General features: G+C 70.4%; 646 protein-coding genes, 4 tRNA genes, 6 rRNA genes, 3 pseudogenes and 1 riboswitch (1 of these 660 cut by a window edge). Of the genes and pseudogenes, 215 read left to right on the top strand and 444 right to left on the bottom strand.

Going from position 1 to position 687901, the window contains the following annotated elements; genetic code table 11:
* Both DEI97_RS14400 and DEI97_RS14405 read left to right on the top strand, forming a co-directional pair.
* Positions 1–358, top strand: partial view of an MFS transporter gene (locus DEI97_RS14400; protein ID WP_111076177.1) — the final stretch only. 848 nt of this gene lie to the left of the window's left edge; only the last 358 of its 1206 coding nucleotides appear in the window; its start codon lies off the left edge, out of view; its stop codon occupies positions 356–358.
* 75 nt (positions 359–433) lie between these two features.
* The gene (locus DEI97_RS14405; RefSeq protein ID WP_111076176.1) at positions 434–1252 is read left to right on the top strand and encodes an aldo/keto reductase; all 819 of its coding nucleotides are present in this window, start codon (positions 434–436) and stop codon (positions 1250–1252) included.
* Positions 1253–1356: 104 nt separating this feature from the next.
* Here the strand turns inward: DEI97_RS14405 and DEI97_RS14410 are convergent, their stop codons facing one another.
* Entirely contained in the window at positions 1357–1686 is a 330-nt protein-coding gene (locus tag DEI97_RS14410; protein ID WP_111076175.1) for a hypothetical protein, read from the bottom strand.
* A gap of 111 nt (positions 1687–1797) precedes the next feature.
* Between DEI97_RS14410 and DEI97_RS14415 the strand changes: the two genes are divergently transcribed.
* The 3 genes from DEI97_RS14415 to DEI97_RS14425 all read left to right on the top strand — a co-directional run bounded on the left by DEI97_RS14415 (position 1798) and on the right by DEI97_RS14425 (position 3573).
* Entirely contained in the window at positions 1798–2379 is a 582-nt protein-coding gene (locus DEI97_RS14415) for a hypothetical protein (protein WP_146248239.1), read from the top strand.
* Complete coding sequence (locus DEI97_RS14420) at positions 2360–2974, top strand: hypothetical protein (RefSeq protein ID WP_111076173.1); 615 nt, start codon at positions 2360–2362, stop codon at positions 2972–2974. The genes DEI97_RS14415 and DEI97_RS14420 overlap by 20 nt, the downstream gene beginning before the upstream one ends.
* 77 nt (positions 2975–3051) lie before the next feature.
* On the top strand, positions 3052–3573 hold the full coding sequence (locus DEI97_RS14425; RefSeq protein ID WP_111076172.1) for a ribonuclease H family protein: 522 nt from the start codon (positions 3052–3054) through the stop codon (positions 3571–3573).
* A 92-nt stretch (positions 3574–3665) separates the two neighbouring features.
* On the opposite strand, the gene DEI97_RS14430 is transcribed toward DEI97_RS14425, so the two are convergent.
* Positions 3666–3917 carry a DUF6458 family protein gene (locus tag DEI97_RS14430; RefSeq protein ID WP_111076171.1) on the bottom strand — a complete coding sequence of 84 codons (252 nt, stop codon included), beginning with the start codon at positions 3915–3917 and terminating at the stop codon, positions 3666–3668.
* A gap of 100 nt (positions 3918–4017) precedes the next feature.
* Positions 4018–6573 (bottom strand): DEAD/DEAH box helicase, encoded by a 2556-nt coding sequence (locus DEI97_RS14435; RefSeq protein WP_111076170.1) that lies wholly within the window; start codon positions 6571–6573, stop codon positions 4018–4020.
* Positions 6574–6678: 105 nt separating this feature from the next.
* Here DEI97_RS14435 and DEI97_RS14440 point away from each other — a divergent pair, with 105 nt between their 5' ends.
* From DEI97_RS14440 to DEI97_RS14450, 3 genes are all read left to right on the top strand, one after another.
* Positions 6679–7692, top strand: coding sequence for an LLM class flavin-dependent oxidoreductase (locus DEI97_RS14440; protein ID WP_111076169.1), 1014 nt, complete (start codon positions 6679–6681; stop codon positions 7690–7692).
* A gap of 550 nt (positions 7693–8242) precedes the next feature.
* Positions 8243–8833 carry a TetR/AcrR family transcriptional regulator gene (locus DEI97_RS14445; protein WP_111076168.1) on the top strand — a complete coding sequence of 197 codons (591 nt, stop codon included), beginning with the start codon at positions 8243–8245 and terminating at the stop codon, positions 8831–8833.
* Positions 8834–8959: 126 nt separating this feature from the next.
* Positions 8960–9814: an NAD-dependent epimerase/dehydratase family protein gene (locus DEI97_RS14450; RefSeq protein ID WP_111076167.1), complete on the top strand. Its 855-nt coding sequence runs from the start codon at positions 8960–8962 to the stop codon at positions 9812–9814.
* A gap of 9 nt (positions 9815–9823) precedes the next feature.
* On the opposite strand, the gene DEI97_RS14455 is transcribed toward DEI97_RS14450, so the two are convergent.
* Both DEI97_RS14455 and DEI97_RS14460 read right to left on the bottom strand, forming a co-directional pair.
* Positions 9824–11377 carry a DUF7059 domain-containing protein gene (locus DEI97_RS14455; RefSeq protein WP_502866652.1) on the bottom strand — a complete coding sequence of 518 codons (1554 nt, stop codon included), beginning with the start codon at positions 11375–11377 and terminating at the stop codon, positions 9824–9826.
* On the bottom strand, positions 11374–11757 hold the full coding sequence (locus DEI97_RS14460; RefSeq protein ID WP_111076166.1) for an ArsR/SmtB family transcription factor: 384 nt from the start codon (positions 11755–11757) through the stop codon (positions 11374–11376). Before DEI97_RS14460 ends, DEI97_RS14455 begins: the two co-directional genes overlap by 4 nt.
* Before the next feature lie 93 nt (positions 11758–11850).
* On the opposite strand from DEI97_RS14460, the gene DEI97_RS14465 reads away from it, so the two are divergent.
* A complete protein-coding gene (locus tag DEI97_RS14465; RefSeq protein WP_111076165.1) occupies positions 11851–13095 on the top strand; it encodes an MFS transporter in 1245 nt (414 codons plus the stop codon).
* A gap of 86 nt (positions 13096–13181) precedes the next feature.
* Here DEI97_RS14465 and DEI97_RS14470 read toward each other — a convergent pair whose 3' ends face one another.
* Together DEI97_RS14470 and DEI97_RS14475 are read right to left on the bottom strand one after the other, a co-directional pair.
* On the bottom strand, positions 13182–13631 hold the full coding sequence (locus DEI97_RS14470; RefSeq protein WP_111076164.1) for a TIGR02611 family protein: 450 nt from the start codon (positions 13629–13631) through the stop codon (positions 13182–13184).
* 138 nt (positions 13632–13769) lie between these two features.
* Positions 13770–14105 (bottom strand): TraR/DksA family transcriptional regulator, encoded by a 336-nt coding sequence (locus DEI97_RS14475; protein WP_111076163.1) that lies wholly within the window; start codon positions 14103–14105, stop codon positions 13770–13772.
* A gap of 49 nt (positions 14106–14154) precedes the next feature.
* Here DEI97_RS14475 and DEI97_RS14480 point away from each other — a divergent pair, with 49 nt between their 5' ends.
* From DEI97_RS14480 to DEI97_RS14490, 3 genes are all read left to right on the top strand, one after another.
* Positions 14155–15186, top strand: coding sequence for an LLM class flavin-dependent oxidoreductase (locus DEI97_RS14480; protein WP_111076162.1), 1032 nt, complete (start codon positions 14155–14157; stop codon positions 15184–15186).
* A 544-nt stretch (positions 15187–15730) separates the two neighbouring features.
* Positions 15731–16075, top strand: coding sequence for a hypothetical protein (locus DEI97_RS14485; RefSeq protein WP_111076161.1), 345 nt, complete (start codon positions 15731–15733; stop codon positions 16073–16075).
* 78 nt (positions 16076–16153) lie between these two features.
* Positions 16154–16399 carry a hypothetical protein gene (locus DEI97_RS14490; protein ID WP_111076160.1) on the top strand — a complete coding sequence of 82 codons (246 nt, stop codon included), beginning with the start codon at positions 16154–16156 and terminating at the stop codon, positions 16397–16399.
* A 115-nt stretch (positions 16400–16514) separates the two neighbouring features.
* Here DEI97_RS14490 and DEI97_RS14495 read toward each other — a convergent pair whose 3' ends face one another.
* The 3 genes from DEI97_RS14495 to DEI97_RS14505 form a co-directional block, all read right to left on the bottom strand.
* The gene (locus DEI97_RS14495) at positions 16515–16763 is read right to left on the bottom strand and encodes a hypothetical protein (protein ID WP_111076159.1); all 249 of its coding nucleotides are present in this window, start codon (positions 16761–16763) and stop codon (positions 16515–16517) included.
* Positions 16764–17106: 343 nt separating this feature from the next.
* Positions 17107–18819 (bottom strand): FtsK/SpoIIIE domain-containing protein, encoded by a 1713-nt coding sequence (locus tag DEI97_RS14500; RefSeq protein ID WP_284158279.1) that lies wholly within the window; start codon positions 18817–18819, stop codon positions 17107–17109.
* A 78-nt stretch (positions 18820–18897) separates the two neighbouring features.
* Entirely contained in the window at positions 18898–19980 is a 1083-nt protein-coding gene (locus DEI97_RS14505; RefSeq protein WP_111076157.1) for a hypothetical protein, read from the bottom strand.
* 453 nt (positions 19981–20433) lie between these two features.
* Here DEI97_RS14505 and DEI97_RS14510 point away from each other — a divergent pair, with 453 nt between their 5' ends.
* From DEI97_RS14510 to DEI97_RS14530, 5 genes are all read left to right on the top strand, one after another.
* On the top strand, positions 20434–20814 hold the full coding sequence (locus DEI97_RS14510; protein ID WP_111076156.1) for a hypothetical protein: 381 nt from the start codon (positions 20434–20436) through the stop codon (positions 20812–20814).
* Positions 20815–21160: 346 nt separating this feature from the next.
* Positions 21161–21769, top strand: a complete 609-nt coding sequence (locus tag DEI97_RS14515) for a hypothetical protein (protein WP_146248238.1) — start codon at positions 21161–21163, stop codon at positions 21767–21769.
* Positions 21770–22589: 820 nt separating this feature from the next.
* Positions 22590–24395, top strand: a complete 1806-nt coding sequence (locus DEI97_RS14520; protein WP_111076154.1) for a DNA primase family protein — start codon at positions 22590–22592, stop codon at positions 24393–24395.
* A gap of 63 nt (positions 24396–24458) precedes the next feature.
* On the top strand, positions 24459–24680 hold the full coding sequence (locus DEI97_RS14525; protein WP_111076153.1) for a hypothetical protein: 222 nt from the start codon (positions 24459–24461) through the stop codon (positions 24678–24680).
* Between the two features lie 108 nt (positions 24681–24788).
* Positions 24789–25118 carry a hypothetical protein gene (locus DEI97_RS14530; protein ID WP_111076152.1) on the top strand — a complete coding sequence of 110 codons (330 nt, stop codon included), beginning with the start codon at positions 24789–24791 and terminating at the stop codon, positions 25116–25118.
* A gap of 153 nt (positions 25119–25271) precedes the next feature.
* On the opposite strand, the gene DEI97_RS14535 is transcribed toward DEI97_RS14530, so the two are convergent.
* The 3 genes from DEI97_RS14535 to DEI97_RS14545 all read right to left on the bottom strand — a co-directional run bounded on the left by DEI97_RS14535 (position 25272) and on the right by DEI97_RS14545 (position 28903).
* On the bottom strand, positions 25272–26354 hold the full coding sequence (locus tag DEI97_RS14535; RefSeq protein WP_111076151.1) for a restriction endonuclease, SacI family: 1083 nt from the start codon (positions 26352–26354) through the stop codon (positions 25272–25274).
* 33 nt (positions 26355–26387) lie between these two features.
* Complete coding sequence (locus DEI97_RS14540; RefSeq protein WP_111076197.1) at positions 26388–27605, bottom strand: DNA cytosine methyltransferase; 1218 nt, start codon at positions 27603–27605, stop codon at positions 26388–26390.
* A 71-nt stretch (positions 27606–27676) separates the two neighbouring features.
* Entirely contained in the window at positions 27677–28903 is a 1227-nt protein-coding gene (locus tag DEI97_RS14545; protein ID WP_111076150.1) for a hypothetical protein, read from the bottom strand.
* A gap of 246 nt (positions 28904–29149) precedes the next feature.
* Here DEI97_RS14545 and DEI97_RS14550 point away from each other — a divergent pair, with 246 nt between their 5' ends.
* The 3 genes from DEI97_RS14550 to DEI97_RS14560 are packed head-to-tail and all read left to right on the top strand — an operon-like array spanning position 29150 to position 30412.
* Positions 29150–29863 carry a recombinase family protein gene (locus DEI97_RS14550; RefSeq protein ID WP_181439357.1) on the top strand — a complete coding sequence of 238 codons (714 nt, stop codon included), beginning with the start codon at positions 29150–29152 and terminating at the stop codon, positions 29861–29863.
* Positions 29856–30257 (top strand): hypothetical protein, encoded by a 402-nt coding sequence (locus tag DEI97_RS14555; RefSeq protein WP_111076148.1) that lies wholly within the window; start codon positions 29856–29858, stop codon positions 30255–30257. Before DEI97_RS14550 ends, DEI97_RS14555 begins: the two co-directional genes overlap by 8 nt.
* Entirely contained in the window at positions 30254–30412 is a 159-nt protein-coding gene (locus tag DEI97_RS14560; protein ID WP_181439356.1) for a hypothetical protein, read from the top strand. The genes DEI97_RS14555 and DEI97_RS14560 overlap by 4 nt, the downstream gene beginning before the upstream one ends.
* A 174-nt stretch (positions 30413–30586) precedes the next feature.
* Here DEI97_RS14560 and DEI97_RS14565 read toward each other — a convergent pair whose 3' ends face one another.
* Positions 30587–32176 carry a recombinase family protein gene (locus tag DEI97_RS14565; protein WP_111076147.1) on the bottom strand — a complete coding sequence of 530 codons (1590 nt, stop codon included), beginning with the start codon at positions 32174–32176 and terminating at the stop codon, positions 30587–30589.
* Positions 32177–32418: 242 nt separating this feature from the next.
* Here DEI97_RS14565 and DEI97_RS14570 point away from each other — a divergent pair, with 242 nt between their 5' ends.
* The gene (locus DEI97_RS14570) at positions 32419–32874 is read left to right on the top strand and encodes a DUF2510 domain-containing protein (RefSeq protein ID WP_220039243.1); all 456 of its coding nucleotides are present in this window, start codon (positions 32419–32421) and stop codon (positions 32872–32874) included.
* A 31-nt stretch (positions 32875–32905) separates the two neighbouring features.
* Here DEI97_RS14570 and arfB read toward each other — a convergent pair whose 3' ends face one another.
* The 33 genes from arfB to infC form a co-directional block, all read right to left on the bottom strand.
* Positions 32906–33328 (bottom strand): alternative ribosome rescue aminoacyl-tRNA hydrolase ArfB, encoded by a 423-nt coding sequence (gene arfB / locus DEI97_RS14575; RefSeq protein WP_111076146.1) that lies wholly within the window; start codon positions 33326–33328, stop codon positions 32906–32908.
* A 45-nt stretch (positions 33329–33373) separates the two neighbouring features.
* Positions 33374–34366 (bottom strand): site-specific tyrosine recombinase XerD, encoded by a 993-nt coding sequence (locus DEI97_RS14580; protein ID WP_111076145.1) that lies wholly within the window; start codon positions 34364–34366, stop codon positions 33374–33376.
* Positions 34367–34422: 56 nt separating this feature from the next.
* The gene (locus tag DEI97_RS14585; protein ID WP_111076144.1) at positions 34423–34992 is read right to left on the bottom strand and encodes an NUDIX domain-containing protein; all 570 of its coding nucleotides are present in this window, start codon (positions 34990–34992) and stop codon (positions 34423–34425) included.
* A gap of 123 nt (positions 34993–35115) precedes the next feature.
* The gene (pyrG, locus tag DEI97_RS14590) at positions 35116–36777 is read right to left on the bottom strand and encodes a CTP synthase (RefSeq protein ID WP_111076143.1); all 1662 of its coding nucleotides are present in this window, start codon (positions 36775–36777) and stop codon (positions 35116–35118) included.
* A 216-nt stretch (positions 36778–36993) separates the two neighbouring features.
* A complete protein-coding gene (gene recN / locus DEI97_RS14595) occupies positions 36994–38685 on the bottom strand; it encodes a DNA repair protein RecN (RefSeq protein ID WP_111076142.1) in 1692 nt (563 codons plus the stop codon).
* Positions 38682–38825 carry a hypothetical protein gene (locus DEI97_RS14600; protein ID WP_181439355.1) on the bottom strand — a complete coding sequence of 48 codons (144 nt, stop codon included), beginning with the start codon at positions 38823–38825 and terminating at the stop codon, positions 38682–38684. The genes recN and DEI97_RS14600 overlap by 4 nt, the downstream gene beginning before the upstream one ends.
* Complete coding sequence (locus DEI97_RS14605; protein WP_111076141.1) at positions 38822–39745, bottom strand: NAD kinase; 924 nt, start codon at positions 39743–39745, stop codon at positions 38822–38824. The genes DEI97_RS14600 and DEI97_RS14605 overlap by 4 nt, the downstream gene beginning before the upstream one ends.
* Positions 39742–40536, bottom strand: a complete 795-nt coding sequence (locus DEI97_RS14610; RefSeq protein ID WP_111076196.1) for a TlyA family RNA methyltransferase — start codon at positions 40534–40536, stop codon at positions 39742–39744. The genes DEI97_RS14605 and DEI97_RS14610 overlap by 4 nt, the downstream gene beginning before the upstream one ends.
* A gap of 289 nt (positions 40537–40825) precedes the next feature.
* Complete coding sequence (locus tag DEI97_RS14615; protein ID WP_146248236.1) at positions 40826–41260, bottom strand: hypothetical protein; 435 nt, start codon at positions 41258–41260, stop codon at positions 40826–40828.
* Positions 41261–41270: 10 nt separating this feature from the next.
* Complete coding sequence (locus tag DEI97_RS14620) at positions 41271–42239, bottom strand: HAD-IIA family hydrolase (RefSeq protein ID WP_111076139.1); 969 nt, start codon at positions 42237–42239, stop codon at positions 41271–41273.
* Positions 42240–42276: 37 nt separating this feature from the next.
* The gene (locus DEI97_RS14625) at positions 42277–43107 is read right to left on the bottom strand and encodes a tetratricopeptide repeat protein (protein WP_258376794.1); all 831 of its coding nucleotides are present in this window, start codon (positions 43105–43107) and stop codon (positions 42277–42279) included.
* The gene (locus tag DEI97_RS14630) at positions 43035–44408 is read right to left on the bottom strand and encodes a hypothetical protein (protein ID WP_284158280.1); all 1374 of its coding nucleotides are present in this window, start codon (positions 44406–44408) and stop codon (positions 43035–43037) included. The genes DEI97_RS14625 and DEI97_RS14630 overlap by 73 nt, the downstream gene beginning before the upstream one ends.
* 114 nt (positions 44409–44522) lie before the next feature.
* A 5S ribosomal RNA gene (rrf, locus tag DEI97_RS14635) occupies positions 44523–44639 on the bottom strand.
* Between the two features lie 198 nt (positions 44640–44837).
* Positions 44838–47965: ribosomal RNA gene (locus DEI97_RS14640) — 23S ribosomal RNA — on the bottom strand.
* Between the two features lie 478 nt (positions 47966–48443).
* Positions 48444–49973: ribosomal RNA gene (locus DEI97_RS14645) — 16S ribosomal RNA — on the bottom strand.
* A 1826-nt stretch (positions 49974–51799) separates the two neighbouring features.
* Positions 51800–51916: ribosomal RNA gene (rrf, locus tag DEI97_RS14650) — 5S ribosomal RNA — on the bottom strand.
* Between the two features lie 199 nt (positions 51917–52115).
* Positions 52116–55245: ribosomal RNA gene (locus DEI97_RS14655) — 23S ribosomal RNA — on the bottom strand.
* Between the two features lie 478 nt (positions 55246–55723).
* Positions 55724–57253 (bottom strand): 16S ribosomal RNA (locus tag DEI97_RS14660).
* Together the 16S, 23S and 5S rRNA genes form the textbook arrangement of a ribosomal RNA operon.
* 608 nt (positions 57254–57861) lie before the next feature.
* Positions 57862–59175 carry a tyrosine--tRNA ligase gene (tyrS, locus tag DEI97_RS14665; protein ID WP_111073726.1) on the bottom strand — a complete coding sequence of 438 codons (1314 nt, stop codon included), beginning with the start codon at positions 59173–59175 and terminating at the stop codon, positions 57862–57864.
* A gap of 32 nt (positions 59176–59207) precedes the next feature.
* Positions 59208–59867, bottom strand: coding sequence for a DNA-3-methyladenine glycosylase (locus tag DEI97_RS14670; protein ID WP_349814962.1), 660 nt, complete (start codon positions 59865–59867; stop codon positions 59208–59210).
* A gap of 8 nt (positions 59868–59875) precedes the next feature.
* A complete protein-coding gene (gene argH / locus DEI97_RS14675; RefSeq protein ID WP_258376625.1) occupies positions 59876–61345 on the bottom strand; it encodes an argininosuccinate lyase in 1470 nt (489 codons plus the stop codon).
* Positions 61346–61478: 133 nt separating this feature from the next.
* Positions 61479–62675 carry an argininosuccinate synthase gene (locus DEI97_RS14680; RefSeq protein ID WP_111073728.1) on the bottom strand — a complete coding sequence of 399 codons (1197 nt, stop codon included), beginning with the start codon at positions 62673–62675 and terminating at the stop codon, positions 61479–61481.
* Positions 62676–62701: 26 nt separating this feature from the next.
* The gene (gene argF, locus DEI97_RS14685; RefSeq protein ID WP_111073729.1) at positions 62702–63643 is read right to left on the bottom strand and encodes an ornithine carbamoyltransferase; all 942 of its coding nucleotides are present in this window, start codon (positions 63641–63643) and stop codon (positions 62702–62704) included.
* Positions 63640–64866 (bottom strand): acetylornithine transaminase, encoded by a 1227-nt coding sequence (locus DEI97_RS14690; protein WP_111073730.1) that lies wholly within the window; start codon positions 64864–64866, stop codon positions 63640–63642. The genes argF and DEI97_RS14690 overlap by 4 nt, the downstream gene beginning before the upstream one ends.
* Complete coding sequence (gene argB / locus DEI97_RS14695) at positions 64863–65891, bottom strand: acetylglutamate kinase (RefSeq protein WP_258376626.1); 1029 nt, start codon at positions 65889–65891, stop codon at positions 64863–64865. Before argB ends, DEI97_RS14690 begins: the two co-directional genes overlap by 4 nt.
* The gene (gene argJ / locus DEI97_RS14700; RefSeq protein ID WP_111074167.1) at positions 65891–67051 is read right to left on the bottom strand and encodes a bifunctional glutamate N-acetyltransferase/amino-acid acetyltransferase ArgJ; all 1161 of its coding nucleotides are present in this window, start codon (positions 67049–67051) and stop codon (positions 65891–65893) included. The genes argB and argJ overlap by 1 nt, the downstream gene beginning before the upstream one ends.
* Before the next feature lie 83 nt (positions 67052–67134).
* A complete protein-coding gene (locus tag DEI97_RS14705) occupies positions 67135–68232 on the bottom strand; it encodes an N-acetyl-gamma-glutamyl-phosphate reductase (protein ID WP_111073731.1) in 1098 nt (365 codons plus the stop codon).
* A 73-nt stretch (positions 68233–68305) separates the two neighbouring features.
* Positions 68306–70798: a phenylalanine--tRNA ligase subunit beta gene (gene pheT / locus DEI97_RS14710; protein ID WP_111073732.1), complete on the bottom strand. Its 2493-nt coding sequence runs from the start codon at positions 70796–70798 to the stop codon at positions 68306–68308.
* Positions 70798–71838, bottom strand: a complete 1041-nt coding sequence (gene pheS / locus DEI97_RS14715; protein ID WP_111073733.1) for a phenylalanine--tRNA ligase subunit alpha — start codon at positions 71836–71838, stop codon at positions 70798–70800. The genes pheT and pheS overlap by 1 nt, the downstream gene beginning before the upstream one ends.
* Positions 71839–71906: 68 nt before the next feature.
* On the bottom strand, positions 71907–72764 hold the full coding sequence (locus tag DEI97_RS14720; RefSeq protein ID WP_111073734.1) for a TrmH family RNA methyltransferase: 858 nt from the start codon (positions 72762–72764) through the stop codon (positions 71907–71909).
* Between the two features lie 119 nt (positions 72765–72883).
* Positions 72884–73267, bottom strand: coding sequence for a 50S ribosomal protein L20 (gene rplT, locus DEI97_RS14725; protein ID WP_111073735.1), 384 nt, complete (start codon positions 73265–73267; stop codon positions 72884–72886).
* 29 nt (positions 73268–73296) lie between these two features.
* Positions 73297–73491 (bottom strand): 50S ribosomal protein L35, encoded by a 195-nt coding sequence (gene rpmI, locus DEI97_RS14730; protein WP_111073736.1) that lies wholly within the window; start codon positions 73489–73491, stop codon positions 73297–73299.
* A 61-nt stretch (positions 73492–73552) separates the two neighbouring features.
* Positions 73553–74224, bottom strand: a complete 672-nt coding sequence (gene infC, locus DEI97_RS14735) for a translation initiation factor IF-3 (protein ID WP_111073737.1) — start codon at positions 74222–74224, stop codon at positions 73553–73555.
* A gap of 341 nt (positions 74225–74565) precedes the next feature.
* Between infC and DEI97_RS14740 the strand changes: the two genes are divergently transcribed.
* Positions 74566–74931, top strand: coding sequence for a DUF1844 domain-containing protein (locus tag DEI97_RS14740; protein WP_111073738.1), 366 nt, complete (start codon positions 74566–74568; stop codon positions 74929–74931).
* A gap of 92 nt (positions 74932–75023) precedes the next feature.
* Here the strand turns inward: DEI97_RS14740 and DEI97_RS14745 are convergent, their stop codons facing one another.
* Positions 75024–76343, bottom strand: coding sequence for a maltokinase N-terminal cap-like domain-containing protein (locus tag DEI97_RS14745; protein ID WP_258376627.1), 1320 nt, complete (start codon positions 76341–76343; stop codon positions 75024–75026).
* 200 nt (positions 76344–76543) lie between these two features.
* Between DEI97_RS14745 and DEI97_RS14750 the strand changes: the two genes are divergently transcribed.
* Positions 76544–78037 carry a CHAD domain-containing protein gene (locus tag DEI97_RS14750; RefSeq protein ID WP_111073739.1) on the top strand — a complete coding sequence of 498 codons (1494 nt, stop codon included), beginning with the start codon at positions 76544–76546 and terminating at the stop codon, positions 78035–78037.
* Here DEI97_RS14750 and DEI97_RS14755 read toward each other — a convergent pair whose 3' ends face one another.
* From DEI97_RS14755 to DEI97_RS14765, 3 genes are read right to left on the bottom strand one after another with little or no spacing between them, the layout of a single operon-like run.
* Complete coding sequence (locus tag DEI97_RS14755; protein WP_111074168.1) at positions 78038–79243, bottom strand: right-handed parallel beta-helix repeat-containing protein; 1206 nt, start codon at positions 79241–79243, stop codon at positions 78038–78040. It lies immediately after the preceding gene.
* 5 nt (positions 79244–79248) lie between these two features.
* Positions 79249–81333, bottom strand: coding sequence for a right-handed parallel beta-helix repeat-containing protein (locus DEI97_RS14760; protein WP_111073740.1), 2085 nt, complete (start codon positions 81331–81333; stop codon positions 79249–79251).
* Positions 81330–82949, bottom strand: a complete 1620-nt coding sequence (locus DEI97_RS14765; RefSeq protein WP_258376628.1) for a glycosyltransferase — start codon at positions 82947–82949, stop codon at positions 81330–81332. Before DEI97_RS14765 ends, DEI97_RS14760 begins: the two co-directional genes overlap by 4 nt.
* A gap of 396 nt (positions 82950–83345) precedes the next feature.
* On the opposite strand from DEI97_RS14765, the pseudogene DEI97_RS17765 reads away from it, so the two are divergent.
* Positions 83346–84773 (top strand): annotated as a pseudogene (locus DEI97_RS17765) (glycoside hydrolase family 2 protein); the annotation flags it as partial.
* A 191-nt stretch (positions 84774–84964) separates the two neighbouring features.
* Here the strand turns inward: DEI97_RS17765 and DEI97_RS14775 are convergent.
* Positions 84965–85816, bottom strand: coding sequence for an alpha/beta fold hydrolase (locus DEI97_RS14775; RefSeq protein ID WP_111073741.1), 852 nt, complete (start codon positions 85814–85816; stop codon positions 84965–84967).
* 116 nt (positions 85817–85932) lie between these two features.
* Between DEI97_RS14775 and DEI97_RS14780 the strand changes: the two genes are divergently transcribed.
* A complete protein-coding gene (locus DEI97_RS14780; protein WP_181439136.1) occupies positions 85933–87279 on the top strand; it encodes a putative hexosyltransferase in 1347 nt (448 codons plus the stop codon).
* A 103-nt stretch (positions 87280–87382) separates the two neighbouring features.
* On the opposite strand, the gene DEI97_RS14785 is transcribed toward DEI97_RS14780, so the two are convergent.
* The 7 genes from DEI97_RS14785 to galU all read right to left on the bottom strand — a co-directional run bounded on the left by DEI97_RS14785 (position 87383) and on the right by galU (position 94192).
* A complete protein-coding gene (locus tag DEI97_RS14785) occupies positions 87383–88444 on the bottom strand; it encodes an amidase domain-containing protein (RefSeq protein WP_111073742.1) in 1062 nt (353 codons plus the stop codon).
* Between the two features lie 73 nt (positions 88445–88517).
* Positions 88518–88952: a VOC family protein gene (locus tag DEI97_RS14790; RefSeq protein ID WP_111073743.1), complete on the bottom strand. Its 435-nt coding sequence runs from the start codon at positions 88950–88952 to the stop codon at positions 88518–88520.
* 94 nt (positions 88953–89046) lie between these two features.
* A complete protein-coding gene (locus DEI97_RS14795; RefSeq protein ID WP_111073744.1) occupies positions 89047–90942 on the bottom strand; it encodes a glycoside hydrolase family 25 domain-containing protein in 1896 nt (631 codons plus the stop codon).
* Positions 90943–91155: 213 nt separating this feature from the next.
* Positions 91156–91231 (bottom strand) — tRNA-Ala (locus tag DEI97_RS14800).
* 75 nt (positions 91232–91306) lie between these two features.
* Positions 91307–92413 carry a hypothetical protein gene (locus DEI97_RS14805; protein ID WP_111073745.1) on the bottom strand — a complete coding sequence of 369 codons (1107 nt, stop codon included), beginning with the start codon at positions 92411–92413 and terminating at the stop codon, positions 91307–91309.
* A 139-nt stretch (positions 92414–92552) separates the two neighbouring features.
* Positions 92553–93212 carry a GNAT family N-acetyltransferase gene (locus DEI97_RS14810; RefSeq protein ID WP_111074169.1) on the bottom strand — a complete coding sequence of 220 codons (660 nt, stop codon included), beginning with the start codon at positions 93210–93212 and terminating at the stop codon, positions 92553–92555.
* Between the two features lie 89 nt (positions 93213–93301).
* Entirely contained in the window at positions 93302–94192 is an 891-nt protein-coding gene (gene galU / locus DEI97_RS14815) for a UTP--glucose-1-phosphate uridylyltransferase GalU (protein ID WP_111073746.1), read from the bottom strand.
* Between the two features lie 103 nt (positions 94193–94295).
* Between galU and DEI97_RS14820 the strand changes: the two genes are divergently transcribed.
* Both DEI97_RS14820 and DEI97_RS17805 read left to right on the top strand, forming a co-directional pair.
* Positions 94296–94880, top strand: coding sequence for a 5-formyltetrahydrofolate cyclo-ligase (locus DEI97_RS14820; RefSeq protein ID WP_111073747.1), 585 nt, complete (start codon positions 94296–94298; stop codon positions 94878–94880).
* A gap of 1 nt (position 94881) precedes the next feature.
* Positions 94882–94974 (top strand): annotated as a pseudogene (locus DEI97_RS17805) (FmdB family zinc ribbon protein); the annotation flags it as partial.
* Positions 94975–95036: 62 nt separating this feature from the next.
* Here DEI97_RS17805 and DEI97_RS17775 read toward each other — a convergent pair.
* Positions 95037–95276, bottom strand: coding sequence for a hypothetical protein (locus tag DEI97_RS17775; protein ID WP_308202994.1), 240 nt, complete (start codon positions 95274–95276; stop codon positions 95037–95039).
* A 35-nt stretch (positions 95277–95311) separates the two neighbouring features.
* Between DEI97_RS17775 and mscL the strand changes: the two genes are divergently transcribed.
* Positions 95312–95818 carry a large conductance mechanosensitive channel protein MscL gene (mscL, locus tag DEI97_RS14830; RefSeq protein ID WP_111073749.1) on the top strand — a complete coding sequence of 169 codons (507 nt, stop codon included), beginning with the start codon at positions 95312–95314 and terminating at the stop codon, positions 95816–95818.
* Positions 95819–96133: 315 nt separating this feature from the next.
* Here mscL and DEI97_RS14835 read toward each other — a convergent pair whose 3' ends face one another.
* Positions 96134–96721, bottom strand: a complete 588-nt coding sequence (locus DEI97_RS14835; protein WP_111073750.1) for a CDP-alcohol phosphatidyltransferase family protein — start codon at positions 96719–96721, stop codon at positions 96134–96136.
* 414 nt (positions 96722–97135) lie between these two features.
* On the bottom strand, positions 97136–100906 hold the full coding sequence (locus tag DEI97_RS14840) for an ATP-binding protein (protein WP_111074170.1): 3771 nt from the start codon (positions 100904–100906) through the stop codon (positions 97136–97138).
* Between the two features lie 160 nt (positions 100907–101066).
* On the opposite strand from DEI97_RS14840, the gene DEI97_RS14845 reads away from it, so the two are divergent.
* Genes DEI97_RS14845 through DEI97_RS14855 form a run of 3 tightly spaced genes read left to right on the top strand, consistent with a single transcriptional unit; the run spans position 101067 to position 103410 of the window.
* Positions 101067–101939, top strand: coding sequence for an HpcH/HpaI aldolase/citrate lyase family protein (locus DEI97_RS14845; RefSeq protein WP_181439137.1), 873 nt, complete (start codon positions 101067–101069; stop codon positions 101937–101939).
* Positions 101940–101948: 9 nt separating this feature from the next.
* Entirely contained in the window at positions 101949–102479 is a 531-nt protein-coding gene (locus DEI97_RS14850; RefSeq protein WP_111073751.1) for a DUF6264 family protein, read from the top strand.
* A gap of 49 nt (positions 102480–102528) precedes the next feature.
* On the top strand, positions 102529–103410 hold the full coding sequence (locus tag DEI97_RS14855; protein ID WP_111073752.1) for an aldo/keto reductase: 882 nt from the start codon (positions 102529–102531) through the stop codon (positions 103408–103410).
* Between the two features lie 83 nt (positions 103411–103493).
* Here the strand turns inward: DEI97_RS14855 and DEI97_RS14860 are convergent, their stop codons facing one another.
* Entirely contained in the window at positions 103494–104009 is a 516-nt protein-coding gene (locus tag DEI97_RS14860; protein WP_111073753.1) for a hypothetical protein, read from the bottom strand.
* 136 nt (positions 104010–104145) lie between these two features.
* On the opposite strand from DEI97_RS14860, the gene DEI97_RS14865 reads away from it, so the two are divergent.
* On the top strand, positions 104146–105123 hold the full coding sequence (locus DEI97_RS14865; protein WP_111073754.1) for an NAD(P)H-quinone oxidoreductase: 978 nt from the start codon (positions 104146–104148) through the stop codon (positions 105121–105123).
* Positions 105124–105197: 74 nt separating this feature from the next.
* Complete coding sequence (locus tag DEI97_RS14870; RefSeq protein WP_111073755.1) at positions 105198–105887, top strand: hypothetical protein; 690 nt, start codon at positions 105198–105200, stop codon at positions 105885–105887.
* Positions 105888–106037: 150 nt separating this feature from the next.
* On the opposite strand, the gene DEI97_RS14875 is transcribed toward DEI97_RS14870, so the two are convergent.
* From DEI97_RS14875 to DEI97_RS14905, 7 genes are all read right to left on the bottom strand, one after another.
* Positions 106038–106787 (bottom strand): amino acid ABC transporter ATP-binding protein, encoded by a 750-nt coding sequence (locus DEI97_RS14875; RefSeq protein ID WP_111073756.1) that lies wholly within the window; start codon positions 106785–106787, stop codon positions 106038–106040.
* The gene (locus DEI97_RS14880) at positions 106784–107662 is read right to left on the bottom strand and encodes an amino acid ABC transporter permease (RefSeq protein WP_111073757.1); all 879 of its coding nucleotides are present in this window, start codon (positions 107660–107662) and stop codon (positions 106784–106786) included. Before DEI97_RS14880 ends, DEI97_RS14875 begins: the two co-directional genes overlap by 4 nt.
* A gap of 7 nt (positions 107663–107669) precedes the next feature.
* A complete protein-coding gene (locus DEI97_RS14885) occupies positions 107670–108491 on the bottom strand; it encodes an ABC transporter substrate-binding protein (protein WP_111073758.1) in 822 nt (273 codons plus the stop codon).
* Positions 108492–108602: 111 nt separating this feature from the next.
* Positions 108603–109100 carry a cupin domain-containing protein gene (locus tag DEI97_RS14890; protein WP_258376629.1) on the bottom strand — a complete coding sequence of 166 codons (498 nt, stop codon included), beginning with the start codon at positions 109098–109100 and terminating at the stop codon, positions 108603–108605.
* Positions 109097–110500: an amidohydrolase family protein gene (locus tag DEI97_RS14895; RefSeq protein ID WP_349814963.1), complete on the bottom strand. Its 1404-nt coding sequence runs from the start codon at positions 110498–110500 to the stop codon at positions 109097–109099. The genes DEI97_RS14890 and DEI97_RS14895 overlap by 4 nt, the downstream gene beginning before the upstream one ends.
* On the bottom strand, positions 110497–112230 hold the full coding sequence (locus DEI97_RS14900; RefSeq protein ID WP_111073759.1) for an adenosylhomocysteinase: 1734 nt from the start codon (positions 112228–112230) through the stop codon (positions 110497–110499). Before DEI97_RS14900 ends, DEI97_RS14895 begins: the two co-directional genes overlap by 4 nt.
* Before the next feature lie 29 nt (positions 112231–112259).
* Positions 112260–113216: a PrsW family glutamic-type intramembrane protease gene (locus tag DEI97_RS14905; protein ID WP_111073760.1), complete on the bottom strand. Its 957-nt coding sequence runs from the start codon at positions 113214–113216 to the stop codon at positions 112260–112262.
* 74 nt (positions 113217–113290) lie between these two features.
* Between DEI97_RS14905 and DEI97_RS14910 the strand changes: the two genes are divergently transcribed.
* From DEI97_RS14910 to DEI97_RS14920, 3 genes are all read left to right on the top strand, one after another.
* Positions 113291–113554, top strand: a complete 264-nt coding sequence (locus DEI97_RS14910) for a glutaredoxin family protein (RefSeq protein ID WP_111074173.1) — start codon at positions 113291–113293, stop codon at positions 113552–113554.
* A gap of 140 nt (positions 113555–113694) precedes the next feature.
* Entirely contained in the window at positions 113695–113976 is a 282-nt protein-coding gene (locus DEI97_RS14915; protein WP_111073761.1) for a GlsB/YeaQ/YmgE family stress response membrane protein, read from the top strand.
* Between the two features lie 122 nt (positions 113977–114098).
* Positions 114099–114527: a hypothetical protein gene (locus DEI97_RS14920; RefSeq protein WP_111073762.1), complete on the top strand. Its 429-nt coding sequence runs from the start codon at positions 114099–114101 to the stop codon at positions 114525–114527.
* Between the two features lie 85 nt (positions 114528–114612).
* On the opposite strand, the gene nadE is transcribed toward DEI97_RS14920, so the two are convergent.
* On the bottom strand, positions 114613–115440 hold the full coding sequence (gene nadE, locus DEI97_RS14925; protein WP_111073763.1) for an NAD(+) synthase: 828 nt from the start codon (positions 115438–115440) through the stop codon (positions 114613–114615).
* Positions 115441–115592: 152 nt separating this feature from the next.
* On the opposite strand from nadE, the gene DEI97_RS14930 reads away from it, so the two are divergent.
* Complete coding sequence (locus DEI97_RS14930) at positions 115593–116537, top strand: AraC family transcriptional regulator (RefSeq protein ID WP_220039169.1); 945 nt, start codon at positions 115593–115595, stop codon at positions 116535–116537.
* A gap of 67 nt (positions 116538–116604) precedes the next feature.
* Here the strand turns inward: DEI97_RS14930 and DEI97_RS14935 are convergent, their stop codons facing one another.
* From DEI97_RS14935 to DEI97_RS14945, 3 genes are all read right to left on the bottom strand, one after another.
* Positions 116605–116991 (bottom strand): VOC family protein, encoded by a 387-nt coding sequence (locus DEI97_RS14935; protein ID WP_111074175.1) that lies wholly within the window; start codon positions 116989–116991, stop codon positions 116605–116607.
* A gap of 210 nt (positions 116992–117201) precedes the next feature.
* On the bottom strand, positions 117202–117981 hold the full coding sequence (locus tag DEI97_RS14940) for a DUF3800 domain-containing protein (protein ID WP_111073764.1): 780 nt from the start codon (positions 117979–117981) through the stop codon (positions 117202–117204).
* Positions 117982–118009: 28 nt separating this feature from the next.
* Positions 118010–118081 (bottom strand) — tRNA-Arg (locus tag DEI97_RS14945).
* Positions 118082–118218: 137 nt separating this feature from the next.
* On the opposite strand from DEI97_RS14945, the gene DEI97_RS14950 reads away from it, so the two are divergent.
* Positions 118219–119934: an HAD family acid phosphatase gene (locus DEI97_RS14950; RefSeq protein WP_111073765.1), complete on the top strand. Its 1716-nt coding sequence runs from the start codon at positions 118219–118221 to the stop codon at positions 119932–119934.
* 113 nt (positions 119935–120047) lie between these two features.
* Here DEI97_RS14950 and DEI97_RS14955 read toward each other — a convergent pair whose 3' ends face one another.
* Both DEI97_RS14955 and DEI97_RS14960 read right to left on the bottom strand, forming a co-directional pair.
* The gene (locus tag DEI97_RS14955) at positions 120048–120668 is read right to left on the bottom strand and encodes a response regulator (RefSeq protein ID WP_111073766.1); all 621 of its coding nucleotides are present in this window, start codon (positions 120666–120668) and stop codon (positions 120048–120050) included.
* Positions 120665–121843 (bottom strand): sensor histidine kinase, encoded by a 1179-nt coding sequence (locus DEI97_RS14960; RefSeq protein ID WP_111073767.1) that lies wholly within the window; start codon positions 121841–121843, stop codon positions 120665–120667. The genes DEI97_RS14955 and DEI97_RS14960 overlap by 4 nt, the downstream gene beginning before the upstream one ends.
* A gap of 150 nt (positions 121844–121993) precedes the next feature.
* Between DEI97_RS14960 and DEI97_RS14965 the strand changes: the two genes are divergently transcribed.
* Together DEI97_RS14965 and DEI97_RS14970 are read left to right on the top strand one after the other, a co-directional pair.
* Positions 121994–123070, top strand: coding sequence for an FtsX-like permease family protein (locus tag DEI97_RS14965; protein ID WP_111073768.1), 1077 nt, complete (start codon positions 121994–121996; stop codon positions 123068–123070).
* Positions 123067–123786 (top strand): ABC transporter ATP-binding protein, encoded by a 720-nt coding sequence (locus tag DEI97_RS14970; RefSeq protein WP_111073769.1) that lies wholly within the window; start codon positions 123067–123069, stop codon positions 123784–123786. Before DEI97_RS14965 ends, DEI97_RS14970 begins: the two co-directional genes overlap by 4 nt.
* Before the next feature lie 125 nt (positions 123787–123911).
* On the opposite strand, the gene DEI97_RS14975 is transcribed toward DEI97_RS14970, so the two are convergent.
* From DEI97_RS14975 to DEI97_RS14985, 3 genes are read right to left on the bottom strand one after another with little or no spacing between them, the layout of a single operon-like run.
* Positions 123912–126155, bottom strand: a complete 2244-nt coding sequence (locus DEI97_RS14975; RefSeq protein ID WP_258376630.1) for a heavy metal translocating P-type ATPase — start codon at positions 126153–126155, stop codon at positions 123912–123914.
* On the bottom strand, positions 126152–128209 hold the full coding sequence (locus DEI97_RS14980; protein ID WP_181439140.1) for a cytochrome c oxidase assembly protein: 2058 nt from the start codon (positions 128207–128209) through the stop codon (positions 126152–126154). Before DEI97_RS14980 ends, DEI97_RS14975 begins: the two co-directional genes overlap by 4 nt.
* A complete protein-coding gene (locus DEI97_RS14985; protein WP_111073771.1) occupies positions 128202–128411 on the bottom strand; it encodes a heavy-metal-associated domain-containing protein in 210 nt (69 codons plus the stop codon). The genes DEI97_RS14980 and DEI97_RS14985 overlap by 8 nt, the downstream gene beginning before the upstream one ends.
* Before the next feature lie 141 nt (positions 128412–128552).
* Between DEI97_RS14985 and DEI97_RS14990 the strand changes: the two genes are divergently transcribed.
* Together DEI97_RS14990 and DEI97_RS14995 are read left to right on the top strand one after the other, a co-directional pair.
* Complete coding sequence (locus tag DEI97_RS14990) at positions 128553–129173, top strand: DUF5134 domain-containing protein (protein ID WP_111073772.1); 621 nt, start codon at positions 128553–128555, stop codon at positions 129171–129173.
* 12 nt (positions 129174–129185) lie between these two features.
* Entirely contained in the window at positions 129186–130664 is a 1479-nt protein-coding gene (locus DEI97_RS14995; RefSeq protein ID WP_111073773.1) for a PepSY-associated TM helix domain-containing protein, read from the top strand.
* A gap of 100 nt (positions 130665–130764) precedes the next feature.
* Here DEI97_RS14995 and DEI97_RS15000 read toward each other — a convergent pair whose 3' ends face one another.
* From DEI97_RS15000 to DEI97_RS15020, 5 genes are all read right to left on the bottom strand, one after another.
* Entirely contained in the window at positions 130765–131259 is a 495-nt protein-coding gene (locus DEI97_RS15000; RefSeq protein ID WP_111073774.1) for an HNH endonuclease, read from the bottom strand.
* Positions 131260–131682: 423 nt separating this feature from the next.
* Positions 131683–132711, bottom strand: a complete 1029-nt coding sequence (locus tag DEI97_RS15005; protein ID WP_111073775.1) for a C40 family peptidase — start codon at positions 132709–132711, stop codon at positions 131683–131685.
* 430 nt (positions 132712–133141) lie between these two features.
* Complete coding sequence (locus tag DEI97_RS15010) at positions 133142–133540, bottom strand: hypothetical protein (RefSeq protein ID WP_146248053.1); 399 nt, start codon at positions 133538–133540, stop codon at positions 133142–133144.
* 140 nt (positions 133541–133680) lie between these two features.
* Positions 133681–135657 (bottom strand): alpha/beta hydrolase, encoded by a 1977-nt coding sequence (locus DEI97_RS15015; protein ID WP_111073777.1) that lies wholly within the window; start codon positions 135655–135657, stop codon positions 133681–133683.
* Between the two features lie 293 nt (positions 135658–135950).
* Positions 135951–136646 (bottom strand): iron-dependent transcriptional repressor DtxR, encoded by a 696-nt coding sequence (locus tag DEI97_RS15020; protein ID WP_111073778.1) that lies wholly within the window; start codon positions 136644–136646, stop codon positions 135951–135953.
* A gap of 194 nt (positions 136647–136840) precedes the next feature.
* Here DEI97_RS15020 and serC point away from each other — a divergent pair, with 194 nt between their 5' ends.
* Positions 136841–137959, top strand: a complete 1119-nt coding sequence (gene serC / locus DEI97_RS15025; RefSeq protein WP_111073779.1) for a phosphoserine transaminase — start codon at positions 136841–136843, stop codon at positions 137957–137959.
* A 105-nt stretch (positions 137960–138064) separates the two neighbouring features.
* On the opposite strand, the gene DEI97_RS15030 is transcribed toward serC, so the two are convergent.
* Positions 138065–138628 (bottom strand): DUF3027 domain-containing protein, encoded by a 564-nt coding sequence (locus tag DEI97_RS15030; RefSeq protein WP_111073780.1) that lies wholly within the window; start codon positions 138626–138628, stop codon positions 138065–138067.
* A 1-nt stretch (position 138629) separates the two neighbouring features.
* A complete protein-coding gene (locus tag DEI97_RS15035; RefSeq protein ID WP_111073781.1) occupies positions 138630–139007 on the bottom strand; it encodes a cold-shock protein in 378 nt (125 codons plus the stop codon).
* 53 nt (positions 139008–139060) lie between these two features.
* Here DEI97_RS15035 and DEI97_RS15040 point away from each other — a divergent pair, with 53 nt between their 5' ends.
* The 5 genes from DEI97_RS15040 (at position 139061) to DEI97_RS15060 (ending at position 145485) form a co-directional block, all read left to right on the top strand.
* Positions 139061–139363, top strand: coding sequence for a multidrug ABC transporter ATPase (locus tag DEI97_RS15040; protein ID WP_146248054.1), 303 nt, complete (start codon positions 139061–139063; stop codon positions 139361–139363).
* A 28-nt stretch (positions 139364–139391) separates the two neighbouring features.
* Complete coding sequence (locus DEI97_RS15045) at positions 139392–141167, top strand: helicase-associated domain-containing protein (protein ID WP_111073783.1); 1776 nt, start codon at positions 139392–139394, stop codon at positions 141165–141167.
* Between the two features lie 58 nt (positions 141168–141225).
* Positions 141226–142923 (top strand): DNA repair helicase XPB, encoded by a 1698-nt coding sequence (locus DEI97_RS15050; RefSeq protein ID WP_111073784.1) that lies wholly within the window; start codon positions 141226–141228, stop codon positions 142921–142923.
* Between the two features lie 88 nt (positions 142924–143011).
* Complete coding sequence (locus DEI97_RS15055; protein ID WP_110824090.1) at positions 143012–143707, top strand: response regulator transcription factor; 696 nt, start codon at positions 143012–143014, stop codon at positions 143705–143707.
* Positions 143708–143775: 68 nt separating this feature from the next.
* On the top strand, positions 143776–145485 hold the full coding sequence (locus tag DEI97_RS15060) for a sensor histidine kinase (RefSeq protein ID WP_111073785.1): 1710 nt from the start codon (positions 143776–143778) through the stop codon (positions 145483–145485).
* 569 nt (positions 145486–146054) lie between these two features.
* Here the strand turns inward: DEI97_RS15060 and DEI97_RS15065 are convergent.
* From DEI97_RS15065 to DEI97_RS15095, 7 genes are all read right to left on the bottom strand, one after another.
* Entirely contained in the window at positions 146055–146960 is a 906-nt protein-coding gene (locus DEI97_RS15065; protein WP_284158281.1) for an endonuclease domain-containing protein, read from the bottom strand.
* A gap of 455 nt (positions 146961–147415) precedes the next feature.
* Positions 147416–149038, bottom strand: coding sequence for a chaperonin GroEL (gene groL, locus DEI97_RS15070; protein WP_111073788.1), 1623 nt, complete (start codon positions 149036–149038; stop codon positions 147416–147418).
* Between the two features lie 233 nt (positions 149039–149271).
* Positions 149272–149475: a cold-shock protein gene (locus DEI97_RS15075; protein WP_022903461.1), complete on the bottom strand. Its 204-nt coding sequence runs from the start codon at positions 149473–149475 to the stop codon at positions 149272–149274.
* Positions 149476–149725: 250 nt separating this feature from the next.
* The gene (locus DEI97_RS15080) at positions 149726–150322 is read right to left on the bottom strand and encodes a LytR C-terminal domain-containing protein (protein WP_111073789.1); all 597 of its coding nucleotides are present in this window, start codon (positions 150320–150322) and stop codon (positions 149726–149728) included.
* The gene (locus DEI97_RS15085; protein WP_253464859.1) at positions 150319–150618 is read right to left on the bottom strand and encodes a DUF3263 domain-containing protein; all 300 of its coding nucleotides are present in this window, start codon (positions 150616–150618) and stop codon (positions 150319–150321) included. Before DEI97_RS15085 ends, DEI97_RS15080 begins: the two co-directional genes overlap by 4 nt.
* Positions 150619–150714: 96 nt before the next feature.
* Positions 150715–151731, bottom strand: coding sequence for a DUF2332 family protein (locus DEI97_RS15090; protein ID WP_111073791.1), 1017 nt, complete (start codon positions 151729–151731; stop codon positions 150715–150717).
* On the bottom strand, positions 151731–152222 hold the full coding sequence (locus tag DEI97_RS15095) for a GNAT family N-acetyltransferase (protein WP_111073792.1): 492 nt from the start codon (positions 152220–152222) through the stop codon (positions 151731–151733). Before DEI97_RS15095 ends, DEI97_RS15090 begins: the two co-directional genes overlap by 1 nt.
* A gap of 73 nt (positions 152223–152295) precedes the next feature.
* On the opposite strand from DEI97_RS15095, the gene msrB reads away from it, so the two are divergent.
* Both msrB and DEI97_RS15105 read left to right on the top strand, forming a co-directional pair.
* The gene (gene msrB, locus DEI97_RS15100) at positions 152296–152697 is read left to right on the top strand and encodes a peptide-methionine (R)-S-oxide reductase MsrB (RefSeq protein ID WP_111073793.1); all 402 of its coding nucleotides are present in this window, start codon (positions 152296–152298) and stop codon (positions 152695–152697) included.
* A gap of 93 nt (positions 152698–152790) precedes the next feature.
* Positions 152791–152863 (top strand) — tRNA-Thr (locus DEI97_RS15105).
* Between the two features lie 49 nt (positions 152864–152912).
* Here DEI97_RS15105 and DEI97_RS15110 read toward each other — a convergent pair.
* The 3 genes from DEI97_RS15110 to DEI97_RS15120 all read right to left on the bottom strand — a co-directional run bounded on the left by DEI97_RS15110 (position 152913) and on the right by DEI97_RS15120 (position 156593).
* Positions 152913–154277, bottom strand: coding sequence for a hypothetical protein (locus DEI97_RS15110; protein WP_111073794.1), 1365 nt, complete (start codon positions 154275–154277; stop codon positions 152913–152915).
* 432 nt (positions 154278–154709) lie between these two features.
* Entirely contained in the window at positions 154710–155741 is a 1032-nt protein-coding gene (locus tag DEI97_RS15115; protein WP_111073795.1) for an aldo/keto reductase, read from the bottom strand.
* A gap of 54 nt (positions 155742–155795) precedes the next feature.
* Positions 155796–156593 carry an alpha/beta fold hydrolase gene (locus DEI97_RS15120; protein ID WP_111073796.1) on the bottom strand — a complete coding sequence of 266 codons (798 nt, stop codon included), beginning with the start codon at positions 156591–156593 and terminating at the stop codon, positions 155796–155798.
* A gap of 35 nt (positions 156594–156628) precedes the next feature.
* On the opposite strand from DEI97_RS15120, the gene DEI97_RS15125 reads away from it, so the two are divergent.
* Positions 156629–157393: an NAD(P)H-hydrate epimerase gene (locus tag DEI97_RS15125; RefSeq protein WP_111073797.1), complete on the top strand. Its 765-nt coding sequence runs from the start codon at positions 156629–156631 to the stop codon at positions 157391–157393.
* Positions 157394–157473: 80 nt separating this feature from the next.
* On the opposite strand, the gene DEI97_RS15130 is transcribed toward DEI97_RS15125, so the two are convergent.
* The gene (locus DEI97_RS15130; protein WP_111073798.1) at positions 157474–158415 is read right to left on the bottom strand and encodes a 2-deoxy-5-keto-D-gluconate 6-phosphate aldolase domain-containing protein; all 942 of its coding nucleotides are present in this window, start codon (positions 158413–158415) and stop codon (positions 157474–157476) included.
* Between the two features lie 141 nt (positions 158416–158556).
* On the opposite strand from DEI97_RS15130, the gene ypfJ reads away from it, so the two are divergent.
* Positions 158557–159450 carry a KPN_02809 family neutral zinc metallopeptidase gene (gene ypfJ, locus DEI97_RS15135; protein WP_111073799.1) on the top strand — a complete coding sequence of 298 codons (894 nt, stop codon included), beginning with the start codon at positions 158557–158559 and terminating at the stop codon, positions 159448–159450.
* 13 nt (positions 159451–159463) lie between these two features.
* Here the strand turns inward: ypfJ and DEI97_RS15140 are convergent, their stop codons facing one another.
* The gene (locus DEI97_RS15140) at positions 159464–160405 is read right to left on the bottom strand and encodes a DsbA family protein (RefSeq protein WP_111073800.1); all 942 of its coding nucleotides are present in this window, start codon (positions 160403–160405) and stop codon (positions 159464–159466) included.
* Between the two features lie 263 nt (positions 160406–160668).
* Here DEI97_RS15140 and DEI97_RS15145 point away from each other — a divergent pair, with 263 nt between their 5' ends.
* Together DEI97_RS15145 and DEI97_RS15150 are read left to right on the top strand one after the other, a co-directional pair.
* On the top strand, positions 160669–161769 hold the full coding sequence (locus DEI97_RS15145) for an ABC transporter ATP-binding protein (protein WP_111073801.1): 1101 nt from the start codon (positions 160669–160671) through the stop codon (positions 161767–161769).
* An 86-nt stretch (positions 161770–161855) separates the two neighbouring features.
* Entirely contained in the window at positions 161856–163139 is a 1284-nt protein-coding gene (locus DEI97_RS15150) for a DUF4032 domain-containing protein (protein WP_111073802.1), read from the top strand.
* A 509-nt stretch (positions 163140–163648) separates the two neighbouring features.
* Here DEI97_RS15150 and rlmB read toward each other — a convergent pair.
* The 4 genes from rlmB to DEI97_RS15170 form a co-directional block, all read right to left on the bottom strand.
* On the bottom strand, positions 163649–164668 hold the full coding sequence (gene rlmB, locus DEI97_RS15155; RefSeq protein ID WP_111073803.1) for a 23S rRNA (guanosine(2251)-2'-O)-methyltransferase RlmB: 1020 nt from the start codon (positions 164666–164668) through the stop codon (positions 163649–163651).
* A 28-nt stretch (positions 164669–164696) separates the two neighbouring features.
* Positions 164697–166106, bottom strand: coding sequence for a cysteine--tRNA ligase (gene cysS / locus DEI97_RS15160; RefSeq protein ID WP_111073804.1), 1410 nt, complete (start codon positions 166104–166106; stop codon positions 164697–164699).
* A gap of 73 nt (positions 166107–166179) precedes the next feature.
* Positions 166180–167361, bottom strand: a complete 1182-nt coding sequence (ispD, locus tag DEI97_RS15165; RefSeq protein ID WP_111074177.1) for a 2-C-methyl-D-erythritol 4-phosphate cytidylyltransferase — start codon at positions 167359–167361, stop codon at positions 166180–166182.
* A 55-nt stretch (positions 167362–167416) separates the two neighbouring features.
* Positions 167417–167899 carry a CarD family transcriptional regulator gene (locus tag DEI97_RS15170; protein ID WP_017888066.1) on the bottom strand — a complete coding sequence of 161 codons (483 nt, stop codon included), beginning with the start codon at positions 167897–167899 and terminating at the stop codon, positions 167417–167419.
* A gap of 172 nt (positions 167900–168071) precedes the next feature.
* Between DEI97_RS15170 and DEI97_RS15175 the strand changes: the two genes are divergently transcribed.
* Positions 168072–168641, top strand: a complete 570-nt coding sequence (locus DEI97_RS15175; protein ID WP_111073805.1) for a DNA modification methylase — start codon at positions 168072–168074, stop codon at positions 168639–168641.
* 130 nt (positions 168642–168771) lie between these two features.
* On the opposite strand, the gene DEI97_RS15180 is transcribed toward DEI97_RS15175, so the two are convergent.
* Positions 168772–169452 (bottom strand): response regulator, encoded by a 681-nt coding sequence (locus DEI97_RS15180; protein WP_110903429.1) that lies wholly within the window; start codon positions 169450–169452, stop codon positions 168772–168774.
* The gene (locus tag DEI97_RS15185; RefSeq protein WP_111073806.1) at positions 169449–170615 is read right to left on the bottom strand and encodes a sensor histidine kinase; all 1167 of its coding nucleotides are present in this window, start codon (positions 170613–170615) and stop codon (positions 169449–169451) included. Before DEI97_RS15185 ends, DEI97_RS15180 begins: the two co-directional genes overlap by 4 nt.
* Positions 170616–170761: 146 nt before the next feature.
* Here DEI97_RS15185 and phoU point away from each other — a divergent pair, with 146 nt between their 5' ends.
* The 3 genes from phoU to DEI97_RS15200 all read left to right on the top strand — a co-directional run bounded on the left by phoU (position 170762) and on the right by DEI97_RS15200 (position 172939).
* On the top strand, positions 170762–171433 hold the full coding sequence (phoU, locus tag DEI97_RS15190; RefSeq protein WP_111073807.1) for a phosphate signaling complex protein PhoU: 672 nt from the start codon (positions 170762–170764) through the stop codon (positions 171431–171433).
* Between the two features lie 168 nt (positions 171434–171601).
* Positions 171602–172144: a P-loop nucleotide/nucleoside kinase family protein gene (locus tag DEI97_RS15195; RefSeq protein ID WP_111073808.1), complete on the top strand. Its 543-nt coding sequence runs from the start codon at positions 171602–171604 to the stop codon at positions 172142–172144.
* A gap of 84 nt (positions 172145–172228) precedes the next feature.
* Entirely contained in the window at positions 172229–172939 is a 711-nt protein-coding gene (locus DEI97_RS15200) for a hypothetical protein (RefSeq protein WP_111073809.1), read from the top strand.
* A 69-nt stretch (positions 172940–173008) separates the two neighbouring features.
* Here the strand turns inward: DEI97_RS15200 and DEI97_RS15205 are convergent, their stop codons facing one another.
* Complete coding sequence (locus DEI97_RS15205; protein ID WP_111073810.1) at positions 173009–173755, bottom strand: phosphoglyceromutase; 747 nt, start codon at positions 173753–173755, stop codon at positions 173009–173011.
* 44 nt (positions 173756–173799) lie between these two features.
* Between DEI97_RS15205 and DEI97_RS15210 the strand changes: the two genes are divergently transcribed.
* Positions 173800–174588, top strand: coding sequence for a class I SAM-dependent methyltransferase (locus tag DEI97_RS15210; RefSeq protein ID WP_111073811.1), 789 nt, complete (start codon positions 173800–173802; stop codon positions 174586–174588).
* A gap of 108 nt (positions 174589–174696) precedes the next feature.
* Here DEI97_RS15210 and ygfZ read toward each other — a convergent pair whose 3' ends face one another.
* From ygfZ to DEI97_RS15225, 3 genes are all read right to left on the bottom strand, one after another.
* On the bottom strand, positions 174697–175773 hold the full coding sequence (ygfZ, locus tag DEI97_RS15215) for a CAF17-like 4Fe-4S cluster assembly/insertion protein YgfZ (protein WP_111073812.1): 1077 nt from the start codon (positions 175771–175773) through the stop codon (positions 174697–174699).
* The gene (locus DEI97_RS15220) at positions 175773–176375 is read right to left on the bottom strand and encodes a heme-binding beta-barrel domain-containing protein (RefSeq protein ID WP_111073813.1); all 603 of its coding nucleotides are present in this window, start codon (positions 176373–176375) and stop codon (positions 175773–175775) included. Before DEI97_RS15220 ends, ygfZ begins: the two co-directional genes overlap by 1 nt.
* A 153-nt stretch (positions 176376–176528) precedes the next feature.
* Positions 176529–176834, bottom strand: a complete 306-nt coding sequence (locus DEI97_RS15225; RefSeq protein WP_146248056.1) for a hypothetical protein — start codon at positions 176832–176834, stop codon at positions 176529–176531.
* A gap of 98 nt (positions 176835–176932) precedes the next feature.
* Here DEI97_RS15225 and DEI97_RS15230 point away from each other — a divergent pair, with 98 nt between their 5' ends.
* The 3 genes from DEI97_RS15230 to DEI97_RS15240 are packed head-to-tail and all read left to right on the top strand — an operon-like array spanning position 176933 to position 180592.
* Positions 176933–177613, top strand: coding sequence for a response regulator transcription factor (locus tag DEI97_RS15230; protein WP_111073815.1), 681 nt, complete (start codon positions 176933–176935; stop codon positions 177611–177613).
* Positions 177613–178434 carry a mycothiol synthase gene (gene mshD / locus DEI97_RS15235; RefSeq protein WP_258376631.1) on the top strand — a complete coding sequence of 274 codons (822 nt, stop codon included), beginning with the start codon at positions 177613–177615 and terminating at the stop codon, positions 178432–178434. Before DEI97_RS15230 ends, mshD begins: the two co-directional genes overlap by 1 nt.
* A gap of 46 nt (positions 178435–178480) precedes the next feature.
* Positions 178481–180592 (top strand): serine/threonine-protein kinase, encoded by a 2112-nt coding sequence (locus DEI97_RS15240; RefSeq protein ID WP_111073816.1) that lies wholly within the window; start codon positions 178481–178483, stop codon positions 180590–180592.
* Positions 180593–180952: 360 nt separating this feature from the next.
* Here the strand turns inward: DEI97_RS15240 and DEI97_RS15245 are convergent, their stop codons facing one another.
* From DEI97_RS15245 to DEI97_RS15285, 9 genes are all read right to left on the bottom strand, one after another.
* Positions 180953–185215: a type VII secretion EssC family protein gene (locus DEI97_RS15245; RefSeq protein ID WP_111073817.1), complete on the bottom strand. Its 4263-nt coding sequence runs from the start codon at positions 185213–185215 to the stop codon at positions 180953–180955.
* Between the two features lie 48 nt (positions 185216–185263).
* Positions 185264–186622, bottom strand: coding sequence for a type 1 periplasmic-binding domain-containing protein (locus tag DEI97_RS15250; protein WP_111073818.1), 1359 nt, complete (start codon positions 186620–186622; stop codon positions 185264–185266).
* Entirely contained in the window at positions 186619–189282 is a 2664-nt protein-coding gene (locus tag DEI97_RS15255) for a hypothetical protein (RefSeq protein WP_146248057.1), read from the bottom strand. Before DEI97_RS15255 ends, DEI97_RS15250 begins: the two co-directional genes overlap by 4 nt.
* 347 nt (positions 189283–189629) lie before the next feature.
* Positions 189630–190046, bottom strand: coding sequence for a hypothetical protein (locus DEI97_RS15260; protein WP_146248058.1), 417 nt, complete (start codon positions 190044–190046; stop codon positions 189630–189632).
* A 30-nt stretch (positions 190047–190076) separates the two neighbouring features.
* The gene (locus DEI97_RS15265) at positions 190077–190643 is read right to left on the bottom strand and encodes a hypothetical protein (RefSeq protein WP_146248059.1); all 567 of its coding nucleotides are present in this window, start codon (positions 190641–190643) and stop codon (positions 190077–190079) included.
* A gap of 563 nt (positions 190644–191206) precedes the next feature.
* Entirely contained in the window at positions 191207–191626 is a 420-nt protein-coding gene (locus DEI97_RS15270; protein WP_284158282.1) for a hypothetical protein, read from the bottom strand.
* A gap of 66 nt (positions 191627–191692) precedes the next feature.
* Positions 191693–191926: a hypothetical protein gene (locus tag DEI97_RS15275; RefSeq protein ID WP_146248061.1), complete on the bottom strand. Its 234-nt coding sequence runs from the start codon at positions 191924–191926 to the stop codon at positions 191693–191695.
* Between the two features lie 162 nt (positions 191927–192088).
* Positions 192089–192532 carry a hypothetical protein gene (locus DEI97_RS15280; RefSeq protein ID WP_181439142.1) on the bottom strand — a complete coding sequence of 148 codons (444 nt, stop codon included), beginning with the start codon at positions 192530–192532 and terminating at the stop codon, positions 192089–192091.
* A 57-nt stretch (positions 192533–192589) separates the two neighbouring features.
* Positions 192590–197917 (bottom strand): DUF6531 domain-containing protein, encoded by a 5328-nt coding sequence (locus tag DEI97_RS15285; RefSeq protein WP_111073825.1) that lies wholly within the window; start codon positions 197915–197917, stop codon positions 192590–192592.
* A gap of 228 nt (positions 197918–198145) precedes the next feature.
* On the opposite strand from DEI97_RS15285, the gene DEI97_RS15290 reads away from it, so the two are divergent.
* From DEI97_RS15290 to pstB, 6 genes are all read left to right on the top strand, one after another.
* Complete coding sequence (locus DEI97_RS15290) at positions 198146–200311, top strand: RNA degradosome polyphosphate kinase (protein WP_111073826.1); 2166 nt, start codon at positions 198146–198148, stop codon at positions 200309–200311.
* Positions 200308–201255, top strand: a complete 948-nt coding sequence (locus DEI97_RS15295; protein ID WP_111073827.1) for an NUDIX hydrolase — start codon at positions 200308–200310, stop codon at positions 201253–201255. The genes DEI97_RS15290 and DEI97_RS15295 overlap by 4 nt, the downstream gene beginning before the upstream one ends.
* Before the next feature lie 304 nt (positions 201256–201559).
* A complete protein-coding gene (locus DEI97_RS15300; RefSeq protein WP_111073828.1) occupies positions 201560–202678 on the top strand; it encodes a phosphate ABC transporter substrate-binding protein PstS in 1119 nt (372 codons plus the stop codon).
* Positions 202679–202864: 186 nt separating this feature from the next.
* Positions 202865–203815: a phosphate ABC transporter permease subunit PstC gene (gene pstC, locus DEI97_RS15305; RefSeq protein WP_111073829.1), complete on the top strand. Its 951-nt coding sequence runs from the start codon at positions 202865–202867 to the stop codon at positions 203813–203815.
* Positions 203816–203834: 19 nt separating this feature from the next.
* A complete protein-coding gene (gene pstA / locus DEI97_RS15310; protein ID WP_111073830.1) occupies positions 203835–204914 on the top strand; it encodes a phosphate ABC transporter permease PstA in 1080 nt (359 codons plus the stop codon).
* Positions 204915–204969: 55 nt separating this feature from the next.
* Positions 204970–205749 carry a phosphate ABC transporter ATP-binding protein PstB gene (gene pstB, locus DEI97_RS15315; RefSeq protein ID WP_111073831.1) on the top strand — a complete coding sequence of 260 codons (780 nt, stop codon included), beginning with the start codon at positions 204970–204972 and terminating at the stop codon, positions 205747–205749.
* A gap of 223 nt (positions 205750–205972) precedes the next feature.
* On the opposite strand, the gene DEI97_RS15320 is transcribed toward pstB, so the two are convergent.
* From DEI97_RS15320 to DEI97_RS15330, 3 genes are all read right to left on the bottom strand, one after another.
* Complete coding sequence (locus tag DEI97_RS15320) at positions 205973–206845, bottom strand: anti-sigma factor (protein WP_111073832.1); 873 nt, start codon at positions 206843–206845, stop codon at positions 205973–205975.
* A complete protein-coding gene (sigK, locus tag DEI97_RS15325; protein WP_111073833.1) occupies positions 206842–207441 on the bottom strand; it encodes an ECF RNA polymerase sigma factor SigK in 600 nt (199 codons plus the stop codon). The genes DEI97_RS15320 and sigK overlap by 4 nt, the downstream gene beginning before the upstream one ends.
* A gap of 724 nt (positions 207442–208165) precedes the next feature.
* Positions 208166–208795, bottom strand: coding sequence for a DNA-directed RNA polymerase subunit beta (locus tag DEI97_RS15330; protein ID WP_111073834.1), 630 nt, complete (start codon positions 208793–208795; stop codon positions 208166–208168).
* A 43-nt stretch (positions 208796–208838) separates the two neighbouring features.
* Between DEI97_RS15330 and DEI97_RS15335 the strand changes: the two genes are divergently transcribed.
* The 3 genes from DEI97_RS15335 to DEI97_RS15345 all read left to right on the top strand — a co-directional run bounded on the left by DEI97_RS15335 (position 208839) and on the right by DEI97_RS15345 (position 210136).
* Positions 208839–208911: transfer RNA gene (locus tag DEI97_RS15335), tRNA-Lys, on the top strand.
* A 103-nt stretch (positions 208912–209014) separates the two neighbouring features.
* Positions 209015–209653, top strand: a complete 639-nt coding sequence (locus DEI97_RS15340) for a TetR/AcrR family transcriptional regulator (protein ID WP_146248062.1) — start codon at positions 209015–209017, stop codon at positions 209651–209653.
* A 162-nt stretch (positions 209654–209815) separates the two neighbouring features.
* Positions 209816–210136, top strand: coding sequence for a hypothetical protein (locus DEI97_RS15345; RefSeq protein ID WP_111073836.1), 321 nt, complete (start codon positions 209816–209818; stop codon positions 210134–210136).
* Between the two features lie 57 nt (positions 210137–210193).
* On the opposite strand, the gene DEI97_RS15350 is transcribed toward DEI97_RS15345, so the two are convergent.
* Both DEI97_RS15350 and DEI97_RS15355 read right to left on the bottom strand, forming a co-directional pair.
* Positions 210194–211141 carry an aldose 1-epimerase family protein gene (locus tag DEI97_RS15350; RefSeq protein WP_111073837.1) on the bottom strand — a complete coding sequence of 316 codons (948 nt, stop codon included), beginning with the start codon at positions 211139–211141 and terminating at the stop codon, positions 210194–210196.
* Entirely contained in the window at positions 211138–211983 is an 846-nt protein-coding gene (locus DEI97_RS15355) for a DeoR/GlpR family DNA-binding transcription regulator (protein WP_111073838.1), read from the bottom strand. The genes DEI97_RS15350 and DEI97_RS15355 overlap by 4 nt, the downstream gene beginning before the upstream one ends.
* A 63-nt stretch (positions 211984–212046) precedes the next feature.
* On the opposite strand from DEI97_RS15355, the gene galT reads away from it, so the two are divergent.
* Both galT and galK read left to right on the top strand, forming a co-directional pair.
* Positions 212047–213144, top strand: coding sequence for a galactose-1-phosphate uridylyltransferase (gene galT / locus DEI97_RS15360; RefSeq protein WP_111073839.1), 1098 nt, complete (start codon positions 212047–212049; stop codon positions 213142–213144).
* Positions 213141–214283 (top strand): galactokinase, encoded by a 1143-nt coding sequence (galK, locus tag DEI97_RS15365; protein WP_111073840.1) that lies wholly within the window; start codon positions 213141–213143, stop codon positions 214281–214283. Before galT ends, galK begins: the two co-directional genes overlap by 4 nt.
* A gap of 498 nt (positions 214284–214781) precedes the next feature.
* On the opposite strand, the gene DEI97_RS15370 is transcribed toward galK, so the two are convergent.
* Both DEI97_RS15370 and glyA read right to left on the bottom strand, forming a co-directional pair.
* Positions 214782–215714 (bottom strand): tetrahydrofolate dehydrogenase/cyclohydrolase catalytic domain-containing protein, encoded by a 933-nt coding sequence (locus DEI97_RS15370; protein ID WP_258376632.1) that lies wholly within the window; start codon positions 215712–215714, stop codon positions 214782–214784.
* Entirely contained in the window at positions 215711–217000 is a 1290-nt protein-coding gene (glyA, locus tag DEI97_RS15375) for a serine hydroxymethyltransferase (protein ID WP_374610244.1), read from the bottom strand. Before glyA ends, DEI97_RS15370 begins: the two co-directional genes overlap by 4 nt.
* Before the next feature lie 69 nt (positions 217001–217069).
* Positions 217070–217155, bottom strand: a riboswitch (ZMP/ZTP riboswitch).
* A gap of 38 nt (positions 217156–217193) precedes the next feature.
* Here glyA and clpS point away from each other — a divergent pair.
* On the top strand, positions 217194–217481 hold the full coding sequence (clpS, locus tag DEI97_RS15380) for an ATP-dependent Clp protease adapter ClpS (RefSeq protein WP_110903463.1): 288 nt from the start codon (positions 217194–217196) through the stop codon (positions 217479–217481).
* Positions 217478–217954: a DUF2017 family protein gene (locus DEI97_RS15385; protein WP_111073841.1), complete on the top strand. Its 477-nt coding sequence runs from the start codon at positions 217478–217480 to the stop codon at positions 217952–217954. Before clpS ends, DEI97_RS15385 begins: the two co-directional genes overlap by 4 nt.
* 96 nt (positions 217955–218050) lie before the next feature.
* Here the strand turns inward: DEI97_RS15385 and DEI97_RS15390 are convergent, their stop codons facing one another.
* Positions 218051–218926 carry an NmrA family NAD(P)-binding protein gene (locus tag DEI97_RS15390; protein ID WP_181439143.1) on the bottom strand — a complete coding sequence of 292 codons (876 nt, stop codon included), beginning with the start codon at positions 218924–218926 and terminating at the stop codon, positions 218051–218053.
* A gap of 103 nt (positions 218927–219029) precedes the next feature.
* On the opposite strand from DEI97_RS15390, the gene DEI97_RS15395 reads away from it, so the two are divergent.
* The 4 genes from DEI97_RS15395 to nagA are packed head-to-tail and all read left to right on the top strand — an operon-like array spanning position 219030 to position 221983.
* Positions 219030–219494, top strand: a complete 465-nt coding sequence (locus DEI97_RS15395) for a MarR family winged helix-turn-helix transcriptional regulator (RefSeq protein ID WP_111073843.1) — start codon at positions 219030–219032, stop codon at positions 219492–219494.
* A 4-nt stretch (positions 219495–219498) separates the two neighbouring features.
* Positions 219499–220368, top strand: a complete 870-nt coding sequence (purU, locus tag DEI97_RS15400; protein WP_111073844.1) for a formyltetrahydrofolate deformylase — start codon at positions 219499–219501, stop codon at positions 220366–220368.
* 8 nt (positions 220369–220376) lie between these two features.
* Entirely contained in the window at positions 220377–220784 is a 408-nt protein-coding gene (locus DEI97_RS15405; protein ID WP_111073845.1) for a YrdB family protein, read from the top strand.
* Entirely contained in the window at positions 220781–221983 is a 1203-nt protein-coding gene (gene nagA, locus DEI97_RS15410; protein WP_181439144.1) for an N-acetylglucosamine-6-phosphate deacetylase, read from the top strand. The genes DEI97_RS15405 and nagA overlap by 4 nt, the downstream gene beginning before the upstream one ends.
* Here nagA and DEI97_RS15415 read toward each other — a convergent pair.
* The 4 genes from DEI97_RS15415 to DEI97_RS15430 all read right to left on the bottom strand — a co-directional run bounded on the left by DEI97_RS15415 (position 221977) and on the right by DEI97_RS15430 (position 226140).
* Positions 221977–222789 carry an L-threonylcarbamoyladenylate synthase gene (locus tag DEI97_RS15415; protein WP_111073846.1) on the bottom strand — a complete coding sequence of 271 codons (813 nt, stop codon included), beginning with the start codon at positions 222787–222789 and terminating at the stop codon, positions 221977–221979. The two genes, nagA and DEI97_RS15415, sit on opposite strands and share 7 nt — an antisense overlap.
* A gap of 171 nt (positions 222790–222960) precedes the next feature.
* Complete coding sequence (locus DEI97_RS15420; RefSeq protein WP_111073847.1) at positions 222961–223191, bottom strand: hypothetical protein; 231 nt, start codon at positions 223189–223191, stop codon at positions 222961–222963.
* 47 nt (positions 223192–223238) lie between these two features.
* Complete coding sequence (locus DEI97_RS15425) at positions 223239–223640, bottom strand: SRPBCC family protein (RefSeq protein WP_111073848.1); 402 nt, start codon at positions 223638–223640, stop codon at positions 223239–223241.
* Positions 223641–223674: 34 nt separating this feature from the next.
* Positions 223675–226140 carry a GH92 family glycosyl hydrolase gene (locus DEI97_RS15430; protein ID WP_258376633.1) on the bottom strand — a complete coding sequence of 822 codons (2466 nt, stop codon included), beginning with the start codon at positions 226138–226140 and terminating at the stop codon, positions 223675–223677.
* Between the two features lie 159 nt (positions 226141–226299).
* Here DEI97_RS15430 and DEI97_RS15435 point away from each other — a divergent pair, with 159 nt between their 5' ends.
* On the top strand, positions 226300–227469 hold the full coding sequence (locus DEI97_RS15435) for a MalY/PatB family protein (protein ID WP_111073849.1): 1170 nt from the start codon (positions 226300–226302) through the stop codon (positions 227467–227469).
* Between the two features lie 3 nt (positions 227470–227472).
* Here the strand turns inward: DEI97_RS15435 and nagB are convergent, their stop codons facing one another.
* Positions 227473–228258, bottom strand: a complete 786-nt coding sequence (gene nagB / locus DEI97_RS15440) for a glucosamine-6-phosphate deaminase (RefSeq protein WP_111073850.1) — start codon at positions 228256–228258, stop codon at positions 227473–227475.
* Between the two features lie 75 nt (positions 228259–228333).
* Between nagB and DEI97_RS15445 the strand changes: the two genes are divergently transcribed.
* Positions 228334–228813, top strand: a complete 480-nt coding sequence (locus DEI97_RS15445; protein ID WP_111073851.1) for an NUDIX hydrolase — start codon at positions 228334–228336, stop codon at positions 228811–228813.
* 43 nt (positions 228814–228856) lie between these two features.
* Here the strand turns inward: DEI97_RS15445 and DEI97_RS15450 are convergent, their stop codons facing one another.
* From DEI97_RS15450 to DEI97_RS15465, 4 genes are read right to left on the bottom strand one after another with little or no spacing between them, the layout of a single operon-like run.
* Positions 228857–229936, bottom strand: coding sequence for an ABC transporter ATP-binding protein (locus DEI97_RS15450; RefSeq protein WP_111073852.1), 1080 nt, complete (start codon positions 229934–229936; stop codon positions 228857–228859).
* Positions 229933–230880, bottom strand: a complete 948-nt coding sequence (locus tag DEI97_RS15455; RefSeq protein WP_349814964.1) for an ABC transporter permease — start codon at positions 230878–230880, stop codon at positions 229933–229935. The genes DEI97_RS15450 and DEI97_RS15455 overlap by 4 nt, the downstream gene beginning before the upstream one ends.
* Entirely contained in the window at positions 230868–231839 is a 972-nt protein-coding gene (locus DEI97_RS15460; RefSeq protein ID WP_111074184.1) for an ABC transporter permease, read from the bottom strand. The genes DEI97_RS15455 and DEI97_RS15460 overlap by 13 nt, the downstream gene beginning before the upstream one ends.
* A 5-nt stretch (positions 231840–231844) precedes the next feature.
* Entirely contained in the window at positions 231845–232987 is a 1143-nt protein-coding gene (locus DEI97_RS15465; protein ID WP_111073853.1) for an ABC transporter substrate-binding protein, read from the bottom strand.
* A 214-nt stretch (positions 232988–233201) separates the two neighbouring features.
* Here DEI97_RS15465 and DEI97_RS15470 point away from each other — a divergent pair, with 214 nt between their 5' ends.
* Positions 233202–234056: a hypothetical protein gene (locus DEI97_RS15470; protein ID WP_146248063.1), complete on the top strand. Its 855-nt coding sequence runs from the start codon at positions 233202–233204 to the stop codon at positions 234054–234056.
* A 163-nt stretch (positions 234057–234219) separates the two neighbouring features.
* Here DEI97_RS15470 and DEI97_RS15475 read toward each other — a convergent pair whose 3' ends face one another.
* From DEI97_RS15475 to DEI97_RS15515, 9 genes are all read right to left on the bottom strand, one after another.
* Positions 234220–235083: an NAD(P)H-hydrate dehydratase gene (locus tag DEI97_RS15475; RefSeq protein ID WP_111073855.1), complete on the bottom strand. Its 864-nt coding sequence runs from the start codon at positions 235081–235083 to the stop codon at positions 234220–234222.
* Entirely contained in the window at positions 235076–235822 is a 747-nt protein-coding gene (locus DEI97_RS15480; RefSeq protein ID WP_111074185.1) for a histidine phosphatase family protein, read from the bottom strand. Before DEI97_RS15480 ends, DEI97_RS15475 begins: the two co-directional genes overlap by 8 nt.
* Before the next feature lie 170 nt (positions 235823–235992).
* Positions 235993–237231 carry an ice-binding family protein gene (locus tag DEI97_RS15485; RefSeq protein WP_284158283.1) on the bottom strand — a complete coding sequence of 413 codons (1239 nt, stop codon included), beginning with the start codon at positions 237229–237231 and terminating at the stop codon, positions 235993–235995.
* Positions 237232–237553: 322 nt separating this feature from the next.
* Positions 237554–240607: an alpha-mannosidase gene (locus DEI97_RS15490; protein ID WP_111073857.1), complete on the bottom strand. Its 3054-nt coding sequence runs from the start codon at positions 240605–240607 to the stop codon at positions 237554–237556.
* Positions 240608–240683: 76 nt separating this feature from the next.
* On the bottom strand, positions 240684–241514 hold the full coding sequence (locus DEI97_RS15495) for a carbohydrate ABC transporter permease (protein ID WP_166780812.1): 831 nt from the start codon (positions 241512–241514) through the stop codon (positions 240684–240686).
* Positions 241515–241582: 68 nt separating this feature from the next.
* Positions 241583–242533 (bottom strand): carbohydrate ABC transporter permease, encoded by a 951-nt coding sequence (locus tag DEI97_RS15500; RefSeq protein WP_111073858.1) that lies wholly within the window; start codon positions 242531–242533, stop codon positions 241583–241585.
* Positions 242534–242648: 115 nt separating this feature from the next.
* Positions 242649–244007 (bottom strand): extracellular solute-binding protein, encoded by a 1359-nt coding sequence (locus DEI97_RS15505; protein ID WP_111073859.1) that lies wholly within the window; start codon positions 244005–244007, stop codon positions 242649–242651.
* A 743-nt stretch (positions 244008–244750) separates the two neighbouring features.
* The gene (locus DEI97_RS15510; protein WP_111073860.1) at positions 244751–247168 is read right to left on the bottom strand and encodes a lamin tail domain-containing protein; all 2418 of its coding nucleotides are present in this window, start codon (positions 247166–247168) and stop codon (positions 244751–244753) included.
* A gap of 200 nt (positions 247169–247368) precedes the next feature.
* Complete coding sequence (locus tag DEI97_RS15515) at positions 247369–248670, bottom strand: ROK family transcriptional regulator (protein ID WP_111073861.1); 1302 nt, start codon at positions 248668–248670, stop codon at positions 247369–247371.
* A 107-nt stretch (positions 248671–248777) separates the two neighbouring features.
* Here DEI97_RS15515 and DEI97_RS15520 point away from each other — a divergent pair, with 107 nt between their 5' ends.
* Both DEI97_RS15520 and DEI97_RS15525 read left to right on the top strand, forming a co-directional pair.
* Complete coding sequence (locus DEI97_RS15520; RefSeq protein WP_110903587.1) at positions 248778–249230, top strand: GNAT family N-acetyltransferase; 453 nt, start codon at positions 248778–248780, stop codon at positions 249228–249230.
* Complete coding sequence (locus tag DEI97_RS15525; protein ID WP_111073862.1) at positions 249230–249553, top strand: MGMT family protein; 324 nt, start codon at positions 249230–249232, stop codon at positions 249551–249553. Before DEI97_RS15520 ends, DEI97_RS15525 begins: the two co-directional genes overlap by 1 nt.
* Here DEI97_RS15525 and DEI97_RS15530 read toward each other — a convergent pair.
* From DEI97_RS15530 to sucC, 10 genes are all read right to left on the bottom strand, one after another.
* A complete protein-coding gene (locus tag DEI97_RS15530) occupies positions 249550–250026 on the bottom strand; it encodes a DUF805 domain-containing protein (RefSeq protein ID WP_181439146.1) in 477 nt (158 codons plus the stop codon). The genes DEI97_RS15525 and DEI97_RS15530 overlap by 4 nt on opposite strands.
* A gap of 80 nt (positions 250027–250106) precedes the next feature.
* Positions 250107–251915: an ABC transporter ATP-binding protein gene (locus DEI97_RS15535; protein ID WP_111074187.1), complete on the bottom strand. Its 1809-nt coding sequence runs from the start codon at positions 251913–251915 to the stop codon at positions 250107–250109.
* Between the two features lie 191 nt (positions 251916–252106).
* Entirely contained in the window at positions 252107–253933 is a 1827-nt protein-coding gene (locus tag DEI97_RS15540) for an ABC transporter ATP-binding protein (protein ID WP_111073864.1), read from the bottom strand.
* 466 nt (positions 253934–254399) lie between these two features.
* Positions 254400–256049: a bifunctional phosphoribosylaminoimidazolecarboxamide formyltransferase/IMP cyclohydrolase gene (gene purH, locus DEI97_RS15545; RefSeq protein ID WP_111073865.1), complete on the bottom strand. Its 1650-nt coding sequence runs from the start codon at positions 256047–256049 to the stop codon at positions 254400–254402.
* Positions 256046–256639 (bottom strand): phosphoribosylglycinamide formyltransferase, encoded by a 594-nt coding sequence (gene purN / locus DEI97_RS15550; protein ID WP_111073866.1) that lies wholly within the window; start codon positions 256637–256639, stop codon positions 256046–256048. Before purN ends, purH begins: the two co-directional genes overlap by 4 nt.
* Positions 256640–256733: 94 nt before the next feature.
* On the bottom strand, positions 256734–257408 hold the full coding sequence (locus DEI97_RS15555) for a hypothetical protein (protein WP_111073867.1): 675 nt from the start codon (positions 257406–257408) through the stop codon (positions 256734–256736).
* A 186-nt stretch (positions 257409–257594) separates the two neighbouring features.
* Positions 257595–258287, bottom strand: coding sequence for a hypothetical protein (locus tag DEI97_RS15560; protein WP_111073868.1), 693 nt, complete (start codon positions 258285–258287; stop codon positions 257595–257597).
* 99 nt (positions 258288–258386) lie between these two features.
* Positions 258387–260597 carry a cell division protein PerM gene (locus tag DEI97_RS15565; RefSeq protein ID WP_111073869.1) on the bottom strand — a complete coding sequence of 737 codons (2211 nt, stop codon included), beginning with the start codon at positions 260595–260597 and terminating at the stop codon, positions 258387–258389.
* A gap of 211 nt (positions 260598–260808) precedes the next feature.
* Complete coding sequence (sucD, locus tag DEI97_RS15570) at positions 260809–261696, bottom strand: succinate--CoA ligase subunit alpha (RefSeq protein ID WP_111073870.1); 888 nt, start codon at positions 261694–261696, stop codon at positions 260809–260811.
* Positions 261697–261707: 11 nt separating this feature from the next.
* Positions 261708–262877, bottom strand: coding sequence for an ADP-forming succinate--CoA ligase subunit beta (sucC, locus tag DEI97_RS15575; RefSeq protein WP_111073871.1), 1170 nt, complete (start codon positions 262875–262877; stop codon positions 261708–261710).
* A 255-nt stretch (positions 262878–263132) separates the two neighbouring features.
* Between sucC and DEI97_RS15580 the strand changes: the two genes are divergently transcribed.
* From DEI97_RS15580 to DEI97_RS15610, 7 genes are all read left to right on the top strand, one after another.
* Entirely contained in the window at positions 263133–264764 is a 1632-nt protein-coding gene (locus DEI97_RS15580) for a RecQ family ATP-dependent DNA helicase (RefSeq protein WP_111074188.1), read from the top strand.
* Positions 264765–265111: 347 nt separating this feature from the next.
* On the top strand, positions 265112–265417 hold the full coding sequence (locus tag DEI97_RS15585) for a hypothetical protein (RefSeq protein ID WP_111073872.1): 306 nt from the start codon (positions 265112–265114) through the stop codon (positions 265415–265417).
* Between the two features lie 56 nt (positions 265418–265473).
* Positions 265474–266319, top strand: coding sequence for an oxygenase MpaB family protein (locus DEI97_RS15590; protein WP_181439147.1), 846 nt, complete (start codon positions 265474–265476; stop codon positions 266317–266319).
* A gap of 55 nt (positions 266320–266374) precedes the next feature.
* Complete coding sequence (locus DEI97_RS15595; protein WP_111073874.1) at positions 266375–267250, top strand: phosphoribosyltransferase family protein; 876 nt, start codon at positions 266375–266377, stop codon at positions 267248–267250.
* Positions 267247–268848 carry a nicotinate phosphoribosyltransferase gene (locus DEI97_RS15600; RefSeq protein WP_111073875.1) on the top strand — a complete coding sequence of 534 codons (1602 nt, stop codon included), beginning with the start codon at positions 267247–267249 and terminating at the stop codon, positions 268846–268848. The genes DEI97_RS15595 and DEI97_RS15600 overlap by 4 nt, the downstream gene beginning before the upstream one ends.
* The gene (locus DEI97_RS15605; protein WP_111073876.1) at positions 268845–269555 is read left to right on the top strand and encodes an NUDIX hydrolase; all 711 of its coding nucleotides are present in this window, start codon (positions 268845–268847) and stop codon (positions 269553–269555) included. The genes DEI97_RS15600 and DEI97_RS15605 overlap by 4 nt, the downstream gene beginning before the upstream one ends.
* A gap of 18 nt (positions 269556–269573) precedes the next feature.
* A complete protein-coding gene (locus DEI97_RS15610; protein ID WP_111073877.1) occupies positions 269574–270209 on the top strand; it encodes a pyridoxine/pyridoxamine 5'-phosphate oxidase in 636 nt (211 codons plus the stop codon).
* Positions 270210–270269: 60 nt separating this feature from the next.
* Here DEI97_RS15610 and DEI97_RS15615 read toward each other — a convergent pair whose 3' ends face one another.
* From DEI97_RS15615 to DEI97_RS15625, 3 genes are read right to left on the bottom strand one after another with little or no spacing between them, the layout of a single operon-like run.
* The gene (locus DEI97_RS15615; protein WP_111073878.1) at positions 270270–272594 is read right to left on the bottom strand and encodes a GNAT family N-acetyltransferase; all 2325 of its coding nucleotides are present in this window, start codon (positions 272592–272594) and stop codon (positions 270270–270272) included.
* Entirely contained in the window at positions 272591–273925 is a 1335-nt protein-coding gene (locus tag DEI97_RS15620; RefSeq protein WP_111073879.1) for a lysine N(6)-hydroxylase/L-ornithine N(5)-oxygenase family protein, read from the bottom strand. The genes DEI97_RS15615 and DEI97_RS15620 overlap by 4 nt, the downstream gene beginning before the upstream one ends.
* Entirely contained in the window at positions 273922–275397 is a 1476-nt protein-coding gene (locus DEI97_RS15625; RefSeq protein WP_502866653.1) for a pyridoxal phosphate-dependent decarboxylase family protein, read from the bottom strand. The genes DEI97_RS15620 and DEI97_RS15625 overlap by 4 nt, the downstream gene beginning before the upstream one ends.
* A 137-nt stretch (positions 275398–275534) precedes the next feature.
* Here DEI97_RS15625 and DEI97_RS15630 point away from each other — a divergent pair, with 137 nt between their 5' ends.
* Positions 275535–276029 carry a GNAT family N-acetyltransferase gene (locus DEI97_RS15630; RefSeq protein ID WP_111073881.1) on the top strand — a complete coding sequence of 165 codons (495 nt, stop codon included), beginning with the start codon at positions 275535–275537 and terminating at the stop codon, positions 276027–276029.
* A 35-nt stretch (positions 276030–276064) separates the two neighbouring features.
* Here the strand turns inward: DEI97_RS15630 and DEI97_RS15635 are convergent, their stop codons facing one another.
* From DEI97_RS15635 to DEI97_RS15645, 3 genes are all read right to left on the bottom strand, one after another.
* Entirely contained in the window at positions 276065–278011 is a 1947-nt protein-coding gene (locus tag DEI97_RS15635; RefSeq protein WP_220039170.1) for a LamG-like jellyroll fold domain-containing protein, read from the bottom strand.
* Between the two features lie 99 nt (positions 278012–278110).
* Positions 278111–280588: an ATP-dependent helicase gene (locus DEI97_RS15640; protein ID WP_111073882.1), complete on the bottom strand. Its 2478-nt coding sequence runs from the start codon at positions 280586–280588 to the stop codon at positions 278111–278113.
* A 36-nt stretch (positions 280589–280624) separates the two neighbouring features.
* Positions 280625–281647: a glycerophosphodiester phosphodiesterase family protein gene (locus DEI97_RS15645; RefSeq protein ID WP_111073883.1), complete on the bottom strand. Its 1023-nt coding sequence runs from the start codon at positions 281645–281647 to the stop codon at positions 280625–280627.
* A 299-nt stretch (positions 281648–281946) separates the two neighbouring features.
* Between DEI97_RS15645 and DEI97_RS15650 the strand changes: the two genes are divergently transcribed.
* Positions 281947–282861: a Bax inhibitor-1/YccA family protein gene (locus DEI97_RS15650; RefSeq protein ID WP_111073884.1), complete on the top strand. Its 915-nt coding sequence runs from the start codon at positions 281947–281949 to the stop codon at positions 282859–282861.
* 820 nt (positions 282862–283681) lie between these two features.
* Here DEI97_RS15650 and guaA read toward each other — a convergent pair.
* From guaA to DEI97_RS15675, 5 genes are read right to left on the bottom strand one after another with little or no spacing between them, the layout of a single operon-like run.
* The gene (gene guaA, locus DEI97_RS15655; RefSeq protein ID WP_111073885.1) at positions 283682–285262 is read right to left on the bottom strand and encodes a glutamine-hydrolyzing GMP synthase; all 1581 of its coding nucleotides are present in this window, start codon (positions 285260–285262) and stop codon (positions 283682–283684) included.
* Positions 285259–285705: a DUF3817 domain-containing protein gene (locus DEI97_RS15660; RefSeq protein ID WP_111073886.1), complete on the bottom strand. Its 447-nt coding sequence runs from the start codon at positions 285703–285705 to the stop codon at positions 285259–285261. The genes guaA and DEI97_RS15660 overlap by 4 nt, the downstream gene beginning before the upstream one ends.
* Before the next feature lie 10 nt (positions 285706–285715).
* Positions 285716–286558 (bottom strand): SURF1 family cytochrome oxidase biogenesis protein, encoded by an 843-nt coding sequence (locus DEI97_RS15665; protein WP_111073887.1) that lies wholly within the window; start codon positions 286556–286558, stop codon positions 285716–285718.
* Between the two features lie 5 nt (positions 286559–286563).
* Positions 286564–287991, bottom strand: coding sequence for a cation:proton antiporter (locus tag DEI97_RS15670; protein WP_111073888.1), 1428 nt, complete (start codon positions 287989–287991; stop codon positions 286564–286566).
* A 3-nt stretch (positions 287992–287994) separates the two neighbouring features.
* The gene (locus DEI97_RS15675) at positions 287995–288525 is read right to left on the bottom strand and encodes a cation:proton antiporter regulatory subunit (protein WP_110903510.1); all 531 of its coding nucleotides are present in this window, start codon (positions 288523–288525) and stop codon (positions 287995–287997) included.
* A 118-nt stretch (positions 288526–288643) separates the two neighbouring features.
* Here DEI97_RS15675 and DEI97_RS15680 point away from each other — a divergent pair, with 118 nt between their 5' ends.
* A complete protein-coding gene (locus DEI97_RS15680) occupies positions 288644–289168 on the top strand; it encodes a hypothetical protein (RefSeq protein ID WP_111073889.1) in 525 nt (174 codons plus the stop codon).
* 107 nt (positions 289169–289275) lie between these two features.
* On the opposite strand, the gene DEI97_RS15685 is transcribed toward DEI97_RS15680, so the two are convergent.
* The 7 genes from DEI97_RS15685 to DEI97_RS15715 all read right to left on the bottom strand — a co-directional run bounded on the left by DEI97_RS15685 (position 289276) and on the right by DEI97_RS15715 (position 297162).
* Positions 289276–291147 carry a glycerol-3-phosphate dehydrogenase/oxidase gene (locus DEI97_RS15685; protein ID WP_111073890.1) on the bottom strand — a complete coding sequence of 624 codons (1872 nt, stop codon included), beginning with the start codon at positions 291145–291147 and terminating at the stop codon, positions 289276–289278.
* 64 nt (positions 291148–291211) lie between these two features.
* Complete coding sequence (locus DEI97_RS15690) at positions 291212–292330, bottom strand: GuaB3 family IMP dehydrogenase-related protein (RefSeq protein WP_111073891.1); 1119 nt, start codon at positions 292328–292330, stop codon at positions 291212–291214.
* Between the two features lie 96 nt (positions 292331–292426).
* Positions 292427–292675, bottom strand: coding sequence for a hypothetical protein (locus DEI97_RS15695; RefSeq protein ID WP_111073892.1), 249 nt, complete (start codon positions 292673–292675; stop codon positions 292427–292429).
* 332 nt (positions 292676–293007) lie between these two features.
* Positions 293008–293733: an ABC transporter ATP-binding protein gene (locus DEI97_RS15700; protein ID WP_239539992.1), complete on the bottom strand. Its 726-nt coding sequence runs from the start codon at positions 293731–293733 to the stop codon at positions 293008–293010.
* A 149-nt stretch (positions 293734–293882) separates the two neighbouring features.
* Positions 293883–294842 carry an ABC transporter ATP-binding protein gene (locus tag DEI97_RS15705; RefSeq protein WP_111073894.1) on the bottom strand — a complete coding sequence of 320 codons (960 nt, stop codon included), beginning with the start codon at positions 294840–294842 and terminating at the stop codon, positions 293883–293885.
* Positions 294835–295821 (bottom strand): branched-chain amino acid ABC transporter permease, encoded by a 987-nt coding sequence (locus tag DEI97_RS15710; RefSeq protein WP_111073895.1) that lies wholly within the window; start codon positions 295819–295821, stop codon positions 294835–294837. Before DEI97_RS15710 ends, DEI97_RS15705 begins: the two co-directional genes overlap by 8 nt.
* Before the next feature lie 12 nt (positions 295822–295833).
* On the bottom strand, positions 295834–297162 hold the full coding sequence (locus DEI97_RS15715) for a branched-chain amino acid ABC transporter permease (RefSeq protein ID WP_111073896.1): 1329 nt from the start codon (positions 297160–297162) through the stop codon (positions 295834–295836).
* A gap of 372 nt (positions 297163–297534) precedes the next feature.
* Between DEI97_RS15715 and guaB the strand changes: the two genes are divergently transcribed.
* From guaB to DEI97_RS15730, 3 genes are all read left to right on the top strand, one after another.
* Positions 297535–299037, top strand: a complete 1503-nt coding sequence (guaB, locus tag DEI97_RS15720; protein WP_111073897.1) for an IMP dehydrogenase — start codon at positions 297535–297537, stop codon at positions 299035–299037.
* Between the two features lie 143 nt (positions 299038–299180).
* Entirely contained in the window at positions 299181–300050 is an 870-nt protein-coding gene (locus DEI97_RS15725) for a type IV toxin-antitoxin system AbiEi family antitoxin (RefSeq protein WP_111073898.1), read from the top strand.
* Positions 300051–300347: 297 nt separating this feature from the next.
* Positions 300348–301685 (top strand): ABC transporter substrate-binding protein, encoded by a 1338-nt coding sequence (locus DEI97_RS15730; protein WP_111073899.1) that lies wholly within the window; start codon positions 300348–300350, stop codon positions 301683–301685.
* 113 nt (positions 301686–301798) lie between these two features.
* On the opposite strand, the gene rarD is transcribed toward DEI97_RS15730, so the two are convergent.
* Both rarD and groES read right to left on the bottom strand, forming a co-directional pair.
* Positions 301799–302752: an EamA family transporter RarD gene (gene rarD, locus DEI97_RS15735; protein WP_111073900.1), complete on the bottom strand. Its 954-nt coding sequence runs from the start codon at positions 302750–302752 to the stop codon at positions 301799–301801.
* A 107-nt stretch (positions 302753–302859) separates the two neighbouring features.
* A complete protein-coding gene (gene groES / locus DEI97_RS15740) occupies positions 302860–303156 on the bottom strand; it encodes a co-chaperone GroES (RefSeq protein ID WP_071292506.1) in 297 nt (98 codons plus the stop codon).
* A 160-nt stretch (positions 303157–303316) separates the two neighbouring features.
* Here groES and DEI97_RS15745 point away from each other — a divergent pair, with 160 nt between their 5' ends.
* Positions 303317–304519 carry a class I SAM-dependent methyltransferase gene (locus DEI97_RS15745; RefSeq protein WP_111073901.1) on the top strand — a complete coding sequence of 401 codons (1203 nt, stop codon included), beginning with the start codon at positions 303317–303319 and terminating at the stop codon, positions 304517–304519.
* Between the two features lie 124 nt (positions 304520–304643).
* Here the strand turns inward: DEI97_RS15745 and DEI97_RS15750 are convergent, their stop codons facing one another.
* The 4 genes from DEI97_RS15750 to tsaB all read right to left on the bottom strand — a co-directional run bounded on the left by DEI97_RS15750 (position 304644) and on the right by tsaB (position 307568).
* The gene (locus DEI97_RS15750; protein WP_181439148.1) at positions 304644–305267 is read right to left on the bottom strand and encodes a DUF4190 domain-containing protein; all 624 of its coding nucleotides are present in this window, start codon (positions 305265–305267) and stop codon (positions 304644–304646) included.
* A 78-nt stretch (positions 305268–305345) separates the two neighbouring features.
* Positions 305346–306401 (bottom strand): tRNA (adenosine(37)-N6)-threonylcarbamoyltransferase complex transferase subunit TsaD, encoded by a 1056-nt coding sequence (tsaD, locus tag DEI97_RS15755; protein ID WP_111073903.1) that lies wholly within the window; start codon positions 306399–306401, stop codon positions 305346–305348.
* The gene (gene rimI / locus DEI97_RS15760) at positions 306388–306951 is read right to left on the bottom strand and encodes a ribosomal protein S18-alanine N-acetyltransferase (RefSeq protein WP_349814965.1); all 564 of its coding nucleotides are present in this window, start codon (positions 306949–306951) and stop codon (positions 306388–306390) included. The genes tsaD and rimI overlap by 14 nt, the downstream gene beginning before the upstream one ends.
* On the bottom strand, positions 306948–307568 hold the full coding sequence (gene tsaB / locus DEI97_RS15765) for a tRNA (adenosine(37)-N6)-threonylcarbamoyltransferase complex dimerization subunit type 1 TsaB (protein ID WP_111073904.1): 621 nt from the start codon (positions 307566–307568) through the stop codon (positions 306948–306950). The genes rimI and tsaB overlap by 4 nt, the downstream gene beginning before the upstream one ends.
* Positions 307569–307613: 45 nt before the next feature.
* Here tsaB and DEI97_RS15770 point away from each other — a divergent pair, with 45 nt between their 5' ends.
* Complete coding sequence (locus DEI97_RS15770; RefSeq protein ID WP_111073905.1) at positions 307614–308222, top strand: uridine kinase family protein; 609 nt, start codon at positions 307614–307616, stop codon at positions 308220–308222.
* Between the two features lie 213 nt (positions 308223–308435).
* Here DEI97_RS15770 and DEI97_RS15775 read toward each other — a convergent pair whose 3' ends face one another.
* Both DEI97_RS15775 and DEI97_RS15780 read right to left on the bottom strand, forming a co-directional pair.
* Complete coding sequence (locus DEI97_RS15775; RefSeq protein ID WP_111073906.1) at positions 308436–311054, bottom strand: polynucleotide kinase-phosphatase; 2619 nt, start codon at positions 311052–311054, stop codon at positions 308436–308438.
* Positions 311051–312547: a 3' terminal RNA ribose 2'-O-methyltransferase Hen1 gene (locus DEI97_RS15780; RefSeq protein ID WP_111073907.1), complete on the bottom strand. Its 1497-nt coding sequence runs from the start codon at positions 312545–312547 to the stop codon at positions 311051–311053. The genes DEI97_RS15775 and DEI97_RS15780 overlap by 4 nt, the downstream gene beginning before the upstream one ends.
* Before the next feature lie 164 nt (positions 312548–312711).
* On the opposite strand from DEI97_RS15780, the gene DEI97_RS15785 reads away from it, so the two are divergent.
* Complete coding sequence (locus DEI97_RS15785) at positions 312712–313320, top strand: hypothetical protein (RefSeq protein ID WP_111073908.1); 609 nt, start codon at positions 312712–312714, stop codon at positions 313318–313320.
* An 81-nt stretch (positions 313321–313401) separates the two neighbouring features.
* A complete protein-coding gene (locus DEI97_RS15790; RefSeq protein ID WP_181439149.1) occupies positions 313402–313566 on the top strand; it encodes a hypothetical protein in 165 nt (54 codons plus the stop codon).
* 355 nt (positions 313567–313921) lie between these two features.
* Here DEI97_RS15790 and tsaE read toward each other — a convergent pair whose 3' ends face one another.
* Genes tsaE through glmS form a run of 5 tightly spaced genes read right to left on the bottom strand, consistent with a single transcriptional unit; the run spans position 313922 to position 318931 of the window.
* On the bottom strand, positions 313922–314380 hold the full coding sequence (gene tsaE, locus DEI97_RS15795) for a tRNA (adenosine(37)-N6)-threonylcarbamoyltransferase complex ATPase subunit type 1 TsaE (RefSeq protein WP_111074191.1): 459 nt from the start codon (positions 314378–314380) through the stop codon (positions 313922–313924).
* Positions 314381–314418: 38 nt separating this feature from the next.
* Complete coding sequence (gene alr / locus DEI97_RS15800; RefSeq protein ID WP_181439150.1) at positions 314419–315582, bottom strand: alanine racemase; 1164 nt, start codon at positions 315580–315582, stop codon at positions 314419–314421.
* A complete protein-coding gene (gene alr, locus DEI97_RS15805) occupies positions 315579–316682 on the bottom strand; it encodes an alanine racemase (RefSeq protein WP_111073909.1) in 1104 nt (367 codons plus the stop codon). Before alr (DEI97_RS15805) ends, alr (DEI97_RS15800) begins: the two co-directional genes overlap by 4 nt.
* Positions 316679–317077, bottom strand: coding sequence for a holo-ACP synthase (locus DEI97_RS15810; RefSeq protein WP_111073910.1), 399 nt, complete (start codon positions 317075–317077; stop codon positions 316679–316681). Before DEI97_RS15810 ends, alr (DEI97_RS15805) begins: the two co-directional genes overlap by 4 nt.
* Before the next feature lie 6 nt (positions 317078–317083).
* Positions 317084–318931, bottom strand: a complete 1848-nt coding sequence (gene glmS, locus DEI97_RS15815) for a glutamine--fructose-6-phosphate transaminase (isomerizing) (RefSeq protein ID WP_111073911.1) — start codon at positions 318929–318931, stop codon at positions 317084–317086.
* A gap of 70 nt (positions 318932–319001) precedes the next feature.
* On the opposite strand from glmS, the gene DEI97_RS15820 reads away from it, so the two are divergent.
* Positions 319002–319487: a glutathione peroxidase gene (locus DEI97_RS15820; RefSeq protein WP_111073912.1), complete on the top strand. Its 486-nt coding sequence runs from the start codon at positions 319002–319004 to the stop codon at positions 319485–319487.
* A 95-nt stretch (positions 319488–319582) separates the two neighbouring features.
* Positions 319583–320527 carry a type I pantothenate kinase gene (coaA, locus tag DEI97_RS15825; RefSeq protein WP_111073913.1) on the top strand — a complete coding sequence of 315 codons (945 nt, stop codon included), beginning with the start codon at positions 319583–319585 and terminating at the stop codon, positions 320525–320527.
* Between the two features lie 155 nt (positions 320528–320682).
* Here the strand turns inward: coaA and glmM are convergent, their stop codons facing one another.
* From glmM to truA, 6 genes are all read right to left on the bottom strand, one after another.
* Positions 320683–322056 carry a phosphoglucosamine mutase gene (gene glmM / locus DEI97_RS15830; protein ID WP_111073914.1) on the bottom strand — a complete coding sequence of 458 codons (1374 nt, stop codon included), beginning with the start codon at positions 322054–322056 and terminating at the stop codon, positions 320683–320685.
* Between the two features lie 22 nt (positions 322057–322078).
* Complete coding sequence (gene rpsI, locus DEI97_RS15835) at positions 322079–322564, bottom strand: 30S ribosomal protein S9 (RefSeq protein ID WP_111073915.1); 486 nt, start codon at positions 322562–322564, stop codon at positions 322079–322081.
* 38 nt (positions 322565–322602) lie between these two features.
* Positions 322603–323049, bottom strand: coding sequence for a 50S ribosomal protein L13 (rplM, locus tag DEI97_RS15840; protein ID WP_111073916.1), 447 nt, complete (start codon positions 323047–323049; stop codon positions 322603–322605).
* A gap of 264 nt (positions 323050–323313) precedes the next feature.
* Positions 323314–326130, bottom strand: coding sequence for an ExeM/NucH family extracellular endonuclease (locus tag DEI97_RS15845; protein WP_111073917.1), 2817 nt, complete (start codon positions 326128–326130; stop codon positions 323314–323316).
* A 154-nt stretch (positions 326131–326284) separates the two neighbouring features.
* Entirely contained in the window at positions 326285–327031 is a 747-nt protein-coding gene (locus tag DEI97_RS15850; RefSeq protein ID WP_111073918.1) for an MBL fold metallo-hydrolase, read from the bottom strand.
* A 9-nt stretch (positions 327032–327040) separates the two neighbouring features.
* The gene (truA, locus tag DEI97_RS15855) at positions 327041–327994 is read right to left on the bottom strand and encodes a tRNA pseudouridine(38-40) synthase TruA (RefSeq protein ID WP_111073919.1); all 954 of its coding nucleotides are present in this window, start codon (positions 327992–327994) and stop codon (positions 327041–327043) included.
* Positions 327995–328091: 97 nt separating this feature from the next.
* On the opposite strand from truA, the gene DEI97_RS15860 reads away from it, so the two are divergent.
* Both DEI97_RS15860 and DEI97_RS15865 read left to right on the top strand, forming a co-directional pair.
* Positions 328092–329093, top strand: coding sequence for an ATP-binding cassette domain-containing protein (locus DEI97_RS15860; protein WP_111073920.1), 1002 nt, complete (start codon positions 328092–328094; stop codon positions 329091–329093).
* Complete coding sequence (locus DEI97_RS15865; protein ID WP_111073921.1) at positions 329090–329935, top strand: ABC transporter permease; 846 nt, start codon at positions 329090–329092, stop codon at positions 329933–329935. Before DEI97_RS15860 ends, DEI97_RS15865 begins: the two co-directional genes overlap by 4 nt.
* Here DEI97_RS15865 and DEI97_RS15870 read toward each other — a convergent pair.
* The 8 genes from DEI97_RS15870 to infA form a co-directional block, all read right to left on the bottom strand.
* Positions 329904–333227: an AfsR/SARP family transcriptional regulator gene (locus tag DEI97_RS15870; protein ID WP_111073922.1), complete on the bottom strand. Its 3324-nt coding sequence runs from the start codon at positions 333225–333227 to the stop codon at positions 329904–329906. The two genes, DEI97_RS15865 and DEI97_RS15870, sit on opposite strands and share 32 nt — an antisense overlap.
* Before the next feature lie 53 nt (positions 333228–333280).
* Positions 333281–334381 carry an aromatic acid exporter family protein gene (locus DEI97_RS15875; protein WP_111073923.1) on the bottom strand — a complete coding sequence of 367 codons (1101 nt, stop codon included), beginning with the start codon at positions 334379–334381 and terminating at the stop codon, positions 333281–333283.
* Positions 334382–334544: 163 nt separating this feature from the next.
* Entirely contained in the window at positions 334545–335117 is a 573-nt protein-coding gene (gene rplQ / locus DEI97_RS15880; RefSeq protein ID WP_111073924.1) for a 50S ribosomal protein L17, read from the bottom strand.
* 64 nt (positions 335118–335181) lie between these two features.
* Positions 335182–336177: a DNA-directed RNA polymerase subunit alpha gene (locus DEI97_RS15885; protein ID WP_110824226.1), complete on the bottom strand. Its 996-nt coding sequence runs from the start codon at positions 336175–336177 to the stop codon at positions 335182–335184.
* 188 nt (positions 336178–336365) lie between these two features.
* Complete coding sequence (gene rpsK, locus DEI97_RS15890) at positions 336366–336764, bottom strand: 30S ribosomal protein S11 (RefSeq protein ID WP_110824227.1); 399 nt, start codon at positions 336762–336764, stop codon at positions 336366–336368.
* 9 nt (positions 336765–336773) lie between these two features.
* Complete coding sequence (gene rpsM / locus DEI97_RS15895; RefSeq protein ID WP_110903552.1) at positions 336774–337148, bottom strand: 30S ribosomal protein S13; 375 nt, start codon at positions 337146–337148, stop codon at positions 336774–336776.
* 226 nt (positions 337149–337374) lie between these two features.
* The gene (gene rpmJ, locus DEI97_RS15900) at positions 337375–337491 is read right to left on the bottom strand and encodes a 50S ribosomal protein L36 (protein ID WP_111073925.1); all 117 of its coding nucleotides are present in this window, start codon (positions 337489–337491) and stop codon (positions 337375–337377) included.
* 70 nt (positions 337492–337561) lie between these two features.
* Positions 337562–337783 (bottom strand): translation initiation factor IF-1, encoded by a 222-nt coding sequence (gene infA / locus DEI97_RS15905; RefSeq protein ID WP_017885509.1) that lies wholly within the window; start codon positions 337781–337783, stop codon positions 337562–337564.
* 310 nt (positions 337784–338093) lie between these two features.
* Between infA and DEI97_RS15910 the strand changes: the two genes are divergently transcribed.
* Positions 338094–339368: an LCP family protein gene (locus DEI97_RS15910; RefSeq protein ID WP_111073926.1), complete on the top strand. Its 1275-nt coding sequence runs from the start codon at positions 338094–338096 to the stop codon at positions 339366–339368.
* 125 nt (positions 339369–339493) lie between these two features.
* Here DEI97_RS15910 and map read toward each other — a convergent pair whose 3' ends face one another.
* The 23 genes from map to rpsJ form a co-directional block, all read right to left on the bottom strand.
* The gene (gene map, locus DEI97_RS15915) at positions 339494–340273 is read right to left on the bottom strand and encodes a type I methionyl aminopeptidase (RefSeq protein WP_374107127.1); all 780 of its coding nucleotides are present in this window, start codon (positions 340271–340273) and stop codon (positions 339494–339496) included.
* 65 nt (positions 340274–340338) lie between these two features.
* The gene (locus DEI97_RS15920; RefSeq protein WP_111073928.1) at positions 340339–340929 is read right to left on the bottom strand and encodes an adenylate kinase; all 591 of its coding nucleotides are present in this window, start codon (positions 340927–340929) and stop codon (positions 340339–340341) included.
* A complete protein-coding gene (gene secY / locus DEI97_RS15925) occupies positions 340926–342248 on the bottom strand; it encodes a preprotein translocase subunit SecY (RefSeq protein ID WP_110824231.1) in 1323 nt (440 codons plus the stop codon). The genes DEI97_RS15920 and secY overlap by 4 nt, the downstream gene beginning before the upstream one ends.
* 178 nt (positions 342249–342426) lie before the next feature.
* Positions 342427–342891 (bottom strand): 50S ribosomal protein L15, encoded by a 465-nt coding sequence (gene rplO, locus DEI97_RS15930; RefSeq protein ID WP_110903556.1) that lies wholly within the window; start codon positions 342889–342891, stop codon positions 342427–342429.
* The gene (rpmD, locus tag DEI97_RS15935) at positions 342888–343073 is read right to left on the bottom strand and encodes a 50S ribosomal protein L30 (protein WP_022906355.1); all 186 of its coding nucleotides are present in this window, start codon (positions 343071–343073) and stop codon (positions 342888–342890) included. The genes rplO and rpmD overlap by 4 nt, the downstream gene beginning before the upstream one ends.
* Positions 343073–343948 carry a 30S ribosomal protein S5 gene (rpsE, locus tag DEI97_RS15940; RefSeq protein WP_111073929.1) on the bottom strand — a complete coding sequence of 292 codons (876 nt, stop codon included), beginning with the start codon at positions 343946–343948 and terminating at the stop codon, positions 343073–343075. The genes rpmD and rpsE overlap by 1 nt, the downstream gene beginning before the upstream one ends.
* The gene (gene rplR / locus DEI97_RS15945; protein WP_110824233.1) at positions 343945–344322 is read right to left on the bottom strand and encodes a 50S ribosomal protein L18; all 378 of its coding nucleotides are present in this window, start codon (positions 344320–344322) and stop codon (positions 343945–343947) included. Before rplR ends, rpsE begins: the two co-directional genes overlap by 4 nt.
* A 2-nt stretch (positions 344323–344324) precedes the next feature.
* Positions 344325–344861 (bottom strand): 50S ribosomal protein L6, encoded by a 537-nt coding sequence (gene rplF / locus DEI97_RS15950; protein WP_111073930.1) that lies wholly within the window; start codon positions 344859–344861, stop codon positions 344325–344327.
* Between the two features lie 6 nt (positions 344862–344867).
* A complete protein-coding gene (rpsH, locus tag DEI97_RS15955; protein ID WP_111073931.1) occupies positions 344868–345266 on the bottom strand; it encodes a 30S ribosomal protein S8 in 399 nt (132 codons plus the stop codon).
* 158 nt (positions 345267–345424) lie between these two features.
* Positions 345425–346015 (bottom strand): 50S ribosomal protein L5, encoded by a 591-nt coding sequence (rplE, locus tag DEI97_RS15960; RefSeq protein WP_111073932.1) that lies wholly within the window; start codon positions 346013–346015, stop codon positions 345425–345427.
* Complete coding sequence (rplX, locus tag DEI97_RS15965; protein WP_111073933.1) at positions 346015–346368, bottom strand: 50S ribosomal protein L24; 354 nt, start codon at positions 346366–346368, stop codon at positions 346015–346017. Before rplX ends, rplE begins: the two co-directional genes overlap by 1 nt.
* Positions 346369–346371: 3 nt before the next feature.
* Positions 346372–346740: a 50S ribosomal protein L14 gene (rplN, locus tag DEI97_RS15970; RefSeq protein ID WP_110903562.1), complete on the bottom strand. Its 369-nt coding sequence runs from the start codon at positions 346738–346740 to the stop codon at positions 346372–346374.
* Between the two features lie 31 nt (positions 346741–346771).
* Entirely contained in the window at positions 346772–347056 is a 285-nt protein-coding gene (rpsQ, locus tag DEI97_RS15975) for a 30S ribosomal protein S17 (protein WP_111073934.1), read from the bottom strand.
* Entirely contained in the window at positions 347056–347376 is a 321-nt protein-coding gene (gene rpmC, locus DEI97_RS15980; RefSeq protein ID WP_110903564.1) for a 50S ribosomal protein L29, read from the bottom strand. Before rpmC ends, rpsQ begins: the two co-directional genes overlap by 1 nt.
* On the bottom strand, positions 347376–347795 hold the full coding sequence (gene rplP / locus DEI97_RS15985) for a 50S ribosomal protein L16 (protein WP_111073935.1): 420 nt from the start codon (positions 347793–347795) through the stop codon (positions 347376–347378). The genes rpmC and rplP overlap by 1 nt, the downstream gene beginning before the upstream one ends.
* A 2-nt stretch (positions 347796–347797) precedes the next feature.
* Positions 347798–348610, bottom strand: coding sequence for a 30S ribosomal protein S3 (gene rpsC, locus DEI97_RS15990; protein WP_111073936.1), 813 nt, complete (start codon positions 348608–348610; stop codon positions 347798–347800).
* On the bottom strand, positions 348610–349002 hold the full coding sequence (rplV, locus tag DEI97_RS15995) for a 50S ribosomal protein L22 (protein ID WP_110903567.1): 393 nt from the start codon (positions 349000–349002) through the stop codon (positions 348610–348612). The genes rpsC and rplV overlap by 1 nt, the downstream gene beginning before the upstream one ends.
* A gap of 25 nt (positions 349003–349027) precedes the next feature.
* Positions 349028–349309: a 30S ribosomal protein S19 gene (rpsS, locus tag DEI97_RS16000; protein ID WP_017885529.1), complete on the bottom strand. Its 282-nt coding sequence runs from the start codon at positions 349307–349309 to the stop codon at positions 349028–349030.
* Positions 349310–349320: 11 nt separating this feature from the next.
* Positions 349321–350160, bottom strand: a complete 840-nt coding sequence (gene rplB, locus DEI97_RS16005; RefSeq protein WP_111073937.1) for a 50S ribosomal protein L2 — start codon at positions 350158–350160, stop codon at positions 349321–349323.
* Positions 350161–350178: 18 nt separating this feature from the next.
* Positions 350179–350478: a 50S ribosomal protein L23 gene (gene rplW / locus DEI97_RS16010; RefSeq protein WP_110824245.1), complete on the bottom strand. Its 300-nt coding sequence runs from the start codon at positions 350476–350478 to the stop codon at positions 350179–350181.
* Positions 350475–351134, bottom strand: a complete 660-nt coding sequence (gene rplD / locus DEI97_RS16015) for a 50S ribosomal protein L4 (protein WP_111043491.1) — start codon at positions 351132–351134, stop codon at positions 350475–350477. Before rplD ends, rplW begins: the two co-directional genes overlap by 4 nt.
* Before the next feature lie 2 nt (positions 351135–351136).
* The gene (gene rplC, locus DEI97_RS16020) at positions 351137–351790 is read right to left on the bottom strand and encodes a 50S ribosomal protein L3 (RefSeq protein WP_110903570.1); all 654 of its coding nucleotides are present in this window, start codon (positions 351788–351790) and stop codon (positions 351137–351139) included.
* Positions 351791–351804: 14 nt separating this feature from the next.
* Positions 351805–352113 (bottom strand): 30S ribosomal protein S10, encoded by a 309-nt coding sequence (gene rpsJ / locus DEI97_RS16025; protein WP_110824248.1) that lies wholly within the window; start codon positions 352111–352113, stop codon positions 351805–351807.
* Between the two features lie 501 nt (positions 352114–352614).
* On the opposite strand from rpsJ, the gene DEI97_RS16030 reads away from it, so the two are divergent.
* Complete coding sequence (locus DEI97_RS16030; RefSeq protein ID WP_111073938.1) at positions 352615–353412, top strand: TrmH family RNA methyltransferase; 798 nt, start codon at positions 352615–352617, stop codon at positions 353410–353412.
* Between the two features lie 69 nt (positions 353413–353481).
* Here the strand turns inward: DEI97_RS16030 and DEI97_RS16035 are convergent, their stop codons facing one another.
* The 21 genes from DEI97_RS16035 to DEI97_RS16135 form a co-directional block, all read right to left on the bottom strand.
* Entirely contained in the window at positions 353482–354279 is a 798-nt protein-coding gene (locus DEI97_RS16035; RefSeq protein ID WP_111073939.1) for a DarT ssDNA thymidine ADP-ribosyltransferase family protein, read from the bottom strand.
* A 98-nt stretch (positions 354280–354377) separates the two neighbouring features.
* Complete coding sequence (locus tag DEI97_RS16040) at positions 354378–355355, bottom strand: DNA topoisomerase IB (RefSeq protein WP_111073940.1); 978 nt, start codon at positions 355353–355355, stop codon at positions 354378–354380.
* Between the two features lie 147 nt (positions 355356–355502).
* The gene (tuf, locus tag DEI97_RS16045) at positions 355503–356690 is read right to left on the bottom strand and encodes an elongation factor Tu (RefSeq protein ID WP_111073941.1); all 1188 of its coding nucleotides are present in this window, start codon (positions 356688–356690) and stop codon (positions 355503–355505) included.
* Between the two features lie 147 nt (positions 356691–356837).
* Positions 356838–358955: an elongation factor G gene (fusA, locus tag DEI97_RS16050; RefSeq protein WP_111073942.1), complete on the bottom strand. Its 2118-nt coding sequence runs from the start codon at positions 358953–358955 to the stop codon at positions 356838–356840.
* 87 nt (positions 358956–359042) lie between these two features.
* Positions 359043–359513, bottom strand: coding sequence for a 30S ribosomal protein S7 (rpsG, locus tag DEI97_RS16055; protein ID WP_110903576.1), 471 nt, complete (start codon positions 359511–359513; stop codon positions 359043–359045).
* A gap of 5 nt (positions 359514–359518) precedes the next feature.
* A complete protein-coding gene (gene rpsL, locus DEI97_RS16060) occupies positions 359519–359887 on the bottom strand; it encodes a 30S ribosomal protein S12 (RefSeq protein WP_058728453.1) in 369 nt (122 codons plus the stop codon).
* A 262-nt stretch (positions 359888–360149) separates the two neighbouring features.
* Positions 360150–361298 carry a hypothetical protein gene (locus tag DEI97_RS16065; RefSeq protein WP_111073943.1) on the bottom strand — a complete coding sequence of 383 codons (1149 nt, stop codon included), beginning with the start codon at positions 361296–361298 and terminating at the stop codon, positions 360150–360152.
* A 75-nt stretch (positions 361299–361373) separates the two neighbouring features.
* Entirely contained in the window at positions 361374–361829 is a 456-nt protein-coding gene (locus DEI97_RS16070) for a DUF6121 family protein (RefSeq protein ID WP_111073944.1), read from the bottom strand.
* A gap of 42 nt (positions 361830–361871) precedes the next feature.
* The gene (locus tag DEI97_RS16075) at positions 361872–362492 is read right to left on the bottom strand and encodes a CBU_0592 family membrane protein (RefSeq protein ID WP_111073945.1); all 621 of its coding nucleotides are present in this window, start codon (positions 362490–362492) and stop codon (positions 361872–361874) included.
* A gap of 154 nt (positions 362493–362646) precedes the next feature.
* Positions 362647–363354 (bottom strand): type 4a pilus biogenesis protein PilO, encoded by a 708-nt coding sequence (locus DEI97_RS16080; protein WP_111073946.1) that lies wholly within the window; start codon positions 363352–363354, stop codon positions 362647–362649.
* A 1-nt stretch (position 363355) separates the two neighbouring features.
* Positions 363356–364132 carry a hypothetical protein gene (locus DEI97_RS16085; protein WP_111073947.1) on the bottom strand — a complete coding sequence of 259 codons (777 nt, stop codon included), beginning with the start codon at positions 364130–364132 and terminating at the stop codon, positions 363356–363358.
* Entirely contained in the window at positions 364129–365181 is a 1053-nt protein-coding gene (gene pilM, locus DEI97_RS16090; protein ID WP_111073948.1) for a type IV pilus assembly protein PilM, read from the bottom strand. Before pilM ends, DEI97_RS16085 begins: the two co-directional genes overlap by 4 nt.
* A gap of 102 nt (positions 365182–365283) precedes the next feature.
* Positions 365284–366147 (bottom strand): prepilin peptidase, encoded by an 864-nt coding sequence (locus DEI97_RS16095; RefSeq protein WP_258376635.1) that lies wholly within the window; start codon positions 366145–366147, stop codon positions 365284–365286.
* Positions 366144–367973, bottom strand: coding sequence for a hypothetical protein (locus DEI97_RS16100; RefSeq protein WP_111073949.1), 1830 nt, complete (start codon positions 367971–367973; stop codon positions 366144–366146). Before DEI97_RS16100 ends, DEI97_RS16095 begins: the two co-directional genes overlap by 4 nt.
* 13 nt (positions 367974–367986) lie before the next feature.
* On the bottom strand, positions 367987–368673 hold the full coding sequence (locus DEI97_RS16105) for a PulJ/GspJ family protein (RefSeq protein ID WP_111073950.1): 687 nt from the start codon (positions 368671–368673) through the stop codon (positions 367987–367989).
* Entirely contained in the window at positions 368673–370034 is a 1362-nt protein-coding gene (locus DEI97_RS16110; RefSeq protein ID WP_111073951.1) for a prepilin-type N-terminal cleavage/methylation domain-containing protein, read from the bottom strand. Before DEI97_RS16110 ends, DEI97_RS16105 begins: the two co-directional genes overlap by 1 nt.
* 76 nt (positions 370035–370110) lie before the next feature.
* A complete protein-coding gene (locus tag DEI97_RS17780; protein ID WP_308202974.1) occupies positions 370111–370560 on the bottom strand; it encodes a type II secretion system protein in 450 nt (149 codons plus the stop codon).
* Positions 370561–370746: 186 nt separating this feature from the next.
* Entirely contained in the window at positions 370747–371970 is a 1224-nt protein-coding gene (locus tag DEI97_RS16120) for a type II secretion system F family protein (protein ID WP_111073952.1), read from the bottom strand.
* Positions 371970–373622, bottom strand: a complete 1653-nt coding sequence (locus tag DEI97_RS16125; RefSeq protein ID WP_284158284.1) for a type IV pilus twitching motility protein PilT — start codon at positions 373620–373622, stop codon at positions 371970–371972. Before DEI97_RS16125 ends, DEI97_RS16120 begins: the two co-directional genes overlap by 1 nt.
* Positions 373623–373639: 17 nt before the next feature.
* Positions 373640–375307, bottom strand: coding sequence for a GspE/PulE family protein (locus DEI97_RS16130; protein ID WP_111073953.1), 1668 nt, complete (start codon positions 375305–375307; stop codon positions 373640–373642).
* Between the two features lie 190 nt (positions 375308–375497).
* Positions 375498–376532 (bottom strand): GNAT family N-acetyltransferase, encoded by a 1035-nt coding sequence (locus DEI97_RS16135; RefSeq protein WP_181439152.1) that lies wholly within the window; start codon positions 376530–376532, stop codon positions 375498–375500.
* 56 nt (positions 376533–376588) lie between these two features.
* Between DEI97_RS16135 and DEI97_RS16140 the strand changes: the two genes are divergently transcribed.
* Positions 376589–376987, top strand: a complete 399-nt coding sequence (locus DEI97_RS16140) for a VOC family protein (RefSeq protein WP_181439153.1) — start codon at positions 376589–376591, stop codon at positions 376985–376987.
* Positions 376988–377045: 58 nt separating this feature from the next.
* Here DEI97_RS16140 and DEI97_RS16145 read toward each other — a convergent pair whose 3' ends face one another.
* The 9 genes from DEI97_RS16145 to DEI97_RS16185 form a co-directional block, all read right to left on the bottom strand.
* A complete protein-coding gene (locus DEI97_RS16145; protein WP_111073955.1) occupies positions 377046–377786 on the bottom strand; it encodes a hypothetical protein in 741 nt (246 codons plus the stop codon).
* Positions 377786–378676, bottom strand: a complete 891-nt coding sequence (locus tag DEI97_RS16150; protein ID WP_111073956.1) for an ABC transporter ATP-binding protein — start codon at positions 378674–378676, stop codon at positions 377786–377788. The genes DEI97_RS16145 and DEI97_RS16150 overlap by 1 nt, the downstream gene beginning before the upstream one ends.
* Before the next feature lie 328 nt (positions 378677–379004).
* Positions 379005–379430, bottom strand: a complete 426-nt coding sequence (locus DEI97_RS16155) for a hypothetical protein (protein ID WP_111073957.1) — start codon at positions 379428–379430, stop codon at positions 379005–379007.
* Between the two features lie 373 nt (positions 379431–379803).
* Positions 379804–383685 (bottom strand): DNA-directed RNA polymerase subunit beta', encoded by a 3882-nt coding sequence (locus DEI97_RS16160; protein WP_111073958.1) that lies wholly within the window; start codon positions 383683–383685, stop codon positions 379804–379806.
* A gap of 44 nt (positions 383686–383729) precedes the next feature.
* On the bottom strand, positions 383730–387218 hold the full coding sequence (gene rpoB, locus DEI97_RS16165; protein WP_111073959.1) for a DNA-directed RNA polymerase subunit beta: 3489 nt from the start codon (positions 387216–387218) through the stop codon (positions 383730–383732).
* 360 nt (positions 387219–387578) lie between these two features.
* A complete protein-coding gene (locus DEI97_RS16170; protein WP_111073960.1) occupies positions 387579–388202 on the bottom strand; it encodes a hypothetical protein in 624 nt (207 codons plus the stop codon).
* Positions 388203–388615: 413 nt separating this feature from the next.
* Positions 388616–389332, bottom strand: coding sequence for a response regulator transcription factor (locus DEI97_RS16175; RefSeq protein WP_111073961.1), 717 nt, complete (start codon positions 389330–389332; stop codon positions 388616–388618).
* The gene (locus DEI97_RS16180; RefSeq protein ID WP_111073962.1) at positions 389329–390606 is read right to left on the bottom strand and encodes a sensor histidine kinase; all 1278 of its coding nucleotides are present in this window, start codon (positions 390604–390606) and stop codon (positions 389329–389331) included. Before DEI97_RS16180 ends, DEI97_RS16175 begins: the two co-directional genes overlap by 4 nt.
* On the bottom strand, positions 390603–391112 hold the full coding sequence (locus DEI97_RS16185; RefSeq protein WP_111073963.1) for a hypothetical protein: 510 nt from the start codon (positions 391110–391112) through the stop codon (positions 390603–390605). The genes DEI97_RS16180 and DEI97_RS16185 overlap by 4 nt, the downstream gene beginning before the upstream one ends.
* 132 nt (positions 391113–391244) lie before the next feature.
* Here DEI97_RS16185 and DEI97_RS16190 point away from each other — a divergent pair, with 132 nt between their 5' ends.
* The 6 genes from DEI97_RS16190 to DEI97_RS16215 all read left to right on the top strand — a co-directional run bounded on the left by DEI97_RS16190 (position 391245) and on the right by DEI97_RS16215 (position 396447).
* Positions 391245–392087 (top strand): spermidine synthase, encoded by an 843-nt coding sequence (locus DEI97_RS16190; RefSeq protein WP_111073964.1) that lies wholly within the window; start codon positions 391245–391247, stop codon positions 392085–392087.
* 134 nt (positions 392088–392221) lie between these two features.
* Positions 392222–392932, top strand: coding sequence for a DUF4064 domain-containing protein (locus tag DEI97_RS16195; protein WP_111073965.1), 711 nt, complete (start codon positions 392222–392224; stop codon positions 392930–392932).
* 109 nt (positions 392933–393041) lie between these two features.
* The gene (locus DEI97_RS16200) at positions 393042–393854 is read left to right on the top strand and encodes a hypothetical protein (protein WP_111073966.1); all 813 of its coding nucleotides are present in this window, start codon (positions 393042–393044) and stop codon (positions 393852–393854) included.
* On the top strand, positions 393851–394357 hold the full coding sequence (locus DEI97_RS16205; protein WP_258376636.1) for a SprT-like domain-containing protein: 507 nt from the start codon (positions 393851–393853) through the stop codon (positions 394355–394357). The genes DEI97_RS16200 and DEI97_RS16205 overlap by 4 nt, the downstream gene beginning before the upstream one ends.
* Positions 394358–394366: 9 nt before the next feature.
* On the top strand, positions 394367–395062 hold the full coding sequence (locus DEI97_RS16210; RefSeq protein ID WP_111073967.1) for a CGNR zinc finger domain-containing protein: 696 nt from the start codon (positions 394367–394369) through the stop codon (positions 395060–395062).
* A gap of 134 nt (positions 395063–395196) precedes the next feature.
* Complete coding sequence (locus DEI97_RS16215; RefSeq protein ID WP_111073968.1) at positions 395197–396447, top strand: Nramp family divalent metal transporter; 1251 nt, start codon at positions 395197–395199, stop codon at positions 396445–396447.
* A 55-nt stretch (positions 396448–396502) separates the two neighbouring features.
* Here DEI97_RS16215 and DEI97_RS16220 read toward each other — a convergent pair whose 3' ends face one another.
* Positions 396503–396805: a DUF427 domain-containing protein gene (locus DEI97_RS16220; RefSeq protein WP_111073969.1), complete on the bottom strand. Its 303-nt coding sequence runs from the start codon at positions 396803–396805 to the stop codon at positions 396503–396505.
* A gap of 51 nt (positions 396806–396856) precedes the next feature.
* Positions 396857–397477 (bottom strand): 2-phosphosulfolactate phosphatase, encoded by a 621-nt coding sequence (locus tag DEI97_RS16225; RefSeq protein WP_146248065.1) that lies wholly within the window; start codon positions 397475–397477, stop codon positions 396857–396859.
* Between the two features lie 73 nt (positions 397478–397550).
* On the opposite strand from DEI97_RS16225, the gene DEI97_RS16230 reads away from it, so the two are divergent.
* From DEI97_RS16230 to DEI97_RS16245, 4 genes are all read left to right on the top strand, one after another.
* A complete protein-coding gene (locus DEI97_RS16230) occupies positions 397551–398183 on the top strand; it encodes a GNAT family N-acetyltransferase (protein WP_111073971.1) in 633 nt (210 codons plus the stop codon).
* Positions 398184–398276: 93 nt separating this feature from the next.
* Positions 398277–398750, top strand: coding sequence for a hypothetical protein (locus DEI97_RS16235; RefSeq protein WP_111073972.1), 474 nt, complete (start codon positions 398277–398279; stop codon positions 398748–398750).
* 16 nt (positions 398751–398766) lie between these two features.
* A complete protein-coding gene (locus DEI97_RS16240) occupies positions 398767–399399 on the top strand; it encodes a DUF1684 domain-containing protein (RefSeq protein ID WP_111073973.1) in 633 nt (210 codons plus the stop codon).
* A gap of 10 nt (positions 399400–399409) precedes the next feature.
* Positions 399410–399769, top strand: coding sequence for a GntR family transcriptional regulator (locus tag DEI97_RS16245; protein WP_111074195.1), 360 nt, complete (start codon positions 399410–399412; stop codon positions 399767–399769).
* Between the two features lie 104 nt (positions 399770–399873).
* On the opposite strand, the gene DEI97_RS16250 is transcribed toward DEI97_RS16245, so the two are convergent.
* Positions 399874–400770 (bottom strand): endo alpha-1,4 polygalactosaminidase, encoded by an 897-nt coding sequence (locus DEI97_RS16250; protein WP_258376637.1) that lies wholly within the window; start codon positions 400768–400770, stop codon positions 399874–399876.
* Between the two features lie 544 nt (positions 400771–401314).
* On the opposite strand from DEI97_RS16250, the gene DEI97_RS16255 reads away from it, so the two are divergent.
* Positions 401315–402871, top strand: a complete 1557-nt coding sequence (locus DEI97_RS16255) for a DEAD/DEAH box helicase (RefSeq protein ID WP_258376653.1) — start codon at positions 401315–401317, stop codon at positions 402869–402871.
* A 114-nt stretch (positions 402872–402985) separates the two neighbouring features.
* The gene (locus DEI97_RS16260; RefSeq protein ID WP_111073976.1) at positions 402986–403186 is read left to right on the top strand and encodes a CsbD family protein; all 201 of its coding nucleotides are present in this window, start codon (positions 402986–402988) and stop codon (positions 403184–403186) included.
* 96 nt (positions 403187–403282) lie between these two features.
* Here the strand turns inward: DEI97_RS16260 and DEI97_RS16265 are convergent, their stop codons facing one another.
* Entirely contained in the window at positions 403283–403837 is a 555-nt protein-coding gene (locus tag DEI97_RS16265; protein WP_111073977.1) for an NUDIX hydrolase family protein, read from the bottom strand.
* A gap of 194 nt (positions 403838–404031) precedes the next feature.
* Here DEI97_RS16265 and DEI97_RS16270 point away from each other — a divergent pair, with 194 nt between their 5' ends.
* Positions 404032–405012, top strand: coding sequence for a nuclear transport factor 2 family protein (locus tag DEI97_RS16270; RefSeq protein ID WP_111073978.1), 981 nt, complete (start codon positions 404032–404034; stop codon positions 405010–405012).
* Positions 405013–405128: 116 nt separating this feature from the next.
* On the opposite strand, the gene DEI97_RS16275 is transcribed toward DEI97_RS16270, so the two are convergent.
* Entirely contained in the window at positions 405129–405830 is a 702-nt protein-coding gene (locus DEI97_RS16275) for a PadR family transcriptional regulator (RefSeq protein ID WP_111073979.1), read from the bottom strand.
* A 142-nt stretch (positions 405831–405972) separates the two neighbouring features.
* Here DEI97_RS16275 and DEI97_RS16280 point away from each other — a divergent pair, with 142 nt between their 5' ends.
* Together DEI97_RS16280 and DEI97_RS16285 are read left to right on the top strand one after the other, a co-directional pair.
* The gene (locus tag DEI97_RS16280; RefSeq protein WP_111073980.1) at positions 405973–410742 is read left to right on the top strand and encodes an ATP-dependent helicase; all 4770 of its coding nucleotides are present in this window, start codon (positions 405973–405975) and stop codon (positions 410740–410742) included.
* Positions 410735–411514, top strand: a complete 780-nt coding sequence (locus DEI97_RS16285) for a DNA-formamidopyrimidine glycosylase family protein (protein WP_111073981.1) — start codon at positions 410735–410737, stop codon at positions 411512–411514. The genes DEI97_RS16280 and DEI97_RS16285 overlap by 8 nt, the downstream gene beginning before the upstream one ends.
* Before the next feature lie 63 nt (positions 411515–411577).
* Here DEI97_RS16285 and DEI97_RS16290 read toward each other — a convergent pair whose 3' ends face one another.
* The 7 genes from DEI97_RS16290 to DEI97_RS16320 all read right to left on the bottom strand — a co-directional run bounded on the left by DEI97_RS16290 (position 411578) and on the right by DEI97_RS16320 (position 417007).
* Complete coding sequence (locus DEI97_RS16290) at positions 411578–412096, bottom strand: hypothetical protein (protein ID WP_111073982.1); 519 nt, start codon at positions 412094–412096, stop codon at positions 411578–411580.
* A gap of 94 nt (positions 412097–412190) precedes the next feature.
* Positions 412191–412541, bottom strand: a complete 351-nt coding sequence (locus DEI97_RS16295) for a hypothetical protein (protein WP_111073983.1) — start codon at positions 412539–412541, stop codon at positions 412191–412193.
* A 95-nt stretch (positions 412542–412636) separates the two neighbouring features.
* Entirely contained in the window at positions 412637–413299 is a 663-nt protein-coding gene (locus DEI97_RS16300; RefSeq protein ID WP_111073984.1) for an ABC transporter ATP-binding protein, read from the bottom strand.
* The gene (locus tag DEI97_RS16305; RefSeq protein WP_111073985.1) at positions 413296–414570 is read right to left on the bottom strand and encodes a hypothetical protein; all 1275 of its coding nucleotides are present in this window, start codon (positions 414568–414570) and stop codon (positions 413296–413298) included. Before DEI97_RS16305 ends, DEI97_RS16300 begins: the two co-directional genes overlap by 4 nt.
* On the bottom strand, positions 414561–415478 hold the full coding sequence (locus DEI97_RS16310; RefSeq protein ID WP_146248066.1) for a hypothetical protein: 918 nt from the start codon (positions 415476–415478) through the stop codon (positions 414561–414563). The genes DEI97_RS16305 and DEI97_RS16310 overlap by 10 nt, the downstream gene beginning before the upstream one ends.
* A 63-nt stretch (positions 415479–415541) precedes the next feature.
* Positions 415542–415802, bottom strand: coding sequence for a hypothetical protein (locus tag DEI97_RS16315; RefSeq protein WP_146248067.1), 261 nt, complete (start codon positions 415800–415802; stop codon positions 415542–415544).
* A 278-nt stretch (positions 415803–416080) separates the two neighbouring features.
* A complete protein-coding gene (locus DEI97_RS16320) occupies positions 416081–417007 on the bottom strand; it encodes a LysR family transcriptional regulator ArgP (RefSeq protein ID WP_220039171.1) in 927 nt (308 codons plus the stop codon).
* A 68-nt stretch (positions 417008–417075) separates the two neighbouring features.
* On the opposite strand from DEI97_RS16320, the gene DEI97_RS16325 reads away from it, so the two are divergent.
* On the top strand, positions 417076–417882 hold the full coding sequence (locus DEI97_RS16325; RefSeq protein WP_111073988.1) for a LysE/ArgO family amino acid transporter: 807 nt from the start codon (positions 417076–417078) through the stop codon (positions 417880–417882).
* Between the two features lie 176 nt (positions 417883–418058).
* Here DEI97_RS16325 and DEI97_RS16330 read toward each other — a convergent pair whose 3' ends face one another.
* From DEI97_RS16330 to DEI97_RS16350, 5 genes are all read right to left on the bottom strand, one after another.
* Positions 418059–419531 carry an APC family permease gene (locus DEI97_RS16330; RefSeq protein WP_111073989.1) on the bottom strand — a complete coding sequence of 491 codons (1473 nt, stop codon included), beginning with the start codon at positions 419529–419531 and terminating at the stop codon, positions 418059–418061.
* Between the two features lie 87 nt (positions 419532–419618).
* Positions 419619–420506 carry an HAD family hydrolase gene (locus tag DEI97_RS16335; RefSeq protein ID WP_181439154.1) on the bottom strand — a complete coding sequence of 296 codons (888 nt, stop codon included), beginning with the start codon at positions 420504–420506 and terminating at the stop codon, positions 419619–419621.
* Positions 420507–420557: 51 nt separating this feature from the next.
* Entirely contained in the window at positions 420558–421382 is an 825-nt protein-coding gene (locus DEI97_RS16340; protein WP_111073991.1) for an alpha/beta fold hydrolase, read from the bottom strand.
* A gap of 219 nt (positions 421383–421601) precedes the next feature.
* Positions 421602–422114 (bottom strand): methylated-DNA--[protein]-cysteine S-methyltransferase, encoded by a 513-nt coding sequence (locus DEI97_RS16345; protein WP_111073992.1) that lies wholly within the window; start codon positions 422112–422114, stop codon positions 421602–421604.
* A complete protein-coding gene (locus DEI97_RS16350; protein WP_111073993.1) occupies positions 422111–423808 on the bottom strand; it encodes a DNA-3-methyladenine glycosylase 2 family protein in 1698 nt (565 codons plus the stop codon). Before DEI97_RS16350 ends, DEI97_RS16345 begins: the two co-directional genes overlap by 4 nt.
* A 104-nt stretch (positions 423809–423912) precedes the next feature.
* On the opposite strand from DEI97_RS16350, the gene DEI97_RS16355 reads away from it, so the two are divergent.
* Positions 423913–424473 carry an MOSC domain-containing protein gene (locus tag DEI97_RS16355; protein WP_111073994.1) on the top strand — a complete coding sequence of 187 codons (561 nt, stop codon included), beginning with the start codon at positions 423913–423915 and terminating at the stop codon, positions 424471–424473.
* Positions 424474–424565: 92 nt separating this feature from the next.
* Here DEI97_RS16355 and DEI97_RS16360 read toward each other — a convergent pair whose 3' ends face one another.
* The 5 genes from DEI97_RS16360 to folE form a co-directional block, all read right to left on the bottom strand.
* Positions 424566–425114: a type 1 glutamine amidotransferase domain-containing protein gene (locus tag DEI97_RS16360; RefSeq protein ID WP_111073995.1), complete on the bottom strand. Its 549-nt coding sequence runs from the start codon at positions 425112–425114 to the stop codon at positions 424566–424568.
* A gap of 142 nt (positions 425115–425256) precedes the next feature.
* Positions 425257–425913, bottom strand: a complete 657-nt coding sequence (locus DEI97_RS16365; protein WP_111073996.1) for an HAD-IA family hydrolase — start codon at positions 425911–425913, stop codon at positions 425257–425259.
* A 57-nt stretch (positions 425914–425970) separates the two neighbouring features.
* Positions 425971–426717: a pyrimidine reductase family protein gene (locus DEI97_RS16370; RefSeq protein ID WP_111073997.1), complete on the bottom strand. Its 747-nt coding sequence runs from the start codon at positions 426715–426717 to the stop codon at positions 425971–425973.
* A complete protein-coding gene (gene folP, locus DEI97_RS16375; protein WP_111073998.1) occupies positions 426714–427655 on the bottom strand; it encodes a dihydropteroate synthase in 942 nt (313 codons plus the stop codon). The genes DEI97_RS16370 and folP overlap by 4 nt, the downstream gene beginning before the upstream one ends.
* Positions 427655–428284 carry a GTP cyclohydrolase I FolE gene (gene folE / locus DEI97_RS16380; protein ID WP_111073999.1) on the bottom strand — a complete coding sequence of 210 codons (630 nt, stop codon included), beginning with the start codon at positions 428282–428284 and terminating at the stop codon, positions 427655–427657. The genes folP and folE overlap by 1 nt, the downstream gene beginning before the upstream one ends.
* Before the next feature lie 142 nt (positions 428285–428426).
* Here folE and DEI97_RS16385 point away from each other — a divergent pair, with 142 nt between their 5' ends.
* Complete coding sequence (locus DEI97_RS16385) at positions 428427–429896, top strand: NCS2 family permease (protein WP_111074000.1); 1470 nt, start codon at positions 428427–428429, stop codon at positions 429894–429896.
* A gap of 103 nt (positions 429897–429999) precedes the next feature.
* Here the strand turns inward: DEI97_RS16385 and DEI97_RS16390 are convergent, their stop codons facing one another.
* A complete protein-coding gene (locus DEI97_RS16390; RefSeq protein WP_111074001.1) occupies positions 430000–430455 on the bottom strand; it encodes a hypothetical protein in 456 nt (151 codons plus the stop codon).
* A gap of 134 nt (positions 430456–430589) precedes the next feature.
* On the opposite strand from DEI97_RS16390, the gene DEI97_RS16395 reads away from it, so the two are divergent.
* Both DEI97_RS16395 and DEI97_RS16400 read left to right on the top strand, forming a co-directional pair.
* Positions 430590–430853, top strand: a complete 264-nt coding sequence (locus DEI97_RS16395) for a hypothetical protein (RefSeq protein ID WP_111074002.1) — start codon at positions 430590–430592, stop codon at positions 430851–430853.
* 11 nt (positions 430854–430864) lie between these two features.
* On the top strand, positions 430865–431467 hold the full coding sequence (locus tag DEI97_RS16400) for a DUF1697 domain-containing protein (protein WP_258376638.1): 603 nt from the start codon (positions 430865–430867) through the stop codon (positions 431465–431467).
* 15 nt (positions 431468–431482) lie between these two features.
* On the opposite strand, the gene budC is transcribed toward DEI97_RS16400, so the two are convergent.
* The 3 genes from budC to DEI97_RS16415 all read right to left on the bottom strand — a co-directional run bounded on the left by budC (position 431483) and on the right by DEI97_RS16415 (position 435714).
* Positions 431483–432250, bottom strand: a complete 768-nt coding sequence (gene budC, locus DEI97_RS16405) for a meso-2,3-butanediol dehydrogenase (protein ID WP_111074003.1) — start codon at positions 432248–432250, stop codon at positions 431483–431485.
* 189 nt (positions 432251–432439) lie between these two features.
* The gene (locus DEI97_RS16410; RefSeq protein WP_111074004.1) at positions 432440–434947 is read right to left on the bottom strand and encodes a glycoside hydrolase family 65 protein; all 2508 of its coding nucleotides are present in this window, start codon (positions 434945–434947) and stop codon (positions 432440–432442) included.
* A complete protein-coding gene (locus DEI97_RS16415) occupies positions 434944–435714 on the bottom strand; it encodes an HAD family hydrolase (protein ID WP_111074005.1) in 771 nt (256 codons plus the stop codon). Before DEI97_RS16415 ends, DEI97_RS16410 begins: the two co-directional genes overlap by 4 nt.
* 159 nt (positions 435715–435873) lie before the next feature.
* Between DEI97_RS16415 and DEI97_RS16420 the strand changes: the two genes are divergently transcribed.
* On the top strand, positions 435874–437226 hold the full coding sequence (locus tag DEI97_RS16420) for an APC family permease (protein ID WP_111074198.1): 1353 nt from the start codon (positions 435874–435876) through the stop codon (positions 437224–437226).
* Positions 437227–437311: 85 nt separating this feature from the next.
* Here the strand turns inward: DEI97_RS16420 and DEI97_RS16425 are convergent, their stop codons facing one another.
* The 7 genes from DEI97_RS16425 to hxlB form a co-directional block, all read right to left on the bottom strand.
* A complete protein-coding gene (locus DEI97_RS16425) occupies positions 437312–438073 on the bottom strand; it encodes an alpha/beta hydrolase (protein ID WP_258376639.1) in 762 nt (253 codons plus the stop codon).
* Between the two features lie 44 nt (positions 438074–438117).
* Positions 438118–438747, bottom strand: coding sequence for a PepSY domain-containing protein (locus tag DEI97_RS16430; protein ID WP_111074006.1), 630 nt, complete (start codon positions 438745–438747; stop codon positions 438118–438120).
* Between the two features lie 120 nt (positions 438748–438867).
* A complete protein-coding gene (locus tag DEI97_RS16435; RefSeq protein WP_111074007.1) occupies positions 438868–440244 on the bottom strand; it encodes a sensor histidine kinase in 1377 nt (458 codons plus the stop codon).
* Positions 440237–440914 carry a response regulator transcription factor gene (locus DEI97_RS16440; RefSeq protein ID WP_111074008.1) on the bottom strand — a complete coding sequence of 226 codons (678 nt, stop codon included), beginning with the start codon at positions 440912–440914 and terminating at the stop codon, positions 440237–440239. Before DEI97_RS16440 ends, DEI97_RS16435 begins: the two co-directional genes overlap by 8 nt.
* A gap of 127 nt (positions 440915–441041) precedes the next feature.
* Positions 441042–441509: a hypothetical protein gene (locus DEI97_RS16445; protein WP_146248068.1), complete on the bottom strand. Its 468-nt coding sequence runs from the start codon at positions 441507–441509 to the stop codon at positions 441042–441044.
* A 180-nt stretch (positions 441510–441689) separates the two neighbouring features.
* Complete coding sequence (gene hxlA / locus DEI97_RS16450) at positions 441690–442319, bottom strand: 3-hexulose-6-phosphate synthase (RefSeq protein WP_111074010.1); 630 nt, start codon at positions 442317–442319, stop codon at positions 441690–441692.
* 20 nt (positions 442320–442339) lie between these two features.
* Positions 442340–442912: a 6-phospho-3-hexuloisomerase gene (gene hxlB, locus DEI97_RS16455; protein ID WP_111074011.1), complete on the bottom strand. Its 573-nt coding sequence runs from the start codon at positions 442910–442912 to the stop codon at positions 442340–442342.
* Between the two features lie 113 nt (positions 442913–443025).
* On the opposite strand from hxlB, the gene DEI97_RS16460 reads away from it, so the two are divergent.
* Positions 443026–443850 (top strand): LuxR C-terminal-related transcriptional regulator, encoded by an 825-nt coding sequence (locus DEI97_RS16460; protein ID WP_111074012.1) that lies wholly within the window; start codon positions 443026–443028, stop codon positions 443848–443850.
* A gap of 41 nt (positions 443851–443891) precedes the next feature.
* On the opposite strand, the gene DEI97_RS16465 is transcribed toward DEI97_RS16460, so the two are convergent.
* The 8 genes from DEI97_RS16465 to DEI97_RS16500 all read right to left on the bottom strand — a co-directional run bounded on the left by DEI97_RS16465 (position 443892) and on the right by DEI97_RS16500 (position 453672).
* Positions 443892–444377: a helix-turn-helix domain-containing protein gene (locus tag DEI97_RS16465; protein ID WP_258376640.1), complete on the bottom strand. Its 486-nt coding sequence runs from the start codon at positions 444375–444377 to the stop codon at positions 443892–443894.
* A 261-nt stretch (positions 444378–444638) separates the two neighbouring features.
* Positions 444639–445328, bottom strand: coding sequence for a response regulator (locus DEI97_RS16470; RefSeq protein WP_111074013.1), 690 nt, complete (start codon positions 445326–445328; stop codon positions 444639–444641).
* A complete protein-coding gene (locus DEI97_RS16475; RefSeq protein WP_111074014.1) occupies positions 445325–447817 on the bottom strand; it encodes an ATP-binding protein in 2493 nt (830 codons plus the stop codon). Before DEI97_RS16475 ends, DEI97_RS16470 begins: the two co-directional genes overlap by 4 nt.
* A 123-nt stretch (positions 447818–447940) precedes the next feature.
* Positions 447941–448546, bottom strand: a complete 606-nt coding sequence (gene kdpC, locus DEI97_RS16480) for a potassium-transporting ATPase subunit KdpC (RefSeq protein WP_111074015.1) — start codon at positions 448544–448546, stop codon at positions 447941–447943.
* A gap of 2 nt (positions 448547–448548) precedes the next feature.
* Positions 448549–450690 carry a potassium-transporting ATPase subunit KdpB gene (gene kdpB, locus DEI97_RS16485; RefSeq protein ID WP_111074016.1) on the bottom strand — a complete coding sequence of 714 codons (2142 nt, stop codon included), beginning with the start codon at positions 450688–450690 and terminating at the stop codon, positions 448549–448551.
* Entirely contained in the window at positions 450690–452372 is a 1683-nt protein-coding gene (gene kdpA / locus DEI97_RS16490; RefSeq protein WP_111074017.1) for a potassium-transporting ATPase subunit KdpA, read from the bottom strand. The genes kdpB and kdpA overlap by 1 nt, the downstream gene beginning before the upstream one ends.
* Positions 452372–452461, bottom strand: coding sequence for a potassium-transporting ATPase subunit F (locus DEI97_RS16495; protein ID WP_111074018.1), 90 nt, complete (start codon positions 452459–452461; stop codon positions 452372–452374). The genes kdpA and DEI97_RS16495 overlap by 1 nt, the downstream gene beginning before the upstream one ends.
* Positions 452462–452694: 233 nt before the next feature.
* Positions 452695–453672 carry a helix-turn-helix transcriptional regulator gene (locus DEI97_RS16500; RefSeq protein ID WP_111074019.1) on the bottom strand — a complete coding sequence of 326 codons (978 nt, stop codon included), beginning with the start codon at positions 453670–453672 and terminating at the stop codon, positions 452695–452697.
* Positions 453673–453770: 98 nt separating this feature from the next.
* On the opposite strand from DEI97_RS16500, the gene DEI97_RS16505 reads away from it, so the two are divergent.
* From DEI97_RS16505 to DEI97_RS16515, 3 genes are all read left to right on the top strand, one after another.
* On the top strand, positions 453771–454190 hold the full coding sequence (locus DEI97_RS16505) for a VOC family protein (protein WP_111074020.1): 420 nt from the start codon (positions 453771–453773) through the stop codon (positions 454188–454190).
* Between the two features lie 75 nt (positions 454191–454265).
* Positions 454266–455090 (top strand): hypothetical protein, encoded by an 825-nt coding sequence (locus DEI97_RS16510; RefSeq protein WP_111074021.1) that lies wholly within the window; start codon positions 454266–454268, stop codon positions 455088–455090.
* Between the two features lie 40 nt (positions 455091–455130).
* On the top strand, positions 455131–456030 hold the full coding sequence (locus DEI97_RS16515; RefSeq protein WP_111074022.1) for a hypothetical protein: 900 nt from the start codon (positions 455131–455133) through the stop codon (positions 456028–456030).
* Between the two features lie 21 nt (positions 456031–456051).
* On the opposite strand, the gene DEI97_RS16520 is transcribed toward DEI97_RS16515, so the two are convergent.
* Positions 456052–456903, bottom strand: a complete 852-nt coding sequence (locus DEI97_RS16520) for a putative RNA methyltransferase (protein ID WP_111074023.1) — start codon at positions 456901–456903, stop codon at positions 456052–456054.
* A gap of 36 nt (positions 456904–456939) precedes the next feature.
* On the opposite strand from DEI97_RS16520, the gene DEI97_RS16525 reads away from it, so the two are divergent.
* Together DEI97_RS16525 and DEI97_RS16530 are read left to right on the top strand one after the other, a co-directional pair.
* Positions 456940–457554, top strand: coding sequence for a CG0192-related protein (locus DEI97_RS16525; RefSeq protein WP_111074024.1), 615 nt, complete (start codon positions 456940–456942; stop codon positions 457552–457554).
* A 109-nt stretch (positions 457555–457663) separates the two neighbouring features.
* Positions 457664–458602, top strand: coding sequence for an aldo/keto reductase (locus DEI97_RS16530; protein WP_111074025.1), 939 nt, complete (start codon positions 457664–457666; stop codon positions 458600–458602).
* A gap of 2 nt (positions 458603–458604) precedes the next feature.
* On the opposite strand, the gene DEI97_RS16535 is transcribed toward DEI97_RS16530, so the two are convergent.
* From DEI97_RS16535 to DEI97_RS16600, 14 genes are all read right to left on the bottom strand, one after another.
* Positions 458605–459117 (bottom strand): hypothetical protein, encoded by a 513-nt coding sequence (locus tag DEI97_RS16535; RefSeq protein ID WP_146248069.1) that lies wholly within the window; start codon positions 459115–459117, stop codon positions 458605–458607.
* Between the two features lie 50 nt (positions 459118–459167).
* Entirely contained in the window at positions 459168–459485 is a 318-nt protein-coding gene (locus tag DEI97_RS16540) for a prevent-host-death family protein (RefSeq protein ID WP_284158285.1), read from the bottom strand.
* Positions 459486–459547: 62 nt separating this feature from the next.
* Complete coding sequence (locus DEI97_RS16545) at positions 459548–459742, bottom strand: hypothetical protein (protein ID WP_111074027.1); 195 nt, start codon at positions 459740–459742, stop codon at positions 459548–459550.
* Between the two features lie 80 nt (positions 459743–459822).
* A complete protein-coding gene (locus tag DEI97_RS16550; RefSeq protein WP_111074028.1) occupies positions 459823–460092 on the bottom strand; it encodes a hypothetical protein in 270 nt (89 codons plus the stop codon).
* A 34-nt stretch (positions 460093–460126) separates the two neighbouring features.
* Positions 460127–461749, bottom strand: a complete 1623-nt coding sequence (locus DEI97_RS16555) for a serine/threonine-protein kinase (protein WP_111074029.1) — start codon at positions 461747–461749, stop codon at positions 460127–460129.
* 45 nt (positions 461750–461794) lie between these two features.
* Complete coding sequence (locus DEI97_RS16560) at positions 461795–462649, bottom strand: phosphatase PAP2 family protein (protein ID WP_111074030.1); 855 nt, start codon at positions 462647–462649, stop codon at positions 461795–461797.
* A gap of 46 nt (positions 462650–462695) precedes the next feature.
* On the bottom strand, positions 462696–464381 hold the full coding sequence (locus tag DEI97_RS16565) for a bifunctional 3'-5' exonuclease/DNA polymerase (protein WP_111074031.1): 1686 nt from the start codon (positions 464379–464381) through the stop codon (positions 462696–462698).
* Between the two features lie 94 nt (positions 464382–464475).
* Complete coding sequence (locus DEI97_RS16570) at positions 464476–464670, bottom strand: multidrug transporter (protein ID WP_110824332.1); 195 nt, start codon at positions 464668–464670, stop codon at positions 464476–464478.
* Positions 464667–465461 carry a hypothetical protein gene (locus DEI97_RS16575; protein ID WP_111074032.1) on the bottom strand — a complete coding sequence of 265 codons (795 nt, stop codon included), beginning with the start codon at positions 465459–465461 and terminating at the stop codon, positions 464667–464669. The genes DEI97_RS16570 and DEI97_RS16575 overlap by 4 nt, the downstream gene beginning before the upstream one ends.
* Positions 465458–466366 (bottom strand): carbohydrate ABC transporter permease, encoded by a 909-nt coding sequence (locus tag DEI97_RS16580; protein ID WP_181439155.1) that lies wholly within the window; start codon positions 466364–466366, stop codon positions 465458–465460. Before DEI97_RS16580 ends, DEI97_RS16575 begins: the two co-directional genes overlap by 4 nt.
* A complete protein-coding gene (locus DEI97_RS16585) occupies positions 466363–467322 on the bottom strand; it encodes a carbohydrate ABC transporter permease (protein WP_111074033.1) in 960 nt (319 codons plus the stop codon). The genes DEI97_RS16580 and DEI97_RS16585 overlap by 4 nt, the downstream gene beginning before the upstream one ends.
* Before the next feature lie 108 nt (positions 467323–467430).
* Positions 467431–468741, bottom strand: coding sequence for an ABC transporter substrate-binding protein (locus DEI97_RS16590; RefSeq protein WP_111074034.1), 1311 nt, complete (start codon positions 468739–468741; stop codon positions 467431–467433).
* Complete coding sequence (locus DEI97_RS16595; RefSeq protein ID WP_111074035.1) at positions 468738–469979, bottom strand: Gfo/Idh/MocA family protein; 1242 nt, start codon at positions 469977–469979, stop codon at positions 468738–468740. The genes DEI97_RS16590 and DEI97_RS16595 overlap by 4 nt, the downstream gene beginning before the upstream one ends.
* Before the next feature lie 228 nt (positions 469980–470207).
* The gene (locus DEI97_RS16600; RefSeq protein ID WP_111074036.1) at positions 470208–470996 is read right to left on the bottom strand and encodes a DeoR/GlpR family DNA-binding transcription regulator; all 789 of its coding nucleotides are present in this window, start codon (positions 470994–470996) and stop codon (positions 470208–470210) included.
* Positions 470997–471128: 132 nt separating this feature from the next.
* Here DEI97_RS16600 and DEI97_RS16605 point away from each other — a divergent pair, with 132 nt between their 5' ends.
* Genes DEI97_RS16605 through DEI97_RS16625 form a run of 5 tightly spaced genes read left to right on the top strand, consistent with a single transcriptional unit; the run spans position 471129 to position 475864 of the window.
* Positions 471129–472007, top strand: coding sequence for an SIS domain-containing protein (locus tag DEI97_RS16605; protein WP_111074037.1), 879 nt, complete (start codon positions 471129–471131; stop codon positions 472005–472007).
* Entirely contained in the window at positions 472007–472963 is a 957-nt protein-coding gene (locus DEI97_RS16610; RefSeq protein WP_111074038.1) for an ROK family protein, read from the top strand. Before DEI97_RS16605 ends, DEI97_RS16610 begins: the two co-directional genes overlap by 1 nt.
* Complete coding sequence (locus DEI97_RS16615) at positions 472960–474087, top strand: N-acetylglucosamine-6-phosphate deacetylase (RefSeq protein ID WP_111074039.1); 1128 nt, start codon at positions 472960–472962, stop codon at positions 474085–474087. Before DEI97_RS16610 ends, DEI97_RS16615 begins: the two co-directional genes overlap by 4 nt.
* A complete protein-coding gene (locus DEI97_RS16620) occupies positions 474084–475031 on the top strand; it encodes a 1-phosphofructokinase family hexose kinase (RefSeq protein WP_111074040.1) in 948 nt (315 codons plus the stop codon). The genes DEI97_RS16615 and DEI97_RS16620 overlap by 4 nt, the downstream gene beginning before the upstream one ends.
* On the top strand, positions 475028–475864 hold the full coding sequence (locus DEI97_RS16625; RefSeq protein WP_111074041.1) for a class II fructose-bisphosphate aldolase: 837 nt from the start codon (positions 475028–475030) through the stop codon (positions 475862–475864). Before DEI97_RS16620 ends, DEI97_RS16625 begins: the two co-directional genes overlap by 4 nt.
* Positions 475865–475881: 17 nt before the next feature.
* On the opposite strand, the gene DEI97_RS16630 is transcribed toward DEI97_RS16625, so the two are convergent.
* From DEI97_RS16630 to DEI97_RS16640, 3 genes are all read right to left on the bottom strand, one after another.
* A complete protein-coding gene (locus DEI97_RS16630; protein WP_111074042.1) occupies positions 475882–478221 on the bottom strand; it encodes a S8 family serine peptidase in 2340 nt (779 codons plus the stop codon).
* 141 nt (positions 478222–478362) lie between these two features.
* Positions 478363–479751, bottom strand: a complete 1389-nt coding sequence (locus tag DEI97_RS16635) for an L-serine ammonia-lyase (RefSeq protein ID WP_111074043.1) — start codon at positions 479749–479751, stop codon at positions 478363–478365.
* Between the two features lie 64 nt (positions 479752–479815).
* Positions 479816–480487 carry a response regulator transcription factor gene (locus DEI97_RS16640; protein ID WP_111074044.1) on the bottom strand — a complete coding sequence of 224 codons (672 nt, stop codon included), beginning with the start codon at positions 480485–480487 and terminating at the stop codon, positions 479816–479818.
* Between the two features lie 134 nt (positions 480488–480621).
* Between DEI97_RS16640 and DEI97_RS16645 the strand changes: the two genes are divergently transcribed.
* On the top strand, positions 480622–480897 hold the full coding sequence (locus tag DEI97_RS16645) for a GlsB/YeaQ/YmgE family stress response membrane protein (RefSeq protein WP_111074045.1): 276 nt from the start codon (positions 480622–480624) through the stop codon (positions 480895–480897).
* Between the two features lie 102 nt (positions 480898–480999).
* Here the strand turns inward: DEI97_RS16645 and DEI97_RS16650 are convergent, their stop codons facing one another.
* Together DEI97_RS16650 and DEI97_RS16655 are read right to left on the bottom strand one after the other, a co-directional pair.
* Positions 481000–481194: a PspC domain-containing protein gene (locus tag DEI97_RS16650; RefSeq protein WP_111074046.1), complete on the bottom strand. Its 195-nt coding sequence runs from the start codon at positions 481192–481194 to the stop codon at positions 481000–481002.
* 135 nt (positions 481195–481329) lie between these two features.
* A complete protein-coding gene (locus DEI97_RS16655) occupies positions 481330–482268 on the bottom strand; it encodes an NADP-dependent oxidoreductase (protein WP_111074047.1) in 939 nt (312 codons plus the stop codon).
* Positions 482269–482368: 100 nt separating this feature from the next.
* On the opposite strand from DEI97_RS16655, the gene DEI97_RS16660 reads away from it, so the two are divergent.
* Complete coding sequence (locus DEI97_RS16660) at positions 482369–483187, top strand: shikimate 5-dehydrogenase (protein ID WP_111074048.1); 819 nt, start codon at positions 482369–482371, stop codon at positions 483185–483187.
* Positions 483188–483452: 265 nt separating this feature from the next.
* Here DEI97_RS16660 and DEI97_RS16665 read toward each other — a convergent pair whose 3' ends face one another.
* From DEI97_RS16665 to DEI97_RS16740, 16 genes are all read right to left on the bottom strand, one after another.
* A complete protein-coding gene (locus tag DEI97_RS16665) occupies positions 483453–483896 on the bottom strand; it encodes an SRPBCC family protein (RefSeq protein WP_111074049.1) in 444 nt (147 codons plus the stop codon).
* 1 nt (position 483897) lies between these two features.
* Positions 483898–485343 (bottom strand): phytoene desaturase family protein, encoded by a 1446-nt coding sequence (locus DEI97_RS16670; protein ID WP_111074050.1) that lies wholly within the window; start codon positions 485341–485343, stop codon positions 483898–483900.
* Positions 485344–485410: 67 nt separating this feature from the next.
* On the bottom strand, positions 485411–486079 hold the full coding sequence (locus tag DEI97_RS16675) for a hypothetical protein (protein ID WP_111074051.1): 669 nt from the start codon (positions 486077–486079) through the stop codon (positions 485411–485413).
* A gap of 173 nt (positions 486080–486252) precedes the next feature.
* Positions 486253–487521 (bottom strand): sugar ABC transporter permease, encoded by a 1269-nt coding sequence (locus tag DEI97_RS16680; protein WP_111074052.1) that lies wholly within the window; start codon positions 487519–487521, stop codon positions 486253–486255.
* Positions 487518–488345, bottom strand: coding sequence for an ATP-binding cassette domain-containing protein (locus DEI97_RS16685; protein ID WP_111074053.1), 828 nt, complete (start codon positions 488343–488345; stop codon positions 487518–487520). Before DEI97_RS16685 ends, DEI97_RS16680 begins: the two co-directional genes overlap by 4 nt.
* Before the next feature lie 57 nt (positions 488346–488402).
* Positions 488403–489518, bottom strand: a complete 1116-nt coding sequence (locus DEI97_RS16690) for a sugar ABC transporter substrate-binding protein (RefSeq protein ID WP_111074054.1) — start codon at positions 489516–489518, stop codon at positions 488403–488405.
* A gap of 126 nt (positions 489519–489644) precedes the next feature.
* The gene (locus DEI97_RS16695; RefSeq protein ID WP_111074055.1) at positions 489645–490811 is read right to left on the bottom strand and encodes an ROK family transcriptional regulator; all 1167 of its coding nucleotides are present in this window, start codon (positions 490809–490811) and stop codon (positions 489645–489647) included.
* Positions 490812–490939: 128 nt separating this feature from the next.
* On the bottom strand, positions 490940–491962 hold the full coding sequence (locus DEI97_RS16700) for a glycine betaine ABC transporter substrate-binding protein (protein ID WP_111074056.1): 1023 nt from the start codon (positions 491960–491962) through the stop codon (positions 490940–490942).
* Positions 491959–492723, bottom strand: coding sequence for an ABC transporter permease (locus tag DEI97_RS16705; protein WP_111074057.1), 765 nt, complete (start codon positions 492721–492723; stop codon positions 491959–491961). The genes DEI97_RS16700 and DEI97_RS16705 overlap by 4 nt, the downstream gene beginning before the upstream one ends.
* On the bottom strand, positions 492720–493979 hold the full coding sequence (locus DEI97_RS16710; protein WP_111074058.1) for an ABC transporter ATP-binding protein: 1260 nt from the start codon (positions 493977–493979) through the stop codon (positions 492720–492722). The genes DEI97_RS16705 and DEI97_RS16710 overlap by 4 nt, the downstream gene beginning before the upstream one ends.
* A complete protein-coding gene (locus tag DEI97_RS16715; protein ID WP_111074059.1) occupies positions 493966–494613 on the bottom strand; it encodes an ABC transporter permease in 648 nt (215 codons plus the stop codon). The genes DEI97_RS16710 and DEI97_RS16715 overlap by 14 nt, the downstream gene beginning before the upstream one ends.
* Before the next feature lie 191 nt (positions 494614–494804).
* The gene (locus DEI97_RS16720) at positions 494805–495440 is read right to left on the bottom strand and encodes a DUF6197 family protein (protein WP_111074060.1); all 636 of its coding nucleotides are present in this window, start codon (positions 495438–495440) and stop codon (positions 494805–494807) included.
* Positions 495441–495518: 78 nt separating this feature from the next.
* Positions 495519–496202, bottom strand: a complete 684-nt coding sequence (locus DEI97_RS16725; RefSeq protein WP_111074061.1) for an ATP-binding cassette domain-containing protein — start codon at positions 496200–496202, stop codon at positions 495519–495521.
* On the bottom strand, positions 496192–498177 hold the full coding sequence (locus tag DEI97_RS16730; protein WP_146248071.1) for a bacteriocin-associated integral membrane family protein: 1986 nt from the start codon (positions 498175–498177) through the stop codon (positions 496192–496194). Before DEI97_RS16730 ends, DEI97_RS16725 begins: the two co-directional genes overlap by 11 nt.
* Before the next feature lie 27 nt (positions 498178–498204).
* Complete coding sequence (locus DEI97_RS16735) at positions 498205–498537, bottom strand: lactococcin 972 family bacteriocin (RefSeq protein WP_181439156.1); 333 nt, start codon at positions 498535–498537, stop codon at positions 498205–498207.
* An 88-nt stretch (positions 498538–498625) separates the two neighbouring features.
* Entirely contained in the window at positions 498626–499159 is a 534-nt protein-coding gene (locus tag DEI97_RS16740) for a phosphotransferase (RefSeq protein WP_349814966.1), read from the bottom strand.
* Between DEI97_RS16740 and DEI97_RS16745 the strand changes: the two genes are divergently transcribed.
* On the top strand, positions 499147–499434 hold the full coding sequence (locus DEI97_RS16745; protein WP_146248072.1) for a hypothetical protein: 288 nt from the start codon (positions 499147–499149) through the stop codon (positions 499432–499434). The genes DEI97_RS16740 and DEI97_RS16745 overlap by 13 nt on opposite strands.
* A gap of 23 nt (positions 499435–499457) precedes the next feature.
* Here DEI97_RS16745 and DEI97_RS16750 read toward each other — a convergent pair whose 3' ends face one another.
* The 3 genes from DEI97_RS16750 to DEI97_RS16760 are packed head-to-tail and all read right to left on the bottom strand — an operon-like array spanning position 499458 to position 502482.
* Entirely contained in the window at positions 499458–500618 is a 1161-nt protein-coding gene (locus DEI97_RS16750; protein WP_111074066.1) for a PP2C family protein-serine/threonine phosphatase, read from the bottom strand.
* Positions 500615–501367, bottom strand: a complete 753-nt coding sequence (locus DEI97_RS16755; RefSeq protein ID WP_111074067.1) for a ThuA domain-containing protein — start codon at positions 501365–501367, stop codon at positions 500615–500617. The genes DEI97_RS16750 and DEI97_RS16755 overlap by 4 nt, the downstream gene beginning before the upstream one ends.
* Positions 501364–502482, bottom strand: a complete 1119-nt coding sequence (locus tag DEI97_RS16760; RefSeq protein WP_111074203.1) for a Gfo/Idh/MocA family protein — start codon at positions 502480–502482, stop codon at positions 501364–501366. The genes DEI97_RS16755 and DEI97_RS16760 overlap by 4 nt, the downstream gene beginning before the upstream one ends.
* Before the next feature lie 153 nt (positions 502483–502635).
* On the opposite strand from DEI97_RS16760, the gene DEI97_RS16765 reads away from it, so the two are divergent.
* Complete coding sequence (locus DEI97_RS16765; RefSeq protein WP_111074068.1) at positions 502636–504075, top strand: DUF4832 domain-containing protein; 1440 nt, start codon at positions 502636–502638, stop codon at positions 504073–504075.
* Positions 504076–504197: 122 nt separating this feature from the next.
* On the top strand, positions 504198–504656 hold the full coding sequence (locus DEI97_RS16770; protein ID WP_111074069.1) for a DUF3817 domain-containing protein: 459 nt from the start codon (positions 504198–504200) through the stop codon (positions 504654–504656).
* A gap of 97 nt (positions 504657–504753) precedes the next feature.
* On the opposite strand, the gene DEI97_RS16775 is transcribed toward DEI97_RS16770, so the two are convergent.
* Entirely contained in the window at positions 504754–506964 is a 2211-nt protein-coding gene (locus DEI97_RS16775; RefSeq protein ID WP_111074070.1) for an NADP-dependent isocitrate dehydrogenase, read from the bottom strand.
* 152 nt (positions 506965–507116) lie between these two features.
* Complete coding sequence (locus DEI97_RS16780) at positions 507117–507605, bottom strand: hypothetical protein (RefSeq protein ID WP_111074071.1); 489 nt, start codon at positions 507603–507605, stop codon at positions 507117–507119.
* A 147-nt stretch (positions 507606–507752) separates the two neighbouring features.
* Between DEI97_RS16780 and DEI97_RS16785 the strand changes: the two genes are divergently transcribed.
* The 4 genes from DEI97_RS16785 to DEI97_RS16800 all read left to right on the top strand — a co-directional run bounded on the left by DEI97_RS16785 (position 507753) and on the right by DEI97_RS16800 (position 511304).
* Positions 507753–508778 carry a M23 family metallopeptidase gene (locus tag DEI97_RS16785; RefSeq protein ID WP_146248073.1) on the top strand — a complete coding sequence of 342 codons (1026 nt, stop codon included), beginning with the start codon at positions 507753–507755 and terminating at the stop codon, positions 508776–508778.
* A 130-nt stretch (positions 508779–508908) separates the two neighbouring features.
* Positions 508909–509817 (top strand): helix-turn-helix transcriptional regulator, encoded by a 909-nt coding sequence (locus tag DEI97_RS16790; RefSeq protein WP_111074073.1) that lies wholly within the window; start codon positions 508909–508911, stop codon positions 509815–509817.
* Positions 509818–509916: 99 nt separating this feature from the next.
* Complete coding sequence (locus DEI97_RS16795) at positions 509917–510657, top strand: class I SAM-dependent methyltransferase (RefSeq protein ID WP_111074074.1); 741 nt, start codon at positions 509917–509919, stop codon at positions 510655–510657.
* Between the two features lie 167 nt (positions 510658–510824).
* Positions 510825–511304, top strand: coding sequence for an FBP domain-containing protein (locus DEI97_RS16800; RefSeq protein WP_111074075.1), 480 nt, complete (start codon positions 510825–510827; stop codon positions 511302–511304).
* A gap of 74 nt (positions 511305–511378) precedes the next feature.
* Here DEI97_RS16800 and DEI97_RS16805 read toward each other — a convergent pair whose 3' ends face one another.
* Together DEI97_RS16805 and DEI97_RS16810 are read right to left on the bottom strand one after the other, a co-directional pair.
* A complete protein-coding gene (locus tag DEI97_RS16805; protein ID WP_111074076.1) occupies positions 511379–512365 on the bottom strand; it encodes an aldo/keto reductase in 987 nt (328 codons plus the stop codon).
* A 182-nt stretch (positions 512366–512547) separates the two neighbouring features.
* Complete coding sequence (locus DEI97_RS16810) at positions 512548–512958, bottom strand: hypothetical protein (RefSeq protein ID WP_111074077.1); 411 nt, start codon at positions 512956–512958, stop codon at positions 512548–512550.
* 103 nt (positions 512959–513061) lie between these two features.
* On the opposite strand from DEI97_RS16810, the gene DEI97_RS16815 reads away from it, so the two are divergent.
* From DEI97_RS16815 to DEI97_RS16840, 6 genes are all read left to right on the top strand, one after another.
* The gene (locus DEI97_RS16815; protein ID WP_111074078.1) at positions 513062–513598 is read left to right on the top strand and encodes a thioesterase family protein; all 537 of its coding nucleotides are present in this window, start codon (positions 513062–513064) and stop codon (positions 513596–513598) included.
* The gene (locus tag DEI97_RS16820; protein ID WP_111074204.1) at positions 513595–514221 is read left to right on the top strand and encodes a YdeI/OmpD-associated family protein; all 627 of its coding nucleotides are present in this window, start codon (positions 513595–513597) and stop codon (positions 514219–514221) included. Before DEI97_RS16815 ends, DEI97_RS16820 begins: the two co-directional genes overlap by 4 nt.
* 9 nt (positions 514222–514230) lie before the next feature.
* Complete coding sequence (locus DEI97_RS16825; RefSeq protein WP_111074079.1) at positions 514231–515112, top strand: aldo/keto reductase; 882 nt, start codon at positions 514231–514233, stop codon at positions 515110–515112.
* 159 nt (positions 515113–515271) lie between these two features.
* Positions 515272–515874, top strand: coding sequence for a PadR family transcriptional regulator (locus tag DEI97_RS16830; protein ID WP_111074080.1), 603 nt, complete (start codon positions 515272–515274; stop codon positions 515872–515874).
* Positions 515871–516602, top strand: a complete 732-nt coding sequence (locus DEI97_RS16835) for an ABC transporter ATP-binding protein (RefSeq protein WP_111074081.1) — start codon at positions 515871–515873, stop codon at positions 516600–516602. The genes DEI97_RS16830 and DEI97_RS16835 overlap by 4 nt, the downstream gene beginning before the upstream one ends.
* Positions 516599–519412: an FtsX-like permease family protein gene (locus DEI97_RS16840; RefSeq protein WP_111074082.1), complete on the top strand. Its 2814-nt coding sequence runs from the start codon at positions 516599–516601 to the stop codon at positions 519410–519412. Before DEI97_RS16835 ends, DEI97_RS16840 begins: the two co-directional genes overlap by 4 nt.
* Before the next feature lie 82 nt (positions 519413–519494).
* Here DEI97_RS16840 and DEI97_RS16845 read toward each other — a convergent pair whose 3' ends face one another.
* The 4 genes from DEI97_RS16845 to DEI97_RS16860 form a co-directional block, all read right to left on the bottom strand.
* A complete protein-coding gene (locus tag DEI97_RS16845; RefSeq protein WP_111074083.1) occupies positions 519495–519779 on the bottom strand; it encodes a hypothetical protein in 285 nt (94 codons plus the stop codon).
* A gap of 430 nt (positions 519780–520209) precedes the next feature.
* Positions 520210–520875 carry an SDR family NAD(P)-dependent oxidoreductase gene (locus DEI97_RS16850; RefSeq protein WP_111074084.1) on the bottom strand — a complete coding sequence of 222 codons (666 nt, stop codon included), beginning with the start codon at positions 520873–520875 and terminating at the stop codon, positions 520210–520212.
* Positions 520876–520957: 82 nt separating this feature from the next.
* Positions 520958–521359, bottom strand: a complete 402-nt coding sequence (locus tag DEI97_RS16855; protein WP_111074085.1) for a (R)-mandelonitrile lyase — start codon at positions 521357–521359, stop codon at positions 520958–520960.
* A gap of 55 nt (positions 521360–521414) precedes the next feature.
* Positions 521415–521921 (bottom strand): hypothetical protein, encoded by a 507-nt coding sequence (locus DEI97_RS16860; protein ID WP_111074086.1) that lies wholly within the window; start codon positions 521919–521921, stop codon positions 521415–521417.
* A gap of 138 nt (positions 521922–522059) precedes the next feature.
* On the opposite strand from DEI97_RS16860, the gene DEI97_RS16865 reads away from it, so the two are divergent.
* Positions 522060–523178, top strand: coding sequence for a PQQ-dependent sugar dehydrogenase (locus DEI97_RS16865; RefSeq protein WP_111074087.1), 1119 nt, complete (start codon positions 522060–522062; stop codon positions 523176–523178).
* A 30-nt stretch (positions 523179–523208) separates the two neighbouring features.
* Here the strand turns inward: DEI97_RS16865 and DEI97_RS16870 are convergent, their stop codons facing one another.
* Positions 523209–524276, bottom strand: coding sequence for an SDR family oxidoreductase (locus tag DEI97_RS16870; protein WP_111074088.1), 1068 nt, complete (start codon positions 524274–524276; stop codon positions 523209–523211).
* 208 nt (positions 524277–524484) lie between these two features.
* Here DEI97_RS16870 and DEI97_RS16875 point away from each other — a divergent pair, with 208 nt between their 5' ends.
* Entirely contained in the window at positions 524485–526017 is a 1533-nt protein-coding gene (locus DEI97_RS16875; protein WP_181439158.1) for a C40 family peptidase, read from the top strand.
* A gap of 109 nt (positions 526018–526126) precedes the next feature.
* Positions 526127–527365: an MFS transporter gene (locus DEI97_RS16880; protein WP_258376643.1), complete on the top strand. Its 1239-nt coding sequence runs from the start codon at positions 526127–526129 to the stop codon at positions 527363–527365.
* Between the two features lie 55 nt (positions 527366–527420).
* Here DEI97_RS16880 and DEI97_RS16885 read toward each other — a convergent pair whose 3' ends face one another.
* The 3 genes from DEI97_RS16885 to DEI97_RS16895 all read right to left on the bottom strand — a co-directional run bounded on the left by DEI97_RS16885 (position 527421) and on the right by DEI97_RS16895 (position 531175).
* Entirely contained in the window at positions 527421–528059 is a 639-nt protein-coding gene (locus DEI97_RS16885) for an ATP-binding cassette domain-containing protein (protein ID WP_111074090.1), read from the bottom strand.
* Positions 528059–530080 carry a bacteriocin-associated integral membrane family protein gene (locus DEI97_RS16890; protein WP_111074091.1) on the bottom strand — a complete coding sequence of 674 codons (2022 nt, stop codon included), beginning with the start codon at positions 530078–530080 and terminating at the stop codon, positions 528059–528061. Before DEI97_RS16890 ends, DEI97_RS16885 begins: the two co-directional genes overlap by 1 nt.
* Before the next feature lie 114 nt (positions 530081–530194).
* The gene (locus DEI97_RS16895) at positions 530195–531175 is read right to left on the bottom strand and encodes an NAD-dependent epimerase/dehydratase family protein (RefSeq protein ID WP_111074092.1); all 981 of its coding nucleotides are present in this window, start codon (positions 531173–531175) and stop codon (positions 530195–530197) included.
* Positions 531176–531263: 88 nt separating this feature from the next.
* Here DEI97_RS16895 and DEI97_RS16900 point away from each other — a divergent pair, with 88 nt between their 5' ends.
* Entirely contained in the window at positions 531264–532244 is a 981-nt protein-coding gene (locus DEI97_RS16900; protein ID WP_111074093.1) for an aldo/keto reductase, read from the top strand.
* Positions 532245–532369: 125 nt separating this feature from the next.
* Positions 532370–533275 (top strand): SGNH/GDSL hydrolase family protein, encoded by a 906-nt coding sequence (locus tag DEI97_RS16905; RefSeq protein ID WP_146248076.1) that lies wholly within the window; start codon positions 532370–532372, stop codon positions 533273–533275.
* A 77-nt stretch (positions 533276–533352) separates the two neighbouring features.
* Here the strand turns inward: DEI97_RS16905 and DEI97_RS16910 are convergent, their stop codons facing one another.
* From DEI97_RS16910 to DEI97_RS16935, 6 genes are all read right to left on the bottom strand, one after another.
* Positions 533353–534315 (bottom strand): SDR family NAD(P)-dependent oxidoreductase, encoded by a 963-nt coding sequence (locus tag DEI97_RS16910; protein ID WP_111074095.1) that lies wholly within the window; start codon positions 534313–534315, stop codon positions 533353–533355.
* A gap of 88 nt (positions 534316–534403) precedes the next feature.
* Positions 534404–534898 carry a DUF4126 family protein gene (locus tag DEI97_RS16915; RefSeq protein ID WP_111074096.1) on the bottom strand — a complete coding sequence of 165 codons (495 nt, stop codon included), beginning with the start codon at positions 534896–534898 and terminating at the stop codon, positions 534404–534406.
* 57 nt (positions 534899–534955) lie between these two features.
* Positions 534956–535882, bottom strand: coding sequence for a carbohydrate ABC transporter permease (locus tag DEI97_RS16920; RefSeq protein WP_220039173.1), 927 nt, complete (start codon positions 535880–535882; stop codon positions 534956–534958).
* Positions 535879–536814, bottom strand: coding sequence for a carbohydrate ABC transporter permease (locus tag DEI97_RS16925; protein WP_111074097.1), 936 nt, complete (start codon positions 536812–536814; stop codon positions 535879–535881). Before DEI97_RS16925 ends, DEI97_RS16920 begins: the two co-directional genes overlap by 4 nt.
* A gap of 41 nt (positions 536815–536855) precedes the next feature.
* On the bottom strand, positions 536856–538184 hold the full coding sequence (locus DEI97_RS16930) for a sugar ABC transporter substrate-binding protein (RefSeq protein ID WP_111074098.1): 1329 nt from the start codon (positions 538182–538184) through the stop codon (positions 536856–536858).
* 45 nt (positions 538185–538229) lie between these two features.
* Positions 538230–539375, bottom strand: a complete 1146-nt coding sequence (locus DEI97_RS16935) for an ROK family transcriptional regulator (protein WP_111074099.1) — start codon at positions 539373–539375, stop codon at positions 538230–538232.
* Between the two features lie 216 nt (positions 539376–539591).
* Between DEI97_RS16935 and DEI97_RS16940 the strand changes: the two genes are divergently transcribed.
* Together DEI97_RS16940 and DEI97_RS16945 are read left to right on the top strand one after the other, a co-directional pair.
* A complete protein-coding gene (locus DEI97_RS16940) occupies positions 539592–540497 on the top strand; it encodes an ROK family protein (RefSeq protein ID WP_111074100.1) in 906 nt (301 codons plus the stop codon).
* 151 nt (positions 540498–540648) lie between these two features.
* Entirely contained in the window at positions 540649–541989 is a 1341-nt protein-coding gene (locus DEI97_RS16945) for an AGE family epimerase/isomerase (protein WP_181439159.1), read from the top strand.
* A gap of 16 nt (positions 541990–542005) precedes the next feature.
* On the opposite strand, the gene DEI97_RS16950 is transcribed toward DEI97_RS16945, so the two are convergent.
* Positions 542006–542563 (bottom strand): MarR family winged helix-turn-helix transcriptional regulator, encoded by a 558-nt coding sequence (locus DEI97_RS16950; RefSeq protein WP_111074101.1) that lies wholly within the window; start codon positions 542561–542563, stop codon positions 542006–542008.
* Between the two features lie 214 nt (positions 542564–542777).
* Here DEI97_RS16950 and DEI97_RS16955 point away from each other — a divergent pair, with 214 nt between their 5' ends.
* From DEI97_RS16955 to DEI97_RS16965, 3 genes are all read left to right on the top strand, one after another.
* A complete protein-coding gene (locus tag DEI97_RS16955; protein ID WP_258366233.1) occupies positions 542778–542903 on the top strand; it encodes a hypothetical protein in 126 nt (41 codons plus the stop codon).
* Positions 542904–543162: 259 nt separating this feature from the next.
* Positions 543163–545064: a glycoside hydrolase family 43 protein gene (locus DEI97_RS16960; protein ID WP_181439160.1), complete on the top strand. Its 1902-nt coding sequence runs from the start codon at positions 543163–543165 to the stop codon at positions 545062–545064.
* 108 nt (positions 545065–545172) lie between these two features.
* Positions 545173–545700, top strand: a complete 528-nt coding sequence (locus DEI97_RS16965) for a hypothetical protein (protein WP_111074103.1) — start codon at positions 545173–545175, stop codon at positions 545698–545700.
* Between the two features lie 44 nt (positions 545701–545744).
* On the opposite strand, the gene DEI97_RS16970 is transcribed toward DEI97_RS16965, so the two are convergent.
* Positions 545745–546323 carry a TetR/AcrR family transcriptional regulator gene (locus DEI97_RS16970; RefSeq protein ID WP_111074104.1) on the bottom strand — a complete coding sequence of 193 codons (579 nt, stop codon included), beginning with the start codon at positions 546321–546323 and terminating at the stop codon, positions 545745–545747.
* An 88-nt stretch (positions 546324–546411) separates the two neighbouring features.
* On the opposite strand from DEI97_RS16970, the gene DEI97_RS16975 reads away from it, so the two are divergent.
* On the top strand, positions 546412–547293 hold the full coding sequence (locus tag DEI97_RS16975; RefSeq protein ID WP_111074105.1) for an SDR family oxidoreductase: 882 nt from the start codon (positions 546412–546414) through the stop codon (positions 547291–547293).
* A 122-nt stretch (positions 547294–547415) separates the two neighbouring features.
* On the opposite strand, the gene DEI97_RS16980 is transcribed toward DEI97_RS16975, so the two are convergent.
* Complete coding sequence (locus DEI97_RS16980) at positions 547416–547643, bottom strand: hypothetical protein (protein ID WP_111074106.1); 228 nt, start codon at positions 547641–547643, stop codon at positions 547416–547418.
* Positions 547644–547901: 258 nt separating this feature from the next.
* Between DEI97_RS16980 and DEI97_RS16985 the strand changes: the two genes are divergently transcribed.
* Complete coding sequence (locus DEI97_RS16985; protein ID WP_111074107.1) at positions 547902–548294, top strand: MarR family winged helix-turn-helix transcriptional regulator; 393 nt, start codon at positions 547902–547904, stop codon at positions 548292–548294.
* 83 nt (positions 548295–548377) lie between these two features.
* Here the strand turns inward: DEI97_RS16985 and DEI97_RS16990 are convergent, their stop codons facing one another.
* Positions 548378–549679, bottom strand: a complete 1302-nt coding sequence (locus DEI97_RS16990) for a pectate lyase-like domain-containing protein (RefSeq protein ID WP_220039174.1) — start codon at positions 549677–549679, stop codon at positions 548378–548380.
* Positions 549680–549878: 199 nt separating this feature from the next.
* Here DEI97_RS16990 and DEI97_RS16995 point away from each other — a divergent pair, with 199 nt between their 5' ends.
* On the top strand, positions 549879–550364 hold the full coding sequence (locus tag DEI97_RS16995) for a DUF3515 family protein (protein WP_111074108.1): 486 nt from the start codon (positions 549879–549881) through the stop codon (positions 550362–550364).
* 98 nt (positions 550365–550462) lie between these two features.
* Here the strand turns inward: DEI97_RS16995 and DEI97_RS17000 are convergent, their stop codons facing one another.
* A complete protein-coding gene (locus DEI97_RS17000; protein WP_111074109.1) occupies positions 550463–551056 on the bottom strand; it encodes a TlpA family protein disulfide reductase in 594 nt (197 codons plus the stop codon).
* 102 nt (positions 551057–551158) lie between these two features.
* Here DEI97_RS17000 and DEI97_RS17005 point away from each other — a divergent pair, with 102 nt between their 5' ends.
* From DEI97_RS17005 to DEI97_RS17015, 3 genes are all read left to right on the top strand, one after another.
* On the top strand, positions 551159–551602 hold the full coding sequence (locus DEI97_RS17005; protein ID WP_111074110.1) for a peptidoglycan-binding domain-containing protein: 444 nt from the start codon (positions 551159–551161) through the stop codon (positions 551600–551602).
* Positions 551603–551827: 225 nt separating this feature from the next.
* On the top strand, positions 551828–552982 hold the full coding sequence (locus tag DEI97_RS17010) for a hypothetical protein (RefSeq protein ID WP_146248077.1): 1155 nt from the start codon (positions 551828–551830) through the stop codon (positions 552980–552982).
* A gap of 23 nt (positions 552983–553005) precedes the next feature.
* Complete coding sequence (locus DEI97_RS17015) at positions 553006–553455, top strand: hypothetical protein (protein ID WP_146248078.1); 450 nt, start codon at positions 553006–553008, stop codon at positions 553453–553455.
* Between the two features lie 175 nt (positions 553456–553630).
* Here the strand turns inward: DEI97_RS17015 and DEI97_RS17020 are convergent, their stop codons facing one another.
* Both DEI97_RS17020 and DEI97_RS17025 read right to left on the bottom strand, forming a co-directional pair.
* On the bottom strand, positions 553631–554947 hold the full coding sequence (locus DEI97_RS17020) for a cation:dicarboxylate symporter family transporter (RefSeq protein ID WP_111074113.1): 1317 nt from the start codon (positions 554945–554947) through the stop codon (positions 553631–553633).
* A 347-nt stretch (positions 554948–555294) separates the two neighbouring features.
* A complete protein-coding gene (locus tag DEI97_RS17025) occupies positions 555295–556293 on the bottom strand; it encodes a PDDEXK nuclease domain-containing protein (RefSeq protein ID WP_258376644.1) in 999 nt (332 codons plus the stop codon).
* A 151-nt stretch (positions 556294–556444) separates the two neighbouring features.
* Here DEI97_RS17025 and DEI97_RS17030 point away from each other — a divergent pair, with 151 nt between their 5' ends.
* Both DEI97_RS17030 and DEI97_RS17035 read left to right on the top strand, forming a co-directional pair.
* A complete protein-coding gene (locus tag DEI97_RS17030) occupies positions 556445–556792 on the top strand; it encodes a histone-like nucleoid-structuring protein Lsr2 (RefSeq protein WP_111074114.1) in 348 nt (115 codons plus the stop codon).
* A gap of 449 nt (positions 556793–557241) precedes the next feature.
* Positions 557242–558780: an ABC transporter substrate-binding protein gene (locus tag DEI97_RS17035; RefSeq protein ID WP_111074115.1), complete on the top strand. Its 1539-nt coding sequence runs from the start codon at positions 557242–557244 to the stop codon at positions 558778–558780.
* Between the two features lie 46 nt (positions 558781–558826).
* On the opposite strand, the gene DEI97_RS17040 is transcribed toward DEI97_RS17035, so the two are convergent.
* The 3 genes from DEI97_RS17040 to DEI97_RS17050 all read right to left on the bottom strand — a co-directional run bounded on the left by DEI97_RS17040 (position 558827) and on the right by DEI97_RS17050 (position 565199).
* Complete coding sequence (locus tag DEI97_RS17040; protein WP_220039175.1) at positions 558827–559261, bottom strand: peptidoglycan-binding domain-containing protein; 435 nt, start codon at positions 559259–559261, stop codon at positions 558827–558829.
* 565 nt (positions 559262–559826) lie between these two features.
* On the bottom strand, positions 559827–563486 hold the full coding sequence (locus DEI97_RS17045) for a YobI family P-loop NTPase (protein WP_146248079.1): 3660 nt from the start codon (positions 563484–563486) through the stop codon (positions 559827–559829).
* A gap of 333 nt (positions 563487–563819) precedes the next feature.
* Positions 563820–565199, bottom strand: coding sequence for an MFS transporter (locus DEI97_RS17050; RefSeq protein WP_258376645.1), 1380 nt, complete (start codon positions 565197–565199; stop codon positions 563820–563822).
* Positions 565200–565244: 45 nt separating this feature from the next.
* Between DEI97_RS17050 and DEI97_RS17055 the strand changes: the two genes are divergently transcribed.
* Genes DEI97_RS17055 through DEI97_RS17065 form a run of 3 tightly spaced genes read left to right on the top strand, consistent with a single transcriptional unit; the run spans position 565245 to position 567396 of the window.
* Positions 565245–566294 (top strand): galactosyltransferase-related protein, encoded by a 1050-nt coding sequence (locus tag DEI97_RS17055; RefSeq protein ID WP_258376646.1) that lies wholly within the window; start codon positions 565245–565247, stop codon positions 566292–566294.
* Positions 566294–566704, top strand: coding sequence for an NUDIX domain-containing protein (locus tag DEI97_RS17060; RefSeq protein WP_111074119.1), 411 nt, complete (start codon positions 566294–566296; stop codon positions 566702–566704). The genes DEI97_RS17055 and DEI97_RS17060 overlap by 1 nt, the downstream gene beginning before the upstream one ends.
* Positions 566701–567396: a TauD/TfdA family dioxygenase gene (locus DEI97_RS17065; protein WP_111074120.1), complete on the top strand. Its 696-nt coding sequence runs from the start codon at positions 566701–566703 to the stop codon at positions 567394–567396. Before DEI97_RS17060 ends, DEI97_RS17065 begins: the two co-directional genes overlap by 4 nt.
* A 121-nt stretch (positions 567397–567517) precedes the next feature.
* Here DEI97_RS17065 and DEI97_RS17070 read toward each other — a convergent pair whose 3' ends face one another.
* The 7 genes from DEI97_RS17070 to DEI97_RS17100 all read right to left on the bottom strand — a co-directional run bounded on the left by DEI97_RS17070 (position 567518) and on the right by DEI97_RS17100 (position 575909).
* The gene (locus tag DEI97_RS17070; protein WP_111074121.1) at positions 567518–568096 is read right to left on the bottom strand and encodes an NADPH-dependent FMN reductase; all 579 of its coding nucleotides are present in this window, start codon (positions 568094–568096) and stop codon (positions 567518–567520) included.
* Between the two features lie 111 nt (positions 568097–568207).
* Positions 568208–569197, bottom strand: a complete 990-nt coding sequence (locus DEI97_RS17075; protein WP_111074122.1) for a site-specific integrase — start codon at positions 569195–569197, stop codon at positions 568208–568210.
* On the bottom strand, positions 569194–570468 hold the full coding sequence (locus DEI97_RS17080) for a site-specific integrase (RefSeq protein ID WP_111074123.1): 1275 nt from the start codon (positions 570466–570468) through the stop codon (positions 569194–569196). Before DEI97_RS17080 ends, DEI97_RS17075 begins: the two co-directional genes overlap by 4 nt.
* A 997-nt stretch (positions 570469–571465) precedes the next feature.
* Positions 571466–572446 (bottom strand): GNAT family N-acetyltransferase, encoded by a 981-nt coding sequence (locus DEI97_RS17085; protein WP_111074124.1) that lies wholly within the window; start codon positions 572444–572446, stop codon positions 571466–571468.
* On the bottom strand, positions 572425–573342 hold the full coding sequence (locus DEI97_RS17090; RefSeq protein WP_181439164.1) for a TylF/MycF/NovP-related O-methyltransferase: 918 nt from the start codon (positions 573340–573342) through the stop codon (positions 572425–572427). Before DEI97_RS17090 ends, DEI97_RS17085 begins: the two co-directional genes overlap by 22 nt.
* Positions 573343–573394: 52 nt before the next feature.
* On the bottom strand, positions 573395–574468 hold the full coding sequence (locus DEI97_RS17095; RefSeq protein WP_146248080.1) for a hypothetical protein: 1074 nt from the start codon (positions 574466–574468) through the stop codon (positions 573395–573397).
* A gap of 223 nt (positions 574469–574691) precedes the next feature.
* Entirely contained in the window at positions 574692–575909 is a 1218-nt protein-coding gene (locus DEI97_RS17100; RefSeq protein ID WP_181439165.1) for an MFS transporter, read from the bottom strand.
* Between the two features lie 351 nt (positions 575910–576260).
* Between DEI97_RS17100 and DEI97_RS17105 the strand changes: the two genes are divergently transcribed.
* Both DEI97_RS17105 and DEI97_RS17110 read left to right on the top strand, forming a co-directional pair.
* Positions 576261–577423 (top strand): IS3 family transposase gene (locus DEI97_RS17105; RefSeq protein WP_111074128.1). Its coding sequence is split into 2 segments (ribosomal slippage): positions 576261–576543 and positions 576543–577423, totalling 1164 coding nucleotides; the frame shifts between segments, so codons are not numbered across the junction.
* A 73-nt stretch (positions 577424–577496) separates the two neighbouring features.
* The gene (locus tag DEI97_RS17110) at positions 577497–577904 is read left to right on the top strand and encodes an SRPBCC domain-containing protein (RefSeq protein WP_111074129.1); all 408 of its coding nucleotides are present in this window, start codon (positions 577497–577499) and stop codon (positions 577902–577904) included.
* Positions 577905–577979: 75 nt separating this feature from the next.
* On the opposite strand, the gene DEI97_RS17115 is transcribed toward DEI97_RS17110, so the two are convergent.
* Positions 577980–578438, bottom strand: a complete 459-nt coding sequence (locus DEI97_RS17115) for a VOC family protein (protein WP_111074130.1) — start codon at positions 578436–578438, stop codon at positions 577980–577982.
* A 270-nt stretch (positions 578439–578708) separates the two neighbouring features.
* On the opposite strand from DEI97_RS17115, the pseudogene DEI97_RS17120 reads away from it, so the two are divergent.
* Positions 578709–579032, top strand: a pseudogene (locus DEI97_RS17120) (helix-turn-helix domain-containing protein); the annotation flags it as partial.
* Between the two features lie 826 nt (positions 579033–579858).
* Here the strand turns inward: DEI97_RS17120 and DEI97_RS17125 are convergent.
* From DEI97_RS17125 to DEI97_RS17135, 3 genes are all read right to left on the bottom strand, one after another.
* On the bottom strand, positions 579859–580503 hold the full coding sequence (locus DEI97_RS17125; RefSeq protein WP_220039176.1) for a hypothetical protein: 645 nt from the start codon (positions 580501–580503) through the stop codon (positions 579859–579861).
* Between the two features lie 336 nt (positions 580504–580839).
* A complete protein-coding gene (locus DEI97_RS17130; protein WP_111074133.1) occupies positions 580840–581892 on the bottom strand; it encodes a BLUF domain-containing protein in 1053 nt (350 codons plus the stop codon).
* A gap of 213 nt (positions 581893–582105) precedes the next feature.
* A complete protein-coding gene (locus DEI97_RS17135) occupies positions 582106–582651 on the bottom strand; it encodes a hypothetical protein (protein ID WP_111074134.1) in 546 nt (181 codons plus the stop codon).
* Positions 582652–582794: 143 nt separating this feature from the next.
* On the opposite strand from DEI97_RS17135, the gene DEI97_RS17140 reads away from it, so the two are divergent.
* The 5 genes from DEI97_RS17140 (at position 582795) to DEI97_RS17160 (ending at position 586767) form a co-directional block, all read left to right on the top strand.
* A complete protein-coding gene (locus DEI97_RS17140; RefSeq protein ID WP_111074135.1) occupies positions 582795–584759 on the top strand; it encodes an alpha/beta hydrolase in 1965 nt (654 codons plus the stop codon).
* A gap of 110 nt (positions 584760–584869) precedes the next feature.
* A complete protein-coding gene (locus tag DEI97_RS17145; RefSeq protein ID WP_111074136.1) occupies positions 584870–585268 on the top strand; it encodes a hypothetical protein in 399 nt (132 codons plus the stop codon).
* A complete protein-coding gene (locus DEI97_RS17150; RefSeq protein WP_111074137.1) occupies positions 585265–585753 on the top strand; it encodes a hypothetical protein in 489 nt (162 codons plus the stop codon). Before DEI97_RS17145 ends, DEI97_RS17150 begins: the two co-directional genes overlap by 4 nt.
* Positions 585750–586274 (top strand): hypothetical protein, encoded by a 525-nt coding sequence (locus tag DEI97_RS17155; RefSeq protein WP_146248082.1) that lies wholly within the window; start codon positions 585750–585752, stop codon positions 586272–586274. Before DEI97_RS17150 ends, DEI97_RS17155 begins: the two co-directional genes overlap by 4 nt.
* Positions 586275–586281: 7 nt before the next feature.
* A complete protein-coding gene (locus DEI97_RS17160) occupies positions 586282–586767 on the top strand; it encodes a hypothetical protein (protein ID WP_146248083.1) in 486 nt (161 codons plus the stop codon).
* A 32-nt stretch (positions 586768–586799) separates the two neighbouring features.
* Here DEI97_RS17160 and DEI97_RS17165 read toward each other — a convergent pair whose 3' ends face one another.
* From DEI97_RS17165 to DEI97_RS17205, 9 genes are all read right to left on the bottom strand, one after another.
* On the bottom strand, positions 586800–587084 hold the full coding sequence (locus DEI97_RS17165) for a hypothetical protein (protein ID WP_111074140.1): 285 nt from the start codon (positions 587082–587084) through the stop codon (positions 586800–586802).
* Between the two features lie 81 nt (positions 587085–587165).
* Positions 587166–588086, bottom strand: a complete 921-nt coding sequence (locus tag DEI97_RS17170) for a PfkB family carbohydrate kinase (protein ID WP_111074141.1) — start codon at positions 588084–588086, stop codon at positions 587166–587168.
* Positions 588083–589591 (bottom strand): purine-cytosine permease family protein, encoded by a 1509-nt coding sequence (locus tag DEI97_RS17175; RefSeq protein ID WP_111074142.1) that lies wholly within the window; start codon positions 589589–589591, stop codon positions 588083–588085. The genes DEI97_RS17170 and DEI97_RS17175 overlap by 4 nt, the downstream gene beginning before the upstream one ends.
* Before the next feature lie 89 nt (positions 589592–589680).
* Positions 589681–590715, bottom strand: coding sequence for an ADP-ribosylglycohydrolase family protein (locus DEI97_RS17180; protein WP_258376647.1), 1035 nt, complete (start codon positions 590713–590715; stop codon positions 589681–589683).
* A complete protein-coding gene (locus DEI97_RS17185) occupies positions 590712–591422 on the bottom strand; it encodes a GntR family transcriptional regulator (RefSeq protein WP_111074143.1) in 711 nt (236 codons plus the stop codon). The genes DEI97_RS17180 and DEI97_RS17185 overlap by 4 nt, the downstream gene beginning before the upstream one ends.
* Before the next feature lie 56 nt (positions 591423–591478).
* Positions 591479–591934: a hypothetical protein gene (locus tag DEI97_RS17190; protein WP_111074144.1), complete on the bottom strand. Its 456-nt coding sequence runs from the start codon at positions 591932–591934 to the stop codon at positions 591479–591481.
* A complete protein-coding gene (locus tag DEI97_RS17195; protein WP_146248084.1) occupies positions 591931–592116 on the bottom strand; it encodes a hypothetical protein in 186 nt (61 codons plus the stop codon). The genes DEI97_RS17190 and DEI97_RS17195 overlap by 4 nt, the downstream gene beginning before the upstream one ends.
* 359 nt (positions 592117–592475) lie before the next feature.
* Positions 592476–593513: a zinc-binding dehydrogenase gene (locus DEI97_RS17200; protein ID WP_111074146.1), complete on the bottom strand. Its 1038-nt coding sequence runs from the start codon at positions 593511–593513 to the stop codon at positions 592476–592478.
* A gap of 39 nt (positions 593514–593552) precedes the next feature.
* Positions 593553–594116, bottom strand: a complete 564-nt coding sequence (locus DEI97_RS17205) for a TetR/AcrR family transcriptional regulator (RefSeq protein WP_111074147.1) — start codon at positions 594114–594116, stop codon at positions 593553–593555.
* 91 nt (positions 594117–594207) lie between these two features.
* Here DEI97_RS17205 and DEI97_RS17210 point away from each other — a divergent pair, with 91 nt between their 5' ends.
* Positions 594208–595284 (top strand): zinc-binding alcohol dehydrogenase family protein, encoded by a 1077-nt coding sequence (locus DEI97_RS17210; RefSeq protein WP_111074148.1) that lies wholly within the window; start codon positions 594208–594210, stop codon positions 595282–595284.
* Positions 595284–595970: an NAD(P)-dependent oxidoreductase gene (locus DEI97_RS17215; RefSeq protein ID WP_111074149.1), complete on the top strand. Its 687-nt coding sequence runs from the start codon at positions 595284–595286 to the stop codon at positions 595968–595970. The genes DEI97_RS17210 and DEI97_RS17215 overlap by 1 nt, the downstream gene beginning before the upstream one ends.
* Here DEI97_RS17215 and DEI97_RS17220 read toward each other — a convergent pair.
* From DEI97_RS17220 to DEI97_RS17240, 5 genes are all read right to left on the bottom strand, one after another.
* The gene (locus tag DEI97_RS17220) at positions 595967–596134 is read right to left on the bottom strand and encodes a hypothetical protein (protein WP_181439166.1); all 168 of its coding nucleotides are present in this window, start codon (positions 596132–596134) and stop codon (positions 595967–595969) included. The genes DEI97_RS17215 and DEI97_RS17220 overlap by 4 nt on opposite strands.
* Positions 596127–596285, bottom strand: a complete 159-nt coding sequence (locus tag DEI97_RS17225; protein ID WP_181439167.1) for a hypothetical protein — start codon at positions 596283–596285, stop codon at positions 596127–596129. Before DEI97_RS17225 ends, DEI97_RS17220 begins: the two co-directional genes overlap by 8 nt.
* Before the next feature lie 162 nt (positions 596286–596447).
* Positions 596448–596762 carry a DMT family transporter gene (locus DEI97_RS17230; protein ID WP_111074150.1) on the bottom strand — a complete coding sequence of 105 codons (315 nt, stop codon included), beginning with the start codon at positions 596760–596762 and terminating at the stop codon, positions 596448–596450.
* A complete protein-coding gene (locus tag DEI97_RS17235) occupies positions 596762–597109 on the bottom strand; it encodes a DMT family transporter (RefSeq protein WP_111074151.1) in 348 nt (115 codons plus the stop codon). The genes DEI97_RS17230 and DEI97_RS17235 overlap by 1 nt, the downstream gene beginning before the upstream one ends.
* Positions 597106–597720 (bottom strand): TetR/AcrR family transcriptional regulator, encoded by a 615-nt coding sequence (locus DEI97_RS17240; RefSeq protein ID WP_111074152.1) that lies wholly within the window; start codon positions 597718–597720, stop codon positions 597106–597108. Before DEI97_RS17240 ends, DEI97_RS17235 begins: the two co-directional genes overlap by 4 nt.
* A gap of 150 nt (positions 597721–597870) precedes the next feature.
* Between DEI97_RS17240 and DEI97_RS17245 the strand changes: the two genes are divergently transcribed.
* Genes DEI97_RS17245 through DEI97_RS17255 form a run of 3 tightly spaced genes read left to right on the top strand, consistent with a single transcriptional unit; the run spans position 597871 to position 599815 of the window.
* Positions 597871–598755, top strand: a complete 885-nt coding sequence (locus tag DEI97_RS17245; protein ID WP_111074153.1) for an alpha/beta hydrolase — start codon at positions 597871–597873, stop codon at positions 598753–598755.
* Between the two features lie 44 nt (positions 598756–598799).
* Positions 598800–599294 carry an ASCH domain-containing protein gene (locus DEI97_RS17250; RefSeq protein WP_111074154.1) on the top strand — a complete coding sequence of 165 codons (495 nt, stop codon included), beginning with the start codon at positions 598800–598802 and terminating at the stop codon, positions 599292–599294.
* Complete coding sequence (locus DEI97_RS17255) at positions 599291–599815, top strand: hypothetical protein (protein ID WP_111074155.1); 525 nt, start codon at positions 599291–599293, stop codon at positions 599813–599815. Before DEI97_RS17250 ends, DEI97_RS17255 begins: the two co-directional genes overlap by 4 nt.
* An 80-nt stretch (positions 599816–599895) precedes the next feature.
* Here the strand turns inward: DEI97_RS17255 and DEI97_RS17260 are convergent, their stop codons facing one another.
* Positions 599896–601098, bottom strand: a complete 1203-nt coding sequence (locus tag DEI97_RS17260; protein WP_111074156.1) for an FAD-binding domain-containing protein — start codon at positions 601096–601098, stop codon at positions 599896–599898.
* 107 nt (positions 601099–601205) lie between these two features.
* On the opposite strand from DEI97_RS17260, the gene DEI97_RS17265 reads away from it, so the two are divergent.
* From DEI97_RS17265 to DEI97_RS17290, 6 genes are all read left to right on the top strand, one after another.
* Entirely contained in the window at positions 601206–602162 is a 957-nt protein-coding gene (locus DEI97_RS17265) for an alpha/beta fold hydrolase (RefSeq protein ID WP_111074157.1), read from the top strand.
* Positions 602159–602749, top strand: coding sequence for a DUF6518 family protein (locus DEI97_RS17270; RefSeq protein ID WP_111074158.1), 591 nt, complete (start codon positions 602159–602161; stop codon positions 602747–602749). Before DEI97_RS17265 ends, DEI97_RS17270 begins: the two co-directional genes overlap by 4 nt.
* 25 nt (positions 602750–602774) lie before the next feature.
* Positions 602775–603218, top strand: coding sequence for a barstar family protein (locus DEI97_RS17275; RefSeq protein ID WP_111074159.1), 444 nt, complete (start codon positions 602775–602777; stop codon positions 603216–603218).
* 108 nt (positions 603219–603326) lie between these two features.
* Positions 603327–604307 (top strand): phosphotransferase enzyme family protein, encoded by a 981-nt coding sequence (locus DEI97_RS17280; RefSeq protein WP_220039177.1) that lies wholly within the window; start codon positions 603327–603329, stop codon positions 604305–604307.
* A 158-nt stretch (positions 604308–604465) separates the two neighbouring features.
* Complete coding sequence (locus tag DEI97_RS17285) at positions 604466–604948, top strand: hypothetical protein (protein WP_111074160.1); 483 nt, start codon at positions 604466–604468, stop codon at positions 604946–604948.
* 193 nt (positions 604949–605141) lie between these two features.
* Positions 605142–606869, top strand: coding sequence for a peptidoglycan D,D-transpeptidase FtsI family protein (locus DEI97_RS17290; protein WP_284158289.1), 1728 nt, complete (start codon positions 605142–605144; stop codon positions 606867–606869).
* A gap of 131 nt (positions 606870–607000) precedes the next feature.
* Here the strand turns inward: DEI97_RS17290 and DEI97_RS17295 are convergent, their stop codons facing one another.
* From DEI97_RS17295 to DEI97_RS17315, 5 genes are all read right to left on the bottom strand, one after another.
* Positions 607001–607567 carry a GNAT family N-acetyltransferase gene (locus tag DEI97_RS17295; RefSeq protein ID WP_111074162.1) on the bottom strand — a complete coding sequence of 189 codons (567 nt, stop codon included), beginning with the start codon at positions 607565–607567 and terminating at the stop codon, positions 607001–607003.
* A 25-nt stretch (positions 607568–607592) separates the two neighbouring features.
* A complete protein-coding gene (locus DEI97_RS17300; RefSeq protein ID WP_111074163.1) occupies positions 607593–608402 on the bottom strand; it encodes a class I SAM-dependent methyltransferase in 810 nt (269 codons plus the stop codon).
* A complete protein-coding gene (locus DEI97_RS17305; RefSeq protein ID WP_111074164.1) occupies positions 608399–609202 on the bottom strand; it encodes an ABC transporter ATP-binding protein in 804 nt (267 codons plus the stop codon). The genes DEI97_RS17300 and DEI97_RS17305 overlap by 4 nt, the downstream gene beginning before the upstream one ends.
* Positions 609199–610158: an ABC transporter substrate-binding protein gene (locus tag DEI97_RS17310; protein ID WP_181439168.1), complete on the bottom strand. Its 960-nt coding sequence runs from the start codon at positions 610156–610158 to the stop codon at positions 609199–609201. Before DEI97_RS17310 ends, DEI97_RS17305 begins: the two co-directional genes overlap by 4 nt.
* 148 nt (positions 610159–610306) lie before the next feature.
* Positions 610307–611413, bottom strand: coding sequence for a FecCD family ABC transporter permease (locus DEI97_RS17315; RefSeq protein WP_284158290.1), 1107 nt, complete (start codon positions 611411–611413; stop codon positions 610307–610309).
* 222 nt (positions 611414–611635) lie between these two features.
* On the opposite strand from DEI97_RS17315, the gene DEI97_RS17320 reads away from it, so the two are divergent.
* On the top strand, positions 611636–612433 hold the full coding sequence (locus DEI97_RS17320) for a helix-turn-helix transcriptional regulator (protein WP_284158291.1): 798 nt from the start codon (positions 611636–611638) through the stop codon (positions 612431–612433).
* Positions 612434–612489: 56 nt separating this feature from the next.
* On the opposite strand, the gene DEI97_RS17325 is transcribed toward DEI97_RS17320, so the two are convergent.
* The 3 genes from DEI97_RS17325 to DEI97_RS17335 all read right to left on the bottom strand — a co-directional run bounded on the left by DEI97_RS17325 (position 612490) and on the right by DEI97_RS17335 (position 615721).
* On the bottom strand, positions 612490–613812 hold the full coding sequence (locus DEI97_RS17325; protein WP_111076501.1) for an extracellular solute-binding protein: 1323 nt from the start codon (positions 613810–613812) through the stop codon (positions 612490–612492).
* Between the two features lie 137 nt (positions 613813–613949).
* On the bottom strand, positions 613950–614780 hold the full coding sequence (locus DEI97_RS17330; protein ID WP_111076309.1) for a carbohydrate ABC transporter permease: 831 nt from the start codon (positions 614778–614780) through the stop codon (positions 613950–613952).
* Positions 614780–615721, bottom strand: a complete 942-nt coding sequence (locus DEI97_RS17335; RefSeq protein ID WP_111076308.1) for a carbohydrate ABC transporter permease — start codon at positions 615719–615721, stop codon at positions 614780–614782. The genes DEI97_RS17330 and DEI97_RS17335 overlap by 1 nt, the downstream gene beginning before the upstream one ends.
* A gap of 230 nt (positions 615722–615951) precedes the next feature.
* Here DEI97_RS17335 and DEI97_RS17340 point away from each other — a divergent pair, with 230 nt between their 5' ends.
* The 3 genes from DEI97_RS17340 to DEI97_RS17350 all read left to right on the top strand — a co-directional run bounded on the left by DEI97_RS17340 (position 615952) and on the right by DEI97_RS17350 (position 619392).
* On the top strand, positions 615952–616794 hold the full coding sequence (locus DEI97_RS17340; RefSeq protein ID WP_111076307.1) for an inositol monophosphatase family protein: 843 nt from the start codon (positions 615952–615954) through the stop codon (positions 616792–616794).
* A gap of 149 nt (positions 616795–616943) precedes the next feature.
* Positions 616944–617303, top strand: a complete 360-nt coding sequence (locus tag DEI97_RS17345; RefSeq protein ID WP_111076306.1) for a hypothetical protein — start codon at positions 616944–616946, stop codon at positions 617301–617303.
* 187 nt (positions 617304–617490) lie between these two features.
* Positions 617491–619392 carry an ABC transporter ATP-binding protein gene (locus DEI97_RS17350; protein WP_111076305.1) on the top strand — a complete coding sequence of 634 codons (1902 nt, stop codon included), beginning with the start codon at positions 617491–617493 and terminating at the stop codon, positions 619390–619392.
* Here the strand turns inward: DEI97_RS17350 and DEI97_RS17355 are convergent.
* From DEI97_RS17355 to DEI97_RS17365, 3 genes are all read right to left on the bottom strand, one after another.
* Positions 619389–620399 (bottom strand): LacI family DNA-binding transcriptional regulator, encoded by a 1011-nt coding sequence (locus tag DEI97_RS17355; protein ID WP_111076304.1) that lies wholly within the window; start codon positions 620397–620399, stop codon positions 619389–619391. The genes DEI97_RS17350 and DEI97_RS17355 overlap by 4 nt on opposite strands.
* Entirely contained in the window at positions 620396–621061 is a 666-nt protein-coding gene (locus DEI97_RS17360) for a 2'-5' RNA ligase family protein (protein WP_111076303.1), read from the bottom strand. Before DEI97_RS17360 ends, DEI97_RS17355 begins: the two co-directional genes overlap by 4 nt.
* Positions 621062–621201: 140 nt before the next feature.
* Positions 621202–622215 carry a LacI family DNA-binding transcriptional regulator gene (locus DEI97_RS17365; RefSeq protein WP_111076302.1) on the bottom strand — a complete coding sequence of 338 codons (1014 nt, stop codon included), beginning with the start codon at positions 622213–622215 and terminating at the stop codon, positions 621202–621204.
* Between the two features lie 229 nt (positions 622216–622444).
* On the opposite strand from DEI97_RS17365, the gene DEI97_RS17370 reads away from it, so the two are divergent.
* On the top strand, positions 622445–624046 hold the full coding sequence (locus DEI97_RS17370; protein WP_111076301.1) for a tyrosine-protein phosphatase: 1602 nt from the start codon (positions 622445–622447) through the stop codon (positions 624044–624046).
* Positions 624047–624049: 3 nt separating this feature from the next.
* On the top strand, positions 624050–624700 hold the full coding sequence (locus tag DEI97_RS17375) for a class F sortase (RefSeq protein WP_111076300.1): 651 nt from the start codon (positions 624050–624052) through the stop codon (positions 624698–624700).
* A 6-nt stretch (positions 624701–624706) separates the two neighbouring features.
* On the opposite strand, the gene DEI97_RS17380 is transcribed toward DEI97_RS17375, so the two are convergent.
* Positions 624707–624946: a PLDc N-terminal domain-containing protein gene (locus DEI97_RS17380; protein ID WP_111076299.1), complete on the bottom strand. Its 240-nt coding sequence runs from the start codon at positions 624944–624946 to the stop codon at positions 624707–624709.
* Between the two features lie 98 nt (positions 624947–625044).
* Here DEI97_RS17380 and DEI97_RS17385 point away from each other — a divergent pair, with 98 nt between their 5' ends.
* Together DEI97_RS17385 and DEI97_RS17390 are read left to right on the top strand one after the other, a co-directional pair.
* Complete coding sequence (locus DEI97_RS17385; protein WP_181439369.1) at positions 625045–625605, top strand: GNAT family N-acetyltransferase; 561 nt, start codon at positions 625045–625047, stop codon at positions 625603–625605.
* Positions 625606–625609: 4 nt separating this feature from the next.
* A complete protein-coding gene (locus tag DEI97_RS17390; protein ID WP_146248250.1) occupies positions 625610–626050 on the top strand; it encodes a hypothetical protein in 441 nt (146 codons plus the stop codon).
* 78 nt (positions 626051–626128) lie between these two features.
* Here DEI97_RS17390 and DEI97_RS17395 read toward each other — a convergent pair whose 3' ends face one another.
* Genes DEI97_RS17395 through DEI97_RS17410 form a run of 4 tightly spaced genes read right to left on the bottom strand, consistent with a single transcriptional unit; the run spans position 626129 to position 631361 of the window.
* Complete coding sequence (locus DEI97_RS17395) at positions 626129–627409, bottom strand: alpha/beta hydrolase (protein ID WP_111076297.1); 1281 nt, start codon at positions 627407–627409, stop codon at positions 626129–626131.
* Positions 627406–629478, bottom strand: coding sequence for a bifunctional lysylphosphatidylglycerol flippase/synthetase MprF (locus DEI97_RS17400; protein WP_111076296.1), 2073 nt, complete (start codon positions 629476–629478; stop codon positions 627406–627408). Before DEI97_RS17400 ends, DEI97_RS17395 begins: the two co-directional genes overlap by 4 nt.
* Before the next feature lie 49 nt (positions 629479–629527).
* Complete coding sequence (locus tag DEI97_RS17405) at positions 629528–630730, bottom strand: sensor histidine kinase (protein ID WP_111076295.1); 1203 nt, start codon at positions 630728–630730, stop codon at positions 629528–629530.
* Positions 630723–631361 (bottom strand): response regulator, encoded by a 639-nt coding sequence (locus DEI97_RS17410; RefSeq protein ID WP_111076294.1) that lies wholly within the window; start codon positions 631359–631361, stop codon positions 630723–630725. The genes DEI97_RS17405 and DEI97_RS17410 overlap by 8 nt, the downstream gene beginning before the upstream one ends.
* Positions 631362–631574: 213 nt before the next feature.
* Here DEI97_RS17410 and DEI97_RS17415 point away from each other — a divergent pair, with 213 nt between their 5' ends.
* On the top strand, positions 631575–632060 hold the full coding sequence (locus DEI97_RS17415; RefSeq protein WP_111076293.1) for a hypothetical protein: 486 nt from the start codon (positions 631575–631577) through the stop codon (positions 632058–632060).
* Between the two features lie 15 nt (positions 632061–632075).
* Here the strand turns inward: DEI97_RS17415 and DEI97_RS17420 are convergent, their stop codons facing one another.
* The 10 genes from DEI97_RS17420 to DEI97_RS17465 form a co-directional block, all read right to left on the bottom strand.
* Positions 632076–632432 carry a hypothetical protein gene (locus DEI97_RS17420; protein WP_146248249.1) on the bottom strand — a complete coding sequence of 119 codons (357 nt, stop codon included), beginning with the start codon at positions 632430–632432 and terminating at the stop codon, positions 632076–632078.
* Positions 632433–632457: 25 nt separating this feature from the next.
* Positions 632458–633105, bottom strand: a complete 648-nt coding sequence (locus DEI97_RS17425) for a hypothetical protein (RefSeq protein WP_111076291.1) — start codon at positions 633103–633105, stop codon at positions 632458–632460.
* Between the two features lie 303 nt (positions 633106–633408).
* Positions 633409–635007 (bottom strand): glycoside hydrolase family 32 protein, encoded by a 1599-nt coding sequence (locus DEI97_RS17430; protein WP_111076290.1) that lies wholly within the window; start codon positions 635005–635007, stop codon positions 633409–633411.
* Positions 634997–635341 carry a Sec-independent protein translocase family protein gene (locus tag DEI97_RS17435; RefSeq protein ID WP_111076289.1) on the bottom strand — a complete coding sequence of 115 codons (345 nt, stop codon included), beginning with the start codon at positions 635339–635341 and terminating at the stop codon, positions 634997–634999. The genes DEI97_RS17430 and DEI97_RS17435 overlap by 11 nt, the downstream gene beginning before the upstream one ends.
* Before the next feature lie 32 nt (positions 635342–635373).
* Positions 635374–635583 carry a twin-arginine translocase TatA/TatE family subunit gene (locus DEI97_RS17440; protein ID WP_111076288.1) on the bottom strand — a complete coding sequence of 70 codons (210 nt, stop codon included), beginning with the start codon at positions 635581–635583 and terminating at the stop codon, positions 635374–635376.
* 138 nt (positions 635584–635721) lie between these two features.
* Positions 635722–636627, bottom strand: coding sequence for a carbohydrate kinase family protein (locus DEI97_RS17445; RefSeq protein ID WP_111076287.1), 906 nt, complete (start codon positions 636625–636627; stop codon positions 635722–635724).
* Positions 636624–638015 (bottom strand): glycoside hydrolase family 32 protein, encoded by a 1392-nt coding sequence (locus DEI97_RS17450; RefSeq protein ID WP_111076286.1) that lies wholly within the window; start codon positions 638013–638015, stop codon positions 636624–636626. Before DEI97_RS17450 ends, DEI97_RS17445 begins: the two co-directional genes overlap by 4 nt.
* Positions 638012–638920, bottom strand: a complete 909-nt coding sequence (locus tag DEI97_RS17455; RefSeq protein ID WP_111076285.1) for a carbohydrate ABC transporter permease — start codon at positions 638918–638920, stop codon at positions 638012–638014. Before DEI97_RS17455 ends, DEI97_RS17450 begins: the two co-directional genes overlap by 4 nt.
* Positions 638917–639861, bottom strand: coding sequence for a carbohydrate ABC transporter permease (locus DEI97_RS17460; RefSeq protein WP_111076284.1), 945 nt, complete (start codon positions 639859–639861; stop codon positions 638917–638919). Before DEI97_RS17460 ends, DEI97_RS17455 begins: the two co-directional genes overlap by 4 nt.
* Positions 639858–641267 carry an ABC transporter substrate-binding protein gene (locus DEI97_RS17465; protein WP_111076283.1) on the bottom strand — a complete coding sequence of 470 codons (1410 nt, stop codon included), beginning with the start codon at positions 641265–641267 and terminating at the stop codon, positions 639858–639860. Before DEI97_RS17465 ends, DEI97_RS17460 begins: the two co-directional genes overlap by 4 nt.
* Positions 641268–641400: 133 nt before the next feature.
* On the opposite strand from DEI97_RS17465, the gene DEI97_RS17470 reads away from it, so the two are divergent.
* Both DEI97_RS17470 and DEI97_RS17475 read left to right on the top strand, forming a co-directional pair.
* Positions 641401–642444: a LacI family DNA-binding transcriptional regulator gene (locus DEI97_RS17470; RefSeq protein WP_111076282.1), complete on the top strand. Its 1044-nt coding sequence runs from the start codon at positions 641401–641403 to the stop codon at positions 642442–642444.
* A complete protein-coding gene (locus DEI97_RS17475) occupies positions 642445–643917 on the top strand; it encodes a glycoside hydrolase family 32 protein (protein ID WP_111076281.1) in 1473 nt (490 codons plus the stop codon). It begins immediately after the preceding gene.
* Between the two features lie 45 nt (positions 643918–643962).
* Here the strand turns inward: DEI97_RS17475 and DEI97_RS17480 are convergent, their stop codons facing one another.
* Both DEI97_RS17480 and DEI97_RS17485 read right to left on the bottom strand, forming a co-directional pair.
* Positions 643963–645750, bottom strand: coding sequence for a VWA domain-containing protein (locus tag DEI97_RS17480; RefSeq protein WP_111076280.1), 1788 nt, complete (start codon positions 645748–645750; stop codon positions 643963–643965).
* Positions 645747–646682 carry a magnesium chelatase ATPase subunit I gene (locus DEI97_RS17485; protein WP_111076279.1) on the bottom strand — a complete coding sequence of 312 codons (936 nt, stop codon included), beginning with the start codon at positions 646680–646682 and terminating at the stop codon, positions 645747–645749. Before DEI97_RS17485 ends, DEI97_RS17480 begins: the two co-directional genes overlap by 4 nt.
* A gap of 47 nt (positions 646683–646729) precedes the next feature.
* Between DEI97_RS17485 and DEI97_RS17490 the strand changes: the two genes are divergently transcribed.
* Entirely contained in the window at positions 646730–647716 is a 987-nt protein-coding gene (locus DEI97_RS17490) for a CobW family GTP-binding protein (RefSeq protein ID WP_111076278.1), read from the top strand.
* 103 nt (positions 647717–647819) lie between these two features.
* Here DEI97_RS17490 and DEI97_RS17495 read toward each other — a convergent pair whose 3' ends face one another.
* Entirely contained in the window at positions 647820–648032 is a 213-nt protein-coding gene (locus DEI97_RS17495; protein ID WP_181439368.1) for a hypothetical protein, read from the bottom strand.
* A 205-nt stretch (positions 648033–648237) separates the two neighbouring features.
* On the opposite strand from DEI97_RS17495, the gene DEI97_RS17500 reads away from it, so the two are divergent.
* Positions 648238–648645, top strand: a complete 408-nt coding sequence (locus tag DEI97_RS17500; RefSeq protein ID WP_146248247.1) for a hypothetical protein — start codon at positions 648238–648240, stop codon at positions 648643–648645.
* A 70-nt stretch (positions 648646–648715) separates the two neighbouring features.
* Here DEI97_RS17500 and DEI97_RS17505 read toward each other — a convergent pair whose 3' ends face one another.
* On the bottom strand, positions 648716–648943 hold the full coding sequence (locus DEI97_RS17505) for a hypothetical protein (RefSeq protein ID WP_111076276.1): 228 nt from the start codon (positions 648941–648943) through the stop codon (positions 648716–648718).
* A 977-nt stretch (positions 648944–649920) separates the two neighbouring features.
* Complete coding sequence (locus DEI97_RS17510) at positions 649921–650340, bottom strand: hypothetical protein (protein WP_111076275.1); 420 nt, start codon at positions 650338–650340, stop codon at positions 649921–649923.
* A 418-nt stretch (positions 650341–650758) separates the two neighbouring features.
* On the opposite strand from DEI97_RS17510, the gene DEI97_RS17515 reads away from it, so the two are divergent.
* Positions 650759–651202, top strand: coding sequence for a barstar family protein (locus DEI97_RS17515; RefSeq protein WP_111076274.1), 444 nt, complete (start codon positions 650759–650761; stop codon positions 651200–651202).
* A 10-nt stretch (positions 651203–651212) separates the two neighbouring features.
* On the opposite strand, the gene DEI97_RS17520 is transcribed toward DEI97_RS17515, so the two are convergent.
* The 20 genes from DEI97_RS17520 to DEI97_RS17615 all read right to left on the bottom strand — a co-directional run bounded on the left by DEI97_RS17520 (position 651213) and on the right by DEI97_RS17615 (position 671816).
* Positions 651213–651752 (bottom strand): P-loop nucleotide/nucleoside kinase family protein, encoded by a 540-nt coding sequence (locus tag DEI97_RS17520; RefSeq protein WP_284158293.1) that lies wholly within the window; start codon positions 651750–651752, stop codon positions 651213–651215.
* Positions 651753–651780: 28 nt separating this feature from the next.
* Positions 651781–652638, bottom strand: coding sequence for an alpha/beta hydrolase (locus DEI97_RS17525; RefSeq protein WP_284158294.1), 858 nt, complete (start codon positions 652636–652638; stop codon positions 651781–651783).
* A 142-nt stretch (positions 652639–652780) separates the two neighbouring features.
* A complete protein-coding gene (locus DEI97_RS17530; RefSeq protein WP_140449157.1) occupies positions 652781–653431 on the bottom strand; it encodes a GNAT family N-acetyltransferase in 651 nt (216 codons plus the stop codon).
* Positions 653432–653554: 123 nt separating this feature from the next.
* Positions 653555–654058, bottom strand: coding sequence for a hypothetical protein (locus DEI97_RS17535; protein WP_146248161.1), 504 nt, complete (start codon positions 654056–654058; stop codon positions 653555–653557).
* 567 nt (positions 654059–654625) lie between these two features.
* The gene (dnaB, locus tag DEI97_RS17540) at positions 654626–655990 is read right to left on the bottom strand and encodes a replicative DNA helicase (protein ID WP_111075290.1); all 1365 of its coding nucleotides are present in this window, start codon (positions 655988–655990) and stop codon (positions 654626–654628) included.
* A gap of 442 nt (positions 655991–656432) precedes the next feature.
* Entirely contained in the window at positions 656433–661175 is a 4743-nt protein-coding gene (locus DEI97_RS17545) for an FtsK/SpoIIIE domain-containing protein (protein WP_111075291.1), read from the bottom strand.
* A complete protein-coding gene (locus DEI97_RS17550; RefSeq protein WP_111075292.1) occupies positions 661175–662113 on the bottom strand; it encodes a hypothetical protein in 939 nt (312 codons plus the stop codon). The genes DEI97_RS17545 and DEI97_RS17550 overlap by 1 nt, the downstream gene beginning before the upstream one ends.
* Positions 662110–662874, bottom strand: a complete 765-nt coding sequence (locus DEI97_RS17555; RefSeq protein WP_111075293.1) for a hypothetical protein — start codon at positions 662872–662874, stop codon at positions 662110–662112. Before DEI97_RS17555 ends, DEI97_RS17550 begins: the two co-directional genes overlap by 4 nt.
* Entirely contained in the window at positions 662871–663476 is a 606-nt protein-coding gene (locus DEI97_RS17560) for a hypothetical protein (RefSeq protein ID WP_111075294.1), read from the bottom strand. The genes DEI97_RS17555 and DEI97_RS17560 overlap by 4 nt, the downstream gene beginning before the upstream one ends.
* Positions 663477–663487: 11 nt before the next feature.
* Complete coding sequence (locus tag DEI97_RS17565) at positions 663488–665137, bottom strand: hypothetical protein (protein ID WP_111075295.1); 1650 nt, start codon at positions 665135–665137, stop codon at positions 663488–663490.
* The gene (locus DEI97_RS17570; protein ID WP_111075296.1) at positions 665137–665445 is read right to left on the bottom strand and encodes a hypothetical protein; all 309 of its coding nucleotides are present in this window, start codon (positions 665443–665445) and stop codon (positions 665137–665139) included. Before DEI97_RS17570 ends, DEI97_RS17565 begins: the two co-directional genes overlap by 1 nt.
* A gap of 77 nt (positions 665446–665522) precedes the next feature.
* Positions 665523–665816 carry a WXG100 family type VII secretion target gene (locus DEI97_RS17575; RefSeq protein WP_111075297.1) on the bottom strand — a complete coding sequence of 98 codons (294 nt, stop codon included), beginning with the start codon at positions 665814–665816 and terminating at the stop codon, positions 665523–665525.
* Between the two features lie 317 nt (positions 665817–666133).
* Positions 666134–667573, bottom strand: a complete 1440-nt coding sequence (locus DEI97_RS17580) for a hypothetical protein (protein WP_111075298.1) — start codon at positions 667571–667573, stop codon at positions 666134–666136.
* Complete coding sequence (locus tag DEI97_RS17585; RefSeq protein ID WP_111075299.1) at positions 667573–667884, bottom strand: hypothetical protein; 312 nt, start codon at positions 667882–667884, stop codon at positions 667573–667575. Before DEI97_RS17585 ends, DEI97_RS17580 begins: the two co-directional genes overlap by 1 nt.
* A 75-nt stretch (positions 667885–667959) precedes the next feature.
* Positions 667960–668253, bottom strand: coding sequence for a WXG100 family type VII secretion target (locus tag DEI97_RS17590; protein ID WP_111075300.1), 294 nt, complete (start codon positions 668251–668253; stop codon positions 667960–667962).
* 228 nt (positions 668254–668481) lie between these two features.
* On the bottom strand, positions 668482–668934 hold the full coding sequence (rplI, locus tag DEI97_RS17595; RefSeq protein WP_111075301.1) for a 50S ribosomal protein L9: 453 nt from the start codon (positions 668932–668934) through the stop codon (positions 668482–668484).
* Between the two features lie 14 nt (positions 668935–668948).
* Complete coding sequence (gene rpsR, locus DEI97_RS17600; RefSeq protein WP_056121021.1) at positions 668949–669206, bottom strand: 30S ribosomal protein S18; 258 nt, start codon at positions 669204–669206, stop codon at positions 668949–668951.
* A 47-nt stretch (positions 669207–669253) separates the two neighbouring features.
* The gene (locus DEI97_RS17605; protein ID WP_111075302.1) at positions 669254–669844 is read right to left on the bottom strand and encodes a single-stranded DNA-binding protein; all 591 of its coding nucleotides are present in this window, start codon (positions 669842–669844) and stop codon (positions 669254–669256) included.
* Positions 669845–669847: 3 nt separating this feature from the next.
* Complete coding sequence (gene rpsF, locus DEI97_RS17610; protein ID WP_111075303.1) at positions 669848–670237, bottom strand: 30S ribosomal protein S6; 390 nt, start codon at positions 670235–670237, stop codon at positions 669848–669850.
* 145 nt (positions 670238–670382) lie between these two features.
* Positions 670383–671816, bottom strand: a complete 1434-nt coding sequence (locus DEI97_RS17615; RefSeq protein WP_111075402.1) for a CCA tRNA nucleotidyltransferase — start codon at positions 671814–671816, stop codon at positions 670383–670385.
* Between the two features lie 110 nt (positions 671817–671926).
* On the opposite strand from DEI97_RS17615, the gene DEI97_RS17620 reads away from it, so the two are divergent.
* The 6 genes from DEI97_RS17620 (at position 671927) to DEI97_RS17645 (ending at position 680813) form a co-directional block, all read left to right on the top strand.
* Positions 671927–676150 (top strand): DUF6049 family protein, encoded by a 4224-nt coding sequence (locus DEI97_RS17620; RefSeq protein ID WP_111075304.1) that lies wholly within the window; start codon positions 671927–671929, stop codon positions 676148–676150.
* Positions 676151–676229: 79 nt separating this feature from the next.
* Positions 676230–677225, top strand: coding sequence for a thioredoxin-disulfide reductase (gene trxB, locus DEI97_RS17625; RefSeq protein ID WP_111075305.1), 996 nt, complete (start codon positions 676230–676232; stop codon positions 677223–677225).
* 83 nt (positions 677226–677308) lie between these two features.
* Positions 677309–677635 carry a thioredoxin gene (gene trxA, locus DEI97_RS17630; protein ID WP_110902894.1) on the top strand — a complete coding sequence of 109 codons (327 nt, stop codon included), beginning with the start codon at positions 677309–677311 and terminating at the stop codon, positions 677633–677635.
* A gap of 220 nt (positions 677636–677855) precedes the next feature.
* Positions 677856–679157 (top strand): aminotransferase-like domain-containing protein, encoded by a 1302-nt coding sequence (locus DEI97_RS17635; RefSeq protein ID WP_111075306.1) that lies wholly within the window; start codon positions 677856–677858, stop codon positions 679155–679157.
* Positions 679158–679203: 46 nt separating this feature from the next.
* Positions 679204–680166, top strand: coding sequence for a D-alanine--D-alanine ligase family protein (locus tag DEI97_RS17640; protein ID WP_111075307.1), 963 nt, complete (start codon positions 679204–679206; stop codon positions 680164–680166).
* A 137-nt stretch (positions 680167–680303) separates the two neighbouring features.
* Positions 680304–680813: an RES family NAD+ phosphorylase gene (locus DEI97_RS17645; RefSeq protein WP_258376728.1), complete on the top strand. Its 510-nt coding sequence runs from the start codon at positions 680304–680306 to the stop codon at positions 680811–680813.
* Between the two features lie 1553 nt (positions 680814–682366).
* On the opposite strand, the gene DEI97_RS17650 is transcribed toward DEI97_RS17645, so the two are convergent.
* The 8 genes from DEI97_RS17650 to rpmH form a co-directional block, all read right to left on the bottom strand.
* On the bottom strand, positions 682367–683344 hold the full coding sequence (locus tag DEI97_RS17650) for a ParB/RepB/Spo0J family partition protein (protein ID WP_111075309.1): 978 nt from the start codon (positions 683342–683344) through the stop codon (positions 682367–682369).
* A complete protein-coding gene (locus DEI97_RS17655) occupies positions 683344–684276 on the bottom strand; it encodes a ParA family protein (protein ID WP_111043627.1) in 933 nt (310 codons plus the stop codon). The genes DEI97_RS17650 and DEI97_RS17655 overlap by 1 nt, the downstream gene beginning before the upstream one ends.
* 95 nt (positions 684277–684371) lie before the next feature.
* Positions 684372–685034 (bottom strand): 16S rRNA (guanine(527)-N(7))-methyltransferase RsmG, encoded by a 663-nt coding sequence (gene rsmG / locus DEI97_RS17660; RefSeq protein WP_111075310.1) that lies wholly within the window; start codon positions 685032–685034, stop codon positions 684372–684374.
* The gene (locus tag DEI97_RS17665; RefSeq protein WP_111075311.1) at positions 685031–685582 is read right to left on the bottom strand and encodes a Jag family protein; all 552 of its coding nucleotides are present in this window, start codon (positions 685580–685582) and stop codon (positions 685031–685033) included. Before DEI97_RS17665 ends, rsmG begins: the two co-directional genes overlap by 4 nt.
* Complete coding sequence (yidC, locus tag DEI97_RS17670; protein WP_111075403.1) at positions 685579–686553, bottom strand: membrane protein insertase YidC; 975 nt, start codon at positions 686551–686553, stop codon at positions 685579–685581. The genes DEI97_RS17665 and yidC overlap by 4 nt, the downstream gene beginning before the upstream one ends.
* A gap of 8 nt (positions 686554–686561) precedes the next feature.
* Positions 686562–686927, bottom strand: a complete 366-nt coding sequence (yidD, locus tag DEI97_RS17675; RefSeq protein WP_111075312.1) for a membrane protein insertion efficiency factor YidD — start codon at positions 686925–686927, stop codon at positions 686562–686564.
* Positions 686924–687274: a ribonuclease P protein component gene (gene rnpA / locus DEI97_RS17680; protein ID WP_111075313.1), complete on the bottom strand. Its 351-nt coding sequence runs from the start codon at positions 687272–687274 to the stop codon at positions 686924–686926. The genes yidD and rnpA overlap by 4 nt, the downstream gene beginning before the upstream one ends.
* Positions 687275–687292: 18 nt before the next feature.
* Positions 687293–687430, bottom strand: coding sequence for a 50S ribosomal protein L34 (rpmH, locus tag DEI97_RS17685; protein ID WP_043595303.1), 138 nt, complete (start codon positions 687428–687430; stop codon positions 687293–687295).
* Positions 687431–687901 lie beyond the last annotated feature (471 nt).

Genomic DNA, 687901 nt, shown 5'->3' on the forward strand with positions numbered 1-687901 from the left:
CGCGGTCGGCAACCCGACGTTCTGGTGGCTCTGCATCTCCCTCGTCATCGCGGGTGCCGGCATCGCCCCCGCCCTGACGGTGATGTTCGGCTCGGTCTCCGCCACCGTCAAGTTCTCCGACACGGCCGAGGCCTACGGCTGGATGGGCACCGGCCAGCTCATCGGTGCCGCCGGCGGGTCCGCGGTCGCCGGCTTCCTCATCGACAGCAACGGTCCGAGCGGCGGCCTGATGGTCGGCGCCGTCATGGCCGCGGCCGGCGTGGTGTTCCCCCTGGTCATGCGCCGCTGGCTGCCCGACCTGCGCGGTCGCGACGCCAGTCCACTGCCCGACACCGAGCCGGTCCACCTCCCCACCTGATCCGCCCGGCCTGCGTTCTCCACAGGTCGGACTGGAGGCCCGCCCCACCCCCGTCACGCCGGGCAGGATGGGTGCATGGTCACCTCGATCCCCCTCCGCGACGGCCGGAGCATCCCCACCATCGGCTTCGGCGTCTACAAGGTCGACGACGCCGAGGCAGCGACGGCCGTCGGGCTCGCGCTGGACGCCGGGTACCGCCACGTGGACACGGCCGAGATGTACGGCAACGAGCGGGGCGTCGGGCAGGCGCTCCGGGCCTCCGCACTCGAACGTGACGACGTGTTCGTGACCACGAAGGTGTGGAACGACCACCAGGGCCGCGACGGCACGCTCCGGGCGTTCGACGCCAGTCTCGAGCGGTTGGGGCTCGACGCGGTCGACCTGTACCTGATCCACTGGCCGGCGGCGGCGAACGACCGCTACGTCGAGACCTGGCGGACCCTCGTCGAACTCCGCGCCTCCGGGCGGGCCCGCAGTGTCGGCGTCTCGAACTTCCAGGTGCCGCACCTCGAACGGATCATCGACGAGACCGGTGAGGTCCCGGCGGTCAACCAGGTCGAGCGGCACCCGTGGTTGCCGCAGCGCGAGCTGATGGCGTTCCACGAGCAGCACGACATCGTCACCGCGGCGTGGTCGCCCCTCGGTCGCGGACGGCTCATCGAGGACCCGGTGCTCGTCGGCATCGCGGCCGCCCACGACGTCAGTGTCGCCCAGGTGCTCGTGCGGTGGAACGTGCAGCAGGGGGTCGTCGTGCTGCCGAAGTCGGTGACGCCGTCGCGCATCCGCTCGAACCGCGACGTCGACGGCTTCGTGCTGACGGACGACGAGCTCGCTGCGATCGCCGGCCTGGAGTCCGGCCAGCGCACGGGCTCCCACCCCGACGCCGTCGTCTGACCGCAAAACACCGGTGTTCGTCAGTCGCGCCGCGCAATCGCGCGGTGTCTCCGACGAACACCGGTGTTTCGAGAAAGCCCAGCGCCGCTCGGGCGGCCCGGCGCTCAGCCCTGGCGGTCCTCCTCGGACTGCCACGGCAGGTGCAGGTCGCCCGGCTCGGGCTCGACGTCACCGGCGTCGTCCGCGCCACCGGTCCCCGGTGCCGCGACGATGCGGGAGGGGTCGATGCCGTCCGCGCGCAGGTCGTCGTCGTCGCGCTGCTCCGTCTGCGACGCGTCCATCTCCCGCTCGCTCGAGGGGCTGTACGACGTGTCGGCGGCCCGCTGCTCGCTGCCGCTCACCCCGTCGACGTCGTCGCTGTGCGCTGCCGAGGCCAGGGCGTCGGAGCGGTCCCGGTCGTCGGAGTGCTCGGGGCCTGCGATGTCGTTGCTCATGGTGGTTCCTCCCGTTTCCCCGAACGCTAGGCGGCAGCGCGCCCCGGACTCCCAGGCCGCCGGGCCGATCGGGGCACAACCGGACCCCGGTCACACCGGTACCGTCGAAGCGTGATGGATCCTCGCGCCCTGGCCACCGAGCAGCTCCGACCCGGGGAGCGCCTGCTGTGGGCGGGGCAGAGCGACCCCGGACGGTTGTTCTCCGGACGGGACGGCTTCCTCGTGCCCTTCAGCATCCTGTGGGGCGGCTTTGCGATCTTCTGGGAGGTCGGTGTCCTGACCACCGGAGCGCCGTGGTTCTTCGCCCTCTTCGGCAGCGTCTTCGTCCTGGTCGGACTGCACCTGATCGTCGGCCGGTTCCTCGTGAAGCGCCACCGCAAGCGCACGGAGGCCTTCGCCGTGACCGACCGGCGGGCGTTCATCACGAACGGACGCAGCAGCCGCGAGACCGACGTCACCCGGACCGACCGGAACATCACCTGGACCCGCGGGCGGACCCACTGCACGGTCGAGTGGGGCGACAGCTCCGGACGTGGAGTCTTCGGCGGCGGCGGGTTCGGCGGACCCAACCTCCAGCACATCTACGCCAACACCGGCCTGGACGGGTTCTTCGGTCCACGTCCGATGGCGTTCTACGACGTCGCCGACGGCGCGGCCCTGGTCCAGGCGCTCGATGACGCAGCCCGACGCTGACGCCTCCTGCCCCACCGACTCGGCCACACCCGAGCAGCGGGCCCTCGTCGAGCAGCACCTCCGCCCGAGCGAACAGCTCCTCTGGATCGGCGAAAGCGACCCGCAGCGGATGTTCGTCGACGCCGACCGGTGGCTGATCCCGTTCAACGCCTTCTTCCTGGTCGTGGTGACGACCTTCCTCGTGGGAGCGGCACGATCGCAGGCGCACCCGGGAGTCCTGGTGCTGCTGTCCGCCCTCGTCCTGGTCGCCCTGCACCTCTCTGCTGGTCGGTTCCTCGTGAAGCGCCACCGCAAGCGCACGGACGTCTACGCCGTGACGACGGAGCGGGCGCTCGTCACGAACGGACGGAGGACACGCGAGACCGATGCTCGCCGCACCGACTGGTACGTGGACCGGACGGCCGAGCACGTCACCGTGCAGTGGGACGACGTCAGCGACCTCGACACGCTCTTCCTGGGCGGAAGCGCGTCGGCACAGCAGTACGCCAACACGGGGCTCGACGGCATGCCCGGCATGCGGGAGAACTTCGCGATGTACGACGTCATCGACGGCGACGGGCTGGTCGCCGCACTCCGCCGGACGTCCGGGCGCTGACCACGGCCGGGAGGCACGCCGCACCCCGCAGGTCCGTTACGCTCGTCGGGCACTCGCCACCACCAGGAGGTCCCACCGTGACGATCGTCGCAGCCGCTGACGGCTCAGCCCTCGGCAACCCCGGCCCTGCCGGCTGGGCCTGGTACGTGGACGACGACCGCTGGGCTGCCGGCGGCTGGCCCCGCGGCACCAACAACCAGGGCGAGCTGACCGCTGTCCTGCAGCTCCTCAAGGCCACGAAGGACTCGGGCGAGCCGCTGCACATCCTGTGCGACAGCCAGTACGCCATCAAGGCCTGCACCGAGTGGCTCGCCGGGTGGAAGCGCAAGGGGTGGCGGAAGGCCGACGGCAAGCCGGTCCTCAACGTCGAGATCATCCAGGAGCTCGACGCCGAGCTGCAGGGCCGCAAGGTGACGTTCGAGTGGGTCCGCGGGCACATGGGCCACGAGATGAACGAGGCCGCCGACGTCCGTGCCCGTGGTGCGGCGACGGCGTACCAGAACCGCACCGAGGTGCCGACGGGCCCGGGCTGGCCGGGCGTCGACGTCCCGGAGCCGGCGGCGATCCCCGAGGTCGCCCCGCCCGCGACGCTCTTCTAGACCGCACGGCAGACGACAGACGCCAGACGCCGAATGACAGACAGCGAGGGCGGGACCGATCGGTCCCGCCCTCGCTGTCTGTCGCTCTGGACTCAGTAGGTGCCGTCGCGGCGATCCTGCTGGGTGATCTGTTCGCCCGAGGCCGGGTCGACGCCGGAGCGCGTCGTGGTGGTGGTCCGGCGTCCGCCGAACCCGACCGCCAGGCTGATGATGAGCAGGACGACGCCGGCGGCCATCAGGATGTAGCCGATGAGGCGCAGGTCGATGCCGGCGACCTGGTAGTCGACCGCGAACGCGACGATGGCGCCGATCACGATCAAGGCGATGCTGGAGCCGATTCGCATGGGGGTTCCTTCCGTGGGCTGCGGCTGACCGTACCCGGTCGGCTGCCCACGTGTTCCGGCCACACACCGCGTGCGTTCCGCGGCGACCGGCCCCCTCGTCTCAGTCGACGTCGACCTCGGCCCACCCGTCGAAACGGCCGATCTCGGTGACACGGACCACCGCCTCCCCCGCGTCGTCCGAAGCGTCGAGGTCGATGGTCGCCGAGAACCCGAAGTCCTTGTCACCCGCCGGGTCGGCGAAGATCTGTCGCGCACGCCAGGTCCGCCCCTGCTCGGAGAGCACGAGGTACTGCATCGACCGGGCCTCGGCGTCGATGCCGATCGTGTCGTGCTCGTCGTAGTACTCCTCGAGCACGGCGTCCCAGGCGTGCTGGTCGAAGCCGGCGGTGGCGTCGAGTTCGCCGAGGCCCTCGATGTCGTCCCGCGCGGCCAGCAGCACGCGCTGGAACAGCGCGTTGCGGACCAGGACGCGGAAGGCGCGGACGTTGCCGGTGAGTCGGGCGGGCTGCGGCGGCGCGATGTCCTCGTGTTCGGCCTCGGCGAGCGCGATGTCCCCGTTCATCAGTGCTTCCCACTCGTCGACGAGCGAGGAGTCGACCTGGCGCACGAGTTCCCCGAGCCACTCGATGATGTCGTCGAGTTCCTGGGTGCGGTGCTCGTCCGCGATGGTCTGTCGCATGGTGCGGTAGGCGTCCGAGAGGTACCGCAGGACCAGCCCTTCGGAGCGGGTGAGCTGGTAGAAGCGCACATAGTCGCCGAAGGTCATCGCCCGTTCGTACATGTCGCGGACGACGGACTTCGGGGACAGCGAGAAGTCGAGCACCCAGGGCTGTTCGTCGGCGTAGCTCTCGTACGCGGCGGTGAGCAGTTCGTCGAGCGGCTTCGGCCAGGTGACCGCTTCGAGGAGCTCCATCCGCTCGTCGTACTCGATGCCCTCCTGCTTCATCCGGGCGACCGCCTCGCCACGTTCCTTGAACTGCTGCTGCGACAGGATCGCCCGCGGGTCGTCGAGGGTGGCCTCGACGATGGACACCATGTCGAGGGCGAAGGTCGGCGACTCGGGGTCGAGCAGCTCGAAGGCGGCGAGCGCGAACGGCGACAGCGGCTGGTTGAGCGCGAAGTTCGCCTGCAGGTCGACGGTGAGCCGGTAGGTGCCGTCGACCTTCTCGATCACCCGGGCGTTGATGAGGGTCCGGGCGATGGTCAGGGCTCGACGGGCCATCGCGAGCTGTCGGGCGCGGGGTTCGTGGTTGTCGTAGACGAGCGAGCGGACGTCCTCGAAGGCGTCCCCACCACGGGCGACGACGGACAGCACCATCGCGTGGGTGACCCGCATCCGGGACGCCATCGGCTCGGGCTCGGCGCCGATCAGCCGCTCGAAGGACGCCTGCCCCCAGGACACGAAGCCCTCGGGTGCCTTCTTCCGCTTGATCTTGTTCTTCTTCTTCGGGTCGTCCCCGGCCTTGGCGACGGCACGGGCGTTCTCGATGTCGTGCTCGGGCGCTTCGGCGACGACGTCGCCCTCGGTGTCGTACCCGGCCCGTCCGGCACGGCCGGCGATCTGGTGGAACTCACGGGCCGAGAGCTGGCGCATCTTGGTGCCGTCGAACTTCGTCAGGCCGGTGAACAGCACGGCGCGGATCGGCACGTTGATGCCGACGCCCAGGGTGTCGGTGCCGCAGATGACGGGCAGCAGGCCGCGCTGGGCGAGCTGTTCGACCAGGCGTCGGTACTTCGGCAGCATGCCGGCGTGGTGGACGCCGATGCCCGCGCGGATCAGGCGTGACAGGGTCTGCCCGAACCCGGCGCTGAAGCGGAAGCCGGCGATGGCCTCGGCGATCTGGTCTCGGCGTTCGCGGGAGGCGACCTTGGCCGACATGAGCGCCTGGGCGCGTTCGAGGGCGGCGGCCTGGGCGAAGTGCACGATGTAGACGGGCGCCTTGCCCTCCTCCAGCAGGCGCTCGACGGTCTCCTGCACCGGGGTCATCACGTACTCGTACTCGAGCGGCACGGGCCGGGAGACGCCGGTGACCCGTGCGGTTGGGCGTCCGGTCCGGCGGGAGAGGTCGTCCGCGATGGTCGTGACGTCGCCGAGGGTGGCGGACATGAGCAGGAACTGCGCCCGTTCGAGCACGAGCAGCGGCACCTGCCAGGCCCAGCCACGGTCGGCGTCGCCGTAGAAGTGGAACTCGTCCATCACCACGACGTCGACGTCGGCGTCGGGTCCCTGGCGCAGCGCCAGGTTCGCGAGGATCTCGGCGGTGCAGCAGACGATCGGGGCGTCGGCGTTGACGGCCGAGTCGCCCGTGACCATGCCGACGTTCTGGGCGCCGAACAGGTCGACGAGCTGGAAGAACTTCTCGGAGACCAGGGCCTTGATCGGCGCGGTGTAGTAGCTCCGCTTGCCCTCCGCGAGGGCGGCGAAGTGGGCGCCGGCCGCGACGAGCGACTTGCCGGTGCCGGTCGGGGTGCTCAGGACGACGTTGGCGCCGGACACCAGCTCGATGAGGGCTTCGTCCTGCGCCGGGTACAGCGGCCGTCCGCCGGACTCTGCCCAGTCGGCGAAGGCCTGGTAGACGGCGTCGGGGTCGACGACACCGCCGGGGGCCGCCGGCATCGCGGCGACGAGCGGGGCAGCAGTGGTGGCGTCGGTCATGTGCCCATCCTCCCAGCCCGGCCGTGGCCGACGGACGGGAGGCCCGACATCAGTGGACAGACCCCGCACCTTCCACAGATCCATACGGGCGCATAGACTCGCCTCGTGCGCGAACTCGGCTTCCTCTCCTTCGTCCCGAACCACGGCGGTACCGACGGTGCCGCGAGCGCCCTGGAGGACGGACTCCGGCTCTTCCAGACCGCGGAGACCCTGGGCTACGGCACGGGCTGGGTCCGCGGCCGGCACTTCGAGCCGTTCCTCACGAGCCCGATGACGTTCTTCGCCGCCGCCGCCCAGCGGACCAGCACGATCGGCTTCGGCACCGCCGTGCTCGGCATGCGCTACGAGGACCCGGTGCGCCTGGCCGAGGACGCCAGCACCGTCGACCTGCTCAGCGGTGGACGTGTGCAGCTCGGCATCAGCACCGGCATCGCCGGCTACGGCCCGATCCTCGACCCGGTGTTCGGCAGCTCCGAGCGGTCCTTCCGCGACGAGGCCGAAGCCCGCGCCGCACGACTGCTCGAGGTCCTGCACGGCGACGCCCTCGGCTCGGCGGGCAAGGGCTACGAGAGCATCCCCGCGGGCGCCGAACTCACCCTGCAGCCGCGGAGCCCCGGTCTGCTCGACCGCGTCTGGTGGGGTGGCGGCAGCATGGGCACCGCGGTCCGCACAGCCGAGAAGGGCCTGTTGCTGCACTGCTCGACCCTGAACACCGAGGACACCGGCGAGCCCTTCGCGGTGGCGCAGGCCGCACAGATCGGGGCCTACCGCGAACGGTTCGCCGAGCTGCACCCGGACCGGCAGGCGAAGGTCGCCGTCGGCCGCATCATCGTCCCGCTGCTCGACGACCACGACCGTGCCGTGCACGAGGAGTTCCTCACCGGGTATGCATCCGGCATGGACGACGAGGGCCGACCGCTCTCGGGCCCGCCGTTCCGCTTCAGCAAGGTGCTGTCGGGCGAGCCGGCCGCCATCGTCGACGCCCTGCGTGCCGACCCGGCAGTGGCGGCGACCGACGAACTCGTCGTGACCCTGCCCGCCAACGGGGACGGCGCCTCCCACGAGCGGATCCTGCGGATCATCGCCGAGGAGATCGCCCCGTCGGTCCGCGCCGCCTGAGCAAGCAGGCAAGCGGCCAAGCGGCCAAGCGGGCAAGCGGGCAAGCGGGCAAGCGGGCAAGCGGGCACGCAAGCACGCAACCGCGCGAACGACCAGGGAACATCCGACGGGGCCCACGGGTCGGTGAGTCCCGTGGGCTCCCCCGCCGGACGACCATGGCATCCCTGATCCGGACGCGATGGTGCACTCATCGTTCCACTTGCGCACCTCTTTGTCACACCCGGAGGAAGACGGGTACCGGCTGCCACAGTGCGCTTCCCGGAACGAGGATGCGCCCCCGCACCAGGTGCGGGGGCGCATCGGAACGCATCAGGACCACCGGGGCGTCATCGGCCGGATCAGGAGGCCGCGACACACACTCGGCAGTCCTTCTTCGATGCGTGCGCCGACGGTAACCAGCCGACTGGCGCACCGACAAGCGTACCGACGTCATCGGACGCGGTGCGGAAAATGGACGGATGTACAGCCTCGTCAGGCGCTCCAGTCCGAGGGTCACGCCGGAAGCCGCCGCCCGGGAGGGCACTCCGCTCCCGGACGGTACAGTCGCGCCATGGCACGACGGGGTTCGTACGCGAAGGGCATCGCGAAGCGCGAGGAGATCCTCGCCGTCGCGCTCGACCGCGTCGCCACCCAGGGGTTCCGGCGGACGAGCATCCGGGACATCGCGGCCGCCGTCGGCCTCACCCAGGCCGGCTTGCTGCACTACTTCGACTCGAAGGACGACCTCTGGGTCGCGGTGCTCCGACGCCGTGACGAGGAGGACCGTGCGGCGCAGTGGGACGCGCCCGACCTCGCATCGCTCCTGGCGTCGGTCGTCCGCCACAACGCCGAGGTGCCGGGGCTGGTCCAGATGTTCGTGAACCTGTCGGCGGCGGCGGCGACCGACCCGGAACACCCGGCACACCCGTACTTCCGCGAGCGCTACGAGTCGGGTCGTGCCCGCATGACGGCCGACTTCCAGGCGATGCAGGCGGACGGGCGCCTCCGGAGCGACCTCGACCCGGGGGAACTCGCGAGCGTCCTCCTCGCCGTCGCGGACGGGCTGCAGATCCAGTGGCTCTACGACCCGAACCGTGACATGGCGGAGCACGTCGAACTCGTCACCCGACTCGCCATGGCCCGGGTCTCGGTCGGCTCCTGACCCGGTCGGGAGGCTCGCCCACCCTCCGGCGGGCAGGTACCGCCCGTACCTGGTTGCGTCCACCACCGGCAGGGCAGGATGGGCGTGACCCGACCCGGGGTCTCGACGACGAGGTGGAGTGACGCGATGACGCGTGTAGTGGTGACCGGTGGCAGCGGCAAGCTCGGACGGGCGGTCGTCCGCGACCTGGACGAGCACGGCTACGACGTCGTGCTCCTCGACCGGGTGGCCTCCCCGGACAAGCCGGAGCGGGTGCAGTTCGTCCGCACGGACCTGACCGACTACGGCCAGGTGCTCAACACGTTCCTCGGGGTCGACGACCGCTACGACTCGGTCGACGCGGTGGTGCACCTCGCGGCCGTGCCCGCGCCGGGCCAGGTGCCGGACGTCGCGCTCATCACGAACAACGTGACCGCGTCGATCAACGTGTTCCACGCTGCCCGCGCAGCCCGCATCCGGAACGTGGTGTGGGCCTCCAGTGAGACGCTCCTGGGGATCCCGATGGGCGAGCACCACCCGCCCTACCTGCCCGTCGACGAGGAGTTCGCGGTCCGGCCGCAGTCGTCGTACTCGCTCGGCAAGGCGGTGGAGGAGGAGATGGCGCGCCACTTCACCCGCTGGGACCCGCAGCTGAAGATGATCGGTCTGCGCTTCTCGAACGTGATGGACGAGACGGACTACCCGGCGTTCCCGTGGGACGCGTCGCCCGAGGCGAAGACCTTCAACCTGTGGTCGTACATCGACTCGCGGGACGGCGCCCAGGCCGTGCGCAAGGCGGTCGAGAGCGAGCTGACCGGGTTCGAGGCGTTCATCATCGCCAGCCCGGACACCGTGATGGAGACGCCGACGCTGGAGCTCGTCGAGCGGTTCCTGCCGGACGTCGAGCGCCGTGCCGAGATCGACGGCACGAGTTCCCTGCTGTCCTCGGACAAGGCCCGCGAGCTGCTCGGCTACGCCCCCGAGCACACCTGGCGCCCCTGACCCCCGCCCCTACGCGGGGAGGAGCAGGCCGTCGAGCACCAGGTCGCGGAGGCGCGGCAGCAGGTCCGCGGACAGCGCCCGGTCGTCGACGCCGGTGAGCTGGGCGATCGCGCCGACGATCTGCCCGACGGTGAGCTCTCCGTCGGCCGCGCCGACGAACGCGGCGAGCGCGGTGTCGGCGTCGACCCGTCGGCCGAACCCGCCGCCCTGCACGAGCGTCATCACGGTGGGGTCGTCGTTGCCCGGCCAGTAGTGCCGTTCCTCGGTGACGTCACCGGCGACCCGGAGGTGCGCGGCGGCGAACGCGTCGTCGTCCCGTCCGGCGAGCCACGAGACCGCGTCGAGGGTGCGGGCGATGGTCGCCCCCAGGCCGGCGGGGTTGGCGCCGAGCACCTGTGGGAGGCGCTCGAAACGGCGGAGGGCGGAGGTGCCTCCCGACCGGACGACGACGTAGCCGAAGCCGACCCCGGTGACGTGCCGGTCGCGGAAGTCGTCGAGCCAGGCGTCGACCAGGTCGTCGAAGACGGGCATGCCCGGCTTCGTGCCGCCGTCGCGGATCCACGTCTCGGCGTAGGCGGGCGGGTCCTCGCGTTCCCGTTCGACCACCCACACGTCCAGGTCGGTGTCGGCGAACCAGGAGCGGACGCGCTCCAGGCCGTCGTCGCCCCACCGGTGTTCCCAGTTGCCGAGCAGCTGCGCGGTGCCGCCGGGCTCCAGGTGCTCGGCGAGACCGCGGAGGACGGTCTCGACGAGCGCGTCGCCGACCATCCCGCCGTCGCGGTACTCGTAGGCGGGGACACCCTCGCGCCGAGGGGTGATGACGAACGGCGGGTTCGAGACGATGCGGTCGAACCGCTCCCCCGCGACCGGCTCGAACAGTGAGCCGTGACGGAACTCGATGCCGTCGATGCCGTTCAGCTGCGCGTTGAACCGGGCGATGTCGAGCGCCCGTCGGGAGATGTCGGTGGCGACGACCTGGTCGGCGAAGCGTCGGGCGTGCATGGCCTGGATGCCGCACCCGGTGCCCAGGTCGAGCACCCGACGGACCGGCACGGGCAGCTGCAGGCCGCTCAGCGTGGTGGTGGCGCCGCCGATGCCCAGGACGTGCTCCTCGCTGATGGCGTGGCCGAGGGCGAGTTCGCCGAGGTCGGAGACGATCCACCAGCTGCCGGCACCCAGGTCATCGACGAACGCGTAGGGGCGGAGGTCGACCGCGGCGGCGACGGAGTCCCCGTCGATGCGGAGGACCCCGGCCGCGACCAGGGCCGGGACGCCGGCGGTCGGGAACGCGGCCTCGGCGTCGGTCCGCGGCACCGGTAGACCGAGCACGAAGAGCGTGGCGGTGGTGGACAGCGGGGTCGTCGGTCGGGCGGCCAGGGCTCGGCGGGCGGCGACCCGGACGCCACGGTGCAGGGCAGCGGCGGCCTCGGTGCCCCAGAGCGCGTCGACGCCCTCGACCGTGTACCCGGCGGTGGTCAGGTCTGCGGCGAGCGCCGAGGTGACGGCAGGCTCGGCGACGACGTCGGGCAACCGGACTGCGCTCACGCCGGTGTCGCCGCTCACGCCAGGGCCTCGGCGCGGACCAGGCCGGCGGGCACCTGCCAGTCGAGGACCAGGTCGAGCAGGCCCGGGAACCGCTGCTGGACCTCGTCGGTCCGGACTCGGCTGACGCGGGTCAGCCCTTCGAGGTGCTGCTCGAGCAACCCGGCTTCGCGGAGCACCCGGAAGTGGTGCGTCAGCGTCGACTTCGGCCGGTCGATGCCGACCCAGCCGCAGGAGCGCTCCTCGCCGGCACCGTCGACCAGGTACCGGTGCAGGATCGACAGCCGGATCGGGTCGGACAGGGCGTCCAGGACGACCGGCAGGTCCATCTCGGCCGGCGTCGGCTGCGGAAGCGGGGTGTGCTGCGGGAGTGGTGCGGCTTCGTCGGTGCGCTCGGGCATGCACGGACGGTACCACTCCGCACCGACTAGTACGACTTGCGTCGTACAGCGCGAGTACGGTACGAATGCAGTCGTACTACGAAAGGGACGGCCATGCAGTCACCACGTTCCGTCGCAGGGTTCTGGATCCTCGCGGCGATGCTCCTCGTCTCGGTCGCCTCGTCGGCCGTGCCGTCACCGATCTACCCGGTCTACGCGGCGGAGTGGCACCTCACGCCGCTGATGCTCACCGCGGTGTTCGCGATCTACGTCGCCGGGCTCCTGCTCAGCCTGCTCATCGCGGGTCGGCTGTCGGACCACGTCGGCCGGAAGCCCGTCCTGGTCGTCGGCGGCCTCGGCGTCGCCGTGTCGCTCGGGCTGTTCGCCGTCGCCGACGGACTCGGCGCGCTCATCGTCGACCGCATCGTGCAGGGCGTCTCGGTCGGGCTGCTCATCGGCGCCCTCGGAGCGGCGCTCATCGACAACTCGCTCGAGCGGCACCCCGCGCTCGCGGGTGTCCTCAACGGCGTCATCCCGCCGATCGCCCTCGCCACCGGTGCCCTGTCGAGCGGGGCACTGGTCGAGTGGGGTCCCGCGCCGGAGCAGCTCGTCTACCTGCTGTTCGGCACGCTCCTCGTGCTGCTCGTCGTCGCACTCGTGGTCGTCCCCGAGCAGGTCGTCGCTCGACCCGGGGCGCTGCGGTCACTCCGTCCGACGGTGTCGGTGCCACGGGCCTCCCGGCGGCTGTTCCGCAGCGTCGCCGGGTCGCTCGTGTCCAGCTGGGCGCTCGGCGGACTGTTCCTGTCGCTCGTGCCCTCCGCCCTCGGCGCGGTCTTCGGCATCCACAACCACTTCGCCGCCGGCGCCCTGATCGCCGTCGTCACCGGCGTCGGCGCCCTGACCGGCCTGGCGATCCAGCGCGTCGACACCCGCAAGGCGGTCCTGCTCGGCCTCGTCGCGCTCGTCCTCGGACCGATCGTCACCGTCACCTTCGTGGTCATGCCGTCGCTGCCCGGACTGGTCGTCGGCAGCGCGATCGCCGGTGTCGGGTTCGGCGCGGGCTTCCAGGCGCCGCTCCGGATGCTCCTCGCCACCGCGGCACCCACCCACCGTGCCGGACTGCTGTCGACGATCTACGTGGTCAGCTACCTGGCTTTCGGCGTGCCGAGCGTCATCGGCGGGTTCCTCGAGCCGGCGCTCGGCCTGGTGCCGGTGCTCGCCGGCTACGGGGCGTTCATCGTCCTCGCGGCGCTCGTCGCCCTCGTCCTGCAGGTCACGTCGAAGGACGCGGCCGAGGTGGAAGAGGCCGCAGCCGACGAGGTCGAACGCACCGCGACCGGATCGGTCCGCACGGTCTGACGCGCAGCGAGCGGCGGAGCAGACTGCGGGCGGCCCCGAGCGCCGCTCAGTGCCCGGTCCGCGCGGTCAGTGCCCGGCCCGTGCGGTCAGTGCCCGGTCCGCGCGGTCTGGCCGCGCGGGCGCTGCACCCCGACGTTCCGGTGCGCCTCGGCGTGCGCGGCGTCGACGTCCGCCTTGCCCTTGTCCGCCGCAGCCCGCATCCGCTTCGACGGCGCGTGGTGCTTCGCCCAGTCCCAGAACCGGTGCAGCTTCGCCCGCAGCCAGGTGATGATGCGGTGGAAGAAGTGGAACTCGCTCGCCAGGACCGTCAGACCGACGAAGACGACGAGCCAGCCCGGACCGGGCAGCGGCACGAGGATCAGCCCGATCACGACGATGAGGCCGCCGACGATCCCGACCAGGACCTTGTAGAAGAGGTGCACGTGCGGTCGGGCGTGGATCCAGGTGCGCAGGTCACGGAACCACTGGAAGCGCTGCCGACCGGATGACGCGTCGGGAGCAGCACTCCGGGGAGGCTCAGTCGGGTCGCCGTGCATGTCCGCACGCTAGGGCGCGCGGCTGGGAAACCGCGGCGGATCGGGTCCGTGTGTGGTGGGGACGCTGCGGGGTGGGGACCGCGCACCGCGACGTGCGTGCAGGGGTCTGCCGCGCCTCCCGTCCGGCCGGGAGGCCCGTCACGCGTGCGCGACGCACGTCGCCGCCCACGGGACCGCGGCCAGGCGCGCCTGCGGGATCGGCTCCCCACCCACCGCGCAGCGGCCGTAGGTCCCGGCGTCGAGGCGCCCGAGGGCCGCGTCGACCTGCTCGACGCGGCGGCGGGCGTCGTCCCGCACCGCGCCGAGCGAGCTGCGTTCCCAGGCCAGGGTCGAGCCCTCCGGGTCGTGCTCGTCGTCGGTGTTCGCGCCGTCCCGCGCATCACTGACGTCCAGCATGCTGCGCTCGACGTCGACCAGCAGCTTCGTCGCACGGGTCCGTTCGGTCAGCAGGGTGGTCCGCGGATCGAAGTCCATGTCCTCGACCGTAGTCCGCCGGAATGCCCGCCCAGCCGAATGCGTTCGCATGCACATGACGAAGATCGGGTTCCTCTCCTTCGGGCACTGGCGTGACGTGCCCGGCTCCCGGGTGCGCAGCGCGCGCGAGTCCCTCGTGCAGGCGATCGACCTCGCCGTCGCGGCGGAAGAAGTGGGTGTCGACGGCGCGTACTTCCGCGTGCACCACTTCGCACCGCAGCAGGCCGCGCCCTTCCCGCTGCTGTCCGCGATCGCCGCCCGGACCAGCCGCATCGAGATCGGCACGGGCGTGATCGACATGCGCTACGAGAACCCGCTGTACATGGCGGAGGAGGCCGCGGCCACCGACCTCATCTCCGGCGGCCGACTGCAGCTCGGCGTGAGCCGGGGATCACCCGAGACCGCCCTCGCCGGCTACCGCTCGTTCGGCTACGTGCCCGAGTCCGACGACGAGAACGGCGCCGACCTGGCGCGTGACCACACCGCGGTCTTCCGGCGGGCGATCGCCGGCGAGCCGATGGCGAACGCGAACCCGCAGATGACCGGTGCGGTCGGCTCGCTCGCGATCACGCCGCAGTCCGACACCCTGGCCGAGCGCATCTGGTGGGGTGCCGGCACGCGGGCCACCGCCGAGTGGACGGCCGAGCAGGGCATGAACCTGATGTCGTCGACCCTGCTCACCGAGGACACCGGCGTGCCCTTCGACCAGCTGCAGGCGGAGCAGATCGAACGTTTCCGCAGTACCTGGCGCGAGATGGGCTGGGAGCGCGAGCCCCGCGTCAGCGTGAGCCGCAGCATCATCCCGATCATCGACGACGAGTCGCGCCACTACTTCGGCGTCCGCGCGCAGGTCGAGGGACAGGACCAGGTCGGACACCTCGACGGCGGTCTCGCCCGGTTCGGTCGGTCGTACATCGGCGAGCCGGAACAGCTCGTCGCGGAACTCGCCGCCGACCAGGCGGTCCGCGACGCCGACACCGTCCTGGTGACCGTGCCGAACCAATTGGGTGTTGATTTTTGTGTAAGAATGCTGACCTCGATCGTTCGTGACATCGCGCCCGCGTTGGGTGCGCGCGTCTGAGCGTCGACCTGAGACAGCCTTCGCGCCTCGCCGTGCGCTCCATCGATCATTCGATCCTGGGCGCAGGAGCGGGCACACACGACCAGAAGCGGCGGCACTCGCCGCGGACGCTGCTCGCCTCCGACCGAGAGCTCGGATAGGAACGCACTAGGAACGGACAAGGGCCGGGACTCATCGAGTCCCGGCCCTTCCGCGTAGCTGCCTGCCTAAGCGCCGCTCGCTGAATGCGCGAGTCATCGCGCGCCGAAGCGCTACCTGCGACACAGAGGGGCAGCTACGGCCAGTCCAAGGGGCGTCTAAGCGCGACACGCCCGGGATGACCCATCCCGCCGGACGAAAACTTAAAAGTTTATGCGGCGGCGGCACACGAACCGCGCCGTTGAGCCGATCCGGGACCGATTTCCCAGTGTGCATTCGACCCGCACGAATCGCGCTTGCAGCGCCCTATTCGGAGCTCGTAATGTCTTTCTTGTCAGCCACTACGGAAGACAGAAACAAAACATCAAAGGCAGCCCTTGAATGGGCAGACAGAAAGAAGAGAACGATGATTGCACTGCTCGACTCCATTCCCGCCGACGAGGTTTCCACCGGCAAGAAGAGCAATGAGTACCTGACCGATGAGGCGATCACTCTGGCCTTCGACAACCCGCGAAAGATCGTTCCTCTCGCCGAGGGCAAGCTCGTGGACAAGGCCTACCTGGGCGCACTTGAGCTCCAGGCGTTGAAGATCGATTCTCGGCTCGAAGTCGGCTTCCAGCTCGTGAAGAAGGGCTCGCTCAAGACCGAAAGTGGCAAGACGAGCTACTACTACAAGGGCCGCGTTTTCCTGACCTTCGCGCAGAAGGAGAAGAAGGCGAAGAAGGTCAAGAAGGCCCAGGAACAGGCCTAGGACTGAACCAGAAGAACCCGAGGGGCCGCTACCCGCTTCGAGTAGCGGCCCCTCCCCTACCTACAGATTGGAGCGCACATGAGCAAGACGGACAGAAACCCGCCGCAGCCAAGGCGCACACTGCTCCTAGACGAGATGATCGACTACCTCGCACACCAGCGCGCTGAGTCTCGGAGAAGGAATGAGGAGCACCGCTACGCCGAGTTCCATCTTGTCACCGGCGTACAGACAAGCATGGCTAGGAGCATCTGGTTCCCGAACCTAGGTGCCGTGCCCAGCGACACCGTGCTCACAGCCCTGAGGGCGGTTCCCGCCGACCTCTGATGAACACACAAGCAGCCCCCGGCCGATGGTCGAGGGCTCCTTGTGTTGGTGCAGAGCACGGAACAACGACGCCCCCGGATCAGGTTCCGAAGGCATTGCGGTTCGTACTCGAAGGTCAGTTGCCCTCCTTCTTGAGCAGGTCGATGCGGTCGGCCAGCTCGTTGATGACCTTGAGAGCGGAGTCACGCTTCGCGACGGCCTCTTCCTTGGAGGCGGCGTAGAAGGGCCGGCTGCGGTTCGCGTCGTCCACGAGGCCACCGACCTCGTGCTTCAGGCGAGCGAAGGTCCGGGTCACGATGGTGCGGTCGAACTTCTCGTCGGCCTTCGAAGCGGTGGTGGTCTGGGTGCTGGTGGTGTTCGCCATGGTGATTGCCTTTCGAGCGGATTGGAAGTGGTGTTGCGGCAATCATGAATGGACTAGTAGACCTGTCAACTCCTCCGGCGTGTCCATGGCTCGGATACCGCTTTTCCTGACCGTGCTCCTCGGACTGAAACTGCCTTCTGAGCGCGCAGGCTACAGCCCCGATGTCATCGTCCCTCTGGGCTGTCCTTCTCGCTCCTAGGGGCAACCTTCTGCCAGCCACGGTGTTTCCGCATGACGATGCGGGAGGCTGCCATTTCTTCGGGAGGTTGACCATCTGCGAGCACGAAGAAGGGCGGCGATCAAGCCGAAGCCGGATCGCCGCCCTGATGGTTCCTACCGAGAGTCAGATCTGCCTATTCGCCCTGCTGCTCTTCTCGTACTCTTGGAGTGCCAGGGTGAACTCGTCCGCCGAACTTGTGGGAACCTCCTGCACTTCGAAGCCACCGTCATCCTCGGGATCGTCGTCCGCATTGGAATCACCGTTGGCTCCACCCTCGGCCAGTTCGTCGGCGGTCGGGCCGAGTCCGTAGTCCTTGGGATCGAAGACCGGAGTCTTCTCGTTGAACACTCCGAGGTCGGCACCCGGCTCCATGAACTCCCGGGCAAGGGCGATGATGTCCTTGTCGCTCAGGTAGCCGAAGCGGACGCGAACCACGCCGGAGGCCGTCGAGACATAGCCGATACCAGCGGTCTTGTAGCCGTTGGCCTTGTTACTCGGTCCGATCTTAGTCTTCGGGTCGAACCCCAAATCGAGAGCGTCCTCTCCCAGGAACTCCTTGGTCCAGTAGTCGCTCGCCTTGTGCTTGAGTACGATTGCGTTGGGCACATTGTCGCGGACATCTCCGAAGACTTCCTTGGTTGCGACCTGAGTTGCCAGGATCACATACACGCCGAAGCTTCGACCGGTGGCGAGGATCTGATCCAGCGTGGCGAGCGGCGCTGCGCCCTCCTTGCCGAGCTTCTTGAGTCCCTTGACCAGGGTCAGGTACTCATCGATGAAGAGCACGATCCAAGGTGTCTTCTTGGTGGCGGGGAAGTCCCGGCCCAGGTCCTCGTGGCCCTCTCGGAAGTCCGGGTCGATGGTGTTACCCCGTGCAGCCACGATTGCGGCGATCTGGTTGATGGTGGTCACATGCTGGCGGATGTTCTCCTCGGCGAGGCCGATGGAGATGCGCTCGAACATGCGAACGCCCTTCTTCGCGTAGGCACCCAGCTCCGGCCCCTTGGGATCGATGCCGTAGAGCTTGACCCGGCCCTCGTGGACGAAGGGGGCGAGCTGCCGGATCGCACCCTGGATCGGGCCACCTTTTCCTGCTCCAGTCATTCCATATATAAGGGTGTGGTGCAAGTCGAGGCACCAGGGCTTCCCGTTCTCCATGACAGCCAGGGGCAGCGAGTAGGGCGACAGCGCGGGGTGCTCCTCGAAGAACTCCACGCCGAACTTGCGTTCCACGAGGATGTCCTCGGGCATTGAGAGATGAACCAGGAAGTTCACCCGGTCGTACTCCTCACTGGAGTACGGTTCGATGCTCTGCGCGTCGAAGGCCGACCGCACATCCTCCTCCAGCGCCTCCACGAGATTGCGTCGGTGGTTGTTGAGTCCGATGGCAACCATGAAGTGCTTGCTCTGATCGCCACCGATGAAGACATCCTCGGGCAGTGGCTTGACAACGGCCCACTTCGCTGCACGGGCGATCTGCGCCCGAGTGCGAAGATGCTTTCCGCTCTTGCCCTTGGTGAGGTCCCGGTTCTCGTCGTGAATCACCTTGACCGCCTTCGGGTATGGCGACCTCCATGCCTCTCCTGGATAGAAGCCTTTCTCCTTGCGCTCCTCCGAGAAGTGCTTGATGGGTGCAGTGAACTCCACGACCGTGCGGCTCTTGAGGAGTTCCCCCTGCATCTTGAAGAGGTGGGCTGGCTGCAGCCGGAGCCAGGTCTTCGGGCGGAGGAAGCGCCTCGTCCCGCCGTATTGCTTGGCGTTGCGCTTCCAGCGTTCGCCGTAGACCAGCGCGAGCCGGACGACGGCCCACCCTCCGAGCCAGAGGGCGAGCACCACCCCAGCGATGAGCGGCAGATGGTCGATGAGTGAATCGCCTACTGGCTTGATTCCTTCGGTTAGTCCTTCCATTCTGGATCAGTTCTCCTGGATCGTGATGCGCTTCTCGAAGCGCACCGGGGTGTTGTCGCGGTGGGTGAGAGGCAGAACGACGAGCAGTCCTGACTCGAATAGTCCGGTCTTGGCCTTCCGGTCTACCTTGCGGAGGATGGTCTCTACGCGGTTGCCGATAGTGAAGTAGACAACGCGGGAGTAGACGAAGCCACGGTCGAGTTCGGCCCTGTAGGTCCGAAGGATTTGCTCGTAGGCTTCCCAGCTCTTGGGGTTCAGCTCGACCTCAACGAGGAGATTCTTCGCTGTTGGGCTGTCCCGATCACCGTCGAGGAACACCGCGAGGTCGGGCTGATGGACAGCCTTTGTGACCATCTCCGGTGTTTCCTTCTCCCCGAGAGTGAGTAGTGCTGGAAGCGCTGAAGTGATGTCAGGCCACTCGATTCGGTCCTTACTTACAGCCTCGATTGCTGCTGCCATGGCACCAGCTCGCCACACTCCGAAGTCGCCTGACTCGCCTCTCTCCTTCCGCTTCTTAAGCTTCGCGGCGACCTTCTCGTAGGCAATCCGCATCTCGTGCTCGCTGATGACGCCTTCGATTCCGACCGGCTCGATGCCGAGACTGTCTCGGAAGAAGCCTGCTGGCGAAGCAAACTGGGCCGCTACATGGGCGATCAGTTGGTAGTGGCTCGCCCGTCTCTGGCTCGTTCCGTTGAGGGTTGCGGAACCGGAAACGGTGTGGCCGAAGGACTCAGCCGAGATCTTTCCGCTCTTGGTGAGCGAGTAGACAGACCGCTTCGTGTCCGGGTTTGTCGCCCGCCCGATCACTCCGAGGGACCGGAGTTTGGTCAGGAGCTTGTCTGTTCCCTTGATTGTCGGCAGTGTTCCGGGTGCGTCCTGCCGGTCGCGAATGATTGAGCAGGCCTCCACATCTGCCCCGGGGAACTTGCCGATGAAGTGCAAACGCTGCGCGTTTCCCTCTGTGATTCGGGGCCCGATGTACAGCTCGGAGCTGCGCTTCTGCTTCGTCTCGGTTGCGGTCTCGGTCAGCTGAGGAAGGTTTTCCTCGGGCTTCTGCGAGTCGAGTAGTGGTGGAATGGGAAGTCCCATGGCGATTTTTCCTCCTGGTCTGGTGCGGGCACATCGGTTGGTGCAGCCGCAGGAGGGGATATCGCAGTGAGGGGGAAATGGTGGGGGAAGTGGATGGTGGAGTGGTTGGGGAAATGGGTAAGGGTCCCAACCTCCACCACTCGAATGCATAGCCTGTCGCGTCTGTAGCGTGTTGAGGCGTCCAAACATGTTTAGTTCTCTTCCTACTAACTAAACACTCCTCCTTCTACCACTATTGGATTCGCCCGCGGCGGCGGTAGGCCGAGGCTGTTAGCAGTAGTTCCATCAGGCTGTCGGCAACCATCGGCAAGGCTCTGGTTCCGTCCTCTAGTGGTCTCCTACTCCCACCATCTCCTCCTCCTCCTCCTCCTCCTCCCGCTCCCGCTCCCGCTCTCGCTGTCTCCTCCTCAGCCTCGACCACCGCGCGCTCCCGTTGCTCGCTAGGGTCAACCCATGAGCGAAGTTCACTCGGGATCAGCAAGCATCGACACAGGCCAGCTCCTCGCAGAGCGGAGAGCATCGGGCTGGCTCCCGGCGCTCGGCATCAGCCAGGCAATGCAGCAACCTGAGGAGCAGATCGTCCAGTCACTCTCGGTCTACGGCAACCCGCTTGAGAAGGACGGGGGAAGCTTCTTCCGGTGGAACTGGGTTTACGAGTGGGCGCAGACTCAGTTCCGCATCGAGGGCCACGAGGACTACATCCGGGAAACTGCGGAGGGCATCATGCCGCAGGCGGGCAACGATTGGGATCGGGCGGTGCACGCGGCGACTCAGCACACGGCGAAGCTCTGGGCTACCGAAATTGTGGAGGCCGTGCTGGACATCAACGGCTGATCCCGGCCGTAGTGTGACACCACCGCTCTGAGGAGGGCTTTCGATGTGACGCTACGGCTCTGCGCTCGTGAGTGATGGTGTGACACCATCGCGGGGTTCGAGTCCTACCTGATGGTGTGACACCACCATTGCATGGAGACCGTGGGTGTGTGACGCCACTGCTTCGATATGCGTGCTGATGCGCTGTCGTGCTCTGTCGCATCGACCTCCTGGGTATGTGTGTGTGATAGCCGGAGGCGCGGAGTTCCCTTTCTCTCCGCGCCTCCGGCTTCTTCGTTTCTGGCTCGAGCCAGCTTGTCGCCGTTTTGATATGGGCTCCTGATCGCAACGACTCAGGAGGCAGATCATGAAGAAGTCCACCACTAACCCCTCACCAGCCGGAGCTACGAAGCGTGATCGCTGGCTGAAGATCGGCGCTGTCGGCCTTGCGCTCGCCCTGGCCGTGAGTGTGACGCCACTACTCAGCGGCACGAACGGAAACGCCGCAACGAGTGACGGCAAGTTCTGCGTTCTGGCTACAAGCGGTGCGGGAGAAGTGCAGGGGCGTTCGGGCATGTGTCTGCCGGGAAAGCCAATCGAGTACTACCAGGTCGAGCAGCGGGCTTCAGTCACTGTGCAGTTGTCCGCGAAAGACGCTGGCAAGACCGCTAAGTACCGCATCCTGGATGAGGCTGGCAAGGTCGCAGAGTACGACAGCTCGCAGCTCAACAAGCAGGGCTTCACAAACTTCAACCTGCTCGTCGCGGGCAGGGAAGTTCCTGTGGGTTCTAGCCAGAAAGAGGTGCAAGCCGCGATCCTCACCTACTCCGTTGAACTCGACATCGACGGTCAGACCTATAAAGGCACTTTCGAGTCAAAGCGGTCTAGGACCGACTTCTACGAGAACGGCTACAGTCAGACGGAAATGGGGGCCTGGACACTCGACTCGTCGGGTTGGAACTGGTCGCTGGGCTGATCGCACATTGAGATGCCCCGGAGCATCATGCTCCGGGGCTTTCGTCGTCCGTGGGCGCTTCGATGGCCCTCCGAGGCAGTAGGCGCCCGCCTGAGACGCTTTTGTCGTCTGAGGCGATGATGACGAACCATTGAGAGCCCCGACGCCAGGAGCAGGCAGCTATCGATTCTCCGACCTTGTTGATGTGTGACACCACGACTCGGGCCCTGGCTGGTGATCCCGTTCTGATGCCGTTCGATGCCGAATGATACCGATTGCTCAAGATCGGTATCAAGGTAGAACCCCGCTCGTATCGATGCTCTGGGCTGTTGAGGATGATCTTGATACCGAGATACCGATCTCTGGGAAACCAGCTCCTGTAAGGAGAAGCTCATCAGTAGAAGCTTCCGGGGCCATTCGGCATCACCGTTCGTGTGGAAGCATCCAAACCGCACTCCTACCGCACCTCTAGCGTCTCATCGGTTGGGCCAACCTAGACGACAGAAACAGCCAGAGCTTCGGGCCTGCCGCTTATCTACGAGATTGATGCCGATGTATAGCGTTCGGCATCAGGATCGAAGAAATCGGTATCAACAGCCTGACTCGTTGCCGTTTTGATATTGTGGTTGGGCACCTGGTGGTGGAGTTGTTGGCCTGATCTCCTACGACTCGCGGCCCGGAGTGACGAATCGAGTTGGGTTTTAGTCGGCCCCGTGTTCCTCTTCGTCGCTCCGGGCCGTTCTTGTGTGCACCTAGGCGCTTGTTGGCCGTTTTGATATTAAGTTCCGTCCCCCGATCAGGGACGCGAACGAATCAACGACTACCGACTACTGGAGGACTCATGTCCAATCCAATCATCAGCGAACTCATGCAGCTCGAACGCACAGATGCTCGCCGCATGGAAATTCAGGGCTATACCTACATCCCTCGGGGTGGATGGAGTAGCGACGCACTCAGGAACGCCTACAAAAAGAGATGGCGAGAGCTGAACGCCGCCCTTCCGAAGCAGTCCGAAGACACGGAGGCTTCCGGGGAACCGAGAACCGCATCGGTCGCGAAAGTGCGGAGCAAGCCAAAGGTCAAGAAGGCTAAGTCCGGCAAGCTCACGACGGATGACCTCAGCGAAGTCGGCGTCGGCGCGGCCTTCCACGCCACACACAGCGCCGAGCTAGTCGCTGTTCAGGAGTGGAAGTGCTGGGCGAGCTTCCAGCCCGCCTCCGGCCTGTGGACCAGCACCACAGCGAAGCAGGTCACTGCGCTTCTCGCGGACTGGTTCAAGGATGGGCTGTTCGAGAAGGCCAAGCAGAACGAGAAGCTCGCGCGCGAAGCACGCCGGTTCCGAAACATGACCGCGTGCCGCAACGCCCAGGACTACGCCTTCGGTAAGGCGCAGGTATCCAGCGACATTTTCGATGCTGATCCCGATGTGCTGCTAACCGCTGATGGGGCGCTCGACCTCCGGCGCGCAGAGCTTCGTGCTGCCCGCGCTGATGACTTTTTCACTCGCGCCGCAGGAGCTGGCTACGAGGCCGGTTACACCGACCCGCTCTGGGATGAGGTGTTGAGCGCGCTCCCCGCTGGGGTGGCCGACTATCTCCAGATCGTGATCGGCAACGCGCTCACCGGTCACACGCTCAACAAGTCGATGGTCTTCTTCTTCTCCGGGGACGGCTCCAACGGCAAGAGCACGCTCACCGATGTACTGAAGAAGATGCTCGGCTCCTACGCGGACCGGGTGGACTCGTCGCTTCTCCTCAACGCTGGCGATGGCAACCTCTTCGGAAAGGCCAAGCTCAAGGCGCTCCGCGCCGCCTTCATTGAGGAGCTACCGAAGGCGAACTGGCTCGATGCGCTCATCATCAAGGAGCTGGCCGAGACCAGTGAGATGACCGCGGCGAAGAAGTTCCAGGACGAGGAGACCTTCGACTTCACTGCCACCGTGTTCGTCAACACCAACTACCTGCCCCAGGTGTCCGAGAACGACCGAGGCACCTGGCGGCGGCTCGCCCCCGTTCCAATGCCCTGCACCTTCGTCGACGCCGAGGAGTACGCCGCTGCCGCTGATCCCGAGGCCATGGGACTACGCAAGAAGAACCCGGCCCTGGCCAACGCGGCGAAGAACCCCTCTGTCCTCAAGGCCGCGCTTGTTTGGGCGGTTGAGGGTGCTCGCAAGTGGTACGAGGCGGGAATGGTTGAGCCGCCGATGCCCGCCGCAATGGAGGCCGCGAAGCGGGAGTGGCGGGGCGGCCAGGACAAGATCGAACTTTGGTGGAGTGAGCGCGTCGTGGCAGATCCAAACTCCTACTGCCTCATCGGTGACCTTCACGACACCTACGAGGACGAGATGGCAGAGATTGGCCGCGCTCCCGAGAAGGTCCGCAAGTTCACGGAGATGCTGCAAGCACACCCGCTCTTCAAGGGAGCGGGCGCGGAATATGTACGCCGCCAGCGTGCTCCGAAGAACCTGCTGCGCTCAGCCCACATCCCGGATAACTCCGCCCGCAAGACCTGGGAAGCAGAGCGAACCGTTCGCCCCTCGACCGGGATGCTCAACTTCGTGAGCGGGGTCCGGTTCCGTACGGAAGCCGACGACCTGGCTGACGAGTCGGTATCTATCCCCGACAACGCCGCCGCGCTCGTCGACTAACCCCAGACCTACCACACACACCGAACCCTGCTGCGGCGGGAGAAACCGAGGAGCACATGACTCATGCACATCATCAACTCAGACACGGAGACCGTTCCCTTCGGCAAGTACGAGGGCTGGTCCTTCGGGGAGCTTGTCGACACTGACCCCAGCTACGCCCTTTGGCTGCTACGGGAGAGCGAGCTGCGCTCGAAATACCCGGATCACTACTACGACCTGGAGTTCTACTGTCTCGGGCTTGCTGCGGCCCGTCGAGGCTGGCGGCGACTAGCCCGCGGCGACTAATCGCCGGGACTCTGAGGAGCCGGGGCTTCTGCCCCGGCTCCTTTCTCGTGCCCCTTTTGATATGGGTACCGGCCGAGAGTCGGCCTAGGAACTACCTGGAGGTACCCCATGTCCAAGGAACCAATCTTCCGATTCCCCGCCCCCAGCGGTCGCATCGCGGAGCTGACCGAGGACCAGTACGCCGCCCTCGTCAGCGCCGGCGGTCTGACCCCGAGCATGCTTCTCCGCATCGCGGGGGCAGCGCTGCTCCTGGAGCACATCGATCTCAAGGAGGGGCGCTCCCTGAGGCAGGTCGTGCAGCATCTCCACGGCGACCCCGAAGCCGGCCCCACCAACATGGAGCGCCGCGCCGCTGTGGCGCTGGTCGCCTCCGGGCTCGTGGAGCTTCGGGGCAATGGAAGCCAAACCCGCTACAGCCGCGTGGGTGATCCCCGATGAGCAAGCCCAAGCTCGCCGCCCTGGCGCTGACAGACCCGAAGGTGCCGAACTTCAACTATGGGAGTGTCACCCTCAGGTAGCAGTTGTGTGACACCACGGCAAGGGCCGCGATCCAAAGCAGGATCGCGGCCCCTTCTGTACCCATGGGACGGGCTACCGACCCTGTGCGATCGCCACCGCTCGGCTCCACTCCTGGAGTGTGGCCAGGGTCACCTCGATTTCTCGAAGCCGCTCTAGGAAGCGTGCCGAAAGGGACTCGATAGCCGACTCGAGGGGGGCTGCCGACCACAGAAGTGCAGCAGCGAGGAGCTGAGACGCAGAGGTGAACGCGCTCACTTGCGTCGTCCGAATCAGTTGGTTGTTCACCTGCACATGGGCGGTGAGGTCGATCTGATGGGGCGCGTCGACGAACATGACCGCTCGGTGCACGCCTGCGGCGTCACATGCCGTTGCGAAGGTGGAGAAGTCCGAGACGGTCACACCCTTCCCGCGCACCTCCATGGCAAGGACCACGACACCGCCCGACGCGGCGTGAACATCGCCCGGAAGGTCGCGCGAAGGATCATTCAAGCGCCGCGAGCGCACATCCGTCGACAGGAGATCAAGGCATGCAGCGGCGAAGGCCTGCAATCGCTTTGGGCGATCCGGGGCGTCGTAGCGCAGAAAGTCCTCGACGGCGATCCTCGCTCCCTCGGCGGTCAGACCATTCGTTTTGGCTACGACGCTCTTCGCCGCTGCTGCAACCTCAAGGCCTTCCCGCAGGAACGCGGCGAGTGCCTGCAGCGCTTCCCCGCTGGTGAGTTCATTAGCCCGCAGGGTTACATCCCGGAAGTCGAGGAAGTTCTTGCGATTGAGCGCACGGCGCTCGATTTCCTCGATGCGGCTGGCGCTCCCGAAGGGGCTGTTATTGAGCGGTTCGCGACCGGTGTTGCGGATTGAGAAGCCGAACTCCACTGCTGCCGGAACGAGCACACCGTGACAGAGTCCGCGCGCGCTGTAGGCGTAGGGATTCGCCGGCGATGCGTTCGATTTGAGGCTGAGAGCGTCGACCCGCTCGTCTACCGCCTTGGCGAGCAGGATCGTCCCGAACGCAGGAGTCCAGGTCATCTCGTCGAGACCAAAGATGGTCCCCGCATGGCTAGTCCACTCGACCGGCAGCCGCTCGTCACTGCGAGCAAGCTCTAGCGCCGTTCGGAGCACTCGATTCGCGGTTTCCTTGTCGATGCTGATCGGCAAAGTGAGGCCTTTCTCGGCCTCCGTCCACGAGAGTCAGCTGATCAAGACAGAACTGCTCATCGACCGGACGAGCCGCTCGTCGCTGTCGGTTTCGGCATCAACATAGCCGAGCTGAAGCGTCAGCGCTCGAAGCACGGCCTTACCCAGCTCCATGGGGACCGCGTTGCCCAGCTGGCGCTGGATGTCCGCACGGCTGCCGACGAGGCGGAAGTTGTCCGGGAAAGTCATGAGCCGCAACAGCTCCGGCACCCTGAGTCGCCGCGCTCGCTCCTCGCCGGAACTGTTGACGCCGTTCTCCCAGTGGAAAGGGCCGACATACGGACCCGGCTGCGCCTGGAGGGTCGAGCTTGGCTTGTCGGCCGCGAGCCGAAGGAGGAAGGTCCAGTAGCGCGAACGCCACTCGAACTCATCACGACCGCCGTAGCGGTCCGTGTGCCAGAGGTAGTTCTGCCCACCCGGGATCTCGGCCGCCAACTCCCCGTACTTTCCCTCGACTAGCTCGCCGACCTCGGGGGCAGTATTGAGGCCTTCGAAGGCCGCCGCCGCCGTCACATGGGGAATCTTCGTCTGGTCCCAGATGCGTGTGGTCTCACTCGGACCCGCGTGGGTCGGTTCGGGGAACTTGAACGCGACTCCATCGCGTCGCCCCACGATGAAGACCCGCTTCCGAAGCTGCGGGACGCCGTAGTCCGCCGCCAGCAGTGTCTTCCACTGTGGGTTGTAGCCCAGCTCGGTCAGCGCCGCGAGGAGCTGCGAGAAGGCGCCCTGGTGGGTCTTGTAGGTCAGGGCCTGCACATTCTCGAGGACGAAGGCCTCCGGCCGTGACTGCGCGACAACCCGCACATACTCCTCAAGCAGCGATGCGTTCGGGTCCCGTGACTCGCGCTTCTCGGCGAGCCAAAAGCCGGACTTCGAGAACGGAGTGCAGGGCGGGCCGCCTACGACGAGTGCGGCGTCCCCTTCGGAGAGGGAACCCGCCCGGAGCAGGTCGGAGGTCGTCGTCTCCCGGATGTCGCCGGGGAGGGTGACGGTCCCCGGGAGGTTCAGCGCGAGGGTGTCGAGAGCTTGCGGGGCGTAGTCCGTCGCGACTGCGACATGGAAGGGACCAGGAGTGGGCCGCGTCGGTGCGGTGAGCGGGCGATCGGCCACTCGCTCGACAGCAAGATCAAGGCCACCTGCGCCAGCGAAAAGGCTGATGACGGGGAGTTTCGAGCCCGTGGAAGCGGGTGTTGCGTCAGGCGCTGCGGGCATGCGGATCATCGTATCGCGAGCTCACGACAGCGAGGATGTTCGCGCCCGGCGTGCGAGCTGTCCACCGGTCGTCAGATCAGGTAGGCCGTCAAGTTCTCGTTGCTGTTCTTCCAGCTCCGGCAGTTGGGGTGCGTCGCGAGCCAGCCTCGGATGCCAGTGAGAGCACCGATGACCTCCTGCAGCAGACTGATCTGCTGGTGGATGAAGGTGCGATCGGTCATGTCGCTACGCACCTCATGGGCAGGCTTCTGGCGAGCCTTCCGAATCTTTCGGAGCGGCGCGAGCACCGTCGTCGCCTCGGAGGTCGTCACGCCGTGCGCCAGCATGAAGTGCTGCAGTCGGTTGAGGGACCCGATTCGTTGTCCCCCCTTGTCGATGGCCGGGACGCCAGCAGTGTCGAAGAAATGGTGGCGCAGGTTGTCCGAGAGCACCTTGTCGAGCTGGAGCACGAAGTCGTCCCACTCCCGCTGAGACGGACGAAGTAGCCAGCCGAGGTCTGCCGGTCGTTCGGTCACGCGGAACAGGGGCTCGCCGAAGGCCATGGTCGATAGCTGACACAGGTTCTCGATCTCCATGAACAGGTGCGAGAACGGTCCGACCTCCTCGACCCAGTGCCCCATCTGCGACTGCCACCAGATGGGGTGCGGCTGCAGGTTGTCATCCGGGACTCGGTATGTCTCCCACCGTCGCTGATGCTCGGGAGTCAGTGTGATGAGGTCGCAGTAGAACACCGCGACCCGCCTCGCGATGGGCGACTCTGGATCCTGGGCGTCATAGCCAGACAGGTCGTAGGCGAAGCCAATGTGGCTCAGGCCAACATGATCCCGCTCGAACACCTCAGCATCGTCGGAGGCCTCGTCAGTGAGCCACATGCTCGCACCGGCGTCGCCAAAGCCGAAGCGGAAGCGACTGTCGTTGCGGTACTGCTCGAGGACGGCGAACTCGAAGTACGCCAGTTCGAGGGTCCCTTTGCCCCGTGCCATTGCGCGCGCGAAGGGCCGACCTGCCATCCGGGCGGGCAGTCGAACGCCCTTCATGCCTGCAGGGGTCGGGTATAGACAGACGCCGTAGCCGTCGGGCGTCAGCGACTCGAGGTCTTGCACCTGGTCGTCGAGGGTTCGACGCGAGGGCCAAGGCCGGATGTGGATGTTCATGTAGTCCGCTTCGGTCACCACCTGTAGGAAACCGGCCCTCAAGAGTTCCAGCCCGGGACCTCGCGACACTTCCACATCTCCGCCGTGAATGTGCAGTCCGTTGAACTCCCGGGAGTCAAGGAAACGCTTGCGCACTCGCTGCATAAGAGCATGCGCCTCTGTACTGAGTTCGATCGGCGGTCGCATATTTCCTCCGGAAGTCCTGAACGGGAGCGTACAGGCAGCCAGCGACAACGGCTGGGTGTCAACTACCGATCGTTGGTTTCCGCTTCGCTCGATTCGCTCGTTCTGATTGCAGCGCCTCCGTTACAACCCCAAGAGCGGTGTCGATAAACGGTGGCACCACGCTCCGATATGCAGCCATGTCAACAACTCAAGACGAAGGAGCGGATGATGACAGATTACGGATACGGGCGTGTGAGCACCGACCGGCAAGACCTCGAAGCGCAGCAGGCGGCGCTTCTACGCTACGGCGTAGCGCCCGAGTTCATCGAGGTCGAGAAGATCACTTCACGCAAGGCGCAGCGGCCGGGTCTGGAGCGTGTTCTGGCTGAGCTGAGCCGAGGTGACCGCCTGCACTGCGTGAAGCTCGACCGACTTGGCAGGAGCATGCACGAGCTGACTGATCTGGCAGCCAGCCTCGATGAGCGTGGGGTCACGCTCGTCATCGGCGGGGTCCCGCACGATCCAACTACCGCAACCGGGCGTCTTCTCTTCAATGCCCTAGCGATGGTCGCTGAGTTCGAGCGCGACATGACGGCCGAGCGCACGAAGGATCGGCTTGCGCACAAAAAAGCCAAGGGTGAATCAGTTGGCCGGCCGTCCGCTCTGAGTGTGCGGCAGAAAGCCGAGGCCGTGAAGGCGCACGAAGCTGGACTGTCGAAGGTCCGCATCGCAAAGATATACGGGGTGGCCCGCGCCACCGTGTCCAAGGCTATCGAAGCTGCCAAGGATGATGCGGCCATCGCCGCTGATCCCGAGTTGCGCAAGCAGGTGAGACTCCTGCTCCAAGAGGAGCGAGCGCTCGTCCGTCGACTAGAGGAAGCCACGGCGATCGCACGGATCGAGAAAGACGCCAAGAGACAGGAAAAGTCCGATGGCTGACCGCAGGAAGCTCACGACCTTCTTCAATCGGTTCCTCCGAGAGGAAACCGCCCAGGGCTACATCCGGAGTGCTGGCACCTACTCGACGGTGATGTCGCTCAACGGCGTTCCCGTGCTCCTCCTGGAGGCAACGAGGCTCGCAAGTCGCTGGGCGCAGCTTGATGTCCCCTACGAGTCGGTGACCATTTGGCCGGTGTTCACCGAAACCGACTCGTACTTCGTGACCTTCCGCAACCCCAGCACGGGAATGGTCGACAACCTGCCCGTCCCGTTCCATTTGCCCGGGCGGTACCACTTCGAGAGCTACCAGCGGTGGCTTGAGGACGCGCAGGCCGCGCAGATGCAATCCGTAGAGAAGCAGTTCAACAAGATGAATAGGAGTTGGTGGTCATGAGCAAGTTCAACGACCAGATGAAGCAGCACGCAAAGAACGCGGTCCGCTCGGCCTGGAGGCGTCTCCCGTGGCACTACAAGCCCGTAGTGCTCATCGCAGGTCTCGTGATGGTGATGTATGTGATTCAGGGGGTGTTGAGCTTGTTCGTTCAATAGCAGAAGTGAAGGGTCGGGGTTCCGTGAAGGTCGCCCCGGCCCTTTGCTGTGCCCGGAACGGCCGTAGCAGTGCGCCTGAGGCGCTTCCCTGCGTACGGCGAGGAGGCGCAACCCGTAGGCGTGACCGCGTTCCTATGGCGCTCCTAGTCGCTTCCTCGGCAGCACAACAATCTCCTACCGCCAGAGCGGATCAACGCGCGAAGCGAACTGCTCAGCGCTCTGGCGCCCTGCCTTACCCTTCCTGATGCCCACCCATTGCAGCTCGCCTCGCAGCAGCCGGTTAAGCTCGGCGGTCTCCTCGTCCGTGGCTGCGAAGGGTAGCTCCTGCACCCGGCCATCGCTGCGCTGCCGCTCGGTACCTGACGCCCAGGCATTGCCGCTCTCTTCCGCCTCTGCCTCTCCGAAGTTCGAACCCGCGCTGCTGGTGGGAGTCGGCGTCACTCGAAGGAACTGACCCTGCATGTCCAGCAGCGCTTCGAGTGCGTCGCTCGATCGGCGGAGAGGGCTGGGAGGGGCAGACTGCGCAGCGATGAGGGCGTTCAGCTCAGCCTCCAACTTGTCAGCGAGTCGACTGTGCTCCTGCGAGCGGGGGAAGGCAATCTCCTGCGGCAGTCTCCCTTCGTCGTAGGCGTCCATCAGCTCCTTACTCTTGCGCCGATGGGTCTGGATCGCTTCGTGGACAGACGGGTCGTCAGCGATGACCGGCTGGTGCTCCTCGACCTTCTGCTGCTGGTTCCGGTAGGCACGCTCCGCCACGAGCCGAATGAGGTACTGCTCCAAGAGTCCCGCTGAGATGGCCAGGTGGCCCTTCTTGCAGCCGTAGAGTGCACGGCTTCGAGTTCCAGACGGCAATTGACCGTAGAGCGGCTTCGCGCAAAGACCGCACACGAGAAGCCCGGCAAGGGGCCAGCTCCCCGTTCGAAGCTTCTTCTGCGACAGGCGACCGAGCATGCCGAGCACCTGGTTGCGCTCTTCCAGGCTGATGATGGGCTCCCAAGTGCCCATCACCAAATCACCTTCTTCTGTGCGGACAGGTTCTCGTTGGTAGGTACGCACGCCGGCCGTACGCCAACCGGTGAGCACTCGACGGACGGTGAGCCACTCCCACTCGTTACCGGCGGAGTTCAATACGCCTGCCGAGTTCCACTCGTTCTGTACCTGGCCGATGGATGCCCCACGCTTCACCATCTCGATGCCCTGCCGGATGTGCTGCGCCTCGTTCTCTCGAATCGTGACCCCATCCGTCTCCCAGCCGAATGGCCGCTGCCACTGGAGCTTGGGTCGGCCAGCAAAAGCGTTGCGCCGGAAGGTGACCTTCTGCCGTGTGGAGATGTTCCGTGCTTCTTGCGCAGCGAACGCGGCAAGAACGCGGGCGTTGAGAATGCCGGAGTCGGTTGACAAGTCGTAGAGAGCGGTGCGGACGGTCAGGAACCGTAGCTTGTGCTTGTCAGCCAGGTCGATTAGTCGTTCAAGTTCGATAGGACGGCGGGTGATTCGGTCGTCGGAGTAGGCCACAATTGTGTCGAACTCTCCGGCCGCCGCCGCCGCAAGCATCGCCTCGTATTCTGGACGCTCTGTTGCCTTGGATCTCTCGGACGCCCCGGTCCCGTCCTTCTCCCGGTACTCGGCAACGACTTCGAGACCGTGCTCCTCGGCGAGCTTCCTACTCAGCCGGATTTGCTCGCCAACGGTCGCGCCGCCATCGTTCTTGTCCCGGCTGATCCTGCCGTAGAGTGCCGCGCGACTCCCGGTACTTCCCGCCATGGGCTCGAATGTACATGAAGAGCAACGCCGAATCAGCTCGGCGTGGACTTCAACGCCCGGCTGCTCGCCGCCGTGAAGGACGTCTTCACCGAGGTCGACGCCGCTCCCGCAGCGGTCTGAGAAGGGGGGACCGGCTCCCGGTCCCCCCTTCTGCCGACACCCGCTCTGGGGCAGCGGGGCGGGGAACGTGCCGGGTACCGTCGGAACGCACTGATGGCCCCCGCACACACCAGGAGTTCCCCGTGACGCTGCCGGCCGCCGGCTGGTTCCCGGACCCACAGGACACCGCGCGACTGCGGTGGTGGGACGGTCACGCCTGGGGTGAGGCGACCCGGGTGCTCCCCCGCGAGGCACCGGACCCCGTCGTCCCCGTCCTCGCCGCGATGCCGGCCGGGCCGGCGTTCTCCGTCGAGGCGTCCGCCCGTGTCGTCGAGGCCCACTCCTGGGCGTACGGCAGCAGCGACCGACGGGTCTGCCTGTTCGCGGTGCTGGCCGTCGTGGCCGCGATCGTGTCCCTCGTCGTGAACCCCTGGGGGCTCGCCAGTCTGCTCGGCATCGCCGCGGGCCTGGTCGCCCTGGTCCGTCCGGGCGCCACCGGTCCCTGGCGGGTCGTCGGGCAGAGCATCGGAGCGTCCGCGCTCGTGCTCGCCGTCGCGACCGGGGTCGTCGTGGCGAACGGGCACCTGCACCTGTTCTGAGTCCGGCCTCCGTCCGGCCGTCAGGCTCCGATCAGTCGTCCGACGGCCGCCGACGCTGCTGCTTCGTGGCGGACCGCTGCTGCTTGCCCGCCAGGCGTCGGCGCTGTGAGCCCCGTGTCGGCCGGGTCGGACGCCGTGCCGGGGCCGGCGGGGCGAGCGCTTCCCGCAGGAGCTCGCGGAGCGCGTCGAGCGCAGCCTCGCGGTTGCGCAGTTGCGACCGCCGCTCGGACACCGTCACGGTGATCGTCCCGGCAGCCGTCCGCCGACCGGTCCGCTCGAGGATCCGCGTCCGCTGCTCCTCGGTCACCGCCGACGACCCCGCGACGTCCCAGGTCAGCTGGACACGACTGTCCGAGGTGTTGACGTGCTGTCCCCCGGCGCCGGACGACCGCGAGAACCGCCACCGCAGTTCCGACTCGGGGATCGTGAGCCCCGGCCCCACCTCGAGGTCCATGCGCCCAGGGTCCCACGGCCAGGGCTCCGCGGGCCCGCGCTCCGCCTACCGCCGCGCCCGCGGGTGCGCCGTCTGGTACACGTCCCGCAGCATGTCCGCCGTCACCAGCGTGTAGATCTGCGTCGTCGCCACACTGGCGTGCCCGAGCAGCTCCTGCACCACCCGGACGTCCGCGCCGCCCTCGAGCAGGTGTGTGGCGAACGAGTGCCGGAAGGTGTGCGGCGACACGTGTGCCGCCAGTTCGGCCCGCTCCGCCGCCGCCTGGATGACGAGCCAGGCGCTCTGCCGCGACAGCCGGGCTCCGCGGGCACCGAGGAACAGCGCCGGCGTCGCGGTCCCCCGGGCGGCGAACACCGGCCGTGCCCGCACCAGGTACGCGTCGACCGCAGCCCGGGCGTAGCTGCCGAGCGGCACGATCCGCTGCTTGTTCCCCTTGCCGGTGACCCGCACCACGGAGACGTCGGTGTCCTCGTCCGAGACCTCGTCCACGTCGGCGAGGGTCGTCACGTCGTCGACGGAGAGACCCACCGCTTCCGAGATCCGGGCACCGGTCGCGTAGAGCAGTTCCAGGAGCGCCCGGTCCCGGAGCTGCACCGGGTCGTCGCCCACGACGGAGCCGATCAGCCGCTCCATGTCGTGCACGGAGATCGCCTTCGGCAGCCGCATCGGTGCCTTCGGCGGGCGGACCGAGGCTCCCGGGTCGAGCGGCAGCCAGCCCTCCCCGGCCGCGAACGCCGAGAACGAGCGCACCGAGCTGAGCATCCGCGCGACCGACCTCGGCGCCAGCGGCCCCTCCGGACGGGTGGTGAGGTACTGCACGAACCCGGCGAGGTCCGCGCGCGCCAGACGTCCGACGTCCTCGAGCACCCCGGCCCCGCCGGCACGGTCTGCGCCGCTGGAGTCGACGACCGGCTGCGTGCCGATCCACTCGCCGAACGTCGCGAGGTCGCGCCGGTACGCCGACAGGGTGTGCGGCGACAGCCCCCGCTCGATGGCGATGTGCCGCAGGTGGTCCTGCACGGCTCGCTCGAACGGCATCACCCGACGAGGCTACCGGGGCCGACGAGACCGCCGAGGCGGACCGGCCGAACGCGCTAGCGGCGCTCGGCGGCCTCCACCGCGAGCGTCGCCACGATGAGCGCCGAGTTGTGCAGTCGTCCCTCGAGGATCCCGGCCACGAGTTCGGCGCGGGGCACCCAGCGGATCACGATGTCGGCCTCCTCGGCCTCCCGCTCGAACGCCGACGAGGTCGCCCGCACCCCGGTCGCCCGGAACACCTCGATGAACTCGTTGCTGCCGCCCGAGGACGTGTTGTACCGGACCAGGTGCTCCCAGTGGTCGGCCTCGACGTCGGCCTCCTCGGCGAGCTCGCGCTTCGCGGCGGCCAGGTGGTCCTCGCCCTGGTGGTCGAGCAGCCCGGCCGGCAGCTCCCAGTCGCGCACCTGCACCGGGTGACGGTACTGCTGGATGACCAGGACACGGCCGTCCTCGTCCTCCGCGAACACCGCGACGGCCCCGGTGTGGTCGATGTACTCGCGGACCATGTCCGTGCCGTTGTAGTCGACGGTGTCGCGCGTGATGTCCCAGACCGCACCCTCGAACACCCGCTCGGAGGCGGTCACGTCGAAGGAGGCGGGTTCGTCGGCGATCGGTGCGTCAGTCACCCCGCCATCCTGCCCCACCGTCGACGACGAGCGTCCAGACCGGCGGACGACGGACGGGAGGCTCCCCACCTGCTGGTGGGGAGCCTCCCGTCCGTCACGTGGTCGCGACCGCGACCTGCCGACTCAGGCGACCGCTTCGGTCTCCGGGTCGAACAGGCGCGTCGACTCGTTGCGCTCGATCGCCGCACCGACGAGGCCCGCGAAGAGCGGGTGCGCGCGGTTCGGACGCGAGCGGAGCTCCGGGTGCGCCTGCGTGCCGATGTAGAACGGGTGCTCCGCACGGTCCAGCTCGACGTACTCGACCAGGGTGCCGTCCGGCGAGGTGCCGGAGAAGACCATGCCGGCGTCCGCGATCTGCTCGCGGTAGTGGTTGTTGACCTCGTAGCGGTGACGGTGGCGCTCCGATGCCTCCGTCGAGCCGTACAGCTCGGCGGCGAGGCTGCCCTCGGTGAAGTGTGCCGGGTACATGCCGAGGCGCATCGTGCCGCCCAGGTCGCCGCCGGCGATGATGTCCACCTGCTCCGCCATCGTCGCGATGACCGGGGTGGAGGTCTCGGGGTCGAACTCGGTGCTCGAGGCGTCGAGCAGGCCGGCCTCGTGGCGGGCGTACTCGATGACCATGCACTGCAGGCCGAGGCACAGACCGAGCGTCGGGATGGCCTGCTCACGGGCGAACTTCAGCGCGCCGAGCTTGCCCTCGATGCCGCGGATCCCGAACCCACCGGGGATGCAGATGCCGTCGACGTCGCCGAGGTTCTTCGCCGCGCCCTCCGGGGTGAGGCACTCGTCCGAGGCGACCCACTTCAACGTGACCTTCGCGGTGTGTGCGAAACCGCCGGCACGCAGCGCCTCGGTCACCGACAGGTAGGCGTCGGGCAGGTCGATGTACTTGCCGACCAGGGCGATCGTCACGGCCTTCTTCGGCTCGTGCACCGCGGTCAGCACACCGTTCCAGCGCGACCAGTCGACGTCGTGCGCCTCGAGGCGGAGAGCCTCGATGATGACCTGGTCGAGGCCCTGGTCGTGCAGCATCGTCGGGATGTCGTAGATCGACGGGACGTCCACGGCGTTCACCACGGCGTCCTCGTCGACGTCGCACATCAGCGCGATCTTGCGCTTGTTGGCGTCCGAGACGGGGCGGTCGCTGCGGAGCACGAGGGCGTCCGGCTGGATGCCGATCGAGCGGAGCTGCGCGACCGAGTGCTGCGTCGGCTTCGTCTTCTGCTCCCCCGAGGCCGCCATGAACGGCACCAGGGAGACGTGCACGAAGAACACGTTGTTGCGGCCGAGCTCGTGGCGCACCTGCCGTGCCGCCTCGATGAAGGGCTGCGACTCGATGTCACCGACCGTGCCGCCGACCTCGGTGATGATGACGTCGGGCTGCGGGTCGTTCTCGGACTGCTCGCGCATCCGACGCTTGATCTCATCGGTGATGTGCGGGATGACCTGGACGGTGTCGCCGAGGTACTCGCCACGACGTTCCTTGGCGATGACCGTCGAGTAGACCTGCCCGGTCGTGACGTTCGCCGACTGCGCCAGGTCGATGTCGAGGAAGCGCTCGTAGTGCCCGATGTCCAGGTCCGTCTCGGCGCCGTCGTCGGTCACGAAGACCTCGCCGTGCTGGAACGGGTTCATCGTGCCCGGGTCCACGTTGAGGTACGGGTCGAGCTTCTGCATGACGACCTTGAGGCCGCGTGCCGTGAGCAGGTTGCCGAGGCTGGCCGCCGTCAGGCCCTTGCCGAGAGACGAGACGACCCCGCCGGTCACGAAGATCTGCTTCGTCACCTTCGGGGTCGTGTTCGAAGAATTGGTTCCGCCGCTGAGAGTGTCCGCCACGGGATTCCATCGTACGTCAGAAGTGCCGGGAGGCGCGACCCGCGTTCGCCGGGCGCGTTGCGTCCGTCGCCGGCGTACCCGGTTGGGATGCGCCTCCCGGTCGGTGCTCGGGCTGGTGCTCCCGGCCCGTGCTCGGACCGGTGGTCGCGCTGGTGCTGCGACCGGTCAGGCGGAGCGGCCGGCGACCTCGAGCAGTTCGCGTGCGTGCTCCATGCCGCTGGCGCTGTCGCCGAGGCCGGAGAGCAGCCGTGCCATCTCCTGCAGGCGGTCGTCGCCCTCGAGGCGGCGGACGCTCGACGAGGTCACCGCGCCGCTGGCGTCCTTGACGACGTTGAGGTGGTTGTTCGCGAACGCGGCCACCTGCGCCAGGTGCGTGACCACGATGACCTGGGTCCGTTCGGCGAGCGCCGCGAGACGTCGGCCGATCTCGATCGCGGCCGCGCCGCCGACACCCGCGTCGACCTCGTCGAAGACGAAGGTCGGGACGGTGGTGCTGCCGGCCATCACGACCTCGATCGCGAGCATCACACGCGAGAGCTCCCCACCGGACGCACCCTTGCCGATCGGCCGCGGGTCGGTGCCCGAGTGCGGCTGCAGCAGGATCGCGACCTGGTCACGCCCGTGGCGACGGAACTCGCCGGCGTCGGTGACTTCGACCACCAGGGTCGCACCGGCCATCGCCAGGCTCTTCAGCTCGGCGGTGACCCGCTTGGCCAGTTCCGTCGCCGCCTTCGTCCGCACCTTGGTCAGGGCGGCGCCGGCGGCCTCGAGCGCTGCCCGGTCGGACTCGACCGACTGCTGCAGCTGCACGATGCGGTCGTCGTCGCCGTCCAGCTCGAGGAGCCGGTCGGAGGCACGCTGCCCGGCCGCGATGACGTCCTCGACGCTCTCGCCGTACTTCCGGGTCAGGCCGGCGAGCAGTGCCCGACGTTCGTTGATGAGCTCGAGGTCGTGGCCGGCCTCGGGTTCGAGCGAGCCGATGTAGCTCGACAGCGACGCCGAGGCCTCGCTCGCCTGGATGCCCAGCTCGGTCAGCTGCTCCAGCACCGGCTGCAGCGCCGGGTCGACGCTCGCGACGCGTTCGATCGCGCGCCGGGCCGACTCGACCAGGCCGATCACGTCCGGACCGTCGAGCGACTCACTCGACACGGCCTCGTGCGCCAGGCCGGCGGACAGTCGGAGGTCCTCGAGGTTCCCCAACCGCTCCGCACGTTCGGCGAGCTCGGTGTCCTCGCCCGGCTGCGGGTCGGCGGCCTCGATCTCGGCGGAGGCTTCGCGGAGGCGCGCAGCCTCGGCGAGCCGCTCGTCGCGGTCACGGGTCAGCGTCTCGAGGTCGCCCGTGTGCTGCTGCCAGGCGTCGTACACGGCGACGTACTTCGCCAGCGCCTTCTCGACCGCTGCGCCGCCGAACCCGTCGAGGGCGGCACGCTGCGCGGCCGCCGAGGTCAGGCGGATCTGGTCGGACTGCCCGTGCACGGTGACGAGCTGGTCGGCGAGTTCGCCGAGCACCGCGACCGGAGCGGTCCGGCCGCCCACCGTGGCACGGCTGCGGCCCTCGGCCGAGACCGTGCGCGTCAGGATGAGTTCGCCGTCCTCGACCGTGCCACCGGCGTCCTCGACCCGCTCGGCGACGGCCGCGTGGTCGGGCAGGTCCCAGCGACCCTCGACGACGGCGTTCGGTGCACCGCGGCGGACCGAACCGGCGTCCGCACGGGCCCCGAGGAGCAGGCCGAGCGCGGTGACGATCATCGTCTTGCCGGCGCCCGTCTCACCCGTCACGACGGTGAAGCCGGGGCCGAGCTCGAGCGTGGCGTCGCCGATCACGCCGAGGTCGGAGATGCGGATTTCCTCGATCACTGGATGTGCTCCTGCTGCTGGTTCACGTCGTGGTGCCGGTGCTCGTGCTCGTGGGGGTACTGGTGCGTGTGGGGGTGCTCGTGCTGGTGGGCGTGCCGGTGGGCGTTGCCCGGGGCCTCAGGTCGGAGGGTGCGCGTCACACGTCCTCGTCGTCACGCTGGGGCCCGCGCCAGCCCGCCACCGGCAGCCGGAACTTGGCGACCAGGCGATCGGCGAACGCGGCGTCCTTGATCCGGGCGACCCGCACCGGCTCCGGCGAACGGCGCACCTCGACGCGGGCTCCGGGAGGCAGGTCGTGCGTCCGACGCCCGTCGCACCACAGGACGCCCACACCGCTCGTGCGCCGGAGAACCTCGACGGCCAGGACCCGGTCCGGGCCGACCACGATCGGTCGGGAGAACAGGGCGTGGGCGCTCAGCGGCACCATCAGGATCGCGTCGACGTCCGGCCACACCACGGGGCCGCCGCCGGAGAAGGAGTAGGCGGTCGACCCGGTCGGGGTCGAGAACACGACACCGTCGCACCCGAAGGACGACAGCGGACGGCCGTCGACCTCGGTGACGACCTCGAGCATGCGCTCGCGGGAGGCCTTCTCCACCGTCGCCTCGTTGAGCGCCCAGCTGGAGTAGACGATCTCGTTGCCGACGACCACGTCGACCTGCAGGGCGACGCGCTCCTCGACCTTGTACTCGCCGGTCAGGGCGCGCTCGACCGTCTCGGCCAGGCCGTCGCGCTCGCTCTCGGCGAGGAACCCGACGTGCCCCAGGTTGACGCCGACTATCGGCGCCTTCGTGCCCCGTGCCAGTTCGGCTGCACGGAGGATCGTGCCGTCCCCGCCGAGGACGATGACGATCTCGATCTCGTCCGGGCGCACGTCGACGCCGAGGATGTCGACCTGACCGACCGACGCTTCGGCGCGGCGGATGTCGGCGTACTCGTCGAAGGGCATCACCGGGGTCAGACCGGCGTCGTGCAGGATGTCGCACACCTCGACCGCGGCGTCGATCGAGTCGCGCCGTCCGGTGTGCGAGACCAGCAGGATGTGTCGTTCGTCGCTCATGGAGCTCCCTCCGCCAGTTCCGTCGCCCGGAGGATCCATTCTGTCGGGTTCTCCCCGGCACCTCGCTGGAGACGCGCGAGGTACTCGTGGTTGCCGTGCGTCCCGACGATCGGGGACGCCGCCACGCCCGCCGTTCCGAGGCCCAGGTCCCAGGCGGCCCAGAGGACGTTCATGAGCGCGTCCTGCCGCAACGACGCACTACGGACGATGCCCTCGCGGATGCCGGTCCGGCCGACCTCGAACTGCGGCTTCACCAGCAGGACGAACTCGTCGGCCGGTACCGCCTCGACCAGGGCGGGCAACACCATGCGGAGGCTGATGAACGACAGGTCCCCCACCACCAGGCTGGTGCGCTCGGCAGCGGGGTCGAGGGCCAGGTAGTCGTCGCGCGTGAGGTTCCGGGCGTTGACCCCCTCGACGACGGCGACCCGGTCGTCGATCGCGATCGCCGGAGCGAGCTGACCGTGGCCCACGTCGAGGGCGATCACCCGCGAGGCGCCACGTGCGAGCAGCACTTGGGTGAATCCACCCGTCGAGGCTCCGACGTCCAGGACCGTCCGGCCACGTGGGTCGACTCCGAACGCGTCGAGCGCGCCGACGAGCTTCAGCGCGGCGCGGGAGACCCACTCGTCCTCGGCGTCCACCACGATGTGCGAGGAGGCGGTGACCGGGGTCGAGGCCTTGACGACCGGGACCCCGTCGATCGTGACACGGCCGGCCAGGATGAGGGCGGCCGCGGCGGTCCGGGAGCGAGCGAGACCACGTGCGGGGATCGCGGCGTCGAGGCGCATCGTGGCGGTCGACGGCGTCGCGGTGCTGGTGCCGGCGCTGCCCGTGCTGTCGTCGCTGGTGTCTGCGCTGGCTCTCGGGTCGGTGCTCGCCGCTTGCTCGGGGCTCGCCGCGTGGCCGGTGCTGGTCGCTTGCTCGGGGCTGGCCGCGCGGTCGAGGCTGGTCACTTGCTCGGGGCTGGCCGTGTGGTCGGTGTCGTTCGTGGGGGACGTTCCGTTCGTGGAGGTCGTGCCGGGAGCGAAGTCGGACCCGCCTGTCGTCTCGCTGATGGGGTCGGCGATGTCCCCGCGCTCACCCACGAGTGTCCCCGCCGTGTTCCAGCCGGGTCCGGAGTTCGTCGTGCAGCGCCGCGAACGCGTCCGCGCGGTCAGTCAGCGGAAGCCGCTCGACCGCCGCGGCCCGACCATCCACGGTGTCGGCACCGGGCTCGATCGAAGTCTCGGCGCTGCCGACTGGGTCGTCGCCACTCCGATGGTCCGAGCTCGAGTCAGCGTCGTCGTCGTGGGCATCGGCATCGGCATCGGCATCGGCATCGGCATCGGCATCGGCGTCATCGCCCGGGACTATCGCGGCCCCGCGCAGAACGCCGGGCCTCGGGCGCGGCGGGCCAGGAACAGCTCGCGGCTCCGTCGCCGTACCGGGAACAGCCCGCGACTCGGTCGGCGCGGCGGTCGACCGGCCAGCGGAGGGAGTGCCCGTCACGTCGTCGCTCCGGGCTGGTTCCACGCCGGTCACGCTACTCGCCGCCGTACAGCGCCGGGTCCACGTCGAGGCCGTAGATGGCCAGGCCGGAGTCCCAGATCGCGGTCGCACCGGCGCGCAGCAAGTCCATCTCGTCCGACCCGACGTGCTCGGCTCGGACGACGTGTCCGCGCATCGAGACGATCGACTCCCCGACGGTCACGCGACGCGTGCCGTCCGGGTCTTCGCTGCGGATGGTGTCCGGGTAGGGCTCGTGCAGTCCGCGGAGGTCCTTGAGCACGTAGGTCGGCCGCGAGCGCTGGTCAGCCGCCAGCACCTGCTTCGGCTGGTCGATGCCGGTCAGCACGAGCACGCTCGGGATGCCGGCGTCGTTCGCGCCCTTGATGTCCGTGTCCAGACGGTCCCCGATGAACAGCGGACGCTCGCCACCGAACCGTGCCAGGGCCGCTTCGAAGATCGGTCGCTCGGGCTTCCCGGCCACGACCGGCATCCGGCTCACCGCCTGGTGCACCGCTGCCACGAGGGTCCCGTTCCCCGGAGCGATGCCACGCTCCACCGGGATCGACCAGTCCATGTTCGTGGCCACCCACGGTACGGAGGCATCCGCCAACGCGAAGGAGGCTTCGGCGAGCTGCTTCCACCCCAGGTCCGGCGAGAACCCTTGGATGACCGCTGCCGGGTGGTCGTCCGCGCTGTCGGTCACCACGAACCCGGCCTGCTCGACGATCGTCGTCAGTCCGAGTCCGCCGATCACGAGGACGGTCGATCCTTCCGGAACGAGGGTCGCGAGCAGCCGAGCCCCCGCCTGAGAGGAGGTGACGACGTCGTCGGCGGTCACCTCGAGCCCGTACTGCTCGAGGTGTTCGGCGACGTCCATCGGACGCCGCGAGGCGTTGTTGGTGATGTAGCCGACGCGGGCCGACGTGGCGGCCTGGTTGAGGGCCTCCACGGCGTGTGGGATGGCGTTCCGTCCCCGGTAGACGACACCGTCGAGGTCGGTCATGACCGCGTCGATGCCGTCGACCGGGGTACGCGGAGTGTCAGCCGGCTGCGGAGCCGTCGATGTCGCGGGGGTTGTCTTCGTCGATCTCGCCGGGCTGGTCCCCGGCGTCGTCGGAGTCGTCGTCGAGGTCGTCGTCCCTGAGGGCGCTGACGTACCCGTTGCCCGGCTCGGCGTCCCCGAGTTCTGCGTCGTCGAGCTCGACGGACTCGTCGCTGACGGGCTCGTCGTCTCCGGGCTCGTCGTCTCCGGACTCGTCGCCTGCGGGCTCGTCGAACTCGTCGACTTCGATCGCTTCCTCGACCACATCCACTGTCTCCCAAGCATCGTCTTCGGCGGCTTCCGCGAGGGCTTCGGCCGCGCGGTCGACGCGGGCCCACCACTCGTCGGCCTCGTCCTGGCGACCGAGCTCCTCGAGCGTGGCCGCGTAAGCACTGTAGAGCGCCGGCGACCAGCTGTAGGCGGTCGAGGGGTCGAGCTGTGGAATCTCCAGCTCGCCCAGCGCGGCTGTGGGATTCCCGAGGTCCAGACGTGCTCCGGACATCGCGATCGCGAGTTCGACCTGCACCGGCGTCTCGAGTGCGGCGCGGTCGACGGACCGTCCGAGCTCGAGGGCACGTTCCGGGCGCCCGAGCCCACGCTCGCAGTCGACCATCATTGGGAGCTGGTCGTTGCGGCCGGAGATCCGTCGGTACGTGCGGAGTTCTCGGAGCGCCGTGGCGAAGTCACCGAGACGGTACGCCGTGATCGCGGCGGTCTCACGGACCACAGCCACGCGGCCGGCTCGGCGTGCAGCGCTCAGCGCGTGCTGGTTCGCTTCCTCCGGATCGGAGTCGACGAGGAGCGCCGCGGTGATGAGGTGTCGCGCCACCCAGTCCGCGTTGTCCTTGCTGAGGGTCTTGAGCTCAGCACGAGCGGCGGGGTGGAGGTCACGGGCATCGATCTCGTCCGGGATCTCGGGGTCGTCGTGACGCGGGCGGATCGAACGGGTGCCGTACGGGTCCCGGTCTTCCCAGTCGTCCCGAGCGGCCTCGCCGAAGCGGGCGCCGGACGAGCGGTTACCGTCGCCGAACCGCTTCCGATCGGCTCCACCGTCGCGGGAGGGGCGGTCGTCATTGCCACGGAACGGACGGTCGTTGCTGCCGCTGCGAACGGGTCGGTCACCATCACGGCGGGGACGGTCGTCGTTCCCACGGAACGGGCGGTCGCCATCACGACGGGGACGGTCATCGTTCCCACGGAACGGACGGTCGTTGCTGCCACCGCGAACGGGCCGGTCGCCATCACGGCGGGGGCGATCGTCGTTGCTGCGGAAGGGCCGGTCACGATCACGACGGGGACGGTCATCGTTCCCACGGAACGGACGGTCGTTGCTGCCACCGCGAACGGGCCGGTCGCCATCACGACGGGGACGATCGTCGTTGCTGCGGAAGGGACGGTCACCATCACGACGGGGACGGTCATCGTTCCCACGGAACGGACGGTCACCATCACGACGGGGACGGTCATCGTTCCCACGGAACGGCCGGTCACCATCACGACGGGGCCGGTCATCGTTCCCACGGAACGGACGGTCACCATCACGACGCGGACGGTCGTCGTTCCCACGGAACGGACGGTCGTTGCTGCCACCGCGAACGGGCCGGTCGCCATCACGGCAGGGGCGATCGTCGTTGCTGCGGAAGGGCCGGTCACCATCACGACGGGGACGGTCATCGCTCCCACGGAACGGACGGTCACCATCACGACGCGGACGGTCATCGTTCCCACGGAACGGACGGTCACCATCACGACGCGGACGGTCAGTTGCGGGCCGGTCAGATCGCCACGAAGGACGGTCGTTCCGGGCTCCACCTTCGCGGAATTTACGGCCGGACGGGCGTCGGTCCGTGCTGTCGCCGCGAGGACGATCCCCACGAGGGGCCCCACCACCAGCACGCCCACCTTCACGTCGTTCGAAGTCACGCGGCCCAGCCGACCAACGACCGCTGTCGCCTTCGCGTCGAGATCGATCCGGACGGTCTCCGTCACGCCCGTCTCGCCGCTGTTCGTCGTCGTTCGCCACCGTAGCTCCTCGTTGCGTGCCGAAGACTCGTGTCTCGGCGATCGTCCGCTGTGTCGTTGTGTCGTGCTGTGGCAGCCGAAGCTGCCCGTGTTGGTCCAGTCCATCATGAACCGGGCGCAGAGTCGACCTCATGCGTCTGAGATGAAACAGAAAATGGCCACCGGCCCTCACGAGAGCTGTTGCTCTCGATGGAGGGCCGATGGCCACATCATTGAAAAGAAGTCCGGCGGCGTCCTACTCTCCCACAAGGTCCCCCTTGCAGTACCATCGGCGCTGAGAGGCTTAGCTTCCGGGTTCGGAATGTGACCGGGCGTTTCCCTCTCGCTATGACCACCGGAACACCATCGACCCGAAACGGATCAAACAGGTTCCAGCCATCCCCCACCAACGGTTCGGTGTCAACACTCCCGCCGAAACAGGGTTGATGACACCCCACACCGGTGGGGTAGCTGAACTATTCAGTTTGATTCCCGATCGTCTGTCGGGAACCACAAAGTGGACGCGAGCCCTGACCCGTGAGGGTCAGGAAAAAAGTGTGTGTCAAGTCTTCGGCTTATTAGTACCGGTCAGCTCCACGGGTCGTTAGTCCCCGCTTCCACATCCGGCCTATCAACCCAGTAGTCTGCTGGGAGCCTCTCACACTCAAGGTGCATGGAAATCTCATCTCGAAGACGGCTTCCCGCTTAGATGCTTTCAGCGGTTATCCGGTCCGAACGTAGCTAATCAGCGGTGCCCTTGGCAGAACAACTGACACACCAGAGGTTCGTCCATCCCGGTCCTCTCGTACTAGGGATAGATCTTCTCAAATTTCCAACGCGCGCAGCGGATAGGGACCGAACTGTCTCACGACGTTCTAAACCCAGCTCGCGTACCGCTTTAATGGGCGAACAGCCCAACCCTTGGGACCTACTCCAGCCCCAGGATGCGACGAGCCGACATCGAGGTGCCAAACCATGCCGTCGATATGGACTCTTGGGCAAGATCAGCCTGTTATCCCCGAGGTACCTTTTATCCGTTGAGCGACAGCGCTTCCACAAGCCACTGCCGGATCACTAGTCCCGACTTTCGTCCCTGCTCGACCTGTCAGTCTCACAGTCAAGCTCCCTTGTGCACTTACACTCGCCACCTGATTGCCAACCAGGTTGAGGGAACCTTTGGGCGCCTCCGTTACTCTTTGGGAGGCAACCGCCCCAGTTAAACTACCCATCAGGCACTGTCCATGAACCCGATCAGGGTCCTACGTTAGACATCCAAAGTGACCAGAGTGGTATTTCAACAATGACTCCACGAACACTAGCGTGCCCGCTTCACAGTCTCCCACCTATCCTACACAAGCCACTCCGAACACCAATACCAAACTGTAGTAAAGGTCACGGGGTCTTTCCGTCCTGCTGCGCGTAACGAGCATCTTTACTCGTAGTGCAATTTCGCCGAGTTCGCGGTTGAGACAGCTGGGAAGTCGTTACGCCATTCGTGCAGGTCGGAACTTACCCGACAAGGAATTTCGCTACCTTAGGATGGTTATAGTTACCACCGCCGTTTACTGGGGCTTAAATTCAGAGCTTCGCCGTGAGGCTGACCCTTCCTCTTAACCTTCCAGCACCGGGCAGGCGTCAGTCCGTATACATCGTCTTGCGACTTCGCACGGACCTGTGTTTTTAGTAAACAGTCGCTTCCCACTGGTCTCTGCGGCCTTCAACGCTCACGGAGCAAGTCCGGTCACGTGTCCGGCCCCCTTCTCCCGAAGTTACGGGGGCATTTTGCCGAGTTCCTTAACCACGATTATCTCGATCTCCTTGGTATTCTCTACCTGACCACCTGAGTCGGTTTCGGGTACGGGCGGCTGCAACCTCGCGTCGATGCTTTTCTCGGCAGCATAGGATCACTGAATTCCCCTTACGGGTACGCGTCGGGTCTCAGGCATACAGACGACGGATTTGCCTATCGTCAGCCCTACATCCTTACACCAGGTTCACCTTACGGATACCATCGCCTGGCTCAGCTACCTTCCTGCGTCACACCTGTTCATACGCTAACCGCACCAGCATGGGGTCGAGCGTTAGACCGGCCCGTCTCACCCCGAAGGGATCAACAAGTGCCGGGTTAGGACTCTTAGCACCACTGGATTAGCTTGGGCGGTTGTTCGCCGGTACGGGAATATCAACCCGTTGTCCATCGACTACGCCTGTCGGCCTCGCCTTAGGTCCCGACTTACCCAGGGCGGATTAACCTGGCCCTGGAACCCTTGGTCTTTCGGAGGACGGGTTTCTCACCCGTCTTTCGCTACTCATGCCTGCATTCTCACTCGTGTAGCGTCCACGGCTGGATCACTCCGCCGCTTCACTCGCCACACGACGCTCTCCTACCACTCCGCACGACTGAACCACGAAGGCTTGTCGAGTGTGCGAAATCTACAACTTCGGTGGTGTGCTTGAGCCCCGTTACATTGTCGGCGCGGAATCACTTGACCAGTGAGCTATTACGCACTCTTTCAAGGGTGGCTGCTTCTAAGCCAACCTCCTGGTTGTCTGTGCAACTCCACATCCTTTCCCACTTAGCACACGCTTAGGGACCTTAGTTGGTAGTCTGGGTTGTTTCCCTCTCGACGATGAAGCTTATCCCCCACCGTCTCACTGCTGCGCTCTCACTCACCGGCATTCGGAGTTTGGCTGACGTCAGTAACCTGTTGAGGCCCATCGGCCATCCAGTAGCTCTACCTCCGGCGAGAAACACGCAACGCTGCACCTAAATGCATTTCGGAGAGAACCAGCTATCACGAAGTTTGATTGGCCTTTCACCCCTATCCACAGCTCATCCCCTCCATTTTCAACTGAAGTGGGTTCGGTCCTCCACGACGTCTTACCGTCGCTTCAACCTGGCCATGGATAGATCACTTCGCTTCGGGTCTAGGACATGCGACTGAATCGCCCTATTCAGACTCGCTTTCGCTACGGCTACCCCACACGGGTTAACCTCGCCACATATCGCTAACTCGCAGGCTCATTCTTCAAAAGGCACGCCGTCACCCCTACAAAGGAGGCTCCGACGGTTTGTAAGCAAACGGTTTCAGGTACTATTTCACTCCCCTCCCGGGGTACTTTTCACCTTTCCCTCACGGTACTTGTCCGCTATCGGTCATCTGGGAGTATTTAGGCTTATCAGGTGGTCCTGACAGATTCACACGGGATTTCTCGGGCCCCGTGCTACTTGGGATACACATCCGGCCATAACACCATTTCGTCTACGGGGCTGGCACCCACTACGGCCCGGCTTTCAAACCGGTTCGACTATGATGCGCTGTAACCGTCCCAGTCCGGCAGAACTGAGTGACGTGTCCCACAACCCCGACCATGCAACGCCCGCCGGCTATCACACATGATCGGTTTAGCCTCATCCGTTTTCGCTCGCCACTACTCACGGAATCACATGTTGTTTTCTCTTCCTGTGGGTACTGAGATGTTTCACTTCCCCACGTTCCCTCTACCCGCCCTATATATTCAGGCGGGAGTCACCAGGTCACAAAAGCGCCTGGCGGGGTTTCCCCATTCGGAAATCCTCGGCTCACAGCTCGATTATCAGCTCCCCGAGGCTTATCGCAGATTTCTACGTCCTTCTTCGGCTCCAGATGCCAAGGCATCCACCGTTTGCTCTTAGAAACTTGACCACAAAGATTAAAATTGCGATCCAACGCCACGACACACGCCAACCCGAAAGCCGACGATCATCGATGACGCGAATCTAAAGATGCTCGCGTCCACTGTGTAGTTCTCAACATACGATCGGCACCACACTCCCCCACACCCAACGGTGTGACCTCATGTGGCCCAACGAAGGACCCTCAAGGCCCAACCCCCACCACGGATGAGCATCCATCACGGACACCACCCACAGCAGGAAGCCTGGTCCCTCAGGACCCAACAACGTGCACCAGCCAACCCGCTCACCCCCGACCCGTTCCAACCCCCCAACACCGGCACAAGACCGACGATGAGGAACGTACTGAGACCGGAAGACGCGCTCCCGACTGCACTGTCAATGTTCCACCCATGAGCTACCCGTCGGACACGTTCGGTCCGAATCGGGCGCCTGGACCAGCCACCACTCACCATGACGGTGAACAGCACTGACCAGATGCTCCTTAGAAAGGAGGTGATCCAGCCGCACCTTCCGGTACGGCTACCTTGTTACGACTTAGTCCTAATCACCGATCCCACCTTCGACGGCTCCTTCCACAAGGGTTAGGCCACCGGCTTCGGGTGTTACCGACTTTCATGACTTGACGGGCGGTGTGTACAAGGCCCGGGAACGTATTCACCGCAGCGTTGCTGATCTGCGATTACTAGCGACTCCGACTTCATGAGGTCGAGTTGCAGACCTCAATCCGAACTGAGACCGGCTTTTTGGGATTCGCTCCACCTTACGGTATCGCAGCCCTTTGTACCGGCCATTGTAGCATGCGTGAAGCCCAAGACATAAGGGGCATGATGATTTGACGTCATCCCCACCTTCCTCCGAGTTGACCCCGGCAGTCTCCTATGAGTCCCCGGCATAACCCGCTGGCAACATAGAACGAGGGTTGCGCTCGTTGCGGGACTTAACCCAACATCTCACGACACGAGCTGACGACAACCATGCACCACCTGTACACCGACCACAAGGGGGCGACCATCTCTGGCCGTTTCCGGTGTATGTCAAGCCTTGGTAAGGTTCTTCGCGTTGCATCGAATTAATCCGCATGCTCCGCCGCTTGTGCGGGCCCCCGTCAATTCCTTTGAGTTTTAGCCTTGCGGCCGTACTCCCCAGGCGGGGCGCTTAATGCGTTAGCTACGACACAGAAACCGTGGAAAGGTCCCTACATCTAGCGCCCAACGTTTACGGCATGGACTACCAGGGTATCTAATCCTGTTCGCTCCCCATGCTTTCGCTCCTCAGCGTCAGTTACGGCCCAGAGATCTGCCTTCGCCATCGGTGTTCCTCCTGATATCTGCGCATTCCACCGCTACACCAGGAATTCCAATCTCCCCTACCGCACTCTAGTCTGCCCGTACCCACTGCAAGCCCGAGGTTGAGCCTCGGGATTTCACAGCAGACGCGACAAACCGCCTACGAGCTCTTTACGCCCAATAATTCCGGACAACGCTTGCACCCTACGTATTACCGCGGCTGCTGGCACGTAGTTAGCCGGTGCTTTTTCTGCAGGTACCGTCAAGAACCGAAGCTCCCTTCTTCCCTACTAAAAGAGGTTTACAACCCGAAGGCCGTCATCCCTCACGCGGCGTTGCTGCATCAGGCTTTCGCCCATTGTGCAATATTCCCCACTGCTGCCTCCCGTAGGAGTCTGGGCCGTGTCTCAGTCCCAGTGTGGCCGGTCACCCTCTCAGGCCGGCTACCCGTCGTCGCCTTGGTGAGCCATTACCTCACCAACAAGCTGATAGGCCGCGAGTCCATCCCCAACCAAAAAATCTTTCCACCACCAGGCCATGCGACCAGTGATCATATCCAGTATTAGACGTCGTTTCCAACGCTTATCCCAGAGTCAGGGGCAGGTTACTCACGTGTTACTCACCCGTTCGCCACTAATCACAGGAGCAAGCTCCTGATCATCGTTCGACTTGCATGTGTTAAGCACGCCGCCAGCGTTCGTCCTGAGCCAGGATCAAACTCTCCGTAAAAAATTACAACCAACACTAAAAGTGTCAGCGAGTTGATCTTGACTGTTGACTGTCTACTGACAATCTTCAATCCAAAAGGAATTGCTTCATGACCCGACCAACCCGAAGGCAGACCGGGCACGAGGTCAATAAAATTGGCATTGACAATGTGCACGCTGTTGAGTTCTCAAGGACCAGACGCACTCCCCACTCGACACCACGAAGATGCTCCGCCAGAGAGGCTGTCGTTCTCGAACCCACCGATGTCGTCGAACCCAGCCACACAACCGTGCAACCAGATCCAGTGGCTCATCCCGAAGGAGAGAACCGGTGGAGTAGTCATCCTAAGCGTCGAAGCGAACCAGCACAAGGCCAGATCTGAACTCCAGTGGAGGATGGTCCCGCTTGAGGGCCGACGTGCTCTGGGCTTTCGCTCCAGCCGCTCCGCCGCACCTTTGGGGTGACGAGGGATTACTTTACGCAGCCCCCACCCCACACCACCAACCCACCCCACATCCCGGGCGTGTCGCACACTGCAACACAGCGCCCGCTTCTCGCCCCAGAGTGGGGCTCTGGGCTCTGGGCTCTGGGCTCTGGGCTCTGGGCTCTGGGCTCTGGGCTCTGGGCTCTGGGCTCTGGGCTCTGGGCTCTGGGCTCTGGGCTCTGGGCTCTGGGCTCTGGGCTCTGGGCTCTGGGCTCTGGGCTCTGGGCTCTGGGCTCTGGGCTCTGGGCTCTGGGCTCTGGGCTCTGGGCTCTGGGCTCTGGGCTCTGGGCTCTGGGCTCTGGGCTCTGGGCTCTGGGCTGATCATGCACCTCCATGACCAGTTGACAAGCCCAGCTGCGCACATCGTCGATCGCGACGAGGGTCGTCCGCCGCCAACCGAGACCTACGGGTTGCTGACCCTTGCAACGGACGACCCGCCACTTGCCCCCTGGCTCAGACAGTGCGCCGCAGCAGGCTCACGGCGGCCGGCCGAGACAGCAGCTACGAGGGTGTGGACGGTGAAGTGGGGATCTGAGTGGATGCCGGCGCCGAGCGCCTCACGTTGTGAAGACCACCGTCTGCGGGGGCCTCTCCCACCGGTGCCCTGCACGCGCCGCCTCCGAGGGGCCATCGCTGGCAGAAGGGCCGAGGATCTCCCCTTCGATGGCACATCAGCAGACGAGCTCATGACCGACCGCCGCTGCGTGCACGGACGCACGCGGTCGTGGCAGTTCCGACAGTATTCTGCTCGAGCTCCTGCCGGTCGGGACGCTCTGGGGCACTGGCCTCATCGCCGGTGCACTCCGGTCGTCCACAAGAACCGTCGTCCGGGGAGACCTGACGTCGCCGGGCTCGACCACGTCCTCCTCACCAGCGATATTTCGTGAGGCCTGAGTCAGCCCACACGCAACCACTGCCGACCGGTAGCAACCGCACGTCTCGGGCGGGAAGGCGTCAGCTCCACCTCGGCCAAATCCCGTGCGATGACAACGCATCATCGGCATGCTGCGCCGGCCCGCTCTAATGAGAACAGCCGGCCCGAAACAGGTCGTCGCCGCGGAAGGGCAAGCTCGCATCGGCACGACGGTGACGGCGAGGCGCCGGCATCGACGACTCGCATCATGGTGACCATCGACGCCATGCGTCACCGCTCAGAACAGGCCGAGCTACCGATCGCCGCGCCTCTGACTCGAACGACGCGCTCCGAACTGTGGGCGACGCCTGGGCCCCCGGTGGAGAATTCACGCCGATCCATTCCGCAGCACAACTCTTCCTGTCGTGAGGGCTCCGCCGGGGAATGCAGAAAAGCCCCTGACCGGTGGAGCGTGATGCTCCACCCGTCAGGGGCTTCCCTTGAAAAGAAGTCCGGCGGCGTCCTACTCTCCCACAAGGTCCCCCTTGCAGTACCATCGGCGCTGAGAGGCTTAGCTTCCGGGTTCGGAATGTGACCGGGCGTTTCCCTCTCGCTATGACCACCGGAACACCATCGACCCGAAACGGATCAAACAGGTTCCAGCCATCCCCCACCAACGGTTCGGTGTCAACACTCCCGCCGAAACAGGGTTGATGACACCCCACACCGGTGGGGTAGCTGAACTATTCAGTTTGATTCCCGATCGTCTGTCGGGAACCACAAAGTGGACGCGAGCCCTGACCCGTAAAGGGTCAGGAAAAAAGTGTGTGTCAAGTCTTCGGCTTATTAGTACCGGTCAGCTCCACGGGTCGTTAGTCCCCGCTTCCACATCCGGCCTATCAACCCAGTAGTCTGCTGGGAGCCTCTCACACTCAAGGTGCATGGAAATCTCATCTCGAAGACGGCTTCCCGCTTAGATGCTTTCAGCGGTTATCCGGTCCGAACGTAGCTAATCAGCGGTGCCCTTGGCAGAACAACTGACACACCAGAGGTTCGTCCATCCCGGTCCTCTCGTACTAGGGATAGATCTTCTCAAATTTCCAACGCGCGCAGCGGATAGGGACCGAACTGTCTCACGACGTTCTAAACCCAGCTCGCGTACCGCTTTAATGGGCGAACAGCCCAACCCTTGGGACCTACTCCAGCCCCAGGATGCGACGAGCCGACATCGAGGTGCCAAACCATGCCGTCGATATGGACTCTTGGGCAAGATCAGCCTGTTATCCCCGAGGTACCTTTTATCCGTTGAGCGACAGCGCTTCCACAAGCCACTGCCGGATCACTAGTCCCGACTTTCGTCCCTGCTCGACCTGTCAGTCTCACAGTCAAGCTCCCTTGTGCACTTACACTCGCCACCTGATTGCCAACCAGGTTGAGGGAACCTTTGGGCGCCTCCGTTACTCTTTGGGAGGCAACCGCCCCAGTTAAACTACCCATCAGGCACTGTCCATGAACCCGATCAGGGTCCTACGTTAGACATCCAAAGTGACCAGAGTGGTATTTCAACAATGACTCCACGAACACTAGCGTGCCCGCTTCACAGTCTCCCACCTATCCTACACAAGCCACTCCGAACACCAATACCAAACTGTAGTAAAGGTCACGGGGTCTTTCCGTCCTGCTGCGCGTAACGAGCATCTTTACTCGTAATGCAATTTCGCCGAGTTCGCGGTTGAGACAGCTGGGAAGTCGTTACGCCATTCGTGCAGGTCGGAACTTACCCGACAAGGAATTTCGCTACCTTAGGATGGTTATAGTTACCACCGCCGTTTACTGGGGCTTAAATTCAGAGCTTCGCCGTGAGGCTGACCCTTCCTCTTAACCTTCCAGCACCGGGCAGGCGTCAGTCCGTATACATCGTCTTGCGACTTCGCACGGACCTGTGTTTTTAGTAAACAGTCGCTTCCCACTGGTCTCTGCGGCCTTCAACGCTCACGGAGCAAAGTCCGGTCACGTGTCCGGCCCCCCTTCTCCCGAAGTTACGGGGGCATTTTGCCGAGTTCCTTAACCACGATTATCTCGATCTCCTTGGTATTCTCTACCTGACCACCTGAGTCGGTTTCGGGTACGGGCGGCTGCAACCTCGCGTCGATGCTTTTCTCGGCAGCATAGGATCACTGAATTCCCCTTACGGGTACGCGTCGGGTCTCAGGCATACAGACGACGGATTTGCCTATCGTCAGCCCTACATCCTTACACCAGGTTCACCTTACGGATACCATCGCCTGGCTCAGCTACCTTCCTGCGTCACACCTGTTCATACGCTAACCGCACCAGCATGGGGTCGAGCGTTAGACCGGCCCGTCTCACCCCGAAGGGATCAACAAGTGCCGGGTTAGGACTCTTAGCACCACTGGATTAGCTTGGGCGGTTGTTCGCCGGTACGGGAATATCAACCCGTTGTCCATCGACTACGCCTGTCGGCCTCGCCTTAGGTCCCGACTTACCCAGGGCGGATTAACCTGGCCCTGGAACCCTTGGTCTTTCGGAGGACGGGTTTCTCACCCGTCTTTCGCTACTCATGCCTGCATTCTCACTCGTGTAGCGTCCACGGCTGGATCACTCCGCCGCTTCACTCGCCACACGACGCTCTCCTACCACTCCGCACGACTGAACCACGAAGGCTTGTCGAGTGTGCGAAATCTACAACTTCGGTGGTGTGCTTGAGCCCCGTTACATTGTCGGCGCGGAATCACTTGACCAGTGAGCTATTACGCACTCTTTCAAGGGTGGCTGCTTCTAAGCCAACCTCCTGGTTGTCTGTGCAACTCCACATCCTTTCCCACTTAGCACACGCTTAGGGACCTTAGTTGGTAGTCTGGGTTGTTTCCCTCTCGACGATGAAGCTTATCCCCCACCGTCTCACTGCTGCGCTCTCACTCACCGGCATTCGGAGTTTGGCTGACGTCAGTAACCTGTTGAGGCCCATCGGCCATCCAGTAGCTCTACCTCCGGCGAGAAACACGCAACGCTGCACCTAAATGCATTTCGGAGAGAACCAGCTATCACGAAGTTTGATTGGCCTTTCACCCCTATCCACAGCTCATCCCCTCCATTTTCAACTGAAGTGGGTTCGGTCCTCCACGACGTCTTACCGTCGCTTCAACCTGGCCATGGATAGATCACTTCGCTTCGGGTCTAGGACATGCGACTGAATCGCCCTATTCAGACTCGCTTTCGCTACGGCTACCCCACACGGGTTAACCTCGCCACATATCGCTAACTCGCAGGCTCATTCTTCAAAAGGCACGCCGTCACCCCTACAAAGGAGGCTCCGACGGTTTGTAAGCAAACGGTTTCAGGTACTATTTCACTCCCCTCCCGGGGTACTTTTCACCTTTCCCTCACGGTACTTGTCCGCTATCGGTCATCTGGGAGTATTTAGGCTTATCAGGTGGTCCTGACAGATTCACACGGGATTTCTCGGGCCCCGTGCTACTTGGGATACACATCCGGCCATAACACCATTTCGTCTACGGGGCTGGCACCCACTACGGCCCGGCTTTCAAACCGGTTCGACTATGATGCGCTGTAACCGTCCCAGTCCGGCAGAACTGAGTGACGTGTCCCACAACCCCGACCATGCAACGCCCGCCGGCTATCACACATGATCGGTTTAGCCTCATCCGTTTTCGCTCGCCACTACTCACGGAATCACATGTTGTTTTCTCTTCCTGTGGGTACTGAGATGTTTCACTTCCCCACGTTCCCTCTACCCGCCCTATATATTCAGGCGGGAGTCACCAGGTCACAAAAGCGCCTGGCGGGGTTTCCCCATTCGGAAATCCTCGGCTCACAGCTCGATTATCAGCTCCCCGAGGCTTATCGCAGATTTCTACGTCCTTCTTCGGCTCCAGATGCCAAGGCATCCACCGTTTGCTCTTAGAAACTTGACCACAAAGATTAAAATTGCGATCCAACGCCACGACACACGCCAACCCGAAAGCCGACGATCATCGATGACGCGAATCTAAAGATGCTCGCGTCCACTGTGTAGTTCTCAACATACGATCGGCACCACACTCCCCCACACCCAACGGTGTGACCTCATGTGGCCCAACGAAGGACCCTCAAGGCCCAACCCCCACCACGGATGAGCATCCATCACGGACACCACCCACAGCAGGAAGCCTGGTCCCTCAGGACCCAACAACGTGCACCAGCCAACCCGCTCACCCCCGACCCGTTCCAACCCCCCAACACCGGCACAAGACCGACGATGAGGAACGTACTGAGACCGGAAGACGCGCTCCCGACTGCACTGTCAATGTTCCACCCATGAGCTACCCGTCGGACACGTTCGGTCCGAATCGGGCGCCTGGACCAGCCACCACTCACCATGACGGTGAACAGCACTGACCAGATGCTCCTTAGAAAGGAGGTGATCCAGCCGCACCTTCCGGTACGGCTACCTTGTTACGACTTAGTCCTAATCACCGATCCCACCTTCGACGGCTCCTTCCACAAGGGTTAGGCCACCGGCTTCGGGTGTTACCGACTTTCATGACTTGACGGGCGGTGTGTACAAGGCCCGGGAACGTATTCACCGCAGCGTTGCTGATCTGCGATTACTAGCGACTCCGACTTCATGAGGTCGAGTTGCAGACCTCAATCCGAACTGAGACCGGCTTTTTGGGATTCGCTCCACCTTACGGTATCGCAGCCCTTTGTACCGGCCATTGTAGCATGCGTGAAGCCCAAGACATAAGGGGCATGATGATTTGACGTCATCCCCACCTTCCTCCGAGTTGACCCCGGCAGTCTCCTATGAGTCCCCGGCATAACCCGCTGGCAACATAGAACGAGGGTTGCGCTCGTTGCGGGACTTAACCCAACATCTCACGACACGAGCTGACGACAACCATGCACCACCTGTACACCGACCACAAGGGGGCGACCATCTCTGGCCGTTTCCGGTGTATGTCAAGCCTTGGTAAGGTTCTTCGCGTTGCATCGAATTAATCCGCATGCTCCGCCGCTTGTGCGGGCCCCCGTCAATTCCTTTGAGTTTTAGCCTTGCGGCCGTACTCCCCAGGCGGGGCGCTTAATGCGTTAGCTACGACACAGAAACCGTGGAAAGGTCCCTACATCTAGCGCCCAACGTTTACGGCATGGACTACCAGGGTATCTAATCCTGTTCGCTCCCCATGCTTTCGCTCCTCAGCGTCAGTTACGGCCCAGAGATCTGCCTTCGCCATCGGTGTTCCTCCTGATATCTGCGCATTCCACCGCTACACCAGGAATTCCAATCTCCCCTACCGCACTCTAGTCTGCCCGTACCCACTGCAAGCCCGAGGTTGAGCCTCGGGATTTCACAGCAGACGCGACAAACCGCCTACGAGCTCTTTACGCCCAATAATTCCGGACAACGCTTGCACCCTACGTATTACCGCGGCTGCTGGCACGTAGTTAGCCGGTGCTTTTTCTGCAGGTACCGTCAAGAACCGAAGCTCCCTTCTTCCCTACTAAAAGAGGTTTACAACCCGAAGGCCGTCATCCCTCACGCGGCGTTGCTGCATCAGGCTTTCGCCCATTGTGCAATATTCCCCACTGCTGCCTCCCGTAGGAGTCTGGGCCGTGTCTCAGTCCCAGTGTGGCCGGTCACCCTCTCAGGCCGGCTACCCGTCGTCGCCTTGGTGAGCCATTACCTCACCAACAAGCTGATAGGCCGCGAGTCCATCCCCAACCAAAAAATCTTTCCACCACCAGGCCATGCGACCAGTGATCATATCCAGTATTAGACGTCGTTTCCAACGCTTATCCCAGAGTCAGGGGCAGGTTACTCACGTGTTACTCACCCGTTCGCCACTAATCACAGGAGCAAGCTCCTGATCATCGTTCGACTTGCATGTGTTAAGCACGCCGCCAGCGTTCGTCCTGAGCCAGGATCAAACTCTCCGTAAAAAATTACAACCAACACTAAAAGTGTCAGCGAGTTGATCTTGACTGTTGACTGTCTACTGACAATCTTCAATCCAAAAGGAATTGCTTCATGACCCGACCAACCCGAAGGCAGACCGGGCACGAGGTCAATAAAATTGGCATTGACAATGTGCACGCTGTTGAGTTCTCAAGGACCAGACGCACTCCCCACTCGACACCACGAAGATGCTCCGCCAGAGAGGCTGTCGTTCTCGAACCCACCGATGTCGTCGAACCCAGCCACACAACCGTGCAACCAGATCCAGTGGCTCATCCCGAAGGAGAGAACCGGTGGAGTAGTCATCCTAAGCGTCGAAGCGAACCAGCACAAGGCCAGATCTGAACTCCAGTGGAGGATGGTCCCGCTTGAGGGCCGACGTGCTCTGGGCTTTCGCTCCAGCCGCTCCGCCGCACCTTTGGGGTGACGAGGGATTACTTTACGCAGCCCCCACCCCACACCACCAACCCACCCCACATCCCGGGCGTGTCGCACACTGCAACACCGACGCGATCGCCGGCGACGCCACCGGGCAGACGACGAACGCCCGGCCCTCGACGAGGACCGGGCGCTCGGGACGAGCAGGACAGGGTCAGGACACCGTCACTCCGGCGAGGGTCTTCTTCCCCCGACGGAGGACGAGCACCCCGGCTGGCAGTGCGAGGGACGCCACCGTCGCCGCCGGGTCCTCCGCTCGCTCGTTGTTCACGTAGACCCCACCCTGGGTGATCGCGCGACGGGCTTCGCCGAGGGACTTCACGAGCTCCGTCTCGACGAGGGCACGTGCGAGGTCCGCCGTCCCCTCGATGCTGACGGAGCCCGGCAGCTCGGCGATCGCCGACCGCAGGGTCTCGTCGTCCAGTGCGCCGAGGTCACCGTTGCCGAACAGGGCGGCCGACGCGTCGATCGTCGCCTGCGTCGCGTCGGCCCCGTGGACCAGGGTGGTGACCTCCACGGCCAAGGTGCGCTGGGCCTCCCGTCGGAACGGCTCGTCGGTCACCGCCTGCTCGAGCCGCTCGATCTCAACCCGCGACAGGAACGTGAACTCGCGCAGACGCGCGACCACGTCCGCATCCGAGGTGTTGAGCCAGAACTGGTAGAAGGCGTACGGCGACGTCATCGTGGCGTCGAGCCAGATCGCGTTGCCTTCGCTCTTGCCGAACTTCGTGCCGTCGGAGTTCGTGATGAGGGGCGTCCCGACCGCGTGGGCAGCCACACCTTCGGTGCGCCGGATCAGCTCCGTGCCCGACGTCAGGTTCCCCCACTGGTCCGAACCACCGGTCTGCAGCGTGCACCCGTACTGGCGGTACAGCTCGCGGAAGTCCAGCCCCTGCAGGATCTGGTAGCTGAACTCCGTGTAGCTGATACCCGCGTCGGAGTTCAGTCGGGCCGCGACGGCGTCCTTCTTGAGCATCGAGTTGACGCGGAAGTACTTGCCGATGTCGCGCAGGAAGTCGATCGCGGAGAGCGGCGCGGTCCAGTCGAGGTTGTTCACCAGACGGACCCCGTTCTCGCCGTCCGGGCTGAGGAACCGCGAGACCTGGGTCTGCAGACGACCGACCCACTCGACCACGGTCTCGGGGGTGTTCAGCGTCCGCTCGGCCGTCGGACGCGGGTCGCCGATCAAGCCGGTCGACCCGCCGACGAGCGCGAGCGGCTTGTGGCCCGCCAACTGCAACCGACGCATGGTGAGCAGCTGCAGCAGGTTGCCGCAGTGCAGCGACGGAGCCGTCGGGTCGAACCCGCAGTAGTAGGTGACCGGGCCGGCGTCGAGAGCCTCTTTGAGTGCGGTCTCGTCGGTCGAGACGTGCACCAGACCACGCCAGCGCAGTTCGTCCCACACCGAGGCGAAGGTGGGGTCGTTCTGCTGGCGCGTCAGGACATCGGGAGCGGTATCACTGGACACCCCGCCATCGTAGCGGCGCAGCGGCACACGCTTCAGTCCGAGGCGCCCTTGTGCCGACGGTACGTCGACACCGTCGGGTCGCCGGGCAACCAGAACCGCCACGGGAAGGAGGCGCCACCCGCGACCCCGCCGACACCGGTCCGTGGTCCGCGCGCGATCGAGCCGTCGGTCAGGAGGGCCTCGGTGACCGCAGCCGGTGTCGCGGAGGCGAGCCGGGCCTCCAGACCGGGTGCCAGGGTGAGCCGGTACGGGCCGGAACCGTCGAGGAGCGAGGTTCCGTCGTCCTCGCCGAGGACCGCGCCGAGCGCGACCCCGAGGTTGCCCGGTCCGCGCGCGAGGGCAACGTCGGCGACGGCCGGACCCCGCCGTTGCCGGGCGGTCTCGATGCCGGCGACGACCTGCGCTCCGCGGAGCAAGGACCCGGACGAGACTCCGTCGGGCCCGCTCACCACGTTGACGCAGGTGTGGATGCCGTACGAGCGGTAGGCGTAGAGGGAGCCGGGCGGGCCGAAGAGGTGCCGGTTCCGCGGCGTCATCCCGCGGTGACCGTGGGAGCCGGGGTCGACGGAGCCGGAGTAGGCCTCGACCTCGGTGATGCGGAGGGTGACGCCCTTGCCGGTGAGGGTCGCGCCGAGCAGCGCCGGCGCGGAGACCGGCGCCGGCTCCGACAGCAGGGCCTCCAGGGCGCTCACCGCTCCGGTCATCGGGCGAAGGGCGTCCCCGCAGCGATCTCGGCCACGGAACGGGTCACGGCAGCGAGCTGCTCGGCGACCCGCTCCGGCGCGGTGCCACCCACGCCACGACGCGAGGCGACGCTGCCCTCGATGGTCAGGACGGCGCGCACGTCCGGCGTCAGGTGCGGCGAGACCGACGCGTACTGCTCGTCCGTCGGGTCGTCGAGGTCGATCCCGCGCTCTTCGCAGTACCGGACCAGCGCACCGGACACCTCGTGCGCGTCACGGAAGGGGACGCCCTGGCGGACCAGCCACTCCGCGACGTCGGTTGCGAGCGAGAAGCCCTGCGGCGCCAGTTCGGCCATCCGCGCGGTGTCGAACGACAGTGTGGCGACCATGCCGGTGAAGGCGGGCAGCAGGACCTCGAGCTGGGCGACCGAGTCGAAGACCGGCTCCTTGTCCTCCTGCAGGTCGCGGTTGTACGCCAGCGGCAGACCCTTCAAGGTGGCGAGGAGGCCGGTGAGGTTGCCGATCAGCCGGCCGGACTTGCCGCGCGCGAGTTCGGCGATGTCGGGGTTCTTCTTCTGCGGCATGATGCTCGACCCGGTCGAGAAGGCATCGTGCAGCCGGACGAAGCCGAACTCCCTGGTGTTCCAGAGGATGATCTCCTCGGCCAGACGCGAGACGTCGATGCCGATCTGCGCCAGGACGAAGGCGAACTCCGCCACGACGTCGCGCGCGGCCGTCGCGTCGATCGAGTTGTCGGCCGGCCGGGCGAAGCCCAGCTCGTGGGCGATCGCCGTCGGGTCGAGCCCGAGCGAGCTGCCCGCCAGCGCGCCGGCACCGTAGGGGCTCACGCTCGCGCGACCGGCCCAGTCACGCAGCCGTTCCAGGTCGCGGACGAGGGGCCACGCGTGTGCGAGCAGGTGGTGGGCGAGCAGGACCGGCTGCGCGTGCTGCAGGTGGGTCCGGCCCGGCATGATCGCGCCCTCGTGCTCGGACGCCTGCTGGCTGATCGCGTCGACGAGGTCGATCACCATCCGGCCGATCCGCCGTCCGTGGTCGAGCATGTGCATACGGCCGAGGGTCGCGATCTGGTCGTTGCGGCTGCGGCCGGCGCGGAGCTTCCCGCCGAGTTCCGGTCCGACGTCCGCGATGAGCAGGCGCTCGAGGGCTCCGTGCACGTCCTCGTCGGAGTCGGCGGGCTGCAGGGCGCCGTCGAGGAACGACTCCTCGAGGCGGTCCAGCCCGGCGAGCATCCGGTCCAGCTCGTCGGTCGTCAGGTACCCGGCCGTCTGCAGCGCCCGCGCGTGGGCGCGGGACCCGGCGAGGTCGTACGGCGCCAGCTGCCAGTCGAAGTGCGTCGACTTCGACAGCGCGGCGAGCTCGGCACTCGGACCGTCCGCGAAACGACCGCCCCACAGGGCACCCGTGTTCGTCGCGTCGGTCTTGCTGCTGGCTTCTTCCGGCCGGGAGGCCCGGGGCACGTCCGTCATGTCGTCCTGCGTCGTCAGAGGTGGCTGGGTGGTGCCGGACGGGCCGGGGCTGGCGACCCCGGCCCGTCCGGCGGGTGGTGCTGGTGGTGCTGGCTGCGGCTGCGCTTCGGCTGCGGCTGCGGCTGTGCTTCGGCTAGTTCGCGAGGTCGCGGCGGGCCGAGATCTTGCTCGGCAGCGACCACAGCTCGATGAAGCCCTTGGACAGGGACTGGTCGAACGTGTCGCCGGTGTCGTACGTGGCGAGGTCGAAGTCGTAGAGGCTCTGCTCCGAACGACGGCCGGTCACCGTGGCGCGACCGCCGTGCAGCTGCATGCGGATGTCACCGGACACGTACTCCTGCGTGGAGTCGATGAAGGCGTCGAGGCTGCGCTTGAGTCCGCCGAACCAGAGACCGTCGTAGACCAGGTCGGCCCACTCCGACTCGACACCGCGCTTGTAGCGGTTCACGTCACGCTCGAGGGTCAGGCTCTCGAGCTCCTCGTGCGCGGCGATGAGTGCCATCGCGGCCGGGGCCTCGTAGACCTCGCGCGACTTGATGCCGACCAGGCGGTCCTCGACGACGTCGATGCGGCCGACGCCGTGCTTGCCGGCCAGGGCGTTGAGCTCCTGCACGATGCGCAGGACGCTGAAGCGCTGGCCGTCGATCGCGACCGGGACACCCTGCTCGAACGTGATGGTGACCTCGTCGGCCTCACGATCGACCGACGGGTCCTGCGTGTAGGCGTAGAGGTCCTCGATCGGGGCGTTCCACGGGTCCTCGAGGAACCCGGTCTCCACCGCGCGACCCCAGACGTTCTGGTCGATCGAGTACGGCGACTTCTTGCTCTGCAGGATCGGCAGGTCGTGCTCCTGCGCGTAGACGATCGCCTTGTCGCGGGTCAGCGCGAGGTCGCGGACCGGCGCGACGCTGGTCAGGTCGGGGGCGATCGCGGCGACCGCAGCCTCGAACCGGACCTGGTCGTTGCCCTTGCCGGTGCAGCCGTGCGCGACGCTGTCGGCGCCGAGCTGCTTCGCCGTCAGGGCGAGGTGCTTCGCGATGAGCGGGCGGCTCAGCGCGGACACGAGCGGGTAGCGCTTCTGGTAGAGCGCGTTCGCCTTGAGGGCGGGGACGAGGTAGTCGTCCGCGAACTCGTCCTTGGCGTCGATGACGACGGACTCCACCGCGCCGCAGTCGAGCGCGCGCTGACGGATGGCGTCCATGTCCTCGCCACCCTGGCCGACGTCCACCGCCAGGGCGACGACCTCTTTCCCGGTGGCGTCCTTGAGCCAGCCGATGCCGACGGAGGTGTCGAGGCCACCTGAGTAGGCCAGTACGACGCGGTCTGCCATGAGTGTTCTCCTTGCTGGGGTGGTTGTCAGTTGCTGGCGGTCGCCGTGTTGGCGGCGAGGAGCCAGGCGAGCAGGGCCTTCTGGGCGTGCAGACGGTTCTCCGCCTCGTCCCAGATGATGCTGCGCGGGCCGTCGATGACCTCGGCCGTGACCTCGTAGCCGCGGTCGGCCGGCAGGCAGTGCATGAACACGGCGTCGGCGGCCGCGTGCGCGAGCAGCTCGTCGTCGACGCGGTAGCCGTGGAAGACCTCGAGACGCTGCTGCTTCTCTTCTTCCTTGCCCATCGAGACCCACGTGTCGGTGACGACGACGTCGGCCCCGGCGACCGCCGCGACCGGGTCGGTCACGACGAGCACCGAACCGCCGGTCTCCGCAGCGCGTGCCTCGGCATCGGCGACGACCTGGGCGGCCGGGGCGAACTCCGCCGGAGCACCGACGCGGACGTGCATGCCGGCGGTCGCGCAGGCGAGCAGGTACGAGTGCGCCATGTTGCTGGCTCCGTCGCCCACGAACGCGATGGTCTGACCGGCCAGGGCACCGCGGTGCTCGCGGATGGTCAGCAGGTCGGCGAGCAGTTGGCACGGGTGGAAGTCGTCGGACAGCGCGTTGACCACGGGCACGGTGGTGCTCGCCGCCATCTCCTCGAGCCCGGCCTGGCCGTAGGTACGCCACACGATCGCCGACACCATGCGCTCGAGCACACGAGCCGTGTCGGTCGGGGTCTCCTTGCCGCCGAGCTGGCTGTTGGCGGTCGAGATGATGAGCGGGCTGCCACCCAGGTCGCTGATGCCGACGTGGAAGGACACCCGGGTGCGGGTCGACGACTTGTCGAAGATCACGGCGACGCTCTGTGGGCCGGCGAGCGGCTTCGCACCCCAGCGGTCGCGCTTCATCTCGACGGCGAGGTCGAGGATGGCGGACTGCTCTGCCTGGGTCAGGTCGTCGTCCCGGAGGAAGTGGCGGGTCATGCGGTGGTCTCCTGGTCGGCGCCCGCGACGGCAGCCATGCTCTGGGCGAGGATCGCGAGGAACTCGTCGATCTCGTCGTCGGACACGATGAGCGGCGGCGCGATGCGCAGGCTCGATTCGTTCGGGGCGTTGATGATCAAGCCTCGGTCGAGCGCGGCGGCTGACACGGCGGCTGCGACGGGCAGACGCAGGCCGACGCCGACGAGTAGGCCGCTGCCACGCACCTCTTCCACCAGGTCGGAACCGAGTGCGGTGATGCCGGCGCGGATCCGCTCACCCTTGACGACGGCGTTCTCGACGAGGCCGCCCCGTTCGATCTCGGCCAGGACCGCGTTCGCGACCCGGGTGCCGAGCGGGTTGCCGCCGAACGTCGAGCCGTGCTGGCCGGCCGAGAACAGGTCGGACGCTGCCCCGAAGGTGACGAGGGCACCGATCGGGAACCCGCCGGCGATGCCCTTGGCCACCGTGATGGCGTCGGGGGTCACGCCGGTGTTCTGGAACGCGAACCACGACCCGGTCCGGCCGATGCCGGTCTGGATCTCGTCGAGGATCAGCAGGGCACCGTGCTGCTCGGTCAGCGCCCGGGCGGCCTGCAGGAAGCCCTCGGGCAGGTCGACCACGCCGGCCTCGCCCTTGATCGGCTCGAGGATGAGTGCGGCGACGGTGTCGTCGATCGATCGTTCGAGGGCCTCGATCGACGTCTCGATGTGCTCGACACCGGGGATCATCGGCAGGAAGTCCTCTTGCAGGGCGGGCTTGCCGGTGAGGGCGAGTGCCCCCATGGTGCGGCCGTGGAACGCCTGCTGCAGCGCGAGGATGCGGGTCTTCCGACCGTCGGCACCGCGGTTCAGGCGTGCGAGCTTGAAGGCCGCCTCGTTCGCCTCGGCTCCGGAGTTGCCGAAGTACACGCGGCCCGCATCACCGGCTCCGGAGATGCGCTTGAGGCGCTCGGCCAGTTCGAGCTGCGGCGGGGTGGCGAAGTAGTTCGACACGTGCACGAGCTTCGCGGCCTGGTCGCTGATCGCCTCGACCAGCGCCGGGTGGGCGTGGCCGAGCGAGTTCACGGCGATGCCGGCGAGGAAGTCGAGGTACTCGTTGCCGTCCACGTCCCAGACGCGGCAACCCTCGCCGCGCTCGAGCATGATCTTCGGCGGGGTCAGGGATCGCATGAGCGACGCCCCGAACCGGTCGTTCCAGGTCTCGGTCTGCGTCTCGGTGCTCACCGTGGTGTGCCCTTCTCGTCGTGGTGCGGGGTCGTTTGGTGCGGGGTCGCGTGCTCGCCGGCGGCGCGACGGCCGATCTCGGCGTGGGTGTTCTGGTTCTCGGTCCGTCGGCTGGGGTCCGGGATCACCTCGGTGCCCGCACCGCGCAGCGTGAAGACCTCGAGCAGGATCGAGTGCGGGATGCGACCGTCGATGATGGTCGCGCCGCCGACCCCGCCGACCACGGCGTCCAGGCACGCGGTCATCTTCGGGATCATCCCCGACTCGAGCGACGGCAGCAGCTGCCGCAGTTCCTCGACCGCGATGAGGTCGATGATCGAGTCCCGGTCGGGCCAGTTGCGGTACAGCCCGGGGACGTCGGTCAGCATCATCAGCTTCGACGCGTTCAGCGCGATCGCCAGCGCGGCGGCCGCGGCGTCGGCGTTCACGTTGAGCGCCTGGTCCGGGTGCGCGTCGTCGATCGCGATGCTCGACACGACCGGGATGCGGTCGGCGCGGATCGCGGCGAGGACGCCGGACGGGTCCACGTGGGTGATGTCGCCGACGTGGCCGAGGTCGAAGTGCTCGCCGTCCACGACGACGCCCTTCTTCTCGCCGGTGAACAGCGACCCGCCGTCGCCGAACACGCCGACACCCAGGCCGGGGCCGTGTTCGTCGATGAGGTCCACGATCTCGCGGTTCACCTCACCGGCCAGCACGTCGCGGACGACGGTGATCGCCTCGGTGGTCGTCACGCGGTAGCCGCCGCGGAACTCGGACTCGATGCCCTGTTCCTTCAGCGCCGCCGAGATCTGCGGACCGCCGCCGTGCACGACGACGGGGTGCAGGCCGGCGTACCGGAGGTAGACCATGTCCTCGGCGAACGCGCGCTTGAGGTCGTCGTTCACCATCGCGTTGCCGCCGAACTTGACGACGACGATCTTGCCCGAGAACCGCTTCAACCACGGCAGGGACTCGATGAGGGTCGCGGCCTTGACGGTCGCGAGCTCGTGCTCTTCTTCCTTCGACAGGTCCGGATCGCTCATCAGCTGGAGTACGCGCTGTTCTCGTGGACGTAGTCGTGCGTCAGGTCGTTCGTCAGGATCGTGGCCGCGTACGGTCCGACCCCGAGGTCGATGAGCACGTGGGTTTCCCGCGGGGTGAGGTCGACGCTGTCGCTCGGCTGGTCGGGGGCGCCCGCGTGGCAGACCCGGATGCCGTTCATCGAGACGTCTACCGCGTACGGATCGAACTCCGCGTCGGTCGTCCCGATCGCGGCGAGGACGCGGCCCCAGTTCGGGTCGTTGCCGAAGACGGCAGCCTTGAAGAGGTTGTTCCGCGCCACACTGCGGCCGACCGTGACCGCGTCGTCCTCGCTCACGGCTCCGACCACCTCGATCGCGATGTCGTGCGCGGCGCCCTCGGCGTCCTGCTGGAGCTGGCGGGCGAGGTCGGCGCAGACGGCGGTCAAGGCCTCCTGGAAGTCACCGACCTCGGGCGTCGTGCCGGACGCACCGGAGGACATCAGCACGACGGTGTCGTTCGTCGACATGCAGCCGTCCGAGTCGACACGGTCGAAGGTGACCCGGGTCGCGGCGCGCAGTGCCTGGTCGAGTTCGTCCGAGGTCAGCGCCGCATCGGTCGTGATGACCACGAGCATCGTCGCCAGCCCCGGTGCGAGCATGCCCGCACCCTTCGCCATGCCGCCGACCGTCCAGCCGTCGACGGTCACAACGGACTGCTTCGACTTGGTGTCGGTGGTCATGATGGCCGTCGCGGCGTCCGGTCCCCCACCGTCGGCGAGGGCGTCGGCCGCGAGCGTCACGCCGCGGAGGACGCCGTCGCGGAACGTCTGGTCGCCCCGCCCGATCAGGCCGGTGGAACAGACGACCACGTCGCCGGCGCCGACCCCGAGGGCGTCGCCGACCGCTTCGGCGGTGAGGTGGGTCGTCTGGAAGCCGAACGCTCCCGTGAAGCAGTTCGCGCCTCCCGAGTTGAGGATGACGGCGCGCGCCACCCCGTCCCCGACCACCTGGCGCGACCAGATCACCGGGTGCGCCTGGGCGCGGTTCGAGGTGAAGACGGCGGCCACGGCATCGGACGGGCCGTCGTTGACGACGAGCGCCACGTCCGGCTTGCCGCTCGTCTTCAGGCCGGCGGTGACGCCGGCGGCGCGGAAGCCCGCGGCGGCGGTGACGCCCTGCAACGCATCCTGGGCGGACGGGAGGCCCGTGGTCGCTTCGTGCGCGCCGGTGCTGTCGGTGCTGTCGGTGCTGTGGTTGCTGTCGGTCACGGGGCGACTCCGTCCACGCTGAGGCCGAGCGTCTCGGGGAAGCCGAGCGCGATGTTCGCGGACTGCACGGCTGCGCCGCCGGTCCCCTTGGCGAGGTTGTCGAGCGCCGTGACCGCGACGACGCGACCGGCTGCTTCGTCGACGGCGATGCCGACCAACGCGGTGTTGGCACCGATCGTGTCGGCGACCCGCGGGAAGACGCCCTCGGGCAACAGGTGCACGAAGGGCTCGTCGGCGTAGGCCTGCTCCCAGGCGAAGCGCACGTCGTGCGCGGTGACCCCGGGCGCCAGGCGAGCCGTCGTCGTCGCGAGGATCCCGCGCGACATCGGCACGAGCACCGGCGTGAACGAGATGCGGACGTCGGACGCACCTGCGACGCGGAGGTTCTGCTGGATCTCCGGGATGTGCCGGTGTTTGCCGCCGACGGCGTAGGCGCTGGCGGAGCCCATGATCTCGGCTGCGAGGTAGGTCGGCTCGAGCTTCTTGCCGGCACCGCTCGGTCCGACGCTCAGGACGGCGACGATGTCGTCGGACTCGACGAGGCTCGCCTGGACACCGGGCTGGATGCCGAGCGTGACCGCGGTGACGTTGCAGCCGGGGACCGCGATGCGCTTCGTGGCAGCGAGCTCGGTCCGCTGCCGGCCCTGCTCGACGATGTCGTCGACGTCCCGCCACTCCTCCGCTGCACCCGGCGCGGGCGGAGCGTGCAGCAGTTCCGGCAGACCGTAGGTCCACGCACCGTGGAACTCGCCGCCGTAGAAGGTCGCCCAGGCGCTCTCGTCGGTCAGGCGGTGGTCCGCGCCGCAGTCCACCACGAGCGTGTCCGCGTCGAGTTCGGCGGTGATCGCACCGGACTGCCCGTGCGGCAGCGCGAGGAACACCACGTCGTGCCCGCGGAGGTTCTCGGCCGTCGTCGCCACCAGCGTCAGGTGGGCGAGCGAGCGCAGGTGCGGCTGCGTCGCGATGAGCGGCTGTCCGGCGTTCGAGAACGCCGTGACCGTCCTGATGTCGAACTCGGGGTGAGCGGAGAGGATGCGCAACAACTCGCCACCCGCGTAGCCGCTGGCTCCAGCCACGGCGACGGATACGGACATGGGTTCCACCTTTGGTCGGACTGTTCGTCGAGAGAGTCGGAGGCGGCGACCCCGGGCGGTGATCCGTCGTGGATCAGTCGCGCAGGGTCGCCCCGAATCGCTCGCCGGCACGTCGGACTGCGCCGTCGCGGGCCTCGGAGGCCTCGGCAGCGGTCAGCGTGCGGTCCGTGGCGCGGAAGCGCAGGGCGAACGTCAGGGACTTCTGTCCCTCGTCCACGCCGGCACCCCGGTAGTCATCCACGAGCCGAGCATACTCCAACAGGTCTCCGGCACCAGCGCGCACCTCGGTCAGGACGTCGCCGGCGGGCACCGACACGTCCACGACCAGCGACAGGTCCTGGGTCGCGGCCGGGTACGACACGATCGCCGAGACATCGACCAGCTCGGGGGCCGCGGCGACCAGGGCGTCGAGGTCCATCTCGACGACCGCGACCACACGCGGCAGGTCGGCCTCCGCCGTGCGCTCCGGCAACAGCTCGCCCGCGACGCCGACGACGACGTCCCCGACGAGCAGCGACGCAGCGCGCCCGGGGTGCAGCGACGGGTGGCTGGTCTGCGCGACGGTCAGTTCGACGCCGACGGCCCAGGCCACGGTGCGGGCGACGTCGAGCGCGTCCGCGATGCCGAACGGTTCGACCGTCGTGCCCGGCTGCTTGAGCACGGCGTTGCCGACGAGCAGGGCACTGACGTGGAACGGCTGCGGCGGCAGCGCGGCGTCCAGAGCGGCGAGGGTCTCGGCCGTCGGACGCTCCGCCCCGACCGGGACCTCGACGGTGCCGAGCTCCACGCCGGGCTCCGGCAGGAACACCCGGGAGGTCTCGTACACGGCGACGTCGACCAGGCCGCGGGAGAGGTTCCGACGGGCGACGTCGACGAGGGCCGGCAGACCGCTCCGGCGCAGGTGGTCCTGGGCGCTGTCGAGGGCGTTCGCCAGGACGACGCTCGGGCCGCCCGCAGCGTCGATGCCCGGGAACGCGGCAGCGGTGGCGGCGGAGACGAACGGAGCCGTGACGACCTCGGTGAGGCCGGCAGCGGCGAGGGCGGCCGAGACCCGGCGTCGGGCCTGCTGGTGCCGCGTCAGCCCACGTCCGGGCGGCGCGACCGGCAGCACGCTGGGGATGCGGTCGTACCCGACGATGCGGGCGATCTCCTCGACCAGGGAGACGTCGTCCACCAGGTCGGGGCGCCAGCTCGGCGGGGTCACGGCGACGCGGTCACCGTCGACGCCGACGGTCGCCCCGATCGCGCGGAGGGTGTCGAGTACCTCGGCGTCGGTGTACTCGACACCGATGAGCCCGGCGGCCCGGTCCAGGCGCATGGTCACGGTGGGGCGCTCCGACTCGTCGACCAGCGTCGACCCGAGGGCGTCCGGCGTGCCACCGGCGAGGTCGACGAGCAGCTCGACGGCGCGGTTCGCCGCGGCCTGGGCGACGAGCGGGTCGACACCGCGCTCGAACCGGCGCGATGCCTCGCTCGGCAGCTTGTGCCGCCGGGCAGTGCGGGCGATGGACACCTGGTCGAAGCCGGCGGCCTCGATCAGGACGTCGGTCGTCGCCGCGGTGATCTCGGTGCGTGCGCCACCCATGACGCCGGCGAGGCCCACGGCCCCGTCGCCGTCCGCGATGACCAGGTCTTCGGCGTCGAGCGTGCGCTCCACGTCGTCGAGTGTGGTGAGGCGCTCCCCCGCGGCGGCTCGACGGACGGTGAGGCCGCCCTGGAGCGTGCCGAGGTCGTACCCGTGCAGCGGCTGACCGAGCTCGAACATCACGTAGTTGGTGATGTCGACGGGCAGGGAGATCGACCGGACACCGGCGAGCGACAGGCGCGCGACCATCCAGGCCGGCGTCGGACGGCTGGCGTCGATGCCGCGGACGACCCGCGTCACGAAGGTGCTCGACCCGACTCGGCCACGGATCGGTGCAGCGTCGTCGATCGTCACCGCGAAGCCGTCACCGGTGCGCGGCAGGACACGGTCGACCGGGTCCGAGAAAGTCGCCCCGGTGGCGTGCGCGTACTCACGAGCGACCCCGCGCATGCTCATCGCGTAGCCGCGGTCCGGCGTCACGTTGATCTCGACGGCGGCGTCGTCCAGGCCGAGCAGCGCGATGGCGTCCGCACCGACCTCGGGGTCCATGCCGAGGTCCGCGAAGCGGAGGATGCCGTCGTGCTCGTCGCCGAGCCCGAGTTCACGGGCCGAGGCGATCATGCCGTCGGACACGTGGCCGTAGGTCTTGCGCGCGGCGATCGGGAACGGACCGGGGAGCACGGCGCCGGGCAGAGTCACCACGACGAGGTCGCCGACGTCGAAGTTGTGGGCGCCACAGACGATGCCGCGGGGTTCGGCTTCGCCGACGTCCACCTGGCACCAGTTGATCGTCTTGCCGTTCTTCTGCGGCTCCGGGACACGCTCGAGCACCCGGCCGACCACGACCGGTCCGGTCAGGTCGAACGTGTGCACGGCTTCCTCTTCGAACCCGACCGACACCAGGGCGGCGTGGACGTGCTCGAGCGAGACGTCGTCGGGCAGGTCGACGGATTCGCCGAGCCAGCGGAGTGGGACGCGCATCAGACCACCGTTCCGAACTGCTGCGAGAAGCGGAGATCGCCCTCGAGGAAGTCACGCATGTCGTTCAGGCCGTTGCGGAACTGCAGCGTCCGCTCGATGCCCATGCCGAAGGCGAAGCCCTGGTACTCGTCCGGGTCGATGCCGGCGGCACGCAGGACGTTCGGGTTGACCATGCCGCAGCCACCCCACTCGACCCAGCGCGCGCCGCCCTTGGCGTTCGGCTGCCAGACGTCCATCTCGGCGCTCGGCTCGGTGAACGGGAAGTAGTTCGGGCGCAGTCGGATCTGCGCTTCAGCACCGAAGACCTGGCGCGCGAAGTGCTCGAGCGTGCCGCGGAGGTGTGCCATAGTCAGGCCCTTGTCGATCGCGATGCCCTCGACCTGGGTGAAGACCGGCAGGTGTGTGGCGTCGAGTTCGTCGGCGCGGTACACGCGGCCCGGGGCGATGACGTAGAGGGGCAGCTCGCGCGACAGCAACGACCGCACCTGCACCGGCGAGGTGTGCGTGCGCATCAGCAGGTGCCGGTCCACGGGCTCGACGAACACCGTGTCCGCCATCGCCCGCGCCGGGTGGTCCTGGTCGAAGTTCAGCGCGTCGAAGTTGAACCACTCGTGCTCGAGCTCGGGGCCTTCCGCGACCTCCCACCCCATGCCGACGAAGATGTCCGCGACGGTCTCGTTGAGGACCGACAGCGGGTGCCGCGAACCCGGCGCGCGACGTGACGGCAATGCGGTGACGTCCACGCGCTCGGCGTCGAGGCGCGCGCGCTCTTCCGATTCGGCGAGGACCGCTTCCTGCGCGGCGATCGCCTGGTTCACCTGACCGCGGGCCTGACCGACGAGCTTGCCCGCGGCGGCCTTCTGCTCCGGCGGGACGCTGCGCATCGACGCGTTCATCCGCGCGAGCGTCGACTGCTCACCGGTGTGCTCGGCACGGGCCTGCTTCAGCTCGGCGACGGTCGTCGTGGCGCGGACGGCGGCGAGGGCCGCTTCCACGGCACCGGCGACCGCCGATTCGCTGATCTCGAGAGGTTCTGACACGAGAGCCAAGCCTACCGGCCGACGGGATACCGCCGCCCTGCACCGGTCGGACTGTGGAGAGTGTCCCGTTAGTCGCTGGCTGTGGAGGAACGGGTGCGCTGGGCGAACGCGCTCTCGTAGAGACACACCGACGCCGCGGTCGCGAGGTTCATCGACTCGGCCCGCCCGTAGATCGGCACCTTCACGGCCCGGTCGACCAGCGCGAGGTCCTCGGTGGTCAGGCCGCGGGCCTCGTTGCCGAAGACCCAGACGGTCGGCCCGTCGAGCATGCCGTCGGCGCGGACGTCCGGCAGGTCGTCGCCGGACACGTCGGCGGCCAGGATCGTGTAGCCGAGACCCCGTGCGCGCTCGATGGCGTCGACGAGCGTCACCCCGACCGAGACCGGCACGTGGAACAGCGAGCCGGTGGTGGAACGGACGACCTTGGGGTTGTACGGGTCGACACTACGTCCGGTGAGCACGACGGCGTCGGCTCCGGCGGCGTCCGCGGCCCGGATGATCGTGCCGGCGTTGCCCGGGTCGCGGACCTCCTCGAGGATGGCGACCAGTCCGGGCAGGGCACCGGACTCGGCGACGTCGGCACGTGCCTCCAGACGGGCGTCCGGGAAGACGTCCTTGACCGACGTCGGGAACTGCTGGCACACCGCGACCACGCCCTGCGGGGTGACCGTGTCGGCCATCGCGTCGAGCACCTGCTCGGTGACGAACCAGGTGTCGACAGGGGCGTCGTCCAGCCCGTGGCGCGCCGCCGCGGTCGGGGTGACGTAGAGCTCGCGGAGGAGCTCCGGGCGGTACTCGATCGCCTCGCGCACGGCCTGCGGGCCCTCGAGCAGGAACAGCCCGGTCTCGGCACGGACGTCCTTCTTGGCCAGGGCGGCCACGGCCTTCACTCGGCCGGCACGGGGGTTCTCGAGGAGTTCACTCACGGGCCCAGTCTAGGAACCACCGGCTGCCCGCCACGACCGGACTGCCGACGGGTGCCACCGGGAACGACGGAACCCCCACTCCTGACGGAGCGGGGGTTCCGGTGCACGGGTGACGTGGCTCAGGCTGCCTTCGGCGCCGAGGTGTCGGCCGGCAGGGCCTTCTTGGCGGTCTCGACGAGCGCGGCGAACGTCTCGGCGTTGTTGATCGCGAGGTCCGCGAGGATGCGGCGGTCGACCTCGACGCCAGCCAGGGCCAGACCCTGGATGAGGCGGTTGTAGGTCAGGCCGTTCGCACGCGACGCAGCGTTGATGCGCTGGATCCAGAGGCGACGGAACTCGCCCTTCTTCGCGTGACGGTCACGGTACGCGTAGACGAGGGAGTGGGTGACCTGCTCCTTCGCCTTGCGGTAGAGGCGCGACCGCTGACCGCGGTAGCCCTCTGCGCGCTCGAGGATGACGCGACGCTTCTTGGCGGCGTTGACCGCTCTCTTGACTCTTGCCATTGATCTGTTCCTTTACGATCCGGGTCGACTCAGTGGCCGAGGAGCTTCTTGACGGCCTTGACGTCGGCCTTCGCGAGGACCTGGTCCTCGTTGAGGCGGGCCTTGCGCTTGGAGGACTTCACCTCGAGGTTGTGGCGCATACCGGCCTGCTGCTTCATGATCTTGCCGCTGCCGGTGATCTTGAAGCGCTTCTTCGACCCGGAGTGGGTCTTCTGCTTGGGCATCGTGGTGCCTTTCCGTGGGGTGGATGGGGACCGCGTCGAGCGCGGATCGGCCTGGGAGGACCTATTCGGCCGACGAGTCGGCCGGGGCTGCTGCGGCGGGAGCCGACGTGGGCTCGTCCTCCGACTTGGCCTTGGCGGAGTGCTCGGTGGCCTTCCGCTCGGCCTTCTCAGCGGCACGCTTGGCGTTCTGCTCGCCCTTGACGTCCGACTTGTTCTTGAGCGGCGCGATGATCATCGTCATGTTGCGGCCGTCCTGGGTCGGACGCGACTCGACGACGCCGAACTCTGCGATCTCCTCCGCGAACTTCTGGAGGAGCCGGACACCCTGCTCGGGACGCGACTGCTCGCGACCGCGGAAGAGGATCATCGCCTTCACCTTGTCGCCACCGAGGAGGAACCCCTCGGCGCGCTTGCGCTTCGTCTCGTAGTCGTGCACGTCGATCTTCAGGCGGAACCGGACCTCTTTCAGGTCGGTGTTGACCTGGTTGCGGCGGGCTTCCTTGGCCTTCTGAGCGGCTTCGTACTTGAACTTGCCGTAGTCCATGATCTTGGCGACGGGCGGCTTCGAGTTCGGCGCGACCTCGACCAGATCCAGCTCGGCTTCCTGCGCGAGGCGCAGTGCGACGGCGATGGGGACAACGCCGACCTGCTCGCCCTGGGGTCCGACCAGTCGGACCTCGGGGACGCGGATTCGGTCGTTGGTACGGGGATCGGTGATGCGGAGCTCCTTCAATCAGGTGGTGGCCGTCCGGGGCGTTTGCCCGGGACGACGGCACGAGAGAGGAGATCTGACGCACGGATCGAGACCCGTTCGGCAGCCGCCCGACGCCGACCCTTGCGGTCCGGCTTGCGCCGACCCTTGCGGTTCGGCCTGCCGATGTCCACATCGTGGACTCCGGCGGAGCGGTGGTGACCCGGTAGCCTTGGTGCAGCCGCGGGTGGGAGGAACTCCTCTTTCGTGACGCTGTCCTGATCCGGACCTTCCCGAGTACAACCGGGAGGATCTGGGCTCGACCGGAAAGATCCGGGCGCGCGGACAGTGTCTGCCGTCGGCGAGTCTAGCAGAGGAGCACCGTGACCGACACCCCGAGCAACCCGGCCCCCGCATTCGACGATTCCGACGAGGCCGCGCGCGACATCGCCGAGGTCCCCGCGATCGAACTCATCAACACCGTGGCCGTCCACCTGCTCAGCGCCGCCGCCGTGAAGGTCGGCCTGGCCGACGACCCGGAGCAGCAGACCGACCTGGACGAAGCGCGGAAGCTCATCACCTCGCTCGCCGGGCTCGTCACCGCGGCCGCGACCGAGATCGGCGACCAGCACGCGCGTCCGCTCCGCGACGGGCTGCGGTCCGTGCAGCTGGCGTTCCGCGAAGCGTCGGCGATCCCGGACGCACCGGGCAAGGGTCCGGGCGAGAAGTACACCGGACCCGTCAACTAGACGGTCCCACTGACGGACGGGAGGCCCGTGGCGGCGTCGCCACGGGCCTCCCGTCCGTCATCCAGTCACGCTGCACGCGCGACCCACCGTCGTCATGCTGCCGAGCGCGCGACCAACCGGTCGACCGCCGCGACGGGGATGCCGACCCAGGTGGGGCGGTTCCGCGCCTCGTAGACGACCTCGTAGACCGCCTTGTCGAGCTCGAAGGCGTCGAGCAGTGCGCGGTGTGCGCGCAGGTCGGACCCGCTGCCCCGCTCGTATCCGTCGAGGAACGCACTGCGCGCCTCGTGCGCCCAGTCGCCGGTGTCCACGGGCTCGTCCTCGTGCGCGAGGGCGCCGGCGACGTAGTCGAAGGACCGCAGCATGCCGGCGACGTCCCGCAGTGCGACGTCCGGACGTGAGCGTTCCGGCATCGGACGGAGCGGCTCGCCCTCGAAGTCGAGGAAGACCCATCCACGGGGCTCGGGGGCTGAGAGCACCTGCCCGAGGTGCAGATCGCCGTGGATGCGCTGCATGGTCGGCCACGGCACGGTCGCCGCCCGGTCGTAGACCCGGCCGACGGCGGCGGCGTGCTCGGCGACCTGCGGCACCTCGGCAGCCGCGGTGTCCAGGCGACGACGCATCGTCGCGATCGCCTCGTCGACCTGGTCCGGTCCGGACGTCGCGGTGGCCATCGCGCCGGCCAGGACCGTGTGCACCTCGGCGAGCGCGGCACCGAGTCGGTCGGCGGCGCTGGCGAAGGACTCGCCGCCCCGGGCCGCGGTCAGCGCGACGCGCCAGGCGTCCTCGAGCCCGGGCAGGAACTCCTGCGCGAAGGCGAGGTGGCCGTGCGCGGTGCCGCTCGTCTGGCCGGCGTCCGGCCACTCCCCCGTCAGCGCGCCGAAGGTGCGTGGCACGCGGACGGAGCCGGCGGTCGACAACGCACGCTGGGTGGTGACGTCGGGGTTCTCACCGTCGTGCAGGACGCGGAAGACCTTGGTGATCACCTGGCCGCTCTCGGCGGTGTCGGCGATGACGGACGTGTTGGACTGCTCGCCGCTGAGGACGCGCGCGCCGGTGACCGGACCGATGTGTTCGCCGTCGGCCTCGATGCGGCTGAGCAGCCAGCGTGCGTAGGCGACGTCGTGCGGGGCGTCGTAGACCGCTGCACCGTCGAGTTCGGTGACCAGGGCGTGCGTGAGCTCGGGGACCGCTGCGGGTCGCACGGTGAGCGGTACCTGGTAGAGGACGGGGCCGGTGGGAGCGTCGTCGAGGACGAACAGGGTGCGGATCGTCGCGTCCGCGGTGGTGTCGGTCTGTTCGGCGACGACCCGGATGCTGGGGGTCCCGCCCTTGGCGGCGTACCACCGTTGGTCGGCCATCCAGCCGGCGACGGCGGTCTCGAAGGGGTCGGCGTGCACAGCGTCGGTCATGTCGGGGACGCTACCCGTCGGGGCTGCGCCGGGTCGCGGGATCGCGGGTGCGGGCTGCGTCGGGTCGCGGGTCCGGGTTGCGTCGGATCGCGGGTGCGGGCTGCGTCACCTTCCTGCACAGGGCGACGCTGGCCGGGAGGCTGTCCACAGTTCGCGGGGGCCGTCCCGGTGCGGGGGCGGTCCGGACGACACTGACTCGCATGCCCCAGCGAGATGATCCCCACGATGACGACTTCCCGGCCCCACGCCTGACGTGGCGGGTACCGGACGCCCGACGACTGCCCGCCCTCGAGCCCTACGCGGACGTCGTCGGGCGGGTCCCGCACGTGATCGTGCGCGAGACCGTCTGGGACACGTCGGACGGGGTGCTCGCCGCCGCCGGGATCGACCTGGTGCGCAGCGAGGACGGCACCTGGACGATCGACCGCGGGGACGGCCCGGAACACCTGGCGGACCGGACGGCTGATGCCCCGGTGCCGGAGCTGGCGGTGTACCTCCGTGGTCGCCCCCTGACCGTGGTCCGGCGGCGCGACACCACGACGGCCCTGCTGGTGCTGCACAGTCGGGACGGCCGCGTGCGTGCCGAGGTCGCCGACGTCCGGGTCGACGAAGGCGCTCCGGGCGAGCCGGTGCTGCGGGTCGGCCGGTGGTGGGCGCTGGCCGACGACGGCAGCGAGCATGCGCTCGTCCGCGGGGTCGAGCGGGCGATGCTGGACGCAGCCGAGGACAGCAAGGACGCGGAGGGCACGGACGTGGCGCGCACAGACACGGCGAGCACGACCGAGGGCGACGAGCGGGGCGCAGGCCTGTCCGAGCAGTCGCCGGTGCAGGTCCCCCGAGGTGCGCCCGTCCGCCGACCGGCCGGAGTGCGCCGCCCGAGATCGGGCACCGCCGCTCGGTTCGTCGTCGATGCCCTGGCCACGCTCCGAGCCGACGTGGTCCGGATCGACCCGCTCGTCCGGCGCGGGGAGCCCGACGCGCTGCACGCCCACCGCGGGTCGCTCCGCCGGATCCGGAGCGTGCTGGCCGTGTTCCGCGGAGCGCTCGACCGCGACGCCACCGAAGCGGTGCGACGGAGCCTCGGCCACGTCGGACGTGCTGCCGGGGTGGCCCGAGACGCCGAGGTCCTGGCCGCGACGGTGCGGTCGCTGGCCGACCGCGCGCCCCTCGGACTCGTCGACGACGCCGCGTCGGCCGGGCTCCTCGGTCGCCTGGCGACGGCTCACCGCGAGGCAGTGGCCGGCTTCGACGAGGTGCTGCGATCCGCCGAGTGGTTCGACGCCCTCGACGCACTCGACGCACTCATCGCCGACGCACCACCCGGTCCTCGGGCCGGGGACGCCGTTCGTCCCTTCGTCGAGCGTCGGCTGCACCGCGAACGACGGCGTATGCGACGTGCGCGGGACACGGCAGCAGCCCGCGCCGGTGACCTCGAGGTGCTCCACGATGCCCGCAAGGCCGCGCGACGGCTCCGGTACGGCGTCGAGGCGGTGGGCGGGTCCGTCGCCGGCCACCAGCACCTCGGTCGACTCCGGAAGGTGCAAGCGGCCCTGGGCGACGGACTGGACGCCGCGCACGCCGTCGCGGCCCTGCAGCTGGGCACGGACTTCACCGCCGGGGTCCTGGCGACGGTCGGCCGTCAGCGGGCCGACCGTCGGTTCAGGCGCGGGCGTGAGTTGCTCGCCCGCCTCTGATCAGGACGTGCACTTCGTGGTCGAGAACTCGTTCGAGCCGACCACGTCGTTGTCGCAGGACACCGTGTTGCCGAGGACCGGACGGAAGGCGAAGGCCACACCGTCGCTGTTGCCGAGGTCCACGGTGTTGCCGGAGAACGTGTTGTCCGTTCCCCATCCGTCCAGCAGCTCGTGCGTCTGGAACCCGTCGAGGATCGAGTGCACACCGCGGTTCCCGGTGACGCTCCAGCCGTTCCCCTTCACGTCGACCCAGGAGTCCGCATGGTTCTGCCCCTGCATGCCCGCACCGTCGAAGGAGTTGTCCGACAGCACGCCGCCGGTGGTCCCCTCCTTGATGTCCACGTTCTCGGCCGCGGTGTCGGTGATCGTGTTCTCCGTCACGACGTTGCGGTCGCTGCGGTCCGGCTTGCAGTCGGACACGTCGCACCAGTTGTTCTTCGACGAGCCGATGTAGATGCCCTCGCCGAACTTCGGCTTGCGGAGTCCGGTCTCCGACACGTGGTTGCCCCGCACCGTGTTGTCGCTGCTGTTGGCACGGACGTGCATCGCCTCGTCGCCGATCTTCCGGACCGTCAGCCCCTGCAGGACGGAGTGCTGGGTGTCGTCGAGCATCACGCCCTTCTGCCCGTTCTGCACGGTGAACCCGGACAGGGTCCAGTACGCGCCGCCGTCGAGGTGCATGACGTAGCCGTCGGAGGGGTCGCCGCCGTCGAGGACGGCACCGCTCCCCCCGCACAGGGCGATGGGCTGGCTGGCCGTGCCCGTGGCGGTGCCCTCGAAGGTGCCGTCGTAGGTGCCGTTCGCCAGGGCGATGACGTCCCCGGCCTTGGCGTCTTCGAGCGCGGACTTGAGCGCATCGGCGGTGCTGACCCGGATGGTCGGCGACGTGCACGCCGCGGCCGGGGCTGCCGTGGCGGTCCCGCCGGAGCCGTTCGCCGTGCCGCCGCTCGTCCCGCTGCCGCCGGAGTCGGCACTGTCGGGCCCGCCGTCGTCACCGAGGGTGCCGAGTTGCGGAGTGCGGCTCGCGCTCGGGGCGCGGCCGGGGTCGGTCGTCGCCGACGAGCTGGGGGCCGGTGCCGCGACGGTCTCGGGGCCGCGCACCGCTGCGCTGACACCCCAGACCCCGCCGACGATCACGGCTCCGGCGACGAGGCCGACGACCCCGGACAGGATCTGGACGCGATGTCGTTCGAAGAGGTTCGTCATCCGCGTCACCGGGCCGCCGCGGCGAGCGCCGCATCGACGTCGGTGGCGTCGGACCGTGCGGCGTGGGCTGCATGCCGGCTGCCGTCGTGGTCCGTGCCGACCCGGTCGGTGCCGACTCGGTCGGTGCCCTGGTCCGTGCCGACTCGGTCCGTGCCGACCCTGTCCGCGGCGGCTTCGGCCATCGGCGACGAGATCGGCGACGCGGGGAGGCCCAGCGTGGTCGGGTCGACGACACCACGGGTGAACGAGGACAGCGGTGCGAGCTTGGCGTACGGGTGCTCGCGGGCCTCGCCCCGGCGGCCGCGGATGACACCACCGATGGCGGCGACCACGACGATGAGCAGCAGGATCAGCCACAGCACGGTGAGCGGCTGGAAGATCCCGCGCAGCGTCACGAGCAGCGGCTTGGTGGAGTGCCACCCGGTCGTGGTGTTGCCGTGCTGAACCGCGTCGTCGGACCGTGCCAGGTCGATGGCGCTCGGTCCGCGGCCGGACACCGAGTTGTCGGTCACGGTCGTGCCCTTCGAGGCACCGACCACGGTCACGCCGTGGGTCCGTGCGCCGGAGATCTCGTTGCCGTCCACGTCGGCGTCGGACGCCCGGCTGTAGATCCCGATGTCGGCGCCCGCGATCGTGTTGTCGCTGACCTCCGACGACCGCACCCCGTCGAGCACCGAGATGCCGTTCTGGGTCGAGCCCTTGATGACGTTGTTGCGCACGGTGGTCTTCACGGCGTCCTGACCGACGACGATGCCCATCCGGTTGCCGTCCATCGTGGAGCCGCTGACCTTGACGTTCTCGCCACCGAGCACCTCGACACCGTACCGCCCGTTGTCGGACGCGGTGCTGTCGGTCAGGGAGTTGTTGCCGTAGTCGCCGGTCGGCATGCCGACGGCGTTCGGACCGTCGGCGAGCGCCCCACCGTTCAACGTGATGCCGTTGCGGCCGTTGCGGTTCGCCGTGACCTGGCTGAGCACGATGCCTGTGGAGGCGCGGGTCATCTTGATGCCGTCCACACCGTTGTCGTGCGAGTCGACGGACGACAGTGTGCTGTTCGTCACGTACCGGTGGAGCACGAGTCCGTCGATGAGCGAGTTCTCGATGGTGGAGTCCGACATCACGACGCCGTCCGCGCTCGTGAGGAACAGGCCGTACGCGTTGCCGTCGAACTCGGTGTGCTGGATCTTCGCCGAGACGAAGCTGTAGGACCCGGCGGCCGTGCTCTCGCCCGGGGTGGTCCCGTCGACGGCACCGGTCGGCAGCAGGGTGGTGCCGAAGACGTCCTTCGTGGTGCGCAGGGTCTTCGCCGTCTGGGTGCCGGACGCGGTGTCGAGCGTGGACAGGTCGGTGCCGGTGAGCGAGACGCCGCCGGTCGTGCCGCTCCAGAAGCCGAGGTCGCGGAACGACGCGTAGCTCAGCGTCGCGGTCCCGCCCTGGACTCGGACGTAGGCACGGCCGTCGGTGGTGTCGGTGTCGACCTTGCCGGCCTGCGGGTCCCACGAGTCGATGATGACGGGCGCCTTGGCCGACCCGGCGATCTGCAGTGCTCCGGCCTGCGTGACGATCGACACGAAGCCGCGGTCGTCGCTCTCCATGTGGATGTGCAGGCCGTCGGGGCTGGCGAGCTGCAGGGTCGCGCCGTTCTCGACGACGATGTTCTCGCTGAGCAGGTACGACCCGTCCGGCTGCTTCACGAACGTGGAGGGCGCGAGCTGCTTGAGGTCGTTGACCGTGTACGCCGAGCCTCGGGCGACGAGCACCAGGGTGTACGAACTGCCCGTGGCGAGTCGGTAGGGCTTGGTGGTCACGAGGCCGCTCCACCGGGCGGCCGATGCGAGCGCGCGCACGTTGTAGATGCGTTCGTTCTCGGCGGCGACGAGCTTCGCCTCCTTGTTCGGGCTGCCCGGGTAGGCCTTGCCCGTGACGACGGAGGACTCCGCCGCGGTCGAGGTGGACCCGGTGGTCGCGGCCTGCGCTGCGGTGGGCAGCGTCAGGGCGCCGACACCAGCGAGCGTCAGGACGAGCGCGGACGCGGTCGCGATACGACGGCGACGACGGGTGGACGTGGTGGGGGTCAGGTCGGTGCTCATGCTGCCGCCACCTCTCCGCCCTGGAGGCCCGCTGCCGGCTGCGACGCCCGCTGCGTCCCCGACGTGGTCGCGGTCGCGGCCTCGGTCGGCTGGGAAGCGGTGGCCGGGGCCTCCGAGACGGGTGCCGTCGGCGTCGGCGTCGCGATCGAGGAGGTCTCCGGTGATCCCGCCGGGGACATGGCCATCGCGGGTGCTCCCGCAGAGGCCATGGCCATCTCGGGCGCTCCCGCCATGGCGAAGGCCGGAGCCGGGATCGGTGCCGGCGTCGCAACCGGTGTGGTCTGGACCGGTGTGGTCTGGACCGGTGTGGTCTGGACCGGTGTGGTCTGGACCGCCGGGCGCGATGCGGGACCGTCGAGGGTCGCCGCGGTCTGCCCGTCGCCACCCATCTGGTCGGCGTGCCGGGTCAGCCACCCCTGCTTGTTCATCGTGATGAACGAGAACACCTTGATCGGCAGGGCGATGACGATCACCACGATCGCCAGGATCGGCAGGACGAAGAGGTCGAGCGGGTGACGGCGCAGGTTGGAGAACCCACGGACGGCACGACCGGCGAGCAGCCAGGCGATGGTGAACGCCGCACCGACGATGCTGAGTTCCAGGCGGCTGAACAGCAGGTACCACATGGTGATGCCCATGGTGACGGGGGTCAGGATGATCTGCAGGACGGTGATCTTCGTGACGAAGGGCACGCGCCAGATCCAGCCCTTGGCGATGGCCGTCAGGTAGGTGCGGTACGAGTTGCGGCTCCAGCGGATGCGCTGCTTGAAGAACGCCTTGCCGGTGGCCGGGAACATCGAGAGGGCCTTGGCGCTCTCCTGGTGCACGGTCTTGAAGCCGGAGGCGAGCACGAGCCAGGTGAGACGACCGTCGTCACCGGCGACGCAGCGGCGGCCGAGGAAGAACTCGTTCTCGAGGTTGTCGAGCACGGGCAGGACGGCCGAGCGACGGTAGGCGGCGGTGCGTCCGGACAGGCACGGCACCGCACCGGCGGCACCCATGGCGGGCACGTAGTTGAAGTAGCGCAGGTTGACGAGCCAGTCGGCGATGATCCGCCAGATGCTCGAGTTCCGCTGGTAGACGTTCTGCTGCGTCCCGACACCGCCCACGGTGGTGTCGACGAAGGGCATCTGCACGTTCTCGAGCAGTCCCGGCTCCCAGCTGGTGTCGGAGTCCACCAGGACCACGACGTCGTACCGGGCGAGCCGGATGCCCTGGCCGAGGGCGCTGCGCTTGCCGACGTGGTGGAACAGGATCGGCTTCACGGTCGGGTCGCCCACGGCGACGATGCGCTGGTACGCCTCGGTGTCGGCGATGTCGAGCACGATGATGATCTCGTCGGGGTTCTGCGAGCGCCAGGTGTCGAGGCAACGGAGCAGGATGTCGGGGTCCTCGTGGTAGCTCGGCACGACGACGGAGGTCGTGGTGCGGAAGCCGTTGACCACCGGCTTCGCCCGCGCCGACAGCACGACGCGGTAGAGCCACAGGGCCCACACGATCACACCGGCGATGCCGACGGGCACGTACTTGAGGGCTTCGTGGCCGAAGGCGACGAGCTGGTCGATGACGACCTGGGTCGATGTCTGGGATGCGGCGAGCGCGGCCAGGGTGTCCATGGGTTCGGGTCCTTCGGACTGGCAGGGTGGATGATCCGGGGCGCTCGGTGGGTGGCCGGGCGCGGACGGTCGGCGAGTGGGTGGCTCGCACGACGGTCGGTACGGCGTCGTGCTGAGGACGCTAGGCGGAGCGCCGACCACGCGACAAGGGGCTGCGGGGCACTCTTGCGCGTTCGCGCAAGCCGCTGCGGGAGTGCGGCACTCGCGCTTTCCGGACCTGTGTGGTCTGCGGGTCGCGGAGGGCCGCACACGCTCGGAACGGCCGCCTCCAGCCCCTGTACAACGATGTACCGCGTCCGCCAGCATGGGGTCATGAACGCGCACCTCGGCAACGACGCCGCTCCTGTCCTCCCGCTCGCCAGTCGTCAGGACGGCGAGTACCCGCGTCCGCAGATGATGCGCTCCCGCTGGGCGGACCTCGACGGCACCTGGTCCTTCCGCAACACCGGCGACGACCCCGCGTGGCGGAACGGGTTCCCGGACGCTCGCGACATCCGGGTGCCGTTCCCGCCGGAGTCCGTCGCCTCGGGCATCGGCGAGCCGGGCTTCCACCCGGTGGTCTGGTACTCGCGGCAGATCACGGCGGCGGACCTGACCGCGGCCGGGTTCGGGGCGGACGCACCTCGCGTGCTGGTGCACTTCGGCGCGGTCGACCACCGGGCGCGGGTCTGGATCGACGGGCAGTTCATCGGCGAGCACGAGGGCGGCCACACCCCCTTCACCCTCGACGTGACCGAGGCGCTCGCCAGCGCCCCGAACACCGGCACCGGGACCGGGACCGGCAACTCCGGCGCCGACACCGGCGGCACCGGCAGCGGCACCGGCACCGGCACCGGCACCGGCAGCACCGACGGCACCGGCAGCACGACGTCCCACACCCTCGTGGTCCGCGCCGAGGACGACCCGCACGACCTCACCCAGCCCCGCGGCAAGCAGGACTGGCACGAGCAGGCGCACGACATCTGGTACCGCCGCACCACCGGGATCTGGCAGACCGTCTGGCTCGAGGCCGTCCCGACGACCGCGATCCACTCGCTGCGCTGGACGAACGTCGACCACGAGACGATGCGGCTGACCGTCCGGCTGACGGGCGAGCACCCGGCCGGCACACGCCTCCGGGTCGAGGCGACCTGGACCGAGCACGACGAGCACCTCGCCACGGTCGAGACCACCGTCAGCCCGACCGCGCACGAGTGCGAGCTGGTCGTGCCGATCGCCCGCCAGGCGAACGGTCAGGCGGAGCAGGAGCTGCAGTGGAGCCCGGACACACCACGCCTGGTGGACGCGGTCGTCACCCTGGTGGCACCGACCGGGGCTGCCACCGACGCCGTGAGCTCGTACTTCGGCGTCCGCACCACGCGGATCGGCGGTGGCCGGTTCCTGCTCAACGACCGCAGCATCGACGTGCGGAGCGTGCTCAACCAGGGCTACTGGCCGGACTCGCACCTGACCGCGCCGACGCGACAGGCCCTCCGCCGCGAGGTCGAGCTCATCAAGGAGCTCGGGTTCAACGCCGCCCGGAACCACCAGAAGATCGAGGACCCGCGCTTCCTGTACTGGGCGGACCGGCTCGGCCTGATGGTCTGGGGCGAGGCCCCCGGCGCCTACGCGTTCTCGCCCACCGCGGTGCAGCGGCTGATGCGCGAGTGGATGGACGCCGTGGAGCGCGATGCCTCCCACCCCTCGATCGTGACCTGGGTGCCGGCGAACGAGAGCTGGGGCGTGCAGCACATCGCCACCGACCCGGCGCAGCAGGCGTACGCCCGAGCGCTGGCGGACGTCACCCGGGCACTCGACGCGACCCGGCCGGTGATCTCCAACGACGGCTGGGAGCACCCGGACTCGGACATCCTCTCGGTGCACGACTACGAGGGCGACGGCGACCGTCTGGCGCGGACCTACGCCGACGACGGACCCGGACACGACGACGGACGGGAGGCCCGCGACCAGCTGGTCACGGGCCTCCCGTCCGTCATTGCGACAGCCCGCCGGGCCGCCGCCGTGCAGCGAACCGGCTACTGCGCCAGGAAGCGCAGCACCGCCTCGTTCCACTCGTCACGGTGCGACGCGAGGACGCCGTGCGGCCCACCCTCGATGACGTGGACCTGCGCGTTCGGGATCGCCTCGGCGGTCCGCTTGCCGGAGACCTCGAACGGGACGATCCCGTCGGCGTCGCCGTGGATGACGAGCGTCGGGACGTCCACCTTCGTCAGGTCGTCGCGGAAGTCCGTCGTGGCGAACGCGACGGTGCAGTCGAGCGTGCCCTTCGGCGACGCGAGCTCCGCGATCGCCAGGTCGTAGGCCCGCTGGTCGTCGCTGACGAGCGGCTTGTGCGTCAACGACACCGTGCCGCCGGCCGTGTAGAACTTGTCGATGAACTCGTGCAGGAACGCCGGACGGTCGCCAGTGATGCCGTTCGCGAACCAGTCCGCCAGGCCCTGGTCGACGCCGCCGTCCGGGTTCTCGTCCGACTTCCACAGGTACGGCGGCACCGCGCTGGCGAAGACGAGCTTGGCGACCTTGCCGGTGCCGTAGGTGGAGACGTAGCGGGCGAGTTCGCCGCCGCCCATCGAGAACCCGATGAGGGTGACGTCCGAGAGGCCGAGCTCGGTGATCAACTTGTCGAGGTCCGCCGCGAACGTGTCGTAGTCGTAGCCGCCCCACGGCTGCGACGACTGTCCGAAGCCGCGACGGTCGTAGGCGATGACCCGGTGGCCGGCCGCGACGAGCGCGGGGACCTGGCCCTCCCACGACCGGCCGGACAGCGGCCACCCGTGGATCAGGACGACCGGGTCGCCGGTGCCGAAGTCGTCGTAATGCAGGTCGATGTCGTGCCCGTTCTCGGCTCCGACGGTGATGAACGGCATGGTGCCTCCGAGTGGTTGGTGTCCAGGGGTCAACCGCGATGCAACGCCCGGCCGCTGGACGCAGCCTGGCCGTCGTGCGGCGAGTGGACACCACCGGGTCTGGGAGGATCGTGCGCGTGACGGACCTGCTGGAGACGACCCGGGCCTCCGCGCCGACCCGCCTCCGTCGGACGGTCACGGCCGTCCTGGAGGCACCCTCCAGCAGGTGGACCACTCCCCTGCTGCTGTGGCTGGCCTCCCGCGTGGTCAGCACGCTGCTGCTCGGCACCGTCTACCTGCTGGCGACCGCGAACGGCTGGCACTTCACCTCGTACCGGCGCGACCCGTCGTTCGCGACGTTCTCCGGGTCGTGGGACGCGTCCTTCTACCGGACCATCGCCGAACACGGGTACCCCCACGATCTGCCGACCGACGGCTCCGGCCACGTGGTGCCGAACCCGTGGGCGTTCCTGCCGGTGTTCCCCGGGGTGGTGCGTGCGGTGATGTCCGTTTCCGGTGCCTCGTTCTGGGTCTCGGGCGTGCTCGTCGCGACGGTCTGCGGTGCCGGTGCCTGCGTGGTGCTGTTCCGGCTCGTGCTGGCGGTCGCCGACGCCCGACGTGCCCGATGGGCGACGGCGCTCTTCGCGTTCGGCGCGACCGGGTACCTGCTGCAGGTCGCCTATGCCGAGAGCATGTTCCTGCTGCTGCTGTTCGGGGCGCTGCTCGCCCTGGTCCGGCGGTGCTACTGGCTGGTGGCGGTGCTCGGCGTGGTCGCGGCGTTCACCCGGCCGGGGGTGCTGGCGCTGGCTGTGGCGCTCGCGGTGCACCTGGTCGTGCGTTGGGTCGCGGACCGGCGGGGCTCTGCAGCGCAGGGCGCGGCCCGAGCGGTCGCCGGACCCGTTGTCGGTCCGCCCGCTGTCGGCGCGCCCCTTGTCGGTGCGCCCGCTGTCGACGCGCCCGCTGTCGGCGGACGCGATCCGTTCCCGTGGCGGGAGCGGATGGCGGTCGTCGTCGCCGGGCTGGTGGTGGCCGCGGCCGGACTCGCCTGGCCGGTCGTGGCGTCGGCGGTCACCGGGCGTCCGGGGGCGTACCTCGACACGGAGCTGTCCTGGTGGGTCGGGTTCGTCGGCCGGGTCGACTTCACCCCGCTGACGCCGTGGTTCCTGATGGCCGGACGGTGGCTGGGGCCGGCGGGACTCGTCCTCGTGGTGGTGGTGCTCGCGGGCACGGCGTGGTTCCTCGGGCGACGGGACGTCCGGGCGCTCGGGCCGGAGGTGCTCGGCTTCGTCGTCGCCTACGTGGCCTACCTGGTCGCGGTGTTCCTGCCGCAGCAGAGCCTGCCGCGGCTGCTCATGCCGGCCGCGCCGCTGCTCGGGTCGGACGTGTTCCTGGCGACGCGACGCCGGGCGGTCGGCTGGCTCGTCACGGGCGTGTGCCTGCAGGCAGTCGCGGTCGTGCTGCTCTGGTTCCTCGGGTTCCCCTGACGCGCCCCGTGTCGGGTGACTCCGGCGCGCCCCGCGCTGGGTGCTTCGGGCGCGCTCCGCGTCGGGTGCTCCAGGCGCGCCCCGTCGGGTGACGTCGGGCCTTCTACGCGTCGAACGTGTGGAACCAGGCGGTGCCACCCGGGTGCTGCACGGTGATCATCTCGTCGAGGTCCCGGTACGGCCCGTCCTGGTTGTGGCTCGCCGACTTGATGCGGATCGTGCCGTCGGACTCGGTGAAGACCTCGGACACGATGGTCGTGTGGTCCGGTGAGCCGTTCGCGTTCCAGTCGAACATGACGATGTCGCCGACCTTGACGTGCTGTCGCTCGTCGGAGGTCCGCCGCGTCAAGCCGAACGTCGACGCGTTCTGGTCGAGCCACGGGTCCATCGCCGGGCAGTAGGTCCAGGTGGCGGAGTGCTCCGCGCCACCGGCCCGGTTGTACCAGTCGCTGCGCTGCTGCCACCCGCGGGCCTGCAGCGTCTGGTTCACGTAGTTGGCGCAGTCCCCGCCGATCGGGTTCATCGTGCCGTACTCGGCGGTGTTGTAGTCCGACCAGTGCCGCATGGCGTACTGCAGCTGCCGGTCGACGTCGGTCTTCGCGGCGTAGGCCACCGTCGTGGTCGCGACCGCGGAGCTCGCATCCGGCACGGCAGCCGTCGTCGGGGTGGGCGTCGCCGTCGTGGAGTCCTGGGTCGCACCGACCTGGCCGTCGTTGGCCGCGCTGCCGTTGCCGTCCGAGGTCTGGTTCGCCGAGGGCACCGGACGGACCGCGGTCGTGAACAGTGCGACGTCCGCCGATCCCGCCGTGTACATCGCCTGGTGCGGAGCCGTGAAGGTGACCGTCGTGGAGGTGGCCGACACGTCGCGCGCGGCGACACCGCCGACCGTGACGCCCGCCACCGAGGCCAGCCCGGTGCCGGTGACCGTCACGGTGACACCGCCGGCGAGCGGGACCTCCGCGGGCCGCACGGACGTGGCGGTCGGCTTCGCGGCGGCCTCCTTCGTCGGACTGGAGGCGCCCCCCGAGCCCGCAGCGCCGGAACCGCGAGCCGCCGAGGACGACCCGGCACCCGGTCCGTCCGACGAGCAGGCAGCGGCGACGAAGCCGACACCGGTGATGCCGGCGAGGGACAGGAGGGAGCGGCGCGTGATCGGGGCAGTCATGACGTGACCCAGGCTATGCGACGCGGTCGGAGATCCGCCGACCGACTCGGCAGCCCCACCCGGGAGCCCCAGGTCAGGCGTCAGGCGACGGCTGCGTCGCGGTGATGTTGACGAGCCACGTGACGCCGAACCGGTCCGTCACCATGCCGAACTCGTCACCCCACGGCGCCTTAGTCAACGGCTCGAGCACGGTGCCGCCCTCCGAGAGCGCCGCGAAGTAGCTGCGGAGGTCGTCGGCGTCGTCGCCGTCCCCCGAGAGCGACATCGAGATGTTGTTCGTCTCGGACCGGCTCATCGACGCCGGGGTGTCCGACGCCATGAGCGCGTAGCCCCGGGTCGTCTCGAGCTGACCGTGCATGACCTTGTCCGCGTCCGCCGGGTCCTGCACGGCACCCATCTCGGCGAACGTGCCGATGCGGAGGTCCCCGCCGAACACCGATTGGTAGAACTCCAGCGCCTGCCGGGCGTCGTCGCGGAAGCCGAGGTACGGGTTCAGTCGTGAGGTCATGATGGGCTCCTTCGTCCGGGGCTCATCGTGCCAGCGAGCCCGGGCGGCCGCAAGGACGCTCGACGACGCACGAGCACGGCCGGACCCGGGCGGATCAGGTGCAGGAGACGTCGCGGTCGATCGTCGTCGACCCGAACGCGGTGACGTACTGGGTCATCACGGTCTTCCCACCGGCGAGTCCCGTGCCGGAGCACGCCTTCTGCGCCGCCGCGAGCGTGCCCGGTCCGATGGCGATCCAGCTGCTGCGCCCGTACGCCGCGCTGGTCTTCGGGACCGCGCCGGCGACGGTCGTCCACTGGCTGGCCGTCGAGTAGAACCCGATGGTCGTCGCCCCGCCGCTCTTCAGGCCCGCGATCATGCCCTCGAGCACACTTCGGTTCAGGCTGGTGTCGGACTGGTGGGAGAACTGCGTCTCGACGTCGATCCACCAGCGGTGAGAACCGGGCGCCGCGACGCCGCGCTTGGTCGCGTCGTCGCCGCCGAGGGCGTACCCGTAGAGGAACGAGCACGCCGGGCTGTTCTGCGGCTTCCCGCCAGCACGGGTCGTGCAGGAGCCGTAGGGGTTCTTCGGTGCGTACCCCTTGAAGACGTTCGACGTCGGCCAGGCCGAGGCAGCTGCGGCTGCGGGGTTCGCGAAGAGCACGTAGAGCTGGGCCGTCGGCTGCGCTGTACCACCGGCGGCGAGTGCGGACCAGGAGAGCTCGCTGCTCAGGCACGGGTTCGTGGTGTTCGCCAGGGCACCGTTCACACCCACGATGCCGAACGCGTGGTCGGTGGGCAGCGCCGACCCGCACTGCGGCCAGGACACGTCCGCACCGGTGCCGACGCCGGAGGACCCGTCGACGAAGTAGCCGACCGCGTCCAGGTCGAGCACCCCGCTGCCCGCCTTCGCACGCGTCTGCACGGTGCCGGTCGGAGCGATCGGCACGGTCACGGACGCGGCGAGCGCCTGCGCCTTCGCGACGACCTGGGTCTGGGTGACGGCAGCGCCGACCGCACCGACGTGGAACCAGCCACTGGCGCTGAGTCCCGTGGTCCGAGCCGTGAGGACCGCTGCACGCGCGGTCAGGGGGATGCCGCCGACACCGGCGACACGCACCCGTTGCACGGTGGACTTCACCGTGGTCGAGGCGGCCCGCGCGCCGTCGGCCGGCACGAACACCAGACCTGACTTGCTGGTGGACCAGAAGCCGAGGACGGTCACCGTGACACCGGAGGCGACCCCGGACGTGCGCACGTCGACCGCACCGCTCGCGGGCAGCCGAACGGTCGCCGTGTTCGCGATCGACAGCCCCTTCGACGAGAACGCCTGGGTGACCGCGGCCCGGTTCACCACTCCCTGCGGGGTGACACTGACGCTGCCCGCCGCGGCAGGGCTGCCGACCCGGACGTCGAGGACCGCCGCGGTCGCACCGCCGGGCACCCCGGCCCGCCCGGCGACGCGGACCGTCGTGGCCTTGTTCGCCGCGACCGCCCCCGAGAAGAGCGACCCGGGCGTCACCGCCGTGTAGGTGGAACCGCTGCTGCTGTAGGAGCCTGCGACCACGAGCGACACGGACGCCGTCCCGGCGGAGAGCACGACCTGCACCCGCCCGCGGGAGACCGCGACGGTCGTACTGCCGGCGACCGCACGGCCGCGGACGTAGTCCTGCAGCGGCGGACGGTTGCTGCTGCCCACCGGCACCACCGACACCACGCCGGCCGCGGTGGGGGCGGCGACCTGCACGACCAGCGTCGCGGCGGTCGCTGAGGCGGGGATGCCCGGCAGCGTCACGGTCGTCGGCGTCGTCCGCGCGGTGCCGGTCCAGACCGCCGGTGCAGCGAGCGGCGTGTACCGACCGAAGGCCGGCGCGGTCCTCGTCGTCGTCGCTGCGGCCGTCCCGCCGACCGTCGTGGCGGCGGAGGCCGACGCGACCGGGCCGACGACGAGCCCGGTGGAGACGACGGCGGCGGCCGCGATGGTCGCGAGCGCTCGTGTGAAGCGGTGCATGGCACTCCCCTGGTGTCTGCCCGGACCCGGGCGCAGCAGGAGTCTAGGGGCCGGACCTGACGCGCCGACAGCCCCAGGAAGGGACCTGTGGAGAGCCGGATGCCCTCCGGCAGGGACACCTCGACCGGGAGTCAGAACACGGCACGGCCCGAACACGGCACGGCCCGAACACGAAAGGCTCGGAACCGATGGTCCCGAGCCTGTCGTCCTACTTGGTGGAGCTAAGGGGATTCGAACCCCTGACCTTCTCATTGCGAACGAGACGCGCTACCAACTGCGCCATAGCCCCAAGTGCTCGACCACGATAGCACCGCGGTGCAGCGATCCGAAATCGGGCCGCGGCGGTCGGGCGTGCCGCTGCCGGTCAGACGGCGCGACGTCGACGCATGATCGCGTCCAGGTCGGTCTGCCCGTACGCGTCATCGCCGATCACACCCATCCCGGCCCAGCGGCTCGGCGCGGACGGGGCCTCGGGCTCGGGTGCGGACCCAGCCGCCTTCGGGCCAGCCGACGCCTCCGGTCCGGCCACCGGCGCCGCCCGCAACCCGAGCCGCTCCGCCAGCCGTCCCTGGTCGTGCGACGACAGTGCCGCCGCGGCCTCCTCGACGTCGGCCCGCATCCGCGACACCCGTGCGAGCGACGGGTCGGACTCACCGGCCCGGATCGCCGCGGCTTCGGCTTCGGCCTCGGCCTTCGCCTGCGCGACCCGCTCCCGCAGCCGGGCAGCGAGCACGGCCGACGACTCCGGCGACGGCTCGGGCGCGACCGGGGCCTGCACGTACAGCGGCTTCGGGACGGCCCCGGGCGTCCACGTCCGCTCGACCGGTGCGGCCTCGGGCTGCTCGGTCGACAGTGGCGGTGCGGGGTCGGTCCAGGTGCTGGCCGGACGGGAGGCGCGGCGCTGCTCCGGCGCACCGGCTGCGGCCCGACGACGCCGTGCGGTCGCCACCTGGTGCAGTTGCGCGAGCACCGCGGCGGACCCCGCAGCGGCGACGAGTCCGGCGACGGCGAGGATCCAGGCCCCGGGCGCGGTGACCAGGACGACGAGCGCGGTGACGAGCCCGAGCGTGCCGAGGATCGTGGCGCCGAGGCGGGAGCGACGCATCCGCATCGCGGTCAGTGCGGGCACGGAGGACACCTGCTCGAGGACGGGCGCCTGGGCGGCCAGACGACGGGTGATCTCGCGCTGCCGTGCGGCCTCGTGGGCGCGGACGATGGCGGCACGCTTGGCCTCTTCGGACCGGGCGACGCGCTGGGCCTCGGCGAGGGACTTCGCGTTCATCTCGACGCGCACCTCGTCCGGCAGCTCGGCGGTCTGCGCCAGGATGCGGAGGGTCTGCTGCAGTCGGATGGCGTTCCGCTCGGTCGCCAGGTACTCGCGTCTCGCTGCCCACGCGGGCATCAGGTACACGACCCAGAGCACTGCCGCCACGAGCAGCACGACGCCGCCGCCCCAGGTCCCGAATCCCATGGGGCAACGGTAGGGGGAGCGCACCTCCGGGACGCCCATTGCCGGGAGCGTGTCGAGCGAGTCGTGACGGATCCGTCGGACGGAGGGCGGGCCTCCCGACCGACAGCTGTGTCAGGAGGACCGGCGGCTGCGGACCGGCTCAGCCATGCGGCGAGACGGGGAGCGGCACGGCCGCTTCGTCCCAGGCGTCCTCGGGCACGCGCCCGGTGCCGAGCGGGACCTGTCCGCGGACCCAGCGGTCGAGGACGCCGTCCCGCACCTCTTCGCCGACGAGACCGAAACAGAAGTGGTCACGCCAGTCACCGTTGATGTGGATGTACCGGCGACGGAGACCCTCGTACCGGAAGCCGAGCTTCTCGACGACGCGGAGGCTCGGCGCGTTCTCCGGACGGATGCAGATCTCGAGACGGTGGATGCCGACGACGCGGAAGCAGTGGTCCGCTGCCAGGGCGACCGCGGTCGGGGTCACGTTGTGGCCGGCCGCGTCCTGCACGACCCAGTACCCGATCGACGCGCTGGCGAGCGAGCCGTACGTGATCCCGGACACGTTGAGCTGGCCGACGAACCGACCGTCCAGTTCCATCGCGAACGGGAGGCCCAACCCGGCCCGAGCGTTCGCCTGCAGTGCGCGGATGCTCCCGCGGACGTCCGAGGACGCCATGCCGGAGGGGTTCGTCGCCTCCCAGGTGCGGAGCCAGGAGCGGTTGCCGGCGAGCGCGAGGTCGAGGTCGCGGGAGTCACGGACCCGGAGGGGGCGGATGGTGACCCGCCCGTGGGTGAGGGTCGGGATCGTCGTCATCGCTTCTGGTTCCTCCGGGGTCCCGATCTGGTCGGGACGGGTGTCCCGCACGGGCCCGGGTGCACCGGACCCGTGCGGGATGGGTCGACTCATTCGCCCGCGTTGAACTCCTTGAGCCAGGACTTGAGGTCCGGCCCGAGGTCCGCACGGTCCGAGGCGAGCTGCACGATCGCCTTGATGTAGTCGAGTTTGTCACCGGTGTCGTAGCGGCGTCCACGGAACACGACGCCGTACACGCCCCCTGTCCATTCCTCGGCGCTCGCCATCTTCATGAGCGCGTCGGTCAGCTGGATCTCGCCGCCCTTGCCGGGCTCCTGCTTCTCGAGGACGTCGAAGACCTCGGGGCGGATCACGTAGCGGCCGATGATGGCCAGGTTCGAGGGGGCTTCACCCTGCGCCGGCTTCTCGACCAGGCCGGTGATCTTCACGACGTCGTCGGTGTCGGTCGGCTCGACCGTCGCGATGCCGTAGAGGTGGGTCTGCGACTCCGGGACCTCGAGGAGGGCGACGATCGTGGCGTTCTTCTCGCCCTGGACCTCGATCATGCGCTTCAGCAGCGGGTCGCGGGCGTCGATGATGTCGTCGCCGAGGAGCACGGCGAACGGCTCGCGGCCGACGTGCATCTTCGCGCGGAGCACCGCGTGGCCGAGGCCCAGCGGGTCACCCTGCCGGACGTAGTGCATGTCCGCGAGGTCGGTCGACTGGTTGACCTTCTGCAGCTTCTCGTGGTCGCCCTTCTTGCGGAGGGTCTCCTCGAGCTCGGACACGTGGTCGAAGTGGTTCTCGAGCGCGTTCTTGTTGCGCCCGGTGATCATGAGGACGTCGGTGAGGCCCGCGTCGACGGCCTCTTCCACGACGTACTGGATGGCCGGCTTGTCGACGACGGGGAGCATCTCCTTCGGCATCGCCTTGGTCGCGGGGAGGAAGCGCGTGCCCAGCCCTGCAGCGGGGATCACGGCCTTCGAAATCTGGAAGCCCATGCAGCGACCGTATCCGATCCCCTTTTCCGAGGCATGTCAACGGATAGGGGGACACCGAGATCGGCGGGAAGCCGCATCACCCGCGATCGCTACACTCGTCGCCATGACCGCCGATCTCGGGAACGAGAAGCGTGCCCTGCGAGCCGACCTCCGGCAGCGGCGGCGCAGCCGGACCTCGACCGAACGCGACACCGACTCCCTGTCCCTCACCGCGACCCTGCAGCGGTTCGTCGAGGAACGGCAGATCGCCTCGGTCGCCGTCTACCTCTCGGCGCCCGACGAACCCGACGTCCGGCCGTTCCTCAACTGGGCGTTCGAGCAGGGCATCCGGGTGCTCCTGCCCGTCACCCGCGAGGACGGGCTGCTCGACTGGGCGGTCGGCGACGGCACCTCCGAGCGCGAGGGCCTGTTCGGGATGCCGGAGGTCGTCGGCGAGGTCCTCTCCCCCCTCGCGATCAACGACGTCGACGCGATCCTCACCCCGGCCGCCGCGGTCGGCCACGACGGTGTCCGGATGGGCTGGGGCCGGGGCTACTACGACAAGACGCTCGGGTCCATGGCGAAGCGCCCGCCCGTCTATGCTGTGGTGTTCGATGCGGAGTACCTCGACGAGGTCCCGCGCGAAGCCCACGACGAACCCGTGGACGGCATCATCACGCCGTCGCGCATCATCACGTTCCGGAGCTGACGTGCCCACCTACTCGTACCGCTGCACCGAGTGCGACAACGCGTTCGACATCAAGCAGTCGTTCTCCGACGCCACCCTGACCGAGTGCCCGGTCTGCGGCGGGGTCCTGCGCAAGGTCTTCTCGCCGGTCGGCGTGACCTTCAACGGGGGCGGCTTCTACCGGACGGACTCGCGGCCGGCGCCGAAGAGCGAGGGCGGGGGCAGCTCGGGGTCGAGCTCCAGCGCGTCGGGCTCCGGGTCGTCTGCGTCCGGGTCGTCCGGCTCCGGGGCGTCCAGCTCCGGGTCGTCCAGCTCCGGGTCGTCCGCGAGCAAGCCGAGCACGTCGAGCTCGGGATCGTCGACGACCTCGGGATCCTGACCGACTCCGCGCCCGCTGGATAGGTTGGAGCGGGTCACCGCTCGGTGGCCGTCCACGACAGAAGGGGGCTCACGTGAAGGGCTTCAAGGAGTTCCTGCTCCGCGGCAACGTCATCGACCTGGCCGTCGCGGTCGTCATCGGTGCGGCGTTCACCGCCATCGTCACGACGATCGTGAACTCGCTCATCAACCCGCTCATCGGTGCGGTGTTCAACGCGTCGAGCCTCGACAGAGCGTTGATCTGGAAGATCCCGACCGTCTCCGGCGGCAGCGCGGACATCCTGTTCGGCGCGATGATCGGCGCCGTCCTGAACTTCCTCATCGTCGCCGCGGTCGTGTACTTCGCCCTCGTGGTGCCGGTGAACCACCTGAAGAAGGTCGCGTTCGACCGGGTGAAGAAGAACGAGGAGCAGACGCCGCAGGACGTCCCGCCGACCGACGTCGAGGTGCTGCTCGAGATCCGCGACCTGCTCCGTCGACAGGGTGGTGACGAGGCGTCCGTGCCGACCGGCGGTGGCGCCCACGTCGCACCGTCGACCGCTCCCGAGGGTCCCGGCATCGCCGGCTCGACCAAGCTGTAGGGCGCAGCCGCCCCCGCCGAACGGTCACGACACCCCGCGTACCCGACGCCGAGCGGTCACGACACCCCGTTCCGCCGGAAGGTGAGCGGGGTGTCGTGACCAGTCGAGGGTGCCACGCGGGCGTGGCGGGCGTCAGCCGGGCCTCCCGTGGGTCGCACGTCAGGCCGGAGCGACCCCTACCGAGCGGTCACGACACCCCGCTGGCGTAGCGCCGAGCGGTCACGACACCCCGTCGAGCCGGAAGGTGAACGGGGTGTCGTGACCGCTCGGCGGAGGGACGCGGGCGCGCCGGGGCGCCGCGCGCGGCGGAGGCACCTACGCCGGGGCGCGCTGCGTCCGGTGCTTCCGGGACATCTCCGCCGCGTACTGCAGCCCGGCCAGGACGTGTCCGACCGTGCCGAGCCAGACGAACACGAGCGCCACGTTCCGGATCCAGTGGTGGTCCACCGCGACCGAGGTGGACGAGAACAGCAGCACCGGCAGCCCGACGAACAGCAGCGCCGACCGGATCTTGCCGGTCCACGTCACGCGGAGGCCCGGGTTGCCGCGGAACCACGCACTCGACAGGGCGAGCAGCGCCAGGTCGACCGTGACCACGATGACGACGACGATCCACGGCAGCAACCCGACGAGCACGAGGGACAGCACGATCGCGACGATCGCCAGCCGGTCGGCGATCGGGTCGAGGGCCTTGCCGAGCTCGGACTCCTGGTGCAGGCGGCGGGCCAGGAACCCGTCCGCCCAGTCGCTGACGCCGAGGACGACCAGCGAGGTCAGTGCCCATCCGGGGTGGCCGGCGACGACGAGCGCCACGTAGACCGGGATGAGGACGAACCGCACCATCGTGATGAGGTTCGGCCACGTCTGCCAGTCGGGCCGGGTCCGCCGGGAGGGCTCCGTCATCACACGCTTCCGTTCGGGGTTCAGGACCCCCAGCGTACCGGTCAGCCCCAGTGCGGCGGCCGGTCGCGGAGGAGCCGGTCATCGTTCTCCCCCGTCTCGTGCCGCGGGGGCTCGGGTGACGGGGTCGGGTCGCTGCCGGGGACGGGCCTGGTGGTGACGCGACGGCCGGACCGGACGACACCGACGGACGGCGCGGGCGACGTGTCCGCGACCCCCTGCGGGACGGGAGGCTCGGGTGCGGTCGGTTGCGCGCCTCCCGTCCGTGGGGTGGTCGCCTCGGGCGTCCACGAACCGGTGAGCTGCTCCGTGGTCGACGTGACCGGGCCTGCCGGGCGCCCAGCCCGACGGGAGGGCCGAGCGGTCACGAGCGGCCGGAGCGGCAGGCGCCGACGGTCACGAGCGGGAGGGCGATGCTCATCGGCGAGCGGGGACCGGGGGGATCGAGATCTCCTGCGTGGCACCGCGGTCGACACCGAGCACCTGCGCGACCGTGTTCGCGACCCGGTCCGGGTCGGAGAACAGCTGGAACGCGTGCACGCGGACGTAGTGCCAACCGAGACGGCGGAGCACCTCGGGCCGGAGGCGCAGCGACTCGCGCAGCGACCCCTTCACCAGCGACGCGTCGGTCTCGATCGTGACGCAGACCCCGCCGTGCGCGGCGACCAGGCCGAGCTTGCCGCGGTGGCCGAGCGCGACCGGGATGCCGCGCATCTCGAGCCGGCGGGCCAGGTCGACGAGCAGCGGGTCGGAGTCGTCCGGCACGTACTCGGCGGTGGTGCGGGCGCGGACCTCGGCCAGGATCTCGGCGAGGGCGACGGTGCCGTGGCCCATCCGCTCGGCCTCGATGTCGGACGGCTGGAAGCACGTCACGATGACCATCGACCGGCGGGCACGGGTCATGGCGACGGCGAGCAGGCGCTCCCCGCCGGGCTTGCCGAGCGGGCCGAAGTCGCGGAGGACGCGGCCGTGCGGGGTCCGGCCGTAGCCGATCGAGAACACGACGCGGTCACGGCTCTGCGCGACGGACTGCTCGAGCGTGGCGACGATGAACGGCTCGGGACGGTCGCCGATGACGAACTCGGTGAGGTCCTTGTGCCCCTGCGCTGCCGCGAGGACGGCCTGCTCGACCCGGACGGCGTGCTTCGCCGAGGCCGTGATGACCATGAGCGACTCGGTCGGCCGGGTGCGGGCGTGCTCGATGACGTGACGGACGACACGGTCCACCTCGGCGTCGACGCTCTCGACGGCACCGGACTCCGGGTCCGGGACGGCCTTGCCCTCGCTGACGTAGTCGAGCGCGATCGACCCGTGGCCGAGGAACGAGCCGGCCCAGGGCAGCGACTCGATCCGGCCGCCGTAGAAGCGACGGTTGACGAGCTCCGCCAGGTCCTCGCCGCCGGCCCGGTACGAGCGGGTGAGCGACAGGGTCGGCAGCAGCGTGGACAGCTTCGCCAGGGCGGAGTCCGCGTGCAGGGCGTCGAGGGTCTGTTCGTCGACCTGCAGGGCGCGGTGCTCCGGGTCGACGGCGATGCGGAACGGCGACGGCGTCTGCGTGACCGGGTCGCCGAAGACGACGGTCTGGCGGGCACGACGGACGGCTCCGACGGTCTCGGCGATGGTGACGGCTCCGGCGTCGACGAGGATCACCGTGTCGAACGGCATCGTGTCCGCGATCTGCGCGACCTCGTACGGCGAGGCGAGCCAGACCGGGGCGATCGCACGGGACAGGTGCGGTGCCGAGTCGTGCAGCAGGCGGGAGGTGATCGCGCCGTCGCGGAGCTGGCTCTTCAGCGCGGCGGACTCCTCCGGCCAGTCGACGAGCCCGACCTTCCAGTTCTCGGCGAGCTGCCACGCGAGGCCCTGGGACACCCCGGCCGCGTGCGCGTCGTCGACGAGTCGGAAGTCGGCCTCGACCCGGTCGAGCATGTCGGTGTTCGCGCCGAGCAGTGCCCGGTCGGACTCCAGCATGGTCTCGAGCGCGGACTGCCACCAGGCGAGTTCGAGCTCGGCGGGCACCTGCACGTCGGGGACGTGCCGGTTCGCCAGGTCGGTGAGGAGCGGCTCGAGCTGCAGGTCGCGGAGCGTCTGCATCAGCTCGGTGCGCTCCTGCAGGTTGTGCAGGACGTCGGACTCGGCGGCGAGCTCGGCGATCGTCGGCACCAGGCGCTCGATCGGCAGGTTCGCGAGCTGCTGGTCGCGGCTGGCGCGGCCGAGCGGCTCGTCGAGACGCGCGAGGTCCTCGACGACGTTCGAGAACAGCACCTGGACGTCGGCGATGCCGGTGGGGACCTCGGGGTTCACGCCGGCCGCGACGTAGCGCTGCCAGAGGACCCGCTGCTGCTGGACGCGGGTGAGCGCCTCGTGCAGGTCGGAGACGTGGACGCCCGGTCGGACGTACTCACGAGCGAGCTTCTTCAGCCGGCGTCGGTTCGTGCTCGACATCGGCGCACCCTCGCCCCGGGGTGCGGTGGCGGCGACGAGCTCGGACACGGACCGGTCGAAGACGATCGGCAGGAAGCGGTCGAGGGTGTCGCGGATCTCGGTGAGCAGACGCAGGTAGATGCCGAGCTCGTTGATCGTCGTGAACTGCCGCATGTGCGTCGACGCGACCAGGTCGTGGGCACGCTGCAGGAGGGCCGGCAACGATCCGCCGTCGAGCTCCCGCGCCGTCGCGTGGGCGCGCTGGGCACCGTCGCTCGAGTTGAACTTCGCGCCGTACCAGGGCGAGTCGTCCGGGCCGTAGCGGAACTCGCCGAGGTTCGCGGCGCTGACCATGGTCTCGGCGACGCGGGCGCGGCCGGACACCATCGACACGACGGACTGCTTGGACAGGCGGGCCGTGGTGGAGGGGGCGACCGGCAGCAGGGACAGCCGCGACAGCTCGACCAAGCAGTCGAGCACGCTGACGCCGAAGTCCGGGTCGGTGCGGGTCAGGGCGCCGCGGTAGTCGGTGAGGACCTTGCGGAGCCGGACCAGGGCGTCGTCGACCTCGCGGAGGTTCGGGCGGCTGGCCTTCTCGTTGCGGGCGATGGCCCGGACGACGTCCCGGCGCAGGGTGCCCGGTGTGACGGCGACGCCCGGCAGGTGCACCTCGCCGAAGCGGGCCGCGATGCCGCGGAGGGTCGCACGGCGCGGGCTGACCACGAGCACGCGCTTGTTCGCTGCGACCAGTCCGCCCAGGGCGTTGACGATCGTCTGCGTGCCGCCGGTGCCGGGCAGGGTCTTCACGACGATGGAGTTGCCGGCCGTGATCTGTGCGATCACGTTCTCCTGCTCGTCGTCGGCGTCGAGCAGGAGTGTGTCCGTCTCCGGGCTGCGCTCGTCCGAGGGGGTCTGCTCGACCGGGTGGTACGACTGCTCGACCTGCCACTTGGCGCTGGGGTTGCCGGCGAGGGCGTCGAGCACGGGGTGTGCCAGGTCGTCGGTGTCCTCGACGAGCCCGGTCGCGACCTCGGCGAACGTCGACACGACCAGTCGGGCGTGGACGGAGAAGCCGGGGATGTGTGCGGTGAGACCACGGAGGCGGTCGATCACCGGGTTCGGCGTGAACGAGCCGTCCTGCTGCGCGAGGGCGACGAACGACTGCGCGTCGAGGGTCACACCGAACTGCTCGCGGAGGGCGTCGGACAGGCCCGGGTTGAGGACGGGTTCGCCGAGCAGACGGACCTCGAAGTCACGACCGTGGCGGCGGATCGCCAGCGGGCGGAGCAGGACGGGTCCGCGGAAGTGGTCGTCGCCGTGCTGCCAGTCGGCGATGCCGATGCCGAGCTTCACCGCGTCGATGCCCCGGACCGTCGCGAGCTCGGTGCCCTTCGCCTCGACGTGCCCGGCGGCGACGCGGGCCGCCCGGAGCGCCACCTCGTCGCGGATCAGGCTGGAGAGCAGGGTCGTCTTGCCGGTGATGAACTGGGCGAGGCCGCCCGGGTGCGTCGTCGACAGCTCGATGCGGCCGCGCGGGTGGTCGGCGAAGTGCACGAGCGGGCTGGTGCCCCCGACGCCGGCGAGCTGCTCGCGCCAGGCGTCCCACGCGGGCTCGGCGGCGTTGCCCGCGGTGAGACGCGGGTCGCCGAGGCTGATCGCGTGCGGGCTGGTGACCTGGAGTTCGGGGCGCAGCGCGGACCGTTCGTCGGGCAGGTCCGTGCCCTCCGTCGCATCGCCGTCGACCGAGGCGTCGTCGTTCGTCACGTCGTCCTCATCGCCGGTCGTCCTGTCCACTCGCCACACACGCCCACTGTAGGCGGAAGCGTCGTGGCACTCCGGCAATGAGCGCGCGGTTCCGGGTTTTCGCCCGGTCGCCCCGCCCGCCACACCGCGGCCGGACGCGCGGGTGTGGTACCAACGGTGCATGGCCATCGACGACCGAACCGCTCCGTCCGCCCCTGCCGTCTCCCGGCGTCGATCGGTCCCCGCCGAGATCTCGCGCTCGTGGCTGCTGGTCGCCGGCACCGCCGAGGACCGCTTCGACGGTGCCACCCGGTCCCGCGCCGACCAGGTGATCCTGGACATCGAGGACGCCGTCGACCCGGCTGCGAAGCCCGCCGCCCGCTCCACCGTCGCCGCCTGGCTGGCCGGTTCCGGCGAGGCCTGGGTGCGGGTCAACGACGTCACGACGGACTTCTGGGAGGACGACCTCGAGGAACTGCGCGGCCTGCCGGGCCTGCAGGGCGTGATGCTCGCGAAGACCGAGAGCCCCGCCCAGGTCACCGACACCTGGCACCGTCTGGGCGGCCACACGCCGGTCATCGCCCTGGTCGAGTCCGCGGTCGGCATCGAGGACGCGACGAGCATCGCGAAGGCCCAGGGTGCGTTCCGCCTGGCGTTCGGCAGCGGCGACTACCGCCGCGACACCGGCACGAGCGCGGACACCCTGGCGATGGCGTACCCCCGCTCGCGCCTGGTGGTGGCATCCCGCGTCGGTGACCTGCCCGGCCCGATCGACGGTCCGACCGTGGGCTCGTCGCACCCCATCCTCCGCGAGCAGTCGCAGGTCGCGGTGTCGCTCGGCCTGACCGGCAAGCTCTGCCTGGACACCGAGCAGCTGCCCGTCATCAACGAGGTGATCTCCCCCACGCCGACCGACGTCGCCTGGGCGCAGGACTTCCTGGACGACTTCGAAGCCCGCGGGCGCGTCATCCGCGACGGTTCGGACCTGCCGCGCCTGGGTCGTGCGCAGAAGATCCAGCGCCTCGCCCGGGCGTTCGGCGTGGAGCCCCGGTAGGACGGTCCCATGACCTGGTCGAACGTCCCCGGATCCGGACCCGAACACCACCGCACGCAGCACGACGGCCCCGCACATCCGTGGGGCCCGGGCGCCCAGCGCGCCACCGACGCCGAGCGCGCCGCGTGGGAGCAGGGCGCGACCTCGCTGTTCCCGCCCGGCAGGATCGCGGATCGGGTGTCCACCGTCCTGCTCCTCGTGGCGGGCGCCGTCCTCACCGCCGTCGCGGCCGTCGCGGGCGTCATCGCGGTCGCGTCCGCCGCGACGTCCTGCGGCACGGATGCGACCTGCAGCGTCGGCGGGCTCGTCGGCGGTGCCGTCCTGGCCGTCGGCGGGGCCTTCGTGGTCGGCGTCGTGACGCTGGTGTTCGCGGTGCGGGCCTGGATCCGCCGTCGGACGTCGTGGTGGATCGCCGGCATCGGCTTCGTCCTGGCCGTCGCGGCCGTCACCTGGGGCACCGTGCTCTTCGTGCACACCCTCGACGACCAGGGCGTCGGCCGGGGCGCCGCCGTCGCGACCGCGCAGCTGCCCACCACCTGACCGGTCCTCCCCTGGACGCCGGGCCGACCCCCGGGCGCATGCTGGGCGCATGAAGCAACGAGTCATCGGAGACACGTCCGTCAGCGCCATCGGACTCGGCGGCATGCCGATGTCCATCGAGGGGCGGCCGGACGAACGGCGCTCCGTCGCCACCATCCACGCCGCCCTCGAGGCCGGCGTCACCCTCATCGACACCGCCGACGCGTACCACCTGGCCGCGCACGACGAGGTCGGGCACAACGAGGAGCTCATCGCGAAGGCCGTCCGGGAGTACTCGGGCGACACCTCCGCGGTCCTCATCGCCACCAAGGGCGGCCACCTCCGCCCCGAGGCCGGTGCGTGGGCTCAGAACGGCGACCCGGCGTACCTCAAGGAGGCGGCGAAGGCCTCCGCGAAGCGCCTCGGCGTCGACGCGATCGGCCTCTACCAGTTCCACCGCCCGGACCCGGCCGTGCCGTACGCGGACTCGGTCGGGGCACTCGCCGAACTGCTCGACGAGGGCGTCATCCGGATGGCCGGCATCTCGAACGCCACCGTCGACCAGATCCGGGAGGCCAACCAGGTCCTCGGCGGTCGTCTCGCCTCGGTGCAGAACCGGTTCTCGCCGGTGTTCCGCTCGAGTGAGCCGGAACTCGAGCTCTGCGACGAGATGGGCATCGCGTTCCTGCCGTGGAGCCCCCTCGGTGGCATCGGCGGCGCGGCGGACCTCGGCACCACGGCCGAGGAGTTCGCCTTCCTCGCCCGGGAGCGCGACGTCACCCCGCAGGTCATCGCCCTGGCGTGGGAGCTCGCGAAGAGCGACGTCGTCGTCCCGATCCCGGGAGCGTCCCGCCCGCAGTCGATCCTCGACTCCGTCACGGCGGCGACCGTCAAGCTGCGTCCCGAAGAGGTCGACCGGCTCGACGCGTCACGACCGGACCAGGCGGAGTAGCCGGCCGACCACACGACGCACCACGGGCCTCCCGGCCGGACAGCCGGGAGGCCCGTGGTGCGTTCAGCGACGCGGGTCGCGTGTCAGGACGCGCAGGTCTTGTCGAAGTCGGTGCCGGCGGTCTGGACCGCGGTGGCGGACGACTGGAACGCCGACAGGTCAGCGGACTTCGGGTCCTTGGTGATCGCCTCGAGGCGGGTCACCATGTCGCCGTAGGCGCTCTGGAACGCCTCGGCCTTGCCCTTGACCTCGGTGTTCGTCACCGCGGCGACACCGTCGTCGATGCTCGAGTCGAGCTCCTTGAGCTTCGCGACCGCGGCGGCCGGGTCGGACTGCAGCTTCGCGGCCTGGGACTGCAGGCCCTCGGCAGCGGAGCGGACCTTGCTCTCGAAGGCCTGGCAGGCGTCGGCCTTGGACTGCGTGCCGGACGCGTCGGCGGCCTCCGTCGGCGCGCTCGACGATCCGCTTGAGTTCGCACCCGTCGTCGCCCCCTGCGACGCCGAGCCCGTCCCCGTCGTGCTGCCGCCCGCGGAACAGCCGGTGAGCAGGACCGCGGCGAGTGCGGCGGTGGCGAGGACGGTGAGGTGCTTCGTGGACATGGGATCCCCCGTGAGTTCGCGACGTGTCCCTGATCGGACACGTTCGCGTCCGACAGTACCGACGGCTGCCTCCGGGCGGCCGGGCGGGCCCGGCTTCGCGGTTCGACAGCCGCCGGCGGGCGCGTACGGTCGAGGGATGCGTGCCATCACCTTCTCCCAGCCCGGCGACGTCGACGTCCTGACCCTCGGCGAGCTGCCCGACCCGGTCCCCGGCGACGGCGAGGTCCTCGTCGAGGTCGCCGCCGCCGGCGTGAACAACGCCGACCTGCAGCAGCGCCAGGGGAACTACCCGCCGCCGCCCGGAGCATCGGACGTGCTCGGGCTCGAGGTGTCCGGCACCGTCCGTGCCCTCGGCACCGGCGTCACGGACTGGGCGGTCGGCGACCGGGTGTGTGCGCTGCTCAGCGGCGGCGGGTACGCCTCGCTCGCCGTGGTCCCGCAGGCGCAGCTGCTGCCGGTGCCGGACGACCTGGACCTGGTGGCGGCCGCCGGGCTGCCCGAGGCGGCCTGCACGGTGTACTCGAACATCGGGATGCTCGCCGGACTGCGACCGGGCCAGACCCTGCTCGTGCACGGCGGGACCGGCGGGATGGGGTCGCACGCGGTGCTCTGGGCGAAGGCCCTCGGCGCGCGGGTGGTCGCGACCTCGGGCGGCGAGCGGAAGGTCCGGGCCTCCCGGGAGCTCGGCGCGGACCTGGTGATCGACCACCGGGACGAGGACTTCGTCGAGCGTGCCCTCGCCTTCACGGACGGCGTCGGCGTGGACGTGGTCCTCGACGTCGTGGGCCCGTCGTACCTGCACCGGAACCTCGAGGTCCTCGCACCGAACGGGCACCTGGCGATCATCGCCGCGGGTGCCGGCGCGGATGCGACCCTGCCGATCGGACAGCTCATGCGGAAGCGCGCGACGGTGAGCGGGACCACGCTCCGGGCTCGTCCCGCTGCCGAGAAGGCCGAGATCGTCGCGGCCGTGCGGCGGGACGTCTGGCCGTTCGTCGAGGACGGACGGGTGCGTCCGGTGATCGATGCCGTGGTGCCGATCGCGGACGCAGCGGAGGCGCACCGCCGGCTCGCCTCCGGCGACGTCATCGGGAAACTCCTGCTGGCCACCTGAGAACATCACATGCGAGATGTCGCCAGGTCGCTGCTCCACCATGGGCGGGTCCGACCCCTCCCTGAAGGAGCACCATGTCCCATCGCACCCTCCGCACCCGTCTCCTCGCATCGGCGCTCACCGCCGCCGCGGTGACCGGAGCCGTCCTCAGCGCCACGCCCGCATCGGCGTCCAACGCGATCATCCCGACCCCCTCCGTCCAGCTGGTCGACGACCGCCCGGTGGTCGAAGGGGTCATCGGGGAGTTCGTGTTCCAGGTCGACCAGCACGACTTCCCGGTCCGCGTGCACGCCGAACCGGGCGACCTGCGCATCACCGACGAGGACGGCACCGAGCTCTGCACGGTCAGCGCTGCCGACTTCGAGCGCGACGACTGCCAGGTCCGTGGTCTCGGCCCCGGCAACCACCAGATCACCGCGACCGTGACCAACCGATGGGGCACGGTGTCGTCGGCACCCGTCGCCCTCGAGTCGTACGCACCTCCGCTCCCCGCGCGCAGCGTCGAGCGGGAAGCGTCCGCCCCGGTCGCCGTCAGCTCGATCCGCACCTCGCCCCTGATGGGTGGCTACGCCGCCATCACGCTCCGGACCACGCCGGGCGCCCACCCGACCAGCGTCGTCATCCGTGACGACCGGCGCGGGCTCGCCGGCGGTGTCGTCGACGGGGAGAAGACGTTCTTCGCCCGTGGGATCGGCTCCGGCACGACGGTCCTGACCGTGACGGTCGACAGCAAGACCGTGCTGCAGTTCCCCGTCACCGTCTGATCACTCCGTCCCCGGTCGGCTGCGCTCCGTCGTCATCGAGCGCGCCCGGCCGGGGACGGGGCAGGCCGGTCCAGCACCGGTGCGTCAGTCCCGCCCGCCACCGGTGCGTCAGGCGCTCACGCCGAGCGCTCGCTCCGTGTGCAGGCGCGCTCAGGCAGCGTGCACGCGTGCCAGGAACGCGCGGAGAGCCGGGTGCTGCGGGTCGTCGAGGACCGCGGCGGGAGCGCCCTGCTCGACGACCTCGCCACGGTGCAGGAACACGATCCGGTCGGCGACGTTCCGCGCGAAGTGCATCTCGTGCGTGGTCATGAGGATCGTCGACCCCTGCTGCTTGAGTTCGGTCACCAGGTCGAGGACCTCGCCCACGAGCTGCGGGTCGAGTGCGCTCGTCACCTCGTCGAGCAGGAGCAGCTCCGGGTCCGACGCGATGGCGCGCACGATCGCGACACGCTGCTGCTGCCCGCCGGAGAGCCGGTCCGGGAACGCCGCGGCGAAGTCACCGAGACCGATCCGGTCGAGCAGCCGGCGCGCGTTCGCCTCGGCCTCCGGACGGGAGGCGCGGTGCACCTTCCGCGAGGCAAGGGTCACGTTGTCCAGCACGCTCATGTGCGGGAACAGGTTGAACTGCTGGAAGACGACGCCGATCCGGGCGCGTGTGGCGTCCACGTCGACACGGGGGTCCGAGACGTCCTCGCCCTGCAGCAGCACCTGACCGTCGTCGATCCCCTCGAGCAGGTTCACGGTCTTCAGCAGCGTCGACTTGCCGGAGCCGGAGGCCCCGATGACGCAGATGACCTCGTGGCGGTGCACGGCCAGGTCGATGCCACGCAGGACCTCCTGGTCGCCGAACGACTTGCGCAGGCCGCGCAGTTCGAGGACGGGAGCGGTCGTGTCGGTCACACCGCGCCTCCGATCTGTTCGCGCTGCTGCTGCTTCCGGGCGATCGCGTCGGTGACCCGGATCAGCGGCAGGCTGATGAGCACGAAGAGCAGGCCCGCCACCAGGTACGGCGTGAAGTTCGTCTGCTCCGCCTGGGCGATCTGGGCGCTGCGGACCGCGTCCACGGCACCCAGGATCGAGACCAGCCCGACGTCCTTCTGCATGGAGACGAAGTCGTTCATGAGCGCCGGTGTGACCTTGCGGATCGCCTGCGGCAGCACGACCAACCGCAGCGTCTGTGCGTGGGACAGGCCGAGCGACCGGGCGGCCAGGCGCTGGGACGGGTGCACGGCCTCCATCCCGGCTCGGAGCACCTCGGCGACGTACGACGAGTACGTCAGCACGATCGCGATCGTCCCCCAGAACTCGGGCGCCAGCCGCGGGAAGACGCCGAGACCGGGCAGGCCGAAGCCGACCAGGTACAGCACGATGATGAGCGGCAGGCCGCGGAACAGGTCCGTGTAACCGGTCGCCAGCATCCGCAGGGGGAAGAAGACCGGGTTGCGGAGGCCACGGACGACGGCGAGCAGGGTACCGAGCACGGCGACGCCGATGCTGGCGGCGAACAGGATCCGGACGTTCAGCCAGAGGCCGAGCAGGATGTCCGGCAGCGTCTCCCAGGCGACCTGCGGGTCGAAGAACGACTGCTGGACGGCCGCCCACCCGGGGGTGTTGACGATGCCGATCCACGCCACTACCACGACCACCAGGGTCGAGACGACGGAGACGGTGACGGACCGGCGTCCGCGCTGCCGACGGTAGAGCTGGCGTTCGCGTTCGACCTGGCTGGGTGCCGGCGTGACCAGCGGCGTGCCGGCCCCTGCGGGCGTCGTCATGCCCGCGTCACTTCAGGACCGGGGTGTTCGTCTCGGAGGACAGCCACTTCGTCTGCAGGTCCTGCAGCGTGCCGTCGCCCTCGAGGGACTTGAGTGCCGCGTCGACCTTCGGCGTGAGCTTCGAGCCCTTCGGCAGGACGATGCCGAACTGGTCGCCGGTACCGTCGGCCGGGAACTGCGCCGACACCGTGCCGCCCTTCACCTGCGAGGCCGAGATGTAGAAGGCGGTCGGCAGGTCGGTGACGATGGCGTCGATCTGGCCCGACTGCAGCGCGAGGACGGCGTCGTCGTTGGAGTTGAAGACCTGCGGGGTGACACCGAGCACGTCCTTGACGCTCTGGATGCTCGTCGAGCCGGCCGCGACGCCGATCGTGTCCTTCTTCAGTGCGGCGACGGTGGTGTCATCGGCGGCGTCGGACGCCTTCTTCGTCACGACCGCCTGCGTGGTCGTGTAGTACGCAGACGACATGTCCACGGCCTTCTTGCGCTTGGCGTTGATCGAGAACTGCTGCAGGTTGAGGTCCCAGTCCTTCGCACCCGGCGCGATGGCGCTGTCGAAGGTGCTGCGCTTCCAGACCACGTCGCTCTTGCCGTAGCCCATCTCCTTCGCGACGGCATAGGCCAGGGCGGCCTCGAAGCCCTTGCCGGACTGCGGCTCGTCGTCCTCGACCCAGGGCGAGTACGCGGGCTGGCCGGTGGCGATCGTGAGCTTGCCGTCGGTCACGGTGCCGGCGGCGTTGTCACCACCACCGGACGAGCAGCCGGCGAGGGCGGTCGCGGCGACGAGGGCCGTGGCGAGGGCGATGGTCAGGCGGAGGGGTCGGGTCACGGTCTGGCCTTCGTCAGAGGGGAACAGGGCAGGTCGAAGTGTACTTCGATGTGGGATACCAGCGCGAAGCGGATGACGCAACGCGACGACCGGTGCCGGCCGCGCGTCGGTTCAGTCGGCGAGGGTGAAGTCCTCGAACGAGAACCCGGGCGACACCAGGCAGCTGAGGAGCACCTCGCCCTCGTGCGGGATCGTCCGCTGCCAGACACCGCCGCGGACGAACGCCTGCGCGTCGTTGACCCGGTCGCGACCGGCGTCCGGCCCGAGGGTGATCCGCGCTCCGGGCTCCGGCTGGTCGCCCGACCCGCCGAGTTCGAGCTCGACGGTGTCGGGTCCGTGCCACATCCAGATCTCGTCGCTCGTGACCCGGTGCCAGGCCGAGGACTCGCCCCGGGGCAGCAGGAAGTGGATGAGCGTCGCGGCGGGACGCTCCCCCGCGGGCGTCTGCACGGTGGCCGGGGAGGTCCAGGTCCGGACGTACCACCCGCCCTCGGGGTGCGGCTCCATGCCGAGGGCACGGGCGCGGGACGGGACGTCGAGCCACTCGACGAGGTCGCCGGTGACGGTCCGGCGTGCGGCCATGCCGGGTCGGGGTGCGGTGTCGGTCATCGGGGCTCCTTGCTGGGGGTGACGGGAGATGTGGTCGTGGGTGCCGCACTGGCGGTGCCGGGCACCGTCCGGGCTGCGTCGGCGGTCCGGACGACCCCGCGGATCACGGTCGCCGCAGCACGTCCGCCGCCGTCCTCGACCAGTTCGGCGAGCGCGTCGGGCACGGTCCGCGAGTCGACGTCGAACACGGCGAGGTCGGCGCGGGCGCCCACGGCCAGGTGTCCGATGCGGTCGGGGCCGACGGCGAGACCCATCGCGTGCGCCCCGCCGAGCGTCGCCGCGGCGAGCAGTCGTTCGTGCAGGTCGCGACCGGTGTAGCCCTGCGCGCGGGCGATCCGGTGCAGTGCGGTGACGTCGGCCATCGGGTCGAGCGACGGCGACGACGACAGGGAGTCGGTGCCGACGGCGATCGGGCTGCCCTCCCGCAGGTAGTCCGCGACGGGTGGCGGGTCGAGTCCGATGACGGCGTTCGACCGTGGGCAGAGCGCGACCGCGGTGCCGCGGGCTCGGAGCAGTGCCCGGTCGGCGGCGGTCATGTACACGCCGTGTGCGATGTGGCAGTCCGGGCCGAGGACGCCGAGCCGGTCGACGAACGACGTCGCGCTCGCGCCGAACCCGAGCGCGCGCATCGCCCGGAAGGACGGCACGTTCGCCAGGTGCCAGTCCGCGCCGTGGCCGACGCCGGCGACGCCCGCCAGCCCGGGGATCGGCTCGACGGCGACGCGCTCCCCCTCGAACGCGGCTTCGCCGAGGTGCAGGTGCAGGCGCAGTCCCCGCTGCCGCACGATGTCGGGCAGCTCGAGCAGCGGTGCCACGTCGAGCGAGTACGGCGCGTGCGGTGAGAGCCCAGCGCCGGGGGTGGTCGGGATGCGGGCGAGTTCGTCGAGGACCTGGTCGCGTCCGTGCTGCTGCCAGGCGGCGTTCTCCCAGTCCATCACCTCCCAGTAGGCGATCCCACCGAGGCCGGCGTCCTGCAGTGCGGTCGCCGCGTCGAGGTCGGTGACGACGTCGGCGATGCTCGTCACCCCGGCCGCGATCGACTGCACGGCACCGGCCGCGGCTTCGGCCCGCCAGTCGTGCGGTTCGGCGTAGACGGTGTTGAACGCCGACGCCCAGTCCTCGAACCCGTCGTACTGGCCCTGCCCGACACTGGCCATGCCGGTGTACTGCAGGTGCGAGTGTGCGTTGACCAGACCGGGCAACAGCGCGCCACGCCACCGTCGCTCGGTGAACGGGGTGCCGTCGAGCTGGTCCACCACCCACGAGCGCTCGCCGACGTGCAGGATCCGCCCGTCGCGCACGGCCACGGCACCGTCGGCGATCGGCGGTGCGGTCATCGGCACGACGACCCGCGCCGAGTGCACGGTCGTCGCCGACCCGGTCGGCATCGGCGCGCTCACGCCGAGTCCCCGAACCGTCGCGTGCGGACGTCCGGTTCCCGGTCCGCGGGCTGCGCGGCCGGCCAGGTCGTGTCAGCCGAACGGCCGGGAGGCCCGACCACCGTCCCGAACGCGGCGAGCGCCGCGCGGGCGGTCACCGCGTCCACCTCGGGGTCGATCGGCACGACGGCACGCTCGAGCTCGTCCCCGCGCTCGACGAGCATCCGCACCGCCCCGAGCTGCGCCGCGAAGGACAGGTCCATGATCTCGATCGGATTGCCCTCGGCAGCGGTGATGTTGATGCAGCCCCCGCCGTCGAGCAGGAGCACGTCGGGACCGTCCGAGACGCTCAGGCGTTCGACCTTCCGTCCGATCGTCGTGCGGACCGCTCCGGCGGCGAGCGCGTCGTCGACGGCGACCTCCTGGTCCACCCCGCCGGCGACCGCGACGATCGCTCCGGCAGCGCAAGCCCGCAGCACGGCGAGGCTGATCGTGTCCGGCACCCCGGAGGCACTCATCACCAGGTCCGCGGTCCGGACGGCCTCGGTGAGCGGGGCGACGGTGTACCCGGCGAACAGGGCCTGCAGCGCCCGGACCGGGTCGGGGTCCGCGACGGTGACCCGGAACCCGAGCGCGCGGAGCACGAGGGCGACCCCCTCGCCGACGTGACCGAACCCGGCGACGACGGCCGAGCCTCCCAGCCGGAGCACCGCCGAGGGGTCGTCGAGACCGTCGAGCAGGTCCAGCGCGGCGAACACGGTCGACTGCCCGGTGCCGTACCGGTTGTCGAAGAACGTCTTGGTGCGGGCGTCGTTCACGGCGACCACCGGGATCCCGAGCTGCCCGCGCGACGCCATGACCCGCAGCGGGCGGAGACCGCTCGTGGTCTCCTCGGCGGCGCCGAGCATCGTCGGCAGCAGGTCCCGGCGTTCCTGGTGCACGAGCCGGATGACGTGCGAGCCGTCGTCGATGAGGACGTGCGGCCGGGTGTCGAGCATCGCGAGCGCCAGGTCCCGCTGTTCCGGCACGGTCGCCGTGCTGCTCGCGTGCACCGGGATGCCCGTGCGGCGGAGCACGTCCGCGACGGCGTCGTCGGTCTCGTCGGCGTGGGCGTACACGACGACCTCGGCGCCGGCGTCCTGCAGCAGCAGGGCGAGCACCGCGGTCTTCGGTTCCAGGAACAGGCTGACGCCGATGCGGGTGCCGCGGAGCAGGCTTCCCTGCCGGAGCTCGTCGGCGACCGCGCGGGAGACCGGCATCGAGCGGCGGGCCCAGCGGATGCGGGCCTGGGCGGCGGGGTCGTCCTCGGCGGAGCGGCCGGTGGAGACGAGGAACACGTCGTCGGACGTCGTCGGTACGCCGAGCACCCCGGGTCGGGCGAGCGTCGTCGGACCGAACGCGTCCTCGTCGACGGCGGGGACGTGGCGGCCGGCGTCGACCACGAGCAGCGTGGACCCGCTCGGGCGGTCGGCGGTGGCCTGCTCGACCGCGAGGACGGACTCCTCCGGGGTGCCGAGGCACCAGAGCTGGTCGACAGCGGCTGGATCGGCGGCTGGGTCCTCGGCCGGCCGGGCACCGAGTCCCACGAGCAGGTCGTGGAGGACGGCCGCGTCGCGGGCGTCGCCGCCGACGATGCGGAAGCGCCGGGCGGCGATCAGCATGTTCGTCACCCGGGCGGTGTGCCGCACGGCGGCGGAGGCCCAGGCCAGCACGGCTGGGTCGACGCGGGCTGTCGAGTCGGCGCGCGGCATGCGCCCATCGTAGGGCGCTCCGGACCGCCTCAGCGGAGCGGGTGCGGCGGCGGCGACCCGGCCCAGGTGCCGAGCTGCGCGAGCTGTCGGGCGTCGATCCGCCGGGCCCGCCGCCGGTAGTGCAGGAGCACACCGACCAGGACGGCCACGCCGATCACGGACACGACCGCGAGCCCGGCGATGTACAGCGACGTGACGACGCCGGCGAGGGACGACGGCACGTACCCGTCCTGCGCCGCCGAGAACGGCGTCCCCGTCAGGACGAACGCCAGCAGGGTCGAGATGGTCGAGTTCGAGTCCCACAGCCCGTGCAGCACCGCGACGACGACGTAGGCGACCAGGATCTGCCACGCCCACCGGAACCTCGGTCGCCCATGTGCCACGCCGAACAGCACGGACCCGAGGATCGCCGTCCAGAGCACGTGGCCGACCGGGGACAGCACGGCGCGCGCGACCTCGGTCTGCAGCAGCGAGGACAGGTCGATGCCGCGGATGGTGATCGCGGCGTTGAAGGCGTACCCGGCGGACTCGAACGCCGAGAACCCGGCGCCGACGGTCGCCCCGAGGAGCGCCCCCTGCCGCGCGGTCTTCGGCCGGACCCGCCACCCGACCACGACGAGCAGCACCCCCTTGACGAGTTCCTCGGCGAAGCCGACGAGCAGGTACAGCCCGGCTCCCGGTCGGAGGTCGGACTCGAGCAGTGACGCCCCGAGGACACCGAGCACCCCGCCCACGAAGAACGCGGTGACGAGCTGCATGGTGCTGATCGTGCCGGTGACCCGCTCGATGACGAACAGCACGACCGTGAAGGGGACCAGGAAGCTGCCGATCAGGATGATCGTCGGCACCAGGTTCGTGTTCTGGGTGGCGATCGTCACGATGATCGTCACGACCCAGAGCAGGAACCCGCCGAGCAGGGTCTTCCACCACCAGCCGTGCCGGTGGTGCGGGTGGGCGCTGCCCTGCGCCTCGGTCTCGAGCGTCATGGGGCCATCGTGCTCCCGCGCATGCCGACCCGGTCACCGGGAATACGGAAGGCGCGGCGGACGTAGTGACCGACATGACTGACGAGACGTTCGACAAGGTGACCATGTTCGGCGCGGACTGGTGCCGCGACTGCCGTCGTTCCAAGGCGCTGCTCGACCGCCTGGGCGTGGACTACGAGTACGTCGACGTCGAGGCCGACCTGTCGGCAGCGGACCGGGCCGAGGCGATCAGCGGCCGGAAGAACATCCCCGTCGTGGTGCTGCCGAACGGCAAGCACTTCGTCGAGCCGTCCGACGCCGAACTGCAGGGCGAGTTGGAGTCCTCGGGCGCGGTCTGAGCACCCTCCGCGGCCCCGTCCTGGCGGGTAGCGACCGTTCCTGATGACACGCTGAGTCGATCCGGTGTTCAATCGGGCTCCGGCCCTGAGCTCGGTGATCCGCCGCAGCCTCGGACCGGCCGCGGAACAAGGAGAACACCATGGGCGTACTCGGCCTCATCATCAGCCTCATCGTCATCGGCCTCATCGCCGGTGCCCTCGCCCGACTGATCATCCCCGGCAAGCAGAACATGTCGATCCTGATGACCATCGTCCTCGGCATCGTCGGCTCGTTCGTGGGTGGCCTGCTCGGCTTCCTCATCTTCCAGCACGACCCGACGGACGGCTTCTTCCAGCCGGCCGGCATCATCGGCTCGATCATCGGCGCCGTCATCGTGCTGTTCCTCTACACGCGCTTCGCGGGTCGCGGCGCCCGCCGCTGACGCACGGAACGTCACGACGGGAGGCCCGGTACCAGCTGGTACCGGGCCTCCCGTCGTCTGTTCGCCAGCACGTCCCCCGTCGTCCGGACGCCGCGCAGCACGCGGCGCGTACCGTCCACGTCATGACTGACGAGAACGACACCCGTCGCCCGGAGCAGGACGCAGCGCGACTCGGGCTGGTCGTGGTCGGCGAGGCCTCGGCGCTGCAGTCCGGTGACGAGCAGGCGCTGGACGCGAGCGAGGCGAACATCCGCGACGCTGTCGACGAGCTGGTCGACGTGCCGCTCACCCCGCGCCAGGAAGAGGTCGTCGAACGCCTCGCGCAGGCCGGCGGGACCCTGACGGCGGGCCTCAGCGGTGCGCTGGCGGCCCAGACCGGGCACCCGGTGGAGGACGTCCTCGAGGGCGCGGCCCGCAGCATCGTCTGGCAGGAGCGTCTCGCCAGCGAGGGCGCCCAGGGCCAGGACGGCAGCCGACCAGACGATGGGCGTCAGGACGCTGGGCACCCGGACTCCGACCGTGACCGTCGCGACGACCGCGACCAGGCCTGACCGTCCCGCCAACCTGACCCACCGACAGACGGGAGGCTCCCCACCGGACCGGTGGGGAGCCTCCCGTCTGTCGGTCAGCCGACGGTCACGCCGTCGCGTGCCACCACTCGTCGAACGGCGTCGCGGGCACCTGGCGCTTGTGCTCCGTCGCGCGGTAGCGGGCCTCGATCGCCTCGGCGACCTCGACCGGGACGTCGTGGCCCTGCAGGTAGGCGTCGAGCTCGGCGTAGGTGAGGCCGAGGTTCGCCTCGTCCGTCTGGCCGGGCAGGTCGTCGAGCAGGTCCGCGGTCGGTGCCTTCTCGTACAGCCGGGCCGGTGCGCCGAGGTGCTCGAGCAGCTGGCGCCCCTGGCTCTTCGTCAGGCCGGTCAGCGGGGTGAGGTCGACACCGCCGTCGCCGTACTTCGTGAAGAAGCCGGTCACCGCCTCGGCCGCGTGGTCCGTGCCGACGACCAGGTACCCGCGCTGCCCGGCCACGGCGTACTGCGCGACCATCCGCATCCGGGCCTTGACGTTGCCCTTGACGAAGTCGCTCAGCGGCACCCCGGCGTCCGCGGTGTCCTGGACGACCCCGTCGACCCCGTGCTCGATGTTGACGACGATGCCCGGGTCGGCGGCGATGAACTGCAGCGCGAGCTGCGCGTCGTCCTCGTCGGCCTGCACGCGGTACGGCATCCGCACGGTGGTGAACTCGGCCGCGTGGCCCTCGGCGCGGAGCGACTCGATCGCGAGCTGCGTGAGGCGACCGGCCAGGGTGGAGTCCTGCCCGCCACTGACGGCGAGGACGTAGCCCTTCGCGCCGGTGGTCAGCAGGTAGTCGCGCAGGAAGCCCACGCGCCGGGCGACCTCCTGCTCGGGGTCGATGGTCGGCTGGACGTTGAGGTCCGCGGCGATGGCGGCTTGGAGTTCTCGCACTCCCCCAGTATCCGCCCGGACCACCGTCATGCGCACGGGTTCTCGGCACCTGTGCGTGAACGAGTCCCGTCGCTCCTGGCCACCTGGGACCGCGTCGTCCTCCGGTGGGAGCATGATGCGTTCGCCACACGACTTCGGAGGGGACCGCGCCCGTGCTGCAGATCGACTACGCCACCACCGACGCGGAAGCCGCCTCGCAGTCGCTTGCCTCGCTCTACGACCAGCCGGACGTCAGAGGCGTGGGACCCGGCTTCCGGTACGAGCAGCACGTCCGCGGCGACGGGGAGATGACGCTCGAGCGGTACCACTTCGGCGGTGACATCGAGACCACCGCCGACATCCCCGACGCGCTCGTGTCGGTCCAGGTCCACGGCGGTCGCTTCGCCACGCGCGAGCAGGGCGCGGTCCCGAACGGCTCGTTGCACGGCCTCGGTCCGATCGCGAACGGCACGACCGACGCCGACTTCAGCATCGTCACGCTGCCGGTGCCGGTGCTCCTGCGCACGGGGTTGCGGCACGAGGGCGCCGAGCGCGGTCACCTCGTCGTCGACGGACGGGCACCCCGACCGGAGCTCGCCGGCCACTGGGCCGAGGTCATCGACCACGCCCACACGGTCACCGCCGACCCGACGACGTTCCAGAACGACCTGGTGCGCGCCGAGACGTTCCGGCACCTCACGGCAGCCGCGTTCGCCGCCTTCCCGGTCCACGTCGACGCGGACCGGGTCGTCCCCGACACCGCGACCGCCGGGGCCGTCGTCCGTCGGGCCACCCGGTACATGGACGACCACGTCGCCGAACCGATCGGCGCGGCCGAGATCGCCACCGCGGCCCGGGTGTCGCCGCGCGGACTGCAGGCCGCGTTCCAGCGCGACCTCGGCATCACGCCGATGGCCTACCTCCGGCGGGCCCGTCTGGCCGAGGCACACCGCGAACTGCTGGCCACCGACCCGACCTCCGGTGCCACCGTGTCCGCCGTCGCCCTGCGGTGGGGCTTCACCAACGCCACGCGGTTCGGTGCCGCGCACCGCGACGCGTACGGGCGGTCACCGCAGGAGACGCTGCGCGACGACTCCGGGAGGCGCGGGGCGCGCTGAGCACGCGCCTCCCGTCCGCCGCGTGCTGGCGTCGGTGCTGGTGCCGAGACGTGCTGGTGCCGGGACGTCACTGCTGCTGGACGGAGAAGACGTTGCCGGCGGGGTCCGCGAACCAGGCGATGTCCGGCCCCATGGCGCGGGACCGGCCGCGGAGGACCTGCCGCTCGTCCGCCCACTGTCCGCCGTCGGTCGGGTGGACACCGAGAGCGGCCAGGTCGTCGAGCGCGGTGTCGATGTCGTCCACGACGAAGTTCAGCACCGTGAACGTCGCCGGAGTGTGGTCCGGTTTGCCGTAGACCAGGACGGGGACGTCGGAGCCGGGCAGCAGGAGCTGCATCATCTGGCCGGCGACGAGGACACGGACGTCGATCCCGAGGACGCCGGCGTAGAAGGCCACGGCGGCGTCGACGTCGTCCACGCTGAATCCGCTGTAGGCGCTGGTGGGCTGGAACACGGGGGCCTCCTCGTCCGGGTGCAGCAAGTGTGCACCCGTGGCATCGTCGGCATCCACGGCGCACGGCGCTCGGCATGTACTCACACTTCGGTTCTCCCGCCTGGCAGTGAGCCGCCAGGGCGTGTTACGGTCGAGTCACAGGCCGCGAGCGATCGCCGCCCGTATCGCCTTCAGCCTCGCCTTGCGCGAGGCTGTTGTGCGTCGTGGCCATCAGGGCCATTCACCTGGTTTGTAGAGCTTGCCGCAGCCGTAGATCTTCGAGATCAGTCGGGCCATCACTGCATGCTGTCGAGGGTCTCTCTCAGTCACGGTGTTCCAGCGAGTCCACGTGAATGTGACGAGATCGACAGCCTGGAGCATCCTCGAATGATGACTGGGCGCGAAGTGCACCGTGTCGACGATGGTGTCCAGGCTGCTCTGCATGTAGAGACCAGGTGTGCCGTACGCCTGGTACATCGAGAAGCGCTCACGGTGACGCTCACGGTCATCTCTCTCGTCCGCGATGATCAGCGCCTGGGTCTCCTGCTGCTCAGCCACGGCGTGCACGCGCTGGAGGATGTGGAGGAAACACACCTGCTCCGGCGGGTGGCGGTCCGGATAGCCCTTGCTGATCTGCCGTTCCTCGAGCTTCTTCGGACGCACCGCCCGCAACAGCATCGTCACGCTGCTCTCCGTGACGGCGTCGATGACTTGCTCGAAGATGTTGATGCGGACTCGAGTCGGGACGTCTGCCCACGCATCCTTTCCATGGAACATCGGATGCGCGTGCAGCTCGGTTCCGTGAGGTATCCCGAAGTCCTGCCAGGCGCGCGACATGATGTCATTCAGCTTGGCTGTGAGTGCCTTTGTTTCCATACCATCTGCGAGTAATCCGCCGAAGCCGTAGAAGTCCGCCTTGAATGACTCGTCCACGAAACAGAGAAGCACCAGGACATCATTGCTCATCCGTCGGCTCACCGCGCGAGCGCAGACCAAGCGGTGGATCCCCACGCTCGGGAACGGGACGGACCACCGGAAGTGCCCCTGGAGGGACTCGAACCCCCAACCCTTTCCTTAGGACGGAACTGCTCTTCCATTGAGCTACAGAGGCCGGCTCGACCACTCTAGCGGGAGCCGCAGAACGCTCCCGCTGGTGCAGTCGGCAACAGACTCTGGACGCACGGCACTCTCCCAGCTAGCGTCAGCCGTGGCCCCCGGTCGGGGGCAGTCCCGGACCGAAGGACCCGCATGACCCTCCCCTCCCCCGCGCGCCGTTCCGCCGCGGTCGCCGCCGTCACCGCGGCCGCGCTCGCCGGTGCCCTGCTCAGCGGCACGGCGGCGAACGCCACCACGACCGCCCCCACCACGACAAGCCCCACGGCGAGCAGCACGACGGCCAGCAGCAGTGCGACCAGCCGCGCCGACCGCCACCTCACGCCCCGCACCCACTTCACGATGGCGCCGGACGGCTCGTCGGGGAAGACCGAGGGCGGCGAGGGCATCCCGAACATCGACTCCGTGAAGAAGACGATCGCGGCGTACTACGGCGACCCCGGCACGGGCATCGCGGACAAGACGGACAGCCCGTACATCCGCGAGATGCGCTCGATCGTCGCGAAGCAGACCCGCTCCCTGCAGAAGACCTACGACCGCGCGGTCCGGCGTCACGAGAAGCCGGCGATCGTCCTCGACACCGGCGACACCACGCTCGAGACCTACGACATGGAGGTCGCGGACATGCACTTCGTGTTCGACCCCGCCGAGCAGGACGTCTGGGTGCAGGACCAGCGCTTCCCGGCGACCCCGTCGATGGTGGGGTTCGTCGCTGCCGCGCAGAAGGTCGGCTTCACCGTGTTCGGGCTGACCGGTCGGAACGACGACCAGAAGGCCGCGACGCTCGCCAACCTGGCGAAGGTCGGGTACTCGGGCTTCACCGACGACCACTTCTTCACGAAGTGGACCGGCAAGGGTGCATCGCAGCAGCCGAGCTACGTCACGTGTGCGACGGCGAAGTGCACGACGGTCGAGTACAAGGCCCTCACCCGCAAGCACATCGAGCAGGACCTGGGCTACGACATCGCGCTGAACGTCGGCGACCAGTGGTCCGACCTGCAGGGCGGGTTCGCCGACGCGACCCTGAAGCTGCCGAACCCGACCTACTACCTCCCTTCGGCCGACCTGCCGGGTGTCCATGAGCCGAAGCTCGCCCCACAGACGCGCTTCCGCATGGCTGCCGACGGTTCGTCCGGCCGCACGCAGGGCGGCGAGGGCATCCCGAACATCGACTCGGTCAAGGCGACGATCGCCACGTACTCCGGCGACCCCGGTACCGGCATCGCGAACAAGACGGACAGCCCGTACATCCGCGAGATGCGGTCGATCGTCGCGCGCCAGATCCCCCAGGTCGCCGCCGCCTGCACCGCGGCCGACCGTCGCCACCGCAACCCGGCGATCGTCCTGGACGCCGACGACACGACCCTCTGGACCTACGACATGGAGGTCGCGGACATGCACTTCGTGTTCGACCCGGCCGAGCAGGACGTCTGGGTGCAGGACGAGCGGTTCCCGGCCACGCCCTCGATGACGAACCTGGTGTCCGTCGCCGAGCGCTCCGGCTGCACGGTCATCGGTCTCACCGGACGCAACGAGGCGCAGCAGACCGCCACGATCGACAACCTGCACAGGGTGGGCTTCCCCCAGTTCGCCGCTGAGCAGGACGGACACCGCACCTACTTCACGAAGTGGACCGGCACCGGTACCTCGCAGCAGCCGTCGTACGTGCACTGCGCGACGGCCAAGTGCACGACGATCGAGTACAAGTCGCAGACCCGCGCGTTCATCGAGTCGCGAGCCGGTGGCAGCTACGACATCGTCGCGAACGTCGGTGACCAGTACAGCGACCTGATCGGCGGTTCCGCCGACCGGTCCGTGAAGCTACCGAACCCGACGTACTACCTGCCGTAGCAGGCAGACCCCTGCCCGAGCAGGCAGACGACGGACGGGAGGCCCGTGGCGACCCCGCCACGGGCCTCCCGTCCGTCCGGGTGCGCGCCCGGCGACGGCTCACGCGCCCGTGGTCAGCGGAGGATGCCCAGGCTCCTGGCCTCGGACACCGCGGCCGTGCGTGAACTCACCCCGAGCTTCGAGAACACGTGCACCAGGTGCGACTTCACGGTGGCGTCGGTGATGTGCAGCCGCGCCGCCACGTCGCCGTTCGAGGCGCCACCGGCCACGAGCTGCATGACCTCGATCTCCCGAACGGACAGGCTCACCCGCGGTGCCCGCATCCGCGCCAGCAGACGACCGGCGATCGCCGGTGCGAGGGCGCTCTCGCCGGCGGCAGCGGCCCGGACGGCGGCGAGGAGCTCCTCCGGCGGCGCGTCCTTGAGGAGGTATCCGCTGGCCCCGGCCTCGACCGCGCTCAGGATGTCCCCGTCGCTGTCGTAGTTGGTGAGGACCAGGACGTACGGCGGAGCGTCCGCGGCCCGGATCGCCCGGGTCGCATCGGCTCCGGACCGGCCCGCGCCGAACTGCAGGTCGGTCAGCACGAGGTCGGGGTCGGTGGAGGCGGCGAGGACGACGGCCTCGTCCGCGGTCGCTGCCTCGCCGACGACCTCGATGCCGTCGTCGTTGTCGAGCAGTGCCCGGAGTCCGGCGCGGACGACGGGGTGGTCGTCGGCGATCACGACCCGGATCATGCGGCGCCCCGGTGGACGACCGCGGTGACGGTGGTGCCCCGGCCAGGTGCGCTGTCGACGGTGAGTCCGCCGCCGAGCTGTTCGACGCGCTCGGCCATCGCGCGGAGGCCGAACGAGTCGGAGGTGGCGGTGTCGAGGCCGACGCGGTCCCGGTCGAACCCGACGCCGTCGTCGTGCACCACCAGGGTCGCCTCGGTCGGGGAGAGGGTCAGGCCGATGTCGACGGTCGTGGCGCCGGCGTGCTGCGCGACGTTCGCCACGGCTCCCTGGGCGATGCGCAGCAGGGCGGTCTGGACGTCCATCGTCAGGTCCGCGCCTCCGGTCGGGACGGAGACCTCGATGCGGAGGCCGTCACGTCGCCACTGCTGGCTGAGGCGTCCGAGCGCGGCGGCGAGGCCGGCGTCGAGGGACGGCGGAGCGAGCTCGCGGATGAACCGGCGCGTGTCGGCGAGACCGTCGGCCGCGGTGGACCGGGCGAGGCGGATGTGGTCGATGCCCGGTCGGTCGCCGTCGGCGGCTTCGGCCGCATGCAGCAGCATCTGGATGCTCGAGAGCCCTTGCGCGACGGTGTCGTGGATCTCCCGTGCGAGACGGGCGCGTTCGGTGAGCACCCCCTGCTGCCGTTCGGTCGCCGCGAGCAGGTCCCGGGTCGCCAGCAGCTCCGCGACGAGTGCCTCGCGCTCGGCGGCTTCACGGGCGAGGGCCCGGTAGCCGAGGCCGATGAGCAGCGCGACGCCGGCCCCGACCAGCGGGCCGATCACCCCGCCCACCGTGAAGCCGCCGTGCACGCCGAGCGCGACGATCGCGATCGCGGTCGCGACCACGACGGCCACCGGCCCGACCACCCGGGGCAGGACGTGCAGGTAGAGGAAGAACAGCGGGAAGACCAGGTACGCCGCCTCGGGCACGAGGACGAGCAGTGCGACCCACACCGTCGTCAGCGCCGCGATCCACAGTGCGCCGACCAGGGCTCGGTGCCGGCCCCGGACGGTGGCGACCCGGGCTCCGAGCACGTAGAGCACCGCGAACAGTGCGGCCAGGCCGGACTCCGCCCACACGGTGTCGTCCTGCACGACGACGACCCGGACGACGACGAGCGCGAGCAGCGCGGCGAACAGCACGTGCAGTCCGGTGCGCAGCCCGACGAAGACGGGCGTGAGGGTGCTGTGAGCCATGTCCGTTGCAGCGTACGGCCAGCGGGGACACGGCGGATCAACCAGAAGTCGTACCCGAGGAGTCGACCTCTCGTCGATGGCACCGGACCGGACCCCGGCGAGGCTGGTCGGGACGACGGGGAACGCCCCCGACGTCGGGAAGGAACCATCGTGTTCGTCGCTTGGCGTGACCTCCGGTCCGCCCGTGGCCGCTTCGTGCTGATCGGGTCCGTCGTGGCCCTGATCACCCTGCTGGTCGGGTTCCTCGCCGGGCTGACCGGCGGGCTCGCCACCCAGGACGTGTCCGCCGTCCTCGGGCTCCCCGGGGACCGGCTCGTCCTCCAGCAGCCGGTGGACGGCAAGCCGTCGTTCTCGGAGTCCTCGATCGGCACGTCGACCGTGGCCGCGTGGCGGGACACCGCTGGCGTGGACGGGGTCACCCCGGTCGGGATCGCCCAAGGCCGTGCAACGGGTGCGCGGGGCTCGTCCGCCGTCGCCCTCTTCGGCGTCCCGCACGGCGCCCCGGGGTCCATGACCACCGACCTGGCGCCGACCACCGACGACACGGTCGGGCTGTCCTCCGGCGCCGCGGCCGACCTCCACGTGGGCGTCGGGGACCGCGTCACGATCACCGGCACCACCTACCGGGTCGCCACCGTCGGCGGCGACGCCTGGTACAGCCACACGCCGGTCGTGGCGCTCTCCCCCGACGCCTGGGCGCAGGCCGACCGCCGGCTCGGTGGCGACGGGACCGCCACGGTGCTCGCCGTCTCCGGGACACCGGACTGGGCGGCTGCCGCGGCTCGCACCCACACCGCGGCCGCGTCGCCGCTGATGAGCCTGCCGGCCCTCCAGACCTTCACGTCCGAGGTGGGGTCGCTCGGGCTGATGATCGTCATGCTCTTCGGCGTCTCAGCGCTCGTCGTCGGTGCGTTCTTCACGGTCTGGACCATGCAGCGTTCGGCCGACATCGCCGTCCTCAAGGCGCTTGGAGCCTCGGACGCGTCCCTCGTCCGCGACGCCCTCGGCCAGGCCCTCGTCGTCCTGGTCGTCGGCATCGGTGTCGGGATCGGTCTCGTGTCGGTCCTCGGGGCGCTCGCCGGCGGGGCCCTGCCGTTCCTGCTCAGCCCACTCACCACCGCCCTGCCGGCGAGCGTGATGGTCGTCCTCGGACTCGCCGGCGCCGCCGTCGCGCTCCGCACCGTCACCCGCGCCGACCCCCTCACCGCCCTCGGGAGCAACCGATGATCCGACTCGACGACGTCACCCTCACCTACCCGGACGGCGACTCCCGCACCACCGCCGTCGACCACGTCTCACTGTCAGCGCCGGACGGGGTCGTCACCGGCATCACCGGCCCGTCCGGCTCCGGCAAGTCGTCCCTCCTCGCCGTGGCCGCGACCCTGATCCGACCCGACTCCGGGCACGTGTGGATCGACGACGTCGACGCGGCCGCCCTCACCCGGAACGAGGCCACGGCGCTGCGGCGTACCGAGATCGGGATCGTGTTCCAACAGTCGAACCTCGTGCCCGCCCTCACCGCGCGCGAGCAGCTGCTCGTGATGGCCGAGCTGGGCGGCGACGGACACCGACGTCGTGCCGCGGTCCGCCGCCGTGCCGACGAGTTGCTCGACGCGGTCGGACTCGCCGAGCACGGCGGCAAGCGTCCCGCGCAGCTCTCTGGCGGCCAGAGGCAACGTGTCGCGATCGCCCGGGCGCTGGTGAACGAACCCTCCGTCCTGCTCGTCGACGAGCCGACCAGCGCACTCGACCAGGAGCGGGGCGCGGCGATCATGGCGCTCATCGCGCAGCTCACGCACGAACAGCGCACCGCCACGCTGCTCGTCACCCACGACCTCGGCCACCGCGGCACCCTCGACGGACTCGTCACCCTGGTCGACGGCAGCATCACGGACGTCGCGCAGCCTGCGGTGGCGCCGCTCATGGCGACCGGCGCGCGCTGACACGTCCGGTACGAGCCGGGCGGGCGTCGGACGGGAGGCCCGTGGTCACCGCACCACGGGCCTCCCGTCCGCCTCGCGGCAGAGACGCCGCAGCCGCGGCGGCCGGTCCCGTAAGGACGGGGCCGTCACGACCGACCGTAGGAGCGCAGCCGCAGGCTGTTCGAGACGACCAGCGTGGAGGAGAGCGCCATCGCTGCCGCCGCGATCAGCGGGTTGAGCAGGCCGGCCGCGGCGAGTGGGATCGCCGCGACGTTGTAGCCGAACGCCCAGACCAGGTTGACCCGGATGGTGCGGAGCGTCCTGCGGGAGAGCTGCACGGCGTCGACGACTGCACGGAGGTCTTCGCGGACGATGATGACGTCGGCGGCCTTCATGGCGATGTCGGTGCCCTGGACGACGGCGATGCCGAGGGTCGCGGTGGCGAGCGCCGCGGAGTCGTTGACACCGTCGCCGACCATCGCGACGTGGTGTCCGTCCGCCTGCATCCGTTCGACGTGCCCCGCCTTCTCGTCGGGCAGGACACGGGCGATCACCTCGTCGACACCGACTTCCGCTCCGACGGCCGCGGCGGTGGTCTCCGAGTCTCCGGAGAGCAGGACGGTGCGGAGCCCGAGCGCCCGCAGTTGCGTGACGGCCTCGACGGCGCCGGGCCGGAGCGTGTCCTGCACGGTGAGGACCGCAGCGACCGCACCGTCGACGGCGAGCAGCACCACGGTCGCGCCGGACGCTTCCCGTTCTGCAGCGACGGCAGCAACACGGTCGCTGACGACCACTCCGGTGTCCTCCAGGAGCGCACGCCGGCCGATGACGCAGCGCCGGCCGGCGACGGATCCGGAGGCGCCGAGGCCCGCGTGCGCGACGAAGTCCTCGACGGGCCCCGGTGCGCCGACCCGTGCGGTGGCCGCGGCGGCGACGGCCTTGCCGATCGGGTGTTCGGACGCCGCTTCGAGGGCGCCGGCGGTCGTCAGTGCGGTGTCGGCGTCCGTGCTGAACGTGTCGATGGCGGTGAGGGTCATCCGACCCGTCGTCAGGGTGCCGGTCTTGTCGAACACGACGGTGTCGACTCGTCCGCTCGCCTCGAGGGCGTCGGGGCCCTTGATGAGGACACCGAGCTGGCCGCCGCGGCCGACGCCGACCATGAGCGCCGTGGGCGTGGCGAGCCCGAGCGCGCACGGACAGGCGATGATGAGGACGGCGACGCCGTTGGTGATGGCGGTCGCGACGGGTGCGCCGCTGGTCAGCCAACCGGCGGCGACGAGGACGGCGATGCCGATGACGACGGGCACGAACACGCTCGTGACGCGGTCGACGGTCCGCTGCACCGCGGCCTTCCGGCGTTGCGCGTCGTCGGCGACCGCCGCCATCTGCGCCAGGCGGGTCCGGGTGCCGACCGCGTCGGCACGGACGACGAGCCGGCCGTCCTGGACGAGGGTGCCACCGACGATCCGGTCACCGGCGGCGGTCTCGACCGGGACGGACTCACCGGTCATGGCGGACGTGTCGACGCTGGCGGCACCGTCCGTCACGGTGCCGTCGACGGGGACCCGGCCGCCGGGGCGCACGACGACGTGGTCGCCGACGCGGACGGCGCCGAGTGGCGTCGTGCGCTCCTCGCCGTCGACGAGGACCTGCGCTTCGGTGACGCCGAGGTCGCCGATGGCTTCGAGGACGTCAGCGGCGCGTCGGCGGCTGCGGCTCTCGAAGTAGCGGCCGGCGAGTTGGAACGTCACCATGCCGGCCGCGACGTCGAGGTAGATCGAGTCGGCCCCCGCGGGGGTCGTGCCGAAGCCGAGCCAGTAGCCCGGGGTGGTGGCCGGGTCGACGAACAGGGTCCAGAGCGCCCACCCGAACGAGACGACGGCCCCGAGCGAGACGAGCGTGTCCATGCTCGTGCTGCGGTGCCGCAGCCCGCGGAGCGTCGCCCGGTGGAACGGCCATGCCGCCCACGTGACGATCGGGACCGCGAGGAGGACGCAGAGCGCCTGCCACCCCGGGAACCGCCAGGCGGGCACGAGGGCGAGGATGATCGTGACGTCGCACAGCGGGATCGTCAGCAGCGCCGCGACGGTCAGGCGTCGGCGGAGCGTCGTGGTCCGGGTCTCCGCGGCTCGTGCGCTCCACGCGTCGTCGCCGGGTGTGTGCACGGCGGCGGTGTAGCCGGCGCGCTCGACCTGGGCGATCGCGACCGGGGCGTCGGCGGGTCCGAGCCCGCTGACGGTGGCGCGTTCGGTGGCGAAGTTGACGGAGGCGGTGACCCCGTCGAGCTTGCCCAGCCTGCGCTCGATGGCGTTGGCGCAGGCGGAGCAGGTCATCCCGCCGATGTCGAGCTCGAGGCGTTCTCCGACGAGGGGCGATGTGGTCGTGGTCACGGTTGCTCCCGGTGATCGGTGACGATCAGCGTCGGCCGGCCGTCAGCGGGCTCGCGATCGGTGGACGGGCCCGCGTCGTCGCGGGTGGTGAGTCGGCCGAGCAGGGCGTTGTACTGCTCGTGGTCGTCGTCGAGGCCCCGGTCGGCGTGCCGGTCGGTGCGCTTCGCCTGCCGGGCGTCCTGCTTCGCCCACTGGGTGACGAGGGCGATGACGACCACGATGAGCGGCAGCTCGCCGGCAGCCCAGGCGATGCCGCCGGCGACGTACTGGTCGTGGGCGAGGCTGCCGATCCACGGGACGTCGAGGTACTGGAAGTACGTCCCGGCGAGGAGGTCGGTGCTCGTCATCACGACCACGCCGAAGAACGCGTGGAACGGCATCGCTGCGAGCACCAGCCCGAGCTTGCCGATGTGCGGCAGCGGACGCGGCGGCGCATCGACGCCGATGATGAGCGCGTAGAAGACGTACCCGATGGCGAGGTAGTGCAGGGTCATCGCCTGGTGCGCCCAGTGGTACCGCATCGCCCAGCCGAAGAACGGCGTGAGGTAGATCACGTAGTACGACCCCACGAACACGGCGAGGACGTACACCGGGTTGTACGTCGCGCGCAGCAGTCTCGAGTGCGTCACCGCCACGAGCCACTCGTGGGGGCCGGCGAAGTCGTCGCGACGGTGCGCCGTCGTCGCTCGGAGGAACAGGGTGACGGGGCCGCCGAGGACGAGCAGCAGCGGACCGAGCATGTTCAGGCTCATGTGCAGCCCCATGTGCACGGCGAAGGACGCGGACGAGTACGGGCCGACCCCGGACGACGTGGTGATGACGACGGTGACCCAACCGAGCATCCACGCGCTGGTCCGGCCGTTCGACCAGTGGTCGCCCCGCCTCCGGAGCCGGACGACGGCAGCCGCGTACGCACCGACACCGACCAGGGAGATGACGAGGAAGAGGATGTCGACCCGGCCCGCGGTCCAGAGCGTGACGGGGGTGAGGGGCGTGTCGACCCGGTAGCCGAGGAAGAGCTGCTGCGCGTCGGTGGGCACGAAGTAGACCGGCGGCGGGATCCGCGTCATGACCACACCGATCCCGGCCGCCAGGAACAGCACCGCCGACAGCGCAGCCGGAGCGCCGGGGGTCGCGAACCGCCGCGTGCTGAGAAGGACCGGGCCGGCGACTGCCGAGACGACGCCGAGTTGGACGGCGAACAGGATCCCCGTCGGCACGGCCCACGGCGCGGTGCCGGCGAGTTCGACGGCGGCGATGACGACGGACCCGGTCAGCCACACGCCCCAGGCCGCGAGCGCGAGGACGCGGTACCGACGGAGCGTGGTCCGGCCGGGTCTCCCGCTCCGCCAGCGACGGGTGAGGCTGGCGGTCGCGCCGATCCAGATGCCGAACGCGGGAGCGGCGAACACGGCGGCGTCGCCCCCGAAGTCGTGGTTCGGGCCGACGAGGACCTGGGTGACCATCACGGGTGCGAGCAGCCCGACGGCGCCGATGCCAGCCAGGAGCAGGACACTGACCCAGCTGCGGACCACGAAGGCGGCGGCGAGGATCGTGACCGCGATGCACGCCACCACGATCCACGCGCCCGGCAGGTAGCTGGCCTGCACCAGGTACCCGATCGCTCCCGGCTCGAGCAGCTTCGCGATCGGCTGTCCGTTCGCATCAGCGGCGTCCACGGCGATCAGCAGCACGGCAGCGGTCACCCACACGGTGGCCGCCGGCCGGACGACGGCGAGGTCGCGGTGGTTGTCGACGACGGCCCGGGACCGTCGGGGAGTGAGGAACGCTGCCGTGACGAGGCCCCCGACGGTCAGGCCGCCGGCGACGTCCGCGACGAGGCGGAGCAGCGCGCTCGCCATCGCGGTCACCGTGCCGGGGTACCCGCGGCTGAGCCGGTCGTACGACGACGACCCGAGCATCTCGACCGCCACCGCGACGACGACCACGGCGACACCGGCTCCCACCCAGGGCAGCGCGCGGACCACCGCCGCTCCGCGGAACGGCGGGCCCGACGACGCGTCCGGGTCCAGCGGTGCCCGGGTGTCAGGCACCGGCGAGCTCGTAGCCGGCCTCGTCGACCGCTCCGGCGACCGCCGCAGGGTCGGGCCGGCTCGGTGCGCTGACGACCACGAGACCCATCGCGGCATCCGCGGTGACGGACACGACGCCGTCGATGGCTCCGAGTTCGCCGGCGACGCGACGTTCGCAGTGCTCGCAGGTCATCCCGACGACGTGGTACTCGAAGCGCTCCATGGGAAGCATTCTACAAGACGTAGAATGCCAGCATTGGTCCACCGCCCGTCGATCGTGCCGCGACTCTACATGACGTAGAAAAAATGTCTCTACAACTTGTAGAGTGGCGCCGCTCACTCCCGCGACGAGAGGTCCGTCCCCGTGTCACACAGCCTGCCGCTGTCCGTCCTGCTGACGGTGGTGTTCGCCGTGACGGCGGTCGGGTACCTCGGCTTCACCGTCCGTTCCGGGAGCACCGGGGTCTCGTGGCTCAGCGACGTCTTCCACGTGCTGATGAGCGTCGCGATGCTCGCGATGCCCTGGTCATGGGGCACGACCCTCGCACCACCGGTCCTGCAGGTCGTCGTGTTCGCGGCCGCGACGCTGTTCTACCTCGTCCTGACGCTCGGCCACGGCCGGTACGGCGGGCACGCGCACCACGGGCCGGGGGGTTCCGGCCGACTGGTGGTGGCCTACCACGTGGTGATGATGGCGGCGATGATCGTGATGGGCGTCATGATGCTGCCGATGGCCGGTGGTACGGCGATGTCGATGCCGGACATGGACATGACCGGCGGCGGAGGCGGCATGCACGCCGCGTGGGCGGGATGGACGCCGATCCGCTGGGTCCTCGTCGTCGTGTTCGCGGCCGCGACCATCTGGCTGCTGGCGCGTCTGACCGCGTCCGCGCGGGTCCGGCAACACCCACTCGCGCGCCTGGACGGCGTGCTCCTGCTGCTGATGAGTGCCGGCATGGCGCTCTCGTTCATCCCCACGATCTGAGGACCGGAAGCCATGACCGCCACCGACGACCGCCCCACCGCCACCACGCCCCCGGCTGCCCCCTCGACACCGCGGTCGTCGCGGGACGGACAGCGCGGCTGGTTCGGGCAGCTCCTGCTCCGCCTGCACTTCTCCGCCGGCCTCTTCGTCGGCCCGTTCATCCTCATCGCCGCACTCTCCGGTGCCGTGTACGCACTGGGTCCGACGATCGAGCACGGTCTGTACCGGCACGAGCTCACCGCGCCGTCGGCCGCTGCGGCGAAGCCACTGGCGGAACAGATCGACGCGGCCCAGTCCTACATCGACCGGCACCACCCCGACGACACCCTCGCCGCGGTCCGCCCGGCTCCCGAGCACGGCGCCACGACGCGGGTGATGTACGCGGAAGCGGGGCTGATGGACTCCCAGGACCGTGCGGTCTTCATCGACCCCGGTACCGCCGATGTCCGTGGTGACCTGCTCGTCTACGGCACCTCCGGAGCACTGCCGTTCCGCACCTGGGTGGACACCTTCCACCGGTCCCTGTTCCTCGGTGACGTCGGCCGGCTCTACAGCGAGACCGCAGCGTCCTGGCTCGGCGTCGTCTCCCTGGCCGGGCTCGGCCTGTGGGTGGCCCGGATCCGGAAGACCCGAGCGAAGCGTGACATGGTCCGCCCGGCGAGGGGAGTGCGCGGCTATCGGCGCACCTCCTCCTGGCACGCCTCGACCGGCGTGTGGCTGCTCCTCGGTGCGCTGTTCCTGTCCGCGACCGGGATCACCTGGTCGCAGTACGGCGGCGCCAACGTCGACCAGCTCCGCTCCGCGCTCAGCTGGGGCACCCCGACGTTGGACACCGCACTCCCCGACGCCGGCGCCGCGCCCGCCCGCGGTGCGCACGCCGCCCACCACGCTCCAGCCGCGGCGGCCGGTGCCGGGTCCGCATCGGTGACGCCGGCGGAGTTCGACGACGTCCTCGCAGCGGCCGAGCACGCGAACATCCACTCCTCGGAGGTGCAGATCACCCCACCGACGTCGGCGGACCAGGCGTGGACGGTCGCGGAGATCAAGCGGTCCTACCCGACCGCGGTGAACTCCGTCGCGATCGATCCGCGCGACATGAGCGTGGTGTCCGAGACGGACTTCGACACCTACTCACTGCCCGCGAAGCTCGCCCGGTGGGGCATCGACACGCACATGGGGACGATGTGGGGACTGCCGAACCAGATCCTGCTGTTCGTCACCGCGCTCGGCATCGCCGTGATGGTCGTCTTCGGCTACGTCATGTGGTGGCAGCGCCGGCCGACCGGTGGGCGCGTCGGGCGGGCCCCCGCCGCCGGCGCCCTCGCGAAGGCACCGTGGTGGGGCTCCGGTCTCGTGGCGGTCGGCGCGATCGTCATCGGCGCGTTCCTGCCCACGCTCGGCGTCACCCTGCTCGCCTTCGTCGTCGCCGACGTCCTCCTCACCAGCCGCTCGCGCCCGCCTCGAGCCACGCCGACTCCCCCGGGACGATGACGCACTCCGCAGCGCGAGGTGTCGGCGAGCCGACGTCGGACGGGAGGCCCGTGGTCACCGCACCACGGGCCTCCCGTCCGCCTCGCGGCAGCGACGCCGCCTACGCGGCGACCAGGTACTCGTCCCAGTCCGGCTGCGGACGCTCGATGCCGCGCACCACCCACGCCGATCCGTGCGGGGCCTTCGGCGGGAAGCGCAGCGCCCAGCCCATCTCCCGCGGAGTGCGGTCCCCCTTGACGTTGTTGCACGCCAGGCAGCACGCGACGAGGTTCTCCCACGAGTCCCGACCACCGCGCGACTTGGGCTGCACGTGGTCGATCGTGGTGGCGTTCCGGCCGCAGTAGGCGCAGCGGTTGGCGTCGCGGCGGAGGACCCCGCGGCGGGACACCGGGATGAGCCGGGACTGCGGGATCCGCACGTACCGGGTGAGGATGATCACGGACGGACGGTCGAAGCTGACGGCCGCGCCCGTGACCGGGTGCATGGTGTCGGCGGCCACGACGGAGGCCTTCTGGTTCATGACGAGGACCAGGGCTCGACGGAACGAGATCACCGCGAGGGGCTCGTAACCGGCGTTGAGGACGAGAGTGCGCATGGGTTCCCTTCCGACGTGCCTGGACGGCTTCCAGGCGGTACGGGCACCGGGCCGATCGGCGTCGAGCGGGTGATCAGAGCCACCGGCACCCCGGGGCAGGGGCCGGCCGGACCGCTCCGCCAGGGGCGGGGAGGTCCGCAAACACGAAGAGCACCACCCGTCAGGGCAGTGCTCTGGTCAGTCGCGCGCGTGCCGGGGCACGCAGGCTGTGGTCGTCCGTATGTCGACGTGCGCGCGCCGACCCATGGTGCGGGTCGTGCGTGACGTCGACATGTGGTCTCCCGTTCGGGTCGAGTCGAACCGATGCGTGCAGGCTAACCCAGAAACCGGCCTCGCACGAGAGGTGCGGGGCCGGTTCTGACGGTGTTCACATGCTCGACGGCAGCGCGTCGGACGGGGTCACCGGAGGGTGGGGTCTGGTCGTCAGATCCCGAAGCGGACGATGTGGTAGTCGCTCGTCCAGATCGGGCGGATCGAGACCGCGCCGCCGGGCTTCGGGGCGTCCATGATCATGCCGTTGCCCATGTAGAAGCCGTCGTGCGCCTCGTTGTTGAAGATGACGACGTCGCCGGGCTGGGCCTCGGAGGTCGGGATCGTCGTGCCGGCCTGGTCCTGCAGCGGGACCGAGTGCGCCAGGTTGATGCCGTACTGCGCGTAGACGTACATGACGTACCCGGAGCAGTCGAAGCCGGCCGGGGTGGCGCCACCGAAGACGTACGGGGTGCCGATGTACTGCTTCGCGGTGGCGACGACAGCCGGCAGCGAGAACGGCGTTCCGGCGGGGACCGGGGTGGCCGCCGACGCAGCAGACGACGTCGTGGTCGCGGTGTTCGTCGTCGAGCTGGCGAGGTAGTCCTTCGCCGTCTTGCCCTTGTAGGCGTACTGGGCGGCAGCGGCGGCGCGGGCGGCCTCGACCTGCTTCGCACGCTCGGCGTCGGCGCGGGCGGTGAGCGTCGCGGTCGAGGTCGCATCGAAGCCGTCGCGCGAGGTGTCGGCGACGCCGGCTGCTGCCGACACGTCGAACTCCTGCGACTGGGCGGCGACGAGCGACTGCTGGGCCGTCTCGGCGGTGGTACTCGGCTGCGTGCTCGCGAAGGCGGCGGGGACGGCCATCGTGCCGAACATGCCGGCGGCGACCGCAAGGACCACGGGGGCCATGAAGCGGCGCTTGCGCGAGGCAGCGGTCGGCTTCGCGACGGGGGTCGCGGTGGGGGCGACGCCGAGGGCGCTACCGGCACGGACCGGGGTGGACGCCGAGCGCGGGGCCTGCGTGCGGGCGACCGGTGCGGAGGAGGTGCGGGCCGGGGTGGACGCCGTGCGGGCGAGCGGGCGGCGGGAGGCGCGCTCCGCTGCTTCGCGTGCTGCCCTGCGGGTGAGGGGAGCTGCGGCGTCACCGGTGTTCGTCGGGTTCGCGGTCGTCGAGTCGTCCGCGGCGGTTCCGGTGTTAGTCAAGGGGGAGTCTCCGGCGCCTCGTCAGCACCCGCCGGGAGGGTGGCCCGGCGCGTACGACCCCATCCGTTCGTCATCGTTTCCGACTCAGGCAGGAGACGGGTCATGAGACGTCCTGCCACGGGCCCCCGCGATCGCTGCTCCCGGGGACTCGTCGAGTGTACGGGTGCACTGTCGCCATGTCGAGATGAAACCGTGATCCGGTAACGATTCGGTGAAGAAACCCTGGTCAGAGGGTCTTACCGATTCTCTCAGGCGGGCCGGACCATGCAGATCGGCCCAGAACCGGTCTTGTACCCCCGGCTCGTACCCCGTATGGTTCGCCACCACGGGGACCCAGGCGTGAGCTCACCGCGGCGATCCCGGTCCACCAACAGACCCTCGTGCTGTGACGCCCGGCACCTCGGCCCGGGCTGTGCTGGCGGGCGACACGTCACTCGCCGGAGAGGTCCTCGGCGATGTCGTCGGCGTTGCCGGGGAAGCACAGCGAGACCGCCTGCACGGTGTAGTTCCCGGGGTACGCGTACGCGCTGATCGACGCGATCTTCCCGCCACCGCTGCCGATGACCGCCGGACCGTCGCTCGACTCGCGGCGGACGACCTGCATCCCCTGGGACTTCCAGTGCTCCTCCATGCGGGTGGCGTCCTCGTCGGGCGACCCCTCGATCGTGCTCCCGGTCAGGTAGCGCCACTGCGCCCCTGGCGTGCCGTCCTCGAGTTCGCAGTCTTCCGGGTAGTCCGGGCCGGTGCGCGCCTTCCACTCCCCACCGAGTCGTTTGGTGGCGTCGTCGACGGCTTCGATCATCTGCTGCTTCGCGGTGTCGGCGTCCACGGTCGGCTCCGTTCGTCCTTGTGCTGCGGTGTCGGGTCCCCGCAGGACACAGCCTGCGAGCACGGTGGTGGTGGCCGTCATGACGAGGACGCCCGCGACGGCGCGCCTCGCCGTGGTCCATCGTGTGGTGGTCGTCGTCGTCATCGTCCCGCCATCCACCAGGGCTTCCCGTCGATCAGGTCCTGGTCTCGCTTCGTCGGTGGTTTCGGGTGGTACGCGGTCGCATCGTCCTCGTGCCCCGTCGTGACCCGCCCCACGTTGTACACGGACTCGGTGTCGGCGTCCAGGTAGCCGGACCGGTCACCGGTGAGCGGGTCGTGGTTGAGGACCGGCTTCCGGTCCGCCGCGTCGGCGGGGTTCGAGTCCGTCCCGAAGACCGTCGCACCGAAGGCCTCTCGGGAGGGGTCCACGTGGTGCCCGGGTGCCGTGCGTCCCAGCGCTGCGAGGTGGTCGCCCTGTCCGGCCTCGTCGGGGAGGACGTTCCGTGCCTGGCCGACGTAGACGTGCTCGGCGTGCACCTTGCCGGCCGAGTCGACCCCGTTCGGCAGGCCGGCGGACCCCAGCGCCACGAACCGGTCGACGTGCGCGTCCGTCGTCGAGAGCGCCTGTGCCGAGACGGTCGTGCCGTAGGAGTGCGCGACGACGTTGGTCTCGGGCATCCGTCCGGCTCGCACGGCGCCGAGGCCGTTGATCGACGCGGCCAGCCGAGGCGCACCGGCCTCGGCCTTGCCCATCCCGAGGACGGTGGTGGCGTCAGGCGCCTCGTAGCCGATCCAGGCGAGCACCGCTCGGTCCGGCGGGTTCCCACTCCGTCCTTGCTCGTCGTAGATGTTCTGCGCAGCCCGGGTCCAGCTGCTCATGTCGGCCGTGGTCGTGTCCATGCCCGGGACGGCCCAGGTCACGTCGTCGGCGGTGTCGAGGTCGCCGATGGAGACCGACGCGAGCGGCGGGTGGTCGTCGGTCAGAGAGATGAGCGACCGCGCTCCCTCGGCGTCCTTCGGCTTCGCCAGAGCCGCGTTGACGTTCCGCAGCGACTTCAGGTCCTTCTCCAGCACGGCCATCCGTGCCAGCACCGCGTTCGACGCGTCGCGGGAGAACGGGAGGGACGCCTCCAGGCGGTCGAGCTCGAGCTCGATGTCGCCCATCCGCTGGTTGAGCACGACCGTGTTCGCGGTGCTCCGCGCCCAGTAGGGGACGCCCTCGAGGTTGCCGAGCTGTGCGAGCACCGACGTCGGCAGCCCTTCGAGCGCCGTTCGGTCGGCCTTCGTCAGCCCGAGTTCCGCCCACTTCGCAGCGACCTCCGCGGGGGTGAGACCCGAGGCGAAGAGCGCCTGTACCGCGGGAGCGCGCTGGCCCATCGTCGCGATGTCGAGCAGGACGTCCGACAGCGAACCACCTCCGGCGTCCTCGAACGCGCCCGCGGTCTTCGTCATCCAGAAGCGGTCCTCGCCGTTCTCGTCGACGTACCGTTCGAAGCCCTGGGCGACGCTCTTCCGGTCGAAGTCGACCCATCCGCAGGAGGACGTGAAGGTGTTCCACGCCGAGCGGACGCTCACCGCTTCGGTGTGCGCCGCGATGTCCAGGCCGGACGTGGTGGAGACGAACCCGCGCAGCGCGGCGGGATCAGCCGAGCTCTTCCCCCCGCTGCCGCCCCCGGCGTACCGCGCGCGCTCCCGCGCTCGGAACTCCGCGTCGACGACGGGTCGGGTGCCGGGCTCGTTCGACGGCTCCCGGTCGACGACGGCGTCCCAGGTGTCCACGACGGCGTCGGCGAGGACCCCGACACCGGACTGTACCGCTGCCGTTCGACGCTCGCTCTCCCGCGCCGTCCACGCCGCGTGCTCGCGGATGCGCTCGCGCTCACGTTCGGCAGCGGCGACGGCGGCGTCGACCGCGGTGGCGAGGTCGGTGAGCACGCCGACGAGCTTCGACCGGTCCTCGGACTCGATCACGACGGCGTCCTGGAACCGGTCGGCGTAGGACCCGGCGAAGTCCGCGAGCGCGGACTCCGCTGCCGACGACCGCGATCCGCTCTGCCCGCGCAGCGTCTCGGCGGCCGCCCGCGCAGTCCGGGCCATCGCCTTCGCGTCGCCTGCGTCGAACTCGATGTCCGCCACTGTCCCTCCCCCGGTCGGCGTTGCAGTTCCCCCTGGCGCAGGTTACCTCACCCGTGTGCCTGTGAGCAGGACCGCCGCTCTGATCGCCGGAGCACGGCGCGCTCAGAGCACGTCGTCCCGGCCGCTGATCTCGAGCGCGGCCACCACGCCCTTCACCCGCCGGCCGTCGGGTCCCGTCGTCGGCGCGTCCTCGCCGACGATGACCCGCGTCCGACGGGCGTCCAGGGAACGGACGGGGCACGCCCGGACAGGGGAGACCGTTCCTGCCCCTCGGTGCGGCGGGCGAGGAGACGTCAGTCGACGCTGATGTAGACGTGCTGCGCGACCTCGGTCGGCAGCTCGATGCCCGAGTCCTCGCCCTCGACGCGGACCGACACGTACGCCCCGGCTCGCTGCACACTGGCCGTCCGGCCCGGCATCACGCCGGCCGACCGCAGCTGGTGCAGCAGCTCCGGCTCGAACTGCACGGGCTCGCCCAGGCGGCGGATGACCCCGGTCGCCACGGCGTCGGTGTCGTCGGTCGCGGCCACGATGTTGTGCACGCCGTCGAGGAACCCGGCAGCCGTGGGGCCACCGATCTCCGCCAGCCCCGGGATCGGGTTGCCGTAGGGCGACTCCGTCGGGTTGCCGAGCATCTCCAGCAGGCGCACTTCCACCTGCTCGCTCATCACGTGCTCCCAGCGGCAGGCCTCGTCGTGGACGAACGCCCAGTCCAGGCCGATGACGTCGGCGAGCAGGCGCTCCGCCAGCCGGTGCTTGCGCATCACGTGGGTGGCGCGGGAACGACCGGTGTCGGTGAGCTCCAGGTGCCGGTCCCCGGAGACGACGACGAGGCCGTCGCGCTCCATCCGTGCGATCGTCTGCGACACCGTCGGACCGGAGTGGCCGAGGCGCTCCGAGATCCGGGCGCGCAGGGGCACGATCCCCTCTTCTTCGAGGTCGAGGATGGTGCGGAGGTACATCTCCGTGGTGTCGACGAGATCGGTCACGGTCCGCCTCTCATGGTCCGGGCCCAGCCCGACCCACACTACTTGCTGGGACCGACCAGCCGGCACCGACACCGTGCGCTGTGCGCGGACGGCGGACGGGAGGCCCGGCACGGCCCCGCCACACAGCCGCCGGTCCGCCGTCCCGTCCGGTCGGTCCAGGTCGGGCGGACCCGCGCCGTCGCTAGGATCGGCCCATGGCAGACATCGTCATCCCAGCCGACCTCCTCCCCACCGACGGCCGCTTCGGATGTGGTCCGTCGAAGATCCGCGGAGCGCAGCTCGAGACCCTCGTCACCCGCGGCGCCACGGTCCTCGGGACCTCGCACCGCCAGAAGCCCGTCAAGGACCTGGTCGGATCGGTCCGCCAGGGCCTCGCCGACCTGTTCCAGGTGCCGGACGGCTACGAGGTCGTCCTCGGCAACGGCGGGTCGACCGCCTTCTGGGACGCCGCGGCCTTCGGCCTCATCGAGCGCCGGGCCGAGAACCTGTCCTTCGGTGAGTTCGGGTCGAAGTTCGCCAAGGCTGCCGGCGCCCCCTGGCTCGAGGCGCCGCACGTCGTCGAGGCCCCGGGCGGATCCCGCGCCGAGCTCGAGATCGTCGCGGGCGTCGACGTCTACGCCTACCCGCACAACGAGACCTCGACGGGCGTCATGGCCCCGGTCGTCCGCGCCGCCGGGGACCCCGGCGCGCTCACCGTCGTCGACGCCACGAGCGCTGCCGGTGGTGCCGCGTTCGACGTCGACCAGACGGACGTGTACTACTTCGCGCCGCAGAAGAACTTCGCTTCGGACGGCGGGCTCTGGCTCGCGCTGTTCTCCCCCGCCGCGATCGAGCGCGTCGAGCGGATCGCCGCGTCGGGCCGGTACATCCCGGAGTTCCTGTCGCTCAAGAACGCCGTCGACAACAGCCGGTTGAACCAGACGCTGAACACCCCGGCGATCACGACCCTGCTGCTCCTCGACGACCAGGTGCGGTGGATGAACCAGTCCGGCGGGTTGGCGTGGGCGGACCTCCGCACGAAGACGTCGTCCGCGACGCTGTACGACTGGGCCGAGGCGTCCGACTACGCGACGCCGTTCGTCACCGACCCGGCGCACCGGTCGCAGGTCGTCGTCACGATCGACCTCGACGACTCCGTCGACGCGAAGGCCGTGGCCGCCACGCTCCGCCAGAACGGCATCGTCGACACCGAGCCGTACCGGAAGCTCGGCCGCAACCAGCTCCGCGTCGCGACGTTCACCGCGATCGACCCGGACGACGTGCGACTGCTGACGCAGGCGATCGACCACGTGGTCGCTGCCCTGGCGAGCTAGCCCGCACCCTCTCGCGAAACGCAACGGGGGCGGCATCACGCAACGGAGTACCGCTGCGAGATGCCGCCCCCGTTGCGTTTCAGGGAAACAGCGCGTGTTGCGGGGTCAGGAACGGTGGAAGCCGGGGTCGACCTCGGTGCTGTCGAGCTGCTCGAGGTCCAGGTCGTCGTCCGGGTCGACCGGGCGGACACGGCGGGTGCGGCGGCGGCCACGGGCGGGAGGCGGCGGGACGTCGTCCTCGTCGTCATCGTCATCGTCATCCGACTCGTCGTCGTCTTCGTCGTCCGACTCGTCATCGTCGTCCGACTCGTCATCGTCGTCGTCCGCGTCGAAGTCGTCGTCCTCGTCCTCGTCCGACTCCTCGTCGCCCTCGTCGTCCTGCGCCGCGCGGTAGTCCGCCAGCCGCTCGGACCACGGCACCCACTCCGGGGCGAGCAGCGACCCGTCGCCGGGCATCAGCTCGACCTCGAGCACGGTGGGCTCGTCACCCTCGACGTGGGCGATGCTGACGGTCCAGCGCCACCCCGGGTAGCCGGGCATGCGGTTGGCGAAGAGGACGGAGACGACGCCGTCGCCCTCGTCCACGGTGCCGGCGGGGCTGCCGACGGTGGCTTCCGGGGTGATCTCGAGCAGTGCGCCGCGGGCGAGCTCGGTGAGGTCGGTGGTCATCTCAGGCGTCCAACTGGTCGGCGACGTGTCGCAGGATGGTGGCGATCCGCTCACCGTTCTTCGGGTAGCGACCGCGCTTCAGGTCACCGCTGATCCGGTCGAGTTCCTTCACGAGGTCCTCGACGATCACGGCCATGTCGTCGGCGGAGCGGCGGGTCATCTTGGCGAGGGACTGCGGGGCCTCGAGGATCCGGACGGTCAGCGCCTGGGTCCCCTTCTTGCCCTGCACGACCCCGTACTCGAGCTTGGTGCCGGCCTTCACCGTGGTCACACCGTCGGGCAGGGAGGAGGCGTGCAGGAAGACCTGGTCGCCGTCGTCTCCGGAGATGAAGCCGAAGCCCTTCTGGTCGTCGTAGAACTTGACCTTGCCGCTGGGCATGCTGGGACTCCTCGTTACATGGACGGCCGCGGTGCGTCGGATATCCTGGGTCGATGGCCAAGCCGACCCGATCCACCGGGGACCCCCGCACTGCTGCGGAACCCCCGGCGACGTCCAATCGTACCGAACGCACGCTCGCGTTCATGGTCGGGGGGATCGTCTGCCTCATCCTGGCGTGCTTCGTCGTCATGATCATCGGGTGGTTGACGATGAAGCAGATCCCCGGCGACGGCATCTGGCCGGTCGCACTCGGGGTGGTCTACTTCGGTCCGCCGATCGCCTTCGTGCTCATGCTGACGCTCCTGGCCATCACCTGGACGCGCAAGGCCCGGCAGCACCGCGCAGAGGCGCGCTGACGTCCGCCCCGGACGCCGGCGAAGGACGATGACGACCACGACGGACCTCGCCGCACGACTGCGCGAGCTCCCGGACGACGCGCTGGAACGACTCGTTCTGGCCCGCGCACTCCCGACCGCCGCTCTCGGCGAGTCCGGTCCGCAGCACATCGCGGACTTCTTCGACCTGGCCGAGGCACTCCGCACCGACGACGCGGTGGACGCCGCGATCGAGCGGCTCCCGCGCCGTGCGCTGGTCGCACTCCGTGACGGTGGCTCACCGGACGACCTCGCCCCGGCCGTCGCGCTCGGCCTCGCCGACGACTCCGGTGCGGTGGACGACGCGGTCGCCGCACGACTCGCCGCACGCCCGGATCTCGTCACGGACGCTCCGGGAGGCACGGCACCGGACCGCCCCGACACCTCCGACCGCCAGTCGGTCGCCGACGACGACCGCTCCCGCGCTGCCGGTGCCGAGCACGCCTTCGAGACGCTCACGGTGCTGGCCGAGCTCCTCCGCGCCGCCGACGCCGGTGCCGTGCGGGAACTCGCGAAGGGCGGCATCGGTGCGCCCCTCGCCCGACAGCTCGGCGAGCGCGCGGGTGCCGACGCGGCCGCGGTGCCGGACCGTCTGGCGCTGCTCGACCGGATCGGGGCCGCACATCCGGAGGACGGCTCGTGGAAGGTCTCGGACGCCGGGCACACCTGGCTGCGGTCCTCGTGGCCGGAACGCTGGGCCACGGTCGTGCACGACTGGCGGGCGGCGCTCGACCCCGCGGTGGCCGAGGTCCTCGGCCTCGCCGACGACGACCTCGGTGACCTGGTCTCGCTCGGTCGCTGGGCGTACCCGGCCGGTTCGCGCTGGCTCGACGCCGCACTGCTCGACGCCTCGGGCACGGCCCGGGTCCTGGGGCTCGCGGTCGACGGGCGTCTGACCACGACCGGTCGGGCCCTGCTCGAGGACGACCCGGACGCCGCCCGTGCTGCCGCCGCGGCCGACCTGCCCGGCACCGTCGACGGGGTGTACCTGCAGCCGGACCTCACCGTCATCGCACCGGGTCCGCTCGCGCCCGCCGACGACGACGACCTCCGAGCCGTCGCCGACCTCGAGGCGCCCGGACTCGCGGCGCGCTACCGGGTGTCGGAGGACTCGATCCGCCGTGCCCTCCGTGACGGCCGCACCCGCGACGACGTGGTGGCGCTGTTCACCCGGATCGGCGCGACCGAGGTCCCGCAGCCGCTGACCTACCTGATCGACCAGGTCGCGACCCGTGACGGCAGTGTCGTGGTGGACCGTGGCGAGGGGGACCTCGGCTCGGTGCTGCACGGCACCCCGGAGCAGCTCGACCTCATCGGGGTCGACGCCGAACTCCGACAGTTGGCGTGGGAGCGACCCGACCTGACCACCCTCGTGACGAAGTACCCGCCGCACGTCGTGGCGAGTGCGCTCGAGGACCAGCGGTACCCGGCCGTGCTCGCGGCGGGGGCGCGCCCGGAGACGCGATCCGGGCCTCCCGTCCGACGACGCGCACCGAGCCGGTCCCCGGAGCAGGCGGCACGGGCGCTGGTCGAGCGTCTGCGTCTGACGACGGAACGCGGCGACGCGGAACCGGAGCAGGAGTGGCTGGCGCGGCAGATCGACATGGCGGTGCGTGGTCGCACGCCGATCCGCGTCACCGTGCGGATGCCGGACGGATCGGAACGACCGTTCTCGATCGTGCCGACCTCGGTCGCCGCCGGACGTGTCCGGGGCAAGGACACGGCGGTCGACGTCGAACGGACGCTGCCGCTGTCCCTCGTCGTCGGCATCGAGAGCGACGCCTGACGGTCGTGCTGTGGACAACCGGGTCACGCACCGGCTGCGCCGCCTAGGCTGATCCGTCATGAACGGACCGCTGATCGTGCAGAGTGACCGCACCGTGCTCCTCGAGGTCGCGCACCCTCAGGCTGAGGACGCCCGGCACGCGTTGGCGGTGTTCGCCGAGCTCGAACGCGCCCCGGAGCACGTGCACACGTACCGCATCACGCGGCTCGGGTTGTGGAACGCGCGTGCTGCCGGGCACGACGCAGCGTCGATGATCGACACGCTCGAACGGTTCGCGAAGTTCCCGGTGCCGCAGAGCGTGACGGTGGACATCGAGGACACCGTCTCGCGGTACGGCCGGCTCGTCATCCGGCGTGAAGAGCGCGAGGACGCCCCCGTCATCGCGAACTCCCCGGGCGAGGAGCTCGAGCAGCAGCCCGCCCTCGTGCTCACCGCGTCGGACCCGGCGGTCCTCGCCGAGGTCGTCCGGTCCAAGCGCATCCAGCCGCTGCTCGGCGAACGTCGCTCCGAGAACGCCGTCGAGCTGCAGGCGTGGGCCCGCGGACAGGTGAAGCAGGAGCTCGTGAAGATCGGCTGGCCGGCCGAGGACCTCGCCGGCTACACCCCCGGGCAGCCGCACCAGATCGACCTCGACACCGCGGACTGGGACCTCCGGCCGTACCAGCACGAGGCCGTCGACAGCTTCTTCCAGCAGGGCTCCGGCGTCGTCGTGCTGCCCTGTGGCGCCGGCAAGACCCTCGTCGGTGCCGGGGCGATGGCGACCGTCAAGGCGACCACGCTCATCCTCGTCACGAACACCGTCTCGGCACGGCAGTGGCGGACGGAGCTCCTCCGCCGCACCACCCTGACCGAGGCCGAGATCGGCGAGTACTCCGGCAGCGTCAAGGAGATCCGACCCGTCACGATCGCGACGTACCAGATCCTCACGGCCCGTCGGAAGGGCGTGTACACGCACCTCTCGCTCCTCGACGCGCTCGACTGGGGGCTCGTGGTCTACGACGAGGTGCACCTGCTGCCCGCACCGGTCTTCAAGCTGACGGCGGACCTCCAGGCCCGTCGACGCCTGGGACTGACGGCGACCCTGGTGCGTGAAGACGGTCGCGAAGGCGACGTGTTCTCCCTGATCGGGCCGAAGCGCTACGACGCCCCGTGGAAGGAGATCGAGGCGCAGGGATACATCTCCCCCGCCGAGTGCTACGAGGTCCGGATCGACCTGTCGCACGAGGACCGCCTGGAGTACGCGGCGTCGAGTGACGACGAGCGCTACCGACTCGCAGCGACGTCCCCGGCGAAGACCCCCGTGGTCCGCGACCTCATCGAGAAGCACCGCGGTGAGCAGATCCTGGTGATCGGGCAGTACATCGACCAGCTCGACGAACTCGCAGCGTCCCTCGACGCCGCCGAGATCACCGGTGCGACGCCCGTCGACGAGCGCGAACGGCTGTACCAGGCGTTCCGCGAAGGCAGCATCGACGTGCTCGTCGTGTCGAAGGTCGCGAACTTCTCGGTCGACCTGCCCGACGCGACCGTGGCGATCCAGGTGTCCGGCTCGTTCGGGTCCCGGCAAGAAGAGGCCCAGCGGCTCGGGCGTCTGCTCCGGCCGAACAAGGACGGCGTGCCGGCGTCGTTCTACACGCTCGTGACCCGCGACACGGTGGACCAGGACTTCGCGCAGAACCGGCAGCGGTTCCTGGCGGAGCAGGGGTACTCGTACACGATCCTCGACGCCGACCAGCTGGCCGCTCCCGTCGCGTAGGGACGGTTGCCGCCGGTTGCGCCCGGTCCCTAGACGACACACGAACGGCTCCCAGGAAGCGGCCAGGGAACAGCCAGATGATGGTCACATGACCGACGGACCCAAGATCCTCATCGTCGACGACGAGCCGAACATCCGCGATCTCCTCACGACCTCGCTTCGCTTCGCCGGTTTCGCCGTGCGGGCGGTCGGGAACGGGGCACAGGCGATCTCCGCCGTGCTCGAAGAGGAGCCGGACCTCATCATCCTCGACGTCATGCTCCCCGACATGAACGGGTTCGGCGTCACCAAGCGCCTCCGTTCGTCGGGCTACACCTCGCCGATCCTCTTCCTCACGGCGAAGGACGACACCGAGGACAAGATCACCGGCCTCACGGTCGGCGGCGACGACTACGTGACGAAGCCGTTCTCCCTCGACGAGATCGTCGCCCGCATCAAGGCGATCCTGCGCCGGACGATGAACGACGAAGAAGACGCGATCATCCGCGCCGGCGAACTCACGATGGACCAGGACACGCACGAGGTCACCATCGGCGATGCGCAGATCGAGCTCTCCCCCACCGAGTTCAAGCTGCTCCGCTACCTCATGCTCAACCCGAACCGCGTGCTCTCGAAGGCGCAGATCCTCGACCACGTGTGGGAGTACGACTTCAACGGCGACGCCGGCATCGTGGAGTCCTACATCTCGTACCTCCGTCGGAAGCTCGACCAGTACTCGGCCGAGCCGATCATCCAGACCAAGCGTGGCTTCGGCTACATGCTCAAGGCGACCAAGGCCTCCTGAGCAGTCACAGCTGACTGTCGGCGGCCGTCGGGTTCTCCCCGGCGGCCGCCGCTTACTGTTGGGGAAGCATGCACGCGCGAATGAGTCACTGGTGGGACGCGATCTCCCTCCGCACCAAGATCACCGGGATCACCGTCCTCCTGGTCGCGCTCGGCCTGCTCGTCGCCGGGCTCGGCACGATGACGGTGCTGAGTACGTACCTGATGCGGCAGCTCGACACGCAGGTGACGACCACGAGCTCGCAGCTCGAAGGCCAGAACGTCAGTGACGGTGAGCAGTACTGCAAGCTGTCGATGGTGCTCGAGAAGAGCTCCTACGTCGCCGCGTACGACGGTCGTGGCAAGCAGATCTGCGACACGGAGTCGCCGTCGCAGCCGGACGTCTCCCGCGTGCGCTTCTCGTCGGCGGCCTCCACCTCGGCGCCCTTCAGCCTGTACGACGAGCAGCACAACCACGAGTGGCGTGCCCAGGTCATCCCCGCGAACCTGCAGAACCTCTCCACCGGGGCCACCGAGACCGGCTACGTGCTCGTCGCGGTCTCCAGCGCCGGCACCGACCAGACCATCGCGCAGTTCACCGTCATCTTCCTGCTGTTCGGCATCTCGGTGATCCTGCTCGGGGCGATGCTCACGCGCCTCCTGGTCACCGCCACGTTCGACCCGCTGCGGAACGTCGAGGACACAGCTGCCCGCTTCGCTGCCGGGGACTTCAACCAGCGCCTCGACGCGGACACCCCGAACACCGAGGTCGGCCGGCTGAACCGCTCCCTCAACGCCATGCTCGAGCGGATCGACGACGCGTTCGAGGACCGCGAGCGCACGATCGACCAGATGCGCCGCTTCGTCGGGGACGCCTCGCACGAGCTCCGGACGCCGCTGGTGTCCCTCCGTGGGTACGCCGAGCTCTACCGGATGGGTGCGCTCCGCAAGGAAGAGGACGTCGCGCAGGCGATGGACCGCATCGAGAAAGAGGCCAAGCGCATGGGCCTCCTGGTGCAGGACCTGCTGCAGCTCGCCCGCATCGACGAGTCGAAGCCGCTCGAGCTCGGCCCGGTCGACCTCGTCACCATCGCCCGCGACTCCGCGCTCGACACGATGGCCTCCAACCCGGACCGTGAGATCCAGGTCCTGGTCGAGGACTCGCTGACCGGCGAGAACGTCCCGCAGGCGGTCCGGCCGATGAGCTCCTTCGGTGCCGCCGTCGAGGTCTCCGGCAGCCCGTCCGTCCCCGCCTCGCCGCCGCTCAACACCACCGGGCCGATCGCGTTCTCACGTCAGACGATCGCGCGCCTCAGGGCTCGGCGCACCCGGGCGATGAGCCTCGACACCAAGAACCCGACCGACGAGACCACTCCCCTGCCGACGATCGTGCTGCCCAAGCGGCCGCCGATCGTCCTGGCAGAGGAGAACAAGGTCCGCCAGATCGTCACGAACCTCATGGGCAACGCCATGCGGTTCACCGAGCACGACGACCCGATCGAGATCGGCATCGGCGTGGACGACGAGCGCGAGATGGCCCACATCGACGTCATCGACCACGGTGAGGGCATCCCGCCGCAGTTGCGCGATAAGATCTTCCAGCGCTTCTGGCGTGCCGACACCTCGCGCGCGCGGGACACCGGCGGCTCGGGCCTCGGACTCGCGATCGTGTCGGGCATCGTGCACGCGCACCACGGGTCGGTCGAGGTGTTCGACACCCCGGGCGGCGGTGCCACCTTCCGCGTGTGGCTGCCGCTGCTGCCGCGCGAGGGCGCGCCCGCCACTCCCGCCCTGTCCTGACGGTCGGCGCACCTCCGCCTCCGCCCGCGCCGAGGTCGCACGAACTGCCGCGGTAGCCCGCTCCAGGCGGCACTTCGTGCAACCTCGGCGCCGGTTAGACGGCATGTCGTGCAACCCCGCCGGTCGCATCTCGGCCTTGGCCTTGGCCCTGGCCCTGGCCGGGGGCCCGCCCGCCGTCCAGGTCGCGGAAACTGCTGCCCGCCCCCGTCGCGAGCTGCACTTCGTGCAACCCGGACGCCCGCCTGACGGCCTGTCGTGCGACCTCATGGGGAGCGGCCCGGGAGGCCCTTCCACCGCCCGTCGTCGAGGTCGCAGGACCTGCCGCCCACCCCCGTCGCGAGCAGCACTCCGTGCGACCCGGGCGCTCGCCTGGTGGCCTGTCGTGCGACCTCGCCAACTGCGCCCTGCCACCCTCGGCCGGGAGGCCCTTCCACCGCCCGCCGCCCAGGTCGCGGAAACTGCCGCCCACCCCCGTCGCGAGCAGCACTCCGTGCGACCCGGGCGTCCGCCTGACGGCCTGTCGTGCGACCTCGCCGAGCCTGACCGCCCCGCGTCGCGGTGAAGTCGACTCACGATGCTGACGCAGAGCCTCGCGCTGGACTCCGCCGCCGTACCGCGAACGCCTGGCGGAGTCGCTCGAAGACCAGTGCCGGACGGGACGCGTCGAGGGCAGTGGCATGCACGACGAGCCATCCGTTGACGACGAAACCGTTGTCGCGCCGTTGATCGTGCTGGAACACTTCGCGGTCGCGATGGTGGTCACCGTCGTACTCGAAGGCGATCCGGTACTCGGGCCACGCCATGTCCACACGACCGAGGAACGTCCCGGAAGGGTCCTCGACGTCGAGGTTGAGCACGGGCTCCGGGAATCCGGCGTCGACCAAGGCGAGCCGGAACCATGTCTCCATCGCTGATTCCGACCCGGCGCGGACGAGTTCGATGGCGGCTCGTGCCACGCGGACGTGACGGTGGCCCGGACGGATCGATGCGGCAAGCCCGTCGATGGTGGTCAGAGCGCTCCTCCCGACGAGGTGGTCACCGACCGCGACCAGATCACGGAGCCCGAGCACGGAAGCGCACTCCCACCAGGCCTGTTCCGGGGTGCTGCACCGGACTCCTCGGACCGTGGTCATCGGGGCGTCCGCTCGGGCCCGGTGGCCGGTCACGCCCGGGCGGCGCATCAGCGATCCGCGGCCGGCCGTGGAGACGTGGTTCCGATCCTGTTCCCGCCCGGGCAGCGGTGCTCCCCACAGGCGCGCCGCCGTGGTGTGACTGAAGAACTGGTCGGTTCTAAGGACGAGTGAGAGCGCGTCCACCAGCGTCCCCTCGTACCCGCGACCGACGCGGACCCCGTGGACGGGTCGTTGCAGATCGCGGCGACGAAGTCGTCCTGGGTCGAGGCCCGAGGACAGCGCGTCGCGAACACGGAAGGGCTGCGCGTCGAACGGGCTCGGGAGGGGTCGTGGCTGCACCATCTCGACAGTCTCGGGAACGCGGCGGCGGACCGAGCCGACGGCTCCCGTTCCCTGTGGAGAACGACGTGATGTGAGCCTCCAGTGCAGGAGCCTGCAAGTCGCGCACTCGCGAACCGCGCGGTCGAGCGTTCCCGAGGTCGCGAGACGCGCCGCAGCCTGCGCATCCAGGTCGCGAGACGTGCCGCAGGCCGCTCGGCCTGCCGGCAGTTCGAGCGACCTCGACGATCGGACGGTGGAGATGCCGGCCCGCCGGCCCACCGGTGGCACAGTCCTCAAGTCGCACGACACGCCACGGACTCTCCACCGAGGTCGCACGAAGTGCCGCCTCGGGACGCGGCGGGCGGCAGTTCGTGCGACCTCGGCCGCCGCCGCAGGGCGCCGGCCGCAGGCCGCCGGGCACGCGGAAGGGCCCCCGCACGAGAAGCGTACGAGGGCCCTTGCCGAGCAGGTCCGGACTAGAAGTCCATGCCACCCGTGGGGTCGCCGGCCGGCATGGCCGGGTTCTTCTCCGGCTTGTCGGCGACGACGGCCTCGGTCGTGAGGAACAGACCGGCGATCGAAGCAGCGTTCTGCAGCGCCGATCGCGTGACCTTGGCGGGGTCGATGATGCCCGCGGCGATCAGGTCGACGTACTCGCCGGTCGCGGCGTTGAGGCCCCAACCGGACTCGAGCTCGCGGACCCGAGCAGCGACGACACCCGGCTCGAGACCGGCGTTGAGCGCGATCTGCTTGAGCGGCGCGTCGATGGCGACACGGACGATGTTCGCGCCGGTCGCCTCGTCGCCCTCGAGCGAGAGACCGTCGAGCGCGACCTTGCCGGCCTGGATGAGGGCGACGCCACCACCGGCGACGATGCCCTCTTCGACGGCTGCCTTCGCGTTGCGGACGGCGTCCTCGATGCGGTGCTTGCGCTCCTTGAGCTCGACCTCGGTCGCGGCACCCGCCTTGATGACGGCCACGCCACCGGCGAGCTTCGCGAGGCGCTCCTGGAGCTTCTCGCGGTCGTAGTCGGAGTCGGTCGCCTCGATCTCGGAGCGGATCTGACGGACGCGGCCGGCGATCTGCTCGGCGTCGCCGGCACCCTCGACGATGGTCGTCTCGTCCTTGGTGATGACGACCTTGCGGGCACGACCGAGGAGGTCGAGCGTCGCGTTCTCGAGCTTGAGGCCGACCTCTTCCGAGATGACCTGGCCGCCGGTGAGGATCGCGATGTCCTGCAGCATGGCCTTGCGACGGTCGCCGAAGCCCGGGGCCTTGACGGCGACGGACTTGAAGATGCCACGGATCTTGTTCACGACGAGCGTGGCCAGGGCCTCACCGTCGACGTCCTCGGCGATGATCAGGAGCTGCTTGCCCGCCTGGATCACCTTGTCGACGACCGGCAGGAGGTCCTTGATGTTCGAGATCTTCGAGTTGACGATCAGGACGTACGCGTCTTCGAAGACGGCTTCCTGACGCTCGGGGTCGGTGACGAAGTACTGCGACAGGTAGCCCTTGTCGAAGCGCATGCCCTCGGTCAGCTCGAGCTCGGTGCCGAAGGTGTTCGACTCCTCGACGGTGACGACACCTTCCTTGCCGACCTTGTCGATGGCCTCGGCGATGAGCGCGCCGATGGTCGGGTCAGCGGCCGAGATCGACGCGGTGGCGGCGATCTGGTCCTTGGTCTCGATCTCCTTGGCGTCGGCGAGCAGCTGCTCGGAGACGGCCGCGACGGCCTTCTCGATGCCGCGCTTCAGGGAGATGGGGTCGGCGCCGGCCGCGACGTTGCGCAGGCCTTCACGGACGAGTGCCTGGGCGAGCACCGTTGCGGTGGTCGTACCGTCACCGGCGACGTCGTCGGTCTTCTTGGCGACCTCCTTGACGAGCTCCGCACCGATCTTCTCGTACGGGTCGTCGAGCTCGATCTCCTTGGCGATGGAGACACCGTCGTTCGTGATCGTGGGGGCGCCCCACTTCTTCTCGAGGACGACGTTGCGGCCGCGCGGGCCGAGCGTCACCTTCACGGCGTCGGCCAGCTGGTTGAGGCCGCGCTCGAGGCCGCGTCGGGCCTCTTCGTTGAAAGCAATGATCTTTGCCATGTGAGTTCTTCGTCCCTCCCGGACGTCGTCATCGGGGTCGTTCTGGCACTCAGTGTGACCGAGTGCCAAGCCCGATTCTGGCACTCGCCACCCGAGAGTGCAACACAGTCTGGAGGCTCGCCCCGCTTCCACAGGTCGGCCCGGCCCGCAGCGGCCACCCACATCACGGCAGCGCCACATGACGAACGCGCCGCCCCCGACGGGGACGACGCGTTCGCGAGCGGTTCGGCGACTCAGGCCGGACGGACCGACTCTGCCTGCGGGCCCTTCGACCCAGTCCCGACGTCGAACGTCACTGCCTGGCCCTCTTCGAGGACCTTGTAGCCGCTCATGTCGATGGCCGAGTAGTGCACGAACACGTCCTGGCCCCCTCCATCCACGGTGATGAAGCCGAAGCCCTTCTCGGCGTTGAACCACTTCACGGTTCCGTTGGCCATGTTCCTTGCTCCCTGCGGTACTGCTGGTGCGAACGACGACACCATCGCAAATGGCGTCATCGGGTCAGAGCGCTGTCGCCTCGCCCGCTTCCGCAGCCGTTCCTCGAAGTGAGGACCTGTCGCGAACACGGGGTGACCACTGGTGACTCTGACCGAGTGTCACGATTTCGGCAAGGGGTGTGACACGTATTTCACGCAGCGATCCACGATCCGCAACGTGCCGGAAACACAGGGCCGCGGAACGGGGATCTCAGCCGGCGTAGTCCGCCCCGAGGACGACCGAGACGTCCGCGTTCGGGAAGGCCGACGACCGCTGCACCGCCGAGGTGCCGAGCGACTTCGCGATGCCCTCGGCCAGCGCCGCCTGGGACTCCTGCTGGTAGTAGACGATGGTCTGCGTCGAACCGGTCGTGCCGGCGTCGCCCGTGGACGTCACCTTCCAGCCCGCGCCGGTGAGCTTCGTCGACGCGTTCGCCGCGAGCCCCGTCGTCGAGGTGCCGTTCAGCACGACGAGGGTGGTCGCGCCCTGGTCGGTCGGGGAAGCGGCCGCGGCCGCCGGCGAGGACGCTCCACCGGACGGCTCCGACCCGGCCGAGGCACTGCTGGTCGGGGTCGAGGTCGCCGACGCGGACGGTGCCGACGTGGCCCCACCACTGCCCTCGGTGAACTGCACGCTGCCGTTGGCGAGGGCGAGCACGAGGACGCCGACACCGACCAGGACGCCGGTGGCGAGGGCCGCCCAGGCGAACACGACCCAGCCGCCACCCCGACGGGCGGGACCACGGTGCGCGCCGACCCGGGGGCCGTCGGTGACGTCGTCGAACCGGTCTCGCGGGAATCTCGTCATCGTTCCTCTTCACGTCCTTCGTGGTCGGCCGGGGGCGCGACGAAACTGCGGGCAGCGCGGGCGCTCGTCCGGGCCCGGCGGAGACGCTGCAGCCGGGTGACCAGCTGCGGGTCGTACGCCAGGGCCGCCGGTGAGTCGATCACCCGGTTCAACACCTGGTAGTACCGCGTCGGCGACCAGTCGAACTCGACGCGGATCTCGGCTTCCTTCGTCCGGTCGTGCCGTGCCCGCTCGTGCTCGAACGCGAGCACGTGCTTGGCGAGCTCGGTGAGCTCGTCGGTGGGGAGGGCGGTCACACTGGTTCCGATCGCGGACGGGTTGCAGGTCTCGCACATCGTAGGGGCGCTCGGCAGGTCGACCCTGGCACGGCGTTGGACTGTCGCGGAACCCGCTCAGCCGAGCGTCCGGCCGAACCACCGGACCCGGGTGCCGAACGCGTCGGACACGGCGAGCGCCCGGCCGTCGAGGGAGAGCGTCGCGAACGCGTCCGGATCGGCGGGGTCGACGTCGGGCGGCAGCGTCGCCGCGACCCCGGCGAGGATCCCGGTCCGCTCGAGCGCCACCCAGCGCACGCCCCGCGCACGCAGGCGGTCGACGAGCTGCTGTCGCCCGGCACCCGGCACGTACACGAGGGTCCCGGTGGTCATGACGACCGGCTCGCAGCCGTCCGGCAGGGCGTCGAGGGCGCGGTCCAGGTCCTCCGGCACGCGGCCACGGATCCGGACGGGAGGCTCCACCAGCGTCGCCCGCAACGCCTCCGCCATCAGGGCGGTCCGGTCCTTCGCCTCGGGCGGGACGGCCTCGACGAGTCGCTCGAGTGCTCCCGGCGCCGCGGGGTCGATCGGGTTCGGGTCGAGCGCCACCCGCGCCCCGATCCGGATCGGCCGCGCTGCCGGTCCTGGAGGCGTCCCGGTGACGTCGGCGACCAGGTGCACGGCGGGACCTGGCACCGCGGTGTGCACCCGGACGAGCGGACTCGGTGCTCCGTCCGGACGGTCGCGCTGCCGGTGGTCGAGCGTCACCCGGTCCGGGATCGAGCAGAGCCCGGCTGCGGCGCCGACGTCGAGCAGGCCGAGCGGTCGGCCGGTGGCTGCGGCGAGCGCGGCGAACACCGGCACGACGGGGGCGAGCCGGCGCGGGTCGTTGGCCTGCACCGTGGCGGTGGTGAGGGCTGCGACCAGGGCGGGGCGGGCCTCCCGTCCGAGGGCACGGAGCGACCCGGCGTCCGTCGGGTCGGCGCCGAGGCGTCGGGCGACCGCGAAGAGGAGCTCCGGCTGTCGCTGGGTGGCGGGGACCTCCTCGAGGAGCGCGACCAGGTCGTCGTCGAGGGAGCGAGCCCAGGCTCCGTACGCGGGTGAGACGGGCGCGATCCGGTCTGCGTAGGTGCGGTAGCGCTGCCGGGTGTCCATCAGGAGGCCGGGCGGTACATGCCGACGTGGGTGATGCCGGCCTCGTCGTAGGGTGCGCCGAAGCGGACGAAGCCGTGGCGTTCGTAGAGCGCGGCGACGTACTGCTGGGCGTGCAGGACGAACGCCTCGTGTCCGTGTTCGGCGAGGACGGCGGCGACGAGCCGGCCGGCGACGCCCTGTCCGCGGTGGTCCGGGTGGGTGGCGACCCGGCCGATCACCCGGGTCGGTGCGGCGCTGTCGGCGGGGTGCGGTTCGGCGGCGGCCGGCCGGACCAGGCGGAGGTACCCGGTGACCACGGTCTCGGTGTCACCGGTCAGCCGCTGCTCGGTCCACCAGTGCTCGGTGTCCGGGTCGCGGTCGCGGCCGTCGAAGTCCTCGGCCGTGACGCGCTGTTCGAGGGCGAACACCCGGTTCCGCAGCCGGACGATGTCGTACAGTTCGTCGGTCGTCAGGTGTTCCCAGCGGGCACGGTGGACGGAATGACCGGACATCCCGCGGAGTTTAGTCCAGCGACGCACGATGACCGGTCGACACCCGTTCCGGTCGGAACCAGGAGGTACGCACATGGCATACAACGTCGACAAGTCCGACGCCCAGTGGCGCGAGGAGCTCTCGCCGGACCAGTACGCCGTGCTCCGCCAGGCCGGCACCGAGCGCCCGTGGACCGGTGAACTCCTCGACGAGGAGCGCGCCGGCGTCTACACGTGTGCGGCGTGTGGTGCGGAGCTGTTCAAGAGCGGCACGAAGTTCGACTCCGGCTGCGGTTGGCCGTCGTTCTACGAGTCGGTCGACCCGGCGGCGGTGCAGCTGATCGAGGACAAGTCCCTCGGCATGGCCCGCACCGAGGTCCGGTGTGCGAACTGCGGCGGCCACCTCGGCCACGTGTTCCCGGACGGCTTCGGGACCCCCACGGGCGACCGCTACTGCATGAACTCGGTCTCGCTCAACTTCTCGGCCGAGAAGTAGGCGCGGAGCAGGACCGCTGACGGCGCTCGGACTCCGGTCCGGGCGCCGTCGTCGTGTGCCACACCCCGGCCTGCCGGTACGATGGGCGGGTCAGCCGGCATGGCGCAATTGGTAGCGCACCGTACTTGTAATACGGGGGTTGCGGGTTCAAGTCCCGCTGCCGGCCCTACGAACGCAAGCGCCCCTGGTGGCGTCTGGTGTGGCCCCCGCTGAGTTCAGCGCCGCTCGAGGTACTCGCACGGCAGCGTCACGACCCACGGTGACCGGTCCGGCGCCTGCCGCAGTCCCACGGTCCTGCGGTTCCCGCTCGCGCACGCCTCGCGGGCAGCGGGGACCTGCGAGGTGATGGTCGGCCCGTCGGACCGCCCCGCGTGGCCGGTGTCGTGGTGGTGCACCACGAGCGTCAGTGCCACGGCGACGGCGAGAGCGATCGCGACGGCGCGACGGAGCCGGTGCCGCCCCCAGATCGCGTCCGCGGTGACCACGAGTGCGAGGAGCAGGAAGCCCGAGCTGACGGTGGCGTACCGGATCGGGCCGAAGTGCGCGACGTGGTCCGCGAGGCCCTGCGTGAAGAGGAACCCGTCGGCAGGGGTGACGAGCAGTGCGGCTGCCCAGAGCGCGGCGGCACCGAGGACGGTCGCGGACACGAGCCAGCGGTGCCCGGCCTGCCCGGCCACGATCGCGGCGACGGCCACGGCGACGCACACCACGGTCAGGGCGACGACCGGTGCCGTCCCGGCGTCGGCGATCATCGTGGACACCGCATCGAGCCGGGTCGTCCACACCGTGGTGAGCGGAACGGACACGAAGCCGACGACGACGTCCGCGATCGTCACCGGGCCCGAGGTGCCGTAGCTGATGGCTGGTCGGGGGAACGCGACGACGGTGGCGACCTGCGCGGCTCCGGCGGCCAGGAACGCGGCCACCACGGGCCACTTCCGGCGGTCCCGGATTCCGGCCAGGAGCAGCGGGGCGAACAGCAGGGCCTGGGTGTCGCTGAGCACGACGGCGACGACGAGCACGGCGGTGCCGGCCGACGTCCACCACGACCTGGGGACGGCGAGCAGCACCACGGGGACCAGCAGCAGCAGGAACGAGTGCAGGTTGTTCATCGTCCCGAGCGCCTCACGTGGCGCGGTCGGGATCAGCGGGGGCACGGCGGCGAGCAGGAACGGTGCCACCGGGGTGCGCAGCACGGTCCGGCTGTACAGGTAGAGCAGTGCGCTCACCGCGCCGACGCCGGCGCAGGCGAGGAGGGTGACGGTCTGTGCGAGGTGCTCCGGCCCGGCGATGGTGCCGCTCACTGCTGCGATGAGTCGCGGGACGAGTTGCAGGTACCCGCCGAAGGGCCGGAAGAGCGTGGCCCCGAGTCCGTCGACGAAGTACTCGGAGACGAAGTCCCGGCCGTCCTCGGCCCACAGCGTGGCGCGTTGCTCGGGGTCCAGGCGGGACCAGGCGACCGCGGTGGCGAGCACCAGCACGAGCGCGGCGAGGAGTGCGGTCCGGAGGCGACTCATCGGCGTGGCGACAGACCCCGTCGTCGCCCGGGACCCCGACGTCGCCAGCGGGGAGCGCGTCATCGGTTGCATGCTCGTCGGACCACTGGTCGAGGGTACGACCTGCGGCCCCGGAGCGGACTCCCGACGACGGTCCGACGCGCCGGCGTTTGGACACGGGAAGAGCTCCGACACGGGAGGAGTTCCGACGTGGGAAGAACGCCGACACGGCAAGAGCGTCTGCATGAGCAGAGCCCCGAGCGACCAGGTCGCTCGGGGCTCCGGCGCGGGTGGAACACGGATCAGGGGTGTTCCGGGCGCTCGGCGCGGTAACCAGCCGGCCGTGTGTCGATCCTGACACCCGCAGGACCACCGGGTCCACGCCGCCGGACGACATCAGCGGTTTCCCGCATCATCCGGCGGGCCGCACCGGACGCAGGGCCAGCCGGGCCCGCGACGGACCCGGGGCCTGCCGCGCCCGCGACGGCGCGGGGACGGCCTCGCACCGGCGCGGGATCAGCGTCCGCCGCTGATCTTCCGCACGCGCTGCGCGACCCCGGCCGTGCCGTAGGGGTAGTCGTCCACCCGGGGTGCGCTGGCGTCCGTGAGCGCGGTGAGTTCGGCGTCCTCGAGCACCAGGTCCGCGGCGCCGAGGTTGTCCTGCAGCTGTTCGACGGTCCGGGCGCCGAGGATGACGCTCGTCACGGCCGGCCGGGCGAGCAGCCAGGCGAGGGACACCTGGGAGCGCGAGGCCCCGTGCGCCTCGGCGACGGTCGAGACCGCATCGAGCACCTGCCAGGTGCGCTCGTCGGCGTTGCGGGCCTCCCACGCCTCCATGCCGCGCTTCGGGTCCTCCCCCAGACGGGTCGAGCCGGTCGGGGCCTCGTCGCGCTGGTACTTGCCGGACAGCCAGCCACCGGCGAGCGGCGACCACGGCAGCAGGCCGATGCCGGCGTCCAGGCAGGCGGGCACGACCTCGTGCTCGATGTCGCGGACCAGCAGGTTGTACTGCGGCTGCAGGGTGACGGCCGGTGCCCAGCCGTGCGCCTTCGCCTCGTAGACGGCCTTCGTGACCTGGTAGCCGAGGTAGTTCGAGAACCCGTACGAGCCGATCTTGCCGGCCGAGACGGCGTCGTCGAGGAAGCGCAGGGTCTCCTCGATCGGGGTCAGGGCGTCCCACGCGTGCATCTGGTAGAGGTCGATGTGCTCGACGCCGAGCCGCTCGAGCGAGGCGTCGAGGGCGACACGGAGGTGCCGGCGCGACAGTCCGAGGTCGTTGGGACCGTCGCCCTGCGGGAAGCGGCCCTTGGTGGCGAGGACGACCTGCTCGGCTTCGGTCGGGTGGGCCTGCAGCCAACGGCCGATGATCCGCTCGGACTCGTTGCCCGAGTACACGTCGGCCGTGTCGATGAAGGTGCCGCCGCCGGCCACGAAGGCGTCGATGATGGCGTGGGAGGTGGGTTCGTCGGCTTCGCTGCCGAACGTCATGGTGCCGAGGGTCAGCGACGACACCACTGTCCCGCTGTTGCCGAGGAGTCTGTGTTCCATGGCGCGGACGCTACGCCGCGCGTCCTCCGCGGCGGGAGGGCCCACGAGTACCCGTCAGCGGTCGCCGGACAGGACCTCCCCCAGGAACGCGATCGCCGCCTCCCGGAAGTGCCGCGACGTCGGGGCATTGAAGTGGTTCCGCCCCGGGATCTCGACGAACGTCGCGTGCGGTGCCGTCTCGGCGAGGCGCAGCGCGCTGTCCTTGATGCCGTCCTCGCTGCCCGCGGCGAGCAGCAGCGGCTGCGTCGGCGCGTTCTCGGGCGTCGGTTCGATGCTGTCCCGCATCCCCTCGACCATGGCGACGAGCGCGCGGAGGTCGTTGCCCTCCACCCCGGCGGCCATCGTCAGGTACCCGTTGGTGACGCGGTCCTCGACCGGGGTGCCGTCGGTGATGAACGCCCGCGCCTGGTCGACGCGGACGCGCCGCATCGGGTCGGCGTCGGGGATGCCGCCCAGGACCGCACGCGAGATCCGGTCGCTCATCCGTTCGGCTGCGTGCCAGCCGACGCGGGCGCCGAGCGAGTACCCGAGGAACGCGACGTCGTCGAGCAGGTAGGTGTCGATGACCGCGGTGACGTCGTCGACGAGCAGGTCCATCGAGTAGCTGTGCGGCTCGTGCGGTTTGCCGCTGGCCCCGTGGCCGCGCTGGTCGAACGCGATGACCCGGCGTCCGGCGCGGACGAGGTCGCGGGTCCACCCGGCAGCGTGCCAGTTGAGGAGCGCTCCGGAGGCGAACCCGTGCACGGCGACGACCGCGGGGGCGTCCGGGTCTCCGAAGTCGTAGGTGGCGAGCGGGAGGCCGTCCGGGGACATGACCACCCGGGGGCGGGGCGCTTCGGGGACGAGAGACATGGCCTGCCCAGGGTAGCGGGGGCACAGTGGCTCGCATGGACGGGTACGGCAGCGATCAGATCCGAGCGGCAGAACGAGGGCACCTCGCGGCGGGCGAGCCCCTCATGCAGCGGGCCGCCGACGGGTTGGCCGCGATCGTCGGCGACCTGTTGGACGACCCGGCGGTCCGACCCGGGGACGGCCCGGGTTCGGTGTTGGTCCTCGCCGGCAGCGGCGACAACGGCGGGGATGCCCTGTTCGCGGGGGCGCGGCTGGCGTCGGCCGGGAGGCACGTCACGGTCCTGCGCGTCGGCTCACGTGTCCACGAGGCGGGCCTGGCAGCGGCCCGGGATGCCGGGGCGCGCCTCCTGGACGACCCGGTGGCGGACGGTGCGAGCGGTTCCGCGTCGGGTGCGGCGGACATCCTGCACGCGGCGACCCCGCCGGTCGGCGAGCGGCTGGCGCAGGTCGGCCGGGAGGCCGCCCTCGAGGCGGACCTGGTGCTCGACGGGATCCTCGGCATCGGTGGCGGCGGACCGCTGCGGTCACCGGCGCGGGAGGTCGTGGCCGGCCTCCGCGAGCTGGCCCGGGAACAGCGTGCGCCGTTCGTGGTCGCGGTGGACGTGCCGAGCGGCATCGACGTGGACACCGGTGGCATCGCGGACGACCACGTGCTGCACGCCGACGTCACGGTGACGTTCGGCGGGGTGAAGGCCGGGCTGCTCCGGGGACCCGCGGCGACGCTCGCCGGACGGATCGAACTCGTCGACGTCGGGATCGGTGCGGACCTGGCGGCGGTGGAGCCGCTGGTCCGCACCTGACCCGCGCGGATCGCTCGCGCCGGACCGTCAGCCGGGCGACCGGGCGACCGGCGACCGGGCCGCCGGACGGTCGGTCGGGGTCAGACCGCGCCGGCGTCGACCCCGTGCTCGACGTCACCACGGGCCTCCAGCCAGGTGTCGACGAAGTGCCGGTAGTTGGCGGCGATGAGCTGTTCGGCCGCCTCGGTGTCCAGGTGCTCGCGGACGACGTCCTCGAGCGGTTCCTCCCAGTTGCTGCGGCCGATCGCGAACCCGACGAAGCCGTCGACCGGTGCCGCGGTGCGCAGCCAGGCGTCGAGCTGTTCCTCGGGCGCGTCCCGTCCCAGGACGATGCACTGCACGGTGTCCCGTCCGCCGCGTCGCGCGGTGGCCACGACGCGTTCGGCGTCCTCGCGACGGTCCAGGCCCTCGAGCTTCCAGACGTCCACCTCGACGCCGTGGTCCTGCAGGAACTCGAGCACCTGGACGACCAGGTCGGGCCGGAGGTCACGGTCGTAGTCGTCGACGGCCGACTGCTGCTCGTCGGTGCCCGGCACGAGCAGCTCGACGAGGAACGGGCGTCCGGCGTCGTGCAGGGTCGCCGAGACGCCGGCGAGCGCCGCTGCCTGCTGCTCGCGGTGGTCGGCGTCGAAGGCGGGGTTGTCCCGCACCAGGACCTTCACCCAATCCGGGTCGAACGCGTCGACGTGGTCGACCCAGTCGTCGCCGTACTCGAGCTCGAACCACTCGCGGCCGGAGCGCTCGACCGGCATGGCGAGCTGGAGTCCGGCCTCCTTGGCGAGCCGGGCGACGTCGGCGCCGTAGCGCTCGTCGACCAGGACGCCGGTGTGCTCGCGGGCGGCGCCGGCGGCCAGGGCGGTGAGGACCCCGCGGTAGACGAGCTGCTTGCCGGCGCGGACGCGTTCGGCCTCGGCCTCGTCGGCGGGCTCGCCGGAGTCCTCGTCGTAGGTGTGCTCGAGGAGCGAGGACCGCTGGTCCATCGCGAACAGGAACAGGGCGTGGGTCTCGTCGAGGATCGGCATCGCCCCGGTCTACTCCGTCGGGGCTCCCCGGTGGTCCGGGTCCGGGTCCGGGTCCGGGCGTGGTCCGGATCCGGGCACGGACCGGTTGCGGGCGCGGGCCGGTTGCGGGCGTGGTCGGTCGATCGTCCGTAGGTTCGGTCCATGACGTTCAACGACGACACCCGGCTGCAGGGCGGCAAGGTCAAGCGCCGCGGGCGCACCACGGCCATCGGCGGCGGCGCGGTCGGTGTCACCGCGATCGTGGTCTTCCTCATCGCCCAGTTCACGGGGGTCGACCTCGGCGGGCTCGTCGGCGGGGGCGGCGGCCTCACCCCGATCCAGCAGGGCGGCGCCGAAGCCACACCGATCGCCGAGTGCCAGACCGGCCGGGACGCCAACGCCGACGTCGAATGCCGGATGGAGGGCGCTGCCGAGTCGCTCGACGCGTACTGGAGCGCCGAGTCGCAGGAGCTCGGCACGACGTACTCGACGCCCGACTTCTTCCTGTTCGACGGCTCGACCGACACCGGGTGCGGCACTGCATCGGCGGCGACCGGGCCGTTCTACTGCCCGCCGGACCGTGCGATCTTCCTCGACACCGCGTTCTACGACGACCTGAAGTCGACCTACGGGTCCTCAGGCGGGCCGCTCGCGCAGATGTACGTCGTCGCGCATGAGTGGGGCCACCACGTGCAGCAGCTGCAGGGCACCTTCGCCGACACCGACCGCAGCGGCACCGGCGCCTCGTCCGGCAGCGTCCGCGTGGAGCTGCAGGCAGACTGCTACGCCGGCGCCTGGGTCGGGGACGCGGCGACGACGAAGGCCGCCGACGGCTCGACGTTCTTCGAGCCGGTCACCCGCGCCCAGATCGCCGACGCCCTGTCCGCGGCGAGCGCCGTGGGTGACGACAGCATCCAGGAGAAGGCGACCGGTCAGGTCGACCCGGACTCGTTCACGCACGGGTCCAGCGAGCAGCGGCAGCGGTGGTTCGAGCGGGGCTACGAACGCGGGGCGACGAGCTGCGACACCCTCAGCGTCCCGGGCTCGTCGCTCTAGGGGCGACGCCCGGTCAGTTGGCCGTGGCCGACGGCGACGGGGTCCCCGACGACGAGCTGCTCGGCGTCGGGGTGGGCGTCGGCGTGGAGTCGGTGCTGTCGGCGGCCGAGACCACGAATGTGCGGAACTCGTCGTTCGTCGACGCGGTCGTGTACTGGTACTGCTGGCCGTTGACCAGCACCAGCGGGGTGCCCGGGAACGTCGTCAGGTCGGAACCCGGGATGTCGCCGCCGCTCACCGCGGTGGTGCGCTCGTCGACCCACTTGCCGTAGCGCTGGTCGTCGATGCAGGACTCGATGGTCGAGCCGTGCCGCACACCCGGGATGCTCGTGATCAGCGAGCCGAGCTGCTCGTCCGTCAGGCCCGGCGTGCCCTCTTCCGGCTGCTTGGCGAACAGGGCCTTGTTCACGGCGAAGAACGAGTCCGGCGACTCCTGCGCCACGCAGGCTGCTGCGTTCGCCGCACGGAGCGAGTACTTCGTGCCCTGCGAGCGGTTCGACAGGATCGCGACGGGGTGGATGTCGATCGTCGCGGCACCGGAGTCGACCAGGCCCTCGATGTACTCGCTGTTCGTGGACTCGAACGCGCCGCAGATCGGGCAGAGGTAGTCGACGTACAGGGTGATCCGCACCGGGTCGGCCGAGTCGGTCGCACTCGGGGACGGAGCAGTCGAGGCGGCTGCCGGGTCCACGGCCTTCAGACCGGTGCTGATCGTGATGCCACCGTCGGCCATGGTGTCGGGGCCGGGTCCGGCGGGACGCGAGGAGTTCACGAGCACGAGCGTGACGATCGTGGCGGCGGCGACGAGCACCACGCCGAGTCCGATCTGCAGTCCGAGCCGGGCACCACGCTGGCGACGCTTCTGCTGGGCACGGGTGCGCTGGGCTCGCTCGCGGGCGGCGGCGCGACGCGCGTTCCGCTGGGCGCGGGCGTCACCTTCAGGGCGGTTGGTCATCGTGCGGCTGTCCTCCTGGTCGGTGTCCGCTCGGCCTCCCCCCGGTCGGCGGACGGACCCGCCGATTGTAGTGGCGGCCGATGGGAACCAGCCAACCAGCAGGGAACGCCCCGGGGACCGGCAGCTGCGCACTGGCGCCGCTGGGAGAACTCGTGTTGTATGACCAGTGATGGTCGACGACGACCATCCGCCGGCCCTCGCGGGTCGTCGCTTCACTACGGATCGTCCGGCACGTACCTGCCGGTGGAGAGGACCGAACGCTCATGGCGTCCGTCACCTATGACAAGGCAACCCGTCTGTACCCCGGAGGCAACCGCCCCGCGGTGGACTCCCTCGACCTGGACGTCGCCGACGGCGAGTTCCTCGTCCTCGTCGGCCCCTCGGGCTGTGGCAAGTCCACTTCCCTGCGCATGCTGGCCGGCCTCGAAGAGGTCAACTCCGGCGCGATCCGCATCGGCGACCGCGACGTCACCGACGTCCCGCCGAAGGACCGCGACATCGCGATGGTGTTCCAGAACTACGCGCTGTACCCGCACATGACCGTCGCCGAGAACATGGGCTTCGCGCTCAAGATCGCCGGCGTCGGCAAGGAAGAGCGCGCCACCCGCGTGCAGGAAGCCGCGAAGCTCCTCGACCTCGAGCAGTACCTCGGCCGCAAGCCGAAGGCGCTCTCCGGTGGTCAGCGTCAGCGCGTCGCGATGGGCCGTGCGATCGTCCGTCAGCCGCAGGTGTTCCTCATGGACGAGCCGCTGTCGAACCTCGACGCCAAGCTCCGCGTCCAGACCCGTACCCAGATCGCGTCGCTGCAGCGTCGTCTCGGCGTCACGACCGTCTACGTCACGCACGACCAGACCGAGGCCCTGACCATGGGTGACCGCATCGCGGTCCTCAAGGACGGCATCCTGCAGCAGGTCGGCAGCCCCCGCGACCTGTACGAGAAGCCGAACAACGTGTTCGTCGCCGGCTTCATCGGCTCGCCCGCGATGAACCTGCTCCCGGCCTCCGTGGTCGAGGGCGGCATCACCTTCGGCACGCTGAACCACCCGGTCGACCGCGACACGCTGTCGAACGCCCGCTCGGCCCAGGTCACGGTCGGCGTCCGCCCCGAGGACATCATCGTGTCCAACTCGGGCGAGGGCCTGCCGGTCACGGTCGACGTCGTCGAAGAGCTCGGCGCCGACGGCTACCTCTACGGCCACGCCGACGTGAACGGTACCCGTACCGACATCGTCACCCGCGTGGACGGCCGCAACCACCCGTCGATCGGCGACACCGTCGTCGTGAGCCCGAAGCAGGGCCACGTGCACATGTTCGACTCGGAGTCGGGCGAGCGCCTCGACGACAAGGCCGTCATCAGCGCGTAACGCTGGAAGTCACTCACAGGAGGCGCGGTGCCAGCTGGCACCGCGCCTCCCGTCCGTTCTCGTCCCAGTACCCAGAGGAACCCGCCGTGCCCGACTCCATGACCATCACCGCCGCCACCGTCGATCCCGGCCTGCTCGACCTGCCGTGGGACCTGCCCCTCGACGCCTGGCCGGAGGAGACGATCGTCGCGCTGCCGAAGGGCATCTCGCGCCACCTGGTGCGGTTCGTGCACCTCAGCGGGTACGTCGTCGCGGTGAAGGAGACCAGCGCCGAGCTGGCCCGGTCCGAGTACGACATGCTCCGCACCCTGCAGCGGATGGACGTGCCGTGCGTCGACCCCGTCGCGGTGATCACCAACCGGGTCGGCCGCGAGGGCGAGGAACTCCAGCCCGTCCTGGTCACCCGGCACCTGCGCTTCTCGCTCCCGTACCGCGCGCTGTACTCGCAGACGTTGCGCCCGGACACCGCGACCCGGCTCGTGGACGCCCTCGCGCTCCTGCTCGTCCGGCTGCACGTCATCGGTTTCTACTGGGGTGACGTCTCGCTGTCGAACACGCTGTTCCGGCGTGACGCGGGCTCGTTCGCGGCCTACCTGGTCGACGCCGAGACCGGCAAGCTCTACCCGGGCGGACTGTCGAACGGGCAGCGCGAGAACGACCTCGAGGTGGCCCGCGTGAACATCGCCGGGGAGCTCCTGGACCTCGAGGCCGGCGGGCGCCTGGACGAGAACGCCGACCCCGTCGACGTGTCGAACCGGATCGTGGCGCAGTACCGCACGCTGTGGACCGAGCTGACCGGCACCGAGCAGTTCGACGCGGCCGAGCGGTGGCGCATCAACGACCGCGTCGAGCGACTCAACGCCCTCGGCTTCGACATCGAGGAACTGTCGATCCGCACGGCCGACGCCGGTTCCCAGGTCCGGATCCAGCCGAAGGTCGTCGACGCCGGACACCACCAACGTCGTCTGCTGCGCCTGACCGGTCTGGACGCCGAGGAGAACCAGGCCCGACGACTGCTCAACGACCTCGACGCGTACCGGGCTCGCAACGGCCGCGAGGAGCTCGACGAGGAGATGGTCGCGCACGAGTGGGTCTCGCGGGTGTTCGAGCCCGTCGTCCGGGCCATCCCCCGCGACCTGCGTGGGCGACTCGAGCCGGCCGAGGTGTTCCACGAGCTGCTCGAGCACCGCTGGTTCATGTCCCAGCAAGAGGAGCGATCGGTCTCGCTGCCCGAGGCGACGACCGCGTACATCAACGACGTGCTGCGGCACCGCCGGGACGAGCGGACGCTGATCAACCCGCCGACGTCGTCGATCGCGCTGCCCCTCGACGACGAGGACGACGTCGACGACTGGCGCGCGTCCGTCTGAGGCGCTGCGGGCGGCGGGCGGCGGGCGGCGCTGCGCGCGGCGCTGCGCTGCGCGGGGGCGCTGCGGGCCGAGGTCGCAGAAACTGCCGTCCCCGGGCTACCGGGCGGCAGAACGTGCGACCCCGGCCAGCGCCCGCCGAGGTCGCGGGACGCGCCGCGTGCGACCGCCCGGGTCGCGAGACACGCCGAGCGCGACCGGCGAGGTCGCCGAACCTGCCGCCTCCCGACGCGCCAGGCGGCAGAACGTGCGACATCGGCTCCTGGAGGTGCGCGCACGGCGCGACCGGCGCGAAGGGCGAGGTCCGCACACGGCGCGACCGGCGAGGTCGCGCGACACGCCGAACGCGACCGGCGAGGTCGCAGAACCTGCCGCCTCCCGACCCGCCAGGCGGCATGACCTGCGACCTCGACACCCGCGACGGGCGCGGCGCAGGGCCGCCAGACGGACGGGAGGCCCGGTGCCGGTCTCGTGGACCGGCACCGGGCCTCCCGGGTGTCGTCTGGTGCCCGCTACGCGGAGCGACGGCGGCGCGCGACCTCCCACAGGGTGACGCTCGCCGCGATGCCGGCGTTGAGGGACTCCGTCGCGCTCGAGATCGGGATCGACACGATCGCGTCGCACGTCTCGGTGACCAGGCGGGACAGACCCTTGCCCTCGGAACCGACGACGATGACGATCGGCCGGTCGGCGAGTGCCAGGGCGTCGAGCTCGACGTCCCCGTCCCCGTCGAGTCCGAGCACGAACAGACCCATCGACTTCAGCGACTTGAGGGTCTGCGTCAGGTTCGGGGCCATCGCGACGGGCGTGCGGGCGGCGGCGCCGGCGGAGGTCTTCCACGCCGACGCGGTCACGCCGACCGAACGACGCTGCGGCACGATGACGCCGTGGCCGCCGAACGCCGCCGTGGAGCGGATGATCGCACCGAGGTTGCGCGGGTCGGTGATGCCGTCGAGGGCCACGAGCAGCGGCACCTGGTCGCGCGAGAACGCCCGCTCGACCAGGTCCTCGGACACGGCGTACTCGTACGCCGGGACCTTGAGCGCGACGCCCTGGTGCACGCTGTCGTGCCCCGTGATGCGGTCGAGCTCCGGGCGCATGATCTCCATGATCGGCACACCACGGTGGTTCGCAAGCGTCAGGATCTCCTTGACGCGGTCGTCGACCTCGATGCGGGCGGCAACGTAGAGCGTCGTCGACGGCGTCTTGGTGCGGAGCGCCTCGAGCACGGAGTTGCGACCGGTCACCAGCTCGCTGTCGTCGGTCTTCCGAGCGGGCGGGCGACCACCGGTGCGGGTCTGCGGCGCCGAGGCGCTGCTGCCACCACGACGGGTGCGGGCCGCTTCGAAGCGCTCCTTGGCGGCCTTGCGCTTGCCGGCCGGGTGGTACGGGCGGTCCTCGGCCTTCGGGGTCGGCTTGCGACCCTCGAGTGCCTGGGCACCCTGTCCGCCGGAGCCGACCTGCTTGTTGCCCTTGCGGCCGGTACGGACAGCGCCCGGACGACCCTTCTTGCTCCCCGAGACGTTCTTCATGCAGTTCTCCTGTTCGGCACTGCCGTGTTCAGGCGATGCTCCAGCGTGTTCCGGACGGTGTGTCCTCGATCGTGATGCCCGCGCCTGCGAGATCGTCCCGGACGCGGTCGGCCGTGGCGAAGTCCCGTGCGGCCCTGGCGTCGGCGCGCTCCTGTACGAGGCGTTCGACGAGGGCGGCGAGCGGTGCTGCGGAGGTGTCGTGCGTCCCACCCGACCAGTGCGGTGCACGCGGGTCGATGCCGAGCACCTCGACCATCGCAGCCACCTGATGGTACGCGACGCCGAGCGCTTCCGCATCGTCGGCGTCGAGCGCGGCGTTGCCGGAGCGGACGGTCTCGTGCAGCACCGCCAGCGCCTGGGGTACCGCCAGGTCGTCGTCCATCGCGTCGGCGAAGCCCTGCGGCACGGCCGGGGCGTCGGTCGGTCGGACGCCTTCGAGGCGTTCGGCAGCACGGGCGAGGAAGCCCTCGATGCGGTCGAGCGCGGCTTCGGCCTCGGCCAGGGAGCCGTCGTGGTGGTCGATCGTGGACCGGTAGTGGGCGGCGCCGAGGAAGTAGCGGACGACGACCGGACGTGCGGCGCCGAGGAATTCCGTGGCGAAGATCGAGTTGCCGAGCGACTTCGACATCTTCTGGCCGCCGACGGAGACGAGTCCGTTGTGCAGCCAGTACGAGGCGAAGGCGTCCCCGACAGCGGTCGACTGTGCGAGTTCGTTCTCGTGGTGCGGGAAGCGCAGGTCCAGTCCGCCGCCGTGGATGTCGAACGCGGGCCCGAGGTAGCGCCGGGACATCGCGGAGCACTCGATGTGCCACCCGGGGCGACCCGCGCCCCACGGCGAGTCCCAGCTGGCGGTCGAGGGCTCCCCCGGCTTGCTGCCCTTCCAGAGCGCGAAGTCACGGGCGTCCCGCTTGCCGCGGGGATCGGCGTCGGTGGCGTCGACCATGTCGTCACGCCGCTGCCGGGTGAGGGCGCCGTACTCGGGCCAGCTCGCGGTGTCGAAGTAGACGTCCCCGCTGCCATCCGCTGCCGGGTAGGCGTGACCACGCTCGACCAGCCGCGTGATGATGTCCTGCATCTGCGGGATGCTCGCCGTCGCCCGGGGCTCGTAGGTCGGGGGCAGGATGCCGAGCGACGTGTACGCGGCCGTGAACTCGAGCTCGACGCGGTACGCGCGCGCCCACCAGGGCTCGTCGGTGCCGTCGGCCAGGTCGAGGACCTTGTCGTCGATGTCGGTGACGTTGCGGACGAGCGTGACGCGGTACCCGCGGTGGCTGAGCCAGCGACGCCAGATGTCGTAGACCAGGGCGGACCGGAGGTGCCCGATGTGCGGCGAGGACTGCACCGTCGGACCGCAGACGTAGATGCTGACCTGTCCGTCGACCAGGGGCACGAGGTCGACGACGTCGGCGGCGCGGGAGTCGTACAGGCGAACGGTCACACGACAAGCCTAGAGGGCGTCCCCACCGGTGACACGGGACGGCCCGCAGCCTGTGGAGAACGGGTCGACGGCGTCAGCGGGAGCGGACGAGCGCCGTCGCGATCGCGGTGAGCCCCTCGCCACGACCGGTGAAGCCGAGACCGTCGGTCGTCGTGCCGGACACCGCCACGGGAGCGCCCACCGCCGCGGCCAGGGCGTCCTGCATCTCGTCACGACGGGCGCCGATGCGCGGGCGGTTGCCGATCACCTGGACCGTGACCCGCACGGGCTCGAGTCCGGCGTCCCGCAGCAGTTCGACGGCACCACGGACGAAGACGTCCCCGGAAGCGCCGGCGAACCGCGGGTCCGAGGTGCCGAACCGGCCGCCGATGTCCCCGAGTCCACCGGCCGAGAGCAGGGCGTCGCAGACCGCGTGGGCGACCGCGTCCCCGTCGCTGTGGCCGGAGAGACCGGGCTCGCCGGGGAAGTCGAGCATGCCGACGCGGCACGGCACGTCGGGGTCGAACGCGTGCACGTCGACGCCGAGCCCGACGCGGACGTCGACTCGTGGGTCGACGGAGCGGACTCCGGCTCGTTCGGCGACGACGGCCTCGGCACGACCGAGGTCCCACCGCGTGGTGACCTTGAACGCGTCGGCGTCACCCGGCACGGTGCGGACGACACCGCCGGCTGCCTGGAACACCCCGGCGTCGTCGGTCGCGGCCCGCTCCGCCACGGCGTACGCCCGACGGAGTGCGGCAAGCGGGAAGCCCTGCGGGGTCTGGACCCCGACGAGTGCGGATCGGTCGACGGTCTCGACGACGACGTCACCCGCGACCCGCTTGACGGTGTCGGTGACCGGCAGCGCGGGCACCACCCCGACACTGTCCCCCGACCCGACCGCGGCGAACACCCGCTCGAACTGCGACGCCGGCGTCAGACAGCGCGCGGCATCGTGCACGAGCACGGTCGCGACCGAGTCCGGCAGCACGGCCAGGCCGGCCTGGACCGACGCGTGGCGATCCGCTCCTCCCGGCACGACCGTGATGTACTCGGAAGCAGCCCCGGCGACCTCGGCGACGAGCGTACGGCCTTCGTCCATCCGGTCAGCCGGTGCGACGACGACCACCAGGGTCGGCTCGGCGAGGCTCAGGACGGTCCGCAAGGCGCGGACCAGCATGCGCTCCCCCGCGACCGGGACGAACGCCTTCGCGGTGCCGAGGCCGAGGCGGGTACCGGACCCGGCCGCAACGACGACGACCGCACGGGCTGCCAGAGCTGGGCTCTGCGCCGGTGCGGTCGTCGTGTCGTTCGTGGTGCGCAAGCGGGCGTCAGGACGCGAGGACCTCGTCGAGGACGGTCGATGCCTTGTCCTCGTCGGTCTTCTCGGCCAGGGCCAGCTCGGAGATGAGGATCTGGCGCGCCTTGGCCAGCATCCGCTTCTCACCCGCGGAGAGGCCGCGGTCCTGATCGCGGCGCCAGAGGTCGCGGACGACCTCGGACACCTTGATGACGTCACCCGAAGCGAGCTTCTCGAGGTTCGCCTTGTAGCGGCGCGACCAGTTGGTGGGCTCCTCGGTGAAGGGTGCCCGGAGGACCTCGAACACCTTGTCGAGCCCTTCCTTGCCGATCACGTCGCGGACGCCGACCAGGTCGACGTTGTCCGCCGGGACCTCGATCGTCAGGTCACCCTGCGTGACCCGAAGCTTCAGGTAGACCTTTTCCTCGCCCTTGATGACGCGAGTCTTGACTTCAGAGATGGTTGCCGCCCCGTGATGGGGGTAGACGACGGTCTCGCCGACCTCGAATTGCATGTATCAGGCTCCGTTCCCAGACCTCCAGTTTACCACAAGGGGCGTTCGGGTAAGGGGGCCGGCCACCCACCCTGACGTCCGGCCCCACCGGCGGCTGGGTAGGATGAGGGCCAGGGCCGCATGGTCCGTCATCGTGAACTTCCGGAGGAACCTCTTGCGAGCTCGGGTACTCGTGTCCGTCGCCGTCGCTGCGACGATCGCCCTCGGTGCGACCGGCTGCGAATTCTTGTCGCCGTCCCGCACCCAGGAGATCCGTCAGATCACCGACGGGGTGGACGTGTCGACCGGCACGATCGACGTGCGGAACGCCCTGCTCATCTCCGACAGCGGGAAGGACGCGCGGTTCATCGGCACGCTGGTGAACACCGGCAACGAGGAGCGCACCGTCACGCTCGAGGTGGACGGCGTCGACCAGACCGTCGTCGTCCCGGCGAACGACACCACCGTCCTGGCCGACGACGGCCAGCACGACACCGTCGACTTCGACGACGTCAGCGCGAAGCCCGGGTCGCTCGTGAAGATGTACTTCTCCTACGACGGCGCCGAGGGCGCTTCGGCCACGGTGCCGGTCCTCACCAGTGCGCAGGAGCAGTACGAGACGCTCGCACCGACCCCCACCCCGACGTCGACACCGACCGCGCCGTCGAACAGCGGCACCCAGCCGACCGGCGACGCCACGGCTCCGGGCACGCAGAGCGGCTCGCAGTCGGACTCCTCCGAAGGCGACAGCGGCACGAACTGACCGCACCGCACCAGCGGACAGACGGGAGGCCCGGGGCCGGTTCCGATGAACCGGCCCCGGGCCTCCCGTCTGTCCGTCGCGGCGGAGCCGCCGGCGACTCCGTCCGCGCCGGCCGGAGTCGCCGCGCCGGCTACGCCTCGATGCGGTACCCGAGCCCGCGGACGGTGACCAGCACCTCCGGCGTGCTCGGAACGCGCTCGATCTTCGAGCGGATCCGCTTGATGTGCACGTCCAGCGTCTTGGTGTCGCCGAAGTAGTCCGACCCCCAGACCCGGTCGATGAGCTGCCCACGGGTGAGCACACGACCGGCGTTGCGGAGCAGCAGCTCGAGCAGCTCGAACTCCTTGAGCGGCATCGGCGTCTCGGAGCCGTCGACGCTCACGGTGTGGCGCTCGACGTCCATCCGGATCCCGCCGACCTGCAGGATGCCCATGTCGCCCGGGTCGTCCTCGGTCCGGCGACGGAGCACGGCACGGATGCGGGCCAGCAGCTCGCGCGTCGAGTACGGCTTCGTCACGTAGTCGTCGGCACCGAGTTCCAGCCCGACGACGATGTCCACCTCGGAGTCCTTCGCGGTGAGCATGATGATCGGCACGTTGGAGCGGGTGCGGATCTGCCTGCAGACCTCGGTGCCGGAGAGCCCGGGCAGCATGAGGTCGAGCAGGACGAGGTCCGGGTTCTCGGAGTCGAACTTCGACAGGGCGGTGACCCCGTCGGCCGCGACGGCGGTCTCGTAGCCCTCTCGCTGCAGCAGGAACTCCAGGGGCTCGCTCAGGGCCGGCTCGTCGTCGACGATGAGGATCTTGGTCACGATGGCTGCTCTTCCATTTGCTCTTCGAGTGCTGTGGTCAGTTCGGGGTCGGCTTCGGGGATGCGGATCGTGAAGGTCGAGCCCTTGCCGGGCTGCGACCAGACGCGGACGTCACCGCCGTGGTTGCTGATGATGTGCTTGACGATCGCCAGGCCCAGTCCGGTGCCGCCGGTCGCTCGCGAGCGCGCGGGGTCGACGCGGTAGAACCGTTCGAACACGCGGTCGAGGTCGGCCTCGGGGATGCCGACACCCTGGTCGGTGACGGCGATCTCCACGAAGCCCTTGGTGCCGCGGACGCCCACGCCGACGCGGGTGTTGTCCGGGGAGTACTTGACCGCGTTCGCGATGAGGTTCGACACCGCCACCTGCAGCAGGCCCGGGTCCCCCATCACGCGGAGCTTCGACTTCTTCGCGCGGACGAGTTCGATGCCCCGGGCGCGGGCGACGACCTCGTTGCCGTCGATCGCGGCCTGCACGACCTTGTCGATGCCGGTCTCCTCGCTGGCCTCGAGCGCGTCGACGGACTGCAGCCGGGACAGCTCGATGATGTCCTTCGTCAGGGCACCCAGCCGTTCGGACTCGGTGACGAGCTGCGCGGCGAACTTCCGGACGTGCGCGGGGTCGTCGGCAGCGATGACGAGGGTCTCGGACAGCAGGCCGATCGCGCCGATCGGGGTCTTCAGCTCGTGCGAGATGTTGGCGACGAAGTCACGCCGGACCTCGTCGATGCGACGGCTCTCGGTCAGGTCGTCGGCCGTCACGAGCACGTACCGGTTGCCGAGCTGCGCGGCCCGGAAGCTCAGGTAGCCCATCACGTCACCCCGACCACCGCGGGGCAGCTCGAGGTCCTCGGCGCCCATCTCCCCGCTCCGCCGGACCCGGTCCACCAGCGCGGCGAGCTCGTCGTGCACGAGCTTCCGGCGCACGACCAGGCCGACCGCCAGCGCCTGGGGCGACGCCGCGACGACCGTGTTCGAGGGGTCCACGACCACGGCGGGGTTGTGCATCGTGGCGATCACGGCCGCGACCCCGTCGGGCAGGCTCCGCTCCGCCACGTCGGCTGCACGTGCCGTCCGCTCGGCGGTGATGATCAGCACCACGACGCCCGCGCCGAACACACCGCCGAGGAGCATCGACAGTGGCACGAGCCACGCGTTGTCCATGCCGCCAGTGTAGGAGTGGTCACACGCGGTTCGGACGCCGTTCACCGCCGGAAGCAGGCCGGATCGCGAACCGTTCAGCCGCAGGTCACCGACCGTTCACCTGCGCTGACGACACTCGTCCGGTACGCAGAGAGAGGCCCTCCCCCATGCGCGAAGTGTTCCAGCAGGAGCTCCAGGACGTCCAAGAGCGTCTGACCGAGATCGCCGGGCTCGTCGAGTCCGCCATCACCCGAGCCACCGAGGCGTTCAGCGAGTCGGACGTCTCCCTCGCCGAAGAGGTGATCGCCGACGACGCGAAGATCGACGCGGCCGCATCCGCCCTGGACGAGGTCGCCATCGACATCCTCGCCCGCCAGGCACCCGTCGCCCGTGACCTCCGCGTGGTCGTCACCGCCCTCCGCGTCAGCTCGTCGCTCGAGCGGATGGGCGACATGGCCGAGCACATCGCGCAGCTCGCCCGCCAGCGGTTCCCCGAGAAGGTCGTCCCGAAGGGCCTGCGCGGCACCTTCAAGGAGATGGGCAAGCACGACGTCGCGATGTCGCAGAAGCTCACGCGCCTGCTCGCCACCGAGGACATCGCGCTGGCCGCCGAGATCCGCGACGAAGACGACGCCGTCGACGAGCTGCACGCCAGCGTCTTCGACTTCGTGCTCGGCGAGGCGTGGAAGGGCGGGCCGGTCGACACGGTCGACGCGACCCTCGCCAGCCGGTACCACGAGCGGTTCGCCGACCACGCGGTCTCGATCGCGAAGAAGGTCGAGTACCTGGCGACCGGCGACTGGGCCGGCGCGGCCAACGTCACGACGTCCCCGGCCTGAGGCCCAGGTCCGGCGGTCCGGTCCCGCAGAGTCCGGTTCCGCAGGGTCCGGTCCCGCAGGGCTGGGTCCCGCACGACGCAAGGTGGGCGGTTGCTCGCAGCGGTACTCCGTTGCGCGCAGCCGCCCACGTTGCGTTCCGCGGGGGCGCGGACCTGGGAGGATCGGGGCATGGCCCAGGTCGCGATCATCGTCAACGGCATGCCCGGTTCCGGCAAGAGCACGGTGGGCGCCGCCCTCGCCGAGGTGCTCGGCTGCCCCTTCCTGTCGAAGGACCGGGTGAAGGAACCGCTCGCCGACATCGCCGGCCCGATGATCCCCTCGCGCACGCTCGGCGGCATCGCCATGGACACGCTCTGGTCCATGGCCGGAGCGGTCGAGAACGGGGTCGTCGTCGACGCCGTCCTCCTGCCGTCACGTGACCGGGACCACCTGGAGGCCGGACTCACCACCGCCGGGTCACCCCGCGTCGTCGAGGTGTGGTGCGACGTCGACCGGGCGACCGCCGAGGCCCGCCTGCGGGAACGGTACGAACCAGGCACGCTGCCGGTCCGCCACGAGGTCCACGGTGACCTCACCGACATCCTGGCGTTCTGGGACGAACACGAGGCGACCGCCGGCCCCGTCGGTGTGGGACCGGTCGTCCGGATCGCCACGGATCGGCCGTACGACGTCGGATCGCTCGTGCAGGAGATCGCCGCCCACTTCAGCTGATCGAAGACATCACATTCCGCATGTTCTCCGGAGGACACGGCAGGGTGCTCTTGGTCGGACCACGGCCGCGATCGAAGGAGCACCATGACCAGAACCACCACGCGCATCACCACGGCAGCCGTCAGCTGCTGCGTCGCCGGCCTGCTCGCCCTCGGCGCCGCCGCCCCGGCATCGGCAGCCACCTCGAGCGCCGCTGACCCCGGCACCCGGTCGAGCGTCGCCGAGACCGTCGCGGGCACGCCGTCGCCGGGGATCGACGGCATCGAAGTCCGCGACGGGAAGCGGTACCTCGTCGGCACCGGAATCCCGGGCGCGAACGCCCTGGTCGATCCGCTGAACGCGTTGGCGCGGGTCCAGTCCGACGGTCGTTGGAGCGCCGAGATCCGTCGCGACGTGACGTCCTTCAGCGTGCGACAGGGCCTCGGCGGCCTCGTGTCCAGCCCGGCGGTCTGGAACCTCGGCGACGCCCCGGTCCCCGCCGGCGCGACCCCGCCGCCGCCCGCGGCGCCGGACCGTCCCGTCGTCGAGGGCATCCGTCACGCCGACGGCAGGTCCTGGCTCGTCGGCACCGGGATCCCGGGAGCGACCATCTCGGTGAAGAAGAACTACGCGGGCATCTGGCGCGGCACCGTGGCCGAGAACGGCACCTGGCAGGTCGATGTCAGCAACGACTACGTCTTCCGGTCCGAGGTGAAGCAGGGCATCAACGGCACGATCTCGAAGGCCGTCCTCGTCGCCTTCAACACCACCGGCGACTCGTACGGCGGAGCGGAGTTCCAGCTCCTCTCGTCCTGATCCCAGGGGGCAGAGACAGCGGTGGCGCGGAGTGTCGAGACACTCCGCGCCACCGCTGTACCCGCTGTACTACTTCTTCGCGCCCTGGGCCGCGACGGCCGCGGCACCGGCGGCAGCAGCCTCCGGGTCGAGGTAGTACGCCGGCTTCGTCGGACGGAAGTCGTCGTCGAGCTCGTACACGAGGGGGATGCCCGTCGGGATGTTGAGCCCCGCGATGTCGTCGTCCGAGATGCCGTCGAGGTGCTTCACCAGCGCCCGCAGCGAGTTGCCGTGCGCCGTGACCAGGACCGTCTTGCCCGCGCCGAGGTCCGTCGTGATGTCGGACTCCCAGTAGGGCAGCAGCCGGTCGATGACGAGCTTCAGGGACTCGGTCCGGGGCAGCTGGTCGCCGAGGTCCGCGTACCGACGGTCGCCGGCCTGCGACCACTCGGCGTCGTCGGCGATGGGGGGCGGCGGCACGTCGAACGAGCGGCGCCACTCCATGAACTGCTGCTCGCCGTACTGCTCGAGCGTCTGCGCCTTGTCCTTGCCCTGCAGATCGCCGTAGTGCCGCTCGTTGAGACGCCAGTCGCGCTTGACCGGCAGCCAGGCCAGGTCCGCCTCGAGCAGGGCGATGTCGGCGGTCTGGATCGCCCGGGTCAGCAGCGACGTGTACAGGACGTCGGGGACGATGCCGGACTCGGCGATGAGACTGCCGGCCCGCTTCGCCTCCTTCTCGCCGAGCTCCGAGAGCCGGACATCGACCCAACCGGTGAACAGGTTCTTCTGGTTCCAGTCACTGTTGCCGTGACGGAGCAGGACGAGCGTGGAGGTCATGCGCCCGAGTCTACCGAGCGGTGCTCCGCCCGTACCCTGGTCCCATGCCCGGGAACTCGTCGCCGATCGGCACCGTCACCCGTGGCACGACCGGGCACAACCGCCTCCGTCGCGTGGACCGGTGGATCGCGACGCTCCCGGTCCTCCGCCACACCGACGATCCGCTCGTCGCGGACGTCGGCTACGGCGCGAGTCCGACGACGACGCTCGAGATGCGCGACCGCCTGGCCCGGGTCCGACCCGACGTCGAGGTCACCGGCATCGAGATCGAGCCCGCCCGTGTGGCGATCGCGAACGCGGGGACCCGCGACGGGGTCACGTTCCGGTTGGGCGGGTTCGAGACCCCGACGCCCGACGGCCGACGACCGGCGGTGATCCGGGCCTTCAACGTGCTCCGGCAGTACGACGAGTCCGCCGTGGTCGGATCGTGGCGGATCATGCAGGACCGGCTGCAGCCCGGCGGCCAGCTCGTCGAGGGCACCTGCAACGAGGTCGGTCGCGTCGCCTCGTGGGTCACGCTCGACCGGGAGGCCCCGCACACCTTCACGGTCGCGCTGCGGTTGGCAGGGCTCGACGTCCCGAGCATCGTGGCCGAGCGGCTGCCGAAGGCGCTCATCCACCGCAACGTCCCGGGCGAGCGGGTGCACGGGTTCCTCCGCGACCTCGACCTGGCGTGGGCGGTCGCGGCACCGCTCGGTACGTACGGTCCGCGGCAGCGCTGGATCGCGGCGGTCCGGGGCATGCGCGACCGCGGCTGGCCGGTCATGCACGGGGTCGCTCGCTGGCGCCTCGGCGAGCTCAGCGTCCCCTGGGCTGCGGTCGCCCCCGCCTGACCGAGACTCGGCCAGGCGGACAGATCCGCGGCCAGCAGCGCGCGGAAGTGTCCGCAGAGCCGAGACTCGGCGCCGCAGCCACGCGCGCAGCAGAGACGCGCGGCGGGACTACGGGCGGCGGACCGCTCCGAGACGCGGCAGACGCGGCACGTCGGCCGTCGCACCGGCACCCGGCGGGACGATGACCTGCTGCGCCGCCGTCACGACGACGTCGTCCGCTGCGAGGGTCAACACGGCGGTCGGGTCGAGGGACCGCTTGACGACCGCCAGGCCGACCGGTCCGAGCTCGTGGTGCGTGGCCGAGGCGACGAGCCGCCCGACCTCGGTGCCGTCGAGCAGCACCGGGCTACCGGGCGCGGGCACGACGCCGTCGGAACCGTCGAGGTGCAGCATCACCAGGCGCCGCGGCGGACGTCCGAGGTTGTGGACCTTCGCGACGGTCTCCTGCCCGCGGTAGCAGCCCTTCGACAGGTGCACGGCCGAGCGGAGCCAGTCGAGCTCGTGCGGGATCGTCCGCTCGTCCACGTCGGACAGCGAGGGACGCCAGGCCGCGATCCGCAGGGCCTCGAGTGCCAGGAGGCCCGCGGTGGGAACGTCCGACGCGGCCACCTGGGCAGCGGTGTCGGGCGTGACCACGGCGATGCGGAGGGTCCAGTCGGCGCCGGGGTGGGCCTCCTGGTCGGCGTAGCCCCACCCGCCGGGCGTGACGGACGCCCACGGGTCGGTCCAGGTCGCCAGCGGCTCGGCACCGTGCAACGGGTCGGCGCCGTCGAACCAACCGAGTGTCGCGAGGTCGGCGGATCGGTCGGTGACCTCGACGCGCAGCATGAACCGCATCGACGAGAGCCACGCGGCGACCGGCTCGGCGTCCGCCGGCTCGGTGAGCAGCCAGGCGGTCTCGCCGTCGTCGACGACCCGTGCGGCGTGCTCGACCCGACCGGAGGCGTCGAGCACCAGGGTCTCGGTGCTCACGCCCGGCGCCAGGCCGAGCAGCAGCTGGGAGGTGATCGAGTTCAGCCAGGACAGGCGGTCGGGTCCGGACACGGCGACGACCCCGAGACCGAGTTCGACGACGGCACGACCGCGGGCGAGCAGACGCTGCTCGCCGATCGGGTTGCCGAAGTGGGCGGCGGGCCCGGTGGCGGACGCGACGAACCCGTCACGCACGGCGAACGGCGACGTCATCAGTCGACCTTCGCGAGCTGCCCCGAGGCGTGCGAGGTGAGTTCACGTCCCAGGGCGGCGATGTCCCACGCCCAGAAGAGCTTGCCCTCGACCAGCCCGTACATCCGGGTGGCGGCCGAGTACTCCTTGGCGTTGGCGGAGCGCATCACGGCGTCGGTCGCCAGGTCGATGCGGCCCTGCTTGACGCGGCCCACGTAGAGCTCGTTGACGCCGGTCGGGTGGATGATCGCCGCTTCGACGTCGAAGCCGTTCGTCTGGTTGCGCAGGGTCTCGACGCTCTGCGTGGTCGAGAACGGCACCGGGCCGTCGCCGAGCAGCAGCGCCGGACCGCGGTCGCCCGGTTCGGACGGCCGGTCGAGCCGCCAGTAGCCCATCTCGGCAGCGAGCGGGGTGTGGTCGTCGTCGAGCAGCCACGTCGTCGACGAGTAGTTGAGGTACGGCAGGCCGTCGTGGCTGAAGCTGATGCGCTGACCGAACTCGTACGTCCGGACGTCGTCGTCCTCGCCCAAGGGGTACTCGACGACTCCGGTGCCTTCCCAGACGCCGACCAGCCACGACAGCGGGACGAGTTCGGCAGAGAGGCCCTCGGGGAGTTCGATCACCGCTGGCCCTTGAAGAGCTTGACGACGACGGTCACCGAGATGAAGGCGATCGCGAGCGACGCCAGGCCCAGCAGGCCCACGTAGAAGAGCTCGAGCGCAAGCAGCGAATCCATGCCGGAAGTCTACGCGGACCGGACCGAGAAGCCAGCAGGCTCAGCGCGCCAGCAGGATCAGCGCCGTCACGAGGACGACCACGAACGACCCCGACGACGCGATGCTGATCCGCTCCACCAGGCCGTCCTTCGTCTGCGTGGCGAGCTGCAGCACGAAGCTGACGAACACGGCCGCGACGAAGACGAGCAGCAGCCAGGCGAACGAGTCCTTCTGCGTCAGGGTGAGCACGAGCACCGACCCGACGACCGCGAGCAGCCACACCGGCACGACCGACGTCAGCCGCAGCCGGCGCTGGCTCGGCACGACTTCCGGGTCGGGGCCCACGGGGGGCGTCGTCTCGCTCACGTCCCCATCATGACAGCCACGTGCTGCACCGTCCGTCGGGGTGGGCGCCCCGGGCTCACTAGGATGGCGCAACGACGTCTTCTCCCTCTGGAGGTCCTGTGGCACAGCTCCTGGTACTCACCTCGGCCGCGCCCGGCGACGTCCTGCCGAGCCTCGGCCTGCTGAGCCACCGGATCCGGCACGTGCCCGCCGAGGCCGCCCAGCTGGTCAACGCACCGCAGAGCGACCTGATGTTCGTGGACGCCCGCACCGACCTGGTCAGTGCGAAGGCCCTCTGCAAGATCCTCGCCACGAGCGGTTCGACGACGCCCGTCGTGCTCGTCGTCACCGAGGGCGGCCTCACCGCGGTGACGACCGAGTGGAACATCGACGACGTCGTGCTCGAGTCCGCCGGCCCCGCCGAGGTCGACACCCGCATCCGCCTGAACGCCGGCCGCGCCTCGAAGAACCAGACCGGCTCGAAGATCCAGGCCTCCGGTGTCGTCATCGACGAGGCGAGCTACTCCGCGAAGGTCCGCGGCCGGCCGCTCGACCTCACCTTCAAGGAGTTCGAACTCCTCCGCTTCTTCGCCACCCACCCGGCCCGGGTCTTCACGCGCGAGCAGCTGCTCAGCGAGGTCTGGGGCTACGACTACTTCGGCGGTACCCGCACGGTCGACGTCCACGTCCGACGGCTGCGGGCGAAGCTCGGCGACCTCGAGTCGCTCATCGGCACCGTCCGCAACGTCGGCTACCGCTTCAACGTGCACGACGACGACGACCGCGGGCAGGGCCAGTAGTGCTCGCGATCGTCGAACAGCTCGCCGACGCGGGGGTCGCCGACGGCGAGGCTCCCCCGTTCTCGGACCAGACCCTCGTCGACCTGCGCGCCGGCCGCGCCGACGTCCTCGGTGACGACACCGGCGTCGCGGTCGTCCGCGACGGCGAGGTCGAGGTGTTCGTCCGCCGGGAGGCCCGTGGCCGGGGCATCGGGAACCGTCTCGTCGAGCAGGTGCTCGCCCTCGCGGACCCGCCGTCCCGGGCCTGGGCGCACGGTGACCACCCCGCCGCCCGCGCCCTCGCAGCCCGGGTGGGCTGGTCCGCGGAGCGGACGCTGCTGCAGTTGCGCGCACCGGTGCCGACGTCGGCAGGTGATCCGGGCCTCCCGGACGGGTACCGACTCGACGCGTTCCGGGCGGGCTCGACCGTGGACGAGACCGACTGGCTCGCCCTGAACGCCGCGGCCTTCGCGTCGCACCCCGAGCAGGGGCGGATGACGCTCGACGACCTGCGCGCCCGCGAGTCCGACGCCTGGTTCTCCGGCGACGACCTGGTGCTGCTGCGCGACGCCGACGGTGCGCTGGCCGGCTCCTGCTGGCTCAAGGTCGAGGACGGCGTCGGCGAGTACTACGCGGTGGCCGTCCGACCGGACCTGCAGGGCCGGGGTCTCGGTGGGGTCCTGATGCGCGCCGGAGCGGCCCGGCTGGTCGACCGCGGCCTGCACGCTTTGTCGCTCTACGTCGAGGGCGACAACGCGCCCGCACTGGCGCTCTACCGCCGGCAGGGGTTCGTCGACCACACGGTCGACGTCCAGTACGCGGCGCCGACGACCGGCCGGTAACATGGAGCGTCGGTGACGCACCGGCGTTCGTGGGTTCGGGGGATCTGTGGCGGAGTACGGGCAGCACGCGCAGCGCTCCCAGTACGGCGAGGGGGAGCCGCTCGGCGCGTCCTACCGGCTGGTGCGGCTCCTGGGGACCGGAGCGTCCGGCGAGGTCTGGCGGACCGAGCACACCGCGACCGGTGAGCAGTTCGCGGCCAAACTGCTGCGTGCCGAACTCGCCGCGGAACCCGACGTCGTCGAACGGTTCGTCCGCGAACGCTCGGTGCTCCTGGCGCTCGACCACCCCTCGATCGTCCGCGTCCGGGACCTCGTCGTCGAGGGCGACCGCCTCGCCATCGTCATGGACCTGGTCGGCGGTGGATCCGCCCGCGACCTGCTGATCGCCGTCGGCACCCTGCCGCCGAGCGACGCCCTGACCATCACCGCCGAGACCCTCGACGCCCTCGCCGTCGCGCACGAACGGGACGTCAGCCACCGGGACGTCAAGCCCGACAACGTCCTGCTCGACCACGAGTGGACCGCCGGCAGCACGGGCGACGTCCGGGTGTCGGACTTCGGGATCGCCTCGGTCGTGGCCGAACGGGACCGCAAGACCACCGGCCTGCTCGGGACCCCGCAGTACATGGCGCCGGAGTCGATCAGCCAGGGGCGCTCCGGTCCGGCCGCCGACGTGTACGGCGCCGGGGTGATGCTCTACGAGCTGCTGTCCGGGCGGACGCCGTTCGCCGGCCCGGGCACCGACTTCGCCGTCGCCTACCGACACGTGACCTCCACCCCGCCGCGGATCGACGTGCCCGACGCCCTCTGGGCCGCACTGTCGTCGCTGCTGGCGAAGGACCCCGCTGCCCGGCCGTCCGCGGTCGACGCCGCCGCGACCCTCCGTCGTCTGGCCCGGTCGCTGCGGGACACCCCGGCCCTCGAGCGCGTCGACGACCCGGACGCGTTCGACGAGGTCGAGCGGCCCGCGACGGTCGTGCGTGGCGGAGTCGGTGTCGGGAGCGCCCTCGCCGCGATCGACTCGAGTGACGCTGACTCGTCCGCCGTGGTGGCGGCCGAGGACGGACCCGTCGAACCCGGTCCCGAGCTCGGCACCGCCGGGTCGCAGACCGTCATCCGACCGCTGGCACGCCCCGTCCTGCCGGCAGCACCGGCCGAGGTCGAGACCACCCGCCGCCGCTTCACCCGACCCGACTGGTTGACGAACCGGATGCTGCTGCTCGGCGTCGTCGGGCTCGTCCTGGTCGTCGTGCTCGTCATCGCGGCCGTCGTCTGGCTGCCCGGCGCCGGGAAGAAACGCCCCGGGGGCGGCGCGACCGGCGCGCAGAGTGCCAGTGCCTACCAGCAGGACCGACCGCTCCCGACCGGGTTGACCACCACACGCAAGGCCGTGGTCAACGCCTCGGCCGGCACCGTCGAGCTCTCGATCACCTACGCCGCGCAGACAGCGCCGCTGACCGGCCCCCTGCTCGAGGTCCTCCCCGCCGCGGCGAAGGGCGCCGACTGCCCCGCCGTCACCTGGAGCGGCGAGGGCATCAGCGCGAAGCGGAACCAGCCGTCGCTGACGGGCGTCGACACCGCCTGTGCGTGGAGCGTGTCCGGCGTCGACATCGAGGCCGGCGGCTCCGTCACGGTGCAGGCCACGGTGCCGGCGGACGCGATCGAGTCCGGGTCTGGGTCCTCTGCTGGGTCGGGCTCCTCTGCCGGGGCCGGCTCCGGTGCGGGTGGTTCTCCGCTGCAGGAGTGGCTCGACGCAGTCGGCACCGCCACCACCGCCGCCGTGACCGACCAGTCCGTCAGCGGGACCGCGTACCCGGTGCAGCGACTGCAGGGCATCGACGTCCGCACCCCGGACCGCAGCGTCAGCCAGACCACGCTGCCCGTCACCCTGGTGCCGGTGTGGCCGAGCGGTGCGGACGAGCTGAACCCGCTGTACCGCAGTCCGAGCACCGGACGGCCGTCCGAGATGCTCGTCGACGTCGCCGGCGGAGAGTCCGGCGTCCGCTTCGCCGACGGCTGCTCCGGAGCGCTGGCGGTGTCGTCCGACGGGCTGGTCGTGACCGCGCTGTCGGTGGCGCCGACCTGCACGGTGCGGGCCACGGTGGGCAACTTCACGAACCTCGAGAGCGACCCGTTCGGTATCACCACGCGCGACTGAGGTCGGTGCCGTGTGCGATCCGGCTCGGCCGTCGGGCCCGGCTGGGCTGTCGGGCCCGGCTGGGCTGTCGGGCCCGGCTGGGCTGTCGAGCCCGGCTGGGCTGTCGAGCCCGGCTGGGCTGTCGAGCCCGGCTGGGCTGTCGAGCCCGGCTGGGCTGTCGAGCCCGGCTGGGCTGTCGGGCCCGGCTGGTCGGCGGACGGGAGGCGCGTGGCGGGGCCGCCACGCGCCTCCCGTCCGGCGGCCCGCCCGTCCGCCCGTGTGCAACGCGGAAGCGGCCGATCGGCGCAGGCCGTCGGCGCAGGTCCGTGGATTCCGAGGACCGGACGAAGCCGCGTCGACGGCGGACGGCGCGCCAGCAGGTCAGCTGGCGGCGGAGGCGGTCTGCACGAGGCGGACCGCGCCTCCCGAGGCGGCGTACCCACGACCGACGGTCAGCGCCACCGGGGACCGGCGGGGCAGGGTCACGCCGAGGAGCTCACCGTCGTAGTCGACGTCCGGCTGCAGGAGCACGCCGCACCGCGACTTGCGGACCGCCCGCGTCCAGTGGCTGTACATCGAGCGGAGGTCGGCGGACCGACCGGAGGCCACGACGCAGAGGCCCGGGCGTTCGGTCGACAGCACCGACGCGATGCTCTGGTCGGCGTCGTCGAACCGCTCGGCGTCGTCGATGAGCAACAGCACCGGACCGCGCTCGAGGCGGAGGCCGGCCAGGAGCGCCGGGACCTCGTCCGCGCCCACGGCGACGCGGTCGAACGGGCCGGAGGCCAGCGGGGAGCGTCGGTCGCAGATGGCCCAGACGGCCGGTCGGACGCCGTCGGCGTTCCGCGCCGACTCGGCCAGGGCGAGGAGCACGGACGACTTGCCGGAGCGCGCCGGACCCGCCACCAGGACGTGCTCGCCGTCGTAGACCTCGAGGACGGCGGTACCGAGGTCGTCCTCGGCGATGCCGACCGGCATGTGCCACGGTTCGGTGTCGAAGCGCGCCGGCACGCCGAGGTCGGCGACGGCGACGGCTCCGGGGAGACGGCCGACCGCGCTGGCCTTCGGCGTGGTGCCGGGCCACTGCTCGGCGACGGCACGGACGGCCTCGGTCAGGCTGCCGCTCGGGGTGCCGACGTGTGACTGCAGCTTGCTGATCGAGTCGATGAAGCGGCCCGGGACCGGCGGCGGGACGTCCTTCGGGCGGACACCGATCGTCGCGTAGTCGTACGGGTCGGCGAGGCGGAAGAGCCACTTCTGCGTCGTGACCTCGTCCATGGCCGAGGGGACCGCCTTCGCGCGGGTCGTCGTCACCGCGAAGGAGATGCCCAGCGCCGGGCCCTCGGCGTAGACGCGGTACAGGGCGTCGAGGAGCTGCTGGCCCTCGAAGTCCTGGTACTCGTCACGGAGCGCGGCGAGACCATCGAGCAGGACGACCGCGCGGCGACCACCCGGGGCGGAACGGCGACGGTCGAGCTCGGTCCGGAGGTAGCGGAGCATGCGGGCCTGCAGTTCACCTCCACCGGCTCCGGACCCGACGTAGGCGCTGGTGTGCGGCAGGTCGGCGAGCGGGGCCAGGTCACCGGCACCCATGTCGAGCACCAGGAGGTCGAGGTCCTCGGGGCTCGTGGTCCGTGCGAGCTGCAGGGCGATCGACGCCAGCGCCGTGCTCGTGCCGCTGCCGGGGATGCCCATGAGCATGAGGTTGCCCTCGTTGCGGTCCCACCCGGTCGTGACCTGGCGCTGGTTGTCCGGGTCGTCGGCGAGGGCGACCGGGACCGTGCTCGGTGCGCCGGCCTGGCCGTCGGCGGGGACCAGGGTGTCGAGCGGGACGGAGGTGCCGAGCGCCTCCGGCCAGATCGGGCGGGGCGGGGCGTACCCGGCCTCGTCGTTGGCGGCCGAGATGGCGTCGATGAGGACGTCGAGGTCGGTGAGGTCCGAGGCCGCCGGAGCGCTGAAGGCGATCGGGGCCGGCACACCGAAGACGTCGGTCGGGCGGACGGTGACCGGCTGTTCGGCGCGGAGGTCGCGGGCACGGCCGGTGACCAGCGCGGTCTGGACCGGCGTGATGTCGTCCTGCCCGAGCTTCACGTAGGCGCGACCGGTCTGCTGGCGGCCGATACCCGCGGCGGAGGGGACGCCGATGACGTTCGTGGAGTCCTCGCGGCTCTGCACCCGCAGGGCGACGCGCATGTTCGTGTTGGCGAGGATGTCCTCGCTCACCACACCGGCCGGCCGCTGGGTCGCGAGGACCATGTGGACGCCGAGGGTACGACCGACGGCAGCGATCGCCACGAGCGAGGTGAGGACGTCCGGGAAGTCCTTCGCCAGCATCGCGAACTCGTCCACCACGAACAGCAGGCGCGGCATCGGCTCTGCCGGCTTCGTCGCCAGGTACGCGTCGAGGTTGTCGATGTCCGCACCCGCGGCGGCGAACACCCGCTGCCGACGACCGAGCTCGGCCTCGAGGGCACGGATCGCCCGGTCGGCGAGCTGCTCGTCGAGGTTGCTGATCGTGCCGATCGTGTGCGGCAGACGCTCACAGGCGGCGAACGCGGCGCCGCCCTTGAAGTCCACGAGCAGGAAGTTGAGGCGCGTCGGGTCGTTGCGGGCGGCGAGCCCGGCGACGAAGGACCGCAGGAACTCGCTCTTGCCGGAGCCGGTCGTGCCACCGACCAGGCCGTGCGGGCCGTCGCGGACCAGGTCGATCTCGAGGACGCCGCTCTCCGACGAGCCGATCGGCGTCGAGAAGCCGGTGCGGGCCTCCCAGGCGGCTCGGATGGCGGCGGCACCGGACGGTTCGCTCGCACTGGCCTCGTTCGCCAGCAGGTCGGGCAGGCGGACGAGGGCCGGCAGCGACGCCCCGGGCACCAGGAGTTCCGGGTCGTCGAAGTGGGCGACGTGGCGGGCGCAGAGCTCGGCGGCCTCGGGCGACAGGCCGGCGAGCACGACGTCCTCGACGCGGGTCCGGTCCTCCGGTCGGTAGACGGTGGCCGCGGCGTCCGCGCCGACCGTGATGATCGTGGTGCAGGCCGCGGGGAGCTGCTGCTCGTTCGTCGCGATGACGATGCCGCTCACCCGGCGCGGACGTTCGCCCGGACGGCGCACCTGGCCGAGCGCGCTCCGACCGTGACCGAGCAGGCTACGGGCCGGGGCGTCACGGCCCTCGGTGAGGACCTCGGAGTCGATGAGGACGAGCAGCTCCGGCGTCGGCAGTTCGTCGATCGACTCGCGGAGACCCCGGAGGACCGCCGCACCCTGGTCGCGCTGCGCCGACATCCAGCGCTGGCCGGTGCTGCTGCCGGCGACGCGGGCGTGCGGCAGCCAGGAGGCCCAGGACCAGTCGTCCTCGCGGCCCCGGTCACAGAACACGCCGACGGTCAGGTCGGCGGGTCCGCAGTGCACGGTCGCCTGGACCAGGAGGCTGCGGGCCAGTGCGAGGGCGCCCTCGCGGTCACCGACGATCCCGACCACCCCGGCGTCGCTGAGGTCGGCGACGACGGGTGCGGCGGTGAGCTTGCTCGACTCGATCGCGGCCTTCGCGTCGTCCTCGAGCTTCGTCTGCGTCGCTCGCGAGTCCAGTTCCGGCCGCCAGGGCGCGTCCCCGGTGCCGGCGTGCAGGCTGAGGAAGTCGACGTCGTCGGCACGACGCTGCCAGAGCGTCGTCGCGGGCAGCAGCGCGCGGCGCACCACGCTGGCCGGGTCCGGCACGAGTTCCTGACGCCGGGCAGCCTCGATCGCGGCGGCCGCGGTGATCTCGCCGCTGAACTCCTCGACCGCTCCGGCGAAGCGGTCGTCCTCTTCCTTGAGGTTCTTGGCCCGGCGGTGCTTCTGCTCGAACCACATGCCGATCGCCGTGACCGGGCTGAGGAGGGCGAAGAGCGCGAACCGGGCGTCGCCGAGCAGGAGCACCATCGCGCCGGCGAGGACCAGCGGAGCGGCGACGGTGATCCAGCTGAACTTCGACGCCGGCGGCACGTCACGCTTCGTCGGCGGGGACACCGGCTCGACCGCCGTGTTGCGGCCGGGACGGGGCGGGCGGTTGAAGGGAGCCGTCGCCGCCGGGGTCAGGTTCGGCAGGGAGCCCGGCGCGGGCACCGGTGTCTCGTGCAGGTCCGGGCGGACGAGCAGGACCGCTCCACCCACGATGACGCTCGTGCCGACGGTGACGAGCACGCCGTCCTCGTCGAGCCGCTCCCCCGCCACCACGGTGCCGTTCGTGGAGCCGGCGTCTCGGATCCGGACGCCGTCGTCCTCCCGCTCGATCGTGCAGTGCTCCCACGAGGCGCTCTCGGTGGGCAGGACCAGGTCCGCCTGCGGGGCGCGGCCGACCACGAGCCTCCGGGACCGTGGCACGGACACCACCGCACCGGTGACGAGCCCACCCGCCAGGGTGACCGTCCAGCCCTCCACGAGCTGCGGGCGTTCCTCGGGCGTGCGGGCGATGCGTGAGCCCTCGAGCAGGACCAGGTCACGGAGGGGCGTGTCGACGCTCGTCCGGTGCCCGTCGACCGCGAGGGTCGTGCCGGGCTCCAGCGCGAGGCCGATCGCCGACTCGATCAGTTCGCCGAGGCAGCTGGCGTTCGCCCAGCCGTCGACCTCCACCGCTTCACGTCGGTCGTCGAGCTCGATCAGCAGACGCATGCGCGGTCCTCCTCGTCCGTGGGGTGGTGGGTACTGCTCTGCCGGAGGTCAGCGAGCCGTCGAGTCCTGGAACCAGACGAGCGACGCGGTCTGCTCGGTCGTCGCCGGGCGCAGCCCGAGCGTCTGCGAGGAGGCCGCGAGCACGGTCGCATCGGTGCGGAGGGCCTGCTGCTGCCGGAAGTCCAGCGCCGGACCGGCGATGCCGTCGGACGAGTCGAGACGCAACGTCGACAGCGAGTCCGCCACCTTCGACGGCTCGACGCTGCGGGCAGCACCGACGGCGCGGACGAGCGCGACGACCGCATCGTGACTGCGCGAGTCAGCGGCCCACGCGACCGCGCTGAACGGCTGGTCGGCGGTGAGGTTCTGCGCGTCCGCGTCGTCGGCCAAGACCCGGACCCCGCCGAGGAACGCGGACATCGAGCGGCCCTGCGCATCCGAGGTCAGGGCGCGCGCGTCGTCCGTCGCGACCCCGGTCGAGACGAAGGTGCCCGACAGGCTGCCGTTCGCCTCGGCCAGGGCGGTGCCGAACGCCGGGCTCGTCGCGTCCGGGGTGAGCACGACCGGGACGGTGACGTCGGCGGACTGCAGCGCCGCGACGAACGCACCCTGGCGGGCGGCCGGACCGCTCACCACTACCGCGTCGGAGTCGGGCTTCGTGGTCTCGGTGTCCGTCGGTGCGGCGGTGGCGTTCGACGTCGCGGTCGTCGGGGTTGCACCGGTCCGCTCGGCCACGGTCGTCGCGAGCGCAGCGTCGTCGGCCGAGTCGGCGGCGTCCATCACGTGGGCGAACCGGATGCCGGACGGCGCACCGCCACCCAGGTCCACGAGGAGCGGCGAGTCGGCACCGCGGATCGCGCGCTGCATCGCTGCGCTCACCGAACTCCGGGACGGTGCGGTCGACCAGGACCCGTCACCGCCCTCCGCGTACGGGAGCACCACGGGGACACCGGCATAGGACGCTGCGTCGAGCGCGCCCGAGACGTGCGCGCCGGACGAGGCGACGACGATCCCGGCCACGCCGCTGTCGACGAGCTGCTGGACGGCACGCTTCGCCCCGCTCGCACTGCCGCCGTCGTTGCGGGTGACGAGTTCGACGTCGGTCCCACCGAGGGTCAGGCGCTTCGTCGCCACCAGGGCGCCCTGCGCGGCTTCGTCCCACTCGGACCCCTCGCCGTCGCCGAGCGTCACGACGACGCCGATCTTCGTGCCGTCGGGCACGTGGGCGACCCGGATCGGCACCGGGATCGTCGCCGGCACGGCTTCGGCCGCCGGGGTGTTCCGGTCGACGACGAAGACCACGACGGCCAGGACCACCGCGATGACGAGCACCGCCAGGGCCACGATGACGAGGGGCTGCCGCGGGCCGCGGGCGTCCTGCGTGTCCTCGGCGGCCTGGTGCGTCATCGTGCGGCTCCGATGCTGAAGGCGTACAGCGTGGTGGAGGTGGCGCCCTTCGGCACGTCCATCCGGAACGCGGGCAGGGCGGTCGCCGCGTCGAGCGAGGCGCGGAACTGCTCCTGCTGCAGCAGGATGCCTGCCACGTCCTCGGCACGGACGTTGGCGTACCCGGCGGCGTTCTGCGAGGCGAGGGCCAGCTGGTAGTCGGCGGAGTCGGACTTCGCCGCGCTGGTCGCCATCGCACCGAGGATGCCGGACCCGTTGACCTTGCGGTCGCCGAGGTCGAGCATCACGCGGTTGAGGTCGCCGGTGAGCAGCGTGCTCGCACCCTCGACGTCGCGCGTCGATGCCGTGGTGCTCGCGTCGATCTGCGCGAGGCTCTGCTTCGTCTGGGCGTCGACCGCACTCGCCAGGGCGGCGTTCTCGCGCTCGAGCTTGCCCTTCTGTCCGTCGATCGTGCCCTTCGCGCCCGCCGTCACGTCCTTCGAGGTGGAGCGGAGGCCGGCGACGGACTGGTCGAACGCCTTGATGACGGCAGCGTTGCTCGTGGTGGCCTGCGCTGAGACGTCGCGGACCTGCTGGTCGATGAGGGCGTCGATCTTCTTCGAGGTCTCGGCGTCTGCGTCGGCGAACTTCTTCTTGACTTCCGCTCCGAGCTGGTTCTGCTGGTCTACGACCCCCTGCAGGCCGGACTTGACCGCGGCGTCCGAATCGAGCAGCTGCTCGAGTACGGGCTGGAGATCACGGATCGAGCCTTGGACGTCCCCGTCGCCGGAAGCGAGTGCGTCTCTGACTTCGGACAGCTTCGCCTTGACGTCGTCGACGCTCGTCTGCAGTGTCGCAATCGCTCCTCCCACACCGCTGTCGGTGTCCTGGAGGTTGGTCGCGTCGATGACCGCCGTCCAGGAGGAGAACTGGTCCTTCAGCCGAGCATCCATGGGTGCGGGGTACGGGAACGGCGGGCTCAGTGGCTGCTGCTGCGTATTGTCATCGCCGTCGTCGCATGGGGTGCTCGTTAGATACGAGCGCAGCTTGTCCGCCTGTTCCTGGCTCAACCCAGTGGCTGACGGGAAGAGGCCAGTCGAATCGTCGCGAAGGATCAGCTTGCAGATTTGGTCGGCGAGGTCCTTGTTTTGCGCCTGCATCGAGTTGTCGAAGGTTCCCGTTTCGCCGATCAGCCGACGTGCGGCATCCGCCCGGGTGTGCACCGAGCCGACCTCGGCACGGACGCGTCCGATGTTCTGCTCGGCGAGGTCGATGCTGTTGGACAGTTCCTGCAGCGCCTGTTTCGTTTTACCGGAACTGGCGGAAGAGTCGTCCTGCAGGGCCGTCAGCCGGTCGTGGATCACCCCGACGTCCTCGCTGACCGTCTGATAGCTCTTCAGCGCTGCAGCAGCGAGTTGGGGGTTCAGGCTGGCAGCGAGCGCGTCACCCGATGTCACGAGGTCGGCCAGAGCCGAAGTGATCGTCGTCGACGACGCGAAGAGCGCGCACGTCAACGACGACTTCGCGTCATCGGCGGCACACTTCTCTGCTGTCGGGTCACTCGGCCCTACCGACGATGCCAGCTGCGCGCTGACCTGCTGCTTGCAGGCCTCGCTCGCATCTGCGTACCCGGCGAGCTGAGCGGACACGCGCAGCAGGTTGCCGTAGACGCTGGCGCCACCGGTCGCCTGCCGCGGTTCTGCCGCGCAGCCGTTGCCGTCGATCGCGGGGGTGGGCGCGGTCGCAGAGGTGTCACCGAGGAGCGCGTCGAGGCTGCCGGTGGTCTCCTGCAGCTGCTGCAGGACCGTGGACTGGGTGCCGCTCACCGTGGACCCGAGGTCGCCCTTGAGCGATCCGAGCTGCCCCGACAGCGACTTCATTGTGCTGGCCAACGACGAGCTGCTCTCCTTGAGCCGCTCGGCCGTCCGGACACCGAGGGTCGCGGAGGTCGTCTCGAGGTTCGACCGGACCTCGGTGATCGTGCTGCCGGCGCGCGCCAGGACCTCGTTGACCTGGGAGATGAGGTCGATCGTCCGCCGCTGCAGTGCCAGCTCGGAGTCGGTGTCGGACCCGAAGGCCGCGTTTACCACGCCGGTCGAGGAGAGGTCCGTCGAGATGCCCGGCTGCGCGGCCATGTCGAACGACGGTGCTGCGAAGTCGTCGACGTTCGCGACGAGGTGCAGGGTCGTGCTGGCGCCCGACGTCGGCGGAGCGAGCAGGCGTCCCCACTGCACGACCGCGTCGCCGTCGCCGTTGGCGCTCACGACACCGTCCGTCGCGGTGGCGTCGTTGGACGTGTCGGTGACGATCTTGCTCGGCTTCGTGCCGGGCAGGACGGTCGACGCCGCGATGCTGAAGGGAGCGCCGACGAGGGCCGGAGTCGTCCGGGAGGCGCCTGCCACGTCGTACGTGAGGTTGCGGGACCGCACGGTCAGGTTCTCGACGGTCAGGTCGATCTCGACCCGTCCGGAGTAACCCGCCAGGTCCGCGAGGTCGGTACCGCTCTTCTTGGCGGTCGTGTACTGCGTCGTCACGCGGAGCGGCAGGTCCGTGGCGGCCTTCGCGGTGTCGTGCTCGGTGACCGACGACGACGAGCCGTCCTTGCCGACCGAGATCGCGGTGTCGGAGATCGCGGTGATCGACCCGTCCGCCGCCAGCTTCGTGTCGACCGTCTGAAGCACACGCGACGGCTTCTCGACCGTCTGGTCCGACGAGGTGCACCCCGAGAGCACCAACGCAGCAGCACCCGCCATCGCGACCACGGCGAGCGCGCGGCCGTTCCTCGTTCGTACCCCTGGATGCAGCATGCGCAACGACATTGACGACCGTCCCCCTCAAGAACCGACAAGCGTGTTGATCTTAGCCGGGCAGCGCACCTCCCGGGTTCCGTTCTCCACAGGCTCGGGACTCCCCCGTTCGGGCCACGTCGGGTATCAACCACGCTCCGCGGTCCCTCACCGTTGCCGGCGGCGTCCCGGATGGGAGGCGCCCTGGTTCAGCGTTGCTCGCTGAACCCGAAGACGACCACTCACTCACGCACGCTGACGAGGACTTCGCGGAAACGGAACGAAGCCGCACCGATCTCGAAACGGGTCCGTCCTCCTGCTTCGAGCCGAGCAGCGATCGCGTCCTTGTTGTCAGCCGTGACCCCTCGCCGGAGCACGAGCGGTCCGCACTCCTTGGTCGAGATCTCGACCTGGTCGAACGACGATCCGATCCCCTTGCCCGAGGAGCTCGATCCGACGTCTCCCTCGGCGGCTGTGACGGTGCACGCGACGGAGATCACGTGGGACCGGTCGTCGGCATGCAACGCATACGATCCGCCGAGGACCAGCACCGTGACCAGAGCCATCGCGACCAGGATCACGACGACGAGGACTCCGCCCCGTCGTCGTTCGGGCTCCGCGTCAGATCCGGCTGCGGTACTCACGACGCGCTCAGTCATGCCGCGCCTTCCATGATGACCTTCGACAGATCATGCGGGTCGGTACCCGAGCAGTTCCGGAGATGCGCCGAACACTCGCAGCAGACTCCGCAGCGTCAAGGATCCGTCACCGACTTCGAGGTCGTACGTGGTTCCGCTCTTGAAGCTCGATGCGACGTCACGGCTGTTGTCCTTCGTGACTCCCTCACGCAGGACGAACTTGCCACACTCGCGTGACTCGATGACGACCTGCGGTGTCGATGCGCCGACGCCCTTCGCCGAGCGCGAAGCTCCGGTGCTCGCTTCCGCGGAAGAGACCACGCATACCAATCGCACGCGGTGTGCGTCGTCGTAGGACCGGAGCACCGCCGGCCCGGCGAGGAAGAACGAACTCACGAAGACGATGACGGCGGCCCACAGCACGAACAACACCCGCGCTGTTGTCTTCGACATCTTGCGCTTCGAAACAGGCATCATGGACTCCGAATTCAGCGATCGACTCGAGGTCGAACCAAGGTGAGCGCGCGTGGCCTTGGAATTGATGGTCGTGATGTGCGGCTGATCAACCGGCGGGTCGCGACACGTTCCGATGTGGACCTGTGCCGATCTCCCGGTCACGCGGCCTTTCGGTAACTCATGATCTCTGGTCGCACCCGAAGGACTCCGAGCATTTCACGCAAATCGAAGGAGCCCGCTCCGACGACGAATTCCCAGTCACCTGGCTTCAGCGAGGCAGCAACACGATCGCAGTTCTCGTCGGTGATTCCGTGCTGGATCGTCAGAGCGCCACAATTCTTGGTCGTGACGTCGACCTGGGGAGTGGTCGTACTCGACAGGTTCGTCGATGACACCGACACCGACGTCGCTTCAACTGAAGACACCTCACAGGTGAGCCTCTTCGGATGCGAAAGGTCGAACGCACGAGCGCGAGCGGACCAAACACGAACACCGAGAGGATGACGGCAACGGAGAGAAGCCACACAAGAGTGACGGTCGCACTTTTGCGCTTCGACATCCAGGGACCGTCCCCGAGGGCGAGGCTATGACTCATGACTTCCACTCATCCTCGGGGAATGAAATACGTCGATGCACGAGGCGCCTTTGCACAACCGGCTTTCTCATGCCTCTCCCCTCGCGATCGTCTGACGTTTCTGCGACCTTCGGGCAGGTAGCAAATCGATTCATTCATCGCCGTCCGCACGCACGCCGGAAACGTCGGGAGCCATCCCGACAGCTTGAAACAACCCAAGGAGGCGTGCGGAACCTTCACCTATCCGGAAAGCATAACGCTCACCTCTGACGATCTCAGCAGCCCTCTTCTTCGCGAGGTCAGCAGTGAGCCCTCGGCTCATCACCAGAGTGCCGCAATCCGGCGACCGGTACTGCACTTGGGGCGACGATGTGCCTGCCCCCTTCAGCGACCGGCTCGAAGCCGAGCCAGCGTAGGCGGCTGTCACCTTGCAACTGATCGTCGTCGTGTGCGCGCTGTCGTACCTCGTGAGGATTTCGGGTCCGATCAGGAACACGAACAGCACGATCGCGAAGAGCGCCAATACGAGCAGCGACGCCACCCACTGCACAGGCCTCGAGTACTTTCGCACGCTCTCACCGTTCTGGTCCAAGGGGTCCACATTCACTCCTTTCGTCATGCCGCCTCCAACTCGATCTCACGCGCGTCGGGGCTCCCTGACGAACACCGCCTGCCGAATGGTGTTCAAGAAGGGATGCAGCTTGTACGAGCCTGCCCCGATCCAGAACTTCCACGTCGTGTTGGCAGCGACGCCGTCAGCGGTGGATCCCTTGGTCTCCGACGTCACGCCCCAGCGCAGCGTCAACGTCCCGCATTCCGACGTCTCGATCACGACCGCGCGCTCGGTACAGGGTGTCGGATCGTCGAGCAACCACCGACGAGACGATTCCGACTCTTCGAGCGCTTCGGTCCGGTGAACACACAGGTTATGGATGAGGCCACGATCACTCCCCTCGTCCTCTCCCGCTTCCAGCGATCCGGGCCATCGGATCCGAACATGCGGCCAGCCACGGGAAAGCGACCCGACTCGACCTCAGGCGCGTCGGAACTCCTTGACGAACACCGCCTGCCGGATGGTGTTCAGGAAGGGATGCAGCTTGTACGAGCCGGCCCCGACCTCGAACTTCCACGTCGTCCCGGCCGCGAAGCCATCAGCGATGGATTCCTTGTTGTCCGCCGTCACACCCCAGCGCAGCGTCAACGTCCCGCAGTCCGACGTCTCGATCACGACCTGGTTGCTGGACGAACCGACACCCTTGACCGAGCGCGAAGACCCCACGCCGGTGTGGGCAGAGCGCACCTCGCAGGTCACCTCGGTGCGGTGGGAGGCGTCGTACGCCTTCAGGGTGATCGGACCGACGAAGATCACGAGCACCGGCACCAGGACCACCAGCACGAGGATCCCGATCGCGACGAGACGATCACGGCGCTTCGAGCGCCTCGGCTTCGTGCGGGCATCGGTCTTCGATGAAGCCACGGTCATTCTCCTCGTCCTTCCGGTCAGCGGCGGGCGCTAGTGCAGCGGTCTCGTCGATCAGCCGACACCGGAGACGATGCCGTTGATCCCGTCCTGGAGGTAGTCTCCAGGATCCTTGCCGACGAGGACGTCGTTCACGACGCTGGCCGCTCCACCCGCGACGTGGTCCACGACCCCGTCGACCGCGCTGTTCCAGCGAGCGATGTTCGGGGCGACGCCGCCTTCGGGCAGCCGCACATGGCGTCCAGTCGGGAACCGCGGCTCGATGTCCAGACGGTCGAGGACTGTGCTGCTCGCCTTTCCGGCCCCCAAGTTGAACGCGGCTCCGGTACCGAACCCGACCGCAGCGTTCTGGACGTACCCGCCGACCGTCTGGTTCTCGCCGTTGAAGGCGTAGTCGGTCATGTTGGAAGCTGCGCCGGAAGTCCCCGCAGCGATCGTCGATCGTCCCACCGTCGAGAAGATCGGCGCTGCGGCGCGTTGCACCACCTGCCCTCCGACGTTGCCGACCGCTGGCGCCAGCTTCGACAGCCCGAGAGCCGCGCCGCCTCCGGCTGCGCCACCGACGCCGCCGATCACCGCGTCGACTCCGGCTTTGTTCCAGTCGACGGATCCGTTCTGGAGTTTCTGGGTCCCGACCGAGATGCCCCCGGAGATGAGGGCTCCGGAAGCCGCCATGAGGGCGACGCCTGCGGGTCCGCCGACACCGGTGCACATCAGGACAACGCCGGCGACGATCGCGACCCCCGCGATCAACATGGCGTGCTCGTCGGCCCATGTCTTGAGGCCCCCCTGGTGCGCATCCCGGTACGCCTGCAAGTCCTTGTCCGTCGCCGGCCGCAACCCCAGCGGGTCGATCGCGTGCAGCGGGTCGTTCCCCGCGTACGAGTACGGGTTCCCCGCCCAGCCCGCGCCGACGATCGGCGCCAGCGGGTCCGTCGACAGGAACCCCTTGGCCACCGGGTCGTACACCCGAGCCCCGAGCCACTCCATGCCGCCGATGCTCAGGCTCCCACCGGGGGTCAGCCCGATGCCCGCCGGCAGCTCCGCTCGACCGGCAGCCCCGACCGTCGACGCCAGGAGCGCCCACGGATCGGCCGCATCGGTGGCCCGTTCTCCGCGCCATCCCGACGCCGTCCAGTCACCGTCCACGGCGACGATGCCGCCCGGCAACTCAAGGACAGGCGTCGCTCCGACGGAGGTCAGGGACGGCACGCCCGCGGCGGTGTCCCACCAGACCTCGGCCCCGCCCGCGTCGGCGACCTCGCCCAGGGCGTCGGTCCAGACCTCGATCCGGCCGGTCTCGCCGTAGGACGCGTCCCGTTCGACGACGCCGGCCAGGAAGCCGAGGTCCGACCACGCGTACTCGGTGGTGGACCCGTCCGGAGCAGTGCGCCGGACGCGCCGCCCCAGCCCGTCGTGGACAAACTCGGTCCGGGAACCGTCGGCGGTGGTGGTGACGAGCAGCTGACCGGCAGCGTCGTACTCGTGCCGTTGTCCGGCGCCATCGACGGTCTCGGCGACGAGACGCCCGCCCGCGTCGTACTGCCAGGTGCGTCCGGAGCCGCTGCCGTCGAGGGCACTGACGAGTTGCGCCGCGGCGTCGTGACCGTAGACGACGCGGCCGTCGGATCCGGCGATCGCGCTGATGCGGTCGTCCTCGTCGCGTTCGATCCGGGTCGTCGTGCTGCCGTTCGGCGTGGTCACGGTGTGCTCCACGAGCGACCCGCGCTCGTAGGACCACGACTGGATGACGTCACCGGTCGACGCCTGGACGATGCGGCCCAGCGCGTCCGAGCTGAAGACGGCCGGGGTGAGGCCGTCCCGCTCCACGGCGACGATCCGACCCAGGACATCGCGACGCCACGTCGTGCGCCGCCCGTCGGGGTCCGTGCGCGCCGTGCGGCGTCCGTCGGCGTCGTACTGCCACGACGTCGCCCGTCCACCGCGGCTGCGCCGGACGAGCAGACCGCGTCGGTCGAAGCAGAGTTCGTGCTCGGTGTCCCGCCCCGGGCCGCGGGTGTGGTCGGTGACGACGACCGCTCGGCGAGTGGTGTCGTACGCCGTGTCCGCGACGACCGTTCCGTCGACCGAGAGCTGCTCCTCACGCCCCGCCGCGTCGTACGTCCACCGGAGCACGTGGCCGTCCGGGTCGGTCTGCTCGGTCCGGCGGCCGGCGGCGTCGTACCGCGCGGTGGTGCTCCGGCCGAGCGGATCGGTGATCCCGGTCAACCGGCCGGACCGGTCGTACGTGTACCGGGTGACCCCGCCGAGCGGGTCGGTCGCGCCGACCAGGTGCCCGTCGGCGTCGTACGTGTAGGTCGTGACCCCGCCCAGGCCGTTCTCGGCCTCGACGAGCTGACCGGCGGCGTCGTAGCGGAACCGACGTCGGCCGTGACGGGTGTCGTGGACGGAGACGAGCCTCCCTGCCGCGTCCCAGCGCCAGCGGGAGGTGCCCTCGCCCGGCGTGGTGCGCGCGACCACGCGCCCGGCGACGTCGTACTCGGTGCGCTCGACGTCGCCCGTGGGCAGGGTCCGTGCGACGACGCGCGACTCGGCGTCGTAGGTGACCGTCGTGCGGTTCCCGAGAGCGTCGACGGCAGCTGACGGACGGCCGCAGGCGTCGTACTCGTAGGTGGTCCGCTGGCCGCTCGGTGCGACGATCGCGACGATCCGACCAGCCAGGTCCCGCTCGAGGCGGGTGAGCCCGCCCTCGCCGTCGACCAGCTCGACCGGCCGACCACAGGCGTCGTACGTGACGAGCTCGGTTCCGGTCTCGTCGGAGGTGACCTCGACAGGGCGCCCGAATTCGTCCGAACGGACGGTCGTCGTCGCGAACGCATCCGCGAGGGTGGCGATGCCGGTCGCCGGGTCGTCGGAGAACTCGCGCCGGACGCCGGTGGGATCGGTCACCGCGCGCAGGTCGCCGTTGACCCCGTACTCCCGCCGCCAGACGGCGCCGGTCGGGTCGACGACGGACTGGAGGCGCGACAAGGCGTCGTGCGCGAAGGTCCAGGACGCGCCGCTCGGCAGGGTGACCTGCAGCGGGTTGCCCTGGTCGTCGTACGTCCGGCGCGTCGTCCGACCGAGTGCATCGGTCGTGGCGGCGAGTTCGCCGTCGGCGCCCCAGGCGAGGGCGGTCCGCGCTCCGGTCGGGTCGGTGACGGCGCTGACGCGCCCGCCGACGGTGTACTCGGCCGTCCAGGTCGAACCGTCGGGGTCCCGGCGGGCGATGACCTGCCCTGCCGCGTCGTGGCGGTACTCGGTGCGGGCACCGGTCGGGCTGACCGAGGCGACGGCGCGGCCGGCGTCGTCCCGCTCGATCCGTGCGGTGTCGCCGACCGCGTTGGTGACCGCGACGAGCTCACCGGCTGCGTCGTGGTCGAGGTCGAGGGTGACGCCCGTGGGGTCGACGACGCGGACGAGCAGGCCGTGCTGCCAGCGCAGTTCGGTGCGGCCACCCATCGGGTCGGTGACGACGGCCGGGTCGCGCTCGTCGCCGTCGTACTCGTACGTGACGACGCTGCCGCTCTCGGTGACGACGGTGGTGACCCGGTCGGCGTCGTCGTACCCGTAGGTCAGGTCCCCGCCGGTCGGCGTCACCGTCCGGATGCGTCGGCCCCGCCCGTCGTAGGCGTGCACGGTGACCGAACCGTCGCGTTCCGTCGCGGACACGAGGTTGCCGTGCGGGTCGTAGCTCATCGACTGCCGACGGTCGTCGGAGTCGATGACCCCGACCAGGCGTCCCTTCGGGTCGGCGATCCAGCTGTTCGACCGCGTGCCGTCGTGGTCGGACACCACCGTGACCCGACCGGGCAGGTAGGCGAAGCGGACCCGTCGACCGTGGGGGCTGATCTGCTGGACGACGCGACGGTGCGCGTCGTAGGTGTTGTCGACCTCGAGGACGCCGTCCGCACTCGTGACCGTCACGACGAGGTCGTCGTCGTCCCAGCCGTACGTCCTCGTCCCGAGCGCCGTGGTCACCGACAGCAGTCGTCCCCGGTCGTCGTACCCGTACTCGACCCGGCGTCCGTCGGAGGCACGCAGCAGGGCCACACGGCCGTCGACGTACTCGACGTCCACGGAGCGTCCGCGTTCGTGTCGCAGCCGCAGGACGGCATCGTCGGCGTCCCGTTCCACGTGGACGGCGGTGCCCGGTCCGGCGCTCTCGCCGAGCCAGAGTCCGGCCGGCGTGAAGTCGATGCGGCCGCCCTCGTTGTCCCGCACGACCAGCAGGTCGTCTTCTGCGGCGAGCCACCGGTCCTCGCCGACGCCGCGTGCCCAGCCGCTGCCGGCGCGGGGGAAGCGGATGAGCCGGCCGTCGGCGCCGACGAAGGACGCGCCCTCGTCGTCGAGGAGCAGCCGGGTGTCGAGGACGGACGCCCAACCGGGGCCGAAGAGCCCGACCCGCCGGTCGAGGGAGTTGTACATGCGCGTGAACCGGAGCGATGCGGACGCACCGTCGTGTGCGAGGTCGAGCTCGGGCTCGAGGAAGTTGCCGGTCGTCGTGTTCACCGGGTCCATCGAGTACCCCGTCGTCGGCTGTGCGCCGTACGCCGTTGGCGGATCGATCTGCAGGTCGGTCCGGTTGGCGGACACTCCCGCTGCCTGGAGCGCTGCCCCGAGCGCGGCGTCCGAGACCGTGGAGACCGAGCCCTCGCCCCCGGCGGCGGCGAAGGCGTCGGCGATGGTCGTCGCCCACGCGACGTCCTGGTCGTTGGCGGCGAGCCACCGTTCGAACCCGGCGACCAGCCCGTCGGCGTTGATCGTGCCCCACGAGCACCGGGATGCGAAGTCGGCCAGCTTGCCGCGGAGCAGCGCGGGCCTGCCCGACAACTCGGTGTTCAGTGTCGTCGAACCGGTGGCGAAGGACCGGAGGTCCTCGGGCTTGGCCGACGACGTGCCGGCTCCCCCGCCTCCGGCGCCCGGCGACGGCGTCTGCCGCGGCTTCGGTTGGACGTCGGCCGGACCGAAGGGAGGCGCGGGCTCGTTCTCGATGTCGGGCGGGTTCCCGGTGCCGAAGGTGTCGTCCCACCACTTCTCGAAGCCGTTGCGGTCGGCCTGCTGTTCCTGCCACTCGCGCGCCTTGCGGCGGCGTTCGCGCTCTTCCGCGGCGGCCGCTTTCATCTTGTCGACCCAGCCCGCCACGGTGCGCATCATGTCCGAGATGGTGGAGCCGTCGCTCTTCGCGATGCTCGCGTTCTCGGTGAACAGGTCCGAGAAGTGTCCGCGGAACTCCTGCGACGCCGTCGACACGTACGACTGACGGCTCCCGACCTGCCCGTCGATCGCACTGGCTGCGCCGCGCATGGCACTGCCGAGCGCATCAGCGGTGGCGTCGTCGAACTCGATCGGATCGGTGTTGGCGTGCAGCTGGTCAGCCATGCTGGTTCGTCCCCCCGGAGAGATGGTGCTGGTCGTGATGGTCGACGAGCCCCCGCAGCGGATCCCCCTGGAGGCAGTGACCTCGACCAACATACCGATTCGTCCACCCGCTCGGCGCTGCCTGTGGACACCCGCACCGTCCTCCACAGCACCGCCCGTTCACCCGCTGTCTCCACAGGCGCTACCCGGGCAGCCCCCGGTGCAGGGCGCTGGTGGCAGGATGTCGCCATGGACACCGAACCGCAGCTCGACGGCGACTCCGTCGCGAACGACCTCGACGACTTCGACGAGGTCGTGGAGATCGAGCACGAGTCGCTGCCCTCCGACCGCTACTTCGACCGCGAACTGAGCTGGCTCCGTTTCAACCAGCGCGTGCTCGAGCTCGGAGAAGACCGGACGCAGCCGCTGCTCGAGCGCGCGAACTTCCTGGCGATCTTCGCCTCGAACCTCGACGAGTTCTTCATGGTCCGCGTCGCCGGCCTGAAGCGCCGCATCGACACCGGCATCGCCGTCCCGACCAACGTCGGCCGTGCGCCCAGCGACGTCCTGCGCGACATCGCGATGAAGGCCCACGAGCTGCAGGAACGCCACGCGAAGGCGTTCATCGGGTCGCTGAAGCCCGACCTCGACGCTGCCGGCATCCACGTCGAGCACTGGTCTGACCTCGGTGAGGACGACCGGCTCCGGATGCGCGAGTACTTCTCGGAGCAGATCTTCCCGGTGCTCATGCCCCTGGCGGTCGACCCGGCGCACCCGTTCCCGTACATCTCCGGTCTGTCGCTGAACCTGGCTGTCCGGGTGCGGAACCCGAAGTCCCAGCGCCAGGAGTTCGCGCGCCTCAAGGTGCCGCAGAACTACCCGCGCTTCATCAAGCTGCCGGACGACAACTCCGGCCGCCTGCGCTTCATCCCGCTCGAGGACCTGATCGCGAACCACCTCCCCGACCTGTTCCCGGGGATGGAGGTGCTGGAGCACCACGTGTTCCGCATCACCCGCAACGAAGACGTCGAGATCGAAGAGGACGAGGCCGAGAACCTCATCCAGGCGCTGGAGCGCGAACTGCTCCGCCGCCGGTTCGGACCGCCGATCCGGCTCGAGATCACCGAGGACATGGACCCGGTGACCCTCGACCTGCTGGTGCGCGAACTCGACATCACCGAGCAGGAGGTCTACCGCCTGCCGTCGCCGCTCGACCTCGGCGGACTGTTCGAACTGGCGAAGCTGCCGCGCCCGGACCTGCACTACCCGCGCCACGTGCCGACGACCCCGGTGCAGTTCCAGCCGGGCGAGCCGAACACGAAGCCCGACCTGTTCCGCGCGATCGCCGCTCGGGACGTCCTGGTCCACCACCCGTACGAGTCCTTCGCGACGAGCGTGCAGGCGTTCCTCGAGCAGGCCGCCGCCGACCCGAACGTGCTGGCGATCAAGCAGACGCTGTACCGCACCTCCGGCGACTCCCCCATCGTGGAAGCGCTGATCGACGCTGCCGCGGCGGGCAAGCAGGTCCTGGCCCTCGTCGAGATCAAGGCGCGCTTCGACGAGCAGAACAACATCACGTGGGCGCGCAAGCTCGAGAAGGCCGGTGTGCACGTCGTCTACGGCCTGGTCGGGCTGAAGACGCACTCGAAGCTGGTGCTCGTCATCCGGCAAGAGGGCGGGACGCTCAAGCACTACAGCCACATCGGTACGGGCAACTACAACCCGAAGACCTCGCGCATCTACGAGGACATGGGGCTGTTCACCTCGGACGACACGGTCGGCAAGGACCTTACCCGTCTGTTCAACGAGCTGTCCGGGTACGCGATCGAGAAGAAGTTCAAGCGCCTCCTGGTCGCACCGCTGCACCTCCGCAAGGGCCTGGTGAAGCGCATCCAGACGGAAGCGGAGAACGCCCGCGCCGGCAAGCCCTCGGGGATCCGCATCAAGGTCAACTCGATGGTCGACGAACAGATCATCGACGCCCTGTACCTGGCGAGCCAGGCCGGGGTGCCGGTCGACATCTGGGTCCGCGGCATCTGCTCGCTGAAGCCGGGGCTCGAAGGCGTGAGCGAGACGATCCGGGTCCGCAGTGTGGTCGGGCGGTACCTCGAGCACTCCCGGACGTTCGCGTTCCACAACGACGGCGACCCCGCGGTCTTCATCGGCAGCGCAGACATGATGCACCGCAACCTCGACCGCCGCGTCGAGGCCCTCGTCCGCCTCACCACCCCGGCGCACATCACCGAGGTGCAGGAGATGTTCGACCTGGCGATGGCCGAGACGACCAGCTCCTGGCACCTCGAGTCCGACGGCGAGTGGAGCCGTCACTCGACCGACGACGACGGACGCCCGCTCGCCGACGTGCAGAATGTCCTCATGCGGACCATCTCGGCACGGAAGCGTTCCACTCGGTGAGCGGTGGGCAGTCGGGCCCGGTCCTCGCGGCCGGCGCCGTGGTGTGGCGTGACCAGGACGGCGAACCGCTCGTCCTCCTGATCCACCGCGAGCACCACAAGGACGTCTCGTTCCCCAAGGGCAAGGTGGACCCAGGCGAGAGCATCCCCGAGGCCGCCGTCCGTGAGATCGACGAGGAGACCGGGTACCGCGTGTACCTCGGCGCCCCCCTCGGTCTGGCCGAGTACGTGCTGCCGAGCGGTCGCGACAAGGTCGTGCACTACTGGTCTGCCCGGGTGTCCCGGAAAGAGGCCGAGCGCGCGGGAGCGTTCCGCCCGAACGACGAGGTCGCCGCCGTCGAGTGGGTGTCGATCGACGACGCCCGAGCACGTCTGACCTACGAACGGGACGTCGCGATCCTCGACCGGTTCGCCGAACGTGCCGCCGCGAACGAACACGACACGTTCGCCCTGATCGCCCTCCGGCACGCGAAGACCGTCCCCGGCTCGGACTGGGACGGTCCCGACGCCACCCGGCCCCTCCTGCCCCTCGGTCGCGCCCAGGCGAAGGCAGCCGCTGCCCCGGTCGCGGCGTTCGGCCCGAAGAAGATCGTCAGCAGCACCGCGGCCCGGTGCCTGGCGACCGTGGAACCCCTGTCGGCGCGGACGAAGGTCGGGGTGTCCGACACCCCGGACATCTCCCAGGACGCCCACGAGCGGGGGACCGCAGACGTCAAGGGCGTCGTGCGGAAGCGCCTCGACAAGGCGAAGACCGCGGTGCTCTGCTCGCACGGTCCGGTCCTGCCCGACATCGTCGCGCGGATCGCCACCGACACCGCCGACGACACGACGGCGTTCGACCTGCGGCGTGCCGCCATGCTCTCGGTCGGAGAGTTCGCGGTGATGCACATCGCCGGGCGCAAACTCGTGGCCGTCGAGACGCACCGCAACTCCGTCAGCGTCTGACGCCGCGCCACAGCAACACCGGCAGCGCAACAGCGCAGCGCAACAGCGCGGCGCAGCAGCGCCGGAGCGACCGCGCGGAGCAACAGCGCCGAGCAGCACCGCCCGGTGGGCAGCGTGCCCCGATCCTGCTCCTGCGCCCTCCCCGGTGTCCGGCGACCCGCACCGAGTGAACGTCGCGTTCACCTCCCGTTCACCGGGGAGCGTCATCCCGGTCACCTCTCGTCCCTACAGTCACTCCCGGGTCAGCACCGGCCCGGGGACCACACAGCGGTCCCACTGCACTTACATTCCCGAAGGGACCCCTGTGAACATCAAGCGAATCGGCTCGATCGCGGCAATCGCGATCGCCGGCGCCGTCGTGCTCTCCTCCTGCGCGGCGAACGAGGATGCTGGCAACGGCGGCAACTCGTCGTCGCCCGCCGCCTCCTCGGGTGTCGACTACTCGAAGCTCTCCGGCACGCTCACCGGCTCCGGCTCCTCCGCACAGCAGACCGCCGAGGCGACCTGGGCCTCCGGCTTCCAGGGTCAGGCCTCCGGCGTCACCGTGAACTACTCGCCCGACGGTTCGGGCGCTGGCCGCAAGAACTTCATCTCGGGTGCCGCGGACTTCGCCGGCTCCGACGCGGCCCTGTCCGAGGACGAGCTCGGCGGCAAGTTCGCCGCCTGCGCCGCGGACTCGAAGGCCATCGACATCCCGGTCTACATCTCCCCGATCGCGATCGCCTACAAGGTCGACGGTGTCTCGGACCTCACGCTGGACGCCAAGTCCATCGCGGGCATCTTCTCCGGCAAGATCACGAAGTGGAACGACTCGGAGATCGCGTCGCTCAACGACGGCGTGAAGCTGCCGGACGCCGACATCACCGTCGTGCACCGTTCCGACGACTCCGGCACGACCGAGAACTTCTCCGAGTACCTGTCGGAGAACGCGGGCGACGCCTGGGGCAAGGAGCCGAGCCAGACCTTCCCGTTCCAGGTCGGTGACGCGGCGGCGAAGACCTCCGGTGTGGCCTCGGCCATGCAGGGCGCCTCGAACGCCATCACCTACATCGACGACTCCGGCGCCGGTGACCTGGACAAGGCCAAGCTCATGGTCGGCGACAAGGCCACCGAGATCTCGGCCGAGGGCGCTGCGAAGGTCGTCGCCGACTCCGACGTCGCGTCGGGTCGCGAGACCAACGACCTCGCCATCCAGATCGACCGCAAGGACACGGCCGAGAACGCCTGGCCGCTGGTGCTCGTCTCCTACGCCATCGCGTGCCAGGAGTACAAGGACAGCGCCAAGGCCGACCTCGTGAAGGCGTACCTCGGGTACGTCGTCTCGGCGGACGCGCAGAAGGCTGCGGCGACGGAGGCCAAGTCGGCCGCCCTGTCGTCCGACCTGGGCGAGAAGGCCGCCGCGGCGGTCAAGTCCATCAAGTAAGTCCGCAAGCGCCCGGACGCCGGTCCCACCCACCTGACCGGCGTCCGGGCTCTCGCCCGTCGTGACGCGAGTCGCCGGAGCGCACTGCCGAAGCCGGCGGCCTGCCGCACCCGTCACGACCCTGACGCTCCACCTCTCCCCCGAACCCCTCGCGCTCACCCGGCGCGATCCTCCGACAGGAGCCCCATGACGACCGCACCGGTCCGAGACCAGGACATCGCCACCCCGTCCAAGCCGAAGGCCGTCGTGCGCATCGGCGACCGGGTGTTCTCCGCCGCCTCCGTCGCAGCCGGCAGCCTGATCCTCTTCGTCCTCGTCCTCGTCGCGGCGTTCCTCGTCTGGCAGAGCATCCCGGCCTTCAACGCCGAAGCGGGCACCCTGCCGAACAGCGCTGCGAACTTCTGGACCTACGTCGGCCCGCTGGTCTTCGGCACGGTCTGGTCCGCGTTCCTCGCGCTGATCATGGCGGTCCCGCTGGCGATCGGCATCGCGCTCTTCATCTCGCACTACGCACCGCGCCGCCTGGCACCCGTCCTGGGCTACGTCATCGACCTGCTGGCCGCGGTGCCGTCGGTCGTCTACGGCCTCTGGGGCATCGTCGTCCTGGCCCGTTTGGTGAAGCCGCTCTACGCGTTCCTCAACGAGCACTTCGGCTGGATCCCGCTGTTCTCCGGTCCGCTGTCCGGCACGGGTCGCACGATCCTCACCGCGTCGATCGTCCTCGCGGTGATGGCCATCCCGATCATGACCGCGGTCATGCGCGAGATCTTCCTGCAGGCGCCGACCCTCAACGAGGAAGCGGCCCTGGCCCTCGGCGCGACGCGCTGGGAGATGATCCGGATGTCGGTCCTGCCGTTCGCGAAGTCCGGCATCGTGTCGGCGATCATGCTCGGCCTCGGTCGTGCGCTCGGCGAGACGATGGCGATCGCGCTGGTGCTGTCCGTGTCGACGAACATCACCTTCCAGCTCCTCACCCCGCTGAACCCGTCGACCATCGCGGCGAACATCGCCCTGCAGTTCGCCGAGGCCTCCGGGACGGCCCTGAACGCGCTCATCGCGTCCGGCCTGATCCTCTTCGTCATCACCCTGGTCATCAACATGCTCGCGCGGTACATCGTCCGCAAGCGAGTGTCCTGACGGGAAAGGTCGCACCCCGATGTCCCTCGCACTCCGTCAGCCCACCGGCAACGTCTTCGCCAACGGCAAACTCCACAAGTCCGTCCCGTGGCTGCTGCTCCTCGGCAGCTGGGTCGCCCTCGCCCTGGTCTTCGCCCTGCTCAACGCGGGTGGCGCCACGAAGGACTTCAACGTCGTCGCCGCGGTGTTCCTCGGCACGGTCCTGTTCGACGTCCTCATCGTCGTGGTCTCCCGCATCGTCGAGGGTGGTCGCAAGGCCGTCGACCGGCTGATCACCTCGCTGGTCATCACCGCCTTCGTGATCGCGGTCCTGCCGCTGGTGTCGCTCCTCTGGACGGTCCTGGCCGACGGGCTGGCACGATTCGACGCGCAGTTCTTCTCGTACTCGATGCGCGGGGTCATCTCCGAGGGCGGCGGCGCGGTGCACGCGCTGATCGGCACGCTCGAGATCACCCTGTTCGCGGCGCTCATCAGCGTCCCGATCGGTCTGCTCACCTCGATCTACCTGGTCGAGTACGGCACGGGCATCCTCGCCCGGGGCATCACCTTCTTCGTGGACGTGATGACCGGCATCCCCTCGATCGTCGCCGGTCTGTTCGCCTACTCGCTGTTCGCGCTGTTCCTCGGCCCGGGTGCGCGCTTCGGCCTGGTCGGTTCGGTCGCCCTCGCGGTGCTGATGATCCCGATCGTCGTGCGCTCCACCGAAGAGGTCCTGAAGATCGTGCCGATGGAGCTCCGCGAGGCCTCGTACGCCCTGGGGGTGCCGAAGTGGCTGACGATCGTCAAGGTCGTCCTGCCCACGAGCCTCGCCGGCATCACGACCGGTGTCATGCTCTCGATCGCTCGCGTCATCGGTGAAACCGCTCCGCTGCTGGTCACCGCCGGGTTCACGTCGAGCATGAACTACGACCTGTTCAAGGACCCGATGATGACGCTGCCGGTGTTCGCGTACACGCAGTACTCGCAGCAGGGCGCCAACCCGGTGCCGTTCGTCGACCGGGCCTGGACCGCGGCGCTGCTCCTCATCCTCATCGTGATGCTGCTCAACCTGCTGGCCCGCTTCATCACCCGTCTCTTCGCGCCCAAGCTCCCCCGCTAGCCTCCCCCGCCAGCGCGACAGCAACCCGACGACCACCCAACCCAGAAGGATCCACGTGTCCAAGCGCATCGAGGTCGACGGCCTCAACGTCTTCTACTCGAAGTTCAAGGCGGTCGAGGGCGTCGACATGACGATCGAGCCCCGCACCGTCACCGCCTTCATCGGTCCGTCCGGCTGCGGCAAGTCGACGTTCCTCCGCACGCTGAACCGCATGCACGAGGTCATCCCCGGCGCCTACGTCGAGGGCTCCGTCAAGATCGACGGCGACGACCTGTACGCCCCGGGCGTCGACCCGGTCATCGTCCGCCGCCAGGTCGGCATGGTCTTCCAGCGTCCGAACCCGTTCCCGACGATGTCCATCAAGGACAACGTGCTGGCCGGCGTGAAGCTCAACAACAAGCGCGTCTCGCGCTCCGAGGCCGACGACATCGTCGAGCGGTCGCTGCAGGGCGCGAACCTGTGGAACGAGGTCAAGGACCGTCTCGAGAAGCCCGGCATGGGCCTCTCCGGTGGTCAGCAGCAGCGTCTCTGCATCGCCCGTGCGATCGCGGTGCAGCCGGACGTGCTGCTCATGGACGAGCCGTGCTCCGCGCTCGACCCGATCTCGACGCTCGCCATCGAGGACCTCATCGAGGAGCTGAAGAAGGAGTTCACGATCGTCATCGTGACCCACAACATGCAGCAGGCCTCGCGCGTCAGCGACAAGACGGCGTTCTTCAACATCGCCGGCACCGGCCAGCCGGGCCACCTCATCGAGTACGACGACACCGCGACGATCTTCTCGAACCCGTCCGTCAAGTCGACCGAGGACTACGTCTCGGGTCGCTTCGGGTGATCGACGCCACGACCGTCTGCTGACGGTCCAGCCGGGAGGCCCGGTGCACGTCCGCCACGGACGGCACCGGGCCTCCCGCGTTGCGTCCACGACCGAGCCGCCACCGTACACGACGAGGCCGACCGGACCCGACGAGGCCGACCGACGAGACCGCCCCGCACACGACGACGCCCCCGTGACCGATGTGGTCACGGGGGCGTCGTCCTGAACCGTCAGGGGCCGGTCACGCCTCGGACGTGGGGACGGCGACGACCGGCTTGGTCGTGGGCTGCTTCGAGCCCCCGGCCGGCTCGACCGTGATGCCGATCATGTCGCCGGTGCCCATGGTGCCGCGGAGGACGGCCGAGCGGACGCCACCGTCGACGTCGTCCATCAGGCCGGCTGCCGTGATCGTGCCGCCGGACTCCGGCGAACCGATGTACCAGAGCTCGTACGTCTTGTCCTTCGGCGCCGCACTGACACCGTCGAGGATGACCGCGGACCGCTGCAGCTGCCCGGACCACACGACGGTGGCCGTGCCGCCGCCCTTGACCTTGGCGGTGCTGCGCTGGAAGTCCGGGGCCGCGTAGATCTGGTCGAGGCCGGAAGCGGCCTGCGTGGTCGCCGGCGCTCCCCCGTCGTCCTGCAGCAGCGTGCCACCGACGCCGAACCCGACGCTGAGGAGCACGACGGCGCCGGCCGCAGCCATGCTGAGCATCGCGGCGGGACGCTGGAACCAGCGGGCCCGAGCTGTCGACGCGGCGCGACCCGGAGCGGACTGCAGGTCGGTGACCGGTGTGGCGGGCGTGACGTCCGGGGCGGACGCGTTGCGGGCCTCCCGGACGGGTTCCGGCGTGACGCGGGAGTCGTCCAGGGCGGGCAGCTGCGGCGTCGTCTGGATCTTCGCCAGCAGCGAGGTCCTGAGGGACGCGGACGGCTCGATCGGGGACACCGCGAAGGCAAGGGCCAGCGCGGTCTCGCGCAGGGAGTCGGACTCGCGCTGCAGCTCCGGGGAGTCGGACAGCGCCCGCTCGACGGAGGCACGCTCGTCGTCGGTCAGTGCGTTCAACGCGTGCGAGCCGGTCATCAGCTCGGGGTCGTCGTGACGGTCGGTCATGACGTCACCCCCATCTCGTCGCGGAGTCGGATCATCCCGTCGCGGAGACGGGTCTTGACGGTGCCGATCGGCACCCCGAGCTTCTCAGCCATCTCACTGTGCGAGAACCCGCCGTAGTAGGCGAGCTGCACGGCCTGACGCTGGAACTCGGTGAGGCGGGACAGTGCCCGGCTGACGCGTTCGTGTTCGAGTCGGATCTCGACGGACTCGGACACCGAGTCGAAGTCGGTCTCGAAGTCGCGGATGCCGATCTTGGTGTCGCGGTCACGGGAGGACTGCGACGCCCGGACCCGGTCGACCGCTCGGCGGTGCGCCATCGTGAGGACCCAGCTGGCGGCACTGCCGCGGGCTTGGTCGAAGCGGGTGGCCTGCTGCCAGACCTCGAGGAAGACCTCTTGCGTGACCTCTTCCGACTGGGCGCGGTCCTTGAGGAGCCGCGTCACGAGTCCGAGGACCCGACCGGAGAGTTCGTCGTACAGGTCGGCGAAGGCAGCCTGGTCGCCGGTCGCGACCCGACTGAGCAGGTCGTCCGCCGACACCGGCTCCGGCGCGGCGGGAGTCCAACCATCCATGTCGCCTTCCACGAGAGTGAGCATTGCAGGTTTTCCTCCTTCCCGTGTGTACGGCGTCCACCGCGCGCTCTGGACAGAGCGCTCGGCGACTGCGGTCGCGGTGGTCATCAGCTGGTCCCGTTCGGATCGGGTCGCGGCAGCGGTCGCTGCGCGGATGGTGCCGGTCGGTGTGACGAGGTCCCCGGACGACCCACAGGGAATTGACCCGCGAGCGGGCCCGGGTCGTCCGGGGACCTCGTGTGGGCGTCTTGCGACTCCCACGGTGATGATTCGGCACCGTCGCCCCGTCGGATTGGGTCGGGGCGGAATTGCGTGAGGAACGCTTCGGATCGAGGTGGGTCGCTGTCGGACCGGGGTGGGCCGACGGTGTGGGCCGGGACGCGCCTCCCGGCCGGTCGCTCCGCGCATGACGGCACGGGTGACGGCGCCCGTGTGACGGCGCGCCCGGGGGTCGGATCTGTCCACCGAGAGTGAACACCTGGGGACGACGCGGCGGACGTCTCGTACACTTGGAGACGCCGGGCCGCAGCAAGCCCCGGGCTCCAATATTCGCCGCTTCGAGCGGCCTCGCGCCGAGAGGCGCTTTCTGCGGCCCGGTCTTCTCATGTTCGGATCCGGACGGCTCCCGCGCCACGGCCGGGAGGCGCGTCAGCGGTCCGCCCGTCGGCTCACCGCCGTGGGTGGCTGCGTCCGTGTCGGGCTGTGCCCGCCCTGTCCGTGTCGGGCCGTGCTGTTCGGGCCGTCCGCGTCAGTCCAGGCTCTCGCGACGCCACAGCGCCGCCGCGGCCGACAGGTCCTCGGCCAGCTCCGCCAGCCGGAAGGCGCGCGTGGTGAGGGCCGAGGCACGTTCCGCGGCCGAGACGTCGGCGTCGTCCGCCACCGAGGTCGCTCCCGCCGCCGTCAGCCGCGCGAACGCCGCTCCGCGCTCGAGCGCCACCGCGAAGTCCCCGGTGTAGAGGCCGTGCAGGATCCGGTCCGACAGGGTCAGGATCTCCGCCGGACCCGTCGGTTCCTCGGCACCCGCGACCGCCTGGTCGATCGTACCGATCAGCTCCGTGCCCCGCTCGAAGAGGTACGCGATCTCCTCCGGGTTCTGCCGGATCACGGTGCGGACCAGGTAGATCCGCCACAGCGCCCCGGGCAGGGTGTGCGGACCCACGCGGGCCCACAGCTCCGCGATCGCCTCGATGCCGTGCACGTCCGTGTAGGTGACCAGGCGCTCGACGACGGCCGGATCCGGGTCCTCGCGCACCCGGTGCAGCAGGGCGTTGGCGGTGTCGTGGGCGACGCGGTTCACCAGCGCCGGGTCCTCACCACCCTGGAGGGCAGCGAACTCGGCATCGGTGAACTGGACGGGACGGTGGTGTTCGCGAGGCACCGCGACAGTGTAGGCGCTGCTCTCCCGATACCCTTGGGGGCGAGGGCCTCTAGCTCAGTTGGTAGAGCACCGGACTTTTAATCCGAGGGTCGTGGGTTCGAGCCCCACGGGGCCCACCTCTGGTCGGACCGCCTCTGGGTTCCTCGTCGTCTCGCACCGCGGACAGGATGCTCGTTGTGGGGGTACCCCGGCACGGCGACGATGTGATGTGGTGCTGACATGCCCAGCCCCACCATGGACTCCGCACCGCACGACGACGTCTTCACCCGTACACAGATCGTCGACGCGATGATCCGGGTGCTCCACGAACTGCCCCTGCACGAAGTCACCCCTGCCCGCGTCGCCGACGAGGCGAACGCCACCCCCGAGACCCTCGACGCGTCGTTCCCGAGCTGGGACGGCCTGCTCCTGGCGACGATCGACCGGTGGAACGACCGCCGCACGACGCCGCTGACGCCCCTCGCCGCCGAGTTCGGGACCATCCGGTTCCTCCGCGCGATCGTCACCGCCAACGTCGAGGACCCGTCGCTGATGCGCTTCCTGACCTCCACGCTGAACATCGCCGCAGCGCCGAAGCACCCGCTCGCGCCGATGCTGCACATCCGCTGGCGCAAGTTCCACGCCTTCGTGCAGCAGAGCCTCATGCAGGACATCGCGGCCGGTCGGGAGCCGCACACGATGGAACCGTCCCGCGGTGCCGAGCAGCTCCTGGCCACGTACGAGGGGCTCCAGCTGCAGTCCATGGTCCGGCCGGAGATGGACCTGCTCGAGTCGTTCGACCGTGCGGTGACGCGTCTGCGCGAGGGATGGTCCCGCGAGTACGTGCCGCCGGTGTGGGACCTGGGCCGCGCCAGCTGACGTCTCGGGGTACAAGTCGTCCCCAGGTGATCCATGGCCGGCACTCTGTCCACATCAGTGCACCGCTCAGCCGGCTGGTGGATTCGCCTCGATATGGTCGTTCCTGGTTCCGCTCACCGCGGGACACCAGCACTGAACGAACCACACCGAACGGGGTACATCGTGATCGAGCCCATCGACGCCACGCAGACCAGCTCCACCGGTGACGCGCGCCGCCTCGTGGAGCTCGCCGCCGCCACCGGGACGGAGATGAGCGACGAGCTGCTGCTCGACGCGCTGCGGCGCGGGGCCGCGGTCAGCGTCCGCCACATCCGCAAGGACTTCACCGAGGTCGCGACCGCCACCGCCGTGCTCGGGTACGTCGTCCGCCAGCGCAAGGACTTCCTCGCGCTGCGCGGCGACGACCCGGCGTGGGCGCAGGAGATCGGTCGCTACCCCAGCGAATCACTCGCCGTCGAGGCCCTGCGGATGCGCCGGGGCTGACCGGAAGTCGCGACGGCGACCGCCCAGCCAGGTAGCCAGCCAGCCAGTGACGGCGTGTCAGGACCAGATGCGGCGGATCCCCCACGAGCCTGTCCAGGACTCGTCGGCTCCGAGCCAGCGCAGCCCCTCGCCCGAGTTCAGGGCGTCGGCGGGTGCGGTCATCGGCTCGACGGCGACCGCCAGCCCCTTGCCGTCACCGCGGGGGAACTCGCGCGACGTGAAGACCTGCACGTAGGGGAACGAGGCGTCCTGCCACAGCTCGACACCGTCGCCCTCCGGCCCGTGCAGCGTCGTGCGACGGATGCCCTCGTCGTCGGGCGTCACGTCCGTGTACGCGGTGTCCAGGTCCGAGTCGCCCGCACGGCGGCCCGCGCGGAGGTCCAGGTCGGTGCCCTCGACGGGCTGCGTGCCGTTCGGGATCTTCCGGTCGTCGACGGTGAACGCCGTCGCTGCGTCCAGCCGGACGACCAGGTCCTCGGCCGGGGTGTCGCCGGCGCGCAGGTACGGGTGCGACCCGATGGCGAACGGCGCCGGGCGACCCGAGCGGTTCGTCACCGTGTGGGTGATCCGGATGCCGTCCTCGACCAGCTCGTGGTGCACGCGGGTCTCGAGGGTGAACGGCCAGCCGTGCTGCGGGTGGATCGTGGCCTGCTGCTCGATCGACGACTCGGTCTGGTCCACCACGCGGTACGGCGCGAAGCGGAGCAGCCCGTGCGAGGCGTTGCCGTACTTCGGCTCCGAGATGTCCAACTGCTGGGTCGCCCCGTCGAGCTGCCAGGCACCTCCGGCGACGCGGTTCGGCCACGGTGCGAGCACGATGCCGTTCGCCCCGGCCGGAGCCTCGCTGGCGGGGAACGGCTCGGTGAGGTCGAAGCCCGCGACCCGGAGTTCGCGGAGACCTGCGGCCACCTCGGTGACGACGGCCTCGACGACACCGTCCGGTCCGGCGTGCCGCAGGTGGTACTGACCGCCCGTGGGGGCTGCTGTGCTGGCCGCTGTGCTCATGGTGTCTGCTTCCTCTCCGATGCGCGGGTCGTCCCCGCTGGTCCGTCCGCGACGACCACGTGGACGCCGGCCGCCCGGATCGGGTCGACCGCGTCCGCGCTGACGCCCGCGGTGACGACGACGTCGACGTCCTGCAGCGTGCTCACCACGCCGATGTCGGCCCGGCCGAACTTCGACCCGTCCGCGACGACGACGGTACGCCTGCCCGCCGCCGCGAGGACCCGCTTCGCCTCGGTCTCGGGCAGGTTCACGTTGGTCAGGCCGTGCGCCACGTCGAGCCCGGTGCCACCGAGGAACACCAGGTCCGCAGACAGCATCGGCAGCACGGTCGCGTTGAACGGTGCGACGAGCGAGTGCTGCAGCGGCCGGAGCGTGCCCCCGGTGACGACGACGGTGAACCGCGGGACGGCCCGTTCGAGTGAGAGTGCGGTGGTGAGCGAGTTCGTGACGACGGTGACGTCGACCAGGTCCTCGCGGGCGACGAGGGCCTCGGCGACGGCCGCGGGCGTGGTGCCGACGTCGAGGACGATGCACTGCCCGGAGCGCACCAGGTCCGCCGCGGCCCGGCCGATCGCGGCCTTGGCGGTGCTGTTCTCGACGGCGGTCTCCTCGAGCGGACGCTCGCGCGACCCGGCCCCGAGGCGGACGGCACCGCCGTGCACCCGGCGGATCCGGGCCTCCCGGTCGAGCGCAGCCAGGTCCTGGCGGACCGTCACCTCGCTCGTGCCGACGGCGGCGGCCAGCGCCGCGGTCCGGACCATTCCCGGGGCACCGTCCAGGAGCGCGACGATGCGGTCCTGCCGCAGCAGCGCGGGCAGGACGGAAGGCTCGTCAGACGTCACAGCACGAGTTTCGTCTGCTTCCACTTGCTTTCGCAACCCTTCGCGCGCGGGTAGAGTGCAGCGGTGATCACGAAACGTGCGACGACGCTCGCGGACGGCCGCGACCTCTTCTACTTCGACGACGCCGACTCGACGCTGCCCGCTGAGCGCAGCATCGACGAGCGTGTCCTGGACCCGCGGCCGGCGACGGCCCGGATGCGCCAGGACGTCCTGACCGGCGAGTGGGTGTCGATCGCGAGCGCGCGGCAGAACCGGGTGTTCCTGCCGCCCGCCGACCAGGACCCGCTCGCGCCACAGACGGCCGCGAACCCGTCCGAGATCCCGAGCCGGTACGACGTCGCGGTGTTCGAGAACCGGTCGCCGTCCTTCGGGCCGGACCTGGTCGGCGACGACGCGCCGTCGTCCCTCGAGTCACTGTCGGACGTCGGCCTGAACCGGCAGCTCCGCTCGGTCGGCCGCTGCGAGGTCGTCTGCTTCTCCCCCGAGACCAGCGGCTCGTTCGCTTCCATCTCCGAGTCGCGTGCACGCACCGTCGTCGAGGCCTGGGCCGACCGCACCGCCGCGCTGTCCGCGATGCCCGGCATCCAGCAGGTGTTCCCGTTCGAGAACCGGGGCGAGGCGATCGGCGTCACCCTGCACCACCCGCACGGCCAGATCTACGCGTACCCGTACGTGACCCCGCGCACGCAGCGACTGCTGTCGTCGATCGAGCGCTTCGGCCCGGACCTGTTCGAGCAGCACCTGGCGAACGAGCGCGGCTCCGAGCGGGTCGTCCTCGCCGGCGAGCACTTCACCGCCTTCGTGCCGTTCGCCGCGCGCTGGCCCGTCGAGATCCACATGCTGCCGCACCGCCACGTGCCGGACTTCGCCGGGCTCACCGACGCCGAGAAGGACGAGCTCGCGCACCTGCACCTACGGCTCACCCGCGGTCTCGACGCCCTCTACGGCGACCCGACCCCGTACATCGCCGCGTGGCACCAGGCCCCGGTGCACACCGGCCGCGACACCGTGCGGCTGATGCTGCAGATCACGTCCCCGCGTCGGTCGGCGGACAAGTTGAAGTTCCTGGCCGGCAGTGAGGCCGCGATGGGCGCCTGGATCGGGGACCTCGTCCCGGAGAAGGCCGCCGAGTTCATCCGAGGAGGGATCGAACGAGCATGACGTTCCAGCAGGTGTTCGGGTACGAGCCGGCGGTGCGGTACTCCGCCCCCGGCCGCGTCAACCTGATCGGTGAGCACACCGACTACAACGACGGGTACGTGCTGCCCTTCGCGATCGACCGGCGCACGACGTCGGACATCGCGCCGCGCGAGGACCGGGTCATCCGCGTCGCGTCGTCGTTCGACCTGGAGGGCGGCCCGGTGTCGCTGTCCCTCGACGACCTCGACCCCGCCCACATGACGGGTTGGTCGGCGTACGTCTTCGGCATCGCCTGGGCTCTCCGCGAGCAGGCCGGCGCGGATCTGTCCGACCGCACCGGGTTCGACGTCTTCATCGACTCGGACGTGCCGGTCGGCGCCGGACTGTCGTCGAGTGCCGCGATCGAGTGCGGTGTCGCCCTGGCGTTCACCGACCTGTGGGAGCTCGGACTCGACCGGAAGACCCTGGCCCGCGTCGGCCAGTACTCCGAGAACCACGCCGTCGGTGCCCCCACCGGCATCATGGACCAGTCCGCGTCGCTGCTCGGCGAACAGGACGCCGTCGTGTTCCTCGACTGCCGCACGCTCGACACCGCCGTGGTGGACTTGGCGCTCGAGGCGAACGACCTCGAGATCCTGGTCGTCGACACTCGCGTCGAGCACGCCCACGCGACCGGCGGGTACAAGGCCCGTCGTGACTCGTGCGAGAAGGGCGCCGAGGTGCTCGGTGTCCCGGCCCTCCGCGACGTGTCGGTCGACGATCTGCCGCGTGCCCAGGAGCTGCTCGACGACGAGACCTTCCGTCGGGTGCGGCACATCGTGACCGAGGACCAGCGCGTCCTCGACACCGTCCGGACGCTGCGCGAGCAGGGGCCCCGGGCGATCGGCTCGTTGCTCGTCGCCTCGCACGAGTCGATGCGCGACGACTTCGAGATCTCGGTGCCGGAGCTCGACCTGGCGGTGTCGACCGCGGTCGAGCACGGCGCCGTCGGCGCGCGCATGACCGGTGGCGGGTTCGGTGGCGCGGCCATCGCGCTCGTCGACCGGGAGGCCCGTGACCGGATCGCCGCGGCCGTCACCGCCGCCTTCGCCTCGGCCGGGTACCGCGAGCCGACCGTGTTCACGGTGCGCGCGGCGCAGGGCGCGCGCCGCGACGCGTAGCGCGCGGGCCGGCCGCCGCCGCGCCCGCGGCGCCTCCGCACAACAGCAACCGCCTCGCACCACGGGAAACCGTGGCGCGAGGCGGTTCCCGTTGTGCGGGTGCCAACGGCACCACGGCCGGGCCGGCGCCGTCGTCGTCGGCGCACGCCGCGCCTCCCGGCCGCCGCGCAGGGCGCGTAGCGCGCGGGCCCCGGGCCGCGGGCCGCGGGCCGCGGGCCGCGCCTGCGCGCAACAGCAACCGCCTCGCACCACGGGAAACCGTGGCGCGAAGCGGTTGCTGTTGCGCGGGAGCCAACGGCACCACGGCCGGGCCGGCGCCGCCGTCGTCGGCGCACGCCGCGCCTCCCGGCCGCCGCGCCGACCGAGGCTCGGCCTGGCGGACTCGACCCGGCGCACGTGCGCCGCATCCTGTCCGCCGGGCCGAGGCTCGGCCCGGCGGACTCGACTCGGCGCGCGTGCGCCGCGTCCTGTCCGCAGGGGCGAGGCTCGGCAGCGCGGCTAGTGCAGGTGGCGCTCGGCTGCCTCGACGACGTTCTTCATGAGCATCGCGCGGGTCATCGGACCGACACCGCCCGGCGTCGGCGAGAGGAACCCGGCGACCGAGGCGACCGAGGGGTCGACGTCGCCGCGGAGCTTGGCCTTGCCCGTACCCTCGTCGACCACGCGACTGATGCCCACGTCGATGACCGCCGCGCCGGGCTTCACCCAGTCCGGCTGCACCAGCCCGGCGACCCCGGCGGCCGCGACGATGATGTCGGCACGGCGGCACTCGGCGGCGACGTCCTCGGTGAGCGAGTGCGTGAGCGTGGCGGTGGCCTCGAGGCGGGTCAGGAGCAGACCGAGCGGCCGGCCCACGGTCAGCCCCTGGCCGATGATCGTGACGTGCTGGCCCCGGATCGGGATGTCGTACGCCTCGAGCATCGCGACGATGCCGCGCGGGGTGCACGGCAGCGGGGCGTCGATCGTGCCGGCACCACCGGGGACGGCGAGTACGAGCTCGCCGAGGTTCGTCGGGTGCAGGCCGTCGGCGTCCTTCGCGGGGTGCATCAGCTCGAGCATCGGGATCGGGTCGATCCCCTGCGGCAGCGGGAGCTGCACGATGAACGCGGTGACCCGGGGGTCGTCGTTCATCTGCAGGATCGCTCCGCGGATGTCCGCGGCACTGGCGGTCTCCGGCAGGTCGATGCGGATCGAGTCGAGCCCGATCTGTGCCGAGTCGCGGTGCTTGCCGGCGACGTAGGACACCGAGCCGGGGTTCTGGCCGACCATGATCGTGCCGAGACCGGGCCGGAAGCCGTGGTCGTGCAGCCGGTCGATGCGGACCTTCAGGTCGTCGAGTGTCCGGGCGGCGAGGGCGGTGCCGTCGATGCGCACGGCGGAGCCCTCCCCTGCCCACCGCTCGGCGGGCAGGGGGACCGTCGTGTCGCTCACGCGTAGAGCGGGAACGCGTCGGTCAGGGTCTTCACCCGGGCCGAGAGTGCTGCCACGTCGGGGTTCGGCATCAGCGTCAGCGCGATGATGTCCGCGACCTCGGCGAACTCGGCGTCGCCGAACCCGCGGGTCGCCAGCGCCGAGGTGCCGATGCGGACACCCGAGGTGACCATCGGCGGACGCGGGTCGAACGGCACCGAGTTGCGGTTCACGGTGATGCCGACCTCGTGCAGGAGGTCCTCGGCCTGCTTGCCGTCGACCTCGGACTCGCGCAGGTCGACGAGCACCAGGTGCACGTCGGTGCCGCCGGTGAGGACGTCGATGCCCGCACCCTTGGCGTCGGGCTGGGTCAGACGGGCCGCGAGGGCCTGGGCGCCGCGGATGGTGCGCTCCTGGCGGTCCTTGAACTCCGGGGTGCCGGCGAGCAGGAACGCGGTGGCCTTCGCCGCGATGACGTGCATGAGCGGGCCACCCTGCTGCCCCGGGAAGACGGCCGAGTTCAGCTTCTTGAACAGCGTCTCGTCGTTGGACAGGATGATGCCCGAGCGGGGGCCGGCGAGGGTCTTGTGCACGGTCGAGGAGACGACGTGTGCGTGCGGGACCGGCGACGGGTGCAGGCCCGCGGCGACGAGACCGGCGAAGTGCGCCATGTCGACCCAGAGCTTGGCGCCGACCTCGTCCGCGATCTCACGGAACTTCGCGAAGTCCAGCTGGCGCGGGTACGCCGACCAGCCGGCGATGAGGACCTTCGGCTGGTGCTCGATGGCCTTGGCGCGGATGTCGTCGTAGTCGACCTCGAAGGTCTCCGGGTCGACGCCGTACGAGACGGCGTTGTAGATCCGGCCGGAGAAGTTCAGCTTCATGCCGTGGGTGAGGTGACCACCGTGGGCGAGCTCGAGGCCCAGGATGGTGTCCCCGGCCGAGGCGATGGCGTGCAGGACGGCGGCGTTCGCGGTCGCGCCGGAGTGCGGCTGGACGTTGGCGTACGCGGCACCGAACAGCGCCTTCGCACGGTCGATCGCGAGCTGCTCGGCGACGTCGACGTACTCGCAGCCGCCGTAGTAGCGCTTGCCGGGGTAGCCCTCGGCGTACTTGTTGGTCAGGACGGAGCCCTGCGACTCGAGGATCGCGCGCGGCACGAAGTTCTCGGAGGCGATCATCTCGAGGAAGTCGCGCTGACGCCCGAGCTCCTGCTGCAGGACGGCGGCGATCTCCGGGTCGACCTCGGAGAGGGGGGCGTTGAAGGACGACTGGGTCGCTGCGGGCGACAGGTCGGTGATGGACACGGGACTCCTCGTTGTCTGGCGCGCCGGGGCGCGACACCGCCGAGCAGACGCACGACGGGGTGGACGATTGGTTGCGGCCCAGGCGTACGGCCGCGCACCGTGTCAGGTGTCGCTTCCCGATGGTGACCCATCCAACGCCAGTCGCGACCCCTCGATCGTACCGAGGCCACCGGTTCGTGTCACCCTTGACTCCATGACCATGCTGAGTCCGGACGTCGACGAGCGGACCTCGGTGCGCGCGGACGTCCCGTGGACGACCGTGGTGTGGGACGACCCGGTCAACCTGATGTCGTACGTCACCTACGTCTTCGAGTCCTACTTCGGGTTCCCGCGCGCGAAGGCCGAGCGGCTGATGCACCAGGTCGACTCCGACGGCCGGGCGATCGTCGCGACCGGGCACCGCGAGGAGATGGAACGCCACGTGGAGGCCATGCACGGCTACGGCCTGCAGGCGACCGTCGACCGGGCCCCCGCCGCGTGATCCCCTTCGTCCGCCGCGCCGACGGCGTGCACCTCGGACTGGCCGCCGGCGAGCGCGCCGTCCTCACCGCGCTGGTCGAGCAGCTGCGCCAGGTCCTGGACCACGACCTGGCGACGGACCCGGTGGCGGTCCGGATGTTCCCGGACGCCTACCCCGAGGACGACGAGGCCAGCGCCGAGTTCCGCCGCTACACGCAGGAGGACCTGCGCACCGCCAAGTCCGCGAACGCGGCCGTCGTCCACGAGTGGCTGACGGGCGCCCGCGAGGGCGCACTGAGCCGGTCGGACGAGCAGGCGTGGCTCCGGTCGCTGACAGACCTGCGGCTGACGATCGCGGACCGGCTGGGCATCGTCGACCGTGCGACGGCGGACAACGGGCTGGACGGGGACGACGGCAGCGTCGGGCTGCGGGACGTCTACGACTGGCTCGGGTACGTGCAGGAGCACCTGGTCGTCACGATCTCCGCACGCTGACGGCGCTGCTCGCCGATGCGTCTGCCGGACGGGAGGCACGCAGCACGGCCGCCACGGGCCTCCCGTCCGTCCCGCCCCGGTCCCGCAACCGGCGGGTCACCGCCCCAGCAGCTCCCGCCGGTGTGCCCGCGCCCACCCGGAGAGCGGCGTGGCCGCGGTGCCGGTGATCCGCTCGACCTCGTGCGTGAGCACATCGACCCCGTCGAGGCCCCGCCGCGCGACCACGCCGAACTGCTGCCGGAGCCCCTCGGCCTGCCAGGCGGGCATGCCGGTCACGCGCAGCATGCCGCCGAAGACCCGGCTCGGCAGGTGCAGGTAGCGGACGGGCCGACCGAGTCCGGCGCTGAGCTCTCGGGCGACACCGCGGCCGTCGAGCAGTTCCGGCCCGGTCAGGACGGGCTCGTCGCCGTGGTGGACCCCGCCCTGCAGGACCGTGCTGGCGACGCGGGCTATGTCGAGCGTGTCGATCCAGCCGATGACGCCGTCGCCCATCGTCTGTGGGAAGACCCCGCGGCGGATCGCCGGTCCGGAGGGGACCAGGTTCGTCATGAAGCCGGACGGGTGCAGGATCGTGCGTTCCAGGCCGCTCGCCCGGACTGCCCGGTCGATCCGCCAGATGGCACTGGCCCAGGGCATCGGCGAGTGTTCCGCCGCGTCCCCGCCGGAGAGCTGGACGATCGCACGGACCCCGGCGGCACGGGCTGCGTGGACCGCGGTGATGCCGTGCTCCGCCTGGCGTTCGGTGGCGGCGGTGACGATGAACAGCTGGTCGACGCCCTCGAGTGCGGTGGTCAGGGCCTCGCCGTCGTCCAGGTCGGCGAGGCGGGCGTCGATGCCGCGCTCGCGGAAGGAGCGGACCTGGTCGGGGCGGCGGACGACGGCACGGACGTCGGCGCCGGCGGCGTGCAGCATCTCGATGGTCTTGCCGCCGACGTCGCCGGTCGCGCCGGTGACTGCGATGGTGTCGCGCATGGTTCCTCCTGGTGGTGCGGGCCGGACCCTGGTGGTGCGGGCCGGACCCGCATCGTTCGGTATCAGCTTTCTGATACTGAACGCTACGCCGTACGATCGACGTGTGCCCCGGGAGTTCTCAGCGACGCGAGACGACGTCGACGCCATCGCCGCGTGGACCGTCATCCGGGCCGCCCGCGAACTCGCCCGACGCCTGGCGGCCGAACTGGACCCGCTCGACCTGACCCCGGTCGAGTTCGGCGTCCTCGTGCAGCTCGCCGCGGCCGACGGCCTCAGCCAGGCGGACCTCGCACGGGCGGTGGGCGTCCGACCGCAGAGCATGACGCCGCTCGTCACCGGACTCGGCGAGCGCGGGCTGCTCGACCGGGGCACGGAGCGGGGACGCGGCCGGCTCTCCCGGATCCGACTGACCCCGGCGGGCCGCGACCTGCTGAGCCAGGCGTTCCCGGTCGTGCACGCCAGCAACCGGTGGTTCGGCGACGACCCCGACGGCAGCGCCGCCCTCGTCGCGACCCTGCGCCCGCTGCTCGGTGACGCCAGCGACCCGGTCGACGCCCCGGTACCCTGAACCGGTGACCGACCCGACGCCCGAGAACCCCACGCACTGGACCCTCACGCTGGTCTGCGACGACCAGCCGGGGATCGTGCACGCCGTGTCCGGAGCCGTGGTCGCGGCCGAGGGCAACATCACCGAGTCGCAGCAGTTCTCGAGCGCCGACACGAACACGTTCTTCATGCGCCTGCAGGTGATGGCGCCGGTCGACCGGCAGACCTTCCAGGAGTCCCTGGCTCCAGTCGTCGAGCGCTACGGCATGCGCGTCCAGCTCGACGTCGTCGGTCGTCCGATGCGGACCCTCGTGCTGGTGTCGAAGGCCGGGCACTGCCTGAACGACCTGCTCTACCGGCAGCGTGGCGGCCAGCTGCCGATCGACGTGCCCCTGGTGCTGGCGAACCACCCGGACCTCGCCGAGCTGGCGTCGTTCTACTCCGTGCCGTTCGAGCACCGGCCCGTCACCGACGCCGAGTCGAAGGCCGCCATGGAGCGCCGGATCCTCGAGGCGGTGGACGAGCACGACATCGAGCTCGTCGTCCTCGCCCGGTACATGCAGATCCTCTCCCCCGAACTCTGCGCTGCCCTGGCCGGTCGTGCGGTGAACATCCACCACTCGTTCCTGCCGGGCTTCAAGGGCGCGAACCCGTACCGGCAGGCGCACGCCCGTGGCGTCAAGCTCATCGGCGCCACCGCCCACTTCGTCACGAGTGACCTGGACGAGGGGCCGATCATCGAACAGAACGTCGTCCGCGTGGACCACACGAAGGAACCCGCCGAGCTCGTGTCGATCGGGCAGGACGAGGAGTCCCGCACCCTGACCCAGGCCGTGCGCTGGATCGCCGAGGACCGTGTGCTCCTCGACGGTGCGCGCACGATCATCTTCAAGTAGGGCCGGTCATGCGCGACGCACCCCGCAGCCCGATCGACCCCGGTGACGACCACGTCCCGGTGGCCCCCGCCGTCCCGCAGCGACGGATCGACGTCTGGAGCGTCGTCCGGTTCGTCGTCTGCGCCTTCGGCCTGCTGTCCCTGGCGTACTGGGGGTACCTGACCTGGCCGTACCCGTTCCCGGCGCTGTTCTTCATCGTCGGCGCCCCGCTGTTCGCCGCGGTGGTCTGGTACTTCTTCCGCTCGCCGCGCTCGCCGATCGAGACCGACGTGGTCGGCAAGACCATCGTCGAGGTCGCCCTCGTCATCGCGGCCGGCGCCACCTGGATCTCGCTCGGTCACCCGGCCGTCGGACTCGTCTTCGTCCTCGTGGCCGCCGTCAGCGGGATCGTCACGGCCCGGCGGGAGACCGCATGAGCGACACGCGCCTCCCGTCCGACGCCGGCCGTCCGTCCGACGCGGGTCGACCTGCCGACCTGGAGGCCCGCACCACCCTGGTCCGCGCCGCCCGCCTGGTCGACGGGGCCGGCCCCGTGTGGGACGGGTGGGTGCTCGTCGGCGGGGACACGATCCTCCAGGCCGGGACGGGCGTCGCACCGGACGCCGACGAGGTCGTCGACCTCGGCGACGCGACCCTGGTGCCCGGATTCGTCGACCTGCACGGACACGGCGGGGCGACCCAGGCGTACGAGGACGACGACTTCAGCGCGGCCCTGGCCGCCCACCGGATGCACGGGACCACCCGCTCGGTCGTCAGCCTGGTGGCGAACCCGGTGCCGGACCTGGTGCGCTCGCTCGGGCGGATCCGCGACGTGATGGCGACTGATCCGCTGCTGCTCGGGGCGCACCTCGAGGGGCCGTTCCTGTCGCCGGACAACAAGGGCGCCCACAACGAGGACTTCCTCGTGGCTCCGACACCCGCCGCCGTCGAGGCGCTGCTCGAAGCAGGCGAGCGTGTGATCCGCCAGGTGACGATCGCGCCCGAGCTGCCCGGCGCACTCGACGCGGTCCGCCGGTTCGTCCAGGCCGGGGTGACCGTCGCGGTGGGGCACACCGTCGGCACCTACGAGCAGGCGCGCGCCGCGTTCGACGCCGGCGCGACCGTCCTGACGCACGCGTTCAACGCGATGCCGGGGCTGCACCACCGCCGCCCCGGGCCGATCGGTGCCGCCGTCGAGGACGAGCGGGTGACCCTCGAACTCATCCTCGACGGCGTGCACGTGCACCCGGCCGCCGCACGCACGCTGTTCCGCGCCGCCCCCGGGCGGATCGCCCTCATCACCGACGCGATGGGGGCCGCCGGCGCTGCCGACGGCCCCTACCGACTCGGGTCGCTCGACGTCACCGTCACGGACGGTGTCGCGCACGTCACCGGGACGGACACGATCGCCGGCTCCACGCTGACGCAGGACGTCGCGCTGCGGAACGCCGTGCGGCTCACCGGGCAGTCGCTGCCCGACGCCGTGGCGGCCCTGACCAGCGTGCCGGCCCGGGCGATCGGACTCGGCGACCGGTTCGGACGGCTCGCGCCCGGGTTCGCGGCGGACCTGGTCGCGCTGTCACCGGCGCTCGAGGTGCTCCGGGTGTGGGGCGCCGGGCAGCCGCTCGATCAGTAGTACTCGCCCTGCCGGTAGTCCCAGCTCGTGAACGTGTCGGCGAGCAGGCCCATGATCCGGTCGACGGCCAGGCCCTTCCGGATCAGCGTCGGCGCCGGGGTCACCGAGCGCTGGCCGTCCTGCTGCGGCACGAGCACACCGGCCGCGTCCACCATCGAGACCATCACGCCCTGTTCGTAGCGGGTCTCGGCGGTCGCCTCCGGCTGGATCGAGGCCACGTAGTCGTCGGCCTCGATGACGACGTCGGCGGACTCGGCGATCCGCTCGCCGATGCCGGCGACGACACCGCGGTTGCCCGTCCCCGACGGGTTGGCGGAACTGGCGAACGCGAAGCGGCCGTGCTGCGTCCAGAGCTCGCGGGCGGCGAGTTCACCGGGGACGCCGAACTTGATCACGAAGCAGGACGTGCCCCGGGTGTCCGTCATGAGCTCGTCGGAACCGTCCTCGGGCAGCGCTGCTCGTCCGGCGTCGCTCCACGGCAGGATGCACCCGAGCAGGACGTCCTCGTCCCAGCACCGCTGGTACAGGGCATCGATCTCGGGGGTGAGCTGAGCGATCGACCGGAGCATCTCCAGCGAGCTGACGAGCACGACACCGGGCTTGTTGCGGTTGCGCTGCTTCGCGTCGAACTTGCGCTCGAGGCCGGCGCGGTCGGTGGTCATCAGGATGTAGCCGACCTTGGTCGGCACGACGGCCAGGCCGCCCGGGCGGAGCAGGGCGTCGACGGCGGTGCGCGGCACGCCCTCGGTCCAGTGCTCGGTGGTCGTGGTGGGGGTCGCGGGGGTCACGGGGGTCTCAGCGCTCATCGGGTCCTCGTCGGCTCGTCGTCGATTTTCGTCAGACGGTCGTCTGACAGCGGGAGCCTAGGGAGCGTTCGGACCCGGCGGAGCACTCCTGTGGGAAGTCTCCGGAGCCTCGGACCCGGCGGTCGGCGAGGGCGCTCAGCGGGCGCGGACGACTGGCCGGTCGGCCGGGGACTAGCGACCCTGGCTGCGCGCTGCCCGGCGTTGCGCGAGGACGCCCTGGACCGCCCAGACGACGAGTCCGACCAGGACGACGACCATCCCGCCGACGAACCACGCACCGGCGCCGATGTTCGCATCCCCCGCCGGGGTGTTCGCGTTGCTGACGCCGCCGACGACGAGCATCACGGCCCCGCAGACGACGAGGACGATCCCGATCAGGGCGGTGGGGCGGCGACGCTGCATGGCACGAACACTAGCGCTCGGCGCAGGACCAGCGCGCGGACCGCACTTCAGCTGCCGGGCTTGCGGCGGATGCACCGTGCGAGTCGCTCGAGGTCGGCCGCGACCGCCTCGACGTCCCGCGCGAACGCGGCGTCGTCGAGTTCGATCTGCCGGACGGTGAAGACCACCTCTGCGCCGTCGGGATGTCCGATCACGCGGACGGCGTTCCGCACCACGGTCCCGGACGGCAGGGTCACGTCGTGGTCGAGGACGCCGAAGTGGTTCCGCTCGACGAACCGGACCGCGACCCGCCCCATCGGGGAGTCGACCAGCAGCCCGTCCCCGTCCCGGACGACGGCGCCCTGGGCGAGGCCGGCCGCCCACTCCGGCAGGTTGTCCACGTTCGACGCGTACTCGTAGACGACCTCCGGCGCCGCCGGGATGACCTGACTGACGTGGTGGCTCCGCATGGCGGCATGCTCGCACACGGGGCCGGGTGCCCTGCTAGCGGTCCTGCGGCCGGTCCCGCGGCGCGGTCGCCCACTCGGTGTCTGGCGTCGCCCCGACCCGGAGCGACAGCGTGCCACCCCGGTTCACGAACGACGCCGGCACCCACGACCCCGTCAGCGTCCGACCGTCGAGCCGCGCACCCTGCACGTACTGGTCGGTGCCGGAGGACCGGATCACGATCCGCTGCCCGGTCGCCCGCCGGATGTCGACCGTGCTGAACGTCGGGCTGCCGATGAGCATCTCGGCCCGCCCCGGTGTCTGCGGGTAGAGCCCGATCGAGGCGAACACGTACCAGGCGCTCATCGTGCCGAGGTCGTCGTTGCCGGGCAGTCCGCTCGGCCCGGTGCCGTAGGCGTCGTCGACGACCCGGCGGACGGTCTCCTGCGTCTTCCACGGCTGGCCGAGTGCGTTGTACATCCACGGGGTGTGGATGTCGGGCTCGTTGGTCGGGTCGAACTTCGTCGCGTCGCCGCCGGTCACCGCGAAGGCACCGGACGCGTCGTGGAAGAAGGCATCGAGGCGTGCGACCGCAGCCGCGTCACCACCGAGGGCAGCGGACAGGCCGCTGACGTCCTGCGGCACGAGCCAGGTGTACTGCGCGCTGGTCCCCTGCGCGAATCCGACGCCGGTGGACGGAGCCCACCCGGGCGTCCACGACCCGTCGGCCTGCCGTGCTGCCTGGTACCCGACGGCCGGGTTGAACGTGTTCTTCCAGTAGGTGCCGCGGGCGGCGAACATCCGGGCGTCGGACCGCAGCCCCAGCGACGAGGCCCACGAGCCGAGGGCGCTGTCGGAGATCGAGTCCTCGAGCGTCTCGGCGGCGCCGCCCCAGCAGTGGCAGTCGTCGTTCGCCGCGTACTGGCGCTGCAGGTACTGGTCGAGCCCGGGCCGCTGCGCGAGGCACTGCCCCGGGCACCCGATGTCACTCAGCGCATCGGCGTTCTGCACGGTCGCCTGCTTCCGCAGCGACTGGTAGGCGGCACGGACGTCGAAGTTCCGGACCCCCATGGCGTACCAGGTGGCGAGGGTCGCAGCCGAGGGGTCGCCCGTCATCACGTGGGTCGGTGCCCCGAGGTGCAGCCACCGGTCCCAGACCCCGCCGTTCTGCTGCGCGAACCGCAGCATCGACTGCGCCATGTCCCCGGCGACGTCCGGCCGCAGCAGGGCGAGCAACTGGATCTGCGCCCGGTACTGGTCCCAGCCGGAGTACGTGCCGTAGACCGCCGCGTGCCCCCGGTCGATGCGGTGCACCCGCATGTCTGGCCCGAGGTACCGGCCGTCGCGGTCGTTCAGCGTGTTCGGCTGCATGAGCGCGTGGTACACCGACGTGTACAGCTGCGTGGTCCGGTCCGCGGTGCCGCCACCGACCCGGATGCGCGAGAGTTCACGGTTCCAGGAGGCTCGGGTCGTCGCAGCCACGCTGGCCACGCTGGCGTGCTTCCGCACCTCGGCGTCCCGGTTCGCGACGGCTCCCGCGGCGCTGACGTACGAGATGCCGATCCGGGCGTGCACCGTCGCCCCGCGACGCGCGTCGAACCCGACCCACGCGCCGGAGCCGCGTCCGGCACGGTCGGCGCCGGTGAGGTACCCCTCCCCACCGGAGGCGTGCGTGCCTCCCGGCTGGACGGTCCCGTCCTTCCAGGTGCCGGTCGTCGTGAAGTCGCGGTCGAAGGTGGCCGTGAAGTACAGGCGGTAGTAGCTGCGGCGGTCGGGGTTGGTGGCGCCGCCGCCGTTCGCGCGGCGGCTGCAGAACCCGCCGGTCAGGACGCTGCCGCTCACCGTGCGGGTGCGGGCGTCGACACGGGTGTCGGCGGACTCGCTGCCGTTGATCGAGTTCGAGGTGCGGAACAGCAGGTTCGCGGCCTGCCCGGCCGGGAACGCGAACTCGCCGATGCCGGCGCGGGTCGTGACGGCGAGGTCGGTGCGGACGCCGTTGTCGAGCTGGACGGAGTAGCGGCCGGGGCTGGCGGACTCCTGGTCGTGGGAGTAGCCGGCGGCGTAGACCGCGTCGGTGGTGTCCGCGGAGGGCGAGGTGGTCACGGCCGTCGTGATCGGCATGATCGGGACGTCACCCGCGGCGCCCGGGGCGCAGCCGGCGCCGTTGAGGTGGGTCAGGCTGAACCCGCGCAGGCGGTTCACGTCGTACGAGTAGCCGTTCGCGACCGGGGTCGAGGTCTGGTCGCCCTTCGTGCCGGTCGGGCTCCACTGCATCATCCCGAAGGGCGCGGTCGCGCCGGGCCAGGTGTTGCCGTCGTGGCTGGTCCCGATGAACGGGTCGACGGAGGCGGCAGGGTCGGTGACCGGCCGGGAGGCCGTGGTCGCCGCCGATGTGCCGGTCGCGGTGGCCGCCGTGGCCGGGGCCGCGACCACCCCCGTGCCGAGCAGTGCGGCGATCGTGGCCGCTGCGGCGAGCGGGACCGGACGGAAGGGCGGGCGACGGTGCACGCGGGAGCGGTTCACGAGGGCGACGGTAGCCCCCTCGGACGGGGGACGCACGCGGTGTCACGGAGCGGTCGGGTGGTGTTCACGTCGTGGTCGACCAGGCACCTGTCCAGCGCGGTGAGCCGGGTGTGCCGCTGCCCCTGGTCGGCGGCCGTCCGTGCTGCGAGGATGACCCGCATGAGCGTCATGGTCTCGCTGTTCGATGCCCGCCGGACCCGCACGAGCGAGAAGTACACCGTGTACGACGCGGACGTGCTGCCGATGTTCGTCGCGGAGATGGACTGCGCCCTCGCCGAACCGGTGCGGGACGCCCTGGTGCGCGCGGTCACCGACGGGGACACCGGCTACGTCGGACACGGCCGGGCGCTGCCCGAGGCCTTCGCCGACTTCGCCGCCGACCGGTGGGACTGGGCGGTCGACCCGGACCTGGTGCGGACCACGACGGACGTCTCGGTCGCGGCGGTCGAGACGCTCCGCCGGGTGATCGAGCCCGGCGACCAGGTCGTCGTCATGCCGCCGGTCTACCCTCCGTTCTGGGACTACGTGACCGAGGCCGGCGGCTCCGTGACCGAGGTGCCGCTCCTGGCCCCGGCGGGCATCGCCGACCCGTACGACACGACGGCCGGGTGGCGGATGGACCTGGACGGCGTCCGGCAGGCGTTCGCCGAGGGCGCCCGCACGGTGCTGCTCTGCAACCCGCACAACCCCCTCGGCCTGGTGCACGACCGGCAGTCGCTGGTGGCGCTGGCCCGGCTGGCGGCGGAGTGGGACGCGGTCGTGGTGTCGGACGAGATCCACGCGCCGCTCGTGCACGCCGACGCGACCTTCACTCCGTTCCTCGACTGCTGCCCGGAGGCCGCGACCCTCGGGGTGGCCCTGACGAGTGCCAGCAAGGCGTGGAACACGGCCGGGACGAAGTGCGCCCTGATGATCGGCGCCTCGGACCGGGCTCGGGCGTGGTTCGACGGGATGCCGGTCGAGGTCGTCGAGCGCACCGGGATCCTCGGCTACACCGCGAGCATCGCCGCGTTCTCGGAAGGTGGGCCCTGGTTGGCGTCACTGCTCGCCGAGCTGGCCGCGAACCGGCGGATCCTGGCCGAGGAGCTCGGCGCGGCGCTGCCGGGGGCGGGGTACCGGCAGCCGCAGGCGTCGTACCTGGCGTGGCTCGACCTCCGGGCCCTGCCGTGGGGCGAGGACCCGGCGCTCCGGCTGGTCGACGAGGCGAAGGTGGCGCTGTCGAACGGCCGGGACTTCGGGCGCCAGGGCATCGGGCACGCCCGGCTCAACTTCGGCTGCTCCGAGGACACCCTCCGCGAGGGCCTGTCCCGCCTGGCCGCCGCCCGCTGACCCCTACTCGAAGCGCTGCCAGGTCGGCTTGTTGGCGTACGTGTAGCGGTAGTAGTCAGCGAGACGGAGGCCCGCGGCCGCTTCCTCGTCGACGACGACCGTGGCGTGCTCGTGCAGCTGCAGCGCCGATCCGGGCACGAAGGACGACAGCGGCCCCTCGACCGCGGCGGCGATCGCGTCCGCCTTCGCCGAGCCCTGCGCGACGAGGACGAGCTCGCGGGCCTCGAGGATCGTGCCGAGCCCCTGCGTCATGCAGTGCGTCGGCACCTGGTCGGGCGAGTCGAAGAAGCGGGCGTTCGCCTCTCGCGTGGACGGCGCCAGGGTCTTGATGCGGGTGCGGGACGCGAACGAGGACGTCGGCTCGTTGAACCCGATGTGCCCGTTCGCCCCGATGCCGAGGATCTGCACGTCGACCCCGCCGGCGGCCCGGATCGCGGCGTCGTACTCCTTCGCGGCGAATGCCAGGTCTCCGGCTCGCCCGTCCGGCACGCGGACCCGGCTGGGGTCGAAGCCGAGCGGGCCGACGACGTCGCGGGCGATGACGCTGGCGTACGATTCCGGGTGCTCGAGCGGGATGCCGACGTACTCGTCGAGCGCGAACCCGCGGGCCTGTGCGAACGACAGCTCGCCGGCCTCGACGCGTCGACGCAGGTCGGCGTAGATGCCCTCGGGGCTCGACCCCGTGGCGAGTCCGACGACCGCGGACGGCTTCTCCGTGACGACCGACGCGATCTTGGCCGCGGCGACGCGACCGACCTCCGCCGGAGTGGGCAGGATGATGATCTCCACGAGCGCAGTCTACTGGTCATGACCAGTCGACGACAGGGGTGCCGACCCGCCGGCCGAGCCCGGTAGCGTGGCGGCATGCCCACCCCCGACTTCGTCCTGTCCCTGCGCGAGAAGGTCGGCACCGAGCTGCTCTGGCTGACCGGCGTCACCGCGGTCGTCACCCGCGGCGAGGGCGACGACCGCGAACTCCTGGTGGTCCGCCGTGCCGACAACGGCGCGCTGACCCCGGTCACCGGCATCGTCGACCCGGGCGAGGAACCTGCCGTCGCCGCCGAGCGCGAGGTCCTCGAGGAGGCCGACGTCGTCGCTGTCGCCGAACGCCTGGCCTGGGTGCAGACGCTGGAGCCGATGACCTACCCGAACGGCGACCGCGCCCAGTACATGGACCTCGTCTTCGCCTGCCGCTGGGTCTCCGGGGACCCGTACCCGGCCGACGGCGAGAACACCGAGGCGTTCTGGGCACCGGTCACGAGCCTCCCGGACATGCCGGAGAACATGCGCCGACGGGTCGACGCGGCCCTGGCGGACGAGGTCGCGGCGCGCTTCGAGCGCTGACCGGACGGGAGGCCCGACCCGCGTCCGCCCCGCCCCCTGCGGTTCAGGAGACGGGTGCGACGGCCACCGGGGCGCCGAGCAACCGGACCGCGACGGGGTCGCCGGACACACGTCGGTCGCCGACCTCGTGCTGGACCGTGACGATGGTGTCGTCGTCGAGCCGGACGGTGGTGCGCCGGATCGACCCGAGGAAGCTCGACGAGACGACCCGTCCGGTGACGCCCTCGGCAGCGAACGCGATGTCCTCCGGTCGGACGTACGCCAGCACCGGGCCGTCCGCCACCGTGAGGTCGAGCGCGGGCACCCGGAAGCCGTAGACGAACACGTCGCCGCCACGGAGATCCCCGCTGAGCCGGTTCGACTGGCCGACGAAGTCCGCCGTGAACGCCGACGACGGCGAGCGGTAGAGCTCCTCGGGCGTCCCGATCTGCTCGATGTCGCCCGCGTTCATCACCGCGATCCGGTCGGAGACGGCGAGCGCCTCCTCTTGGTCGTGTGTGACGAACACCGTCGTGATGCCGAGGTCGCTCTGGATGCGGCGGATCTCCTCGCGGAGGGACACCCGCACCTTGGCGTCGAGGGCGGAGAGCGGCTCGTCGAGGAGCAGCACGCGGGGGCGGGTCACGAGCGCGCGAGCGAGTGCCACACGCTGCTGCTGGCCGCCGGAGAGCTGGTGCGGGAACCGGTCGGCGAAGTCGGCGAGGTGCACCATGTCGAGCGCGTCGACGACCCGGGACTTCCGCTCGGACGACGGCACCTTGCGCATCTCGAGCCCGAACGCCACGTTCTGCCGCACCGTCATGTGCGGGAACAGCGAGTACTGCTGGAAGACCATCCCCATGTCGCGCTTGTTCGCGGGCGTGTTGGCCACGTCCTCGCCGTCGATGCGGATGGCGCCGGCGTCGATCGCCTCGAGCCCGGCGAGCGCCCGGAGTGCGGTCGTCTTGCCGCACCCGGAGGGTCCGAGGAGCGACAGGAACTCGCCCGGCTCGACGCGGAGGGACAGCCCCGCGAGTGCCCGGTGGGTGCCGTAGCGCTTCTCGACGGCGTCGAGCTCGACGACGGCGCCGGCGCCGGACAGGGACGCGGGGGCGGCGGGGGCGGTGGGTGCGGTGGTGGTCATGCGGGGTCCTTGGGGTGGGGACGACGGACGCGCGTGCGGCGCTGCCCGATCCGGCCGATGGCGACGAGCAGCAGGAAGCCGAACACCAGGGCGCCGAGCGAGAAGATCGCGGCGACGTACGGGTCGGTGCCCTGCACGAGCAGCAGTGCCGTCTGGAAGGTGGTGCGGGAGAGGAACGACGCCAGGGTGTACTCGCCCAGGACGACTGTGATCGTGAGGAAGCACGCGGCGAGGATGCCCCGCCGCAGGTTCGGCAGGAGCACCCGCCAGGTCACCGTCCACCACGAGGCACCGAGCGACCGGGCGGCCTCGGTCAGCGTGATGAGGTCCATCGCGGTGATCGCGGCGGAGATCGGACGGAAGGCGAACGGCAGCGCGATGATGCCGATGGCGAAGGACAGCGTCCACGCGCCGGACCCGAACACCTGGGCGACGACCTGGTAGACGGGCACGAAGCCGACGACGAGCACGACGACCGGCACCGTGATCGGGACCAGGCAGACGAACTCCAGGATGCGGCGGAGCCGTGGGTGGTGCAGGGCGGTGATGACCTGGGCGGGCAGCAGCACGAGCAGGACGATCGCGACGGCGATGACCGCGATCAGGAGCGAGGCACCGAGGCCGTCGAACACCGGCTGGTAGGTGCCCGCGTTCGCCGGGTCGGCGAGAGCCGTGTAGTGCGCCGTGGTCAGGCTGCCGTCGGTGCCCTGACGGAAGGTGAACTGCAGCAGCGCGACCAGCGGGACCGCGAAGACCAGTCCGACGACGACCAGGACGACCGCTGCGGTACCCAGTGACGGGGCCGTGCCGAACCGCGGGGCGCGGGCCGGGCCTCCTGTCCGGGCGGGACGGGACGTGCGTGCGGAACGGGCCGGACCTGCCGGACGTGCCGGACCTGCCGGACCTGCCGGACGGGCCGGCGCTCCCGCGCTCACCGCTGCCACCGGGCTGCTCGACGCTGCAGCAGCGAGTACGCCGTCATCACGACCGCCATCACGACGACCATGCCGAGGGCCAGGACGCCCGCGACGTTCTGCAGGCCGATGATCGTCTCGCTGGTGAGCTGCGCGCGGATCGTCAGCGGGACGATGCCGCCCTGCGAGATGAGCGCCGCGGCGGTCGCGAACGACGAGAACCCGTTCGCGAACAACAGCAGCAGCGAGCCACAGAACGCCGGGGCCAGCACGGGCAGGGCCACGCGGCGCCAGTAGGTGAGGCGCGAGGCGCCGAGCGTGGCGGCGGCCTCGCCCCACTGGGTCTTGACGCCCTCCAGGGCGGGCATGAACGTCAGGACCATCAGCGGCACCTGGAAGTAGACGTACGGGATCACCAGGCCGGGCACCGTGTACAGGAAGGCGCCGTCGGCGTTGAGGTCCCAGTGGAACGTGGACACGAGCCATGCCGTGACGAGTCCCTGCGTGCCGATCGTGGCGATGAACGCGAACGCGAGCATCACACCGCCGAACTGGGCCAGCACGCTGGCGGCGGAGTCGATCATCGAGCGGACGATGCCGTCCGGCCGGAGCGCGGCGAGCGCCCAGCACACGAGCGCACCGACCACCGCGCCGATCACGGCGGAGGCCGCGGACAGCCCGAACGAGCCGCCGAAGGCCCGCAGCACGCTGGGGTCGCCCAGCGCGGCGAGGTTCGCGAGCGTCGGGTGGCCCGACGCGTCGAAGAACCCGGAGCCGACCGCGATGACCGCCGGGACGGCGAGGAAGAGCAGCACGTACGCCGCGAACGGGGTGAGGCCGAGCCACGCGACGCCGCCGCGGCGCCGGACACGGGGTCCGGCGCCGCGGCGGGCGGTGGCATCGGCGGGCGTTCCCTCGCGGGCCGCGGTCGCCTGCTCGCTCGTGACGAGCGTGGCGGCCGGGACCCCGGGGGCCGATGCGGTGGTCATGCTGCTCAGGAGCCCATCATCGACGACCACTTGGCGGCCAGGACCTTTGCGGCCGCGGTCACCTGGGCGTCGGTCAGCTCGACGGAGTCCTTCGGTGCGCCACCGGCGGCCTGCAGGGCGTCCTCGTCGACCTTGCCCGACTTCTGGAGCGCGGCGAGGGTCGACGGGAACGCGCCGGCCTGCAGGTACAGGTTCTGGGCGTCCGGGCTGGCGATGTACTCCTGCCACAGGCGGGCGGCCGCGGGGTGCGGCGCGTCCTTGTTGATCGCCTGCGAGTAGTACGAGCTGAGCGCCTGCCCCTCGGGGACGACGGTCTTCCAGTTCTTGTTGCCGGACGCGCCGGCTGCCGGACCCCAGGCCAGGTTGTTGTAGGACCACTGGACGACGACGGGGGTCTCACCCGAGGCGACGGTGGCCTGCGACGGCAGCACGTTCTGGAAGTTGCCGGCCTGCTTGAGCTTGCCGAAGAAGTCGACGCCCTTGGTGATGTCGTCCGCCGAGCCGCCGTTCTCGAGGGCCGCGAGGTAGACGGCGCTGGCGGCCTGGTTCGCCTGGGTGGGGTCACCGGCGATCGAGACCTTGCCCTTGTACTCGGAGCCGAGCAGGTCGCTCAGGTCCTTCGGCGCGTCCGTGATCTTCGACGAGTCGTACCCGATCGACATCAGGCCCGTGTAGTCACGGGTCCAGGCGCCGTCCTTGTCCTTGAGGTTCGTGGGGATGTCGCTCCAGTTCGCGACCTTGTAGTCCGTCAGCAGGCCGAGGTTCTGCTGCAGCACCGCGTTGCCGAGGTCGAGCACGTCCGGCGCCGTCGACTGGCCCTTCTGCGACTTCACGGCGGCGACCTCGTCGGCGCTCGACCCGTTCGGGTTCGCGGAGTTGATCTTGATGCCGTACTTCTTCGTGAAGCCGTCGATGATCTTGCCGTAGTTCGCCCAGGTCGGCGGCAGCGCGATGACGTTGAGCTGCCCCTCCGCCTTGGCTGCCTTCACCAGGGCGTCCATCCCGCCGGTGCCCTGGGCGCTGGTGGCGGTCTTCCAGCTCGCGTCGCTGCTGCTCGTCGAGGCGGAGCTCGTGGCCGAGCAGCCGGCGAGGGTGACGACGGCCGCTGCGGCGAGGGCCAGTCCGGTGAGGGTGCGCTTGTACTGCACGGGGTGCCTTCCGAGTTCGGGTCCGACCCGTCGGGCCGGTCCGGCTGAGAGCGCCGGTCGGGACGATCGTGGACGCGGCCGGTTTCCGGTCCGTGCTGGAACGGTGAACGGTGGCAGAACAGCGCGTGCGCCTGTACGGTTCCGCCAGGTCACACACAGCCGGGTCATCGGGGCCCGTCGCATGGTCGAGCAGCCGACTGCCATGATGTACCACATGCCAGTACAGCCCGGGGTGGTCCGCTTCCGCGCGTACCGCCGCTACGAAGCCCTCCGCGTCGAAGCCAGCAACGCGCTCATGGGGCTCTTGGCAGGCGCGCAGCTCTCGAACCACCTGCTGCAGCTGAACCGCGGTTCGGACCGGCTCCTGCCCGAGGTGTACCCGAACGTGCCACACATCCGACGCTTCAACCTCACCGCCGAGGCAGCGAGCGACATCCTGGCCGAAGCCGACGTCCACCTCGGGGCCATGAGCATCGCCTACGTCCTCGCGCTCCACGAGGACTCCCTGAAGACCTGCCTCGGCATGGCTGCGGAAGCTGGTCTGATCTCACGCCGACGCGCGCGTGATACCCGATCCGCTGGTCAGCACGAGGCGCTGCAGCAGGCATGTGGGTCGCGGATCGACAGCCTGCTCCTCGAGCAGCTGGCGGTCCTCCGACGGATGCGCAACGCGGTCATCCACGACGGCGGTCGTGTCGACCGAGGCCTGGTGGATGCGATCGCAGCCCTCTCGCCTGGTGCGGTACTCGCCTGGCGGAAGGCGTCGGGCAGTGATCCGAGCGGACTCGCGCCAGGGGACGTGCTCCGCTTGGGTCACGGGGAGATGCTCCTGGCGCTCGCCGTCACCAAGACCGTCGATCGAGCATGCAACGGCCTGTTGCAGATCGGCCTCCCACGGGACCACTGGATCCGAGAGGCCGTGTCAGACGCCCTCGTCGAGCATCCGTCGGCCCGGCGCTCAGGCACCGCGCTGCGGAAGTGTCACGGGTTCGCCCGTCACCACTACGGGCCGCTCCGACTGAGTCGCGCCGAGGTGGAATCGGAACTCGTCCACCATCGCGACGACTGAAGACAAAACGGGGCTCTACTCGTTGAGCTACGGTGCCAGGACTTGCACCTGGGTCTCCGCGTTTCTGTGGGGACACCGGTCGTGATCCGGTTGCGGCCTGCGCCGATCTCCTGCAGCCAACGGTACCAGCATCGCCACGACCTGCCAACGAGCAGCCCGCGGGTCAGGCGCCGAACTCGACCAGGACGCGCGGGATCTCGCCGAGCAGCTCGCTCGCCAGGTACCCCATCGGCCCGACCTGCACCGCCAGCCGGTCCCCCGCGGCGGCGTGCACCTGGGTCGCCCAGACGGTCGCCTGCGCGACGTCGGCCCCGCGGGCGAGCAGCCCGGTGATCGCGCCGGAGAGGACGTCCCCGCTACCGCTGGTGCCGAGGCCGCCGGCACCGGTGCCCTTCGCCCACGAGCGGCCGTCCGGGGCGGCGACGACCCCGCCGAGGGACACGACGGCGGCGTAGCGCTCGGCGATCTCGGCCGCGTCGGTGTGGTCGTCGGAACTGTCGCGCCCGAGCAGGCGTTCGGCCTCGCCGGAGTTCGGCGTCATCACGAGTCGGCCGCGCAACGGGGCGAGTTCGTCGACCAGGTCGGCGGCGACGCCGAGCGCGAAGGCGTCGAGCACGACGACCGCCTCGTCGCCCACCACCGCGGCGAGTCCGGCGACGAGGTCGCGGCTGCCGTCGGGTTCGTCGAGCCCCGGTCCGACGAGCACCGCGTCCGCCGATCCGAGGTCGTCTGCCAGGCCCTGGATCGCCCCGACGGCCACGTGTCCGCCGTCGTCCTCGGGGAGCGGCTGCACCCCGGACTCGGGCAGGGCGACCGCGACGTGCAGGGCGACGCTCTCGGCGACGGCGAGGGTCAGACGCCCACCGCCGACGCGCAGGGCTGCGGTCGCCGAGAGCATCGCGGCCCCCGGGGTCTTCGCGGCGCCGCCGACGACGAGCACCTGACCTCGGCCGTACTTGCTGCCGCCGACCTCGGGCAACGCCCACTCGCGGAGCAGGTTCGGGGTGACGGGGACCGGCTCAGACACGGGTGTCGTCCTTCCGGCCTTCGTGTTCGGTGACGGCGGCGTCCGGGTCCTCGTCGAGGTGTCCGGTGCCCGAGAACTCCTCGAGCGTCCACGGACCGCCGAGGGCGTCACGTCGGAGTCGGGTCAGGGACGCGTTGGCGACGGTGTGGTCCTCGGCGAAGGCCATCAGCTCGGGCTCGTCGAGGTCCAGGCACACGGCCATGGCCAGCATCACGACCGCGTCGTGGGCGGCGATCACCAGACGGTCGGCGTCCTGGATGCGGTCGACGTCGGCAAACAGGGTGCGCAGCCGGAGCATCACGTCGACCCAGGACTCGCCGCCGGCGGGCCGGTGGTAGTACTTGCCGAGCCACTGCCGGCGCTGTTCCTCGTCCGGGTGCAGGTTCGCGCACCCGGTGCGGGTGAGCCGGTCGAGGACTCCGAGTTCCCGGTCGCGCAGGCGCTCGTCGACCCGACGCGCGGGTTCGGTGAGCCCGCCGGCCTCGAGCGCGATGCCGATCGTCTGCTGCGCGCGGCGGTAGGGCGAGACCCACAGCACGACGGGGACGTCGTCGACTCCGCGCTCGGCGAGTTCGGCGCCCAGTGCCCGCGACTGCTCCTCGCCGAGGGGGCTCAGCGGGACGTCGGCGTCGCGGTGGTCGACCTCGATGACGTCGGCGCCGGCGGCGTGCGCACGGGCTGCCGCGACGTTCGCGGTGGACTCGCCGTGACGGACGAGCCAGATCTCGGTGACGGCCATGGCCGCGACGCTAGCCGGGAGGCGCTGGACCGGTTCACGGGCGGGCGTCGGCCCGCCGTCACTCGCGACCACGGCCCAGCGCCACCATCACGGGACCGGGGCACACAGCACGGCACCGCCCGTCCGGAGACGAGCGGTGCCGTGTGGTGTGCGAGTGGTGCGGCTCGGTGTCAGACCCGCGCTGCGCGACGACGTCGGGCGACGACGGTCAGGCCGATGCCCGCGGCCAGCAGTACGCCGGCGATGCTCAGCGGGACGGTCGGGTCACTACCGGTGAAGGCCAGCGTCCCGGTCGGGGTCCGCCCGTTGCCGGTGCCGGCGCCGCCGGTCGGGCTGCCGGTCGGGGTCGTCCCGGCCGGCGTGGTGGCCGTCGGTGTCGGTGTGGTGGGCGTCGGTGCCGGAGTGGTCGGCGTCGGGGTGGGGGTCGGCGTGGGCGTCACGACCCGGACGGTGACCACCTGGGTGTCGACCGGAGCGGTGCCGTTCGAGGCGGTGATCGTCACGGTCGAGGAGCCCGGGGCGGTCGGGGTGCCGGAGATGACGCCCGTGGTGCTGTCGATCGTCAGACCGGCCGGCAGACCGGTGGCGGTGAAGGTCGGGGTCGGCGTGCCGGTGGCGGTCACGGTGTAGCTGTAGGGCTGACCGGTGGTGCCGGCCGTCGGCGTCCCGGAGGTGATCTGCGGGGCGACGTTCGGCACGGGGGTGGTGGGCGGCGGGCAGGTCTGCGCCGGGGTGATCGTGTTCGTGTCGAGCGTCACGGCGCCGTTCAGCGCGATCAGCCGTCCCTGGACGGTCGCTCCGGTGACAGCCGTCACGGAGGTGTTGGCGAGGACCGTGCCCTGGAACTGCGAACCGCTCTGGATGGTCGCGGAGCTGCCGACCTTCCAGAAGACGTTGCACGAGCTCGCGCCACCGGTGATCACGATCCTGCTGTTCGTCCCGACCTTCAACGTCGACGACGCCTGGAACACCCATGTCGACTGGGCGTTGCCGCTCAGCGTCAGGGTGCTGTTGTTCGAGAGGTTCAGCGCGCCACCGGAGTAGACCCCCGGCACGAGCGGTGCGCGGTTGTCGAGGTTCGTCACGTCGCCGCCGGTCGGCGTCAAGGACGCGGCCTTGTTGTACGCCGTGAGGCCGGCCTGCAGAGCGGGGGCGGCCTCCTTCTCGGTCCGCACGGTGCCGGTGACGACCGCTTGGTCGAGCCCCGTGATGGACGCACTCGGAGGGCCGCCGACGTCACCGTTGAGGACTGACGTCCCGGTGTTCGAGATGGCGCTGGCGCCCAGCACGGCGTAGGTCGCCGCGGTCCCGAGCTTCACGGGCCCGTCGATCTCGGTGGCGGCGGAGGCGCCGGACGACGCCATGAGGACGAGCGACGCTGCGAGGCCGAGCGCGGCACCGCCCGTCATGACTCTGCGGACGAGCGGGGAGGTGGCCATTGCGGTACCTGACTGGTTGAGGGAGAAACACAGTGCGACCGTCGACGACGCGCGCATGATCTCCGTGTTCGCAGTATGCGCGTGATCGGCCCTGATCGGGGAAGAAGCCGGAAAGCGCGGTGCCGTTCGGACACATTCCCAGGCTGCAGGACTCCGGCGCACAGAAGGAGTGGCATGATGTCCCCCTTCTCGGGGACACGATCAGACCCCGGCCCCGACGGGCCGGAGCGCACGAGCGGCGTCGGACGGGTGCACCCAGAGCCCCGTCCGACGCCGCGGTCTCGCGTCCGCCCTAGGCCCGCCGGATGCGCAGGGTGACGAGCTCGAAGGGCCGCAGGGTCAGGACCACGGGTGCGTCGTCCGCCCAGGGACCGGCACCGTCCAGCGGGCGCTCGAGCAGGTCGACCCGGGTCACCCCGGCGACGGCGAACCCGAAGTCGACGCCGACGTCGGTCGCCCGGCCGCCGAGTGCCTCGTAGAGCCGGACGACGACGTCGCCGGAGCGGTCCTCGGCGAGCTTCACGGCCTCGACGAACACCTGCGGCGACGACACCGTCACGAGCGGCTCCACGACACGGTCCCCCGGCACGGCACGGACCGGCAGGTTGAGCCGGTACCCGGAGTCCGCCGCGTCGAGCACCGAGGCGCCGACCCGCAGCACGGTCCGGAACACGTGGTGGCCCTGGTCGGCCTCGGGGTCGGGGAACTTCGGCCCGCGTACCAGCGACTCGCGCACCTGCGTCGTGGTCCCACCGTCGGCACGGGTCCGCCGGGTGACGTCGTGGCCGTAGGTGGAGTCGTTCGCGACGGCGACCCCGAACCCGGGTTCGGCGACGTGCACCCAGCGGTGGGCGCTCGTCTCGAAGCGGGCGAAGTCCCACGAGGTGTTCTGGTGCGTCGGCCGGTCGATGTGCCCGAACTGGATCTCGCTCGAGGCCTGGTCGGCCTTGAGGTCGAGCGGGAACGACAGCTTCAGGAGCTTCTGCTGCTCGTGCCAGTCGGCCTCGGTCTCGACGACCAGTTCCGGCTGCCCCTGGGTCGCGGTGTACCGGGTGGTGACGGTGGAGCGGCCGAACGGGCGGACCACGACGAGCGCGTCCCCCTCGACGGTGACGCTCGTCGCCTGCAGCACTGACCCGTGCCGCTGGTAGGCGCGGTCGATGTCCCACGCCTCCCACTGGTTCGGGGTGTCCCGGAACACGGTGTACTCGGCGGCGGCCTCCCCCGGCGCGACGGCGTCGCGGCCGGTCGCGTGGTCGACGAGCGAGACGACGTGCCCGCCAGCGTCGACGGTCGCCGTGACGACGCCGGTGTCGAAGACGAAGCGGTCGCCGTCCCGGACGGGAGGCACGGCTCGCGCCGCGTCGACCGGCTCGGCACCCAGGGCGCGGACGCCGTCGGCGGGGACCGGGGACGCGTTGAACCGGACGTGCGTGGCGGCGGAGGGCGTGCCTCCCGGCCGGTCGGCGGTGTCGGAGTCCGGACCACCGGTGGCGAGCGCGGTCGTCGCGGTGCCGATCAGCTCCTCGAGGACCCCGGCGACCCGGGCGTACTCGGCCTCGGCGTTCTCGTAGACCCAGGCGATCGACGAGCCGGGCAGGATGTCGTGGAACTGCTGCAGCAGCACGGTGTGCCAGGCGGACTCGAGTGCGTCGTACGGGTACTCCTGACCGAGCCGGACGGCTGCGGTGGCGGCCCAGAGCTCGGCCTCGCGGAGCAGGTGCTCGGAGCGGCGGTTGCCCTGCTTCGTGCGGATCTGCGACGTGTACGTGCCGCGGTGGAACTCGAGGTACATCTCGCCGGACCACACGCCGGGGGTGGGCAGGGCGCGCTCGAGCTCCTCGAACACCGCGGCCGGGGTGCCGAGCTCGACCCGCGGTGAGCCGTCCAGGTCGTGCTGCCGGCGGGCGGCCGCGACCATCTCGCGGGTGGGACCACCACCGCCGTCCCCGAAGCCGTAGAGCAGCATCGAGGTGTTCGCGACGCCGCGCTCCTTGTTGTTCCGCTCGCCGCGGTGCAGGTCGGCGGGCGAGACGTCCGAGTTGTAGGTGTCCGCCGGGGGCAGGTGCGTGAGGACCCGGGATCCGTCGATGCCCTCCCACAGGAACGAGGTGTGCGGGATGACGTTCGTCTCGTTCCACGACGGCTTCTGCGTGACGAACCACTTCGAGCCCGCGGCCCGGACGATCTGCGGCAGGGCGCCGGTGTAGCCGAACGAGTCGGGGAGCCAGGCCTCGGGGGTGTCGACGCCGAACTCCTCCAGGAAGAACCGCTTGCCGGCGACGAACTGGCGGGCCAGGGCCTCACCACCGGGCAGGTTCGTGTCCGACTCGACCCACATGCCGCCGACCGGGATCCACCGGCCCTCGGCGACGCGCTGCTTGATGCGGCCGAACACCTCCGGGTACTCGTCGCGGATCCAGGCGTACTGCTGCGCGGACGAGCAGGCGAAGGTGAAGTCGGGGTCGCGGTCCATCAGGTCGAGCACGTTCGAGAAGGTGCGGGCGCACTTGCGCTTCGTCTCGCGCACCGGCCACAGCCAGGCGGAGTCGATGTGCGCGTGCCCGACCGCGATCGCCCGGTGCGCCGACCCGCTGGCGGGGACGGCGAGCGCGTCGGCCAGGACGGCCCGGGCGTCGGCGGCGGTGCCGGCCACGTCGTCCGGGTCGAGCGCGTCGGCGGCCCGTTCGAGCACGCGGAGGACGTCGGCGCCGCGGGTGCCGTCGGTCGGCAGTTCCGCCATCAGGCCGCGGAGCACCCAGAGGTCCTGCTGCAGTTCCCAGACGGTGTCGTCGCGCTCGACGACCTCCAGGGCGCGGAGCCGGTAGATCGGGGCGTCGCCGGCGGTGTGCTTCGAGCCGAGCGGGGTGGCGCCCTGGAACGAGTCGCCACCGATGTCGGGGTTCGCGCCGGCCTCGATGTAGAGCGTGAACGACTCCCCCGGACCGACCTGCAGCGGGACGCTGTCGTTGAGCGGCTCGATGGCCTTGATCGTGGAGCCGTCCGGACGCCAGGCGAGCCCCTCGGCCTGGAAGCCGGCCTGCCGCTTGGTGAACCCGAGGTCGACGTGCAGCTCGGCGGTGGTGCCCGGGGCGGTGCCGAAGTCGGCGGGGACGGTGCCGGTGACCTTGAACCAGGTGGTGCCCCACGGCCGGCCGCCCCACGGGGAGCCGACGGTGAACGGTTCGTACTGCTGGGTGACGGCGTCGGCGAAGGGCACGGGTTCGTCGGGGACCTGCCAGGCCTCGACCGTGACCGGCGAGGCGCGACGGTGGACGTTCGGGTCGACGCGGTCGCGGACGAGTCGTGCGATCCGGGCCTCGACGAGGGGTTCGTCCTGGTGCATGGAGCGGTTCCTTTCAGTGCGCGTGCGCGGCGCTGCGCTGCGCCCGCGCGCGTGGCGTGGATGGGGGTGTGGACCGTCAGCCCTTGATGCCGCCGGCGAGGGCGTTGCCGCCGCCGAGGCCGCGGGACACCAGCACGTAGAGCGCGATGACGGGCACCGAGTAGACGATCGAGAACGCGGCGAGCTGCCCGTAGGCCACCGCCCCGTTCTGTCCGAAGAAGTTGAAGATGCTCACCGCGGCGGGCACCTTGTCGGGCGAGAGCAGCAGGACGAAGGGGACGAAGAAGTTCCCCCACGCCTGGATGAACACGAAGATGAACACCACGGCGATGCCCGGTCGCATCAGCGGGATGACGATCCGCCACAGCGTCGTGAACATCGACGCCCCGTCGGTCCAGGCCGCTTCCTCGAGGGAGATCGGGACCGCGTCCATGAAGTTCTTCGCCATCCAGATCGCCATCGGCAGGCTGGTCGCGGCGAGGAAGAAGATGCAGCCGTAGATGTTGTCGATGAGGTTCAGCGAGACGAACAGTGCGTAGACCGGCACCATCATCGCCGTGATCGGCAGGCCGGTGCCGAACAGGATGCTGTACAGGAACGGCTTGTTGACGCGCATCTTGTACCGGGACAGCGGGTACGCGGCGAGGATCGCGACGACGACCGTGACGACCGCCGTCCCGCCGGAGAGCAGCAGGCTGTTCGCGAGCGGGATGAACGACAGCTCCGGGGTGAGCACCTTGGTGAAGTTGTCGAGCGTGAACTGCGACGGCAGCTTCACCGACAGCGACGCCTGGGCGTCGAACGAGGCGAAGACGAGCCAGAGCAGCGGCACCGCGAAGCAGACCGCGATGACGAGCAGCACGGTGTTCGCCACCCACCGCATGGTCCGGCCGCGCGGCGAGGTCATGTGCAGCGACCCCGGCGCGGTCACCGAGCGGGTCGTGGTCTGGTCGAGGGACGGGGCTGTGATGGCCATCAGTCCACCTCCGGCTTGAGCGCCCGGATGTAGATGATCGAGAAGACCGCCCCCACCACGAGCAGGATGGTCGCGATCGCCGTCCCGAAGCCGAGCTGCGAGAACTTGAACGCCTCCTGGTACGCCAGGATCGGCAGGGTCGACGAGTTGGTGCCCGGCCCGCCACCGGTCATCACGAAGATGAGGGTGAAGACGGACAGCGTCTGCAGGGTCGTCAGCATGAGGTTGGTGGAGATGCTCCGGCGGATCACCGGCAGCGTGATGAAGACGAGTCGCTGCCATCCGGTGGCGCCGTCGACCTCGGCCGACTCGGTGATCTCCTCGGGGACCTCCTGCACGGCGGCGGAGTACACGAGCATCGAGAACGCGGTGCCGCGCCAGATGTTCGCCAGGATGATCGCGACCATCGGGAACGTGTAGAGCCAGTTCGCACCGGTGATGCCGAACACCGACAGGAACGAGTTCAGCGTCCCCTCGTCGTTGAAGAACGCGTACGCCGCGAACGACGCCACGATCTCGGGCAGGACCCAGGCCGCGACGACGAAGGTGCCGACGATCGAGCGGACGACCTTGTTCGCCGCTCGCATCAGCAGCGCCAGGCCGAGTCCGAGCACGTTCTGCCCGACGACCGCCGAGGCGAGCAGGAACACCACGGTCAGGATGACGGACTTCGGGAAGTCCTTGTCCTGGAAGAGCTCGACGTAGTTCTTCATGCCGACGAACTGCTGGTCGGCAGCGCCGGCGCCGGTCAGGGCCGAGTTCGTGAACGACCCGTAGAACGACGAGATGACTGGGCCGAGCAGGAAGATCACGAGCAGGACGAGTGCCGGCAGGAGCGGGACCGCTCGGCCGACGTTCCGGAGCGGCTTGCGCTTCCGTGGGACGGGAGGGTCGGTGCGTCTCGGCGCACCGGGCGCCGGGACCACCGGCGCGAGGGGAGTGCTGGTCATGCTGGGTGCCTTCCAGAACAGCTCACGGTGATGAGTGGGGACGGGACGGGAGGCGCGGTGCGGGCTGGCACCGCGCCTCCCGTCCGACGGTCGGTCGGGTCAGGACACGGTCGCGTCAGCGCGCGGAGACCGTGTGCTCCTTGCCGACCACACCGACCACGGCGTCGTCGTAGGCGGCAGCGGCTTCCTTCGGTGACTGCTGTCCGGTCATCACCGACTCCATGGCGACCTGGATGGCGTTCGAGATCTGCGAGTAGTCACTCGTGGCGGGGCGGAAGTTCGTGTGCTCCACCAGGCCCGAGAAGAACTTGAACGTCGGGTTGGCGCCGGTGTAGTCCGGGTCCTCGGCGACGTCCTTGCGGACCGCGATCTGGCTGTTCTCGGAGTCGTACTTCAGCGATCCGTCCTTGTTGAGGAAGGTCGTGATGAAGTCGAACGCCGCCTGCGGGTTCTTCGTCTTGGCGCCGACCGCCAGGGTCCAGCCACCGGACATGCTGTTGTAGCCGGGCTCCTGACCGTTCTGGGTCGGCATCGCGGCCTGGCCCATCACGTCGTTCCACTCGGACCACGGCGCGGTGCCGGACTTCAGCCACGTGCCGGACTGCCACGAACCGTCGAGGTCGATCGCGAGCTTGCCCTTCGGCAGCCACGTCTGCGCGATGGTGGTGCCGACGTTGGGGTCGAGCGCCTGCTGCGGTGTCGGGCCGAGGCCGCCCTGGTAGACGTCCTTCACGAACTGCAGCGAGTCCTGGAACTGCTTCGAGCCCGTGACCCACTTCTTGTCCTTGTAGAGCGTGTTGCCGGAGCCGTCCGCGCCGTACAGCAGCATCTCGAAGCCCTGCATGGTGGACGCTTCGCCCTGCGCCTTGCCCGAGTAGATGTTGAACGGGATGGTGTCCGGCGACTTCTGCTTGATGGTCTTCGCGGCGGCGAGCACGTCGTCCCAGGTCTTGGGCTGCCACGGAACGGGCAGGCCGACCTTCTTGAAGATGTCCTTGTTGTACCAGAGGGCCCGGGTGTCGGTGCCCATCGGGACGCCGTAGGTCTTGCCGTCCACGCCTTCACCGGCCTGCTTGGCGTTGTCGTAGAACTGGCTCCAGTCCTTCCACTTCGCCGTGTACTCGTCGAGCGGCAGGAGGTACCCGGCCTGGGCATCGGCCTTGACGATGAACGTGTCCTCGTACATGACGTCCGGCGCGGTGGCGGGCGCCTTGTTCATCAGCGCGAGCTTCGTGTAGTAGTCGTTGCCCTGGGCCTGGATCGGGACGAGCGTGACCGTCTTGCCCGGGTTGTCCTTCTCGTACTCCTTCTTGACGACCTTCATCTGGGCGTCGAGCTGCTGGAAGGCACCGTACTTCTGGTACGCGATCTTGATGGTGTCACTCGAGGCGGACCCCGAGCTCGAGCAGCCAGCGAGACCCACTGCGGCGACTGCCACGGCTGCGAGTCCGGCGATGATGCGGGTGCGTTTCATCGGTGCTCCTTTGCACGGGTGAAGGTCGCGGACTCCGTTGCCCGCGTTGCGCAGTTAGTCCACCGTATGGATTAAACGGTGTCAAGACATGCGCGGAAAGTGCGTCCGGTTCGTGACCTGCCGGGTGCGGCCTCGCGCCGCGGCGCCCGCCTGCCGCCCGCTTTCGCGCTGGGCGACAGTCCGCGGACGGCGGCACGCGAGCCGTGTCGCTGGGCGCGAACGCGGCCGCGGCGGCGGCGGCGGCAGCCGCGGCCGGGCCGCGCCGAGGCTCGGCGCTGCGGACAGAACTCGTGGTCCGGACGCCGCGATCTGTCCGCCAGGGCGAGCCTCGGCGGGCCGCTCGGCCGGGCGGGCCCGCGGCCGTCCTCGCGCTGGGCGACAGTCCACGGGTGGCGGCACGCGAGCCGTGTCGCTGGGCGCGAACGCGGCCGCGGGCGGCGGCGGCGAACGGGCCGCGCCGAGGCTCGCCGCTGCGGACAGGACTCGGGGCCAGGAGGCCGCGATCTGTCCGCCAGGGCGAGGCTCGGCGCGCCGGGCCAGTGGACCGGTCCGGGCCAGCGCCCGGCGGCGGCCAGGGCCCGGCGGCGGCGCGCGCGCCGAGGCTCGGCTCTGCGGACAGGACTCGGGGCCAGGAGGCCGCGATCTGTCTGCCAGGGCGAGGCTCGGCGCGCTGGCGCGCGCGAACGACGGACGGGAGGCGCCCCACCAGCCGGTGGAGTGCCTCCCGTCCGTGGGTGGTGCGACTACTCGGCGGTCCGCCCGCGACGGCGGGCGACCAGCAGGCCGGCGCCGAGCGCGAGGAGCAGGAGCGCCGCGGCGCTGCACGACGCGAGTTCGGCGCCGGTGAACGCCAACTGCCCGGCGCCCGCGGCGGTGATGGTGATCGGCGACCACCCGACCAGGGCGCCGTCCGCTCCGACGACCGCGATCCGGTGCGCGCCAGCTGTGGTGTCGGCGGGGATCGTGACCCGGACCGAACCGTCGGCGGCGACGACCGGGGTGCCGAGCAGGACCGGCGCCGAGTACAGGAACACGGCGACGCGTTCACCGGCGTGCTCGCGGCCCATCGTGACCGTGATCGTCTCGCCCGCTCGTGCCGAGGCCGGTGCACTGATGCCACCGCGGTTCGCCGACGTCAGGGACGACTGGTCCGGAGCGCCGGGTGTGGTCGAACCAGGCGTGGTCGGCACCGGAGCCGGCGTGGTCGGGGCCGGGACCGGGGCGGTCGGCGTCGGGGTGGACTCACCGCCGCCGGGGCCCGGTGCCGGGGTTGCGCCACCGTCGCCACCGGGTGCGGGGACGGTCTCCTCGGTGCACGGGAACGTCCCGGTGCGGAGCGAGGAGCCGTCGGTGTCGTTGTCGTCGGCGTAGTACGTCGCCCGCTCGCCGTCGGTGCAGACGTCCGAGATCGCGAAGCCCTCGTTGGCCAGGTCGCGCGCCGCGCCGGACGGTGCGTCGTACACGGTCGCCGCGGTGAACGCGCCGTCCTGGACGTCGAACAGCGCACTGCGGCCGGCGCAGGCGTCGTCGCAGACCACCCAGAGCGCGTCGAGCGTCGGGTCGAACTGGACCTCGGCGACGACGGCGAACGGGGTGGCGATCGTGGCGATCCGCTTCGACGAACCGTCGTCCATCAGGGCGTAGGCGTACACGCTCGCGGTGCCCTCGACCCCGACGAAGAAGAGCCCGTCGCCGTGCCCGGTGTACCGCGTCGGCGCGTAGGCCGCGCCGGTGCTCTCGTCGACGAAGCCCTGCGCGGTGAGCCAGGAGTCCGGCACCCAGGTGACGCCCTCGAGTCCGGCGTTCGCACCGAGCCCCGGGAAGTCGCCGGTCAGGTCCCACTCGTCGGTGGCGTTCAGCGTGCGCTCGGAGCCGTCGGCGGTGGCGAAGCGCATGACCGCGGGACGGCTGGTCGAGGACCGGTCGTTGTCCCGCTCGGTCGACACGTAGACCGCGCCGGGGTCGTCCGCGGTGACGGTCACGCCCTCAGAGTCGGGGGTGCCGGAACCGTCGGCGTAGTGCAGCGTGGTGCCGGCCGCGTTCGACGGCGTCCAACCACCCGAGCCGTCGGAGACCATGCGGTAGAGCAGCCCGTCACCGTTCTGCACACCCCACAGCACGCCACCGCCGACGGCCGTGCGGGACGACTGCCAGTCGAGGCCGCTGAGGTCACCCGAGATGGTGTCCGCGTCGTCGAGCACCCGCTCGTCGGGGCCGCCGGGCCAGGGCTCGGCGGTGACGACACCGGCGAAGGCGTTCGCCGTGCCCTTCGTCGCCGCGGACGTCTGGGCGAAGTCCCCGGTGCCGTCCGGGTTCCGGCCGTAGGTCACGTCGGCGTGCTTCGTCCAGCTCGTCGAGTCGACGGGGACACCGGCCGGGGTCGAGAGGCGCGCGGAGTCCGCGCCGCCGAGTCCGAAGCCGAAGTCGGCCTCGTCCAGGACCGTGAACCCACCCGGGGCGATGGTGGTGCCGGCCGGGATCGCGTACGCGTGGGTGTCGTCGTCGTCCTGGAACACGTACCCGCCGAGGTCGACCGCCGTCGTGCCGGTGTTGGTCAGCTCGACCCAGTCACCCGGGGTGCCGTCCTTCGACTCGACCTCGTTGATGCGGATCGGCGAGGAGCAGTCGTTCGCCGCACCCTTCGTCGAGCTGGTCGTGTCGACGAGTGGGCCGGTGCCGTCCGGGCAGCGGCCGTACGTCACGTCGGCGTGGGTCGTGTAGGCGTACGACAGGACCGGGGCGCCCGTGGTGTCGGAGAAGCGCACCTCGTCGGGGTTGCCGAGGCCGAAGTCGAAGCCGTCCGCGGTGGCGGACTCCTCGTCGACCACGAGGTACCCGCCGGGTGCGACGACGCTGCCGGCCGGCAGGACGTACCGGGTGTGCTCGTCGCTGTCGTCGAGCATCGACCACCCGCTGACGTCGGCGGCGACGGTCGCGGTGTTGCGGAGCTCGACCCAGTCGGTGTCGTCGCCGTTCGACTCGACCTCGTTGATGACGATGCCGTTGGCGGCCACGGGGGCGACCGGTGCGGCGGCCGCGGGGGCGCCCCGGGTGGCGGGCGGCGCCGGGGCTGCGGAGGCCGGGGTGACCGCGAGGACGCCGGCCGCGACGACCAGGCCGGTCGCGATCGAGGCGCCGATACGCAGGGCGGGAGAGCGCATGGAGGTCCTTCGGTGTCGGGGAACCTGCACGACTGTTCAGCATCCACGGAACCACCCGGTGACGCCCGGGTGAACGGACGGGGTCGGCGGCGGGGGCCGGCACCCGCCCGTTTCGCGCTGGGCGACAGTCCGCGGGCGGCGGCACGCGAGCCGTGTCGCTGCGCGCGAACGCGGCTCCGCGCGACGGCCCGGCGCAGCGCTCAGTGCGCGATGAGCATCGTGCTCGCCCGCGGCGACAGGGCCGCGTCGAGCACCAGGCAGGCCGCCCCGACCGCGGCCACGTCGGTCCCCCGCCGGCTCTCGACGACGGTGACCGGGTGCTTCGGCACGAGGATCGGCGAACCGGAGATCGCCGCCGTCGCAGCCGGGAGGGCCGTGGCACTGATCCGGGACCAGAACGGTCCGCCGAACACCACCCGGTCCAGGTCGAGCAGGTTCACGATGACGACGACGGCCCGCCCCATCACCGTGCCGATCTCCGCCGCGAGGGCCTGTGCCGCCGGGTCGCCCGCCGCGATGGCTGCTCCGAGGGCGTCCCACGCCCGGTCGACGGCCGCCAGGTCCACCGCGATGCCGCCGTCGTCCGGAGCTGCGGTCCCGTCCGCAGGCACACGAGCACTGGGCAGGCCGTCGCCCAGCGCGATCCCCCGCTCGAGCGCGATCCGCACCAGCCGGTCGGGCATCACCGTCGCACCGACCTCGCCGCGTGTCCCGTCCCCGTCGGCCGTCCCGGCGAGCGCCCCCTGGTCGACCATGATGTGCCCCGCGTCGCCGGCGTTCGCGCCCGAGCCGCGGACGGGTTCGTGGTCGATGACGAGCCCGACGCCGAACCCGGTGCCGAAGTACACGAACGCGAAGTCCCGGGCCGCCGCACCCCGCTCGAGGAACACCTCGCCGACGGCCGCCGCGGTGACGTCCTTCTCGAGGAGCACCGGGTAGCCGGTCGCGTCGCCCAGGGCGTCGCGGAGCGGGACGTCCCGCCACCGTGGCAGGAACGGCGGGTCGAGCACGACGCCGGCCGCCGCGTCGATCGGCCCCGGCGACGCGATGCCCACGCCGAGCACGCTGTCCGGGGCGACGCCGGAGCGGCGGACCAACCCGTCGACCGCGGCGGCCATCGTCCGGACGACCTGGTCCGGGTCCTCGGCGTTCGGGGTGGAGGTGGTGGCCTCGGCGACGACCGCGCCCGCCAGGTCGAGCAGCACGTAGGTGACGACCGCGGGGTCGACGTGCACCCCGATCGCGAACCGGCTGCGCGCCTCCAGTCGGAGGATCGTGCGCGGCTTGCCGCGACCGGACACGACCGTGCCGGACTCGACGATCATGCCGGCGTCGATGAGGAACCGGGTGACGTTCGACACGGTCTGTGGGCTGAGGCCGGTCCGGCCGGCGAGCTCGACGCGGCTGAGCCCGTCGCGGGACCGGCGGACGGCGTCGAGCACGACCGTGCGGTTGAACCCACCCAGCGACGGCAGGTTCGCCCCGCGCCGATGCTCCGCCATCTGGCGACCATACCGCCGGTGACATGCGCCGTGCGACGGTCACGGTGTGTGCACCGACTCAGCCCGCCGCTGGCTTCTCCCCGGCCTGCACCGTTAGCCTGACCGACATGACGGACCTCCGCCTCGAAGAACTCTCCGCAGCGACCGCCGCCGCGGCCAACTCGCTGACGCTGAAGCCGGGGCAGGAGCAGTTCGTCCAGCCCACCTCGTACGCGCAGGCCGAGTCGGACGTCAAGCCGAGCGCCTCCTGGCCCCGCGTCGTCCTCGACGGGGACGAGGTCGTGGGCCTCATCATCGGCAGCTTCGACGCCGAGAACGCGCAGGAAGAACTCCGCAGCTGCATCTGGCGCGTCAACGTGGCCGCGAACGCGCAGGGTCGCGGCGTCGGTCGCTTCGCCGTGCACGGCCTGGCGGAAGAAGCCCGGAAGCGCGGCTTCGAACGCCTCACCGTGGTCTACGAACCGGGCACCGGCAGCCCCGAGGCCTTCTTCGAGGCCATCGGCTTCACGGTCGTCGGCGAGACGCAGTACGGCGACCACTTCGCAGCCCTGACGCTGTAGTGCCGGAACCGGTCGACTTCGGGGCCGAGGTCGCCGCCGTCGTCCGGGCGATCCCGCCGGCGCACGTCATGACGTACGGCGACGTGGCCGCGGTGCTCGGGTCGCGTGCGTCCCGCGCGGTCGGCAAGGTGATGGCGCACGAGGGCTCCGACCTGCCGTGGTGGCGGGTCGTCCGTGCCGGCGGGCTGCCACCCGTGCACCACGAGGCGCGCGCCCTCGAGCAGTACCGCGTCGAGGGCACGCCGCTGCGGTGGTCGCGGGACGGTGCGTCCTGGAGGCTCGACATGCCCCGGGCGCGCTGGTCGCCGACCGTGGACGGCTAGCGCTTCCGCGTCGTCGCCGCCGCGGCGCCGGGCTGCAGGTCGAACCGTGTGCCCTTCGGGTTCGACGGCAGCACGAACATGACGAACAGCACGAGCGACCCGATGCCCGGCAGCACGTGCAGGAACTGCCAGAAGCCGGACCGGTTCGCGTCGTGCAGTCGGCGCGCACCGAGGGCGAGCCCGCCGATCAGGGTGACGACGGCCCAGAGCACGAACAGGTACGAGCCGACCGGGTTCTCGAGCAGCGGGGCGTCCGGGGTGAACGCCTGCGGCACGAGCTGCAGCACCAGGCCGATCGCGAACGACGTCAGCCACCACCACCAGAACTCGGAGCGCGACGCCCGGCCGGTGAACACGGTGTACTTCCGCCAGAACCGTCGGACGGCCTCCGTGAAGGGTGCCCCGACGAAGGGGTCGCGCAGGGCGACACCGCCCGGCTGCACGTCGTCGGGCTGTCCGTCGTTGTGGTTCATCCCCCAAGCATCGCACCCCGGAACGCACATCGCGCCCCGTCGGGACGGGGCGCGATGTGCGGACGGGACGAGCAGGACGGCTAGACCAGCGAGTCCCGCCAGGCGGCGTGCAGCTGGGCGAACCGCCCGGTGCCGGCGATGAGGTCGGCGGGGGTGCCGTCCTCCACGATCCGGCCGTACTCCATCACGAGCACCCGGTGGGCGATCGCGACGGTGGACAGCCGGTGCGCGATGATCACGGCGGTGCGGTCGGCGAGCAGGGTCTCGAGACCCTCCTGCACCAGGCGCTCCGACGGGATGTCGAGCGACGCCGTGGCCTCGTCGAGGATGAGCACCTTCGGGTCGGCGAGGAACGCCCGGGCGAACGACAGCAGCTGGCGCTGCCCGGCCGACACGCGGCCACCCCGCTTGTTCACGTCGGTGTCGTACCCGTCCGGCAGCGCCATGATGAACTCGTGCGCGCCGACGGCCTTCGCCGCCGACTCGATGTCCGCGCGCGAGGCACCCGGCCGGCCGAGCTCGATGTTGTCCGCGACCGAGCCGGAGAACAGGTACGCCTCCTGCGTCACCATGACGATGGCGCGGCGCATGTCCTTCGGGTCGAGGTCCCGCAGGTCGACGCCGTCCAGCGTCACGGTGCCGGCGGTCGGGTCGTAGAACCGGGCCATCAGCTTCGCGAGCGTCGACTTGCCGGCGCCGGTGGACCCGACGAGCGCGATCGTCTGACCGGACGGGATGTGCAGGTCGAACTCCGGCAGCACCACCCGGTCGGCCGTGTACGCGAACTCCACGTGGTCGAAGTCGATCCGACCGCGGGCGTCCGGCAGCTTCGTCGGCTTCGCGGGGTCCGGCACGCTCGGCCGCTCCTCGAGGACGCCGGAGATCTTCTCCATCGCCGCCGAGGCCGACTGGTAGCTGTTGTAGAACATCGCGAGTTCCTGCGCCGGGTCGAAGAACCGCTTGGCGTACAGCGCGACCGCGAGCAGCGCGCCGATCTCCAGCGAGCCGCCGACGACCCGGAAGCCGCCGACGATGACGACGGCCGCCAGGGTGGCGTTGCCGATGAGCACCAGGCCCGGGTCGAAGATCCCGAACAGGTTGAACACCCGGGCGTTGGCCTGGCGGTTCAGCTCGACCTGCTCGCCGTACTCGGTCTCGTTGCGGGACTCCTTGCGGAAGGCCTGCACCGCCCGGATGCCGGTCATCGTCTCGACGAAGTGCACGATCACGCGGGCACTCGTGGTGCGGGTGGAGCGGAACAGCTGCTGCGAGCGCTGCTGGAACCACCGGGTCAGGAACCACAGCGGCACCAGGGCGATCGCGAGCACCAGGCCCGAGGTCGGGTCGAGGAACACCAGTGCCACCGCGGTGAACACCATGTACAGCACGCCCTGGATGAGCTGGTTCAGGCCGGAGTCGAGCAGCTCGCGGATGGAGTCCAGATCACTGGTCTGGCGCGAGATGATCCGCCCGGACGTGTACGTCTCGTGGAACTCCAGCGACAGCCGCTGCGTGTGCAAGAACACCCGCTTGCGCAGGTCGAACAGGATCGCCTGGCTGATCCGCGCCGCCAGCACGGTGTACCAGGCGGTGAGGACCGCGCCGACGATCGCGATCGTGATGTACAGCCCGACGACGAGGAACGCCGGCATCCAGTCGTCGCGGTCGAGCACGGCGGGCAGGGCGTTGTCGATGCCCCACGCGATGAGCGTCGGGCCGGCGACCTGTCCACCGGTGGAGAGCACCACGACGACGGCGATGCCCCACAGCCGTGCCTTGAGCGGGGCCGCGAGCGAGCTGAGCAGCGACAGCGACCGGCCGCGGAGGCGACGACTCTCGGCCTTCGTGAAGTCCTCGCGCTCCTCGCCGCGGGTGCCGTGCACGGTGATGGACGCGGTGACCGGGGCTGCTGCCTCGGCCGCCTGCGTGCCGGTGCCGACCTGCGCGATCGGCACCGAACCTCCCCCCACGGCCTCGGCCGCCACGTCGCTCCGCAAGCTCCGCGACGCGTCGGTACCGGGCCGCGTGGGCCCAGGCTCCTGGTCGACGGTCACGGGCCGGTCGTGGTCGGTCTCGTTGCTCATGCCATCGCCTCCTCTCGGTCCTCGGCGTCGTCGTCGTCGAGCGACGAGATGACGAAGCGGTAGTGCTCGTTGGTGGCCATCAGCTCCGAGTGGGTGCCGACGGCGGTGACACGGCCGTTCTCCATGAGTGCCACGCGGTCGGCGAGGGTCACGGTGGACGGACGGTGGGCGACGATGAGCGAGGTCGTCTCGGCGAGGACCCGGCGGAGGCCGGCCTCGACGCGCGCCTCGGTGTCGACGTCGAGCGCGGACAGCGGGTCGTCGAGCACGAGCACGCTCGGCCGCGCGGCGATCGCCCGGGCCAGTGCCAGACGCTGCCGCTGGCCGCCGGAGAGGGACAGTCCCTCTTCACCGACGCGGGTGTCGACGCCGTCCGGCAGGTCGTCGACGAAGGACGCCTGGGCGATGTCGAGCGCCTCACGCATCACCCGGTCGGCCTCGGCACCGGACAGGTCCGGCCGGCCGAGCAGGACGTTGTCGCGGACGCTGGACGAGAACAGCGTGGCGTCCTCGAACGCGACGCCGACGTGCCGACGGAGTTCGGCGCGGGTGAGGTCGCGGACGTCGACGCCGTCGATCGTCACCGATCCCCCGGTCACGTCGTACAGCCGCGGGACGAGCGAGAGCAGCGTCGTCTTGCCGGAACCGGTGAGCCCGACCAGCGCCATCGTCTCGCCCGGTCGGAGCTGCAGCTCGACGCCGTTCACCAGGTCGGGGAACTGCGGCGGGGAGTCCTGGTAGCGGAAGTGCGTCGCGTTGAACGACAGCGCACCACGCGGTTCGGTGATCGTCTTCGGCGATGCCGGGTCGGTGATCGTGTTCTCGGAGTCCATGACCTCGAAGAACCGGTCGACGGCGGTGCGGGTGTCGAAGGTCATCGACAGGAAGAACCCGATCGACTCGATCGGGAAGCGCAGGACCGTCGCCGTCGCGAAGAACGCGAACAGCTGGCCGACGCTCAGCTCCCCCTGGCTGGCGAGCCAGATGCCGGCGAGCAGACAGAGTGCGAACGCCACGTCCGGCACGAGCAGCAGCCAGAACCAGATCGCCGCGATCGCCTTCGCCTTCTCGATCTCGGTGCCGCGCAGCTGCTCGGCCTGCTCGGCGAACTCGTCGAGCTTGTACCGACCACGGCCGAACGCCTTGAGCACGCGGATGCCGTGCACCGACTGCTCGACGCTGGTGGCGAGGTCGCCGACCTGGTCCTGGCTGCGGCGCGCGACGATGGAGTACTTCCGCTCGAACAGGACGCTGTTCACCCAGACCGGGATCGAGGCGACCAGGAAGATCAGCCCGAGCTGCCAGCCGAAGGTGAACAGCACGCCGAAGCCGATGACGATCGTGACGACGTTGACGACCAGCAGCACGATGCCGAAGGCCAACCAGCGGCGGATCAGCGACAGGTCGGACACCGAGCGGGACAGCAGCTGCCCGGACTCCCAGCGGTCGTGGAACGCGACGGGCAGGTCCTGCAGCTTGGCGTACAGCGCGTTGCGCATGCTCGCCTCGATGCGGGTCGACGGTCGCATGACCATCTTCCGGCGGGAGGCGATGAAGAACGCCTCGAGGATGCCGAGCGCCAGCACGCCGAGGCCGGCGGGCCAGATGCGGCTGCCGTCACCGGACGCGAGCGGTCCGTCGACGAGTGCCTGCAGCACGTAGGGGATGACGAGCGCGACGACGGAGGCGCCGAGCGCTGCCAGCATCCCGCCGAACAGCCGCCATCGGTACGGCTTGACGTAGGGCCAGATGCGCGCGATGGCGCGGGCGGTGGATGGGCGCGCCGGTGTCGGCGCCGGTTCCCGGTGGGGTACCTGGGACATGCGTGTGCGTCCTCGTGCTTCGTACGGGCGCCGGTGCGGTCAGGTTGCGGCTGACCGGACGGGAGGCCCGGGGTGCGTTGCGTGGTCTGGTCGGCCCGGTGCCCGCTCGGGGTCCGCCGCGGGGGACGCGGAGACCCTCGGGTTGCGTCGACGCCGCTGGTACGGCGTCGCCCGTGGGGCGGGTGGGGCCGGTCGTGCGCCTAGGCGGACGGCGGTGTCGGTACGCCGGGAGCGGCCGTGCCGGTGGACGTCGATCGTGTCCGGGCAGCCGTTGCGGTGGTGCCGGTCGTCGTGTCCATCGTCACTCCAGTCTCGTCGTCGTCACCGTCGTGCCCGCGGTGCTGCCGACCTGAGAAGTCGTCAGCGATGAGGTCGCGGAGCCTTGCAGACTATCGGCACGGACTCCCAGGGCGCAACCAGGAACACGTGCAGGTTCGGTGCCGGTCGCCGCCGGGTCGGACGGGACTCAATGGAAGAAGTGGCGCTCGCCCGTGAAGTACATCGTCACACCGGCCGCCGTCGCCGCCTGGATGACCTCGTCGTCGCGGACACTGCCACCGGGCTGGGCGACCGCACGGACACCCGCGTCGAGCAGCACCTGCAGGCCGTCGGCGAACGGGAAGAACGCATCCGACGCCGCGACCGAACCGGCAGCGCGGTCCCCGGCCCGGTTCACGGCGAGGTGGCACGAGTCGACCCGGTTGACCTGCCCCATGCCGACCCCGACGCTCGCGCCCTGGTTCGCCAGCAGGATCGCGTTCGACTTCACCGCACGGCTGGCCTTCCACGCGAACGCCAGGTCCGCCAGGGTCTGCTCGTCGGCGGGCTCGCCGGAGACCAGCGTCCAGCTCGACTGGTCGAACGTGGTGAAGCGGTCGGCGTCCTGCACCAGGAACCCGCCGGAGATCTGCTTGATCTCCTGCTCGGCCAGGGCGAAGTCGCTCGGCAGCGTCAGCAGGCGGATGTTCTTCTTGCGGGACAGGACCTCGAGCGCCTCCGGGTCGAAGGCGGGGGCGACGACGACCTCGGTGAAGATGTCGGCGACCGTCTCGGCCATGCCGCGGGTGACCGTACGGTTCGCCGCGATGACCCCGCCGAACGCGGAGAGCGGGTCGCACGCGTGGGCTGCGGCGTGCGCCGAGGCGATCGGGTCGCCGGCGTCGGGAGCCGCGACCGCGATGCCGCAGGGGTTGGCGTGCTTGATGATCGCGACGGCCGGCTCGGTGAAGTCGTACGCGGCACGGACGGCGGCGTCCGCGTCGACGTAGTTGTTGTACGACATCTCCTTGCCGTGCAGCTGCGTCGCCTGGGCGATCCCGGTGCCGTCCGCGCTCGTGTAGAGCGCGGCGGACTGGTGGGCGTTCTCGCCGTAGCGGAGCGTCGTGGCGTGGTCGGCGGAGAACGAGAGGTGCGTCGGGAACGCGCTGGGGGCCTCCTGGCCGGCGCCCGCGGACGGAGCGGACGAGTCGGACGGGGCCGACGCGGCGACGACCTCGGACGCGAAGTAGCTGGCCACCGCGGTGTCGTACGCCGCCGTGTGGCCGAAGGCCTGCGCGGCGAGACGCTTGCGCAGCTCGAGCGTCGTGCCGCCCGCGCGGACGGCCTCGACGACCTCGGCGTAGGACGACGGCGACACCACGATCGCGACGTTCGGGTGGTTCTTCGCCGACGCACGGACCATCGCCGGGCCGCCGATGTCGACGTTCTCGACCACGGTGGCGGTGTCCGCGCCCGACGCGACCGTCTCGACGAACGGGTACAGGTTCACCACGACGAGCTCGAACGGGGCGATGCCGAGGTCGGCGAGCTGCTGCTCGTGCGACTCGAGCCGCAGGTCGGCGAGGAGGCCCGCGTGCACGGCCGGGTGCAGGGTCTTCACGCGCCCGTCGAGCGACTCCGGGAAGCCCGTGACGCTCGCGACGTCCGTGACGGCGTACCCGGCGTCGCGGATGGTCTGCGCGGTCGAACCGGTCGAGACGAGTTCGACACCACTGTCGGCGAGGGCGCCGGCGAGCTCGAGCAGCCCCGACTTGTCGCTGACCGAGACGAGGGCTCGACGCACGGGCACGACGTCCCGGTCGCGGTACAGGCTGGGGTCGGCGGCGTGCACGCTCATGCGGGGGTGGTGCCCTTCAGGTCGATGTGTCCGTTGGCGATGTCGAGGACGGTCTGGATGAGCAGCCGGCGTTCGACGGGCTTGATGCGGTCGTGCAGGGTCGACTCGGTGTCGCCGGGCAGGACCGGGATCCGCTCCTGCGCCAGGATCGGACCGCTGTCGACGCCGTCGTCGACCGCGATGACGCTCGCGCCGGTCTCGGTGACGCCGGCGGCCAGGGCGTCCCGGACGCCGTGCGCTCCGGGGAACTCCGGCAGGTACGCGGGGTGGGTGTTGATCACCGACGGGCCGAACTCGGCGACGACGGCGGGCGGCAGCAGACGCATCAGCCCGGAGAGGACCAGGAGGTCCGGCGTCCACTGGCGGATCTGCTCGGCGAGCGCCGCACCCCACTCGGCGCGGGTGGCGTAGCGGGTGAAGGGGACCGTGAAGGTCGGGATCGAGTACTCCTCGCCGAGCTGCAGGCCCTCGGCGTCGCGGTCCGCCCCGATCGCGACGACGCGGGCGGGGTACTCGGCATCGCGGGTCGCCTCGAGCAGGGCTCGGAGGTTCGACCCGGTACCGGAGATCAGGACGACCAGTTCGAGCACGGGGACAAGCCTAGCGGGGCGGCGTGCTGCGCTGCGTTCCTCGAGGACGGGCAGCGCCGGACCTGGAGCGGTCCGGCGCTGCCCGGGCGTCTGCTCAGAACTGCCAGTTGCCCGTGTCGGGGAACGACGTCTTGCCGTTGAACGTCTGGACCGCAGACTGCGGGTTGACTCCCGGGCGGAACCGCACCGGCACGTCGGCCCTGCCGTACCGGTCGGCGACGGCGGTGGTCGTCACGCCGTTGGTCGTGACGGAGACCGTCGCACCCGGCAGGGCCTCGTACTCGAGCACGTGGTCGAAGCGACCGGCGCGGACGTCACGGACGATGCGGTCGATCTGTCGTTCGGTCGTCTGCTCGATGGCCTGCGGCACGGCTGCCTGGCCGAAGTCGACGTGCACCGGGACGACCGGGGCGCCGCCGGTCGTCGTGATGCCGAAGTCCTCCGCGTCGAGGCCGGTCCCCTTCACCAGGAACCGCCCGGGACGGCTCGGCGAGGACCAGTCGGACGAGATCACGGCGTCCACGACCTGGCCGTCCTGCACGAGCTTCAGGTTCGTGACCCGGTCCACGTCCACCACGATCAGGACGGACCGCGGGTTGGGCACCACCGTCACGTTGGTGACCGGCGAGGTCGTCTCCGCCCCGGGTTGGCCGGGCGTGGAGGACGAGGCGGTGGTGACGGGAGCGGCCTGCGCGGCGACGGGTGCGAGCACCAGGCCAGCGCCGACGAGCGCGGTGGCGCCGGCGACCAGGAGTCGGGATCGGTTCATGAGGATGTCCTGTTCTACGAGGGGAACGACTCGGATCGAGCCGAGGAGATCCTCCAGAACAGCGCTGACAACATCTGGAATGTCATGTCCAAGCGGTGGTCAGCGGCTACGGGACGGAGGCCAGGAGGGCGACCTGAGCTGGGCAGCGCCGGACCCGGTACGGTCCGTCGCTGCCCAGGCGTCCGCTCAGAACTCCCAGGTGATGGCGTCCGGGAACGAGGTCTTGCCGTTGAACGTCTGGAACGACGACTGCGGGTTCGATCCGGCGTGGTAGCGCACCGGGACCTCCGCCTTGCCGTACCGATCGGCGACGGCGGTCGTCGTCACGCCGTTGGTCGTGACGGAGACCGTCGCACCGGGCAGCGCCTGGAACGGGAGCACGTGGTCGAAGCGTCCGGCCTCCACCTGAGCGGCGATCCGCTCGAGCTGTCGTTCACTCGTCTTGTCGATGGCCTGCGGCACGGCTGCCTGACCGAAGTCGACGTGCACCGGGTAGACCGGAGCGCCGCCAGCCGTCGAGATGCCGAGGTCCTCCTCGTCGAGGCCGACGCCCTTCACCACGAAGTGCCCGGGTCGGCTCGGCGACTGCCAGTCCGAGGTGCTGGGCGCGTCGAAGGCCTCGCCGTTGCGGAGCACCTCCAGGTCGGTGACCCGGTCGACGTCGACGTCGAGGATGACGTACTCCGGGAAGTGGCGGACCGTCACGTTGGTGACCGGCGAGGTCGTCTCCGCCCCGGGCTGCCCGGGCTGGCCGGGCTGCCCGGGCGTGGAGGACGAGGCGGTGGTGACGGGAGCGGCCTGCGCGGCGACGGGTGCGAGCACCAGGCCGGCGCCGACGAGCGCGGTGGCGCCGGCGACCAGGAGTCGGGATCGGTTCATGGGATGTCCTGTTCTGCGAGGGGAACGACTCGGAGCGAGCCGAGGCGATCCTCCAGAACAGCGCTGACAACATCCGGTATGTGATGTTTGCCGTCGACCTCAGGCGGGGTCGTCACCCTTCGGCTTCCGCCACCAGGGCAGCTCGTCCTCCGGGATCTGGTCCGTCGTGTCCCAGGGGGTTGCTCGTCGCGCGGGTCGTGCGGGCGGCTCCGGGTCGACGTCGTCGCGCCCGGCGACGAACTCCTCGGTGCTCCAGGGGAACGCCGGCTGCTCGTCGGTCCGTGGGACGGGAGGCGTCTCCCGCAGCTCCGCAGGACCCGCTGCGGCCGCGACGGACGAGCGGTCCGCCGGGCGGCCGGCAGTGCCGGCAGTGCCGGCAGTGCCGGCACCGTCGGTGCCACTGGCCCCACCGGCCCCACCGGCCCCACCGGCATGGTGACGCAGGTCGTCCGCCCGGTCGCGGAGCCCGCCAGCACGGTCGCGGAGCCCGCCAGCACGGTCGCGGAGGTCACCCGCGCGGTCCCGGGCACCGGACGCCGCTGCGCGGAGCCGTGCCCGGACGTTGCCGACGGCGTCGCCAGCCCTCGCGCCCAGACCGTGGGCACCCGGCGCGTGGGTGTCCTGGTCCGCCTGAGCTGCCGACCGGTCCGGCAGGCGCTCGGCCGCGACGGCGTCGGTCCGGGCCCAGTCGGGCAGGTCGACGTCGGTCACGGCGGGCTGGACGGGGTCGGACGCCGGCGGGGTCGCCATCGGCTCGCCGGCGCGGGCAGTCTCGGCGGCCCGGCCGGTCTCGGAGGATGCGGCAGTCTCGGCGGCTCGGCCGGTCTCGGCGGATCGGGCAGTCTCGGCAGCACGGGCGGTCGCGGCGCGCTCCGGGGCCCCCGACACACGCCGATCGTGGTCGGTCCCCGCGTGCGCGGTCGTCACGGCGTCGTGCTGCTCGTCGACCGAGAAGCGGTGCACCTCGGTGGTCCGCCCGGCTCCGGCGGACTCGAGCGCGGCGATCAACGAGCCGCCCTCCGTGGTCGCGTCGGCGGCGGCGAGGTCGTCCTCGGTCTCGTGCCACCGCTCCCCGATCCACGACCGCTCCGGCAGACGCACCAGGTCGCTGCCGATCGCGAGGGCGACGACGGCGGGCAGGCCGATCTCGAGCGCCGCGAAGGCCCCGACCGACCAGGCGTGCGGCCCGACCTCGGCGAGACGCCCGGGTCCGACGGACCCCGAGGACAGCCAGGCGAGCCCGCCGATGACGATGCCGGCGACGAGTCCGGTCGCAACACCGCCGAGGGCCCGGTACAGCGCGGAATCCGCCGTGCCGAGCAACCGCACCAGACGCGGCCGCATCAGCCCGCCCACCGCGAAGCCCGCGACGACGGGGACCAGGATCCAGACCAGGCCGAACGTGTGCCCGGAGGTGGGCAGCGCTCCGAGGACGGGGATCGCTGGCACCGGACCGAGGGCTGTCCCGATCGGCGACACAGCCGAACCGGCGCCGATGGCGAAGCCCGGCCCGACCAGCCAGGCGGTGGCCCAGGCTACGAAGTCGGGGATGAACGCGAGCTGCCCGACGGTCAGGGTGAAGCCGCCGACCAGCCCGGCGTGCGAGCGCTCGTAGAGGGTGATGACCTCGGCGAAGGACACCAGCAGCACCAGGCCGACGAGCACCGCGGCGACCGCCACGACGCACGCGGTCGCGACCGTTCCGGCGCGCAGGCCGAACCCGACGACGACCCGCCACACGTCGGGGATCCGGTCCACCAGGGCGACGACCCGTGCGGTGACCGGGTCGGCAGCGAGGCCTCGGCGGCGGCGGCAGACCTCGGCGGAGACCACAGCGGGGATCCCGAACCAGAGTGCCGGGGAGACGACGGCCTGCCAGGTGGTGGGGTGGGTGGCCGCGGTGGTGGAGCTCAGTGCGACCAGGAGCCCGAGGACGGCGACGGCGGCGGTGCCGACCAGGATCCCGGTCACCCGGTGCTCGGTCTCGGCGAACCGGCGTCCGGCACGGGCCCCGAGCCAGGCGGTGACGACGGCGAACCCGAGGGCGGCGAGGCTCACCCCGATCGGCGCGGAGGCTCCGGACAACCCGGTCGCCTTCGCGGCGGCGGCGCCGAGGCTGAACGACACGTCGACGCCGTGCCCGATCAGCCAGACGTTGCCGGCAGCGGTCCAGAACACGTTCCAGTCCACCTGCAGCCCGTACTCGAACGCCCACAGCAGGGTGAGCGGGACGAGTGCGATGCCCACGCCGACGCCGACCGTCACGATCGCTTCGATCACGGCGAGCAGAGCGGTTCCCAGGCGGTTCATCGCAGCGAGGATACGGCCGCCACCTCCGCGCCGGCCGGTGCCGCGCGGCTCCGGCGGAACACCGGTGTTCGTCGGTCACATCGCGTCCGGACGCGGCGCGATCGACGAACACCGGTGTTGTGCACGGCGCGGCCGACGGAGACCCGCCGACGGAACGACGGGAGGCGCGGTGCCAGCCGGCACCGCGCCTCCTGTCCGTGGGGGCCTGCGACTACTTCGCCGCGACGACCTCGCGCAGCAGCGCCGCGGTCTCGGACGGGGTCTTGCCGACCTTGACGCCCGCGGCCTCGAGCGCCTGCTTCTTTGCCTCGGCCGTGCCGGCGGAACCGGAGACGATCGCGCCGGCGTGGCCCATCGTCTTGCCCTCCGGCGCGGTGAAGCCCGCGACGTAGCCGACGACCGGCTTCGTGACGTGCGCCTTGATGTAGTCGGCGGCACGCTCTTCGGCGTCGCCACCGATCTCACCGATCATCACGATGGCCTCGGTCTCGGGGTCCGCCTCGAACGCGGCGAGCGCGTCGATGTGCGTCGTCCCGATGACCGGGTCGCCGCCGATGCCGATGGCGGTCGAGAAGCCCAGGTCACGCAGCTCGTACATCATCTGGTAGGTCAGCGTGCCGGACTTCGACACGAGACCGATCGGGCCCTTGCCGGTGATCGTCGCCGGGGTGATGCCGACGAGCGACTCCCCCGGGGTGATGATGCCCGGGCAGTTCGGGCCGATGATCCGGGTCTTCGCGCCGAGGGCCTTGGCGTGTGCCCAGAACTCGGCGGAGTCCTGCACCGGGATGCCCTCGGTGATGACGACGACGAGGGGGATCTCGGCGTCGATGGCCTCCATCACGGCGTCCTTCGCGAACGCCGGCGGGACGAAGACGATCGAGACGTCGGCACCGGTGGTGTCGATGGCTTCACGCACCGAGCCGAAGACGGGCAGCTCGACGTCGCCGTGGGTCACGGTGGTGCCGGCCTTGCGGGCGTTGACACCGCCGACGACCTGCGTGCCGGCCTTGAGCATGAGGGCGGTGTGCTTCGTGCCCTCACCGCCCGTGATGCCCTGGACGATGACCTTGGAGTCCTTGTTGAGGAAGATCGACATGGTCAGTCCCTTCAGGCCGCTGCGGCGGCGAGTTCGGCGGCCTTCTCGGCCGCGTCGTCCATGGTCGCGGCGACGGTGACCAGCGGGTGTGCTGCCTCCGCCAGGATCCGTCGGCCCTCTTCCACGTTGTTGCCGTCCAGGCGGACGACGAGCGGCTTGGTGGCCGCGTCGCCGAGGATGCCCAGTGCGGCGACGATGCCGTTCGCGACGGCGTCGCAGGCGGTGATGCCGCCGAAGACGTTCACGAAGACGCTCTTCACCTGCGGGTCGCCGAGGATGACGTCGAGGCCGTTGGCCATGACCTCTGCCGAGGCGCCGCCGCCGATGTCGAGGAAGTTGGCGGGCTTCACGCCGCCGTGGCGCTCACCGGCGTAGGCGACGACGTCGAGCGTCGACATGACGAGCCCGGCACCGTTGCCGATGACGCCGACCTGGCCGTCGAGCTTGACGTAGTTCAGGCCGTGGGCCTTCGCCTTGGCCTCGAGCGGGTCCTCGCTCGCGGTGTCCTCGAGTGCCCCGTGCCCCTCGTGGCGGAAGTCGGCGTTCTCGTCGAGCGTGACCTTGCCGTCGAGCGCGAGGATCTGGCCGTCGCCGGTGCGGACGAGGGGGTTGACCTCGACCAGGGTGGCGTCCTCGCCAGCGAAGACGTCGTAGAGCTTCACGAAGACGCCGGCGACCTGCTCGACGAGTTCGTCCGGGAACCCGGCCTGGCGCGCGATCGCCTCGCCCGCCTCCTGGTTGATGCCGGTCAGCGGGTTGACCTCGACCCGGGCGAGCGCCTCGGGCTTCTCGACCGCGAGCTGCTCGATCTCCATGCCGCCCTCGACACTGACGAGCGACAGGTACGAGCGGTTGGCCCGGTCGAGCAGCACCGAGAAGTAGAACTCCTCGGCGATGTCGGCACCCTGGGCGACCATCACACGCTGGACGGTGTGGCCCTTGATGTCGAGGCCGAGGATCGCCTGCGCGTGCGCGAACGCCTCGTCCGGGGTCTTCGCGACCTTGACGCCGCCCGCCTTGCCGCGGCCGCCGACCTTCACCTGCGCCTTGACGACGACCACGCCGCCGATCTGCTCGGCTGCGGCCTTCGCCTGCTCTGGGGTGTCGGCGATGATGCCCTGCAGCACAGGGACGCCGTAGGACTCGAAGAGGTCCCTGGCCTGGTACTCGAAAAGATCCACGCTGTTCTTCTTCCCGCACGGTTCGTGCGATCGGCATCGGTCATCGGGTCGCAGCACTCTCCATCGAGGGTCGCTCGATGTCGAGACAACGGCCGCGTCCGAGCCTAGCGCCGGCAGGTGGACGGACGGTTCCGCCGCCGGCAACCTGTGGAGAACCGCCGGGACGACCGCCGGGACGACCGGGGTACAGGTCGCTCGTCCGCGGTGCGCAGTCCCCGAACGGCCCGCCAGCGCAGCGCGGGCACGGTCGATCAGGTGCAGAACGAACTCCGTACCCGTGCCGCCGACGTCTTCGGTTGGGAACTCCGCGACGCCCAGGAGACCGTGGTCGACGCGGTCCTCGCCGGACGCGACGCCATCGCCCTGATGCCGACCGGCTCGGGCAAGTCCGCGATCTACCAGGTCGCCGCCCTCGCCCTCGACGGCCCCGTCGTCGTGGTCTCGCCGCTCGTGGCCCTGCAGGAGGACCAGGTCGTCGGCATCGAGGACCACCCGGACGCACCGCGTGCCGTGACCATCAACGCCACCCGGGCGCACCGGGAGCTCGACGACGCGTGGCAGGCCGTCGCGTCCGGTGAGGCCCGCTACGTCTTCCTCGCACCGGAGCAGCTCGCCAAGGACGAGGTCGTGGACCGGCTGCGCGAAGCCGGCGTCGCCCTGGTCACGGTCGACGAGGCGCACTGCGTCTCCAGCTGGGGCCACGACTTCCGCCCGGACTACCTGGTCCTCGGGGAGGTCGTCGAACGCCTCGGCCGCCCGCCGGTCCTGGCGATGACCGCGACCGGTTCGACCCCGGTCCGCACCGAGATCGTCGAGCGGCTCGGCATGCGCGACCCGCTCGTCGTGGCCACCGGGTTCGACCGGCCGAACCTGCGTTTCGAGGTGCAGCGCCACACCGACGAGGTGGCGAAGCGCGAGGCGGTCGTCGAGCAGGTCGTGGGGCTCGAGGGCGCGGGCATCGTCTACGTCGCCACCCGGGCCGAGACCCTCGTCTACGCGGACGAACTCGTCGAGAGCGGCCGTCGTGCGAAGGCGTACCACGCGGGTCTCCGGGTGCGGGACCGGGAGCACGTGCACCACGAGTTCCTGGACGGCGAACTGGACGTCGTCGTCGCCACGAGTGCGTTCGGCATGGGCATCGACAAGCCCGACGTCCGCTTCGTCGTGCACGCCGACGTGCCCGAGTCCGTCGACGCCTACTACCAGGAGGTCGGCCGGGCCGGTCGGGACGGCGACGTCGGACTCGCCACGCTGCACTACCGGTCCGAGGACCTCGGGCTCCGCCGGTTCTTCGCGTCCGGGTCGCCCCGTCCGGCGTCGCTCCGCGCGGTGTTCGACGCGGTGCCCGCCGCCGGCACGCTCGCCCGCTCCGAGGTCGCCGAGCGGGCCGGGCTCGCCGCCCGCACCGCCGGCCGCGTGGTGAACACGCTGGTGGACGCCGGCGCGTTGATCGACGATCGTGACGGCCTGCGTCGCGCCCCGGACGGCCCCGCCGACGCCGTCGCCGCGGCCGAGCTCGCCAAGCGGCACGCGAAGGAACGGGAGTGCGTCGAGGAGTCCCGCATCGAGATGATGCGGCGCTTCGCCGAGACGACCGGCTGTCGTCGGCAGTTCCTGCTCGGCTACTTCGGCGACGAACTGCCCGAGCCGTGCGGCAACTGCGACACCTGCTCCGCCGGCACCGCCACCGACGCGGACGCCCACGGCGCCGACGGGTCGCACGACACCGAGTGGCCGCCGGACGCGCCGGTCGAGCACGCCGAGTGGGGTCGCGGCACCGTGATGAGCACCGAGGACGACCGGCTGACGGTGTTCTTCGAGTCCGCCGGCTACCGCACGCTCGCCCTGCAGGACGTCACCGAACGGCACCTGCTCGAGCGGGTCTGAACCGACTCCGCGAGCGCGTCCGGGCGCGATTCCGGCGGGTCTGGTGGGGGAAGGCGCGGTCGCTCGACCACCCGTCGGCGACCGCGCTCCACTCCCCCGAGCACGTGCAGTAGACACCGGGAGGGTGACCCGTCGGTGACCACCGGGTGAACGGCGCGCGAACCGGCCACGATCGGCAGCGCCGGCGCTCGGCTGTGCGCTCCACGGCCCGCCGCCACCCGGCACGTCCCCCGGGCTCCGCGCGCACTCCCACCGGCACCCGGGTACCAAGGAGCGGTGGGAAGGTCCACGCCGCACATCGCGGGACCGCCCACCACGCACCACCACGACGACCGACAGGAGCGACCATGTCCGACCCCGGAACCACCCCAGGCGACGCGTTCAGCGACGGCGTCAGCGACTCCGACGACGAGGGCCGCGCCGACGACGTCGACCGCGAGTACGTCGGCGGCTTCGAGGCCGACGACGCCGAAGAGGCACTCGAGACCGTGACGAACGACGCCGTCGCCGGCGAGACCGTCGAGCCGCAGCTCGGCGACGGCACCGACGACGGCCCCACCGGTGGCGCACCGAACGAGGGGTCGCCGGACATGTGGGAGCACGGCGACGACCGTCCCGACCTCGGTGGCGACCTGGGCACGAAGCCGCTCTGAGCGGATCGGACGAAGCAGAGCCGATCCGACGACACCGGCCGATCGGAGCACCGACCGTGACCGACCGACGGACGGGAGGCTCGGCGCGCGACGTGCGCCGGGCCTCCCGTCCGTCCCCGGGTCACCCCCATGGCGACCGCGACCCGGCGCTCCGCCGGTTCCTCGCCGACAGCACGCCCGTCGCGGCCGGCGGCCGGGCGATCCTGCTGCAGATCGCGGACCCGGTGGTGGCCGCCGGGGTGCGGCGCCACTCGGACTTCGCGCGCCGACCGCAGCAGCGCCTGGCGCACACCCTGATGTACGTCTACGCCGTCGTGGTCGGGACGCCCGAGGACGCTGCCGTCGCGGCGTCGTTCGTGACGCACGCGCACCGACCGGTGACCGGCGCCGACGACCCGGACCGGCAGCTCTGGGTCGCGGCCACGCTCGTCGACTCCGCGCTCCGGACGCACCGCCTGCTCGGCAGCCCGGTCGACGACGAGCGGGCCGAGGACGTCCTCCGGGCGTACGCGCCGATCGCGACCGCGCTGCGGGTGCCGGCGGAGCGGTGGCCGGACTCGATGGCGGCCTTCGAGCGGTACTGGGTGTCGACGCTGGCGCAGCTCCGGGTCACCGACGACGCCCGCGGTGTGGTGCGCGACCTGCTGCACCCGCGGCACGCACCGGTCTGGGTCCGCGCCGTGATGCCGGTCGTCCGGGTCGTCACGGTGGGGATGCTGCCGGCGCCGGTCCGGACGCAGTACGGCTTCCCGTGGGGCCCGCGGGAGGTCCGGCGCTTCCGCCGGACCGTGACGGGGCTCCGGCTGCTCCGTGCCGTCCTGCCCGGGGCGTTGCTTCGTCTGCCGGGGCCGCTGCTCCTCCGTGCCATGCACCGGACCGCCCGGCGGTACGCCGCGGCCTGAACCCGATCCGACCAGTTTCTTGTCACAGCGACAAGAACAGTGCTACGGTCGGGTCATGGCAGTCGAACTCAGCACCCGGACCCGCTCCGGCCAGCCGACCACCCCGACGTTCACCACCATGCGGTTCCCCGCGGGTGAGGCACACGTCAAGGTCGCGGCCGGTCCCGACGAGTCGGCGGACGCCGCCGCCACCCAGATCCCGGCGACGGACCTCGTCGAGGTCGCGACCCTCCGCGGCACGAGCGGCGACGACCTCGTCATGCTCGGCATGTGGGCCGACGCCGTCCGACAGCGTGGCTCCCGCTCCGTCGCCCTCGTGCCGTACCTGCCCGGCGCCCGCCAGGACCGCGGCCTGCCGTTCGGTGCGAAGGTCTACGCGGACATCGTGAACGGCTTCCACATCGACCAGGTGATCGCGTTCGACCCGCACTCGCCGGTCATCGTCGGTCTGATCGAGGACCTGACCGTCGTGGCGAGTGCCCGCATCGTCCGCGACGAGGTGGTCGGCGCACCCGGCACCGAGCAGGCCTACCAGGGCATCATCGCCCCGGACGCCGGCGCGGTCGCCCGGGCCACCGCGGCCGCCGACGCCTGCGGGCTGCCGGTGTACCGCGCCGAGAAGCACCGCAACCCGGACACCGGCAAGCTCGACGGCTTCACCTGCGAGCCGCTGCCCGACACCGGTCGGTTCCTCGTCGTCGACGACATCTGCGACGGCGGCGGCACCTTCATGGGCCTCGCGGGCAGCACCGGACTGCCGAAGGAGCGCCTGGGCCTCTGGGTCTCGCACGGCGTGTTCTCCGGCCGGGCCGCTCAGCTCGCCGACCACTTCGGCGAGATCGTCACCACCGACTCGTACCCCGCGCAGAACGCCATCGAGGGCCTGCGCACCGTCCCCCTGACCCCGTACCTCACCGAGGAGATCCGATGACGAACACGACCCCGACCACCACCGGCCTCGAGCCGCGGATCACCACCGCCAGCCCGATCGCCCCGCTCCTGGCCGTCGACGGCTACAAGCACTCGCACCGGCAGCTCTACCCCGAGGGCACCACGCGGATCCTCATCAACTGGACGAACCGGTCGAACGCACACATGCCGGAGTCGACGCACGCGGTCGTCTTCGGGCTGCAGGCCTTCATCCAGCGGTACCTGGTCGAGGCGTGGGCGCCGTTCTTCGCCGCCGACGAGGACCTGGTCTGCGACCTGTTCGAGCAGGCACTCGAGGGCTACTTCGGCCCGAACACCATCGGCAGCGACCACGTCCGCGCCCTGCACCGCCTCGGCTACCTTCCCCTCGAGATCCGCGCCTTGCCGGAGGGCACCCTCGCCCCGATCGGCGTCGCGACCCTGACCGTCGAGAACACCGTCGACGCGTTCTCCTGGCTGCCGAACTACATCGAGACCGCCCTGTCGGCGTCGATCTGGCACCCGTCCACCGTCGCCACGAAGGCGCTCGAGTACCGCGACCTGATGGAGGAGTGGGCCGAACGCACCGGGGCGGACCCGGCGAGCATCGACTTCGCCGCCCACGACTTCTCGTTCCGCGGGCAGACCAGCATCGAGTCCGCTGCCGCGTCCGGCGCCGGACACCTGCTCTCGTTCCTCGGCACCGACTCGATGCCGTCGCTCGACCACATCGCCCGCTACTACCCCGGCGACAACGGTTGGGTGGCGGCGAGCGTCCCGGCGACCGAGCACAGCGTGATGTGCGTCCGCGGTGCCGACGGCGAGCTCGAGACCTTCCGGCAGATCCTCGACGTGTACCCGACCGGGGTCGTGTCGGCGGTCAGCGACGGCTTCGACCTGTTCAAGGTGCTCACCGAGGTGCTGCCGCAGCTCAAGGACCGCATCATGGCCCGCGACGGCAAGCTCGTCATCCGCCCCGACTCCGGCGACCCGGTCGACATCGTCACCGGCACCGTGCACGGCGTCGACGAGGCCGAGCTCTCCGCCGCCGACCGCAGCGACGAGCAGAAGGGCGTCGTGGAACTGCTCGACGAGCTGTTCGGCCACACCGTCAACGAGCGCGGCTACAAGGTCCTCGACCAGCACATCGGCGTCATCTACGGCGACAGCATCACCCTCGACCGAGCCCGCCGCATCTACGAGCGCCTCGCCGCGAAGGGCTACGCCAGCGACAACGTGGTGCTCGGCATCGGGTCGTACACGTACCAGTTCATGACCCGCGACAACCTCGGCAGCGCGGTCAAGGCGACGTGGGCCCTGGTGGACGGCGAGCCGGTCGACATCCAGAAGGACCCGAAGACCGGCAGCGGCAAGAAGAGCGCGAAGGGCCGCATCGCCCTGCACCGCGACGCGACCGGCGAGATCCGGCAGACCGACCAGGCCACGCCGGAGGACGAGGCGACCAGCCTGCTCCAGCCGGTGTGGGTCGACGGGCGGTTCACGGTCCTCCAGTCCTTCGCGGACGTCCGCGAGACCCTCCGTCGTGAACGGGCCGACCGTGCCGCCCGCCGCGCGGCTGCCGCCGGCACCGACACCGACCCGGTGGCGGCGACCGCGTGACCGGGGCCGCCCCGGCGGCGGTCCGCGACCAGCCACTGATCGCCGTGGACGTCGTCCTGGTCGCGTTCGACGGCGCGGGTGCCGTTGCCGGCGCCGGTGACACAGCGGGGCCGGGCGGTCTCCGGGTCGCCACCGCCCGCCGGCTGCACGAACCGTTCGTCGGACGGGAGGCCCTGCCCGGCGTCCTGCTGGACGGTCCGGAACTCCTCGCCGACGGTGCGCGACGCGCCCTGCGGACCAAGACCGGGGTGGACGCGGCGGCGGTCCGGCACCTCGCCCAGGTCGGGGCGTTCGACGGCCCCGAGCGCGACCCGCGGAGCGCCGCGATCAGCGTCGCGTTCCTGGCCGTGACCGCCGGGGCGACCCGGGTGGACGACGCCGTGCGGTGGCACGACGCGACGGACCTGCCGCTCGGGCTGCCGTTCGACCACGACCGGATCATCGCCGCGGCGCTCGACCACGCCCGGACCCGGCTCTGGTCGGACACACCGCTCACCCGGGCGCTGCTCGGCGAGCGGTTCACCACACCGGACGCCGCACGGCTCGTGGTCGCCCTGACCGGTGTGACGCCGGACGCGGGCAACCTCAACCGGGCGCTCCGCACGAACCCGGCACTGACCCGGCTCGACCCCTCGGCCGTGCCGGTGACGCGGACCGGCACCGGGCGGGCGGGTCGTCCCCCGGCAGCCTGGACGTGGACGGACTGAGCGCGGTTGAGTGGGGGCATGTCTGCTTCGCTGTCCGGGGACGAGTCCCTGCACCTGCCCGAGTTCGACGCTCCTCCGGCCTCGCCGCTCGACCTCGCGCGGCTCTGGCTCGACCAGGCCGGTGACCACGAGGTGTCCGAGCCGATGTCGATGACCCTCGCGACCGCCGGCGCCGACGGCCGGGTCAGCGCCCGGACCGTCGACGTCAAGCGGATCGAGGACCGCGGCCTGGTGTTCGGCACCTCGGCCGAGAGCCCCAAGGGCCGCCAGCTCGCCGAGAACCCGCACGCCGCACTGCAGGTCTACTGGCGCGAGACGATGCAGCAGCTCCGGTTCGAGGGTCGGGTCGTGCGACTCTCCGACGAGGAGTCCGACGCCCTGTTCGCTGACCGCTCGCCGAAGTCCCGCGCCGCCACCGCGATCGCCGACCAGTCCGCCGTGCTCGAACCGCGGACGCTGCAGGACCTCATCGACGACGCCAACGAGCTGCTCGCGGAGTCCGACGACGACGTGCCCCGGCCGCCGCTGTGGGACGCCTGGCGCCTGGAGCCCGACACGGTCGAGTTCTGGCACGGCAGCCGCGACCGGATGCACCGCCGCCTGCAGTACGTGCACGCCGACGGCACCTGGACGTCGACGCGGCTCCAGCCGTGACGACCCGAGCCCGGTGACCCCGCCCGGCCGGGCGGGGTCACCGGGCCCAGCCTGGCCGCGTCAGCCGCGCCCGATCGGGTTCGGCATCTCCCCCGCCCGGATCAACGACGACGACTGGTCCGCCAGGTCGACCATCGTCAGGGTGTTCCGTAGCTGCAGCCGGTTCAGGCACGAGTGCGCGAACGACGGCGCGCGGAGGTCCAGCGGTCGCCGTCGGTCCGGGTGCTCCGCCGCGTGCCGGTCGATGCACGCACTGACGAGCTCCCAGAACGCCGACTCCGGCAGCACCCCGTCGTCGTCGAGCACCGCGGCGAGGAACCGCAGCACCCCGTCGAACACGTCGGTGTGGACGGCGAGCGCCGCCTCGTCGTCGTCCACCGGGTGCACGATCCGCCCGATCGACTCGGGCACCGGGCGGTCGTCGTGCACGCCGAGGACCGCGACCTCCTCCCCGATGTCCTTCATGAACGCGCCCGTCACCACCGCGTCGCGGACGACGAGCACCAGGTTCTCGCCGTGCGGCATGAACGCCAGGTCGTGCACGGTCAGGCAGTGCACCACCGGCCGGAGGTACGCGTCGAGGTAGCGGCGGACCCACTCGGCGGGCTCGAGGCCGGAGGCACGGACGAGCTCCGACGCCACCGCGTGCCCGTCGGCGTCCCGGTGCAGCAGCGCCGCCATCGTGAGCAGGCGTTCCCCCGGCTCGGTCCGCGGTACCGGGCTCTCCCGCCAGAGCGCGGCGAGCATCTTCCGCTGCGGAGACGTCACGTCGACCCGGTGGTACGCGTCGCCGGTGTACCCGATGGCCGCGTGCTCCCGGAGCACCCGGAAGCCGGCCGCGCGCAGGGTGGGGTCGTCGGCGACGAGCTCGGCGACCCAGTCGTTCACGGCCGGGGTCGAGCGCATGTACGCCGGCGACATCCCGCGGAGGAACCCCATGTTCTGCACCGCCAACGCCGTCTTGACGTACGAGCGCTCGGGCCGGGACCGGTTGAACGCCGTGCGGATGGACTGCTGCGGCTGGTACGTGTCCGGCCCCTCGCCGAGGTCGACCAGGTCCTGCCGTCCGAGGTCCGGCGCGAACGTCACCGCGATCCGGTGCTGCCACTGCCACGGGTGCACGGGCAACCAGACGTACTCGTCCGGGTCGAGGGCGCGGCGGCGCAGCGTCTGCCGGAAGCGCTCGACGGTCGCCGGGTCGAGCTCGGCCGCCCAGTGCTCGGCCTCGGTGCGGTCCGCGGCGAGCGCCAGGTGCGTGTGCTCGCGACGGGCGGCGAGCCACCGGTAGCGGAAGCGTCCGCCGGACTCCGGGGCGTAGGCGCGGTACTCGTCGAGGCCGAACCCGATGCGGCCGTTCGCGGCGACGAACGCCGGGTGGCCCTCGGTCATCGCTGCCTCGACGCCCTGGAACCCGGCGACGACGTCCCCGTCGCGCCGTCCGCGGGCGAGCTGTGCGGCGGACGGACCCCCGCGGCGGTGCTTCGCGGCGGCACTGGCGAGGGTGGACGCGACCTCCTCCAGGTAGGTGCCGATCAGGGCGTCCGGGATCCCGAGGACGTCCCGGAGTTCCAGGACCAGGTCCTGCGCATCGAGCGGGACCGGCGGCCCGTCCGGTCCGGCCGTGCGGGTGAGCGATGCCTCGTCGATCGACCAGTGCTCGAGCGCGTGCCGTCGAGCGCGGAACCGGTACTGCGAGGCACCGGTGTCGAGCAGCCAGCCGTCCCCGTCCGGCCGGGGCGTGACGAGCCGTTCGTGGGTGAACTCGGCGATGGCCTTGGCGACGAGGTGCCGTTCGGCGACCGCCAGGTGCTCGGGTCGCAGGTGCGCGGCGGGACCGTCGTCGTCCGGCTGCCCGATCCGCTCGGTGTCCAGGACCGAGAGCAGTGCCCGCTTGCCGTCGACGTCGACCTCCCGCAGCACCCGGAACCCCACCTCGGCGTTCTTCGCCTGCACGGCCGCGTTCCGGACGTCGGGTTCGACGACCACCCGACGGGCACCGAGGGCGTCCCCGCAGTGCTCGACGACGGTCCGCATCACCGCGCTGGTCAGGCCGAGCACCCGGCCGTCCGCGGGCGGCGGTGCGACGAGCAGGTGCATGCCGACGTCGCCGGACCGTGCCGGCCAGACGTCCGTGAGCAGCACGAGCGCCGGGTCGTACGTCTCGGCGTACGCGCACGGGTGTCCGTCGCGGACGACCAGCCAACCGTCCTGCGCCGGGTCCGCACGCACCGCCCGGAGGTACCGGCGCACCTCCGCCACGTCGGCCTGCTGCATGCCCCACCACGACGACGCCGGGTGTGCCAGCCAGGACTGCACCAGGGCGGCGTCCCGGTCCGGGTCCACCGGTTCGACGGACAGGAGGCCCGGGGTCACGTCCGCGCTCATGCGGACGCCGCCTCGTGCCCGGCCCGCACCGAGGCGGGCAGGCCGAACTCCTGGAAGGCGATCCGGGCCTCCAGGCCGTAGACCTCGCGCCCCGTCACGGACCGGATGATCGAGGCGTTCCGCCACGCGCCCATGCCGAGGTCCGGCGCGGTCAGGCCGTGCGTGTGCTCCTCGGCGTTCTGGACCCAGATGCGGCCGCCGAGGGTGTCGACGTGGTGGTCGCGGGCGACGGCGAGCCGGCCTCGCGAGTCACGCTGCACCAGGTGCTCGACCGGGTCGAGGAAGCGCGGCGGACGCGGGGTGTACCCGGTGGCCAGGACGACCCGGTCGACCTCGTGCTCGTACGTCTCGCCGAGCTGCTCGTGCCGGAGCGTCAGGCGGTACGTGCCACGATCGGCGTCCCAGACCGCGTCGGTCACGCTCGTCTCGGTGCGGAGGGTCGTCGGCACCGGGCCCCGGGCGCTGATCCGGTAGAGGGTGTCGTAGACCTCGCTGACCAGGTCCGTGCTGATCCCCTTGTACAGGCTCCGCTGCTCGCGACCCAGGCGGTCACGGACGGACTCGGGCAGGGCGTGGAAGTGGTCCGTGTACTCCGGACTCGTCATCTCGAGCGTGAGCTTGGTGTCCTCCATCGTGAAGAACCGCGGCGACCGGGTGACCCAGTCGAGCCGGTACCCGCCGTCGCGCAGCCCCTCGAGCAGGTCCAGGTACACCTCGGCCGCCGACTGCCCGCTGCCGATCACGGCGACCGACCCGGCGCTCCGGAGCGCGTCGCGGTTCGGCAGGTAGTCGGCGGAGTGCACCACCGGTCCGGCCAGGTCGCGGAGGGCCGGGGGCACGGACGGCTCGGTGCCGACGCCGACGACGACGTGGCGCGCCCGACGGACTTCGGTGCCGGTGGCGGTCTCGGCGGACACCGTGAACAGGTCCGTCGCGGGGTCGTGCTCGACCGCGGTCACCCGGCGACCCCAGCGCAGGGTGTCGAGCCGGTCCGCGGCCCACCGGCAGTAGGCGTCGTACTCGGAGCGCAGGGGGTGGAAGTCCTCGCGGATGTAGAAGGGGTACAGGCGCCCGGTCTCCTTGAGCCACGCCAGGAACGAGAACGGCGAGGTCGGGTCCGCCATCGTCACGAGGTCGGCGAGGAACGGCACCTGGATGGTCGCGCCGTCGAGCATCATGCCGTGGTGCCAGGCGAAGCCGTCGGCGACGTCGAGGAACACGGCGTCCACGTCGTCGAGCGGGTCGGTGAGGCACGCGAGGCCCAGGTTGAACGGGCCGATGCCGATCCCGATGACGTCGTGCACGTGGTCGGGGGCGGTCGGGGTGCTCATCGGTTCGCTCCGATCGTCGTGGTGGGGGTCGTCGCTCGGCGGAGGCCCTCGGCGGTCGCGACGACGTGGTCGAGCGACGCCTGCACCTGCTCGAGGGTCGTCGCCGGGTTGAGCAGCGTGAGCTTGTTGCACGGCCGTCCCGCGATCACGGTCTTGGCGATGAGCACCCGTCCCTCCGCCAGCAGCGCGGCCCGGAGCGGCGCCACCATCGCATCGGCCTCGTCGTCGGTCACGCCGGCCGGCTGCCACCGGAACAGCACGGTGCTCAGCTGCGTCGGCGCGACGAGCTCCAGGTCCGGGTGCGCCTGTACCAGCGCGTGGGTCGCCTCGGCCAGGTCGATGACGGCGTCGAACGCGGTGCCGATCGCGTCCGCACCCGAGGCCCGGAGCGTCGCCCAGAGCTTCAGGGCGTCGAACCGACGCGTGGTCTGCAGCGACTTGTCGACCTGGTTCGGTTCGGCCGCGTCCTCCGGGTTCAGGTAGTCGGCATGCCAGGAGGCGCGGCGCAGGTCCGCCGGGTCCCGCACGACGAGCACGCTCGACGACACCGGCTGGAAGAAGGACTTGTGCAGGTCCGCCGTGACGCTCCGGGCACGCTCGATGCCGTCGAGCAGGTGCCGCCGGGTCGGCGAGACGAGCAGGCCGCACCCGTAGGCGGCGTCGACGTGCAGCCAGACGCCCTCGAGGTCGCAGACGTCGGCGATCGGGGCGAGCGGGTCGATGACGCCGCGGTCGGTCGTGCCGGCGGTCGCGACGACGGCCATCGGGGTGCGGCCGGCGGCACGGGCGTCGGCGATCGCCTGCGCCAGTGCTGCGGGGAGCATCCGACCGGCGGGGTCGGTGCGGACGTCGACCACGGCGGCGTCGGGCAGGCCGAGCAGCCGGGCGGACTTCTTGACGCTGAAGTGGGTCTCGGCGGTGGCGAAGAGGGCGAGGGTGTCGAGGGTGGCCGAGGTGCCGGTCGCCGCGGTGCCCGTCGGGTCCGTCGCTGCTTCGCGGGCCAGCAGCAGTGCCTGCAGGTTCGACTGGGACCCGCCCGAGGTGAAGACGCCGTCCCCGGCCGCGAAGCCGATCCGCCCGGCGAGCCAGTCGACCACGTGCCGCTCGATGTCGGTGCCGATGCGGGACTGGTCCCAGGTGTCGACCGACGGGTTGACGGCGGCCAGGACGGCCTCGGCGGCGACCGCGGGCAGGGCGACCGGGCAGTTCAGGTGCGCGAGGTAGCCGGGGGTGTGGAACCACACCGCTTCCTGCACGAAGAGCTCGTCGAGTTCGGCGAGTGCCCGGTCGGTGCCGATCGCCGGGGCGTCGAGGTCGATGGCCCGCACGCGGCGGTGCAGCTCGGCGGCCGGGGTGCTCGTGGTCGGCAGGTCGGCGGCGGCGATACGGGCAGCGAGCCGGTCGACCGTCGCACCGACGGCCTCCCGGTAGTGCTGGGCAGAGTCGGGACTGATCATGTCGAGAGGTGTCACGTTAGGTGAGGCTAACCTTACCTCTGCTCCTTGTCACCCGTCCGAGGGGGTCGGGCGTGGCGGACGCGAGGAGCGCTCGACAGCAGCGCTCCACAGCAGCGTGCGACGGTGGTGGTGCGCGGCGGTAGCGTCGGACCATGCCGGCCGCACCACGCACCACCGTCCGCACCGCCGTCGACCAGGACGCCCCGGGGATCGCCGACGTGCATGTGCAGGCGTGGCGTGAGGCCTACGCCCACCTGCTGCCCGCCGCGTTCCTCGCCTCGCTCGACCCCGTCGCACGGACCACCCGGTGGCGGCGCGTCCTGGCCGACCCCGACGTCACGGTCGCGGTCGCGGAGCAGGACGGCACCGTCGTGGGGTGGGCGACCGCGGGTCCCGGTCGCGACGAGCACCACGTCCGCAGCCGTGAGCTCGAGGGCATCTACGTCCTGGCCGCCGCCTACGGGTCCGGAGCCGGTCAGATGCTCCTCGACGCGGTGCTCGGCGACGTGCCGGCGTACCTCTGGGTCGCGGACGACAACCCCCGCGCCCAGGCGTTCTACGCGCGCAACGGGTTCCGGCGCGACGGAGCGACGAAGACCGAGCACCTCGGCGACAACGCCCTCGTCGCGGTCCGCATGGTCCGCTGACGCCGGCGCCAGGCGCTGCCGCTGCCGCTGCCGTCTCAGGCGATCATGAACTCCCGCGGCTCCAGCGCCCGACCGACGATCCGGACGTCCCCGATCGAGCCGACGAACACCTGGTCGAGCACGCCGCCGTAGCGGTACCCGCCGAGCAGCCAGGGCTTGCCGATGGTGCTCAGCCCCCGGTTCCGCGTCGACGGGTTCCGCACCACGGGGCACCCGTCGACGTACAGCACGGTGTGGGTCCGGTCGTTCACCACGGCGACGTGCCACCACTGTCCGAGGGGCAGCTCGTGGCCCCAGTTCGTGAGCGCCCCGTCCTGGCTCGCCGGGTAGACGCACCACTGCAGCTCGCGATCGCCGGACAGGCTGAGCGTCACCGCGGGTTCGTCCGGGTCGCCGTCGCCGGACCGGGCCTTGCCGACCTGTCCCGCACTCGAGTACTGGGACAGCAGCGCGCTGAACCCGTTCGCGCTCGGGTCGAACGTGGTCGGCAGTGAGAAGAACGCCTCCACCGTGTACCCGTGGGCGAAGTGTTCGGCGTTGAGCGGTGCGGCGTCGACGGTCTGCAGGTGCTGACCGCCGGGCTTGCCGCCCTGCAGCACCAGGCTGCCGGCGCCCGGTTGGTCAGGGTGGTGTGCCGTCGACCAGCGCAGCGCGCCGGCGACCGCGCCGGGCCGCGCGGCGACCACCAGGTCGTTCCCGTGGCCGCTCTGGTCGCGCACCCGGCTGGACGACGCCAGCGTCGTGCCGTCGGCGTTGCCGTCGAACCGCCAGTACGCGAGCGTCCCCGGCACGAGCATGCGTGCCGCCGGACGGGAGGCCCGTGGTGCGACCGGCGCGAACCCCGCGAACCGTGCGTCGAAGTCGATGGCCATCGTGAACCGGTCGACGTCGCCGCTGAGTCGGAGCTCCTGCGCGGCCAGCTCGTTCGTGTCGTCGAGTCCGCCGCCGAGCAGGAACGGCGACAGCGTCTCGACGTCGATGACGTTCCGCTCCAGGTCGACGTGGTACAGCCGGATCATGGCCGCGCCGCCGTAGTAGCGGTTCTGGTAGTTCGTCAGGTGCAGTGCGACGTCGTGCCCGGCGGCGTTCTGCTTCGTGGTGCGCCCCGGGCCCCAGTAGTGCCCGTTGAGGGTGAGGAACACCTGGTCGTGCTGCGCGATGAAGGCGTCCCAGAGCTGCTGCCCGTAGGCGTCGAACGCGGCACCTCCGGTCGGGTCCGAGTCGACGAGCGTGTGGGTCGTGAGGATCACCGGCGCGTGCGGTCGGGCGGCGAGCACCGAGCTGGCCCAGGCGAGGCCGCCGGCGCTGGTGTGCCAGTCCAGCGCCAGCACGACCCACTCGCGGCCGCCCGCCGTGAACCGGTGCGCGCTGTTGTACCCGTCCGGGCTCGACCCGATCCAGCTGGACGAGCGTCGGAACCGCTGCGGGCCGAACACGTCCAGGTACGCCGTCCGACCACGCTGGTCGTCCGTCGACGAGTCGATGTCGTGGTTGCCGGCGAGCACGCTGTACGGCGCCCCCGCCCGGTCGAGCACGTCGAAGACCGAGCCGGCCGCCTGCACCTCGGACGCCGCACCGTTCTGCGTCAGGTCGCCGAGGTGCACGAGGAACACCGTGTTGTGCCGGGACTGCTCGCGGACCACGTACTCGAGCGACGCACGCATCGGCGCCTCGTCCACCGCGGCGCCGTCGAACATGTACTGCGTGTCCGGCATCACCGCGACGGTGAAGCGGGGCGACGTGGTGTCCGGCTTCCAGCGCCCGGTGTGCCCGGTGTGCGCCGCGGATGCGACCGACTGCGCCGCGTGCGCTGCCGCACCGGGTACCGCCAGCGAAGTACCGGTCAGGGGCTCTGCGACGGCCGGCGCACTGCCGAGTCCGTTGACGGCGGCGAGGCCGGCGGCACCGGCCAGGCCCGAGCCGACGAGGAAGCCGCGGCGCGAGACGGGGGTGCGATCGGGGTCACGAGGAGTGTTCTGCACAGTCCCGGACGGTAGCCACCGGCGGGGAACACCTCGGGGCCGTCCGGTGAACGCCAGGCGAGCCGGACCCGCCAGTCCGGTGGAGACCGGTGAGGACCCCTACAGCTTCTCGATCGGGGCGATCTTGATGAGGAGCTTCTTCCGCCCGGCGGTGTCGAACGCGATCTCGGCGATCCGCTTCGCGCCCTGGCCGGTCACCGCCGAGACGGTCCCCTGCCCGAAGTCGACGTGTGAGATCCGGTCGCCGGCGACGAGTTCCATGTCCCCGTTGTCGCGGACCTGCCCCGAGACGCGGTTCGCCCACTCGGTCTTCGGACGGGTCTTCGCCGCCGCAGCAGCGCGGTCGTAGGACCCGCCGCCCCAGCCGCCACCGCCGCGGTAGCCGCCACCACCGCCACCGCCTGCGCCGCCGAACCCGCCGGCGCTGCCGCCGTCACGTCGGGCGTTGATCGCGCGGGGCTGCGTGCCACCGCGGCTGTTCGCCATGCCGGGCGACTGCTTCCACTCGATGAGGCCCTCGGGGATCTCCTGCAGGAAGCGCGACGGCATCGCCACGTTGACGTCACCGAACTGCGCCCGGGTCATCGCGAGCGACAGGAACAGGACCTTCTTGGCGCGGGTGATGCCGACGTAGAACAGGCGACGCTCTTCCGAGGGGCCGCCCGGCTCGTTCGCCGACATCCGGTGCGGCAGCAGGTCCTCTTCGACACCGGTCAGGAACACGGCGTCGTACTCCAGGCCCTTCGCGGTGTGCAGGGTCATCAGGGACACCGTGCCGGACGAGTCGTCGAGCTCGTCGGCCGCAGCCACCAGCGAGACCTCGGTCAGGAAGTCGGACAGCGTGCCCTCGGGGTTGTTCTTCTGGAACTCCCGCGTCACGGCCACGAGTTCGTCGATGTTGTCCGCACGGGCGGCGTCCTGCGCGTCCGGCGACTTCCGGAGCTGTTCGAGCAGCCCCGACCCGTCGAGCAGCTGGGTCAGCGTGTCGACCACGGGCTGGTCGGCGGCCTTGGCGGAGACGTCGTCGAGCAGCGCGGCGAACGAGGTGATCGCCGTCCGGACCTTGGGCCCGAAGCCGAGCTCGTCCGCGTGCCGCAGGGCTTCCCGCAGCGAGACCTCGTGGTCGTCGGCGTAGCGCTGCAGGCTGGTCTCGGTCACGGCGCCGATGCCGCGCTTCGGCACGTTCAGGATGCGCCGGAGCGACAGCGGGTCGGCCGGGTTCGCGACGGTGATCAGGTACGCCATGGCGTCCTTGATCTCGGCACGCTCGTAGAACTTCGTGCCGCCGAGCACCCGGTACGGGATCGCGGCGCGGATGAAGATCTCCTCCAGCGCACGGGTCTGGGAGTTCGTCCGGTAGAACACCGCCATGTCGCGGTAGTCCATGCCGTCCTCGTGCAGACGCTGGATCTCGTCCGCGACGAACTGGGCTTCGTCGTGGCCGGTGTAACCGGTGAAGCCGACGATCTTCTCGCCCGCGCCGACGTCGGTGAACAGGCTCTTCGCCTGCCGGTCGAAGTTGTTCGCGATGACGGCGTTCGCTGCGTCGAGGATGTTCTGCGTCGAGCGGTAGTTCTGCTCGAGCAGGATGACCTTCGAGTTCGGGAAGTCCCGCTCGAACTCGACGATGTTGCGGATGTCCGCGCCACGGAAGGCGTAGATCGACTGGTCGGAGTCGCCGACCACGGTCAGGGATGCCGGGGCGATCGTGCCGTCGGTCTCGCGCATCCGGGCGACGTGCTGGCCGGAGTCCTCGAGCTTGTCGACCTGCTCCACCGGCACCGGGCGAGTGAGCTCGCGGATCAGGGAGTACTGCGCGTGGTTCGTGTCCTGGTACTCGTCGACCAGGATGTACCGGAACCGCCGCTGGTAGAGCGCCGCGACGTCCGGGAAGGCGCGGAACAGGAAGACCGTCTGCCCGATGAGGTCGTCGAAGTCGAACGCGTTCGCCCGGCGCAGGTCGTTCGTGTACCGACGGAACACCTCGGTGAACATGACCTCTTGCGGGTCGCTCGCGTTGATGTTGCGTGCGTAGGTGTCGATGTCCTGCAGCTCGTTCTTGAGCTTCGAGATCTTCGACGCCGCCGCCCCGACGGTCAGCCCCAGGGTGTCCGCCTCAAGGTCCTTGATGATCCGCTTCAGCAGCGCCCGCGAGTCCGCCGAGTCGTAGATGGTGAACGACTGCGGGAACCCGAACCGTTCGGCTTCGCGCCGGAGGATCCGCACGCACGCCGAGTGGAACGTCGAGATCCACATGCCCTCGGCCGCCTGCCCGACGAGTGCCTGGACCCGCTCGCGCATCTCGGCCGCGGCCTTGTTCGTGAACGTGATCGCCAGGATCTGCGACGGCCAGGCTTCGCGGTTCGCCAGGAGCAGCGCGATGCGGCGGGTGAGCACGCTCGTCTTGCCCGAGCCGGCACCGGCGACGATGAGCAGGGACTCGCCGCGGTACTCGACGGCTTCCTTCTGCTGGGGGTTCAGGCCCGCGGTGAACGGGTCCTGGTAGGCGCGGTCACCGGCACCCGTGCCGTCGGTGCGGCCGGGCGTGGGGTCGGAGGGGTCGAGCACGATCGTCATGTCCGAGACAGTCTAGGCGCGACCCCCGACGTCCGATCAGGCCCGGTCGGACCGTTCCGCGGCGAGCGATCGGGCCCGCACCGCGAGGTCCGCGTGGTCCGCGAACACCCCGTCGACGCCCGTGCGGAGGACCGAGGTGAACCACCGTTCCCAGTCACCGAGCGCCGCCAGCTCGCCGCCACGACGGAGCGCCGCGGGCAGGAACCGGTTCTCCGGCCGCAGCGTCCACGTGTAGACCGCCAGGCCGACCGCGTGCGCCCGGTCGACCACGTCACTCCGCACCGGACCGGGGTCGTCGACGGCGCGGGTGTCGACGCCGGCCATCAGGGTCGGCAGGTCGACGCTGATGCCGTGGAACTCGGTCGCGAGCCGCGCGAGCGCGGCGTCCGTCCGCTCGGCGGCGTAGGTCGTGGCGGCGGAACCGTCGGCGGTGACCTCGTCCGCGGCCGCACCACGGGCCTCCTGGAGGTACACCAGCCGACCACCGGTCCCGTGTTCGGCGACCTGGCGGAGGACGCCCTTCTCGAACGACTCGACGGTCAGCCGGTCGTCGCCGCGCCACCCGGCCGTGCCGAGCACGTCGTCGAGCAGCGATGCCATCGGGAACCCCGCCGCCGCGAACGCACTGGCGTGCTTCACCTCGGCGACCAGGCCCACCGGTCGCGGGGCGGCGTCCAGGATCGCGAGCAGGTCCTCCAGGCGCAGGACCGTGTCCTCGCCGTCGTGCTGCCGGGAGGCGCGGCGCAGCTCCGGCAGGCGCTCACGGGTCCGCAGCGTGCGCACCTCGTCCCACGTGAAGTCCTCGGTGAACCAGCCGGTGAGCCGGTGCCCGTCGATCGTCTTCGTGGTGCGGCGGTCGCGGAACTCCGGTCGGTCGGCGACGTCGGTCGTGCCGGAGACCTCGTTCTCGTGCCGGAGGACCAGGACCCCGTCCTTCGTCGGCACCAGGTCCGGCTCGATGGCGTCGGCGCCGAGCTCGATCGCGAGTTCGTAGGCACTGCGGGAGTGCTCGGGGCGGTACCCGGAGGCTCCACGGTGGGCGATGACGAGCGGCTGCATGTCGGCGACGATACGGAGCGCGGGTGAACACGGTGTCCACCCGCCCCGGCGTCGTCGCGGACGTTCAGCGAGCGTGCGGAGTTCCCACGGTGGACCGACAGCGACCGTCAATAGGCTCGCGCGCAGGAGCACGGACGCCGGTTCCGCTTCCCGCGGATCCCCAGCCATCGGACCCTGACGGCCCGTAGGCTGTGAGGACACGAAGGAACGGCACCGCCGCACTCCGTCACGAGCCCACGATCCGATGCCACCCGGGTACCGGATCCACGACTCCACACCAGAGGAAATCAGAGGACACCATGGCCTTCAAGCCCGGTTTCGACCAGTCCCCCGCCTTCAACGACGCGGGCCGGAACGCATGGGGCGCCGGCTCGAACGCACCGCAGGGCGCCTACCCGCAGCAGGGCTACCCGCAGCAGGGGTACCCGCAGGCCCCGTCCGGCCAGACCGGCTGGGGTCAGGCGCCGCAGCAGCCCGGCATGTCGCCGGACCAGCTCCGTGACATGTACGACCGCCCCTCGGCCGACAAGGTCGACACCGGCCGTATGTCGTACGAGGACACGATCGTCAAGACGCTCCTGGCGTTCGGCGTGCTCATCGTCGGTTCGGTCGCCGGCTGGAACCTGCCGCCGGTCGTCTGGATCGTCGGCGCGATCGTCGGTTTCGTCCTCGCCCTGGTGAACACCTTCAAGAAGAAGCCGTCGCCGGCACTCGTGCTGGCGTACGCCTTCTTCGAGGGCCTGTTCGTCGGTGGCATCTCGGCCATGTACAACACGATGTGGGACGGCATCGTCACGCAGGCGGTGTTCGGCACCCTCGGTGTCTTCGCCGTCACGCTGCTGCTGTTCTCGTCCGGCAAGGTCCGTGCGACGCCGAAGCTGACCCGGTTCTTCCTGGTCGCGATGGTCGGCTACATGGCGTTCTCGCTCGTCAACATCGTGCTGATGCTCACCGGTGTGACCCAGAGCGCGTTCGGTCTGCTCGGCGTCACGCTGTTCGGCATCCCGCTGGGCGTCCTGATCGGCATCTTCGTGGTGCTGATGGCGGCGTACTCGCTGATCCTCGACTTCGACCAGATCAAGACTGGTGTCGAGCGTGGCGCCCCCCGCGTCTACGCGTGGACGGCGGCCTTCGGGCTCATCGTCACGCTGGTCTGGCTCTACCTCGAGATCCTGCGCATCCTGGCGATCCTCGCGAGCAGCTCCCGCAACTAGCGTTCCCACCTGAAGGGCCCCGGCTTCCGCCGGGGCCCTTCATCGTGCGCGCCCGCCGGGTGCTGCGCGCCCCGAGCGGTGCGGCCCGGCCGGTGCGGCCCGAACGGTCACGACACCCCGCTCACCTCCGCCGAGCGGTCACCAACTGTCGCTCAACACCGGCGAGAACGACGATTCGTGACCAGTCGGCGGAACGGGGCCGGGCGCGGCAGCCAGCCCCGCGCCAGCTCCACGCGGCCGTCCCGCGGGCCCGAGCGGTCACGACACCCCGCTCACCTCCGCCGGGCGGTCACGAACGGTCGCTCAGCACCGGCGAGAACGACGACGTGTGACCAGTCGGCGGAACGGGGCCGGGCGCGGCAGACGGGCTCGACCCGCGCCTCCCGTCCGGCACGCCCACCCGCCGAGGTCGCACGACCTGCCGCAGCCCCTTCGCCGGGGTCGCGCAACCGGCCGCCGGCCGGACGCCCGAGCGGCAGAACGTGCGACCTCGAGCGCACCAGTCGCGTCTCCCGCACGCCGGCCCCCTCCGCCGCCAGGTCGCACGACCTGCCGCAGCCGTTTCGCCGGGGTCGCACGAACTGCCGTCAGCGAGCCGGCCCGGCGGCAGAACGCGCGACCTCGGCGCGCCGAACCCGGCAAGACGCGACCTCGGCGCGCCGAACCCGGGAGGACGCGCGACCCCGGCGCGCGGGACCCGGCAGAACGCGCGACCCCGGCGCGCGGGCGGGCGACGGGCGGGAGGCCCGGGCCGGCCCCGCAGGACGAGCGAGGGCCCGGCACGCAGTCGCGTACCGGGCCCTCGGGCGTCAGGAGTGTGTCACTCCCACTCGATCGTCCCCGGCGGCTTCGACGTGACGTCGAGCACGACCCGGTTGACGTCGCGCACCTCGTTCGTGATGCGGTTCGAGATCTTCGCGAGCACGTCGTACGGCAGGCGCGTCCAGTCCGCGGTCATGGCGTCCTCGGAGGACACCGGACGGAGCACGATCGGGTGCCCGTAGGTGCGGCCGTCGCCCTGGACCCCGACCGAGCGGACGTCGGCGAGCAGGACGACCGGGCATTGCCAGATCTCGTCGTCGAGGCCGGCTGCGGTGAGCTCGGCGCGGGCGATGGCGTCGGCGGCACGCAGGATCTCGAGACGCTCGGCGGTGACTTCACCGACGATGCGGATGCCGAGGCCCGGGCCGGGGAACGGCTGGCGTCCGACGATGACCTCGGGCAGCCCGAGCTCGCGACCGACCGCACGGACCTCGTCCTTGAACAGGGTGCGCAGCGGCTCGACCAGCTCGAACGTCATGTCGTCGGGCAGTCCGCCGACGTTGTGGTGCGACTTGATGTTCGCGGTGCCCGACCCGCCGCCGGACTCGACGACGTCCGGGTACAGGGTGCCCTGCACGAGGAACTTCACCTCGGCGTCACCGTCCGAGGCGCGGGCTTCGAGGACGAGCGCTTCCGCCGCGGCCTCGAAGGTGCGGATGAACTCGCGGCCGATGATCTTGCGCTTCTGCTCGGGGTCGCTGACACCGGCGAGGGCGTCCAGGAACTGCTCCCGGGCGTCGACCGTGACCAGGCGCACACCGGTCGAGGCGACGTAGTCCTCTTCGACCTGCTTGCGCTCGTCGGCGCGGAGGAGCCCGTGGTCGACGAAGACGCAGGTGAGCTGGTCCCCGACGGCCTTGTGCACGAGGGCTGCGGCGACGGCGGAGTCGACTCCACCGGAGAGCCCGGCGATCACGCGCGACGACCCGATCTGTGCACGGATGCGCTCGACCTGCTCCTCGATCACGTTCGCCGAGTTCCAGTCACCCGGCAGTCCGGCGGCGCGGTGCAGGAAGTTCTCGAGCACGGCCTGGCCGAACGCGGAGTGCTTGACCTCGGGGTGCCACTGCACGCCGTACAGCTTGCGCTCGTCGGAGGCGAAGGCGGCGACCGGGGTCGACTCGCTCGACGCCAGGACCTCGAAGCCCTCGGGAGCCTTCGACACCGCGTCGCCGTGCGACATCCACGTGGTCTGCGCTGCGGGCTGGCCGCCGAGCAGGACACTGTCGGTGCCGCTGACGGTGACCGCGGTGGCGCCGTACTCGCGGAGGCCGGTGTTCGCGACCTCGCCACCGAGCGACTTCGCCATGGCCTGGAAGCCGTAGCAGATGCCGAGCACCGGGACACCGAGGTCCAGGATCTCGCCATCCAGGGACGGTGCGCCGTCCTCGTAGACGGAGGACGGGCCTCCCGACAGGACGATCGCCGCCGGGTTCTTCTCACGGATCTCCGCTGCGGTGACCGAGTGGGGGACGATCTCGCTGTAGACGTTGGCCTCGCGGACACGTCGTGCGATCAACTGCGCGTACTGCGCGCCGAAGTCGACGACGAGGACGGGACGCTGTTCGGTCTCGCTCACCGAGCGCTCTCCTTCTCCCGCGACTGCTGCGCGGTCAGCTCGTGGTAGGTGGTCAGTGCGGTCTGCTGCATGCGGTGCTCGACCACGAAGGACATGAACGGGATCACGCCGCCAAGGGCGATGAGCAGGAAGCGCGACGGCCGCCAGCGCATGATGCTCCAGAGGCGGAAGTCCGCGAACAGGTAGACGACGTACAGCCACCCGTGCGCGATGAGGATCGCGATCGACAGGTTGAACGTGCCGGGTGCTTCGCCCGCGGTGCCGTTCGGGACGAAGAACGCGCCACCGCCGAGCTGCATCTCACGCTGGATCGGGGTGTACTTGATGACGACCTCGACGACCAGGGCGAGCAGGAGCACGCCGGTGACGTACGCGGAGATGCGGTAGAACCGCACGGCCCCCGGGATCTTGGGGATGTCGCGGGTCCGGACGGTCAGAGCCATGTGGTCGATCCTACCGGCGACCCGGCTCGGCCCGGGCGTCGTCCGTCGGGACCACGGGCTCGTCCACAGGCTCGGCGTCGTCGTCCACAGGATCGGCGCCAGCTGCCTCGGCGGCCTCGCGCGCCTCGTCCTGTTCGCGCTCCCACGCGTCCTTGACGAAGCGGTACCAGAGGAAGACGGCGAACCCGGCGAACACGACCCACTCGACCGCGTAAAACAGGTTCAGCCAGTCGAACTGGACCTCCCGCGTTGGGGCCCGGTCGGCGATGGTGCCGAGGTCGGCGGCGTCCGCGGTGGTCCGGTCGGCGACGACGTACCCGCCGTACATCCGGTCGTCGAACGCCTTCCACGTGTTCACGAACCGGGCCGGGGCGACGGCCGAGTACTCGTGCTGCTCGAACGTGTCCTGGTCCGGCGACTCCGCCGGGTAGTACCGACCGCGGATGGTCATCGACGCGTCGTCGACCAGGCGGTCACCACCGGCGACCGCGGCGGAACGCTGGTCGGACCAGCCGATCACGACCGGGAGGCTCGCCCCCGTCGCGTCGTCGACCAGATGCCCGACGGTCTGGTACTTCCCACCCCCGCTGCGGCCGGTGAGGACCGTCGTGTCACCGGCGACGAAGCGCCCCGAGACCGTGATCTTCTGCCCGGCGAGCGTGGACCCGACCGGCTTCTCCGGCGTGGTGACGTCGTCGAGGGTCTTCCGCGTCTCGGTCGAGGCCGGGAGCGGCTTGCCGTTCTCGATGCTGCGCTCGAGCTGCCACTTGCCGAGTGCGGCGAACACGCCTGCCAGCAGGATCGCCAGCAGCAGCAGGGCGATCCACTTCGGTCGTCGGGCAACGGCCCACATCTGAATCAGTACTCCGGATCACGTACGCGGGCCGGGCGCTCGGGACGCTCGGCGGGGACCTCGATCGACGACGTGCTCGCGCTCACGGGTTCCGGGATGGCCGGGTCCTCGCGCGACGGCGTCGTCTCCGGTGCACCATTGTCGCGCTCTTCCCTGCCCGCAGCCTCCACGAGGGCGATCTCCTCGGCGAACTTCGCGTCCCGCTCGGCCTTGCGCGCCGCGGCGGCCTGCGCGGCGGCGAGTTCCCGGCCGCGGAGCTTCCGCACCCGACCCGGACGGAGCACGAGCTTGCCGATGCGGTCGGAGTTCACGGCGAGCAGCGGACCCAACACGGCCATCACCAGGACGTAGAGGCCCGCGAACGCGGTGATCCGTGCCTCCAGTCCGGCGGCCGCCGACAGGGTCGCGAGGATCAGCGCGAACTCGCCACGGTTCACCAGGATCACGGCGGTGTTGATGCCCTGCTGGACGCTCAACCCGTTCATCCGGGCCACGAGCTGTCCGGCGACGGCGTTGAGCACGACGGTCATGCCGATCGCGCCGGCGACCGGCCAGAGCACCTCGCCGAAGGTCGAGACGTCGAGGCCGAGCCCGAAGTTGACGAAGAAGAACGCCGCGAAGACGTCACGCATCGGCAGGGCCAGCTGCTCGATGCGGTCCCGGTAGCGGGTGGCACCGCAGAGCAGACCGATGACGAACGCACCGATGGCGTCGGTCACGCCGAGCAGGTCGCCGATGCCGCCGAACATCACCGCGAGGCCGAAGAACAGGATCGTGAAGAGCTCGTCGTCGCGGGTCGCGAAGATCTTCGAGACCTGCTTGCCGCCCCAGCGCGCCAGGCTGAACATGACGATGAGGAACCCGAACGCCAGCCCGAGTTTGCCGATCACGGCCCACAGGTTCGTGTCGCCGGAGAGCACGACGGAGACGATCGCCAGGTACACGGCGATGAAGACGTCCTCGATCACGGTGACGCCGAGGATCATCGGGGTCTCGTCGTTGGCCAGGCGCCGGAGCTCGATGAGCAGCTTCGTCACGATCGCGCTCGACGACGTCGCCGTCATGCCCGCGATGATCAGGGCTTCGCGCGTTCCCCAGCCGAGCGAGAACCCGAAGGCGAACCCGACGCCCATGTTGATCGCGACGTAGGTGCCACCGGAGACCAGGAGCTTGCCGGCGTTGCCGTAGAACTCCTCCTGGTCGAACTCCAACCCGAGGTTGAACAGCAGCAGGATGAGACCGAACGTCGCGATCAGCTCGATCGTGTGCGACTCGACGCTCAGGCCGATCCACGGGGTGTGCGGGCTCGCGATGAGCCCGACCACCATGTAGACCGGGATCGCCGGCAGACCGATGGTCTTGCCGAGCCGCCCGAGGACGTAGGCGATGAGGAACAGGCCGCCGATGGTCAGCAGCTCACCACCCAGGTGCATGCCCTAGCTCCGGGGCGGCGCCTCGGCAGCGGCCGCTGCCAACTGACCGCTGCGGTAGAAGGAGAACGCCTTCGCGACCTTCTCCGGCGCACCCGCGACGACGATCGTGTCCCCGGGGAACACGACGAAGTCCGACGAGGGAGCCGGGTTGGCGCTGTCGCCACGGACCACCGCGACGACGGTCAGGCCGATGAAGCCGGAGTCGTGCAGGTCGCCGAGGGGCTTGCCCGCGATGGCGTCGTCGTAGTCGACGCTGAACCAGTCGATGGAGAGCCCGGGGATCTCGTCGAGCTTGTCGAGGCCCTCGGTGATCCGGGTGCCGCCGAGGAGTTCGGCGAGGGTGTGCGCTTCGTCTTCACTGAGGCGGAGCGAGACCTTCTCGGACTTGTCCGCGCCGTCGGCGACGTCCGCGAACGAGATGAGGTCGGAGTGACCCGACCGGTGCGTGATGACACCACACTTGCCACCGTCGTCGGTGTAGAAGCTGTGCAGCACGCCGACGCCGGGGAGTTTGACGCGATGGACGTCGACCATGATGGCTCCCTTTCCCAGGACTCCCATGCTAACCACCGGGAGGGCCGCGCCATTCCGTTCTCCACAGGTCATCCCGCCGGTGGACGCGCCGTTCCACCGGCGCCTGGAGGATGGCGGCATGAGCGCCCCGACCGCCAGCACCACCCGCACCGTCGTGGCCGTCACCGGAGCGATCGTGGTGGCGGCCTACGCGGCACTCCTCGCGCTCGACCAACTCGTCCTCGACCCGCTCACCCTGGTACCGGGGACGTCGCTGACACGGATCTCCGGGGAGGTCGCGGCACACGGCAACGCGGTGGTCCCGGACGTCGTCGGCGTGCTCGTCATCGCCGGCATCGGCATCGCGCTCGGCATCGGAGTGGCAGCGGCCGGACTCCGAAGGGTCCTGCCGACGCACGTCATCGCCGTCCTGCACCTCGGCGTGCTCGTCCTCGGGGCGCTCGCGACGTTCCCGACGTCGTTCCTGTTCGTCATGGACGTCCTCGATTCGTTCCCGACGACGCACGACCACTCGCCGTGGATGCGCGTGCTGTGGCTGACGAGCCTCCTGTCGCTCGTCGCCATCCCGGCGGTCCTGTTCGGCGAGATGGTGCGGACACTCCACGGGAGCAGGAGGCCGCAGGACGCAACCCCGGCGGCGTGACGCAACGCGATCGCCTTGCGTCGTGCCGCCGGCGTTGCGTTCTGCGGGAGGGGGACGGACGGGAGGCGCGTGGCGGGGGTGCGACGGGCCTCCCGTCCGTCAGTGGGTCAGCTGGGCTCGGTGGTCTTCTCGCCGACGACCTGCTCGTCGTCCGCCGTGGCGCCCTCGGCGCCGCTCGAGCGGCCACCGCCGACGACCACGTCGTCCTCCTCGAAGCCGAACGCGATGTCGGGCGCCTCGAGCCGGACGCGGTCCGCGGACTCGTCGTCGGGCTGCATCTGCGACTCCCGCTCGGCCGCGACGCGCTTCAGGTAGTTCGCGACCTCGTTCTCGGTCGTCTCCTGGTCCCAGCCGAGCACGCCCGCCATCAGCCGGGCGGCGACGGGCGCTGCCGACTCGCCGCGGTCCCACGCCTCGATCGAGATGCGGGTGCGGCGGGCCAGGACGTCCTCCAGGTGCAGGGCGCCCTCGTGCGAAGCCGCGTACACGACCTCGGCGCCGATGTAGTCGTCGGCCCCGGGCAGTGCGTCGGCCAGCGAGGGGTCGTCCTCGACGAGCTGCAGGACCTCGGTGGCGAGGGTGCCGTAGCGGTTGAGCAGGTGCTCGATGCGGACCTTGTGCACGCCCGACGACTTCGCCGTCCGGCCGCGCTTGTTCCACGCGGCGGGGTAGCCCTCGGCGCCGAGCAGCGGGATGTCCTGCGTCGTCGACTCCGGGATCTTGCCGTCCATCGCTGCGACCGCCTCGTCGATGGCGTCCTTGCCCATCACACGGTAGGTGGTCCACTTGCCGCCGGCGACGACGACGAGTCCGGGTGCGGTGTGTGCGACGACGTGCTCGCGGCTGAGCTTCGAGGTCGCCTCGGACTCCCCCGCCAGCAGCGGCCGGAGTCCGGCGTAGACACCCTCGACGTCCTCGCGGGTCAGCGGCACTGCGAGCACCTTGTTGACGTGCTCGAGGATGTAGTCGATGTCCGCCGCGGTCGCCGCCGGGTGCGCCTTGTCGAGGTACCAGTCGGTGTCGGTCGTGCCGATCAGCCAGTGCCGGCCCCAAGGGATCACGAACAGGACGCTCTTCTCGGTGCGGAGGATCATGCCCGAGTTCGACTGGAAGCGGTCGCGCGGGACGACGAGGTGCACGCCCTTCGACGCGCGGACCTTGAACTGCCCACGCGTGCCGACCATCGCCTGGGTGTCGTCCGTCCAGACCCCCGTCGCGTTGACGACCTGCTTCGCCTTGATGTCGAAGTGCTCGCCCGTCTGGATGTCGTGCGCGTGCGCCCCGACGACCCGCTCCCCGACCTTGATGAAGCCCTCGATCCGGACCCGGGAGGACGCGTGCGCGCCGTACGAGGCGGCGGTGCGGACGAGCGAGGCGACGTAGCGCGCGTCGTCGACCTGGGCGTCGTAGTAGGTCATCCCGCCGACGAACGCGTCCTTCTTCAGGGACGGCATCGAGCGGAGCACCTGGGTGCGGGTGAGGTGACGGTGGTGCGGCACACCGGGCGGGCGACCACCGGACCAGCTGAACACGTCGTACATCGCCATGCCGATGCCGATGTAGAACCGCTCCCACACGCGGTGGTTGAGCGGGTAGAGGAAGCGCACGGGCTTCACCAGGTGCGGGGCGATGCGCTGGAGCAGCAGACCGCGTTCGATGAGGGCCTCGCGGACGAGGGTGAAGTTGAGCTGCTCGAGGTAGCGGATGCCGCCGTGGACGAGCTTCGACGACCGGCTGGACGTGCCCGATCCCCAGTCGCGGGCCTCCACGATGCCGACCGACAGGCCACGCGTGACGGCGTCGAGTGCGGCACCACCACCGACGATGCCGCCGCCGACCACCAGGACGTCGAGCTCGGTGGACTTCAGGGTCTCGATCGCCGCGGCGCGTTCATCGGGACCGAGCTTCGTGGCGGGGTCGAACCCCGCCGTGGTCGATGCTCCGCGGGGTGCCTTCTGGCCTGTGACCGTGGTTGTCATGCTCGCCTCCGTCGCCGATCGGCACCGGAGCGACACCCGCAGGACCTCCGCGGGCGCACCGCCGTCAGCGGTGGTACGGCGCCACGACCACTTCTACTCGCTGGAACTCCTTGACGTCGGAGTATCCGGTGGTCGCCATCGAGCGACGGAGGGCACCGACGAGGTTGGCGCGGCCGTCCCACGACGGGGTCGGGCCGAACAGGATGCTCTCGAGCGAGCCGATGGTGCCGACCTCGACCCGACGGCCGCGGGGCAGCTCCGGGTGGTGCGCCTCGGCACCCCAGTGGAAGCCGCCGCCGGGCGCTTCCTGCGCACGGGCCAGGGCGGTGCCGAGCATGACCGCGTCGGCACCCATCGCGATCGCCTTGACGACGTCGCCGGCGGTGTCGAGACCGCCGTCCGCGATGACGTGCACGTACCGGCCGCCGGACTCGTCCATGTAGTCGCGGCGGGCACCGGCGACGTCCGCGACGGCGGTCGCCATCGGGGCGTGGATGCCGAGCGCCGCACGGGTCGTGGAGGCCGCGCCGCCGCCGAAGCCGACGAGCACGCCCGCGGCGCCGGTGCGCATGAGGTGCAGCGCCGCCGTGTAGGTGGAGGCACCGCCGACGATCACGGGGACGTCGAGCTCGTAGATGAACTTCTTGAGGTTGAGGGGCGCCTGGTTCTGCGACACGTGCTCGGCGCTGACCGTGGTGCCGCGGATGACGAACAGGTCGACCCCGGCGTCGACGACGGTCTGCGAGAACTCGGCGGTGCGCTGCGGGCTGAGCGAGCCGGCGACCGGCACACCGGCGGCGCGGATCTCGGCCAGGCGACGGGTGATCAGCTCGGCCTTGACCGGCTCGGCGTAGATCTCCTGCATGCGCTTCGTGACGTTGCCGTCGGTCAGCGTGCGGATCTCGGCCAGGTACGGCTCCGGGTCCTCGTAGCGGGTCCAGAGGCCCTCGAGGTCCAGGACCCCGAGGACGCCGAGACGGCCCATCTCGATGACGGTCGCGGGCGAGGCGACGGAGTCCATCGGTGCCGACAGGATCGGCGACTCGAAGGTGAACGCGTCGATCGACCACTGGACGCTGACGTCGCGCGGGTCACGCGTCCGCCTGGAGGGGACCACCGCGATGTCGTCGAACGCGTACGCCCGACGTCCGCGCTTGCCTGCACCGATCTCGACTTCGCTCACCCGGCAACCCTACCGGGCGGGCTGTGCGGGTGGCACGGCTGGACGGTCCGCGCGTGCAGCGGGGCGGACCAGCGCGGGTCGCAGCAGTGGAGCGGATCAGCGCGGGCCGCGACCCCCGGGCGTCCGCGGGCCACGGGGCGTCCGCGGGCCACGGGGCGACCGCGGGCCACGGGTCGACCGCGTCCGGCGCAGCACCCGGAGCGTCAGCCCCAGCAGCAGTGCCAGCACCACGAGCACGACGAGCAGCGCGGCCGCGACCTTCACGAGCAGGGCCGCACCGATGAAGAGGACGACGAACACCACCCACACCAGGGCGTCCATCGCGCGGTCCGCGAAGCGTTGCACGCTGGAACGGTACCCGACCGGCAGGGGTGGGGCGGGCCTCCCGGCCGGACGGCGGGGACGCGACGTACAGGAGGCCCGGCGCGCGTCCCCAACGACGCCCCCGTCTGCGCGCGGCACCGCCGAGTGCGCGAGACGCCGCCGGATCCTGCGGCGTCTCGACGCGACCGCGGCGTCTCGGCACGACGGCGGCGTCTCGGCGCGACGGCGGCGTCTCATCTCGGCGACGGCGGCGGCGGGAACGAGAGCGGGGCCGTGCGGCGCGCATGCGCAGCCTGCACGGCCCCACCGGTCGCGGGTGCTGCCCCCACAGCGGCACCCGCGGTGTCGACGCCCTACTTGGTGGCGTCGACGTCCTTGGCGAGCGTCCCGAGGTAGAGCTCGATGACCTTGGGGTCGTCGGCCAGCTCCTTCCCGGTGCCCGAGTACGCGTTCCGCCCCTGGTCGAGGACGTAGCCGCGGTCGCAGATCTGCAGGCAGCGGCGGGCGTTCTGCTCGACCATGATCACGGAGACGCCGGCCTTGTTGATGCGGCGGGTGCGGATGAACGTCTCGTCCTGCCGCACCGGCGACAGTCCGGCGCTCGGCTCGTCGAGCAGCAGCACCTTCGGGTCCATCATCAGCGCACGGGCCATCGCGACCGACTGTCGCTCACCACCGGAGAGCGACCCGGCACGCTGGCCCTTGCGCTGTCCGAGGACGGGGAACAGGTCGTAGATGACCTCGAGCCGCTCGCTGAACTTCTTCGGCCGCAGGTACAGCCCCATCTGCAGGTTCTCCTCGATGGAGAGTGAGGGGAAGACGTTGTTCGTCTGCGGGACGAAGCCGACGCCGGCCTGCACGAGCTTGTTCGCCTTGAGGTTCGTGATGTCCTCACCCTGCAGCGTCACGGCGCCCTCGCGGACGTTGACGAGACCGAACAGCGCCTTGAGGAGCGTCGACTTGCCGGCACCGTTCGGGCCGATGATGCCGATGAGCTCGCCCGGGTAGCAGACCAGGTCGCAGCCGTTGAGGATGTTGACGCCCGGCAGGTACCCGGCGACCACGTTGTCGGCCCGCATCACCGGCTCGCGGTCCTGCACGGCGGTCGCGCCACCGGGCGCGGCACGCGGGGTCGGGCTGCCGGGCGTCGTGTCGGCCGAGGTGGCGGCCACGGCCGCCGGCTCCGGACTGGAGGCCCGGTCCGCGCCGGTGCCGTTCGTCGCGTCCGTCATCGGGTCGCCTTCCCTTCGTCGGCGGTGTCCGCCGCGTCCTCTTCTGCGACCTCGTCGGCGAGTTCCTCGTAGGTCTCCTCGTTGAGGAGCGAGTCGTCACCCAGGTCGGTGTCGTGGTGCGCGCCCAGGTAGGCGTCGATGACGGCCTGGTCGTCCATCACCGTGGCGGCCGGGCCCTCGGCGACGACCTTGCCCTCGGCCATCACGACCACCCAGTCCGAGATGTGCCGGACCATGTGCATGTCGTGCTCGACGAACAGCACGGTCATGCCGTCGTCGCGGAGGGACTGGATGTGCCCGAGCAGCGACTGGGTCAGCGCCGGGTTCACGCCGGCCATCGGCTCGTCGAGCATGATCATCGTCGGGTCGGACATCAGTGCGCGGGCCATCTCGAGGAGCTTCCGCTGCCCGCCGGAGAGCGATCCGGCGTAGTCGTCCTTCTTCTCGAGCAGCTTGAAGCGGTCGAGCAGGTCCTCGGCCTTCGCCGTGATCTCCTGCTCGCGCTTCCTCCACACCGGGCTGATCAGCGCGGCGAAGAAGTTCTCCCCCGGCTGGTCCTTCGCGCCGAGCAGCATGTTCTGCATCACGGTCAGGCGGGACAGCGCCTTGGTCAGCTGGAAGGTGCGGACCATGCCGGCCCGGGCGACCTTCGCCGCCCCGGTGTTGCCGAGCGTCTTCCCGTTGAACTGCCACCGCGCCTCCTTGCCGCTCGACGGCTTGTCGAAGCCGGTGAGCAGGTTGAAGAACGTGGTCTTGCCGGCACCGTTCGGACCGATGAGGGCCGTGATGGCGCCGCGCTGCACCTCGAGGTGGCCGACGTCGACGGCGGTCATGCCGCCGAAGCGCCGGGTGATGTTGTCGACCGTCAGGATCGCGTCGGGCTTCGGGGAGCCCGGAGCGTGCTGCACCGCGGTGAGGGCGGTGGGGACGCCGGGGGTGGTGGTCGGTTCAGACACTGAACGTCAGCTCCTTCTTGTTCCCGAGGAGTCCCTGCGGGCGGAAGACGATGAGGAGCATGAGCGCGACGCCGACGAGCACGTAGGAGAACTGCTCGGCCTGCTGGGCGTTCATGATCGAGTTCGGGATGAAGTCACCCGCGATGGTGCGGATGAACAGCCGGAGGACGAAGAACAGGATCGACCCGAGCACCGGGCCGAACACGGTCGCGGCACCACCGAGGATGAGCGCCGTCCAGATGAAGAACGTCATCGAGCGGCCCATGGCGTCCGGTTGTACCGAACTCGGCAGGACGTAGATGATGCCGCCCAGAGCACCGAGCGCGCCACCGAAGACGAGCGCCTGCATCTTGTACGAGTAGACGTTCTTGCCGAGGGAGCGGACGGCGTCCTCGTCCTCGCGGATCGCCTTCACGACACGACCCCAGGGGCTGCGCATGAGCAGGAACAGCACGAGGGTGAACAGGGCGACGAGGCCCCAACCGACGATGCGGATCCACCAGCCGTTGACGCCGTTGTTCGAGTAGCTGAACCAGAGGATCGTCGTGGTGCCGTCGGGCAGGAAGCTCAGGGCGTTGAACGGGTCGCGGTAGCTGGAGCCGGTGATGCCGTTCGAGCCACCGGTGGTGTCCGTCAGCAGACTCGACCGGCCGACCATGCGGATGATCTCGGCGCCGGAGATCGTGACGATCGCCAGGTAGTCCCCGCGCAACCGCAGGGTCGGGATGCCGAGGATCACCGCGAACACGATCGAGATGGCCAAGGCCACGAGCACGGCCATGCCGAAGGGCAGCCCGTTCGTGATCGAGATCGCGAAGCCGTAGGCGCCGAGCAGCAGGAACGCAGCCTGGCCCATGTTGACCAGGCCGGTGAGGCCGAAGTGGACGTTGAGGCCGATCGCGGCGAGGGCGAACGCCGCGGTCGTCGGGGCGAGTGCTTCCTGCGTCAGGGAGCTGAGGAGTTGGAGGATGTAGTCCATGCGGGTGCTCCCTTAACCGATCCGCTCGGCACGGCCGAAGATGCCCTGCGGACGGAACAGCAGGATGAGGATGAGGATGACGAGTGCGGTGGCGTACTTGAAGTCGCCAGGCAGCACCAGGTTGGTCAATTCCACGACGATGCCGATGATCATCGAGCCGACGAGGGCGCCGTAGGCCGTCCCGAGCCCGCCGAGCGTGACCGAGGCGAACATCAGGAGCAGGAGCTGCAGACCGGTCTGCCAGTTCACGCCGTTGAGCACGAGGCCGAGCATCACACCGGAGAGCCCGGCGAGGCCCGCGGCGAGCGTCCACACGAAGCGGATCACGCGGTCGACGTCGATGCCCGAGGCCGCGGCGAGCGCCGGGTTGTCGGACACGGCTCGGGTGGCACGGCCGAAGCGGGTCTTCGCCAGGAAGAGCCCGGTGCCGATGAGGACCACGAGCGCGATGCCCATCGCGACGTAGGACTGCACCGTGAGGGTGATGCCGGCGAAGGTCACCGTCTCGGGGTTGCCCTGCTGGATGCGGACGGTCGCGGCGCCGAAGAAGTACTGGAAGGCGTACTGGGCGGCGATCGAGAGGCCGATCGTCACGATCATCAGCTGCGTGAGGCTGATCCGACGCTTCCGGAGCGGCTTCCAGATGCCGGCGTCCTGCAGGTACCCGGAGGCGGCGCAGAGCAGCACGGTCACGATCCCGGCGAGCCAGATGTTCCATCCGAGCTGGTTCGCGAAGACGTAGGCCAGGAGCCCGCCGAGGGTGACCTGCTCGCCGTGCGAGAAGCTCGACAGCCCGGTCGTGCCGTAGATCAGCGAGAGGCCGATCGAGGCGAGGGCGATGAGCAGGCCCAGGCGGATGCCGGAGGCGAACTGCTGCCAGAACCGGGCGGCCGTGACGCTCGTGGCGGCGGTGGAGGTCGTCGCACCCTCCTGGTCGGAGAGCTGGAAGATCGTGCCGGCGTTGGCGTTGACGTTGCCCTGGACCGTGCGGGCGGCGTCCTTCGCGTCGGTCAGGTACTGCCCCTTCGGCAGCGAGTCCTGGTCGACCTTGACCGTGTAGGCGCCGGCGGCGGGGATGCTGACGGACCAGCGTCCGTCGGCGTTCGTGGTCGAGGAGCCGGTGAACGAGCCGGGTCCGGTGACCGCGACGGCGACGCCCTCGGTAGGCTTCCGGTCGGAGTCGAGGATGGTGCCCTGGATGCAGCCGTTCGAGGTGCTGACGACGCAGGGCCCGGTGCTCGCGGGTGCGCTGCTGGAGGTCGGGCTGCTGGTCGCTGCACCGGCGACGGGAGCGAGAGCCCAGTCGACCGCGAAGGTGGCGAGGAAGGCGAGGAAGAGCACGGCGGCGAGGACCAGGCGACGGCGGCCTGGTGCCCCGCGGCGGAATCGGTGCGCGAGCACTGACCCCGGCGGAGTGATGGAACCCACGGATGAGCCTCTCGTTCGGATAGTCGAGGACCATAGGGATTTTTTGTGTCCCCCGTGTTTCCGGCACGTTCCCTGCACAAATCGTGCCGGAACCGTGATGTTGCACAGGCGCGTCGATTTGCATTCCGGAGACGAGCCTCCCGTCTGGCCGGTACAGCGACTTCCGGAGGGGCCGGAGCCCCGGAATGGCGCGCGCAGCCCGCGCGTTACCATGTCCTATCCGGAGCCCACCGCAGCGTTCCCGGTGTCTCGACCACTTCACACGCACGCCCACGAAGGGGACCCATGGACCAGCCGGATCCGTTCGGATTCATCGGACTCACGTACGACGACGTCATGCTCCTGCCGGGGCACACCGACGTCATCCCGAGCGAGGCGTCCACCGCGTCCCGGCTCACCAAGCGGATCTCGGTCAACGTGCCGCTGCTCTCCGCGGCCATGGACACCGTCACCGAGTCCCGCATGGCCATCGCCATGGCGCGGCAGGGCGGCATCGGGATCCTGCACCGCAACCTCTCGATCGCGGACCAGGCGGCCTACGTCGACAAGGTCAAGCGCTCCGAGTCGGGCATGATCACCAACCCGGTGACCACCACACCGGACGCCACCGTGGCCGAGGTCGACGCGCTCTGTGGGCAGTTCCGCGTCTCCGGCCTGCCGGTCGTCGAGTCCGACGGCACGCTCGTCGGCATCATCACGAACCGGGACATGCGGTTCGTCGCCCCGTTCGAGATGGCCACGACGCTGGTGCGTGACGTCATGACGAAGGCGCCGCTGATCACCGCTCCGGAGGGCATCGACCCCGAAGAGGCGATCGCGATCTTCGCGCAGCACAAGATCGAGAAGCTGCCGCTGGTCGACCCGGCGGGCAAGCTCCGCGGGCTCATCACCGTCAAGGACTTCGACAAGAGCGAGAAGTACCCGGACGCCACGAAGGACGACGAGGGCCGCCTACGTGTCGGCGCGGCGATCGGGTTCTTCGGCGACGCCTGGCAGCGTGCCGAGGCACTGCGTGACGCGGGGGTCGACGTGCTCGTGGTCGACACCGCGAACGGCGAGAGCGAAGGCGTGCTCGACATGGTCCGTCGCCTCAAGGCCGACCGGTCCTTCGACGCGATCGACGTCATCGGCGGCAACGTCGCGACCCGCTCCGGGGCGCAGGCGCTCATCGACGCGGGGGTGGACGCCGTCAAGGTCGGCGTCGGTCCGGGCTCGATCTGCACCACCCGCGTCGTCGCCGGTGTCGGCGTGCCGCAGGTGACCGCCGTGTACGAGGCGTCGCTCGCCGCGCGGGAGGCCGGCGTCCCGATCATCGCCGACGGTGGCCTGCAGTACTCGGGCGACATCGCCAAGGCCCTGGTCGCCGGTGCGGACACCGTCATGCTCGGCTCGCTGCTGGCCGGGTCCGACGAGTCCCCGGGCGAGCTCGTGTTCGTCGGTGGCAAGCAGTTCAAGGCGTACCGCGGGATGGGTTCCCTCGGCGCGCTGCAGACCCGCGGCAAGAAGACCTCGTACTCGAAGGACCGCTACTTCCAGGCGGACGTGCCCTCCGACGAGAAGCTCATCCCCGAGGGCATCGAGGGTCAGGTCCCCTACCGCGGCTCGGTCGGCAACGTCGTGTACCAGCTCGTCGGCGGGCTGCGGCAGTCGATGTTCTACGTCGGCGGTCGGACGATCCCGGAGCTCAAGGCGCGGGGCAAGTTCGTCCGCATCACCGCGGCCGGGCTGAAGGAGTCGCACCCGCACGACATCCAGATGGTCGTCGAGGCCCCGAACTACCGCGGCTAGCCTTTCCGCAAAACGCAACGTGGGCGGTGCTCCGCAGCGGTATTCCGCTGCGAGGTGCCGCCCACGTTGCGTTCCGCGGGTCCACTCTCCACAGATCTCGCCGACGGGCGTCGCGCCGTCCGGTCCGCTCGCACTGTAGGGGGATGGACGAACAACCACGCTTCCTGCTGCTCCGCTCCGACGACCGGCAGTCGCAACACCGCATCCGCCGGGGCGAACTCGCCCGCGTCACGCACGGTGTCGCCGTCGACGCCGCCGAGTGGGAGCGCATGTCCGTCCGGGAACGCCAGCGGCTCGTGCTGGAGGCTGTGGTCACCACCGTGGGCGAGTGGCGTGTGCTGTCCCACCGCTCCGCCGGCCTGCTCTGGGGTCTGCCGGACGTCGACCGGCCGGACCCACGGGTGCACGTGACCGATGCCCTGATCGGCACGACGCACTCCGGCCGCCGGGTCGTGCGGCACGCCGCTCCCCTCGAGTCCGCTGCCGTGTCGACCGTCGACGGACGCCGGGTCACCTCGCTCCTGCGCACCGTGGTCGACCTGGCGCGCAGCACGTCGTACGAGAACGCAGTCGCGGTGCTCGACCACGTCCTACACGCGGGCTTGCTCGACGTCGACACCCTGCGACGCGCCCTCGCGGACTGGCCCACGCCTCGGGGCATCACACGGGCACGTCGAGCACTGCGGTTCGCCGACCCGCGCGCCGAGTCCCCGGGCGAGTCGGTCAGTCGTGTCCGACTCGATGAGGACGGCTTCACTCCGCCGGTACTGCAGCAGTCCTTCGGGCGGTTCCGAGCGGACTTCTGGTGGCCGCGGTACGGCGTCGTCGGGGAGTTCGACGGGATGGCGAAGTACGACGAGCCCGGGACCGTCCGGGACGAGAAGGCCCGGCAGTCGGCGCTGCTCCTCCGGCACGATGTCCGCACGGTCGTCCGCTGGGGATGGGTGGAGGTCCGCACCCCGGGTCGGTTGCAGGCGTTGCTGCGGGGGGCGGGCCTCCCGACCGGCCCGTGAGCGCGGCGGGCTGGCCGGCTCGCAAAACACAACCCCGGCGACGACGCGCAGCGGAATACCGGTGCGAGAAGGCGCCAACGTTGCGTTTTGCGAGGTGGAGACCGTCCGGACGGACTCCTGACCAGGGGTTCCGGTGAGGCCGTTCAGAAGTGTCACGGCTCTGTAACGAAACACCCAGGTGTGCACTTCCGTCACACGGGCGAAACACATCGACCCTAGTTTTCTCCACATCCCACGCGGAGACGCCGCGCTCGACCCGATGCGGTGGGGCCTCCGCGCAGAGAAAGGGTTCCACGGATGATCAGAACCACCCGCGCCACCACGGCGCTGGCACTGGCGGGAGCTGCAGCGGTGCTCCTCGCCGCCTGTTCCACCTCGAGCAACGCCGGTGGCGGCTCCTCCGAGTCGGCCTCGGCCGGCGGTGCCAAGAAGGACCCGGCCGCGAGCTGCCAGGCCCCCTCGTCGCCCGGCACCGACCCCCTGAAGATCGGCACGATCCTGCCGCTGACCGGGTCGCTCGCCTACCTGAACCCGCCCGCCGAGTCCGGCGTCGGCCTGGCGGTCGAGGACATCAACTCCGCTGGTGGCGTGCTCGACAAGGACGTCACGATCGACCCCGCCACCGACTCCGGCGACAGCAACGACATGACCGTGTCGAGCTCGGCCGCGACGAAGCTCGTCAACGCCAAGGTCCCGGTCGTCATCGGCGCCGAGTCCTCGTCCGTCACGCTCAACGTGATCGACCAGCTCACGAGCAACTGCATGGTGCAGATCTCGCCGGCCAACACGGCGACCGACCTGTCCGGCTACTCGTCGCACTACTACCGCACCGCTCCGCCGGACTCCGTGCAGGGCTCGGCGCTCGGCCAGCTCATCACGGGTGACGGCAACGCCAAGGTCGCGTTCCTGGTCTTCAACGACACCTACGGCACCGGTCTCCGCAACTCCGTCCAGCAGGCAGTCGAGGCCGCCGGCGGCCAGGTCGTCTACGGCGCCAAGGGCAAGGGCCAGGAGTTCCCGCCCGGACAGACCACGTTCTCGTCCGAGGTGACCGCGGCACTCGCCACGAAGCCCGACGCGATCGTCGTCCTGGCCTTCGACGAGACGAAGTCGATCATCCCCGAGCTCGTCTCGCAGGGGAACAAGGCGAAGATCTACATGTCCGACGGCAACACCGCGGACTACTCGAAGGACTTCGACAAGGGCACCCTCGACGGCGCCCAGGGCACCATCCCCGGTGCCAGCCCGAAGGACGAGCTGAAGCAGCGTCTGGTCGCGTTCTACAAGAAGTCCTCCGGCAAGGACCTCGCGGACTTCTCGTACGCGGCTGAGTCCTACGACGCCACGACCCTCGCCGCCCTCGCCGCGGTGAAGGGCAAGGGCACCGACTCCGGCACCATCCAGGCCAACATGGCTGCGGTGTCCGGCGCTGACGGTGGCACCGAGTGCTCGACGTTCAAGGACTGCAAGGCCCTGCTGGACAGTGGGAAGGACATCCACTACACCGGCCCGTCCGGCATCGGCCCGTTCGACAAGAAGAACGACCCGTCGAGCGCCTACATCGGCATCTACAAGTTCGACAAGGACAACAAGCCGGTCTACCAGAGCGCCATCCAGGGCTCGGTCTCGAAGTAACCGCACCAGCACCACGACGGCCCCCGGCAGCAGCAGCTGCCGGGGGCCGTTCGCGTGCACCCGGCACCGGCCGGACAGGGGACGGACGGGAGGCCCGCCCCGCCCCCGTCAGTTCAGGCCGGCTCCGGCACGGGGACACGTCGGGCACTCCGCCGCGCAGCGGTGAACGAGTCGATCGTGAGCAGCACCAGCGCGAACCACACCACGCCGAAGCCGACCCACCGCGAGGGCGACATCGCCTCGTGCTGCACGAGCACCCCGACGAGCAGCTGCATCACGGGGGCGAGGTACTGCGTCAACCCGAGCGTCGACAGGCTGACCCGACGGGCCGAGGACGCGAACAGCAGCAGCGGCACCGCGGTCGCCGGCCCGGTCAGCACCGTGATCAGGACGTGCACGCCGCCCGCACTCGCGAACGTCACGCCACCGGCGAGCCCGGTCACCCCGAGCACCACGAGCGCCCCGACGGCGATCGGCAGCAGCCACACGGTCTCGATCGTCAGCCCGCTCAGGGCGTCGACAGTGCCGCCGACGCGCTTCTTCACCAGGCCGTAGAGCCCGAACGAGAACGCGAGCGCCAGGGAGATCCACGGCATCCGCCCGTAGCCGACCGCGATGACGACGACCGCGACGACGCTGATGCCGACCGCGATCCACTGCAGCGGACGCAGGCGCTCGCGGAGCACCACGATGCCCAGGGCGATGGTGACGAGCGGGTTGATGAAGTACCCGAGGGCCGCTTCGACGGTGTGGCCGGTGGTCGTCGCGGCGACGTACACGGTCCAGTTGACCAGGATGAGTCCGGCGGCGATGCCCATGATCCCCATCACCCGGGGCTGCACGAGCAGGGCACGGGTCCGCAGCCAGGAGCGGGTGGCGAGGATCGCGACGGCGCAGAACACCAGGCCGAAGACGATCCGCCACGACACGATCTCGAACGCGCCGGCGGGGGCCATCGCGGCGAAGAGCAGGGGCATCAGGCCCCAGAGTCCGTAGGCGACGAGCGCCTGCACGACGCCGACGGATGCCTCGCTGCGCGCCGGGCGCGTGGGACTCGGTTCACTCACGGAACCATCCTAGGAAGGCGAGCCGACGTCGGGTGCTGGTGGCGGGCCTCCCGGCAGACGACGAACGCCCCGCCGGCCAGGCCGACGGGGCGTTCGTGGAGCAGGTGTCAGTGCTCGATGACCGCGAGGACGTCGCGGGCGGAGAGGACCAGCAGGTCCTCGCCCGAGTACTTGACCTCGGTGCCGCCGTACTTCGAGTAGATGACCTTGTCGCCGACAGCGACGTCGAGCGGCACGCGGTTGCCGTTGTCGTCGATGCGACCCGGGCCCACGGCGACGACCTCGCCCTCCTGGGGCTTCTCCTTCGCGGTGTCCGGGATGACCAGACCGGACGCGGTGGTCTGCTCCGCCTCCACCTGACGGATGACGATGCGATCTTCGAGCGGCTTGATGCTGACGGCCACGGTGACCTCTTCTTTCTCGGTACGTGTTCGGTACTGACGAAAACCGGGTTGGCACTTCCCTCGGGAGAGTGCCAACCCCAACTGTAGGACGTCACTGGCACTCGGTCAATCCGAGTGCCAGTGCGCCACGGCCGTGTCCGCCGCCTGGGAGGATCAGGGCATGGACGCCGCCGAACTCACCCAGCTGCTGACCCCGGCCGGGATGGACCTGCTCGACCGTACGCCCTCGGTCTCCGACGGTGGCGAGATCGTCCGGGTGGTCTCCCGGTTGCGGGCCGAGGGCCACGACCCCGCCCTGGTGGCGGCGGTCCTGACCCAGGCGAAGCTGCGGCAGAAGGCCCGCGGCAAGTTCGGCGACTTCGCGGCGCGGATGCTCTTCACCGAGGCGGGCCTCGAGCAGGCCACCCGGCTGCAGGTCGCCGCGCAGCACGCCGGGCGCTTCGCCGCCGCCGGACTGCAGCGGGTCGCCGACCTCGGCTGCGGGATCGGCGGGGACGCGCTCGCGATGGCGGCGCTCGACCTCGACGTCACGGCGGTCGACCGCGACGAGGTGACGGCTGCCGTCGCGACGCACAACCTGGCGCCGTGGCCGAACGCCCGGGTCACCCTCGGGGACGCCGCCGCGTTCGACCTGTCCACCGTCGACGGCGTCTGGATGGACCCGGCCCGGCGGACCAGCGGTCACTCCGACACCCGACGCCTGGCCGACCCGGATGACTGGTCACCCTCGCTCGACACCGTGTTCGCGGCGGCCACGACCACCCCGACCGGCGTGAAGCTCGGCCCGGGCATCGACCGCGACCTGATCCCCGACACGGCCGAGGCGCAGTGGACCTCCGTCGACCGGGAGGTCGTCGAACTCGCCCTGTGGTTCGGCCCCCTCGCCCGCCCCGGGATCCGCCGGGCGGCGACCGTCGTCGGCCCGCACGGCATCGCCGAGCTGACCGGCGCCGCCGACGCCGAGGACGTCGAGGTCGGACCGCTCGGGGACTACCTCTACGAGCCTGACGGCGCCGTCATCCGCGCGCGTCTGATCGGGGACCTCGCCCGCTCGATCGACGGCCGGATGCTCTCCGAGGGCATCGCGTACGTCACCTCGGACCAGGCCGTCGTCACCCCGTTCGCGCAGGGCTTCCGCGTGCTCGACACGATGCCGCTCGACGTCAAGCGCCTGGCCGCACGGCTGGCCGCGGACGACATCGGGACCGTGGAGATCAAGAAGCGCGGGGTCGACGTCGACCCCGCCGAGTTCCGCAAGCGGTTGCGTCTGCGGGGCCGTGGTCGCGTGACGCTGGTACTCACCCGACTGGAGGGACGACACACCGCCGTCCTGTGCGAGCGGCTCACCGACGTGGCCGGCTGAGCAGAGCGCCGGGCGGTGTCCCGCGCTCGTCGCGCGCCGGGCGGTGTCGCGCGCCGGGCGGTGTCGCGCGCCGGGCGCTGTCCCGCGGCGCGTTCGTCGCGCGTCGCGGCGGGATCGGTCCGGGTCAGCCGATGAGCGCCCCGACACCACCGCCGGAGCTGTCCCACTCAGACCCGACCGAGCCGGGCGAGGCGGCGATGATCGCGATGAGCGCGATGACGAGCAGGATGAAGAGGCCGGTCAACACCCATCCGCCGATGATGCCGGCGAGCGCCAGACCCCGCCCCTGCTCGCCCGTCTGCTTGATGCGACCGAGGGCGACGTGGCCCATGATCGCGCCGGCCGGGCTCGTCAGGATCAGGAGCGGCCCGAGGACGATGCCGCCGAAGGCGAAGACGATCGACAGGATCGCGAGCGTGCTGGTCGGCCGCGGGGCGTACGGGTTGTGGGTACTGGCCCGGTAGGGATCACCGGCGCCGTACTGCGGCGCCGCGTACGGGTTCTGCTTCGCGTACGGGTCGTGCGCGCCGTACGGGTTCTGCTGAGCGGCACCGTACTGGCCGTACTGCTGCGCCTGGCCGGGCTGCTGCGGCTGGCCGTGCTGCTGCGCCTGGCCGTACGGTGCCGGCTGCTGCGGCCGGCCGTACTGCCCCGGCTGCTGCCAGCCCTGACTCTGCTGCCCGTACGGGTCCTGCCGCGCCTGTCCGGACGTCTCGTCCGGCTTCGATCGGTCGTTCAGATCGGACACGTCGCACCCTCCTGGCAGCCACTCGACCGCCGTACAAGATCTTCCCACAGGCGTCCCTGAGCGGTTCAGGAGACGAGGTCAGACCTGGACGGTGGTCACCGGCAGGGTGGAGTCCGCGGCGATGCCGAGGTCGCTCGGCGCGTGGCCCTCGGCAACGAGCCGTGCCCCGACGGCCGCGATCATCGCCCCGTTGTCCGTGCACAGGTCGAACGGCGGGATCCGCAGGGCGACACCGGCGGCGGCGCAGCGTTCCTCGGCGACCTGCCGCAGTCGGGCGTTCGCGACGACCCCACCGCCCAGGAGCAGCCGGTCGACCCCGGTGTCCCGGCAGGCGTTCAGTGCCTTGGTGAGCAGCACGTCGACGACGGCCTCCCGGAAGCTCGCGGCGACGTCGGCGACGGGGACCTCCCGGCCCTCGTCACGGCAGCGCTCGACCCAGCGGGCGACGGCGGTCTTCAGTCCGGAGAACGAGAAGTCGTAGCGGTGCGCCGCCATGTCCTTCGGCAGCGTCAGCCCGCGCGGGAACCGGATCGCCGTGGGGTCGCCGTCCGCTGCGGCCCGGTCGATCTGGGGGCCGCCGGGGTACGGCAGGCCGAGGAGTCGGGCGACCTTGTCGAAGGCCTCGCCCGCGGCGTCGTCGATGGTCTCGCCGAGCAGCTCGACGTCCCCGACCAGATCCCGCACGAGGAGCAGCGACGTGTGACCACCCGAGACGAGCAGCGCCACGGTCGGCAGGTCGATCTCGGAGCCGTCCGGTCGGAGCACGTCCGCCCCGACGTGGCCGACCAGGTGGTTGACGCCGTACAGCGGCTTGCCGGTGGCCACCGCGAGCGCCTTCGCCGCACCGACCCCGACCATCAGGGCGCCGGCGAGCCCGGGGCCCGCGGTGACGGCGACGGCGTCGAGTTCGTCGAGCGTTACGCCGGCCTGCGCGAGCGCCTGCTGCAGGGTCGGGGTCATCGCCTCGAGGTGCGCACGGGCGGCGACCTCGGGGACGACGCCGCCGTAGCGGGCGTGCTCGTCCATGCTCGACGCGATGACGTTGGCGAGCAGGGTGGTGCCGCGGACGATGCCGACGCCGGTCTCGTCGCAGCTCGTCTCGATGCCGAGCACCAGGGGTTCAGTCGCGCTCATCGAGGGCCTCCTGTCCGATCGGGCCGGGACCGGAGCCCGGACCCGTGGGTACCGCAGGCGCCGCGGGCTCGAGTGCGGCACGCATCACCCACGCGTCGACCCCGTCGGGCTGGTAGTACCGCGGCCGGGTGGCGATGTGGGTGAACCCGAAGCCGGCGTACATCGTCTGCGCGACCGGGTTGTCGGCGCGGACCTCGAGGAAGACCTCGTGCACGCCACGGCGTCCGGCCTCGTCCAGGAGCTCGGTGAAGAGCAGCCGGCCGAGGCCCCGCCCACGCTGCTCGGCGGCGACCGCGATGGTCTGCACGTCGGCGACCGGGTTGCCCGGCAGCGACGACAGGCCCGCGTACCCGACGACCGTGGGCGCGGAGTCGTCGCCGGTGGTCTCGATGACGACGTAGTACCCGTGCGGGGAGTGCAGTTCCTCGGACATCTGCGACGACGACCACGCGTCGGTGGGGAACGAGACGCGCTCGAGCCACATGACGTCGTCGAGGTCCGCCGGGTGCGCCCGACGCAGGCGCAGGCCGTCCGGCAGGGCGAGCGTCACCGGGCGACCCGCTTCGGTGTGCCGGGGACGGTGACGTCGGGCTCCCGCAGGTACACCGGGGTGTCCGCGGCCAGGGGCGTGCCGGAGGCGAGCCGGTCGGCGGCGAGCACCCCGAGCCTCCCGGCCGGGATCGTGACGGCGGTGTGCCGGGGCCAGTCGACGAGGTTGGGACGGGAGGCACGCAGCACGTCGTCCAGATCCGCCGGCCTGGCGAGACCCGGGCCGGCGACGCGGACGCCGTCGGCGTCGTAGGCGCTCCACGCGACCTCGCGGCGGCGGGCATCGGTGAGGACGACGAGGGGGCCGTGCTGACCGGCAGCCACGGCGTCGTGGCTGACGAGCGGGAGGAACGGGACTTCCCGGGCAGCGGCGAACGTGCGGGCGGCCGCGATGCCGACGCGCAGGCCGGTGAACGGTCCGGGGCCCATGCCGGCGACGACTGCCGTGACGTCGGCGGGCGTGATGCCGGCGGCGCGCAGGGCCTCGTCGAGGAACGGGCCGATCACCTCGGCGTGACGACGGGTGTCCTCGGTCTCGCGTTCGGCCAGGACCCGACGGGTCGACGGGTCGACGACGGCGACCGAGGTCCCGGCAGAGGTGTCGATCGCGAGCAGCACCCGTCCATCGTAGGCGCGCACCGGCGCCCGCCCTACGCTGACGGGATGGACCGCGATGCCTTGCTCGAGCACGTCCGGACACTCCGCGGATCGGCACGGTCGCCGCTCGTCGTCGGGGTGTCCGGCCACTGCGGGTCCGGCAAGTCGACCCTTGCCCGTGCGCTCGTCGACGCGCTGCCCGGGGCGGTCCGGATCCGGGGTGACGACTTCCTCGATCCGACCCGTTCTCACCGGCGGTCGACGGACTGGGACGGGGTCGAGCGCCTGCGGCTCGCTGCCGAGGTCCTCGAGCCGCACCGCGCCGGTCGGGCGAGCACGTTCCGCCGGTTCGACTGGTCCGCCCACACGCTCGGAGCACCGGAGCCGTTGCCGACCACCGACCTGCTCGTCGTCGACCTGATCGGGCTCTTCCACCCGGAGGTCCGGGGGCTCCTGGACCTGGCGGTCTGGTGCGACGTCGACCTCGACGAGGCAGCCCGGCGAGGGATCGCTCGGGACCGCGAACTCGGACGCTCGCATGACGACCTGTGGCGCGACGTCTGGATCCCGAACGACCGCGACTTCGCCGAGCGTTTCGCCCCGCGGGAGTCCGCAGACATCCGGTACCGCTCGCGGGTTCGACGGTCGGACATCCGCATGCCCGGAGACGGGTGAACCCGCCGTGACCCGAGGGACTACGACGGCTTCCAGAACCCGAGCAGCCGTTCGACTGCGGGACTGTGCATCGACAGTAGCGTGCCTGGGTGATCCCGCCTCCGACGCTCTGACACGGTGGAGCGACCGCCAGCGTGGTTCGCGCTGAGCGACCGCACTCGGGCCGCCGGCCACGAGGACTGTCGCTCAGCGCGAACCTCAGCCCGCGACCGCTCACAACCGCGGGTCGACCGCCTCCGACTCCATCGCCAGCACCCCGAACACGGCCTGGTGCACGCGCCACAGCGGCTCCCCCTCTACGAAGCGCTCGAGCGACTCCAGCCCGAGGGCGTACTCGCGGAGCGCCATCGACCGCTTGTGCCCGAGGTCCCGGTCCTTCAGGCGCGCCAGGTTGCCCGGCTCGGTGTACTCCGGCCCGTAGATGATCCGCAGGTACTCCCGTCCGCGGACCTTCACTCCCGGCTGCACAAGCCCCTTCGGCCCGCGGGTCAGGTTCGACTCGGGCTTCACGACGGCACCCTCGCCCCCGGCGCCGGTGAGGTCCTGCCACCACTCGGCCCCGGCCGCACGGCTCGTCTCGTCCCGCACGTCCACGAGCAGCGACCGGGTCGCCCGCACCACGTCGGGCGCGGCGGCGGCCAGGCGGTCGGCGACCGCCATGTGCCAGCCGTGCGTCCGGTCCGCGAACGTCCGTCCCCGGGCGGCCAGGACCTGGAACGGCGCGAACCGCACGTCGTCGAGGCCGGTCGCGGGGTCGGCGTACCGGCGGTAGGACTCGGTGTAGGCGGTGGCGTCGACGGCGCGCTGCTGGGTCCGGGCCAGCAGGTCGGTGACGTCGATGCCGCGGTCACGTGCTGCGGCGAGCGCGGCCAGGGCGTCCGGGAACGCCCCGCCGGCAGCGGCACCGACCTCGGCGTACCAGTCGCGGATCATGCCCTCGGCCTTGACCGCCCACGGCAGCACCTCGCCGTCGAGCAGCAGCCAGTCGGTTTCCAGTTCGTCCCAGAGGCCGGCTGCCTCGACCGCTGCGTCGAGCCGTCCGAGGAAGGTCCGGGAGTCGGCGGCGTCGAAGAACGCCCGGCCGGTGCGGGTGGTCACGACGCCGTTCCAGTCCGCCGGCGCCCCGAAGCGGTCCGGGTCGCGTGCGAGCAGCACGGTGCCGCGGGAGCCCATGTGCTTCTCCTCCATCCGCACGTGGTCGACGCCCTGGCCCCGGTAGTACGCGAACGCCTCGTCCGGGTGCTCCAGGTGGTCGGGGTGCGCCGAGGTCGCGACCGGGCTCATCGTCGGCGGCAGGTACGGCAGCCAGCGCGGGTCGACGGCGAACCGGCTCATCACCTCGAGGGCGCCGGCCGCGTTCTCGGCACGGATGCCGATCCGACCGTGATGACGGGTCTCGACGATCTGCTTGCCGGTGACGTCCTCGATCGGGAGCAGCCCGGGGACGCGGCGCGGTGCGGCGGGGCCGGCCACGGGCCTCCCGGCCGGACTGGAGGCACGCCCCACCTCCGCACCGTCGGCACCCGTCATCGACGTGCCCGGTCCGCGCAGCGGCTCGAGCGGCTTGGCGGCGGCGTAGTGGACCCGCTCGGCGTCGACCTGGACGACCTCGCGCTCGGGGTAGCGGAGCGCGGAGAGCTTGCCGCCGAACACGCACCCGGTGTCGAGGCACATCGTGCCGTTGATCCACTCGGCGTCGACCGTCGGCGTGTGGCCGTAGAGGACCGTCGCCTTCCCGCGGTAGGCGTCCGCCCACGGCAGGCGGACGGGCAGGCCGTACTCGTCGCTCTCCCCGGTGGTGTCGCCGTAGAGCGCGAAGGACCGCACCCGGCCGGAGGCCCGGCCCTGGTACTGCTCCTTCAGCCCGGCGTGCGCGACGACGAGCCGGCCGTCGTCGAGCACCAGGTGGCCGACAAGCGCGCGGCAGAACTCGCGGACCTCGTCGCGGAAGGTGTCCGGTTCGGCGGCGAGCTGGGCGAGGGTCTCGGCGAGCCCGTGCGACGTCTGGACCTTGCGACCGTCGAGCGCACGGACGAGCTTGTCCTCGTGGTTGCCGGGGACGGCGAGGGCGTGGCCGTTCCGCACCATGCCCATCACGAGCCGCAGGACCCCCGGGGAGTCCGGGCCGCGGTCGACCAGGTCGCCGAGGAACAGCGCCTGACGGCCCTCCGGGTGCACGGCGTCGACGGGTCGGCCGAGGTCGTCGCGGACCAGGGTCCAGCCGAGCCGGCCGAGGAGCGTCTCGAGCTCGGAGCGACAGCCGTGCACGTCCCCGATCACGTCGAAGGGACCGTGCTCGCCGGTGCGGTCGTTGAGCAGGGGCTCGCGGACGATGGTGGCGGCGGCGATCTCGTCCTCGCCGTGCAGCACGTGGACGCGGCGGAACCCCTCCTTGCCCAGGGCCTTGAGCCCGCGGCGGAGCTGCCCCTGCTGGCGTCGGATGACCTCGGGGCCGAAGTCCCGACCGGTGCGGGCGGCGTTCCGGGCGATGCAGACCGACTCGGGGGCGTCGAGGACGATCGCGACCGGCAGCACGTCGTGCTCGCGGGCGAGCTGCACGAAGTCGCGACGGGCCTCGGCCTGCACGTTCGTCGCGTCGACGACGGTGAGCAGTCCGGCACGCAGTCGCTGGGCGGCGATGTGCTTCAGCGCCTCGAAGGCGGCGGGGGTCGCGGCCTGGTCGTCCTCGTCGTTCGAGACGAGGCCCCGGAAGAAGTCGCTGGACAGGGTCTCGAAGCGACCGAAGTGCTGCGCGGCGAACGTGGACTTGCCGGAACCACTCGTGCCGACGAGCAGCACCAGGGACATGGTGGGGACGGTCAGGGCGGTCATGCGGCGGTGCCTCCGGTCGTCGGGCTGGTGGTCGTCGAGCTGGTGGTCGTCTGGCCGCCGGTCGTGTGGCGGCGGAACAGGGCGAGCTGGGTGGGTGGGCCGACCTCGGGGTCGTCGTCGCCCACGGGTCGGTGCTCGACGGTGTAGCCCTGCCGGTCCCCGACGGCCTGCGCCCACGTGCGGAACTCGTCGCGCGTCCACTCGAACCGGTGGTCCGGGTGCCGGAACCGACCGGCCGCCAGCGAGGCGAAGCGGACGTTGTGCTCGGCGTTCGGGGTGGTCACGACGACGGCGGCGGGCCGGGCGGCCTGGAACACCGAGGCCTCGAGTGCCGGCAGCCGCTCGGGGTCGACGTGCTCGACGACCTCCATCAGGACGACCGCGTCGAGGCCGGCGATCCGGTCGTCGGAGTACGTGACCGAGGACTGCAGCAGCCGCACGCGGGCCCGCTGCTCGTCACTGACGTCGTCGAGGCGCAGGCGCCGCTCGGCCCGTGCGAGTTCGCGGGGTGCGACGTCGGTGCCGATGATCGTCGTGAAGGAACGGTCGGCGAACAGGTGTCGGAGCAGGGCGCCCTCGCCGCAGCCGACGTCGGCAACCGTGTGGGCCTGGACGTCGGCGAGCGCCATCAGGACGGCCTCGGCGCGGCGGCGGTACAGCGGTGTCTCGGGCCGATCCGTCGCCCCGTCGTCGTCCGCCGGCGCCTCGTCGACGGGCGCGTCCACCGAACCACCGTCCCCGGCCGTGCCGTCGAGCCCGAGCAGTCGTCCGGTCGCGTCGTCGACGAGGGACCGCTGGTGCGCGAGCGACCGGGTCGTGATGAGCTCGCGGAGCGGGTGCTCGGCCAGCCACCCCTCGCCGCGACGGAGCAGCATGCCGACCTCGTCGTCGCCGACCCAGTAGTGCTTGGCGTCGTCGAGCACCGGCAGCAGCACGGTGAGCTGGCGGAGCGCGTCGGCCAGCCGGACCCGGCCACGCAACCGCAGCCCGACGGTGGCGGCGTCGCCCCACTCCGGACGGGTGTCGTCGAGCGGCCGGCGGGTCTCTTCGACGTCCCAGCCGAGCGGTGCGAACAGCCGGGTGGCGAGGCCCATCCCGTGCTCGTCGACCTCGCTGGGCACGCTGGTCAGGCCGAGTTCGAGGTCCATCGGCTCGGCGGCGCGCTCCGGCCGCGAGGTGCTGCGTCCGCCCATCGCGCTGCGGAACACCTGCCCGATCGCCAACGCGAGCATCGAGGTCGACGCGTACGGACGGTCGTTGACGTAGCGGGACAGCGCCTGCGCGTCGGCGCCGTACCGCTTGCTGCGGGCGAGGGCGATGGCGTCCACCTCGAGCAGCAGGGCGGCGGTGCACTCGTCGGGGGTGTCCGCGGGGTAGAAGACGTGTGCCGTGCCGACGCTCAGGTCGAAGGACTGGGCCTTCCCGGGGTGCTTGTGCAGCAGGTGGGAGAGGTCCGGGGCCGCGTCGCCGCGGGTGGTGATGGTCACGAGCATGCGCGTGGCCTCCGATCGTCGTGGTCCGGCGTCGCTGCCGCCCGGCGGTTCCGAGGCCGGAGAGCGAGCCTAGTACGACGGGACGGTGCACAGGCAACGTCAGCAGACTGGGACGTCGACCGTCCCGCCGAACCCGGCGCCGGTCCCCCGACAGGAGGCCCGTGATGGTCGTGTACGACAGCCGCCCGATCCGACGTGCCCGGCAACTCGTCGGGGACGTCCTGGTGCTGGTCGGCATCGTCCTGGCGGTGGTCGTCGGCCGCGACGTCGCCGGTTCGATCGCCCGGCTCGCCACGATCGGCACCCGGGTGCAGTCCGAGGGGACCGCGTTCCAGCAGCAGCTCTCCGCCACCGCACGCGCACTGTCGCGGATCCCGCTCGCTGGGGACGCCGTCAGCAGTCCGCTCCGGAAGGCCAGCGAGCACGCGGGCGCCGTCGCCGCCGCCGGTGCCCAGCAGCACGACACGGCCCTGCACCTCGCGCACCTGGTCGGCGGCGGGCTGACCGTCGTCGTCATCGCCCTGCTGCTGCTGGTGTGGGTCCGGACCCGTGGGCGCTTCGTCCGGGTGGCGAGTGCCACCAGCAGCGTCGACCGGTCGCCGGACGGAGCCGAACTCCTCGCGCTGCGGGCCCTCGTCGGTCGGGACGCCGTCGTCGCCCTCGGGCCCGGTGTGGTGGACCGGTGGCGCGGGCGGGACCCGCAGACGGTCGCGGCGCTGGCGGACCTCGAGCGGCGGAGCTGCGGCCTGCGGACCCGGGCGGGCCGCGACTGACCGGCACCGGTCACCGTTCGTGGCCGGATCGTCACCGCCGGGTCCTGGTCCGCGCCGCTCGCTTGGCGGTACCGTCACCGCATGGACGCCGTGTGGGCCGCAGCATCGTGTGCGCTGGAGAACGTGCCGTGCAACGACGGCGGCGGCGGTGCCCTGGACGCGACCGGCGTGTTCGTCACCGTCGTGGTCGTCGTGGCCGTCATCGTGCTGTTCGGTGTGCTCCTGCTCGGACGCTCCCGCCGCTGACGTCCGCACCCCGCCGGTCCAGGGCGCTCCGGGCGCGCACGACGAGGTCGAGGACGCCTGCCTCGAGTTCGGGTCACGCGACAGGCGTCCTCGCGCTACGACGCCGTCGGGTACGACGTTGGCGCACGACGATGTCCGACCCGGTAGTGGGGGGACGGGCGACCGCGGCCAGGGTCCGCGGTGTAGCGCGGGCGACGCTACGCTTCCCGGTCCCACCGGCCAAGCGTTCCGGATCGGGTTGTCCGATCTCCGCGGAGAGCGGGACGGGAGGCCCACCCGACGTCCGCCACACGGGCCCGGTGATCCGGGCCTCCCGTCCAGGACGACGAGCGTCAGCCGACGGTCCGCGCCACGGTCAGAGCGTGGCGTCCTGCCACCGCGGCCCGGTCCCGGTCACGACGACCCGGCGCGGTTCGTCCGGCACCTCGTCCGGATCGACGTCGTCGTCATCGTCCGCGCCCCCGCCACCGGTCGGCCGGGTGATCTCGACGTCCAGGACACTGTCACCGACCCCGTCGACCATCCCGCGGCCCCACTCGACGACGACGATCGAGCCGTCCCAGTCGAGGTCCAGGTCGTCGAGCTCGACCGGGTCGGACAACCGGTACGCGTCCACGTGGACCAGGTCCGGACCAGCCGTCGTCGGGTGCGTCCGAGCGAGCACGAACGTCGGGCTGGACACCTGCCCGCGAGCGCCGAGCGCTGCACCGAGTCCCCGGGTCATCGTGGTCTTGCCGGCGCCCAGGGGCCCGGTGAGGACGACCAGGTCCCCCGCCCGGAGCACGGCGGCGATCCGGGCACCGAGCGCGCCCATCTCGTCCGTCGTGGCGACCGTGGTGTCGAGGAGGACGCTCACGACCGCTCGCCCCGCAGGTACTCCCCCACGCGGCCCTCGCCGGAGTGCCCCTCGTACACGCGCGGGACCCGGCTGCCGATCCGGCAGACGATCTCCTCGCCGATGGTGTCGAGCGCCCGGCCCCACTCGAGGACCGTGGCCTCGCCGTCCTCACCGGTGCCGAACAGCGTCACGGTGTCACCGACCCGGACGTCGTCGTCGCCGACGTCGACCAGGAACTGGTCCATCGCGACGCGGCCGGCGATCGGGTACCGGGTGTCGTCGATCGCGACCTCGAGGCGCCCCTGGGCGGCACGGGGGACGCCGTCCGCGTAGCCGACCGGCACGAGCGCCAGGGTCGTCTCGGTGTCGGTGCGGTACGTGTAGTCGTAGGAGACGCCGGTGCCGACCGGGACGCGCTTCGTCTTCGCGACGGAGGCGGAGAGCGTCATCACGGGCGTCAGGCCGAGGTCGGCGGCGGAGACCCCGTCGGCACCGGGGATGCCGAACAGGTTGGCGCCCATCCGGACCATGTCCTTCCGGAACTCCTTGCGCTCCAGGCCGGCGAGCGAGGCGGCGACGTGTTCCCACCGGATGTCGAGCCCCAGGTCCTCGGCCTGCTCGACCATGGCGTCGAAGTGCGCCACGGCGGCGGAGTCGTCGGCGTCCGAGGACTCCGCCAGGTGCGTGTACGCGGCGACGACCTCGATGCGGCCGTCGCGCTGGGCGTCGCGCGCCAGTTCGACGAGTGCGGTCCAGTCCTCGGCGGTCGCGCCGTCACGGTGCAGGCCGCTGTCGACGCCCAGGTGCACGCGCGCCGGACGCTGGTCGACCGCGTCGACGATGCGACGCAGCTCCGCGATGTTGGAGACACCGAGGTCGACGGCCGAGTCGATGGCGTCGCGGAAGTCGAGCCCCGGGTCGTGCTGCCAGGTGAACAGGTGGACGTCCTCGCCGACGCCGATGGCGCGCAGCCGCAGCGCCGCGGGCACCGTCAGCACACCGATCCACCGGATGCCCGCGTCGACCGCGGTCAGGGCGATGGGTTCGAGGCCGTGCCCGTAGGCGTCGGCCTTCATGATCGCCATCACCTCGACCGGCTGCATCCACGACCGGACCAGGTCGAGGTTGGCGCGGTAGGCGTCCAGGTCGATGACCGCCCGGCGCAGTCCTGCGCTCACGTCGTCCTCCGTTCGACGCTGCGGCCGACCCGGGCGACCACCTCGTAGTTGATGGTGCCGATCGCGGCGGCCCAGTCCTCCACCGCGGGGTCGCCGTTCGCCGGATCGCCCCAGAGCACGACCTCGTCCCCGATCGCGACGTCCGCGTCCCCGATGTCGATGTGCATCGCGTTCATGGCCACCCGTCCGACGACCGGGAACCGCCGGTCCCCGATCCGCACCGAGACGTGGTTGCCGTACGCCCGGTCGAAGCCGTCGGCGTACCCGAGTCCGATCACCGCGAGCCGGGTGTCCTGCTCGGCACGCCAGGTGTACCCGTACGAGACACCGTCCCCCGCGGGCACCGCGACCGTCCGCAGCACCGCGGCGGTCACCCGCATCGCGGGCCGCAGGCCGAGGTCGGCCGAGGTCCGGTCCGGGAACGGGCTGAGTCCGTACAGCGCCAGACCCACCCGGGCCAGGTCGCGGCGGGTCTCCGGCAGCGCCAGGCTGCCCGCGCTGGCGGCGAGGTGCACGACGTCGGGGCGGATGCCGACCGCTGCCAGGCCGTCGATCGCCCGCTGCAGTGCGGCGTCCTGGTCGAGGTCGTCCGAGCGTGAGGCGTTCGACAGGTGGGACATCAGCCCCTCGATGCGGGTGCGGTCGCCGTTCCGGGTCAGGGCCGCGGCCGTCGCGAAGAGCTCGGGCCACTCGGACTCGACCGCTCCGTTGCGGCTGAGGCCGGTGTCCACGACCAGGTGCACCTCCGGCACGTCGGCGTCGGCCGCGGTGGAGAGCTGCTCGACGCTGGAGACCGCCGGGGTGATGCCGTACCGGGCCGCACGGCGGAAGTCCTCGTCGGGGGCGTGCAGCCACGCCAGGATCCGGACGCCCTCGTCGATGCCGGCCTCACGGAGCGCGACCGCCTCGTCGAGGTCCGCGACCCCGAGCCAGTCCGCGCCGGCGTCCACCAGGGCCCGGGCGACCTCGACGGCACCGTGCCCGTACGCGTCGGCCTTCACCACCGCGACGACGCCGGACGGAGCCACCTGTTCCGCGACCGTGGCGTAGTTGGCGATCAACGCCTCCCGGTCGACGGTCACCCCCGTGAACGCGCTCACGCGATCGGTCCTTCCGTTGCGGGCCGCTCCCGGCCCTCGATGACGACGAACGCCGTCGCGATCCCGCCGTCGTGCGACAGCGAGAGGTGCACGTGCCCGACGCCGCGCTCGTCGGCGACCCGCTGCGCACCCTGGTGCAGGGTGAGCGACGGGTTCCGCTGGTCGTCCGCGACGACCTCGAGTTCCCGCCAGCTCAGGCCGGCGCTCGACCCGAAGGCCTTGATCAGGGCCTCCTTCGCAGCGAACCGGGCGGCGAGTGACGCCACCGGGCGCGGCTCACCGTCCCGCAGCTGCTCGGCGTCGGTGAACAGCCGCGACCGCATCGCGGGGGTCCGTGTCAGGACCCGCTCGAACCGTTCCAGGTCGACCACGTCGACCCCGATGCCGATGATCACGTCCGCTTACTCGACGGTGACCGACTTCGCGAGGTTGCGCGGCTGGTCCACGTCGAGGCCCTTGGCCGCGGCGAGCTCCATGCCGAACATGTGCAGCGGCGCCACGGCGAGCAGCGGCTCGAACAGCGGCGTCGCGAGCGGGATCCGCAGGACCTCGTCGGCGAAGGGCAGCACGGCGGCGTCGCCCTCTTCCGCGATCGCGATCACCCGGGCACCGCGGGCGCGGATCTCCTGGATGTTCGAGACGACCTTCGGGTGCAGCGACCGGGCGTCACGCGGCGACGGGACGATGACGAAGACGATCTGGCCGGGCTCGATGAGCGCGATCGGACCGTGCTTCAGCTCACCGGCGGCGAAGCCCTCGGCGTGGATGTAGGCGAGCTCCTTGAGCTTCAGCGCGCCCTCGAGTGCGATCGGGTACCCGACGTGTCGGCCGAGGAACAGGACACTGCGGGTGTCCGCCATCCACTTGGCCAGCTCGGCGACCCCGGAGGCGTCCTCGATGGTCTGCTGCAGCTTCTCCGGCAGCCCCTCGAGCTCGGCGACCTGGGCGGCGATCTGCTCCGCCGTCAGCGTGCCGCGGAGCGTGGCGAGGTGCAGCCCGAGCAGGTAGAGCGCGACGCCCTGCGCCAGGAACGCCTTCGTCGACGCGACCGCGACCTCGGGGCCGGCGTGCGTGTAGATCACGGCGTCGGACTCGCGCGGGATCGTCGCGCCCTGGGTGTTGCAGATCGAGAGGACCTGGGCGCCCTGCTCGCGGGCGTACTTGACCGCCATCAGCGTGTCCATCGTCTCGCCGGACTGGCTGATCGAGACGACGAGCGTGCGCTCGTTCAACACCGGGTCGCGGTAGCGGAACTCGTGGGCGAGCTCGACCTCGACGGGGACGCGGGCCCACTGCTCGATCGCGTACTTGCCGAGCATGCCGGCGTAGGCCGCGGTGCCACAGGCGATGACGATGACGCGGTCGACCTGCTGCAGGCGCTCGGCGATCGGCTCGAGGTCGGTCAGCGTGACCGCCCCCTCGTGCACGCGGCCGAGGACGGTGTTGCGGACCGCTTCCGGCTCCTCGCTGATCTCCTTCGCCATGAACGAGGACCAGCCGCCCTTGTCGGCGGCCGAGGCGTCCCAGTTCACCTCGAACTCGTTGCGGTCGGCGGGGGTGCCGTCGAAGTGGATGACGTCGACGCCGTCGGGACGGATCGTGGCGATCTCGTCCTGGCCGATCGACAGGGCGCGCTGCGTGTACGCGACGAACGCGGCGACGTCGGAGCCCATGAAGTTCTCGCCGTCGCCGAGACCCACCACGAGCGGCGAGTTGCGACGGGCACCGACGACGACGCCGGGCTGGTCGGAGTGCACGACGAGGAGCGTGAAGGCGCCGTCGAGTCGGGCGACCGTGCGCCGCATCGCCTCGGTCAGGTCGTGGGTCTGGCGGAACTCGCGCGCGACCAGGTGCGCGGCGACCTCGGAGTCGGTCTCGCTGTGGAAGACGACGCCCTCGGCGAGCAGTTCGTCCTTCAGCGGGGCGAAGTTCTCGATGATGCCGTTGTGGATCAGCGCGAGCTTGCCGTCGTCCGCCAGGTGCGGGTGTGCGTTCTCGTCGGTCGGGCCGCCGTGCGTCGCCCAGCGGGTGTGGCCGATGCCGGTGCCGCCGTCCGCGATCGGGTTGGTGTCGAGCTCGTCGATGAGCATCTGGAGCTTGCCGGCCTTCTTCGCCGAGGTCAGGTCTCCGGCCGGATCGACGACGGCGATGCCGGCCGAGTCGTAGCCGCGGTACTCGAGGCGACGCAGGCCTCCGAGGAGGACGTCCGTGCTGCTGTTGCTGCCGACGTATCCGACGATTCCACACATGGGATCGATCCTACGGGCAGCGCGGGGAGCACCCTGCGAACCGCACGGCGGGTGGGGATAGCCTCCGGGCATGGGACGCTTCGACGACATCGAGATCACCACCATCAAGGGCGAGACCACCACGTTCGGCAGCTTCGGTGACAAGGCGGTGCTCGTGGTGAACGTCGCCTCGCGCTGCGGCCTCGCCCCGCAGTACGAACAGCTCGAGGAACTGCAGCGCACGTACGGCCCGCGGGGCTTCACCGTGCTCGGCTTCCCGAGCAACCAGTTCCTGCAGGAGCTCGGCTCGTCCGAGGCCATCGAGGAGTACTGCTCCACCACGTGGGGCGTCAGCTTCCCGATGTCCGAGAAGGTCAAGGTGAACGGCCGCTCGGCGCACCCGCTCTACCGCGAGCTCACACAGGCCCCGGACGCCTCGGGCAAGGCCGGACGCGTCATCTGGAACTTCGAGAAGTTCCTGGTCGCCCCCGACGGCACCGTCACGCGCTTCCGCCCGACGGTCAAGCCGGACGCCCCCGAGGTCGTCGCCGCCATCGAGGCGGCGCTCCCCGCCTGATCGGCGGGTGCACCCGCTGACGGACAGGAGGCCCGTCCACCGCAGCCGACGTCGCTGACCGGTGGCGGGCCTCCCGGCTGGGTACGCTCGATGCCATGCCGATCCCGGAGACGACCGTCGCGCACCCCACCCCCTTCGTGGAGATCCCGCGGGACGAGTGGTCGCAGCTCGCGCCGAAGGAACACCTCTCGCTCACCGAGACCGAGATCGTGCAGCTGCGGGGGCTCGGTGACCGGCTCGACCTGACCGAGGTGCAGGACGTGTACCTGCCGCTCTCCCGGCTGCTGACGCTGTACGCGGCCGGCGCGCGGGACCTGCACGCGGAGACCAGCCGCTTCCTCGGCGAACGCGCCCGACGGACGCCGTTCGTGATCGGTGTCGCCGGGTCGGTCGCCGTCGGCAAGAGCACCGTCGCGCGCCTGCTGCGCGAACTGACGAAGCGGTGGCCGGACACCCCGCGGGTCGAACTCGTGACCACCGACGGGTTCCTGTACCCGAACGCCGAGCTCGAGCGCCGCGGGATCATGGACCGCAAGGGCTTCCCGGAGTCGTACGACCGCCGCTCCCTGCTGCGCTTCGTCAGCCAGGTGAAGAGCGGCGCGACCGAGGTCCGGGCGCCGTACTACTCGCACCTGGTCTACGACATCGTGCCGGACGCCGAGATCGTGGTGCGGCAGCCGGACATCCTCATCGTCGAGGGGCTCAACGTGCTGGCGCCGCCGGTGCACGGTCGCCTCGCACTGTCCGACCTGTTCGACTTCACGATCTACGTCGACGCGAAGACCAAGGACATCGAGTCCTGGTACGTCGACCGGTTCCTGGCGCTGCAGGAGCAGGCGTTCTCGAGCCCGGACTCGTTCTTCCACCGCTTCGCCGCGCTGTCACGCGAGGACGCGGTGGCGACGGCGACCGGGGTGTGGCGCGCGATCAACGAACCGAACCTGCTCGAGAACGTGCTGCCGACGCGCTCCCGGGCGACGCTCGTGCTCAAGAAGGCCGCCGACCACAAGGTGACGAGCGTCCTGCTCCGCAAGATCTGACCGGCGGGGTCCTCCCCCGGATCGGTTCCGAGTGGCGCCGCACAACAGGAACCCGCTCGAACCGCGGACGTCCGTGGTTCGAGCGGGTTCCTGTTGTGCGTGGCCGGAGCGCGCCAGCGGGCGCGGCCGGGCTCCGCGGACGGGGCTCCGGCGGGCTACGCGGCCTCGGGGGTCAGACGCTCGCGGACGACCTCGGCGAGCTCCTCGGCGACGCGCTGGGCGTCCTCCTGCGACGCGGCCTCGACCATGACACGGACGACCGGCTCGGTACCGGAGGGACGCAGCAGCACCCGGCCGGTGTCACCGAGCGCCTCGGTCGCCGCAGCGATCGCGTCCTGCACGCCCTGGTCCTGCAGGCCGTGCCGGTCGACGCCCTTGACGGCGAGCAGCACCTGCGGGAACACGGTCATGCACGCGGCGAGCTCGCCGAGCGACTTGCCGGTGCGCGCCATCTCGGCGACCAGGTGGAGGCCCGTCAAGACCCCGTCACCCGTCGTCGCGAAGTCGTTGAAGATGATGTGACCGGACTGCTCACCACCGAGCGAGTAGCCGCCCTCGTTCATCTTCTCGAGCACGTAGCGGTCGCCGACACCGGCCTCGATCACGGTGATGCCCGCGTCCGCCATCGCCCGCTTCAGCCCGAGGTTCGACATCACCGTCGCGACGAGGGTGTCGTCGACCAGTCGGCCGCGTTCCTTGAGGGACAGCGCGAGGATCGCCATGATCTGGTCGCCGTCCACCGCGTTGCCCTCGGCGTCCACCGCCAGGCACCGGTCCGCGTCGCCGTCGTGGGCGATGCCGACGTCGGCTCCGGCCTCGAGGACGGCGCGTGCCAGGTTGTCGATGTGGGTCGAGCCGACCCCGTCGTTGATGTTGATGCCGTTCGGGTCGGCACCGATCAGCGTGACCTTCGCACCCGAGTTCACGAAGACCTCGGGCGAGACCCCGGACGCCGCCCCGTTGGCGCAGTCGAGCACGACGTGGATGCCGTCGAGCCGGTGGGGCAACGTGCCGAGCAGGTGCACGACGTAGCGGTCCTCGGCGTCGGCGAACCGCGTGATGCGACCCACCTCGGCGCCCGTGGGGGTCGGTGCGGACTGGTCGTGCATGGCCGCTTCGATGCGGTCCTCGACCTCGTCCGGCAGCTTGCGCCCACCAGCGGCGAAGAACTTGATCCCGTTGTCCGGCGCGGGGTTGTGCGACGCGGAGATCATCACGCCGAAGTCGGCGTCGATGTCCGCGACGAGGTACGCCGCTGCGGGGGTGGGGATGACCCCGGCGTCGAGGACGTCGACGCCGGCGGAGGCGAGCCCGGCTGCCACTGCGGCACCCAGGAACTCGCCGGAGACGCGCGGGTCGCGCGCCAGCACGGCCTTGGGGCGCGTGCGACCGGACGCTCGTCGAGCGTCCGCATGGTGTCCGTGCGTGAGCACGGCCGCGCTCGCCTGGGCAAGACCCAGTGCGAGCGCGGCCGTCAACTCGCCGTTGGCGAGGCCACGAACGCCGTCGGTACCGAACAGACGCGGCATGCGATCTCCCGCCGTCAGGCGATCAGCGCTTCGAGAACTGCGACGCCTTGCGGGCCTTCTTGAGACCGGCCTTCTTGCGCTCGATGACGCGGGCGTCACGGGTGAGGAAGCCGGCCTTCTTGAGGGTCGCGCGGTTGTTCTCGCGGTCGATCTCGTTCAGGGTGCGGGCGATGGCGAGACGCAGCGCGCCGGCCTGACCCGAGGGGCCGCCACCCGTGATGCGGGCGGTGACGTCGTACGAGCCGAGGAGCTCGAGCACCTTGAACGGGTCGTTGATGAGCTGCTGGTGCAGCTTGTTCGGGAAGTAGTCCTCGAGGGTGCGGCCGTTCACGACGAACGTGCCGGAGCCCGGGACGAGACGCACGCGGGCGATGGCCTCCTTGCGGCGACCGACGGCACCGCCCGAGACGTTGAGGATCTGACGGGGAGCCGCCTCCGACGCGACGGGTGCGCTCTCGGTGGTGAAGGTCTCCGGGGTCTGGTCGATGGAGTCAGCGATCTGAGCCATGAGTGTTTTCTCGTTCCTGGAAGTCGTCGTGGCCGCTGTTACTGCGAGACCTGGTCGAAGGTGTACGGCTTGGGCTGCTGCGCCGCGTGGGGGTGCTCAGCGCCTGCGTAGACCTTGAGCTTCTTGAGCTGCTCGCGACCGAGGGTGTTCTTCGGCAGCATGCCGCGGATCGCCTTCTCGACGGCGCGGGTCGGGTGCTTCTCCAGCATCTCCGGGTAGCTGGTGGCCGTGAGGCCGCCCGGGTAACCGGAGTGACGGTAGTAGACCTTCTTGGCGAGCTTCGACCCGGTCAGGGCGACCTTGTCGGCGTTCACGATGATGACGTAGTCACCCATGTCCATGTGCTGGGCGAAGGTGGCCTTGTGCTTGCCGCGGAGGAGGGCGGCGACGTGCGAAGCGAGGCGGCCGAGCACGACGTCGGTCGCGTCGATGACGATCCAGTCGTGCTGGACGTCTGCCGGCTTCGGGGAGAACGTACGAGTCACAGGAGTGCTGCTTTCGTGTCGAGGTGAGGAGTCCGTGAATCCCACTCCGGTGGGCGTTCCCGCGGGCAGATGCCCGCTGAACGACCCGGTGGAGGGCCCATCTGACTGTCTGGCGCAACAGAGCGCGCAGACCAAGAGATGAGCCTAGCCGACGCCGATCGTCCCGGTCAACCGGCGTCGCTCCCAGCGACACCACGGACGGGAGGCGCGGCACGGGTCGGACCCGTGTCGCGCCTCCCGTCGGTGGTCGCGTTCAGCGCGAGGTCACTCGGCGCTGCCACCCGTCGTCCGGCGGCGACGGAGGGCGAGGAGCCCGCCGCCGGCGAGGAGCGCGAGGGCCGCCGCGAGGCCGCTGCCGATCTCCGCGCCGGTGAAGGCCAGGCTGCCGCCACCCGTGGTCGGCGTCACGCTGGCGCCCGGGGTCGTCCCCGCACCACCGGCGATCGGCGCCGGGGTCGGGTCAGCGGTGGGGTCGCCTGCCGGGTCGTCCGTGCCGGGCTCCGGCGTGGGCTCCGGCGTCGGGCCGCCCGGCACCTCGGCCGCGGTCAGGTCGAAGCCGACCAGGATCGGGTCGTGGTCGCTCGCGCGGTACACGTCGTCCGTGTACAGGTCCGAGACGTTCACGTTGTACCGGCTGTACTCCAGGCCCACCGACTCGGTCGAGTTGATGTTCCAGATGTCCACGCCCGTCACGCTCGCCAACGCCGCCGGTGACGCCAGCACGTGGTCGAGCGACCCGCTGAGCCCACTGAAGACGTACGAGTACTCGGTCCGGTCACGGGCCGGGGCCAGGTCGGTGTAGCCGGCGTCGCGGAGGACGACCATCGGGTCCTCCTCGCTGTACGCGTTGAAGTCACCGATCAGGAAGGTCTTGTCGGTGCCGTACTGCGCCTGCATCGCGGTGGAGAAGGTCGTGAGGGCTCGGGCCTGTCGCACCCGGTCGGCGTTCGAGGCGCCCTGGCCGTCACCCTGGTCGGCGTTCTCGCCGGTGCCGGAGCCCTTCGACTTGAAGTGGTTCGCGATCACCAGGAAGTCGTCGTCCGCGGTCCCACCGACCGGGCGGAACGCGTCCGCGACCGGCTGCCGCTGGAAGACGTCCGAGTCGGTGAGGATCGTCGACTCGGCGGTCGGCGCGACCCGGGCCTTCTTGTAGATGAGGGCCAGGCGGATGACGTCCTCGTCGGCAGCGAGCTTCGTCGGCGACGGGACGTACGCCCACGTGTCGGAGCCGGTGGTGGCGTTGAGCGCGTCGACGAGGGTGGCGACCGCGGCGTCCCGGTCCTGCCCGAAGGCCGCCGAGTTCTCGATCTCCTCGAGCGAGACCACGTCGGCACCCAGGCTGTTGATGGCCTTGACGATCTTCACCTGCTGGCGTGCCAGGTCCTCCGCCTCGGCAGCACCGCGGGCGGCACAGCCGGAGTTCACGGTGAGCGGGTCACCGGCGCGGTCGCGGTAGTAGGTGCAGCCGGTCAGCTGGTCGCCCGTGGTCGGGAAGTAGTTCAGGACGTTGAACCCGGCGAGCTTCAGGTCACCGCCGACCGCGGCGGGCGCCGTGGTGCGGACGTCCGAGAACGTCGCGGGCAGGTCGGCCTTCGCGGTCGCACCGGTGATCGGCGTCGTCGGCTGGAACGTCCAGACGCCGTTCCGGTAGTCGAGGACCACGGGCTCGGTGAACGTCGTGGCGGCGCCGACCGTGACCGGGCCCGCGTTCGTCAGCCACGGCACCGGGATCGACCGGGCCGACTGGTCCTGGTCGTCGCGCGGCAGGAAGTTCGTGCTCGCGCCGTCGTCGAGCGTGACCGTGCGGGCGGCGTTGTCGGCGACCACCGCGGCGGCCTCTGCGCTGCCCGGGCGGGCGACCTCGGTCGGCTGCAGCAGCCGGCCCGGACCCGTGGCGAGCGTGACCACGCCGTACTGGTTCGTCGTGTAGTTGTCGGCGACCGTGTAGTCACCCTGCGGTGCGACGAGCATGCTCTCGAGCGCCTCGCGCTCGGCGTCCGTCCGGGGGAAGGCCACGGCGGCCGGGACCGGGGCGGCGGCCGGGGTGGTGAGCTCCGTCAGCCCGGCGGTGTCCGCGACGGTGAGCTCGGTGAGCCCCTTGAACTCGGACACGGCGCCGGTGACCTGGACGTGGTCGCCGATCGCGACCAGTCCGGCCGTGGCGGCGGAGTAGACGTACAGTCCGTCGGAGGCGGTCCGCGCGGCCAGGGTGGTCGCGCCTCCCGTCCCCGGGGTCTGGATCGTGTAGCCGTTCAGCCCGCCGGTGGCGTAGACCGCGGTCACGATGCCGCTGGTGGTGACGTTCGAGCCGGCGAGCGGTGAGGTGCCCGTCGTGCCCTGGATCTCCGGGATGGTCGCAGCCACTGGGGGCGTGGTCGGCGGGGTGGTGCCGCCGCCGCCCGGCGTCGGCGTCGTGCCGCCCGCTGCCGTCTCGCCGGCGGCGTTCCGCGGGGTGATCGTCCGCGTCAGGGTGAAGTCCGCGGCGTTCGCGTCGGTGTCGGTCGTCCCCTGCCGGACGAGGGCGTCCGGGGTGCCGTTCGCGCCCGAGGGGTTCGTGGCGGGAGCAGTCTCCGACGTGTTCGAGGCGCCGTACCCGAGCAGGTCCACCACGCCGGGCGTCGCCGTCGTGACCGCACCCGCGGGCAGCGCCAGCGCCGTCGACTGGTCGGAGAGGACGAGTGTCCCGCTCGCACCGGAGGCGTTCAACGTCGAGACGACGTCGGGCGTGGGCAGTGCAGCGCCGACCGTCCCGTTCGACGCTCCCTGCACGAGGTACGTGCCGTTCGCCGGGACGGACCCGGTGAGCGGCACGACGGTGCTCGACGCCCCCGTGCTCGTCGCCGAGCGGTACTGCAGCGACCATCCGTCGACGGACACCGCGGCGCCGGTCGGGTTGCCGATCTCGACGAACCGGTTGGTGAACGGCTGGTTCGCGCTGCCGCCCTTGAGGTACGCCTCGGAGATGACGAGTCCGGTGCCCGTCGGGTTCGCGGAGGCGGTGGTGACGGTGACGAGCGGTGCGGCGATCAGGGTCGCGGCAGCCGTGGCGCACAGCAGGGTGCGTCCGACGGTTCGTGGCATGGGGACCTTCGGTTCGTGGTCGGGAGTGATCCCGTGAACCGTACGGGCCTGCGGAGACGCACAGGTTACGACGAGGTGAAACCTCTCCCCCGGACGAGGGTCGACCGGGGGTTCCATCCGTCCTGTGCGGTCGGTGCGGACCGCCGAGCCGGGCTCACCCCTGGATCGGCACCCACTCCGCCCCCACCCGGTGCACCGCCGGCCCGTGCCCCGGCAGCACGATCGCCGGGTACGGCAGCGCCCGGGCGGACTCCACGGCGAGCGCCGGGTCGGCCGTGAAGAACGGCGTGATCATCCGTGGCCGCGGTGCCCACGACCCGGGCTGCGTGTCGTGGTGCGTGACGACGGCGTCGCCGGTGACGATCGCGTCGGCCGCGGGCAGCAGGTACGCGGTCGAGCCGTCGGTGTGCCCCGGGACGGGCAGCGGCGTCATCGCCCGGCCCTCGAAGTCGCGGGCGGTGAAGGCGCGGGCGCTCGGCACGGTCGTCGGGCGGAGGGCGTCCGAGGCGATCGCGCGGCCGAGCCAGCGGAGCACACGGGGTGCGGCGAGTCGGCTGCCGATCTCGGCCGGCGTCACCTGCTGGCGCGCCGGTCCGCGGACGTTGTCGAGTTCGTCGGCGTGCGCCAGGACCTCGACGTGCGGGAAGCGCTCGAGGATCCCGGGCAGCCCGCCGACGTGGTCGACGTGGCCGTGCGTGACGTAGACGCGGCGGAGCTCGTCGAGGTCGTGGCCGGCGAGCAGCACGCTGTCGAGCACCAGGTCGGTGTCGGCCGGGTAGCCCGCGTCGATGAGGGCGACGCCGTCCTCTTCCGCCAGGACGACCCAGTTCGACACCGGCCCCTCGACGAAGACCACACCGGGTGCGACGGAGACGACGGAGCGCGGAGCACGAGGAGCCATCCCCCGACGCTACCGCCCGTCCTCGTCCGGCACGTCGCCGGGCCGGTGTCCCTCCGCGTCGCGACGGGCGCGTGTCTGGGCGGCCCGCGCCTCCAGGGCGTCGTCGTCCGGGTACCCCACCTCGGTGAGGGTGAGTCCGCGTGCCGGGGCGGTCGTGAAGGCGCTGGTCCGTTCCGCCGCGACCCGCAGCTCGTCGAGCTCGTCCGGCGTCATCCGGCCCTCGCCGACGGCGAGGGTGCCGCCGACCATCGCCCGCACCATCGAGTGGCAGAACGCGTCGGCCTGGAGGCTCGCCACCAGTACGCCGTCCGGCTCACGTTCCCAGCGGAACTCCTGCAGGGTCCGGATCGTGGTCGCGCCGACGCGCGGCTTGCAGAAGGCCGCGAAGTCGTGCAACCCGAGCAGCCGCAGCGCGCCCCGCTCCATCGCTGCCGGGTCGAGGCGCCCCGGGTACCAGGTCGTGTGCCCACGGCGGAGTGGGTCGCGGAGGGCGTCGACGTCGGCGACCCGGTACCGGTAGCGCCGCCAGAGCGGGGAGAACCGCGCGTCGAACCCGGCCGGGGCGACGCGCACGCTGCGGACGACGATGTCCCCGTCGGCGCCCGCGAGCCCGTTGAGCCGCCGGAGGAGTCCGCTGAAGGCATCACGGACGGTGCCGTCGGCGCTGGGGCGCTTCGGCCGGGTCAGCGCTGCCCACTGGTCCGGGCTGAGGTCGACGTGCGCGACCTGTCCGGTGGCGTGCACGCCGGCGTCGGTGCGGCCCGCGACGGTCAACTGGGGTGGTTCGCCCCACCGGGTGAAGACGGTGGCGAGGGCGTCCTCGAGCACACCCTGCACGGTGCGGAGTGCGGGCTGGCGTGCCCACCCGGAGAAGCCGGAGCCGTCGTACGCCAGGTCGATCCGGAGTCGCGCGCCGGTGCCGTCCGCGCCGGGGTCGTCTGGTGTCCGGGCCGTCTCGCTCACGCCCTCCACGGTACCGATGTCAGCGCCGCGTCAGTGCCGCGTGAGCGGTCCTCGACAGTGTCGTCCCCGTACACGACGTCGACGGAAGGACACGACGATGACCACGACACCCCTCGCGGTGGAGGCCACTGGCCTCGTGAAGACGTTCGGCAGCAACCGGGCCGTGGACGGGGTCGACCTCCGCGTGGAGGCCGGCACGGTCTACGGGGTGCTCGGACCGAACGGCGCCGGCAAGACCACCACCATCAGCATGCTCGCGACCCTGCTCCGCCTGGACGGCGGCGAGGCGCGGGTGTTCGGCCACGACGTCCGCCGGGAGCCCCACGTGGTGCGCCAGCTCATCGGCGTGACCGGCCAGTACGCCAGCGTCGACGAGACCCTGAGCGCCACCGAGAACCTCGTCGTCTTCGGCCGGCTGCTCGGGTTGTCACGGACCGAGGCGAAGCGGAAGTCGACCGAGCTGCTCGAGCGCTTCGGGTTGAGCGAGGCCGCGCGACGACCGCTCCGCGGGTTCTCCGGTGGCATGCGCCGTCGGCTGGACCTGGCGGCGAGCCTCATCGCGCAGCCGCCGCTGATCTTCCTCGACGAGCCGACGACGGGCCTCGACCCGCGGACCCGGGCGCAGATGTGGGACACCATCCGGGAGCTCGTCGCGACCGGGTCGACCGTCCTGCTGACGACGCAGTACCTGGACGAGGCCGACCAGCTCGCGGACCGGATCGCGGTGATCGACCACGGACGGGTGGTGGCCGAGGGCACGAGCGACGAGCTCAAGGCCTCGATCGGCACCGCGTCGCTGCAGCTCCGGCTGGCCGACTCCACCCCGGCACGTCTGGCCGAGGCGTCCGACCTGGTGCTCCGCGTGCTCGGCACCGCGGCGGTCGCGAGTCCCGAGGGCTCCCGGCTCACCGCGCCGATGGCGGACCCGGACCGTGTCACGGACCTGCTGGTGTCCTTCCGGGACGCCGGCATCTCCCTCACCGAGATGAGCGTGCAGAAGCCGACGCTCGACGAGGTGTTCCTCACCATCACCGGCGAAGGGGTGGGCGCCGACGCGTCCGCGCCCGCCGACCGCACGCTCGAAGGGAGCAACGCATGACCACGCTCACCACCCCCGACCTGACCTCGGCCACGTCCGGCGCACCGCGCATCACCCCGCGGCCGGGCGTCGGCGGTTCCGGCCTGGCCGCGACCGTCCGGCAGTCGCTGACGATGGCGTACCGCGGGCTCATCAAGGTCCGGCGCACACCGGAGCAGCTGTTCGACGTGACGCTCATGCCGATCGTCTTCACCGTGATGTTCACGTACATCTTCGGTGGCGCGATCGCGGGCGACGTCAGCAGCTACCTGCCGATCATCATCCCGGGCATCCTCGTGCAGACGAACATCACGTCGTCGATCGTCACCGGCGTGCAGCTCCGCGAGGACATGGACAAGGGCGTGTTCGACCGCTTCCGGTCCCTGCCGATCGCCCGCATCGCCCCGCTCGCCGGTGCCCTGCTCGCCGACACCGTCCGCTACGCGATCGCCACCACGATCACGTTCACGGTCGGCTTCATCATGGGGCTCCGTCCCGCGGGCGGGATCGGTGCGGTGCTCCTCGCCGGCCTGCTCGTGGTCGTCGTGGCCTGGGCGATCAGCTGGGTCTTCGCCTACTTCGGCGTGATTGCCCGGACGGCGTCGAGTGTCTCCGGCATCTCGAACCTGGTGCTCTTCCCGCTGACGTTCCTGTCGAACGCGTTCGTCCCCGCGGACACCCTGCCGGACTGGCTGCACTGGTTCTCCGACGTGAACCCGGTCTCGCACCTCATCACGGCCGTCCGCGACCTGGTCAACCACGGCACGGTCGGCGGTGACCTGTGGCTGAGCCTGCTCGGCGCAGCGGTCATCGTCGCGGTGTTCGCCCCGCTCACCGTCCGGGCGTACATGCGGAAGGCCTGATCGCCTCGAGCACCGCACGCGCGGCAGCGACGGCCTCGGCCCGGGACGTCCCGGCCGAGGCCGTCTCGGCGTCCGCAACGAGTGCCTCGCCGACCGCGGCGACCACCAGCGGCCGGAGGCGTCGGTGGCCGAGGACGGCGAAGTCCTGCCGTGCACCGAGCCGGAGCGCGCTGCCCCAGGCTGCGGCGACGAGGGCGGGGGTGGGCGCGTCGGCACCGCGGCTGATCGCCTCGAGTGCGGCGCCGAGGACGGCCGTCCCCACCACCGGCAAGTCGTTCCACAGTGCCGGGGTGCGGAGGGCGACCAGGGCGCGCACCCGGACCTGTCGGGCGACGTCCGCACGGGCCTCCCGGCCGTCCTGGAGGCCCGTCCCGGCCCCGGCGGACCGGCCAGCCGCCGCCTCGCCCGCCGCCGTCTCGTCCTGCGCCGCCAGCAGGGCGGCACCGACGATCATCACCCACTGGCTCGCCGCACGTCGGTGCGGCAGCACGCCGTCCCACGCCCGTCGGTACTCCCCGACCGCACGGACCGGGTCGCCCTCGGCGCGCGCGACCTCGGCGCGCACTGCGTGCGCGAGCAACGCCATCTGCGCACGTTCGCCGCCGGGGCCGCCGCCCGGTCCGCCGACCGGCCCGACGCCGGGCGACGCCGGCAGCGCGGCGAGTTCGGTGGCCAGCGTCCGGGCGCGCTCGACGTCCCCGGTCGCCGCGGCACTCAGCCCGACGCTCCACCCCACCTCGATCAGGTCGTCCTCGGCGCCGAACTGCTCGAGTCGCGCACGGGCCGCGTCGGCTGCGTCGAGCGCCTGCTCGTGCCGACCGAGCTGTCCGGCGAGCTGCGTGACCGAGACGGCCGCGGTGCCCGAGGTCCAGACGTCCCCGGCCTGCTCGGCGAGCACCCGCGCACGGGTCGCGAAGCCCAGGGCGCGTTCGAGCTCGCCGTCGTTCTCGGTCAGCGGGGCACTGAGCAGGTGTGCCAGGCACGCCACGCCGGCGTCCGGGTCCTCGCGGAGCCGGGTCAGTGCGGCCTCACCGACGCTCCGACGCCCGAGGGTGAGCAGCAGTTCGGCCTGCGCGTCGACCACGGGCACGCCGGTCACGCCCGTCCGACGGAGGCGGCGGAGCGCCGCGCGGGCACGGACCGAGGTACGGCGGTCCGTGAAGGCGGCCGTCGCGCAGGCGATGACGAGGCCGAGGACCGCCGCGGTGCGGACGCCCGGGTCGCTCGCGAGCGCGTTCGCCGGGTCGCCGCCGCCAGGTCCCAGCGTCCGGAGCACCGCGACGACGTCCGGTGCGATGGCCGCGACCTCGCCGTGCGCCCCGCGGAACGACCAGTACCCGGCGAGCGCCGAGAAGAGCGGGGCGACCGCGACCGGGTCCCCGGCGCGGAGGGCCCACCGCAGCATCGTGACGAGGTTGTCGGCCTCGCGTTCCAGGACCCGGAAGCGGGCGACCTGGTCCGTGGTCCGGACGATGAACAGGTCGTGCCCGGCGGCGGTCCGGCAGGCCCACAGCGTCATCGCGGCGCGGACGTCGGCGGTCGCCCCGGACTCCTCGAGTCGTGCGGCACCGAACTCGCGGACGGTCTCGAGCAGGCGGTAGCGGACCGGCTCCCCCTCCTGCTCGACGAGTTGCACGAGGGACTGCTCGACCAGTTCCGCCAGGTCGTCGAGGGCGTCGTGCAGCCGCTCGGGTGTGGCGACCGCTTCGACGGCGTCGACGGACAGGCCGTCCGGGAACAGCGCGAGGCGGGTCAGCAGGTCCCGGGCACCGGCGTCGAGCAGCCGCCAGCTCCACTCGATCACCGCCAGCAGGGTCCGGTGTCGCTCGGGCGCCGACCGGTCGCCACCCCGGAGCAACGCGAAGCGGTCGTCGAGTCGTCGCTCGATCTCGTCGACGCTCATCCCCCGGATCCGGGCGGCGGCGAGTTCGATCGCCAGCGGTGAGCCGTCCAGCCGGGCGCAGATCCGGCGGACCGCGTCGACCGGCAGCACCGCCCCCGGACGAGCGGCCCGTGCCCGGTCGGTGAACAGGCGGACGGCTGCCCCGTCGGCCTCGACGGGCAGCGGTGCCAGCGGCGCGACGACCTCGCCGGCGACCGCGAGCGGCGCGCGCGAGGTCGTCAGGATCCGCAGTCCGGGCAGCACCGCGAGCAGGTCCGCGGCGAACGCGGCGACCGGCTCGAGGATGTGCTCGCAGTTGTCGAGCACGAGCAGCGTGGGTTCCTCGCCGAGCGCCCGGACCACCCGGGTGCGCAGGTCGGCGATCACCGCGTCCCGGAGGCTCCGCGCACTGCGCACCTCGGCGAGCCCCAGCAGCGCGCCGATCGCGGGGACGACGTCCTCGCCGGTGGTGAGCGGTGCGAGCTCGACGACGACGACCCCGCAGGCCGCCGGCACGGTCGCCGCCGCAGCCTGGGCCAGTCGGGTCTTGCCGAGTCCACCGGCTCCGAGGATCGTCACCAGCCGTGCGTCGGACAGGAGGCGCGTGACGGCGGCGAGGTCGGCCTCCCGTCCGATGAGTGTGTTCGGGGCGGCCCGCAGCCCGACCCGACGGACCGAGCCGCTGGCGGGTCCGGCGCTCCGGAGCACGTCGGCGTTCAGTCGGACCAGGTCGGCCGAGGGGTCGGCGCCCAGTTCGTCGGACAGCCGGTCGCGGTGCGCGGCGAAGACGGCGAGCGCCTCCGCCGACTGGCCGCCGGCGGCGAGGGCACGCACCAGGCCGGCGACGGCGGCCTCGTCGAAGGGGTCGGCCGCAGCCTCGTCGCGCCAGAGGGCCGCGGCGGCGTCGGGGTCGCCCTCGGACTGGAGGACCGTGGCCAGTCGACGACGGAGGTCGCGTCGGACCGCGCTCGCGCGGTCGGCGAGTGCCGTCCCGACCGGACCCTCGAGGTCACCGCCGGGCTCACCGCGCCAGCGGTCCAGCGCTGCACGGAGCGCCGCGGCGTCCCCGGATGCGTCCGGGGGGCCGTCGAGCGTCCGTTCGGCCGCCCCCAGGTCCGTCGCGTCGGCATCCACCCCGAGGGCGTACCCGGCGGCGGTCGAGACGACGATCCCGTCGGCGGTCGCGCGGCGGAGGCGCGAGACGAGCGTCTGCAGGGCCGCTCGGGCGCCCTTCGGCGGCGCGTCGCCCCACAGGTCCTCGATGAGCGACCCGGTGGTCACGGCACGACCACCGGCCAGCACGAGCGCAGTGAGGAAGGTGCGTGCCAGTGCCCCGGGCAGCGGCACGAGCGCCCCGGTGGGGTCCTCGGCGAGCACCGGACCGAGGACGGCGATGCGCGGCGCGGACACGTGAGGAGTCTAGGCGCGGGGTCCGTCAGGGCCAGCCGGTCAGGGCGAGCCCGTCAGGTCGACGGTCCGGTCTCGGTGTCGACGTCCTGCGTCGCCCGACGCTCGGACTCGACGATCCCCCGGAGCGAGACCAGCGCCGACGACGTCACCGCCACGTCGGACGGGTTCTCGCGGGAGGCGTCGAGTGCCTCTTCGAGTTCCGAGATCGCCCGGTCGCCCTCCTCGGGCGGGTGGTCGCCGCGCACCATCGCCGCGACCTGCCGGATCGCCGTCGTGAGGGGTTCCGTGAACGCCTCGTCCGGCCGACCGAGGTTCGACGACACCGGACCCGACCGGGCCACGAGCTCGGTGAGGTCCGTCGTGTACCAGGCGACCCGCTCGAGCGCCCGGAAGCGCGACCCGTCGTGCTGCAGCCGTGCCCGTGAACCGCGGAGCGCCCCGCGGGGGTTGATGCGCCGGCTCTCCTGCGCGATCGACACCCGGCTGCGGACGTCGGCGATCGCCCGGTCCAGCCGGTCCTGCGCCCGGTCCCAGGCCCGCTCGTCCCGCTCGCCCTGCTCCAGGACGTCCGCCAAGCCGTCGAGGTGCTCGGCCAGCACGCCGTTCACCTGGTCGATGCGGCGCTCGGCGTCCCAGAAGCGCAGCGGCGGGAACACCAGGAAGTTCACCAGCAGGCCGACGACCACCCCGACGGCCATCTGCACGAGGTAGCCGAGCGAGTACCCCTCGGCGTGCGCACCCCCGACGAGCAGCACGAACAGCGCTGCCGTCGACACCCACGAGCTGCCCTCGCCGAGGATCCGGAACCCGCCGACGAGCACGCCGACCCCGACCGCCAGCGCGACCGCGAGGACACCGGGGTCCCCCACCCGCATCGTGAACGCCGCCACCGCGATGCCCAGTGCGATGCCGATTAGGGTCTGCACGCCGCTCCGGAGGCCCGCGAACACCGTCGTCTGCATCGCGACCACGGCGCCGAGCGGGGCGTAGTACGGGTAGTCGGACGCGACGCCGGGGACGTGCCGGGCGAGGACCCACGCCAGGGCTGCGGCAGCGGCGGCCTTGGCGGCGTGGAGCAGGCGCGGCTGCGTGCCGGAACTCCGACTCCACCGCCAGACGCGCGTACCGACCCCGGCGATGTGCTGGAACTGCATGGGTGCTCTCATCTCGTCGGCCGACACGGTACGCGGCGGCCGCTGGTCGCGCCTCCGGGTCAGGCCTGACGGGGCGGGCCTGTCGGGGCGGCGGGGACCCCTGGGCATGCAGGAGGGCCCCCGCAGCCTGCGCTGCGAGGGCCCTCCTGGTGGTGCGGTGCGACTACTTGGACGAGTCCGCGGCGTCGTCCGACTTGGCAGCGGCGTCGGCCTCGACCTCGGCAGCAGCGTCGGTCGTGGTCTCCTCGGCGACCGGGGTCGACTCCTCGGTGGTCTCGGTCTCGTCGACCGGGGCCTCCGTGGTGTCGGTCTCCGTCGCGGCCGGCGCAGCGGCGGCCGGAGCAGCCTTGCGCGAGACCGGAGCCGGCGTGCTCGAGACGGGCTCGAGGACGAGCTCGATCGAGGCGAGGGGAGCGTTGTCGCCCTTGCGGAAGCCGAGCTTCGTGATGCGGGTGTAACCGCCCTGGCGGTCGGCCACCTGCGGCGCGATCTCCGTGAACAGCGTGTGCACGACGGTCTTGTCGCGCAGGGCTGCGATCACACGACGACGAGCGTGCAGGTCGCCACGCTTCGCGAACGTGATGAGGCGCTCGGCGACCGGGCGGAGGCGCTTGGCCTTCGTCTCGGTGGTGGTGATGCGGCCGTGCGTGAACAGGGCGTTGGCGAGGTTGCTCAGGAGCAGGCGCTCGTGGGCGGGACCGCCACCGAGGCGGGGGCCCTTGGTGGGCTTCGGCATGTCAGTTCTCCAGTGGTGATGGTGGTGCGCCCCGTGTCAGGAGCGCGTGCGCGTCAGCGCGAGGTCAGTTGCTGGACTCGTCCTCGTCGTACCCGCTGTAGAAGTGGGCACCATCGAATCCGGGGACGGTGTCCTTGAGGGACAGGCCGAGCTCGGTGAGCTTGTCCTTGACCTCGTCCACCGACTTCTGGCCGAAGTTGCGGATGTTCATGAGCTGCGTCTCCGAGAGGGCGACGAGCTCGGACACCGTGTTGATGCCCTCGCGCTTCAGGCAGTTGTAGCTACGGACCGACAGGTCGAGGTCCTCGATCGGCGTCTGCAGCTCGTTCGACAGCACGGCGTCGACCGGCGCGGGGCCGATCTCGATGCCTTCAGCTGCCGTGTTGAGCTCGCGGGCGAGCCCGAACAGCTCGACGAGCGTGCGACCGGCCGACGCGATGGCGTCGCGCGGCGTGATCGCGGGCTTCGACTCGACGTCGACGACCAGGCGGTCGAAGTCCGTGCGCTCACCGGCACGCGTCGCCTCGACGCGGTAGGTGACCTTGAGCACGGGCGAGTAGATCGAGTCGATCGGGATCTGACCGGCCTCGCTGAACTCCGAGCGGTTCTGGGTCGCCGAGACGTAGCCGCGGCCACGCTCGATCGTCAGTTCCAGCTCGAAGCGGGCGGAGTCGTTCAGGGTCGCGATGACGAGGTCCGGGTTGTGGATCTCGACACCGGCCGGCGCGGAGATGTCCGCGGCGGTGACCTGACCGGCACCCTGCTTGCGCAGGTAGGCGGTGATCGGCTCGTCGTGCTCGCTGGAGACGACCAGGCTCTTGATGTTCAGGATGATCTCGGTGACGTCTTCCTTGACACCGGGAACGGTGCTGAACTCGTGGAGGACACCGTCGATTCGGATGCTCGTGACTGCAGCACCGGGGATGGACGAGAGGAGCGTGCGGCGCAGCGAGTTGCCGAGGGTGTACCCGAAGCCCGGCTCGAGCGGTTCGATGACGAAGCGCGAGCGGAATTCGGAGATGGACTCCTCGTTCAGGGTGGGGCGCTGTGCAATGAGCACTGTGGAATTCCTTTCGGCGAAGTGTCCGCTATATGACACTTGGCGGTACGACGGGGCCGGCCGGGCCCCGACGGGTCTGTTTCAGTTGTGATCACGCGCACAGGAGTGCGCGATCGAACGACCAGGAATGGCCGCCCCCACTCGTCCCGGTCAGGGAACGAGCGGGGAACGGCCTGTTGCTCCTCGCGTCAGACGCGGCGGCGCTTCGGCGGGCGGCACCCGTTGTGCGCCTGCGGCGTCACGTCGTTGATCGAACCGACCTCGAGGCCAGCGGCCTGGAGCGAACGGATCGCCGTCTCACGACCGGAACCCGGCCCCTTGACGAAGACGTCGACCTTCTTGACGCCGTGCTCCGCTGCCTGACGAGCAGCCGACTCGGCGGCGAGCTGCGCCGCGAACGGCGTCGACTTGCGCGAGCCCTTGAAGCCGACGGCCCCGGAGGACGCCCAGCTGAGGACGGCACCCGACGGGTCGGTGATGCTGACGATGGTGTTGTTGAACGTGCTCTTGATGTGGGCCTGGCCCACAGCGACGTTCTTCTTCTCCTTGCGGCGCGGCTTGCGCGCGGCGGTCTTGGGGGTAGCCATCGTGATCTCCTATCGAGCCTTCTTCTTGCCTGCCACGGTGCGCTTCGGACCCTTGCGGGTACGAGCGTTCGTCTTGGTGCGCTGACCGCGCACCGGGAGACCGCGACGGTGGCGGAGACCCTCGTAGCTACCGATCTCGACCTTGCGGCGGATGTCGGCGGCGACCTCACGGCGGAGGTCACCCTCCACCTTGAAGGTGCCCTCGATGAAGTCGCGGAGGGCGACGAGCTGGTCGTCGGTGAGGTCCTTGACGCGGATGTCGCCGGAGATGCCGGTCTCCGCGAGCGTCTGGACGGCGCGGGTACGGCCGACCCCGTAGATGTAGGTGAGTGCGATCTCCACGCGCTTCTCGCGCGGGATGTCGACGCCTGCTAGACGTGCCATTGTGCTGGCTGCTCCTGTTGTCGATGGAGGTGTGGCGCAGTGCCGGTGCCCGGGCCTCCGACCCGAGGTGTCCCCCACCCGCTGATGCGGACGGGATCTGACACTGCGTTGTCGATGTTCAGTTGTGGGTCGTGCTCGAGCCGCTGGCAGTCTCGCGACTGGCGGCCCCGGTCGTGCAGGCGGACCGGAGTCCGTTCCGGAGCAGCTCTCGCTGGTCCGTCAGGGACTAGCCCTGGCGCTGCTTGTGACGCGGGTTGCTCTTGCAGATCACCATGACGCGGCCCTTGCGGCGGATGACGCGGCAGTGCTCGCAGATGACCTTGACGCTGGGGTTGACCTTCATTGTTCGTTCCTCGTGCTCGCTGGCTTCGTGCTCGGCGGGTTCGCCTTGCCGTTCCTTTCCAGCTCGCGGATCACTTGTAGCGGTAGACGATCCGGCCGCGGGTCAGGTCGTACGGGCTCAGCTCGACGATCACGCGGTCCTCAGGGAGGATGCGGATGTAGTGCTGGCGCATCTTCCCGGAGATGTGCGCGAGGACCTTGTGTCCGTTGGTCAGCTCAACGCGGAACATCGCGTTGGGCAGAGCTTCGAGCACCGAGCCTTCGATCTCGATGACGCCGTCTTTCTTGGCCATAGCCTCACTGTCGCTTGGTTGGATTACCGGTGTGATCCCCGAGCCGGTCTGCGGGTTCGGGCGCCACGCCAGAAGGCATGGCACACCAAAGATCGATCTTATGTGGTAGACGGCGGATTGCCAAGTGCTGGTTCGACCTTCCGCGAGTCGGGGGCCCGTCCGGAGCCCGAGGAGCACCCCAGTGCAGGGGACGGAGCGCGCTCCGCGGTGCGCAGGGACGCCGTTCCACAGCGACCTCATGCCTTCCCCGTCGTCGACACGGAGCCCGGAGCCGTACGGTGACCGGAGCCCTGATCGAAGGAGGACACCCGTGCCCGACGCCCCCGGCCGCCCGCGCCCCGTCGCGCGCCACGGTCGACTCCCCCGCCGACGCGGGTGGACGACCCTGCTCACCGTCGTAGCCGCAGCCGCCGCGGTGGTCCTGGTCAGCGGCACCAGCGTCGCCACGATCGCCGCCGCGCAGCTCGCCACCTCGACCAGGACCGTGCCGCTGAGCACCGATGACCAGAGCACCGCGAAGACCGCCGACATCACCGCCATCAAGGGCGGCGCGAACATCCTGCTCATCGGCAGTGACACCCGCGTCGGACAGTTCGATTCCGACGAAGACGTCGAGGGTGCCCGCAACGACGTCACGATGCTCGTGCACGTCTCCGAGGACCACCAGCAGCTCACCGCCGTCAGCTTCCCCCGTGACCTCATGGTCCCGATCCCGGCGTGCACCAACCCGGAGACCGGCACCACCTACCCCGCAGCGGCATCCGCGCAGTTCAACACCGCGCTCGGCAACGGCGGCGTCTCGTGCGTCGTCGACACCGTCGAGAACCTCACCGGCCTGACCGTCCCCTACGCCGGACTCATCACCTTCGACGGCGTCATCGAGATGTCGAACGCCCTCGGCGGGGTCGACGTCTGCGTGGCGTCCCCGATCGACGACTCCTTCACCGGGCTGCACCTCAGCGCCGGCGCGCACTCGCTGCAGGGCACGGACGCACTCGCCTTCCTGCGGTCCCGGCACGGCGTCGGTGACGGCAGCGACCTGGCCCGGATCAGCTCGCAACAGGTGTTCCTGTCGGCACTCCTCCGTCAGGTGACGTCGAACGGCACGCTCTCGAACCCGCTCACGCTCTACAAACTGGCCGGTGCCGCACTGTCGAACATGACCCTGTCGGACGGCCTCGCCCAGACCCGGACCCTCGTCGGACTCGCCTCCACCCTGCGCGGCATGAGCACGTCGAGCATGCTCTTCGTGCAGTACCCGGTCGTCGACGACCCCGCCGACCCGGCCCGGGTGGTCGTGGACGAGACGAACGCCCATGCCCTCAACGTGGCCCTGCAGACGGACGAGCGGACGTCGCTGAGCGACTCCTCGACGGGCCGTGCGTCCCGGGAGTCGTCCGGCACCGCGAGTCCGTCGCCGACGTCCGCTCCGTCCACCCCGGCGGGCTCCTCCTCCGCGGCGACCTCCGAGTCCAGCACACCGGCTCCGGAGACCACGACGACGAGCAGCCCGTCCTCGACGCCGCTGCCGTCGTCGATCACCGGGCAGAGCGCAGCCGAACAGACCTGCTCGGTGGGGAACTGACCGTCGTCTCGCGGCGACGACGTGGCCGGGCCACGACATGACGGGAGGCCCGTTGCCAGCTGGCGACGGGCCTCCCGTCATGCGGGTGGTGCGCTGGCACGGGCCGGCCTGCTCCGCTCGGAGCGCTACGGGACGGGGACCGGGGTCACGCCCAGCGGCTCGAGCGCCGCTGCACCGCCGTCGGCGGCCGTCAGGACCCAGATGCCGCCCGCGTGCACCGCGACGCTGTGCTCCCAGTGCGCGGCGTCGGACCCGTCGAGCGTACGCACCGTCCACTCGTCGGCGTCCGTCGAGCTGTCGATCGTGCCGGCGGTCACCATCGGCTCGATCGCGACGGCCAGGCCGGGCTTGACGGCGGGACCCGCGCCGCGGACGCGGTAGTTGAAGACCGGCGGTTCCTCGTGCATCGAACGACCGATGCCGTGACCGGTGAAGTCCTCGACGATGCCCCACTCGCCGGTCTCGTCGATGGCGTCCTCGACCGCCGCACCGACCTCGTGCAGGTTCTTCGCGTGCGCCAGCGCGGCGACCCCGTGCCAGAGCGACCGCTCCGTGGTGTCGCACAGCTTCTGGCGGGCCGCCGTCGTGTCCGCGTCGCCGCCGGGGACGACGGTGCTGAAGGCGCTGTCGCCGTTCCATCCGTCCACCTCGGCACCGGCGTCGACCGAGACGATGTCGCCGGGTTCGAGCACGCGGTCACCCGGGATGCCGTGCACGATCTCGTCGTTCACCGACACGCACAGGGTGTGGCGGTAGCCGGGCACCAACTGGAAGTTCGGCACACCGCCGCCGTCGCGGATCGTCTGCTCGGCGATCGCGTCGAGCTCACCCGTGGTGATGCCCGGCCGGATCGCGGCACGCACGGCCTCGAGCGCCTGTGCCGTGAGGAGCCCGGGCCGCACCATGGCGCGGAGCTCCTCGGGGGTCTTGTAGATCGAGGGCTTCCGGAAGCGAGACACGGACTGCCTGGTCAGACCGAGGCGGCGAGACCGCGGGCGGACAGTGCCGCAGCGATCCGGTCACCGACCTCGTCGACGCCGCCGAGGCCGTCGACGTCCACGACCAGTCCACGCTGCTGGTACACGGCGACGAGCGGCGCGGTCTGCTCCTGGTACACCTGCTGGCGCCGACGGATGGTCTGCTCGTTGTCGTCCGCGCGACCCTGTTCGCTCGCACGGTTCATGAGCCGACCGACCAGGGCGTCCTGGTCGGCAACCAACTGCACGACGGCGTCGATCCCGGTGCCCTGCTCGGCGAGCAGCCCGTCCAGGTACTCCACCTGAGCGGGCGTCCGCGGATAGCCGTCGAGCAGGAAGCCCTGTGCGGCGTCCGGCTCGGCCAGGCGGTCGCGCACCAGTTCGTTCGTCAGGTCGTCGGGGACGTACTCCCCCGCGTCCATGATCGCCTTGGCCCGCTGTCCGAGGGGCGTGCCCTCCGAGACGTTCTTCCGGAAGATGTCCCCGGTCGAGATCGCCGGCACGCCGAACGACGTGGCGATCCGGCCGGCCTGCGTGCCCTTACCGGCTCCGGGAGGTCCGACGATGATGAGACGTGCGCTCAACGGAGAAGCCCTTCGTAGTGACGCTGCTGCAGCTGCGAGTCGATCTGCTTCACCGTCTCGAGACCGACACCCACGATGATCAGGATGCTGGCACCGCCGAACGGGAAGTTCTGGTTCGCGCCGAACAGCGCCAGTGCTGCGAGCGGGATGAGGGCGATGAGACCGAGGTACAGCGCACCGGGCAGCGTGACCCGGGTCAGGACGTAGTCGAGGTACTCGGCGGTCGGGCGTCCGGCACGGATGCCCGGGATGAACCCGCCGTACTTCTTCATGTTGTCGGCGACCTCTTCGGGGTTGAAGGTGATCGCGACGTAGAAGTACGTGAAACCGACGATGAGCAGGAAGTACAGGACCATGTAGAACCAGTTGTCACCCGAGGTCAGGTTGCTCTGGATCCAGGTCACCCACGGGGCCGGCGCAGAACCGTCCGAGGGCTGGTTGAACTGGGCGATCAGCGCCGGCAGGTAGAGCAGCGACGACGCGAAGATGACGGGCACGACGCCGGCCATGTTCACCTTGATCGGGATGTAGGTGTTGTTGCCGCCGTAGGTCCGCCGCCCGACCATGCGCTTGGCGTACTGCACCGGGATCCGTCGTTGCGACTGCTCGACGAACACGACGGCCATCATGATCACCAGTCCGACAAGGATCACGAAGAGGAAGAGCTCGAAGGACTGCGACTGCTCGATGGCCCAGAGCGCGGAGGGGAACTGCGCGGCGATCGAGGTGAAGATGAGGAGCGACATGCCGTTGCCGATGCCGCGCTCGGTGACGAGCTCGCCCATCCACATGATGAGGCCGGTACCGGCGGTCAGGGTGATGACCATCAGCAGGATCGCGTACCAGCTGTCGTTCGAGATGATCGACGTGCAGGACGCCGAGGCGCTCGTGCCGAACAGCGCGCCCGAGCGGGCGACGGTGATCAGGGTGGTGGACTGCAGCACGCCCAGCGCGATGGTGAGGTAGCGCGTGTACTGCGTCAGCTTGGCCTGACCGGACTGGCCCTCCTTGTAGAGGGAGTCGAAGTGCGGGATGACCACGCGCAGCAGCTGCACGATGATCGACGACGTGATGTACGGCATGATCCCGAGCGCGAAGACCGAGAGCTTCAGCAGTGCCCCGCCGGAGAACAGGTTGATCAGGTCGTAGAGGCCGCCGGACGACGACGCGGACGCCAGGCAGGCCTGGACGCTGGCGTAGTCGACGAACGGTGCGGGGATGTACGAGCCCAGGCGGAACAGCGCGATGATCGCCAGGGTGAAGCCGATCTTCTTGCGAAGATCTGGGGTGCGCATGATGCGCGCGACCGCTCTGAACACGAGTTACTCCGAACTTCTGTGACCGGTCTGGCCGGTCGAGCCGGGCGAGGTGCCCGTGGCCGGAAGCGCCGACCCCGTGGCCCGTTGACGCACGTCGAACGACGCCGTCTTGTCGGGCCTGCCATCAAGGAAACCGTAACGGCGGCCCGCGCGCAATGCGCGGGCCGCCGACGGGGGACTACTTGGTGACGGTGCCGCCCGCCGCCACGATCTTCTCCTCGGCGGATGCCGAGACCTTGTCGACCGTGACCGTGAGCTTCACGCTGATGTCACCCTGACCGAGAACCTTGACCTTCTCGTTCTTGCGGACGGCGCCCTTGGCGACCAGGTCCGCGACGGTGACGTCGCCACCGTTCGGGTAGAGCTCCGCGATCTTGTCCAGGTTCACGGGCTGGTACTCGACACGGAACGGGTTCTTGAACCCGCGGAGCTTCGGGGTGCGCATGTGCAGCGGCATCTGCCCACCCTCGAAGCCGACCTTGACCTGGTAACGAGCCTTCTGGCCCTTGGTACCACGGCCGGCGGTCTTGCCCTTCGAGCCCTCACCGCGACCGACACGGGTGCGGTCCTTCTTCGAGCCAGCGGCCGGACGAAGGTGGTGCACCTTCAGGATCTGGACGCGCTCGTTCTTCTCGTCGCTCATGCGTCGACCTCCTCGACCTTCACGAGGTGCGCCACCGTTGCGACGTACCCGCGGTTCTGGGCATTGTCCTCACGCAGGACCGTACGGCCGATGCGCTTGAGACCCAGGCTGCGGAGCGTGTCGCGCTGGTACTGCTTCTCGCTGATGACGGACTTCGTCTGCGTGATCTTCAGCATGGCCATCAGGCACCTGCCTTCTCGTTCGCGGCGGTACGCGCAGCTGCTTCGGCCTTCAGCAGGCGAGCCGGCACGACGTGGTCGACGGGGAGGCCACGACGTGCTGCGACGGCGCGGGGCTCCTCGAGCTGCTTGAGGGCCTCGACCGTGGCGTGCACGATGTTGATGGTGTTCGACGAGCCGAGCGACTTGCTCAGGACGTCGTGGATGCCGGCGCACTCGAGTACGGCGCGGACCGGACCACCGGCGATGACACCGGTACCGGCCGCGGCCGGACGCAGGAGGACGACGCCAGCGGCGGCCTCACCCTGCACCGGGTGCGGGATCGTGTTGCCGACGCGGGGGACGCGGAAGAAGTTCTTCTTGGCCTCTTCGACGCCCTTCGAGATGGCGGTCGGGACCTCGCGGGCCTTGCCGTAGCCGACGCCCACCAGACCGTTGCCGTCACCGACGACGACGAGAGCGGTGAAGCTGAAGCGACGACCACCCTTGACGACCTTGGAGACGCGGTTGATGGTGACGACGCGCTCGAGGAACTGGCTGTCGCCACCTCGCCCGCTCCGGTCGTTGCCGCCGCGGCCACCCTGCTGGCGGTCACGGCCGCCACCGCTGCCGCCACCACGGCGGCCACGGTTGTCGACGGAGTCGCGGTTGTTCGAAGCCGAACCCGCCGCAGTCTCGACGGGACGCTCGACGACGGGGACCTCAGGCTCCTTGGCCGCGGGGGCCTTGGCGTCTGCGTCAGTCGTCTCGGCAGCGTCGGTGCTCTCCGTGGCGGTGTCCGCCTCGGTCGGCGCCGCAGCGGTCGTGTCGACCTCGGCGTCGGTCGTGGCCTCGGCCTTGACCTCGGCGTCGTCGTTGGTGTTCGCGATGTCGCTCACAGGTTCAGCCCTCCTTCACGGGCACCGTCGGCGATCGCGGCGACGCGACCGGCGTACTTGCTACCACCGCGGTCGAAGACCACGGCCTCGACGCCAGCCGACTTCGCACGCTCGGCGACGAGCTCGCCGACACGACGGGCCTTGGCGGTCTTGTCGCCGTCGAACGAGCGGAGGTCGGCCTCCATCGTCGATGCGCTGGCGAGGGTGTGACCCTTCGCGTCGTCGATGACCTGGACGAACACGTGACGTGACGACCGGGTGACGGCGAGGCGGGGACGGGTCTCGGTCCCGGTGATCTTCTTCCGGAGACGGTTGTGGCGGCGGGCCTTGGCTGCCGCCTTGCTCTTGCCTCGAGTACGAGTTCCGATGGCCATGATCACTTACCTGACTTTCCGGCCTTGCGGCGCACGATCTCGCCGGCGTAGCGGACACCCTTGCCCTTGTAGGGCTCGGGCTTGCGCAGCTTGCGGATGTTGGCCGCGACCTCACCGACGAGCTGCTTGTCGATGCCGTTCACGGTGACCTTGTTGTTGCCCTCGACGGCGAAGCTGATGCCTGCCGGCGGGTTGACCGTGATCGGGTGGGAGTACCCGAGCGCGAACTCGAGGTCGCTGCCCTTGGCGGCGACGCGGTAACCGGTCCCGACGACCTCGAGGCCCTTGGAGTAGCCCTGGGTGACGCCGATGATCTGGTTCGCGATGAGCGACCGGGTGAGGCCGTGCAGCGCGCGGGAGGAACGCTCGTCGTCCGGGCGGCTGACGAGGACCTGGTTGTCCTCGACGGTGGCCTGGATGGGCTCAGCGATGACGAGCGTGAGCTCGCCCTTCGGGCCCTTGACGGCGACGTTCTGGCCGTCGACCGAGACGGTCGCTCCGGCCGGGATGTCGATGGGGAGACGTCCGATACGAGACATGATCGATCACCAAACGTAGGCGAGGACTTCCCCACCCACGCCCTTCTGCTCGGCTTCGCGGTCGGTCAGGAGCCCCGAGGAGGTCGACAGGATCGCCACGCCGAGGCCACCGAGGACACGGGGCAGCTCGGTCGACTTCGCGTAGACACGGAGGCCCGGCTTCGAGACGCGCTTGATGCCGACGATCGAACGCTCGCGATCGGGGCCGTACTTGAGTTCGATGGTCAGGGTCTGCCCGACGCGGGCGTCCTCGACCTTCCACTCGCTGATGAAACCCTCACGCTTGAGGATGTCAGCGATGGTCTGCTTGAGCTTGGAGCTCGGAAGCGAGACGGCGTCGTGGTGCGCCGAGTTCGCGTTCCGCAATCTGGTCAGCATGTCTGCGACCGGATCAGTCATCGTCATGATGCGTATCCGTTCTTCGTCCGGTTTCGATCACCCGTTCCACGAGTGCCGACCTCGACGATCGATGTGATCCCAGGGCGGTTCCCCGGGATCGGTGTGACTTCGTGCGTGCGGGCCGGAGGAGATGAACTCCTCCGGCCCGCACCGCCCGGAGTAGCTTAGACCGTCTGCTCGCCCGAACGGAACGGGAAGCCGAGCTGACGGAGCAGCGCGCGGCCTTCGTCGTCCGTCTTCGCGGTGGTGACGACAGTGATGTCGAAGCCACGAACGCGGTCGATGCGGTCCTGGTCGATCTCGTGGAACACGCTCTGCTCCGAGAGACCGAAGGTGTAGTTGCCGTTGCCGTCGAACTGGCGGTCGCTCAGACCACGGAAGTCGCGGATGCGCGGGAGCGCCAGCGACAGCAGGCGATCCAGGAACTCCCACGCACGGTCACCGCGGAGGGTGACGTGTGCGCCGATGGCCTGGCCCTCACGCAGCTTGAACTGCGCGATGGACTTGCGGGCCAGCGTGACCTGGGGCTTCTGACCCGTGATCGCCGTGAGGTCCTTGATGGCACCTTCGATGATCTTCGAGTCGCGAGCGGCCTCACCGACACCGGTGTTGACGACGACCTTGACCAGGCCGGGGACCTGGTTGACGTTCCCGTAACCGAACTGCTCGGTCAGGGCCGCCTTGATCTCGTTGCGGTACTTCTGCTTCAGGCGCGGCTGAACTTTCTCAGCAGTCGCGGCAGTCGTGTCGGTCATCAGAGCTTCTCACCAGACTTCTTGGCGTAGCGGACGCGGACGGTCTTGGTGACGCCGTCCTTCTCCACCTCTTCGTTGCGGAAGCCGACGCGGGTCGGCTTCTTGGTCTTCGGGTCGACGATCGCGACGTTCGACACGTGGATCGGAGCTTCGTGCTGCTCGATGCCACCGGTCTTCGAGCCGCGCTGGGTCTGACCGACGCGGACGTGCTTGGTCACGAAGTTGATGCCCTCGACGACCAGACGGTCGCCGCGGACCTCGATGACCTTGCCCTGCTTGCCGCGGTCGCCGCCACGCTCCTGCGTGGCACCGGTGATGACCTGGACCAGGTCACCCTTCTTGATGTTCGCCATGGCTTACAGCACCTCCGGCGCGAGCGAGATGATCTTCATGAACTTCTTGTCACGGAGCTCGCGACCGATCGGCCCGAAGATACGGGTTCCGCGCGGGTCGCCGTCAGCCTTGAGGATCACTGCCGCGTTCTCGTCGAACTTGATGTAGGAGCCGTCGGCACGACGGGTCTCCTTCTTGGTGCGAACGATGACCGCCTTGACGACGTCACCCTTCTTCACGTTGCCGCCGGGGATGGCGTCCTTCACCGTGGCGACGATGACGTCACCGAGGCCGGCGTAGCGACGACCCGAGCCGCCGAGAACACGGATGGTGAGGATCTCCTTGGCGCCCGTGTTGTCAGCCACCTTCAGGCGGGATTCCTGCTGAATCACTGTTGTCTCCTGTTCCGAAGCGGGCCGAGGCCTACTTGGCCTTCTCGAGGATCTCGACCAGGCGCCAGCGCTTCGTGGCGCTGAGGGGACGGGTCTCGCTGATGACGACCAGGTCGCCGACACCGGCGGAACCCTGCTCGTCGTGGGCCTTGACCTTCGACGTGCGACGGATGACCTTGCCGTAGAGGGGGTGCTTCACGCGGTCCTCGACCTCGACGACGATCGTCTTGTCCATCTTGTCGCTCGTGACGTAGCCACGACGGGTCTTGCGGTAGCCGCGGGTGACGGCGGCGGAGTCCTTCTCTTCGGTGGCCATCAGTTCTCCTCGGCGGTCGCGGCCTCGGTCGACTCAGCCGGCTTCTCGGCCTTCTTCGACGACTTCTTGGCCTTCGGGGCGGTCTCGACGGGCGCGGGCGTGGCACGGATGCCGAGCTCGCGCTCACGGAGCACGGTGTAGATGCGCGCGATGTCGCGCTTGACGGCACGGAGACGGCCGTGGCTCTCCAGCTGGCCGGTGGCCGACTGGAAGCGGAGGTTGAACAGCTCCTCCTTGGCCTTCTTCAGCTCGTCAGCGAGACGCTCGTTCTCGAACGTGTCGAGCTCCGTCGGACGGAGCTCCTTGGAACCGATCGCCATTATGCGTCGCCCTCCTCGCGCTTGATGATGCGTGCCTTGAGGGGCAGCTTGTGAATTGCACGGGTCAGTGCCTCGCGAGCGACCTCGTCGCTCACACCGGCGAGCTCGAAGAGCACGCGACCCGGCTTGACGTTGGCGACCCACCACTCGGGCGAACCCTTACCGGAACCCATTCGGGTCTCAGCCGGCTTCTTGGTCAGCGGGCGGTCCGGGTAGATGTTGATCCACACCTTGCCGCCACGCTTGATGTGACGCGTCATGGCGATACGAGCGGACTCGATCTGACGGTTGGTCACGTAGGCCGGGGTGAGCGCCTGGATTCCGTACTCACCGAAGGACACCTTCGTGCCACCGGTCGCCTGGCCCGAACGCTTCGGGTGGTGCTGCTTGCGGTGCTTGACTCGACGGGGGATAAGCATGGTTACGCCTCAACTCCTGCGCCGGCCGGCGCGTCCTGCGGGGCCTGCTGCTCGCGACGGTCGCCACCGCGCTCGTTGCGGTCGCCACGGGGGCCGCCGCCACGACGGTCGTTGCCGCCGCCACGACGCTCCGGGCGCGACGAACGCTGGTTCGCCTGCTCGCGAGCGAGCTCCTTGTTCGTGATGTCGCCCTTGTAGATCCAGACCTTCACGCCGATACGACCGAAGGTGGTCCGAGCCTCGTAGAAGCCGTAGTCGATGTTCGCGCGGAGGGTGTGCAGGGGCACGCGGCCCTCGCGGTAGAACTCCGAGCGGGACATCTCGGCGCCACCGAGGCGGCCCGACACCTGGATGCGGACACCCTTGGCGCCGGCGCGCTGTGCACCCTGCAGGCCCTTGCGCATGGCGCGACGGAACGCGACACGAGCGGAGAGCTGCTCGGCGATGCCCTGCGCGACGAGCTGGGCCTCGGTCTCGGGGTTCTTGACCTCGAGGATGTTGAGCTGGATCTGCTTCTTGGTGAGCTTCTCGAGCTCGCTCCGGATGCGCTCCGCCTCGGCGCCGCGGCGACCGATGACGATGCCCGGGCGCGCCGTGTGGATGTCCACGCGGACGCGGTCACGGGTGCGCTCCAGCTCGATGCGGGCAACGCCCGCGCGGTCGAGGCTCTTCGTCAGGAACTGACGGATCTTGACGTCCTCGGCCACGAAGTCGGCGTAACGCTGACCCTTCTTCGTGCTGTCGGCGAACCAGTGGGAGATGTGGTCCGTCGTGATCCCGAGACGGAAGCCGTACGGGTTGACCTTCTGGCCCATTACTTGCTCGCCTTCTTGCTCGTCGCGGCGGCCTCGGCCTCATCCGGCGTCGCGAGGACGACCGTGATGTGGCTCGTGCGCTTGTTGATGCGGAAGGCGCGGCCCTGGGCGCGCGGCTGGAACCGCTTCAGGGTCGTGCCCTCGTCGACGAAGACGCTGCTCACGTAGAGGTCGCGCTCGTCGAGGAAGCTGTTCGTCGAGTCCGCCTTGACCCGTGCGTTCGCGATCGCCGAGGCGACCAGCTTGTACACGGGCTCGGAAGCGCCCTGGGGGGCGAACTTCAGGATGGCGAGCGCCTCGTGGGCCTGCTTGCCGCGGATCAGCTGGATGACGCGACGGGCCTTCTGAGGCGTGACGCGGATGTGTCGCACGCGTGCGATCGACTCCACCATTTCGTTCCTCCTCTGCGTCGCCGCGTTAGCGGCGACGGCCCTTCTTGTCGTCCTTCACGTGGCCGCGGAAGGTGCGGGTCGGCGCGAACTCGCCGAGCTTGTGACCGACCATCGACTCGGTGACGAAGACCGGGATGTGCTTCCGGCCGTCGTGCACGGCGATGGTGTGACCGAGCATGTTCGGGACGATCATCGACCGCCGCGACCACGTGCGGATCACGTTCTTGGTGTTGGCCTCGTTCTGCGTGACGACCTTGCGGAGCAGGTGCTCGTCGACGAAGGGGCCCTTCTTCAGACTGCGTGGCATCTTCGGAACTCCTACTTGCGCTTCTTGCCGGCGTTACGGCGACGGACGATGAGCTTGTCGCTCGGCTTGTTCGGCTTGCGCGTGCGACCCTCGGCCTGGCCCCAGGGGCTGACCGGGTGACGGCCACCGGAGGTCTTGCCTTCACCACCACCGTGCGGGTGGTCGACCGGGTTCATCGCGACACCACGCACCGTCGGGCGGACGCCCTTCCAGCGCATGCGGCCGGCCTTGCCCCAGTTGATGTTCGACTGCTCGGCGTTGCCGACCTCGCCGATCGTGGCGCGGCAGCGGGCGTCGACGTTGCGGACTTCACCCGACGGCAGACGGAGCTGCGCGTAGGGGCCGTCCTTGGCGACGAGACGCACCGAGGCGCCGGCGGAGCGGGCGAGCTTGGCGCCGCCACCGGGGCGGAGCTCGATCGCGTGCACGACCGTACCGACCGGGATGTTGCGCAGCGGCAGGTTGTTGCCGGGCTTGATGTCAGCGCCGGGGCCCGTCTCGACGACGTCGCCCTGCTTGAGCTTGTTCGGCGCGATGATGTAGCGCTTGGTGCCGTCCACGAAGTGCAGGAGCGCGATGCGCGCCGTGCGGTTCGGGTCGTACTCGATGTGAGCGACCTTGGCGTCGACGCCGTCCTTGTCCGCACGACGGAAGTCGATCACGCGGTACTGGCGCTTGTGGCCACCACCGATGTGACGGGTCGTGATGCGGCCCGAGCTGTTCCGGCCACCGGTCTTCGGCAGCGGACGGAGCAGGGACTTCTCCGGGGTGGAACGAGTGATCTCGGCGAAGTCGGAGACCGAGGAGCCGCGACGACCGGGGGTCGTGGGCTTGTAGTTACGAATAGCCATGATTTATCCCTCTGGTCCTCAGCCGACAGCCGTGAAGATGTCGATCGAACCGGACTTGAGCGTCACGATGGCGCGCTTGGTGTCCTTGCGCTTGCCGATCCCGAACTTGGTCCGGCGGGTCTTGCCCGGACGGTTCAGCGTGTTGATGCCGGCGACCTTGACGTCGAAGATCTTCTCGATCGCGAGCTTGATCTCGGTCTTGTTCGCACGGGGGTCCACGAGGAACGTGTACTTGCCCTGGTCGATGAGGCCGTAGCTCTTCTCCGACACGACCGGCGAGATGATGATGTCGCGCGGGTCCTTGTTGAAGCCGCTCATGCGGTGATCTCCTTCGCGGTCTTCGACGCGATGAAGGCGTCGAGGGCGCTCTTGCTGAAGACGACGGCGTCCGCACGGAGGACGTCGTAGGCGTTCAGCTGGCCGTACGAGAGCGCGTGGACGTTCGGCAGGTTGCGGACGCTCTTGAGCGTCAGCTCGTCGCCCGACTCGAGCACGATGAGCACGTGCTTGACGGGTGCGACCTTCTCGAGCAGCGTGCGAGCGGTCTTGGTCGAAGGCAGTTCTGCCTCGACGAAGCCCTCCACAGCGGAGATGCGGCCACCGCGGGCGCGGTCCGAGAGCGAGCCGAGCAGAGCTGCGGCGATCATCTTCTTCGGGGTGCGCTGCGAGTAGTCACGCGGGGTCGGTCCGTGGACGACGCCACCACCGGTGTGCTCCGGAGCGCGGACCGAACCCTGACGGGCGCGGCCGGTGCCCTTCTGCTTGAACGGCTTGCGACCCGAGCCGCGGACTTCGCCACGGTTCTTGGTCTTGTGGGTGCCCTGACGCGCGGCGGCGAGCTGCGCGGTGACGACCTGGTGGATGAGCGGGACGTTGGTCTCGACGTCGAAGATCGCTGCGGGGAGCTCGACGGAGCCGGACTTCACGCCCGAGGCGTCGAGGACGTCGATCGTGGTTGCGGTCGTGGTGGCCATGATCACTTACCCTTCACGGCGGTGCGGACGAAGACGGAACGGCCACGAGCACCGGGGACGGCGCCCTTGACGAGCAGCAGACCCTTCTCGGCGTCGACGGCGTGGACCGTGAGATTGAGGACGGTCACGCGGTCGCCACCCATACGACCGGCCATGCGCATGCCCTTGAAGACACGCGACGGGGTCGAGGAGGCGCCGATCGAACCGGGCTTGCGGTGGTTGCGGTGCGAACCGTGCGAGGCGGAGACACCGGCGAAGTTGTGACGCTTCATGACACCGGCGAAGCCCTTGCCCTTGCTGGTGCCGACGACGTCGACCTTCTGGCCGGCCTCGAACGTGTCGACGGTCAGCTCCTGACCGAGCGAGTACTCCGCAGAGTCGTTCGTGCGGATCTCGGTGAGGGTGCGACGCGGCGTGACACCGGCGGCCTCGAAGTGGCCAGCGGCCGGCTTGTTCACCTTGCGGGGGTCGATCTGGCCCGCGGCGATCTGGATCGCCTCGTAGCCGTCGCGCTCGATGTTGCGGATCTGGGTGACCACGTTCGGGCCGACCTCGATCACGGTGACGGGGATGAACTTGTTGTTCTCGTCCCACACCTGGGTCATCCCGAGCTTCTTGCCGAGGAGGCCCTTGACGGTCTTGGTTGAGTTCGCCATGAGTTCCAGCCCCCTTACAGCTTGATCTCGATGTTGACGTCGGCCGGGAGGTCGAGACGCATGAGCGAGTCGACGGCCTTCGGCGTCGGGTCGACGATGTCGATGACCCGCTTGTGCGTGCGCTTCTCGAAGTGCTCGCGCGAGTCCTTGTACTTGTGAGGGGAACGGATCACGGGGATCACGTTCTTCTCGGTGGGGAGCGGCACCGGGCCGACCACAGTTGCACCGGCACGGGTCACCGTGTCGACGATCTTCCGGGCCGACGTGTCGATGACCTCGTGGTCGTACGACTTGAGCCGGATGCGGATCTTCTGTCCCGCCATGTGTTTTCCTGTCCTCTCTGCGCCGCGCACCCTCAGGCCGCCTGACGCCGCCGGGGCTCCGCTGTCGCGTGCCCGGCTGTTTACGTGAACCACCGGCTCCACCGCAGGGGATGACCGCTGTTCTCCTGTCAACCGCGCGAGTACCCGGGGCACACGCGTGGGCATGTCGCCACCCGCGCACCGAGGTGCTGGCGGATGTCGAACGTGTTCTGCTGCCTGCGGCCCAACCCAGCCCTGCTGGACAAGGGGGTTGTGCACTGTCAGAGCAGTGACCCCACGGGCGCGAGCACCCGCGGAACTTCGGAACCGGACAAGTCTCCCATAGGCCCCGCATCCATGCAACCCGGGCGTGTCGCGATCTGGTCGGCGTGTCGCAGAGCCCGCCACGGGCCTCCCGGACCGCCTCCCGACGGCTGTCCGGACCCGGTCTGGAGGCTCGGGTCACGCCCGCCGGTCCGGCTCACCACCGAGGCTCCGCAGCACCGCTGTTAGCCTTCGGAGATGCCCGAACTCGATGTGCTCGCCGACCCCTCCGACCCGGCTGTCCAGCGACTCAGCGACCTCGCCAAGCCCGCACGTGGCACCGTCCGGACCGCGATCGTCGAGGACCAGGAGCCGCTCGTGCAGGCCCTGCGTGCCGGCGTCCGGTTCGTCGAGGTCTACGGTGAGTCCACGCGCGAGTTCCCCGCTGACCTGGCCGCCCTGTGCGCCGAACTCCAGGTGCCGGTGCGGCTCGTCGAACCGGCGGTGCTCACCAAGGTGTTCCGGAGCGAGAAGCGCCCGAAGGTCTTCGGCGTCGCGAACATCCCGGCACCCGCGCGCTTCTCGGCGCTGGCGGAGGGCACGGGCGACGTGCTGGTCCTCGACGGGGTGAAGATCGTCGGCAACATCGGCGCCATCGTCCGCACCGCCGTCGGTCTCGGTGCGCGCGGCGTGGTCCTCGTCGACAGCGACCTGGCGACCATCGCCGACCGCCGTGTGGTCCGCGCCAGCCGTGGGCACGTGTTCTCGGTCCCGGTGCTGCTCGAGACCCGCGAGCGCGTCGCCCGCTGGCTCGGCGAGTCCGGCCTGCGGGTCGTCGACGTCGACATGGACGGCTCGCTCTCCCCCGAGTCACTCGGCGCGCTGGAGGGCGACGTCGCGCTGCTGCTCGGCGCCGAGAAGACCGGCGCGTCGGACGTGCTGCAGGACCTCGCGGCCGACACCGTCTCGGTCCCGATCGACAGTCGTGTCGAGTCGCTCAACGTCTCCGTCGTCGCCGGCATCGTCCTCTACGCCCGCAGTCGCCGGAACGCCTGACCTCCGGACGGAGAACACCGAACGCCCCGGTCCGCTCCTGCGGTCCGGGGCGTTCTCGGCATCCGGGGATCAGTCCTCGGGCAGCGGCGGGACGAACCACGGCGGGAAGACCGCCACACGGGGGGCGGGACCACCCTGCTCGGCGAAGACGGCCTTCACCTGCTGGCGGACCCGGTCGTTCGGCACACCCACCAGGGCGACCGACGACAGCGGCACGCGCGGCCCGGCCAGCAGCTCCACGCCGTGCATCGACGGATCGGTGATGTCGGTGCGGCGGAGGAGGTTCGTCGCCGCGTCCGGGCCGACCGCGAAGCGCACGTCCGGGTCGTCGGCGTCGGTGTCCGCCAGGATCACGGACGCACCGAAGGCGGTCGTCGGCACCACGAGGACGACGAACTCGGTCGCACGCGTCCGACGAGCGGCATCTGACCAGCGGTCCTCCTCCGCGCCGGAGCGGAGCTCGTCCCACCGGCGGGCGTCGGGCGAGAGGGTGAACGGCACGTGGCCGGCCACGCTGGAACCGTCGGGGGCGGTGGCCGCACCACGAGCCTCCCGGGTGGCGGCGGAGCTGACGTCGACCGCCGGCGTCGCTTGGTCGGACGCCAGGACGGCGCCCTCGGCGACGATGCCGGCGAGGTTGTCGATGTGGGTGACGTGGTGGGCGCGCAGCGCACCGAAGTCACGGGTCGCCGGCAGGACCTGCTCGGGGACCTTGCCACCCGGCGTCGACGGGGTCGACCGCAGCGACGTGGTCACACGGGTCCGCCGTGGCGTCGGGGTCTTGATGATGTCTTCCGGATCACGCTGCCGTGGGGAGCAGATGTCGCAGAGTTCGATGGGGAAACCGTGGATGCACTCGTCGGTCACGACTGATGGGTCCTTCCGTGCCTCGTGGGGTGAGCGGGCACGACCACCAACGCTACGTCATCCCGGCGCCGCCGACGACCGTTCACGATCCCACCTCGTCATTGTCGGTAGAGCAGCGCCCGGACCTCGGACTCGGCCGCGTGCAGTCGGTCGGGGTCGATCGTCTCGCCGTGTTCGTACGCGTCGAGCAGCCTGGGGTCGATGTAACTCTGTCTCGCGACGGTCGGTGTGTTGCCCAGCACCTCGCTGGCGGCCTTGACGGCGTGCGAGATCGCCTTCTTCCGCTTCGCCTGGCTCGACAGCACGCCCGTCTCAGCCAGGTCGACCGCCGCCGCCACCGTGCCGTGCAGCGTCCGGAAGTCCTTCGCGGTGAAGTCCTCCCCCGCACGCTCCTTGACGTAGGCGTTGATGTCCTCCGCCGTCACCGGCTCCCAGTCGTCACCGCGGCGCTCCCGGAACGACAGCAGACGCGCGGTCGGCCCCCGACGCTTCATGCCGACGAGGACACGCGCCAGGTCGGCGTCGTGGATCGTCGACGACCACGCCTGGTGGCTCTTGCCGGGGAATTCGAGCTCGATGTCGTCCCCGGAGATGTGCGCGTGCGTGCAGAGGAGCGTGGAGAGCCCGTGGCTGCCGTGCTCGGTGGCGTAGCGCTCGGACCCGACGCGGAGCGAACCCTGGTCGAGCATCCGGAAGGCAGCGGCCAGGGCGCGATGACGGTCGGGCTCCGGACGGCGGAGGTCCTGGGTCACCATCCGCCGGGCGGTCGGCAGGGACTCGGCCAGCGCGAGTGCCCGGTCGTACTTGATCTTGTCCATCCGGTCGCGCCAGGACGGGTGGTACATGTACTGGCGACGCCCGGCACCGTCGATCCCGGTCGCCAGGATGTGCCCGTTCTCGTACGGGGAGATCCAGACGTCGTCCCAGGCCGGCGGGATCACGAGGTCCTCGAGGCGCTTCCGCACTTCCGGATCGGTCACGGTCGTGCCGTGGGGGTCCTTGTAGGAGAAGCCCGTGCCACTCCGGACCCGGTGGTAGCCACGGCCCTTGGTCGAGGAACGGCGAAGACGTGTCACGATCCCGATGCAACACCACCGGCGCTGCCCGACGGAGCAGGAACGTACCCCGGTGCGTCTGGTGGACCGGCCCAGGGCAGCAGCGCCGGGCAAACGGAAGCGGGGCCGGACCCGAAGGTCCGACCCCGCTCGCGCAAGTGACTGGAATTACTTGATGATCTTCTCGACCGTGCCAGCGCCGACCGTGCGGCCACCCTCACGGATGGCGAAGCGGAGGCCCTCTTCCATGGCGATCGGCTGGATCAGCTCGACCGTCATGGCGACGGTGTCACCGGGCATGACCATCTCGGTGCCCTCGGGCAGCGTGATGACGCCGGTGACGTCCGTGGTGCGGAAGTAGAACTGCGGACGGTAGTTCGCGTAGAACGGGTTGTGACGACCGCCCTCTTCCTTGTTCAGGATGTACGCGTTCGCGCTGAACTCGGTGTGCGGCGTGACCGAACCCGGCTTCACGACGACCTGGCCGCGCTCGACGTCTTCGCGCTTGAGGCCACGGATGAGCAGACCGGTGTTGTCACCGGCGACTGCCTTGTCCAGCAGCTTGCGGAACATCTCGATGCCCGTGACCGTGGTCTTCTGGGTCGCCTTGATGCCGACGATCTCGACCTCGGAGTTGAGGTCCAGCTCGCCACGCTCGACGCGACCGGTGACGACGGTGCCACGACCGGTGATCGTGAAGACGTCCTCGATCGGCATGAGGAACGGCTGGTCGGTGGCGCGCACCGGGTCCGGGACGTTCTCGTCGACGGCGGCCATCAGGTCCTGGACGGACTTGACCCACTTCTCGTCGCCCTCGAGCGCCTTGAGCGCCGAGACCTGCACGACGGGGGCGTCCTCGTCGAACTCCTGCGAGCCGAGGAGCTCGCGGACCTCGAGCTCGACGAGCTCCAGGATCTCCTCGTCGTCCACCATGTCGGACTTGTTCAGCGCGACGACGATGTACGGGACGCCGACCTGGCGGGCGAGCAGCACGTGCTCACGCGTCTGGGGCATCGGGCCGTCGGTGGCGGCGACCACGAGGATCGCGCCGTCCATCTGGGCCGCACCGGTGATCATGTTCTTCACGTAGTCAGCGTGACCAGGAGCGTCGACGTGCGCGTAGTGGCGCTTCTCGGTCTGGTACTCGACGTGCGAGATGTTGATCGTGATGCCGCGCTGGCGCTCTTCGGGAGCGTTGTCGATCTGCGCGAAGTCGCGGGCCTCGTTGAGGTCCGGGTACTGGTCGTGCAGAACCTTGGTGATCGCCGCCGTGAGCGTGGTCTTGCCGTGGTCGACGTGACCGATGGTTCCGATGTTGACGTGCGGCTTGGTCCGCTCGAACTTGGCCTTGGCCACTGTGGGTCCTCCTCAGGACTCGGATGCGTCGCCCCCGGCAGGACCTGGTCGGTCCTGCGCTGTTGGCGCGCGGTTGTGTGTATCTACTTTAACTGGTGGCGAGGGGCCCGTCGCCGGGCACCCTCGCCTGGGGATGACGCGGGAGCGTCAGGCCCCGGTGCTCTTCTGGATGATCTCGTCTGCCACGTTGCGCGGGACCTCGTTGTAGGTCTCGAACACCATGGAGAAGACAGCACGACCAGAGGTCTTGGAGCGCAGGTCGCCAACGTAGCCGAACATCTCGGACAGCGGGACGCTTGCACGGACCACCTTGACGCCGGACGCATCCGTCATCTCGGAGATCTGCCCACGACGCGAGTTCAGGTCACCGATGACGTCGCCCATGTACTCCTCGGGCGTACGGACCTCGACGGCCATGATCGGCTCGAGCAGCACGGGACCGGCCTTGCGGGCCGCTTCCTTGTACGCGATCGAGCCGGCGATCTTGAACGCCATCTCGGACGAGTCGACGTCGTGCGCCGCGCCGTCCTTGAGGGTCGCCTTGACACCGACGGTCGGGAAGCCGGCGAGGACGCCGACCTGCATCGCGTCCTGGATGCCCGCGTCGACCGAGGGGATGTACTCGCGAGGAACGCGACCACCGGTCACGCCGTTCACGAACTCGTACACCTTCTCGGCGGTGACGGGCATCGGCTCGAGCGCGATCTGCACCTTCGCGAACTGACCGGATCCACCGGTCTGCTTCTTGTGGGTGTAGTCGTAGCGCTCGACGACCTTGGTGAGGGTCTCGCGGTAGGCCACCTGCGGCTTGCCGACGTTCGCCTCGACCTTGAACTCACGCTTCATGCGGTCGACGAGGATGTCGAGGTGGAGCTCGCCCATGCCCTTGATCGTCGTCTGACCGGTCTCGGCGTTCTGCTCGACGCGGAACGTCGGGTCCTCTTCAGCGAGCTTCTGGATGGCGACCGAGAGCTTCTCCTGGTCGGCCTTCGTGTTCGGCTCGATGGCGACCTCGATGACCGGCTCCGGGAACGTCATCGACTCGAGGACGACCTGGTTGGACGGGTCGCACAGGGTGTCACCCGTGGTCGTGTCCTTGAGGCCGATGACCGCGTAGATGTGGCCCGCGGTGACCGAGTCGACCGGGTTCTCCTTGTTGGAGTGCATCTGGAAGATCTTGCCGATGCGCTCCTTCTTGCCCTTGGTCGAGTTGATGACCTGGGCACCGGAGTCGATGTGACCGGAGTACACGCGGACGTAGGTGAGGCGACCGAAGAACGGGTGCACCGCGACCTTGAACGCGAGAGCCGAGAAGGGCTCGGAGGACTCCGGCTTGCGGATGATCTCGACCTCTTCGTCCTTGACGTCGTGGCCGATCATCGGCGGGACGTCGAGGGGCGAGGGGAGGTAGTCGATGACCGCGTCGAGCATCGGCTGCACGCCGCGGTTCTTGAACGCCGAGCCGCAGAGGATCGGGTAGAGCGTGCTGCTCACCGTGAGGGCACGGATGGCGGCCTTGATCTCGGCGACCGAGAAGTCGGTGTCGCCGTCGAGGTAGCGCTCCATGAGCGCGTCGTCCGCCTCGGCCACGCGCTCGATGAGCTTCTCGCGGTACTCGGCGGCACGGTCGGCCAGGTCGGCCGGGATCTCCTCGATGGTGTACTTCGCACCCATCTCGACGTCACCCTTGGCGTCACCGCGCCACGTGAGTGCACGCATCTCGACCAGGTCGACGATGCCCTCGAAGGAGCTCTCGGCACCGATCGGCAGCTGGAGCACGAGGGGCTCCGCGCCGAGGCGGTTCACGATGGTGTCGACGGTGTAGTAGAAGTCGGCGCCCAGCTTGTCCATCTTGTTGACGAAGCAGATGCGCGGGACGTTGTACTTGTCCGCCTGACGCCACACGGTCTCGGACTGGGGCTCGACGCCCTCCTTGCCGTCGAAGACGGCGACGGCACCGTCGAGGACGCGGAGCGAACGCTCCACCTCGACCGTGAAGTCCACGTGACCGGGGGTGTCGATGATGTTGATCTGGTTGTTGTCCCAGAAGCAGGTCGTCGCGGCCGACGTGATCGTGATGCCGCGTTCCTGCTCCTGCGCCATCCAGTCCATCGTGGCAGCGCCGTCGTGGACCTCACCGATCTTGTGCGTGATGCCCGTGTAGAACAGGATGCGCTCGGTCGTCGTGGTCTTGCCGGCATCGATGTGCGCCATGATGCCGATGTTGCGGACCTTGTTCAGGTCGGTGAGCACGTCCTGTGCCACAGGTTCCTCCGGGAGAGTTGTAGGAGAGGGTGGCGGCCGTCCGGGTGCCGCGGCTCTTGGCCGAGGCACCCGGACGGTGCCGGATGACTACCAGCGGTAGTGCGCGAAGGCCTTGTTCGACTCGGCCATCTTGTGGGTGTCCTCGCGGCGCTTGACCGCGGCACCGAGACCGTTCGACGCGTCGAGGATCTCGTTCATGAGACGCTCGGTCATCGTCTTCTCGCGACGGCCCTTGGCGTACGAGGTGAGCCAACGGAGCGCGAGGGTGTTCGCGCGGTGCGGCTTGACCTCGACCGGGACCTGGTAGGTCGAGCCACCGACGCGGCGGCTACGGACCTCGAGGGTCGGACGGACGTTGTCGAGCGCCTTCTTCAGCGTGACGACGGCGTCCTGGCCGTTCTTCGACGAGACACCTTCGAGCGCGTCGTAGACGATGCGCTCGGCGAGGCCCTTCTTGCCGTCGAGGAGGATCTTGTTGACGAGCTGGCTGACGACGGGGGCGCCGTAGACCGGATCGGCGACGACGGGGCGCTTCGGGGCGGGACCCTTACGAGGCATCTAACTCAACCCTTCTTCGCACCGTAGCGGCTACGAGCCTGCTTACGGTTCTTGACGGCCTGGGTGTCCAGGGCACCGCGGATGATCTTGTAACGCACACCCGGGAGGTCCTTCACACGACCGCCGCGGACGAGCACCATCGAGTGCTCCTGGAGGTTGTGGCCCTCACCGGGGATGTAGGCCGTGACCTCGGTGCCGTTCGAGAGCTTCACACGAGCGACCTTGCGCAGGGCGGAGTTCGGCTTCTTCGGGGTGGTCGTGTAGACGCGGGTGCACACGCCACGCTGCTGGGGGTTCGCCTTCAGTGCCGGCGCCTTGGTCTTGACGACCTTCGGCGTACGACCCTTGCGAACGAGCTGCTGGATGGTAGGCAACTGTTCTCCTGGTTCTTCGCTCGTGCTCTCTGGCCGACGCGGTCCGTCGGCTTCCTCATCCCACGCGGACCAACGCCTGACGGCGGAGGGAGATGGGGGATGGAGTGATCGGGAGGCCGGAGGCCTGCACGATCTGGGCGCGCCCGAAGGCGCACACCCAGAAGAGCCTAGCCGTCGTAACAGACGAGGTCAATCCGTGGTAACCCGCCGACCGGCCCGTCCGCTGTGGGCGTGACGGCGGTACGGAGGTCCGGACGGGGTGTCAGGACCCCGACTCGGACTGCGCGTTGCCGACGGCCGACACGAACGTCGCCCCGTCGTCGCCGAACCCCGTGATCCAGCCGGACGCGCGCACGGTGATCGGCCCGGCGGTCGCGGTGCCGCGGCCCTCGGGACCGGTGAACTGTGCGCGGAACGTCGCGGAACCCGCCGAACGGGTCGAGACCGCCCAGCCCTTCGACGCCCATCCCCCGACGGCGACGGACGGGCGGGACTCGAGTGTCCACTTCTGGTCGGTGTAGGTGTTGTCCGGGTCCTCGCCGTAGGCGTAGAAGCTGCAGCCGTCGGGAGCCGCGGTCGGTGCGGCCACGCAGGCGTCCACCCATGCGTCCACCGCGGCCGACGCCGCCGTCGACCCGGCTTCAGTCAGGGTCGTCGCCACCACCACCGGGGTCCCGGTCGCGCCGAACCCCGGGACGGGCGCCGTCGAGTCCGTCGCGGTGAACCACTTGCCGCCGTCGAGGTGCACTCCGTACGACCCCGGGAACGCCCGGAGCGAAGCGGTGCCGGACGAGTCGGTCCGGACGTCGGCGCCCGCGACCTGCACGGTGCTCCGAGGCGGCCCCTGCACCGCGACCTGTACCGACCCGAGCACCGGCGCCCGCAGCGACCACACCGGGAAGACGCCCCAGTCGGTGCCCGTGCGTTCGAGTTCGAACGTCGCCGGGATGATCCGCCCGGCCTGGGTCAGGACGGTCCGGACGGTCGCGTGGTCCGACTGCTGGTCCACCGAGGTGATCCGGTGCGCCGTGATCTTGTCGCCGGCACGGGCGTAGACCGCGTCGGTCAGCAGCACGTCGCTCTTCTCACGGTCGATGCCGGCCGTTCGGAGTGCGGCGGAGAGGTGGCCGTGCTCGACGTCGTCGAGGAAGGACTGCACCGGGCGCTCCGCCGAGTGCGCGTCCGATCCGACGGACCAGCCGATGCCCCCGGCGACCACGAGCAGGACCAGTGCCGCAGCCCCGGCCACGATGCCGACGACCGCACCGCGGCGCATTCCGCGCCGCCGCCCGGTCGCGCCCGGCGTCGGCTGGACAGCCGTCATGGCGGGTGGCAGGGCGCGGTCTCCGTGCAGTGATTCGTCGTCCGGCACCGACTCCCAGCCCGGCGTGCGGTCAGCTCGGTCGGTCATCGGTCCCCCATGGTGCGTCGGTCAGCGCTTCCCCGGAATCGTACCGGCCGAGGCGGGGGTGGTGCGGACCTCCCGTCAGTCCTGTGGACGGACCGGCGGCTGCTGGTGCTCCTGTGGATGACCCGCCTGCCAGCGCACGGCGGAGATGCCGCCGACGACGGTCAGGAGGGCGACGACGACCGCACCCACCACGAAGGGACTGAGGGCGTACCCCGCGGGGAACACCAGGAGCTCGGCGACGTCGGACCGGACCAGGGCGTAGCCCACCGCGCCCACGCCGAGCATGACCAGGTACGTCGTCGCGGCGGCGACCAAGCCCGTGATGCCGGGGTTGCCCTCCCGGGCGCCCGTCGCCGTCGCGAGGAACACCACGATCGCGGCGCCGACCACCATGCCCGGCCCGAGGTACGGGGTGGCGTCGGGTTGGCGGATCGCCTCGGCGTCGGCGAGCAGCGCTTCGAAGCCCGCCACGGCGATGACGAGCGCGATGAACAGGACGGACGTCATCGTCGCCACCAACCACCGGGACATGGGCTGATCGTAGCCCTCACCCGCCGACGGTCGGGGTGGTGGCTACGGGGCGTCGGCGCGTTCCGGCTCGGGTGCGTGGTGCTGAGCGGCGTGGTGCTGCGAGGCGCGCTGCGGCGTCGCGTGCTGCTGGGTGGCCTGCTGCTGGATGGCGTGCTGCTCTGTGGCTGCGCGGACGAGGGCGAGCGCGATCGTCGCGGTGATGACGGGGACGCTCTCGGTCATCGGGGCGGGGGCGTCGGTGCCGGTTCCGGTACTGCCGCCGGACACGACCGGGAGGCCCGGGGCCGGCTCCGGCGTCGCGGTGACGTCCGCCTCGTGGTCACGCAGTGCCGGGCCGATCACCGGCAGGACCGCCGTGGTCGTCGGGAGCTCGGCATGGAGGTCGGTGGAGCGGGCAGTGGGCGCCCCACTCGTGCTGCGTCGCCGGCGGAGACCCATCCGGACGAGCACGACGGCTGCGACGACCGCCCAGATGCCGTTCACGATCGTCGACGGCACCGCGTGGTGAGCGGCCACGTTGACGGCGACGGCGATCCCTCCGACGAGGTTGAACAGCTGGTACACCGGGCCGTTCGGGATCTTGCCGAGCGAGAAGAGCAGATAACCGGCGAGGACGGTTCCTGCTCCGAACCAACCGAGGAACTCGATGACACCGACGAACACGCGCGACTCCGGGCACGACGAGGAGCACCCGTTTCGCGGGCGTCCGAGAGGGAGATGGGCGGCCGCGAGCGCGGGCCCGAGCAGCATCGTAAACGGGGCCGGCGGCGTGGCGGAAGTGCGAGCGGCGTGGCGAGGTGGCCCCGGTGTGGGGGGATTACTTGCTCGTGGGAGCAGTCGCGTCGGTGTCGAGCACGAACACGTAACCGCTGAAGTTCCACGTCGTGGATGACGTCTGGGTCGATTCGAGGGAAGGGTCCGACGCCGAGGAGGTGATCGAGTTCACCAAGTAGAGACGCTGCAGCGCCTGCGCACGGCCGACGAACGACAGCGCCTGGTCGAACGAGCCGTCCACCGAGACGGTCACGGGCACAACGGAGAAGTTGGAAGCAGTGATGCTCGCATCGGTGGCGACCGGTGGCGCGCTCGCCGAAGCCGAGGCGACAGGCTCCGGGGTCGGTGTCGGTGTCGGTGTCGGCGTGCCCGTCGCACTGGGTGTCGTCGGTTCCGACACCGGCGGCGTGTACGCGACCGCATCGGACGTGGTGATCGCGGACACCGTCACCCCGGCGGCAGACGCTGCCTGCCCGATCTCGTCGTAGAACGCAGACATCTTGGTCGCGGACGGGACCGACGCCTCGAGCCGACCGAGTTCGGCCTGCATCTCCGGGAGGGTCTTCGCCTGTTTCCGGAGTCGCGCGAGTTCCACCGATTTGAGGGCGTTCTCCTGCTGGACGGTGCTCTGCTGTGTGTCGTCGGCGGCGGCCCGCGCGAGCTGCGGCTGGACCCCGAGGAAGAACCCACCGACCGCGACGACGACCATGCCGATCACCGCGAGGACCATGTTGAGACGGTTCCGGGTCATTTCAGTTGCCCTTCTCGGATGCGTACTTGCCGTCGAAGGCCTTCTCGTTGACGTGGATCGTCATGTTGACGGTGTAGTCACCGCTCGTCTCCTCGAGCGTGACCGAGTTGACGGTGGCGTCGACGTAACCCGGCAGCGAACGGACGGACTCAAGCCACGCCGGAACGGTCGGGAGCGTCTGACTGACTGCGTCGAACGTGAGGGTGGCGACGCGCTGGCCCTGCAGCGGGGCTTCGGTCTGGGCGTACTGCTCGAGCGGCGACGCGGAGTTCACGCCGACGCCGTTGATCACGACGCCGGCCGGGAGCGACGCCCGGACCGCTCGAAGGTACGGCTCCCATGCGATCTCGGTCGAGCCCGCGACGGTTTGTGCCGACTCGAGCATGGTGGTCGCGGACTCCGTCGCGCGCACGTCCTTGAACCGCGCCTGCTGTTGCAGGAGCGAGAGTGTCTGCGCCTGGGCACCGGCGAGGTCGACGGAGGCCTTCGTGGCGACCAGGGACGCACTGCCCACACCGATCCCGACCGCGACGGCCACCACGACCACTCCGGCCCAGAGTCGACGGACGACGCGGCGCTCACGACGGTCGGTGAGCACCTCCGTCGGCAGGAGGTCTGCACGGGGACGCGCACCGATCACGAGGGAGTTCGCGGTGCCCCGGTCACGCTGTCGCTTCGCTCGCTGCGCAGTGTCCTCGACGACTCGGCGTTCGCGACTGGCCGATGCACGGCCTCGTCCGACCGTGAGTCTCGGCTGCTTGATCTTCGCCTCGCTCATGCTGCCTTCCCTCCTGCGGCCAGGCCCCATGCCACGGCGATGGACGGCCCATGGACGCGGAGGTCTTCCCCGCGGATGGACTTCGCCAGGCCGACGCTCGTGAACGGGTCACCGAGGACGACCGGTAGTCGGGTCGCTTCGGCGAGCGCGTCACGGAACCCAGCGAGCGCGGCTCCTCCTCCGACGAGGAGGACCTGCGAGACAGGTTCGCTCGGGTGGGTGTTGACGAAGTAGCTGACCGTGTTCCGCAGGCTCGCGAGGAGCTCGCTGACGGTCTCCCGCACCGCCCCGACGGCGACGGCGTCGTCATGGGTCTGCGCGCGGGATGAGTCCATGCCGAGGTGCCGCTTGATGGCTTCGGCCGTCGGCAGCGGCACCTCGAGCTGACCGGCGAGCAGGCGTGTGACGTCATCGCCGCCAGTGGGGATGATGCGGACGAACTTCGGGACGCCGTCGCTCATGACGACGACCGTCGTCGTGTTCGCCCCACATTCGACGATCGCCGCCGTGCCCGTCGCCGAGGCAGGCGCGAGTACGCGTGCAAGCGCGAACGGGATGAGGTCGACCCCGACCGGGCGGAGCCCAGCTGTCTGGACGGCACGGACGTTCGCGAGGACCGCGTCCTTGACGGCGGCGACGAGCAGACCACTCACCGTCGGCCCACTCTCGCCGATCCCCTCGGAGGTGGGGTAGAAGTCGAGGATCGCGTCGCCGACGGGGACCGGCAGCATGTCCTGCACCTGGAACGGCAGTGACTCGCGAATCTGTGCGATGGGGGCACGAGGAACGGTCAGGTCGCGCGAGAGCACTCGCTGGTTCCCCATCCCGAGCACGACGTCCCGCGAGCGGAACTTCCCGACGGACCACAGCTCCCGGAGCGCGGCGGCGACGGTGTTCGGCTCGACGACTTCCCCCTGGCGCGTCGCGCCCTCGGGCACGGGCACTTCGGCGAAACGAGTGATCAACGGCTTGGACCGGTCTGCGTCCTGGACTTCGACCGCTCGGATGGCGGCAGCGCCGATGTCGACGCCGACGATGCTCTTGGCCATGCCTTGGTCCTTCCGTCGCCGCTCTACCGGCAGTGTCTGCGGAGCCGATCGGCTCGCTTGGTGTTCGGCGTTCGGTCGTCCTGGTCAGCAGCACGACGGGGATCAGGCGACCCCGAGCACGCTGAGGTAAGCGGCCCAGATCGGCGCGCCGAAGAAGATCCCGAGCCAAGCTCCGCCGAGCATCCACGGGCCGAACGGGATGCCGGTCCGACGACCCACACGACGCGTCACCACCAGGACGATGGAGAAGATACCGCCGAGGAAGAACGCGCCGAAAGAACCCACTGCGAGGGGTCCCCATCCGAGGTACGCCAGCGCGAAGCCCAGGACGCCCGCGAGCTTGACGTCGCCGAGCCCCATCCCACCGGGCACGGCGAGGGCCAAGGCGAGGTAGACGCCGGCGAGACCCAGCAGGCCGATGACTCCACGGAGGATCGCTCCCCAATCGTCGGCGAGCGTCGCAGCGAGGGTGAGGAACACCGGCAGGACCACGGACGTCGGCAGCACGATCCGATTGGGGAGCGTGTGTGTGTCGATGTCGATGAGTGCCAGCGCGACGCTGACGGCCATGAGGAACAGGTACGCCGCGAGCACGGTGGCGCCGTGGGCCACGCCCTGCACGCCGGGGAGGCTGGTTCGGAGTGGTGACCACGGCGCGAGGACGAACACTGCGCCCACCAGCAGGAAGAGCAGAGCGGTGGCTGCCTCGACCAGCGGGTAGCGGCTCGAGATCGCGGTGCCGCAGTCACGACACCGGCCTCGCAGGGTGAACCAGGACAGGACGGGGACGTTGTCACGTCCTCGGATGGCGTGGCCGCAAACAGGGCACGCGCTGGCTGGACTCACGACGGACATCCCGGCCGGAACACGGTGGACGACGACGTTGAGGAACGACCCGATGGCCAGCCCGAAGGCACAGACGAGCGCGGCCGAGCCGGCGAGGGGGAACGGAGCGATCGGGATCACGGAGACGGAGCTCCCGTCGCCGCGTACGCCGTCTTCGACTCGAGCTGCGTCGCCACGCGGTACGTGGTCACGGTCGGCTGGGGGAACTTCGGCGGCGTGTAGGTCGCGAGGGAGTCGTCGTACTCGTAGTCCTTCAGGTACCCACTGGACCCACTCCCGGTGCCGACGGCACCACGGAAGTTCTGGGCGATCGACCCGTTGACGGTCAGGGTCCCGCGGCCGGAACCCAGCGTGTAGTTCTGGACCGCGAAGGTGCCGTCGTTCGACAGGATGGCGGCATCGATCCGGCGGTTGGCCGCCTTGTACGGGACCTTGGCGCTGTTCGCCGGGTTCCACACCCAAACAGCCTGCTGTCCGATGAGCCCGAGGACAGTCGAGGCCGACCGCGTCGCGGGGTAGGTGATGTCGCCCGTGACGTAGGCGTAGTTCTCCGCGGCGACGGTGACGGCCTTGTCGACCACCCCCTTGACGAAGACGTCGCCGTTGTCGCACCCGTACGGATCCGTCACCTTGTTGCCGAGCCCTGCCGTCGGGTCTGCCTCGTTGGTGGCACCGACCTCGGGGAACCCGACACCGTTGGACGGCAACGAGGTGGCCGTGCTCGCCCTGGTGGTGTTGGTGCACGCAGTCGGCTGGTTCTTGAACGTCGACGCACTCCAGAGGTTGGGGTCCTGCGCCCCACCTGCTCGTGCCGACGGTTCGTTCTGCACGAAGACCAGGTTGTTCTTCGGGACGGCGATCGTCGCACCGTCGTCGTCATGGAGTGCGGCGACGTCACCGCACCTGGCAGGAGCGTCGCCGCCGGACAGGAGTCCCCCGGAGCGGTTCGCCGTCCCGGTGACCGTCGTCTTCACCGTAAGCGGGGAGACGACGTTCATCTTGCCGTTGCCGAGGAAGGTGATCTTCGTCGGCCCGGTGTAGAGGCACCCGGCGCCCTCGGCGGTGTTCGTCGTGGCCGCCAGATCCGTCCGCATGTAGTCACGGAGATCGGAGATGGTCGCAGGTGGGGTGAGGGTCGAGCTGGTCGTCGGGTTCACCGTGAACTTCGGCGTGGTCCCGGTGCACCCGGCGTTCGACCAGCCGTAGACGCTCTGCACGGTGCTCTTGAAGGTGGCACCGCAGATCCGGAACTGGTCGTTCGACCGGACCGGGCCCTCCAGCGTGTCCCCGGCGGCGAACTGGATGAACTGACACGTCGAGGGGAGCGCGAGCGGTCGGTACTGGCTGGTGCAGGGCGCTTTGCACCCGAAACCGGCGCATGTGTACGTCTCGTTGCTCACCGACGGGTCCTGGGACTCGTAGTTGGTGAAGTAGAGGTAGTTGGAGAAGCCGTCCGGACGGACGTTGGCGATGAACGACCGCGTGGTCGACCCCGACCGTCCGGTGGCCTGGACCCGGAGGACGCCCTGCGACGTGAGCTTCGAGTTGTCCACGGCGTAGCGGTACGAACCGGAGCTCGTCGCACCCTTGACGCTCGGGACATCGACCCAACGGCCGCCACTCTGGGAGTCGAAGGCAGAGTTGCCGCCAGCGCCCTTCGGGAAGACGCTGCCCGTCTCACGACTGAACGGCGAAGTGGGATCGCCGTAGTTGCCGTAGCCGTTGTCGGCGTTGAGTCGGGCCTGGTAGTCGGCGATCCCCGCGTAGGCAGCTGCAGCGGCGCGAGCCCAGTCTCGGTCGTTCGTAGTGAGCCGTGCACCACTCGTCGCCACCGTCACGAGCGTGGCCACCAGCACCATCACGACCATGCCGATACCGACCACGGCGACGAGCGCGACGCCACGTTCGTCGTCGCGAGCGCGGAGCGCGCGGAGGATCCGGATCACGATGCCCTCTCCATCAGAGGTTGGCCAGGCTGACGCTGTTCTGCAGCGTCGTCGCCCGTGGGTCGGTGGGACTCGTTCCGGTCGTCACCGAGATCGACACCCGGCGGACCTTCGCGAGGTCAGTGGCGCTGAGCGGGACCGTCGGCGAACCGAGGACGGCCCCGCTGGCGTCTGAGAACTGGAAGACGGATGCCGAGACGACGCCGTTCGCGAGAGTCCTCGTCGACGCCGGCGCCGCCGTAAGGGTGGCCTGGGTCGAGAGCGGGAACGCGAAGTAGTCCGTGTACTGCACCGCGGTACCCGTCCACTTCGTCTCGGTGATCGTGCCGCGCGCAGGATCGAGGCCAAGCTGCACCTGCACCGGTTGTGTCACGGTCGAGGTCGTGTTCACGTAGGAGAAGAACCGCACGTTGGTCGCGCTGGCGTACTGGAACGCGTACTGGGAGTCATCGCCCGTCGCGACGGGGTTGTTCGTCGCCGACCGCATGATCCTCGTCATCTCGTTCATCGCAGCCGATGCCGAGCGGGTGTTCATGTTGACGGCCTGTGCCGTCACGGAGGCGTTCTGACTCGAGACCAGGAAGGCCCCGGCGACCGCTAGCACGATGACGCTGAGGGTCATCGCGACGATGAGTTCCACGAGACTGATCCCGCGTTCGTCACGGCGAACCCGGTCGATGAGTGCCAGTACCGCGCGCATCAGGGAGCCGCCGTGGTCCGCGGATCGAAGAGCACCGTGCGCCCGGTCGGCGTCACGTTCACGTTCGTCGCGCCGGGAGACGCCGCGAAGACCGGCGTGTTCGCACCGAGTGCCGTGGCGGACGTCCCCTCGCTGAACGCGTAAGTCCCGTACGGCAGCGCGATCGTCGTTGCACTCGCCGCCGTGAGTCCGGTGAAGACGTAGGTCGTGCCGGGGGTGGTCGTGCAGCCCGGGTCGTTCACGCCCTTCGCGCCTGCGGTCGCCTTCGCCACGAGCACCGTGTCGGTCCCCTGGAGCTTGGCGTCCACCACCCCCATCGGCACCTTGACCGTCTCTGTCGCCCCGCCGATCCCGCCGACGCCGGTCGGCACGCTGCGGGCGTCGACCATGAGCCCGTTCGCCGTCGGCGTCGTCCACTGCAGCGGGTTGACGTTCAGGCAGGTTGTCTTGTCGAACACTCCAGCGACTGCCGAGTACCCGGAGGGGAAAACGCGTGTGGAGGTCCCGGTCACCGGGGTCACCGCGTCCCCGTTGAGCAAGGAGACGCTCGACCCGGAGGGCAACCTGGGGTTGCTCCCGGCGCGCGCGTTGGCGGCCAGCTGGAAGTTCAGGACCGCTGGTTTGTCGAACACCATGCTCTGGCTGCCGACGCTCCCAGCCGTCGTCGTGACCGGGTAGGTCGGATTCGCGTTGAGCTTCGGGTCGGTGTACCCGCTCTTCGTGATGCCGACCGTGTAGCCCCCCGGTTTCACGTCCAGCGCGTACGTGCACCCGTTCGCATCGGTCGGTGCCGGTTGCGCCGCGAGGGCTCCGCCGTTCGATGCGGGCGTGACGGTAACCGAGACGCCGGCGTTCGGCGAGCCGTTGGCCGTCTGGACCGCGATGACCATCGTTGAGCTCGTGCTGCTCGACACCGACGAGGGCGGCGCGATCAGGGTGTCCATCGTCACGGACCGGGGCGAACTCGACGTCCCGTTGGTCCACGAGACATCAACGTTGACGCGCTTGTAGGAGAGCGTGCCGTCCCCGGCACCGCACACGGTGTCGGTCCCCGTCGAAGTGATCCAGTTCGTCGTCCGCCGGACCGAGTAGTCCTGCCCGGCGACGACCTGGACCGTGGAGGTGTTCGTGACCGCGAAGATGTCCTTCGCGCTCCTGACCAAGTCGACTTCCTGGGATGCGAGGTTCAGTGCAGCCTCCCGTGACCGGTTGTCCTGGGTCAGGTACACGCTCGAGACGATGCCGGCCGCGACGCCGGCCGCGATCATGGCGAAGACGGTCATCGCGACCATAACCTCGATGATCGTGAAGCCGTCCTCCACAACGAGACCGGAGCGGACTCGGTTGACGATCCGCATCATGCCGGTCTCCTCCGTTCTGGTAGCGCGGGTACGGAGAGGTGGACCGCGCGCGACGGCACGGTCCACCTCAAGTCGGTCAGGAGCAGGCGCCGGAGACGACGCCCCCGTCCTGCGTCACCTTGAACACGTGGTCCGTGCCGCCGACGTTGCTCGTCGCCTGGATACAGAACGCGCCCGTCGAGTTGCTCGGCGTACCGACGATCGCGGGCTCGACACCGGTGCCGGAGACGTAGTTGCTCGGCGTGTAGCCGCTGATGTAGGCCGTACCGGTCTTGAGCGAGGTCGGGTACTTGTTGTCGTTCGTGAAGGCTGTGATCATCGCGGTCTTCGCGTTGGTGAGATCCGACTTCGCCGCGGAGTCCTTGGCGTTGTTCTGGACGCCGATGTACACCGGGATGGCGATCGCAGCGAGGATGCCGATGATGATGACGACGACCAGGAGTTCGATGAGCGTGAAGCCCTTCTCCTTGTCCTCGAGGAGACCCTTGCGGCGAGCGTCGAGCTTGCCCATGAGAGCGAAGTACATGGTGGTTTCCGTTTCGTGGGAATGCAATAGAGGATGATGCCGGGGACTGCTCCGCCGCAATGTCAAAGGTAATGGGGACGCGATGAGCGCATAATCCCGAGAACGGGGGGCAGATTCGAGCGAAATACCCCCATTAACGGGGGCACGACGAAGAAGTTCTGCCCCCGAGAAGGGGGCAGCGGCCAACTACTTGACGAGAGTGGTGATCTGGAAGATCGGCAGGTAGAGCGCCACAATCATCCCACCGACAACGACACCGAGGAAAGCGATCAGCAGCGGCTCGATGAGCGACGTGAGCGCTTCGGTGGTTGCTTCCACTTCCGCGTCGTAGAACACCGATATCTTTTCCAGCATCACTTCGAGAGACCCGGCATCTTCACCGACCGCGACCATCTGCGAAACCATACTCGGGAATATCGACTCGAGAATGAGCGGCTCGGCGATCGTCGTGCCTTTCCGAACGGATTCCGCCACTCGGCCTACGGCATTCTCGACGACGATGTTGCCGGAAACCAGGCCGGCGATCTGCAGCCCCTGCAGAATGGGAACGCCGGCTGCGATCATGTCGGAGAGATTGCGGGAGAACCGCGCAATGACGATCTTCCGGTTCAACGCGCCGAATACCGGCACCCGCAGCTTGAGCGGGTCTATCGCGCTCCGCACCTTCACAGAGTTCTTGTTCGCGCGCCACCACAACCAGCCGATGACGACGAGGGGGATGAGTACCGGCAGCACGAACTTCATCGCGTGCGAGGCGTAGACGAGCACCATCGTCGGTAGCGGGAGCTTGCCCCCGAGGTTCGCGAACATGTCCTGGAAGATCGGCACGATGAACACGAGCATGATGGCAACGGCCACCAGGGACATGATGAGCACGACGACCGGGTAGGTCATGGCTGACTTGATGGTCGTCCGGAGCTTGTGCTCCTTCTCGAAGTTCGTCGCGATCGAGTCCATGGCCTGGTCGAGGAAGCCACCGGTCTCCCCCGCGCGGATCATGTTGATCATGATCGGCGGGAACTCTGCCTCGTACCGCGCGATCGCCTCGGAGAACGAGACACCCTGCTCGACCTCGTCGCGCACCTTCCCCAAGATGTCCTTGAGCTTCTTGCTCTCCGTCTGGTCCGCCAGGATCGACAGCGCACGAAGCAGCGACAACCCCGACGACAACATCGTCGACGCCTGCCGCGACATGATCGCCAGGTCCTTGAGCCCGACGCCTTTCTCGAAGCCCGGGATCTTGATCTCGGTCTGCAGCCCCGTGCCGGCCTTCGCCTCGGTGATGGCGATCGGCGAGACGCCCATGCCGCGCAGGCGCTGGACGACGGCGCCTTCGGACGCGGCGTCGACGCGGCCTTTGACGAGCTTCCCCGCGCCGTCCCGTCCGCGGTAGTCGAATGCGAGGGACATCAGTAGCCTCCGGAGAACTTGTCGCCGAAGTCGATCCCGCTCGCGGCGATGGCGTCGGCGGACGCGTCGGACGGCGACTCGACGCGCTGCACCAGTCGGTCGAAGCCCTCGAGGTCGTGCACCTTCTCGAGCGCCGCCTTGCGGGTGATGGTGCCGACGTTGACGAGTTCGGCCAGGTCCTGGTCCATCGTGTGCATACCCGCGTCACGCCCGGCCTGCATGGCCGAGGTGATCTGGTAGGTCTTGCCCTCGCGGATGAGGTTGCCGATCGCGGGGGTCGTCTTCATGATCTCGGTGGACACGATCCGCCCGGTGCCGTTGGCCTTGGGGACGAGGGTCTGGCACACGACACCTTCGAGGGTGGCGGCGAGCTGGGTGCGGATCTGGCCCTGCTGGTGCGGCGGGAACACGTCGATGACGCGGTCGATGGTGCCGGGAGCGCTCTGCGTGTGCAGGGTGGCGAACACCAGGTGGCCGGTCTCGGCGGCGGTGAGGGCGACGGAGATCGTCTCGAGGTCGCGGAGCTCGCCGATGAGGATGACGTCCGGGTCCTGGCGCAGCACGTGCTTCAACGCGCGAGCGAAGGACTGCGTGTCTGCGCCGACCTCGCGCTGGTTGATGATCGACTTCTTGTGGTCGTGCATGAACTCGATCGGGTCCTCGACCGTCACGATGTGGTCGGCCCGGGTCTCGTTGACCAGGTCGATGAGCGCGGCGAGGGTGGTCGACTTGCCGGAGCCGGTGGGGCCGGTGACGAGCACGAGACCGCGCGGCAGCTTGGCGAACTCCCCAACGTGCTCGGGGATGCCGAGCTGCTTGAGGGTCTTGATCTTCGTGGGGATGATGCGGAAGGCCGCACCCCAGTTGCCGCGCTGCTGGTAGTAGTTCACGCGGAAGCGGAACTCGGGCGACAGCGAGTACGCGAAGTCGAGTTCCTGTTCCTGGTCGAACTGCGCCGCCTGTTCGGCGGACATCAGGGTCTTGAGGGCTGCGATGACCTTGTTGCGCGCCCACGGGCCTCCCGGCACGGCGGGACGGAGCGAGCCGTCGACGCGGACCGTGGGCGGCGCGTCGGCGGTGACGTGCAGGTCGGACGCACCCTGGTAGACGACCTGGGCGAGTGCGGTGACGAGGTCGGCGTCGGCGTCTTCCCGCGCGTGGCGCGTGAAGTTGATCTCGGCGCTGCCGGACGGCGCGGCCATCGGCACCGGCGGTGCGGTGACGGCCTGGAGGCTCGTGGTCACGACCGCGGGCACGACCGGCAGCCGTTCGGTCGCCTGGTACCCGAGGGCGGAGTCCGGTGCGTAGCCGTAGCTCGCGGTCGAGGGCGGCACCGCCGCGGGCGGGGTGGCCGGCACAGCGTACGGCTGGGCGACCGGGACGGCGACGGGTGCGCCGCTCGGGGCACCCCAGCCGGCGAGGTCGTCGCTCAGGTCGTAGACGGGGGTGGCCGGCACCGCGGGTGCGGCGCCTGCGTCCGGGGTGCCGGGTTCGGCGGGTTGCACGGGGTGCTGCTGCACGACGTGCTGCTGCGCGGCCTGCGCCAGGCGTGCGGCCCGGCGGCCACCGACCTCGAGGCCGGGCGTCCCGGGGTGCCAGCCGTCGACGGGCTCGTCGCCGGCAGGGGTCAGGTCGTACACGGAGTCCGTCATCTGTCCGTCTCCCACGCCTACGCGACCACGCGCAGGATCTCGTCGACGCTCGTCAGCCCGAGCTTGACCTTCTCCCACCCGTCCATGCGGAGGGTGAGCATGCCCTGCTCCTGGGCGACGCGGCTGATCTCGGCACTCGAGGCCCGGGACACCGCGAGGCGCTCGATCTCCTCGGACACGGTCATGACCTCGTGCAGGGCGATGCGGCCGCGGTACCCGGTGTTCGAGCAGACGGAGCAGCCGATCGGCGCGAAGAAGTCCGGCACCTCGGCGGCGGCGCTGTCGAGGAAACCGAGGGCGTGCAGCTGCTCGGCTTCGTAGAACGCGGGGGCCTTGCACCGGTCGCAGAGCTTGCGGGCCAGACGCTGGGCGACCACGCAGTCGAGTGCGGACCCGACGAGGAACGGTTCGATGTCCATCTCGGTGAGCCGGGTGATCGCGGACGGGGCGTCGTTGGTGTGCAGGGTGGAGAGCACGAGGTGGCCGGTCAGCGACGCCTCGATCGCGATCTGGGCGGTCTCGTGGTCACGGATCTCACCGAGCAGGACGACGTCGGGGTCCGAGCGGAGGATGCTGCGGAGCGCCGACGCGAAGGTCAGTCCGGCCTTCGGGTTGACCTGCACCTGGTTGACACCTGCCATCCGGTACTCGACCGGGTCCTCGACGGTGATGACGTTGATCTCGGGCTTCGCGACCGCGTTCAGGGTCGTGTAGAGCGTGGTCGACTTGCCGGAACCGGTGGGGCCGGTGACCAGGATCATGCCGTACGGCTTCGAGTAGGAGCGCTGGTAGGCAGCGGCGTTCCGGTCGAGCAGATTGAGGTCCTTCAGCGTCAACGACGTGTTCGTGTTGTCGAGGATGCGCATGACGACCTTCTCGCCCCACACCGTCGGCAGCGTCGCCACGCGGAGGTCGATCTGTCGGCCGCCGTGCCGGACGGACATGCGGCCGTCCTGGGGTTTCCGCCGCTCGGCGATGTCGATGTCGCTCATGATCTTGAGCCGGCTGATGACGCCGTTCTGGATGTTCTTGGGCGCCGGGGTCATCTCGTGCAGGACACCGTCGATGCGGTAGCGGACCCGGACCTCGTGCTCGCCGGGCTCGATGTGGATGTCGGACGCGTGGTCCTGGATCGCCTGCGAGACCAGCAGGTTGACGAAGCGGACGATCGGGACGTCGTCGAGCGAGCCGTCACCGATGTCGGCCTGGTGCTCGGTGGTCCGTGCTTCTTCTTCGAGCGACGAGGTGAGGTCGTTGAGCTCGTCGTCGGCCCGCAGGTACCGGTCGAACGCCGACAGCAGGTCCCGTTCGTCCACCTGCAGCGGCTTGATCGGCCGGCCGGACGCCGTGCGAGCGTCGTCGATCGCCAGGACGTTCGCCGGGTTCACCATGGCGAGCACGAGGGTCTCGCCCTCGAACCCGATGCCGAGCACCGCGTGCCGGCGGCACAGCGGCGCGGGGAGCACCGAGACGGCCGTGCCGTCCACCGGGTAGTCGGTCAGCGGGACCGTCTTGGAGTTGTGGGACGCCGCACGCGCGGTGATGTACTGCGCCTCGCTCACGACGCCCTGCTCGACGAGTGAGCGGATCGCCTGCTCGTCGACGTCTTCGTGACCGGTCATCGCGTCGAGGTACTCGATCGGGAGGGCGCCGTTGAGGATCAGGATCTCGGACAGGGTTGCCATGTGCCCTGTACCTCCTTGCTTGCGCGCGCGACGGATCGGCGTGGATCGATGGGCGCCGCCAGGGTTGCGGCGCTCGACCACGGTACGTCCGGCGCCCGGCCGCCGAGCAGTCCCAGAAGGAGGGGCCGGAGGGGTTCTGACTGGACCCAGAACAGGGGTACCCGCGGGTATCGAGATCCGCGGGTGGGGCCTAGAGCGCCATCGAGGTCGTGATCGTGGCGGTCCCGCCGACGAACCCGAGTCGTTCGTAGAGCGCCACGGCACCGCTCGGGTTCTCAGCGTCGACCTCGAGGGACGCGGCGGACAGGTCGGCGTCGCGCAGGGCGTCGAGGGTGGCCCGGACGACGAGCGGTGCGAGGCCACGCCCGCGCGCTCGACGGACGACACCGACCCAGTGGATGTACCCGAAGCTCCGGCCGCGGGCGGCGAAGGCACCGGGGTCGGACTCGACCACCGTGAACGCCAGCACGTCCCCCTGTTCGTCCACGACCACGCGAGACAGGTCCAGCCGACTCTTCTCGGCGGTGAGGTACCCGCGCCAGTCCGCTTCGACCATCGGCTGGGAGCCCCAGTGGTCGCGGAAGGCGTCGTTCTTGGCAGCCCGCATCGGCTCGATGTCGTCTCCGGTCGCCGCACGCAGCACGAGGCCGTCCGGCAGCGACGGCAGGCGGTCCCGTTCCGCAGCGCGCTCGTCACCATCGAGCACGACCTGCATGTCGACCCAGGTGCGCACCGGGTGGAGTCCGGCCCGTGCGGCCAGCGCGAGCGCGGACGATCCCTGCGGAGCAGTGAGGTCGACGGCACCGGGCAGATCGAGGTCGAGCCCGGCGAGGTGCTGTCGGGCCCGTGCGGTCTGCCAGGCGAGCACCCGTCGGCCGATGCCCTGTCCGCGGTACGCGGGTCGCACCGAGCCGCCCAGGAGGATCCGGGCAGCGGTGTCCCTGGTCGGGACCGGGATGACGATGGCGTACGCGTGCACATGACCGTCAGCATCGGTCCCGACGACCGTGTCACGCTCGGGGTCGAGCCCTTCTGTGGACAGCCGGTGCACGAAGTCCTCTGTGGAGGGATGCGCGTGCGGCTCGTCGACCGCCGCCGACTCGAGGGCGATGCCGTGCACGGCCGGCAGGTCCGCCATGGTGGCCGGCCGGAACGTCAGCCCGCCGACCGGCTCGGGGAAGTCGAGGTGAGCCGGAGCCGTGACCCGTTCGCGCAGCGTCGCCATGCCCCCAGCATGCCCTACCCCTCGACGCGCCCGGCATCGACGGACCATGATGAGACATGGACATCACGAGCGTGACCGTGGGGTTGCCCGTCACCGACCTCGAGGCCTCCTGCCTCTGGTACGGCGCGGTGTTCGAACGGCTCGAGCCCGACCTCGAACCGACCGAGGGCGTCGCCGAGTACGAGGTCGGCGGCATCTGGATCCAGCTCCTCGAGGACCCCGACGCCGACGACAACCCCGTCATCGTCCGCTTCGGCGTGGACGACGTCGCCGCCCAGCACACGCGCATCGCGGCCCTCGGCATCGACGTCGGACCGATCGAGTGCGTCGACGGAGCCGTCGACTGGTTCGACGCCCGCGACCCCGACGGCAACGTCCTCAGCCTCTACTCGCTCGCCGACGAGAGTGGCCGCGGTTCCGGCGGGCGCGACAGCGACGCCGGGCGCTCCGTCTAGGACCCGCCCCGTCCGGACGGGAGGCACGTGGCGGGGTCCGCCCCGGGCGTCCCGTCCGTCACCGTGGCTCGGCACGCAACTGACGGAACCAACCCAGCACCAGAGGCACCACCGTCCAGATCATGAACGACGTGAGTGCCGGTCCGACCCCGACGGCACCTGCGTCGTCATCGACCCTCCACCGGAGGACCGGGTCCGCAAGCCAGCTGGCGAAGCCGTAGGGATTGGCCCAGACGAGGACAGCGGGGGTGAAGGCGAGTGCGATCGTCAGGACGAACGGCGCGAACACCGCAACCACGAGCGCCGGCGCAGTGCGCAGGATGAGCCCTCCGACCGCCATGGCCGTCAGGGCCGACGCGATGGTGGTGCCCAGCATCGAAGCGAACTGCGCGCCGACTCCAGCAGTCACGATGGTTCCGGCTGCCTGGACATCTGCGACGAGGAACACCAGGGCCGCGATGATGTGGATCACGACGAGTGAGCCCACCGTGAGCGCGAGGACAGCGAGGTAGCGGGCGACGATGACCCGAGAACGCCTCGGAGTCAGGACGAAGGTCACCAGGGCGGCCCGTGTGCCCCAGTCTGCAGTGAAGACCATGACCGCGAGCATCCCCACCAAGAGCGGCAGACCGAGCGACACCGCGGACACGAACGACTCGAATGTTCCGGATGTCCCGCCGGGGACGACGAGGCCGAGCGCGATACCAGCGCCGATCGTGACGATGAACGCCCATCGAGGACCCCGAGTGTCCACTGCTCGCCTGAGTTCGACGGTGGTGAGTCGGAAGACCTTCCGCATCAGTCGACCTTCCCCTGGTACTCGGGTGCCGACACTGTTGCGAGGAACTCGTCCAGACGGTGCTCATCGGCCCGGAGCTCGCACAGAGCGATGCCCTGGTCGCAGGTGAGTCGCCCGACGGCGACGGGGGAAGCCTCCACGACGAAGCGGCTCCCGGTCTGCTGAACACGCCATCCGGCTGCTCGGAGGACGCTTCCGAGACGGGTGTCGTCCGACCCGACTGTCGTCCGTTCTGTTCGGACGTCGCTCAGCGCCGTGTCCGCGACCACCCTCCCACGGGACACTGCGACGAGTCTGTCGGCTGTCCGCTCGACAGCAGCGAGCTGATGGGTCGAGACGAGCACGGTCCCTCCGCGATCGGCGAACGTCGTGAGCACGTGATCGAGCCAGAGGATGCCACCGGGATCGAGGCCGTTGGACGGTTCGTCCAACACGAGCGCGCCCGGGTCACCCAGCAGGGCGTGTGCGATGCCGAGGCGCTGCCGCATACCGAGTGAGAGCTGTCCCACGCGTCGCATCTGCACGCCTCCGAGTCCGACCAGCTCGACGCATTCGACCGCGCGATGGGAATCGACCCCCATCGTCATCGCGCCCAGCCGCAGCGTCTCTCGAACTGTGCGACCGGGGTGGAAGGCGGACGCGTCCAGGACGACCCCGATGGCACGCGCGGGCTCCTCGATGTCCAGGAGCCGCCGGCCGTTGATGAGTGCCGCACCCGCGTCAGGCCTGGTCAGACCAGCCAGGACGCGCAGAGCGGTCGTCTTCCCTGCACCGTTCGGGCCGCAGAAAGCGGTGATCGTTCCCGGTCGACAGGTGAAGCTCACGTCGGAGAGCACGGTGTTCCGTCCGTAGCGCTTGCTCACACCGTGGAGAGCGATCTCGACGCTCATCGTGTCACCGCGTGGATCAGGAACGCGCTACTGCACAGGAGCAGGCAGAAGACGAACGCAGCGGGGGCTCGACGGTTCGCTGAGTCCAGCGTCCCGGCGGCCGCGCAGCACAGCACGGCAATGCCCGCGGCCGCTACCGCGAGCGGCTTGTCCATGACTATCGCCGTCGGTGCCCACATCGCGATGACGACTGCAACGACGGACAGGACACTCGCTCCTCGGGACCGCAACGGATGTGGTCGTGTTGTTCTCGTTGTCGGCATCTCCGTGGTCTCCACCGCCTCCGGTGACGGGGGCCGCACCCCAGTACGGCCCCCGGTCACGCCCATCAGTTGAAGGACTTCCAGATGTCCCAGGCGGTGATCGCCGTGCTGATCGCACCGACCACGCCCTTGATCGCTGGCCACACCTTCGTCCGGAATGTCGCGTACGCCTTCTTGACGCCGTCCACGACCTTGTTCCAGAGTGCGGGCACCTTCTTCAGCGCGTTGATCGCAGTGCGGACGAGGGTGCCCCAGCTCCGCGTCTCGGTGCCGGTCGCGGTCTCGGTCGGCGCTGCAGGCGCTGCCCGGGGAGACTCCGAGATCGAGAGCGCCTCGGCCCGGACAGACACGTGATCGCCTCGGACCGCCGCGGACCCCTGGGCGGTGGGCGCGCTGGCCTGGGCCGACAGCCCTGATCCGAGCACGGACGCAGCGGTGATGCAGGCGACGATCGCCGTGGTGGTCGCCCAGTTGTGTTGCTTACACTTCATCAGATTGCTCCTCGCAGTCATCGGGCGCCGGACCGGGCATGGTCCGGCGCCCTTTCCGAACTCGTGGCAACATATCAAGTGTAGACGTTCAGTTCTACTCGGGGGCTGGTGCTGTTTGACATCCCGCGACAGAGCCACCATCGAACGGACAAGGATCCCGCGCCCGACTTCCACCGCCGACGAAAGCGGCCGTGGTTCCGGTGGTCGCGACAGCGACGCCGGTCTGCGCTTGGGACCCAGCCCCATCCGGACAGGAGGCCCGTGGCGAGCCCTCCCCGTGCCTCCCGTCCGGCGCCCGCGGGCGCAACCGCACGAACGAAGGAGGGCCCCGCATCCGACTGGATGCGGGGCCCTCCTCAGGGACTCACTCGGTTCAGTTGTACGTACCCGGCGTGAAGTCGTCCGACGAGAAGCTGTCGAAGTCGACGAAGCTCAGGTCGGCGTCCGAGAACGACGAGTCGTCCGCGAAGATGCGGTTCGGGTACCGCTCCGCCTTCGCTTCTTCCGTCGCGTTCACGTCCACGTCGCGGTACCGGCTGAGGCCCGTCCCGGCGGGGATGAGCTTACCGATGATGACGTTCTCCTTGAGGCCGACGAGCTGGTCCTGCTTGCCCTCCATGGCCGCCTGCGTCAGGACGCGGGTGGTCTCCTGGAAGGACGCGGCGGACAGCCACGACTCGGTCGCGAGGGACGCCTTCGTGATGCCCATGACCTCCTGGCGAGCCGAGGCGGTCTTGCGACCCTCCTGCAGCGCAGCCCGGTTGATCGCGTTGTAGCGCGACCGGTCGACGAGCTCACCCGGCAGCAGGTCGGTGTCGGCGTGGTCGACGACGGTGACCTTGCGGAGCATCTGACGGACGATGACCTCGATGTGCTTGTCGTGGATCGGCACACCCTGCGAGCCGTAGACGTCCTGCACACCGTTGACCAGGTGCTTCTGGACCTCTCGGACACCCTTGACCCGGAGGACTTCCTTCGGGTCGACGGTGCCGGCGATGAACTGCTCGCCGAGCTCGACGTGCTGGCCGTCCTCGATGAGGAGGGTCGCACGCTTGAGCACCGGGTAGATGAACGGCTCGTCGCCGTTGTCCGGCGTGAGGATGATCCGACGACCCTTGTCCGTGTCCTCGATCGTGGCGCGGCCGGGGGCCTCGGCGATCGGGGACGCGCCCTTCGGGGTGCGAGCCTCGAAGAGCTCGGTCACGCGGGGCAGACCCTGCGTGATGTCGTCGGCCGAGGCCGAACCACCCGTGTGGAAGGTACGCATCGTCAGCTGGGTACCGGGCTCACCGATGGACTGGGCGGCGATGATGCCGACCGCCTCACCGATGTCGACCAGATTGCCCGTGGCGAGCGAACGGCCGTAGCACTGCGCGCAGACACCGACGGCCGACTCGCAGGTCAGGACCGAGCGCACCTTGATGCTCTCGACACCGGCTGCCAGCAGCTTGTCGAGGAGGACGTCACCGACGTCCTCGCCGCCCTCGGCCACCACGGTGCCCGAGGCGTCGACGGCCTCGGTCGCGAGGGTGCGCGAGTAGACGGTGTTCTCGACACGCGGGTCGCGGACGAGCTTGCCGTCGGCACCCATCGTCGCGATCGGCAGCTCGAGGCCACGGGTCGTCCCGCAGTCGTCCTCACGGATGATGACGTCCTGCGACACGTCCACGAGACGACGGGTCAGGTACCCCGAGTCGGCGGTACGGAGAGCCGTGTCCGCCAGACCCTTGCGAGCACCGTGCGTGGCGATGAAGTACTCCGCCACCGTCAGGCCCTCGCGGTACGAGTTGATGATCGGGCGGGCGATGATGTCACCCTTCGGGTTGCTCACCAGACCACGCATACCGGCGATGTTGCGCACCTGCAGCCAGTTACCACGAGCACCCGACGACACCATGCGGTTGATGGTGTTGTCCTTCGGGAAGTTGTCGCGCATCTCCTGCGCGATCTCGTTCGTGGCCTCGGTCCAGATCTTGATCAGGTCGGCGCGACGCTCCGAGTCCGTGATCAGACCCTTGTCGAACTCACCCTGGACCTTGGCGGCCTGGATCTCGTAGCCCGCGATGATCTCCTTCTTGCGAGGAGGCGTCACGACGTCCGAGAGGGCGACGGTCACACCGGAGCGGGTGCCCCAGTAGAAGCCCGCGTCCTTGATCCGGTCGAGTGCAGCGGCCGTCTCCGTCTTGGAGTAGCGCTCGGCGAGGTCGTTGACGATCGCGGAGAGCGTGCCCTTGTCGGTGACCTTCTGGACGAACGGGTAGTCCGTCGGGAGGGTCTCGTTGAACAGCGCGCGACCGAGGGTGGTCTCGAGGAGGATCGACTGACCGACCTCGTAGCCCTCGGGTGCTTCACCCTCGGCGAAGTGGACACCCGACATGCGGATCTTCACCATCGCGTTGAGGTGCAGCGTGTTCTGGTCCTTCGCCATGATCGCCTCGGCGACCGAGGAGAACGAACGGCCTTCACCGACGGCGCCCTCGCGGACGGTCGTCAGGTGGTGCAGACCGATGATCATGTCCTGTGCGGGCAGGGTCACCGGGCGGCCGTCGGACGGCTTCAGGATGTTGTTCGAGGCGAGCATCAGGATGCGGGCCTCGGCCTGGGCCTCGACCGACAGCGGCAGGTGCACGGCCATCTGGTCGCCGTCGAAGTCCGCGTTGAACGCAGCACAGACCAGCGGGTGGAGCTGGATGGCCTTGCCCTCGACGAGCTGCGGCTCGAACGCCTGGATGCCGAGACGGTGCAGCGTGGGCGCACGGTTCAGCAGGACGGGGCGCTCGCGGATGATCTCCTCGAGCACGTCCCACACCTGGGCACGCGAACGCTCGACCATGCGCTTGGCCGACTTGATGTTCTGCGCGTGCGACAGGTCGATCAGGCGCTTGATGACGAACGGCTTGAACAGCTCGAGCGCCATCTGCTTGGGCAGACCGCACTGGTGGAGCTTGAGCTGCGGGCCGACGATGATGACCGAACGACCCGAGTAGTCGACGCGCTTGCCGAGCAGGTTCTGGCGGAAACGACCCTGCTTGCCCTTGAGCATGTCGCTCAGGGACTTCAGGGCGCGGTTGCCGGTACCCGTGACGGGGCGGCCACGACGACCGTTGTCGAACAGCGCGTCGACCGCTTCCTGCAGCATGCGCTTCTCGTTGTTCACGATGATCTCGGGGGCACCGAGGTCGAGCAGGCGGCGGAGACGGTTGTTGCGGTTGATCACACGACGGTAGAGGTCGTTGAGGTCCGACGTGGCGAAGCGGCCACCGTCGAGCTGCACCATCGGGCGCAGTTCCGGCGGGATGACCGGCACGACGTCGAGCACCATCGCGGCCGGCGAGTTGCCGGTGGCGAGGAAGGAGCTGACGACGCGCAGACGCTTGATCGCGCGGATCTTCTTCTGGCCCTTGCCCTCGGCGATCTGCAGACGCAGTGCCTCGGCCTCAGCGGCCAGGTCGAAGGCCTCGAGCCGCAGCTTGATCGCCTCGGCGCCCATGAAGGCGTCGAAGTAGATCCCGAAGCGGTCCTGGAGCTCGTGGAAGACGGCGTCCTCGGGCTTGAGGTCGCCCACCTTGAGGTTGCGGAAGTCCTCCCAAACACGCTCGAGACGGGTGATGTCCTCGTCGAAGGACTTGCGGACCTGGGACATCTCCTTCTCGGCGGTGTCCTTGGTCCGGCGCTTCACGTCGGCCTTGGCGCCTTCTTCCTCGAGCGCTGCGAGGTCGTCCTCGAGCTTCTTGAGGCGGTCGGCGATGATCGAGTCGCGCTGACCCTCGAGCGTCTTGATCTCGAGGCGCATCTCGTTCTCGAGGCCGGGCATGTCAGCGTGACGGCCCTCCTCGTCGATGCTGATGATCATGTACGCCGCGAAGTAGATGACCTTCTCGAGGTCCTTCGGGGCCATGTCCAGCAGGTAGCCCAAGCGCGACGGAACGCCCTTGAAGTACCAGATGTGCGTGACGGGTGCGGCGAGCTCGATGTGGCCCATGCGCTCACGACGGACCGAGGACTTGGTGACCTCGACGCCGCAGCGCTCGCAGACGATGCCCTTGAACCGGACTCGCTTGTACTTGCCGCAGGCGCACTCCCAGTCGCGGGACGGACCGAAGATCTGTTCACCGAACAGACCGTCCTTCTCGGGCTTCAGGGTGCGGTAGTTGATCGTCTCCGGCTTCTTGACCTCGCCGTACGACCACTGGCGGATGTCCTCGGCGGTAGCGAGGCCGATCCGAATGGCGTCAAAGGAAGTTGCTTCGAGCAATGTTCTTCTCTCTTGCTGGTTCGAAACGTGTTCAGCGGGCGGGATCAGATGTCGTCGACGGACGACGACTCGAACCGCGAGGAGATGTTGATGCCGAGCTCTTCAGCGGCACGGAAGACCTCGTCGTCCGTGTCGCGCAGGCTGACCGCCTGGCCGTCCGCCGAGAGGACCTCGACGTTCAGGCAGAGCGACTGCATCTCCTTCATGAGGACCTTGAACGACTCCGGGATGCCGGGCTCCTGGATGTTCTCGCCCTTCACGATCGCCTCGTAGACCTTCACGCGGCCGAGGATGTCGTCGGACTTGATCGTCAGGAGCTCCTGGAGGGCGTACGCGGCACCGTATGCCTCGAGCGCCCACACCTCCATCTCGCCGAAGCGCTGTCCACCGAACTGCGCCTTCCCACCCAGCGGCTGCTGCGTGATCATCGAGTACGGGCCGGTCGAACGGGCGTGGATCTTGTCGTCGACCAGGTGGTGCAGCTTCAGGATGTACATGTAGCCGACCGACACGGGCTCCGGGAACGGCTCGCCGGAGCGGCCGTCGAAGAGCTGTGCCTTGCCCGAGGAACCGATCAGACGCTCGCCGTCGCGGTTCGGGAGCGTGGAGTCGAGGAGGCCCTCGATCTCGCGCTCGTACGCACCGTCGAACACCGGGGTGGCGACCTTCGTGCCGGGGGCTGCGCTGTGCGCGGCTTCCGGCAGGTTCTCGGCCCACTCCTGGATGCCTTCGACCTGCCAGCCCTGCTTGGCGAGCCACCCGAGGTGGATCTCCAGCACCTGGCCGAAGTTCATGCGTCCGGGGACGCCGAGCGGGTTGAGGACGATGTCGACCGGGGTGCCGTCCGCGAGGAACGGCATGTCCTCGACCGGCAGGATCGTCGAGATGACGCCCTTGTTGCCGTGACGACCGGCGAGCTTGTCGCCCGCGGTGATCTTGCGCTTCTGGGCGATGTAGACGACCACGCGCTGGTTGACGCCCGAGCCGAGCTCGTCGTCGCCGTCCTGCGAGTCGAACACCTTGACGCCGATGATCGTGCCCTCTTCACCGTGGGGCACCTTGAGCGAGGTGTCGCGGACTTCGCGCGACTTCTCGTTGAAGATGGCACGGAGCAGGCGCTCCTCGGCGGACAGCTCGGTCTCGCCCTTCGGCGTGACCTTGCCGACGAGGATGTCGCCGGGGCGGACCTCGGCACCGATGCGGATGATGCCGCGCTCGTCGAGGTCGGCCAGGAGGTCCGGGCTGACGTTCGGCAGGTCGCGGGTGATCTCTTCCTTGCCGAGCTTGGTGTCGCGGGCGTCGACCTCGTACTCCTCGATGTGGATCGAGGAGAGCGTGTCGTCCTTCACGAGGTTCTGCGACAGGATCATCGCGTCCTCGTAGTTGTAGCCCTCCCACGGCATGAACGCGACGAGGAGGTTCTTGCCGAGCGCGAGCTCGCCGTTCTCCGTCGCGGGGCCGTCGGCGATGACCTCGCCCTGCTCCACACGCTCACCGGCGCTGACGATCACGCGGTGGTTGTAGCTGGTGCCCTGGTTCGAGCGGTCGAACTTGCGCAGGTAGAAGGTCTGCGTGCCACCTTCGTCGAGCTGCAGGGTCACGGCGTCGGCCGAGACCTCGGAGACGACACCGGCCTTGTCGGCGGTGATGACGTCGCCGGCGTCGATGGCGGTGTAGCCCTCCATGCCGGTGCCGACGAGCGGCGACTCGGAGCGGAGGAGCGGCACGGCCTGGCGCTGCATGTTCGCACCCATGAGGGCGCGGTTCGCATCGTCGTGCTCGAGGAACGGGATGAGCGAGGTCGCGACCGACACCATCTGGCGCGGCGAGACGTCCATGTAGTCGACCTCGTCCTTGCCGACGAGCTCCACCTCGCCGCCCTTCTTGCGGACGAGCACCTTGTCGTCAGCGAAGTGGAACGTGCTCGTCAGCGGGGCGTTGGCCTGCGCGACGACGAACTCGTCCTCTTCCGAGGCGGTCAGGTAGTCGATCGTCTTCGTGACCTCGCCGTTGACGACGCGACGGTACGGGGTCTCGATGAAGCCGAACGAGTTGATCCGACCGAAGGACGCGAGCGAGCCGATCAGGCCGATGTTCGGGCCTTCCGGGGTCTCGATCGGGCACATGCGGCCGTAGTGCGACGGGTGGACGTCACGGACCTCGACGCCGGCACGCTCACGGGACAGACCACCCGGGCCGAGGGCCGACAGGCGACGCTTGTGCGTCAGACCCGCGAGCGGGTTGTTCTGGTCCATGAACTGCGACAGCTGGGACGTCCCGAAGAACTCCTTGATCGCAGCGACGACGGGACGCACGTTGATGAGCGTCTGCGGCGTGATGGCCTCGATGTCCTGCGTGGTCATGCGCTCGCGGACGACGCGCTCCATGCGGGACAGACCGGTGCGGACCTGGTTCTGGATGAGCTCGCCGACCGCGCGGATGCGACGGTTGCCGAAGTGGTCGATGTCGTCCACGTCGAGGCGGAGCTGCACCGGCTCACCGTCACGGACGCCGTCCATGGTGGTGCGCTCGGCGTGCAGGGACACCAGGTACTTGATCGTCGCGACGATGTCCTGCACGGTGAGCACCGAGTCGGACAGCGGGGCGTCGATGCCGAGCTTGCGGTCGAGCTTGTAGCGACCGACCTTCGCCAGGTCGTAGCGCTTGGAGTTGAAGTAGAAGTTGTCGAGGAGCGCACGCGCGGCCTCGGCAGCGACCTGCTCGCCCGGGCGCAGCTTGCGGTAGATGTCCTTGAGCGCCTCTTCCTTCGTGAGGACGGCGTCCTTCTCGAGGGTCGACTCCATGGACGCGAAGCCCTGGAACTCCTCCATGATCTCTTCGCTCGTCAGGCCGAGGGCCTTGAGGAAGACGGTCACGGACTGCTTGCGCTTGCGGTCGATGCGCACGCCGACCTGGTCGCGCTTGTCGATCTCGAACTCGAGCCAGGCGCCACGCGACGGGATGATGCGCGCCGAGTAGATGTCCTTGTCGGACGTCTTCTCCTGCGCACGCTCGAAGTACACGCCCGGCGAGCGCACGAGCTGCGAGACGACGACACGCTCGGTGCCGTTGATGATGAACGTGCCGCGCTCGGTCATGAGCGGGAAGTCGCCCATGAAGACCGTCTGCGTCTTGATCTCACCGGTCATGTGGTTCATGAACTCGGCGTTGACGTACAGCGGAGCGGCGTAGGTCTTGCCGCGCTCCTTGCAGTCGTCGATCGAGTACTTCGGGTCCTCGAGCTCCGGGGACGTGAACGAGAGCTGCATGGTCTCGCCGAGGTCCTCGATCGGGGAGATCTCCTCGAAGATCTCCTCGAGGCCGGAGTGCAGCGCGAGGTCGGTACGACCCTGCTCCTGCCCTTCGGCGAGGCGGGCCTTCCATGCGTCGTTGCCGACGAGCCAGTCGAAGCTCTCCGTCTGGAGGGCGAGCAGATCAGGAACCGTGAGGGTGTCCGTGATCTTGGCGAACGAGAGTCGCGAGTGGTTGCGACCGTTCTTGGGGTTGGTGGATGCGTTGGGCGCAGCAGCCAAGGGTGTGACCTCCGGTAGGCCCCGTCGGGCCGACACTGACGAAGCAGTGTGTAGGTGAGTGGATAGATCGCTCGGCGCAACCCGGTGATCAGGACACGAGTACGGTGTGCTCCGGGTCCGGAGCCGCGTGTGGGATGATCGGTGAGCGGGTCCCGCCGCCATATACGGGACCGGCATCACCAGGCGTGTTCAGCGAAGCACCTGCTGAGAGGCGTCTTCGTGGAACTCGGTCGACCGCAATATGACGACACGGATGCCAGGGAGCGCGAACTGTCATCATAGGTGGCTCGGCAGTGCGCTGTCCAGTCCCTGGCTTGACCGAGATCGAGTCCGGCGTGTATAAGCGCCGGACGACCTGTCTCATCCCGCGGCGGAAGCCAGAGCGGAGCCCTCGGCGGGAGCCAGAGCGGAGCCCGATCGGGCAGCCCCGACCAGCGCCCGCACCGCGTCCTCGGGTCGGTCGCTCCGCACGAACGTCGTCCGCCCCGACACGTCGGTGATCTCCACGCCGGGCCCCGGCGTCAGCACGAGTGCCCGCCGTCGACGACCGACCCGCAGCCCGATGCCGCCGTAGGTGCGCGCGTCCGCCTCGGTCACCCGGACGGCCGTGATGGCCCGGCGGGCGATGCGCCGCGGCGGGAGCGGGCGGAAGTGCAGGACGACCGCGTCCTCGGTGACCGTCAGGCCGGCCCGGGCGACGAGCGCCAGGACACCGACGACGATCGCGACGAGGCCCGGGATCACCAGTGCGGACTCGGGAGCGTCTCCCGGCCAGCCGAGGACGGCCGCGGTGAGCGCGAGACCGGCCGTCAGGACGACCCCGCCGACGGCGCGCATCCAGACCGGTGCGCCTTGGTGGTCCTCGACGAGCGGACGGGAGGCCCGCCCCGCCCCCGCCTCGCTCCGCACCCGGGCCGGAGCGTGCGTCGGGGTCCGGCCCGGTCGGCTCGGTCGGACGGGGACGGACATGGTGTCGGCGGTCATGGGGGTGCTCCTTCGGGCGGGCGCCCGGACGTCGTGCGGGGTGTGCTGGCCGCGGTGCTGGTGAGGGCGGTGCGGGGCGCAGCGGTGCGGGTGGACGCGGAGCACGTCGTCGGGACCCGCGACGGGCGCGGGGCTCGTCGTCGGGCAGGCGTCCGGGTCGGTCCCGACGGGCACGCGGGCGGCTGCCGGTGGCGGGCAGTCGACGACGCGGTCTGAGCGGGTCCGGGACGACGGGCACGACCGGTCGGTGGGGATCCGCGGTCGCGTCGCTCGTCGTCGCGAGGACCCGTCCACGGTACGTCGCGAGGCTTGACGTCTCCTGTCCGTCGATGCAGGAGCATCGACCAGGACCTGAGCCAGCACGGGCGAGGAGCCGCCACCGGGCGCAGGATCGCCGCGGGCGACGGGCAGCGTCAGCGCAGGACGCGGGCGACCGCCTCCGCCCGGCTCCGGACACCGAGCTTCGCGAAGACCTGGTTGACGTACGACTTCACGGTCGGCACGGTGAGGAACAGCTCGGCGGCGATCTCCGGGTTGGTGCGACCCTCGGCGATGCGGGTCAGCACGTCGGCCTCGCGCGGGGTCAGCTCCGGGAACCGCTGCCGCACGTCGGGCTCCCCGGCCGCCGCGCTCGGCTCCCCAGCACCAGAACCAGCACCGGCACCGGCACCGGCACCGGCGCCCGCACCCGCACCAGCGCCCGTGGCCCCGGCCGCCAACCGTGCCAGGACCATCGCGCCCACGGTCGCATCGAAGGTGGTCTGCCCCGACGCCACCGCCCGGATCGCGGTGGCGATCTCCGCACGTCCCGCGTCCTTCGTCAGGTAACCCCGGGCGCCGGCGGCGAGCGCGGTGAGGATCGAGTCGTCGTCCGCGTACGTCGTCAGCACGAGGACCGCGGTCCCCGGGTGCTCGGCGGTGATCCGCCCGGTCGCCGCGGCTCCGTCCAGGACGGGCATCCGCAGGTCCATCAGCACCACGTCCGGGGCGAGCGCCGCGACCATCGCCACCGCGGCCGCGCCGTCCTCGGCTTCGCCCACGACCTCCAGGTCGTCGACGAGCGACAGCACCGTGACGAGACCGTCGCGGACGATCGCCTGGTCGTCGGCGACCAGGACCCGGATCGTCACGAGGTCCGACCGCCCGTGCCACCGCTCGTGCCGCCGACGGCCGGACGCTCGACGTCCTGGGCGACCGGCACGTGCATCGCGACGACGAACTCGCCGTCGGACCGTTCGGCCTCGACGGTCGCGTCCCCGCCGAGTTCGGCGAACCGCTCGCGCATCCCGAGCAGACCGTGTCCGTCGGCGGCGACGGGGTTCGCGACGACGACGTCCACGGCGTCGCCGTCCCGGATGACGGACAGGGACACGGGGCGGCCGGGGGCGTGCCTGCGGGCGTTGCTGAGGGCCTCCCGGACGGCGGAGACGACGACCGCGCGGGTGGCCTCGTCGACGTCGGGCAGGTCGAGGTCGCCCTGCACGACGGCGGTGCCGCCGAAGGAGCGGTGTGCGTCGACGAGGGCGGCGATGCCGTCGCCAGCCGGACGGGAGGCCCGTGGCGACTCCGCCACGCCACCCGCGTCCGGTCCGGGGACACCCATGGGAGCAGCGTCGCCGGGCTGGTCGTCGCGGAGCGCGCGGACCGCCCGACGCGCCTCGGTGAGTCCGTCGGCGGCGAGGGCCCGTGCGTCGGTCGCGCGCTGCCGGGCGTCCTCGACGCGGCCGGCTTCGAGGAGCGCCTCCACCGCGTCGAGCTGCAGGACCAGGCCGCCGAGCGAGTGCGCGAGCACGTCGTGCACGTCCCGGGCGACCCGCGCCCGGTCGGCGAGCAGACGTGCCCGCTGCTGGTCGCGGTCCGCCTGGCGGGCCTGTTCCTCGAGGACGCGTGCCTGCTCGGCGGCGACCCGGAGCTGTCGGCGGCTGACGCCGATCACGACGCCGAGCGCCAGGCCGAGCGCGGTGCCGAGCACCAGGGCGACCGAGGTGCCGGCGGCCGTGGCGACCGCGGCGACGACCACGACGGCGGCGAGCGCGGCGACGACGGCGACCCAGACGGGCAGGGTCGGCGCGGCCTCGAGGACGACGAGCCCGATGATGACCGGCACGAGCAGGAGCCCGTCGGTGTGGACGACCGCGAGCGACCCGGCGCCGACCATCAGCACGGCGGCGGGCACGGCGATGCGGGGTGGTCCGTACTCGCGGACGGCCCAGGCGGCGAGCGCGACGGCGCCGGTCACCCAGACCCAGACGGGGAGCTCCTGGGCGACGCCGTTCCGGACGAACCAGAAGGCCACGACGACGATGCCGACCGCGTTGAGCCCGATCGACAACCCGGCGCGGGACCGGCCCCGTGCGGAGTCGGTCCCGGCGGCACGCCCCTCGGGGCCGCGGAGGTCGGTCATCCCACCATCATGCCGCGGGAGGCGCGGGCGTCGTGCTGGAGGCGCTGGTCGACGACCAGGGCACGGGCGGCACGGTTGACGGCGAGCATGAGGAGGATGACGCCGGTCGAGGTGAGCAGGTGTGCACCGAGGTGGGCGCCGACGACGTCGAGGCCGACGCGGACGACGATCAGGGCGACCCAGAGGGCGGCACCGATCCAGCCGGTGCGGGACTGCAGGGTGCGTCCCTTCGCGTCGGGCGTGCTGACGGTGCGGAAGCGGGTGCGGCTGCCCATCGCCAGGCCGATGCCGACGGAGAGCAGCGCCTCGATGCCGAGGAAGACGACGTCCTGCGGGTCGATCGTGGCGGTGCTCTGGGCGAGGACCACGATGCCGATGCCCGCCATCACGACCGGACCGCGCCAGATCCGGGCCGGGTCCAGGAACTGCCAGGTGGACTGCTTCCAGGCGAGGTACCCGACGAGTGCGAGTCCGATGACGACGTTCGTGAGGAGCTGGACGGACATGGGGTGGGCCTCCCGGTCGTGGTCCGGCGGGGAGTTCCCCGCCGGTGGTCTCATCGTCGCCAGGGGGCGTCCGCCGGCCCACCACCCACGGGTGGGGACCGGGCGGGGGTCCGGGTGGTGTTCCATGGACGCATGGCTGATGCGTTCGACGGGTTCCGGGTGGGTGCGGGGTACGCGGTCGTCGAGCCGGACCGGCACCGACCGGGGTCGTTCACCCTGGTGGTGGACGGGACGCCGCAGTCGCACGTCGACCTCGAGGACCCGACGCACCTGGCGTTCGAGTACATCCGACGGATCGGGCACGCGATCGACCTGCTGCCGCCGGGGCCGGTGACGGCGCTGCACCTCGGCGCCGGTGCGCTGACCCTGCCGCGGTACGTGGCGGTGACCCGGCCGGGCTCGCGGCAGCAGGTCATCGAGCTCGAGCGGGACCTGGTCGACCACGTCCGGGACGCCCTGCCGTTCCCCCGCGGCGCCTCGATCCGGGTGCGGTACGGCGACGCCCGCGAGGTCATGGAGAAGCTGCCGGCCGGACTCCGCGGCACCGTCGACCTGGCCGTCGTCGACGTGTTCTCGGGTGCCCGCACACCGGCGCACGTGACGAGTGTCGAGTTCTACCGGTCGGTCGCGTCGTTCCTGTCCCCGACCGGGATGGTCGCGGTGAACGTCGCGGACGGGGCCGGGCTGGCCTTCGCCCGGGGGCAGGCGTCGACGCTGCAGTCGGTGTTGCCCTCGGTGGCGGCGGTCGCGGACACCGGCATGCTCAAGGGTCGGCGCTTCGGCAACATCGTGCTGCTCGGCTCCCCCGGCGAGCTGCCGATCGCGGACATGCCGCGGCGGTACTCGTCCGACCCGCTGCCGAGCAAGGTCGTGCACGGCGACGAGCTGCGGGCCTTCATCGCGGGCGCCCCGATCGTCACCGACACCACGGCCGTCGGGTCGCCCGAGCCGAACAAGTCGGTCTTCGGCGCCTGAACACGATCGGGCACGCGCCGACCTGGGGCCTCGCTGCGGATCGCGCGGGCTCCGTACCCCGGGCGGGGGACGCTGCCAGGATGGTCGGAGCACGCCGCGCCAGCGCGCGACCGCACACCACGAGGAGGCCGCCGATGACCAACGACGATCGCAACGAGGAACAGCCCCGCTACGGCGAGCCGCAGCAGCCGCGCTACGGCGAGCGCGTCAGCCCGGAGCAGGGCGGCGCACCCCGCTCCGATGACCAGCCGACGCAGCAGTACCAGCAGCAGTCGGCGCCGCAATGGGGTCAGCACGACCAGCAGCAGCACCAGCAGTACGGGCAGCAGCAGCAGTACGGGCAGCCGGGCGACCAGTACGGGCAGCAGCCGCAGCAGTACGGGCAGCCGCAGCAGTACGGCAATCAGCAGCAGGCCGGAGCCCCCGCCTGGCACTCGTACGACGAGCCTGCCAAGAAGAAGAAGACCGTCGGCATCATCGCCTTCTTCGTCGGGGTCGTGGCGCTCGTCCTCGGCGTCGTCGCCGGGGTCCTGCTCGGCAACGGCCTCGGGAACAGCCAGGCCCTGCAGGACTACGCGGCGAACGGTGGCGCGGGCGACCCGCAGGAACTCCAGCGCCAGCTCATGCAGGACCCCGCCGCGATGTCGTCGCTCGGCACCGGCATGATCGTCTTCGGGATCGGCTCGCTGTTCGGCCTCTGGGCGATCGTGCAGGGGATCATCGCGATCGCCACCAAGCGGGGACGCGTCTGGGGTGTCCTGGCAGTCGTGCTCGCCCTCGTCGCCGCCGTCGTGGCCATCGCCCTGTACGCCAGCGCCATCGCCGGATCCGTCTCCGGCATGTGACCACCAGCTCGACGCCACTCGGCCCGTCCCGGACTCCCGGGGCGGGCCGTCTGCGTTCGTGCGCGTGGCACGGTCACCTCCCGGGGCGACGCGGATACCCTCGACCCTGATGTCCCTCCCGCCCGACGAACGCCGAGACCACGACCGCGCCGACCAGGCCCGGGAGCCCCGTCATGCCGCCCCGGTGACCGCCGGGGTCAGCCCGGGCAGCACCTTCGCGCCGATCAGCCTGCGCCCCGCCGTCGACGTCCAGGCCGTGCAGGACCGCCTGCGCGACCTCGGGCAGAGCCGCAGCACCGACGCGCTGGCCGAACGGGCCGAGCTGCTCCGGCTGCTCGGCCGCCTGGACGAGGCGCTGACCGTCGCGGAAGAGGTGTTCCGCCTGACGATGTTCACCGGTGAGCGCCAGGACAAGGTGTCCGCACGGATCCGCCGCGCGCACATCCTGCACGACCTCGGCCGGTACGAGCGCGCCGCGACCGAGGCCTCGATGGCGCGGGACACCGCCGCGACCGAAGAGTGGCCGGAGCTCGAGGGCGCCGCCGCCGAACTCGAGGGCTGGTCCCTCTACGAACTGTCCCGCTTCGAGGAGGCCCGCGCCGTCCTCAGCCGGTCGTACGACGCGTTCCGCGCTGCCGGCGCCCCGGCGGAGCGCACCGAGGCGCTCCGGACCGCCGTCGAGGCCGCACTCCGGGCCTCCATGACGCAGCCGGCGGCGGAACCCGAGGCCGAGCGTCCCCGGACCGCCCGCGACTTCGCGGTGCGCACCGACGCCGAGCCCACGCCGCGTGCGGCCGAGCCGGCCACGCCGCTGCCGACGACCCCGCGACGGGTGCTCGGCGCTCCGGACGCCGCCCGGACCGAGGGCGACTCGCTCTGGGGTCGACTGGCCCGTCCGTCGCGCACGGACCGGGACGAGTGACGCTGCTCGACGACGTACGGACCCGTGCCGCGGAACTGATGGGCGACCACCTGCCCGACGGCTCGTGGACCTTCGCGTTCGACAACGCGAAGACCCGCGCCGGCCAGTGCGACTTCGCGCGGCGGCGGATCACGGTGAGTCGGCACCTGGCGGTCCGGTTCACCCCGGAGGACGTCGATCAGGTGCTGCTGCACGAGATCGCGCACGCGCTGAGCGGGCCGCGCGCCGGCCACGGTCCCACGTGGCGGCGGACGGCCCAGGGCCTCGGGTACACGGGCTCACGGCTGCACGACGGCCCGATCGCCAGCGAACTCGCCCCGTGGGTGGGGACCTGCCCCGCGGGGCACGAGCACTTCCGGTACCGGACGCCCACCCGACCGCTGGCGTGTGCACGCTGCGGGCGGCGGTTCGACGAACGGAACGTCATCACCTGGCACCGCCGGAGCGGAACGGCTACCCCAGCTTCGGCAGATCGTGCCGGAGGCGCGCCGCTCACCCGTTAGCCTGGGCGGATGCGAACAGGCCAGGACATCCGGACCGATGCCGGGTCCTCGTGGTTCTTCGACGCGGGCCGGATCGCCCTGGACTTCGCACACACCGGCGGGTTCGCGGACGACCCGGACCGCCGACGCCCCCGGGGACACCTCGGGGAGCTGCTGGCCACCCCCGCCGACCTCGACGAGTGGTTGGGGCTGCACACCGAACCGATCGACGTCGGCGCGACCGCCCGCGAGCTGCAGGACGCTCGGGCGCTCCGGGCCGCGATCGCCCGGTTGGCCACCGCCGCTGCCCCGGCACCCGCCGACTCCGCTGCGGAACGGACCGCGGTCGCCGCTGGACTCCGCGCCGGGACCGGCCGGACGCGTCCGGCGCCGGACGACATCGACACGGTGAACCTGTTCGCCGCCCTGCCGGACGTGCCCCCGAGCCTCCCGGGTGGCCGACGCCGCGCCGGGGCGAACCGGGTGCGGCTGGCGCAGGCGCTGTCGAGCGTCGCGCGTGACGCCGTGGCCCTGCTCACCGAGGTCGGCTTCGACGACGTCGAGGCGGACGGGCGTCCGGCGCGCCTGAGCCGCTGTTCGGCGCCGGACTGCGGGCTCGTGTTCTACGACTCCTCGCGTGGCGGGACCCGTCGCTGGTGCTCGATGCAGCGCTGCGGCAACCGGGCGAAGGTCCGCGCCCACCGGGCCCGCCGCGCGGCCGTCTGAACCGAGCGCAGCGCGCGGCCGCCTGAACTGAGCGCAGCGCGCGGCGTCCGGAGCGTGGGCGAGGATCCGCGAAGAACGGACGGCGCACCGAAAGTCTGGATTCGGCGCGCCGAAACCTCTGGCATGGTGGGTGCATGACGGACACCGCCACCCCGGTCGTGGGCCAGCGCCCGCCCGGTCGCCGCGCCGCCGGACTCGGGCTCCTCGGTCCGGCGTTCGTCGCGGCCATCGCCTACGTCGACCCCGGCAACGTCGCCGCGAACCTGACCGCCGGTGCCCGCTACGGCTACCTGCTGCTCTGGGTCCTCATCGCCGCGAACGCCAGTGCCGTCGTCGTCCAGTACCTCTCCGCCAAGCTCGGCATCGTCACGGGCAGGTCCCTGCCGGAGCTGCTGGGCCTGCGGATGCGCCGCACGCCCCGCCTGCTGTTCTGGGCCCAGGCCGAGGTCGTCGCCGCCGCCACCGACGTCGCCGAGGTGATCGGCGGCGCCCTGGCCCTGCACCTGCTCTTCGGCGTCCCCCTCGTCGTCGGCGGGCTCATCACCGGCGTGGTCTCGATGGCGATCCTGCTGCTCCAGCACCACCGGGGCGCCCGGACCTTCGAGGCCGTCGTCACGGCGATGCTCGCGGTGCTGACGGTCGGGTTCTGCGCGGGACTGCTGTTCGCGCAGGTCTCCCCCGCGGCACTCGTCGCCGGCATCGCCCCGCGGTTCGCCGACTCCGGCTCGGTGCTGCTCGCCGCGTCGATGCTCGGCGCGACGGTGATGCCGCACGCGGTGTACCTGCACTCGGCGCTCGCCCGCGACCGACACGGCGACACCCCGGTCGGCCCGGAGCGTCGGCGCATCCTGGTCGCGACCCGGTGGGACGTGGCGCTGGCGCTCGTCCTCGCGGGCGGGGTGAACATCGCGATGCTCGTCCTCGCGGCTGCCACGCTGCAGGGGGTGTCCGGCACCGACTCGATCCCGGGAGCGCAGCACGCCATCGCCGAGAACGTCGGCCCCGTGGTCGGGGTGCTCTTCTCGGTCGGACTGCTGGCGTCCGGGCTCGCGTCCACCTCGGTGGGCTGCATGGCCGGGGCGGAGATCATGCACGGGCTGCTGCACGTGCGGGTCCCGCTCGTCGTGCGGCGCCTCGTCACGCTCGTGCCGGCGATCGTCCTGCTGGCGCTGCGGTACGACCCGACGCAGCTGCTGGTGATCAGCCAGGTGGTGCTGAGCTTCGGGATCGCCTTCGCGATCGTCCCCCTGGTGGCCTACACGTCACGGCGGAGCGTCATGGGTGACGACGTCAACGCGCTCGGCACGAAGGTGCTCGCGTGGCTGATCGCGGCGGTGATCGTCGCGCTGAACATCGCGCTGATCGTGCTCACCGTCACGGGCTGAGGACACCGGGCGGGGCGGCGACCGCACCGCCCGAGGGCAGTGCGGTCGCGGGGCCTCACTCGGAGACCTTGGCGTCCTTCCAGAACGCGACGTACCCGCTGTAGTCCTTACCGACGCGGTCGAACGACGTCGGGATCGGCTGCGGGTAGGACCATGCGGCGTCGACGTGCTGCTGCCCGTCCACGGTCACGGTCCAGTACTGCGTGTCGCCCTTCCACGGGCAGTGGTACTGCGTGGGGCTCTCGCTGAAGAGCTCGGTCTTCACGCTCGCCGGCGGGAAGTACCAGTTGCCCTCGATCTGGATGAGGTCCGTCTCCGGGGCCTCCGCGATGACGGTGTCACCGATCAGTGCCTGCATGGCTCACTCCTCGTTCTTCGCCGTCGGTGGGACGGCGGTCGACTCGGGACGTTACGCCCGCTCGGTGGACGGCCGCAGCGTGACCAGCTCCGGTCCGACGGCGAGGGCCGCGTGCACCCGGTCGACGTCGAGCGCACCGGCGGACTCCGACGCGGTCACCAGGTGCGTCGCCGCCTGCCGGAGGTCCGTCCACGCCGCACAGGCCGCCGCCGCCTCGGGCGAGGTGTGGTCGACGCCGCTGGTCACGAGGGCGTCCACGACCGCGCCGGCCGCGAGCAGGTCCTCGACCGCGAACTCCGGCACCGCAGGCACGTCGGGGAACTCGCCGGCGTCGTCCGCCGTGCCGCCGCCGACCGGCTCGTCGAGATGGCCGGCCGCGACGACCGCCACGACACAGCGGTCCCCCCGGTCGGCCTGGAGGCGCAGCACCCGTTCCGCGACGGCCGTCACGTTCCCCAGGTGGCCGAGCACGACCTCCGGTCCGTCCGGCAGCAACGCGAGGGGTGCGCGGGCGCCGTCCGACCCGGGGGCCGGTGCCGTTGCCGTTGCCGTTGCCGTTGCCGGGAGGACGTCGACCCAGACGAGGAGGTGCGCGTCCGCCGCGATCCGTGCGGCACCCGCCGCGCCCCACCCGAACCGCACCTGGTACCCCCGCTGCCCTCGCTCCTGCACGCCGACACGATACCGAGACGGCAGGGGGTGCTCGCAGCCGGGGTGTCCGCGCCGGCCGGTACGATCCGATGCCATGGAGACCGACCCCGCGCCCACCCTCACCGGCGACCGCGTCACGCTCGAGCCCCTGTCGCTCGAGCACGCGGACGACCTGCGGGCCGCGGTGGCGGACGGGGACCTCTGGCGTGCCTGGTACACCTCGGTCCCCGCGCCGTCGCAGGTCGAGACGGAGATCGAACGGCGGCTGGCCGAGCAGTCGGCGGGCCGGATGGTGCCCTTCGCCGTGCGCGACCGGCCGACCGGGCGGGTCGTCGGGGCCACCACGTTCCTGCACCTCGACGACGCGAACCGCCGGGTGGAGATCGGGTCGACGTTCCTCGCCGCCTCGTCGCAGCGCACCGGCATCAACACCGAGGCGAAGCTGCTGCTCCTCTCGCACGCCTTCGAGACGTGGCAGTGCATCGCCGTGGAGTTCCGCACGCACTGGCACAACACGCGGTCCCGCGCGGCCATCGCCGGGATCGGCGCGAAGCAGGACGGCGTCCTCCGGAACCACTCGGTCGGGCCGGACGGCAGCATGCGCGACACCGTCGTGTTCTCGGTCATCCAGTCGGAGTGGCCGACGGTCCGTCTGTCGTTGTCTGAACGTCTGCGCAGCCACGACCGGGCCGAGGGTGCCCGCCGCCGGTCAGCACGCCACGCCTGAGCCCCGCCACGACCGAGCGCCACGCCTGGCCGCCCCCACACCGCAGCCGGTCGGTGCGGCCGGACCCCAGCCGGTCCGCGTAGCGTCCGCCGCATGCACGTCGGTCTCCGCATCGTCCTGGACGCTCCCGTCGACGCCGTCCGGGACGCCCTCCTCCGGCCGTCCGTGATGGTCGCCGTCACCAAGCCGTTCCTCGTCTACCGCTCGCTCGACCCCGCGGGGTTCCCGGAGCACTGGACGCCGGACCAGCCGCACCCGATCGGTGCGTCCACGTTCGGCCTGGTGCCGAGCGGGACGAGCCACGTCGACATCGACCTGCACGAGACCGACGGCGTCCCGATCCAGGTCGACCGCGGCGGCGGCACGAGCGGTCTGTTCGCCCGGATGGACATGCGCCACCGGATGGCCGTCTCCGCCCTCCCCGACGGCCGGACCCTGTTCCGCGACCGCCTGACCTACCGCACGCGCCCCGCGCTCCTCGGCATCGCGCTCTGGCCCGGCATGTGGGTCATCTGGCAGTGGCGGGCGTTCCGGATGCGCGCCCTCGCCCCCACCTGGCGGGCGTGAGCGTACGCTCGTCGACGTGACCCAGACGGAGACCACCGACCGCGTCCGCACCGCCCTCGCCACCGCCGACTGGCGCCGCGAGACGTTCGACCTCTTCCGCCGGGTCCGGGCCACGCCCGAGCCCGAGGCGGCACACACGCTGTGGCGCGAGGGTCGCGACGCGATGTTCGCGGGGCACCCGGCCAGCCCGCTGCTGCCCGAGGACGCCGAGGGCTTCACGTCGCTGCCCTTCCCGGCCTACGACCCGGCCTGGCGCTTCCACGCCCGGATCGAGGAGGCCGAGCCGAAGGTGCTCGACGTCGAGACCGGCACCGACGGCATCGTGCACTTCGACCGCCTCGGTGTCGTGCAGGTCCCCGGGGTCGGATCGCTCGACGTCTGGAAGCACGGCGGCTACGCGGGCGGCCTGTTCGTCCCCGTGAAGGACGCCAGCGCCGGCAAGCCCGGTGGCACCTACGGCGGCGGGCGCTACCTGATCGACACGATCAAGGGCTCCGACCTGGGCGACACGGACGGTGAGCTCGTCCTCGACTTCAACTTCGCCTACAACCCGTCGTGCGCGTACGATCCAGCGTGGGCGTGCCCGCTCGCGCCTCCCGGCAACACCCTGCCCGTGGCGGTCCCGGTCGGCGAGCGGTACGGCTCCTAGGGTGGACCGCATGTCCGGATTCGTCGCGATCGACGCCGGTGGCCGCGTGCCGCCCTTCGAACAGGTGCGCTCGCAGCTCGCCGCCCAGATCGCCGCCGGGTACCTGGTCGACGGGGAGCGCCTGCCGAGTGTCCGCGGACTGGCCGCCGAACTCGGGCTGGCCGCCGGGACGGTCGCGAAGGCCTACCAGCTGCTCGAGGAAGCCGGGCTCGTGCAGACCGCACGCGGTGCCGGCACCCGGGTGGTCCGACCGGCCGCGGTGCCGGAGTCGGTCACGCACGCCGCGGCCGCCCTGGTCGCCGCCGCACGCGAGGCCGGGCTGTCGGCCGACCAGACCGCGGCCGCGCTGCACGACGCCTGGCCCGCGTAGCCGGTCCGGCCCGGGTTTGCGCTGGGCGACATCGCGCGGCCCGGCACACACGAGCGGTGTCGCTCAGCGCGAACAGCGCCCGCCGCGAACCACGCCCGCCGCGCTCAGCAGTGGCGGAAGACGTACCCGTCCTCGCCAGCCGGCACGAGGTCCCGGTCGCGGAGGATCGTCATCCGCGGGCGGTCGGTCATCGCGCAGACGGCGGACCACTTCCCCTTGAGGGTGTCCGCGTACTCGACGTCGATCACGCGCGCCCCGTACACGTCCGTGTAGGCGGCGCACTCGTCGTACTGCACGCACTCCTCGGCGACCACGAAGTCGAACCCGGTGCGCTCCCGTCCGGCGGTGCCGAGCTGCGGGGTGTTCTTCTGGGCGGCGGCCAGGCCGTGCTGGTGGGCGACCCGGACGAGCGACGCGGCGAGCGCCAGGTTCCCCGAGCGGGTCATCCGGCCGCCGGAACGGGTCCACGAGTCGAGGTTGTCGAACTCGACGGCGTCGAACCCGTGGTCGGCGCAGCGGGCGATCGACCGTGACAGCACCGAGGTGATCGTGGCCCGGGCGCTCGCGGTCCGGGTGTCGAGGATGAGCTCGTCCGGCCACCCCGGGTCGATGACGGGCTTGCCGGCGGCCGTGCGGAGGACGGCGTCGGGGTGTTCGGACAGCCAGGACGCCCGGTCCTCCGGCTGGGTCTGGAACCCGTTGACGTAGCAGATGCCGTACACGCCGGCGGCGGCCTTCTCCGTGCTGTCCCGTTCGACCACGGTGACGCCGGCGGGTGGCGTGTACGAGCCGCCGAGCTGGTAGTCGGGGATGCCGCCGGTGGGCAGGGCACGCGCGGCGACGTCGGCACCGGCGGTCGCGCCTCCCGTCCCGGCGTCGTCGACGGTGCGGTGCGCGCCGGGGGTGGTGCCCGCGGATCCGGACGGGGCGGCGCACGCCGTCAGGCCGGTGACGGCGACGACGAGCAGGGCGGTGGTGACGAGGGACCTGCGGAAGAGCACGAGGCATCCTCGCACGTGGTGGTGACCCGCCCGTGCCGCCGTCGTCGAGACCGGATCGCAACGCCCGACGCGAACGCCCCTCCCGTTCCGACGCCCGAGGCCGCTATGCTGGGACCACTCGAGGCGCCGATCGCCTCGTGCGTCGTACGGACGCCCCCGAAACCTCCCGGTGTCCCGCACACTCGAACAGACTCCCGTGTCTGGTCGGATCGCGTGCGGAACCGACACCGATGTGTATCGCGCACCACCCTCGCCCCGGAATCCGTCCGGTGGCGCAGATCCCGGTGCCAGGCTCTCTGCTGCGGCGACAGCACCCGCACTCCAGCGCCGACGTCCACCAGGACCCGGACCGCTGAGCGGATGCGCTCCCGCCCGCGCCGGCCTCGACCGCGCGCCCTTCCGGCCCTCCCGGGCCCGAGAGGTCACCATGACCACCCAGAACTCCAGCACGACCCAGAACTCCAGCACGACACAGAACACCAGCACCACCCAGAGCGCTGACAGCACCGACGTCCGGTTCGCCGACCTCGGTGTCCCCGCCCCGATGGTCGACGTCCTCGTCGGCCAGGGCAAGGAGAACGCCTTCCCGATCCAGGTCGACACCCTGCCCGACTCGCTCCAGGGCAAGGACGTGCTCGGTCGCGGGCGCACCGGCTCCGGCAAGACGATCGCCTTCGCGATCCCCCTCGCCGCCCGCCTGGCAGCGTCGTCCCGCAACCGCCGCGCCGGTCGTCCCCGTGCCCTCGTGCTCGCCCCGACCCGTGAGCTCGCGACGCAGATCGACGCGACGCTCGCCCCCCTCGCCAAGGCGATGGGCCTGAACACGACGACCATCTTCGGTGGTGTCGGCCAGGGCCGTCAGGTCGAGGCCCTCAACCGCGGCGTCGACATCGTCGTGGCCTGCCCCGGCCGCCTGGCGGACCTCATGCAGCAGGGCCACGTGCACCTGGACGCCATCGAGGTCACCGTCCTCGACGAGGCCGACCACATGGCCGACATGGGCTTCCTGCCCGGCGTCACCAAGATCATGCAGGCGACCCCGGCCAAGGGCCAGCGCCTGCTGTTCTCCGCCACGCTCGACAACGGCGTGGACAAGCTCGTCAAGAAGTTCCTGCACGACCCGGTGATGCACTCGGTCGACGACGAGAACAGCCCCGTCGAGGCGATGACCCACCACCTCTTCGAGGTCGCGGACGCTGACGCCAAGAAGGACCTGGTCAAGGCCCTCGCCTCCGGCACCGGCCGTCGCATCCTCTTCATGCGTACGAAGCACCACGCGAAGCGCCTCGCCAAGCAGCTCTCCAGCCAGGGCATCCCGGCCGTCGACCTGCAGGGCAACCTGTCGCAGGGTGCCCGTGAGCGGAACCTCGCCCGGTTCTCCTCCGGCGACGCCCTGGTCCTCGTCGCGACCGACGTCGCCGCCCGCGGTGTGCACGTCGACGCCGTCGAGCTCGTCGTGCACGTCGACCCGCCCACCGAGCACAAGGCGTACCTGCACCGTTCCGGCCGCACCGCCCGTGCCGGTTCGTCGGGCGACGTCGTCACCGTGACGATGCCGGCCGAGCGTCGCGACGTCGCGCAGATGATGCGTGCCGCAGCGATCAAGGTCAGCCCGCAGCACGTCACCGCGACCTCCGCGGCCGTCACCGAGCTCGTCGGCGAGGTGGCCCCGTACCGCGAGGACACCACCCCGGCACCGCAGCAGCAGCAGCCGCGCCGTCAGTCGTCCGGTGACGCCGCCGGCCAGGGCCGTGGCCGCTCGCGTGGTCGTGGCGCCCCCGCCGGTGGCACCGGTGGCCGTTCGGGAGGCTCGTCCTCCGCCGGACGCTCCGCCGCCGGTTCCGACTCGGCCGGCTCCGGTGCCCGCCGTGGCGGTCGCGCCGAGGGCGCCGGTCGTGACGACCGTCGTGGCGCCTCGGCCGGTCAGCGTGGCGGTGCCCCGCGTCGTGCCGGTTCCGACACCACCCGCGGTGGCTCGGCGTCGGTCTGGTCCTCGGACGGCGGCTACAGCGCCGGCCGTGCGCCGCGCGACGACGCTGCTCCCGCAGGCCGTCGTGGTGGCTCGCGCCGCGCCTCCCGTCCGGCCGGTACCGGTCGCTGACCCTGGTCCTGAACGCTTCCTCCGAAGACCACGGACGACGAGCGTACGGTTCTGGTCACCGGCGGGAGCGCGAGCAACTGCCGGCGACTTTTTCCGTTGTCGAGAGGAGCGCACATGGCTGGGATCGAAGACATCAAGAACGCCGCTGAGAAGGCGGCAGGCAAGGCCAAGGAAGCCCTCGGCAACGCCACGGACAACGACCGCCTGAAGGCCGAAGGCCAGACCGACCAGGGCAAGGCCTCGGCCAAGCAGGGCGTCACGGACGTGAAGGACGCGGCGCACGGCGTCGCCGACAGCTTCAAGAACGACAAGTAACCAAGCCGGTCTCGTACCGCGCTGCGAAGCCCCCGGATCCGATCGGATCCGGGGGCTTCGTCGTGAGCCGGTGCGGACGGCCCAGTGGGGCGCGACTCAGTGCAGCGCGCCGACCGATGCCAGGCCCGCGCGGAGGAGCGTGCCGCGGCCGCCCTCCATCTCGTCCGCGACGGCGTCGGACGCGGCCTCCATCGGGCTCATCCACGTGAGTTCGAGGGCGTCCTGCCGGGGCTCGCACGTCCCGGTGACCGGGACGACGTAGGCGAGCGAGATCGCGTGCTGCCGCTCGTCGGTGTACACCGAGGCGCCGGGCAGCGGGAAGTACTCGGCGACCGTGAAGGGGTTCGGGCTCGCCGGCAGCTGCGGGAACGCCATCGGTCCGAGGTCCTTCTCGAGGTGGCGGAACAGCGCGGTGCGGATCGACTCGCCGTACATCACCCGGCCGGAGACGAGCGTGCGCGCGATCGAGCCGCTGGGCGACACCCGCAGCAGGACGCCGACCTCGGTCACGACCCCGAGGCCGTCGAGCCGCACGGGCACCGCCTCGACGTAGGTGATCGGGAGACGACGGCGGACGGACGCGAGCTCCTCGTCCGACAGCCAGCCGGAGCCGGAGTCGGGATCGGGATCAGGGGTGCGGGTCGAGGACATGCACCGTTCCTACCAGGCCCGGCGGCGAACTCGGCGACGGACCCGGCCGCGGTGCGCTCCCGGTCCTCGGTGCGCCCTGCTCGTCGCTGGGTCGGCCCTGCGTCCTGGTGAGCGGTGCTCGTGATGAGCGGGTCCTCACGAGCGGGACCGGGGTCTCGCCGGCAGGGCCCAGCCCCCGCCCCGAGGGTGAGCCCATGACGACACCACGAACGACAGCACTCCTGTTCGCGCGCGCTGCCGCTGCAGCCGCCGGCGCCGCCCTGCTCGCCGGCTGCTCCGCCGGTCCGGCCTCGGCCGCCCCCTCGACCACCACGTCCCCCGCGACCACCTCCGCCGCGACCGGGTCGGCGTCCGGGTCGGCGTCCGGCGGCACCGGGAACCGCCTGGACGCCGCCGCCGAGCGCGCCGACGCCAGCCTGGTCCGGCGGCTGTTCACCCAGGTCTTCCCGGCCCCGTCCAGTGCCGCCGCAGTCCGGACCGCGGGCCGCATCGTCGCACCGGACGCCGTCTCCCACGGCGGGGAGTCCGGGCCGGCCGGGCTCCTCGCCGCGTTCCGTGCCGACCACGGCCGGATCGCCGGGGCCCACGCGGTCGTCAAGCACCTGGCGGCCGACGGGGACCTGGTCGCGGTGCACTGGCAGCTCACCGCGGACGTCCACGACGAACGGCAGGGCGAGGCCGCGGTCGACCTCTTCCGGGTCAGCGGCGGTCGGGTCGTCGAGCACTGGTCGCTCGCCCAGCCGGTGGCGACCGGGAAGCCGGCCAGCGGCAACACCAACACGATGTTCAGTGACCTGTACCGGGCCCCGGCCGCGCAGCGACACCCGTCGGAGCGGCAGGAGGAGCGGAACCGCCGCTTCGCCGTCAGCGCCTACGACACCCTGTTCCGCGACCACGACGTGTCGGTGCTCGACCGCGACTTCGACCCGGGGTACCTGCAGCACAACCCGGTCGCGCCGAACGGCACGGCCGCGCTGAAGAAGCTGTTCGGCGGCGGCACCGGGTTCCCGGCGCAGGAGTCGGTGGTCTCCCTGTCCGACGGGGACCTGGTGTGGACGTTCTCCCGCCCGGTCGGCGCCTCGGCGGACAGCCCGTTCCTCGCCGCGGACCTGTTCCGTGTCGACGGCGGGCTGATCCGCGAGCACTGGGACGTGGTCCCGCCCGCGGCTGGCTGACACCGCCGGAGCCGGCCACAGACGGACGGGAGGCCCGTTGCCAGCTGGCAACGGGCCTCCCGTCCGGTGTGTGGTTCTCCGGTGCTGCGGCGCCGGGGCCCCGTGGCGCGGACCGCTCAGTCGCTGAGGACCTGGAGCAGGTCGCGGCGCAGGCCGTCGATCTTCTCGGTGGCGGCCTTCGTCTGCTCGTCCGTCGCACTCGTGCGGAACACGTGCATGACGCTGGCGAGCTTGCGGAGCGACTCGAACAGCTCGCGCTGCGAGTCCGGCATGCCGGGCGTGGACTCCCACGCGGCGGCGATCTCGTCGGCCTTGGACTCGGCCTCGGCCCGACCGGCGTCGGTGAGCTCGAAGAGGGTCTTCCGACCGTCGCCCGTCGAGACCACGAGCTCTTCGTCGACGAGCTGCTGGAGCGTCGGGTAGACCGAGCCGGGGCTCGGCTTCCAGGCGCCGCCGGTGCGTTCCGCGATCGTCTTGATGACCGCGTAGCCGTTCTGCGGGCCCTCGGCGAGGAGTCCGAGGATGGCGAGACGGACGTCGCCGCGGCGACGGCGTTCACGGCCGGGGCCGAAGCCCGGACCGAAGCCGCCGCCGAAGCCGGGACCGAACCCCGGACCGCCGAAGCCCGGTCCGCCGAAACCGGGACCGAAGCCCCGCCCACCGCGGCCACCGCGGCCGTGTTCGTGGTCACCGTGGTCACGGCCGGGGAACCCGGTGCCGTGGTGCTGGCGGGCGCTGCCGAAGCGGGGCCCGCGCTGGCCGCGACCGAAGGGGTCGCGGGGGGACGTGGAGCTGTTCTCGTCGTCGATGGGGCGCATGACGACTCCTTTCTCGAAGTTGGTTCGCGACCTGTTCAGGACCGGTCGCGATGCAGTAACGATAGATCGGTAGTGTTCTCGTTGTCAAGCACCGATCCGCCCCGGGCTCCTGTCGGTGGTGAGGAGCAGGATGGAGCGGACCATGACGGACGTCTTCGAGCGCTTCTCCCCCGCCACCGCCGAGTGGTTCCGGGGGGCGTTCCGCGAACCGACGGCCGCGCAGGCCGGCGCGTGGGACGCCATCTCGACCGGGCAACACGCACTCGTCATCGCCCCGACCGGCTCCGGCAAGACCCTGGCCTCGTTCCTGTGGTCGATCGACCGGCTCATCTCGGCGTCGGACACCCCGCCCGCCAAGCAGCGCACCCGCGTGCTCTACGTCTCGCCGCTCAAGGCCCTCGGCGTCGACGTCGAACGGAACCTGCGCTCCCCGCTCGTCGGCATCACGCAGACGGCCAAGCGGCTCGGGCTCGAACCGCCCGACGTCACGGTCGGCGTCCGGAGCGGTGACACCCCCTCGTCCGACCGGCAGAAGCTGCTGCGCCTGCCGCCGGACATCCTCATCACCACGCCCGAGTCGCTCTACCTGATGCTGACGTCGAAGGCGCGCGAGACCCTGGTCAACGTCGACACCGTCATCGTGGACGAGGTGCACGCGGTCGCGGCGTCCAAGCGTGGCGCACACCTCGCCGTCTCGCTCGAACGCCTCGACGACCTGCTCGAGAAACCCGTCCAGCGCATCGGGCTGTCCGCGACCGTCCGCCCGGCGGAAGAAGTGGCGCGGTTCCTCGGCGGTCGGGCCCCGGTGCAGATCATCGCGCCGCCCGCGCAGAAGACCTTCGACCTGCGCGTCGTCGTGCCGGTCGACGACATGACCGAGCTCGGCGCCCCGCCGGTCGGGGCCGACGCGACCTCCAGCCCGACGAACGGCTCGATCTGGCCGCACGTCGAAGAGTCGGTCGTGGACCTCATCGAGCAGCACCGGTCGACGATCGTCTTCGCCAACTCCCGCCGGCTGGCCGAACGCCTGACCGCCCGGCTCAACGAGATCCATGAGGAACGGGCCCTGGCGACGACGGACGTGGCCGAACCCGTGGGTGCCGGTGTCGGCGTGCCGGTGGTCTCGCAGTCACCGGGGCGGGCGTCGGCACATGCGCCGGTACCCCAGCCCACCCGGCCACCGGCCCAGCTGATCGGCGGGTCCGGCCAGACCGACGGCGGCGGCTCGGACCGGAACATCCCGGTGCTGGCCCGCGCCCACCACGGCTCGGTGTCCAAGGACCAGCGCGCGATCATCGAGGACGACCTGAAGTCCGGACGGCTGCGTTGCGTGGTCGCCACCAGTTCGCTCGAACTCGGCATCGACATGGGCGAGGTCGACCTCGTCATCCAGGTCGAGGCGCCGCCCTCGGTCGCCAGCGGCCTGCAGCGCGTCGGCCGCGCCGGACACCAGGTCGGCGAGATCTCCCGCGGCGTGCTCTTCCCGAAGCACCGGGCCGACCTCGTCAACAGCGCCGTCACCGTCGAGCGCATGGTCAGCGGCCAGATCGAGTCGATCTCGGTGCCCGCCAACCCGCTCGACGTCCTGGCGCAGCACACCGTCGCGGCCGGGGCGATCGACACGGTCGACGTCGAGCACTGGTTCGAGCTCGTCCGACGCAGCGCCCCGTTCAGTGGACTGCCCCGCTCGGCGTTCGAGGCGACGCTCGACCTGGTCACCGGCCGCTACCCGAGCGACGAGTTCGCCGAACTCCGACCACGCCTGGTCTGGGACCGCGTGCACGGCACCCTCACCGGGCGTCCCGGAGCGCAGCGCCTGGCCGTCACGAGCGGTGGCACGATCCCGGACCGTGGCATGTTCGGCGTCTTCATGGTCGGCGAACGGGCGTCCCGCGTCGGCGAGCTCGACGAGGAGATGGTCTACGAGTCCCGCGTCGGCGACGTCTTCGCACTCGGCGCCACCAGCTGGCGGATCGAGGAGATCACGCACGACCGGGTCCTCGTCAGCCCGGCGTTCGGGCAGCCCGGCCGGGTGCCGTTCTGGAAGGGCGATGGACTCGGCCGGCCCGCCGAACTCGGCCGTGCCACCGGTGCCTTCGTGCGGGAGGTCGAATCGGCCTCGGACGAGGACGCCCGGGCCCGGGTCGCCGCCGGTGGCCTCGACGAACGGGCCGTCACGAACCTCATCGCCTTCCTCCGCGACCAGCGCGCCGCCACCGGTCACGTGCCGAGCGACACGACGCTCGTCGTCGAACGCTTCCGCGACGAGCTCGGCGACTGGCGGCTCATCCTGCACTCCCCGTACGGCATGACCGTGCACGCGCCGTGGGCCCTGGCGGTCGCGGCCCGACTGCGGGAGCGGCACGGGATCGACGGCGGCGCCATGGCCGCGGACGACGGCATCGTGGTGCGGATCCCGGAGACGGACGCCGAGCCTCCCGGAGCGGAACTGTTCGTCTTCGAGCGCGACGACCTCGAGACCATCGTCACCGACGAGGTCGGCGGTTCCGCGCTGTTCGCCGCACGCTTCCGCGAGTGCGCGGCCCGGGCACTCCTGCTGCCCCGCCGTGACCCGGGGCGCCGGTCCCCGCTCTGGCAGCAGCGCCAGCGTGCGTCGCAGTTGCTCGAGGTGGCGCAGAAGTACCCGACGTTCCCGATCCTGCTCGAGACCGTGCGCGAGGTGCTGCAGGACGTGTACGACGTCCCCGCCCTGCTCGGCATCGCGGACGAGATCGCCCGGCGGCGGATCCGCCTGGTCGAGAGCGAGACCGAGCAGCCCTCGCCGTTCGCCCGCACCCTGCTGTTCGGGTACGTCGCGGCCTTCATGTACGAGGGGGACTCGCCGCTCGCCGAACGCCGGGCCGCCGCACTGTCCCTCGACTCGACCCTGCTCAGCGAGCTGCTCGGTCGTGCGGAACTGCGCGAACTGCTCGACCCGGCCGTCATCGACGGTGTCGAACGCGACCTGCAGCGGCTCTCCCCGGACCGCCGCGCACGGGACGTCGAGGGCATGGTCGACGTCCTCCGGCTGGTCGGGGCGCTCGACCTCGACGAGCTGGTCGACCGGAGCTGGCTGGCCGACGCCACGGACCGCAGCGAGGCCCAGGCGACGCTCCGCACGGCACTGGAGGCCCTCGAGCGCGACCGCCGGGTCCTCGCCTTCTCGCACGCCGGGGCCACCCGCTGGGCCGTGATCGAGGACGCCTCCCGACTCCGCGACGCCCTCGGGGTGCCGCTGCCGATCGGCGTGCCGACCGCCTTCGTCGAGCCGGTCGCCGACCCGCTCGGTGACCTGGTCGGCCGGTACGCCCGCAGCCACGGTCCGTTCGGCGCGCAGGAGGCCGCGTCGCGTCTGGGGCTCGGCGTCGCGGTGGTGCAGGACACCCTGCGCCGCCTGACCGCCGACCGACGCCTGGTCGAGGGCGAGTTCCGACCCGACCGCCAGGGTGCCGAGTGGTGCGACTCCGAGGTGCTCCGACGCATCCGGACGAAGTCGCTCGCGGCGCTCCGGCACGAGGTCGAACCGGTCGCACCGGACGCCCTCGCCCGCTTCCTGCCCGCGTGGCAGCACGTCCGCGTCCCCGGGGCCCGCGGTGGGCTGCGCGGCATCGACGGCGTGCTGCAGGTGGTCGACCAGCTGTCCGGGGTCGCCCTGCCCGCCAGCTCGTGGGAGTCGCTGGTGCTGCCGGCCCGCGTCTCCGACTACGCCCCGAGCATGCTCGACGAACTCACCGCCACCGGCGAGGTCCTCTGGTCCGGTGGCGGCACCCTGCCCGGCAACGACGGCTGGGTCCGGCTGCACCTCGCCGACACCGCCGCGACCACCCTGGCCGAGGCGGCGGGCGACGAGACCACCGAACTGCAGCGCGACGTCCTGGGTGCCCTGGCCGGCGGCGGCGCGTACTTCTTCCGGCAGCTCGGGCAGGCCGTCGGCAGCACCGACGACTCCGGCCTGACCACCGCACTGTGGGACCTGGTGTGGGCCGGCCAGATCACCAACGACACGTTCGCCCCGCTGCGGGCGATGCTCGGCGGCAAGGCCCGGACCTCGAGCGCACCGCGCACCCGCGCCTACCGGGGACGCCGGCGCCCGACATTGCCCAGCCAGTCCGGTCCGCCGAACGTCGGCGGACGCTGGTCACTGCTGCCGCTCGCCGAACCCGACGCCACCGTCCGGGCAGCGGCGACCGCGGAGCTGCTGCTCGAGCGCTACGGCGTCGTCACCCGCGGTGCCGTGCAGGTGGAGGGCGTCCCCGGCGGCTTCGCCGGGGTCTACCGTGTGCTCGCCAAGTTCGAGGAGTCCGGCCGTGCCCGACGCGGGTACTTCGTCGAGGGGCTCGGTGCCGCGCAGTTCGCCACCGGCCCGACCGTCGACCGACTCCGCACGTACGCCCGAGACCTGGACGACGAGGAGCGCGCCGACCCGGACCGCGCGCGGGAGGCCCTGACGCTGTCGGCCACCGACCCGGCGAACCCCTTCGGCGCCTCGCTGCCGTGGCCGCACGAACCCGCACCGGTCGACCCCGACGACCCGGCCGCGGCGGCGCAGCCGGCCGGGGCCGCGAGCGCCGGTCCGGTCGCCCAGACCACCATCAGCACCGCCACCGCCACCGCGAAGGGCGGTGCCCGCGGCCACCGCCCGGGTCGCAAGGCCGGCGCGCTCGTCGTGCTCGTCGACGGTCGGCTGGCCGTCTACGTCGAACGCGGCGGCAAGAGCGTGCTGACGTTCACGGAGGACCCGGCCGACCTGGCAGCGGCGGCCACCTCGATCGCGGCGACCGTCCGGAGCGGGCTCGGCAAGCTGTCCGTCGAACGGGTCGACGGCGTCTTCGTGCTGGAAGCCCCGCTCGGGGACGCCCTCCGCACCGCGGGCTTCACGGCCACGCCCCAGGGACTGCGGCTCCGTGCCTGAGGGCGACACCGTCTTCCGCGCGGCAGCCCGGTTGCACGCGGCGCTGGCGGGCAAGGTCCTGACTCGCAGCGACTTCCGGGTGCCCGCGTTCGCCACGCTCGACCTGGTCGGCCGCACCGTCGACGAGGTCGTCCCGCGCGGCAAGCACCTGCTGCACCGGATCGGCGACCTGACCGTGCACTCGCACCTCAAGATGGAGGGCCGGTGGGACGTCTACGCCCCGGGTGAGCGCTGGCGCCGACCGGCGTTCCAGGCGCGGGTCGTCCTGGACGCCGCCGACGTCTCGACCGTCGGCTTCACCCTCGGGGTCCTGGAGGTCGTCCCGCGCGACCGTGAGTCCGAGGTCGTCGGGCACCTCGGCCCGGACCTGCTCGGACCGGACTGGGACGCCGACGTCGCCCTCCGGAACCTCATCGCGGACCCGGACCGACCCGTCGGCCTGGCGCTCCTCGACCAGCGGGTGATGGCGGGGCTCGGCAACGTCTACCGGAACGAGCTCTGCTTCCTCCGGGGCGTTCTGCCGACCCGGCCGGTCAGCGAGGTGCGGGACCCGGCGCGGATGGTGACCATGGCCTCCCGGCTGATCGTCGCGAACCGCGACCGCAGCAACCGGGTGACCACGGGCGTCGACCGCCCGGGGCAGCGCTTCTGGGTCTACAACCGGGCCGGCAAGCCCTGCCTGCGCTGCGGCACCAGGGTCCGATCTGGCGACCTGGGCGAGTCGGAGCTGACGCTGCGGGACACCTACTGGTGCCCGCGCTGCCAGACCTGACCGCGGAGGACAGAGCTGACCACGGACCAGACCTGACTGGTCAGGTCTGGTCGTGATCGGACGTCAGTGGTCGACGGCCTCGACGATGCAGCTCTGGACCTGCTTCGCCGCGTCCGACGTCTCGGAGAAGTCGGCCGGTGCGGCGGTGGCGGTGCTCTCGTCGGCGACGACGTCCTCGGCGACCTTGTTCACCGGGACGACCATGCCGTCGAAGTCCTCGGCGGTCGGGTCGGACTCGGTGCCGAAGACCGCGACCTCGTCGTCGTTGGGGTCGTCGCTCTGGTTCGGGGCGACCGAGACGCCGAGGTACCAGCCGGCCTCGCCCTTCGTGACGCTCGCGACGTCCGTGTTGTCGTGCCGCCCCACGGCCTTGTCGATCGCGTCGACGGCGGCACTCGAGGCGACCTGGCAGGGGGCGCTGTTGCGCTGGCCGGGGTCGGTGCGGGTGGCGGACTCCTCGGAGCCCGGGACCTTCGCGACCGGGTCGCCGTTCTGGGCGCCGGCGTTCGAGCAGCCGCCGAGCAGCATGCCGATGGTGGCGAGGCCGACGAGGGTGGCTGTGGTCTTCGCGCGCGTGCTCATGGCGTGGACGGTAGGCGGACGCAGGTGTGCCGGAGCCCAGGAGTGCGTCCCGTGGCTCCGGCACACGAGGGTCCGGCACATGAGTCGACTCGCGCTACTGGTGCGACATGATCCACGCCAGCAGGTACGACCGGGTGTTGCCCGTGTCGATGTCCTCTGCCGGCAGGTCGCGGGCGAGGGCGAGTGCCGCCGTCGCCTGGCTGCCCGACGCCAACGCCCGGTACATGAGCAGGTAGTCGCCGAACTGCACCGCGTAGTCGCCCTCCGGCACGGCCTCGTCGAGGACCTTCCCGATCTGCTCCTTGCCACCGGCGGCGACGTAGTCCGCGGCGACGGCGGGCATCGGGATGAGCTCGATGCCGGCCGGTGCCGCCGGGTCCGCGCTGAACCAGGTGGCGTGGTCCCGCTTGCCGCCCCAGTTCAGGGAGACGACGGTGTGCTGCAACCCGGGGAACGGCCGCAGGTCCGGGTCGAGGACGTCCCGCTCCGCCGAGGCCGCCTCGTTCGCGAGGAGCCAGTCGCCCAGGCTGCGGCTCCGTGTCAGACCTCGGCGAGTCGCTGGTCGACGATGCGGAACCGTCGTGCGCACCTCGCTGCGACGCGTTCGCTGTGTGTCGCGATCACGAAGGTGGCGCCCTCGTCCTGCAGGCGCTCGAAGAGATCGAGTACCTGCGTTTCCGTCTCTTCGTCGAGCGCTCCCGTCGGCTCGTCGGCAAGCACCACAGAGGGTCGCTTCATCAGTGCGCGAGCGATCGCGACCCGCTGCGCCTCCCCGCCCGACAGTGCACCCGGACGTTTCCGCTGGATGCCCGGGAGTCCGACGAACTCGAGACATTCAGCCGCCCGGGTCCGCGCACCGGATCTGTCCGTCGCACCGAGGACGAGGTTCGCGAGCACACTGCGGTCATGCAGCAGGTCGCACCCCTGCGTCACGATCCCCATCGTCTCGAGCCGATGCCGTGCCATCACTGCAGACGTCCGGACGAGGGGTCGTCCGGCGCTGGAGTACGAACCGTCGTAGTCCAGGTCGAGGCCCGCCAGCATCCGGAGCAGTGTGCTCTTCCCGCTGCCGCTGCGGCCGAGCAGCGCCACGGAGGGATCGGTGTCGCCGACGACCAGATCCAGTCCGCTGAAGAGTGACCGGATGGCTCCGTTCGGTTCACGGATGGACTTCGACACGTTCCTGAGCTCGAGGCTCGTCATCGTCCCCGCCGTCCAGGAGTCTCCGTGGCGAGGATCCGGTGGGCGCGGCTCACAGCGTCGAGCGAGAACCAGACCCCGAGCGCGGCCATCACTCCGAGGAAGGGGTAGGCATGGTGGTTCGGGAGCAGCGCGCATCCCACGGCGTAGAGGATGACGACGAACGAGTACTCCAGGGCCCAGGTCTGACCCACCGTCCGGAGGATCGCTCGGTCGCTGCGCCCGACGGTCCTGCAGATCCGCACCCATCGTCGGCGGTGGTCACCGAGCACCCTGTTGATCCTTCGGCAGACGACGATCGTCGCCACGCCCGTCATCGCTGAGATCGCGCCCAACAGCCCGAAGTTCTCGATCACGATCTGGCGCACGAGTCGGAGCTGGACCAAGTACGTGGGGATGCCCTGCAGGGAGTACGAGTGGAACCCGGTCCTCGCGGCGATCGCACCGAGCTCGCCGATCACGTCGTCGTAGGTCATCGACGTCGACGCCGCGATGTCCGTGTTGAGCATCGCGAAGGCGACGATGCCTCCGGTGTACCGATCTTGCTGGACGAAGCGACCGACATCAGCCGGGTAGGGCAGGACGATCGTGTCGTCCAAGTAGTGGTTGATGTCGCCACGGTGGAACACGGCGCTGCCGGGCGAGAGGAACCCGGTGACCCGGAGGCGCTCGCGCACACCGTAGACATCCGCCCAGAGTTCGTCGCCGATCTCGTACAGGCCGCGGTAGTCGGTGCCGAGGACGACCGGCACCAGGCCGGAGCTGTAGTCGACGTCCGTCCAGACCGGAGCCGAGCCGGACGTCACATCGAGCCTCGAGAACGCGAACATCTCATGGTTCATCTGCATCGACTTCACGTCGCGGAGCCGTTCCCCACCCTCGCCGCGGTACTCGCCGCGCTCTGCCAGGCCGGAACCAGCGTTCGCGTCGAAACGACCGTCACCGCGGAAGTCCTCGATGACGACGGGCTGGTCGAACGCCGACAGGAAGTCCAGCCGGTCGTTGTGTCCGAGTTGCGCGACGAAGTCGGTGAGCGTGCGGAGGTCACGGTCCGACGCTCGGAAGCGCTCGAAGCCGTCGGTGTCGCCGAGGAAGGTGTCGACGAGGCCGTAGAGGTCGACGTCGCGGTCTGCCGCCAGTGAGCCGTTGACCGCTCCACTCGTCGACTGGGCGAAGGTGCCGAAGGTGTAGAGCGACACGGCGAAGACCGCCATGACGAGCGCCTTGACAGCGATCAGGAGACCGTTGTGCCGAAGATCACGGATCAACTCCATGATCGCCGCCTCACCGGCCCGACGAGGAGCATCACGACGACGAACACCATGCACTGGCTCGAGACGGCTGCCAGGGCCGGCCCGCCCAGGCGGACGCCGACGCAGGACAGCCCGGTGAGGACCGCGGCACAGACGATGATCGGGGTGCTGCACGCGACCAGGACGGTCCGGAACAGCACCGCTGCGGAGTCGAGTCCGACCAGGCGGCGGATCCGCGCTCGATCGCCCTCGTGCCGAGCCGCCGAGACGGCCGCCACAGCGCTCGCCATCGTCGCGACGGCGACACCGAGCGTCAGGACGATCGGCGTGACGAAGTCGACTGTCGTGCGTCGGTTGGCGCCACCGGCCACGGGTTCGATCCGGTCCCTGCCGAAGACCGCCACGGCGCGGGCGCCGATGTCGGGCCCGTCCAGGACCGTGCGGGTCTGGGCCGCATCGAAGAGGGCCGGGGCTGCGATCAGGATGTCCTCCGCGAGCAGGCTGTCTTCCCTGAGCCCGAGACGCCCGACGACCTCGTACTGTGCACCGGCGACCTCGACGAAGGGGACGCCGCCCTCGACTTCGGGGTGCACGGCTTCCCCGACCAACGCCCGCCCGACATCGGACGCCGAGAACCGGATCCCGATCGACGGTGCGACGTCGGACCAGTTCCCGTTGAGCACGACCACAGTTCGAGCACGAGGTACTTCCTCGAGATCACGGAACGCCCGTGTCCCGACCGCGAACTCAGCTCGGTGCTCCATCAGCTCGCCGACGGTCGCGTGCACGGCGACCGCCTCGGGCGAGAGGAGGGCGCGGCCCTCTGCCGCGAGCGCCTGCGCGCGGGTCTGGAACACACCGAGGGCGCAGACCAGCCCCGTCGTCATCAGCAGCAGCGCGGCAACTGCCAACGCCTGCCTCCAGGTCATGGCTCCCTCTCGATCGACAGCCCACGGACCGGCCGAGCCGGCCTGTGGGCGCCCCGCTGCTGCTCAGCGGCCGTAGTAGGTCTTCGCAGCGCCGTTCCCGTTGCTAGCCGCGTTGGGGTTGAACGCCTTCCACGGCGACACGGCTTCGGTGGCGCCGGTACCCCATTTCCGACCCGAGGTCGCGATGACGCCGGACGCCGGCCAGTAGTGCTCGAGCTGGGCGGTCGTGTAGTGCCGGGTGCCTGCCCACTTGGTCCATCCGTGTGCACGTTTGTTCGTCGTCCCGCCGATGACGCGCGACTCTGCGGTCCCACGGTGGCTCACGCTCGCGAACGTCCCAGCACGGGGCGCGGAGCCGTCCGAGAAGCTCCCGCTGATCTCACTCCAGCCACCGGCCGTCTCCCGCCCGGTATCGGTGGCGGACGCAGGTGCGGCGATCAGCACCGCGGATAGAGCGACTGCTGCCACACATCCTGCAGCGAGATGACGACGTACGGCCGTGTTCTTCATGGTGCCCCTCCCCTGACCGGCAGTATTCCACCGGTGAGATGATGCTGCCACGCCGCCGATCAAGTGGCAAGGGTCGCATCACCGCAGGTGCATCACATCGACCCCGCCTGGTGCAGCCGCTCCGCCGCGACCGCCCGCACGGCCTCGGTCACCCGTTCGAGCAGCGGCGACGCCAGGTTCCACCGCTGCCACCAGAGCGCCACGTCCGCCCGACGTCCCGGGGTGAGTTCGACCAGGTCGCCCCGCTCGATCGCCCCGAGGCACTGCGCCTCCGGCAACAACCCCCACCCGAACCCGAGCTGCACCGCCCGGGCGAAGTCGGCCGAGTTCGGGACGAAGTGCCGTGGACCACGGGGCGCGTGGCCGAGCACCCGCCGGAGGAACCCCTGCTGCAGGTCGTCGTCGCGGTCGTAGTCCACGAGCGGCACCCGGTCCAGGCGGGCCGTCATCCGCCGCTCGGTGTCCGCGCCGTCGAGGTACCGCCGGACGAACGACGGTGCGGCGACGGCCCGGTAGCGGTCCACCCCGAGCGGCACCGACGAGCACCCCTGCACCGGCTCCGCCTCGGCCGTCACCGCAGCCATCACCGTGCCCGCACGGAGGAGCTCGGCGGTGCGGTCCTGGTCCTCACGGTGCAGGTCGAAGACCACCTCGGTGTCGGCACGGACGATCGCGAGGGCGTCGAGGAACCACGTCGCGAGCGAGTCCGCGTTGACGGCGAGTGGGATCGACGGCGTGCGTCCCGGCACGTCGGAGTCCGGTACGTCGAGCGCCCGGGAGGTCTCCTCGTCGAGCAGCCGCACCTGTCGTGCATGGCGGAGCACGACCTCACCGTCCCGCGTCGGCACGATCGGCGTGGTCCGCTGCAGCAGCACCCGGCCGACGAGTTGCTCCATCGCCTTCACCCGCTGGGACACCGCCGACGGTGTGATCGACAGCTCGCGGGCGGCGGCGTCGAAGGTCCCCGCATCGACGGCGGCCAGGAGGGTCTCGAGGTGGTCACGCTGGAACTGCACCATCAGCGCAGCTTACGGCGCACCAGGAACCTGAGCTGGCCTACGGGTGCGCACCGGCCTAGCGTTCCCCTGTGACCACACCGCTCGACGCTCTGCTCCCCGCCCTGTCCGGCCTGGGCACGGGGCTCGCCCTCATCGTCGCGATCGGGGTGCAGAACACGTACCTGCTGCGGCTCGCGGTGACCGCGCGACTCGGGGTGGTCGCCGTCGCGGTGGCCGTCTGCGCGCTGTCGGACGCGGCCCTCATCATCGCCGGGGTGCTCGGCGTCGGGGCCGTCGTCGAACGGGTCCCGGCAGCGCTGCTGGTCATCCGGTTCGTGGGCGCGGCGTTCCTGCTGACGTACGGGGTGCTCGCGGCCCGGCGGGCGCTGCGGCCCTCGGGCGAGGCGATCCGTCTCGACGAGCGGGCCGCCGAGGACAAGGTGCCCGTCTCGGCGGGTGCGGGTGCGGGCGCGTGCGCGGGTCCTGGGGTCGACGGCCTGGAGGCTGCACCGGCGTCGCGGGGGGAGGGCGTGCCTCCCGGCCGGGCCGGTCTGGGCGACCGGCACGTGGATGGTCGGCGTCCGGGAGGCGACCCGGCGGGGCCGACGATGCGCGCCGCGGTCCTGACCATGCTGGTGTTCACGTGGGCGAACCCGCACGTGTACCTGGACACGCTGGTGTTCCTCGGGTCGGTCGCGAACCAGCAGGGGGTCGACGACCGGTGGTGGTGGACCGTGGGGGCGGTCGCGGCGAGCTGCCTGTGGTTCGGGGCCCTCGGCTTCGGGGGTCGGCTGCTGCGCCCGCTGTTCGCGAAGCCGCTGACCTGGCGGGTCTTCGACGCCCTGGTCGCCGTCGTGATGCTCGCCTTCGGTCTGACGCTGCTCCTCGGCGCCTGAGCTCGCGGCCTCGTCGGCGCTGCCGCTGCCCGCCGCAGCCCGCCGCCCGCCGGCCGACGGCGTCGTCGGGCGCCGCACAACAGAAGACGGCTCGCGCCACGGGATGCCGTGGCGCGAGCCGTCTTCTGTGGTGCTGATCCGATCGGCGCCGGGCGGCGCGCTGGTCGGCGGAGGTGCTACTCGCGCATCGCCTTGCCGACGCGGCTGTTGCGGCGGCTGTAGCCGAAGTAGATCGCGAAGCCGATGACGAGCCAGACGACGAACCGGACCCAGGTCTCGACCTCGAGGTTGAGCATCAGCCAGAAGCAGAGCACCGCGGACAGGATCGGGACCACCGGCGACCACGGCACCCGGAATGCGCGGGGAGCGTCGGGGCGGGACTTCCGGAGCACGATGATGCCGATCGACACGAGCACGAAGGCGGAGAGCGTGCCGATGTTGATCATGCCCTCGAGCTTGTCGACCGCGGTGAACCCGGCGAGGAACGCGACGACGATGCCGGCGACGACCTGCACGCGGACCGGGGTCTGCGTCTTCGGGTTCGTGACCGAGAACCAGCGGGGCAGCAGGCCGTCGCGGCTCATCGAGAACACGATGCGGGACAGGCCGAGCAGCAGCACCATGACGACCGTGGTCAGGCCGATCAGGGAACCGATGGCGATGATGCCGGCCGCCCAGGGCAGCCCGACGATGTCGAACGCGGACGCCAGCGAGGGCGCTTTCTCTTCAGCGAGCTGCTTGTACGACACCATGCCGGTGATCACGATGCTGACGCCGACGTAGAGCAGCGTGACGATGCCGAGACCGATGAAGATGCCGCGGGGCAGGGTCTTCTGCGGGTTCTCGGTCTCCTCGGCACTCGTGGCGACGACGTCGAAGCCGATGAAGGCGAAGAACACCAGCGACGCCGCGGCGAGCAGCCCGAAGACGCCGTACTGCGCCGGTGCCGCACCGGTCACGAAGGAGACGAGCGACTGGGTCAGCACGCTGCCCTCGGCACCCTTGGTCGGCTCCGCGGCGGGGATGAACGGCGTGAAGTTCGCGGCCTTGACGAAGAAGGCGCCGACCACGATGACGAACAGGACGATCGCGACCTTGATGACGGTGATGACCGCGGAGACCCGGCTGGACAGCCGCGTGCCGAACGCCAGCAGCGCCGTGAACACGCCGACGATGAGGACCGGGCCCCAGGTGAAGCCGATCGGGCCGATCGCGATGGTGCTCGGCAGTGTGACGCCGAACACGTCGAACGCGGTGCTGAGGTAGATGCCCCAGTACTTCGCGATGACGGCGCTGGCGGTCAGGGTCTCGAGGATCAGGTCCCACCCGACGATCCACGCGAGCAATTCGCCCATCGTGGCGTAGGTGAACGTGTACGCCGAGCCGGCGACCGGGATCGTCGAGGCGAACTCGGCGTAACACATGATCGCCAGGCCGCACGTGACGGCGGCGAGCAGGAACGACACGATCACGCCGGGGCCGGCGAAGTTCGCGGCGGCGTTCGCGCCGACCGAGAAGATGCCGGCGCCGACCGCGACGGCGATCCCCATCGCGGCGATGTCGAACGTCTTCAGGGAGCGCTTGAGCGAGCGCCCCTTCTCGTCGGCGTCGGCGAGCGACGCCTCGATGGACTTGGTGCGGAGGGCCATGGGACGTTCCTGTCATCGGAGCAGGCGGACCCCGGAAGGGTAGTGGTATACCGCACAGCGGTGCAACCGGGGACCGCGCGTCGCCGATCAGACGGCAGCGTCGGAGCGCCCCTCGCGCCACGCACAGAGGAACCGGGCACCGGCCTCGTCGTGGATGACCCCGTCCGGCGCGGTGAGCACCGGGTACGGCGTCTCGGGAACACCGTCGGCCGGTCGGACGTCGACGTGCGCGACCCGGTGCCCGTTCGCGTGCAGCCAGTCCGCCATCGCGTAGTCGCTGCGGGAGTCGCCGACCGTCCGCCACTCGAGGGGCAGGTCGCCGTCCTCGGCCAGGAGCTCGAGCGCCCGCTCGGCACCGAGGTCCTTGCCGCTGCGGTCGGATTCGACGTCGGTCGAGATGATCGTCGGGTCGATGCGCCACGCGACCGCGCCGTGCTCGTCCGGACGCACGTCGTCGAGGCGGCGGACGCCGAGCCCGCGGCGCTCGAGTGCGGCCATCGCCTGCGCGTCGAACGCGGGCTGCCGGGCCAGGTACGCGGCACTGTCGACGTCCACCAGCTGCTCGATCGACACCATGGCGTGCTTGGTCTCGTCGAAGAACACCAGGTCGGCGTACTCCTCACGGACGAGCTCGCGCATCTCGTCGGCGAAGTCCCGCGGCAGCGCCAGGTCCTCGGCGACGGTCAGGTCTCCCATGCCGTCGGGGAACTGCGGGCCGATCGAGCACCAGACGGCACCCTTCTCGCACACCGCGTGCACCCGTCCGCCCGCGGCGAGACCGCCGGCGAGGAGGGGGCCGACGACCTGCTCCCGGATGAAGGCGTCGCTGCGTCCGGTGTTGAACACGACGGGGATGCCCTCGGCCGCCAGGGCGACGAGGTCCTCGACGATGCTCGGGATCGCGATGGTCCGCGAGAGCGGGCTGGCGATCGGGCCGTCGACGTCGAGCAGGAGTCCGAGGCGGGGTGCGTTCACCCGTCCATCCTGGCGTAGGTCAGCGGGCGCAGCCACGGCGCGGCGTGCGATTCAGTGCGCGTCGGGACTGGGCTGGGTCTGGAGGAAGCCGTCGACCGTGCTCCGCAGCACCGCAGGATCCGGCACGTGGCCCTGCCCCTCGAGCACCACGGCCGTCGAGCCGGGCACCGTCTCGACCACCGCGCGCGCGGCCGCCCGGGTCCAGGTGGGTCCGGTGGTGCCCGCGGCGACGAGCACCGGGATCCCCACCGCGGCGAGTGCCCGCTCCGGCACGACGAGGCCACTGAGGACCCGGACGTCACGGCCGAGGACCCCGGCGTCGGCGAGCAGCGCCTTCCACAGCTTCGGTTTGAGGGGCACGGCGGAGACCTGCAGCATCGGGATGCCGAGCACCCGGGTGAGGTAAGCGCGGACCGCGGCGGCTCGGCGGCCGCCGGCGATCATCTCGTCGAGGCGGTCGGCGAAGAGGACGTCGTCGGCGTGCGCGTCGACGCTCGCGCGGTACGGCGGTTCGTAGAGCACGGCACGGCCGACCGGGACGCCGGTGGCGACGGCGTGCAGGACGACGGCGGCACCGACGCAGATGCCGAGGAGGTCGACGGGAGCGCCGACGTCGGCGACCACGGCGGCGAGGTCCTCGACCTCTCGCGCGACCGACCAGGGCCGGGTGTCACCGCTCTCTCCGCGGCCGCGGCGGTCGTACGTGACGACCCGGTAGCGGTCGGAGAACGCGGCGACGACCCCGTCCACGAACGGGGTGCCCCGGTGGTCGAAGGCTCCGCCCACGAGGACGAGCGCGGGGCCGTCCCCGCTCGACGAGACCGCGATCCGTGTGCCGTCCGCTGACAGCACCGATCGGTCGGCGGTGGTCGTCATGGCGTCCTCGTTCGGTCTCGACGGCGAGTGGCGCGCCCCCGGTCGTGCGGCACCCGGAGGGTACGACACGCATCGCGCTCGACGCTGATCTCGGTCCACGGAGTTCCGTGGACCACGCCGTCGTCGTGAGTCTGACAGGCCCGGGGCTCTGCGTCACCACCCACGTCCTGGGGGAGCGCTTGATGCTCCCTGTGAACGCGTGACCCGTCCGAGGGGCGCTCAGACGAGGGCGTCGGCGGCCACGGACTCGCGCTCGAGCAACGACCGCTTGACGTCGAGCCCCCAGGCGAACCCGCCGAGCGAGCCGTCGGAGCGCAGGACCCGGTGACAGGGCACGAAGAGGGCGGGAGCGTTCCGGGCGCAGACGCTGGCGGCGGCGCGGACGGCGTCCGGGCGCCCCATCGCGCTGGCGAACGCCGTGTACGTCAACGTGGACCCCGCGGGGATGTCCCGGAGCCTCCGCCAGCCCTCGGCGAAGAGCTCGGTGCCGACCTGGTGGACGGGCACCTGCATGGCGTGCTCGGGCTCGCCCGCGTAGTAGGCGTCCACGGCCTCGGCCGCGCGGACCTGCCCGTCGAGGACCCGGGTCGGCCGGTGCCGTTCGGCCAGGCGCGCGAGGATCCGGTCGGGGTCGGCGGTCCACCCCGAGGCGAGGACCCGCCCGCGGTCGTCTTCGAGCACGGTGAAGGGCCCGTCGGGGGTGGAGAGGGTGGTGAGGACGGCGTCGGTCATCGGGGTTCCTTCCCGGAGTTCGTGGAGGTCGCTGCGGTCCGGTCCATCGCGCGATCGATGATCGGCCGCCAGCAGTGCATCGTGAGGTAGCTCCGCCAGGGGGCCACCCGTTCCGACCATAGGGAGAGTTCACGCGCCGTCCCGGGCAGCCCGAGTTCCTGTGCACCGTTCCGCACGGCGAGGTCGCTGTGCAGGAAGAGATCGGGGTGGTGCCGGACCCGGAGTGCGACGTAGTCCGCCGTCCACGGGCCGATGCCCTTCACGGCGAGCAGGCCGGAGCGGAGTTCGTCGAGCGACTGACCACCGTGGACGACGAGACTGCCGTCCGCGAGCGCCGCCGCAACGCGCATGATCGTGTCGACGCGGGCTGCTGGGCCGCGGAGGACCTCCCGCCCGCGCTCGGCGATCACCGCGGCACGGGGGAACAGCCGCACGACGGACTCGTCGGAGTCAGGGACCCCCGGCACGAGTCCCGCCGTCACCTGCTCCCCCAGCGCCGCCACGAGCCGCGTCTGCGCCGTCCGCGCCGCCGCGACGGACACCTGCTGCCCGATGAGGGTGCGGAACACCACCTCGTGCGGGTCCACCGCCCCCGGCAGCCGCAGGCCGGGCACCCGTGCGACGACCGGTGCGAGCTCGGGCACCGCCGCGAGGGCCGCGTCCACCGCCACCGGGTCGGCATCGAGGTCGAACAACGATCGCACCCGGGCCACGAGGGTGGGCAGGTCGGACAGGTCGGTGAGCCGGACGAGCAGGTCCAGCCCGGTCCGCCCCCGACCGGAACGCTGGCCGGAGCCACCAGAACCGTGCCCGGCCCCGCCGGACCCAGCCCCGCCGGACCCAGCCCCGCCGGTACCGGACGCGACCCCGTCGTGGTCCGCAGCCGTCGCGCGGAACCAGCCCGGGCCTCCCGGCAGGTCCAGCACCCGCCCGTAGGACGCGACCCGCCCGGCCGCGTCGAAGCCGACCTGCTCCATGCCGGCGAGCGCGTGCAACGCGTGCCACTCGAGCAGCCCCTGCACGTCGAACGGCGGCCGCGCCGGCAGGTGCACGCGGAGCGCGCCGTCACCGCCCGGCACGACCCGCCGTCGGGACCGCAGTTCGGTGGGCGTGAGCGCGAAGACCTCGCGCACGGTGTCGTTGAACTGGCGGACGCTCGCGAACCCGGCGGCGAACGCGACGTCCGTCATCGGCAGGTCGGACGAGGTGAGCAGGGTCCGCGCGGTCTGCGCCCGGTGCGCGCGACTGAGGGCCTTCGGTCCGGCACCGAGCTCGTCGGTCATGATCCGGTTGAGTTGCCGTTCCGAGTAGCCGACGCGGCTGGCGAGGCCGGGGACGCCCTCCCGGTCGACGACGCCGTCGAGGACCAGGCGCATCGCGCGGGCGGCGACGTCCTCGCGGAGGTCCCACTCCGGGCTGCCCGGCGTCGCCTCGGGCAGGCACCGGCGGCAGGCGCGGAAGCCGGCGAGGTGCGCGGCGGCACTCGTCCGGTAGAAGGTGACGCCGGTCGATCGGGGTGTGCGGGCCGGGCAGCTCGGGCGGCAGTAGATGCCGGTGGAGTGCACGGCGGTGACGAACTGACCGTCGAACCGCGCGTCCCGCGAGGCCGCGATCCGGTACCGCTCGTCGTGCTGTGAGACGGGCTGCAGATCGGGCTGCGCGTCGAGCGGCGCGTCGGCTCCGGTGGTCGTCATGCGGTCAGCCTGGCACGGGCCGACGACACCGGACTGGCGGGAATCGGACGTCGCAGCACCCCGGGTGGACGGGACGGCCGGGAGGCGCGGCTACCGTCGACCGCATGCCTCCCGTCCTCGACCCGGTCGCCTCCGTCGCGCTGCCGCACGCCCGCGATGTCGAGGTGACGATGCTGCTGGTCTCCCGGAGGCACCGCTACGAGGGCCGTCCCGCGGACGGGGCGACACCGTCCGACGAGGAGGAGCTCCGCGACCGCATCGAGCTGCGCGCCGGACTCGGGATCGTCGGCGACCGCTACTTCGCGGCCCGCGCGCACGTGCACGCGTCGGTGACCCTGATCGGGCTCGCGGGGCTCGAGGCGGTGGGACGGGAACTCGGCGTGCCGGTCGACCCGGCGGCGACCCGGCGGAACGTGTTCCTGCGCGGCGTCGACGTCGAGGCGCTGCGGGGTGAGCCGTTCTCCCTGGACTCCGGCGACGGCCCGGTCCTGTTCCGGGGGTACCGGCCGGCGAACCCGTGCGCGTGGATGGACACCGAGGTCGCGCCGGGGGCGTTCCGGGCGATGCGCGGGCGCGGCGGGGTGCGCTGCGACCCGGAGTCCGACGGCGTGCTCACCCTCGGCCGAGCCGTGCTCCGCACCGCTCACCCGGTCCCCGCCGACTGACGCGGGCGCGGGCCCCACGGAACGCAACGTGGGCGGCGTCGCGCGGCGGAGTACCGCTGCGCGTTGCCGCCCACGTTGCGTGTTGCGAGGGGTCAGGCGAGGGCGGCCTGGATCGCGTCGACGAACGCCGGCAGGTCGCCGGGGTTCCGTGACGTGATGATCGTGCTGCCGGTCTCGTCGACCTGGACTTCCTGGTCGACCCACTCGGCACCGGCGTTGCGGACGTCCGTCTGCAGCGAGGGGAACGAGGTGATCGTGCGACCCGGCAGGACACCGGCCTCGACGAGGGTCCACGGGCCGTGGCAGATCGCCGCGACCGGCTTGCCGGCCTCGACGAACGCCTTCACGAGGTCGATCGCGGTGGCCTCCTGGCGGATGGTGTCGGCGTTGATCGTGCCGCCGGGGACCACGAGGGCGTCGAAGTCGCCGGCCGAGACACCGTCGAGGGTGGTGTCGACGTCGACGTCCTTGCCCGGGTCCTTGTCGCCGACCAGGGTCTGGATCGAGCCGGACTCCTTGGCGGCGACCGTCACGGTGGCGCCGCGCTCACGGAGCTGGTCGGTGGGGACGACGATCTCGTCCTGCTCCACGCCGTAGTTCGTCGCGATGACGAGGATCTTCTTGCCGTCGAGGGCTGCCATGGTCACTCCTTCCGCAGGCCGGGGTCTCCGGCTGCGCACACCACGGTCGTCGGACGCCGCTGGGTGTGTTCGCAGAGCGCAGGGGACGCTCAGCCGGAGCGCGCGGACCGGCCTGACGGTCCGGTCCGGACCGGGCCTGCCGTCAGCCCCGGATCCGGAACCCGTCGCCCTCGGCCGTCACGGTGACGCCGTCGTACCCCGTGATGCGCACGAGGTCCGCCGGCAGGTCGGCGGGGGCGAGCGTCCCGACGGCGACGGTCGTCGCACCGGAGGCGAGCGCAGCCTCCAGTCCGGCCGGGGCGTCCTCGAAGGCCAGGCAGTCCTCGGCAGCGACCCCGAGCAGGGCGGCACCCCGCAGGTAGCCGTCCGGGTGCGGCTTGCCGTGCTCGACGTCGTCGGCGGCGACCACGGCGTCCGGGACGGGCACGTCGGCGGCGCGCATCCGGTTCACGGCGAGGTCCCGCGGGGCGCTCGTCACGAGCGCGACCGGCACACCTGCGGCCAGGAGCCGACGGACGAACGCACCGGCGCCGGGGACCTCGATGATGCCGTCGGTGTTCTCGACCTCGTCGTTGACGAGTTCGAGCGCGACCCGTCGTTGTTCGTCCGGGGCCAGGTCGGGCAGGAAGTGCCGGATGGTGTCAATCGTCTGTCGGCCGTGTGAGAAGCCGAGGATCGTCTGCGGGTCGAGGTCGTGCTCGGCGCCGAAGCGGCCCCACGCACCCTCGACGATGGCGGTCGAGTCGACGAGCGTCCCGTCCATGTCGAACAGGACCCCGGACACCACGACGTCGATCACGCGCCCGACCCTACCCGGCAGGCGTGACGTGCAGCGGGACGAGCAGGGGGCTCCTCGTCAGCGCGCCCGCACGTACCGCGTCAACAGCACGTCCCCGGCCCCGTGCAGCACGTGCGCGAGCCGCATCGGGCGGAGTTCCGGGGACGACCCGTGCACGATGCGGCCGCCGTCGCCGCCCTCGAGGGACGGGTCGATCGACAGGCACAGCTCGTCGACCAGGTCGGTCGCCACCAGGGCGCCGAGGAAGGACGGCCCGCCCTCGCAGTGGATGGTGCGGAGGCCCCGGTCGACCAGGGCGGCCCGGACCTGTGCCGGGTCGACAGAGTCCTCGCCGCAGGACACCACGTCGGCGACGGCCTCGAGCGCGTGTCGCCGCGCGGGGTCCGCGGTCGCCGAGGTGAGGACGACCGGTCGGACCGGCGCCTCGGTGAACACCCGCGAGGCCGGGTCGAGGCCGAGCGACCCCGTCACGATCGCGAACACCGGGTGGTCGGGCAGACCGTGCGCCCGACGCCAGGCGACGTCGGCGTCGTGCAGCACCATCGGCCCGTACCCCTCGTCGCGGACGGTGCCCGCGGCGACCAGGACGACGTCGGCGACGCGGCGCAGCAGGTCGAACACGCGCAGGTCGTCGTCACCGCCGAGGGAGCCGGACTTGCCGGCCGCGGTGGCGGATCCGTCGAGGGAGCTGACGAAGTTCACGCGGAGCCAGCCGCCGTCAGCGGTGCCCTCGGCACCGTCGGTGTAGGCGGCGAGCAGCTCGTCGTCGGACAGGTCGGCGATCGGGTCGGGCAGGTGGGTCACGTGTTGTGCCTCGCTTCCAGGGGTGCGCGCCAGCCGAGGACGGTCTCGACCATGCGCATCGCGTCGACCGACTCGACGACGTCGTGCATCCGGACGATGCGGGCACCGAGCATGGCGCTGACCGTCGCGGCCGCCAACGACCCGGACAGCCGTTCACCGCGGGGACGGCCGAGGCTCTCCCCCACGAAGTCCTTGTTCGACACCGCGGCGAGGACCGGGTAGCCGAGGGCGACGACCTCCGGCAGACGCCGGGTCAGCTCCAGCGTGTGCACGGTCGTCTTGTTGAGGTCGTGTCCGGGGTCGATGATGATCCGGTCCTCGGGGATGCCGGCCTCGAGCGCCCGGTCGACGCGCAGCCGCAGGAAGGCCGCGACCTCGCCCGCCACGTCGGCGTACTGCGGCTTCGGGTACTGCTGGCGCGGTGCCGCGAGCGAGTGCGTGATGACGATCGTCGCCTCCGAGTCGGCGACGACGGCGGCCATCCGCGGGTCGGCGAGGCCGGTGGTGTCGTTGACGACGCTGGCACCGGCGGCGATCGCGGCGGCCGCGACCTCGGGCCGGAAGGTGTCGACGCTGATCGTGACGTCGGACTGCTGCGTGACCTGCTCGACGACGGGCAGGACGCGCTCGATCTCGTCGGCGGCGGACAGCTCGGGCCCGGGGGCGAACTTCACGCCGCCGATGTCGACCCAGTCGGCGCCGTGCTCGGCGGCGGTGACGGCGGCCTCGACCGCGCGGTCGAGCGCGAAGGTCCGGCCCTTGTCGTGGAACGAGTCCGGCGTGCGGTTCACGATCGCCATCACGGCGATGCGGTGGTCGAAGTCGAACGTGCGGCGGCCGATGGTGCGGACGGGTTCGCGCAGGTCCGGCACCACCCACCCGGGTCCGGACGACGCGGCCGCACCGGACGGGAGGCCCGTGCCGAGTCCGACGCGCATCAGGCGTCCGCCCCGGTGTCGGTGCTGCTGCCGGTGCCGCTGCTGGCTCCTGCTCCGCCGCCGATCAGCGCGATCGCCTCGGCCCGGCCCGCCGCGTCGGCGAGGATCCCGCTCGCCGCGACGGTGACGGTCGTGGAGCTCGTCTGCCGCTCCCCCCGGGTCGTCACGCACTGGTGCTGGGCGTCGAGGACGACCAGGACGCCCCGCGCCTCGAGGCCGTCCTGCACCGCCTGGACGACCTGCTCGCCGAGACGCTCCTGCAACTGCGGACGGGAGGCCAGAGCCTCCACCACCCGCGCCAGCGTCCCGAGGCCGATGAGCCGCTCGCCCGGGGCGTACGCCAGGTGCGCGGTGCCGAGGAACGGCAGCAGGTGGTGCTCGCACACCGACCGGAACAGGATGTCGCGGACGATCACCAGGTCACCGCGCTCACCGTCGCCGGCGGGCACCGTGCCGTCGCGGGCGATCTGCGTCGCGTCCTGGTCGAGCCCGCGGAAGAACTCCGTGTAGGCGTCGGCGACCCGCTGCGGGGTCCGCTCCAGTCCGGGTCGGTCGGGGTCTTCGCCGATGCCCGCCAGCAGCTCTCGCACGGCGGCCTCGACACGGGCACGGTCAATGCGCTGCGTCACCCGGTCATCCAACACCGCCCGGCGGGGGTGCGACTGGACACGGAACGCGGTGACGTACCCCGATCACGGGGAACGGGCCTCCCGGATGGCTACCCTGCGGCCGCGACGTGCCGGCGGTCCCAGGTTCCTTTAAACTCCACCGGTGAGCGCCCCGCAGACATCCAACCCGCCCCGGAACAGCGTCGCATCCGGCCTCGACCGCTTCTTCTCGGTCACGAAGCGCGGATCGACCATCCCCCGAGAGATCCGTGGTGGTCTCGTCTCCTTCGTGACGATGGCCTACATCGTCATCCTCAACCCGCTCATCCTCGGCGGGTTCAGCGCCGACCAGGCCGCCAAGGACGTCAGCGGCGGATGGCTCGAGAACGCTCAGGTGGCCGCGGCCACCGGCCTGGTCGCCGGTCTCATGACCATCGCGATGGGTGTGGTCGCGAACCTGCCGTTCGGCATCGCGGCGGGCCTCGGGATCAACTCGTTCCTCGCCGTCAGCGTCGTCCACCAGGTGACGTGGGCCGAGGCGATGGGTCTCGTCGTCATCAACGGCGTGATCATCGTGATCCTGGCGTTGACGGGCATCCGGACGATGATCTTCACCGCCGTGCCCGCGCAGCTCAAGGCGGCGATCACGGTCGGCATCGGCCTGTTCATCGCGTTCATCGGCCTGGTCGACTCCGGCTTCGTGCGCTCCTCGGGGCTCGCCTCGCCGCCGCTGCAGCTCGGTGAGGACGGCTCGGTCGGGGCCCTGCCGACGATCGTGTTCCTCATCGGCCTGGTGATCATCGGCACGCTGATGGCCCGCAAGGTCAAGGGCGCGCTGCTCATCGGCATCATCGCGACGACGGTCATCGCGATCATCCTGCAGGCGGTGTTCCACGTGCCGACCTCGGTCGACTCGAAGACCGGCTGGAACCTCAACGCCCCGGGCCTGCCGAGCGCCCTGTTCGCCCTGCCCGACCTGTCGCTCGTCGGTCAGTTCGACTTCGGCGCCTTCGCCCGGATCGGCCCGCTCGCCGCGTCGATGCTCGTCTTCACGCTGGTCTTCACGAACTTCTTCGACGCCATGGGCACGATGACCGGACTCGCGAAGGCCGCCGGGGTCGCGGAGAAGGACGGCACGTTCCCGCGTCTCCGCGCCGCGCTCGTGGTCGAGGGTGCCGGTGCGATCGCCGGTGGTGGCGCCTCGGTGTCGTCGAACACGGTGTTCATCGACTCCGCCGCCGGCATCGGTGAGGGTGCCCGGACCGGCATGGCCTCGGTCGTGACGGGCCTGCTGTTCCTGGCGTCGATGTTCCTCACGCCGCTGACGCAGGTGGTCCCGCTCGAGGTCGCCGCCGCCGGGCTCGTCGTGGTCGGTGCGCTCATGGTGGCGCAGGTCGCGGACATCGACTGGTCGGACTTCGGGTCGGCGCTGCCGGCGTTCCTGACCATCGTCGTGATGCCGCTGACGTACTCGATCGCGAACGGCATCGGCGCGGGCTTCATCAGCTGGGTGCTCATCAAGGCCCTGTCCGGCAAGGGCCGGCAGGTCTCGTGGCTGCTGTACGTCGTCGCCGCGGGCTTCCTGCTCTACTTCGCCCGCGGCCCCCTGGAGACGGCGCTCGGCGTCGGCTGACCCGACCCACTGAACGCAACGTGGGCGGTTGCTCGCAACGACATCTCGTGGCGAGCAACCGCCCACGTTGCGTTCCGGGGAGGGGACGGACGGGAGGCGCGGCTCAGTCCGGCAGGTCGGTGGGCGTCGCCTCGTGGTGGCGGTGGGCCGGCGTGCGCCGGTCCTCCTTCATGCCCGCCTCGAACAGGTGGCGCTTGCCACCGACGAGCTGCTCGCGCGCGGTGCGCTCGAGCTCCTTCGCGGTCGCGTAGTAGCCGTCGTCGTAGTCCTCGACGATCTGGAATGTCCACCGACCGGCGATCACGTTCCGGCCGACGAGCTCGGTGTCGATGCGCTCCGCGAGCTCGGTGTGTCCGGCCTTCCGCAGCTGCTCCACCGCCTCGCCGATGTTCAGGTCGGCGGTGCCGGTCAGCCGGTGGAAGCCGTACAGGAGGCCGCGGGCGTGCTCGATGACCTCGAGCGCCGCGGACAGGCTGCCGAGGGCCTCGACCGTCGCTTCGGAGACCCCGTCCGGGACCTGGTGTGCGGCGTCGGGACCCTGGCTGTCGTCGTTCGTCATGATGCTCGTCTACACGACTGCTCCTCGGTCGGTTGTCGGCATCTGCACAGGGCGAACGCGGCGCGCCGGAGCGGTTGCGGGTGTCGGATGGCCGACCTAGCATTCGAACACACGTTCGAACGAGGAGGCTCCTGATGATGATCGTCGACACCGCGGTCACCGTGTGGTGGACCGGTGGCACACCCGTCCGACTGGTCTGGCTTGGCCGGCGCTGGCGCGTCACCGACGTCCCGACCCGACTGACCACGACCCCGACCGACCTGCCCACCGCGATCACCCACGCACCGGAACGCACCGCCGGGTGGCGTTTCCAGGCGACCGCCGAGGACGGCGAGACCCTGGTGGTCGACATCGTCCCGGACGGCAGCGGGTGGACCGTCGCCCGGACCTGGACGTGAGCACCCTGGACGTGAGCACCGTCGACGTGAGCGCCGTGGACGGCACCGGCGTGGGCGTGGACCCCGACTCGACACCGCGCTACGGTCACGGCATGACGACCTGGGTCGCCCTGCTGCGCGGGGTCAACGTGAACGGCATCACGATCCGGAGCGTCGACCTCGCCGAACTGTTCCGCTCCCAGGGCCACACCGACGTCCGGACGGTCCTGGCCTCGGGCAACGTCGTGTTCACCGCCGCGGACCCCGTCGAGCCCGCGGCGCTGCGGTCGTCCGTGGAGCAGGCACTGCGCAAGGGCTTTGGGTACGACGCCTGGATCGTGCTCGTGCGTCACGACGCCCTGGCCGAACTCGTCGCAGGCTTCCCCTTCGCATCGACGGCCGACCGGCACGATTACGTGGTGTTCGCCTCCGACCCCGCGGCTCTCGACGACCTGCTCACCGGGCTCGACCTCGACCCGTCGGTCGAGCAGGTCGCCCGCGGGGAGGGCGTCGTCTACTGGTCGTGCCCGAAGGGGTCGAGCACGACGACCGCCTTCGCGAAGCGCGCCGGTGCCGCCCGGTTCAAGCGGACCACGACGGCACGCAACACGAACACGCTCCGCAAGCTGCTCTGATCGGAGACGCCCGGGTCAGGCCTGCGCCGGCTGCCCGTTGCTCGCCATCGTGCCGCCGTCGACGGGCAGGATCGCGCCCGTGATGAACGACGCCTCGTCGCTCGCCAGGAACAGCACCGCCGCCGCGACCTCCTCGGACCGGCCGCCGCGACCGAGGGCGATCCGCTCCGAGAACTCCCGCTTCAGCTCCTCGTCCTCCGCCTGCGACTGCGTCAGGTCCGTCCAGATCAGGCCCGGGGCGACGGCGTTCACGCGGACGCCGAACCCGCCGTTGTCGAGCGCCGCCGCCTTCGTGAAGTTCGAGACGCCGCCCTTCGCCGCGTTGTAGGGGCTCATCCGCCAGTCCGCGGCCTCACCGGACACCGACGAGGTGTTCACGATCGAGCCCTTCGTCTCGCGGAGGAACGGCAGCGCCACCCGGGTGCCGTAGAACACGCTCGACAGGTCCGTCTCGACGACACGGTGCCACTCGGCGGGCGAGATGTCCGTGATGTCGCCCGAGGTGAACGTCCCGGCGTTGTTGACGAGCACGTCGAGCCGGTCCCACCGGTCGATCGCCGCGTCGACGATCGTCTGCCACGCGTCCGGGTCGGCGACGTCGGCCTGCAGCCACAGTGCCTGTTCCGTCGGCAGGGAGTCGGCGACGTCGCGCACCTTGTCCGCGACGCTGTCGACCAGGACGACCCCGGCGCCCTCCGCGACGAACGCGCGTGCGGTGGCCTCGCCGATGCCGGACCCCGCGCCGGTGACGATCGCGACCTTGCCCTCGAACCGCTTGCCCATGGTGTGTTCCTCTCGCGTCGGTGGTCCCCTCGTCAGGGACACCGTCGGCCCGGAGGACACGGGAGACCACGGTGCCCGCCGCGCCCTGGACGGGAGTCCAGGCGGAGGCGGGCATCGGTGGCGGAAGGAGGGCGGGCCTCCCGGCCGGATCAGGCGATCAGGCGATCAGGCGATCAGGCGATCAGGCGATCAGGCGGTGGTGTCCTCGTTCTCCATGTCGCGTTCCAGCGAGATCGTCGGGATGGAGGCGGTGATCACCGAACCGTCGGCGCGGAGCGTCCCCTGGATGTCACTGGTGGTCGGCGCGTGGCCGGCCATCCGCGGACCCTGGTGCGGCAGCGGGACGACGGTCGGGTCGCCCGGGCGGACCTCGGTCTGCTGGTTGTGGACCCACGCGTCGAAGCCGTCACCGGTCTCGACCGTGAAGGTCAGCGCCTTCTGCTCGAGGTCGACGCGCACGCGCGAGCCGTGGACGGTCATCCGGTACGTCAGACGGTCCCAGTCGACCGGCAGCCGCGGGTTGAACGACAGCCGTCCGCCGTGGTCGCGCATGCCGCCGAAGCCGTTGACGAGCGCACCCCAGATGCCGCCGGTCGACGCGATGTGCACGCCGTCGGTGGTGTTGCCGTGCAGGTCGGCGAGGTCGACGTAGAGCGCGGTCTGGAAGTACTGTCCGGCGAGCTCGTGGTACCCGACCTCGGCCGCCATGATCGACTGCACGACGGCCGACAGCGTCGAGTCACCCGTGGTCAGGGCGTCGTAGTAGTCGAAGTCACGACGCTTCTCGGCCGGCGTGAACTCGTGGCCCTGCAGGAACAGGGCGAGCACGACGTCGGCCTGCTTGAGCACCTGGAACCGGTAGATGACCAGCGGGTGGTAGTGCAGCAGCAGCGGCCGCTTGGACTCGGGCGTGCGCTCGAGGTCCCACAGCTCCTTGTCGAGGAACTGGGCGTCCTGCGGGTGGATGCCGCGGTGCGGGTCGAACGGGATCTCCATCGACTCGGCCGCGCGCTCCCAGCTCTCGACCTCGGACTGGTCGAGGCCGGTCCGACGGATCATCCGCGCGTACTCGTCCGGGTCGTCCACGGCGAGGTGGCGGCAGGCGTTGACGGCGGACCAGAGGTTCGCCCGGGCCATCACGTTCGTGTACATGTTGTCGTCGACGACGGTCGTGTACTCGTCCGGGCCGGTGACGCCGTCGATGTGGAACTTCTGGTCGCCGTTCGAACGCCAGAACCCCAGGTCCTCCCACAGGCGGGCGGTCTCGACCAGGATGTCGATCGCGCCGCGCTTGAGGAAGTCGGTGTCGCCGGAGGCCCGCACGTACTGCATCAGGGCATGGGCGATGTCGGCGTCGATGTGGTACTGCGCGGTGCCGGCGGCGTAGTACGCGCTGGACTCTTCACCGTTGATCGTGCGCCACGGGAACAGGGCACCGCGTTGGTTCAGCTCGCGGGCACGGGACCGGGCGGCGTCGAGCATGTTGTAGCGGAACCGGAGGGCGTTCCGAGCGACGATCGGTGCCGTGTACGACAGGAACGGCAGGACGTAGATCTCCATGTCCCAGAAGTAGTGGCCGCCGTAGCCGGAGCCGGTGACGCCCTTCGCCGCGATGCCGTGGCCGTCGGTGCGAGCCGTCGCCTGCGCGAGCTGGAACAGGTTCCAGCGGACGGCTTGCTGTACCTCGGGCTGGCCGGCGACCTCGACGTCGCTGCGGGCCCAGTAGTCGTCGAGCCACTTGCGCTGCTCACCGAAGACCTGCTCCACGCTCTCGTACTTCGCGCGGTCCAGGGTGCGGTCGCAGCGGTCGGCGAGCTCGCGCGCCGGGACCCCGCGGGACGTGTGGTAGACGACGCTCTTGACCAGGCGGATCGGCTGCCCGGCCTTCGCCTGCACCCGGTAGACGTGCTTCGCCAGGTCGTCCTCGATGCTCGAGGTCTCGTCCCAGCTGTTCTCGGTCTCGAGCCGGTGCTCGACGCCGACGCAGATCGTCATGCCCGAGCTGGTCGCCTGGTAGCCGAGCAGGGACCGCGAGCCCGCGTTCCGCTTCAACCGGGGCTGCAGCACCCGGTCGGTGAAGGACTCGGCCTTGCGCGGGTCGAACGCCGCCGCGGCCGCCTTCATGCCGGCGTGGTACTCGTCGGCGACGTCCTGGCGGTTGAGCACCTGGCTCGACAGCAGGACCGAGGCGTCGTGGTCGAGCATGGTGACCTCGTAGTCGATGACGGCGAGGTGCCGCTCGACGAAGGACACCAGGCGCCGGGAGCGGATGAGCACTCGCTTGCCAGACGGCGTCGACCACTCGGTCTCACGCAGCAGGTACCCGCCGCGGAAGTCGAGCCGGCGGCTGTGGCGGAGGATGTCGGCCTCGGACAGGACGAGCGGCTCGTCGTCGACGTACAGCCGGATGACCTTGGCGTCGGGGACGTTGATGATCGTCTGCCCGGTCTTCGCGAAGCCGAACGCGGTCTCGGCGTGCCGGATCGGCCAGGTCTCGTGGAAGCCGTTGATGTACGTGCCGTACTGCACGCCGCCGCGGCCCTCGTCGAAGTTGCCGCGGAGACCGAGGTACCCGTTGCCGACGGCGAAGTTCGTCTCGTCGACGCCCTGCTCGTCCGCGTACTCGGTCTCGATCAGCGCCCACTCGTCGACCGGGTACCGGACGCGGTCGAGGGGGTCGGAGGTGATGGGGTTCATGCGGTCTTCCCGGAGTCGGCAGCAGACAGGTCGGACAGGAGGTCGGCGAGGTCCGTCACGACGAGGTCAGCACCGTGCTCGCGGAGGGCGTCGGCACCGGCGCCGCGGTCGACCCCGATGACGAGCCCGAACGCGCCGTTGCGGCCGGCTTCGACCCCGCTGGTGGCGTCCTCGACCACGACGCACTCGGCGGCGGTCAGGCCGAAGCGGGTGGCGGCGTCCAGGTAGGTGTCCGGCGCGGGCTTGCCGGCCAGGCCGTCGGCGCGGGCCACGGCACCGTCGACGATGACGTCGAAGCGGTCGATGATGCCCGCGGTCCGGAGCACCTGCTTCGCGTTCGCGGAGCTGGAGACCACGGCGACCTCGTACCCGGCGTCGATCGCCGCGGTGAGGAACCGCAGCGACCCCGGGTACGGCGAGACACCGTGCTCCTGCAGCTCGGCGGTGAACTCGGCGTTCTTCCGGTTGCCGAGCCCGCACACGGTGTCGAGCGTGGGGTCGTCGTCCGGGGTGCCCTCGGGGACGTCGATGCCGCGGGCCTGCAGCAGCGACCGGACCCCGTCGTACCGGGGCTTGCCGTCGACGTACGCGAAGTAGTCCTGCTCGGTGTACGGCGCGACCCCGTGGTGCTCGAGGTAGGGCGTGAAGAGGCGACTCCAGGCACGCATGTGCACCTCGGCCGTGGGCGTCAGGACGCCGTCCAGGTCGAAGAGGAGGGCTCGCTGGTCAGCGAGCGGTGCAGGGGTTCGCCGATCCGACGACGTCATGGGCAGACCTTCCAGGGGAGCGGTGTCGAACACGTTTGCTGCGGGGTCAACTCTAGGACCGCTCCGCCGCCGCGTGTTCCACGCTGGGGAGTGTGCCGCCCCGTCCGGGGAGCGCGGATCTGGACCGCCGTCCAGCCGGGCGCCGGGACGCTCGCGGGCATGACCTCTGACACCGCAGCACCGCCGCAGGACGGGACCGGATCGAAGCTGAAGCAGGCGATCACCGGGCCCCTGCTGTTCCTGTTCATCCTGGGCGACGTGCTCGGGGCGGGCATCTACACCCTGATGGGCACCCTGTCGAAGGACGTCGGCGGGGCACTCTGGGCACCGCTCCTGCTCGCCCTGCTGCTGGCCCTGCTGACCGCGGGTTCCTACGCCGAGCTCGTCACGAAGTACCCGAAGGCCGGAGGCGCGGCGGTGTTCGCCGAGCGCGCGTACAAGGTGCCGCTGGTGTCGTTCCTGGTCGGGTTCTCGATGCTCGCCGCCGGGGTCACGAGTGCCGCGGGGCTGTCGCTCGCCTTCGCCGGCGACTACCTCGGCACGTTCATCGACGTCCCGCCGGTGCCGGCCGCGATCGTGTTCCTGGCCCTCGTCGCCTGCCTCAACGCCCGCGGCATCTCGGACTCGCTGCGGAGCAACGTCGTGATGACGATCATCGAGCTGTCCGGCCTGGTCATCGTGATCGTCACGGTCGCGGTGATGATGGGTGGCGGCGGCGGTGACGTCTCGCGCGTCGGGGCGTTCCCGGCCGAGGCGAACCCGGCCCTCGCGACCCTCAGCGCGGCCATCGTCGCCTACTACTCGTTCGTCGGCTTCGAGACGTCCGCCAACGTCGCCGAGGAGGTCCGCGAACCCCGCAAGGTCTACCCGCGCGCCCTGTTCGGCTCCCTCGCCACCGCCGGCGTCGTCTACGTGCTCGTCGCCCTCGCCAGCTCGATCGCCCTGCCCGCGTCCGAGCTGTCCGACTCGAGCGGCCCGCTGCTCGCAGTCGTCGCCGCGACCGGCGTGCCGATCCCGGACTGGGTGTTCAGCATCATCGCCCTGGTCGCGGTGGCGAACGGCGCGCTGCTCACCATGATCATGGCGAGCCGCGTCACCTACGGCATGGCCGAGCAGCGCCTGCTGCCGCGGCTGCTCGGCAAGGTCCTGCCGAACCGGAAGACCCCGTGGACGGCGATCATCGCGACGACCGTGGTCGCGATGCTGCTCACGCTGGTCGGGGACGTCGGCACGCTCGCCGAGACCGTCGTGCTGCTGCTGCTCTTCGTGTTCATCAGCACGAACGTCGCGGTCCTGGTGCTGCGGAAGGACCGGGTGGAGCACGAGCACTTCCGGGTGTGGACGTTCGTGCCCGTGCTCGGGGTCGCGTCCTGCATCCTGCTGCTCACCCAGCAGAGCGGGCAGGTCTGGCTGTACGCGGCGGTCCTGCTCGCGGTCGGCGTGGTCCTGTACTTCGTCGCCCGTGCGACGCGGGGTCGCGACCGCACCGACTCGGGGACGTCGGCTTCCTGACGGGGGTGGGGCGGGCCTCCCGGCCGGTCTGGAGGCCCGCCCCACGTCCGCCACGTGACCCAGGTCGGGCACCGGGCCGTGCGCGTCAGCGCAGGTCGCGCACCCAGCTCTCGATCGCGGCGGTGATCGCCCGCCGTGCCTCGTCGGGGCTGATCGTCGCCGTCCGGTCGCCCGGCTGCGCCCCGTACGCGCCGAAGTCGGCATGGTTCGCGCCGGTGACCTGCGTCATCGTGGCGTCTGACGGGAGTTCGTCGCGGGCAGCGGCGACCTTGTCCGGCGTCGACAGGCCGTCGCGTGAACCGGAGACGCTGAGCACGTCGAGGTCGGTGGCCGACAGGTCGTTCGCGCAGTAGCTGCCGAGCAGCAGCAGGCCGGCGACGTCGGGACCGTCGGCCAGCTGGCAGGCGCGGACGCCGCCGAGGGAATGGCCGCCGACGGCCCAGGTGCGGACCTCGGGGGTGTGTGCCTGGAAGACCGAGAGCGCCCGGGTGTCGAAGAACGCCAGGTTGAGGGTCGGCTTCGTGATCACGACCGTCGTACCGTCGGCGACCACCTGCCGGAAGGTCGCCATGTAGGCGTACGCATCGACCTTCGCGCCGGGGACGAACACGACGCCGACGCCGTCCGGGGTGCCCGTCGGGGTCATCACGACGGAGTCGCCGGCGTCGCGGACGGACACCCGGTCGTCGCGCCAGACGGTGAGGGCGGCCGAGCGGGTGCCCTGCATCACGATGTGCGCCCAGACGAGGAACACCAGGACCAGCACGAGCAGGACGGCCAGGACCCACCCGCCGATCCGCAGCACGCGGTGGCGGGGGGCTTGGGTGGTTCGTCCGTCGGTGCTCACGCCGCCGACGCTACTGCCACCGCCTGACCCGCACGACGCTGGGGTCAGTCGTCGGTGTCGACCGTGTTCGTGACGACCTCGCCGCTGCCGGCGTCGATGCGGATGCTGTGCTTCGTGCCGGACGCGTCGAGGACGTCGCCCTCCCAGACGACCGCGCCGGCGTGGTCGTCGAGGCCGAGTTCGGTCACGGTGCCGGAGACGGCCTTCGTCAGGGCGGAGGCCGCCTGGGCGACGGACAGGTCGGCGGCACCGACGAACCGCTTCGCCTCGGCGACGTCGTCCGCGTCCGAGGTCTCCTTCGTCGGGCCGGCCGTGGTGCGCCGGCCGTCGGCGTCGACGTGGACCTCCTGCTCACGGCCGTCGGCGGTGACGACGAGGACCTCCCACGAGGTGCCGCCGGCCTCCTGCTCGATCGCGGTCACGGTGCCGGAGCCGACGGCCTTCCGGGCGGTCGCGGCGGCGGTCGGGAGGGCGTCGTTGCCGGCGGTGGCGGCGGCGCTGCTGCTGCCGTCCGACGCGACCGACGGCGCGGACGCTGCGGGCGCTGCCGGTGCGGCCACGTCGTCGCGGTCGTCGTCGTCCGACGAGCAGCCGGTGAGCGCCAGGGCCCCGACGAGCGGGAGTGCGGTGAGGAGGGCGATGCGGCGGGCGGTGGTCTTCGTCGTGGTCTGCATGGGACCACCCTGGGCAACGGGCACTGAAGCAGACCTGAAGCGACCTGGGGCGACGCCTGGTGCCGGTCGGGCCTGCGCCTGTGCCCCTGGCTGCGCCTGCCTGCGCCCGCGCCCGCTCGTTCAGTCGCGCAGGAGCGGCAGCCGCACCGTGAACCGTGCTCCCCCGCCGGGCGCTGCCGACACCACGATCGTGCCGCCGTGCCCCCGGACGACGGCGTCGACGATCGCGAGCCCCAGCCCGGAGCCGCCGGAGTCCCGCGCCCGTCCCTCGTCCAGCCGGACGAACCGTTCGAACACGCGGGACCGGTCGGCTTCGGGGACACCGTGCCCGTCGTCGTCCATGGTGAGCACCGCGCTGCCGTCCGCCGTCCCGAGCCCCACGACGACCGTCCGCTCGGCGTGCCGGACCGCGTTGTCGACGAGGTTCCGCACCACCCGACCGAGCAACCGGTCGTCGCCGCGGACCCGGGCCGGGGTCACGCCGGAGACGTCCACCCGGACGGCCGCGCGGCCGTCCGAACGCACGGCCGCTCCGTCCGTCCCGCGGACGGAACGGGGTCGGGATGCCTCGGTGAACACGAGGTCGTCGAGGTCCACCGCCCGGTCGCGGTCGCGGCCGCGTTCGTCGACACGGGTGAGCAGGAGCAGCGACTCCACGAGCTCCTGCAGCCGAGCACCCTCGTCGAGGACGACGTCCGCGAGGTCCGCCGTGCCGGTGACCTCCGGGTGCGCACGGGCGACCTCGGCGTGCTGCCGGATCGTCGCGAGCGGGGAGCGCAGCTCGTGCGAGGCGTCAGAGACGAACTGCCGCTGCGCCTGCTGCGACGCCTCGAGCCGCCCGAGCATCCGGTTCATGGTCGTGGCGAGCCGGTCGACCTCGTCGCCCGAGCCCGGCTCGTCGACGCGGGCGTGCAGGTTCGCGCCCTCGACCGCGTCGACCTCGCGGCGCATCCGGTCCACGGGGCGCAGTGCCCGGCCGACGACGAACCACGTGACGAGCGACATCAGTGCCACCACAACGGGCACCGCCACCACCAGCAGGACGGTGACGGTCCGGACGGCGGCGTCGGCGTCCTCCAGGGGTGTGCCGACGACCAGGGTGCCCTCCCCGCCGTCCGGCAGGTCGACGTCGTCGGCGACGAGCAGCCACCGCTCGCCGTCGTGCCGGGAGCGGGACTCCTCGGCGGTGTCGAGCGGCCGGGACGGGCTGTCGTCGGCGCGGGCGAGCACCCGGCCGTCGCCGTCCTGCAGTTGGGCGAGCACGTCGTCGTCCTCCGCCTCCACTGCGGGTGCGCCGTCGGCCTCCACCCGGGTACTCAGGCCGTCGAGGGTCTGCTCGGCGGCGGTCCGCACGCCGTCGGTGAGCGAGGTGCGGAGGACCCCGACGAAGGCGACCGCCCCGATGGCCAGGGCGACGAGGACGACGAGGGCCGCGCCTCCCGTCGCGCGTGCGCGGATCGACGCAGGCCGACGCGACCGGGCGGTGCGCTCAGCCACCGTCGGCGTCGAGGCGGTACCCGGCCCCGCGGACGGTCTCGATGGTGTTCCGGCCGAACGGGCGGTCGACCGCGCGGCGGAGGTGCCCGACGTACACCTCGACGATGTTCGGGTCACCGGTGAAGTCGTCGTCCCAGACGTTCGCGATGACGTCGCGCTTCGACAGCACCTGCCCGGGATGGCGCATCAGGTACTCGAGGACCGTGAACTCCCGGCTGGTCAGGTCGAGCAGGACCTCGCCCCGCCACACCCGTCGCGCCGCCGGGTCCAGGCGCAGGTCACCGGCCTGGAGGACCGTGGGCCGTTCCCGGGACCCGCGCCGGACGAGCGCACGGAGACGCGCGACCAGCACCGGGAACGAGAACGGCTTCGTCACGTAGTCGTCGGCGCCGGCGTCGAGGGCGTCGACCTGGTCCCACTCGCCGTCCTTGGCGGTGAGCATGAGCACCGGGGTCCAGTCCTGCTCGGTGCGGAGGGTCTCGCAGACCTTCCAGCCGCTCATGCCGGGCATCATCAGGTCGAGGACGATGGCGTCGTAGGGGTTCTCGCGGGCGTACCAGAGGCCGTCGACCCCGTCGTGGGCGACGTCGACGGCGAAGCCCTCGGCCTGCAGTCCGTTCCGGATGCCCTCGGCGAGCCGGACCTCGTCGTCGACCACCAGCACGCGCATCGTCCGAGCATGGCCGGGCGGCCTGAACCGCCGCTGAAGCCGGCTCCCCCGCGGAACGCAACGTGGGCGGCCCCACGCAACGGAGTACCGCTGCGTGGAGACGCCCACGTTGCGTCTTGCGAGGCCTTCAGCGACTGAGCACCCAGGTCTGGATGCCCTGCATGACGAGCCCGAGGCCGACCAGCACGCCGACGCCGCTGAGGACCAGGGCCACCGCGGGACTCCACCGCATCCGACGTCGGCGGGCCGTCCACACCGCCGTGGCGGACAGGACCACCATGACCGGCAGCGTCGTCAGCTGGAGCATGCCCCACGCCGCTCGGACGTGGTCCATCTGGTCCGGTGATGCCCCGTCGATGTTGCTCGGTGCCACGCCGCCGAGCGGGACACCCCAGGCTCCGGCGCGCTCGACGATCGCGAGCAGTCCAGCACACCAGAGCAGTACCCCGACGCTCGTCACGACGGCCAGCGTCCGTGCCCGCTCCCGGGACGGGCGTTCGACCCGCTCCCTCGGCTCGCGCTCGGCCCGTGGCGGCCTGGCCGTCCACCGTTCCCAATCGTCGTCCTGCCCCCACGCGTCCCACCCCGAAGTCATGGCTCCACGCTAGGCAGCGCGGGGGACGGTGACATCGGCCGAACGGTGGTGCCGGGTCAGCCGGAAGACGGAGCCGGCCACGTGCCTCCCGGCCGGGCTCCCCGCGGAACGCAACGCGGGCGGCCCCACGCAACGGAGTACCGCTGCGTGGAACCGCCCACGTTGCGTTTTGCGGAAGGACTACGCGGCGTCGATCGCGGCGCGGATCTCGGCGGCGGCAGCGCCGACGTCCGAGGCGCTGTAGATCGCGCTGCCGGCGACGGCGACACGGGCACCCGCGGCCTTGACGGAAGCGACGGAGGACGCCTTCACGCCACCGGCGATCGAGAACGGCACGCCCGAGGCCTTGCCCTCCTCGAGCAGCGTGTCGAAGGTGAAGCCCTCTTCGGCCTGCTCGTCGAGGCCGGCGTGCACCTCGACGAACTCGACGCCGAGCTCGGTGACCTCGCGGGCACGGGCGGCCTTGTCGGGGACGCCGATCAGGTCGACGACGATGCCCTTGCCGTGCTTCTTCGCGGCCTTGACGGCACCGACGATGGTGCTGTCCCCGGCGACGCCGAGCACGGTGACGAGGTCGGCACCGGCCTGGAACGCCATGTCGGCCTCGAGCTCACCGGCGTCCATCGTCTTGAGGTCGGCGAACACGATCTTGTCCGGGTGGGCTTCCTTCATCGCCGTGATGGCGGCGACGCCGGCGCTCTTCACGAGCGGGGTGCCGAGCTCGAGGATGTCGACGTGCGGGGCTGCCGCGGCGGCGAGTTCGAGGGCGGTGTCGGTGGAGAGGGTGTCGATGGCGAACTGGAGCTGCATGGTGGTTCCTTCCGAAGGGGTCATTCGAGGTTGGCGTGCCGCGGCCAGAGGTCGTCGGCGGAGTGTCCGCTGCGCTGCCACAGCGCGTGGAACAGTGCGTCACCGAGCAGGACGACGCCCTGCTCGAAGAGGCCGCCGGCGTACTGGGCCGAGGCGGTGCCGGAGCGGTCGGTCTTCGTCGCGGCCGGCAGCACGAGGGTGACCTCGGCCAGTTCGGCGAGCGGCGACGACGCGGTCGTGGACACGGCGACGACCTGTGCGCCGACGTCCACGGCGGTCCGTGCGGCCTGCACGATGCTGCCGGTGGTGCCGGACCCGCTCGCGGTGAGCAGGACGTCGCCGGACTCGATCGCGGGGGTCGTGACCTCGCCGACGACGTGGACGTCGAGCCCGAGGTGCATCAGCCGCATCGCGGTCATCTGCAGCGCGAGCCCGGAGCGTCCGGCGCCGTGCACGAACACGCGCTCGGCGCCGTCGAGCAAGTCGAGCGCCCGGTCGGCGGCGGCCTGGTCGCCCTCGGCCACGCCGTCGACGAGGTCGTCGAGTTCGTGGCTGACGAGGTCGAGCGCGGCAGCGAGCGTGTGTGTGGTCATGCAACAACAGTGCTCCCCCGCACCTGCGGGTGCCGCTACCCGACACGGCGGGCGTCCCACCCGTTCGGACGGCTCCCCGTCCGCGGACGGGCAGGGCGGGTAGGTTCGTCCAGATGGACACGCAGCCCGGCCGGGAGGCCCGGATCACCCCCGCCGAGCATGCTCGCCTCCTCGCCGACCAGGCCGACCGGCACACGCTCACGCTCGAGTCCGTGCTGGCGGTGCTCCGCTCCCCCCGGGTGGGCGACGCCGCCGCCCGGGCCGAGGCGGTCGAGATCGCCTCGGCGGCACTCGTGGACCTGCGGACGTCGACGGACCGGCAGCGCGAGGTCCTGCTCGAGCCGGTGGCCGGGGCGTTCTCGCGCCTCCGGGCCGACCTGCGCCCCCTGGTCCGGTTCGGTGACCTGGACGTGCAGTTCGTCGAGCCGCCTGCGAACGGTCGCGCCCTGCCCGGCGACGTCGCCCACGCTGCCCGGGCGGTGGTGCGGACGGCGGTGCTCACCCTCGTGGACGAGGGCCGGGCGAACCGGGTCCGCATCCAGTGGGACTGCGACGGCCGGAACCTGCTCATGCAGCTCCGCGACGACGGCGCCGGGACGCACGACGTGCAGGACGACGCGATGCGGCCGATCGCCGAACGGGTCGCGGCGCTGGCCGGGCAGATGCGGGTCGACTCGACGCCCGGGTGGGGATCCGTGATCGACGTGACCGTGCCGCTGGACCCGCCCGTCGCCTCCGCCCCGGCCCCCGAGGACTCCGACCTGACGCCCCGCGAAGTCGACGTGCTGCGGCTCGTGGCGACCGGGGTCGGGAACCGGGAGATCGCGGACGGCCTCGGCATCACCGTGAACACGGTGAAGTACCACGTGGCGAACCTGCTCCGGAAGCACGGTGCCCGGACCCGGGCGGAGCTCGCGGCGCACGCGCACGCCGGCTGAGCGGCGGGCGCGTGGTCCGCGGCGGCTCGGCGGTCGGCGGATCAGGAAGATGCCACCGACCGACGCGACCGGGACAGCGGGTAGCGGCGGTCGAGCCAGGGGTCGATGACCGTCGTCATGAGGAACCGTCCGACGAGGGACCCGACCACCCAGTAGGCACCGAGCAGCAGGATCGTGACGCCCGGCCAGACCCGGCTGGCGATGAGCGCGATCGTCAGGAACGCCAGGACGATGCCGACGCCCGAGTAGAGGTACCGCCAGCTGCGGCTGAAGGCGTCCCGCCGGTCCTGGTCCGCCGCCGTCCGGTCGTCGAGCCCCTGCACGTCGGGTTTCAGCAGGGTGACGCCGTCGGCGGCGAACAGCTCGCGCACCGGCACCTCGAGGGCCCGGGCGATCGAGGACAGCGACTCGAGGCTGGCGTCCTTCCCACCCTCGACCCGCTGGATCGTCCGCACCGCGATGCCACTCTCCTCGGCCAGTCGTTCCTGGGTCCAGCCGCGCAGTCGTCGCAGCTCCGTGATCCGCACGTCGTTCAGGGGGCCAACGCTAGGCAACGGCGCCGATCCGCACCACGACAGGGACCCGCCACCTGCACGACAGCGACCCGACAGCCTCCCGACAGCGCCGCATCACCCGTTCCGGACGGTCGCCGGACGTCGCCGCCCAACAGCATCCCGCTCGAACCAGGGGATGCCGCGGCGCGAGCGGGACACGGTTGTGCGGGTCCGATCGGCGCCACGGGACACGGCACCGCGCGACACGGCACGGTACCGCGCCGCAGCGACGGATCAGCCGGCCGGCGCGAACCGGTAGCCCATCCCCGCCTCGGTGACCAGGAACCGCGGGTGCGACGGCTCCGGCTCGAGCTTCCGCCGCAGCTGCGCCATGTACAGCCGCAGGTACCCGGAGTCGGTGCCGTGCGTCGGACCCCACACCTCGGTGAGGAGCATCTCGCGCGTCAACAGCCGGTCGGGGTTCGTCACGAGGACCTCGAGCAGCCGCCACTCGGTCGGGGTCAGCCGGATCGCGGGTCCGTCGGGCGCGGTGACCTGCTTCGCGACGAGGTCCACCACGAGCGCCCCGATGCGGATGGTCGGCGCGGCCTCGGCCCCGCCCGCCGGTGCCCGTCGCCGACCCAGGGCCCGCAGCCGTGCCAGGAGCTCGTCCATCTGGAACGGCTTCGTCACGTAGTCGTCCGCGCCGGCGTCCAGGGCGTCCACCTTGTCGCTCGAGTCGGTGCGCCCGGACAGCACCAGCACCGGCACCTGCGACCACCCGCGGATGCCCTCGAGCACCCCGATGCCGTCCAGCCGGGGCATGCCGAGGTCGAGCAGCACGATGTCCGGCCGCTCGGTGATCACGGCGTCGATGGCGGCCCGACCGTCGCGGGCGGTGACGACGTCGTAGCCCCGGGCACCGAGCGTCACGGCGAGCGCCCGCACCAGCTGCACGTCGTCGTCCACGATCAGGACCTTCATCTGCCCACCACTCCCAGGTGTCCCGCGATCGGCAGCCGCACCACGACGGTGAGCCCACCGCCGGGGGTGTCGTCGACCTCGATCGTGCCGCCCATGCCCTCGGTGAACCCGCGCGCGAGCGCCAGGCCGAGTCCGAGTCCGGTCTCGTTGTCCGTGTCCCCGAGCCGCTGGAACGGCTGGAACACGTCTTCGCGGCGGTCCTCGGGGATCCCGGGGCCGCGGTCCGCGACGCGGAGTTCGACCCTGCCGGCGAAGGCGCTCGCCGCGATCCGGACGCGCTCGCCGTCGGGTGAGTAGCGGACGGCGTTGGCGAGCAGGTTCACGACGACGCGCTGCAGCAGTACCGGGTCGGCGAGGACCGGCGGCAGTTCGGCGGGCAGGTCGAGGTCGACGTCCTCCGGGCCGAGTTCGAGTTCGTCGAGTGCGGGCGCGACGACCGTGTCGAGTGCCGTGGGGACGGGGGCGGCGGCGAGCACTCCGGCCTGTACACGGCTGACGTCGAGCAGGTCGGCCAACAGGACCGCCAGCTGACGGAGGCTCTCGTCGGCGGTCGCGAGGAGCGCCTCCCGGTCGGCCTCGCCCAACCGCACATCCCTTGCGCGGAGGGACTGGACGGCGGCGCTGGCGGCGGCGATCGGCCGGCGCACGTCGTGGCTGACGGCCGCCAGGATGGCGCTCCGCACCCGGTCGACGGCGGCGATGCGTTCCGCGTCGACGGCGGTGCGGGTGAGGGCGCGGTGTTCCAGGGCGGCGTCGAGCTGCTGCTCGACGACGCGCAGCAGCCGCCGCTGGGTGGGGTCGTCGGGCGCGCCGGCGAACTCCAGGACGGCACCGGACGGGAGGGTCGTGGCCGCGTCCGGCTCGTCGCCGAACGTCCCCGACGTGGCCGGCACCTCGTCGCCCTGGCGGACCCGGACCCCGGCGAAGCCGAAGGCCTCGCGGGTGCGCTCGACGAGGGCCTGGAGGGCGTCGTCCCCGCGGAGGACGCTGCCGGCGATCCCGACGAGGAGCCCGGACTCGGCGGCGGCCCGGCGTGCGGTGCGGGAGCGTCGGGCGGAGCGGTCGACGACGAAGCTGACGAGCACCGCGCTGACGACGTACATGACGAGGGCGAACAGGTGCCAGGGCTGCTGGACGGTGACCTGGTGCAGGGGTCGGACGAAGAAGAAGTCGAGACTCAGCCCGGACAGGACGGCGGCGAACACGGCGGGCAGCATGCCGCCGATCAGCGCGACGACGAGCACGAGCAGCTGGTAGGCGAGCACGTCGACGGTGATCGAGTCGGGGTCGTCGGTCAGGCTGAGGAGCCAGGTCAGGACCGGGCCGGCGACCAGGGCGAGCAGGAACGCCGCCACGGTCCGGGAGCGGGACAGGCTGCCGCCGAGCTTCGGCAGCGCGAAGCCGCCGCCCGCGCGCTCGTGGGTGACGACGTGCACGTCGATGTCCCCGGACTCGCGGATGACGGTGCTGCCGATGCCCGGCCCGGTGAGGGCGGCGGCGAGTCGGCTGCGACGGCTGATGCCCATCACGATCTGGGTCGCGTCGACCGACCGGGCGAACCGGACCAGGGTGGTGGGCACGTCGTCGCCGACGACCTGGTGGTAGGTGCCGCCGAGCTGTTCGAGCAGGGCGCGCTGCTTGCCGAGGGCGCCCGGGTGCCGTTCGCGCAGGCCGTCGTTGGTGGTGACGTGCACGGCGGCGAGCTCTCCGCCGGCCGAGCGGGCGGCGATGCGGGCCCCGCGGCGGAGCAGGGTCTCGCCCTCGGGGCCGCCGGTCAGGGCGACCAGGACGCGCTCCCGGGTCTCCCACCGGTTCGCGATGCCGTGTTCGGCGCGGTAGCGCTTGAGCGCGTCGTCGACCTCGTCGGCCAGCCAGAGCAGGGCGATCTCGCGGAGGGCGGTGAGGTTGCCGAGGCGGAAGTAGTTCGACAGGGCCGCGTCGATCCGGGCGGCCGGGTACACGAGTCCGTCGGACAGTCGGTCGCGGAGGGCCTGCGGGGAGAGGTCGACGACCTCGATCTGGTCGGCGGCGCGGACGACGGCGTCGGGGACGGTCTCGCGTTGGACGGTGCCGGTGATCTCGCGGACGACGTCGCCGAGGGACTGCATGTGCTGGACGTTCACCGTCGAGATGACGTCGATGCCGGCGGCACGCAGTGCTTCGACGTCCTGCCAGCGCTTCTCGTGCGGGCTGCCGGGGGCGTTCGAGTGCGCGAGTTCGTCGACCAGGGCGACCTCGGGTCGGCGGGCCAGGACGGCGTCGAGGTCCATGTCGTCGAGTTCGACCCCGCGGTGTTCGACCGTGCGACGGGGGACGACCTCGAGCCCGTCGACGAGGGCGGCGGTGGCGGCGCGGCCGTGGGTCTCGACGACGGCGATGACCACGTCGCGGCCGTGGTCGGCCATCCGGCGGCCCTCTTCGAGCATCGTGTAGGTCTTGCCCACGCCGGGGGCCGCACCGAGCAGCACCCGCAGCTTCCCTCGCTTCACGCGCTCATCCTCTCCTGCTCGGGGCCCGGCGCGAACCGGACCCGCACAACCGCATCCAGCTCGAACCGCGGTTGCCCGTGGTTCGTACGGGTTCTGGTTGTGCGGGTCCGATCGACACCGGGGTCAGCCGAGCTTCGCCAGCGCCAGGTTCAGCTCGAGGACGTTGACCGCCGGGCCGCCGAGGAACCCGAGCTGCCGGGACTCGGTGTGCTCGTCGACCAGGGCACGGACCCGGGCCTCGGAGACACCGCGGGCCGAGGCCACACGGGCGATCTGCAGGCGGGCGTACTCGGGGCTGATGTCCGGGTCGAGCCCGGAGCCGGAAGCCGTCAGCGCGTCCGCCGGGACCTCGGACGCGGGCACGCCGTCGGCCTTCGCGATCGCGGCACGACGTTCCTCGATCGCCTTGGTCAGGTCGGGGTTCGACGGGCCGAGGTTCGACCCGGACGAGGCGTTCGCGTCGTACCCGTGCTCGCCGGCGGCCGAGGGGCGGGACTGGAACCAGCGGGCCGCGTCCTTGCCGGTGAACGACTGCCCGATCAACGACGAGCCCACGGTGGTGCCGGAGGAGTCGGTGACCATCGAGCCGTTCGCCTGGTCGTGGAAGGCGGCCTGGCCGACACCCCAGACGGCGAGCGGGTAGCCGACGCCGAGGACGACGGTGGCGAGGAGGGTGAGGCGCACGGCCACACCGGTGGAGCGGAGGAAGGAGCGAGAAGAGGAAGCCATGACTAGAACCCCGGGATGAGACCGACGACGAGGTCGATCAACTTGATGCCGATGAAGGGGACGATGACGCCGCCGAGCCCGTAGACGAGCAGGTTGCGGCCGAGGATCGACGACGCCGAGGCTGCGCGGTACTTGACGCCACGCAGGGACAGCGGGATGAGCGCCACGATGACGAGCGCGTTGAACACGATCGCCGACAGGATCGCCGACGCCGGAGAGTGCAGGTGCATGATGTTCAGCGCGCCGAGGCCGGGGAACGTCGCCTGGAACATCGCCGGGATGATGGCGAAGTACTTGGCGATGTCGTTGGCGATCGAGAACGTGGTGAGCGCACCGCGGGTGATGAGCAGCTGCTTGCCGATCCGGACGACGTCGATGAGCTTCGTCGGGTCCGAGTCCAGGTCGACCATGTTGCCGGCCTCCTTGGCCGCGGTCGTCCCGGTGTTCATCGCCACGCCGACGTCCGCCTGCGCCAGGGCCGGGGCGTCGTTCGTGCCGTCACCGGTCATGGCGACGAGGTTGCCGCCCTCCTGCTCGCGGCGGATCAGCGCGAGCTTGTCCTCCGGGGTGGCCTCGGCGAGGTAGTCGTCGACGCCGGCCTCGGCCGCGATGGCCTTGGCGGTGCGCGGGTTGTCGCCGGTGATCATCACGGTGCGGATGCCCATGCTGCGCAGTTCGGTGAACCGCTCGGCCAGGCCGTCCTTGACGACGTCCTTGAGGTGCACGACGCCGAGCAGCTGGACGGTGCCGGCAGCGTCACGACGGCCGACGACGAGCGGCGTGCCGCCCTGGTCGGAGATCTCCGCGACGGTTGCGTCGATCGCCGCGGTGACACCGGCGTCGCGGGTGTCCGCCCAGGCGAGCACTGCCGCAGCAGCACCCTTCCGGACCGAGGACCCTTCGGGCAGGTCGACGCCGGACATCCGGGTCTGCGCCGTGAACGGCACCTCGACCCCGCCGGCCGGGAGGGGCGTGGAGACCCCGGCAGCGAGCGCCAGGTCCACGATCGAGCGGCCCTCGGGCGTCCCGTCCGCGGCACTCGAGAGCGCCGCGGCGGCCATCAGCTCCGGCTCGGTCACGCCCGGCACCGGGACGACCCGGGAGGCGCGGCGGTTGCCGTACGTGATGGTGCCGGTCTTGTCGAGGAGCAGCGTGGTGATGTCACCGGCGGCCTCGACCGCACGGCCGGACATCGCCAGGACGTTGTGCTGCACGAGCCGGTCCATGCCGGCGATGCCGATCGCGGAGAGCAGCGCCCCGATGGTGGTCGGGATGAGGCAGACGAGCAGCGCGATGAGCACCGTGATGCTGACCGTCGAGCCGACGAGCCCGGCGATCGGCTGCATGGTGAGGCAGACGATCACGAAGACGATCGACAGCGACGCGAGCAGGATGTTCAGCGCGATCTCGTTCGGCGTCTTCTGGCGGGCGGCGCCCTCGACCAGGCGGATCATCCGGTCGATGAAGGTCTCGCCAGGGGTCGAGGTGATGCGCACCACGATCCGGTCGGACAGCACCCGGGTACCGCCGGTCACGGCACTGCGGTCGCCGCCGGACTCGCGGATCACCGGGGCGGACTCACCCGTGACGGCGGACTCGTCGACCGAGGCGATGCCGTCGACGACGTCTCCGTCACCGGGGACCACCTCGCCGGCGACGACGACCACCAGGTCGCCCTTCGCCAGGTCGACCGAGGCGACGTCCTCCGTGGCGGTGGACAGTGCGGCCGGGTCGGACGCAGAGTAGCCGACGACGCGGCGGGCGCTGGTCGTCGAACGGGTCTTGCGGAGCGTCTCGGCCTGCGCCTTGCCGCGCCCCTCGGCGACGGACTCGGCCAGGTTCGCGAAGACGACCGTCAGCCAGAGCCAGACGGCGATCGCGATGGTGAAGGAGGACGGGACGGGCGCGCCGGAGTCGGCCGCGCCTCCCGACCGGGTGAAGGGCTCGACGACGGCGGTGACCGTCGTCAGGGCGGCCCCCACCTCGACGATGAACATCACCGGGTTCTTCCACATCAGCCGGGGGTCCAGCTTGCGGAACGCACCCGGGAGGCCCGCCGCCAGTTGGCGGGGTCCGAAGGCCGACGAGCGTCGGCCCGGCTGCTCAGCGGTGTGCTGCTCCGTCTCGGGAGTCAGGGTGGTCATCAGGACAGTCCTTCTGCGAGCGGGCCCAGTGCGAGCACCGGGAAGTACGTGAGTGCGGTGACGATGACGGCGACGCCGCCCAGGAGCACGATGAACAGCGGCCGGTGCGTGGGCAGCGTGCCGACGGTCGCCGGCACCTTGTCCTGCTTGGCCAGCGACCCGGCGAGCGCCAGGACGAACACCATCGGCACGAAGCGGCCGAGCAGCATCGCGACGCCGAGCGCGGAGTTCATCCACGTCGTGTTCGCGGTCAGACCGCCGAACGCCGAGCCGTTGTTGTTGCCGGCGCTGGTGAACGCGTAGAGCAGTTCGGACAGGCCGTGGTTGCCCGGGTTGAAGAGCGACGTGCCGAGCACCTGCTCCCGGACGCCGGGGATCAGGAGCGACAGGGCCGTGCCGGTGAGCACCACGGTCGGGGTGACCAGGATGTACAGCGCGGCGTAGGTCATCTCCTTGGCGCGGATCTTCTTGCCGAGGTACTCCGGCGTGCGGCCGACGAGCAGCCCACCGATGAAGACCGTGATGACGGCGAGCACGAGCATGCCGTACAGGCCGGACCCGACACCGCCGGGGGTGACCTCGCCGAGCATCATGTTGATCAGCGCCATCATGCCGCCGAGCGGGGTGAAGCTGTCGTGCATGGCGTTGACGGCACCGGTGGACGTCGAGGTCGTCGCGGTGGCGAAGAGCGTCGAGCCGAGGATGCCGAAGCGGACCTCCTTGCCCTCCATCGCGGCTCCGGCGGCGTGCGTCGCGGATCCGCCACCGGCGAGTTCGGCGATCGACATCGCGGCCAGGGACACCAGGAAGATGCCGCTCATCACGGAGACGATCGCGGTGCCCTGACGGGTGTCGCCGACCATCTTGCCGAAGGTGCGGGGCAGCGAGAACGGGATGACGAGCATGAGGAAGACCTCGAAGAGACTCGTCCAGGCCTGCGGGTTCTCGAACGGGTGGGCGGAGTTGGCGTTGAAGTACCCGCCGCCGTTCGTCCCGAGCTCCTTGATGGCCTCCTGCGAGGCGACGAAGCCGTGCGGGATGTGCTGCGTGCCACCGGCCAGTGTGCTGACGTCGGTGCCGGCGCCCCACGACTGGATGATGCCGCCCGCGACGAGCACGAGTGCGGAGACGAACGCCAGCGGCAGGAGCAGACGCCCGGTGCCGCGGACCACGTCGACCCACACGTTGCCGAGCGTGCCGGACTTCCGACGGGCGAACCCGCGGACCAGGGCGACGGCGACGGCGAGACCGACGGCAGCGGACAGGAAGTTCTGCACCGCCAGGCCGGCCATCTGCACGGTGTACCCGACGGTGGCCTCGGGCGAGTACGACTGCCAGTTCGTGTTCGCGACGAACGACGCCGCGGTGTTGAACGCGAGCGCGGGGCCGACGGCGGGCAGGCCGAGGTCACCCGGCAGCACCACCTGGATGCGCTGGAGCAGGTAGACGAGCAGCAGTCCGGCGACGCTGAAGAGCAGCACGCCGCGGAGGTACGCGGCCCACGACTGCTCGGCGTCGGGGTCGACACCGATCAGGCGGTAGACCCCACGCTCGATGCGACCGTGGTGGGTGCTCGTGAAGACGCGGGCCATCCAGTCGCCGAGCGGCCGGTGGGCCACGACGAGGAGCAGCACGAGGAGGGCGACCTGGGCGATGCCGGCCCAGGTCTGCGCGGCGCCCATCAGAACTTCTCGGGGCGGACGAGCGCCCAGACGAGGTACACGACAGCGGCGAGGCCGAGGACGGCGGCGGCGATGGTGATGGCGATCACAGCCGCTCCACCCCCTTGGCGATCAGTGCCACCACGCCGAACACGGCGAGGACACCGGCGACGACGAAGACGTCGAACACGTGGGACTCCTGGAGATCGAGGTGCCCGCGGCAGCTGCCGTGGACCGCACCGGTTGTGGTGCAGTCCGATGGTGGCTCCGGTCGGGGTCGCGACCGACGGTCCTAACGGTTCCCTCACGGCCCCGTGGTTGACGCGTGCACCGCCCTAACGGCTCACTCCGGAGCGGCGGACCGGAGACGGTCGGCCACCTGCTGCACCGCGTCCCGCAGGGCATCGGGGCCGGTGACGACGAAGTCGGCGTCGAAGCCGGCGAACAGCGCCGCGAGGGCTGGCCACGACCACGAGCCGGCGGTGAGACGACAGCTGTGGTCGGGGAGGGCCTCCAGGACGGCGTCCTCGGTGAGGTACGGCGCGATCGTGCGCGCGTCCACCTGCAGCACGGCGGTACCGACGCACGGCCAGGCGGGCCCGTCGCCGGACGGCCCGGCGCCCCGGAAGCGGGCCGCGACGAACGCGGCCGGGTCGCCACCCGGGACGTCCCGTGGGACGAACGGGAGGCCCGTGGGCACCTTCGGCAGGATCCGGTCCACCCGGTAGGTGCGCCAGTCCCCCGCGTCGGTGTCCCAGGCGAGCAGGTACCAGCGGCCGTTCCGCGCGAGGAGTGCGTGTGGTTCGACACGGCGGGGTGGCCGGTCGTCCTCCACTCCCGGCGGCCAGGCGGGCGCGTACCCGAAGCGGAGGACCGTACGGGTGCGGACCGCCTCGCTCACGGCGACCAGCACGCCCGGGTCGACCACGACCGAACCCGGTGTGGTGACGACCTGGACGGCGTCGATGCGGTGGCGCAGCCGGGCCGGCATCACCTGCCGGACCGTCGTCAGGGCGCGGGTGGCCGCCTCGGCGATGTCCGCGCCGGACGCCGGGGCGACGGCGAGCGCGAGGGCGATCGCGACGGCCTGGTCGTCGTCGAAGAGCAGCGGCGGCAGGTCGGACCCGGCGGACAGCCGGTAGCCGCCGGCGGGTCCGCGCAGCGCGTCGACCCGGTAGCCGAGTTCGCGGAGGCGGTCGACGTCCCGCCGGACGGTGCGCGGGCTGACGTCGAGTCGCCCGGCCAGGTCGGGCCCGGACCACTCGCGGCGCACCTGCAGGAGGGACAGCAGCGCGAGCATGCGGGAGGACGGGGTGGGCATGCCCCGAGCATGCCAGGAGGAGCGGACACGATCTGACCGCATCTGCCGCGATGCTCCTCGTGACGAGGACGACCGGTCCTCGCAGACGAGGAGTCGACATGACCATCACCACCACGCCCCACGTGAACTTCGACGGACAGGCCGCTGCGGCCCTGGCGTTCTGGGGCGAGGCCCTCGGCACCGAGCCGGTCCTCGTGACGTACGGGCAGAGCGGCGCCGTGGCGGACCCGGTCTGGGCGGACCGGGTCGTCTGGGGTCAGGTGTCCTCGGCGAGCGGCGTCCGCGTGATGGCGTTCGACGTGTGGCCCGGACAGCCCTACGACCAGGGCACGAACAGTGCGTACGTCTACCTGTCCGGAACGGACGAGGACGAGATCCGCGCGGTGTGGGCCGGCCTGCAGGAGGGCGCCGAGGTGCGGCAGCCGCTCGGAGCCTCGGCATGGTCGCCGCTCGCCGGGCAGCTCCGCGACCGGTTCGGCGTCGTCTGGGCCCTCGACGTGCCGGCGCAGCAGGGCTGACCGAGCCCGAGCCGGACAGCGGGGCGGTACGGACCGTCGGCGGACGCACACGCCGACGGTCCGTACGCTGACCGCATGGGGACCACGATCACATCCGTGACCATCGCCTTCGTCATCGCCGCCGTCGTCCCGGTGGTCGTGACGTCGGCCATCCGCCGGGGGGACCGGAAGCGGAAGCACCAGCGTGTGCTCGCCGGAGCAGCACCGGACGCACTGTTCACGGTGCGGCCGAGACGGTGGCAGCGGGTGATCCTGCGGACGGTCGGCATCCTCCTCGCGGTCGTCGGCGCGGTGCTCCTGCTCGCCGGGGTCACGTCGACCGACGAACCGGATGCGCTGCCCGTGGGGATCACGGGCGGGGTCGCCCTGCTCGCCGGTGTCGCGTTCGTCCTGCTCGCCAGCGCGCTGGCACGGACGCGGATCGACGCGCTGCCGGACCGGCTGATCGTACGGAAGGGCTTCCGGGCCGAACGCGAGGTGCACCACACCGCCATCGCGTCGATCCGCCCCTGGACCGGCCCGTACGGGGGCATCCAGGCGCGGGACTCGAACAACGCCGTGCTGTTCGACACCGTGTCGATCGCGATCGGGTACCCCGACCTCGAGGCCTGGCTGGCCCAACGCGCGCCGTGGGCGTGGTTCGCCTACGCGGGTGCAGGCACCCCGGCTCCGAACTGGCCGGCAGCCAACGCGTCGGCACCGGGCTGGCCGGCACCGAATGCTCCGGCACAGAACGCTCCGGCACAGGGCGCTCCGTACCCGGCCGCTGCCACGCAGGGCTGGCCGGCACCGGGCGCTGCACCGCAGGGCTGGCCCGCACAGCGTGGACCCGCCGAGCCGTGGCCCACGCCCGAGACGCCGGGGCCGAACGCGCAGGGCCCGGACGCGCCGAAGTACTGACCGACGGTCCCGGGAGCGTCCGGACCGGCATGCTGGTGGCATGGGGGACACGGGCGCCGCGGTGGGACCAGGACCGGAGCAGGAAGCCGCCCGGGCGCGGAAGCGCCGGAAGCGGCGCGACCTGCGCCGCGCGCTCCGGCTGCAGATGGACTGGCGCGGGCGGCCCGTCCCGCTGCTGGGGTGGTGGGTGGCGCTCGTCGCCGTCGCCTCCGGCCTGCTCTACGGCAGTGCAGCCGACCCCGGCGACCTCGATGTGGCCGGGCTCCCCGTCGCCCTGACCGGGATCGCTGGCGGTGTCGTCTGGGGCGCCCTGGTGGTGGCCGCCGCACCACCGCTCATCGGCGTCCCCGTCATCGTCGTGAGCTTCTTCGTCGCCGAGCTGACGTTCGGACCAGCTGTCCCCGGGGCCGTGTTCGCAGGGATCGTGGGCCTGGTCGCCGGGTGGATGGTCGGCATCCAGGTCCGCTGGCTCCTGGTCGGACGACGGCGTCAGTCCGCACCCCCGTGGCCACAGCAGCAGCTCGTCGACCGGAGCCGCCCCCGACGCCCGGCGCCGCTCACCCGGTCGGAACGGGCGTCCCTCGTACCGTCGGGTGTGGCCAGCGTCGGGCTGCTCGTCTTCTCCCTGCTGTTCTTCGTGCTGCCGGCGCCCAGCACGCTGCCCGCGTGGTTGCTGCTCGTCACGCTGGCTCTGGCATGGGCGGTGCCGACCGGGTGGTGGAACGGGATGGCGCAGAGCCGGTACGCGGTGGGCGGCGCGCCGGTCGCCGCCGCGCAGTGGGGCATCCTGTTCAACGCCTGGGGTGCGGCCGGTGTGCACGGGCAGCCCGTGTCCCTGACCGCGGGGATGGCGGGCGCGGGCCTCGGCTTCGTCGCACGTCGGCTGTACGAGGCCCGGGTCGGACGCCACCCCCGGCAGCGCCCTGGGTCGGCCGTCTGACCGCGGACCGCAGCCCGCCGCTCAGGCCGTGGGCGCCCAGGTGCTGACGGTCACCGCCGCCGTCACCGACTCCGGCGCGAACACGGTGTCGGGTGCCACGTGGTGGTGACTCGGCCCCATGTGCACGACGTCGTGCACGTCCTCGGCCGTCAGCGCCATCGTCCACGTCAGGTCTTCGCTCGACCGCAGTGTGAACGCGGGGGTCAGGCTGTCGTGCAGACGCCGCTCCTTCTCCGGGTCGACGCTGATCGTCGCCGCCGCGAGCTCCGCCAGGTGCCCGGCCCGGGGCGTGACGACGACGAGCACACCCTCCGGGTGCAGCACCCGGGCGTACTCGTGCTGGTTGCGGGGTGCGAAGACGTCGAGCACGACGGCTGCGGCACGGTCGACGACCGGGAGGCGCTCGGTCACGTCCCCGACGACGGCCCCGACGCGCGCGTGGATGCGAGCCGCGCGGCGGACGGCGACGGCCGACAGGTCCAGCGCGACCCCGAGCCTCCCGGCCGGACCGGCGGCGGTGTCGTCGCCGGCACCGTCGTCGCCGTCACCGTCGAGGGTGTGGGCGAGGTAGGTGCCGGGACCGGAGCCGACGTCGAGGACCACACCGGGCGCAGACGCCTCGCCGACCAAGCGGGTGAGCGCCCGCTCGACCGGGGCGTAGTGTCCACGGCCGAGGAAGCGCAGTCGCGCGTCGACCATCGCCGGGGTGTCCGCGGTGAGTGCCCGGCGCCTGGCCGGCAGCAGCGTCAGGTGGCCCTGCTTCGCCTCGTCGTACCGGTGCCCGTTCCCGCAGCCGGCCTGGCTCGGGGCGGTGCGGGCGAGCGGCTCGGCGCACACCGGGCACGCGAGCACGGGCAGCAGGTCGTCACGCACCGGTCCAGGGTACGGGCGTGCCGGTATGTTGCCGTCATGGCCGTCATCCACGAAGCGACTCTCACCCCCGGCAAGCTCGACGCGATCAGCGCCTGGCTGCCCGGACAGCCGTGGAGCGCAGTCCCCGCCGGCACCACGGTCGAGCAGGTCGGGCGCTTCCGGTTCGACGACCCGGACGGTGAGGTCGGCGTGGAGACGTACCTCGTGCGCGCCGGCGACGGCCCCGTGCTGCACGTGCCGCTGACCTACCGCGGGGCGCCGCTCGCGGGTGCCGACGCGTTCCTCGTCACCGAGATGGAGCACTCCGTCCTCGGCCACCGATGGGTCTACGACGCCGTCGGCGACCCGGTGTACGCCGACGTCCTGCGGCGGGCGATCGCCACCGGCGGCCACGAGGCGGAACTCGAGCGGGCCTCCGGGCCGGGCACCCTCGAGAAGGAGGGCCGGGCGTCCGGCGACGGCACCGAGCAGACGTCGCCGACGGTCACGACGGCCGACGCCCGTACCGACGGCTCGGTCACCACCGTCACGACCGACCACGGGACGCTCGCCGTGCTGCGGGTGCTCGGGGGCGACGTCCCCGCCGGGGCGACCCTGACGGCAGGCTGGGGCGCCGACGGCTCGGCGGTCGTCGCGGTGCTGCTGCCGTAGACCGGCTGCGCTGGCCAATCCACCCTGCGACAGCGGGGCAGTCCACCCTGCGCTGGCGGGTACGGCCAGGGCCTGGCTCACCCGGGTGGCCGCTGGCAGGATCGGTCGGGTGAAGACACTGGAGTTGCCACAGACGGACCTCACCGCATCCGACGTCGTCGTCGGCCTGATGCGGATCAACGACATGAGCGACGAGGACATCCGGTCGCTGTACGCCGCCTCGCGCGACGCCGGCGTGACCATGTTCGACCACGCGGCCGTGTACGGCGGTTGGCACGGCTGCGAGGAGCGGTTCGGTGCGGCGGTCGCGCTGACCGCGGCGGAGCGCGCCGAGATCGTGCTGCAGACCAAGGTCGGCATCCGGCCGACGGACAACGGCGCGTACTTCGACTTCTCGTACGAGCACATCCTGTCCTCGGTCGAGGAGTCGCTCGCCGCCCTCCGCACCGACTACATCGACGTCCTGCTCCTGCACCGCCCCGACGCCCTGGTCGAGCCGGAAGAGGTCGCGAAGGCCTTCGACGAACTGCACGCGGCCGGCAAGGTGCACCACTTCGGTGTCTCGAACCACACCCCCGGGCAGGTCGAGCTGCTGAAGAAGTCCGTGCAGCAGCCGCTCGCGTTCAACCAGGTGCAGCTGAGCATCACGCACGCGAACGTCATCACGCAGGGCCTCGTGGCGAACATGGGCGGCCTCGACCAGGCGATCGACCGCGACAACGACATCCTGAACTACTCGCGGCTGAACGACGTGACGCTGCAGGCCTGGTCGCCGTTCCAGAAGGGCTTCTTCGACGGGGTCTTCCTGGGCGACCGCGAGCAGTACGCCGAGCTGAACGACGTGCTCGAGGAACTGGCCGCGGCGCACGGCGTCACCCCGACCGGCATCGCCGTGGCGTGGATCACCCGGCACCCGGCGCACTTCCAGGTCGTCCTCGGCACGACGAACCCGCAGCGCGTCCGGGACTCGGCCGCCGGCTCCGACGTCGAGCTGTCCCGCGAGGAGTGGTACCGCGTCCTGACCGCCGCGGGGCACACCGTCCCCTGAGGTCAGCTCCCCCGAGGCCGTGACCAGTGTGCGGCGAGTCGCTGCTGTGCTTCCTCTTCCGAGAGGCTCGCGATCTGGTCCTCGGAGAGACGGAGCACCTCGGCCAGGCCCCGCGCGAGCCACTCCGGCAGCGCGGGGCCGCGGATCGGCTCGGGAGCGGGTTCGACCCCCTCCCAGAGCCGCCCCATCTCCTGCACGACGGATGCGAGCGCCCTGACCCGGACGTCTCCGTCGCGCTGGGCGCGACCCACGCGACGGGTCAGTTCCGCGTAGACCTCGCCATCGGAGCGCGCACCGGCGGCCCAGACCTCGGCGATGTCGAGCACGGGCGTGTGTTGGTCGTCCTCGGTGACTCGCCAGACGATCCGCCAGTCTCGGTTCCCCGCGGTCAGCTTGCGGAAACCGACGAGCGCCCCGAGCAGCGGTTCACCGGCCTCCGGAGAGCGCTCGAGCAGCAGCATCTTGCGGACGAGCGTCCGGACGATGGCCGGGTCCTTCCGGTGCAGCCGGGCCACGTCGGCGACAGCATCGTCGGTGAGGCGGACGCGACACGGCCGGTCGGACGTCACCGTTCTCGTTCCGAGGAGTCCGCGTCGGAAGCGACTTCTGCGTCGAGCTCGAGCTCGAGTTCCGCGCGGGAGAACCCGAGCGAATCGATGAGGGCATCGAGCTCGGTGCGTCCGCCGTCGTCAGTGGCGAACCGTGCCATGACGAGCGCCGCGTCCCGGAGCACATCGCGGTCACGCCGCAAGTCGGCCAGTTCGTCGGAGCCGACCACCTCGGCGATCACTCGGCCGTGGCGGGCCAGGGCGATGCCGTCCCCGCGTTGTGCAGCGGCGGCGAGCGCCGAGATGCCGGCGCGCGACGCTTCCGTGATGCTCATGGTGGTCATGGTCCGAATCTACACAGAAAACTGACCAGACACCATGGGCCGCGACGCTGCGTTCAGTCGCAGTCCGGAGCCGCGATCCGGTCGGTCGGCATCGCGGCCGCCGCGGGGTCCGCCGTGCCGCCGGACACGACCTCGAACTGGATCCCGAGCACTGCCGGGTCCTCGTCGAGCTCGAGACCGTCGCCGGTGACCTGTTCCTCGGGGATGGCGAGACCCTTCGACGGGTCGAACGCGCTGCTCATCGACATCCGACGAGCATGCACGGCAGACCCGGGAGTCCCCGCAACGTCACCTGTCCAGCAGTCGAGCTGGCCAGCCGTCGAGCTGACTAGCCGTCGAGGTCTTCCGCATGCAGCCGGTCGCCGGGCTGCGGGCGCCGGAACACCGGGCCACCGCCGGCCTCGTCCTCGTCGTCGTGCCGGACCGGGGAGTCGGCCGGGTCGCCGCTCGCGTCCGCTCCGGTCACGTCAGCTCCGGACGGCTCGGAGCCCGAGGCCGTCCCGCGGGACTCCTCCACCTCGAGTTCGTCCTGGTCGGAGCCGTCCACGGGGACGTCGCTGCCCGGCTGCTGGGGATCGAACGGTGCGCTCATCGACATGGCTCGAGTGTGCTCCGCCGAGGTGAACGACAGGTCAGCCTGCGGGCTTGTTCTGCCCCGGAGCGTCGCCGGACATGCCGGGACCGGTCCCGCCGCCGGCACCCGGGCCCTGCCGCGAGGTGGTGTCGACTCCGGTGTCCAGCGGGTCCTGCACCGGCAGGGTCGTGTCGTTGCCCGGCACCGGGTCGGTCGTCGGCAGTTGGTCGGTCGGGTCGCTCGACTCGTCCGTGGGCTCGGAGGGCTCGTCGGACGGCTGCTCCTGCGCCGGCTCGGAGGGCTGCTGGGACGGCTGCTCGGCCGGCTGGCTCGGCTGCTGCTGCGCCGGCTCGCTCGACTCGTCGGACGGCTCCGAGCTCGGCTGATCGTCGGTCGGTGCGGTCTGCTGCGTCGACTCGGTCGGGTTCGGCGTGCTGCTGTCGTCACGGTTGAACGCGAGGGCCGCCACGACGATGCCGGCGACCACGAGGACCGCCAGGACGATCAGCGGCAGCACCCATCGCTTCCGCCGAGGCTCGTCGGGGTCGGTGGCGAGCGGCCGGGCCGGGGTGGCGGTGCCGCCGGAGCGCCCACCACCACCGGCACCCGGACCCGCCGCTGCGGCTCCGGGTGTGCCGAGGATCGTGGTCGCCACGTCGTCGTCCGCGCTCCGCGACGGCTGGGACTGGGTCGGCAGTCGGCGCGTGGCGTCGTCCGGACGGGAGGCACCGCTCACCGGCATCTGACGCGTCGCCGCGTCCGCGGGGTCACCTCCGGCAGCGGCAGCTGCCGCGGCGGCACCGGCCACGCCGGCACCGCCGGCGGCGCGCGTGACGGCCCCCGGGCCTCCCGGCAGGAGTTGCGTGGCGGGCGCGACGTCGTCCCGGCCGAGGGCGCGGAGGCGTGCTGCTGCCTCGGTGGCGGACGGGCGGTCTCCCGGGTGCTGCGCCGTCATGACGTGGAGCAGCGTGCGCCACGCCGTCGGCAGGTGCTGGTCGATCTCCGGCGCTCGGGCGAGTCGGGCGGTGGCGGCCTCGACCGCGCTGCCCGGGAACGCCTGCTTGCCGGTGAGGGCCTCGAGGAGCATCAGACCCAGCGCGTACACGTCGGCCTCGCCGGTGACGGGCTGGCCGAGGACCTGCTCCGGCGCCAGGTACGCGGCGGTGCCGATGACGGTGCCGGTCCCGGTGACGCGGGCGGCGTCGCGGAGCAGCGCGATGCCGAAGTCGGCGAGCTTGACGTGCTCGCCGTCCTGCTCGAGCAGGACGTTCGCGGGCTTCACGTCGCGGTGCACGATGCCCTGCGCGTGCACGGCGGCCAGGCCCTCGGCGACCTGGGCGCCCACGCGGGCGGTGGTCGTCGGGTCGAGCGGCCCCTCGCGCAGCCGGGTGGCGAGGTCGCTGCCCGGGACGAGCTCCATGACGAGGAACGAGTCGCCGTCGTCGGTGTCGAGGGCCGCGTCGAACAGGGTGACGAGGTTCGGGCTGCGGAGGCCGGCGAGCACGTGGATCTCGGCCTCGGCGCGCGCACGCTCACCGTGGTCGACGGGTCCGATGCGGAAGAGCTTGACCGCGACCTCTCGTCCGAGCTGCTCGTCGACGGCGCGGTACACCGATGCCATCCCCCCGTGCCCGAGGGTCCCGGTCACCCGGTACCTGCCGCCGATCAGCCGTTCTTCCATGCGGGGAAACCTACCGGGCCGACCTGACGAGGGCGCGCAGCCGCGTCACGAGGGGGTCGGCTCCGCGCCCCGGTGCAGCGCCGTCAGGTACAGCCGGTGCGCCGTGACGACGAGCGCGAGCCAGGCCAGCCCGAGCGCCCACGCCGCCAGCACGTCGGTGGTCCAGTGGTGCCCGAGGAACACCCGCGAGACCCCGACCGACAGCACGAACAGCGTCCCGACGACGATCGTCCAGACCCGGGTCACCACACGGCTCTGTCGGAGGAGCAGCAGGTACACGATCGTGCCGACGACGACGGTCGCGTTGAGGGTGTGCCCGGACGGGAACGACGGCGAGTGCTCGAACGGCGGGACGGCGTCGGACAGCGGCGGCCGGGCGCGGCCGATGAGGTCCTTGCCGGCGATCGTCATGGCGAGGGAGCCGGCACTCGCGGCGACGAGGAGCACGAGCGGCGTCCACGCCCGGCGTTGGATCGTCAGGCCGACCAGGAACAGCACGGCGACGATCGGCATCCCGATGGTGCCGGCGATGTCGGTCCACCACGTCACGCCCTGGTCGAGCGCCGGGGTGCGGTGCGCGATCATCCAGTCGAGCACGGGCCGGTCGAGCACGGCGACGTCGTCGGACTCGCGGACGGCGTCGTAGACCTCGGACGCCACCCACGTCGCGACCGCGGCGATGCCGATCCCGATGAGCAGGGTGATGAGCAGCAGCGGCAGCGCTCCGAAGCGGCGGCCGAGGGCGGCCCACGAGTCGGCGATCGTCCGGCCGGCACGGGTGCGCCAGCGGGTGAGGTCGACGTCGCCGACGGTCCGGTCGACGCGCTCGCGCTCGGCGCCGCCGATCGCGGGTGCGCGGCCGGGCACGGGTGGGCGACCGTCGGCGTGGTGCTGTTCCATCCGACCACCCTGCCCGTCCGCGGCTGTGCGGGGACGGCCGGGGTGGCTACTTCGCCTGGTCGTACGACCGGACCACCGCGACCGTCAGCGGGAAGGTGACCGGGAACCCGCCGAACATGATCCGCCCGGCGTCGACCGCCGCGGCCCGCACCTGCTCGGCAACCCACTCGGCGTCGGCGGCCGGCGCGTGCACCACGAGTTCGTCGTGCACGAAGAAGACCATGTGCGGGCCCGCGGTGACCGGTCCGTCCGTCCGCGCGGCCAGCCGGGTGCGCAGGCCGCCCATCCAGGACAGCGCCCACTCGGCCGCTGTCCCCTGCACCACGAAGTTCCGCGTGAACCGCCCCCAGCTCCGCGCTCGGGACTCGACGGCCCGCTGCATCGCCGGAGCGCCGTCCACCGAGTACGCGCGGTTCCGGGCTTCGAACCAGGACTGCTCCGGCACCGGCGACGTCCGACCGAGCCGGGTGGTCACCGGTTCGCCCCGCTCCCCCGCCCGGGCCGCCTGCTCGACCAGGTCGAGTGCCCGCGGGAAGGCCCGGGCGAGCCGTGGGACGAACCGTCCGCCCTCGCCCTGGGTGGCGCCGTACATCGCGCCGAGCATCGCCATCTTCGCCTGCTGCCGGGTCTGCACCGCGCCCGAGGCCACGACCCCGTCGTACAGGTCCTGCCCGTCCCCGGCGGCGGCCATGTCGGTGTCGCCGGACATCGCCGCGAGCACCCTCGGTTCGAGCTGTGCCGCGTCCGCCACGACGAGCTCCCAGCCCGGGTCGGCGACCACCGCGCCGCGCACCTGCTTCGGCAGCTGCAGCGCGCCGCCGCCGTTCGCCGCCCAGCGTCCGGTGACGACCCCGCCGACGACGTACTCCGGGTGGAACCGGCCGTCCTGCACCCACTCGTCCAGCCACGTCCACCCGTTGGCGGTGAGCAGTCGGTAGAGGCGCTTGTACTCCAGCAGCGGTTCGATCGCCGGGTGCTCCAGTCGTTCGAGCTCCCACTTCCGGGTGCTGTCCACGACGAGTCCGGCCCGCCGCAGGGAGCGCAGGACGTCGGCGGGCGAGTCCGGGTTCAGGTCGGGGTCGTCGAGTCGCTGACGGAGGACGACGGCGAGCTCCTCGAGCTTCCGCGGCCGCACCCCGTACGGCACGCGCGGCCCGAGGGCGTCGGCGAGCAGCCGCTCGTGCACGTCGGTCCGCCAGGGCAGACCGGCGTGCTTGATCTCGGCGGCGACGAGTGCGCCGGCGGACTCCGCCGCCAGGAGCAGCCGCAGCGCTCCCGGCTCCGTCGCTCCCGCGACCGCTTCGAGTTGCGCACGCAGTTCGGCGACCGGGTCGAGGTCGTCGTCGGCCGGGGCGATCGTGAACAGGTCGTCGTCGAAGAGCGAGGCCTGCGTGACGGGCGCTGGTCGGGCCTCCGGAGCGGCGGCGGCGTCCCACGCACTGACAGGCGCCTGCGCGAGTGCGGACCCGCGGGTGGCGAGCGCGGTGCGGAGCAGACGGTGCCCGAGGCGCAGGTCGACGCAACGAGCCACGCGTCCGCCGGCCGCCAGCACGGCCGGGTACCAGCGGGCGGTGTCGGACCACACCCAGCGGACGCCGGGGCCGTCGTGCACGGCGACGAAGGCCGGGAGGCCCGACTCGTCCAAGCGCGTCGGCTGACCGTCCGGCGCTCCCGCGTCCGTCAGCGGCGTCGCGGTGAGGCCGCCGTCGACACGGGCGAGGACGAGGTGCACGCCGTTGATTCTGCCGTGCGCCGCCGTCACCGGCGGACGCGGGCTCCGCGCAGTGGACGAAGGCCAGCTCGCCGGTGTCGGTGCAGGGAGGTGCTCAGTCGCCCGGTCGGACGGCCGCGCTGTCGGCGACGTCGATGCGCACGTCGCCGGACTCGGTCTCCTCGACCTCGACACGGGGTGCCTCGTCGTGCTCGTCCGACCCGGACATCCGGCGGAACGTGTCGTGGCGACGCTCCTCGAAGGTCATGTCGACGCCGTCGTCCAGGTGGTCTCGGTCGGGTGCGCTCATGTCCGGAACGGTACGCCGACCGGGGCGGTCCCGGTGCGCTCGGACCAGTGCCCGCCGGCCGCCCACCGCTCCTGGACGGCGTGCTGCAGTCGGCCGACGGGGACGGCCTGCCGTGCCGCGGCCAGGTCGGTGCCGAAGACGAACTTCGCCATCGACTCGTCACCCTCGTTGACCTCGTCGGGGTCGTCCGACTCCGGCAGCAGCGTGAACCGTGCTGCGAACCGCGCCGTGTTCGACGACGGCCCGAGGACGGCGGTCACCTGGGGGTCGAGCAACCACGACGAGCACACGAACGTGTCGACCGCCAGGTCGGGGTCGAGCCGCCGGAGCACCGCGGGTGCCGCCGCGAAGGACCGGTCGCAGGCCGCCGGGTCGAGCGGACCCGCCTCCGGCACGTGCACGCCCCACGCGGGCGTCCCGTCCGGCAGGTGGGCGGCCCGCTCGAACTGGAGGCGCCCCACGGCCACCACACGACCGGTCGCGACCTGCGCCAACCAGTCCAGCCCGGTGCCGTCGAGCCCGTAGTGGTCGGCCTTCCGGTCCACGTCCGCGACGCTCGCGGCGGCGTCCTCGGCGCTGCAGCCGTGCGTGACCAGCCACCGCTCGGTGACCGGGAGCACCGCGCGGAGGGCGGCGAGCAGCGCCGCCTCCCGGCCCGCCGGGCCGACGTGCTGCACGGCCGCCTCGAGCGCCGGGGCCAGCCCGGCGGGCTCGTCCCGCGACCCGACGGCGGCGGTGAGGAGCGCGACGGGGTCGGGGCGGGCCTCCCGGCCGACGGCTGCCGGACTCACTTGAGACCCGAGGAGGCGAGCCCGTCGATCACCCGGCGCTGGAGCACGATGAACATGATGAGCACCGGCGCCATCGCCATCAGGCTGGCGGCCATGAGCACGGGGTAGTTCACGGTCCGGTCGCTCGAGAGCGTCGCGAGCCCGGCGGCCAGCGGCATCGCCTCGGCCCGGGTGGACACCACCAAGGGCCAGAGGAGCTCGTTCCACGACCAGAGCACCGTGGTGATCGCGAGTACGCTCATCGACGGCCGGGCCAGGGGCAGCATGATCCGCCAGAACGTCTGGAACGGGTTCGCACCGTCCATGCGCGCGGCCTCCTCGAGCTCGGCCGGCATGCTCAGGAACGCGGTCCGCATGAGGAAGGTGCCGAACGCGCTGAACAGGCCCGGCGCGACGATGCCGGCCAGGGTGTCGAGCCAGCCGAGCCCCTGCACGATCTGGTACTGCGAGATCAGGTACACCTGCGACGGCACCAGCAGGATCGACAGCACGATCCCCAGGATGAGTCCGCGACCCCGGAAGCGCATCCGCGCGAACGCGTACCCGGCCAGGGTGCAGAGCACGATCTGTGCTGCCGTGCGGATCAGGGTCACCCAGATCGACGTGCCGAGCTGGCTCAGGAAGGGCAGCCGCTCGAACACCTGCGCGAAGTTCTGCCACTGCAGCTGGCCCGGCCAGAACACCGGCGTGGGCGACGTCACCTGCGCGTTGGTGGACAGCGCCATGATGATCTGCCAGAGGAACGGGAACGCCATCACGAACCCGCCGACGCCGAGCACCACGTGGATCCACCAGTGGCTGCCGCCGCGACGACCGGGACGGACCTGGCCACGGACACGGGTGCGGCTGGCGGCCTTGGTCGCCGCGGACAGCTTGCTGCCGTGCGCTTCGATGATGCCGGTCATGACTGCACCCACTTCTTCTGGACACGGAACTGGATGACCGTGATGATGCCGATGAGCAGGAAGATCACCATCGCGATGGCCGCCGCGAAGCCCTTGTCGCCGTCGACGAACCCGGAGTTGTAGAAGTAGAAGACGAGGGACATCGTCTTCGGGATCACCGGGTTGAGGGGGCCCAGGATCGCGTAGAGCAGGTCGAACAGCTGGAAGCTCGAGATCGTCGTGACGATGAGCACGAAGAAGATGCTCGGGCTGAGCAGCGGCACGGTCAGCGAGCGGAACTGCCGCCACCGGCTGGCACCGTCGAGCTCGGCTGCTTCGTACAGCTCCGGCGGGATGTCCTTGAGCCCGGCGCCGAGGATGATCATCGAGAAGCCGAGGGACGACCACAGGCCGACGAGCGAGACCGCGACGAGGGCGAACCCCGGGGTGGAGATCCAGTACGGGCCGGCGATGCCGAACAGCCCGAGGAACGAGTTCACGATGCCGAAGTCGCCGTTGAACATGATGCGCCAGACCAGCGCGATCGCAGCGGGCATCGCCACGTAGGGCAGGAAGAACAGCACCCGGTAGAACTGGGCGAAGCGCAGGCCCGGCGTGTTCAGCAGGCTGGCGAGCCAGACCGCGATCGGGATGCCGAGCAGGACGATCACCGTGTAGATGATCGTGTTGAGCAGCGACTGGTACAGCTGCGGGTCGGCGATCAGGCGGGTGTAGTTCGCCAGCCCGGTGAAGCTCGAGCCACCGAAGACGCCCCAGCTCGTGAACGAGTAGTAGAACGTCTGCAGGATCGGCCAGATGAAGAACGTGCCGACGCCGATGAGCAGCGGCAGGACGAACAGCCACGGCCAGAAGCCGTCGGTGCGCGGGGCCTGCGTCGGTCGCGAGCGGTCGGCGGGGCGGGTCTCGGGCGGTGGGGACGCCTCGGCGGCGTCGGGTCGCTGGGTGTGGATCGTCATCAGGTCGCTCCTCGGCCAGGGCGGTCGGATCGGGTGGTCCGGGCGGTGCGGATGGTGGACGTGCGACGGCCGGCCGGTCGGGCGGGTGCCCGACCGGCCGGCTCGTCGTCACTCCTTGGCGAGTGCTGCGTCCATCTTCTGGGCGAGTTCCTTCGCGACCTGGTCGACCGGCTCCGAGCCGTCGAACGCGCTCGGGAGCAGGTTCGTCTCGAGGGTGTTCCACGCGGCGGTGTTCTTCGACACCGGCAGCGGCTTGGCGTACTCGACCGCGTCGAGGAAGACCTGCAGGTCGGCGTCCGGCATGGTCTTCGTGAAGGCGTCCTGCGTGCCCGTGTAGGCGGGGATGACCGCACCCATGTCGCCCTGCTGCTGCTGGGCGGGCTTGCTGGCCAGGTACGCCTGGAGTGCCTGCGCGGCGGCCTTGTCCTTCGAGCCCTCGGCGACGACGTTCGAGACGCCGTGGATGACCGTGGCCTGCTCCTTGCCCTTCGGCAGCGGGTAGGCGACGACGTCCTTCTCGATGTCGGAGCCGATCAGCGCGGAGCGGAACCAGCTGCCGCCCTGGTACATCGCGACCTTGCCGGAGGTGAACCACTGGTCTGCGGTGGTGTCGGTCAGCTGCTTGATCGAGGGCGAGGCGCCGGACTTGATGAGGTCGGTCCAGTAGGCCAGCCCGGCTTCGGCGGCCTTCGAGTCGTACTCCGACTTCTCGCCGTCGATGACCGAGCCGCCGGCCTGGAAGATCGTGTCGTAGTAGGTCGTCTGGCCGTCCATGCCGGCCGCGGCACCGTAGGCGCCGTCGGACTTCAGCTTCTGGGACAGCTCGGCGCCGGTCTTCTGGAAGTCGCTCCAGGTCCAGTCCTTCGACGGCATGGGCACGCCGGCCTTCTCGAACAGGGCCTTGTTCATCCAGACGCCGATCGTGTCGAAGTCCTTCGGGACGCCGTACTGGGTGCCGTCGTACGTGTACAGCTTGTTGAGCGCTGCCGAGTAGTTGTCCGGGTCGATCGCACCGGACTTCACCTCGTCCGTGATCGGGGCGATCTTGCCGTTGGCTGCGTACAGCTGGAAGTTCGGGCCGTTCATCCAGAACAGGTCGGGCAGCGTGTTGCTCGAGCCCTGCGTCTGCAGCTTCGTGAAGTAGCTGGCGTACGGGGTGACGTCGACGTTGACCTTGATGTCGGGGTACTCCTCGTTGAACCCCTTGATGTTGGCCTTGATGGCCTTCACCTGGTTCTGGTCCCAGACGGCGTACGTCAGGTTCGCCTTGGTGTCCTTCGCGACCTCGCCGGAGCCGCCGGAGCTGCCGGAGGACGAGGTGCTGCAGCCGGCGAGCAGCGCGACGGCGCTGACAGCGGCGGCGAGACCGAGCAGTGCGCGGCGGCGGCCGTGGCCCGGGCGGGCGGTCGGAGCGGTCATCGGGTGGTCCTTTCGGGAACGTCGTCGCGGTCGGGAGTGGTCGCGAAGTGTCGGAGGGTGGCCTCGGGGAGGGGCGGCACGTCGATGGGGACCGAACCGTTGCGGAGCGAGCGGGTGGCGAGTGCCCCGGCGGCGACCGCGGCGCGGGCCGCGATCGGGGACAGGGTGGTGGGCTCGCCGAACGCCAGCGAGCGGAGGAACTCGGTCATGGTGAGCAGGTCGGCGTCGGCGTGCCCGTCCTCGACGCCGTCGATCGGGTACTCGACGTCCCCGGCGACGTCCCAGTTGCGGCGGTGGTTCCAGACCTTCACCACGCCACCACCGGTGTCCCCGATGTTCTCGAGACGCCCGTGGGTGCCGATGACCGTGTAGTTCCGCCAGTAGTCGGGCGTGAAGTGGCACTGCTCGTAGCTGGCCTGCACGCCGTTCTCGAGCGTCATCATGACCATCGACACGTCCTCGACGTCGACGACGGGGTTCAGGCCCGTCTGCTCGGCGGGTGGCCAGTTGTCGAACGAGAACCAGTCGGTCATGAGCTCGTCGCTGCGGTCGCGACGGTCGGTGACGTCCCCGTAGACCGAGAGCGACCCCATGCCGACGACCCGGCTGGTGTAAGCACCGGCGAGGGCGTGCACGACGTCGAGGTCGTGGCTGGCCTTCTGCAGCAGGAGCGAGTTCACCCGGCTGCGGTCGGCGTGCCAGTCCTTGAAGTAGTAGTCACCGCCGTTGCCGACGAAGTGGCGGACCCAGACGGCCTTGACCTCGCCGATCTCGCCGCGGGCGATCACGTCGCGCATCAGGCGGACGACGGCCGCGTGCCGGAAGTTGTGGCCGACGTAGAGCGGGGTGCCGGTCTCGGCGGCGGTGTTGAGGACCGCGTCGGCGTCCTCGACCGTGATGGCGAGGGGCTTCTCGAGGTAGACGGCGATGCCCGCACGGAGCAGGTCGATCGCGATCTCGGCGTGGGTCCAGTCCGGGGTGGTGACGATGGCGGCGTCCACGAGGTTCGGGGCGCCGTCGGTGCCGATCAGTGCGTGGTGGCCGTCGACCACCGTGGCGTCGGGCCAGGCCTCGGCGGCGCGCTGGCGGCCGGGTCCGGTGACGTCGGCTGCGGCCACGATCCGGGCGTCGACCCCGTCGGCGTCGAGTCCGGCGGCAGCGACGTGGTCCGCGATGTAGGACCGCTGGCCGATGCCGACCACGCCGACTCGGAGTGTGCGCGTGCTCGTGATGCTCATCTCGCTCCCTTGCGTGATTGTGACGCCCATGATGCCAAACCGATCATGAATGCACAATATGCGCTCACGGATCGCTCACGGAAGCGAGATACGAGGGTTTAACACGCCGGTAACGTGACGGCGCTCGGACGGGAGGCACGAGGTGCGCCCCCGGGGCCGGCCCGGCTGCCGACGCGGCTCGCCCGGGCACCCCGCGCAGGCTGACCCGCGCGGCGTGCGGCCCGGAGGTCAGTCCGCGACGACGAGCTCCACGCCGGCGGCGGCCAGGTCCGCGACGAACGGGGCCGGGACGTCGCGGTCCGTGACGAGCACGTCGATGCGGTCGAGCGGGCAGATCCGGGCGAAGGTGGAACGCTCGATCTTCGTCGAGTCGGCGACCACGATCACCCGACGCCCGACCGAGGCGAAGTGTCGACTGACCTCGGCCTCGCCCTCGTGCATGGTCGTGGCCCCGTACTGCCCGGTCAGCCCGTCGACGCCGAGCACGACGACGTCCAGGGCGAACTCGTCGAGCGTGTCCCGGACCAGCGGCCCGATCAACTCGTAGGACTGCCGGCGTGCGACACCGCCGGTCACCACGATCTTCACGTTCGCCCGGACCGACAGCTCGTACCCGATGTTCAGCGCGTTCGTGACGATCGTGATGCCGTACTCGCCGTCCGCGCGGATGAAGCGCTCGCTCTTGCCGAGCTCCCGCGCCACCTCGGTCGTGGTCGTCCCGCCGTTGAGGCCGACGGTGTCCCCGGGGGCCACGAGTGCGGCGGTCGCGCGGGCGATCGCGGTCTTCGCCTCGGCCTGCCGCGCGATCTTGTACTGCAGCGGCAGCTCGTACCCGGCGCCGAGGGCAGCGGCACCGCCGTGGGTCCGGGTGACCAGCCGCTGGTCGGCGAGGGTGGCGAGGTCGCGGCGGGCGGTCGCGGCGGAGATCCCGAGCTCGTCCCCGATCTCGGTGATCGAGACGTTGCCGCGGTCGCTCACCAACTCGAGGAGGGCGTTGAGCCTCTGCTGCGGGGTCATGGCGTCATCCTACGGGCGCTCCTCCGGCCCGTGGATGATCGGAAATGACGTTTTGCACTTGCATCGAGCACGATCGATCGTCATGCTGGCCGATATCCGATCACCAAGGATCGGTCCGACCGGAAGGACACCATGTCCGACACCTTCGTGGGCGACGAGCTGGCATCGCAGCCGGCCTCCTGGCGCTCCGCCGCGGCCCTGCTGCCCTCGTTCACCGACGTCCTGCCCCAGCCCGGCGAGCGCGTGGCCGTCATCGGCTGCGGCACGAGCTGGTTCATCGCGATGAGCTACGCCGTCGCCCGTGAGTCCGCCGGCCTCGGGCAGACCGACGCCTTCGCCGGCTCCGAGTACCCCGCCGACCGGCAGTACGACCGCGTCGTCACCATCTCGCGCTCCGGCACCACCACCGAGATCATCGACCTGCTCCGTGCCCTGCCGACCCAGCGCACCGTGCTCGTCACGGCCGTGCCGGACAGCCCCGCCGCCGCGGACGCCGACGACGTCGTCGCGCTGCCGTTCGCCGACGAGCGCTCGGTCGTGCAGACCCGCTTCGCCACCACCGCACTCGCACTGCTCCGTGCCTCGCTCGGCGAGGACGTCGAGGCCCTGGCCGTCCAGGCCGAGACCGCGCTGACGCTGCCGATCGACGACCTGCTCGACGCCGAGCAGGTCACGTTCGTCGGCCGTGGCCCCGCCGTGGGCCTGACGTTCGAAGCCGCCCTGAAGACCCGCGAGGCCGCACAGTTCTGGGCCGAGTCGTACCCGGCGATGGACTACCGCCACGGTCCGATCGCGATCGCACAGCCCGGCCGCCTGGTCTGGTCGCTCGGCCCCGTGCCGGACGGTCTCGCCGACGAGGTCGCCGCCACCGGAGCCCGCCTGGTGCACCACGACCTCGACCCGCTCGCCGGACTCGTCGTCGTGCACCGCTTCGCCGTCGCCCTGGCCGAGCGCCGTGGTCTCGACCCGGACCACCCGCGCTCGCTCACCCGTTCGGTCATCCTCACCTGATGGCCGCGCGCGGGGCAGTGCTCGGGGTCGACGTCGGCGGCACGGGCATCAAGGCCCGACTGACCGGCACGGACGGACAGGTGCTCGACGAGCAGCGCGTCCCGACCCCGCGTGACGACCCCGCTGCAGAGTCCCTCGCCGTCGTCGTGGCCGAGCTCGCGGTGCACGCGCGCTCGGTCGCCCGACAGCAGGGGACGACCCTCGACGCCGTCGGCCTGGTCGTCCCCGGCGTGGTCGACGAGGCCGCCGGTCGTTCGGTGCTGTCGGTGAACCTCGGCTGGCAGGACGTCCCGGTCCGCCAGCGGGTCGCCGAGGCACTCCGGGCGACGGGCACCGACGTCCCCCTCGCCTTCGGCCACGACGTCCGCGCCGGGGCCCTCGCGGAGGTCCAGTCCGGTGGGCTGGACCACGGCACGGTCGCGTTCGTGCCGGTCGGCACCGGGCTCGCCAGCGCCCTGGTCGTCGACGGCCGGGTCGTCAGCGGTGACGGCTGGGCCGGCGAGATCGGCCAGGTGCGGATCCCCACCGGGCCGCACGCGGGCCTCCGGGTCGAGGAGGTCGCCTCGGCCGGTGCCGTCGCCCGCCGGAGCGGTGCCCCGTCCGCCCACGCCGCGATGCTCCGCGTCGTCGACGGCGACCCCGTCGCCCGACGGGTGTGGGACGAGTGCGTCGCCGTCCTCGCCGACGCGCTCGCCTGGCTGACGGCGACCGCCGGCTGCCACACCCTGGTGATCGGCGGCGGGCTCGCGCAGTCCGGCACGCTCCTGCTCGACCCCCTCACCGTGGCCGTGACCGACCGTCTGGTGGGCGTCCGCGTCCCGGCGCTCGTCGGCGCGCGGCACGGCGACGCCGCGGGTGCGATCGGCGCGGCCCTCCTCGCGCAGGGGCTGCTCGCCCGCACCCACGAGCGCAACCACGACCTCGGCCTCGACCACCCGAGGGCGGTGTCCGCGTGACGACGCTCGTCCGCGCCCCCCGCGTCGTCACCGCCTCGGCCGACCTCACCGACGGCTGGATCGCGGTCACCGACGGCCGGGTCGCCGCGGTCGGCACCGGCCCGGCTCCGGACCACGACGCCGTGGTCGAGGCACCCGGCACCGTCGTGCCGGGCTTCGTCGACCTCCACGCGCACGGCGCCCTCGGCCACGACTTCGCCTCGTGCTCGGCGGACGAGGCCCGCGCCGCCGGCGCCCACCACGCCGACCGCGGGACGGCCCACCTGGTCGCCTCGATCGCGACCGGCACGGTGCCGGACACGGTCGCCGCGCTCCACCGGCTCCGCCCGCTGGTCGCCGACGGCACGCTCGCCGGGCTGCACCTCGAGGGCCCCTGGCTCGCCCCCGCACGTCGAGGCGCGCACGCCGCCGCCCTGCTGCACCCGCCGACCGCCGCCGAGGTCGAGCTCCTCGTCGACGCCGGCGGCCCCGCCCTCCGGATCGTCACGCTCGCCCCCGAACTCCCCGGCGCGGTCGACGCGGTCCGCCGACTCGTCGACGCCGGCGTCATCGCGGCGATCGGCCACACCGACGCCGACACCGAGCAGGTGCAGCGCGCGGTCGACGCCGGAGCGACCCTGGTCACCCACCTCTTCAACGGCATGCCGCCGCTGCACCACCGACAGCCCGGTCCGGTCGGGGTCGCCCTGACCGACGAGCGGCTGACCGTGGAGTGCATCGTCGACGGCCACCACCTGGACCCGGTCGCCGTCGGCCTGGTCCGCCGTGCCGCCGCCAGCCGCCTGGTGTTCGTCTCGGACGCGATGGCCGCCACCGGCTGCGCCGACGGGGCGTACCGGATCGCCGGCTCCGACGTCGTGGTCGAGGGCGGGGTCGCGATGCTCGCCGACGGTTCCTCACTCGCCGGCAGCACGATCACGGTCGGCGACGCCGTCGCCCGGGTCCTCGCCGCCGGTTCCTCCGCCAGCGCGGACCCCGGTGCCGTCCGGGAGGCCGTGGCCGCCTCGTCCGTGCACGCTGCGGCCCTGCTCGGCCTGCGTCCACCCCTGTCGGTCGGGTCCGCCGCCGACCTCGTCGTCCTCGACCCGGCGGGCCGCCCCACCGTCCTGGAGGTCCCCGCGTGATCGTCGTCGTCACCCCGAACCCCGCCGTCGACGTCACCTACCGCGTCGCCGAGCAGACCGTCGGGGTCACCCAGCGTGTCCTGGAGGTCGTCCGTCGCCCGGGCGGGAAGGGCGTCAACGTCGCCCGGGTGCTCGCCGCCGCGGGCACGGTGACGACCTCGGTCCTGCCGCTCGGCGGGACGTCCGGGACCTGGGTCGCCACGGCGCTCCAGCAGGACGGCCTGACGACCACGCCCGTGCCGGTCGGCGGTGACACGAGGACCACCGTCACCGTCGTCGACGACCACGCGCACCCGACCATGTACGGCGAGCCGGGGCCCGTCGTCTCGACGGACGAGTGGGCGGCCGTGACCGATGCCGTCCGGACCGCCCAGCGGCACGCGACCGCGCTCGTCGTCTCCGGGTCGCTCCCCCGCGGCACCGACCCCGGCGTGGTCTCGCCCTGGATCCGCGGCGCGGTCGACGCCGGGCTGCTCGTGGTCGCCGACCTGTCGGGTCCGGCGCTCCTCGGGGCCGCCGCGGCGGGCGCCACGGTCTGCAAGCCCAACCGCGAGGAACTGCTCGACGCCACGGGCGCGCCCGACGAACGCTCCGGTGCGCTCGACCTGCTCGCGCGCGGCGCCGGGGTCATCGTCGTCTCCGCCGGCTCGTCGGGCATCACCGCGCACACCCGCGACGCCGTCGTGACCGTCCCCGCGGTGCCCGACGTGCACGGCAACCCCACGGGAGCCGGGGACGCTGCCACCGCCGGACTCGTCCTCGCGCTGACCGGACCGGGCAGCCGTCCGACCGCAACCCTCGCCCCAGCCGATCTCCGCCACGCCCTGGTCGCCGCTGCCGCGTACGGCGCCGCCGCGGTCCTCCGCCCCGTCGCGGGCGAGGTCGACCTGGCCGCCGTCGACCGCTTCACCGCCCTGCTCGACCGAACCGGGAGCCCCACATGACCACCGCCCTCGCCCTCACCGGCCTCCTCGACTCCGCACGCACCGCCCACCGCGGTGTCGGCGCGTTCAACGTCGTCCTGCTCGAGCACGCCGAGGCGATCGTCGCCGGCGCCGAGCGGGCCGGGCTGCCCGTGGTGCTGCAGGTCAGCGAGAACTGCATCCGCTACCACGGTGGCCTGACGCCCATCGTCACCGCGACCCAGGCCGTCGCCCGTGCCGCCGACGTCGAGGTGCTCGTGCACCTGGACCACATCGAGGACACCGCACTCGTGCACGCCGGCATCGACCTCGGTGTCGACTCGATCATGTACGACGGCTCGCACCTGGACTACGACGCCAACGTCACCGCGACGCACGAGCTCGCCGACCGCTGCCACGCAGCGGGCATCGCGATCGAGGCCGAGCTCGGCGAGGTCGGCGGCAAGGACGGCGTGCACGCCCCCGGGGTCCGTACCGACCCGTCCGACGCCGCGGCGTTCGTCGCCGCGACCGGGGTCGACACCCTGGCGGTCGCCGTCGGGACGTCGCACGCGATGCAGACGCGGGAGGCGTCGGTCGATCGCGACCTCGTGGGACGACTGCGGGCCTCCGTGCCGGTGCCCCTGGTGCTGCACGGATCCTCCGGGCTGTCCGACGAGGAGCTGCGGGGCGCGGTCCGTGCGGGCATGACGAAGATCAACATCTCGACGCACCTCAACGGGCTGTTCACCCGGGCGCTGCGGGACGTGCTCGACGAGCGACCGGACCTGGTCGACCCGCGCCGGTACGTGTCGGCGGGACGTGATGCGGTCGCGGCCGAGACCGACCGGCTGCTGACGCTGCTCGCCGGGTAGCCGGGTAGCCGACCGGCTCAGCCTCGGGTGTGGCTCGCCCAGAGCGCGGAGCGGCCCTTCCGGAGCACGACGTTGCCGTCCGTCCCCATGCGCAGGGTCACCCCCGTGCCGCCCTTCCCGCCCGTACCGGTCGACCATCGCCGGTCGCCGAGGGGCCCGGCGAGCAGGAGGTCCCCGTTCGGCAGGAGCAGGAGGGATGCACCGGCGCCGCCACCCGCCTTGCGGAACACCGCGGCGCCGCGGACCGTGACGACGAGTTGTCCGTTCGAGCGGACGGCGAAGCGCCGGAGCCCGCTCGCGTCGTGGATCGCCTGGCCGGCGACGAGGGTGGCACCGGGGACGAGCTGGTCCGTACCGGGTGCACCGTTGCGCCAGAGGATCGCGCCGTCGCGCGCGGTGACCCGGACGTCGCCGGTGTCGTCGACGGTCAGGCGAGCGCCGCCGGTCGCGGTGCGGGCCGACGTCGACCAGAGGACCGTGCCCGACGGTGCGACCACCGCGAGCACCCCGCTCGCATCGAGGCGCAGGACGGCGCCGTCGGCCGAGCCGGTGCTCCGCCAGAGACGGCGCCCGTTGCCCCACTCGACGAGCGAGCCGTCGGCCTGCAGGTCGAGCCAGTACTGCCCGGACGGCGAGTGGATCGAGGTCCCGGCGGGGACGGTCCGGTTCCCCGAGGCGATCGCGGTCGCGGTCGCCCCGGCCGCGGCGGCCGTCGTGGTCGGTGCCGTGCAGTCCTTCGCCGTCGGGAGCAGCCGTCCGAGAGCCGACCAGTTCGGCGAGCCGAGACCGGTCGCCGCGTCCCACCCGCGGGCGGCCCGCGCCGTGCCGTTGCTGCCGGTGACGACGTCACGGAACGCAGCCGGGTTCCGGTACAGGGCCTGGTGCACGTCACCGACGCCGGCGGCGCACCCGCGGGCGGTCAGCGCGACGGCGAGCTGTCCGGCGAGCACCGGGGATGCCAGGCTGGTCCCGCCGCCGAGCACGAACCCGTGTGCGGTCGACAGGTACACGCCGAGTCCCTTCGCCGGGTCGGCGAGTGCGGCGACGTCGGGCAGCTGGCGCTTCGTGCCGCTGGTCCCCGTCCCGGTCTGCCACGCGGGTCGGGCGTAGGCGCTCGAGGTCCCGCCACCACCGGCACCGAGGGTGTTCGACCAGCCAGCCTCGGTCCAGCCGGTCTTCGTCTTCGTGAGCGAGGTGCCGCCGACGCCGACGACCGCGGGCGAGGACGCCGGGTAGGACACGTCGCGGATGGTCGTCCTCGGGCCCGTCGGGCAGCGTGCGCCGTCGTCACCGGTGGCGGCGAAGACCGTCGCGCCGGCGGCGACGATCCGGGACAGGGCGGCGTCGAGGGCGGCCCTGGCGTCCGCCGGGGTCCGGGTCTCGCAGCTGCCCCAGGAGATGCTGACGGCGGTGATGCCGGCGCTCCGGACCTCGTCCGCGATCCGGCTGTAGGCGTCGTAGCTGCCCTGGAACGAGTTCTCGGTGACGTACACGCGCTGCCGGGCGCCGGGCGCGACGGCGAGCAGGGCCTCCTGGTCGATCGCGACCTCGGTCTCGCCCTGGGAGCCGTCGCCGACGTGCGGGTCGACGCCGTCGACCGCGACCTGGTCGAGCGCGGGCAGCGGACGCCCGTTCGCGACGGCGTACGCGCTGAGGTCGTTGCGGTCCCACCCGGAGAACTGCACGGTGGCGATCGTCGCGCCGGCGCCCGCCGTGGCCGAGCCCGTGGACCGGTACGCACCGGCGAGGTCGGCGGGCGCGTACCCGGCGGGGACGGCAGCGTGCGCCAGGGCCGGACGGGTGTCGAGGCCGAGCACCGAGACGACCGCGCCACCGAAGGACTGCGGGACGACCGGTGCGGTGGTCGGGTGCATGCCGTCACCGGTGCCGACCAGGGTGACGCCGAAGAGCGCCTCGGCCTGGGCGGCGGTGCCGTGCGCCTCGACCTCCCACGTGTCGGTGTCGGTCACGGTGAAGCCGGCGCCGGTCAGCACCGATCGCGTGCGCGAGGGGGCGTCGTCGGCGGGGGCCACGGCCTCCACTGCGTCCGCGCGCTGCTCGGCGGTGTCGCCGGTGGTCGCCGTGGGCAGGGCGGCGAGGGCGGCCGGATCCGTCGGGCGGAGGACCAGCGTCAGGTCGACCGGGGCGTCACCGGGCGTCGCGCCGGCGGTGGGGTCGGCCGGTGCGGGGACGCCGGCGGCGGCCGGCACCGCGGTCGCGGGGGCGACCGGTGTGGTCGTGGCAGCCACGGGCGCGGTCGCCGCGGGCAGCGCCTGCGCCGGCAGGCCCGTGCCGGTGACGGCGAGCGCCACGGCCACGGCGGTCGCGGCGAGGAGGGTCGGGGTACGGCGTGGCATCGGCGATCGCTTCCGGGGATCCGGGACGACGACCGTCCCTGGCCGTCGGTCCGGGGTGCCGGACGGTGCACGGTACCCCGGCGCACCCCACCCGCCGCAGCCCCAGTTCCGGGGCCTCGGCTCGGTGCGGGGACGTCCGCGTCAGCAGAGCGGGACGTTCACCGCGAGACCGCCCATCGCGGTCTCCTTGTACTTGTGCGACATGTCGGCGCCGGTCTGCCGCATGGTCTCGACGACCTGGTCGAGGGAGACGTGGTGCACGCCGTCCCCGCGCAGTGCCATCCGTGCGGCGTTCACCGCCTTGTTCGCGGCGATGGCGTTCCGCTCGATGCACGGGATCTGCACCAGGCCGCCGATCGGATCGCACGTCAGGCCGAGGTTGTGCTCCATCGCGATCTCCGCGGCGTTCTCGACCTGCTCCGGGGTGCCGCCGAGCAGTTCGGCGAGTCCGGCCGCAGCCATCGAGGCGGCCGAGCCGACCTCGCCCTGGCAGCCGACCTCGGCGCCGGAGATGGAGGCCCGCTCCTTGTAGATCGAGCCGACGGCGCCCGCGGTGAGCAGGAACCGGACGATCGCGTCGTCCCGGCGGTCCGGGGTGATCGTCGGCACGTAGGTGAGCGCGTAGAAGAGGACGGCGGGGATGATGCCCGCGGCGCCGTTCGTCGGGGCGGTGACGACGCGGCCTCCGGAGGCGTTCTCCTCGTTGACGGCCATCGCGGTGAGGTTCGTCCACTCCATCGCGAAGAGGGGGTCGTGCCCGGGGTCGTCGCGGGTGAGCTGCGCGAACCAGTCGGCGGCGCGGCGTCGGACCTCGAGTCCGCCCGGCAGCGTGCCGGTGCGACGGACGCTGCGGTCGACGCAGTCCTCCATCACGGCGTGGATGCGGAGCAGGCGGTCGCGGACCTCGTCCTCGGTGCGGGTCGCGGTCTCGTTGGCGAGGGCGACGCCGCTGACCGGGAGGCCCGTGGTCGCGCAGGCCGCCAACAGCTCGGCCCCGCTGGAGAACGGGTGGGGCACCGCGTCGGTCTCGACCGGGATCGCGGTGCTGGCGACGTCCTCGCCCGGCTCCTCGTCACCGTCACGGGCGATGAACCCGCCGCCGATCGAGTAGTAGGTCTCGACGGCGGTCTCGGTGCCGGTCGCGTCGAAGCTCCGCAGGCGCATGGCGTTCGGGTGCCGCGGCAGCATGGTCAGCGGGTGCAGGACGACGTCGCCGAGCCGGAAGGCCACGGTCGGGCCGTCCGCCAGGGTCAGGCGGCCGGTGGACTCCAGGGCGTCGAGCGCCGCCGTCATCACGTCGGGGTCGACGTCCTCGGGCCGGTGACCCATCAGCCCGATCGCGACCGCGCCGAGTGTTCCGTGCCCGTGCCCCGTCGAGGCGAGCGAGCCGTAGAGGTCGACGCGGATGCTCGTGACGGGCAGGTCGGCGACCCGTTCGGCGAAGTCGACGCCGGCGCGCATCGGGCCCACCGTGTGGGAACTCGACGGCCCCACACCGATGCTGAACAGATCGAAGACGGAGACCGGCACGACATCGAGCCTACGCCGTCCGGACGGCAGGCTCAGTGGCCTGGTCGGGCCTGCCACCAGTGGATCAGGGCCCGCCGAGCCAGTGGTCGATCCGGTGGTGGTCCGGGCTGAACCCGTTCGCGACGCCCCAGAGCACCGCCTGGGTGCGGCTGTCGGACCCGATCTTGCGGTAGACGGAACGGATGTGTGACTTGACGGTGTTCGGGCTGAGGTAGGTCAGTTGAGCGACTTCGGCGTTGCTCTTGCCCTGGGTGATGAGCGCGAGGACCTCGGACTCGCGATCGGTGATGCCGACGCCCTTGCCCGGCCAGTCCAGGCCGTCGGCGCTCGGGGCGCGACGTCCGGCGCGGCTGACCACGACCTCGCCGGCAGCGATCCGCTCGAGCGCGTCCACCAGGTCGGCGGCACCCAGCGTCTTCGACAGGTACCCGTGCACCCCCTCTGCGAGCGCTGCGTCGACGAGCTCCTGTTGGAGATTCCAGGTGTAGACGACGACGTGCCGTGCTCGTGGGTTCGCGACGAGTGCGGCGATCTCGACCTGGTCGGACTCCGGCTGCGCGAACGAGTCGTAGAGCACGATGTCGATCGAGTCGTCGAGCTCTGCGTTGGCGTCGATCTCGGCCACGACGATCCGGTCGCGGTGCGCGTCGAACATGTGCGCGAGGCCCTTCAGGACGACGTCGTAGTCGTCGACGAGCGTCACGAGGAGCGGAGTGGGGGGAGCGTCGACCGGCATGGGGCCACCTTTCCACCCCAAGGGGTGAGACGGAACACCCCTGGGGGTGGAAGGGTTGTCGACGTCACCCGATCGGGTGACGGACGCGCTCGGCCCTTCTACCGGTCGTGCAGAACGCACCAAGGAGTCAGCCCATGCTCGGTCTCATCCTCAGCCTCATCATCGTCGGCCTCATCGCCGGCGCACTCGCCCGTCTCATCGTCCCCGGCAAGCAGGACATCAGCCTCGTGATGACGATCGTGCTCGGCATCGTCGGCTCGTTCGTCGGTGGCTTCCTCGGCTTCTTGATCTTCCAGCACGACCCGATGGACGGCTTCTTCCAGCCCGCCGGCATCATCGGCTCCATCATCGGCGCGATCATCGTGCTGCTCCTCTACACGCGCTTCGCCGGTGGCCGCAGCCGCCGCTGAGTGCCTGAACGACGAACAGGGTCCGGATGCGATGCGTCCGGACCCTGTTCGTCGTTCCCGTCCCGTCCGCGTCGCCGGACGGACCCGCGGGAGCGGGCGGGATCAGCGGCGCCCGCCCTGCGTCGGCATCACGATCCAGAGCACGACGTAGGCGATCCAGAGCGGCCCGGGGAACAGGCTGAGCAGGACCCAGAGCACGCGGACGGCGGTGCGGGACCAGCCGAAACGGTCGGCGATGCCGGCACAGACCCCGGCGAGCAGGCGACCGGAGCGGGGGCGGTGGAGTGTGTTCGTCATGTCCTCGACGCTACGGGTCGAGACTGCGTGGCGGCATCCGGCCAGGCCCCCACTCCGGGGTGGGGACAACCCCACCGAGGCGGGACGAGCCTGGCGGACGGTGGTCGGGCCTCCCGGCCGGTCCGGCCCGCCGTCCTACGGCAGCAGGACGATCTTGCCGCGGGTGTGGCGCTCCTCGAGCTGGGCGTAGGCGTCCTGCACCGCGTCGAGCGGGAAGGTGGCGGCGATCGGGACCTCGACGGAGCCGTCGGCGACCATGTTCGCCAGCGCCGACAGGATCTCGGGGTCGGCCGTGTCCGCGCTGCCCGACGCCTTCGCGCCGACCTCGGCCGCGGCCTCGAAGGCGATGACGGTCTCGATGCGGTCGGCCGGGACGCCGAGCGTGATGCCGAGGTGCACGTACTCGGCGCCGAAGGTGTCGATGACGGCGTCGATGCCGTTCGTGGCGAGCTCGCGGATGCGGTCCTCCAGGCCGTCGCCGTACGCGACCGGGCGGGCGTTCTTGGACTGCAGCCACTCGTGGTTCGACTCGGAGGCGATCGCGATGACGTCGATGCCCTCGTTCGTCAGCAGCTGGGTGACGAAGGAGCCGACACCACCGGCGGCACCGGAGACGACGACGGTCTCGCCCGCGCGGGGGTCGACGGCGCGGACAGCGGCAGCGGCGGTCGTCGCGGCGACGTCCAGGCCACCGGCGGCCTCCCACGACAGCATGCGGGGCTTCGGGACGAGCTGGCCGGCGGGGACGGAGACGTACTCCGCCTGGCTCGAGCGCTCCCACGACCAGCCGAGGACCTCGTCCCCCTCCTCGAACCCGTCGACGTCGAGGCCGATCGCGGCGACGGTGCCGGCGAGGTCGGTGCCCTGGCCGGACGGCAGCTTCTCGGGGTCGTGGTCGTCGACGACACCCTGGCGGATGGCGGACTCGCCGGGGTTGATGCCGGCGGCGCGGACCTTCACGAGCACGCGGCCGGGCTCGACCTCGGGAACGGGGACCTCGGCGACGTGCAGGACGGAACGGTCGCCCCACTCCTCGAAGCGGACGGCGCGCATGGTGTCAGGGAGAGCAGTCATCCCCGCAGACGGTACGCCAGGCCGGCCGCGGTCGTCGCACTCCACGCTGACAGCGGCGGTATGGACCGCTCCATCACACCGCTCGTGGGAGACTGACGACATGCCCATCCTCCACAAGGACATGCAGCTGTGCATCTCGCTGGCCGCCCGTCCGAGCAACATCGGCACCCGGTTCCACAACTTCCTCTACGACGAGCTCGGGCTGGACTACGTCTACAAGGCGTTCACCACGACGGACCTGCCCGGTGCGGTCGCCGGCATCCGTGCGCTCGGCATCCGCGGCTGCTCGGTGTCGATGCCGTTCAAAGAGGACGTGATCGCACTCGTCGACGAGCTCGAGGAGTCCGCCGCCGCGATCCGCTCCGTCAACACGATCGTCAACGACGCCGGGGTCCTGACCGCATCGAACACCGACTACGAGGCCGTCGCCGCCCTGCTCGACTCGCACGGGGTCGACCGCGACGCCCGGGTGCTGCTCCGGGGCTCGGGCGGCATGGCGAAGGCGGTCACGGCGGCGTTCCGTGGGGCCGGGTTCGCGCACCTCACCGTCGTCGCCCGCAACGAGGCGACCGGCAGCGCCCTGGCGGACCAGTACGGGTACGCCTGGGTCGGTGCCGAGGAGCAGGTCGGCGACGCGGACGTCCTGGTCAACGTCACCCCGCTCGGCATGCGCGGCGACCAGGAGGACGCGCTGTCCTTCGCCCCGGACCGCATCACCGCGGCAGGCACGGTGTTCGACGTCGTCGCGTTCCCGTCCGAGACCCCGCTCGTCCGGGCCGGCCGCGATGCCGGTGCGCACGTCATCACGGGCGCCGAGGTCATCGCGCTGCAGGCAGCGCGCCAGTTCGAGCGGTACACGGGCGTCGCGTTGACGGCCGACCAGGTCGCGCGAGCGAGCGCGTTCTCCCGCCAGGAGTAGGCGCGGCGGCGGCGCCGAGACGCCGCCGAGTCCGCGAGACGCCGCCACTTTCCGCGGCGCCTCGCGCAGAGCGCGGCGTCTCCCACAGACGGGGGCGTCTCGGGCCGGGAGGCGTCCCAGGCCGGGACGGTCGGGGCGGGCCCGCACCGACCCTCCCGTCCGCCACACACCGGCGCCACGGCGAGACGCCGCCGAGCCCGCGAGACGCCGCCACTTTCCGCGGCGCCTCGCGCAGAGCGCGGCGTCTCCCACAGACGGGGCCGCCTCAGCGGCTGCGCGCGCGCCCCGCGGCGACCCAGCCGAGCCGCCGCGCGGTCTCGTGGTTCCGGAGCCAGATGCCGGGCTGCGCGAGGAACCCGGGGACGAGCGTGCCCGGACCATTCACGGGGTTCTCGCGCAGGGTGATCCGGCAGCCGCGGGGGTGCGGCTCGACCTCGACCTCGACGCGGGCCTCCCCCACCGGCCACCCGCGGGCCTGGATCACCATCCGCCGGGGCTCGTCGTACTCCAGGACGGTGGTGGTGTCGTTGATGACGAACGGCCAGACGCCGAACGAGTGGTGGATCTCGGTGCCGACCGCGGGCCACCCGGGGTCCTCGCCGCGCATCCGCGACGCACCGACGACCCACGTGGGGTAGAGCCAGCCGTCGCGGAGGACGTCGAACACGTCCTCCGGGGTGCAGTGGATGATCCGGACGTTCTTCGCCATGTCAGCTCCTCGGTGCCAGGTCGACGTCCACCGGCAGCCCGTACGTGTGCCGGAGGGCGCTCTTCGCGGCGTGCCACCCGGCCATGCCGTGCACCCCGGGCCCGGGCGCCGCGGACTGCGACGCCAGGTACATCCCGCCGCCCATCCGCCACGGGTCGCTCGAGAGCACGGGCCGCTTGACCAGCTGCCAGAAGCTCGCGGCACCGGCGGCGATGTCCCCGCCGGAGTAGTTCGGGTTGTACTGCTCCATGTCGTGGGCGGTCCTGCTGTTCGTCGCGACGATGGTGTCGCGGAAGCCGGGGGCAAATCGTTCGATCTGCCGGATGACGCTCTCCTGGTGGTCGACGGTCGAGCCGGCCGGCACGTGGGCGTACGCCCAGAAGACGTGCCCGCCCTCGGGTGCCCGGCTCGGGTCGACGACGGTCGGCTCGGAGCCCAGCACGTAGGGGCGGTCGGGGTCCTGCCCGCGGGCGACCTGCGCCTCGGCCTCGGCGATCTCGGCCCGGGTGCCGCCGATGTGCACGGTGCCGGCGCGGTGCAGCTCGGGGTTGGTCCAGGGCACCGGCTCGGACAGGGCGAAGTCGACCTTGGCGGCGGCGTTGCCGAACCGGAAGTGCCGCAGGGCTCCACGCTTGGGCGCCGGCAGCTGGTTGCCGGCGATCCGGAGCATCGACGGGACGCTGGTGTCGAAGAACACCGCCTTGGCCGGGGTGAGGTCGCCGAGGGAGTGGACCTCCCGCCCGGTCTCGATCGTGCCGCCGTGGGCGACGAGGTCGGCGGCGAGCGCGTCGACGATCGCCTGGCTGCCGCCGATCGGCACCGGCCAGCCGCGGGCGTGGGCGTAGACGCCGAGCGACAGGGCCGCGGCCGCGGTGGCGAGCGAGGGCATGTGCTGGATCGAGTGCGCCGCGACGCCGCTGATCATGGCCGGGGCGACGTCGTCCCGGAAGCGGAGGTTCCAGGCGCGGGAGCCCTGCTCGAGCGCGCGGAGACCGAAGCGGGCGACCGTGACCGGGTGCCGTGGGACGTGCAGCAGGGCGTCGGTGGCGAAGTCGGAGACGCGGTCGGCGTGCTCGACCAGCGGGGCCATCAGCTGCCGGTAGGCGCGGCCGTCGACCCCCAGGGCATCGGCGGTGCGGTCGAGGTCCTGGTACGCGATGCCCGCCCGGCCGCCGTCGAGCGGGTGGCCGTACTGCACCTCGGGCAGGCGGAGTTCGATGCGCCGCTCCATGCCGAAGGCGCGGAAGAACTCGGACTGCAGCGCCATCGGGTGCACGGCGGAGCAGACGTCGTGCAGGTACCCGGGCAGCGTGAGTTCCTTGGTGCGCGCACCGCCGCCGATGGTGTCGTTCCGTTCGACGACCTCGACACTGAGGCCGGCCCGAGCGAGGGTGACCGCTGCGGCCAACCCGTTCGGTCCGGCTCCGACGACCACCGCATCAACCATGCGGACGAGCCTACGGAGTGGCGGCTGGGCACGGGTCGAGGCGGTCCCGTGCGTTGACGGCCGAGCGTCAGCTCGTGGTGGTGTCCGCCTCGGCCGGGTCGGTGCCGTCGTCCGGTCCGTCGGCGTCCGGTTCGTCGGCGCCGACGGGGGTGCCGGAGCTGACCGGGTGCTCGGCGACCAGGGTCGCGAAGTCCTCGTCGAGGAGCTGCTGCACCCGCTCGTCACGCCCGATCTCGTAGTCGTCGGCCGGGCGCTGGGCCCACCCGAGACGCCCGACGACGGTGGTGCCGATGTCGTCCCACGCGCGGGCCCGGGCGGCCAGGACGATGCCGTCGACGAAGTGCTGGTCGTCGCGGCGGGCGTCGAGGCGCTTGGCCAGTTCTTCGTACGTGGCCTCGCGCGTGCGGAGCTTCAGGTCGTCCCCGCGTCGGTAGTCGTGCTGGTGCTGCGAGCGCCCACCCTGCTTGCTCGACCGGACCCGGATCTCCCGCATCCGCTCGGCGTCGCCGCGCTGCTCCTCGGCCATCCGGTGCAGTTCCTGCCGTGCGGCGTCGGCGATGAGCGCGTGGTCGAAGTACCCCTGGTCGCGCAGGGCGTTGGTGATGATCCGGTTCGCCACGGCGACGGTCACCGCCGCCTTGGCGATGAGGAACCCCTCGTCCACCGCGCGCTTCAGTTCGACCTGGCTGACGGGCCGATCGCGCACGTCGGGCTTGCGTCGTCCGAACAGTGCCATGCGTCGACGATACCGGCGACCGGGTGCCGGCGGGCTGCGGGACCGACCCGCTGTGGAGGACCGGTCTGCTGTGGAGGACCGGTCCGACGACCGTGGGACCGACGGACGGGAGGCACGGTGCCAGCTGGCATCGTGCCTCCCGTCCGGATCGGGTCGCGACGCAGGCCGTCGGCTCAGGCCGCTCCGTGGCTGGCGCGGCTGCGACGCGACAGCGAGTCGATGATGACGGCGAGCAGCAGGACCGCGCCCGTGATCATGTAGCGGATCGAGGAGTCGAGGCTGAGCAGGGTGAGCCCGTTCGAGATCGACTGGATCACGATGATGCCGAGCAGCGCCGACCACGCGCTGCCGCGGCCGCCGAACAGGCTCGTCCCACCGATCACCGCCGCGGCGATCGCGTTGAGGTTCGTGTCGCCGGCACCCGAGGACAGGCTGGCCGAGTTGAGCCGAGCCGCCGCCAGGATGCCGCCGATCGTGGCGAACAGCGAGGTGAGCATGAACACCGAGATGTAGATGCGGTTCACCCGGATGCCGGAGCGGCGGGCGGCCTCGACGTTGCCGCCGACCGCGAAGACCGAACGGCCCCAGCGGGTGCGCTTGAGCAGGAAGTTCATGAGCACGACGAGCACGACGAAGAACACGAAGGACGTGCCGGTGCCGAAGTCCTGCGACAGGTACCAGACCATCACGGCGAGCCCGATGAACAGGGCGGCGGACTTCGCGATCGTCAGGGACATCGCCCCGGTGGACAGGCCGGCGCGACGACGACGGCCGGCGCGACGGACCTCGGTGACGAACAGGCCACCGGCGGCGACCGCGGCGAACAGGTAGGCCAGCCACGGCGGCAGGTACGACGCCGAGGCGAACTGCACGATCGGCGAGTCGTACGGCAGGTTGATCGAGCCGTTCGGGCCGAGGATGAGCAGCTGCAGGCCGAGGAAGCCGAGCAGACCGGCCAGGGTGATGACGAAGCTCGGGACGCCGAAGCGGGTGAAGAGCAGGCCGTAGAGCAGACCGGCTGCCAGACCGACCGCCAGCGCGACGACGATGACCAGCCAGAGCGGCCAGCCGAGGGACGTCAGCCCCTGACCGAGGATCGCGGCCGCCAGACCGCTGACGCTGCCGACGGACAGGTCGATCTCGCCGAGGAGCAGCACCAGGACGATGCCGATCGCGATGGTGCCGACGGCCGCGCACTGCAGGGCGAGGTTGACGAGGTTGCCCGGGGACAGGAAGTCGGGCGAGAGCGCCTGGAACACCGCCCAGATGACGATGAGGCCGACGACGACCGGCAGCGAGCCGATGTCGCCGCCGCGGACCCGACGGATGAACGCCTTCGCGGCGCCGCCGATGCCCTGGTCGCGGAGCAGCCGCTCGTCCTGCAGGTCGGCCGCCGACGGGGTCGGGTTCGACGCGGTGAGGGTCTCGTCGGTCTTGCTCATGCGGTGGTCTCCTGTTCGGTCCGGGCCGCGGCACGACGGGTGACGGCGTTGTCAGTCGCGCCGGTGATGGCCGCGATGATCTCCTCGTAGGAGACGTCGTCGATGCGGAAGGTGCCGTTGTTCCGACCGAGTCGCAGCACCGCGACCCGGTCGGCGACGGCCTGCACGTCGGCGAGGTTGTGGCTGATGAGGACGACGCCGAGGCCGCGCTCACGGAGGCGCTCGACGAGGTTGAGGACCTCGGCGGTCTGCGCGACGCCGAGTGCTGCGGTCGGCTCGTCGAGGATGACGACCTGCGGGTCGCCGATCAGGGACCGGGCGATCGCGACCGTCTGCCGCTGGCCCCCGGACAGGGACGCGATCGGGATGCGCACGGAGGGGATCCGTGCCGCGAGCTGCTGCAGGAGCTCCCACGAGCGGCGTTCCATCTCCTCCTCGTCGAGGAAGGGCTTGGCGATCTCCCGACCGAGGTACAGGTTCGACACCACGTCGAGGTTGTCGGCGAGGGCCAGGTCCTGGAAGACGGTGGCGATGCCGAGCGACTGGGCCGCTGCCGGGTTCGGAACGGTGACCTCGTCGCCGTTGAAGGTGATCGTGCCGCCGTCCGGTGTGTAGACGCCGGCGAGGATCTTCACGAACGTCGACTTGCCGGCGCCGTTGTCGCCGACGATGGCGACGACCTCACCCGGGTAGACGTCGAAGTCGATGTCACTGAGGGCCTGGACGGCACCGAACCGCTTGTCGATGCCGCGGAGGGACATCACGGGTTCGGTGGTGGGGTGTGCTGCTGGGGGCTCGGTGCTCACGGTGTCGTCCTCGATCATCGGAAGTGCGTGCGGGCCGCCCGGTCCGGATCGGACCGGGCGGCCGGGGGGTGTTGCTTACTCGATGCCGTTCTTCGAGCAGGCGCTGGCGTACTGCGAGGTGCAGACCTGCTTGACCGTGTAGAGGCCGTCCTTGATGACGGTGTCCTGCACGTTCTCGGTCGTCACGGCGACCGGGTCGAGGAGGGTGGACTGCACGCTCGCGCCGCCCGCCGTCTTCGTGGTGGTGTCGCCCTTCGGGGTCTCACCCTTGGCGAACTGGATGGCCAGGTCGGCCGCCTTCGACGCCTCGGGCTTGAACGCCTTGTAGACGGTCATGTACTGCTCACCCGAGAGGATGCGTTGGATGCCCGCGAGGGACGCGTCCTGGCCGGTGACGGGCGGGAGCTCGGAGACGCCGGCCGACTTCAGGGCCGCGATGACGCCACCGCCGGTGTCGTCGTTGGCCGCGTAGACGCCGGTGATCTTGTCGGCGCCGAGCTTGCTGATCTGTCCGGCTGCCCAGTCCTGCGCCTTGGCGGGGTCCCAGCCGGGGGTGTCGAACTCGGCCAGCACCTTGTAGCCGCTGTCGTCGATCGCCTTGTGGGCACCGGCCTTGAACTGCGAGGCGTTGTTGTCCGTCGGGGAGCCGTTCACCATGATGATGCCGGAGCCTTCGGGGACGTCCTTCGCCTTGAGGGCCTTGATGAGCGCCTCGCCCTGCAGCTGACCGACCTTCTCGTTGTCGAACGAGATGTAGTAGCTGAGGTCCGGGCTGTTGATGAGTCGGTCGTAGGAGATGACCGGCACCTTCTTGGCCTTGGCCTGCTGCACGATCGAGGCTGCGGCCTCACCGTCGAACGGGTCGAGGACCAGGACCTTGACGCCCTGCGTGAGCATGGACTGGGCCTGCTGCAGCTGCTTGGACGCGTCGCCGTCCGCGTTCGCGTAGACGACGGAGCAGCCGCTGCACTGCTTCTTGACCTCGGCGGTGAAGAGCGGGCGGTCGGCGCTGGCGTAGCGAGCCGTGACGGAGTCGGGCAGGAGCAGGCCGATCTTGGCCTTGGAGGCGTCGCCCCCGCCGCCGCCGGAGCCCGTTCCGGCACCGGCTCCGTTCGAACAGCCCGCCAGGGTGGTGATCGCGAGCAGCAGGGCGCCGACGCCCAGCATGGCTCGTGTGGTGGCTTTCTTCATCGAAATGTCCTCCAACAGGTGGACCGCCCACGTTGGCGGTGACCTGAGTGTGCCAGTGGCGGTTCTTGGCTGCAAGAGTTGAACGCAAGGGTGCGGTGCCGTGACGGAATCGTTATCGAGCGATCGTCAGTGGCGGACGTCCACCGCTTCGATCGCGACCGCCAGCGCCCCGGTCACGGCGGCCTTCTCGCCGAGCTGGCCCTGCACGACGTCCGGGGTGCCGTCCGCGTCGACGATGAGCATCGACTCGAGCGCGTGCCGCATCGGGCCGAGGAGTAGCTCCCCCGCACGCGCGAACTCCCCCGTCACCACGAGCCGCTCCGGGTCGAGCACGTTGCAGAGCCCCACCGCCGCCGTCCCGATCGCCCGCCCCGCGTCCGCGATCGCCCGGATGCACACCGGGTCGCCCGACATCGCCCGGAGGATCAGGTCCGCCGTCTTCAGGGTCCCGACCTCGTCGCGGATGCTCTCGAGCACGGCGGGCGCACCGGCCACGGCCTCCAGGCAGCCGCGGTTGCCGCACCGGCAGATGGGGCCGTGCGGGACGACGGGCGTGTGCCCGAACTCGCCCGCGACGCCGTGGTGCCCACGGAACAAGCGGCCGTCCAGGATCAGGCCCGCACCGATGCCGGTGCCGACGTCGAGCGTGATCGACGTGTCCCGCCCGCGGGCGGCCCCGCTCCGGTGCTCGGCCAGCGCGGACAGGTTCGCCGAGTTGTCCACCTGCACCGGCTTGCCGACCCGTCGCGCGAGCGACTCCCCGATCGGCAGTCCGTCCCAACCCCGGAAGATCCCGCCCCGCGCGGTCATCCCGGTCCGCCGGTCGATCGGCGCCGCCACGGCCAGGCCGACGGCCAGCACCTCGTCCATCGAGGACTCCACCGACTCGGCCATGTCCATCACGAGCAGCGCCGTCTTGTCGAGTTCGGCGTCCGCCCGGTGGTCGCGGGCCAGGGGCATGTGCCGCTCGGCCAGGACGGTCCCGTTGAGGTCGGACAGCGCCAGGCGCAGGTGCCGGGGCGAGACGTGCACGCCGGCGACCAGGCCGAGGCCGTGCGGCAGCGTCACCCGCAGCGCCCGGCGGCCGCTCGAGGTGCTCGGCGTCGCGTGCAGGGCACCGCTGGCGACGAGCTCCTTGACGATGTTCGACACCGTCGCGGGGCTGAGGCCGGTCGCGCCGGCCAGCTCGACCTGGGTCAGACCGCCGTGGCGCTTGACCGCTGCGACGACACGACCCCGGTTGGCTTCACGCAGTGAAGCTTGGCTGCCCGGACTCCGTCGTGGCTCTGACACGGGGACAGCGTAATGGGCCCGGTCCGAACGTCGACCGCGTCCCCCGGACAGACGGACGGGAGGCGTGGTGCCAGCTGGCACCGCGCCTCCCGTCCGTCAGCAGGTCGCGTCGCGACGCGACGTCGCGACTAGGGCTTCGTGATGAAGCCCTCCTTGACCATCCACTCGAAGGCGACGTCCGCCGGCTCGCGGCCCTCGACGTCGACCTGCCGGTTGAGCTCCTGCAGCACCGCATCGGTGAGCTTCGGCGAGATCTGGTCGTAGATCCCCTCGAGCTGCGGGTACTTCTTCAGCGTCGCGCTCGAGAGCACCGGGGCGACGTTGTACGCCGGGAAGAACCCGCGGTCGTCCTGCAGCACCTGCAGCCCGAGCGACTTGATGCGGCCGTCGGTGGTGAAGACCTCACCGAAGTTGCACGTGCCGCGGTCGGTCGCCGTGTAGACGGTGCCGGTGTCGAGGATGTCGACGTTCCCCTTCGGGATCGCCCCGTCGCCGGAGCCGCCGAGCGTCAGACCGTACTTCGCGAGCATCGGCTTGAAGCCGTCGGCGCGCGAGTTGAACTCGGACTCCACGCAGAACGTGCGCTGGTCGGCCGGCAGGTCGGCGATCTGCGACAGCTTCGTGATGCCGCCGAGGTCCTTGACCGCTTCCTTCCGCACCGCGAACGCGTACGTGTTGTTCATCGGAGCGGGCTTCAGCCAGGTGAGCCCGTTGCCGGCGTCCTCGTCCTTGACGGCCTGCCACTGCTTCGTCTTGTCCGGGATCCCCTGCTTGTGCCCCATGAAGGTCAACCAGGCGGTGCCGGTGTACTCGTACGTCATGTCGGCGTCGTGCCCGGTCATCAGCTGGCGGACGGCCACCGAGCCCGGCACGTTCGTCTCGTCGGTGACGTCGAAGCCCGCGGCGGAGGCGGCCAGCACCGAGATCTTGCCGAGGACCAGCTGCTCGGTGAAGTTCTTCGACGTGACGGTGAGCTTCGCGTCCTCCGGCAGGCCGTCGATGTGCTTGATCGTGCCGGGTGCCGCGGCGGGCACGAAGGCGGCAGCGGGCTGCAGACCGCAGCCGGCCAGGAGGCTCGTGGTCGCGCCCGCCAGGACGACGGCGGCGAGCAGACGGCGGGCGCGGCGGCCCGTGGTGCGCGTGCGGGTCATCGGAGTCCCTTCGGTCGGGCGAACGTCTCGACGATGCGGCCGAGCCAGTCGATGGAGAGGGCGAGGAGCGCGATGAGGAGCGCCCCGGAGACGAGCACCTTCGGCAGGAACAGGTTCACGCCGGTGGTGATCAGGAGGCCCAGGCCGCCGGCACCGATGAACGTCGCCAGGGCGGCGGACCCGACCAGCAGCACGAGCGCGGTGCGGATGCCGGCGAGCATCACCGGGACGGCGAGCGGCAGTTCGACCTTGAGCAGGACGGCGGCGGCGCTCATGCCCATGCCACGACCGGCCTCGACCAGTCGGGAGTCGACGCTCTCGATGCCGATGATCGTGTTCCGGAGCACCGGCAGGATCGCGTAGAGGACCAGCGCGACGACGGCGGCCCAGAACGTGAAGCCGAGCCAGAAGGCCAGCAACACGACGAGCCCGACCGCGGGTGCGGCCTGGCCGAAGTTCGCGACCGCCAGGATCGCCCCGCTCGCCTTCCGCAGCGGACCGCGGGTGAGCGCGATGCCGAGCGGGATGGCGATCACGAGCACGATGACCGTCGACACGATCGTGAGCATGATGTGCTGCCAGGTCAGGTCGAGCAGCCCCGAGGGGTTGAGGGTCGAGCGCTCGGAAGCGGTCAGGTCCGCGTTCGCCAGCCACAGGGCGAACGCGCCGAGGACCACGAGGATCGCGACGGGCTGGATGACCAGTCCGCGCCAGCTGGTCCGCTTCCCGGTGGCCGGGGACGCGGTGACGACGTCGCTCACTGGTCGTCCCGGGCGCCGACGGGCGAGCTCGGCAGCGTCTCGAGCGGGTTCGTGTTCGTGCCGACGGGTGTGTACGCCTGCTCCTCGGCCGCGGCGGCACGGGTGCGGGTGATCGCGTCCATCACCGTCTCGACCGTGATGACGCCCTGGAACGCGTCACGTCGACCGGTCACGAGGGCGGCGCCGGCACTCGAGACGAGCATGGTGTCGAGTGCGTCGTTGAGGGTCGAGGCCTCGGACACGACGGGCAGGTTCGCCTCGGTGCCGTCCGGGATCCGGTCGAGCCGCTCGAGCTGGCGGCGGGACGGCCACCCGATCGGACGCTGGCGCTGGTCGACGACCACGGCGTGACCGTGACCGCCGGCTTCGCGCATCCGCTGCAGCACGGCCTGGGCCTGCTCGCCGGGGGAACAGGTGACGGCGTCGGCGAGCCCGACCTCCCGCACACGGGTCAGGGTCAGCTGCTTGAGCCCGGCACCCGAGCCGATGAAGTTCTCGACGAACTCGTTCGCGGGCTCGGCGAGGATCCGCTCCGGGGAGTCGTACTGCACGATGTGCGCACCCTCGGAGAACACCACGATCCAGTCGCCGAGCTTCACGGCCTCGTCGAAGTCGTGCGTGACGATGACGATCGTCTTGTGCAGCTCTGCCTGGATCCGGATGAGCTCGTCCTGCAGGCGCTGGCGGGTGATCGGGTCGACCGCACCGAACGGCTCGTCCATCAGCAGGACGGGCGGGTCGGCGGCCAGGGCGCGGGCGACGCCGACGCGCTGCTGCTGTCCGCCGGAGAGCTCGCGGGGGTAGCGGTCGCGGTAGGTGTCCGGGTCGAGCGAGACCAGGTCGAGCAGTTCGTCGACGCGGGCGGCGATCTTGTCCTTCGACCAGCCGAGTATCTTCGGCACCACGGCGATGTTCGCCGCGACGGTCATGTGCGGGAAGAGCCCGCCGGCCTGGATGACGTAGCCCATCCGGCGACGCAGTTCGTCGCCGTCGATCTTGGTCACGTCGTCGTCGCCGACGACGATCCGACCCTCGGTGGGCTCGATGAGCCGGTTGATCATCTTCAGCGTGGTGGTCTTGCCGCAGCCGGACGGACCGACGAGCATGACGATCTTGCCGGCCGGGATCTCGAGCGTGATGCCGTCGACCGCGGGCTTCGCCTGACCGGGGTACCGCTTGGTGACCTGGTCGAGCAGGATGCTCCGACCGGTGACGTCGGAGTCGGGCGCGGTGGTCGGGGAGTCAGTGCTGGACACGGATACCTCTCGAGGTGGTCAGGCGGCCGAGGCCGAGGAGCAGGAGGTCGAGCACCAGGGCGAGCAGGACGACGCCCACGGTGCCGACGACGACGGAGTTGAGGGAGTTCGCGCCACCGAGGCGGGAGAGTCCGGAGAAGATGAAGCTGCCGAGTCCCGGGCCGAGCGCGTACGCGGCGACCGCGGCGACACCCATCACCATCTGGGCGGAGACCCGGACGCCGGTGAGGATGATCGGCCACGCCATCGGCAGTTCGACCTGCACGAGCGTGCGGAAGCGGCTCATGCCGATGCCCCGCGCCGACTCGACGACCGCGGGCGGGATCTCGTTGAGCCCGACGACCGCGTTCCGGAGGATCGGCAGCGCGGCGAAGAACGTCACCGTGACGACGGACGGCACGACGCCGAAGCCGAGCGGGACGAGCAGGAGGCCGATGACCGCGAACGACGGCAGCGTCAGGCCGATCGTGGAGATCTCGTTCGCGGCGGATCGCAGCCCGGGCACCCGGTAGACAAGCGCCGCGAGGACCACGGCGATGACGGTCGCGAGCACGACGCACTGGACCACCAGTGAGAAGTGCTGCCAGGACGAGAACCAGATCTGGTCCCATCGCTCGGCGATGTACTGGAACACCGGTTCTGCACTCCCTCGGGTCGGCAGTTCGACCCACGGATCGGGGCACGAACGGGCCCCAAGCTACGCAGATGCTCAGCCCACGCCGAATCCCGATCAGGAGAACGACGGTTCCACGGCGGATCCTGTGCGGCGAGAACCCCTGGTCAGCAGCACTTGGCCCGGTTGACCCTGGGAGGTCTGTAACGATCTCAGCTGAGGACGGGAACTCCTGCGCTACGGGACCGCAGTGCACCGGCCAGACCGGCGACCCGATCCGACTCGTGCAACGCCACCCGCTCCGCCGTGAGCAGCAGCCCGGAGACCTGCTCCGCGGTCCGTCCCGCGCTGTCGTTCCAGCGGGTCAGGTCCCGCACCCGGCCCATCCGGATGTCCGGCGCCGGGCACCACGTGACGGGCGACCCCTCGGCCGATGCGAGGGCGTGCCAGACGAGGTCCAGGGAACGCTGCACCGGCTGCGAGTGCACCGCGTGCGGCCCGCCCGCAGCGTCCACGACGGCCCCGACCAGGCACGCACCGACCAGGGGACGGCCGGCCACCTCGGTCGCGGCGGCACTCGACGCGGTCCGGGTCCGGCCCCGCTCGTCGACGTAGGCGAACCAGGCGTGCTGGATCCATCCACGGTCGACGACGGCCCGGGCCTCGGAGAGCACGCGCTGCAGGTCGGCGAGTTCGGCCAGGTCGGTGTCGAGCCGACGCAGGTGCGCAGCGGTCCGTCGGGCGGCGAGGTGCTCGAGGACCCGGCGCACCCGACCGCGTGGTGCGGTCCGGGGTGCGGGGTCGGCGTCGGTGGCGACGTCGTGCTGGACGCGGAACTCGAGGGTCATGAGGCCCCTCCCGATCTTCACGTGCACGGATGGTGTGGGGAGACGCTAACCCCGCCGTCGCGCTCGCGGTAGCCCCCGTCACCCCTCCTGCGGGAAGTGGAGCCCGGGTGCGGTCCCGTCGAGGGACAGGGTCCGGTCCGCCGCCCGGACGACGTCGCCGTCGTGTGTCGCGACGATCACGGTCGCGCCCTCGCTCCGGAGGACGTCGATCGTCTCGATGACGACTGCGGTGGTACCTGCGTCCAACGCGGCGGTCGGCTCGTCGAGCAGGACGAGACCCGGACGGCGGACGAGCACCCGGGCGAGCCCGACCCGCTGTCGTTCGCCCCCGCTCAGGGCATGCACCGGCGTGTCCATGAGGGCATCGATGCCGAGCGACGCGCATGCCTGCAGCGGCGGAGCGGGTCGGCTGACCGGGCGGTCCGGCGTCGCTCGCTGCGCGAGTGCCAGGTTCTGGCGCACGGACCATGACGGGACGAGCCCCGCGTCCTGCGACATGAAACCGACCCGGTCGCGACGGAACCGCCGCAGCCGCCGGTCGGAGAGCAGGCCGAGGTCGTTGCCGTCGACCAGGACCACTCGGGGTACCGGACGTTCGACTCCGCCGACGAGACGCAGGAACGTCGACTTGCCGACACCGCTCGCACCGGTGACCGCCGTCAGCGTGGACGGCCCGAACACCACCTCGGGGACGGCGACCAGCACACGCCCGTTCCGCGCATGCCGATGCGCCCGGACCTCCACCGTCTGCTCAGGTCGCATCCGCGTCGCCTCCGACTCCGGCGTTCCGGACCACTGCCCCGACGACGGCTCCCGACGTCGCGCACGCGAGCACCGACGCCGCGAGGAGAGCAGGAGCCGACGCAGCTCCGAGTGCCAGCGAGACTGCCGCCGCGACCCCGACGGAGGTGACGAGGACGCCGCACTCGGCGACGAGTGTCCGCGCGTGGACACGGAGCGGGCGGAGGCCCAGAGCGGTCGCCTCCCGCACCCGCATCGCGTCCGACCAGCGGAGCGTCTGCGCGCGGGTGGAGACGGCCATGGCGATCACCGCCAGCACGAGCGCCACAGCGATCGCCTCCGCCAGGGCCGTCCGCAGGAGAGCGCTCCGATGAGCGGCTGTCACCGCCGGCCAACGATGCAGCGAACCGACGGCGTCAGCCAGACCAGCGGCGCGGATGACCTGCTCCGGGTCGTCGACGTCGAGGAGCAGTTGACCGTTCGACGCAGCGGCCGTCAGGAAGTCGCCGCTCAGCAGCTCGGACGCCGCAGGGACGACAGCGATGACGGGTGCGTCCGCGAACAGGGGCGCTTCGTCCGTCGCCGCGCCGAAGGTGAAGACCGGGCGGGGGGCGTACTCGATGACCACCGGGGCGCGGGGTGCGGCGAGCGTCGGGTCGACCTCGCGCTGGAACGCGAACCACTCACGCCACTGTTCGACGACGCCCGCTGTCGACGGGACGCCGCGCTCCGGTACGAAGAGCGCCCACTCCCCGGACCTCGTGCTGGTCCGCCCCGGCCACGGCTCGGGGAGTGCGGGCTGCACACGGTCGAGGTACTCGCGGTTGACCACGAGCGTGTTGCCCACGTCCGGCTCCACGCCGCGCCCGACCGGCATGACGGGATGGCTCGCCAAGACCGACCGCCCGTCGTCGACCGTCCGGTAGAGACGAGCGAACGCCGGTGCCGCCGACTCGATCTCGTCGGGGAGCAGCGTCCCCGACAACAGCGGCGTCACGCACTGCGAGCAGTCGACGCGGGTCTCCCCCGCCAGGCGGTACTGGTCGAGCAGGACGATGCGGTCCACGAGCGGACCGGCCACGAGCGCAACACTCGTGACCGCCGTGATCCGGAGGACCGACGTGGCGAGCGCGGTACTGCCCCGCGGTCGCCAAGCGCTCCGACCGGCCCGCAGCCGTTCCGCCGCGGTGCGTGGCCAGCCCGTTGCCATCGCTCCGAGGAACAGGCCGGCGGAGGTCCAGTACGCACAAGCAGCGACCGCGAGGACGGCCGGCAGCTGTGAGCCGACCAGGACGAGCGCGGCGGCTGACCCGGCAGCGGCCGCAGCGAGCGCGACGACGATCTGACACCGCAGTGCTCGGGCGGTCTCCGCGTACCGCACCCGGGGCACACCGAGGACTTCCGCGACGCCCAGCCGACGAGCCGCCGATCTCCCACACAGCCGCCCGAGCATCATGACCGCGACGCCCGAGGCGCCGAGGGCGACCCCGACCCCGGGTCGGCCGATCGTGAACACGATCGCTGTCCACCAGCCAGCCGGTTCGTTCCGCGCGTCGACGCCCGCGCTGCGGAGCTCGGAGACGAACGCCGAAGCCTGATCCGACGACGCGGTCGAGAAGTACACACCACGCGTCGATGTCTCGCGCTCGCTGAGGACCACTGGCTGCTCAGCCACACCACCGCGGTACTCGCCGTCGCGGAAGACACGGGCGAACGCGCCCGGGTCCCCGACGACCGCGTGGACGAGCCGTCGGCCGACCCGGTCGGGGTCGGCCTGGACCCGGTAGAAGTCGATGTGGTCCTGGTCTGCCTGCTCCCGGAGCAACCGCGCGAAGTCGACGTCTTCCGGGACGTCGAGGACGACGACCACCGTGCGCGCGGTGGGGAAGGTCTGCTCGGACCGGTCGAGCGTCGCGAGCAGGGCGAGCGCGATGGCGACGGCGGCGGAGAAGGTCATCGCCACGAGGACGAGCCAGGAGGACCGATCAGGACGCATGGTGTGGAGAAGCGGCGCGCTGGCGCGTTACTTCACGCCCCAGTAGGCGGTGTTGCCGCTCGCGGTCTTGTCCCGGATGGCGCTGGCGTACGCCCCCTTGGGCTTCCAGCCGCTGTACGCACAGCGGTTCTTGCCGTCGCAGGCGGTCGCCTTGTGGGTCTTGCTGGCGTGGCTGTAGAAGGACTGGACGAAGCCGTTCGAGGTGCCGTACTCCCAGTACCCACCGCCGACACGGACGATGGACCGGGTGGATGCAGGTGCGTCAGCATCCGCCGACCCGCCCTCGGCGGCGACAGCAGGCGACGAGAGGCAGAGCGCGGCGACCAGTGACAGGCCGGCGACGGTGAGGCGCTTGTTCATGGTGATCCCTTCGTGAGCGGACCGTGCGAACATACCAACATTGCAGTTCTGGATGCCAGTAGGGATCTCGAGAGGCGCCGACGCACCGTCAGTCGTCGAGCACCGCGTCGATCGCCCGCCGCGCGACCGTGCGGAAGGACGGCTCGTCGCTGATCGCGAGCGCCGACGCGATCGACACCGCCCATCCGCGGGCACGTCCCCACGAGTGCTCGTCCAGGCTCGCATCCGCGGTGGTGACCCGGCGGCGGAAGTCGGCCCGGGCCTCCCGGTCGAGCGTCAGCCAGGCCGTCGCGAGGTCGACGGCGGAGTCCCCCGCGGTGACGTCGCCGAAGTCGACGACCGCCGACAGGTGGTCGCCCTGCGGGCCGGCCTCGACGAGCAGGTTGCAGGGGTGCAGGGGTGCAGGGGTGCAGGTCGCGATGGTAGCCGGGCGGTCGTCCGGGTTCGTGTCGTACCGTTCCCGGCATGCATGGATGGCGCACGCCCGCACGTTGGGCCAGGACCGGGCGGTGGCTGCTCGTGCCGATCGCCGTGCTCGACTGGTTCTCGCTCGTGCCGCAGCCCGTGTTCGTCGCGGCCTTCGCGCTCGCGGTCGTGGGGCTGGTCGGCATGGGGGCGGCACTCGTGGTCCGGATGCTCGGCGGACGCCGGGGTGCGATGGCTGCCCTCGGGGTCGTGCTGCTGCTCGGCGGGTTGGCGATGTTCGGGCTCGACCCGTTCCCGGGCTCGGTGCCGTTCCTGGACCCGTGGTGGCCGCAGATCGTCACGCAGCCGCAGCACGTCACCAGTGCGTACTGGCAGCTCGCGGGGCTCGGGGTCGTGCTCACCGGGTTCGGGATGCTCGCGACCCTGCTCGTCGCGGCGTTCGCCGGGAAGCCCGGCACGTCGTACCGCTGACGCGTCCGGCCGGGGTCCGGTGGTCAGCGCCGGGTGACGACCACGAGCGTCAGGTCCGTCGCCGGGTCGCCCTCGGGCAGCAGCGCGCGGACGTGCTCGACGGCCGCCGCCCCGTCCGGCTGCGCGGCGACGAGGGCTGCGATCGCCTCGGGCCCCTCGACTCCGGGCACGGTCGCCCAGGCATCAGAAGCCAGGACGAGCCGGTCACCGGCAGCGAGGTCGACCGACAGCGTCGAGCGGGACCCGGGTGCGGACGCGGTGCCGAGCCCGACGGGCAGCTCCGTGGAGCGGACCGGTCGGACACTGCCGTCGGCCGCGACCACCACCGCGGTGCCGAGTCCGGCGTCGACCAGGTCGACGTGCCCGGTGGTCGGGTCGAGGCGCGCGTGCACCAGCTCGGCCACCGCGTCGGCGACCCGCAGGTCGGGGGCGACCTGGGCCTCCAGTCCGGCGATCGCCTCGGTGATCGGCAGTCGCGTCCGGGCGGCGAGGGCACCGCGCACGTCGGCGGCCAGGAGGGCCGACACACGTCCGGCGACCACCGCGCCGACCGTCAGGTGCAGGCTGCCGTCGGGGGCGATCCGCCAGTCGGTGAGGCCGCCACCGCCGTCCGGACGCTGGACAGCGAGCGTCGCCATTTCGTGCCCCGGGACGTCGAGTGGATCCGGCACCAGTGCCTCCCGTACCTTGGCGAGCCGGTCGCGTTCGATCGCGTAGCCGAGCTCGCGTTCGGCCCACCTCGCCAGGTCCCGGAGCAGCGCCAGGTCCGTCGCCGAGAACGTGCGCGGCTCGGCGTCCATGATGCAGAGCGTGCCGACGCGGGTGCCGTCGTGCATCGACAGCGGCGCTCCGGCGTAGAAGCGGATGCCGTGCTCGGCGACGGCCGGGGTGTGCGCGAAGCGGGGGTCGAGCCTGGCGTCCGGGATCACCATCGGCTCCGGCGTGAGCACGGTGGTGGCGCAGAACTGCTCGTTCGCCGGCACGCTCGTGCCCTGGTTCCACCCGTAGGTCGACTGCGTGGTCACCAGGTCGCCGTGCACCAGGTTGAGGAAGGTCAGCGGGACCCCGAACGCGTCGTGGGTCATCCGGGTGATCCGGTCGAAGCGCTCCTCGGGGCCGGCACCCAGGACGTCGAGCGCCTCGATGAGGGCCGTGCGGTGGTCGACGTCCTGCGGTCCGGTCATCCCCCCTGTCTACGCGAAGCGTCGTCCAGGAACCAGTCCCTCGGGTGGGGGTCTGCGGTGAGCTGGCGGCGCGGACCGGTCGGTGCGGCCCACCCGGCGGCGTTCGCCAGGACCCGCTGGATGTCGGGGTGGTGGTACACCGGGTACTCCTGGTCGCCGGGCGAGAAGTAGAACACCCGACCGAGTCCGCGGCGGTAGGCGACGCCGGAGCGGAACACCTCGCCGCCGGCGAACGTCGACAGGAAGACCTCTTCGTCCGGGCGCGGGATGTCGAAGTACTCGCCGTACATCTCCTGGCGGTCGATGACGATCGGGTGCGGGACCCCGGCGGCGATCGGGTGCTCGGGCGCGATCGTCCAGACCAGCTCGCGCTCGCCGTCGTTGCGCCACTTCAGCGAGCAGGTCGTCCCCATCAGCCGGGTGAACGGCTTCGAGTAGTGGCCGGAGTGCAGCACGACCAGGCCCATGCCGGCGTGCACGTGGCGGACGACCCGGTCGACGACCTCGTCCGCGACCTCGTCGTGGGCGATGTGGCCCCACCAGAACAGGACGTCGGTCGCGGCCAGACGTTCCTCGGTCAGCCCGTGTTCGGGTTCCTGCAGCGTGGCGGTCGTGACGGTGTCGGCGGAGGTGAGTCGTGCCTCCAGGCCGGCGGCGACCACGGTGTGGATGCCGTCGGGGTAGTGCTCGCGGACGGTCTCGTCACCGCGGGTCTCGTGGACGTTCTCGTTCCAGACGACGATGTTCACCGGACGACCTCCACTTCGTGACCGGCCTGCGCCGAGGCGTAGACGGCGTCGACGACCCGGGTGCGGTGCAGCGCGAACTCGCCGTGGTGGCCCTCGTGTGCACCCGAGCGGATGGTGGCGAGGAACTCCTCGATGACCCGCTGGTGGTGGCCGGCCGGCACGTGCACGGCGGGACGGGTGACCGCGGGGACGCCGTCGATGTCGGAGTACAGCTCGACGGTGCCCTCGGTGGCGTAGTTCCGGACGAACAGCCGGGCGCCGCCGGTGGACCCGAGGAGCTCGACCTCGATGTCCTCGTCGTCCTTGGAGTACGACGCCCACGAGGCCTGCAGCTGCAGGCTCGAGCCGTCCTCGAAGCGGAGCAGGGCGTTCGCGAAGTCCTCGACGTCGAACGGGCGACCGGTCGCGTCGGAGACGGGGCCGCCGCCGGTGCTGCCACCGCGTCCGGCGGTGCCGAGTTCGTTGTACGCGACGGCGCTGACGGCCACGACCCGGGGTTCCCCCATCAGGTACATCGCGATGTCGAGCACGTGCGAGCCGAGGTCGATGAGCGGGCCCCCGCCGGCCGCGTCCTTGTTCGTGAACCACGACGTGATCCCGGGGATGCCGGCGCGTCGACGCCAGCTCGCGCGGGCGTGGTAGACGTGCCCGAGCGGACCGTCCTGCCCGTCGACGGGGCGGACGTGGTCGGCCAGGAACTGCACGTCGGCACGGCGGCGGTGGTTGTAGGCGACCTCGAGCACACGGTCGTTCGCGACGGCGGCGTCGACCATGGCCTGGGCCTCGGCGCCGGTGGTCGCCAGGGGCTTCTCGCAGAAGACGTGTTTGCCGCTCTCGAGTGCGGCGATGGCGATCGGGGCGTGCAGGGAGTTCGGCACGCCGATCGACACGATGTCCAGGTCGTCCCGGGCGACCAGGTCCTGCCAGTCCGGGTACGTGTGCGGCACGTGGCGGGACTCGGCGAGCTCGTGGAGCCGCTCGGTCTCCTTGCCCGCGAGTGCCACCACCTCGGTGCCGGGGAGTGCGGTGTAGGCGTCGAGGTGCGTCGTCCCGGCGTACCCGAGCCCGACCACCCCCACGCGCAGCGTCTTCGATGCGTCCGTCGTCTGCGACATGTCGACCACGCTACCGAGAAACGGGTCGAATCGATACGAGGAACCGGGGGTGGTGTTTTCTGATCGTTTGACCTACCTTCAGATCACATTCGCGCAGGTTCCGACACCAGGGGGTGTCGATCCGCACCTGCGCCGAGGTCAGGGGCTCGTCCGATGCAGCACCGCACCATCACCACCGCCGCACTCGCGGCCGTGATCGCACTCGCCGTGCCGACGAACGCGTGGGCGTCGTCGTCACACAGCGACCACCACCCGGCGCCGACCAGCTCCACCGTGTCGTACACGGCGAGCGACGCCGTCATCCCGAACCCCCAGCGCGGGTTCGACCACACCACCGAGACGCACTACCGCGCCGACGGCAGCGGCTACACCCCGCTCGACGCCGGCACCCTGCAGGGCTACCGCGCCGACGGCGTCACCCAGATCGTCCGGGTGTTCTACATGGAGGCGTTCGTCGACCAGCGGCGCCTCAGCCCCGCCTGGCTGCAGCTGGTGCAGCACGACTACGACACCGCGCGAGCCGCCGGCGTCAGCGTGATCACCCGCTTCGCCTACGTCCAGGGCGGCAGCTACCCGTACTCGGCTCCGTACGGCGACGCCGACCTGCCGACGGTGCTCGCACACATCAAGCAGCTCACGCCGACCCTCCGCCGGAACGCCGATGTGATCCCGACCCTGCAGGAGGGCTTCATCGGCCTCTGGGGCGAGGGCTACTACACCGACCACTTCGCCAGCGACCCGGCCAACCCCGGCGTGCTGACCGAGGCGGACAAGGACGCCCGACGCCAGGTGATCCAGGCCGAGCTGGCAGCCCTGCCGTCCAGCCGCTCCATCCAGGTCCGCACCATGCAGATGAAGCAGGACGCGCTCCGCACCACCTCGGGCGCCGCCGGGGCACTCACGCCGCGGCAGGCGCACGACGGGTCGGCCGCGTCCAGGATCGGTCACCACAACGACTGCTTCCTGGCCTCGCCCGACGACTTCGGCACCTTCCTGACCGACCCGCTGTCGCTCGACCAGGACTACCTGGCCGCCGACTCGCGGTACGTCCCGGTCGGCGGGGAGACCTGCGCCGTGAACGCGCCGCGGTCCGAGTACCCGTCCGCCTCGGCCGAGATGGCGAAGTACCACTACAGCTACCTCAACCTGGACTACAACAAGGACGTCCTGTCGACCTGGGGTCAGGACGGCATGACCGACGCGGCGAAGAAGCTCGGCTACCGGTTCACGCTGACCTCGAGCACGGTGACCTCCGGCAAGCACGCGGCGGTCTCGGTGTCCGTGCGGAACGACGGCTGGGCAGCGCCGTACAACCACCGCCCGGTCCAGCTCGTCCTGACCAACGGCCACCGACACGTCACCGTTCCCGTCCGTGCCGACGCGTCCTCGTGGCAGCCGGGCACGACGGCGACCGTCACCGCCTCGCTCCGTGGGGTGCCGACCGGCAAGTGGGACGTCGCCCTCGCGATGCCCGCCGCCGAGCGGTCCGTCTCCCGCGACCCGGCCTTCGCGATCCAGACCGCGAACGTCGGCACGTGGGACGCCACGACCGGCGTGAACCGTCTCGGGCAGGTGGTGACCGTCCGGCGCTGAGCGTCGTGATCGTCGTCGGCCGTCGCTGACGCCAGGACGCCCCGGGCACAACGGCCCGGGGCGTCCTGGCGTGCGGCGGCCGTCCACCCGTCTTCCACCCGGCGTCCGCCACGATGGGGGCCATGACCCCTCGATCCCTGTTCCGCGGCCTCGCGATCGCCGAACTCGTGACCTGGACCCTGCTGCTGGTGGGCATGCTGCTGAAGTACGGCCTGGGTGCCGGTGACTGGCCGGTCCGGGTCGGTGGCGGAGTGCACGGCTTCGTGTTCCTGGCGTACCTCGTCGTCACGACGGTCGTCGCGGTGAACCAGCGGTGGTCGTTCGGCGCGACGGTCCTCGGCTGGGTGAGTGCGATCGTGCCGTACACGACGCTGCCGTTCGAGGTCGGTGTCGCCCGCCGCGGCATGCTCGACGGTGGGTGGCGTCGCGGCCCCGAGGCCGGGGAGCGCCCGGGTCCGCTCGATCGGCTGCTCTTCGTCGTGGTGGCGCACCCGTTCCTGGCCGCGGCGATCGGGGTGGTCCTGGTGGCGCTCGTCTTCGTGGTGCTGCTGACGATCGGCCCGCCGGTCCCGTCGCGCTGACGGGTCGCGACCGGTTCGGTCGCGCGGCAGCACCACAGACGGACGGGAGGCCCGGTGCCAGCTGGCACCGGGCCTCCCGTCCGTCGTGTGGTCGCGCCTACAGGCTGGCGAGCGCCGCGTTCAGCGTCGCCGACGGACGCATGACCGCACTGGTCTTGGCGTCGTCGGGCCGGTAGTAGCCGCCGATGTCCGCCGGGTGACCCTGCACCGCGACGAGTTCCTCGACGATGGTGTCCTCGTGCTCGGCGAGGGTCGTCGCGAGACCCTGGAACGCCGCGGCGAGCTCGGTGTCCTGGGTCTGCGCAGCGAGCTCTTCGGCCCAGTACTTCGCCAGGTAGAAGTGGCTGCCACGGTTGTCGATCGAGCCGAGCTTGCGGCCCGGGGACTTGTCCTCGTCGAGGAAGGTGCCGGTCGCGCGGTCGAGCGTGTCCGCCAGGACCTTCGCCCGGGCGTTGCCGGTGACGCCGGCCAGGTGCTCGAGGCTGACCGCGAGGGCCAGGAACTCGCCCAGGCTGTCCCAGCGCAGGTAGTTCTGCTGCACGAGCTGCTGGACGTGCTTCGGTGCGGAGCCGCCGGCACCGGTCTCGAACAGGCCGCCACCGCCGAGGAGCGGGACGACGGAGAGCATCTTCGCCGAGGTGCCGAGCTCCATGATCGGGAACAGGTCGGTCAGGTAGTCGCGCAGGACGTTGCCGGTGACGGAGATGGTGTCCTCGCCACGGCGGATCCGGTCGAGGGAGAAGCGCATGGCGTCCTCCGGCGACAGGATCTCGATCTGCAGGCCGTCGGTGTCGTGCTCCTGCAGGTACGTGCGGACCAGGCCGATCAGGACCGCGTCGTGGGCGCGGGTCTCGTCGAGCCAGAACACGGCGGGGGAACCGGTGGCGCGGGCGCGGGTGACGGCGAGCTTCACCCAGTCGCGGATCGCGATGTCCTTGGTCTGGCAGGCACGCCAGATGTCGCCCTGCTCGACGTCGTGCTCGAGGACGGTCTCGCCGGCGGCGTTCGTGACACGGACGACGCCGTCGCCCGGCAGCTCGAAGGTCTTGTCGTGCGAGCCGTACTCCTCGGCCTTGAGCGCCATGAGTCCGACGTTCGGCACCGAGCCCATGGTCGCCGGGTCGAAGGCGCCGTGGGCACGGCAGTCCTCGATGACGGCCTGGTAGATGCCGGCGTAGCTGGAGTCCGGGATGACCGCGACGGTGTCGTGCTCGTCGCCGTCCGGGCCCCACATGTGGCCGGAGGTGCGGATCATCGCGGGCATCGAGGCGTCCACGATGACGTCGCTCGGGACGTGCAGGTTCGTGATGCCCTTGTCGGAGTCGACCATGGCGAGGTCGGGGCCGGCGTCGATGCCGTCCTGGAACGCCCGCTTGATCTCGGCGCCGTTCGGCAGCGCGTCGAGTCCGGCGTAGATCGAGCCCAGGCCGTCGTTCGGGGTGAGCCCGGCGGCGGCGAGGTCGGCGCCGTACCGCGCGAACACGTCGGGGAAGAACGCCCGGATGACGTGCCCGAAGATGATCGGGTCCGAGACCTTCATCATCGTGGCCTTGAGGTGGACCGAGAACAGCAGGTCCTCGTCCGCGGCGCGCTGGATCTGCTTCTGCAGGAACTGCTCGAGCGCGGCGACGTGCAGCACGGTGCCGTCCACGACCTCGCCGGAGACGACGGGGATCGACTGCTTGAGCACCTGCTCGCTGCCGTCCTGCCCGACGAAGGTGATCGTCAGGGTGTCGTCGGCCGGGGCGACCCAGGACTTCTCGTTGGAGCGGAAGTCGTCGACGCCCATCGTGACGACGTTCGTCTTCGAGTCCGAGCTCCACTTGCCCATGCGGTGCGGGTGCTTGCGGGCGTAGTTCTTCACCGACAGGGGCGCACGACGGTCCGAGTTGCCTTCGCGCAGCACCGGGTTGACAGCACTGCCCTTGACGCGGTCGTAGCGGGCGCGGGCGTCGCGCTCGTCGTCGGTGGTCGGCTCGTCGGGGTAGTCCGGCAGGTCGTAGCCCTGCGACTGCAGTTCGGCGATGGCGACCTTGAGCTGCGGGATCGAGGCCGAGATGTTCGGCAGCTTGATGATGTTGGCCTCGGGCGTCCCGGCGAGCTCGCCGAGTTCGGCCAGGGCGTCGTCCAGGCGCTGCTCAGCACTGAGCCGCTCCGGGAACAGGGCGATGATGCGGCCCGACAGCGAGATGTCGCGGGTCTCGACCTCGACGCCCGCGGTCTTCGCGAAGGACGCGATGACGGGCAGGAAGGAGTGGGTGGCGAGGAACGGGGCCTCGTCGGTGAGCGTGTAGATGATCTTGGCCATGCTGGCGGGTACTCCCTTGTTCGCGCGGTCCGTGCCCCCCACGCTACTCGCGGCGTGAGATGTCTCGACATCAAGATACCCGTCCTGTGGAGGAGCGCCAGTGATCCCCGGACCTGTGGAGGAAGCGACCAGCCGTGTCCGCCGCGGAACGCTCAGACCGTCAGGCGGAACACCCGGAGCCCGGCCGCCCGCAGACCGGCCGTACCGAGCCGGGTGCGTAGGTTCCGGAAGGGCCGACGGAACCCCGACCAGGCCCTCGCCGCACCGAGCTGGTGCAGGACCTCGGCGGTCAGGGCGCGCTCGAGCTTCGGGGCCAGTCGGGTCACCCGCGACACGGTGATCACGATGCGCACCGCACCCGGCCGGAGCAGGGGTTCGAGGAGCTCGGCCGCTTCCTGCGCCCGGTGGAACGCGGGGTCCTCGCCGGGCCGGCGGATCGCGATGACCGCGAGCTCCGCATCGGCGGTCTCGTGCAGCTCCGGCACGTCGTCGACACCGACCACGCGCATCCGCGCTGCATCGACTCCGGCACGGACGGCAGCGGCCCGCAGGATCGGGAGCAGGTCCTGGGTGCCGGCGAGCACGACCTCCGCCGACCGCAGGTCGATGGGTTCGTGCCGCTCCCGCGGCGATCGGGACATGAGGGGTCCTCTCCGTCGCTCGTCTCGACACTACTGATCCACAGCCGGGAGGCCCGGATCCCGTCGATCTGCGCACCCCCGACCGCAGTCGGCCGGGGAACGAGGGGCTGTACAACCGGACAGGTTCGTGCAGAATGGGCTCCGGCCATGACTCTCCCTGACGCAGACCACCCCCGCAGCACGCCCGTCGTGCACCTGACGCGTCGTGCTGCCCTGGCGGCGGAGCGGGCTGCCCTGGCGGCGGAGCGGGCCGAGCAGGCCGCCGCGACGAAGCCCCGAACGCGTGCACCGCGACCGGCACCCGAGCGCACGCCGACCGCGACGACCCCGGTCGTCACCGCTCAGGCGCGCACCACCCCGGTCGTCACCACGCCGGCCGCCGCGCACGCCGACACCCGCATCCGCCGGGTCCCCCGCCGCGCGGTCGCCGTCGCCAGCAAGACGGCCGCCAACCCCGCCACCCCTGTCGCCCGCCGCCGCGGCCGCGGAGCCCGCGCCAGCCGCCTCACCCTGACGAGCGCCGCCGCCGCACTCGCGATGTTCGGCGCCGCCGCGATGCCCGCGCACGCCAGCACCGGCACCTCCGCCGCCATCGCGACCCTCGCCCCCGCCGTGAGCACCCAGGACTTCGCCGTCACCCAGGTGGCGCTGCCGAGCACCTCGCGCGACGGCTTCACGGTCGGCGGCGGTGTCGCCTCGACGGGCGCCGGTGCCGTGGCGGCCGGCGAAACGGTCACGTACGGCGGCGACGTCCGCTCGCCGTTCCCGGGCCCGGTGCGGATGAGCTCCGGCTTCGGGTACCGCGCCGCTCCGTGCGGCGCCTGCTCGTCCCTGCACCAGGGACTCGACTTCAACCCGGGCATGGGCGCTCCGATCGGCGCCGTCGCCGCGGGCACCGTGCGGGTGTCGGGGATCTACTTCTCGTACGGCGAGACCGTGATCATCGACCACGAGGTGGACGGCCGGAAGGTCTCGACCCTGTACGGCCACATGATCCCCGGTTCGTCGCCGCTCAAGGTCGGCGACCGCGTCGAGCCCGGCCAGTTCATCGGCAGCGTCGGGTCCTCCGGGGTCTCGACCGGGGCGCACCTGCACCTCGAGGTCCTCATGGACGGCACGCTGCCGATCGACCCGGCCGCCTGGCTCGCCGCGCACACCGGCCGCGCCCTCTAGCCACAGCGCATCCGGCAGCGCCGTGCCGGCGGAACCCGAGGACGGACGGGAGGCGCGCCTCCGGACCGGTGCCGAGCCTCCCGTCCGACGCCCGCAGCCGGGCACACCGACGGGCACGTAGCCTGGGCACATGGGTATCGACGTCCGCAACGAGATCCGCGACTTCCTGTCCAGCCGACGAGCCCGGCTCACCCCGGACCAGGCGGGCATGCCGTCGTTCGGCGGCGGTACCCGACGAGTCCCCGGGCTCCGTCGGCACGAGGTCGCGATGCTCGCGGGCGTCAGCGTCGACTACTACACGCGACTCGAACGCGGCACCCTCAAGGGCGTCTCGGAGGGCGTGCTCGACGGCCTGGCCACCGCCCTGCAGCTCGACGAGGCGGAGCGCGCCCACCTGGCGGACCTCGCACACCTGGCGAACGCGGGCGTGAAGACCACCCACCGGCCGGTGCCGACCTCGGTGCGGCCCGCGGTGCAGCGTCTGCTCGACGCCATCACCGGCGCCCCGGCGTGGGTGCGCAACGAGCGGCTCGACATCGTCGCCGCGAACACCCTCGGCCACGCGCTGTACGCACCGGTGTTCGCCGGTGCCGGGCGCCCGGTCAACACCGCGCGCTTCGCGTTCCTCGACCCCGCCGCCCGCGACTTCTTCCCCCGCTGGGAGCAGACCGCCCGCGACGCCGTGGCCGTCCTCCGCACCACGGCGGCCTCGAACCCGTGCGAACCGGGCCTGATGACGCTGGTCAGCGAGCTCTCCGCGAAGAGCGAGGAGTTCCGCACCTGGTGGGCCGAGCACGACGTGCACGTGCACCGCTCGGGCCGGAAGCACCTGCACCACCCGATCGTCGGCGAGCTCGAGCTGACGTTCGAGGCGCTCGAACTGGTCGCCGACCCCGGGCTGACGGTGTTCACCTACGGCGCCGATGCCGGGTCGGAGTCCGAACGGTCCCTGTCGCTCCTCGGCACCTGGGCCGCCACCGAGTTGGCGGAGCAGCGGGCCGCCGTGCGGTCGACGGAGTCGGTCGACCAGGTCGACTGAGACGGACCCCGGACCGGAAGCGCGCTCGGCCCCGGCCCCGGCCCGAAGCCGCCTGCGACGGCCCGGTTGCCGTCGACCTGCCCGCCGTAGGCTGACGACGTGACGAGGACTGCGGACGGACCGGCTGGCGACGCCGAGCACGGCGGGGCCGACGGTGGCCCGAGCCCGTCCCGCCACCGTCGTCCGGAACCGGTCTTCGAACGGGCGATCCGGGTGGCGCTCGGGCAGGCCCGCACGGTCCTCCACGTCACCGCAGGCCCCGGGGGCGTCCCGTACGAACCGCGCGACCGGGATGTCACCGTCGTCGATCCCACCGCCGAGGCCCTGCCGTTCGCCGACGACTCCTTCGACGCCACCTCGTCGGCCTTCTCGCTGCCCGAGTGGCCCGAGTGGTCGGACCTCGAACGGGGTCTCGCCGAGGTCCGACGGGTCACCCGCGGCCCGGTCGTCCTGCTCACCCGCGACCCGGCCCGCATCCCAGACCACTGGCTCGCCACCTACGCGCCCGAGGTCCTGGCCTGTGACGCCCGACGCTGGCCGACGCTCGACCGCATCGCCGATGCCCTGGGCGGCGAGGTCTCGACGACCCGCCTGCCGATCCCCTTCACGTGTGTCGACGGGTTCTCCGAGGCGTACTACGCACGACCGGAGCGCCTGCTCGACGCCGCCGCCCGCCGAGCCGACCCCGCCTGGGCAGCCGTCGACGAGATGACCGCGGCCCGGTCGGTCGCCGCCCTCCGCACCGCGCTCGAGGACGGCTCGTGGGACGCCCGGTACGGCCGGCTCCGCGTGCAGCCGTCGTACGAGGGCTCGCTGGTGCTCGTCGTCGCGCAGCCGTAGGGTGCTGGTGTGAGCAACCGTTCCGAGGAGGTCGTCGGCGCCTGCGCCGGCATCAGGGCCTGACGCCCCCGCCGTGTCATTCGACACGGCGTCGTCGTCGAACCCTCCGAACGAACCGCACCCGTGACGCACCCTGCTGCGCCGGTGCCAGAACGACAGGCTCACCCATGCTCCCGATCACCGTCGAGGCCCTCCGCGCCTCCTTCGTCAACGCCTCCCGCCGCGAGGTCACCGAGATGACCGTCCCCGACCTCGACGCCGTCCGCTGGGATGACCTCACCTTCCTGGGGTGGCGGGACCCGAAGACCCCGCGCCGCGCCTCCGCGGTCATCCCGACCCTGGACGGCGAGCTGATCGGCGTCGTGTTCCGGCAGGCCGAGGCCTCGCCACGCTCCCGCGCCCAGTGCTCGTGGTGCCAGGACGTGAAACTGCCGAACGACGTCGTCTTCTACAGCGCCAAGCGCTCCGGCCCGGCGGGTCGGAAGGGCGACACCGTCGGCACGCTGGTCTGCCAGGACTTCCAGTGTTCGCGGAACGTCCGGAAGACCCCGCCGCCGGCGTACGAGGGCTACGACGTCGAGGCCGCCCGCCTCCAGCGGATGGACGACCTGCAGTTGCGGGTCGCGGCGTTCGCAGCTGAGGTCTGACGCGACTCGACGACGGACGGAAGGCACGGTGCCAGCTGGCACCGTGCCTCCCGTCCGTCAGGTGGTGGCGTCGGTCAGCGACCGATGCTCGACATGTCGGGGTAGCGGTCCCCGGTCGGCAGCGGCAGCGCCGAGAGGCGCTCGACCTGGTCGGGCGTGAGGGTGAGGTCGGCCGCGCCGACGTTCTCCTCGAGCCGCGAGACGCGCTTCGTGCCCGGGATCGGGACGACGTCGTCGCCCTGGGCGAGGAGCCACGCGAGCGCGACCTGGGCGGGGGTGCCGCCGACCTCGTCCGCGATGCCCTTCACGGCGTCAACGATCTTCATGTTCGCCGCGAAGGCCTCCTCCTGGAAGCGCGGGTTGGCGGAGCGGAAGTCGTCGGCGTCCAGGTCGGACGGCTTCGTGATGGCGCCCGTGAGGAACCCACGGCCGAGCGGCGAGTACGGCACGAGACCGATCCCGAGCTCGCGCAGCGTGTCGAGGACGTCGCCCTCGGGGTCGCGGGTCCACAGCGAGTACTCGCTCTGCAGCGCGGTGATCGGGTGCACGGCGTGGGCCTTGCGGATCGTCGCGGCACTCGCCTCGGAGAGACCGATGTGGCGGATCTTGCCCTCCTGCACGAAGCCGGCGAGCTGCCCGATGACGTCCTCGATCGGCACGGCCGGGTCGACGCGGTGCTGGTAGTAGAGGTCGATGTGGTCGGTTCCGAGGCGGCGGAGCGAGCCTTCGAGGGCGGTGCGCACGGAGTGCGGGGCCGAGGTCAGTCCGCGCTCCTGGCTCGGCGTCTCCTCGTCGGCCTCGTGCTTGTACAGGCCGAACTTCGTGGCGATGACGACCTCGTCGCGGCGGCCCTTGAGGGCTTCGGCGAGGAGTTCCTCGTTCGTGTACGGGCCGTACGCCTCGGCGGTGTCGAACAGCGTGACGCCGAGGTCGATGGCGCGGTGGATGGTGCGGATGGACTCGGCGTCGTCGGAGCCGGCGCCCGAGTAGAAGGCGCTCATGCCCATGGTGCCGAGGCCGATCGCGCCGACCTGGAGGTCGGCGAGCGTGCGTGTCTGCATGCGTGGTCCTTTCGTCTGCAGTCCCGGTCTACTCGCCCCGGCCGCGTCGGAGGGAGGCACTGACCGTGCCCGCCTGGTGGGAATGCCCGAGGCCGTCATCGGTCGGGGCCGCCACGGACGACGACGGACCCGGTCCACGCGGGTGCGCGGTGCCGGGTCCGTCGAGTGGTGCGAGCTGGTGGTCAGCGCTTGCGGAAGTACGCGTTCGAGCTGGGGAGGAACATCAGCACGGCGGCGATGATGACGACGATGACGCCGATCGTGCCGACGATGTTGAACGCGGCTGCGATGCCGAGCACCTGCAGGATCGCGAGGACGAGCAGCACGATGCGGGCCCAGTTGCGGCCGTCGCGCATCTTGAAGACGATGAAGAGCTGGACGAGCGCGATGATGATCGCGAACACGGCACCGATGGTGACGGCTGCTCCGATCGCGGCGCCCTGACCCTCGGCCTGCGCCTGGACCTGCGGCGACGAACCAGCACCGATGAAGCCGAGCACACCGCGGATGATCCCGAGGACCACCGTGACCAGCCAGAGGATGAACGAGACGGTGACGGGTGTCGGACGACCGGTGGCGGAGTTGGTGCTCATCGGAGGGTTCCCTTCGTGGCTCGGTGAGCCGGTTGACAGCAGTGAACCTGAACGTAGTCTTCGAAACGGCTGATGTCCGTTCTCCGCGTGGTCGGATCGTGCCGTGAACCTGACCTTCCGGCTCCTGCTGCTCACCCTGCGCGTGCGCCTGTCGCCGCGCCGCCGGCTGTCGCTCTGGGACGAGTCGCGGACCCCGTTCCGCGTGACGCTCACCGACCTGGACCCGCTCCGGCACGTCAACAACGGCAAGTACCTGTCCCTGCTCGACCTCGGCCGCCTCGAGCTGCTGCTCCGCTCCGGCGCGTGGCACACGTACGCCGAGCGCGGCTGGTACTCGGTGGTGTCCGCGCAGACGATCACCTACAAGCGGTCGTTGACGCTGGGGCAGCGCTTCGAGCTCCGGTCGCGGGTGCTCGGGGTGGACGAGCGCGCCGTGTACATGGAGCAGACGTTCGTCCGCCGCGGGGACGTCGTGGCGCGCGCGGTGGTGCAGGCCCGGTTCCTGCGACGGACGGGAGGCTCGGTGTCGCCCGACGAGCTGCTCGCGGCGACCGGCGGGTCACCTCGTGACCTGACCCTGCCGGCCTGGGTGTCGGCGTGGGCCGCGTCCGTCCGGATCAGCAGCGACGACCGGGGCTGAGCGTGGCCGCCGAGATCGAGCCGTTCGTCGTCGCCGACGCCGCTGCCTGGCGTGCCTGGTTGGACGGGCACGAGGAGCTGTCCGACGGGGTGTGGCTGGTCCTCGCGAAGAAGGGCACGACGAGTCCGACGAGCCTGACGTACGCGCAGGCCCTCGACGAGGCGCTCTGCTCCGGCTGGATCGACGGGTCGAAGCGCGGCCTCGACGACGCCACGTTCCTCCAGCGGTTCACGCCGCGACGGAAGGCGTCGCTGTGGTCGCAGCGGAACGTCGGGCTGGTCGCGGCGCTGGTCGAGGCCGGACGGATGCGTCCTCGCGGTCAGGCGGAGATCGACCGGGCGAAGTCCGACGGCCGGTGGGACCGGGCGTACGCGGGTGCGGCGACCGCCGAGGTGCCGGCGGACCTCCGGTCGGCGCTCGACGCCGTACCCACGGCAGCTGCGCTGTTCGCCGACCTCGACGCGACGAACCGGTACGCGGTCGTGCACCGGGTGGTGACCGCCCCGAGCCCGATTGCGCGGGCGAACCGGGTCGCGAAGCTGGTCGGGATGCTCGAGCGTGGAGAGACGCCGTACCCCCGTCCCCGGGTGGACCCTCAGGACCGTGGTGCCGGGCAGGCGTAGACCGGGTGCATGACCACTGGCACTGACACCACGAACCGTCCGGCCGCTTCGTCCGGCACCTTCCGCATCGGCGGGGACCTCGAGGTCAACCGCCTCGGCTACGGCACCATGCAGCTCACCGGCCCCGGCGTGTGGGGACCGCCGAAGGACCACGACGAGGCGATCCGCGTCCTCAAGCGCGCCGTCGAGCTCGGCGTCAACTTCTTCGACACCGCCGACTCGTACGGCCCCTACGTCGCCGAGGAGCTCCTCAAGGAGGCCCTGCACCCCTACGGCGACGACGTCGTCATCGCGACGAAGGCCGGCCTGACCCGCACCGGCCCGAACGAGTGGCCGCCGGTCGGCCGCCCGGAGTACCTGCGCCAGGAGGCCGAGATGAGCCTCCGTCGTCTGGGTCTGGAGCGCATCGACCTGTTCCAGCTGCACCGCATCGACCCGAAGGTCCCGCTGGAGGACCAGATCGGGGAGCTCAAGAAGCTGCAGGACGAGGGCAAGATCCGCCACATCGGCCTGTCCGAGGTCTCCGTCGACGACGTGAAGGCCGCGCAGGAGATCGCCACGATCGTCTCCGTGCAGAACCTCTACAACCTCACCGACCGCTCGGCCGAGGAACTCCTCGACTGGTCGGAGCAGCAGGGCATCGGGTTCATCCCGTGGTTCCCGCTCGCGACCGGCGGGCTGACGGGCACCGACTCGCCGCTGACCGAGCTGGCGAAGCAGAAGGACGCCACCCCGGCGCAGGTCGCGCTGGCCTGGCTGCTCAAGCGCTCCCCCGTCATGCTCCCGATCCCGGGCACCTCGAGCGTCGACCACCTCGAGGACAACCTGCAGGGCGCGACGATCGAACTCTCCGACGACGAGTTCCAGGAGCTGTCGAAGCTGCACAGCTGACGCACCGACTGCATGACGGGAGGCTCCTCACCGGTCCGGTGGGGAGCCTCCCGTCCGTCGTCCGGATGATGTTCGCGGCGTTCGCTTGCCGACCCATACCGAGTATGTGCATACTCGGTATGCCCGCGGGGAAGTGCTCCGCCGGGTCGAGGGGGAACGATGAGCGTTCGCATGGGCGTACTCGCACTGCTGGTGGCCGAGCCGGGCTACGGCTACCAGCTCCGGGGGGAGTTCGAGCACCGCACGGGGGGCAGCTGGCCGCTGAACATCGGCCAGGTCTACACGACGCTCGACCGGTTGGAGCGCGACGGCCTCGTGGCCCGCGGCGACGCCGACGACGACGGACACGTCGTCTACACGGCGACCGACGCGGGACGCGAGGCGGTCGACCGGTGGTTCAGCGAACCGGTGCCCGCCAAGCGCGGCCGCGACGAGTTGGCGATCAAGTTCGCCATCGCGGTGACCGTGCCCGGCGTGGACGTGCAGCGCCTCGTGCAGGTGCAGCGGACGGCGGCGGTCCGGGCGCTGCAGGACCTGACCCGACTCAAGCGCACCACGGACCCCGAGACGGAGCTGGCGTGGTCGCTCGTCCTCGAGTCGATGGTGTTCCAGGCCGAGTCCGAGGTGCGGTGGCTCGACCACGTCGAATCGAGCGTCGCGCGGTACCGACCCGCTCCCCGGGCGAGCGCCGACACCCCGGACGACGAGGACGTGTACGGCAGCGAGCCCACCGGCCGCCGCGGCACGGGTGTCGTCCGATGAGCACGATGGCGCTCCTCGAACTCGACGCCGTCGCCGTGCAGTACGGCAGCGGCGCGCAGGCCGTGACCGCCCTGGCCGGTGTCGACCTGACGATCCGTCCCGGTGAGATGGTCGCCGTGATGGGCACCTCCGGCTCCGGGAAGTCGACGCTGCTGTCGGTCGCCGGCACCCTGATGCCCCCGACGAGCGGCGAGGTCCGCATCGACGGCGAATGGGTGTCAGACCGCCCGGCCCGCGAACTCGCAGCGCTGCGGCGACGCGTGCTCGGCTTCGTGTTCCAGGACTTCAACCTCATCCCCTCGCTGACCGCGGTCGAGAACGTGGCGCTGCCGCTGGAGCTCGACGGCTGGCGCACCGGACGTGCACGGAAGGCGGCGGAGCTGGCGCTCGAGAGCGTCGAACTCGGCCACCGGCTGGACGCCTGGCCGGACGACCTCTCCGGCGGGCAGCGGCAGCGGGTCGCCATCGCCCGCGGGGTCGTCGGCGACCGCAAGCTCGTCCTCGCCGACGAACCGACCGGGGCCCTCGACTCGCAGACCGGCGAGGTCGTGCTCCGCATGCTCCGCCGACACGTCGACTCCGGTGCCGGTGCACTGCTCGTCACGCACGACGCCCGGCACGCTGCGTGGGCGGACCGGATCGTGTTCCTCCGCGACGGCCGCATCGTCGACGAGACCGTGTACGCCGGCGTCGAGCTGGCCCTGACCGACGCGCAGGACCACCCGTGAGCGAGCGGCCCCGTCGGGACACGCACCGCCCGACGATCCGCAGTCGCACCCCGTTCGCCGTCCGGCCGGCACTGCTGCTGGCCCGACGTCTGGCGTTCGCCCGACCCGGGCGGGCCGTGCTCGTCGCGGCGCTCATCGGGCTGCCGATCGCCGGCCTGGCCGCGGGTGGGGTGCTCATCGCGTCGACCACACCGAGCACCCAGGACCGGTTGAACGTCGAACTCGGGCAGTCCGCGGCGATGCTCGAGGCGAACGGCCCCGACCTCGCCGGCATGCGGCAGGACCCGGTCGACCGGTACACCTCGACGATCGCCAAGAAGAGCCCGCTGCAGCGGTACTACGACCGACCGGACACCTCCGACGCCGACGCCAGCGCCTTCCCGACGCCGGACCTGCTCGGCTCCGTGCCCGACGGGGCGGCGTCGATCCCGGTCCGGCAGAGCACCGCGGTCGTCAGCGGGCCGAAGGTCCCCGTCACGGTCAACGCCGTCGAGGGGCAGACCTGGGCCGGCGCACTGCAGGGGCACTGGCAGCACCTCGAGGGCAGTGTCCCGGAGTCCGGGGACCAGGTCCTCGTCACCCCGGCGACACTCGACCGGTTGCACATCGCGATCGGCCAGACCCTGCAGCTCGACGACCCCGTCCAGCGACAGGTCACCGTCGTCGGGACACTCCGCGACCTCGGCATGCCGAACTCGAACCTCGCGGTCTTCGGGGAGTGGGGGTCGCTCGGGCTCGCAGACGACAGCACCACGCAGGTGTTCCTGCCCGACCGCAGCATCACGTGGCCGGAGATCCAGCGGTACAACGACCACGGCATCGTCGTCGAGTCGCGGGCCGTCGTGCTCCACCCGCCGTTCCCGAGCGCGAGCTCTCGCGGCTCGGGGTCCCTCGTCAGCTACGGGTACGTGGGGCTCGCCGGGGTGTTCGCGCTCTTCGAGGTCGGCCTGCTCGCCGCGGCCGCGTTCCTGGTCAGCTCCCGCGCCGACACCCGGACCCACGCCGTGCTCGCCAGCGTCGGCGGGGACCGGCGCTTCCTGTTCGCCGTGGTGTCCTCGTCCGGGCTCGTGCTCGGTGCCGTCGGGGCGGCCGTCGGGACCGCGCTCGGCATCGTCGGTGGCGTCGTCGCGTTCCACCTGCTCGACTCGGGCGACCGGTTGCGGTACCCCGGCGTGCACCTGCCCTGGCTGGTGCTGCTCGTCGTGCTGGTGCTCGGCGTCCTGGCCGGCTGGGCCGCGTCGCTCGTCGCCGCCCGGAGCGCCAGCCGGGTCGACGTCGACAGTGCCCTCCGTGGAGCCACCCGTCCCGCCCCGGTCTCCCGGCGGCGGTGGGCAGCGGCGGCCGGACCGGTGCTCACGGTCGTCGGCATCGCGATGACCCTGGTGTGCGGTGTCGTCGTCCTCGCGCTCAACGCCCGCCCCGTGCAGGAGGACCACCTGGCCCTCATCGTCGGTGCCGGAGTCGCCCTCGGGCCCTGCCTGGCACAGCTCGGCATCGTCCTGGCCGCCCGGCGGCTGCTCGGCGCGGTCGCCCGGGTCGGCGAACGGTTCGGCCTGCCCGCCCGGATCGCCGTGCGGGACGCCGTCCGCAACCCGGTCCGGACCGTCCCGGTGCTCGCGAGCGTGATGAGCGTCGTGTTCGTCGCCACCGTCGTCCTGACCTTCACGGCGTCGCAGTCGGCCCAGAGCAACGAGCAGTACGCGTTCCGCACCGCGATGGGCGTCGGTACGACTTCGGTCACCGACACCGACGGGGCAGCGGATGCCGACCTCACCGCGCGTGCGGTACGCGTCGTGCGACAGGTCGTCCCGGAGGCGCACGTCCGCGTGCTCGGGGCGAGCATCGAGAACCGCTCGGACGACGGACCGGTCACCCTGCCCGTCGACGTCCACCGGCCCGACTGCGCGAGCGGTGACAGCGGACCCTGCTCGGCCTGGTTGGCGGGGCCGGACAGCAGCAGCCCGCACGTCCTGACGGGCAGCGCCGACGACCTCGGCGTGCTGATCGGGCACCAGCCGTCCCGAGCAGCGCGCGCCGCCCTCGAGCGCGGCGACGCGGTGGCGGTCCGGAGCGAGTTCGTCGAGGACGGCGCCGTCCGCTTCGACACCCGGAAGGCCTCGCAGTTCGCGATGTACGGGGAGCAGCCGACCGGCGAACCCCTGCGCACCACCACCGTGCCGGCCGTCGTCGAGCACACTGACGAGCCGCTGCAGATCGCCGTGTTCCTCACCCCGCAGGGTGCCGCACGGCACGGCCTGGAGACCGCGCCGAACTACCTGGTCGGCAGCTTCCCCGACGGCATGTCGACGGAACGCGCGGACACCCTCGCCGCCACCTGGCGGGCCGCCGCCGGGCAGCAGGCCGACACCTGGTACCCGTCGTTCACCGTCGAGTCCGGGCCACAGGACCCGTTCCGTCCGATCGCCCTGGTCGTCGTCCTGCTCGCCGGCATCGTCACGCTGGGTGCCACGACGGTCGCGATCGGGTTGGCCCGCGCCGACGGTCGCCGTGACGACGAGGTGCTGGACGCGATCGGCGCCTCCCCCGGGGTGCGTCGCCGGGTCTCCACCTGGCAGGCCGCGGTGCTCACCCTGGTCGGCTCGCTGGTCGGGGTCGCGCTCGGGGTCCTGCCGCTCCGTGCGCTCACGCTGCGGTTCACGCCGACGCCGCTCGGGGTCTCGCACCTGCCGTTCGCGCCGGACCCGACCTCGCTCGTGGTGCTCGCGATCGGGCTGCCGCTCCTGGTCACCGCCGGGGTGTGGGCCGTGGCCGGGCGTCGGCGGCGGGTCGCGGTGCGCCGGACGGCCTGAGCGGCGGACGGTCTGACCGGCGGACGGGAGGTGCGGTGCCAGCGGGCACCGTGCCTCCCGTCCGGTGTGTGGTCGCGGACCGCTACTCGGTCAGCCGGACGAGCAGTGGCAAGAAGAGCCCGGCGAGCCAGGAGAGCACGAGCACCGAGGCACCGACCGCCAGCAGGCGGCGGCGACTGCGCTGCTTCGGGCTCTCCGCGATGCCCCAGACGCCGGCGCGGACGAGCAGGCGGTTCGCTTCGCCGACGAGGCGGCGGACCTCCGGGTCCTCCATGTCGAGGTCGCCGTTCTCGGCGTGCTCGGCGATGGCGGTGGCCTCGTCGACCGTCAGCGCGGTGTCGCCCGTCGCACGGTCCCTGCGTCGCATGCGCCCACGGTAGCCCGCGGGTGCCCGGAGGGCCACCGGCGCGGCCGCGGGGCGCGCTCGGGCTGCGCACAACGGAAACCGGCTCGAACCACGGACTGCCGTGGTTCGAGCCGGTTGCTGTTGTGCGGCGCCAGCTCGCGCCAGCGGGCCCGCGGGCCGCGGCGGACGGGAGGCGCGGGGCCACCGGTGGCGACGGTCGGGCGGCCCGCGGCCCGCGGCCCGCGGCGAGCTGGGCCAACGCGCTCCGGCGGCGCGTCCGGGCTGCGCACAACGGAAACCGGCTCGAACCACGGACTCCCGTGGTTCGAGCCGGTTGCGGTTGTGCGGCGGCAGCTCGCGCCAGCGGGCCGCCGCGCGCCAGCGGGCCGTGGGGCCGCGGCGGACGGGAGGTGCGGGGCAGGCTGGCACCGCGCCTCCCGTCCGGCGGCGGTCACTCGGGCAGCGGCTCCGCGTACGTGCGGAACTCGCCGCGCTCGGTGTGGATCGCCCAGAGACGCTCGGCGATCGACCGACCCGAGTGCTCGTCCTGGCCGTCGTCGATGCCGAACGGGATGATCAGCTGGCCGACGTGGACGTCCTCGTCGCGGACGGCGTCGTGGAGCAGCTGCGCGTACGCGGTCTCACCGGCGAACGCGACCGAGGTGCCGGTGACGCGGGCTCCCGGGCGGACGGCGCTGCCGCCGTTCACGAACAGGATCGTGCCGTGGCCGAGCGCGCGCATGCCGGGCAGGACCTGACGGACGGCGTTCACCGAGCCGTAGACCGAGAACTCGATCGGGCCGACGAGGTCCTCGGCGGTCGTCTCGAGGACGGGCCGCATGTACTCCTTCGCGGGCAGCGGGCTGTACTGCAGGACCTCGATCGGGCCGAGCTGCTCGGTGGCCTGCTCGAGCGCGTGGCGGAGCGAGTCGCCGTCACGGACGTTCGCGGCGAAGCCGGCTGCCTGGTGCCCCTGCTCGCGGAGGGACGCGGCGAGCTCGTCGAGGCGCGCCTGGTTGCGGGAGATCAGGGCGACGGCGAAGCCCTCGCGGGCGAAGCGTTCCGCGACGGCGAGCCCGAGGCCCTTGCCGGCGCCGACGATGGCGATGGTGGTCATGTGGTCCTCCGGGGACGGTTGGTGGTCGTTCCACTGAACCAGGCGGCCCGGTGCGGCAGCCCGGGATCGGTGGCCGGTTCGTTCAGGGGCGGTGGTACTCGTCGTCGGCGACGTGCTCCAGCCAGGTCGTCGTCGTCGCGGGGTCCTCGGCGTTGTCGAGCATCGCCAGGTGCGCCATGAAGTCGTCGGGGGCCGCGCCGTGCCAGTGCTCCTCGCCCGGGGGTGTGTACAGCGTCTGGCCGGGGTGCAGTTCGACGACCTGGCCGTCCCGCGTGCCGACGAGGGCGACCCCGTCGGTGACGTGCAGCGTCTGCCCCTTGGCGTGCGAGTGCCAGGCGGTCCGGGCTCCCGGTGTGAACCGGACCATCGCGACGGTCATCGTCTGCCCGGGCTCCTTCGGCGCCGCGATCGGGTCGAGCCAGACGTCGCCGGCGAACATCTCGGGCGGGTTCTTCGTGGTGGGCTGCTTCGGTTCGATCTGCATGCCGTCGACGGTAGGACGATCGGGTCGACGTGGGGAGGTTCTGGTCGGACACCCCTCAGCGGGCCTCCGAGACCTGCGGCGTCCACCCGGGTGTGGCGATCGTGCCGTACCAGAGCGCGTACTCCGACCGGTCACTCGTGCGCGCCTGGATCCACACCCCGGAACGAGCGGGCACGGTCACCGGGATGCGCGCCGTCCGTCCACACCGCAGCGCAGCCCGGCCAGCGACGACGCCGTCCTCGCCGTCGCGGCCCTCGGGGAAGACCCGGACCGTGACCCGGACCGCTCCGGCATCGCGGCAGACCGCGACGACGTCGTAGTGGCCGGCGGGGGTCGAGTCGCTGATGAACCCGCCCTCGGCGACGTCGCCGCTGCGGAGGAGCTGCCCACCGCCGCTGTCCCAGCCGTCGGGGTCGGCGACGGTGTCCGCGGTCCGGTCGAGCCATGCCTGGGCGGAACGTTGCCGGTCGCCGTCGGTGCCCGAGCACGCCGTCAGCGCCAGGACGCCGAGGACGAGTGCGGCGACGACGGCGAGGCGACGACTGCCGGCGGTGGTCTGCATGCCCGGAGCATGGCACGGCCGACCGACACGACGAGCGTGTCCGTGTCGTGTCCGCGTCGTGTCCGTGACCCGCACACGCCCAGCCCGTCCGCACCTCCGCGGGGTGCAATCGGTCCACACCCACCCCGGAGGCACCCCATGACGCAGACCCGTCGTACCGTCTCGGCCGTGAGCGTCGCGCTCGTCGCCCTCGCCCTCACCGCCTGCACCGGCGACGACCGGAGCGACCCGTCGGGCGCACCCCGGGCCTCCGCCCCGGCCGATCTGGCGACCGGACAGGTCGCACCGGACGGGCCAGCGAGCGACGTGGTCACCGGACTGGAGGCGCCCTGGTCCGTCGTGCGCACCGGTGACGGTGCCGACGCGCTCGTCAGCCTGCGCGACTCGGCGGAGGTGCTGGAGCTGTCGGCCGACGGCGACACCCGCACCGTGGGTACCGTCCCCGGCGTCCGGCACGGCGGCGAGGGCGGACTGCTCGGGCTCGCCCTGCACGACGACGACCTGTTCGTCTACTCGACCGGCGAGGACGGCAACCGCATCGAGCGCTACGAACTACGGGGCTCGACCGGCTCGTACGAGCTCGGTGACGCGACGACGCTGATCGACGACCTGCCCGCGAACACCTTCCACGACGGCGGCCGGATCGCGTTCGGACCGGACGGCATGCTCTACGCCAGCGTCGGGGACGCCGGCGCGAGCGAGGACGCGCAGGACCAGGACTCGCTCGCCGGCAAGATCCTGCGACTGACCCCGGACGGCGACGTTCCGGACGACAACCCATTCCCGGACTCCCCCGTCTGGAGCCTCGGGCACCGGAACGTGCAGGGCCTCGGGTGGAGTGCGGACGGCACGATGTTCGCCTCCGAGTTCGGGCAGGACCGGCGTGACGAGCTCAACGTCATCGAGCCGGGCAGCAACTACGGCTGGCCCGAGGTCGAGGGCACCGGCGGCGAGGACCAGGGGTTCGTCGACCCGGTGCAGCAGTGGGCCACCGACGACGCCAGCCCGAGCGGTCTGGCCGTCGTCGGCGACACGGTGTTCATCGCGAACCTGCAGGGCCGGGTGCTCCGCGGCGTCCCGGTCGCCGACCCGGGCAGCGCGCACGAGTACTTCGCCGGCGAGTACGGCCGGATCCGCACGGTCCTGGCCGGGCCGGACGACACGCTGTGGTTCGTCACGAACAACACCGACGGGCGCGGTGACCCCGGCGCGGGCGCCGACCGGATCGTGCAGGTCCCGCTGACCACCGGGTCCTGACCGCGCCACGCGGTGCCGCGCCCGATCCGGTCAGGGGACGAGCCGCTCCGCCCGGTAGCGGTCGAACAGCCGGGTGAACGAGTCGAGGGTGCGGTGGTGCTCGGTGAACCCGGCGAGCCGGCTCTTCGACATGTCGGTCATCACCTCGATGTCCCGACCGAGGTCCGCGTCGGTGTGCCACCAGGACGCCAGGCGCTCCAGGTCGGGCTCGACCAGGCCGTGCTCGGCGACGATCTCGGCCCAGACCGGTGCCGCCTCGGCCATCTGCTCCTCGAAGGGGCGCGGGGCGGTGTCGAAGCCCTCGGCCTCGACGCCCAGGTGCGCAGCGATCCGCGGCCACATCCAGCGCCAGCGGAACACGTCGCCGTTCGCGGTGTTGAACGCCTCGTCGGCCCCGGCCGGGTCCGTCGCCGCCCACATCATCTGCGCGGCGAGCAGGTCGGCGTCGGTGACGTCGGTCAGGCCGTTCCACTGCGTCTCGCTGCCGGGGAACACCATCGGTCGGCCGGTGTGCCGGCTGATCGCCGCGGCGACCGCGATCGTGAGCCCCATGTTCATGGCGTTGCCGACCGCGTACCCGAGGACGGTGTGCGAGCGGTGCACCGACCAGGTGAAGCCCTGACGCGCGGCGGCGGCGAAGAGCTCGTCCTCCTGCGCGTAGTAGAAGTTGTCGACGTCCAGGCGCGGCTCGTCCTCGTGGAACGGGGTGTCCGGCATCGCGCCCTGCCCGTACGCCTCGAACGGGCCGAGGTAGTGCTTCAGCCCGGTCATCAGCGCCACGTGCTGCACCGGCGCGTCGGCGAGCGCGGCGAGCAGGTCGCGGACCATGCCCCCGTTGACGGCGATGTTCTCGGCCTCGGTCGCCTGCCGCGACCATGCCGTGAAGAACACGTGGGTGGCGGGGACGTCCGCCAGGGTCGCGGTCAACGACTCCGCGGAGCGCAGGTCGGCGGAGCGCCAGGTGACGCCGTCGCGTTCGGCTCCCGGGCGGCGGGAGAGCGCGGTGACGGTCCAGCCGTCGGCGACGAGGTGGTCGACGATCGCCGATCCGGCGATGCCGGTGGCGCCGACGACGAGGGCGTGCGGGGTCGCGGTCATGCGGGTCCTTCCGGTGGAGGGCGGTGAACCGGAGACAACACCTGTCGGCTGTGTGCATTCCGTCCCGCGCGTGGTCCTCCCCGAGCCCGCCCCGCTGAGACTCCGCACACCTCTGCGGCCGCGATGCCAGTACCGGAGCGGGATGTCCCCCAGCGGTCCTCCGAATGCCGGACTTGTCGACCCTTGGCAGCGGCCCGAGCATTCGATCGTGAAGCACACTCAAGGGGAACTCGGATCGACGCCGAAGACGGCGCGCTCCCGGGTCAAGGTCGGATTCATCGGGATCGTGACAGCCACGATCGCTCTGGTGGGGGCGGTGGGGCTCGCCACACCGGCCCTCGCCGCACAGCCCGGACAGAACACGGGCGGCGGGCCCTCCACGGCGGCCAACGACGCCATCGCCTACGCGGAGAGCATGTGGAGCACGAGCGACGGCGGCCAGAACAACAGCACCTACTACGCACTCGGCGGCAACGGCCCCAGCGCATGGGACTGCTCGGGCCTGGTCTGGAAGTCGTACCTCCAGGCCGGCATCGACCTGTCGAACGGTGCGTCCCGCCCGGTCGTCGGTGACGAGTACAACGCGTTGAAGAGCAACCTCGTGTCCCGGGCGAACGCGGAGCCCGGCGACATCCTGTTCTGGACGAGCACCGGCACCACCGGCGGCGACTTCCTCCACGACGGCATCTACCTCGGCAACGGGTACATGGTCGCAGCGGCCGCTCCGGGCGAAGGCGTCAAGGAGCAGACGCTCTGGTCGGAACCCGGTGAGCAGCTCCTCGACGTCGTCGGGCGACCGACCGGTTCGCTGAGCGGCTCGGGCTCGGGCGGCAGCGCCGTGAAGACCACGACCTACGTCACCGCTGCACAGGTCAACACCGGCAAGCTCTGGAGTGTCACGGCGGGCAACGCAGCGACCGCCTACCCGGTGGGCGTCGCTGCGGGAACCAGCCCGGCGATCGCCACCCTCGGCGGCGGCAAGTACGTGACCGCGTTCCAGGCTGCGGGCGGTGCGCTCTGGACCGTCGATTCGGGCGGAGCGGCGACGTCGTTCCCGGTCGGCATGAAGGCCGGCACGAGCCCGTCGATCATCCCCACCTCCGGCGGTGGGTACGTCGTGGCGGTGCAGACCAACACGGGCAAGCTCTGGACGATCACGAACACGAAGGCAGCGACCGCGTTCGACATCGGCATGGCGGCCGGGACGAGTCCCTCGATCGCGGCTGTCGGCAGCGGCTACGTCGTCGCCGTCCAGACGAACACCGGTGACCTGTGGAGCGTCACGAACACCAAGGCCGCGACGTCGTTCGGCGTCGGGATGCAGGACGGCACCAGCCCGTCGATCACTGCCACCGCGAACGGTGGCTACGTCATCGCCGCGCAGACGAACACCGGTGCGCTGTGGAGCGTGACGAACACGAAGGCCGCAACCGCCTTCCCGATCGGCATGCAGGACGGCACCAGCCCGTCGATCCTCGCGCTCTCGAACGGCGGCTACGTCATCGCTGCGCAGACGAACACCGGCAAGCTGTGGACGATCACGAACGGCAAGGCAGCGACGGCGTTCGACATCGGCATGGCATCGGGCACCAGCCCGGCCATCGCCGCGGTCGGCAGCGGTTACGTCGTGGCGGTCCAGACGAACGGCAACGACCTCTGGACGGTCACGAACGACAACGCCGCAACCTCGTTCAACGTGGGCATGAAGGCAGGAACGAGCCCCGCGATCCTCGCCCAGTAGTCCGTCCTGCCCGATCAGGAGCACCCCGCACCACCCGGTGCGGGGTGCTCCTGCACGAGGTACGGACGTGACCTCCCTCGTGTGGTCGTCTGCGCCTACCGTCGTGGAGGTGACACCACAGACCCCGAACCCGTCCGGACCGCACGGCATGACGACCGGCCGTACCCTCCTGTTCGCCGTCGGCGGTGGCGCCGCGGTCGGGAACCTGTACTGGGCCCAGCCGCTGCTCGACGAGATCGCCGCGGACCTGCACGCTTCGTCGTCGCTGGCCGGGTTGCTCGTCACCGTGACGCAGGTCGGGTACGCACTGGGGATCCTCCTGGTCGTCCCCCTCGGTGACGTCCTGGACCGTCGGCGTCTGGTCCCCGGGGTGCTCGTCGCGTCGGCCGTCGCGCTGCTGCTCGCCTCGGTCGCACCCTCGTTCGGCGTGCTGCTCGGTGCCCTCGGCCTGGTCGGGCTGACGACCGTCGCAGGGCAGCTGCTCACGCCACTCGCCGGCGACCTGGCCGACCCGGCCGCCCGAGGTCGTGTGGTCGGCACCGTGGCGTCCGGCATGCTCACCGGCATCCTGGTGTCGCGGACGGTCAGCGGGCTCGTGGCCCAGGTGGCCGGCTGGCGCGCGATCTACGTCGTCGCCGCGGTCGCCGCCCTCGTGCTCGCAGTCCTGCTGCGCCGAGCGATCCCCCACCTCGACCGTCGCGACCGCGTGCCGTACCCACAGCTCATCGGGTCGGTGTTCCGTGCGGTCGCGCACCACCGGTCGGTGCAGGTGACCCTGGTGCTCGGCGCGTCGGCGTTCGCGGTGTTCACGATGTTCTGGACGGCGCTGACGTTCCTGCTGAGCGCTCCGCCGTTCGGGTACTCCCCTGCCGCGATCGGCCTCGTCGGGCTGGCCGGGCTCACCGGGGCTGTCGCTGCCCAGCGTGTCGGACGTCTGCACGACCGCGGGCTGTCGGTGCCGGTGACCGGGACGGCGCTCGCGCTCGGGCTCCTGTCACTGGTCGTCGCCGGGCTCGGAGCGCGGTCGATCGTGGTGGTCCTCGTCGCAGTGGTCCTGCTGGACGTCGGAGTGCAGGCGGCGAACGTGCTCAACCAGACCCGGCTGTTCGCGATCGACCCGGCAGCCCGGAGTCGGCTCAACACGGCCTTCGTGACCGGGAACTTCATCGGGGGCGCCGTCGGTTCCGCGCTGGCCTCGGTGCTCTGGGGGCTCGGCGGGTGGACAGCGGTCACGATCGGTGGAGCCGTCCTGTTCGGGTTCGCCTTGACGGTGTGGGCAGTCCACCGCCGCGGGGCACTCGCGCCGCCAGGTGGTGGTGACGCCGCGGCGGCAGCCGGGAGGCCCTGACCACGACCGTCGCGGAGCAGCGGTCACACCGCACGCCAGGACCACTGCCGGTGGCTCACCTCAGACCCGTCGGCTCCAGCCGCAGGACGCTCGCCGCCCAGGCGACGACGGAGGGGTCGTGCGTCGCGACGAGCACAGCAGCTCCGGCCGATGCGAAGTCGGTGAGCGTCTCCGACACCATCCGGGCGTTGTCGTCGTCGAGTGCGCTGGTCGGTTCATCGGCCAGGATGACGTCGGGCTGCTTCACGAGGAGTCGAGCGAGTGCGACGCGCTGCTGCTCACCGCCGCTGAGGTCGTGCGCACGGTCGCTTCCGCGTCCTGCGAGTCCGACCCGCTCCAACGCCTCGGCAGTCCGCATCCGGGACCCCCTTCGTGCACGACCCGGACGTCCGATGTCGATGTTGGCGTCGACCGTCATGTCGTGTACCAGGCCGAAGTCCTGGAAGAGGTAGCCGAGGTGGTCCCGCCGGAGTCGTCTGGCTCGACCGAAGCTCCTGCCCGCGGTCGTCCCGTCGATGCGGACCGCCCCGGAGTCCAGTGAGTCGATGAGCCCGATGCAGTCGAGCAGGGTCGACTTGCCCGATCCGCTCGGTCCGGTGAGTGCGAGGACCTCGCCTCGCGCCACACCGAACGACAGGTCCTGCCAGAGCAGCCGTCCACCCCGGCGCTTCGTTGCACGGTCCACCTCGAGCATCACGATCCACCTCCACGGGACCGGACGACCGCCCGGGTCGAAACGGCGATCACGGCCACGGCCACCAGCGAGAGCAGCACGAGCACCGCGGCTGCCGATGCTCCACCCACGCCCGACGCGCGTGCGGCGGGATCCAGTGCCGAGACGGCTCCCGACCCGTCAGGTCGTGCTCGCCACCAGCGGTTCAGGACCGCCATACCGCCCACTGCCAGCAGGAGGCACTCGACGAGCAGCAGGTCGCCGTTCGCACGGGCCGACGGGCGACCGGCCGCGATGTCGGTGAAGAGCCGACGGCCGTGACGTCGGTGATGTGCCGTGGTACCGATCACGGCGAGGGCGACGACGACCGCCAGACCACTGATCGTCGCGAGCACCGCGATGCCCACGGCGGTCTCGGCCTGGCGTCGACGTTCAGCTGCCGCCTGCCCCACGGACACGACTGCGCTGAACTCGTCGCCGAGATCGGCCGCGTCGATGGCGCGATCGGCAGCGGCTTCAGAGGTGAAGACGACATCACCGGTGGACAGCCAAGCCCCGAGCTGGTCCGGCGTGAAGACACGGGAGGCATCCGGGACGACGACGACCACGGCGTCGGTCAGCCAGGAGACCGCCGACGAGTCACCGGCGTACGTGTACGCCCCGGCGGATCGGAGGACCCCACCGCCGATGTGCCGTCGCTGCTCGTCGGACGCCCCGCGGAGTTCCCAGCCCACCAGCGCACGGATCACCGCCGCTCGGTCGAGGTCGGACCCCGGCGGGGTCCAGACCGCGATGCGGTCGTCGGTCACCGTGATGCGGTCACCGTTCTCGGCCCGGAGGTCCTGATGACGCAGGTACTCGGCGTCGACGAACAGCGCCGGTGCGGAACGCGAACCGGTTCCCGTGCCGACCTCGACCGCGGCGGTGAGCAGGGCGTCGTGCCGGTCGAGAGCGGTGCCGACGAGATCACCGATCCGGTCCCAGTAGTCCTGCGTCGTCGATCCGGGCCGGGGGTCCGGGGTGACCCACAGTTGGACGGCCTCGCCGGCCGCACGGAGCTCACGGTCACCGGATCCCGACCGGGCCGCTGCGACTGCCGCCGTGAGGTCGAACACCGCTACGACCAGCAGCAACGTCGCGGCGAGTCGAGCAACCTGTGCCACCAGGACGATCGTCCCCGGAGGCCGAGCTCCCCTGAGGGTGGCCGCGATCGGACGGCGGGCCGCGATGAGCGTTCCGACGACGTGGACCACCATGACCGGGATGAGCAGGGCTGCCAGGAACACCGCTGCCGAGGTCGCGAAGGTCGCCCACGCCGCGAGACCGTTGTGGCACCAGAGGACGAGTCCGACGACCGGTGCTCCGACCAGCGCGACGAGCACGGTCGCCCGGGCCTCGGACAACTCGGAGCCGACGATCGCCCAGGCGCTGCGACCGTGCAGACCGCGGACAGCCGTCCGGCGTGGCGATCCGACCGTCCCGACCAGGCAGAGCGTCACACAACCGAGCACGAGGCAACCGACGAGTCCGGACGTGCCCTTGACGCCCCCGGCGACGCCGAGGCGGTCGAGGACGGGGACCGACTCGGAACTGGTCGTGAAACCGGCGGCCTGCAGCGCTGCGACAGTGGCCCGTCCGGCGCCGTCGTCACCGATGACCTCGTACGAGCCGGCGGGGTCGTAGCGGTCGAGTGCCGCCATCGGCCGCACCGTCGTGCGTACCGTCCGGGAGAAGTCCGCGTAGCCGTCTCGCAGCCACTCGGCACCGTCGGTCCCCGGCGCGGCGGTCACCAGAGCGGTGCGCCGGGCGGTCGGTGCGGACCGGTCGGCGACGGTCCGGACGACCGTGGCCTGGTGTCGTCGTGCGACGTCTTCGAGGGCGGCGGCGATCCGGCCGTTCGACGTGATCCCGCGCTCGGCCACGGCCGTCACGACGGAGGAGACACCGACCACGCCGGACTCACTGAGTCGGGTCGCGCCGAGGAAGGCGAGGACGACGGCGAGCACTGGTGGGATGACGTAGGCGAGACGCACCGAGCGCATGCGAATGGGTCTCCTTCCACGCAGCAGCAGTCACGACCAGGGAGCTGTCATGACCAGGGTGCCGGTTGGGAACACCTGGGAAGGAGTATGCCGTATTTCAGGCGTGCGGACGCGTCACACGACGAGCGCCCCCGCCGCCTCGACCTCCCCGTGCTCCACGAGCCACCGCACCGCGTCGAGCACCGTCTCCTCCGCCGTGTACCGCGGCGCGTACCCGAGCAGCCGCCGAGCCTTGTCGATGCTGAACACGTGGCTGCGCGACAGGTGCTCCCAGCTCGCGTCCGCGTGCTCGGCGGCGGTGCCCTCTCGGAACCGGTCCCACGTGACGGGCTCGAGCCGGGCCTCCTGGCCGAACCAGGACGCGGCGAGCGCCGCGTACCCCCGCACGTTCAGCGCCGTGGGGGCGACGACGGTGAAGTCCTGGCCGGCTGCTGCATCACGGTGCTCGACGACGAGCGCGAAGGCCTGGGCGACGTCGTCAGCGTGGACGTGGGCCATCGTCTCGGCACCGAAGCCGGGCACGAGGAGCGGTTCCCCGGCGGACAGTGTGCGCCAGACCGACGGGTCGAGGTTGCCGACCGGGCCGATCGGCGCCCAGCCCGGGCCGCTGATGTGCCCCGGGTGGAGCGAGGTCGTGGCGAGACCCCCACGGGCGGTTTGTTCCTTGAGCATCCGGGCGATGACGTCCTTCTGCGTGCCGTACTCGCCCACCGGCGGGGTCGCGTTCTCCTCGGTGACGGGCAGCACGGTGCTGGGTCCGGCGCGCCAGATCGAGCCGCAGTGGACCAGGTGCACGTCGGTGCCGCGGAGCGCGTCGACGAGGGCGGTGGCCGACTCGAGGGTGAAGCAGACGAGGTCGATGACGACGTCGGGGCGCAGTCCGACGATGCGGTCGCCGAAGACGCCGTCGCGGTCCTCCTGCTCGCGGTCGGCGGTGACCTGCTCGACCTGCTGCCACTCCGGGGCGTCGACGTAGGCGGCGCGGGTGCCGCGGCTGATGGTGACGACGTCGTGGCCAGCACGCACCAGACGGGGGACGAGGAAGGTGCCGATGTGACCGGTGGCACCGATGACGACGACGCGCTGTCTGCTCATGCCGTCACCGTACGCGCGGCCCGCCGCTCGCCACGCGCAGCGGACGATGCCACCGTCCGCCCGGCGACCAGGGGCTAGCGTCGATCCCATGCAGCGACGCACACTGGGCCGTACGGGCCGTGAGACCTCCGTGATCGGACTCGGCACCTGGCAGTTCGGCGGCGACTGGGGTCCGGTCGCGGCCGAGGACGCCTTCGCCGTGATGGACGCCTCCGCCGAGGCCGGCACCACCCTGTTCGACACCGCCGACGTGTACGGGGACGGCCGGAGCGAGCAGCTCATCGGCCGCTGGATCGCCGCGCACCCCGAGGCCGGGGTGACCGTCGCGACGAAGATGGGTCGCCGCGTCGACCAGGTGCCGTCGAACTACGTCGCCGCGAACTTCCGGCAGTGGGTGGACCGGTCGCGCGAGAACCTCGGCCAGGACACGCTCGACCTCGTCCAGCTGCACTGCCCGCCGACCGAGGTCTTCTCCGACGACGCCGTCTACGACGCGCTCGACGCCCTGGTCGCTGACGGGTCGATCGCGGCGTACGGCGTCAGTGTCGAGACCGCGGACCAGGCCCTGACCGCGATCGCCCGCCCGGGGGTCGCGAGCGTGCAGGTCATCCTCAACGCGTTCCGCCTGAAGCCGCTGGACCGCGTGCTGCCCGCCGCCCGGGAGGCCGGGGTCGCGATCCTGGCGCGCGTCCCGCTGGCCTCGGGGCTGCTCACCGGCAAGTACACGACGGAGACGACGTTCGCGCCGGAGGACCACCGCACCTACAACCGGGAGGGTCAGGCCTTCGACCAGGGCGAGACCTTCAGCGGCGTGCCGTTCGAGGACGGCGTCCGTGCGGCGCAGGAGTTCGCCGCGTCCCTGCCCGAGGGCGTCTCCGTCCCGCAGGCAGCGCTGGCGTGGGTGGTCGCCCAGGAGGGCGTGACCGCCGCGATCCCGGGTGCACGGAACGCCGAGCAGGCCCGGTCGAACGCGGCCGCCGGGTCCCTCGACCTGCCGGACGACCTCGACGCGACTGTGCACGAGCTCTACGACCGGTGGTTCCGCGCGACGGTGCACGAGCGCTGGTGACCGGCGGCCCCGGGGCCCGCTGACGTCCCGGGTTCCTGTGGTCCGCTCGGAAGGACCTCAGGAAGCGTGACCACTTCACATCCGGCCTGCGGCCTGCGCGGGCCGGTCGGTCCTACGGTGATGCCGTGCAACCACGTGCCCTCCGTCAGCCCCGCGTCCACGAGCCCCGTCCGGGTCGTCGCCGACGCATGCTGTGCGTCGCGGGGGTCCTCGGTGCCGCCGCCCTGCTCGGCGCGGGCGTGGTGGTGGTGGTGGTGCCGGGCATCGTCTCGGCGGCTGAACACCCGGCGGTCGTCGGGAGTGCGCCCCACGAGCGCGTCGCGGGCGTCGTCCCGGCGGGCACCGTCCGGGCCGACGCCGAGCGCACGTGGGAACTCGACCACACGCCGGACCAGGTGCTGACCGGGCCGCTCGGGACGGCAGCACCCGGTGCCGTGCGCTTCGCGTACGCGGGAGACTCGGTCACCGCCCGCCCCGGTTCGTGGTTGCGCGACCTCGCCGCCGATCCTGCCGTCCACGCGGTGGGCGGGTACGCCCACAGCGGCTACCGTGCCGACCAGGTCACCGCGCTCATGCCCGCCGTGCCCGGAGCCGACGTCCTGGTCGTCGAGCTCGGCACGAACGACGTGAACCAGGACGTCCCGGCCACCCGCACGATCGCGGCGATCAACACCCTGGTCGCCCGTGCCGGCGCACAGCACGTCCTGGTCGTCGACACCCCGCCGTCCGACCACACGACGAGCCTGTGGGGCGTCGACCGGCGGACCGGGAACGCCGAGATGAACCGTGACCTCGCGAGCGACGCCCGGCACCACGGCTGGACGGTCATCGACCCGTTCGCCGCCGTCCGCACCGCAGACGGCGCGTACGCCCCGGGCACGACGCTCGACGGGATCCACCCGACGGCGACGGCCAACATCGCGATCGCGCGGCGGTTCGCCCGGGCGATCGTCGCCGCGGGCCACTCGGCGACCACCGCCACGACGGCGGCCGGCACCACTGCGGCCGGCACGACCGCGGCCGGGGCCTGACGCGCCGACGAGTTCCCGGGCGGTCCGTGTGCACCTGCGCGCCCGACGGCGGCACGGCAGCGTGCTCTGCTGACCGCTCAGCGCGTGGCGAGCAACGCGTCGCTCGCGTCCCACAGCTTCTCGGCGGACTCCGGGTCCAGCGCCTCCGGGCGCACTCCCACGAGCGGCCGGTCGTCGCTCGCCGGCACCGCCTCGGCGCAGTCCTCGAAGTACCGGCCGCCGACACCCTCGACGAGCGGTGACGCCGCCACGAGCACCGAGGTCGCGGCGCCCTGCTCCGGGGTCTTGAAGCCCTCGGCCGGCGAACCGTCCTCGTGGACGATGCCGATCGCGAGCGCCTGCTCGTGCGACAGGTGCCGGGAGAGGTCGGTGAGGATGCCGCCGGGGTGCACGGCGTTCGCGACGATGCCGTCGGCGGCCCAGCGTCGGGTGGCCTCCACCGCGAAGAGCGCGTTCGCGGTCTTCGACTGCCCGTAGGCCACCCACGGGTCGTAGGGGCGCCGCTCGAACATGAGGTCGTCGAGGTCGATCCCGGCGGTGTGGTGCCCCGCGGAGCTCAACGCGACGACCCGTGCGGCGCGTCCGGTCCGGTCCGCCCCGGCGCGCAGGGCGTCACGGAGGCCGGCGACCAGACTGTGGTGCCCGAGGTGGTTCGTGGCGAACTGCAGCTCCCAGCCCTCCGGCGTCCGGAGCTCGGGGGTCGCCATGACGCCGGCGTTGCCGATGACGACGTCGAGCGGCCCCGTCCACCCGGCGACGAAGGCGCGGACGGAGGCACGGTCGGCGAGGTCGAGCGGGCGGACCTCGACCGAGGCACCGGGGACGTCGGCGCGGAGGCGTCCGGCCGTCCGCTCCCCCTGCTCGGGCCGCCGCACGGCGAGGACGACCGAGGCCCCGGCACCGACGAGGGCGGCCGAGGTCGCCGCGCCGATCCCGGCGGCACCGCCGGTCACGATGACCCGCAGCCCCGTGAGGTCGATGCCGCGGAGGACCTCCGCGGCGGTGGTCGTGGCGTCGAACGGGGTCGTGATCCTGGACATGTCCGGAGTCTACGCAACAGGTGTTGTTGACGGACGGGAGGCCCGGCGCACGTCGCGTGCCGGGCCTCCCGTCCGTCAGGTGGTCACGTCAGCCGGCGCGCACCACCGCGCGCGAGCCGGCGATGACGGCGACGTCCTCGGCGACGGCGACGACCGGGTCCGGCAGGACCGTGCCGACGGCCTTGCGGGCGGCCCAGGCGACGTAGGAGCCGACGAGGGCTCCGATCGCGCCGAGGATCGCGCCCTCGATGCGCAAGTCGGACTTGCCGGACTTCGTGGTGGTGCCGAGGGCGAGACCGGCGAACGCGCCCGCACCGATGCGGCCGAGGAGCGCCGGGAAGGCGATCCGGTTCGGGGTCTTCGGCATCTTGTCGGCGACGATCTCGCCCGCGGCTCCGACGACGAGACCGGCGCGACCGATCGACGAGTCGAAGGTCTTCCAGTCCTGCCACTCACCGCGCAGGTCCTTGTCGCCGTGGTGCAGTCCGAGGACGGCGAGCGGCGTGGCGGAGCGACCGCCGCTGAGGATCCCGAGCAGCAGGGCTCGCGTCAAGGTGCTGGTGGTCCGGCTCTTCTTCGACATGTGTTCCGTCTCCTTCGTGTCCCGGTCGACGCTACTCAGTCCGGCTGTCCCCGAGGCTCAGCCCTTGACCGCTCCGGCGGACATGCCGGACACCAGGTTGCGCTGGATGATCATGAAGAACACCACGACGGGCAGCGAGAACAGCACGGAGGCGGCCATCTGCCCGGTGAAGTCGGTGCCGGCGGTCTGCGTGGTGAAGGACGCCAGCCAGACCGGCAGCGTGTAGTGCGCCTGGTCCTGCATGAACGTGTAGGCGACGATGTAGTCGTTCCACGCGGCGATGAACGCGAACACGCTCGTCGCGATCACGCCGGGCATCACGAGCGGGAACAGCACCTTCGTCAGGACCTGCCAGGTGCTCGCGCCGTCGATCCGGGCCGCCTCTTCGATCTCGATCGGGATGGCGAGGAAGAACCCGCGCATCACCCAGATCGAGAACGGCAGCACCGCGGCGACGTAGGCCAGGATCAGGCCGAAGTAGCTGCCGGTGAGCCCGGTCTGGTTGAAGATGAGGAACTGCGGGATGAGCAGTGCGGTGCCGGGCAGCATCTGGACGAGCAGGATCACGACCAGGATCGTCCGGCGTCCGCGGAACCGGAAGCGCGACAGCGCCGCCGACGCCAGGATCCCGAGCACCAGCGACAGGACGACCGCCCCGACCACGACGATGCTCGAGTTCTTCAGGTAGACGAGGAAGTCGGCGCGGGTGAACGCGGTGACGAAGTTGTCGATCGTCGGGTGTGCGGGGGCGAACAGCGGGGTGCTCGTCAGCGCTTCCGACCGCGGCTTGAACGCGGTGTTCACCATCCAGTAGACGGGGAAGATCCACACCACGCAGAAGACCACGGCGATGGTGCTGCTGATCCACCGCACCGGTCGGCGGCGGCGGCGGTTGCGCCCGGTGGCCGCGACGCCCTCCGGGGTGGGGACGGCGGCGGGGACGTCGGCGTCGACGGGGACGCCCGTCGGCAGTGCGGTGGTCACAGCTCTTCTCCCGATCGGACGAGGTTCCGGATGTAGAGGGCGCTGAGGGCCATCAGGATCAGCGCGGCGATCACGGCGACGGCGGACCCGGTACCGATGTCGTGCCCGACGAAGGCGGTGATGTAGGTGAAGACGCCGAGGGTCGAGGTCGCACCGTCGGGACCGCCCTGCGAGACGAGCCAGATCTGGTTGAAGACGTTGAAGTCCCAGATGATCGAGAGCATCGTCACGAGGAGCAGCGTCGGGCGGAGGTACTCGATGGTGACGACGCGGTAGACGGTCCACTCGGAGCCGCCGTCGAGCCGGACGGCTTCCTTCACCTCGAGCGGGATCTGGGTCTCGGCCGCGTAGAGCGTCAGGGCGATGAACGGCACCGCCTGCCAGACGACGAGCATCCAGATCGACGTGTACGCCAGTCCGGCGCTGTTGCCCCAGTCGGTGTTCGTCATGTCGCCGAAGACGTGCAGCTGGGTGAGCGCCCAGTTCACGACGCCGTAGCCCGGCTGGAACAACCAGTTCCACACGAGCGAGGACGCCACGTTCGGCATGCCCCAGGCGCAGATCAGGACGATCGTCACGGCGTACCGGAGGACCACGCCGAGCCGGGTCATCAGGTGGGAGACGCCGGCGCCGATGAGGATGCTGCCGAGCACCATCGCGGCGGTGAACAGGACCGTGCGCACCAGGGAGGCCCAGAACGTCGGGTCGGTGAGGATCTGCACGTACTGCGCCAGGCCGACGGCGTCGTAGGCCCCGGTGTAGAGGGAGCGCTGGTCGTAGTCGGTGAAGGACGTGAAGACCAGGAAGACGATGGGGGCGATCGTCACGAAGACGAGCACCAGGCCCGCCGGCGTGAGGAGCCACAGCGGGGCGGACGAGCGAGCGGGACGGCCGGTGCGCTCCTGGCTCGGGCGGGTGGCGGAGACGGTCACGTCTGGCCTTTCCGTGAGGGGTGGACGTCGAGGAGTGCGGCCTACTTCTTGTTGAGCGTCGCGTCGGCTGCCTTGTCGAAGGTCGCGGCGGCCTCCTCCGGGGTCTTCGAGCCGGAGACGATGCTGGAGAACAGGTCGTTGATGCTCTGGTCACCCTCGAGGTCGGCCCAGCGGGAGTTCGCCGGCGTCGCCTTCGAGTTCAGGGCTGCCGTGAAGAAGCCCTTGTTGATGTCGCTGAGCGTCGAGTCGGCGGCCTTGATGCCGTCGGTGCTGTTCGGGATCCAGCCGTTGTCGCCGTAGACGTACTTGCTCTGCATGTCCGGGCCGGACGCGATCTTCACCCACTGCAGGGCCAGGTCGGTGTTCTTCGACTTCGCGGCCACACCCCAGTCGGAGCCGCCGAGCATGACCGGCTGGGTCTTGCCGGACTTGCCCGGGAACGGGAAGGTGCCGAGCTTGTCCGCCGTCATCTCGGGGTTCGCCTGCTCGATGAGCCCGAGCGTGCCGCTGGTGCTGAGGATGGCCGAGGCCTTCTCGTCGGCGAAGACCTGGTTCATGTCCGGGCTGTCGGTGTTGAGCGTCGCCGAGGCCTTCGAGGAGTGGTCGTTCGCGAACTCCTTGAAGTCCGTCAGACCCTGCTGCGCCTTCGCGTCACCGAAGCCGGCCTTCCAGGTGCCGTCCTGCTCGGTCGCGATCTCACCGCCGGCGTCCCAGACGAACTGCATGCCGGCGTACCAGTACTGACCGGGCATGTAGAAGGCCGAGAAGTCGTTCGCGGTGTTCTTCGCCTTCACCTTGTCGAGGTCCGCGGTCAGTTCCTCGTAGGTGGTCGGGGCCGTCGTGATGCCGGCGTCGGCCCACATCTGCTTGTTGTAGATGACCGACCGGGCTCCGGCGAACCCGGGGACGCCGTACAGCGAGCCGTCGACGGTCGCCGGGTCCGAGAGCCCGGCGAGCCAGGTCTGCCCCTGCGCCAGGTCCTTCTTGTAGGGCGTCAGATCGAGGAGCGCCCCGTTGGCGGCGTAGCTGGCGACCTGGGTGTTGCCGAGGTCGAGGACGTCCGGCGGGGTGTTCGTCGCCAGGGCGGTGGAGATCTTCGTCGTGATGCCGTCCCACTGCTGGATCTGCACCTTGACCTTCGCACCGGTCTTCGCCTCGAACTCCTTGTTGATCGCGGCGATGGTCTTGTCGGAGTAGTCCCCGGTCATGGCCCACACGGTCAGCGTCTTGCCGTCGCCCTTGACGTCGGCGACGTCCTTGGTCCCACCGCCGCCCCCGCCACCGGCGTTGCCGGCGCTGGAGCAGGCCGTCAGGCCCATCGCGATGGTCAGGGCCACGGCAGCTGCTGCCGCGAACTTCGTCGTACGCATTGCTTCTCCTTGGTGGTCGTTCTGCGGTGTCGGTGTCGGGTCGGGTCAGCTCACGCCGAGCTCCGCGGCGAGCAGGAAGGCTGCTCCGCCCCGGAGGATCAGGTCGCTGTTGGTGGAGGTGGCGGTCACGGCGAGGTCGTTGCCGACGCTCGCGAGGGTCCGTGCCGTGGCGGTCGCGCGGACGGCCTGGATGAAGGGACCCTGCACCAGGTCGGCGGGGCCGGTGACGACGATCTCGGTGATGTTCACCGCGCTGATGATCGGCGCGAGGACACCGCCCAGCGTGCTGCCGGCGGAGCGCAGGACCGCGTCGCGGCCGTCGGGCGACGCGGCGATCCGGCGGGTCAGGTGCTCGGCGCCGATGAGGACCTCGAGGCAGCCCCGGCGACCGCAGAGGCAGGGTTCGCCGTCCTCGTCGATCGTCAGGTGCCCGATCTCACCGGCGGCGAACCGTTCGCCCAGCACCAGGCGGCCGCCGAGCACCATGCCCGTGCCGACACCGTGTTCGAGTGCGACGACGAGCAGGTCGTTGCCGGGCTCGGCCTCGAACGCGTGCACCCCGAGGGCCGCGGTGTTGGCGTCGTTGAGCACGTGCACGGGCAGCCGGAAGTGCTCGGTGAGCTGTGCCTGTAGCGGCAGGTCCGCTCCGAGGGCCACCGAGTGCAGCACGGTGCCGTCGGCGTCGATGACCCCGGGGCAGCCGACCGCGATGCCGAGCAGGCGGCGGGTGGTCATCGTCGCGAGGCGTTCCACCAGCCGGATGATCCGAACGACGGCCTGTTCCCCGGTGGCACCGTCGACCTCGATCTTGGCGCTGTCCACCACGTCGCCGCGGAGGTTCGTGACCGCGCCGACGAAGTGGTCGGGGAGGGACAGGTCGACGACGACGATGTGGAACGCGTCGACGTTGAGGGTGATGAGGGTCGCGGGCTTGCCGACCCGCAGGTCCTCCCGCGGGCCGAGCTCGGTGACCAGTGCGTCGACCTCGAGTTCCGCCACGAGTCCGGACACGGTGGGGCGGGTGAGGCCCGACTGCCGGGACAGGTCGGCGCGGCTCATGGCCCCGTCGGTGAAGAGCGTCTGGAGGATCAGCGAGCGGTTGTGGGCTCGGCTGTGCTGCGGGAGCGCCTTGCTGCGGGAGCGTCGGAGCTGCGCGCCGAAGGTGGTCTGGACGTCCGTCTCGTTCGGCATCAGATCTCCTCCCTCCGAGCGGTTGCCTTAGTAAAGGACCGTTCCTAATCACCTGTCAAGACCCGATCTGCAGCCGTAACACGTGCGTGATCTGGCGGAAACAGGCGGAAGTCATCGCTTGCCACGGATGCGTAAGGCGTGTTTACTAACCCGCATGCGCAGCCCAGACGCCGCGTCCTCGACGCCGAGGCCGGACACCCCGACGACCGGTTCCCGATGAGGATCGGCCTGGACATCGGCGGGACGAAGATCGATGCCGTCGCGGTCGCCCCGACCGGCGAGACCGTCGACCGGGTCCGCGTGCCGACGGGCTTCGGCGCCGACGCCGTCGTCCGGAACACGCTGCAGGTGATCGACTCGCTCCGCGCCCGGACCGGCACGGCACCGACCGCGGTCGGCATCGGGATCCCCGGGCTCATCGACCACGAGACCGGCTGGGTCAGGCACGCCGTGAACCTCGGGTTGTCCGAGGTCGCCCTCGGGCCGCTCGTCGCCGAACACGTCGGACTGCCCGTGCAGGTGGAGAACGACGTCAACGTCGCCGCGCTCGGAGCGGCGCAGGCCATGCAGCTCGACGGGCCGCACGCCTACCTCAACATCGGCACCGGGTTGGCGGCGGGCATCGTCGTCGACCGACGGCTCTGGCGCGGTGCCCGGGGGAACGCCGGCGAGGTCGGTCACATCCCCGTCCTCGCCGACGGCCCGGTCTGCGTGTGCGGGCAGCGCGGCTGCCTCGAGACGGTCGCGTCGGGCTCGGCCCTGGCCACCGCCTGGCCCGGACACCCGGGCAGCACCGCCACGAACGTCTTCGACAGCGCGGACGCCGGGGACCCGGCCGCGACCGCGGTGCGGGACCGGTTCGTCGCCGGCGTCGCCTCGGCCGTCCGGATCCTCGTCGTGACCGCCGACGTCGAGTCCGTCGTCATCGGTGGCGGGCTGGCCACCCTCGGCGAGCGCCTCCTCCTGCCGCTCCGGGCGGACTTCGACGCGGCGGCACGTTCCTCCCCCTTCGTCGCGTCGCTCGGCCTGTCGTCCCGCGTGCGCCTCGCACCGCTCGACCAGCCGCTCGCCGCACTCGGTGCCGCCCACCTGGCTCCCGAGTCCGCCGTGACGACCGCCTGACGCGAGGGGCGGGACCCGGCCGAGCCGGGCCTCCCGTCCGCCGCGTCGGTCGCCACGGCCCCTGTCGGCGCCGACCACCCGGTCGGTCCGGCGCCCCTCCCGTCCGGATCCACCGTCCGCCGCGACCGCCGCGGCTGGAAGTGAGCACGCCATGACCGACCCGACACGTCCCTCCGAGCCGTCCGCCCCTGCCGACCACCGCGCGTCCGGCTCGCTCAGCCGCCGTGGCGTCGTCCTCGGTGGCGCCGCCGCCGTCGCCGCCGCAGCCGTGGCCCTCGGTTCACCGGGGGTCGCCTCGGCCAGCCCGGGAGGCGCGGCGACCGTCGCGAGCACCGGCCGCCGGCCCGGCGCTCCCACGCTGTCCCGCACGCGCTCCCGGGACCTGGCGTACGAGTACCTCGACCTGCGGATGGACGAGTACGGCAGCGGTACCGCCCTCCGGCTGCCGCGGAGCTACTCCGGCGGCTACTTCGCGTCCCTGCCGACGGAGTTCGTGTCCTCGTTCGCGTACGACGACGCGCTGATGGTCCTGGCGTGGCTCGGACGCGGGCGGCGGGGTGACGTGCAGCGGGCGACGGTCCTCGGCGACACCCTGCTGTCCCTGCAAGCGGCGGACCCGATCGGGGACGGCCGGACGCGGGCGTCGTACCAACCGGACACGTTCCCGGTCGCGACGCCCCCGCGGCCGATCGACATCGGCTCCGCCGCGGCCTACACGGGCAACCAGTCGTGGGTCGGGATGGCGTTCTGCCGGTTGTACGCGGTGACGCGGCAGCGACGGTTCCTGGACGGCGCCCTCCGCCTCGGCACGTGGATCGAGGAGCACACCCGCGACGACGTCCGTCAGCCCGCCGGGTACACCGGTGGCCGGAACGCCGACGACCAGCCGATCACCTACAAGTCGACCGAGCACAACATCGACGTGACCGCGTTCTTCACCCAGCTGGCGCAGCTCAGCGGCGACCGGACGTGGAAGCGTCGAGCAGCACTGGCGGAGTCGTTCGTGCGAGCCATGCAGGACCGGACGGACGGGCACCTGTGGACCGGCACCGACCCGGACGGCGTGACGATCAACCGGGTGCCGATCCCCGAGGACGTCCAGGTCTGGGCGTTCCTGGCGACCCTCGACCGCCGGTACTCGGCATCGGTGACGTGGGTGCTCGACACCCTGATCGCACACGACGGTCCGTACACCGGGCCGTCGTTCTCGGACACCGACACGAGCAAGGTCTGGTTCGAGGGCTCGGGGCAACTCGCGCTCGCGCTGGAGGTCCGTGGTGCACGCGGCGACCGGGCCCGGGCCTCGTCGGTCCTGGACAGCGTGCAGCTCGCGCAGCGGACGCAGCCGAACGGGGACGGCAAGGGGATCGTGTCGGCGTCGTCGGACGGGCTCGACACCGGGTTCGGGGACCTGTACTACGCGAGCCTGCACACGGGTGCGACGGCGTGGTACCTGCTGGCGGTGACCCGGACGAACCCGTTCCGCCTCTGACGGCGCCGTGCCGGGGTCAGTGGTGCGCGGGCAGTGCCACGGCCCCGGCGCCCCGAGCGTCGTCGGGCACGACGTCGCCGGTGGCCGCCTCGTCCATCGCGGCGGTCAGGTCCTCGAAGAAGGCGCTCATCTCGGTCAGGGTCGTCGCCGAGAGCCGGTCCGCCGCGGCGATCATCCGCGCGTGCACCCCGGTCAGGTGCGACCGGACGGTGTCGTCGCCGTTGTCCGTGGCGACGAGCAGGAACCCGCGGCCGTCGCTCGGGTCGGTCTGTCGTTCGACGTGGCCGGCGGCGACGAGTCGCTTCACCAGCGCCGTGGTCGACGCCGTCGTGATGCCGAGGTGCGCCGCCAGGCCGGTCGGCTTCACCACGGTGCCGCGCTGTCGCGCCTGCAGCAGGAAGCGGACGGCGGCCATGTCGGTCGGACCGAGCTGCATGGTGTCGCGGGTGCGCTGCCGCATGGCGACCTCGGCGGACCGGTAGCGGCGCATCGCGTTGAGGAGCTCCACGCCGGTCTTGGTCGCGCGGTCGGGGTACCAGTACCCGGACTCGTCGTAGGTCCTCGCGTCGACCATGGCGTCCCACCTCGTCCTCGACCACGGGGTGCGGCCGATCCCCCAGGAGTACCAGCACGTCGGGGTGCCGGTCCAGCGCCTCTGCGGACTTGTCCCCCGACCGCCGACTGCTCGAGAGGCGCCCGCCCGCGCGTCCCCCGCGAAGTGGGCGAGAGCGGGAATGCGCGCAGGGCTCCGCGTGTACAGATGATCACCTCGACGAAAGGAGTCCGCCGTGATCGACGACGACCGCACCCCAGGCCAGCGCACCGACGTGGCCCAGCACCCGCAGTTCCGCCTGCAGGACGACGAACCGACGGGCTTCGGCCGCTGGCTCGGACTCATCAACGCCGGAGACTGAGCACTCCGGGAACTTCCGGACGCCGCTCCGGGGGCGACCACGACACGGACGGGAGGCGCGGTGCCAGCTGGCACCGCGCCTCCCGTCTCGTTGTCCGTTCCACCCCGGAACCTTGCGCTCCCCGTGGCCTGGCCACAGGATGTTGACGTTGCCAACGGAGGCAGCACGAGCTGAGGAGGCCGGATCGATGGGGATTCGCCAACGACGGACAGAGCGCGACACGACGTCATCGGGCCGGTGGTGGCGCCTCGCAGCAGGGGTGACCGTAGCCGCCCTCGCGATCGGGGGGCTCGGTGCCGCACCCGCCCTCGCGGACACGACGCCCACGACCTTCCACCCGGGCCAGCAGTGGCTCGACGACACCGGGCAGCCGATCCAGGGACACGGCGGCCAGGTCGTGACGAGCACGGACGACGCCGGCGGGACCATCTACTACTGGTACGGCGAGGACCGCGTCAACGGGTACACCGACACCCGCGGCGTGCACGTCTACTCGTCCCGGGACCTGACGAACTGGACCGACCAGGGCCTTGCCCTCCGGACCATGACGGCACGGTCGGACTTCGACCAGCCGTACTTCTCGGCCCTCTACGGCGGCTACGACGGCTCGCAGCGCGACGCCGTGTACCGCGACCTCGGGGTGACGGCCGAGAGCAGCACCCGCCCCGGCGCGATCCTCGAGCGGCCGAAGGTCATCCACAACGCGAAGACCGGGCAGTGGGTGATGTGGGTGCACGCCGACGGTCCCACCGCCGACTCGGACGCGCAGTACGCCAAGGCCACCGCCGGCGTCGCCGTGTCCGACTCCCCCACCGGGCCGTTCCGCTACATCGACTCGTACCGCCTGGACCGGGTCCCCGCCGACGACCCGACCAACCACCAGCCGGACTCCCCCGGCATGGCCCGCGACATGAACCTGTTCGTCGACGACGACGGCACCGCGTACATCGTCTACGCCAGTGAGGAGAACCTGACCCTCTACATCTCGAAGCTCGACGCCGACTACACGAACCTGTCGGCCGAACCGAGCAAGGCCGTGGAGGGCGTCGACTTCCGCCGCCCCCAGCCGTGGATCGGCGGGCAGCGCGAGGCACCGGCCCTGACGAAGGTCGGCGGCACCTACTACCTGGTCACCTCCGGCGCGACCGGCTGGGCACCGAACGCCGCCGCGTACGCGACCGCCACCGACCTGCTCGGCACCTGGACCGCGCGCGGCAACCCGGCCACCGGCACCGGCGCCGACACGACCTGCAACTCGCAGAGCACGTCGCTGCTGAACCTCGGCGACGGCCGCGTCGTGTACATCGGCGACCGGTGGAACAACGCCACCGACCTGCGGACGGCACCGTCGGTCTGGCTGCCGGTGACGTTCGGCGAGGGCGGCGCGATGTCGTTCTCGTGCGACACGACCTCGTGGTCGCTCGCCGACCTGCATCCCTCCACCCCGTGGACGGTCACGACGCCGATCGCCGGCCAGGCCACGCTCGACGACGACACCAAGGCGCTGCCGGGCAGGGTCGCCGTCCGCGAGGGCTCCACCACCCGCACCCACCGCGTCACCTGGGCCGACGACGCCCTGGCGACCGCGGGCGAGCGGACCGTCACCGGGACGCTCGACGACGGCCGCACCTTCACCCGCACCGTCACCGTGTTGCCGAAGAAGATGTCGTACTTCGTCGACGCCGGTGGGCAGGGCACCGCGGACCACACCGCGGACCTGGCCTTCCTGCAGAAGCGCGGCGACCGTCTGCTCAACAGCGTCGAGGACCAGCGCTTCGGCGTCGACCCCGCCACCGGGAACCACTGGGGGTACCTCGGCACCACCGGCGGCACCTCGGGGACGAGCGGCGGCACCATCACGGACACCGTCCGCTGGCAGGCCGACAAGACCGACCTGGAGTACGCCCTGGGCGGCCTGAAGAAGGGCTCGTACCGCGTGGACGTCGGGTTCTGGGACCCGTGGACGAAGAGCGCTCCGGGTCGGGCTGCCGCGGTCGCCGTCGACGGCGAGACCGTGGCGACGGACCAGCCGATCGACGGCACCTTCCGCACCCTCGCGACCACGGCGACCGTGGGCAAGGACGGCATCGTCGACCTGCGCATCTCGCCGGCCACGAAGTACGGCATCCAGGTGAGCTGGATCATGGTGTCGAAGGGCTGACACGCACCGACGGGAGGCCCGCCACCGGTCTGCGGGACCGGTGACGGGCCTCCTGTGCGTTGCCCCGGCGACCAGCGCCACGCACGCCGACGCGGGTACGGTCGGAGCGTGCACGGGATCGGTGAGGTCGACGAGGCCGGACGGCTGCGGCTGCTCGGCAGCGCGGCGGCGGGTGCGGGCTTCGCGCTCGTGTTCACGATGCTCGTGCTGTCCTCGTTCCAGACCGCGACGCCGCAGGTGCTCGTGTCGGTCGGACTGCCCGCGGCGCTGATCGGTGCCGGGGTCGCCGGTTGGTTGCAGCTCCGCTCCTGGCGGGTCGACGGCGGCTACGAGGCCGTCGTGATGGTCGAGCGCTGGGTGACCGAGCGGCAGGTGCCGACCGGGGTGCCCGCGGAGATCTGGGTCCCGCGACTGCAGGCCCAGGCCGACCAGCAGACCGCCGGCTGGGGCAAGATCGTGCTCGCCGTGTTCTGGAGTGCGATGACCTGGTCCATGCGTGACCAGCACGGCACCGTGATCACACTGCTGCTGCTCGGGCTGTGGGCCGGCCTGGCGCTGTGGAGTGCGCTGTGGGTGATCCCGCGGTCCCGCGTGGCGCGCGACATGCTGCGGCAGGGCGTCGTCGTCCGCGACTGAGCTGTCGGGTCAGCACCACGGGTCGGTCAGCCTGACCGGTCGGGTCAGCCGAGGGCGGCCGTCGCGGTCCGGAGCTCCTGCAGGACGTCGAGCGCGTGACGCGCGAGCCCGTCGTCGTCGCTCCGCTCGCCCTCTGACCAGCGCGCGTAGCCCTGCTTGAACGCCAGGACCCCCATCTCGCTGGCCAGGTGCGCCGTGGTCTCGGGGACGCCGCGCTCGAGCAGCGCCGAGGTCATCGCCGCAGCCATCCCGACGCTCTTCAACGCGTCGCGCTCCTGCAGTTCGGTGCTGGCGGCGACGGCGGCCTTCAGGCGCGGGCCGAGTTCGCGGTTCCGGGGACCCATCTCGCCGGAGGCCCGTTCGAGTCCGGCGGCGACGGCCTCCAGCGGGCTGGCGTCGGCCGGGGCTGCGGTGATCCCCTCGGCGAGCAGGCGACTCAGGGTCTCCTGCCCGGCGACGAGGAGCTCGCGCTTGTCGGGGAAGTGCCGGAAGAAGGTGCTCTTCGTGACCCCGGCGCGTTCGGCGATCTCGGTGACGGTCGTCGCGTCGTAGCCCTGCTCGGTGAACAGGTCGACGGCGGCGAGGACGAGCCGTTCGCGTGCTCCTGGTTCCCATCGCGCCATGGTCCGATCCTAGTCGATGAGACAATTGTCCCATCACGGGTCTACAGTGACGGTACACATGTCCCATCACTCGACTCGAGGAGTCCCCATGCACGTCTTCGTCACCGGTGGCACCGGCACGATCGGCACCGCCGTCGTCGCCGAACTGCTCGCCCACGGCCACACCGTCCTCGGGCTCGCCCGCTCGGACGCCTCCGCCGCCACCCTCACCGCTGCCGGCGCAGAGCCACTGCGCGGCTCCCTCACCGACCTCGACGTCCTGCGCGACGGCGCCACCCGGGCCGACGGGGTGATCAGCCTCGCCTTCAGCCGCGACTACGGCAGTGCCGAGGCACTCGAGCAGGGGCTGGCCGAGGAACGCGACGCGATGGCGACCCTCGGTGCCGCGCTGATCGGCACGGACAAGCCGCTCGTCACCGTCTCGGGTACCCCGTGGGTGACGGGACGCCCCTCGACCGAGGCCGACCCGCTGCCGACCGAGGGCCCGGTCGCCAGCCGCGCGATCGCCGTCACCGACCTGCTCGCGCTGTCGTCGCAGGGCGTCCGGGCCTCGGCCGTCCGGATGCCCCGCACGGTCCACGAGGACGGGCAGGGCGGCTTCGCCGGGCTGCTCACCGACGCCGCCCGGCGCTCCGGGATCGCCGGCTACCCGGGTGACGGTGAACAGCGCTGGCCCGCCGTGCACGCACGCGACGCCGCTGCGCTGTTCCGGCTCGCGCTCGAGTCCGCACCCGGCGGCACCGCCTGGCACGCCGTCGCCGACGAGGGCGACCGGGTCCTCGACATCGCCACCGTCGTCGGGCGTCGCCTCGGCCTGCCGGTGCAGTCCGTCCCGGACGAGACGTTCGGCCCGTTCGGCCCGATCTTCGCGATGGACCAGTCGTCCTCCAGTGCGCACACCCGGCAGGCGCTCGGATGGGTGCCGACGCACCCGTCCCTGCTCGAGGACCTGGAGGCGCTGCGGCCCTGACCGACGCACCCGTCCCTGCTCGAGGACCTGGAGGCGCTGCGGCCCTGACCGACGCACCACGCGGCGGACGGGAGGCGCCCCACCAGCTGGTGGGGCGCCTCCCGTCCGTGCCAGGAACGCGATCAGCGCCGATCGCTGCGGTTGCGGAGGCGCAGGCGCGCGACGGTACCGACGTAGATCCCGCTCGCCCCGGTGGCCACGCTCGAGGCCAACGCTCCGATCCAGTGGCTCGGGGTGCCGCTGGTCGCCGCGAAGCAGGCGGAGCCACCGACGAGAGCGCCCATGGAGACGATGATCGCGAACCGCACGCTCGTGAGCACACGGACGAGGGACTTCCGGGTGTTCGACATCCTCGTTCCTCACACGTTCAGGTCGCCGGACCGGCAACTCGTGTCGGAACCGTACCGAAGCGTGGCCGGAACTTCAATGTGATGTTGCAGTAAGCGCCGCTCAGTGCTCGACGAGCGCCGGCAACGCGCGGTCGGTCTCGGCGACCTCGGTGAGCTTCGCCGCGAGCGGGCGGAGCGGCTTCGCCATCAGCACCCGACCCATGACCCCGCGCAGCGCGAGCGCCAGCCGGGACTGCGTTCGCGGAACTCAACCAGCAGATGTCGTCCTGGCTCGACCTGCCCACCACCGACGCGAACGCCCTCGGACAGGTGCTCTGGGCCGACTCGTCCGGGGATCCGCTCTCACCCGCGCGACTCGGGCAGCGGATCGGCATGACCTCCGGCTCCGTCACGGTCCTGGTCGACCGTCTGGAGGCAGCGGGCCTGCTGGCACGCAGCCGCGAGCACAGCGACCGCCGCCGGGTGACCCTGCGGCCCACACCCGCGGCGCGGGAGCGTGCGCGCGCGTTCCTGGCGGAGTCGAGCGCCGAGATCGCCGCCGCGCTGCAGGGCGCGTCCACCGCCGAGCTCGCGACCTCGACGGCGTTCGTCCGCACGATGGCCGCCGCCGCGTCGGACGCCACGACGAGGCTCCGGGCCGGACGCTCGTAGCCGGCACCACCTGACGGACGGGAGGCCCGGTACCAGCTGGCACCGGGCCTCCCGTCCGTCAGGTGGTCGCGTCGCGACCGCGCTCAGTTGTAGCTGGCCAACCGGTTCGGCGCGGTGTTGCCCGCCGGGGTCGGGACGGCACCACCGACGCCGTTGATGACACTCGAGATGGTGCCGGTGTCACCGAGGGACACCGTGACCAGCCCGTGTGCCTTCACGCCGGCGGTCTGCGGCACCTCGAACGCGCGGTCGGCGTGCACCGACTTGTTCGTGTTGAAGAAGCAGTAGACACCGCCGCCCCAGATCTCGTGCGTCGTGACCGTCGACGCGACCTTGTAGGCGGCGTACCCGGCGCCGGTCGGACTCTGCCACGAGGCGTTGTCCGGCACGTCGTACGGCATCTCGTTCTGGAAGAAGATCGTCTTCCCGTTGTTGCCGTTCCACTGCACTTCGTACTTCTGGTAGTGCTCGACGAAGAGTCCGGTGGCCAGGACGTCGTTGCCGTTCACCTCGACCCCGGTCGCTCCGGTGTTGACCGTCCAGCCCGTCGCGGCCCCACCGTGGTCGGCGCGCCAGGCCCAGATGTGGTCGACGAGGGTGTCGTCGGCGTTCACCTGCAGCGTCGTCGTCGCCCGGCCCTGGATGCTCGAACCGACGCGGAAGAACACGTCCTGGATGCTCTGCGGGTCTGCCGCGTGGTCGACGTGCGAGCCGCTGGTGCCGAGACGGAGCAGCTGCGCGCTGTTCTGCGAGCCCGCGTCGACCACGAGGTTCGACACGTTGACGCCGGCGACGTCGGACGAGGTCAGCACGGCGTTGCCGGCCGTCGGCACGAGCGTCGGGAAGCCGATGCCCGTGACGACCGTGTCCGGCCGCGTCACGTTGAGCGCGGCGCTGAGTTGGTACGTGCCGGGCGTGAAGAACAGGTTGAGGCCCTGCGCCAGCGCGCTGTTGATCGTCGCCGCGGAGTCGCCCGGGTGCGCCACGTAGAAGTTCCGCATCGGCAGGTCCGTGCCGCCGGTGTTCGGCCAGGTGACACCGCTCGAGTTCTGCTTGAGCGACGGGACGAAGACGTGGTATTTGTTCGACGAGTCGATGTACAGGTACGGCTTCTCGCGGGTCGTCGGCGTGGTGGCGAGTGTCGTGTAGCTCTTCGAGAAGTCGTTCGCCGGAGCACCCTGCACGCCCGAGAACGTCATGTTCCAGTTGCCGCCCTGCCACGACCCGAGCGTGGAGTTGCGGGTGTACCACTGCTGCTGCGAGCCCGACGTGACCGTGCCGTCGACCTTGCTGTCCGCGATGTAGCCGCCCGACGAGTAGCCCTGACCGCCGTCCTGGTTCGACGGCCCCATCGTCAGGTTGCCCTTGATGTGCACACGCCGCATCGGCGCGGCCTGCGACACCGCCCAGCGGTCGGTCCCGCCCTCGGCACCCCAACCGTGATCGTCGCGGCGGCAGCCAAAGCAAGCACGCCCATCGCGATGTTCTTCCTCATAATTCCCCCTGTCCTGGTGCCCCCTTGGCACCTGGAACGGACCATAGCGCAGGGCGGGGACACTTCGGGAAGTCGCTTACGGTAGGGCTGTGTCACGACAACGAAGCGCCTATCGGATCCAGCTCGCTTTGGGCATCACGGTGCTGACAGCGGCGCTTACGGGTTGCACGAATGCGGTCTCGCTGACCGCGGCACCCTCCGCGAACGCTCCGCAGTGCGCTGCCGTGCAGGTGCGCCTCCCCGGCACGGTGGCGACGAAGTACGAGCTCCGCAACACCAACGCTCAGTCAACCGCTGCGTGGGGGGATCCGACGGTGATGCTGCTGCACTGCGGCGTGCCGGCACCCGCGGTGTCTGACCTGCCGTGTTTCTCCCTCGGCGGCATCGACTGGATCCGCGATGGGTCCGAGAAGGACGCCATCACTTTCACGACTTTCGGTCGAGCTCCGGCTGTGCAGGTGACAGTGGCGGCGGCCACGTACACGAACACGATGCTCAGTGATCTGAGCGATGCCGTGAACACCCTTCCGAAAGACGGGCACCGCTGCCTCGACCCGCAGGATGTCCAGCAGTAGTAACCCGAAGCGGTGATCGCTCGCCGGGCCTGCCAAGAGGACAGGCGGTGGTGTGCGCAACCATGACGCGAGATTTCGGTGAGGCCCGGTGGGACGCCTCAGCTGCTCTTCGCTGCGTCGTTGACGAGCGTCTCGAGCACATTCGCGTTGATTTGGCCGAGGATGCGCGAGCTCACTCGGCCCTGCTTGTCGAGCACGATCGTGGCCGGGGTGGAGTTGGGGGCGTTCTTTCCGGCGAAGGCGATCTGCACGGCCCCACTGTCCGCGTCGAGGACGTTGGTGTACTGCACGTTGAAGGAGCGAACGAAGGCTTCGGCCGTGCCGCTGGAGTCACGCACATTGACGCCGACGAAGGTCGCATCCGAGGTGGTCTTCTGACTCACCGACTCGAGATCCTTCGCTTCCGCTCGGCAAGGAGCGCAGCTGGCGTACCAGAAGTTGAGTACTGCGACCTTGCCTCGGAGCCCTTCGGCGGTGACCTCCGCCCCTTGAAGGTCCTTGGTTGTGAAGTCGACCGGCGCGCCGCGGTCCTTCGCTCCGAACTCGCTGACCGCCCCGTCACCGGAGATGTAGTTCTTGGTGTCGCCTGACTTGTACTGATTCGCCAGTGAGTCGTTGTCGCTCGAGCAGCTGGCGGCGCCAAGGCCGAGGGCGAGGGTGACGGCAACAACGAGCAAACTTCGTAACTTCACATGAAAAGTCTACGTCCCGTACCTTGTCGGCTCGTGTGGTCGCCTGCAAGGGTGCACATGTCGGTCTACTGGGACTGGCAATGACATAGCTAGGGGAAAACTATGCGTAAGCACACAATCAAGCTCGCAACGCTCGGAGCAGGGCTGCTCCTCGCCGCGACGGTGGTTGCTATGCCGACCGCCGCGAACGCCGCTCCGGCGAGCACGCAGAGCGTCGGAACGTGCACGACGGTCAAGACCTTCAGTGCACCCGGGGGCAAGAAGTACACCGCACCCGTGACCTCGGGCGGCAGCCGCGACTGCCGACTCGAGCAGGGCAACCAGAGCTCGGCAGTCACGCGACTGCAGCAGGAACTCAAGAACGGATGCGAGGGCGACCACAACATCACCGTTGATGGGCAGTTCGGGCCAGCGACGAAGTCGGCGTTGCAGGACGCACAGAAGAGCCTGGGGATCTCCGCTGACGGCATCTACGGGAGCCAGAGCGCGAGCAAGTTCGCGTGGCTGACCACCGACGGAAACCTCTGCTACACGCCTGGGATCTAGTCCACTCATTAGCGGGAGCCACAGAAAGTGCGGAGGAACATCGCCACGGCGATGTTCCTCCGCACTCTCGAGCGCCGACCTGAACCGAGAGCGTGAAGACGACAGCTGGGTGAAGCGGCAAGCGGTGGACGATCCGCGATCCGGAAACGAGAATTCCTGATCGCAGAGGTTGCGGGGGCGCTCGGAACACCCCTAGTTTTACTGTGAAACCAACTGGGGGAAACAGTGAAATACATCAATAAAGTCGCACTTGCCGGGGTGAGCACCGTCTCGCTACTGATCGCGGGCGTCGCGCTCGCGCCGGCAGCCATGGCGGACGAGCCGGCCATCACCGATGGGGCGTCGACACTCTTGGCGGTCGCGCCGGGAACTGTCGTAGGAGACACCGCCACCACGCAGATCAGCGTGCAGGAGCCAGCATCCGGACGGGCTCGACTGCGGGCAGCGGCGCCCCTCGCGCCGACGATCGCAGTGACCTCGACACCGAAAGACAGTGAACCGTTGTCCGTGCAGTTCGCCCTCGACGGAGCGACAACCACGGCCGGCACCTCTGACGGCGTGACGTCGTTCGCGACGGCTGATGCGACCGTAGCGCGCTACGTCTCCGACGCTGGAACTGGTGCGCGAGTCCTGACGGCGTACGCGGCACCGCAGAGAAGCTACGAGAGCCGCACGACGTTCACGTTCGTCGATGGGGAACACGTCGCTCCTCGTCCGGGAGGCGGCTACTACTTCAAGATCGGTGACGACATCGTCGGGGCTCTCGATCCCGCATGGGCTGTCGATGCTGACGGCACGTCGCTTGAGACCGGCTACCGCTGGGACGGGTCAACCCTGGTCCAAGACGTTCAAGTACCTGACGATGCCGCGTTCCCGGTCGTTGCGGACCCCGCTTGGTCGTACACATGGACAGCAGTGGTCAAGAAGGGTTCACCCGCGGACCTGCACAAGCGGATGCATGACTGCTTCAACTGCATCTTCCCCGTTTCCGGCGCCCCCAAGGCGTTCCCGACGTACCACCAGAAGCTGCCCCTGACGGTGCTGACGATGAGCTTCGCCTGCATCTTCGAGCAGGAGCAGTTCCTGCCTGCCGGCAACCCACTCTTCCCCGGCGGAGACTTCGGCTTCTACTTCACCGCGGATAAGGGCCACGTCGATGGAGCAGGCTCAACGATCAGCTTCGATTGGTGGACGGGGGCCGACAACCCGGTCGCCGGCGAGAAAATGCGCTTCACTGTCGCCGGGTACGTCCTCAACGAGGACGTACCCGGCGGACAACCCCTCTACCGCGCGGGCGCGAAGAGCGAATGGGGCAAGTTCGTGAACCAGTACATGCTGTCGATGATGGCGCCGGACGGGTCCTGGTATTGGACCAATTGACCACCACGCGGGATGGTGGGGGCATGCGTGCCCTCACCACCCCGCGTTTCACCGGTGCCACACGAAGCGTCGCATGGGTCGGAAGCCGTCTCGTGCTTCTCGTTGTGCAGCAAGTGACATTCGCCATCACGCGAGCGGTAACCGGCGACCCGTTCCTAGACCACACGGTCGGCACGAACTTCGGATTCGGGCTGCTCTACATCCCGCTCATGGCACTCGTGGCCTCCGCTCTGTGCTGGGTGGGTCTTGAGTTCATTGGAGCAACTCAGAGTCGTCAGCCCGAGTCACGTGCAGTGCGACGCGCGTGCAGTGCAGCTGTGGTCCTCGTGCTCGCGGTTGAGGCGCTCGTGTGCGGTGGCACGCTGCTTCTCGTCGTCCCGAATTACCCGGCAACGGTCGCAGTGATCGCCGCCGCTACCGGTGCGGACGTGCTTCTGCTGTGTTGGCTGCACCGGCCGGCGCTACGCCACTGATCGACAGCCCTGGTGCTTCCGGAAGACTATGTATCCACCAGTCCGGTGCCGTCTTGCATGCCGGTCGGCGCGGCGCCGAAAGGGTTCAGCCAAAGGGTTGTCGACCGGAGTGCTGCCTCGCGGAGTCGGAGCGAACGTCGGAGGTTCGCTCCGCTCCCGCTTCCGCTTTCGGCGTCTAGTGTTGCCGCGCGCCCGCGGCGACCAGGGGTCGCCGGGTTGGGATGAGCGCTTTGGATGCTGTGGCCTGATCCAGTTCCCCCTGCCACCGCGCGACGACGAGTGCGGCGACGCAGTTGCCGAGCAGGTTCACGCTTACCCGCATCGAGTCCATGATTCGGTCAGCCCCCAGCAGCAGGGCGACGCCCGCGACCGGGAAGAGGCCGAGTGTCGTCGCCGTCGCGGACAGCGCCAGGAACGACGAGCCGGGCACGCCCGCCATCCCCTTCGACGTCAGCAGCAGCACCCCGAGGGCTGCGACCTGCTGTTCCAGCGTCAGCGGGATCCCGAACGCCTGCGTGAGGAACAGCAGCGAGATGGACAGGTAGATCGCGGCGCCGTCGAGGTTAAACGAGTAGCCCGTCGGTACCACGAGCCCCGCGACACTGCGGGATACACCGACTTCGGTCAGCCGGGTGATCATCCGTGGCAGGACCGCCTCGGTTGACGCTGTCCCGAGTGCGAGTCCGAACTCGGCGCGGGTGTGCCAGACGAACCGCCAAATCGGCACGCCGGACAGCAGTTGCCCGATGACCAGCAGCAGGAGGATGAACACGGCCGCGGCGCCGTAGCAGGCGGCGATGAGCCACCCGTAGGAGCTGAGCGTTGTGAGCCCGTACTGTCCCACGACGTACGCCATCGCCCCGAAGGCACCCAGCGGCGCCAGACGCATCACCCAACCGAGGATTCGGTAGACGACCTCGAGGCAGAGGTCGAGCCCGCGGATGAGCGGTGCGGTACGTTCCGGGCCGATCGCAGCGATCGCGGCGCCGACGAACACCGCCGCGACCAGCACTTGCAGGATGTCGTTGGTGGCGAACGCGTTGATCACGCTCGAGGGGATGAGGCCGAGAACGAACTCCCCCGGGCTCGGTGCGGCAGCGTTTCCCGTCTTCGCCGTGACGGCGGATGCGTCGAGTGTGGACGGGTCGATGCGGAGCCCGCTGCCCGGGGCGACGAGGTTGCCGATGATGAGGCCGAAGACCAGCGCCGCGGAGGACGCGAGGAGGAAGTACAGCATCGCCTTACCGGCGACCGCACCGACTGCTCGCAGGTTGCCGACGTGCACGATGCCGGTGATGACCACGATGAAGACCAGTGGTGCGATCACCATCTCGATCAGGCGGATGAAGCCCTGCCCCACCACGTTCAAGGCTGGCGCAGCGGCCGGCGCGCAGACCCCGACGATGATTCCCGCCACGACGGCAACCGCGATCTGCACGAACAGTGAGCGGTACCAGCGTGCGGGGGCCCGATTCGACGCAGCAAGTTCCATGCCTCCAGCACACCGACAAGATGTTTCCTCTGGGTGACAGCGACGTACCAGCGGTGTTCCGCGCGAGTGCTGGGGAACGCGCCACTGTGTTGATGCTTCGATGGGGCAGTAGTGCCGCGACGCGGGTCGTGGCGGGCACGACCGTCACCGACCAAGCTGGAGCCGGTACCGCGACGGCGTACGGTGACCAGCCGCAGTGCCTTCCGCGCGTGGGGGCGCTCACATCCGCTCATTAGGCGGAGGAAACCGCACCGCCCCCACCCGCGTTGCCGTCGCCGTCCGGCTCGTTCGCGCGAACAGGGCGGAGGCGACGTCGTGCCGACCCTGCTCCGGAACCGATGACAGGCTCAGAGGCGAGCGGTCGAGGGCGAGTCGGTGTCGGGGCGGATGGCGGCCGCGAGGTCAGCCTCAGTCGGGAGTGCGGCCTGCACGGATGGTGGCAGGAGGTCGTAGCTGGCGACCCCGATGGGTGTCTGCTGTCCGGCGAGGGAGTACCGGACGACGGCGTCGTTCTTGTCCGCCACGAGGAGCAGGCCGACGGTGTCGGCGTGCTGGGTGCGGCGGAGGCGGTCGTCGACGAGGGATACGTAGAAGCCGAGCTGGCCGAGGTACTCGGGCTTGAACTTTCCGGTCTTGAGTTCGATGACGACGTAGCGGAGCTGCTCGACGTGGAAGAAGAGCAGGTCGACGTAGAAGTCGTCGCCGTCGACGTCGAAGTGCACCTGCCGGCCCACGAACGCGAACCCCTCTCCGAGCTCGCGGAGGGTGTCGATGATCCGGTCGACGAGGGCCTGCTCGAGGTGGCGTTCCTTCCCATCGCCGTCGAGGGCGAGGAAGTCCAGCACGTACGGGTCCTTCGTCAACTGCTGCGCGAGATCTGAATCGCCGGCGGGCAGGACCTCGGCGAAGTTCGTCGGCGCCGCTTCCAGCCGCACGTGGGAATCGGTGCGGATGTGGTGCTCGAGCACGTTCCGGGACCACCCGTGCTGCAGGGCCTGCTCGGCGTACCAGTTGCGGGTCTGCTGGTCGTCGAGCCGGTCGAGGAGCACGGTGATGTGCCCCCAGGGCAGTTGTGCAACAGCCTGTTGCACAGTCTCCTGCTGCGACCAGGCAGCAGCGAACGCGCGCATGTAGGCAAGGTTCCGGGGAGAGAAGCCGCGCATCTCCGGGAACTCGGCTCGGAGATCCTCCGCGAGACGGCTGATGACCTTGGTGCCCCACCCCTCTTGTTGCTGCCGATGCAGGATCGTCGTACCGATCTGGCCGTACAGCACCACGAGTTCCGAGTTCACGCGACGTTGCGCCGTGAACCGCGCATTCCTCACGTGCTCCTTCAGGCTCGCCAATGTTGCCGCGTAGCTCGACGGGACAGCCGTATTCGCACTCACCGTCCTAGTTTGCACCCCGGATCCCGGGCCACCGCGCGCGGGCCATGTAATCAAGGGGAGACATGTGTCACAGTAGAGCCGCAATCCTCGAATGAAAGGCGGCGTTCCTATGGCGCAGAAAGTCACCACGACCCTGGTCGATGACCTGACCGGCGACACCATCGACGAAGGCAAGGGCCGTACCGTGTCCTTCTCGTTCGATGGCAGCCACTACGAGATCGACCTCTCCGACGACAACGCTGACGCGCTTCGCGAAGCGTTCTCCGACTACGTTGCCGCAGCGCGGAAGGTCAGTGGCAACCGCCAGGGCCGCTCGAGCGGCGGAAGCACGGCCAAGCGCAGCAACTCCGACGAGCTCGCGAAGATCCGCGAGTGGGCGAACGCGAACGGGCACGAGGTCTCGAGCCGTGGCCGCATCAGCCAGGCAGTCCGCGACGCGTACGACGCCGCACACTGACTGTCACTTCACGCAAGAACGGCCGGCACCCGCTACGGGGGCCGGCCGTTCTTCATACAATCTCAACCAGCGGCTTGCCGCTGGTTGGTGGAAAGGTGCAGGCGGCATAGCAACCCGAATGCCATAGCACCTGCACCGAACCACCCTACAGAACTCGCGCTATGCAGAAGGACGAGTGGTGCTGGTCACCGGGGCATGACCGAGGCGCAGCTCGGCGTTTACGGAGCCGTCGTTGTTCCCACCCCTCGATTTACCATGAACGATCGTTTTCGTTCACGGCAGCAGCGCTGGTCGTTGCTCGGATTCATCGATTTCACTTGACGGTCAGCACTGTCAGACGTGAACTTGATCGGCCGTGAATCGTTCCATGAACGAGATTGGTCGGTAACCTCGTGCGAGCGCGACGCGACGACCGTCGCTCCCACGCGCCCGGAAGGAACCCACAACCCATGAGTCCGCTCCTCCCCCGCCTGGGTCGACGTGCAGCACGCGTCGCCCTCGCCAGCACGGCCGTCGCGGTCGTCTCGGCCCTCGCCCTGACCGGGTGCTCGGGATCGTCGAACGAACGGGGCGGCGCCGACGCGACCGTCCGGATCGGGCTCGTCCTCGAACCGACCAGCCTGGACATCCGCACGCAGTCCGGTGCCGCGCTCGACCAGGTGCTCATCGACAATGTGTACCAGGGGCTCGTCGGCCGGTCGGGCTCCGACGGTGGCATCCGCGACGTGCTCGCCTCGGAGCACGAGGTCTCGGCGGACGGGCTCACCTACACGTTCACGCTCCGCGACGGGACGACGTTCCAGGACGGCAAGCCGGTCACCGCCGCCGACGTGGTGTGGTCGCTGCAGCAGGTGCAGGACGACGCGTCGTACGTCGACTCCGCGCAGCTCGCGAACGTGGCGTCGATCGAGTCGCCGTCCGCCGACCAGGTCGTGCTGCGCCTGTCGAAGCCGGACTCCGACCTGCTCTGGAACCTGACCGGCCGCGCCGGGCTCGTGCTCGAGCGGGCCGCGAAGAACGACCTGTCGGACTCGGCGAACGGCACCGGCCCGTACGAGGTGTCGAGCTGGAAGCAGGGCGACGCGCTCGTCTTCGCCCGGAACGCCGAGTACTGGGGCACGAAGGCGAAGGTCGCGAAGGTCGAGTTCCGCTACATCACCGACGGGTCCGCGGCGGTGAACGCGATGGCGGCTGGTGACCTCGATGTGCAGACGTCGGTCGACGGCACGCTCAGGAGCCAGCTCGAGGGCAACGCCGACATCTCGCTGCACACCGGGAAGACGACGGACAAGTACACGCTCGCGTTCAACGACCGCAAGGCACCCTTCACCGACGTGCGCGTCCGCAAGGCGATCCGCCAGGCGATCGACCCGAAGGCGCTCATCAAGGCGATCGGCGGGACCGGCGTGCCGCAGGGGGGCCCGATCCCCGAGCTCGACCCGGGCTACCAGGACCTGACCGGCGTCGATGCGTACGACCCCTCCGCCGCGAAGCAGCTGCTGAGCGAGGCCGGGGCGAAGGACCTCGAGCTCACGCTGACCTACCCGAACATCTACGCGGCGACGATCGGCGACGTGCTGAAGTCGCAGCTCGCCGACGTCGGGATCACCCTGAGCGTCAAGCGGGTCGACTTCGCCACGTGGCTGTCGCAGGTGTTCGAGCAGCCCAAGACCGGCGAGCGGGACTTCGACCTGTCGATGGTCAACCACGTCGAGTCCCGCGACTTCGGCAACTGGGCGAACCCGGACTACTACTTCGGGTACGACAACCCGCAGGTGCAGGCGCTGTACGCCCAGTCCGTCGCCGCGACCACCGAGCAGGCCAAGGACGAGGCGCTCCGCGCGGCCGCGAAGATCGTCAGCGAGGACGCCGCCGGCGAGTGGCTGTACACCGCGACGGCGATCACGGCCGTCCGGAAGGGCGTGACCGGCGTGCCATACGACGGCACGAACTCGCGCCTGGACCTCGCGCAGCTCGCGGTCAAGTAACAGCAGAGCGGGCCCGGGAGAGCACCGGGCCCGCTCTGTTACTTGCCTAGATGCGCTGGAAGCCGCAGCTTCCGCTCTGATCGAAGATCGGCCATCCCAGGGCACGAGCGGTGTTCGTGCCGTAGATGCCATCGGCGGTGACACCGTACTTCGCCTGCGCACGCTGCAACGCTGCCTTCGTCGCAGGCCCGAAGTTCCCGTCCTGTGTGAGCCCTGCCCGCACACCACACGAGGAATTGAGCTCCGCTTGCAGCGCCCTGACTGCGCCGCTCACAGCACCCGGGTCCATGCGGCAGTCGCCACTGCCACCCGAGGTGACCGGTACCACGATCGAGGCGCCGGACGTGGCAGTCACCGTCTTGGAGGTGGAGCAGGTACCTACCGCCTGGGCGGCTGCGTTTGCTGCTCCCCCCGAGGCGAGTGAACCAACGACGAGCGCTGCAGCAACGACACTCGTCGCGAAAATCTTGCTTCGAATCACACTGTCCCCTTTGATCAGCGAGCGAGATGTCGCCCTCGGGCAACTTAGAACTAGGCAGACCGCTTTGTCTACTCTCTTCGAGCAAAATTCACCTCGAGGGCGGTGCGGAACTTCGGGTTTTGACTCTGGGACCGTGGAGTTAATCCTCAGCACCGGGCTGCCGGCGAGCCCCCGCGGTAATGCCCTACCCTCGAGCGGAGCCACTTCCACGGTGGGTGAGCCGCCTCGCAAGGCCGGCGGAGATCGACCTCTCCGACGACAACGCGGACGCGCTGCACGATGCTGTCTCTGACCACGTCGCGGCCGCCTGAAAGTTCGGTGGCCATCAGGCAGGCAGCGCTGGCGGCAACGCGCGCAAGCGAGGCAACTGGGGCGAGCTCGACGCCGCACACTGACCAGACTCCCCCGACCGCGACGAAGGCCGACCGCATGGGCGGCCGGCCTTCGTCGCGTGTGCTGATAGCGGTCTCTTATGTCAGGTGGCGTTCGGAGCGGCTATTTGAGCGCTGTCAAAGCCCGAAGATCAGGTTTGCACTTGACGAACAAGTGTGCAAAAGGGTGCCAGTTAGAAGTGATGGAGGAAAACTCGAACTTTATCCGCCTTTTCTGGGGTGAATCGCGATACAATCCCTGCCACCCTCAGTCTTTCGAGTACCGTCCGAACAGCATCATTGTCCGGAAGCCTAGGACGCTTCCGTCCCGGGTCAGCGACAGCAGCATATTCGCCTTTGAGTGCCCGGAGGATCTCCCGCAACTCGTCGATCGATATGCGCTCACTGTTGACCGTGAGGAGGCGGATGATGCGGTCAGGGGCCACACCTCCACGATGCAGCCTCAAAATAGTGGGCGCACCGATCCGGACGCGTCCGCTCAGCGAGCAGTCTGCCGCTGCTTCAAACGAGGCTTGAGGCAGCGACTCCCACTCCCCCAACAAGGTAATCACGCGTGCCTGGACCGCCGACGCGACGGAGTTGCTGCTGAGGAGCTGAGCAACGAAACGTGGTTGAAGCGTCGACGGACCGACAAGCTCCACGTACTTGGTCGAGGCGCGGATTGCGCGCTCTTGTGTTGACCAGTCCACCATCAGACGTACCGTGAAAGCCTCCTCGTCATCACCAATGAGTTGCGCGGCGATGAGTTCCGCGATCAGGTCTCCTGCGCGCGGCTCGATATCCGTGCTTGGAAGCACCCCGGGCTCGAGCGCCGCCACGATACGCGCACGATCCGACGCCGTGAAAGAGTCCGAAGGGGAGTTCACTACTGCGAGAGCGACCAAGGTCAGATCTTCGGCACTTTCATCCACCGCCCCCTCAATCGACCCGGACTCGAGAATTAGGTCTACTAAGGGCTGGTCGACTTCGCCTCGCTCCTTCACGTACGCTAGAACATTCGCGAAGGAGGCGGTTGTACGTCGCGCTGCGACGAGAGCTACCCACGCGGAACTAGGGACGTCAGACAAACTGCCGACGACGGCTGTTGGTTCAGCGCGCCGGACAACAGCATCAAGCGCCGATGGGCGCCATTCCGCAACGTCAGTGACCACGTCCACGAACACCGAGGCCTGCTCGACCGTAAGCTGATCCTCAGGAGCATCGCTTAAGGCTGCGAGATACCCCGTTGGATCTGACACAACGTAGGCATATACCTCGGGGGCGGTGCCCCGTAGCCTGTCAAGAGCAAGAGAGTCAGACCCACTGACGCGCAGGATATTTGCTGCGGTCAACGCATAATTACGAGTTGGTTGGAGAGCTCGCACAATGGCGGTCGGCAAACCATCAACAGATGGTAGGACCGCCCCCGACGCTGTGAGCGCCGCTACCGCATGATTTGCGTCTTCGGCCGAACGAGCCTCGCGGAAGGTCGCAAACTCGACTACGTGCTCCTCAATGTACTCGCGCACTTGATCGCCGTACTCGTAATCGTGTTCGGCGTCGTCCCGATGTTTCATAGCGATACTGACCAGCCGCAACCGCTCTGCCGCATCCAGCGGTGCGTCCTCGACGACGTATCGGATGACCGCTGGCCAATGGGGTGCGAGGAAAGTAACGAAAGCTTCTTTCTCCGAGCCGCTCTCGAGGTACCGGTCAACAAGTAGAACACCCGTGCTGTCGCGGATTGCGCGTTCGATGATGGTTTTAGCACCATCCGGTCGGGTATCCAGGAGCCGATTCAGAATGTCTAGATTTCGCATGCTCCGGCTATTGAAGACAGGCGACCCCTGGTCTTCAAGGATTGCATCGACATCGTCAGCCGAAAGCGGGAAGTCCATGTCCGCAGTGCCTCCGTCCACGTTTCGCATGATGTACGTCATCGCGTCGGGAGGAAGCAGCTTGCCGTAGAAAGTCGAAACATAGAGCGGGAAATAGGAAGTAATAAAGCCAGCTTCTACCATTTCGTATATAAGGGATGAGGGCAGGAGCGCATCAGCCCACTCCGCGAACGACCGTTGCCCGGTCTCTTCGCTAGCAAATCGGAGGTCCGGACGCTCAAACAACTCTTTCCAGGTATGCCGCCTCTGCAGGAACACAATATGCGAGGCATTCCGTTGTAGGTTCTGTTGCACCCCTACGGCCACCTGTTCGACGAAACGCGAGTCATCCAGGGAAAGACCCGTCAAGCCACTGATGGCAGCCGGAGTGAGATTTGCCGACTGCTGATAGTAATTGACCGTATAATGAATTGTGAGTGTTTTAGTGCCGTGAATAACAGCGCGCCAGAACGACGCGGTCGACATTGCGCTCTCACTGACGGGTCCCTGCTCGTCGTAAATCGTACTCTCAGTCAGGCCGTTATGGACTGATGCGAACGCTGCAATGGAGCCATGCAAGGCTTTCGAGAGACGCGCTGCGTATTCGTTGGCAGCCCTGGTGCTGTTGAGCCGACTTCGCAGCTGCTCGTTTTCGCTATGGAGGTTCATCAAGTTCTGCGTGACCAGCAGTCGCCAAACGTCATAAAGCTGGTCCAAACTGCTCTCACTGCGTCGCACGGCTTCAAAATCGGCGGCCTGGGTGTTCTTGAAGAGCATCATCGCGAAGAGGCGCTCCGGGGTAAGACCGGGGACGGGCGTTTCAACCTCGATCAGCTTCCGCCGGTAGACTTCATACTCATTCACTACATTGTGAATGGTGCGCATGTCAGGGAGGTGCCGCGCTGCAAGATCAATAAGTTTACGATCAATCTTGTGACCGCGTTCCTCGAGAACCCCATGCATTACCTCGCGCGCGTTCTTATGAGTAATGAAGGGCACTATAGGAATAATGAGCTCGAAGAACTTCGTCCTATTCGCGCGTGCAAGTTCGGCTCGCGTATCATCAACAGTTGCATCGCGTTCTGATCGACCAAGCTTCTCAAAAATACTGTCACGCACTGCGTATACAAACCGGATATCCCGGGTACCCAATTGCTGTGATGCATTCAATAGTGAATTCAGGGCGCGCAGAGATTCATAAATTGCGGGGACGTCGAAGCGGTCGAGGTCCTCGATAATGACGATGTCGCGCTTCGGATTTAATTCGAAGAAGTAGACAATCTCGTCGAGGTACTCGTCGAAGTAGCTTGTGGAGCGGGGTGAAAGCGAAATGGCCGCGGGGCCAGCCGCGACCTTGTCGATCCCGACGCGGCCACGCGCGATCATGCGAAGCAGGAACACGACAGCCACTACGGCGCCCAAGGCAAGAGCGCCTACAGTCCACCAACGAACCGAGTCTGGGAATGTAGGCAGCCGAAGACTGAGGAGGTCGGCCACTCCAGTGAGCATGCCTGACACCATGAGTAGTCCGACGGTGATGACGGCAATGACAAGAGCGACTAGGGATTCCTCACCCCAGTGCGGTCGGTCGATCCGGCGAAACCTCGACAGTGTCGTCCTCTTCGGGCTCTGCTGGTATAGAAGCTGTTTGACAATCTCTTTCTGAATTCGGTTGGACGTCGTATTTGCGGCCGGGTTGACACCTTCGCCTGCGGGGGGAGTTTCTGGGGCGACACCCAGGGTCAACAGAGATATGCCTATCACTCGCCGCTTGCGTCGGCGCGCGAGTTCATCAAGCACGCTGCTTTTCCCGACTCCATACGGTCCAGCCAACGCGATGTTGCGCACCGTGGTCGGGTGCTCATCAATTGCTCGCTCAAGCGCAGCGACGTACAGGCCATGGTCTGCGTCTGAATAATTTGGCGCAAGTGGAACCAGGTTCAGTGGCTCACTGACAGGTACCTGGGGATCGCTCACACACGAACCTTAGCTGCCACGTGTGGCCTAGACCTGTCACCAGCTCGAAGTCTCGCGGTCGCACCTTGGCTGCTCACAGGGGTTTGCGCCACCTTCTTCGCTCGCCAGCCATGGGGTGTATCGCTCAGCGCGAGGAGCTTGGGCACTGCGTTGGGGTATACCCCACCGCGGGCGCTGGCGCGTCGATCCTCGCTGTGGTTCTAGGGTCCACGTTCGGATGCCTCAACACATCGGCTCGTAGGTCTAGAGACCGTGCACCAACCGCGCTGTGGCAGCGGCGCACGGCAGCAGATGCGCATCGCACGCGAGCAACGAGCCGGCGACGCTCCGCCGTTACGGCTGAGCTGCTGCTCGTCGACGTGTTGAGAAGCTGACGGCGAGGATGATGCACAGCGCTACAAGCGTCAGCCCAGCGCAGATCAGGAACATGTTCCGGTAGCCGCCGATGAGGGTCGTGAGTGCGACGAGTCCACCGGAGACGACTGCACCGATGCGTCGCACGTTGGTGAACAACCCTGACGCCAGCCCTGGTCGAGGGATGACGTCCTGGAAAAGCGTCAGTCCGACACCGGCGATGACTGCGAAGAACGCGGCGTTCAGAAGTTGTACGGCCACAAGCTCAATGGGCCCTTGCACGAATGCCACCGCGACGTAGTAGCAGGCGCCGACAACGCAGGCAGCGGCAATGAGGGTCAGGTTGGAGAAACGGGTGGCGAGCCTGCCCGCGAACAGGAGCGCTGGAATCTCGGCAGCGGCAGCCACAGCGAGTGCAACCCCGGCCCAGACGACGGGCAGGTGCAGTGTGCGGCTGACGTAGAGCGCGAGAACGGACGTCACGACGTAGTTCGTGGCCTGCAGTGCGACGAACGCGATGCCGATGCTGCCGATCGCGATGACGGGAAGCTGCCCGCTCGCGGCCTCGTTCATGGCGGCAGCGTGTGCTACGTCGAGTACGGAGGACCGCCGTCGGAGGATGAACGTCGTCATCAGTCCGAGCGCTGCGATCACCGCGATCGCGAGGAGGACGGCGCGGTCCCCGAAGGCTCCGGCGAGGAGGGTGGCGATCGGAGGGCCAGCCACCCAGGCGAAGGAAACAACGGCACGGGTGTTGATGATGGAGCGCTGTGGGTACCCGGTGGACCGGAGGTGCGCGAACAGCAGTGACGAGCCGACGCTTGCGGGACCGCCGAACACGATCAGCGCAGCGACCGCTGCGGACAGGTTCGTGGTGAGCCCCAGGACGGCCATCAGCGGCATGGTCGCGAGTCCCGACCACATGATCGGTGTCAGGTAGTTGCGGCGGCGGTCCGCGAGTGCCGGGATCACGAGGGAGCTGACGAAGCCGCTGACGTTGTAGAGCCCGAGCGCGAGACCGATCTGCGCTGCGGTGGCGTTGAAGTGGCCCGCGAGGATGAGGGCGAGCGCCGGGTTGAAGAACGCGAACTGCAACCCCCAAGCGAACGCCGCGGTCGGGACAACCCCTGCAACGCGTGGGGGTTGAACGTGTCCCGGTTTGGGCGACGTAGCCGCTCTTGCAGAGTCGCCTGGCGTGGTTGAGGCGGTCGGCTCTGACCCTGGACGTCGGATGGCTCCCCCTGGACTCGACGGTGAACAAGACGTAGCGTGCAGGTGAACGATACGTTCTACGGCGCTGAGCGCCAACCAATTCGTACCAGGCCAAGGGGGGCCTCTCACGATGTGGAAACCGATCACTGCCGCGCCGTCGACTGCTTGGGGATACCAGTCGGGAGTGCGTGGATGAGCTTCATCCGCGGGCGAACCTTCGATCCTCGAAACTCGATCGCCGGCGCAGCAGTCGCCTATCTGGATCCGAGCTCGCGGGATGTGAGCGCGACCTGTTGGGCGTCGAGCCAAGACGCCAATGCTGCCGCTGCGCGTTGGTTCGGACTGGTCGCTCGCGACCTCGAAGAACCGGTCGACGCTGCCGCCCTGTTCCTTGAGCTCCGCGCCGAGCTCGAGACTCAAACGGCCAGCGCGGAGATGGTGAGGCTCGCGGATGAGGTCGAGTCGCACAGTCGGCTCTTGTTCCACCGCTCCACAGCCGAGCAGGCGGCCATGCCGCCCGCGCGGCCCACCAGCCAGCACGTTGCGATCGTGATCCCGTTCCGCTCGAGCAGTGACACACCCCTGCGCACCGCGAATCTCCGCACGGTTGTCCATGCCCTCGAACGCCAGCAACTACCCAGAGATCAGTACTCGATCATCGTTGTCGAAGAAGCAGCAGAGACGACCGTCCCAGACGATCTCGTCGCTCGAGTCGACACGTTCATACGACTCCCCTACACGGGCCCGTTCAACAAGGCACTCGCCCTCAACACGGGTGTTGACGCAGCGCCCTCCGATGCGGTGCTCTGCTTGCTCGATGGCGACATCGCACCGGACGAGCACTTCGTTGCCCGGAACGCATCTCGCGTTGCCACGCGACCCGACGAGGCGCACCTGCCGTACTCGGACATGTTCTGCCTACTGCCCGAGGACAGCGCAGCGATCCGACGAGGTGAGCAGCCCGGAGACACCGCCCGTACTGGCTACGTCATCACGCACCCTCCCGGCGGCTGTGTGTTCCTCACGGCCGCGCTCTACCGAGCCATCGACGGCTTCGATGAACGCTTCGTCGGCTGGGGTGGGGAGGACCGCGACTTCATCAACCGGATCGAGGCCCGGACCAACGTCCGTCGACACCCTGAGCTCCTGACCCACCTGCACCACGAGCGTCCGCGGATGCGCGAAAGCCGGGAGGAAATCATGACGACGATCGCGCCAGCTACCGGAAGCCGGATCAACTGATGGATGTCTCGTTCAAAGCCGTCCTCTTCGACGACGCAGGACGCGTGCTCCTGGGCACCAACCCTCGCGACGAGTGGGAGCTGCTCGGCGGGCGAGCAGACCCCGAAGACTCGGGACCCGCCGACACCATCACCCGCGAACTCGTTGAAGAGGCTGGCGTTCCCATCCGAGTCGGCCACCTCATCGACATCTGGTACTACGACATACCGCATGAAGGTCGCGTTGCGGTTGCCAGCTACCTCGCGCACTTCATCGGACCCGCGACCCTCCAGGCAAGCCACGAACACTCGCGGCTTGCGTTCTTCTCCATCGACGAACTCGACGGGCTCCGAATGCCCTCGCAGTACGCCACGACCATCAGAGCCGCCGCCACGTACCTGCACGACCGTCAACAGAAAGGGATCCAATGACGGACACCATCGAACTGACACGACCCAGCGACGTCGACCGCGCAGCAGAACTCAAGCACCAAGTTGATAGCGACGGCATCGCACTGTTCAAGCTCGCCTCCCGAGACGAACTCCTAACTTTCAGTCGAGGATTCGGGGACCTCCTCATGCACCGCGATGCGGAACCCGACACCGTCACCGTCGTGAAGCACGTTCCTGACAAAGAGGGCCTCGACGGCTACGCGGGGCTCGCTGCCGGCCCGCTGCGTCCGCACACTGATGGGTCCGGGAACGACGTCGTCCCGAAATACATCACCCTGTGGTGCGCGAAGAACGAGGGCAGCGGTGGACAGTGCACGATGGCGGATGGTCAGGCCGTGGTTGAAGACCTCCTGCGTGACACTCCTTGGGTGGTCGAGAAGCTCGCTGCTGAGAACGCTGCGATCTACAAGTCCGGTTCGGAGCAGTACAGCGGCCCCGTGATCTGGAAGGACAACGGCCGCTGGAAGATCCGGCTCCGGATCGACTCGAACGGATTCTTCTCCGCCGAAGCTCTGCATGCCGTCGAAGTGCTCCGTGAAGCCATCGCGGCGAGGACGTTCACCTTCCCGCTCGAACCTGGGGATGGATACATCATCGACAACGAACGTTACCTCCACGGCCGGCTCACGTTCAGTGGCGCACGTGAGATGCTGCGGACGCTGATGCTCTAATCCTCACCTGATCCTCCCCAGCGCCCTCGACAGGAAGAGCGCCCGACGGCTGGCACCTGGCAGGTGCCAGCCGTCGCCTCTTCGCTCATACGGCGCCTGCGGTTGAGGACAGCGATCGGGCTCAGATTTCCCAGTCCGACGAGTACGTTCGCCCCCGAAGCAAGGTCGCGAGTTCGGCGTGCACCATCATGGCCTTATCCAGCCGAGCGGCTCGACCAACGGTCAGCGATTCCGCGTCCCAATCTCGTTCCGAAAAGTACGCCGCGTACGGGTTCACGACGCACTTGAAGTCGAGCATCAGGGATTGACTCAGCGCCGCGGTCGCCATGTAACTGTGCGGCAGGCCCGCGGCACACACGAACGTGATCACCTTGTCGAACCACGCCGCACGACGCCCATTTCCGGTTGCGCCCGTGGCCTCAAGCAGTGACTTGACGGTTGAGGACGGCGCCCAGTTGTAGATCGGAAACGCCAACACCACCCCGTCAGCCTCACGGATGAGAGCGTGCAGGGCGCGGACCGACTCACTGTCGAAGACGCTGTCGTTGTCGAATGGCGGCAGGTCAACTGCTGCGAGATCTATGACCTCCGATTGATGTCCAGCCACAGTGAGCAACCTGGCCGACCGCTCGGCAAGACGGCGACTCCTGCTGGCCGGGTCGAGACTGCAGGAGATGACCGGCAAACGCAGAGAGCTCACCTCTGCACGGTACCGAGCGGGACAGTGCACAGTGGAAAAATTGTGCCCACCCGTCGTCTCGTGGGCCGACGCACCGGGTGCACTTCGACGTCGAGGTGGAGGACGGACCGGCTAGCTCGAGATATCTGGTGCTATCGCTCGCTCGTGCGGGGTAGCGGCGTGTTCCAGGTCAGAGTCGAGCGCTTGCGCGTCGTTCCAAATGGCGGTGAGCCTCGCGATCGCGGCGTCAACGGCATCCTCCGTGGCGCCGAGCTCGGCGTAGGTCTCCTGCAGTGTGAGCGCGTCGAATCGTGAGGGCTGTCGCGCGATCGCGCCGACGGCTTCCGCGATTGGGCCGTCCGCAGCTTGAGCACGTCGTGTCGGGATGATGCTCGTCATGGACCGACCTGACAGACTCACCCCGGTGCGCGCCCACCCGTGGACGTCTAACGGCAACAGCAGCTGCTCCGCTCGGCGCCACTCCCCCGGTACCGGCTGTGCGCAGTCGTGCTGGTCGAGGTTCCCTTTCGTCGGGTCGAGCAGGCGGATGACGTCGCCGCGGAATCCGGTCCAGACGGGTCCGGCGATGCGCAGCCACCGGGTCACCGCGCAGGCAGCACAGGACACCGGGTCATCGGATGAGGGCACGACGTGTCCGCGGATCCGGACGATGCTCGTCACCGCGACGTCGGCAGGGGTGATGGTGCGGGCTTGTTCGCGGGTCAGGTGGAGGACCCCGAGGAGGACGATGAGGAAGGCATCGCGGCGGCCGCGGAGCCCGATCGGGTACCGGTACTTGGGGATCGCCGCGAGTACCTCTTCGACGGCCGCTTGGTCGGGGGCTTCTGGTCGCGGCCACACCCGCGCCTCCACCGTGGGTATCGGGTCCGGGAGACCGGCTGCGATGTGGTGTGCGCGGATCGCGCGCCGGCGGAGCCGCTGTGTCGACGCGCTGCCGGGGAACAGCGTCAGGAACTGTCCGATCGTGGCTGCCGTCGTCGGAAGCGACTCGTGACCTGCCGCCTCACACCACGCGACGAACCGACCCCAGTGCGCCTCGAGCAGAGCCTCGCTGTTGGGCCCGAGTTTGGGGTCGAGTTTGGGGGAAGTTTGGGGGGTCACAAGCGCATCCGGGTGACGGCGTTGCGGACCAGGGGTGCGTATTCGCGGTCGTAGATCTGCAGGGTGGCGGCGTTGGTGTGGTGGGTCTGGTTCATGATCTCCACATCCGTCGCGCCGGCGTTGCGTGCTTCGGTGACGAACCCTGCGCGCAGGGAGTGCCCGGACCAACCGTCCTCCCCCAACCCGGCCGCGAGCGCGCGGCGGGCGACGGCTTTCCCGACCGTCGTCGGACTGATACCGGTGTTCCGGAACAAGCCCCACTTCGACACGGCGCGGAAGAACGGCGTCGACGGCGGCAACCGGTCGGTTCCGAGTCCGTCGGCGCAGACGTGCACGGCGAGACTCGCGCCGGTGAGCGTGGCGAAGAGGCCCGCTTCCCCGCGGGCGTCCTGCGCGGCCATGAGCCGGGACAGTCGCACGTAGGCGCAGGGGGCGCAGGTGACTGGGTTCGCGCCCTGCTGCAGCACCTTGATCCGGCCGAGGCCGTCCTGGTCGGTCTTGGACTTCCGCACGCGGGCGTAGACGCCCTCGCCGTCGACGAGGCGAAGATCGTCGACGGTGAGGGCGGTGAGTTCGGACTCGCGGAACGCGCCGACAAACCCGAACAGCAGCAACGCCTGATCGCGGGTTCCGAGCGCGCCGGTCTGCAGGTCGGCGACGTCGATCTTCAGCAGCGTCGTCTGCAGCGCCTTCAACGTCATCGGCTTCGCCCGCCGCACCGGCACGGACCGGGTCCGGCGGATGCCCTTCAGGACATCGCGGACGATCGGCGTGGAGCCGGGTGGGGTGTGGCCGCGGCGGGCGTGCTCCCAGTCGATCGCGGCGACGTACCGGCTGATCGTCGCCGGCGCGTACCGCTGCCCGCCATCGGGGAGGACCGCGTTGGCCTTGTCCGCGAGGAACGCTGCAACCTCGGCCGGATCGACCGGTGCGGTGGTGATCTGCTCGAGCTCGTGCGGTTCGGAGATCTCGTGGTCGAGGAACCCCGCACGCCACCGGGCGAACTGTCGCAGGTCCGAACGGTACGCGCGGATCGTGTTCGGCGACAGGGACGCCTCGGCGAAAACCCGCGGCGACGCGTCCGCCGGCACCACCACGGCCCCCAACTCGGCAGGATGCCCCTCCCCCGCTGCGGTGCGGAACCGCGCGAACGCCGTCCGGGACCGCTCCGCAGCGGCACGCTCCTCAGCAGACGCACCGCGACCAACGGAGCGAACGCCCCGCGAGCTCGTCGCGACGCCCGCCCTATCCGTCTCGCTCACGTCGTCCACGTGCCTTCGTCTCTGCCGGCGACGGCACTGTGCACGCCTGCCGGGTCAGTTCCGATAATAGCGATTCTCGGATGATTACGGCGTGGGTGGAAGCGCCGAGGGCTGGTGGCATGAACCAAGGGGAGTGCATGCGGCAAGCCCGTGAGTGGTCAGCTTCGGATCGGGTGACGATGTTCCCTTGAGGGCCGTCGGCTGCGCGGGCCTGATCTGGTTCATTTCCGGAGCGCTCCACCACCTCGTGCCGAGACACCTGGCAAGGAGTACTGCCGCACAAGGCGCCGGCACCCACTCAAGCCACGGTGGAAATGGTTTGCGTCTCGTGCCGTACGTTCTCTACCGACGAGCACGACTGCCCTTCTGCTTCCGCGCAGATCACCAGAGGTCTCGGACCCGATCGGGCTCCGCGGCCGCCGCGACGCCTTCCTCATCCTCCTCCTCGGGGTCCTCCACCTCACCCGCGAACAAGCCCGCACCATCACCCCTGCCGACGTCGCGGTGACGAGCATCATCCGGATCCGCGGCCACGTCGTGCCCTCAACGGACGACCCGGAGTCCTGTGCCGCCTGCGCGGTGACCCGGTGGCTGCGCATCGCCAGACCCGTCCGGACCGGATCCAGCGGCGACGTCACCCGCTATGAATAGATCTTTCCGACAACTCCACGAAGAGCAGACTGGTGTGAGGTCTGCGTCGACAGTGAGTCGTCAGGTGAGCTCGCGGTGGACTGTCGCTAGCGACCCCGTCCTCGTCCGACCGCAGCGTCGCCCTGTTGGATGAGCCGACTCTGATGCTTGCGATGGAGGTCCGATCGCCGTGACTGGACAGCGCCATCACCGAGTTCACCAACGGCGCGGGAACCAGTGGACTGCCAGCGCTGGGTGGGGTTGTCGTTGTGGCGCCCGCGTGCCCCTTGGTCGCAGCGAAAGGCTATGAGGTTTCCTTATGCGACCGGACAAGCCAAGACCGGCCGCGCAGCACACGACGCCCCCTGGGGAGCTTCTAGTCGGCATCAGCGTCCCTCGCAGCCCCGAAAACATACTGATAGAGGCTCGCCCTTTTTACAAACCCCAGAGATTCATTCAACCGGAGGATCGGCTCGTTTGTGGTCCGATTCACCGTCACTAGATATTTCGACGCAGGACTCCGGCTCCGCAGAAGCGCTGTATTGCTACTCTTCAAGCCAGACGCCCAACCCTGCCTGCGATATTCAGGTCGAACGAGCGTCACGCCCTGTGTGGCTTCGACAGGGTCACTTTTTTTGACGCTAATCCGAGAGTGCCCAATCAATTCACCGTTGCCACTTAGAGCTACAGATACAAACATCGTTTTACCTAACGCGGCAGCCTGCGCCTCGGCCCGCCGATAAGCCACGACAACTTCATCTGATCCGACGCGTTTAGATCCGAAACCCGATGCCACCAAAGGTGCGTACTGCGCAACTAACTCTTCGGGGCAGGCGCCCTCCCACGAGACAATCTCACCGCAAGGAGCCTGCACAGCCGCCTCTTTGAGCGACGCGAGGTCCAACGACTGCTCAGCACTTACCCCCTCGAGCAGGAAACCCGTTCCGGCTGCAAGAGCGGAGGCGGGTTTATCGATGACATCCGGAACCCGATGCTGTGCGAACAGTCTTGTCACTCCGAGGGATGCACTTGTAGCAATGATCTGATGCGTGAGCGCCTTTCCTGCCCCCTTCCCTCGCGCGGATGGTACAACTCCGACGCGAGCATGCCCAGTCGCAGTAGAGAAATGCTCTGGGTACACGTAACCGACACCGACCGGCTCTCCTCCCAAGTAGGCGATATAGACCCGAGCGTTGGTATCCGGCCCTCGAAGATGGTCATTAAGGATGTCAGGGCTGTCTTCTGCGGCACTTTTCCATAGCCCTGAGGTGGCCGCTAATTCCCACCACTCGGAGAACGCGCTACTGTCCACCAGAACCTTATAACCGCGTCCGTTCAGGGCTTGACGAACTGACATCCCTGCCTCTCTAACCGTTGGAGAAGCGGCATGTGGTCGAGCCGTTCGAGAAATTCATCAACTGCTCGCGTCGCGCCTGCCCACTTCCCATAATCGTCAATTATAACCACGCCACCAGTTACCACGCGAGGATACAACACTTCGAGCTCAACCTTGGTCGAATCATACAGGTCCGTATCAAGGTGAAGAATTGCGATTTGGGCTGGCGTAGTCTGCTGAAGAGTTTCCTGCACGAATCCAGCAATGAGTCGAAGTCGCGATTCGGGCAAGCTCCCCTCGAGGAGATATGACCTTACTGATGCAAGTGAAACCAGCCCGTCCGACGCGTCACCAAATTCCTCCGCTACTTGGAGATCGACGTCGGGATTTGTGATGAGGTGGTCGTCAGTGGTTGGAGGTTCCCAAGTGGCGGAGAAAGTGTCGTATCCCCACAATGATCGATGAGATGTAGGGCCGAGCGCTTCCGCCATCGCTCTAAGCCATCCCCCACGCCACACCCCGCACTCGACGACGTCCCCTCCCAGCGTATTGGCGTTGACATACTCAAGTGCGCGAATCGATGCCAGAATTGTTGCGGGAGTAACGTAAGTTCGTTCCTGCACGCGCTGGAACAGATAAGCAACGTCTGGTCGCGTAATGGCTATGTCGAGGTAGGGTGCCGACCGCTCGGCCGGCAACCAGTCCGCGTTGCGGTTTTGGCTGTTACCGGGTCTGTCGGGCACGTCGGTATGCCGTCGAACCAATATTCCTGCCGCTTCGAGCTGAGCGACGTGATTATCAGCGTCGTCCGGTACGTCTTCCTGAGGGCGGTCGACGTCCACGACATCGAGCATGGTCCGAACGGCTTCGGTTGTCATTTCGACAGTCGTGAAAGGGTCGTCGGTGAAACCTGCCACAAATTGGTTGTCTACCGCCTGAAGGAAGACTCGCGGGGAGATGCTTGGTCGTTCAGACACGCGCAGGCAGGAGTCCGAGGGCGCCGAGTGCGGTGTCGAGCTCGACCTGAAGATCGCCAAGTTCGAGTAGTCCTGCGTATGCGCGTCCGAGCGCCGCCTGTCCGTCGCCATCGTGGGCTATCTCCGCCAGAGCTTCAAGCAGAACAGCTCGCTCGACGTTTGCCCAGAGCAGCCCAGCGAGCATCTGCGCTTCGTCGTCCTCGCCAGCGAACGTTCCTCCAAAGGTGGAACGCTTCACTAGTGCTGCCCTACCCCTCGTGAGTTGTGTGAGGACTTCGTCGTGCTGGTGCAGACCGGCGAGAGCGCCGTCCAGGGCGTCCGGGTGCGCCACAGCAGCTCCAACGAAGGCCGCGACCTTCTGCGATGCGCTTCCGGAACGAAAAACTTCGGTCATCGCTTCAACGTAGATACCTTCGTCCGCTTGAGCCAGCAGGTCGAGCGCCTCGGTACGTCGCTTTACGAGGGAGTCCTGCAGGCGCAGCGGGTCCACGATGCGAAGCCCAGGCCATAGATAGTCGGCGGGTCGGCGAGTGACTCCCGGGTGCTCGTTGCAGCGAACCACTATGGTTACGCTGGGCGTATCGAGCCAGTAGATGTCGTGAATGAGGTCCGGCTGAATTTCTGCAGCTTCGCCTTCCCGCATGAAGTGGAAATCATGAACATTGAGCTGTCCGACGGTGATGTCCGCGTCCTCCGCGGAAACGCCGTCGAACGAATACCGAGTGTGCAAGCGGTCGCCGAGCAACGCACCGAATGAACCGCAAGTCACGTGATCGTGTACCGGTGCTGCTTTTTGCATCCAAAAGAGAAGGTCGATTCGGAGCAGGTCGTTACGCGCCACCGTGATAGCAGGTTCGCCGAAGTCGAAGTTCCAACCTTGAACCGGCAACTCCTTTGTACCGATCGACCACGCCAGGAAATCGCCTGGATCGAACTCTGATCGAGCCATGAAGGCTTGCAGGTGCTCGTTCGAGATGGCGCCGAGCGCATCATGCTTATTCCCTGTGGAGTTATAAGCAGATAGGATCTTTTCAGCGAGCTGCGAGAAAGCCTCAATATGCGACAAGTCAACACTCCTTACATTTGGATGGAACAGTGTGGGACAATGTGGAGCGGGGCACGGTATCGCCCCGCTCCACATTGGCGTCAGAACAGCTTCACTGGCTCCTTCGCCGATGCCTTGTCGACCTTCTTCACGACGATCTTGAAGGCCTTTTTCGGCTGCGACTTCTGCTTGTCGTTCTTCATGATAGTTCCCTTCCTTTATTCCAGGCGGTTTGCCTGGAAGCCTATAGTGATGCTTTCCGCAGCGACCGGTTACACCACCCGATAATGGCCGATATGCCGAGTACCGCCGCGCAGAGCGCGATTCCAAGCTCGACGCCGGTCTTTGCGATGAAGGCGCCAAGAAAGACGGTGCTGAGGCCGAGGAGGGCCGTCTGCACCAGCGCCTGGGTCGATTGCACCCGCCCCATGAGCGCGTATGGCACGGAGCGCACCAACGGCGCACCGTGCGCGATGTAGAGCCCTTGTCCTAGGCCCGCCACTGCACAACCGATGAAGGCACTGATTTGGCCATCAACGGCAAGCACGGAAAAGCCCACCGCAGCAAGGGAGACTCCTGCGAGAGCCCAGGCGCCCAAATGTTTGGAAGCACCCCGGATACTGACAACTAGGGCTACCAACATTGTGATACCGGAGATTGTCGCGAGTAGGGCCCCCGCCCCTACGCTTCCCATGGCGCGTTCTCGAGCGACAAGCGGCACGAGAAGGGTGGACAACGGGAGGAGGAACCCGGCTACGGCGCCAGTCAGCGCGACGACTGAACGAAGCAGTCGATCGCGGGCAACAAACGTCAGCCCCTCAGCGATGGACTGAAAGGCGCCCACGGTGCGCTTTTGGGGACGCGGGAGATGCACCTGAAGGAACAGGAGTACTGCGAACACCACGAGATACGTTGCAGCATTCATGACGGATGCCAAAGCGAGCCCGCCAACGGTGACAATCACGCCGCCGACGAGCCGGCCACCAATGCTCGCGAGCTGCCCCACAACTTGCCGGAGCGAAAGAGCCCGCGCAAATCCCTGCTTTGAAACAAGCTGACGGGTCATGGTCGCGGAGGACGGCGTGTAGAACGCAGTCTCAAGGCCCAGCGCGACCGCAAAGACTACAAGCCAGACGGGGTTCAGTGCGTGAAACCAGCCAACAATTGCAGCTCCGATTGCAACAAGAAACATGATCGCAGTGGAGACCAGCATGACCTGACGCGGTCGCAGACGGTCAGAGAGAGCGCCTCCGAATAGGAGAAAGACGGATCCAACGAGGCTCGAGACCCCGAGAACAATCCCTGCTTCCTGCGCGCCATAGCCTGTCGCTTGCCAACCGATTGCAATGTTGAAAAGCGCGTTGCCAGCAACGGTCACGCCTGTGCCGAATAACCATAGAACATAGCGTCTGCGCTGCAATTTCGGGCTCGACAGCTCAGTCCCGATAGGTGCTTCCAGCACGCTCGCCTCACCCCCAGCAGCATTGCAGTACGTGTACAGACCCCAGATTGAGCCCCTCGGCATCTGGTGTTAGAACCCTTAAATTAGATCCATTTCGCGTCTCTAACAAGTACCGCTATCAAACTGGTAATAACTTCAGGTATTCAAGATGCCATCGCTGACCTGTCGCGTTACCCATGCGGGATAGTGAGAGTGGCCATCGCAGGCGCTCTGACGAGCGAGGAAAGTTCACGTTGAGCGTGCGGTGCTGGCTAGGTCAACAACGGGGTGAGGTGGACGTTTGGGACTGCTGCAGGTTCGGTTGACTCCTGACAGGTAGGGGCGTTGGCTCCTGCTGGAAGGATGTGCGCCATGGTGAAGGCGTATCCGGAAGAGTTCCGCCGTGATGTGATCGGGGTCGCCCGGAAGGGCGAGACATCGGTGCGGCAGGTCGCGAAGGACTTCGGGGTGTCCGAGTCCTGCCTGGCCCGCTGGTTGCGGCTCGCGGACCGCGACGACGGCATCAGCGCTGCCATGGCGCCGTCGGCGAAAGCGGTCGAGCAGGCGGAGCTGCGGGACGCCCAAAAGCGGATCCGGCTGCTCGAGCAGGAGAACGAGATCCTCCGCCGGGCGGCCGCGTACTTCGCCCAGTCGCAACTCCCAAAATGATCTACCCGCTGGTCCTCGAACTCGCCGCAGACCGGATCCCGGTCGCGGTGACCTGCCGGGTGCTGGGCTTCTCGAAACAGGCGTTCTATCGGTGGCGTGCCAGCCCCGTGTCAAAGCGGGACTGGGACGACGCGCACCTGACCAACGCTGCGATCGATGCGCACCGCGACGATCCGACGTTCGGGTACCGGTTCATCGCCGATGACCTTCAAGCGGCCGGCCACCGAGCATCAGAGCGGCGGGTCTGGCGGCTGTGCTCACAGCAGCGGCTCTGGTCGTTGCATGCGAAGAAACGCGGCCTGAACCGCAAGGCCGGGCCACCGGTGCACGACGACCGGGTCCGGCGAGCGTTCACAGCGCCAGACCTGGATCGGCTGTGGCTGACGGACATCACCGAGCACCCGACAGGTGAGGGCAAGCTCTACCTCTGCGCGATCAAGGACGCGTGCTCCCGGCGCGTCGTCGGCTACTCGATCAGCGACCGGATGCGGTCCTCGCTCGCCGTCGCCGCTCTCCAGATGGCGATCTCCCGCCGGAACCCGTCAGGGACGGTGGTTCATTCGGATCGGGGCAGCCAGCTTCGTTCGAAGAAGTTCGTCCGGGCGCTATCGGACGCCGGGCTACTCGGATCGATGGGGCGGGTCGGTGCGTGCGCGGACAACGCGGCGATGGAGTCGTTCTTCGCGCTCCTGCAGAAGAACGTCCTCAACCGGAGACGCTGGGCGACCCGGGAAGAGCTCCGCCTCGCGATCATCACCTGGATCGAAGCGACGTACCACCGGAAACGGCGGCAACGTGGTCTGGGGAAGTTGACCCCGATCGAGTACGAGACCATCATCAACCCACAGGCCGCACTCGCGGCCTAAACGAACGAGTCAACCGAACCTGCAGCAGTCCCAACAGGATCCGTCAGTGAAACGGTGGGATTAGGTTCGCTGCATGTCCGATGACAGATTGTCGCTCACAGTGACGTCAGAAGCCTCCATCGCAGCGGTCTGGTTCGCACTCACCGACGGTCGCAACAGCTGGTGGCCGGAACTCTCACTGAGGCCGGAAGTCGGCGCCGCAGTGCGCGAGACGTGGACTGAGGGCGGGCAAGAGCGGTACGCCGACGGTCACGTAACGGAGGCAGCCCCACCGAACACGCTCGGCTTCGTGTGGCAGCAGGCGGCCTGGCCTGCGTCGCTGCACGTTCGGTTCGACATCAAGCAGGCCCGTCGAGGCAGTCTCGTTACCCTGAGCGAGGCTGGCTTCGCGCAGCTCCCTGACGGATCGGTCGTCCGATCGGCACACGAGGACGGCTGGGCGTTCCACCTCACGAACCTGCTGGCAGCAGCGTCTCGATAGCCGGTCGTTCACCGAGACGGAGCGTCGGGTGTCTCCGTCCACGTACTTCCGGGGCTCCGACTGTGACTGATCACGCTAATTTGCATGATTCTTGCCACCGACTGGCCGCCGGCCGGCGTTCTCGTCTCGATCGTTCCTTGCCCTGCTCTCGCCGACGACTATCTCCACCTTCCATCCAGTTTCAGTGGAGAGGTAGGCAGTGAGCGAGCCGTTGTCGTTGGGCCCGGGGTAACGGTCTTCGTATAGGAGCTGCCAACCGTTGTTGGGTGCTTCGACGACGAGCCGTTCCAACTCCGCATCTGTGCCCGCGTGGAAGGCCAGGTGATTTAAACCAGCGCGGCGACGATCGTGATGTCCTTGCTTCACCAAGGGCGCGGTAGTCAGAACCAGGTAAGTGGAGCCGAGCGCCCACGAACGTCCCCGCTCCCACACGTCTCCGTGGGACCAGCCGAGCGTCGTGAGAAGCCAATCCCAGGGTCGCTCGTCCAGTTCTTGATCGTCGGTCCAGAGCTCGACGTGATGCAGTCCACCCACGGGTTCATCTTCGCAGCCTCGGGGTGTGCGTCGCGGACTCGTCCGATTGGATCGAGGCTCTGACACGAACGACGATCTCGTGCGGATCCAGCGAAGGGGACGGGGAAAGGGAGCGAGATCGCGTCGTCTTTGCCACAGCTACCTGAAACCCCGATGTCAGTGTGAATTCGACGAGGGCGTCTGCAGGCCCTTCGTCGAACGATGCGACAGGCATCGATCCGCAGCTAGCTGCAACGCCGGCTAAATCGACGCCGCTAGCGGTAGCGGATGTCGGTCTACGACCCAACCGATCCCGTCGGACGGCTGCTCTTCAACGCGCTCGGGATGGACGCGGAGTTCGAGTCCGATCTCATCCGGGCCCGCACCCGGGAAGGCATGGCCACAGCGAAGGTCCGCGGGAAGCTCAAGGGGCGGAAGCCCAAGCTCTCCCCCGCGCAGGAACGTCACCTCGTCGCACTACACCGCGCCGGCGACCACTCGATCGCCGAGCTCGTCGAGCTGTTCGGCATCGGCCGCGCGACCGTGTACCGCGCTCTCGACCGGCACGCCGACGACGTCACGGCAGATCTGGCACTCCCCCGGGTGGACGCATGACTGCACGTCGGTCACCCGACCACAAGGCGCAGGCCCGGCGCACCGGCCTCGACCTGGCCAATCTGTAGTTACGCGCCTCAGGAAGTACGGACTTACTGAACCGCGTATTTGCGCGGCGTCACTCGTCGAGGTCCTGCGCGATGCGGGCATCTCGAACCCGGCGAACACGACTGCGAGTCTCCTGGTGCCTGGCGCCGACCACAAGGCGCAGGCCCGGCGCACCGGCCTCGACCTGGCCAATCTGTAGTTACGCGCCTCAGGAAGTACGGACTTACTGAACCGCGTATTTGCGCGGCGTCACTCGTCGAGGTCCTGCGCGATGCGGGCAGCGATGCGTCCCTGCAGCGCTTGGTCATCTTCGAGCTCGAGCACCAAAGCGCGGATGACGTTCACGTGCGGCACCCTGGCCCGACCGAACCGCGTGGCGAGCGATGCCGCGTAGTCGACGAGGCTTCTGTAGCTCTGAGGCGGAAGGTCCGCAGTGATTCTCACGGGCTTCGATCTCACGACCGCCGGCTTCGCAGGAGTCGCGGCCGCGGCCGGTGGCGCGATCTCATCAGAGGCAGAGCCACCGCCCTGGTTTGATCGCTGAGCTACGCGAGCAGCGCGGGCTCGCATCTCTTCGGCCTTGCTCATCGGATGCCTCCAAGGGTGCTGATCTCATCGGCGGCTGCCGCGTACTTGCCTAGGTCGACTACCGGGCCTCCGAACGCTTGTGCGATCGGTTCCCGTCGGGGAATTGTCGTCGCGAGGACCGTGTGGCCATCATCAGTGATGAGCTCCCTGAACATCGGCGTGCTGTTCGCGTTGGTGATGGTCCGGTTCATCAGCACGGCAACGGAGAGTGGGTCGGCACGCAATGGGTCGACGTCTTCGATCGCCGCCCAGACTTCGGGAAGTCGCTCGTACTCGCCCATCGTCGGCGCCATCGCGACGATGGCGACGTCAGCGGCTCGGAGAGCGGCGACCACGATGCCGGCGTTCTCCTCGAGCGGAGGGGTGTCGATGACGACGACGTCCGTGGTGGGCGGAACGATGCCGGCGAGACGGGCACGATCGCCAGGTTCTCGACCGAGCGCCAGAAGTTCTGCGTGGCGTTCGACTCGTCACCGGCGTTCCACCCGGAGTCGACGTTGACCGCGCCGTTGATCGTGACGTCGTCCGGGTTCTTCCCGAGGCCGGCGACCGAGGTGTAGAACCCCAGGTTCGCCCACACCCGGCCGTAGTTGCCCGGCTTGAACAGGAACGTCGACCGCTGCGTGCCGAACTGCGCGGTCGGGCTGCGGAGCTGGGCGTTGAACGCGGCGTCGACGTCGGCCTGGATGGTCGACGTCGGTGTCGAGGGGCTGTAGACCTTCACGTTGCTGCCGAAGTCCGGGGTGTCGCTCGTCGTGATCGCCTGGGCCGACATCGCCGGGACCAGCGCCCCCACGACGCCGGCGCTCACGGCGAGGGCGACGAGACTTCTCATCCGTCGTTGCATGATGCTCGATTCATGACCGGTGCGGCGTCGTTGCCGCACGGTCGCGACGCTAGACCTGGTCGAGCACGCTCCGCAGTCCCACGAACGGCGGACAAGTGCCGACCCGGGGAACGCGTTCGGCCGCCTGATCACCACCCGAAGGCGACCAGACGGCCGGCTCACCACCCTGGGTGAGAGAGCAGGGCGCAGATACCCGGTCCACGCCCTGGGGACCATCATGGCGGAACCGGGAGCGCTCCACCGCCCCCACTCCACGGCTAGACCGGTTGGTCGGGGCGGAGCAACGGGGGCGCGGCGCGCTCCGTTCAGCGCGCTCCGCTCCGCTCAGCGGGACGGGGCGACCGGGATGTCCCAGTACGTCGGCTGCTCGTACTGCTCGGACCAGCCGCGGCGCATCCGGGCGGCCGCGCGGTCGAACGCGTCGATGGGGTCCGTGTCCGGCGTGAGCAGCGCCTGCAGCCGGAGCCCGTCGTAGAGCGCCAGCAGCTGCTGCGCACCCCGCTCCGGGTCCATCGTGGCCGGCTCGCGACCGTCGCTGACGTCCGCGGCGAGCGCCGTCCGGATCGTCTGCCGGAACTGCAGGTACGCCGAGCGGTAGTAGTCGGCACCGTCGACGGTCGGGTCGGTGGCGGCGCCGAGGATCGAGGCGAGCAGGCGCATCAGGCCCGGTTCCTCGACATGGGCGGCGAGCAGCGCGTGCAGGAACGCGACCGTGCCGCGCTCGGTGATCATCGGCAGGAGCGGTGCCGAGACGGCGAGGCTCCAGCGTTCGACGGTCGCGGCCAGCAGGGCGTGGCGGTTCGGGAAGAGCCCCTCGACCTCGGCGACGCGCATCCCACACCGCTCGGCGACCGCCTCGGTCGAGAACGCGACCGTGCCGGCGTCGTGCAGCACCGCGATCGCACCGTTCAGGACCCGGGTGCGCGGTGCTTCGGCGTCTGCCGAGTCCTGGCTCGTCAGCGGTGCGAGCGGGTGCTTGCGGAACCACTCCAGCAGCGCGCGGGCCCGGGAGGCGCCGGCCTCGGCATCGGTCGGACGCTGCGTGTCGAACAGGTCGCTGAAGCCGGGGACCTCGCGCATCAGCGGGTCGAGGGGCTGGAACGCCATCGACCAGTCCGGGAACGAGCGCTGCTGCACCGGGTCGTCGCAGAGCACCCGCACGTTGGTGTGCCGCGGGTCCAGTCGGATCTGCTCGAGGCGCTCGTGGACGACGTCGTCCTCGCCCTCGATGATCCCGATGCAGTTGGCGTCGCGGTGGGCGAGCATGCCGGTGACGCCCATGCGCGTGTTCTTCTCGCGGCCGACGGCCAGGATCTGCGCGAGCTCCGAGTCCGAGATCGGGCGGGTCTGCGTGCTGGTGTAGACGAGCGAGCGCATCGCCGGCCTCCCTGTGTCGAGGAAGGGGGCCGTGTGCCCCCCGGAACGAGTCAAGCGCTCCGCGGGCTGCGGCACCAGCCCCGTCTTCGGGTCGCGTGGGCGCGGTGGTGGCGGGACCGCCGGACGGGAGGCGCGGGGCGGGGCCGGGCCGCGCCTCCCGTCCGACACCGGGTCACCAGAGCGGGGCGGCCCCGCTCGCTGCACTGGGCTGGGTCATGGCGTCGGAGAAGACGTGCTCTGTCGTCTTCGTTCCTCGACCGCGCTGCCCTCGGCGCACTCGGAGACGCCGACGACGCTGAAGCGGCGCGCGTCGGCGCGGAAGTCCATCGACGTCGCGGGGCCGCCACGTCCGCGGATGCCGAGGATCGGGTCTGCGGCTCCCGACCGGTACCGCTCGGTCGTGATGCCCCTGTCCTTCCACAGCTGCTCGATCGCTGCGACGGCCTTCGCCGGATCGGTCCGTGGCCCGTCCTGCATGAGGATGTACGTGTAGGTGAGGCCGTCGTCGGCTGCTTCGGTGCAGGACTCAGCGGTCGGTTCGCTGTAGACCTTCCAGTGGCCGCCGATCGTCGCTGTCGTGTCGTCCACGGCGCTGACGATCGACCTCTCGGCTGCTTCGGGCTGCACGCGCGCGCCACCGGTACAGGCGGTGAGGGCCAGCGTCAGCGCGACGACCGATGCCGCAACGACGCTGCGGGTGCGGACGCGGCCGACCTCGGTCGTCCGGCGCCCCTTCGTGGTGGTCGCCGCCTGCTGCATCCCCGTGCCTCCCCCGGTGCGCCCGGACGCACCAGCACGACAGTAGCCGCGTGGTCGCGCCGGGAACTCGACCATGGGCAACGAGCGACACGGTGGGTACAGTCGGACGAGCACACCTGTGAGGGTGCGCAGGGGGGAACATCGTGGGGGACATCCAGTACGACGAAGCGTCCGCCGACGCACTCGTGCGCGCGGCAGATGCCGCTGCCGAGCAGCTGCGCGGGCAGGGCACCGGACGCCGGGCCGCGGTCGAGAAGGGCACCGACGACTTCTCGGGCGCCTACGCCACACGCTTCGAGGAGTCGGCGCAGATCGAAGCGGCGGACCGGCCGAAGCTCGCGACCGTGCTCGACGACCTGAGCGACCAGGTGACCGCGGCGACCGCGGCCGCGAAGCGCGAACGTGAGCGGCAGGAGGACCTGGCCGCGTGGCAGGTCCGACAGGACGAACGGGACCGTAAGGCTGCCGAGTCCCCGACCACGTTCTTCGAGCCCCCGCCCACACTGGGCTTCGACTTCAAGCCGTCCGAGACACCGATCGCGCCGCCGAGCATCTCGGCAGCGTTCTCGGCGCGGTTTCGGACACGGACCGGCAGCGGGACGTCCGGCGGGAAGAGCTCAGCCGACCCGGACCACCTGCGGTCCTTCGCGACGGACTACCGGGCTCTCGACCTGGCGACGACGGAGAAGCAGACGACGCTGCGCAACGCGTGGAACGGCTTCACGGGCTCGTGCGGGTGGGTGCGTGTCTCGTCAGCGACCTTCTTCATCGGCTTCGACCGGTTGCTCGAGGAGAACGGCGAGGACGCTGCCTGGGCCGACCGGATCGCCGACGCGTTCGAACGAGCGGGCGGTCAGGGGTCGATCTCGAACGCGACGCTCGACGTCTCGGCCGCTGCGGAGTTGCCGGCGGCCATCACGGAGCTGCTCGACCCGGACCTCACCCCCGCGCAGGTCGCCGAGCGCTGGGCGGCGCTCGGGTACTCGAAGGCGGACCAGCGCGACCTCGAAGCCCTCCCGATCCCGGTGCTCAGCAAGATCGGCAACCTGGAGGGGGTCGACTACTGGGCACGGGACACCGCCAACCGTGCGGTGCTCGACGCCCGCATCACCGCTGCCGAGCAGGAGGTCGAGTCCCTGCGCAACACGATCGCCTACGACAACGGAGCCTCGTGGGGGAAGGCGTCGACGAACCTCGAAGCGCTCCAGGCGATCAAGACCGCCAGCAAGTTCCAGGGGGACAGCAAGGCCGGAGAGCGGTTCATCGTCTCCCTCACCGACGACGTCCCACCGCTCGCAGCGGTCTCCATCGGCGATCTCGACACCGCCGACAACGTCACCTGGGCCGTGCCCGGCATGGGTTCGGACACGACGGGCATGGTCGGCTGGACGGACTCGGCGCAGAACATCTACGACCAGCAGAAGGACATCGGTCCCGACGATCGAGCCGTCATCAGCTGGATGGGCTACGACACCCCGCCGCAGCCGGTCATCTCGGGGGAACTGGACTTCGGCGTCCTCGGCAGCGAGTACGCCCAGAAGGGCGGCGACAACCTCGCGGACTCCATCCGAGGCCTGGACGCCGTGCGCTCGGGCGATGTACCGACGACGAACATCGTCGCGCACTCCTACGGGACGACCGCCTCGGCCTACGCGCTGACCCAGAGCGACGTCCACGTGGACACGCTCACGACTGTCGGGTCCGCCGGCCTGCCCAACGAGATCGACCAGGCGACCGATCTGCACGTCGACGACGTCTACGCCGGACAGGCGCAGGACGTGTGGCTGATCGAGCCGGAGAAGGGCGACCAATGGGCTTGGACAGGGCGCCTCAGTCCAGAACACAGCCAGAACCCGATCGACCCCGACTTCGGAGCCACACCGTTCGGTACCGACGGGATCGTGACGGACGGGGGCGACGTGAACCCGGTGGAGGACCACGGCACGCACACGGGCAACGACCGGGGGTACCTCGATCTGGGTACCGAGTCCCTGCGGAACGTCGGCTACGCCACGACCGGGCATGCCGACGACATCACGGCCGACCCGCCGAAGGGCCCGACCCAGTACCAGAGGTCCATCCTCGAGACGCCGCAGTGGACACTGTGATGGTGCATCGAGGAAGCCACGGCCCCGTCAGGACGAGCATCGGCGTCGCTCTCGTCCTGACGGCGGGCCTGACCATGACCAGTTGTAGCGACAGCCCCGGAGGCAGCACAGTGAAACCGTCGGATGCGAAGAAGTCCGTCGTCGACCTCGTGAAGGAGTCGACTGACGCTGTCGGTGGCGAATGGACGCTCTACCGAGGTCCCTCCGCTGAGGTCTGCGAGCAGCCCGGTGGCGGTGAGGGTGCACGTTTCGTGTACATCCTCGAGCGCGCCGGCGCGGACGGTGCCGCTCCGGCTGCCGACATCCGCACGGTGGAGGATCTCTGGAAGAGCAAGGGGATCACGACCGAGCGCTTCGAGAGCGGGAGCGCTGACCCCCTCACCGGCATCAACGGGGTGGACGGTCCCGTCACCTCCGTGGGGTTCAACGCGTACCCGCAGGGCTACACGATCAGCGGAGTCTCGAAGTGCTCCGACGGTGACGTCGCGGAACTGCGCCAGGCGGAGTGAGAACACGCGTCATCTGCGCGGTCGCCACGGGTGCTGCCGTCACGCTCCTCCTCACCAGCTGTGGGAGCAGCGACTCCGGCGGGACCGGGCGACAGCCGTCGACCGTCGAGAAGTCCATCGTCGATCTCGTCGAGCGCTCCACCGCAGCACTCGGCGGCAAGTGGGAGGTGTACAGCGGTCCGTCGGTGGAAGCCTGCGGCGACGGCGCTTCTGACAGCGCGCGCTACGTGTACATCATGGACCGTGTCGACCGACCTGGCGGCGACCCGACCGCGGACCTCGACGAGATCAAGGCGCTCTGGAAGGGCGCCGGTATCGAGTTCTCCGACTACGAGAGCGGCGGTGCGGACCCACTGCTCGGCGTCCGCGGATCCGGCGGCCCGACGACGTCCATCGGCTTCGACGCCTTCCCGAAGGGCTACAGCATCACCGGGGTGTCCCAGTGCGCTGACGGGAACGTGAGCGAACTACGCAAGTCGGAGTGACCGGCATGACGAACAGGAGACCACTCGTGGATGCTCGACGGGCAGCCGTGGCAGCGATCGGCGCGCTGCTCTGCTTGGGCACGCTGGCGGGCTGCAGCGCCAGCAGCACCTCAGGCGACAGCGGCCGCGAACCAGCAACCGTGCGGAAGTCCGTGGTCGATGTCGTCGAGCGCTCGGCCGCCGCTGTCGGCGGGAACTGGAAGGTCTACAGCGGCCCCTCCGTCGAAGGGTGCGGGGACGGTGTGGAAGACAAAGCCCGTTACGTCTACATCATGGAACGGTCCGGCTCGACCGGTGACGAGCCGGACGACGACGTGAAAGCCATGGCAGAGTTCTGGGACGGCGAGGGGATCGCCACCACGGCGTACAAGAGCGGCGGGGCGGACCCCCTCCTGGGGATGCGGGGAAAGGGGGGTCCGATCTTGACGATCGCCTTCAACGCGTACCCGGAGCGGTACAGCATCACCGCGGTCTCCGCGTGCGCTGACGGCAACGTGAGCGACCTGCTCGAGGACGAGTGATGACGCGATGACCGGCGCGGATCTCATCCGAGGGCTTCGGGGAACACTCGTCGTGGTGCTGGCCGTGGTCGCCCTGTCCGGCTGCAGTGCCGGACAGACCGACGCGCGGCCATCGGTCGTGAAGAAGGAGATCGTCCACTCCGTGACGCTCGCAACGTCGGACATCGGCGGCGACTGGCGGGTCTACCGCGGGCCTGACGTGGAATCGTGCAGCGACCATGACGAGGACCACGTCCGGTACGTCTACATCGTGGAGCGTCCGAAGAGCGCGGACGACGACGTCGCCGCCGACATGCGGAAGCTCGAGGGATCGTGGGAACACGCGGGCATCGCCGTCGAGCGGTTCTCGACGAAGGGGGAGAACCCGACCGTCGGGCTCCGGGGATTCGGCGGCCCCGTCACGTCGATCGGGTACGTGTCGTACTACGGCGGCTACCGGATCACCGGTGCCTCGAAGTGCGCTCCCGGCGACGCCCTCGACCTCTCCGACTGAGGCGGGGCGCGTCCGTCCCACGATGCGGGTGGTCAGCGCATGAACAGGATCTGCACTGCGGCGATGACGATGACGGCACCGATCGGCACGCCGGCGATCACCAGCGCGGCCGGGATCTGCGTCCGTCGGATCGTCCGGGGGCCGCCGGCGCCGCGGGCGAACTCCGTGGCCGCGACCAGTTCCGGCGCAGCGGCGGGCGGGATCGGTGGCGGAGCGGGTCGGTCGTCCTCGAACGCCGGGACCTCGACCACGAAGGCGGCCGGGTCCACGGTCGGGGGCAGCTGGGTGTACCGGTTGCGTACGGTTCGTTCGTCCATGGTGACCCTCCCTCCGTGCACACTATGCCGCCTGCCAGGGGTCCGGTAGTGCAACCAGTTGCTCGCACTTCCGCTCACGGTTCACGCCCCGGCGAGCAGCGCGTCCGTCTCGTCCGCCGTCGGAGCGGTCGCCGGTCCGGTGCGGGTCACCGCGAGTGCTGCCGCCGCGTTGGCCCGGCGGACGGCGTCCTGGAGGCTCGCCCCACGACCCAACGCCGCCGCCAGTACGCCGTCGTGTGCGTCACCCGCCCCGTTGGTGTCGACCGCGACGACGGGGAACCCGGGGACCAGGACCGGTTCGCTGCCGGACTCGACCAGCCAGCAGCCGTCCGCGCCGTCCCGCACCAGGGCGGTGCCCCGCGCTGCCGCGGCGATGGCGGCGGCAGCCTCGGCGAGGGTGGCCGACGTCGGGGACAGCAGGCGGGCCTCCCGGCTGTTCGCGCTGACCACGTCGGAGCGGGCGGACACTATGTCCAGGACGGCTGCCGGCAGGGTGTCGACGAGGGGTGACGGGTCGAACACCACGCGGACGGACGACGGCACCGTGCCGAGCCAGCCGGCGATGGCCGCACCGTTGACCGCGTGCGCCAGACCGTAGCCGGAGACGAACACGATGTCGTCGTCGAGCAGTTCGACACGGTCCAGGTCGGCCCGGGTGAGCTGCCCTTCCGCGCCGACGCTCGTGACGAAGGTGCGTTCGGTGGTGGCGTCGACGAGGGCCACGCAGTAGCCGCTGTCGACGTCCGCGAGCCCGGGCTGCACGACGGTGACCCCGGACTCCTCGAGTGCCTGGCGGACGACGTCGCCGAACGGACCGGTGCCGTACTGCCCGGCGAAGACGACGTCCATGCCGTCGCGACGGGCGGCGACCATCGTGTTGAGGCCGCCGCCGGCCGTGATCTCCGAACCGTCGGCGATGACGTCACCGCCGGGCTCGGGCAGGGCACCGATGCGCATCACGATGTCGACGATGACGTTGCCGACGGAGACGAGGCGGCTCATCGGACGGTGTGCTCGGTGCGCGGGAGCGGTGCGGACTGGTCGGGCTGCTCGTGCAGGGTGCCGCGCGGGCCGCCGGTGAGCAGGTAGACCGCCGCGGCGACGATGAAGGTGACGACCCAGCCGAGACCGTTCGCGCCGATCCAGGTGTCCGAGAAGGCGCCGACGAACACCGGGTCGGCGTCGCCCACCTGGACGTTGGTGAACAGGAAGCCGACGACGATCGCGACGACCCAGGCGGTCACGGCGCGCCAGGCGATGCCGCCGGCGTACCAGTAGCGGCCGCCGCGGCGCAGGTCGAGGAGCGCGCTCGGGTCGTACCAGGTGCGGCGGAGCATGTCGGCGATGAAGACACCGAGCCAGGCCGTGATCGGCACGGCGAGCACCGAGATGAACGTGATGAACGGGGCGTAGAAACCGTCGGCGACGAGCATGAAGTACATGGCGCCGAGCGTGGTGATGACGACGTCGACCGCGACGGCCCACACCCGCGGCACCTTCACGCCGAGGGTCAGCGTGGTGAGGCTCGCCGAGTACACCGACAGGTGGTTCGACAGCAGGAGCCCGCCGAACGCCGCGATCAGGTACGGCACGGCCATCCAGCTGGGCAGCATGTCGCGGATCGCGGCGACCGGGTCACCGGCCTGGGCGAGGGTCGGGTCGCCGGCGGACACCAGGGAACCGAGCCCGACCAGGACGACGAGGGGGATGCCGGCACCCGCGGCGCTGGCGGCGACGAGCTTGCCGGCGCGGACGCTGGTGCGCGTGTAGCGGGCGATGTCGGCACCGGCGGTCGCCCACCCGATGCCGGTGCCGGCGGCGATGGTGCCGATGCCGATCACCATGGCGGCGACGGGGCCGGCGGGCTGGGCACCGACGACGTCCCAGTCGATGCGGGCGACGAGGAACACGGCGACGAAGACGTTGAGGGCACCGAAGACCCACGTCGCCCACTTCTGCACGGCGACGATGAACGCGTGGCCGAGGCCGGAGATGAGCACGGTCGCGGCGACGAACAGCAGGATCGCGACGACGGTGACGACCGGGTGCGCCTTGGAGCCGCCGTCGGTGCCGAACAGGATGGTGAACAGCGAGAGCAGCACGAACGCGGCCGTGGTGGTGTTCACGGTCTCCCAGCCCAGACGGCTGAGGAGCGAGACGGCGGTCGGGCCGATGTTGCCGCGCACGCCGAAGACCGCGCGGCTGAGGGTCAGACCGGGCGCTCCGCCGCGACGACCGGCGATCGAGATGACCCCGACGACGGCGAACGAGCCGGCGGCACCGATGACGGCGACGAGCAGTGCCTGCCAGACGGTGAGGCCCTGGAACGCGACGAGGGTGGCGCCGAGGGGCAGCCCGAGGATCGAGATGTTCGCGGCGAACCAGACCCAGAACAGCGCACCGGGCGTGCCGGTGCGTTCGGCGACCGGGACCGGCTCGATGCCGCGCTGTTCGATCGTGGTCAGGGTGCCGGACTTGGTGCCCGAGTCCGTGGGGGTGGTGGTCATCAGGTCCTCTTACGTCATCGGAAGGGTGCGAGGGGTGAGGCCGGGCGACGGTGAAGGGGGGACACCGCCGCCCGGCGGTCTGGAGGGCGCTACCGGCGAGCGGCGGCGCGGAGGACGAGGAGCTGCTGGGTGAGCTCGTCGAGGTGCAGGTCGTTGACGGTCTCGACCTGGTGCACGGCGTCGTCGGACCAGGCCGGAGCACCGTGCACGGCGCCGAGGACGGCTCCGGCCATCGCGGCGATGGTGTCGGTGTCGCCGCCGATGCTGGCCGCGGTGCAGACGGTCTGCCAGGGGTCGAGGTCGAGGGCGACGAGGGCGAGGGCCGCGACGACCGACTCCTGCGACGCGACACTCGTCCCGATCAGTCCGGAGACGACGTCGATCCGCTGGTCGGCCGGCACGCTGGCGAGGTGTCCACGGGCCCACTCGGTGCGCTCGGCGATCGAGGCGCCGGCGACCCAGTGCCCCCGGGTCGCACCCAGGCGTGCGGCAGCGATCGCCACGTCGAGTGCCTCGGACCGGGTCGCACCGTCGATGCCAGCGGAGACCGCAGCTGCGATCGCGCTGGCGCCGGCGATGCCGAGGCCGGTGTCGTGGGTGACCCGCGAGGCGTCCTGCACCGCGTCGACGAGTGCCGCGACACCGCCTGATCCGGTTTCACCGACACCATGGAGGGGCGTCGCGATGCCGACCGGGGTGATCCGCATCGCGGCACCGTTCGTGGTGCCCGTCGAGCCGGCTTCAGAGGCCGGGACCCCGTCGAGGATGCGCTGCACGGCCGTCTTGGTACTCGGTCCGAGGAGGTCGAGCGAGCCCTTCGCCGCCATCGTCCGCTCCCAGGCGATGAGCGCCTGGGCGAAGTCGACGGGGTCGAGTCGTCCGTCGCCCTGCACGAGCAGCTGCGCCACGAGGACGGCCTGCTCGGTGTCGTCGGTGATGCTCGCCGCGGGCATGCCGTGCGCGATCCGCTGGTGGGGCCCGGCGTCGACGAACCCGTCGATCACCCCGTGGTCGGCACGGATCTGGTCGAGGGACATCGACTGCGTGGGCATGCCCAGGGCATCACCGATCGCGAGCCCCCGGAAGGCCGCGAGCGCGTGCTCGTACTCGGCGGTGGTCGTCACGACGCGCTCCCGAACTTCATGTGCAGGCGGAACCGGCTCGGGTCGAGCAGGCTGTCGACAGCCTCCACGAACGTGCCGTCGGCCGTGCGGGAGACCCGTCGGCTGTGGAGGAACGGCTCACCGGGCGCCCTGTGGAGGGAGGCTGCCTCGTCTGCGGTGAGGGGCTGGAGGTCGACCCACTGCTCGGCGAGCGCGGGCACCAGACCCGCACTGGCGATCGTGGCGGTGAGGGAGTCGTCGACGAGCCCTTCGTCGACGGCGCGGGCGAGCCTCCCGAACGGCGGCACCAGGCTGCGCTCGAGCGACACGTCCGGTCCACCGACCACGTGACGGACGCGGTCGACCGCGATGAAGTCGGGGTCGTCGAGCCCGAGTTCGGCTGCCTGGCCGGGTCGGCTGACACGCTCGATGCGCAGGACCCGGACGGCGATCTCGGTACCGGTGGCGGCGAGCGAACGGGCCCACCCGCTGCGGGGGTCGAGCGCGGCACCGTCGAAGGTGACGATCGAGCCGATGCCGCCGTGGATGGCGATGTACTCCTCGTCGGCCAGGTCGGCGAGCGCCGCCCGCACGGTGCCGCGGCTGACGGCGAAGCGCTCGGCCAGGTCGTGCTCGCCCGGCAGGCGTTGGCCCGGGGCGTACCGACCCGTGGCGATCGCGTCGCGCAGGGCGTCGGCGACGAGGCGTCGCTTCGATGAGACCGGCATGGACAGGAGACTACATGTACAAGACCTGTTCAGCCAGCCAGTGCGAACTCGAACGGTCAGCGACGCGAATGCGGACCATCACCGACGACGAGCACGACGAGGAGCACCGTCACCCCGAGCAGCAGCAGGCCGAACGCGATCGAGGCACCACCGAAGCTCGCACCCACGCCGAGCCAGAGGAGTCCGGCGCCCCCCGAGATGATGGCCAGCACGATCCCGGCGGAGTTCACGGGCGCGCGCGGCGCGGGCACCACCCACAGGGCGACCACCGTGACGACGGCAGCCACGAGCGGACCCCAGACGAGCATCGGGAACGCGATGCTCGCGAGCGCGGACAGACCGGAGGCCTGGGCGAACATCAGGATCGGGAACGGCAGGCCCACCAGCAGCACGTCGACGACGAGCGTGAGCCAGGCGAGGACCCGCCAGTGGAGACGAACCGGCACGGCGACCGCGGTCTCCCCGTCGGGCCCGCGCACGGGCGGACGGACTCCGCCGCTGTTGGCGGTCATGGGATCCGCACCGGGTCCCACGCACCGGCCTCCGAGCCGTACGCACCGACCCGGGTCCGCGCGCCGTCCGGGACGTCCGTGTCGATCCCGAACGCCTCGACCGAGGGCGGCACCGTCAGGTCCCAGGTCTCGATCCCGTTCTCGGAGGACCGTGCGGTGGGTTCGGGGCCTCGATGGCTCACGCCGTGCTCGTTTCCGTCGGAGCTGGCCGACCCGGCTGATGCCGGTCCGTCGGGTCCGGGTGCGCAGCCGGTGAGGAGCACGACCACGAGGGCCGCGACGAGGGCCGCGACCGCGGGTCCGACGACCCGCCGTGACGGTGTCACCGCCGCGCACCGCTCTGCCCGGTGGACGCACCGTCTGCAGAACGCGTCGCCCTGATCAGCGCCCCCGCTGCAGCGTCGTCGAATTCGACCCCCATGCTCGGCATCGTAACCACGTTGCCCGGACAGCGGTCCGGCGAGATGCTCGCGGCCGACGGTTCGACGGACGGGAGGCCCGTGCCCGGCTGGTCCGGTGCCTCCCGTCCGCCTCGGGCCGACTACAGGACGACGACCGTCGTCCCCGCGGACGTCGCCGGCCGGTCCATCGCCTCGAGCGCTGCCGGCGCCTGGTCGAGCGGGATGGTCCGGCCGACGAGCGGAGCAGGGTCGAGCCGGCCGTCGGCGATCTCGGCGAGCATCGCCGGGTACTCGTGCGCGGACATCCCGTGGCTGCCGAGCAGTTCGAGCTCGAGTCCGATGACCCGGCCGAGGTCGACCTGCGGGGTGGCGTCCGCCCCCGCCAGGAGTCCGACCTGCACGTGCCGACCACCCGGGCGGAGCGCGGCGATGCCCTGGCGGACGAGGGCGGCGCGTCCGAGCGCCTCGATGACGACGTGGGCGCCGCCGTCCGTGGCGACCCGGATCCGCTCGTCGACGTCATCGGACCGTGCGTCGACCGTGGTGGTGGCGCCGAGTGTCCGAGCGAGGGCGAGCGCCTCGGCGGAGACGTCGACCGCGACGACCCGGGCACCGCGCGAGACCGCGACGACGATCGCCGACAGCCCGACTCCTCCGCAGCCGAAGACGACCACGTGCTCCCCCGCCGCAGTCCGTGCACGGTTGACGACGGCCCGGTAGGCGGTGGCGAAGCGGCAGCCGAGCCCGGCGGCCGTGGCGTCGTCGATGGCGTCGGGCACGGCGACCAGGTTGGTGTCGGCGTGGTGCACGACGACCTGTTCGGCGAAGGACCCGGGCCGGTCGAAGCCGGGCTGGGTCTGGTTCGGGCAGATGCTCTGGCGCCCGGCGATGCACGTCGGGCAGGTGCCGCACGCGTTGACGAACGGTGCGGTCACGCGGGTGCCGGGCCGCCACTGCCGGACCTGGTCGCCGACGCGCTCGACGACGCCGACGAACTCGTGGCCGGGGACGTGCGGCAGCGCGACGGTGTCGTCGTGGCCGTGCCAGGCGTGCCAGTCGCTGCGGCAGACGCCGGTGGCGACGACCCGGACGACGGCGGCGTGCGGTGGGCACGCGGGCTCCGGCACGTCGGTGACGACGGGCGTCGCGGAGAAGGAGTCGAAGGTGACGGCGCGCATGTGCCCGATCCTGCCACCCGGGCAGTCCGGGCCCGACGATCAGGGCCGGGCGGCGAGGGGCAGCGCGGCGAGGACCTCGTCGATCGTCGCCGACATCGAGCGGGACTCCGGCTCCGCACCGGCCCACGTGTCCAGCGCCACCTGGAACACGAGCACGCCGAACTCGGCCAGGACGGCGGCCTGCAGCGGCGTCTCGCCCCGTTCGACGAAGGCGCCCCGGGCAGCGCGGACCAGGTCGGCGCGCTTCCGGGCGTCGCGGTCGCGCAGTTCGTCGTTGCTCTCGACGATCCGACGCCAGGCCGCGGTCTGGGCGTGGTTGTCGTCGAACCGGGCGGCGGCGACCTGGTGCAGCACGCGGCGGATGACCTCGACCGGCTCGACGTCGGCCGGGGCCTCGGCGATGAGCCGTGCGGCGGTGGTGGGGATCTCGTCGCCGGCGAAGACGACCTCGCGCTTGTCGGCGAAGTGCCGGAAGAACGTCCGGGTGGTCAGGCCGGCACGTGCGGTGATCTGCGGCACGGTCGTGGCCGCGAAGCCCTGCTCGGCGAAGAGTTCGAAGGCCGCGCGCTCGAGTCGTCCTCGTGCATCGGGAGCCCATCGCATCGGTCGATCGTACCTGATGACACGACGTGCCATGAGGGCATACGATGACATCACGTGTCATCACGCTGGCACCGAGGAACGAGGAACCGAAATGACCGCCGCCGACCCCATCACCACCCCGCCGAACGAAGCACTGTTCCTGCTCGGCCCGCGCGGCCCCTTCGAGGTCCGCCCGACCGCGATGCCCACCCCCGGCGCCGGCGAACTCGTCGTCCGGGTCCGCGCGGTCGCGGTGAACCCCGTCGACGCCATCACCGGCCCGCTCCGCCGCCTCGTCTCGCCGTGGGTGCGGTTCCCGACCGTCCTCGGCAGCGACGTCGCCGGCGAGGTCGTCGCGGTCGGCCCCGACGTCACGGACCTCCGGGTCGGCGACCGGGTGACCGCGTTCGCCGCCGGACAGGAGAAGGCGCGGAACCGCCCGTCCGAAGGCGGGTTCCAGCGGTACGTGACGGTCCTCGAACGCGTCACCACGCGCCTCCCGGCCGACGTCGCGTTCGACCGTGCCGCGGTCCTGCCGCTGGCACTCGCCACGGCCGCCGCCGGCCTGTACGAGGCGGACCAGCTCGGCCTGCCGTTCCCGACGGTCGGGGCGTCCCACGCGGACGAGGTCGTCCTGGTCTGGGGCGCATCGACGAGCGTCGGCATGAACGCCGTCCAGCTCGCCCGCGCCAGCGGCTACACGGTGGTCGCGACGGCCGGACGGACGAACCACGACCTGGTGCGCGCCCTGGGCGCCGAGGCCGTCGTCGACTACCGCGACGCCGACGTCGACCGTCAGGTCGTCGCGGCACTCGGCGGACGGCGCCTCGTCGGCACCGTCGCGATCGGCAAGGGCTCCCTCGGACACGCCCTGCGCATCGCGCGCTCCGCCCCCGGCACGAAGCGGATCGCATCCGCCTACCCCGACCCGGTGACCAGCATGCGCTCGCGCATCGAACGACTCCGCGGCATGCACGTCACCGCGATCTGGGGCGGCACCCCCGTCGTCTCCCCGGTCGGACCGGCGGTCTTCCGCGACTTCCTGCCCGCGGCCCTGGCCGACGGACGGTTCCGCCCGGCACCCGAGCCGACGGTCGTCGGCCACGGACTGGAGGCCCTCCCCACCGCCCTGCAGACCCTCCGGAACGGCGTCTCGGCGACCAAGATCGTCGTCGGGATGGACGCCTGATGCCGTCGCAGCGCACGATCCTGGTGTTCGGCGGGACCGGACAGACCGGCCGCCACCTCACCGACCTCGCCCTCGCGGCCGGACACCGCGTCCGCGTCCTCGCCCGCACGCCCGCGAAGGCCGGACCCACACGTGCCGGACTCGAGGTACGGCAGGGATCCGTGACCGACGAGCTCGACCTCGACGGGCTGCTCGACGGTGTCGACGCGGTGGTCTCGCTGCTCGGAGACGTGCAGGCGCAGCGGACCGCGATGGTGAACACGGCGTTCGTCCGACGCCTGGTGCCCGCGATGCGCCGGACCGGGGTGCGCCGGTTCCTGTACCAGGCAGGTGCCCTCAGTGCACCGCCGCACGCACGGTTGACGCCGACGCTCTGGGCGATCCGGAACACCGTCGCCCGCAGCTACGACGGCCAGCACCGGGACAACGAGGCGGTGATGCGGTACCTGGCCGACGAGGCGATGGACCTCGAGTGGATGGTGCACCGCGCCGGCATCGGGTCGGACGGCCCCTCGAAGGGCGTGCTCGAACGGACCGAGGGGACGCCGGGCATCGGGACGTTCGGGGACTGCGCCGCGTACGACCTGCGGCTGCTGGACGACCCGACGGCGGTGCACACGATGAGCCTCAGCGCGTACCGGAAGACCGGCCGGCGGGCAGGGGGCGTCGCGCGGGACCGCAGCTAGCGGAGCCGCGGTTCGGCGCGGAAGAAGTCGGAGTACCGCGGCTCTCCCGGCTCCCAGAGCCGCGAGGTCACGATGGCCGCCAGGTCCTCCGGCGGGGTCAGGCCGTGCCGCCGCCACTGCGCCGGATCGGCCCGGGTGGCGCTGATCGCGTGCCGGTCAGCCACGGGCACCGTCCCGCCGGTCGTCGTGGTGCAGGGTCTCGCGCGGGGGCACGGGCGGCCGTCGGCACCGGCCCAGGCTGATCGACCGGGTCGGCGGCAGGGAGACGTCGGCGGGGTCGATCCGGGTCGCGATCGGGGTGATGGTGGTGAACACGGGCGTCCCTCCCGGGGATCGGTGGAGCGCCCGACCGGTGGGATCTGGACGCTGATGTTTCAACGTCCTCATGTGTACGACATGCAGACTGATATGGCAATGAACCGGTTCGGAACAGCCCGACACTCCCGACCAGCACCCTCCGGATCAGCACCCTCCGCCTCAGTGCCCGAGCTCGACGAGCAGCACCCCCACGATGATGAGTCCGATCCCGGCGAGCATCAGCCGGGTCAGCGGCTCGCGGAACAGCACGCGCCCGAGCACCGCCGTCAGCGCCACCCCGGTCGCCGCCCAGATGCCGTAGGCGACCCCGATCGGCAACCCCAGGGTCAGGGCGACCGCGAGCAGGCTGAACGCGACGACGTACCCGGCCACGACCGGGACGTAGTAGCGCTTCTTGCCGTCAGTGGCGAGTTTCAGGCTGATCGTCGCGGCAACCTCGGAGACGATCGCGATCGTCAGCAGGACCCATCCCATCAGTGCGCCTCCCGCTTCCGTGCGGCCAGCGCCCGCTGCGAGCCGAGCTCGACGAGCAGCACCCCGACGGCGATGAGCGTGATGCCGATCCCCATCACGAGGGTGAGCGCCTGCCCGAACAGCACCGCCGCCAGCACCGCGGTCAGGGCGACCCCGGACGCTCCCCAGATGCCGTACGCGACCCCGATGCCCATCCCGCGGCGGAGGACCAGGACCAGCATCCCGAACGCCACCAGGTACCCGACGACGACGAGCGCGTACCAACCGGCGTGCTCGACGGCGGCCTGCAGCGCCAGGGAGGCGGTGACCTCGGCGACGATCGCGGAGGCCAGGAACACCCACTTCACGATGCGCTGCCGTCCACGAGGGTGGCGGTCGTCCGGGCCGCGAGCGCGATGGTCGCGGCGGCAGCGGCGTCGTCGCGGTCCTGCAGCCAGGCGGTGCTGACGCCGTCGGCGAGCGCCACGAGCAGACGGGCCACGGTCTCCGGGGGTGCGGTCCACCGGAAGCGCCGGTCGTCGGTCCACGCCTCCAGGTGGGCACGCACGGCGGCCACATAGGCGCGCTGCTCCCAGTCGGCGACGTCCTGGAGGCCCGGGTCACGTCGTGCGAGGGCGAACAGCTCCACGAGGGCGAGCGCGGTCGCGGGGTCGGCGCGGGTCGTGTCGAGGTGGGCGGTGAGGCCGGCGGTGATCCGGGCCTCCGGGGCGAGTGCGGCGGTGTCGGTGGCGAAGGCGGCGGCCATCGCGGTGCGGAGTTGGCGTTCCAGGACGGCACGGAAGAGCGCTGGCTTCGTGGCGAAGCAGTAGTGGAAGGCGCCGTGCGGCAGCCCGGCGCGACTGGTGACGGCGCGGGTGGTGACGGCGGCGACGCCCTCGTCGCGCAGAACGGCGAGCGCGGCGTCGACGAGCTGGTCACGGCGTTCCTCGACGCTGCGGTGCTCCTGGGTGGTGGTCATGCTGCGACCGTAGCGCCGAACTTGGCCAAGTGGCCGAGTCTCCCAGCGTCTTCCGGGCTGATCGGGTGCTGAAGGGTTGCGCAGCGTGTCGCGAGGGCTTCCCCAGTGCTCCCTGGGAACGTCGTCGCACCACAACGGAAGAGGGGTCCGATGACCGCACTGTCGCGACGCACGCTGCTCATCGGCGGCGGGTCGGTGGTCCTGGCGGCCGCGGCCGGCGCCGTCCTGGTCGAACAGCGCGTGCTGCCCGGACGGTCCGCGGCGGAACGGCTGCTCGGCATGACCGGACCGGCGGGCGTCGTCCCCTCCACCGCACCCGGTCGGCGCCTCGAAGGCTCGTTCACCTCGGCTGCCCGCGGCGGCGCTGAGACCGGGTGGACGATCAGCTACCCGCCCGGCTCCCGCGAAGGTGACCCGCTGCCGGTCGTCGTGTCCCTGCACGGGTACGGCGGCGACCACCGCAGCAGCTTCGACCACGGCATGCACCTCGACCGGTTCCAGGCGGCAGGCCGGGCAGCGGGCGAGCCGGCGGTCGCGATCGCCTCGGTCGACGGCGGCAACGACTACTGGCACCCCCGGGCCTCCGGCCGGGACCCGCACCGGATGCTCGTCGACGAGTTCCTGCCCCTGCTGCACGACCACGGGTTGGACGTCGGACGGCTCGGGCTGTTCGGCTGGTCGATGGGGGCGTACGGGGCACTCCTGGTCGGCAGCACGCTGGGGCCCGAGCGGGTCCGGGCCGTCGCAGCGAGTTCGGTGGCGCTCTGGCCGACCCCGCAGCGCGCAGCCTCGGGGGCGTTCGACAGCGCCGCGGACTTCGCCCAGCACGACCTGACCACACGGACCGCGGCGCTCGGAGCCCTGCACACCCGGATCACCTGTGGCACCGCGGACGCCTTCTGCCCGGGCGACGAGCAGCTCGTGCACCGGATCACGCCGGCGCCCACGTCGAGCTTCACCCTGGGCGCACACGACTGGTCGTACTGGCGGCGTGTGGCTCCGGAGCAGCTGCGGTTCCTCGCGGCCGCGCTCTGAGGGGTTCTGGCACCGACCGAGTCGACACCGCTAGGGTCGGCGCCATGGACGCAGTGTCGCCTGCCGTGGCCGCCTTCTGGGCCGCCCGCCGTCTGGAGTCCCGGGACCTGCCCGTGGAGGTCCCTCTTGCCTGGGGCTTCGGCGCGACACCCGAGCACGCCGACGAGCTGCTCGCGTTGGTCCTGAACGGCGTGAAGGACGGCACGGCGTCGTCGCTCTGGGACTACGAGGCGACCGCGGAACCCCTGCCCGAGGTCGGCGAACACAGCGTGGTCCTCGACGGCACCGGGCAGCCTCGCGCGGTCATCGTGACGACGGACGTCCGGACCGTGCCGTTCGACCGGGTCGACCCCGAGCACGCCCGAGCCGAGGGTGAGGGCGACCGGACGCTGGCGTACTGGCGGGCCTCGCACGAACGGTACTGGCGGGAGCACTCCGAGGACCCGCGGGGCTGGGCGCCGGACATGCCCGTCGTCTGCGAGCGCTTCCGGCTGGTCTGGCCGACCCCGAGCGACGAGCCGACCCGGAGCGAGTCGTGACCCGGCTCCGGCGCCACACCCTCGTCGCAGCGGCGCTGGTCACAGCGGGCCTGGTGTCCGTCACCGCCTGCGCGTCCGGGTCGAGCGGCTCGAGGGCGCGGATGTACGACTCGGTCAGCAGCATGGCCGACAGCAGCTCCCTCGTCGTCACCGGCACCGTCGACGAGCAACGGGTCGCGAACGACGTCGCGAGCGCCGGCCCCACCACACTGTCCACCGTCCGGGTCGTGGACACCGCCAAGACCGACGCCGACCACCCGGCGGCATCCACGGTCATCGTCCGCCAGCACGGCACCGCGGGGTCGTCGCACCCGGGGATGCTCCTCCGGCAGGGCACCACCTACCTGCTCTACCTGGCCCCGTCCGCACTCGCGGGAGACCTGGCCGAGCAGTTCTTCGTCACGGGCGGAGCCGCCGGTGTGTACGTCGCCGAGGACGGTCGGACCGACTTCCGCCGGGGCATGGACGAGGGCGACGACCTCCCCGCCCGCCTCAGCCTCGCCGACGCCCTGCACGACTGACCCGCCGCGACACGACCGGGGCGAGACGGACGGGAGGCGCGGTGCCAGCTGGCACCGCGCCTCCCGTCCGTGGGCCGGACTCAGCCCGCCACGAGCTGACGGACCAGCGCCGGGATGCGCTCACGGAACGGGAAGAACCCGCGGGACGCGAAGGGCCACGACGCGCTGTCCCAGCGGCGACGGACGGTGACGAGGGCGACACCCTCCGCCGCGAGGGCGGCACGCAGCGCGCCGAGCCGCTCGTGGACCGGCCCGACGGGTGCGTAGGGCACCACCACGGTGTCGAGCTGCTCGGACTCCGCCCACCGCAGGACCGTCGACGGCAGCGTGTCGGCCAGCACCTGCGCCGGACGGCCGGTGGCGTCCGGCGTCCGGCCGGCGGCGTCGTCGACGGCGGTGGCCGTGAAGGCCTCGACGAGGTCCGAGACCACGAACGGGGACCGTGCGCCGGGGTCCGCGGCGACCGCCGTCGCCACCGGGGCGGTCAGCTGGGGGTGCTCGGCGAGCAAGCTCGATGCCTCGAGGTCCTCCTCGTGCAGCAGCAGACCGACCCGGTCGCCGATCACGCCCACGACATCGTCGGACTCGATCGGTGTGCGTGGTGGCAGCGGCTCCTCGGCGAGCGCCCGGGCCGTCGTCGCGAGTCCGGTCGGCGAGAACCGCCCGTCCGTGTACCGCGCGATGTTCGACGCTGTCGCCAGGTAGGTCTTGCCGCGGGTCTGGAGCCCTGCCACCCACCGCCAGGACAGCGTGTTGGAAGCGGCGTCGCCGTCGAGCAGGTGCCGGTGGAAGAAGTCGGCACCGAGCTGCCACGGCAGGCCGAGCGTGAAGACCCAGATGCTCGCGAACCACATGCGTGTGTGGTTGTGCAGGTAGCCCGTTTCGATGAGCTCCCGTGCCCAGGCGTCCATCGCGTCGATGCCGGTCCGGCCGTGCACCGCGTCGTCGTGGCCCTCCGGCAGGGTCCCGGTCGCGAACTCGTCGACCGCACGCCGGTACCGGCGCCACACCTCGGGGTTCTGCTCGAGCCAGCCCTTCCAGTACGTGCGCCAGAAGACCTCCTGCACGAACTTCTCGGCGGCCGGCAGGCTGTGGCGGTCGAGGACGGCTGCGACGACCTCGTGCTCGGTCACCAGGCGGTGGCGCACGTACGGCGACAGGCCCGAGACGTTGTCCCGCGATGCGCCGAGGTCCGCGTTCCGGTCGCGGGCGTAGTCACGGCCGGCGCGGGGGACGAACTCGTCGAGGGCGTCGAGGCCGGCAGCTCTGGTGGGGATGAACACCCCCTGATCATGCTGGCGACCCCCGACGGTACGGCGGGGCGCAGCGCGTTCCGCGCCACGGGCCGACCGAGGCCCTGTACGGCTGATCCGGCCACTACCGTCGACTCATGGCCTACCCGAGGACCGGACCCACCGCCTCCGGGATGCTCGACGTCGGCGACGGCACGTCCCTGTACTGGGAGGAGTCCGGCGCCCCCGACGGCATCCCCGCCCTCTGGCTGCACGGCGGCCCCGGCGGCTCGATCGGCAGCGGCTGGTACCGGACGCACTTCGACCCCACCCGGTACCGCCTGATCGGCATCGACCAGCGCGGCAGCGGCCGGAGCCGCCCCCTCGTCACCGAGTCCCGCGACCGGCTCGCCGCCCACACCACGCAGCGGCTGATCGCCGACATCGAGGCGGTCCGGCAGCACCTGGACATCGAGGACTGGGTCGTCGCCGGGATCTCGTGGGGAACGACGCTCGCCCTCGCGTACGCGCAGCAGCACCCCGCACGGGTCCGAGCGCTGGCCCTCATGGCCGTCACGACGACGAGCCGCGACGAGGTCGACTGGATCACCGAAGGTGTGGGACGCGTGTTCCCGGCGGAGTGGGAGGCGTTCGAGCAAGCCAGCCAGCGCCTCCCGGGTGAGCGCGTGGTCGACGCGTACGCGCGTCGCCTGGCGGGCTCCGACCGGGAGGCCCGTGCGGACGCCGCGCAGGCCTGGGACCGGTGGGAGAACGTCCACGTCTCCCTCGACGACCCCGCGCTCCGCGAGCGCGGCCACCTGGGTCCGGAGCTGCGCGAGGGCTTCGCCACCCTCGTCACGCACTACTGGGCGCACGACGGGTTCCTGCCGGGCGACCAGGCCGTGCTCGCACGTCTGGACCGGATCGCGCACGTCCCGACGGCGCTCATGCACGGACGGCGGGACATCAGCGGACCCGCCGTCACGGCCTGGCGTGTGCACCGCGGGTTGCCGGCGAGCACGCTCACCATCGTCGAGGACGAGGGGCACGGCGGGCCCGGCGGGAGTGCGGCGCTGACGGCGGCGCTCGACGGGTTCGCGGGGTCCGGCTCGTGACAGACCTCCGGGTGATCTCGGGGCGCTCCGTGGTTCCCCGGCTGATCGCGCTGGTGCTCGCCGCTGCCGTGGTCGGCGTGGGGTTCCAGGTGCTCAAGGGGGACGGCACGGACGCGCTGCGGTACGTGCTCGGCAACCTCGCGGCGCCGTGGCTCGTGATCCCGTTCGTCGGCGATCGCGCGGTCCGGTCGCCCGCACGTGGCGCCCTGGTGGGTGCGGTGCTCGCCATCGTCAGCCTGATGGCCTTCTACGCGGCACTCGAGGCCCGCACGCACTCCCTGTCGGTCCATGTCACCTCGAACTACCTGCTGTTCTGCACCGCGGGAGCCGTGGCAGGAGCGGTGGTCGGCTGCATCGCCTCACTCAGTCGCCGGTCGGAGCTCTGGTGGCTCACGCTCTGCCTGCCCGCGCTGTTCGTCCTCGAACCGGTCGCGGCGTTCGGGGTCGCGTTCAGTGGTGGTCGGACCCCGACGAACGACGTCGTGTGGGCTGTGGAACTCGCGCTCGGGATCATCGGTGTGGCGTTCATCTGCAGGCGTCGTTCCCGGAGCGCTCGATCGCCGTCATCAGCGTTGCCGCTGTCCTGACCTCGTCTCGCACTAGGGTGCGAGCGTGCCGGCATTCTCCACTGACGACGTCCTCGGCAACAGGCTGGACTTCGAGATCGCTCGCGACGGCTTCGTCCGCGAGCTTCGAGACGCTGCCGTGTTGCGCAACGCCGAGACGTGGCTTCGACGCGAGGGCTACCGGGTCGTCGAGATGGACGCCGGGGCGTGGGGTGACGACGAGCAGATGCACCTGGACTTCGCGAAGGGCCTCCAGTTCCCGCCCCACTTCGGGCAGAACCTGGACGCGCTCGACGACTGCATGTCGGACGTGGCCGAGGCGGACTACGGGTGGGACGCATCCGAGACCGGCCTCGTGCTGGTCCTCTCCGGCTTCGACCGTTTCGCTCGACGGCTCCCTCGGACCGCCGACCACGTGCAGCACATCCTGCGGCGGCAGGGACGGTACGCAGCACTCTTCGGGAACCGGCTCCTCACGATCCTGGCCTGACGAGACTCGGCTTCCAGGACGCCGAGAAAGGCGATGATGGCCGCCGGTGCGAGGCAGGATCGGCGGGGGTGTCGGGCTCGGCGCTCGACGGTTGATGCAGGGGGATCGATGACGATCGAGATGTTGTGGGAGCAGGACGACCCGGACGAGGTGCTGCGGAACCGTTTCGGCTTCGCGGACACCGCGTCGGTGGCCGACTGGGTGACCGCAGCGGTCGAACGCCACTGGGGTGTTCGTGTCGGTCCGCCGGAGCGGGTGGTGATCAGCGACGGCAACGCCCTTGCATGGATTCGCAGCGCTGACCAACGTCTCCTGCTCAAGTGGTCGGTCGTCCCCGACCGGTTCCCACGGCTCGCGCTCGCCGCTGAGCTCACCGCTCGGCTCGGAGCACAGGGATTGCCGGTGTCTGCTCCGGTGACGACGCTCGCGGGTGGCGTCCAGGTGGCGGACGCCGGCGTCTCGATGGGTCTGCAACGCGTCATCGAAGGAGCGCACCTCGATGTCGAGGACGCCGATCAGGTCCGTGCAGCGGGGGCGACACTCGCTCGACTGCACGACGCGTTGCGCTCGAGCCCAGTGAGCGACCTGCAACACGAGGTCCTGTCCCCGCCGGCACCGCTCACCGCGCAGATCTCGGGCTGGCTCGCCTCCGAGTCGTCCACGCTGTCCCCACGGGCCCGCGACGTCTTCAGGCAGCTGCTCGATCGGATGCCACCGGAGCTCCCGCCCGTGCAGATCGTGCACGGCGACTACCGCGCCGCGAACATCCTGTGCGCCGGTACCGAGGTCGTCGGCGTCCTCGACTTCGAGGAACTCCGACGTGACCATCGCATCGTGGAACTCGCTCGATCAGCGGTCATGCTCGGCACGCTCTTCCGGGACTGGGGACCGGTCGGTGTGTCCGTGCGGGAGCAGTTCCTCGACGGGTACCGAGCGGTCCACGCCATGACGAACGAGGAACTCCGTTGGTGGCCGGTCCTGGTGTGCTGGTTCTCCCTGGCCCTCGTGCCCCCGGGCGATGACCCCAACGGGTGGGGTCCAGCAGCGACCGAGCAGCTCGAGCACGCAGCGGCACAGCTGCGCGGCTGAGCCCGTCCGACATCCGCCCAGGCGTCCGGCCCCTCGGATCGCCGTTCGCGTCACACTGGGGTGTGCGTTTCGACACTGTCCTCGTTCCGGCTGACGCGCCGGTCCTCCAGTCCGAGATCGCTGCGCTCCGACGTCCCGCCAGACGACTCGCTCGCGGCATGACGATGACGCGAGGCGGCTCGGCGCAGCCCCGTCAGTTCCAGGTCGTCATCGACGAGTGCGACCGTAGCTGGACGTTCGACCACGAGGGCGACCGCCACCGTGACCACTACGCGGAGGGTGTCCTCGACTCCGTCGACGGAGCGGTCGAGGTCAGCTTCGCCCGGAGCGGCGCGGTGGCTCCTCCCGTCCGGCTCCTCACACCGGAGCTCCTCTTGCTGTGGGGATCACCCGGGAGCTTCGCGCCGATCCTGGTCCAACGGGTTCACGGGCACTGGCTGCTCGTGACGTTCGAGCATGAGCGCGATCCAGCTGACCGCGTGACGATGGTCGTGGACGAGCGAGACGGCATCGCATACCGCTCGTACGGCACCGGCGAGATCACGGTGCTCACGGACGTTCGGGTGATGGAGGACGACGAGCCGGTGCCGCCGCGCCCACGGTTCTCTCGGTTGAGGGAGTGGCCGGTCCTCGAGTACTGACGGCCGCGTCGTCGTCTCACGCTCCGATCGGCGATCAAGCCGCCCGCGTTGTTGGTGTGACCTGCGTGCGTCGTCTGCGCGAAAGGTGCTCTGTGCCCCAGCATGGGGACGCCTCAGCTTTGCCGGGGCGGGACCAAGAGGGGGACTCTTGCCAGATCTTCGACGGCGAACCGGCATGAGGTACACCGTGGCGATGGTGACGGTCATCGCGCTCGTCGTGGTGTTCGTCGTCCGGCTGGTGGACATCCAGGTCGTGCACGCGTCGGCGCTCCACAGGCAGGCGGAGCTGAAGCGCAGCATCCCCGTGACGGTCTACGGGGAACGAGGCGCGATCGTCGACAGATCCGGAGTCGAACTCGCGGACAGTGTCACCCGGTACGACATCACCACCGCGCCGGCGCTGGTGAAGGGGTTCCGGGGGAAGTTCGGCGGGACGCGGTTGCAGAAGGTCAGCGTCAGCGATGCGCTCGAGGCGGTTTCGCGGGTTTCCGGAGCATCGGTGGAGTCGATGCGCACGGCGATCGCTGCCGACCCGAAGTCGAACTTCGCGTACCTCGCGAAGGGGTTGGACACAGAGCACTTCGAGAAGTTGCGGCGATTGGAGATCCCGTGGATCTACCCGCAACCGCAGTCAGCGCGGACGTACCCGACCGGCGCAACCGCGGGGAACCTCACCGGGTTCATGGGCACCGACGGACCTCAGGCTGGGTTGGAACTCGCCTACGACCGGTGCTTGGCCGGGACGAACGGGGCGCAGACCTACGAACGAGGTGCTGACGGTGTGCAGCTGCCGGGGTCGACGGTGACGACGAAGCAGGCGAAGGACGGCGGCACGCTCCTCACCACGATCGACAGCGACCTGCAGTACATGGCCGAACAGGACGTCGCGGCTGCAGCGAAGGACATCGGCGCCGTGTCCGCGACTGCCACGGTCACCAAGGCCAAGACCGGCGAGGTACTGGCCGTCGCTGACTACCCGACAGTCGACCCCAACGACGTCGACGCAACGCATGACAAGGGCGCTTACGGTTCGCGGGCACTCACGGACACCTACGAACCGGGATCGACCATCAAGGCCGCGATCGCAGCGGCACTCATCGACCAGGGCAGAGCGACCCCGACCACACAGGCCACCGTGCCGTACTCCCGGACGTTCCCCTGGGGCGGACGGATCAGTGATGCTGAGCTGCATCCGACGGAGCAGTTGACGCTGACCGGCATCCTCCGCGACTCGTCGAACGTCGGGATCACTGGTCTCGGGGAAGCGTTGACCGCACAGCAACGCTACGACTACATGCGCAAGTTCGGTCTGTTCGAGCCGCAGTCGGCGATCACCTACGGCGGCCAGCCAGGCATGGACTACCCCGCGTCGCCGAATTGGGACTCGCAGACCAACATCAACTCGATGTTCGGGCAGGGCATCTCCACGACTGCCATGCAGGTGGCCAGCATCTACCAGACCCTCGGCAACGGCGGTGTCCGTATCCCTCTGCACTTCGTCGCCGGGTGCCGACTGGCTGACGGCTCCACGATCGACGCCCCCGACATCACGGGTCAACGCGTCGTCTCGACCGCTGCCGCCGATCAGGTCGTCCAGATGCTGCAGAGCGTCGTCAAGGGCGGAACGCTCGTCGGGATGCAGCCGATATCCGGGTACAACGTCGCAGCCAAGACCGGCACTGCTGAAGTCGCGAACGGTGCCGCTGGCTACGGTGCAGACCGGATCATCTCCGTGGCCGGTATGGCTCCTGCGGAAGACCCGAAGTACGTGGTCACCGTGACGTTCACGAAGCCGGGACCGGGCCACAAGTTCTCCAGCTCCGCGGCTCCCGCTTTCCGGACCCTGATGTCCCAGGTCCTGGAGAAGTACCGTGTCGCCCCGTCGACCTCCGAAGCGAAGCTCTACCCAGCGACCTGGTGAGCAGCCCTGGTCGAGCGTCAGGTCCTCACAGCTCGACCTCTGGCGGTCAACGCGAGCAGTCCTGAGGCTCCGAGGACGAGGAGGCCCGCGACGCCGACAGCCCACCCGAAGTTGCCGCACGACGGTCGTCGTCAGGCATCGCTCCCGCGGCGCTCGACCGCGTACTTGAAGCCGACGTGGCTGGCGACGAAGCCGAGTCGCTCGTAGAACCGGTGGGCGTCGACCCGAGCGGCGTCCGAGGTCAGCTGCACGAGTGACACGGCGAGCGCCGGCGCCGCCTGGTCGGTGACCCAGCGCATCAGTGCCGTGCCGACCCCGGCCGAACGCTGCTCGCTCGCGACCCGGACGGACTCGACGAGCAGGCGCGCGCTCCCCCGACGCGACAGTCCGGGGATCAGCGTGAGCTGCAGGGTGCCGACGACGACGCCGTCCGCGTCCTCCGCGACGACGAGGTCGTTGCCGGGGTCGGCCGCGATCTGCCGGAACGCTTCCGAGTGCGCGAGGAGCGCCTCCCGGCCGAACGTTCCGGACGCACTGGACGCACCGGACGCACCGGACGCACCGTCGCGCGCGGCGCTGATCGGGTCGTCGGTCAGGAGGCGCAGGACCGTCCCGAGGTCGTCGAGCGTCGCGCGACGGATCACCACCACCGCACTCCGGGTGGGGACGGTGACGGGGAGGTCGAGGCGCGAGATCACACCCCATCATCTCGCGCCTCGACCATCAGCGGACGCCGTACACGACGCGGTCGTCGAGGTACTGCCAGACCGTGCCGACCTCTGCGAAGCCCGCACTGCGGAGCGACTCGACGTGGAACCCGGGCGTCACCTTCGGCGGCGCCTCGTGCAGTTCCGCGCCCCACACGGTGTCGCGCCGCGCGAGGGCCTCGGCGTAGCGGGGCGTCTCCGCCACCGCGGCCCACCAGGCGTCCCACGTGTCCGCGCCGCTCGCGAAGCCCTCGCGCTGGGTCGCCGCGTCGTCGTCCGCGGCGATGGCAGCCATCGTGCTCTCGTCCCGTTGGTACGACAGGTGGTCGCCGTTGAGCAGGATGCCGCCGGGGCGCAGGAGGTCCGCGGTGCGTCGGAGGACGTCGACGAGGGTCCCCGGCTGGAGCCAGTGCAGAGCGGTGGAGCTGACGACGGCGTCGAACGGCGCGTCGGCGATGGCCGGGTGTTCGGCCCAGTGCGGGTCGGCGAGGTCGACCTCGGCGATCACGAGCCGAGGGTCGGCGGCGGCGAGGTCCGCGGCGATCGCGAGGAGGGCCGGGTCCTTGTCGGCGACCACTGCCGTGGCGCCGGGGACGGCGGCGAGCACTGCTTCCGCGAGCGAGCCGGTGCCACCCGCCAGGTCGAGGACCCGCGGGGCGGACGTGTCCGCGCAGACGGCCGCGACCACGCGGGCGATCGTGGCGAAGCGTTCCGCCCGGTGCCGGATGTAGGCGGTCTGCTGGGCGTCCCACCGGGTCGCCAGGTCGCGTGCCCGCGCCGTGTCGTCCGGGGTGGCCGTCAGAGTGGTGGTCGTGGTGTCGGTCATGCGGTGGGTCCTTCCGGAGGGGCCGAGGGGACGGCCGGTGAGGTGGGCAGGCGGAACGTGAGGTGGAGGTCGCCGTCGGGGTCGTCCCGGCGAGTGGTCTGGACGTCGTACACGGCGTCCAGGAGCGCGGGGCGGAGGACGTCGGCGGGCGGCCCGGCACCGACGACGCGGCCCGCAGCGAGGACGACCAGGTGGTCGCAGACGCGTGCGGCGACCTCGAGGTCGTGCAGGACGACGACGACCGTCGGGGCGATGCGCGGCAGGAGTTCGAGGACCTCGAGCCGGTGCCGCAGGTCGAGGTGGTTGGTCGGTTCGTCGAGGAGGACGTGGTCGGCTCCGTGGGCGATCGCGCGTGCGAGACCGACCCGCTGCAGTTCGCCGCCCGACAGCGCGGCCAACGGATCGCCGGCTCGGTGTGCCAGCGCGACCGCGTCGAGGGCTGCGGCGACCCGCGCATCGGATCCCGCGCCTCCGCGGTCCAGCAGGCTGGCTCGGGCGAGGCCGCCGAGCGCGACCTCGTCCGCCACGGTGAGCGCCGGGTCCGGGTCGAGCCGCTGCGCCACGCTCGCGACGCGTTGGGCGATCCACCGGCGTGAGCGGTGTCGGACGTCCTGCCCGTCGATCTCCACACGGCCGTCGTCGACCGGCACGGCTCGGAGCAGTGCGCGGAGCAGCGTCGTCTTGCCACTGCCGTTGGGCCCCACGATCGCCGTCACGGAGCCGGTCGGCGCCCTGAGGTCGACACCGTGGAGCAGCACCCGGCGCCCGGCACGGACGGTGACGGCGTGCGCCTCGATCACCCGAGCGCGTCGAGCTGCCGGGCGAGCTCGGCCGGCCCGGCCACCGACAGGGTCGAGGGCGGGTCGGTGAAGGGGAAGCGGAGCGCGACGACCCGGTGGTGTCGGACCGCGGAGAGTCCGGAGACGCCGGGTGCCGTGCGGAAGCTGTCGATGGTGTCCTGCGCCGTCCCGCTCGAGTAGAGCAACACGATCGTCGACGGGTCGCGGGAGATGATGTCCTCCACGTTGGCGTCGAAGACCCGCTGCTTCGCGTCCGCGTAGACGTTGTGGAGCCCCACCGCGTGGAACACCGGCGTGACCATGCTCGGTCCGCCGTAGGGCGAGAGGACGCCCCCGCCGGACGACACGTACAGGGCGGCAGCGGTCCCGCGGTCGGTGGCGGCGGACTGCTTCGACAAGGTGGCGCGTCCGGCCTGGACCGCGTCCTCGGCCAGCGCCCGCTGCCCGAGGACCGTGCCGAGCGTCCGCAGTTCGCTCCAGACCCGGCCGAACGTCGCCGTGCGGCTCAGCTCGGGCCCGGGGTCCGTGCAGTACGCCGAGGGTGTGTAGAGCGGGATGCCGGCGGCCTGCAGTGCGTCCCGGTCGACGGCGTTCGCGGGGGCGATCACCAGGTCGGGCTTCGCTCCGAGGAGGCTCTCCTGCGACACGACGGACCCGCCGGTCGATGTCTGCTTCGTGGACAGCACGTGCAGGCGGGCGAGGTCGCGGTAGGTCTGCTTCGCGTACAGGTCCGGGGCGAGCGGTGCGGTGATGCCGACGATCCGGTCGACGGCATGGAGCGCCTCGAGGTTCGGGAGTTCGTCGTTGTTGACGAGCACGATGCGGCGCGGGGCGGCGGTGATCGTCACCGGGGTGCCGCAGTTCTCGATCGTGACCGGGAAGTGCGCAGCGCCGTTCGGGCTCGTGGTCGGTTCGGTGGCGCTGGACGATGCCGCGCAGCCGCTCAGGCTGACCACGGCGGCGGTCGCGAGCAGACCGATCGCCGTCAGGACCGGGGTGGACCGGGGCCGGGTGGAGGACCGGCGCCGGGTTCGGGTTCGGGTTCGGGTTCGGGTTCGGGTTCGCAAGGGGGTCTCCAAAGGGGGTCGACCGTGGGGTTGGCGGTCAGGGGGTGGACGTGGGGGCGGTGCGGCGGAGGAGGACCAGGAGGAACGGCGCACCGAGCACACCGGTCACGACCCCGACGGGGATCTCCTGGGGCGCGAAGACGGTGCGCGCGACCGTGTCCGCGACGACGAGCAGGACCGCGCCGAGCAACGCCGACACCGGCAGGACCGCCCGGTGTCGGCCGCCGACGAGCCGACGTGCCAGGTGCGGCACGACGAGCCCGATGAACCCGACACCGCCGACCGCGGCGACGATGACGCCGACCATGGCGGAGACACCGACCATCAAGGCCAGCCGTGCGCGTTCGGGGTCGATGCCCGCGGACCGCGCGGAGTCGTCACCGGACGCGAGCGCGTCGATGAACGGTGCGATGACGACGAGCGCGACGAGTCCGAGACCGGCTGACACTGCTGCGGCGGCGAGTGCGACCGGCTGCACCGACCCCAGCGAGCCCAGCAGCCAGAACAGGACGGAGCGGGCGGCCTCCGGGGAGTCGCTCCAGAAGACCAGGAAGCTCGTCGCCGCGTTGAGGGCGTACCCGACGGCGAGCCCGGCGAGCACGAGCCGGATCGGACCGCGACGGCTGGCGGTCCCGGCCAGGGCCACGACCAGCAGCACGGCGCCGATCGCCCCGGCCAGCGCCGCGCCGGAGAAGAGGAGCGCGCCGCCTCCGCCGATGACCAGGACCACGAGTGCGACGCCGGTGCTGGCGCCGGAGTTGATGCCGAGCAGGTACGGGTCGGCCAGACCGTTCCGGACGAGGGCCTGCAGGACCGCTCCCCCGGCGGCCAGTACGGCGCCGGCGATGATCCCCATCGCGACCCGAGGTGCCCGCGTGCCCCAGACGATCTGGTCGGCGGACGCGGACCAGTCACCGGATCGGACGCCGCTGACGTGGTCGACCACGATGCCGATGACCTGGGTCGGAGCGATCGACACCGGACCGGTCATCATCGCGGCGACGGCGACGACGGCGAGCACCGCCACGAGCAGGGTGATCCGGGCCGCTGCGCGACGACGCGATCGGTGCATCAGGAGCACGACGGCGTCGGCCGGGAGCGTCGCCGAGGACGTCGGGCGGACCGCCGGCAGCGACTCGGACATGGGTCTCCTTGATGAGAACGGATCTCATTAGTACCAGATCCGGGCGCAGGAGACACAACCGCGTCGTCGAGCCGGACATGGCCAGGACGAGAGCGGAGGGGGTCGCGCGCCCGCCACTGGCCCCGATCACGGGCCACTCCCCCCGATGGACGACTCCGACTCCAGGGGGATTCCACCCCTGACCCGGCCCACGAGGCGACCACGGGTCCTACCGTGATCAACATGCCGAAACTGCTGCAGGCCTCCATCGTGCCGGCCGTCGCCCTGGCCATCCTCGCCGCCTGGGTCGCGACGCAACACGGCCAGTTCACCGTGGACGTCCCTCTGCGGGAGGACACCTTCGCCACGAACCCGTACGCGGTCCTGGTGATGGTCGGGTACGCCGCGGCACTCGGCATGGCGCGCCTGCGGCCGACCTGGGCCGTCGTCGGCACGGTGCTGCTGGTGACCCTGCAACTGCTCTTCTGGCCGGCCCGGTTCAGCCAGGCGAGCTGGGTCGGCTACCTGGTCCTCCTGCCGCTTCCCGCGCTCGTCGCGCGGTCGGCTGACCCCGCCCACCGGCGTCGGCTGCTCGCCGGCGTCCTGGCTGCTGCGGTCGGTGTCGGCGCGCTGCTGACCGTCCCGACGGTCTCGCTGTCCGGCCGGTGGGGCACGGTCAACGGCCTCCCGTGGGGTGGCCGGATCGCCAGTGACATCGCGGCGTGGGTCGTCGTGTCGGTCGCGGCCGCAGCGCTGTCCTGGAGGATCGGCGCACGTCGACCGGACACCGCACCGGTCCCGATCACCCCGGTGACGCACCATGCGGTGGTCGCGACACTGTCGACGCGTGAGCGCGAGATCTTCCGGCTCCTCGCCGACGGCTGTTCCAACGCCGACATCGCGCGGCAGGCGTACATCAGCGAGGCGACCGTGAAGACCCACGTCGGCAACATCCTGAGCAAGCTCGACCTCGGGTCACGCAACGAGGTGATCGCGTTCGCGTACCGGAACGGTCTGATGGCGCCGGAAGGCGCGCAGTAGCGGACGGGAGGCACGGTGCGGGCCCGCACCGTGCCTCCCGTCCGCGACGGTTCAGCTCACTTGCCGGCAGCCGCGTTGTAGTCCGCGATCTGCGCGGACGCCTGCTTCTCGGCGGTCCGCATGGTGGCGCGCACGTCCGCCCCCTCGACCACCCGGTTGAACGCGCCGATGACGGTCGCGCGGACGGTCGGGAACGCGCCGGTCACGCAGCCCGCCGCTGCGGTGCTCGACGGGTCGGCCGCCAGCTGCCGGTACATGGCCGCGACGTTCGGGTCGGCGAGGGACTGCTTGCCGACGCTGGTCGACGCCGCCCCGGTGTCCATCGCCAGGTAGCCGGTCGCCTTCGCCCACTTCGCCTGCACCTCGGGCGTCTGCAGCCACTTCGCGAAGTCGTACGAGGCACGCTGCTCCGCGGTCGAGTGCCCCTTGCCGGAGATCCAGAGCGCGTTGCCGCCGATGACCTGGCCAGCGTCCTTCGACGAGGCGGTGGTGGGGAAGGTCGTGACGACGGACTTCGAGCCGTCCGGGTCGACGGTCGTGTACGCACCGGACGAGGTCATCAGCATGCCGACCTTGCCGCTGGCGAAGGCGGAGTTCATGGCGGCGGAGTCGGTGCCCGGGTTCAGCGCGACGCCGTCCTGGTACAGCGACTGCAGCCGGGTCATGAAGCCGACCTGGGTGTCGGAGGTCAGGCTGACCCCGTCGACCTTCGTGGACCCGCGGCCGTTGTCCGGCGAGCAGAAGGGCTTGCCGCCGGAGGCGGAGAGCTCCTCGAGCATCCACGAGTCGGCCATGTTCATGCTGAAGCCGTAGGCGCCGGTCGCCTTGTGGATCGCCTCGGCCCAGGTCGCGACCTGGTCGAGGGTCTTCGGCGGGGACTTCGGGTCGAGTCCGGCCCGCTCGACGAGCGCCTTGTCGAGGTACAGGACGGGGACGGACACCGAGAACGGCATCGCTGCCAGTCCGTCCTTCCCGCTGTAGTAGCGCTCGGCGGCCGGGGCCATCGACGAGGTGTCGACCTTGCCGAGGGTGGTGGGGGCGACGGTCTGGCCGGAGTCCATCATGAAGCCGGTCGACACGTCGTTCATCATGAGCAGGTCCGGCGTCGACGAGGACTGCACGGCGGCGGTGTACTTCGTCTGCACCGCGGCGTAGTCACCCTGGTACGAGGCCTTGACGGTGGCGTGGTCGGCGTTGTGCGCGTTGTACTCGGACACCAGGGAGCCGAGTTCGGTGGCGGCGGGGCCGGCCATGGCGTGCCAGAAGTCGACGGTGACGGGACCGGACGAGGCGGCGGTGCCGGAGGCGGAGCACCCGGCGAGCGCCAGCACGGTGGCGGCGCCGAGGACGAGTGCGGCGGTGGAGCGTCGAGACGACATGGTGCTGCTTCCTGTTCGGGGTGAGGGTGGGAGCTGGGGCGGGGCGGGAGACGGGAGGGACGGACGGTCACGTGAGCGCGTCGGCGGTCACCGCTGCGCGGTGGCCGTGCAGGGCGCCGGTCACTGCAGTGCGCCGGTCACTTCAGGGCGCCGGCGGTCAGGCCACCGGCCAGGAACCGCTGGGCGACGAGGACCAGGACGAGCACCGGCAGGGTGACCATCGCGGCGCCGGCCAGGACGACACCGACGTCGGACGCCTGGGCGTCGGCGAGTTGGGCGATGCCGACCTGCACGGTCCGGTTCTCCGGCGAGTTCGTGACGAGCAGCGGCCAGAAGAACCCGTTCCACGCGGCCGTGGCGCTGACGAGGGTGACGGACACCAGGGTCGGCCGGGTGATCGGCAGCAGCATCGACCGGATGAACCGGAAGTGGCCGGCACCGTCGAGCACCGCGGCTTCGCGCAGTTCGTCGGGGAAGCTCAGGAACGCCTGCCGGAACAGGAAGATCGTCAGCGCCGAGGCGACGAACGGCAGGAACACCACGAGCAGGGTGTCGATGATGTGCCACGAGGAGACGGTCAGGTAGTTCGCGATCAGGGTCGTCTCGCCGGGGATCATCATGCTGGCGAGCAGGACGAGGAACAGCGCCCGGGTGCCGCGGAGTCGGCAGAACACCAGCGCGTAGGCGGTCATGATGCCGATCACGACCTGCAGCACCGTCTGGCAGAACGTCACCAGCACGCTGTTGAGGAACTGACGTCCGAGCGGCACGACCTGGGTCGCACGGACCAGGTTGTCGAGCGTCAGGTGGACGGGCAGCAGGCCGGGCAGCCCCTGGTCGAGGTACTCGTTCGGGGTCAGGGCGCCCTCGAACACGTAGTACAGCGGGAAGCACACGACCACGACGGCGGCGATCAGCCAGGCGTAGACGAGGGCGCTGCGGAAGCGCCGGGCGGTGACGGGTCGCATCAGTAGTTCACCCGCTTCTCGAGCACACCGAACTGCACGAGGGACAGCCCGAGGACGAGCAGGAACAGCACGACGCCGAGCGCTGCCGCCAGCCCGAAGTTCGCGCTCGCCGAGCCGAACGCCTGCTGGTAGATCGCGTAGACGAGCGTGCGGGAGGAGTCGGCCGGGCCTCCCGAGGTGAGGATCTGGATCTGACCGAACGTGGTGAGCGCCTCGACGGTGCCGGTGACCACGACGAAGAACAGGGTCGGCGTGACCAGTGGCAGCGACACCGACCAGAAGGTGCGGACCGGGCCCGCGCCGTCGAGTTGCGCGGCCTCGACGACCTGCGGGTCGATCGCCCCGAAGGCCCCGACGAGCAGCAGCACGGTGAACCCGAGCGAGCCCCAGACGGTGACGAGGACGACGCTCGCCAGCGCCCAGTGCGTGTCCGTCAGCCACGGGATCCCCTGGCCGCCGAACTGCCGGATCACGGTGTTCACCAGGCCGGTGCCGGGGGCGAGCATCGTCGCGAAGGCGACCGACCCCGCTGACACGGACACGACCATCGGCGAGGTGAGCAGAGCCCGGAAGACCGGCATCCCGCGCAGCTTCGCGGTGAGCGGTACGACGATGAGCAGTCCGAACACGATGCGGCCGGCGACCACGCCGACGCAGAACAGCGCCGTGTTGAGCATGGTCCGGGCGAAGGCCGGGTCGGTGAAGGTCCGGACGTAGTTCTGCAGGCCGACCGATCCGGCGGGCTGGCCGAAGATGTCGGTGCCCTGCGTGCTGAGGACGATGACGCGGACGAGCGGGTAGAAGACGAACACGCCGAACACGACCGACGCCGGCAGGAGCAGGGCCATGCCGACGCGGCGGTCGGACCGCAGCCAGGACCGGGTCGTCCTGGCGGGGCGGGCGGGACCGGCGAGCAGGCCGGGCCGGACGGACACCGTCATGTCGAGCAACCTTCGGGTAGGGAACGTTCCCTATCCGGGAACGGTGTCCACTGTGCGGGCGGTCGGAGGAGCCGGTCAAGCGACGTCAGCGACCCGCCGCCGTCCGTTCACACCGCGTTCAACGGACGAACCACGACGGCGGTCGACGCACCCCCGGTGTTCACCTCCGGTTCGGCTCGGAGCACCGCGTGGTTCCCCGTCCAGGACCGGCCACGTCGTAGACCGGTCCCATGTCGTCGCCCGCCACGCCCGCCGTCTCCCCCACCCCCGCCGCGCTCCGTGCCGCCGCCGAGGCCGCCTGCCGCACGGTCGCACCGCAGCTGCTCGAGGCGTTCCGGTCGGACATGGCGATCGCCACGAAGCGTGACGCCCACGACGTCGTCACGGTGCACGACCGTGCCGCGGAGGAGACCATCACCACCGCGCTGACCAGGGCGTTCCCCGGCTCGGTGGTGCTCGGGGAGGAGGGCGGCAGCACCGGTGACGCGTCCCTCCGGTGGATCGTGGACCCGATCGACGGCACCGCGAACTTCGCCCGGGGGCTGGCCTACTGGTGCGTCTCGATCGCCGCCGAGGTCGACGGGGTCGTCCTCGCCGGCGCCGTGTACGACCCGGTCGCCGACCACCTGTTCGCCGCCGACGACACCGGCGCGGCCCTGGACGGCGCACCGATCCGGTCCGTGTCCCTGCCCGAGGACGCCGCGACCGTGCTGACGAGCTTCCCGGTGCAGCAGGACCTGGAACTCCTCGGCGAGGAGGCTGCACTCGCCCTGGTCCGTGACCTCACGCTCCGGTACCGGCACCACCACAGCACCGGCAGCGGTGCGCTGAACCTCGCGCACGTGGCCGCCGGCTGGTCGGACGTCACGATGGGCTTCGCCACCCACCCGTGGGACGTCGCCGCGGGTGCGCTGGTGCTCGAGCGGGCCGGCGGTTGGTTCCGCGGGTTCACCTCCGGCGTCGCGACCGACCCGGCACACCGGGCCGAGGACTACGTGGCTGCCGGCGGTGGCGTCGACCACCGGGCCCTGGTCGAGCAGGTGCAGCAGCTCTCGAGCACGATCACGGCCTGACGCGAGTGGTCCGTCACCACGTTGCCCGAACGGGCGAGGGACCGCACCGTGGGTCCATGCGTCGCACAGGACTCCGCGATCACGCGTGCTCCGCCGTCGGCGCAGTTCAGGGATGACTCGGGGTGCGCCTTGATCTCGACATGCCGTCCATGACCCCTGGCGAACGACGCGCCTCCGCGGACGCGTTCCTCGTGCACCTGCAGCACCTGTTCGCGACCGACACCGACTGGAACGACGGCACGGAATGGGTCGCGGGTCGCGCCCTGACCGACGACGTCGCGGTCGTGCTCTACCGCGACCGCCCAGGAGGCCCGGTCCTCGGCCGCCGCTACGACCTGGCCGCCGAGCGCACGCTGTTCACGGACGACAGCGCCGAAGCGATCGCCGGCGAGGCCTGGACGGGCGACTTCGTCGACCCGTCCGGACCGGGTGCGCTCCTCCCGGTGGACTGGGCCGACGGGCTCTGCGACGACCCACGGAGCGTGCAGTGGATCGGAGTCCGGCGCTGAGGCACAGTTCCGAGTCCGGGACCGCTTCCGTCCAGCGCCCGCACCAGCCGCGTTGCGCACGACGCCCGCCCGCTCCGTGCCGGACGAGCCGTATCCTGACTCCCTGGTCGCCGTCGCCGCTGCAGGGCCCCGCCACGGGGCTCCCCACCACCGCAGCAGGCCCCGGTCGACCACGGAGGGAACTGTCATGAGCATGGAAGGCGTGGCCTGGAGCTCGCTCTACAAGATCTCGACCGCCAGGGACGGCAAGCACGGCATCTCCCGTGAGTCCGTGCGGCGGATCCTGACGTTCGCCGTGCCCTACCGCGCGAAGCTCCTCGTCTTCATCGTGCTGTCCGTCGTGGGGGCGTTCCTGGCGGTCGCGACGCCGGTGCTCGCCGGCCAGGTCGTGGACGTCATCGCGGCCCGGGGCGCCGTCGGCACCATCGTCTGGCTCGCCGTCGTCATCGCCCTGGTGGCCGTCGCCGACGCCGCCACGTCGCTGGTGACCCGCTGGTACTCGGCGCGGATCGGTGAGGGCGTGATCCTGGACCTCCGCACCGCCGTGTTCAACCACGTGCAGAAGATGCCGATCGCCTTCTTCACCCGCACCCGGACGGGCGCGCTCGTGAGCCGGCTCAACAACGACGTGATCGGCGCGCAGCAGGCCTTCAGCGGCACGCTGTCCGGTGTGGTCACGAACGTCGTGGCGCTGGTCCTGACCCTGGTCGTGATGCTCAGCACCTCCTGGCTCGTGACGGTGCTCGCGGTGGTCATGCTCCCGGTCTTCCTCATCCCCGCACGCCGGATGGGCAGCCGCCTGGCCGCGCTCCGCCGCGAGGCCGCCGACCACAACTCGGCGATGAGCACGCAGATGACCGAGCGGTTCTCGGCGCCTGGTGCCACCCTCGTCAAGCTGTTCGGCCGCCCCGACGAAGAGGCCGAGGAGTTCCGCGTCCGTGCTGCCCGCGTCCGGGACATCGGGGTCCGGAGCGCACTGCTGCAGTTCGTCTTCGTCACCGCGCTCACCCTGGTCTCCGCGCTCGCCCTCGCGCTCGTCTACGGGGTCGGTGGTTCCCTCGCCCTCGGCGGCCAGCTGAACACCGGCGACGTGGTCACCCTGGCCCTCCTGCTCACCCGCCTCTACGCGCCGCTGACCAGCCTGGCGAACGCCCGGGTCGAGATCATGAGCGCCGTGGTCAGCTTCGAGCGCGTCTTCGAGGTGCTCGACCTCGAACCGCTCATCCAGGAGAAGCCCGACGCCGTCACGATCCCCGACGGTCCGGTCGCGGTCGAGTTCGACGACGTCCGCTTCGCCTACCCGTCCGCCGACAAGGTCTCCCTGGCGTCACTCGAGGAGGTCTCCACGCTGGACACCCGCGGTGGCGACGAGGTCCTGCACGGGGTCTCGTTCCGGATCGAGCCGGGGCAGACCGTCGCCCTGGTCGGCACGTCCGGTGCGGGCAAGTCCACGGTCGCGCAGCTCCTCTCGCGCCTGTACGACGTCGACAGCGGCGCCGTCCGGCTCGCCGGCACGGACGTCCGCGACGTCACGTTCAGCTCGATGCGGCACACCATGGGCATGGTGACGCAGGACGGCCACCTGTTCCACGAGACCATCCGCTCGAACCTGCGGCTCGCCCGGCCCGAGGCCACCGACGACGAGGTGTGGGACGCCGTCCGGCGGGCCCGCCTCGAGCCACTCATCCGGTCCCTGCCGGACCAGCTCGACACCATGGTGGGTGAGCGTGGCTACCGGCTGTCCGGTGGTGAGCGTCAGCGCATGACCATCGCACGGCTCCTGCTCGCGCAGCCGCGGGTCGTCATCCTCGACGAGGCGACGGCCGCCCTGGACTCGACGTCCGAGGCGGCCGTGCAGGCGGCCCTGAGCGAGGCGCTCGAGGGCCGGACGGCGATGGTGATCGCCCACCGCCTCTCCACCATCCGCAGCGCGGACCTGATCCTGGTGGTCGAGGACGGCTCGATCGTGGAGCGCGGAACGCACGAGGAACTGCTCGCCGCGGGTGGGCGGTACGAGGAGCTGCACCGGACGCAGTTCGCGGTGCAGAAGGAGGCCGCGGCGGACGAGGAAGCGATCGGCGCGGTCTAACCCGCCGAAGGCACCGACCGCGGTCGGCACCGCGGCACGAGCACGGTCGGCAGCACCTCGTGTCGGACCACACGCCGACCCCGCAGCCGTTCGACGACGAGTTCGACGACCCGTGCCCCCATCCGCCGACACGGCTGCTCGACGGTCGTCAGGTCCAGCCGTTCCGCCAGCGCGGTGCCGTCGAACCCGGTGACGGCGGCCACCTCCGGTAGGTCGGTCCCGGCTGCGCGGGCGGCCGCCAGCAGCCGTCCCGCGGTCGCGTCGTTCGCCGCGACGAACGCGGTCACGCCGTCGTCCAGGAAGCTCCGCACTCGTCCGGGCTCGGCGACGAGCACGTCGATGTCCGCCGTGCACCGGTCCGCCGTCACCTGGAGCCGACCCGACACCTCGGCGTGCACCCGCCCACGCCGTGTGGTCGACGGGAACGCCGACTCCGCCACGAAGCAGGTCCGGACGTGCCCGAGCGACGCCAGGTACAGCAGCAGTTCCCGCATGCCGGATTCCTCGTCGACGCTCACGGTGTCGATCCCCGTCCCGGCCAGGAGGCCCGCCCCCGATCCGAGGACCGCCACCGGGACCCGCCGCGCGGCCGACACGGCCCGTGCCCGCGGGAGACGACTGCTCACCACCGCGACCCCGAGGACACCGTCGGCCGTCCCGGCGGAGGCGACCAGGGCCTCCAGTCCGGCGGCCAGCCGCGCGTCGTCGCGACCCGCGTCGACGACCCGGACGGCGAACCCGAAGGTCGCGGCGGTCTCCCGCGCACTCGCCAGCACCTCGGCGTGGAACGGGTGTGCCGCGTCGGTGACGAGCACCCCGATGACGAGCGGCTCACCGGAGGCGCGTCGCCGCGCCAGGGCACCGACCGGGAGGCCCAGCTCGTCTGCCGCGCGCACCACCCGTTCCCGACACGGCACGGACACCCCGTCGTCGCCGCGGAGGGCCAGGGAGACGAGCGACCGGGACAGCCCGGTCGCCTGAGCCACCTCGGCGAGGGTGACCGTCATCGACCGGTGAGGGTCCAGGTGTGGACGTGCTCCCAGGTCATCGTGTGCCACCAGCGGCCGCTCCAGTCCGGGCTGGCCGTCCGGTAGAGGACGACGGTGTCGCCGCGGAAGCCGGACGGCACGTCGATGTCGAGGTCGCGGATGAACGCACCGACCTCGTCGCGCAGGTCCGGACGGCCGTAGAGGTCGTGGGAGGCGAGCGAGAGGTGTGCGCGCCACTTCTCCGGCAGGAAGTCGTTCGACGGCGGCGAGTCCATGGTCCGACGGAAGGGGTCGACCGCGGCGTCGACGTCCGCGGCGAGCTGGACGAAGTCCTGGTTCAGGGTGCCGTCGGGGCGTTCGGCGACGTCGTACACGTACCCGATGCCCTGTCCACGGACGCCGGCGTTGTGGACGTCGAACGCCGGACGGTCGGCGAGCAGGGTCGTCAGCGCCTGCACGACCTCGGTGACGTCGCGGCCGAACGGCTGGCTGCCGACCAGGGTGGCGTGCGGCGGGAACGCGCCGGCGGACACCAGGCCGTACTGGGCGCGGAGCTGGTCGGTGACGACCGTGACGGCGCGGCAGGTGCGGGCATCGGGGCGCAGGTAGACGCCGTAGCGGTACGGGTCGGTGGCGTCGAGCGGCAGGCGGGTGGAGACGGCGGGGTCGGGCTGGGACATGGGATCCGTTCGGTCGAGCACGTTTAGGGAACGTTCCCCATCGTGGTCGGGAGCACACCGCCGTGGTCGTCTGGACGGCGACGAGCAGGTGAACGGGTGGTGACGCGAGCGGGCGCCGCGCGGCCGTGCCGCCGTGCTGCTCAGCGCGGAGCGAGCGTCCGACCGGGCACGAGCGTGCCGTCGATGGCGGTGTGCGTCGCCCGCGAGGTCACCCCGTCGATCTGGTCCACGACGTCGTCCACCGACAGGGACCCGATCACGTCGAGCGGCTGCCGCCACGAGGTGATGCCGAACAGCTCCGTGGCGAAGGGCATGATGCCGTCGTACCCGGTGACGGACAGGTCCTCCGGCGCCCGGAGCCCGCGGCGGCGCATCGCCTCGAGGACACCGACGGCCCAGTGGTCGCTCGGGGCCATGATCGCCGTCACGCCCCCGACCGCCACCACGTGGTCCACGGCGGAGTCCAGCCGGCGCGGGTCGTCGCCGTGGTCCTCCAGGCGGACCAGCACCACGTCGACACCCCGCGCGCCCAGCTGCCGGGCCATCGCGTCCGTGCGGGCCGACTGCGTCAGCGACCCCGACCGGGCAACCGTGAAGACCGCGACCCGCTCGTGGCCGAGGTCCGCCACCCGGTCCGCCAGCGCCGTCCCGCCCCCGTGCTCGTCGCAGTAGACGCTGCTGACCGACTCGTCCTGCTCCGGACGCCCGGCGACCACCGTGGGGATCCGCTGCGCGAACGGCAGGACGTCCTCGACGGGCAGGGCGCCGCTGCAGACGATGAGTCCCTCGACCCGCAGCGCGACGAGCGTCTCGAGCGCACGCCGTTCCTCCGCGATCGAGAACGACCCGGCTCCGGTCGCGGTGACGACCCGGTACCCGCGCTCCGCCGCGCGCAACTGGAACGCGGTCAGCAGGTGCCCGTAGAACGGGGTGGAGGCGTCGCGCACGAACGCGCCGACCGTGTGGGTCCGGTGCGCCGACATGCCCCGGGCGTTGGCGTTCGCCACGTACCCGAGGTCGCGGGCGGCCTGCTTCACCCGCTCGACCGTGGCCGGCGCGACCCCGTAGGCCCCGGCGAGCGCCCGCGAGACGACGGACTTCGAGACGCCGGCGGCAGCGGCGACGTCGAGGATCGTCGGGACAGCGTGGCTCACGCCCGGGCCCGTCGTGTGGTCATCCCCTCACGGTAGCGGGGACAGCGCGTCCTTCGACGAGGAGCAGCGCCGATCGCCATCCTGAGCGCTGGCTCACCGCGCAGAAAGTCTGCCGTCGCGCACTGTTCACCGAACGGCCCGGACGGACCCCGATCGTTCTCGGTACCCGCCGTGTCGCCGACCCCCTGGTCGCAGGCGGACACGTACCCGTACCCGAACGAGGAGCCCCGTGCCCAACCGTCCCGCCCGCGCACACGCGCTGTTCCGAGCCGCGTCCATCGCCACCGCTGCCGCCGCCGTCCTCGGCACCGTCTGCCTCTCGACCACCACGGCGAGCGCCGACACCGGCCTGCAGCCCGCGTTCACCGCGCAGGACCACCCGGTCACCGACGTCCCGGGCATGGTGAACGGCCGCGAACTCGGCGCCTTCACCGGGCTCGACGGACGCCGGGTCGACGCGACGCGGCTGATCCGCTCCGAGTCGCTCGACAAGGTCACGGCCGCCGGCGCCCAGACGCTCGCGGGCAAGTACCACGTGGACCTCGTCGTCGACCTCCGCACGCCCGGTCAGGTGGCGGCGAAGCCCGACGTGACGATCCCGGGCGCGAAGGTCGTCGACATCTCGATGTTCGGCGCCGACGGCGACTACCCGGACGACACCGTGATGTACCACGACCTCACCGACAAGGGCTACGTCGACGCTGCGGACCGCGGCCCGATGATCAGCGCCTACGCCCAGGTGCTCCAGATCCTCGCCACGCACACCAGCGGCACCGTGCTGATCCACTGCTCCCACGGCATGGACCGCACCGGCACCGTCATCGACCTGCTCGACCGGGTCCTGGGCGTCGACAGCGCGGACGTCCTGCACGACTACCTGCTCTCGAACACCCAGCTCGGTGTCACGTGGGCGACCCCGCAGCTGCTGCAGGGCACCTTCGAGCACGACGTCGCGACGAAGTACGCGGGCATGGACTCGTACCTGTCCAAGACCATCGGCGTCACCCCGGCCGAGGTCGCGGCCCTCCGTGCCCGGTTCCTCGTCTCCGACGACGCCTCGGCCTCGGCCGTCACCGTCGGTGGCGTCACCGTGCCGCTCGCCGCCGCCGCGACCACGGCCGGTGCGACCGTCACCGCACCCCTCACCGCGCTGACCGCCGCCGACGTGCACGTCACGACGACGAACTCGGCAGCGACCTCCTCGGTGGCCGTCACCGGTCGCAGCGCCGTCGTCACGGTCACCGCCGCGGACGGCACGACGACGAAGCAGTACCGCGTCACCGTGCAGCAGCCCGCCCTGTCCGTCGTCGCGAACGGCACCGCCGCTCACGGCCCGTTCGCGCCCGGCTCCGCCGTGACGCTCACGAGCGCCGGTCTCACGCCCGGTGCGGTCTACTCGGTCGTCGTGCACTCCACCCCGCGCGTGATCGGCACGGTCACCGCGACGGCGGCCGGGACCGTCTCGGCCTCCGTCGTCCTGCCGGCCGACCTGGCCGCCGGGGCGCACACGCTGTTCCTGGCCGACGCGAAGGGGACCGCCGTCACCACCGCGGCACGCATCGTCGTGGTCGCACGCTCGGCGACCGGGCCCACCACGACCCGCGGGGGCACGACCGTGGCGACCGTCCCGGTCCGGTCCTCCTCGGCAGCGGGTCCGTCCGTCGCCACGGGCGGCACGGTCGTGGCCAGCCCCGCCGACGGCGGCGTCCTGCCGTGGGTCCTGCTCGGCGGTCTCGGATCGGCCCTCCTCGCCGGCCTCGGCGTGCTCCGCCTGCGCGGCCGGGTCCGCAACGGCCGGGTCAGCAACGGCCAGTTCCGCAGCGGCCGCTGAGTCGTGACGACACGACACACGACGCGGCGGCGCCGGGGATCCGTCCTCGGCGCCGCCGTCGGCGTGCTGGCGGTGGGGATGGTCGTCACCGCGATCGTCGGCCTGACACTCCCCCACACCCACCAGACGGGAGGCCCGCCCACCCTCGACCTCGCCGGCCACCCCGTGCAGGTGGACGGCCCCGCACCCGCCCCGAGCGCGTCCGCGACGCCCTCCGGGGTCGGCCGCTTCGCGGCCCCGTCCGTCGGTCTGGACGTGCCCCTCGGGGCCTTGAGCGTCGTCGACGACGTGGTCGAGCCTCCCGGCTTCACCTCGGCGTACTGGGTGCGGAACCTCGGCGTCGCCCCCACAGATGCGGCCCACGGCACCGTGTTCGTCGCGATGCACTCCCTGCGCGGCGGCGGTGTGGGGCCCGGGAACGCGCTCATCGACGTCGCGGCGGGGCGCCCGCGCATCGCGACGGGGGCGGCGATCACGGTCGACGACGTCCGCTACCGCGTCACCCGCACCGAGACGGTCGGCAAAGGGGACATCCATGCCGACGCCGAGGTGTGGGCGAACACGCCGGGGCGGCTCGTCGTGATCACGTGCCTGCAGCGTGCGGACGGTGAGCGGTCGGTGAGCAACGTGGTGGTCGAGGCCGTGCGAGCCTGATGCCCGTCAGCCGCGGAGGGTGCTCGGACGTCGACGGAGATCCCGCCGTCCGACGAGGAACCAGACGAGCGACCCCAGCACCGGAAGGACGACCACCCCGACGATCCACACGACGGTCGCCGGCAGGGACATGCGCTCGGTGTTCCGCACGACGGACACGACGGCCGCGACCATCAGCGCCAGGACGGCGACGAGCGCGATCGTCCACGAGATGTCGTACTGCTGGGGGATGACGGGGTTGTGCACGGCAGGACCTCCGGTTCAGGTCCGACCCTGCCGCAGGATCCCGGGCGGATCAAGCGCCGGGACACAACTGTGACGTCCTCGATCGGTACGGTCGACCCATGGAGATGGTCTTCCGCCCCTTGGACGTCGCGGACCCGCCCGACCGTGACGAGCTGATCAGCTTCCTGACGTCCAACCGTTTCCCCTTCCACATCACCGCGTCGCCGACTCGCGCATCGGTCGAGCAGCGCATCGCGGACGGCGCTTTCACCGGCCCGGACCACGCTGTGTTCCGGGTGGAGGTCGACGGGGCACCGGAGGGGCTGGTCGTACTCGACGACCTCGACGAGGACGTCCCGATGATCGACGTCCGGCTGGCGGAGACAGCCCGCGGTCGTGGGATCGGCACCGAGCTCGTCCAGGCCCTCGCCACCCACGTCTTCGATTCGTTCCCGGCGGTCCCGCGCATCGAGGCGCAGACACGCGACGACAACCACGCGATGCGCCGCGTCCTCACCCGGAACGGCTGGGTCCTCGAGGCGCAGTACCGCCGCACCTGGCCGGTGGTCGGCGGCGCGCACCGGGACTCGGTCGCGTACGGGCTCCTCCGCGACGACCACCGCACCGGCACGACGACGCCGTTCCTCGATGCCGACGCGCAGCACCGCCCAGGAAGATGACCCCGTGCGTCGCGTCCCCCTGATCACCACCGGGCTGGTCCTCGCCGTCGTCGTCGGTGGCGTGATCGTCGTCGGTGCTCCCGGCCGCTCCGGCCCGCAGGAGCCCCTGCCGTCGTCCAGCGTCTCGGCCCGGACGGTCGCCCGGGCGTTCCTCGACGCCGCGGTCCGCCGCGACTGCCACGGCATGCGGGCGCTCTCCGCCCCGGACGACACGGACTGGTGCCCGGCCAGCCTGTGGCAGCAGTGGACCGGCGAGGGCGACCCGACGATGGACGCCTGGTCCGCCCTGCAGCGCACGACGGCAGCGGCCGACCGGCAGCAGTGCTTCGAGTTCGGGATGCGCGAGACCGGTCTCACCGGCATGGAGCCGGGGGCGGACACGTGGGGCCTCTGCCTGCGCCACCACGGCGACGGATGGCGGGTCGTCAGCGAAGGCGTCGGCTGACCGGTCCGGCTGGCCCTGCCGGGAGGCCCGGGGCACCGCCGCCCCGCCGGTCACGCCGTCGGGGACCCACCGTCCAGGTCAGCGCAACGCCGCGAACAGCACGTCGGCCACCTGCGGCAGCTCGGTGCGGAACGACCACTGCACGGTGTTCCAGTCGTGCCCGCTCCCCGGTGCGAGCGCCACGGTGGCGTGGGCTCCCGCGGCCCGCGCTGCCCGTGCGAGCACCCGGGCGTTGTCGCTGAACTCGCGGTCAGAGGACCCCGCCGTCAGCCAGAGCGCGTGCCCGCCGAGCCCGTTCGCCCGCATCTGCGCGATCGGACCGGCGGCCTTCCACGCTGCGACGGAGCCGCCGAAGGCCCGGTCGGCACTGTGCTGCGGGTTCTGGTCGATCGGGTGCAGTTCACTCGAGACCGCGAGCACGGGTCCGAACCGGTCGGGCTGCGCGGTGACGAACTGCATCGCGCAGGTCGCCCCCTGTGAGAACCCGGCCAGGCCCCAGGCGTGCCGGTCGGTGGTGACCGGCAGGTGTGCGGTGAGCCAGCGTGGGACGTCCTCGGTGACGTAGGTCCGGGCCTTCCCGAGCTCGGAGTCGACGCACATCGTGTTGAGCCCGGGCGCGGACAGCTGGTCGACGGAGACGACGATCGGGGCGCGGCCCTGGTGTGCTGCGGCGTAGGCGTCGAGTGCCTTGTCCAGCTGTCCGGCGGTGAACAGGTCGCTCGGGGCGCCGGGCTGCCCGGAGAACGCGAGCACGACGGGCAGCTTCCGGGGGTCCCGGACGAGGGCGGCCGGCGGCAGGTACACGACGGCCGGTCGGGCATCGAAGCCGGAGCGCTGCCCCGGGATGTCGATGGTGCGGACCTCGCCGACGGCGGGCGGCGCGGCAGCGGGAGCGGCGGCGAGGTCGAGCTCCGGGTAGGGGTTCTTCTGCACCACGGTGCCGAGCGTCGGGTACATCGCGAACTCGACGTTCACCCCGAGGGCCGGCACCAGTAGCGCGGCCGGCACGAGCACCGCAGCGAGCACACGACGCCAGCCACCGCCCTGCACCAGCCCGACGACCGCGATGCCGAGCGCGGCGGCAGCCACGGCGACCCACATCCGGGTGATCGGGCTGAGCGCGACGCCGAACACGTTCATCAGGTCGCTGAGCACCCAGCAGACGACGAGCACGACCACGGCTGCGCCCGCGGCGACGGCGGCGCGGAGTCCGGCTCGACGCCAGGCTGCCCGTGAGCGCAGCGCGCCGAGGGTCGGCAGGAAGACGGCGACCGTCAGCAGGGTGAACCCGACGTCCAGGGGGACGAGCTTCGACGGCGCCTGCAGCTGGGTGGCGAGCAGCCACTCGGTCGGACTCACCGGGCCGCCGCGCGGTGTGCCTGGCGCAGCGCCCAGAGGTGCTTCGGTCGCAGACCCGGCACGTACGCACCGGCCAGGGCGCGGGCGACGCGCGGCACGTGCAGCGGAGTCGGGACCACGATCCAGAGTGTCTCGTGCCGCGCTCCGAACTTCTCCTTGAAGCGCTGCAGGGACCTGAAGCCGTACACGGGTTCCAGCAGCCGGGCGACGAGCAGCGACCCGCGGGTGACGAGCGACCCGGCGCCGGCGTGGGCGGCCAGCGGCGTGCCGGAGAGGCTGATCATCCGCAGTCCGGCGTCGCGGGCACGGAGGGCGGTGCGCGCGATGAGGAACTCCATCACGCCGGGCATCCCGTCCTCGCCGCGGCGCATCACGTCCAGCGTGTACCCGGCGAGCGCCCCGCGTTCGTACACCGGCAACCAGCTGGTGACCGCGGTGACGTGTCCGTCGGCGGCCACGGCCAGCATGAGCCGCACGTCCGGGTCGTCGAGCTCGTGGAAGCCCCCGAGGGTGAACCCCATCTCGGGCAGTCGTCGATCGGTCGCCCAGCGGGTGCAGATCGTCTCGACCTGGGCCCGCTGCTCGTCGTCGAGGGCGTCGAAGGTCGTCCACTCGTCACGCACGCCCTCGCGGTCGGCGCGGTTCGAGGCCGTCCGGAGGTCCTGCCGCTTCTTGCCGCGCAGGTCGAACGACGTCACGTCGAGCACGGACTCCACGCCGACGGGCAGGGACGTCCAGCCCTCGGCAGCGAGGATCTGCCGCACCGGTTCGTGCACGCTCGTGAACGCCGGCACCCAGCCGTTCCGCTCGCAGAAGGCCGCGAACGCGGACACCACCTCGGCACGGTCGTCGACGCAGCACGCCGGGTCCGAGACCGTCAGCGCCACGTCGCCGCAGACCCGGTAGGCCACGGCACCGCGTCCGCCCGGGTGTGTCCAGGTCGCGTTGCCGCGCCAGGTGCCCATGTGGCCGAGGGTGCCGGCGTCGCCGTCGCGGAGCATCCCGACGAAGGCGTCCCGTCCGTCCGCAGCGGCCCGGAACCGGCCACGGACCAGGGTGCCGCGGAGGGCGAGCACCGCCAGCAGCACGATCGCGGGCACGAGCCAGGCGCCGAGCAGGGTGACCTGCCACTCGATCGCATCGAGTCCGATCCCCCGCCACTGCACAGCGTCGTCGGTCATCGGTTCGATGAGGAACACGTCGGCCAGCACCGCGGTCAGCGTGATGAGCACGCCGACGGCCAGGTACACGCCGACGCGGCGGCCGCGCTGCACCAGCCATGCCGAGGCGAGCAGCAGGAGCCCGACCACGACGACCGCGTGGTCGCTCATGGCGTCGGCGAAGACGGACAGCACGCCGTCCGGGTCCGGCACGACGGGCGTGACCAGCGTGCCGGCGCCGAGCGCGATGAGGGTCGCGACCACCCACGTGCGGGCGCTGACGGTGTCACGGGGGGACGGGCCTCCTGGACGGGAGGCGCGGCGCACCACGAACGCGCCCGCTGCGGTCCCGAGCAGGGTCGCCAGGGCACGGGCCAGGTCCGAGCCGTGGCCGGCGAAGAGCACCAGCGTCAGGACGACGGTCCAGAGCGCGGCCCGGGTGCGCCACCGGCGCTGGGCCGGCATCGCCGCCGAGGCGGCGCCGAGCAGCGCGGTCGCGACCGTCGACGGGGCGAAGAGCGGCTGGCCCACCGCCAGTTCGGCGTGTGCCTCGCCGAACGCGGACCCGATGGTGACGGTGAGGAGGGTCCCGAGCACGCCGAGCGTCGGCGCCAGCACGCCGATCAGGAGCGTCCGGACCGATCCGAGGGACCGTTCGGCGAGCACGACCGTGAGCACCACGCCGAGGAGTGCCAGGCAGGCGACGGGCGGGTGGTGCGGGAAGTCCGGTTCGGCGTGGGCGATGCGCGCGGTGACGACGAGGACGACCGCGGTCACCGCCACCGCGACGGAGACCGGGAGGTGTCGGAGCCGTCCGACGAGCGCTGAGGGTGCCACGTTCTGATTGCAGCGGAACGAGCGCTCCGCGTCATCGACCCGCAGCGTGAACTCCGATGGCCGATCGGCCATCCGGGTCCGTCGACCGGAGGACCCGGGCGGGGTCTTCCGGGTCCGGTCGTCAGACCCGCCGTGCCGCCGAGACGTGCGCGACGGGCAGCCGCAGGTGCAGCGCGAACCCGTCGTCGGGCTGCGGCCCGGACTGCATGCTGCCGCCGAGCAGGGACGCCCGCTCCCCCAGCCCGATCAGCCCGAGGCCGGACCCGGGCAGCTCCAGGCGGTCCGACCGGGCCGGGCCGTTGACGACGTCGACCAGGACCTCGTCGCCGTGCAGCCGACCACTCACCCGGACCAGGGCGCCGGGGGCGTGCTTGCGGGCGTTGGTCAGGCCCTCCTGCACGAACCGGTACACGGCACGCTGCAGCGGCTGCTCGAGGGTGTCGGGCAGGTCCACGTCGCAGCGCGTGTCGAGGCCGCTCTCGGCGACCAGTCGGGGCAGGTCGGCGAGCACCGGCTGCGGGGCGATCTGCCGGTCGGTCCCGCCGGAGGCACGGAGCACCTGGACCATGCCGCGCAGCTCCTGCAGGGTCACGACGCACAGCTGCCGGATCGTCCGGGCGAACCCGCGCTCTGCCTCGTCGCGTCCGGCCATCTGCATCGCCCCGGCCTGCACGGCGATCAGGGTGACCTGGTGGGCGACGACGTCGTGCATCTCCCGTGCCAGCAGTGCCCGCTCCCGCGAGAGTGCGACGGCTGCGGCCTGGCGGCGTTCGTCCTCCCGGGCCAGACGCGCCGCCGTCAGCTGCTCGGTCAACAGCAGGCGGGTCCGGACGAGCAGCCCCACCGCGAGCGGCCCGAGGGCGAACAGCAGCGCGTAGACGACCGAGACGACGATCTCCGCCGGGGCCTGCGCCGGCCCGACGAACCCGCTGAAGCCCACGAACTGCACCAGCGCCGCCAGGAGCATGAGCCACCGGCGGTCCGTGCGCTCCCCCAGTGTGAACAGCGCGATGCTGCCCGCGACCACCGCGGAACCGACGAACAGCGCGGGCACCGTCAGGGCGAACGCCAGCACCGGGAAGCGCCGGCGGATCAGCAGTCCGGCCGCGGCGAGCAGCGAGAGCACCGTGTCGACGGTCGTCGCTCCCGAGATGTCGAGGACCGCGTCGGCGACCGCAGCCGCGACGAAGAGCAGGTCGACCAGCCACCAGGGTGCCCGGTGGGTGCGCACCCAGCGCAGGGCGACCTCGACGAGGTGGTCGAGCCTCCCGTCCGTCGCCGCGAGCACCCGCCGGACGCGGGCCAGACGCGGACGCTCAGCCATCCAGCAGTCCCGCTTCGGCCGCACGCAGTGCGAGCTGGACCCGTGTCGGGACGGCGAACGCGGCCAGGAGGGCGCGGACGTCCTCCTTCACGGTGCCCGTGCTGACGCCGAGGCGCTGGCCGATGTCCGGGTTGCTCGCGCCGTCGGCGATCAGCCGGAGGACCGCACGCTCGCGGTCCGACAGGGACGGCGGTGGGGTCGCAGCCGACGACCGGGCCGCGAACAGTGACCGGCGGTCCACCCCGGGAGCCAGGACAACTCCCCCGCGGGCCAGCACGCGGATGTACTCGGCGAGCCCCTCCGGGTCGGTGTCCTTGAGCAGGAAGCCGGCGGCGCCGAGGTCCATCGCCCGGCCGACGTACTCGTCGGTGTCGAACGTCGTGAGCATCGCGACCGCCGGTGACTCCGGGAGGGTCTGCAGCTGACGGAGGACCTCGAGCCCGTCGATCCGCGGCATCCGCACGTCGAGCAGCACCACGTCGGGGGCGTGCTCGCGGACCACCTGCACGGCGTCGACGTCACCCGTGGTGGCGACCACGTCGATGTCCGGCGCGGCACCCAGGATGAGTTCGAAGCCGTACCGGACGAGCGTCTCGTCATCGACGATCACGACGGTGGTCACGGCGGTCATCTTGGCATGCGGGGACGGCGATCAGGGGTGCGGACGACGGACCGCACTGGTTGGCTTGGCCGGAGGACGGCGATCACTGTGGGACGTCGACGACGCGACCACAGGGCAGGGGGACACGATGACCGGCGACGAACCGACGGGGCAGACCGCTTCCGACGTCGATCTCGGGACGGGTTGCTGACCGTGCGTCCACGGGGGGAACGAAACGGTCCGGTGTTCGTCGTCGGTGTGATGACCGCGGCCCTCGCCCTGACGGGGTGCAGCGGCGGCGGTCCGACGGGGTCGGGAGTCGCCAGGAGCGTCAGTACGGACGAGGCTCGGCAGTCGGTCGAGGACATCGTCGACCGGTCGGCGGAGGCGGTCGACGGCGACTGGCAGGTGTACAGCGGACCGGCGGTGGAGCAGTGCACCAAGGGGACCGGCGGAGACGGTGCGGCGTACACCTACATCAAGAATGTGGAAGGGGCGAGCGGTGACCCGGTCCAGGCCATCGCTGTTCTGAGGAAGCTGTGGGAAGCCGAGGGCATCACGACCGAGCCGTACAAGAGCCGGGGCTCGGATCCGCTCCTCGGCTTGCGAGGTGTCGGGGGGCCGACGACCTCCATCAGCTTCCTCGCGGCCGGCCAGCGCTACACGATCACCGCGGTGTCCGAGTGCGCCGACGGGGATGCCCTGGAGATGCGGGGCAACGGGGAGTGACGGCGGTCCGCCGACTCAGTCGAGCCAGCGGACCACACCAGGGTCGTCGACCAGACCGACCGCCCAGTCGACGTCCTTCGGCTCACCGTCGCCCGACGGGTCGGTGATGTCGCTCAACCACGCTTCATTCGCGAGCCACTGCGCGGTCTCGCCGCCGAAGAGCGCCGAGTACGAGCGAAGTTCGTACAAGCGGCCGAGGACGGGCCCGTCCGGGCGATCTCGGTAGAGGATCACCGCATCGTGCGGATCACGAACCCGACCGCCGACCCAGCTCATGTCCTCGTTCAGGATCGCGCTGTTGAGGAAACAGTCGTGGACAGCGTCGACGAACCGGGCTGCGAACCGGTCGTCGATCACTTCCGGACCGGTCACTCTGCGCCTCACCCGGAGGCCCGCGTCAGGACGCCACCGGCGTCATCGGCGCGTAGAAGTCCTTCGCCGTGATCTGCGTGCCGTCGTTCGACGCAGCCGCGTTGCGCTGGTACTCCAGGTCGAGGACGTCGGACGGGTCGGTCACCGAGTAGGCGCACCAGCCCTCGCCGGACTGCCCCTGCTCGACCTTCGTCAGCGCCGGGTAGCCCGCGGCCTTCATCGCGTCCTCGACGACCGAGGTCGTGCCCTGGGACGTGTACGACTCCGTGCTTCCATGTGCCTGCACGCGGATCGCCAGGCAGTTCATCGTCGAGTAGTACTTGTCCCCCGCCGTCACGGCGACGTGGACCAGGACCTGCTCGTTGTCGTCCCGGTCCGCGAGCCCCGACTGCGCCGAGGTCCACGGGAAGTTCCGCACGACCTTGTCGGCCTGCACGGTGTGGCCCATCTGGTCGTCGGTGATCTTGTCCGACGTGACGTCGACCACACCGGACGCTGCGGCCTCGCTGGTCGGCGTCGGGGTCGGCGTCTGCTGTTCCGTGGCCTGGCTCTGCGACGGCTTCGCCGCGGCCTTGCTCGGCGCGGACTCCCCCGACCGCGACGAGCAGCCGGCGAGTGCGACGGTCACGACCGTGATCCCGACGACGGTGGTGAAGACGTGCTTGATCGACATGGTGTCCCCTCAGGTACTGCGCCGAGGGAACAGCTCCGCTCCCCCCAGCGGTCGCCCCGGCTTCTGGTGAAGGCAGCCGAGACCACTCTTGACCGCACGCCCCACCGTGCACCTCGGTCGCCTTCGCAGGTCGGTCACGGAACCGGGGTGGTTCAACGCTACCGCGCAGCGCGGGGCGAGGGGTACAGGCTCGTCCTCGAGCAGGGGTCGGTCGTCCTGCGGTCACGACTGGCTGCTGATGGTCAGTGACCGGCAGCGCCTCCGGCCGATGGGCATCAGTCGGGTGCCCACCGGCCGTCCGCGTCAGTCGCCGTACTCGCGGATGACGATGTCGGAGAAGGTGGCCGCGCCGCCGACGGAGTACAGCGAGATGCCGGTGTCCCCGGAGTCGAAGTCCACCTGGTTCGACAACACGACGGAGCCGGCATCGACGAACACTTCGACGCTCTGCGTGTCGACGAGGATGCGGAGGTGGACCGCCTGGGTCGCAGGAGGCACGGGAGCGACTGCGCGGGTGTACGGGGCGAGTGCGAAACCGGCGCGATCGGAGGCCGCCCGGTCGACGTAGAGATCGCTGCCCGTCTTGCCGATGTCCGTGTGTCGGGTCCCGTCGGCCGAACGGCCGACGGAGACGCCGACGTCGGTGGCGTCGGTCCATGCGACGTCGAGCTCGATCTCGTAGGCCCGTCCGTTGTACGGCAGGATAGCGGAACCGTCGACGGACCGGCTCCCCATCGGGACGGTGCCGGTCGCTGCGTTCCGGAGTGCGGCGATGGGCGCGCTGAGGAGGCTGTACCGACCGTCCGACTGCTTCTGCAGCGTGATCTCACGGACGATCGAGTTCTGACCGTTGTAGGCGTCGGAAGTGTCGGTCGGGACCTGTCGGTTGGCGTACTTCCAGTTGTTCATCCAACCGATGCCGTACCGCTTCGTCGTCGGTGCCTCGTTCGCCGGCCACGTCACCGCGGCGTACCAGTCCCAGCCCCAGTCGAGCCACTGCGGCGTGAGGTCGTCAGCGGTGAAGAACGTCCCGTCCCAGGAGCCGGTCCAGTATGCGTAGGTGCACGGCAGTCCCTCGTTGTACGCGTCCATGCTGCCGCTGAAGACCCAGTGGGTGGTGCCGTCGTCAGCGGTGATCTGGAACAGGTCGGGGCACTCGATGCCGCCGAGGTCGTGGTCGGGGTAGTCGAAGTTGCGCTGCAGGGTCCAGTCGATGAGGTTCTCCGACGTGTAGAACGCCGCGTACCGCTGCCTGCCGATCACGCAGACCCACTCGTTGCGGGCGTCGTCCCAGGCGACCTTGGGGTCGCGGAACCACTCGGCGTTCGAGATCTCCGCATCGGTGGTCGCTGCGCGTCCGTCGTTGTTGACGATGACCGGCTCCGGTCGGGCAGTGAAGGTGAAGCCGCCGTCGGTGGACCAGAAGAGGTACTGCTCCTGGTACTTGCGGACGCCTCCTGTCGGTCGGGTGGCGAGGGCGATGACCGCGCCGGCGCCGTACCCGGCGGTGTCGTCGGTGTCGATCAGGGTGCAACCGGTCCAGGTGGGGAGGTCGGTCTCGAGCGGGATGACGGTGCCTTCGAAGGTGAAGTCGACGCCGTCGGTCGTGGAGACGTGGTCCCAGCCGCCGTCGCCGTTGTCGACGTCGGAGTGCAGGTAGTACAGCTGGTACGCACCGCGGGTGAACACGGGGCGCTGCGGATCGGACAACCATCCCGCCGGTGGGGTCATGTGGTACTTCGCCCGGAACGAGACGGCAGCCGCCGATGCTGCCGCCGTCGACGCGGGAAGGGCCGCGGCGGATGCTCGCGCTGCTCCCGCTGGGCCGGCGGTTGCGAACAGTGCCAACGCACCGATGCCCGCCCCCTGGAAGAGCGTGCGTCGTTGGAATTCAGATGTCATGGTCAACTCCGGTTCGAGCTCGGGCTTGCATCGGTCGGGCTTGCATCGGTCGGTCTGGGGCGGTCGGCGGCTCGGGGCGGTCGGCCGGAGGAGGTACAGGGGACTGCGTGAGTGCGTCGCGGATGATCCGGCGCGGGTCGTAGCGACGGGGATCGAGCTCGGACCAGTCGATGTCGACGCCGGTCTCTTCTTCGATCTGCGCCTTCGTGCTGTCTGCCCAGGCGCGCAGCTGACGGAGGAAGCCCGTCAACCGCCGGGTGTGGGAGGCGAGACGGTGCGGTCCGAGGCAGAACGCCGCGATGACGGCGATGACGAGCAACTTGTCGACGTCCACGATCAGGTCCCGTCACGCAAGGCGGGAGGAGGTCATTCGGTCGGGCTCGTCGACGTCGGGGCAGCGGGGGCGGTGCCGTCGACCACGGGCTTCCCGCTGCCGTCAGCGTGGATCTCGTTGCGGAAGATGTTCAGCGACTGGCCGATCCCCTTGGCGAGCGCTGGCAGCTTCGTCGCGCCGAAGAGGAGGACGACGATGCCGAGGATGACGAGCAGGTGGATTCCGGTGAGGTTGCCGAGCATGAGGTTGTCCTTTGCGAGATGGGAGCGGTGCAGTCGAGGCCAGGAGCCAGACGGGACTGGCGCTGACGATCGTGAGCGTGATCTGGAGTCAGAGGGCGAAGGCGCCGCTGATGACCGAGAAGTCCAGTTGGGCGGTCATCAGCGGATCTCGGGGACGGCGGGGAACAGGTCGTCCCTGCTCGGCAGGTCGGCGCCGCGCCGGGCGACGGTGATCGCCGCGGCACGCGTACTGACGCGGCCGAGCTCGCGGAGGCCGTCTCGGCTGATCGGGCCGACAGCGGCGCCGCGCGTCCGGAGCTGCCAGATGAGCGTCGCCATGTAGCTGTCCCCGGCCCCGACGGTGTCGACGACGTCGACGCGTTGGCCGGGGACGGTCACCCGCTCGGTCGCGGTCGTCACGATCGACCCCGCGGCACCCGTGGTGAGGGCGGCGAACTCGACGCCGATCTCGAGGAGACGATCGAGCACGGCGTCCGCACCCAGCCCCGGGTAGAGCCAGCCGGCGTCTTCATCGGAGAGCTTCACGACGTCGGCGACCGCTGCGAGTCGCTCGAACGTGCGACGTCCGTCGGCCGGTCCGCCGAGGAGCGCAGGACGGATGTTGGGGTCGAAGGAGACGGTTCCGCCGTCGGCCGCCGTGCGCCGGGCGAGTTCGGACACCTTGCCGGCCCCCGGCTCGAGGAAGGCGCTGATCGATCCGACGTGCAACCACCGCGGGGTCCGCGGCAGGTCCGGCAGGTCCCACTCGATGTCGAACTCGTAGGTCGGTTGGCCGTCCGGAGCCAGCCGGACGACCGCGGACGACGTCCGCGTCGCACCGAACGCGTCGTCGACGACCTGGACGCCGGACGCTCGGAGGTGATCGGCGATGCGGTGTCCGCGCGCGTCGTCCCCGAGCCACGTCGCGAACTCGACCGGCGTGCCGAGCCGCGCCAGTCCGAGTGCGACGTTCGCGGGGCTCCCACCGGGCACTTCCCGGGTCCGCTCGTCGTGCACGACGTCGACCAGCGACTCGCCCGCGACGGTGATCGGGTACCCGGTCATCTCGTACCGACCACGGTCACGGCGGCGCTCGCCAGCTCCCAGACGAGTGCCCCGGCCGGTGCTTCCACCGTCCACGGTGGTGCTTGCTCGGGGTAGACGCGTGTGGTGACGGCGTGGCCGGCGCTGGTGAACACCTCGACGACGGATCCGTCCAACAGCACCCGGACCGCGGGCCGCTCCGCCGAGCGATCGAACGGTGCTCGGACCACCGCCGGAGTCGGATCGGCACGGTCGTCACGGCTGGCCTGCGCGCGATCGACGGTGAGGGTGTCGGTGTCCAGGTCGACGCGGATGGCCAGGTACTCGGTCTCCGAGAACCGCACCAGGACGCTCCCGGTGACCGGTACCGGGAGCACGATCTCCACCTGTGCCCCGATCGTCGCTCCGTTCCCCGGCTGTGGTCCGCCGGCTCGGAGGGACTCGAGCGCGGGATGGGGCTCGCTGCGGAGCCGGCCGTCCTCGAGCCATGTCCTCCGGGGCACGGAGATGGCGCCGGACCAGCCGACCTGCTCGGTCCACTCGTCGGTCCGCCCCTCGGTGATCCACCCGAAGAGCACGGCCCCCCAGGATCCGGTCCGCATCACCGATGCTGCGTAGAAGTGCTGCCCCTCGTCGACCCGGTCGAGGTGCCGCGGACCTGCCAGCGGGATCGCGATGACGTCGCCCGGTCCCGCCGCGTGTGACCAGGACGCCACGATGGCGACCTCGGTGCCGTCGACCGGGAGGATCTGCGGACACTCCCACCCTTCGCCGGTGTCGATGCCGTCGACGGTGGTGCGGGGCATCGCCAGCAGGTCGCCGACGGACGTCCAGGTGATGCCGTCGGCAGACCGGTACTGACGAACGGAAGCGGTCTGGTCCGCCGATGCCGCTCCGACCGCCATCGACCAGCCGTCCTCGTCCTGCCAGACGAACGGATCACGGAACATCGTGATCCCCTCGTCGGCCGACGGATCGGCGACGACCTGGACCGGCGGGCCGAAGGTGTTGCCGCCATCGGTGGATTCGGCGAGGAGCACCGACTGGAACGGACTGTCGTCGACCTTGCCCGAGTAGTAGGCGCGCACGGTGCCCTCGTGGAGCACGGTGTTGCCGGACCACGCGCCTCCCGAGTCGCTCCCGCCCGGGACGGGGACGATGGCGGGCCGGTGCAGCGTCCAGTGCACGAGGTCGTCGCTGGTGGCGTGTCCCCACTCCACCGGGACGTCGAGGTCGACGCGGGGTCGGGACTGGAAGTACAGGTGTGCCTGGCCGTCGATGTCGATGGGCCCGTTGGGGTCGTTGACGTACCCGCGGGGAAGCCTGACGTGGAACTGCGGGAGGTGGTGATCGGCAGCGGTGGTGTCGGCATCGCGGAGTTCCGGGTGGCCGGTGACGGTGTCGGTCATCGGGAGGATCCAGCCGTGACGCCTTCGATGAAGTAGCGCTGTGCGAAGACGAAGAGCAGGACGCTCGGGATCATCGTCAGCACGACGCCGGCCAGGACGACGGAGATCGACCCGGTCCCGAGGTTGCCCTGCAGACCGACCAACCCCAGCGGCAGGGTGAAGGAGTCCTGCTGGTTGAGGAAGATCAACGGCCGGTAGTACTCGGCCCAGAAACCGGAGAAGTTCAGGATCGCGAGCGTCGCGATCGCCGGACTCGCCATCCGCGAGTAGACGTGCCAGAACACGCCGAACTGACTCGCCCCGTCGATCCGTGCCGCTTCGCCGAGCTCCTTCGGCATCTGCATGAAGTACTGCCGCATCAGGAAGGTGCCGAACGCGCTGCCGAGGGCGGGAACGATCAGGGACGCGATCGACCCGGTCAGGCCGACGTCCTTGAGGATGACGAAGACGGGGATGATGATCGTCTGGATCGGCACCATCATCGTGGCGAGGAAGATCCCGAAGATGGTGTTCTTGCCGGGGAAGCTGATCATCGCGAACGCGTAGCCCGACAGGGTGCAGGTGATGGTCTGGCCGACGACGATGAGCAGCGTGACGACGACGCTGTTGACGAAGAACTGTCCGATCGGGATCTGGTTGAACACCGCGGCGTAGTTGCTGAAGTCCCAGGACAGCGGGAGCCACTGCGGCGGGTTGTTGAACGACTCCGCTGGCGTCCGGAGGGACGTGGTCAGGGTCCAGAGCAGCGGCCCGAGCGCGAACACCGCGGCGACGATCAGGATGACCATCCCGATGACGCTCCCGACGGTGGCGGCAGGACGCCGGCGCCGGACGATGTGGTCGATGCTCGGCTGTGCCACCGTCTCCGGGCTGTGCAGCGGGTTGAGGGTGTCGGTGGTCGTCATTGGTAGAACACCAGCTTTCGTGCGGCGATGAACTGGACGGCGGTGATGATGCCGATGATGACCAGCAGGAGGATCGCGATGGCCGAGGCGAACCCGAACTGCAGGTTCTGGAAGCCGGCCTGGTACATCGAGATCGTGGCCGTCGTCGTCGCGGTACCGGGCCCGCCCTTGGTCATGATGAACGGCTGATCGAACAGCTGCATCGCGTTGATCATCGCGATGACGGTCGCGAACAGGATCGTGGGGCTGATCAACGGGACCTTGATCTGGAACAGCGATCGCCAGGGGCCGGCGCCGTCGATGGAGGCCGCTTCCTGGACGTCCACCGGCACCGCCAGCAGTGCGGCGACGAAGAGCACGAAGGTGAACCCGACCTGTTGCCAGACCACGACCATCACGATCGTGACCTTCGCCCAGAAGGGGTCGTTCAACCAGTGCGCCCCCGGCAGGCCGATCTCGTTGAGGTAGTAGTTGATGAGGCCGAACTTCGTGTCGAAGATGTAGCCCATGAAGATCGACACGGCGGCGGTCGATGCCAGGAGTGGCAGGTAGAACGACGTGCGGAAGAACACGCGGGTGGCGTTGCGCTTCCGGTTGTTCGCCAGCACGGCCAGCAGGAGTCCGAGCGAGATCTGCAGGACGACGATGGCGAGGGCGAGTCCGATGGTGACGCCGAAGGACGCCAGGACCGGCCCGTCCGTGAAGAGTCGGACGTAGTTGTCGAGCCCGACCCACTTGGGGCTGCTGATGACGTCCCAGGAGGTGAAGGACAGTCCGAGCGAGGCCAGGATCGGGATGAGGGTGAACACGGCGACGAAGACCACCGCGAGCCCGATCATGAGGAACCCGAAGGTGGATTCCCGCCGACGGGCACGTCTGGCCGCTGGCCGACGGGCGGCCGTCGCGGCCCGCCCGGTGCGTGTTCCGGTCGCTGCGGTCACGACGACGCCTGCGCAGCAGCCTTCTCGATGTCAGCCTGCAGGCCGTCGAGAGCCTTCTTCGCGTTGCCGGAGGAGATCGCCTGCGTGGTGCGCTGGTTGAGCGCCGTCGCGAGGGCGTTGTAGTACGGCGGTGCCGAGATGGGTGCCGAGTTGTCGAGCTGGTCGTAGAACACCGACCAGTGCTCCGGCCCCGTCGTGGAGTAGCGTTCCGCGGTCATCAGCGACTTCTGCGCCGGGGTGGTCACGTTGCCCGGCCAGAGCGAATCGAAGCTCTCCGGCTGCACCATCAGCTTGATGACCTCGAAGGCCAGGTCCTTCTGCTTCGACGAGTTGAAGATGCCGTACCCACCGGCGCCGAAGAGGGACTTGTTGCTCTTCCACGTGGGGAACTGCACGACGTCGAAGCTGCCGTCCTTCATGCCCGCGTTGTGGAGCCCACCGGCCCAGAAGCCGCCGCCGATGGTCATGCCGATCCGACCGGAGGCCATCAGCCCCTGCAGGGTGGCACCACCGCCGACATCGGGCGAGGGCGATGCGCCGGACTTCTGCAGGTCGATGACGTACTGCAGCGCCTCGATGGCTGCGTCCGAGTTGGCGGTGGGGTCGCCCCACTTCCATCCGCCCTTGCGGCCGGCGACACCGATCGGGTTGTCGGAGAACGCCTTGCTCTTCCAGAGCCAGTCGCCGCCGGAGTACTTGCCCTCCTCGAGCAGGTTCCCGTCGTTGGCGTAGAGGAAGGAGGTCCAACTCCCCCAGAGCCGCACCACCCAGTCGAAGGCGTAGGTGCCGCCACCGACCTTCGCGAGGCGATCGGCCGAGGAGTGGAAGTCGTCCATGGTCCAGTCGGCCGCAGGGCGCGCGAGACCGGCCTTGTCGAACAGGTCGGTCGAGTAGAACATGCTGCCGGCGTTGAAGCTGTCCGGCAGCGTGTAGAGGTGCCCCTGGTACATCGTCGACTCGAGCAGCACCGGGTGCGCGCCGGTGAAGTACTCGTGCAGGTCCGACAGGTTCTTCGTGACGTACTCGTCGAGCGGCGTGAGCAGGTTCTTCGACGCCAGGAGCTGTTGCCCCTCGGTGGCGACACTGACGATGTCCGGGACGTCGCCCGAGGCGATCTGGGTGAGCACCTTGGCGAGGAAGTCGTTCCAGTCGGTGCCGTTGATCGCGGTCACCTCGAGGCTGGCCTTCTTGTCCAGGCGCTTGATCTTCGGCTCGATCGCCTTCTGCAGTGCACTGGCGGCGCTCTGCTCGCCGAAGTAGAGCATCTTCACGGTCCCCGATCCGCTGCCCCCTCCGCCGCTGGTCGAGCAGGCAGCCAGCGAGCCGATGCCGGCCAGCGCGAGCCCGGCTCCGCCGAACTTGAACAGCGTGCGCCGGTCGATCGGTGTACTGAATCCGTTCGTCACGGTCGCTCCTCTCTGAGCGATGATGGCCCCGATGACCGGGTGCCAATACGTATTTGTGGCGAGCGTACACACCGGCAACGGTCGACGCAATACGTATTTGCTCTGGCATGATGAGGGTGATGAAGGAGGGTCGATGGCGAGCCGCCAACGCACGACGCAGCCGCACCGCGTCACGATGAAGGACGTCGCACGTCACGCAGGCGTGTCACAACCGACCGTGTCGTTCGTGCTGAACGACCGCAGGGACGTGTCCATCGCTGCGGACACCCGAGCCCGGGTGCTCGAGGCGGCGAAGGAGCTGAACTTCCAGCCGAACCGCGCGGCGCAGTCGCTGCGTTCGAACAGGTCGTACACGGTCGGGGTCATCGCCGACCGACTCGTCGCCCAGCCGTACGCCGGCCACATCGTGCTCGGTGTGCAGCAGGCGGTCCAGGAGGCCGGCTACGTCTGCTTCGTGGTCGAGACCGCGCAGACCACGGACGGCGGCAAGGCAGCGGTCGAGAACCTCGTCCAGCAGGGCGTCGCCGGTCTCATCTACGCGGCACCCGGTCCGGAGTACGTCACACCGGTGGACGGCCTCGAGCGCGTCCGGACCGTCTACGTCAACTGCTTCCCGTCCGGCGACGCACCCGCCGTCACCGTGCTGGCCGACGAGTTCCAGGGCGGGTACGACGTGGCCGCCGCCGTCTTCGCGGCAGGACACACCGACATCGCCTTCCTCGGGGGCCCCGAGGACGACTACGCCTGCCGGGAGCGCAAGCGCGGACTCGACCGGGCCGCGGCCGACGCGGACGTCTCGGCCGACACCATCCGCGTCGCGTTCGGCACGTTCCAGGTGGGCTCGGGCTACGACCTGGCGATGGAGGTCCTGACGACCACCCGTCCGACGGCGATCATCTGTGGCAACGACCGCATGGCCGTCGGTGCCCTGATGGCCGCGCAGTCACTCGGCATGCGGTGCCCCGAGGACATCAGCATCGTCGGCTTCGACGACCAGCCGGACCTCGCCGACCAGATGCACCCACCGTTGACCACCGTCGCACTCCCGCACCAGCAGATGGGCTACGACGCCGGAACGCTGCTCCTCGCAGCGACGGAGCAGCCCGGCCGACACCTCGTCCCCTGCGACTACGTGCCCCGCAGCTCGCTCGCATCCCCACGACCCGAAGGAACCTAGGTGACCGTCCACCCCAGCACCCACTTCCAGCCGCCGAACGGCTTCGTCGGGGACGTGATCCCCTTCGAGCACGAGGGCACGGCATGGCTGTTCTACCTGCTCGACGAGCGACCCGACGCTCCCCCGCTCGAGCGGAGCACGGGGATGCCGTGGGGCGCCGTGACCACGACCGACTTCGTCGACTTCGAGGACCGCGGCGTGGTGCTCCCGTCCGGCGGACCGGAGGCCAGCGACTTCGACTGCTACACGGGCAGCGTCGTCCAGGACGAGACCGGAGCGCTGCACCTCTTCTACACGGGCCACAACCCGCGCATCACGATCGAGGCGGACGGCGGGCCGAAGGACGCGCAGGTGGTGTGTCACGCGACCTCCGACGGCGACCTCACCGACTGGACGAAGCACCCCGACTGGGACTTCCCCGCACTCGCCGGCTACTCCCCTGAAGACTGGCGGGACCCCTTCGTGTTCCGGCCGGCCGCCGACCGGCCCTGGCAGATGCTGCTCGCGACACGGCGGCGGGATGACCCCTACCGACGGTCCGGGCTCGTCGCTCGGCTCGAGTCGGACGACCTGGTCACGTGGCGCGACGCCGAGCCGCTCTGGGAACCACACCGCTTCATCACCCAGGAGTGCCCCGACGTGTTCCAGTGGGGCGAGTGGTGGTACCTCGTGTACTCGGAGTTCTCCGATGCGTTCTGCACCCGGTACCGCATCGCGACGTCCCCGGACGGGCCGTGGCTCGCCCCGACGGACGACACCGTCGACGGACGCGCCTTCTACGCAGCGAAGACGGTCGCGCTCGGCGACGACCGGTACTTCGTCGGCTGGATCGCGACGAAGGACGGCCACCGCGACGAAGGAGCCTGGCAGTGGGCCGGCACCATGGCGACACTGCAGGCACACCAGCGCCCGGACGGTTCACTCCGGTTCGACCTGCCGGACGCGGTGCAGGCCGCGTACCGGCACGAGTCGGACGTCACGGCGCAGCTCGAACCGGTGAACGGCGCCGACGGGACGGTCGGGAACGGTGCGACCACCCGGTACGCGTCGTGGGTCGGACCGGAACTCCCCGACGAAGCACTGGTCGTCGCCGACGTCGTCATCGAGCCCGGCACCGCCTCGCTCGGGCTGCTCCTGCGCACGAGCGACGACGGCGAGGAGGGGTACGCGCTCCGCCTCGAACCAGATCGGAACCGGGTCGTGTTCGACCGGTGGCCGCGCGGCAGCACCGGGACCGAGCAGTGGCAGATCCTCGGTGACGTGCCGCACGCCGTGGAACTGGAACGCCCTGTGGAGCTCGCTCCTGGAGCGCACCGGATCCAAGTGCACCTCGACGGCGACATCTGTGTCGCGGTCATCGACGGCTCCGTGGCGTTGAGCACGCGGCTCTACGACCGCAGGGCCGGCCGGCTGGGGCTCTTCACACAAGACGGCGCGATGACGCTCCAGCGCCTGGCGATCCGCACCCGCTGACCCCGGATCGCGGGCAGGACCGCGAGCCGGGAGGGCAGACGCCCTTCAGCCGCGTCCGTCCCCGAGCACCCGGACGCCAGCAGCGCGGAACGGCCCCGTGTCCCGCTCGAACCGGATCCCGGGAGGCACGCCCACGGGGAGCAGGGCGACGTCCGGCACGCGGGCGGTGACGTCGAGCAGCACCGCCCGGAGTTCGCCGACCGCCGCGGCCTCGCCGAGCACCGTTCCGTCGAGTCCGACCGTCGGCCTGCCGTCGGAGACGACCACCAGCCGGCGGCGACCGGGCTCGTCGGCGTCGAGCAGCTCCGCGGCGACCAGGAGCCCGTGCGCGAGCGGCGTCCCGCCACCCGTCCGTGCCCGGCCGATCCCCCACCGGGTGCGGTGCAGACTCGTCGCGCGGGTGACGACGATCTCCGCACGGTCACCGGCCGCCACGACGACACTCACGGTGCCGCGTCGCGCGCAGACCTCGGCGGCCAGGCGGTCAGCGGCGGAACCCGCCCGGTCGAGTCCCGCCCGCCCCAACGAGGACGAGCCGTCGACGAGCACCACCGTGTGGGTCCCCCCTCGTCTCGCCAGGACCGCTGAACGCAGGTCGTCGCGGACGAGCGGGACCGGATCGGGGCTGCCCATCGCGGTCTGGAGCGCCACCCGGACCGCCGCGCGTCGCAGGCTCGGCACCACGGCGATCCCACCCCGACCGCGGTCGAGCGCCACGTCACGCACGATCCGCCCGCGGTCGTCCGATCGGCTCGACGGCCCGTCTCGCCCACGCAGGTGCCGGTCGCTCCGCGTCGCCGGGCGGACGCGCATCGACTGGTCCGTCGTGACGCCGGTCGCCCCGATGGTGACCGCCAGGCCGGTGGGGTCACCGTCGAGCGGGCACTCCTGCGCCGTCGCCGTCGCGCCGGTCGCGTCGTCAGTACCGGTCGGGTCGTCGCCGGAGGTTACGTCCGGGTCCGGCCGGGAGGCGGTGCTCGCCTCCGCACCGCGGGTCACGTCCGCGCTGCTGGTCGCCCGGTCATCGGCGCTGGCGTCGCCCTCGTCGGTCCCGTCCGCCTCGTCGCCGGGCCCCTCGTCCGTCGAGTCGGAGTCGCGCGCATCCGGTTCGCCGGTCACGTCCGGGCGGTCAGCGCGCCCACTGCCCGTGCCGTCCTCGTCGCCGGCTCCGGTGTCCGGGTCGCCTGCTGCCGTTCCGTCGCCGTCCTCGTCGTCGGCGGTCGCTGCTGGATCATCGGTCGTCGGTGCGCTCCCGATGCCGTCCGCCTCGCCCTCGACCGACGGGCCGGCCGCGTCGTCCTCGCCCTCGTTGTCCGCTCCCCCGGTCGGGTCCTCCGGGACGGCCGGTCCGGAGCGCCGCGGCCACGCGACGACCTCCGCGACGACGGCGAGCGGATCCGGGTGGCCGCCGTCGGCGAGCCCCAGGGCGAGACGCGATGCAGCCACGTCGAGCCCGTGGTCTCGGAGACCGGCCACGTCGAGGAGCCGGACGACCGCGCCGGGCAGTTCGTCGAGCCTCCAGGCCGGTGCCCTGCGTGGTCTCGGCGGCGTGACGGTGCGTGGATGTGCGAACCGGAGGACGGCCGTACAGCGGCGGAGCAGCGCCGGTGCGACGTCGCGGGCGTCCCACGCCAGGGCGAGCACGCGCTCGCCCTGGACCGCCGCGAGCCGTTCTGCGTCGACCGCCTCGGCGTGCGCGAAGCGGGCATCAGCTGCATCGGCGAGCTCGCGGAAGGCCTTCTCGGCGGTGTCTGCGTCGCCCGTGCAGAGGATCCCGAACCGGTCGCCGGCGAGCCATCGGTCGAGCACCGCCCGGTGCTGGTCGTCGGTCACGCGGCCCGCAGGCCGAGCACCCGGGCCGTCGCCAGCCGGACGCGCGCCGCAGGGGCTGCTGCACGTTCCGCTGGCTGGCGCGGGGTCCGGTGTCGGAGTGCCGGCACGGCTGCCATGGCGACGTCGGCGCCGGTGACGTCCGTCCGGCCGGCGAAGGCCGCGCCGGCGAGGGCGGTCCGCGTCATCACGAGGTCGGCTCGGTGGCCGATCGCGCCGGACTCGACGCAGACGTCGACGATCTGGCGCAGGATCCGCTCGGACACATCGACCTCGTCGAGCAGCTCACGCGCCATGACGATGCGTTCGCCCAGGCGGAGTTCCGCGTCGCGTGCGGCGGCGACGAACGCGGCCGGGTCGCGGTCGAAGCGGAGGCGTCGGCGGACGATCTCCAGGCGGACGTCGACGTCGGTGATGGTCGTGACCGCCGTCGCCAGGCCGAAACGGTCCTCGAGCTGCGGGCGCAACTCGCCCTCCTCGGGGTTCCCGCTGCCGACGAGCACGAACCGGGCCGGGTGGACGTGGCTGATGCCGTCGCGCTCCACCCGGTTCACGCCGGACGCGGCGACGTCGAGCAGCACGTCGACCAGCAGGTCGTCGAGCAGGTTCACCTCGTCGATGTAGAGGAAGCCGCCGTGCGCCTCACCGAGGACGCCCGGCGCGAAGGCGACCTCGCCGCGGAGGGCGCGGTCGATGTCGAGCGAACCGAGCACCCGGTCCTCGCTGGCGCCGAGTGGCAGTTCCGCGATCGGCATCGGCACCCCCGCCGTGCGGAGCAGCGCCCCGAGGCCCCGCACGGTCGTCGTCTTCGCGGTGCCGCGGTCACCGATCGCCAGGACACCGGCGATGCCCGGATCGACCGCGCAGAGCGCGAGGCAGCGCTTCAGCTCGTCCTGACCGAGGACCGCGCTGAACGGGAAGACCGCATCCGACATGCTTTGATGATAACTGTTCTCATCAACGAGGCAGAACGGAGGTCAGCGTGAACGCGCGCTCCACCGTGCCCGTCGTCGCGATCACCGGACCGCTCGGCGTCGGCAAGACGAGCCTGGTCAACGCCCTGCTCCGCACGCCGGGCGCCCGCATCGGCGTCGTGGTGAACGACTTCGGTGCCGTGAACATCGACGCCGGACTGGTGGTCGGGCAGATCGACGAGGCGGCCTCGATCTCCGGCGGGTGCATCTGCTGCCTCGACGACACCAGCGGACTCGACGACGCCCTCGAACGCCTGACCGACGCACGACTCACCCTCGACGTCGTCCTGGTCGAAGCGAGCGGTGCAGCCGATCCCGCGGTGCTCTCGCGGCTCATCCGGTTCGGCTCGGCGCCCCGCGCCCGGTGGGGCGGACTCGTGGAGGTCGTCGACGCCGCCTGGTTCGCGCGGACGACCGAGGCGGAGCGGCTCGGTGACGCCCGCTACCGGACGGCGTCACTCGTGGTGGCGAACAAGACCGACCGCACACCGGACGCCGACCGCGTCCTCCGCGCGCTCGGGGCCGTCGCCCCGCGGGCCGTCGTCGTCTCGGCCGTGCGCGGTGCGATCGACCCCACCGTGCTGTTCGACGTCGCGGAGCGGGCAGCATCGGACGAGCTCGACTTCTCGGGCCTGACGGAGCCGGAGCACGTGCACGACCACGCCGAGGCCGTCACCCGCGAACTCCACGCCCCGGTGTCCGCGGACGCGCTCGTCGACCTGCTCGACACACCCGTTCCGGGCGTCGCGCGGATCAAGGGCATCGTCGACGTCCGGATCGGCAGCGCCAGCCGGCCGTACGTGGTGCACGTCGTCACCGGCACGGTCCACGTCGAACCGCTCGGGACCGGGTCTGCTGCCCGGGCACTCGTCGCCATCGGGTACGGGTTCGACGCCGAGGTCGTCCGGTCGCGGTTGGAGTCGGTCGCGGTGGGCGAGCCGTCAACGCCAGCGGGCGTGCGGCGGCTTCGGAGGCTGTTGCGGCTCAGTCGGTGAGAGCTGTTCTCGAATGCCTACTTCTGACCGGACCGCTGCGCGAAGTCGGAGTTCACCGCGCCGTACACGATCCAGGCGATGACTGCGTCGATCGCGAAAGTGTTCAGCAAGTCGTCCCGGTGTCGTTGAACGTGAACGAGAAGTTTCCAGTGGACCCGAGCGCTGACACCGAGTCCAAATTGGTTCCGAGCGTCGGGATCTTGCCGAAAGGCTCCAGCATGCTGGTTCCGCCGTTGTGACCGTGACGCTCGAGGATCCATTCACCTTGCTGCGCCATGGTCGAGACCTTCCCGGTCATGTCCTCCACACCTGACATGCATTTCTTCTCTGACTGCGAGCAGATGCCCCAGTACAACGCGTTCTGAGTCGCGCTGAAGGTGACGTAACGAGGACCTGATGCCTCTCCCCTCGAATGAGTCTCAACTCGACGAAACCACCGTGCGCAAGGGGATGAAAATGCGACAATGCACAGGTATCACGTGGTGGGCTCCGAATAGTAGTTCTTGACGTACGGTCGACCTATGGAGTGGGGCAAGCGTGCAACCGCGGGCGGCATACTGGCCGTGTTCCTAGCGGGGAGCGTGACGGCATGCTCCGTCACAGGATGCAGCGGAAGCCGCCAATCGACCGCCAGCGTGGCGATCGACGCCACTGCGTGGGTCGATGTGCACCCCGGACACGTCCTCACGGTCTGTCTCGAAGATGTTTGTGCCGATGCGGCAACGAAGAACACGGTCACCGCGCGGTCTTCCGAGCCGAACGGACACAAGTTCATGTTGACCGCCGCGGACACCACGACCAAGGCGGAAATCGGGAGGAAGTCGACGCGGCTGTTCGCTTCTCACGACAAGACGGCTTGCGGTGACGTCACCTACCCGACCGGAACGATCCAGATCACCAGCAGAGGAGAGCTCAAGGTCCGCCGCTAAGGGCCCAAGCCCCTCAAGAAACAATCGCTCGATGTTCCGATAGAGGATCGACTATCGAGACGACCTGTAGCTAGAGGTCCCGTTCGTTGGTCGCCTGCGCTCGTCGGCGCGCGAGCAGGGCTTTCACACTTGTGCGGGTCGCGACACCGAGCCCAAGGCAGCCGATGAAGAGGCCCACGTTCGGTGCGGTCGTGGAGTGCAGGACGTGGAGGGGCAGAGTCCAAAGAGCGACCCCGATGACGATGAACGCGACCGCCAAGACGAGCGCCCATCGATCTGCCAGGCTCACGTAGCGCACGCTCGGATAATACAGCCGTGCTACACGGGGGACCGGAAATCGATCGGCTATCGGACGCAAAGAGGCGACGGTGGCAAGCTCAGCTCATGAACGTTCCGGGCTGGCTCGCGGCACTCGTCCTGGGTGCGCTCGCCTTAATCGTCGGGCTTGTCCTGCAACTCACTAGCGCTTCGCACATCGGTCTCGTAATCTCGATAGTCGGCGTGATGGTCGCAGTCGCAGGTGGGATGTGCCGTCCCCGCGGCTCGCACTAGGAAGGACTCGCGCTGCTGGCGCCGACCCGTGATGACTGCCGTGCTCGGGACGGAACGGAGACGAGTGAGGCGCGCAGCTTGCGATGCTGTCCCGGTAGCCGATCGGCTATCGGACGGACATCGGGCGCACGATGAGGCAGGCTTCGACTGTGCACGTTCCGTGGCCAGCGCGGTTGCTCCCGTTGTTCGACACAGGTTGCAGTGCCAGTATTATCTATTCACAACAACTGGCTTGAGGAATGATGGCACAATTAGTAGTGCTCGCTGCAATGCTTGCCGCCGTGAACCCAAACCAAGGGAATTCCATCCCTCCGGTGCTTTGGTTCTCAATTCTCGCAGTGCTTATCGTGGTGTGTGCTGTGGTAATCATTAGGCGCCGCAAGCGCTGATGCCTTAAGTAGGACAAAAGTGGGGAGGTCTGCGCGAAAGCGGCTTCCCCGCAAATTGCAACGGGAAAGCAAAATAGAGCTCAATTCGGCTGTGCTGCAGAATGGATGACAGTCGCAGCGAGGGCAAATAGGGCGACGATGGTGAGGATCGCGCCTGATCCAGACATCCACGCGCGACGACGGGCACGCCGGCGGCGTTCAGCGACCGACGCCCAAACCACTGTGCTGACGACGGCCGCGATCGGGAACTCACTGACCCGTCTTCGCCGCGTTCCGGGAGGATGCGGACCTTGTTCGCCGGCCCTCGAATCAAGGCGTCTCGCTAGCCGATCGGCTACCGGACTGCCGGCAGAGCCGTGATGTGTTCGATTAGACCGGCCGCGTCAGCAGGCATCGCTTCGAAGATCCGATACAGAGTCTCGGATCGGTCAACAGGACCCACGGCCCAGCACCGCTTGCCGAGGCCGAAGGCAATCCCTGCTTCGATGTGCGCCGCTGCGCCAGCTGGAAGCACGAGAACGAAGTGCTCAGATGCTCGAAGCTCGGCGAGGTCTTGCTCGAAGAGCTTCCGCACCCCCATCGAGTCCAACGCAGCGTTATCTGCTCCCCCTGGAGCTGCCAGTGCTGCCGCGTCCTCGTCGTACTCAGTCCGAACGAAGGAGTAGGACGACACCCCGATGCTGTCTAACGCTTCCGCGACGGTCAGGACCGCTGCTTGATTCCGCCAGCTGCCCGCGACGAAGAACTCGCTCATGATGCGACGCTAGACCACACCGCGCTCCTGCAACGTCCGGTGACCGATCGTCTACCGGGCGGTTGCTCGTCGCCCCAGTGACGGTTGGAACCGCGCGAGGTATCCGTCAGGGTCCTGGACGAGGAATTGATGCACGCCGGCCTCTTCCTCGTCGCGGAACTTCAGTGGTGGCCGGTCCTCGTGCTCTGATACTCCCTGGCCCTCGTGCCTCCCGGTGAGGCCCCGAACGGGTCGGGTAGAGTAGCCATCGAGGTACTCGACGAGCACACAGCAAGGTAGGAGAACACAGTCTCGATAGCCGGTCGACTATCGGACGACCATTAGGATCCATCAAAGACGCTGGCGGGCAGCGACGACACTTTCTGCGAGATCGGGCGCCGCCCCACCTCGACCTCTTCGCCGTACTACGGTTCGTAGCGTGCCCTCATTCTCCACCGAAGACATCCTCGGCAACAGGCTGGACTTCGAAATCGCCCGCGACGGGTTTGTCCGCAGGCTTGAAGACGATGCGGCGTTGCGCAACGCCAAGACGTGGCTTCGGCGCGAGGGCTACCGGGTCGTGAAGCTAGACGCCGGGGCCTGGGAAGAAGACAAGCAGATGCACATGGCATTCGCAACAAGCCTTCAGTTCCCCAGCTACTTCGGGAAGAATCTGGACGCGCTCAACGACTGCATGTCAGACGTAGCTGAGGCAGCCTACGGGTGGGACGCATCTGAGACTGGCCTCGTCCTGATTCTCTCCAGCTTTGACCGGTTCGCTCAACGACTCCCACGCACCGCCTACCATGTGCGGGACATCCTGCAATGGCAAGGAGGCTACGCAGCTCTCTTCGGGAACCGGCTCATCACGATCCTGTCCTGAAGGGGATCGGCTACCGGACGCTGCTGTCGGAGCTGACGATGGCGACCTGTTCGAGGATCGTCCGCATCGTCTGTTCACCATTGAGGTCGGCGCTGTCGATCCACTGACCTTGATCACCGAAGCCTACTCGCATGGTGGCGTCGAGCTCGCGGTAGCCATCGAAGTCGAACTGCTCATCCGTGCTGCGTGCGGCGTTGCGGTCGCGGCAGGCTGCTTCGCCAGGGGCGAGGACGACCAACCGTGCGCGCTGCTGAGGGAGCTGCCGGAGGAGGCGATCGAGATGATCTCCGTCGGGAAGAACGCAATCGACGATCGTCGCGAAACCGCTCGCCGTGAAGTTGTGCGCCAGTGCCCCGAGATTGCGGTAGCAGAGCTCAACCTGTCGTTCTGCTTCGTCGGCGGGGTGGCCGAGTGGCCAGACCGCGCCGGAGACGATCATCGCGTTGAGGTCATCGGCACCGATCCGCACGGCACGAGGGAGCGCCGCGGCAACGAGACGGCTCACCGTCGACTTGCCGGCACCCGGCATCCCGGTCACGATCCAGGCCACCTCGTCGGCTGACGAGTCGAGTCCGCCTTCACGCATCGGTGCGACCCGCCGCCCAGAGCCAGCGCAGCGCATCGGGCAGCAGCACCCCGCCGTGGTTCGGGGAGTGCGACCCGTCGCCGACGACGAGCCGGAAGTCGTAGCCAGCTCTCGCGAGTGCGGACGCGGTGTCGAGGCTCTCGGCGAACCAGTTCGCCGCTCGCTCGTTCCAGTGCAGATCCCGGTGCGCAGCATGCAGGAACACACGTGTGGGTCGGCGCGGTTCGGTCGCGAGGAGCGTCGGGTACGGGTTCGCGCCCGGCATCTGCGCGAAGCTCGGGTTGAACGCGATGACCCTCCCGAACCCGTCGGGCCGAGTCCATGCTGCTGTCAGGGCGGCGTTGCCACCACTGCTGCCGCCGCAGATGCCACGGTTCATCGGATCAGCCAAAACGCCGTAGCGGGACTCGACCTCTGGTAGGACCTCCTCCATCAGGAAGCTCGCGTAGGTGTCATCGAACGCGTCGTACTCGGCGTTCCGGTGCTTCGTCGGTACGCCGTCGACGTCCATCACGCCGGGGTCGACGAACATGCCGACCATCGGCGGAAGGACACCGTCGGCAGCGAGGTTGTCCAGCACGGCCCCAGCCCGCACCGCGCCGGCTGGATCGAGGTACCACCAGCCGTCGTTGAACACCATGACCGCGCACTCGGCATCAGCGAGATGTCCTGCGGGGCGATGAACCCAGACCTTTCGAGACGTCCCCGGGTACCGTTCGCTCGAGTCGAGGTGGAGTTCCTCGATCGTGCCGGAGGGTACGTCCGGCCGGACCGCTGAGTCGGGTCCGTACTCGTACGAGATGTCCTGCTGCTCGATCGGGAGAGCGGCGAACGGCACTGTCGGAGACACGAATCGACTCTAACGACGAACCTCACGAGCAGACAGCCGCCGTCATGCTCCGTCCCGGTAGCGTCCGGGCAATATCGGCTACCGGACGGTCATGGCTCCGCCAGCGAGCTCGCTCCGACCGCCGCTCGGCGGCGCGGTCGTCCTACGACGCAGTGATCCCGAGCTGTGCGAGAACGGGTTGATCGCCGATGGTCTGCAGGTTCCACTTCGGGCGCTTGAAGGCACCGCGGGAGAGTCGCACGCGCTGTTCGTCGACCGGTTGCCCGGACCGGGGCGATACCTGCGTGACCCCGTTCGGCTCGTAGCCGAGCTTGTACGAAACGGTCAGCGACGGGGTGTTCCAGGCCGCAGCACTTGACTCTGCCCATTCGGCACCCAGAGTGTCGAAGGCGAACAGCAGCAGGGCCGCGCGCATCTCGGTGCCGACGCCCTTGCCTTGGGCGCGTCGGGTCAGCCAGGAACCGGAGTTCACAGTCCGGCGGTCCCCGAAGTTGAACGCGGCGAGGTCCTGCGCCCCGATCACCTCGTCGTCAAGGATGACGGCGAATTGGATCGTCCAGTTCTGCGGCGAGACCTGGCGGAGGCTCCACTGATACGTCGCGAGGTTCCGCGGCAGCTCCTCCGGTGACGCATCGGTCCATGGGAAGCCAAACGGCATGCGGTCCGAGTTGTGGATGCCATCAAGAGCAGCCTGCGCCAGGGCAGGGAGGTCCTGGTCCCGCACCGGACGCAACACCAGCCGTGGGGTTCGGAGTTCGAGTCCGAACAACGGCCACAGCTTCTCCAGTTCCATACCGGGACGCTACCTGCGCCGGTCACCGCAGCGAGGCGTGTTACGCGCCCGGCCGCTGAGTAGCGACCCTCGCATCTGTCCTCTCGCAGCGCCCGGTGATCGATTGGCTAGCGGACGCTGCTTTCAGCTTGATCCCGAAAGCGGGTCGGCATAGGCCGCGGCGTACCAGCTCACGCTCGAGTCCCCGGAGGTCGGCCCGATGGTGATCCAAGCGCTCGATGTCGCGACGTACAGGTCTTCGTCGTGACCACATTGGATCGAGCGTGATGCAAGCCGCTTCCCGTTCTCGGCACCGCTGACCAAGCGCTTGCTCCATACGGCCATCGACACCGTTCCGTGCCCTTGACACGCAAAGGACACACGAACGTGCGCGGGTGTCCCGCCGTCCGCGACGCCGAGAGAGAGCCGACTCGATGAATCGTTCGTGCCGGCACCACTGCCGAGTTCGCCGGGCTGTTCGGCCCATCGGTCCTGGACGCTCTCCATCCAAGCAGAGGAGGCCTTCTCGTCGCCGACAGCGTTCACGTGGCTGGAACAGGCTGCAAGCGACATCGCGGTCACGAGCGTCAGCCCGACGAGCCCGATTAGCCGACGGTGGCCTTGGGGGTCGGCAGGTGAAGTGATCATGCTGGACAGAGTCTCGTGCACATGGCTCCGTCCTGCACCCTCCCGTTCTGGCGTCATCGGTGTCAGGGGTTGACGGGAGCCGCTGGAAATGGGGTAGCACCGGCCAACCTTGAAGCGTCCGCCAGCCGATCGGTCTCGCCGCCCCGCGAGGAGGGGCGCGAAACGGTCGTCCCGACGCGTCTCGTAAGCCGGTCGTCCACCGGTACATGGCTGGCGGCGACAACCACGACAACTTGCCCGTGCCCTGCTTGACCTGGGGATTCCCGTATAGGTGTCCCGCGAAGATGCCCGGTGAAGGGGCGCTAAACGCTACATCGTTGACGCACCCGAGCAAGGGTGCGGCATTTCCAGTCGGTGACGTCAGCGCGGGGGACCAGATCGCTGCGCGTTCCGCTCCAGCACGTCCCCGCAGAGCGCCGTGTCCCCCCCGACAGCAACCTAGCGCGCGCGGCACGCTGCTCCTGACTCGCCGGGCGACGACCAGCGACCGAGGCAGCACCGAGGAACGCGCTCCGGCGACGAGTTGAACGCGGAGGAAACAAGTTGTTCTCGCCGCGACGATTTCCCCTACTGCGGCATGTCCACGAACCGCGAGAACATCCCGTGGAACGCCACGGTGATCGTGTCGGTGGGCCCGTTACGGTGCTTCGCCACGATCAAATCCGCCTCCCCCTGACGCGGGTTGTCCTTCTCGTACGCCGACTCGCGGTGCAGCAGGATGACCATGTCGGCGTCCTGCTCGATCGACCCGGACTCACGCAGGTCCGAGATCATCGGCTTCTTGTCGGCACGCTGCTCGGGTCCACGGTTCAGCTGGGACAGCGCGATGACGGGCACCTGCAGCTCCTTCGCCATGAGCTTGAGCGCACGCGAGAACTCCGACACCTCTTGCTGGCGGCTCTCGACCTTCTTGCCGGAGGTCATCAGCTGCAGGTAGTCGATGACGACGAGCTTCAGGTTGTGCTGCTGCTTGAGTCGACGGCACTTGGCGCGGATCTCCACCAGGGTCATGTTGGGGGAGTCGTCGATGAAGAACGGGGCGTCGTTGATGCGCCCGCGGGTCTGCGCGATGGTGGTCCAGTCGCGGGCGTCGACGGTGCCCTTGCGCATGTTCTGCAGGGGGACGCTGGACTCGGCGGACAGCAGGCGCATGGCGATCTCGGCGCGCCCCATCTCGAGCGAGAAGAACGCGGCGGTCTGGTTGTGCTTGAGCGCAGCCGAGCGGCACAGGTCGAGCGCCAGGGTCGACTTGCCCAGTGCGGGTCGCGCGGCGACGATGATCAGCTGGCCGGGGTGGAAGCCGTTGGTCAGGGCGTCCATCTGGGCGAAGCCGGTGGGGACGCCGGTCATCTGGCCGTCGCGGCCCTTGGCGGCTTCGATCTCGTCGATGGCGGTGCCGATGGCTTCGGTGAGGGGGACGTAGTCCTCGGTCTGCACGCCGCCGGCGACGTTGTAGACCTCGGCCTGGGCGCTGTTGACCAGGTCGGTGACCTCGCCTTCGCTGGCGTAGCCCATCTGGACGATGCGGGTGCCGGCTTCGACCAGGCGGCGCAGCACGGCCTTCTCGGCGACGATGGCGGCGTAGTAGCCGGCGTTCGCCGCGGTGGGCACCATGCTCGTCAGGCTGTGCAGGTACTCGGCGCCGCCGCCGCGGGACAGCAGGCCCGTCTTCGTCAGCTCGTCGGTGACGGCGATGACGTCGGTCGGCTCGCCGTGGGAGTACAGCGACAGGATCGCGTCGAAGATGACCTCGTGCTTGGGGATGTAGAAGTCGACGCCGCGGGCGGTCTCGATGACGTCGGCGACGGCGTCCTTCGACAGCATCATGCCGCCGATGGTCGACTGCTCCGCCAGCATGTCGTGCGGGGGAGTGCGGTCGTTGTTCCGCTCGGCGTACTCCCGGGGGGCCGGGTCCAGATGCGCGATCGACACACGTGCTCCTCAGTGTTTGGCGGTGCTGGCGGACGGCTCAGAGAACCGCTGCCCACCGAGCAGTTCTACCCCGGGCGACCGACATCCCCGAGTCGCTGGCTCAAGCTACGGGTACGGAGTTATCCCCAGCAAACGGCCCTGTGGACAACTCTGTGGAGAGACCGTGGAACACGCCGGGGTCTTGTGTGGAGGGTTGTGCACTCAGCTGTGGACAACTCCCGTGGGGAACACACTTTCGACTGTTGACCAGGGCTTTCCTGTTCCACACCATGTGTGGAGAACTCGGCTTCAAGTGGGAGTCGAAGGTTCCCGTTCACTGCCTCCACTGTGCAGAACCGACTTGACAAACGGGCTCATCGTCCCGTTCCACTCGGCTGGCTCCCAGGTGGGCAGAGCGGGGCAGGACGTAACCAGCCAACCGTGTTTCGGGTGCCGGACCTGCTCAGCCGGCACGCGCCTCCAGGACGTCACCGACACCCGCCGACACACCGTCATCCGCAGAAGACACGGCAGCAGAAGACACCGCGCCGGACGGCTCCGCGACGGACGGTCCGGCAGCAGACGGCACGGCGACCGACCCGGTCCGGGTCGCCGCCGTGACCATGGGCACCTGCACGGTCGAGGCGATGCCCGTCCCCAGGTGCACGAGCGCCGTGCCGGGCTGCACCCGCGACGAGATCGACGACCGCGAGATCCGCACACCCACCAGGTCACCGGCGAGCGTGTCCTGCGGCGACAGCAGCGCCCCACGACGGTTCTTCTTCGCGTCCACCTGCCACCCGCCGAACCCGGCGGCCAGCCCGGTCGTGTTCCCACCGAGCACCAGCCCCTGCCCGTTGTCGGCCAACCCGCGCACGAAGGTGCGGAGCTCGGCCTTCGCGGAGCAGTCGATGAGCAGCTCGCCGTCGTCGACGACGAGGACGACCCCGGGTCGGCCGAGCAGGTCCTCGACGTCCGACGCCGAGACGTCGTCGCCCGTGACGGTTGCCAGGACGCCGGGCAGACCGGCCAGGTCGCGCACGGCTCCTGGCCGCGGTGCGAACACGACGATCGGCGTCCCACCGGCCAGCAGCGAGCGCGCCATCGCTGCGACCATCGTCGAACGCCCGGCCCGCGAGGGGCCGGCCACGATGAAGGTGCCGCCGCCCTCGCGCAGGTCCACGGTCTGCAGCGACATGTCGTCGCCACCGATGCCGGTGACCGCGACCATCGGCGCCGGTGTGGGCGCCCCGTCGAGCTCGAGCGCGCCGTCGAGGTCCAGGTCCTTCGGCAGCGCGTCGACGCGGAACGGCCGGATGCGGGGGAGTCCGAGCGTCTCCTCGTCGGCCTTGACCCGCCGCGCGAGCGCCTGGACGGCCGCGGTCTGCCCCTGGCCCGACACGTCCTCACCCAGGGTCGCGAACTGCAGCTCGGTCCCGCTGTCCGCACGGAACCCGCGCCCCGGTGGGATGGTCGCCGGCAGCTGCCGGTGGTTGATCCCGCCGAGCGAGTAGTCCAGTCGGTCGGTCAGGCGCATCACGATCTTGTCGTCCGTCAGCGTCGACATCCGCGACGTCAGCAGCGTGCGGTCGCCCGAGATGACGACGTGGATGCCCGCCCCGGTGCCGTCGCGCAGCAACGTCTGGATCGCCTCGGTGAGGGACCCGCCGTCGACCTCCCCGAGCGTGGTGGTGAAGTTCTCCCACCGGTCGACCAGGACCAGCACGTGCGGCAGGCGGTCCGCCTCCGCGGCGAGCATCCGCTGCTCGGTGATGTTCGCGGCCCCGGCCGCGGCGATCACGTCGTGTCGTCGCGCCATCTCGCGGGTCAGGCGTTCGATCAGCCTGGAGGCGCGCTCCACCTGGGTGCGCTGGGCGACGGCCCCGCAGTGGGGCAGGGACTGCAACGACGCCAGGGCGCCGTTCCCACAGTCGACGACGTAGAGGTGCAGGTCGCTGGAGGCGATGGACCCGGCCGCGGAGGCGGCGAGGGTGCGGAGCGCCTGGGACCGGCCGGAGCCCGGGGCGCCGACGACGTAGAGGTGGCCGAAGCGCTCGAGGTCGACGGTCGCGGCACGCTGCTGCTGGGTGTCGGGCAGGTCCTCCAGGCCCCAGGCGAAGGTCAGACCCGAACCCCCGACGGGGGTTTCACTGACGTCAGCATGAGCAGAAGGGCCGGATGAGGAGCCGCCGACGGTCGCCGAGGCCACCGCGGACAGGGGGAGCAGCTCGGGCAGCGGCGGCAGCCACGGCGAGTGCAGCGGTCCGATGCCCATCTGCTCTCGGGCGTCCCGCATCGCCCCGACCAGGACGGACAGGTCGGTCGCTGCCGAACCCGGACCGGACTTCGACGGGCGCTCGGGCGGCGACATCGCGAAGTCCCGCCACTCCAGCACCCGGACGAACGGCAGGACCGCACTCGCGTCCGCTTCACCGGCCCACCGACCGCCGACGCGGGCCGACTGGAACGGCACGACCGACGAGTGCCCCAGTCGGGCGTATGCCCGTCCGGGCACGCTCTTCGGGATACGTGCCGCATCGGCCACGTCGATGACATCGGTGCTCTCGCCGCCGTCCGTCATGCGGAGGGCGACGCGCAGGTTCGTGTTCGCGCGGATGTCCGGACCGACGACACCGCCGGGGCGCTGGGTGGCCAGGATCAGGTGCACGCCGAGGGACCGACCGCGCTGGGCGATGCCGATCAACCCGGCGACGAAGTCGGGCAGCTCGGTGACCATCGCCGCGAACTCGTCGATCACCAGGACCAGTCGGGGCATCTGCTCGCCGGATCCACCGCGGGCCAGGTGGGCCTCGTGGTCCTCGATGTCCTTCGCCCCGGACGCCGCCAGGATGTGCTCGCGCCGGGTCAGTTCCGCGCGCAGGGAGCGCAGGGCCCGCTCGACCAGGTGCTGGTCCAGGTCCGTGACCAGGCCGACGGTGTGCGGCAGGTCGGACGCGACACTGAAGGCCGCACCGCCCTTGTAGTCGACGAGGACGAACGTCATCCGGTCCGGACGGTTTGCCGCCGCCAGCGAGGCCACCAGGGTCTGCAGGAACTCGGACTTGCCCGACCCGGTGGTGCCGGCGACGAGCCCGTGGGGGCCGTCCCGCACCAGGTCGAGCGCGAACGGCCCGTCGATGCCGACCCCGACGACCGCCGAGGTGGTGGGGGAGCCGGACCGCCAGCGCGAGGCCATCACGGAACCGCTCGGCTGCGGCAGGTCGAGCACGTCGAGCAGCCGGGCGCTGTCCGGCACCAGGCCGTCGCCGTCCGAGCCGGAGGTGTCGCGGAGCGGCGAGAGCGCACGGGCGACCTCGTCGAACCAGTCGTCCTCGATGCGATCGGCCAGCACGAGGTCGACGGGCGCCGACATCTGGCGGCGGAGGACCAGCTGCGTCGGCGAGCGGTGCAGCACGGTGGCGACGCACTCCTCGGGGAGCTGCCACTCCTCTTCGTCGATGCAGATGAGCCGGATGCCCAGGGCCGGTCCGTCACGGAGCAGTCCGACGACACCGGGCATCGCACGGAGTCGGCGTGCACCGTCGAGCACGACGACGATCTCGGGCGAGAACCGACGCCGGCTGTTGACGTTCTTCTGTCGTTCGGCCCGACGCTCGGCCAGGATCTGCGTCAGTTCGGCCAGTCGGCGGCCGATGGTCTCGGCGTCCGACCCGACCAGGGCCAACGCTTCTTGCCCGTCCGTCGGTCGCACGTGGGGGAGCCAGACGGTCCACGCCCAGTCCGGCACGGCCGACTGCGCGGTCAGCACGACGAACTGCACCTCGCGCGGGGACTGCGTGACGGCGAGCTGGCCGAGCAGCCAACGGCCGATCGAGCGGGGCCAGGTGCCGGGTCCGGCGATGCCGACGACACCGACCTCGGCGAGCGGCACGGTCACGGGCACACCCCGGGTCCAGCGCGGTTCCTGGTCCAGGCGGTCCTGGTCGCGGTCGTCCTCGACGGTGACGGTGGAGGGCAGGTCCCCGATGCCGACCCGCACGTGCAGGTGGTCGGCGTCCGTCGGTCGGCGCTCCCACAGGCGCCGGGTCGGCGTCGTCGCGGTGATCCGCAAGGCGGCCGCATCGAGCGAGTCCGAGCGTCGCTGGTCCCGCTCGGCGAGGACGGCTCCGGCCACCGCGTCCTCGATCGCCCGCACCCGGTCGGCGTGGTCGGCCAGGGCCTTGCGGTGGCTCTTCTTGCCGGTCTTCCGTGCGGTGATCGTCTGCCCGATCACCATGATCGGCGTCATGAACGCGAACAGCAGGTAGAACGGCGAGTGGAACACGGTCGCCATCACGATGCCGAACATCGCCGGCACGAACACCATGATCCACGGCAGCGCCGACCGCTGCGGCGGCACGGGCGGCTTCGGGATCCGGAACGACGTCGGACGCAGGGGCGGCAGCAGGCGGGGCGGCCGGTTGAAGTCGAGCTGGCCGGAGTCCGGCGGACGCAGCAGCATCCGGTCGACCACGGCGACCGGGCGGACGGTCAGCGCCGTCTCGGCGACCCGGAGGACCGCGCCCGGCTCCCACGCGGTCCACTCGTCGCCGACGGGCTCGCCGTCGACGGTGACCTCGGGCAGCGCGGACGGGTCGGTGTCGGGGTGGCCGGCGGCGGTGTCGAGCGCCCCGGGCAGCAGCGCACCCGGCGGCAACGCAACGTGCGGCAGAGCACCCGGCGGCAGCGCACCCGGCAGGGCGGCAGCGGGGTCGCCGGACGTGCCGGTGCCGTCCGGAGCGTCCGCGACGACCGCAAGGTCCGGCGACGCCTCGGCCACGAAGGCCGGGGCGAGGCGGACGGAGACGGTCCCGTCGAAGGCGATCCGTGCCTCCAGGCCGGGCAGCCCCGCCGTCTCGGAACCGGTGAGCGTCTCGCTGTCCGGGGTGAACGCCAGGCGCACGGTCCCGACGCCGACCCGGACGCACCGGCCCGCGCCGACGCCACCGGCGACGAGCAGGTCGACCAGGCCGCGTCCGGCACCGGTGTCGGCATCGGCGCCGATGTGCAGGACGGCGCCGTCGACCAGGCCGCTGTCGGCGAAGCGCACGTCGGCGTCACCGGCCTCGGCGGGCAGGGGTGTCCCGCCGGTCCGACGCGACAACGCGTCGACGACGCAGCGCATGGTGGCGGATCCGGGTGCGTCGATGAGGACGTCCGAGCGCACGCCCGTGACGTCGTCGACGACGGTGACGACGACCTGCATCAGGCGCCGGCCGTCTGTGTCGGAGCGGTCTCGGTCGGCGCTGCGGTCGGAGCGGCCTCGTCGACGACCGGCTCGGACAGCCCCAGGTCCATCCACCGGACCGACCCGAGCTCCGCCGAGGTCGAGGTACCGTCACGACGGCACTCCAGGGTCCAGCGCGCGAGCGGGCTCGGCTGCAGCGCGATGACGGCCCAGCGGCCGCTCGGCCGCTCGAGCAGCCGCACCAGTTCACGACCGTCCGTACCGCCCGGCAGACTCTGGACGACCAGGAGGCCCGGGGTCGCGTCCGCCGCGACGGTCGCCACCGCCTCGGCCACCGACACGGAGGCCACGGTCCCGAACTCGTCGCCGCGGACGCCGACCGTCAGCACCGGGGTCGTGCGCGACCACGGGTCGGTGCGGACCTGGTCGACGACCCGGCGGGCGACGGCGGTGCGGGCGGCACGGTCCCCACCCAGGGCGACGACCCCGCCGACCGCGGCCAGGTCGACCAGGACGCTGCCGTCCTGGTCGGTGCCGAGGCCGACGACCGTCGCGAACCGGACCGAGGCGTCCTCGGTCAGCGCGACGGCCTGCAGGGCCTGCATCGGTGCCGACCACGAGTGCCCGTCCGGGGTCGCGGTCCACGGTTCCGGCGGGGCGACGGTGGGGGCGGTCAGGTCGAGCCGCACGGTGTGGCCGATCGACGCCCGGACGAAGCCGGGGAACACGACACCGGCCGTCCGGCACGAGGCCTCGACGCTCCGGAGCACGCGGTCGAGCGCCCACGCGGTGGCGTCGTCGCGCCGGACCCGGTCGGCCCAGGCGATGGCGTCCGTAGAGGTCCGGCGGCGGAGCGCGACGATCACCGGCACCACGAAGGCCAGGGTGGCGACGAACAGCAGGGCCGCGCAGGTGAGCACCAGGTGGGACGCCGGGTGCAGGAAGTCCCAGTTCACGCCGTGCCACCGATCTCGGCCAGACGGAGCTCGAGCGGGGTCGGTTCGGCGTCGGGGACGTCGGTCCAGCGGAACGTGGTCATCATGGCGTCGAACAGCATCACCAGGGCGTCGGTGATCCGCTCGTCGGTACCGATGTCAGTGGCGTCGTTGGCGGGCGGAACGGCGTCGGCGCCGGTCTGGGTCGGGTTCAGATCCCTCGGGGCGCTGATCGCCGAGAACGACATCACCACCCAGCGGCCCGGACGGTGCGGCACCGGGATCGTGTAGACCACCTGACGGTCGTCGACCGCGGGCAGCTCGCCCGCCACCTCGTCCGGCACGGCCCGGCGGAGCTGCGTCTCGGTGCGGGCCGCGATGCCGCCGTCGACCTGGCGGAGGCCCGGGTCCTGCTGGTCGTGCCGGTCCGGCAGGGCGTCGGCGAGCAGCTCGGCGATGACCTCCTCCGGCGCCTGGTCGGACTCGTCGTCGACCTCGCTCTCGATGATCGACACCGGCGGGGTGAAGCCGTCGACGGGCTGCACCGGCAGGTAGACCGCGGTCGCTCCGTTGTCGCCCGCCTCGACGACGGTCGACATCAGGCGCTTCTGCATCTCCTGGCGGAGCGGTTCGGCACGGTCGCGCGGCAGCGAGTCCGGCAGTGCGCGGGCGATGACCTCGCGGACCGTGGCGGCGAGGACCTGCCGGTCCTCCTCACGTGCGGGCAAGCGGGCCCACCCCGGCGGGACGACCATCAGGAACGACGAGATCGGGGCGGTCATGCGGACACCTCGTTCCGGACGCGGCCGACCAGGGCGACGACCTCGGGAGCGAAGACCGGCACGACGTCGAGCTCCCGCGTCCGCCACAGCACCCGGGTGTCCACACCGTCCTGGCGCCGGACGGCGCACACCGTCGCCCAGATCACGCCCTCGTCGTCCACGTCGAAGCGCGTCACGACCGGGCCCTCGCCGCCGACGTCCTCGGGCAGTTCGTCCACCGCCGGGGGATCCGACGGAGCGCCACCGGTCGCGCCGGCCAGCTCGAGCAGGTCCGGGCCGGACTCGTCCGCCACCCCGACCGAGACGATCACCGGCAGCGGCCACCGGTTCGGCACGGTCAGGGCCGCGACCAGACGCTCGTCGCCGTCGAGCGAGGCGCGGAACTCCAGCAGGGTGTCGACGGCGTGTTCCGGGTCCACCGACGGACCGTCGGCGAACAGCCGGTCGGGACCCTGCACCTCCCGGTCGATGTCCGCGACCGCGTCGAACAGGGCCAGCACGTCGGCCCGCCAGGCGGGCGTCAGCTCGTCGGCGCCGGGGACCACCAGCCACTCCGGGGCGTCGACGTCGATCGTCGAGGTCAGGACGGGTACAGCGCTCATGGGATGTGCTCTCAGGTCGTGATCGGGTGCTTGAACTCGCCGTAGGACTCGGTCCACGGGCGCTGCTGGTCGTTGCCGATCATGGTGGGGTTGATGACGAGGCCGGTGATCGACCACGCCTTGCCCTGCGCACTCATGCCGCCGTTGACCCAGGTGTGCCACTTCGGCGCCGATGACCCGACGCCGGCGAAGCCGCGCGCACCCAGCCACTTGTCGATGTTCGCGCGGTTCAGCTGCCCGTCGATGCCGGCCAGACGTTCCGCCCACCCATCGAAGCCCCTCTTCGTGAACAGATCGGAACCGAACTGTTTCGAGATGGTGCTCCAGTCGTTCTTCGCGGTGGTGCCGACCTGGCGCAGGTTCCACCAGTTCGGGTTGTCCGGGAACTTGCTCGTGAAGGCCCCGATGGCCCGGTCGACGTCCTTCATGTTCGCGGCGATCAGGTCATCGGCGCCGCGGACGAGCCCCGCTTCCTTCGCGATCTGCGTCTCGGCGGACTTGATGCCGCCCTGCAGCGCACCCTTCTGCTCGACCAGGGGCTCGAGGTTCCGCCGGAGCTGGTCGGAGATGGTCTTCGCCGCGCCGAGGCCCTTCGTCCCGACGTCCCGGAGCGCGTTCTGGGTGAAGCCGGACATCGCACCGTCGACGTGCTGCACGGCTCCGGTCTTGCCGCCGATCTGGGTCTTCAGGCTGTTGATCCGCTGGATCGCGTCGGATCGGAACTCCTTGAGGGGCGCCAGACGCTCGCCGAGCTTGGCGGTCATCGAGGTCTTGCCGGCCTTGAGCCCGCTCTTCACGGCGACGGACGTGGCCTTCGTGATGCCCGACCCGATCCCCAGCGTGGCGACGCCGACGACGGCCATCACCAGGTCGAAGACGTTGCCCTCGCCCAGTGCGACGAGCCCGAGCTGGGCGACCAGCCCCACGCCGGCGGCGACCGCACCCATGATCGCCAGGACGCCGACGCCCGGGATCAGGATCGCCAGCGCCGCCAGGGCGATGCCGATGTAGGTGAAGATCTTGACGATCAGCTTGAGCAGCTTCGAGAAGAACGCCTTGATCTTGTCGCCGAGCGTGTCGTGCAGTCCGTCGTGCCACGATGCCCGGATCGTCGCGGCGGCCGCCTTGCCCGCGGCAGTGATGCCGTCGAGCGCCCGGTGCAGTCGGGCCTTCGCCGCGTCGGCGTCACCCTGGGCGGCGGACGACGCCCGGCCCTTGGCGCTGACGGCGTCCTGCTCCTCGGTCGTCATCGGCGGGGCGTCCTGCGCGCGGTCCTTCGACGGGTCGGGCATCGACGCGGCGCGGGTGCCGGCGGCGTCGGCCTCCTCGGCGTCCTGCAGAGCAGCGGCACTCTCGTCGAGGGCGTGCTGCAGTTCGGGCAGGTACGCCGTCAGGGCGTCGCGGATGGCGTCGTAGCGGCCGGACATCTTCGTCAGCGAGGCGGCGACCTCCTTGCTCTTCTTCCGCACGGCGTCGGCCGTCGCGCCCTTGAACTGCGCGTCGTCGCCGTCACCGATGCGCCGGAGCACGTCGGCTTCCGAGGTGATCTCCTCGGCGATGGTCTTGTAGTACGTGACCAGTTCCTGCACCACGGGGACGTCGGCCACGACCGGGTCGGACGACTGGTCGAGCAGGGCCCAGTTCCCACCGCGGGCCGGCATCAGGCACCACCGTCGGTCGGGTGGGACTCGGTGGTGAGCTTCTCGGAGAGGTCGTGCTCGAGGTCGGTGAAGTTCTCGGTCGCCTTCTGCATCTTCTCGTGCAGGTCCTTGACGGCGCCCTTCATCTTGTTGCGGTGGATCTTCCAGTCGCCGGAGAAGTCGTGCATCGCCTTCTGCACGTCGTGCTGGCCGTAGACGTCGCTGAGCGCCCGGTCGTCGGACTTCTGGTGCTCGAGTTCGTCGGAGATGTGCTGCAGCTTGGTGGCCGAGTCCTCGAGGACGGCCGAGGTGATGATGAGGTCTGCCATGGTGCTCCCGATCAGTCGTGCCGGAGGTGAACGGGTCGGGGCCCCACCGAACGGCGGGGCCCCGGTCCGGAAGCGGACTACTTGATCGCGTTCGCCAGCTCGGAGTCCGTCTGCTGCAGGGCCTCGGCGGCCTTGTTGAGGTACGTGGACATGCCCTCGAGACCCTCGATGGTCTTCGTGGCACCGTCGTTGAACTCCTGGTACGAGTTGCCGAACGCGACCGAGGACTGGTCGGTCACGTAGCCGCCGGAGATGAGCGAGTCCACGAGGGACTTCAGCTCACGGAGCTTCGAGGTGATGTCCTGCTCGCCGTTGACCAGACGGGTCGCGGCATCCTGCATCTCGCCGTAGGTGACGTTCAAGTTGGGCATTGCGTGCTCCTGTCAGTCGCATCGCACCCGGTGTCGCTCGGTCGGGTGCGCCCCCCGGATGAGGGACTGCCGAGAGGTTATTCCGGGTCGGTACGACCCGGCGGGGTACGTTTCCGCACCACCGTGCGATCGGCTGCTACACACCGATGTGCACATTCCAGCATGCCGGTCCGGCCGGCCTGGAGGATCGGGGGCGCGTGCGCGACGCCCGTCGCGCGGAATTGTCATGTCACCCGACAAACAATCTTCTCACCCTCGGCGTGTCGCCCCGGTACGAAAAGCGCGCGGGTCCTCCCAACGGAGGACCCGCGCCCGGCTCAGAACCCGTGCGTGAGGGTCTTCGCCGCCTCGTTGTACCCAGGGAGACGCTGCTGGTCGGTGCCGAAGCCGGTCGGCTTGAGGCCCTGGCCGTACACGATCGTGTTGCCCCAGCTCGCGATCACCCGGCCGCCGGAGGCCCACTTGTGCCAGGCCGGCGTCGTCGCGATCTCGACGCCGTACTTCGACCACATCTCCTTCTGCATGGCCGCCATCTCGTGGTGACGGTCGACGCTGAACAGCCGCTCGGCACGCCAGTCGCCGCGCTTGAACACGTCGGCGATCTTCACCTTGTCCTCGGCCCAGAGCGTCTTGTTCGGGTGCCACCAGTTCGGCTTCTCGCGGAACTTGCCGATGCTGGTCAGGCTCTTCGCGTTGCCCAGCGCCTTCTGGGTCTCCGCGATCTCCTTCTGCACCGCACGCAGCGACGCGAGCCGCTCGGGGAAGCCCTTCGCGCCGTACCGCGGGTTGAACGCCCGCTCGAGTGCCGCCGACCGGGCCGTGCCGAGCTTCTCGAGCGAGGCGGTCGCGTTCTTCTGGAAGCCCACCGAGCTCTTCGCGATGCCCGCGGTCTTCATCGTCGACACGGCCTTCGTCAGCGCACCACCGGCACCGACGAGCACGAGTCCGACGGCCGAGGTGATGACGTCCAGCCACGAGCCCTCACCCATGCCGGCCAGGGTGATGTTCGCCACCAGGACCACGGACGCTGCCACCGCCGCCATGAACGTGAACATGCCGACGCCCGGGATGAGGATCGCCAGGGCAGCCAGCGCGATGCCGATGTAGGTGAAGATCTTGACCAGGATCTTCAGCAGCTTCGAGAAGAACGCCTTGATCTTGTCGCCGAGGGTGTCGTGCAGCCCGTCGTCCCAGGCCGCGCGGATCGTCGTCGCAGCGGCCTTGCCGGCACCGTTCAGCGCGTCGACCGAGCGACGCAGGCGAGCGGTCGCGGCGTCGGCGTCGGCCTTCGCACCCTCCACCGCCCGGTGCTTCGCGTCGATCTGTCCCTGCTCGTCGCTCGTGATCGCCGGTGCGTCCGAGGCCCGGTTCTGCGACGGGTCGGGCATCGAGCCCGCCCGGCTGCCGGACGCCTGGGCGTTCTCGGCGTCCTGCAGCGCGGCGGCGGACTCGGCGAGCCCCCGCTCGAGTTCCGGCAGGTACCCCTTCAGCGCGTCCCGGATCGCGTCGTAGCGTCCGGAGAGCTTCGTGAGGGAACCGGCCACCTCGCCGCTCTTCTTGCGGACCGCGTCGGCCGTCGCGCCCTTGAACTGGCTGTCGTCGCCGTCGCCGATGCTCTTGAGGACCGCGGCCTCGGAGGTGATCTCCTGCGCCATGGTCGAGTAGTAGGTCACGAGCTCCTGCACGACGGAGACGTCGGCCACCATCGGGTCCGACGCCTCGCCGACGAGGGCCCAGTTGCCGCCACGGGCGGGCATCAGGCGCCCCCGCCGTCGGTCGGCTGCGACTCGGTCGTCAGCTTCTCGGTCAGGTCGTGCTCGAGGTCCGTGAAGTTCTCGGTCGCCTTCTGCATCTTCTCGTGCAGGTCCTTGACGGCGCCCTTCATCTTGTTGCGGTGGATCTTCCAGTCGCCGGAGAAGTCGTGCATCGCCTTCTGCACGTCGTGCTGGCCGTACACCTCGGTCAGGGCGCGGTCGTCCGACTTTTGGTGCTCGAGCTCGTCCGAGATGTGCTGCAACTTGGTGGTTGAGTCCTCGAGGACGGCTCTGGTGATGATGAGGTCTGCCATGGGTGCTCCCGATCGATGCCCGTGCCGGTGGAGGTGGACCGGGCGGCCCGTCGTCGGGCCGCCCGGTGTCCCGCGCTACTTGATGGCGTTGGCGAGCTCGGTGTCGGTCTGCTGCAGTGCCTCGGCGGCCTTGTTCAGGTACATCGACATGCCCTCGAGACCCTCGATGGTCTTCGTGGCACCGTCGTTGAACTCCTGGTACGAGTTGCCGAACGCGACGGAGGACTGGTCCGTGACGTAGCCGCCCGAGATGAGCGAGTCGACGAGCGACTTCAGCTCACGGAGCTTCGAGGTGATGTCCTGCTCGCCGTTGACCAGGCGGGTCGCGGCATCCTGCATCTCGCCGTAGGTGACGTTCAAGTTGGGCATGTGATGCTCCTGATCTCGATTTTCGTTCACCCCCGGTACTGGAGGCCTCGACGAACGTACCGAGCGGTCGACCCCCGGACGAGGGCCTTCAACTCCTGTTCACCGAGCGTTCGTCAGGAATGCGTTCCGTGACCCGCACCACGCGCCGGGGAACGCAGAAGGGCGGGCCTCCCACTGGGGGAGACCCGCCCTTCCGGCGGTGCTGGTGCTGCCGGAGCAGCGACCGGACTACTTCGCGGCGACGACCTTCAGCGAGATGGTCGCGACGATGTCCTCGCGCAGACGCACGGTGGCCTCGTGGTCACCGACGGTCTTGATGGTGGCGGGGACCTCGACCTTGCGCTTGTCGAGCGAGCCGACGCCCTGCGCCTGGACGGCGTCAGCGACGTCACCCGGGCGGACGGAGCCGAAGAGACGACCGTCCTTGCCGGCCTTGACCGACAGCTGGATGGTGGCGTTCTCGAGCTTCATCTTGAGGTCCTGTGCCTCTTCGATGGTGGCGAGCTCGCGTGCGGCGCGAGCTGCACGGATCGACTCGATCTGCTTCTCGCCGCCCTTCGACCACGACACGGCGAAGCCCTGCGGGATCAGGTAGTTGCGGGCGTAGCCGTTCTTGACGTCGACGACGTCACCGGCGGAACCGAGGCCAGAGACCTCGTGGGTGAGGATGAGCTTCGACATTCGTCGACCTCCGATCAGCGGCCGGAGCCGGCGTAGGGGAGGAGCGCCATCTCACGGGCGTTCTTCACGGCACGGGCGATGAGGCGCTGCTCCTGGACGGAGACGCCGGTGATGCGACGGGCGCGGATCTTGCCACGCTCCGAGATGAACTTGCGAAGGGTCGCAACGTCCTTGTAGTCGATGACGCCGACCTTGATCGCCTTCGCGGGAGCGGCGTTCTTGCCGCCCTTACCGCGAGGCTTCCGGCGGTCGCCGGTGCTCTTTCCAGCCATTGTGTGTCCTTAGAGAAGAAGAAGTTGTGTCGTCAGACCGCTGAGGATCAGAACGGGGTCTCGTCGTCGTAGGTGCCGCCGGGGGTGGACCACACGTCGTTCGACTGTGCGTTCCCGCCACCCTGCTGACCACCCTGCGGCGACCACGGGGCGTCGGACTGACCGCCACCGTTGCCACCGGACGCGCCACCGTTGTAGCCGCCGTTGCCACCGCCGGAGGAGTTGCCCCCACCGACCTGGCCACGGCCACCACCGGCGCCACCACCACTGCCACCCGGTGCACGGGTGATCTGGGCGGTCGCGTACCGCAGCGAGGGGCCGATCTCGTCGACCTCGAGCTCGATGCTCGTCCGCTGCTGACCCTCACGGTCCTGGTAGGAACGCTGACGGAGACGACCCTGCGCGATGACGCGCGAGCCCTTCGTCAGCGACCCCGCCACGTGCTCGGCGAACTCGCGCCACACACTCGCACGGAGGAACAGCGCGTCGCCGTCCTTCCACTCGTTCGCCTGACGGTCGAACGTGCGAGGAGTCGACGCGATGGTGAAGTTCGCCACGGCGAGCCCGTTCTGCGTGTACCGCAGCTCCGGGTCCGCGGTGAGGTTGCCCACCACCGTGATGACGGTTTCGCCGGCCACGGGCTACTCGGCGCTCGCGGTCGTGGCGGCCGAGGCCGACGCGTTGGCGGCCTTGCGGGCGGCACGGGCTTCGTCGCGCTGCTTCTGCGCGGCGACCTGGGCCATGCCCTCTTCGGCGCGGAGGACCTTGGTGCGCAGGACGGCCTCGGAGAGACCGAGCTGGCGGTCCAGCTCCTTGGCGGAGTCGGCGGACGACGTGAAGTTCACGACGGCGTAGATGCCCTCGGTCTTCTTCGCGATCTCGTAAGCGAGCCGGCGACGGCCCCAGACGTCCACGTTGTCGACGGTGCCACCGTCGTTGCGGATGACCGCGAGGAACTTGTCCAGGCTGGGAGCGACGGTGCGCTCATCGATCTCGGGGTCGAGGATCGCCATCAGTTCGTACTGGTGCATGCGGAACCCACCTCCTCTGGTCTCAGCGGCCCCGGGCAGTTCCCGGGACAGGAGGGTTGATGCATGTGCCCCGGCACGCAGAAGGCGCGCGAGACAACCTGCCCATCGTAGCGGACGGCCTGGAGGCGCGCCACCGTCGAGCGGATCAGCCCTCGTCGCGGGACGCCCACCAGGCGCGGAGGCGCGCTTCGGCGTCCTCGGGCCCGAGCGGGCCCTCGTCCATCCGCGCCTCGAGCAGGAAGCGGTACGCGTCGCCGACGGCGCGCCCCGGCGGGATGTCGAGGATCCGCATGATGTCGTCCCCGGAGAGGTCGGGACGCATGGAGTCGAGTTCCTCCTGCTCCGCGAGGACGGCGATCCGGGCCTCCAGGTCGTCGTACGCGAACCCGAGCCGGTCCGCCTTCCGACGGTTCCTGGTGGTGACGTCCGAGCGGGTGAGCTCGTGCAGCCGCTCGAGCTGGTCGCCGGCGTCACGGACGTAGCGGCGGACGGCCGCGTCGGTCCAGGCGCCCTCGGTGTATCCGAAGAACCGCAGGTGCAGCTCGATCAGCCGCGAGACCGAGGCGATCGTGTCGTTGTCGAAGCGCAGCGCCCGCAGCCGCTTCTTCGCCAGCTTCGAGCCGACCAGGTCGTGGTGGTGGAAGCTGACGGCACCGCCCGGCTCGAGCTTCCGGGTCGCCGGCTTGCCGATGTCGTGCAGCAGTGCGGCCAGGCGCAGGACGGTGTCGGGTGCCTCGCCCGGGTGCCGCTCGGCCTCGTACCCGATCGCCTGCGTCAGGACGGTGAGCGAGTGCTCGTACACGTCCTTGTGGTGGTGGTGCTCGTCGATCTCGAGCTTCATCGCGGGGAGCTCGGGCAGGACCAGCTCGGCGATGCCGGAGTCGACCAGCAGCCGGATGCCCTCGACCGGGTCGTTCGTGTTCAACAGCTTCACGAGCTCGTCCCGAACGCGCTCGGCGGAGATGTTCTCGATCGAGTCGGCGAGGTCCGTCATCGCGTCACGGACGTCGTCGGACACGGTGAAGCCGAGCTGGGCCGTGAACCGGGCGGCGCGCATCATCCGGAGCGGGTCGTCGCGGAAGGACACCCGGGCCGCCTGCGGGGTCGCCAGGCGCTGCGCGAGCAGGTCCTCGACACCGCCGTGCACGTCGACGAGTTCACGCTGGGGGAGTCGGAGCGCCATCGCGTTGACGGTGAAGTCGCGGCGGAGCAGGTCGGCCTCGATGGTGTCGCCGAACGTGACCTCGGGCTTGCGGGTCTCGCCGTCGTAGACGTCACTGCGGTAGGTGGTGATCTCGACCTGCTCGCCGCGGACCATGGCGGCGATGGTGCCGAACTGGCGCCCGACGTCCCAGGTGTTGCTGGCGAGGGGCTCGACGATCGCCAGGACGGCGTCCGGGCGGGCGTCCGTCGTGAAGTCGAGGTCGGTCACCGGACGGCCGAGGAAGGCGTCGCGGACGGGCCCGCCGACGAGGGCGAGCTCGTGACCGGCAGCGGCGAACGCCCGTGCGAGGACGTCGACGGTGTCGGTGGCGGCGAGTGCGTCGAGTCGCTCGACGGCCTGGGCTACGGACTGCATGACGCCCACGATCATCCCAGATAGTGGGCCCGAGCACCTGCGCGCTCGCCTGCTGTCATGGTCGTGGCTCATACACTCGTCGTGGCCCGCCCCGACCAGGGCCCTCCCACATGCAGATTCTCCGTACCGTGCTCACCGCCGCCGCGTCCGCCCTGGTCGCCACCGGTCTGGTCATCGCGCCCGCCGCGGTGGACGTCGCCGACGCCGCCACCACCTCGAAGCCCGCGAGCCCGGCCGCGGCCCAGGCCGGCACCGCGTCGGTCCAGGTGACGCCGTCCGGAAGCGGGGTGATGAACCTCGGTGACGACCTCTCGCTGTCCGTCACGGTGACGAACGACACCGACTCGGCACTGCCCGCGGGCCGCGCGGACCTGGACATCATCCGGCCGGTCGTGGGCACACGCGACATCCTCACCGACTGGATCAACGACACCTCCCCGGACGGTTGGCCCGGCGATCCGATGGACCGGGTGACGATCCCGGAGGTCCCGGCGCACCGATCCGTCACGGTCGACTCGATCTCGGTGCCGTTCGCCGACGTCCGTCTCGGCACGCTGAACCCCTTCGGTGCCCGACGCATCGCGGCCTCGTACTTCGCCGGCTCGACCCTCGCCGTCGGACGCTCCGCCTTCACGTGGAACCCCGGACCCGACCCCGCGCCGGTCGACGTCGCGGTGGCGATGCCCGTCACGGTGCCGGCGACCGACGACGGCCTGCTCAGCGCCAACACCCTGGCTGCCGACACCGCCGTCGACGGCACCCTCACCCAGCAGCTCGACGCGGCCGAGGGCCACAGCGTCGCCCTCGCCGTCGACCCACGCATCATCGCGTCCATCCGGATCCTCGGCGACGACGCCCCGAGCTCGGCGACCGCGTGGCTCGAGCGGCTGGAGGGCCTCCGGAACGAGAAGTTCCCGCTGTCCTACGCCGACGCCGACGTGACGGGGCTGCGCCAGGCCGGACTGTCGGGCATCGCGGCGCCGATCTCCTTCGACCAGGCCATCGCCGCCGCCGTCGACGCCGACCGGTTCCCCGGGGCCACCCCGAGCCCGACCACCACGCCGGAGCCGACCGACCAGGCGACGGACCCGGCGCAGGACCCCACCGACGGCGCGGGGTCGACCACCCAGACCCCGGGCGACACCGCGACCGAGCCGACCGACACCGCCACCACGGACGCCGCCGACGGCACCGGCAACGGCACCGGGAACACCGACGAGACCGACCCCGCCACGATCCCCACCTCGGCCTCGCTGGTGTCCTTCCCCTGGACCGTCGACACCGTCGCCTGGCCGGTCGAGGGCACCGTCTCCTCCGACGACCTCCCCGCCCTCCGCACCGCCGGCTACACCTCGACGATCCTGTCCAGCGGCAACACCTCGGCCGGCCAGGACACCACGGTCGCCGCGGCCGAGCAGGTCTCCTCCACGAAGGCCCTCGTCGCCGACCAGGGGATGTCCGACCTGCTGCGCCAGGCGGCCGACGCGAAGTCCGCACGTGCAACCGACCGCGCGATGGCAACCCTCCGCGCGACCCTCGCCACCGTCGCCGTCCAGGGCAGCGCCACCGGCCCGGTCCTGCTGACCCTCGACCGGTCCTGGCCGACCGACTCCGCGCGCCTCGAGCAGGCGCTGGACGCCCTCGAGGACACCGCCTGGATCGCGCCCACGGACTTCTCCACCGTCGTCGACGCCAAGCCCGGATCGCTGACCCTGCAGAGCAAGGACGACGGCTCCGACCGGCTGACGGTCCTCCGCCGCCTGGTCCGCTCCGAGCAGGCCCTCGTCGGCTTCGCCAGCGCCGTCGCCGACCCGGTCGAGGTCACCGCCCCGGCCCGTCTGCGCACCCTCGCCGCGGCGTCGAACGCCTGGCGTGCGGACACCGACGGGCTCACGACCGTCGTGGACGGCATCACCGCGGACGACCAGAAGACCATCGCAAGCGTCGGCATCGTGAACTCGAGTGACATCACCCTGCTCGGCGACCGGTCCTCGCTGCCGATCTCGGTCCGGAACCGGTCCGACTGGCCGGTCACGGTGTTCCTGACCGTCACGCCGTCGAACTCGTTCCTGCGCATCGAACGGAACGCGGTCGAGGTCACGATCCAACCCCGCTCCTCGACCCGCACCACGTTCCCGGTGCAGTCGGTCGCGAACGGCAAGGTCGCCCTGTCGATGGCGCTGACGAGCTCGAGCGGCGCCCGCATCGCCACGCCCGCCACGGTCGAGATCAACGTGCAGGCGCAGTGGGAGACCGTCATCACGGCCCTCGCTGCGATCGCCGTCGTCGTCGTCTTCGGCCTGGGGATCCTCCGCAACGTCCGCCGCCGTCTGCGTCGCCGCAACGGCGAACCGGAGTCGGAGGAGGACGACGACCCCAACCGTCCCCTCGAGGTCCAGCCCCCCGGGCCCGGTGAGCCCCCGGTGGACGCTGACGCCACACCGTCGGCCGACCCCTCCCGGTCTGCCGACGTCTCCCGGGCTGCCGACCTCTCCCGGTCTGGAGGCCCGACCACCGTCCCCGGGCCCGCCACCGCGATCGCCGCGGCCAGCTCCGGCACCGACACCGTCGGTGGGGACGGCGACCGTCTCGAGGACGCGATCGCGCGTGCCGGGGTCGAGTCGAGCCTCCCGTCCGACCACCGCCCCGAGGAGCCGACCATCAGCACCACCCAGCCCAGCGCCGAGGTCGACGCCGAGCAGGGCGAGGGGCGTGGCCTCGGCCGGGCCAGCGCGATGCTCGCGGCGGGGACGATGATCTCGCGCCTGCTCGGGTTCGCGAAGACGTTCGTGCTCGCCTACGCGATCGGCAACTCGGGGTCCCGCGCGGCGAACGCCTTCTCGGTCTCCAACCAGCTGCCGAACAACATCTACGCCCTGATCGCCGGTGGCCTGCTCTCCGCCGTGCTGATCCCACAGATCGTGCGTGCGATGAAGCAGCACAACGACGGCGGCACGGCGTACGTGAACAAGATCGTGACGCTCGCTGGCTCCGTGTTCATCGTGATCACGATCGCGGCGACACTCCTCGCACCGTTCCTGGTGAACGCCTACAGCCAGGGCGCCGGGGACAGTGGCAAGGGCTTCACACCGGCGCAGACGGACCTGGCCATCGCGTTCGCGTTCTGGTGCCTCCCCCAGATCCTCTTCTACGCGATGTACTCACTGCTCGGTGAGGTCCTCAACGCGAAGCAGGTCTTCGGTCCGTTCACCTGGGCACCGCTGATCAACAACGTGATCGCGATCGCCGGGCTCGTCGTGTTCATCGCCATGTTCCACGGACGAGACGTCAACTCGAGCGTCGATGCGTGGACTCCGCTCAAGGTCGCCATCCTCGCCGGCAGTGCGTCGTTCGGCGTCTTCGCCCAGGCCGCGTTCCTCCCGCTGTTCTGGCGCCGAGCAGGACTGTCCTTCCGACTCGACTTCCGCTGGCGCGGCGTCGGACTGAAGTCCACCGGGACGGCGGCCGGCTGGCTGTTCGGCATGATCCTCATCACGCAGCTCGCAGGCCTCGTCCAGTCGCGGGTCGCGTCCCTGGCAGAGGGTGCCGGTAATGCCACACTCGCGACGAGCTGGCTGCTCTTCATGCTGCCGCACTCGATCATCACCGTGTCGATCGCGACCGCGTACTTCACCCGCATGAGCCACGACGCCGAGCGGGGAGACCTCGACGCAGTCCGGCGGAACCTGTCGCTGTCCCTCCGGATCGTCGGGCTCTTCACCGTCTTCGCGACGGTGGCGCTCATCGTGACGTCGACCTCGTTCGCGCGCATCTGGGAGAACACGTTCGGGCTGACCCAGGCCATGGCGTGGGTGCTCGTGGGGTTCATGCCCGGGCTGGTCCTCTTCAGCATGCTCTTCATCATCCAGCGCGTCTTCTGGGCCCTGCACGACCACCGCACTCCGTTCCTCATGCAGATCGTGCAGTCCGGCCTCTTCGTCATCGGGGCCCTCGCGGTCGCCACGTTCCCCGCGCAACACATCGGTGTCGGCATCGCGGTGTGCACCACGCTCGCCGGTACCGCGCAGACGATCGTGGCCCTCGTCCTCGTCCGCAAGCGTCTCGGCGGGATCGACGGCCCGAACGTCACTCGATCGCACGTGCAGTTCCTGATCGGCGCGTTGATCGCCGGGGTCGCTGGGGTGCTCGTCGCGAACTTCTTCGGTGCGTTCTCCGAGGGCGGCTTCGCGATGGCCGACGTGACGAGCGCCCTCATCACGCTCGTGCTGACCGGAGCGGTCATGGCAGCCGTGTACTTCGGTGTGCTCGTCGTCGCGAAGAACGGCGAGATCGCGAACGCCGTGACGCTGGTCCGCAGCCGCCTCGGACGCTGACCGCACAGCCAGGCCGCGGGAATGGCGCGCCGGTACCATTGGTTGACCCGGTCAGCAAGCAACGAAAGGGCAATCACGCATGCGCGAGCTCATCATCATCGGTTCCGGTCCTGCCGGGTTCACGGCCGGCATCTACGCCGCGCGCGCTGAGCTGAAGCCGCTCATCGTCGCCTCGAGTGTCGAGACCGGCGGTGAACTCACCAAGACGACCGAGGTCGAGAACTTCCCGGGCTTCCCCGAGGGCGTCCAGGGCCCCGACCTCATGATCAAGATGCAGGAACAGGCCGAGAAGTTCGGTGCCGAGGTCCTGTACGACGACGCCGTCTCGGTCGACCTCACCGGTCAGGTCAAGAAGGTCACGGTCGGCTCCGGCGAGACGTACGAGGCCCTCACGGTCATCTACGCCACGGGTTCGGCGTACCGCCACCTGGGCCTCCCGGACGAAGAGCGCCTGTCCGGTCACGGCGTCTCCTGGTGCGCCACGTGCGACGGCTTCTTCTTCCGTCAGAAGAACATCGCCGTCGTCGGCGGTGGCGACTCCGCGATGGAAGAGGCCACGTTCCTCACCCGCTTCGCCGACAAGGTGACGGTCATCCACCGCAAGGACTCGCTGCGTGCGTCGAAGATCATGCAGGACCGCGCGATGAACGACCCGAAGATCGAGTTCGCCTGGAACAAGGAGGTCACCGGCATCACGGGTGACTCCGCGGTCGATGGCGTCACGCTCAAGGACACCGTCACCGGGGAAGAGTCCTCACTCGCCCTCGACGGCCTGTTCATCGCGATCGGCAACGACCCGCGCACGCACCTGGTCCACGGCCAGCTCGAGATCGCTCCCGAGGGCACGCTCGCGGTCGAGGGTCGCACCTCCCGCGCCGTCGGCGTCCCGGGTGTCTTCATCGCCGGCGACGTGCTCGACCCGACGTACCGCCAGGCGATCACCGCCGCCGGTTCCGGTGCGGTCGCAGCGCTCGACGCCGAGAAGTACCTGGCCGACCTCGACCACGACCTGACCGACCAGGCCGAGGGTGTCACCCCGGCCGAGGCGATCATCGACGTCACCGCCCGGGTCTGACCCCGGCCCTGCACGCCACGGGAATGCACGTCGCTGCGTCCCCGTTCACCACACCGAACCGACTTCCCGTCGAAGGAGCAAACATGTCCAGCGCAAAGGCAGTGACCGACGCCACGTTCGAGGCCGAAGTCCTCAAGTCCGACAAGACGATCCTCGTGGACTTCTGGGCTGAGTGGTGCGGCCCGTGTCGCGCGGTCTCGCCGATCCTCGACCAGATCGCCGCGGAGCACGCCGACAAGATCGAGATCGTCAAGCTCAACGTCGACGACAACCCCCAGTCGGCCATGAACTACCAGATCACGTCGATCCCGGCGATGAAGGTGTTCAAGGGCGGCGAGGTCGTCAAGACCGTCATCGGCGCCAAGCCGAAGCCGGCCCTCGAGGCCGACCTCGCGGACTTCCTCGCGTAGGGATCCGCCACACAGACGCGGACGCCCCGCCCTCCATTCCATCGGAGGGCGGGGCGTCCGTCTGTCTGGAGGCCCGCCCACCGTCCGCCGCCCTGCTGACGCTGGATGGGCCTCCAGGCCGGCAACAGGCCACGGATCGCCGATCGGCCTGTGACGCGGAACGACGGATGCCCGGCTGCATGTCGTACTGTGGCGAGAACGACCGAGTGGAGGAAACTCGATGACGAACGGCAACAGTCTCGACCCCTGGTACGACTCCTACGCCCAGCGCACCGCCGGGCTGAGCGCCTCCGAGGTCCGAGCTCTGTTCGCCGTCGCGTCGAGGCCCGAGGTGGTCTCCCTCGCCGGCGGCATGCCCTTCGTCTCCGCGCTGCCGCGTGAGCTCGTCACCGGCTCACTCGACCGTGTGATGGCCGAGGACGCGGCGATGGCGCTGCAGTACGGCGGCGGACAGGGCCTGCGCTCCCTGCGCGAGCACATCGTCAACGTCATGTCCCTCGAGGGCATCCGTGCCAGCGCCGAGGACGTCGTGGTGACCACCGGGTCACAGCACGCCCTGGACCTCGTCACGCGCCTGTTCATCGACCCGGGCGACGTCGTCCTGGCCGAGTCCCCCTCGTACGTCGGCGCCATCGGTGTGTTCCGCTCGTACCAGGCTGAGACGGTCCACGTGGCGACCGACGAGCTCGGTCTGGTCCCGGAGGCCCTGCGCGAGACGATCGCCCGTCTGCGGGCCGCTGGCAAGCGGATGAAGTTCCTGTACACGATCCCGAACTTCCACAACCCCGCCGGCGTCACGATGAGCCGGGAGCGCCGCATCGAGGTGCTCGACATCTGCCGCTCGAACAACATCCTGGTGCTCGAGGACAACCCCTACGGGCTGCTCTGGTTCGACGAGCCCGCGCCGCAGGCAATCCGCTCGATCGACGACGAGGGTGTGGTCTACCTCGGCTCGTTCTCGAAGACCCTCGCGCCCGGGTTCCGCGTCGGGTGGGCGCTCGCGCCGCACGCCATCCGCGAGAAGCTCGTGCTCGCCAACGAGTCCGCCGTCCTCGCCCCGAACTCGTTCGGGCAGTACGTCGTGAACGCGTACCTCGATGCCGCGGACTGGAAGGGTCAGGTCGACACATTCCGCGGCATCTACGCCGAGCGCCGCGACGCCATGCTCTCGGCACTGGGGGAGTTCCTGCCGGACCTCAGCTGGACGGTCCCGAACGGAGGGTTCTTCATCTGGCTCACCTTGCCGGAGTCGCTCGACTCGAAGGGCATGCTGCCCCGGGCCGTCAAGGAGCTCGTCGCCTACACCCCTGGCACCGCTTTCTTCGCCGACGGCCGCGGCGCCGGAAACATTCGACTGTCGTTCTGCTACCCCACGCCGGAGCAGATCCGCGTCGGCGTGAAGCGGTTGGCCTCGGTGGTCAACGACGAGCTCGAACTGGTCGAGACCTTCGGTTCCGCCAGCCGGTCGAGCACCTCGGTGAGCACGTCGTCGGTCAGCTCACCCCAGCCGAACATGCCCTGATCAGGCTTTTCCCATCGCTCCACCCCATCCGCAGAGGATCCCGCCCATGGCTGAGTTCGCCCGCCGTCACGTCGTCGTCGTCGCCGGGGGGATCTCCCACGAACGGGACATCTCGCTGCGCTCCGGTCGTCGAGTCGCGGACTCGTTGAACGGGTACGGATGGCAGGTCGACCTCCGCGACGCAGATGCTTCCCTGCTGCCCGCTCTGGCAGCGGACCGACCGGACGTCGTCTGGCCGGCACTGCACGGTGCCTCCGGTGAAGACGGCGCGCTCCGCGGCATCCTGGAGGCACTCGACATCCCGTACGTCGGCTCACGCTCGACGTCGGCTCGCCTGGCATGGGACAAGCCCACAGCCTCTGCGCTCGTGTCCCGCGCAGGCGTCCGGACGCCGCGCTCGATCACGCTGTCGCACGACGTCTTCCGCGAACTCGGTGCCGTCGGCGTCCTGCAGGCCATCGCCTCCGAGCACCCGGTACCGCTCGCGGTGAAGCCAGCACGCGGAGGCAGCGCACAGGGCGTCACCCTCGTCGAGAACGTCGAAGACCTGCCGCGCGCGATGGTCGCGGCCTACACGTACTGCGAGGACGCGGTCGTCGAGCAGCTGATCCGCGGGACCGAGATCGCGGTCGGCATCATCGACACCGGGGACGGCCCGCTGGCGTTGTCGCCGGTGGAGATCGTGCCGCGGAACGGCTTCTACGGTTACGAAGCGCGGTACAACGCGGGGGAGACGACGTTCTTCACCCCCGCACGGCTGAGCCCGGAGCAGTCGCAGGCTGCCTCCGCCGCTGCGATCCTGGCGCACCGTGCTCTCGGGCTGCGCCACGTCTCTCGCGTGGACATCATCATCGACGGCGCAGGGACGCCGTGGTTCCTCGAGGCGAACGTGCTGCCTGGGCTCACCGAGACATCGCTCGTGCCGCAGGCGCTCTCGGCGTCGGGCTTCGACCTCGGGTGGACCTACGCCGAGCTCGCGGAGCAGGCCATCCGGGACCACTCGGCCTGAGGTCGGTAGCCAGTCGGGTCCCTCTCCTTCCAGACGGTGATGCGCTCCTGGTTGACTCCGTGGATTGTTCCACGTGGAACATCGTCGCTGGATCGCTGCCCTGCGCTGGACGGGCCTCCCGGTGGCATCCTGAGCGTGTGGCAGACCCCGAATGGACCTTGACGACGACGATCCGGGGCTCATTCTTCAGAGCCGTCAACCCTGCCTTCCGCGAGCTCGCCCTCGCCGGATCACGTTCAGCCGGCCGCTACTCGCCGGCACACGAGCCCACGCTTTACTTGAGTTCGTCGATCGCCGGGGTCAACGCTGCGATGCTCGCGCACCGAGGGGCGCGAGCAGAGCGGCTCGACGTCGTCACGGTGGAGGTCGAGGCGCACGGGATCATCGATCTGCGCGACACCGAGGTACTGCGAGCGATCGGCATCGACCTCGCTGACGTGGTCGCTCCGTGGCAGGACGACGTCGCTGCCGGTCGGTCTCCGCGTTCGTGGGCAGTGCGGGACCGCGCTCTCGAGGTCGGCGCCGCGGGTCTCATCGATCCGTCTCGACGGGCCCCGGGCAAGTGGCATCTCGTGCTGTTCCGGTGGAACGACAGTGACGCGCCGACAGTGCGGCTGCCTGAAACCGACGCGGTCAAATCTCGATGATGCCGCGAGGGCTGCGCGCGCACCCACCAGATCCGAGAGTTCGGGTAGCGATGCAGCGCGGCCCGGCGCCGGTACCTGTCGCCTGATCGTCGCGCTGCCGCTCCAGCACCTGGACACGCAGACGCAACCACTCAGCGAATAGTCCGCTCGGGAACTCGGCATCTCGAGGACTGAGGGCCAGGGAGCTCGTCGACTGGGGGACCGGGGAACTCGGAGACTCGGGCCACCGGGCGATCGAACGACCGGGCAACCGGGGAAACGGGGCCTCGGATGATCGGGCAACCGGGGGACCGGACGAACGGGCAATCCGGAGGAACGAGCAACGGGGGAAACGGGGCCGCGGACGACCGGGCAACCGGGGAAACGGCGAACCGGAGGAACGGGCAACCGGGTACTCGGGCTGCCGGGCGTTGGGTTAGTCGGGCAATCGGCGCTCAGGGCGCCGGGCTCAGGGCTCAGGGCTCAGGCCTCAGGGCTCAGCGCTCAGCGCTCAGCGCTCAGCGCTCTCGTACACGGGCAACCGGCCCGGTCACGCGGGACCGACGCCATGCGGGTAGGCCTGCCCGCGGGCACGCGGGCACGCGGCCACGGGGCCACCGGGCCACGGGCCTAGCTGGAACGAGGGCACGCGGGATCGCGGCCCTTCAGCGAGCACGGCACTGAGGGACGCTGTTGATTGATCCCGCGAGCCCCTGGGCATTCGGTCACTCTGCCGCCGGACCACGAGCCCACGAATGCCCAAGCACCCGAGCCCACGAATGCCCAAGTAGCCGACCGCACCAGCGCACCAGCGCAGGATCCCAACCTCCCGTCATGAACCGTCACCGCCACTTGCGCACCGCTGCATCATCACCGGACAGCCGGTAGCCGATAGGCAAGATCACGCGAACGTTCTCCCTCAGGACGGCACCGCGGGAGGTGACGGATCCCTTGTGGTTTCACGTGGAACATCGTCAAGCAGACTCGGCAACGCGGAGAAACCTAAAGGCGGTCAAGCCACGGAGGACCCTGACGATGCGAGCTTCCTGGCACGGTCCGCCGCGACAGAACCTCCCCTCACCGAAGGGATGGCCCCACCACCAAACCTGTCCGCCCAAGACCCGGCAAGCACCAACGTGGCACGGTGGAAGACAGTTCTCTTCCTACGGTGAGCGCGCCCGACCGGGGTGCGACCGCTACCTCCGGGGTTCGAGTCGATGTTCCACGTGGAACATCGCGAACTGTCCGTCCGTGCACCGATGCTCCGGGAAGCAAATCAGCGACGCTGCCGAGGGCAGAGCTGCAAGGAGAAAAACCGGGCCACCGGTTGCAGCCCGCCGAACGCCGAAGGCTTACGAGCATGGCGATTCGGACGCCCTACTGCCGAGACAGCGCCGGGCCTTCAGTCCTCGGACCGGAGGCGAGCCAATGGACCCCGCCTAGACGGCCGAGAGGGACCCAGGAAGCGCTTCTGATGCCCCCAGAGGCCCCCGGGACCGACAGGGTGGCGTCAGTGCCCACCTGCGCGATCTCGAGCGCTCAGACGGGCGCACAGCGCTCGTGCCGAACGAGTCTCAGCCAGCGACGTCCTGGATGCCGAGTTCCCCGAGGATCCGGGACAGATCGTCGGGGTTGGCGAAGTCGATGGTGACCGAACCCTTGCGGGCACCGACCGCGATCTTAACCCGGGTGTTCAACCGATCCCCAAGGCGTTCGGCCATGTCGTTGAAGTGGACCTGGCGCTTCGACGGAGCCGCCGGAGTCTTGGCGGGCGTCTTCGTGGAGAGCTGTTGCGCGATCGCTTCGGCAGCGCGAACGGAGAGGTCTTCGTTGACGATCTTCTCCGCCAGGTACTCCATCGCCTCGGCGTCCGGGGCCGCGAGGATCGCGCGAGCATGCCCTGCAGAGAGGACACCCGCGGCGACGCGACGCTGAACGGGGGAGGGCAGCCGAAGCAGCCGGATGGTGTTCGTGATCTGCGGACGCGACCGACCGATCCGCTGCCCGAGCTGCTCCTGCGTGATACCGAAGTCGGCGAGGAGCTGCTGGTACGCCGACGCCTCTTCCAGCGGGTTCAGCTGGGCGCGGTGCAGGTTCTCCAGGAGCGCGTCCCGGAGCATCGCGTCGTCAGGCGTCTCCTTCACGATCGCCGGGATCGTCGCGAGCCCGAGTTCCTTCGTGGCGCGGAGTCGTCGCTCACCCATGATGAGCTCGTACTGCGGCGCAGTCCCGGCAGCACCAGCGATGGGTCGCACCACGATCGGCTGCAGCAGACCGATCTCACGGATGGAGTGCACGAGCTCCTGCAGCTCTTCCTCGCGGAACTCCTTCCGCGGCTGCTGGGCGTTCGGCACGATGTCGAGCGGGTTGAGGTTCGCCAGCCGTGCACCCGGAACGGCCAGCAGCTCTTCTGCCGTGCCGCCACCGGTCGCCTCCGACGCCGAGGTCCCACCCGACGGGAAGAAGACGTCGACGGGCCGCTCCTGCTGCTCGTTCGTGGTGGGGATCAGCGCGCCGATGCCACGCCCGAGTCCGGTCCGCTTGGGTGCCATCAGGCCTTTGCTCCTCGTTCTGCGATCTCGGCCGCGGCCTCCAGGTAGGAGAGCGAGCCGGTGGAGTTGACGTCGTACGACACCACACTCTGCCCGTAGCTGGGCGCTTCACTGACCCGGACCGACCTCGGGATCATCGCCTGCAGCACCTGGTCGCCGAAGTGGGTCCGAACCTCGTTGGCGACCTGGTTCGCCAGGTTCGTCCGCCCGTCGTACATGGTCAGCAGGATCGTCGACACGGCCAGGTGCGGGTTGAGGTGCCGCTCGATGAGCTCGATGTTCCGCAGCAGCTGGCTGAGACCCTCGAGCGCGTAGTACTCGCACTGGATCGGGATGAGGACTTCCTTGGCCGCGACGAAGGCGTTGATCGTCAGCAGGCCGAGGGACGGCGGGCAGTCGATGAAGACGTAGTGGAACGGTTCGTCGACGGAAGCGAGGTACTCGTCCAGCGCGGTGCGGAGACGCTGCTCGCGCGCCACGAGCGACACCAGCTCGATCTCGGCGCCTGCCAGGTGGATGGTCGCCGGCACGCACCAGAGCGTCTCGGATTCGGGGGACCGCTGCACGGTGTCCGCCATCGGGGCCTCGTCGACGATCACGTCGTAGATGCTGGCGACCTCCGCCTGGTGGTCGATGCCGAGTGCAGTGGACGCATTGCCCTGCGGATCGAGGTCGATCACCAGCACGCGCGCCCCACCATGCGCCAGGGCAGCGGCGAGGTTCACGGTGGTGGTGGTCTTGCCGACGCCACCCTTCTGGTTCGACACCGTGAAGACACGGGTCTTCTCCGGCAGCGGGAACTGCTGCGTCGCGATCGCGCGCCGGCGTCGATTGAGGTCGGCGATCTCGCGCGCGAGGGGTGTCGACGCGTCGTAGTCAGTGGACGAACTCAACGAGTGCCTCTTCCCCGGTCTGTGTTTCACGTGGAACATCGGGCGGTCGGCACGGCCGTCGCCCCTCGACGCGCTCCGTTGTGCAGCCGTGGGAACACGCTACGACGGAACCCGATCAGACCGGATCGGTGGCGTCAGTCAACTGTAGCCCGGAAGACGCGCGTGGTCTCCTCGACCACTCCGACTCCGAGCTCGAGGACCTCGACGTCTTCCAGACGGTTGCGGAGGATCACCTTGCGGGCCGCGGTGACCTCGTCGTCGACGCGCGCACCCTTCATGAGGATGAGCTGTCCACCGGAGCGCACGAGCGGCACCGTCAGCGGGATGAGCTTCGAGAGCGCACTCACCGCACGTGCCGTCACCTGGTCCAGCACGAGAGCGTCCGCCGCGTCCTCCGCACGGGCCCGCACGACGGTGACGTTCTCGAGCTCGAGGCGGTCCGCCTCGGCACGGAGCCAGTCCGTCCGACGTTCCATCGGCTCGATCAGCGTCACGGAGACGTCCGGTCGTGCGATCGCCAAGACCAGGCCCGGCAGGCCAGCTCCCGACCCGACGTCACCGACAGAAGCCCCGGCGTGGAGCAGTGGCGCCACGAGCGCAGAATTGAGGATGTGTCGGGTCCACAACCGCGGGAGCTCGAGTGGGCCGATCAGCCCGAGCTCCTCCCCGCGGCGGGCGAGCTCGTTGGCGAACGACCGGGCACCGTCGATCTGGTCACCGAAGAGCGACGCGGCGACGGCCGGCTCGGCCTCCAGGACAGGAGGCTCCGAACCGGCCGTGACGTGGGCGTCCGTCATCGCGTGATGACGGTGTGACGGTCGCGACCCTCACCCTCGGACTCCGAGTGGAAGCCCTTCTCGGCGACCAGGTCGTGCACGAGCTTGCGCTCGTAGGACGACATCGGGGGCAGTGCTGCCGTCGTCGAACCGGCTTCGATGCGTTCGACGGCGGTGTCGACCAGCCGCTGCAGTTCCGTCGCACGGGCGTCGCGGGATCCACCGATGTCCAGGATGAGTCGGCTGAACTCTCCGGTCTCGGCCTGCACCGCGATGCGAGTCAGCTCCTGGAGGGCCGTGACCGTGTCCGGCTTCGCGAGCACGCGCAGGGCGGCTCCGTCGTCCGTGACGGTCAGGTACACACGTCCGGCGCGCTCCTCGATCTCGATGTCTCCGTCGAGGTCGCAGATGTCGAGCAGCTCTTCGATGTAATCGGCAGCGATGTCCGCTTCGTCGCGGCTCTCGTCGTCACCGTCCACGTCATCGCCGTCGACAGTCGCGTCGGTGGGGGCGAGGTGCTGCTCGTCGTCCGTCGTGTCGACGACCGCAGCGGTGTCCTGCTCGCTCACTTGGTCTTCCCGTTCTTCTTGGCGCGCGACTTGCCGACCGGCTGCTGGCGCTGGTTGTTCACACGTGCTTCGACCTCGGCCATGGAGGCACCGGTCCCGGCCTCGGTGAGGACACCGGTCGTCGCGGGGGTTCCGCGGCGCTGGGCCTTCTTGGCGAGACGGACCTCACGGGCGAGGGCTGCCTCGGAACCCGGCGTCGGCATGCTGCGGATGACGAAGTACTGCTGCGCCATCGTCCAGAGGTTGGAGGCCAGCCAGTAGAACATGACGCCGAGGGGGAACGACAGACCCGAGATCACGAAGACCAGGGGAAGCACGTACAGCATCATCTTCTGCTGGCGGTACATCGGAGACTCCTTGGTCTCCGGCGACATGTTCTTGGCGACGAGCTGCAGCTGGGTGATGAACTGCGAGGCGGTCATCACGACGATCATGATGCCCGCGATGATGCGGACTTCCCAGCCGGACGCGTTCGTGAACGTCTCGTGCAGGGGGGCTCCGAAGAGCGATGCGTTGCCGAACGACTTGGCGAGGTCGCCGGTGAGCAGGCCGATGCCCGTCTTGTTGATCTGCGCCTCGTGCAGCACCGAGTACAGCGAGAAGAAGATCGGCATCTGGATGAGCAGCGGCAGGCAGGAGCTCAGCGGGTTCGTCCCGGTCTCCTTGTACAGCGCCATGGTCTCGCGGGACATGGCCTCGCGCGAGAACTGGTCCTTCTTGCCCTTGTACTTGTCCTGGATCTTCTTCAGCTGGGGCGCGACCTCGAGCATCCGTCGCTGCGACTTGATCTGTCGCACGAAGATGGGGATCAGCGCGGCCCGGACCACGAAGGTCAGGAAGATGATCGACAGCACCCACGTGATGCCCGCAGAGGGGTCCATCCCGAGGTTCTCGAAGACCCAGTGGAAGCCGACCAGGATCGCGGACACCACCCATTTGAGTGGCCAGAGGATCGTACCGATGAGGTCCATGGGGACGGTCACGCCTTTCGAGTGCGCTGGGGGAGCAGCACCGGACGGACCGTGCCGGCCGAGTTCTGCTGTTGCTGCGGGATCGGCGCGAGGACGAACCCGAACCGACTGACGGTGAAGGAGCGGCGACGTTCCCTGACGTCGTCGATCCCGCCGGCTGCCCACGGGTTGCACCGAGCGATGCGCCAAGCGCCCATCGCCGATCCGCGGACCGCGCCGTACTGCTGGATCGCCTCGAGCGCGTAGCGCGAGCACGAGGGGTGGTACCGACAGACGTTGCCGTAGAGCGGTGAGATCACCGCACGGTAGGCCCGGAGCACCACGACGCACGCGTTGCGTGGGAGCAACGCGACGACCCAGAGGAACCGGTTCATGCTGCCTTCTCCACACCGCGCGCGAAGGAGCGCGTGATGTCTTCGAGCAGGGTAGGCCATGCGGCCTGCGCGGCGGCTGGCAGTGCACGCACCACCACGTCGTACCCGAGCGGCGCGCTCGGGAGGACCCCGTGCGCGATCGCCTTCAGACGGCGACGCACGAGGTTGCGCGTCACCGCGTTCCCGACGGTCTTCGCCACGATGAACCCGAACCTGGTGGGACCAGGATCGTCATCGAGGCGACGGACCACCGACACGACGGCGTGTGCCGTGGCGCTTCTGCGACCACGACGCACGACCATCCGGTAGTCGTCGCCTCGGACGATGCGGTTGGCTCGGGCCAACACGACGAGGACCCCCGCGGATCAGGCGGAGAGCTCGGTGCGCCCCTTGCCGCGGCGTGCGGCGAGGATGGCGCGGCCGGCGCGGGTGCGCATGCGGGCACGGAAACCGTGCTTCTTGGCGCGGCGGCGGTTGTTCGGCTGGAAGGTGCGCTTGCTCATGATGATCTCCACACGGCTGCTCGCGGCGAGCCGTCACGTATGCGTTGGTTGACACGGAAGGCGCGACCGAACGGCCGCAGTCAACTGGACAACGGTACGTGACGAGGGCTGCCAGGTCAAACACCCCTGGACCCGCGCGGCCGTGGTGTCCACGGCCTCCCGATTCTCCACACTGGGGAGAACTTCCGTTGGGTACCACGCGCTCCGGTCCTTTACAGTTGTGTCACCGCACCGCCGGAAGCCCGGTAGTACGGGGGAGTACCCCCTCGACCACCGTCCGCGCGGCCGTGGAGCAGACTGTGGACAACCCTGTGGGAAGCTCGACGGGGAACGGCGCCCAGAACACCGTGCCGATCGCCTCCGGCCATCCAGGAGGCGCGGGTCGGCCCCGGCGTGGCTCGTACCGAACCCGGACCTTCTGCGCCCGCAGAGTGACGCACCCGAGCAGTGAGACCAGGAGACGAGCACGCC

Source organism: Curtobacterium sp. MCLR17_032, from assembly GCF_003234795.2.
GTDB lineage: Bacteria > Actinomycetota > Actinomycetes > Actinomycetales > Microbacteriaceae > Curtobacterium.

Coding starts and splice junctions, on each gene's coding strand:
- DEI97_RS16675 (WP_111074051.1), bottom strand. CDS start 486,079: ATGGCACTGTTCGGACGACGCAAGCCCGACGTGCGCGATCGGCCCGTC.
- DEI97_RS16990 (WP_220039174.1), bottom strand. CDS start 549,679: ATGCGGCGTGTGCACATCAAGGGCAACCTGACGATGGGGCCGTCGAAC.
- DEI97_RS17005 (WP_111074110.1), top strand. CDS start 551,159: ATGCGTAAGCACACAATCAAGCTCGCAACGCTCGGAGCAGGGCTGCTC.
- DEI97_RS15785 (WP_111073908.1), top strand. CDS start 312,712: ATGGTCGTGTACGACAGCCGCCCGATCCGACGTGCCCGGCAACTCGTC.
- DEI97_RS14850 (WP_111073751.1), top strand. CDS start 101,949: ATGACCTGGTCGAACGTCCCCGGATCCGGACCCGAACACCACCGCACG.
- msrB (WP_111073793.1), top strand. CDS start 152,296: ATGGCATACAACGTCGACAAGTCCGACGCCCAGTGGCGCGAGGAGCTC.
- DEI97_RS15435 (WP_111073849.1), top strand. CDS start 226,300: ATGAGCGTCATGGTCTCGCTGTTCGATGCCCGCCGGACCCGCACGAGC.
- DEI97_RS14810 (WP_111074169.1), bottom strand. CDS start 93,212: ATGACGACGATCCCGACCCTCACCCACGGGCGGGTCACCATCCGCCCC.
- DEI97_RS15645 (WP_111073883.1), bottom strand. CDS start 281,647: ATGCAGCCGCTCGTCATCGCCCACCGTGGAGCCTCCGGGTACCGCCCC.
- DEI97_RS17495 (WP_181439368.1), bottom strand. CDS start 648,032: ATGTCAGGTGTGGAGGACATGACCGGGAAGGTCTCGACCATGGCGCAG.
- rpsM (WP_110903552.1), bottom strand. CDS start 337,148: ATGGCACGTCTAGCAGGCGTCGACATCCCGCGCGAGAAGCGCGTGGAG.
- DEI97_RS14460 (WP_111076166.1), bottom strand. CDS start 11,757: ATGCCCGAGCGCACCGACGAAGCCGCACCACTCCCGCAGCACACCCCG.
- pilM (WP_111073948.1), bottom strand. CDS start 365,181: ATGGCCAAGAGCATCGTCGGCGTCGACATCGGCGCTGCCGCCATCCGA.
- DEI97_RS14765 (WP_258376628.1), bottom strand. CDS start 82,949: ATGGACACCCTGGCCGCGCTCGCCGCATCCCAGACATCGACCCAGGTC.
- rsmG (WP_111075310.1), bottom strand. CDS start 685,034: ATGACGGACGCCCACGTCACGGCCGGTTCGGAGCCTCCTGTCCTGGAG.
- DEI97_RS16785 (WP_146248073.1), top strand. CDS start 507,753: ATGACTCTCCCTGACGCAGACCACCCCCGCAGCACGCCCGTCGTGCAC.
- map (WP_374107127.1), bottom strand. CDS start 340,273: ATGGTGCGGCCCGGGCTCCTCACGGCACAGGCGCTCGAGGCCGTGCGT.
- DEI97_RS14475 (WP_111076163.1), bottom strand. CDS start 14,105: ATGGACTTCGATCCGCGGACCACCCTGCTGACCGAACGGACCCGTGCG.
- DEI97_RS17565 (WP_111075295.1), bottom strand. CDS start 665,137: ATGCCGGCCCGCGGTGGGAACTGGGCCCTGCTCGACCAGTCGTCCGAC.
- DEI97_RS16030 (WP_111073938.1), top strand. CDS start 352,615: ATGCCCGAACTCGATGTGCTCGCCGACCCCTCCGACCCGGCTGTCCAG.
- DEI97_RS17315 (WP_284158290.1), bottom strand. CDS start 611,413: ATGTCCGAGTCGCTGCCGGCGGTCCGCCCGACGTCCTCGGCGACGCTC.
- DEI97_RS17200 (WP_111074146.1), bottom strand. CDS start 593,513: ATGCGCGCCGTCACCTTCGACTCCTTCTCCGCGACGCCCGTCGTCACC.
- DEI97_RS16630 (WP_111074042.1), bottom strand. CDS start 478,221: ATGCCACGCCGTACCCCGACCCTCCTCGCCGCGACCGCCGTGGCCGTG.
- kdpB (WP_111074016.1), bottom strand. CDS start 450,690: ATGACCACCCTGACTCCCGAGACGGAGCAGCACACCGCTGAGCAGCCG.
- DEI97_RS16625 (WP_111074041.1), top strand. CDS start 475,028: ATGACCACCGCCCTCGCCCTCACCGGCCTCCTCGACTCCGCACGCACC.
- pheT (WP_111073732.1), bottom strand. CDS start 70,798: ATGCGCGTCCCACTCCGCTGGCTCGGCGAATCCGTCGACCTGCCCGAC.
- DEI97_RS15730 (WP_111073899.1), top strand. CDS start 300,348: ATGATCAGAACCACCCGCGCCACCACGGCGCTGGCACTGGCGGGAGCT.
- DEI97_RS16940 (WP_111074100.1), top strand. CDS start 539,592: ATGAGGATCGGCCTGGACATCGGCGGGACGAAGATCGATGCCGTCGCG.
- DEI97_RS16680 (WP_111074052.1), bottom strand. CDS start 487,521: ATGAGCAAGACCGACGAGACCCTCACCGCGTCGAACCCGACCCCGTCG.
- DEI97_RS14835 (WP_111073750.1), bottom strand. CDS start 96,721: ATGACGGAGCCCTCCCGGCGGACCCGGCCCGACTGGCAGACGTGGCCG.
- DEI97_RS16685 (WP_111074053.1), bottom strand. CDS start 488,345: ATGATCGAGGACGACACCGTGAGCACCGAGCCCCCAGCAGCACACCCC.
- DEI97_RS15045 (WP_111073783.1), top strand. CDS start 139,392: ATGACGACCACGACGGACCTCGCCGCACGACTGCGCGAGCTCCCGGAC.
- DEI97_RS15490 (WP_111073857.1), bottom strand. CDS start 240,607: ATGCACCAGGACGAACCCCTCGTCGAGGCCCGGATCGCACGACTCGTC.
- DEI97_RS14915 (WP_111073761.1), top strand. CDS start 113,695: ATGGGCGTACTCGGCCTCATCATCAGCCTCATCGTCATCGGCCTCATC.
- DEI97_RS16135 (WP_181439152.1), bottom strand. CDS start 376,532: ATGGCGACGCTGCGCGAACGGGTCACGGCTCCGGCTCACCTCGACTTC.
- DEI97_RS15450 (WP_111073852.1), bottom strand. CDS start 229,936: ATGACCACCACCGCACCCACCGCCCCCGCCGCCCCCGCGTCCCTGTCC.
- budC (WP_111074003.1), bottom strand. CDS start 432,250: ATGGGCAAGCGGTTCGAGGGCAAGGTCGCGATCGTCACCGGCGCGGGG.
- DEI97_RS16555 (WP_111074029.1), bottom strand. CDS start 461,749: ATGGAAGAACGGCTGATCGGCGGCAGGTACCGGGTGACCGGGACCCTC.
- DEI97_RS16980 (WP_111074106.1), bottom strand. CDS start 547,643: ATGTCGAACACCCGGAAGTCCCTCGTCCGTGTGCTCACGAGCGTGCGG.
- DEI97_RS14790 (WP_111073743.1), bottom strand. CDS start 88,952: ATGACCTCACGACTGAACCCGTACCTCGGCTTCCGCGACGACGCCCGG.
- DEI97_RS15285 (WP_111073825.1), bottom strand. CDS start 197,917: ATGGCTGACCAGCTGCACGCCAACACCGATCCGATCGAGTTCGACGAC.
- DEI97_RS17455 (WP_111076285.1), bottom strand. CDS start 638,920: ATGACGACCACCGACACCCTCAACCCGCTGCACAGCCCGGAGACGGTG.
- rpmJ (WP_111073925.1), bottom strand. CDS start 337,491: ATGAAGGTCAACCCCAGCGTCAAGGTCATCTGCGAGCACTGCCGCGTC.
- pstC (WP_111073829.1), top strand. CDS start 202,865: ATGACGACCGCACCGGTCCGAGACCAGGACATCGCCACCCCGTCCAAG.
- DEI97_RS17585 (WP_111075299.1), bottom strand. CDS start 667,884: ATGGCAGACCTCATCATCACCAGAGCCGTCCTCGAGGACTCAACCACC.
- DEI97_RS15115 (WP_111073795.1), bottom strand. CDS start 155,741: ATGGAACACAGACTCCTCGGCAACAGCGGGACAGTGGTGTCGTCGCTG.
- DEI97_RS17780 (WP_308202974.1), bottom strand. CDS start 370,560: ATGTACTTCGCTCTCATGGGCAAGCTCGACGCTCGCCGCAAGGGTCTC.
- DEI97_RS15700 (WP_239539992.1), bottom strand. CDS start 293,733: ATGCGGGCCGACAACGTGGTCGCCGGGTACCTGCCGGGCGTCAACATC.
- rlmB (WP_111073803.1), bottom strand. CDS start 164,668: ATGAAGAACGTCTCGGGGAGCAAGAAGGGTCGTCCGGGCGCTGTCCGT.
- DEI97_RS17545 (WP_111075291.1), bottom strand. CDS start 661,175: ATGCAGGTCGTCGTCACCGTCGTCGACGACGTCACGGGCGTGCGCTCG.
- DEI97_RS16545 (WP_111074027.1), bottom strand. CDS start 459,742: ATGTCGATGAGCAGCGCGTTCGACCCGTCGAAGGGTCTCGCCATCCCC.
- DEI97_RS14480 (WP_111076162.1), top strand. CDS start 14,155: ATGCACATGACGAAGATCGGGTTCCTCTCCTTCGGGCACTGGCGTGAC.
- DEI97_RS16280 (WP_111073980.1), top strand. CDS start 405,973: ATGACGGACGTCTTCGAGCGCTTCTCCCCCGCCACCGCCGAGTGGTTC.
- DEI97_RS15820 (WP_111073912.1), top strand. CDS start 319,002: ATGGGACGCTTCGACGACATCGAGATCACCACCATCAAGGGCGAGACC.
- DEI97_RS16300 (WP_111073984.1), bottom strand. CDS start 413,299: ATGACGAGCCTCGAGCTCAGGAACGTGTCGAAGTCCATCCGTGAACCG.
- DEI97_RS15595 (WP_111073874.1), top strand. CDS start 266,375: ATGGCAGTCGAACTCAGCACCCGGACCCGCTCCGGCCAGCCGACCACC.
- DEI97_RS16470 (WP_111074013.1), bottom strand. CDS start 445,328: ATGAAGGTCCTGATCGTGGACGACGACGTGCAGCTGGTGCGGGCGCTC.
- DEI97_RS16800 (WP_111074075.1), top strand. CDS start 510,825: ATGCTCCCGATCACCGTCGAGGCCCTCCGCGCCTCCTTCGTCAACGCC.
- DEI97_RS16550 (WP_111074028.1), bottom strand. CDS start 460,092: ATGTCGATGAGCGCACCGTTCGATCCCCAGCAGCCGGGCAGCGACGTC.
- kdpC (WP_111074015.1), bottom strand. CDS start 448,546: ATGGCTTCCTCTTCTCGCTCCTTCCTCCGCTCCACCGGTGTGGCCGTG.
- DEI97_RS16445 (WP_146248068.1), bottom strand. CDS start 441,509: ATGACTTCGGGGTGGGACGCGTGGGGGCAGGACGACGATTGGGAACGG.
- DEI97_RS15080 (WP_111073789.1), bottom strand. CDS start 150,322: ATGACGAGATTCCCGCGAGACCGGTTCGACGACGTCACCGACGGCCCC.
- DEI97_RS17165 (WP_111074140.1), bottom strand. CDS start 587,084: ATGGACGAACGAACCGTACGCAACCGGTACACCCAGCTGCCCCCGACC.
- DEI97_RS16390 (WP_111074001.1), bottom strand. CDS start 430,455: ATGACGAACGACGACAGCCAGGGTCCCGACGCCGCACACCAGGTCCCG.
- rpmH (WP_043595303.1), bottom strand. CDS start 687,430: ATGAGCAAGCGCACCTTCCAGCCGAACAACCGCCGCCGCGCCAAGAAG.
- rpsF (WP_111075303.1), bottom strand. CDS start 670,237: ATGCACCAGTACGAACTGATGGCGATCCTCGACCCCGAGATCGATGAG.
- DEI97_RS15390 (WP_181439143.1), bottom strand. CDS start 218,926: ATGCGCGACACCATCGCAGTCACCGGCGCGACCGGCGACGTCGGCGGC.
- DEI97_RS14900 (WP_111073759.1), bottom strand. CDS start 112,230: ATGCCGCGCGCCGACTCGACAGCCCGCGTCGACCCAGCCGTGCTGGCC.
- DEI97_RS16290 (WP_111073982.1), bottom strand. CDS start 412,096: ATGAGCACGCGCGCGAAGACCACAGCCACCCTCGTCGGCCTCGCCACC.
- DEI97_RS15530 (WP_181439146.1), bottom strand. CDS start 250,026: ATGAACCACAACGACGGACAGCCCGACGACGTGCAGCCGGGCGGTGTC.
- DEI97_RS16505 (WP_111074020.1), top strand. CDS start 453,771: ATGACCATCACCACCACGCCCCACGTGAACTTCGACGGACAGGCCGCT.
- DEI97_RS17620 (WP_111075304.1), top strand. CDS start 671,927: ATGCAGATTCTCCGTACCGTGCTCACCGCCGCCGCGTCCGCCCTGGTC.
- DEI97_RS16500 (WP_111074019.1), bottom strand. CDS start 453,672: ATGCCCACCCCGTCCTCCCGCATGCTCGCGCTGCTGTCCCTCCTGCAG.
- DEI97_RS14580 (WP_111076145.1), bottom strand. CDS start 34,366: ATGCCGTTCGAGCGAGCCGTGCAGGACCACCTGCGGCACATCGCCATC.
- DEI97_RS15850 (WP_111073918.1), bottom strand. CDS start 327,031: ATGGCTCCTCGTGCTCCGCGCTCCGTCGTCTCCGTCGCACCCGGTGTG.
- argH (WP_258376625.1), bottom strand. CDS start 61,345: ATGACGGACGTGCCCCGGGCCTCCCGGCCGGAAGAAGCCAGCAGCAAG.
- rpsG (WP_110903576.1), bottom strand. CDS start 359,513: ATGCCTCGTAAGGGTCCCGCCCCGAAGCGCCCCGTCGTCGCCGATCCG.
- DEI97_RS14450 (WP_111076167.1), top strand. CDS start 8,960: ATGACGCGTGTAGTGGTGACCGGTGGCAGCGGCAAGCTCGGACGGGCG.
- DEI97_RS15420 (WP_111073847.1), bottom strand. CDS start 223,191: ATGCAGCGTCGCCGCCCCACCGCCCTGATCGGGATCGTCCTCGTCGTC.
- DEI97_RS16460 (WP_111074012.1), top strand. CDS start 443,026: ATGGACACGCAGCCCGGCCGGGAGGCCCGGATCACCCCCGCCGAGCAT.
- DEI97_RS14550 (WP_181439357.1), top strand. CDS start 29,150: ATGATGACAGATTACGGATACGGGCGTGTGAGCACCGACCGGCAAGAC.
- DEI97_RS14785 (WP_111073742.1), bottom strand. CDS start 88,444: ATGACTGCCCCGATCACGCGCCGCTCCCTCCTGTCCCTCGCCGGCATC.
- DEI97_RS14435 (WP_111076170.1), bottom strand. CDS start 6,573: ATGACCGACGCCACCACTGCTGCCCCGCTCGTCGCCGCGATGCCGGCG.
- DEI97_RS15245 (WP_111073817.1), bottom strand. CDS start 185,215: ATGCGTCTGCTGATCGAGCTCGACGACCGACGTGAAGCGGTGGAGGTC.
- rplC (WP_110903570.1), bottom strand. CDS start 351,790: ATGGCGAACTCAACCAAGACCGTCAAGGGCCTCCTCGGCAAGAAGCTC.
- DEI97_RS16210 (WP_111073967.1), top strand. CDS start 394,367: ATGCGAACAGGCCAGGACATCCGGACCGATGCCGGGTCCTCGTGGTTC.
- DEI97_RS16810 (WP_111074077.1), bottom strand. CDS start 512,958: ATGAGCACCAACTCCGCCACCGGTCGTCCGACACCCGTCACCGTCTCG.
- DEI97_RS17250 (WP_111074154.1), top strand. CDS start 598,800: ATGGACGCAGTGTCGCCTGCCGTGGCCGCCTTCTGGGCCGCCCGCCGT.
- DEI97_RS16595 (WP_111074035.1), bottom strand. CDS start 469,979: ATGAGCATCACGAGCACGCGCACACTCCGAGTCGGCGTGGTCGGCATC.
- DEI97_RS16805 (WP_111074076.1), bottom strand. CDS start 512,365: ATGCAGACACGCACGCTCGCCGACCTCCAGGTCGGCGCGATCGGCCTC.
- DEI97_RS16395 (WP_111074002.1), top strand. CDS start 430,590: ATGATGATCGTCGACACCGCGGTCACCGTGTGGTGGACCGGTGGCACA.
- DEI97_RS15725 (WP_111073898.1), top strand. CDS start 299,181: ATGGACGAACAACCACGCTTCCTGCTGCTCCGCTCCGACGACCGGCAG.
- DEI97_RS17170 (WP_111074141.1), bottom strand. CDS start 588,086: ATGAGCCGCCTCGTCTCCGTCGGCAACGTCATCGTCGACATCGTGATG.
- DEI97_RS16790 (WP_111074073.1), top strand. CDS start 508,909: ATGGGTATCGACGTCCGCAACGAGATCCGCGACTTCCTGTCCAGCCGA.
- DEI97_RS17030 (WP_111074114.1), top strand. CDS start 556,445: ATGGCGCAGAAAGTCACCACGACCCTGGTCGATGACCTGACCGGCGAC.
- DEI97_RS17320 (WP_284158291.1), top strand. CDS start 611,636: ATGCCGAAACTGCTGCAGGCCTCCATCGTGCCGGCCGTCGCCCTGGCC.
- DEI97_RS14910 (WP_111074173.1), top strand. CDS start 113,291: ATGACTGACGAGACGTTCGACAAGGTGACCATGTTCGGCGCGGACTGG.
- DEI97_RS15600 (WP_111073875.1), top strand. CDS start 267,247: ATGACGAACACGACCCCGACCACCACCGGCCTCGAGCCGCGGATCACC.
- DEI97_RS14465 (WP_111076165.1), top strand. CDS start 11,851: ATGCAGTCACCACGTTCCGTCGCAGGGTTCTGGATCCTCGCGGCGATG.
- DEI97_RS15170 (WP_017888066.1), bottom strand. CDS start 167,899: ATGCAATTCGAGGTCGGCGAGACCGTCGTCTACCCCCATCACGGGGCG.
- rplB (WP_111073937.1), bottom strand. CDS start 350,160: ATGGCTATTCGTAACTACAAGCCCACGACCCCCGGTCGTCGCGGCTCC.
- DEI97_RS17575 (WP_111075297.1), bottom strand. CDS start 665,816: ATGCCCAACTTGAACGTCACCTACGGCGAGATGCAGGATGCCGCGACC.
- DEI97_RS15205 (WP_111073810.1), bottom strand. CDS start 173,755: ATGACCTCCACGCTCGTCCTGCTCCGTCACGGCAACAGTGACTGGAAC.
- ygfZ (WP_111073812.1), bottom strand. CDS start 175,773: ATGACGTCGCCGTTCGCCGTGCGTGACGGGTTCGTCGCGTCCGCCACC.
- DEI97_RS15845 (WP_111073917.1), bottom strand. CDS start 326,130: ATGCCACGAACCGTCGGACGCACCCTGCTGTGCGCCACGGCTGCCGCG.
- DEI97_RS15050 (WP_111073784.1), top strand. CDS start 141,226: ATGAACGGACCGCTGATCGTGCAGAGTGACCGCACCGTGCTCCTCGAG.
- hxlB (WP_111074011.1), bottom strand. CDS start 442,912: ATGACCACACACACGCTCGCTGCCGCGCTCGACCTCGTCAGCCACGAA.
- trxB (WP_111075305.1), top strand. CDS start 676,230: ATGCGCGAGCTCATCATCATCGGTTCCGGTCCTGCCGGGTTCACGGCC.
- DEI97_RS17210 (WP_111074148.1), top strand. CDS start 594,208: ATGACCGCCGCCGACCCCATCACCACCCCGCCGAACGAAGCACTGTTC.
- DEI97_RS15035 (WP_111073781.1), bottom strand. CDS start 139,007: ATGCCCAGCGGCAAGGTCAAGTTCTACGACGACCAGAAGGGCTTCGGC.
- DEI97_RS17125 (WP_220039176.1), bottom strand. CDS start 580,503: ATGAGAAGTCTCGTCGCCCTCGCCGTGAGCGCCGGCGTCGTGGGGGCG.
- DEI97_RS16105 (WP_111073950.1), bottom strand. CDS start 368,673: ATGCGCGCGGTACTGGCACTCATCGACCGGGTTCGCCGTGACGAACGC.
- DEI97_RS17560 (WP_111075294.1), bottom strand. CDS start 663,476: ATGAGCGCTGTACCCGTCCTGACCTCGACGATCGACGTCGACGCCCCG.
- DEI97_RS17410 (WP_111076294.1), bottom strand. CDS start 631,361: ATGACCGCCGTGACCACCGTCGTGATCGTCGATGACGAGACGCTCGTC.
- DEI97_RS17035 (WP_111074115.1), top strand. CDS start 557,242: ATGAGTCCGCTCCTCCCCCGCCTGGGTCGACGTGCAGCACGCGTCGCC.
- rplR (WP_110824233.1), bottom strand. CDS start 344,322: ATGGCCATCGGAACTCGTACTCGAGGCAAGAGCAAGGCGGCAGCCAAG.
- DEI97_RS16310 (WP_146248066.1), bottom strand. CDS start 415,478: ATGACCTGGAGGCAGGCGTTGGCAGTTGCCGCGCTGCTGCTGATGACG.
- DEI97_RS15610 (WP_111073877.1), top strand. CDS start 269,574: ATGTCTGCTTCGCTGTCCGGGGACGAGTCCCTGCACCTGCCCGAGTTC.
- DEI97_RS15495 (WP_166780812.1), bottom strand. CDS start 241,514: ATGACCTCGCCGCGCGGCCGGACCATGCGGTGGGTGGCGAACACCGTG.
- DEI97_RS16515 (WP_111074022.1), top strand. CDS start 455,131: ATGGGGGACACGGGCGCCGCGGTGGGACCAGGACCGGAGCAGGAAGCC.
- yidD (WP_111075312.1), bottom strand. CDS start 686,927: ATGAACCGGTTCCTCTGGGTCGTCGCGTTGCTCCCACGCAACGCGTGC.
- DEI97_RS17285 (WP_111074160.1), top strand. CDS start 604,466: ATGACGATGACGCGAGGCGGCTCGGCGCAGCCCCGTCAGTTCCAGGTC.
- DEI97_RS16780 (WP_111074071.1), bottom strand. CDS start 507,605: ATGTCCCGATCGCCGCGGGAGCGGCACGAACCCATCGACCTGCGGTCG.
- DEI97_RS17445 (WP_111076287.1), bottom strand. CDS start 636,627: ATGACCGGGTACCCGATCACCGTCGCGGGCGAGTCGCTGGTCGACGTC.
- DEI97_RS14515 (WP_146248238.1), top strand. CDS start 21,161: ATGAAGAAGTCCACCACTAACCCCTCACCAGCCGGAGCTACGAAGCGT.
- DEI97_RS16330 (WP_111073989.1), bottom strand. CDS start 419,531: ATGGCCCTCCGCACCAAGTCCATCGAGGCGTCGCTCGCCGACGCCGAC.
- DEI97_RS17160 (WP_146248083.1), top strand. CDS start 586,282: ATGACCGGCGCGGATCTCATCCGAGGGCTTCGGGGAACACTCGTCGTG.
- DEI97_RS16560 (WP_111074030.1), bottom strand. CDS start 462,649: ATGGAACAGCACCACGCCGACGGTCGCCCACCCGTGCCCGGCCGCGCA.
- DEI97_RS16540 (WP_284158285.1), bottom strand. CDS start 459,485: ATGAGCATCACGGAAGCGTCGCGCGCCGGCATCTCGGCGCTCGCCGCC.
- DEI97_RS17430 (WP_111076290.1), bottom strand. CDS start 635,007: ATGACATCTGAATTCCAACGACGCACGCTCTTCCAGGGGGCGGGCATC.
- DEI97_RS16140 (WP_181439153.1), top strand. CDS start 376,589: ATGGACATCACGAGCGTGACCGTGGGGTTGCCCGTCACCGACCTCGAG.
- DEI97_RS16125 (WP_284158284.1), bottom strand. CDS start 373,622: ATGACGGACTCCGTGTACGACCTGACCCCTGCCGGCGACGAGCCCGTC.
- DEI97_RS16085 (WP_111073947.1), bottom strand. CDS start 364,132: ATGAGCGAGGCGAAGATCAAGCAGCCGAGACTCACGGTCGGACGAGGC.
- DEI97_RS17300 (WP_111074163.1), bottom strand. CDS start 608,402: ATGACCGACACCACGACCACCACTCTGACGGCCACCCCGGACGACACG.
- serC (WP_111073779.1), top strand. CDS start 136,841: ATGGCAGACATCGTCATCCCAGCCGACCTCCTCCCCACCGACGGCCGC.
- DEI97_RS16340 (WP_111073991.1), bottom strand. CDS start 421,382: ATGACGACCACCGCCGACCGATCGGTGCTGTCAGCGGACGGCACACGG.
- DEI97_RS17135 (WP_111074134.1), bottom strand. CDS start 582,651: ATGCAGCAGGCGGCGACCACCACGAAGGGGCGCCGGACGACCGAGGTC.
- rplT (WP_111073735.1), bottom strand. CDS start 73,267: ATGGCAAGAGTCAAGAGAGCGGTCAACGCCGCCAAGAAGCGTCGCGTC.
- DEI97_RS16195 (WP_111073965.1), top strand. CDS start 392,222: ATGACCAACGACGATCGCAACGAGGAACAGCCCCGCTACGGCGAGCCG.
- rpsH (WP_111073931.1), bottom strand. CDS start 345,266: ATGACGATGACTGATCCGGTCGCAGACATGCTGACCAGATTGCGGAAC.
- DEI97_RS14820 (WP_111073747.1), top strand. CDS start 94,296: ATGACCGCCGATCTCGGGAACGAGAAGCGTGCCCTGCGAGCCGACCTC.
- DEI97_RS16185 (WP_111073963.1), bottom strand. CDS start 391,112: ATGTCCGTCCAGCTCCTCACGAACGTCGTCATCGGACTCGCACTCGTC.
- DEI97_RS14995 (WP_111073773.1), top strand. CDS start 129,186: ATGACCGCCACCGACGACCGCCCCACCGCCACCACGCCCCCGGCTGCC.
- DEI97_RS15680 (WP_111073889.1), top strand. CDS start 288,644: ATGAGCGCCCCGACCGCCAGCACCACCCGCACCGTCGTGGCCGTCACC.
- DEI97_RS16930 (WP_111074098.1), bottom strand. CDS start 538,184: ATGCGTACGACGAAGTTCGCGGCAGCAGCTGCCGTGGCCCTGACCATC.
- DEI97_RS16220 (WP_111073969.1), bottom strand. CDS start 396,805: ATGCAGGCACTGATCGGTGACACCGTCATCGCGGAGGCCCCGGAGACG.
- DEI97_RS17385 (WP_181439369.1), top strand. CDS start 625,045: ATGGAGATGGTCTTCCGCCCCTTGGACGTCGCGGACCCGCCCGACCGT.
- DEI97_RS14985 (WP_111073771.1), bottom strand. CDS start 128,411: ATGGAGCGCTTCGAGTACCACGTCGTCGGGATGACCTGCGAGCACTGC.
- DEI97_RS16605 (WP_111074037.1), top strand. CDS start 471,129: ATGTCCGACACCTTCGTGGGCGACGAGCTGGCATCGCAGCCGGCCTCC.
- DEI97_RS16730 (WP_146248071.1), bottom strand. CDS start 498,177: ATGCGTCCTGATCGGTCCTCCTGGCTCGTCCTCGTGGCGATGACCTTC.
- DEI97_RS17510 (WP_111076275.1), bottom strand. CDS start 650,340: ATGAGCGAGTTCTTCGTCGCGGGCAGCTGGCGGAATCAAGCAGCGGTC.
- DEI97_RS17280 (WP_220039177.1), top strand. CDS start 603,327: ATGACGATCGAGATGTTGTGGGAGCAGGACGACCCGGACGAGGTGCTG.
- DEI97_RS16150 (WP_111073956.1), bottom strand. CDS start 378,676: ATGAGCGTCGAGATCGCTCTCCACGGTGTGAGCAAGCGCTACGGACGG.
- DEI97_RS16640 (WP_111074044.1), bottom strand. CDS start 480,487: ATGCCGGTCGACGCTCCCCCCACTCCGCTCCTCGTGACGCTCGTCGAC.
- DEI97_RS15585 (WP_111073872.1), top strand. CDS start 265,112: ATGTCCGACCCCGGAACCACCCCAGGCGACGCGTTCAGCGACGGCGTC.
- rpsJ (WP_110824248.1), bottom strand. CDS start 352,113: ATGGCGGGACAGAAGATCCGCATCCGGCTCAAGTCGTACGACCACGAG.
- DEI97_RS16350 (WP_111073993.1), bottom strand. CDS start 423,808: ATGACGACCACCGGAGCCGACGCGCCGCTCGACGCGCAGCCCGATCTG.
- DEI97_RS16130 (WP_111073953.1), bottom strand. CDS start 375,307: ATGGCAACCCTGTCCGAGATCCTGATCCTCAACGGCGCCCTCCCGATC.
- groL (WP_111073788.1), bottom strand. CDS start 149,038: ATGGCAAAGATCATTGCTTTCAACGAAGAGGCCCGACGCGGCCTCGAG.
- DEI97_RS14920 (WP_111073762.1), top strand. CDS start 114,099: ATGACTGACGAGAACGACACCCGTCGCCCGGAGCAGGACGCAGCGCGA.
- DEI97_RS14970 (WP_111073769.1), top strand. CDS start 123,067: ATGATCCGACTCGACGACGTCACCCTCACCTACCCGGACGGCGACTCC.
- DEI97_RS16690 (WP_111074054.1), bottom strand. CDS start 489,518: ATGAAGAAAGCCACCACACGAGCCATGCTGGGCGTCGGCGCCCTGCTG.
- DEI97_RS16155 (WP_111073957.1), bottom strand. CDS start 379,430: ATGAAGTGTAAGCAACACAACTGGGCGACCACCACGGCGATCGTCGCC.
- DEI97_RS16670 (WP_111074050.1), bottom strand. CDS start 485,343: ATGGTTGATGCGGTGGTCGTCGGAGCCGGACCGAACGGGTTGGCCGCA.
- DEI97_RS16910 (WP_111074095.1), bottom strand. CDS start 534,315: ATGTCCAGGATCACGACCCCGTTCGACGCCACGACCACCGCCGCGGAG.
- DEI97_RS15200 (WP_111073809.1), top strand. CDS start 172,229: ATGACCAGAACCACCACGCGCATCACCACGGCAGCCGTCAGCTGCTGC.
- rplQ (WP_111073924.1), bottom strand. CDS start 335,117: ATGCCGAAGCCCACCAAGGGCCCCCGCCTCGGTGGCGGTCCCGCCCAC.
- infA (WP_017885509.1), bottom strand. CDS start 337,783: ATGGCCAAGAAAGACGGCGTCATCGAGATCGAAGGCTCGGTGCTCGAA.
- DEI97_RS16745 (WP_146248072.1), top strand. CDS start 499,147: ATGGGGGCGGCACTCGTGGTCCGGATGCTCGGCGGACGCCGGGGTGCG.
- DEI97_RS15510 (WP_111073860.1), bottom strand. CDS start 247,168: ATGCGCTCTCCCGCCCTGCGTATCGGCGCCTCGATCGCGACCGGCCTG.
- DEI97_RS16830 (WP_111074080.1), top strand. CDS start 515,272: ATGAGCGTTCGCATGGGCGTACTCGCACTGCTGGTGGCCGAGCCGGGC.
- DEI97_RS16275 (WP_111073979.1), bottom strand. CDS start 405,830: ATGCGCCCCATCGACGACGAGAACAGCTCCACGTCCCCCCGCGACCCC.
- DEI97_RS14420 (WP_111076173.1), top strand. CDS start 2,360: ATGACGCAGCCCGACGCTGACGCCTCCTGCCCCACCGACTCGGCCACA.
- tsaE (WP_111074191.1), bottom strand. CDS start 314,380: ATGGGCGCGCTCGGTGCCCGGATCGCCGCCGTGCTCCGGGCGGGGGAC.
- DEI97_RS16510 (WP_111074021.1), top strand. CDS start 454,266: ATGGGGACCACGATCACATCCGTGACCATCGCCTTCGTCATCGCCGCC.
- DEI97_RS14845 (WP_181439137.1), top strand. CDS start 101,067: ATGGCCATCGACGACCGAACCGCTCCGTCCGCCCCTGCCGTCTCCCGG.
- DEI97_RS17570 (WP_111075296.1), bottom strand. CDS start 665,445: ATGGCAGACCTCATCATCACCTCGGCCGTCCTCGAGGACTCGGCCACC.
- DEI97_RS16865 (WP_111074087.1), top strand. CDS start 522,060: ATGACGCAGACCCGTCGTACCGTCTCGGCCGTGAGCGTCGCGCTCGTC.
- rplV (WP_110903567.1), bottom strand. CDS start 349,002: ATGGTGGAGTCGATCGCACGCGTGCGACACATCCGCGTCACGCCTCAG.
- DEI97_RS15425 (WP_111073848.1), bottom strand. CDS start 223,640: ATGCGGAGCCACCACGTCAGTCAGGTCATCCCGGCGGCGCCGGAGGTC.
- DEI97_RS14950 (WP_111073765.1), top strand. CDS start 118,219: ATGACCCTCCCCTCCCCCGCGCGCCGTTCCGCCGCGGTCGCCGCCGTC.
- DEI97_RS14630 (WP_284158280.1), bottom strand. CDS start 44,408: ATGATGGACTGGACCAACACGGGCAGCTTCGGCTGCCACAGCACGACA.
- DEI97_RS15670 (WP_111073888.1), bottom strand. CDS start 287,991: ATGCACCTGGGTGGTGAGCTGCTGACCATCGGCGGCCTGTTCCTCATC.
- DEI97_RS17055 (WP_258376646.1), top strand. CDS start 565,245: ATGAGCTTCATCCGCGGGCGAACCTTCGATCCTCGAAACTCGATCGCC.
- DEI97_RS15185 (WP_111073806.1), bottom strand. CDS start 170,615: ATGGACAACGCGTGGCTCGTGCCACTGTCGATGCTCCTCGGCGGTGTG.
- DEI97_RS14485 (WP_111076161.1), top strand. CDS start 15,731: ATGATTGCACTGCTCGACTCCATTCCCGCCGACGAGGTTTCCACCGGC.
- DEI97_RS16885 (WP_111074090.1), bottom strand. CDS start 528,059: ATGCTCGAGGTGGACCGTGCAACGAAGCGCCGGGGTGGACGGCTGCTC.
- DEI97_RS14610 (WP_111076196.1), bottom strand. CDS start 40,536: ATGCGCCTCGACGCCGCGATCCCCGCACGTGGTCTCGCTCGCTCCCGG.
- DEI97_RS16120 (WP_111073952.1), bottom strand. CDS start 371,970: ATGTCCCTCGCATTCGACTACCGCGGACGGGACGGCGCGGGGAAGCTC.
- DEI97_RS17450 (WP_111076286.1), bottom strand. CDS start 638,015: ATGACCGACACCGTCACCGGCCACCCGGAACTCCGCGATGCCGACACC.
- DEI97_RS17535 (WP_146248161.1), bottom strand. CDS start 654,058: ATGATCACTTCACCTGCCGACCCCCAAGGCCACCGTCGGCTAATCGGG.
- DEI97_RS14860 (WP_111073753.1), bottom strand. CDS start 104,009: ATGTCCACGAAGCACCTCACCGTCCTCGCCACCGCCGCACTCGCCGCG.
- DEI97_RS14555 (WP_111076148.1), top strand. CDS start 29,856: ATGGCTGACCGCAGGAAGCTCACGACCTTCTTCAATCGGTTCCTCCGA.
- rpsK (WP_110824227.1), bottom strand. CDS start 336,764: ATGGCTACCCCCAAGACCGCCGCGCGCAAGCCGCGCCGCAAGGAGAAG.
- DEI97_RS16735 (WP_181439156.1), bottom strand. CDS start 498,537: ATGAACAAGCGCCTCACCGTCGCCGGCCTGTCACTGGTCGCCGCGCTC.
- DEI97_RS17345 (WP_111076306.1), top strand. CDS start 616,944: ATGACCCCTGGCGAACGACGCGCCTCCGCGGACGCGTTCCTCGTGCAC.
- DEI97_RS16855 (WP_111074085.1), bottom strand. CDS start 521,359: ATGCAGATCGAACCGAAGCAGCCCACCACGAAGAACCCGCCCGAGATG.
- rplO (WP_110903556.1), bottom strand. CDS start 342,891: ATGAGCGACGAGAAGAACGAGCGCGTCCAGATCCTGAAGGTGCACCAC.
- DEI97_RS16915 (WP_111074096.1), bottom strand. CDS start 534,898: ATGTCGAAGAAGAGCCGGACCACCAGCACCTTGACGCGAGCCCTGCTG.
- DEI97_RS16360 (WP_111073995.1), bottom strand. CDS start 425,114: ATGGCAGCCCTCGACGGCAAGAAGATCCTCGTCATCGCGACGAACTAC.
- DEI97_RS16580 (WP_181439155.1), bottom strand. CDS start 466,366: ATGACCGGCATCATCGAAGCGCACGGCAGCAAGCTGTCCGCGGCGACC.
- DEI97_RS16660 (WP_111074048.1), top strand. CDS start 482,369: ATGCCCATCCTCCACAAGGACATGCAGCTGTGCATCTCGCTGGCCGCC.
- DEI97_RS14855 (WP_111073752.1), top strand. CDS start 102,529: ATGAAGCAACGAGTCATCGGAGACACGTCCGTCAGCGCCATCGGACTC.
- rpsS (WP_017885529.1), bottom strand. CDS start 349,309: ATGCCACGCAGTCTGAAGAAGGGCCCCTTCGTCGACGAGCACCTGCTC.
- DEI97_RS16775 (WP_111074070.1), bottom strand. CDS start 506,964: ATGGCCAAGATCATCTACACGCTCACCGACGAGGCCCCGTTCCTCGCC.
- DEI97_RS15145 (WP_111073801.1), top strand. CDS start 160,669: ATGGCGTCCGTCACCTATGACAAGGCAACCCGTCTGTACCCCGGAGGC.
- rplI (WP_111075301.1), bottom strand. CDS start 668,934: ATGTCGAAGCTCATCCTCACCCACGAGGTCTCTGGCCTCGGTTCCGCC.
- DEI97_RS15620 (WP_111073879.1), bottom strand. CDS start 273,925: ATGAGCACCCCGACCGCCCCCGACCACGTGCACGACGTCATCGGGATC.
- DEI97_RS14750 (WP_111073739.1), top strand. CDS start 76,544: ATGCCCCAGCGAGATGATCCCCACGATGACGACTTCCCGGCCCCACGC.
- DEI97_RS15110 (WP_111073794.1), bottom strand. CDS start 154,277: ATGACGCGCTCCCCGCTGGCGACGTCGGGGTCCCGGGCGACGACGGGG.
- DEI97_RS17265 (WP_111074157.1), top strand. CDS start 601,206: ATGGCCTACCCGAGGACCGGACCCACCGCCTCCGGGATGCTCGACGTC.
- DEI97_RS17290 (WP_284158289.1), top strand. CDS start 605,142: ATGGTGACGGTCATCGCGCTCGTCGTGGTGTTCGTCGTCCGGCTGGTG.
- DEI97_RS16985 (WP_111074107.1), top strand. CDS start 547,902: ATGTCGTCCTGGCTCGACCTGCCCACCACCGACGCGAACGCCCTCGGA.
- DEI97_RS15290 (WP_111073826.1), top strand. CDS start 198,146: ATGGACACCGAACCGCAGCTCGACGGCGACTCCGTCGCGAACGACCTC.
- DEI97_RS17060 (WP_111074119.1), top strand. CDS start 566,294: ATGGATGTCTCGTTCAAAGCCGTCCTCTTCGACGACGCAGGACGCGTG.
- DEI97_RS15560 (WP_111073868.1), bottom strand. CDS start 258,287: ATGAACCGATCCCGACTCCTGGTCGCCGGCGCCACCGCGCTCGTCGGC.
- DEI97_RS17325 (WP_111076501.1), bottom strand. CDS start 613,812: ATGTCGTCTCGACGCTCCACCGCCGCACTCGTCCTCGGCGCCGCCACC.
- DEI97_RS17635 (WP_111075306.1), top strand. CDS start 677,856: ATGACGAACGGCAACAGTCTCGACCCCTGGTACGACTCCTACGCCCAG.
- DEI97_RS15780 (WP_111073907.1), bottom strand. CDS start 312,547: ATGCTCGTGACCATCACCACCCGCGGCGACGCGGCCCCGGACCTCTCC.
- DEI97_RS15775 (WP_111073906.1), bottom strand. CDS start 311,054: ATGACCGCCCTGACCGTCCCCACCATGTCCCTGGTGCTGCTCGTCGGC.
- DEI97_RS16070 (WP_111073944.1), bottom strand. CDS start 361,829: ATGTCCCGGTGGTTGGTGGCGACGATGACGTCCGTCCTGTTCATCGCG.
- DEI97_RS16825 (WP_111074079.1), top strand. CDS start 514,231: ATGACCACTGGCACTGACACCACGAACCGTCCGGCCGCTTCGTCCGGC.
- glmS (WP_111073911.1), bottom strand. CDS start 318,931: ATGTGTGGAATCGTCGGATACGTCGGCAGCAACAGCAGCACGGACGTC.
- hxlA (WP_111074010.1), bottom strand. CDS start 442,319: ATGCAGCTCCAGTTCGCCATCGACACCCTCTCCACCGACACCGCCCTC.
- yidC (WP_111075403.1), bottom strand. CDS start 686,553: ATGGACCTCATCGGTACGATCCTCTGGCCACTCAAATGGGTGGTGTCC.
- DEI97_RS14530 (WP_111076152.1), top strand. CDS start 24,789: ATGTCCAAGGAACCAATCTTCCGATTCCCCGCCCCCAGCGGTCGCATC.
- phoU (WP_111073807.1), top strand. CDS start 170,762: ATGCGCGAAGTGTTCCAGCAGGAGCTCCAGGACGTCCAAGAGCGTCTG.
- DEI97_RS15875 (WP_111073923.1), bottom strand. CDS start 334,381: ATGCAGTTCCAGCACATCGCCGGGGTCGGTACGCGCGTCTGGCGGTGG.
- DEI97_RS15140 (WP_111073800.1), bottom strand. CDS start 160,405: ATGACCAACCGCCCTGAAGGTGACGCCCGCGCCCAGCGGAACGCGCGT.
- DEI97_RS17580 (WP_111075298.1), bottom strand. CDS start 667,573: ATGCCCGCCCGTGGCGGCAACTGGGCCCTCGTCGGCGAGGCGTCGGAC.
- DEI97_RS16750 (WP_111074066.1), bottom strand. CDS start 500,618: ATGACCGGACCGCAGGACGTCGACCACCGCACGGCCCTCATCGAGGCG.
- DEI97_RS17110 (WP_111074129.1), top strand. CDS start 577,497: ATGTCCGATGACAGATTGTCGCTCACAGTGACGTCAGAAGCCTCCATC.
- DEI97_RS17230 (WP_111074150.1), bottom strand. CDS start 596,762: ATGGGATGGGTCCTGCTGACGATCGCGATCGTCTCCGAGGTTGCCGCG.
- galK (WP_111073840.1), top strand. CDS start 213,141: ATGACGTTCCAGCAGGTGTTCGGGTACGAGCCGGCGGTGCGGTACTCC.
- DEI97_RS16665 (WP_111074049.1), bottom strand. CDS start 483,896: ATGGCGAAGAACGTCCGGATCATCCACTGCACCCCGGAGGACGTGTTC.
- DEI97_RS17615 (WP_111075402.1), bottom strand. CDS start 671,816: ATGCAGTCCGTAGCCCAGGCCGTCGAGCGACTCGACGCACTCGCCGCC.
- DEI97_RS17065 (WP_111074120.1), top strand. CDS start 566,701: ATGACGGACACCATCGAACTGACACGACCCAGCGACGTCGACCGCGCA.
- DEI97_RS15040 (WP_146248054.1), top strand. CDS start 139,061: ATGGCCAAGCCGACCCGATCCACCGGGGACCCCCGCACTGCTGCGGAA.
- DEI97_RS17640 (WP_111075307.1), top strand. CDS start 679,204: ATGGCTGAGTTCGCCCGCCGTCACGTCGTCGTCGTCGCCGGGGGGATC.
- DEI97_RS16950 (WP_111074101.1), bottom strand. CDS start 542,563: ATGGTCGACGCGAGGACCTACGACGAGTCCGGGTACTGGTACCCCGAC.
- DEI97_RS17350 (WP_111076305.1), top strand. CDS start 617,491: ATGAGCATGGAAGGCGTGGCCTGGAGCTCGCTCTACAAGATCTCGACC.
- DEI97_RS15745 (WP_111073901.1), top strand. CDS start 303,317: ATGGACGCCGCCGAACTCACCCAGCTGCTGACCCCGGCCGGGATGGAC.
- DEI97_RS17590 (WP_111075300.1), bottom strand. CDS start 668,253: ATGCCCAACTTGAACGTCACCTACGGCGAGATGCAGGATGCCGCGACC.
- DEI97_RS16765 (WP_111074068.1), top strand. CDS start 502,636: ATGCAGCACCGCACCATCACCACCGCCGCACTCGCGGCCGTGATCGCA.
- DEI97_RS17655 (WP_111043627.1), bottom strand. CDS start 684,276: ATGTTCCACGTGAAACACAGACCGGGGAAGAGGCACTCGTTGAGTTCG.
- trxA (WP_110902894.1), top strand. CDS start 677,309: ATGTCCAGCGCAAAGGCAGTGACCGACGCCACGTTCGAGGCCGAAGTC.
- DEI97_RS16230 (WP_111073971.1), top strand. CDS start 397,551: ATGGAGACCGACCCCGCGCCCACCCTCACCGGCGACCGCGTCACGCTC.
- rpsQ (WP_111073934.1), bottom strand. CDS start 347,056: ATGGCCACCGAAGAGAAGGACTCCGCCGCCGTCACCCGCGGCTACCGC.
- argB (WP_258376626.1), bottom strand. CDS start 65,891: ATGAGCGATCCGGACCTGTCGAAGGAAGAAGAGCACGAGCTCGCGACC.
- DEI97_RS15405 (WP_111073845.1), top strand. CDS start 220,377: ATGCGCGACGCACCCCGCAGCCCGATCGACCCCGGTGACGACCACGTC.
- DEI97_RS17015 (WP_146248078.1), top strand. CDS start 553,006: ATGCGTGCCCTCACCACCCCGCGTTTCACCGGTGCCACACGAAGCGTC.
- DEI97_RS15470 (WP_146248063.1), top strand. CDS start 233,202: ATGCCAGTACAGCCCGGGGTGGTCCGCTTCCGCGCGTACCGCCGCTAC.
- DEI97_RS15660 (WP_111073886.1), bottom strand. CDS start 285,705: ATGGCTCTGACCGTCCGGACCCGCGACATCCCCAAGATCCCGGGGGCC.
- DEI97_RS15350 (WP_111073837.1), bottom strand. CDS start 211,141: ATGAGCACAGCGGCCAGCACAGCAGCCCCCACGGGCGGTCAGTACCAC.
- DEI97_RS15445 (WP_111073851.1), top strand. CDS start 228,334: ATGCCCACCCCCGACTTCGTCCTGTCCCTGCGCGAGAAGGTCGGCACC.
- DEI97_RS17130 (WP_111074133.1), bottom strand. CDS start 581,892: ATGCGCTCGCTCGTCTACACCAGCACGCAGACCCGCCCGATCTCGGAC.
- DEI97_RS15630 (WP_111073881.1), top strand. CDS start 275,535: ATGCCGGCCGCACCACGCACCACCGTCCGCACCGCCGTCGACCAGGAC.
- rplE (WP_111073932.1), bottom strand. CDS start 346,015: ATGACCGACACGACTGCCGCGACTGCTGAGAAAGTTCAGCCGCGCCTG.
- DEI97_RS15675 (WP_110903510.1), bottom strand. CDS start 288,525: ATGGTCGACGTCCATCGCGTCAAACTCCCCGGCGTCGGCGTGCTGCAC.
- DEI97_RS14405 (WP_111076176.1), top strand. CDS start 434: ATGGTCACCTCGATCCCCCTCCGCGACGGCCGGAGCATCCCCACCATC.
- DEI97_RS16410 (WP_111074004.1), bottom strand. CDS start 434,947: ATGAACCCCATCACCTCCGACCCCCTCGACCGCGTCCGGTACCCGGTC.
- DEI97_RS15195 (WP_111073808.1), top strand. CDS start 171,602: ATGGCCCAGGTCGCGATCATCGTCAACGGCATGCCCGGTTCCGGCAAG.
- DEI97_RS15665 (WP_111073887.1), bottom strand. CDS start 286,558: ATGTGGGCCGTTGCCCGACGACCGAAGTGGATCGCCCTGCTGCTGCTG.
- DEI97_RS14755 (WP_111074168.1), bottom strand. CDS start 79,243: ATGACGAACCTCTTCGAACGACATCGCGTCCAGATCCTGTCCGGGGTC.
- DEI97_RS16265 (WP_111073977.1), bottom strand. CDS start 403,837: ATGTCCTCGACCCGCACCCCTGATCCCGATCCCGACTCCGGCTCCGGC.
- DEI97_RS15065 (WP_284158281.1), bottom strand. CDS start 146,960: ATGGTGCAGCCACGACCCCTCCCGAGCCCGTTCGACGCGCAGCCCTTC.
- DEI97_RS16760 (WP_111074203.1), bottom strand. CDS start 502,482: ATGTCGCAGACGACGGACGCATCGAAGACGCTGCGCGTGGGGGTGGTC.
- DEI97_RS15210 (WP_111073811.1), top strand. CDS start 173,800: ATGCCCGGGAACTCGTCGCCGATCGGCACCGTCACCCGTGGCACGACC.
- DEI97_RS16145 (WP_111073955.1), bottom strand. CDS start 377,786: ATGCGGAAGGTCTTCCGACTCACCACCGTCGAACTCAGGCGAGCAGTG.
- DEI97_RS16305 (WP_111073985.1), bottom strand. CDS start 414,570: ATGGAGTTGATCCGTGATCTTCGGCACAACGGTCTCCTGATCGCTGTC.
- rplX (WP_111073933.1), bottom strand. CDS start 346,368: ATGGCGAACATCAAGAAGGGTGACCTGGTCCAGGTCATCACCGGTGCC.
- DEI97_RS17340 (WP_111076307.1), top strand. CDS start 615,952: ATGTCGTCGCCCGCCACGCCCGCCGTCTCCCCCACCCCCGCCGCGCTC.
- DEI97_RS14410 (WP_111076175.1), bottom strand. CDS start 1,686: ATGAGCAACGACATCGCAGGCCCCGAGCACTCCGACGACCGGGACCGC.
- DEI97_RS15485 (WP_284158283.1), bottom strand. CDS start 237,231: ATGACGGGCGGTGCCGCGCTCGGCCTCGCAGCGTCGCTCGTCCTCATG.
- rpsR (WP_056121021.1), bottom strand. CDS start 669,206: ATGGCTGGAAAGAGCACCGGCGACCGCCGGAAGCCTCGCGGTAAGGGC.
- DEI97_RS15640 (WP_111073882.1), bottom strand. CDS start 280,588: ATGACGATCGTGCTCGACCCCTCCGACCCCACGCCCGGCCGCACCGAC.
- DEI97_RS16770 (WP_111074069.1), top strand. CDS start 504,198: ATGACCCCTCGATCCCTGTTCCGCGGCCTCGCGATCGCCGAACTCGTG.
- DEI97_RS15250 (WP_111073818.1), bottom strand. CDS start 186,622: ATGACGCACCAGGCCGCCGAGGACACGCAGGACGCCCGCGGCCCGCGG.
- DEI97_RS14545 (WP_111076150.1), bottom strand. CDS start 28,903: ATGCAGCGAGTGCGCAAGCGTTTCCTTGACTCCCGGGAGTTCAACGGA.
- DEI97_RS16835 (WP_111074081.1), top strand. CDS start 515,871: ATGAGCACGATGGCGCTCCTCGAACTCGACGCCGTCGCCGTGCAGTAC.
- DEI97_RS15515 (WP_111073861.1), bottom strand. CDS start 248,670: ATGGCGGAGCATCGGCGCGGGGCGAACCTGCCGTCGCTGGGTGGGTTC.
- rplP (WP_111073935.1), bottom strand. CDS start 347,795: ATGCTTATCCCCCGTCGAGTCAAGCACCGCAAGCAGCACCACCCGAAG.
- DEI97_RS14445 (WP_111076168.1), top strand. CDS start 8,243: ATGGCACGACGGGGTTCGTACGCGAAGGGCATCGCGAAGCGCGAGGAG.
- DEI97_RS15650 (WP_111073884.1), top strand. CDS start 281,947: ATGGCCTTCAAGCCCGGTTTCGACCAGTCCCCCGCCTTCAACGACGCG.
- DEI97_RS15540 (WP_111073864.1), bottom strand. CDS start 253,933: ATGTCCCAGGTACCCCACCGGGAACCGGCGCCGACACCGGCGCGCCCA.
- DEI97_RS15565 (WP_111073869.1), bottom strand. CDS start 260,597: ATGAACCGCCTGGGAACCGCTCTGCTCGCCGTGATCGAAGCGATCGTG.
- DEI97_RS17330 (WP_111076309.1), bottom strand. CDS start 614,780: ATGCGACCCGTCACCGCCCGGCGCTTCCGCAGCGCCCTCGTCTACGCC.
- DEI97_RS15000 (WP_111073774.1), bottom strand. CDS start 131,259: ATGCGCACTCTCGTCCTCAACGCCGGTTACGAGCCCCTCGCGGTGATC.
- DEI97_RS16890 (WP_111074091.1), bottom strand. CDS start 530,080: ATGCGCTCGGTGCGTCTCGCCTACGTCATCCCACCAGTGCTCGCCGTC.
- DEI97_RS14870 (WP_111073755.1), top strand. CDS start 105,198: ATGTCCCATCGCACCCTCCGCACCCGTCTCCTCGCATCGGCGCTCACC.
- DEI97_RS17470 (WP_111076282.1), top strand. CDS start 641,401: ATGGCGAGCCGCCAACGCACGACGCAGCCGCACCGCGTCACGATGAAG.
- DEI97_RS16200 (WP_111073966.1), top strand. CDS start 393,042: ATGTCCCTCCCGCCCGACGAACGCCGAGACCACGACCGCGCCGACCAG.
- DEI97_RS16900 (WP_111074093.1), top strand. CDS start 531,264: ATGCAGCGACGCACACTGGGCCGTACGGGCCGTGAGACCTCCGTGATC.
- kdpA (WP_111074017.1), bottom strand. CDS start 452,372: ATGGGCGCCGCGCAGACCTGGGCCGGCATCGCCCAGGTCGCCCTCCTC.
- DEI97_RS17215 (WP_111074149.1), top strand. CDS start 595,284: ATGCCGTCGCAGCGCACGATCCTGGTGTTCGGCGGGACCGGACAGACC.
- DEI97_RS16440 (WP_111074008.1), bottom strand. CDS start 440,914: ATGCGCGTGCTGGTGGTCGACGACGAGGTCCGGCTCGCCGAGGGCATC.
- rpsC (WP_111073936.1), bottom strand. CDS start 348,610: ATGGGCCAGAAGGTCAACCCGTACGGCTTCCGTCTCGGGATCACGACG.
- DEI97_RS15320 (WP_111073832.1), bottom strand. CDS start 206,845: ATGACCGACCGTCACGACGACCCCGAGCTGATGACCGGCTCGCACGCG.
- DEI97_RS16590 (WP_111074034.1), bottom strand. CDS start 468,741: ATGACCGCTCCGACCGCCCGCCCGGGCCACGGCCGCCGCCGCGCACTG.
- purH (WP_111073865.1), bottom strand. CDS start 256,049: ATGAGCGTGCACGCCGCCGACCCCAGCCTGTACCGCGACCGGGACGTC.
- DEI97_RS14775 (WP_111073741.1), bottom strand. CDS start 85,816: ATGCCGTTCATCACCGTCGGAGCCGAGAACGGGCACGACATCGACCTG.
- DEI97_RS16245 (WP_111074195.1), top strand. CDS start 399,410: ATGTCCGGATTCGTCGCGATCGACGCCGGTGGCCGCGTGCCGCCCTTC.
- rpmI (WP_111073736.1), bottom strand. CDS start 73,491: ATGCCCAAGCAGAAGACCCACTCCGGGTCGAAGAAGCGCTTCAAGATC.
- rplW (WP_110824245.1), bottom strand. CDS start 350,478: ATGAGCGGCTTCAACAAGGACCCGCGCGACATCATCATCTCGCCGGTC.
- DEI97_RS14760 (WP_111073740.1), bottom strand. CDS start 81,333: ATGAGCACCGACCTGACCCCCACCACGTCCACCCGTCGTCGCCGTCGT.
- DEI97_RS14505 (WP_111076157.1), bottom strand. CDS start 19,980: ATGGGACTTCCCATTCCACCACTACTCGACTCGCAGAAGCCCGAGGAA.
- DEI97_RS16430 (WP_111074006.1), bottom strand. CDS start 438,747: ATGCAGACCACGACGAAGACCACCGCCCGCCGCATCGCCCTCCTCACC.
- DEI97_RS16725 (WP_111074061.1), bottom strand. CDS start 496,202: ATGCGACCTGAGCAGACGGTGGAGGTCCGGGCGCATCGGCATGCGCGG.
- DEI97_RS17175 (WP_111074142.1), bottom strand. CDS start 589,591: ATGACCACCACCCCCACGGACTCGGGCACCAAGTCCGGCACCCTGACC.
- DEI97_RS16570 (WP_110824332.1), bottom strand. CDS start 464,670: ATGAGCGCACCCGACCGAGACCACCTGGACGACGGCGTCGACATGACC.
- DEI97_RS15340 (WP_146248062.1), top strand. CDS start 209,015: ATGCCCAGCCCCACCATGGACTCCGCACCGCACGACGACGTCTTCACC.
- DEI97_RS14490 (WP_111076160.1), top strand. CDS start 16,154: ATGAGCAAGACGGACAGAAACCCGCCGCAGCCAAGGCGCACACTGCTC.
- DEI97_RS17085 (WP_111074124.1), bottom strand. CDS start 572,446: ATGTCAGTTCGTCAAGCCCTGAACGGACGCGGTTATAAGGTTCTGGTG.
- DEI97_RS17020 (WP_111074113.1), bottom strand. CDS start 554,947: ATGGAACTTGCTGCGTCGAATCGGGCCCCCGCACGCTGGTACCGCTCA.
- DEI97_RS15770 (WP_111073905.1), top strand. CDS start 307,614: ATGGACCGCGATGCCTTGCTCGAGCACGTCCGGACACTCCGCGGATCG.
- DEI97_RS16935 (WP_111074099.1), bottom strand. CDS start 539,375: ATGCCGAACGAGACGGACGTCCAGACCACCTTCGGCGCGCAGCTCCGA.
- DEI97_RS16355 (WP_111073994.1), top strand. CDS start 423,913: ATGCCTCCCGTCCTCGACCCGGTCGCCTCCGTCGCGCTGCCGCACGCC.
- DEI97_RS17425 (WP_111076291.1), bottom strand. CDS start 633,105: ATGTCGATCAAGCACGTCTTCACCACCGTCGTCGGGATCACGGTCGTG.
- DEI97_RS15095 (WP_111073792.1), bottom strand. CDS start 152,222: ATGTCCGGTCATTCCGTCCACCGTGCCCGCTGGGAACACCTGACGACC.
- DEI97_RS15860 (WP_111073920.1), top strand. CDS start 328,092: ATGACCACGACACCCCTCGCGGTGGAGGCCACTGGCCTCGTGAAGACG.
- DEI97_RS17405 (WP_111076295.1), bottom strand. CDS start 630,730: ATGGCTGAGCGTCCGCGTCTGGCCCGCGTCCGGCGGGTGCTCGCGGCG.
- DEI97_RS15505 (WP_111073859.1), bottom strand. CDS start 244,007: ATGAAACGCACCCGCATCATCGCCGGACTCGCAGCCGTGGCAGTCGCC.
- DEI97_RS16260 (WP_111073976.1), top strand. CDS start 402,986: ATGGCTGGGATCGAAGACATCAAGAACGCCGCTGAGAAGGCGGCAGGC.
- DEI97_RS16645 (WP_111074045.1), top strand. CDS start 480,622: ATGCTCGGTCTCATCCTCAGCCTCATCATCGTCGGCCTCATCGCCGGC.
- DEI97_RS15075 (WP_022903461.1), bottom strand. CDS start 149,475: ATGGCCAACGGAACCGTGAAGTGGTTCAACGCCGAGAAGGGCTTCGGC.
- DEI97_RS14520 (WP_111076154.1), top strand. CDS start 22,590: ATGTCCAATCCAATCATCAGCGAACTCATGCAGCTCGAACGCACAGAT.
- clpS (WP_110903463.1), top strand. CDS start 217,194: ATGACCATGCTGAGTCCGGACGTCGACGAGCGGACCTCGGTGCGCGCG.
- DEI97_RS16870 (WP_111074088.1), bottom strand. CDS start 524,276: ATGACCGCGACCCCGCACGCCCTCGTCGTCGGCGCCACCGGCATCGCC.
- DEI97_RS14605 (WP_111076141.1), bottom strand. CDS start 39,745: ATGAGCGACGAACGACACATCCTGCTGGTCTCGCACACCGGACGGCGC.
- DEI97_RS17355 (WP_111076304.1), bottom strand. CDS start 620,399: ATGACGGTCACCCTCGCCGAGGTGGCTCAGGCGACCGGGCTGTCCCGG.
- DEI97_RS16600 (WP_111074036.1), bottom strand. CDS start 470,996: ATGACCCCGCAGCAGAGGCTCAACGCCCTCCTCGAGTTGGTGAGCGAC.
- DEI97_RS14905 (WP_111073760.1), bottom strand. CDS start 113,216: ATGACGCTCGAGACCGAGGCGCAGGGCAGCGCCCACCCGCACCACCGG.
- sucD (WP_111073870.1), bottom strand. CDS start 261,696: ATGTCGATCTTCCTCAACAAGGACTCCAAGGTCATCGTCCAGGGCATC.
- pstA (WP_111073830.1), top strand. CDS start 203,835: ATGTCCCTCGCACTCCGTCAGCCCACCGGCAACGTCTTCGCCAACGGC.
- DEI97_RS14745 (WP_258376627.1), bottom strand. CDS start 76,343: ATGACCGACGCTGTGCACGCCGACCCCTTCGAGACCGCCGTCGCCGGC.
- DEI97_RS17400 (WP_111076296.1), bottom strand. CDS start 629,478: ATGGCCGATCGGCCATCGGAGTTCACGCTGCGGGTCGATGACGCGGAG.
- DEI97_RS14680 (WP_111073728.1), bottom strand. CDS start 62,675: ATGGCAGACCGCGTCGTACTGGCCTACTCAGGTGGCCTCGACACCTCC.
- DEI97_RS17440 (WP_111076288.1), bottom strand. CDS start 635,583: ATGCTCGGCAACCTCACCGGAATCCACCTGCTCGTCATCCTCGGCATC.
- DEI97_RS15120 (WP_111073796.1), bottom strand. CDS start 156,593: ATGTCTCTCGTCCCCGAAGCGCCCCGCCCCCGGGTGGTCATGTCCCCG.
- DEI97_RS15090 (WP_111073791.1), bottom strand. CDS start 151,731: ATGGACACCCGGCAGCGCTACCGCACCTACGCAGACCGGATCGCGCCC.
- DEI97_RS16945 (WP_181439159.1), top strand. CDS start 540,649: ATGACCGACCCGACACGTCCCTCCGAGCCGTCCGCCCCTGCCGACCAC.
- DEI97_RS14805 (WP_111073745.1), bottom strand. CDS start 92,413: ATGGGATTCGGGACCTGGGGCGGCGGCGTCGTGCTGCTCGTGGCGGCA.
- DEI97_RS16700 (WP_111074056.1), bottom strand. CDS start 491,962: ATGACCCGCACGCGCACCACGGGCCGCCGCGCCCGCCGTCTGCTCGCC.
- DEI97_RS16235 (WP_111073972.1), top strand. CDS start 398,277: ATGCACGTCGGTCTCCGCATCGTCCTGGACGCTCCCGTCGACGCCGTC.
- DEI97_RS14560 (WP_181439356.1), top strand. CDS start 30,254: ATGAGCAAGTTCAACGACCAGATGAAGCAGCACGCAAAGAACGCGGTC.
- DEI97_RS15460 (WP_111074184.1), bottom strand. CDS start 231,839: ATGACCACCGCATCGGCCCCCGGGGTCCCGGCCGCCACGCTCGTCACG.
- tsaD (WP_111073903.1), bottom strand. CDS start 306,401: ATGAGCGCGACTGAACCCCTGGTGCTCGGCATCGAGACGAGCTGCGAC.
- DEI97_RS14540 (WP_111076197.1), bottom strand. CDS start 27,605: ATGCCCGCAGCGCCTGACGCAACACCCGCTTCCACGGGCTCGAAACTC.
- DEI97_RS15710 (WP_111073895.1), bottom strand. CDS start 295,821: ATGGACTACATCCTCCAACTCCTCAGCTCCCTGACGCAGGAAGCACTC.
- DEI97_RS15260 (WP_146248058.1), bottom strand. CDS start 190,046: ATGACTGAGCGCGTCGTGAGTACCGCAGCCGGATCTGACGCGGAGCCC.
- DEI97_RS16585 (WP_111074033.1), bottom strand. CDS start 467,322: ATGACGATCCACACCCAGCGACCCGACGCCGCCGAGGCGTCCCCACCG.
- DEI97_RS16845 (WP_111074083.1), bottom strand. CDS start 519,779: ATGCGACGCAGGGACCGTGCGACGGGCGACACCGCGCTGACGGTCGAC.
- DEI97_RS15500 (WP_111073858.1), bottom strand. CDS start 242,533: ATGACCAGCACTCCCCTCGCGCCGGTGGTCCCGGCGCCCGGTGCGCCG.
- rplD (WP_111043491.1), bottom strand. CDS start 351,134: ATGGCCACCACGACCGCAACCACGATCGACGTCCTCGACGCCTCGGGC.
- DEI97_RS14880 (WP_111073757.1), bottom strand. CDS start 107,662: ATGACGACGCCCGCAGGGGCCGGCACGCCGCTGGTCACGCCGGCACCC.
- DEI97_RS14510 (WP_111076156.1), top strand. CDS start 20,434: ATGAGCGAAGTTCACTCGGGATCAGCAAGCATCGACACAGGCCAGCTC.
- DEI97_RS14495 (WP_111076159.1), bottom strand. CDS start 16,763: ATGGCGAACACCACCAGCACCCAGACCACCACCGCTTCGAAGGCCGAC.
- DEI97_RS14865 (WP_111073754.1), top strand. CDS start 104,146: ATGCGTGCCATCACCTTCTCCCAGCCCGGCGACGTCGACGTCCTGACC.
- DEI97_RS17245 (WP_111074153.1), top strand. CDS start 597,871: ATGACCGCACTGTCGCGACGCACGCTGCTCATCGGCGGCGGGTCGGTG.
- DEI97_RS17530 (WP_140449157.1), bottom strand. CDS start 653,431: ATGGAACTGGAGAAGCTGTGGCCGTTGTTCGGACTCGAACTCCGAACC.
- DEI97_RS17185 (WP_111074143.1), bottom strand. CDS start 591,422: ATGCCGGTCTCATCGAAGCGACGCCTCGTCGCCGACGCCCTGCGCGAC.
- galU (WP_111073746.1), bottom strand. CDS start 94,192: ATGGGCTTCCAGATTTCGAAGGCCGTGATCCCCGCTGCAGGGCTGGGC.
- DEI97_RS14890 (WP_258376629.1), bottom strand. CDS start 109,100: ATGACCGACACCGCACCCCGACCCGGCATGGCCGCACGCCGGACCGTC.
- DEI97_RS16970 (WP_111074104.1), bottom strand. CDS start 546,323: ATGGCGCGATGGGAACCAGGAGCACGCGAACGGCTCGTCCTCGCCGCC.
- DEI97_RS17360 (WP_111076303.1), bottom strand. CDS start 621,061: ATGTCCCAGCCCGACCCCGCCGTCTCCACCCGCCTGCCGCTCGACGCC.
- sigK (WP_111073833.1), bottom strand. CDS start 207,441: ATGCTCACTCTCGTGGAAGGCGACATGGATGGTTGGACTCCCGCCGCG.
- DEI97_RS17485 (WP_111076279.1), bottom strand. CDS start 646,682: ATGTCGGATGCGGTCTTCCCGTTCAGCGCGGTCCTCGGTCAGGACGAG.
- DEI97_RS16080 (WP_111073946.1), bottom strand. CDS start 363,354: ATGACCCGGAACCGTCTCAACATGGTCCTCGCGGTGATCGGCATGGTC.
- DEI97_RS17190 (WP_111074144.1), bottom strand. CDS start 591,934: ATGACCGCCAACAGCGGCGGAGTCCGTCCGCCCGTGCGCGGGCCCGAC.
- DEI97_RS16190 (WP_111073964.1), top strand. CDS start 391,245: ATGGCTGATGCGTTCGACGGGTTCCGGGTGGGTGCGGGGTACGCGGTC.
- nagA (WP_181439144.1), top strand. CDS start 220,781: ATGAGCGACACGCGCCTCCCGTCCGACGCCGGCCGTCCGTCCGACGCG.
- DEI97_RS16975 (WP_111074105.1), top strand. CDS start 546,412: ATGCACGTCTTCGTCACCGGTGGCACCGGCACGATCGGCACCGCCGTC.
- argF (WP_111073729.1), bottom strand. CDS start 63,643: ATGACCCGCCACTTCCTCCGGGACGACGACCTGACCCAGGCAGAGCAG.
- DEI97_RS17240 (WP_111074152.1), bottom strand. CDS start 597,720: ATGACCACCACCCAGGAGCACCGCAGCGTCGAGGAACGCCGTGACCAG.
- DEI97_RS15130 (WP_111073798.1), bottom strand. CDS start 158,415: ATGCCGATCCTCGACGAGACCCACGCCCTGTTCCTGTTCGCGATGGAC.
- ypfJ (WP_111073799.1), top strand. CDS start 158,557: ATGACGTTCAACGACGACACCCGGCTGCAGGGCGGCAAGGTCAAGCGC.
- DEI97_RS16345 (WP_111073992.1), bottom strand. CDS start 422,114: ATGACCGACGCCGTCCTCACCACCCTCTCCACCCCCGACGGGCCCTTC.
- DEI97_RS14620 (WP_111076139.1), bottom strand. CDS start 42,239: ATGACCGACCTCGACGGTGTCGTCTACCGGGGACGGAACGCCATCCCA.
- DEI97_RS16850 (WP_111074084.1), bottom strand. CDS start 520,875: ATGACCACCATCGCCATCGTCGGCGCCGGCAAGGGCCTCGGGCTCGCC.
- DEI97_RS15060 (WP_111073785.1), top strand. CDS start 143,776: ATGCACGCGCGAATGAGTCACTGGTGGGACGCGATCTCCCTCCGCACC.
- DEI97_RS16415 (WP_111074005.1), bottom strand. CDS start 435,714: ATGACGTCGTCGGATCGGCGAACCCCTGCACCGCTCGCTGACCAGCGA.
- rpmD (WP_022906355.1), bottom strand. CDS start 343,073: ATGGCCATGCTGAAGATCACGCAGACGAAGTCCGTCATCAGCGAGAAG.
- DEI97_RS16860 (WP_111074086.1), bottom strand. CDS start 521,921: ATGCAGACCACCGCCGGCAGTCGTCGCCTCGCCGTCGTCGCCGCACTC.
- DEI97_RS14955 (WP_111073766.1), bottom strand. CDS start 120,668: ATGATCCGGGTCGTGATCGCCGACGACCACCCCGTCGTCCGCGCCGGA.
- DEI97_RS14565 (WP_111076147.1), bottom strand. CDS start 32,176: ATGGCGGGAAGTACCGGGAGTCGCGCGGCACTCTACGGCAGGATCAGC.
- DEI97_RS16255 (WP_258376653.1), top strand. CDS start 401,315: ATGGTCGACGTCCTCGTCGGCCAGGGCAAGGAGAACGCCTTCCCGATC.
- DEI97_RS16655 (WP_111074047.1), bottom strand. CDS start 482,268: ATGACTGCTCTCCCTGACACCATGCGCGCCGTCCGCTTCGAGGAGTGG.
- DEI97_RS15790 (WP_181439149.1), top strand. CDS start 313,402: ATGGACGCCGTGTGGGCCGCAGCATCGTGTGCGCTGGAGAACGTGCCG.
- DEI97_RS17205 (WP_111074147.1), bottom strand. CDS start 594,116: ATGCGATGGGCTCCCGATGCACGAGGACGACTCGAGCGCGCGGCCTTC.
- DEI97_RS17555 (WP_111075293.1), bottom strand. CDS start 662,874: ATGACCGCCCCGATCTCGTCGTTCCTGATGGTCGTCCCGCCGGGGTGG.
- DEI97_RS14795 (WP_111073744.1), bottom strand. CDS start 90,942: ATGCACCGCTTCACACGAGCGCTCGCGACCATCGCGGCCGCCGCCGTC.
- DEI97_RS16065 (WP_111073943.1), bottom strand. CDS start 361,298: ATGACCGACCGAGCTGACCGCACGCCGGGCTGGGAGTCGGTGCCGGAC.
- DEI97_RS15520 (WP_110903587.1), top strand. CDS start 248,778: ATGACGGACCTCCGCCTCGAAGAACTCTCCGCAGCGACCGCCGCCGCG.
- DEI97_RS15865 (WP_111073921.1), top strand. CDS start 329,090: ATGACCACGCTCACCACCCCCGACCTGACCTCGGCCACGTCCGGCGCA.
- DEI97_RS14705 (WP_111073731.1), bottom strand. CDS start 68,232: ATGTCCGTATCCGTCGCCGTGGCTGGAGCCAGCGGCTACGCGGGTGGC.
- DEI97_RS14430 (WP_111076171.1), bottom strand. CDS start 3,917: ATGCGAATCGGCTCCAGCATCGCCTTGATCGTGATCGGCGCCATCGTC.
- DEI97_RS15415 (WP_111073846.1), bottom strand. CDS start 222,789: ATGAGCGCTGAGACCCCCGTGACCCCCGCGACCCCCACCACGACCACC.
- DEI97_RS16650 (WP_111074046.1), bottom strand. CDS start 481,194: ATGACGAACACACTCCACCGCCCCCGCTCCGGTCGCCTGCTCGCCGGG.
- DEI97_RS15615 (WP_111073878.1), bottom strand. CDS start 272,594: ATGAGCGCGGACGTGACCCCGGGCCTCCTGTCCGTCGAACCGGTGGAC.
- DEI97_RS15125 (WP_111073797.1), top strand. CDS start 156,629: ATGGACGGGTACGGCAGCGATCAGATCCGAGCGGCAGAACGAGGGCAC.
- DEI97_RS16895 (WP_111074092.1), bottom strand. CDS start 531,175: ATGAGCAGACAGCGCGTCGTCGTCATCGGTGCCACCGGTCACATCGGC.
- DEI97_RS16610 (WP_111074038.1), top strand. CDS start 472,007: ATGGCCGCGCGCGGGGCAGTGCTCGGGGTCGACGTCGGCGGCACGGGC.
- rpmC (WP_110903564.1), bottom strand. CDS start 347,376: ATGGCGATCGGTTCCAAGGAGCTCCGTCCGACGGAGCTCGACACGTTC.
- DEI97_RS16270 (WP_111073978.1), top strand. CDS start 404,032: ATGACGACACCACGAACGACAGCACTCCTGTTCGCGCGCGCTGCCGCT.
- guaB (WP_111073897.1), top strand. CDS start 297,535: ATGGACCAGCCGGATCCGTTCGGATTCATCGGACTCACGTACGACGAC.
- DEI97_RS15555 (WP_111073867.1), bottom strand. CDS start 257,408: ATGAACCGATCCCGACTCCTGGTCGCCGGCGCCACCGCGCTCGTCGGC.
- DEI97_RS14960 (WP_111073767.1), bottom strand. CDS start 121,843: ATGGCTCACAGCACCCTCACGCCCGTCTTCGTCGGGCTGCGCACCGGA.
- DEI97_RS16110 (WP_111073951.1), bottom strand. CDS start 370,034: ATGATGCGGATCGTCAACCGAGTCCGCTCCGGTCTCGTTGTGGAGGAC.
- DEI97_RS17500 (WP_146248247.1), top strand. CDS start 648,238: ATGGAGTGGGGCAAGCGTGCAACCGCGGGCGGCATACTGGCCGTGTTC.
- DEI97_RS16525 (WP_111074024.1), top strand. CDS start 456,940: ATGGCCGTCATCCACGAAGCGACTCTCACCCCCGGCAAGCTCGACGCG.
- DEI97_RS16420 (WP_111074198.1), top strand. CDS start 435,874: ATGACCTCTGACACCGCAGCACCGCCGCAGGACGGGACCGGATCGAAG.
- DEI97_RS14470 (WP_111076164.1), bottom strand. CDS start 13,631: ATGCACGGCGACCCGACTGAGCCTCCCCGGAGTGCTGCTCCCGACGCG.
- DEI97_RS15030 (WP_111073780.1), bottom strand. CDS start 138,628: ATGACCACCGACCTCACCGAGCTCGCCCGCGGCGCACTGCTCGAGATC.
- DEI97_RS14525 (WP_111076153.1), top strand. CDS start 24,459: ATGCACATCATCAACTCAGACACGGAGACCGTTCCCTTCGGCAAGTAC.
- DEI97_RS16180 (WP_111073962.1), bottom strand. CDS start 390,606: ATGACCGACCTCCGCGGCCCCGAGGGGCGTGCCGCCGGGACCGACTCC.
- DEI97_RS15055 (WP_110824090.1), top strand. CDS start 143,012: ATGACCGACGGACCCAAGATCCTCATCGTCGACGACGAGCCGAACATC.
- DEI97_RS16320 (WP_220039171.1), bottom strand. CDS start 417,007: ATGGTGCAGTTCCAGCGTGACCACCTCGAGACCCTCCTGGCCGCCGTC.
- glmM (WP_111073914.1), bottom strand. CDS start 322,056: ATGCCGCGTCTGTTCGGTACCGACGGCGTTCGTGGCCTCGCCAACGGC.
- DEI97_RS15480 (WP_111074185.1), bottom strand. CDS start 235,822: ATGGCCGTCACCGAGATCTGGCTCGTCCGTCACGGCGAGTCCACCGCG.
- rpsI (WP_111073915.1), bottom strand. CDS start 322,564: ATGGCTCAGATCGCTGACTCCATCGACCAGACCCCGGAGACCTTCACC.
- DEI97_RS17650 (WP_111075309.1), bottom strand. CDS start 683,344: ATGGCACCCAAGCGGACCGGACTCGGGCGTGGCATCGGCGCGCTGATC.
- folP (WP_111073998.1), bottom strand. CDS start 427,655: ATGCGCGTCGGACTCGGCACGGGCCTCCCGTCCGGTGCGGCCGCGTCG.
- DEI97_RS17335 (WP_111076308.1), bottom strand. CDS start 615,721: ATGACGGTGTCCGTCCGGCCCGGCCTGCTCGCCGGTCCCGCCCGCCCC.
- coaA (WP_111073913.1), top strand. CDS start 319,583: ATGCCGATCCCGGAGACGACCGTCGCGCACCCCACCCCCTTCGTGGAG.
- DEI97_RS16170 (WP_111073960.1), bottom strand. CDS start 388,202: ATGACCGCCGACACCATGTCCGTCCCCGTCCGACCGAGCCGACCGGGC.
- DEI97_RS16720 (WP_111074060.1), bottom strand. CDS start 495,440: ATGACCCTCGAGTTCCGCGTCCAGCACGACGTCGCCACCGACGCCGAC.
- DEI97_RS15685 (WP_111073890.1), bottom strand. CDS start 291,147: ATGACAACCACGGTCACAGGCCAGAAGGCACCCCGCGGAGCATCGACC.
- rplF (WP_111073930.1), bottom strand. CDS start 344,861: ATGTCTCGTATCGGACGTCTCCCCATCGACATCCCGGCCGGAGCGACC.
- DEI97_RS16215 (WP_111073968.1), top strand. CDS start 395,197: ATGACGGACACCGCCACCCCGGTCGTGGGCCAGCGCCCGCCCGGTCGC.
- arfB (WP_111076146.1), bottom strand. CDS start 33,328: ATGGACCTCGAGGTGGGGCCGGGGCTCACGATCCCCGAGTCGGAACTG.